This window comes from Streptomyces yangpuensis, from assembly GCF_024666385.1.
Classification (GTDB): Bacteria; Actinomycetota; Actinomycetes; order Streptomycetales; family Streptomycetaceae; genus Streptomyces; species Streptomyces yangpuensis.
In genome coordinates this window covers 5,934,486-6,848,239 of the sequence record NZ_CP102514.1, presented here as the reverse complement: position 1 = coordinate 6,848,239, position 913,754 = coordinate 5,934,486, and the positions used below count along the sequence as shown (strand labels likewise).

Genomic DNA, 913,754 nt, shown 5'->3' with positions numbered 1-913,754 from the left:
CTGCGGGCCCGGCTGGCGGACGAGGCGTGCCACCGGGACGGCGCACTGCACCGTCACCTCGCGGCGCTGGGCCACTACGTGGCGGGCTCCATCGCCTGGCAGGCCGGTGCGCCCCGGTACGCCAGTCCGCGCAACCGGTACGAACTGCCCGTGGCCGAGGCCCGGTTCGCCCTCCGGTACGCCGAACACCCCAGTACCGCCGGGGCCGAGGCCCCGGTGCCACCGGCCCTGGCGCGCTGGTGGCGGCAGCTCCCCGGCTGAGCGGTACGCCGAGGTCCCCGGCCGGTGCGGCCGGGGACCTCGGGCGTGTGGCGCCGGTCGGCCCGTCGGGCCTGGTCAGCGGCGGCCGAGCAGCCGGCGCCACCAGCTGACACCACGGCGCCTGCGGCCGCCGCCGGACCCCGCAGGCGCGGGGGGCGCCGTCGGCTGCGGCGGGATCACCGGATGGACGGGGTGCCCGGCCGGGTGCTCCACCGGGAGCTGCGGTGCCTGGGCCGGCGGCGCCGTGGAGCGCGGGGCGAACCGTACCGGCAGCGACAGCAGGTGACGGGACATGAGGGTGCCCCGCCACTGGAGTTCGCTCACGTCGACCGCCAGCTGGAGGTCGGGCAGCCGGTCCAGCAGGACCTCGATGCCGGTGTCCGCGATGGCCCGCCCGATGTCCTGGCCCGGGCATTCGTGCGGGCCGCTGCTGAAGGCCAGGTGGGAGCGGTTGCCGTGGAGGGAGGCGGCCGGATCGGGCCGGATCTGGGGGTCGGCGTTGCCCGCGGCCAGACCGAGCAGGATCATGTCCCCGGCCTTGATCTGCCGGCCGCCGAGCACGGTGTCCCCGGTGGCCCAGCGACCGATGATCGTGTTGATCGGCGGGTCGTCCCAGAGGACCTGCTCCAGTGCGTCGGGCAGGGTCATGTGGCCTCCGGAGAGGCTCGCCCGGAAGCGCGGGTCGGTCAGGACGGTGCGCAGCGTGTTGGCGATCAGGTTGGCGGTGGTCTCGTAGGCCGCGATGAGCACGACGCGCAGGTGCATGAGCACTTCGGTGTCGGTCAGTTCCGCGGGGTGCTCGATCAGCCAGGAGGCGAGGTCGCGGGCGGGCTTGGCCTTGCGCTCGACGACCAGGTTCTCCAGCGTGGTGGTGACGTAGCGGTCGCTCTGGAGGGCCGTCTCAGTCCCCTGGAGCATGTCGCGGGCCGCGTTGACCAGCAGCGGGCCGTGCTCGTCGGGCGCGCCGATGAGCTGGGTCATGACCAGCATGGGGAGCTGGTCGGAGAAGGCGGGCACCAGGTCCGCGTACCCCTCGGCGGCGATCTGGTCGACGAGGTGGTTGGCGAAGCGGGTGACGTAGCGGCGGATGCCGCGCTTGTCGAAGCGTTCCAGGGACTCCACGACGGCCGAGCGCAGTCGCTCGTGGACGGGGCCGTCGGTGAAGTTGCAGACCGGTACCCAGGAAACCATGGGGCCGAGCGGGGTGTCGGCCGGCACCCGGCCCTCTCTCATGTCGCGCCAGCCCCGCGGATCGCGGGCGAACCGCGAGGTCGTGCGCGCGACGTCCAGGTTCTCCCGGTGGCCGAGGACCAGCCACGCCGGGAGGTCCCCGCTGACCAGCACCGGGGCCACCGGGCCGTGCTCGGCCCGCAGCTTCTCGTACAGGGCGAACGGGTCCGCCTGGGCCTCCGCTCCGTGCAGGCGGTACAGGCCTCCCGTGGTCGCCGCCATGTGGGCGGGGCACTCGGGCGGCGGGGTGGGGGTGGTGCTCACATTGCCTCCTGGGTGGCTGCCTGGGAGTGCAGGTAGCGCATGAGGGTCAGCAGGACGTCGCGGGACGATTCCCGCCTTCTGGCGTCGCAGGCGAGGATGGGGACGGCGGGCGGCAGGTCGAGGGCCTCGCGCAGTTCCTCCAGCGGATGCTCGGGGGCTCCGGGGAAGGCGTTGACGGCCACCACGAAGGGGACGCCGCGCTCCTCCAGCCGGCCGATGACGTCGAAGCTGATCTCCAGCCGACGGGTGTCGAGGAGCACGACGGCGCCGAGCGCGCCCTCGAAGAGCCCGCGCCACAGGAACCAGAAGCGTTCCTGGCCGGGCGTTCCGAACAGGTACAGCACGAGTTCGTCGTTGATGCTGATGCGGCCGAAGTCCATGGCCACGGTGGTGGTGATCTTGCGGGCGACGCCCCAGGTGTCGTCGACGCCGACTCCTGCCCGGGTCATCGTCTCCTCGGTCGTCAGCGGCTTGATCTCGCTGACGGCGCCGACCAGCGTCGTCTTGCCCACGCCGAAGCCGCCGACGATGACGACCTTCACGGCCGCCGCGGCCGACTGCGGCAGGACGTCCGCCTCGCACGGCCCGGCGGGCGGGTCAGAGCTTCTGAAGTCCATCGATCACTGCCTCGATCAGAGCAAGGTCGGGTAGCTGCGCGGTGGGAATGGGCGGGCGGACGTGCACGAGCCGGGCGGCCATCAGGTCGCCGACCAGCACGGTGACCACGCTCACGGGCAGGCCGGCGTACGCGGCGATCTCGGCCACCGACAGCGGTGACTGGCACATCCGCAGGATGGAGGCCTGCTCGGGCTGCATCTCGGGCCGGGGAGGCCCCTTGGCCACCACCAGGGTCACGAGGTCCAGCTGGACGGAGGTGGAGGGTCCACTGCGTCCGCCGGTGATGACGTAGAGCCGTTCGGGACTGCCGTCCTCCCAGCTTGAGGGCGGCTCTTTCACGCGGGCTGCCCGTCGTGCCGGGGCGGGCTGCTCAGGTGGTCCCCCATTCGGGTCACCAGGTTGCGCATCTGCGCGCCCATCAGGCCCGCGTCGACGCCCTCGTCGGCCAGGACCGCGAGGTAGGAGCCGTCTCCGGCTGCCATGAGATAGAAGAACCCGCCGTCCATCTCGATCACGACCAGCCGCATTCTGCCCTCGGAGCTGGGCAGTTCGGCGGCCACCGCTCCGGCCAGGCTCTGCAGGCCCGCGCAGGCGGCCGCCAGGCGGTCGGCGGTGTCCGTCTCGGCGCCGTGCTGCGCCACGCAGAGCCCGTCCGCGGACAGCACGATCACGTGCCGCGTCTGCGGCACGCCGGCGGCCAGGTCCTTGAGCATCCAGTCCATGCTGCTTCGCTGAGTCATCACTGTTTACGCCCCTTTGGTCGCTGAACCCGACGCGTCCTGGGCGCCCGGCGCGTCCTTGCCGGGCTCACCCGACAGGCCGCTGTGGAACGCCTCCAGCCACATTCCTGGGCCGTTGTCGTCCGCCGGCTGCGGCCTCGCGGCCGGCCGGACCTCGGTGGTGGTGAGACGGTCCTTCCGGCGCCGCTGCGGCAGGCCGGTCGCAGTTCGTCCGGTGGTCGCCCCGTCGGCGACGGGCATCGGCCCGGGCGCCGGACCCGGCGCGGGCCGGGGCACGGACACCCCGGCCGACATCGCGTCGACGGGGTGTTCGCGCGGTGTGGCGGACACCGCCCTGGGCCCGGAGGAGGAGCCGATGCCGTGGGCGAGGCCGGTCGCCGCGGACGCGGTGGTGATCAGGTGCTGCGGCACGATGACCACCGCGCGGACACCGCCGTACGCGGAGGAGCGCAGGGACACCTGGAACCCGTACGCCTGGGCAAGCCGGCCGACGACCGCCAGGCCCAGCCGCGGTGTCTCGCCGAGGTCGTTGAGGTCGATGCCGGACTGGGCCTGCGCGAGCATCCTCTCGGCGCGTGCGCGGGCCTCCTCGCTCATGCTCAGGCCGCCGTCCTCGATCTCCACGGCGATGCCCGACTGCACCTCGACGGCGGTGAGGTGGACCCGGGTGTGCGGCGGGGAGTAGCGGGTGGCGTTGTCGAGCAGCTCCGCGAGGGTGTGGATCAGCGGTTCCACGACCGGGCCGACGACGGCGACCTCGGTGACCGAGTGGAGTTCCACCCGCTGGTAGTCGATGATCCGCGACATCGCGCCGCGCAGGACGCTGTAGAGGGTGACGGCCCTGCTCCACTGGCGGCCGGGGCGGGCACCGCCGAGGACCGAGATGGAGTCGGCGAGCCTGCCGATGAGGGCGGTGCCGTGGTCCAGGCGCAGGAGGTCGCCGAAGACGTCCGGGTTGCGGCCGTGCCGGTCCTCCATCTCACGCATCTCGTGCGCCTGCTGGTGGACGATCGCCTGCACGCGGCGGGCGACGTTGACGAAGGCGCGCTGCGCCGAGTCGCGCAGGCTCTCCTCGTTGTCGACGGCGTCGACGGCGTGGGCCAGGACGTCCTGCAGCGCGGTTCGGAAGCGGGGGGTGAGGGCGTCGTCGTTGCCCCAGCGGTTGCCCGGTCCGGCGCGGCCGCCCAGGGAGGTGAGCACCTCCTCGGCCGGCTCGCCGCGGCGCAGCCGGTCGATGGCCTCGGGGAGCACCACGGCGGACAGCCGGGCCGCCTCGGTCTCCTGGCGGGCCAGGGTGTGCTGGAGCGCGGCGATCCGGGCGGTGCGGTCGGCGAGCGCGCGGCCGCGCCGCAGGGCCTCGACGAACACGGCGGCGGCGCACAGGGCGCCCGCGGCGATCAGGACGGTGCCGACCGGCTCGGAGGAGGAAACAAGCGCCCCGACCATGCAGACGGCGGCCAGGGAGGCGATCGCGGGCAGCGCCCGGCCTGCTCCCGCCTCCGGGCGGGCCGTTTCGGGTGGAATGTCTCTTTGCTCCATCGGCGTCCTCGAATTATCGGAAAAGGGTGACCTTCTGACCGGTGGGCGGGAGCATAACTACGCCCAACTGCCCGCACGTGCGCTTTCGTTGGAGTTCATCGGACCGGAGGAACCGTTATGCGCCATCGATGGCGACGAATTCCGGCCCCGGCGGTGGACGGCGCTCGGCGGGCGGCGGCGTAAGGGGAGGTCGACGGCCCGCAGGGCCTCCGGCGGCACGGGCGTTCGCCCCCGCGCCGCCTCCGGCAGCGGCCTTATCGCCCGGCCGCGAAGTGGCACCCCGGAGGGAAATGCGCTAGGGGGTGTCCGGCGGATCAGGGTCGGACAGCCCGGGTCGTCCGGTGCCGTGGGATGCAAGGCGGAGGAGGGAGCCCACGCGGAGCGTCGGCGACCGACGACAACGCGGCAGGCCGCGGTGCCGGGCGGCCCGGGCCCGGCCCTGATCCGCCGGACACCCCTAAGGGGTGTCCGGCCCGATCGGCGGGACACCCCCTACGGGGGCGGCGGCGCGGGAGGTGCCACCGCGTCGTGCGGTCAGGCGCCCGGGCGCGCCGCGTCACCGCGAGGGGCGGCGAGGCCGGTGAGCAGGACGTCGAGGGCGAGGTCGGTCGCCTCGGCCAGCGGGGTGTCCTCCAGCAGGGAGCCGACGGCGAGGGCCGCGAGGCCGTGCACGGTGGAGAAGGCGACCTGGGCGAGGCGGTCCGGCTCGCCCGCCCGCACGACGCCCTCCTGTTGGGCCAGGGCGATGAGCCCGGCGGCGATCCGCAGGCTCTGGTGGCCGAGTTCGCGCAGTTCGGCGCTGGAGTCGTCGGCGTGCTTGACCGTGAACATCAGGCTGAGCAGCGGGGCGTTCGCCACGGCGAAGTCGATGTAGGCCCGCCCCATGCCGGCGAGCCGGACGGTGACGGGGCCGGGCTCCTCGACGGCGGCCCGCAGGCCCTCGTTGAGGCGGGTGAAGCCGCCCACGGCGAGCGCGTCGAGCAGCGCCTGCCGGTCGCGGAAATGGCGGCCCGGCGCCGCGTGACTGACGCCGAGGTCCCGCGCGAGGGCGCGGAGGGACAGGCTGTCCGCCCCCGCCGTCGCGAGGACGGCTTCCGCGCGCGCCAGCAGGGCCTCTCGGAGGTTGCCGTGGTGGTAGGGCGAATCGGCGTCGGCCAAGACGGCCTCCCCTCGCTCGATGTTGTCATTGACAACAATGTTTACTCTGCCTACATTTGCATTATCGTCCATCTCGGCCGGAACACCGGAACGGAGCGCCGACCATGTCTCTGACATACCGCGGAACCACAGCCCTGATCACCGGGGCGAGCGCCGGACTCGGCGTCGAGTTCGCCCGGCAGTGGGCGGAGCGCGGGGCCGACGTCGTCCTCGTCGCTCGCCGCGTCGAGCGGCTGGAGGAGGTGGCGGCCGACCTCCGGCGCCGCTACGGGGTGCAGGCCCACGTGGTCGCCGCCGACCTCGCCCGGCCGGGTGCCGCGGCCGCGCTGCACGCGGAGCTCGACGGACTCGGGCTCACCGTGCACACCCTGATCAACAACGCCGGCTTCGGCAGTCACGGCCCCTTCGCGGACCAGGACCCCACCCGGATCAGCGAGATGATCCAGCTCAACGTGACGGCGCTGACGGAGCTGACCAGGCAGTTCCTGCCGGACCTGACGGCCGGCGGCCTGGGCGCCCTCGTCACCGTCGCGAGCGCCGCCGCCTACCAGCCGACCCCGGCGATGGCGGTCTACGGGGCCACCAAGGCCTTCGTCCTGAACTTCACCGAGGCCGTCGCGTACGAGACGCGCGCCTCCTCGCTGAAAGTGCTCGCCGTCTCGCCCGGCCCGGTCCGTACGGAGTTCTTCGACGTCGTGGGCAGCCGGGACGCCGCCGTCGGCCGGATGGCCACCCCGGAGCAGGTCGTCACGGCGACCCGGCGGGCTCTGGAGCGCGACAGGACGCCCCCCAGCATCGTCGTCGGCCTCGGCAACCGGCTCTCGGCCACGGCGTCCACGCTGGCCCCCCGCCGTCTCGCCCTGACGGTCGCGGGGCGGGCCCTCAAGGCGTGACGTGCCGGCCGGGGCGCGCCGCTCACCGGTCGCCCCGAGGCGGCCGGGGCGTCCGGGGCGTCCGGGGCGTCCGACTCGTCCGGGCGGGCCGGCTGCCGCACACTGGGATCCGGGCCCCCGACGGCGGGGCGCCCGGATCCCGGCGGCCGCGGGGAGGCCCGGCATGGTCATCAGTCACCACCTCGCCGACGGCACGCTGCACGTGAGGATCCTGCACGAACTGCACGTCACCGACCGGGCCGCGGCCGCCCTGCAGATCGAATCCCTCGTCCATGCGCACCGCCCCGCACAGGTCACCGTCGAGCTGCCGAGCCGTTCCCCCTCCCCCATGACCTTCAGCGCGCTGGCCCGGGCCCGGCGGATGTGTCAGAGCCTCGGCATTCCCCTCACGGCGACCGGGCCCGGTGAAGAGGTCCCCCTGCCCCTCTTCGGCCAGGAGGCCGGCACGGCCCGCCCCCGGTCACTGGAACACGGCGCACGCCACGACCACTGACCGCCGACCACTGACCGCTTTCCGCCGTCATCCACCCCCTTGTACACGCCTGGTACGCGCCGTGTGCGCGCGCTCCGTTCCCGATCGCACACACGTGCGCGACCTGCGTTAGTCTCTGCGGGCGCGGAAACGGAACACAGATGCAGACGGGGGAGCCGTGTCCTATTCGGAGCGCTGGCAGGAGCTGTTCGGACCGGCCGACGACGGGCCCGTGATGAGGCTCGCCTCGACGGCCCCCGACCCCGGGACGGGCGGGGGCGGGGGCGGGACCGGCAACCTCCAGCACACCAAGGGCCCTTGGACCAGCGCCTCCGGTACCGCCGGCGACCTGCGCACCACCACGGAGACGAGCCGGGCCGCGCTGGGCCCCGGCCACGAGGGCGTCAAGGCGGGAGCCGCCGGCCTCAGCTCCGTCGCGGCGCTGGAGAGCGTCCTGACCTCCTGGGAGGAGCGTCTGCGGTCGGTGCGGGACGAGTGCGAGCAGCTCAAGGGCACCCTGCTGAAGGTCGCCAAGGAGATGGGCGAGACGGATGCCGCGGTCGACGCGTCCTTCAAGGGCGTCGACGGCGGATCCAAGGCGGACGAGAAGCGATGACCGGAACCCTCACCTGGAAGCAGCTGCGCGACCTCAAGACCTCCGAGTTCACGGAGGCGGGCGACAAGTGGCACGAGGTCTCGGACCGTGCGGACTCCGACCGGGTACGGGTCGACCGCGCGATGTCCGCGAAGCTCCGTGAGACCCAGCAGAGCGAGTCGGCGGAGGCGGCCCTCGGCAGACTCCAGCGCCTCAGCCGCAACTTCCAGTACCTGCACAGCGAGTGCGGGCTGGTCCGTACGGCGCTCAACGGGCTCGCGAGCGATCTCGTCGAGCCGCAGAACCAGTTGAAGCAGGCCCTCGCGGACGCCGCCGCCCTGAACTTCACCGTCCACGACGACGGGTCCGTCAGCTACCCCGCCGCCGAGGTCGAGGACCTGACCGGCGCGAAGAAGGAGGCGCCGGGCAGCAAGGTCCAGGGCAGCTCACGCCTCCCGCTGGAACCGCCGGGCCTCGGCCAGCCGGGCCAGTCGTCCCTGTACCCCGGCTACTCGGGCTTCAAGCCGCTGAACCCGAACGCGGCGAAGGCGCAGGACGTGGCCGACCGTGTCGCCCGGGCCGTGCGGTCCGCGGGCGAGATCGACGCCCGGTACGCGAAGACCCTCACCGGCCTGAAGGCGGAGAAGGGCCTGGACGTCACCGCGGCCACGCTGAAGGACGTCGCCCGGGACACCTCCGACGTCCGCTCCACCGCCGGCATGTACCTCGGCGAGAACGTCCCGGAGGACAAGAGCCCGGCCGAGCGCAAGAAGTGGTGGGACGGCCTGACCGACGAACAGCGCCAGGAGTACCTGGAGATCGCGCCGGACCTGGTCGGCAGCCTGGACGGCATCCCGGCGGTGGCCCGCGACGAGGCGAACCGCAACTACCTGCCGGTCCTCATCGACGACCTGGGGCGCCGGGGCGGCGACGACGCGGAGACGAAGCTCAACGCCCTCCGGATGATCCAGGAGAAGCTGGGTGAACCGAGCCGTCCGCCCATGTTCCTCCTGGGCATCGGCGACGAGGGCAACGGGCGGGCGATCGTCTCGTACGGCAACCCCGACACCTCCAGGAACGTCTCCGCGTACGTCCCCGGTCTCTCGACCAGGCTGAACGACGAGTTCGTCACGGACACGATGAAGCGGGCCCAGGACACGGCCAAGGGCGCCCAGCGCGTGGACCCGTCCAGCGCCTCGATCATCTGGCTGGGCTACGACGCCCCGCAGAACGTGGACGTGATGTCGCGGGGCGACGCGCAGCGGGGCGCCCCGGCGTACAACCAGTTCATGGCGGGCCTCTCGGCGACGAACCAGAACGCGGACCCGCATGTCACGGCGATCGGGCACTCCTACGGCTCGCTCACCGTGGGCACGGCGGCGAAGCAGTCCGGCGGGATCCCCGGCGTCGACGACGTGATCCTGCTCGGCAGCCCCGGCGTGGACGCACAGAAGGCGACCGACCTCGGCGTCGGCAAGGAGCACGTGTTCGTCGGCGCCGCCGACAACGACCCGGTCACGCACCTGCCCTCGAAGGACGAGGCGGCGCTCGGCTGGCTGACCGGTGGCCCGCTGGGGGTCGCGGTCGGACGTGACCTCTTCGACATCGACAACGACGACGTGTACTTCGGCAAGGACCCGGCGAGCAAGGCCTTCGGCGCACAGCGCTTCCTGGTCGACGACGGGCCGAGGATGGTCATGGACGGCGGGGGGTTCGACGCCCACTCCCAGTACTTCACCCCGGAGAAGGACCAGGTGTCGGCGGACAACATCGCCAACATCGTCGCCGGCCACCCTGAGAACATCGTGAGGGAGAAGCATCGATGAAGCGCATCACGCGGACCATTCGCCTGGCCGGTGCGATGGCCGTGGCCGGCGCACTGCTCGCCGGGTGCGGGCCGACCGGCGGCACCAAGGACGAACGAGGGACTGTGGCAGCCATGGACATGCAGGGAGCGGCGGAGCGCGCCGACGCGATGCTCTACGCGACGGTCGCGGCGATCAAGCCGGAGATCGAGTGGGTCCACGACACCACGACGACCGGCAGTTGCGACGTGACGCGCTACTGGACGGTGATGACGATCGTCTCCCCGCAGCGCCGCGGCAACTTCCTCGGTGTGGTCGAGGGGTTCTGGAAGGCGAGCGGCTACAAGATCAAGACGGTGAACCCGAGCAAGGACATGCCGGCGATCTACGCCACGTCTCCGGACGGCTTCGGCATCAGCGTGCTCTTCGGCCACCAGGGCCAGGCCTTCTTCGAGGTCACCAGCCCCTGCGTGAAGAACTCGAAGGTGGCCGCGCCGACGAAGGTGGGGAACGGCGCCACGTACGAGGGCGAAGCCGCCGTCCCCACCCCCAACGTCCGCTCCGAATTCTGGTCCGCCGAGACCCCGGTGCCGGGCACCACGCCCTCGCCCTGACCGCCGCCGGAACGGTATGGAACGGAACGAAACGGGACTGGTGTTCCGGAGTCTGGTCAGAAGGCGTACCTGATCCGCAGCCAGGGCGCGTGGGCGGCGACGAGTTCGCGCATCGTCGCGACAGCTCCGGCCTTCACGTCGTGCCGGTAGCGGACGTTCCAACTGCCGTTCTCCGAGCGCTTCGGCTGCTGGAGACCCGGCCGCCACAGGACGTCCTCGGCACGCGGGTGCCAGCCCAGATTGAGCTCGTGCAGGTCCTGGTTGTGCGTCAGCATGATCACCTCGGCTGCCGCCTGCCGCTTCACCCGGGCGGGCAGCACGTCGTCCATGTGCCGCAGCAGGAGGGACCAGTCGCCCTCCCAGCCCGGGCGCAGGACGACCGGTGAGAGGTTGAAGTGCACCTCGTAGCCCGCGTCCAGGAAGTCCGCGGCCGCGGCGATACGGCTCGCCACCGGGCTGGTGCGGATGTCGAGCAGCCTGGAGTCGCTCTGCGGCATCAGCGAGAACCGCACGCGGGTACGGCCGCGGGGCCGGAGCAGGAGCAGGTCGGGGTTGACGAACTTGGTGGCGAAGGACGCCTTGGCGGTGGGCCACTTCGCGAAGGCGTCCACCAGGTCGGCCACGTTGTCACTGATCAGGGCATCGACGGAGCAGTCGCTGTTCTCGCCGATGTCGTAGACCCAGGCGGCCGGATCGCACTGGTTGGGCTCGGGCTTGGGGCCGAGGCGCGCGATGTGCCGGGAGAGGTGGGCGACGGCGCGCTCGATGTTGGTGAAGACGGTGACCGGGTTGGCGTATCCCTTGCGGCGCGGGACGTAGCAGTAGGCGCAGGCCATGGCACAGCCGTTGGCGGGGCCCGGGGCGATCCAGTCCGCGGAGCGGCCGTTGGGCCGGGTGGTGAGCGTCTTCTTCTCCCCCAGCACCAGGGTCTCGGTCTTGATCCGGACCCAGCGGTCGACGTTCCCCTCGTTGCCGTGGAGGTCCGGGATCCGCCAGTGCGAGTCGACGGGGACGATCTCGGCGTCGGGGTACCGGGCGAGGACCTGCCGGCCGCGCGGGGAGGCCGCCGCTGCCGGCTCGGCGAAGACCGTCCGTACGGACAGCATCCGGCGCGCCTCCGGGGAGTCCCGGAACATCGGGCCGGCGCCCTCGTACGGCCGGGACGCCGGCCCCGTGTCCAGGTCCTCCGGACCGAACAGGGCGTCCGCTCCGTCGCCCGGTCGGCCCGCGGGCGGCTGGGCTCGCATGGTGGTCTCCTGCGGGATCTCGACTCCGGGCCCGTGGGCCGCGGTCCCCCGGCGGTGAGCCCGCGGGAGATGGACCTTCCACTGTAGGCGAGCGGCCGACGGCCCCGCCGGTCGCAGGGGACGTGTCCAGGAGGTGCGCGAGCTGTACGGCTGCCCGAGGCTGGGACGAGGCCGTGCCGCCGGACGGCAGCCGGCCCGACCCGAAGGGAGGAGGGCCATGGACGGCAAGCACGGCAAGGACCGCACGGACGGCAAGGGCGGCGATGACCTGAGCCGGGGGGACGAGGTCTCGTGGAAGAGCCACGGTCACACGGTGGAGGGCAGGGTGAAGAAGAAGATCACGGAGCGCACGCGGGCCGCGGGCCGCAGCGTCGACGCCTCGCCCGAGGAGCCGCAGTACGAGGTGGAGAGCGAGGCGTCCGGCAGGTCGGCCGTGCACAAGCCGGGCGCCCTGCGGAGGAAGCGCGGTTCCGGCTGACGCCCGGTCCCTCGGGGAGGCCCGGGCGGCGATGACCGCCCGCCCCGGCGGTGGTCGACGGTCACGGTGGGCGGGGCGCGGTGTCGCGGTCGGAGGCGGGCCAGACGTACGGCAGGTCGTCCGCGACCTCGGGGAAGTGCGGGCGGTAGAAGTCGGGGTCCTTGCGCACCAGGGCGGACTGGTGGCTGCGGTGGAAGTCGACGGCGCCGAGCCACGGCGGGAGGTCGCCGTCGGCCGCCAGCTGCGGCTGCGTCCTCGGCTCGCCACCACCGGGCAGCCATGCCCGGAAGTCCTGGACCAGGGTGGCGGCGCAGGTGTCGGCGCGTCCCTCGGCCGTCCAGTTCCGGCAGACGTCCAGTCCGTACCGTACGAGGGCCTCCTCGTAGCCCGCCCACATGCGTACGGCCGGATGCCTGCGCCAGCCGTAGCCCGGGACGATCAGCCCGCGCAGCACCTGGAGGGCCTCGACCCGCTGTTTGCCGAGCCGCCGGGCATCGAGCACCGCGGCCGAGTCCTGGAACGACGGGAAGGGAAGGAACGTCTGCACGGAGCCTCCTCGTCGTCTCATCGCCTTCGCGGGTCGGGTCTCACCTCTCGCGGACCACCCGGACGCTCCTGACCTCGGTGTCGACCGCGTCCGGTACCACCATGCCCGCGTCGGCCCCGGAGCGCAGGTACCGCAGGACGTCATCGGCGAGTCGCTCTCCCGGCAGCCCGCCGGGATGCCCAGGGTGGGCGGGGGCGGGGCAGGGGCGGGGGCGGGGGCCTCGGCCTAGCATGGGAGGCATCGCACGTGCGGGTTCGGCCCGGTGGACCCCGGCAGGAGAGGAAGCGGGTTGAATCGATTCGCCCGGCTCGCCACGCGTCTGCTGGCGGCCCCGCTGGGGCTCGTGTGGGTGAAGCCGGCTGGTGAGACCGCGGGGGCGGTGTCGGAGTGCTGGCCGATCGGGACGAGCCCCGATCCGGCCGTAGTGGCCTGCTGTCGGCGGGTCGCGGAGGAGGGACGGCCCCGGTTCCTGCAGCATGCCGCGGACGAGAGCGGGGCCTTCGCCTTCGCCGGGGTCCCCCTGGTGGGCGGCTCCGGCGAGTTGCTGGGGGTCCTCGCGGTCACGGACCACGATCTCCGGGCGTGGGGGGAGGACGACCTGCGGGACCTGTCGGACCTCGCCGCGGCGTGCAGTGCGCAGATGCGGATGCGGATGCGCTCCGCGACGGTCCGCCAGGCGCGCGAGGCCGCGGAGGACGCGGCGCAGGCGGCCGAGGACGCGGCCCAGGCTGCGGAGGACGCGGCCCAGGCTGCGGAGGGCGCGGCGCATGCGGCGGAGGGCGAGGCGGTCCGGGTGCACGCGCTGCTCAACCGCTCCGAACTGCTCCTGCGGGCGTCCGAGGACCTCGCCGACACCAGCGGCCTGGACGACGTCCGCCAGCGGGTCGGGGACCTGGTCAGCGGGGACCTCAAGCCGGCCTGCATCGACCTGGTTCTGGTGCGGCACGGGATGCTCCACCCCGTCGTGAGTCCGCTCGACGGCGAACCGCCCGGGAGCGGGGGCACCGAGCCCTTCGCCCTCGCTTCGGACTGGCCGGTCGCGCGAGCGGTGCGCGAGAACCGGATGATCGTGGTCGACGGGCCGTCGGAGGAGGGCGGCGCCGATGCCGTGGCCCGCCCCCCGGCCACGCCGGCGTTCGCCTCCCTTGGCCTCGTCACCGCCGCCTGTCTGCCCCTGCGCGGTACGCACGGCATCCTCGGGGCCCTGGTCCTGGGGTGGGACGCCGCGTACGGCATCGGCGTGGACGAACGTGCGGTACTGACCACGCTGGCCGGCTACACCGCCCAGGCCGTCGAGCGGGCCCTCCACCTCGACGAGCGCATCACCGTCGCCCGCCGGCTTCAGCTGGCCATGCTCACCGACCTCCCCGACGTACCCGGTCTGGAGCTGTCCGCCCTGTACCGGCCGGCCGCGCAGGACGACATGGTCGGCGGCGACTGGTACGACGCCTACCCCCTGCCGAAGGCACCGGGCACGGCCGCGGGCCCGCCCGGCACGGGCGCGCTCGCGCTCACCGTCGGGGACATCACCGGACACGACATCCGGGCGGCGGCCCTCATGGGCCAGGTACGCAGCATGCTGCGCCAGGCCGACCAGGACCATCCGGGCGATGGTCCGGAGCGTGCCCTCGGCGCGCTCGAACGGGCCTGCCGCCGGCTGGACCTGCCGGCCAGCGGCACCGCTGTGCACGCCCACCTCACTCCGCAGGCCGACGGCCACTGGCACCTGCGGTGGACCAACGCGGGCCATCCGGCCCCCCTCCTGGTCACCGCCGACGGCACGGTGGAGAGCCTCGACCGCCACGACGTACTACTGCACCACTCCCTGCCGCCGGGGCCCCGTACCACCGACAGCCGTTCCCTACCGCCGGGCAGCACCCTACTGCTGTACACGGACGGGTCGGTGGAGGAGCGGGGTGAGGACATCGGGGACAACGTCGACCGGCTCGCCCGCCGACTCGCCGCCGCTCCCCCGGATGTTCCGCTGGACGTGTTGCTCCGGGCTCTCCTGGACGCCGTCGGGCCGCAGGAGGCACTGGACGACGCGGTCCTGTTCGCGGTGCGTGTCGCCACCCGCTGACCCCCGGCGGGGCCGGGCCGCGGCCGCGGCGAGCGGAAGCAGTGCGGTCGCCGCGAGCAGGGCGACGAGGGCGGCGTAGAGATGGGCGGCGACGCGCAGGCCGTACAGCTGCGTGAGGACGCCCGCGCCCACCGCCGGCAGGCTCATCGCCACGTACGAGAGCACGTGGTAGGCGGCCAGGGTCGTGCTCCGGTCCGGCTGCGGGACGGGGGCCAGCACCATGCTGAGCGATCCCCGCGTGACGGCGCCGAAGGCGGCACCGGCCAGCAGGGCCGCGGCGAACACCGCGGGCAGGCTGACCAGGTGCAGGCCGGTCAGGGACAGTGCCACGGCCGCGGGGACGGCGGCGCAGCCGAGGAGGGTGGCGGTGAGGGGGCGCAGGGCGCGTGTGATCCAGACCGTCACGGCCGCCGACAGGCTCAGGGTGAAGAAGACCGTGCCGCCCGCCGCCTGCGGGGCTTCCGGAGCCACGAGGTGGACGAAAGCCGGGCCGAGGGAGGAATAGAAGCCGCCGAGCGCCCAGACCGCGACGACGCCTCCACCGCTGATGAGGAAGGCCCGGCGGGCGGGCGGGGAGACGGCGGCGCGCGGGCGCAGCGAGCGCCACGCTCCGGGGTGGGGGCGGGTCGTCTCGGGCGAGAGGGCGACGGCTGCGGCCTCCAGGAGGAAGACGACCATCAAGGTGAGGTACACGGTGACGGTCGGTCCGGGGACGTGGTGGACGAGCAGGGTGGCCGCCAGGACTCCGGCCGCCATGCCGGCCGCGGGCGCGATGCTGTTGGTGAGGGCGGAGCGGGCGGTGCGTCCCGGTGGGTCGAGGTCGACGAGGGCGGCGCCGGCCGCGCCGGTCGCGGCGCCGGTCGCGAGTCCTTGCAGTACGCGGGCCGCGATGAGGGCGTCCGCGCCGTCGGCGGTCGCGAGGGCCGCCATCGCGGCCGCTTCCAGGGCGAGCGCGCCGAGGAGGACGGGGCGCCGTCCGAGGTGGCCGGACAGGGCGCCGGTGGTGAGCAGCGCGGCCAGGAGGGCCAGGGCGTAGGCGCTGAAGACCACCGTCACGGTCAGGGCAGACAGCCCCCATCGGTCCTGGTAGACGGGGTAGAGGGGGGTGGGTGCGCTGGAGGCGGCCAACAGCGCGATCAGGACGCAGGTGTGGAGGGCGAACGGCAGGCGTCTCCCCGACGGTGACATCGACAGCTCCTCACTTAAAGCAAATACTTAGCTTTAAGTACGGTATCCCGCGTCGCGCGACTAAAGCAAACCATTCGCTTTTGGTGCGGGTGCAGGCCCTCGTGAAGCAAGAACTTTGCTTTAAGCTGCTGGCATGAGCCGCAAACCGATGGTCCGCCCAGGCGGCCGCAGCGCCCGCGTCCAGGAGGCGGTCCACACCGCGGTACGCGAACTCCAGGAGGAGGTGGGCCGGTCGGAGCTGACGGTGCCGCTGGTGGCGACCCGCGCGGGCGTCACCCCGTCGACCATCTACCGGCGCTGGGGCGACCTGCAGGAGCTCCTGTCGGACGTCGCCGTGGAGCACCTGCGGCCGGACACGCCACCGCCGAGCCGCGGCCACCTGTCGGCGGACCTGCGCGGCTGGGCCGAGCAGTTCATCGAGGAGATGTCCTCCCCGGTCGGCCGCACCTACATCCGCGACGCCCTGCTCGGCCATCCCGACGGCGACAACGCGGCGCGCTGCTCGGCGTACGCGGCGGAGCAGATCGAGGTCATGCTCGCCCGGGCGGCGGAGCGCGGCGAGGACGCTCCCGACGTCGAGACGGTCCTCGACCGGGTCGTGGCGCCCATGATGTACCGGATCCTCTTCCGCCCCGGCGACCTCACCGCGCCCTACGCGCACCGGCTCGTACGGGAGTTGCTGGAGGGCCCCGGAACCCGCTGACCGCCGGTCCCCGGCCGGGGCCGGGGGGACCGGGCCGGGGCCGGGGACCGGGCCGGGGCCGCTTCACACTCCGGCGGAGGCGGGGGCCGCGGCTCGGCCGGGAACGGGTTCGAGGCGGTATGTGTCCCCGTCGGCGACCACGCGGCCGGCGGTCGGCGGGGGGAAGTGCGTGCCGAGGAGGAGCGCGTCCGTACCGGCGAGCGAGGCGAGCAGCGCGCGGCGGGTCGCCTCGGCGCGCTCGGGGTCGATGTCGACGCAGCTGCCGATCTCGGGATGCGCCAGCTGTACGGGGTGGTGGACGCAGTCCCCGGTGATCAGGGCCGCGGCACCGCCGCTGGTCACCCGTACGGCGATGTGGCCGGGCGTATGCCCCGGAGCCGGTACCAGTTCCAGACCCGCGGCCACGGTCACACCCCCGGCCGGCACGTCCACCACGTCGAGCAGTCCCGCCTCCTCGACCGGGTGCACCGAGTCGCGGAACATGGCCGCGCGCGCCTCGTCCATGGCGTAGGCGGCCCAGAAGTCGTACTCCGCCTTCGACGTGAGGTAGCGGGCATGGGGGAAGGTCGGGACCCACATGCCGTCGACTTCACGCGTGTTCCAGCCGACGTGGTCGGTGTGCAGGTGGGTCAGCAGTACCAGGTCGACCGCTTCCGGCGGGAATCCCGCGCGGGCGAGACGTTCGAGGTAGTCGGTGCGCAGGTCGTGCCACGCCGGGTTGGCGCGCGTCTTGCCGTTGCCGATGCCGGTGTCGACGACGACGCGCAGCCCGTCCACGACCATCGCGAAGCTGTGACTGTCCAGCCGCAGGACGCCGTCCCGGTCCGCGAAGTCGGGCCGCAGCCAGTCCTGTTCGGAGACGACCTCGGCAGTGGCGGCCGGCAGCAGCCACGGGCCGGTCTGCGGCGGCAGGGGGATCTCGTCTATGCGCCGGACGACGACTGAACCGACCGCCCAGGAGGGGGCGTCGGCGGGCGGTGCTGTGGGCACGGGGAGGCCTTCCTTCGTCGGCGGAGGGCAAGCGGGCCCACCTAAACGCGATTGGTTTGCTTTTAGGTACGCTAGGTCCTGCCGTCAGCTAACGCAACCTGTCAGCTTTTAGCGGGCGAGGGTCGGCGCCCGACCGCCGCGCCCCCTCTGCCCCTCCCCCTTCCCTTCTCCCCCTCCCTCTCGGCCCGTTCAGGAAGGACGTCCATGTCCACCGACGAACTCACCCCCTCCGAGGCGGCCCGCTGGGCCGCACGCTCCGGTCTCCCCCTGGCGCCGGAGCGCCACACGGCGGTGGCAGCCACCGCCGATCACATCCACTCCGTCGTATCCGTCCTGCGGGAACTGGACTTCGGGGACACACCGCCGTCCGCCGCGTACCGCGCGGGAGGGGAGCAGCACGATGCAGCCGTATGAACTGACGCTGACCGACGCCTCCGAGGCGATACGGACCGGTCGCTTGTCGCCGGTCGGGCTGGTGGACTCGGTGTTGGAGCGCATCGAGCAGGTGCAGCCGCGCCTGGGTGCCTACGTCTCGGTGACTGCGGACCGTGCGCGGCACACGGCACGGCGCGCGGCGGAGGAGATCGCCGCCGCCGGGACCAGGGGCCCCCTCCACGGGATTCCGGCCGCCCTGAAGGATCTGATCGACGTGGCCGGGACGGCCACCTCGGCGAGCTCGCGGGTACGCGAGGGGCACCGGGCGCCGGGCGACAGCACGGTCGCCGCGCGGCTCTCCGCGGCCGGGGCGGTGTTCGTCGGCAAGACCCACACGCACGAGTTCGCCTACGGGCTGACCACCCCTCAGACCGCCAACGCCTGGGACCGCGGCCGGGTCGCCGGCGGCTCCAGTGGTGGTTCGGCCGTGGCCGTGGCCGCGCGGGCGGCCACGTTCGCGCTGGGCACCGACACCGGGGGGTCGATCCGGGTGCCCGCCGCGCTGAACGGCGTGGTCGGCCTGAAGCCCACGTACGGACTGGTCCCCCGGCACGGCGTGACCTCGCTGTCCTGGTCGCTCGACCACGTCGGGCCCATCACCCGGACCGTGGAGGACGCCGCTCTGGTCCTGGCGGCGCTGGTCGGCCATGACCCTCGCGACCCGGCCTCGGTGGCCGCTCCACCGGTCGACCACCGGCCGGGCCCCGGCACGGACCTGACGGGACTCCGGGTCGGCGTGCCGGGCAACTACTACTTCGACCACGTACACCCCGACGTCGAGGCCTCGGTGCGGCGGGCGATCGCCCGGCTGGCGGAGCTCGGCGCGCGGCTGGTCGACGTCGAGATCCCGATGACGCGTTACATCCGGCCGACCCACTGGGGGCTGATGGTGCCGGAGGCGTCGGCCTACCACGAGCGGACGCTGCGCGCCGTGCCCGAGCTGTACTCGGCGGACGTACGCGTCCTGCTGGAGGCGGGGGAGCTGATGACCGCCGGGGACCACCTGCGCGCGCAGCGCGCCCGCACGCTCCTGCGGCAGGCGTGGCTGGACATGATGGACACGGTCGACGTGATCGCCGCGCCCACCGTGCCCATCACCGCCGTGGCCGCCGGTCAGACCGCCGTGACCTGGCACGACGGCACGGTGGAAAGCGTCTCCGACGCCTACGTACGGCTGTCGGCCCCGGCCAACGTCACGGGGGTCCCGGCACTGACCGTTCCCGTCGGCCTGGACCCGCAGGGCCTGCCGATCGGCATGCAGCTCATGGGGAGGCCGTTCGGCGAGGCCGCGGTGCTGCGTGCGGGCCACGCGTACGAACGGACCGGCACCGCCCGCGGCCTGACACCCGCGGCGTAGGCCGGGCTCGTGTCAGGCGAGCTCGACGGTGACGACGCCGTACACGACGAAGGCGGCGGCCGAGAGCACGATCAGCCCGAGCCGGACGGCCGAGAGCCACAGGGCGAGGGCGCGCGAACGCCCGGTCCCGGCCCGCGAGCGGAGGACCGCCGTCCCGCCGAGTGACGCGACCAGCCCGAGCGCGGCCAGGAAGAAGGCCACGGCCCTGGGCGACGTGGGCCCGGCGGCGGGACCGTAGTCCTCCGTGATCCCGGGCAGCAGCAGCCCCACGGCACACAGCACGAGGGCCGTCAGAACCGTGGCGAGGAAGTCGAAGGCGAGGGCAACGGCCCAGCCGACGGGCAGCCGCCGGGAGGCGTGCGGCATCGGCGCCACCGGGCGGCTCCCGTCGGTGGGGCGGCTTCCGGCCCGGCTCACCGCGGTGTCCTGGAGCCGGGAGCACCGGGTGCCTTCGGAACCCGGTCGGGGGCAGCAGCGGCCTCGGCCGGGTCCGGCGCGCGCATGGTCACCCGCCGGCCGCCCTCACCCGTGTCCCCGTTGCCCCCTCCTCGTCGGCGCCGCAGGCACTGAGCGCGCCCGCTGCCAGGACGGTCGCCGGCACGGCTCGTACGGACACGGTCACCCTCATTGCGCTCCTGACGGACGGATCACGGCGATCCGGGTTCGGAGGAGCAACGTACCGCTCCGACCGAGCAGTTCATCCGGGAGAACGGACAAGGAGGGACACATTCCACGCCCCCGTGACGCACTTCACGCCCCGGCCCGGATTCACCTGCGCCACGCAGGGTGGCGTGCCACGGGACAGGCGTGCTGCGCCGCGTCTACGGTGGGGTCATGAGGCTGCTGCTGACCTCCGACACGCACGTGCCCGCGCGGGCCGAACGCCTGCCCGAGGAGCTGTTGGGGGCCGTCGGCGAGGCGGATGTGGTGATCCATGCCGGGGACTGGACCGACGAGGCCACCCTCGACCTGCTCCAGGCGCGGGCGCGGCGGCTGATCGCCGTGTACGGCAACAACGACGGGCCCGCGCTGCGCCGCCGGCTGCCCGAGATCGCCCACGCCGAACTGGGCGGGCTGCGGTTCGCGGTCGTCCACGAGACCGGACCGGCCGCAGGACGTGAGAAGCGCTGCGCCGCCCGCTTCCCCGACACGGACGTCCTGGTCTTCGGCCACAGCCACATCCCCTGGGACTCCACGGCCGCGACCGGGCTGCGGCTGCTCAACCCCGGCTCCCCCACCGACCGCAGGCGTCAGCCCCACCACACCTGGCTGACCCTCACCGTCGCGGACGGCGCCCTGAGCGATGTCGTCCTGCACCGGCTGACCGTGTGACCCCGGCGGGTCCCACCCCGCCTGTCACTCGGTGCCGTTCCGGATGCTGCCCCGGTCCGCGCTCCCAGGGCCCTGGCCGGGCCCGCCCGGCTTCGGGCGGGCGTGGTGCACGGAGTCCAGGAGGGCCAGGTCGGCCGGCGAGAGCCGCAGGGAGCCGGCGGCCACGTTGGCGGCGAGGTGCGCCGGGTCGCCCGTGCCCGGGATCGCCAGGACGTGCGGTCCCCGCTGCAGCGTCCAGGCCAGCCGGACCTGCGCCGCGCTCGCCCCGTGCGCCCGGGCGACCTCCAGCACCTCGGCGCTGTCGTCGCCGCCGGCCCCGGCCTGCCGTCCGGTGCCGGCGATCGAGTAGAACGGCACGAACGCGACGCCCTGCTCGCCGCACGTCCGCAGGAACTCGTCCTGCTCGGGCTGTACGCCGATCCCGTACATGTTCTGCACGCACACCACCGGTGCGATGGCCCTGGCCTCGGCCAGGTGGTGGGGGCGGACGTTCGACAGGCCCAGGTGGCGGACGAGGCCGGCCTCCCGGAGCTCCGCCAGCGCGCCGAAGCGTTCGGCGATCGAATCGGTGCCGACGATCCGCAGGTTCACCACGTCGAGGTGGTCGCGGCCCAGCTGACGGAGGTTCTCCTCCACCTGGCCGCGCAGTTGTTCGGGCCGGGCGTGGGGCAGCCATTCACCCGAGAGGTCGCGGCCGGGCCCGACCTTGGTGGCGATCACCAGGTCCTCGGGGTACGGAGCCAGGGCGCGGTTGATCAGCTCGTTGGCGGAGCGCAGCGGGGAGAAGTAGAACGCCGCGGTGTCGATGTGGTTCACGCCGAGGTCCACGGCGCGGCGCAGTACGTCGATCGCCCGGCCGCGGTCGCGCGGGACGGCATCGCCGATGAGGGCCTCGCCGCTCTGGGGCAGGCGCATCGCGCCGAAACCGATCCGGTTGACCGTGCGGTCGCCGAGCTTCCAGGTGCCCGCCGCTGTGTTCGTCTGTGAGGTCATGCACGGGATGATCGGTGCCGGGTAGGCTGCCGGCCCAGCGATTAAGGCATGTGTGAATCCTCGGGGTAGGCAGGCGGGCAGGCGGGGGTGGGCGGCCGATGCGGGCGGAACTGGCGTTCTCGGTGGGCGATCTGGCGCGGATGCGCTTCGTGGTCTCCCCCATGTGGGAGGTCGGGCCGAGCATGCGTCTGCTCCGGTCGGGCCGCGAACACCCCGTGCACCGCGCGTGGACGGCGCAGGTGCGGCCGCGGCTGACGGCCACCGGTCTCGACCGCGGGCTGCTCGCCGCACTGGTGCCGCCCTCGGGGTACGTTCCCGACTTCCTCAATCCGGCGCCCGCCGGGCCCACCCCCACGCTGGAGGAGGAGCTCGCCGCGATCCGGGCCACGCCCGCCGACCGGGTCCGCGGGGAGCTCGACCGGCTGGGTGCCGAGCAGGGGCGTCCCGGCCCGGCGCTCCGCGGCCTGTACGACGACGTACCCCGCCATCTGGAGCGGCTGGTGGAGGAGATCCGGGCCTACTGGGAGGTGGCTCTGGCCCCCTACTGGGTGCGGATCAGGGCGGTGCTCGACGCCGACGTCTTCCACCGGGCGCGGCAGGTCGCCGAGCACGGCGCGGGCCACCTCTTCAACGAGCTCCACGCCTCGGTGAGCTGGGACGACAGCGCCCTGCAGCTGTCCGACCGGAGCAGACCGCTGTCGCGGAGGGCGGCCGGCACCGGTCTGCTGCTGATTCCCTCGGTGTTCACCGGGCCGGTCCCGTTCACCCGCGTGGCACCACCTGATCCGCCGGGTCTGGCCTATCCCGCCCGCGGTATCGGTGCGCTGTGGGAGCCCCGGCCGGCCTCCTCGGGCGGCGCCCTGGCCGCCGTCCTCGGCCGCTCGCGGTCCCTGCTGCTGGCCGAGCTGCATTCCCCGGCCGCCACGACCGAACTCGCGCGCCGTACGGGGCTGTCGGCGGCCGGGGTGTCCCAGTGCCTCACGGCGCTGCGCGACGCGGGGCTGGTCAGCGCACACCGGGCCGGGCGCTTCGTGCTGTACGCCCGTACGTCCGTGGCCGAGGCGCTCCTCGACGCCGCCGACGCCGCGGCCACGGGTGAGGGGTGACGGGTGACGGGTGACGGGTGAGGGTGGTCAGGGCGATGGGTGACGGGCGCCGTTGGTGTCGCCCACGAATACCGGCCGGTCGAGGTGGCCGGCTTTCATGGAATCCACCGAACCGTGCTTGACCTAGGAAGGCGCGGCAACGTAACTTCGACGGCACCCGCTCATGATCTGCTGGAAGGAGGCGAAATCCGGATGTCGACCGTCTCCGCGCTGATTCGCCTCGCACACCAGATCGCCTGGGCTCCGGGTCGCGTAGCACACGGCTGCTGAGCAGCGCCTTCGTCGGCGTGCCCGTGTGCGGCCCCGGCACCTTCTCTCATCTATGTCACCGCCTACGGCACGTCGTCGCGTGCCGATGCGTCGCGCTGCGGTATTCCGTATGCCGGGCTGCGACCACCGGAAGAGAAAGCTCCTGAAAATGGCGACTTGGACAGTCCGATCGACCGTGCGCCGAAACGGGGACGTGCCGTGGTAGCGGCGCGGATCACGGTCAACGGGAAAGAAACACCGATTTCACCGGCGGCACCCCACACCACGGTGCTCGATTTCCTCCGCGAGCGGGGCCTGACCGGGACCAAGGAGGGCTGCGCCGAGGGAGAATGCGGTGCCTGTTCGGTCCTGGTGGCGCGTCCCGGGGTGAAGAAGCCCACCGACTGGGTGGCCGTCAACGCCTGCCTGGTGCCGGTCGCGGCGCTCGACGGCCAGGAGGTCGTCACCTCCGAGGGCCTCGCCACCGCCGACGCATCCGGTGCGCCGGCCGTGCTGCACCCCGTACAGCAGGAGATGGCCGTCCGCGGCGGCTCCCAATGCGGCTACTGCACACCGGGGTTCATCTGCAGCATGGCCTCCGAGTACTACCGTCCCGACCGGTGCGCGCACAGCGACCGGGCCCAACCGGTCGAACCGGCCGACGGAACGGGTCAGGACGGCGGCTCCGAGCACGGCCCGAGCGACTCCGAGCACGGTCCGAACGGCTTCGACCTGCACGCGCTGAGCGGGAACCTGTGCCGCTGCACCGGCTACCGTCCGATCCGCGACGCCGCGTTCGCCGTCGGCATGCCCGCCCAGGACGACCCCCTGGCGCGCCGTCGCGAGCAGGCCCCGCCCGAACCGGTCGCCACCGCATACGTCCGGGACGACGGCGCGTTCCTGCGGCCGGGCACCCTGGCCGACGCCGTCCGGCTGCTGCGGGAGCGGCCCGGTGCGACGGTCGTCGCCGGGAGCACCGACTGGGGCGTCGAGGTCAACATCCGTTCCCGTCGAGCGGATTGCGTGATCGCCGTCGACCGGCTGCCGGAACTGCGGGAGCTGCACGTCGGATCCGAGCGCATCGAGATCGGTGCGGCGCTGACCCTCACGGAGATCGAGCGGCGCCTCGACGGTGAAGTCCCCCTGCTGGCGGAGCTGTTCCCGCAGTTCGCCTCCCGGCTGATCCGCAACAGTGCCACCCTCGGCGGCAACCTGGGTACCGGCTCCCCCATCGGCGACAGTCCGCCCGTGCTGCTCGCGCTGGAGGCGTCGTTGGTGCTCACCGGCGCCGACGGCGAGCGCGAGGTCCCCCTCGGCGACTACTTCACCGGCTACCGGCAGAGCGTGCGGCGCCCCGGCGAGCTGATCCGCGCGGTGCGCATTCCCCGGCCGCTGGCGCCCGTGACGGCCTTCCACAAGATCGCCAAGCGGCGCTTCGACGACATCTCCAGCGTCGCGGTCGCCTTCGCCCTCGACATCGAGGACGGGACCGTCCGCACGGCGCGCATCGGCCTGGGCGGCGTCGCCGCGACCCCGGTCCGCGCCCTGGCCACCGAGGCCGCCCTGGAAGGCAGGCCCTGGACGGCGGAGAGCGTCGAGGCCGCCGCCCGGGTGCTCAGCACCGAGGGCACGCCGATGGACGATCACCGCGCGAGCGCCGGGTACCGCTCCGCGATGCTCAAGCAGAGCCTGCTGAAGCTGTACGCGCGAACCACCGAGGCGGTGTCGTCATGAGCCATCTGTCCCAGCGTCCCGAGAAGCCCGTGGTCGGTCTTCCGCTGCCGCACGAGAGCGCCGGCCTGCACGTCACCGGCGCCGCCCTCTACACCGACGACCTGGTCCACCGCACCAAGGACGTGCTGCACGCGTACCCGGTCCAGGTCATGAAGGCCCACGGCGCGATCACCGCGCTGCGCACCGGGCCCGCCCTCGCCGTGCCCGGTGTGGTCCGCGTACTGACCGGTGCCGATGTGCCCGGCGTCAACGACGCCGGGATGAAGCACGACGAACCGCTGTTCCCCGACACCGTCATGTTCCACGGGCATGCCGTCGCCTGGGTGCTCGGTGAGACCCTGGAGGCGGCCCGGCTCGGGGCGGCGGCCGTCGAGGTGGAGCTGGACGAGAAGCCCTCCGTGATCACGCTGCGGGAGGCGATGGCGGCCGGGAGCTTCCACGGCGCCCGGCCGGTGATGGTGACCGGCGACGTCGACGCCGGCTTCGAGGACTCCGCCCATGTGTTCACCGGCGAGTTCCACTTCTCCGACCAGGAGCACTTCTATCTCGAGACGCACGCGGCGCTGGCCCACGTCGACGAGAACGGGCAGATGTTCGTCCAGAGCAGCACCCAGCACCCTTCGGAGACGCAGGAGATCGTCGCGCACGTGCTCGGCCTGCACAGCCACGAGGTGACCGTGCAGTGCCTGCGGATGGGCGGCGGCTTCGGTGGCAAGGAGATGCAGCCGCACGGGTTCGCGGCCGTCGCCGCGCTCGGCGCCAGGCTGACCGGCCGGCCCGTCCGGGTCCGGCTCAACCGGACCCAGGACCTGACCATGTCCGGCAAGCGCCACGGCTTCCACGCGGCGTGGCGGATCGGTTTCGACGCCGAGGGCCGCATCCAGGCCCTGGAGGCCACGCTGACCGCGGACGGCGGCTGGAGCCTGGATCTGTCCGAGCCCGTCGTGGCGCGCGCCCTGTGCCACATCGACAACATGTACTGGATTCCCAACGCGCGGGTCACCGGCCGTATCGCCAGGACCAACAAGGTCTCCAACACCGCTTTCCGCGGCTTCGGCGGACCGCAGGGCATGCTGGTGATCGAGGACATCATGGGCCGGTGCGCACCGCTGCTCGGTCTGGATCCCATGGAGCTGCGCGAACGCAACTTCTACCGGCAGGGCCACTCGACCCCGTACGGTCAGCGGGTCCTGCACCCCGAACGGATCTCGGCCGTCTGGCGCGAGGTCCAGGGCGATGCCCGCGTCGCCGACCGCAGGGCGGAGATCGCGGCCTTCAACGCCGCGCATCCGCACACCAAGCGGGCACTCGCGGTCACCGGCATCAAGTTCGGGATCTCCTTCAACCTCACCGCGTTCAACCAGGCCGGCGCGCTGGTGCTGGTCTACAAGGACGGCTCGGTCCTGATCAACCACGGCGGCACCGAGATGGGGCAGGGCCTGCACACCAAGATGCTGCAGGTGGCGGCGACCACGCTGGGCATTCCGCTGCACAAGGTGCGGCTGGCGCCGACCCGCACGGACAAGGTGCCCAACACCTCCGCCACCGCCGCCAGCGCCGGGGCGGACCTCAACGGCGCGGCGGTGAAGAACGCCTGCGAGCAGATCCGCGAGCGGCTGCTCCAGGTCGCCGGCACCCGGCTGGGGGCGAACGCCTCGGACGTGCGCATCGTCGACGGCGTCGCGCGCGTCCTCGGCGGCGAGGAGGTGCTGGCCTGGGACGACCTGGTGCGCACCGCGTACTTCCAGCGGGTCCAGCTGTCGGCCGCCGGTTTCTACCGGACCGAGGGGCTGCACTGGGACGCGAAGATGTTCCAGGGCTCGCCGTTCAAGTACTTCTCCTACGGCGCCGCGGCGGCCGAGGTGGAAGTGGACGGGTTCACCGGGGCGTACCGGATCCGGCGGGTGGACATCGTGCACGATGTCGGCGACAGCCTCTCCCCCATGATCGACGTCGGTCAGGTCGAGGGCGGTTTCGTGCAGGGCGCGGGCTGGCTGACCCTGGAGGACCTGCGGTGGGACGCCGGCGACGGGCCGCACCGCGGCCGGCTGCTGACCCAGGCGGCGAGCACGTACAAGCTGCCGAGCTTCTCGGAGATGCCCGAGGAGTTCAATGTCCGGCTGCTGGAGAACGCCACGGAGGAGGGCGCGGTCTACGGGTCCAAGGCGGTGGGTGAGCCTCCGCTGATGCTGGCCTTCTCGGTACGGGAGGCGCTGAGGCAGGCCGCGGCGGCCTTCGGACCCGAGGGGGTCTGCGTGGAACTGGCCTCCCCGGCCACGCCCGAGGCGGTGTACTGGGCGGTCGAGTCGGCGCGCAGCGGCGGCGCGGTGTATGGCGAACAGCCCCGCGGCGAGCAGGCGGCCTGTGGGCAGGCGGACGGTGAGCCGGCGGACGACGGCGGCGGCGCGGACGGCGATCCGGGGGGCGGCGGCGGCGCGGACGGCGCCGGGGCGAGCGCGCTGAGCCATGCCTGAGATGAGCTGGGTGGCCGCGGTCGCGCGGTTGCGGGCACGCCGGGAACCCGGTGTGCTCGTGACCGTCGCGACCGTGCGCGGCCACGCGCCCCGCCGGGCCGGTGCCAAGCTCGTCGTGGGACGTACCGAGGCCTGGGGGTCGATCGGCGGCGGCAACATCGAGGCCGTCGCCATCGACCGGGCCCGCGAGCTGACCGGCGCGGCCGATCCGGAGCCGGAGCTCATGGAGTTCGCCCTCAACGACAAGGTCACCGGCCGCCACGGCGTGCAGTGCTGCGGCGGAGCCGTCACCGTACTGCTCGAACCGCTGCCGGTGGTCCAGGCCGTGGCGGTCTTCGGCGTCGGACACGTGGGGCTGGAGCTGGCACGCATCCTGGCGCGCCACGAACTGGACCTGCACCTGATCGACAGCCGCCCGGACATGCTCACGGAGGAGCGGCTCGGCGTGCTCGCGGACGCGGTGGCGCACGTCCGGGTGCATCACACCCCGCTGCTGCCGGAGGAGGTCCTCGCGGAACTGCCGTCCGGCGCCCACGTCCTGATCATGACGCATGACCATGCCGAGGACGCGGCGTTGTGCGACGCCGCGTTGCGTACCGCCGGTCTGGGCTCGATCGGTCTCATCGGTTCGTCGGCGAAGTGGGCGCGGTTCCGGCAGCGCCTGGCCACCGAGGGCGGCCATGACGCCGCCGCCATCGAACGGATCAGGACGCCGATCGGGGTCCCGGGGATCGCCGGGAAGGAGCCCGCCACGATCGCGGTGAGCGTGGCGGCCGACCTGCTCCGCAGATTCGAACAGGATGCCGCCGGACCGCACCGGGATGCCGGGCGGAGCGGGGCCGCCGACGGCGCGGACTGATCGGCTCGGGGCGGCCGTCGTACACGACACCGGGAGGGTGCCCGGATCTTCGTCGGTTCTGCCAGTACGGGCGGCCGCCCGGCCCCGTAGAGACTTCCAGGCAGTGGCCGCGGCCGCACCCGGGGACGGGGACGCCGCGGCCGGAGCATGCCGCAACGGGGAGGACATCACGATGAGCGCGCAGCAGCAGTACGACGAAATCGGTGAGGCCTACGAGGGGTTCAAGGCCCTGCCCCTCGAACAGTACGTGGTGGTACCCAGCTTCCTGGCCCTGGTCGGGGACGTGAGCGGCAGGTCGGTCCTCGACCTGGCGTCCGGAACCGGCTTCTACAGCAGGGAGTTCAGGCGGCGGGGTGCGGCGGAGGTGCTGGGCATCGACATTTCCGGTGAAATGATCTCCGTGGCACAGCAGTTGGAGAAGGACGACCCACTGGGTGTGCGCTACGAGGTCGGCGACGTGGCCGATCTGCGAACCATCGAGCAGCCCTTCGACGTGGCCCTGGCGGTCCAGCTGCTCAACTACGCGGAGGACATCGCCACCACGGAGCGGATGTGCCGGGCCCTGCACCGCAGTCTGAAGCCCGGCGGTGAGCTCTTCCTGCTCAACCAGTCGCCCGACTTCCGCTTCGACGGGCCCACCCCGGAGAGGTACGGCTTCCGCAGCGAACTCACCGGCGCGCAGGGCGAGACCGGACCGCAGGTCCGGACCACGGCGCTGCTCGACCCGCCCGTGTCGTTCACCGCCAACCTCCCGCGCCGCGAGGTGTACGAGAAGTGCCTGGGGGCCGCCGGGTTCCGTGAGCTGACCTGGGTGCCGCTGACGGTGTCGGAGGCCGGCGAGCGCGAGTTCGACGCCGACTTCTGGTCGGACTTCCACGCCAACCCGCCGCTCGAGATGCTGCGCTGCCGCGCCTGACGGCATCGCCCGCCGCGCCGGCGGCCCGTTGCCGGGCCGCCGGCGCGGACTCATGCCAGGAGGCATCGCGCGAACGCGCGGGCGGCGCTCAGGTCGTCCGCGTCGGGCCGCTGTTTGTTGATGCCGCCGATCAGCCGGAACGGCGCCCACGTGTCGAACGCGCGGCAGGTGAAGGTGGCTTCGACGGCGCGCCCCCTGCCCGCCAGGAGCCGCACGAGCGGCCGGGTGAACGGCGCGAAGGCGAGCTCCGGCAGGCCGCTCGTCGCGAACACGAAGGCCCGCCCCGGCGAGGGCGGCAGAGCCGCCACGAACCGGAGCAGGTCCGGGTGCATCCGCTGCGCGAAGACACCGGAACCGAAGCCCACCAGGTCGCACCCCGCCACCTCCTCGGCCGTCACCTCCTGCGGCGCGACGACGCGGGCGTCGAGTACCTCGGCCATCGCCCGTGCCACGCGGCGGGTGTTGCCGTGGGATACGGACGTGCACACGAGCAGGGTCTTCATCGGTGTCCCTCCGGTGTCTGTCGTCGCCTCTCCCAGCGTGGACCGAGCGGACCTCCCGGATGTGACAGCCCCCGTACCCGGCGACCGGGTTCCCGGTGCCGCCGGGTCCGCGGCCGGGCCCAGGCGGTGACGGGCGGGGTCGCCCGGAGGCCGGCACTCCCGTCCGCCTGCCGAACGCCGCCGACGGCCCGCACTCCACCACCGGTGGCCGCCGCGGCGGGGCGCAGGGCCAATGCGGTGGACCTTGCGCCTCCCCGCCCGACACGCCGGTCCCGGGGCCCGCACATCGGTACGGTTGACCACAGCCTGTAGTCGTCCACTACACACAGCTACCACGCAAGGAGGCTCCGCATGGGGGACCAGAACGAGGAGATCGCTGCCGACCGGGTTCTTTCCGTAGCGGAAGGAGTCGAGATCAAGCAGCGCATCGCCGCGCAGAGGTCACTCAAACGCTGGCGCTGGATGGGGAATTACGGCGACCCCTTCCAGGCGGCCGCCGTGGCGAATGAAGACCCACCGTGTCTGTCCGGGGAAGTGATGTTCACATTCAACGGCAACCTGGTCCCGGCCTGGATGTTCTACTGACGTCCAGGAGCCGCCCGGCGGGTCGTCACATGAGCCGCCGGGCGGGCTCCGGGGTGCCGGGGGCCGGGCCTTCGATCAGGCATCACCACGCTCGACGAGGACGAGGCCAGGGTGCGCGTCGGCTTCGCACACGGTCGGCGCCGACGGCCTGCACTCATCGGTCCGGCGCCTGGCGTTCGGTCCGCAGGAGCGCTTCTCCCGCCATCTGGGCAGCTGCCTCTCGGTGTTCAGCGCCGAGAACTTCCTGGAGGCGGGCCCACTCGCCGTCGACCCCCGCGACGGCGACGCCCTGCGACAACTCGTCGTGGAGAGGCTCGGATCGACGCGATGCAGTGCTCCGGGGCCCGGTAGCGTCCGTTCCATGACCGCTTTCGACGACCTCGTCCGCCTCTGCCCGCCGCCGCCCGCCGATCCGCCGCGGACGGTGGACTGGGCACGGGCCGAGGAAACCCTCGGCACGGCGCTGCCCGCCGACTACAAGCGGCTCGTCGAGGCGTACGGCGACGGCGTCTTCGACGAAACCGTCTGGCTGCTGGTCCCCGGCTCCGCCTACGCCTCGTGCGACCTGTACGCGGAGAAGGCGGAACGGGAGGAGATCCTGGCCGATCTGTGGGGCATGGGCGAGGAGAGGCCGGCGGCCCTGCTGGAGGAGGGCGCCCGGATCCTGCCGTGGGCGCACGAGGAGGGCACGGGCGCCTTCCTGTACTGGCTGGCACGGCCCGGGCAGCACCCGGACGAGTGGACCGTGCTCTACAACGAGGGGCGCGGGCCGTTGTGGGAGCACCATGACACGCAGTGCGTGGCCTTCCTGCTGGCGGTGCTCACGGGTGCGGCGGAGACGGCGTACTTCGGACATCTCCACGAGGTGCTGCGGCCGGTGGAGCACCGCTTCGAGACGGCGGACGAGACCCTCGGAGCAGCCCGGCGCGAGGCCGTGTGACGGGTCAGGCGTAGCGCTCGACGAGGGCTTCGACGTAGTCCTCCAGCCTGTGGGTCAGGACCTCGGGGGTGAGGTCGACGCGGCCCAGCTCGCGCCAGGGGACGGCGACCTTCTCGGCGTCCGGGGCGAAGGCCAGTGCGTCGAGCAGCCGCCAGTAGAGATGGTCACGGCCGTCGGACAGGGTTCCTCCCGCCGCGGTGTAGCGGTCGGCGAAGCGCAGGCCCGCGGGTACTCCGTGCAGCAGGGCGAGGGCCGTCGAGCAGTGGGCCACGTCCAGGTCGGCCGGGCCCCAGGAGGTCTCCACCCAGTCGACGACACCGCTGATGCGGAGATCACCGCCGGTGCCCGTGAAGAGGACGTTGCCGGGATGGAAGTCCCGGTGCAGGAAGCAGCCCCGATGGGCCGGGGGGTCCCGGCGGATCACGTCGATCGCCCGCCGCCAGAGCTCGGGCCGCGCGGTGGTGGCGGGCGGGGTCACCCGCTCGGGAGAGGTCCAGGGCTGGTAGGGGCGGGGCCGTTGCGGCGCCGTCACGGGCAGCCGATGGATGTTCACCAGCTGTCCGGCGAGCAGTTCGGCGCGGTCGGAGGCGTCCCGGTCGCCGGCGTCCCCGTCGCCCAGCCGCACGGTCCCCGGCAGCAGGGACATCAGCAGGGAGGGGTGGTCGCAGTGCTCCGCGGTCGCGTCCACCGCCGCGAGCGAGGCGGCGGGTACGTCCGTGTCGTCGAGCAGGCGCAGGACGGCGGCCTCGCGGGTCAGCAGACCCTCGGCGTGCCGGACGTAGAAGGGCTTGACGAAGGACCGCAGGACCAGTGAGCGCGGGCCGCCCGGGCCACTGAGGTCCAGGCGCCGCATCTGCGAGGTCCAGCCGCCGCGCAGCCGTACGACCCGGTCGATGCGTTCCGCCCCGCCCAGCCCCTGCTCCACCCAGGAGCGCGTGGCACTCCACTCCCGGCCGTCCGGTTCCCCACCCATGCCGTTCGTCCCCTCGCCCATGGGGGCAGACTATCCACCGCCGGGCGCCGGTCGCCGACGGCGCCACGGACGGTCGTGGATCCGTCAACAGGACGGCCGGGGAACGCCGTTCGTCAGCCGGCCGTGCAGCACGGGGCCGCCGAGGGTCACCAGGACGAACAGGAACCCGGCGGTGATCAGAGCCGGTTCGGAGAACCACAGTCCGGCGGCCCAGTCCACCAGCAGCGCCACGGCCACCAGCAGCACCTTCGCCGCGACCAGCCCGAGGAACAGTCCCCGGTCGAGCGGGGCCCTGCCGGTGCGGGCAAGGCGGGGGGCGATGAGGCGTCCGGCCACGCTGACGCAGAGCACGATCACGAGTACGCGCAGTGCGTGCTCCCACGCCGGCATGTCCGCGCCGAAGGCCCATACGGCACCCACGGCTGCGCCCGCTGCGGCATATGCGTACAGGACGGACATGGGCTCACCTTTCCCACACCAAAAGCAGACAAATAAACTAATAAGGACAAAACAACTTGCACTCCGAGTGTCATCTTTTCCGGAGCCGCCGTCAAGCCCCCGCCCGGCGTCAGCGACGCGTATGGACTCGGCCGGTCGCCGTCAGGGCCCCGTTACGGAGCGGCTCCGGGCGGCCGGAGCGGGGATAGCTTCCTTGCCGTGCCCCGGACCGCCTCCCCGCATCCGGGGCCTCAGCCGCCACTCGTGGTTCCCCAGGGAGGGCCCATGTGTCTGTTCCAGTACGCCGACGATCCCGAGCCCGAGGAACAGGGCCCGGCCGGACCCCTCTACGTGCCCGTCCGGCCGGGTACGGCGACGCAGGTGGTACTGCGGATCTTCCGCACCCCCCTGGGTGAGCGCACCGCCGTCGGATTCACCCGCCCCGACCTGCTGGCGGCCACCCTCGGGGCCGGGCACCCGTGGATCCGGCTGTCCGAGTCCGCGCTCCGCGCCCTGGCCTCGCCGCTCGGCGGGTGCCTGCTGACGATCGACCCGACCCTGACCGCTCCCGCCGTCACCCCGGCGCCGACGCAGGCCCGGACGCGGACCGGCGACGTCGCGGCCCGCGCACTCTGAGAGGGGCACTTGATGACCGTTTCCCTGCTCGCCGAGGCAACCGCCGGCGCGGAGGACCTGGCCCTGTGGCCCGCGTCCACGCGACGGCTCCCGCACGGCGGCCTGGCCGTCGGCGCGGTGTCGCTGGCGGAGGTGGCGGACCGGTTCGGGACACCGGCCTACGTCCTGGACGAAGGAGAGGTGCGCGGCCGCTGCCGGACGTACCGGGAGGCCTTCCCCGACGCCGACGTGCTGTACGCGGCCAAGGCCTTCCTGTCACGGGCCATGGTCCGCTGGGTACGGGAGGAGGGCCTCGGCCTGGACACCTGCTCGGCCGGAGAACTGGAGCTGGCGGTCACCGCCGGGTTCCCGCCCGAGCGCATCGTGCTGCACGGCAACGCCAAGTCGCCCCGCGACCTGGAGGCCGCGCTGCGGCTGGGTGTCGGGCGGATCGTCATCGACGGCCCCTCGGAGATCGCCCGGATCGCGGCCGCCGTCGGCCCCGACGGGCACCAGAAGGTCATGGTGCGGGTGGTACCGGGCGTGTCGGCCGGGGGGCACGACAAGATCCGTACCGGCACGGACGACCAGAAGTTCGGCTTGTCCCTCGACGACGGGGGCGCGCAGCACGCCGTGTCCCGGATCCTGGGCCAGCCGCAGCTCGGACTGACCGGCCTGCACTGCCACATCGGCTCCCAGATCACCGAGGTGAAGCCGTATGTGGTGGCCCTGCGCCGCATGGTCGCACTGATGGCCCGCATCCGCGACGCGCACGGAGTCGTCCTGCCCGAGCTCGACATGGGCGGCGGGCACGGAATCGCCTACCGGCCGGGCGAACCCGCGCTCGATCCGGCCTCGCTGGCCCGGAGGCTGCGCACGGAACTCGTCGCGGGATGCGCCGCCGCCCGGCTGCCCGTCCCGCGGCTCCTCGTCGAACCCGGGCGGGCGGTGGTCGGGCCCGCCGGCGTCGCCCTGTACCGCGTACTGGCCGTCAAGCAGACGGGGGCGCGGGTGTTCGTCGCCGTCGACGGCGGCATGAGCGACAATCCGAGGCCCGCGCTGTACGGGGTGCGCTACGCGCCCCGGCTGGTCGGCCGTGCCCCGACGGCCGGACCCCGTACGACCACGGTCGTCGGCCGGCACTGCGAGGCGGGCGACATCCTCGCGGCCGACGTGGAACTGCCGGGTGACGTCCGCCCCGGCGACCTGCTCGCCGTACCGGTGGCCGGCGCCTACCAGCTGTCGATGGCCTCCGGCTACAACCTCGTGGGCCGCCCCGCGGTCGTCGCGGTCCACGAGGGATCGGCCAGACTGCTGGTCCGGCGCGAGACCCTGGAGGACTTCCGCAGCCGGGACGTCGGCGACTGAATCCGGGGTGCGGGCCCTAGCGGGCGGCGAGCCGCTCCAGCAGGACGATGCTCCGGGCCAGCAACTCCCGCTCCTCGTCGCTCAGTTCGGCGGCGATGGCCTGGGCGAGCCAGCCGGCCCGGCGGCCGCGCTCGGCTTCGAGCGCGGTCCGGCCCGCGTCCGACAGCTCGACCAGCGACTTGCGGCCGTCCGTGGGGTGCGCCCGGCGCGTGACCAGGCCCTGTTCCAGGAGCAGGCCCACCGCCCGGGCCATGGACTGGGGGCGTACGCGCTGGTCGGCCGCGAGGTCGCTGGTGGTCATCGGGCCGTTGCGGTCGAGGGCGCCGAGCACGGCGGCCTGGCCCAGCGGGATGCGGTCCTCGTCCTTGACGCGCCGGATGAGCCTGCCCGTCGCGATGCGCAGTTCGGCGGCGATGGCGGCGGCTTCGGAGGAGGGCATAGGGCACTTTACCCCGCTGGTCAGCAAAGCTGTGCACCTGAACTGTACAGCAATACTGCGCAGCACAGCTGTACAGCAGAACTGCACAGCATTGCTGTATGGTTTTGCGTTGCCGGGGCCGGCGCCAGTGCTGTCGCAGCCGGGGTCCCGGCACACGACAACGGGAGGACCCCACCATGTCCGCACAGGCCGCCATGTCCGCACATGCCGCCGCTTCCGTCGACGCCCGCATCGAGACCGTCACCGCCCGCCGGATCATCGACAGCCGGGGCAACCCCACCGTCGAGGTCGACGTCGTCCTGACGGACGGCTCACTGGGGCGCGCGGCCGTTCCTTCCGGCGCCTCCACGGGCGCCCGGGAGGCCGTGGAGCTGCGCGACGGGGACCCCACGCGCTGGCACGGCAAGGGCGTCGACCGGGCGGTCGCCCACGTGAACGGAGAGATCGCCGCGTCGGTGCGCGGCCGGGACGCCGCGGACCAGGCGGGCCTCGACGCCGCGCTGATCGCGCTCGACGGAACCGCCACGAAGTCCCGGCTCGGCGCCAACGCGATCCTCGGCGTCTCGCTCGCCGCCGCCAAGGCCGCGGCGGCGGCCCACCGCCTGCCCCTCTACCGCCACCTCGGCGGCCCCGACGCCCACCTCCTGCCGCTGCCGATGATGAACATCGTCAACGGCGGTGCACACGCCGACAATCCGCTGGACTTCCAGGAGTTCATGATCGCCCCGGTGGGCGCGGACACCTTCGCCGAGGCCGTCCGCATGGGCAGCGAGGTCTTCCACACGCTGCGCCTCGACCTGCTGACCGCCGGACACTCCACGGGCGTCGGTGACGAGGGCGGCTTCGCACCCGCGCTGCGCACCGCCGAGGAGGCGCTCGACTTCGTGATGGCCGCGATCGAGCGCACCGGCTACCGCCCCGGCACGGACATCGGCCTGGTCATGGACCCGGCTTCGTCGGAGTTCTTCCGCGACGGGGTGTACGACTACGCCGGCGAGGGAGTGCGGCGCACTCCCGCCGAGCACGCCGATCACCTGGCCCGGCTGATCGACGCCTACCCGGTCGTCTCCATCGAGGATCCGATGGCGGAGAACGACTGGGAGGGCTGGCGCGAGCTGACCGCCCGCGTCGGCGACCGCTGCCAGCTCACCGGCGACGACGTGTTCTGCACGGACGAGGCACTGCTGCGCGAGGGCATCCGTACCGGCGTCGGCAACTCGGTGCTGGTCAAGGTCAACCAGATCGGGACCCTGACCGAGGCGCTGGCCACCGTGGCCACGGCCCACCGGGCGGGCTGGACGGCCGTCATGTCGCACCGCTCGGGCGAGACGGAGGACACCACCATCGCGGATCTGGCGGTGGCGACCGGCTGCGGGCAGATCAAGACCGGCTCGCTCTCGCGCTCCGACCGCACGGCGAAGTACAACCAGCTGATCCGTATCGAGGAGGAACTGGGGGACGCGGCCCGCTTCGCGGGCGGCTCCGCACTGCGCCGGGCCTGACCGGTGCCGGCACCGGCGCTGGCGCTGGCACCGGCGCTCAGGGCCGGTAGACGATCTCGATGCCCATCGCGGCGATGATCCCCCAGACGCCGAGGCCGAGCAGCCACATCGCTTCGAGGGCGGCGCCGGTGGCGGTGACCGCGAGGCCGGCCACCCCCAGGGCGCGTACGGTCCGGCGGATGCCGCGGTCGGGAAGCCAGTCGCTGGTCACCTGACGAGAATCCCGCCGGATCCCCTCGATGACGAGGGTCCGGCGGAATTCCTGTCGGCTTCCTGACACGGGTGCGCCGGCCGGCCGGTGCGTGAGCTGGCCGGGGCGGTCAGCTCTCGCCCGCGGCCTCCTCGGCCTTGTCGGCTATGTCCTCCAGGACGGCTTTCGGGTCACCGCCCGGCTCCACGGCGCGGCCGATGTTGCGCTTGATCGCGTCACTGACCGCCAGCCACGAGGGGTCGTTCACCGGATAGAGCCGGGCCGTCCGCAGGGCGTTCAGGAAGTCCTCGTCGGTCGGGCTGAGACCGCCGCCGGCCGGGGTCCGTGCGGCGGAGGCGGTGGCCGGCAGCAGGTGGTAGCGGCTCGCGAAGTCCGACAGGTTCTTGTCCTGGTAGACGAACTCCAGGAACCTGCCGATCTCCTCGCGCTTGCCGTTCTGCTTGAACGCCACCATCCAGTCGGCGACGCCCACGGTCGGCGGGCTCTCCTCGCGGCCCAGCGAGTCCGAGACCGGCATGGCCACGGTGCCGACGCCGATGCCCTTCGCCGCCGCCTCGTGGGCGAGCGACGGGTAGCCGTTGAGCATGCCGACCTCGCCCCGCAGGAAGGCGGCGAACGCGTCGGCCCGGTTCGTCCCGGACGGCGGAACGGGCCCGACGAGGCCGGGGGTGACCAGGTTGTCCCTGACCCACTGCCAGGTGCGGACGTTCTTCTCGGAGTCCAGGCTGTAGTTGCCGCTGCTGTCGGCGTAACCGCCGCCGTTGCTCAGCTCCCAGATCAGCGCCTCGGCGTGCGCCTCCTCCGGTCCGAGCGGCAGCGCGTACGGGTACTTCACGCCCTTGTCCTTGAGCGCCTTGGCGGCTGCCTTCAGGTCGGACCAGGTCCTGGGGGCCTCCTTGACGCCGGCCTTGGCGAACAGCGCCTCGTTGTAGAAGAGCAGGCGGCTGCTCGCCACGAACGGCAGGCCGTACAGGCGGCTGTCGAAGGTACCCGCCTCGGCGAGCGGCTGGAGGAAGTTCGCCTCGGCGCCGACGGTGAGGAGCTCTTCCGCGGAGTACAGCTCGCCCTGCGCGGCGAAGTCCGAGTAGGAGCCCATGAGCGCCACGTCGGGTGCCTCGCCCTTGCGGACCATGCGGGAGACCTCGCGGTCGATGTCGGCCCACGGCAGCAGCCGGACCTCGACCTTGATGCCGGGGTTGGCCTCGGTGAAGGCGCCCGTCACCTTGTCCCAGTACGCCTTGGAGCTGGTGGCCGGGGTGTCGCCGTATTCGGCGGCCACCAGCCGGAGCGTGCCGCCGTCATCCCCGCCGCCGTCCGCGGCGCCGCATCCGGAGAGTTGCGGCAGGAGGCCGAGTACGACCGCGGTGGCGGCCGGCCCGAAGATCTTTCGTCGCACGAGCGTATTCCCCTGGTGTCGCTTGGATGGCGCCGCGCACGGTGCACCCAGCCAGGGGTGCCCTGCGGCCCGGTGGCCGGAATCATCCCCCGGGATTGGAGGGATTGATTCCGCTCCGGGAGCAGGTGTGGCCGATGATCCAGTCGCAGGCCGGGCCCCTTGTGGCATCCGACGATGATCCGAACGGTCCCACGCGCGTAGAACGGACGGCCGCCCCACCGCCCGGTTCCCGGCGCCCGGCTCCCACCCCGGTACGGGCCCGTTCGGCGGGTGGCGAAACGGTCCGTCAGCCCACGTTCGAGTGAGCCGGGAGTACGCGGGCGGAGTCGGCCCGGGGCCGGGGCGAGCCGGGCCGAGGATGCCCGCATGCGACTTTCCCCGACCCTCCCCCGCCGCGTCCTCCTCCCCCTCGTGGCCGCCGTCGCCCTGCTGGCCACGGGCGGGACCACCGCCGTCACCGCCGCTGAGGCCTGCGGTTCGATCATCACCGCACCGCTGGCCCCGCCCGTCCCGGCGGACGACCCCTGTCCCAGCACCGATCCGGTCGTGTGCCGTATCCGCGTCCTGCCCATGGCCGAGAAGGTCGAGGCGCAGCGCACCCGGATCCGCTACCACGACCTGCTGGAAGCCATGCACCGCACCGAGGCCGACATGCGCGAAGCCGGCGCCTCCGACGAGGAGATCGCCCGGGAGCTCGTCGACATGCGCAATCAGGCCAAGGAGATCACGCGCGCGGGCATGACCCCCGAGGAGGTCCGGATCCTGGAGGAGCGCAACACGGCCAAGTACGGCAACCCCCTCGGGCCGACCGCCGACCAGCTGTACGTGAAGTACGGCTCCTGGCAGAAGGTCACCGACGCTTCCATGCGCACCAGCTACGCCGTGGACCGCGAGCTCGCCCTCGAATACCGCCCCTGCCCCGTCTAGGGGGTGTCCGGGCTCAAGCCCTGTCCCCGGGGCGGGGCCCCGGGCCGGCGGCCTGGGTGCGGAAATGGTGGCGGTTCTCGTGGAGGAAGGCGTCGAGGGTCCGGGGCGGGCGGCCGAGGATGCGGGCGACCGTGTCGGTGGGGATTTCGGGCCGGGCGACGGCGAGTTGCTGGATCTCCGTCACATGCTCGGCGAGCCACGCGGGCATATGGGCGCGGTGGACGAAGTGTTCGCGGAACTCCTCCGGGGTGAGACGCACGTAGCGGACCCGATGCCCCGTCACCAGGCTCAGGCGCCGGACGAGTTCGGGGTGGGAGACGGCTTCCGGACCCGTGAGGACGTAGGACCCGGTCGCGATGCCGGGCCGGGTGAGCGCGGCAGCGGCGACGTCGCCGATGTCCCTGCAGTCGACGTAGTTGCAGGGGGCGTCGCCCATCGCACCGAGGATCACGCCCCGGGCGATTCCCGGGGCCGACCGCAGCAGGTTCTGCATGAACGCGTAGGGGCGCAGGACGGTGTGGCTCACCCCGAGGGTGCGCAGGTGCTGCTCCACGGCATGGTGTCCGCGGGAGACGGCGACCGGGGAGTCGGGTTCGGCGGCGGGCGCGGAGATCTTGACGATGTGTTCGATCCCGGACCGGGCCGCGATGTCGATGGCGCGGGATTCGAGTTCGACCTGTGCGGGGCCGTTGGCCATGGCGAGGAAGAGCCTGCTCGCGCCCTCGAAGGCAGTGCGCAGCGAGCCGGCGTCCGCGGCGTCCGCGTACCGGACCTCCGGCCGCGGGCCGTGCGTGCCGGTGGTGCCGGGTATCGGGTCGTGCGGGGTACGGGTCAACGCGCGGACGGGTGCACCGAGCGCGAGGAGGCTGTGGAGCACGGCGTTGCCCGTCGCTCCGGTCGCTCCCATGACGGCGATCATTTGGTTTCCTCGTTTCTGGGTTCCTGGTTCCTGGTTCCTGGTGAGTTCCGGTCGGCGGCGCGCCGGCCCGGGGCCGGTCACCTGCGGGGCGTCGCGAGGGTGCTCCGCCAGCGCAGAGTGACGATCGTGGCGGCGAGAGCCGCGGAGACGGGCAGGTCGATCCGCAGGCGCTCCAGCCGGGGACCGCCGGGTACGGGGGTGTGGGCGGGCAGCCACTGGGCGGCGAACCATCCCAGCAGTGCGGCGGCGCCGGTGGCCGCGACGGCCAGGACGACGGTCACGGCGGCTCCCGGCAGCCCGGTGGACCTGGTCCAGCGCCGGGGATGCCCGCCGTTCCGCAGCCAGGCGCCGACCAGGAACGCCACCACGGCGGAGGTGCCGGCGATGGAGGTCACGGCGGCCACGGCCAGGTCCCGCTGCCCGGTGGCGATTCCGGCGGCACCGGCCGTCAGGGCGGGGGCGGCGTAGGCGGTCAGCACCTCGCGCCACAGGGCGAAGGGCCGGGGCGTCGGTCGGCTACGGCCGGTTCTGTCCTTCGTTGCGGTCATGACGACCCCTTTCTCATTCGGTGGGGCACGCGGGCCGGACTGAGCAGGACCTTCCGGCCGAGATAATTAGGCAGCTAACTATTGGGGGAAGGAAAAGGCCCGGCCCGAAAGGGCGGGGCCGGACGAGCCGGACAAAGCAGGCCGGAACAAAGCAGGCCGGACGGCGGCCCGGACGGCGGCTCGGGCAGCGGGCCCGGACGGCGGCCCGCGCGGCGGATCAGTCGTCGGCCAGGGCCTCGCTGCCGCGCACCACACGGGCGAGCAGGTCGAGGAACACCGTGCGCTCCGCCACGGAGAGCCCGCCCACCATCGCCTCCAGCCGCCCGAAATGCTCGGGCGCCATGTCACGCAGGCGCTGCGCCCCCCGCGCCGTCAGGATGGCGACGGTACCCCTGCCGTCCTCCGTGGACGGCCGCCTGGCGACGAGCCCTTCCCTTTCCAGACCGTCCAGCAGGCCGGTGACCGTGGCCCTGGAGACGTCGAGGTCGGCGGCGAGCCGGGAGGGGGACTTCTCGCCGCCGTGGTCCTCGAGATCGGCGAGCAGGCGGTAGCGGCCAGTCGACAGGCCGAACCTGGCGAAGTGCGCCTCGGCCGCCCGGCCGACCCTCGCGCCCGCCGAGATCAGCCGCACGGCGACCAGCACCGCCTGCGGATCGGCGTCCAGGCCGTAGTGCTCGACCTGCCGCCTGGCCTGATCCAGGGTGGGCGCCTCGCCGTCGATCCCGTTCTTCTTCATGAAACTAATATGGCAGCTAACTATCTCCGTGTCCAGGTCCCCGTCCCGGTGATCGTGTACGGCGGTCGGGTGGAACCGCCGTACACGGCGGCGCGCGTGCGGCGAGCCGCCACCGTCCCGCCGACGTGGTGGCCGGAAGCTGTGGCCCGTCACGAGGAGTGACCGAAGACAGGGCGAGCAGCGGCAGAGGGGTCTGCATGTCGACGTTCACGTGGGGTGCGCGCAGGGACCGGACACGACTCGCACGCAGAGGCCGCCGGCGCCGCGCGGACCGGATCGGCACCGCGGTGGCCCTGGCCCTGGCGCTCGCCGTGGCCCTGCCCGGGGCCGCGCTGGCCGCCCCGGGCGACCTGGACCCCTCGTTCGGCGGCGGCGACGGGGTGGTGACCACCGACCTCGGTGCCGCGGAGGCCGCCGCCGACACGGTCGTGCAGCCCGACGGCAAGGTCGTCGCCGTCGGCAGCGACGCGACGGACTTCTTCGGCAATTTCGCGGCGGTCCGCTACAACCCGGACGGCAGCCTCGACACCACCTTCGGCGACGGCGGGACGGTGTCCACCGACATCGCCGGCGGCTCCGACAGCGCCGAGGGCGTGGCCCTCCAGGCCGACGGCAAGATCGTCGTCGTCGGCGTCAGCGAGAACCTCGAAGGCGGCGTCGCCTGGTTCACGGTGGTCCGGTACAACCCCGACGGCAGCCTCGACACCACCTTCGACGGCGACGGCAAGGCGGTCACCGACCTCGGCGGCGGTGGCGCCGACCGGGGCTCCGACGTGGCGGTACAGGCCGACGGCAAGATCGTCGCCGCCGGCGGTGTCGGCGGGGTGTTCGCCCTGGCCCGGTACAACGCCGCCGACGGCAGCCTCGACACCACCTTCGACGGCGACGGCAAGGTGTTCACCGAGTTCGGAGGCCTCCAGGAGGGCAGCACGGCGTACGCCCTGGCCCTCCAGCCCGACGGCAGGATCGTCGCCGCCGGCGACACCACCGAGGGCCTCGTACGCGACTTCGCGCTGGCCCGCTACAACGCCGACGGCAGCCCCGACACGACCTTCAGCGGCGACGGCCGGACGACCACCGACTTCGGCTCCATGGACACCGCCCAGGACGTGGTGGTGCAGTCCGACGGCAGGATCGTCGCCGCAGGCGGCTCCAGCCCTGGTCGCTTCGCCCTGGCCCGCTACCACGCCGACGGCACCCCCGACACGAGCTTCAGCGGCGACGGCAGGGTGACCACCGACCTCGGCGGCCCCCAGGGCGGCGGCTCCGCCCACGACGTGGTCCAGCAGTCCGACGGCAGGCTCGTCGCCGCCGGCGGTGGGAACGGCGACTTCGCGCTGGCCCGGTACCACACCGACGGCAGCCCGGACACGGGCTTCGGCGGCGGCGACGGCGCCGTCAGCACCAACCTCGGGGGCGCCGACCTGGCCCGCTCGGTGGCGCTGCTCACCGACGGCAGGATCGTGGCCGTGGGCGGCGGCGGGGCCGGCGAGGACTTCGCGCTCGCCCGGTACGAGGGCGGCGGGACCACTCCCCCGCCCCCGGCCGGCGTCGACCTGGCCGTCACCCTGTCCGGCCCCGCCACGGTCAGCATCGGCGACCAGGCGACGTACACGGTCACGGTGCGCAACACCGGCACCACCACCCCCGCGACGGCCGTCACCCTGGCCGACACCCTGACCGGAGCCGGCGGCTCCCTCCTGTCGGCCACGCCCAGCCAGGGCGGCTGCACCACCACCGCGACCGGGGCGAACTGCACCCTGGGGACCCTCGCCGCGGGCGCCTCCGCCACCGTGACCGTGGTGGCCGAGCCCCGGAGCACCGGCACCCTCTCCGACACCGCCACGGCGGACGCGGCGGAGACCGACCCCGTCCCCGGCAACGACCGGGCCACCGTGAACACCGCCGTGAACAACGCCCGCGGCTGCACGATCATCGGCACCAGCGGCGCGGACACCCTGAACGGCGGCTTCTTCACCGACGTGATCTGCGGACTCGGCGGCAACGACACGATCCGGCCCGGCTACGGCAACGACACCGTCCACGGCGGTGCGGGCAACGACACCATCGACGGCGGACACGGCGACGACACCCTGAACGGCAACGCCGGGAACGACACCCTCCTGGGCAACTACGGAAACGACCGGCTCGGCACCGTCGACTCCGTGGCCGGCAACGACACCGCGAACGGCGGCCCCGGCACCGACACCTGCACCACCGACCCGGGCGATGCCCGTATCAGCTGCCCCTAGGGGATGTCCGGCGGATCAGGGTCGGACACCCGCTGGACCCGGACGGCGGCCCGCCGGTCGCGCGGCCCTCCTGCCCGCGGGGTGTCCGCGGGACACTGGGACTGATGCCCGGAGCGGTACCGGACGGCGCAACGCCTCTGGCTGCCGTTGCGGACATCGACCAGCATGAGGACAGCGGCACCGGCGGACGAGATGGGCACGCATGCGCGCCACCGAGAGAAACCAGGACTACCCCTTCGCTGTCACCAACACGGCCGCGGCCCTGCTGGACGGCGCCGGGACGGTCGTCGCCTGGACCCGGGCGGCCGAAACCCTCCTGGAACGCCGGTCCGCGGACGTGTGCGGCCGCCCCGCACGCGACCTGCTCGCGGACCCGGGCAGCTGGGAAGCGGTGCTGGCGCAGGGTGCCGGGCAGGGGGACCGGGCGGGCTGGGAGGGCCGTGCCTCACTGCGGCACGGCTCGGGCCGCGCGCTGGAGATCGGCTTCCGCGTCGTCCCGCTGACCGGCGCGCACGGGAACGCGGCCCGGTTCCTGGTGCTCGGGGCGGCCCTGGAACTGGTCGCCCGGTGGCGGCAGGACAACGCCTTCACGCACGAACTGTTCCTGCAGGGCCGGGTGGGCCTGGCCGTCTTCGACAGGGACCTGCGGCTGCTCCGGACGAACTCGCACCTGCTGCCGTACACCGGGGTGCCCGTCGAACTGTACGGGCGGCGGCTGGCCGACTTCCTGTGGGCCGAGGACGCGCGGATCATCGACGACCGGCTGCGGGACGTCGTCCACAGCGGGATCCCCCTGGTCGGCCTGAACACGACCGTGCACACCATCGACGACCCGAGAGCCGGCCGGATCGTGACCGTCCAGGCGTTCCGGCTCCAGGAACCCGACGGCCACCCGATGGGGGTGGCGGCCGTGTTCACCGACGTCACCGACCACGAACGGGCGCGCGAACGCCTGGACCTGCTGTACCGCGCGACCGGAGCGCTGGGCGGTTCGCTGTCCGTCCTGCGCACCGTGGAGGACCTGGTGAAGGTCCTGGCGCCCGCGTTCGGCGACTGCGCCGCGGTCGACCTCGCGGAGACCGTGCTGACCGGTGGTGAACCCCCCGCCGACGGGCAGCCCACCCTGCCCCTGATCCGGATGGCCGTCGCCGGAGCGGAATCGGAGGCGCTGCGCACCGGGACGGCCCGGTTCGCGGCGCCCCTCGCCACCCCAGGACCGGACGGGCCCGAAGGGCGGGAATGCAAGGGGGAGCTGATCACCGGCCTCGGGGACCGGCCCGCGGGCTCGGGGGGCTCCGCGGGCTCCGGGGACGACGCGGCCCCCGCATGGGCGACGGCCGTGCCGGGCGCGCACTCGGCGATGACGGCCCCGCTGTGCGCACGGGGCATCAGGTTCGGCCGGCTCACGCTCTGGCGCACGGGCGACGCCGCTGCGCCGGAGGAGGACGACCTCGCCCTGCTGGAGGAGATCGCCGCCCGTGCCGCCGTCGCCGTGGACAACGCCCGGCGCTACACCAAGGAACGCCGCACCGCCGTGGGCCTGCAGCGCAGCCTCCTGCCGCCCGCCACCTCGGAGAAGCCCGCGGTGGAGGCGGCCGGTCTCTACCTGCCCGCCGACGCGGACAGCGGAGTGGGCGGCGACTGGTTCGACGTGATCCCGCTGTCGTCGGCCCGTGTCGCCCTCGTCGTCGGGGACGTCGCCGGCCACGGACTGCACGCCACGGCCATGATGGGACGCCTGCGCAGCGCCGTACGGGCGATGGCGGACCTGGAACTGGAGCCCGAGGAACTGCTCGCGCACGTGGACGACATGGTCGTGCAGTTCGCCTCCGAGGCCGAGAGCGACGACCCCGACGACACAGACGCGGGCCTTCCGCTGCCCGGCGGCCCGGCCGGCGCCACCTGCCTGTACGCCGTGTACGACCCGGTCACCCGAACCTGCGCCATGGCCAGCGCCGGGCACCCGCCCCCGGCCGTCGTCAGCCCGGACGGAACCGTGTGGTACGTCGAGCTGAGCCCCGGTCCGCCCCTGGGGGTCGGCGGCTGGCCCTTCGAGCCGGTCGAGCGCGAGCTGCCGCCGGGGAGCGTCCTCGCCCTGTACACCGACGGCCTGATCGAACGCGGGGAGGGGGACATCGACCACGGCATGCGCGACCTCGCGGACCGGCTGCTGCGCTCGGACGTACTCGGCCGGCCGCTGCGCCAGGCCCGGCACGACATCGTGGAAGGGCTGCCGCCGGGCAGGCTGAGGGACGACGTCACCCTGCTGCTGGCCCGCACCCGGGTGGTGGAGGCCGCGTCCATCGCGACGTGGCTGCTCGACGCGGACCCGGCGGTCGTCGCCGACGCCCGCCATCTCGTCCTCGCCCAGCTGACCGCCTGGGACCTCGACGAGCTCTCCTTCAGCACGGAGCTCATCGTCAGCGAGCTGGTCACCAACGCCATCCGGTACGCGGGCGGACCCGTCCGGCTCCGCCTGATCCGGGCGGACACCCTGACGTGCGAGATCTCCGACTCCAGCAACACCCAGCCCCGGATGCGCCGTGCGCGCAACTCCGAGGAAGGCGGTCGGGGCCTGTACATCGTCGCCCAGCTCTCGCACCGCTGGGGCAGCCGATACACCATGGGAGGCAAGACCGTGTGGTCCGAACAGACCCTGCCGCACGCCTGACGGGGCCGGCCGACGCCCCGGAACCACGGGAGGTGGTGGCCATGAGCAGCACTCCTCGGGTCGATCCCTCGAACGCCGAGCAGGCTGCTGCCTGGGACGGGCAGGAGGGTGCGTACTGGGCGGAGCACGCCGACCGGTTCGACCGCGCGGTACGCGCCTATCTCCCGCATTTCCTGGCCGCGGCCGACGTGTCCGCCTCCGACCGGGTGCTGGACATCGGCTGCGGCACAGGCGAGACGACCCGTGCGGCGGCGCGGCGGGCGAGCGACGGCCTGGCGGTGGGCGTGGACCTGTCCGCGGCGATGCTGCGGGAGGCACGGCGGCGGGCGGTGGCCGAGGGCCTGCCCAACGCCGAGTTCGTGCAGGCGGACGCCCAGAACCACGCCTTTCCCGCGGCGTCGTTCGACGTGGCCGTGAGCCGGACGGGGACGATGTTCTTCGCCGACCCGGTGGCCGCGTTCCGCAACATCGGTGGTGCGCTGCGCCCCGGCGGCCGCCTCGTACAGCTGGTGTGGCAGGCGGCGGCGGAGAACGAGTGGTTCCTCGCGTTCACCGGGGCACTGGCCGCGGGACGTCCGACGACCGGGCCCCCGCCCGGCGTTCCCGGGCCGTTCTCGCTGGCCGAGCCGGACCGGGTGCGGAACGTACTGGGCGCCGCCGGCTTCACCGGCGTCGAGCTGGAGCCGCACGAAGAGGCGATGTGGTTCGGTGCGGACGCGGCCGACGCGGAGCGGTTCACACTGGGCCTGCTCGGCTGGCTGCTCGACGGTCTCGACGAGGAGGGCCGGCGTCGTGCCGTCGACGATCTGAGGGCCACCCTCACCGCCCACGAGACGGGTGACGGCGTGCGCTACGCCTCCGCGACCTGGATCGTCCGGGCGACCCGCCCCTGACCTCGCGGAGCATTAAGGCGGGATCAACTGAGCCTTAAAGGATCCGTGCGGCCAGCTCGTCCCGGCGGCGCCCCCGAGGACCGGCGCGGGCGCCGCGCTCGTCGGTCCGCCTCGGTGGCAGGGGCTGCGACCTGCGCCTTCGGGCGGCTTCCGGACGCCCCGGGCCGGCCCGGCGGGCCGTGCGGAGCAGCCGGATCCCCGGCGCCCGCCGGATTTGTAACACGGCGACAAGAACTGAATCCACTGGTGACGACGGGCGTATGCAGGAAGCGGGGAGGCATTGACCATCTGATCGAGGAGTGTTCATGTCCCGTAAGCGGACGATGAGTTCTACGAAGAAGCTCGTGCTCTCTGTCACCACAGGAGCCCTGGTGGCCGGCGGGGTGATCGTCACGATGGCGACGGGTAACGCCGCCGCCCCCGACGTGGTGTGTCAGGGGTCGACGGTGACGCTGTCGGGTGAGGCCGGGCCGCCGGCGGCGACCAGCGGCACCTTCCCCGTCGGCACCAAGCTCAAGGTCACCAACCTCGACAACAACCAGGCCACCACCGTCACCGTCAACGGCCCCTCCGGCAGCTGCGTGCTCCTCAACAACGCCGCCTTCGACAAGGTCCGCGAACCCGGCAAGAACCTCATCCGCCGCGCCCGCATCGAACGCGTCGGCGGCGGCGACGCCCCGGCCCAGGCGGCCACCCCGCCCGCCGCCCCGCCCGCCGCCGCGGGCGGGCAGCAGGCAGCGCCGGGCCAGGGCGGCCAGCAGGCCGCACCGGCCACCGGCGAGGTCGTGTGTCCGGGGTCGACCGTGACCCTGTCGGGTGAGGCCGGGCCGCCGGCGGCGACCAGCGGCACCTTCCCCGTCGGCACCAAGCTCAAGGTCACCAACCTCGACAACAACCAGGCCACCACCGTCACCGTCAACGGCCCCTCCGGCAGCTGCGTGCTCCTCAACAACGCCGCCTTCGACAAGGTCCGCGAACCCGGCAAGAACCTCATCCGCCGCGCCCGCATCGAACGCGTGAACTGACCTGCTGCGGCGGTCCGTTGCCGGGCCGACGGCGCCATGGCGGGGAAATGTGTGAGCCCTCCCCCGCCATGGCGCCGACCCGTGCGAAAGGCCCCCGCGGGCCCCTGGCGGGACGCTAGCCTGGGCGGGCCGGACGCTCGGAGCAGGGGGATGCCGATGGCGGGCCTCGGGACGGGAGCACAGGGCGGCAGACAGCGCCGGCTGTGCCTGATCGTGGACGTGGAGAAGTACAGCGGGCGCAGCCATCGGGCGCAGATGCGGGTGCAGGACGGCGTCGCCCGGGCGCTGGACTACGCCTGCGAGCGCGGCGGCGTACGCCGGCAGGGGTGCGCCCTCCAGGACCGCGGTGACGGTCAGCTGCTCCTGCTGCCCGCCGGGGTGGACGAGGCGAAGGCCGTACCCGGACTGGTGCGGGGGCTGCGGGACATGCTGCCCGTCCTCAACGCCCGCGCGGCGGACGACGAACAGATCCGGCTGCGCGCCGCACTCGCCCAGGGCTCGGTGGAGCGGGCACCGCTGGGCTTCGTCGCCTGGTCGGTGGAGCTGGCGTCACGGCTCCTGGACTCCGTGGAACTGCGTACCGCGCTCGCGGAGTCGGCGGACAGCGACATGGCGCTGATCGTGTCGGCCGACCTGTACTCGGACACCTTCGCGACCGGCGCGGGCGGTCTGACCGGATCCGCGTTCCGTCCGGTGCGGGTGGACATCCCGGAGAAGCGGTTCTCGTCCGACGCGTGGATCAGCGTGCTGCCCCGCGGGCGTACGGCACCCCTGGGAGTGACCGTACCCCCGCCGGGCGGCCTCCCGGCGCGGCGCGGCCGCGGGGTACTCGCGGGCGGCGCCGCCCTCGGCGTGTCCGGGTCGTACGTCCTGGTGCGGGCACAGCACCAGCCGGATCCCGGGGACCACTCCACGGACCCGCACGGCCACGACGGCCACGGCAGCCACGGCGGGCACGACCCGCATGAACTGCACGACCGGCACGAGGCACACGTCGACCGGATCGGTGAGGAGCTCGCGGACATGGACCACGACGGCCACGAGGGCGAACAGACCTGGGACGACGGGCACCTCACCGAGAACGAGGTGATCGAGGCGGCCGACGGGACCGGCTACACCTCGGTCTCGGACTATGTGCACGGCGAGAACGGCCACGAGCCCGACCCGCACCCCGCGGCGCACTGGGACGACGACCACAGCCACGACCGGTGGTGAGCACAGCAAATCGGAAGGCGGTCATCAGGGGGCGGCTGCCCTGAAGTAGAGCTCCTCGCACAGCTCCCGGGCCGTCCGGGCATGGCGTCGCAGGACCCGCGACGGCCCCGATTCCAGCTGACGCCACCGGGCCGCCGCCTCGGCCGCCGTACGGGCCGCACGGGTGGCGTCCGATGCCGTCGTACCGGCGGACGGTTCCGGCAGGCCGAGGCAGGCGGACGTCGTGGCGCCGGTGGCCAGGCGGAGCAGGGACGCGGTGTCCGGCTCGGACAGGCGCAGGCGTCCGGCGGCGAAGTCGGCGAGTGCCGGGGCCAGTTCGGTCTGTCTCAGCAGGGGATGGCGGCGCAGCGCCGCGGCGCCCGCCCGTAGGCCGTCGAGGGCGCGGCGGGCCGCCGGGGCCAGGGCGTCGTCGGCGAGCGCGGTGCGCGCGGCCTCGTCGATCAGGGCGAGGGCGGCAGCGGCCCGCAGTCGGTCGGCGGCCACGACGAAGCGCTGCCGGATCTCGTCCAGGAGCGCGTCGACGCCCGAGGCCGCCCGCAGCGCCGTCAGCAGTGCCCGCGCGCCGGGATCGGAGAGGGTGCGCACGGCGTCCACCGCGGCGCCGGTGCCGTAGCAGCCCAGGAGGTCCAGCACCCGGGCCCGGCCGGTCGCGTCGAGGGGGCCGTCCGGCCAGTCCAGGAACTCCTGCGGGGAGTACAGGGCCCTGCCCAGGTCGTCACGCGGCGCGGTCGCGAGCCGTCGCAGCAGGGCGGCGTCGGCCTCGGTGAACTCCTCGCCGAGCGCCGTCTGGGCGAGCAGTCCCGCCACGGGCACGACAGCGGACAACAGGCCGGTGAGCCGGGTGGTGTAGGTGGCGGCGACCCGGCGGGCCCGGGGCCAGGGGTCGCCGGTCCCGTCGCCGAGTTCGTCGATGCGGCTGAGGACGCCGACCACGTTGAGGGCGGTCATCCTGTCGTGGGCCTGGCGGCGCAGCGACTCCAGGGCCTCCGCGTCTCCGGCGCCGGGGTGCGGCATGACGTACAGCAGGGCGTCGGCGGCGCCGAGGGCGCGCAGCGCGACGCCGTCGAGTCCGCTGAGGGTGTCCATGCCGGGGGTGTCCACCAGCGTCCACGGGCGGCGCGGATCCTGGCCGCCTGCGGTCTCGACGACGATCTCCTCGATCTCCTCGCGCGTCGAACCGAGCAGGGCCGGGTCACGGGGGATGCCGCCGCCGGGACGGCCGGGCACGTGGTAGCGGCGGCCGTCGGTGCGGCGCACCTCCAGGCGGTTCTGCACGCCGCCGCGGAACCAGGCGACCAGCGTGGTGCATTCAGTGGCTCCGGTGGCGGCCAGCCGACGGCCGAGCAGGGCGTTGACGAGCGTCGACTTCCCCGCGTTCATCCGGCCGCCCACGGCGATGCGCAGGCCGGGCTCGGCGAGGCGCTGCCGTACGGCGGCCAGTGCGGCGGCCACGGGCCCCTCGGGCGGCAGGTGCGGGACGGCGGCGCGGCACAGGGCGTCGACCCGCCCGCACAGCTCACCCACCGGTTCCGCCGCGGAGGCGGAACCGGTAGGGCCGGTAGGGCTGGTGTGGCTGGTGGGGCCGACCGTCATGCGGGTTCCGGTTCCGGCTCGGGCTCGGCCTCGGGCTTCGGCTCCGGTACGGCCGCCGCGGCGGCCGCGGCCGCCGCCGGATGGCCGATGGCGGAGGCGAGATCACGGCCCCTGGCGATCAGCTCGCCCAGGACCGCCGAGCGGCGCCGGGCGGTCTCACGATCCTTGGCGAGCTGTTCCCGGCCGGCCGCGAGATTGCGCTGGAGTTCCTCCAGTTCGCCCTCCAGGAGCGCGCGCTGGGCGGAGACCTGGTCGGTGATGCGGGCGGCGATGCGTTCGCTGACGTCGTCGACGGTGCGGGTGATCTCCGGGGGGATCTCGGTGGTGAGTTCGGCGACCAGGCGGTGCGCGTACCGCATGGCGTCGCCGCGCACCCGGCCGAGGTCGGTACGGCGCTTGCGACGGTTGGACAGCAGCGCGATCATGCCGAATCCGGCGGCGAGCGGCAGCAGGACCCCGCCGGTGGCCAGCGCCGTCACGGTGGCGGCGAGACCGCCCGCGCCCCAGGCCGGCATGACCCGCTCGACGAGGGCGAGGGCGCCGCGGTTGTCGTGGCCGGTGCTCACCAGGGTGGGGAGCGCGTCCAGCCGTTCGGGGCGGGCGAGGGCGAGTTCGGCGACGGCGGGACCGGCGTCCAGCCGGCACTGGTGCTCCATGAGGGCGACGAGCCGGGCCACCCCCTCCCGGGTGGCGTTGTCCAGGTCCAGCCAGACGGCCTCGACACCGGCCTCCAGGTCCCGGGGCAGTTCGGTGGCGAGGTCGGGGCCGGAGGACGCGGCGATCTTCTCCTCGGCGAGCTGGCGCAGGTCGTTGACGTTGCGCTGGAAGCCCACGCGGAGCCTGCGTTCCAGCTCGCGCGAGGCCTGGCGGAGGTTGCCGCGCCAGGTGGCGTCGGAGCGCTGGAGGGCGCGCAGCGCGTCCCGGTGGCCGCGTACCTCGTCCTGCAGGGTGGGGTCCTGGGCGAGGGAGCGCAGCCGGCGTTCCTGTACGGCGGCGAGCGGGGCGAGTACGGACAGGGTGACGTGCAGGGCGTTGGCGAGGCGCAGCCCGGCGGCCTCCTCGGCGATCCGGCCGGACAGTGCCTCGGTCAGCGGACCGAAGCCGCTGGCCTCCAGGCGGCGCGCGGCGGTCTCCCGGTCGCCGGCGGCGGCCGCCGCGTCCGCGTCGTCCTTGGCGCGGCTGCTGACGGGGAACCAGGGGGCGGCGGCGTAGCGGGGGGCGTGCTCGGCGAGCAGGGCGCGGTTGCGCTCCAGTACGGCGGGCCACTCACGGTACTTGTCGGTCTGGGTCAGGACGAAGACCACCTCGGCGATGCGTTCGGTGGCCTGCTCCAGGAAGCGCAGTTCGGAGGCGGTCAGTTCGCTGGACCCGTTGACGACGAAGACGAGGGCGTCGGCCTGGGAGAGGGTCGCCATGGTGATCCGGGCGTGGCCGGCGACGAGCCCGCCGACGCCGGGGGTGTCCACGAGGGTCAGCCCGGAGGCGAGCAGGGGGGCGGGGACGCCCACCTCGACGTGGTGCACGTCGTCGCGGCGGGCGGTCTGCGTGACGGGGTCGACGGCGGCGTACTCGGCGATGTCGGCCGGGTCGACGGTGACCGGGGCGGAGTCGCCGGTCAGGTGGGCGACGGCGGTGGGCCGGTCGGCGTGCCGGACGACGAGGTGGACGCCGGTGGCGACGTCGACCTCGACGGGCAGCAGGCCGCGGTGCCCGACCAGGGCGTTGATCAGGGAGCTCTTGCCGCGCTTCTTCTCACCGACGACGACGAGGGCGGCGGCGCCGGAACGGATTCGGGCGGCCTCGGCGCGGACGGTGGCGGCCGCCTCCGGGGAGACGGGCGGGCCGTCCGGCCCCTCGGAGCGGGCGGCGCGGTCGAGGAGCACGGCGGCGTCGGCGACGAGGCGCAGTACGTCCGCGGCGCGGGGGTGGGTGTGGCGGATGCCGGTCATGCGGTGCCTCCTGGGTCGCTGCGGTACGGGTCGCCGGGGCCGGCCGGCCCATCGGCATCGGGGGTGAGCGCCCCCCAGGCCCCGGGCCCGGGCGCCCCGGCGCTGCCGGAAGCCGCCCCCTCGTCCTCGACGCCGTCCCGGTCCCGGCCCGAGCCCCCGACGTCACGGCCCGCACCGGGCACCGCTGCGGCGCCCCCACCCTCCGCGGCCGTACCCGGCCGGGCGAAACCGCCGGAGGCGGGAGCCGGACGGGAGTCGGCGGGCTTGGCGGCCTTGGCGGGCTTGGCGGGCTTGGCGGCCCCACCGTCCGCTGTCGTACCCGGCCTGGCGAAACCGCCGGAGGCGGAGGCCGCTGGGGGGTCGGCGGGCGTCTCGTCCCGGCCCTTCGCGGTCGTACCCGGGCGGGCGAAGCCGCCGGGGGCGGAAGCCGGACAGGGGTCGGCCGACGTCACGCCCGCACCCTCGGCGGGGTGTGCGGGCTCGGTCGGCGAGGTCGTACCCGGGGTGCCGAAGGCGCCGAAATAGCCGTCGAACGAGGCCTCTTCGGCGTCGACCTCGCGGGGGCGGCCGAGCAGGGTCCGGGCGGGCGGCTCCGGCTCGTACGCCGCGCCGCCCGTCAGGTGCGCGGGGCGCTGCGGGGTGCCGCCCCGTTTCGCGGACCGGGGGCGCCCGGCCGGTGGTGCGGCGTCGGAGCGGTCACCGTCGATCACGTGGCGCAGGGCTTCGCCCATCCACCCCAGGAAGCCCTTTTCCGCCTTCTCCCGGGAAGGGCGCGCCGGCTTCTGCACCCGCTCCCCCCTCCCCTTCCCCGCCGGCTTCGGGGGCGGCTCGGGGGCGCGGGCCGGGGCCGGCGGGGCCGGGCGCTGAGCCCGGCGGTACTCGGTGACGTCCGCGCAGCAGGCGTGCGTGAGTTCCGGCTCGAGGGCGTCGCGCGACTGCTGCCAGCCCGTGGTCAGGACGCAGTCCGCCATCGGTCCGGCGGCGAGCGCGGCGTCCCACAGGCCGGAGGCCTGCGCCGCCGGCAGCAGGTGGACGTCCGCGGCGTGGGCCGCCGGCCAGCGCCCCGCCGCCGCGGGGTCGGCCGGCCGGCCGCGGTCCGGCCAGGGGGCCGGTTCCGCGGTGCTCGGAAGTGTCACCGCGTCGGGTTCCCGGGCGGCCTCCCAGACCGGCCCGGCCCAGGCCCGGTAGGTGTCGCCCGCCCATTGCGGGAAGGACGCCTCCAGTTCGTCGAGGCCGGGCAGGTCGTGCGCGGCCGACGGATCCGGGTGGTGCCAGCCGACGAACCCGTACAGCGGCCTGCCGTGCTCGTCGTACGCCATCGCCGGCCCCAGCAGCGGCATCCGGCAGGCGGCGCCGACCAGGACCCCGCGCGCACCCCGGCACAGGACGAAGCGCGGCCCGGCGTCGAGCCGTGCGCCGCCGGCGACCACCGCGAGGACCGTGCGTCCGAGCGGTCCCCCCGACGTCTCCCCTTCGGGAAGCGCCCGCCACCAGCGGTCGATCCGGTACGTGCGGCCGTAGACGACGGCAGACCAGCCGCCGTGTCCTCGCGTCTGCTCCCCGGACATCGCCGTCAGCCGCCGATCTGGAGCTTGCCGGAGCGGTAGATGGGCATGTTCTGCAACTCCTCCACCAGTTGCTCGGCCCGGACGCGGGCCGCGTTGACCCGTGCCTGCGCCTCGCCGTGCTGTTCCCGGACCGCGGCGATCTCGGCGTCCCTCCGGCTGATCTCGTTCCTCTTGAGGAAGTTCTTGATCACGCCGCCGCTGCGCAGCCCGTCCAGCTCCTGCGCCTGTTCGTCGAGCTGCCGCTCGACGGCACGCACACGCTCCTCGCCGTGGCGGACGATGCCCTCGTCGAGGTAGTGCAACAGGGCGAAGATCATGGGGTGGTGCAGGTTCTGCGGGTCGACGAGGGCGGGGTCGACCGTGACGGACGCGGGGTCGCCGAAGCTGCCGAGCTGCACCGGGCAGAGCATCGCCGTGACGCCTTCGGAGTCGATGACCTTGACCAGCTTCGACAGGTTGCGCGCGGTCTTCTCCAGCGCCTCGGGGGTGGGCAGTCCGGAGATCTTCCCGATCAGGTCGGCCTTGGTGACCAGTACGACGATCGAAGGCGAGGGCTCGCCCCGCTGCCTGCGCCGGTCGCAGAGGTTGGAGATGGCCCGGGAGAAGCGGGCGATCCGCATGGGGTCGGCGGCGGGGTTGAGGTGGGCCGGGGTGTCGTCGGCGACCCAGCGGCCCACGTGCTGTCCGTCCAGGACGAGGAAGATGCTGTCGGAGCGGTCCAGGCGCTCGGTCAGGGCGGGGATGTCGGCCGGGGCGCCGTCTCCGCCGCGTTCGGTGGCCGCCCCGCCGCGGAAGTCCTGGCAGTCGAAGTCGACCAGCGAGGTCACGCCGTGCCGGAGGACGAACTCGTAGTCGATGGGCTTCTCGTTGTTCGGCGCGGGCAGACTGCCGTCCGCGCACAGGTTCTCCCAGGCCTCGGCGAGGTCGAGGTCGGTGTCCGGGTCGGTGGCGTACATGAAGTAGCCGCGCAGGCCCATCGACAGGGTGGCGTACATGCCGAGCAGGTACGTGGTCTTGCCGGAGCCGGTGGCGCCCAGCATCGTCATGGTGATCCGGTGGTCGCTCATGGGCGGAGTTCTCCCGTTTCGGTGGCGCGGGGCGGGCACGGGTGCGGAGGGCGGCTCGGAATCAGAACCACAGGACGTCCTGCAGGAGGCCTTCCAGTCGTTCGGCCGGTTCGAAGAGGGGTTCCAGCAGCTGGTACTCGGCCTGTGCGGCACGCTCGTGGCGGGCCCTGATCTCGGCCCAGGAGTCCTCCTCCTTCCACCAGCTGGAGATCCGGTCCCAGGGGGTGTCGTTGGCGGCGGCGCGCCGGGCGGACGCGAGGGACTCCTCGATGGAGGTGTGCAGGGCCAGGCCCCGGCCGACGATGCCGTGGTGCAGGCTCCACAGCACCGGCACGGCGACGTTGACCGGTTCGGGGCCGCAGGCCACCAGCGCCAGAGCGCCGCGCAGGTGCTGGGTGCGGGCCACTCCTTCGATGAGGCCGTCGAAGGGCTCCACGAGCCGTTCCAGCAGGCCCGACCGGTCCAGGTCGAGCAGGTCGCTCTTGGTGAACGCGATGACGAGCGGCGTGAGCTGGTCCCCCCGGGCCTCCAGGGCCCGCTGGACCAGGACGGTCATCCGCCGCATGTGGCGGTCGGACCCGCCGTCGGTCAGGAGCCGGTGGGCGTCGACGAACACGACGATGCCCTGGGCCGCGACGAGGTCCTGCTGGAGCTGGCCGGCCTGTTCGCTGTCGGCCTGGCGTTCCGTCAGGGCCCCGCCGCGGTAGTCGCGCCAGCGGAAGGGCAGGACGTCGCGGCCCTGGTACTGGAGGATGAAGTCGAAGACCTGGCGCCTGCTGCTCATGTTCGGGTAGCGGCCGCGCAGCACGGCCTCGGCGGCGGAGGTCAGTGCGCCGTGGACGAGCACGTCGTCGGTGCGCAGGCTGAAGCCCTGGATGCCGTCGCGCATCGCGGCGTACATGAGGGAGACGTAGGTGGTCTTGCCTGCCGCGCTGTGGCCCAGCATGACGATGTCCATCGGGCTCCTCGGCGTCGTGGATCGTGGTCGTGGTCGTGGGTCGTGGGGAGAACGGATGTCGGCGGATGTGCCGATGTCAGGAATGCGGGTGCGGGGTGAAGCCGAAGCCCAGGTCGCCGTCCGGGTTCAGATAGCGCCGGACGCGCCCGCCCGGGGCCGCGGCGCCGGACGCGTACGCCGGCCTCGCGGCCCGCGACGTCGAGGGCTGCGGTGTGGAGGGCTGCGGTGTCGGCGGCGGGACGGCCAGGGCGCCGAGGACGACCGCCGACTTGGGGTCGGCGGTCAGCAGCGGCAGCCTGCCGGTCCGCTCTGCGATCAGGTCGGACACCCGGGGGGTACGGCTGGCGCCGCCGGTCAGGACGATCTCGTGGACGTCCCCGTCGCCGAGCCCGGCGTCGGAGACGGTGGCCGCCAGCAGCTCGTAGCTGCGGGCGAGGAGGGGTTCCGCCGCGGCACGGTACTCGTGGGCGCGGATCAGGAAGGGCTGCGGGTAGCCGGGTACGGCGATGTCCACCGAGCCGGTCTGCGAGAGCGCTTCGCGCGCCACCGTCAGCTCCCGCCCGAGCGCGGCCCGCTGGGCCGCCGCGGGCGGCCCGGGGTCCTCCCAGAGGTCGTACCAGGGGGCGGGGTCGCGGTCAGCGGTCCGTTCGCCGAGCAGGTCGCGCAGGCACTCGTCGAGGTCCTCGCCGCCGAGGTAGGGGTCGCCGCCGATGGCGACGGTGTCGAAACCGTGGGCGGTACGGCGCAGCACCGCGGTGTCGAAGGTGCCGCCGCCGAGGTCGTAGACGGCGACGGCGCCCCCCTCGGGCACGGCGTGGACCTGGCCGTGGTGCAGGGCGGCCGCCACCGGTTCGGGCAGGAAGCCCGGGTCGGTGATGCCCGCCCGGTCGGCGGCGTCGGCGAGCCTGCCGAGTTCGGCGGTACCCCAGCGGGCGGGGTGGGTGAGGACGGTACGGACGGGCGCGCGGCCGTCGTGGGTGGCGCGGGCCTCGGCGTACACGCGGCGCAGGACCGCGGCGGCCAGTTCCGCGGCCGGCACGGACCGGCCGCCGAGCAGCACCGCCGACTGCCGGGCCAGGGCCCGCTTGGGGGCGCGTTCGGCCTGTTCGGGATGGTGCGCCGCGCGCTGCTGGGCGGCCCGGCCGGTGAGGAGGACGCCGCTGTCGTCGAGGCAGACCAGGGCCGGCAGGCAGCGGCTGTTCTCGATTTCCAGGGAGCGGGGAGCGACGCCCCCGCCGGCGGCCTCGTCCCCGAACGTGGCCGCCGTGGTGAAACAGGTGCCGAAGTCGACGGCGAGCGACCACTCACGCTCCCCTCGCCCCGCGTGGGCGGTGCCCCTGCCGTTGGCCACAACTCCCCCTGGGTGACGTCGTCCCGCTCCCTGGCCCGGCACACCCCGCACCGGGAGCCCCATCGTGGTCCGGCAGCGGCGTCGAGATCCGGTCAGGTGAGGTAATGCGGGTACCCGCCGGGAATCCTCCGGGTCGGGGCGGGCCGGAAGTCGCCGGGCCGGCAAAGTGACTGGTGAGTAGGCGAGTTGGGGCGGGCAGCGGTCCGTGGTGCGGATGGGGAATGTCTCGCTCCACCGGCTCGCAGCATTGCCTTCTCCGGTCTGTCCATCTGATCCCCGGACAACTTCTGTGTGCGCTAGGTTCCTCGCACTGGCACCGCCCCGTGCACGAGCGGGCGTGAAAGCCGAGGGGGGCTCCCATGCGCATGCACACACCATCCAGCTCCAGGAACCACACGACCGCGGCGAGTCGTTGGCCCCAGGGCACACTCATGGCCAATCTGGCGGCCGACGACCGGGAGACGCTGATCGGCCTGGGCAGGGTCGTCACCTACGGCGTCGGGGAGACCCTCATACGGGAAGGAGGCCCCGAGACCACGGCCCTGCTGATCACCGCGGGCTGTGTGAAGGTCTTCGGCGGCGCCGAGGACGGCGCCACCGTGCTGCTGGCCCTGCGGGTGCACGGCGAGATCGTCGGTGAGATCTCCGCGCTGGACGGCCAGCCGCGGTCGGCCACCGTGGTCGCCGTCCGGCCCACCGCCACCCGGGTCCTGACCTCCGCCGCCTTCCGCTCCTTCTTACGCGAGAGCCCGACCGCGGCGGAGGTCGTACAGCGGTCGGTGGCGGGCAAGCTGCGCGGTGCCACGCGTCACCGCATCAACTCCAGCAGCGGTACGGCGACGGTCCGTCTCGCCCGTACCCTGGACAACCTGGTCCGCAGCTACGCGCGCGCCGTCCCCGAGGGGCTGCGGATCGACGTACCGCTGAGCCACGCGGACCTCGCCGCCCTCGCCGGGATCTCCGACGCCAGCGTGCAGCGCGCCCTGCGCAGCCTGCGCGCCGCCGGCGCCGTGGCCACCAAGTACCGGGGCGTGATCGTCCGCGACCCCGGCATCCTGCGGGCCATCGCCGGGCAGAGCGGCTGGCCGGCCTCCGAGGAGAACCTGCTCCCGGGGATTCCCACCCCGCGCGGCCCGCGGCCGCCGCGGCCCAAGCAGCCGCCGTTGCGGCCGCGCCCGCCCCGTACCGAACCGGTCACCGGCCCCTACGGCCCACCCCTGGCCGCGCACGGCCCGGCGCCCGCTCCGGCGGCGCCGCCGGAGGAGGACGGCTCGCTGTCCGAGACGGGCTGAATCCCCGCCCGGGCCGGCACCGGCGCGTATCCGTCCGTACCGCGCATCCGTCCGTACCGCGTACCCGTCCGTACCGGTCCGGGCCGTGTCCGAAAAGGCGTCACCTGACCAATTCTCATGAGGATCCTCCGGCGACAGTGGTCACGACGGCCAACGCGCTTGGGGGGTTGGTGTGGTGACACAACGCAGATTCGGACGCGCTCCCTGGCGCTCCGGGGAGAAGCAGGAACCGGCGCGGCCGTCCGTCGTGCCGGGCCCGACCCACCGCAACCCACAGGCACTCGCCGCGGAGCTGCGGGAACTGGCCGCCCACCCGCGGGCCGGCTCCCACGGCGCCGCGCTGCGGGAACTGGCGGAGTCGGTGGCGCGCGGCTCCGGCCTGGAGGTCTGGGCGGGCGGCGGCCTGGTCGCGGCGTACGGCGGGCCCGACGCCCTGGCGCCGGGGCCGGACGAGGACGCCGCACGGGGCCGCAGGCTGGGCGCGCTGCCCACCGTCCTGGTGTTCGTACCGCTGCTGATCACCTGGTTCGGGCTGGGTGCCGCCGCCTGGGCGTACCAGCGGATGCGGGACTCGGGCAGTACGGCCCAGGGATCGTTTCTGACGCTGTGGCAGCAGGGCTTCGACGGACGGCTGTGGCCGGTGCTGCGCTTCGACATGATGGCGCTCTGGACGGTCCTGGCCCTGTCCGCGCTGGCCACGGCCACCCTGATGCGGCACCGCTGGGAGGAGCGGGACGAGAGCGAACGCCGACTGCTGTCCCAGCGGCTGTCCGGGGCGCTCGTGCAGACCCAGGCACTGGCGGCCGGCGCCGCCGCGGCCTCCCCCGGACGGTTCACGGCCGAGCTCCAGGGAGCGGCAGAGCGGCTGCGCGACCTGCTGGGCCAGGCCGCCACCGTCCAGCAGTGCGCCCGGGACCTGATCGTCCAGGCGGACGGCGCGGCCGGTCGCAGCGTCGCCGCCACGGCCGCGCTCGGCTCCGCGGCGGACGCGCTGCGCTCGGGCACGCAGCAGATGCGCGCGTCGGCGCGGACCGCCGCCGCGGCGGCGGAGCAGGTGGCGGCCGGGAGCCGGCTGCTGGCGGAGAGCGTCGACTCGGCCGTCACCACCCTGCGTACGTCGGTCACGGAATCCTTCGTGACCGCCGGGCGGGACGCGGCGCGGCTCATCGGCGCGGCCGGTGAGTCCGTCGCGTCCCGGTTCGACACGGTCGCGGCGGCGGCCGACGAACGGGGATCCGCGGCGGCCGGGCACGCGGCCGAGTCGATGGACCGGGTGGGCCGGGAGGTCCGCGACGCGCTGGCCGCGGCCCGGGGGTCCTTCGCCGAGTCGACGCAGCTCCTGGGCTCGGCCGTGAACGGCCTGGACCGTTCGCTGACCACGCTCCCCTCCTCGCTGGAGTCCTCCGCGTCCGAGGGGGCCGAGCGGATCGGCATGGCCTACGAGCTCGCGGTCGCCGCCCTCTCCGCCTCCCTGCGGCAGGAGGTCCGCGCCGTGTCGGCCGAACTGGGCGACCGCATCGAGGAGTTGCGGGAGGCAGTGGCGGGCCGGCAGACGGCGGAGCAGGACCTGCGGGCCGGGCGCACCCCCTACGAGGCCCAACTGGGCGCAGCGGTGGCGGAGTTCCACGACACGGTGCGCGCACTGACCAAGGCGCTGCGGGAGGCGGGCCCCGCGGTCACCGACGGCGCGCGGCACCGGGCCGCCCGGCCCGCCGGGGACGGACCGCGGGCCGGCGCGGACGACGCCCCCGTCCGGAACCTGCACACTCCCGCAGGCCCCGCACCGGACGCACCCGGCGCCGCAGACCGCCGCCAGGACCGCAGCGACCCGTCGGCCCCCGGCCGGGGCCCTGCCGGTCCTCCGGCCGCCGGCCGCGGCGGGCACGGCGACGCGCGTACCGGAGACGACCGGGAGGAGGTGCGGTGAGCCGGGACTCCGGACGCCCGGCCGGCACCTACCTCGCCGGGTGGCTGTTCGCGGACCTGCTGCTGGTGATCGTGCTCGTGGTGCTCGGCAGCGAGATGCCGGCGGCCGCACCGGATCCGCCCCCGACACCGACACCGACGGCCACGGCCCCGGCCCCGGTTACGGCCACACCCGATCCGTCGCGGAGCCCCTCCCCCACCCCCTCGGACACCTCCCGGCCCGGCGGCCTCGACCCGGTCACCGTCTCGGTCGGCATCCGCCTCGACCCCGACGCCCTGATCGCGGGCAGCCCCTCCGAGACCGCCGAGCTCGCCCGGCAGGTCAACGAGGAGATCAAGCGCTACGCGGGCCGCACCGCGGCCTTCGTGATGGTGTTCGGCACCGTCCGCTCCGGCGGCTCCGTCGACAACGGGCGCAGTGATGCGTACGCCACCGCGGTGGCACGACAACTTCCCCAGGCCGCCCCGCGGTTCTTCCCCCCGTACTCGGAGAAGATCATCCGCGGCTACCACGACAGCGGCGCGGGCATCGCCTCCGGCACCGCGCGGATCGAGCTCTTCTTCCTGCTGTCCTGACCGGACGCCCCCTCAGCGGCGGACAGTTGGGCGGCCCGACAGCCTCGACGGAGTGTGGATCGCTGTGACCTCCACGACGAACGACCTGAGCCTCGCCGACCTCCGGCTCTTCGCCCAGCAGACCCTGACGATGCTCAGCGAGCAGGACGTCCCCGACACACCCGAGGCGCACGCGTCACGGGACCGCGTCCAGGCCCTGGCCGGCGAACTCGCCTCCCGGCTCGACGCGCCGGTGACCATCGGCGTGGTCGGGGAGTACTCGGTGGGCAAGTCCCTCCTCCTCGGCACCCTGCTCGGCCGGCCCGACCTGCTGCCGGTCGAGGCCGCCCCCAGCACCGGCAACATCACGGTGCTGGAGCTGACGCGCGGCGCGCCGGGCCGTCGGACGACCGTCTCCTCGACCACCGACATCACCTTCCTCGACGAGGGCCGGCTCGCCGCCTGCGTGGGCGCCATCCTCGGCGAGCTCGTCGCCACCGTGGACGCCAGGCACCCGCAGCTCGGCGCGCGCGAGATGCTCGGCGGCTACAACCCGGTCACCGACCCGCGCGGCTGGGCGCCTTTCGAGGCCTGGTACCCGCGGCTGTGGCCGTCGGGCACCGGTCCGGTCGCCTTCGAGACGATCTCGGCGGCGCACCGCGACGCCGTCACCGAGCTGTGCCGGATCCGGGACGCCGCGCTCGGCCAGCAGGACCTGCTGGGCAAGCCCATCGGGGTGGCGACGGAGTCGATCCGCGCGGCCCTGGTGCTGGAGGCGGCCCGGCGCACCCCGCCGACGGCTCCCAAGCGCAACGTACAGCCCTTCGACATGGCGCAGCTGAAGCAGGAGAAGACCGCGCCGGACGCGCTGCGGCGGGCCTTCCCGCTGATCGAGCGGGTGACGCAAGCGGTCACCCTGTCCCCGGACCACTGGGACATCGGCGGGCTGACCGCCGAGGAGCACACCGTCCGGCTGCTGGACTTCCCCGGCATCGGGGCGGCGGGGTCCTACGGACGGGACACCTTCCTCAGCCGCCGCGAGCTCGTGAACGTCCACACGATCCTGCTGGTGCTCAGCGCCTCGCGGGCGGAGTCCAAGGGTGCCTCGGCGTTCTGGGACATGCTCACCGAGGACGGGCGGCAGCCGCAGGCGCTGGCCAACGCCGCGCTGGTCGCCGCCAACGCCTTCGACCTGGCCAAGCCCCCGGCCCTCAGCCAGTACCCGGAGGGGCCGCTGCCGCTGGAGAAGCTGCTGCCCCACGCCGCCGAGGTCAACGGGATCCACGTCTACGGCAACAAGTTCGTGGCGCAGCGCGAGGACGGCATCGTCGCGGTGTCCTCGATCAACGCCATCCGCGCGCACAAGCTGTCCTACACCCGGACCTCCGCCGAGACCCACGACCGGATCCGGGCGGCGCTGAACGACCTGGATCCGCCGGGCACCCGGCGGTGGGAGCCGATCGCGGCCCGGCTGGCGGCGGCCGACCCGGGCAACGCGTGGACGCCGCGGCTGCGCGCGTACGACGACGACGGCGGCATCACGCGCCTGCGCACCCTGATCGTGCAGCACGTACGACGCCACGGGGTCGCCCAGAAGCTGGAGCGGGCGCAGAGCTCCCACCACAAGCTCGCCCGCGAACTCGCCGTGCTGCGCGGCCACGTGCGGCGCGCGGGCGGCGGCCGCACCGAGGAGTACCGGGAACTGTCGCAGAAGCTGACGGAGTTCCGCAGGCTGCTCGACCGCATGCTGCCGGCCCTGCACGCGCTGCGCGCCGACGGCCTGCCGGGCGGACCGGACGGCGGGCCCGACACGCAGGAGGCGGGCGGCCGGCCGCCACGGCGCGGTGAGACCGCGGAGGCGGTGCGCGACGAGGTGTTCGACTGGCGGGAGTGGCAGGAACTGCTGGGGCGGGCCGAGCGGGACCGGCACCACCTGGTGCCCCGCAGCGAGCCGCCGTCCAGCCAGGGCATCCGGATCGGCCTGCGTCCGGGCCGCGCGGCGGCGGCCGCGCGCACGGCGGCGGGCTCCGGTAGCGGCGGCGACGGCGCCTCGGCGGACTCCACCGAGGCCTTCCTGGACAAGTTCCGTTCGCTGATCGAGCGCCGTACGGACGAGGGCCGCGACCAGCTCCGCGCCTGGTTCGAGAACTGGGTGGCGTACTGGCGCGAGGAGTTCGGGCCGCTGCGTGCCTGGATGGAGGACGAGGCCACCGACGCCGTGCTCACCGAGTTGTTCACGCGGCTGCGCGGCAGCGCGCAGAAGGCCGACCATCAGCTGAACCACCTGTGGACGGCGCTGGATCCGGTCACGGCGACGGAGCGGATCACCGAGCTGCTGTCCGCGCCCGGGCCCAGCGCCGAGGAGCAGGAGGCCCGGTTCCCGGCCCGGTCCCCGCACGCCCTGCCGTGGCACCACCGGATGCCGCTGCTCGACCCGCAGTCCGAGGAACGCGAGCGGCACCCGCGGTCGGTGGTGCAGCTGCGCCAGAACACGGCGGACGCCGCCGCCCGGCTGGTCACCGAGTACCTGGGACGCGCCCTCGCCCGGATCGAGAAGGACCTCGTCGCCCTGTACACGAAGGCGAACGAGTACCTGCCCACGGAGACGGAGGTGCGGCCACCGCGCCCGTCCTTCCCGTCCGCCTCCGCGGCCCACGACGGCGCTGCGGACTCCGAGCCCGATCAGCCCATCGACGTCCTCATCCGAGCCTGGAGCACCGACTGACATGAGCGCCGCACTGAACATCTCCTTCCGTGCCCCGCACACCGGCGCCGCCTCGGGCGTGGTCGCGCTGGGGCGCAGGCACTTCCGTCTGTACGCGGGCCCGGACGGCATTCCGCTGCCCGAGGTGGTCCTGGAACAGGACGAGGAGGGCGGCGGCCCCGCGGTCGTCACCGTCCACCTGCCCGCCCGGATCGAGGTACGGGCCGAGAGCGGGAGTCTGATCCCCGCCCAGCTGGCCTATGCGCTCCAGGCCTGCTGGGTGCCGCAGGAGTTCGCCCCGATCACCGTGGACGGGCCGCGGACCCTGTCGTCCGAGGCTCTGCTGCCGACGTCCCTGGTGCATCCCGAAACGGGGCCGGCGGTCACCCCGGACGGCGAACCCCTGCGGCTGGACGTCTACTGGAGCGTCGACTACGCCGGCTCGCAGGGTGCCGAGACGGCGCACGGGGCGGTCATGCTGGAGTTCGCCCCGCCCGGCGAACAGCCCGGGCCGGTCCCGCAGGCGCCGGAGGAGGACGACCACCTCCGACTGCGCGACCTTGCGGGCACCAGCCATCAGCACGAGTTCGTCGTCGTGGACTTCGGTACGACCGCGTCGACGGCGACCCTGCACGACGAGAAGAAGGTCAAGCAGCGGCTGGTGGACCGGGCGCAGGCGGCCTCCCTGTCCGCGATGCTGGCGGACCTGCTGGGGCCGCCCGCCGACGCGCCGCCCGCCTGGCGCGAGGAGGTGAAGGCGCTGCTCGCCGGTACCGTCACGCTGCCGCGCGAGGACGACACCGGGACGACGGGGGGCACGGTCCTGGCACGGGTGGCGGAGCCCGCGGCCGCCGACGCGCTGATGCTGCGCGTGGAGAGCATCCGCCAGCAGGCCGAACCGGAGCTGCGGCGGTGGCTCAACCGGCGGCTGCACGCCGGCTACGCGGCGGTGATCGGCACCCCTCCGCTGGAACGGCACGGGATCCAGCCGGTCGAGTACCCGGACGGCACCGGACGGCGCACCCACGCCCCGGCCAGCGCGATGCTGGAGGTGGAGTATCCGGGCGCGGTGGTGCCCGAGGACCCGAAGGCGCGGCGCTTCGAGCTGTGCGGAGACGACACCCGCGGTCTGACGGGCATCAAGCGGGCCGCTCTGCAGCTCAAGCCCGAGCCGGTGGCGGGCAGCGACCTGTCCGCCGACCACCTCGCGCAGCACATGTACCTGCTGCTGGTGGAGGGCGCCGAGGAGGCCACGTACAACGGGATGCTGGGCACGGTCAGCAGGGTGCCCACCGTCGTGGTGACGTATCCGACCACGATCCTGCCCGAGGTCAAGGAGCGGCTGAAGGTGCTGGTCAGCCGTGCTCTGGGCGGCCCGATGACCGTCATGGACTACGACGAGGGCCTGGCCGCCGGGCTGTACTTCCTGATGCGGGACCTGACCGACGACCTCAACGCGGGGCTGGAGGCCCTGCGGGCGCGGTGCCGCCGGGTCGGGGACGCTCCGCCGACCTGGCACCGCATCATGCTGGTGATCGACATCGGGGGCGGCACCACCGACATCGCGCTGCTGCGGCTGACGCTGGTCGACCAGACCCCCGAGCTGACCGAGGAACAGGAGTTCGTCGCTGGCCGCACCTACCGGCTGGAGCCCGAACTGCTCGGTTCGACGGGCCACGAACGGCTGGGCGGGGACCTGCTGACGCTCCAGGTGCTGTACTGGATCAAAGCCCGGCTGGTGGACGAGCTGCGCTCCCCCGGCCGGGAGGACGACGACCCGCGGGACGGGGTCGATCCGGCGGTGGGCGCCGGTCCGCGCGTGGAGCGGCGCGCGCTCGCCGAGGCCGTCGCCGAGCAGGCCGCGGACCAGCTGGACACCATCGTCTCCGACGGCATCCGGCAGATCCTGTCCGACTGCCTGCCCACGGACTGGGCCGGGGTCGGCGACCCGGCCGAACGGGAGGCCCGCTACACCCGCTTCAGGCTGCTGTGGCGGCTCGCCGAGCGCAAGAAGCGGGAACTGGGCGAGGCGGGTGCCGTGGACGCCGTCCTCAAGCACGAGGACGTCGACGCGGTCCTGCGGGCCGCGCCGCACACGCTGGGCACGGTGAGCGGTCCGATCACCCTCGACGCGGGCGAGTTCCGCAAGCTGATGCGGCCCGTGCTGCGGCGGGCGGCGAAACTGGGCGCGGATCTGGTGCGCGGCTCGTTCCGGCGGATCCACGAGGAGAACGCGCGGCGCGTGGAGCAGGGACTGGACCCGCTGCCCGAGCCGGTGCTCGACCAGGTGGTGCTGTCGGGACGCACCAGCGCTCTGGAACAGCTCCAGGAGCAGGTCGTCTCGGCGCTGCGCCAGGACGAGTCGGACGGCAGGACGGGGCTGGGCTGGCACGAGGCCACGGAACTGTCCGTCGAGCGGGAGTTCGCCAAACAGGCCACCTCCCTCGGCGCGGCGTGGGCGCACTCGATCCGCAACCGGTCCGGGCAGATCGACCGCACGCGCGATACGGGCGGACGCACCGGAGGTTCCATCCGGATGAGCGATCTGGACATCAGGCTGCAGGGCCTCTTCTCCAGTCTGCCCTGCCACTTCGGGCCGGTCGGTCAGATGGGGCGGGTCAATCCGCTGCTGTGGGCGGGCGATCCGTTCATCGAGCTGGACTCCTCGGGCCGGCTGGGCGTGCGGACCGGCTGGAACCCGCTGAGCCGCGTCGTCGAGCTCCACCGCGACATCGGATCCGGCGACTCCATCCAGTGGGGCGTGTTCGATCTCGCGCTGACGGCGAGGGCGGAGAACTTCACTCCGCTCGAATCGGTGTGGCGCCCGCCGGGCGGCAGCGGCCGCGGGGTCAACTACCAGATCGAGATGGACCACCGGCTGGTCGCGTCGATCCTGCTGTGCAACGGGCCGGCTCATCTGCTGGTGGCCGGGCTGGGGCTGGAACTCGACGGACTCGTGCCCGGCCTGTCCTTCGACCCCGACCTGCCGGGGTGCTCGGTGCCCGGCCGGATCTGTGTCGCGACGGGCGTGGACCACAACGGCGTACGGCAGTTGGCCGAGGTGTTCCCGGCGACGGAGCCGGCCGGCCCCACCGGCGGCGAAGGCCTGCAGGCGGCGGCCGCCGGCTATCTGCCGGAGTCCTTCCACGAGAGCGCCGACGCCGACGAACTCCCCCTGCCGGGCCGGGTCGCGGCGATCCCCGTCCCGCCGCTGGAGGCCAACCACACCTACACGTACGAGTTCTACCTGGAGCGGGACGAGGGTGACCCGGTGTTCCTGGGCCGGCTGAGCGCCGCGCAGCAGGGCCGGCACCACGCCACCCTCGACGCCCGGGGCCGGCTGCGGGTGCACCGCGGCGTGGTGCCGTACGTGCCCGCCGAGACGCTGCGTGAGGTGCAGCGGTATCCCGGGCGGGTGCTGGGGCGGCGGATGGATCCGCCGGTCAGCGACTTCAACCACCACTGGGACCCGAACAGCGGGAGGCACTGATGAGCGGCACGGACGACGGCGTACGGGCCGACGCGCTGACCGTGTGCCTGGGCGAGTTCGCGGAGGCGGCGGCCGAGGTGCTCGGCACCCCGTCGGAGTGCCGTGAGGTGGTGCTCGACGCGCTGAGCCGGTGCTGGGACGAGCTGCGCTGGGTGGGCCGCCACCTCCACCCGTACGCGAACGACCCCGCGGAGGTCTACGACCGCTTCGACTCGGCGAGGGCCTCGCTGGAGCGCGGGCTGTGGGCGGCGGGTGTTGCGGCGGCGCCGGAGTACCTCGGGAATCGGGACCTCGGGAATCGGGACCGCAGCGCACAGGACCGCAGCGCCCAGGACCACGGCGAGCAGGACCACGGCGGAGAGGACCGCACCGGGCAGGAGCACGCCGGGCCGGAGCCGGCCCCGTTCGAGGCGGACGCCTCGGAGGAGGGGCCCGCATCCGCAACGCAGTCGCCGCCCGACGACGGTCACGTCGCCCCGGGACAGGTGGCGCCCGACGGCGACGGCGCGGGCGGGACCGGCGCGGAGGGGAGTGAGGACCGAACCGGCGCGGCGGCCGACGGGTCGGGGCCGGACCACCCGGCGGGCTCCTCCGTGACGGGCCCGACCGGCGACCAGCCGTCATCCTCCGGTGCCGAGGCCGAGACCAGTGCCGGGGCCGAGACCAGTGCCGGGGCCGGGGCCGAGGCCGGGGCCGAGGCCGGGGCGGAGCCCGCCGCCGACCCGCTGGCCGGCTTCGCCGACGCCCTCGGCGCTCTCGAAAGGAAGCTCCTCGCCGAGCAGATCCGCTTCCTGCCCCCCACGACGCAGTCCGCCGCCGTCCGCCCCGCGGTCACCGCCGCCGAACGCATCGCGGCCACCTGGCAGCGCGTGCACATGGCACTGCTCCGGCTGCCCACCCACCCCTGCGACGAATGGCGCGCACAGGCCCGCGAAGTCGCCGCGGCCGCCGGTCTCGCCGTCCCCGCCGAGGAAGCGTCGGATCCCAACGTGATCGTTCCCGGGCTGCCGCAGGGCCTCTACGTCGCCCAGCGGGTACGACTCGCCCTTCCCGCTCCCCGGATGGCCGCCAAATCCGTCGCCAGGGAGATCCACGAGAGGCTCGGCATCTCACCCGAAGCCGTGATGGAGCTGCCGGCCGCGGATCCTCGGCTGGCGTGGGCCGTGCGGGCCGAGCAGGCGCTCCGCCTGGTGGACCTGGACCCCGAACTACAGGTGGCTGTGTTCCCCGACTCCAGGCCGGCCGGCCTGGAGTCGCAGACGGTACGGATGAGCTACCGGCAGCGCCTGAACAGCACACTGGAGGGCGCGGCCTCGGCCGTGGCGGGTGAGGGCGAGTGGTCGGCCGACAGCCGCCTCGGGGCGGCCCACTCGCTCGACATGGTTCTCGGCGGGCTGATGCACAAGCGGCCCGCCGCCCCGGACAGCTGGTGGGCGCGGTGGCGCGACGGCGTCTCGGAGATCCTCGATCCCCTGGCGGACAGCGCCGGATACGAACGCGTGCGCATTCCCCTGGCCAAGTGGCAGCCGTCGCACGTCGAGGCCTACGCCGGCAAGACCATCCCCGGTGTCGGCGCGATCGAGGAGCCGCTGGTGCAGTGGGTGGTGTGGACGCCGTTGCGGCCCAGGGACAAGGCCGCCCGGAACGAGCACCGGGGCCGGGTCGTCATCCGTCCTCCGAAGGGCTACCGATGACACACCACCCCGTGAACGCCGACGGGGCGGCGCGGTCCGGCACGACCCACCGGGCCCGGCGGGTCGGCGAGCTGCTCGCCGCGTCCGCGACGGGCCGTGCCAACGGGCTCTCGCCGCAGCTCGTGGCCGACCTCGCGGACGCCTGCGACGGCACCGGCGGGTCGCCCGTCACGGTGCGCGTGGCCGTGCTGCGCGCACACATCGGTCCGGGTTCCGCCCAGCGCCTGGCACCGCTGCTGACCGGGGTCCGCCCACCGGGACCGCCCGGCGCGGAGGACGTCGTACCGCTCACCTACGTGCACGAACCTGCCGACCTGCCGCAGCTGCGGCTCAGCGGGGCGCAGGTGCGCGCGCTGAACCGGCTGGCCGGGACGCTGGCCGGGACGCTGGCCGGGCCGGAGCACCTGGGCGTGGCGGCGCTGGCCCGGGACGGCACGGCCGCCTGGCTGCGCGTACGGGCGGCGCAGCGGCGGCGGGCGTTCTTCCGGCCCCGGTACGCGGGCCAGGAAGAGGTGGAGCGGGCCTGGCGGCGGATCCAGGACGTCACCGCGGCGGGCCTGGGAGCGGCTCCCGGGGCGGTCGGTGCGGTCGGTGCGGTCGGTGCGGTGCTGGACGTCCCGGTGCGCCACCCCTTCCTCTTCCACGGTGATCCGCTGCCCTGGCCGGCCACGGGCGGTGGCGCCGACGGCCGCGGGCGCATCGAGGTGACCGACCTGCCCGTACCGGCGGGCGGCGGGCCGGCGGCACACCTGATGGAGGTCCTGGACGCCGCGCACCTGGTACTGGCCGCCGCCCCGGCCACGGCGCTGGCGGGCCGGGAGCCACTGCCCGCCGCCTTCCGCCGCCTGCTGGAGCGGACCCGTCCGGGCGGGGACCGGGCCGAGGTGGTGCTCGTCGCGACGACCGCCGGGCGGCGCGGCCCCGGCGCGACGGCCGCGCTGGGCGCCCGGCTGCGCGGCCGGGCCCCGGTGACGGTCGGGCCCGCGGCGCGGGACCTGCCCGTGTACGCCGTCGCGGTGGTGGAGGCCGAACAGGCACTGCGGATCCTGCGCCGCCCGCAGGGCCGGCCCGCCGCGGCGCTGGAACAGGCCCGGGCGGACTGGGAGATGTCCGGGATGCCGGAGTTGTGCGACGGGGTGCTGACGCCCGCGCTGGACCGGGTGGCCCGGACCGGAGGGGAGCTGACGCTGCGGCGCTTCCGTGCGGCGCTCCACGGCGTGCGGCTCGACCACCGCCGTCCGGCCGGCGCGCGGCCGGCCCCGGCCGGGGAGGACGACGCCGAGCGCCTGTGGGACGAGCTGGAGGCCTTCGCGGCGGGGCCGCTGGCGGAGCGGGCGGTACGACGCTTCGCAGCGTCCGGCGTACGGACCTCCTCCGGTGCCCCGCCCAGCGCCACCGCCTCCGGCGCCGCCACCGATGCCGATGCCGATGCCGATGCCGATGTCCAGGATCCGTCCGACTCCCGGGGAGCTGCTTCGCCATGACCACCACGACCTGGCTGATCGTCCTCCTGGTGCTGTCCGTCGTCGCGAACGTCGCGCTCACGGCGCAGCTGACCGCCCGGCGGCGCAGGCCCCAGCCCCTGCCCCCGGCCACCGTGGTGACCGAATCGCCGCACACCCTGCGCGAACTGGAGAGCACGCGCCAGGAACTGGAGCAGGCCCGGCGGGCCGCGGACCACGCGGCGGGGCTGATACAGGGCCGCGATCTCGAACTGGGCCGGGTCCGCGGGCTGCTCGAGCAGACCCGGGCCCAGGCGGCCGACGCGGCCGCCGCCGCGGAGGAGACCCTCGCGCTGGGCAAGGAACGGGAGGAGCTCCTGGCGCGGCTGCGCGAGCTGGAGGAGGAGCTGCGGCGGCGTTCACGCGAACGCGACGACGCCCAGACCCAGGCCCTGGCCCGGATCCACGAGCTGGAGCGGCGCCTGGCGGACGCCGACGCCCGCGTCGACGGCCCGCTCGGACCCGAGCCGGTCTCCCCGGCGATCCCCCGGCAGTTGCCGGTCGGCCGCGACACGACCACCGACAGCAGCGTGGACGGCGCCGACCTCGGGCCGGTGGTGGTACGGGCCGCGTCGGCGCGCGGCGACCGCGCGCGGCACGACGGTGAGCACCGGCGTGACGCGGTGCTCCTGCGCTTCGCCGAGGAGATCCCCTCGCCGACGCTGCTCAGCGTGGTGGCGGCGGGCGCCCCGCGCGGCCGGTGGTCGCAGTCGGGGGCCGACCGGGCCTGCCGGAGCCTGGCCACGCAGGTCGGCCGGTACGGCGAGGGCCTGGGGCGCGAGCTGTACGGACCCGAGGGCGACGACGGCGCCCTGGGCGCCCTGCTGCGTACGGCGCTGCAGGGCGTCGCGCACTCGATGCGGCTGGTGACCCGGGGCGAGGGCCCGGACGGCGAGGCCGACGACGCCGCGATCGAGGTGTCGCTGACCGCGCTGCTGACCCGGCTGGGCGACGGCCGGGAACGTGAGCACCTCGCCTTCGGCGTCGGCGACGGCGCGCTGCTGCGACTGCGGGACGGGGAGTGGAGCGTGGTCTTCACACCCGGGGAATCGGCGCTCGACCGCGCCCTGCGGCTGCCCGCGCACGCGGCGCGGGTCGGCTGGGCACGGCTGGCCACGCTGCCCGGCGACGTCCTCGCGGTGTGCAGTCCGCCGATGGCGGAGCTGCTGCTGCGCGAGGACGCCGGCCCGTGGTTCGCCGCCCGGTGGGCGGGCCGGCAGCCGTACCTGACCTCGTTCCTGTCCGAGGTGAACGTCCCGGTCCGGTCCACGGGCGGCGACCGTTCCGTGGTCTGCCTGTGGGACTTCGGTGACGCCCGGGACGCCAGGTCGGCGGTGCACTGACACCCGTCGGGGGCCTTGGCGGTCCGCTCCCCCGCCCGCCGGTTCCGGCGGGCGGACCCGGGCTGTCGGCGGGTGCCGATAGGCTTCGTGGATGGCCCTTCCGGACACTTCCCCCGATACCTCCGACGCTCTGCAGGTCCTGCACCGTGTGTTCGGATACAGCTCCTTCCGCGGTGAGCAGCAGGAGATCATCGAGCAGGTGATCAGCGGCGGCGACGCCCTCGTGCTGATGCCGACCGGCGGCGGCAAGTCGCTCTGCTACCAGATCCCGGCGCTGGTCAGGGAGGGCACCGGTGTCGTGATCTCGCCGCTGATCGCCCTGATGCAGGACCAGGTGAACGCGCTCAACGCGCTCGGGGTGCGGGCCGGATTCCTCAACTCGACGCAGGACCCGTACGAGCGGCAGGCCGTCGAGCAGGCCTTCCTCGCCGACGAGTTGGACCTGCTGTACCTGGCCCCCGAGCGGCTGCGCACCGAGAGCGCCCAGCGGCTGCTCGACCGGGGCAAGGTGTCGGTCTTCGCGATCGACGAGGCGCACTGCGTCGCCCAGTGGGGTCACGACTTCCGGCCCGACTACCTGGCGCTGTCCATGCTGCACGAGCGCTGGCCGAAGGTGCCGCGGATCGCGCTGACGGCGACGGCCACCGAGGCCACCCATGCCGAGATCGTGGCGCGGCTCGGGCTGGAGGACGCCCGGCACTTCGTCGCCAGCTTCGACCGGCCGAACATCCAGTACCGCATCGTCCCGAAGAACAATCCGCTCAAGCAGCTGCTGGAGCTGATCCGGACCGAGCACGCCGGGGACGCCGGCGTCGTCTACTGCCTCTCCCGGGCCTCGGTGGAGAAGACCGCGGCCTCCCTGGTGGAGCAGGGCATCGACGCCGTGGCCTACCACGCCGGGATGGACGCCCGGGCCCGCGCGGCGAACCAGGCGCGCTTCCTGCGGGAGGAGGGGGTCGTGGTGGTGGCCACCATCGCGTTCGGCATGGGCATCGACAAGCCGGACGTGCGTTTCGTGGCGCACCTGGACCTGCCGAAGTCGGTCGAGGGCTATTACCAGGAGACCGGCCGCGCCGGCCGCGACGGCGAGCCCGCCACGGCCTGGCTGGCGTACGGCCTGCAGGACGTGGTCCAGCAGCGCAAGCTGATCGAGGGTTCCGAGGGCGACGAGGCGCACCGCCGCTCCTTGAGCATGCACCTGGACGCCATGCTGGCGCTGTGCGAGACGGTCGAGTGCCGGCGGGTGCGACTGCTGGCGTACTTCGGGCAGACGGGCACCCCCTGCGGCAACTGCGACACGTGCCTGACCCCGGGCGAGTCCTGGGACGGGACGGTCGCCGCGCAGAAGCTGCTGTCCACCGTGTGGCGGCTGGCGAAGGAGCGGCGGCAGAAGTTCGGCGCGGGCCAGATCATCGACATCCTCCAGGGCAAGAAGACGGCCAAGGTCATCCAGTTCGACCATGACGCGCTCTCGGTGTTCGGCGTCGGGGCCGATCTGGGCACGGCGGAGTGGCGGGGCGTCGTGCGCCAGCTGCTGGCGCAGCGGCTGCTGGCGGTGGAGGGCGACTACGGGACGCTGGTGCTGACGGACGACAGCGGCGAGGTGCTGGGGGGCCGCCGCAAGGTCCCGATGCGGAAGGAGAAGGCGCCGGCGGCCGCTTCCCGCAAGGAGTCCGGGGCGCGCTCGGGGAAGGGTGCCCGCGTGCCGGTCGACCTGCCGGCCGCGGCCGAGCCGGTCTTCCTGGCGCTGCGTGCCTGGCGGGCCGAGACGGCGAAGGAGCAGGGCGTGCCGGCGTACGTCGTGTTCCACGACGCGACGCTGCGGGAGATCGCGACGCGCGTGCCCGCCACGGTGGAGGAGCTGGGCGGTATCGGCGGCGTCGGCGAGGCGAAGCTCGCCAAGTACGCGGAGGGCGTGCTGGCCACCCTGGCGCAGTGCGGTGCCGCCGTGCCCGCCCCCGCCGCCGCGCCCCCGGCCGAGACCGTCGCGCCGGCCGCCCCCGCCCCGGCGGCCGCCCGCCCGGCCCGGTCCGCGCCGCCCGAGCTCGACGAGCCGCCCTTCGACCTGGACGAGATGGACCCGCCGCCCTGGGACGAAGACTGGCAGTGACCCGCAGGGTCCGCCCGAGGGGCCGGGTCGTCGGTCGACGACCCGGCCCCTCGCCGTATGCGCACCGGGTGTGGTGGCCGGTGGCGACGGGAGCAGGGCATGTGGGCATGTATGTTCGGCAGGTATGCAGGAGCGGCGGTCATCGGCGATGTCGCGCGGGTGCCAGCAGGGGGCGTCATGAGGTACGACCTGTCCGACCGTCTGGTGATCGGGATCGCCTCCAGCGCCCTGTTCGACCTGGCCGACTGCGACGCGGTGTTCCGGGAGCAGGGTGAGGACGCCTACCGGGCCCACCAGGAGGCCCATGTGGACGATGTCCTGGCCAAGGGTGTGGCCTTCCCCTTCGTCCGTCGCCTGCTGTCGCTGAACGACCTCGCGGAGCCGTCGGATCCGCTGGTCGAGGTGATCGTGCTGTCGCGCAACGACCCGGACAGCGGTCTGCGCGTCATGCGTTCGGTCGCCGCCCACGGTCTGCCCATCAGCCGGGCCGTCTTCCGGCAGGGCCGGTCGGCACACCGCTTCATGCGCGCCCTGAACATGTCCTTGTTCCTCTCGGCCGACGGGGCCGACGTCCGTGAAGCGGTGGCGGACGGGCTGCCCGCGGGGCACGTGCTGCAGACGGCACGCGTCGACGACGAGGACGACCAGGAACTCCGCATCGCCTTCGACTTCGACGGCGTGCTGGCGAGCGACTCCTCCGAGCGGGTCTTCCAGGACGCCGGCATCGACGGCTTCCGCGCGCACGAGGTCCTCAACGCGACCACCCCGCACGACCCGGGCCCCTTGAGCGAGTTCCTCGCGGGGATCAACCGCATCCAGTGCCGGGAGGAGGACAGGCGCCGCGAGGACCCCGCGTACCGGCTGCGGCTGCGGGTCTCCCTGGTCACCGCCCGGGACGCCCCCGCGCACGAACGTGCCGTGCGCAGCCTCAAGCGGTGGGGCCTGCGGGTCAACGACGCGTTCTTCCTCGGCGGGATCGACAAGTCCGCCGTGATGAGCGTCCTCGATCCGCACATCTTCTTCGACGACCAGGTCTCGCACCTGAACGGAACGGCGCTGGCCACTCCCAGCGTCCACGTGCCGTTCGGGGTGGTCAACACGCCCCCGCCGGACGACGCGCCCTCACCCTCCGCGCCCGCCTCCGGGTGAGGGCGGGGGAGCCGGCACGGGCCGGGATCACCCCTCGCGCAGCGTCGAGGCGCGCGTCCGCAGGGTCCACTCGTGCCGGCGGACCGTGTCGGCCGGGGTGCGGCCGGCGAGGATGTCGCACAGGAGGTCCACGCAGGCCCGGCCGTATGCGGCGGGGCGCAGGTCGACGGCGGTGATGGGCGGGCTGCTGCTGCGGGTGGCGGTGCCGTCGACGCAGGAGGCGACGAGGAAGTCCGCGCCGACGGTGCGCCCCAGGACGGCGGCCGCGCGCAGGACGCCCGGCGCCGCGCCGTCGGGGGCGCAGATGACGGCGTCGGTCGCGGGTTCGGCCGCAAGCAGTGCCAGGGCGGCCCGCTCGGCCTCGTCGGCCGTGGCGGCGAAGGGGACCGGGTGGATCGCCACCGGGGTGCCGTGCTCCGCACCCCAGCTCCCGGCGGTCGCGTGCAGGGCCGCGGCCCAGGCCGAGGTGTCGGCGGGGGCCAGCAGGGCTGGCCGGCGGGCGCCGCGGGCCCGTACGTGGTCGAGGAGCGCGGTCAGCGAGGCGGAGTTGTCGCAGACGACGGCGCCGGTCGGGGCGGGTGCGGGACCGAGGTAGCGCTCGCCGGTCACGACGGGGACGCCGGCGTCGAGCAGGGCGGGCACCGCGGGGTCGCCGACCTCCGGATCGATGACGAGGAGGCCGTCGACCCGTGAGGCGAACCGGCCGGGGCCGCCGGCCGCGGCGGCGAGCAGGACCACGTCGAGGCCCTCTTCCTGGGCTCGGGCGACGGCGCCGAAGGCCAGGTTCATGTAGTAGTCGAGCCTGGTCGCGGTCTGGGGCAGGTACAGCCCGACGGCGCCGGTACTGGCGCGGCGCAGTCGGCGTGCCGCGCTGTTGGGCCGGTAGCCCAGGCGTTCGGCGACCTCGTGGACCCGGTCGCGGGTGGCTTCCGCGACCCGCCCGGAGCCCTGCAGGGCATCGGAGACGGTGCTCTTGGAGACTCCGGCGGCGCGGGCGACGTCGAGGAGGGTCACGGTACGGGCGTTCACGCTTCCGGATTCTAAGGGGTGGCCGGGTGGCCCACCGTCCGGGCCGGAACGTTCCGGCAAGGGATACGGAGAGCCTTGCCGGAACGTTCCGGCATGCTCTACGTTCGGTCGTGCCGGAACGTTCCGGCACGACCGAACGCGACCCCGTTGCGTGCCCTTCCACGCCCGTCTGGATCTCCCATGCGTCTGATCACCGCGTACGACCCGCCCGCCTCACCGTCCCGCACCCGGCCCGCCGAACGGTCCGCCCTGCGCGTCGCCGCCGTCCAGCAGCGCTGGCACCGCGACCCCGCCGAGCACCGCGCCGCCCTCCTGGAGGGCATCGCCCTGGCCGCGGCCGAGGGCGCGCGCGTGGTGTGCCTGCAGGAACTGACCCTGTCGCCGTACTTCGCCGTGGTACCCAAGGCCGACCACCTGCAGCCCGCCGAGCCGGAGGACCTGCTGACCGGCCCGACCTTCGCCTTCGCCGCCGAGGCCGCCCGCGCCCACGGCCTGTACGTGCACGCCTCCCTGTACGAGGCGGCGCCCGCCCCGGACGGCACCGACGACGGGCTGGGCTACAACACGGCCGTACTGGTCGCCCCGGACGGCACGCTCGCCCTGCGCACCCGCAAGACGCACATCCCGGTGACCGAGGGCTACCACGAGGACCGCTGGTTCCGCCCGGGCCCGGCGGGCGACGACGCCTTCCCCGTGGTGACGGTGGACGAGGCCCGTTTCGGGCTGCCGACCTGCTGGGACCAGTGGTTCCCGGAGCTGGCCCGCGCCTACTCCCTGGCCGGCGCCGACATCCTCGTCTACCCCACGGCGATCGGCTCCGAGCCGGGGCATCCGGGGTTCGACACCCAGCCGATCTGGCAGCGGGTGATCACCGGCAACGCCGCCGCCAACGCCACGTTCATGGTCGTCCCCAACCGCATCGGCTCCGAGAACGGCCTGACCTTCTACGGCAGCTCCTTCATCGCCGATCCGTACGGGCGCGTCCTGGCGCAGGCCCCCCGGGACGAGGCCGCCGTCCTGGTGGCCGACCTCGACCTCGACGCCCGCCGCGACTGGCTGGAGCTCTTTCCCTTCCTGGCCACCCGCCGTCCCGACGCCTACACGCCGCTGACCGCCACCACCTGAGGCCCGGCCAGGACCCCCGCACGGCCCCGTCGCCCGGCCGTACCTCCGGTCGGGCCTTTTCACCCCACCGACTCTGACTGAAAGTTCAGTCAGATCGGATGGGTCTCCACCACGATGCATCCACGACCCGAAGGCAGAACGCCCGTGACCTCGTACGCACTCCTCACCTCCTACGACTCGCCGCTCGGCTCGCCGGGCCGCACCCAGCCCGGCGAACGCGAACCGCTGCGGGTCGGGCTCGTCCAGATGCGCTGGTACGCCGACCCCGCGGAGCACGACGACCGGCTGCGCGAGGGAGTCGCCCTGGCCGCCGCGCAGGGCGCGCAGGTGGTGTGCCTGCCCGAGCTGACGCGCAGCCCGTACTTCTGCAACACCGACGACCCGATGGCCGACGGCGCCGCGCGCTGGCTGGAGGACGTGGAGGGCGGCCCCACCGTCGCCCTCGCCGCCGAACTGGCCACCGGCCTGGGCATCACGGTGCACGCGTCGCTGTACGAGCGCGCCGGTGACGGCGGGCTCGGCTACAACACCGCCGTGTGCGTGGACGCCGGCGGCCGGCTCATCGCCCGGACGCGCAAGAACCACATCCCGGCCTTCCCCGGCTACCGCGAGGACCTGTGCTTCCGTCCCGGCGACAGCGGATTCCCCGTCGTCGCCCACGCCGGCGCCCGCTTCGGCTTCCCCACCTGCTGGGACGAGTGGTTCCCGGAACTGGCGCGCGCCTACTCCCTCGCCGGCGCGGAGATCCTGGTGCACCCCACCGCCATCGGGTCCGAGGTGGACCTGCCGGACTTTGACACCCGGCCCATGTGGGAACACGCCATCAGCGCCAACGGCCTCGCCAACGCCCTCTTCATGATCGTGCCCAACCGCGTCGGCACGGAGGGCCGTTCCACCTTCTACGGCTCCTCGTTCATCTCCGACCCCTACGGCCGCGTGATGCTCCGCGCCCCCCGCGACACCCCCGCCGTCCTCGTCGCCGACCTCGATCTCGACCAGCGCCGCGACTGGCTCGACTTCGGCCTCATGCGCACCCGCCGCCCGGAAATCTACGGCGCCCTCACCGAACGCCCCGGCCCCCGCGGTTAGCCGACCGGCCGACCGGGGGGCTGGTGGGCCGGTCGGCCTGGTCGGCTCGTCGGCGGGTCGGCCTGGTCGGCGGGTCGGCCTGGTCGGCTGGTGGGCTGGTGGGCCGACCGGCGTCAGGCGACGCGGGCCGTCGGGCGGGCGAGCGGGGTCAGGGCGGCGTACTCCAGCGGTGCTGACGGGTCGATCGACACGTCCAGGGGCGCCGGTTCGGCACCGGACCGCACCAGGAGGTCGCCGACCGCGGCGATCATCGCGCCGTTGTCGGTGCACAGCGTCAGCGGCGGGACGCGCAGCTCGATCCCGGCGGAGGCGCACCGCTTCTCCGCCAGGGCGCGGACGCGGGAGTTCGCGGCCACTCCCCCGACCACGATCAGCGTCCGCACGTCGTGGGCGCGGCAGGCCGCGAGGGCCTTGCGGGTGAGCACGTCGGCCACGGCCTCCTGGAGGGCGGCCGCCCCGTCGGCGACGGGGACGTCCTCGCCGCGCTGGAGGTGCCGTTCGACCCAGCGGGCGGCGGCCGTCTTGAGGCCCGAGAAGGAGAACGCGTACGGGTCGTCGCCGGGGCGGGTCAGCGGGCGCGGGAACGCCACGGCCTTCGGATCGCCGTCCCGGGCGGCCCGGTCGATGGCGGGGCCACCCGGGTACGGCAGGCCCAGGATCCGGGCGACCTTGTCGAAGCACTCCCCCGCCGCGTCGTCGAGGGTGTCGCCGAGGTGAACGATCGGCTCGCGCACGAGGTCCCGTACGAGCAGCAGCGAGGTGTGCCCGCCGGAGACGATCAGCACCACGCACGGCCGGGGAAGCGGGCCGTGTTCGAGGGTGTCGGCGGCGACGTGACCGGCCAGGTGGTGGACGCCGTACAGCGGCGCCCCGGCCGCGTAGGCCAGGGACTTCGCCCCGGCCAGCCCCACCTGGAGGGCCCCGGAGAGTCCGGGACCGGTGGTGACCGCGACCGCGTCGATCTGCCCGATCCGCAGCCCGGCCCGGTCGAGGGCCTGCTGGACCACCGGGTTGAAGGCGTGCAGGTGGGCTCGGGCGGCGATCTCCGGCACCACGCCGCCGAAGCGGGCGTGTTCGTCCATGCTCGACGCCACCACGTGGGCGAGGAGTCTGCCGTCCCGCACGATGCCCGCCCCGGTCTCGTCGCACGACGACTCGATCCCCAGCACCACCGGTCCGCTCACGGCACCCACTCCTTCTGCACTTCTGCACTTCTTCACTTCTGCACTGTTCCAGCAGCTGCAATATATGTGCAATAAGCGTGACGTCCGTGGGCCGTGGGCCTCCTCGGGACACGTCAGGTCATGAGCGAGCGGCCTGTGGGCGCCAGGCGCAGGGTCACCGGGGCCGCTGTCTCTTCCCGTTCGATGCCGGGCAGGACCTCGTCCCGTGCGACGGGGTGGGCGCGCAGCGCGGTCAGGTGCCGCTGGTGGGCGTTCTCGTCGGGGTGGGAGGTAAGGACCACCGCGACGTTCTCCCCGCTGCGGACCGGGAGCCGGGGGAAGGTGTTGGGCGCCGTCTCCGTGGCGAACGCGGCGAGCGGCGCGGCTCCCGTATCGCGCAGCAACGGCAGGAGACCGTCCCTGACCAGGGCGATCCCCTCGTCCCGGCCCGGCGGGAAGGACCAGAGTGTCGCGGACACGAACCGTTCGGGAGCCGGTGTGCCGGGACGCGGCCTCGCAGGCGGCGCGGCGCGGAAGGAGCCGTCGTGCGTCAGGGGGCGCAGCAGGAGTACGTCGTCGGAGTCGCTCATGGTGGCGTTGGCCTGAGGGCCGTGCCGTTTCCAGACAGGACCGCCGTAGAAGGCGGTCAGCGCGTCGCGTCGCGCCGCCATGTCGGGGAATCCGCGCAGCCAGACGAAGCGGTCCGGGTCGTCGAGGTCGCGGAACTGGCCGAGGACGGCCATGCCGGTCTCCTCCTGGGTCTCGACCAGTTCCCGGTCGAAGAGTTCGATGAGGTCGTCGCGCCGGCCGGGGCGCAGTGTGTACTGGCGGAGCTCGATCACGGCGAGTTCGCGGGCGGGGTCGGTGGGTACGGGTGGCACGGCAGGCTCCTCTTCCGGTCCGTTGTACGGGTGCTGACCGACGGTAGGTGTCGGCCGTGCCAGGGGCTGTCAGGGTTTCCGGGGAGAATGGGCGCATGTCCGCCGGCCGTCTGCTGTCCGTCCTGCTGTTGCTGCAATCGCGGGGCCGCATGTCCGCGCGGGCGATGGCCGAGGAACTCGGTGTGTCGGTGCGTACGGCCTACCGCGACGTGGAGCGGTTGCAGGCAGCCGGCGTTCCGGTCTGCGCGGAGCCGGGCCGTGGTGGCGGCTACCGGTTGCTCGACGGCTATCGGACCCGTCTGACCGGCATGAGCGAGGGCGAGGCGCGGGCGCTGCTCTTCGCGGGGCTGCCGGGGGCCGCCGCCGACCTGGGGCTGGCGGCGGAGGTGGCGGCGGCGCGGCTGAAGTTGCTGGCCGCGCTGCCGGCCGGGCCGCGGGAGGAGGCGGCGCGGACCGCCGCGGTGTTCCACGTGGACGCTCCGGGCTGGTACCGGGAACCCGAACGGGCCCCGCATCTGCCGCTGTTCGTCGATGCGACGCTCACGCAGCGGGTCGTGGAGGTGCGTTACCGCCGATGGGGCGCGCCGCGTGAGGTGTCCCGCCGCCTTCGCCCCTACGGTCTGGTTCTCAAATCCGGTGTCTGGTACGTCGTGGCCGCCACGGAGAGCGGGACGGCGACCTACCGGGTCGGGCAAGTCCTCGAAGCGGTGCTGAGCGACGAACGCTTCGACCGCCCGCGGGACTTCGAGCTGGGCGCCTACTGGACCTCCTACCTCGCGGACTTCCGGGCACGCCGCTACACGGGCACGGCCACCATCCGCCTGTCCCCGCAGGGGCGCCGTCGACTGCCCGACAACGTGGCACCGGAGGTGGTGCGGTCGGTCGACGCCACCGCGACGGCCGCCGGCGCGGACGGGTGGGTGGAGGCCGTCGTCCCGACCGAGAGCACCGCGCACGCCTGCGGTGAACTGCTGCGGCTCGGCGCGGACGTGGAGGTGCTCGCGCCGGCGGAACTGCGCCGGGCCATGGCCGACACGGTGGGCGCCCTCGCCCGGTCCTACGGCGTCGTCGGTGAGGGGGCGGGCCTCGGTCGAGGGACGGTCGTCGGTCAAGGGGCAGGAGCACATTCATCCGGACGGGAACTTCGCTGACGGGCGGGCACCGGGTGCGGTTACCGTGGAACGTGGGTGGGGGTCGCACCAGTCGGAGACATCTGCCCTTGCCGGGGGACGGCCCCGAACCGTGCCCCCCTCACGTGGCCCCGGCACCTGGCCGGGGCTGCGGAAGGACTTGTCGCCCCTGGACCTGCCGTGGCGAAGGGTCATGTCCTCGTCTGTCATGCGTCCATCTCTCCGGGGCCCGGACCGACAGACCCTGTCACCCTTTCGTGAAAGCTTCGCCATCCGGCCGGAGATGGCACCACGGCCCTCCGCCGCGTTTCAATTGCGGCGAACGGGCCGGTGAGCGGCCGGGGAGGAAGTGGGTAGGACGATGGGGACGACAGTGGGAACGGCAGTGACGGGTATGAAGCGGCGCGGTCGGGTATGGGCCGGAGCGCTGATCGCGGCGGTGGTGGTGCTGGGCATCGGCTCGTACTGGTTCCAGCCGTGGAAGCTGTGGCGCGACGAGACCGTCAGCGAGGCGCTGCCGGGGGCGGCCGCTCCGAAGCAGCCCTCCGGAGCCGCATCCGGAGCGGCCTCCGGCGCCCCGGCCGCAGGCCCGCAGACCCTCGCCCAGGGCACGCTGATCAGCCATGAGCACACCACGACGGGCAAGGCGAAGCTGATCCGCCTCGCCGACGGATCGCACACCCTCCGTCTGGAGAACCTCGACACCAGCAACGGCCCGGACCTGCGCGTCTGGCTGACCGATGCCCCGGTGAAGGAGGGTGTCGCCGGTTGGCGCGTCTTCGACGACGGCAAGTACGTGAGCCTGGGCAAGCTCAAGGGCAACAAGGGCGACCAGAACTACGAGATTCCGGCCGGCGTGAACCTGGCGGACTACAGCAGCGTCACCATCTGGTGCGACCGCTTCGACGTCTCCTTCGGGGCGGCAACCCTGACGTAGGGAAGCGGCACGGCTGTCACGAAACGGTCATCATCCGGTCTCATTCCGACACTAATGGTCGGTAAGCATTCCGCTGGAGAACGTCAGTCCAGCAAGGGACCCTCCGATGCTCCGTTCCCGACGAGCCGCAGCCAGGGCGCCGCGCGCGTGACCCACCGCAAACCGAAGCCGAAACCGCGGGTCGTGACGCGCCGCAACGCGATGGTCTGTGCCAGCAGCGGACTCATCGCCACCGCCTTCGGCGTCGTCGCCGACCACGGCGGGCGCCCCGGTGCCGGCCCGATGGAGGCAGAGGACGAGGGCGGGGCGGGGCCGCCGCCACCCGTCGAGGCGGCTGCCGTACCCGCTCAGCCGTGGATGCCGGAGGCCACCCTCCGGCCGCTGTCGGTGAACTTCACTCCGGGCGGGCTCCGGGAGGTGCGGGGTCTGGTCCTGCACGTGCAGGAGGGCGAGAACTCGCTCCACGACCGCTTCAGCGACCCGGCGGTGAGGTCCTCCGCGCACTTCTGGGTCTCGCAGTCCGGCGAGATCGAGCAGTACGTCTCCGCGCACGACCGGGCCTGGGCCCAGGGCACCGGCAACCCGTCGTGGCTCTCGGTGGAGACCTCGGGCTTCGCGAGCCGGCCGCTGACCGCGCAACAGGTGGACGCCGTGGCACGGATCTACGCCTGGGGCATGGCCCAGCACGGCTGGCCCCTGGCCCCCGCCCCCACCCCGCTGGGCCGGGGCCTCGGCATCCACAGCATGGGCGGCCGAGCCTGGGGCGGCCACGCCTGCCCCGGCCCCCTCCGCTCCGCCCAGACAGGAGAAATCCTCACCGCGGCCCGCGGAAGGCACTTCCGCTGAACTTGTTCTTTAAATTCTGGCGCTCCTGAAGTGGTGCGGGCAGAGTTGGGGGGCATGACAGACAGCTCCGGCCCTGTTCCTGAGGATATGGGCGACCGCCAGGCGATAGAGCACATCCTCGGTCGCCCCTTGAGCCAGGCATGGCCGGCGGGTGCACTGGCACCGGGCAGCCGGGTCACGGTCGTTCGCGACCAGGACTGGGACGGCCCTTGGCAGGTCGAGTTTCTCGGAACGATCGATGCCATGGGTGCACCCGAACCCAACACACATGCCCAGGCGCTCAGGGGCGAGCTGCTGTATTGGGTGACCTTCGACGAGTCGCAGTACGACTGCGACGGGGCTGGTCCCTATCGCAAGGCCCAGATCTGGGGTCGGTACCTACGAGCCGAGCAGGAGCCCGAAGTGTAGGGATACCGCGCCTCATCTTGCGTTCGAATTGTCCGTCGAACTGGGCCGCTCACCTGGGCATTCGCCGGACGTGGGGGCGGCCTCCGTCTGATCATGTGCTCCGACCAAGGCGCACGTGGCCATGACGAACCTGCGGCGATGAGCCGCTCCAAGCTATGGACTGTCCCGTAATCCCCGGTGGATCAGCGCGCGGCGTCAGATGCGGTGCATCGCAAGACAGAGGGCGGAGGGCGGAGGGCGTCCTCATGCTGGGCGTATTCGCGCGTTCCGGCAACGCGGCGAGGTGCCATAGCTGTCGTCGTGCGCCCGCCGGGGATTACGGGACAGTCCTCAGCCGCGGACGGACGAGGTCACTGGATCAGGCCGACGTGCGGGTGTTCCGGGGACTCCGGGCAGACGTAGAGCTGCAGGTGGTTGCCACCTGAAATCTGCACCCCGGGCGAGTTCTCCATACCGGAGCCGGCGACTGCGGCGATATCCCGGTCCTCGTAGGGGACCCAGCTGCGCTGGCGGGAATGCCATTCCTTCGAGGCGATGGTGAGCAAAGGGGCCATGCCGGCACCGCAGACGGCGCAGTTCCGGGCGACGGGATCAGTCAGTCCCCACGGGGGCCAGCCCCCGGCCTTCCAGCCGGGAGCAAGGGACAGTTCGTGCTTGTAGAACGCGGCTCCGGACTCCTGCCCGTCGTTCCAGTCCTCCAGCTGCTGCCGCAACTCAGTTTCCAGCTGCAGGGAATGGGGGAATTCGGTGACTTCTTCCGGAGCTATTACGCACGGCTCCGGCACGTACTCGTCGTACTCCACGGCGGACGTCACGGGCGGCACAGCGAGGACGTCGGTGACCTCGGCGGCCGATCGCCAGAACAGCTTGGTCGGCGGCTTGTAATCCGGCTCGTGCTCGAACGGGCACCACAGGAGCTGGAGCAGATCGGCATGCGCCGGCGGTCGCAGCACGGGCACGTCGCGCACGTACAACTGGGCCACGGGCAGCATGGCGTTCGGCCCCTCCCGCCACTCGTCGAGCTCACTGTCGTGCCACTCGTGCAGCTCGTCGCAGTACGGCCACGGCTCGCCGACGGGCCACAGCAGCGGCCCGCCGACCGAGCTGTCCAGCGGTGTCGGAGACCCGGGACGGGGGTGTAACCGGATCGCCGGGCGTGCCAACGGGGCCAGTTGAGGAAAGGCCGCGGTGACGTCGATCGGGCGCGGCGGAGTGGTACGTCTCATTCTGGCTCCCGTTGGTGCGGTGCGGATGGTGTCAGTCTCCACCCCAGGGGCCCGACGGCGGCCTTCTTCGGCCAGCGGTGTGATGGTCAGCGGCATGCCACCGCCGGCGTAGTGGCCTGCTTCGGACTGCCGGACGCCCATTCTGTGCTTATTGATCACGGCCGTGCCGCTCTCGGCGGAGCGAAAGGCCCACAGCCCTCTGGTTCACACCCACCCTGCGTACGCTCACGGCCGTTCCGGGTACGGCGTCCTCCGACCTGGGGGCACTCGCCGTCTTCGTGACCCAGAACGGGACCGGCGCGGCGGCGCTGATCGTCGCCCTGCTCGGAAGCCGCATCGAGAGCGTGCGCGTCGCGCGGCCCAGCAGCAGGCCTTCGAACCGGCCGGGGTCCCCTCCGCACGGATCGCCGCCGGCTCGCCGAGGAGATCCTTCGAAGAGAGCGTATGCGCACCGCCAGTGACACCACACCCGGCGGGCGCGCGGGCGGGCTGGCCGGTGGGTGGGTCAGTCGGCGCGGCGTCTGCCTCGTTGGCGGCGCGGGTACGGCAGGAGGCGCGGCGGGCGTTTGGCGGCCACGTCCTCGACCCAGCCGAAGGTCAGCACCAGCAGTGCGAGCAGCGGAATCGCCACCAGCAGCGTGAACCACTGGCTGGCCAGCAGCCACTGGAAGTTCGCGTAGACGAACGGGACGCTCCAGAGCGGATCGATCAGCGGGATGGCGACGACCAGGGCGACCTGGTGCCACAGGTAGAAGCTGACGGCGCGCGCGTTGAGCAGACTGATCAGGCCGTTCCAGCGTTCCAGCGGTCTGGGCCACCGGTCCCAGGACGGGCTGACGTGGAGCAGCATGGCGACGAAGCCGAAGGACCAGAGGGCCTGGGCGACGGGCCAGGACTCGATGTCGGTCGGCACGGTCGGGTCGACCGGCCGGGTGTGCATGTACCAGAGGCCGGCCACCATGATCAGCGGCGCGACGGACGGCAGCACGTACTGCGGGATCTTCTTGAGCAGCCCCTCCCGGTGGGCCATGCCGAGGATCCAGCACGCGCCGAAGGTGGCGAAGTCGTTGGCGTTCTCCCAGACCCGGCCGTAGATGAATTCCTGGTCGACGAAGAACACGTTCATGACGATCACCATCGCCAGGGGCGCGAACAGCGTCACCACCGGGAAGCGTCGCAGGGCCCGCAGCAGCAGCGGCGAGAACAGGACGTACCAGAGGTAGGCCCGGAGGTACCAGAGCGGGACGATGATCTGCGCCGCCCAGGTGGTTTCCACGAGTCCGAAGTCGGACAGTTCGTCCGCGTACGGCGGGGTGCTCAGCGGCAGGACCCAGAAGGCAAGCTTGGACCACCACCAGGTGGGGTGCCCGTCGGACTGGGGGCCCCAGCCGGCGACGATCTGGAGGGCGATCATGGCGGCGCCGAACAGCCACATCGGCGGCAGGAGCCGGCGCAGTCGGCCGCGGATCACGCCGAAGGCGGGCCGGCTGAGCGAACGCGCCATCAGCGAGCCGGCCAGGGCGAACATCACGCCCATCGACGGGAAGACGAGGGGAAGCCAGAACCAGCCGAAGTTGTGGTAGAGCACCACGCGGCCCAGCGCCAGCGCGCGCAGCAGGTCGAAGTAGCGGTCCCGGCCGCCCTTGCTCCGGGCCTCCGCGGCCTCAGGATCCCGCTCCGGCTCCGGCTCCGGCTCCCACCCCGGATCCGGGACCGGATCCGGGACCGGATCCGGGACCGGCTGCGGCTCGTGCTCCGGCCGGGCCCGCAGTGCGGCGGGGACCCTCAACTGCATGGTGTCCCGGGGATCCCGAAAGTCCCGGACGTCCCGGGCGTCACGGGCATCCCGGGCGTCACGGGCGTCACGGGCGTCACGGGCGTCTCGGGTACCGAAAGCGTTCCAGGTGCCCCGGTCGCGCCCGAGGTCGATGGGTGCGGTCACGGTGAGGCCTCCACCGGAACAGCGACCTCGCCGGTGCGCCGGAGCTTCTGCCAGCGCAGCCGGCCACCGGTCATCGCCGTGATCGCGGACTGCAACAGGACGATGTACATGAGCTGGCGGTAGACCAGTTGCTGGATCGGCAGGCTGATCAGGTGCCAGGGCTTCTCGCGGTCGAGCCGGAAGGCGTACCACGACAGCACGGCCTGGAGCAGGATGAAGCCGCCCCAGCTGGTGAGGGTGATCGGGGCGTCCCCGAACAGCACGCCGTACAGCAGGAACATGTCGACCAGCGGCGCGAGCAGCGGGGCGACCACGCCGAAGAGCACGATGAGCGGCAGCCCGAGCCGGCCGAAGCGCCCCGCCGGGCCGCGGGAGGTCACGGCGCGGCGGTGCTTCCACATCGCCTGCATGCTGCCGTAGCTCCAGCGGTACCGCTGGGACCAGAGCTGCTGAAGGCTGGCGGGGGCCTCGGTCCAGGCGCGGGCGTACTCGGCGTAGACGATCCGCCAGCCGTCGCAGAGCACCGCGATGGTGATGTCGGTGTCCTCGGCGAGGGTGTCGTCGCTCATGCCGCCGACCCGCCGCAGGGCCTCCTTGCGGAAGGCGCCGACCGCGCCGGGGATGGTCGGGATGACGCCGAGCATGTCGTACATCCGGCGGTCCAGGTTGTGGCCGAGGACGTACTCGATGTGCTGCCAGGCGCCGATCAGGCTGTCGCGGTTGCCTACCTTGGCGTTGCCGGCGACCGCGCCGATCGTCGGGTCCCCGAAGGGCTGGACCAGCTCGCGCACGGTGGACGGCTCGAAGACGGTGTCGCCGTCCATCATCACGATGATGTCGTGCGAGGCGGCCGCGATTCCGGTGTTGAGCGCGCTGGACTTGCCGCCGTTGACCTGGCGGATCAACCGCACGAACGGCAGGTTCATCTCCTCGACGATGTCCGCGGTGCCGTCCGTGGAGCCGTCGTCGATGACGATCACCTCGATCGGATGGTCGCTCACGGCCAGGGAGTGCAGGGTGTTGGCTATGCACTCGCGTTCGTTGTAGGCGGGGACCAGTACGGTGACCCGTTCGGTGACGGGCGCTCCCCAGACGTCCCGCCGTTTGGAGCGACGGGCGTGGATCGGTGCGAGGACGAGCATCAGGGCGAAGCGGCCGAAGTTGAGGAAGCCGACCAGGGCCAGCAGCCCGACGAGCACCGGCAGGGTGTGCACGGCGGCCTGGGTGGCCCAGATGAATCCCTTGCCCGCCCACAGCTGGAATCCGTCCACCGGGACGGTCGCGCTGGAGGCGCCGAGGGCGTCGGAGATCGTGGTGAAGCGGTAGCCCTCGGCCTGCAGCTTGTCGATGATCTGGACGAGCGCGGCAAGGGTCTGGCTACGGTCGCCACCGGCGTCGTGCAGCAGGATCAGCGCGCCCGCGCCGGGCTTGGCCGGCATCGCCGCCTTGACGATCGCGTCCACGCCGGGGCGCTTCCAGTCGTCGGTGTCGCGGTCGATGAACGCGGTGAGGTAGCCGCGCGCGCCGACGTACTTGATCACCGGGTAGTTCCAGTCGTCCATCGCCGTGGCGTCGGAGGAGTACGGCGGACGGAACAGCGCGGAGTGAACGCCCGCGACGCCGGCCAGCGCGAGCTGGGTCTGTGCCAGCTCCCAGCTGATCCGGGCGTGGGACTGGTACACCAGGTCGGGGTGGGTGAAGGTGTGTACGCCGAGCTCGTGGCCGCCCGCGACGATCTGGCGGATGAGGTCCGGGTTGCGGGTGGTCATCGCACCGGTCACGAAGAAGTCGGCCTTGACGTTGCGGGCGGCGAGCACCTCGAGGATCTTCGGCGTCCACTCCGGCGAGGGACCGTCGTCGAAACTCAGCACCGCGGTCCGGTCGGGGATGTGGTAGCTGACGGGGTTCTCGTTCTTCGCTCCGCGCGCGTCGATGACCGGGCCGCCCTTGAGCAGGTGGTTCGGCACGGTCGTCTTGTCGACCGAGATCGCGATCCGGGAGTCGTGGAACGCCTCGTTCGTGGCGAGGCCGCGCAGGACGAGGAGGGCGAGCAGGCAGGCCAGCAGGGAGAGCGGCATGAAGAAGCGCAGCGGTGGCGCGGCCAGTCGGCGCGGCCTCAGCAGGGACTGCCGGCGGCGCTGGTGGCGGGACAATGACGCTCCTGGAGATGGTGGTGCGGATGCTGGCGCTGGCGCTGGTGCTGGTGGTGCTGGTGCTGGTGTCGGGGCTGCGCGGCCGGGCGACGGCGGTGCGGGCGGTCAGGGCTGTTTGACCGGCTGGCCCGAGGGCTTCGGCCCGCGCGGCACGGTGGCGCCGGGCTTCGGGGTCGCCCCCGTCTTCGACGTGGTGGCCGCGTTCTTCGAGGTGGTGAGGGCGTTCTTCGAGGTGGCGGCCGGGTTCTTCGGCTGCGGTGTCGCGGACCGCGCGACCGTCCGGGGTGCGGACGAGGCGGTCGACGCGGACGACGGGCCGGGCGACAGCGACGGTGCGGGGGTGTGCGGCGGGACGGGCGTCCGGGCGGGCTGCGCGGGTATCCCCATCGCCGGGGCGTCCGCCTGCACACCGATCAGGCTGCTGGCCATCGCGACCGCCAGGATCGCGCCGACGACGGAAACCGGCCAGCCCAAGCCGCGCAGCAGACGGCCGCGCAGACCCGACTGGTCGACGAACACGGGTGCGGGGGCAGGCACCTCGACGTCCGACTCGGACCTGTCGAAGCCGGTCGGGTACACCGATCCACGCTGGCTGGAATTGGCTGTAGGGCGCACCTTGCGAGGCCTTTCATTGCAGGGTACGTAGACCGGGACCGCTGGATCGCAGGGCGAACGCTAGTGCACCGAGCCGAAGCGACTTGACCTTGATGCACTTATTTGACCCGATCTATCCATGGGTCGTAATCGGATCGAAACGCCAATTGGTCGTACCGACCGGTAGACCGACCCCTACGGTCGCCGAGTGCAGACGGGAGCGTGTTTCAGCCAAAACGTTTCGCCGGAACCGTGGAGTCCGGGTGGCGCGAGGGGCCGCCACGGCGGTCGCTCCGACCCCCGCGCGGAGCCTTAGGATGACGCCCTCATCGGATCAGCTGCTGATCCCCACGCAAGAGGGCGTGTCCGAATACCGCCTCTACGCCCCCAAGGAGCCCGTGTGAGCCGCCAGCCCCGCCGCCCCTCTCGTCGCCGCGCGTGGACCGCGCTCACACTGCCCGCCCTCCTGTGCGTCCTCGCGGCGTGTTCCGGCGGCCCCGCCGCCGATGACGCCGCGCCGCGCGGCAGTGCCTCGCCGACGCCGTCCGGACCGCCGGGAACCCTGTTCGACGATTTCCAGTACAACGGCGCGGACGACCCCGCGCTCGCCGCCCAGGGCTGGGAGATCCGTACGGGCGGGGGCGGTCCGGGGATCAAGGACAGCTGGTCCGCCGCCGGCGCCGCCTTCCCCGCCGACGCGACCGCCCAGGGCGGCAGGGTCCTGCAGCTGCGGTCCTCCACCGACGGCACCAAGCAGGGCACCCAGCAGGTCGAGTTCCAGGGCACCGGCAAGAACCTCTTCACGGGCACGTACGCCGCCCGGGTCCACTTCAGCGACAAGCCCACGAGCGGCCGCAACGGCGACCACGTCGTGCAGACCTTCTTCCCGATCTCGCCCTCCGACGCCTCGGACAAGTACAGCGAACTCGACTTCGAGTACCTGCCGAACGGCGGCTGGGGCTCGACCGGGCCGCGGCTCGACAATGTCAGCTGGTACAAGGCCGATCCGCCGGACCGGGTCAACAACACCCTCAAGCAGCGTCTCGGGGGCTGGCACACCCTGATGATCACGGCCATGGACGGCAAGGTCACGTACTCCCTGGACGGCAAGGAGATATTCACCAGCTCCGGCAAGTACGTCCCGCGCGAGAAGATGGACATCCACTTCAGCAACTGGTTCATCGACCTCCCCTTCGCCGGCGGCGCGCGCACCTGGGAGATGAAGGTCAACTGGGTCTACCACAAGGCCGACGAGGCCGTGTCCCCGGCCGACGTCCAGAGGACGGTGGACGGCTTCTACAACGCCGGCACCCACCGCATCAACACCATCCCCAAGGCCTGACCCGGGCCTGCACCACGGGCACGAACGCGCGTCGAACGGGATCGACCGGGCATCGACCGGGCATCGAAGGGGAACCACGCGGGGTCGAGCGGGCGCCGCTGCGGAAAGCTGCTCCACAATTGACAGTTGGAGCCTGCCGGCGGTGATGCCGGGTGATGATGACCGGACATGGCCGGAGCCCGTGCAAGGACGCGTCCGTGTCCGCGGCCCGGGCGGCAGGGCGGACGGTGGCTGCGGGCTGCCGTGTTCACCCTGCTCAGTTCGGTACTGGCCGTCGCGGGCCATCAACTGGCGGCTGAGGGACCGGTTCCCTGGCAACGGGTGCCGGGCGGAGCGGCGGCCGCCTTCGCCCTGTCGTGGCTCGTCACGCGAACGTCCCGGCCGCGGTCCCGGCCCCGGTGGCACATGGTCGCGGGGACCGGCGCGGCCCAACTCGTGCTGCACCGGGCCCTGTCCGTACGGCATCCCGCGTTCGACGCGCAGGCCGAGGCCCACGGCCCGGGGCGGCAGATCGTACGGGCCGCCGCACACCACGGTACGTGGACGATGACGGCGGCCCATGGCGTGGCCACCTGCGCGATGGCGCTGCTCATGCACCGGGCGGATCAGGTGCTCAGCCGGCTGCCGGCGACGGTGGGCCGGTGGATCCAGCGGGCCGTCGCGGCCGCCGCCGCGGGCTTCGGCGCCCTCCACCGGCCGTGGGCGGGGCCGTTGCCTCGGACCGCGCCCGCGCCGTGCGGGGGGCCGGCCGCCCGGCAGGCGGTCGCGACGACGCTCTGTCACTCGGTGGTGCGGCGGGGGCCTCCGGCCGCGTACGCAGGAGACGGTCCCCCGATCCCCTCGTACCGAGAGGTTGCTCTTCCTCATGACCGGAACACACAGCCTTCCCCTCCCCCTTCCCCGCCCCCGCCCGCGTCCGCGGCCGCGCGGTCTGGGACTGGCCGCCCTCGGCGCCCTGGTGGTCCTCGGCGTCAGCGCCGGTCCGGCCGCCGCGCACGCCGGGGTCACCGCCTCCGACCCGCGCGCCCTCGCCGAGAACGTCACGCTCTCCTTCACATCTGAGGCGGAGTCGGACTCCGCGGGAATCGCGGAGCTGCGGGTCGTGCTTCCGAAGGGCATCGCCCCGGACGCCGTGACGCTGCAGGACGCCCCCGAGGGGTGGAAGCTGACGGCCACCCCGGACGGGTACAGCATCGGTGGCACGGCCCTGGCCACCGGTACCGATGCCGAGTACAGCATCATCGTGCGCCAGCTGCCCGACGAGAAGTCCCTGGTGTTCAAGACCCTTGAGACGTACGGCGACGGCAAGGTCTCCCGCTGGATCGAGGTTCCCACGGGCGGCGAGAAGGTCGACAACCCGGCGCCCGTGCTCGAACTGAAGGCGGCGGCCCCCGGGGCCAAGCCGATCGCCCCGCCCCCCTCGGCGACGCCGACGCCTTCGGCGACACCTGCGACGACGCCGAGCACGATCCCGTCCGAACAGCCGTCGGCGGCGGACCCGACCGCTCTCGCCGCAGCTCCGAACGCGGAGACCACGGACGCGGAGAAGGCGGGCAGCGTCACGGGAACAGCCCTCGGTGTGGTCGCGGCCGTCCTGGTGGTGGCGGCCCTCGGCGCCTTCTGGTGGCTGCGCCGCAGTCAGAGCCGGGGCCAGGTCTGACCGCCTGACCGCCTGTCCTCAGCAGCGGGGCGGGGCGGGGCGGGTGCAATGTACAGGGAGAACGCCCGAACCGGGTCTCCCGTTTCCCGGCTTTAGCCGAAGTTGCGCACCCGCCCCGGTGCCCCGTCCGGCAGCACTATCGTCCACATCCCGTCGTCGGTCCCCGCCCTGCCGGCGCCGAGTCCCTGGTGGCGATGGCCGCCCGCTCACGACCGCCACCCCGGAGACCGCCCGTCATGCACACAGGATCACCGGCATCACCCGGATCACCGCCGTCCAGGAGGCCGCTGACCGTCCTGGTACTGGTCGCCGCCGTACTGGCCCTGCTGTTGGGCGGGGCCGCCCCCGCCCTCGCGCACACCGCGCTCAGCGGCTCCGATCCCGCCGACGGCAGCGTCCTGCAGACACCGCCCCGCCAGGTCACGCTCACCTTCACCGAGTCCATCAGCTTCCCCGACGAGGCACTGAGGGTACTGTCACCGGCGAACGAACGCGTCAACCCCCGCCCGGCGCAGCACGCCGACGGCAAGGCGAACACGGCCCGCGTGGAGCTGTCCGGCGAACTGCCCGAGGGCACCTACACGGTGGCCTGGCGGGTCATCTCCGCAGACGGCCACCCGATCTCCGGCGCGTTCACCTTCTCCATCGGCAAGCCCTCCGAGACCGCCGCCACGGTGACCACCGACTCGCCGGACGACACGGCGGTCGGCCGCCTCTACGGCTTCTTCCGCTACCTCGCCTACAGCGGCCTCGCCCTCCTCGTGGGAGCGGCCGCGTTCATCCTCCTGTGCTGGCCGGCGGCGGTCGCGCTGCGCCCGGTACGGCGGCTGCTCGTCGCCGGGTGGGCGGCTCTGGCGGTGGCCACCGTGGCCCTGCTCCTGCTCCGCGGCCCGTACGAGGCGGCGGGCTCGCTGGCATCGGCGTTCGACCCGGCCCGGCTGGCCCGGACCGCCACCGGGAAGCCCGGAACCGCGTTCCTCGTCCGGCTCGCCCTGTTGCTCGCGGCCGCCGCCGTGATGCGCCGGCACCCGGCCGTGCGGCCCTTCCGCGAGGGCGACGGATCCCGACCCCCGGACTTCGGCGTCCGGTTCAGGCTGGCCGCGACGGCGCTCGCCCTGGGCCTGGCCCTCACCTGGGCCACTGCCGAACACGCCTCCGCCGGGCTGCAGGTGCCGCTGGCCATGCCGGTGGCCGCGCTCCATCTGGTGGCCATGGGCGTCTGGTTGGGCGGCCTGATCACCCTGGTGATCGCCCTGCGGGACCGGGGGCCGGGCGGCCTCGCGCTCCCGGCGTCCGCGGTGGGCCGCTTCGCGACGCTGGCATTCCGCGCGGTCGCCGTGCTGGTCGGCACCGGGCTCTACCAGTCCTGGCGGCAGGTCGGTTCGTGGGAGGCGCTGACCGGTACCTCGTACGGCAGGACCCTCGTCGCGAAGGGCGCCGCCGTGGTCCTCGTGCTGTACGTGGCGTCGTACTCCCGCCGGGCGGCAGCCCGCCTCCTCGAGGAGCCCGTACCCGCCGACGAGGCGCAGCGGACGCCCGAGCCCGAAGCGGTGCGCGTGGCGCAGTCGGTCGGCGCGTCCGGCTCCCGGGAGGCGACGGGCGGGAGCGGCGGCCCCGATACCGCCGCGGAAGGCCGGACGGACGGTGCCGGCGGCCATGGCGACGGCGACCGTGGTGGTGATGGTGATGGCGGCGACGGTGGTGGTGATGGCGGCGGCGACAGTGCCGGGCCTTCGCCCGCAGCGGAGTCCGAGCGGTACCGGCGCGGCCTGCGCCGCACCGTCGCGGCCGAAGCCGTACTCGGTGTGGTGGTCCTGGCGATCACGACCCTGCTCACGGGTACCCAGCCCAGCCGCGCCGCGGTCTCCGAGTCCGCCTCGGTCGCCGTCGGGCAGGAGCCGCAGGCCAAGGTGGTCACCGTACCGTTCGACATGGGGGCGGCCAATCGCCGCGGCCAGGTCCAGATCACGCTGGCTCCCGGCCGCGTCGGTGAGAACACGGTGGAGGCCGTGGTGTTCAGCGAGGACGGCGGCCTCGCGACCGTCCCCGAGCTTCGCCTCACGCTCACCCAGCGGGAGTCGGGCATCGGCCCCCTCGACGCCAAGCTGAAGAACCAGAAGGGGTATTGGGCCGCCTACGACCTGCGGCTGCCGATGGCTGGCGAGTGGAATCTCGACATCGTGGTGCGCACGACCGAGATCGACCAGGTCACCGTGCACGGGACCGTCAGCATCACGTAGCCGCCGCGGCTGCCCCGGCCGTTCGGGCGCCCCGGCCCGCGGGAAACCGTTGGCGGCACCGGCCGGGCGGGTGACAAGGTGCGGTGCATGACGCCGCAGTACCAGATCCGCGCCGACTACGATGCCCGCACCATCGTGGTCTACCAGGCGTATGCGGACGCGATCGCCGATGCCGCGCTGTGCGCGGGACGTTTCGTCCCGCCGTTCTCGTTCCGGCGGATGACGTGGATCAAGCCCTCTTTCCTGTGGCTGATGCACCGCAGCAACTGGGCGCACAAGCCGGGGCAGGAGCGTGTCCTCGCCGTGCGGATGACGCGAGAGGGCTGGGAAGAGGCTCTTGCCCGGTCCGTACGGACGACCGCGGACCCGAGGGCGGTGGCCCAGGCGGCCGTGCACCTCCAGTGGGATCCCGAGCGCTCGGTGCGCGGCGCGGCCCTGAACCACTACAGCATCCAGGTCGGCATCGGCCGGCACCTGATCCGCACGTTCGCCGAGGACTGGGTCGTCGGCATCACGGACCTCACCCCGCAGGTCCGCAAGGCCGCGGCGCTCGTCCGCGGCGGACGCACCGCCCAGGCCCAGCGCCTCCTGCCCACGGAGCGCGTCTACCCGACCCCCGGCAGCCTGGGAGCGCACCTCGCCCCGACGCGGTGAGAGAGCGGGCCGGGTGGGGCAGGCGGGGCGGGCGGGCGGGCGGGCGGGCGGGCGGGTGAGTTCGTGCGCCGTCCGGTTCCGCGTGCACGCGCGACTCAGCCCAGGGCGCGGTCGAGGTTGAAGGCGGCGCTGATCAGCGAGAGGTGGGTGAACGCCTGCGGGAAGTTGCCGAGTTGCTCCCCGCTGCGGCCGATCTCCTCCGCGTAGAGGCCTACGTGATTGGCGTAGGTGAGCATCTTCTCGAAGGCCAGCCGGGCTTCCTCCAGGCGTCCGGCGCGGGTGAGTGCCTCGACGTACCAGAAGGAGCAGATCGAGAACGTGCCTTCGGAGCCGCGCAGACCGTCCGGGCTCGCCCCTGGGTCGTAGCGGTAGACCAGCGAGTCGGAGACCAGTTCGGTGGTCAGCGCGTCGAGGGTCGAGAGCCACTTGGGGTCGGTGGGCGCGATGAACTTGGCCATCGGCATCATCAGTACAGAGGCGTCGAGCACGTCGTCGCCCAGTCCCTGGACGAACGCTCCGCGCTCGGCCGACCAGCCTTCCCGCATGATCTTCCGGTAGATCGCGTCCCGGCTCTGCTGCCAGCGCGGCAGATCGGCGGGCAGGCCGCGCCGGTTGGCCATCCGGATGGCCCGTTCGATCGCCACCCAGCACATCAGGCGTGAGTAGACGAAGTCCTTCCGGCCTCCCCTGGTCTCCCAGACGCCCTCGTCGGGCTGGTCCCAGTTGTCGCAGAGCCAGTCCACCACGACGCCGACCTCGTCCCAGTGGTCGCTGCTGATGGGCCGCCCCCACTTGTCGTACAGGTAGACGGAGTCGATCAGCGCTCCGTAGATGTCCAGTTGGAGCTGGCCGGTGGCGGCGTTGCCGACCCGCACCGGAGCGGATCCGAGGTACCCCTCCAGGTGGGACAGCTCGACCTCGGGCAGGTCACTGCGCCCGTCGATGCCGTACATGATCTGCAGCGGGCCGGCGGGGCCGGCGCCCGGGGCGATGCACCGTTCGGACAGGAAGCCCATGAACGCCTCGGCCTCCGAGGTGAAGCCGAGCCGGAGCATGGCGTAGACGCAGAAGGCCGCGTCGCGGACCCACACGTACCGGTAGTCCCAGTTGCGTTCACCGCCGACCCGCTCGGGAAGGCTCGTCGTCGGTGCGGCGACGATCGCACCGGTCGGCACGTAGGTGAGCAGCTTCAGCGTCAGGGCGGAACGGTTCACCATCTCCCGCCACCGGCCGCGGTACCGGGAACGGCTCAGCCAGCGCGACCAGAACCGGACAGTCGCCTCGAACTGCTCCTGCGCCTCGGCACGCGGACAGGCCTGCGGGCGCACGCCGTCACTGATCTGGTCGAGGGCGAACACCACGGACTCGCCTTCGAGGAGTTTGAAGTGCGACCACACGTCCGTGCCGTCGGATTCGAGCGGCGCGGTGGAGGTCAGCGCCAGGGAGATCGACCGGCACGTGAAAACGGCCTCGTGGGCCTGCGCGTGCACGGTGTGCGCTTCGGTGCCGTAGCCGAAACGGGGAGCGACCCTCGCTCGGAACGGAAGGGTGCCGCGTACGCAGACCACCCGCCGGATCAGCCGGTGCCGGGCCGCTGCGCGCGACTCGTCCACGACCGGCATGAAGTCCTGGATCTCGGCGACCCCGTCGGCCGCGTAGAACCGGGTGATCAGCACGTTGGTGTCGGGGAAGTAGAACTGCCGCGTCCGCGCCGGCACCTCGGCGGCCAGCTCCCACGATCCGCCCCGGTCGGCGTCGAGGATCGACGCGAACACGCTCGGGGCGTCGAAGCGCGGACAGCAGTACCAGTCGATCGTGCCGTTCGTGCCCACGAGCGCGGCGGTCCGGAGATCGCCGATCAGGCCGTGCTCGGAGATCGGCAGATAGCGGGAGCCGTTCACGTCGCCGCTGAGTCCGTTCCCGGATCCGTTCGCGAATCCGTTCGCGAGGTCCATACCGGCCTCCCTACCGCCCCTACCGTCTGGCCGCGAGTAGACGCGGGTAGCTGCGCGGGATCGAGAAAAAGTCGCTTTTCATGGTAAAACGCCCCCGGTGGTGCCCGCGCAGCGGACACCACCGGGGGCGGCTCCCGGGCTCTGGACCTGGGGCGGGGAGGCGGCCCGAGCAGGGCGCGCCGGCATGCCTGGCCGGGTTACCGGGCGCCGAGCCGCGTCAGGCGGGCCAGGGGTTCGGACGCGGTCGGCGGGCCGGCCGTCCGGCAGCGCCTCATGACCGAGCCACGCAGCGCCCCGCTGCTCGCCGCCGGGCGGAACGATCTACGGTGTGTCGGTGCAGCACTTCCCACCACCTCAGATACCCGCGAACGAACTCCGGCCGGGCCGTCACTGGTACGCCACAGCAGCCACGATCGCGGTCGTCCTGATCGCGATCGGCGCGGCCATCGGTGTCCACCAGTTGAACAACGTGCTCGGCTCGGTGGACACCGGCCGTCAGTTCGCCAACGGCGACACCCTCACCCTTCGGCTGGAACCGGGGAGCGAGAAGACCGTCTGGGTCAAGTACCCGGGCGAGTCACCCGGCCCGGCCTGCGACATCACCGGACCTGGCGCTCCGAGGCTCGACGATCCGGGCGCCGACGTGTTCCTGACCCGTGACGAGACCTGGACGCCGCTCCACACCATCGACGCGCCGCAGGCAGGCGACTACCGGATCACTTGCTCCTCCCAGGCACTCTCCCGGTACGCCGTCGGGGATTCCGGGGGCCTCGTCACGTTGGCGGGCCGGCTGATACTGGCCGTCCTCCTGGCGGTGCTCGGACTCGGCATCGGTGCCGTCATCGTCCTCGTCACCGCCCTCCGCCGCAGAGGACATCGCAAGCGGCTGCTCGCCGAACGCCGCTGAGCGGCCTTCGGAGCGGCGCGTCGCGAGTCGCGAGGGTGGCCTCGTGACCGTGAACGCTTTTCTGGCCTCCGCGCTCGATCGGGTACGGTCCATGCTCCCGGCCCGCGCCGACTTCATGGCGATGGGTCGCAGCCCCTGCCAGGACCTCGGTACGGCCGGGACGGGCCGGACGGTCAGCGCCCCGGCCCGGCGGACGTCGTCCCGGACCCGGACGAGGCCGCCCACTACCGGCGCACCCTGCCCGGATGGGCTCCCGGCCCGTACGACAGGTGCGGGCCGGGACGATACCCGGCCGGCCCATGTCGGCGGGGCCGAACGCCCCGCGGGGCGGCCTGCGCGTCCCGCGAGTTGCAGGGATCTGCAATTGTTGAGGTCACAGGTGTGAGGAGGGGCGAACGGAAGCCCCTACGGAGGAGCGGTTCCGGGTGGACGAGATGGACAGACACGGCAAGGCCACGCAAGCGAGCACGCCGCTGTACCAGCTGAAGTCGGAGTTCTTCAAGACGCTGGGGCACCCGGTCCGCATCCGCGTCCTGGAACTCCTGTCCGTACGCGAACACGCGGTCGCCGAGATGCTGCCGGAGGTCGGGGTGGAGGCCGCGAGCCTCTCCCAGCAGTTGGCCGTCCTGCGCCGGGCCAACCTGGTGGTCACCCGCCGGGAGGGCTCCAACGTGTACTACTCGCTCATCGACTCGCAGATCGCCGAACTGCTGAGCGTCGCCCGCAGCATCCTTTCCGGCGTCCTGGAGGGCCAGGCCGAACTCCTGGCAGACCTCCGCGCGAGCCGCCCCACCCCGTAGACGGTGTGCGCATCCTGGAAATATGGGTGCGGGCACGGATGGACAACCGCTGTCCGGCGGCCGGAGGATGGGCGGGGAAGTGGGTTCCGCTGCAGGTCACGCCAGCTGGGGGAGGACTGGGGAGGCGTGCCGGCCGGATCACTTCTGCGCGTGCTGGCCCAGGTGGAACAGCAGCCAGACGAAGCCCGCGAACACGTGCGTGCCGAAGATGTAGAAGAAGGCGCGCAGCGCGACGCCCTTCTGCTTCCACCTCTCCTGGTTCAACTCGTCCGACTGGTCGGACGGGGAGCGATTCGACTCAGGCTTTGCAAATTGCATAATCCTGCAAGTGTACCGGATGGCGGATGCCTGGCGCACGGAGGTTGGTGGCCGACGCGGCGCGATGGGGCAACAGCAAGACCGACCTCAGGGAAATGATCAGGGGGCTTTCATGACTGACCGTATGAAGCGTCCGGGCGGCGGCGCGTGGGGGGCGGCCGTGGGGGTGGCAGGTGTCTTCGCCCTGCTGACCGCACTGCCCCTGGCCGCGAGCGGCCGGCTGCCCGAGCGGGTGGCCACGCACTGGGGCGGGGCGGCGCCCGACGGTTCGATGCCGGTGTGGGCGGCTTCCGTGTTCCCGGCCCTCATATGGGCCGTACCGGCGCTCTGCACGATCCTGATGGCGCGGCGCACGCACGCCCCGGCCCCCTCATGGGCCGGGGCGGCACTGGCGTTCACGGGCATCTTCATGGCGGGTACCCAGGCGTCGATCGTCCGCGCGAACCTGGACCGCGCCGACTGGCGGGAGGCGGGCGCCGCGGGCCTGGGCATCGCCCTGACCTTCGTGGCCGCCCTGACCGCCGGCGCGCTCGGCTGGATCACCGGGCGCCGCGGGGAACTCCGTTACCCCGCCGCCGCAGCGGGCGCATCCCTGGAGATACCGGCGGGACAGCACGACGTGTGGCTCTCCCGAACCACCAACCCCTGGCTGCACCTCGTCGCGGCCGTCACCGGCGTCGCGGCGCTGGCCGCCGCCCTCGCCGCCGCCGGCGGCCTGCTCACGGGCACGCAGTGGGCGGTCGTCGCCCCCTTCGCGCTCGCCTCGGTCCTGACCCTGGCCTTCTCCTCCGTACAGGCACGGGTGACGGAGAAGGGCCTGGAGGTGGCCTTCGGCCCTCTCGGCCGGCCGACGCGCAGCTGGGCGCCGCAGGACATCGAGTCCTCCCGCGCCGAGTCGCGGACTCCGGCCCAGGTCGGCGGCTGGGGGTACCGGCTGAGCGGTCTGGGCACCACCGTGATGCTCCGGTCCGGCGAGTGCCTGGTCATCCGCCCCCGCAAGGGAGCCGAGTTCGCCGTGAGCGTCGACGACGCCGAACGAGGCGCGGCACTCCTCAACACCCTCTCCGCCGGACGGCCCGGTCAGGCCGTCTCTTCGGATCCTGCCTGACCCGCGCCGCCCGGCACCGTACCTCGCCGCGTCGTCGAGGCACCCGAGTCGTCCAGTACACGGGAGCCTCTCCGCCTTACGATGCCTCCCCTCGCCCTCCGGGCCGATCCGGAACAGACGACTTGGCAGCTGCTCCGACTCGCCTGCAGCACCGTCTGCTGGGGACGACTCCGAACCGCATTCCGAAGTGATCAGCTAGTACGGAAGGTAGTAGCTGAGTACGTCGGCCGTGAGGCGGGGGAAGAGCGTCCGGAACAGGTCCTCGTCCGCGGCGTAGACGTCGGGGCGGATCCGGGTCAGGCCCTCGAATCCGTGCGGGCCGAACAACAGAGGGGCCAGGTGATCGGGGGCCACCCCTGCACCTCCCGCGACCCCCGGCGACTGCATCGCGCCGCCGGTGACGACCTCACCGAGCCCGTCGGCCAGAACCGGAATCCGATGGTGGGCGCCGAAGGTGGAGATGACGATGTCCCGGCCGGTCCGGTCGATCCCGGCAGCGGTCAGACGCTGCCAGAACAGCGGACGCAGCCGGTCGAGCAGCACCGCGACGTCCGGGATGCGGATGTAGTACTGCTCTGCGCTCCGCCTGGGTTCGTGGTCGATGAATTCCTGCCAGGCGTTGCCGGTCACGGTACCGGCCCGATGGACGACCTGTAGCCCCTCCCCCGCTGCCAGGGCGCCGACTGCGCTCAGCAGCTCCCGCGCCGCCGACTCGTCGCGTGCCGCGGCCTCGGCCAGGAGCATCTCCTCCCCGGGAGGTGTGGTGCGCGCGGTCGCGATGACCGTGCCGGCCTGCTCGAGAACCACGAGGTTGCTCGACTCGTGGTCCAGGAGCCAGCGCCAGCACGCCGCCGAGTGCGGCATGGTCACGTCGATCCCGCCCTGCGCCGAGGCCTGCAGGGCGGCCATGGCCGGGATGTCGGAGGGCCGGGCGGCCCGCAGCGTGGCGTTTCCGTCACCGGGCTGCGGCAGGGGCGGCGGCAGGGCGTTCACGTTCAGCGCCTGCGGTATGTCGACGGCGTACTCGTAGCCGAACAGCCGGTAGAAGTAGGGGATTCCGATCATCGCCTGAACCACGTGGCCACGGGCCGCGGAACGCTCGTGGGCCCAGTGCATCAAGGCCCTGACGAGCCCGCGTCCCTCGTACTCCGCCTCGGTGGCGACCAGTTCCACCTGGCCGGCGGGCAGGCGGACTCCTCCGATGCACACCTCCTCGTCGAGGAGCGTCGCGGTGGACACCACCCGGTCGCCGTCGGCGACCACGGCGCAGGCGGACAGGCCCGCGTCGGGGTCGGTGACGACCAGCCGGTGGTCGACGGCGTCGTCCGGCTCCCCGCGCGCAGACAGGAGTGCGCCGATCTGGTCGAGATCTGCGGGCCTCGCCTGACGCAGGACAAGGCCGTCGGCCAAGGGGACAACCGCCGCATCGTTTTTGATCATGGTCACGGCCAGACAGTGTCAGCACTCCCCCGTCCCGCCCAACCGGTTTTTCGTGGCTCGCCGTTCACGCCGGCGGCGGAGCAGGTTCCTGGGTGAGGATCCGGGCCGCGGCGAACTCCTCGTGCCAGGCCTCGTCGGCCACCTCCAGGTAGCCGTACGCGTCCTCGCCGACCGGGACCCGCAGCGGAGTGGGGCCCTCGGCCTCGACGACACCCAGGACCCGCGCGGCGAAGTCCTCGGGGCGACCGGTCTCCGGGTTGTCCGCCAGGCCCCGCGCGCCGTCGAGCATCTCGCGGTTGGTCACGTCGTAGGCCGGGATCCGCCGCTGCGCCTGCATCATGGACACGCCGTAGCGCGTGGCGAACATGCCGGGCTCGACCACCGTCACGCGGATGCCGTGCGGGGCACCCTCGACAGCCAGGGCCTGGCTCATGCCCTCCAGGGCGTGCTTGCCGGCGACGTACGCGGCCAGACCCGGGAACGCCATGCGGCCGACCACGGAGGAGACGTTGACGATGTGGCCGTGGCCCTGGGCCCGCATCAGCGGCAGGACGAGCCGGGCGAGCCGCCACGGGCCCACCACCAGGGTCTCCAACTGGTCGCGCAGCTCGGCGTCCGAGACCTCCTCCACCGCGCCGAACAGCCCGACACCGGCGTTGTTGACGAGGATGTCGATGCCGCCCAGGCGGTCGGCCGCGCGCCGCACGGCTTCTTCGCAGGAGGCGGCGTCCCGCAGTTCGAGCGGGATCGGCACGACGCGGCCCGGCCATGCGGCGGCGAGGTCCTCCAGGTCGGCGGTCTTGCGTGCGGTGACCGCCACCTCGTGCCCGGCCCGCGCCGCGGCCGTGGCCAGCGCGTACCCGAGCCCGGAGGAGCATCCGGTGACCAGCCAGCGTCGTCGTCCCATCGTTCCCCCGTGACAGTTGAGCCGCTTTCGGACCGTGGTGGTGACGGTCATGGTGGGGGCGCGAGACCCCGCGGTCATCACCTCCCGCGGGGGCGTGCGGAGGCGCGCGGGCGCACGTACGGGCGCGCGAGCTGGTTTCAACGCCGCCACCGCCGACACGCGCCCGGCCCACCTGCCCGACCGCACCCGTACCCGTACCGTCGCTCGACGACGACGCGGTCGGCTCGGTCCTCAACCGGCTGCGCCGCGCCCAGGGGCAGCTCGCCGGCGTCATCGCGATGATCGAGGCCGGCCGAGGGCCGATCGGACCTTCGCCGTGACCCACAGGGCCCTGCCCGTGCGCGCGGTCCCGGTGCTCCGATGGAAGCAGGGTCAGGGCCCCGCTGTGCGTCGTGCCCCCGGGGGCGGCGTACAGGATCCATGACCGAACACGGCGAAGGAGCCGGTCATGCCCGCATCTCGCTACACCGTCAGTGACGTCATGACACACACGGCCATCGCCATCGGCCGGGAGGCGTCGTACAAGGAGATCGTCGAGCTTCTGCACGAGTGGAAGGTCAGCGCCGTCCCGGTCCTGGAAGGCGAAGGCCGCGTGGTGGGCGTCGTCTCGGAGGCCGACCTCCTGCCCAAGGAGGAGTTCCGGCGCGAGGAGCCGCGCCTCCCGGAGCAGCTGGACGAGGCCTCCAAGGCCGGCGGCGTACTGGCCGAGGACCTGATGTCGGCTCCCGCCATCACCATCCACCCGGACGCCACCACGGCCGAGGCCGCCCGCATCATGGCCCACCAGCACGTGAAGCGCCTGCCGGTCGTGAACCGGCTGGGCATGCTGGAGGGCGTCGTCAGCCGCAGCGACCTGCTGAAGGTCTTCCTCCGGCCCGACGAGGAGCTGGCGGAGGAGATCCGGCAGGCCGTACTGACCGACCTCGCGCCGGGCACGGCGTCCCTCGACTTCTCGGTGCAGGACGGCGTCGTCACGCTCCGGGACCCTGTGCCCGAGCGGGCTCCGGTCCCCCTCCTGGCTCGTGCCATCAGGGCCGTCGAGGGGGTCGTCGACGTACGGCCCGAAACGGGGGGTTGAGCCGGCCGGGTCCGCCACGTGCGCGGGCCGGTCCCGTGCAGCCAGGGCCGTTCGGGCCCGGGTGGGGACCACAGGGCCCATGCGCGGGGCGTACCGGCACGCCGAGACTGGGGGCGGACTCGCATCGGAGGTCGTCGATGAGCACCCCGTCACCCACCCGCATTGCCATGGCACTGCCCGCGGACTGCCGCACCCGCCTGATGGAGATGGCCCAGGAGGTCAACTTCGACGAAGGGACGCGCCTGTTCCGCGAGGGCGGCCACGCCGACAGGTTCTGGATCGTCCGGTCCGGCACCGTCACCCTGGACGTCCACGTGCCCGGTCGGCGCGCGGCGGTCGTCGAAAGCCTCGGTCCCGGCGAACTCGTCGGCTGTTCCTGGCTGTTCAGGCCGTACGCCTGGCGTCTGGGCGCGGAGGCGATGACTCCTGTGCGCGCGTACGAGTTCGATGCCGGGAGCGTCCGGATGCTGATGGATTCCGATCCCGTCTTCGGTTCCGCCGTCGGCCACTGGGTCGGGCAGGTCCTCGCGCACCGGCTGCAGGCCACCCGGACCCGCCTGCTCGACCTGTACGCGCCGTACGGCAGCGGAAGCTTCCTGTGACACCACCCGCACCACACCGCATGCATGTCACACCGCATGCACGTCTCACCGCACGTACTCACTGAGCACGTACGTCACCGGTCACGTACATCACCGGTCACGTCACTCACCAGTCGTGGGCCACACGACGGCCGGTGACCCGGGCGGGGGTGAGCCGCATCCACTGATCGCGGACCCCGCCGGCCCAGGGGCTGGAACGGGCGGTCGCGTTCAGATGCCGGAGTACGTCCGGGTCGGCGACCCCTTCCAGCGCGCCGACGGCCAGGACGCTCCAGCCGCTCGCGGTCACGTCGTCGATGTGGTCGATCTCGAATGCGGCTTCCGCCCCCGCGGACCTCCCGACGACGGACACCGCGGAGGTGCGGAAGGCTATGTCGGTTCCCGCCATCAAATAATTGACGGGCAGGACCACCGGTCCTTCGGAGGTGAAGACCGCGATGCGGCCCACCCCATGGGTGCCCAGCAGGTCCCGGCACTCGGACTCGCCCAGCGGCACCAGGGTGGTGCCGCGACGGGCCGTGGAACGGCCGGGGGCCCGTCCGGCGCTCGCTCCGGTCAGGTCGTCCACGCTGACGCCGAGGACATCGGCGAGCCGCACCAGGGTGCCGATGGAGGGCGAGGCCGCGTGCTCCTCCAGGTAGGCGATGTAGTTGCCGTCGGCACCGCACCTGCGGCCCAGCTCGGCGCGGCTCAGGCCGAGTGCCTCACGGCGGGCTGCCAGGCGGCGGCCCAGGTCGGTGCGCCGGGACGTCCCCGTGGTGGTCTCGGGCTGGATGGGCGGGGTCCTGTTCATCGTGATCACTGCTCCTGAGCGGGCACGGACATCCTTCTGCGCTGCGAGGGCGGCAGTCCCAGCCTGTCTCCGCGGCCGTCCGCCGCGCTTGGGCCGTCCGGGCCCCTCACGAGGACCGGTCGGACCCTTCCCGGTGTCCCGTCCGGTGCGATGGTGGATATCGGCATCCGTCCGCCCGCGCACGCACGCACGCACGCACGCTGAGGATCCGGCCATGACCTCCACCCCGTCGCGTACCGCCGGTCCGCCGGTCGTCACCCTGACGATGAATCCCACGATCGATCTCTGCTGGGAGGTAGACCGTCTGGAAGCCATCGGCAAGAACCGTGCGCGGGTCAGGTCGGTGGCTGTCGGGGGCGGAGGGATCAACGTCGCCCGCCACGTCGTACGGTTCGCGGGACGGGCCACCGCCGTCCACACCGCGGGAGGCGAGGTCGGCCTGCGCCTCAACCGGCTGCTGGACGAAGAGGGCATCGACCACCTCGCCGTCGACATCGCCGACGACACCCGCGAAGCGCTCGTGCTCTTCGAGACGGGATCGCGCCGCAGTTTCCACATCGTGCCGCCCGGCCCGCGCCTGCACCCGCACGAGGGCGAGCGGTGCCTGGACCTGCTGGAGCGGTTGCTGGCCGGCCACCGCTCGTACGTCGTCGCCAGCGGCAGCCTGCCCGCCGGTCTGCCGGACGACTACTACGCGGCCGTCGCCCGCCGGGTCAGGGAGGCCGGATCCCGGCTGGTCCTCGACACCTCCGGGGCGGCGCTCCCGGCCGCGCTCGCCGCGGGCGTGTTCCTGTTCAGGTGCAACCGGACCGAGGCCGAGAGCCTGACCGGCCGCCCCGTCAGCGGCTTCGACGACGCCCGGGCCCTCAACGAGCGCCTGCTCACCACGGGGGCCGCCGAGATCGCCGTCACCACCCTCGGAGCACTGGGCGCGCTGTGCTCGACCGTGCACGGCCACACCGAGCTCCACGCGCCGCCGCTGCCGGGTGAGCCCCTGAGCGATGCCGGGGCCGGGGACAGCATGGTCGCCGCCCTCACCACGCGGCTGGCGGCCGGCGAGGACCCCGTCAGCGCCTGCGCGCTGGGCGTGGCCACGGCCGCCGCGGCGATGCTCACCCCCAGCACCGAGCCCTTCGACGTGGAGGTGGCCCGGTCCCTCCGCTCACAGGTGCGGACCGCCACCCGCGGCTGAGCGGCGGAACCACCGCCCGATCGACCGGGCGGCGGCGGGGCGAGCCCGGCTGACCGGCGGTGTCAGTGGGGCGGCCCCGCGACGGGCCAGAGGACTTCCGAGCTCAGGTCGAAGGCGGCCCGGCACATGTCGAAGTGTTTGGAGTACAGACTCGGGTTCTCCGTCTGGTTCACGTAGAAGACCGGGCGTTCCCTGCCCGTGACGGCTGTCATGAGGGCGAAGAGGAGGTCGCCGGAGTGGGTCGTGCTGTCCGGATCGACGAACCAGAAGGTGTCGAACAGCAGGCCCAGTTTCTTGATCGTGAGTTGCCTGCGCAGGCGCTGGTGGACTTCTTCGTCGACCCGGCCGGCGATGAATCGGTCGAGGTACAGACTCGACTCCGGGTTGGTGAGTACGTCGTCCAGGCCCGCGAACTCCGACATGGCGGTGCCGAAGATGATTTTGTTGAAGGTGTACAGGATCTTCTCGTCCCACAGGTCGGCGACGAGGATGCGGACGGTCTTCGACGGATCCTGGACGAGGGAGTCCAGCAGCGCGCCGAACATCTCGGTGTTGTTGTGCAGATTGAGCAGGAAGTTGAGGTTGTTGCCGACCAGAAACAGCTCGCGCTGGTACTGAGTGAAGATCTGCGGCATCTGGAAGTTCCGGGAACCGGTGATGTTCTCGTTGTAGGTGACGGTTCCCGTGAACCGGTCGGGCAGTAGCCGCCTGCTGTCCACGGTGTCGGCGATCGCCCGCTCCAGCTGGGGGTACGTCCTCTGGAACTGCTCCCGGAACGCGAGCATGCCGGTGTCGTCGAGCCCTACCATCCGGGCGAGTTTCTCGGTCAGCCTCCGCACGTCCTGAACGTCGCGCAGCGACACGGCCTGGAAGTCGGCCAGCGGGGGACACAGCTCCCGCAGTTCCCTCGGGGAGAGGTCGAACAGCAGCGGGAAGACCCGGCCGGCCCGCAGGGAAGGGTTCAGGCATCCGCTCTCGTAGATGACCCAGGGACTGCGCGCGGTGCGCTGGGAGAGGAAAATGAATCCGAAATCGGCCTCGTTGAGTGCCCGGTAGATGCTCGGCACGGTGTGTTCTCCGGGATCGATCTCCCGGGAGAAGAAGTAGTCCACGCGGCCGCTGAGCAGTGAGCCGAGCCATTGCTTGAAGAGTTGGGCCAGTGGTTCGATCCGCGGGTCCCGCGTGGACCAGCTGAGGAATGCCTTCGCCTTCGTCACTACCGTTCCCCTTCGGTGTGTTCCGGGCTCTACAGCGTCATCAGGAACTGCCGGATCTCCAGAATGTTGATCTCCTTCAGGTCCTGCGGCCGCACGATGACGGTGAGTTCACGCGTGATCAGCCGGTCCCGGGAGGCCGCGACGAAGGAGAGCAGGATCATCTTCAGCAGGTTCTCGTGGCTCAGGGTGTCGATCCGGCCGAGGGCGCTGCCGATGACCGGGATGGTGAGCGGCTCGCGGTGTCCGTGCGCGTAGACGGATTCCCACAGGCGGCACAGGCTCACCCAGACCCTTTCGGGGTTGGACTCCGCGACCAGGTCGTTGGTCAGCCGGCTGTAGGCCAGGCCGAAGAGCTTGCGGTCGTCCCTCGACATGATGGCGACGGTGCCGATGGGATAGCGGTCCAGTTTGCCGTGGGGTTTGTCCTCGCGCGACTCGACCGATGCGGGCGCGTATCGTGCCAGGGCTTCGGTCAGCGCATGGTCGAGATCGTCCTGGACCCCCGAGTACCAGCGCTCCAGCAGCTGCCCCTGGACGCTGGAACGGCTGATCACGAGGTCGTCCGTGACCGACGTGTCGAAGGTGTCGGTGAATCCGATGACGAGGTGCCCCGGCTGGTCGAACAGATCGCCGGCGATCACGCGCACCCGTGTCCTCGGGTGGTCGAACGTACGCTCCGCGGACGCCGGCGGGAATGCCTGCACGGCGCCCCAGACGACACTGGCGGCGGCGGTCGCCACGATGACGGCCACCGGTGCGGAGAAGGTCAGGGAGAACACGGCGGCGACCAACTGCAGCAGGCCCGCGAGCAGCCCGAAGGCTGCCAGCGCATGTGAGCAGAACACCTGCAGGCTGCGCCTCCCCCACACCAGACGCGCTGCCAAACGGGTACTGCCGGTCATCCCACCCCCGGGTGGATCTTGCCTCTCGCGAACACGCGCATTTTCGCCATCCCTCCCCCTGCCCGCTGGCATTTTGCCCTACCGATACCTGTCCCAATCCGGCGGACGGCATGCCGTTTCCGCCGCGTCACCGGGCTCGGTGCGCACCGCGAAGCGTGATCACCCGGTAATGCGGTCTTCCTACGGCGTGGGGCATGGAATGTCCTCCCCGGCCGCGCCTCCGGGGCGGCGGGGGAGGACCTGGACCACCGGGCAGCGCTCAAGCCGCAAGGCGCTCAGCTCAGCCTCGGCGTGCCGCATCCCAGGAGTGCCAGAGGGCCGCGTAGGCGCCTGCGGCGGACAGGAGTTCTTCGTGGCTGCCCAGTTCGACGATCCGGCCCGCGTCCATGACCGCGATGCGGTCCGCGTCGCGGACCGAGTCCAGGCGGTGCACGATCGAGATGACCGTGCGCCCCTCGATCAGCGCGGCCAGCGAGCGCTCGACCCGGCGCGAGGCGGTGGAGTCCAGCAGCGCGGTGGCCTCGTCGAGGACCAGCGCGTGCGGGTCCGACAGCAGCAGCCGGGCCAGGGCCAGTTGCTGGGCGTGCGAGGGGGACACCAGGGCCGCGCCGTGGCCGATCTCGCTGTCCAGGCCGTGGGGCAGGGAGCGTACCCAGTCGGCGAGCAGGACGGTGTCCAGGGCCTCCCACAGCCTCGGGTCCGCCGCGCCGCCCCGGTCCTCGCCCTTCTCCTCGTGGGCGGCGCCGACGGCCAGCAGCAGGTTGTCCCGGACCGTGCCGGTGAACACGTGCTGTTCCTGGGTGACCAGTACGATCTCCCGCCGCAGCCGGTCCACCGGCAGGCCGGCCACGTCGGCGCCGCCGATGCGCACGGTCCCCCGGGTGGCGTGGTGCACGCCCGCGAGGAGTTTGCCGAGGGTGGACTTGCCCGCACCGGAGGCGCCGACGACCACCAGCCGCTCGCCCTCCGCGATGTCGAGGTCGACGCCGGTGAGCACCTCGCGGCTCGGACCCGGCCCGTAGCCGAAGTGGACCCCTTCGAGGCGGATGGCGTGCCCGTCGGAGGGCGGCGGCGTGACCGGCTCCTCGCGGGGCAGGCGTTCGACGCCGAGGATGCGGCGCAGCGCGGCGTTGCCGATCTGGAGTTCGTCGGTCCAGGTCAGCAGGTCGTTCAGGGGCTCGCCGAGGGCCTGTACGTAGAGCACGACCGCGGTCAGCTCGGCCAGTCCCACCTCGCCGCGCTGGTAGGCGAGTCCGCCGATGAGGAGGGTGAGCGCCATCGGGACCATCGTGGCCAGGTCCAGGCTGGGGAACCAGATGGTCTGGAGCCAGGTGGTGCGCCGGCGGGTGCGCACCACCCGGTCCACGGCCGCTCCGTGGCGGCGGAGCTGGCGCGGGCCCAGCCCCAGGGCCTCGACGGTGGCGGCGCCGCGCGTGGTCTCGTGGGTGACGGCCAGGACGTCGGCCTCCTCGGCGAGCAGGCGCTCGTACGCGCGGGTGGCGCGGGGCCGGTACCACCAGGTGGAGAGGACGGCGAACGGTACGCCGGCCAGCAGCCCGAGGGCGAGCAGCGGCGAGGTGAGCAGGATGGCCGCGAAGGTGAAGATGAGGGTGACGGCGGCCAGCGCGATGCGCGGGACGGCCTGCCGGATGCTCTCGTTCAGCCGGTCGGCGTCGGTCGTGGCGCGGCTGAGCAGGTCGCCCGTCCCGACGGCCTCGACCTCGGAGAGGGGCAGCCGCAGCACCCTGCTGACGAAGTTCTCGCGGGTGCGGGCGAGGACGCGTTCGCCGAGCAGGGTGGCCTGGGTCCGGGCGGCGCGGGCGAGGAGGGCGTGGCCGACGAGGATGGCGACGAAGGCGAGGGCGAGCACGTCCACGTGGCCGGTGGTGGTGCCGTCCTTGACCGATTCGACGAGGTGGCCGAGCAGTCGGGGGCCGACCAGACCGGCCGCGAGTGCCGCGGCGAACAGGCCGAAGGTCAGGGCCAGCCGGGGGGCCTCGCCGCGCAGGAAGACAGCGGTCCAGGCGCGGACCTCGGCCCGCCCGGCGAGCGGCAGCCGGCCGGCCCCGGGGGCTTCGGCGGGTGCCGGGTCCGGGGCGGCCGCGTCGGCGCCGGGGGCCGGGGCGGTGGCCCGGGTGGGGGTGGTGGTCATGAGGGGACTCCTGCGGAGCGGTCGGTGGCGCCGGGGGCGGGCTCCGCGTCGAGGCGGACCACGTGGTCGGCGGCGGCCCGCCACAGCGGGCTGTCCGTGAGGACCACCGTGGTCCGGCCGGCGCGCAGGGCGGCGACCCGTTCCACGATGCGGGCTTCGGTGTGGGCGTCGACCGAGGCGGTGGGGTCCTCCAGGATCAGCAGGTCGGGGGCGGCGAGCAGGGCGCGGGCGAGGACCAGCCGCTGGCGCTGTCCCCCGGACAGGGCGCGGCCCCCCTCGTCCAGCCAGGCGTCGAGGCCGCCGGGCAGGGCCTCGACGACGTCGGTGGCGTCGGCGGCGGACAGGGCCCGGTCCAGGGCTCCGGGCGGTCGGGCGGAGGCGCCGGTCAGCTCCTCGCGGACGGTGCCGCTGAAGAGGATGTCGGCGGGTCCGGAGCGCAGCAGCCGCGCGGACAGCTCGTCCGGGTCGGCCCGGTCCAGGGGGACGCCGCCGATGCGGACGGCGCAGGGGCCGGGGTGGGCTCCGGGGCGGCTGAGCCGGTCGGCGAGGTCGCCGACACGGTCGGCGGGTGCGGTGATCACGGTGAGGCGGCCGGCGGCGGCCTGTACGCCGGTGTCGGCGTCGGCCAGGGCGAGGGCGCCGGCCGGCAGCGGGGCGGGATCCTCGGGGCGGACGGTCTCGGGGGTCAGCCGCAGCAGGGTGCAGACGCGGCCGGCGGCGACCTTGGCGAGGCTCAGGGTCTCCGCGGCCTCGGTGGCCGTGCTGACGGGCAGGGTGAGGAAGGCGGAGGCCCCGTAGAAGGCGACGAGTTCACCGGCGGTGATGGTGCCGTTCAGGGCGAGCCGGGCGCCGAGCCAGACGATGCCGACGGTGACCAGCCCGGGCAGGAAGACCCCGGCGGCCTGGAGCCAGGCCTCCATCCGGCCGGCGGATTCGCCGGCCCGGCGGACCTGCTGGCTGGTGCGGCGGAAACGCTCGGCGAAGCGGGCCTCGCCGCCGATGCCGCGCAGGATGCGCAGGCCCGCCACGATGTCGCCGGCCTGGGAGGTGGCGATGCCCATCTGCTCGCGCTGGGCCTCGTCGCGTTCCTGGAGGGGGCGCAGCAGGGGGCCGATGCCGAGGACGGCGGCGGGGACGCCGATGAGCACGGCGAGCCCGAGCACGGGCGAGGTGAGGGTGAGGGCGACGGCGACCAGGACGGCGGCGACGACGGCGCCGATGGTGCGGCCGACGACCTCGAAGGCGTTGCCGATGCTGTCCACGTCGGCGGAGGCGGAGGCGGCCACGTCGCCCGAGCGGGCCTTGCCGCGCAGGGTGGCGCCGAGCCGCACGACCTGGCGTACGAGGACACGGTGGGTGACGGACAGGGCGTGGGCCTCGGCGCCGACGGCGGCCTGGATGAGGCCGGCGCCGGCGACGGCCTGGAGCAGGCCGAGGCCCAGGGCGGCCAGCGACCACAGGTAGAGGCCGGCCTGGCCGGTGGCCGCCCCGGCCTCGTCGATGGCCCGTCCGAGGACCAGCGGGATCAGTGCCAGGGGGACCATCCACAGCACGCCGAGCAGGGCGGCGAGCAGCAGCGGCCGGGGGCGGATCCGGGCCAGCCACCACAGGTAGGCCCAGGGGCCCGAGGCCTCCGCCTCGGGGACGGAGGCGGGGGCGACGGAGGCGTCGAAGAGTCGGTTGCTCACAGGTACCGGTCCCGGGTACGCGCGCGGTCGACCTTTCCGGTGCGGGTGTGCACCAGTTCGGGCACGGCGACGATCCGGTCGGGGACGAGGGGGCCGGGGACGGCGGCCCGGAGCCGTTCGCGCAGGGCCGTGTCGGTGGCCTCGGCCGCTCCGGGCGCGAGGGTCACGAAGGCGAGCAGGACGGTGTGTTCGCCCTTGTCGTGCGCCGCGGCGGCGACGGCCGTCACCTCCGGGAGCCGGCCCACGGCCCCTTCGACGTCGAGCAGGTCCACGCGGTGCCCGCGGATCTTGACCTGGTGGTCTATGCGGCCGTGGAAGACGAGCGAGCCCGCGGCGTCCTCGGTGACGAGGTCGCCGGTGTGGTACCAGCGCTCGGTGCCGCCGCCGTGGTCGGCCTCGACGAAGCGGGCGGCGGTGCGCTCGGGGGCGTCGAGGTAGCCGTTGCTCAACTGGGGCCCTGCCACGAGGAGTTCCCCGGGGCCGTCCGGCGCGTCGGGCCGGGGCAGCACGGTCTGCCGTACGGAGGGCAGCGGGCGGCCGATGGGCACCCCGTCCGGGAAGGCCGCGGCCGCACCCGGGCCGGCGAGGACGGCGCTGTGGGTGACCAGTGCGGTTTCGGTGGACCCGTAGGTGTTGAGCAGGACGACGTGGTCGGCGCCGAGCCGCCGCCAGCGCTCCAGCATGTCGGGCCGGACGGCCTCACCGCCGATCACGACGGTCTCGACGGAGCCGGGCAGTGGGCGGCCGGTGTCGAGCAGATGGCCGGTGTAGAGGTGCCAGTAGTCGACGGGCAGGTTGACGAGGGTGACCTCGTGATCGGTCAGGACCCGGTCGAGGTCGGCCTCGCTGTCCTCGTCGAGGACGACGAGCCCGCCGGCCAGCAGGGTCGGCAGGATCTCCTCCAGGCTGGTGTCGCCGTCCGCCCGGTGGAAGTTGAGGGCGACGGTGCCGGGCCCGACGCCGTACTGCCGGCCCAGGTGCGGCAGAACGGCATGCAGGGCGCCGTGCGGGACCACGGCCGCCTTGGGGGCGCCGGTGGAGCCGGAGGTGAACAGGACGTAGGCCGGGTCCTCAGGCCGGACCGGCTCGCCCGTCTCGGGCAGGGGGGCTTTGGAGCGGCCCCAGTTGGGCCGCAGGACGCGGTCGACGGCGGGCAGCCGGCCGGTCTCGGCGGTGGCGACGAGCTCCCGGCAGCCGAGGGCGCGCAGGGCCGCCTGGGTGTGGTCGAGCGGTTCGTCGGCGAGGGGGACGTAGCCTCGGCCGGCGGCCAGGACGCCGAGGATCGCCGCGATGTCGCGGACGCTGTGGTGCGTCTGGACGGCCACCACCGGGCGTCCGGCCGCCGGGCCGCGGGTGGCCACGAGGTCGGCGACGGCCCCTGCCCAGCGGGCCAGCTGGCCGTATCCGACGGTCACACCGTTGTCGACCACGGCGGGCCGGTCCGGTTCCGAGCGGGCGATGGCGAAGAAGGGGTCCAGCATGCTGGGCAGGGTCATGGCAGGTCTCTTCCGGTCCGTCCGTGCGGCGGTCAGCGGGTGGGGGCCCCGGCGCCCGGCACGCCGGGGCCGGCCAGGGCGTCCAGGAGGGTGACGAGGGCATGCCGGTGGCGGGCGGCGAGCGTGCGTACGGTCGCCTCCTGGTGCAGGGCGGTGGAGTACCACCACTCGACGCGCAGGGTCCCGTCCTCCGTGGTGGCGATGACCTCGACGGCGTGCGGGCGGGTCCAGTGCGGGGCGGTGATGTCGCCGACCGGTTCCGGGGCCACGTCCGGCAGGAGGGTGCCCAGGGGCAGGCTGTCGGCGTCGTCGCCCTCGAAGTCGTAGGAGACGTCGCTGGGCGGGGCGGCGCGCAGGACGGCCGCGATCCGCGGCCGTCCGTGCCGGGTGAGCGCGCCGTGGCCCACGCCGCCGCCGGGCAGGGCGGCGAGATGGCCCACGGTCGTGGCCAGGCGTTCGGCCGGGGTGGCGGCGGCCAGGTCCAGGCGGACGGGGACGGTGGTGGTGAACCAGCCGGTGGTGCGGGCCAGATGGGTGTCCCCGACGGTCTCCTCGCGGCCGTGGCGCAGTACGTCCACGCGGACCGCGGACTCGCCGAGCCGTTCGGCCAGGGCCTCGCCCAGGGCGTGCAGGACGAGGTCGCCGGCATGGGCGCGGTGGGCGCGGGCCGCCGTGTGAAGGCGGGCGGTGAGCTCGGCGGGGAACTCCTCGCGGTGGGTGGCCGCGGTGGCGGCGGTGTTCACGGCCCGCGGGTCGGCCACGGGGTGGTCCGGAGGCAGGGTGGCGGGGGTGCGGACCACCTCGGTCCACCACTCCGCCTGCTCCTCCGCCTCGGGGGTGCGGGCGTGGGCCGCGAGGGCCTGCGCCCACTCCGGGTAGGAGGTTCCCTCGGCGGGCCACACGTCGTGGCGGCCCTCCTCCAGCGCGGTGTACACCTCCTCCAGGTCGGCGAGCAGGACGGACCAAGACACCATGTCGATCGCGATCTGGTGGACGACGATCAGCAGCCGGCCGGGCCGGGCGGGGCCGGCGTCGAAGCGGACGAAGCGGGCCACGCGGCCCCGCTGCGGGTCCAGGGAGCGCTGTTCGACGGCGCAGCGCAGGGCGACGGCGGCCGAGAGGTCGGCGTCGGCCAGCTCGGAGACGTCGACGGTGTCGAGCGCCGCTCCGAGGGCGGCGCCGGGCGGGCCGTCGGTGTCCAGGGCGGCGGTCTGCTGCCGGGGGCGGCGGGCCGGGCGGTCCTCGACGGCCAGCCGGAGCGAGGCGTGGCCGGCGACGAGCCGGCGGACGGCCTCGGCGAACAGGCCGGGGTCGATGCCCGGTCTGGTGGTGAAGAGCAGGGCCTGGTTCCACTGGCCGCGCTCACCGGCCTGCTCCTCCCACGCCTGCTCCTGGGAGGGGGTGAGGACGACGGGCCCGTGGGCGGTGCCGGGCGGGGCGGCCTCGGCCCCGCCGCGCAGGGCGGCCCGCCCGGCGACGAGCGCGGCGAGAGCGGCGGTGGTCAGCCCGGGGGCGAACATCTCGCGCAGCTGCACCCGTACGCCGAAGGACGCCTCGATGCGGCGGGCGGTGCGGATCAGGTCGAGGGAGTCCACGCCGAAGTCGACCAGCGGGCCGGTGAGGTCGGCGTCGGGGTCGAGCACCGCCTCGGCGAGCCAGCTCGCGAGCCGGGCGTGGATCTCCTCCTGGGGCGGGGCGCCGGGGGCGCCGGCCCCGAGGGCGTCGGGGGCGTCGGTCTCGGAGGCGTCGGCCTCGGGAGCGCTCTCCTGCCGTACCGGGGCGGTCACGCGCCGGCCTCCCCGGGGAACCCGGCGGGGCGGCGTATCAGGAACGGGCCGAGGGCGAGGGCGTCCAGGGGCAGCCGGTGGAAGGTGGCGAGGGCGTCGCGCGGGCTGCACACGACGGGCTCGTCACGGCCGTTGAAGGAGGTGTTCATGATGACGGGGGTCCCGGTGTGCCCGCCGACCGCGCCGATGAGGCGGTGGTAGAGCGGATCGACCGCGGCAGAGACGGTCTGCGGCCGGGTGGTGCGGTCGCTGTGGACGACGGCGGGCATGGCCGCGGCGCCGGCCTCGGTGACGGGCGTGGTGACGATCATGTAGGGCAGCGGGGTGGCGGTGCCGATCAGGGCCTCGGCGGCCTCCTCCTGCATGCTCGGCGCGAACGGCCGCCACGCCTCGCGGTCCTTGATGCGTACGTTGACCCGGTCGCGGGTGGACTCCGGGTCGGGTACGGCGACCAGGCTGCGGTGTCCCAGCGCGCGCGGGCCGCCCTCGGCGCGGCCCTGGAACCAGCCCGAGACCCCGCCCGCGGCCAGTACGCCGGCGGTGGCGGCGGCGATGTCGGCGGGCTCGGTGTAGGGGGTGCCGGAGGCGTCCAGGATGCGGCGGATCTCGTCGGGGGACCACTGCGGGCCCCAGGCGACCGAGCCGTCCATGGGCCGGATGCGGTCGCCTTCCCGGGCGGCGACCCAGACCGCGGCGCCGAGCGAGACGCCCTGGTCGCCGGCGAGGGGCTGCACGAAGAGGTCCTGGACCTCGGGCATCCGCATGATCTTGCCGTTGAGGGTGGCGTTGAAGCCGACGCCGCCGGCGATCAGCAGCGTGGTCTCGCCGGTCTCCCGGAGCAGGCCGCGAACCAGGCCCATGACGGCGCGCTCCAGCGCGGCCTGCGCGGTGGCGGCGAGGTCGCGGTACTCGAAGGGGTCCCGGTCGGTGACCTTGCCGTAGCGGCCGGTGCGGGGGTCGAAGCGGCGCACCCCGCGGTTGGGCGCCTCGGGGAGGGTCTTCTCCAGGTGCTCCATCCAGTACCGGATGGTGGCCGTCTCCTCGTCCGTGGTGCCCGTGGAGCGCAGGTCGGGCGGGACGACGCCGATGGTGAAGTCCTCGTCGGTGAAGCCGAAGGCGCCGCCGAAGCTCAGGTCGCCGGGGGTGCCGTAGGAGGCCAGGCCCATCATCTTGCCCGCCGCGTCCGCGCCGAGGCCGGCGTACTCGCAGACGGCGGCGTAGAAGTAGCCCAGCGACCAGCCGGGGGTGTGCGCGCGCAGTGTCTTGATCTCGCCGTCGATTCCGACGGCGAGGGTGGTGCTCTCGTTCTCGCCCTGGCCGTCGAGGACGAGGATCGCGCCCCGGTCGCGCCCGGAGAGGTGGTAGGCGCTGGCGGCGTGCGCGATGTGGTGGTTGACGAAGGTCAGCCGGGGATCGCGGGTCCGCGGGAACAGTGCCTTGGGCAGCAGGTGTTCGAGGGCGGCCGCGTCGCTGTCGAACCAGTCGAGGCCGCGGTCCGCGAAGAGGGTGGGCAGGTCCCAGCCGTGGGCGACCACGTCGATGTCGTCCAGGGTGAGACCGCCCTCCGCCAGGCAGTAGGCGGCGGCGTGGAGGGGCGCTTCACCGTAGGCGTGCTTGTTGCGGGTGAAGCGTTCCTCCTCGGCGAGGGCGATGACCTCACCGTCCACGACGAGGCAGGCCGCACCGTCGTGGCTGGCGCCGGGCCAGCCGTTGACTCCGAGCACACGCATGTTCAGTCCCCAAAGGTCGGTCGGCATCCGCCGGATCCGCCTCGGGCCCGTGGGGCGCTCGGCGTCCGGTCACGCCAACGGATCTTGTCGGTCCGCCGGGTTGTACACGACCTGTGAGTTTGTGCGGAGATCCGCGGCGAATATCGCGGATGCCGCCTTCAGCACCGCGTTGGCGTGCCGCAGCTGCTCGACCTCGTTGCGCAGCCGCCGCAGTTCGGCCCGCTCGTCGGCGGTCAGCGCGTCCTGGGCGGGCCGGCGCGCGGCGGCGACGGGCGGGGCGACGGCGCGGGCCGCGGCGCCCGGCTCGGTCCGCCGGACAGGGGCGGCGGAGGCGCCCGTTCCGGGGCGGCGGCCGGCGGCCGGCGGCTGGGTGGGGACCCGGCCGTTTCCGGTCGGCTGGCCCCGGGCGGGGACATCGTGTCCCTCCAGGGCCGTGCTGAGGCGGTACCAGCGGCGGGTCCACGCTTCCGGATCGCCCTCGCAGGCGGCCACGTAGGCGAGCGTCACCTTCAAGGAGGGCTTGTGCAGTCCGCGGGCCGCCTCCGCGAGGGTGGCCACGGAGTAGTGGGCTCGTTTCGCCATGGTCCGGTAGGAGGGGTTCCCGGCCTGCTTGCGTAGAGCGCGCAATGCGTGGGCGAACTCCTCCAGCGGTCCGGCTGTGGGGTCTAACAACCGCTCTGGCCTGGGCATGCCTCTCCCCTGAATGATCGACGGTGTTGTCGAGTGAAGCGTCGGCTCTCCCGTGCCGTACAACCCGGTCAACGGCGTACGGCACCGACGCGAGAACCGGTCCGACGCTCGGTACGCGACCGGAAACCGTCGCACCGGATCTCTCGGACATTGGTACATGCCACTGACATATCCATCAATCGGCAATCGACGCTTCCGGCCACGCGGAGGGCGGTTCGGCCGAATGAGACTCCTCGGATCAACACCGTTGCAACGCCCGTCCGGAAGCGTTCCCCCGACGTTCCTCTTCCCGCCCCGGGACGTCGCCCCGTGCAAGTGCGCGACTGTTCGTTGCCCGCACAACCATCCGCCTTCGGCGGTCCTTTGTACAGGGGCACTCGGGCCGATTGCCCCGTACAACCGGCTCTCGTGTACAACGCCGGGGCTCTGCAAGATCGGTTGCTGTCAGGCGATACGGCCGAAACCGACGGGAATGGGTGGCGGGTTGGTGGACACAGCACGCAGCCAGACGGAATCAGCAGCGCTCGAAGGCGTCTACGAGTACCGGAACAGCCCCCTCGTGGAACCGGACTGGAAGCGCTTCCCCGGATGGCGGGAAGTCACCGAGACGGAATGGGCGGATCCGCAGTGGCAGCGCGCCCACTGCGTCAAGGACGCGAAAGGACTGCGCGCGGTCGTCGGCGATCTGCTCGACGAGGCGTTCTACGAGGACTGGGAACAGGACAGGCAGCACCGCGCCACCATGTCGGTGCTCCTGCCGCCCCAGATGCTCAACACCATCGCCCCGGAGGCCGCCGCGGCCCGCCCGGGCGAGCTGACCAAGGCTTTCTACGACGACCCCGTACGCCGCTACATGCTGCCGGTGTTCTCCGACCGGCACCCGGAGTGGCCCTCGCACCCGATGGCCAGCCGGGACTCACTGCACGAACAGGACATGTGGGTGGTGGAGGGGCTGACCCACCGCTACCCCACCAAGGTGCTGGCCGAACTGCTGTCGACCTGCCCGCAGTACTGCGGGCACTGCACCCGCATGGACCTGGTGGGCAACTCCACGCCCCAGGTCACCAAGAACAAGCTCCAGCTCAAGCCTGTCGACCGGGCCGACCGGATCCTGGAGCACCTGCGCGTCTCCCCCGGCATCCGGGACGTGGTGGTTTCGGGCGGCGACCTGGCCAACCTGCCCTGGCCGCGGCTGGAGCGCTTCGTGGACGGGCTGCTGGACATCGAGTCGATCCGCGACATCCGGCTCGCCAGCAAGGGGCTGATCGGACTGCCCCAGCACTGGAACTCCGCGCCGGTGCTCCAGGGAGTCGAGCGCATCGCCCGCAAGGCCCGCTCCCGCGGGGTGCGCGTCGCGCTGCACACGCACGCCAACGCCGCGCAGCAGGTGACGCCCGGGGTGGCACGGGCCTCCTGGGCCCTCCTGGGTGCCGGTCTGCACGACGTACGCAACCAGGGCGTGCTGATGCGCGGGATCAACGACAACGCCCACGACCTGCTCGACCTCTGTTTCGCGCTCATCGATCACGCCGGCATCACTCCGTACTACTTCTACATGTGCGACATGATCCCGAACGCCGAGCACTGGCGCGTACCGCTGCACCGCGCCCAGCTGATTCAGCATCAGATATTGGGCTACCTCCCGGGATTCTCCACCCCGCGCATCGTCTGCGACGTACCGATGGCCGGCAAACGGTGGGTGGACCAGGCCGACTCCTACGACCGCGAGCTCGGGGTGTCGCACTGGAGCAAGAGCTTCCTCACACCGCTGGAGGCGGCGGACCCGGACGCCCACAGCGGCTCCTACCAGTACTACGACCCCATCGACACGCTCCCGCTCTCCGGGCAGCGCTGGTGGCGCGAAGCCCGTCAGGGGTAGAGAAGGGACAGTTGCACAGCATGAGCAGTCTCCGTCCACGGCGTGAAGACCCTCCGGTGCTGGAGGAGTGGTACCGCCGGCACCTCGGCCCGGACATCCACGACATCAGCTCCAGCGGCGTCCACCCGTACACCTTCGCCGAGATACGCGACCTGTGCCGCATCCCGGTGGCCGATCTCGACGAGATCGTCATGGACGACAGCGTCTCCCAGGGCGGGGCCGGCATCCGCCGGGCCGTCGCCGACCGCTACGCCGGCGGCGACGCCGACCGGGTCCTGATCACGCACGGGTCCAGCGAGGCCATCGCGCTGACGCTGAGCGCCCTGCTGCACCCGGGCGACCGGGTCGTCGTCCAGGAGGGTATCTACCACTCGCTGGGCCACTACCCGCGGGCGGCCGGCTGCGACGTCGTCGAACTGCCGGCCCGGGCCGTGCGCGACGGCGAGATCGACCCCGAGGTGCTGGACGAGCTGATCACCCCCGGCACCGCCGCGGTGATCGTCAACTTCCCGCACAACCCCAGCGGCGTCACGCTGTCCCAGCCGGGCCTCAAGGCACTGACCGGGCGCACCGCGGCCACCGGCGCCGTGCTCGTGTGGGACGCCGCCACCGCCGAGATCGCGCACCGCTGGGAGGTGCTGCCGGACCCCGGCGCCGAGGGCGGCGACACGGTGTCCTACGGCACCTTCTCCAAGACCTTCGGCCTGCCCGGCCTGCGGGTGGGCTGGGCCGTCGCGCCGAAGGAGCTGATCACCGCCACCTTCCCGCTGCGCGACCGGACCACCCTCTTCCTCTCCCCCCTGGTCGAGCTGGTCGCCGAGCGGGCGATGCGGCACGCCGACGAGCTCATCGGCCGCCGGGCGGCCGAGGCCCGGCGCAACCTCGCGCACCTGACCGAGTGGATGGCCGAGCACGAGGAGCTGGTCCGCTGGACCCCGCCGGAGGGCGGCGTGTGCGCCCTGCCCGTCTTCCGCGAGCTGGAGGAGGCGGCGGCCGGACCGGAGGCGGTGGAACGGTTCTGTCTGGAACTGCTCGCCCGCCACCGCACCCTGCTGGTGCCCGGCACCGCCTTCGGCGCGCCGCACGGCGCCCGGCTCGGCTTCGGCGGCCCGGAGGAGGGCTTCCGGGCCGGTCTCGAAGGGCTGTCGGAGTTCCTGCTGGCGCGGAAGGCCGGACGGTGACCGCCGTGACCGGGCGGGATGTGACCGGGCCTGGTGCGACCGGGCCCGACGTCAGCGAGCCCGCCGTGAACGAACCCGACCTGGCCGAACCCGACCTGACCGAACCCGACGTGCTCGACCTGTGGGAGCACTCGGTCCGCGAGCACGCCGACGGGCCCGCGCTCGTGACGCCGCACCGGGTGCTGACCTACCGGGACGCGGACCGGCTCACCGACGCCTGGGCCGCCTTCCTCGCGGAGCGCGGCGCGGGTCCGGGAGAGCTGGTGGGCCTCGCCTTCGGCGACCCCGCCCGTACGGTGCTCGGCATGCTGGCGGCGCTCAAGGCCGGCGCCGGGTTCACCGTCCTGGACGACCGGCTGCCGCCCGCCGCCCGTACGGCGCTGGTGGCCCGCACCGGCGCCGTGGTGTGGCTGGGCGACGGGGCGCACGCGCCCGAGGGGGCCTGCGTGCCGCACGGCCCCGCCGAGGACGCGGACGCCACTGAACCGGCCCGTCCGGTGCGCCGGGCCGGCGGGTCCGATACGGCGTACGTACTGTTCACCTCCGGATCCACCGGCCGGCCCAAGGGCACGGTCGTCGAGCGGGACGCGCTGCGCCGCTTCGCGGCCGCGGTCGCGAACCGGCTGGAGCTGACCGCGCAGGACCGCTGGCTCCAGGTGGCGTCGCTGGGCTTCGACGTGCTGATCGAGGAGGTCTTCCCCGCGTTCGCCGCGGGCGCGGCCGTGGTGTGCCGCGAGGACACCCGGGCGCTGGACGCCGAGGAACTGCACATCGCCCTGGCCCGGACCCGGACCACCGTGGTCGAACTGTCCACCCAGTACTGGCTGGAGTACGCCCGCTGGCTGGACGGGAGCGGCACGGCCACGCCGGAGACCCTGCGCACCGTGGTGGTGGGCGGCGAGCGGATGGACCCGGGTCCCTACCGGCGCTGGCAGGCCCGGCAGCCCGCGGCCCTCGCCCACGTCTACGGGCTGACCGAATGCACCGTCAGCTCCACCTTCTACACCGGGCTGCTGCCCTCCGACGCCGAGGAGGTGCCGCTCGGCACCGCCCTGCAGGACGTGGAGATCAGCATCCGGCAGGACGGCCGCCCGGTCCCGGACGGTGGGACCGGGGAGATCCACATCGGCGGCCCGCTGCTGGCCCGCGGCTTCCTCGACGACGAGGAGGCCACCGCCCGCCGCTTCGTGCCCGACCCGTACGCGAGCACCCCGGGCGGCCGTGTGTACCGCACGGGTGACCTGGGCCGGATCGACGCGGACGGGCAGCTGGTCTTCCTCGGCCGGGTCGACGACCAGGTCAAGATCCGCGGCCACCGGCTGGAGCCCGCCCGGGTGGAGCGCGCCCTGTGCGAGGTGACCGGGGTCGGCCAGGCCGTGGTCTTCCCCGACCCCGAGACCGGCACCGTGCTGTGGGCGTTCACCGTGCCGGCCGACCCCGCGGCGGCGCCGCTGCCCGGCGAGGCCGTCCGGCTCACGGGCGCCGACCGGGACGCCCTGGTGGCCCCGCTGGAGGCGCAGCTGCCCGACTGGGCGGTGCCGCGGGTGCTGTACCGGGTGTCCGTCCTGCCGAAGAACCCGCACGGCAAGGTCGACAAGCGGCGGCTGGCCACCTGGGCGGCCGCGGTCTCCGCCGCCTCCGGGGCGCCGGCCTCGGCAGCGGGACCGGTCGCGGAAGCGGCACCGGTCGCGGAAGCGGCACCGGTCGCGGAAGCGGCACCGGTCGCGGAAGCCGCAGGCACCGAGCAGGAGCCGCTGGGCACCGTGCTGGCCCTCTTCCGTGAGGTCCTGGACGCCCCCGCCCTCGGCCCCGACGACAACTTCTTCGACCATGGCGGCCAGTCCCTGCTGGCCCTGCGCCTGCTCGCGCGGCTGCGCGAGTCCCGGCCCGACGCGGCCGGACTGCGCGCGAGCGCGCTCTTCACGGCCCCGACGCCGCGGCTGTTCGCCGACGTGCTCGCCGGCCGCGCGGTCGCCCGCCCCTGACCAACGCGTTCCCGGGGCGGGGCCGCATCCGGCCCCGCCCCGCACATCCGCACCACCCGAGGGCCCGCGGCCCGGCTCCGGCCGGCCGCGAGCAGCACCCATTCCCCGACCACTCAGCGAGAGTTGGCATGTCGAACCTCACCGACCAGTCCACGCCCGGCTACACCCTGACCGCCGACGAGGCCTCCGCCACAGCGGAGCTCGGCCTCGAACTGGCGGCCTCCTACCCCTCCTTCGGCGACCCCGAGCTGCTGCACGACCTGCCGCGGCTCGCGGCCCGGCTGCCCGAAGGCGTGCAGGGCTTCCTGCGCGAGTTCAAACTCGGCGACCGCCACGGCCACACCGTGATCCGCGGGCACGATTTCGACCAGCGGCGCATCGGGCCCACCCCCGACCACTGGCGCGGCCGCGGCCGTCCCGGCCCGGAGTTCCCCGAAGAGCTGCTGCTGATGCTGTACTCGGCGCTGCTCGGCGAGCCCTTCGGCTGGGCCACGCAGCAGGACGGGCACCTCGTGCACGACATCTTCCCGATCCGCCAGCACGAGAACGACCAGCTCGGCATGGGCAGCAAGGAACTGCTGACCTGGCACACCGAGGACGCCTTCCACCCCTACCGCAGCGACTATCTGATCCTCGGCGCGCTGCGCAATCCCGACCACGTGCCCACGACGGTCGGTGAGCTGGATCTGTCCTCCCTGTCGGCCGAGGACATCGACATCCTCTTCGAGCCGCGCTTCTACATCGCGCCCGACGAGTCGCACCTGCCGAAGAACAACACGATCGCCTCCGAGGAGGAGGCGGCCCGGTTCGCCACCATCCAGCGGATGATCGACGAGCGGCCGCTGGGCGCGCTGCTCTACGGCTCGCGCCTGGACCCGTACATGCGCCTGGACCCGTACTTCACCTCCGTACCGGAGGACGACACCGAGGCGCGCCGGGCGTACGACGCACTGTTCAAGGTGGTCGACGCCGGGATGCGGGAGGTGGTCGCGGACCAGGGCGACGTGCTCTTCATCGACAACCACCGGGCCGTGCACGGCCGGCTGCCGTTCCAGGCCCGCTACGACGGCACCGACCGCTGGCTGAAGCGGGTCTGCGTGACGACGGACCTGCGCCGCTCCCGCGAGATGCGGGCCACGGCCGCCACCCGGCTCCTGGGCTGACACGCCGGTGGCCCTCACCCTCACCGACCTGTCCCGTGACCCGTGGCTGCTGCCGGAGGTCGACGCCCTGATCGGGGCCAACATGCCCGCGTTCATGAGCTGGGAGTCCCCCGGCAACTGGCGCTGGCACGGCATGTACGACCGGTACGCCGAGCACCAGCTGTGCCTGGTGGACGGCGCCGGGCGCCTGGTCGCCGCCGCCAACGGGCTGCCGGTGCACTGGGACGGCACGACCTCGTCGCTGCCGTCCGGCAGCGACGAGGTCCTGGTGCGGGGCGTCGACCGGCCCCCGCCGGACCGCCCGGACGCCGTGTGCATGCTGTCGGTGTCCGTGGACCCCGTGCACCGGGCGGCCGGCCACGCCGAACGGCTGCTCACCGAGGTCCGGCGGCGGGCCGCCCGGCACGCCCCGCGCGGGGTGATCATCCCGGTCCGGCCCACCCGCAAGCCGCTCTACCCGCTGATCCCGATCGACGAGTACGCGGCCTGGCGGCGGCCCGACGGGCGCTGCTTCGACCCCTGGCTGCGCACCCACCTGGAGCTGGGGGCCCGCCAACTCGGTATCGCCCGCGCCTCCCTGGTGATCCGTCAGCCGGTTGCCCGATGGGCGGAGTTCCTGGGGCACCCGCTGCCCGGCCCGGGCGAGCACCTCCTGCCCGGGGCCCTCGTCCCGCTGCGGGTCACCGCGGACGACCACGGCACCTATACGGAACCCAACGTCTGGGTGCACCACCCCGCCGGCCCCGCCGCACCGTGACCGGCTCCGGGCCGCGCGCCCGGCCGCTCCACCCCACCCCCGATCTTCGACCTACCCTGGAGAGAACCATGCCTCCCGTACGCCTCGCCATCGTCGGGTGCGGCGCCGCCGCCCGCGGCTGCCACCTTCCCGCCCTGCCCGCGCTCAAGGGCGACGTACAGCTGACCGCACTCATCGACCGCGACCCGCGCCAGGCCGAGGACGCCCTCGCCCTCTACCGGGAGCTCGGCGGCACCGACGCCGACCGGGTGGTGCTCGCCACCGACCCGGCCGAGGCCGCCGACGCCTTCGACGCTGCGGTGGTCGTGGCGCCGCACACCCTGCACGCGCCGATCGTCCAGGCGCTGCTGACGGCCGGCAAGCACGTCCTGCTGGAGAAGCCGATGACCACTTCGGTGGAGGACGCGAAGGCGCTGGCCGCCACCGCCGCCGCCGAGGGCGCCCCGGTGCTCGCGATGGCCCATCCGCGCCGGCTCTTCCCTGCCTACGCCTGGGTCAAGCGGCTCATCGACGGCGGCGAGCTCGGCGACGTGGTGCGGGTCGACTGGTCGGAGGGCCACCCCTACGCCCACGAGCCGGTCTCCTGGTCGATGTTCGACCGGCGCCTGGCGGGCGGCGGCGTGCTCACCGACACCGCCTCGCACGTCTTCGACACCCTGCTGTGGTGGCTCGGCCCCGAGGTGGAGGTGGTCCGCTACGAGGACAACTCCCTCGGCGGCGTGGAGACCGACTCCTCCGCCCACCTGCGCTTCGGCACCGCCGACGTGCACTGCGAGTTCAGCCGCCTGCGCGACCTCGGCATCAGCTGCAAGGTCACCGGCACCCGGGCGACCGTGACCATCGGCACCGACTTCCCGGCCGGCGAGTGCACGCTGATCACTGCGGACGGGGTGGAACTGCACCGCGGCGACGTGGACGCCGTCGCCCCCGCGCAGGGCGAGTGGGAACTGCTCTTCACCGAGCAGCTGGGCAACTTCGCGGCCGCCGTGCGCGGCTCCGCGGCCGTCCACTCCTCCCCGCAGGACGGCGTCCGCGTCGTCGAGCTGATCCAGGAGTGCTACGGCGGCCCCGGCCACCAGCGGGCCGCGCAGCCGTGGACGGTACGGGACGGTGAAGCGCCGGCAGGCCCCGTTCTGGCCGGGCGCACCGTGGCCGTGACCGGCGCGAGCGGGTTCATCGGCGGCCGGATCGTCGAGCGGCTGGTCCTCGGCACCGAGGCCAGGGTCCGGCCGGTGGTGCGCGGCTTCGGCCGGGCGGCGCGGCTGTCGGTCCTGCCGCAGGACCGGCTGGAGTTCCGCCAGGGCGATCTGCTGGACCCCGAGACGCTGCGCGCGGCCTTCGAGGGCTGCGACACCGTGGTGCACTGCGCGTTCGGCAGCGCCGGTGACGAGGCCGGCCGCTGGGCCGCCTCCGTCGAGGGCACCGCGCACGTCCTGGCCGCGGCGCGCGCCGCGAGCGTACGCCGTGTGGTGCACCTGAGCACCGTCGACGTCTACGACCCGGCCGTGACCGGCGCCCTCACCGAGGACTCCCCCGCGCGGCCGGCCGACCCCGCCGACCGCGAGTACGAGCAGCAGAAGCTGGCCGCCGAGCGGCTGGTCCTGGAGGCGCACGGCGAGGGCCTGGAGACGGTCGTGCTCCAGCCGGGCGTGGTGTACGGCCCGTGGGGCGGCCAGTGGACCACCGCCCAGCTCCGCCGTCCGGCGGGTGACTTCGGGCAGCTCCCGGCGGGCGGCGAGGGCGGCGTATGCAATGCCGTGTACGTGGACGACCTGGCCGACGCGGTGCTCCTGGCCGCGGACACCGAGGCCGCTGCGGGCGAGCGGTTCCTCGTGGGCCACCCCGAGGAGCTGGGCTGGGGCACCTTCTTCGACGGGATCCGCGCGCTGCGCGGCCCGCTGGACACCGCGGGCGAGCCCGCAGGGGAGCCGGTCGCCGACTGGGAGCTGGAGCTGTACCGGGCGACGGCCCGCGCCGGCTACGACAAGGCCCGCCGGATCCTGGGTCACACGGCGCGCGTGCCGTTCGCCGAGGGTGCGGCACTGACCGGGCAGTGGGCCCGCTGGGCCGGGGAAGCGCCGGAGGCGGGCGCATGACGGGCATCACCGACGTCCTGGTGGTGGCGCCGCACCCCGACGACGACGTCATCGGCTGCGGTGGCTCCATCGCCAAGCACGTGCGCGACGGGGCCCGGGTGACGGTGGTCATCGTCATCGGCCGCGAGCGCAGCGCCCTCGACGACGCGGTGAGCGACGCCGAGTTCGCCGCGGAGACGGAGAACGCCGCGAAGGCGCTGGGTGTGCACCGCTGCGTGCGCTTCGAGGAGCCGTCGCGGGACTTCGCCCTCTCCCGGCGGGTGCACCTGGACCTGGTCCGGGTCATGCGCGAGGTGCGGCCCCAGGTGGTGTACCTGCCGCACGACAACGACGACGACGTCGAGCACCGGATGGTGCACCAGCTGACCACCGAGGCGCTGTGGATGGCGCAGTCGGAGTTCTTCCAGGAGACGGGCGGCCGGGCGATGCCCGCTCCGCAGCTGGTGCTCGGCTACGAGGTGTGGGCGCCGATGGCGCGCTTCCAGTACGCCGAGGACATCGACGGGCAGATCGAGACCAAGGTCGAGGCGATGCGGGCGTACGCTTCCCAGCTGCGGCACGCCGCGTGGGACGAGGGCATCCGCGGTCTGGCCCGCTACCGGGGCGCGGTCTCGGCCGGTTCCGGGCACGCGGAGGTGTTCCAGGTGCTGAGCCTGGGCGCGCCGCCCGCCGGACTCCGGGCCGGTGGCGGCCATGACTGACCGGCTGCTGGTCTGCGGGCTCGGCTCGGGCATGGACCGGTCCCTGACCGAGCTGCGCTCGCCCCGGCGGGAACTCGTGGTGGTCACCGACCAGCCGACCGACCGGGCGCGGGCCGCCGCCGACGTGCTGATCGTGTGCGATCCGAACGACGCCGTGGCGGTCCTGACGGAGCTGTCGGCGGCCGGGATCGACCGGATCGACGGGGTGTTCTCGCTGGGCGCGGACAACCCGCCGGTGATCAGCACCCTCGCACGGCGCTTCGGCTGCCCGGGGCTGCCGCTGGAGACGGCCCTGGACTGCACGCTCAAGGACCGGCGGCTGCGCATTTTGCGCGCCGCCGGGCTGGACCTGCCCCGGTTCGCCACCGCGGAGAGCGTCGGCGAGGCGGTGCGGGCGGTCGCGGACATCGGCCTGCCGGCGGTCCTCAAGCCCAGCGACCAGACCGGGTCGCTGGGCGTGCTGAAGGTGGAGACGGCCGGGCAGGTGCGCGGGCTGGCGGAGGAGGCGCTGCGGCTCAGCCCCGGCGGGCGGATCGTGGTGGAGGAGTTCCTGGAGGGGACCGAGCACACCCTCGCGGCCTTCATGGTCGACGGAGAGCTGCACCGCTTCGGCTTCGCCGACCGGGAGTACGGGCGCAAGGAGGAGTTCGCCCCGCACTTCTTCGAGGGCGGGGACACCCTTCCCAGCCGGCTGACGGCGGAGCAGATCGACGAGGTGACCGACGTGGTGCGGCGGGGCGCGCAGGCGCTGCGCCTGGACCCGGCAGTGATCAACACCGACATCCTGCGCACGCACGACGGCCGGGTGATCCTGCTGGAGATCACCTGCCGGCTGACGGGCGCCCGGATCGCCACCGAGGTGATGCGGCTGGCGACGGGTGTGGACCCGCTGCCCAATGTGGTGCGGCTGGCGCTGGGCCGGCCCCTGGAGCCGGCGGAGCTGGTCCCGCGGCACAGCCGGGCGGCGGTCCAGCGGTTCCTGCCGGCGGACGGCGGCGTGATCGAGTGGGTCGGCGACCCGCGGGACGTCGCTCGCCGGGTGGGGGTGCACGACGTGTTCTGGGGCCTGGACCTGCAGCCGGGCGCCGTGGTGCCGTCGTACCGCGGCGGCGCCGACGTACTGGCCGGGGTGATCGCCCACGCACCCGAAACCGCGGAGGCGGAGGCCATCGCGGAACGCGCCCTGAACGCCCTGCCCCTGCGGTTCAAGGCCGGGTCCCCGTGACCGAGCCCGTACGACGGGCCCACCGTAGGCACACGAGTTCGACGAGGGAGAACTGAGATGGCCACCGACCTGGTGGACGAGGCGTCGGTCGACAAGGGCATCGCCCGGACCAGTGTGATCATCGCCCTGCGCGACGATCTGCGGATCGCGGACTGCATTGCGTCGATCGACGAGGACGTCGAGATCGTCCTCGCGCTCAACGGGCCGAGCGACGCCGTTCTGAAACTGATCGCGGAGCATCCCCGCCCGCTGACCGTCACCGAGATCGAGGACGTCGGCAACCTGGGCGCCGCCTACAACGCCGGCGCCGCCGTCACCGACCGGCAGTACCTGCTGCTGATGGACTCCGACTGCACCTTCGCCCCCGGCGTGGTCCGCGCGATGGTCCGCGCGGTGCTCACCGACCCGGTCGTCAAGGGGCAGGTGGTGTACGGGGAGTCCGACGGGACGCTGAGCAAGCTGACCGCCCGTGTACGGGAGTTCGACGAGGGCGACTACGTCAGCGCGCTGTCCCCGCCGCTGATCTACAACCGGGACATCGTCGACCACATCGGCGGCTACCACTTCGACGAGCTGATCCACTGGTGCGAGGACCGGGAGTTCGACTTCCGGCTCCAGCTGGCGGGCATCCCCGTGGTGTACCTGCCGGAGGCACGGATCTTCCACGACGCGCAGCACGGCTTCGGCAACATGCGCAGCTACTTCCGCTACGGCGTGGGTGAGGGCATCGCCCAGGAGACCGGTGTGTTCACCACGCCGGCGGTGCCGGTGGTGTGGCGGCTGTTCGAGGCGTCGCGGACGCTGGTGCACTGCGCCCGGGACAAGGGGGTGGGCGCGGCGGCCTACTACGCGCTGCTGAAGGCCGCCTTCCACGTCGGCACCGCCCACCACCTGCTCAACGACCCCTACCGGGTGCGGGACCGCTACCCCGCCTCGGCGAAACGGGCGCGGATGGTGTGGTCGATCCCGCAGCACAGCACCAAGCTGAGCGGCGCCCAGCTGCGGCGCCTGCGGCGCTCGCACTGGGAGGCGGGCCGGCGGATCGAGAAGGTGGCCGACCTGTCGGTCTTCCATCCGGACGCCGCCGGCCCTGCCGGTCCGTCAGCTGCCGGGCAGGCACGGCAGCAGCAGCCGTGACGGGTGGTCGCCGCCGTGATGGACGGTGTGGTGGGCGAGGACCCGCGGGTGAACGTCGAAGCGTGGCGCGTTGCTCGCCGCGATCTCCAGACGGATCCGGTGGCCCGCGCGGAACACGTGACCGACCGAGCCCAGCGCGACGGTGACCTCGGCCGGCTCCCCGGGGGCGGATGCCGTGTCCGCCCCCGGGGCCAGGCGGCGCACGCTGTCGCACAGCAACTCGGCCCGGCCGTCGGGGTGCACATCGACGAGCTTGCCGGTCACGTCGGCGCCCGCCGCGTCCGGGGTCACGTACACGGTCAGGACGGTGTCGCCGACGACGGTCAGCGGTGCGGTCAGCGGCTCGCCCGTGAAGCACAGCACGTCGGGGCGCTCCTCCACGCCGCGCTGGTCCAGCGGACCGCAGTCGCCGCCGGTGAACTGGCCGGGCAGGGCGGTGGCGCCGCCGGTGGTGGGCACGGGGTCGGCCGGGTCGTGGCGGATCCGGTCGGCGCCGGGGGCCGCCGGGGCGGGGCCGGGGGTCAGGGCACGGCCGTCGAGGTGCAGGACGAGGTCCCCGGTTCCGGGGACGGGCCAGTCGGGGAAGACGCGCCATTCGTCGGCGCCCGTGACGAACAGCCGTACCGGGTCGGTTTCCGGGGCATCGGTACGCCGTCGCAGATGCCGGTCGAAATGGTCCAGATGGAGTCCGGTGACATCGATGCTGCGTTCATCGGCTGCCAGCCCGTAACGCCTCTGCGGAAATATCCCGCCGGTGACGCAATGGGACCACGGCCCGACCACCAGCTGCGACGGCGTTCCACAGTCGCGAATTCCCCGGTAATTCTCCAGGGCGCCGGCGAGGAAAATGTCGTACCAGCCGGTGAGGTGAAGCACCGGGACGTCGATCGCCGCATAGGACTCGCGCGGGGCGGCGCGCCGCCAGTACGGGTCCCCGGCCGGGTGCTCGCGCCACTGCCGGTAGTACGGGGCCGGCCGGTCCAGCAGCTCCGCGGCAGCCTCCGGGTCCCGGTAGAGCTCGTCGATCCGGTCGACGGCACGGGCCACCTCGGCCAGCTCGGGCCCGGCCAGCCCGGCCCCCTCCAGCAGCAGGTCGTAGAGCACCCAGTACAGGACGAAGCCCAGCTGGAAGGCGCCGCCCTGCCGGGTCCACCCCTCGTCGAAGCCCGATCCGGCCACGTGCGGGGCGATCGCGCCGAGGCCGGGCGGGCGTTCGGCCGCGGCGAGCAGTGCGGCCATCGCCTCGTACGAGCGGCCGAACAGCCCGGCCGAGCCGTCGCACCATGGCTGCTCCACCGCCCAGGCGACGGTGTCCGCGCCGTCCGCCGCCTCGTGCCAGTACGGCTCGAAGGTGCCGCCGGAGCCGAACCGTCCGCGCACGTCCTGCACCAGCAGCGCGTACCCGGCGCGGACCAGCCGCAGTCCGTCGACGGAGGCCCCGCCCGGGCTGCCCGACTTCCCGTAGGGGGTACGGCGCACGAGGACGGGAAAGGGGCCGCCGGTATCCGGGCGATACAGGTCGGCATTCAATAAGGCGCCATCACGCATGGGTATTTTCAGATCGTGTTCCACAACAATTCGCACCCGCCCATATTCCATCAGGACGAGGGAAATGACAATGCAGAGCAGGGCCGGAGATATCAATTTCCTGGAACCGTTCTTCGAAACCGCGCGTACGGATCCGGCGCGCCCGGCCGTCGTCGACAACGGGCTCGTCATCGGCTACGGCACTCTCGCCGCCTGGGTGCTGGAGGTGGCGGGCGAGGTCGCACCGCGCACGGACGCGCCCCAGCCGCCCGTCGGGGTGGTCGTGCACCACTCGGCCCGTGACGTCGCGGCCCTCCTGGGCGTCCTCGCGGCGGGGCGGGCCTACGTACCGCTGGAAGCCGGCCATCCCGCGGCCGTGCTGGAGGCCGTACTGGACCGGCTGGAGGTCCGGGAGGCCGTGGCCACCGCGGACACCGGCTGGCAGCCGGCCGTGGAGCGGGTGGTCCGCCCCCGCTGGGCGGCTTCCCCTCCGGTGCGGGTGCCGGTGCCCCCGGCGCTCCCCGGCAGCGGGGTACGGCCCGAGGATCCGGCGTACGTGCTCTTCACCTCCGGCTCCACCGGCCGGCCCAAGGGGGTCGTGGTGCCGCACCGGGCGCTGGCGGCCGTGGTGCCGCCGCTGCGCGAGCTGTACGGGATCGGTCCGCGCTCCACCGTGCTGCACTTCCACGGTGCCGGCGGGGACACCAGCCTGGAGGAGATCCTGCCGACCCTGACCGGCGGTGCCACGCTCGTCGTAGACGACGCGGCGCGCGAGGCGTTCGCCCAGGTGGCCGAGGACCAGGAGGTCTCCGTCGCGGTGCTGCCGACCGGTTTCTGGCACAGCCTCACCGGTGACCTGCTGCACCAGGGCGCCGGACTGCCGTCCTCCCTGCGGACCGTGGTCATCGGCGGGGAGGCGGTACGCGCCGACATGCTGGACCGCTGGCGGAAGCTGGGCGCCGAGGGGGTACGGCTGCTCAACACCTACGGATCCACCGAGACGGCCCTGGTCACCCACGCGGTGCAGCTGGCCGGGCCGGACGCGCCCGAACTGCCTCCCACCGGAGGTGATCTGCCCATCGGGCTTCCCCTGCCCCATGTCGGCCAGCGCATCGACGACACGGGCGAGCTGTACGTGTCCGGGCCCGGGCTGGCCCTCGGCTACCACGCCGCCCCGGAGGCCACGGCGGCCCGGTTCGGCGAGCAGGGCGGGACCCGCTGGTACCGCACCGGGGACCTGGTCTCCGAAGGGCCCGGCGGGGCCCTGGTGTTCCATGCCCGCTCCGACCACCAGGTCAAGATCCGCGGGCACCGGGTGGACCTGGTCCATGTGGAGTCCCTGGTCGGCAGCTGCGACGGGGTGCGCGAGGTGGCGGCCGCCCGGGTGGAGGGGGCCGAACACAGCACCCTGGCCGCCTTCTTCGTGCCGCTGCCGGGCCACGACCCGCGCGAGGTCGCGGCGCACGTGCGTACCCGGCTGGCCGGTACGGCGGCCCCGCACCTGGTGCCGAGCCTGCTGGTGCCGCTCACGGAGCTGGCCCGCACCCACACCGGCAAGGTGGACCGCGAGGCCACCCGGGACCGGTACCTGGCGACGGCGGAGGCGGCCCGATGACCGCCGCGACCCGCGACGGGGCGCCCTCCGGGGCCGGCCCGGACTCCCTCACCTCCCTCGCCGCGCTCGCCGCGCATGCCTCCCGGCGGCTGGGCCTCGCCCTCGATCCGGCCACGGCCCGCGCCGACGACACCGGCTGGGACTTCCGGGTCGTCCACATCCGGGCCGCCGACGGCGCCTGGTGGATCCTGCGCCGGCCCCGCCGGCCCGAAGCCGCGGAGCAACTGGCCTTCGAGGGAGCCGTACTGGCCTCCGTACGGGACCGGACGCCCGTACCGGTGCCCGACTGGCGGCTGCACGACCCGGACCTGGTCGCCTACCCCCGGCTGCCCGGCGAGGCGGCGGGCACGGAGGATCCCGGCACCCTGGTGTACGGCTGGTCCATCGACCCGCTGGCCCACCCCGGCCAGTACCTGGAGCCGCTGGCCCGGGCCCTGGTCGCGGTGCACACGACCCCGCCGGACGACTTCCCCGCCCTGGCGGCCCGGGGGCGGGCGGACGCCGGGACCGTACGCACCCGGATCGCGGACCGGCTCGACCGGGCCCGGGCCGAACTCCCGCTGCCGGAGGCCGGGGTGCGCCGCTGGCGGGCCTGGCTGGACGAGGACCGGCTGTGGCCCGGCCGGCTGACCCTCGTCCACGGCGACGTCCACCCCGGGCACACCCTGGTGGAGCGCCCGCGCTCCGGCCCCCCGGTGCTGTCGGGGCTGCTGGACTGGGCCAATGCCGATGTGGGCGATCCCGCGGTCGACTTCGTCGACATGCTGTACGCGGGCGGCCCCGCCGTCCTGGACCGCCTCCTGGACGCCTACCGGGCGGCGGGCGGCGAGGTGCGCGAGGGCATGCGCGCCCACATCCTGGCCCGCGCCTCCTTCCTGTGGGTCCACGTGGCCCTGCGCGGCCTGGACACGGGCCGCCGCGCCTGGGTGGAGACGGCACTGCGCAGGATGGCGCCATGAGCGGCCCCCGCGACACGGCGCGCACAACGGGCCGGACACCGTCCGGCACGCCGTACACCGTCCACGGCACGGGCCCCCACCCGGTGGTCCTGATAGCAGGTGCGGGCGGCACAGGCCGCGTCTGGGAACACCACCAGGTCCCGGCCCTGACGGCGGCGGGCCACCGGGTGATCACTTTCGACCACGGGCCGGAGGCAGCGGAGCCGGGCACGGCCGGACGGGAGACGGTCGGAAGGGCGGCCTACGGCGCGGACGCCGCAGGCCCTGGGGCGCTGGCCGCCCGGACCGTCGAGTTGCTGGCCGCCCTCGACCTGCCTCCCTGCCCGCTGGTCGGGCACTCGCTGGGCGCCCTCGCCGTGCAGGAGCTGCTGCTGACCGACGCGCACCGGGTGAGCGGGGCGCTGCTGGCGGCGACCCGCGGCCGGTCCGACGTGCTGGCCGAGGCCCTGGCCCGCGCGGAGACCGCGGCAGCGTACGCGGGCACCCGGCCGCCACCGGCGTACGAGGCGTTCGTCCGCCTCGTCATGAACCTCTCCCCCCGCACCCTGGCCGACGAGGGCGCGGCCGCAGAATGGCTCGACTTGTTCGAACTCGCCGCGCTGACCGGCGAGTCGGCGACGGCGGACCGCCCGCTTCCGCCGCTCGGCCACCGGCCGGCCGACTACGGCCGGATCCCCGTCCCGGTCCTGGTGGTCGGCTTCGCCGACGACGTCCTGGCACCCGCCCCGCTGGGCCGCGAGGTCGCCGCCGCGATCCCCGGCGCCCGCTACGCGGAGCTGGCCGACGCCGGCCACCTCGGTTTCCTGGAACGGCCCGACGCCTTCAACGCCCTCCTGCTGGACTTCCTCACCACCCTGGCCCCGACCGACCCCGGAGTGTCCCATGCCCCTTGAGCCCCACATCCTTGTCACCTCAGAGGTCGAGGTCGTCCACGTCGGCCAGGAGCCGCCGGACTCCTGGGCCGCGGCCGTGTACCTGTGCGGCCCGACCCCCGTCGACCCCGCCGAACCGTCGTGGCGTCCGGGCGCCGTCGACGCACTGCGGTCCGCGTGGTCCGGTGCCGGACGGCTGGTGGTGTTCCTGCCCGAACCGGTCCCCGGCGGCGACTATCCCGCGTACGGGGACCAGATCGCATGGGAGGGGGACGCCATGCGCCGGTCCGACGTGATCCTCTTCTGGATCCCCCGCGACATGGCCACGCTGCCCGGCCTGGTGTCCAACATCAAGTGGGGCTCCTGGTGCGACTCGGGCCGCGCCGTGCTCGGTGCGCCGCCGGAGGCCGAACGCATGGCCTACCTGCTCCACTTCGCGGACGCCCTGGGGGTGCCGGTGGAGCGTACGCCGACGGGCGCGGCCGAGGCTGCCCTGCGAGCGGTCGGGCCGGGCCACACGCGCAGCGGTGGCGAGCGGGCGGTACCGCTGACGGTGTGGCGGACCGGGCCGTTCCGGACCTGGTACGCCGCACGCCGCGAGGCCGGGGACCGGCTGCTGGACGCGCGCGTGGAGTGGTACGCACCGACGGCCGGGCCGGACGGGGGCGCCGGCTGGCTGCTGACCGTCACCGTCGCGCCCGCCGACGGCTCCGGCCCCGCCGTGCGCCGCCTGCTGGCTGCTCAGGGGCAGGGCATGCTCATGTAGAGCGCCTGTTCGCCCTCGGATTCGGTGCCCAGGTACAGGGCGGTGTCCAGGCCGCAGAGGGAGAAACCCATCCGCCGGTAGGCATGGATGGCCGGGGCGTTGACGTTGGTCACTTCCAGCCAGACGTGCCCGGCGCCCCGCTCCCGGGCGAAGTCCAGCACGTGTCCCATCAACGCGCGGCCGACACCCCGGCCCCGGTGGTCGGCGGCGACCTCGATGTCCTCGATGGTCAGCCGCCGGTTCCACGGGGAGTAGGAGACGGCGGCGAAGCCGACGAGCGCCCGGGCGGGCCCGACCGCCACGAAGGTGCGGCTGTCGTCGCCCTCGTCGTCCGTCTCCGCGTCGTCCCCCTCGTCGCCGCCGTCGTCGTCGGGAAACACCTTGACCAGTGGCGGGTCCACCGGGACCTCGCGGAGGGCGAACCCGTCGCCGGTCACGGCCACTTCGAAAACCGTGCTGGTGCTGAAGGACCCGTCGATGGCCTCGATGGCCTCGGTGTCCTCGGGGCGTGCGATGCGGTACTCGTACGTCGTGTCATTGATCGTGGTCATGGCACGACACTATGGCCGGGCTGCCCCGGTAAGGGCGCCTTTCAGCCGCCCCCGCCGGGCTGCTCAGCCCTGGCGGCTGTCGGCGCACGCACCGGGTCCCGCCCGCCTCCTGTACGGCTGCCTTCCTCATGGCGGCGTCCCCGGCACCGGTCGCGCCGCCGGAGCCCGGGCCCCGGCGGCGCGACCGGCCGGCTCACGCTCGTGGGCCGCACGGGTAGCTTTCGGCCCCGTTGGGCCGATGCGGCTCGGCGCGGCGAACGCATCGTCGTGCGTACCGGCCGAGTATGAGGCGACCACCCACACCTCGCCGCATCACGCCACAGTCCGGAGTGAAGTCATATGATCCGCTTCTCCATCGTCCTGCCGGCCGCCGTCGTCATGACAGGGGCGCTCGCGGCCCCCGCGAACGCCACGGCGGCCGACCCGAGACCGATCACCTCCCCCTACGTCCAGGCCGCGGCGGACGTCTCCGGCTCCGGGGCGTTGCTGCGGGCGAAAAACGTCGACTGGGTGCGACACGTCAACACCGGCCGGTACTGCGTGAACGTCAGCGAGCAGGTGAACCTCGCGTTCAGCGTGGTCCACGTGGAGCTGCCCAATTCCAACCGTCGCAGCTTCAGCACCACGCCCAACGCCGTCTGCGGCCCCGACGCGGTCACCGTCTACACGTACGACCTCACCGGCAGCTACGTGGACAACCCCTTCACGGTCACCGTCTTCTGACCTCGCTCCGGACGGACCCGGCCGGCTCCCCGTCCCGCGGCCCGCCGCCTCAGGTGAGGGCGGCGATCACCTCCCGTGCCGCCCGTTCGCCCTCGGTGGCGCCGCCCTCCATGAAGCCCTGGAAGTCGTAGCTGCAGTGCTCGCCGGAGAGGTGGATGTTGCCCTGGGCGGTGCCCTCGTACTTCGCGTACCGGTGCAGGTAGCCGGTCGGCCAGTACGAGTACGCGCCCAGCGAGCAGGGGTTGCGGTGCCAGGCGGAGAGCTGGGCGCGCCCCGTCCACGCGGCCTCGGTACCGGGGAAGAACGCGTCGACCCCGGTCAGCATGCGCTCGGCGAGCCGCCGCACATAGGGGTCGGATTCGGTGGCGAACGGTGTGGCGGGGGTCAGGGCTCGTGCCAGGGTCCCGGCGCCGTACTGGAGCAGGATGCCGCCGGTGCCGGGCTGGAGCTTGGTGGTGTCCCAGGTCTGCTGGACCTCGGAGTCGGTGAAGCAGTCGCCCGCCGACACCCCGGGCCACGGGCCGGTGCCGCGCCACGGTCGGCCGGTGAACTGCATGTTGAGCTTGGTGCAGGCGCCCATCCGGGCATCGCGCAGCAGGTTCTTCATGAGGGGGTCGAAACCGGCCGCCGAGGTGTCGATGCCCTGGAGGACCGGCAGCGGCAGGCACAGCACGGTGTGGTCGGCCACGACCGTGCGGGTGGCGCCGGAGTCTTCGAAGGTGAGGGTCTGGGTGCCGTCGGCGCCGGCCCGCACGGCGACCAGTCGGCGGCCCATGACGATCGAACCGGAGGGCAGGGCCGCGGCGATGGCGTTCGGCAGCCGGTCGTTGCCGCCGACGATGTGGTATCGCTCGTTGGACAGGCCCCAGACGTTGAAGTTCCCGGGGTTGGGCTGGTAGCCCATCAGCAGGACCAGGGCGAGGGCGGACTGGTCGGTGGTGTCGGCCCCGTACTCGACGTTGTAGGCCACGTCGATGAAGCGGCCGAGCGGCGAGGCGTGCCCGCCGGGGACCCGGCTCTCGATCCACTCGTGGAGGGTCATGTTGTCCAGAGCCGTGCCGGTGGGGGTGGTGGAGTTCCAGGACACCTCGCCGGAGTCCTGGAGGTCACGGCGCAGCTGCTGGTAGACGGCCTTGAAGTCCTCGTCGGCCTGGGTGCGGCTGTAGTAGGTGCCGTTGAACCACAGGACCTCCTCGGCCCCGTTGGGACCGCCGCCGAGGAAGTCCTCGGTCCGCAGGCCGAAGCGGCGGCAGAGCTCCAGCATCTTCTTGTGGCTGGTGTCGATCAGTTCGCCGCCTATCTCGGAGGTCTGCCCGTACGCCCAGTGGTCGCGCTGCGTCCATATCCGGCCGCCGACACGGTCGGGGTCGGCTTCGTGGACGGTGCACGGGATGCCCGCGTCCTGCAGGGTGAGGGCGGCGGTGAGGCCTGCGATGCCCGCACCGACCACCGCGACGCGGGCCGGCCGGGGCCTCTTGCCGTCGGGGGCGGGCGCGGGGGCGGCGGCGCGGGCCGGGGCGGCGGCGACCCCCGCCACGGCGGTGCCGAGGCCGAGGGCGGCCGCCCGCCGCATCAGCTCCCGGCGGCCGAGGCCGCGCACGTCGGCGACGGGCAGGCGCAGGCGGTGGGCGGCGGCGTGTTCGGCGGTGAGCCGGCGGAGTGCGTGCATGAGGGGCGTACGGGCCATGGCGGGGCTCCTTCGCGGGGCGGGCGGCTGCGGGCCGGGCGTACGTGGACGAGGTGTGCGGGGATCGGGTCTACGGGGATCAGGCGTTGGCGGGGGACGGGGACAGGCCGGTGGTGCCGTCGGAACCGGGGCCGGTGCCGTCGTCGGCACGCTCGGCGGCGTCCTCCAGGACGATGCGGCCGATGACCTCGTAGCGCTCGGGGGCCTTGGCTCTGAGCCACAGGCCGAGGCCCAGTCCGCCGAAGAAGACGGTGCCGACGATCCAGGGGATCAGCTTGAAGAAGACGGAGCCGGCGGCGGCTCCGGCCGCGGTCTCCATGTTGACGACGAGCAGGACCACGACGGCGGTCATCCCGATCCCGCCGAGCAGGGGCGCGGTGAGCGTCCTGAACCAGTGCCGGTCCTCGGGGTGGTTGCGGCGGAAGTAGCCGATGACGGCGAAGGAGCACAGGGTCTGGACGATCAGGATCGCCATGGTGCCCAGGATCGCCAGCAGCGTGTACAGGTGCAGGTACGGGTCCTGGCCGGTGAGCCAGAAGCCCGCGACCAGGGCGACGGCGATGACGGTCTGGACGACGGAGGCGATGTGCGGGGAGCCGTGGCGCGCGTGGGTCCGGCCGAGCGCCGGGTGCAGGAAACGCTCGCGGCCGATGGCGTACAGGTAGCGGGCGGCGCACTGGTGGAAGGCCATCCCGCAGGCGAACGAGCCGGTGAGCAGCAGCCACTGGAAGGCGTCCACGGCCCAGGCGCCGATGAAGTGCCGGGTGGGGGCGAGGAAGAGGTCGAGGGGGTTGGCGGAGGCGGACAGTCCCACGGACCCGGTCAGACCGTTGCCGGCGATGGTCATCCAGGAGACGTAGATGTAGAAGAGGCCGACGCCGACGACGGAGATGAGCGTGGCCTTGGGAATGACCCGCTTGGGGTCGCGGGACTCCTCTCCGTACATGGCGGTGGACTCGAAGCCGACCCAGGACCAGAAGGCGAAGAAGAGGCCGAGGCCGGCGGAGGTACCGGTGAAGGCGTTGCGGGGGTCGACCGGCTCGACGGGGATCCCGTCGGGGCCGCCGCCGGCGATCAGTACGGCGGTGGCGACCGCGAACAGGACCGTGATCTCGGCGACCAGCATCACGCCGAGGGCCTTGGCGGTCAGGTTGATGTCGAAGTGCGCGAGGCCGGCGGTGACGGCGAGCATCCCGGCGGCGTACAGCACCCAGGGGAGGTCGACCCCGAGCTGGTCGTGCACCGTGGTGCGGGCGAAGTAGGAGAAGACTCCGACGATCGAGGCCTCGAAGACGACGTACGCGAGGACGGCGAGCATGCCGGAGGCCATACCGGCGATCCGGCCGAGTCCATGGGAGATGTACCCGTAGAAGGCGCCCGCGGCGGTGATGCGCTTGGCCATGGCCACGTAGCCGACCGCGAAGACGGTGAGAACGACGGTGGCGAAGAGGTACCCGGCGGGGGCGCCGGTTCCGTTGCCGAAGCCGACCGCGATGGGGAGGTTGCCGGTCATGGCGGTGATGGGGGCGGCGGTGGCGACGGCCATGAAGACGACGCCGACCAGGCCGACGGAGTTGGCCTTGAGTCGCTGGACCTCGCCTGCGGGGCGGGCCGCCCGGGTGGATCGGGGGGTGCCGGTGGAACCGTTGGACATGTCGTCCTCTTCCGCTCGTGCTGCGTTTCCCGACGTGAGGCGGGCCACTCTGGCGGTGCGTGGCGCAGCCCACAATCGGCATGCGGTCCGGTAATGAGGCTGTGGGGCCGACGAGTTGTCGGGGCATCAGGAGCCGTTCGTACGCCGTCGGCGAGCTGGTGGACGGCCGGCGCGGCGGGCGGCCCGGCGGGCGTGGGCCGATCTGGACCTTGTCAGGGTCTGTTCAAGTGAGGGGCCGGTGGGCGAGGATCACGGCCGCCCCACCCATTGCCTTCCCCACCGCGCCTTCCCACCCCCGGAGGATGTCCATGACCCGCCGCACACCCCGCGGCATGCTCGCCGCGGCCACCGCCACCGCGGCGCTCTTCTCGCTCGCCGGCCCGGCCTCCGCGCAGTCCTCGGCCCCGACGGCCGGCTCCACGACGCCGCAGGGCCGGATCTTCATGGTCAACCCCGTCCAGGCCACGGGCGACCAGGCACTCACCGACGGCAAGGACGCCGATTCCGCCGTCCCCACCACCGCGTACGCGCTGGCCGCGCTGCGCAACCTGGACGGTGGCGGCGGGCTCCACGGCCGCTGGGCCTCCGTGCGCTCGGACACCGGCCCCTCGGCCAGGACCGGCGAGGCCGCCGGGTACACCCGGCACGACGACCGGTTCGAGCAGGTCATGGCCTACTTCTGGGTCAACGAGGCGCAGGAGTACCTCCAGTGGCTGGGCTTCGGCACGGAGCTGCCGGGCGCCAACGACCGGGTGCAGCCCGTACGCATCAACCAGTGGGGTGCGGACAACTCCTTCTTCACCGACAAGAAGGACGAGATCCGCTTCGGCAAGGGCGGGGTCGACGACGCCGAGGACGCCGAGGTGATCATCCACGAGTACGGCCACGCGGTGCACGAGGCCCAGGTACCCGGGTTCGGTGCCTCGCCCGAGGCCGGTGCGATCGGCGAGGCCTTCGGTGACTATCTGGCCGTCGCGGTCGGGGAGCACGCCGGCACCCGGTACGGATGGACCCGCCGGACCGAGGTGGCCTGCGTCGCCGACTGGGACTCGACGGGCTACAGCGCGGCCCCGCACTGCCTGCGCCGGATCGACGGCTCCAAGGTCTACGCGGACCGCGTCGGAGAGGTCCACGCGGACGGCGAGATCTGGTCCCGGGCCCTGTTCGACATCCGTGGCGCGCTCGGTGCCCGTACCGCGGACCGGATCATCGTGAACGCGCAGTTCGGGTTCGCCCCCGGCACCGGCTTCGCGGACGCGGCCCGGACGACGATCGCGACCGCCGGGCGGATGTACGGCGCTGCGACCGCGCAGCAGGTCCGCGCCGCCTTCGCGGCCCGCGAGATACCCGGCGTCTGAGGGGCCCGGTCCGGCGTCGTCCGCCCGGGCGGCGCCGGACCGCTGCCTTCCATGGGCCGCGACGGGGGGCGCCGGAGGGTACCTGCGTGGGCGGGCGGTGCGCGTCCGGCGGACCGGATCAGGCGGCGGGCGCCCGACGTCTGCTACGGCACCTCGCTGCGTTGTCGGAACGCCCGAATACGTCCAGGGTCAATGCGCTCCTCCGCCTTGCGGTGCACCGCATCTGACGCCGTGCGCCGACCCACCGGGGAGTACGGGACAGCCCTTAGGCTGTGCGCAGGTCGGACCCGGCACGGGGTCCCGGAGGGCAGGAAGCCAGGATGTCCGTCGAACGTCACATAGCGGGGCTGCTCCAGCAGATCGCCCGTCAGCAGGACATCGTCGAGATCGCTCCCCAGGGCTCCACGGCGAAGGCAGCCGCCCTGGCGCAGGTGGCGGAGCAGTACGGCTACACGTTCGGCACGGCGTACAGGACCGGGTTCAGGAACTCGCTCGTCCAGGTCCGGATGTACCGGGACCCGCGGCCCGACGCGCGCGTCCGCGAGGCGGCCACGATCACCGCCCATCCGCAGGCGGGCAACGGCGGGACGGTGCCCGGGCTGGCGCAGGGCTCGCTGAAGCCACTTCCCGAAGCGGCCGGGGCCGTGGCCGTGCTGAAGGACCTCATCACCTTCGACGTCATGGCCCTGTACATCGCCGACCGGAGCCAGAAGGTGATGGGCTACCTCGCCTGCGCGGTCCTGACCGTCATCCTGCTCATCGACAAAACGCCGATCGAAGCGGTCGCCTCCGGCGGGGCGGTCGCGCTGCTCCTCACCGTGGCGTTCGAGGTGGGCGCGATCCGCCGCAGGAAGATCGCCCAGCGGCTGACGGCCGCCGGGTTCTTCTCGGTGCGCGACGAACAGGGCAGCCGACGGTTCCTGCGCCCCGGGCAGCAGCTGCCGGGCCACTCCAACCCGTTCGCCGCCTGAAGCCCCGGCCCGCGTGCTGCTCTGCCGCAGGACGTCCGGCCGATGTTCATCACCGGCACGACCCGTCGCCCGAGGCCGTGCAGACCACGGCCGGCGCTTCGGCGTGCGCCGGCACATGCGGGGTAGGCGTCGGCATGAATCAGACAGAAGAATGGAAACCAGGAGAAATCGTGCCGAGCAGTGGCATCTACGCCTGTGACTGCGGCAAGAAGCACCAGTGGAGCAAGCGCACCGACGTCCGCGGGCACCGCTTCCCTCCCCTGCCCTACGACTGCGCAGGCCAGGCATGGACCCTGCGCACGCAGGCCCACCCCGACACGGACTGACCGCGGCCGTGCGGCTGCGAACCAGCGACCCCCAGGTGCCGGGATGGCGCCGTGTGCCCCACGGACGCGGGTTCCGCTACCTCGACAACACCGGCCAGGCCCTGTCGGCTGCGGACCGTGAACGGGTCTGTGCCCTGGTGATACCCCCGGCCTGGCAGGACGTATGGGTGTGCCCGTGGCCGAACGGTCACATCCAGGCGGTGGGGACGGACGCCGCCGGGCGCCGTCAGTACTTCTACCACCCGTACTTCCGTGAGCAACAGGACGTAGCCAAACACGAGCACGTCCAGCGCGTCGCCCGCTCGCTGCCCCGCCTGCGAGAACACGTGACCCAGGACCTCGCCGGGCGCGGGCTGACCCGCCTGCGCGTTCTGGCCTGCCTGACCCGCCTCCTCGACCTCGGCTTCCTCCGCATCGGCGGTGAACGCTACGCCCGCGACAACGGAAGTTTCGGGCTCACCACCCTGCTGCGGGAACACGCCAGCTGCCACAGTGGCGAGATCCGGCTGCATTTCCCCGCCAAGTCCGGCAAGGAGGTCGAGCGCTCGCTCGTCGACGAGCAGGCCCACACCGTGATCCGGGCGCTGCTGGGGCGCAGGGACGACGGAGAAAGGCTCTTCTCCTACTGGGAACACGGCGCATGGCATGAGGTCCACGCCGAGGATCTCAACTCCTACCTGAAAGATCGGTCGGGCCGGGACGTGACGGCCAAGGACTTCAGGACCTGGTACGCCACCGTGCTGGCAGCGGTCGCCCTGGCCGTGTCCGAGACCACCCCCGACGCATCCCGTGCGCGCCGCGGGAAGGTGGTGGCACGCGCCGTGCGCGAGGTCAGCGACTACCTGGGGAACACACCCGCCGTGTGCCGGGCTTCCTACATCCATCCCCGCATCATCGAGCTCTACGAGGAAGGCGAGACCATCGCTGCCGCCCTCGGCAAGCTGGGTGAGAACGGCACCTTCGGTGAACCGGCAACCCACGGCCGTGTTGAACGCGCCGTCCTGCAGCTTCTGCGCTCCGGTACCACGTGACCGCACAGGGCGCCCATGGGGCCGGTGCGGCCCCCGGTGAAGGTTTCACAACCAGCCGTTGCGGCGGAAGGCACGGTAGAGGGCGCCTGCCGCGAGCGCCATGAGGAGGACGGCCAGCGGGTAGCCGTAGGTCCAGCCGAGTTCCGGCATGTGTTCGAAGTTCATGCCGTACACGCCGGCGACCATCGTGGGGACCGCGAAGATCGCCGCCCATGCGGAGATGCGCCGCATGTCGTCGTTCTGCCAGGTGCCCACGCGGGCCTGTTGCGCGCCGAGGACCGAGTCCAGCAGTTCGTCCAGGGTCCGCACCTCGATGTCCGCACGGTGCAAATGATCGGCGACGTCACGGATGTAAGGGGCGATCTCCGCATGGTGGTCCTTCTCACCCGGGTCGCCGGACAGGAGGCCTTGAACCACCGGTACGAGTGGCTGCACGGCATCACGGAATTCCCGGACCTCGCGCTTGAGGGAGTAGATGTTCTCGGTGTGGTCGACGCGGGTGGTTGAAAACACCTCGTCCTCCAGCCGGTTGAGCGTGGCCCGCACCCTTCGGGCTGCGTCGCTGTACGCGTCGACGGCGACGTCCAGCACGGCGTGCAGCACGGCCCTGGGGCCATGGCGCAGCATGTCCGGAGCGGTGTCCAGACGGCGGGCAGCCTCGGCGCAGGGATCGATCGGTCCGTGGCTCACGGTGAGTACGCTGCGAGGCCCCACGAAGATCATGATGTCGCCGGTCTCCACCGCCGATTCCTCTTCCACATACCGAAGGGTCTTCAGCGCAACGGCCAGGATGTCGCCGAAGCGCTCGCGCTTCGGGCGCTGTCGCCCGTGGAGCGCGTCCTCGACAGCCAGGGGGTGAAGGCCCAGTTCCTCGGCCAGCTCCACCAGTTCGTCTTCCGAGGGGCCTGCCAGCCGGACCCAGGCGAACTCGCCTTCGTCCAGGCCCCTCAGCCGCTTGAGGACGCGCCGGCATGCGTCGTCCGGCAGCTCGCACTCCACCTGCTTCGACCGGCCCGAGTCCTGGTCGTACATGACACATTCCATCACCCGCGCATGCCTCACCGGCCCCATTCCATGCGCCCGCAGCCGGAACGCCGAGCGCACCAGGTGACCGACCGAGCCCGAACGGGGCGGGCTGCGCGGTGGGGTGCGGGCGGCCGGCGGGAAACGGGGAGAACGGGCCCCCGTGACCTCCGCGGTGAACCCGTTCCCGCCCGCCCTCACTCCTTGCCCTCAGGCCCTTTCAGACGGCCGGCGGGAACCTGTCCCAGGCCCGGTGCTCGGCCAGGGCTGCGGCAACGGCCTCCACGACGGCCGTAGCGTCCTCCTCCAGGGCGATGCCCGGCTCGCCGGGGGTGATGCCGGCGGCCTCGAGGAGCCGGTCGGCGCCGTTCCAGCCGCCGATGGCCTTGCCGTGCCGGTACGCCTCGGTGACGAGCAGGAGCACGCGCGGGTCGGCGGCTTGCGGGGGCCGGGCGGTGCCGGCCTTGGCGTCGCGGGCACCGTACGCGTCCGCGCCGGCCTGAGGTACGCCGGCGAGCAGGACGGCGTCGAATTCGGTGGAGCGGGCGGTGGCGTAGGTCCGCCGGACGGTGATCGGATCGCCGTCGGGGTCGAGTGTGCCGCCGGTCGGGGCGATGACGAGGGGCACCATGCCTGTGTCGAGGATGGCTTGCCGGGCGCTCCGTACCCCGTCCAGGTCGGCCTCGGCGTCGGTGATGATGCCGATGACACGGCCGTCGGTGGGCCAGGTACCGCCCATCTGGGAAAGGGCCGGGCTGGGGTCGGGTCCGGCGAGCGGCTCGGTGGCCGCGGGAGCCGGCAGACCGAGGCCGGTGGCGACCTGTTCACACAGCTGCGGGTCGATGTTCGCGAGGACCTGGAGGGTGCGTTCCTTGACGGCCTGTTCGTAGCACTTGTTCAGTTCGAAGGTGTATGCGGCGATGATGTGCTCGCGTTCGGGCGGGGTCATGCTGAGCCAGAACAGCCGCGGCTGGGTGAAGTGGTCCGCGAACGAGGCGGGCGCCTCACGGACCTTGCTCGCCGCCGGGAGCTTCACCGGGGTTTCGATGAAGGCTCCCGTGTCGGCTCCGGCGAAGAAGGGGCAGCCGCCGTCGAGGCTGTTGGGGTGATAGGGGGCGACGCCGGTGTGGACGGCGCTCTGGTGCATGCCGTCGCGGAGCATGTCGTTGACGGGGGCGTGCGGCCGATTGATCGGGATCTGCCCGAAGTTGGGGCCGCCGAGCCGGCTGATCTGGGTGTCGAGGTACGAGAAGAGGCGGCCGGCGAGCAGCGGGTCGTCGGTGACGTCGATGCCGGGAACCAGGTGTCCCGGGTGGAAGGCGACTTGCTCCGTCTCGGCGAAGTAGTTCCTGGTGTTCGCGTTCAGGGTCATCAACCCGATGGGCTGGACCGGCGCGAGCTCCTCCGGGACGATCTTCGTCGGATCGAGGAGGTCGATGCCTTCGAACGTCTGCTCCGGGGTGTCGGGGAAAACCTGGATGCCGAGCTCCCACTGCGGGTACGCGCCGGATTCGATGGCGTCGAAGAGGTCCCGGCGGTGGTAGTCGGGGTCCATCCCGTTGATCAGCTGCGCTTCCTCCCAGACCAAGGAGTGCACGCCGAGCTTCGGCTTCCAGTGGAACTTCACCAGCACGCTCTCGTCGGCCGCGTTGACCAGGCGGAACGTATGGACGCCGAAGCCCTCCATCATCCGGAAGGACCGCGGGATACCGCGGTCGGACATGTTCCACAGGGTGTGGTGCGTTGCTTCGGTGTGGAGCGAGACGAAGTCCCAGAAGGTGTCGTGGGCGCTCTGCGCCTGCGGGATCTCCCGGTCGGGATGCGGCTTGCCGGCGTGGATGATGTCGGGGAACTTGACTGCGTCCTGAATGAAGAAGACCGGGATGTTGTTGCCGACCAGGTCGAAGGTGCCTTCCTCGGTGTAGAACTTCGTCGCGAACCCGCGGGTGTCGCGCACCGTGTCGGCCGATCCGCGTGAGCCGAGGACGGTGGAGAACCTCACGAACACGGGTGTCTCCACGTCCTTCGCCAGGAAGGCGGCACGCGTGACTTCGCCTGCGGTTCCGTAGCCCCGGAAGACCCCGTGCGCGGCGGCGCCGCGCGCGTGCACCACTCGTTCCGGGATCCGCTCGTGGTCGAAATGCGTGATCTTCTCGCGCAGATGGTGGTCCTGGAGAAGGACCGGCCCCCGGGGTCCGGCCTTCAGAGAGTGATCGGTGTCGTAGAGCCGGGCCCCTTGGGCGGTGGTGAGGTAGGCGCCGCTCTGCGCCATGCGTGCCTGTTCCGCCCCGGTGGCCTGCCCGGTGGGGCTCACGGTCTCCGGCCCTTCCTGGTCCGCTTTGGGCGGGAGGGGCTCCGAGGGCTGTGCCGGCTCGGCCACGGCCGGGGACACCGGCCCCGGCTTGCCCGGCACGCCGTCCCCGTCCGGCTCCGAGGCGGCAGGGCTGTGCTTCGTCGTCATCCTGTGTCTCCAAGGGGTGAGCTGCTGAACGCTTGAGCCATGACCGGAATGCACCCGCTCCCAAACTGCGGCCAGGTGCTTCTCACCCGCCTCAGCTGCCTTCCGGGCATCTGCGCCGACAGCGGAGCGGTGGTGCGTGCCCACCGCCCTCCTGTCGACCCGCGCGCCGGAAGGAGCCGGCGCCGCATCACTTGTCCCGTCCGCGCCGTGGTCACTCTTCGCGGAGCACGCGGACGCTCGTGACCTCCGTGTCGACCGCGTCCGGCACAACCATCCCGGCCTGCACGCCGGTCCGCAGGTAGCGCAGAACATCTCCGGTGAGGCGCTCGCCAGGCAGGGCCGCCGGAATGCCCGGGGGGTACGGCGTCAGCATTTCGGCCGCGACCCGACCGTCCGCCTCCTGCCAGGGCACCTGCTCCGTCCGGCCGAAGAAGGCGTCACGGGGCAGCACCGCCTGCTCCAGCCTGAGCCGCGACGGCGGCGGGACCTCCACGGGCTGTCCGGTCCGGAGCTCGGCAGCGTGCGCGGCCAGGTCGGTCAGGGCCGCCAGAAGCGCCTCCACCGTGTCGCTGTCGTCGGCGTGGGTGAGCTGTGCGCTGATACGGCGGTGGTCGGCGACGTGGAGGTTGATGCGGTGCCTGTCCCGCAGCCAGTCGGCCGCGCGGTAGCCGGTGACCTCCCACGCGCTGATGTCGATGATGATCTGGAGGGGGTCCATGTCCGCCGCCCGGCCAGGCCCGCAGAAGTCGTCACGGCCGTGCACGTGCATCCCGTCGATACGGGAGATCCGCTCGCGGGTCTTCTGAGCGAGGGCGAGAGCGTGGTCGTAGAGGGCCTCGCCCTGTTCGACCATCTGCCGGCGCCAGCCGTCCAGCGCCGCATAGACGAGCGACGAGGGGCTGGTGGTCCCCAGGAGGTCCTCACGGCTCTTGAGCACCTCCGGCCGGATCAGGTCGCCCTGGAGGTGGAAGACGGAGCTCTGTTCGAGACCGGAGCCCATCTTGTGGACGGAGGTGACGCACACGTCGGCGCCGGCGTCCATGGCCCACGTGGGAAGGCAGGGGTGGAAGGGCAGATGGGCGCCCCATGCCTCGTCGACGATCAGGGGCCGGCCCCTACGGTGGCAGATTTCGGCAATGGCGGCCAGGTCCGAGCAGGTGCCGTAGGGGGTCGGTGTGGTCACCAGTGCGCCGCGGGCGTCGGGGTGCTCGGCGAAGGCCGCCTCGAATGCCCCGGCGGTCGGCGGGTGGGCGAGGTGGAGCTCGGCCTCCCACTGCGGATCCACCCAGACGGGCCGTATGCCCGAGAGGATCAGGCCTGACACCACGGATTTGTGCGCGTCCCGGCCGACCAACAGCTTCTCGTGCGGCCCGGCGACCGACAGCATGGCCGACTTCACCGACAGTGAGCTGCCGCAAGTCGAGAAGAACGCGTGGTCCGCCCCGACGGCGTCCGCCATCAGCGCTTGGGCTTCCTCCAGGACGCCGTTGGACGACGTGCGGTCGTCCAGGCCGCTGGTGGCGAGCACATCGGACCGGAACACCGCTTCGCCGAGCACGGCCCGCACCCTGGGGTCGGCGCCCCGGCCCTGTTTGTGTCCCGGGGGCGTGAACGGGGTCTGACGGCTTTCGTGGTAGGCGGCCAACGCATCGAGTACCGGGGCCTTCGACTGGTCCATGTCTCGCGCCTGCCCCGAGGCCGTCGGCGAAAACGGACATCCAACGGCGGTGGCGTCCTCGGGTATCGCCAGTATCCGTTAGGCGAAGCGCAGTACCGGGAACCTGCTCCACTCCCATGACCGACGGCCGCCCGGTCCCATCTTTCGATGCGGGTGCGTGAAGCCGCAACGGCAGGGAAGGCGGAGTCCGGGCGGAATGCAGCACAACCGCCGAACACGACGTACGGAACAGGGAGGAGCGGTGGAGAGTTCGCCACTGCGCCGCCTCCCGTCGACCGGAGGAGTTGTTTTTCGCGTGACTGAGCATGTGTGGAGCTACCAGCCGACCGCGGGCCGCCTGGCCGGTACCGATCTGACCGGCTACAAGGTCGAGGCGACCGACGGCAGCATCGGCAAGGTCGACAAGCACTCCGACGAGGTCGGTGACGCCTACCTCGTGGTGGACACCGGCGTATGGATCTTCGGCAAGGAGGTCCTGCTCCCGGCCGGCACGGTCGTCAGGATCGACACGGACGACCAGAAGGTCTTCGTCGACCGCACCAAGGAACAGATCAAGAACGCCCCCGAGTTCCACCGGGACAAGCACCTCGGCGACACCGGATACCGGGAGGAGCTGGGCACGTACTACGGCACCGGCGCTCCCTTCGGCGGCCGCCCCGCCTGATCCCGATCCCCCACCACGCAGCCGGTCCCGGCACCCCTGTGGGTGCCGGGACCGGCTGCGTGGTGGGGTCCTGCCTACCGCATGGCGTCGGGGTGTCCGGTCGGAATGCGGCCGTTGGCCGGCGGGTCGGCGTCCACGGGGAACAGGGGCAGGGCGCCGGTCATCTCCAGGAGGCGCCGGAGCTGGCGGTTGGGGGCTGCCAGGCGGATCACGGTGCCGGTCTCCTGGGCTGCCCGTCGCTCGGCGAGAAGTGCGTTGAGTGCCGAGGAGTCGCAGAAGGTGAGGCGGCTGCAGTCGACCACCACGGGCTTGGCCGACGAGGCGTGGGCGAGAGCTTCGGCGAGGGCGAGCCGGAGGGAGGGTGCCGTCTCGATGTCGATCTCTCCGACGGGCCGGACCGCGACCATGTGGTCCAGGTCGTCCACGGCGATGCCGTTCCCGCCGGCCTCCCGGGGAGGGTGTTCGGGCATGGTGGATCACTCCTTGGGCCGACGGGCCTGGTCCCGACGCCGGCCGAGGGTTCGGGTGCGGATCACATGCTGCGCTGGTCGTGCGTGTCCTGGCGGAGCTGGTCGGCGTGCCGGGTCAGTACGTCGATGCGTTCGGCGAGCTCGGCATCCTCCGGCCGCAGATGAGGCCGGGTGTCGGCCAGCGGGCGCACGAGGCGGGAAGCGTCGTTGTCGGCGAGAGCCGAGTTCAGGTCGCCGACGGCGGAATCGGCGCTGGCGGGGAGACCGGTGAGGGCGGTGACCTGGCCTGCGAGCCGACGCAGGTCGGCCGCGTTGTCACGGGCCCAGCCCTTCACGGTGCGGTCGGCGGCGCGGGTGTCGCGGGTGGCCTGGACCCGCTGCTCGCCGGTGCTTCCGGCAGCGCCGGGGCGTAGGCGCAGGTAGCGGCGTTCGGCGGCCTGGCGACTGGCCACCCCGAGGGGGCCGGCGAGGTCGGCCCAGCTCGCGCCCTGCCCCCGGGCGGTTTCGATCAGCCCGCTCTCCCAGCCGGCGAGCTGCTCACGGACCTCGCGGAGCATCAGCAGCGCGGCCAGAGCCGGGTCCGGCCCCGAGTCCGGTGCGTGCGCCGCTTCGCCCGTCGATGCGCCCGCGGGAGGCTGTTGCGCATCCCTTACGGCCTGGGCAATGGCCTCCAGCGCCGTGGCGGCGGCAAGGAAGGGGATCTGTGCGCGGGGTTGTGCGGCCTCGTTCATGACACTCTCCGTCATATGTCATCCAATCGATGACTCCCTGCTTGTCATCACTTCGATGACATGTTACAACGGAAGCACGTTGAAGCGCATTGGCAGTTTCTGCCTGAACCAACTGGAGGTGTTTCGCGATGTTGATGCGCACCGACCCGTTCCGCGAGATGGACCGCATCGTCCAGCAGCTGTCCGGCACGTCCGGGACCTGGTCGAAGCCGTCCGTGATGCCGATGGACGCCTACCGCCAGGGCGACACGTACGTGATCGCCTTCGACCTCCCCGGAGTCAGCACCGAGGCGATCGACATCGACGTCGAACGGAACATGCTCACGGTGAAGGCCGAACGCCGGCCCGCGGGGAAGTCCGACGGCGTGCAGATGGAACTCTCCGAGCGGCCCCTGGGCGTCTTCTCCCGCCAGGTCATGCTGGCCGACACCCTCGACACCGAGCACATCGAGGCCGACTACGACGCGGGTGTCCTGACCCTGCGGATCCCGATCGCCGAGCGCGCCAAGCCGCGGAAGATCGCCATCGGCGGCGAGTCCGGCCGCAAGCAGATCTCCGGCTGACCAGGCCTGCACCGGCGGCGGAGGACGGGGGACCCGATCCCCCTCCGGCACCCCCGTCCTCCGCACCCCTTCCCCCCTTTCACCCCCTCCCCTGGAGGTGACGTGAGATGTCGATGCGCCGGGAAGCGTTCCTGGAACACGTCCAGGAACGCGGCGAGTACCGGACCCGGGAAGAAGCGGAACGCGCTGCCCGCGTCGTCCTGGCCCTGCTGGGCGCACACCTCGTCGGCACCGTGCGGGCCGAGCTCGCCGCCCGGCTCCCCGAGACCTACGCCCTGATCCTTCTCAACCCCCTGCAGGCCGCGGAGCCGCTCTCCCCCGAACGCTTCGTCCGCGCGACCGCTGCCTGGATCGAAGGCGCCACCGAGAAAACGGCCCTGTGGGACATCGGCGCCGTCCTCTCCACCGTGGCCGCAGCCGCCGGAGACACCCTCATGCACGACGTCCTGCTCCAGCTCCCGCCCGGCTACGACCTCCTCTTCGGCCACCCCCAGCCCACCTGACCGCCGGCACCGGCCGGAACGAACCTTCGAAGAGAAAGGCAACCGCAGCACCATGTACGCCCAGCCTCAACCGAACCCGTCCTTCGCGGCCATGACGTTCGATCAGATGCTGGAACGAGTGCGCTACGAAGGCGCCTACCCCACCCGCGAACGCGCCGAAGAAGCCGTCCGCACGGTCCTCGCCGCCCTCGGCCGCCAGCTCGTCGGAGACGAACGCGTCGACCTCGCCCAGGCCCTGCCCGTCGAAGCCGCCCTCACCCTGACCGCCCAGGTCCCCGACACCGAACAACTCACCGGATGGGGCTTCGTCAAAGAGATGGCCGCCCGCGCCGGCACGACCCCGGCCGTCGCCCGCTGGGACACCGGCGCGGTACTCGCCGTCGTTTCCCGCCTCGCCGGCCCCGACCTGCTCGGCCGCATCCTTCGCGGGCTCCCGGGCGGCTACGCGCTCCTCTTCGGCCAGGCCGAACTGCGCCAGCCCCAGCCGGCTGCCTGAACCCGGCCGGTCGGCCCCACCCGGCACGCCCCGGCCAACCGGCCGGGGCGTGCTCCGGGCCGGGTGCCGCCCTGGCCGGGCTCCCCGGTATCTGAGCCGCCGACCGTGGAAGCGGACCCAGGAGGGTGGCTGTCCGCCAGCACACGGGCCTCCGTCCATCAGCCGGTGGGCAGGCTTTCGGTCGTCGGGCGGCGGCGGACGCCGTCCGCGGTGAGCTGGACGAGTTCGCGGCGGACGGCGTCGTGGTGGGTGGGGTGGAAACCGGGGACGGAACCGATGCGGGCGCCGGAGGTGGGGTCCCAGATCTCCAGGCCGGGTCCGCCTGCCGAGTACAGCAGGCCGTCGGCGGCGAAGAAGCGGCCTTCCGGGCCTCCGAACGTCGCCGTCTCGTCGGGCAATGAGCCGTGGACTCCGAGGTCGACCATGCGGGTGACGTCGAAGACGCGGGCGCCGGGGACCACTGCCTCGTCGTCGTCTCCGAGCCCGCCGAGGACGATCCGCGCCTCGTCCAGCCAGACCATGGGCCGGTTCCAGTGGTACTCGCAAGGAGGCAGCCGCAGGAATTCGACGGCGGGCTGCTCGCCGTTCCACGCCGCCTCTCCGTCGGCGAACCACCGGGCGAGGTTCCAGGTGACGGGCTGGCCCAGCGGGTGCCACACCCAGGTGTCCGAAGCCAGGCGGGTGCCGCCCGGGCTGAGGTGGAGCGCGCCGTGGAAACTGTGCGCCCAGGCGGCCTCCTTCTCGGACTTCGGCATCGGCAGGACGGGCTCGCCGGTCGCCGGGTCCGTGCCCGCGATCCGGTTCCACCGGGTGCGGTGCAGGACGACGTCGCGGCCGGCGTGCTCGGTGAACAGGAGGGAGTAGGGGACGGTCTCGCTGTGGTACCCGTCGTTCTCCAGGACCGTGGTGACCGCTCCGGTGGTCAGGTCGATCACCTCGCCGGTGCGGCCGAAGTCGACGACGACGGCGGCGAACCGGCCGTTGCGGGAGGCGTGCAGCCGCAGGGCCTTGTCGTGCCCGCTCCATGGCTTCGCATCGGCCGGCACGGTGACACCGGTGGTGGCCAGATGCGTGCAGCAGCCCGCCTCGGCGTCCCACAGCAGAATCCGCCCGTCGGCCGCGAGCAGCAGCAGTCCCCGCTCCGTGGGAGCGAGGTCCAGGACCGTACCCGTTCCCGCGGGGAACGGGACCAGAGGTCCGGCCCCCGGGACGGGGCGGGAGGCGTCGATGATCTCAGGTCGCCCGACGGCGTCGACCACGCTCCCGTACGAGGTGTCCGAACAGTCCTCACAGATGCGGCCGGCGGCGACCGGCCGACCGTGCTCGGCTTCTTCGCGACAAAGGGCGCATATCCGCTGGTGCTCGTTGCCGTGCCCGGTGTAATGGAGGGAGAAGTCGACCTCGTCGGTCGCGGTCCGGATGTGCTCGCAGACCGGGAGGCCGTAGGCGGGGGCGTCGTGGCCGCAGGCGAGTGCCATGGTGGTGTCTCCTCGAAGTGGTGTTGCGGGCCGATGGCCGCCTGGTCGGCCGCCGGTCACCGGTCACCGGTCGCCCCATTCCATCCGACGGAATATTCGATTCCGGCTCGGTGCGGCGTGCGGGGCCTGATCGGACACCCTCCCGTGTCCGTTCGGGCAGAGCCGGGCGCAGAGGGGAACCGCACGCTCGGACGAGGCAGTTCCCGTCGCGGCAGGCAGACGCCAAGCGGATGCCAAGCCGATGCCAGGTGGAACGGGGCAGGGTGGGAGAGACCGCGGCGGCGGCCGTGGTGGTTCGCCGCGCAGGCCGGCCGCGCGGCCGCAACAACCCCTCCCGCGGGCCCGGTACCGGCCGTCGGCCCGGACACCAGATCGGCGGTGCACCCCCGTGCTCCTCACCCTCCCCGTCCAGGCTCCGGCCGCCTCATCCGTTCCCGCCGACGGCGTAGGAGCGGCAGTGCCCCCGCGCAGCCGCAGGTCCGCGCCCGACGTCTCGCGGCACGGTAGCCCCCGGGGCGGGCCGGTGGGCGTGTTGGTGACCGCCGAGGACGCCTTGACGGCAGAGGGCGCGCGGGCGCGGCTGCGCGACTATGCCGGGCTGCGGCCCCTGCCTGCTGCGGAGCGGCACCGGGCCGATGTTCACCTCGTCTTCGCGGACCGGTTCACCGGCGCCACCCTGGATCTCCTGCGTTCGCTGGCCGCCGACGCGCACGAACCGGGAGCCGGGGCAGTGCTGGTGACCGGCGAGGTCCCCGACCGGTATGTCCTGCCCGCCGTGCAACACGGGCTGCGCAGCGTGGTGGCACGCACCGCAGCGGGATTCGACGCGGTGGCCGAGGCCGTCCGGGAGACGGCCCGGGGCAACGCCGTACTGCCGTCCGGGCTCCAAGGAACACTCATCGACCAGGTGCTCGGCCTGCGTAGCAGCGTGCTGGAACCCGCCGGGCTCACCTTCTCGGGGCTGGGGACCAGGGAGGTGGAGGTGCTGCGGCTGCTCGCGGAGGGCCTGGACACCGCGGACATCGGGCGCCGGCTGAACTACTCCGAGCGTACGATCAAGCAGGTGATCAGCGGGGTGACGGGTCGGCTGGGCCTGCGCAACCGCACCCAGGCGGTGGCCTACGCCTTCCGGCACGGCGCCCTGTGACCCGGCGGAGCCGCGCCGGGGCGCGGCCGGCACGCCCCCAACAGTGCGGGATCCACCCGCCCGCACATTCGGCAGCACGCCGCGCCCGCGGACCGGCCCGCCCCTAGCATGGGGACTGTGCGATCCACTCTCCCGAAGAACGAGGGCGACCGGGTACAGAGCCTCCTACAGCTCATCGAGGACGGCATTCACCTCGTCGTCGCGGCGCTCCTGGTACTGCTCGCGGGGCTCCTGACCGTCGGGGTCGTGCAGGACGTCGTCAAGGCGATCCAGGGGCCGTACCGTGAGGAGACGATCGTTCTCTCCGCCCTGGACAGCAGCCTGGTGCTCTTCATCGTGGCCGAGCTGCTCCACACCGTCCGCCTCACCATCAGGAACCAGACCCTCGACGCGGAGCCGTTCCTCGTCGTCGGCCTGATCGCCGGCGTCCGCAAGGTGCTCATCGTGACGGCCGAGGCGGAGAAGTCCTTCCGGTGGGAAGTCGAAGGGATCGAACTGCTCATCCTCACGGGGCTGATCCTCGTCATGGCGACAGCGGTGTACGTGTGGCGGCGCTCGACCCGGCCGGGAGACTACTTCTCACCCCAGGAGGCACGCCACTGAGCGTCGCGGAAGCCGTCAACCATCCCGGCGCCTCGGCGAGCCGCTCCGCCTCAGGAGCGAAGACCGCCGACCCCGGCAGCGTCGTAGGCGGCACCGATGTGAGCGCGTCGCACGATTTCGGGTTCGGGACTGGCGAAACCGGAATCGCAAATCGTATAATTTCGGACATGGAGTCGGTGGAGGCCCGCACCAGCTGGACGTTCGTCACGAACCACGCCCGGATCCTCGCCATGATCCTGCGCGATCCGGAGATCCGGCTTCGTGATCTGGCCGGCAGCTGCGGGCTCACGGAACGGGCGGCCGGGGCCATCGTCCGGGACCTGGAGACCGCCGGATACCTCACCCGGGTACGCCGCGGCCGCCGCAACCACTACCAGGTCACGCCCGGGACCCTCTTCCGCCATCCGGCCGAGGGCCGCCACGAGATCGCGAACCTCCTGCACCTGCTGGTCGGCCTCGACCCCCGGGCCGGAGCGACCGGCCACCCTTCCACGGACGGTGAATACCGTGAGCGCGAACAACACGGCTGACCCGCAAACGCGCGCGGGACCCGCGCCCGCCGTGCCACCGCCCCCTGCCAGGCCTTCTTCCCGAGGTATCGGGGTGTGAAGGAGCAGGGCATGACCTCCTTCCCCGACCGAGTGCCGGTCACTGCGGCGCAGCACATCAGCGGCACCCTGCCCCCTTCCGTCGCCGGTGTGGTTCTCGTGCCGGGGACGCACCGGGTGCTGGCCCGTGTGCGCGGCGAGATCGACGTGCACGACGGCAACGGTCTGCGCGCCGACCTCATCGCAGCCATGAACTCCAGCCGCGACGGCCTCGACGTCGACCTGTCCGCCGTCACCTTCTGCGACACCACCGGCCTGCACATCCTGCTGGACCTGGACCAGCTGGCCCTGGAGACCGGGAAAACGCTGGTGCTGACCGCCCTCAGCCGGCCGGTGGCCCGCCTCCTGCGCCTGAGCGGGGTCCAGCACATGCTGACCGTCCCCACCTGGCCCCCGCCCCCCGGAAAAAATGAGGTCGTGTCCACATCCGGGGAGGCGACTGCGCCGCGTGATCGGATCGGGCTGGGCCAGGTGCTGGCGGCGGCCGAGAGCGGCGCGCCCGTGCACTCTCTCGACGTGGTGGCCCGCAATCTGCGCGACCGGTTCGACGCCAGGTACGTGTCGTTCCTGTTCGTCGACATCGTCGGCCGGCGCCTGCTACGGGTCCACGACACAGCCGCCGAGCCCGGGCAGCAGCCGGCCGAACAGGTCCCTCTCGCGGGCAGCAGCGTCTACGACGACGTGCTGCGCAGCCAGGTCCTCGTGGTGGCCACGGACGGCCAGGACGGGTACCGGGTGCTCGCCCCGGTCACCAACCGCGGCGACACCATCGGCGTCCTGGAACTGTTCCTCGCCCAGGCCCCACCAGAAGTACGTCTCCAGGTCCAGGAGGCCGCACACGCGCTCGCGTACATCATCGTGACCGACCGCCGCTTCACCGACCTCTACCACTGGGGCAACCGCACCGGACCGGTCAGCCTCTCCGCGGAGATCCAGCGCCAGCTCCTGCCCTCCGCCTCCTGCTGCGAAGCCCCCGAGTTCACCCTGGCCGGCGCCCTGGTCCCCGCCTCCGACATCGCGGGCGACACCTACGACTACAGCCTCGACAGCCACACCCTGCACCTGTCCATCACCGACGCCATGGGCCACGACGTGGCCGCCTCGCTCATGGCCACGCTCCTCGTCAACGCCTCCCGCGGCGCCCGCCGCGCCGGATGCGCCCTCGCAGAACAGGCCCGCCGGACCCACCAGGCCCTCGTCGACCACGGCCTCCACAGCATCGCCACCGGACAACTCCTGCGCGTCGCCCTGGACGGCACCCGCGCCCAGCTCGTCAACGCCGGCCACCCCTGGCCCTACCTCCTGCGCGACGGCACCGTCACCGAACTGCCCCTGGCCGTCAACCTGCCTTTCGGCCTCCCCTCGCAGGGCACCTACCAGGTCCAAGACCTCGACCTGCGCCCCGGCGACCGCCTCCTGCTGCACACGGACGGCATGCAGGAACGCGACGCCGTGAGCGTGAACCTGCCGGCCCTTTTGCGCAAGACCGCGGCCGAGCATCCACGCGAGGTCGTACGCACTCTGGTCGGCGCGGTCACCGACGCCTACGGGGGCCGGCCGCCCAAGGACGACGCCACCGTCCTGTGCCTGGACTGGCGCGGGCCGACGACCGCAGAGGGTGAACAGGCCGGGCCGGCGAGGTGAGCCCGCGCCGGTGTGGGTTCAGGTCACCCGCTGGTCACCGTGGTCGTCCCTTGCCATCTGGCGTCGTTCCTGCTCCCGCTTGGAGTAGGCGGCTGCCCGGATGGCCTCGTCGCTCTCCAAGCCGGAGCCCAGCGCACCGCCCACTGTCGCAGTCGAAGCGACGAACCATGACAACGTCCAGTACTCCGCTGCGTCCAGCGGTTCCCGTGTCATCGCAGCGAACACCTGGTCATTGAGGATGAACAGCGCCCACACGACGTTGATGAGCAGCAGACCCACATAGCAGACGAGCACCCCGATGCCTACCGTCAGGACCGTCGACGCGTTGTAGAGCCGCGCCCGCTGGCTCGCCTCCGGCGAACCCTCAGGTGGGCGATGCCACAGCTCCGCGTCCACGATCAGCCAGCCGATCATGAGCGCGACGGAGCCGACCATGGCGATCACGAGGCGCGGTGCACTCAGGGCCTCGGCCAGACTCCAGACGGTGGAGTTCACGGTGGCGACCGCTCCCGTGGCGAGCGCGGCCGCCAGAGCTTTCGACAGGCCCGGGACCAAGCGCCAAGGCCGGTTGGCACGGACCATACCGGCGAGCACCCGCAGGTAGCCGCGTGGCCCGCTGACGACGTACCGCAGATCGGCAGTCCCCTCCTCACCGGCCTGGCCCGGAGGAAGGGCCGTGAGACGAACGGCAGGCGGTCCCGGATGCCGTTGACTTCGCGGTCGCCCCTCAGCACCGGTGTCCCGCAGCCCCGCCAAGCCCAGCACGGCTTCCTCCACGGCCCGCCGGGCCCTCGTCTGCAGGCGCAAACCTCCCAGAGAAGGAAGTGAAAGCAGCGCCAACCCGTGTTCGTGACTCAGGTCCACAGCGAGCCTGCGCCCGTGTGAGTGCAGCGGAAGGTCAGTGAGGGCCACGACGATGTCCCAGTCCTCCGCACTTCCGCGGTCCTTGATCCGGCGCATCAAGGTGTGCGGATCCTCGGTCCCCGCGGTGAAGGGCTCACTGATCACCTTGACGTCGAACCGCCGCCCCTGGCCGGACCTTTCGGCGAGCCGAGCGGAAAGGGCCCGGGCCATGCGCTCCGCGATCTCCGTCGGCGCGTCCGGATCCGCCAGAAGGGCTACGACCGTGACGTCCTGAGGCGACATATGCATGACCCGACCCTTCTCGTCGGCTACCTCCACGATCGCAGGTGCCCCCAGGCTGCCTTCGGGCCGCCTGTCGGGGCCGTCAGGGGCGGTCACCGTCAGGCCACCGGCCGACCCGTCGCCGGCCGAGACCCTTCAGAGCCTGCGGAGCGGACCAGATTGCCCGTCACCTCCCGGTGCTCGTGCACGAAGCGAATAGCCATGGCCCCCTCACCGGCGGCCGAGGCCACTCGCTTGACCGAACCGCTCCTGACATCGCCGACTGCGAAAACCCCCGGAAGGGTCGTCTCCAGCAGCAGCGGACCGCGGCCCAGCGAGTCCCACCGGGACGCGTCGGCCGCCGCCCGGGCGTCGGCGCCGGTGAGGACGAAACCCTTCTCGTCCAGGGCCAGTACGCCTTTGAGCCAATCCGTGCGTGGCCGGGCCCCGATGAACACGAACAGCGCTGCGGCCCGCAGCTCGCGGCGCTCACCGCTTGCGTTGTCCTCCACGACCAACGACTCCAGCCCCTCCTCCCCGGAGACGCCCCGGACTTCGGTGTGGAGCAGGACCTCGATCTTCGGATGCCGTTCCACCTGATCCACCAAGTAACGCGACATGTCGGCGTTGAGGTCGCCGCCCCGGACGAGGAGATGGACCCTGGACGCGTGGTCCGCGAGGAACAGCGATGCCTGCCCGGCGGAGTTGCCGCCACCCACCACGCCGACCGGATCCGCCCGGCAGAGACTGGCCTCGTGGACGGTCGCCGCGTAGTAGACGCTGACGCCCTCCAGGCGGTCGATGTCCGGGACCTCGAGCCTGCGGTACCACACACCCGAGGCGAGCACCACGGCGCCCGCCCGCACCCGGGACCCGTCTGTGAAGGTGACGACGTACTCGTCATCCTGCGGGGTGAGCCCCGTGACCTGGGCCGGCACCATGAGGCGGGCGCCGAACTTGTGGGCTTGGAGCACCGCGCGTTCGATGAGCTCGCCCCCGGAAATGCCCGACGGGAAGCCGAGGTAGTTCTCGATGCGGGACGAGGTGGCGGCCTGGCCTCCGGTGGCCACCGCGTCGACGGTGACCGTGGTGAGGCCGTCGGAGGCGCCGTACACCGAGGCGGCGAGTCCCGCGGGGCCCGCCCCCACCACCATCACGTCGCACCGCGCAGCCTCCGGCGAGGGGGCGGGCAGACCGATGAGCCGGGCGAGTTCGGCGTTGCTCGGATTGCGCAGCACCCGCTCCCCCTTCCAGAGGACCACCGGGGTCTCCTCGGGGCGGATCGAGAACCGGCGCAGCAGCGCATCGGCCTCCTTGTCCTTCTCCAGATCCACCCATCGGTGGGGGAGCCGGTTACGGGCGGCGAACTCACGCAGCCGCAACGTGTCCGGTGAATAGCACGACCCCAGGATCCGGAAGCCTGCGCCGAGGCCGATGAGCAGATACCTGCGGCCCAGATAGGCACGGAGGATCAGGTCGCCGAGGACGGGCTCGCGATCGACCAGCGCGCGCTGCCGCTCCACCGTCACAGCCAGGACCTCGCCGGTCTGGCGCATCACTGCGGTGTCGAACGCGGCCTGGCCCTCCAGCAGCCCGAGTTCACCGAGGAACCTGCCGGGCCCGTGCACGGCCACCGTGCGCTCCTCGGGCCCACCGTGGTCGTGGAGGATCTCGACGCTCCCGCTGAGGATCGCGAGGAATTCCCGGAACGGCTCACCCTCGCGGTACAGCACCTCGCCCTCGGCGACCCTGCGGCGTTCACCGTGCGCGGTCAGGTCCTGAAGCTGCTCCGGTGTCAGACGCGGAAACGCCCCGTACCGGTCAGGTGTCTCGCGGACCGCACCATGGTTGTGCTCGGTCGTGCTCATCAGACCAGGGCCTCGTGAACGAAGCACCAGCGCCAGTCCTCCCCCGGCTGGAAGGACCGCACGATGGGGTGACCGGCGCTCCCCGCGTGCCGCCTGGCGTGCTTGAGGGGCGAGGAGTCGCAGCAGCCGACGTGTCCGCAGGTGAGACACAGGCGCAGGTGCACCCACGGGGAGTGCTCCTTGAGGCACTCCTCGCAGGCCTCGGGGGTACGCGGCGTGACCGGTCGCACCATCGCCAAGTGCGGGTCGGGGATCGTAGCCATGAGGGTTCTCCTTCCGGTCGATGTCGGCATTGCGGTCGTGGGGCTCTCAAGGTGACGTGACCGCACCGTCGTCCTCACCCTCCTGCAGTGGTCTGTCGGGCCGCCATCGCCTGCTCGACCCATGCGCGCAGAACGTGTGCGGGTGCCGCGCCGGCCTGCCGGGCGATCGTCTCGCCCTTGTTCAGGACGAGGAGGGTCGGAACGGCCTGCACTTCGAACCGACGGCTGAGCTGTGGGTTCCTGTCGACATCGACCTTGACGAGCTTGATCCGTCCGGCGAGGTCGCGGGCGACCTGTTCGAGGGCGGGGCTGACCATGCGGCAGGGGCCGCACCAGGTGGCCCAGAGGTCGACGACCACAGGCACGGATGCCCGCTCCACGACCTCGGCGAAGTCGTCATCGCCGGCGTCCACGAGCCAGGGCAGCGGCTGCTTGCAGTGGCCGCACCTGGGCCGTCCCTCGGCGGCCACGGGAATCCGGTTGCCACGCCCGCAGTTCGGGCAGGTCACCGTCGTCGTCCGGGTGGTGTTCACGCCGCCCTCGCTTCCCAAGCCTCCTCCTGCTGGTCGTAAGTGACCACCAGCTCTCCGTGCTCGGCGTCGACACGCACCGTCGCGCCGTCCTGGACATCGCCGCGCAGCAGAGCGCGACCGACCAGCGTCTCGACCTCGTGGGAGATGTAGCGCCGCAGCGGCCGGGCCCCGTACACCGGGTCGTAGCCCTGGTGCGCGATCAGCTCCCGTGCCGTGTCCGTGAGTTCCACGGAAATGCGACGCTCGGCGAGCCGTTGCCGCAGCTCGCCGAACTGCAGCTCCACGATCCGCTCGATCTGCCGCTCACCGAGCGGCTTGAACAGCACGATGTCGTCGACGCGGTTGAGGAACTCCGGGCGGAAGTGTCCGCGCAGCTCGCCCATCACCAGCGCACGGGCGTCGGGCTTGATCTCACCCTCGGCGGTGGCGCCGTCGAGGAGGTGCTCGGAGCCGATGTTGGACGTCATGATGATCACGGTGTTGCGGAAGTCGACGGTGCGGCCCTGAGCATCGGTGATGCGGCCGTCATCGAGGATCTGCAGCAGAGTGTTGAAGACATCGGTGTGCGCCTTCTCGATCTCGTCGAACAGCACGACCGAGTACGGCTTGCGGCGTACGGCCTCGGTGAGCTGCCCGCCCTCCTCGTAGCCGACGTATCCGGGCGGTGCGCCCATGAGCCGGCTGACGGTGTGCCGCTCCTGGTACTCACTCATGTCGAGCCGGACCATGTTCTCCTCGGAGTCGAACAGCGCCCGGGCGAGGGTCTTGGCCAACTCGGTCTTACCGACGCCGGTGGGGCCGAGGAAGATGAACGAGCCGATGGGGCGGCGAGGGTCGCGGATGCCGGAGCGGGCGCGGATGATGGCGTCGGCGACGAGCTTGACGGCCTCGTCCTGGCCGATGACGCGCTCGCGCAGGATCTCGTCGAGGCGCAGCAGCTTCTCGCGTTCGCCTTCCTGGAGGCGGGCGACGGGGACGCCGGTCCAGGCGGCGACGATCTCGGCGATCTCCTCCTCGGTGACGACCTCGCGCAGCAGCCGGTTCTGCCCTTGTTTGGCGGCCAGTTGCTCCTCCTCCGCGGCAAGTCGGCGCTCCAGGTCCCGGAGGCGGCCGTAGCGGAGTTCGGCGGCACGGTTGAGGTCGTAGGCGCGTTCGGCCTCCTCCGCCTCGTGGCGGACCTGTTCCAGTTCCTGGCGCAGTTCCTGCACGCGGCGGATCGCCTGCCGCTCGGCCTCCCACTGGGCGTGCTTGGCGTCGGCCTCGGCGCGCAGGTCGGCCAGTTCCCTGCGCAGCTCCCCCAGGCGGGCCTCACTGGCGGGATCGGTCTCCTTCGAGAGGGCGGCGTCCTCGATCTCCAGGCGGGTGACGCGGCGGGTGATCTCGTCGAGTTCGGCGGGCATGGAGTCGATCTCGGTACGCAGCCGGGCGCACGCCTCGTCCACGAGGTCGATGGCCTTGTCGGGCAGGAACCGGTCGGTGATGTAGCGGTGGCTGAGGGTGGCCGCGGAGACCAGCGCGGTGTCCTGGATCTTCACTCCGTGGAAGACCTCCAGCCGCTCGCGCAGTCCTCGCAGGATGGAGATGGTGTCCTCCACGCTCGGCTCGTCGACCACCACCTGCTGGAAGCGGCGTTCGAGGGCGGCGTCCTTCTCGATGTGCTTGCGGTACTCGTCGAGGGTGGTGGCGCCTATCATGTGGAGTTCTCCGCGCGCGAGCATCGGCTTGAGCATGTTGCCCGCGTCCATGGCTCCTTCGGCGGCGCCCGCGCCCACGACGGTGTGCAGTTCGTCGACGAAGAGCAGGATGCCTCCCTGGGCGGCCTTGACCTCGCTGAGCACGGCCTTGAGGCGTTCCTCGAACTCGCCGCGGTACTTGGCCCCGGCGACCAGGGAGCCCATGTCCAGGGCGAACACGATCTTGTCGCGGAGTCCTTCGGGCACGTCGCCGCGGACGATGCGCTGGGCGAGGCCCTCGACTATGGCGGTCTTGCCGACGCCCGGGTCGCCGATGAGGACGGGGTTGTTCTTGGACTTGCGGCTGAGGATCTGGGTGACGCGGCGGATCTCGGCGTCCCGGCCGATGACCGGGTCGAGGCTGCCGGCCCTGGCCTCCACGACCAGGTCTCGGCCGTACTTCTCCAGGGCTTCGTAGGCGACTTCGGGGTTGGCGGAGGTGACGCGCTGGTTGCCGCGGACCTGGGTGAGCGCGCTCAGGAACGAGTCCCTGGTGATGCCGGCCTCCTTGAGCAGACGCCCGGCCTTGGTCGAGGAGCCCTCTTCCGCCAGGGCGAGCAGGAGGTGCTCCACGGACACGTACTCGTCCTTGAGGCGTTTGGCCTCCCGTTCGGCGGCGTCGAGCAGGCGGGCGAGGCGCTGGGTGACGAAGACCTGGCCGGGTGAGGCTCCGGGGCCGGTGACCTTCGGACGACGGGAGAGTTCCTCACGCACGGCCTCGCGCAGTGCGCTCGGCTCCTTGCCGGCCTGCTGCAGCAACCGCGGGATCAGACCGTCCTCCTGATCGAGGAGTGCGAGCAGCAGGTGTTCCCCGTCGACCTCGGTCTGCCCCATGCCGACGGCTGCGGTCTGGGCTTCCTGGAGGGCTACCTGGGACTTCTGGGTGAGACGATTCATGTCCATGGGGGTGTATCACTCCTCGGGCCGCGGCCGCGCAGGGCGGCTTCGAGCAGGCTGATGCGATCGAGCAGGTCGAGCACCAGGCCGATCGAGGCGTAGTTGAGGCAGAGTCCGGAGCGCAGCCGCTGAATGCGGGCGAGCACCGCCGGGGCCGTGGGGTCGAACACCAGGTGCCCCGCCGCGTCGCGGTCGGCATCGACCAGTCCGAGGGCGACGAACCGGCGGATCAGGTCGGGGTGGAGGCCCGAGAGACGGGCCACGGCGTCCAGGGAGAGTCTGTGGACGGGCACGAGCGCGTACCGGACGGCCGTCGAGGCGGTGATGCCAACGCCCGTTCGTACCGGACGGTCGCCCACGCCGGCCCGGCCGGTGCCTGCCGCTCCCGACGGTCGTTCGTTCATCGCGTCCTCCTGGGATCGAACGAGGAGGTGGCGGCCAGCTCCTCGAACAGTTCGCGCTCCCGGTCGCCCAGGGTGGGCGGCACCATGACACGGAGTTCGGCGTACAGGTCGCCTTCGGCGCCGCGCGGGTTGGGCATGCCCTCGCCGCGCAGCCGCAGTCGCCGGCCGCTGGACGAGCCCGCCGGCACTGCGACCTTGGCCGTGCCACCGCCAGGGGTGGGCACCGGTACGGTCGCGCCCAGGGCCGCCTCCCAGGGAGTGACCGGTACCTGGACGTGGACATCGCGGCCGTCCAGCCGGAACTGTGGGTGGGGCCGGATACGCACCCGCAGGTACAGGTCACCTCCGGGGGCGTCACCACTTCCCAGGCCACCCTCCCCCGCCAGCCGGATGCGCTGCCCGTCGGTGACGCCCGGCGGCACGTTGACCTCGTACCGCCGCGGCTGACCGGCGGGACCGGCGAGCGTGACGGTGCGAGGGCCGCCCGTGAACGCCTCCTCCACGGTGAGCGGCAGCTCGGCCTCCTGGTCGGCTCCCGGTACACCGCCGCGTGCGGCGCCTGCTCCGAACATCGAGCCGAGCAGGTCCTCGATGTCGACACCGTCCGCCCCGAAGCCGTCGCCGAAGCCGGTGGCGTACCGGACGCGGGGGCCTTCTCCGCCTGCGGTCCGCCGGGCACGGAAGCCGCCCGCGCCGGCCGCGGCCCGTTCGTCGAAGTCCTCGGGGATCTTTCGGAAGTCCTCGCCGAAGCGGTCGTAGCGGGCCCGGGTCTTCGGATCCGACAGGACGCTGTACGCCTCGTTGAGGTCCTTGAAGCGTTCCTCCGCCCCCGGGTCCTTGTTGACGTCGGGGTGGTTCTTGCGGGCGAGTTTGCGATATGCCTGCTGGATCTCGTCCTGGCTCGCGGTCCGCGACACGCCCAGCACGTCGTAGAAGTCCCGTGCCATGACCGGTCACTCCCGTTTCGCGACCGTCACGGCGGCCGGCCTGAGCTGCCGCTCGCCGGCCCCGTAGCCCGGGCGCAGCACCTCGACGACTGTCCCCGGTTCCGCGTCGGGGTCCTCGACGACGGCGACGACCTCGTGCCGGGCCGGGTCGAAGGCGATGCCGGTCTCCGCGTGCCGCGGGTAGCCGAGCAGTTCCAGGACGTTCACCGCCTGATCGCGTACGGCCCGTACGCCCTCCACGATCGCGCCGGAGTCCGCTCCGGCGTGGGCCAGGGCGAGTTCGAGGTTGTCCAGGACGGGCAGGAAGGCGGCGGCCGTACGGGAACGCTCAGCGGTCCGCTCCCGTTCCAGCTCCCTGGCATGACGCTTGCGGAGGTTGTCGAGGTCGGCGAGTGCGCGCCGCCAGCGGTCCTCCAGCTCCCGGATCGCCGTGGTGTGCGCGTCCTCGGACGGCGGGGGGCCGCCGGCCGCGTCGGGGCCGGGTTCCTCGTCCGTGACAGACCCCGGCCCTGCCGGCGGGCCCGAGGGCGGAAGGTCCCCGCGGGGAGGGCGTTCGGTGCCCTCCGGAGCCGGGCCGGTCCGGTCCTGCACGGCCGGGTCGGGTTCCCTGGAGTGGATCGGCATGACGGGTCCTCAGTCCTTTGCGAACTCGGCGTCGATGACGTCGTCGTCACCGCCACCGCCGGTCGCACCGCCCTGGGTGGTGTCCTGGCCCGGACCGCCCGTGGCGGCACCTCCCGTGGCGGCACCGCCCTGATGCGCCACCAGCCCGGCCAGGACCTGCTGGAGTTCGGAGGTCAGGGGCCGCACCCGCTCCGCGCCCGCCTCCTCCTTGACCGCCGCCCGGGCATCCGACACGAGCATCTCGGCGCGTGCCTTCTCGTGCGCGGGTGCGGCGTCGCCCAGCTCGGCGAGGCGCTTCTCGACCTGGTACGCAACGGCGTCGAGCTCGTTGCGGGCATCGACGGCCTCGCGCAGCGCCTGGTCCTGGCCACGGTTGCTCTCCGCCTCCTGGACCATGCGTTCGACCTCGCTGCGGTCCAGGTTGGAGCTCTCGCTGATGGTGATGCCCTGTTCCTTGCCGGTGTCCCGGTCCCGGGCCTTGACCTCGAGAATGCCGTTGGCGTCGACGTCGAAGGTGACCTCGATCTGCGGCTCGCCCCGCGGCGCCTGCCGGATGTCGGTGAGCTGGAACCGGCCGAGCACCCGGTTGTCCGCGGCCCGCTCGCGCTCGCCCTGGAGGACCACCACATCGACCGCCGGCTGGTTGTCCTCGGCAGTGGAGAAGGTCTCGGAGCGGCGCACCGGGATGGTGGTGTTCCGCTCGATGATCTTCGTCATCACGCCGCCGCGCGTCTCCACACCGAGCGACAGGGGCGTGACATCGAGCAGCAGGACGTCCTTGACCTCGCCCTTGAGCACCCCGGCCTGGATCGCGGCGCCCAGGGCCACGACCTCATCGGGGTTGACGCTCATGTTGGGTTCCTTGCCGCCGGTCAGCCGGCGCACGAGGGCCTGGACGGCGGGGATGCGGGTGGAACCGCCGACGAGAATGACCTCGTCGATGTCGCTCTCGCCGACCTTGGCGTCGGCCATGGCCTGCTGGACCGGTCCCAGGCACCGCTCCACCAGGTCGGCGGTGATCTGCTCGAACGTGGACCGCATGATCGAGTCGGTGAGGTGCTTGGGGCCTGAGGCATCGGCCGTGACGAACGGCAGGCTGACCTGCGTCTGGGTCACCGAACTCAGCTCGGTCTTGGCCTTCTCCGCCGCCTCGAAGAGGCGTTGCAACGCCTGCGGGTCCTTGCGCAGGTCGATGCCGTTCTCCTTCTGGAAGTCGTCCGCCAGGTAGTCCACCAGACGCCGGTCGAAGTCGTCGCCGCCCAGGTGGCTGTCACCGGCGGTGGAGCGCACCTCCACCACGCCGTCGCCGACGTCGAGGATGCTCACGTCGAAGGTGCCACCGCCCAGGTCGAAGACGAGGACGGTCTCGTGCTGCTTCTTGTCCATGCCGTACGCGAGGGCCGCCGCGGTCGGCTCGTTGATGATCCGCAGCACTTCGAGTCCCGCGATCCGTCCGGCGTCCTTGGTGGCGGTGCGCTGGGCGTCGTTGAAGTAGGCGGGCACCGTGATGACCGCCTCCGTGACCCGCTCCCCCAGCTGCTTGGAGGCGTCGTCGGCGAGTTTGCGCAGCACCTGGGCGCTGATCTCTTCAGGTGCGTACAGCTTGTCGCGCACCTTGAAGCGGGCCGCGCCGCCGTCGCCCTCGACGACGTCGTAGGCCACTGCCCTGGCCTCGTCGGAGATCTCGTCGAAATGCCGGCCGACGAACCGCTTGGCCGAGTAGATGGTCCCCTTGGGATTGAGGATCGCCTGGCGCCGGGCCAGCTGGCCCACCAGTCGCTCACCGGTGTCGGTGAAGCCCACTACGGACGGTGTCGTGCGGTTGCCCTCACTGTTGGGCACCACGGACGGCTCGCCGCCCTCCCACACAGCGATCACTGAGTTCGTGGTACCCAGGTCGATACCCACTGCCTTGGCCATGAGAAGTCTCCTCCCGGTGCGGCGGTCCTGCTCCGGCTCTCCGCCTCACGTTCGTTCAGGTACGAGTGGGATGTCCGCCGGTGGTACGCGGCCCGCCGAGCAGCCGCACGGCCTCGTCGGCGACCGTCACGATCCCGCGGCCCTCCCTGGGAAACCCCTGGTCAGAGAGATGGTCAACAGCGCCTTCGGCTACTTCGTACGTCCTGTACGAGGCATCCGGCCTGTGAGATCGTCCGGTCATCGCCCGGTCCTTCCTGCCGGCGCCCGCAGAGGCTGCCAGACCCTGCCCAGAATGGCTGGCATGGTGCCTTCGCGCCTGCTCCTGACGAGTCAGAAGTGCGCGGGTCCGGTAGCCCCACGAGCACGAGAGGGAAGAACCGACATCTCGGATGAGCCGGCCACGCGTGGGTAGATGCAGAGACGATCGCCTCCCCGGACTTCTGGGGAGAACGGAGTTGTCCCATGGCCGACAGCCGGTCACACAACGTGTCTGTCCGCTGCTCCGACGCGGAGGGCGGCCTTCCGCCGGAGAGCGCCGGGCGGCGCCCCCCGGATGCGCGGGAACAGCTGCGCCCGTCCCCTGCGGGCCCGGCCGCCCATGCCCTCCGCGACATGATGGAGCTCTCCCGCGCCCTGTTCGAAGCCCCGAGCGAAGGCGAGATCCTGCGCCTGGCCATGCACCACATAGCCGCCGCCGGGCCGTACCGTGCCGAAGCCGGATACCTTCAGGTCGACGGCGACCTGGTCCCCAGCCCGAGGAACGCGCACGCCCATGCCGCATCCGTGGACCGGAGGGTCCGGGAACTGGAGGGGCAGGACGGGCCTGTGACCGTCCCCCACTGGGCCTGGGGCTGGGCCTTGGGACTACGCGGGGTGGAGAGACTTCACGGGTACCTGGTGGTGACCTCCCGAACCCAGCCCACGGGGGCCCAGCGGTCCCTGCTCGCCACGCTCGTCTGGCACACCGCTGCTGCTCTGTCAGTCGCCTTCGCGCAGCGCCGCCAACGCGAGGACGCGCTGGAGCTCTACAGGGTCAGGGAGGAACGTGCCACTCTCCAGCAGCAGCTGATCTCCGTGGTGGCCGAGTTGGGGAACCAGCGGGCCGTTCACTCGCTCATGGCCGACATCGCCGCTTCGGGCGGCGGTGAGGAGGCCGTCACCCGCGCACTGCATCAGCTCACCGGACTTCCGGCGCTGGTCGAAGACCGCTTCGGACGGCTCAAGGCCTGGTCGGGTCCCGGTCGGCCCGACCCCTACCCGGAACCGGACCCCGCCCGCCAGGACGACGTGCTGCACGCGGTCGCCCGGGAGGTCGGGCCCGTACGGATAAGGGACCGGCTGATCGCTCTGGTCCGTCCACACGGTGAGATCCTGGGCGTGCTGGCGGTGGTGGACGCCCTGGGTGAGGCCGACGAACGCACCGTGTTCGTGCTGGAACACGCCGCCGCGTCGCTCGCCCTGGAGCTGGCGCACCTGCGCAATCTGGCCGAGGTGGAGCTGAGGCTGCACCGTGAGCTGGTCGACGACCTCCTGGCAGGGACGGACGCCGCGAGTGCCTACGCCCGGTCCGAGGCCGTCGGACACGACCTGCACCGCAGCCACTATGTCGTCGTCGTGGAGTGGTCGAACCGGGCCGCAGACGATTCGTTCGCCCGTACCGTGGGCCGGGCGGCCTCTGCCGTCGGCATGCGCTCGCTGCTGACCCGACGCTCCGGCCACGTAGTCCTGGTCGCTGACGACAGGCCGCACGCTCACGCACTGCACGAGGCGCTCGCCCGGGAGACCGGAACGCGATCCGGGACGATCGGAGTGAGCGCCCCCTCCGACTCCGTGCCCGACATTCCCCACCGTTACCGGGAGGCGCAGCGCGCCCTCGAAGTGCGCCTCAATTCCCGCGAGCGGTACGGCACGACCTTCTTCGACGAGCTCGGCCTGTACCGCATTCTGGGATCTGGCGCCGATCACCAGGAACTGGAGATGTTCGTCCACGAGTGGCTCGGGCAACTCATCGACTACGACTCCCGGCATCACGCAACCATGGTGGAGACCCTCTCCCGGTACTTCGACTGCGGCGGCAACTACGACGAGGCCGCCGCGTCCCTCGCGATCCACCGCAGCACGCTGCGCTACAGGCTGCAGCGCATCCGTGAGATCAGCGGCAACGACCTCACGAACGTCGAAGACCGGCTCAATCTCCAGGTGGCGACCCGAGTGTGGAAGATCGTGCTGGGAGGATCCGGCTGAAGCGCACCAGAGTTGTCGGACGCCATGGCTGAGGCGCTCTCGACCGACGCGTCCGAAACCGGGTGTCAGCGTTCGACATGGGCCGTGCTCCAGCGCCGCAGCCCGATGGCGGAGAGTTCGACGAGTTCGCGGCGGGCCAGGTCGTGGTGGGTGGGCCGGAAACCGGCGAGCCTGCCGAGGCGGGAGCCGCTGGTCGGGTCCCAGATCTCCAGGCCGGCCTGCGAGGAGGAGAACAGCAGGCCGTCCGAGGCGAAGAAGCGGCCGTCCGGTCCGCCGAACGTCGCGATCTCCCTGAGTGTGCTCTCGCCGGACTCACGGCCGAGGAGGAAGACCCGGGCACCCGGGACCAGTTCCTGCTCGTCGTCGCCCAGACCACCGAGGACGAGGTGCTCCTCGTCCAGCCAGGCGACCGGACGGTTCCAGTGGTCGTCGCAGCCCGGCAGCTCCCACCGGTCGGTGCCCTCGGTCCAGGCGTCTTCACCTTGCGTGAGCCACCGCTCCAGGCTCCACGCGAAGGGTCGGCCGACGGGTTGCCACCACCAGGCGTCCGACGCGATCCTGGTACCTGCGGGGCTGAGGTGCAGCGCCCCGTGGAAGTAGCCCGCCCAGGCCGTGTGGGCTTCGGTCATCGGTATCCGGGACACTTGGGCGCCCGTCGCCGCGTCCACTGCCTCGATGACACTCCATACCTTCCGGTGCAGAACCACGGTGCGTCCGGCGTGCTCGACGAACGCCAGGGAGAACGGCACAGTGTGGCTGTAGTACCCGTCGTTCTCCAGGGAGAGGGTGACGGCTCCGGTGGACAGGTCGATGACCTCTCCCGTGCGGCCGTGGTCGACGACGACGGCGGCGAAGGCACCGTCGCGGGAGGCGTGCAGCCGCAGGCCCTGTTCATGACCGCCCCAGGGCTTGGCGTCGGCCGGCACGGTGACAGTGCTGCGGGCGGCCTCGGCGCACGTTTGCGCGTCCGTGTCCCAGCGCAGGATCCGCCCGTCGTCGCACAGGAGCAGGAAGCCGTGCTCCGTCGGCGCGATGTCCAGCACCGGGCCGGCCTCGGCGGGCAGCTGCGTGGTCTGCACCATGCCGGGAACCGGCCGGGACGCGTCGATGGCCTGCGGGCGGCCGAGGACGCCGAGGGAACTGCCCTCGGTCGCGTCGAAGCACACCTCGCAAACCGCTGCGGATACCGCCGTAGCGGCCTCGTGGCGGCAGATTCCACAGATGCGCTGCCGCTCCACGCCCCGACCGGTGTAGTGGACGTAGTGGTCGAGCGGGACCGCGGTGGCGGTCCGGATGTGCTCGCACAGGGGCAGACCGTAGGCAGGCGCGTCGTGACCGCAGATGAGGGCCATCGTGGAACTCTCCTTGAGACGGGGATGCGGAGCGGCGCGGAAGTGCCGGGCCTGCGGCTCCGGCGATGACGCCGGGAACGGTCCACAAGGGGTGTGCGGCACAGCCGAATCCGTGTTGTCACCATGCTGGCGCTCGGGCATTGGCATCGGCTGGGCATCCGCTTGGCACCAGCCCCGGCCGCCCCTGCCCGGGGATTGCCAAGCGCCTGGTCCGGTCAGACCGCGTGCGCCTGCGCCAGGGACCTGATGCCTTCCGCGGCAGCCGCTCCGCAGTGCTCCGACCCCCACATCGCGGCCACTTCGCCGCCTTCCCGGAAGGCCGAGCGCGCGGCGGGCACGTCACCGAGCAGAGCATGCAGCTCGCCCAGCGCGAGGGCCAGGGGGCGGGTACAGAAGGCGGTGGTGGCGGCCGAACCGAGCTGGTTCCGCACGGCATGCAGCAGGGGGACGAGCGCGGCCGCCGCCTCGGTGTCGCCGAGCAGACACGCCAGTCGGGCGCGGGCTCCGAGGCGTACCCCGTAGAAGTGGTCCTTCACGGGATCCGGAACGAAGCGGACCGCGCGCGCCTCCTCGAACCTGCCCTGGAGCGCGAAGACCAGCGCCAGGGCCTCTCCGCCGCGCGTGCCCCAGGCGGCGGCCACCGTACGGGCCAGCGGTTCGATCTCCGCGACCCGGCCCTGGCTCAGCCGGATGGTGATCAAGCCCCGGGCGTGGAGGTCGGCGGCGCGCGGGGCGTTGTGCCGGACCAGCCGCTCCCGGACCTGCCCGTACAGGTCCTCCGCCTGTGCGAAGTGCCCCCGGGCGTGGGCGAGCATGGCCAGCGTGGAGAGGCTGGCCGCCTCGGCCTCCGGCATGCGGTACCGGCGTGCGACGGCCAGACCCAGGCGGGCATGGCGCTCGACGGCCTCCGCATCGTTGCCGATGGCGGAGATCATCGCGTCCACCTGCTCGCACACCCATCGGTAGGCGGGCAGGTCGTGCCTCTTGGTCAGTGCCCGCAACTCGGCGACCACGGGGATGCACCGGGCGGCCTGCGTTTCGTGGGGCAGGAGCTTCGTCATCGTGGTGAGGGCGGCCGCGAGCAGGTTCGGGTCCCCTGCCCTGCGGGCGAGACCGAGCTGCCGCTCGGCCGCTTCCCGAGCCCTTCCGCCGGTGTCCTCGGGCAGTTCGTCCACCCGCGCCTGCAGCAGCCGGGCGAGCTCGGCGGGCGCCAGGCCCGGCCTGACGATCAGCCTGTCCAGGGTGTCGACCACGTGCAGGTCCATCCCCTGGTGGCTCCGGGTCAGCCAGGGGGTGGGTTCGGTCCACGCCGTGAACGCGGCGACGGCGAGGTCCTCACGACCGGCCCGTTCGGCGACCTCGAGGGCACGGTGACGCGTGGTGATGGCCGCGTCCCCGGACCCGGCCCGGACGTGGGCACGCAGCAGGGCGCCGAGCAGGCCGACGGCGCGCTCGGCCCGTTCGTCGGCGCGGGCCGGTATCAGCTCGGCGGCGTCAAGGGCCTGGTGAAGCAGGTCGACGCTCACGTCGTGGGCGTAGCGGTGCTCGGCGAGTTCGGCCGCCCGCAGCGCGAATCCCACCGCCTGCCGGGCCTTCGCCGGGTCGCCCGCCCGGGTGAAGTGCACGGCGAGCGCGGGCAGGTCGTCCGGTCTCAGACGGGCGAGCGTGTCGGCCAGTCGTCCGTGCAACAGGCCGCGCCGCAGTCCGGTGAGGTCGCCGTAGACGGTGTCGCGCAGCAGCGGATGGGTGAACGAGACGTGGCCGGGGGTCCGTTCGGTCAGCAGTCCGTCCGCGATGCAGAGCTCCAGTGCGCCCACGACCGCGGCCGGTGACAGGCCGGAGGCTTCGCGCAGCACCGCGACGTGGGTTTCGCTGCCTGCGACGGCGGCCAGCCGTACGACATCGGCGGCTTCCCGGGGCAGTCGGGCGAGCCGCTGGCGTACGACGTCGCGGATACCGTCAGGCACGCGGGCGACTGCCTGCTCGGCGTCGCCGACGGTCAGCAGCCGGGCGCTCTCACCGACGAAGAAGGGGTTCCCGCCCGTGCGTTCCGCCAGGACGGCTACCACCTCGGCGTCCACCTCCCGGCCGCAGAGCGAGTGCACGAGCGTACGGATTTCGGTGACGGCGAGTCCGGTCAGTGCGACGCGGAAGGGATCACGCCGGGCGAGTGCGGCCATCGTCGGTGCGAGACGGCTGTCGGCATGCCCCGGCCTGTAGGCGGCCACGACCAGCAGCGGGACACCCTCGACGCCGGCCGCCCGGCCCAGCAGGGCCAGCGTCTCCTCGTCGGCCTCGTGGACGTCGTCGATGATCACGGCGAGCGGGCAGCGCGCCGCTGCCGAAGCCAGCCATCGTGCGACTGCGGTGTGCAGCCGGAACCGGCCGGCCGTGGCGTCGCCGTGCGGCGGAACCGTGGCGCCCAGCGGGTCGATCAGCGTGGACAGCGGCCCCACGTGCTCCGGCGGCAGAAGGCGCGCCAGTTCACCCAGCGCCTCCGCCCAGGCCCATGCCGCCGGGACGCCCGCGTCGTCCGGACACCGGCCCGCCACCACCGTCCAGCCCCGCGCCCGCAGCGAATCGGCGAAACGGGCCAGGAGTGCGGTCTTCCCCGCACCGCCTTCACCCGCGACCAGCGCGACCGCTCCGCCCCCGAGGCCCGCCCCTGCCGCCCGTTCCAGCACCTCCAGTTCGCGCCGCCGCCCGACGAAGGGCGCCGGGGAAGCGGGCGCCGCTCCGCTGCCGACAGCCGCGGGTACGCCTGACTCACCGGCCACGCCGGATACGGGCACGGTTCTCGAGGATGACGGTTCGACCAGCGCGACGGACGCGCGCGGGGTGACCCGGGGCGGTACCGCGGCCGACAGGACATCCAGGTCGCCGCGGAGGATCGCCGCCTCCAGGTCGACCAGCCGGGCCCCCAGGTCCAGCCCGAGTTCCTCGGCGCACACGGCGGCCGCGCGCCGCAGCGCCGCGAGCGCGTCGCCCTGACGCCCGGTCGCCCACAGACTCAGGGCCAGCAGCCGCCATCCCTCTTCGCGCAGCGGATGGCGGCGTACGTGCGCCTCCGCGGCCGGCACCACCTCGTGCGGCCGCCCCGCCCCGAGGCTGCTCGCCATCGCCAGCTCATGCGCCATGAGCCGCAGTTCGTCGAGCCGCGCGATCTCCGCCCCCGCCCATGAGCCGGGCCCCCACTCTCCGTAGGCCTCTCCGCGCCACAGGCCGAGCGCCTCGTCCAGCAGCGGACCGGCCTCGGCGCAGGACACCGCCCTGGCGTGGCGCACCGCCGATTCGAAGCGCCGTGCGTCCACGGCGTCGTCGTCAAGCCGCAGCGCGTACCCCTCCGGACTGCTGACGAGGATCCGGGACGGGGTACGGGCGGGCCGGTCCGGCTCCAGGATGCCGCGAAGGTTGGAGACATAGGAGTGCAGAGAAGTGGTGGGTTTGGCAGGCGTCCGCTGCGTCCAGAGCACGTCGACGAGCCGGTCGACGGGGACGTTTCGCCCCCGCGCCGCAAGGAGGACTCCCAGGACGGTCCGCGCATGCCGGCGCCCGACCGTCACCGGCCGCCCGCCGACCCGGACATCGAGCGGCCCGAGAACTCCCACCTGCATCATGATCGGCCAAATGTACCAACGGCGGACGCGGCCGGCCCGCCCGGCGTCACCGCGAGGCACGGGAGGCCCTGGCACGGACGAAAGCGGTCCAAGGCCGGCCGGGACTCGGCCGCTGACGGTCCGGTAGATTCAGCGATACGGCTGATCTTCAAGGGAGCGGCAACATGCCGCGTGTTCGACACGGGGGCAGTGGGTGCGGAGCGGACACGCGCAGGACCGTCGACGGAAGGCCCTGCTGGAGTGCTGGCGCGCGATCGAACTGTTCAGTCCGCCAACCATCCCGGCACTGCCTCGCCGGCGCCCCGCCGCGCGCTCGGGGGCTGGGGACGAGTACGTGGTCGACCTGACTCCGGAGCCGGGCCGGGTACCACCGCTCCTGCCGTGGGCTGCGGACCATCCGGAGACGGGGGCGCGGCGGGCACCGAACGGCCGCATGTGGCGGCACGAGGTCTACTGCGGGGTCTTCGACCTGGAACTGCTCCGCCAGGCGATGATCTCCGTACTGCCCGCGGGGACCGATCCCGACCCCGGCGTGCCGCAGACCGAGCTGGTGCTGTCGGGCCAGAGCGCGATGTTCGCGCTGGTCCTGGACGACGAGGGCCGACCGCTCGAAGACACGTCCGTGATCTCTGCGTGCGCCTGGGCGACCGGCCGCCTGTTCGATCCCGGGCCGTCCGCACCGGGGTGGCTGGACGGGTTCGAGGAACTCGACGAAGCATTCGGCGGGGCGATCGACGCACTCACGGCCACCACGATCCCTTACGGTCCCACCGCACCGGCCGCCGAAGCAGCGTACGCGCGGTGGCCCGGCTCCGAGGGTACGGCGGGAGCGCCGGGCACGGCCGGCGGCTGGCAGCGGCTGCTCGCCGAGATCCTGGGCGGCGCTGCCGTCGGCGCGGTCGGGGCCCTGTTCGGCGAGGTCGCCGGCGCCGCCCTGCAGGGTGCGGCGGAACCCCTGGTGCGCCGCACCGCGGACTGGGTCGCCGCCCGCCGCCCCGCCGAGGAGCAGGTGCAGTCCGGGCGGCCGGACGGCACCCGGGGCATCCCCGAGGGGTCGTCGGCCGACGGTCCTGACATGTCGACCGAGGCGGACTGCGGGGCCGGCGCCGGTGCCCGTGCACTCGGGTTCGCCGATCTGGTCGCCCTGACCGCGCAGATCGCCGACCTGTGCGGGGTACGGGACCACCTGCGACCGCAGGTGATCCGGGTGCGCAGCAGGCTGGTGCACCGGCCGCGGGACCCGCAGGCGAAGGTCGCCGCCGTCGCGCCGTTCTTGAACAGTCTGCTTCCCCCTGATCTGGCCCGGGTGTCCGCGGCCATCGAGAAGGGGTTCGGCCCGGCGCTGGAGGCCTACCTGACCGAGCTCGACGACGTCGCCGTGGGGGCGCGGACGGATGTGCGCCGGGAGCGCGGGATCGTCCTGGAAGGGGTGGCTCCGGACCTTGTTCCGGCCGGGCGCTGGCCGGCACCGGCACGGTTCCCGCTCGCCCTGAGCCAGCAGTTCGCGGTCGACCGCATGCTCGCCGACCGTGCGGGAACCGAGGGCGGGATGTTCTCGGTGAACGGCCCGCCGGGCACGGGCAAGACCACGATGCTGCGCGACCTGGTCGCCGCCCTGGTCGTCGAGCGAGCCGCGGTGCTGGCCACGTTCGACCGGCCCGAGAAGGCGTTCACCGGTCCGGCCTGGCAGGGCAGGGACCGCCAGGGCACCTACCCCCGCACCGTGTCACGGCTCGACCCGCGGCTGACCGGGTTCGAGATCGTGGTCACCTCCTCCAACAACGGCGCCGTGGAGAACATCACCGCCGAACTGCCCGGCATCGGCGCGCTCGGCGAGCACTGGCACGGCGGCCCCGACCACTTCTCCGACCTCGCCTCCGCGCTCCTCGGCGGGCCGGCCTGGGGTCTGGTCGCGGCGGTGCTCGGCAACAAAACCAACCGCAAGGAGTTCGGAAACCGGTTCTGGTGGGGCCGGCTGCCCGAGAAGGAGACCCGGGCTCGCACCGCTGCGGGACTGCCGCCGCTGCGCGGCATGCAGGAGATCCTGCGCGACTGGCTTCCGCCGAAGCCCCCGCCCGGCGGCCGGGGTCCCGTCACCCCGGCGGACCCGGCTGCCGCCGCGGCGGCGGGGCCCGCCCAGCCCGCGCCGTCGTGGACCGCCGCCGTCGCTGCGTTCCGTACCGCCCAGGCCGAGGTGGAGCGGCTGCGCGCCGGACGCGCCCGGCTGGCCGGGGCCCTGGCGGCCGTCGAGTCCCCGTCGGCCGGGCAGCGGATCGCGGACCTGGAAGCCGCCGTCTCCCGGGCCGACCAGCAGGTCACCGCCGCCACGGCGGTACTGGACCGGGCCGCCGCCGCCTCGGCCACCGCCCGGACGGCCACGGCGGTGGCCCAGGCCGGATACGACACGGCCTCCGAGCATGTACCGCGGGCCCGCCAGGAGCTGGCCACCGCCCGCGCGGACCTGTCGGCTGCCCGTGAACTGGCCGCGCACCACCGCGAGTACGTGGCCGCGCTGTCCGACCGTCACGACGCGCCCCCGGCCGTCGAGCGGGGCCTGCGCGGCGGGCTGCGCCGCCTGCTGCGGAGCGCGGCCGACCGGCAGGCCGCCGAACGGCAGCAGGAGCACACCCGGGCCGAGATCGCGTACCTGCTCGTCCAGCAGCGCACCGCGCTCGAGGACTCCCTGGAGCAGGTCGCCGCGGCCGTGCGCGCCGAGTCCCTGGCCGCCGACCGGCACACCCGGTCCGGCACCGTCGTCGACGAGGCCGCCGTCGGCCTCGCCGCGGCCCTCGACCACGAACGGGCCGCGAGCGCGCGGGAAGCCGTGGCAGCCGCCGCCCTCCGACACGCCCGGCACATCGCAGACGCGGCCCGCCGCGACCTGCGGGCCGCCGTGGCCGAACTCGACGGCTGCCACCGCGAACTGCGGGAGGCGGCCCGGACGCTGCCGTCCCTGCCGCTCGGCTGGTCGCACCTCGCCGAAGCCGACCAGGAACTCGGCTCCCCCTGGTCCGACGACGTGTGGTCCACCGCGCGCAGCGACCTGTTCCTGCGCGCCCTCGACCTGCACCGCGCCTTCGCCGCCGGGGCGGCGAAGCAGGTCCGCGGCAACCTCCAGGTCCTCATGGAGCTGATGGCCGGCACCAACGGGCCCGTCCCCGACGAGGAGGTCGAGCACGCGTGGCGGACACTCTTCCTCCTGGTGCCCGTCGTCTCGACCACCTTCTCCTCCATCGGCAGCATGTTCGCCCGCCTCGGCCGGGAGTCGATCGGCTGGGTCCTCGTCGACGAGGCCGGGCAGGCCACCCCGCAGGCCGCCGCCGGTGCGCTGTGGCGCGCCCGCCGCGCCGTTCTGGTCGGCGATCCGCTCCAGCTCGAACCCGTCGTCACCATGCCCACGGCCCTGCAGCGCCGGCTGATGAACGCCTACGGAGTCGACGAGCACTGGCTGCCCTCGGCCACCTCGGCCCAGGCCGTCGCCGACCGGACCAACCGCTACGGCACCTACCTGCCGGCCCCGGACACCGACGACGAGCTCGTCTGGGTGGGCTCTCCGCTGCGCGTGCACCGCCGCTGCGAAGAGCCGATGTTCACGGTCAGCAACGAGGTCGCCTACGGCGGCCTCATGGTCTACGGCACCGAACCCAAGGCGTTCCCCGATACGGAACGGTACGGCCTGCTGCCCAGCCGCTGGCTCAACACCGACGACCCGAACCGCCCGTCCGAGGCCCCGTGGGGCGAACGCGACCGCCGGGCCTTTGAGTTCGTCCTCGACCACTTGCACCGGCACGGCGTCACCGTCGAGCGCGTGCGCGTCATCGCCCCCTTCCGGGCCCTCGTCGCCGAATGCCAGAAGATCTGCCGCGGTCGTGACGGCTGGACGTCCGAACTGATCGAGGAGCGCTGCGCCACCGTCCACCGGGCCCAGGGCAAGGAAGCCGACGTCGTCGTCCTCGTGCTCGGCGGCGGCCGGCCCGGCGCCCGCGAGTGGGCGGCCGGCACCCCGCACCTGCTCAACGTCGCCGCGAGCCGCGCCAAACGCCGCCTCTACGTCATCGGCGAGCGCAGCCTGTGGGCCCCGCTCCCGCACTTCGACGTCCTCGCCCGCGAGCTGACGGAGTTCCACCACCTCCGCGACCACGCCACCTGGCCGCCGGACGGCGAGTAACCGCCGACGAAACGGCAGAGCAGAGGCTGCACGGGCGCACGATACGACGCCGCAGGCCCCGGCTTCGACGGACGTACCGCGCACGACGCCTTCCCCGTCGCGGATCGTGTCGTCACCGCCGGTGCCGTGGATCGTCGCCCCCGACACCTCGGCGTTGGTCCCGACCGCACATCCACAAAGACGGACGGCTACTTCGCAGCCTCTGCCCGAAGGGCGCCGGCGCCGATGGCGCCCCGGAGGAGGTGGGCGATCTCCTCGGGCTTGAGGTCGATGCCGTCGAGCCCCTCCACGGTCAGCGGGATCTCCTCCAGCGCGTACTCGCCGCGGCCCTCGGTGCTGAACTCGGGACCGGTGCGGTCGTCGAAGGACCAGGTGGCGATGCGGGCGAGGTAGAAGAGCTGACGCTCCTCGTCGGACTCCATCGTGTGGAGAAGCTGGACGATGTCGGCCTTCCCCGCGATCTCCTCGTGGATCTCCCGGTGAAGGGCGGCCTCCCGGGACTCGTCGCCGGGTTCGACACCACCGCCGGGCAGGACCCAGTACACCGGGATGCCGGGCCTGGTGCGACGGATGACCAGCATCGTGTCGTCAGCGGTGACGAGGACGGCGCGGACTCGTTCGATCATTTCGGTCTGTCTCCTTGCTTGTTGACGGTCTCAGTGCAGCAGCCTGCCACCGTCCACGTGGACGGGTCAGCCGGTGATGACAGGAGCAACGCCGGGACGGCGACGCCGGCCCATGGGCCCGCCCGAGAACGCGTCCAAGCCACCCGCGATTGCCGGGCCGCCGACCGCAGCGTGGACGCCTGGGCCCGCGACAACGCCGCCGACCTGCGCCGGCTCGCCGGGCAGATCGCCGCCCTGGCCGGCCTGCCCCCCGGCGCCGAGGGCGCCATCATCCGGACCATATCCGGACCAGCCCACACCCAAGAGCCTTGCGCAGGGCCGTTTTACCAGGTCAGCGTTGACGCAAGGCCGGAACCTGACGCTCTGGCAGTGGCCGCGGGTGCCTCACGGTCCGGGGGTCGTGGTGGTCTGTTCGTCGGTGAGGCGGGCCCTCCAGTCACTGACGTATGCGTCGGGCATGGAGGCCAGGCGGGCGATCTCCGCGTCCCCGCGTCCGTCGGACCAGGCCAGGATCCGCGTCACGGTGCGGTTACGTGCGGCGCGGAAGTCCTTGAGCATGTTTTCGAGGCGTTCGACCTCCTCGCCCTCGTGGACGAGTTGCCGGTCGACGGCGGTGCGTTCCGCGCCGCGCAGCCGCCGGAGATGGGCGGTCAGGCCCGTCAGGGCCAGCCCGTGTTCGTGCGCGGCGTTCTGAAACGTTTCGGCCAGGGACACCAGCACGCAGTCGGAGACGTCGGCGAGGGTGGCTCCGAGGGGCTTGGCCGCCTCCCAGGTGTCCCGCCCGGCCTCCGTCGTCTCCAGCCAGACGCGGGCGTCTGTCGGAGTACGGTCGCCGCAGGCCCGTGCCCGGTGGGCGTACAGGGCGGCGCGGTGGCCGTAGAAGGTGAAGCCGTCCGCTATCTGCCGGTCGGCGTCGCGGCAGATCCGGCCCGGTACGCCGCCATAGCCGTTCGGCGGGCTGTAGTCGGCGTAGTTGTCGAGTTCCGCGTCCGTGGCCAGGTCCCAGGAGGGGTCGCACAGCTCCGGGTTGGCGGCCAGGAAGGCGCCGACCTCGATGCGCCAGGCCGGGACCGGTGTGGTGCGCGGTCTGGGCCAGAGGAGTTCCCCGGAGGGATCGAAGGCGGGGGTCGCAGCCCGTTCGATGTCGTCCCATGCGGTGGCTGCCTCGGCCGACCACTCGAGCTCGCCTTCGGGCCCGATCCGGTGGATCGAGTCCACGAGCCGCTGCACGGCGGGCAGGACGCGCACCGCGAGCGCGTGCAGTTCCTCGGCGTCGAAGAAGCGCCAGGTGCAGCCGCGCTGTTCGTCGTGGCTCAGGTGGCCGAGCAACTGCACCATGATGCCGGGGTCGGGGACGTTCCCGTCGCCGAGTGCCCTGCGGGGGATGCCGGGGAGCCGGCTGCCGTGGGACTCCTGCGGGGCCCGCCAGTCGGTGTCGCCGAACCACACGGCGCCGTCGCGGGCGTCCACCGCCAGCCACTGCTGGTAGCCGACTCCCGGGCCGTAACGCTGGTCCTGCTGCTCGGCGTTCTCGTCGTGCCATACGTACTCGGCCGGGGGCGGGTCCAGCTCTGCGGCCATGAAGCCGTCCTCGGGGCGGTAACCGGTGAGGACGCGCGCCGTTCCCGGCGCGTTGTCGGCTGCGGTCATGAGGGGTTTCCTCTCGGTGGAACGTCAACCGCGGCAAACGTAGTGTGCCCGTCACACAATAGTTTAACTTTCAGCCACAGTGTCCGGTAGTCGGACACGGCGGGAAGTCCGGCGTGCCGGTGAGGTCTACGCGCGTGCGACGGCCGTCAAGTTGGCCGCTTTTCACGTTCCCCGACGATCCGTTCACCCGCGCGGCCCTGGGACGCCGTGCGCCTTACGCGAGCGCGGCCAGCGCCTGGGCGGCGAGCATCTCTTCCAGGTCCAGGACGGCGCGCGGGGCGTGCCGGGTGTCGATGCGGACGGCGTAGATGAAGCGCGTCAACTGCGGCTCGGCCAGGGGGCGGGCCACCACCTGGGTGTGTGTGCGGGGCAGGGCGAGTCGCGGCATGACGGCCACGCACAGGCCCGCGGCCACGAACCCGAGCACCGTGTTGAAGTCGTCTCCCTCGTATTGCAGACGGGCCTGGAAGCCGGGGGTGTTGGCCATCTGCGAGAGCAGTTCCAGGCGCAGCGCGGCCTCCGGAGCGGCGATCCACGTCTCGGAGGCGAGGCTGGCCAGGTCGATGACCTCCCGGTCGGCCAGGCGGTGGCGCGCCGGGACGACGGCCACCACCGGATCCCGTGCGACCAGCGTCCGGCGCAGCATCCGCGGCGGCGGGACGGGGATGAAGTCGTAGTCGTAGCTGAGCGCGAGGTCCATGTCCCCCCGCTTGAGCCGGTTGTAGCCGGCCTCGGGCTCCAGCTGGCTGAGGCTGACCTGCACGTGGGGGTAGGCCGCGTGGAGCCGGGCCAGCGCCTGCGGAACGATGCCGGTGGCGGCCGAGGCGAAGGCGCCGAGCCGGATCCGTCCGGCCGTACCGGCGCGCATGGCGCCGAGTTCGACCGACGCCGCCGCCAGCGCGCTGCGGACGCCCTGCTCCGCGCCGAGGAGGACTTCGCCGGCCGGTGTGACGCGAACGGGTCGCCGCTCCAGCACCCTGAGGCCGGCGCGGCGTTCGAGTTCGGCGATCTGCTGGGAGACGGCGGGCGCGCTGTAGCCGAGTTCGCGTGCGGCGGCGCTGAAGGAGCCGTGCCGCACGACGGCTTCGAGGGTGGCGAGCAGGCGGGGGTCGAGTCCGTGCACGGAGTTAAGGCTCACTTATCTGTCGCGAAGATGTGTTTTCTTGTGATTGGAGATGAACGCCAGCAGGATTCTTGCTCGCGGCAAGAAAAACGCAAGCCTGCGCTCCGCAACCGCGAACACCCCTCCCCCGCCGTCACGGTGGCCTCCGCCCGTACCACCTCGCCACCCGCCGCCGCCTGTCGTGGCGGTGGCGGCCGGTTCGGCTGCGGCTGCGGCTGCGGCTGCGGCTCTCGACGGTCACCCCTCATGCCCCGAAAGGAAGTGGTATGCCCCAGCCACCGCTCATCGGAATCACCACCTACCTCGCCCACGCGCAGTGGGGTGAGTGGGGCCTGCCCGCCGCAGTGCTGCCTGCGGCCTACGCGGACTGCGTCCGGGCGGCCGGCGGCCGCGCCGTGCTGCTGCCGCCGGACACGCCGGGGGCCGCGGCCGACGTGGTCGAGCGTCTGGACGCGATCCTCCTGGCGGGAGGCGAGGATCTGGATCCCGCCCTGTACGGGGCCGTGCGCCATCCGCGTACCGGGCCGCCGGTGCGCGAACGCGACGCATGGGAGCGGGCCGTACTGGCCGCCGGCCTCGCCCGCGACATACCCGTGCTCGGGGTGTGCCGGGGGATGCAGCTGATGAACGTACACGAGGGCGGCACCCTGATCCAGCACCTGCCCGACCGGGTGGGTCACGACGGCCACAACCCCTACCGGGGTCACTTCTGCTCCCACTCCGTGACCACCGCGCCCGGGACCCGGATCGGCGCCCTGCTGCCGGGGACGCACCACGTCGCCACGCACCATCATCAGGCGGTGGACCGCCTCGGCGCGGGACTGGTCGTCGCCGCCCGTGCGGCGGACGGCACCGTCGAGGCCGTCGAGAGCGCCCGGCACCGCTTCGCCGTGGGTGTCCAGTGGCACCCGGAGATGGGCGCCGACGCGCCGGTCGTGCGGGCCCTGGTGGCTGCCGCGGGCTCCGCAGGAGGTACCGCTCCGGCGCGGACGACCGCACGGAACGCGCGTACGGTGCGAAGCGTGCCGGGCCGGACTTTCCCGGCACAGGTGCCTTGACACCCCGGGGCGAACCCCCCAGGATCACAGCGTGAACCTGTCAGACAGCCAGACAGGTGGCCCCCTTCCCCGGCGCGTCAGTGCCATGGAAGCGGTCTTCGGCCACCTGCGCAGCGCCATCGAGCGCGGTGAGTACGCCGTGGGCGACAAGCTCCCCTCCGAAGCCGAGTTGTGCCGCACCCTGGAGGTCAGCCGGCCCGTACTGCGGGAGGCACTCCGGGCCCTGCAGGCCATGGGGTTGACCGTGTCCAAGAGCGGCAAGGGCACGTTCGTCCTGGCGAACACGGTCGAGGAGCCCACCTTCGGCGACTACGCCGCCAGCGACCTGCTGGAAGTGCGCCGCCACGTCGAGATCCCGGTCGCCGGGTACGCCGCCCTGCGCCGCACCCCCGAGGACCTGGACCACCTGCGCCATCTGCTGGACAGGATGGAGCAGGAGACCGACACCACCGCGTGGGTGGCGATGGACACCGTGTTCCACCTGGCCGTGGCCGAGGCCTCCCGCAACCCCGTCTTCCGACGCGTCATCGAGGAGATCCGCGACGCACTGGCGCGTCAGTCGACCTTCCTCAACGAACTGGGCGGCCGGCGCGAGCAGTCCAACTGCGAGCACCGGGCCATCCTGGAGGCGCTGGTCGACGGCAGCGAGCACGACGCGGTGGAGGCCATGTCCCACCACCTGCTCCGGGTCGAGACGACCCTTACCGACATCGTGCGTTCCCCGCGCACGACCGCCCCTACAGAAGGCAGACCCGAGGCGTGAGCGAGCAGTTCCTCAAAGACGAGAAGCGCCCCACGACCCGTCACGTCGACGCCGGTGACACCGGCTACAGCAAGTCCTTGAAACCCCGCCACGTCAACATGATCGCCATCGGCGGCGCGATCGGTACCGGGCTCTTCCTTGGCGCGGGCGGACGCCTCGCCAACGCCGGGCCCTCCCTGTTCATCGCCTACGCCGTCTGCGGGATCTTCGCGTTCCTCGTGGTGCGCGCGCTCGGCGAGCTGGTCCTGTACCGGCCGTCATCCGGCGCCTTCGTCTCCTACGCCCGTGAGTTCATGGGGGAGAAGGGCGCGTACACCGCGGGCTGGATGTACTTCCTCAACTGGGCGACCACCGGCATAGCCGACATCACCGCCGTCGCCACGTACACCCACTACTGGCACCTGTTCTCCGATGTCCCCCAGTGGGTGATCGCCCTCATAGCCCTGGCCGTGGTCCTCACCGTGAACCTCATCTCGGTGCGAATCTTCGGCGAACTGGAGTTCTGGTTCGCCATCGTCAAGGTCGGCGCCCTGGTCGTCTTCATGGGGATCGCGATCTTCCTCCTGGCGACCCGGCACCCCGTCGACGGCGCCGTCCCCGGTCCTGCCCTGATCACCGACAACGGCGGGATCTTCCCCAACGGTCTGCTCCCCATGCTGCTGATCATCCAGGGCGTCGTCTTCGCCTACGCCTCCGTCGAACTGGTCGGCGTCACGGCCGGCGAGACCGAGAAGCCCGAGGAGATCATGCCGAAGGCGATCAACTCGATCATGTGGCGCGTGGGCCTCTTCTACGTCGGCTCGGTCGTCCTGCTGTCGATGCTGATGCCCTGGAGCAGCTACAGCGCGGGCCAGAGCCCGTTCGTGACCGTGCTCTCCCACATCGGCGTCCCGGCGGCAGCCGACGTGATGAACCTGGTCGTCCTCACCGCGGCCATGTCCTCGCTCAACTCCGGCCTCTACTCCACCGGCCGCATCCTGCGCTCGATGGCCGTCAACGGCTCCGCCCCCCAGTTCACCGCACGGCTCAGCCGCACCCAGGTCCCCTACGGCGGCATCCTCCTCACCAGCGGCATGTGCGTCCTGGGCGTCGGGCTCAACTTCGTGGTGCCTGCGGACGCGTTCGAGATCGTTCTCAACCTCGCCGCGATCGGCATCCTCGCCACCTGGGGCATGATCATGGTCTGCCACCTCCTCTTCTGGCGGAAGACCCGCAACGGCGAACTCACCCGCCCCTCCTACCGCCTGCCCGGCTCCCCCTGGACCGAACTCGTGACGCTGGCCTTCCTCGCCTCCGTCCTGGTCCTCATGTACGCCGACGGAGGCGCGGGGCGCACCACCGTGCTGTGCGTACCGCTGATCGCCGCGGCACTGGTCGCCGGCTGGTACGCGGTCCGCGGCCGCGTGGCGCGCGCCGCCGCCCGGAGCGACGGCTGAGCCGGACACCCGCCCGTCCGCCCGCGCCTGCGCCCGGGGGTGGCGGTCGCCACCCCCGGTCAGCAGCGACCCACCACAGAACGAGGCAGTGATGCGCAGCAGTTTCCCCGCGGACGCGCCCGCGATCCGCGAGCCCCGGCACGCACCCGTCGCCCACGTCATGCGGGGCGGGATGATCGAGGGGGTCCACTACGGTTCCGTCGCCGTCCTCGACGGCGAGGGCGAGGTCCGGACGAGCATCGGGGACATCGAGGCCGCCTGCTATCCGCGCTCGGCGCTCAAGCCGGTCCAGGCCGTCGCCATGGTGCGGGCCGGCCTGCCGCTCGACGGAGCTCTGCTCGCCCTCGCGATGGGCAGTCACTCCGGCGAGGAACACCACCTGGCGGCTGTCCGGCTGGTCCTGGAGCGGGCCGGTCTCACCGAGGCCGACCTGCGCAACGTCCCCGACCTGCCCTACGGCCCGGCCGTCCGGGACGCCTGGCTGCGCGAGGGCCGTGGGCCGTCCCGGCTCGCCCAGAACTGTTCCGGCAAGCACGCGGCGATGCTGTACCTGTGCAAGCTGTCCGGGTGGCCCCTGGAAAGCTACCTCGACGCGGACCACCCGCTCCAGCGGGCGATCGCCGAGGTCGTCGAGGAGCTCACCGGCCGGCGCATCGCGAACGTCACCGTCGACGGCTGCGGATCCCCGCTGTTCGCGGTGTCCCTGCACGGCCTGGCCCGCGCCGCCGCCCGCATCGCCACGGCCGCCCCGGACACCGCCGAGCACCGCGTGGCGCACGCACTGCGCCGCCACCCGGAGATGGCCTCCGGTACCGGGCGGGACACCGCCGCGCTGATGCGCGCGGTGCCCGGGCTGCTGGCCAAGGACGGCTTCGAGGGCGTCCAGGTCGCCGCGCTGCCCGACGGCCGGGCCGTCGCCGTGAAGATCGCCGACGGGGCCGATCGCGCGCGTACGGCCGTGACGGCCGCCGCTCTCGCACGTGCGGGAGTCGAGCCCCGGCTGCTCGCCGGGTTCACGGGCGAGCCGGTGACCGGTGGCGGCCGGACCGTCGGCGGCATCCGGCCGGTAGCGGCCCTGGACCCGCCCGGCGTCCCCGTCACCGCAACCGCCTGACACCCGCCTGCCTCCCCTTCACCACCTTTGATCCGCCCACCTCAGGAAGAGGATCCGCACACCCGTGACCGCCTTGACCGCCTTGACCGCCTCCAGCCGCACTGAACACGACCTGCTCGGAGACCGCGACGTCCCCGCCGACGCCTACTGGGGCGTCCACACCCTGCGCGCCACCGAGAACTTCCCCATCACCGGCACGCCGATCTCCACCTACCCGCACCTGATCGATGCCCTCGCCGCCGTCAAAGAGGCCGCGGCCCTCGCCAACGGGGAACTCGGCCTGCTGGAGCCCGCGAAGGCCGCCGTCATCGTCGCGGCCTGCCAGGAGATCCGCGGCGGCGAGCTCCACGACCAGTTCGTCGTCGACGTCATCCAGGGCGGCGCCGGCACCTCGACCAACATGAACGCCAACGAGGTCATCGCCAACCGGGCGCTGGAGTTGCTGGGCCACTCCAGGGGCGAGTACGGACACCTGCACCCCAACGAGGACGTCAACCTCGGCCAGTCCACCAACGACGTCTACCCGACCGCCGTGCGGATCGCGACCGTCTTCGCCGTGCGCGGTCTCCTCGACGCCATGGCCGTCCTGCAGAACGCCTTCGCCCGCAAGGCCGCCGAGTTCCACGATGTCCTGAAGATGGGCCGCACCCAGCTCCAGGACGCCGTGCCGATGACGCTCGGACAGGAGTTCTCCGCCTTCGCCGTCATGCTGGACGAGGACCGCAGCCGGCTCGCGGAAGCCCTCGGACTCATCCACGAGATCAACCTCGGCGCCACCGCCATCGGCACCGGTCTCAACGCCCCGGCCGGGTATGCCGAGGCCGCCCGCCGCCACCTCGCCGGCATCACGGGCCTGCCCCTGGTCACCGCTCCCGACCTGGTGGAAGCCACTCAGGACTGCGGCGCCTTCGTCCAGATGTCCGGCGTCCTCAAGCGCATCGCCGTCAAGCTGTCGAAGACCTGCAACGACCTGCGCCTGCTGTCCTCCGGGCCCCGCGCCGGACTCGGCGAGATCAACCTGCCCCCGGTCCAGGCCGGTTCCAGCATCATGCCGGGAAAGGTCAACCCGGTGATCCCCGAGGTCGTCAACCAGGTCGCCTTCGAGGTCATCGGCAACGACATCACCATCACCATGGCCGCCGAAGCCGGACAGCTCCAGCTCAACGCCTTCGAGCCGGTCATCCTGCACTCGCTGTCCAAGTCCGTCACCCACCTGCGCGCGGCCTGCCTCACCCTCGCGGAACGCTGCGTGAGCGGCATCACCGCCAACACCGAGATGCTGCGCGCCACCGTCGAGAACTCCATCGGCCTGGTGACCGCCCTGAACCCGCACATCGGATACACCGCCGCCACCGACATCGCCAAGGAGGCCCTCGCCACCGGCCGGGGTGTGGCCGAGCTGGTCCTGGAACGGGGGCTGCTGCCGGCCGAGCGGCTCACCTCCCTGCTGCGCCCCGAGGTGCTCGCGGGAACCGGCCCGGCCCGTCCCTGACCGGGACCGGACCGAGACCGGACCGGGTCAGCGGATCGTGTGCCGAAGCCGATCCGGGTCCGGCACCCGCCCCACAGCCGAGCCCCAGGTCAGCGACCTGGTGCTCGGCTGTTCTCCAGGCTCCCGCTGGTGGTCAGGCGTGCTTGTCCGCGGGGTGGCGAGGGGGCTGGACCGACCAGGTCGGGGGTTCGTCGTTGCCCGACTCTTCGTCGCTTTCCGCGTCGGCGAAGGTTGCGTGGATCTTGCCCGGGGCGTGGTGGACCGGGGCGTAGACGGCGTAGAGCTGCATGGGCTCGTCCCCGGTGTTGGTGACGTTGTGCCACGTGCCGGCGGGTACGAAGACCGCCCAGCCGTCCTCGACCTCCTGATCGAAGTCGAGGCGGTCCTTCGCGCTGCCCATCTGAACGCGGCCGCGGCCCGCGTCGAGCCGGAGGAACTGGTCGGTCTCCGGGTGCGCCTCCAAGCCGATGTCCTCGCCCACCGGGATCGACATGAGGGTCAGCTGGAGGTACTTCCCGGACCAGGCGACCGAGCGGTAGTCGGTGTTCTCCAGCGTCGCCTGCTCGAGGTCGAAACTCTGAGGTTCGGGCCCGATGTCCTTGATGGTCATGCTTCTCTCCTGGTCGACGGAGGTGGTACGCGTTCTGGCACAGTTTTGCGCCGGGTCAACCCTTCCAGACCGACCGGGGTGTTCGGGCCCGACGCCAGCGCCACCCGAGCCGGGCTGTCACGGGTGCCGGGCACGCGCGGCAGCTCGGCGCCGAAGTGGAGCGGGAGAGCCGGGGCCGCCACCGCGTACGTGGATGAGTCCGTCGCGGACGTGGTGGAAACGATGGAGGTCATCCGCGCGCAGTTCGCTCAGCAGGGCGTGGCGCTGTAGGGCTTCGACCGCCTGCTGGCCACCTGTCGTCAGCGTCGGCACGAGGCCGGCGCGGAATCGGCCGCGGCCGTGGCAGCCTCGGACCCGGCGGTGGGCGCCGCCTCGTACTACCGGCAGATGCTGCCGCCGGGCGGCACTTTCTGTACGGCAACCACTCGCACCCGGATCAGCGGGGCAGGATGCGCAGTACTGCCTCGCGTTCGCCGCTGAGCCGCAGGCCTTGCTGTACCGCGGCGCTCAGATCGAGGTCGCCGAGCAGGGTCGCGGCGAGCAGGTGCGACGGTCCGGTCAGTGACGCGGTGGGGTGGTCGACCCGGCCGACGTGTGTGTGCACCGAGCCGTCCTTGACCTCGATGACCAGGTCCTCATTGCCGTCGGCGCGCAGTTGCAGGGCGATTGCCGGCTGGTCGGGGCGGTGGTCGGTCAGCGCACGGGCGGGCATGTCCAGCCAGTGGGTGCGGAAGGTGTCGCTGCCGCCCTGCCCACGCAACAGCGGCACGCCCCACCGGCTCAGCTCCCGCAGCACCGGCTCCAGCTCGCGGCCACGCTCGGTGAGGGAGAACAGGGTGGTGGCCACCGGCGGTGGGGCGGCCTCGCGGAGGACCAGGCCGGCTTCCTCGAGTTCGCGGAGCCGGTCGACCAGCAGGTTGCTGGCGATCCCGGGCAGTCCGTTGCGCAGGTCGGTGTGCCGGCACGGGCCCAGGGCGAACAGTTCCCGGACGATCAGCAGGGTCCATCGGTCGCCGATGGTGTCCAGTGCTTTCGCGATACCGCAGTACTGCCCGTAGGTGCGCATGCCACCACCCTACATCGCGGCGTTGAGATTCAAAACTGTCTTGTTGACTTTCTCAACAAGGTCGGTCTAGCGTCGCTGCCCATGACCCCCACCCTTTCCGTGCGTCGGCTGGCCTGGGCCGGCGTCGAGATTCGTCTCGGCGACACCCGCCTGTTGATCGACCCGCTCGAGAACGTCGCTCCGCTGGCGCCGGTGATGGGGCCGCCGCACCGGCCGGTCGACCCGGTCGAGACCCCACCCGGCACCCACGCCCTCATCACCCACTTGCACCCCGACCACTACGACCACGACCTGATCGCCCGGATCGCGGCCATCGGCACGATCGGCTGCCACACCCCGAGCGCGGCGGCGCTGCACGAGGTGGGCATCACCCCCGTCGCCCAGGACCTGGGCCGGTCACGCCGCATCGGAAAGCTGACCGTCACCCCGGTGACCTCGCTGGACTGGCGCGGCAACGACTGTGACCAGGTCGCCTGGGTCGTCGAAGGCGCCGGCCGGCGGGTCATCCACTGCGGCGACACCCAGTGGCACGGCAGCTGGTGGCAGATCGCCCGCGACCACGGCCCGTTCGACGTCGCGTTCGTCCCGGTCAACGGCGTCATCGCCCACTTCGAGGGCTACGCGGCCAACGTCCCGGCGACCATGACCCCCGAGCAGGGCGTCGAGGCCGCCGTCGCACTCGGCGCCGGCACCGTCTGCGCCATGCACTACGGCCTGTTCCACAACCCGCCGTTCTACACCGAACAACCCGACATCGAGCAGCGCTTCCAGCACGCCGCCGACGAGCGCGGCATCACCGCGGCCATCGTCGCCGACGGCCAGCCCGTCCTCTGACCATCAGAAACAAGGAGCACCACATGAAGATCGTCCTGTTCGGTGCCAGCGGAAACATCGGCCGGCCCACCACCGAGGAACTACTGCGTCGCGGCCACACCGTCACCGCGGTCACCCGAGCCGGGCACGTCGACGGACTGGGGCACAAGGCCCTGACCGTGACCACCGGTGACGTCACCGACGCCGCCGCGGTCGCCGGCCTCGCCGCCTCCCACGACGCCGTACTGTCGGCCGTCGGCCCCCGGATAGGCCAGGAGGACGACCGCGCCACGATCGTCGGTGCCGCCCGTGCGCTGATCGACGGACTCCGCCGAGCCGGCGTCACCCGCCTGGTCACCATCGGCGGCGCCGGTAGCCTGCGCACGCCGACCGGCGCCCGCGTCATGGACGACCCGGACTTCCCCCCGCTGTGGAAGGCCAACGCCGAGGCGCAGGCCGAGGCGCTCGACCTCTACCGGGGCGTGCACGACCTCGACTGGACGTACGTGTCACCCGCCGCGGTCATCGCAGCGGGCGAGCGGACCGGGGCCTACCGCAGCGCCGGGGACACCCTGCTCACCGACGACGACGGCAACAGCCGCATCTCGTACGCCGACTACGCGATCGCCCTGGCCGACACGATCGAGGGCGGCACCGCGATCCGCCGCCGCATCACCGTGGCGTACTGAGCCATGAGCAAGGACGCCGCCGGCCGGCAAACCCGATTCATCGTCCTGCTCGCAGCGCTCGTGGCCCTGGGACCACTGTCCATCGACGGCTACCTGCCCGGACTGCCGGACCTCGCCGACGACCTGCGCGCCAGCGCAGCGGCCACCCAGCTCACCATCACCGCCTGCCTGGCCGGGCTGGCCATCGGGCAGCTGATCGCCGGGCCGCTGAGCGACACCTACGGCCGGCGGCGTCCGTTGCTGGCGGGCCTCGCCCTCTACACGATCGCCAGCGCGCTCTGCGCGGTGGCACCCGACGCCCGGACGCTCATCGGCCTACGCCTGGTCCAGGGCATCGGCGGGGCGTTCGGCATCGTCATCGCCAACGCCATGGTCCGCGACCGCACCTCCGGAACCCGCACCGCACGTCTCTTCTCCGCACTGACCTTGGTCACCGGCCTGGCGCCGGTGTTCGCGCCGGTCCTCGGCGGCCAGCTACTGCGCGTCACGGCCTGGCCGGGGATCTTCGTCGGCCTGGCCGTACTCGGCGCCGTGATGCTGGCGGCCTCCGCCGCAGGACTGCCGGAGACCCGGTCCTCCGCGTCACGCCAGCCGCTGCTGGCCGTCGTCGGGCAGCTGCTCGGCGACCGGGTCTTCACCGGGTACGTCCTGGCCAACGGCCTGGTCTTCGCGGCGATGTTCGCCTACATCTCCGGCTCGCCGTTCGTCCTGCAGGACATCCACGGCCTGTCACCGCAGCAGTACAGCGCCGTGTTCGCCGTCAACGCCGCCGGACTCGTTGCGGCCGCCCAGATCAACGGCCGGCTGGTGGCCCGGGTCGGCGCCCGCGTGCTGCTGCTCGCCGGTCTGCTGGGCGCGACGGCCGGTGGCACCACGGTCCTGGCCGCGGTGCTGACACGGGCACCCCTGCCCGTGCTCCTGATCGGCCTGTTCGTCCTGGTCTCCAGCGTGGGCCTGGTCATGCCGAACGCCGCGGCCCAGGCCATGGCCGACCACGGCGGACACGCCGGGTCGGCAGCCGCTCTGCTCGGCTTCAGCCAGTTCGTGTTCGGCGGGGCACTTGCTCCGCTGGCCGGCGCGGGTGGCGCCACCGACGCCTTGCCGATGGGAATCATCGTCGCCGTGCTGCCGGCGCTCGCTCTGCTCACACTCGGCGTCCTCACCCGGTCGATGCGCGGAGAGCGCACTCGCAGGCCGGCTCGCCAAGGACCTGCCGGGCACCGGCGACCGCGCCGACCCCGGCCGGCGGGGCGTGGAACCGTCCCTCCGGCGTAACCGGCGCGCAGCGGCTCCGCCCGCCGGGGCGCCTCGTTCCGTAGGCCTGTTCACACCGTAATGATGACGTGCCGTCACCACCTTCGCGGAAAGGACGCACATGGCCAGCTTGGGCACGGGTCGAGGAGTAATGCGCCGCAAACCGATCGAACAGATCGAGGAACCGGAAGGGGCCCTCAGCGAGCAGCTCACGCGTTCCCTCGGCCTGTGGCAGCTCACCGCGATCGGGGTCGGCGGCATCATCGGCGCCGGGATCTTCACCCTGGCCGGGACGGTCGCCAACGGCGTCGCCGGACCCGCCGTGCTGGTTTCCTTCCTCATCGCCGGTGTGGCCAGCGCCGCGGCCGCGTTCTCCTACGCGGAGTTCGCCGGGCTCATCCCGAAGGCGGGTTCCGCCTACACCTACGGCTACGCCGTCCTGGGCGAACTGGTGGGCTGGTTCATCGGGTGGGACCTGCTGCTGGAATACACGGCCATCGTGGCGGTCGTCGGCATCGGCATCTCGGGCTACTTCAACTTCCTCCTGGTCGAGACGGGCGCGGCACTGCCCACCTGGATGCTCGGGGCGCCGGGTACTGGTGACGGCCATCGTTTCGACCTGATCGCCGCCGTGCTGTGCCTGTTCACCGCCTACCTGCTGAACCTGGGCATCAAGAGCGCCGCACGGTTCGAGACGGTTGTCGTCGTCTTGAAGGTGCTGGTCGTGCTCCTGGTCATCGTCGTCGGCTTCTTCCACATCGACACCTCCAACTACGTTCCCTTCTTCCCCTATGGCGTGGGGGGTGCCTTCACGGGCGCGGCAACGGTCTTCTTCGCGGTCTTCGGCTACGACGCCATGAGCACGGCGGCCGAGGAGTCCAAGGACGCCCAGCGTCACATGCCGCGGGCGATCATGTACTCCCTGGCCATCGCCATGGTCCTGTACGTGCTCGCCTGCCTGGTCCTGACGGGTATGCAGAAGTACACGGAAATCGACCCGGAGAGTGGTTTCTCCAGCGCGTTCAAGGCCGTCGGGCTGGACGCGGTCGCGGACATCATCGCGGTCGGGGCGATCATCGGCATCCTCACCGTGATGTTCACGTTCATGCTGGGCGTGACGCGCGTGTGGTTCTCCATGAGCCGCGACGGGCTGCTGCCCCGCTGGTTCGCCAAGACGCACCCGACCCGGCACGTGCCGACCCGTGTCACGTGGATCGCCGGTGTGGCGTCCGCGGCGATCGCCGGGCTCGTGCCGATCGGGGAGGCTGCGGAGCTGACCAACATCGGCATCCTCCTCGCCTTCGCCGTCGTGTGCACGGCAGTGATCGTGCTGCGCTACCGGCGTCCCGACCTGCCGCGCACCTTCCGCACCCCGCTCATGCCGTTCACCCCGGCCCTCGGGGTGGTGGCCTCCATCTGGCTCATCACCTATCTGCGGGCGGAGACGTGGATCCGCTTCGCGGTGTGGTTCCTCATCGGACTGGTCATCTACTTCGCCTACTCCTACCGCCACTCCAAGCTGGCCGGGGCAACCCCGGGCGACGAGCCGGCGAACCGGGCTGCGAACGGTAACTGACGGGCCGGCAGGTCTGCGGGCAGGCGGCTCCTGGGCGCCCGCAAAGATCCGCGCCCTCGTCGAGCCGGCCGTCACCACCCTCGGCTCACAGCACTGCTGTCCGCCTGCGCAGGCCCCAGCGGAGACGTCGGGCCTCACGTCGGCCGGCCCGCGCCTCTCGGCGCAGGCCGGCCGCTTTTTGGCGGGCGGCCAGCATGTAGAGGCGGTCGATGAGGTGATCGCGGTACCGTCCGGGGTCCGATTCCGCGAGTTGCCGGTCGACCTCCACGGCGCGCTCGAACGCTCCGATGGCCTCCATCCGTCGGTCCGCCCGCCAATGCGCCAGACCGATCAACACGTAGGTGTTGCTCAGCAGGTACCGGTGCCCTTTGCCATAGGGGATCATGCGCCGGTGCAGATCGGCGATCTCCTCCAGCAAGGGGACTTCAGCCGCGCCGTCCCGCCGCAGGGCAGCTTCGAGGCGAGGCAGGAGATGTGCGCCGTATCCACGCGCGTCGTGACGGGCCATGTGACGGAACACCGCCAGTTCCACGGCGTCCACGACCTCCTCCCACTCCTGACGGTCGTACTCGACGTGAGGGAGATGGCGGCTGGAGGCAGACGGCGCGTAGGCGAGCTGGTCCACCTCGTCCTGTACCGTACGGGCGGCCGCGTGACGGCCCGCCGCCTCGAGCGCGGCGGCGTGGACACGCAGCGACTGGACGAGGTCATCCGTCAGCGGGAACGGATTCGCTTCTGCCCGCCGCCGGTTGATGTCCACCGCCCGGGCACTCGCCCCCAGCGCCCACCTACGCCAATCGACCCCGGACAGCATTTCCGGGCTCATCCTCAGCAAGAAACGCGCCAGGTTGGTCAGAGCGGTCGACAAAGGGCCCTCGCGTACCGGAAGCCCCTTGCGGGTTTTGCGGTCGAGGAGGAGGACCGCTGCGTGCGTCGCAGCGAGGGCGGCCGGCTCCCTCAACGCTGCCATCAGGGTGACGCCGACGTTGAGGAACTGGAGGCCCAGGGTGTCCTCGTAGGCCCCGGGATGCTCACGGTTGAGTTCGGTGACCAGTTCCAGCGCTTCGGTCTGCGCGCGCAGTGCCTCCATGTCCCGGCCGCACTGGCGCAGGACGGCCGCGTGGTCGGCAAGGGCGCCGGACAACCAATAACGCTGATCGTCCGGGTGGTGGATCCGCGTCCGCCGACGCCTGAGCTCGACCGCGCGTCGGCCCGCCTCCTCCGCCTCCGGCAGCCGGTCGAGCTGGTTGAGGGACGCGCACAGGTTTCTCAGCGCCCGCGCGAGGTCCGGCGTGAACACCTCCGGATGCCGCGCCGCGAGGGTCTCGTACAGGGCGACGGCCTTCTCGGTGGCGGCGAGCGCCTCCAGCAGCCGTCCGGACCCCGTCAGCGCGAACGCGAGCGACTCGTACGCCGCGGCGTGCCGGTCCGGGTCGTCGGAGGTGGCCATCCATTGGGGGAACAGTCGTTCCACGAGGACGGTACGGGGCGGGTCGAACTCGGCGCTCTCGTGCTTGGGCAGCTTGGCCTCGATGTCCTCCAGCAGCTCGGTTTCGATGTCGTCGAGGGCCAGCAGGGTGCTGAGCGCCGGACCCCCGGCGGCCACGGCGAGCCAGGGTGCCTGCCGCAACAGCGGGTACAAATGGCCGCGGCGCAGGTGCGGCCAGCGCGCGGCCGAGGCGGCCAGGAAGGTCAGGGCCCGCGGTGCCCACGGCGCCGGCCGCTCGTGCAGGCCGTGTGGCAGCAGCATGCCGAGGACCGCCGGGGCCCACGGCGCGGACGGGTAGGCGGTCTCCGCGGTGTGCCCGGGGAGGGTGAGGGCGAGGAAGTCCTCGGCGAGCCGGTCGGGCAGCAGCGGCTCGAAGACGGTGCCCCGGTGGGCATCGGCAGGCGGGTAGCAGATGGTGTGGTCCGCGACGGTCCGCTCGGCGGGGTGCGTCACGGCCGGAGCGTTCGCGGCCACGCGGCTGACGACGTCGAGAGCGGTCTGCGAGGGGAGCGGTCCGGTGAGGGTGGCGGCGAACACCGTCCGGTTCATCACCTCGGGCGCAGTGGCCCAGACTCGCCCGACCGCGGCCGAGCGGCGGCCCGCGTCCTGGGTGTGGAGCCGGGTCCAGTGCGCCCTCTCCCGGTTGAGGAGGTACGTGACCAGGAACGCGGCCTCCGTGGGCGGGACTTCGTCTCTCACCAGCGCGTCGACCGCCACCAGGGCGGCCATGTGGATGCTGAGCGTCAGTCCGAAGTCGTCGTCCTCCAGGGGCATCGGCGGCGGGACCCGCGCGGCGAATGCCGGACCATGCTCCGGTTCGTGGACGGCGGCGAAGGCGTCCCGGGCGGCGCGGAACATCTCCGCCCGGAGTTCGCTGCCGTACCCGCCCGGCAGCGGACCGAGGAGCTGGGTGGAGGTGGCGGCCTGTACGTCGCTGAGCGTGGCCTGCACGGCCGGCCACATGTCGGAGGAACGGGCGAGCATCAGCACACGAGTCGGCAGAGCCGGCCGGTGAAGCAACCGGTTGCTCAACAGCCAGGTCAGGTGCGGCAGGGGCCAGTGGTCGGCGTAGTCGACGACGAGGAGGAGCCCGGTGGCGCCGTCGGTCCGCAGGTCGACGCTCTCGTCGGCGGTCGGCGGAGCCAGCACGTTGCCGATTCCGTGGACCGCCCTGACCACCTTCCAGCCGTCGGCGAGGGCCTCCCGCGCGAAGGCGGCCGCGAGACGGCTCTTGCCCTGCCCTCCGGGACCCTGCAGCCACCGGACAGCCAGTCTGCGCGCCGAGTCGCGCCAGGCACGCAGATCGGCGAGCTCCTCGGCCCGCCCCGTGAACGGCACGATCTCGTGCCGGGCGCTGAGCATACGGCTGGGCAGCTCGCGCAGCCACTCCGGATCCGCTTCCGGGACAGCGCGCCAGTTCTCCAGGACGTAGACAGGCAGTCCGTCCACGTAGACATGGATGTCACCGTCGACCACCGCGTACGCGAAGCCGCCCTCGGCGCTGACGTGCTGGCGTGCGGAAGGGTCCCGACCGCTCACGCCGGGGCGTCCCCGGAGGCCGGCTGGTGGTGGTGGACGTGGACGCTGCTGCCGGGGCCTTGTGCCCCGAACGCGGCGCCGCCCGCGCGAGCGATGACGTGCTGGGACCACGTGTCCCCGTCCCGAGGCGCGGTGGCGTCCTCGACCAGGGCCCGCAGCTCCTCGGCGGCTTCGGGGTGGTCCCGCAGGAGTGCGGCAAGCCGGCGCGCCCAGGGGCGTACCAAGTCATCGCGGACACCGTCGGTGTCATCCCCCTCGCCCAGGACGAGTTCGGCGTCACCGTCCAACTGGGCGCGCACCACCGCACTCCGGTCTTCGTCACGGCGCCGGAACAGGTCCACAACGCGGTCCCGGGTGCCTTCCCACACACTGGTGGCCATCGCGGCCACGACAGTAGTGGCTCCCGTCATGGCCAGGACCGCCATCGGGTCGGACATCAAAGCCTCCGTCACTCAGTGCACATGCTCGTATCCTTAGTGAATCGCATTCGTCCTGTGCTGACGGGTGAAACAGGCCACCTGCCCCGTAGTCGTTGTGCCGGACAGTTCCCGGGGAGGGCGGCGCCTTCGTGGCCGAGGGCGATCGCGGCGCGGCTCCGGACCCGTACCGGGGTGTCGAGCTCAGCGCCGTACGCGCACTCGTGCGCCGCCAAGCCGGTGCCGACCGCCCCCGGCCCGCGGAGCCCGACGCCGCCCTGCGAGGCTGACGAACTCCGCCTTCCGCTGCGGGCGACCTCATCCGTGGGGCCCGAGGCGTCTACTTCACTGCCACGATGCGCTCCACAGCGGCCGTCACCAGTTGTTCCCGTTCTTCCTCTGTGAAGACGTCCGGCAGCGTGAGCTGTTCGACGATCAGCCAGTTGAGCGTCAGCATGAGCAGCTTGACGGCGGTGGCGTCCCCGGGGAGGCCGGAAGCCTCGTGGTAGTCGACGTTGGCGTCGATGTCGGCTCGGACCCGGTCGGTGAGGACCTTGCGCAGTTCGGGGCGGCGGGTGGCTTCAAGACGAAGTTCCAGCAGTGCGAGGTAACCAGTGCGGAAGGAAGCGATGCGGCCGACGAGTTCGCGCATCAAGGCAGCGTAGGTCTCCCGGTCGCGGTCGGCCTCCCGCTGGCGGGAGATCGTGGCCTCGTCGGGCTGGAGCCGCTCGTAGACCCGTGCGCCGGCCTGAGTGAACAGGTCGTCGCGGCTGGCGAAGTAGTTGGACGCCGTGCCGGCGGGAACGGCGGCCTCGGCATCCACGGCCCGGAAGGTCATGCCTCGTGCGCCTTCGCGGGCCAGCACCTCGATCGCCGCGTCGACGAGGGCCGCGCGCCGCTGGTCGTTCCTTCTCACCATTGACACCACTCCGCATGTAGTACTACGTTTAAATCACTTCAGTCATAGTACTACGCATGGGGGGATCATCTTGCGCAAGCTCGTGTACTACATCGGCGTATCGCTCGACGGCCGCATCGCCGGCCCCGACGGTGAGTTCGACTTCTTCCCGCAGGGGGACGAAGTGCAGGCAGCCGCCTACTCGACCTGGGTGAACGCGCTGTATCCGGAGACCATCCCGACCGCCTACCGTGCGGCCGCCGGAGTCGCCGAGGCGCCCAACAGGCGTTTCGACACCGTCATCATGGGACTCGGCACCTACCGCCCGGCCTTCGACAACGGGATCACCAGCCCGTACGCGCACCTGCGCCAGTACGTCGTCTCCAGCACGCTCAAGCCGGATACCGACCCAGCCGTCACTGTCGTGCCGAGCGCCCCGCTCTCCTTCGTCCGTGAGCTGAAGGGTGAGACGGGCGCGGGCCTGGACATCTGGCTCTGCGGGGGCGGCCGGCTCGCGGGCACCCTGTTGCCCGAGATCGACGAGCTGCTGATCAAGACCTATCCGGTCATTGCCGGTGCGGGCATTTCGGTATTCGACGGCGCCTTCGACCCGACCGTCTTCAACGTCGCCGAGCGCACCGCCTTCCCCAACGGGGTCACTCTCACCCACCTCACCCGCAGCTGAAGGCTGTAGGAGTGCGGCGGCGCAGCGGCGGCCTCCACTGCCCTTCGCAGGCAAGAGGGCTTGTCTGACCGACCGCCAAATCTGACTACCACTCAGCAAGGTCGGCGAAAGGTCAGCATTCGTCCGACCAAACTCGGTGACAGCCTGCAACACCTGAGACTCGACCGTCGGCGCCGGAGGTTCTCGCACCGGGTCTCGCGGCCTCCCCCGCCAAGTCAGAAGCGGAGGGTCGGGAGCGATCACCGCTCCCGACCCTCGCCCCGCACAGAGCAGCAGGTCAACGAACCCTTCCCCTGGCTTTCAGGTGCGTGGGCGGGAGTTCGGGGGCGGGAATCGGAGGGCCGTCGTAGCCCTTCACCTCGCCGTAGCGTGACCCGTTCATCCAGTCCTCGCGGGCCTGGGCGATCTCCTCGTGGGAGCGGCCGATCCAGTTCCAGAACATCACGATCTCCTCCTCGAACGGTTCGCCGCCCAGGAGCATCAGGCCCGCGTCCGAGGCCGCGCGCAGGGGGAGTTCCGTGCGGCCGCAGCCCAGGTAGAGCATCGAGCCCGGGAGGACCGGGACGCCGTCGACGTGGGCCTCGCCGGACATGGACAGGACGGCGTACTCGAAGTCCGGGTCGAGCGGGAGCCGGGTCTCGGTGCCCGCCGCCAGGGCCAGGTCCGCACCCACGATCGGGGTGTACGCCGTGCCGGGCGAGGTCGCCGTGTCCAGGGTGCCCAGGATGACCGTCGCCGTCAGGCCCGGGGCCGTCACGGTCGGCAGGTCGGCGTGGTGCTGGAAGTGCGGTTCCACGTTCCGGTGGGCGTCCGGCAGGGCCACCCACAGCTGGGCGCCGTGCAGGAAGCGCGCGTGCGGGCGCGGGCTCTCCTCGGAGTGGCTGATGCCCCGGCCGGAGGTCATCAGGCCCAGCTCGCGCGGCCGGATCGTCTCCAGGCTGCCGACGCTGTCGCGGTGCAGCACCTCGCCCTCGTGGAGCCAGCTCACCGTCTGGAGTCCGGAGTGGGGATGCGGCGCGACCTGCATGCCGGGCTCGTCGGCGATGTCGTCCGGACCGTAGTGGTCCACGAAGCACCAGGCGCCCACCATGCGGCGGCCCAGGTTCGGCAGGAGGCGGCGTACCTCGGTGGACTCCCCCAGCTTGACCGTGCGCGGGCTGAGGAGCTCGCGCACCGGTTCGGCCACGACGAATCCGCGGCCGCCGCAGGCGGAGAGAGCGGGCTGGCGATCGAGATTGCTCATGCGCACAACCTAGCCGCGAGGGGGCGGTCGTGTTGAGTGGAATGTTCCGGCGGTCACGCGTGTTGGAGCAGCGAACGGACCACCTGAACGGCGGAAGGGACGCGATGAACGCGCCGACGGAGTACTACGAGCACGGGACGGCGGCCGAGCGCTGGGCGCGTGCCCAGCTCTTCTTCGAGGCTCGGGAGTACGCGACGGCCGCCCGGATCCTGGAGCCGCTGGCCGGTGAGGTCCCCGAGCAGCTGGCTCCGCGGCTGCTGCTGGCCCGCGCCTACTACCACTCCGCGCAGCTCTCCCGCGCCGAGCGCGAGCTACGCTCCGTGCTGGAGCGCTGGCCGGTGGAGGACTACGCCCGGCTGATGCTCGGCCGCACCCTGGAGCGCCTGGGACGGTCCGACGAGGCCCGCCCCCATCTGCGGATGGCGGCCGCGATGGCGGGCGAGTTCCCCGAGTAGCCGCGCGTGTGCGGGCCGGGCGGCCGCCTCGGTTAGCCTGGGGGCACGATGAACCGTCTGACCACGCCTTTCGGCTCCTACGAGCTCACCCGCTTCCCCGAGGACCCGCGCGACCGGCTCCGCGCCTGGGACGCCGCCGACGAGTACCTGCTGCGCCACCTCGACTCCGGTACGGGGGAACGCGGCCCGGTGGATCTGGCCGGCGCCGGGCAGATCACCATCCTCGGTGACCGCTGGGGTGCGCTGACGACGGCACTGGCCGCCTACCACCCGACCCAGATCACCGATTCGTACCTCTCCCGGGCCGGCACCGCGGCCAATCTGGACCGGGCCGGGATCGGTACGGCCAAGTCGACGGTGCGGCTCCTGACCACGCAGGACCCGCCGCCCGAGCGGATCGACGTACTCCTCGTACGGGTGCCCAAGAGCCTGGCGCTGCTGGAGGACCAGCTGTACCGGCTGGCCCCGCACGTGCACGCGGGCACCGTCATCGTCGGCACGGGCATGGTCAAGGAGATCCACACCTCCACGCTGAACCTCTTCGAGAAGATCCTCGGCCCGACCAGGACCTCGCTCGCCGAGAAGAAGGCCCGGCTGATCTTCTGCACGCCCGGCGCCGCCACCGCGGCGCGGAGCGAGGGCGAGGACCCGTGGCCGGTGACGTACAAGCTGGACCAGGAGGCGGGCTCGGGCGCCGGGCTGACCGCCGTCAACCACGCCGGGATCTTCTGCGCGGACCGGCTCGACGTCGGTACGCGCTTCTTCCTGCAGAGCATCCCGACCAACACGAACGGCGCCCGGGTCGTGGACCTGGGGTGCGGCAACGGCATCGTCGGCACCGCCGTCGCCGTCGCGGACCCGCGCGCGGAGGTCGTGTTCACCGACGAGTCGTACCAGGCGGTCGCCTCGGCGAAGGCCACGTTCCGCGCCAACGTGCACCGCGAGCGCGAGCGGGCCGACTTCCTCGTGGGCGACGGCGTCGCGATGCTGGACCCGGGCTCGGTCGACCTGATCCTGTGCAACCCGCCCTTCCACTCCCACCAGGCCACGACGGACGCCACGGCGCTGCGCATGTTCGCCCAGTCCCGCAAGGCGCTGCGGCCCCACGGCGAGCTGTGGGTGGTCGCCAACCGGCACATGGGCTACCACACCCACCTGCGCCGGCTCTTCGGCAACAGCGAAGTCGTCGCCAGCGAGCCGAAGTTCGTGGTCCTGCGGGCGGTCAAGCAGGATCGTCCGCGCGGCACACGCCCTATGTGACCTGCCGGTACGTCCTACACTCTGGCGCGTGAGCAGCCAGGTGGGGGACGGAAGCGGTCAGGTGGGCGACGCGAGCGGTGGCGGGCGCTACCGCCGGGAGGACGTGGCGCGGGCGGCCGGCGTCAAGGTGCGCAACCTGCGCTACTACCAGGAGCGCGGGCTGCTGCCGCCGCCGCGCCGGGAGGGCCGGATCGCCTGGTACTCCGACGACCACCTGACCCGGCTGCGGCTGATCAGCGACCTGCTGGGCCGCGGCTACACGGTCAACGGCATCGCGGAGCTGCTGAACGCGTGGGAGGAAGGCGGCGGACTGTCCCAACTTCTGGGCCTGGAGCGGGAGATGACCCGCGACTGGGTGCAGGAGGAGCCGGTGACACTGACCCGGGCCGAGCTGCGCGAGCTGTTCGGCCCGACAGCCACGGCGGCGGACACCCGGCGGGCCGCGGAGCTCGGCTACGTCACGGTCGACGGGGAGCTGGTCACCTACCCGAGCCGGCGGCTGCTGGAGGCGACGCTGGCGCTGGTGCGGCAGGGGGTGCCGCTGACGGAGATCCTGGACGCCGGGGAGTTCGTCCAGGCGCAGGCGTCCGCGCTCGCCGACCGGTTCGTCGGACTGTTCCGGCGGCATGTGATCGGTGCGGAGGGACTGGAGTTGCTTTCGGCCACCCAGATCCAGCACGTCACGGCGGCGGTGACGGCCCTGCGGCCGGTGGCGGGCGAGGTCGTGGCCACGGAGTTCGCCCGGGCGATGGCCCGGCGGGTGGACGCGGAGGTCGCCGAACTGCTGCGTACGGAGCAGTAGGAGACGGCTCAAAGGGTGCACTCGCACAACCTTGCCAACCACCATTGGCACTCTTACATTCAACTCGTCGGTAACAACGGTGCACAGCCGAAAACAAGGGACGATCCCATGACCGGTTCCCCCCACTTATCCGACGATCGCAGCGATTCCGGCCGCGTCCGCTGGCGCCGGTTCGCCGTCCTGACCGTCCCCGCCGTCGCGGTGACCGCGGGCCTCGGCATCGCCCTCGCCCAGGGCGCGCTGGCCGCCTCGTTCGCCGTGTCGGGACAGCAGTTCAAGGTGTCGGCGAGCAGCTTGGAGGGCGAGGGCTTCGCCCAGTACGGCGGCGTCGACGTCAACGCCCGCGAGGAGCTCATCCCGGTGGCCGTCACCGCCATCCGGGAGGCGAAACTCAGCAACCTCTGCCAGTCCGTGGTCACCACGCTCCCGGTGATCGGGGACATCTCGCTCAACCTCACCGCGGGCAAGAAGACCCCCGTGGAGGCGAGCAACCTCTTCGTCGACGCGACCCAGCTCGCCGGCGACGCCGTGTTCAGCAACATCGAGATCGGGCGCGACGCCTCCACCCTCGACAAGGGGCCGGCCGACGCGCAGGGCATGCAGGACCTCTTCGCCCAGCAGGCCGACACGGTCCGCATCACCGGCCTCCAGCAGACGGCGTGGGCGACGAACGCCGGCACCTTCAAGCTCTCCGGCCTCAGCATGTACGTCAGCAAGGGCAAGAAGGAATGCTTCTGAGCCGCCGTCAGCGGTGGCGTCGGTGGCGGCGCAGCAGGCCCTTCTGGGGCGGGCTGTTCGCGATCCTGGCCGGGGCGTGGATCTGCGTCCTCCCACTGGCGCCGTTGAAGATCATGCTCCAGCAGGGGGTGGCGGGGATCCCGTCCGTCCTGATGGGCATCGTGATGGTCGTCCTCGGTCTCACCGCCTGGTTCTCGCCGCCCCAGCGCGGCCTCGCCGGTGTCCTCACCACCGTGATCGCCACGGCCGCGCTGGTCCTGTCGAACCTGGGCGGGTTCCTGATCGGCACCCTCCTCGGCATCCTCGGCGGCGGCCTGATGTTCGCCTGGCAGCCGTACGCCGCCCGGCGCGCCGGGGGTGCGGACGCAGCCGGCGCCTCGGGCGGGGCCGATACCCCGGACGGGGCCGATACCCCGGACGGGGCCGATTCCCCGGACGGAGACGGGACGGAACCCGCCCTTTCTCCTGCCCCCTCCCCCGCTCTCACCCCGGTCCCCGCTCCGGCCCCGCCCCGGAGCGCGACCACTCCCCCCACCCCGCACTCCGATCCCCAAGGAGCACAGCCATGAGCCGCACGCGCACCGCGCTCGCCCTCGGGACGGCCGCCGCCGGAGCCATAGCGCTCGCCTCGGTCACCGCCTCCGCCGCTCCCGTGCCCGTGGCCGGGTCGACCACGGTCACCCCGGCCGGCCACGACTTCAAGGCCGTCCTGAGCGGGAAGGCCACCCTCAAGGCCGGTTCGGTCACGGTGACCTGCACGGTCTCCGCCTCCACCGGAACGGTGCCGGCCGCTCCCGGCAACAGCAACCCGGCCGGACCGGTGTCCTCGCCGATCTCGCCGCCGACGTACAGCTCCTGCACCTCCAGCATGCCGGGGGTGACCCCGACCGTCACCACCAGTGGTGCGTGGGCGGTGTCCATGCAGGACGGCACGCCGATCACGGCCACCATGACCGTGCCGGCCGGCGGGCTGGTGCTCAAGACGACCGGGCTCGCCTCCTGTACGGTCACGGCGGCGCCCACGGCCCCGGCGAGTGTCGCCGGTACCTGGGCGAACGGCAGTCCGTCGAGCCTGACCTTCACCAACGCCTCCGTACCGGTCAAGGTCACCGGTGGGTTCGGCTGCCCGACGAGCGCGACCGCGTCCGTCTTCAACGCCGTCTACAAGGTCTCCGACGTCACCGACCCGGCGCAGGACATCACCGTCGGCCCCTGACCGCGCCCCTCCCGTACGAGAACAGGCCCGTAGCACAGGCCCGTACAAGAACAGGCCCGTCCGGCCCCGGAGCGCTCCGGGGCCGGGCGGGAAATTGCGTTGCCCGACGTCATCGGCCGCGAGAGGGTCGACGGCATGTCGCAGAGCACCGAAACCTCCAAGCAGTCCGACCGGCAGCAGTCCGACCGGCAGCAGTCCGAACCGCGCCCGGTCCGCCGGGACGTCTCCGACCTCTTCTCCGGCGGCCGCCTCGTCGCGATCCCGCGCAAGGCCGCCCGACGCGAGCAGCTGCTCGTCCACCTGGCGCAGACCCTCTTCCCTGCGGACCACACGTACACGGAGCCCGAGGTGAACGAGGCCCTGCGCACCGTGCACGAGGACTGCTCGGCGCTGCGGCGCTACCTGATCACCTCGGGCCTGCTCACACGGACCCGCGACGGCCGCAGCTACCGGCGGTCGACGACCACCGTGTAATCGACACCTTCGACGAGAGCTGACCGCCCGGGCGTTCCCGCCGCGGAGGTGTCAGCCTGTACGGCTCGGGCGGGTGCGGCGTACCAGTACCCACCCCGCCGCCGTGAGCACGAGTGCGGCGCCCGCGAAGGAGGCCACGGCCGTTCCGGTGGAGGCGAGCGCGCCGCCGGCGGAGGTGGTGCCCTTACCGCCGACCGTGGCGCCGGATGCCCCGCCGGCCGAACCGCCGACCGTGGCGCCGGATGCCCCGCCGGCCGAACCGCCGACCGGCCCCCCGGTCGAACCGCTCGCCGCACCGGCCCCGCCGCCGGTGGCCGCGGCTCCGTCCGGACCTGCCGAGGCGGCCGGGCCACCGGCGCCGCCGGAGCCGCCGGCCCCGTTCGAGGTGCCCGCCGTACCGCCGCCACCCGTCGTGGCGTCCGCGGCGGTGACGGTGAGCACGGCCGGGTCGGTGCGGCCGGTACCGGCGTCGTTGGTGAACTCCGCCCGGTAGCGGCGGCCGTTGTCGGCGGTCGCGGCCTTGAAGGCGTACGTGGCCGAGGTCGCTCCCGGCACGGCCTGCCAGGTCCGGCCGGTGTCCGTGCTGACCTGCCAGACGACGGTGGGCGCCGGGGTCCCCTCGGCCTGCGCGGTCAGCAAGACCTCGGCTCCCGCGGCGACGGTCCGGTCCCCGGGGCTCCGGGTGATCCGGGGGGACATGGAGCGCTCCAGCCGGGTGATCCGGCCGGCGGCCGGGTCCGACACGAAGACGGCGGCGCCACCGGGCTGGACGGCGACGGCGGCACTGCCCAACTGGGCATGGTTGCCGGGAAGTACGACGGGCTTCGCGGCCTCCTCGAGGTCGCGCGTGCGGTGGACGGTGAGCGCGCCGTTGTCGTCGCTGCCCGGCTGGGAGGTGTCCCCGGAGTCCTGCCACACCACGAAGGCCTCGTGCGTGGCGGCGTCGAACCCGGCCGCGCGGGGCATGTCCGCCCCGCCGCCCTCGATGACACCCATCCGCCGGCCGGCCGCGTCGTGGACGACGACGGAGGTGTCCAGTCCGACCCACACGGCACCGGTCTCCGGATCGACCTCGGTGAAGCCCCCGAAGCCGTCGCCCGCCGGGAGTTCGACGGTCGCCACCACCTGGAAGGCGGCGAGGTCCACGCGGTACATCCGGCGGTTGCCGAGGTCGGTGAACCACACCGTGCCGCGCGCCCGGTCGTACGCGAACCGGTTGCCGCCCTCCAGGGTGACGGAACGCCTGACGGCCGCGGTGGCGAGGTCGATCTCCGACAGGACGGAGCCCTGCGCCACCAGCACCGTCGAGGGGCCGGGGCCCGCAGCCGCGTCGGTGACGGGCCCGCCCGGCACCCAGGCCCCGGCCGCCGCGGCGTCCCCGTCCTTGGCGGTGCCGATACCGCGCAGCGGATAGACGAAGACGGCCCCGTCCCCGGGCAGGGGTGCGACGAGCTGCCGCACGGCCCGGCGGCCGACCGTGCCCGTGGGGCCCGGGGCCTGGCTGATGGTGCTGCGTACCGTGCCGTCGGCGGGTTCGAGGACGTGCAGGCCGCTCTCGTCGGACCCGGTGGTTTCGGGCAGGTCGTCCGAACCGACGTACAGCTTCTCGGAGTCGGGGTGCAGGAGGAGGTCACGGACCCGGCCAGCCGTCGCGAACTGCGCGGTCGCCCGGTACACGACGGCGCCCTGCGGCACGTCGCCCCCCTCACCCCCGGCGGCCTGGACGGGGCCGCCGGCGGCGGCCGAGGCCAGCACCAGCGCGAGCACCGCGGAGGCGGCTCCGGCGCGGCCGGGGGTGAGGGGGTGTCGGTGTGTCATGGCTTCCTCGTCGACGGGCGGACCGGCTGCGGAACGAAGACCGGCTGCGGAACGAACGGGACTCGCGGGGGCGTCAGTTGAAGGTCACCGGGACGTGGACGTCGTACGCGCGGTTCGAGGAGTTGAAGTGGTCGGCGCGGGTGACGACGGCACACTCGACCGTCTCGCCGCAGATCTGGCCGCCGCCCAGGTCGGCCTTGACGTGGATGGTGACGCTGAAGGTGCCGCCCGGACCGAACTTCGAGGTGTTGGCGAGGGTGCCGCCGAAGATGTTGTTGATCCAGTGCGAGGCGCCGGTGGTGCCGGCCTGGTCCGAACCACCGAGGCAGGGGGTGGGCTTGCTCGCGCCCTGCGCCCCGTTCACCGCGCAGAGGCCTACGTATATGCCCCTGCCGGTGTTGAAACCGCTGCCGCTGACGGTGACGTTCTGTCCGGCCGCGGCGGCCGAGGAGGGCGCCGTGAGGCTGAGGTTGTAGGTGGTCGAGCCGTCGGTGACCGTACGCGTCGAGGTGGCGGCCGCGGCAGAGCCGGCCGTGCCGACGGCGAGCGCGACGGCGGCGGAGGCGGCGACGGCCGCGCGGGCGGCGGTTCGGGGCAGGGAGGCAGCACGCATCACGGGAACACCTTTCGGGTGCGTTGAATCAGCGGAATTGAGGTAAGGCTAACCTAATTTCGATCAAGGCTGTACGGCTGATTCACGCCACGTGACCACCCGTCGGAACAGGTCACGGACCAACGCGGGCGGCTCTCTCCTGATGCGGGCGAGCGCGCGGATGGGAACACTGGGGGACATGGCGAACAAGGCAGCCCTGGAGGGCGGCCCGGACGATCTGCAGGAACGGATCGTCGAGGCCGCCCCTCCCGGCGAAGACCTCAAGATTGCGCACCGCGGCGGATACGAGCACTTCCGGAGCACTTCGCGGACCCAGGAGGGCCCCGAAGGACCGCTCCCGGTCTACGAGTGGTGGGAACGCACCGAGATCGCCGAATGAGGCCGGACGCCGCCGGCCGGGACGGCCCGCGGGCTACCCCTGGTCGCGGTAGGCCTCCAGCAGGCGCAGCCAGATCTCGCTGACGGTCGGGAAGGCCGGTACGGCGTGCCACAGGCGCGCGACCGGGACCTCCCCGGCGACGGCGATGGTGGCCGCGTGCACCAGCTCGGCGGCGCCGGGACCGACGAAGGTGGCTCCCAGCAGGACCTCCCGGTCGAGGTCGACGATCATCCGGGCCCGGCCTCGGTAGCCGTCGGCGTACAGCCCGGCACCGGAGACCCGGCCCAGGTCGTGGTCGACGGCGCGCACCCGGTGGCCCGCCCGTTCGGCCTCGGCCAGGGTCAGGCCCACCGCGGCCGCCTCCGGGTCGGTGAAGACGGCCTGCGGCAGGGCGCGGGTGTCGGCGGTGGCCGTGTGAGCACCCCAGGGCGCGGTGTCCAGCGGGGTGCCCGCCGCACGGGCGGCGATGGCGGCGCCCGCGATACGGGCCTGGTACTTCCCCTGATGGGTGAGAAGAGCCCGGTGGTTGACGTCCCCGACCGCGTACAGCCAGTCGAAGCCCGGCACCCGGCAGGTCTCGTCGACCCCGATCCAGCCGCCGGGGGTCAGTCCGACCGCGTCCAGCCCGATGTCCTCGGTCCGCGGCGCCCGGCCCGTCGCCATCAGCAGTTCGTCGCCCTCCACGACCTCCCCGCCCTCCAGCACCACGCGGACCGGCCCGGCCGGGTTCTCCCGTACGACCGACTCGACGGCCACACCCGTACGGACGTCCGCCCCGGCCTCGCGCAGGGCGTCGGCGACGAACTCCCCCGCGAAGGGCTCCATCCGCGGCAGCAGCCGGGAGCCGCGCACCAGGACGGTCACCTGCGATCCGAGTCCCTGCCAGGCCGTGGCCATCTCGGACGCCACGACGGAACCGCCCACGATGACCAGCCGGCCGGGCGCCTGCCGCGCGGAGGTCGCCTCCCGGCTCGTCCACGGGCGGGCTCCCGCGATCCCCGGGACGTCGGGGACCACGGCCCGGGTCCCGGTCGCGACGACCACCGCGTGCCGGGCCGACAGCGTGCGCTGCTCGCCGTCGGAGCCGGTGACCGCCACCGTGCGGTCCCCGACGAGGCGGCCGTGGCCGCGGTGGATGTCGGCACCGATGGAGTCGAGCCAGTCGATCTGGCCCTGGTCCTTCCAGTCGCCCGTCCAGTAGTCGCGGTGGGCGTACACCGCCGCTGTGTCCAGGGGGCCGTCCACGGCGCCCGCCAGACCCGGCACCCGGCGGGCGTCGGCCCGGGCCAGCACCGGGCGCAGCAGTGCCTTGCTGGGGACGCAGGCCCAGTACGAGCACTCACCGCCGACCAGTTCGTTCTCCACGAGGGCCGTGCTCAGCCCGGCGGCGCGGGTCCGGTCGACGATGTTCTCGCCGGCCGGTCCCCCGCCGAGCACCACGACGTCGTACTCCACGGCTTCAGTCATGCGGCCCAGTCTCACCGGTGATCGGCGGCCGCGTCACGCACTCAGGTCTCCGGCGTGCCGGTGCCCTGGCCGCCGGCGTCCTGCGCGCCCTGCTGCGAGGCGGCGATCTTGGCGCGTACCTCGTCCATGTCGAGGGCACGGGCCTGCCCGATGAGGTCGGTCAGGGCCGCCTCGGGCAGGGCGCCGGGCTGGGCGAAGATGGCCACCTGGTCCCGGACGATCATCAGCGTCGGGATCGAGGTGATCTGGAAGGCGCCGGCCAGCTCCTGCTGGGCCTCGGTGTCCACCTTGGCGAAGACCAGGTCGGGGTGGGCCTCCGAGGCCCGCTCGTAGACCGGCGCGAACTGCAGGCACGGCCGGCACCAGCCCGCCCAGAAGTCGATCAGCACGAACGGGTTCTCGCTGACCGTCCGGTCGAAGTTTTCCTTGGTGAGCTCGACTGTAGCCACGGTGTCCGGACCTCCTGATGTCTGGCGTCTGCTGATGGAACGAACGACCTGCCCCCGGCATTCCGCGGCTTCGTCCGGCGCGTGCGTCCGGGGCGTGCGGCGGGCGCCGGACGGACCGGCGGGCCCGGCCCTCAGAACGGGTGGCCCGCCGGGGTGCTGCGGGCCGTGGTCCAGCGCAGTTCCGTGAAAGCGTCCAGGTTGGCCTCCCCGCCGAAACGGGCGCCGGTGCCGGAGGCGCCGACACCGCCGAACGGGGCGACCGCCTCGTCGCCCACCGTCTGGTCGTTGACGTGGGCGATCCCGGTCGGGATGCGCTCGGCCAGGTCGAGGCCGCGCCCCATGTCGCGGGTCACGATCCCGAGGGACAGGCCGTACGGTCCCGCCGAGGCGAGTTCCACCGCCTCGTCCTCCGTCGCGAAGGACCGTACCGGCGCGACCGGGCCGAAGACCTCCTCGGCGTAGGCGGGGGTGTCGTCGGCGACGCCCGCCAGCACGGTCGGCCGGTAGAAGAGGTCCCGGTGCGTGCCGCCCGCGACGAGCTTGGCGCCCGTCGCGGTGCTGGCCTCCACCAGGCCGTGCACGCGGTCCACCTGGGCGCGGTCGATCAGCGGGCCCAGGTGGACCTGCTCGCGGTACGGGTCCCCCACGGCCAGTTCCTCCGCGCGGGCGGCGAGCCGCTCGACGTACTCGTCGTAGAGCGAGGCGTGCACCAGGTGGCGGCCGGCCGTCATGCAGATCTGGCCCTGGTGGAAGAAGGAGCCCCAGGAGGCCTGGGCGACGGCGGCCCCGACGTCGGCGTCGCGGAGCACCACGAGAGCCGAGTTGCCGCCCAACTCCAGGTGTGCGCGCTTCAGGTGGCGACCGGCCAGTTCTCCGACGGTACGCCCGGCGGCGGTGGATCCGGTGAAGGACACCACCCGCACCAGCGGGTCGGCGACGACCGCGGCGCCCGTCGCGGGGCCGCCGGGCAGGACGTGCAGCAGCCCGTCCGGCAGTCCGGCGGCGGCGAGGACCGCGGCGATCGCGAGGCCGCCGCAGACCGCGGTACGCCGGTCCGGCTTGAGCAGCACCGCGTTGCCGAGCGCCAGCGCCGGCGCGACCGAGCGGATCGCCAGGATGAGCGGGGCGTTGAAGGGGGCCACGACACCGACGACACCGGCCGGTACCCGGCGGGTGAACGACAGCCGCGGGGCCTCGCTCGGCAACACCTGGCCGCTCGGGCGCGAGGCCAGCGCGGCGGCCTCGTAGCACTCCTGCGCGGCGACGTGCAGCTCGAAGTCGGCCTTGCCGGGTATCGACCCGGACTCGCGCACCAGCCATTGCCGCAGCTCGTCGGCGTGGGCGGTGAAGAGGTCCCCGGCGCGGCGCAGCACGGCCGCCCGCTCCGGGTGGGTGCTGCGCGCCCAGTCGCGCTGCGCCGCCCGGGCGCGCAGGGCGGCCTCCGCGACGTCGGCGGGCGCGGCCAGGTCGAGGGTGGCGAGGGTGCGGCCGGTCGCCGGTTCGACGACCGGGGCCGCGCCGCCGGTGAGTGTGGGTCCGTCCTGCCAGAGCGTCGGGTCGAGGAGCGGCATGGCGCGGGGCCTCCGGGTGGGGATGGGCGGGATGCCGGCGGGGGCGGCAGCACGCGCCATCGTGCCAGACCGGAGGCGCCACTTCTGTTCAGTTATTGGGCAGTTGACGACGAACGCTGACCGGAAACGATCGACGCCCTGGTGGGGGCCGGCTCAGCGCTCCAGGACGAGCGCGATGCCCTGCCCGACGCCGATGCACAGTGCCGCCATGCCCGTACCGGAGCCCGCCGCGGCCAGCTGGTGCGCGACCGAGCCGGCCAGCCGGGCGCCCGACGCCCCGAGCGGGTGGCCGATCGCGATGGCGCCGCCACGCGGGTTGACCACGGCCGGGTCCAGCTCGGGCCAGGCCGCCAGACAGCCCAACGCCTGCGCCGCGAAAGCCTCGTTGAGTTCGAGGACGGAGAGGTCGCCGAAGCCGCGTCCGGCCTTGTCGAGGGCGCGCTGCACCGCCTCCACCGGGCCGAGGCCGAAGAGCTGGGGCTCGATGCCGGTGACGGCGGAGACACTGATCCGGGCGAGCGGCTCCCGGCCGGTGGCGGCCAGGCCCGCCTCGTCGGTCAGCAGCAGGGCGGCCGCGCCGTCGTTGAGCGGGGAGGCGTTGCCCGCCGTGACCGTGCCCCGGCCGTCCGTCCGGAAGGCGGGCTTGAGCCTGGCCAGCGCCTCGGGCGTGGAGCCCTCGCGGATGCACTCGTCCCGGGCGAGGTCCACGCCCTCGTAGGGCACGACCTCCCCGTCGTACAGACCGGCGGCCCAGGCGGCAGCGGCCTTGCCGTGGCTCTCCAGCGCGAAGGCGTCCTGCGCCTCGCGGGTGACGGCGTACTTGTCGGCGATCAGTTCGGCGCCCTCACCGAGGGAGGCGGTCCACTCGGCGGGCATCCGCGGGTTCGTCATCCGCCAGCCCAGCGTCGTGGACCACATCTGCTGGTGCCCGGCGGGGAAGGCCCGCTCGGGCTTCTGGACCACCCAGGGGGCGCGGCTCATCGACTCGACGCCGCCGGCGATGGCCACCGAGGCGTCGCCGAGCGCAATGGCCCGGGCGGCCTGGATCACGGCCTCCAGGCCGGATCCGCAGAGCCGGTTGACGGTGACCCCGGGGACGGTGACGGGCAGACCCGCGAGCAGTACCGCCATGCGGGCCACGTCGCGGTTGTCCTCGCCCGCGCCGTTGGCGTCGCCGAAGACGACGTCGTCGATACGGGCCGGATCGAGGTCGGGCGTACGGTCCACCAGCGCGCGCACCACGTGCGCGGCCAGGTCGTCCGGCCGGACCCCGGCGAGGGCGCCGCCGAACTTGCCGATCGGGGTGCGGACGGCGTCGACGACGTAGACGTCGCGGACGGTGCGGATGCTCATGGGGTCTCTCCTGGGCGGATCCGTACGGGCGCCGGCGCATCGGTGCCGGTGTCGGCACCGGGGCACGCCACCGGGCACGCCCGGTGGGGCGCGCCCGCAGTCTCCGTCCGCAGGTCACCGCCTGTCAACGGCCCCCTGGGGATGCGGGCCGCCCGAGGACCCCGCACGACCGGCCCGGCCGGGCGGCAGCAGGCCCGGGGGCGGATCGGACCAGGGCGGGCCGGGGTGTGCGACGCGAGGGCGGATCGGACCAGGGCGGATCGGACCAGGGCGGGCCGGGGTGTGCGACGCGAGGGCGGATCGGACCAGGGCGGGCCGGGGTGCGCGGCGCGGGGGCGGATCGGACCAGGGCGGATCAGGGTGTGGGGCGCGGGGGGGACCTGGGTGGCGTCAGGTCGACTCGCGGTGGACGGCCTCGGCGGTCATGAGGTCGTGCCGCTCGGTGACCTCCGACGGCTCGCGCACCGCACGGTCCACCAGCGATGCCAGGTGGTCGCCCGTCGGCATCTCGATCCGCACCGTGCTCAGCCGGGGCCGCAGCAGCCGTCCGAGAAGCAGGTCGTCGGCACCGATCACGGCGACCTCCTCGGGAACGCGCAACCCCTCGTCCTGCAAGGCCCGCATCAGCAGCATCGCGTACTCGTCGTTGTACCCGAACGCCGCGTCCAGCCGCAGTCCACGCCATCGGGCGGCGAGTTCCGCCGCCGACTCCTCCGAGTAGGCCAGCGGGAGGGCCTCGACCTCCGCGCCCTCCACCCGCCGGGCACCCGCCAGCCGGGGTGCGGAGAACAGTTCCATGCCCTCCTCCCTGGGAACCACCACGCCGATCCTGCGGCGGCCCCGCCCGACCAGGTGCGCGGCGGCCCGGGCGCCGACCTCCTGCTGGTCCATGACCAGGGCGTGCGCCCCGGGAACGCCGACCGGCCCCATGGTGATCACGGCGCGGGCACCGGCCCGTTTCAGGGTGGCGACGTTGTGGGAGGAGAGCGTGGTCCCACCGAGGGATATGACCGCCACGGGACGCAGTTCCGCCCATGCCCGCACGGCCTCGTCCCCGCCGAGTCCGAGGCTGCCGTACTGCACGACGGTGTAGTCGAGTCGGCGCAGCGCCCACTGGAGTTCGTTGAGGAAGGTGCTGTACAGGGGCCCGATCGGCACGTGCGGGGTGGGCAGCAGCACGATCCTGGTGTGTCCGGCGCGCAGACTGCGGGCGGCGGCATGCGGGACGTACCCCAGTTCTTCGGCGGCCTCGCGGACCCTGCGGCGGGTGGGCTCGCTGATCCGGACGGCCTCGGCGTTGTTCAGCACGTACGAGACCGTCGCGCGGGACACGCCCGCGCGCCGGGCCACGTCCGCGCTGGTCGGGACGGGGAGCGGCAGCGGCTTCGGCGACTTCGATGACTCAGACATTGCCGTGGCATCTTTCCAGAACGCGTGCACCCCAGGTCCGGCGGATGGCCGGAAAGGGGCGAACGGCCGCGGCGGCCGCCCGGCACCTGGCGGCCCCCGAGCAGGGCCTCGGCCCGGACCCGAGCGTCCTCATCACCCCTGAGCGTGCGCGGACGGTCAAGGGCCGCGGTTTCGAGATGCGTTCGGTCGCGGGCGCCGGCCCCACCGTCCACCGCGACGGCCTGATCGACAGGACACCCCCTTGGGGGGGTGGGGATACCGGGGCTCGGGCTGTCGGTGCCCCGTGCGACCATCGAGCTCACCCTCTGAGCAAGGAGCTCCCCCAGCATGTCCATACCGCCCGGTCCCCCGTCGTCCCCCGAGCCGTACCCGCAGCCGGGACCGTACGGACAGCCGGGGCAGCCCGCGCCGTACGGCGGCCCGCAGGGCTGGTACGTGCCGCCGGCGCCGCAGAAGAACAACGCGCTGGCCATCGTCGCGTTCGTCATGTCGCTCGCGTGCGCCCTGCCGCTGGTCCCCCTGGTCCTCGGCATCGTGGCCCTCTCCCAGATCCGCAAGCGCGGCGAGAAGGGCAAGGGCCTCGCCGTGGCGGCGATCGTCATCCACTGCGTGACGATCGCCTTCTACGGGATCCTCCTGGTCCTCGGCCTCTCCGGCGCGCTGGACGACGGCCCGTCGCCGAAGCGCGACGCCGGTGGCCAGGTCACCGACTCGGGTTCCCGCAAGGTGAGCGACATCCGCAAGGGCGACTGCTTCAACACGGGCGGGGACCTGGCGGAGTACCAGGACGAGGACGGCGGCCAGGCCTCCTTCTCGGTGCGCGTGCTGCCCTGCGACCAGCCGCACGAGGGCGAGGCGTACGCGGTCTTCAACCTGGACGACGGGGCGTACCCGGGCACGGAGAAGGTCACCGCGCTCGCCGAGGAGAAGTGCTCCGGCACGCTGCTGACGGACTACGTGGGCAAGAACCCCAAGCTTTCGGAAAAGCTCGAAGTCTTCTACTACTTCCCGCAGGCCACCACCTGGGCCCTCGGCGACCGCGAGGTCACCTGCTTCCTGGGCGACACCAGCGGCGCCAGCACCGGCTCGGCCCGCGCCACGGGCTCCTGACCCCGGCCGCCGCCGCAGCTCAGCGCGGGGCCGCCACCGAACCCGGTGGCGGCCCCGCGCTGTGCGCGGAACTCGGCCGGCCCGCAGACCCGTTGGGTGGGGCGTGGCACGTTCGGGCCGGTGTCAGTGGTGGTTGCGACACTGGCTCGATGAGCGACGAGAGAGTGGACGAGGGCCGGGTGGACGCGCGGGACCTGCTGCTGCGGACCGACTGGAACGCGGTGGAGCACTGCTGCCCCGACGTGGCGCCGGCCACGCCCGTGCTGCTGCTGGAACTGCTGGACGACGACCCCGGTGTCCAGGGCTGGGCCTTCCGGGCGCTGGTCGAGGCGCACACGCGCCAGCAGGTGTTCTACACGGCCACGGCTCCCGCCGCCCGGTTCGTGGCCGCCGTTCTGGGGGATCCGCGGACGCTCGCGCCGGTCACCGACCGTGTCGCGCAGGAGGAGGTCGAGTTCGGTCCGCAGCCACCGTTCCTCCTGAGGGCCGGTCTGCTGGCCTGGCTGGGGGATTCGGTCGTCGAGGCGATCGCCCAGCGCGAGTGGCCCTACGGCGAAGCTGAGGACCTCGAGGCGTTCCTCGGCCTCGCCCCGGAGTTCCACGCGGCCGCCCTGCCCTTCCTCGATGCCGGCCCGGCCGAGGTCCGCGCGGCGGCTCTGGGCCTCGTCCTGGCCGTGCTCCGGCTGCCCGCCCTCGCCGACCGGATACCGGGCCACCGGGACCGCGTCCGCGCCGCCGCCCTCCGCGAGGGTCCCCACCGTCTGCGCGCCCTCGACACTCTGGCGTCCTGGGGCGAGGAGGTTTCGCATCTGCTCTGACGGATGACGCGGCTCCCCCCTCCCCGTTACCGTCTGCCTACCGGTCGGTAATGGGGGGAGTGGTTCACGATGTCGGAGTCCTCGGATGCTGCCACGGCAGCGGTCCCGGCTCGGTCCGCGGCGGGGTCGGCGACCGAGTCCGCGGCGAAGTCGGCGGCGGAGTCGGCGGCGGCCGGCGGACTGGTCGCGATGGCCGCCGCGCTCGCCGAAGGAAGCGTTTCGGCGCGGCAGTTGACCGAGCAGGCGTTGCGCCGGATCGCGGCGGCGCAGCCCGGGCTGAACGCCTTCCGGACCGTGCGCGCCGAAGCCGCGCTCGCCGAGGCGGACGCGGCCGACCGCAGGCTCGCCGCGGGCGAGCGGCTGCCCCTGCTGGGCGTGCCGCTCGCGGTGAAGGACGACATGGACGTGGCCGGGGAGCCGACGGCGTTCGGCTGCGCCGGATCCTTCGCCCCGAAGACCGCCGACAGCGAGGCGGTACGCCGGCTGCGGGCGGCCGGCGCGGTGATCGTCGGCAAGACCCAGACGCCGGAGCTGGGCCAGTGGCCCTTCACCGAGGGCGGAGCCTTCGGTGAGACCCGCAACCCGTGGAACCGGTCCTACACACCGGGTGGTTCCTCCGGCGGCTCGGCGGCCGCCGTGGCGGCGGGCCTGGTCCCGGCCGCGCTCGGTTCGGACGGCGCCGGGTCGGTGCGGATCCCCGCCGCCTGGACCCATCTGGTCGGGGTGAAACCGCAGCGCGGACGCATCTCCACCTGGCCGGAGCCTGAGGCCTTCAACGGGCTCACGGTCAACGGAGTGCTCGCCCGGACCGTGGCCGACGCGGCGCTCCTGCTGGACGCGGCGAGCGGTCCGCACCCCGAGGACCTGCACCGCCCGGCGCGCATCTGCGCGGTCGAGGCGGCCCGGCGCACCCCGCGCCGGCTGCGGATCGCGCTGTCCTTCGGGATGGCGTTCACCGCGACACCCAAGTCGCTCGACCCCGAGGTGCGTTCCGCGGTGGAGCGGCTGGCGGCCCGGCTGGAGTCGCTGGGGCACGAGGTGATCCCGGAGGACCCCCGCTACGGCCCGATCGGCCTGACCTTCGTGCCCCGCGCGACCAGCGGCGTACGGGACTGGGCGGCGCGGATGCCGGATCCGGCGCTGCTGGACCCCCGGACGCACGAGGCCGTACGGACGGGCCGGCTGCTGGGAGGCCTGCCGCTGCGGATGTCCCGCCGGGCGGAGGCTCTGCTGCGCCGGCGGGTCGGCGAGATCTTCGGCCGCTACGACGTGGTCCTGACCCCGACGACGGCCACTCCGCCGCTGCGCGTCGGGGCGCTGGCGGGGCTGGGGGCGATGGCCACGGACCGGGCGATGATCGCCGCCTGCCCGTACGCCTGGACGTGGAACGTCCTGGGCTGGCCCGGAGTGAACGTCCCGGCCGGGCTGACGGACGACGGGCTGCCGATGGGGGCCCAGTTGCTCGGGCCCGCGGACTCGGAGCCGTTGCTGCTGGGGCTGGCGGCCCAGATGGAGGCGGTCGAGGGCTGGGCGGCCCGGCGCCCGGGCAGAGGCGGGAATGCCCGGGCTGTGCGGCCGGCGGGCAGGCCGGAATGCCGAGGGTTGGCCCCCGTGACACGCTGAACGGGGGATCTCGCCGGTCCCGGCCCCGCCCGGCCGGCCCTGCCACCCAAGGAGACCGAAATGGCCACAGACGCCGGCAGGCCCCAGGCAGCCCGCACGCACCCGGACCCGTGGCACGCGGCCACGTCGGGCAGAACCGTCATGGCGGCAGTCCTGATGATCTTCGGTGGCGCGATGGCGTTCTTCGAAGGGGTAGCCGCCCTCGCCAGCGACGACCTGTTCGTCATGACGCGCCACTACGTCTTCGAGTTCAGCCTGACCGGCTGGGGCTGGGTCCACCTGATCCTGGGCATCGTCCTGGTCGCCGCCGGCTGCGCCGTCCTCTTCAGCGGCGCCCTGTGGGCGCGTTATCTGGGCATCACCGTCGCCGGACTGGGTGCCTTCGCCAACTTCCTGTGGCTGCCGTACTACCCTTTGTGGGCGCTGGTGCTCATCGCCGTCAACATCGTGGTCATCTGGGCCCTGTGCACGGGCGCGCACCACGAGGCGGACATGACCTGACCCGCGGAGCACCCTTCAACAGGCACTGAAGCGGTGCGTGGCGGAAACCCGGTAATCTCCCGCCAATGACGGCACTTTCGCAGCACAGCAGCGACTGCACCGGGCAACCGGGCCGCGACGGCGACACCGCGACCACGCAGGCCGATCCACGCACGATCGGCCCGGTGCGGACCGAGTACGCGCCCGATCCCGACGGCGACCCGGACCCCGGCGAGATCGTGTGGACCTGGGTCCCCTTCGAGGAGAACGACGGCCGCGGCAAGGACCGTCCGGTGCTGGTCGTCGCCCGCGAGCCGGGGGGCCGGACGCTGCTCGCGGTACAGCTGTCCAGCAAGCGGCACGATCACGACCGCGAATGGGTGCCGATCGGGACGGGCCCGTGGGACAGCGCGGGCCGGGAGTCGTGGGTGGGCGTCGACCGCGTACTGCGGGTCCACGAGTCGGGGATGCGGCGCGAGGCCTGCGCGCTGGACCGGGGACGCTTCGCTCTGGTGGTCGACCGCCTCCGCGAACGCTACGGCTGGCACTGACCGCCCCCGCCCGAGCCGCCCGGCGGGGCAGGGTCAGGGGGTGGGGGTGGTGAAGGTGCGTTCGAAGGCCTGGCGGGGGTGGGGGTCGGGGTCCAGGATCGCGAAGACCACTCGCTCGAAGGTGCCCGCGAAGCGGGTCGCCAGCAGGGCCCGGAAGACCTCGGCCACCACCGCCGGGTCGTTGCGGAACACCCCGCACCCCCAGGCCCCCAGCACCAGCTGCCGGTACTCGTGCAGCGCCGCCACCTCCAGGACCAGCTCCGCGCGCCGGGCCAGCGCCCCCGGGATCTCCGCGGCCCGCTCCGGTTCCAGCCGCAGGATCGTGCCCGCGTTCGGCGCGGGCGAGGTCAGGAAACCGGCCCGGAACGGCGACTCCATCAGCTCGCCCCGGTCGTCACGGAAAACCGGCACCCCGGGCGAGTGAATCACCCGGTCGGTGTAGAAGGTGCTGACTTCCGAACGGTGCACCTCGTAGTATTCCCGAGCCTCCAGCAGCGTCTCGTACAGGGCGGAGGCGCGGCACAGGGCCTCCTCCTGCGCCTTGGCACCGCGGACGTAGCCGCCCCCGGGATTCCGGGCCGAGGCGAAGTTCAGGACCGCCACCGACGTCCCCGCCGGACCCACTCCCTCCTCCGCAGAAGGGTCCGCCGCGAGCCTACGGGCAGCGACCGTGCTGCTCTCCCCCGTGACCTCGACGACCGTCGTACGCCCCCCACCCACGGGTCGCTCGCCTGGAATGACCTGGTTTGGCCCATATATTCTAGTTCCTGCCTTGGCGTCCGCCAGGGCGGCGGCAAGGGACACCTGCCGTCCCGATCGCGTCCGGTACCCCCCGGCCGCCAGGATCTCCGCGTTCTCCCGCGCGATCTCGCGCAATCTGCTGCTCACGCCGCCATCCTGCGCACCTCCTTTCCCGGCGGCAAAGGATTTTGTGCCCGAGGGAAGGGTAGGCACGGGTGATGTCCCGGCCGACGACAGGAGAAGAGGACCCGGTCATGCCCCTCGACCCACCCGTTCCCCCACCCATTCCCCCGCCTGCGCCGGACGCTCCCGCGCCGGACGCTCCCGCCTCCGCCGCTCCCGCCGGTGACGCCCCGCCCTCCCCCGCGATCAGCGAGACACAGGCGGAGCATCTGATCCACGGGATCTGTTTCAAGACCGGCCCGCCCCGCCTTCTCGGTGCCGAACTCGAATGGCTGGTCGTGGACGCCGAGCGGCCCGGACTGGCCGTGACCCCCGAGCGGCTCCGGGCGGCGCACGCCGCGGCCCGCGCGCTGCCCCTGCACTCCCGGGTGACCGTCGAACCGGGGGGACAGCTCGAACTCAGTTCGGCTCCGGCCACCTCCCTCACCGGCTGCGTGGACGGGCTCCAGGACGACCTGACCGCCGTCCGCGCCGCCCTGCGCGAGCAGGGACTGGTCCTGCGCGGCCTCGGCCGTGATCCCCGCCTCCCCTACCGCCGGCTGCTCAACAGCCCGCGCTACGACGCGATGGAGGCCTACTTCGACCGCACCGGCCCGGCCGGCCGCGCCATGATGTGCGCCTCCGCCTCCGTGCAGGTCTGCGTGGACGCCGGGTACGAGGAGCCGGGCGTGCTCGGCCACGGCCGGCGCTGGCGCCTCGCCCACCTGCTCGGTGCGGTCCTGGTCGCCGCCTTCGCCAACTCCCCCGCGGACGAGGGGGCGTACGCCGGCTGGCGGTGCTCCCGCCAGGGGATCTGGGACGACCTGGACGCCCGGCGCACCCTCGCCCCGCCGCTGGACGCGGGGCCGCGGGACGGCTGGGTCCGCCAGGCACTGGACACCGAGGTGATGTGCGTACGGTCGTACGAGGGCGAGGCGTGGAACGTCCCGCGCGGTACGACCTTCCGCGACTGGCTGCGCGCGGGGGACGACGGGCAGGCCCTGCGGGCGCCCACCGCCGAGGACCTGGACTACCACCTCACGACGCTGTTCCCGCCCGTGCGGCCGCGCGGCCACATGGAGTTGCGCATGATCGACGCGCAGCCCGGCGACGACGGCTGGCTGGTCCCGGTGGCCGTCGTGCACGCGCTGTTCGACGACCCGGAGGCCGCCGAGACCGCTTACCGGGTCACCAAGGCCCTGGCCGACGCCTACGGCGCTCAGCCCGCGCCGCGCAATCCGCTCTGGCGGTCCGCCGCCCGTCACGGTCTGACCGATCCCGAACTACGGGCGGCCGCCAAGACCTGCTTCCGGGCGGCTGCGGAGGCCCTGCCCCGGCTCGGTGCGACCACGCACGTCCGGGACACGGTCGGCGCGTTCACCGAGCGCTTCGTCCTGCGCGGCCGATGTCCGGGTGACGAACCGCCGCAGCTGCGGCCCGAGGGGAAGGAGGCCCTGCGATGACCACCGAATCCCACCCCGGGCTGCGGGAACGGGCGGCGGCGGCACTGACCGCCGCGCGGGCCCGGACGGCAGCGCTCACCGACGCGGTGACCGACGCCGACCTCACCGCCCAGCATTCCCCCCTGATGTCCCCGCTGGTCTGGGACCTGGCACACATCGGCAACCAGGAGGAGCTCTGGCTGCTCCGCCGGGTCGCCGGACGCGAGTCGATGCACCCCGAGATCGACCCCCTCTACGACGCCTTCGAGCACCCGCGTGCCGAGCGTCCGAAGCTGCCGCTGCTGGGGCCGGAGGAAGCCCGCCGGTACGCCGCCGAGGTCCGCGGCCGGGTCTTCGACCTCCTCGAGAAGACCCCGCTGGAGGGCAGTGCGCTCCTGGACGACGGCTTCGCCTTCGGGATGATCGCCCAGCACGAGCAGCAGCACGACGAGACCATGCTGATCACCCATCAGCTGCGGCGCGGCGCTCCCGTGCTGACCGCGCCGGAGCCGGACGCTCCCTACGATCCGCCGGGCGCCCCCGAAGTCCTCATACCTGCGGGCCCGTTCACCATGGGCACCTCCACCGAGCCGTGGTCGCTGGACAACGAACGGCCGGCGCACCAGCGGGACACCACGGCGTTCTGGATGGACACGCTGCCGGTGACGAACGCCGCGTACCGTGCCTTCATCGCCGACGGCGGCTACCACGAACCGCGCTGGTGGGCGGCGGCCGGCTGGGACCAGATCCGCCGGCACTCGATCGAGGCGCCGCTGTTCTGGCACCGGGAGGGCGGCGAGTGGCTGCGCCGCCGCTTCGGAGTGACCGAGCCGGTCCCCGATGAAGAACCGGTTCTGCACGTCAGTTGGTACGAGGCGGACGCCTACGCCCGCTGGGCGGGGCGGCGGCTGCCCACGGAAACCGAATGGGAGAAGGCCGCCCGCTTCGATCCCGCGACCGGCCGCTCGGCCCGCTACCCGTGGGGCGACGCGGACCCGACGCCCGCCCACGCCAACCTGGGGCAGCGGCACCTGCGCCCGTCCCGCGCGGGCAGCTACCCGGCCGGGGCGTCCCCGCTCGGGGTGCGCCAGCTGATCGGCGACGTGTGGGAGTGGACGGCGTCCGACTTCCTGCCGTACCCGGGCTTCCGGGCCTTCCCCTACCGGGAGTACTCGGAGGTGTTCTTCGGACCGGAGCACAAGGTGCTGCGGGGCGGTTCCTTCGCGGTGGACCCGGTGGCCTGCCGGGGCACTTTCCGCAACTGGGACCTTCCGGTGCGGCGGCAGATCTTCTCCGGCTTCCGCACGGCGAGGGATGTCTGATGTGCCGTCATCTCGCTTATGTGGGACCGGAGGTGACGCTTGGGAGGCTGCTGAGCGAGCCCGAGCACTCGCTGGTGCGCCAGTCCTGGGAGCCGCGCCGCCAGCAGCACGGCACGGTCAACGCCGACGGCTTCGGCATCGGCTGGTACGCCGAGGGCGACCCGGTCCCCGCCCGCTACCGTCGCGCCGGGCCGATCTGGGGCGACCTGACCTTCACGGATCTCGCCCGCGTGGTGCGCAGCGGGGCCGTGCTGGCCGCCGTACGGGACGCCACGCTCGCCGGGGCCGACGGCGAGGCCGCGGCCGCACCCTTCACGGACGGGCCGTGGCTGTTCAGCCACAACGGCGCGGTGCGCAACTGGCCGGAGTCGGCGGCACCCCTCGCGGCGGCGCTGCCGCCCAAGGACCTGCTGCAACTGGCGGCCCGTACCGATTCGGCGCTGGTCTGGGCGCTGGTACGGCGCAGGCTGCGGGCCGGGGACGACCTGGGCACGGCGCTCGCCGAGCCCGTGCGGGAGCTGTCCTCGGCCGCGCCCGGCTCCCGGCTGAACCTGCTGCTCACGGACGGCGCGGCGATCGCCGCGACCGCCTGGGGCGATTCCCTCTGGTACCTGACCGATCCCGGGGGCGGGCGCACCGTGGTGGCGTCCGAGCCGTACGACGACGACACCCGGTGGTGCGAAGTGCCCGACCGGACCCTGCTGACCGCCACCCGTACACGGGTCCGTCTGACCCCGCTCAAGGAGAACCGCACGTGACCAGCTTTCAGTTGACCCGGACCCTCGACGAGGACGCGGCGGAGACCGCCCTGCGTGCCGACGTGCTGCACGGGCTGACGCACACGCCCAAGGTGCTGCCGCCCAAGTGGTTCTACGACGCTCGGGGCAGTGAACTCTTCGAGGAGATCACCCGGCTGCCCGAGTACTACCCGACGCGGGCGGAGCGGGAGATCCTGCTGGAGCGGGCGCGGGAGATCGCCGCGGTGAGCGGCGCCCGCACCCTGGTGGAGCTGGGTTCCGGTTCCTCGGAGAAGACCCGCCATCTGATCGAGGCGATGCCGGCGCTGGATACGTACGTGCCGGTGGACGTGAGCGAGAGCGCCCTGCGGGGAGCGGCCACCGCGCTGCTCGCCGACCATCCGGGGCTGCGGGTGCACGCCCTGCTGGCCGACTTCACGCGGGCGCTGGAGCTGCCGGACTCCCCCGGTCCCCGGCTGGTGGTGTTCCTGGGCGGCACGATCGGGAACCTGCTGCCGCCGGAGCGGGCGGTGTTCCTGGCGGCCGTACGGTCGATGCTGTCGCCCGGGGACGCGCTGCTGATGGGCACGGACCTGGTGAAGGACGAGGCCGTGCTGGTGGCGGCGTACGACGACGCCCGGGGCGTGACGGCCGAGTTCAACAAGAACGTACTGGCCGTCATCAACCGGGAGCTGGACGCCGACTTCCACACCGCCGACTTCGAGCACGTGGCGGTGTGGAACAGGGAGCAGGAGTGGATCGAGATGCGGCTGCGGGCCCGGTCCGAGCTGACGGTGAAGGTCCGGGCCCTGGACCTGGTGGTGCCGTTCGCGGAGGGTGAGGAGATCCTGACGGAGGTGTCCGCGAAGTTCCGTCAGGAGGGCGTACGGAAGGAGCTGGCCGCGGCCGGGCTGGAGCTGACCCGGTGGTGGACGGACACGGCGGGCCGTTTCGCGCTGTCCCTGTCGGTCGCCGAGGGCCCGGTGGGCTGATCGGACGGGCCGGCCGCGTCGTCCGCTCCGACGCGCGGTCGGTCACGGCCCGCTGCGCGGCGGCCGCGAGGTCCCGCCGGTTCGTGTACCGGCCCGGCGGGATCCGCGGCAGCAGCGTGACCTCGGCCCGTATCCCGCGGGCCCGGGCGATCCGCCACAGCGAGGCGGTCAGCGGGTCGTCCCCGACGAAGGCCGGTGCCCCGGCCGTTTCCCCGTCGGCCCGCAGGTACGCCAGGTGCAGGGGCTGTACGGGGACCCGCGCGTCCAGCGCGGACTGGAAGGCGGCCCTGCGGAAGGTGCCCCGGGCGCGCCCGCACCAGGTGGAGCCCTCGGGGAAGACGGTGACCCGGTGGCCGGCGAGCAGGGCGCGGGTCATCGCGGTGACGGTGGCGGGCAGGGCGCGGATCCGGTCGCGCTCGATGAACAGGGTTCCGGCCCGTGCGGCGAGGCGGCCGAGGACGGGCCAGGCGCGGATGTCGCTCTTGGCGAGCATCCGGCTGGGCAGGACGGCGGCGACGAGCGGGATGTCGAGCCAGGAGATGTGGTTGGCGACGAGCAGGCGGCCGCCGGACGGGCCCGGGCTGCCGTGCACGGTGATCCGCAGGCCGAAGGCGCGTACCAGCGCGGCCGACCAGGCCCGTACCACCGCGTGCCGGGGGCCGGCCGGCAGCAGCCGGACCGGTGGGGCACCGAGGATCCCGAGCAGGATCAGGGCGACGGCGCCGGTGAGCCGCAGGACCGCGTGGGGGACGCTCGCGGTGCGCCCCTCGTGGCCGGAGCAGGCCACGGGGGTACAGGGCGAGGTGGGCAGCCAGACGCTCATGCGCCCGGGATGAGCGCGCGGAAGTGCTTCAGGTAGCGCGGGTTGGTCCGGCGCAGGGAGAGCAGCACGTACAGGTCGGCGCAGCCGAACTCGGCGTCGAGGGCGGGCTCTCCGCAGACCCAGGCGCCCAGGCGCAGGTAGCCGCGCAGCAGCGGGGGCAGTTCCATGCCGGCGGGGAAGTCGATGCCTTCGGGGTTCCAGGGGATGTGCGGGGTGACCCGGTACTCCTCGGGTGCCAGGCTGCGGGTCAGGGCGCGCTCGCGGGTGGCCGCGGCGAGGGCGCCGCCGTCGGCGAGGGGTATCGAGCAGCAGCCGGCGAGCCAGTTGTGGCCGGTGCGCTCCATGTAGTGGGCGAGGCCTGCCCAGATGAGGGCGATGACGGCGCCGTTGCGGTGGTCGGGGTGGACGCAGGAGCGGCCGACCTCGACGAGGTCGGGGCGGATGGGGGCGAGCGCGGAGAGGTCGAACTCGCCCTCGGAGTACAGGCGGCCCGCGACGGCGGCGCGCTCCGGGGGCAGCAGCCGGTAGGTGCCGACGACCTGTCCGGTCTCCTCGTCGATGACGAGGAGGTGGTCGCAGTGGGCGTCGAAGGCGTCGGCGTCGAGGCCGGGCTCGGGGCCGTCGAGGCGGGCGCCGAGTTCGCCGGCGAAGACCTGGTGGCGCAGGCGCTGGGCGGCCCGTACCTCGTTCTCGTCACGGGCGAGGCGCACGGTGTAGTGGGGCCCGGGGGCGGCGGCCTTGGCGGGGGTGGGCGCGGGGGCGAGGAGGGGGGAGGCGGTGGCGGGGGCGGGGGCCGTGGAGGGGGACGGGGACAGGGGTGCGATGGTCATGGCGGCTCCTGATCCGGACACGGATGGCCAGGCCGGCAGGTGCCGGCCCGGCTCCTCTACTTCTTCCGTGACCGGCTGGATTCGACATGACCGCTCTGCGGCCCGCGGGTGTGCGGACGGCGAACTCGCCGGTGCCCCCGTCCCCTTTCGGGGCCGGCGGGGGTGTCAGCGGTCGGAGCTGAGCACCCGGCCGATCTCCTCGGAGGCCGCCCGCGCGGCCTGCTTGGGGTCCTGTCCGGTGAGCACGGCCGTCATGTAGGGCTTGATCGGGTTCTTCGCCTCGACCTCGGCCCAGCGGGCGGAGGCGGGGGTGGCCCGGCCCTGGGCGGCGCCGGGGGCCATGGCGGCGGCGCCCTCGTTGCCCTCGACGAGGTGGGCGAGGGTGCTCTTGTTGGGTACGTAGCTCATGGTGCGGGCGAGTTCGGTCTGCCACTTCTCGCTGACCAGGGCCGTGATCACGGACACCGCGCCCTTCCGGTGCCCGGTCCGCTCCGGGATGATCAGGTCGGAGCCGCCGGTGAAGACGGAGCCGGCCTTGTCGGAGGTCTTGCCGGGGATGGGGAAGAAGCCGAGTCTGCCCTTGAGCGCGGGGTTGGCCGCCTCGATCTCGGCGGCCTGGCCGGGCGGGGCGATGATCTGGGCGACCTGGCCGCGGGCGAAGACCTGTGACTGCGGGGGTGTCTCCTCGTCGGCGGCCTTGGGACCGTCGCCGAGGGCCTGGAGCTGCTTGTAGAACTCCATCCCGGCCAGGGCCTTGTCGTCGTCGAGGGTGCCGACCCACTTGCCGCCCGTCTCGACGGCGAGTTCCCCGCCTTCGTCCCAGACGAAGCCGGCGAGGACGTACCAGTTCTGGCCCGCGAGGTAGATGCCCTGCTGGTCGCCCTTGTCGAGCTTCTGGGTGGCCTGGATCCATTCCTGGCGGTTCCTGGGCGGGGTCTTGATCCCGGCGTTCGCGAAGAGGTCCTTGTTGTAGACGACCACGCGGTTGGCGGCGTACCAGGGAACGCCGTACTGGGCGCCGTTGACGCTGCCCGGCTCGGCGAGACCCTTGAGCCAGTCCCGGCTGCCCCACTCGCGCAGTCCTTCGAGGGTGAGTTCGGAGAGGCCTCCGGTCTCGATGTACTGCGCGACCTGGGTGTTGCCGACCTCGATGACGTCGGCGGGTTCCTTGCTCGTGCCGTCCAGGACGGCGTTGACCTTGTCGCCGATGCCCGTCCACTCCTGGATCCTGACGTCCAGATCGAGGTCGGGATGCTCCTGCTCGAACGACGTGGTGAACCTGTCGATGAAGTCCTCGGAGGCGCTGCCCTTCATCAGCCACAGCGTCACCTTCTGCCGCCCCGCGGCCTGATCGGCCAACTGGCTGCAGCCCGTCAGGGCGGTCGCGGCCGCGAGCGCCGTGCACACGGCGAGGAAGCGCATCTTCAAGAGGTCACCTTCAGGGGCTCGGTCTCAGATGGCTCGAAATTGGCATAGACCAATAGGCCGGTCAAGGGTCTTTCGCTCGGGATTGTTGGCGCAAAGTTCGCGGAGCAGGACTTACTGGGGCACCGTAGAACCAGGCAAAAGCGACCCACTGTCGGGAGACTCCATGTCCAACCACACGTACCGGGTGACCGAGATCGTCGGCACCTCCCAAGAGGGCATCGATCAGGCCATCCGTAACGGGATCGCCCGGGCGGGCCAGACCGTACGGAACCTGGACTGGTTCGAGGTGGTCCAGATCCGCGGCCACCTCGAGAACGGGGAGATCGCCCACTACCAGGTGGGACTGAAGGTCGGCTTCCGGCTGGAGGGCGAGGACTGACACCGGGGCGGAAACCGGGCCCCCGTCCCGGAACCGTCAGGAGCCACATCCGCCCGGAAACCGCATCCGCGCGGGGACCGGATCCGCGCGGCGCGGGGGCCGGATCCGCACGGGACCGGTGCCGGGTGCGCTCGGGCCCGGGTCGCGAAGCGCTCAGGTCCGGCCCTCGACCTCCTGGCCGGACATGAGTTCGGGCGCGTCCGCCGCCCAGTCGGCGACGACGACCCGGAAACCGGCCGCCCGCGCGGCCTGGCAGACCAGCTCGTCGTCGTCCACGAGCATGCGCACCTCCCGGCCCCTGGCGATCCGGCCCAGCACCTCCAGCTTGGTCGTCCGGGCCGGCCTCCGGTCCTGGTTGCCGCGCATCCACAACCGCCCCTCGGGCAGGCCGTGCCGGGTGAGCCACTCCACCGTGTCCGCCCGGCACCGCTCGGGCCGCCCGGTCAGATACACCACCTCGCAGTCGGCCGAGCTCTCCACCGCCAGGGCGATCCCACGGGCGAGCGGCGGATCGGCCGGCGCCGCGCCGAAGAATCCCGCCCAGTCCCTGGGGCGGCGCTCCAGGAAGTGCTGGCGGTGGGCCGTGTCGGACAAGGTGTTGTCGATGTCGAAGACGGCCAGCGGCGGCCGCGAGGTGTGCTTCTCACTCATCCGGCCAGCCTAGGGCCGCGCACCGACACCGGCCCGGACGCGGTCGCGGAGGCGGAGGCGGTCGAGCCCGAGGACAGAGGCGCCGGCCGCTGCGAGCCGCCGCGCGATGGCGGCGCCCAGGCCCCGGGCCCCGCCGGTGACCAGAGCCTGCTTGCCCGACAGGTCGACCTGTACCGCGCTGTTCATGCTGTGCCTTGCCTTTCCTGGGTTCCACCGCCCGACGCCGCCCGCCCTCGGGTAGAGGGGCCGGGCGCCGTCGCGTCTCGTGCGACCTACTGTGGGCAGGGACCGGGCACCCGGCGCGCGGGATTAGGCCACCAGGCGGCGCGAGGGCCGCATCCGGCGTGCCTGCGCATTCCGCGAAGCCCGTCCGTGCTCCTACTGCAGCACCCGGGCGGCCACGGACAGGTCGGCCACGAGTCCCCCGAAGGCCGCTTCCCGGTCGTCGGCCCGCAGAACGGCGGAGGGATGGACTGTGGCCAGCAACCGGCCAGGAGCAGCTCTGCGCTGCTCAGCGAAGGGGTCCGGCATGGGCAACAGGACACCACGCCGCTCGCCCACCCGGAACGAGGACCCGAGCAACGCCTTGCCCGCCGTGCCTCCCAACACCACCAGCACCTCGGGTGCGACGCGTTTCAGTTCCTCCACCAGCCAGGGCCTGCAGGCGGTCATCTCCCGCAGGCTCGGAGACTTGTGGATCCGCCGCTTGCCGCGCGGGGCCGGTGTGAACTTGAAGTGTTTGACCACATTGGTGAAGTACGCCTTCTCGTCCCCCAGCCCGGCCTCCTCAAGCGCCCGGCGCAGCAGCTGCCCCGCCGGGCCGACAAAGGGCTCCCCCTTCACGTCCTCCTGGTCGCCCGGCTGCTCCCCCACCAGCATCAGCCGGGCCCCGGCCGGGCCCGTGCCGAAGACCGTCTGCGTCGCATCGAGGAAGAGCGGGCACCCGTGGCAGCCGGCCGCCGCCCGGCGCAGAGCCGGCAGGCCGCCACGCGAGGGCAGGTAGGGCGTGGCGTCGTACCCCTGACCGCTGTCAGCGGCCGAATCAGCCTCCGCGCACGCGTCCGCGTCCATGACAGCCACCTTGAAGCCGTGGATGCCGTTCGTAGGTTCTTCGGTGGGTTCCCTGAGCGACCCACCGCACGGCAGTCGGCTTCTGCCCGAGCGGCCGGGCCCGAAACACCCCACGGGCGCCCGGTGTCGCCGTGCCGGGCGCCGGGCCGGGACGCCGGCGACGCCCGGCCGGGGAGGCCGAGGCCCTGGAGATGAGCCCGAAGGAGCGGGAACTGCACGAGGGCGCCTTCACGGGCCACATCCACGGGACGGAGGAACAGGTGGCCGGATCACGGGCCTGCGGCCGTGAGGAGGGCCCACGGCGGGCCGTAAAGTGGGACGAATGCACCAGTCCACCGAGCCCCGGACCGACCACGGCCACGGCCACGGCCACGACCCCTACGTACGGGTGCGCGGCGCCCGCGAGCACAATCTGCGCGGTGTGGACGTGGACATCCCGCGCGACGCGCTCACCGTGTTCACCGGAGTGTCCGGTTCCGGGAAGAGCTCCCTCGCCTTCGGCACGCTGTACGCCGAGGCCCAGCGCCGCTACTTCGAGTCGGTGGCCCCGTACGCCCGCCGTCTGATCCACCAGGTCGGCGCACCGAAGGTGGATTCCGTCACCGGTCTGCCGCCGGCGGTCTCGCTGGAGCAGCGGCGCTCCTCCCCCGGCTCGCGCTCCTCGGTCGGCACGGTGACCCTGCTGTCCAACTCCCTGCGCATGCTGTTCTCCCGGGCCGGCACGTATCCGCCGGGCGCACCGCGGCTGGATTCGGACGCCTTCTCACCCAACACCGCCGCGGGCGCCTGCCCTTCCTGTCACGGACTCGGCCGCATCCACCGCACCAGCGAGGAACTCCTTGTCCCCGACCCGGGTCTGTCGGTCCGCGAGGGCGCGATCGCCGCCTGGCCGGGCGCCTGGCAGGGCAAGAACCTGCGGGACATCCTGGAGACGCTCGGCCACGACGTGGACCGGCCGTGGCGGGAGCTGCCCGCGAAGGACCGCGAGTGGATCCTGTTCACCGAGGAACAGCCGGTCGTCACCGTGCACCCGGTACGGGACGCGGACCGGATCCAACGGCCGTACCAGGGCACGTACATGAGCGCCCACCGCTACGTGATGCGGACGTTCTCCGACAGCAAGAGCGCGACCCTGCGGGCGCGCGCCGAGAAGTTCCTCGCCGATGCGCCGTGCCCGGTGTGCGAGGGGCGCCGGCTGCGCCCCGAGGCCCTCGCCGTCACCTTCGCCGGGCGGACCGTCGCGGAGCTCGCGGCGCTGGCGCTGACGGACCTGGACGCCGTACTCGCCGCCACTCCCCCGGACGGTGAGGCGGCACGGGTCCTCGCCGACGACCTGCGTGCGCGGATCGCGCCCGTCACGGAGCTGGGGCTCGGCTACCTGAGCCTGGACCGGACCGCGCCGACCCTGTCCACGGGCGAGCTGCAGCGGCTGCGGCTGGCGACGCAGCTGCGCTCGGGGCTGTTCGGAGTGGTGTACGTGCTGGACGAGCCGTCGGCGGGGCTGCATCCGGCCGACACCGAGGCGCTGCTCGGCGTGCTGGACCGGCTGAAGGAGGCCGGGAACACCGTCTTCGTCGTCGAGCACCATCTGGACGTGGTGCGGCACGCGGACTGGCTGGTGGACGTGGGGCCGCTGGCCGGCGAGCGCGGCGGGCGGGTGCTGCACAGCGGGCCGCCCGCGGCCCTGGCCGATGTCGCGGACTCGGCGACGGCCCGGCACCTGTTCGCGCCGCGGGAGCCGGCGGGCCCCGCCCGGACGGTACGCACACCGGCCGGGGAGGTGCATCTGAGCGGGGTGGACCGGCACAACCTGCGGGATCTCGACGCACGGTTCCCGCTCGGGGTGTTCACCGCGGTCACCGGAGTGTCCGGGTCGGGAAAGTCCACGCTGGTGGGTCAGGTGCTCGCCCGGCAGGTGGACGAGGGGATCGCCGGCCCGGGATTCCCCGTACGGCGGCTCGTGGAGGTGGACCAGAAGCCGATCGGCCGGACGCCCCGGTCCAACCTGGCGACGTATACGGGGCTGTTCGACGTGGTGCGAAGGCTCTTCACACAGGCTCCGGAGGCGCGGGCGCGCGGCTGGAAGGCGGGCCGGTTCTCCTTCAACGTGGCGGGCGGCCGGTGCGAGACGTGCCAGGGCGAGGGCTTCGTCTCGGTGGAGCTGCTGTTCCTGCCCAGTACGTACGCGCCGTGCCCGGACTGCGGCGGAGCGCGGTACAACGCCGAGACGCTGGAGGTCCGGTACCGGGGCCTGGACATCGCGGAGGTGCTGGCGCTGACGGTGGAGTCCGCGGCCCGGTTCTTCGCGGACGTCCCGGCGGCGGCCCGCAGCCTGCGGGCTCTGGAGGAGATCGGGCTGGGCTACCTGCGGCTGGGGCAGCCGGCCACCGAGCTGTCGGGCGGGGAGGCGCAGCGGATCAAGCTGGCGACGGAGCTGCAGCGGGTGCGCCGGGACCACACGCTGTACCTGCTGGACGAGCCGACGACGGGTCTGCACCCGGCCGATGTGCGGGTGCTGCTGCGGCAGTTGCACGGGCTGGTGGACGCCGGGCACTCGGTGGTGGTCGTCGAGCACGACATGGACGTGGTGGCGGGCGCGGACTGGGTGATCGACCTGGGTCCGGGCGGGGGTGCGGAGGGCGGCCGGATCGTGGCCGCGGGCACGCCGGAGGAGGTGGCCGGGTCGCCGGTCAGCCGTACGGCGCCGTATCTGGCCCGGGCTCTCGCGAGCGGCCCCGCGGCGGCCGGATAGGGTGCGTGCGTGTTCTGGAGACGACTGGGGACCCCGGAAGCGGACGGGGGCGCGGCGGCTGACGCTGCGCCGGGCGCCGTGCCGGTGGCGGACGCGGGAGCCCGTCCGCCGGCGCCCTGGGACCCGGCGGCGCCGGTTGCCCGGCTGCCGATCAGGAACGACGGCCTGCGCCGACTGGAGCTTTTCGTCGAACCGCACTGCTGGAGCGAATGGCTGGAGCCTGGCGCGGAGGTCACGGTGGTGACCGTGGGCCGGACGGACACGGACCGGCCCTGGACGGGGACGAGCGTGCCCGATGAGCCGTTCGAGCTGCAGTACCTCGCGGACATGCTCGTGGTCTGGCCGTACGGCGATCTGGTCCTGCTCCTGGATGCCGCCGGGAACGAGCTGTACCGGTACCCGTGAGGCTCAGGCGTCGCCGGACAGGAGCTGCTGGGGCAGTTCGCGGAAGCTCCACTGCCCGCCGCGGCGTGTGAACTGCCAGACCAGGTCGTAGCGGTCCGGCCAGGCCGCGGGGAGGCCGAGGACCCGGTCGGCGCCGAGGGCGCGCACGAGGCGGGGGATCCCGGTGTGCTCCCAGCAGACGAGTACGGGCATGGGCCCGGCGAGCAGGGCGTGTGCGAGGGCCGGTTCGGCGCCGACGGCGAACTCGGCGCGGACCGGCGTGCGCAGGGCGGTGGCCAGGGCTTTCACGGTCTGGCGGCACCGGGCGGGGGCGGGGGCCCTGCCGCCGGCGGCGAACACGGCGGCGGGGCGGGGCAGGGAGGACCGTTTCGCCGGCGGGAAGAGCCGCGGGAGTTCCTCGGCCCGGCGCCAGCCACGCCCGGCGAGCGAGCCGGGGTCGTCCTCGCCGTCCTCGTCCCAGCCGGTGTCCCCGGCGTACGGCTTCTCCGCGTGCCGGATCACCATGATCAGGGCGTCCTCGGCGGCGGGCTGCTGCCCGGGCGCCGGCGGTCGGGGCTCTTCCCCGCCGGAGCAGCCCGCCGCGGCCAGGGGCGCGAGGGCGGCGGCCAGTACGGCTCGGCGGCGTGGTCCGGTCCCGGTGGGGAGTGCTGGCATGGGGCCACTGTCTCCCATGGCCCGGGCGCCGCCGGGGCGCGGCACGGCGGCGGCGGGGCCGGTCAGCCGATCGGCGCAGGAGCCCCCGGGACGGCGGGGCCCCTGCGCCGGGCTGTGCCGCCGGCTGTGCCACGGGCTGTGCCGCAAAGGCTGTGCGGCAGGCGGGTCAGCGGGGGCCCTTGCGGACCGCCCGCAGCCATTCCTTGTTCATCGCGGCGATCGACGGCAGCGGGATGCCCTTCGGGCAGGCCGTGGCGCATTCGCCGGTCAGGGTGCAGCCGCCGAAGCCCTCCTCGTCCATGCGGGCCACCATGTCGAGCACGCGGGTCTCACGCTCGGGCGAGCCCTGCGGGAGGACATTGAGGTGGTTGACCTTGGCGGAGGTGAAGAGCATCGCCGAGCCGTTGGGGCAGGCGGCCACGCAGGCGCCGCAGCCGATGCACTCGGCGTGCTCGAAGGCGAAGTCGGCGTCGGCCTTGGGTACGGCGGTGGCGTGCGCCTCGGGGGCCGAACCGGTGGGTGCGGTGATGTAGCCGCCGGCCTGGATGATCCGGTCGAAGGCGCCCCGGTCGACGACCAGGTCCTTGACGACGGGGAAGGCCGCGGCCCGCCAGGGCTCGACGTCGATGGTGTCGCCGTCGTCGAAGGTCCGCATGTGGAGCTGGCAGGTGGTGGTGCGCTCGGGGCCGTGGGCGTCGCCGTTGATGACGAGGCTGCAGGCGCCGCAGATGCCCTCGCGGCAGTCGTGGTCGAAGGCGACCGGGTCCTCGCCGCGCAGGATGAGGTCCTCGTTGAGGGTGTCGAGCATCTCCAGGAAGGACATGTCCTCGGAGATCCCGTCGACCTCGTACGAGGCCATGTGGCCGGGGGCGTCGGCGCCGCGCTGGCGCCAGACGCGCAGGGTGAGCTTCATGCGTAGCTCCGCTGGGTGGGGTGGACGTACTCGAAGACGAGGTCTTCCTTGTGCAGGACGGGGGCGGTGCCGGTGGCGGTGAACTCCCAGGCCGCGGCGTAGGCGAAGGCCTCGTCCTGGCGGGCGGCCTCGCCGTCCGGGGTCTGGGACTCCTCGCGGAAGTGACCGCCGCAGGACTCGGCGCGGTGGAGCGCGTCGAGACACATCAGTTCGGCGAGTTCGAGGTAGTCGACGATGCGGTTGGCCTTCTCCAGCGACTGGTTGAACTCGTCGCCGGTGCCGGGGACCTTGATGCGGCGCCAGAACTCGTCGCGGATCTGCGGGATGCGGTCCAGCGCCTTGCGCAGGCCCTGCTCGCTGCGGGCCATCCCGCAGTACTCCCACATGAGTTCGCCGATCTCGCGGTGGAAGGAGTCGGGGGTGCGGTCGCCGTCGACGGCGAGCAGCCTCTCCAGCCGCTCGCGGGTCTCGCGTACCACGGCCTCCGCCTCGGGGTGGGTGTCGTCGACGGTGTCGCGGTGCGGGTGGCGGGCCAGGTAGTCGTTGATGGTGGAGGGGAGCACGAAGTAGCCGTCGGCGAGGCCCTGCATGAGGGCGGAGGCGCCGAGGCGGTTGGCACCGTGGTCGGAGAAGTTGGCCTCGCCGATCGCGAACAGGCCGGGCACGGTGGTCTGGAGGTCGTAGTCGACCCACAGCCCGCCCATCGTGTAGTGCACGGCGGGGTAGATCCGCATGGGGACCTCGTACGGGTTCTCCGCGGTGATCCGCTCGTACATCTCGAAGAGGTTGCCGTACTTCTCGGCGACCTTGTCACGGCCCATGCGGCGGATGGCGTCGGCGAAGTCGAGGTAGACGCCCTGCCCGCCGGGGCCGACGCCGCGGCCCTCGTCGCAGACGTTCTTGGCGGCGCGGGAGGCGATGTCGCGGGGCACGAGGTTGCCGAAGGAGGGGTAGATCCGCTCCAGGTAGTAGTCGCGCTCCGCCTCGGGGATGTCGGCGGCGGGGCGGGTGTCGCCCTTGGCCCTGGGGACCCAGATGCGGCCGTCGTTGCGCAGGGACTCGCTCATCAGGGTGAGCTTGGACTGGTGCTCGCCGGTGCGCGGGATGCAGGTGGGGTGGATCTGGGTGAAGCAGGGGTTGGCGAAGTAGGCGCCGCGCCGGTGCGCCCGCCAGACGGCGGTCGCGTTGGAGTTCATGGCGTTGGTGGAGAGGTAGAAGACGTTGCCGTAGCCGCCGCTCGCCAGGACGACGGCGTCGGCGTAGTGGGTGGAGAGCTCGCCGGTGATCAGGTCGCGGGCGACGATGCCGCGGGCGACGCCGTCGACCACGATCAGGTCGAGCATCTCGGTGCGGGCGTGCATCTCGACGTTGCCCGCGGCGATCTGCCGGGAGAGGGCCTGGTAGGCGCCGAGGAGGAGCTGCTGTCCGGTCTGGCCGCGGGCGTAGAAGGTGCGGGAGACCTGGACGCCGCCGAAGGAACGGGTGTCGAGGAGGCCGCCGTACTCGCGGGCGAAGGGGACGCCCTGGGCCACGCACTGGTCGATGATCTCGACGGAGATCTGGGCGAGGCGGTGCACGTTGGACTCGCGGGCGCGGAAGTCGCCGCCCTTGACGGTGTCGTAGAAGAGGCGGTGCACCGAGTCGCCGTCGTTGCGGTAGTTCTTGGCGGCGTTGATGCCGCCCTGCGCGGCGATGGAGTGGGCCCGGCGCGGGGAGTCGGAGAAGCAGAACTGGACGACGTGGTAGCCCTGCTCGGCGAGGGTCGCGCCGGCCGATCCGCCCGCCAGGCCGGTACCGACGACGATGACGGTGTGCTTGCGGCGGTTGGCCGGATTGACGAGCTTCGCCTCGAAGCGGCGCCGGTCCCAGCGGTCCGCGACGGGGCCCTCCGGGGCCTTGGTGTCGGCGATGGGCTCGCCGGTGGTGTGGTGCGCGTAGCTGCTCACGGTCAGTTCACCATTCCGGTCATGACGGCGACGGGGACGGACACGAAGCCCGCGAAGAGGACGAGGGCCAGGCCGTTCGCGAAGGCCTTCAGCGTCCGCTCGCGACGGGCGCTGCCCACGCCGAGGGTCTGGGCGGCGCTCCAGAAGCCGTGCCGGACGTGCAGGCCGAGTGCGGCCATCGCCACGAGGTAGACGGTGTTCCCGTACCAGGTGGAGAAGGTGGCGAGGACGTTCTCGTACGGGTGGCCGGCCCAGGCACGCTCGTTGACGGTGAGCGTGGTGAGGTCGAGCAGGTGCCAGACGATGAACAGGCCGAGGATGATGCCGCCCCAGCGCATGGTGCGGGTGGCGTAGCTCGCACGGCGGCGCTTGTGGACGTACTTGACCGGGCGGGCCCTGATGTCGAGCCGGCTGAGCTGGTAGGCGGAGACGGCGTGGGCGACGACGGCGGCGAGGAGGACCGCGCGGACGAGCCAGAGGGCCCACTCGTAGTGGAGGAAGGGCGAGCCGAGGGTGCGCAGCCAGTGGGCGTAGCCGTTGAACTCGTCCGCCCCGAAGAAGATCTTGAGGTTGCCGAGCATGTGCACGACGAGGTATCCGAGCATGATCAGCCCGGAGACCGCCATGACGGTCTTCTTTCCGATGGTGGAGCCCCAGAACGAGGGGCTGCGGGAGCCGTGGGGGCCGTGCGAGGGGGCACTCGTCCGGGTGCGCGTTGCCAGAGCCATGGCATCGACGGTAGGGACGGAGGACCCGAAAGGTCCAAGACATGATGCCGGTCATCTTGATAGACATGGCCTATGCAGTTCCAGCAGCTCCTCTACTTCGTCGCCGTCGCCGAGACCCGGCACTTCACCCGGGCCGCGGAGCGGGTGCACGTGGCCCAGCCATCGCTCTCCCAGCAGATCAAAGCGCTGGAGCGGGAACTCGGCGCCGAGCTCTTCAGCCGCGCCCGCGGCAACATCACGCTGACGGACGCGGGTGAGGCGCTGCTGCCGCTGGCCCGGCGGATCCTGGCGGACGCGGACACGGCACGGCTGGAGGTGCAGGAACTGGCGCAGCTGCGGCGCGGGCGGATCCGGCTGGGGGCGACCCCGAGCGTGTGCACCGGCCTGCTGCCGGGCGTGCTGCGCGCCTTCCACACGGCGCACCCGGGAATCGAGCTGCTGATCGAGGAGAGCGGTTCGCTCGACCTGGTACGGGAACTGGCGCGCGGGGCGCTGGACCTGGCGCTGATCGCCCTGCCGCTGCCGCCCTCGGCGCCGGCGCTCACGACGGTGGAGCTGCTGACCGAGGACCTGGTGGTGGTGTCCTCGACCAGGCTTCCGGCGCCCGGCGGGGGCCGGGAGCTGACCATCGCGGGGCTGCGCGACGAGCCGATGGTGATGTTCCGGCACGGCTACGACCTGCGGGAGCTGACCGTGGCCGCCTGTCGGGCGGAGGGCTTCGAGCCGGCCTTCACCGTGGAGGGCGGCGAGATGGACGCGGTGCTCGGCTTCGCTCGGGCGGGGCTGGGCGTCGCGGTGGTCCCGGCGATGGTGGTGGCCGGTGCGGGCCCGGGGCTGCGGACGACCCCGCTGGCCGGCTCGCCGCTGCGCAGGACGATCGCGCTGGCCCACCGCACCGATGTGGCTCCCCCGCGCGCGGCGCGCGAGCTGCAGCGGATGCTGACGGCATGACCGGGCCCCGGGGCGCCACACCCCGGGGCCCGCAGGCGGGGGCGGGTGGAACGTCGGGCCGGGTGCGCCACGGACCGGGCCCGCAGGCGCAGGTGCGCTGGAGCCTCAGGCGGGGGTGGGCAGGGTCCGGTCGAGGCCGTCGGCGAGCATGCCGAAGGCCAGGTCGGCGTCGGCCACGGCGGCCGGGTGGGCCTCGTCGGCGCTCTGTCCCGCATCGAGCCGCAGCCAGTTCCCCCGCCCCAGCTCGTGGCGGACCGCCACCAGGTGAACGGCCGCCAGCCGGGCGGCGAGCGGCGCCACCGATTCCGCCTCCAGACCTGCGGCGAGCAGCTCGACCTCGCGGTCGGTGTAGTGGGAGAGGCGCGACTCCAGGCTGGCGGTGGTGTAGAGCAGCCGCTGGAAGGCGAGAACCTCCGGGTGATCGCAGAGCCCGGTGATCGGATCCCGCTCGGCGAGAGCCGTCAGGAAATGCGCGTGCACGGCCCCTACCGGCGTCCGGCCGGCGGGCCGCTCGCGGACGACGCGCGCCACCTCGTCCTGATGGTCGGCGAACCGGTCGAGGAGCAGGTCCTCCTTGGTCGGGAAGTACCGGAAGAGGGTGGGCTTGGACACCTCGGCAGCCGCGGCGACATCCGCCACCGACACGGCGTCGAAGCCCCGTTCCAGGAAAAGTTCCAGCGCCGTGGCCGCCAGCTGGCGGCGCGTACGGAGCTTCTTGCTCTCGCGCAGACCCGTCGTGTTCTCCATGCACACAGCGTAGCACGAATGAGAGACCGAGTAATTTTTTTAACCGGGTTGCTTTTTCTGTCATGAGCCGCTTTCCTGGAGAGACCGATGAGGAGAGGACTTCCGATGCACGACACCGATGTACTGATCGCCGGCTCCGGCCCCACCGGCCTGACGCTCGCCTGTGACCTCGCCCTGCGCGGCTTCGCCGTCCGCGTCATCGAGCGGCGCACCGCACCGCACCGCGAGTCCCGCGGCAAGGGGCTCCGGGCCGGCAGCCTCGCGATCCTCCAGGAGCTCGGCACCGCCGAACCGCTGATCGCCGTCGGCACCGCGGGAATCGTCCTGCGCAAGTACTTCGACGGCGAGCACATCAACGACACCCCCACCCCGGCGGACGCCGGCCTGCTGATCGGGCAGTGGCAGATCGAGGAAGCGCTGCGCGACCGGCTCGCCGGACTGGGCGTGCACGTCGAGTACGGGGCGGAGCTCGTCGGCGTCACCCAGGACGGATCCGGGGTGCGCGCCGAGCTGGCGGACGGCAGCGTGATCGCGGCCCGCTATCTCGCCGGCTGCGACGGCGGCCGCAGCACCACCCGCAAGCTGCTGGGCATCCCCTTCGAGGGGAAAGGCGAGACGGAGCCGGCGATGGTCATCGGTGACGTCAGGGCGCCGGGGCTCGGCCGGGACGTCTGGCACCAGTGGTTCACCTCGGAGGGCTGCGGAATGCTCCTCTGCCCGATGCCGGGGACGGACACCTTCCAGCTCCAGGCCTCACCCGAGCAGGACGAGCACGGCGACCCGCTGCCGCCCTCCCTGGAGAGCTTCCAGCGGATCTTCGACCGGTGCGCCGGCATGCCGGACATCCGGCTGGAGGACCCCACCTGGCTCTCCTCCTGGCGGGTCAATGTCCGCATGGCCACCCGGATCCGGGAGGGCCGGGTCCTGCTCGCGGGGGACGCCGCGCATGTGCACCCGATAGCCGGCGGGCTGGGCATGAACACCGGCATAGCGGACGCGGCGGCGCTCGGCCGGGCACTGTCCGCCGCCCTCGCCGGGCCGGAGGCGGACGCGGCCCTGACCGCCTACGAGGCGGAGCGGCTGTCGGTGGCCGCGGGGGTCCTGGCCGACACCGCCGAGCGGTACGAGCGGGTCGTGGAGGCGGTCCGGACCCCCGGCCGCGGGACGGAGGCCGGACTGGACTGACCCGGCACCGCGCGCCGGAGGCGGGCGCCACCGGGCCGTGGCGGCCCGGGCCGCCACGGGCCCGGGCGGCCGTCAGGAAGGGGTGGGCACCGCGTCCGAGAGGGACAGGGCGTGGATGCGGTCCGGGGCCCCGGGGCGGGCGTAGTACCAGCCCTGGGCGGTGTCGCAGCCGAGCGCGCGCAGCTGGGCGGCCTGTGCCCCGGTCTCCACTCCCTCGACGGTGACGGCGAGTTCGAGGCTGTGGGCCAGCGCGACGATCCCCTCCACGATCTTCACGTCGACCGGGTCCGCGGGCTGCTGCTGCATCCCCCGGGTGAAGGAGCGGTCGAGCTTGAGGACGCTGACCGGCAGGCGCCGCAGATTGGCCAGGTTGGAGTAGCCGGTGCCGAAATCGTCGAGAGCGATGTCCACGCCGAGTTCGGCCAGGCGGCGCAGCGGCTCCAGCAGTTCGTCGTCCGCGCCTATCAGGGCCGATTCGGTGACCTCCAGGCACAGCGCGCCCGGGGCGAGGCCGGACTTCTCCAGCACCGCCACGGTGTCGGCGACCAGGCCCGGGTGATGCAGCTGGGTCGGCGAGAGGTTGACGTTGATCCGCAGGGCCGCGCCTCCGTGCTCGCGCTGCCAGGCGCGGGCCTGGCGGACGGCCTCCTCGAGGACCCACCGGCCGAGGGGCACGATCAGCCCGGTCCGTTCGGCGAGCGGGATGAAGCGGTCGGGGCCGAGCACCCCGTACTGCGGGTGGGACCAGCGCACCAGTGCCTCGGCACCGTGCACGGTGCCGTCGCGCATGTGGACCAGCGGCTGGTACTCGATGAAGAACTCGCCGCGCTCCAGCGCCGCCGGCAGGGCGTTGGTCAGGCCGTGCCGGGTGATCGCGCGGGCGTCGGCCTCGGCGTCGGCGAACTCGAAGCGGTTGCCGCCCGCCGCCTTGGCCCGGTACATCGTGATGTCGGCGCTGCGCAGGACCTCGGCCGGGGTGCGCTCCTTGGCCCGGCCCTCGACGATGCCGATGCTGCCCCGGACCGACAGCTCCCGGCCCTCCAGCCGGATAGGCGTCGACAGGGCGGTCAGGATGCGGACCGCGAGGTCGGTGACCTGCTGCTCGGTGTCGGGGCCGGTGGTCAGTGCGACGAACTCGTCGCCGCCGAGCCGGGCGACGACCTCGCCGGGGCCGGTCGCGCAGCTCTGCAGCCGGTCGGCGACCTCCACCAGGAGCCGGTCCCCCGCCGAGTGCCCGAGGCTGTCGTTGACCGCCTTGAAGCCGTCGAGGTCCAGGTAGCACAGGCCGTAGCGGTCGCCCCCGGACCCGCTCAGGGCCTTCTCCAGGCGCTCGAAGAACAGCGTCCGGTTGGGCAGTCCGGTGAGGGCGTCGTGGGTGGCCTCGTAGCGCAGGCGCAGGTTCAGCAGCCGGCGTTCGGTGGTGTCCTCCATCAGCGCCAGCTGGTACTGCGGCTTGCCCTCGGCGTCGCGCAGCAGCGACACCGTGAGGTTGGTCCAGAGCACGGTCCCGTCATGGCGGTAGTACGGCTTCTCCACGCGGTAGCTCTCGCGCTCGCCGCGCACCAGCTCGCCGTACATCCGCCACACGTGCGGGGTGTCGTCGGGGTGGCCCCACTCGCTGACGTTGCGGCTGCGGACGTGCCCCTCCAGGCCGCCGAACATCTGCAGCAGCGTGTCGTTGACCTCCAGGACGTTCCCGTCGAGGTCGGCGATGCCGATGCCGACGGCCGCGCCCTCGAAGACCGCCCGGAAGCGTTCCTCGCTGGCGTGCAGGGCCTGCTGGGCGTCGGTGCGGGCGGTCAGCGCGGAGCGCGCGATGGCCTCCTGCTCGCTGAGGGTTCGCTCGCGCAGGGCCCGGGCGTACCCGGCGGCGATCGCGTGCTGGAGCCGGGCGCAGCGCGCGTGGTATTCGGCGGTGGCCTCCACGCCGGAGCCCTCGAGTCCGTCCGGTCCGCAGTAGAGGACCAGGTAGGACTCGATCACGCCGAGGGTGCCGGCGAGGGCCTCGGGGTCGGTGCAGTGCACGGCGACCAGCTCCGCCCCCACCCGCTGGGCGACGGCGGCGTCGAAGGGCCGGGCGTGCAGCGCCTCGGTGAGCGTCCGGGTGAGCGGCACCAGGTGCCGTTCGAACTCCGGCCGGGTCAGCGAGGTCGCGGTGACCGGGAAGATCGCCCGGCCCCAGATCGTCGCGAAGCGGGCGATCCGGTCCTCGATGCCGCCGTCGGGCCCCGCCGCGGGTTGCGCGTGCGGTGCGGGCGCGGCTGCGGGCGCCGCGACGGTGTTCGGCGCGCCCGCCGTCTGTGCCGGAAGTCTCACGCCTTGCGTCCCACACCTGCGTAGCCCGAGAACGCGTAGGGATCCTCCGGCGCCTCGCCGTCCTCGCCGTCCTCCCCGCCCTCGGCGCGGTCCGGGCGCCAGTCGGGCATGGAGACCAGCCCGGGCTCCACCATCTCGAACCCTTCGAAGAAGCCGCTGATCTGGTCCCCGGTCCGCATGACCAGGGGGTTGCGGATGTCCCGGTAGACGCCGACGGCGCCGCCCGCCACCTCCTGCGTGAGCGGGATGCCGTCGTACGAGGCGTGCGTGAGGATCAGCAGGCTGCCGGGGGCCAGCGCGTCGCGCAGTTCGGCCACGGCGTCGTACGGGCGGTCCGTGTCCTCGAGGAAGTGCAGGACGGCGACGAGCAGCAGGGCGACCGGGCGGTCGAGGTCGAGGAGCTGTGCGACCTCGGGGGCGGCCAGGATCTCCTTGGGCTTGCGGAGGTCCGCGGCGACGACGCCGGTGTGCTCGTCGTCCACGAGGACGGCATGGCTGTGCGCCACGGCCACCGGGTCGTGGTCGACGTAGACGACGCGGGCGGCGGGGCTGGCGGCTCGGGCGATCTCGTGGACGTTGCCGAAGGTGGGGATGCCGGAGCCGATGTCGAGGAACTGCGTGACGCCCTCGGCGACGGCGTGCCGGACGGCGCGGCGCATGAACGCCCGGTTGGCCTGCATGATCTTGGGCAGGCCCGGCATGAATTCCATGGCGCGTCGGGCCGCCTGGCGGTCGACCTCGAAATTGTGGGACCCGCCGAGGTAGTAATCGTAGATGCGGGACACGCTCGGCACCGATATGTCGATGCCTGGCGGGGCCCAGGCGGGGCGCTCCATCGGGATCTCCAAGCGTTGTTCCGGCGGCGGTCCGCGCGGGGTCGGACTCCTGTCCGAGCCGAATGTACTGATCATTGACCAACAGGGCGAGCAAAAGCGGAAATTGGCGATCCGTTCTTCGTCACACACCAAAGGCGCCCGGCGGCCCGACGGAGCAAAAGACCGGTACCGACAAATCCCTTTTGAGAATTGACCGGTGGGTGATCGGACTGCACCGCAACCGCTCCGCGGCTGGCTCAAACCCATCCGGTGGGCACTCCACCCGTTCAGGCGAACCAGGGCCGAGCCTCGCGTGCGCGGGGGCGCACGGCTCCATGCTCCCCGGGTGAACAGAGCCTGTGCCAGGCGCCTGCTGGCGGTCCCGGTCCTGCTGTGGGCGGCGCTGTCCGTCACGCCGGCCGTGGCTGATAGCAGCGCCTACGCGACGACCGACTCCGGTGACGGCGTGAACGTCGCCGCCGTGGTCGCGGCGGCCTCCGGCGACGGCCGCGGACGCGGCCGGGGTGGTGGACATCACGGTGACGACCACCGCTCCGACCACGGAAGACACCGTGGTGACGGCCGCGGCGGGGGGCACCACGGCCGCCCCCACTGCCCACCGCCGCCACCCCCGCCGTGTCCGCCGAAGCCGCCCCCGAAGCCCACCCCGCCGCCCGAGCCGAAACCCACTCCGCCGCCTCCTCCGAAGCCCACGCCGAGCCCGGTGCCGACCCCACCGCCTCCGCCCCCGAAGCCCGTGCCCGCACCGCCCGGGGCCGCGCCCCGACCCGTACCGAAGCCCGTCCTGCCCGCACCGGTCCCGCCGAAGCCGAAGCCCGCCCCGCCCCGGGCCGCGCAGCCACCCGCACCGCCTTCGCCGCCGCCCCCCACGGTGGCCGCGCCCCCGCCGAAACCGGTGGCCCGCCCGGCGTACACCGCGGCGACCCGTAAACCGGCCGAGCACCACATCTCGCCGGTCACCTTCACCCTGCTGACCGCGGCTCCCGCGGTGCTCGCGATCGTCGCGCTGCGCCCGCGGTAAACCGCCCGAAGTCAAACGATCTGGAGTCATCTTGTCGGAATGGCTCGTCCTGTCCCTCGCGATGGCCGCGGCCTGTGCCGTGGTGCTGTCCATCGCCTTCTTCAATCACCGCAGGATCGGCGAGGACGACGATCCGAACGAGACCCCGGACGTCATCGAGTACATGACGATGATGATCGGGGTGATCTACGCGATCGTGCTGGGCCTGGCGATCGCGGGCGTCTGGGAGGGGCGCGGAGCCGCCCAGGAATACGTACGCCAGGAAGCACAGGCCCTGCACGAGATCAGCGTCCGCTCGCAGGTCTACCCGGCCGAGGTCCGCACGAGGATCCGGGCCGACGTCGACGCGTACGTGACCTTCGTGGTGGACACGGAGTGGCAGGCCATGGCGGACGACGGCGAACTCACGGACCGCGGCGGGGAGCTGCTGGAACGCATCCGCCGGGACGTCACCGACTACGAGCCGCGGACCGACCACGAGGGCCAGGCCTACCAGCCGCTCGTCGACCAGGTGGCGATGGCCGACGACGCCCGCAGCGCACGCGGCGCGAGCGCCGGGGCCACCATGCCGGGTGTGGTCTGGTTCGGGCTGATCGCCGGAGCGCTGATCACGGTGGGGCTGATCTTCACCCTGCAGATCCGGCGCTCGTTCCGGGAGTTGCTGCTGGCCGGGCTGTTCAGCGCGCTGATCGCCTTCCTGCTGTTCCTGATCTGGAACTTCGACGCGCCGTTCGGTCGGGGCATCTCGGCCACCGCCGAACCGTTCCTGACGCAGTTCTCCCACCTGGATCTCGGCGGCTGACGCCGCCCGGCAAACCGGGGACGGGCCTCCCGTCCCCGGTTCGGCCTACAGCCATGCCCCATTCGCCCGTTCCTGATCGCGGGGCCCGGCGCCCGCGCCTAGCGTGGCGGACATCGAGGCGCACGACCCCCCACGTGCGGAAACCGTTCCGCGGCTGCTCCTCGGGGATCCGGAGAATCAACATGGGTGCGATACGTCCCTGCGTCACCGCCCTGCTGAGTGCCGGCGCCACGTCCGCCGTACTCGCGCTCGCAGCCCTCGGCGCGCCCGCCGCGTCCGCGGCCGAGGCACGGGCCGACGCCCGGGCCGTGCCCCGGGCCGAGAAGCCCGCGGACGGACAGGCCCGGCGGGTCACTTCGTTCGGTTTCACCCTCACCCCCTCGACCGTCGCTCCCGGCGGCCAGGTGGTGCTCGCGGTCAGCGGCTGCAACGCCGCCTACTCCACGGCCTCCTCCGGTGTGTTCGACACCGTGAGCATCGCGCGCGGCCAGAGCGTACGCGCCACCGTCGACCGGGACGCCCGGCCCGGTGCCGTGTACTCCGTCTCCTTCACGTGCAACGGGGAGACCGGCTCGGCGGATCTGACGATCGCCGGCGGCACCACCAGGCCCACGACGAGTTCCACGAGGACGGCCCCCGCCACGGGCCAGGTGACGAACCCCGCCGTGGCCCCCGTCACCACCACCTCCGCCCGCGGTGTCCGCGGTGGCCTCGGCGGCAGCGTGGCCGGGATGGACCCGGTGGAACTCGGCGCCGGCGCCGGCCTCTTCCTCGCCGCCGCGGGCGGCACGGTGTACGCCCTGCGCCGCAGGGGCTCCGGCCGCGGTCATTGAATCCCCGCGAGGTCCGCGAGGCCCCCGCGAAGCCCGCGAAGCCCCGCGAATCCGCCGCGAGTCCCCCGTGTCCCCTCCACCGCCGGTCGCCCCGGGTCCTCGGGGAGGACGCGGGGCGACCGGCGGAGCGGGCGGTGACCGACCGGGAGGGCCTTCCGGTCAGCTCCGGCCGCGGAGCGGACGGCGACGGCGCAGCACGTGGGCACCCGCGCCCAGGGCGGAGGCGCCGACGAGGCCCGCGCCGATGGCCGTCTCGGCGGTGGACGGGCCGAAGGACCCTCCGATGCCGCCCTGCGAGGGGTTGCCCTCGAGGATCCGGAACCGGGCCGTGGCGACCAGGTTGCTGTCGTTGCACTTGACCGCCAGCGTGTGGGTGCCCGGCGAGGCGTGGTTGAAGACCCGCACGGTCGCGAACCCGATCGATCCGGCGGACAGGTTCGCCGGCGGAAAGTTTCCGTGCGAGGTGACGGTACCGCCGTGACCGCAGCCCGCCGCGCTGACCTGCATCGTGGACCCCTGGTGCACGGCGTACGGGTTCACCGAGATGTTGCTGGGGCCGTTCCCACCCCCATTCCCACCCCGGCCCCCGGGGTCCTGGTTCGCGGAGGCGAGCGGGGCACTGAGGCCGAGCGCGGCACATGCTGCCGCCGTCACGGTAAGAGCGCGCAAGACACGCATGGTGGAACCTCCAGCGGGAAGCGCCCCGGAGCGTCGGCCCCGGATGATCGACGAGAACGCGTCCCACGTCGAACCCTCCGGTCGTCCCGCAATCCGCGCATGTCCGGCTTTGGGCCGCCCGGTTGAGCGACACGCCGAAGCGCGGACGCCCGGGCCGACGGATCCGCAGGTCACGACCCGTCAGGCATTTATGTGACGATTACCTGGATGGGCGCATCCCTTCCGGCCCCTTCGGCCCCCTCCGCGGCCGCGGCCACCCGTTCGCCCCTCCCCTCTCGCCGACCTGCCGCCCCGGCCTTAGCGTGCGTGAAGCAGGGCGTACAGGGGTGGGAAGGGAACGCGGGTCGGGACCCCCGCGTCGGGAAGGGAGAACGATGGGCGAGGACGAGACAGGGCACTCGCGCAAACGCTCGCCGTGGGGCGTACTCGCCCTGGTCATGCTCAGCGGCCTCGCCATGGTGCGGAACGGCGTGAACATCGACGACGGACCGCCCCAGCCCACCGCGGCCTCGGCCGTCGCGGTGACGGCCGACCAGTTGCCGGCGAATCCGCCGAAGCCACCCGCGGACATGGAGCTGCTGGACCACTCGTCGGTGCAGCGCATCCGGATTCCCACGATCAACGTGGACGCGCCGGTGATGACGGTCGGGCTGGACGCGGAGGGCTGGATCGACGCGCCACCGCCGCAGGAGCGCAACCTGGCGGGCTGGTACCTCAACGGCATCTCGCCGGGGCAGCGGGGCTCGGCGGTGGTCGTGGGCCACGTGGACAACGCGCAGGGCCCGGCGGTCTTCTACGGCCTGGGCTCGGTCAAGCCGGGCAACCGGATCGAGGTGGAGCGGTACGACGGGCGCACGGCGGTGTTCGAGGTGTACGGCGTGGAGGTGTTCTCCAAGGAGGCCTTCCCCGGGGCACGTGTGTACGGGGACACCGGGCACGCGGAACTCCGGGTGATCACCTGCGGCGGCGGATACTCCAAGGCGCGCGGGTACGACGGCAACGTGGTCGTCTTCGCCCGGATGGTGGAGGCCCGCTGAACCGGGGGGCCGGGGGGCCGGGGGACGTCCCGGCCCCGCACCGTTGTCAGTGCGACGCCACGGCGGACAGGGTCGGCAGCGTCATCCGGTAGCCCCGGGCCAGCAGTTGGGGCAGGTACGAGTCGATGGCCCGGACGCTCTGCGACCGGTTGCCGCCGGCGTCGTGCGACAGCACGATCGCGCGGGGCCCGGCACCCCGCAGGACCCGGGAGACGATGGTGGTGACGCCGGGCTCCTCCCAGTCCAGGCTGTCCACGGTCCAGGCGAGCGGCTCCATGCCCAGCTCGGCCCCGATCTCGAAGGCGGCCCGGTTCCACTCGCCGTAGGGCGCCCGGAACCACTGGGGCGCCTCGCCCACGGCCTGCTGGACGACCTCGCTGGTGCGGCCGATCTCGGCGGCGAGGGCCGGCCTGCTCAGCCTGGGGATGTGCGGGTGGGTCCAGGTGTGGTTGCCGATGACGTGCCCCTCGTCGGCCATACGGCGCAGCAGGCCCTTGTTCTCCGCGGCCATCTCCCCGCAGACGAAGAACATGGCGCGCACGCCGTAGCGGCCGAGGGTGTCGAGGATGGCCGGGGTGTAGCGGGGGTCCGGTCCGTCGTCGAAGGTGAGGACCATGGAGCTGTCGGTGTGTGCGCCGGCCGGGAGTTCCAGGATGGGCCGGCTGCGCACGGCCGGTCTGACCGCGGCCGGCCGGGCGGGGGCGTCCGCCGTCATGGGGCGCAGCCGGTAGGCCTTCTCGGGCAGGGCCCCGGGGAGCGCGCCGGGCGCGCCCGCCGCGGGGTTCGGGCCGGGCCCGGAGGCGGGCCCCGGTACGCCCGGTGTCGCGGGCGCTGCGCCCTCGATGCCGTTGCGCGCGGTGATCAGTCCGGCGGCTGCGACTCCGAGGAGGACGGCGGTGCGCAGGAGCACGCGCCGCCCTACTGTCGGCTCGTCTTTTTTCATTATTACTACGTATCAACGACGTCCCCGCAGATGTCGAGAGGCGCGGACGCGCCCCGCCCCGCTCACCCGTGCGGACCAGCCGGGCGGTCGGCCCCCGCGGCGGCGGCCCGTCAGCCGCGCCGTACCAGGGGGAACGGGAGGGTCTCGCGGATCGTCAGGCCCGTGAGGAACATGACGAGGCGGTCCACGCCGATGCCGAGGCCGCCGGTCGGCGGCATCGCGTATTCGAGGGCGTCGAGGAAGTCGTTGTCGAGTTCCATGGCCTCGGGATCGCCGCCGGCCGCGAGCAGGGACTGGGCGGTGAGCCTGCGCCGCTGTTCGACGGGGTCGGTCAGCTCCGAGTAGGCGGTGCCCAGTTCGGTGCCGAAGGCGACGAGGTCCCAGCGCTCGGCGAGCCGCGGGTCCCGGCGGTGCTGGCGGGTGAGCGGGGAGACGTCGGTGGGGAAGTCCTTGTAGAAGGTGGGGAGTTTCGTCCGTTCCTCCACCAGCCGTTCGTACATCTCCAGGACCACGTCGCCGCGGGTGTCCTCGGGTCCGTGGGGGACCTTGGCCCGGTCGCACAGCCTGCGCAGGACGCTCTCCTCGGTGTCGGCGTCGACCTCCTCGCCGAGGGCCTCGCTGATGGCCCCGTACATGGTCTTGACCGGCCAGGTTCCGGAGATGTCGTGGACGACGAGCTTCCCGTCGGCGCCGGCCTTGTGTGCGATCGGTGAGCCGTAGGCGGCGGTGGCGGCCCCCTGGATCAGTTCCCGGGTGAGGTCGAGCATGACGTCGTAGTCGGCGAAGGCCTGATAGGCCTCCAGCATCGTGAACTCGGGGTTGTGCTTGTAGGAGACGCCCTCGTTGCGGAAGGTGCGGCCCATCTCGAAGACCTTCTCCATCCCGCCGACGCAGAGCCGTTTGAGGTACAGCTCGGGCGCGATCCGCAGATACAGGTCGAGGTCGTAGGCGTTGATGTGGGTGCGGAAGGGGCGGGCGTTGGCGCCGCCGTGGATCTGCTGGAGCATCGGGGTCTCGACCTCCAGGTAGCCGCGGTCGAGCAGCCCCTGGCGCAGCGCCTGGACGGCGCTGGAGCGGGCCCGTACGACGTCGCGGGCCTCGGGGCTGGCGACCAGGTCGAGGTAACGGCGGCGGACCCGGGCCTCCGGGTCGGCGAGACCCTTGCGCTTGTCGGGGAGGGGCCGCAGGCACTTGCCGGTGAGCTGCCAGGAGCGGACGACGAGGGAGAGCTCGCCGGTCCGGCTGGCGCCGGGCTCGCCGGTCACGAGGACGTGGTCGCCGAAGTCGACCTGGGAGGTGAAGGAGTCGAGCACCTCGGGGCCCGCCTCGTCGCGGGTGAGCATCAGCTGTATGTCACCGGACCAGTCGCGCAGGACGGCGAAGACCACGCCGCCGAGGTCGCGTACGACCATCACGCGCCCGGCGAGGGTGGCGGTCGCGGTGGTCCGGGCGCCGGGCGGGTGGCCCGGGTGGGCCGCCTTGAGCTGGGCGACGGTGTGGGTGCGCAGGCGGATCCCCACCGGGTAGGGGTCGGTGCCCGCGGCCCTGATGCGGTCGAGTTTGGCATGCCGTACGCGTACCTGTTCGGGCAGCCGCTCCACGGGCACGCCGGGGAGCTCCTCCCCCACCGTCTCCAGGCCCAGGGATTCGATGGGGGGCAGCCCCTCGGTGGTGGCGGGGGCGGTGACGCCCTTGGGGTGGGCGTTGCCCCACAGGGTGCGCAGGCTGGGTACGGAGACGAAGCCCTCGGCGATGCCGGAGGCGAGGCTGACCCGGGCGAGCGAGCCGGCGTCCTGGTAGCAGAGGAACCGCGGGTACCACTCGGGGCCGTACTTGACGTTCGAGCGGTACAGCGCCTCCAGCTGCCACCAGCGGGAGAAGAAGAGCAGCAGTCTGCGCCACACCTTCAGGACGGGGCCGGCGCCGATGCGGCCGCCCTCCTCGAAGGCGGACCGGAAGACGGCGAAGTTGAGGGAGATGCGGCGCACGCCGAGGCCGGGGGCGGCGGCGCACAGTTCGGCGACCATGAACTCCATGACCCCGTTGGGTGCGGTGCGGTCGCGGCGCATCAGGTCGAGGGAGATGCCGTCGCCGCCCCAGGGGACGAAGGAGAGCAGGGCGATCAGCTCGCCCTCGGCGTCGAAGGCCTCGACCAGCAGGCAGTCCCCGTCGGCGGGGTCGCCGAGCCGGTCCAGGGCCATGGAGAAGCCCCGTTCGGTCTCGGTGTCCCGCCAGCGGTCCGCGCGGTCGATGATGGTCCGCATCTCCTCCTCGGAGAGGGCCGAGTGGCGGCGGATGACGGTGGTCGCGCCGGCTCGCTTGACGCGGTTGACGGCCTGGCGGGTGACGCGCATGTCCCGGCCGTCGAGGTCGAAGTGGGCGACGTGCAGGATGGCCTCGTCGCCCAGTTGGAGGGCGCTCAGCCCGGACCGTGCGAAGGCGGTGGCGCCGTCCTCGGACGCGCCCATCACGGCGGGCTGCCAGCCGTGGCGGCGGGCCACGGCCAGCCAGGCGTCGATGGCGGCGGACCAGGCGGCGGGGTCGCCCACCGGGTCGCCGCTGGCGAGGCAGACACCGGCTTCGACGCGGTAGGTGACGCCGGCCCGGCCGTTGGGGGCGAAGACGACGGCCTTGTCGCGCCGGGTGGCGAAGTAGCCGAGCGAGTCGGCCCGTCCGTACGCGCCGAGGAGGGCTCTGATGCGGGGTTCCTCGTCGCCGTGCAGGGCCGCGGTCAGCCGCTGGGAGCGGAAGAGGGTGGCGGCCGCGTTGAGCAGGGCGACGGCGCCGAAGAGGCCGAGGAGGAAGTACAGCGGCCGGGGCGGGCGGCCGTCGAACTGCCGGGCCGAGAAGAGGCCGCCGAAGACCTGCTTGGCGGCCCAGTCCAGCCACTGGCCGCGGGGCAGGGAACCGGGGAAGAGGGCGACGAGGGCCCAGCCGAGGAGGACCGCGGCGAACATGCCGAGGCCGAGCACGATCAGGGCGTGCCACAGCGCCCCGGGCCGGGACGCGGCGTAGAACTCCTTGCGGGCGGCGATCAGTACGGCCATGGCGGCGACGGCCAGGACCATGGACGAGATGCCGATCCAGTAGTCGCCGACCGCGATGTCCAGCAGGTCGTCGACGATCAGCAGGGCCAGATAGGTGATGACCATCCACCAGGCGACCTTCTTGCGGGTCCCGAGGGCCGCCGCGAAGAGGAAGAGGAAGACGGCGTAGGCGAGGTTCGCGCTGACCGGTACGACGATCAGGTCGAGGAAGCGCACGATGTGCCGCAGGAGGCGCCGCAGTGTCGGGGAGAGCGACAGCAGCGCGCACAGCAGGCCGATCGTCCCGAAGAACGCGCCGAACCCGTCGGGCACCCGGTTCAGGAAGCGGCTGCGGGTGCGTTGCGTCTCCTGCGCGGTGGCACTCATGGTTCGCACTGTAGGGAGGGGTGCGCCGGTGCGCGCGCCGAGCGGGTGGGGGCTCCGCGCACGGCACGGCCTATCCTCGCAGGGTGACGGAGCACACGGACTCGGGGTTCGAACGCGGTACCGACGGCCCGAAGGTGATCGTGGCCGGGGTGGACGGTTCGGAGTCCTCACTGCGGGCGGCGGCCTACGCGGCCGGCCTGGCCCGGCGGCAGAACGCCCTGCTGGCGCTGGTGTACGTCCAGCCGGTGGTACCGGCCGGGGCGGCGCTCGGCGCGCCCGTGGCGGACACCACCGGGGAGATCGCGGAGGGGCTGGTGGCCGAGATCCGCGCGTCGGCGGAGCGGCTCAAGGGCATCTACGAGGTGCGCTGGGAGTTCCACACCTTCCGCGGCGACCCCTACGCCGGTCTGGTGAGCGCGGCGCAGGAGCTGATGGCGGACGCGGTGGTGGTCGGCGCCTCGGAGCAGGCGGGGCACCGCATCGTCGGCTCGGTGGCGATCCGTCTGGTCAAGGCGGGCCGCTGGCCGGTGACCGTGGTCCCCTGACCTCCCCCGAACCGAGCCCCTACGGGGCAACCACCAGGCCGTCCTTGGCGGCGCCGCGGCTGAGGACGGCCTCGGTGATCGCATCCCGGGCGGCCTCGTAGTCCTGGCGGCCCGGGTCCTTCGCGAGGGCGTCGGGGAGGTGGACGACCCGGCCGGCGGACAGGTCCATCATCTGCGGCACGAACTCGGCCTTGGTGACCTGCCAGCGCTGCCCCGCCCCGGCCGGCGGGGCGAAGGTGAAGCGGCCGATCGAGCCGTAGTTGCCGCGCATGTCCCGGGCGCCGCTGTGGTTGAACATCTCGCCCGCAACCTGGTCGCCCATGCCGTAGACGATCCAGGTCCCGTTGACCTTCTCGTAGGGCTGGGGAATGTGTGCGTGCGTGCCCAGGATCAGATCGATGTCGGGCCGGTCGCCGGTCCGGGAGGCGGTCAGCGCCCTGCCCAGCGAGAGCTGGGTCTCGTCCGGTTCGGTCTGCCACTCCGTGCCCCAGTGGACGCTGACGAGCACCACGTCCGCGCCCGCCTTCCGGGCGGCCCGGGCGTCCGCGACGATCCTGTCCTGTTTCATCAGGTTGACCGCCCATGGTTGGCCGTCGGGCAGCGGGTAGCCGTTGGTGTCGTAGGTGTACGCGAGGTGTGCCACCTTGGCCGAGCCCGCCGTGTACGTGGTGACCGCGGCCGCCTCGGCCGCGGTACGGGCCGACCCGGCGTGCCGCAGGCCGACCTTGTCGAAGCGGTCCAGTGTGCGGCGCAGCCCGGCGGCCCCGTCGTCGAGGGTGTGGTTCGAGGCGGTGGAGCAGCCGTCGTAGCCGGCGTCCTTCAGGCCGTCGGCGACCTCCGGCGGGGATTTGAAGGCGGGGTAGCCGGAGAAGGGCCCGCCCTCCTCGCCGTAGATCGTCTCCATGTGGCAGAGGGCCAGATCGGCTCCCGAGACCATGGCCTTGACGCCGGAGAACATCGGCCGGAAGTCGTGGCCCTCGCCCTCCGCGTCGTCCGCCGCGTGCCGGATGACCGAGGTGTGCGGCAGTACGTCGCCGCTCGCGACCAGGGTGAAGCCCTTGGCGGCGGGCACACCGGCGGCGCTGGAGGGAGCCGGTGGGCCGGATTCCCCGAGGCGGGCCGGGGCGGTGTCCCCGGCGGCCGAGCATCCCGCCGCCGCGGACAGCAGGAGGGCGGAGAGCAGGGCTACCGCTCTGGGCCGGGTGCGCGTGGTCATCAATCGGCTCCCATTTATACGACTATCTGACATGTCATCATCTGCAATCCACATAACAACACGCAGTAAGTCAAGGACCGGGACCGCGTCCGGCCGACGAGCCCACCCCGACGGCGGACACCGCACGCCGCCTGCCGTTCGCCGCGCCGTTCGACCGTTCACCGCCCGGCACGGCCGCCCGTCGGACCACCCGGTTGCTTGGGCGCAACGCCGGGGCAGGACGGTTCCGGGTCGGCTCCGCGCAGGTCAGGGTGGACGGGGCGCCGCCCCCATGCCCCCACCCGCACCCCGGAAGGAGCCACACGTGCCGCTCTCCCCCACCCTCCCGCGTACGGATTCCGAGGCGCTGGCCGAACTCCAGCGCGACCACGGGCGGGCCCTGTTCGGATTCCTGGTCGGCCTCACCGCCGGAGACGCCCAGCGCGCGGAGGACCTCGTTCAGGAGACCCTGGTACGGGTCTGGCAGCACCCGGAGGCCCTGGCCAGCGGGCACGAATCCATGCGGCCCTGGCTGTTCACCGTGGCCCGGCGGCTCGCGATCGACGCCCGGCGGGCCCGGCTGTCACGGCCGCTGGAGGTGGACCCCGAGGGGCTGGAGCAGGCAGCCGCGCCCGAGGACGCGGTGGCCGGGTCGGTCACGGCCATCGACGTACGGCGGGCCGTGGGGTCCCTGGGGCAGGAGCACCGTGAGGTGCTGCTCCAGGTCTACTTCCGCGACCGGTCGGTGGCGGAGGCCGCCGCCGAGCTCGGCATTCCGGCCGGAACGGTCAAGTCCCGTACGTACTACGCCCTGCGCGCCCTGAGGAAGGGCCTCCAGGGCTACGGCTACGGACTCGGCGCCTGACACCCGCGCCCACCCGGGAACGGATCCCGGAACGGCGTGAAGGGATGCGGACCGGACAAAAAGCGCATCGAATTCGACATAAGACCGTCCAAGTTGAGTAAACATCCCCCGCGCCGTCAGCCGCTCGGTGAAGGCTCGGGGCTGACGACGGGACGCTCGACGCGCGGGAGAAGGTGGGACGGTGCAGCCCGAGGGTACGAACGGCACCAGTGACGGTGGGCTCGCGGTGCCCATGGCCTGGCTCTACGCCGAGTACATCGCCGACGAACTGCTGCGCACGGGCCGGCTGATCCCGGTCAGCACGCTGGAGTTCAGGGCCGGACGGGACACGCTCGCCCTGACCATCTACCTCTCCGACGCGGCCGGCGAGCTCTCCGGGATCCGCGTGGTCTCCCAGCTCGACGAGTGGCTGTCGCTGACGGCGTACGGCCACCCCTGGCGCGACTGGGTGCACACCCGCTTCCTCGACCTGGGCGAGGCGGCCCGGGAGAGCGGCAGCGGCGAGGACCCCGACCTGGAACTGGCCCGGGCGGCATGGCGCTGGCTGGACGGCACCGAACTGTTCGCGACCAATCTCGACCCGGGGCACCACGGCCACACCGACACCCCGCCGGGACTGGACGAGAACGCGCGGGTGTGGACCCCGGCCTGGCAGCTCGGGCTGCCCCTGGGCCACCTGGCGATGCACCTGTTCTGACGGGCGGCGCAGCCGGTCCGGCTAGCCGGACCGGTCGGCCGGATCCATCACCAGGCCCGTGAAATCGGCCTCGTTGCGCTCCGCCCGGCGGACGTACCACCGGGCGATCAGCCACATCACCGGATACACCAGCAGACCCAGCACCAGCCAGACGAGCGGCCCCGACCTGGCCCTGGGCACCGCGAACACCAGCGGAAGGGCCCCGACCAGGCAGGCCAGCGCGGCCAGCGCCCCGAGGCCCGCGCGCAGCTGGCTGCGCATCAGGGCCCGTACGTAGGTGGCCCCGAGGCTGGTCTGCTCGGAGATCTCCGAACGGGCCGGGGTGTGGGCGGGCGCCCGGCGGCGGGCACCCCGGGGCACCCCGGTGACGACCTCGCGCCGGGGCGACGGCTGCTGTTCCTCGGGCATGGTGCCGGAGTCTACGCAGCGCCCCGCTATTTGAGGAGGCGCGAAAGCCGCCGGTCGGCGAGCGGTTTCCCGCCGGTCTGGCAGGTGGGGCAGTACTCCAGCGAGGAGTCGGCGAAGGACACCGACCGGATCGTGTCCCCGCACACCGGGCACGGCTCGCCGGCCCGGCCGTGCACGCGCAGACCGCTCTTCTTCTCGGCCTTGAGCTTCCCCGCGGCGACGCCGTGCGCCCGGCCGACCGCTTCGCGCAGGGTGTCCTGGACCGCGGCGTACAGCTGAGTGATCTGCTCCTCGCCGAAGGAGGAGGCGAGCTTGAACGGCGACACACGGGCGGCGTGCAGGATCTCGTCGCTGTAGGCGTTGCCGATCCCCGCGATCACGCTCTGGTCCCGCAGGACGCCCTTGATCTGACGCCGCTCCCCCGCGAGCAGTGCGGCGAAGGCGTCCCGGCCGAAGCCGTCGGCGAGCGGATCGGGGCCGAGCCGGGCGATACCGGGGACCTCCTGCGGGTCGCGGACCACGTACACGGCGAGCCGCTTCTGGGTCCCGGCCTCGGTGAGGTCGAAGCCGCCGCCGCCGTCGAGGGCGACGCGCAGGGCCAGCGGCCCCTTTCCGGGCCGCGGCGGCTGCGCGGGCAGGGTGTCCTGCCAGCGCAGCCAGCCGGCCCGGGCCAGGTGGGTGACGAGGTGGAGTTCGCCGATCCGCAGGTCGAGAAACTTCCCGTGGCGGGCGACGGCCCCGGCCGGCCGGCCTTCGAGGGCGGTCAGCGGCGGGTCGTACGTCTTGAGCACGCTCACCGCGAGCGGGAGGACGCGCTCGACCACCCGCCCGGTGAGGTGCTCGTCGAGGTACTCGCGCAGGGCCTCGACCTCGGGCAGCTCCGGCATGGTCCCAGCCTGCCGCCGTCTCAGGCGAAGCGCGAGCTGGGTACGGGGCCGGGCGAGGCGACGCGGTCCCGGGGGGCCGCGAGCCAGCCGGGGGCGACGCCGGCCACGAAGGCGCGGAACGCCTCGTCCGGATCGGGCGGGGCCGCTCCGTCGCCGCCGTCCGGGGCGGGGTCCGCCGCGGCGATGTCCCGGGCGATCTCCTCCTCGGACCGGTCGTCGTCCTGCCAGGGCGGGGCGACGAACTGGCACAGCAGCGTGCTGAAGTCGGCGCTCACCGCGGGCGGGTCGGTCCAGCAGGTGGCGTGCTCGGACAGGATCTGGCCGTCGGCGCGGGCGTGCAGCGTGCGGACGAGGTCCGGGTCGCACCGGTTCAGGTCGTAGGCGACGACGAGGGTGTCGGTGCGGCCGGGCTCGTACGGTACGGCGGGCAGCCCGAGCACCGCGGCGGCGGCGAGGCCGAGGATCCGGTCGGACCGGCCCGGCAGCAGCGAGACGCTCGCGGGGCGGCGCCCGGCGGCCTCCAGGGCGATCCCGAGTCGGGCCAGGCCGTGGCGGCACTGCCCGAAGGTGTCCCCGAGGTAGGCGTACCGGCCGGTCATCCCGGCGTCCCAGCCGTACGGGGACAGGGTGCCGAGGAGCCCGCCGGTGAGGCCGTGGTGCCAGCCGCGCAGGTCGGCCGGGCCGAGCGGGTCGGGGTGTCCGGCTCCGCGCTGGGCGTGGCGGGCCCGGCCGCTGCGCCGGACCTGGTGCGCCTGGCGGTCCCGGGCGGGCGCCCACTGCGGGTCCTCGGGCGCGGGAAGAGTGGGCAGCAGCGCCTCGGCGGTGTCCAGGTCCCCGGCGAAGAGGGTGTTGTGCACGAGGAGGTAGGTCTCGGGCCAGGCGGGCAGCCGGTCGCCGCGGCCTGCCAGCAGCGCGGCGGCCTCGGCGTGCCGGCGCTCGTCCTCCAGGGCGGCGACCAGCTCGGTGAGGAGCGGGCGCGAGTCGGGGAGCAGCCCGAGCGCCTCACGCAGCGGTGCGACGGCGAGGAAGGGGATGCCGCGTTCGACGCAGGCGTACCCGAAGTCGTAGAGGGCCTGCGGTTCGTGGGGCCGCGCGGCAGCCGTGCGGGCGGCGTCGGCCAGATCGGTGAACCCGGCCTTGTCGGCCAGGGCCGCGGTGGCCCGGGCCAGCTCGGCGATCGGTGCCGTCTCGGCATGTGGTCGCAGGGACCGGACCGCTCCGGGCAGATCGTCCTGCTGCAGCAAACGGCGTACTTCGTCCATGGTGTCGGTCATCGCCACCGATCCTCGGGGACCGCTGCCGCTCGCCGCAACGGACTTTCCGCGGGCCCGGTGGCCGGGCGCGGCCCTCAGGCCCGGCGGCCCGGCGCGGCCCTCAGGCCCGGGCGGCCCGGCGCCCTCAGGCCCGGCGGCCGGGCGCGGCCCTCAGCCCATGACGAACTCGCACCACACGCATTTGCCGCTGCCGCGCGGTTCCACGCCCCAGACGTCCGCCAGCCGGTCCACGAGCATGAGGCCGCGGCCCGACACCCCCGAATCGCCCGCCTCGCGCCGGCGCGGGAGCGCGCTGGAGCGGTCGGCGACCTCCACGCGCAGCCGGCGTTCGTGGCCCGCCAGGATGCGCAGGGTCACGATGGCGGGTCCGTCCGTGTGCATGAGCGCGTTCACGATCAGCTCGTCCGCGACCAGCTCGATCTCGTCGGCCCGTTCCCGCGCGCCCCAGGCGCGCACCGCCGCGCCGATCATGTGGCGGGCGGCCACCAGGGCCTCCGGGTCGCCCGGTGCCACGTGCTGCTGGAGCCGGCCGCCGCCGGGCGGGGCGGGGGCGGGGCGGCGGCGCAGCAGCAGGAGGGCCATGTCGTCGTTGCCGCCGCGCTCGGTGGCGATCTCGCACAGCCGGTCGGCGAGGAGCTGCAGGTCGGCGGGGCCGCCGCGGATGTGGGAGGCCAGCAGGTGTATTCCGTCGTCGAGGTCGGCCCCGGGGTGTTCGACCAGGCCGTCCGTGCACAGCAGGAGCGTTTCTCCCGGATCCAGTTCCACAGTGGTCACCGGGTACTCGAGCCGGCCGAACTCCGCCGAGAGGCCGAGCGGCATGCCGCCGCCCACCGGGAGCCGGTGGCAGTCCCCGTCGCGGGTGCGCAGCAGGGGATCGATGTGGCCGGCGCGGACCACCTGGAGCACTCCGGTGGAGAGGTCGGCCTCCACATAGGTGCAGGTCGCGAAGCGCTCGGTGTCCAGCTCGTGCAGGAAGACGGAGGCGCGGGCCATGACCGTGCCGGGCGAGTGCCCTTCGGCGGCGTACGCGCGCAGGACGATGCGCAGCTGGCCCATGACCGCGGCCGCGTGGGTGTCGTGGCCCTGGACGTCGCCGATGACCGCGCCGACCCGGCCGCCCGGCAGCGGAATGACGTCGTACCAGTCGCCGCCGATGTCCTGGCCCATGCGGGCGGAGCGGTACCGTACGGCGATCTCCCCGCCGGGGACGGCGGGGATCCGCCGGGGCAGCATGGCCTGCTGGAGGCCTTCGGCCAGGTCGTGCTCCTGCTCCAGCAGCATGGCCCGCTGGAGGCTCTGGGCGATGCTGCTGCCGAGGGCGACGAGCAGGTTGCGCTCCTCCTGGGTGAAGCCGTCCTTGTCCTGGTAGAGCAGTCCGATGGCGCCGATCGGGCGGGCCTGGGCGATGAGCGGCAGGTAGGCGGCGGCCGAGATCCGCATGTACGAGATCTTCGCCCAGAGCGCCGGGTAGCCCTGGGCGAACTCCTCCGCCGAGTCGAGGAAGCGCGGCTGGAGGGAGCGGACCACCTCGCTCATCGGGTACTGCTCGTCGATGCGGGTGTAGCGGGTCCCGGGGACGAAGCTGCCGTCGGGGCCTTCAGCCACCAGGTGGATCCGGCCGGCTTCGACCAGGCCCATCACCATGCCCATGGAGCCCAGCCGCTCCAGGCCGTGGGCGTCGCCGAGCGCGTCGATGACGTCCTGGACGGTGCGGGCGTGCGCGAGCGCGGCGGTGGTGGACTCGACCACCGAGGTCTGCCGGCGCCGTTCCTCGTCGAGTCCGAGGCGTTCCGCCGAGTGGCTGAGTTCCTCCGTGGCGTCCCGGACGATGCCGATGATCCGGTGGGGGCGCCCGTCCCCGCCGCGCATGACGCGGCCCTGGGTGTGGGTCCAGCGCAGCCGCCCGTCCCGGCAGCGGATGCGGAAGTAGGCGCCGTAGCTGTCCACCTCGCTCTTGAGGGCGGAGGAGACCATGGCGTCGAGCCGGGCCGACTCGGCGGGCGGCACGCGCGGGGAGAGGGACTCGGGCCGGCCGCCGTATTCCGCGGGGGTCAGGTCGAAGACGTCGAGGGCGGCTTCGTCCATGTGCATGAGACCGGTGACCAGGTCCCAGTCGAAACTTCCCATGCGGTTGAGCGAGAGCGACCGGTCCGGGTGTGCGGGCCAGTCGTCCGGCAGCGATACGGTGGTCGGCACCGGTCCACCATGACACACGGGCCGGTCAGGCGCTCTCCAGCGGGTGGTCCTGGTCGGCGGCCGGCTGGAGGTCCGGGTCGGTGTAGGGATCGGTGTACGGGTCGGTGGAGGGATCCGTGTACGGGTCGGCGTACGGATCCGTGTAGGAGTCTGCGTAGGGATCGGCGTACGGGTCCTGGGGATCGCCGGGCTGAGTCGTCGATCCGTCGGGGTACGGCGGGAGCGCCGGGTCGGCGGGGTCCTGCGTCAGCGGGTCGGACGGGAGGTCCGACGGCGGCCGTTTCTGGGGCTGCTGGGGCTGCCGGGGCCGGGTGGAGGGGTTCAGCGGCGCTGCGGGGCTCTGCGGCTGGTTCGCGCCCGGTGACTGCGGAGCCGCCTGGTCCGACGGGTACGGGGTGCAGTCCGTCTGCCCGGCCCCGGGGGTGCTCGGGCAGGGCGCTGCGGAGGCGGCGCCGGAGGGGTCGGCCGGGCCGCTCGGGATGCCGTCGGCCGGGTCGTAGGGGGGCAGGGCCTGCGGGGTCCGGTCCTGGGCGCCGTCGTCGCCGCGCTTGCGCTCGATCCAGGTGTTGTCCGCGACGTTGACGATCACCAGGTTGTTGATCACGTGGGTGGTGGGTTCGATGACGACGACCTGGTTGGGCTGGTAGCCGTTCCACGGGTCGCCCTTGTGCACCGGGCTCCCCTTGGCCGCGCGCGGGGAGCCGAGCGGGTTGCCGCAGCCGCACCTGACCCGTGGCATGCCGTGGTCGTCGACGAGGACGGCGGTGCCCGCCTGGAGGACGGACTGGTAGCCGTCGGCGCGGCCGCCGCGGAAGCCGTGGTTGGTGACGCGGGTGTCGGCGCGCAGCACCACGGGGGTGAGCCCGCGCAGGAAATCGGGGATCCTGGCCACTTCGATCCCGGACGCCTCGGCGAAGGCGCGGGCCTTGCCGCTGTCGTCCGTCAGGTGCTGCACCTGCTGTTCCACGTCGCAGCTGCCGAGCCGCTGGGTGCCGCCGTAGAGGCCGGGGGTGGCCGCGTTGACCGTACGGATGCCCTGTCCGGTGGGGTTGGGCAGCGGGGGCTGGACGGGTGCCGACTCGCCGGTGGCCGAGGAGGCGGTGAAGGGGTCGGGGCCGGCGCTGGCCACCGGCTGGAGGTAGACCTCCTGGCTCTCGGGTCCGGCCGCGCTGGTCGGCTCCTCCTGCCCGCCGCAGGCCACGGCGAACAGGCCGAGCAGGGCGAAGAGGGCGGCGCCGGCCGGTGCCTGACGACGCGACGCCTGACGAGGTGTCGGAAGTGACGGTCCGTTCACGAATTTCTCCCTTTTCGCCCCGATTGCTCCCTCTTGTCTGCCGCATCCGCGCGGAAGCCGCAACCGGAGTGCACGTCGAACGCGCCCGAGAGGCCGCACGGGCCCGGCCATCGAACCGAACGCGTTCAAAACATCGGGCGGCCGGACCGGGCCGCCGGACCGGGCCGCCGGACCGGCTCGCCGTACCGCCCACCGCCCGCCGCGCACCGGCCGGTGTCGGTGTCGCCCGGACGGCCGGATACTGGAGGTGATGGACTGGTTCACGGCGCCCGACTACTGGCTGGCCCGGCTGGTCTTCCAGCGGGCCCTTGCCGGCGTCTACCTCGTCGCCTTCATCGGGGCCGCCCTGCAGTTCCGGGCCCTGATCGGGGCGCACGGCATGCTGCCCGTGCCGCGCTATGTACGGTACGTGCCCTTCCGGCGCGCCCCGAGCCTGTTCCAACTGCGTTACTCGGACCGGCTCTTCGCGGGCTGCGCCTGGACCGGGGCCGCCCTGGCCGCGGCCCTGGCCGCCGGAGCCGGGGACGAGGTGCCGCTGGCCGCGGCCATGGCGATGTGGGCGGCCCTGTGGCTGCTGTACCTCTCCATCGTGAACGTGGGCCAGACCTGGTACTCCTTCGGCTGGGAGTCACTGCTGCTGGAGGCCGGCTTCCTCGCGGTGTTCCTCGGCAACGCCCGGACCGGGCCGCCCGTGCTCGTGCTGTGGCTGCTGCGCTGGCTGCTCTTCCGCGTCGAATTCGGGGCCGGGCTGATCAAGATGCGCGGGGACCCCTGCTGGCGGGGGCTCACCTGTCTCTACTTCCACCACGAGACGCAGCCGATGGCGGGACCGCTGAGCTGGTTCTTCCACCACCTGCCGAAGCCGCTCCACCGGGTGGAGTGCGCCGCCAACCACGTGACGCAGCTGGTCGTCCCGGTGCTCCTGTTCACCCCGCAGCCGGTGGCCTCGTACGCGGCCGGGGCCGTCGTCGCGACCCAGCTGTGGCTCGTGCTGTCGGGCAACTTCGCCTGGCTGAACTGGCTGACGATCACCCTCGCCGTGTCGGCGGTGGACTTCACCGGCCTCGCCGGTCCGCCCCCGGCCGCCGCCTCGCAGGAGGGCCCCCTGTGGTTCGTGGTGCTGGTCTGCGCGGTGACCGCCCTGGTCCTGTTCCTCAGCCGCCATCCGGTGCTCAACATGATCTCGCGCCGCCAGGTGATGAACCGCTCCTTCGACGCGCTGCACCTGGTCAACACCTACGGGGCCTTCGGCTCGGTCGGCCGGGTCCGCATGGAGGTGGCGGTGGAGGGTACCGCGGACCGCGTGCCGCGCGAGGACGGCGACTGGAAGGAGTACGGCTTCAGGGGCAAACCGGGCGATCCGCACAGGCTGCCGCGCCAGTTCGCCCCGTACCACCTGCGGCTGGACTGGCTGATGTGGTTCGCGGCGATCTCCCCCGGCTATGCGCGCGACTGGTTCGGGCCGTTCGTGGAGCGGCTGCTGGCGGGCGACCGGGACACGCTGCGGCTGCTGCGCCACAACCCCTTCCCGGACGCCCCGCCCGTCCACGTCCGCGCCCTGCTCTACCGGTACCGCTTCACCACCTGGCGGGAGCTGCGCGAGACCGGGGACTGGTGGCACCGCACGCTGGTGCGGGAGTACCTGCCGCCGACCCGGCTCGCGGACGCCCGGCTGTCAGAGCCCGAGTAGCGCGGCCTCCCGCTCGGCGTCGAGTCCGGGGGCGGGCCGGTCCGGCCGCTGCGGAGCCCGGCCGCCGAGGGAGCACAGCCAGGCCCAGGTGTCGGCGACGGTCTCCGCCACGGGGCGGCACCGCAGGCCGGTCTCCAGGGCCCTGGTCACGTCCCCGCCGAACATGTGGTCGTACGACTCGTCCCCGGGGAGCCAGACCGGCAGCTCGGTCCAGGGCTCGACGCCGGCCGCCAGGATGGCCGCCGGGTCGGTCCAGCGCAGGTCGGCGGCCCCGCCGGTGACCGCGGCGCAGGCATCGAGGAGCGTGCCCATGGTGGCGTGCCCGACCGGGGCGACCAGGTTGTACGGGCCGCCGAGGCCGGCCCCGGCGGCGTCCAGGGTCCAGCGCGCGAGGTCGCGTACGTCGATGTACTGGATCGGGAGGTCCCGCGGGCCGGGGGCGAGCACCGGACCGCCGCGCGCGATGCGGTTGAGCCACCACGGCAGCCGGCCGACGTTCTCGTAGGGGCCGAGGATCAGCCCGGCGCGGACCAGCAGGGCCCGGTCGGCGAAGGCGTCCAGCGCGGCGAGTTCGCCGCCCCTCTTGTCCTCGGCGTAGGCGGTCGAGGCGGCGTCCGCGGAGCCGTCGACGAGGAGGCCGTCCTCCGTCTGCCCGGCGGGGGCGGGGTAGGCGTACACCGAGCGGCTGGAGATGTACACGTACCTCCCGGCCCGGCCGCCCAGCAGGCGGGCGCTGTCGCGCACGGCCGTGGGGGCGCCGCCCCAGGTGTCGACGACGAGGTCCCACCGGCCCTCGGAGAGGGCGGCCAGGCCTCCGGGAGCGGTGCGGTCCCCGTGCAGGGCGCGGGTGCCCGGTGCAGGTGCGTGGCGGCCGCGGTGGAAGACGGTCACCTCCCAGCCCCGGGCGAGGGCGTCCTCGGTGATCGCGCGTCCGACGAATTCGGTTCCACCCAGCATCAGCAGCTTCATGCGATCATCCTGGATCGGCCGGCCGGACCGCGGAAGCGGTGATCGCTCTGGGCGATGACGCTCAGGGCGTAGCACGGCGATGCGGGGCGATGCACCGCCGGGCAGAGCAGCGCCCCCGGTGCGGGTGGGCACGTGGGGGCGCTTGTCACCGCGTCGCGGGCCGGCACGCCGGTCCGCCGACCGGCCGACTAGTCGATGCCGGGCAGGATGTGCGCCTCCGCCAGGTCGTCCTCGTACCCGGCCAGCCGGATCGGGGCTGAGCGCGCCCAGACCTCCAGGCTTCCGAGTTCGTCGGACCGCGTCTTGGCACGCGATCCCGTCCGCTCCAGCAACTTCGGTTCGGGCTTCGTCTTTTCAGTCACCGCGCACTCCTCTGTGTCGCGTAACCCGGCAGGCAGACCGCGGGCCGGGCAAGGGATCAAGGGTTCCGGACGCGGTGGCGCCTTAGTGGAGCGCGGCCCGGATGGGGGCCGTCTTGATGCCCCAGGGTACACATATGAGCGGACCTCCGCTCGATAGGAAGGCAAAATCCGCTGCGCCCTCTCAGTTTCGCCGCGAGTTCAGCAAGTCGTCGGCCGACGGGTACGCCGGAAGTGGTGTGCTCGGACCCGGGATACGGGCGGCGCGAGGGAGGGGGTCGGCGATGTCGGGGTCCGGAGTGCCGGAGGCCGAACTGCCGTGCTTCACCAGTGTGGTTGAGCTGATGGAGCTGTTGCGCGGCAGCCCCGACGACCGCGCCCTGCGGACCGCGGCGCTGCTCCGGCGCTCCCATCCCGCGGACAAGGAACTGCAGCTCGCGGGCCTGCTCCAGGACGTCGGCCGGATGCTCCGTCCGGGTGACGGAGCGCGACACGCCGTACTCGCAGCGCAGGCACTGCGCTCCCTGCTGGGCGACCGGGTGGCCCGGCTCGTACGAGCGGCCGGCGCGACGGGTACGGCCGGTACGGCCGGCGGGACCGGCGGGCCGGACGACGCCGAGGCGGTGGCGACCCTGCGCCGGGCCCGCGAGGCGGCGGGCGCCTCCGGCCCGGACGCCGGCATGCTGGAGGACTGGCGTCCGCTGCTGGAGCTGGTCGCGGCCGGGTCCTGCCGGGCCGCGAACGCGATCGACCCCCTCGGTCCGCCGAGGGGGTCGATCACGCGTACGGGGTAGGCCCGGGGGCCTCAGGGGCTACCAGTTCGCCGGGGCGTAGTCCTTCAGGAAGACACCGAACAGGTCCTCGCCGGCCTCGCCGCGCACGATCGGGTCGTAGACCCGGGCCGCGCCGTCGACCAGGTCGAGCGGGGCGTGGAAGCCCTCCTCGGCGAGGCGCAGCTTGTCGAAGTGCGGACGCTCGTCGGTGATCCAGCCGGTGTCGACGGACGTCATCAGGATGCGGTCGGTCTGGAACATCTCCTGGCCGCTGGTCCGCGTCACCATGTTCATCGCGGCCTTGGCGGCGTTGGTGTTCGGGTGCCCGGCGCCCTTGTAGCCACGGCTGAAGACGCCCTCCATCGCCGAGACGTTGACGACGTACGCCCGCCCGCTGGACGCCTGCCGGGCGGCCGCCGCCATGGCCGGCCGGAGCGCGCTGATCAGGATGAACGGCGACGTGTAGTTGCACAGCTGGGTTTCGAGCAGCTCGACCGGGGAGATCTGGTCGATGGTCTGCACCCAGGTGTTGCTCTCGACCACGTCGGGCAGCAGGCCGCCCGCGTCGATGGCGGTGCCGGCGAGGTGCCGCTCCAGGCTGGCGTTGCCCGCGACCAGGGCGAGGTCCGCGACCTTCTGCGCCTCCAGGCCGCTCACTCCGACGGGCAGTGCGGCCAGGCCGTCGACCGCGCCGGAGTTGAAGGCGCCGATGACGTGGTGGGCGGGGAGCTCACCGGCGGGCAGCGGGGCGGACTCCCCCTCGACCAGCGCCGCGTAGGCGGTGGGCAGGCGGCGCACGGTCTGCGTCGCGTTGTTGATCAGGATGTCGAGCGGGCCGGCCTCGGCGACCTGGTCGGCGAGGGCCACGGCCTGGGCCGGGTCGCGCAGGTCGATGCCGACGACCTCCAGGCGGTGCATCCAGTCCGCCGAGTCCTCCATCGCCTTGAAGCGGCGGATGGCGTCCTTGGGGAAGCGGGTGGTGATCGTGGTGTGGGCGCCGTCGCGCAGCAGCCGCAGCGCGATGTACATGCCGATCTTGGCGCGGCCGCCGGTGAGCAGCGCGCGCTTGCCGGCGAGGTCGGCGCGGGCCTCGCGCCTGGCCCGGTTCTCGACGGCGCAGCCCGGGCAGAGCTGGTGGTAGAAGTAGTCGACCTCGACGTACCGCGTCTTGCAGACGTAGCAGGAGCGCGGGCGCTGGAGTATCCCGGCGATCCGGCCGGCCTCCGTGACCGAGGAGGGCAGGATGCCCTCGGTCTCGTCGTCGATGCGTTCGGCGGAGCCGGTCGCGGTCGCCTCGGTGACGGCCTTGTCGTTGGCGGTCTTGGCGGCGCGGCGCTCCTGACGGCGGCGCTGCTTGACCGTGCGGTAGACGCCCGCGGTGGCGCGGCGCACGGCGATGGCGTCCGGGTGGTCCACGTCGATCCCGTCGAGCTCGGCGAGCACGTCGAGGCAGAGCGCCAGCCGTTCGGGGTCGATGCCCGGTCCGTAGGCCTGCACCTGGTCGTGGCTGTCTTCGGTCACCGTCATGGCCGCTGCCGTTCCTTGATCACTCGTCCGCATCCGCCTGCTGCGGAGGTCCTCAAAAGGGAAACTGTACGGATCCCACGCGCCCCGAGCCAAACCCGTCCGCAGGAGCCTCACGCACCGCGAACAGGCCGTCACCGTACGGGTCCGGTCGGTGATCGAAAGGGACGCCGCCGGGGTGGCGCCGCGCTGGCGGAAGGAACACGCCGCGTACTCCCGTACTACGTCGGGAGTATGACTCGTGACCGCCTGTGGGCGGAGGAATAGCGCAGGTGGGTCCGGCATTGTGGACCTTATGAGTGCACTGGCGCTGTCGGTCCTGCTCTGCCTCGTGTCCGCCGTGGCGTACGCGGGTGGCGCGATCGTCCAGGAGAGGGTCGCGGTGAACACGCCGGACCGGCGGTACGCGCCGCTGCGCCGGGCCGCCTGGTGGGTGGCGGTCGGGCTGAACGGCCTCGGGGCGCTGCTGCACGTGGTGGCGCTCGCGTACGGGCCGCTGAGCCTGGTGCAGCCGCTGGGCGCGCTGACCATCGTCTTCGCGCTGCCGATGGCGGCAGTCTTCGTAGGGCGCCGGGCGGGCGCGGCGGCCTGGCGCGGGGCGGTGCTGACCGCGGTCGGACTCGCCGGGCTGCTGGCGCTGACCGGCGGGAACGGGCGGACGGCGCAAACCCTGGGGGGCGACGAGCGGAGCCTGCTGCTCGTGGTGACCGGGGCGGCGGTGGCGGCGCTGTTCCTGGCGGCGCACCGGATGCACCGGGTGGTGCTGCACAGCGTGCTGCTGGCCGCGGCGGCCGGTACGGCCTTCGGCATGGCCTCGGTGTTCACCAAGTCGGTGGCCGAGGCCGTCGGGTCGGGGGCGCCGGCCGCCATGTGGCCGGACCTGGCGGCGATCGCGGTGCTGGCGTCGGGCGGGCTGCTGCTGTCCCAGGCGGCCTACCGGGGCGCCGGGCTGACCGCGCCGCTGGCCACGGTGACCGTGGTCAATCCGGTGGTCGCGGCGACGGTCGGCATCACGCTGTTCGGCGAGGGCTTCCGTCACGGGGCGGCCGGCACGGCGGCGGCGCTGGCCAGCGCCGTGCTGGCGGCGGCCGGCCTGGTCCTGCTCACGGCCGTGCCGCCGCACGTGCGCGGGTCAGATCAGGTCCCCGGGCCGGAGCGCGTCCCTGGTACGGATCTCGTCCTCGGCCCGGATCTCGTTCCCGGGCCGGATCCCGTCCCCGGGCCGGATCCCGTCCCCGGATCAGATGCGGACCCCGTGGCCCCGCAGGTACTTCAGCGGGTCGATGTCGGAGCCGTAGCCGGGGCCCGTGCGGATCTCGAAGTGCAGGTGCGGGCCGGTGCTGTTGCCGGTCGAGCCGGAGCGGCCGATCCGCTGGCCGCCGGAGACCTGCTGGCCGGACTTCACGCCGAGGGCCGAGAGGTGGGCGTACTGGGAGTACCGGCCGTCGGTGTGCCGGATGATGACCTGGTAGCCGTAGGCGCCGGCCCAGCCGGCGGATACGACCTGCCCTGGTCCGACGGACTTGACGGTCGTGCCGGTGGCCACGGGGAAGTCGACGCCCGTGTGGTAGCCGCTGGACCAGGAGGATCCCGAGACGCGGTAGGCGGTGCCGAGGGCGGCGTCGACGGGAGCGGAGAAGCCGCCCGCGGCGGGCTTCTGCTGCGCTGAGGCGGGCTGGGTGTCGGGCTTCGCCGCAGGCTTCTCGGCGGGCTTCTCGGCCGGTTTCGGAGCCGGCTTCGACGCCTCCTTCGGCGCCTGCTTCTCCACGGGCTTCGGCGCGGGCTGCTCCGCCGGCTTCTGCGCGGCTGGCTCCCCGGGCTTGACCGGTTCGGCCGTCCGCGGCGGCTTCTCCGGGTTCTGCGCGGGCGGGGCCGGCGGGGCGGTGGTGACCCGCATCGTGAGCCGCTGACCCGGGAAGATCAGGTTCGGGTTGTCGCCCACGACGGCCCGGTTGGTCTCGTAGAGCGCCTGCCAGCCGCCCTCGACCCGCTGCTCGGTGGCGATCGCGGAGAGCGAGTCGCCCGGCGCGACGACATACGGGCTGGGCAGGACCGAGGTTCCGGTCGGGCGGGGCGCGGTGCCCTGCGCCGAGGCCGTCCGCACCTCCGGCGCCCGCTGCTGCGTGCGCGCCTCGGGCTGCGCGGGGACCTGCGCGGCGAGGGCCGGCGACGGGCCGCCCCGGGTGAGCCCGGCCCCCTTCCCGCAGTGGGGCCAGGCCCCGGGCCCCTGCCCGTTGAGCACCTTCTCGGCGACCGCGATCTGCTGCTCCTTGGTGGCCAGGTCGGCGCGCGGGGCGTAGGTGGTACCGCCGAAGGCCCGCCAGGTGCTCTGGCTGAACTGGAGTCCGCCGTAATAGCCGTTGCCGGTGTTGATGCGCCAGTTGTTGGTCGACTCACAGGCGGCGACCTTGTTCCACGTGTCCACGGAGGCGGCTTCGGCCACTCCGGCGCCCATGAAGGGGAGCGCGATCCCGGCCCCTCCCGCGGTGACGGCCAGCGAGGCCCGGTTGATGCTGCTCGGCTGATACCGGCGGTGCCGGCCCCGTACGCCCATGGGAGCCCCCCATTCGAGTCATCAGGAATCGCACAACGTAACGTCGGGATCATTGCACGGCAAGGGAGCAACGGGGCGCTCTTCAGCGGAACTTGACAATCCCCCGACGGGCCGCGGCGCCGCGGGACCGACGGCGGGGTAGCGTCGGCACAGCCCGCACACCGAAGCACGCAGGAGCGCACAGATGAGCACCAGCACGGCCCAGATCGGCGTCACCGGCCTCGCAGTCATGGGCAGCAACCTGGCCCGCAACTTCGCCCGCAACGGATTCACCGTGGCCGTCCACAACCGCACCGCCGCCAGGACGACGGCGCTGGTGGAGGAGTTCGGTCACGAGGGCGCGTTCGTGGCCGCCGAGTCGGCCAAGGAGTTCGTCGACGCGCTGGAGCGCCCCCGACGCATCGTCATCATGGTGAAGGCCGGGGAGCCGACCGATGCCGTGATCCGCGAGTTCGCCCCGCTGCTGGAGGAGGGCGACGTCATCATCGACGGTGGGAACGCCCACTTCGAGGACACCCGTCGTCGCGAGCGCGAACTGCGCGAGCAGGGGATCCACTTCGTGGGCGTGGGCATCTCCGGCGGCGAGGAGGGGGCGCTGCTCGGCCCGAGCATCATGCCGGGCGGCTCGAAGGAGTCGTACGAGTCCCTCGGCCCGCTGCTGGAGAAGATCGCGGCGAAGGCCGCCGACGGTACGCCGTGCACCTCCCACGTGGGTCCCGACGGCGCCGGACACTTCGTCAAGATGGTCCACAACGGCATCGAGTACGCCGACATGCAGCTCATCGCCGAGGCCTACCACCTGCTGCGCGACGTCGCCGGCTACTCTCCCGCGAAGATCGCGGACACCTTCCGGGACTGGAACCGGGGGCGCCTGGACTCCTACCTGATCGAGATCACGGCGGAGGTGCTGGCCCACACGGACGCCGCGACCGGGCGCCCGTTCGTCGACGTCGTGACGGACGCGGCCGAGCAGAAGGGCACCGGTCGCTGGACCGTGCAGATCGCCCTGGACCTCGGGGTGCCGGTGTCGGGGATCGCCGAGGCGGTGTTCGCCCGCGCCGTCTCGGGCCACGCGGACCTGCGTACGGCCGCTCGCGGACTCGCGGGTCCGGCGCCGGCCGCGCTGGCGCCGGAGGCGGCGGACGCGTTCGCCGCGCAGGTGGAGGAGGCGCTGTACGCGTCGAAGATCGTCTCGTACACGCAGGGGTTCCACCAGATCCGGGCCGGCAGCGAGGAGTACGGCTGGAGCGTGGACCTGGGCGCGGTGGCCTCCCTGTGGCGCGGCGGCTGCATCATCCGGGCGGCGTTCCTCGACCGGATCCGCGCGGCCTACGACGCGCGGCCCGACCTGCCGAGCCTGCTGGCGGACGAGCGTTTCGCCGAGGAGATCGGGGCGGCGCAGGAGGGCTGGCGATCGGTGATCGCGGCCGCGGTGGGCGCGGGTATTCCGGTGCCAGCCTTCGCGGCGTCACTGGCCTACTACGACGCGCTGCGCGCGGAGCGGCTCCCGGCGGCCCTCACCCAGGGCCAGCGGGACTTCTTCGGGGCGCACACCTACCGGCGGACCGACCGTGAGGGCTCCTTCCACACCCTCTGGAGCGGCGACCGCTCCGAGATCCGCACGGACTGACCCCTGCGACTCCTACGACTCCTGCGCCCTGCTCCAGGGCCCGGGCTGGGGAACCGGCGCGGGTCCCGGGGGCGGGGGCACCGGGTCCGGCTCCGGGACGGGGCCGGGTACGGGCGGCACGGGGCGCGGGATCGGCTCGGGGTCCGGGAAGGGGTTGGGCGCCGGCGTCGGATCGGGCTCGGGGGGCGGCGGCTGTGTGTCTTCGAGTTTTCGCACCATGAGTTTTCGCACCATATACGGCACTTTCCCGCGAACGCGGCTCGTACGCCCCCGGGGTGCCCTGCCGGTCGGCCGACTGAGGGAGCGGAGCCCGGCGCCGGAGCACGCGAACCCGGCCTGACCGGCCCGACCGGCAGGCCCACCCCCTACGGCTCGGCCGTCAGGGCGAGGGCGGCGGCCAGGCCCGGAGCGGGGCTGGCCAGCACCGGGATCCCGGTCGTGGTCAGCCCGGCCGCGCCCGCCATGGAGGCCTGGGCCAGGACGATGACGTCGGCGCCGGTCACGGCGTCGGCGGCCTCGGCGACCCGGGCGAGGCAGCGGGCGGTGTCGCCCGCCTCGAAGCTCTCCCAGGCTCCGGCGACGAGGTGGGTGGTGACCGACACCGGGAGCCCGTGCCCGTCGGCCTCCTGGGCGATCAGCTCCGTGGTCGGGGCGAGCGTCGATCCGAGCGCGGCCAGGACGGCGATGCGCGGGCCGGTGCGCACGGCAGCGGCTGCCATCGGCCGGTCCACGCGCAGCACCGGGGCGCCGAGGGCCGGAGCCAGAGCCTCGGCGGTCGCCCCGATCGTGGAGCAGGTGACCAGTACGGGGCCCGGCCCGGCTCCGGCGAGCAGCTCCAGCAGAGCCGGGGCGACGGACCGCGGCCCGTTCGCACGGGCCCGGTCCAGCAGCTCCGGCGCCACCAGGTGCCGCAGGGCGGCCCCGGGGTGGTGCCGGTCGCGCAGCGCGTCGAAGACGGGGACGTGCGCGGGCGAGGTGTGCAGCAGGGTCAGGCCGCGGGCCGCGGAGCAGGCCGTCACCACAGGTCGGAGTCGGCCGCCAGCTGCGCCTTGGCCGCCGCGGTCACCTCGGCGGGCGGGACGGGCGCCTCGTCGGGGTGTTTGGCGGCCCAGCTCGCCGCGTACGGGCAGAGCGGGACCACGGGCACGCCTTCGGCCTCGGCGAGTCCGTAGAAGGTCCTGACCAGCCCTCCGGCGATGCCCCGGCCCTCGTGGCCCGGCTCGACGATCGTGTGCACCGCCACCAGGGCGTGGGGCGGCCCGGCGAGCACGAAGTAGGCGATGTGGCCGACCGCCGTCCCGTCCTCGACGGCGAGCAGCCGTCCGGCCTTGCGCTCGTCCCGGTACTCGATCGACATGTTCGTGCTGTCGGGCATGGGCCCCGGCTCCTTCTCGGACTCAGCTGGCGGCCACGGCGTGGGGGCTGCGCTCCTGGTCCGTGCCCGGTACGGGGGCGGAGGGATCCGCGCCCAGTTCGATGATCCGGTTGTCGGCGTCGACGTGCACGACACGCGGCTTCAGCGCCCGCGCCTCGGCGTCCTCGACCTGTGCGTAGCTGATGAGAATGACGAGGTCCCCGGGGTGCACCAGGTGCGCGGCGGCCCCGTTGATCCCGATCACGCCGGAGCCGCGCTCGCCCTCGATGACGTAGGTCTCCAGCCGCGCCCCGTTGGTGATGTCCACGATGTGGACGAGCTCCCCGGGGAGCAGGTCGGCGGCGTCCAGCAGATCGGCGTCGACGGTCACGGACCCGACATAGTGCAGGTCGGCCTGGGTGACGGTGGCCCGGTGAATCTTGGACTTGAACATGGTGCGCATCATGTTGGTCTCCTGTAAGACGGCTCCCTGCCTGCTTTCTGCAGGTCAAGGGCGCTACGCACTCTACACGGACGCCCTTTGAGACGACGATGAAAAAGGAACATCGCCCTCTCTGCCGAGCACCCTCGCAGCCTGCGCTTCCGTGTCGACCAGGCTCCTCTGAAGCCGCCGACCAGACGTCACGCCACCTCGACGAAGCCGTCATCGACTTCGCCCCCGGGCTCCACGCCGGAGTGGGAGGCACTGAGCGATCTGGGCATCAGCGAGTACGCCGCTTTCGGCAACGACATCAACGACCTGGGCATGCTGTTCAACGCCCGACACGCGGTACGCGTCGGCACGCACGCCGGCCTCGACGCCGTGGCGGGCGTCACCGTCACCTCGGAGCGGGCGCCGTCGCCGACGAAATCTCCCGCCTGGCGGCGCCCATGCCCGCGTTGATGCTGAGGCCGACCACGATGGTCCGCTACCGCGACTGCGTCCGAAACGACCTCACCCCGGCCTTCGGCACCCTCGGGCTCGACCAGCTCGCCCACTGGCACATCTCGCCTTCGTCGCCAGCCAGCTCACCGCCGGACGAGGCAGAACCACCTTCTACCGCTGCCTGGCCACCCTCTCCAGCGCCCTCGGCGACGCCGTCCGCCAACACGCCTTCCGCTGCACGGCATCAGGGACCGGACCGCGATCGGCTCATCGCCGCTGCCACTCCTCTGCCAGGAGTCGGTAGGAGCGGACCCGGTCGGCGTGGTCGTGGGTGATGGTCGTGATGATCAGTTCGTCGGCGCCGGTGGCCTCCTGCAATTGCTCAAGCTGGTCCGCAACCTGCCCGGGTGAGCCGACGAACTGGGTGTCGACGCGGTCGGCGACCAGGGCCCGGTCCGCTTCGGTCCAGGCGTGGGCGCGGGCCTCGTCCGGGGTCGGGAAGGGTATGGCGCCCTCGGCCGTACGGATGCTGCGGACCCACGGGCCGTAACCGGTGGCCAGTTCGCGGGCGGTCGCGTCGTCCTCGGCGACGACGACGTCGGCAGAGACGCTGACGTAGGGCTTGTCGAGGTGGTCGGAGGGCTGGAACGCGACGCGGTAGCCGTCGGCCGCCTCCAGTACGGTGGCCGGGCTGACGTGGTAGTTGGCGGCGAAGCGCAGGCCGTTGCGGCCGGCGACGTCGGCACTCTGTCCGCCGCTGCTGCCGAGGATCCATACCTCCACGTCCGCGCCCTCGCCGGGGACGGCGTGCGCCTCGGTCCCGTCCGCGGAGCGGTAGTCGCCGCGCAGGAGCGCGAGGATGTCGTCGACCTGCTCGCCGTAGTCTTGGGGGCGGGCGCCGGGCTGGTGGAGCAGTTGTTGCTGGAGCTGGAAGCGGGGGGAATCGAGCAGGTGCTCGAAGGAGAACCGGGGTGGGATCTTCAGGCCGTTGGGCGCGCGCCCGTCGACGACGGGGGTGGCGGTCGGCCGGGGGTCCGCCGTCTGCCCGGCGGGTCGTCCGCCGGAGCGGCCGAGACCCAGATCGAGTCGCCCGGGATGCAGGGCGTCGATCAGGCCGAACTCCTCGACGGTGGAAAGGGCGGTGCGGTGCCCGAGCTGTACGGCACCGGAGCCGATTCTGATGGTGGAGGTCGCGGAGGCGGTCAGGGCCAGCACGACGGCGGGAGAGGATCCGGCCACGCCCGGGTTGAGGTGGTGCTCGGCGAACCAGTAGCGGGTGTAGCCGAACCGCTCGGTCTGCTGGGCCAGGTCGATGGTGTTGCGCAGCGCCTGGGCGGCGCTGGAGTCGGACGGGATCGGGACGAGGTCGAGGACTCCGAGGGGATGCCGGACATGGTCGGGGGGCTCCTCAGCGGTCGGTGGGCGCGGGCGCTGGTACGGATATGAGTTCGGGTTCGGGTGCCGCCGTGACCGGGGCCCAGGGGAACGGCGGGTCGGGGATGTCGCGTCGCAGCACCGGTGCGATCGCGGACTGGAAGAGTTCGAGTGAGGCCCGGTGCTGGGCGTGGGTGAGACCGCCGGCGTCAGCCTGCAGGTGGAGCACGCTGTGTCCGAACCGCTCGTGGTAGCGGTGCACCTTGTCGATGATCTGCTGCGGGCTGCCGATCAGCGCCGAGCTGCGTTCGACGAAGTCCTCCAGGGTGGTGAACACCGGCTCCAGGCCCTGGCTCTTCTGGAACGCGAGCTGCCCCTCGAACACCGGCCGGTACGCGGCGACGGCTTCCTGTGAGGTGCGGGCAGCGTAGTAGCCGGCCGTGCCCGCGCCGACGACGGCCCGGGCCGGGTCGCGGCCGTAGTGCTCCCAGCGCTCCCGGTAGTGGCGGATGAGTTCGGCGTACGGCTCGATCGGGTGGGTGACGTTGGCCGAGAAGAGCGGATCTCCGCAACGTGCGGCGAGGTCGACCGACTCCCGGCTGGTCGCGCTGCCGTGCCAGACCCGGACGGGCTGCTGAAGGGGTCTCGGCCACACCTCGGCGTCGGTCAACTCGGGCCGGAAGCGCGGGGAGGCGCTCACCTTCTCCTGCCGCCAGATGCGGCGGAACAGCTCGTAGCTCTCGGCGTTGCGCTCCCACTGGTCCTCGGGCGTGACGTGGAACAGCTCGCGCTGGGCGGTGCCGTTGCCCTTGCCCTTGCCGATGATCAGGTCGAGGCGGCCGGCGGACAGGTGGTCCAGGGTCGCGTAGTCCTCGTAGGCGCGCACCGGGTCGAGCAGGCTGAGCGTGGTGACGGCGGTGAAGAGGCGGATCCGGGAGGTGAGCGCGGCGATGTGACTGAGCACGACCGGCGGCGAGGAGGAGATGAACGGCCGCTCGTGGCGTTCGCCGACGCCGAAGCCGTCGAATCCGAGCTCCTCGGCCAGCAGCGCGTTGTCGACCACCTCGCGGAAGCGCTCGTGGGTGGACTTCTGTACGCCGGTCACCGGGTCCGGGGCGTGCACGATGAGGGTGATGGCCAGGAACTTCACGACGCCACCCGCCGGATCTCCGGCCGTTCCGCGCGGGCGTCGGGGTGGGCGAGGCCGAGGTGGTCGCGGAGCGTGGTGCCCGTGTAGTCGTGGCGGAACACTCCGCGTTCCTGGAGCAGCGGGACGACGGTGTCGGCGAACTCGTCGAGGCCGCCGGGGGTGAGGTGCGGAACCAGGATGAAGCCGTCGGCGGCGTCCGTCTGGACGAAGTGGTCGATGGTGTCGGCGACGGTGGCCGGGGAGCCGATGAACGACTGGCGGCCGGTGGTCTCGATGACCAGTTCACGGATCGACAGGTTCTCCGCGGCCGCGCGCTCGCGCCACTGCCTGGCCAAGGCGAGAGGGTCGCGGAACATCCGGACGCTGGCGCGTCCGCGCGCGATGGTGTTCTCGCCGGGGTCCGGGTCGATATCGGGGAGCGGGCCGTCCGGGTCGTACGCGGAGAGGTCCCGGTTCCAGATGTGTTCGAGGTAGGTGATCGCGGTCTGACCGCTGACCTGTTGGCGGCGTACCTCGCGGGCCAGCTCCTGCGCCTCGGCGTCGGTGTCGCCGAGTACGAAGGTGGCCGCGGGCAGGATCAGGAGCTGGTCGTGGCTTCGGCCGTGGCAGGCCAGGCGTCCCTTGACGTCGGTGTAGAAGGCCTGGCCGGCTTCCAGCGTGCTGTGCCGGCTGAAGATGGCGTCGGCCTCGGCGGCGGCGAACTCGCGGCCCTCGTCGGAGTCGCCCGCCTGGAAGATCACCGGGCGGCCCTGCGGGCTGCGCGGGACGTTGAACCGGCCGGCGATGTCGAAGTGCTGCCCCTGGTGGACGAAGGCTCCGGCTTGCGCGTCGTTGAGGAAGAGGCCGGATTCCCGGTCGGCGACGATCTCGTCGCCGTGCCAGGAGTCGAACAGCTCGGTGGCGGTGGAGAGGAACTCCCTGGCCCGGGAGTAGCGCTGGCCCTCCGGGAGGAAGCCGCCCCGCCGGAAGTTCTCGCCGGTGAAGGCGTCCCAGGAGGTGACGACGTTCCAGGCGGCGCGTCCGCCCGACAGATGGTCCAGGCTGGCGAACTGGCGGGCGACCTCGTAGGGCTCGTTGAAGGTGGAGTTGATGGTGCCGGTCAGGCCGAGATGCTCGGTGACGGCGGCGAGCGCGGACAGGACGGTGAAGGTGTCGGGCCGCCCCACCACGTCCAGGTCGTATATCCGGCCGCCCTGTTCGCGCAGTCGCAGTCCCTCGGCGAGGAACAGGAAGTCGAACTTGGCGCGTTCGGCGGTGCGCGCGAAGTGCGCGAACGAGCTGAACTCGATGTGGCTGCCGGCCCGGGGGTCGCCCCACACAGTGGTGTTGTTGACGCCGGGGAAGTGGGCCGCGAGATGGATCTGCTTCAGGGGCTTGCCGGTGGGCGGCTTCGTCATGGTGGTACGGCTCCTGCGGCTCAGACGGCGGCGGCGTAGCGGTTCGCGGGGCGGGCGAGTCCGAGCAGCCCCCGGAGGGTGTCCGCCTCGTAGGCGTGCCGGAAGGCGCCTCGGCGTTGGAGTTCGGGCACCAGGCCCCGTGTGATCTGTGCCAGGTCGTGCCCGATCACTCCGGGGCGCAACCGGAAGCCGCTCAGGCCCGCCTGGCGCAGCTCAAGGAGCCGATCTGCCAGTTGCCCGGGCGTGCCCGTGAACACCTCGGCGTCGCTGGTGCAGGTGTAGCCCGCCAGGTCGTCCAGGCGTGCCTTGTGGTTCTCCGCCGCCGTGGGATCGTCGTCCAGGAACACGACCAGGTCGCCGAAGATGTGCAGTCGTTCCTCCGCCCGTCCTGCGGCGGCCTGGGCGGCACGGATCGTGGTGACGATGGCGCGGGCCTGGTCGGTGTCAGGTGGAGTGACGTACCCGATGTCGGCGGAACGGCCGACGAGTTGGTACGGCACGCTGTCGTGCGCGAGTGCGCTGACGAGGGGCTGGCCCTGCGGGGGCCGAGGGGTGATCGAGGGGCCCTTGACGCTGAAGTGCTTGCCCTCGAAGTCGATGTAGTGCAGCTTGTCGCGGTCGATGAAGCGCCCGGTGGCGACGTCACGGATCTCCGCGTCGTCCTCCCAGCTGTCCCACAGGCGGCGCACCACCTCGATGTGGTCGGCGGCCTCCTCGAAGACTTCGGCGATCAGGTCCCGGCCGGCCGGGGTGTCCCGGTCCTCGATGCGGAGGGGCGGGAAGGTGCGGCGGCCGAAGTGCGCGGCCTCGATCGGTCGTGCCGTCACCTGGACGCGCAGGCCCGCGCGGCCGCCGCTGACGTAGTCCAGGGTGGCGATCGCCTTGGAGATGTGGAACGGCTCGGTGTGGGTCGCGACCACGGTCGGCACAAGGCCGATGTGCCGGGTCAGCGGTGCGACCCGGGCGGCGACGAGCACGGCGTCCAGTCAAAGACGCCGTTGCGCCAGGCCGCGGCCTGGGAGGCGGCGGCCTGGCGCAACGGCGTCTTCCCCCTCGCCGACGGCAGCGGCGCGCTGGCCCGCCGCAATCCGGCCGAGGAGCGGTTCCACCGCCCCCTGACCCTGCTGGCGGGCACACCCGAACTGGAGCGCTACCGCTCCTCCCGGCTCATCTCGTTCCGCTCCTTCGACGTCACCGTCGAGCTCGACGAGCACGCCGCGTCGGACCAGGGCGTATTCGTCTCGCACGGCGACCAGGGCGGCGGCTACAGCCTGTACGTGGAGGACGGGCGGGTCCGGTTCGCCTACAACGAGTACGGCGACCTGCACGAGACCGACGCCGGCCCGCTGCCCGCGGGCCGGCGGACGGTCACGCTCTCGGCCGCTGCGGTGGAGGGCCTGCGCTGGGAGTTCCGCATCTTGATCGACGGTGTGGAGACCGGCCGGTCGGACAGCGTCCACCAGCTCATAGGCATGGCGCCCCTGCAAGGCATCAGCGTGGGCGTGGACCGCAAGTCCCCGGTCTCCTGGCCGGTCTACGAACGCCACCGCAGCTTCCGCTACACCGGCCGCCTGCGCTCGGTGACCTACACCCCGGGACCGCAGGCGCCCTGCGACCCGGCGGTCGTGGCCCGCGCGCTGAAGGAGGCCGCCGCCGCCTTCGAGTGACGGAAGACGCGCACGGGGCCGGCCACGGGCGCGTCCGCCCGGCGGACCCCGACCGCCGGGCGGACACCCCCTCCTCGTCCCGGCCCCGTGTTGCCCGTGCGCTGCGGAACCATGACAGCGTGACCAAGCTGTGGCGGGCGGCTGCGGAAAGATCTCCAGATGCGCGGCTGGCGCCCGGTGGCAGCGAGGATCTGAGCGAACGTCGTGTCGCGCGAAGCTCGCGCGTTCAGCGGCGCCTCCGCTCGTGCACGGGGATGTCCTCCCCCGTCGAGCTGGTTGCGGACGGTTGCGTACACCGACCGTCCCGCACGGGGGTGGGGGGTGCGGGGGTGGGGAGGCGTCCGGCAGCTCAGTCGTGCCGGGCGAGCTTGAGTGCGGAGACGAGGAGGATCACGGCCAGCGCCGGAATGAGCACCACGTCCGGGAAGACACCGAGGAGCAGCCCGCCGAGGACGGCGCCGGTGATGGAGCCCGCGGCCATGGTGGCGGTGAAGCGAAGGGTGGCTCCGAGGACGGCGAAGCTGCCGTCGCGGCTGTAGCGCGCGAACGCGACGAGCATCGTGGGCAGGGAGACCAGCAGGGACAGGCTCCCGGCGGTCTTGATGTCCTCGCCGAACAGCAAGACGATCGTCGGGATCAGCAGCTCGCCGCCGGCCACGCCCATGATCGCGGCGACGACGCCGATGCCGAACCCGGCAGCGACACCGGCGGGGATCCGGGCCGCGGGCGGCAGGTCGAGGGCGCCCAGGGTGGTCGTGTGGGTGAGGACCAGGGCGGCGGCCATGAGGACCATCAGCGCGGCCAGCACCCTGTAGAGGGTGGTGGAGCGCATCCGCACGGCCCAGGACGCACCCGCCCAGGCCCCGAGCAGGCTGCCGGCCAGCAGGTTGACCGCGGCAGGCCATCGGGCGGCGACCTCGGCGGCCGGGACCGCCGCGAGGCGGGCGGGCAGCGCGACCAGGACCACGACCAGGCTCATCGCCTTGTTCAGGATCACCGCCGAGAGCGCGGCGAACCCGAACAGGCCGATCAGCAGCGGCAGGCGGAACTCCGCACCGCCCAGCCCGATCATCCCGCCCAGCACACCGATGACCGCTCCCGCGCCGAACACCACCGGCACGGAGCGGGTACGGAGCGGATGGAAGGCCTGGTCAGTGCTCATGGCGGGCATCCTCTCCGGAATGCGGGCCGTCCGGCTACGTCCCACCCTCACCTTCGGGGCAAGGCACCGGACACCCGACGCTGATTCGTCGAGACCTCCGACCTGCGCTACAGCAGCCTCCGCCGCCCGTCGCCGACCTCCGGCCGCGCCTCCGCGGTCACCCCGCGGCGGCCGCCGGCCCCGGTCCGCGGCCACCTCCAGTTCCTCCTCCCCTCAGGACGGAAAGCGCAGCGCACGCGGACAACGGCAACCGGGCACCCGTCGTCCCGGAGGGGGGCCGCGACGGGGCGCGCCCGGACACGGGAGCCCGGCCCGGTGGTGCTGGACATCGCCGGGCGGCGACGGGGACACACCGTCACCGTCCGGGCTGTCACGGCCGCGCGGGTAGATCGCTGGGCCGCATCCGGTGTCAGGCCGTGTCCGGGGGGTCGTGTGCCGTGATGGCACCGAGTGGGTCCTCGCGGGCCGGGCTGCGCCCGCTTGCGCGGCGTTCCTGCCCTTCGGGGAGGGGCAGGACCGCCAGCGCGGTGTCCGCAATGTTCCGGAGCGTCTCCGGGTCCAGGCCTGCCTTGCCCACCGCCTCGATACCGCGGACCACCGTCAGCAGCAGTGCAGCCAACTGCTGCGGATCCACGGCGCTGTCGATGTCGCCGTGGCGCTGGGCGGCGCTGATCTCCGCCCGCAGCAGGGCCTGCAGTTTCGTCATGGTCTCGGCCGACTGTCCGGCGACCGTCGGATCGTGCTGGGCCAGTTCCGCCGCGCCCTTGGCCAGCAGGCACCCGCGGCGTTCGGTGTCGGAGGCGGTGTTCTCCGCCATGAGGTGCACGTACCCCGACAGCCGGGCCATGGCCTCTGCGTCCGGGCCGCCTGCCAGCTGCCCTTCGGCCACCTCGACGACGGCGGTGCACCAGTCGCCGTACACGCGATGGAACAGCTTGCCCTTGTCGCCGAACGCGCCGTACAGGCTGCCTTTGCCCAGGCCGGTCGCCCGGGCGATGTCGTCCATCCGGGTTCCTGCGTAGCCGGTCGTCCAGAACTGTTCCCGGGCCCGGTCCAGGACCTGGTGTTCGTCGAATGCGCGTGGTCTCGCCATGGCCTCACCGTACCCATTCTTGACTCGATCGTCCATTACTGCCTACGTTATGGACGATCCATTCCATAACTGAAGGGGTTCACCATGCCAGGCGTGCTGCAGGAGAAGGTGGCTGTGATCACCGGAGGGACCAGCGGGATCGGGCTTGCCATCGCTCACCGTTTCGTCCGGGAGGGCGCACGGGTCTTCGTGACCGGCCGGGACGTCGACCGCCTCGAAGCAGCGGTCGAGGAGCTGGGCCCTTCGGCCACCGGCGTACGATCCGACGTCTCGGTCCTGGCCGACCTGGACGCGCTCTACGCGCGAGTCCGCGAGGAGACCGCACGCATCGACGTGCTGGTGGCCAACGCGGCGATCGTCGCGGACGCCTCGCTCGGCGCCCACACCGAGGCAAACGTCGACCTGACGCTCGCCGTGAACGTCAAGGGCCCGCTGTTCACCGTTCAGAAGGCGCTTCCGCTGCTGGCGGAGAACGCCTCCATCCTGGTCGTCGGCTCGAGCAACAGCGCCCGGCCCAATGAGCAGCTCGAGGTGTACAGCGCCTCGAAGGCGGCTCTCAGCAACCTCGTCCACAACTGGGCCCGGCAGTCACGGGAGCGCCGATTCCGAGTCAACGTGCTCAGCCCGGGACCCACGCGGACCTCCGGCCTGCTGGGCGCCGCGGGCCCGGACGTCGAGCAGTTCGCCGAAGCCGTCGTGCCCCTGGGGCGGCTGGCGGACCCTGCGGAAATCGCCGAAGCCGCCCTCTTCCTGGCTTCGGACGCCTCCTCGTTCATCACCGGCGCCGAACTCTTCGCCGACGGCGGCTACACCCGGGCCTGAGCGACGGACGGTGGTGCGCACCGCTCCCGTTCGCGCACGGCCCGCCCCCCAGGGCCATGTGACAGACCGGCCCCCGCTCGGTCCGAACCGGCTCGGGCGCGCCGTACCTGCCTGTACCTACGACGCACTGCCGCGCCTTGAGCACCGCGTTCGGCCCGCGAACTCCGTCGCAAGCGACGCCGCCAGGGCCCAGCGCCGCGCCGGACCCGCTGCTCGGTACAGCGCCCATACCGGGCGGCGTTCGGCTCCGACCGCCGCCGGGAGTCACGTAGCGGGGCCCCCGCCCCTCGCGACCCCCGCCGGCGGTCTCTCCTGACCGAGCGCCGTCACATGCTCTTCATGTCCTGTGCATGGTCCGCGCGTGGTTCCTCGATCCATGATCAGCGCACGCCCGCACCCGCCATCGAGGAGCAGTCGCCCATGTCCAGCCGCCGTACCTTCCTGACCGGTTCGACCGCCGTGCTCGGCCTGCCCGCCATCACCGCCGCGGTTGCCGGGTCGGGCCAGGCAGCGGCCTCGGTGGCGGCCCCGAAGGCGGGCGACACCGAGGCCGGCAGGCCGCCGAGCTTCGTCGTCGTCCTTGCCGACGACCTCGGGTACGGCGAACTCGGCTCTTACGGACAGAAGTTGATCAGCACGCCCCGTCTGGACCGGCTCGCCGCCGAGGGAATGCGCTTCACCGACGCCTACTCCACCGCCGCCGTGTGCGCACCCTCTCGCTGCTCCCTGCTGACCGGACTGCACACCGGCCACTCCACGGTGCGCGCCAACCCCTCCGCCGGCGGGCAGGGATCGCTCACCGCGACGGACACCACGTTCGCCCAGGTACTGCGCGCCCGCGGCTACCGGACGGCTGTGATCGGCAAGTGGGGCTTCGGACCGGAGACGGCGGGCCAGGAAAGCCATCCGGCCGCGCGCGGGTTCGAGGAGTTCTACGGCTACATCACCCACGGCCACGCGCACGAGTACTACCCCGAGTACCTGTGGCACAACAATGCCAAGGAGTCCATCCCGGCCAACGCCGGCGGTGCGAAGGCCGTCTACGCCCCGGACCTGCTGGAGCAGCGCGCCCTGGAGTTCATCGATACCCACGCCGATGAGCCGTTCCTGCTGCTGCTCACGCCGAACGTGCCGCACGCACCCAGCGACGTACCGGACACCAGCGCGTACGCCGACCGCGGCTGGAGCGCCGCGAACACGGGCCACGCGGCCAGGTCAGCCACCTCAACTCGCTGGTCGGCAAAGTGGTCGACCGGCTCCGCGCCCACGGGCTGGAGCAGGACACGGTCGTCCTCGTCACCAGCGACAACGGCCCCCACGAGGAGGGCGGGGTCAACCCGGACCTGTTCGACGCGAACGGCCCGCTGCGCGGATACAAGCGCAACCTCTACGAGGGCGGCGTACGGGTGCCCCTCATCGCCTGGGGGCCCGGCCGCGTAAGCCAGGGCACCAGCGACCGTCCGACCCCGTTGACCGATGTGCTCCCCACCCTGGCCGAGCTCGGCGGCGCCCCGTCTCCCAGCGATGTGGACGGGCTGTCGGCCGCTCCCCTGCTCGCCGGCAGCGCCGACTCGGCCCGTCATGGACACCTGTACTGGTTCCGCGACGAATGGGGCGTCACCAGCCGGGCCAACGCACAGGACAACAAGCGCGCCACATGGCTGGCCGAGGCGGTGCGCCAGGACGACTGGAAGGCCGTCCGCTTCGCTCCCGAACGTGACCACAACCTCCCCGACGACAAGTGGCAGGTCGAGCTGTACGATCTGGCCGCCGATCCCGGCGAGAGCCGCAACGTCATCGACAGGCACGCGGCCAAGGGCCGCGAACTCGTGGCGCTGATGCGCTCCTCCTGGAAGGACGCCTATCCGCGCAAGCCGTTCGGCACGCGGCTGACCCTGCCCCGGCTGGCCGTCCCCGGTGAGGCGTTCACCGTGACCGCCACGCTGGACAACGGCTCCGCACGGCCCTGGGCCGATGCCGTTCTCGCCCTGCGCGCGCCCACCGGCTGGACCGCGACCCCCGTCTCCCCGGCCACGGCGGACCAGCTCGCCGCCGGGGGCCGTCTCACCGCCTCCTGGCGGGTGACCCCGCCCGCGAACACCGCTCCGGCAACCACGTGGGCGCTCGTCGCGGAAGGCACCGCCGACGCCCCGTCCGGGCGGGTCCGCTACCCGGCGACGGGCACCGTTGCGACCCCGCCCGCCGCTCCCGTCCGCGACTCGTACCTCTCCGACCTCACCTGGATCAGCGCCACCAACGGCTGGGGGCCGGTGGAGCGCGACACCTCCAACGGCAGGAGCGCCGCCGGCGACGGCCCCCTGATCTCCTTCGGCGGTACGACGTACCCCAAGGGCCTGGGCGTCCACGCACCCAGCGACATCGCCTACCACCTCGGCGCCGCCGGCCTCCGGTTCACCTCCCTCGTCGGCATCGACGACTTCTCCGCCAAGCAGAGCAGCGTGGGAGCCACCCGCGCCAAGGTCTACGGCGACGACCGCCTGCTGCTGACCACCCCCACACTCACTGCGGCCACCGGCCCGGTCCGTGTCGATCTGGATGTCCGCGGAGTACGTGTCCTGCGCCTCGTGGTCGAGGACGCCGACAACCGCACTTCCTTCGACCACACTTCCTGGGCCCTGGCCCACGTCACGGTGGGGTGAACCCGCCTGCACACAGAGCGGGAGAGGCCGTTTCCGGAGCGTCGCTCCTGGGCTGCCCTTCCGACCTTCGCCGTACCCGGGAAGGCACTGTCCCGAACACAGTAGCGCCGGCTCCGCGGAGCCGGCGCTGCTGTGTTCGGAAGGAGATGTTCCGAGACTCACGGGTCCAGGCGGGCACCGGCTCGTACCGTGGTCACATCGTTGTCCAACATCTGGGCGACACGGTGGCGGATCTCGCCACTCTTCACATAAAAGCGCAGTTCAGAGCGGTACACAGGGCGCGATTGGTGGCGCAATACTGCGGCAACACCATCGGGCTCACCCGGCCGGTACGTTCCCTTCCATGCCAGCCGAACCCGCCCCCGCCGCCCGACCGGTCGCCGCCGCGCGACGCCGACGGCTGCGTGCGGACCAGGCCCGGCAACTCGCCGACCTGCTGCGCCACCAGATCCTTGCGGGCAGCTTCCCCGGCGGCGTCCTGCCACTGGAGAACACCATCGCCGCCGACTACCGCACCAGCCGCAACACGGTCCGGCAGGCACTGGACCTGCTGCGCGGTGAACAGCTCATCGAACGCCAGCCCGGGGTGGGCACCGTGGTGGTCTGCGAGAAGTACCCGCACGGCCTGGACCGGCTCCAGGGCCTGGCCGAAACGCTGCACGAGCACGGCCGGGTGACGAACGAGGTCCGTACCGTCGGTCCCATCACCGCCTCGGGCCCTGTTGCCCACAGGCTCGGCCTGCCCGAGCACAGCGATGTCCTCTGTATCGAGCGGCTGCGCCGACTCAACGGACTGCCGCTGTCCCTGGACCTCTCCTACCTGCCCATGGACGTGGGCAGCAAACTGCTCGACTGCGACCTCGAGAACACGGACGTGTTCCGGCTCCTGGAGTCACTGACCGGAGGCCCTCTGGGCCATGCCGAGATCACGCTGGAGGCCGTCAACGCCGACGCCCATTCCGCCGCGGTGCTCCAGGCTCCGCGCGGAGCCGCCGTACTGATGCTGGAGCGGCTGACCCGGCTGCCCGACGGGCGACCGGTGGACCTGGAATTCATCCGGTTCCGCGGCGACCGCATCACCATGAGCGGTGTCCTGCACCGCTCCCGCTGAGTCCTCGGACCGCTGGATCCACGAGTTGCCGGGGTCCTGGGTTCTCGAGGTCCGCTCCCCTTCCCCTCATCGTGTTCCTTGCCCTGTCGGGCCCTTGGAGACCGCCATGCCCCTTGTTCCGCACCGCTCCGACGTACCCGTGACCATCGACGAATCCAAGTGCATCCAGGGGTGCACGCTCTGCGTCGACATGTGTCCACTCGACTCGCTCGCGATCCGCGAGGACGACGGCAAGGCGTACATGCACGTGGACGAGTGCTGGTACTGCGGCCCGTGCGCGGCCCGCTGCCCCACCGGCGCGGTCACCGTCAACATGCCCTACCTGCTCCGGTGAAAGGCCCGACTCGCATGAACAGCAGAATACTTCCGCTCCTCACGCTCGCCCTGTTGCTGCCGCTGGCCACCGCCTGCGGCACGTCGTCCGAGGCAAACGGCACGGCGGGCCCCGAGACGGTCACGGTGACCATCGGCTACCAGTCGAAAACCATCAACACCGTCACCGCCGGCACGCTGCTGCGCTCCCTCGGCTACTTCGAGGAGGAGCTCACAGCCCGCGGGAAGAGGGACGGCACCACCTACAAGGTCGAGTGGCAGGACTACGCGACCGGCGCTCCGATCACCGCACAGATGACAGCCGGGAAGATCGACATCGGTTCCATGGGCGATTTTCCGCTGCTGATCAACGCAGCCCGCGGCAAGGAGCTCAAGCAGCCGACCCGGCTGGTCGCCGTCACCGGCTACAACCTGCGCGGCGGCCTGAACACGGTGGTCACCGCCCCCGGGTCGCCGCTGAGGTCGCTGGCCGACCTGCGCGGCAAGAAGATCTCCACCAGTGTGGGTTCGGCCGCCGACGGCACCCTGGTCCGCGCCCTCCAACGAGCGGGAATCGACGCCGAGAAGGACATCAGGAAGCTCAACCAGCAGCCCAGCGTCGGGGCTTCGGCCCTGACCGCAGGCAGCGTCGACGCACTCTCCCAGTTCGTCGCCTGGCCCGGCCAGCTGGCCTTCGAGGGGCGCGCCACGGCTCTGTACGACGGAGCGGAACTGAACTTGCCGACTTTCCACGGAGTCACGGTCAGGCAGAAGTTCGCCGAGGAACGGGCCGGGGTCCTCAGCGATTTCCTCAAGGCGCAGCGGCGGGCCACGGACCACCTCCGCGAGCAGCCGGTTGCAGCCGCCGAGTCGGTCGCCAAGGAGACCGGCCTGCCGGCGGAAGTGGTCTACCTCTACAACGGGGCCAACGGCATCGCCACCTTCGACCCGGAGCTCCGACCGGAGCTGATCGCCGCGCTCAAGCAGGACGTACCGGTGCTCAAGGCGGCCGCGCTGGTGGGCGACGTCGACGTGGACGCCTTCGTCGACCCGGCACCGCTGAAGCGCGCCGTGCAGGCCCCGCCCTACCCGCCGGCGAGTGCGGTCAAGCCCGAACTGTGGCTGAAGGGCCAGACCACCACGCGTACGTTCGAGAATCCCAAGGAGCTGCTGAAGGCCGCCAAAGGTGCGCAGGTACGGGCGGCGTACGTGCCGGACGCGTTGACCGGCACCCTGTGGTTCGCCGACAAGGCGGTGTGGGTGGCGGACGGGGCCGAGCTGCGCGCCTTCGTCACACCGGCCAGTGCCCAGCGGTACGTCGACGGCCATGCAGGGGCACGGGTCATCCGTTACGAGGATGCCGTAGGGCTCGCGTCATGACGCCGGGGCGCCGGCTGCTGCGCGTCGCCTCGCTGGGCGCGGCGCTCGGGCTGTGGCAGCTGCTGACTGTGTGGGACGTCAATCTGTGGCTGCGGTTCGAGCAGTTCCCGACGGTGGGCGAGGTGGGTTCTGCGCTGGCCGACAGGCTCGGGACGGCCGCGTACTGGGAGGACCTGGGCCACAGCCTGCGCCGGATCATCGTGGGCTTCCTGCTGGCTGCGGTGCTGGGTGTGGCGGTGGGCACGGCGATCGCCCGGTCACGGTGGGCCTCAGACCTGCTGGGTCCGGTGGTGGAGGTGGTGCGGCCGGTGCCGGCCATCGCGCTGGTTCCGGTGGCGATCCTGCTCCTGCCGACGAACGAGCAGGGCATCGTGTTCATCACCTTCGCCGCCGCCTTCTTCCCGGTGGTGGTGTCTGCGCGGCACGCGGTCCGGGCGCTGAGCCCGGTGTGGGAGGAGGCCGTGCTGACCTTGGGGGGCGGCCGGCTGCGGGTGTTGTTCTCGGTGGTGCTGCCCGGCGCGCTGCCGGGCATCTTCGGCGGCCTGTCGGTGGGCATCGGTGTCTCGTGGATCTGTGTGATCTCCGCGGAGATGATCTCCGGCGAGTACGGGGTCGGCTACCGGACCTGGCAGGACTACACCATCGTGGATTTCCCGGGGGTCTTCGTCGGCATGGTCACCATCGGAGCCCTGGGGTGGCTCACCTCGACCGCGGTGGAGCTGGTGGGCCGTCGGGCCACCGCATGGCTGCCCCGCCCGGCCGGGCGGGCGGCCTCCAGGGCAACGCGTACGGCTGCGGTGCGCAGCGGCGGTCCTCCCTCCGCTCCCAGCGGCAGGGAGCTCGCCGTCACACACCCTGCGGCGCCCGCCGCCGATCCCCTTAAGGAGCCGGTTCCATGAGCACCGTGACCCTGCCGACCGCGCCCCCGGCCACCGGGGCCGTACTCACCCTCCAGGACGTAAGGCTCGGCCATGCCGACGGCGTGGCTCTGCCGGGCACCGTCACGCTGCGCGTCGCACCGGGCGAACTCCTGACCGTGGTCGGGCCCTCCGGCTGCGGGAAGTCCACCCTGCTGCGCACCCTCGCCGGTCTGCTGCCCCCCCTGGACGGGCAGGTAGCCCAGGACGACGAATCGATCGGCGGCCCCGCGGCCGACCGGGCACTGGTCTTCCAGGAGGACGCCTTGCTGCCCTGGCGCACGGTCCGCGCCAACGTGGAGCTGCCGCTGGCGATCCGCCGGATCCCCCGCGCCGAACGGCGGCGGTCCTCGGGCGACTGGCTGGACCGCGTGGGGCTGGCCGAGCACGCCCACAAACTGCCGCGGCAGCTGTCCGGCGGGCAGCGCCAGCGCGTCCAGCTCGCCCGTGCCCTGGCCGGCCGACCGCGGGCGGTCCTGATGGACGAGCCCTTCGGCGCGCTCGACGCGCACACCCGCGCCGGGATGCAGGACCTGCTGGTGGACATCCTGCGGGGGACGGGCGCGACCGTCGTCTTCGTCACCCACGACGTGGACGAGGCCCTGCACCTCGGAGACCGGGTCTTCCTCCCGGGCACCGGCGAGGTGCTGGACGTACCGCACCCGCGCGATCGCGACGCGCGCCACGACCCGGGCACCACCGAGCTGCGCCGCCGCATCCTCGAATCCCTCTAGAACCCATCCGAAAGGCATCCCCCGTGGACACCCTGGTGGACGCTCCCCTGACCATCCCCGCCCTCGCCGACGCGACCGAGCTGTCCTGCGACGTCCTCGTCATCGGCGGCGGAACCGCCGGCACCATGGCCGCGCTGACCGCAGCCGAGCGCGGTGCCCGGGTACTCCTGCTGGAGAAGGCACACGTACGGCACTCGGGCGCGCTGGCCATGGGCATGGACGGGGTCAACAACGCGGTCATCCCGGGCCGGGCCGAGCCCGACGACTACGTCGCCGAGATCACCCGCGCCAACGACGGCATCGTCGACCAGTCCACCGTCCGCCAGACCGCCACCCGCGGCTTCGCCATGGTCCAGCGCCTGGAGTCGTACGGGGTGAAGTTCGAGAAGGACGAGCACGGCGAGTACGCCGTCCGCCAGGTCCACCGGTCCGGCTCGTACGTGCTGCCCATGCCGGAGGGCAAGGACGTCAAGAAGGTCCTCTACCGGCAGCTGCGGCGCCGCGAGATGCGCGAGCGGATCCGCATCGAGAACCGGGTGATGCCGGTGCGGGTGCTCACCCACCCGGACGACGGCCGGGCGATCGGCGCGGCCGGGTTCAACACCCGCACCGGGGAGTTCGTCACCGTGCGGGCAGGCGCGGTGATCCTGGCCACCGGGCCCTGCGGCCGGCTCGGACTGCCCGCCTCCGGCTACCTGTACGGGACGTACGAGAACCCGACGAACGCCGGTGACGGCTACTCGATGGCCTACCACGCGGGGGCCGCGCTCACCGGGATCGAATGCTTCCAGGTCAACCCGCTGATCAAGGACTACAACGGGCCGGCCTGCGCCTACGTCGCCAACCCGTTCGGCGGCTACCAGGTGAACCGGCACGGCGAGCGGTTCGTGGAGTCGGACTACTGGTCCGGGCAGATGATGGCCGAGTTCGCCGCCGAACTGGCCTCGGACCGGGGCCCGGTGTACCTCAAGCTCAGCCACCTGCCCGAGGAGACGGTCGCCGCCGTCGAGTCGATCCTGCATACGACGGAACGGCCCACCCGCGGCACGTTCCACGAAGGCCGCGGCCACGACTACCGCACCCACGACATCGAGATGCACATCTCGGAGATCGGGCTGTGCGGAGGCCACTCCGCCTCGGGGGTGCGGGTGGACGCACACGCCCGCACCACCGTGCCCCGGCTCTACGCGGCCGGCGACCTGGCCTGCGTACCGCACAACTACATGATCGGCGCCTTCGTGTACGGGGACCTCGCCGGCGAGGACGCCGCACGGTACCGCACGTACGAGGGGGAACTGCCGCAGGAGCAGCTGGCCGCCGCGCACGAGCTCGTCTACCGGCCACTGCGCCATTCCGACGGGCCGCCGCAGCCCCAGGTGGAGTACAAGCTGCGGCGGTTCGTCAACGACTACGTGGCGCCGCCGAAAACGGGCGCGAAGCTGTCCCTGGCTGTGGAGGCGTTCACCCGGATGTCCGGCGAGATCGCCGGGATGGGGGCGCGCACCGCGCACGAGCTGATGCGGTGCGCCGAGGTGTCCTTCATCCGGGACTGCGCGGAGATGGCAGCCCGGGCCTCGCTGGCCCGCACCGAGTCCCGATGGGGCCTGTACCACGAGCGGCTGGACCACCCGGAGCGCGACGACGCCGACTGGCTGCACCACCTCGACCTGCGCAAATCACCCACCGGAGCCATGGAGTTCACCGCGCGGCCCGTCGAACCGTACGCGGTCCCGGTGCCCGGGTTCGTACCGGCACCGGGGCCGGAGCACCCGCTGGGCGAGGTCGCGCTGGTGCCGGTGGCCACTGCCGGTCCCCGGTACGCCGCGCCGGCCGCACGCCCTGCCGCAGCCGCGCCCGCACCGGCGGCGCTCGCGCCGCCTGGCACTCCGGACCTCTCAGCACCCGACCCCGCCCTGCTCCGCCTCCTCTCCCTCACCGAGGAGTCTCCCGACCTGGACGCGCTCCGCCCCTACCTGGCGGACGCCGATCCCGCGGTGCGGGCGGCGGCCGTGGCAGCCCTCGGCGAGACGACACCGGCCGGCACCGGGCCCGCGCTCGCCGCGTGCCTGCTGGACGCCGCACCCCGCGTACGCTCGGCCGCCGCGGCCGCCCTGCGCGAGCTGGTGGAAGTCCTGCCCGCCGAAGCAGAACTGGAGAACGGGCTTCGAGCGGCGCTGGGCGTCGGCGACGCGACCGTCCGGGCCGCCGCGCTCGACGTGCTGCGGACGCTTCGGCTGGGCGACGCCGGTGTGTACGTCGCCGCGCTCCGCGACACCGCGGTCGAAGTCCGGACCAGCGCCGTCCGGGGCCTGGTCTCCGTGGACGCGGTGCCGGAACTGGCCGCGGCGGCCGCCGACCCGGCCCGCGAGGTCCGGGTCGCAGCGGCCCGCGGCCTCGCGGCAGTGCACGCCCCGGCCCCGGAGCCACTCGACCCGCTGATCACCGACCCCGACCCACTGGTCCGGGCCGCCGCCCTGGGCGCACTGGCCACCACCGGATGCCCGCCCGAGTATGCCGCTCGGGCCGTGGCGGCACTCGCCGACCCCGCGTGGCAGGTCCGGGCAGGAGCCGCCACCGCCCTCCGCGCGGCCCCGTCCGCCGAGGCGGTCCCCGCCCTCGCCGGGACCGTGGACGACCCGAACGCGGATGTCCGCAAGGCCGCCGTCCTCTCCCTCCTCTCCCACCGCTCCGTACCCGAAGCCCGCACCGCCCTGGCCGCGGCCGCTGCCGACCCGGACGCCGACATCCGCGCCTACGCGTCGCGCACGGCCTCCTGACCACCACGGGGAGGAGCCGGGCCGCCGCGCCGTGCGGACCACCGCCCCACCGGTGTCCATCCAACCGGAGCTCCGTATTTCACAGGCCGTACATGGACCGGCCTCTCCCCCGCCCCTAGCCTCGGAGGCATGGCAGCAGGAAGCCTTCCCGCTGTTCGCCGCCACCTCGTCCGGGCAGGCCGGCGAGCACGCAGTGTCCGTTCATCCGGGCGCGACGGTAATTACGCGTGCACCGGCCCGCCGCGAGGTCACTCTTCAACCCGTTCACGGCAGTCGATCTGCCGTACCCGTACGAGCCGCGGAACCAGGAGAAGACAACCCATGAGCGACAGCACCAGACCGCGGGTGAGCCGCCGCGGCTTCCTCGCCGGTACGGCGGCCGCCGGTCCCGCCGCCGCCGCGACCCGCCCCAACATCCTGCTCACCGTCACCGACGACCAGCCCAAGCACCCTGAACTTCCTCGACAAGGCGGCGAACGACACCCGGCCCTGGTTCGCGTAGGCACACGAGGTGCCGTTCTACCTCTCCTGTCCGACCGGCGGCCTGGGCGCGGGAACTGTGGACAACCGCATCACCGCCAACATCGACATCGCGCCCACTGTCCTCGACGCGGCCGGATCGCCCCAGCCCACTCGGTGGACGGCAAGTCCCCGCTGTCCTCGTACAGCCGTGACCACCTTCTCGTCGAGTGGTGGGAGCAGGGCACGTACGCCGGCGGCCCGCCCACCTGGTCGTCGTACGTCGCCAAGAACAAGCAGTACACGGAGTACTACGACCTCGCGGATGACCCGTACCAGCTGACGTACAAGCTGTACCAGGCCACCCCGCAGGACGAGCAGAACCTGGGCATCCCCGCCCTGGCGGCTCGACTCTCCGAGGACCGCACCGCGTAGCACCACCCGGCCGGGTGCCCCGCGGCATCGCCCGCGAGGCACCCGTTCCCCCCCCACCCACACCGACGGAGCCGCCATGCGTTCCTGCTGCACCCCCGGACACGGTGACGCCACGACCGTCACGCTCTCCCTGGCACCACGGCCGGCTGCCTCCGCCGTCCAGCGGGCGGCCGCCCGAGGGTTGATCGACCTGCCCGGGGGGCGCTTCCTCATGGGCACGGACGACCCGGATGCCTTCCCCGCCGACGGCGAAGGACCGGTGCGCAAGGTCGCCGTCGACCCGTTCCGCATCGCCCCCACGACGGTGACCAACGCCCAGTTCGCCACCTTCGTCAAAGCCACCGGCCACGTCACCGAAGCCGAACGCTTCGGCTTCTCCTTCGTCTTCGGCGGCTTCCTCCCCGAGGACGTCGCCGCCGTGTCCCGGCCCGTGGCCGCAGTCCCCTGGTGGCGGGCAGTCCCCGGCGCGAGCTGGCGCCACCCCGAGGGGGCTGGCTCATCCGTCACGGGACGCCAGAACCACCCGGTCGTCCACATCTCGTGGAACGACGCCCAGGCGTACTGCGCCTGGTCCGGCACACGACTGCCCACCGAGGCCGAATGGGAATACGCGGCCCGCGGCGGGCTGGAGCAGCGGCGCTACCCGTGGGGCGACGAACTCGCGCCGGGCGGCCGGCACATGTGCAACATCTGGCGGGGCGACTTCCCCACCCTGAACACCGCGGAGGACGGCTACGAGTCCACGGCGTCGGCGAAGTCCTTCCGCCCCAACGGCTTCGGCCTCTACAACGTCGTCGGCAACGTATGGGAATGGTGCGCCGACTGGTTCGCACCGGACATCAGCCGCGTGATGCGCGGCGGCTCCTACCTCTGCCACGACTCGTACTGCAACCGCTACCGCGTCGCTGCCCGCAGCTCGAACACTCCGGACAGCTCCACCGGCAACATAGGCTTCCGCGTGGCCGCGGACAGCACCGAGCGCGGTCCCTAGGCAGACACGGGGCATCACCCGCCACACGGTCGCGCAGGTCCCGTACCGGACGGTTCCGGTGCGGGATCGGCCGTGACGGCGCAGCGGCTTCCCTGCCGTGCCGTACCGCTATGGGCTCCACCTCGCGCTGTCCTGTCCACGCCGTCTGCGGATCGCCATCACACACGGTCTGCTCGGCCTGGCGGACGCCGCCCCGATGACGCCGCTGCCCGTCGTACCTGACCCACCCGACGGCGGGTACCACAACCTTTCAACACACCGACTGGCCAGGGTCCAACTCTGTCGCTGCCCTCGTCGTCCCGTGCGTACTGCACGTGACAGAGGTCGTCACGACGCACCGACGAGCCCCCTGCGCCGGCAACATGCGCGACTGCCGGCAGCTGTGCGCCGGCTGCCCGGTGCGCCCGGATCTTCCGGCGCTCACCGAGCGGGCGGGCGATCCCGACGCCGGCTGCCCGGTGCGCCCGGATCTTCCGGCGCTCACCGAGCGGACGGCTGCCGGCGGGTCAGACGGCGGTGGGGTGCAGGGTGGTCTCCCCCGTCACCTCGATGCCGGTCCGCTCGCCGGGGGTGGCGGAGGTCGGGCCCGGGACGCGGACGCCGATCGCCCGGTCGATGCCGTCGACCGCGACGGTGACCATGGCGTCGTGCCCGTAGAAGCGTACGTCGGTCACCGTGCCACTGGCTTCGGCCGCATCGGGGTCGGTGAGCCGGAGCTGCTCAGGCCTGAGCAGCACCACACCCTCGCGGACCGGGTCGGGCGCCACCGCCAGCGGGATGCGCCCCAGGGCGGTGGCCGCCGCGCCGTGGTCGGCGGTACCGGGGAGCAGGACCGCGTCTCCGACGAACGCGGCGACCCAGGGGTCGGCGGGCCTGCGGTACACCTCGTGCGGTGTGCCGCACTGGGCGACACGGCCGCCGCGGACGACAGCGACGAGGTCGGCGGTCGAGAGGGCTTCCTGCTGGTCGTGGGTGACCAGCAGGGCGGTGGCGCCGGTGGCCCGCAGTGCCGCGCACACATCGGCTCGCACGCCGGTGCGCAGGGCGCTGTCGAGTGCGTTGAACGGCTCGTCGAGCAGGACGAGGGCCGGTTCCGGGGCCAGGGCCCGGGCCAGCGCGATGCGCTGCTGCTGGCCGCCGGAGAGCTCGTGCGGCATGCGGTCGCCGTAGCCGGCGAGGCCGACGAGTTCGAGCATCTCCTCGGTGCGCCGGCGGCGGGTGGGGCGGTCGAGGCCGGTGAGCCCGAAGGCGACGTTGCGGGCCACGCTCAGGTGCGGGAAGAGCGCGCCTTCCTGGGGGACGATGCCGATGCGGCGGCGCTCGGGCGGGAGGTGCAGGCCGGGACCGCTGAGCGTGCGCCCTCCGATGGTGACGGTGCCGGTGTCGGCGCGCAGGAATCCGGCGACGATCCTCAGCAGGGTGGTCTTGCCGCAGCCGGACGGTCCGAGGACGGCCGCCAGGGAGCCCGCGGGCACGGTGAGATCGAGGCCGTCGAGGACCGGCGCACCGGGGCCGTACGCCTTGACCAGGCCGGTGATCTGCAGGTCGGTCATGTGCGGTGCCTTCCGAGGAGGTAGGACGGGATGGCGGCCAGCAGGATCAGGGCGGCGGCGTAGGGCGCGGCGGCGGCGAAGGATCCGGTGCCGGTCTCGGTCCAGAGGCGGGTGGCCAGGGTGTCCATGCCGGTGGGGCGCAGCAGGAGGGTCGCGGGGAGTTCCTTCATGCAGACCACGAAGGTGAGGGCGGCTCCGGCGGCCACACCCGGGGCTGCCAGCGGCACGGTGACCTCGCGCAGCACTCTCAGCGGGCTCCGCCCGAGTGAGCGGGCGAGGTCCTCCAGGACCGGCGGGGACTGGAGCACGGCGGCGCGGGTGCCGGCGACGGCGACGGGCAGGAACAGCACCGCGTACGCGCAGACGAGCAGGGGGAGTTCCTGGTAGATCGGTTCGGCGTACCGGACGGCGAAGAAGACCAGGGACAGGGCGACGGTGATGCCGGGGAGGGCGTGGCCCGCGTAGGCCGACTGCTCCAGCAGGGTGGCGGTGCGGCCGCGGTGGCGGGCGGCGATCACTCCGACCGGCAGGGCGAGGAGGGTGGTGAGTGCGGCGCCCGCGGCGGCGACGGCGAGGGTGGTGCCGGCGGTGTCGAGGAGTGAGCCGGGATCCCAGGTAGCGGAGTTCCCCACGGCGAGCCAGTAGCCGAGGGTGGCCAGCGGGGTCAGGACGGAGATCGCGGTCACCGCGCCGCACCAGGCGAGGGCGGGGGTGCGCCACGGGCCGAGCGCCGCGGGGACGGCGGGGCGTGCGGTGCCGGTGCCCGTGCGGGCATGGCCCGCGCGGCCGCGGGTCCGTGCCTCGGCCGCGACCAGGGCGATCGTCATCACGACGAGGACGATGCTGAGGGCGGCGGCCGGGGTGCGGTCGAAGCTGGCCCGGTAGGAGGTGTAGATGCCGCGGGTGAAGGTGTCGTAGCGCATCAGCGAGACGGCTCCGAAGTCGGAGAGCACGTACAGCGCGACGAGCACGGCTCCGCCGGCGGCCGCGGGGCGCAACTGCGGCAGGGTGACGCGGAGGAAGGTGGTGAGCGGCCCGTGGCCGAGCGAGCGGGAGACCTCCTCCTGTGCCGGGTCGGTGCCGCGCAGGGCGGCGGTGACCGGGAGGTACACGTACGGGAAGCTCACCAGCGTCAGGGCGACGGCGGCTCCGGCGAACCCTTCGAGGCCGGGGAAGGCGGAGAGCCAGGCGAACGCGGCGACGTAGCTGGGCACGGCCAGCGGCAGCGTGACCAGCACCGACCAGGCCCGGGCGCCGGGCAGATCGGTCCGTACGGTGAGCCAGGCCAGCGAGACGCCCAGGAGCAGGCAGGCCAGGACGACCACGGCAGCCAGTGCGAGGCTGCGTCCGAGGAGCTGGGCCGTGCGTTCGTCGGCGACGACGTCCCAGGCGAAGGCGGGTCCGCGTTCGAGGGAGCGGACGGCGAGGTAGCCGAGGGGCAGGAGCGCGAACACGGCCGCGACGGCCGCGGGGAGCAGAAGGACGGCAGGCGGGCGGGCTCCGGCGCGCGACCGTCCGGCCGACGTGGTGACGTCGGCCGGACGGGTGGCCGGATCCGTCCGCGGGACGGGATCCGTGGGGGTCATGCCGGCTCAGACCATCCCGGCTTCCTGCAGCATCTTCAGGGTCTCCTGAAGTGATTCGAGCTTGCCGAGGTCGATCTTCGGTGCGTCGAGGGAGGCCAGCGGCGGCAGGCCGTCGACCGAACTGGTGACGCCGGCGGCCAGAGGGTATTCCTTGGTGTCGTCGGCGAAGTACTTCTGCGCCTTTTCGGAGAGCAGGAAATCGACGGCCTTCTGGGCCGCGGGGTTCTGGGCGCCCTTCTTGACGATGCCGACTCCGGCGGCGTTGACGAGTCCGCCCGGGTCGCCGCCCGACAGGAAGTGGATCTTCGACTTGACCTTGGACTCGCCCTTCTCGGCGACCTGTTCGTACCAGTAGTAGTGATTGACGAGGCCGAGCGAGACCTCGCCCTTTCCTACGCCTTCGAGCACCTTCAGGTTGTTGTCGTAGACCTTCGGATCATTCGCCTTGAGGCCCTTCAGCCAGGCGCGGGTGGCGTCGTCGCCTTCCAGGACGCGCATTCCGGTGACGAATGCCTGGAAGGAGGCGTTGGTCGGGACGTAACCGATCTTGCCCTTCCATTCCGGCTTGACCAGGTCGTGCACGCTGTCGGGCGCCTTGGAGACCTTCTCCGGGTTGTACGCGATGACGCGGACGCGCCCGGAGGTGCCCACCCAGTCGCCCGCGGCCCCACGGAAGGCCGGGTCGACCTTGTCGAGCGAGGGCTGGGGCAGTTTCTCCAGCAGGCCCTTGGTGGACAGGGCGCCGAGGGCTCCGGCGTCCTGGGAGAAGAACAGATGCGCCTTGGTCTTGTCGCCCTCTTCCTGGATCTGGGCGGCCAGCTCGGCGCTTTCGCCGTACCGGACGGCGACCGAGGTGCCGACGGCCTTCTCCAGGTCGTCCAGGAGCGGCTTGACCAGCTTCTCGTTGCGTCCCGAGTAGATGACGAGCCCCGCATCGTCCTCGTCGACACCACAGGCGGCGACCGTGGGAAGGAGGAGGGCCGCCGCGAAGAGCACGGTCAGGCGTTGGGCCAAGGGGCGTCGCATCGGGAGCCTTCCTGCGGGTGCAGCAGAGAAACGGAACGCACCATAAGTAAGGTAAAGCTAACCTAAAGGTCAAGGTGACGCACACAACAATTCGGCTCCGCCGGGGCATCGGCGGAGCCGACCCTACCTCGCACTTTCTTATGGATCTTCATTGGGCCTCCCGTGACTTTCCTGTGACTATCCGGCGAGGTAAGGCTTTCCTAAGATGCGCCCGTGAGCGTTATTCCCGATCTGCTTCCAGGCACCCGGACCGTCCCGTTCGCCCATGCCCTCGCGGCCCACGGCGATCGCATCGCGGTCATCACCGCCGACGGACCCGTGACCTACGGCGAGCTCGCCGCACGGGTGGACGCCACGGCCCGTCGCCTCGGCCGGGAACGCCGTCTGGTGCTCCTGTGCGGGGTCAACACCCCCGACGCACTCGTGGTCCACCTGGCGGCGCTGTCGGCGGGGCATCCCGTTCTGCTCGTGCCCGGCGACCACCCCGAGGCCGTACGGTCGCTGATCGACGCGTACGACCCCGACGTGGTGGCACACCAGGACGGCGGAGCGTGGGTGCTCGACGAGCGCCGCCAGGGCTCCGCGCACACCCTGCACCCCGACCTCGCGCTGCTGCTCAGCACCTCAGGCTCCACCGGGTCGCCCAAGCTCGTACGGCTGTCGCACGAGAACCTGCAGTCCAACGCCGAGTCGATCGCCCAGTACCTCGGCATCCGGCACACGGACCGGGCCGCCACCACCCTGCCCATGCACTACTGCTACGGCCTTTCCGTCATCCACAGCCACCTGCTGCGCGGCGCGGGACTGATCCTGACCGACCTGTCGGTCGCCGACGGCTGCTTCTGGGACCTGTTCCGTACCGCCCGCGGCACGGCTTTCGCGGGCGTCCCGTACACCTTCGACCTGCTGGACCGGGTCGGCTTCGCCTCGATGGAACTGCCGCACCTGCGGTACGTGACCCAGGCGGGCGGCCGGCTCGCCCCCGACCGGGTCGAGCGGTACGCCGCGCTGGGCCGCACCGCCGGCTGGGAGCTGTTCGTGATGTACGGGCAGACCGAGGCGACCGCGCGCATGGCCTATCTGCCCCCGGAGCTCGCCGAGACCCGCCCCGAGGCGACCGGCATCCCCATACCCGGCGGCTCCTTCAGGCTCCGGCCGCTGCCGGCCGAACCCGGCCAACCCGACCAACCAGACCAACCCGACGAGACCACCGGCGAGTTGATCTACAGCGGCCCCAACGTCATGCTCGGCTACGCCCATACGCCGGACGACCTCCGGCTGGGCCGGACCGTGCACGAGCTCCACACCGGCGACACCGCGCGCCGCACGCCGGACGGGCTGTACGAAATCACCGGCAGGCTGGGCCGGTTCACCAAGATCCTCGGCCTGCGCATCGACCCCCAGCAGATCGAGGCGAGGCTCGCACGGGAGGGCGTCACCGCCCTGTGTACCGGTGACGACGAGAAACTGTCCATTGCCGCCGTGGGCACCGACGACTCCCAGGCCGGTCGGCTGCGCAGGCTCGTCGCCGACGAATGCGGCCTGCCTGCGCGCGCGGTCCACGTCCACCTCGTGGCGGATCTTCCCCGCCTGCCCACGGGCAAGCCCGACTACCGGGCCGTACGCACGCTGAGCCGGCCCGTGGCCGCATCCCGGGCCGACCGGCCCCTCCCCCCGGGCAACAGCCGGGAGGACCTGTGCCGGCTGTACGCCGAGGTACTGGACACGGCCGACGTGACGGAGGACAGCTCCTTCGTCGGCCTGGGCGGCGACTCGCTCTCGTACGTCGAGATGTCGCTCCACCTCGAGAAGCGGCTCGGCCACCTGCCGGCCAACTGGCACACGACACCGATCAGGGATCTCCGGGCATCCGGGCAGCCCCCGCGCCCCTCCGGCTCACGCAGGCTGGAGACCAGCGTCGCGCTCCGCGCCCTGGCGATCTTCTGCATCGTGGGCTCGCACATCCACGTGTTCGGCATCAAGGGCGGGGCGCACATCCTGCTCGCCGTCGCCGGGTACAACTTCGCCCGCTTCCACCTCACCGACGCCGACCGGCGCGTACGCGTACGCCGCATGGGGAACAGCATCGCCCGCGTGGCGGTGCCGAGCATGATGTGGATCGGCTTCATCCTCCTTCTCAACGACGACTACACGCTCGCCAATCTCTTCCTGCTGGACAGCGCGATCGGGCCGGAAGACCTCAGGACCGGCATGCACTTCTGGTTCGTCGAAGCGCTCGTCCACATCCTGATCGCGGCGGTCGCGTTCCTCGGCCTCCCCCTCACGGACCGGATCGAGCGCCGCTTCCCCTACGCCCTGCCCATGGGCCTCGCCGCCCTCGGGCTCCTCACCCGCTACGACCTCGTCGGTCTTCCGAGCCGCACCGAAATGCCCGATGCCGTCACCGTGTTCTGGCTATTCGCGCTCGGCTGGGCCGCGGCGAAGGCGGGCACCGTGCGCGAGCGCCTGCTGGTCACGGCGGTGACCCTGGCCACGGTGCCGGGGTTCTTCCCCGGCGACCCCGGCAGAGAAGTGATCATCATGGCGGGCATCTCCCTGCTGGTGTGGGTGCCCACGCTGCCCAGCCGGGAGCGCCTCAACCGGCTGGCGGGCCTGCTGGCCACCAGCTCGCTCTACATCTACCTGACCCACTGGCAGATCTTCCCGCTCATCGACGGATTCTCCCGGCACCTGGCCTTCCTCGCCGCGCTCGTCTTCGGCATCGCGTACGCGGCCGGTGCGAACCGCCTGATGAGGGCGCTGCCCGCGCTTCCCGCGCTCCCGTCACCGGCTTCCTCGGTGTCCCGGTGGCCGTCGACGGGCTTGCGGAGGCTCCGGCGTTCGGGCAGCACGACCTTCTCGTGACCGTTGCCGCCGCCGCGAGGCGGCAGGCTCACGGCCGAGACGAGGGACCTCGCCGGTGTGGCCGAGGCCGAGGGCGGGGCTCGCCCGGTTCGGCAGACCGCGCCGACTGTCACCGCCGGTCCGTGGCGTCGTTGCGGCCGTCGGCCGCCGGCCGCCGACCGTCGGCCGCCGACCGTCGGCCGCCGTGGGTGCGTGCACAGGGTCTGCGAGCCCGGAGGCGTCGCGCAGTCGGTCGGTCATATCCGCCGGGAGGCTCCTCGTCGCAGATCCGTCGCCGACGGGTCAGGCGGGGGTGCGCAGCCCCGTCAGGAGCCGGTCGAGTGCCTGTTCCGCGCCCTGCGGGTCGCCGCCCCGCGCGATCCACAGCGCGGCCTCGTTCATCGCCCCGGAGAGCAGCCGGGCCAGGGGCTCCACCGGCTGGTCGGCGATGATCCCGGCCGCGGCGAGCGCCGACAGGGCCTCGGCGAGGTGCCGGGCGGAGGACTCCTCGTCCAGGGTCCGCCACTCGTCCCATCCGAGCACGGTCGGCGCGTCGACCAGCAGGATCTGCCGGACGGCCGGGTCGGTCCCCGCGGCGAGGAAGGCCCGGCAGCCGGCCCGGAGCTGTTCCCAGAGGTCCTCGTGCCGCTCGGCGGCGGTCGCGACCCGTTCGCCCAGCTCCTGCTGGACCTGGGCGACGACGGCCCGGAAGAGCCCGGCCTTGCTGTCGAAATGGTGGTAGGCGGCGCCCTTGGTGACCCCGGCGGCCCGGGCCACCTCGGCCAGCACCACGTGGTGGTAGCCGTCGGCGGCGAACCGCCGCTGTCCTTCGGCGAGCAGCGCCCGGCGCGTGGCCGCTCGCTGCTCCGCCCGGTTGACCGCCATCGCGCTACCGCCCTTCCCATTTCGCGTACCCGGGGTATGCTAACTCCATAGTTCACATACCTTGGGTATGCGAAATGGATCCGGAGGTCCCGCCATGACGAACGAACCGACCACCGCACCCGCCACCGTCGGGCTCGGCGGCTTCTATCCGGTGCTCGCCACACGCGATGTCTCCGCCTCCCGTGACTTCTACACCCGCCACCTCGGGTTCGAGGTGACCTTCGAGGCCGACTGGTACATCAGCCTGCGCCGCCCCGACGCACCGCAGTACGAGCTGGCCCTTCTCGACCACACCCACCCGAGCGTCCCCGAGGGCCACCGGTCGGCGATCGAGGGCGGCCTGCTGCTGAACTTCGAGGTGGACGACGTGGACCGCGAGTACCGGCGGCTCGTGGCGGAGGCCGGCCTGCCCGCCGTACTGCCGCTGCGCACCGAGGAGTTCGGACAGCGCCACTTCGTCGTCGCCGCGCCCGACGGCGTGCTGATCGACGTCATCACCGTCGTCCCGCCCAGCGAGGAGTACGCCGCCCAGTACAGCGAACCGCCGGTGCCGCGACCGGACCGCGCGTGACGCCGTCGCCCAGGGGCTGAGCACGGCCGGCCGGCCGGGCCGCGGCGCACCCATGCCGCTCCCCTGCCGCTCCCCTGCCGCTCCCCGGTCGACCCCGCCCGGCGGGACCGGCACGCCGGCCGCGCCGAACAAGCCTTTAGGGTTGACCCATGAGCTTGACAGCAGGTCACGAGGGGGGAGCCCGGCCCGGTCCGACGGCATCGGCGGCGGGCTGGCAGGCGCCGAGTGCGGTCGAGCGCGGGCTGTACGAGGCGAAGGTGCGCGGCGACTGGCCCGCGTACTACGACCTCGTCGCACGGGCCGACCTGTACATGATGCAGTCGCGGGCGTACGCCGACGCGAACGCGGACAACACCCGCTTCCACCCGTACTGGAACCCGCAGACCCGGACCATGTGCCTGGCCGTCTACACCGGCGGCATGCTGCCGCCGCCCGTCGCCGATCCGGTCTACAACTGCTACGACCTGGGCTGGTTCGCGAAGGTCTGGACCCAGAACGACCCGCCCTTCCTCGTCGTCAATCCGGGCAGCCCCTGCGAGGGCGTCCTGCCGGCCGGGCCGGAGGGCCGCGCCCTGTGGCAGCGTCACTCCGCCCCGGTGGAACGCCCGGGGCTGGCCCAGGACGTCGTCCACACCCTGGAGGTGGGCGGCCCCCTCACCGGTCCCGTCGCCTGCGGGCTCGCGGCCGGCGCGCACATCAACGTACGCAACGGGCGCTACTGGAACTCGATGGCCTACCACGGCTGCGGCTACCGCGCAGAGAAGCGCACGCTGGAACGCTGGTGGGGCGTCACCACCCGCGCGGAGTGGCAGGACACGCAGGAACAGCTGCTGCGTGCCGGAATGGTCAGCGAGGTCTGGGAGTTCGTCCTGCAACTTCGCCGCTCCATGGCCCTGGACTTCGCGGGCCCCGTCGACGTCGACCACTGGCGCCAGGCCGCGGGGAACGTGGTGCGCCGGCGCGTCGAGGCCGCCGCCGAACCCCGCCTGACCGCGGACGGCGTCGCCCCCGGCCGCACCGTGGGCGCCGCGGAGCTGGAAGGCCAAGTGAGCGGCGTTCAGCGGCTGATCGGCCGCATCGCCCGCTACGAGGCGCGGTTCCGCGCCGACGGCCTGCTGCCCGAGGCGGGCTTCGTACGGAGCGTCGAGGCCTGGGACTACGGCCGGGCCTCCGCCATGGCCCGCTGGGGACTCGCCGCCCGCCTGTGCTCCCTGCAGGAGGCGGAGACGGCCGTGGTGCGGGCCGGCCGTCTCGTCCAGCTCAACTACCGCTCGTGGGAGGACTTCTCGGCCGCCTACGTCCTGGGCCGCTGCCTCCACTTCGACGAGGAGGAGTTCGGCGAGTGGTACGAGACGGTCCTCGCGACCCACCGCGCCCTGACCACGGACCCGGCCGGCCCGTGGCGCACTCTGCCCTGGACCTGAGGATCCCGCCTCAGCGCTCTTCCCCGGCGCCTCGGATCTGCCCGCCGCGTCGGTGGCACGGCAGGGGCCCCGGCAGGCTCCGGTCGGCCCGGGCGGCCGGCACCGGCACCGGCACCGGCACCGGCACCGAGGTCACCTCACGGGACGCGCCAGAGGTTGGCGAAGGCGGCGTTCTCGATGGAGCGCCGTTGCTGTACGGCCGCGAGTTCCGTCACCGCGTCGTTGACGACGGCCAGGACGGTCGTCACCGCCTCGTCAGGGAGGCCTGGCTCGCTCCGGTCTTCGGCGCCGGTTCCGGCTTCGGCTCCGGCGTCGCCGATTCCGACGGCGGAGCCGAGGGCGGCGAGGACGGGCTCGCCCTCCTCCCACCGCCCGTGGGCCCGGCGCCGGACGGGCGTATCGGCCGGCTCCAGCCGGTCGTTGCCGAAGGGCAGCAGGCCACGGCGCCCCCGCGTCAGCTGGCCGGCCTCCTCCAGGGCGGCCTGGTACGTCGCCGCGAGGTCCCGGCCGCGGCGCCACAGCCAGTCCTCGACCCGCTCGTACGGCACCTGCCGGGCGAGCGTCGCCGCCGCCTCGACCAGGAGGGGGTCGTGCGGCTCGGTCTCGGCGCCCGGCACGATGCGGTCGCCGTCCAGGGCCGCGGCCTCCGCTCCGAGGAGGTCGATCAGCTCGGCGCCCGCGAGTGCCAGCGACAGGTCACCCTGTCCGACGGGGCGGTCCGGCTCCTGGTCCACGGCGATGATGAACAGGTCCTTGGCCGTACTCATGAATCCTCCCCATCAAGGTCGGCGGAAGCGGCTCCGCCATCGTCCTCTCGTAGGGCACCAACGCCCGGCACGGCGTCCGCGTTCCCCGCCCCGCCCGGTCCACGCCGATCGTATGGCCCGTGGTCGGGGCGACGCGGGCCGGTCAAGGGGTGTGACGGGAACCACTTGCCTCCTCCCTTCGTAACTCGGTAGAAGTGTCTGATTTCTCGACGTGAGGTTGGTGGGGGATGGATCCGGTATCGGTGGGGCTGCTGGTGGCGCTGGCCGGTGGGGCCGCCGGCGAGGTCGGCCGGCAGGCCTGGGTGGGGCTGAGCGCGCTGGTGAGGCGCCCGCCGGGCCGCGAGGGCGGGCAGGACCCGGCCATCGGTTCCGGGGAGGCGGAACTGACGCGTCTCGCCGCGGAGCCGGGCGATGAGGGCCGGGCGCAGGCGCTGAGTACGGCGTTGGCGGTGCGGGCGGCGGTGGACGAGGAATTCCGTGCCGGTCTCGCTGCTTGGCAGGAGCAGGCCGCCGTGGTGCGGGCCGGGGACGGGGCGGTGACGAGTCACGTCAGTGGCGGTATCCAGCACGGGCCGGTCCTCCAGGGCAGGGATTTCACCCACGTCACCTTCACCGCCGCGCCCGCACCCGCGCCCGCGCCTCCGTCCGCCTCCGGTGGCGTCGGGGACGGCGCGCCGGACTCGACGCGTTGACCGGCCTGGACACCGCCCGCGAGGGCGGTGCGACCAGCAATACGATCACGGGCGGGATCTTCTTCCACGCGGTCGTTCAGGGCCGGGACATCAGCGTGCAGTTACCGCCGGCGATCACTCCGGCGCTGTCCGGGCTGCCTGCCCCGGCCTCCGCCTTCACCGGCCGCGACCAGCAGGTCGAGCGGCTGCTGGCGGATCTGGCCCCCGCCACCGGGGGCGCGGGCACGGGTGGGCGGCGCACGGTGCTGGTGAGCGCGGTGTCGGGGCTGGCCGGCATCGGCAAAACCGAACTCGCCGTCCAGACCGCCACCCGGGCTCTCGGGGAGCCGGGCTGGTTCCCCGGCGGGGTGCTCTTCGTCGACCTGTTCGGCTACGACCCCGGCCGCAGCCTGTCCCCGGAACGGGCCCTGGAAGGACTGCTGCGTGCCCTGGCCGTTCCCGGCGAGCACATCCCGGATGGCCTGGAGGACCGGCAACGCCTGTACCGCAGTGTGCTGGCCGCCTACGCCCGCGAAGGCCGGCGCATCCTCGTCATCGTCGACAACGCCTCCACCGCCGGACAGGCCGGCCCGCTGCTGCCCACCGACGGGGCCACCGCGGCCCTGGTCACCTCCCGTCACACCCTCGACGGCCTCGATGCCCGCCTCCACGACCTCGACACCCTCGACACCGCCGCCTCCCTCGCCGTGCTCGACCGGGCACTGCGCCATGCCCGCGGCGATGACGACACCCGCTTCACCGACGAAGCCGAAGCGGCCACCGTGATCGCCGGGCTGTGCGCGGGCCTGCCGCTCGCGCTGCGCATCGCCTCCGCCGTCCTGGCCGCCTCGCCCGGCCGTCCCGCCTCAGACCTGGCCGCCGCGCTGCAGGCCGAACACGGCCGGCTGGACAAACTCGCCCGCCCCGATCGCGCCGTACGGGCCGCCTTCGACCTGTCCTACGAGCACCTCACCCCCGGTCAGGCCCGGCTGTTCCGGCTGCTGCCCCTCAACCCCGGCCCCGACCTGGCCACCGAGTCCGCCGCCCACCTCGCCGACACCGGTCCCGACCGGGCCGCGGAACTCCTGCAGCAACTCGCCGACGCCCACCTGATCGAACCCGGCTCGTCCTGGGGGCGCTGGCGCATGCACGACCTGGTCCGCCTCTACGCCGACGAACGCGGCCGTACCCACGCCGTCCCCGACCGACGCGACGGCGCCCGCGCCCGCCTGTTCACCCACTACCAGGACTCCGCCCGAGCCGCCGACGCCCACTTGGACACCCTGCCCGGCCCCCGCCCGCGCGGCTTCCCCGATCGCGCCGCTGCCCTGCACTGGCTGGATGCCGAGCACCCCAACCTGACGGCCACGGCCATCGCCGCTCCAGCCCTCGGCCACCCCTCCACCACCGTCTCCCTGGCCTTTTCCCTCGCCCGGTTCCTCGGCCTCCGCCGCTCCTTCGTCGACGCGATCACCCTTGCCACCTCGGCCCTGGCCATCTGCCGGGGACTCGGCGACCGGCACGGCGAAGGCCAGGCGCTGAACAACCTCGGCAACGCCCTGGGGGAGGTTCGGCGGTTCGAGGAGGCGATCGAGATCCACACCCGGGCCACCGCGGTTTACCACCAACTCGGCGACCGGCACCGCGAAAGCCGGGCGCTGAACAACCTCGGCAACGCCCTGGGGGAGGCACGGCGGTTCGAAGAGGCCATCCGCGCCCACACCGACGCCGCGACCGTCTTCCGGGAACTCGGCGACCGGCACGGCGAAGGCCAGGCGCTGAACAACCTCGGCGTCACCCTGCAGCAGGTTCGGCGGTTCGAGGAGGCCGTCCACGCCCACACCCACGCCGGCGCCATTTACCGGGACCTGGGCGACCGCCACCTCGAAGGAACGGCGTTGCTCAACCTCGGTGGCGCCCTGGTGCAGGTGCAGCGGTTCGAAGAAGCCGTCGACACCCAGACTCGGGCCGCCGGCGTCTGCCGGGAATTCGGTGACCGTCACCTCGAAGGAACGGCGCTGAACAACCTCGGCAGCGCCCTGCAGCGGGTGCGGCGGTTCGAAGAGGCCATCGACGCCCACACCCAGGCCATCACCATCTACCGGGAACTCGACAGCCGCCACGGCGAAGGGCAGGCACTGGGCAACCTCGGCGCCGCCTTGATGCTGGTGGGGCGGTTCGAGGAAGCCGTCACCGCCCACACCCGGGCCGCCACCGTCTTCCGGGAACTGGGCGACCGCCACAGCGAGGGGAAGGAGCGAAGCAAACTCGGCATCGCCTTGAGGCAGGTGCGGCGCTTCGGGGAAGCCATCAGCGCCCACGCCGGGGCCGCCACCCTCTTCCGGGAACTGGGCGACCGCCACGCCGAGGAAACGGCGCTGGAGGCCTGGGCCGTCACGCACAACGAGCGTTGGCTGAGGCAGGGCTGACGCTCCGGGGCAGGAACGGACCACGGAGGGTGGCGGACTTCATCTGAGGACAAATGGCTCCCATCCCGGATGAAATCGGCACCCCACGGGCGCCGTTACAGTAGCGACGGCGTCAGTCGGTTCGACCGCAAGGGGGCGGGAACCGCGCGAAGGAGGCTTTGCATGCTCGAATGGAAGCAGATCCGCTCCGGCATCCGTCCCGTGCCCGCTCCGGCCGCGACGTCGAGGATCTGGGCCGTCGCGGCCCTCATCGCCTTCGCCCTGGTCGCCGTGTCCAACTTTCTCGACGGACAGGGGGACCCCACCCTCGATCTGGTCGCGATCTCCGTCACCGTGGCGGTGGTCAGTACGGGAGCGCGCCTCACCGCGGCGCCGGGTACCGCCCTGCTGTGCTGGCTCGTGCTCAATGTCTTCGCCACCGCCCCCATCGGTGCGCTCACCTGGGAGGCGCCGTACGACCTGGGCCGGATCGTCTGCCTCCTCGCGGCCGCGGGCACGGGCACCGTTCTCGCCCGGCTCGCCCACGCCCGGTCCGCGTACCACCGCCTGGCGCCCTGAGACGCGTCGGACCGGGCCCGTGGGGCGCCCGGCCGGGGCGCCGGCGGCCTGCGCGTCTGCCGCCTCTACTCGGGAACAGGGACGGGCCGGACCAGTTCGCGGAAGAAGCGGCGGACGTCGTCCACGAGTGCTTCCGGCTCCTCCATCGCGAGGAAATGGCCCCCGCGGCCGAGTTCGGTCCAGCGCACGACGTTGTGGTCGCGTTCGGCCCAGCGGCGGACGGTCACGTCGTGGGCGGAGAGCAGGACCGCGGTCGGGACGGTCCCCCGCTCCGGCTCGCCCCACTCGGCGGCGGAGACCTCCTCGTAGTAGATCTGCGCGGCCGAGGCGGCGGTACCGATCAGCCAGTACAGCGAAACCGCGGTCAGGATGCGGTCCCGGTCGATGCTGTCCTCGGGCAGCCCGTCCGCCGGGGCGGTGAGCTCCTTGAACTTCTCCACGATCCAGGCGAGCTGGCCGACCGGGGAGTCCGTGAGGGCGTAGGCGATCGTCTGGGGGCGCTTGGAATTGCACTGCAGATAGCCGTCGTTGACGTTCTGCATGGCCTGCCAGCGTTCCTGGTCGGCCTCGCTGAGGCCGTCCGTCTCGCCCTCCGTCCCGACCGGGAAGGTGAGCAGGGCGTTGACGTGGACGCCGATGACCTGCTCCGGAGCCTGCGTGCCCATCCGGGGTGCGACCCAGGAGCCGGTGTCGTAGCCGTGAACGCCGTATCGCGCGTAGCCGAGACGGGACATCAGTGCGGTGAGCACCGACGCCATGCGGGCCGCGCCCATTCCGGGCCCGGCGAGCGGGGTGGAGAAGCCGAATCCCGGCAGTGAGGGAACGACCAGGTGGAAGGCGTCCGCCGGATCTCCGCCGTACGCCCGGGGATCGGTCAACGGACCGATGACGTCGAGGAAGTCGGCCACCGAGCCCGGCCAGCCGTGCAACAGCATCAGCGGCGTGGCACCGGGCTCGGGGGACCGTACGTGCAGGAAGTGGATGTTCTGCCCGTCGATGTCGGCCAGGTACTGGGGGTGGGTGTTCAGCGCCGCCTCGTGCGCTCGCCAGTCGTAGGCGTTGCGCCAGTGATCGGCCAGCTCCTTCAGATAGGCCACCGGTACGCCGCGGCTCCAGCCGACACCGGGCAGTTCCGCCGGCCAGCGGGTGGCGGCGAGCCGGGAGCGGAGGTCGTCCAGCCGGCTCCCGGGGACATCGACACGGAACGAGGGGACGCCGGGAATGTCGGGGATCTGGGGAATCGTGTTCGTCATGACCGTGACGCTACGGATCGCTTAGGCCGGTTCCCTTCCTAAGCGTGCGGCACTCTGGTGCCATGCTGGACACCGCCGGACGGCTGCTGAAACTGCTGTCCCTGCTGCAGACCCCGCGCGAGTGGTCCGGGGCCGAGCTCGCCGAACGCCTCGGCGTCAGCCGCCGTACGCTGCGCCGCGACGTGCAGCGGCTGCGCGACCTCGGCTACCCGGTCCACGCGACCCAGGGCGCCGCCGGCTACCGGCTCGGCCCCGGTGGCAAGCTGCCACCGCTGCTGCTCGACGACGAGGAGGCCGTGGCCGTCGCCATCAGCCTGCGCACCGGAGCCGACGGGTCGGTCCTCGGGATCGAGGAGTCCGCTCTGCGGGCCCTGACCAAGCTGGAGCAGGTCCTTCCGTCACGGTTGCGGCACCGGGTCACCACCCTGCACACCGCCACCGTCCGGGCCGGCGCGGCTCCGGCCCCCAAGGTGTCCGCGGACACGCTCCTGGTCATCGCCGAGGCGTGCCGCCGGCACGAGCGGCTGCGCTTCGACTACACCAGCCCCCGGCTCGGCCCCAGTGTCCGCACGGTCGAGCCGCACAGCCTGGTCAGCTTCGACCGCCACTGGTACCTGGTCGCCTGGGACACCGACCGCGACGGCTGGCGCACCTTCCGCGTCGACCGGCTCGTCCCGCGCACTCCGGCCGGTCCGCGGTTCACGCCCCGCGCGCTTCCGGGCGACGACGCGGCCGCCTACCTGGCCCGCCGTCTGTCGGCGCAGACCTGGCCGTTCCAGGCGACCGTCACGCTGCACGAATCCGCCGCCTCGGTCGCGGACCGCCTCTGGCCCGGCATGGGGGTGGTGGAGCCGGTGGACGACGACCGGTGTGTGCTGCACCTGGGAGCCGACAGCTGCCGCGACCTGGCCTGGATGATCACCTCGGTCGACACCGACTTCACCCTCACCGACGCCCCGCCCGGCCTCGCCGAGGCCCTGCGCGCCCAGGCCACCCGCTGCCTCGACGCCGTGGCCCGGACCCGGACCCCGCCATGGGTCTGACCTGCGCGGACGGCTGCCGGGGACGCGGCGGACGGGGGTCGGTGCGTGCCGCTCCCCGCTGCCGACGGGCCGGAGAGGTTAGAAGATGGATTATGAGCGTCTTCCTGGGACATCTGCGGCGTGTGCTGCCCGGCTCGGCCAAGCGCTCCTCCGCAGGCTCCGGAGGTCCCCGCTCGGAAGACCATCAGGAGCACCGGGAGCCCGCCCGGTCCCGGGCGGGCAGGGCCCGGCGGCCGCAGCGGCTGTCCTCGCTGCTGAGCGCGCGCAGCGTGGCCGGCGAGGTGTTCCTCCTCCAGCTCGTCGTCGTGGTGCTGCTCGTGGCGGCCGCGGTGGTGGCGCTCGTGGTGCAGGCCCGCAGTGACGCCATGCTGGACGCCCGGCACCGTACGCTCGCCGCCGCCGGCACGTTCGCCGAGTCCCCCGGGATCGTCGCCGCCCTGCGCAGCCCCAACCCGAGCGCGCTGCTGCAGCCGAGTGCCCAGGCGGCCCGGAAGATCGCCGGGGTGGACGGCATCAACGTCTACACGCTCGACGGTCTCACGATCACCCACAGCGACCCGCGCCAGATCGGCAAGCACGTCGTCGGCCCGTTCTCGAAAGCCGCGGCCGGCACGTCCTTCACCGAGACCTTCGAGGGGTCCCTCGGGCAGTCGGTGGTCTCGGCGGTTCCGGTGAAGGACTCCGAGGACCGGGTCATCGCCGTCGTGGCCTCCCCGGTCACGGTCCAGAACGTGCAGAGCATGGTGAACCGGCAGCTGCCGGTCGTCATCGGCACGGCGGCCCTGGTGCTGGCCCTGTCGGCGGGCGGCACGGCCCTGGTGAGCCGGCGGCTGCTGCGCCGGACCCACGGTCTGGGGCCGGCGGAGATGACGAGGATGTACGAGCACCACGACGCCGTGCTGCACGCGGTCCGGGAGGGCGTACTGATCATCGGTGGTGGCGGGCGCCTGCTGCTGGCCAACGACGAGGCGCGGCGGCTGCTGGACCTGCCGGCGGACGCGGAGGGGCGCCCCGTCACGGAGCTGGGCCTGGAGGAGGAGATCGCCGCGTCGATCGCCTCGGGCCGTTCCGCGACCGACGAGCTGCATGTGGCGGCCGATCGGCTGCTGGCGGTCAACATCCGGCCCACGGCCCCCTTCGGGCAGGCGGGGACCGTGGTCACCCTGCGCGACACGACCGAGCTGCGGGCGCTCTCCGGGCGGGCCGAGGTGGCCCACGAGCGGCTGAAGCTGCTCTACGACGCGGGGGTGCGCATCGGTACGACGCTGGACGTGAGCCGCACCGCCGGGGAACTGGCGGAGGTGGCGGTCCCGAGGTTCGCCGACATCGCCTCGGTGGACCTGCTGGACCCGGTGCTGCACGGCGACGAGCCTCCCGAGCCGGGCACCGAGATGCGCCGCACCGCCGTCGTCGCCGCTCAGGAGCCGCATCCCCTGTACCAGGTCGGCGAGCTGATCAGGTTCGTCCCGACCAGCCCCATGGCGATCGGGGTGGCCGGCGAGCACTCGGTGCGGGTGGCGGACCTGCGGGTCACCCGGGAGTGGATGGCCCAGGACCCGGTCCGGTCCCGGCGCATGCTGGAGCAGGGCGTCCATTCGGTGATCGCCGTCCCGCTGCGGGCCCGCGGTGTGCTGCTGGGGATGGCGGGCTTCTGGCGGGTGGACCCCTCGCCGGCCTTCGAGGAGGAGGACGTGTCCTTCGCCGAGGAGCTGACCGCACGGGCGGCGCTGTCCATCGACAACGCCCGCCGCTTCACGCGTGAGCACACCATGGCCGTCACGCTGCAGCGCAGCCTGCTGCCCCGCGGCGTACCGGACCAGTCCGCGGTCGAGGTCGCCCACCGTTACCTGCCGGCGCAGGCGGGGGTGGGCGGGGACTGGTTCGACGTGCTCCCGCTGCCCGGCGCGCGGGTCGCGCTGGTGGTCGGCGACGTCGTCGGGCACGGGCTGCATGCCGCCGCCACCATGGGCCGGCTGCGCACCGCGATGCACAACTTCTCCACGCTCGACCTGCCCGCCGACGAGCTCCTGAGCCATCTGGACGAGCTGGTCGCCCATATCGACACCGACGAGGGCGCCGGTGAGCAGGAGTGGCAGGGCCTCACCGGCGCCACCTGCCTGTGCGCCGTGTACGACTCCGTCTCGGGGCAGGTGACCGCCGCGACCGCGGGCCACCCGGGCCTGGCCGTCGTCCACCCCGACGGCACGGTGTCGTTCCCGGAGCTGCCGGTCTCGCCGCCGCTGGGCCTGGGCGCCGGCATGCCCATGGAGACCGCGTCGCTGACCGTTCCCGAGGGCGCCCAGCTGGTGCTGTTCACCGACGGGCTGCTGGAGAGCCGCGACCGCGACGTCGACGCGGGTCTGGCGGTGCTGGGCGCCGCCCTGGCGGGGCCGGCCGGGTCGCCGGAGGAGACCTGCGCCGCGGTGATCGACGCGATGCTGCCCAGCGGGCAGAGCGACGACATCGCGCTGCTGGTGGCCCGCACGCGCCGGCTGGATCCCGAGCGGATCGCCGAGTGGGACGTGGCGTCCGATCCGGCGGCGGTGTCCCCGGTGCGCAACGCCTGTGCCCGCCGGCTGGCGGAATGGGGTCTGGAGGACATCGCCTTCACCACGGAGCTCATCCTGAGCGAGCTGATCACCAACGCCGTCCGCTACGGGACGCAGCCCATCCGGGTGAGGCTGCTGTACGACCGCAGTCTGGTCTGCGAGGTGTCCGACGGGTCCAGCACCTCCCCGCACCTGCGCCGGGCCGAGGCCACCGACGAGGGAGGACGCGGTCTGTTCCTCGTCGCCCAGTTCGCCGAGCGGTGGGGCACCCGCTACACCGCCCGCGGCAAGATCATCTGGAGTGAGCAGGCCCTCCACGCCGAGCCCTCGGCGGCCGGGGAGGACCTGGGGGCGGCGCTCCTCGCCGCCTGGGACGACGAGGCGTTCTGAGTCGCGCCGGTAGCTCGGCCGGAGGACAGGTGGTGGGCGCGCACCGCTGGGACTGCGTTGTCGCGGCTGCCGCACGTACGCTGGCATCGGATCAGTACGTGCCGCCCGTTATGGAGCCTTTGTGCCCGCACCTCGTCTCCGGACAGCCGCCGTCGCCGCCTGCCTCGCCCTCGCCGCGGGGCTCCTCGGCGCCTGCGGAGACAGGCCCCCCGCCGCACCCAGGCCGCCCGCGGTGGCCACGTCGGCCGCGGACGCGGGCGGTATGGCGGCGCTGACCGAGGCCGCCAGGAAGGAGGGGGCGCTCAATACCATCGCGCTCCCGAGGGACTGGGCGGGCTACGGCGCGCTGATCGACGGCTTCGAGAAGAAGTACGGGATCGAGGTCACGGTGGAGAACCCGGACGGCACCAGCCAGGACGAGGTCAACGCCCTCAAGGAGCACCGGCGCGACGGCAGCGCCCCCGACGTGATCGACGTGGGCGGCACCTTCGCACCGTCCGCGGCCCGGCAGAACCTGCTCGCCCCGTACGAGGTCGTCCCGTACGACGACATCCCCGAGGACCAGAAGGACCCGCGGGCCCGCTGGTACAACAACTACGGCGGCTACGTCTCGATCGGCTGCGACGCACGCCGCGTCACGACCTGCCCGTCGACCTTCGCCGATCTGCGCAGGCCCGAGTACAAGGGCCAGGTCTCCCTCAACGGCAACCCGACGAAGTCGGGCTCCGCCTTCGCCGGGGTGTACGCGGCGGCCCTGGCGAACGGGGGCTCCTTCGACGACATCCGGCCCGGCATCGACTTCTTCGCCGGCCTCAGCGAGAGCGGCAACTTCATCGCCGTCGAATCGACACCGGCCACGATCGAGAAGGGGCAGACCCCGATCAGCATCGACTGGGACTTCCTCAACCTCGGGTACGCCGAGGAGTTCCGCACGAAGGGCGCGGATGTGGACTGGCGGACCGCGATCCCCTTCGACGGGAGTTTCGCCCAGTACTACGCGCAGGGGATCAACAAGAACGCCCCGCACCCGGCCGCGGCGCGGCTGTGGCAGGAGTACCTCTTCAGCCCGGAGGGCCAGAACCTCCGGCTCGCGGCCTACGCGCGCCCCGTCCTCATGGAGGCGATGGAGGAGAACGGCACCCTCGACAAGAGGGCGGCGGAGAAACTGCCGACGGTCGAGGGCACGCCCACGTTCCCGACGGAGGCGCAGCAGGAGAAGGCGGCGAGGACCGTCGACCGTACCTGGGAGAAGGCCGTCTCGCCCTGAGGAGCGGGCCGGATCGTACGGATCGTACGGAGCGTCCGGTCAGGACCGGTGGTGGCCCGGCCGGATGCCCGCCGTGGCCGCCCGGGCTGCGGCGGCCGCGGCGCGGACCTACGCTGAACCGGTGACCGGCTGCGCCGGAGGGCAGGGTGCCACCTGCCGCCGTCCGGCGGCGGCCCGAGGGAGGTGACGCCCGATGTCCGCACCCCGGGCAGCAGCCGCGGCCCGCCGCGCGGCTGCGGGAACCGTCTGTCTGATCGTGTTCGCGAGCGCCGGCACCGGCGCCGCCCTGGCCGACGACAACGGCATGGCCGACAAGAGCGCGCAGGCCGTCGCCGATGCCTCCCGCAAGGCGATGTCCGAGGTCACGTCCATGCGCATGGTGGCCAAGGTGACCGAGAAGGCGGGCACCACCGGCCTGGACATCCGGTTCGACGAGGCGGGCAACTGCGTCGGCACCGTCACGCCTCCCGGCGGCTCCGGCAAGGCCGACGTCATCAAACGCGGCACCGACGTGTGGATGAAGCTCGACGACGAACTGCTCCGCGCCCAGGTGCCGGGCCCCGCGGCCGAGGACGCGATCGCGCTCATCAACGGCCGCTACCTGCACGGCACCACGGACAACATCATGCTGCGCGACTTCGCCCAGTTCTGCGATCTCGACTACTTCAAGCGGGAGTTCTCCTCGAAGCCGGCGAACGAGCAGCTGCAGAAGGGGGCCCGCACCACCGTCGACGGCCGTCCGGCCATCACGGTGACCGGCAAGCGCGGCGGCGACACGGGCACCTACCTGGTGTCGACGCAGGACGAGCCGTACCTCCTGCGCATCCAGGGAGCCAAGGCGTCCGGGGAGCGCGTGGAGGCCACCTTCTCCGCCTTCGACGAGCCCGTCCGCCCCCAGCCCCCCGCGCCCGCCGACTCCGTCGACCTGTCCCAGCTCCGCTGACGCGCCCCGCGAAGGGAACCTCATGATCACCACTGATTTCGCCGCGGGCGCGCCCTGCTGGATCGACCTCGGCGTTCCCGACGTGCCCGCCGCGGCGGCGTTCTACGGCGCCGTGCTCGGCTGGGAGTACGAGTCCATGGGCGAGGGGGAGGACATGGAGGGCGGGATGTTCCGGAAGGACGGGAAGATCGTCGCCGGGCTCGGCAAGCTCACCGAGGAGGGCGCCCGCCCGGCCTGGATGATCTACTACAGCGTCCCCGACGCGGACGCCGTCACCGAGGCCGTCGAGCGCGCCGGGGGCACGGTGCGGGTGGCGCCGCGGGACCTCGACGAGTGGGGACGGATGGCCCAGTACAGCGACCCGCTGGGCGGCCAGTTCGCCGTCTGGCAGCCCGGCACGAGCAAGGGCGTGGAGCTGGTGGACCAGCCTGGTTCGCTGTCGTGGACGGAGCTGTACACGACCGACGCGGCGGCGGCCAAGGACTTCTACGGCGGGGTCTTCGGGTGGTGGTACAGCGACATGGAGCTGCCGGGCGGCGGGGGCACGTACGCCCTGGTGACGCCCGCCGGGCAGCCCGCGGAGCGCATGCACGGCGGCGTGATGGAGCTGCCCGCCGAGCACCTGGCCCTGGCGGGCGGGCGGCCGTACTGGCATCCCGTCTTCGCCGTCACCGACTGCGACGAGGCGGTCGCCGCGGTCACCGGGAACGGCGGCAGCCTGCAGATGGGGCCGGAGGACGCCGAGGGCGTCGGACGGCTGGCCGTCTGCCTCGACCCGGCGGGCGCGGACTTCGTGGTGCTGGCCCCGTCGTCGGACTGACCCGGCGGACCGGCGGACCGGCCGACCGGCGGGCCGGCCGGGGATGCCGGGGATGCCGGTCAGACCCGGTGGCGGTAGGCCCGCATCGCCAGGGGTGCGAAGACGAGGGCGATGCCCGCCGCCCAGATCAGGGACCACATGACCGGCTCGCCGGCGGGGGTGCCGAGCAGCAGCCCGCGGAAGGCGTCCGACAGCTGGGTGACCGGGTTGACGTTCACCCAGGCCTGGAGCCAGCCGGGCATCGTGTCGACCATCACGAACGCGCTGCTCGTGAAAGTGATCGGGAAGATCAGCGTGAAGGCGAAGACCTGCACCTTCTCCGCGTCCCCGGCCAGCATCCCGATCAGTACGGCCGTCCAGGACATGGCCGCGGCGAAGATCAGGAGCAGCAGCAGCCCGCCGAGGAAGCCGGCGACACCGCCGGTGATGTCGAAGCCCAGCACCGTGCCCAGGGCGAGCATCAGGAGCATCGCCCAGAGCTGTTTGGCCAGGTCGGCCGTGATGCGCCCGAGGAGCGGCGCCGAGCGGGCGATGGGCAGGCTGCGGAGGCGGTCGAAGACTCCCTTGGTGAGGTCGGTGTTCAACGCCATGGCCGTGTACATGCTCATGAAGAGCGTGTTCTGGACGATGATCCCGGCGAGTGCGTACTGGAGGTACGCCTCCGGGGATCCGGCCATCTGGCCGCCGAAGACGAAGGTGAACAGGAAGACGAACATGATCGGCGAGATGCTGTAGTCGACGAGCTCCAGCGGATTGTGCTTGACGGAGACCAGGCTGCGCCAGGCGAGCGTCGTGGTCTGCCGCAGGGCCGCCAGGGGCTGTACGCGGCCGCTGCCGCCGAGGGCGCCGGTCACGGGTGTGGAGGCGGTGGTCATGACAGGCTCCCCGCGGTCGCGTACTGCTCGTCGTCGCCTTCGTCGTCGTCCGCCGTGGTCTGCGGCTGCGCCCGGTGGCCGGTCAGGACCATGAACACCTCGTCGAGGGAGGAGCGCCGCAGGGTCAGCTCGGCCACCGCGATGCCGGCCTGGTCCAGCCGGCGGACCACGCTCGGCATGAGCTCCGGGTCCTTGACGGGCACGGTGATCTCGTCCCCCTCGATCTTGGCCAGGGGGCCCGCGGCCTCGGTGAGCAGGGCGTGCGCCGTGGCGAGATCCGTGGCCCGGGCCGGCCGCAGCTGCAGCACCTGGCCGCCGACCTGTGCCTTCAGCCCGTCGGGGGTGCCGTCGGCGATGACCCTGCCCTGGTCGATCACGACGATGTTGTCGGCCAGCCGGTCCGCCTCGTCCAGATACTGCGTGGTCAGCAGCACCGTGACGCCCTCGGCGACGAGAACGCGCAGCATGTCCCACACCTCACCGCGGCTGTGCGGGTCGAGTCCGGTGGTCGGCTCGTCCAGGAAGAGGATCTGCGGCCGCCCCACCAGGCTCGCCGCGAGGTCGAGGCGCCGTCGCATGCCGCCCGAGTACGTCTTGGCGGCCCGCCCCGCCGCCTCCTCCAGCCGGAAGCGGTCGAGCAGCTCGACGGCCCGGGCCCGGGCCGCGCCGCGCGGCATACCGAGCAGCCGCCCGATCATCAGCAGGTTCTCGGTGCCGGTCAGGTTCTCGTCGACGGCGGCGTACTGGCCGGTGAGCCCGATCATCGAACGCACCCGGCCGGCCTGCCGGACGACGTCGTACCCGGCGACCTCCGCGCGGCCCTCGTCCGGCCGGAGGAGGGTGGCGAAGATGCGGACGGCGGTGGTCTTGCCCGCGCCGTTGGGCCCGAGCAGGCCGAGGACGCTGCCGACGGGCACCCGGAGGTCCACTCCGGCCAGTGCGCGGGTCTGCTTGAACCGCTTCGCCAGGCCGTCGGCCCGGATCGCGTACTGCATGGAGATCACCCCGGACGGAAGGTACGTACCGACACTTCCCTCAACTGTGACGCACACCACTGACACTGTCCGTCCGGGCGGCCCGCCCGGACGGCGCCGGACGGCGTCCTCCGAGGCGCCCGAGGCGGCCGACCCGCACGAGCGGCCGCGAACTCACCGACCTGGCAGCGGGCCTGGCCGTCCGGGCGGCGGTCACCGTCGGACCGGTCGGCCTGGTCCGGCAGGGCGTTCGGGAGCCGGCCCCGGCCCGTTGGCCCGGCCCGTTGACCCTGCCCGGGGGCAGGTCGGGGTTCCTCGGCCCCTGGGTCCGGTTCAGCCGGTTGCCTCGCTGACGGTGAACAGGGCCCCGCTCCGGTCGCGCAGGGTGACCCGGCGGTCCGTCGGGGAGGACCGTACGGGGGTCACCGCCCCGCCCCCGTGCCGGGCCGCCCGGTCGACCGTGCCGTCGAGGTCGGCCACGGCGAAATGGACGTGCCAGCGGGGCCGGACCTGCGGGTCGGGGGCGTTCTCCACGGCTCCGGCGTCGATCCGCGCGACGGTCCGGCCGCCCCTGCGCACCACCACGTGGTCGTGCTCGTAGGCCACGTCGCAGCAGCCGGGCCGCTCGCAGGCCCAGTCGAGGACCTCGCCGTAGAACACCGCGGCGGCGAACGCGTCGCGGGTGCGGAGCTCGACCCAGGCCGCGCCGTCGTCCTGCCCGGCGTGCCACTCCTGGACCACCTCGCCCTCCCAGAAGCCGAAGACCGCCCCGGACGGGTCGGCGGCCAGGGCGGCCCTCCCGGTGGCGAAGGCGAGCGGCCCCACCGCCATCGTCGCGCCGCGTTCACGGACGCGGGCGGCGGTCACCTCGGCGTCGTCGACCGCGAAGTACGGCGTCCAGGCGGTCGGCACGGTGAGGTGCGGGGCGAGCGCGCCGACCGAGGCGACGGGCCGGCCGTCCAGCAGGGCGATGCGGAAGTTCTCGCCGAGCCGGGTGGCTCGGAACGTCCAGCCCAGCACCCCGGCGTAGAACTCCTCCGCCTCCGCGAGGCCGGGCGCCGTGAGGTTGACCCAGCAGGGCACACCGAACACGTCACGGCTGTTCGTGGTCATCGCACCGCTCCTCCGATCGCCGCACCGGCATCCGGACCCGCCGCAAGGCGGATGCCCACCCGGCCCACTCCTCACACAAACGGATGAAACGGGCCATCCCCGTCTTCCGGCGCGCACACGCACACTGGACCCGGTGGCCCGCGTCGCGGCTGCGGCCGCGAACCGAGGAGAGGTGTCCTGCCTTGAACGTTCCCGACCCCGCCCCCGATCCCGACCCCGCCCCCGTTCCCGCCCCCGTTCCGATCGTCATCGACTGCGATCCGGGGCACGACGATGCCCTCGCGATCCTCCTGGCCGCCGGCGACCCGGGGGTCGATCTGCTGGCCGTCACGACGGTGGCGGGCAACCAGACCCTGGAGAAGACCACCCTGAACGCCCTGCGGGTGTGCACGGTCGCCGGCATCACCGGGGTACCGGTCGCCGCCGGCTGCGCGGGACCGCTCGTGGAGCCGTTGCGGGTCGCCGAGGACGTGCACGGGGTGTCGGGGCTGGACGGCCCCCGCTTCCCCGAGCCCTCCCTGGCGGCCGAGCCCGAGCACGCGGTGGAGCTGCTGCGGCGGGTCCTGTCCGGGCACCCGGAGCCGGTGACCCTGGTGCCGACGGCGCCCCTGACGAACATCGCGCTGCTGCTGACCCGGTACCCCGAGCTGACGGGCCGGATCAGGGAGATCGTGCTGATGGGCGGCTCCACGGACCGGGGGAACCGGACCCCGGCCGCCGAGTTCAACATCCACACCGATCCGGAGGCCGCGGACATCGTCTTCCGCAGCGGCGTACCGGTGACCATGTGCGGGCTGAACGTCACCCACCAGGCCCTCGCGACGCCCGAGGTCGTCGCCCGCTTCGAAGCCCTGGACACCGGTCTCGGGCGGATCTGCGCCGAGCTGCTGGGCTTCTTCGCGGGCACCTACCGGCAGCTGTGGGGGTTCCCCGCTCCCCCGGTCCACGATCCGGTCGCGGTCGCCCGGGTCATCGACCCCGGGCTGGTCACCTGTGTGGACGCGTACGTGGCCGTGGAACTCCACGGCCGGCACACCCGCGGGGCGACCGTGGTGGACCTGCACGGCACCCTGGGGCGGCCGGCGAACGCCCGCGTCGCCGTCGGGCTGCGGGCCGGACCGTTCTGGGACCGGCTGGTGGCGGCCGTCGCGACCCTGGGCGGCGGGGGCACGGCTCAGGCCGGGCCGCCGGGCACCCACGCCGGGAACGCGGAAAGGGGCACGGACGGGGACGGTACCCCGGGCGGGGCCGGGGACGGTGCCCCGGGCGGCGGGGACGGGGGAAGCCGGTGAGCGGCCACCCGCTCCTCGGCGGCGAGCAGCGCGCCGTGGGCGTGGCGCTGCCCCATCAGGACGCACAGCGTGTACGCGGCGTCCTCCAGCACGGCGCGCAGCGCCGGGTCGTCGGGCGCGGCCAGCGTACGGCGGCGTACGGCCCGCAGGTGCTCCAGGTGGCGGCGCAGCACCTCCGGGGCGGGCAGGACCGTTCCCGCTGCGGGCTGCGACGGGAACTGCGGAATGCGGGCGTGCCCGATCGCGGTGCGCAGCGCCCGTTCGCAGTCCGGGTCCGCCTCGGCGGGGCAGGCGCGCGTGGCGACGACCGTGCGCGCCATGTACCGGAGCGTGACGCCCGCCGCCCGGGCCGCGTCGCCGAGGACGCGCCGGGCGCTCTCCGCGGTGCAGGGCACCAGGGCCATCACCATGCCGGTCGCGGTGGCGAGGGCGGCTCCGCCCGCGGCACCGTCCGGGTCCGTGTCCCCGTCGGTCGCGGTGACGTCGCCTTCGGTGCGGCTGCCGGCCGCCGGGCTCTGAATCATCCGTCCGCTCCTCGGGTCCGGTCCAGGTGAATGCCGCTGTATAGCACCTGCGGACGGGCGGCCGGCGCGCACACGCGGGCGCCGGGGAGCGGATCCCCCGATGGGGGGACTCCGGCCGCGCGGCGCGTTGACCTCGTACGGGCTCCGCGGGGCCGCGGCGCGCGAACGCTCCGCAGCGGCGGGCGGGCCGGTGCGGAGCGTGCGGCTCGGCGGGCGGACGTCAGGTGTTCAGACGGCTGTTGGGTCCGTCCTGTCCGTCGGCGCCGGCGTCGTTGAACCAGTAGTCCCCGGCCGCGAGGTAGCGGAAGGCGTGCGTGGCCTTCGCGGGCAGCGCGACCGTGACGGCCCGCATGCCGTCGGGCCGGGGTTCGAGTACGTGGGTGCCCGGCTGCCAGCCGTTGAAGGTGCCCACCACACTGACAGGGCCGGGCGGGTCTCCGCCCGGCAGCACGAAGGTGACGGCGGTGGTGTTCTTGCGACGCTGTCTTTCCAGCATGAAGTGCTCCTTCTGCGTCGTGGGCGGCCCACTTGCCCCGGAAGTCTCCTGACGGTCCCCCGCGGCTTCCGTCCACGACCCGCCGCAGCACGGCCACGGTCACCCGTCGGGGCTACAAGCTCAGGGCGTCCTCGGCGTTGTCCATCCAGGGGGTCACGGAGTTCTTGGTGGAGGAGACGTGCAGTCCGGGGGTCGACGCCTTGAGCGGCGTCTGCGCCAGGTCGGACTCGGTGTTCATGGTCATCGCGATCGAGTCGACGGTCTTGCCGGTGCCGTCGACGGCGCCGCCCATGAGCCCGGCGTAGGCCGACTTGCCCGGTTCGAGCCTGATCGCGTCCTCGATGCCGGGGGCGGTGCCCCGCTCGGTGGCCTGGCCGTCGAGAGCGCCGAAGGTCACGACGGGGTGCCCGAGCACCCGGCACGCCTTCGTCCCCTTGTTGGTGATCTTCAGGAGGTAGCTGCTGGTCGTGGGCTCCGCCAGGCTCGCGGTGAAGGTCACGTCGAAGGTACTGCACGGGAAGACGTCGAAGTCGGGGTCGGTCGGCGCGCCCGCGCCGGGAGCGGGCTTCGTCGGCTTGGCCGGCTTCGCCGTCGGTGTCGCGGACTTCGCCGGGGCGGCGGAGCCGGACGGGGAGGGACCCGCGGTCGCGCCCGCGCTCGCGGACGGCGTGCCGGTTCCGCCCGCCGCGTCGTCCCCGGTGGGCCCGCAGGCGGTCAGGGCGAGTGCGGACAGGGCGGCGAGGGCGAGGGCGGTTCTGCTGACGGTGCTCATGGTGTTCCCCCAAGTGAGGCGCGACACGCGCGGGGCCGGGCGACCGGGCCGGTGCCGGTGGCCTGGGACCAGGATCCCGCCGAAGCTTCACAGCTTGGTGACGGTCCGTTGCCGAGTCCACCACGGTTCCCGGCGCGCCGCGCCCGCCTCACCTACCCTGCCATTCCAGACAGAGCATCAGAAAGGGAACGTACAATGCCTTCTCGCCTCAACCCGTACATCAGCTTCGACGGGGACGCCCGGCAGGCCATGGAGTTCTACCAGGAGGTCTTCGGCGGCACCCTGTCGCTGAACACGTACGGCGACTTCGGCGGGGAGGAGGCCGGCGACGCCACGGACCGGATCATGCACGGCATGCTGGAGACCACGAGCGGCTTCACGCTCATGGGGGCCGACAACCCTCCGGGGACGCAGCACAATCCCGGCACCAACATCTCGGTGAGCGTCAGCGGGGAGGATGCCGCCGAGCTGCGCGGCTACTGGGACCGGCTCTCCGGCAGCGGGACGGTCTCGGTACCGCTGGAGAAGCAGATGTGGGGCGATGTCTTCGGTATGTGCACGGACCGCTTCGGCATCACCTGGCTCGTCAACATCAACACCTCGGAGGGCTGACCGGGACGCCGGCGACCGTGGAGGGCCACGGCGCCACCGTCCACGGTGGCGCCGTGGCCGTCCCCGTTTCGACACCGCGGCACCCGCGCCGGCGGCCGGAGTCCCGCATGATCGATTCTCCGCACCCCTTCGATCACAGGAGTCCAGCCCCATGTCCGACATCACCGTGCGCGCCGTTCGGTCCGGGGACTTCGCGCAGTGGCGCGCCCTTTACCGCGGCTACGCCGACTTCTACCGGGTGGAACAGACCGAGGAGGCGGCGGCCACGGTGTGGTCGTGGGTCACCGATCCCGCCCACGAGGTGAGCGCCCTGGTGGCCGAGGACACCGCGGGCCGGCTGCTCGGCCTGGCTCACTACCGCCCCTTCGCCCGGCCGCTCTCCGCGACGGTCGGCTGCTTCCTCGACGACCTGTTCGTGGCACCGGAGCACCGCGGCTCGGGCGCGGCCGACCTGCTGCTCGGCGCGCTGCGCGGGCTCGCGGCGGAACGGGGCTGGAGCGTGGTCCGCTGGATCACGGCGGACGACAACCACCGCGCGAGGGCGAAGTACGACCAGGTGGCCACCCGCACGATGTGGGTCACCTACGACATGGCTCCCGGCCGCGGGTGAGAATGGCGGCGACAAGTGCGGTCGGGACAGGCCGCGTCGGCGGAAGGGAACGGATGCCCACGTCCATCGGTCTGCTCGTGATCCACACGACACGGCTGGAGGCGTGCCGCGACTTCTACGCCGGTCTCGGCCTCGACCTCGTACCGGAGCAGCACGGCGACGGACCCGACCACTACGCCGCGACCTTCGCCGACGGCGGGGTCCTGGAGCTGTACCCGGCGACGCGCCGCCCGGAGACCGGCTACCTGCGCCTCGGCCTGACGGCGCCGCCGCACGGCGCGGGAGGACGGCCGCCCGGCCGGCACACCCTGACCGACCCGGACGGCCGCACGGGCGTCCTGACCGTCCCGGAGCCGTGCGGCGATTCGCTGCCCGCGGGATGACGCGCCTCGCGGTCAGCGGCGGCGACGGCACGTCAGCGCGGTCACCCACGTATGGTTCGGCGCGCCGGCCGCGCCGGCCGGCTGAGAGCGGATCAGGCGGTGGCGAGGGAGATCTCGGTCGACTTGATCAGCGCCACGACGGGCGAGCCGGCGGCCAGGCCCAGCGCCTCGACGGCGTCGGCGGTGACGGCCGCGGTCAGACCGCCGCCGTTCACGTCCACGCGGACCGCGGCCATGGCCGGGCCGGCGGCCACGTCGACGACCGTCCCGGCGAGCTGGTTGCGGATGGAGATGTTCTCGACCGTACCGGTGGCGAGGGCCACCTCGGTGGCCTTGACCAGCGCCGTGACCGCGGAACCGGCGGCGATGCCGAGGTCCTTGACGGCGTCGGCGGTGATGGCCGCGGTGATGTCCTGGCCCCCGTCCAGACGGACCTTGACCGCCGCCATGGCCTCGCCGACGGTGACGGCACCGACGGTGCCCGCGAGCTGGTTGCGGATGCTGAGACTCATGAAGCTTCGACCTCTTGTGTGAACGGTGAACACGGTGCTCGGTCCGGACGGACCCGGGCGTGATCGACAGTAGGGTCGTTCGTCCGGGTTCGCTCCGGACCCCTCTCATCCGCCAACCGGAACCACCCTCCTGGCTGGCCCCTGCCGCGTCGCGCGTCGCGGGCCCCACCGCGGCCGGCCCGGTGCTTCACTGGGGACCATGCCCTTCGCCCGCTACGGGGTCCTGTCCGGGACCCTGCACCAGCACTTCCGGGACACCCCCGACACGGAAGGCGCGTGGTTCCACGTCAACCTCCGGGTCGACGCGCCGGACGGACGCCACAAGTGCGCGGTCGACATGGACAGTCACGACTCGGCGACGGGGGTGCAGTGGAAGGTGTTCACGGTGGACGCCGCCGCACTCGGTCCGGTGGCCGCACTGGCGCCGGGGTTCCACCAGCTCGCCCGCACGGCCGGGTCCGGCGCCCTCGACTACATCCGGCATCCGGCGCTGCGGGGCGGCCCGGCCTGGCCCTCGTGGCTGCCCGACCGGCTGCGGGGGCTGCTCGGCCGGCTGCTGAGGACCTCCCGGCCGTGGACGTCGGGAACCAATCTCGACGCCGCACTCGCCTTCGAGCCGATGCTCGTCGTCGGACGGCCGGTCCTGGTCTTCGGCGAACCCTTCAACGCGGGCCTCGGCGTGCACAACATCCACCAGAACCAGGGCGACCCCTTCGGCAGCCAGTGGTGGCCCGAGAACGGCATCTGGCAGGACGGGGCCACCCTGACCCGCCGCCCCGACGGCAAGTACGACGTGTTCCTGAACAAGTTCTCCACCCAGAAGGACCACACGGACGCCGACGGGCACCCGGTGTAGGCCGCCTCCCTGTCCTGCACCGCAGTGCCGCTGCCGTGTCCTGGCGTCGGCCCCGGCCCCGGCCCCGGCCCCCAAGCTCCCGCCCCGTCACCCGGAGGACGTTCCATGGCCTCGGCACCGCAGAAGATCACCACGTTCCTGATGTTCGAGGGCAGGGCGGAGGAGGCGCTGACCTTCTACACCTCCCTGTTCGAGGACTCCGAGGTCATCGACATCACCCGCTACGGCGCCGACGGCCCCGGCAAGGAGGGGACCGTGCTCCGCGCCACGTTCGCGCTCGCCGGACAGCGGTTCATGTGCATCGACAGCTACGTCACGCACGAGTTCGGCTTCACCCCGTCGGTCTCGCTCTTCGTGGAGTGCGCCTCCTGCGAGGAGCTCGACCGCCTCTACGCGGCCCTCGCCGAGCAGGGCAAGGAGCTGATGCCCGTGGGCTCGTACGGCTTCAGCGCCCGCTTCGGCTGGGTGAACGACCGCTTCGGCGTGTCCTGGCAGCTGAACCTCCAGGACCTGCCGGCCTGAACCTCCTCAGACCGCGGCAGGGATGAGAGCGACCGCCGGCGCCGCCGCCGCGAGGACACCGGCGGCGAGCCGCGTGACGCGCCCCGGCCCGGAGGCGAACCGTTCCGCCATGACGATCCCGGTGAGCAGCGCCATCCAGGCGAGCATGGCGGCGCCCCCGCCGGCCACGGCCATCACCGCCATCAGCGCCCAGCACGACCGCAGGCAGGCGCCGCCGTGGCGCAGCCCGAAGCGGACGGCGCCCGTCGCGGCGCGCGGGCCGCTCAGCGGCAGCGGGGAGGAGCGGTGGCAGTCGCGCAGGGCGCGCCGCTTGTGGACCGTCAGCTGCCAGGCGGCGGCGAGCGCGAGCGCGCCGGCCGCCACGGCGTGGCCGGGCGGCCGGGACCACAGCGGGGCCGCCGCGAGGAGCAGTGCGCCGTAGCCGGTCCACACCGTGAGGTAGACCGCGGCGAAGCCGGCCATCGCGCGCCGGCGGTGCCGGCGCAGGCTGTTGTCGCCCACGTGGGCGAGGGCCGGGAGCGCTGCGGGCAGCATCATCGCCACGCACATCAGCGTCCACATCGCGAGGCTCCCGAAGCCGGCGGTGCCGGGGCCGGGTGCGCCGGGGGGCGGGTGCGCCGGGGGCATGTGGTGGTGGGCCACCTCGCCGGCGGGGGCGGTCGCCGGAGCCGCCGGGTGGAGGCCGTGCACCGCCCCGGTCACGGTCAGCGCGATCACGGCGCTCCAGGCGGCGACGGCCGCCAGCTCGTACCCGAGGGTGACGCGCGGCCGCGGCCACCGCGACGCGGGCGCCGTCCGCGTCCGCCCCGCGTCCTCCAGGGCCATCAGGAGTAGCTGAGGCTGACGCGCCCGATCTCGACCGGCGGGTCCTCGTCCGCCACTCCCTCCCTGCTCTCCGCGGCCGCCGGTCCGAGGGGGAGGAACGTCACACGCAGCCGGGCTTCGTCCCAGGCGTTTTCGGCCTGGAGCCGGCGCACGAGCGGGGTGATCTCGACGCTGACCCGCAGGCCGTGGGGGTGCTCGTCGCCCCGGGGGTCCTGGGCCCGCTCGATGCCGAAGAAGGACAGGTTGCCGACCCGGTGTCCCTCCGCCCGCTCCCGGGAGGCTCCCTCGGGGAGGTTGACGTAGATGCCGTAGACCGTGTCGGGGTTCGTCTCGCCCTCGATGTCCTCGACGCTCAGGAAGACGTGCCGGTCGGTCTCGGGTTCGTCGACGCCGAGCGCCTCGCCCAGCGGCAGGGTGGTCCGCCGGTCGATCGGTACGGCGACGCTCGCGGCACGGCCGACGAGGCGCAGGGGCTCCTCGGAGGAGCCCGCCATCTCCCGTCGGCCGGGCGGGGTCGGCCCCGGGGCACTCGGACCGCTCGTCGACTCGGGCACGGGGGGCCTCCTCACGGACGGCGGCAGCGGAACCGGAGGGGAGATCGGCACGGGCTCCTCGTACGTGTAGCCCAGCCGGTCGGAGGTGTCCAGGATGTCCGAGGCCGCGAGGCTCTGCCGGCGCCCGTCCGCGTCGAAGAAGCTGTACTCCTGACTGATCCAGCGCGGGTCGTCCGGGTTGTCGTGCCCGGCCCGGCTCGCCCATACGGACCACAGGCGGTCGATGTTGGCGTGGTGGAGCCAGAAGACCGGATCGAGCGCGGCCGTGGTCGTCCTGCCCATCCAGCGGCCGATGTAGCTGTGCACGACGTTGTGGGGCGTGTCCTCCAGAGCGCCCTTGCGGTTCCAGAAGGTGCTGCCGTTCGGCGTGATGCCCCCGCCGAACTCGGTCTCGCCGACGAACAGGGTGCGCCCCATCGCGTAGGCCGGGGAGGTGATCTCGACGGGCAGGGGTTCGCCCTCGTTGACGAGGTTCGCCCGGTCGGCGAACAGCGGGTTGGAGCCGCCCTCCTCGTCGCGGAAGGCCGGGGGGATCCGGGCCTGTTCCCGGTCGGCGTCGTAGTCCCAGAACGGCAGGGCCCAGTCGGCCGGGCCGCCGAGCTGCACGACCGTCGCGCGGACGATCCGCTCGAAGTACCAGAGGTACATGCGGTGCCAGGCGAGGAAGTACCAGGAGCCGTGCTTGCAGCCGTTCCACAGCGGCATGGCGGGCGTCGTGCTCGTCCCGTGGAGGGCCGCCTGGTAGGTCCAGCCGGTGGGATCGTCGGGTTCGCGCTTCTTCATCTCGGCGACGGCCGCCGCGTAGTGGGCGAGTGTCAGGTCGCCGGGCGGGAGGGTCCATACGTTCCTGCGTACGTGCGCCACCTGCTGAGGGCTGCCCATCATGTCCGCCTTCCGTCGGAAAACCGGGAGGAAACGTATCGAAAGCACATGCCGTGATCGAACCGGCGCGCGGGCGGCAGACCCATTGGGGGCACCCCTCGAACCCCGGCGGCCCGCGCCGGAACGGCCCGGCTCCCCCGCGCCCCACCGGTCCGGCGCCACCGGTTCGGGACCGGCGGGAACCCCGGACCCGGCGCATCCGACTACTGGCACGTGGGAGGCGCAGCCGAGCCGTCCCGCGAGACCGAGGACGATCGAGGGGCGTGGGATGGGCGGACTGGACGTGCGCATGCGGGGGGTCGTCTGCCGGCACGGCCGGGTGGAGGCCGTCGCCGGCGTGGACCTGGAGATCGCCGCCGGCCAGCGCGTGGCGCTGACCGGGACCAACGGCTCGGGGAAGTCCACCCTGCTGCGCGCCGTCCTCGGCCTGCACCCCCGGACGGCGGGCTCGATCCTGGTCGGTGGCCGGGAGGGCCGCTCGCCCGCCGAGTGGGCGTGGCGGCGCCGGGCCTGTGCGTGGATCCCGCAGAAGCCGGCCGCCGGGCGCTTCCCGCTGCTCGGCACCGAACTGCTGGCCGGCAGCAACGCTCCGGCGGAGGCGGCCGAGGCGGCGGACCGGCTCGGGGTGGGCGCGCTGACCGGCCGGCCCCTGCACACCCTCTCCGGCGGCCAGCTGCAGCGCATGTACCTGGCCCGGGCGATCGGATGCGTGGCCGCGGGCGCCGAACTGCTCCTGGCGGACGAGCCGACCGCCGCCCTCGACTTCGACGGACAGGCGGAGGCGGCCGACGTGCTCACCGCACTGCCGGTGACCCTGATCGTGGTGACGCACGACCGGGCCCTGGCGGACCGATGCGACCGCGTACTGGAGATGGCCGCGGGCCGGCTGCGGGAGGTCCGGTGACGACCCTGGCCACCGCGGACCTCGGTGAACTCCTCCAGCTGTTACCGGTGCAACGGGCCGGAGCGGCCCTGCTGCTGGCCGCCGTCGGACTGCCCGTCATCGGTGTCGTCATCGTCGGGCTCGACATCATGCCGGTCCGGTTCGCGATGATGCACGTGGCCCTGCTGGGCATCGCGGTGGGCCTGCTCACGGGGCTCGACCCGATGCTGTGCGCGCTGGTCGCCTGCGCGCTGGCCGGTGCGGGCGTGGCCCCGCTCGCCCGCACGCCCGACGGCCTCTCGGGGGCGATGGGGCTGCTGATGAGTCTGGCCATCGCGGCGGCCCTGCTGGTGCTGGCCGTGTCGGGGGTCAACGCCTCCGGCGCCTTCGCCCTGCTGTGGGGGTCGATCCTGTCCGTCGGCACGCCCGACCTCGTCGTCCTCGGCGTCCTGGCCGTCGCCGTGCCCGGCCTGTTCTGGTGGCGGCGGCGCGAGATCGGCCTGCTCCTGTACGACCGCGAGCTCGCCCTGTGCTCCGGCGTCCCGGTGCGGGTGCTGACGGCCGCGCTCCTGGTCCTGGTCGCCGTCGCGGTCGCCGGGGCCATCAAACTCACCGGCGCGCTGCTCGTCGACGCGCTGACCCTGCTGCCCGCGCTCGCCGCGCGCCGCCTGGGCAGCTCACTGAAGTCGATCACCCTGTGGGCGGTCGGCATCGGCGTCACGGTGAACCTGACGGGGTTCCTCCTGGCCCTGTGGCTGGACTGGCCGCCCGGCCCGGTCCTCGTCCTGACCGCGGGGGCGGTGGTCCTCGCGGTGCATTCCCTACCCGAACGGAGAATCAGCTCATGGCGCGCACCCGCGTCCGTATCCCTGCCGTCCTCGCACTGAGCGCGGCCCTCTTCCTGACCGCCGGCTGCGGGAACGACCCCTCGTCCGCATCCGGCGGGGACAAGGGGCAGCCGCGCACCGGCAAGCCGTCCGTGGTGGTCACGACCACCTGGGAGGGCGCCCTCGCGAAGGCCGCCGGCGCGGAGGACATCAAGGTCATCGTGCCGCAGTCCGTCCACCACGCGCCCGACTACGACCCCAGGCCCTCGGACCTCGCCGCCGTGGCCAAGGCCGACTTCGTGCTGTACGCGCCCTTCGAGCCGTACGCCGCGAAGATCAAGGAGGCCGCGGGGTCCGGGGCGCAGCTCGTCGAGGTGGAGCTCGACAACGATCCCGACAAGCTGTCCGCCGAAGTCGGCCGGCTGGCGGGGCTGTTCGGCACGGCGGACGCCGCGGCGCAGTGGAAGACCGGCTTCGACGCCGAGTACACGAAGCTGAACAAGGAGCTCCAGGCCGGCTGGCCGGGAGGCCGCAGTCCGTCCGTCGTGACCCAGGTCTTCACCGCGTGGTCGGCGAAGCTCGCGGGCGCCACCACGGTGGGCACGTACGGGCCGGAGGCGGTGACTCCGGCGCAGCTCGCCGAACTCGCCGCGAAGAAGCCGTCGCTGGTGCTGGACAACGCCCACATGTCCACCGGAGCGGTCCTGCCGGACTCGGGCGCCAAGCAGGTGAAGATCGTCAACTACCCCGGGGACGACCTCGATCTGCTGCCGGTCTACCGCAACGCGGCGGCGGAGCTGAAGAAGGCCATGGGCTCTTCCTGAACCCGGAGCCCCGGCGGCGGCCGTCACCTGGCAGGGTGGGCGGCCGCCTGCTGCTCCTCCAGGCGTGGGTGGTCACCGGCGACGGCGACGGCGACGGCGACGGCGACGTGGAGATGCAGATCCGGCTGGCGGCGGTCGACGCCTGACGCGCCCCGGGAGGTGTTCCGTCACAACCCGGGTACGAGGAGGGCGGCGTCGAACTCGCCCCGGGTGAGGTCCTCCTCGCGGATCAGCCAGACGAGGGCTCCGCGCCGGCGGCCGGCCGGTGCGGGGTCGTCGGGGTGGCCCGGCATTGCCTCGGCGGGCTCGTGGTGGAACTGCGCCAGCGGCATCCATTCCAGGGCTCGGGCGATGTCCCGCGCGGTCGCCGCGGCCGGGTCCGTCACCGCTGGGCTTCCGGCCGGTCCGGCCGCCGCCCGGTACTCGGCCACGCCGGAGACCGCGGCGTAGCCGCCCACGCGGTGCTCGAAGCGGTGCCCGTACTCGGCGAGTTCGTCGAGGAAGGACTGTCCGTACACCGGGTGGTCGTAGAGGTCCTGCGGTGTGTGGAGGCCGAAGGTCTCGCGCACCCGGGGGTGGTCGGGGAACGGCGCCGTGCACCCGGGCCGGGCGATCAGGCGCACGGCGGGGAACACCGCCGCGCCGGGCGGTGCCGGGCGGACAGCGCCCGGCACTCCGGCGGGGATGTGCAGGACCCGGCCCTCGGCCGGCGGGGCGGACGCGAAGAACGCGAGCACGCCGTCGGCGGGCAGCGGAAGGTCCGTTGAACCGGCCGGGAGGGCCGCGCCGCCCGGGTCGGACAACGGCCCGTCCTATAGGAGAGCACTGCTCTCGGTCAGCCGCCTGCGGAGGGCCGCGCGGTCGGGCTTGCCGGCGGCGGTCAGGGGCAGTTCCGCGACGACGAGCAGCCGCTCGGGATGCTTGCGCCGCTCCAGGCCGCGCCCCGTCAGGTGTTCGCCGAGGGAAGCGAGAGTGGGGGCCTGTGGTCCCCGGGCCACGACGCAGGCCGCGAGCCGCTCCCCCATCAGCGGGTCGGGGACGCCGACGCAGGCCACGTCCCGCACCTGGGGGTGCGCGGTGAGCTCGCGCTCCACCTCGGCCGGACTGATGTTGGCGCCGCCCCGGATGACGATGTCCTTGAGCCGGCCGACGACGTGCAGGACGCTCTCGGCGTCGAGGTAGCCGAGGTCACCGGTGCGGACCCAGCCGTCGGGCGTACGGTAGCGGGCGTCCAGCTCGGGCGCGCCGACGTAGCACAGGGGGGTCATCGGGCCGCGGGAGATGATCTCCCCGACGGCGCCGTCGGGGAGCTGCTCGTGCGTCTCGGGGTCGGCGATGCGGATCTCCGCGACCCGGGGGTCGGGGTGTCCGGCGACGACACCGGAACCGTCGGTGGGTGGCACCGAACTGCCCAGTCCCGTATGGCAGTTGACGCCGTCTGCGGAGCCGTAGAGGTTGACGACGGGGCAGCCGAAGGCCTGCGCCGCGGCGGCCGCCGTGGTCTCGTCGAGGGGCGCCCCGCCGAGGACGAGGGCGGTGGGCGGCGGCAGTTCCGCGCCGCTGCCGTCGAGGCGTTCGAGCATCATGCGGACCATGGTGGGCACACCGAGGACGTGCGTCGGCCGGTGCTCGCGCACCGCTGCCAGCGCGCCGTCCGCGGTGAAGTGGTCGAGCAGGACCAGGGTGCCGCCGTGCCGGGCGAGGGTGACCGCGGTGCCGTTGGAGCCGAAGGCGGAGGCCAGCGGGACGAGGAAGAGACAGCGCGGCGGGGTCCCGTCGGGGATGAGCGAGGCCAGGAAGTTGCCTCGTCCGCCGGCCAGCGCGTTGTGCGAGTAGGCGATCATCTTGGGCTCGGCCTCGGAGCCGGAGGAGACGAGGATGCGGGCGGCGCTGTCGGGGTCGGGCCGGGCGGGGACGAACCCGCCGGGGTCACCGCGCAGCAGCTGCGCCAGCGGAATCGTTCCGTCGGGGAGGGTGCCCGGCCGCCCCGCGGCGATGACGTGGCGCAGGCGCGGGAGGGACCCGGAGAGTGTGTGCAGGTCGGCCGCGTGCCGGAACGCCCGGTGTTCGGTCGCGGCGATGACGGCGACGGCCTCGGCGCGGCGCAGCAGGCACTCGGCCTCCAGGACGCCCCGGCCGACGGGGAAGGGGAGGGAGACCGCACCGAGGGCGGCCAGCGCCAGATCGGCGATGACGGAGGCCCGGCCGTCGGGCAGTTGGACGCCGACGACGTCGCCCGGGCCGATCCCGAGGTCCCGCAGGCCGGTGGCCAGAGCGCGCACCTTGCGGTCGAGGGCGGTGTAGCAGAGCTTGCCCTTGGCGTCGATGACGGCGGTACGGTGCAGGTCGGCGATCTGGCGGGCGCGGAAGAGGCTGTAGAGGTCGAGGTCGGGGCAGGTGCCGTCGACCACCCAGGCGCGGCGGAGTTCGGCGGGCAGCAGGTCGCGCAGTTCGAGCCTGTCGGCGGTCATGCGAAGCTCCAGGGGTCGGGGACTGCGGGGGCGCCGTGCGCGTCGCGGCTGATCGAACCGGCGAAGCGCGGGTCGTGGTGCAGGTCGGACAGGTCGGTGGTGACGGCGGTGGCCGTCAGGCCGTGCTCGCGCAGCCGGGCCAGGGCCTCCGCCGTGGGCAGGCCGCGCAGGTCGTGGCCGGCGGCGGTGCGGGCGTCGTCGTCGGCGGGTGCGATCCAGCCGTCGGCGGTGGCCAGCGGGTGGCGGAATCCGGCGGGCCGGCGGGGGTTCTCGCCGCGGGCCGCCCGGCGCAGGGCGGGGCCGGTCAGCGTGTCGGCCGCGCCGAGCAGCGAGGAGTCGACCCGCACGCCGCGGCCCGTGCGTTCGCGCAGCAGCAGCCCGGCGAGGACGGCCTCGGCGCCCAGAAGTCCGCCCATGACGTCGAGGAGGGTCATCAGCGAGGGCGCGGGGCTCTCGCCCTCGGGGCGGGCGGCCTCGCCGACCCCGGTACGGGCCTGGACCATGAAGTCGGTGCCCATCGGGGCGTCGTGGAGGCGGCCGGCCCAGCCGCTGGTGTACGCGTGGACGAGCGTGGGATTGACGCGGGCGAGGTCGTCGGCGTCGAGGCCGAGGGCGGCGGCCTTGCCCGGCGCCCAGTTGTGCAGGAAGACGTCGGCGTGCGCCGCCATGTCCCGCAGCCGCCCGCGGTCAGCCTCCGCCTTGATGTCGATCTCGACGGCCCGCTTGCCGCGGTTGAGGGCGAGCCAGCGGGCGGAGATCCCGGAACAGGCGGGGGGCATGCCGCGCAAGGGGTCGCCGCCCGGCGGTTCGATGCGGATCACGTCGGCGCCGAGCAGCCCGAGCAGGTGCGCGGCGAGCGGCGCCTGGATGCGGCGGCCGGCCTCCAGCACGGTCAGCCCGGCCAGAGGTCCGGCGGCCGGTACTGCGGAGACCGCCCGCCCGCCGGACCCGTGGCGGGGCCCCGGCAGCGGAGTCGGCGCCGGCGCCGGCCCGTCGGCGGCGGCATCGGCGCCGTGGACCGACGGGGTCAGGGACCAGGGGGCGGCGCCGTCGTGTTCCGCGGCCCGGTCGGCGAGGAGGCGCAGCGCGCACACTTCGGCACCGGAGAGGTCCGCGGCCCGGCGGATCCGGTCCCAGCCGTGGGATCGCGCGGTGGCGTGGAGGGCGGCCGGCAGGGGCGCGCAGGCGGTGGCGTAGCGGAACTGGAAGGGCCGCCAGCCGGTCCGCAGTGCGTCCGCGGGTGCCTCCAGCGCCTTCCAGAAGGCGGCCCAGGCTCCCGGGTCGAGGGTTTCCAGTTCGAAGAGGATCCCGTCGGCGGAGGTGAACGGCGGTCCGCCGGCGGCGATTTCCGCCGCCTCGCCCTCGTCGGCGCCGGCGGCCGCGAGGTACTGGGACACGGCGAGGAGCCCGGCCCGGTCGGCGCTGGTGGTGACGGGGGCGGCGGCCGCGCCGCGGGCCTGGCCCACGAGGTTCGCCAGGAGCCCCTGCACCGTGAGGACGGCGGTGGCGGTGGCGGCGTAGTCGACGGCCAGGCCGCGGGGGCTGCCGTCCCGCCGTCCGTGCACGGACATGATGCCGGTGGCGGCCTGCACGGTGGCCTCGTCGGCGAGCCCGCTCGCGGGATCGGCCCAGGTGGCGGTCGCGTGCGCCGGTGCGAAGCCGCCGCCGGTGAGCGTGGTGCCGCAGGCGGGCGCGTCCCAGTGGCCGCGGCGGTCCGTCCGTGCGCCGAGCAGGCGCAGGTGATCGGTGACGACGCCCGTGATACGGGGCGGCCCCGAGACGTCGAAGCGCAGTGTGTCGAGCGGCCGGACCGTCTGCGTGGTGGCTGGTGACGCCATGCCTCTCCTCTCCTGGCGCGGCGGTGGCCGCAGCCCGGGTCTTGCGGAATGCGGGAACCCGGGAGCGTCCGCGCCCGACCAGTTCCACGAACAGACAGTCGGTCGGCCGTTCGTGCGAGTTCCCGCGAGTTCGCGGAGGCTCCCGAAACTTTCCGGAAGTCCGCGCGAGTCCCGGAAGTTCCCGGGAAAGAGGAGGCGAGCAGTGAAAGATCCCCGCACGAACAGGGCCGATGCCGAAGCCGGTGCCGTGGGCCGCGCCTTGGCCGACGCCGTGGGCGGTGCCGGTGCCGGTGCCTTGGCCGACGCCGGAACCGGGGCCGCCGGGGGCGGGGGCGCGGGGGGCGCGGGCGCGGGGGGCGCGGGGCGGGAGCCGGAGGCGGTGGCGCTGCGGGAGCGGGTCGGCCGGTTCGTCCGGGAGCGGGTGTTTCCCCGGGAGTCCGTGCTGGACGGAGGCGGGCCCGCGGCCGCCGAGGTGCTGGCCGCGCTGCGTGCCGAGGCGCGGGCCGAGGGACTCTGGGCCCTGCCGCTCCCCGCCGAACTGGGCGGCGGCGGGCTCTCCTTCGAAGCCTACGCCGAGCTGGCCGAGGCCGAGGGGGCCAGTGACCACGGTCCGGCCGCGCTGGGGTCGGCCCCGCTGCTCGACGTGACGATGCTGGCGCGGTACGGGCGGTCCGGCGTCCGCGAGGCGTACCTGAAGCGGCTGGTCGCCGGGGAGATCCGTACCTGTTACGCCATGACCGAGCCCGGGGTGCCCGGCACCGACCCGTTCCGGACCGCGACCCGCGCCGAACGGCACCCCGACGGCGGCTGGCTGGTCACCGGCCGCAAATGGTTCACCTCGGGTGCGGCGGGTGCCGATCTGGTGACCGTGATGGCCCGCACCTCCGGCGCGGACGGGGACCGCGAGGGGCTGTCCCTGCTGCTCGTGCCCACCTGCGCGGCCGGCTTCCGCGTGGTGCGTGAACTCCCCGTGCTGGGCGCCACGGGCCAGTACGAGATCGCCCTCGACGGGGTACGGATCCCCGCCGACCACCTCCTCGGCGAGCCCGGCGGGGCCCTGGCCATCGCCGGGGAACGGCTCGCGCTCGGCCGTACGCTGCGCTGCCTGCGGTGGCTCGGCCAGGCGCAGCGGGCCTTCGACCTGATGTGCGGGCGGGCCGCGACCCACGGCGGCTCGCGCGGCCCGCTCGCCGAGCAACAGCTGGTGCAGGCACACGTCTTCGACGCCCTGCTCGCGCTGCGCACCACCCGCCCCCTGGTCCGGGAGGCGGTGGCGCTCGTCGCCGCCGGACGGGACGCGCGTACGGAGGTCGGGCTCGCCAAGGTCGCCGCGGCGCGCATGCTCCAGCAGGTCGCGGACTGCGCGATCCAGGTCCACGGCGCCGCCGGCCTCGGCCCGGACACCCCGCTCCCGGCCCTCTTCCGCACCGGCCGCGCCGCCCGCATCCTCGACGGCCCGGACGAGCTCCACATCACCGCGGTGGCCCGCCGCGTGCTGCGCGCCTACGGCCCGGCCGGGCAGGGCGTCAGTTCTTGACGGGCTCCGTGCAGAGCTGCTGCGCGAGCGCGACATCGGCCACACAGAAGGGACGCTCCCCTTCCGTTTTCCGGTCGGACACGGAGCTGTGATCCTGCCGCCCCGTCAGCTCCGCACCCCCGGATTCCGGCCGGCCGGACCCGCAGGCACCCCCTATATACGGGTGATGTCGACGAGGCCGTGGAGGGCGGTGAGGGCGAGGGCCAGGAAGAAGTCGCCCCAGACGAGTTCGTGGCGGACGGCCAGGCCCTTCGCCGCGTCGTAGCAGCCGTCCAGCAGCATGCCGGGCGGGCGGGGGCCGCCCTCGGCGGTGAGGTGGTCGCGGGTGAGGTGGTCGAGGACCTCCGCGGCGCGGAGCGCGTACTGCTCCGCGCGGGGGCCGGGCGTGCGGGCCAGTTTCAGCAGGGCCACCGCCGTGATCGCGGCGGCCGAGGTGTCGGAAGGGCCGTCCGGGCAGGCGGTGTCGGCGGGCGGGACCGGAGGGCCGGTCAGCACCCCGCCGCGCGTGGTCAGCAGGGTGGCCGCCTCGGAGAGGCGGGCGAACTCCCCCGCGCTGAGCTCCGGTCGGAGCATCGCGTCGGCGACCGCCAGGAGCAGCCAGGCCCGCCCGCGGCTCCAGCCGGGCGGCGGGTCCTCGCAGGGCCGCCAGCCGCCGGTGGCTGCATCGTGGATCAGGGCGGGCCGGAACCACGCGTCGCCGGTCCCGTCGAGACAGAGGTCCAGGTGCCGGTGGAGATGGGCGGCCGCCGCGGCCGCCCCGCCGGGCCCGGCGGCCGCCAGGAGCGGCACCGTGCCGGGTACGGCGTCCACCCGGGCCAGCAGGCGGGGGCCGCCCAGGGCGTCGCCCCAGGGCAGGATCCCGAGCTCCGGGTCCCAGGCCGACAGGCAGGCCCGGGCCGCCCGGGCCCGGAGGGCCGCGGCTGCGGCGTCGTCACCGGCCGCGGCGCTCCCGTACCAGAGGATGAGCCCGCGCGTGGCGGTGTCGGCCGCGGTCCACGGTGCGAGCCGGGCCGTGCACGCGGAGGCGGCCCGCCGGTCGTGCTCGGCTCCGGTGTACCGGGCCCGGAACCAGAGCAGTCCGGCCCAGAATCCGCCGGTCCACGAGCCGCGGCCGGTCGTGGTCCACCGCCCGTCGGCGGGGTCGGCGTACAGCGGGAAGCGCGGGCCCACCTCGGCCGCGGTCACCGCCACCCGCGCCATCACCGCGGCCAGCGCCCGCCCCGTCGGCCCGCTCACGCCGCCCTCGCCACACACCCCGCTCACGCCGCCCGCTCCGTGCCTCGCCGCCGGTCGCATACCGCCCAGAGGAACGCGACGGCGGCGGCCGCCGCGAACTCCGCCGCCACCAGCAGCCACCCCGGCCCGTACCGTCCGCTCTGCGCGAGCAGGCCGAACAGCACCGGCCCCAGGGCGAATCCGGCGAAGAACCCGGCCGCGACCAGCGCGGAGTCCTGGCCGGCCCGGCCGGGGGCGGCCCGCTGGAGGACCAGCACCATCGAGACGGCGTTGCCGGACACGGCGAACACCCCGACGGCGACCGCGCCGACCCACACCAGCGGTCCCGCCACGAGGGCGGCGCCCAGCAGGGCGGCCGCGCCCAGCGCACCGCACGCGAGCCAGCCGGGGAGCCATTCGGCACGCCCCGGACGGGCCGCCTTGGACCAGCCCACCCGGCCGGCGATCCCGGCCACCCCCAGTACGGCGACCAGCGCGCCCGCGGCCGTAGGCCCCATGCCGAGGCGCTGCGCGCCGAAGAGGGCGAGGTAGGTGTTGACGGAGGCGATTCCCGCGCCGAGGAACAGCGAGAAGGCGGCCAGCCAGGCCACCATCCCGCGCGGGACGAGTTCCGTACGGGGGCCGGCCGGCGGAGCCGGAGGGTCCGCCGGGAGCACCCGCAGCGCCCACAGGCCGGTGAGCAGGGCCGCCGCGGCGGCCGTCCACACCGCGCCCCGCCAGCCGATCCCGCCCGCGAGGGCCGCCAGTGGCGCTCCGGCCGCGAAGGCTCCGAGCTGGACGCCGGACTGCTTCAGGCCCGTGACGGCGCCCCGCCGCGCGGGCGGAACGGCCCGCAGCACGGCCTTGTTGGTGGCCGGGTTGGCGAGCGCCTGCGGTACGCCGCCCAGTGCGACGGCGGCCAGCAGCAGGCCGGCGCCGGGGGCGGCGCCGATCAGGGCGAGCGCCGCGGCGGAGAGCAGCAGCAGGGCGGCCAGCGAGCGCCGGGGCCCGATCCGGTCGACGATCCGGCCCCCGGCCGGGGACAGCGCGGCGGCCGTCCCGAATCCGATCGTGGTGGTCAGCCCCAACAGGGCGGGTGAGAGGCCCAGTTCGGTCACGAGCCGCGGACCGAGCGCCCCGAGCAGGAACAGTTGCAGCATCGAGAACGCCATGGCGCCGGTGAGGAGCACCGTCAGCCCCCGGCCCGCACCGCCGTCCTTCTTCTCCGTCGGCGATGCCGTCGCCGTTCCCTCCGACGCCACGAAGTCTCCCTTCCCGGGACGTTGAACCGCTCGATGGACCGGGTAAGCAGTCGGGTGGAACGGCGGGCAGGTTCCCGCGTTCCGCTGTGCCCTGCACCACATGAGGTATGCGGCCCTGCTGTGACATGGTGGGTCCGCGGAATCTTGTCCGGAAGTGCGTACCCCGGTGTGCGGCTCGGGAGGCCGGTGCGAGGATGAGCCCCGCCATGGAGCCGGTCCGCTGTTTACGCGCCCTACGGGCTGCGATGTTCGCAGCCCTCTGTGTGCTGCTCGCGGCGACCGGACACATGCTCATGTCGGGTGCGGCGGTGCCCTGGTGGGCGCTGTCCTTCGGGTTCGCGGCGACCGCGGGGACGGCCTGGTCCCTCGCCGGCCGTGAGCGCGGGGTCCTCGCCGTCACGGTGACCGCCGTCGCCGTCCAGACGGTGCTCCACTCGGGGTTCTCCCTGGCGCAGTCCCTGGTGCCGCCTGCCGGGCCGGCCGTGACGGCGCTGTCGGCGTCGCCGGCCGGAACGGCGGGAGCGGAAGCCGCCGGCCACACGCATCACGCCCTGCACGCGACGGCGGCGGCCGTGTCCGCCCCGGCCGCCGTGCACATGGCCGGCGGCGGGCACCTGGCGGGCGCCGGGCACGAGGCCTCGGCCATGCCTGTGCTGTTGATGTCACCGGCCGGGATGGTGGTCGCCCACCTGCTGGCGGCCGTGCTGTGCGGACTGTGGCTCGCCCACGGCGAGCGCGGCCTCTTCCGGGTGGTGCGCGCCGTGGCCGCCCGACTGCGGGCGCCGCTGCGCCTGCTGCTCCACGCCGTCGCGCCGGCGCACCGACCGCGCCCGCGAGTGCGCCGGCGGCGCCGGACACGCGCGCCGCGCCAGCTGTTCCTCGTCCACGCCATCACCACCCGGGGTCCGCCGAGGCCGGCCGCTGTCCTCTGACAGCTGGTCACCCGAGCCGCATCCGCGTACGCGACTGCTCCTGCGCACACCTCGCGCACCTCGCGACCTCGCGCACCTCGCGCACCTCGCGCACCTCGCGCACCTCGCATGCCTCACGTGCACCTGATGCGTCCCCGACGTACCGCGTGCACCGCATGTGTCCCGTGGATGCCGTGCCTCGGGCCCTCGGCCGTGCCCTCGGGCAGGCCGTGCCCTCACCGGCCCCGCCCTTCGCGCGGCGCCGGACTCCCCTTGCACATAAGGACCTTCGGCGATGACTCCTGCCCTGACGACCCCCCAGTCCTGTACCACCGGCGAGCGTCCCGCCCGGCACACCGAGGCCTCCGACGCGGCGGTGACCCGGCTGGCGCTCGCCGCCCGCGACGGCGACCGCGCGAAGACGGACCGCTTCGTGCGCGCCCTCCACCGCGACGTCTGGCGCTACGTCGCCTACCTGAGCGCCGACACCCAGGCCGCCGACGACCTCACCCAGGACGTGTTCCTGCGGGCGCTCGCGAGCCTCCACCGGTTCGAGGGCCGCTCCTCCGCACGTACCTGGCTGCTGTCCATAGCGCGGCGCACCGTCGTGGACAGCCTGCGCCACGCCGCCGCCCGGCCCAGACTGTCGGACCGCTGCGACTGGCAGACGGCCGCCGAGCAGGCCCAGCCGTACGACGTACCGGGCTTCGAGGACGGCATCGCGCTGGCGGAGCTGCTGGCCGCGATCCCGGCCGAACGGCGGGAGGCCTTCGTCCTCACGCAGTTGCTCGGCCTCCCCTACGCGGAGGCGGCCGAGGCCGTCGGATGCCCGATCGGCACGGTCCGCTCCCGCGTGGCCCGGGCCCGGACCTCCCTCGTCGCGCTGCTGACCGACACCCCCACGGCCGCGCCGGCGCCACAGGCCCCGGCCGCGCGGGGCGAGCGCGCCCCGCGGCGCACGCGCGAGGCGGTACTCACGGCTTCGCCCGCCTGATCCGGTACGGTCCGCGCCCGCCTGAGCCGGGACGGTCCGGTGGCGCGGGCCGTCGCGGGCCCGCAGTGCGCGCCCCGTGAACCGTTTGGCGGAGATTTGGGGAAACGATGGCGGCCCTCGCCAGGATGGACACGTCCGCATCACCCACTGATGTGAAGGAGATTCCCATGAAGAAGATCCAGGTCCGCAAGGCCGGTCCGGTCCGCCTCACCTCCTCGGCGTGCCAGGTCTACACCAACCCCAACTGATCCTGGCTCAGTTGAGCCCCGGCATCTGATCAGCCGGGGCCCGGCGCCGTCGTGCCCCGGACCGCCCGAGGCGACTCGGGCCGTCCGCCGGCACGACGGTGCCTCCCGGGCGGCGCCCGCCCGCAGCCGGTCCGGACCGCAAGCCGAGGGAGGCCCCATGCCGGAGCACGGCATCCGCAGTGAGGCAGACACACCCCTGCCGTTCCATCCGCTGGTCTACCTGGAGGACGGCGAAGAGGTCACCATCGGGCGGCCCGACACGGACTCCTACGGGGTCTTCCCGGTCGACGGCGCCCACCTCGTGCGCCGCCTCGAGGCCGGCGCCACCCCGTCGCAGGCCGCCGACTGGTACTCCGCCGAGTACGGCGAACAGGTCGACATCGACGACATCATCGGTGCCCTGCGCGAACTCGGCTTCGTCCGCGAGGAGGGCGAGGAGCCCGCGCAGACGAGCCCGGTGCGCTGGCAGCGGCTCGGCCGCGCCCTGTTCTCCCCGCCCGCCTGGATCTGCTACGGGCTGATCACCGCCTGGGCGCTGTGGCGCGTGATCCGCTCCCCGGACCTCGTACCGGCCGCGGAAGACCTGCTGTTCAGCGAGTACTACGCCGTCATCAGCCTGGTCATGCTGGTCGCCGCGGTACCCCTGATCGCCATCCACGAGGCCTTCCACGCCTTGGCCGCCCGGCGTCTGGGCATCGGCTCCAGGACCAGGCTGTCGAACCGCTTCTACTTCCTCGTGGTCGAAACGGCACTGGACGGGCTCGTCGCCGTGGAACGCCGCAAGCGCTACCTGCCGATCGTCGCCGGGATGGTCGTCGACGTCGTCCTCGTCTCCCTCCTCATCACCGTCGCCGACGCCGCCCGCGGCCCCGGCGGTGCCGAAACCACCGCCAGCCGCGTCTGCCTCGCGGTGGCCTTCGCCGCCGTGCTGCGGGTCCTGTGGCAGTTCTTCCTCTACCTCCGCACCGACGTATACGTGCTGATCACCACCATGCTCGGCTGCGTGGACCTGCACACCACGTCCGTACGCCTGCTGCGCAACCGCTTCCTGCGGCTGCGCGGGCGCACCGAGGGGCTGGCGGACGAATCCCTGTGGCACCCCGTCGACCGCCGGGCCGCCCGCTGGTACTCCTGGCTGATCGTGGCCGGCTACACCTTCAGCCTCAGCACCTTCCTGCTGGCCCTCGCCCCCGTCTTCGTGGAGATGGTCACCGGAGCCGTCAGCCGCTTCGGCGGTGAGGGCTCCAGCTGGGTCGAGCTGCTGGACTCCTCGGCCTTCCTCATCATGGCTTTCTGGCAGACCGCCCTCACGATCTGGATCGCCGCCCGCGAGCGCCTGCGCCGCCGCACCTCCCGCACCCACCACGTCATCGGCTGAAGGGCGCCCCTGTCGGCCCGGCCCCCACCGCGACGAGCCACGCCCGTCCGGGCGTTCGCTCCGCGTCGGTGACCGCCCGCTTCGCCAGGACTCCGGCCGCGATCCTCGACCGGTCCGCCTGCCACGCCGCCTTCCGGGCGGCCGGCGCGCGTCGTTGCAGGCCACCCGTGTGCGGCCGACCGTACGGGCCGGCGCGCTGCGCCGACCCGGCGTGGGATCGATACGGAACGAGTACCGCACATGCCCACAGGCAGGCTACCGGCCGCCACCGACAACGCCGCTTCGCCCAGCAGGCGAACCGGCTCCCCCTGTCCCGCAACGCGGGAGCTCCGTATCCTCCCCGGCCCGAAGGCCGCGGTATCCACGAAGGAGTCCTGATGACCGGCCACTACTGGATCGCGGCGCCCCTGCGCCGCGAACGCGACCGTCTGCGGGCCGGACTCGGCCTGCCCGCCCCCCTGGCCGTGGTCGACGCGCACCGCCGGCTGCGCGGACCCTACTCCGCGGCGGGCGCCCTGCTGCGCCAGGTCGCCCCCGAGGCGCTGCGCCGCATGCCCGAACTGGCCGCCCGCCACTACATCGAGCTCCAGGAGAGCACCCCGGAACTGGCGCCCCTGGTACCGCAGAGGATCCGCGCCCTGGAGAAGGTGGCCGATGCCCCCGGCGAGGCCAGCCGCTACCCGGCCCGGCTGCACTCGCTGCGCGTCTCGCACGGGATCGTGGACTTCCTGCTCGCGGCCCTCCCCGGATCCGGGGACGGCCCGCGCACCCTCGTCGTGGAGAACGTGCAGCACGCCGACGTCACCGACCACGAGTTCCTCGCCGCCGCCCTGCGCCGGATCCCCGCCGAGCTGCTGACCCTCGTCGTCGCCACCGACACCGCGGAGCTCGAAGATCCGCCGGGCATGGTCTCCGTGTCCCTGCCCGCGGAACTCGCCGTGCGCACCACCCGCGTCCACCACCCCGGGCCCCCCGCGGGCGCCGAGCCCGACGGGCCGGCCCCCGACGGCGCCGGGTCCGGCAGCCTGGCCGAGGCCGCCGCCCTGTACGTGGCCGGCGACTGCATCAGCGACGAGCCCCCACTGCGCGCCGCGTACGAGGCCCTCACCGGCCCCGAGCGCGCCGCCCTGCACGACCGCCGGGCCGAGGAGGTCGCCGCCCGCGCCGAGGAGGAGCCCTCGCTCCGGCTGGGCACCCTTCCCTACCACCTGCTGCGCGGCAGCGACGGCGACGGCGCCGGACTCGACGCCCTGCGCTGGGCCCAGCTCCGCTGCAAGTACCTGGGCTTCTATCACGCGGCGGCCGAGATGGGCGAGGAGGGCCGCCACCGTACGGGCCCCGACGTCCGGCCCGACCTGTGGTGGCCTTTCACCCGCGAGACGGGCGTGTGCCTGGCTGCCGCCGGACGGCCGGAGGAGTCCGCCGCCGTCCAGGAGGAGGCACGCTCGCAGACCACCATGCCCAAGCACCACATGAGCCTCGCCTACGAGACGGGCATGCTGTACGCCCGCCACTTCCCGCCGGAGCTGCGCGACGAGCGCAGGGCCCGCGCGTACGTCAACCAGGCCATCGCGATCGCGGACCTGCTGCCGGACCTGAAGGAACGCGCCTTCTTCTCCGTGTTCAACCGCAACGGCCTCGCCCTGGTCGAGGTCCGCGCCGGCCGCCCCGACGAGGCCCTGCGGCTGCTGGACGAGGGCATCGAGCGGCTCGACCGAGAGCTCGGCATCGGCGAGCGGACCTGGCACCGCGTCGGCCTGCGCTACAACCGCGCCCAGGTCAACGGCATGAGCGGCCGGCTGGAGGACGCCCTGGAGGACTACGCCTCCATCATGGACCTGGACCACGACTTCGCCGACCACTACTTCAACCGCGGAAGCATGCTCCGCCGGCTCGGCCGCATCGAGGAGGCCATCGCCGACTACGAGCGGGCCATCACTCTGGAATCGCCCTTCCCCGAGGTGCACTACAACCGCGGCGAGGCCCGGCGCGAACTCGGCGACCTCGACGGCGCGCTGGCCGACTTCGACCGGGCCCTCGAACTGGAGCCGGGCAACCTGGAGGCCCTCCTCGCCCGTGCGGGCCTGCTGGCCGACCAGGGCGAGGCCAAGGCGGCCCTGGCCGATGTCGAGGCCGGGCTGCTGGTCGATGCCGAGCACCCCCATCTGCTGTGCCTCCGGGGCCGGTTGTGGGGCGAGGAGGGCCGTACGGCCGAGGCCCGCGGCTCCCTCGACGCGGCCCTGCGTCACGATCCGGAGCTGGCCGAGGCCTGGGCGATCAAAGGCGAACTCGCCTATGTGGAAGGAGACCTGACCGCCGCACTGGCCGATTTCAACCGGGCGGTGGAGCTGGAGGCCCGGCCCGAGTTCCGGTTCAACCGGGGGGTGGTCCACGAGGCGGCGGGCAGCCTGGTCCAGGCGGTGGCCGACTTCGACGCGGTCCTCGCCGTCACCGACGACGAAGAGGCCCGCAGCCGCCGGGAGACCTGCCTGCGCGCGGCCGAGCGGGCGCACCCGTAGGGGCCGGGATGGACCTCCGTCGGCAGGAGAAGCAGCAGGAGCGCCAGCGGGAGATGCAGCGGGAGCGCGGGACCGGCGGGGCCGTCTCCGGGTCCGTGTTCACCGAGGCCATGTCGCGGCTGGTCTCGGGGGTGGCGGTGGTCTCCGCCCGGCGGGGCGACGGCCGGCCCTCGGGGCTGCTCGTCTCCTCCGTCTGCTCGTACAGCGCGGCCCCGCCGTCGGTGCTCGTCGCGCTGGCGCGCACCTCCCGGACCTGCCGGGAGATCACGGCGGGGCCGGACGCGTACTTCGGTGTCCACCTGCTGGCCCGCAGCCACGCGGCGCTGGCGAGGACCTTCGCGGGCAGTTCCCGGGACAAGTTCGCCGACGTGCTCTGGGACTGGGACGGGACGGTGCCGCGGCTGGCGGGCGTCCCGGTGTACGCGAAGTGCCGTGCGGGGGCGGTGCTCCCGCACGGCGACCACGTCATCGTGGTGGGCGAGGTGGTCGGCTGCACGGTGGCGGAGGACGACCCCCTCGTGTACTTCCGGCGGCGGCTCGACTGGAGCCTCGGGGGCTGAGCGGGGTGGGCGGGTCAGCAGGGTGCGTACGCCGGTACGCGGAGCGCGCGTACCGGCGTACTGCTGTCTGCGCGAGCTGGTGTACGGCTGGGTGCGGTGACGGTCGTGCGAACCCGCAGCCGTAGGTACCCGTGGCCCTGGGGATGCGCGGCCGTGCGGCCCTCAGCCGCCGAGCGCCGCGGGGTGGAGTGCGCCCGCCGGGCGGCAGCCGTCGTGCCGGGTGTCGTCGGGCCGGGCCCCGCTGAGCAGGGCCTGCTGGGCCGCGCGCAGGCCCGGTCCGGGTTCGATCCCGGTGTCCTCCACCACGGCGCGCCGGGCCCGGGTGTAGGCGTGCAGGGCCTCGGCGCGGCGGCCCGCGGCGGCCAGGGCGAGCATCAGCTGCTCGTGGAAGTCCTCGCGCAGCGGGTGGCGCGCGCACAGTTCCTCCAGCTCACCGACGACCTCGCGGGCCCGGCCGCTGCAGATGTCGGCGCCGATCCGGTCGTGGACGAGGGCGAGCCGCTCCTCTTCGAGCCGGACGGTGTAGTGCGCGGGCAGGCAGGCCGGTCCGAGGTCCCCGAAGGGGGTGCCCCGCCAGAGGGTCAGGGCCCGATGAAACGATTCTGCCGCGGTGGTGCAGTGGCCCGCGGCCCGCAGTTCGCGGCCGCGCGCGGCCAGCGTGCGGAACCGGTCGAGGTCCAGCTCACCCGGCTGTACGCGCAGCAGGTAGCCGTTGCCGGAGGTGAGCAGCAACGGATGCCTGCGGGGGTCGCCACCCCCGCGGCTGTGCTCAGGGGCGAGCACACGCCGCAGCCCGGACACGTACATCTGCACGGTCGCCACTGCCGAGCGCGGCGGCCGGTCGTCCCACAACTCGCCGATCAGGGAGCAGATCGGGAAACGGCGGTTGGCGTGCAGCAGCAGCAGCGTCAGCAGGGCGCGCCGCTTCAGGGAGCTGGGCGTGCACGGCACCCCGCCCCGGCGGACCTCCAGGGGCCCCAGGATCCGGTACGTCGGCCCGTCGGCCGGCCCGCCCCCGCCGGTCGGGTCCGGGGCGGGCCCGGGACAACCGGGTAAGTCGGGGTCCGCCGGAAGGCCGTGGACGGGATCTGACGAGGATCTTTCGGTTCTGGCCAGCACTGGTCTGCCACCCCCGCGCTACCGGCGCCCTCGGGCGCACTGTCCTGTCGGCACGCGGTGGGGCTCACCGGCGCTCACGACAATGGATACGGGATCACGCGAGAGGGTGTCAGGGGCACGAACCAGCCAAAGTCCAATGAAAATAGATGAATTTTTAACCGGCAGCCGCCCTCAGTCGTATGCCCACCGCATCTCGGCCAATCATCGGGGCGCCCGGCCCGGCTCGGACCTTCTCCTTGGCAGGGGCCCGCCGCAGGGTTAGCGTGCCTCGATCTCCTCCCGACACGCACGTACTTCCCGATCGTCGACCGCCGACCACGGCCCTGCCGACCGGTCCGTTCGACCTGCCGTGAGAGGGCACCCAGCCATGTCCGCACGTCGTACCGCCGCGGCGACCGCCGCCCTGGCCGCCGCCGCACTCGTCTCCCCGCTGCTCCTCGCCGGCCCCGCCGCCGCGGGCGCCGAAGACCCGGGCCGGGCCGCCGCCCGCGGCGCGGCCCTGGCGGCGCAACTCGTCCGGGAGTCCACGGCGAAGGACGCCCTCCGGCACCTGCGGGCGTTCCAGTCGGCCGCCGACTACAACGGCGGTGACAGGGTCGCGAGTTCGAAGGGCCACGAGGCCTCGGCCGCGTACGTGGAGGGGGTGCTGCGCAACGCCGGCTACCGGACCTCCCGCCAGGAGTTCGACTTCGTCTACACCGAGGACCTCGCCGAGTCCCTCACCGTCGACTCGCCCACCCCGCGTGAGGTCACCGTCCAGCTGATGGCGTTCACCGCCCGCAGCCCCGAGGGCGGGGTCACCGGGGAGCTGGCCGTGGTCCCCGTCGACGCCGACAACACCCACGGCTGCGAGCCGGGCGACTTCGCGGCGGGCGCGTTCACCGGCAGGATCGCCCTGGTCAAGCGCGGCGGCTGCTCCTTCGCCGTCAAGCAGGGCAACGCCCACGCGGCGGGCGCGCTCGGCGCGATCGTCTACAACAACACCTCCGGCAAGATCAACGGGACCATCGGGGACTCCTCCCTCGCCCGCATCCCCACCGGCGGGATCAGCCAGGAGGACGGCGCGGCGCTGACCGCGGAGGCCGCCGCCGGGCCGGTGACGGTCACCCTCGACATCCACGAACTGCGCGAGAACCGCCGGAGCTTCAACGTGGTCGCGGAGACCCGCGGCGGGGACGCCGCCAACACGGTCCTCCTGGGCTCCTACCTCGACTCGCAGCACGGCACCCCCGGCATCAACGGCAACGGCTCCGGCTCGGCCGGGCTCCTCCAGGTCGCGCTGAAACTCGCCAGGTCCCAGGACAAGGTGGGCAACAAGGTGCGGTTCGCCTGGTGGTCGGGGCACGAGTTCGGCATCGCGGGCTCGCATGCCTACCTCTCCGCCCTGACGCCGGAGCAGCGCGCGCAGGTCCGGCTCTACCTGAACTTCGAGACGATCGCCTCGCCGAACGGCGCGTTCTTCGTCAGCGACGGGGACGACTCCGACCGCGTCGGCGCGGGCCCCGGCCCGGAGGGCTCCGCCCAGCTCGAGAAGGGCATCACCGACTTCCTCGACGCGAAGGGCGTCCCGCACGAGGGCACCGACTTCATCGGCCTGTCTGACTACGCGCCCTTCCTCGCCGCAGGCATCCCCTCGGGAGGCACCTTCACCGGCTCCGACGGTCTCAAGACCGAGGCCCAGGCGGCCAGGTTCGGCGGCCGGGCGGGCACCGCGTACGACGTGAACCACCACAAGCCCGGCGACGACCTCGCCAACATCGACATGCGTTCCTTCGACGTCAACATCGACGTCATCGCCGATGCGGCCGGCCGCTACGCGCACGACCTCGGGGCCCTGGGCGGCAACTGACCGCCCGATCGCGGGTGGCACCGCTCCCGCGGTGCCAGCCGCGGCGTCCCCGTGGGCCCTGCCGTGCCGCACGGCAGGGCTCAGGAGCGGTGCCGCGCAGGGCCTCGGGGGCGTTGTCCTGCCGCCGCCGGCGAGCGGATGACGGCTTCGCCCAGGCGCTGTGCGCCGAAGAGGACCCCTTCGGGGGAGCGGGCTTCCGTGACACCTTCGCCGTAGAGGAGGACGCGGTCCCCTGGCTGTAGCCGGGCGCGGTTCGGCTCGGGCGGGGCGTCGGTGTGGAAGCCGAGGCCGAGCGGCAGTCGCGGGGTGCCCCGGAGGTACGCCGCCGGCACGGCGGTTTCACCCTGCCCGGTTTCCGGACCTGCCGGCCGTACGGGCCGGCGCGGACCGCACCTACCGGCTGCCCCGGGTCCTCGCGGCCAAGGAACTCGCCGAACCGGCGCGCCGGCCGGAACGGGTCGATCCGGACGAGGCCTGGCGTGACCGCAGCAGGCGGTTCCGGACCGGCGGCGAGCAGGTCACCGTGCTGGTACGGGTGGACCCGGCGCGGCGGGAGGATCCGGCGGGCAGCGCGCCGGCCGTCCTCGCCGAGGAGACCGACGCGGACGGCCGGCTGCGGCTGGAAGTCGCCTTGCAGGACGCGCGGCACGCCGAGTGGGCGCTGTGGCAGCGGGCCCCGAGCGCGGAGGTCCACCCGCCCCGCGGTGGTTGCGCGCATCCCCGCACGAGCGCGCGGTGGCGGCCACCGCGCGCTACGCGGCGCCGTCCCCCGAGCAGCCGTCTCCCGCGTCGAGCGGGACACAGGACACAGCACGCAGGGCACGGCACGGCACGCAGGACACGGCACGCAGAGGGCGCACAGGGCACGGCGCACAGGGCGGGACACCCGGCACGAGCCGCGTCGGCCCGCATCAGGGGGTGCGCGCGCAAGATATCAGCCTTTCCAGGACTCGCCGGAGTGTTTATCCGATGGTGATGTCCTCCGGTGGGCGCGTCACCCCGGGCACTACCGTCCCGTCACACCCCCGGGAATGCGGGTGTTGCACCGCACCACGCTTGCGGAAACTCCCTGCCCCGCCACCTCCCGGCCCCACGGAGCAAGGAGGCACATTGCTGTCATTGCGGCGGAGAAGCAGCCGAGGCTGGTCGATGGCCACCCGGTACTCGATCGCGAGCGGCGTCGTCATCACCGCGCTCGCGCTCACCCTGATCGCCCTGCTGGTCCCCGTGGACAAGTTCGGCGGCCGAGCCTCGGCCGCCGTCGCGGCTCCGGCAGCGGGCGACGACGACGGCCTGGGAACGGTGAGCACGGCGTACGGTCCACTGACGGCCGCGGACCGGGACTTCGTGCGCAAGGTCCGTCTCGCCGGGCTGTGGGAGCTGCCCGCCGGGCGGCAGGCCCAGCAGCGCGGGACGCGCCCCGCGATCCGCACGGCCGGCGATCACCTCGTGGACGGCCACACCGAACTGGACCGTCAGGTCATCCAGGTCGGCCAGGCCCTCGGCATCGACCTGCCCAACCAGCCCTCCGCTCAACAGCAGGACTGGCTGGGCCAGATGAACCGCGCCAAGGGAGACGAATACGAACGACTGTTCACCCAGCTGCTGCGTCGAGCGCACGGCAAGGTGTTCGGCCTGCTGGCCGGGATCCGGGCACAGACGCGCAACTCCATGGTGCGAGCCCTCGCCACGTCCGCCAACGCCACGGTGCTGGACCACATCACGGTCCTCGAGGACACCGGGCTGGTCGACTTCGACGGGCTCTCCGACAATGTCCCACCGACGAAGTGAAGTGATCGCATGAGTCAAAAGGGCCACAAGCGCCCCCGGTTGTCGACCAAGCTCGTGGGAGTGGTCTCCGCGCTCGTGCTGGGCGGCGGCGGTGTCGCCGTCATCGCCGGCAACGCCTCCGCGGGCCAGGACGACAACCGCAAGGGGCAGTTGATGACCACGATCGACTGCCCCGACGTGGGAGACAAGCTCACCGCGGTACCCGAGCAGGCCAAGGCCGAGGTCGACGCGAACCTGGCCAAGCTGGACGACCAGGTGGCGGACGCCTACCGGCGGCTCGCCGCCGGCGAGGCCCAGGGCAATGCCCTGCTCGGCGAGCTCAAGGCCAAGCGTGAGCAGACCATCAAGGGCGTGTCCGACGCGATCGACCGGGTGGCCGAGCCCCCGAAGGAGATCGCCTCACTGGCCTCCTGCGAGATGAAGAAGGCTCCGGCCGAGGAGGACGGCGCGGCCGGCGCCGCGGCGCTGCAGGCCGGGGCCGACGCCAAGTCCGCCGCGGCCGGCAGCAAGAGCGGTCCGTCGAAGAACGACTTCGTGAACATCACCAAGGTCCGTCCCAACGTCCGCAAGCCCAAGGCCCAGGGCGGCGCCTCCAACGGTACCTTCAGCGTCCAGTGCGGCCGTAACGAGAACAAGCACTTCAACCCGGACAACGTCATCGTCGCGCCCGGCGTCTCCAACGGCGCCCACCACATGCACGACTACGTGGGCAACGTGTCCACCGACGCCTTCTCCACCAACGACAGCCTCGCCAGGGCCGGCACCACGTGCAACAACGGCGACCAGTCCACCTATTACTGGCCGGTGCTGCGACTGCGCGACGGCAAGGCCGAGCGGGACGCGAAGGCCCCCGGCGGCGGCCAGGACGGCAACGTCGGCACGATCCTGCAGCCCAAGCAGGTGACCATCGACTTCAAGGGGAACCCCACCGGCAAGGTCACGGCCATGCCCCGCTTCCTGCGCATCATCACCGGTGACGCCAAGGCCTTCTCCAACGGCAACGCCAATGCCAACGCCTCCTGGAGCTGCACCGGCTTCGAGGACCGCCAGCTGAAGGACAAGTACCCGATCTGCCCCAAGGGCAGTGACGTGGTGCGCACCTTCACCTTCCAGAGCTGCTGGGACGGCCGGAACGCCGACAGCGCCAACCACCGGACCCACGTGGCCTTCGCGGACAACAACGGCCGCTGCAAGAACGGCTTCAAGCCCATTCCGCAGCTGGTCCAGCGCATCGTCTACGGGGTGTCGCCCGGCGCCCGCTTCGCGGTGGACAGCTTCCCCGAGCAGCTCCACAAGCCGGTGACCGACCACGGCGACTTCATCAACGTGATGTCGAACGGCCTGATGAACAAGGCCGTGAACTGCATCAACGAGGGGCGTCGCTGCCGCTGACGCTCACTGCCGGGGCTCTGCCCCCTTACAGCCCCCGGGGCGGGCGCTCCCCCCATCCTCACCCCGCGCCCGCCCCGGGACAGGTGTTGGTCCGAAGCCCGCTTCGGACCAACACCCTTTTGTGTGCCAGTCCCCCGGCCCCGTCACGGAGGGCGGGACCGCGGGCACGTACGCGCTCCGGCGGTGACGGGCGGACGGTGTGCGTGGGCCGCACCGGCGCCCGGCCGGCGGCAGCGGACGGTGTGCGTGGGCGCGGCGACGCCGGGGTCCGGTGACGGCGGACGCCGCGCACGACCGCACCCACACCGGTCCGGTGGCGGCGGACGCCGTGCGCGACCGCAGGCGCCCCGGCCCGTGGACGCCCGGCGGTGTACGTGGGCACACGAAAGCCCGGCCCGGCCCCGTGACGACGGGGCCGGGCCGGGCTGTTGTGGTTCGGAGGGGTGTGGTCAGGGGTGTGGTCAGGGGTGTGGGTTCAGGGGAGTTCGGGTCGAGGGGTGTGGGTTGGGTTCAGGGGTGTGAGGTCAAGGGGTGTGAGGTCGGGGGTGTGACTCAGAGGCCGTTGACGCGGGCCATGCGGCCGACGACGACGGGGGTGAAGTCCGCCTGGATCACGCGGGCCGTCCTGCGGGTCACGCGGGAGTGCTGGCGCCGCACCTGGGCCATCAGGCGGCGGCTGCGCAGGGCCATCTCCAGCTCGAACCGGGTCCGCGGGTCACGCAGTCCGGTTCCGAAGAGCTTCTCCAGCTGCCGCATGCGGTACCGCACGGTCTGCGGGTGCACGCTGAGGGCCTTCGCGGCCTCGGGGGCACCGCCACCCTCCAGCCAGGCGAGGAGTGTCACCTCCAGGCGCTCGCTCTGCCGCGGGGTCAGGTCCGCGAGGGGCCGCAGCCACCGGGCGGCCAGAGCGTGGGCCAGAGGTTCGTCCTGGAGCAGGAGCAGGGTCGAGAGGTGGTCGTCGACGAAGACGGCCCTCGCCTCCATACCCGGCCGACTGGGGGTCAGCGCCGCCAGGCGCAGGGCCCAGCGCAGGGAAGAGGCGGTGTCCCGGAGCGGGACGGCGTGGCCCACGGCCGCGAACCGGCCGCGCAACAGGTGCTCCAGCGGTATGCGGACATCGGGGTCCGCGCTCGGGACCAGCAGGCACGGCCGGCCGGCGAACACCCCGACGAGGGCGTCCTCCAGAACGCCCGCCAGCTGCTGCGCCTCGCCGGGCGTGGCCGGCACAATGGCCCGTACGGCCAGCGGGAGGGTCCATCCGGCCGCCTCGGCCAGCTCGGTGAGGGAGCTGTCGGACGCGACACGGTCGTCGGTGAGGGTCCTGAACAGTTCCTGGCGGGCCCGCTCGCCCGGGCGGCTGCCTGCACCGTTCTCCTCCTCGGTCACGTCCGGGGTGTTCGCCCGGATGCGCATGCGCGCCGGTTCACGGATCCCGTCGCGGGACCCTGGGCGGGCGGCTTCGCGGATATAGTCGCGCCGGCCCTCGTGCGTGATATCGCACTCGTCCGTGCTGGTCGCCTCCTTACTGCCGGCCGTCCCCCGGCCCGCGGTGTCGGTGTCGTGCTCGGTTCCGACGATTTCGGCCTGGGTCTCTGCCTGGTCCTGGTCCTCGTCCGGTGCTTGTTCCCGGGGGCGCTCCTGGTAGCCGAGGGTGGTGAGAAGAGCCTCTTCCACGCACTGCCGGAGCAACTCTCCATCAATGGCATCGTTGTCATCGACAAGAGCGGAAAATTCCGGAATTCCATGCAGAAGCTCCTCCACTATCTCGGCGGCCAGTGCGGGGAGTTCCCTGCGCAGGACGCGCGTCCACTCGCCTCGGGGGCGGGACCAGATGCGGTTCAGAAGTTCGCACATCGTTTTCCTCGTTCGTGCTGGGGTGAGGCTTGCCCGGGGAAGAGCGGCAAGCCCGCCGAGGTTGCCTCCCGTGCCAACAGCTGTGTCCGACATGGGAGTTGCGGCCCTCGTACTCCCTCCTGGAGAGGTCCGACCACCCACGGTCCCGGGACTTTGCTTTCTTTTTGCCGTCCGGGACGCGTAGGTGACGGGCGGGTGCGGTGGCCTGTCGCAACCTCCGCTGGAGGGGAATCTTCCGGTGTTGTTCGATGCGCCGGAGACGCGCTGCGAGAAATTATCACGTTTCGATAAATCCTGTGGAGCAGATGTGACGCTCCACGATGCTGCTGCACTCCGGCCCCAAGTTCCCTCGGCCGGCGCGGAGTTTCACAGCGCGGCCGGGCACAGACGACAACGACCCCCTGGGTGCCGAGCGCGAGGTGGAGCGCTCGGAGCCCAGGCGCACAGGAGACCTGGATGCCCTTGCCCCAGCCGCACATGCCTCGCCCGCACAGGGCGCGCCGTAAGAGCCGACACGCGGCATCGGCTCCGGCCGCAGGACGGAGGGCCGTCCGGCGGCCCTCCCTGCTGCCGACGCCCGGACGGATGAGTCCGGGCACGCTCAGCGCCATCGGCGCGGCCATCCTCTCCATCACCGTGGCCGCCCGCGCGGGCGCCTTCTCGCAACTCTGGGACTTCCTCGACTTCGGGGCGGGCGTCCTCTCGCTCGTCTCGCTCACCTCAACCGTCCTGTGGGGGCTGATCTCCACCGACCGGCTGTTGCTGAAATCGGGTCACCGGCTGCTGGCCCAGGGCGTGCACCGCGGCCTGGCCGTGTCGGGGCTCGGCTTCCTGGCCCTGCACATATGGGTCAAGGTCGCCGAGCAGCGGACGACCGCGTCCGCGGCGGCGGTGCCGTTCACGGATGCCGGCCGGCCCCTGCTGATCGGGCTCGGCAGTCTCGCCGGGTACCTCTTCGTCGCGGTCGCGGTCTCCGGCGCGGTCCGCAGCGTGTTCGCCAAGAACGGCCGGTCCCTGTGGTGGCGGGCCCTGCACTTCGCCGCCTATCCGGCGTGGGGCGCCTCACTGGTCCACGGCCTCAAGGCGGGACGCGCCGCCGACCTCTACGTCACCGTGTCGTACGCCCTGTGCCTGATCGGTGTCGCCGGCATGCTCGCGTTCCGGCTCAAGGCCAGGATGGACGAGTCGGCGTCCGGTTCCCCCGGACCGACGAACGTTCCGGAGCCGCCCATCGTGGCCGGCGTACCCCGGCAGCGGCGGGAGTCGCGCGCCCGGGCCGCCGGCAGCCGGGCCGCCGGCGGCCGGGCCTCGAGCCGGGAGAAATTCACCGGACCGGCCGCGCCACCCATGGACGACCAACCCGCTCTCAAGGCCGTGTACGCGGCCGACCCGGCCGGCTCCTACATGGACGCCGGCCTGGGCATGGGCACCGCCGCGGGCATGGACGGCGACCAGTACGCCACCCGTGAGTGGCGGCTGTGAGCGGCTTCCCGCGCCCCAGCCTCGGCTGCGTGGGCGCTCCCAGACTCCTGGCCGGACTCGACCAGGCTCCCCGGCTCGACCGCGTCGCCCATCTGACCACGCACGGCCAACTGCCGCGCTACCGGCCGGACGAACTCGTCGACCTCGCCGAGAACATCGACCTGCGCGGGCGCGGCGGGGCCGGGTTCCCCTTCGCCAGGAAGCTGCGCGCCGTCATGCGCGCGAGCGAGGGGCGCGACACGGGGACCGCGGTCGTGGTGAACGCCAGTGAGGGCGAACCCAGTTGCCTCAAGGACAAGGCGCTGCTGCTGCACGTCCCGCACCTGGTGCTCGACGGAGCCCTGCTGGCGGCCGCCGCGGTCGGCGCGGACGACGTCGTCATCGGCGTCACCCGGCCCGACGTGGAGCAGTCGCTGCGCGCGGCAGTCGCCGAACGCGGACCCGCGGGCCGCCAGGTACGCGTGCAGGCTCTGCCCGAACGGTTCGTCACCGGGGAGAGCACCTCCATGGTCAACGGCCTGAACGGCGGGCCGACGCTGCCCTCGGGGCAGAAGATCCGGACCAGCGAGCGGGGTCTGGGCGGCATGCCCACCCTGTTCTCCAACACCGAGACCTACGCCCAGCTCGCCGTGGCGGCACGCCTCGGCGCGCTGGACTACCGTTCCGTCGGCCTGCCGTCCGAGCCCGGCACCGTGATGCTGACCATCGCCGGCTCCACGGTCGTCGAGGCACCCCTGGGTACCTCACTGGCGTACGTACTGGAGCTGTGCGGCCTCGATCCCGGCCAGGGCGTACTGGTGGGCGGCTACCACGGCAAATGGCTGGATCCGGGGTCGGCGCGCATCGCCGACCTGTCCCGGGGATCCCTCGCGGCCTTCGACGCGGTGCTGGGTGCGGGAGCGGTCCTGCCCCTGCCGCACGACACCTGCCCGGCCGGCGAGGTGGCGAAGGTGACCCGGTGGATGGCGGACGAGACGGCCGGCCAGTGCGGCCCCTGTTTCCGGGGCCTGCCCGCGCTGGCCGACGTGGTGGAGGACGCGGTCAGGGGCGGCGGCAGAAGCGCGCTGGAAACCATCGAAGCCCGGATGAAGGTGGTACGGCGCCGCGGCGCGTGCAGCCATCCGGACGGCACCGCGGCCTTTGTGGCGTCGGCGCTCGCGGCATTCCCGGACGAGTTCCGCGACCACGCCCTCGGCAGCGGCTGCGGCCGGCGGGTGGTGGGGGCGCTGCCCCTGCCGAAGGACGAAACCCCCGAGGAACGCCTGCTGGTGGACTGGACGCTGTGCCGGGGCCACGGGCTGTGCGTGGACATCCTCCCGGACGTCGTACGGCTCGACGCGGACGGATACCCGTCCCAGGCGTCCATGCCCGTGCCCGCGCAACTGCGGCAGAAGGCGCAGCGCGCGGTGCGCCGCTGCCCCGCCCTCGCGCTGCGCATCCAGGACTGAACCAGCTCCCCCGGGTTCAATGTTGGCGCGATCTGACAAATTCTGAAGGAGATCGGCATTCTCCGCCACCGGCCCCGTAGAAATTACCCAAGGCACGAGAACGCGAATCCTGACCTGAAGGAGAGATCGTGAAGAAAATGCGTCGTGGAGTATTCGCCGGGTCGGCCGTCGCGGTATTGATGCTGACCGCCGCATGCGGCAGCGGCGACAATTCCGCGGGAAAGAGTGATTCGGTCCAGCCGGTGGGCGACAGCAAACAGGCGGGGTCCGGCTACGACGGCTACGGAGGCGGATCGGGCGCCGTCCCGGCGGCCGACACCGTGAAGTCCGGCCCGGCCGGAGAGCTCAAGGTGAGGGCCACCACGGAGCTCGGGAACACGGTCACCGACAGCGCGGGATTCACGCTCTACCGGTTCGACAAGGACACGCCGAAGCCCCCGAAGTCCAACTGTGAGGGCGACTGCGCCAAGGTCTGGCCGGCGGTCTCCGCGGACGACGCGTCGGCCGGGGCGGGCATCGAAAAGAGCCTGCTCGGGTCGGTCGAACGGGCCGACGGCACCAAGCAGTTGACCCTGGACGGCTGGCCGGTGTACCGCTACGCGAAGGACACCAAGGCGGGCGACACCCTCGGCGAGGGCGTCGGCGGGACCTGGCACGTGCTGGCGCCCGACGGCAAGCCGGCGAAGGCCGGCAACAACGCGGGCTCCGGGGCCGGCGCCGACCCGAGCGCGGGTGGCGGCGCGGACGCCGGTGCGGGTGCGGGTGCCGGTGCGGGCGAGGCCGGCGGGCAGGGGAAGGCGCAGGCCGACCCGATCGGCGTCAACCGGGACACGAAGCTCGGCGCCATCCTCACGGATGCGGAAGGCCGCACGCTCTACCGGTTCGACAAGGACAGCGCCTGGCCGATGAAGACCAATTGCCTCGATGCCTGCCTGAACACGTGGAAGCCCGCCAAGGCCGTCGACAAGGAATTGGTGAAGGGAATTCCCGCCGAATTGGTGGGCACGTTCAAGCGGCCCGACGGAACCGAACAGCTCACGATCGACTGCTGGCCGCTGTACACCTTCACCGGCGACAAGGAACCGGGTGACATCAACGGACAGGGCAACAAGGGCGTCTGGTTCGCGGTCTCCGACAAGGGCAAGAAGGTGACGGCCACCGGCTGAGGCCGGGGAGCCCACCCCCAAGGGCTTCACCCGCTGCGCACAGCACGACACAGCACCACAGAGCACCACACCCCCTCAACGCGTGGTGCCCGGGCCCCTCCCCTCCCGGGCACCACGACCCCTTTTTTTCCCCGATCAGCCCGTGAGGTCCCGATGCCGTCCACCGCCCGCCCCGCCCTCCGGATCCGCCCGTCGCTCGCGGCCGTCGCCGCGGCGTGCGTCACCGTGCTGCTGTGCGGAGGATGCGCCGGGCACGCGGCCACGCCGGCAGCCTCCGCGGACGAGGCCGCCGAGCCCACGACCTCGATCGAGGAGATCGCGACGGCCATCGGCTGCTCGGCCGAAGTGAGCATGGAGGCCGAAGAGTTGCGGCAGGGCGGCTGCCAGACCGAGCAGGGCGCCTACCGCATGGTCACCTTCGCCGCCCAGAAGGGGCTGAGCGCCTGGCTGGACGAGGCCCGCGCCTACGGCGGGGTCTATCTGGTCGGTGACCGCTGGGTCGTCACCACCCAGTCCGCGGACGCCCTGAACGCGCTCCGCGGACGGCTCGGCGGTTCCGTGGAGACCGGCACCGCGCACAACGGGCCCTCGTCCGGTCACACGGACCCCTCCGCGCCCGCCGCACCCTCCGGCGGGGCGGCACCCTCCGCGCCCGCCGACTCCTCCGAGCACTCCGGCCATTCGGCTCCCCCTGCGGGAAGCTGAGCCAGGCGGGCCGGCGCGGCGGCGGCGTGTCGGCCAGTGTCCTGATATCGGCTCATTCGTGAGGAGCACACGGCACTGCCCTCCGGGATGATTCGGCCGGGGCCGCGCGTGCAACAAGGTGGACGCGTACGCGACTTCACCGAAAGGGTCGGCTCCTTGCGCCTGAAACGCCTCGCACCGCTGCTCGCCACCGCCGGACTCATCGCCACCACCGTGCCCCTGCTGACCTCGACGCAGGCCGCCGCGGCTCCCACGGCCGACCATCTGCGCCAGAAGCCCGCCTGGCATCGGTGCGACCCCGAGCAGCCGGCCTCGTACGAGTGCGCCACGCTGAAGGTCCCGCTCGACTACCGGCGTCCCGACGGCCGCACCATCGACATCGCGATATCCAGAATGAAGAGCGAGAACCCCGCCGAACGGCAGGGCGTCCTGCTGCTGAACCCCGGTGGCCCCGGCGGTTCGGGGCTCGACCTGCCACTGCTGATGAACGGGCTGATGCCCAAGAACGTCCGGGACGGCTACGACCTGATCGGCTTTGACCCGCGCGGGGTCGGTGCCAGCAGCCCCATCACCTGCGGGCTGAACGACGCCGAGCAGCGCTTCGAGCGCGCCTACCGCCCGGAGACCTTCTCCTCCGACGTCACGTGGGCCCGTACGGTCGCCGACAAGTGCCGTGAGAAGGCGGGTGACGTGCTGCCGCACATCACCACCCGCAACACGGCCCGCGACATGGACACCATCCGCGCCGTCCTCGGCGAGCGGAAGATGTCCTACCTGGGCTACTCCTACGGGACCTATCTCGGCGCGGTGTACTCGCAGATGTACCCGGAGCGCACCGACCGCTTCGTGCTCGACAGCGGTGTGGACCCGCAGCGGATCTGGCGCGGGATGATCCAGGTGTGGGCCACCGGGGCCGAGCCCGCGTTCGCGCGGTGGACGCAGTGGGCGGCGCAGCGCTCGGCCGAGTACGGGCTCGGCGAGACCCCCGGCGCGGTCTCCGACACCTTCTGGGGGCTGGTGGAGCGCGCCGACCGGGAGCCCATCGACTTCGAGGGCATGAAGGTCGACGGAGACATGATCCGGGCCGCGCGCGCGGTGTTCTTCCACCCGGCGCAGGCCACACCGCTGGTCTCGGCCCTGAAGGCCGCCGCCGAGGGCCGTCCGCAGCCGGCCGGCGCGGACCCGAAGGAGCTGAAGCTGCAGCTGACGGGCCGGACCGCCGAGCAGCTCCCCACGGACAACAGCACGGCCGTCTTCTGGGCCGTGGCCTGCGGGGACACCGGCAGCTGGCCCCGCTACACCGAGCAGTACGAGCGGGACGCGGCCAAGGACAAGGTGAAGTACCCGCTGTACGGGGACTTCGCGTCCAACATCAAACCGTGCGCCTTCTGGGACCGGCCGGTGGAGGCGGCCACGCCGATGCACAAGAGGGCGAACGTGCTGACGGTGCAGAACGAGTGGGACTCGCAGACCCCGCTCACCAGCGGCGAGGGCCTGCACCGCGCGCTCAAGGGCTCGCGGATGGTGCTGGCGGCCGGCGCTGAGGGCCACGGCGTGTACCTCTTCGACACCGCCTCGTGCGCCAATGCCCCGGTCAACGAGTACCTGGCCACGGGCAGGCTGCCCGCCCGGGACGTGACCTGCCAGAACCCTCCGGCCGGTGCCGAGGAGCGCGGGGCCGCGCCGGCGAAGCCGGTGCCCTTCCCCGGGGCGCCCGGGCGGTTCTGACCCGGCCGGTCGGTTCAGTTCGTGAGGGACGCCTCCGCGGCCGCCTTGATCCGGCGGCCGAAGTCGGGGGCGTCCTTGCGTGCGGCCTTCAGCGCGAGGCCGACGAGGAGCTTGCCGAAGCCGTGCCCTTCGAGGGTGTTGAAGATCCGGATCCGGGTGCGCCCACCGGGGAGGGATTCGAGGTCGTAGCCGCCCTCCGCGGTGACGAGGTTGCGGCTCTGCTCGGTCCAGCGGATCAGGTACGGCGGGTCGAAGCCGGTGACGCGGAACTCACGGGCGGTCTTCATCCCGGCGTCCTTGACCGTGCTGCGGAAGACCGTGCCGAGCGCGGTGGGGCCGTCGGGGGTCCTGGTGATCCGCTGGACGCGCGGGCTGAAGTCGGGGTCGTTGCGTCCGTCGGCGAGGTAGGCGAAGACCCGCTCGACGGGCCGGTCGATCTCGACGCTCGCCTCGAACTGTCCGCTCATGACCGCTCCTCGGTGCGACTACCCGTGCCATGCTCCCAGACCGGCCCCCGACGCGCGCGGCGGCGGTCAGCCGAGCAGGGCGTAGACGGTGGAGGCGGTGGCGGCCGGCTCGTCGGCGCCCTCGGGGGTCAGGGTGATGTCGGCGAAGGCCATACGCTTGCCGAGCTTGGTGACCCGTACGTGGACGAGCACGTCGGCGCCGATCACCGGCCGCTGGAAGCTGGTCGACTGCTGGACGGTGGTCATCGGGCCGTACCCGCCGCGCGCGGCGGAGATCGCGATGACGGTGGCGGTGTCCGCGGCGGCCATCATGGCCTGTCCGGAGAGGCCGCCGCCGTCCCGCGCGAGGCCTTCGGACCACGGCAGGCGCAGGACGGCGTGCCGCTCGCCGGTCTCCTGGACGGTGAGTCCGAGGGCGAGCACCCAGGGCGCGAAGTTGTCGGCGAGGATCTTGTCTGCGTCTGCGGGAGAGAACGTCACCGGGAGATTGTGGCGGCCCGCCCGGACCGCCACAATCCCCTTTCGGTCAGAGCTTCGCGGCGAGCTCCGTTCCCTGGCGGATGGCCCGCTTGGCGTCGAGCTCGGCCGCCACGTCGGCGCCGCCGATCAGGTGGGCCTCGACGCCGGCCGCGCGCAGCGCCTCGTACAGGTCCCGGCGCGGCTCCTGGCCGGTGCACAGGACGACCGTGTCCGCGGCTACGAGGCGCTGCTCGCCGTCGACGGTGATGTGCAGGCCCTCGTCGTCGATGCGGTCGTACGCGGCTCCGGCGACGGAGACGACACCGCGGTGCTTGAGCTCGGCACGGTGGATCCAGCCGGTGGTGGTGCCGAGACCGGCGCCGACCTTGGTGGCCTTGCGCTGGAGCAGGTGGACCTGGCGCGGCGGCGCGGGGCGCTCGGGTGCGGTGAGCCCGCCGGGACCGGCGTACTCGGTGTCGACGCCCCAGTGGCGGAAGTAGACGTCCGGGTCCTGGGAGGCGCCCTCGCCGCTGTCGGTGAGGTACTCGGCGACGTCGAAGCCGATGCCGCCGGCGCCGACGACGGCGACGCGCTCGCCGACGGGGGCGCCGTCGCGCAGCACGTCGAGGTAGCTGACGACGCTGGCGTGGTCCACGCCCTCGATGTCGGGGGTGCGGGGGGTGACGCCCGTGGCGACGACGACCTCGTCGTAGCCCTGGAGGGTCTCGACGTCGGCGCGGGTGTCCAGGCGGACGTCGATGCCGTGGGCGGCGAGCTGGGTGCCGAAGTAGCGGATGGTCTCCTCGAACTCCTCCTTGCCCGGGATGCGGCGGGCGATGTCGAGCTGGCCGCCGATGTGACCGGAGGCCTCGAAGAGGGTGACGGTGTGGCCGCGTTCGGCGGCGGAGACCGCGCAGGCGAGGCCGGCCGGGCCGGCGCCGACGACGGCGACACGCTTTTTCAGCTTCGTGGGCGAGAGCACGAGCTCGGTCTCGTGGCAGGCGCGCGGGTTGACCAGGCAGCTGGTGATCTTGCCGCTGAAGGTGTGGTCGAGGCAGGCCTGGTTGCAGCCGATGCAGGTGTTGATCGTCTCGGGGCGGCCGGCCGCGGCCTTGGCGACGAAGTCGGCGTCGGCCAGGAAGGGGCGGGCGAGGGAGACGAGGTCGGCGCGGCCGTCGGCGAGCAGCTCCTCGGCGATCTCCGGGGTGTTGATGCGGTTGCTGGTGACGAGCGGGACGGAGACCGCGCCCATCAGCCGCTTCGTGACCCAGGTGTAGGCGCCGCGCGGGACGGAGGTGGCGATGGTGGGGATGCGGGCCTCGTGCCAGCCGATGCCGGTGTTGATGATGGTGGCGCCGGCCGCCTCGATCTCCTTGGCGAGGTGGACCACCTCGTCGAGGGTGGAGCCGCCGGGGATCAGGTCGAGCATGGAGAGGCGGTAGACGAGGATGAAGTCCTCGCCGACGGCCTCGCGGGTGCGCCGGACGATCTCCAGCGGGAAGCGGACGCGGTTCTCGTAGGCGCCGCCCCAGCGGTCGGTGCGCCTGTTGGTCGCGGCGGCGATGAACTCGTTGATCAGGTAGCCCTCGGAGCCCATGATCTCGACGCCGTCGTAGCCGGCGAGCCGGGCGAGCCGGGCGGCCCGGACGAAGTCCTCCACCGTCTGCTCGACCTCGTCGCCGGAGAGCTCGTTCGGAACGAAGGGGCTGATGGGCGCCTGGATGGCGCTGGGCGCGACCAGGTCCTTGTGGTAGGCGTAGCGGCCGAAGTGGAGGATCTGCATCGCGATCTTCCCGCCCTCGGCGTGCACGGCGTCGGTGATCACCCGGTGCTCGGCGGCCTCCTCCTCGGTGGTGAGGCGGGATCCTCCCTCGAAGGGGCGGCCGGCGTCGTTGGGGGCGATGCCGCCGGTGACGATCAGGCCGGCGCCGCCGCGGGCGCGTTCGGCGTAGAAGGCGGCGAGGCGCTCGAAGCCGCCCTGGTGCTCTTCCAGGCCGGTGTGCATCGACCCCATGATCACGCGGTTCGGCAGGGTGGTGAAGCCGAGGTCCAGGGGGCTCAGCAGGTGCGGGTACCGGCTCTGGGAACTCTGCGGACTCATCGGGTGTGCCTCCTCGCACGGGGGTGATGAACCTGTTCTAGCGAGGCGGGGCATGTTTTGCAACTAGGTGCATAACCGGGTCGGGGGCCATCGGCCCGCGTTCCCCTGTTCCTGGGGCCCGGCCCGCGCGCCCCTGTGGCGCAGTTCACGCCGCCGGCGCCGCACGGCCCCCGGCCCGGCGGGCGGCCGGGCCGGGGGCCGTGCGGGCGGTCGTCAGGCGCGGCGGAGGCGGACCGTGAGGATCTGGAAGGGGCGCAGGGTCAGGGCGACCGTGCCGTCCGCCGCCGGGCCGGCGACGGCCGTGCCCGCGAGGGCCCGCTCCAGCAGGTCGCTCTCCACGGCCTCCGCGACCGGGAAGTCCGCCGTGAGGACGGCGCGGGCGCGGCCGCCGCGGGACTCGTAGAGGCGGACGACCACGTCACCGCTGCGGTCCTCGGCGAGCTTGACCGCCTCGACCACCACCGCGTCCTCGTCGACCGCCAGCAGCGGGGCGACCGGGCCGGCGCCGGTGAGGGTGCGCTCGGGCAGGTTCAGCGCGTGGCCCTCGCGGACCGCGTCCCCGATGCCCGCGCCGGGCGCCAGCGAGTAGCGCAGGGTGTGGCTGCCCTGGTCGGTCTCCGGGTCCGGGTAGCGCGGGGCCCGCAGCAGGGAGAGCCGTACGGTGGTGGTCTGGCCGCCGTCGGCCCGTACGTCACGGGTCACGTCGTGCCCGTACGTGGAGTCGTTGAGCAGGGCGACCCCCCAGCCGGGCTCCTCCGCGTGGATCCAGCGGTGGGCGCAGATCTCGAACTTGGCCGCCTCCCAGGAGGTGTTGGTGTGGGTGGCCCGGAAGACGTGCCCGAACTGCGTCTCGGACGCGGTCCGTTCGGCTTTCACGTCCAGCGGGAAGGCCGCCTTGAGGAACTTCTCCGTCTCGTGCCAGTCGACGTCCGTGACGATGTCGACCGTCTTGGCCCCGGCTCGCAGGGTGATCCACTGGACCGCCCTGGACCTCCCGAAGGAGCGGGTCACCCGGACCGTCGCCGACCGGGGTCCGCTCTCGGCGACCTCCAGGGCGTCCAGGCCGACGAGGTCGGTGACGTTGTTGCGGTAGAACTCGTCCACGTCCCAGGCGTCCCACATGTTGGGGAAGTCGGGGTGGATCTGGAGCAGGTTCGCGGCGGCCCCCGGGGCGACGCACTCCCGGCGCGCCTCCAGGTCGTAGACGGAGACGATCAGGCCGCGGCCGTCCACCTCCACCAGCAGCCGGCCGTTGGCCAGGACATGCCCGCCGCCGTGCCGCTCCTCCACCGTGACGGGCTCCCGCGGCTGCGCCGGGCGGGCCGCACCGCCCGCCGGGACGCCGCGGCGGGCGTACGGGGCGCAGTTGAAGACCAGTTCCTCGGCGCCCTCCCCCGCCAGCGCCCGCTGCGCGGCGAGGGTGATGCCCCGGAGCTCCTCGGCCACCCTCGCGTACGTCTCGCGGGCCTCGCGGTGCACCCAGGCGATGGAGGACCCGGGCAGGATGTCGTGGAACTGGTGGAGCAGCACCGTCTTCCAGATCCGCTCCAGGTCCTCGTACGGGTACGCGTACCCCGCCACCCGCACGGCGGCGGTCGCCGCCCACAGCTCGGCCTCGCGCAGCAGCGATTCGCTGCGCCGGTTGCCCTGCTTGGTCCTGGCCTGGGAGGTGTAGGTGCCGCGGTGCAGCTCCAGGTAGAGCTCGCCGGCCCAGACGGGCGCGTCCTCGTACTCGGCGCGGGCCTTCTCGAAGAAGGCGTCGGGCCGCTCGATCTCGATGCGCGGGGAGCCTTCGAGGTCGCGCTGGCGCCGGGCACGGGCGAGGTGCTCACGGGTGGGGCCGCCGCCGCCGTCGCCCCAGCCGAAGGGCGTCAGGGAGCGTGAACCACGGCCCTTCTCGCGGTAGTTGCGGGCGGCGTGGGCCATCTGGGCGCCGCCGAGGTCGGAGTTGTAGGTGTCGACGGGCGGGAAGTGGGTGAAGACGCGGGTGCCGTCGATGCCCTCCCACCAGAAGGTGTGGTGCGGGAAGGCGTTCACCTGCGACCAGCAGATCTTCTGGGTCAGGAACCACCGGGAGCCGGTCAGCTTGACGATCTGCGGCAGGGCGGCGGTGTAGCCGAAGGAGTCGGGCAGCCAGACGTTGTGGGTGTCGATGCCGAACTCGTCGAGGAAGAACTTCTTGCCGTAGAGGAACTGTCGGACCATCGCCTCCCCGCCGACCATGTTGGTGTCGGACTCCACCCACATGCCGCCGACCGGCACGAACTGTCCGTCCGCGACCTTCTTCTTGACCCGTTCGAAGAGCTCGGGCCGGTGGGTCCTGATCCAGTCGAGCTGCTGCGCCTGCGACATGGCGAAGACGAACTCGGGGTGGTCGTCCATGAGATTGACCATGTTGGACGTGGTACGGGCGACCTTGCGCACCGTCTCGCGCAACGGCCACAGCCACGCGGAGTCGATGTGGGCGTGGCCGACCGCGCTGATGCGGTGCGCGGAGGCGTTGGCGGGGGCGGCGAGGACCCCGGCGAGGCGGGCACGGGCGGCGGCCGCCGTGCCGGGCACGTCGGTGAGGTCGACGGCGTCCAGGGCGGCGCCGAGGGCGCGCAGGATCCCGTACCGGCGGGCGTCCTCGGTGCCGAGCTGTGTCATCAGCTCGTAGAGCACGTCGAGATCCTGGACCAGCTCCCAGACCTCGGTCTCGAAGACGGTGAGGTCCATCCGGGCGAGGCGGTAGAGGGGCTGGTCGCCGCAGGTGCGCGCGTCGCCCTCGTAGGTGGGGCGGTGGTCGACGAGGACGGGGTTGGAGGCGGCCTCGACGTACCATTCGATCCGCTCGCCGCCCTCGGCGCGGTCGGCCACGCGCACCCAGTCGTTGTACGGGTTGAGGGCCTTGATCTCGCCGCCGTCGGCCCGGTGGACCAGGCCCTCGCACTGGAAGCCGGGCATCATCCGGTCGAAGCCCAGGTCGAGGACGGCTTCCACGGTCCGCCCGGCCCACCCGGCGGGGACGGTTCCGGTGACCCTGAACCAGGTGGTGCCCCAGGCCGGGCCCCACGGGTCGCCGGGCGCGCAGGGCTCGTAGGGCGCCGCCAGGCCCTCGGCGACGGGGACGGGCTCGCCGGGGGCGTCCCAGCGCTCGACGGTCAGCGGGAGCGGGCTGGAGTGGACGGCGGGCTTGATGCGCTCGTGGAGCACCCGGCGGAGGCGGTGTTCGGTGATGCTGCGGTCGTCATGCATGACAGCTGCTCCCGGAGGTGGTGGTCGGTCGGTGCGGGGCCTGCGGGTCGGTACGGGGGCTGCGGGTCGGTACGGGGGCCTGCGGGTCGGTTCGTCGGACGGTCCGGCTCAGAACTTGACGGCGCCCTCGCCCACGCCCCTGAAGAAGAAGCGCTGGAGGGCGAAGAAGAGGAGCATCATCGGCAGGAGCGCGGCCGTCGCGCCGGCGGCGATGAGCCGCTGGTCGTTGACGGTGGTGGCGCCGGCGAGGGTCTTCAGGCCGAGCTGGAGGGTGTAGTGGTCGCTGTCGGTGAGGACCAGCAGCGGCCACAGGAAGTCGTCCCAGGCGCCCATGAAGCTGGTGATGCAGACGACGGCCAGGGCGCCCCTGGCGGAGGGGACGAAGACCCGGGTGAAGCGGGTCCACTCGCCCGCGCCGTCGAGGACGGCGGCCTCCTCGACCTCCTTGGGCACGGCGAGGAAGGCCGCCCTCATGATCATGATGTTGAGGACGGAGACCGCTCCGGGCAGCCACACGCCGACGAGGGTGTCGACCAGGCCCATCCCGCGGACCGTGAGGAACATCGAGATCATCACGGACTCGAAGGGGAACATCAGGGTCGCGACGAGGACGGTGAAGACCACCTCGCGGCCCTTCCAGGCGGCGCGGGAGAGGGCGTACCCGCCCATCGCGGCGAACACCATGTTCGAGGTGACCGCGAGGACGGCGACGACGAGGGTGTTGCCGACGTACTGCGGGAGCGGGAAGGACTCGGCGACCCGGACGTAGTTGTCGAGGGTGGGCTGCGTGGGCAGCACGCCGTCGTACACGTTCTCGGTGCGGCCGCGGATCGACGTCAGGAACTGCCAGACGATCGGGCCCAGCATGACCACGAGCATGAGCAGCAGCGTGCCGTACCGGGCGGCCAGGCCGAGCCGGCGGCGCGCACGGCCGCTGCGGTCTGCCCGGTCGGTTTCGCCGGCGGGTGTGGTGCTCATCCCTCGTCCCCCTTCGTCAGGCGGCGGCCCAGCAGGCTGAACCCCAGCGTGAGGAGGAACAGCAGGATCGAGATGGCGCAGGCGTAGCCGGTCTCACCGGCGAAGCCGAGGCCGACCTGGCGGATGAGGAAGGGCAGGGTGCGGGCGCCGCCGCCGGGCCCGCCGCTCTCCCCGCCGAGGATGTAGATCTCGGTGAAGACACGCAGGGCCGAGATGGCGGAGAGCGTTCCGACCAGCAGCATCATCGGCTTCACCTGGGGGACGGTGATGCTGAGGAAGCGGCGGACGGGCCCTGCGCCGTCGATGGCGGCGGCCTCGTGGAGGGAGGCGGGGACGTTCCCGAGGGCCGCGAGGTAGAAGACCATGTAGTAGCCGAGGCCCTTCCACACGGTCACGATCATCGCGGAGACCAGCAGCATCGTGCTGTCCGTCAGGAACGGGACCGGCTCGGAGACCAGGTGGAGCCGGCGGAAGACGGTGTTGACCAGGCCGTCGCTGCGCAGGACCCACTGCCAGATCAGCCCGACGACCACGGCGGAGGCGATCACCGGGGTGTAGAAGGCGGAACGGAAGAAGCCGATGCCCGGGATCTTCGCCCGGACGAGGACGGCGAGGGCCAGCGGCAGGAACACCAGGCAGGGGACGACGACGAGGAGGTAGAGCACGCTGTTGCCGGTCGCGGCCCAGAAGTCGGGGTCGGCGACGGCGCGCCGGTAGTTGTCGAGGCCGACGAAGCCGCCGCCGCGCAGGATCCGGGCGTCGGTGAAGGAGAGGATGACGGTGTTGACGAACGGCCAGAGGCTGAACAGCACCACCATCACCAGGCCGGGGGCGAGGAAGAGGTACGGGGTCCACCAGGCTCGGTGGGGCAGCCCGGTGTCGCCCTCCATGGCGCGCAGCGCCGCCCTGCGACGGCGCCGGTCCGGCGGCACGGGCGGGTGAGCCGAGGGGTCTCCGGGCCGGTGCGGCGGCGGGTCTCCGGGCCGGTGCGGCGGCGGGTGTCCGGTGGCGGCGGGCCGGCCTGCGCCGACGGCGGTCATCCGCGGGCCGCGTCGGCGAGCAGCCTGTTCGCCGCTTCCTCGGCCTTCTTCACCGCCGTCCGGGCGTCCTGCTCGCCCTTGATGGCCTTCTGCACCTCGCGTACGACGGCGTCCCCGACCTGGCTGGTCCACTGCACCGGGGTGTTGGCGTCGAGGGCGGCGGTCTTCAGCTGGTCGGCGCCCACCGCACGGGCGAGGGTCTCGGCGTCGCCACCGTCACCCCGGTCGGAGAAGAACGGGTCGGCGAGGCCCCGGGCGTTGGAGGGGTAGATGGTGGCCTTCCGCGAGAACTCCACCTGGTTGGGGCCGTTGGTGACCCATTTCGCGAACGCGGCGGCCGCGTCCAGGTGCTTGGTGTCCTTCCTGATGCCGAGCGACTGGGCGTAGACACCGATGTGCCCGAGCCGGCCGGTGACGGCTCCCGCCACCCGGGTCTTGGCGTAGACCTGCGGGGCGTTCTGCTTGATGTCCTTGACGAATCCCGGGGAGCCGGGGCCGAAGACGAGTTTGCCGCCGCCGTAGAGCTGGTTGATGTCGTCGGACTTGAGCAGGGACTCCTTGGGCATGGCGCCCTTGTCGTACAGGTCCTTCATGCGTTCCACCCACTCGACGGCCTTGTCCGTGTCGAAGGTGAACCGGTCCTTTTGGGCGTTGAGGACGGGAACGCCCATCTTCTGCCAGTCACCGGGCAGCCGCCCCTTGGGGTCGGCCATGAAGGCCGTGTACTGGCCGCCGGACCGGGCGGCGATCTGCTCGGCGTAGTCGAAGAACTGCTCCACGCTGGTGGGCGGAGCGGCCGGGTCCAGGCCGGACTTCTCGAAGAGCTCCCTGTTGTAGGTGAGGATCTCCGGGGTCACGTACCAGGGGTAGGCGTAGACGCTGTCGCCCTTGCCGGGCAGCTTGAACTGCTCCCAGGCGCCCGGTACGTACTCCCCGGCCGAGTCCCCGTCGAGCTTGGCCACGTCGGCGAGCATGCCCCGGTCGCCGAGAAGCTGGAAGGAGTCGGTGGAGAGGTTGACCACGTCCGGGAGGGCGCCGGCCTGGGCGTCGGCGACCAGTTTCTCGTTGTAGCCCTCCCCCGGCACGTCCTCCCAGTTGACCTTCACCTCGGGGTGTTCCTTCTCGAAGGCGTCGATGACGGCCTGTACATAGCCGGTGAAGGCGGGCTTCAGCTGCAGGGTCCGGAAGGTGATCTCGCCGGCCACCCTGCCCGTTCTCTCCGCCTCCTCGGTGTCCCCGGCACCCGCGCCGCCGAGACCGCACGCGGCGGTCGACAGGAGGGCGCCGGACACCAGCACGACAAGGGCCTTACGGGTCGGGTTCGAACGGGTCATCGTCGCCGCCTCCACAGAAGTCCGGCCTCGTCGCCGGAGGCGGTGCCCACCGTTACCGGAAAGCAAGTCAGCGTCAATGAGGCCGATTCGAAGCTGGCCGATGACGCACGGGTGCCGCATCGCACGCCACCGCCCGGGAAATGCCGACGAGTCCCCGCCCCGTGCCTCTGAACTCGACTGATGCGCTTTAGTGCAAAGCCCTCCCCTGCCGCCCCCGACACCACACCCGAATGTCAGGCACCCCCATGTTGACTCCTTGTCGCCCCTTTCCTCGGGGCCGTACTAATGCGCTTTACCTCCACCCCGCGAAACTCCCTTCCCACCCGGGGTGGTGCGGGGGGCGCAGCGCATGTTGATGTAGCAGCAGGGGGTGCCGTCGACGAGGGCGGCGAAGACGACCGGGGTCCAGGCCTCGCCGAACGGGGTGCCCGCCGCGCCGGCTGCGGCGAAGACCGTCGCGCTGAGCGGGGTGAGGTCCGTCTCCAGGGGCGGTGAGAAGTCCCGCATGGCGTCGGCGAACTCGTAGCGCAGGTGCGGGGTGCCGTCGGGGGCGCTGACCGTGATGACGACCCCCTCGCGGCGGTAGGTGCCGAGCAGCGGGGTCATGTCGACGGCCGGCGGGTACGCGGGCGGCGCGAAGGGCGGCGGCATACGGACCTCGGCGAGGTCCGCGAGGAGTTCGCGGAACAGGTCGGCGTACAGGTGGCGGGCGCCGCCGCCGTTGGTGAGGAGGACGACGATGGCGTCGGCGCCGGGAACGACCCGCAGGTAGCCGTACTGGCCGAGGGCGGCGCCGTCGTGGCCGTACCCGGGGACGCCGTTCCAGTCGTAGAGGGACCAGCCCAGCCCCCAGCCGTCGGCGCTCACCGTCCACCGGTCGGGGACGTCGACCTCCCAGCGCTGCATCGCCGCGACGGAGCGGGCGCCCAGGACCTGGGTGCCGTCCGCGGTGGCACCGCCGTCCAGGTGCATCTTGGCCAGGCGCAGCACGTCGGCGGCGCTGGCCAGGACCCGCCCGTGCGGTCCTGCCGAACGGGGCATCATGTCCCAGGCCGGCGCCGGTTCGGGGTCGGGCCCGTCGCCCGGGAGGTGGCCCATCGCCGTGCGGAAGGCCAGGGCCTCCTCGGGCAGGGTCATGGTGCGGTTCAGGCCCAGGGGGGCGACGATCCGCTCCTTCAGCACCTGGTCCCAGGTGCGTCCGGTGACGACCTCGACGATGCGGCCGAGGAGGGTGTAGCCGACGCTGCTGTACGACACGGCCGTGCCGGGCGGACAGTCGAGCGCCACGTTCCGGGCCGCCCGCACGTAGGCGGCCAGGCAGTCGTCGCCGCGCCCGCTGTCGTGGGTGAACTCACCGGTGAGGCCGCTGGTGTGGCTGAGGAGCCGGCGTACGGTGATCTCCCTGTCCGCGCCGCGGGCGCCGGCCGGGGAGAACTCGGGGAGCAGCGCGGCGACGGGCGTGTCCAGGTCCAGCCCGCCGCTGTCGACGAGCTGCATGACCAGCGTGGCCGTGTAGATCTTGGCTATCGAACCGAGCTGGAACACGGAGTCCGTGGTGACCTCCACCCCTGTTCCGCGGTGCAGCAGGCCGCTGGCGAGCTCGTGGATCCGCCCGTCGGTGAAGACCGCGAGGACGGCGCCGGGAACGTGGTGGGCGGCGCGCAACGCGTCGAGGCGGCTCTGCCAATGGGCAGGGGAGAACGTCACGTCGGATCCTTCGACTCGGTGGTCTCGTACGGATCACGGCACGTGAGCGCAGGCGGTCGTCGGTCCGCATACCCGTGATCGCCGCCACCGTAGGCCGGTGCCGCGGACGTCCATAAGGACCTTCGCGCGTCAGTGAGGGAACCGTCGGCGCCACCGGGGAACGGCGGCGCGCCGGGAGGGCGCGTTTCGCGCCGCGCAGCGGCGTCCGGGCGCCAAGCCGCGCACCGTACGGGGAGGTTCACCCGACCGGCTGGTAACGTCACCCTGTCTATGCAGCCCACCCACGCCCACGGAACCGTCTCCGTGCACCTCGCGCGGTTCATCCTCGACGCCCTGCGCCGGTCGGGCGGTGACATGGCCAGGTTCGCCCGGTTCCACGACCTCGGCCCCGAGGTGCTGGGCAACGACCTGGCCCGGGTCTCGACCCCGTCGGCGCTGGCCGTGTGGGCGGAGCTGACGCTCACCGAGCCGGGCACGGCGGCCGGCGCGCTGCTCACCGCCGAGGCGCCGATCGGCACGTTCGGCCTGTGGGACTACCTGATCACCAGCGGCCCCAGTCTCCGGGAGTCCCTGAAGCAGGTGGTGGAGTACAGCGCCGTCATCGGCGACCCGGCCAACGAGAAGCTCCTCGTCGAGGAGGACGCACGCGGTCTGACCGTCCGTCACGCCACGGGGAGTTGGGGGCCGGACGTGGTGGAGGCGATCGACTGGTTCGCGCTGGCGATGTTCCTGACCCGGGCGCGCGCCGCCACCGGGCGGCCCCTGGTCCCGCTGCGCATCACCGTGACGCACGGGGCGCCCGGCGGGTACCGGCGGCTGGCGGACTTCTTCGGCACCACCCGTGTCGACTTCGAGGCGCCGTACAACTCGATCACCTTCCACGACGACGACGTACGGGCTCCGTTGCCCAAGGCGCAGCCGGGGCTGGACCTCCTGCTGGCGCACCAGGCCCGGCTGACGCTGGCGGCCGCCCAGCCGGTGATGCTCTGGCAGGACAGCTTCCGGATGGTCCTCGCCGACGCCTTCCGGGAGGACACCGTGTACCTGGAGCACGTGGCGGGACGGCTGGCGATGAGCCCGCGCACCCTGCAACGACGCCTGCGGGAACTCGGCACGACCTGGCGCGAGGAGGTCGAGTCCGTGCGCCAGGAGCGGACCATGGAACTGCTGCGCACCACCGATCTGCCGCTCCAGGTGATCGCGGCCCGGGTCGGCTACAGCGACATGCGCGCGCTGCGGCGCGCGGTGCGGCGCTGGGACGGGCGGGCGCCCCGCGACATCCGTACCGCGGCCGGCCTCGCGGCGCCCGCGGCCCCGGGCGGCTGACACTCCGGGCGGCCGACGCCACCCGCGGCCGACGCCCGACGCCCGACGCCCCGGCGGCCGAATCGGCTACTTCATGGGGTACTTGGTCTTCTCCGCGAGCTTGCCGTCCTTGAAGCAGAAGCGCAGCACCGTCTCCGTGCCCAGATCGGTGTCGTCGGTGGAGATGTACCAGGCGCAGGTGCTGCCTTCGGGCTCGACCGGCCCGCCCTCCTTGAGGGCGCTCTTGACGAAGCTCTCACCCGACGGGAGCTTCGCACGGACGTCGCTCTCCGCGTCACCGGTCTTCACGCCCTCGTAGACCGAGGGGTCGAGCAGGCTCTTGTCCGCCATGTCGGCGATCTTCCCCACGCCGAGGACGACCGCGATGACGACGCCTATGCCCAGCACCAGTGCCACGCCGCAGCCGATCAGACAACCCTTGCGCTGAGCCACGCCCGTTCCTCCAACTCGGTTCGTGTCCGGCGGTGATCGCCTGGACGCTCACACCCTCGCAAGGCCCGGGGGTCGCGGGCTGTCCTCGAAAGTCGTCACCCGCCGCAACGATCGTCGTTCGGGGTCGACCCGGCGTGCGGTGTATACAGGGAGAAGACCGACCTTCCGGGCAGAGCGAGAGGAACCCACCATGAGCGAGCCCGCCATCGAGCCCCTGATCGTCGTCGGCGTGGACGGTTCCCGCCATTCCGTGGAGGCGGTGCGCTGGGCCGTGCAGCAGGCCCGGCTGATGGGCGGACGGGTGCACGCCGTGATGGCGTGGGACTGGAACCGCAACCCCTTCGCCCTCGGTATGGCGGAGGCCCGGTTCGCCGAGCAGGAGGCGGTGACGGCCGAGGAGGCGGCCCGCCGGAAGCTGGCGGACACCGTCACCGCGGCCGTCGGCGCCTCCCCCGGCGTGCCGGTCTTCCGCCGCGTCGAACAGGGGTCGCCGGCCCAGGTCCTGGTGGACGCCTCGAAGGAGGCGGATCTGACGGTGGTCGGGACCCGGGGGTACGGCGGCTTCAAGGGTGCGTTGCTGGGGTCGGTCAGCCAGCAGGTCGTGCAGTACTCCGCAGGCACGGTGGTGCTCGTTCGCGAGAACGAGAACGAGGACGAGGACGAGGGGGCGGGCGACAGCGGGAACGGCGCCTGACGCCCGGCGACCGGCCGCCTCAGGCCGTCGGCTCCATCAGGTCCCTCGGGTCGGTGTTGGCCCCGCACAGGACGACGGCGACGCGCTTCCCCAGCGGTTCCGCGGCTTCGCGCACGGCCGCCAGGGCGGTGGCCGCGCCCGCCTCGACCACGATCCGGTGCTCCTCCCAGACGGCTCGCCGGGCCGCCGTGATCGCCTCGTCGGGGACGAGGACCGACGTCACGTTCTTCTCCTGCGCGGCCGCCAGCGCGTCGGCCGAGACCCGGGTGGCCCCCAGGGAGTCGGCGGCCACGGAGTCCACGCTCACGTCGACGGGCCGGCCCGCCTCCAGGGCCGCGTTCAGGGCCCGGCAGTTCTCCGGTTCGACCGCGACGACCCGTACGCCGTGTTCGCGCGCTGCGGTGGCCACTCCCGCGAACAGGCCGCCGCCGCCGACTGCGACGACCACGGTGTCCAGCCCGGGCAGGGCGTCGCGGATCTCGTCGAGCAGGGTCCCGGCGCCGGCCGCGATGAGCGGATGGTCGTACGCGTGGCTGCTCAGCGCCCCGCTCCCGGCGGCGAACTCGCGGCAGGCGGTGAGCGCTTCGGCGTACCGGTCGCCGACGAGCCGGACGTCGGCCCCGTAGCCGCGCAGCCGTTCCACCTTCACGCGCGGGGCGTTGGCGGGCACGAAGACCGTCGCGGGCACGGACAGTGCGCGGGCCGCCCAGGCGCAGGCGAGCCCGGCGTTGCCGCCGGAGGCGATGGTGACGCCCGCGGCCGGAAGGGCGCCGGCCTCGTGGTGGGCGGCGAGGAAGTTGCGGGCGCCGCGCGCCTTGAAGGTGCCGGTGTGCTGGAGGTATTCCAGCGCGTACCAGACGCCGTCCCCGGCGGGCGCCACCGTGACGGGCCGTACACCCCCGGCGATCCGCGCGGCGGCGGCCCGCACGGCGGCGTAGTCGAGCCGCTGCGGCGCCGGATGCGGACGCTGCGGGCGCTGCTCGTGCCGCAGGTGCTGCGGGTGCTGCGGGTGCTGCGGACGTTCCATGGTCGGTCTCCCCATCAGGTGGCGGGCCGGGCGGCCTCGATCAGCTGGCGCAGGGCGCCGTGGTACACCTCGTGGTCCGTCAGGACCGGCAGCACCTCGGGCATTCCGCCGGACAGTACGGGGAACTCCTCGGGATCGAGCGCGGCCAGGGCGGCGCGCGAGGCGGCCGTGGCGCCGGCCGGGTCCCGGTGGTCCACGAAGGCCGCGCTGCCCAGGGTGAGCAGGTACATACGGCGGTACGCGGTGATCGCCTCGGCGACGGTCATCCCCGCGGCCACGCTGTCGGCGAGGGCCGGCTCGACCAGCCGGGCCAGCAGCTGCCGGCCGAGCCAGGGCCGGCCGCCGCGCAGCACGAGCAGTCCGGGGTGGGCGGTGAGCAGCCGGTACAGCGCACGGAACCGCTGTTCGGTGGCCTCGGCCCAGTCGGTGCCGGCGGGGATCTCGGGGAGCTGCGCGGCCAGGTGCTCGGTGCACAGGTCGAGGAGTCCGGCGAGGTCCACGCAGCGGCGCTGGACGGTGGCGTGGGAGACGTCGAGCCGGTCGGCGAGGGTGCGGAAGCTGAGGCCCTGCGGCCCCTCCTCGTCGAGGATCCGCAGGGCGGCGACGGCGATGGCCTCCGGGGTGGCGCGGTCCAGTGCGTCTGATCTCCTCGGCATGAGATACAACGTATCATACGACGTATCTCCTCTTTCGTGTGACGGTCGTTGCAGCCATATTGCTGGTCATCGGCCGACAATCAGCGACTTGCGTTGACACTGAGTAGTCACCTCGCTGCACTGGGCGCACGACTGTCCCCACGCCAAGGAGACCCCGTGCCGCCTCGCCTGCGCGCATCGCTCCCCTGTCTGACCGCGGCCGCCCTGTTCGCCCTCGCGCTCTCCCCCGCCCCGGTGGCGGCCGAGCCCCGGGCGACCTCGGACACCCCGCTCGCGCTCACCCCTCCGATGGGCTGGAACAACTGGGCGCACTACATGTGCGACATCGACGAGGCCAAGGTCGTCGCCAACGCCGACGCGCTCGTCTCGACGGGGCTCGCCGCCAAGGGCTACGACACGGTGACCGTCGACGACTGCTGGATGACCAGGAGCCGGGACGCGCGGGGCAATCTGGTGGTCGACACCGCGAAGTTCCCGCACGGCATGGCCTGGCTCGGCGAGTACCTGCACGCCAAGGGCCTGAAGTTCGGCATCTACCAGGACGCCGGCTACCTCACCTGCGAGAAGTACCCCGGCAGCGGCGCCCCCCAGGGCGGCGGGGCCGACCACTACGCCCGGGACGCGCGGCAGTTCGCCTCCTGGAAGGTGGACTACGTCAAGATGGACGGCTGCAACCTGTGGGTGCCGGAGGGCCGCACCAAGGAGCAGGCCTACCGGGACGCCTACAACGCCGTCGCCAAGGCCCTGCGCGAGAGCGGCCGGGACATGGTCCTGTCGGCCTCCGCGCCCGCCTACTTCCAGCAGGGCGAGTGGGGCGGCTCCGACTGGCACAAGGTGCTCGGCTGGGTCGGCGAGACCGGCCAGCTGTGGCGCGAGGGCAAGGACATCAAGGTCTACAACCCGGCCGCGCCCGCCACCTCGCGGTGGAGTTCGGTGCTGGGCAACTACGGCTACAACCGCTGGCTCGGCCGGTACGCGGGCCCCGGCAACTGGAACGACCCCGACTTCCTGCTCGCGGGCGCCCCCGGCCTCACGGCCGCCGAGAGCCGCAGCCAGGTGGCCCTCTGGGCCATGATGGCGGCCCCCTTCATCCTGTCGTCCGACGTCTCGAAGCTGAACCAGGCGGGTCTCGCCGCCCTCGGCAACACCCGGATGATCGCGCTGGACCAAGACCCGATGGGCCGTCAGGGCGCCGTGGTCTCCTCCAACGCCACCTTCGAGATCCTGGTCCGCCCCCTCGCGAACGGCGACCGGGCGGTGGCCGTCCTGAACCGCTCGGCCGGCACCCGCGACATCAGGGTCCCGCTCGACGAAATCGGTCTGAACGCGTGCACGGCCGACGCCCAGGACCTGTGGAGCGGCGCCCGCAGCGAGGTCTCCGACGCGCTGACCGGCAAGCTGGCCGGCCACGACACCGCCGTGTGGCGGCTGAGCCCGCGCGGCTGCGCCGAGGCCGTGCCGACCGGGCAGATCGTCGGTGACGGCGCCCGGTGCGCCGACGGCGCGAACACCAGCGGGGTCGGCGCCGTCGTGATGGCCGGCTGCACCGGAGCCCCCGACCAGCGGTGGTTCCTCGGCGACGATTCCCGCCTGCGGCTCGCCGGCGAATGCCTGTCGGCGGGCGAGGACGGCCTCGTCGAACTGGCCGACTGCGCGCCGCGGCCGAGCGAGCAGCCCGGCCAGAGCTGGTCCCACCGCCGTGACGGGGCCCTCGTCGAGGAGGTCAGCGGCCTGTGCCTGACCGCGCCCGCCGCGGCAGCCACCCCCGATGCCCCGGCCGAGCGGCTCCGGCTGAGCCCGTGCGGCGACCACCGGGTCGACCAGGCCTGGTCCCTGCCGGTCTGAGGCCGGACCGAACGGATGAGGAACCCGACCCCGATGCCACGCCGCGGGCGCCGCCTGCCCGCCACCCGCCCGGCCGCCCTCGCCGCGCTTCCCGCGGCGCTGCTGGCCGTGATCTGCGCGGGACCCGCGCCCGGGGCCACCGCCCCGGGCGCGGGGTCGCCCGCACCCGCCGCCGTACGGCCCCTGGAACGGACGTCCGCGGACCCCGGCGCGCCCCGCGCCGCGACCTTCGACACCGCACCCGCGCGGGCCGCCCTGCAACGGCTGCTCCCGCGGCACGCCGGGCAGTTCACCCTGGTGCCCGACCCGGCCGCCGGGGCCGACACCTTCACGGTGTCCGGGACCGCCGGCGCGATCACCGTGCGCGGCAGCACCGGTGCCACCCTGCTCACGGGCGTCGGCTGGTACCTGCAGCACGTCGCCGGGGCCGACATCGGCTGGCCCGGCGACAGCATCGGCATGCTGCCCGCCCGGCTGCCGGCCGTACCGGCACCGGTCACCCGCCGCGCGCAGGTCCCGCACCGGTACGCGCTCAACGACACCGACGACGGGTACTCGGGCCCGTACCGCACCTTCGAGGAGCACCAACGGCAGATCGACCTGCTCGCCCTGCACGGCATCAACGAGGTGTTCGTGCAGGTCGGGGCGGAGTACCCGTACCACCGGGCGCTCCAGCGGTTCGGGTACTCCGCCGAGGAGCTGCGGGCCTGGATCCCCGGCCCCGGTCACCAGAGCTGGTGGCTGCTGCAGAACCTCAGCGGCTTCGGCGGCCCGGTCTCCGAACGGCTGATGCGCGAACGCGCCGAGCTCGGCGGGCGGATCGCCGACCAGCTGCGCGGGCTCGGCATGACGCCGGTGCTGCCCGGCTACTTCGGCACCGTGCCGCCCGGCTTCGCCGCCCGCAACCCGGGGGCGGCCACGGTCGCGCAGGGCGACTGGGCGGGCTTCGACCGCCCCGACTGGCTGGATCCCGCCTCCCCCGTCTTCGCGAAACTGGCCGCCGCCTACTACGCGGAGCAGCGCGCGGTGTTCGGGGACAGCACGATGTACCGGATGAGCCCGCTGCACGAGGGCGGGCAGACCGGCTCCGTCGACGTCCGCGCCGCGGCGGGCGCCGTCCAGGACGCCCTGCACGCCGCCCACCCCGGCGCGCTGTGGGCCGTACTGGGCTGGCAGGACGATCCGACCGCGGAACTGCTGGCCGGGGTGGACACCTCGAAGCTGCTGATCCTGGACGGACTGTCCGACCGGTACAACCGGCTGGACCGCGAGACCCGCTGGGGCGGCACCCCGTACGCGATGGGCACCATCTACAACTTCGGCGGGCACACCACGATCGGTGCGAACACCTCGGTGTGGCTCGAACGCTTCGGCCCCTGGCGCGCGAAGAGCAACAGCGCGCTCGCGGGCATCGCCTACCTGCCGGAGGCCACCGGGACCAACCCGGCGGCGTTCGACCTCTTCACCGACCTCGCCTGGGATCCCGGGCCGATCGACCAGCGCACCTGGTTCGCCGGTTTCGCGGCCCGCCGCTACGGCCGGCCCGACGCCGAGGCGGCCGCGGCCTGGGAGGAGCTCCGCAAGGGGCCGTACAGCACCTCCTCGGGGCTGTGGTCGGAGTCCCAGGACAGCCTGTTCAGTGCCCGGCCCAGCCTGACCGCGACGGGAGCCGCGTACTGGAGCCCCAAGTCGATGCGCTATCCGGCCGGTTCGGTGCGCCGGGCCCTGGACCACCTCCTGAAGGTGCAACCGGCGCTGCGCGGCTCCAGCGCCTACCGCTTCGACCTGGTGGACACCGCCCGGCAGGCCCTCGCCAACCATTCGCGGGTCCTGCTGCCGAAGATCAGGGCGGCGTACGAGGCGAAGGACCTGACCCGGTTCCGCGCGCTGACTGCCGAATGGCAGGACGGGATGCGGCTGTTGGACCAGGTGACCGGAGCCGACCCGAACCTCCTCCTCGGCACCTGGCTGTCCCGGGCCCGGTCCTGGGGCGCCGACCGGGCCGAGCAGGACCGGTACGAGTACGACGCCCGCTCGCTGCTGAGCGTGTGGGGCCGGCACAGCACCAGCGAGGGGGGCTTCCTGCACGACTACGCGAACCGCGAATGGAGCGGTCTGATCTCGGAGTTGTACGCCCGGCGGTGGAGCGCCCACTTCGCCGCGCTGGACGAGGCGCTGGTCAGCGGGGCCGCCCCGCGGGAGATCGACTGGCACGCCTTCGAGGAGGAGTGGGCCCGGCGGACCACCCGGCACCCGGACCGGCCGGGCGGGGACCCGTACCGGCTGGCCACGGCGGTCGCGGCGGCCCTCCCGGCGGCACCGGCCCGCTGACCGGGGCACGGCCTACACCACCGGTGGCGGCGGGATCGCCCCTCGCGGGGACGATCACCCTCCCGGTGGAAAGTCGGCGCTCGTGCGGGGGAGATCACCGGCCGCGGATGGCCGCACGGGAACGGCACTGGGTTGACTGGCCCGGAAGAGACCAGGGGCGGCCACCGGAGCGATCCGGTGGCCGCCCCTTGGCGATGCCATGCGGCGCGACGCGACCAGGAGTGCACCGAGCATGTCCCAGACCGAACACGACCAGCCCCCCTACCAGCGGGAACAGGAACGGCAGGAGCGATCCCCGGGGGCCGGCTCCGCCGCCGCGTCCCTGGAACTGCTGACCCTGCTCGCCGCGGGAGTGGCCGACCTGGCCCTCGACCAGCTGCGGCAGACCGCCGACCGCGCGCAGGACGCACTGCGCCGGGCCGACCTGCGCGAACTGCTCACCGACGGGGTGGTGGAGCTGCGCAAGCGCGGCGAACTCGCCACCCGCCGGGCGGGCATGGGCGAGGAGAACTACCTGGAGACCATGGCCCGGCGCGCCGCGGCACAGCACACGGCCGAGGGACGGCCCTGTGCATGACCACACCGGCTTCAAGGAGCGCATCGACGAGGTGCTCATCCGGCTGGCCGACGAGGAGGAGCGGGCCCTGCTCGGCCTGCACGCGGAACTCAGCCCGCTCTCCGAGCAGTTACGCCGGTCCCTGGCGTGCGGCAAGCGGATCCGGGCCGCGTTCCTGTACTGGGGCTGGCGGGCGGCGGGCCAGCCGGACTGCGAGGGGGTGATCCGGGCCGCGGCCGCGATGGAACTCGTCCACGCGGCAGCCTGCACCCACGACGACATCATCGACGACAGCCGGATGCGGCACGGGCAGCTCACCGCGCACGCCGCCTTCGCCGCGAACGGGCAGCGCTCCACCGCCCTCGCCATGATCCTCGGCGACCTGCTGATGGGCTACGCCGGGCACGTCTTCACCTCCTGCGGGCTGCCCGGGGCCTACCTGGCCCGGACCGTCCCCCTGTGGTCCACCCTGCTCCGCGAGACGATGGCGGGCGAGTTCCTGGAGGTGCTGCGCACCGAGGCGAGAGCCGACCGGACACCGCTGGTGGCGGAGTCCCTGGAGGTCGCCCGCTTCAAGACGGCCAAGTACACAGTGGAGCGGCCGCTGCACCTGGGCGCCACCCTCGGCGGCGGCTCCCGCGCCCTGCTGGAGGCCTTCTCCGGCTACGGCCTCCCGCTCGGCGAGGCCTTCCAGCTGCGCGACGACCTGCTGGGGACCTTCGGCGACCCCGCACGGACCGGCAAGTCGAACCTGGACGACCTGCGGGACGCCAAGCCCACGGCGCTGCTCGCGCTGACCGTGGCGGCCGCCGGGCCGGACGAGCGCCGGCTGCTGACGAAGCTGGTGGGGAACCCGGAGCTGGGCGAGGAGGAGGCCTCCTCGGTCCGCGAGCTGATGGAGCGGTGCGGGGCCAGACAGCAGGTCGAGGACATGATCCGCGAACGCATCGGCCGGGCCGGGGCCGCCCTGGACCTCGCCGCGATGCCCGCGGAGGCCCGGTCCGCGCTGAGCGGGCTGGCCGCGACGGCCGCCGACCGCTCCCTGTAGCCGCCCCTGCCCCGCCTGCCCCCGCGGCCGCCCCGGCCCGGCCGGCCCCGGCCGCCCCGCACCCCACGACACGACAAGGACGCCCGCCGTGAACGCCAACGCCACCAAGACCGCACCAGCGCGCACCCGTTACGACCACGCCGCCCTCGACGCCCTGAGCACGCAGGGTGATCCGCTCGCCGACGAGACCGTCGCCGAGATGTTCCGCCGCGGGGAGGTCGGCGACCTCAACACGCTCATGCGGTTCTTCACCACCACCGGTGACAAGCTCCCCGAGCAGCTCCCGGCCTCCGCACGCGCCTACTTCGAGGCCACATCCATGCCCCCGAGCTGGGTGGACTGGGACGTGATGGAACGGGCCAGGCTGTTCTTCATGGACAACGCGGCCCACATCAACACCGGCCTGTCCTTCGCGGCCATGCCCGCGACCTACGCCGTCCCACGGCTCTCCCGGCTGCTCGCCTCGACGCACTCCATGGCGTACCCCTCCCGGCGGATGGCGAACACCGGGCAGTTCGTCACCTATCTGATGCAGACCAACTCCTTCGCGGAGGGCAGCAAGTTCATCCCGGCCGCGCAGAAGGTGCGGCTGCTGCACGCGGCGGTCCGCCACCACCTGCGCCACGGCGGCCACTGGGACGTCGAGCAGGACGGAGTGCCGATCTGCCAGGAGGACATGATCGGAGGTCAGATCTGCTTCTCCCTGCTGGTCCTCGACGCCATGCACCGGCTCGGCATCCACATGAGCGAGGACGGCGCCGAGGCCTACTTCTACGCCTGGCGCGTCGTGGGCGCCATGCTCGGCTGCGACATGTCGGCCGTGCCGGAGAACCTCACCGAGGCCCGCGACTACTGCGACCTCTACCTCCTGCGCAACCTCGGCCCCTCCCCCGAGGGCGTCCGCCTCAACGCCCAGCTGATGCGCATGTACGAGGACGTGGTCCCGGGCACCTTCTTCGACCCGATGGTCCCCGCCACCGTCCGGTTCCTCGTCGGCGACACCATCGGCGACTGGCTGGAGATCCCGCGCACCGCCTGGGACACGGCGGCCAAGGCGGTGCCGGTGTTCCTGGGGCTGCTGGAGACGATCGAGGACAGCAGCCCGTACGCGGAGTGGGCGCTCGACAAGGCGGGCTCGCTGCTCTCCGGCTTCGAGCTGGCCTCCCTCACCCGGGGCCGGGTGATGCACCACGCCATCCCCGCGGAGCTGAAGAGCGACTACGGGGTGAAGCCGCCGCGCACCGGGCGCTGGGTGCCGCCGGCGCCCGTGCACTGACCGGCGCCGCTCCCCCGTGGCGACGACGCACCGCCCGGGGGCGCGGGGCACACTGGCGGTGTGAGGGCAGACCCGAGCGGTTCCGGGAGGCCGCGGCGAGCGGTGGGCGCCGTCTGCGGAGTCGTCGCCGCCTTCGCCGGGCTGGCGGTGGCGGAGCTGGTCACGGCCGCGGTCCGGCCCGAGTCCTCCCCGGTCACCGCCGTCGGTGCGGCGGCCGTCGACCTGACGCCGGTGGCCGTCCGGGAGTGGGCCATCGGCCTGTTCGGCACCGCCGACAAGGCGGTACTGACGCTCGGCATCCTCGTCGTGCTGGCCGCGGTCGCCGCCGGGGCGGGGCTGCTCGCCGTACGCCGCCCGGCCGCGGGGACCGCGGTCGCGGGCGGGTTCGGGCTGCTGGGGGCGGTGGCCGCGCTCAGCCGGCCGGAGGCGTCCTGGCAGGACGCGCTGCCGTCGCTCGCCGGGGGCCTGACCGCGGCCGCGGTGCTGGGGCTGCTGGTCACGGTGGCCGGGCGGCCCCGGCCCGCCGGGTCACCGTCCGGAGGTGCCTGGGCGCTGGACCGGCGCGGATTCGGCCGGCTGGTCGTCGGCGTCCTGGCGGTGTCGTCCGCCGCCGGTCTGGCCGGACGGCGTCTGGGTGCCCACGGCTCGGCCGGAGCGACCGCCTCCCGGGCCGGCCTCGTCCTTCCCCGGCCCGCCGTCCCCGCGCCGCCGGTACCGTCCGGCGCGGACCTGCGGGTGCCCGGGCTCTCCCCCTTCGTCACCCCCGTCCGGGACTTCTACCGGGTGGACACCGCCCTGGTCGTACCCCGGGTGGACGCCGGGACCTGGCGGCTGCGCATCCACGGCGAGGGGGTGGCCCGGCCCCTCACCCTCGGCCTGCGGGAGCTGCTCGCCCGGCCGCTGGTCGAGCACGACATCACCCTGACCTGCGTGTCGAACGAGGTCGGGGGCCCGTACGCGGGCAACGCCCGCTGGCTCGGGGTGCCCCTCGCGGACCTGCTCCGCGAGGCCGGGGTGCGGCCGCCGTCCCGGGGCGGCCCGGCCGACCAGCTCGTGGCCCGGTCCGTCGACGGCATGACGCTGGGCACCCCCGTCGAGACGGTCATGGACGGCCGGGCGGCACTGCTGGCCGTCGGCATGAACGGTGAACCGCTCCCGTTCGCGCACGGCTTCCCCGTCCGGATGGTCGTACCGGGGCTGTACGGCTACGTCTCCGCCTGCAAGTGGCTCGCCGAGCTGCGGCTGACGACCTTCGCCGCATACGACGCCTACTGGGTGCGCAGGTCCTGGGCGCGGCAGGCCCCCGTCAAGACCCAGTCGAGGATCGACACACCGCGCCCGTACGCGGCCCTGCGGCCGGGCCGGGTGGCCGTGGCGGGGGTGGCGTGGGCGCAGCACCGGGGGATCCGGCGGGTGGAGGTACGGGTGGACGGCGGCCCGTGGCAGGAGGCGCGGCTCGGTGACGCGGACGGTGTGGACACGTGGCGGCAGTGGGTGTGGCACTGGGAGGCGACCGCCGGACCGCACACGCTGGAGGTCCGCGCCACGGACGGGCCGGGCACCGTCCAGACGGGGGTCCGCCGCGGCACCGTGCCGGACGGGGCGACGGGGTGGCACACGGTGCGGGTGCAGGTCCGGGCGCTGGGCTGAGCCCCGGCGCCGGGGCGGCGGCGGGTGGTGCAGTGGCGGCGTGCGCGCGGGGCCGCCGTCGGCGTCACCCGTGGAACGCCTCCCGCGTGCGAGGGGTGGGGCAGCTGGTTAGCCTGCCGGGACGAGGCCTGCCCTCGCGAGGCGGGGGACTTCGCCTTTCGACCCGCATGGAGGCACGCCGTGCGCCACTCCAGGACCTCCGCCCTGACCTGTCTGGGCGCCCTGCTGCTGGGCTCCACGCTCGCGGGCGGCCATCCGTCCGCGGACGCCCGGAGCGCCGCGCGGCAGTGCCCGGCGGGCCAGATCTCGAAGGGCGGTACGTGCCTGCCGGGTGACACGGAGGAGTTCACCGCGCGGCAGGTCACGGACGCGCTGGCGAAGTACAAGCTGACCGCGGCGATGGCCGGGGTGTGGGTCGACGGCGAACGCGTCACGGCCGCCGCAGCCGGGGAGACGGTGACCGGCTTCCCCGCGACGACGGACATGCGGTTCCGCATCGGCTCGGTGGCGATCCCCTACCTGACGACCGAGCTGCTCAGGCTGGTCGACCAGGGCAGGGTCACGCTCGACGACAAGCTCTCGCGCTGGCGCCCGGACCTGCCGCACGCGGACGCGATCACGCTGAAGATGCTGGCATCCGCCTCCTCCGGATACGCGGACTACGTCACGGACAAGGCCTTCATCGCCGCCCTCTACAAGGACCCCTTCCGGCACTGGACCGGGGAGGAGCTGGTGCGGATCGCGGTCTCCCGGCCCATGGCCCGGCCGCCCGGTTCGGGATTCGCCTACTCGCACGCCAACTGGGTGCTCCTGGGCGACATCATCTCCCGGGTGGAGCAGCGGCCCCTGGGCGAGGTGATGCGCGAGAACGTCCTCGAACCGATGGGCCTGACCCACACCGCCATCTCGTCCAGGGCCGAGATCCCCGCGCCGGTACTGCACGGCTTCGACAACGAGCGCGGCGTGTTCGAGGACTCCACCTACTGGAATCCGTCGTGGACGGTCGCGGAGGGGGCGGTGATGACCGCGACGCTGGAGGACATGGCGAAGTCCTTCACGGCGATCGGCGAGGGAAAGCTGCTGACGCCCGAGTCGCACCGGCTCCAGGTCACGCCGGTCGTCAAGATCAAGGACAACGCCTGGTTCGCCCTGGGGCTGCCGGTGGAGAACACCTGGATCGTCCAGAACCCGTCGTTCGCGGGGTACGCGGGCACGGTCGCCTATCTGCCGTCCCGGAAGCTCGCCATCGCGACGGTGGCGACCCAGGGCCTCGGCAGCACCATCCAGAACGCCAGCTCGAACGTGCTCCAGGCGATCGCCGCCCACCTGGCGCCGGAGCGCCCGCTCACCCTGGGCTGAGCCGCCCCGCGCCCGCCGGGACCGGATCGGCGGCGGGCGCGGGACGGGGGCGAAAGGGATCAGGGGCGGTGCAGGCGGACCGGCAGGGTCTCGACGCTGTTGCCGATGAAGCTGCGCTGGTGCGGGAGTCCGGCCTCGGGGGTGGCGAGGTCGAGGTCGGGGAAGCGGGTGAACAGCCGCTCCAGGGCGGTGGAGGCCTCCAGGCGGGCGAGCGGGGCGCCCACGCAGTAGTGGGCCCCGTGCCCGAAGGAGAGGCTGCGGGAGGCCGTGGGCCGGGTGATGTGGAAGCGGTCGGCGTCAGGGCCGTGGAAGCCCTCGTCCCGGCCGGCCGCGGTGTAACCGGCGAGGACCGGGGTGCCCCGCGCGATGACGGTGCCGCCGACGGTCAGGTCGCGGGTGGGGTACCGGAAGGGGAACCAGCTGACGGGGCCGTCCCAGCGCAGCGTCTCGTCCACGACGTCCGACCAGGTCGCCTTCCCGTCCAGGACGAGGGCCAGCTGGTCCCGGTGCGTGCACAGGGCACGGACGGCGTTGCTGATGAGGTTGAGGGTGGTCTCGTGGCCCGCGACGAGCATCAGGCGCATGGTGCCGACGAGTTCAGCCTCGCTGAGGCGGTCGCCGTCGTCCTCGCGGGCGGCGATCAGGGCACTGGTGAGGTCCTCGCCGGGGACCGCCCGCCGGGTCGCGGCGATCGTGCCCATCAGCTCGACGAGCTCGCGTACGGCTGCCATCGCCTCGGCCGGGGTGGTGTCGGTGGCGATGATCACCTTGTGGGACAGGTGGTGCAGGCGGCCCCGGTGCTCGGGGTCGACGCCGAGCAGCTCGCAGATGACGCTCATCGGGAGCGGGAGTGCGAAGTGCTCGCGCAGGTCGGCGACCCCGTCGGGGGATCCGGCCGCGGCCCGGTCCAGGCCGTCGAGGAGTTCGGCGGTGAGTTCCTCGACGCGCGGGCGCAGGCGTTCCACCTGGCGGGCCGTGAAGGCCTTGCCGACCAGGGCCCGCAGCCGGCGGTGGTCGTCCCCGTCGGCGGTGTGCATGCCCTGGGCGTTGGCGAAGGCCCGCAGCGGCCAGTCACGGGGGATGCTGCCGTCGTGCAGGCCGGGGAAGTGCCGGGCGTCCTTGGCCACTTCGGGATGGGCGAGGAACTCCTTCAGCGCGTCGTGGCCGAGGACGACCGCTCCGGGCACCCCGCCGGGGAGCACGACCTGTGCGACCGCGCCGTGCGCGGCGCGCAGCCGGGCGTTGAGGGCGTGGGGGCAGCCGCCGGCGGGGTCGATCACGTACGGGGTGCCCGGGCCGGCGGGGGTGTGCGGGACGGGTGTGGTGTGCGACGACAAGCCGGATCTCCTGATCTGATGGACGCAACTCGGTCAACAGTGCGATGCGGGAGCCGGGTTGACAAGCCCGTACCCCTGACGCCCCGGGACGGGGGTGATGACGGCGCGGCGTCAGCGCACCGGTTCCCGGACCGGAGCCTTGTGCCCGGCCTGCGCGATGAACGCCCGGGCGGCGCGGTCACCGTGTCCGGCGGGCTGCGGGCGGGCGAACCGTCGTAGGGTCGGCGTATGACTCTCGAAGGCAGGGTGGCCCTCGTCGCGGGGGCGACGCGCGGGGCGGGGCGGGGCATCGCGGTGGAGTTGGGCGCGCAGGGCGCGACCGTGTACGTGTCGGGGCGCAGCACGCGGGGCCGGCGGTCGGAGTACGACCGGCCCGAGACGATCGAGGAGACCGCCGAGCTGGTCACGGCGGCGGGTGGCCGGGGGATCGCGGTGGCCGCCGACCATCTGGTGCCGGCGGAGGTCGAGGCGCTGGTCGGGCGGATCGACTCGGAAGAGGGCCGGCTGGACGTCCTGGTGAACGACATCTGGGGCGGTGAGCTGCTCTTCGAGTGGGACAGCACGGTCTGGGAACACGACCTGGACAAGGGGCTGCGGCTGCTGCGGCTGGCGGTGGACACGCACGCCATCACGAGCCATTGCGCGCTACCGCTGCTGCTGCGCGAGCCGGGCGGTCTGGTGGTGGAGATGACGGACGGCACCGCCGACTACAACGCGACCCGCTACCGGGTCTCCTTCTTCTACGACATCGCCAAGTCGGCGGTGCTGCGGATGGCGTTCGCGCTGGGGCACGAGCTGGGCCCGCGCGGCGCCACGGCCGTGGCGCTGACCCCGGGCTGGCTGCGGTCGGAGATGATGCTCGACGCCTTCGGTGTGACGGAGGAGAACTGGCGGGACGCGCTGACCGCGGTCCCGCACTTCGCGATCTCCGAGACCCCGGCGTACGTGGGCCGCGCGGTCGCGGCCCTCGCCGCGGACCCGGAGGTGTCCCGCTGGAACGGCCGGTCCCTCTCCAGCGGGCAGCTGGCCCGGGTCTACGACTTCACCGACCTGGACGGCAGCCGCCCGGACGCCTGGCGCTACCTGGTCGAAGTCCAGGACCCCGGCCACCCGGCCGACCCCACCGGCTACCGCTAGGGGGTGTCCTCCGGGCGGGCGGCGAGGCGGTGGGTGAGGCCGTCCAGGACGCATTGGAGGCCGAAGGTCCAGATCGTTCCGGGGTGGTAGCCGGCGACGGCGGTGCCGACGCGGCCGGCGAGCGGGTAGCGGTCGGGGTCCAGGGCGCGTTCCAGCAGCGGGGCGCTGACGGCCCACCAGTCCTCCTGGCTCTGGCGGCTGTTGTGGTCGGCGTCGTCGGCGGCGGCCAGCGCGTTGGCGTGCACGAAGCCGAGCAGGTGCGTGAGGGCGGCGTCCATCTCGGTGTCGGTGAGGCCGATGCCGTCGAAGGCCGCCAGTTCGTACTCGTACTTCCCGATCACTCCGGGGCCCAGCGGCGGGCGGGTGACGGCCAGGTCCGCGATCCAGGGGTGGCGCAGCATCAGGTCCCGGTTGTCCTCGGCGATCCGGGTGACGTGGACCTGCCAGGGCTCGCCCTGGTCCACGGGCCGGCGTTCCATGTGCAGGTACGCGTCGTCGAGCATCAGGTCGAGCAGTTCGGCCTTGCCGGGGACGTACGTGTAGACGGTCATCGGGGTAACGCCGAGGCGCTGCGCCAGCGCCCGCATGGTCAGAGCGGCCAGCCCCTCCTCGTCGGCGAGGACGGTCGCGGCCCGCACCACGGCGTCCACGCTGAGGCCCTGCCGGGGGCCGCGCCGCCCGGCCTGCACCGGCCGGCCGGGCTCGCGCCACAGCAGCTCCAGCGTGCGGACGGGGTCTCCCGCCCCGCTCCGGTCCTTCACCATGTCGCGGCCTCCGAGCATTCACCGTTAATTGGCTACACCGTATAGAGTACAACGTATAGAGTAAAGCGCAGAGAGTAAGCCGAGACGCCGCACCTCGAGGAGTTCCGTGCACATCGCCGCCGACAACCACCAGGTCATCCAGGTACGAGGAGCCCGCGAGAACAACCTCGCCGACATCTCGCTGGACATCCCCAAGCGTCGTCTGACGGTCTTCACCGGCGTCTCCGGATCCGGGAAGTCCTCCCTCGTCTTCGGCACCATCGCAGCCGAGTCGCAGCGGATGATCAACGAGACCTACACCGCCTTCGTCCAGTCCTTCATGCCGACCCTCGGCCGGCCGGACGTGGACGGACTGCACAACCTCAGCGCCGCCATCGTGGTCGACCAGGAGCGGATGGGGGCGGGTTCCCGCTCCACCGTGGGTACCGCCACCGACGCCTACACCATGCTGCGCATCATCTACTCCCGTGTCGGTACGCCCCACATCGGCACGTCCAGCGCGTTCAGCTTCAACAACCCCGACGGGATGTGCCCCCGCTGCGAGGGCGTCGGCGAGGTATCCGACATCGACGTGGACCAGCTCGTCGACCGCGAACTCTCGCTCAACGAGGGCGCGATCACCGTCCCGGGCTTCGCCGTGGACTCCTGGTACTGGCAGAACATGGCGAACTCCGGTTTCTACTCCCCCGACACCAAGCTCAAGGACTTCACCGACCAGGAATGGGCCGACTTCCTCCACAAGGGCTCGGTGAAGGTGAAGTCGGGCTCGAACGGCTTCACCTACGAGGGCCTGATCACCAAGATCACCCGCCTCTACCTGGCCAAGGACCGCGAGTCCATGCAGCCGCACATCCGGGCCTTCGTGGACCGTGCGGTCATCTTCACCGCCTGTCCGGACTGCGGCGGTGCCCGCCTCTCCGCGGCCGCGCTGTCCTCGCGCATCCACGGCGTGAACATCGCCGAGTGCTCGTCGATGCAGATCAGCGAACTGGCCGGGTTCGTACGCCGGATCGAGGATCCCTCGGTGGCGCCGATGCTGGCCAACCTCCGGGGCCTGCTCGACTCCCTCGTCGAGATCGGCCTGGGCTACCTCAGCCTGGACCGCCCCTCCGGCACGCTGTCCGGCGGCGAGGCCCAGCGCGTGAAGATGGTGCGGCACCTGGGCTCCTCCCTCACCGACGTCACGTACGTCTTCGACGAGCCGACCACCGGCCTGCACCCGCACGACATCCAGCGGATGAACGACCTCCTGCTGCGGCTGCGCGACAAGGGCAACACCGTGCTGGTCGTGGAGCACAAGCCCGAGGTCATCGCGATAGCCGACCACGTCGTCGACCTCGGCCCGGGCGCGGGCACTGCGGGCGGACAGCTCTGCTACAGCGGGGACGTGGCCGGGCTGCGCACCTCCGGCACCCTCACCGGACGCCATCTCGGACACCGGGCGCGCCTGAAGGAGTCGGTGCGCGGCCCGCGCGGCCACCTGTCGGTCAAGGGCGCCGACCTGCACAACCTCAAGGACGTCAGCGTGGAGGTGCCGCTCGGCGTGCTGACGGTGGTGACCGGTGTCGCCGGCTCCGGCAAGAGCTCGCTGATCCACGGCTACCTGGCCGGGCGCGAAGGGGTGGTGGTGGCCGACCAGTCGCCGATCCGCGGCTCGCGCCGGTCCAATCCGGCCACCTACACCGGGCTGCTGGGGCCGATCCGGACCGCCTTCGCCAAGGCCAACGGCGTCAAGGCCGCGCTGTTCAGCGCGAATTCGGAAGGAGCCTGCCCGAAGTGCAACGGCCTCGGGCTCGTCTACACGGACCTGGCGATGATGGCCGGGGTGGCCACGGTGTGCGAGGAGTGCGAGGGCAAGCGCTTCACCCCGGAGGTGCTGACGTACCGGCTGCGCGGCAAGAACATCAGCGAGGTGCTGAACATGCCGGTGGCGGAGGCGCACGAGTTCTTCGCCACCGGCCAGGCCCGGACCGTCCTCGGGCGACTGGCGGACGTGGGCCTGTCGTACGTACGGCTCGGCCAGCCGCTCAACACCCTGTCGGGCGGTGAGCGGCAGCGGCTGAAGCTCGCGATCAGCATGGCGGAGAAGTCCTCCACCTACATCCTGGACGAGCCGACGACCGGACTGCACATGGCCGATGTCGACAAGCTGCTGGCCCTGCTGGACCGGCTCGTCGACGACGGCAACTCGGTGATCGTCATCGAGCACCACCAGGCGGTGATGGCACACGCCGACTGGCTGATCGACATCGGTCCCGGCGGCGGGCACTCCGGCGGCCAGGTCGTCTTCGAGGGCACCCCGGCGGCCCTGGTGGCCGACGGGGACACCCTGACCGCCCGCCACCTGCGGGAGTACGTGGGCAGCAACGCATAGGGCGGTGCGGGGCGGCGCCCGCCGCGCTCTCTGCGGGGCGGGCCCGTTCCGGCCGGGGCCGCCCCTCCCGCCCCCGGGGGGCTACGGCAGGCGCAGTTCGCGGTCCTCGCCGAGCGGGGCGAAGAACCGTTCCACGTCGGCCCCGGTGACCTCGGCGAGTGTCGGCGGGCACCAGCGGGGGGCGCGGTCCTTGTCGACGACCTGGGCCCGGATGCCCTCCACCAGGTCGGGCGAGGTGAGCGCGTTGCAGGAGACCCTGAACTCCTGGGCCAGCGCCTGTTCCAGCGTTTCGAGGGCCGCGGCCCGGCGCACGGCGGCGAGGGTGGTCTTCAGCGCGGTCGGGGACTTGGCCAGGATCGTCTCGGCAGCCTCCTTCGCCTCCGGCTCGCCCTGGCCGAGCAGCCGTTCCACGATCTCCTCGACCGTGTCGGCCGCGTAGCAGTGGTCGATCCAGGAGCGCCGGCCCGCGAGTACCCCGGGGGCGGGCGTGACGGCGTACCGCGGCAGCACCTCCTGGGCGGGGGCCCCGGCGAGCGCGGCGGTCAGCTCCGGGAGGCGTTCGGCGGGTACGAAGTGGTCGGCGAGCCCGCACAGCAGCGCGTCCGCGGCGCCCACGGCGGTGCCCGTGAGGGCGAGATGGGTGCCGAGCCGGCCGGGGGCGCGGCCGAGGAGCCAGGTCCCGCCGACGTCCGGGACGAAGCCGATGCCGGTCTCCGGCATGGCGACGCGGGAGCGTTCGGTGACGACGCGGACGCTGCCGTGGGAGGAGACGCCGACGCCGCCGCCCATGACGATGCCGTCCATGAGGGCGACGTAGGGCTTGGGGTAGCGGGCGATGCGCGCGTTGAGCCGGTACTCGTCGCGCCAGAAGCCGGCCGAGGCGGTGTTCCCGGCCTTGGCGTCGTCGTGGATGGCCCGGATGTCGCCGCCCGCGCACAGCCCGCGCTCGCCGGATCCGCGGATGAGGACCTGCTGCACGGCGGGGTCGTCCGCCCACGCGTCGAGGGCCTCGGCGATCCGGAGCACCATGGGGTGGGTGAGGGCGTTGAGGGCCCGTGGCCGGTTGAGGGTGACCACGCCGGTCCGGCCCTCGACGCGGAACAGGACGGTGTCGTCGGCGGAAGGGTCGGGGGCGGCGGTCTCGGATACGGTCTTCACGGCGATCAGTATGTCCGCGACGCCGGGCGCCGGCCCGGGTGCCCCGGACACCCCCTGGTCGCGGGGCCGGGACCGGTGGGCGCGCCAGGCGGCCAGGGCGTCCGGGCGGGCCCCGCCGGGGTGCCGGGCGTACCAGTCACGCAGGAAGCGGTTGAACTCGAACTGGGCTCCGACCTCCTGGGGTTCGGCCGCCCGGGCCCGGGTCGCATGCCAGTGCTCCACCGCCTCGGCGAGGGTGTGTCCCGCGTGTCCGGCGATGTACTCGCGCATGAAGGCGTCGAAGCGGAAGCCGGGGCCGATCTCGCGGACGAAGTACTCCCGCAGCACCTGGCTGCAGCGCTGCCCCTGCGGGATCACCGTCGTGCCGTCGACGGGTGCGGCGAGCCCGCGTCCCGCCGCACGGCGGGGCGCGGCGGCCGCCGGGGGCACCGGCACGGGCAGGCCGTCGAGCGCGGCGGCGAGGCGGGCGGTGACGGCGGCCTTCCCGCCCCGGACCGGTACGCCCATCTGCCGTGCCAGTACGGTCAGTTCGGCCAGGGTCCAGTACCAGCGCAGCAGTTCGGCCCCGGTCAGCGCCGTCGACAGGAGGGGGCGGACCTCCCCCGCATTCGTACTCATGTTCGCATTCTAGGGGGTTCGCAGCTCCTGCCGGGCCCTGCCGGGTCCGTCCGGGTCCTCGACGTCGTGCGCGACATGCGGGTGCGCAGCCGCGGTGCGTCCGGCCCCGTCTGACAGGCTTTCCTCTCCGACCGAGCGCCCGGAGCGGCCCCACCGCACCCGGCTCCGAAGGAGAGCGCATGCCCGCCGACCCGAACGGCCTCGTCCTCGGCGAGGACACGGCCCTGGTCCTCATCGACCTGCAGTCCGGCATCCTGGCCCTGCCCACCACCCGGCCCTCCCCCGAAGTCCTGGGGCGGGGCATCGCGCTCGCCGAGGCGTTCCGCGCGCGGCGGCTGCCCGTGGTGCTGGTCAAGGTGGCCTGGTCGCCGGACGGCGGTGACCTCCCCACCGCGAACGTGGACCGCCCGGGCCGGGCCGCCGCCCCGCCCGCCGCGTTCTCCGAGATCCCCGCCGAGCTGGCCGCCCTCGGGGACGTGGTCGTCACCAAGCGCCACTGGGGCGCCTTCACCGGGACCGAGCTGGACCTGCAGCTGCGGCGGCGCGGCATCCACCGCATCGTGCTGGCCGGCATCTCCACCAGCGCCGGGGTCGAGTCCACCGCCCGTACGGCGTGGGAGCTCAGCTACGACCTGGTCTTCCCCGAGGACGCGACCGCCGACACCGACCCCGATTCCCACGCCCACACCTTCGGCAAGATCTTCCCGCGCATCGGCAAGGTGAGCACCACCGACGAGGTCATCGCCGCCCTGCGCCCCTGACCGCCCGCCCGGACCCGCCCGCACGCGACCGGACGCACGGGCCACCCGGTCCCGTGGACGGGAGCGCGCGGGGGCGTCAGGCCGTAACCGCGGGGGCTCCCGCCGGTTATCAGCGCGGGCGACGAGGGAGTACGCATGGCACAGCAGCACACGACGTCCCTGCGGCTGCGCCTGCGGTACCGGTTCGACACCCTGGTGGCGGGCGGAACCGCCCCGCTCATCGGATGGCTGGCACTCGGCTGCCTCGCCGTCGTGGTCCCGGCGAGCGCGGTGCTCGTCTGGGCCGACCGGGCCGCCCCGGCGACCCTGCCGGGGCGGCTCACGGCCGTATGGGTCACCGTCGGGCAGACCCTGAAGCTCGGGGGTGCGGTCGGCTCGCCGCTGTACGTGCTGGCCTCGGTGACGCTCGCCCTGGTCGCCCTGCTGTTCGTGTCGACGCTGGTCGGTCTGATCACCACCGGTATCAACCAGCGCCTCATGTCGCTGCGGCGCGGGCACTCCACAGTGCTGGAGGCGGGGCACACGGTCGTCCTGGGCTGGTCCGACCAGATCTTCCCGGTGGTGGCCGAGCTCGTCGCGGCCAACGCCAACCAGCGCCGGTCCGCCATCGCCGTCCTCGCCCCCAAGGACAAGGTGGACATGGAGGACGAGATCGCCACCGGCCTCGACGACACGGGAACCCGGACGGGCGCGGGCGCCACCCGGATCATCTGCCGCAGCGGCCCCACCACCGACCCGACCGTACTGGCCCGGGTGAGCCCGCAGACGGCGAAGGCCGTCCTCGTGCTGCCGCCCGACGGGGACCGCGGCGACGCCCAGGTCGTGAAGACCCTGCTCGCCCTCGACGCCGCGCTCCCCCGTCCGCGCGACGCGGTGGTGGTCGCCGCGGTCCGCGACACCCGCAACCACTTCACGGCCCGGCTGGCGGCCGGTCCCGGCGGGCACGTGCTGTGCGCCGACGAGATCATCGCCCGGCTCCTCGTCCAGACCGCCCGGCAGCCCGGGCTCTCCCTCGTCTACCAGGACCTGCTGGACTTCGCCGGGGACGAGTTCTACACCGTGGCCGCCGCGGGACTCGCCGGAGGCACCTTCGGGGAGGCCCTGCTGGCGTTCACCACGTCCTCGGTGGTCGGTCTCCTGCACCCCGACGGCCGTGTCGCGCTCAATCCGGACCCCGGTACAAAGATCGGCGCGGGCGACCGGATCGTCCTGGTCTCCGAGGACGACGACACGGCCGTGCCGGAGCCGGCGGGCCCCTGGGTCGACGAGGACGCGATCGTCACCGCCCGCCCCCGGCACCGTTTCGCCGAACGCCTGCTCCTCCTCGGCTGGAACCGGCGCGCCCCGCTCGTCGTGGAGCAGCTCGACGAATTCGTCAGCGCCGGCACCACGCTGGACGTCGTGGCCCTCGGCGACGAGGCGACGCTGCGGGCCGCCGCCGAGATCGCGGCGGCCCGCAGCCGTCTCGACGTGGCCTTCCACAGCGGGGACATCACCGACCCGGACGTCCTGGCCAAGCTGGACGTGCCCGCGTACGACAGCGTGATCGTGATCGGCGAGCCGGACCGCGAGAGCGCCGCCCCGGCCGCGCCGCCCGAGGCGGTCCCGCCCGCCTTCGCCCCGGAGTCCGGGCGCGGCACGGACGACGACCGGACGCTGGTGACGCTGCTGCACCTGCGGGCCATCGGGGAGGCCGCGGGCCGCGAGATCCCGCTGACCACCGAGATGTCGGACGACGCCAACCGCCTGCTCGCTCCCGCGCGGGCCGGCGCCGACTTCATCGTCAGCGGCCGCCTGATCAGCCTGCTGATGACACAGATCTCGGAGAGCGGGTATCTCGCCGCCGTCTTCGAGGAGTTGTTCAGGGCGGAGGGCAGCGAGTTCTATCTGAGGCCCGTGGCGGACTATGTACGGACCGACCGGGAGGTCGCGTTCGCCACGCTGGTGGAGTCGGCGCGCCGCCGCCGGGAGTGCGCGGTCGGCTACCGCCTGCGGGCGGAGGCCACCACCGCCCCCTCCTACGGGGTGCGGCTCAATCCCGACAAGCGGCAGCGGGTCCGCTTCGGCGAGCACGACTGGGTGATCGTGCTCGCCGAGAGCTGAGACACCGGCCCGGGGCCCGGGCCGGCGCTCACCCCGAGGTGTGGACCTCCAGCGCGGTGCGCACCGCGGACTCCAGCGCTCCCTCGATCCACGCCGGCTTGACGGAGGTGTGGCAGCCGGCGAAGTGCAGGTTCCCCTCGGCGCCGCGCACGTGCGGGAAGAGCTCGGTGTGCTGGCCCGGCAGCAGTACGGAGGCCTCGCCGTAGGCGTACGGGTCACGCATCCAGGACTGGGTGCGGCCGACGCCGGTGTAGAACACCTCGATCCGCTGCCCGAACACCTCCTGGACGCCCGCGAGGGCACGGGGGTAGCGCTCGTCGTCGTCGAGGGAGTCCCACTTCAGGGCGTCGTCCGACCAGCTGTAGGAGGCGAGCACGACCCCGCCCGGGCTGCCCTCGACGGGGTAGGACGGCTGGAACATGAAGCGGTTGGGGTTGTCGGTGGCGGAGCCGCCGCCGATGACTCCGGCGGCCTCGGGCTGGTCCCGGCCGAGGCTTCGGCAGGCCGCGTAGTGCGCCCGCTGCGCGCCGGAGATTCCGCTGCGCGGTACGGAGGAGTGCGCGCCCAGCAGCGCGCCGTCCTCCGGTGTCCGCCCGAGCTGGTACGCGCGGTACAGGCCGGGCCGTACGGCTTCCAGTTCGCGCTTCCAGTCGGCCTCGTCGAACTCCCACCAGCGGCGGCTGAACTCCAGCAGCACCTTGGTGGCCGCGTCGTAGTGCAGTTCGGTGATCGCGCGCCGCTTGCCGTAGGAGAGCGCGGGGGTGACCGGGATGTGACGCAGTCCGGAGAACGGGACGGTGATGATCGCGGCGTCGGCGGTGAAGGTCTCCCGCTGCACGGGGCGGCCGCCGCGGCCCTCGGAGACGGTGTCGACGGTGACCCGGCCCTCCCCGTGGGTGATCCGGGTGGCGCGGCGGTCGAGCCGCACGATGTCCTCGACCCGGGCGTAGAGCGCGTCGGCCAGGGTGGCGGTGCCGCCGGGCAGTTCGAAGAAGGCGGTGTCGGGGCTGATGAGCGAGGCCCCGATGAAGCTGTGCACGAAGGCGAGATGGAGCCGGGAGGTGAGGTTCTCGACGGTTCCGATCAGGTCGATGGTGCGCTCGTCGAGCTTCGCTTCCTCGGTGAGGTAGCGGTACATCGACATGTGGCCGTAGCGCTGGATGATGCGGGCCCAGCCCTCCACGAGCGCCTTGTCCTTCTTGCCCTCGATCTCCTTGCGCACGGGGGCGAAGGCGTTCCGGACGATCTGCGCGGCGGGGACCGCCTCGTACGCCGCCGGCACCCCGAAGGAGCGGTTCAGGGTCTGCGGGGCGCGCGCGTAGTCGGCGCGGCGGACGCGGACGCCGTTGACGAAGATCCAGGTGCGGTAGGCGGGACGGCCGGAGCCGTCGACGTCGACCAGGTGGAAGCGCCTGCGCTTCAGGCCGAGGCTGTCGATCAGGCCGGTGACCAGGGGATGGCTGTCGGGGATCCGCATGGCGCCGGCCTCGGCGTACTGCTTGGGGTCGGCGAAGGCGGCGGGGGACTTCTCGTGCCCGCCGGTGCGGAAGGTCTTGATCCGGCCGCCGACGCGGTTGCCGTTGGCCTCGATGACGGTGACCTCGTGCCCGGCCCCGCGCAGCAGGTGGGCGGCGGTCAGGCCGGCCGGCCCGGCGCCGACGACCAGTACCTTCCGGCGGGGCATGCGGGAGCGCGGCAGGCCGTTCCTGAGGAGGATGTCCGCGTAACCGGGCACCAGGGGCTCGTCGTCGTCACCCCGTACGAGGACGGCCCGCGCGACGGTGAGGCAGGTCTCCCAGTCGGGGCGCGCGGATCCGGACGGCACCTGCGGGGTGCCGGCGGACGCGGTGGCGACCGTGAGGGCGCCGGCTCCCGCGGCCACGGCCGCTCCGGCGCCTGCGATGACCGTGCGACGGGAGGGCCGGCGGGCGGGGTCCGCCGCGGGCCCGGAGTCGGGGCCGGCGCCGGGGTCGCTGCCCGGGTCGCGGCCGGGGCCGGCGCCGGGGTCGGGCATCGGGGAAGAGTCGATGATCATGGAGCCACTCTCCCGGGCCCTCGGGTGCCTCGGACGCCGAAAGCCGCCCCGCCCGTAAATGATCACCCGGACGTGCGGTCCGGCGTGCACGGCGCTGACGTACGGGCATTCGTACGCCGGCGTGCGCTCAGCGCACCAGCCGCACCCGCTGGCTGGTGAGTTCGTACCGGGCGCCCACCACGGCCAGCGTCCCCGCGGCGACCCGGGCGGCCATCTCGGGCTCCGCGGCCAGCCTGCCCCGTACCAGCCGTACGTTCGCGGTGATCGCGGCATCGGTCCGCGCGGCTCCCCGCAGCCGGCGGTCGATGGCGGGGCGGATCTGGTCGACCAGGTACTGCATGTGCCCCGGGAGGCGCGGCCCGCCCTCCGCCGCCCGCACGGCCGCGCCGACGGCCCCGCACGACTGGTGCCCCAGGATCACCACGAGCGGGATGCGCAGCTCCAGGACCCCGTAGGCGATGCTCCCGAGGACCGCCTCGTCCAGGACCTCGCCCGCCGAGCGCACGGTCAGCAGATCACCGAGACCCTGGTCGAAGACCAGCTCCGGCGGAACCCGGGAGTCGACGCAGCCGAGGACGACGGCGAACGGATGCTGGCCGGCGACCAGCGTGCGCCGCACGGTCCGCGTCTGGTCGGGGTGCCGCTCGTGGTAGGTCCGCCAGCGCCCGTTCCCCGTCACCAGTTCGCGGAGCGCCGCTTCGGGGGTGGTGGGCCGCGATCCGGCCCCTCCCCCCGGCGGTGTGGCCATGGGCACGTGGGAGGAGCCGGCGACCAGCCCGGCCCCGACGGCGGCCACGCCCGTCAGCACCGCCCGGGCCAGCCGACGCCGCCCCGGGAGCTCTCGACCTTCAGCTTCGACACTCACATCGGGACAAACTATGCATTGTTCCTCGCCTGATTCGGCAGGACACCCGTGTCGCTGCCGGTGTCGCCGTCGCGGTCGCTGTCGCGGTCGCCGTCGCGGTCGCTGTCGCGGTCGCCGTCGCGGTCGCTGTCGTGCAGGAAGCCTCCCGACTGGTGCTTCCACAGCTTCGCGTAGGCGCCCTCGGCCGTGAGGAGCTCCTGGTGCGAGCCCTGTTCCACGATCCGGCCGCGGTCGAGGACGACCAGCCGGTCCATGCCGGCCACCGTGCTCAGCCGGTGCGCCACCACCAGGGCCGTCCGGCCCTCCATGAGCCGCCACAGCGCCTCCTGGACGAGGATCTCGCTCTCGGAGTCCAGCGCACTGGTCGCCTCGTCGAGCAGCAGGATCGGCGCGTCGCGCAGGACGGCCCGGGCGAGGGCGACCCGTTGGCGCTGCCCGCCGGACAGTTTGACGCCGCGTTCACCCACCATGGTGTCGAATCCGTCCGGGAGCGCGTCGGCGAACTCGGTGACGTGCGCGGCCTCCGCCGCACGCCGGATCTCGGCCTCGGTGGCGCCCGGCCGGGCGAACGCGATGTTGTCCCGCAGCGTACGGTGGAACATCGCCGGGTCCTGCGGGACGTAGGCGAGCCGGCTGCGCAGGTCCGCCTGGCTCAGACGGCTGATGTCCTGACCTCCGATCAGGATGCGGCCGCCGTCGACGTCCGTCATCCGCAGCAGCAGCCGGGTGAGGGTGGTCTTGCCACCGCCGGAGCGGCCCACGAGACCGATCTTCGACCCGCTGGGCACATCCAGTTCCAGCCCCTCGAAGAGCGGCCGCCCTCCACCGTGGGTGAAGTTCACCTGCTCGAACCGGACGCCCGAGCCCTCGGTCCGCAGCGGTTCCGGCGTCTCCGGGTCGAGCACCGTGGGCGGCTGCAGCAGCAGTTCGGTGAACTGCGCGGCCTCGGTCATCGAGCTCTCCAGACGGCGGTAGATCTGGTTGAACTCGAACATGATGCGGGTCGCGTTGGCGTAGTAGGTGAAAGCGACGATGATCGTCTCCACCCCGTGCTCCCCCGCGCCGAGGGCGACGGCGAGCACCAGGCCCAGCACGTTGGTCAGTACGGACAGGGGCGCGACCAGCGTGTCGATGCGCAGGTTGCCGTAGTCCCACGAACGCAGCATCAGCCGCCGCGACTGCGCGACGCGCGACCGGTGTTCGGCCGCCTCACGGTCCTCGGCGGCGAACGCCCGGACCGTGTCCATGTTCATCAGGCTGTCGGCGACGTGCCCCGAGACCCGGGCGATCGCCTCCTCGCGCCGGGCGACCAGGATCTGGCGGCGGCGGATGAGGGGCGCGGCGCACACCGCCGTCAGGGTGATCAGCGTCAGGAGGCCGGCCACGAGCATCGGGTCGTACTGCCACAGCACCACCGATGCGAAGAGCAGCGGTACGAAGCTGCCCATGACCGAGAAGGCCAGCGTGTCGACGAACTCCTCGAAGCGGGAGGCGAAGCTGAGGACCCGCTTGGTCAGCGACCCGGCGAAGTTGTCGTGGAAGAACGCCGCGTCCTTCGCGAACAGTTCGTCCATGCCGATGATGTAGAGGTGCTCGATGCCGTGGGCGTCGAGGCGGTTCAGGCAGTGCAGCCCCACCCGCCAGAGCGTCTCGCCGAACAGCAGCACCCCGGCGAAGCCGAGGACGTAGGGCAGCATGGCGTCGAAGCCGGCGGAACCGCCCCCGGCGACCCGGCCGACGAGCTTCGCGACGATCAGTGGCGCGATGTAGAAGATGCCGATGTTGCCCAGCGCCGGGAGCAGCATGGCCGGACCGGTGAACCGGCGCAGGCGCGCCAGTTCCCGTCCGTAGTAGCGAAGTGCGAGGAGAACCGAACCCCTGCTCGGCATGTTCTCGTGCGATTTTGGCGAACCCATCCCAAACCCTGTGTTGTCGGACCAGCAGGACAGGAGTCGGAGTGTCCCGTACGGGCGCCGGGGCGGTCCACGCGTTTTCTTCCTGTCGGAACGTGCAGTCGCTGACGTGTGCCAGGCGCTCGTCCCCCGTGATGTACACGGTGGCCTGTCAACCGAACCAACTGAGCTGTCTTCGCAGGTCAGACCGGGTATCTGCTAGCTTCCCGATGTGCTTGATGAGCAGCGGTCCGGAAGGGACCTGAGGAACTTTGTCCTGTCTGAGTTAGGCCAGTTCCTGAAGACGGGAGATCCTGGGAGCCGTACAGGGTGCTGGATGGTCTCGGGAGGCCGGTCGAGCCCGCTGCGCTCTACCTCAAGGAGCTGATGGCGAGGGACAGTTCGCCGTTGACGCCACGTTCGTCTTGGAAGCCGAACGGGAAGGCTGGCTCGGCGAGATCGAAGGGCTGCAGAGCAGCCTGACCCACGCCGAGGAGAAGCTTGCCCAACTCGACGCCCAGATCTCCCGGAAGCAGGAGTCTGTCGACCTGGGAATTCCTACCTTCCGAGAGATCGCTGCTCGTACCAGTGCGGTGGCCACCCCGCCGGGGCCTGCGTGACTGAATGGCTTTACTCCGGCGTCTCAGCGGACACCGCCGCAGCGCGCGGCGCTTGGACGGGCTTCAGCCACGGATGATCTACGCCTCCCCGGGGCCCGGCCACCGGCCAGTTCTACGGGCGGCGGGCCAGTAGGTGGGTGTCGAGGAAGCCCCGTTCGGACGCTGGGTCGTGGAGCAACCGAGCTACCGTTACGAGTCCGGCCCCGGTCAGCAACTCGGCAAACTGGTCCGCCGGCCAGCTATAGGCAGGCGCCACCTTATGGTCGAAGCGGACAGGCTCCGGCCCCTCGGTTCCGAAGAAGGACGCCAGGAGCAGGCCCCCTGGTGCCAGGACAGGCGCCTGCTCAGCGAGCAGCGCGGGCAATTCTTCAGGTGGGGTATGGATCATCGAGTAGTGGGCCAGCACTCCGCCGAGCGCGCCGTCCTCGACCGGCAGGGCCTCCATTCGTGCTTCGTCGAACCGCAGCCCCGGATGGGCCCGCCGGGCATGGGCGACCATAGCCGGAGAGAGGTCAAGCCCGAAGGAGTCCAACCCCAAGTCGTGCAGCATGGCCGTCAAGTGGCCGGGTCCGCACCCGACATCGGCTGCCCGTAGGTTCCCCGTGCCACGCACGAGCTCGGCGAAGGTGCCGATCATGTTCCGCGCGAACGGCTGCGTCTCCAACCGATTGGCGAACATCGACGCATACAGTTCGACGACCCCGTCGTAGGCCGCCCCGGTCTCGTCCTGGTGTTTCAACACGGGAAGGAAGCTAACACCCGCGCCGTTCAGAGCAGTTCATCGGCCTCATACCTGGCCCTTCCCCGCAGGACTGATCGTCCTGTCACCTGACCATGGGACACCCCGGTAGTTCGGAGAAGTTCACCCAGCCCCACATGCCGCTCGGTGACATCACGTTCGTCCACCAGCGGCTCGGACACTCCGCGCCGCTCACCGGTTCGAGCAGGTCACCGCGACCGGGGCCCGCACCGCCCATACCGCGGGCCGGGGGCGCATCGGGGCCGACAGGCCTGTACGGCAAGGGGGGAAGGGGGCGGCACCACAAATCAGTGGAGCCGCCTCGCTGTGCGCCGTTACCGTGCTGCCGAACAAGTCGTCCAGGCAAAGGCGTTCCGTTGTACACCCTGTGAGACCCCCCGACTGCTGACTCGTCGCGCGTCGCGCATCCGCGCCGCGCTCCTTTCTGCTGCGGTCTTCTCACTGGAACCGGTGTACTTCTGTGCTCAATACCTGGGTGGTCGCTCCCACCTGCCTGCCCCTCGTTCTCCGCCGATGCCACACGTGCACGTCCGAGCGCTTCCGGGCGAACGGCAAATTCCGCGTCAACGCCAACCACAAGCTCCTCGACGCCTGGCTCCTCGCCCTCTGCACCGCTTGCGGGGACACGGCAAAACTCACAGTCCTGGAGCGGGTGCACGTGCGCTCCGTACGACCCGGGCTGCTGGACCGACTGCATGACAACGACCCGGGCCTGGCAGCCGAACTGCTCCAGGACCCGGTCGTGCGGCGCCGCAACCACATCGCCCTCGACTGGCACGGCGCCTGGCGCCTCGACACCGGCGGTTCGGATCACCTGGACCGCGAGGTGATCGACGTCTCGGTCCGCTTCGCAGCACGCATCCCTGTCCGGCCGGTGCGACTGATCTCGGAGGGGTGCGGTCTTTCGCGGGCCGCGGTCGAGAGACTGATCACGGACGGGAAGCTCGTCTCGGCGGTCCGGCTGAGCGGCAAGCTTTCCGGGGACTTCACCTTCACGCTCAAGCGCTGACCCTCCCCCGGGGCCGTGGGCCTGTCCGGCGGGATCCGCCGGGCAGGCCCTTGCGGACCTGCGTGCACCTGTTCCAGGAGCAGCTCGGGGTCGATCCCGGCGCTCGCCGCAGCGGGTGAGATCCTGAACGGATGAACGAGACATCCGCTGCTCTGGCGACGGCCCGGTGGCCGCTGACCGCGGCTGGGGAGACCGACTGGCTGCGGGAGCTCGCCGACGATGACGGGCTGACCGGCTTCATGCCGCCGGCACTGCCCGACGCCGCCTGGGTGCTCCACACCATGTACGAACACGAACTCGGGCCCACCGATATGTCCTATGCCGCGTATCAACGAGCTGTACTGAATGGCGGCGGGCCCGAGGTCATCCCGGGCCTCGACCCCGCGGACGTGTTCGGGGGAACGCCGGGCGAGCCCCCGGGCCCCCGTTGGCGCCGGCTGCGCTGGGCGGAACTCTCGAAGCGGACCGGTGATCCCGTGGCGCCCGAGGGGCGGCTGCCCTGCTACCGCTCCTTCCCCTCGCTCCGGGAACCGAGCGGCTGGCCGGTCGGTATCGCGGGGCCGTCCGAGGGCAGTCTGGACCGTACCGACTGGAACCGCCTGGTCGACATCCTCACCGAGCACAGCCCGCAGGGGCCGGAGACCCGCTGCATGGCCTACTACAACCCGCTGTTGCAGAGGGCCGAGGACTTCGGCAACCTGCATGTCCGGGCCGGCACGCTCGCGGATGCCAAGGCACTGTACGACCACCCGGACGAGGACGGTTGGACCCCGTCCAACCTCTGGGCCCAGGACCGCTCCTGGGCCCTCTGCACGGACTACGACCTCTGGGCCACCAAGGTCGTGGGTCCCGCCCCGCTCATCGAGGCCCTCCTGAACGACAGGGAGATCGAGGCCCTCCGACTCCCCTGGGCCCACTGATCCCGACCGCCTGGTCCGGGAACGACCAGGTGTGACCAGGAGCCGTATGAGTGCCGGTGGCCGCCTCAGCGCCCCCGGGGGTCCCGCGGCTCCGGGGGTTCCAGGGCTTCGCGGGTGCCGAGCCGGCGGAACACCTCGTACGCCTCCTGTTCGCACTCGCGGGCCGTGCCGGTCCCGCCCTGGGCCCGTGCGGCGCGGGCCAGGTCCCGCAGGGTGCGGGCGCGCCACAGCGGCAGTTGCAGCTTGTCCCACAGCCCGAGGGACTGCCGCAGGGTCTCGGTCGCCGTCTCCCAGTCGGAAGCCGCGAGATGCCACTCACCGAGGGTGCGCAGGACGAGGGCCTCGCCGAACATGTCCTGGCGTTTGCGGGTGATCTCCAGGCACCGGTCGAGCCGCTGCCGGGGCTCGGTCATCCGGCCCTGCCGGAACTCGGCCTTGGCCAGCGACAGGCTCGCGTACATGACGCCGTAGACGTCGTCCGTCTCCTCGAAGATGGCGAGGGACTCCCGCAGCAGGGCCTCCGCACCGGCCATGTCACCCCGCGCCCGGTGGCACAGGCCCAGTGAGCGCAGCGCGAGCGCCTCGCCGTGCCGGTCCTGGGCGGTGACGTACAGGCGGTGGGCGTCGGAGAGCGCCTCCCACGCCTCGTCGTCGCGGCCCTGCTCCCGGTGGACGTAGCCGATGCCGTACAGCACATGGGCCATGGACGAGATGTCCTCCGGCTCCCGGTACCGTTCGAGCGCCGAGGTCAGCAGGGGCAGCGCCTCGTCGAATCGGGCCTGTTCGCGGCGGGCGGCGCCCATGCCGGCCCGCGCGCCCGCGCTGCCGGTGCGTACGGACCGCTCCTCGAACAGGCGCAGCGCCCGTGCGAAGAACTCGTAGGCCTCGTCGAAGCGGTCCTGCTCCAGGCGGAGTTGGCCCAGGCCGTTCAGCAGCCAGGCCTCGCCCTCGACGTCCCCGCCCCGGCGTACCGCCGCCAGGGCCGCCTCGTGGGAACGGGACCAGGCGTCGAACTGGTTGTAGAGGGCCGCGGAGGCGGCCATGAGGGTGGCGGCGAGTTCGCGGGCGGAGTCGAACATTCCGTGGTCCGCGCAGTGGATGACGGCGGCCAGCAGGCACGGCTGCTCGGCGGCGAACCACGCGGCCGGCTCGTCCGTCAGGTGGGCCGATACGTCCGTCGGCGGGACCGGCTCGCCCGATGCCCGTGCCGACCCGCCCGAGGCCACTGCCGGCCCGCCCGAGGCCCGTGCCGGCCCGCCCGAGGCCCGTGCCGGCCCGTCCGTGGCGGGGACGGGGAGGAGCCGTGACGCGCCGCCCGGGCCGTGGGCCGCCGCGATACGGGCCATGGTCAGCCAGCGGTCGACCAGTCTGCGCACCGCCGTCTCCCGGTCCTCCCGCAGCTCGTCGGCCAGGCAGCGCTCCCGGGCGTACTCGCGCGCCAGGTCGTGGATCCGGTAACGCGTTCTGCCCGTCTCGTCGGTGCCCACGACCTCCACGAAGTGGCAGTCCACGAGTTGTTCGACCGCGTCCTCCGCGTCGTCCTCGCTCACCTCCAGGAGCGGCCCGGCGACCCACGCGGCGAAGTCGGGCAGATCCATCAGAGCCAGACGCCGCAGGGCGCGCTGCTCCTGCTCGGCCAGGTCCGCATAGCCCATGCCGAGGCTCGCGCGCACCTCCAGGTCGCCCGCCTGCAGCTCGTCCAGCCGACGGCGCTCGTCCCCCAGGCGCGACACGAGCCGCGCCGGTGTCCAGTGGGGCCGGGCGGCGAGACGGGCACCGGCGATCCGGACGGCGAGCGGCAGCCGGCCGCACAGCGCGACGATCTCGGCGGCGCGGTCCGGATCCAGCGCGGGCCGGGTCGGACCGGCCACGCGGGCCAGCAGGTCGAGCGCCTCCGTTTCGGACGGCACCCCCAGATCGAGGTGGGCTGCGCCCTCCAGCGCGACGAGCCGGCGGCGGGCGGTGATCAGCACGGCCGAGCCGCCGCCCGGCGGCAGCAGCGGGCGCAGCAGGGCCTCGCTGACAGCGTTGTCGAGGACGAGCAGGACCCGGCGGCGCGCGATGTGCGTGCGGTACAGCCCGAGGAGGTCCTCGTCGCGCGCCGGGGTCTCCGGGTCGACTCCGAGGGCACGCAGCAGTCTGGCCAGGGCGTCCACGGTCCGTACCGGCTCGGAGTCCGAGGCGCGCAGGTCCACGAACAGCTGTCCGTCGGGGAAGAGCGCGGCGGTGCGATGGCCCACGTGGACGGCCAGGGCGGTCTTGCCGGTGCCCGACCGGCCGGAGATCACCCCGATGGGCGGCGCGGTGCGCAGCGGGTCGCGCACGTTCTCCAGCAGGGCGGTCGCCCAGGCCGTCTGTTCGGTGCGGCCTATGAAGTCCGATGCGTCGGGCGGGAGTTGGGTGGGCACCGGCTGACCGGTGCCGTGGTGGGGCCGTTCGGCACGGCGGGCTGCCGGAGTGCCCTCGCCGGGGCCCGGGGCAGCCGCGGCCGGTGCCGGCCCGGGTCTCTTCCCGGCGGGCGCGGCCCTTCGGGCGGCCGGCGCTCCCAGCACCGTGGTGTCCGCCCGGAGCAGGGCCTGGTGCAGCGCGCGCAGTTCCGGGCCGGGGTCCGCGCCCAGTTCCGTACGGAGCAGCCGGCGGCCCTCCTCGTAGCAGCGCAACGCGTCGGGCATCCGGCCGGTGCGGAACAGGGCGGTCATCAGCTGGCCGCGCGGGCGCTCCCTGAGGGGGTGGGCGGCGACATGGGCGACGAGTTCGGAGACGAGATCCGTACGGCGGTCCAGATCCAGTTCGGCGGAGAAACGGAACTCCTGCGCCTCCAGGCGGAGTTCCGTCAGGCGTAGGGCCTCCACCCGGGCGAAGGACTGACCGAGCCCTTCCAGGGCGTCCCGGCCGCGCCACAGCCGCGACGCCGCCTGCAGGGTCTCGACGGCCTCCTCGGCCCGCCCCTCGACGGCCGCCCTCCGGCCGGCCGCGAACGCCTTCTCGAAACGACGGACATCCACGGCGGCGGGCGGGAACTCGGCGACGTACCCCGGGGTGCGGGTACGGATGGCCTCCGCGCCCTCCGTACCGGCCAGGGCCCGGCGCAGTCCGGAGACGTGCGACGCGACGAGCGCCCGCGCGGTGGCGGGCGGCTCCTCCTCCCAGACCAGATCGACCAGCCGCCCGGCGGACAGCACCTCACCGAGATGGACGACGAGGGCCGCGAGGATCGCGGTCGGCTTGGCGCCCTTCAGCGCGATCCGGTGTCCCCCGCTCAACACCTCGACCGGACCCAGAAGGCAAACGTCCACCGCGTCCCCCGATTTCACGTTCCGCATCCGGGGACAACGCGTCGGCCCCCATTGAGGTGTACGTCCGGCACCGGGCCTCCGGTTTCACGGATGCCCGATGTGGCGCAGGGGTGACCGAAACCCGTCCGGTCCGGCGATGCGGGTGGCCCGTTCCCGGCGGTGCAGGCGGTGCAGGCGTCCTGCAGCGGATCTGCATCGATCCTGCACCGCCCGCCTCGACGCTGTGAGCGTGACGGACATCATCCTGCTCTCGGACCCCCGGGTCGCCGCCACGCGTGTCACCGAGAACGGTGAACCCCTGGTCGACGCCCGGGGGGTCGCCGCACTACGGGTCGACAGGCGGCAGACCGACCACGACGGCTCGTACGCACATCTGCGGGCGGACGTGCTGCGCCGGCTCCTGCTCGCACAGGAGGCACTGCCCGCGGGTATCCGCCTGCTGATGGTGGAGGGCTTCCGGCCGCCGGCGCTGCAGCGCCGCTACTTCGACGAGTACGCGGCGACGCTGCGCACGGCGCATCCGGGCGCCGGACCGGACCGGATCCGCGAGCTGGCCAGCGCGTACATCTCGCCCCCGGAGGTCGCCCCGCACGTCAGCGGCGGTGCGGTGGATCTGACGCTGTGCACCGCCGACGGTGCCGAACTGCCGCTCGGTACGGAGGTCAACGCCACCCCCGAGGAGAGCGAGGGGGGCTGCCGCACCGCCGCGCTCAACGTCGGTGCCGAAGCCCGGGCCCACCGGGCGGCGATGGGCCGGGCGATGACCGCCGCCGGGTTCGTCAACTACCCGACCGAGTGGTGGCATTGGTCGTACGGGGACCGGTACTGGGCGCTCCTGACCGACGCGCCGGCGGCCAAGTACGGTCCCGCCTCCCTGAGCCCGACGACAGCCTGAGACAGCCGGACCCCGGGGGAACACCGTGGAGAACACCTGCATCACGACGCCGAGCACGAGCACGGGCACGAGCACGGGCACGAGCGCAAGCACGAGCACGGGCACGGGCACGACGGCATTCACCGACCACATGACCGCCGCCGAGTTCGACGAGGCGTTCACCGCCGTGATGCCGAGGCTGCGGCGCCGGCTGCTGGCCCTGACCGGCAATCCGCACGACGCCGACGACCTGCTGCAGGAGACGTACCTGAGACTCTCCCGCCGGGCACGCGCCCACAGCCTGACGCGTCAGCAGCAGCCCTACGCCTACACCTGCGCGGCGGCGCTGAACCTGCTGCGCGACCTGTGGCGGCACCCCTCGCGCCAGGAGCGGTGCACCGACCGGCTGCCGGAACACGGCTGGGACGGCGGCTTCGCCGGGAGGGAGGCCGAGGCGGTGGCGGCCGCGCTGCTGCGTGGGCTGTCCCCCAAGGAGGCGGCGGCCGTGATCCTGGTCGACATCGAGGGCCTGACCCACGACATGGCGGGGGAACGGCTCGGCGCGCACCGCGGCACCGTGCAGCGCAACCGTATGCGCGGCCTCGCCAAGATCCGCGCCGCGCTCGCCGCATAGGAGCGGCCGGCCAGGTCGGCCACCGCGACCGGCCCCACCGGCCACCGGCCACCGGCCACCGAAGACCCGTACAGCACCTGCGCACATCGCACCGACCACCCGAGGGGGAACCATGCACCGCGCCAACCGCACACTCGCGACGGCGGGAGGGCTGCTGCTCGCCACCGCATTGACCTGTACCGGTACGGCGATGGCCGCACCGTCGGCGGTCTCCTCGGCCGCCGTGACCGCCGCGGACTGCCGTCCCCTGGCGAACGCGCCGGCCCAGGCGCAGGCGATCGTCAATGCCGCGTGCTCACAGATCGGGGTGCCGTACTCATGGGGCGGCGGTTCCGTCCACGGGCCGACGTACGGTCAGGACTATCCCGGTGGCGGCCCCGGCGCCCACGACAGCCAGGTGAAGGGCTTCGACTGCTCGCACCTGGTGCAGTACGCGGCCTGGCAGGGAGCGGGCATCGCCCTGCCCGAGGGGACGTGGAACCAGGCCCGGTGGAGCGGCGCCACCGCCCGGTTCACCCCCGCCCAGGGGATCGCCCCGCTGCAGCCGGGCGATCTGCTGCTGTGGGGGTCGGACCCGGCCAACCTCGGCAGCGTCCACCACATCGCCATCTATCTCGGCAACGGCAGGATGGTCGAGGCCCGGGAGTCCGGGACGCTCGTGATGGTCAGCGACGTACGGCTGAACTCCCAGTACGCGGGCGCCCTGCGCATCTCCGGCAGCGAGCAGCCGCCCGCGAACACCAAGCGCTTCATGACCTGGGGCACCCAGGTGAGCCTGCGCCCCGACCCCGGCACCCAGCGGCCTCCCGTGGGCCGACTGCCCGGCCCCACGGCCGTGGACGTGCTCTGCCAGGTGCACGGGGAGCGCGTCACCGCCGAGGGCTACACCAACGACGCCTGGTCGTACCTGCCCAAGTACAAGGCGTGGATCTCCAACATCTACATCGACGACGCGGCGGCCTGGCTCCCCGGGGTTCCCAACTGCTGACTCACCGCTCCCCCCACGCCGCTCACATCCCTGACCTCACCCACACCGCTCACACCGCTCACAGAGGAGACTCCACCATGCGCACACTCAAGCGCACCAAGTCCGTCGGCCTGCTCGTCGCCACGGTCACCGCGGCCGGGCTGGTCCCGCTCGCCGCCGGCCAGGCCGCCGCCGCCCCGCCCGCCAAGGCCGCCGGCTACGCCGGTTCCTGCCCGACCGCCGGCACGGTGACGCAGGGGTGGCACTCCGGCCACGACGGCGTCGACATCGCCAACAACCGCGGTACGCCGATCCACTCCACCGGGCCCGGCACCGTCATCGTCTCCGGCACCGCCAGCGGCTACGGACAGTGGATCCGCATCAAGCACGACGACGGCACCGTCACCGAGTACGGCCACATGTACGAGCGTCTCGTCTCCGTGAACCAGCGGGTGAGCAGCGGTCAGCTGATCGCGCGCATGGGCTCCGAGGGCCAGTCCACCGGTCCGCACCTGCACTTCGAGGCGCACTCCTCCACGGCCAGCACCCGGGGCATGGACCCCGTCGCCTATCTGGCCGAGCGCGGTGTGAGCCTGCCGTGCACCCCGGGCAGCGGAACGCCCGGCACCAACTTCACCACCTGGGGCACGTCGGTCCGGGTGCGCGCCGACGCCCGGCTCAGCGCGGCGGTCGTGCGCACGCTGACCGGCCCGACGCCGGTGTACGTGCAGTGCCAGAAGCGCGGCGACTCCGTCACCGCCGAGGGGTACACCAACGACGCCTGGTCCTACATCCCGGCGCTCGGCGGTTACGTCTCCAACATCTACATCGACCACCCCGCCGCCTGGCTGCCGGGCGTCGGTACATGCTGACCGTCGCTCCACGTCGCCCACCGGTGGCGTGCTCGGGGTGGAGTGCCAGGCCAAGGGCGGGTCGTGCGACGTACGGCGACCACTGGCACACCTGGTGGGTCAGGACCCCGGCGGTGGGCACGGCCCGGTCCGCGTACATGAGCGAGATCCTCCTCGCCGGAGGCGGCGACGACGAGCCGGACTCGGGGCTGCCGACCTCCTGAACGACGGCCCGCACCACCGGATGCCCCCCGGGACCACGCCGGTCCCGGGGGCATCCGGCGCCGCACCGCCGGCTCCACCGCCGCCTCACCCCCTCCTTCTCCACCGATCCCGAGGACGACCATGATGACCTTGAGCAGCGCCCGGAGCGGGGTGCGGGCGGGTGTGCTGACCGCCGCCCTCGCCGCGCTCCTGTGCACCCCCGCGAACGCCCGATCCGTCGCCTCCGCCGAATCCCCCGCGGCCCGCCCGGCGGCGGTTCAGGCCGATGTGCCCGCCGGGGTGACGGCGGGCGTCGCCGTCTTCGACCGCCGTACCGGCACCTTCACCGAACAGCTGAACACCTCCGCGCAGTTCAGGTCCGCGTCGGTGGTGAAGCTGCTGATCGCCCTGGACGTGCTCTGGAACCGCAGCCCCGATGCCCTGTCGGCCACCGACCGGGCCCGGATCGACACCATGCTGCGGGGCAGCGACGACGCGGCCGCGAGCACCTTCTGGTCGAACAACGGCTCGGGGGCGATCGTCGACCGGATGGTCACCCGGCTCGGCCTGACGGACACCGCCCGGCCGCCGTCCACCCACCCCGGCTACTGGGGCTACACCGCTCTCTCGGCCCGTGACACCGTTAAGATCTACCGGCATCTGCTGGAGTCCGCCCCGGCGGCGACACGCGACTTCCTCCTCGGCGGCCTGCGGCAGTCCACCCGGTGCGCCACCGACGGATACGACCAGCACTTCGGCATCGCCGGCTCCTTCAACCGCCCCTGGGCCGTCAAACAGGGCTGGTCGGGCTTCAGTTCGGGCGGCTGCACGGCTCCGAACACCGCGGCCGCGAAGGACACCGGAGCCGCCGAGGCCGCCGGGGAACCGGCGGCAGCGGATGCCCGCACGCCGGCGGGCGCCGATGCCGTGGACCTCTCCCGTCCGGCACTGCACACGACGGGTCTGGTGGGCGAGGGTGACCGGTCCATCGTGGCGGTCTTCACCCTGCACCCCGGCGGAACGTCCTACGGCAAGGCGTACACGGACATCGGGCGGCTGACCCGTTCGCTGAACGTCCCCGGCGCCGTCCGCCCCGCCGGTACGTGGGTCGGCACCTGGGGCAGTGGGGTCCGGGTCCGCACCCAGGCGACAACGACCTCCGGTGCGATCACCACGCTGCCCGCCGGGGTCGAGGTCCTGGTCGGCTGCCAGAAGCGCGGGCAGCAGGTCAGCCAGCCGCCCTACGTCAACGACTGGTGGGCCCACCTGCCGCAGTACGGCGGCTACATGACCAACATCTATCTCAGCGTGCCGGAGAACCAGGTGCCGGGCGTGCCGGTCTGCTGAGCGCCCGAGCACCTGGCCGCCTGACCGGCGGGGGTCGAGGCCCGGCGGGGCATCACCGCTCCGCCAGGCTCGCGGGGGTCGGGCCGTCCGGGCGGACCGTGATGCCGTAGGCGGCACCGGCCGGGACGCTGTGGAAGTGCGGGACGTGGGCGGGCAGCAGGAGTTCGAGGAGGGCGGTCGACTCCCGGAGGGCGAACTGCAGGCCCAGGCAGGCACGGGGGCCCAGGCCGAAGGGGGCGTAGCTGCCCGGTCGGGTGGGCCGCCGTCCCGGGGTCAGGAAGCGGTCCGGGTCGAAGCGGGCGGGGTCCTCCCAGGTCCCCGGGTCCCGGTGGGTGAGGTAGGGGCAGACCAGGACGTCGGTGCCGGCCTCGATCGCGTAGCCGGTGAGGACGTCGTCGGCGGCGGCGTGGCGGGGCAGGATCCAGGCGGACGGGTAGAAGCGCAGGGTTTCGTGGACGAGGGCCTGCACCGCCGCGCGCCGTTCGGGGGAGCCGTCCGGGCCGGCGGCGAGAGCCCGTTCCCTCGCGTGCGGGTGACGGTCGAGCAGGAGGTGGAGCCAGGTCAGCGTGACCGCGGTGGTCTCGTGCCCGGCGACCAGCAGGGTCACGAGCTCGTCGCGGATCAGCCGGTCGGTGTACTCGGGGGAGGCTTCGGCCGCCTCCAGCAGGACGTGCAGCAGACCGGGGCCGTCGGGTCCCGCCCCGGCGGAGCGGGCGGCGGCGATGGCGTGGCGCGACAGGGCGTCGATCCGGGCCAGTTCACCGGCGACGGCCCCCCGCGCGGCGACGCCGTCGGCGGGCAGGCTGGGCAGCGCGGCCACCACGGCCGGCACGGCGGCCAGTTCCTCCTCCGTGCCCGGGTCCAGGGGATGTCCGGTCAGGGACCGCCAGATGGCGTCCAGGGCGAAGCGGCGCATCTCCTCGCCGACGTCGAGGACCTGTCCGTCGCGGGCGCACGCGGCCCAGCGCGCCGCGGTGGTCCGGGCGGCCTCGGTGATCCGCCGTTCCCAGCGGCGCATGCCGCGCCCCGTGAACTGGGCCTGGAGCAGACGCCGTTGGCGTTGCCAGGCATCGCCGGTCGCGGCCAGGACCCCGTCGCCGATCAGCAGCCGGGCGCGGTGCGAGCGCTTGACGTACAGGTCGGGCCGCAGTGCGAGGACGTGCTGGACGGCTTCGGGGGCGGTGACCAGGACGGTGGGGTGCGGGCCGATCCGGAGGGCGGCGACGCCGCCGAGCCGTGCGTGCGCCTGGGCGAACAGGTCGATGAGCTCGCCCTCCCCGGCCTGCCAGTCCCGTACGAGTGCGGGCTCCAGCTCGGGGACGGGCCGGGCCGTGCGGGACGGGATCGGGAGGGGGCCGGGGCGTCGGGCGTGGGTGGCCACGGGTCTGCTCCTGTTCGGCGGCTGTGCGTCGTCACGGACCGGTTTCGGCATCACGCACTGTAGGGGAGCCGATGCACGGGGCGACAGCCCGCCTCCGGCCGCGTGCGCGGAGCCGGAGGCGTGCCGGCGATCAGGGGCGGGGGGTGTCCGCGCGCTGCCAGACGGACAGGCCGTGGGCGGCGAGGGTCTCCGGGAGGCCGGCCAGGGAAGGCAACTGCTCGATGTGGTGGACCCCCGGCGGCACGGAGCCGGTGAGCAGTTCCCGGGTGACGTAGGAGGCGACCAGCGCGGTGACCCGGCTCTGCTCCCGTCCGGTGACGGCGCAGGCGGCGTGGAGGTCGCCGCGTCGGGCGTCGGCCCGGACGGCGAAGCCGTCGCCGCCGAGGTGGACGCGGCTGAAGGCGGCCGTCAGGGTGCGCCGCACGGCGGGCCTGCGGGCGGCCGCCCGCAGCCCGAACAGGGCAGCGGTCAGCGGCTTGGAGTCCAGGCACAGCCGGGTGGTCACCCGCTTCACGCCGAGCGTGCCGGGCAGCGTGTGCTGGTCGGGGAAGGGGAACGGGTGCGCGGTGCGCAGGCCGTGGCCGGGCAGGGTGGTCCGCAGCGGAGCCCCGGGCGGCTTTTCGGCCAGGCCCTCGACCGTCCAGCGCACGGCGTCGGCGCCGTGCCGCTCACCGGCGCCCAGCAGCACGGTGAGGTCGATGTGCTCGGCGCCGCCCACGGCCTCGTGGGCCCGGCGGGCGAGGAGGTTGGTCAGGCCCGGGGCGACGCCCACGCTGAGGACGGCCGTGGCCCCGGAGCCGGCCGCCAGGCCGTGCAGGTCCGCCACCCCGTCGAGCAGCCGCCTGGTGGCACCGATGTCGACGAGGTGCACGCCGCGTTCCAGACAGACGCGTGCGACGCGGGTGTCCGGCGGCTCCACGCACAGGACGACGGCCGCGATGTCGCCCAGTTCCGCGAGCGTGCGCCGGAAGGCGTCCGGATCGGCAACGTCGGCGCGCACCCCGCCGAGCCTGCGTGCCCGGGCCTCGTCGCGTCCGGCGACGACGACCCGTCCGGGGAACCAGCCGTCGAGGGCGGAGACCACCGTCGCGCCGACGGCGCCGTATCCGCCGACGACCAGGATCCTGTTCGGTTTCGATTGCATGTGTGCCGTACCCCCATCGGAACGATTGGTTGCGGGAAGAACACGCGGTACGGGCCAGGACCGGGCCGGGGCGCTCGTGCGCGCCCCGGCCCGGTCGGCCGCGGAGGGGTCAGCTCTTGCCGAGGAGCTTGTTCATCTGGGCGATCTCCGCCGTCTGGGAGGTGATGATCGCCTCGGCCATGGTCTTGGCGGCGGGGAAGGCGCCCTGTGCCTGTTCCGTCTTCGCCATCGCCACCGCGCCTTCGTGGTGCTCGATCATCAGCTCCATGAAGGCGGTGTCGAACGCCGCGCCCGAGGCGTTCTTCAGCTTGTCCATCTGCTCCGCGGTCATCATCCCGGCCATGCCGTGCGCGGAGTGGTCCATGGCGCCCTCGGCGGGCACCTGCTCGCCCCACGAGGTCAGCCACCCGGACATGGTCCTGATCTCCGGGTCCTGTGCCTTCCTGATGTCCTCGGCGAGCTTCTTCACCTCCGCCGACCGGGCGCGGGAGGGGGCCAGATCGGCCATCTCCACGGCCTGGCGGTGGTGGGGGATCATCCCCTTGGCGAAGGCGGCGTCCGCCGCGTTGTGCTGCCCCTGGCCGGCCGGGGCCGAGGCCGGGGCGGACGGGGACGCCGAGGCGGACGGGGCGGCGTGGCCGTCGTGCTCGCTCGTGGTGTCGCCGCCACCGCAGGCGGCGAGCACGAGGGCGGCCGCGCTTGCCGAGACGAGGACGGCGGTGCGACGGAAGAGGGAACGCGTGCTGGTCATGATGGTGCTGCTCCTTGATCCGCGGCCCGTTTCCGGGCGTGCGGGAAGAACGGATGGAGAGGGAGGCCCGGAGCACGGCCGGCCGCCCGGCGGGCGCCGGGTGGGACGGGCCGCGCGGGCGGCTCTAGATCCGCAGCAGCTGCAGTTCGGCCAGATCGGGGGGAGCGCGGGCGCCGACCGCGGCGACCGGTTCGGCGGCGTCCGCCCGGGACACCGCGGGGAGGCCGCCGAGCGCCTCCGCGAGTGCGGGGGGCGCGTACGACGAGGCGATTCCGGTGGCGGCGCAGGTGGCGTCCGCGTGTTCGGAGTGGCCCGAGCCGCCGGCGGGGTGCGAGCAGTCCTCGCCCGCCTGCCCGGCGGCGGGAGCGCCGTGGTGCCCGGCCGTCGCATGGTGGGCGCCCGCGGGCATGGCGGCACGGGCCGGGGCCGGACCGAGGGCGTGCATGCCGAGAATCCCGGCCAGCACCGCCAGGACCAACACCAGCAGCGCCGCACCGCGCGCCGAGGGGCGCCGGTGCGTCGGGCGGCAGGTGTGGTCGATCACGGGATCATCGTACGGCCCTCCGCGCGCGGACGAGTCCTGGGCGCACGCGGACGAGTCCCTGCCTCTTTCGAGCCATTCCGTGACGCGGCCCGCCGTCGCCGCCGAAGCGGTGGCTAGGATCACGGCATGATCACGGCTCGGTCGTCCACCGGCGTGCCGCGGATCCGGGGGAGCCGGAGTCCGCTGGTGCTCCTGTGGCTGGCCCTGCTCCTGATCGGTCTCCTCGACGTGCACGGGATCGGCACGGAGCGCGGCGGCGCGCACCACACCGCGGCCGTCTCCTCCCCCGCGGCCGTCTCCTCCCCCGCGGCCGTCTCCTCCGCCACGGCCGTCGCCGCCTCGTCGCAGGCGCCCGTGTTCGGGGCGGACAGCTCCGACCATCCGTCCGAGCAGTGCGTACCCGGCCGCTCCGACCGCGGTACCGCTCCCGCGAGTCACCCGCAGGCGGTCGCGGGGCCGGCCACACCCGCCCTGCGTACGGACGGGCCCCCGACGCCGGGCACGGCCCCGCAGAACTGCGGCACACCCACCCGGCCCGTAGCCGGGGTACTGCGGATCTAGGGGGTCGCCGGGCGCCCCTGCGGCCCGGTGGGCCACGTGGCGCACGCGGTTCACCCGTCCCGGGCGTTCGGGGGCCGCGCCGATCGGCCGCCCCTGACATCGGCGGAACACTCCGCATGTCCCGCGGCCCCGTCCGACCGCCCGCACCGGGCCCTGCCCACGGTCCGAAAGCACCTCCCCGGAGGAGCCGTGTCGTTCCACCCCTGCGCCGTCCCCCGCCGAACGGGTGTCAGCGTTCGGCCGCTGCGCGCGCTGTTCGCGCTCCTCGTGCTGTCCGCCTTCACCGCGGCGCTCGTCGGCTGCCTGGCCCACGAGGCCCGGCCGCACTCGCGGCCGGTCCTCGCGCAGTCCGCCCCGGCCCACCATCACGAGCCCGCCGCCCACGGCTCACCGGGCGTCCCCCACCCGGACGACCCGTGCGTCCTCCACCTGGCGCCCCGGGGGGCCCAGGAGGCCGCGGCGCCGCGCCCGGCCGGGTCGCCGGTGCTCCTCGTGGCGTTCCTCGCGCTGCTCGTCGCCGTGTCTTGCGGCCGGGTGGGGCGCCATGCCTCCGCCCGGCCCGGGACAGCGGCCGCGGGACGCAGAACCAGGACGCGGATCTGCTGCTGGCGGATCTAGGAGCCGTTCGTGCGGCCTCGCCCCCGAGGCCGCCGTCCACCGCCGTCGTACGGGCGAACGCCCCGCGCGACGGCGGCGGACGAGACGCGCACGCACCCAGCCGTCCACGAACGAGAGCCGAGGAAAATGTCCTCTCCGTCCACGCGGACCAACCCGTCCGCCCGCGGCGCCGCCCTGTCCGGGCTCGTCGGCAACACCCCGCTCCTGCGCGTGTCCGAGCCCTTCGCTCCCGGAGGCCACGGCTTCTGGGCCAAGCTGGAGGGCTTCAACCCCGGTGGCATCAAGGACCGGCCGGGCCTGCACATGGTCGAACGGGCCCGTGCCCGGGGCGACCTGCTGCCGGGCGCCCGGATCATCGAGTCCACCAGCGGCACCCTCGGCCTGGGGCTCGCCCTGGCCGGGATGGTCCACGGGCATCCGGTGACGCTGGTCACCGACCCGGGTCTGGAGCCGTCCATGACGAGGCTGCTGACCGCCTACGGCGCCCAGGTCAACGTCGTGGCCGAGCCCCACCCCGCCGGGGGATGGCAGGAGGCCCGCCGCGAGCGGGTACGGCAGCTGATGGCCCGGGATCCCGGATCCTGGTGCCCCGACCAGTACAACAACCCCGACAACACCGGCGCCTACACGCCGCTCGCCCTCGAACTCGCCACCGAGCTGGGCCACATCGACGTGCTGGTGTGCAGTGTGGGCACCGGAGGGCACTCCGCCGGCGTCTCCCGCGTACTGCGGCAGCTCTACCCCCAACTGGAGCTGGTCGGCGTGGACACGATCGGCTCGACGATCTTCGGCCAGCCCGCCCGGCCCCGTCTGATGCGCGGGCTGGGATCGAGCATCTACCCCCGCAACGTCGCCTACGGGGACTTCGGCGAGGTGCACTGGGTGGCGCCGTCCGAGGCGGTGTGGGCCTGCCGGCAGCTCGCCGCCTCGCACTACGCCACGGGCGGCTGGAGCGTCGGCGCCGTCGCCCTGGTCGCCGGCTGGCTGGCCCGCACACGGCCCGCGGACGTCCGTATCGCCGCGGTCTTCCCCGACGGCCCCCAGCGGTACCTGGGCACCGTCTACGACGACGACTACTGCGCGGCCCACGGGCTGCTCGACGGCCCGCCGGCCGCCGAACCGGAGGTCGTCGGCCGGGCCGACGAGAAGGAGGTGACCCGCTGGACCCGGTGCGCCGCCGTCGTCGACCCGCTGACCCTCACGGAGGGCGCCGCCGGATCGCCCCGAGGGGCGGAGGGGTCAAGCCGGTGAGGGACACGCTCGCTCAGTTCCGTTCCTACGACCGCGGCGTCCGGCTGCTGATGGTGAACCAGTTCACCATCAACCTCGGCTTCTACATGCTGATGCCGTACCTCGCCGCGCACCTGTCCGGCTCGCTGGGGCTGGCCGGCTGGCTCGTCGGACTGGTCCTCGGCGTACGCAACTTCAGCCAGCAGGGCATGTTCCTGATCGGCGGCACCCTGGCCGACCGGCTCGGCTGCAAGCCCATGATCATCGCGGGACTGGCGCTGCGCGTCGCCGGCTTCGCGGCCCTCGGGCTCGTCGACTCCGTGCCCGCCCTGCTGGCGGCGTCCGCCGCGACCGGGCTGGCGGGGGCGCTGTTCAACCCGGCGACCCGGGCGTACCTGGCCGCGGACGCGGGCGATCGCCGGGTGGAGGCGTTCGCGCTGTTCAACGTCTTCTACCAGGCCGGCATCCTGCTCGGGCCGCTGGTGGGGATGGTCCTCACCGGGTCCGGGTTCCGGGTCACCTGCCTGACGGCTGCCGGGATCTTCGCGCTGCTGGGCCTGGTGCAGATCCGCGGTCTGCCTTCGCTCCGGCCGGACGGGGCGCGCCGGGGGCCGGGCGGGGAGCGGGAGACGGTGTTCGCCCAGTGGCGGGGGATCCTCGCGAACAGGCCGTTCCTGCTCTTCGCCGCCGCGATGACCGGCTCGTACGTGCTGACCTTCCAGGTGTACCTGGCGCTGCCGCTGGAGGTCCGGCGCCTCGGCGGCGACGGGGCCTTCGGGGCCGCGGCGACGGCCGGGCTGTTCGCCGTGTCGGGGCTGAGCACCGTCCTGTTCCAGACGCGGGTGACCGCGTGGTGCAGGGCGCGCACGGATCCGGGTCGGGCACTGACCTGGGGTCTGCTGGTGATGGGCGGCGCGTTCCTGCCGCTGCTCCTGGCGGCGGCCGTGCCGGTGCCGGACGGGGGTGCGGGCCGGTGGTTCCTCGCGGCCGGGCCGCCGGCGCTGGCGGCGCTGCTGCTCGCCGCCGGCACCATGATCGCCTACCCGTTCGAGATGGACACCGTCGTCCGGCTCTCCGGGGACCGTCTCGTCGCGACCCACTACGGGCTCTACAACACGGTCTGCGGGATCGGTATCACGGTCGGCAACCTGCTCACGGGCGCGGCCCTCGACGCGGCCCGGGCGGCGGGTGCGCCCGTCCTGCCGTGGCTGTCCCTGGCGGCCCTGGGCCTGCTGTGCGCCGTCGCGCTGCGGTGGCTGCACGGCAGTGGCCGCCTCGCGCCTCCCGTACGTACCGAGCGGGCGGAGCCGGCCTCCGCCTGACCGGCCCTCTCCCCCGGTACGGGCGGCCCCGGGTCACACCGGGTGCCGTCCGGCCGGGGGGAGGCCGGCCAGCAGCTCCCGGGCCAGGCGCAGATGGCGGTGGCCCGGCTCCAGCAGGGTGCGGGCGTCGCCGAGGGTCCGGGTCAGCAGGGAGCGGGCCTCCTCGGTGCGGGCCGAGGAAGCCAGCGCCCGGGCCCATTCCAGCCGGGCGTAGATCGTGTGCGGGTGGTCGGGGCCCATGACGCGGGTGCGGTCGGCCACCAGCGACTCCCAGGCCGTCACGGCCTCGGCGGTCCGGCCCGCCCGGGCCGCGACGGCGGCGCGGCTGCTGCGGACGGCGAGGGTGTGCGGGTCGTCGGGGCCGAGGCAGCGTTCCGCGTCGGCCTGCAGTTCGGCCAACCGCTCCTCGGTGCCGGCAGGTTCACCGGCCCGGTACCAGATCAGGCTGCGCCGGGTGGCCAGTACCTGGGGGTCGTCCGGGCCCTGCACCCGCAGCCGGTCGGCGAGCAGCCGGGCCAGCTGCCTGGCGGCTTCGGCCGGGGCACCCGACTCGCCGGTGAAGTAGGCCAGTTCGTGTCGGGCGGCCAGCGTGTCGGGGTGGCCGGCACCGAGGACGGTCGCCGCGTCGGCGGCCAGGGCGGCGAACCGGCCGGCCGCGGCGTGCGGGTTGCCTGCCTCGCCGGTGAAGAAGGCCAGTTGGTGGCGGGCGGCGAGGGTGTCGGGGTGGCCGGGGCCCAGCCGGTCCTGGCGCCGCCGGGTGATCCCGGCGAGGTCGGCTGCGGCCCGGCGCGGCCGCCCGGCGTCGCCGATCGTGATGGCCAGCAGGAAGTCCGCGCCGGGGACGCCGCCGAGCCGGGCCCGGGCCAGCGCCTCGGCGGCCCGCCTCGGCCGTCCTTCCTGGTGGGCCAGCAGACCCATGTCGTAGGCCTCGGCCGGTGTGACCCGGCCGACGAGCCCCTGCCACAGGTGCTCCGGTACGGGGGCCAGGCCCGGCGCGTCGAGGAGGTAGTCGAAGGCGTTGTAACCCTGGGTGCGGTTGCCGATGAGCAGGCCGCTGGTGGCGTGGACCGTCGCGCAGGCCCAGGTCATCGCCTCGTCGAAGGGTTCCGGCCGGAGGTCGCCGCCGCCCCGCTCCACCAGGTACGGCCGGTGCAGTTCGCGCAGCCGGTCCCGGCCGACCGGGCTGCGCAGTCCCGCGCGCCGGCAGTCCACGGCGGCCGCGACCACGGCCGCGCCACGCGGATGGGCGCCGGGTGTCCAGGCGTTGTGCCAGGAGGCGAGCAACTCCGGTCCGGCCGCGAGGACTTCCGCGACACCGAAGCGCTCACCCGCCCGTAACGCCGCGACGATCCGCGGGTCCTGCATGTGGGCGGCGGCCCGTCGCCGCTCCCCGGCCGACCAGTGCCGGGCCAGCCGTACCACCTCCGCCTGCCGGAGCACGTCCCGCTGGGTGCGCCAGGCGTCCCGGTCGGAGCCCGTCAGACGGCTCTCCTCGCGGGCTTCGAAACGCCGGTACTCCTGGGTGCGCATGGTCGCCAGGACCACCCGGCGCCCGGGCGTCGGACCCGACAGGGCGGCCAGCATCGCGGTCGTGAGCCCTCCCGCGCCGAGGAACTCCTCGAGGTCGTCCAGCCACAGCACGGCCCGCCGCCGGGTGCCGGCCACGCGCAGCGCCTGCGGGAGCGCGGCCCTGCCCAGCGGGCGGACGAAGGCGTGACGGGGGAAGAGCGCACGGGCCGTCTCGTACGCCAGCCGGGACTTGCCGGCGGTGGACTCCCCCACCAGCAGGACGAACCCGGCCCGGCCGAGGGCCTCGCGCAGCCGGGGCTCCACGTCGCGGCGGATGTACGCGGGAGGCGCGCCGGGGGTCCGGCCGCCGTCCGCGGGGTGTCCGTCCCCGGGGTGTCCGTCCGCGGGGTGCCCGTCCGCGGGGTGCCCGTCCGCGGAATGGGCGCCGGCCGACTCGGGGCGGTCGACCTGCCGCAGTGCGGGGATCCGGCCCGCCGCCGTGCGCAGCAGGGCGGCTGCTCCGGCCGGGACGGTGTCCCCGTCTCCTGCCGCACCGCGCCGCGGCCGCAGCCGCTCGGCGACCAGCCCGGAGAACGTGGTGACGGCGGCTCCGATTCCCGTGGCCCACGCCCCGCTGGTCCACAGCGAGGCCAGGGCCAGGGCGGCGGCGCCCAGGCCGACGGCCCCGACGTAGGCCGGCCAGCCGCGCCCGCGGCTGTTCTCCCGTACGAGCAACACCGGCATGGCGCCCCCCACACACGTCCGTGACCGGCCCCCATTTTCACCCGTGCGGGTGAATTCGGAAGCCGGCGCGGCATGGTGGTGCTCCCGTCTGACCGGATGTCAGCGGTGAGGCGGCACGGCGGTCCGGTCGGCCGTCGTCAGCCTTCCTTGACCAGCACGGTGATGTTCCGGTTGTTGATGAAGACCCGTTCGACCTCGTCGTCGACCTCGAACTCGCCCTCCACGTCGGTGGGTGTGATGACCTGCGCGACGGTGTCGTTCGGCGGGACCTCCTTCAGGTCCAGGCGGAGTTCCTCGGGGACCTTGACGATCGGTGGGGACGCCGGCACCAGCTTGAGTTCGAAGCCGGGGGTCCGGCACTGGCAGGTGCCCTTCACCGTGACCGTGCGCCTGCCCTTGCCGTACCGGTGGGCCGTGGCGGTGAAGTCCTGAGCACCGGCTGTGCAGGCGAATCCGTTCTCGTATCCAGACATGTCTGCTCCCATCGTCCGTTCGCTGCTTGGCTGATCACGCGTGGATGCCGCTCACACACGGCTGCCGGTCACACGCGGATCCAGTCTCGGCGCGGTCGGTGCGGGCCGCAATCAGGGGTGGTTCGGGCGGGTGGCGTGGCCGCCGGTCAGGCCGGGTGGCCGGGTGTCAGGTCCAGTACGTCGCTCAGAAGCAGCAGCGGCGGCCGCTCGGGGCCGCCGGGGCGGCTGCCGTCGACGGGCGCGAGCAGGAATCCGACGTGGTCCCCGCCGTCGGCCTGTCCTTCGATACGGCCGAGGAACCAGGCGGCGGCGTCGTCCAGGACCGGTGCGGGAGCGTGGGGCGACCGGCTCCAGGCGAGGTGTTCGAACTTGTCGGTGTCGTCACCGGTCCGGCTGCCGAAGAGCTCGGCCGTGCGCTTCTGGTCGTCCCGAAGGGCGTGCACCGCGAGGTGGGTGGCCGTCCGGGCGACCGTGTACGTGTGATTGGCCCGGGAGAGCCACACCATGAAGCGGGGCGGGTCGATGGAGCACTGGGAGGCGAAGCCCACCAGGCAGCCGGCCCGCCGGCCCCCGTCCCCGTCCCCGTCCCCGTCCGCCGCCGTCACCACGTACATCGGGTAGTCGAGTACGTCGGTGAACGCGTCCAGTCCGGCCACGTGCCCCTCACCTTCCGGCCCTCGGCCCTCGGTCTCCGGCCCCTCCAGCCCCTCCAGCCCCGCCTCCGCCCATCCTCCCACTGCCCGACCGGGTGGTCGCTTCGCGGCGTTTGCCGCCCGGGATCGCGGTCAGAAGCCCCTTGTACGACGCATCTCCACCCCGATCTCCAGGGAGTGATCAGCCGTGTCCGACAAGAAGAAGAGCCGGGCCAAGGCCGAACAGATCAAGGGCAAGATCAAGGAGACCGCCGGTCGCACGGTGGGCAACGAACGCCTGACCGCCGAGGGTCGCGCCGAGAAGACCAAGGGCAACGCCCGGCAGGCCAAGGAGAAGATCAAGGACACCTTCAAGGGCTGACCCGCCGACCGGTTCGCGCCGGAACGCGCAGCGGCCGCCGACCGTTCCCGGTCGGCGGCCGAAGGCGTGTCCCGGCGGGCCCGCCGAAGGCGTGTCCCGGCGGGCTCGCGACGCCTCACGGCAGCCTCAGCGGGGTGCGCAGGGCGCTGTCGCCGCGGGTCCAGGCGCTGCGGATGTGCGTCGCCAGCCGGTCCTCCAGCAGGACGGTCGCCGCGCAGCCGAAGGCGACGTCCGCCTCCAGGTCCGGCTCGTCGGCCAGCAGGCCTCCGATCACCTCGTGGCGTACGACCTGTTCGTGGACGGCGTCGGCCTCCACGTGCTCGGTGTAGAAGCGTTCCGCGGCCGGGCCCGCCCCGCACCGCCGCATGGCCCGGGCCATGCGGCGGGAGCCGGGTGAGGAGGTGACCTCGACGCACGCGAAGTGCCCGACGAGCGCGCCGCGCAGCGCCCGGTGCAGGCCGAACAGGGACATCAGGTTCACGGTGGCCAGCAGGGGCGCGGGCGCCCGGTCCAGATACCGGCCGTAGGCGGGGTCCAGCCGGAGGTCGGCCATGAGGGCGGCGAAGAGCCGCGCGTGGACGCGGTCGGCGCGGCCGGCGCCGAACTCGTCGTACTCGATGGCGACCATCGCGGCCTTGGCGCGGCCGGTCAGCCGGGGGATGACCCAGACGTGCGGATCGGCCTCCTTGAGGTGGTAGAGGGAGCGCAGGGCCGCGTACTCGCGCAGCTGCCAGAGCTCGCCCTCCGTTTCCAGGTAGTGGCTGAGGCTGTCCGAGAGGTCGACGGGCTCGACGAGGAGCGGGGCGAAGGCGTCCTCGACCGAGCGGGGGCCGTCGGCCAGTTCGCTGCGCAGGGCGTGCAGGAACCGGTCCTCCATCGCCCGGCGCAGCCGCAGCAGGTCGGGGTCCCATTCCCGTTCGTCGTGGACGCCGTCGAAGCCCGCGTAGTGCAGTTCGTAGAGCAGGTAGAGGGCGAGCTGCAGGTCCTCGCCCCAGGGGTCGGCCCGCAGCACGGCTCCGGGGGTGCAGGCCGGGGCGGCGTCCGAGCGCAGGGCCCGGGTCACGGCCCGGGACAGCTCGCCGCGCGCCTCGACCAGGCCGGGTCCGGCCGCCGCAGCCGTCTCCACCCCCGCCGTACCCGTAGCAGTGGCAGTGGCAGTGGCAGTAGCAGTAGCCGTGGGGATGTTGCGGTCGTGACCTGTCATCGCGGGTTCCCGTCCTCGGTCGACGGCACGGCTCGTTGTCTGGGGCGGTGGCTGGTGTCGCACCACGGGTACGTGCGGCTGCGACGGCAGGTGCACACCGCGACGACGAAGCGGTCGGACCGCACGACGGTCCCGTCGTCGAGGACGACCTCGACCGGGCCCTCGACGAGTACGGGGCCCCGGGGGTCCACGGACACCCGCCGGGCGGGGGTCGCGGCGCTGTCAGACGGACACGGCACGGATGATCACCAGCTCTTCCCACTCCTCGTACGGGGACGCCAGCGCCCGCCGCTCCAGCCAGGCGCGCCGCCCGCGCAGGACGGGGCCCCACGGCACGGCGGTCCGCGCCGTGATCCCGGCGGTCAGGCCCGCCGCGGACAGCCGGTCCACGGTCTCCTGGGCTCCGCACATCCCCGAATGCACCATGAGCAGGGAACCGCCGGCCCGCAGCAGCGCCGGGGCCCCGGCGCAGATCCGGTCGATGACGGCGCGGCCGTCGGGGCCGGCGTCCCAGGCCCGCTCGGGCCCGTGCGCCGGCGGGCGGTCCCCGGGGGCGGGGACGTACGGCGGGTTGGCGAAGACCAGGTCGAAGCGGCGGCCGGCGGTGCGCATCGCGAAATCGCCGTGCAGGAGGCGCAGGGGCAGGCGTCGGCGCAGGGCGTTCAGCCGGGCCGTGAGCACGGCGGCCCAGGAGACGTCGACCGCCGTGACGCGGGCGCCGCGGTCCGCGGCGTGCAGGGCGAGGGCACCGGTGCCCGTGCCGATCTCCAGCACGTCCCGGCCGGGTCCCAGGTCCTCGTGGTCGAGGGCCTCGGCGAGGAACCGGGTGTCCGCCTGTGGCCGGTACACACCGGGGAGGGCGATCAGGCCCGGAGCCGGTGGGCCCGGGAGCAGTGCCGTAGGGGACACCATGTACCTCCGGATTCGCGTGGGGTCCGCGGGGCCGATGCGCGGCAGGTGACGGCAGTGGGCGCCTGCCCGCCGCGCGGCACCCCATCCGGGGTCGAGGTGACTTTCGGAGGAAACGACAGGAATCGGGTGCCGCCGTCGGGCTGTCCGTGGCGGCCGTGCGCCGGGCCCGGCGACGTCAGCCGAGGGCCAGCACGACCGGTCCGCCCGTGGGGTCGACGCGGGCGGTCCAGTCCGGTGGGAGCCTGAGGGAGCGGGACGGGGACGCCGGGAGCGGGAACCGGCGCCGCCACAGTGTCCGGCCGTCCTGGGCCGCCGTCACCACCGGGGTGGTCACCGCTTCCGCGGAGCGCAGCAGCAGCGGCCGCCGGGCGATGCCGGTGATCCGGTTGGGCGTCACCCACAGGAGCGGGGCCCGGACGTGCAGCGGAGGGCCGGGCTCGGGCCAGGGGGCGCCCGCGAGGTGGGCGAGTACGGAGGCCGCCGCGGCGGCTCCCTCCTCGGCGGCGGTGGCCGCGCTCTCGATTCCGTGGAGGGCGTTGCCCACGGCGAAGACGCCGGGGGCCGCCGTGCGGAAGGCGGCGTCCACGCAGGGGCCCCGGGTGCCGGGGTCCAGGGGGACGCGGCCGCGGCGGGCCAGTTCGTGGTCGGGGATCCAGTCGCCGGTGAAGACCACCGTGTCGCAGGCGAGGAGGCCCGTACGGCCGTCCCGGTGGCGGACGGTCACGCCCGTGAGCCGGCTCCGGCCGCGCAGTTCGCCGACCGTGGTCGCCGTGAGCAGCGGGATCCCCGGCACGGCGGCGGCGCGCGGCTGCTCGGTGACCATCGCCGCCACGTCCGTGCCCGCCTGCCGGAGTGTGGCCGCGGCGCGGCGGGCGACGGGCTCGGCGCCGACCACCACGGCCCGCCGGCCGACGGGCAGGCCGTGCTCGTGGACCGAGCGGAACAGCTCCCCGGTGGTCAGCACCCCGGACGGGCGTGAGCCGGGAACGAGCCGGGCACTGCGCGGGCGTTCGCGGGCGCCGGTGGCGAGTACGACGGCCCGGGCCGTGATCCGTTCCAGGCCCGCCGGGCTCGTGGTCTCCAGGCGGAGCGGGCCGGCCCAGCCGGTGGCGGTGACACCGGTGCGGACGGCGGCCCCGGCGGCGGCCGCCGCCCGCGCCCACCGTCGTGTGTACGCGGGGCCCCGCAGCCAGGGCAGCGGGGCCCGGCCGAAGCCTCCGTGGTGGAGGTGGCGCGGCATCCCGCCCGGTTCCGGTTCGCGTTCGAGCACCTCGACGCGGCCGGCGCCGGCCCGGGCGAGCCGGGCTGCCAGGGCCAGTCCGGCGGGGCCGGCGCCGACGACGAGGACGTCGACGCGCCTGTCGGTGCGGTTCACGGGCGGGCCTCCTCGAACAGGGCGCGGACGGCGGCCCCGCAGTGGAAGCCCTGGCAGCGGCCGCCGCGGGCGCGGGTACGCCGCCGCAGGCCGTCCGGCGAGGCGGGCGGTACGGTCGCGGCGAGCGCATCGCGGATCTCGCCGCGGGTGACGCGCTCGCAGTGGCAGACGATCCGGCCGTACTCCGGGTCCGCCGCGATCATCGCCGCGTCGCGGTACGGGCGGGGGAAGGCCTCGCCGAGGTTCGGCATCCGCACCGGTTCCGGGTCGCGGGCGCCGGTCAGGGGCAGACCGCCTTCGCCGAGCAGCCCGACCACGTGTGCGGCGATCGCCATCGAGGCGGTCAGGCCGGTGGAACGGATCCCGCCCACGGTCACGTAGCGCTGGGCGGGATGCGCCCGCACGGCGTAGTCCTCCTGCCCGGTGGCGGCCCGCAGCCCCGCGTAGACGGCGGTGACCTCCTCGTCGAGGAGCGCGGGGAGGATCCGTCGGCCCTTCTCCCGCAGCAGGGCGAGCCCGTCGGCGGTCGAGCCGGTGGCCGTCTTGTCGTCCAGGTCCTCGGCGGTCGGCCCGAGCATGACGTTCCCGTACACGGTCGGCGTGACCAGCACTCCCTTGCCGCGGGCGTCGGGCACCGGCAGCAGGATGTGGCGGACGAGACCGCGGGCGAGTTCGTCGAAGACGATCAGCTGGCCGCGCCGGGGGGTGACGGTGAGGTCCGTGTGGCCGAGGAACCGGTCGATCTCGTCGGCGTGCAGGCCGGCCGCGTTGACCAGGTGCCGGGTGCGCAGCGGGCCCCGGCCGGTGGCGAGGGTGTGCGGTTCGCCCGGGGTGACCGAGCGTACGGGGCAGTTGAGGTGGAGGTCGACGCCGGCCCGCACGGCCTGGGTCGCGTAGGCGAGGGTGGTCGTCCAGGGGCAGATGAGGGACTCGTCCGGTACGTGGAGCGCGCCCAGCACTCCGGGCCCCAGTTCCGGTTCGCGGGCCCGTACCTCGTGGGCCGGGAGGATCCGGGCGGAGCGGTAGCCGTTGTGCACGGCCTTGTCGGCGAGCACCGGCAGGGCCGCGAGCTGTTCCTCGTTCCAGGCGACGAGCAGGGCTCCGACCGGTTCCACCGGGATGCCGGTGTCGGCCGCGTAGGCGGCGAGCAGCCGTTGCCCGTCGCGGACGAGCCGGGATTCCAGGGAGCCGGGCGAGGCGTCGAAACCGGTGTGCAGGATGGCGGTGTTGGCCTTCGAGGTGCCGTTGCCGACGTCGTCGGAGGCGTCGATCAGGGCGGTCCGCAGGGGGAGGCGGGACAGTTCCCGGGCGATGGCCGAGCCCACCACACCGGCGCCGACGACCGTCACGTCGTACGGGTCGCCGCCGGGCAGCGGGCCGCGCCGGGTCAGGGTCATGCCGGTGTGTCGAGCAGGGCGGACACCGCCGTCCGGAACCGTGCGCGGCGCTCGGCGGCGTGGCCGGCCCGGGCCTTCGGCTCGTAGACGGCGGACGGCTTCCACTCGGGGACGGCCTCGTGCACGGTGAGGGAGGGGTCGAGGCCGAGCCGGGCGACGGCTGCGACGCCGAGGGCGGTGGCGTCCGGGAGGGCGGACACCTCGACGGGGATCTGGAGCAGGTCGGCCTGGGCCTGCATGAGCAGGGCGGAGCGGGTGAGGCCGCCGTCGACGCGCAGGGCGGCCAGAGGTGTGCCGAGGTCGGTGGCGACGGCGTCGGCGAGTTCGGCGACCTGGGCGGCTATGCCGTCGCACAGGGCCCGTACGAGGTGTCCGGCGGTGGTGTCGAGGCCGAGGCCGGTGACCGAGCCGCGCAGGTCGCCGCGCCACCAGGGGGCGGCGAGGCCGGCGAGCGCGGGGACGAAGGTGACGCCGCCGGCGTCGGGGGCGGTCCCGCCCACGGTGTCGAGGTCGTGGGCGCCGGAGATCACGCCGAGGTCGGTGAGCCAGCGGACGGCGGACGCGGCGGTGTAGACCTGCCCGTCGAGGCAGTAGCTGGTCCGGCCGGCGAGCCGCCAGGCGACGCAGCCGACGAGTCCGGAGGTGCTGCGGAGGGGGCGCGGTCCGCTCTGCGCGAGGAGGAACGCGCCGGTGCCGTAGGTGCACTTGGCGGTTCCGGGTTCGGTGACGCGCTGGGCGAGCAGTGCGGCCTGCTGGTCGACGAGCAGCCCGGTCAGCGGCAGCGGGGGTCCGAAGGCGGTGGTGGTGCCGACGCGGGTGTCCGCGTCGACGATGTCGGGCAGGGCCTCGCCGGTGAGGCCGAAGGCGTCCAGTGCCGCCGGTGACCAGTCGACGGTGTCGAGGTCGAGCAGCTGGGTGCGGCCGGCGGTCGCCGCGTCGGTGACGAAGGCGCCGGTGAGGCGGTGCACCAGCCATGCGTCGCTGGTCGTCACCACGCCGCGGCGGGTGAGGTGACGGCGTATCCAGGCCATCTTCGGCGCGGCGAAATACGGGTCGAGGGGCAGTCCCGTCCGGTCCAGCAACGACGCCGCGCGCGGGGCCAGTTCGGTGCAGATCAACTCGGCGCGGCGGTCCTGCCAGACGATCGCGTCGGTCAGCGGCTCACCGCTCGCCGGATCCCAGGCGAGGACGGTCTCGCCCTGGTTGGCCAGGCCCACCGCGGCGACCGGTTCGCCGGCCGCCGCGAGGGCGGCGCGTCCCGCGTCGACGACCGAATCCAGCAGCTCGCGGGGGTCCACCTCCACGCGGCCGCCCGGCAGGTACCGGGGCCGTACGGGGGCGGAGGCGGAGCCGATGACCCCTCGTGCGGGGCAGACGACGAGGGCCTTGGTTCCCGAGGTGCCCTGGTCCACAGCGAGCACCGGGCCCGTCATCACCACTCCGTCCCTGGTGTCGGCATGCGCGATCGTCTGCCGGAAGACTTCACCAGCGGACGCCGACCCGTCAAGATCCATCCGCGCGGGCCACGGGCGTCTGACGCGAATTCACATCTTGTATGTGGCTTGATACTTGCATTCGAAAAAGTTTCACGCCTCGAACGCTCATAGTCACTCTATAGTGATCGCCGATCACCCGGCGCGAAGGCCATGCGATGCGAGGACCGATGACGACGACGACCGCTAGACGCGCCCGTCCCGGCTACCCGTCGACCGGGGCGAGGTGATGGCGGGCAGCGACTTCCGGCCCGTCTACCACCCCGCTGGCCACGACAACGACCTCCGGGTGGCCGTGCAGGACCTGCGCACCGGCCGCTGGGTGGCGATGGCGCAGTTACTGGACCGGACGGACGGCTGGGGGCTGTGGACCCAGCGCACCCAGGTGCTCGCCGCGGTCGCCGCCGGATCCGACGTGGTCCAGGCATGGCGGTCCGAGGAACCGCGCAGCGTCGCCGCGTCCGTCATGCACACACGAGTCGCCGTGGAACGCGCCGTCCGCGCCCACCGGGCGCGCCACCCCCGCACACGCGAGCTGTGGCAGGAGGCGTGGGCCGCCTGCCGCGACGCCTCGGAGGCCAGCCCCGCCGACCCCGTCCCCTGGGTCTGCCTGCTCGCACTGGCCCTGCTCGACGAGCACCGCTCGATGGACGAGCACCGGCAGCAACCGCCCGCCCTGATGCTGCCCCGTGGTCCCTGGGGCATCCTCGCCCAGGCCGACAAGCGCGACCCGCACAACCGCGAGGCGTACCACCGGATGCTGCAGTTCGTGTGCGCCGGTACGCCCGGGCCGCTGACCGAGGCCGCCAACTTCGTGCACTGGGCGTCCGGTTCGGCCCCGGCCGCGTCCGCCGTGCATCTCCTGCCGCTCTATCTGAGCATCGAGCGGTACCGCCGCGAACGCGGCCAGGAGAAGGCGCTCGACCTCCACTGGGTCGCCGAGGACGCCGTCCGCGACGCCGGGCACGCCCTCGACACCTGGTTCCGCCACAGCGACCTGCGCCGTGCCTCCCCGCTCGACCTGAACCACCTCGCCCACGCGCTGTGGGGGGCCCACCGGTTCGACGAGGCGGCACAGGTCTTCGACACGATCGACCGGTACTGGACCACGCTGCCCTGGGCCCACCGGACCCGGGACCCCGCCGACCAGGAACTGGCCATGGAGGTCTTCCTGCGGGCCAGGACCCGCAGCCTGGCGGCCCGGGGCTGACTCCGCGGCCCCCTGCCCGCGGTGCCCCCGTACTCCCCCGCTCCACCCCCGTCTCCACCGCTTCACCCCCGTCTCCACCGCTTCACCCCCGTCTCCACCGCCCCACCTGTCTCCACCGCCCCACCCCCGTCCCCGATCCTCACCACCCCCGGAGGTACTCCCCCATGTCCCGCACCGCGCCGACCGTCCGCCAGGACAGCAAGGCCCCGCCCCGGCGGGACGAGGAGGAACGGCTCAGAGAGCTCGGCTACCAGCCGGTCCTCGCCCGCCGGATGGGCGGCTTCGGCAACTTCGCCATCAGCTTCTCGGTCATCTCCGTCCTGTCCGGCTGCATGACGCTCTACGGCTTCGGGCTGGGCACGGGCGGTCCGGCCGTGATGCTGTGGGGCTGGGCCGGCGTCGGCCTGTTCGTGCTCTGCGTGGGACTCGCCCTGGCCGAGGTCACGAGCGCGTACCCCACCTCGGGAGCGCTCTACTACATGGCCGACCGGCTCGGCGGGCGCCGCTGGGGCTGGTACACCGGCTGGCTGAACCTGCTCGGTCTGCTCGGCGCCATCGCCGGCATCGACTACGGCGCCGCCCTGTTCACCGGTGCCTTCCTCAACCTCCAGTACGGCATCGAGCCCACCCCCGGCCTGACGTTCGTGATCTTCCTGTGCATCCTGCTGCTGCACGCCGCGCTCAACCTCTTCGGCGTCCGCCTCGTCAGCGTGCTCAACTCCGTCAGCGTCTGGTGGCACCTGGGCGGCGTCGCCGTGATCGTGGGTGCCCTGGCCTTCATACCCGACCAGCACCAGTCGCCCTCGTTCGTCTTCACCGAGTTCGTCAACGACACCGGCTGGGCCAACCCGTTCTACGTGGCCGCGGTCGGCCTGCTGCTCGCCCAGTACACCTTCTCCGGGTACGACGCCTCCGCGCACCTGTCGGAGGAGACCTCCAACGCCTCGGTCTCCGCCGCCCGGGGCATCGTCCGGGCCATCTGGGTCTCCTGGATCGCCGGCTTCGCGCTGCTCGCGGGCCTCACCTTCGCCATCCAGGACTACGCGGCCGTGCAGGGCACCGCCACCGGGGTCCCGCCGGCCCAGATCTTCCTCGACGCGCTGGGCTCCGGCGGCGCCACCGCCCTGCTCCTCGTCGTGATCGTCGCGCAGCTCTTCTGCGGCAACGCCGAGGTCGCCGCCGCGAGCCGGATGGTCTTCGCCTTCAGCCGCGACAACGCGCTGCCCGGCTCCGCGCTGTGGCGCAAGGTGAGCAGCCGTACGCAGACCCCGGTCCCGGCCGTGTGGCTCTCCGTCGCCGTCGCGGCCGTGCTGGCGCTCCCGTCGCTCTACTCCGCCACCGCCTACGGGGCCGTGACCGCCATCAACGTCATCGGCATCACGCCGGCCTACGCGATCCCGATCTACCTGCGGCTGCGCGCCGGGAACCGCTTCCAGCCCGGGCCGTGGAACCTGGGCCGGTGGAGCAAGCCGATCGGCTGGACCGCCGTGGTGTGGGTGGCCGTCGTCACCGTGCTGTTCTGCCTGCCGCAGAAGTCACCGGTGACCATCGACTCCATGAACTACGCGGTGATCGCGCTGGCCGTGGTCCTCGTCCTGGCCAGCGCCTGGTGGTACGCCGCCCGGCGCTCGTACGGAACGCCGTCGGCCTACGGCAACGCCCGGGAGCAGGCCGAGATCGCCGAGGGCATCGTCTGAGTCGACCGGCCGGCAGGCCGACCGTCCGCCTGTCTGTCTGTCTTTCCGTCGGCCCGACGGCCCGACGGTCCGCGCGCGCGCCCCGCCGCACCGGGGCGCGCGCGGTGCGTTCAGACCAGTTCGGGCTGCGGCTCGCGCCGCTGCTGCGGCAGCGTCACCGACTCGGCCCGGCGGTCCCAGCGCTGGGTGAGCCGGACGTAGCCGTAGATCACCGAGACCATCGACAGGACGACGAGCGGGCCGTACACCCACGGGAGCGCCGCCATCTCCATCGGCAGGAAGCGGTACGACAGCAGCAGCGCGAGGAAGACCGCGGTGCCGTAGGCGACGAACCGGACGCCCTTGCGGTCCCCTCCGTGGTCGAGGGTGCGCAGCGCGGCATCGATGGTGAGGGTGAACACCACACCGGCGACGATGTCCGCACCGTAGTGGTAACCGAATCCGAGGGTCGCGCCGAGCGTCGCGATCAGCCAGAACGTTCCCGCCCAGCGGAGGGCCCGGGGGGCCCTGCGGGAATGGATGAAGATCGCGGTGGCCCAGGCCGTGTGCAGGCTGGGCATGCAATTGCGCGGGGTGAACTCGTCGAAGAGCATCGGCTGCGGGGTGGTGACCGGCGGCGGCGTGTTCGGCCAGAGCTCGGCCAGCGCCCACTGCCCGCCGTCGGCGCCGTACGCGAAGATCGGCCCGACCACCGGGAAGACCATGTAGATGCCCGGGCCGAGCAGCCCGATGGCCAGGAAGGTGCGCACCAGGTGGTGGCGCGGGAAGCGGCGCTCGGCCGCCACGTGGCGCAGCTGGTAGAGCGCGACGATGACCGCCATCACGGCGAGCTGGATGTAGACGAATTCGAGGACGCGGAAGCCGACGACCCCGGTGGCCTCGACGATCCGGCCCGCCACCCACGACGGGTTGCCCAGCGCCTGGTCGGCGGTGGCCACGTACTGGTCGAGCACCGTCGGGCGGGTCTTCGACGTGATCAGCAGCCAGGTGTAGCCGGTCTTGCGGCCGGTCACCAGCAGCAGGGCCAGTCCGACGCCCTGGAGCAGCAGGGTCCGCTCACGGCCGGTGCGGCGGGTGAGTGCGATGACCGCGCAGCCCAGGGTGACCAGGAGCGCGCCGTTGCCGTACATCATCTCGGCGCCGACCGCCCAGCGCACGAGCCAGAAGACGAGGTCGATGCCGACCGCGGCGCCGAGCGCGATGAACCGCTGCCGCCAGGTGAGCACCACCAGCATCAGGGCCATGCTGGCGTAGAGCACCGTGCCCGACTTGGGTGCGAACACCACTTCCCGCGCCTGGTCGGTGATCGGCCCCGGTACGCCGTAGCCGCGCGCGGCGATCTCCAGGGCGACGAGGAATCCGAGGGTCACGGCGCTCGCCGCGACCCACAGAATGACGCGTGGCCGGCGCCGTCCGGCGGACTCGGCTCCGCCGCCCTTTCGCGAAAACACTCGCTTTACCGCAGATATCTATTTTTCAGCCGATGTTCATATTTCAACCTGATCATTGTTCGCTCGAACATGTTAGCGGAGCTGGTGAGCCGGTTCGGGAAAGTAAGGAAGGCCACATCCGGGAAACCGAGGGGACTGAGGGCGTGCCGGGCGGAATACGGAATTCCCCCGGCATCGGCACAGGGCGTCCCAGCGGTGGAGGGCGGCGAGTGCGGTGAGTGCGGCGGCGGCGGTCTCGGCGGGCTCGAAGGGCCGGCAGGCCGAGGCGGTGCCCACCTCGGCCAAGGCCACCGGGTCGTGGTCGAGTTCCGCCGGTCAACGGCGGATCACCACCCGGGGTGGGACAAGGAGCCGCCGCACCCTTGCCTTAGGGTGGCCTCATGGTGGGGCACTCGAGTACACGGCAGCGGCTCGTCGTCGCCTTCGTCTCCTTCGTCCTGGCGACCGCCGCGACGGTCGTGGCGGCGGCGTCGTCGACAGGTCCTGCGTCGGACGCCGGCGCCCGGGCCGCCGGGGGGTTCCAGCGGCCGCCCGAGCCGCCCAAGAAGCACGATCTGCGACTCGGCGTCTCCTACGGCGACACCCTCACCTGGAAGTCGGACGACGGCCTGGCCGCCGCCCTCAACGACGCGGTCGGGCTGGGCACCACCTGGATCCGGGTGGACCTGTCCTGGAACAACATCCAGCCGGACAGCCCGCGCACCTACCAGTGGCAGCGCTTCGACCGGATCGTGAAGGCGGCCCGCGAACGCAACCTCGACGTCCTCGCCACGGTCGCCTACACCCCCGCATGGGCGCGGGCCGAGTCCTGCACGGGGCACCGTCCCACGTGTCCGCCGGCCGACCCCAAGAAGTTCGCCGCGTTCGCGAAGCTCGCCGCCCTGCGCTACGCGCCCCAGGGCGTGCACACGTGGGAGATCTGGAACGAGCCCAACCTCCCCCAGTTCTGGTACCCCAAGCCCGACGCGAAGGCGTACACCACCCTCCTCGGCTCCACCGCCGCCTCGCTGCGCGAAGCCGACCCGACGGCGTACGTGCTCATGGGCGGCCTGGCCGCCGTCGGCACCTGGGAATCCATCAAGTACGTCTCCCACCTGGACTTCCTGGAACAGGTCTGCCGGCTCGGCGGCAACAAGGTGGTGGACGCGCTCAGCTACCACCCCTACGCCTGGCCCCAGCTCCCGCACGACGGCAAGGTGTTCACGGAGATCAGCAGCGCCGGGGAGAACCTGGTCGGCGTCGCCGAGCGGCACGGGACGCCCGGCATGCCGGTGTGGCTGACGGAGACGGGCGCGCCGACCAACGGTCCGGGCAACCCCGCCGCCGACGAGAAGTCCCGGGCGGAGAACATCACGCACGTCAGCGAGGAGTTCCAGGCGCGGATCGCCACCGACACCGTGCCGACCGCCGCGAAGGACAAGTACGTGGCCGCGGCCTTCTGGTTCGCCCATCAGGACACGGCCACCGGTAACGACAAGAGCCATTCCAAGTACTACGGGCTGCGCCGCTACGACGGTTCCGCGAAGCCCGCGTTCGCCGCGCTCCGGGCCGCCATCGAGGAGTACGCGAAGAAGCAGCCCCGATAGCGGCGTGCCGTACGGGAGGCCGGCCGGCGGTCACAGCGAGCGGAACAGGTCCACGTACCGGGCCAGGAGGCCGTCCCAGGCGAACCGCTCACGCGCGGTGCGCAGCCCCGCCTCGCCCAGCCGGTCCGCCAGCGCACCGTCCTGGAGGAGCCGCCGGCAGGCGCCCGCCAGAGCTCCGGGGTCGCCGGGCGGCACCAGCAGACCGGTCCGCCCGTCCTCGACGACGTATGGGATGCCGCCTACCCGCGAGCCCACCACCGGCGTGCCGCAGGCCATCGCCTCGACGAGCACCATGCCGAACGACTCGGCCTCGGTGACGGAGGGCAGGACCAGCACCGCCGCCTCGCGGACCGCCCGGACGAGGGCGGAGCCGGTCAGTTCGCCGGACGCGGTGACCCGGTCCGCGAGGCCGAGGGACGCGGCCAGGGCGAGCTGGTCGGCGACCGCGTCGCCGCCGCCGACCAGGCGCAGCCGGGCACCGGGTACTTCGGCCAGGGAGCGGACGAGGACGTCGACCCCCTTCCAGGCCGAGGACCGGTCGATGCGGCCGACGTAGAGGAGCGTCGGCGGGCGGGTGGAGGGCGGCGGGCCCGGCGTGAAACGGCCGGTGTCGACGCCGGGGCTGATCTCCAGGGCTCCGGGCCGCCCGGCGGCCAGGGAGACGGGGGACACGGCGACCAGGGCCCGGGCCCGGCCGAACACCCGGGGCAGGACCCGGCGTTCGTAGAGGCCGATGAGGCGGTCCGCGGCGCCGGTGCCGGGGCCGCCCTTGAGCATCGAACCGGCGTGGTAGGTGAGCACGGCCGGGCGGCGGCCCGCCACGGCCACGGCGAGGTCGCCGAGCCCCGGAACGGGGGCGTGGGCGTGGACCACGTCGGCGCCCGTACGGCGCAGCCAGTACCGCAGCTGCAGCGGCCACAGGGGGCTCAGGGGGGTGTTGGAGAGCCGGAGCCAGGAGCCGAGCCGGACGACCCGCACGCCGTCCTCCAGGGAGGTACGGGTGCGCAGTCCGGGCCGGCTGGTGAGGACGACGGCGTCGAGGCCGGGCGCTTCGTGCACGGCTCGGGCGACCCGGGCCGCGTACTGCTCGACGCCCCCGAGGTGCGGCGGGTAGTAGGGGGTGACCACGGCCACCGTGCGGGGGTTCACAGGGCCGCCCGCAGCAGGCCGGGGAAGCCTTCTGCCTCGGCGATGTAACCCGGCAGGCGGCGTCGCAGCTGCTCGCGGTAGCCGGAGTCGTCCTGGAGCAGGGGTGCGACCAGTGCCCAGAGCCGGGGGTGGGTGACGTCCTCGATGGCCAGCACGTGGGCGCCGAGGCCGAGGTCGGCCATGATGCCGCGGGTCTTGTGCTCGTACTCGATGGCCACGCAGGGCACTCCGCTGGTCAGGGAGAAGATCACCGAATGGAAGCGGGTGCCGATCAGCAGGGCGCACTCGCGGTAGACGCCCTTGAGATCGCGGTAGTCCACCCGGTCCTCGATCAGCAGGGGCGCCGCGGTGCAGTGGGCGGCGATCCGGCGTTCCACTATGCGGTCGTCGTCGCTCAGGTAGTCGGTGCTGACCTGCGGGATCAGCACGACACGGGCGCCGGTGGCCTGGACGGCGTCGATCGTCGCGGCCAGGGCCCGTTCGTAGGCGTCCTGGGCGGCCGGGGCCAGCCAGCGCCTGGCCGTGACCCCGACCAGCCGCTGCTGCGGTGCGATGCCGAGCCGGGCCCGCCAGTCGCAGGACGGCGGCGGGTCGAACGCGAAGCCCGAGTCGACGCCCCGGGTGACGGCCTCCTCGGGCAGGCCGCAGCCGCGCAGCTGGGCCACGCTGACGTCCTCGCGGGCCAGGACGAGCGGGGACCGGCCGAGGGCGCGGGCGACCAGGCGCCGCTGGAGGGAGGAGGGGAACGGGCCGTAGGACTGCGGGGCGAAGACGACGGGCACGCCGGCGCGCTGGGCGAGCAGCACCGGCAACAGGACGAAGAAGACGTTCTGGTGGCCGTCGAGCCCGGGGCGGGCCAGGACGTATCCGCCTCCGGTGGACACCACCAGGTCGGCGCCGGCCAGGGCGTCCGCCTCGCGCCGGGCCTCGGCGGGCAGGACCCCGCGCAGGAGCGCGGCCGCGGACCGGGGCAGCAGGAGGAGGCCCGCGCAGGCAGCGCCGACGTACACCTTCCGCAGGATCCGGCGGGAACGCGAAGCGGTGCCGTCGGCGACGTGGCGGCGGATCGAGCCGAGGTTCGGGGCGTCCTCGAATGCGGGGTGGACGGCGGGGTCCTCCATGCCGGCGACGCGGACGTCGGCGCCGGGGAACGCCTCGCGGACCTGTTGCAGGCAGACGGAGAGCAGCGCGGCATCGCCCGCGTTCTCCCGTACGTAGGCGTTGATCACCACGATCTTCACGGGCGGTACCTCTCGGCAGGTGTGGCGGCGGACGGCGCGGCGGGGTACGGCGGATCCGGGGCCGTCGGCCCGGGCAGGCGCACGGCGCGCAGTTGGAGGGTGTCGACGGGGAACCAGCCCGGTCCGGGGTCGAGGTCCGGCTCCGGCGGGCGGGGCGCGGAGGGCCGGCCGCGCAGCAGGGCGACGGTGGCGAACAGTCCGGCCGCCAGGTTGCCGATGCCCCAGGCGCAGCCGACCCAGACCAGCCCGTGTGGCGCCCACCACGCGGCCAGGCCGATGGTGGTGCACGCGAGGACGGTGTTGGCGGCGATGAGCCGCTTCATCCGCCGGGCCAGCTTCAGCCCGAAACACGCCCAGGTGTTGAGGGCGACGGGGAGGGCGGCGAGGGCCAGCACCCTGAGCAGTCCGCTCGCGGCCTCGGTGTAGCCGCCGCCGAACACCAGCAGGAGCAGCCCGCTGCCGGCCGCGACGACGGCGACGGCGGGGACCTGCACCGCGGCGATGATCTTCGCGGAGCGGCGCAGGAGTTCACCGAACCGGGACGGTTCGGAGGAGACCTCGGCGAAGACGGCCTCGCCCACGGCGGTGGAGACGGAGTTCAGGAGGGCGGCGATCTGGAAGGCGACGAAATAGTATCCCGCTTCGGCGGCGCCCAGCTTCTGGAGCACGATCAGCGGAGTGACCAGGACGGGCGCCAGGTTGATCAGGCTGGAGACGTAACTGGCGACGGAGAAGCGCAGTTGCTCGCGCAGCCGGGTGCCCCGGGAGCGGAAGTCGAAGCGGAAGCCGAGGCGGCGCCGGAGCAGCAGCAGGGCCGCGGCGCCGGCGACCGCGTAGCCGATGCCCGCCGAGCCGAGGATTCCGGCCGCGCCGAACCCGGCCAGGGCGACGGGCGCGGCGAGTTTGGCGAGGCCTTGGAGGATCCCGTCGGACAGCACGTTGTACTGCGCCATGCGGGCGCTGATGAAGACCGACTTGGCCAGGAGGTTCAGCGAGGCACAGGCGCAGGACAGGACGAAGAGTGCGGCGAGGTACGCGTGGTCTCGGACGAACAGCAGCTTGTGCCCGTACCAGGGCAGCCCCAGCAGGTAGATCCCGGCGGCGGCGCAGGAGACCATCAGCACCAGGGCGGTGGACTGGGTGATCTGGCCGTTGCGGGCCCTGCCCTCGGCGGGGAAGCGGATCAGGGTGCTGTTGAGGCCGAGCATGCTGAGGTAGGAGAGCAGCGAGGTCGCGGAGATCAGCGAGGTGGCCAGCCCGACCTGCTCGGGCGGGTAGAAGCGGGCCACGACCACCCAGAAGAGGAAGCTCAGCCCGGCGGTCGTGACCGTGGACGCCAGCAGGAAGAACGAGCTCCGGAACATCTGGTCCGCGGGCCGGGCGTGCCTACCCACGGCCGGCGTCCCCGTAGTGCCGGAGCAGCTCGGTCACGTGCCGGTCCCAGCCGAAGGACGCCTCGGCGAACGCGCGGGCGGCGGCTCCCGTCGCCGCCCGCCGGGCGGGGTCCGCGACCAGGCCGTCGAGCGCGGAGCGCAGCGCGGGGACGCTACGGGGCACGAGCAGGGCGACGTCGCGGTCCAGGCCGTACGGGGCGTATCCGGGGTCGTCGGTCGTGACGACGGGCAGCCCCGAGGCCATGGCCTCCTGGACGGTGAGCGGGAAGCCCTCGGCGGTGGAGGGCAGGGCGAACACGTCGCAGGCCCGGTAGGCGTCGGCGAGGTCCTCGGCGGACAGGGAGCCGAGGTGGTGGACGCCGGAGCGTCCGGCGAGGGCCGCGGCGTCCCCGTCACCGGCGAAGACGAGGTCGTATGCGGCGTCGCCGGCGTGGGCGTCGAGGAGGAGGTCGTACCCCTTCTTGGGGACGAGCCGGCCCGCGAAGAGCACGAGGGTGCGTCCGGCCGGCAGGCCGAGCCGCGCCCGGGCCGCGGCGCGCTCCGCGGGGTCGGCGGGCGGCCGGAACAGGCCGGTGTCCACGCCGTTGGCGAGGTGGTGGCGGGCCTCGGCGCGGGCGCCGAGCCGTTGGACGAACGCGGCGACGTCGGCGTTGACGGTGAGCACCCGGCGGGCGCGGCGGAGCTGGGGCCGGCCCGCGACGGCGTAGACGGCCCGCTGGACGGCGCGGACGAGGGCCGAGGGGTGCGCCACCATGCCGACGTGCTGGGTCACCACGGTGGGGGTGCGGGTGGCGGCCGCGGCGAGTCCGGCCGCCCAGGAGGAGGCGTAGAGGCAGTCGTGGACGTGGACGACGTCGGCGCGGCGGGCCCAGCGCAGGGCTGCGGGCAGCAGGGCCGGGGAGAACAACGGGAAGGGGACGCCCGACCGGCGCTCCACCACGTTGGACGCGGCGACGCGGACGACGCGGACGCCGTCCTCGTGGTGGATCCCGGCGTGGTCGCCGCTGGTGAGAACGGTGACCTCGGCGCCGTGCCGGGCGAGGTGGAGCGCTTCGTTGCGGACGACGTTCTCGATCCCGCCCAGGTGCGGCGGGTAGTAGTGGCTGACGAGCAGGACCCGGGGCCGGCGCCGGACGTGGTTCATCGGTAGACCACCGCCCCTTCGTTGCTGTAGATCAGGTTGCGTGTGGTGTCGAGGAGGTTGCGCGGGTACCGGTACGTCACGAGGTCGCCCCGGAAGAACACGGTGACCTCGTCCTTGCGGGTCGGCGTGGACCCGAGCAGGACGTAGGACTGGGACCGCAGCAGCGTGGGGTGGACGCTGTCCTGCGTGCGGACGGTGAAGAGGGTCTGCAGCCGGCTGAAGGAGTACCGGTCGGTCTGTACGACGAGGTCGTCGCCCGCAGCCCGCTGGTTGAGCCACATGGCGGCCCGGCGGTCCTCGGCGTGCGGGTAGTAGATGTCGTAGGCAGGACCGGAATTGCTGAGGGCGAGCTGCGCGGGGTAGCCGCCGAGTGCCTTGGGGACGGCTCCGGTCAGGTCGAGCAGCAGCCCGGCGACGAGGACGCACAGCACGGGGAGGGCGCGGCGGCCGGCCCGGCGCACCGCCCACAGGGCGCCGGCGGCGATGAACGGGGCGAAGAACAACAGGCCCTGCTGGAAGGCGCGGAGCACGCTGTAGTCGACCGACAGCTGCGGCACCAGGGTGAACAGGCCCATCATCGCGAGGGCGCCCACCGTGAGGGTGATCTGGTCGCGGACGGGAGTGAACGGGCTGCCGCGTCCGCGCAGGGCGATCACGAACCCGACCAGGACCAGGACCTGGAGCAGCAGGGCGGCGGCCTGCCGGAGCACCCCGTTGAGGGCGGGCACGCTCAGGCCGGCGGTGTCCAGCGCCCGGCCGACGGGGGTGAGCGGCAGGTTCTCCTTCTCGGCCACGGGCGTGGGGTACTTCGCGAGGGCGTCCAGCGGCAGGTACTTGCCCTCTGCCCGGTCGGCCCCGGTGTAGCCGATGGTGTCCTCGCGGTATTCGGCGAGCCGCGCCTCGGGGGTGACCCCGGCCCCGCCGAAGAGGCTGTAGCGGGTGTCGGAGGAGCCTCCGCGGGCGTCGCCGGACCCGAACAGGTCGCTCGCGACGACGCGCAGTGTGCTTTCGAGCTGGCCGCCGGTGTGGGTGAGGGGGCCGGCCCAGAGCAGGGCGAGAACGGCCGGTACGGCCACGGTCCACCAGGTCAGGAACGTCCGCGTCCGGCCCTTGCCGACGGCGCGGTGCGCACGGGCGCGGCCCGGCCGGGAGGCCAGCCGCCAGACCTTGTCCACGGCGAACGCGGTCGCCAGGGTGCCGACGATCACGTAGATCGTCGAGTAGTGGGACAGGACCACTCCGGCGAGGAGCACGGTGAACACCGCGCGCCGCAGGGGCAGCGGGCGCCGGGAATCGGTCAGGACGAGCATCGCGCAGGCCAGGAGCAGGAAGGCGATGGCCTGCCGGCCCAGGAACGGCATGTCGGTGAAGAAGGTCGGGAACGCCATGAAGAACACGGCGGAGAGCAGCGCCACGAGCGGGGACGCCACATTGCGCACCGCGCGGTGGACCAGCACCGGGGTCAGGGCGAAGAGCAGCGGCAGGACGGCCTTGAAGACGTAGATGTCCTCGATGCCTGTGAGCCGGAAGATGCTCACCGGGAGCAGGGTGATGCTCAGGCAGGCGTTGTACGGGTCGGTGTAGGCGGAGATGTCCCAGAAACCGCCGCCGAGGGTGAGGCGGAAGTAGAGGTACTCGCGCTGGATGTCGTGCCCGGTGATGTACCAGCCGCGCAGGGAGGTGAGCAGCAGCAGGGTGGCGGAGGCGGCGTAGATGCCGGCCTCCAGGACGATCGGGGAGCAGCGTCCGTGGCGAAGCAGCAGGAGGACGATCAGCGCCGTGACGACGACCAGGGCGGCCGTGCTGACGGCGCCGCCCAGGCCGTTGTTGAGCCTGATCGGGCCGGCCACGGAGAGCAGCAGCGCGACTCCGGCCACCCAGGCCACCGGGCGGGCGCCGCTCAGGGGTGCGCCGCGCAGGAGGGGCCGTGGTGACTGGGGGGCGAGGATTCCGAGGACGAGCAGCACGAGGGTGGTCGCCGAGGCAAGCACCAGTCGGGTCAGGGGCCGTTCGACGCCGAGCGGCGGAAGCACGGTGTTGACGCCCAGCGCCACGAGGACGTCGAGGAGCACGGCGAGGCCGGCCGCCAGCAGGAGGGAGCCGCTGCGGGTGGAGACCACTTTGTCGGTGAAGCCGCGCAGCAGCAGGACGGGCGCGGCGAAGAGCAGCCACAGGCCGACCGGCGCGAGGAGGAGGGCGGGGACGCCGGGCAGCGTCTCGACGGCGCAGGCGGGACCGAGGCTCAGCAGGACGCCGAGCCGTCCACGCAGCCAGGTGGGCGCCTTCATATCCCTGCCTTCCGGTACACGAGCTCCACCTGCCGGGTGACTTCCTCCCAGGTGTGGCGGCGGGCCCGCTCGGCGCTGCGGCCGGCCAGCCGGCCGCGCAGGGCGGGGTCGGACGCGAGGCGGTCCATGGCCGCGGCGAGCGAGGCCGGGTCCGGTGCGGCCAGCAGGCCGACGCCGCGCAGCAGTTCCGTGTTGCCGGGGACATCGGTGGCCAGGACGGGCAGGGCGGCGGCCATGGCCTCCAGCGCGGCGAGGGGCATGCCCTCGCGGTCGGAGGGCAGGACGAAGGCGTCGGCGTCCGCGTAGGCGGCGAGGAGGTCCTCGTCGTACAGGGGCCCGGTGAACTCGACGCGCTCGCCGAGGCCGAGTGCGGCGGCCCGGGCCCGCAGGTCGGCGTCGAGTTCGCCGCCGCCGACGACGCGGAGCCTGAGCGGGGATTCGGCCAGGCTGATCGCGTCGAGCAGGCGCGCGATGTTCTTCTGGGCGCTGAGGCGGCCGACGTAGAGCAGCCGCAGGGGCCGGGGGGTGGCGGTCGCGGTGGCCGCGCCGACGGGGGCGGTGGCAGGCGCGGGCGCGGGACGGAAGAACTCCGGACCGACTCCGTTGGGCACCACGTGCACGCGCGCGGGCGGCACCCGGTAGGCCTCCTCGACGAAGCGGGCCTGCTGCTCGGTCAGCACGATGACCGCGGCGGCGGCGCGGGCGACGCGTCCGAAGACGTGCTTTTTGTAGGCGGGCAGGAGTCCGCCGAGGCGCCCGCTGGCGTCCACGTCGAGGTGGAAGTGGAGGACGAACGGCTGCCGGCGCAGCCGGGCGGCGAGTGCGACGGTCTCCGGCAGGAGGGCGTGCGCGCAGTGCGCGTGCAGTACGGCGCCGCGCGGCGCGGCCAGGAGCGAGCCGAGGAGCCCGGGCGCGATGGCGGTGTGGGCGAACTCGGTGGCGCGGTGCCTGCGCACGGTGACGCCGTCCTCCCGGGCCCGCCGCGGCGCGCCGCCGGAGCCGAGCGTGGTGGTGACGACGCGGACGTCGTGGCGTGGGGCGAGGCAGCGCGACAGGTGCAGCACGACGCGTTCGAGGCCGCCGAGGTGCGGGGGGTAGTACGGAGTGATCTGGAGAACGGTGCGCATCAGAGTTCCGGGGGCCGGCCGAAGCGGAAGTGAAGGGTCTGAGGGTGCCCGGTGAGCGAGACCCGGACCAGGGCGACGTCGGTCCCCTTGGCGCGGATCCGCGCCGTGACCGGGACCGCGGCGCCCTGGTGGGGTTCGACGGGGTAGGTCTCGGTAGCCAGCACGTTGCCGTTCGCGGCCTCCACGGTGAGCGTCGCGACCAGCGACCGGGAGCCGGAGCCGTGGTCGTTCACCGCGAAGGGAACGAGGACGCTCGCTCCGTCGAAGCGCGGATTCTCGGTGAAGTAGAGCTCGATGTAGGCGGCTTGCCGGCGGGTGAACGAGTCCAGCAGGACCGTCCGCACGGGCGGCAGCGACCAGGCCGCGGCGCACAGGCCGGCCGCCACCACGAACGCCAGGGCCGCTCGGATCAGACGCTTCCTCATGCCGGGGTGTGCCGCCGTTCGTAGCGCGCGGGGCGCTCCGCGGCGGGCCGGCGGAAACGGTGCTCGAAGAGCTGGCGCAGGTTGGCCATCCCGTCGGGCAGCGCGTTGAGCTTCACCTCGCCCTGGCGGTTGCGGTACTCGATGGGCACTTCGAGGTACCGGTAGCCGGCCTGGGTCGCGGCGTTCTTGATCTCCTGGGAGAAGGCCATGCCCGTCGACTTCACGTCCACGCCGTCCCAGACGTAGCGCCGGAAGACCCACATGCCGGACTGCGAGTCGCGCAGGCCGTTGCGGAACAGGGCCCGGCTCAGGGCGCTCAGCGCGTAGTTGGCGACGGTGTGGGACCGCTTCATCGCCGAGCGGTTCTCGCGGCGGAGCCGGTTGGTCGTCATGAACTCGACGTCGGCCTCCGCCAAGGTGCCCAGCAGTTCGGGCAGGGAGTCGAAGGGATAGGTGCAGTCGGCGTCGCCGGTCGCTATGACATCGCCCTTGGCCGCGCGGAACCCGGCGTGGTAGGCGTTGCCGTACCCCCGCTCCGGCTGGGAGACGACGGTGGCGCCGAGCGCGGCGGCCACCGCGGCGGTGTCGTCGGTGGAAGCGTTGTCGACGATGATGACCTCGGTCTCCCAGCCCAGAGCGCGGAGCGCGCTCGTGGGCACCGAGTTGACGACGGTGGGTAGGTTGGGCGCTTCGTTGAGCGCCGGAATCACGACGGAAAGCGTATTCAATTCATCCCCCGGTACCGGACCAGAACGGCGGCCGTGCGAGCGCCGCGGCAACTGAGGGCCTTCACATCGTGGAGTCTCGGCCGCACACGTCGAGCCGGGCGGTCTGCTGGGTGCTTCTGCTGTGGACGTCAACCCGGCATCCGGGCCAGCGGTGACCCTATCCGACGCGTGAGACGCCGATCCACCAGGGTGGCCACCGACAATGATCAAATTGCGGCGAATTCGGCCGGAAAAGGGATCAACCGACCAGCCACGAACCGACAGGCTTGATCTCCTTGTCGAGCTTGCCGCCCTTCAGCGCGAGAACCTGATCCGCGGTCAGCGGCTTGTCCCACACGAGTACGTGTCCGATGACGCCGGCCCAGGGTCCGCTCCAGATCCCGTGGTGGCGGGAGCGGCCCAGCTGCAGCGGCCCCTGGCCCGACCAGGCGGCCGCCACCGGGGCGCGGCCGGCCTCCTTGCCGTCGACGTACAGCGTCAGCGTCTTGCCCTGCGCGTCGTACACCCCGGTCAGCAGGGCCCAGGTGCGGACCGTGTTGAGACCGTCCGAGGTGGCGGCCACGGCGGTGGAGGCCGCGCCCTTCTCGTCGGTCTGCATCCGAAACACCCAGGACTTCTTGCCGTTGCTGTCCTCGCGGCCCAACTCGAACGAGAACGAGGTGCCGTCGCCCTGGCTGATGGCGAACCGCGAACCCCCGTCGGCCTCGTTGTAGACCCAGGCGGAGACGGTGAAGCTCTTGGACGCGTCGACGACCGGCTCGGCGGCCTGCGCGTACGAGTTGCCGTTGCTGCGCAGGCGCAGCACGTTGCCGTTGTCCACCTTGCCGAGTACCGCGTCGGGGCTGAGCGCGATGTTGACCTGGCCGGAGCGGTCGCGCAGCAGGTTCGGCTCGCCGGGGACGGTGGGCGCGTCGGGGTCCTGGCCGGGCGCGGCGGTCGCCGACTGCGAAGCGCCGCCGGGGCCCGGAGCCTTCCCCTTCGCGTCGCCCCTGTCCAGGATGAAGAGCCCGGCGCCGATGCCGAGGGTGCACGCCGCGACCGTGATGCCGGCCATCCACATCCGCTTGCGTCTGCGCTGCTGCGACTCCGAACGGTCCGCCATCGCCTGCCAGTCGGGCTGGGGAGGGGGCGTGAATCCGGCCGACTGCGGCTCCGGCTGGGGCTCCAGGGGCGGCTGCTGCGTGGGGTATGCCTGAGGGTGGTGCGGCGGCTCTGCGGCAGGGCCCGGCTGGGACAGCGGCTGCTGGTACGGATTGGGCTGCCAGGCCTGCGGGAAACCGTAACCGCCGGGCGTCCCTTGGGGGTAGCCATAGCCCGCCTGCCCCCCAGCGGGGTCCGGCGGGGGCGTGCTCGGGCGATCCGTACCGTCAGTCATGGGACGGATCGTAAAACATGACAGGCGGACCGCCACCAGGCGGTACGGCACGAACTCCGACGGGCCGCCTCGGTGGGCGCCCCCGGCCTCCGACCCGCGCCGCAGGATCGCCGGACACGGCCTCCCGGCCGCTCCCCGGTGCCGTCGGCAGCCGACGCCACGGCCCCTGAAACGATCAAAGGATCGCTTCGGATTACTCTGAAGCGATCCTTCGATCTACGACTTCGAAAAGTCGGGACGACAGGATTTGAACCTGCGACCCCTTGACCCCCAGTCAAGTGCGCTACCAAGCTGCGCCACGTCCCGATGTACCTTCGACCTGCGGGTTTCCCCGTGCTCGGCGGCACATGCAGAACATTACCCCACGCCGAGGGGTGTGCATGCACGGGTAATCGGCGAGGGGGAGGATGGGGTGGTGAACACACGGGACCGGGACGGGGAAGGGCGGGCGAGGAACGCCCGGCCGAGGGATGGGCTGGGGCGGCCGCTGCCCTATGGTGCGCCCGGCGTGGAGCGGCAGCCCGAGGGGGTGGTGCGCTCGCCCGCCGAGACGGTGCGGGAGGCGCAGCGGCTGCTGGACGCGGGCATGCCCTTCCACGCGCACGAGGTGTTCGAGGACGCCTGGAAGTCGGGCCCCGAGGCCTCGGCCCCGTTGTGGCGCGGGCTGGCGCAGCTCGCCGTCGGGCTGACGCACGCCGCCCGCGGGAACGCGGTGGGCGGGGCGCGGCTGCTGCGGCGCGGGGCCGACGCGATCGAGGGGCTGGACGGAGCCCCGTACGGGATCGACGTGCCGGGCCTGGTCCGGTGGGCCGGGGAGCTGGCGGGCCGGGTGGAGGGGCCCGGCCCGGCCGTCGACGCCGTGCGGGAGGCGCCGCGGCTAGCCGGCGGGCTGGAGTAGGTCCCAGCGATTGCCGTACAGGTCCTCGAAGACGGCGACGGATCCGTACGGTTCGTGGCGCGGGTCCTCCAGGAAGCGGACGCCCTCGGCGGTCATCCGGGCGTGGTCGCGGGCGAAGTCGTCGGTGTGGAGGAAGAAGCCGACGCGGCCGCCGGTCTGGTCGCCGACGCGGGAGCGCTGGGCGTCGTCCTTGGCACGGGCGAGCAGGAGGGCGGATTCGGTGGCGCCGGGCGGGCGGACGACCACCCAGCGGGAGCCGTCCGGGCGGGGGGTGTCCTCGGCCAGGTCGAAGCCGAGGGCGCGCCTGTAGAAGTCGATGGCCTCGTCGTAGTCGTGGACCACGAGGGCGGTCAGGGCGATGTGGGATGACATGCCCTCATTGTGCTCCGAGGAGTACGACCTCCAGGGTGCGGGGCCCGTGCACGCCTTCCACCCGGTCCAGTTCGATGTCGCTGGTGGCGGAGGGGCCGGAGATCCAGGTCAGGGTCCGGGCGGGGTCGAGCCGGTCCAGTGCCTGCGGTACGGAGTCCACCACCTGGTCCGGTACGCGGATCACGCAGACGTGGTGGTCCGGGATCAGGGTGATGCGGCGCCGGCCCTGGTCGCGGGCGCCGTCGAGGACGATCGTGCCGGTCTCGGCGACGGCCAGGGCGCAGCCGGTGACCACGCTGTCGACCCGGTCCAGTTCCTGCGCGGTGGCGGCCCGCCGGTCGTGGACGCGGGTCCGGCCGGCCGCGGACAGCCAGTACGGGGGCAGGCCGGGCGGGACGAGGACGGTACGGGAGCCGCGTTCGGCCAGCAGCCGCGTCAGGAGCGGCGGCAGGCCGTCCTCGTCGGTGCGGTGGACCTTCGCCCGGTATTCGGTGAGGTTCGCGGCGAGCAGGTCGACGCGCTCGTGCGGGGTGCGGGTGCCGTGCACGCGCAGGTAGTCCCGCGGGATGCCGGCGCCGGGATCCGGGCCGGGGCAGGGACCCGGGCCGGGCCGTGTGTCCGGGGCCGGCGGCGGTACGGCCCGGCGGATCCGGGCCAGGATGCGGTCCCTGCTGGTCACTGCGGGGTTCCCCGTTCTCGGGTCCACCAGTCGCGGAACGACTCGGCGGGTACGTCGGGCAGGTCGCGGGTGTCGGTCCAGGCGCGGCCGGGGCCGGGCAGCCGGCGCGGCGCCAGCCTGCGGGCGCGGGCCAGCAGGCGCTCCCCCGCGCGCAGGGCCGCGGGGCGGTCCAGGAGCAGCCGGGCGGCACGCATGGCGGCGCGTTCGGCGGTGTGCCCGTGCGTGGGGCGGATCCGCACGCGGATGCCGTCCCGGGTCACCGGGCCGCCCTGGGCGACCCGTTCCCGCAGGTGGACGAGGATCTCGGGGATGTCGATGGCGACCGGGCAGACCTCGTAGCAGGCCCCGCACAGGGTGGAGGCGTAGGGCAGCGAGGCGTCGATCTCGCTGCCGGTGCCGCGCAGTTGGGGGCTGAGGACGGCGCCGATGGGGCCCGGGTAGACCGATCCGTAGGCATGGCCGCCGGCGCGCTCGTAGACCGGGCAGACGTTGAGGCAGGCGGAGCAGCGGATGCAGCGCAGGGCCTGGCGGCCGGTCTCGTCGGCGAGGGTGTCGGTGCGGCCGTTGTCGAGGAGGACGAGGTGGAAGGCGGCGGGTCCGTCGCCGTCCGCCCCGCGCGCCGGGCCCAGTCCGGTCCACATCGTCGTGTACGGGTTCATCCGCTCGGCCGTGGAGGAGCGCGGCAGGGTCTGGAGGAAGATCTCCAGGTCGCGGAAGGTGGGGACGACCTTCTCGATGCCCACGACCGAGATCAGGGTCTCGGGAAGGGTCAGGCACATCCGGCCGTTGCCCTCGGACTCGAGGACGACCATCGTGCCCGTCTCGGCGACCATGAAGTTGGCGCCGGAGACGGCGACCTTGGCGCGCAGGAACTTCTCGCGCAGGTGCAGGCGTGCCGCCTCGGCGAGTTCGCGCGGGTCGTCGCCGAGCCCGTCGGGGGCGGGGCGGCCCCAGCGGCCCATCTCGGTGCGGAAGATGTCGCGGATCTCGGCCCGGTTGCGGTGGATGGCGGGAACCAGGATGTGGGAGGGGCGGTCGTGGCCGAGCTGGACGATGAGTTCGGCGAGGTCGGTCTCGTAGGCGGTGATCCCGGCGGCCTTCAGGGCCTCGTTGAGCCCGATCTCCTGGGTGGCCATCGACTTGACCTTGACGACCTCGCGCTCGCCGGTGGCGCGGACGAGTTCCGTGACGATCCGGTTGGCCTCGTCCGCGTCGACGGCCCAGTGGACGGTGCCGCCGGCGGCCGTGACGGCCGCCTCCAGCTGGAGGAGGTAGTGGTCGAGATGGCGCAGGGTGTGGTCCTTGACGGCCGCGCCGGCCGCGCGCAGACGGTCCCAGTCCGCCAGTTCGGCGACGGCCCGCGCCCGCTTGTCGCGGATGGTGTGCGTGGCGTGCCGGAGGTTGGCACGCAGCACGCCGTCCCGTACGGCCTCGCGCGCGGCGGCGGGGAAGGAGGGCATCCCGAGGTGGGCGGTGGTCATGCCGGTGCTTCCTCCTCGGTCGCGGCAAGGATCTCGGCAAGGTGCAGCGTGCGCGGCGACGCCCCGCCGCGGGTACCCGGTGCGGCCCCTTGGGCGCGCGGTGCTGCCCCGGCCCCGGTGCCCGGCGGTGCCCCGGCTCGGGTGCCCGGTCGTGCCTCGCCGCGGGCGCCCGGTGACGCGGCCGCATGGGGGCCCGGTGCGGACGCTCGGCGTAGGAGGCCGTCCAGGTGGGCCAGGCAGGAGTTGTCGGCGCCGCACAGGACCTCGGCGCCGGTGGCGGCCGCGGAGGCGATCTTGTCGGTGCCCATGGCGGCGGAGACGTCCGGGTTCTTGACGGCGAAGGTGCCACCGAAGCCGCAGCACTCCTCCGCGCCCGGCAGCTCGACCAGTTCCAGGCCCTTCACCGCGGCCAGCAGCCGCCGCGGGCGGTCCCCCAGCTCCAGGCCGCGCAGGCCGTGGCAGGACGGGTGGTAGGTGACGGTGTGCGGGAAGTACGCGCCCACGTCGGTCACCCCGAGCACGTCGACCAGGAACTCCGTGAGCTCGTACACGCGCGGCGCGAGCTCCGCCGCCGCGTCCGTCAGCTCCGTGCCGCGCCCCTCCCGCTCCGCCTTCCGGCCGATGCGCGGGTAGTGCTCGCGCAGCATCGCGGCGCAGGAGCCGGACGGGGTGACCACGTACTCGTAGCCGGCGAAGGCCGCCGCGGTGCGCCGCAGCAGCGGCTCGGTCTCGCGCCGGTAGCCCGTGTTGTACTGGGGCTGCCCGCAGCAGCTCTGGTCCGCCGGGAAGTCCACGGCGACGCCGAGCCGCTCCAGGAGACGTACGACGGCGATGCCGGTCCGCGGGTACAACGCGTCGTTGACGCAGGTGACGAACAGGGCGACACGCATGGTGGGCACAATAGCCCGGTGAAGAAGTTCTCAGTGATCGGCATAGGCGCGGGCGACCCGGACCACCTGACCCTCCAGGCGGTCAGGGCGATCGGCGCGGCGGACGCATTCCTCATCCTGGAGAAGGGCGAGGAGAAGGCGGACCTGACCGGGCTGCGGCGCGCGATGCTCGACGCGCACGCCCGCCCCGGCCACCGGCTGGTGGAGGGCCGCGACCCGGACCGGGACCGGACGCCCGCCGACTACACCCCGACGGTGGACGGCTGGCGCAGCGCGCGGGCCGAGCTCTTCGAGCGGTTCATCGCGGAGGACCTGGCGGACGGCGAGACCGGGGCGTTCCTGGTGTGGGGCGACCCGTCGCTCTACGACTCCACCCTCGCGATCCTCGACGAGGTGCTGGAGCGCGGCCGGGTGGCCTTCGAGCACGAGGTCGTGCCCGGCATCAGCAGCATCTCCGCGCTGCTGGCACGGCACCGGACCAATCTGAACCGGGTCGGACGGCCGGTTCAGATCACCACCGGGCGGCGGCTGGCCGAGGGCTGGCCGGCCGACGTGGACGACGTGGTGGTGATGCTGGACGCGCGGCACGCCTTCACCGCCCACCTGGACCAGGACCTGTACATCTACTGGGGGGCCTACGTGGGCACCCCGGACGAGATCCTGGTGCAGGGCAAGCTGGCGGAGGTCGCGGGCCGGATCGAGGAGCTGCGGACCGAAGCCCGCGCCCGCAAAGGCTGGATCATGGACACCTACCTGCTCCGGCGCCCGTAGCACGCAGGACTCGGTACGCAGTACGCAGTGCGCAGGGCTCAGCAGCAGGACGTGTCCGCGAGGTCCCGTGGGTCTCGCGGACGCGCCGCCCCCGGCTTCCGCCGGGGGCGGCGGTGCTGTCACGCCAGGTACGTCGGCACGGCGGCCGCGAGGCGTGCGTACTCCTCGGGCCGGTTGTAGATCTGCCCGCAGATCCGGAGGCCGCCGCCGCCCGGCCAGGGCCAGATCAGCACCCTGATGCGCAGCCGCGCCGCGATCTCCTCGCGCAGCTCGCGGGCCTCGTCCGGGGTCTCGGCGACGCCGGGCGGCAGCCGCAGGGAGCGCATGGCGAGGCCTTCGGTGTACGGGAGGGGTGTCAGCCCCGGGATCTCGGCGAGCAGCGCCGCGCCGTGGGCGGCGAGGGCGCTGTTGTGGGCCCGGACCTTGGCCGCGTCGAGGGCCTCGATCAGGTCGAGCCCTTCGGGGGCGGCGAGCCAGCCGGTGTAGTCCGCGGTGGCGCGGTTCTCGACGGAGCGCGGGAAGCCGTGGCCGTCCTCCCAGGACGGTACGAGGGCCCGGACGCGGTGGCGGTGCTGCGGGGCGACGGCGAGCAGGGCGGTGCCGGACGGGGCGTAGCCCCACTTGTGGAGGTTGCCGAACCAGAAGTCGGCGCCGCCGGCGAGCGGGTCGGCGAGCATGCCGGGGGCGTGGGCGCCGTCGACGACGGTGGTGATGCCGCGCTCGCGCAGTTCGGCGAGGAGCCGGGGCGAGGCGATGAGCCGCGCGGTGGGCGAGCTGACGTGGTCGAGTACGGCGACCCGGGTACGGGGGGTCAGCGCGGCCAGGACGGTCTCGCGGACGGCGTCCTCGTCGGGCAGGCCGGGATCCAGTGCGACCGTGGTGACCGGGGCGCGGCGGGCGGCGGCCGCGGTGACGGTGCCGTAGCCGTGGTCGGTCACGAGGATCTCGTCGCCGTCGGAGAGCGGGACGGCGTCGAGGGCGAGGTTGGCGCCTTCGGTGGCGTTGGAGATGAAGGCGAGGCCGTCGGGGTCGGCGCCGAGGTGCGCGGCGATCCGGGTGCGGGCCTGTTCGAGGCGGTCCGGCAGGGCGACGAAGAAGGCGTCGGGGTCGGCGTGGACCTCGGCCCGGAGCGCGGCCTGGGCCTCCTGGACGGGCACGGGGACCGCGCCGAAGGAGCCGTGGTTGAGGTGGGAGACGCGCGGGTCGAGGCGGAAGAGGGCGGGCCCGCCGGGGAATTCGCCGGGCCGTTCCCCTGCGGGGGGCTCGGCGGGGCGGTCGGCGGGGCGGGTCGTCTCGGTCACAGGACCTCCGGGGTGCGGCGCGGCTGTCGCCCGGATCATCTCCCGCCGCCCTCCGGGGCCGGAAGACCACCGGCTGCTGCCGGGCCGGAACCGGACGGTCTGCGCCCCGGCGGCCGTCCGTCTCGTCGCGGCGCGCGGGGCCTTCGCGCGCGGGGCCTTCGCGCGCGGGGCCTTCGCGCGCCGCGCCCTGCACGCCGCGGGCCGGCCCGGCGTGACGGCACCCGGCCGTGCGGACCGGCTTCGGCCGGGCCGCCCTGCCGCCGCCCGGCCCGGGGACGCCGCGGAGGGCAAGGGCTACGGCTCGCGGCCGCTGGTGGCCGCGTAGTACTGGAGGTCCTGGACCTCCACCGTGTGGTCGACACGGAACGGCAGATCGACCTTCGCCGATGCCTTCCCGTCCCGGACGACATGGGCCGCGCTGGTGCCCGGCTTGAGCGGCAGCAGCTTGGCATGGATCCCGGCCGGGGCGTCGTGGCCGCCCTGGGCCGTACCGACGGTCGTGCGGACGGACGCGGCTTCCGTCAGGAAGCTGAGCACCTCCACCGTGTCGCGGGCGGGAGCGCTCCCCTTGCGCAGCGACATCACCAGCGACTGGTCGCCCGTGGGGTCGGCGTCCGCGAACTGCGTGCGCGCCGAGAGGTACAGGGTGTCCCGGACGATCTTCGGCCAGCCGCCGGTCTTGAACCGGGTCAGGTAGTACGAGGTCAGGTCGAGGTAGGCGTGGCCGTTGTGCAGCGACGGTGCGAACTGGCTGCCCTCAGAGTAGTCGTTCCAGGTGGTGAGCTGGACCCAGTCGGCGCCGTCCTCGATGGCGCGCGTCCATGTGGCGCGCAGCGTCGCGGTGTTGCCGGCCTCGTCGTAGATGCCCTGGTTGGGGCGTGCGTCCTGCACGGACACGGGCTGCATCCAGATCTTGCCCATGCCGTGGGCCCGCTGGACGTCGCGCGTGGAGCTCTCCTGGCCGACGTAGCTGCGGCTGCCCCATTCGGAGAACCCGTGGCTGATCGGGGCGAAGTCGCCGCTGTGGGCGCCGAAATCGAGGAAGAGCGGGACGAAGGCGGTGCGGATGCCGTGATCGGTCTTGAGGATGCTGATGACCTCCGTCCACCAGGCCACGTTCTTCGCCTCCGCCTTGAAGGGGGAGACGACGAGCCGGCCGTCGGGGAGCCGGTGCGCGGCGGAGGCGTCGGCGAGCGTGGCGATGGCCCCGGCGAGCACGCGCGGGTCGTCGGTCTTCAGCGAGGTCATGTCCGGCATCAGCATGATCTTGAAGGACGGGTCCACGGAACGGGCCGCCGCCATGAGGAGGTTGGAGCGGTCCCAGTTCTTGCCGGAGAGGGAGAGCAGGTCGAGGGTGAAGCCGTCGATGCCGGCCGCCCGCGCCGTACGCACCTCCTGCTGGAGGTTGGCGTACTCCCAGTCGCCGCTCTTGGGCGTCACCGGCAGCGGCCGGTCGCGCAGCAGGCCGCCGTACCTGCCGTGTTTGCCGCTCTCGCCGTCGGGATTGAGGTAGTTGCGCGTGTAGTAGTCGTTGTCCGCGGCCGCGTTGTCGAGGGAGAGCGGGTACGGGGTGAAGTAGTGGGCGAACACCAGCTTCCTGCCCGCTTCGCCGGAGCGCAGGGCGGCCGGCTGGGGCATGTCGAAGGGCAGGGCGCCGGCCGGGCGCCCGGCACCGGAGTCCACCGCTCCCTCGGGATTGCCCTTGGCCGCCGCGCCCTTGGTGGGCGCCGGGCTCTGCTCCGGCTGCGGCGCGGCCGTGCCGGTGTCCGGGGCGGGGGCGGGCCCGGCCGCCTGCGGGGCGGCGGCGCCGTGTGCCGTGGCGTTCTGGGCGGGGGCCCCGCTGAGCGGGTCCCAGGCGATGCCGGTGGCCGCGCAGACGCCGACGAGGAGGAACGCGGAGAGCGCCATGGCCAGGAGCGGCCGGGCTCCCCGTACGGCGGGCCGGCGCCGGTGCGACACGGGCCGGGCCGTCCGGTCCCCGCCGCGCGTTCTTCGTCGTGCTCGCCGGTCCGTACGCCGGTCCGCTGTCATGCTGGCCCCTCCCGCGATGGCGCCCCGGTGGGGGCTGGACAGCAGTAGAGCCCATTACCGGCTCCCGGACAACCGTTCCCAGGGGCGGGGCGCCGGCACGTACGTCACACGCACGACGGGAACTACGCAGACCGAGCGGTCAGTCGGAGCCGGGCCCGGCGCAGCCTCCGCGCCACCATCCCGCGGGGGCTGCGCCGCCCCGCGGAGCCCCGTATTCCACGCGTCGTCAGATCGTGCGGGCGTGGAACGGCCCTGACCTGGGCGCGAGCGGACCCGCCGATCGGAATGCGACATTCCCCTAGCGATACGGCACAAGTGGCGCATAATCGACGTCACACGGCCGAAAGATCCCTGCGGGCGCGGCCGTACGGGGTCACGCATGCGATGGGGGGCATCGTGCCGATGGGGGAATCAGGGTCGACCGGAAGGCTCCCGGCGACGTCCGCCGAGATGTCCCGGCTGCTCACCGCCGTCCGCCGGGGGCGGGTGCTCACCGTCGCGGGCGGGTTCCGCGAGCCGCGGAGCCTGCTGGTGCGGGAGATCGCGCGGCGGCTCGCGTCCAATTTCTACGACGGGGTGGCCGTCGTGGACCTCGACCCGCTCGAGGGCGGCTACGGCGTCCGCGAACTGACGGCCGAGCTGGGCTCCGTACCCGGCGTGTCCGCACCACCCTGCGGGACGACGACGTACGCCGCGTCGTGGCTGGCCGAGCGGGACATGCTGCTCGTCCTGGACGGCACCGAGCAGCTCGGCCAGGACGCCCTGGCCTGGCTGCGCAGACTGCTGGCCGTGGCCCCGGGGCTGCGGATCCTGGCCGCCGGACGCTCCCCGCTCGCTTTCGAGCAGGAGCGCATCCACCGCCTCTGACCTCCCGGCCCGGCCCCGCATACGGGTCCGCCCCGGCCGGGCGCGGGGCCGGCCGGGGCGGAACGCGTCGACGAGTGTCAGCCGAGCAGGCCGAGCGCCTCGTTCAGGGTCGCGGACGGGCGCATGATCGCCGCGGCCTTGGCCGGGTCGGGCTGGTAGTAGCCGCCGATATCGGCCGGGGAGCCCTGCACCGCGATGAGCTCGGCGACGATGGCCTCCTCGCGCTCGGCCAGGGTCTTGGCGAGCGGCTCGAAGGCCGCGGCCAGCTTCGGGTCGTCGATCTGGCGCGACAGCTCCTGCGCCCAGTACAGGGCGAGGTAGAAGTGGCTGCCGCGGTTGTCGATGCCGCCCAGCTTGCGGCTCGGCGACTTGTCCTCGTTGAGGAAGGTGCCGGTCGCGCGGTCCAGGGTGTCGGCCAGCACCTGGGCGCGGGCGTTGCCGGTGGTGGCGGCGAGGTGCTCGAAGCTGGCCGCCAGCGCGAAGAACTCGCCCAGGCTGTCCCAGCGCAGGTAGTTCTCCTTGACCAGCTGCTGCACGTGCTTCGGGGCGGAGCCGCCGGCGCCCGTCTCGAAGAGACCGCCGCCGTTCATGAGCGGGACGACCGACAGCATCTTGGCGCTGGTGCCCAGCTCCAGGATCGGGAAGAGGTCGGTCAGGTAGTCGCGCAGCACGTTGCCGGTCACCGAGATGGTGTCCTCGCCGCGGCGGATGCGCTCCAGGGAGAACTTCGTGGCCTCGACCGGGGAGAGGATCTCGATGGTGAGACCCTCGGTGTCGTGGTCGGCCAGGTACGTCTTGACCTTGGCGATCAGCTGCGCGTCGTGGGCGCGGGTCTCGTCCAGCCAGAAGACGGCCGGGGCGCCGGTGGCGCGGGCACGGGTGACGGCGAGCTTGACCCAGTCCTGGATGGGCAGGTCCTTGGTCTGGCAGGCGCGGAAGATGTCGCCGGCGGCGACCTCCTGCTCCAGGACCGTGTTGCCCGCGGCGTCGACGACGCGGACGGTGCCCGCGGCGGCGATCTCGAAGGTCTTGTCGTGGCTGCCGTACTCCTCGGCCTTCTGCGCCATGAGGCCGACGTTCGGCACGGAGCCCATGGTGGCGGGGTCGAAGGCGCCGTGGGCGCGGCAGTCGTCGACGACGGCCTGGTAGACACCGGCGTAGCTGCTGTCCGGGAGGACGGCGAGGGTGTCGGCCTCGTTGCCGTCGGGGCCCCACATGTGACCCGAGGTGCGGATCATGGCCGGCATGGAGGCGTCGACGATCACGTCGGACGGCACGTGCAGGTTGGTGATGCCCTTGTCGGAGTCGACCATGGCGAGGGCCGGGCCCTCGGCGATCTCGGCGTCGATGGAGGCCTTGATCGCGTCGCCGTCGGGCAGGGAGCCCAGGCCGTTCAGGATCGCGCCGAGGCCGTCGTTGGGCGACAGGCCGGCGGCGGCGAGGGTCTCGCCGTAGCGGGCGAAGGTCTTCGGCAGGAAGGCGCGGACCACGTGGCCGAAGACGATCGGGTCGGAGACCTTCATCATCGTGGCCTTGAGGTGCACGGAGAACAGGACGTCCTCGGCCTTGGCACGCTCGATCTGGTCGTTGAGGAAGGTGCGCAGCGCGTCGACGTGCATGACGGACGCGTCGACGACCTCGCCGGCGAGGACCGGTACGGACTCGCGCAGCACGGTGACGGCGCCGTCGGCGGCGACGTGCTCGATGCGCAGGGTGCCGGCCTCGGCGATGACGGCGGACTTCTCGGTGGAGCGGAAGTCGTTCTCGCCCATGGTGGCGACGTTCGTCTTCGACTCGGGGGTCCAGGCGCCCATGCGGTGCGGGTGGGTCTTGGCGTAGTTCTTGACCGAGCCGGGGGCGCGGCGGTCGGAGTTGCCCTCGCGCAGGACCGGGTTGACGGCGCTGCCCTTGACCTTGTCGTAGCGGGCGCGGATGTCGCGCTCCTCGTCGGTCTTCGGGTCGTCCGGGTAGTCCGGGAGGGCGTAGCCCTGGGCCTGGAGTTCGGCGACCGCGGCCTTCAGCTGCGGGATCGAGGCCGAGATGTTCGGAAGCTTGATGATGTTGGCTTCCGGGGTCTTCGCCAGCTCGCCGAGCTCGGCGAGGGCGTCGGCGATCCGCTGGCTCTCCTCGAGGTACTCGGGGAACACGGCGATGATCCGACCGGCCAGGGAGATGTCACGGGTCTCGACATTCACACCGGCCGTCGACGCGTACGCCTGGATCACAGGCAGGAAGGAATACGTCGCGAGGGCCGGGGCCTCGTCAGTGTGCGTGTAGATGATGGTCGAGTCAGTCACCGGATGCTCCGCTCCACAGTCTGCGTCTCTCGTCTGCAACATTGCTCGACATCAAGATATCTCGTGATCGGGCCGGTCAGCACAGCCCCCGGCCGCCAGTCCGCGAGACGCGTGTCACGCGGGCCCCGGCGGACCCCGGAAAAGGCGAGAGCGCCGCCCGCGGCTGTTCCCGGCCGGGGGCGGCGCTCAGGTGTACGGGCCCCGATCAGGCCCGTACGTCGCATCAGGCGGCGAGGGCCTTCGGGTCCGGGCCGTACTGGTTCGGCTGCGGCTGACCGGCGGTGGCGGTCAGGACGAGCAGCCAGATGCCGCCGATCAGGGGGACGAAGGCGATGAAGTACCAGGCGCCGGACTTGCCGAGGTCGTGCAGACGACGGACGGTGAGGGCCAGGGTCGGCACGAGGGTGGCGAGGGCGTACAGGCCGACGATGAGGGAGCCGGCGCCGATGACGGCGTCCAGGATCGCGAGGACGATCACGACGGCCATCTGGAAGAGGAAGAACATCCAGTACTCCTGGCGGCGCGCGCGGCCGGAGAAGGTGGCGTACTTCTTCAGGACGTCGGTGTAGTGGTTCATGAGGGTCCCCCCAGAGGACGGTTGGTTCGGCCCGTCCTGCTGGAGCAAGCCGGGGCAGAACTTATGCCCCCCTTACGTCGCGGTCAAGCCAGTTGTCGTGACGGCAAATCGGCCACACGGCAGGATTTCCGGCGCCGAACATGCGACTGCCGGGCACTGGCGTGGCGTCGTGTCCGGGGAAGTCCGAAACGTCCCCGCCGGGGGCCTACTTGACACCCCGATGGCCACCCCGATCGTTACCCACATCGTTACCGCTCTGCGACACCGCGGCCCGGGACGCCGGAAGGAGGGCTCCGGCCTCCGCCGGACCGGGCCCCGGCGGGCGTCAGCCGATGTGGAAGGAGTCGCCGTAGACCTTCCAGTCGAGCGGCGTGTTCAGGTTCAGGTTGCCCTTCCCGAGGAAGACGCGCTGGGCGGTGTCGACCCGGCTGGTGTCGCTGTGCGCCTCCTCCTGCTTCATCGCCCAGACCCGGGCGTCGAGGAAGGCGTTCAGGTACGCGGTCTCGTTGCCGCCCTGGGACGGAGGCTTGGCCTTGGCCAGCGCACGCTTGCGGATGTTGCGGAAGCTGGTGGGGTCGCCGCCGTCCCCGTGCATGACGATGGCGTCGTAGTAGATGAACTGACCGAGCACGCCCAGCCCGTCCGACTTGCCCTGCTTCACGGACGGGTTGAAGTAGACCCGGTCGCGCTCGTGGTCCTGGGCCCTGCGGAACTCCGCGTCCTGGGCGGCCTTCGCCCAGTCCCCGGTGAAGTGCGGGTCGAGTCCGGCGTGCGAGTCGCTGCCGTCGACCTCACGCAAGGCGGGCAGGTACCCGGCGAGGACGTTGCCCGGCTTGACCTGCGTGTAGTACTCGACGAGGTCGAGCATGTCGCCGGTGCCGGAACAGAAGCCGATGATGCCGGCGGTGTAGCCGCGTCCGTCGCCTATGTCCTCGATGTACTTGTACTGCGCCTTCCAGTCCAGCGAGGAATTCTCCGCGCTGGAGACGATCTTCATGGCGATCTCCTTCTTCGCCGGATCGTCGAGCCCGGTGGCCGCCGCCACCGCCGGCGCCGCGGCCGGCGCCGCGGGGGCGGCATCCGGGGCGGCGGTGGCGTGGGCGGCGACGGGGACGGCGAGGAGTGCGCTGCCGAGCAGGGCTCCGGCCGCCGGCAGCGTGCGAGGAGAGGTGAACACAAGGCCTCCATGGGGGTGTTGAGGCGTCCCGGTTTCGTTAGGAAACTTTACTACCAGAGCTGAGGGCACCTCAATACCCATACGCGCGCCGGGAATTCCTTCGTCCGGTCAGCCCCGGGCGGCGAGCCGCGCCGTCAACTGCCGTTTGGCAGCGGGCCATTCGGGGCGTGTGATGCTGTAGACCGCGGTGTCGCGGATCCAGCCGTCGCGCATGACCATGTGGTGGCGCAGGACCCCCTCGTGCGTGGCGCCCAGCCCGGCTATCGCCGCCCGCGACCTCGCGTTGCGCACGTCGGTGAGAAACTCGACCCGGTTCATGGACATGGCCTCGAAGGCGTGGGTGAGCATGAGCAGTTTGGCCTCGGTGTTCAGGCCGGTGCCCTGCCGGGACGCGCCGAGGAAGGTGAAGCCGATCTCCAGCCGCCGGAAGGGGGTGCTGATCGCCATCAGCCGGGTCGACCCGGCGATCCGGCCCGTCGCGGCGTCCACCGTCGCGTACGGGATCTGCGTACCGGCGGCCCGTGCCGCCAGCGCGTCGTCGATGAAACCGCGCACCTCGTCGGGGTGCGGGACGATCGTCACCGGGAGTTCCCACAGCTTCCCGTCCTGGACCGCTTCGCACAGCCCGTCGTGGTGCCGGTGCGTGAGCGGCTCCAGCCGGACGCGCTCTCCGACGAGCGCGTCCTGCGGCCCGCCGGCCGACCGGTCCCCCGGGTCCCCCGTCGTCGATCCCATGTCCGCCCCGTCCGCCACGTTCTGATCGTTCGTCACGGGCGGACCCTATCCAGTGCCGGTCCGCTCCTCGATCAGCCCGCGTGCCGCGGGGTCGCCGACGATGATCCTCGAGACGGCCGGACGGCCGCCCGTCCGCGTGACGGTGACGGGCCCCCGGACCTGCCGCGGGACGCCCTCCCCGACGGAGGAGTATTCGATCACCATGGCGTTCTCTCCACAGAGGAGGGACGCCCACGTCCGCGGTCCTCCGGCGACGGAGGCGCTGTTGTAGGGGCCCACCGGAAGGCGGCTGCTCCCCCCTCCCGCGCCGGGCCTCTTCGCGACGAGCCGGATCGGAACCGCTCCCGCGTCGCCTTCCCCTTCAGGGGTGGCGACGATTCCGCAGGAGTCGCCCTGCACGTAGGCGATCAGGCGACCGTGCCCGTAGCGGAGTTCGGCCAGGACGGACGACGGGCCCTCGACGTCGGCCGGGAGGCCGCCGTCGACGTGGATCCCTGCCAGCCGGGCCAGCGGGATCAGCCCGGCCCCGCCGGAAACGGCCTCCCCCGCCGGGGCGGCGCCGCTCTCGCCTCCCGCGCATCCCACGAGGGACAGGGCGGCGACGGCGGCCAGGAGGGCCGTGGTCCGTAAGCCTGGGGCCATGTCAGAGCCAGCCGTTGCGGCGGAAGCCGCGGTGGATGATGAAGCAGGCGAGCACCATGACGCCGAGGACGAGCGGGTAGCCGTACGTCCAGTGCAGTTCCGGCATGTGGTCGAAGTTCATGCCGTAAACGCCGCAGACCATGGTGGGGACGGCCACGATCGCCGCCCAGGCCGTGATCTTGCGCATGTCCTCGTTCTGGGCGACCGTCACCTGCGCGAGGTGGGCCTGGAGGATGGAGTCCAGGAGGTTGTCGTAGGCGCCGATCTGGTCGGTGGCCCGGGTCACGTGATCGGCCACGTCCCGGAAGTACGCGCGGATCTCCGGCGGGATGGCCGGTATGGGCTGCGTGGCCAGCTGCTCGAGCGGGCGGCCCAGCGGCGCCACCGCCCTGCGCAGTTCCAGGAGTTCGCGCTTGAGCTGGTAGATCCGGCCTGCGTCGCCGCGCCCGCCGTTCTCGCTGAACACCGCGGTCTCGACCGCGTCGATGTCGTTCTGCACGGCGTCCGTGACGGCCATGTAGTCGTCGACCACGTGGTCGGCGATGGCGTGCAGGACCGCCGCCGGCCCCTTGAGCAGCTGGTCCGGGGCGCTCTCCAGCTCCTCGCGCACCGGGCCGAGGGTGCCGCGGCCGCCATGCCGGATGGTGATGACGAAGTCCTGGCCGGTGAAGGCCATCAGTTCGCCGGTCTCCACGACCTCGCTGGTCGCGGTCAGCTCCTCGTGCTCCACGTAGCGCACGGTCTTGAAGACGGAGAACAGCGTGTCGCCGTAGCGTTCCACCTTGGGCCGCTGGTGCGCGTGCACGGCGTCCTCGACGGCGAGGGGGTGCAGGCCGAACAGCTCCGCGAGCCCGGCCAGCTCCGACTGCTCGGGCTCGTGCAGGCCGATCCAGACGAAGCCGTCGCCCGTCTTGCGGACCCGGTACAGCGCCTCCTCGACCTCCGAGCAGTCCTCCTGCCGTACCCCGTCCCGGTAGACGAGGCAGTTGACCACCGCGCTGCCGAGCGGGGAGCGTGCGGGGTGGCTGAGGTCGACGGCCCGCCGGTAGCCGCGGCGCACGGCCCGGCGCAGGTTGCTGAACATGGACAACGGCGTACTCCCCTTCGGCGGATCAGCGGCCAGTCTGCCATCGTCTCCGGGCGGCCCCCGGCCGGGCTCACCCCCGGGCGGTGAGCCCGGCCGGGGGCCGCCGCCAGGCGGGCGGGCTCAGACCCGGTCGATGAACACGCTGGTCGACTTCACGCGGGCCGTGGCCCGCGCGCCCACCTCCAGGCCGAGTTCCTCGACCGCCTCCCGCGTCAGCAGCGACACGATGCGGTGCGGACCGGCCTGGATCTCCACCTGCGCGTCGACCGTGCCGAGCTTCACCCCGGTGACGATGCCCGGGAAGGCGTTGCGCGCCGAGGTGTACGCGGGCTCCTCGCCCTCGGCGCCCTCCTGTGCGGCCTCGACGCAGAACGCGGCCAGGTCCGGCCCGTCCACCATCCTGCGGGTGCCCTCGCGCCGGGTGGGGAAACGTTCGGCGTCCGCCCAGCGCCGGGCCGTGTCGACGCTCACGCCGAGCAGCCGGGCCGCCTGGCCGATCGTGTAGGACTCCATGGCCGGCAAGCCTATGCCCGTGCCGTGGCCCGGCGGTCACGCCGCAGGGCTGCGCAGTGCCTCCGCGGCCGCCGCCGCGACCACGTCCGCGACCGTCGAGAGGGCGGGCGAGTCCAGCTTCCACTGCTGCCAGTACAGCGGTACGTCCAGCGGCCGCCGGGGCACCAGCAGTACCAGCTCGCCCGTGCGCACGAGCGGGCCCGCCTGCTGCTCGGGCACCAGCCCCCACCCCAGACCGGCGACGACCGCGTCGCGGAAGCCCTCCGACGTCGGCACGTGGTGGCGCACCGGGCCCGCCCCGGCCGACGCGTCGCCGGTCAGCGAGCGGACGAAGGCGTCCTGGAGGTCGTCCTTGCGGTCGAAGACGATCGTCGGCGCCTCCCGCAGGTCCCGCTCCGGCGTACCCGTCAGGTACCGGGCGGCGAAGGCGGGGCTGGCCGTCGGCAGGTACCGCGCCCGTCCCAGCATCCGTACGCTGCACCCGGCGACCGGGTCCGGGGAGGAGGTCACCGCGGCCATCACCTGGCCCTCGCGCAGCAGGGCCGTCGTGTGCGACTCGTCCTCGCGGTGGAGCTCGATGCAGACCGGCGGATCCTGCGGGAGCCTCGTCAGGGCCGGCAGGAACCAGGTCGCGAGGGAGTCCGCGTTGACCGCGATCGGCAGCCGTACCGGGCCGCTGTCGTCGGCCATGCCGAGCTCGGCGCGCGCGTCCCGCTCCAGCCGGGCCAGCTGCCGGGCGAAGCGGACCACGACCTCCCCGGACTCCGTGGCCCGCACCGGTTTCGTCCGCATCAGCAGGACCCGCCCGGTGCGCTGTTCGAGGGCCTTGACCCGCTGGCTGACCGCGGAGGGCGTCACGTGCAGGGCGGCGGCCGCCGCGTCGAAGGTGCCCTCGTCCACCACGGCGAGCAGCGTGCGCACCTGGTCCAGGGGAAGCTCGTCCATCACAAGCGCTAATGGTACGTAAAAATCTTTAGCTGTACTGAAAGCTGCAGGCTGCCTACGGTCGGAGCCATGACACACGGCATCATCACCGCGGCCCTGGCGGGCTTCGGCACCGGACTCTCCCTCATCGTCGCCATCGGCGCGCAGAACGCCTTCGTTCTCCGTCAGGGCGTGCGCCGGCACGCGGTCCTCGCCGTGGTCGCCATCTGCGCCGTCTCCGACGCGCTCCTCATCGCCCTCGGCGTCGCCGGGGTCGGCGCCTTCGTGACCGCGTGGCCCGCCGCACTGACCGTCGTGGGCCTGGCCGGGGGCGCGTTCCTCGTCTGCTACGGGATCCTGGCCGCGCGCCGGGTGCTGCGGCCCACTCCCGGCGCCGCCCTCACCACGGAGGGAGCGTCCTCGGGGTCCGCCCGCCGGGCCGTGCTGACCTGCCTGGCGATGACCTGGCTGAACCCGCACGTCTACCTGGACACGGTGCTGCTCGTGGGCTCCCTCGCCGCCGACCGCGGCGACCTGCGCTGGGCCTTCGGCATCGGGGCGGGCCTGGCCAGCCTGACCTGGTTCACGAGTCTGGGCTACGGGGCCCGGCTGCTGAGCGGCCTCCTCGCCCGGCCCTCGGCCTGGCGCGTCATGGACGGCCTCGTCGCGGCGACCATGGTCACGATGGGCGGCCTCCTCCTGGCCCGCGCGTAGGGGGCCGGCGGATCAGGGCCGGGGCCGGGGCCGGAGGGGTGTCAGGCAGGGCGGGGGAAGCGCATGTCGGCGGTGGGGACCGGCCGGCGAAAGGGGCATAGTGCTTGCCGACGACCCGAGTCCCAGGAGCGCGCCGTGCCCGACCGTCCCTCCCCCGACGCAGCCCGGCCGGCGCCGCTCGTGGCCGCCACCGGGATCGTCCTCGACACCAGCGGGCAGGTCCTCGTACTGACCGGCTCGGACGGGGCGGACCCGCAGCTGCCGGGCGGCGCGGTCGAGGAGACCGAGACGCCGGAGCAGGCGCTGGCGCGCGAGCTGCGGGGGGAACTGGCGCTGGGCGCGCCGGTCGGCCGGCTGCTGGCGGTGGACTCGCGGCCGCCCGGACCGCTCGGCCGCTCGCTGATCGTGCACGTCCACCTCGTCGGGCCGCTCCCGCCGCAGGAGGCCGCGGCGGTCTCCCGCACCGGCCGCGCGACCGCCGCGGCGCACTGGCTGGGGCCGGAGGAGGCCTGCGCGGTCCTGCCGGCCCGGGTCGCGCCCCGGCTGCGGGCCGCGCTGGCCGCGCTGCACACCGGCTCCTTCGCCCATCTGGCCGACGGCGTGCCCCAGCCGGGCTCCCCGGCCGGCCTGGATCCGGCGCGGCGCGCGGCCCTGGAGCACGCGGGCGGACTCGACGCCGCCAGCCACCGGGCCAGCCGGCCGAAGGCCCTGACCGCGGCGAGCGTGCTGTTCACCGCCACCGACGGCCGGATCCTGCTGGTGCAGCCCGCGTACGGCCGCACGGACCGCTGGAACCTGCCGGGCGGCGGCATCGACAGCGATCTCGGCGAGATCCCGCGCGCCGCCGCCCGGCGGGAGGTCCGTGAGGAGCTCGGCCTCGACCTGGCCCCGGGCCGTCTGCTCGCCGTGAACTGGTCGCACAAGCCGGGCCGTCCGGCCCGGATCCGTTTCCTCTACGACGGCGGCGTCCTCGACGGCCCCGCACTGGCCCGCATCCGGCTGAACCCGACCGAGCTCCTGCAGTGGCGGACCGTCCCGCGCGAGGAGCTCCGCACCCTGGTCAAGGGTGCCCTGCGGCGCCAGATCACCGCCTGCCTCGCGGCCCGGGCCCGCGGCACCGGCCCGCTGGAACTCCACGAGGGCCGCCCCTGACCCGCTCTGCGGAGCCCCCGTGCCCGGGTTACCGTCGGCGGCATGGACGGTGATCGCCGCCGCGGGTGGCGCCAGTGCTTGCTCGCCGGGGCGGTGTTCGCCGTGTGCATGGCCGGCACCACCCTGCCGACCCCGCTCTACCCCCTGTACCAGGAGAAGTTCGGGTTCTCCGAACTCGTGGTGACCGTCGTGTACGCCGTGTACGCCTTCGGGGTCATCGGCGTGCTCCTGCTGGCGGGCAACGCCTCGGACGCCGTCGGCCGGCGGCCGGTGCTGCTGGCGGGCCTGGGATTCTCCGCGGCCAGCGCCGTCTGCTTCCTGGGCGCCACCGCGCTGGGCTGGCTGTACGCGGGACGGCTGCTGTCGGGGCTGTCCGCCGGGCTGTTCACCGGGGCGGCGACGGTCTACGTCATGGAACTGGCGCCGGCCGGCGGGGCCTCGCGGGCCACGTTCGTGGCGACGGCCGCCAACATGGGCGGGCTGGGCTGCGGCCCGCTGCTGGCCGGGGTGCTCGCGCAGTACGCCCCCTGGCCGCTGTACCTGCCGTTCGTGGTGCACCTGTTCCTGGTGGCCGTGTCGGCCGCCGTCCTGCTGGGGCTGGACGAGACGGTGCGCGAGCGGCGGCCGCTGGGCACGGTGCGGCCGCAGCGGCCGGGTGTACCCCCGCCGGTGCGGCCGGTGTTCGGGCCCGCGGCGATCGCCGCGTTCGTCGGCTTCGCGCTGTTCGGGGTGTTCACCTCGGTCAGCCCGGCCTTCCTCGCGCAGTCCCTCGATGTGCACGACCACGCCGTCAGCGGGCTGGTGGTCGCGCTGGCGTTCTTCGCCTCGACCGCCGGGCAGCTGGCGGTCGGCCGGGTCGGGGTGCGGCGGTCGCTGCCGCTGGGCTGCGCGGGGCTGCTCGCCGGGCTGGCGCTGCTCGCGGGCGCCCTGGTGTGGGACCTGCTGGCGCTGGTGGTGGCGAGCGCACTGGTCGGCGGGGTCGGGCAGGGGCTGGCGTTCCGCGGGGCCCTGTCGGCGGTGGCCGCGGCCTCGCCGCCGGACCGGCGCGCGGCTGTGATCTCGACGCTGTTCGTCGTGGCCTACGCGGGCATCTCCGTACCGGTGATCGGCGTGGGGCTGCTCGTGGACCCGATCGGCCTGGAGGGCGCCGGGCTGGCGTTCATCACGTGCATGGCCGCCCTGGTCGGTGCCGCCGCCGTGTACCTGCTGCGGCGGCCGGTGCCCGCCGACGCGTGACCGCGGGTACGGGCGGTGACGGGGGCGGGGGCGGATGCGGGGGCCGGGGCGGGGGCGGGAACACCGCCGCCCCGCGGCGCGGAGCGGCGGGGCGGCGGCGTCGGCAGGGGTCCGGGCGGGATCAGACCGCCGGGGCCGGGTAGGTCGGGTACTCCACGCCGGAGACGTGCTGGACCACGCGGATGACCTGGCACGAGTAGCCGAACTCGTTGTCGTACCAGAGGTAGAGGATCGCGTTGTCGCCGTCGACCTTGGTCGCGCCGGCGTCGACGATGGATGCGTGGCGCGAGCCGACGAAGTCCATGGAGACGGCGTCGGGCGCGGTGGTGAAGTCGATCTGGCGCTTCAGCGGCGAGTTCAGCGAGACGTCACGCAGGTGGTCGAGGACCTCCTCGCGGGTGGTCTCGCGGCCCAGACGCAGGCTGAGGATGGCGATCGAGACGTCCGGGACGGGGACGCGGATCGAGCTGCCGGTGATGGGCGCCTTGAGGTCGGGCAGCGCCTTGGCGACGGCGGAGGCGGCGCCGGTCTCGGTGATGACCATGTTCAGCGGCGCGGAGCGGCCGCGGCGGTCGGCCTTGTGGTAGTTGTCCAGCAGGTTCTGGTCGTTCGTGAACGAGTGGACGGTCTCGACGTGGCCGCGCAGCACACCGTACTCGTCGTCCATGGCCTTCAGCGGCGGGACGATCGCGTTGGTGGTGCAGGACGCGCAGGACAGGATCCGCTCGTCCGGCTTGACGGTGTCGTGGTTGACGCCGTGGACGATGTTCGGGACGTCGCCCTTGCCCGGGGCGGTCAGGACGACCTTGTCGATGCCGGGGCGCAGGTGCTTGGACAGGCCCTCGCGGTCGCGCCACTTGCCCGTGTTGTCGATGAGGATGGCGTCCTTGATGCCGTACGCCGTGTAGTCGACCTCGGAGGGGTCGTTGGCGTAGATCACCTTGATCGCGTTGCCGTTGGCGACGATGGTGCTGTTGGCCTCGTCCACGGTGATCGTGCCCTGGAACTGGCCGTGGATCGAGTCGCGGCGCAGCAGCGAGGCGCGCTTGACCAGATCCTGGTCGCCGCCGCCGCGGACGACGATGGCCCGCAGGCGCAGGCCCTTGCCGGAACCGGCCTTCTCGATGAGCAGACGGGCGACCAGGCGGCCGATGCGGCCGAAGCCGTACAGGACGACGTCGCGGCCCTCGCTGCGCTCCAGCTTGTTCTCGCCCGTGGCGCCGGAGACGGCCTGGGCGGTGAACTCGTCCACCGACAGGCCGCGGTCGTCGGCCTTGTAGGTGGCGGCGAGCATGCCGAGGTCGATCTGGGAGGGACCGAGGTCCAGCGCGGTGAGCGCCTGCAGGAACGGCATGGTCTCGGTGACCGACAGCTCCTCGCCGTCGATCTGCCGGGCGAAGCGGTGGGTCTTGAGGATGCTGACCACCGATTTGTTCACCAGGGAGCGGCTGTGGAGCAGGATGTTGACGTCCCGCTCCCGGTGCAGCTTCCCGATGATCGGGATCATCGCCTCCGCGATCTCCTCGCGGTGGTTCCAGTTGGTGAACGAGTCCTCGTTGACAGTCACAGGCTTTATCTTTCGAGCTAGGCGGCGCTCATATGCTAACCCCACGACTCATTGGCCGCTTAAGGGGTACCCGTCACACCGCGCGCCGCCCGGGTTTGCCCCGGTCAGCGCCGGTATGCGGCTCCGTTCAGAACCTCCTGCGCAACCTCAGCCCCATCGGGCGGCCGTCGGGGTCGACCAGGACGCGGTGCAGCAGCCGGGCCGGCAGCCGCTGCCCGGTGGGGATGTCCGGGGGGAGGTAGCGGCGCAGCCGGCCGGGCGGGCGCGGGCCGCGGCGGCCGCCCTCGTACCAGGCGTCGAGCGCCGCGGCGGCCTCCTCGAAGGCCCGGAAGGCCGCCGCGGGGTCGCAGAGCGCGGACGCGGCCTCCCGCGCGGACCGCGAACCGGCGTCGGCGTCGGCGTCCGGGGCGGCGTCCGGGGCGGGGTCGGCGTCCGGGTCCGCATCCGGGTCCGCGTACGGGTCCGGGTCCGCATCGGCATCCGCATCGGCATCGGCGAGGTCCAGGTGCTCGTGCATGAGCTCCAGGCGCAGGTCGCGGGCGAACACGCGGGCGCCGTCGCCCAGGCCGCCCGGGTCGAGCGGGTCCCGCAAGTCCCTGCTCTCGTCGTGGACGGCGCAGCCGAGTTCGGAGTCGTGGGTCCACGAGCGGAGGTTGATGTTGTCGGAGCCGACGGAGGCCCACACGTCGTCGATCACGCACACCTTGGCGTGGACGTAGACGGGGGTTCCGGCATGGTTCTCCAGGCCGTACACCGCGACCCGGTCCCCGCCGGCGCGGCGCAGCTCGGCCAGCGCGTTGATCCGCCCGATCAGGTTCATCGGCAGGGTGAGCCCGCCGTCCTGGTCGGGGAAGGTGGGGACGACGCCGATCATCCGCAGCCCCGGCTGCCGGCGCAGCGCCTCGGCGAATCCGGCCACGACCCGGGGCGACCACAGGTACTGGTCCTCCAGGTAGATCAGCGCCCGGGCCCGCCGCAGCGCCTTGAGGTAGCCGCGGGCGATGCTGCGCTCGCCGTCCGGGGCGAAGGGGTAGCCGAGCAGCAGCCGGTTCGGGTAGGTCCGCAGCAGCTGGACGGTGTGGGTGCCGCAGGGTTCCGGGTCGGGGGTCTGCGGCGGCAGCGGGTCCGCGCTGATGTCCTCCCGGTGCAGGTGCTCCCGCAGCCGGGTGAGGGGGCTGCGGCTGAGCGGCGCCGGGTCCTCCCAGCGTTCGCGGAAGACGGCCTCGACGTCGCCGACGACCGGTCCGCGCAGGGCGAGCTGGACGTCGTGCCACGGCGGATGCGGCCCGTAGGCGGCGGCCATGGGCAGCGACTGGCGGTCGCCGCGGTGCCGGGCGTCGTCGTTGCGGTTGTGGCAGAGGTCGATGCCGCCGACGTACGCGACGTCCCGCTCGGGGCGGTCGCGGTGGCGCAGCACCACCAGCTTCTGGTGGTGGGAGCCGCCGGGCCGGACCCGCATGTCGAGCAGGCACTCGCCGCCGGCCCGGGCGAGCTCCTGGCCGAAGCGGAGGTTCTCCTCCAGGCTGAAGCGGAGGCCGTCCAGGTGGGAGCGCCACAGCAGGCCCTTGACCATGACGCCGCGTCCGGCCGCCCGGCACAGGACCGTGCCGATCTCGGTGCCGGGCCCGTCGAGCCGCTCGTCGGGGTCGCCGCGCCAGTCGGTGAACAGGAGCAGGTCGCCCTCGCGCATCGCCTCGACGCCCGCGAGGAGCTCGGCGAAGTACGAGGCGCCGTGGACCAGCGGCCGTGCCTCGTTGCCCCAGGACCAGGCGGCGCCGTCCGGGCGCCGGTCGTCCAGGCGGGTCGCCGGGTTGCCGCGTTCGCCGCGCACCAGGAGCCATCGCACGCGAGTCATCGGACCGGCCCTCCCGCGTCGTCGAGCCGTTCGACGAGGATCATCGCCACGTCGTCCGCCAGCCGGCCCTCGGTGTGGCGGACCAGGGCCCGGCACAGCCGGTCGAGGAACTCCCGGGGCCCGCGGTCCGGCATGGTCGCCGCCGCCGCTTCCACGGCGCGCTTGGCCTCCCGGTCCTCCATGTCCTCCATGGCCTCCGGCAGGTCGAAGAAGGTGTTGCCGCGGTCGCGGGCCTCGTTGACGCCGTCGGTGTGCAGCAGCAGGCGGTCGCCCGGCAGGAAGGGGTAGCGCTCGCGCCTGCCGGGCGGGCCCGCGATGAACTCCCCGAGGCCGAGCGGCGGCAGCGGGGAGCCGGGCATCAGGGCCTGGACCTTCCCGTCGCGCAGCAGCAGCGGCGGCGGGTGGCCGCGGTTGACCACCTCGACCACGTGACCGTCCGGCACCTGGGCCACCACCGCGGTGACGAAGCCCTCCACGAGCGCCTCCTCGTCGACCGCGCCGGGCACCGCGGCGTCCCGGCGCATGGCCGCCTCGCAGTGCCGGACGACGTCCACCAGGTCGTCCTCGTAGTAGACGGCCTCCCGGAAGGCCCCCAGCACCGCCGCGGCCGTGCGGACGGCGGGCAGCCCCTTGCCGCGGACGTCCCCCACGATCATCCGGATCCCGTACCGGGTCTCCATGGCCTCGTAGAGGTCCCCGCCGATCTGGGCGCCCTTCTCGGCCGCCAGGTACAGGCTGGCCGCGCGGAGCGGGCCCAGCCGTTCGGGCACGGGCCGCAGCAGGACCTTCTGCGCCGCCGAGGCGATCCGGCGGACCTGGTTCAGCTCGCTCGCGCTGCGCGCACGGGCCATGCGGCTGGTCGTCACGCTGGCCACCGACACCAGGAAGAGGGCGAGGAAGTTGCTGTAGACCTGCTGGTTGCCCCACGCCTGGTTGTACGTGGCGGTGGCCACGCTCACCGCCACGGCCAGGCCCGCCGCCGCGATGGTGCCCTTGGGGCCCATGGTCACCGCGGCCAGCGCCGGCGTGGCCACCAGGAGGGGCCCGGTGTACAGGACGTGTGCGGGCGTGAACTCGATGGCAAGCACCAGGAGCGCGATCGCGAAGGGCACACACTCCGCGAGGACGAAAAGGACCTGGTGGTGGCCGCCGCCTCCCGGTCGGGAAGAGGGGCGGCTGGGCGCCCGCATGCTTACAGCCTGCGCCGTCAGGGCTCGTCACCGCCACTCGCCGCCGTTCGGGGGCCTCGGAGGCCGCTCTCCGGTGGCCGCTGCCCGCCGGCCAAGGTCGGCCGGTCGCACCTCCGTACGGCCGACCTTGCGGCGTTCCCGGCGTAGGGCCGCGGGGCCGCGGGCATGTGCTTGCGTGCGCACACCGGGGCCGGGTCCCGGACCGGGGAGCGCCGCAGCCGTACGAGCCGTGGAGGAGCGACAGGTGAGCACCAGGTGAGCGGCGGCCCCGCGGACGACCCGGCCGCCCGGCCCGTCCCCGGCACCACGGCGGAGACGGATACGGATACGGATACGGATACGGGGACGGAGGCGGCCGGGAGCGGGCCCGCGGTGTCGCGTGCCGAGTTCGACTCCGTCTTCGCCTCGGTCAGCACGTGGGGGCGTTGGTCCCCGGCCGACCGCGGCGCCTGGAACCGGGTCACCACGGACCATGTGCGGCGGGCCGCCGCCCTGGTGCGGTCCGGTACGACGGTCCAGCTCGGCCTGCCGTGGAACACCCGTGCCGGTCCGGACAACAGCAGACCGGCCCTGCACCACATGACCGACCTCGGTGACGTGGAGGCGCCCGAGCCCACCACGCACAAGGACTTCATCGCCGCCGACTACCACGGCAAGGCCGTGAGCCACCTCGACGCGCTGTCCCACGTGGCCTACCGGGGCCGGCTCTACGACGGCCGCCCGGCCCGGGAGTACGTCGACGCCGGGGGCGCCCGCTTCGGTTCGGTGGAGGCCCTCGGCCCCCTGGTCACCAAGGGCGTGCTCCTCGACCTGCCGGCCGTCCTCGGGACCGACTGGCTGGAGCCCGGCCACGCGGTCCGCGCAACGGACGTCGCCGCCGCGGAACGGGCCCTCGGGGTGACGATCGACGAGGGCTGCGCGGTGCTGCTGCGCTCCGGCCGGTTCCGGCGGCGGCGGGAGCTCGGGCCCTGGGACGCCGACGCGGCCGGGGCCGGCCTCCACGTGGACGCCGTACCGCTGCTCGCCGGGCGCGCGATCGCGCTGCTCGGCGGGGACGGGGACAGCGACGTACGCCCCTCGCCGGTCGAGGGCGTGCACTCGCCCGTCCACGCGCTGGCCGTCGCCGCCATGGGGGTGCCGCTGCTGGACAACCTGGACCTGGAGGCGCTGTCCGCCGCGTGCGCCGCGGCACGGCGGTACGAATTCATGGTCGTCGTGTCGCCGCTCAGGGTGCCCGGCGGCACGGGCTCCCCGGTCAATCCGGTCGCGATCCTGTGATGCGGTCCTGTGCTGCGGTCCTGTGATGCGGTCCTGTGACGCACGGGCAACACTGCAAGAACGACCCCTTTCGGTCATATTGATTTAAAAGCGGAGGAATATACTCGGAAGGCGCTCACAGGCAGCACGGCAAGGGGAAGTGGTGCAGATGGGGGTCACGGGAGGCCAGATCAGCCCCGTACGCTCCCGTGAGCGTTTCCTGCTGGGCGAATCGGTGGAGGGCAGCGTCCGCGGTCCCATCCTGAACTCGTGGATGCGCAGCAGGATGCTGGGGCTCTCACCGGAGCAGACGGACCTCCCCTACACGGACGACTTTGACCCCGACAGCCGGCTCGTCCGGGCGGCCGCCCCGGTCCTCGACCAGCTCCAGACGCGGTTCTCGGGCAGCCAGATGAACATCTCGCTCGCCGACGGGAACGGCACCGTGCTCCAGCGCCGCTTCGGGGAACCGGCCCTGGCCGGCCGGCTGCCGCCCATCCAGAGCGTCCCCGGATTCGTCTTCGCCGAGCGCTACGCGGGCACCAACGGCATCGGGCTCGCGCTCGCCGAGCGGCGGCTGTGCCAGGTCTACGGCGCCGAGCACTTCGCCGAGCGGTCACAGGCCAACGCATGCTCCGCCATCCCCATCCGCGACCAGTTCAGCGGCCACATCGTCGGCGTCCTCTGCTTCGGGTATCCGCGCGGCTACGAGGACCCGTCCCTGCCCGTCCTGGTCCGCCGGGCGGCGGAGTCCATCGAGCGGCGGATCATGGAGCAGAGTTCGGCGCGCGAGCGCGCCCTGCTGCGGACCTACCTCGACGCCCGGCACCGCGCCCGCGGCGGGGAGACCGGCGACGACGGGCAGCTGATCGGACTGGACGAGCTCACCGACGGCGGGCTGGACCGGCAGGACCAGATGATCCTCAAGGCCAGGGCCACCGAACTCATCTGCTCCCCGCAGCGGGCCGCGGTGGAGGTGTCCCTCTCCCACGGGCGGGGGGTCACCCTCCTGAGCAGCCCGGTCACGAGCCTTTCGGGGGTGGAGGGCGTCGTCGTCGAGGCGGTGCTCACCGGGGAGTCCCCGCCGGCGCACCACCTCGCCGCCTCGAAGCACACCGCCTCCGCCCTCGGCGCGCTCTCGCTCGCCGCCACGGAACACGCCGAATCGCTGCCCTGGCACCTCGCCGACAGCGCCGCGCACCGTGCGGCCGACGCCCCCGGCGCGGTCCGGGGCCTGGTGCTGGTGGGCGAGCCCGAGGTGGGCAAGTACGCCGTCGCCGCGCGCCGCCGCCTGGAGCTGCTGGCCGAGGCCAGCACCCGGATCGGCACCACCCTGGACGTCAGCCGCACCGCCTGGGAACTCGCCGAGACCGCCGTGCCGCGCCTGGCCGACTACGTCACGGTCGACCTGCCCGGAGCCGTGCTGCGCGGTGAGGAGTCCGCCGACCCGCAGGCCGACCTGCGCCGCACGGTGGTCCACGGCATCCGCGACGACTGCCCCTTCTACCCGGTCGGCCACCAGGTGCGGCTGGACCCGGGCACCCCGCACATGCGCTGCCTGGAGGGCGAGCCCGCCGTACTGGAGACCGACCTCCAGGCCACCACTCCGGCCTGGATGGTCCCGGGCCTCGACCACGCCCGGGGGATCCTCGCGCACGACGTGCACTCCATGATCTGCGTCCCGCTGCTGGCCCGCGGCGTGCTGCTCGGCATCGCCACCTTCTACCGCTCACAGGACCCCGCCCCCTTCGGGGACGACGACACCCGGCTGGCCCAGGAACTCGCGGCCCGCGCCGCCCTCTGCATCGACAACGCCCGCCGCTACACCCGCGAGCACACCCTCGCCCTGGCCCTGCAGCGCAGCCTGCTGCCGCGCGGTCTGCCCGAGCAGGGCGCCGTGGAGGTCGCCCACCACTACCTGCCCGCGGAGTCCGGGGTGGGCGGCGACTGGTTCGACGTCATCCCCCTGTCCGGCACCCGCGTCGCCCTGCTGGTGGGAGACGTCGTCGGACACGGGCTGCACGCCGCCGCGACCATGGGCCGGCTGCGCATCGCCGCCCGCAACTTCGCCGAGCTGGAGCTGGCCCCGGACGAGCTGCTCACCCATCTGGACAACCTCCTGGTACGTCTGGACCGGGAGGAGGAGGACGCGAGCGCCACCGGCAGCAACGGCATCGTCGGCGCCACCTGCCTGTACGCCGTCTACGACCCCACCTCGCAGGTGTGCACGATGGCCCGCGCCGGCCACCCTCCGCCCGCACTGGTCGATCCCGACGGCCGCGTGACCTTCCCCGACCTGCCCCCCGGACCGCCCCTGGGCCTGGGCGGCCTGCCCTTCGAGACCGCCGAGATCCGGCTCCCGGAGCACAGCACGCTGGTCCTCTACACCGACGGTCTCGTCGCCGACCGCCACCGCGACATCGACGTGGCGCTCGACCAGCTGCGCGACGCACTCGCCCACCCGGACCGGAGGCCGGAGGACACCTGCCGGGCCGTCATCGAGGCCGTGGCGCCCGAACACCCCGGCGACGACATCGCGCTGCTCGTCGCCCGCACCCGTACCGTGCCCGCGGACCGGATCGCCACCTGGGACCTGCCCCCGGACCCCTCCCTCGTCGCCGACATCCGCAGCGCCGCGACGCGCCGGCTCGCCGAGTGGGGGCTGGAGGAACTCTCCTTCGCCGCCGAGCTGATGCTCAGCGAGCTGGTCACGAACGCGGTCCGCTACGGCAGCGAGCCCATCCAGGTGCGCCTGATCCACGACCGGTCGTCCCTGATCTGCGAGGTCTCCGACGGCAGCAGCACCGCTCCGCACCTGCGGCGGGCCGCCTCGACGGACGAGGGCGGACGCGGCCTGTTCCTGGTCGCGCAGCTCTCGCAGGCCTGGGGCGCCCGGTACACCCCCCACGGCAAGGTCATCTGGGCCGAGTGCGCCCTGGACGCGGCATGACGGCAATGTCGGACATATACCGATAGCTCCAAGTAGCATCCTGACTGTTCCGCATCGCAGCAAGACCTCCCCCAGGCGGCCCCGGAGACGTCCGTGCATGACACTCCCGTCACCTCGACGAGCCCGCCCCCGCCCTCCGGCGGGGAGCCCCTCGTCCGGGTACGAGGTCTCGGCAAGCGGTTCGGCGGCACCGTCGCCCTGGACTCGGTCCATCTCGACATCCACGGCGGCAGCGTCCTCGCCCTCCTCGGGCCCAACGGGGCCGGCAAATCCACGCTGATCAAAGTGCTCGCCGGGGTCCACCACCCCGACGCGGGCGAGGTGACGGTGGCCGGGCATCCGGTCCCCTCCGAGGCCGCCTCCCGCCACATGTCCTTCATCCACCAGGACCTCGGTCTCGTCGAGTGGATGACGGTCGCCGAGAACATCGCCCTGGGCACCGGCTACCCCCTGCGCCGCGGCCTGATCTCGTGGCGGCGGACCCGCGAGCGCTGCGACGGGGCCCTGCGGATCGTCGCCGGGCACCTCGACGCCGACGCCCGGATCGCCGACCTCGCCCCCGCCGAGCGGTCCCTCGTCGCCATCGCCCGCGCCCTGGCGAAACAGGCCCGGCTCTTCGTCCTCGACGAGCCGACCGCCACCCTTCCCGCCGCCGACTGCGCCCGGCTCTTCGACGTGCTGCACACCCTGCGCGACCGCGGGCACGGCATCCTCTACGTCAGCCACCGGCTCGACGAGGTCTACGAGGTCGCCGACACCTTCGCCGTCCTGCGCGACGGCCGCCTCGTCAGCCACGGCCCCCTCGCCCCCTACTCCCCCGCCCGCCTGGTGCGCGACATCGTGGGGCACGAACCGGCCCGCCGCAGACCCCCGACGCCCGCGGACGGCTCCCCGGACAGCGCCACGGCCGCGACCGGGTCCCCCACCGCGGCCCCGTCCGCGGAGGGCCGCCCGTCCGTCCTGCGCCTCGACGGCGTGTCGACCGCCCGCACCGGGCCCGTCGCCCTCGACCTGCGCGAGGGCGAGATCCTCGGCATGGTGGGCCTGACCGGCGCCGGCCACATGCACCTGGGCCGGGCCCTCGCCGGCGCGCTGCCGCTCCTCGGCGGCCGGGCGCTGCTCGACGGCCGCCCGTACCGGCCGCACACGGTCGCCGAGGCCCTCCGCTCCGGCGTCGGTTTCGTGGCCGGCAACCGTCAGGAGGAGGGCTGCGCCGCCGATCTGACCGTCCGGGAGAACTTCCTGGCCAACCCGCGCGCGGCCGGCGTGCCCTGGTGGCGCTGGACCGGTCCGCGGCGCGAACGCGCCGAGGCCCGCGCCCTGATCGAACGGTTCTCGGTGCACCCCCGCGACAGCGAGCTGCCCATCGCTACCCTGTCCGGCGGCAACCAGCAGAAGGTGGTCGTCGGCCGGTGGCTGCGCGGGAACCTGCGCCTGCTGATCCTGGAGGAGCCGACCGCCAGCGTGGACGTCGGGGCCAAGGCGGCGATCCACCGCATCCTCGACGCCGCGGCCGGGGCGGGCCTCGCGGTCCTCCTCATCTCCACCGACTTCGAGGAGGTCGCCGACCTCTGCCACCGTGCGCTCGTCTTCGGCCGCGGGAGCGTGACGGCCGAGCTGGCGGGCGCGCACCTGAACGTCACCGAGCTCACGCGCACCGCCTCGGCGCTCCCCGCGATCACCGGAAACGGTATGGGCCGGTGATCCGCCGCCGCGCCCACTTCGTCGGCACCTACGGCCTGCTGACCCTGACGGTCCTGCTCTTCCTGGTCTTCTCCCTCGTCCTGCCGGACACCTTCCCGACGATGGACAACATCTCCTCGATCCTGTCCAACCAGTCGATCCCCGCCATCCTCGCCCTCGGCGTCACGGTCCCCATCGCGGCCGGCCGGTTCGACCTGTCCATCGGCTACGGCCTGGGGCTGGCCCACGTCATGGTGCTGCACCTGATCGTCGACGAGCACTGGCCCTGGCAGCTCGCCTGTCTCACGGTCGTCGTCGGAGGGGGGCTGGCCGGCATCGCCAACGGGATCATCGTCGAGTTCGCGCGGATCGACTCCCTCATCGCCACGCTCGGCACCGGCAGCATGATGTACGCCGCCACCGGCTGGATCACCGACGGGGGCCGCATCGTGCCGGGCCCCGAGGGGCTCCCGCCCGCCTTCACCGCCCTGTACGACTCCACCTTCCTCGGGCTGCCGCTCCCCGCCTTCTACGTGCTGGCCCTCGGCGCCGCCCTCTGGGTGCTGCTGGAACGGCTGCCGCTCGGCCGGTACCTGTACGTCATCGGCTCCAACCCCCGGGCCGCCTCGGTCCTCGGCATCCCCACGCACCGCATCTCCGTCGTCGCCTTCGCCGCGTCGGGCCTGATCGTCGGTTGCGCCGGGGTCCTGCTCGCGGCGCAGCAGCAGATCGGCAACCCGAGCGTCGGCCTGGAGTACCTGCTGCCCGCCTTCGTCGGCGCGCTGCTCGGTTCCACCGCGATCAAACCGGGCCGGGCCAACGCCCTGGGCACGCTCGTCGCCGTGGCCGTCCTCGCCGTGGGACTCGCCGGGATCGGCCAGCTCGGCGCACAGTTCTGGGCGACCCCGCTGTTCAACGGCGCCACCCTGCTGATCGCGGTCGGCCTGGCCGGCTACTCCGCCCGCCGACGGCTGCGCACAGGCGCCCTCACGGCCCCAGGGGCCGAGCGGGCCCGGCACGGCCGGCAGGACGCACCCTGAAAAACCACCTCGCCGCGCACAGACCGTCAGGAGCACCGTGTACCCCCACCGCATGACCCTTCTCGCGGCCGCAGCCCTGCTCACGGCGGCCGTCGCCGGATGCGGCGGCGGGGCGGGCACCACCGGGCAGTCGGCGGCCGGCTGCCCGGCCGTCCTGCAGGCGGCGCGGGAGGCGGTGACGAAGGCCGAGAGCACCGACAGCGCGTGGACCGGGCCCACGACCGGCCCGGCCGCGGTGCCCGGCAAGAGCATCGTCTACGTCGCGCAGACCATGACCAATCCGGGCGTCGCGGGAGTCGCCCAGGGACTGCAGCGGGCCGCGAAGGCCATCGGCTGGGAGGTCCGGGTGATCGACGGGGAGGGCAGCCCCGCCGGGATCCAGGCGGCACTGAGCCAGGCCGTCACCCTCAGGCCCTCGGGCATCGTCATCGGCGGGTTCGATCCCCGCCTGACGTCGCAGCAGGTGGCGCGGGCCCGGGCCGCCGGCATCCCGCTCATCGGCTGGCACGCGGTCGACGCCCCCGGCCCGAGCACGAACCCGCCGCTCTTCACCAACATCACCACGAAGGTGCAGGACGTGGCGAGGATCAGCGCGGACTGGGTCATCGCCCGGTCCGACGGCGGGGCCGGCGTCGTCCTCTTCACCGACGACTCGATCCCCTTCGCCCGGACGAAGGCCGACCTGATCGAGCGGCGGCTCGCCGACTGCCCCGGCGTTCAGCTCCTGGCGTACGCGAACATCCCGATCCCGGACGCGAGCCGGCGCACCCCGCAGGAGGTCTCCTCCCTCCTGTCCCGCTTCGGGAAGAAGTGGACCCACTCGGTCGCCATCAACGACCTCTACTTCGCCGATGCCGCCCCGGCCCTGCGCGCCGCCGGGAAGCCCGGCGGCGGGCCGCCCGCCAACGTCGGTGCCGGCGACGGCGATCCGTCCGCCTTCCAGCGCATCAACAGCAGGCAGTACCAGGCCGCCACCGTCCCCGAGCCTCTGGCGCAGCAGGGCTGGCAGATCGCCGACGAGTTCAACCGGGCCTTCGCCGGCCGTCCCGCCAGCGGCTACGTCGCCCCCGTGCACATCGTCACCGCCGACAACAGCGGCGGGGCCACCTCGTGGGACCCCCGGGGCTACCAGGAGGCGTACGAGAGGATCTGGCGACGCGGTTGACGCTCTCCCCCGCGGGCCGGCCGGCTCAGGCCACCGGGCGGGCCTCGGCGCGCACCGGGCTCTGCCGCGGCGCCTGCTCCCGGTCCCGGCGGAAGACGATGTCGGCCATCCGGCGCTCCGGCCCGCGGCGGCGCAGGACCTGGTAGGCGACGAAGGCGGCCGGGCCGAAGAAGACCTGGGCGGGGATGATGCCGGGGGCGTCCCCGGTGGCGGCCGCGATCAGGTGCAGGGCGGCCACGGGCGCCGCCGCCCCGAAGAGCACCACCAGCGCGATCCCGGTCCGCAGCCCGGGCTTCCCGTACGCCTTGTAGGCGGTGGTGGTGAAGAGGGCGTAGGCCAGCAGGTCGCCCATGCCGACGACGGCGCCGAGGTCCTCGCCGATGCGCAGGCCCGCGGCCGGTGCGTACGGATAGCCCTGGACCGCGTCGGCGAGTTCCTGGGTCAGCGGGACGACCCAGGCGAAGAAGGCGTCGTAGGCGGCGAGCGCGAGCAGGAACCACGCCACGTTCTTCAGCCGCATGCCGCCCTGGACGTTGAGGTTGGTGGCGGAGACCACGACCAGGCCGACGACGCAGCTGTTCGCCACCCAGTACGGCGGCGCGGTCTCACCGAAGGCCAGGTGCGTGACGAGGACACTCGCGATCAGCGCGGTGATCAGCGCCCAGCGCAGCCGGCCGTTCGCGATGAGGGGCTGGTAGCCGACGGACAGTCCACCGGCGAAGACCAGGGCGAGCACGACCGGAAGGACGGCGCCCGGCAGCGCGAGGTAGACGTACGGCAGCGCGAGCACGAAGCCCATCATCATGAAGATGTCACGGCCGTTGAAGACGCCGACGGGCGGCCGGGCGGTGCGGACGGCCCGGAAGTACGCGATGGTGCCGACGACGACCGCCAGCGCGAGGGCCGCGGTGACCGCGAGCTGGAAGAAGACGCTCATGCCTGGCTCCGGGTGAAGGTGTGCTCCAACAGGTCGCAGCGGAGGGGGAAGCGGCGCGCGGCCTCCTCTTCGTCGAGCGGCAGGACGGTGACGCACGCGTCGATGCCCCGGTCCAGGAGCCGCCCGGTCACCTCGGCCGTGGTCGCGGTCCGCGAGGCGACCTCCACGTGGAGGCGGCCGTCGGGGCCGGTCTCCGCCTTGTGGCGCAGCGGCCATGGCATGCCCGGGGTGCCGTCGAGGGCCTCCACGATGTCGCGGGGGGTGACGACCGAACCGGCGGTGCGCAGCAGGGTGCCCGCTTTGCCGAGGATCTGCGAGACGGCGGGCACGGCGGCCAGTTCGCAGTCCGGTTCGCCGTCCAGGGTGCGAACCACGTCGCCGGTGTTGTACCGCAGGACCGGCATGCACTCCCGGTAGGGGTAGTACGGCGTGACGGTCAGTTCGCCGAGCTGTCCGGGGGCGACGGGCTCGCCCGTGTCCAGGTCGAGGACCTCGGTGTAGCCCATGTTGGGGTCGATGTGGAGGTGGTGCTTGCTGCAGGTGCGGCCACCGACCGGCAGCAGTTCGGTCATGCCGAAGTTGTCGCCGACGGTCTCGGCGCCGAAGGTCTCGCGCAGGGCCCGCACCAGGGCCGGGGACACGATCTCGCCGCCGGCGTAGATCGACCGGAGGCCGAAGTCGTCCGGTCCGTAGCCGCGCCGGCGGGCCGCGGTGAGCATCCGGGCCAGGTAGCTGGGGTTGCCGGTGAGCAGGGTGGGGCGGGTGCCGTTGCTGCCGAGGAGGTGCTCGACGGACTCCTCGGGCGGGATCTGGCCGACCACGTGGCAGGAGGCGCCCACGAGCCGGCAGACCTCGACGTCCTCCTGTACGGCGGCCGTCGCCCGGGAGCTGAGGTTGATCTGCATCCGGTCGCCGGGGCGGATGTCGCCGCGCAGCACCACGGACAGGGCGATCAGGGCGGGCCAGAGTTCCATCTCGTAGCGGGAGAGCCACATCTGCACGGGGCGGCCGGTGGTGCCGGTCGTCTGGGTCGCGAGGTAGGGGGCGCTGCACAGGAAGTCGGCGGGGCGCTCGATCAGGTCGGCCTTGCGGGTCACCGGGATCCGGGTGAGCGTCTCGGTGGTCAGCCCGTCGAGGTCGATGCCGGCGAGCCGCTCCCGGTAGAAGGGCGAGAGCCGGGCGAGTCTGCGCACGGTCCGCTGGAGCGCGCGGTTCTGCAGGTCGCGCCGCTCGTCCGGGTCGGCGAACGGTCCGTCGGCCAGTTCGTCGACGTCGTCGCCGAGCGAGCCGAACTCCTCCAGCGTGGCGAGGGCGTCGGCGACCAGCCGCTCCACGGCCCGTACGTTCAGTTTCCGGCCGAACACCATGGCCATCGCCACCCGGACCTGCCGGACACCGGTCTCCAGCACGCGTGCCTCCTCTCGGGGGAAAGAAAAGGGGGTGGGGGCGACGCGCCGCCCCCACCCCCCGAATCTGCGTCAGCTGGCAGAGCAAGAACCGAAGAAGACGGCCGTCATGGCGCCCATGACGTACTTGAACTGCTTGGCGCTGGTCTTGATCGCGCTCATCGGATCCTCCTTGTGTCGCTCCTGGTGGACGCGTGTTCCGTGCCCGGCGAGGGGCCGGTCCGCGCATCCCTGGGTGACAACACCCTGGCGCGATCGCGGTGCCCCGGGCAATGATCGGGTCCGTTCAACGGACCGGCGGAAGCGGAGGGCGTCACCACCGTTCTCGCAGATGAGCCGGGACGAACGGGGAGTTACGGACACCATCCGACCGATGGGGTGCGTTACGGAAGGGGGACCGCTCATGGCCAGATCCGGCACTGAGGGGCGGGGTGTACTGGAGGGTGCGTTCGCCCTCATGGAAGTGCTCGCGCACGGCGACGAGGTGGGCCTGACCAGGCTCGCTGCGGACGCCGAGCTGCCGAAGGCGACGGCGCACCGGCTGCTCGGGCAACTGGTCGCGCTGGGCGCCGTACAGAGCTCCGCGGGCCGCTACCGGCTGGGCCCGAGGACGTTCCGGCTGGGGCAGGCGTGGCATCCGGCGCGGGCGCTGCGGGCCGCGTCGGCCCGGCCCATGCGGGAACTCGCCTCCGCGGGCAACAGGTTGGGCGTGAGCCTGTCGGTGCCCGAGGCGGGGCACGCCGTCGTGGTCGGGAGTTCGCGCAGCGAAGTGGACGACGTCTTCTCGCTGCATCCCGGTGTGGTCCTGCCGCCCGGGAACGCGGCGGAGCTGATTCTCACGGCGTCCACTCCGGAGGCGGGACCGCCGCGGGGCTGGTCGCGGGCCGCGTGGTCGCGGGAGGCGGCGCGGGCCAGGGAGCAGGGCATGGCCTTCCAGTACGGGCAGTGCGTGAGTGCGCTGTCGTGCGTGGCGGCGCCGGTGTATTCGGAGGCGGGGCACGTGGTCGCGGCCGTGGCGGCCACCGCGCTGGACGGCAGGCAGATCGCGGTGCTGGGTGAGGCGGTGGTCCGTACGGCGTCGATGGTGAGCGCCAACCTGAGCAGGCTGCCGGCTCCCGCCGCCCGGCCCCGCCGCGAGTGGGAGCACGCCCGGACCGCGGCCGACCGGCCCCCGCACGCCGTGATGGCCCGGGGGCATTAGCACGCCGGCCGGTGGGGGAGGCGGAGGCCGTCCCCCACCGGCACACCGGTTCAGCGCAGGTCGAGGCGCATCAGGACCCGGGGGTGACCGGCCAGGACCGAGGTGGTGTCGGCGGCGTGCACGAAGCCGGCGCGTTCGAAGTTCTCGCGCAGGCCCGCGTACGCCATCGTCTGGTCGACCCGCGCGTCGCCGTTGTCGAGGGGATACGCCTCGATCGCGGGTGCGCCGTGGTCGCGGGCGAAGTCGACCGCACCGGCGATGAGGGCGTGCGAGACACCCTTCTTCCGGTGGCCCGGGCGTACCCGGATGCACCACAGCGACCAGACCGGCAGCTCGTCGACGTGCGGGATCGTGCGGCTGCGGGCGAAGGAGGTGTCCGCGCGCGGAGCGACGGCGGCCCAGCCTACGGGCTCGCCGTCCTCGTAGGCGACGACTCCCGGAGGGGTGCCGCCGCGGCACAGCCCGGCGACGTACTCGCCCCGGGCCGGACCACGCAGCTCATGGTTGAGTTTCGAAGGGATGCGGTAGCTGAGGCACCAGCAGACGTTCGCGTCGGGGGACTTCGGACCGAGCAGGGTAGGGACGTCCTCGAAGACCGACGCGGGGCGGACTTCCATGGTCATGGGACCACAGTGCCACGGGTGACGGCGGCCCCCGCCCGGCGGGAACGCCGGCCGACGACTTGTTCGACGTCGGTAGTATCCCTCGAACTTCCGCGCGAAGCGCGCTTTTCGAGAGGTTCCGACATGCCCGTGTCCCTTCCCTTCAGCGTGCTGTCCGATGCATTCGCCGCCGCTCCCCACCGCTTCTTCGCCCCGCTCAGGGAGCGGGCTCCGGTACACCACGAGCCGGCGATCGACAGCTACTTCGTCTCCCGGTACCAGGACGTGAAACGGATCCTGACCGACCACGAGGCGTTCACCACCGAGGTGTTCCAGGAGCGCGCCGAGCCGGTGATGCGCGGCCGGGTCCTCGCCCAGATGAGCGGAGCCGAACACACCGCCAAACGGAAGATCGTCGTACGCGGGTTCACCGGAGCGGCCCTCCAGCAGCAGATGCGCGCCATCCGCGCCAACGCCGCCGACCTCATGGCCCCGTTCCTCCGCCGGGGCCGGATGGACCTGGTCAACGACTTCGGCAGGCCGTTCGCCGTCCATGCGGCCCTGGACGTGCTCGGCCTCGACAGATCGGACTGGCGGCGGGTGGCCGACTGGTACGGCGGGGTCGCCGAGTTCGTCACCAGCCTGGCCCTCACCCCCGAGCGCCGCCGGCACTGCCTGAACTGCGCCGAGCAGTTGGAGGCCTACCTCGTCCCCGTCATCCGGGAACGGCGCAGCCGCCCCGGCGAGGACCTGATATCGACGCTGTGCACCGCCGAGTTCGAAGGCGTCGGCATGAGCGACCGCGATGTCACCGCGCTGATCCTCAACGTGCTCATCGCCGCCGCCGAGCCCGCGGACAAGACGATCGCGCTGCTGTTCAAGCATCTCATCGACCACCCCGAGCAGCTGGCGCAGGTCCGCCGGGACCCGGACCTGCTGGGCGCCGCGATCGCCGAGACCCTGCGCTTCACCCCGCCCGTCCAGCTCGTCCCCCGCCGGGCGGAGGAGAGCACCGTGATCGCGGGCACCACCCTCCCCGCCGGCGCCACCGTCTTCTGCATGATCGGTGCGGCCAACCGCGATCCGGCCGCGTTCGGCGCCCCGGACACCTTCGACATCCACCGCACCGACCTGGGCACGGCCCGTTCCTTCACCGCGGCCGCCCAGCACATGGCGTTCGGGACCGGGCTCCACCAGTGCGTCGGCGCGGCCTTCGCACGAGCCGAGATCGAGACCGTCGCCGCGATGCTCCTGCCCCTGCTGGACAAGGTCCGCTACAGCCCCGGCTTCCGCTACCGGGAGACCGGCCTGTACACGCGGGGCCCGGTCTCCCTGTCGCTGGACTTCACTCCCGTCCCCTGAAAGGGAACCTGCCGCGGCCGGCGCCCCTCTTGCACGACGGCAGCGGCCGGAACCGGCCACGCCCCGTACTCCCCCCGGCCCCGCAGGCCGGTTACGGACCACCCCCCACCCCCATAGGCGAAGACGACCATGACATCGACCGACATCACCAGAGCCCTCAACGACCTGCTGTTCACCCCCGGTCTCGACCTCACGGAAGCCGTGGACCGGCATTTCGCCCCCGACTACCGGCAGCGCACCGACGGCGTGTGGAGCGACCGGGCCTCCTTCGTCCAGCACATGACGCGTCTGCGCACCCTGGTCCGCAGCGGAACCATCGAGGTCCACGACGAACTGCGCGACGGGCCGCGCTACGCCGACCGCCACACCGTCACCCTCACCCAGCACAACGGACGCACCTCCCGCACCGAGGTCTACCTCTTCGCCCGGATGGCCCCCGACGGCCGTTTCCAGTCCGTCGAGGAGACCACCCTCCTGGTCACCGGCCACCCCGACGACAGGAACCTCGGCAGCCTCAAGTGACGTGCACAGGGGCCTGGTCAGGGCTTTGACGGAGAACACCGACCACTCATGAGAGCGCTCTCCACGCCGCCGACGACGCGGAGAGCGCCGGTGCCGGAGCAAGGAGGACGAAAACAACATGGTGTCCGTGGGAGAAAGACTCAGCAGGGCCCGAGTGCGGGCCTTCATCGGCCGTGACGAGGAACTCGAGCTCTTCGCAAGGGCGTTGGACGGAGACGTCCGGGCGCCCTTCGCGTTCTACGTGTGCGGGCCGGGCGGCATCGGGAAGTCCACGCTGCTGCGGCGGCTGGCCGACCACGCCCGTACGGCGGGCCGGCTGCTCGTCGAACTCGACGGCCGGTTCGTCAGCCGGGATCCGGCAGATTTCGAGCACGCCGCAGGGCCGTTCCTCGACGTGCCGGGCACGGTCCTGTTCGTGGACTCCTTCGACCACTGCCAGTGGCTGGAGAGCTGGCTGTGGCACCACTTCCTGCCCCGTGCCGCGGACGACACCCTCGTCGTGCTGGCCGGACGGCGCGCTCCGCAGCCACAGTGGACCGCCGACCCGGCCTGGTCCCGCCTCCTGCACGTGACCGAACTGGAGCCGTTCTCCGCGGAACAGGCCCTGAGCCTGCTGGTCGCGGCGGAGATCCGGCCCGAACTGCGCGACCGGGTGCTCCGCTTCGCCGGCGGCAACCCGCTGGCGCTGTCCCTCGCCGCCGCGGCGGGATCGGCGGGCTGCGCCCGGGAGGAGATCTGGGCCCCGTCGGCCGATGTCCTGCGCACCCTGCTGGCGGGGCTGATCGGCGAGGTCCCCACGGCCTCCCACCGCCGCGCCCTGGAGGTCGCGGCGCAGGCCCATTCGACGTCCGAGGAACTGCTGGCCGGCGTACTGCCCGGAGAGGACGCCCATCTGCTGTTCTCCTGGCTGCGGGACCTGCCGTTCATGGAGTCCACGCACCGGGGACTGCACCCGCACGACGCCGCCCGGGAAACCCTGGCCGCCGACCTGCGCTGGCGTGCCCCCAACGCGTTCGAGGCGATCCGCCGACGGCTGGCGGACGAATACCTGCGCCTCCTGCGCGAGGCACCCGAGGAACGGGTGTGGACCGTGACCGACGAGCTCTTCTACCTCTTCCGGGAGGGCGAGACCCTGTCCCGGCTGCGCACCTGGTCCCGCGAGGACGAGATGCACGACCGTCCTCTGCACCCGGAGGACCTGGACGTCGTGCTGCGGATGGCCGAGGAGACCGAGGGGCCGGCCTCGGCGGAGCTGGTCCGCTACTGGGCTCGGCGCCAGCCCCAGGCCTTCAGCGTCTACCGTCTCGTGGGCACGGGCCGGATCGCCGCCTTCACGGCCCGCCTCGTCCTGCCGTCCCCGCCCGACCCCGAGGACCTCGCCACCGACCCCGTGGTCGCCGCGGCGTGGCGGTACACCGATGCCACCGCCCCGGTGCGCCCCGGCGAGCACATCGGGATCAGCCGCTTCTCGGTCTACCCCGAGCGCTACCAGGTGCCCTCGCGGGTCATCGACCTGAGCAGCTCCCGGGCCCAGGCGGAGGCGGCCCGGGCCCGCGGCCGCGCCTTCGGCTTCGCCGTCTTCCAGGACGCCGAGACGTGGGCCGAGCGCGTCAGGGGCACCCTGTGCGACACCGGGGCGCGGCCCCGGGTGGGCGAGCACACGTACGGGCTGTTCGGCGTCGACTGGCGCGAGGTCCCGGTGGAGAGATGGCTCTTCCACTTCATATCGGCCCCCGACGCACCGGTCCCGGCCGCGCCGTCGGCCGTCTCGCGCACCGCCTTCGACCAGGCCGTGCGCGAGGCGCTGGCGCACTGGCGCGACCCGAGCGCCTTCGCCGCCTGCGTCCTGATGCGTACCCGGCTGGCGGCCGATCTCGGCGAGCCGGTCGAGGAGTTGCGGGCCCTGCTGCGCCGGGCCGTGGACGACCTCGCCGGTGACCCGCGCGGGGTGCGTGCCCGCGAGGCCCTGACGGCGGGGTACTTCTCCGGCGTGCCGACCCAGGAGGGCGCGGCCCGCCGCCTGGGCCTCCCGTACGGCACCTACCGCCGCCACCTGCGCCAGGGCCTGGACCTGCTCTGCGAGGCCCTGTGGCAGCAGGAACTGCAGGGCCCGCGCTAAGGGCTGTCCCGTAATCCCCGGCGGGCGCACGACGACAGCTACGGCACCTCGCTGCGTTGTCGGAACGCCCGAATACGCCCAGTATGAGGACGCCCCTCCGCCTTGCGATGCACCGCATCTGACGCCGCGCGCTGATCCACCGGGGATTACGGGACAGCCCTTAGGCCGGCTCTCCTTCGGACACAGCCCCTGGTCAGGCCCCGATGGACAGGTGCGGACAGCAGTGGACACACCCCGTCCCGGGCGGGCCTGGAGAGTGGACACCGGTCGGCGTGAGTCTGTGCGCCATGAACACAGGACGCGGCCGGCAAGCCCGGGCGGCCGCCCCGGCCCGCAGGCCGGAAGCGCGGCCGGTCTCCGGCCCGGGAGGTACGGGCGGAGTCCGGCCGGGCGGCGCAGCCGGCAACAGCCTGCCGGACGTCCGGCCGCTGGGCTCCGCCCGGGCCGCCGTCGGCCGGCGGCCCCTCCGGACCGGCCCCCTGCGCCCGGCCCCGCATCCGCCCGGCCGCGACCCGGCGCCGGATCCTCACCGCTGATTCGCCTCGAAGCCAACCACCGCCCCGCACATCCATCGAAAGAGATGTCGTCATGACCACTGCCAACCCGCCCTACCTGACCGGCCATTTCACTCCTGTCGTGGAGGAGGTCACGGCCACCGGCCTGACCGTCGAGGGCACTCTCCCGCCGGAGCTGTCCGGCCGCCTGCTGCGCAACGGCCACAACCCGAAGCCCGGCATCACCCCCACCCACTGGTTCAAGGGCAGCGGCATGGTGCACGGCATCCGCCTGCGCGACGGCCGCGCCGAGTGGTACCGCAACCGCTGGGTCCACACCCCCGCCCTCGACGGCGCCCCCTACATGACCGACAAGGGCCCCGACCTCACCGCCAGCGCCGCCGGCACCCACGTCATCGAACACGCCGGCCGGCTTCTCGCCCTGTGCGAAGCCAACCTCCCCTTCGAACTCGACGGCGAACTCCGCACCGTCGGCGCCTACGACTTCGACGGCAAACTCCGTACCGCCATGACCGCCCACCCCAAGGAGGACCCGGTCACCGGCGAACTCCACTTCTTCGCCTCGTCCCCCTTCCCCCCGTATCTGACCTACCACGTCGCCGACGCCACCGGCGCCCTCGTCCACACCGCCGAGGTCCCCACGGCCACCGCCGCCCTCAAGCACGACTTCGCCCTCACCCGCCGCCACATCGTCTTCATCGAGGGCAACGTCACCTTCGACCCCACCGAACACTCCGGCATCCCCTACGGCTGGAGCGACCACCAGCCCTCCCGCATCGGCGTCATGCCCCGCGGCACCGACGGACACCACCACATCCGCTGGTACTCCATCGAGCCCGGCAACATGCTCCACGTCTCCAACGCCTACGAGGACGGCCAGGGCCGCATCGTCCTCGAAGGCCCCACCGTCGACCGCGAGGGCTTCCGGCTCTCCTGGAACTGGTGGACCGGCGCCCCCGGCCGCGGCACCGAACCGGTCGCCCGCTCCTACACCCGCCGCTGGACCATCGACCAGACCGCCGGCACCGTCGACGAGCACATCATCGACGACCTGCCGGTCGAGTTCCCCACCCTCAACGAGGAGTACCTCGGCGCCGAGAACCGCTACCAGTACGCCATCGCCTTCCCCGACGAGAACGGCCTCGGCGGCTACGGCCTCGTGAAGTACGACCGCACCACCGGTGCCCGCCGCATGCACCAGGTCGGCGACGCCCGCCTGCCCGGCGAGGCCGTGTTCGTCCCCGCCGCCGGCGCCACCAACGAGGACGACGGCTACCTCCTCACCGTCGTCTCCGACCTCAAGCAGGACGCCTCGCAGCTTCTCGTCCTCGACGCCACCGGCCTCGGCAGGATCGCCACCGTGCATCTCCCGCACCGCGTCGCGGCGGGCCTCCACGGCTCCTGGATCCCCGACTCCCCCGCCACGGCCTGACACCCGGCCCGCACACGCGTCAGGGGCCGTTCCAGATTTCTCTGAAACGGCCCCTGACCTGCGACTCTCTCGAGTCGGGACGACAGGATTTGAACCTGCGACCCCTTGACCCCCAGATCGATGGGTCGGAGGAAATTTCGCAACATATGCCTCAATCTGGGGGCGCACAGCGTGCACATACGTACCGGCCGTGCGCCCACCAACGTGGGCGCTGGTCCCCAACTGGTCCCCAAGGAGCGCCACTCGGCCCTCGGGCCCGCCCCCCGTCACGGACGGCGCCCGGGTGCTTGTCGTTGCCGGTCTTCTGCACGGCGAGGCTCTGGGTTTCGCCAGCCCGGTGCTGCTGGTCCATGGGTGGTGGCAGGATGCTCGGTCATGGCAACGAGAGATGGCAGCGATGAGGCGTACGTCGTTGGGTTGTGCGAGCGGATCCTCGGGGAGAACGCCCTGACACAGCACAGGTTCGACTGGCTGCTCGGGGATCCCGGATCAGGCGGCCAACGAGTCCAACCGCCGGTCGACGCCTACTGGCCGGGCCATCAGCTGGTGGTCGAGTACCGCGAACTGCAGCACGACCAGCCGATGCCCCACTTTGACAAGCCGAACCGCCTCACCGTCAGCGGCGTCCACCGCGGCGAGCAGCGCGCCCTGTACGACGCCCGGCGCGATGAGCAGATCCCCGCGCACGGGCTGCGCCTGGTCCTCATCCGCCCCGCCGACCTGGATGCGGACGGCCGCGGACGACTGCGCCGCAACGAAGCGGCCGACCTGGCGGCACTGAAGAAGATCCTCGCCCGCGCCAGTGACGAGGACCGGGTTACCGACGCCTTCCGCACCTGGCTGCTGGCCGAAGGCTGGACACCCGTCGATCCCACGGACCGGTGGACCGACCTGGAAGCCCTACGCGGCTGGGAACGGCTGATCTGCGAGGCCAAGGGCCGCACCAGCGAGAAAGGCATCGACGCCGACATCGCCTATGGCCAACTGCTGCGCCGCATGACGAGCCAGGACCCGCACACGCGCTACGCCCTCGTCGTGCCGTCCTCCTCCCTCAAGGCCGCCGCACGCGTCCCGGCCCACGTCCGACAGCTCCTGCGCATCGGCGTCTACGAGGTGACGGATGACAACAGGGTGTGCCGGCTGACCGACTGATCGGTGCCGGGTACCGCGTCGGTTTCGGCTTCACCACCAAGGTGTCCTCCGAAGCCCACGCGCCGTGCGTTGCCACCTCGTTGTACGAACCGGACACCAGGCGTTGCGGCGCGGAGTTGCCGTCCAGGCCAGTAAAGTCGAGATCCGCCCGTGTGCTGGAGATCGCACCCCACCTGCCCTGCCTGGATGCGAGAATGCGGCTCTTGGCCGGAGAGTGCATTGGCTCAAAGTGGGGCACAAGCACCGACAAAGCGGGGGTCGCCATGGCGTTGGCCATGTGTCCACTGTGCAGCGACGATGAGGACATCGTGGTGGTCCGCACGTTCGACGGCGGACGTCGGCTCGTGAAGCACGGGTGCGGTTATGAATGGGAGCACAGGGAGCCCACCGTCCCGCATAGGGAGCCGCTCCGCTCCTTCCAAGACCTCAAGGCCCGTTTCCCGAACGCCGAGGATGTCGATCGCGAGCAGTTGGAGCGCGTGACCCGGCTGAAGGAGCAGTACCTCGCCGTCAAACCGGACCTCGACCCTGACGTGGCGGCCTACTGGGCGAAGTACCAGCAGATCTTCTCCCCCGACGGGCTGTGGACCTGCGACCCCAGAGCCCTGAAGGACTTCGCCAACTCCGAGGTCGGAGCCCGCCCCGGCAATCAGGCCACTTTCAACTCCGCGTGGAACGACATGGGCGACGCCGCGGCTGGGGAGGCGACCCGCCAGACGATCGAATACCTCCTGCACGGACCTTCCGACGTGCCGCTCGAAGACCGGCTTGAGCACCTGCTGTCCGGCACCAAGCCGTTCGCCATGACCGGCTTCAAGGAAGCCCTCCTCACGAGGGTCCTCTGCGTGACGTACCCCGACCGCTTCCTGACGATCCTGAAATACACGACCGAGGCCGGCGGCAAACGCGAGATCGCGAGGATGGTCTACGGCCTGGAGCTGCCGTCCCCCGAGTCGGTGAACTGGACCCGCGGCCGGCTCATCCTGTGGAGCAACGACCTCCTTCTCGACCTCGCCGGCGAGGGCTTCGCCAACCGACAGCACGCCGCCGCGTTCCTGTGGTGGGCCAAAGATCAGCCCGGAGGGCGACGGGCAGCTTGACCAGGGTTCCGTCGACCTTGGCCACGCACGGCCCCCTGGCCACCTTCCACGCCTTCGAAGCTGGGACGGCCTCCGCGGGGCCATAGGTCTGCACGTCGTCGGCGTAGGTGAACGGCGAGAACGCCACGTCACCACGCACAACGCCGGGCATACCCTGCGTGGTCCTCAACTGGTCCCCACCGACCTGGCCGCGCTCCACCGTCAGACGGTCGGTGAGCCGTAGCCGCCTCGACCAATCCTCGAGCTGCCACCCCTCGTTGCGGCGGTCTGCAGAGACCATCCAGTTTCCAGGCTTGGGGGACTCTTCTGATGGGTGCGTCCAGCCTCATCGCGCTCCATCGCAGAAGAGGAACGGACGTCCTGTGAGCAGTGCTCGCGCTGGCGGGCGGGTGCAGCCTGCTCGTTCTGGTGACCCTAAGCGGGTCGGCCCTTACCGGATCATCGGCCGCCTTGGCTCGGGCGGCATGGGTACGGTTCACGCGGGCCTCGATCCGATTGGACTGCGGGTCGCCGTCAAGGTCGTCAACGCCGCGCAGGCCGAGGACCCCGAGTTCCGCGCCCGCTTTCGCCGTGAGGTCCAGCTCTCCGCCCGCGTCCAAGGACCGTGCCTCGTACCCCTGCTCTCGGCCGACCCTGACGCCGAGACCCCGTGGCTGGCCACGACCTACATCCCAGGCCCGACCCTCAACCAGCACCTGACCGCCCACGGTCCGCTCACCGGCGGTACCCTCTACGCCTTCGCCACTGGCACCGCCCAGGCCCTCGCGGCCATCCACGCCGCCGGTGTCGTCCACCGGGACGTCAAACCGCAGAACGTCATCCTCAACCCCGTGGGGCCCCGCGTACTGGACTTCGGCATCGCTCACGCCGCTGACGGCACGTCCGTCACCCGAACCGGCGTGATGACCGGCACCCCTGGATGGATCAGCCCCGAGCACTACCGCACCGGCACCGCTGGCCCCGAAGGCGACGTGTTCGCCTGGGGAGCTCTCGTCGCATACGCCGCCACCGGCCGCCTGCCGTTCGGCACAGGATCCCCCGACGTGGTCGCCTACCGCATCATGTCCGCCGAACCAGACCTCGACGGCCTCCCCGAGGGACTGCGCGGAACCGTGGAGAAAGCACTCACGAAAAACCCCGGCGAGCGGATCAACTCCCACTCGGCAGCGGAGGAGTGTGCCCACCTCCTCTCCACTCAGGCAACCCAGGTACTTATCGTCGACTCAGGGCTGGAACCGACCACGGTCCGCGACTTCGTGGCCACCGAGTGGCACGTGCCCGGCGCGGAGGACCCCGCCTGGCAGGCCCCTGCCGCGTCGGCCCGCAAGCGCACGCTCATCGTCCTCGCCGCCGCGGCGGCCGCCGGCGCTGCCGTCGCGGGCGGCATCGTCGCCTTCGACTCCAAGGGCCAGGTTGACCCGGACGCCAATTCAAAAGCTACGGTCAGCTCTGCGGCTCCCTCCAGCGGACCTGCCGCAGCCACGGCTTCCTCCACCCCGAGAGTAATCGGGACCGCGCCTCCGGTCGATCCACGAACCATCAAGGTCCCCATGGATCCACTGGCAGGAGTGCCCCACCCCGCCTACACCCGAGCCGGTGACGAGTCCCAGCCGCACCCCGACGCATGGCGGACCAGCACGCGCGCCAGCTCTCCCCAGGAACAGGCCGCTGAGCAGGCGATCCGCGACCACATGACATCCATGCTGGCCACCAAGGACATGGACTTCATGAAGCCGACGATCACGTTCAACCAACGCGCTCAGACGGTGATCGTGACCGGCGGACCAGTCCCCCAACTTCCCGAGAACTACCAGGACGTATTCCGCCGGGTCGGGCACATGGCCGCCTGCACGGCCCTCGCCCACCGACTCAAGGACAGCCCCACCACCTGGCCCTACGGCCGCTTCTCCATCCACTGGAAGACATCCGACGCTGACACCGAGGCAGCCGCCCTCGGCTACGGAGAGGCCACCAACGGCTGCTTCACCGAGATCGCCGGCCAATGGCACGGCGACGAATCCGGCATGGCGACCGCGGAACTCCCCAGCAGCGACAAGGTAGAGATCCGCGTCGCCGACGCCACGGTCAAAGCCATCACCGCCGCCTGGAACGCCAACACCCCAGAGACAAACGAAGCCCCCCTCAGCACAGGCGACGGCATCAACCTGGGCTTCGACCCCGTCGAAAACGCCGCGTACGTATGGACCGACGACCCCAACAACCGTTTCGCCAACCGCGCTGCTCAATCCAACCTCAAAGGCGCCGTGGAAGAGGCCGTCTGCCGCAAACTCAGGGCAGAGTTCAACAGCAACAAGAGCTGGAACTACACCCGCTGGACCGTCGCCGTCTACGACGCGTACACGAACGGACGCCGGTTCATCGGCTCAGGTACCTGCACGCCGTGAGCCTGTCGATGCAGCATCCCCGCGCTGCCCATTGCCAACTGCACGGGGTTCGCAGGGTGTTGCCGACGGGCTATCGTGCAAGTCCAAGGTGCGCGTTGGAGATGCAACGTGAGAGGCGGCCTGATGAGTGGGCGTGCTATTGCTTGCTGGGGTGCAGCTGCGACCGCAGTGCTGGCAGGAATTACAGCTGCTGTGATCAATGAGCTGCATGGGGGCTGGCCATGGTGGGTGGCTGCCGGGTTGGCTGTGCTCAGTTCGGCCGCGGTCTCTGGCTGGTTGGCATGGCATTCATCGGGGCCATCGACGGTGTTGGGGCCGGGGGCGGTCAAGGCAGGTCGTGACATCAAGGGGTCGGTGTCGACGACCGTCTCGGGCGTGCCGTCCGGAGGAGAGCATGGCAGCCCGTCAGGAGCCGGTGCGGTAGAAGCGGGCCGTGACATCGAAGGCGATGTCACGTCTCGGACGCGGTTCGCGCCCGGTGAGTTGTCGGGGCCCGCCGAGTGAACCGGGCGTGGGCCATGGGGCCGGGGGCGGTCAAGGCAGGTCGTGACATCAAGGGGTCGGTGTCGACGACCGTCTCGGGCGTGCCGTCCGGAGGAGAGCATGGCAGCCCGTCAGAAGCCGGGTCCGTGCAGGTCGGTCGTGACATCAAGGGGCCGGTCACCATCACGATCGTCAACGGATCGTTCGACCGGCTGGCGGACTCGGTCTTCGACGTGTCTCCATTGGCGGAGGCGCTCGACCTTGCTCACTTCACGGGACGCAACTGGTTGATCACGCAGATCGATCAGGCAATCGCTACGCAGGACCGCGGATACATCGTGGTTCAGGCCGAGGCCGGCGTCGGGAAGAGCAGCCTGGCCGCTCGTCTGGTATGGACCCGGCCGTGCGCGTATCACTTCACCCGGATAGAGGGCGCTCGGTCCCCCGTACAGGCGCGGCGCAGCATCGCGGCCCAACTGATCGGGTGGTGGGGTCTGGCCGCAGAGCTGTGCCCAGGCGACATGTTCCCGCAAGGCGCCGACCGTCCCGACTGGCTGGGCAAGGTGCTGCGCATGGCAGCGGCGAAGCGCGACGAGCAGCAGCCCGATGTCCCTTTGGTGATTGTGGTCGACGGCCTGGACGAGGCTGACCCTCCAGCCCCTGGTCAGGACACAGGTGTTCCCCTGGGACTGCCCCGGCCTGAGCACCTTCCGAAGGGGGTGTACATCGTGGCCACAAGCCGGTTCGGAGTGCCCCTCTCCGCGCTGCGCGGCCGGGTCGCGTGGCACGAGATCCTTGTTGATGGCCCGGATAACCTCGCTGACATGCGCAGCTACATCTCCGACGCGGCTAGGGGGCCTCGGGCTCAAGAGCAGCTTGTCGACGTCCTGGCCGAGAACAAGGTTCCGACGGACTTGTTTGTCGACGCGCTCGTTCAGCGGTGTGCCGGAGTATGGATCTATCTGCGGTATGTGCTCGACGACATCATCAGCCGTAGACGGAAACCAGGCGACCTGGACAATCTGCCCGACGACGTCGCAGCCTACTACCTGGAGCAGATCCAGGATTGGCAGGAAGGCGCGTGCGACTGGGCCGGCGTCGGACAGGCGGTCCTGGCCACGCTAGCCGCAATTCAGCGACCGGTCACGCGAGCCGAGCTGGCGGAACTTGCCGGGGTGAACGATAGGGAAGGGCTGCGCCCCTGGTTGGACAACCTGCTACGGCCGTTCCTTAGCGTGACTCGCGACACCGCGCAGGGTCGACTGTACGCGATTCGCCATCAGAGCTTCCGAGACCTTCTTGAGGCTCCGCCTCATCTCGACGAGCGCGACGCTGGAATGCGTGAAGCCCTGCACGAGGCGCTTATCGCGTCTCACGTACGCATTACGAGTGGCCTGGTCCCAGCCGGGTCCGTTGGGAACCGTGACTGGGCTTCGGCAGGCCCGTACTGCCGGACCTCGCTGGCCTGGCATGCCGCTTCTGCCGGCGTACTGGACGAGTTGATCACTGACCCAGGCTTCCTGCTCATTACCGACCCGTCAGCCCTGCTTCGCCAAAGGCCCACCGTGGCATCCCCACAGGCACTGGCGGGCATCGCCGCCTACGAACTCGCGTTCAGGAACTGGGCTCAGGAGTCGAGTGACGACCGGCGTCTGTGGTGGCTGCACGTATGGGCACACAAGGTCCGCTGCCACACGCTGGCAACCGCCGCGGCGATCGGCCAGGACTGGTCATGGCGCCTACACGCCGCGATCTGGGTCGGCACCAGCCACCGGACCCTGGACGGACATACGTACGGGTTGATCGCGGTGTGCGTGGTGCCCGACGCTACTGGGCGCAATCTCCTGGCGGTTGCAGGGGATGAGACAGTGTGCCTGTGGGACCCCACCACTGGAGCGCCTGTCGGGGAACCCATCGCATGTCACCACTCGGTTTCTGCGTTGTGCGCGGTTCCCGATGGTGCTGGGCGCACCCTGCTGGCCAGCGCCGGCCCGGATCAGACCGTACGCCTATGGGATCCAGCAACCGGAGCGCAAGTTGGAGAGCCCCTGAGCGGTCACACCGACTCGGTGTTCGCCTTGTGCGCGGTTCCCGATGGTGCTGGGCGCACCCTGCTGGCCAGCGCCGGCCCGGATCAGACCGTACGCCTATGGGATCCAGCAACCGGAGACCTCCTTAGTGCGTTCGTGACGGGCCACACCTGGGGGGTGAGCCAGTTGTGCGCGGTTCCCGATGGTGCTGGGCGCACGCTGCTGGCCAGCGCCGGCCGGGATCAGACCGTACGCCTATGGGATCCAGCAACCGGAGCGCTCGTGGGTACGCCTCCGACCTCTCGCGACATGGTGTTCGCGTTGTGCTCGGTACGCGACGGAAGTGGGCGCGCGCTCCTGGTCACTGGCGGCAGAGACACCTCCGTGCAATTGTGGGACCCTGCGACCGGGGATCCGATCGGAGAGCCCTTCACGGGTCACACCAACTCAGTGCAAGGACTCTGTGCGGTTCTTGACGGCAACGGACGTACCCTCCTGGCCAGCGTCGGCGACCGCACTGTGCGGTTGTGGGATGTCAACGCCGCAGCCCCAACAGGCGAACCCCACGGTCACAGCGACTCCGTGTACGCGGCGTGTGCTGTGACCGATCGCGCTGGACGCACCCTGTTGGCCACCGCGAGCGGAGACGGGACGGTCCGATTGTGGGACCCAACCATGGGCTGTCTGGTCGGAGAGCCCCTCGCGGGCCATACCGACGCGGTATCCGCCGTGTGCGAAGTGCCCGACGGCAGCGGGGGGACTCTCCTTGCCAGCGGCAGCCGAGACGGAACCGTGCGTTTGTGGGATCCGGCCACAGGTAACGAGGTGGGAGAACCCCTCCCGGCTAGTTCCGGCGCAGTGTTCGCGCTGTGCGCGGTGCCCGATGGTACTGGCCGCACGCTGCTGGTCAGCGGGGGCCGGGATCACGCAGTGCGCCTGTGGGATCCAGCCACCGGGCACCTCGTGGCTGAGCTTGCTACTGGCCACACATGGGGGGTGAGCGCGATGTGCTCGGTACCCGACTCCAGTGGACGCACCCTCCTGGCTACCGCCAGTGATGACAAGACAGTGCGTCTGTGGGATGTGGCAACTAGCCGCCTGGTCGGTATGCCGCTCACAGGCCACGCCAGAGCGGTAAATGCAATTTGTGCGATTCGCGATGATGCTGGACGCACACTGCTGGCAACGGCCAGCGAAGGTGAAGTGTGGCTGTGGGATCCGAGCACGGGGAACCGGGTTTGTGAGCTCTTGACAGGCTACAGCCTGGCGGTGCGTGCGTTGTGCGCAGTGCCCGACGGCACTGGACGCACGCTGCTGGCCAGCGCCATCTCCCTGGCCGTGTGTTTGTGGGATCCGAGCTCCGGAGACCCGGTTGGTGAGCTCCTCATCGGCCACACCGACTGGGTGCATGCCCTCTGTGCGGTGCCTGACAGTTCCGGACGCACCCTACTAACCAGCAGCGGCGCCGACCACGCCGTACTGCTGTGGACACCAACAGCAGCCGACACCAGGATGTGACGCACCAGTCCGAAAACCCCTACCAGCAAGAACTGGGTCGCCATCTCACCCCGTGTCGCCACCGCCCTCCAACCACACCCTCACCCGGGCCCAGAAGCGAAACGACTGACGGGCCCGGCTGGAACGGCTGCGACCGCCACGCGACTACATCCAGCGCCTCCACGAAGCCCTCAACCAGCTTCGCTCCCCCACCCCGACCGGCTTCTACCCCACCACGGAGCAACCCCGAAGCGGGCGTGCGACCACACTGCGACCACCAGCATTCCGGGCACGAAGGAGGCCGTCCTCCCATGGATGAGGGAACGGCCTCCGACCTGCGTAAACGTTGGTCGGGACGACAGGATTTGAACCTGCGCCCCCGTGATCCCCCAGTGCCATCGCGCACACCGTGTGGCCCCCATCCGCCCAGCTCTGTTCGGTCATCAGGGACTCGGCGAAGCGAGGCTGCATGGACCAATCGCGTTGCGGCAGCCCACGGATACGGTTTCCGGGTACGGGACCGGCGGGGCGGCCCTCGACAAGGCACCCCCGCGTCGGCCTACCGGCCGACGGTGCTCCAGTCGGCGGGGGCGGGCGGCACCGAGCGGCCTGCGGCGTGCTCGCGGAGGCGGCGGGTCAGTTCCGGCAGGTCGTACGCCGGGAAGCTCACCTGGAGCAGCTGTAGGCGGAACTGCGATGGCAGCTCCTCCTGGAACATCGCCACGTCCATCGGTTTGACCGTCACGTCCCACGCGTCCGGAGCCGCCCAGTGCGTCATCCGCACGTAGAACGCGTCCCGCGGGCCGGCGTTCGCCACGGCCGAGAGGAAGGCGAGGCCACTGTCGACCAGAAAGTCGATGAGCATCCAGCCGCGCCTGGACTCCACCCACTCCGCCATGTGCGGCAGCTTCTCCGGCCAGTCCGCGTTGCTCTCGCCCACGTCCTGGCAGCAGGTGAAGGTGTCGAACCCGCACTCCCACATCGCCTGGATCGTGGATGCGAGCTGCTCGTCGATCTCTGCGTGCCGATCGCCCACCCGGACGCGAACGGTGGGGTGGGTGCCTTCGTAAGACGTCATCGGGCGAGCATAAGAGCGGGGTACGACAAGTCTGCCGTAGCCCCCAGAGGCTGTACGCGATCGGCCTCCCACCGACATGGGCAGCCAGCCCCAAATCCCTTCGGTGATCACCTTTTGGAATGGCTATGTCGGGGCCCTCCAACCTGGCATACGATCCGAATCGAAACACCTGTGACGTGGGGCTGGTTACAGGTCGTATTCGCCGAGGGGACACATCAGATGTCGTTGGAATCTGTTGACGAGGCCAGTACCGAGGAGCTTCGCCAGATTGAGCGGGAGAAGCGCCGACAGCGACGGCTCGCCCGGGAGAGAGGCGAGGTACCTGCTCTTCGAGCTCGTCGCAGAGTAGTCAATCCCAGCGATCTCGGCGTGACAGGTGCTACACCGGATGCCCCGCCTGCACCGTTGGTGCTGCCCGCGCGCCTCGTCACGATCCTGGATCGTGTCGGCGGAGAGGCCGGGGTTGCGGACATGTTCCACGACGTACTCATGCAAGCCGGCGGCCTGCGCGATCCGATGGAGTACGTCGCCAACGCCGTACGGGAAAGAATCTCCGCCGCCTTCCCGGCCCTCGGTGCCCTCGCCCATCTTGCCGATCTCACGACGGCGGGGATGCCTGTGTTCAGCGACGACGAATCGCTGCGGGCGGAAGCCATTCTCACCGGCCGCCTTCCCGCTCCCCCGGTGGATCCCTCCAAGCCGGACTCATGGCAGCTGCTCCTGGAGGCTCACGAGGCGGGTACCCGTGCCGTCCTCTCCAAAGGGGCGTGGCGCCGCGTCGTGCATACGCTGCCACTGGCCGTTGTAGACGACCTCATCGACTCCGGGAAGCTCGACGCACGGGCCGACCTGGCCAGCTGGCCGGACCGCGACGACCGCTCCCGCTATGTAACGGCCCGCGTGTCGCCGGGCGCACTCGACGCCTCCGACATCAACGCCCTCGCATGGACGAGTGAGCAGCGACGGCGCGCCGTGGTGGAGGGGGCCGAGGTCCTTCCCATCGATGGGCGGCACGACGAGTGGAGTCTGCGTGCGGCACTGCTCACCGGTGACGTCAATGCGCTCGACAAGGTCGGGCCGCTCGGCGACACGCAATTCCCACCAGATCTGTCCCGGCTGGTCCGCTCGCTTCAGGCCGTACGCCGCGGAGCTGCCGTGGGACCAGAGCTGGGACATGAACCGGGACTGTTCTTCCTACTGGAGGACTGTCTCCCGCATGATCGCCTGGTGTCCGGCTCGTCCAAGTTCCACTACTGGGCCGGCACGCGGCGCCTGTACCGGCTACTCGACGAGGCTCATTGGGCCATGGCAGCTGAACCCGACATTGCACCGGACGTCCTGCGCAGCGTGGTGGAGCAGGCGATCGCTCTACGCAACGAGAAAGAGGGAGCAGGAGCCGGCAAAGCGGACCGGGAAGCACGCGCGGTGTTGGCGTATGTCTACTTCCTGACTGCTCGTCCGGGAGACCGGGACAGACTGGACCGGGCTGTCGGGCTCCTGGAAGAGGTACTCATACGCGGTACTCGGCGTCGCGGAGGCGTGGACCCTCAGGCTCGCCGACGCATGATCCTGCTCAGCGATCTGCTGCAGGCTCTGCGTCAGAAGTCGAGACCTCACGACGTCCTCAACCCGTATCTGGCCCTCTCCGTCGAGCACGGTTCGTCCGAGTGGCGCCACGGCTGGCGAAATCTGCGCGGTCAAGTCCCCGCCGAGCAGTTGGAGTACATCAACAACGCCAAGGACCGAGTCCAGCGACGCGAGATGGCCGGGCGAATGGGCAGGGAGGCTGAGATTCTGTACGAGCTTCCCCTGGACGAACAATTCCTGTGGATCCCGCGCGTCCACTCACCCGTACTCCAACCGCGGATGCGCCCCATGGAACGCCGCACGGACCCAAGCACATCCGAAGAACGGAACTGGACCGCATCCGAAGCAGCTCGGGACATCATCAGCCGCAGCAAAACATGAGGAAAGACCACTGATGGGCAGCAGAAACAACAAGCAACCCCTCAACCCCATCCCCGAATTCCAGGGAGTGCGCTCCCGTCCCAGGCCCGGTGTCGCCCGGGACCAGCCGAAGGCGCACGGGCAACAGCCCCAGTCGCCGGGCCGACGAGCCGCATCCGACGCCAGGACGGACACGGCCACGCAACAGACCTTCAGGAACCGGGACCGTGACGTTGCGGAGGAACACGACGGACTCACTCCCGTGGTGGGCGACACACTCGCCGACCCCGGCGCGCTCTTCGAGAAGCTGACCGTGAAGTTGGCCTCTCAGGTGGACAAGGCAGCCTCCAAGGCCGGACTGAAAGCATCACAGGAGCTGTCCCGCAAGCTCACCGAAGAGCTCGACGACGCCATCCGCGTGGCCATGTCCACCGCCGACAAGGTGGGCACACTGGTGCGTCAAGCTGTCCAGGCAGCGGTGGACGACACACTGCGGACCGCTGTGCTCGACGCCACTCGCGTCCGCGACCAACAGCTCGCGCAACTCGCGCTCATCGATCGCACCGTATGGGGCACCGACGACATCGCAGCTGTGCGCCTGCGCGTCGACGCCGAGATGAAGCGGGCGGGACTCACTCGCCTGACGACGCCAACCAACCTGACGCCGTTCGACGTCGTGGACTCGGAGGAGCACAACCACGCCGCCAGCTACGAGGTTCTGTCACCGGCGTACGTCGAGACGGTGACTGGCCGCGTCGTCCAGCGCGGCGCAGTACGGCGGCTGCCGGCAGACGGCACTGGCGAGTCGAAGGGCAGAGGATGACGTTCGGGATCGACTTCGGCACCAGCAACTCGGTCGTCGCACGCTGGACGGGGCACGGCACTGAGGTGATCCGGGTGGACAGCGGGGGCCTGCCCGCCGAGTGGAACCGCCCTGGGTTCGACGAGCTGTTCCCCTCAGTGGTCTCCATTCGCGACGTGCCGCGAACACTGTGCTTCGGATGGGCCGCGAAGTGCAGTACGGCAACACCACAGGACGCGGTCAAGCGCATGCTCGCTTCCAGGCCGAGGGCCTCCTCCGAAGAAGACGAGAGCGCACGCCTCTCCGTGCCGGAAGAACACAACGTCTGGCTGGGCGACGAGCCCTATCGGAGTACGACGGTAGCGGCTTCCCTGTTCGACCAGATGCGGGCCGGGGTCCGCCGTAATCTTCGGGAGATGGACGAGGCCGTCGTCACTGTCCCCGCCAATGCGACCGGCGCGGCCCGCTACCGAACCCGGGCCGCAGCCCGCCTGGCCGGCATCAAGGTGAAGGCTCTCATCAACGAGCCCACCGCGGCGGCCATCAGCTACGCCCACGACTACCCCGGCGAAGGATGCTTCCTCGTCTTCGACTGGGGCGGCGGCACCATCGACATCACGGTTCTCGAGCACTACGACGGCATTTTCGACGAGATCGCCTCACGAGGGATCACGGCCCTCGGCGGACTCGAATTCGACGAGGCGCTGGTGAAGCTCGTGCTGCCCAAGCTCGGTACGAGGCCTGAGCACCTCACGCGCGCCGAAGCCCTTCGCTGGCGCCGTCATGTAGAGCTCACCAAGATCGCACTGTCCCAGCCAGGCACCACGGAGGTCCTCTTCGAGCCGCCCGGCGGCGGCCGCGCCGTGGTCATCCACCGCGAGGAGTTCGAGCAGGCCGTCGAACCTCTTGTACGGCGAGCTCTGGTGCCGCTGGAGGAGTGCCTCAACGACGTGGGGCTCTCCCCCGGCGCGCTCGACGCCGTGCTGATGATCGGTGGAACTTCGCAGATCCCGATGGTCCGGCGCGAGGTCGAGGCGGCACTGGTCCGGGATGTCGTCGACGCGCGTCTATGCAACCCCATGACGGCAGTCGCCCGCGGAGCCGCGATCACAGCAGCCGAGATCGACGGCCTGGTCCCGGGGACCACCATCTCGGTGGCCGCCAGCCATGATCTGGGGCTCGCCTTCCAGGCTGGCGGCCGTCGCGGATTCGCCACGTTGATCCCGCGCTACTCCACCCTGCCCGCACGCGGCAGCCGCAGTGCAATGCCCGCCGTTCGCGGTGCATCAAGAGTCGTCCTTGAAATCGTCGAGGGCGACAGCGCCCGTGCCGCCGATGACGAGCGCACGTTCCCGCTCGCACGGCTCGAACTGCCCGTACCCCAGCCCGCGGCCGATCCCTCAACCAATCTCTTCGACGTCGACTACCGGTACGACCGCGATGGAATCCTCAAGGTCCGAGCCGTTCTTCGGCACGGGGGCCGCGAGATCCTCAACGAGGAACTCGACTGCTTCGGACCCGACGGAACGCCCATCGAGCAGGGCCTCGACCGTGAGTTGGAACGGCTGCTCCGACGGATCACAGAGCCGGCTCCCGACAGCAACGCGAGGAAGGCCGGTGGGTCCCAGGCGGACGCCGAACCACAGGTGGAAGAACCCAGGCCGGCTACTGCGGCTCTCGTCGTCGACGGCAGAGGAGTCATGACGGCAGGGCGCACCCCGGCATCACGGCGACCGCCAAGCTATAGGCTGCTCACCTCCGCACTCGCAGCGATCGGACAGCGCTTCCCTGACCGGCGCATTGTCACGGTCATCGGCACGGATGTGTCCGAGGCGGTCGAGCACCACGAACGGGACCTACTGGATCAGGCCATCGCCCAAGGGAACGTAATCGCCGTTTCCTCGACGTCCTCGCATGCGGTACTCAACGTCGCGGGGCAACTCAACGCACCGGTGGTATCGATGGAGAACCTAACGCGGTTCCGCACCCCCTATCCCTGGCTCGCAGAGAAGGGGCGCTTCATCCAGATCGCCTGGGTGGACAGGCTCTGGCTGTTCCCCTGACCGTCTGGCGGGGCTGGCGGGGCACCGCCGGGTGGCTACCACCACCGAGCAGCGAGCGCGCTCCAGGCCGTTGCAGAAGCGGAGCGGCCGTCAAGGTGGCCCGGCGCCGCGCGATGCGCTGCTGGTTCTGCACGCTGTGCAGAACCCTGGTCGGGTCGGCGATGTAGACAGCGAATTGCGCCCGCTGGAGCTTGTCCGAGTCGAAGGTGGAGATGAACTGAAGTCCCTCCTGCTCGGCCACCTCGGCAGCAAGCCGCAGCAGCAGATGCGGCCGCTTAGGGCCTGACAGGTGGCGGCGGGCGTCATCGCCGCCACCTCGGGAGAGCGCCGCATGGCACGGAGCTCAGACCATCAGCGCACGGGCCATGGTGACGAGCACCGCGAGCAAGGTGAGAGTGCCTCCGAACGCAACGCCCGCACGGGTGAGGGCAGCGGCTGTCGTCGCCCCGTCCGAGCGAGCGAGGAGGGCCGCCACCGCGCCTGCCAGCACAGCGAGAACCATGGATACGGTTACCGCCACGATGGTCAAGGTGGCTAGGAACGCAGGGGACATCGGGAACTCCTTCGTCAGTGCGGATCTGCCTGCACAACAGACTCTGGCGATATCCGTGTTCATCGTGGTTCGGCTGAACGAGAATGAACGGCAGCGAACGGCGCCCTCGCGCCGACAGAGCCCGGTGGAGGACCACACGTGGAGAGCGGCGTGACAGCCGATGCGAAGCTGGCAGCGTTGCGGGAGCAGCTCAGAGATCTGCGCGGGCGAGCCGGGCTGACGATGTCCGACCTTCACGTACGCTCGCGGCTCGGGCGCACAACGGTCAGTCAGGCCCTGAACGACGGCGCGTCCTGCCCGTCATGGGTGACGGTTGCCGCGCTTGCAAAGGCGATGAAGGCTGCTCCCAGCGTGATCGATGCGCTGCACGAGCTGTGGAAGGAAGCCCAGCCGTCGGCACCCCGTTCACAGCAGCATGTGGTGCGGCCGCGGACCGCCATCGGTGACCAGCTCATTGCAGACATCGACCCGCAGGCCCTCGAAGTGCACCCGGCGGTGCTGGCTGCCCCCGATCCTGGTGGCTATCCCTTCCTTCCCACCTACCTGAGCAGAGCTCACGATGCCGAGCTGCGCTCATATCTCAAGTCGGCGCTGCAGGGCGGGGTATCGGTGCTGGTGATGCTGACAGGAGACTCGGCCACCGGGAAAACCCGCGCCCTGTACGAGGCCCTGGGCGAGGTCGCGCCACATCGGAGGCTCTTACGGCCCTCCACGTCGGGTGACCTACTCTCCATCCTGCTGGAAGGCCGCTTCGAACCCGACACGGTGCTGTGGCTCAATGAGTCGCAGCGCTTCTTCTACGGTCACGATGCCGAGCAGACAGCCGCGGAGCTACGTCGGCTTCTGGTCACGACCTCACGTCTCGTGGCCGTGGGTACCTTGTGGACCGACCCGTACTGGGAGGAACTCACACGCCCCGGTCGTGCGGGAGATCCCCACGGGCAGGTCCGGGGACTGCTCGACTGTTCCGCAACCCGCCGCATCATGGTGCCCGATCACCTTTCTGATGCCGAACTCCGACAATGGCGCACCACGGCACATGCCGAGGAGGAGCACGGTGACCGGCGCCTCATCGATGCCCTCAGGGCAGGAGCCGCCGACGGCAGCGTCGTACAGCACCTCAGCGGAGGTCCCGCGCTTCTCGCTGCGTATCGAAGCGGACCGGGAAGCCACTTCAACCACGTGGAGCACGCCATACTCGGAGCAGCCCTCGACGCCAGGCGCCTCGGACACCGGAGCCCGCTTCCGGGGGAACTGCTCGCAGACGCTGCGGACGGCGCACTGCACCCGCGTCGGCGCCCGAGCGGTGAGACCTGGGCCGAGGATGTCTTGAAGGCCTTGAGCACAGGTGAACGAGGCGACGGCCGGCGTACCGACATCCGCCACACTCTGACCGCGATGCACACACCACTCTCGCGCTCCGGCGACCAAGCCGTCTACGAACCGGCCGACTATCTCGTCCAGCATGTCGGTCACCAGCGCGCCGACCGGCCAGGGGCCCCCTCGCTATGGCGCGCCCTGGTGCAGCACACCACGGACGCGGACGACCTCGTCGAGCTCGGGACATCGGCGGCGAACCACGGCTACTTGCGACAGGCAGCCCTCCTCTGGCGCAAGGCGGTCCTGGCCGGCCACCCCACCAGCGGCTACGTCCTGGCCGAACTTCTGGACGAAGCCAACGATCCCCATCAACACGGCAGTCTGTGGGTCGCTGGCCACGCCGTCCTGCACGACCCGGATGGTGTACGCAACCTGTTGGACGTCCTCCACCAGACGCAGCGGTCCGCGGCGATCGACGTACTGATGCAAAGGCATCCTGAGACCCATGTCGACTGCGATGACGCGGAGTCGATCGCCTACCTCCTCGAGAGCCTTTCCGCGGCCGATCTCCACGCGGCGGCAGCCGAGCTCGCCGCACGGGCAGCGGGCGGTGCAGACGCAACTGACCCCGGATCCATCGTCGATCTGTTGGAGGCGCTGCGCGACCTGGGATACGACCGCGCATACCGAGTGCTGGCGGTTCGCGCTTCCCGCGAAGCCGATGCGACGGAGGCTGCATTCTCACCGGCGCTGTTGGCCGAGCTGACCGCTCACAGTCCCGCTGACGCCACTGTGCTGGCTGCGCGCGCCATAGCGGAAATCGACATCCGTGACGCCAATGACGTGACGAATCTGCTTGACGCATTCAAAGATCTGGACCTGCGGGACTCAGTGACCGGCCTGCTGCGCCGCGCCCCCGAGACGCATGTCGACCTCAGTGACCCCGAGGCAGTCGTCCGGCTCATCGAAACCCTGGAGGAACTCGAACAGACTCAGGCTGTTCGCACTCTCGTCGACCGGGACCTCGCGGGCCACGCAGACCTCACCGACCCGGACAGCGTGCCCGCGCTGCTCAGCCTTCTGATGGAGTACGAACAGTCGACGGACGTCATGGCAGTGGCCGCCCGCGCGGCAAGCGAGACCGACATCTCCCACCCGGGGTCCATCGCGGAGCTGCTCGAGTTCCTGCATCAACTCGGCATGGAAGCCGAATTGGCCACTCTGCTCGACCGCGATGTCTCTCGTCACACCGATGTTCACGATCACGAAGGCGTCGGGCGGCTGCTGGTCGTCCTCAAGGAGATGGACCAGGGCCAGGCGGTAGGCCTGCTTGCGCAACGTGCCGCAGCCGATGCCGATGCCACCGACCCGGACGGCGTCGCATGGCTGGTGGAGTACCTGCAAGAGGTCGGTCAGGACGAAGCCGCCGGGATGCTGCTCAGTCGTGTCCCGGTTCAGGACAACGACGAGACGCCCCTCGGCCCAGCCGACAGCGCGTGGGGCTGCGATCTCGACGGCAGCCCTGCCGGGCGCTGGACGTGGGACGACCTGAGTCTGAATGAGGGCCCCACCCAGTAGCGGGACCAGACCCGATGACCACTACCCGGCCCACTCGGCCTGCGGGTGCGCCACCTAGTCGGAACCGTCCTCAGTCCGTGTACCGCCAGCAGACGAAGAATCTGCTGGGCGTCTGCGGAGCCGAGGTGTCAAAGCGCTGCCCTTGGCGCCCGGCCAAGGGAACGCCGCTGGTCACGGCAGGTGTCACGGTCGCGATGGTCGCATGTGGTCGCACGAGACTGGAGGTGTCGGCCCTCCCTGCGCCTCTTGGAGGCGATTCCCATGCGTACCACCGCCGACCGCGGCCGCATCTACCGCAGATGCGGCTGCCGGGACACACTGCGTCACCAGCTCGGAACGCACTGCCCGCACCTGCTCACTGATGGTCACCACGGGACGTGGACCTTCGCCGTCGACGTCCCCGCCCCGCGCCACCACCGGACGACCGTCCGCAGGGGCGGCTTCGTCAGCCATGATGCGGCCGAGGTCGCGCTGCGGAAGTTCCTGGAGGGTGAGGCCGGCGGCTTCAACGCCGACCCGAACCAGACCGTCGACGACTACCTGACCGCCTGGCTCGCCGCCAAGGCGCTCGTGCTCAAGCCAACCACCATGGCGCGATACCGGGACTACGTCCACAACGATCTTGCCCCAACATTCGGGACCCTGAAGCTGGACGAGCTCGGGCACCGGCACATCGCAGCGTTCGTCACTGGCGAGCTCGCCGCCGGACGCGGCAAGATCACCCTCTACCGGTGTCTTGCCACCCTCTCCAGCGCGCTCGGCGACGCCGTCCGCCAGCACCGTCTCGCCCACAACCCTGCCAGTCCCCCAGCTCTGCACCGGCCGCCTTCGCCGGAGCGGCGGATCTGGACCGCCGACGAGGCCGTCCGCTTCCTCCAGCACTGCCACCACACCGACCCGGACATGGCCGACCTGTTCGAGTTCCTCATCGGCACCGGCATGCGCAAAGGCGAAGCGCTCGGTCTGCACTGGGACGACGTCCATCTAAGAGAGCGCGTCCTCTACGTGCGGTGCACGCTCTCGGCGATCGACAACAACCACCTCGTCATCACCAGCCCGAAGACCCGTACCAGCAAGAGCTGGGTCGCCATCTCACCCCGCGTCGCCACCGCACTCCAACACCGGGCCCGGTCAAGGGCTCGCCCCCACAGCGACCCAAGCGATCCATTCACCGGACTCGTCTTCTGCGGACCCGACGGCCGACCCCTACGGCCCCACACCGTCCTCGACCGGCTCCGGCAGCTGTCCCAAGAAGCCGGTGTACCGCGGGTGACCGTTCACGACCTGCGACACCTCGCCGCCACCATCACCATCACCGCCGGCGTCCCACTCACCGTCGTATCCAAGACCCTGCGGCACTCCACCCTGTCGACCACCGCCAACATCTACAGCCACCTCACCCAACAAGCCGCCCGCGAAGCCGTCGACACCATCGACCACACCCTCGCCCGAGCCCAGAAACGAAACGACCGACGGGCCTGGCTGGAACGGCTGCGACCACCACGCGACCACATCCAGCACCTCCGCGAAGCCCTCAACCGGCTCCGCTCCCCCGTCCCGTCCGCGTTCAATACCATGGCGAACCAGCCCCAAAGCGGGCGTGCGACCACACTGCGACCACCAGCATTGCGGGCACGGAAAAGGCCGCCCTCTCACGGATGAGAGAACGGCCTCCGACCTGCTGAAAGCATGGTCGGGACGACAGGATTTGAACCTGCGACCCCTTGACCCCCAGTCAAGTGCGCTACCAAGCTGCGCCACGTCCCGATACCCGCTGACCTGGGGTTTCCCCTGGCCGAACGCGCATGAGAACGATACCGCATTTCCACGGGTGGTCGCGCGCGCCTTTCCGCGACCGGTTCGCGATCAGGTCAGCCGGCGCCGCCGGTCAGCTCCGGATGGGCCGCGACCAGGCGTTTCGGGGCCGCCTGGCGCCAGGAGTCCGTGAGGATCGAGCGCAGCTCGGCCTCGTCCCGCACGGCGGCCAGGCGGACCCGGATCCACGCGTAGTTGTCGTCGTGGCCGGCCCGCAGGAAGAACTTCTCCGGTTCGGCCGCGATCAGCTCGGCCCGGTCCTCCTTGGGGCATTTCACCCCGATCGAAGTGTCGTCGTCGGCGATCGCGGCGAAGATCTTCCCGCCCACCCTGAAGGTCGGCATGCCCCAGGCCGGTTTCTCGGTGCTGTCCGGGAGGGACAGTGCGATCAGGCGGACGTCCCGCACGGTGGTGGCCATCCCCGGGACTCCTCTCCGGACGTCGGCGCGTGTGGATCCCCGTCCGACGACCGTAGCCCCCGCCACCGACAACCGCTCTCACGCGCGCCGGTCCTCCCGCTCGTGGAGCAGGGCCACCACCTCCGCGGCCAGCTCCTTCGCCGTGGCGAGCCCCTCCGTCCCCCACCGCCGCGGCGCCACGTCCACCGCGCACACCGTGCCGAGGACGATGCCGCGCCGGTCGGTCAGCGGCGCCCCGAGGTAGGACCGGACCCCGCTCCCGTCCACCACCGCGTTGCCGGCGAACCGGGCGAAGTCCCGTACGTCCTCCAGTACCAGCGCGCGCCTGCGGACCACTACGTGCGGGCAGTAGCCGTGGTCGCGGGGCAGGACCCGGGCGGGGTAGCCGCTCTCGGGGGCGTCGGGCGCGTGGTGCAGGCCCGCGAAGAACTGGCGTTCCTCGCCGACGAAGTTCACCCCCGCGTGCGGGGCGCCGAGGACGTCCGCCACGCGCCGCGCGAAGGCGTCCAGTTCGCCGTCCACCCGCTCCCCCAGCCCCAGTTCGCGCAGCCGGACAGCGCGTGCGGGCGCCTCCCGGTCCACGGGCGTGAGCAGCAGGTGTCCGGTCGATTCGTAGTACAGCATCATGTTTCCCCCGACTCCGGTGACGATGGCGTTGTGGTCGATGGCGACGGCCATGGCGACGGCGACGGCGACGGCGATGTAGGGGCTGTGGACGCGCACAGCAGGTGACGGACCAGGGCGGCCAGCGTCACCGTCCCCGATCCGGCCAGGCGCGCGTCGCACCGTACGACGGACACCTCGGGCCCCAGGCCGACCGCGTCCCGGACCTCGTCCGCCGTGTAGCGGTGGCAGCCGTCGAACTCGTTGAGGGCGACGATGAAGCCGATCCCGCGCCGCTCGAAGAAGTCCACGGCGGGGAAGCAGTCCGCGAGGCGGCGGGTGTCCGCGAGCACCACGGCCCCGAGCGCGCCCGCGCACAGCTCCTCCCACAGGAACCAGAAGCGGTGCTGGCCGGGCGTGCCGAAGAGGTAGAGCACGTGACGGTCGTCCAGGGTGATCCGTCCGCAGTCGAGCGCGACGGTGGTCGTGGTCTTGGCCTCGACCCCGTGCAGCGGGTCGGCGCCCGCGCCGAGGTCGCTGAGCAGTTCCTCCGTGCACAGCGGTTCGATCTCGCTGACCGCCCCCACGAAGGTGGTCTTGCCCGCTCCGAAACCCCCCGCCACCAGGACCTTCAGCGTCGCGGGGGCGTCACAGCCGTCTGCGTAGGCCATCGAGCACCGCCAGGAGGAGGGACCGGTCGTCGGCGGCGAACGACCCGCCGCCCGGGTAATGGGGCGCCTGCGCCATGACGGCCCCGTATTCCATGAGATCGGACAGCAGCACCTTGACCACCGCGGCCGGGAGCCGCAACTGGCCCGCCAGCTCGGCGACGGTGAGCGCCGCGGCACCGGCGCACAACCGCAGCGCGAGGGTGTGCTCGGCCCCCAGCGCAACGCGCGGGCGTACGCCGGTCGCGGTCATCCGCGACAGCAGGTCGAGCGCGATGCCCGGCCTGGTCCGACCGCCGCTGGCGGTGTACGGGCGCAGCACGCGCCCCGCCGAGTCGTCGACCCACGGTGTGTCCCGCCCCTTCCCGTACGCCCCCCTGCCGTGGGCCCTCATCGCTCCACGTTCGCGGCGGGCCGCCGGGGTGCGGCCGCGAGGTACGGGCGGACGCTCTTGACCAGCATCGCCATTTCGTAGCCGAGGACGCCGGCGTCGGCGTCCCGGTCGGCGAGGACGGCCAGGCAGGTGCCGGATCCGGCCGCGGAGACGAAGAGGAGCGCGGTGTCGAGCTCGACCACGACCTGCCGTACGTCGGCCCCGTCGCCGAAACGGGCCCCGGCGCTGCGGCCGAGCGAGTGGAGGCCGCAGGCGAGGGCCGCCATGTGGTCGGCGCTGTCGGGATCGAGGCCGTGTACGCAGGTCACGAGCCCGTCCGCGGTGAGCAGGACGGCGCTGCGGGTGTACGGGACGCGTTGGACCAGGCCGCTGAGCAGCCAGTCGAGGTCCGAGAGCCGGCCGCCGGTCTTCGTCGCCATTTCGCCGCCCATGGTGGTGCGCTCCTTGCCGAGGTTGCTGGGGGTCATGCCTGGTTCTCCGACTGCGCGAGGCCGAAGCCGCGCCGGAAGGCGGCCATGAGGCCGGGGTCGTGCACGGGCTGCTCGGCGTCCGCGGGACGCCGCGGTGCGGGTGCGTCGCGCAGCTGGGGCGCGAGGTGCTCCTGCGCCCGGCGCCGGGGCAACGTCGGCCGTTCCCCCGCCTGCCCCGCCTGCCCCACCTGCCCCGCCTGCCCCGCCTGCCCCACCGGCCCCCCGCCGGGAGCGGACCAGGCCTGCGCCACCGGCCCCGGCACGGGCCGGGCGTCCGCCGCGGGGCCGGGTCGGGCCGAGGGCACGCTGCCGGGTACCGGCGCGGCGCCCGCCGTGGAGGCGGGCCACGGCGGGGGCGCGCATCCGGCTGCCGACGCCGCGGGCGGCCCCTCCCCGGGCTCCGCCCGGGCCGCGTCCTCGATCGCACCCGCCTGCCCCACCGGGGCCGTGGGTTCGGGGCGGGGGGCGGGGATCGTGGGGGTGTCCGCCCGGCGGGGCAGCGGCATGCGTGCCGGTTCCAGCGGCGGCGTCACCCGCGAGCCCCCGGCCGCGTCACCCGCGTCCGCCGCCCCCAGCAGTTCCTGCGGAAGCACCAGCACCGCGAGGACGCCGCCGTAGATGTTCGACTTGAGTTCGACTGCGATCCCGTGCCGGCGGGCCAGCGCCGAGACGACGTACAGGCCGATCCGCCCGTCCGCGAGCAGAGTCCGGACGCTCACCTGGTCGGGGTCGGCGAGCAGGGCGTTCATCCGGTGCTGCTCCTCGGCCGGCATGCCCAGTCCCCGGTCCTCCACCTCGACCGCGATCCCGGCGGTGACCCGCTCGGCCCGCAGCACCACATCGGTGTCGGGGGCGGAGAACACGGTGGCGTTCTCCACGAGTTCGGCCAGCAGGTGCACCACGTCGGCGACGGCGTGGCCGCGTACGCTGCCGCCCGCCGGCGGCACGACCTTGACCCTGGTGTACTGCTCGACCTCCGCGACCGAGGAGCGGAGCACCTCGCTCAGGTCGATCGGCCGGGTCCACTGGCGGCGGGAGGCCGCACCGCCCAGCACCGCGAGGTTCTCGGCGTGGCGGCGGATCCGGGTGGCCAGGTGGTCGACGTGGAAGAGGTCCCGGAGCAGGTCCGGGTCCTCGACCGTGTCCTCCAGGTCGTCCAGCAGCGAGATCTCGCGGTGGACCAGGGACTGGAGCCGGCGCGCGAGGTTGACGAAGACCTCGACCTTGCGCTCGCTGTCGGTCGGGGCGGCCGGCGCGGCCAGCCGTACGAGGGTGGTGTGGGCCTGCTCGCGGGCGCCGCGCAGTTCCTGGGAGAGCAGCCAGAACTCGTCCACGCCCGCCGGGTCGCTCCCGGTGAGCGGTGTGTTCGGCCCGCCGCGGACCGGTCGCTGCGGGGTCTCGCCCCGCTCCAGCCGGTCGGCGGCCGTCCGCAGTTCCTGGCGGCCCCGGACGCTGGAGCGGCGCAGCGCCTCGCACCGGTCCCGGACGGCCTTGGCCGCGCGTTGCGCGCCGAGCAGGGCCGCGGCGAGGGAGCCGGCCGCGAGCAGGGCGCAGCCGGTGAGCACCGGCCAGAGCCGGGCGTCGCGGTCGCCGGCGCCGCCGCCGAGCTGGAGGGTGAAGATCACCGCGGCCGCGCCGCTGAGCGCGGCGGCCAGCGTGGGCAGGAGGGCCGCCCGTACCAACTGGGGGCGTAACTGCCGGCCGGGACCGGTGACGGTGTGTCTCGACGGGGCGTGGCGTGCGGCGCGGGGTCCGGACATCGGCGTCCTCGGTACGTGGGGCCCGGCCCCCGTCGTTCCCGGGGCCCGGTGTTGATCACCGAATACCCACGCTAGACCCCGCAATCCCGCGCCGGACCGCGAGTCGGTGAACTTCACGGGGGTGCTTCCCGCTCCCGATGGAGCGCTCGCACAGCAGCCCGAATGCGCCGGTCAGGCCGCTGCGGCCGCCCGGCGGCACCCCCGGCGCCGGGGGCCGTGGGTGCGTACCGCCCGGGGCGTTCGCTACGACCCTACGGACTCCGGCTTCTCCTGCTCGCTCACGGCCGTCGACACCACGCGGGCCGTTGTCGCCGCCGCTCCGCCGGCCTGGTGCGAGGGCACGGCCGCAGGCCCGTCCACGGCTCCGCCCGCCGCCGCCCCGGCCGCGAACGGCCGCCACCACGGCTGGGCCGGCGCACCCTCGGCCCCGGGCTCGAACGGCTGGCCCGGAATCGGCAGCGCGACGGCCGCTCCGGCGCCCTCGGCGGCGGCCAGGGTGCCCTCGCCCGGCTCGTCCCACGGGTGCAGGGCCAGGTTGAAGGTGCCCCAGTGGATCGGCAGCATCGTGCCGTGCGCGGTGCCGCCCTGGAGGTCGAGGTGGGCGCGCATGCCCTCCTCGGGGGTCATGTGGATGTCGGGCCAGTACTCCGAGTAGGCCCCGATCTGGATCATCGTGGCGTCGAAGGGCCCGTGCGCGGCGCCGATCTCCGCGAAGCCGGGGAAGTAGCCGGTGTCACCGCTGTGGTAGATCCGGTGCTCGTCGCCCGCGACCACCCAGGAGGCCCACAGGGTGTGCTGCTGGTTGCGCAAGCCGCGGCCGCAGAAGTGCCGGGCGGGCGTCGCCGTCAGCGACAGGCCGCCGATCCGGGTGGTCTCGTTCCAGTCGAGCTCGCGCAGCCGGTCGGCCGCCACGCCCCAGCGCTCCAGGTGCGCGCCGACACCGAGCGGGACGGCGAAGAGCGTGTCCGTGCCGGCCAGCGCCTTGATCGTCGGCAGGTCGAGGTGGTCGTAGTGGTCGTGCGAGATGACCACGACGTCGACCTCGCCGAGCGCGGCCAGCGGGACCGGCACCGGGTGCAGCCGCTTGGGGCCGGCGAACGGGAAGGGGGAGCAGCGCTCGCCCCACACCGGGTCGAACAGCACCCGGTGCCCGTCGATCTCCGCGAGCACGCTGGAGTGCCCCATCCAGGTCAGGCGCAGACCGCTCGTGGGCGGCTTCGCCAGGTCGGCGAGGGTGGTCGGGTGCACCGGGATCGCCGCCGCGGGGCTTCGCCTGACGCGCTGCTCACGGTGGAAGTAGATCTTCGCGAACTCGGTCATCGACCCCGAGGGCCTGTTCCGGGCTCCGACCGGGTTCTGGAAGACGCCGTCGGCGAAGTTCGGCGAGCGGCGGATCCGCTCCAGCCTGGCGCCGGACGGGTCCGCGCCGAAGGCTTCGGGCCGCAGGGCGCGCAGCCGCGGGCGGAGGGGACGGGAGCCGGTCAAAGCGCCTCCAGGGAGGGTGGGGTCGTCGGTGCGGTCGTATCGCTACGACCATCCCAACGCACACCGGCCCCGAAGGATTCCGCCCGCCCCTCCTGCCCGCCCCTCCTGCAGGCCCTGCCCGCCCGTCGTCCGGCGGCTACAGCGGCAGGAGGTCCGGCCGCTTCGCCTCGATGTGGTCGCCGGAGGATTCGCCGCGCAGGCGGCGGCCGATCCAGGGCACCAGGTACTCGCGGGCCCACTGGATGTTGTCGCGGGTCACGTCCACCGAGCCGCGCGGGCGCAGCTGCGGCCAGGGCTGGTCGGGGTCGGCGGGCACGTCCAGGCCGAGGACCTGCGCGGCCCGCAGTGCGACGCGGGTGTGGCCCTCGGGCGAGAGGTGCAGCCGGTCCGCGTCCCAGGCGCGCCGGTCCTGTACGGACTTCAGCGACCAGAGGTCGAGCACGGGGCAGTCGTACCGGTCGGCGATGGCGCGCACGTGCGCGCTATACGTCGCAACCTTCCCCCGGATGTGCTTGAGGACGGGCACGCCCCGGGTGTCGAACCCGGTGGTGATCATGACGTGGCCGACGGCTCCGGTGAGGTCGGCGACGGCCGCCTCGAAGCGTTCCGCCACGTCGTCCGGGTCGCTGCCGGGCCGGATGATGTCGTTGCCGCCGGCGCAGAAGGTGACCAGGTCCGGGGCGAGGGCCTTGGCCCTCGGCACCTGGTCGGCCACGATCTGGTCGAGGAGCTTCCCGCGTACCGCGAGATTCGCATAACGGAAGTCGTGCTCTTCGCGCCGATCTGCCAGGAGCACGGCGAGCCGGTCCGCCCAGCCGAGAAAAGAATCTCCGGGCCCCGGGTCCCCCACGCCCTCTGTGAAGCTGTCCCCGATCGCCGCGTACGAGCCGATGGTCTTGAGTTTCGTCGTCGTCGCTGCCACGAGAACCCATCCTTCACTCCCGTAACCAACCTACGCCAACGTAATGAGGGGTTGACGGGCCGTGATCTGTACCACGCGCGATGTAAGGAATAAGTACACGTGGGGCCGGGGCCCCCCTCGGGTCCCGGCCCCACGCGTGTCGGTGCTCCGTCGGCGGGTGCCGTCAGAGGGAGGCGCCCTTCGAGCGGAGGTAGGCGATCGGGTCCATGTCCGAGCCGTAGGACGGGCTCGTACGGATCTCGAAGTGCAGGTGCGGGCCGGTCGAATTGCCGGTGGAGCCGGAGAGACCGATGCTCTGGCCGGCGGTGACGCTCTGGCCGGAGGAGACGGAGAGCTGGGACAGGTGGGCGTACTGGGAGTACTTGCCGTCCGCGTGCCGGATGACGACCTCGTTGCCGTACGAGCCGCTCCAGCCCGCGGAGACCACGGTGCCGGCGCCGACGGCCTTGACGCTGGTGCCCATGGGGGCGATGAAGTCGACGCCCGTGTGGTAGCCGGAGGACCACATGGCACCGGCGACCTTGTACTGGGTGGAGACGCCACCGCCGACCGGGGCGACGAATCCGGCGGCGGCCGGCTGGGCGGCGGGGGCCTCGGCCCGGGCCTCGGGGGCGGCGGCCCGCTGCGCCCGCGGGGCGGCGGCCTGCCCGGCCGGCTCGGACTCGGCCTCGGCCTCGGGGGCTGCCTTGGGGGCCGCCTTGGGGGCCGCCTTCGGAGCGGCCTTCGGGGCGGCCTCGGGGGCGGTCCGCGGGGCGGGGACGGTGTCGAGCGGGGCGGCCTCGCCACGGCCGCCGAGGGTCAGCTTCAGGCCGGGGTGGATCAGCGACGGGTCGCTGCCGACCGCCTCGCGGTTCCGCTCGTACAGCCGCTGCCAGCCGCCGTCCAGGCTGTGCTCCGCAGCGATCACCGAGAGGCAGTCGCCCGGGACGACCGTGTAGACGGCCGGGGCGGACTGCACGGCGGCCGCAGGGGCGGCCTGGAGCGCGGCGGGGACCTGCTGGGCCACGGCGGGGGCGACGGCCGGTGCGGCGGCGGGCGCCGTCTGCGGGCCGGCCGCGTGGGCGCCGGCGGCGACCGTCAGCGGCAGGGCGAGGGCCGCGCCACCGGTGCCTGCGACCGCGAATCCGCGGGAAAAGAAAAGGGACTTGGGACGGCGGTGCTTACCCTTTGCAGGCATGGCGCATTCCTCTCCGGCGCCTGCGAGGTGAGCTGTCGGGTTCGGACTGGAGATGTCCGGCCGTACATGTACGGGACATGAACGGCTTCACCCCGAGCCGTTCCGGAGAAAAGATCTCCGGCACAGCGGCTTACCTGGTTCCCCCGCTCCTGCCGCGCGAAATGGTTCGGTTGCGGTTTCCGGGTGGCGGCAGGATTCGGCGATCCACCCGGATCGATCGCGAAGGTAATCCCTTGTCGGCACGCCGAACAAGCCGTGAATTCCCTGACGGATTCACAGGCATGAGGGCGTGCCGGAATTCCGGTCACCCTCCGTCCATTCCGCCGCGCCAACAGCCGCCTGCGCCGGGCCATTCGGCTTCGACGATCAGGCACTCACGGTCACCGTATGATCTGGCTCACGGGGACGTGCCCGATCTCGCCTCCGGGTATGGCAAGTTGGCGCCAAGTAGCTCAATTCGGACAGACGCCCCATGAGAAGGCGGAGGAGTTACCGTGACCCAGCAGATACAGGAGCCGGAGCTGACCGGAGTGCGCAATTTCCGCGATGTGGGCGGATTGCCGACTTCCGATGGCCGAAGGGTCGCGACGGGACGACTATTCCGAAGCGGACATCTCGCACATGCCACCGAAACCGATGCAGAATTCCTCGCCTCGCTCGGCCTCCACACCATCTTCGACTTCCGCAACGGCGCCGACCACGCCCTGGAGGGGCCGGACGTCGAACTGCCCGGCGTACGGAACGTCAGCATCCCTCTGTCGGACCCGGCCGACGGCCGGGAGTTCTGGCGGCTGGTCCGCGACGGCGACCTCGACCAGCTCCGCTCGATCCTGGGCGAGGGCAAGGCGGCGGCCCGGATGGCGAACTCCTACCGCGGGATCATCCGCACCCGCACCGCCGAGCACAGCCGGGTCGTCCACGCCCTCGCCGAGGACAGCGTGCCCGCCCTCCTGCACTGCGCGGCCGGCAAGGACCGGGCCGGCCTCTCCGTCGCCGTCACCCTGCTCGCGCTGGGCGTCGAGCGGGAGGCGATCGTGGCGGACTACCTGGAGTCCAACGCCCCGCACCGCCGGTACCGGGTGCGTCGCAGCTCCGCCTCGGCCGAGGCCCGCTCGCCCGAGGTGATGGAACTGCTCGCGCCGCTCTTCGACGCCCGCGCCGAATACCTGATCGCCGCCTTCGACACGATCGACGAGGTCTGGGGCGGGGTGGAGCGCTACCTGTCGGGGGGCCTCGGGCTGGAGCCCGAGACCCTCGACCGACTCCGCGACCGGCTGTTGGCCTGATCCGGGAGGACCACCCGGGGACGCGGGCCGTCAGCGCGCGGCGACGGCCTGCTTCACCAGCGTCCTGCCGAAGTCCCACATCAGTGCGGACCCCCCGTGGGCGTCGTCCATGACCTCGCGGAAGGCGCCGACGAACCGGTCGACGTCCTCCTCGTCCAGCACCAGCGGCGGGATCAGCTTGATCACCTCCAGATGGTCCCCGGACACCTGGGTGAGGATCCGGTGCCTCTGGAGCAGCGGCACCACGACCATCTGCGCGAAGAGACCCTTGCGGGCCGCCTGGAGCATCGTCCACCGGCTGCGCAGCCCCAGCGAGGAGGGCCGCCCGAACTCGATGCCGATCATCAGGCCGCGCCCGCGGACCTCGTGCAGCAGCTCGTACTCGTCCACCATGGCCGCGAGCCGCCCGCGCAGCAGGTCGCCCGTGGCCCGCGCGCGGGCCACGAGGTGCTCGTCCTCCATGACGGACAGCACCGCCAGCCCGGCCGCCATCGCCTGCGCGTTGGACCCGAAGCTCGCGGAGTGCACGAGCACCCGGTCCATCGACGAGTAGACCTTCTTGAAGATCCAGTCCTTGCCGAGGGTCGCGCCGACCGGCACGTAACCGCCGGACAGCGCCTTGGCCACGCACACCAGGTCGGGCTCGACACCCGGCTCGTGCTGGTACGCGTAGAAGTCGCCGGTACGTCCCAGGCCGGTCTGCACCTCGTCCGCGATCAGCAGCGCCTTGTGCCGGTGCAGCAGCTCCTGCGCGGCGAGCAGGAACCCGGGCGGGGCGGCGAGGACCCCTTTGCCCTGGATCGGCTCCACGACGAAAGCGGCGACGTCGCCGCGCTTCAGCTCCCGCTCCAGGGCGGCCAGATCGCCCAGCGCGACCCGGGTGTCGGGCAGCAGCGGCGCGAAACCGTCGCGGAAGCCTCCCTCGCCGTTCACCGAGAGGGAGCCGGCGGTCAGCCCGTGGAAGGCGTGGTCGCAGTAGAGGACCCTGGGCCGCCCGGTGGCGTACCGGGCGAACTTCAGGGCCGTCTCCACCGCCTCGGTGCCGCTGTTGCCGAAGAAGACCCGGTCCAGGTGCGGGCTGTACGACAGGAGCTTCTCGGCCAGCAGCCCGGGCAGCGGCTGGCAGTCGAAGCGGGTGAGGTCGGCGAGCTGGGCGTCCAGCACGTCGTGCAGGGCCCGGCGGACGACGGGGTGGTGGCGGCCCAGGCCCATCACCCCGAACCCGGCGAGCATGTCGAGGTGGTCGTTGCCCTCGGCGTCCCAGAAGTGGGCTCCCTCGGCCCGCTCGTAGACCTTGTCGAAGCCGATGGTGCGGAGCATCCGGGGCAGTTGGTGGTTCAGGTGGCGGGCGTGCAGCTCGTACCGCTCCGCCCCGCGCGCGGTGAGCAGGGCGCGGAGGTCGAAACCGCCGTCCCGTCCCTCTTCCGCCGGACTCATGCCGACCTGTCCCGGTTGCCGCCGACCGTCTCCCGGGCGGCCCGCAGGGATTCCTTCAGGGAGCCCATGGTGGCGAGGACGGCGGTGGGCTCGTAGCCGCAGTGCGCCATGCAGTTCGCGCAGCGCGGGTCCTTTCCGCGGCCGTACTTGTCCCAGTCGGTGTCCTCCACGAGTTCCCGGTACGTCGGCACATAGCCGTCGCTCATCAGATAGCAGGGGCGCTGCCAGCCGAAGAGGGAGTAATTCGGAATGGCCCAGGCCGTGCAGGGGAAGTCGGCCTTTCCTTCCAGGAAGTCGAGGAAGAGCGGGGAGTGGTTGAGCCGCCAGCGCCGCCGGTTGCCGCCCGCGAAAGCCTTCCGGAAGAGATCGCGGGTCTGGTCGACGCCGAGGAAATGCTCCTGGTCCGGTGCCTTTTCGTAGGCGTACGCGGGCGAGATCATCATTTCGTCCACCTGCAGGTCGTCATTGAGGAAGTTCAGCACCTCGATGATCGTCTGCGGGGTGTCGGTGTTGAAGAAGGTGGAGTTCGTCGTCACCCGGAATCCCCGGCGCTTCGCCTCCTTGATGGCCTCGACCGCCTCGTCGAAGACGCCCTCCTTGGCCACCGACTCGTCATGGCGCTCGCGCAGGCCGTCGATGTGCACCGCGAAGGCGAAGTACGGGGAGGGCGTGAACTTCTCGATCTTCTTGCGCAGCAGCAGCGCGTTGGTGCACAGGAACACGTACTTCCGCCGGGCCACCAATTGCCGCACGATCTCGTGGATCTGCGGGTGCATCAAGGGCTCGCCGCCCGCGATGGACACCATCGGCGCACCGGACTCCAGCACCGCCCCGACCGCCTGGGCGACCGGCATGCGCTGCTTGAGCACGCCCGCCGGGTGCTGGATCTTCCCGCAGCCCTCACAGGCCAGGTTGCACGCGTAGAGCGGCTCCAGCTCCACGATCAGCGGGAACTTGTCCCGCTTGCGGAGCTTCTGTTCGAGCAGATAGGTCCCGACCCTGATGGTCTGGCGCAGCGGCATGGCCATCTGGCTCACCTCCTGGGGAGCAGCGAAGAACGGTGCCATTCGTAAAACGCGGGCAGTACGGCACGCAGGACACGGAAGGCCGATATTCCCCCGCGCACCGTGCCGATTCGGACGAGCTCGTGCTCCGGAGCGTCCACGATCACCCGGACGGCCGCAACGGGGCGTTCCCCGTCGCGGACCGCGGCCCGGAGGGTCGCCGCGGACTCCATGTCGACCGCGACCGCGCCCGTGGCGCGCAGCCGCGCGCGCTCCCGGCCGCGGACGACGTGGTCGGACCCGGTCAGCGGGCCGATGTGCACGGTCCGGCCGGGGACGGCCCGGGCCAGCGCCTCGGCGAGCAGCGCGACCCCGGTGCAGGGGACGGTCCCCCGCGGGTCGCGGGTCTCCTCGGCGACGACGAGGTCGCCGGGGCTCATGCCGGGGACGAGCCCGGCGCAGAACCCGGTGGCGAGGAGGGCGGCCCGGTCCGTGCCGGGCCCGTGAAGGGCCCCGAGGACGGCCCGTTCGGCCGCGCACGGTCCCATCCCGGTACGCAGGAGGGTGTACGCCCCGCCGTGCGCCCCACCGTGCGCGTCGGTGCCGCGCGGGGAGCCGCGCCCCGCGCTGCGCAGCGCCATCTGCTCGATGCGCAGGGCGCAGGCGACCAGCAGCGGGCCGCCCCGCGCGGTGCGGTCCCCCGCGGCGGGGGACATCACAGGCCCCGGCCGGGTGAGCCCGCCGGGGCGGACGGTTCCCCGTACAGGTAGCGGCCCAGCGCGGTCAGCGGGAACACCTGCCGGTACAGGTGGTAGTTGATGGAGAAGTCCCAGGGGAAGCCGGTGCCGGTGAAGTACGGCTCGTCCCAGGAGCCGTCCTCGTGCTGGGTCCGGACCAGGTGGGCGATGCCGCGTGCGACGGCCTCGCCGTCGCGTTCCCCGGCCGCCAGCAGGGCCATCAGCGCCCACGCGGTCTGCGAGGCGGTGGAGGCGCCCTTCCCGGCCCACGACCGGTCCTGGTAGGAGCGCTGGTCCTCCCCCCAGCCGCCGTCCTCGTTCTGCACGGATTCCAGCCAGCGCACGGCCCGCCTGACCGCGGGGTGGCCCGGGGCGATGCCGGCCGCGGTGAGGGCGGGCACCACCGACCCGGTGCCGTAGACGTAGTTGGTGCCCCAGCGCCCGAACCAGCTGCCGTCCGGCTCCTGTGCGTCGAGGAGCCAGGTGATGCCGCGCCGGGTCCGGGCGTCGCCCGCCCGGCCCTCGAAGGCGAGCATCTCCACCACGTGGGCGGTGACGTCGGCCGACGGCGGGTCGATGACCTCGCCGAAGTCGCAGAAGGGCAGCCGGTTCGGGAAGGGGCTGGTGTTGTCGGCGTCGAAGGCGCCCCACGCGCCGTCCTTCGACTGCATGCCGAGGGTCCAGGAGACGCCGCGGGCGATGGCCGCGTCGAGCCGGACCGGGTCCGGGTGTCTGATCCGGCGCAGGGCGAGGACGACCTCGGCGGTGTCGTCGATGTCGGGGTAGGTGTCGTTGTGGAACTCGAACGCCCAGCCGCCCGGGGCGAGGCCGGGCCGGCGCACCGCCCAGTCGCCGGTGCGGGTGATCTCCTCGCCGAGCATCCAGTCCGCGGCCTTGACCAGTGCCGGATGGTCGGGGCGCACACCGGCGTCGGCCAGGGCGATCGCGGCGAGGCAGGTGTCCCACACCGGGGACTGGCAGGCCTCGATCATCCGGGCGCCGTCCTCGCGCCGCACCGCGAAGCGGTCCAGGGACTCCAGTCCGGCGCGCATCACCGGGTGCCCGAGGTCGTAGCCGAGCAGGTGCAGCGCGATGACGGAGTACACGGCGGGCGGCTGGATCCCGCCCCAGCAGCCGTCGTTCTCCTGGCGTTCGACGATCCAGCGGGCGGCGGTGTCCATGGCCGCCTTGCGCAGGCGGCGTGGAGCGAACCGCCGGTAGACGTGCAGGGCCCTGTCCATCCGCTGGAAGGCGCCGTCCCAGGTGGTCAGCGGTGCCAGGGGGATGGCGGGGTACGGGGTCCGCGCGTCGGTGTGGAGTTCGTCGAGGGCGAAGGGTGCCGGGCGGACCGGGCGCAGCGCGGAGACCACGGTGAGCGGGACGATGGTCTGGCGGGCCCAGCAGCCGAAGTCGTAGATGTTCAGGGGCACCCAGGGCGGCAGGAAGACCAGCTCGGGCGGGAGTTCGGGCAGGTGGTCCCAGCTCCACCAGCCGAAGAGGGCGAGCCAGATCCGGGTGAAGACGCGGGCGGCGGCGATCCCGCCGTGGGCCCGGATCCAGGCCGAGGCGCGGCTCATGTGCGGGGCGTCCGGCCGGTCCCCGGCGAGGCGCAGCGCGACGTACGCCTCGATGGTGGCGGACAGTTCGGGCGGTCCGCCGTGGAAGGTGGCCCAGGTGCCGTCCTCGCGCTGCTCGCCGCGGATGAACAGGGCGGCGGCGTACGTGGTGGCCTCGTCCCGGATGCCGAGGAACTGCCGCAGCAGGAGGTCCTCGGCGTCCATGGTGACGTTGGTCTCCAGGTCGCCCTTCCACCAGCCCGCGGGGTCCTGGCGCTCAAGGAGGTGCCGGGTCGCGCGCGCGGCGGCCTCGTACACCTCCCTCGGGCTGCCGTCCGGCGGCGGGGGCAGGTCCGCCGCGGTCCGTCCGGTGCCGGGTTCGCCCGGCTGCCGGTAGGTGGCCGGCGGGCCGGGCCGCCGGACCGGTCCGGGCGGCGCGGCGACCCGCTCGGTGAGCGCCACCGGCACGCAGGGCCCGGCGCCGGCCGAGGTCCCGGGTCCGACGGCGGGGTCGGACGGGCCCGCGAGCCCGTATTCGGTCCGCGGGGCGGCCGCCCCGGCGGGGCCGGGCGGCGGGGCGCCCGGGGTGGATTCGCTGCCGGCGCCGGCGCTCTCCGCGCTGCCGTCGGTCGTCGCTGTCATGGCTTCCCCTTAGAACAGTGTCCTGTGCTGTGCTGGGGTCCGCCGTCGGCCGGTGCGCGCCACGCTCAGGTGGCGGCGCCGGCCGGCGACTCGCGATTCATATCCGCTGCCGGGTGGCGGTCACCTCTTGCGTACGACGACGAAGTCGGCGAGGTCCACGAGCTGTTCGCGCACCCGCTGCGGCATGTCGACGTCGTCCAGGGCCCGGATCGCGACGGCGTGCTGGCGGCGCGCCTCGTCCGCGGTCCACTGCCGGCCGCCGGCCTCCTCGATGAGGGCGGCGCGGGCCGCGAACTCCTCTTCGGAGAAGTTCTCGAAGTCGCTGCTCTTGGCGTCGGCGGCGAGCAGTTCGGCGAGCCGCTCGGAGGCCGGGCCGCCGGCGGCGAGGGCGGCGACCACCGGGAGGGACTTCTTGCGCTGGCGCAGGTCGCTCCAGGTCTGCTTGCCGGTGGACTCCGGGTCGCCCCAGATGCCGAGGAGGTCGTCGACGGCCTGGAAGGCGAGGCCGAGGTGGTAGCCGTACTCCTCCAGCTTGTCGGCCGTACGGTCGTCCGCGCCACCGAGCACGGCGCCGATGGAGACGGCGCAGGCGAGGAGGGCGCCGGTCTTGTTGCCCTCCATCTCCAGGCACTCCTCGACGCTGACGCGCTCGCGGTGCTCGTAGGAGATGTCCTGCGCCTGGCCGTCGATGAGCTTGCGGCTGGCGGTGGTCAGGCGGCGCGTGGCGCGGCCCGCCTCGACGGTGCCCAGTTCCAGCAGGACCTCATTGGCGAGGGCGAAGAGGGCGTCGCCGACCAGGATGGCGAGGGCCGGTCCGTGGACCTTCCAGACGGTGTCGCGGTGGCGGCGCTGCTCGTCGCCGTCCATCAGGTCGTCGTGGAGCAGCGAGAAGTTGTGCACGAGTTCCACGGCGACGGCGCCGGGGATACCGACCTCCGGTGCGGCGCCCGCGGCCTCGGCGGAGAGCAGGGCGAGGGCGGGGCGCACGGCCTTGCCGCCGTCACCGTCGGCGGCGTTGCCCTGGGCGTCGATCCAGCCGAAGTGGTAGGCGGCGACGGTGTCCATGGGCGCGGCGAGCCGGTCGACGGCCGCGCGGAGCGCGGGGGTCGACATCGTCCGGCCGCGTTCCAGGAGGGCGACGGTGTCCGCCTTCTCCACTCCCCTTCCGGCTGCGCCCACAGTGGCATCCGTGTTCTCGACAGCCGGGTTCCCCGGGTTCACTGGCTCTCCTCTTGTTCCTGTACGTGCTGTGCTCGTGGTGCTGGTGGTGCCGGTAGTCCCGGTGGTGGTCGTCATGCCGCCTCCTGCAGAGGGTGTTCGCGGTGGCGGCCGAGTGCGGCGAGTGCGGCCTGCGCCGCGCTCAGTCCGCTCCGGACGGCGCCCTCCATGGTCGCGGGCCAACCCGTGGCAGTCCACGCACCGGCCAGGTAGAGCCCCGGCGTGTCGGTCCGCGCCCCGGGGCGCAGCCGGCCGACGCCGGGGGTGGGTGCGAAGGTCGCCGTCCGCTCCCTGGTGACGAAGAAGTCCCGTACCTTGGCGCCGCGTGCGGCGGGCAGCAGCCGCTCCAGCTCGGGCAGGTACTTGGCGCGCAGCGCCGAGACGGGCTCGTCGATGTCGTCCTGGGCGGCGGACTGGGACAGCGCCAGGTACTGGCCGCCGTCGGGGAGTCCGGAGGAGTCGGTGCGGTCGAAGACCCACTGCACAGGGGATCCGAGTGCGGCGAAGAAGGGCTGCTTGAGCACCTTGCGGTCGTAGACGACGTGGACGTTCAGGATCGGTGCGGTGCCGATGTCGAGGAGCTTGTCGGGGTCGGCGAGGGCGCCGGCGGGCAGCAGCCCGTGCGCCTCGCGCTGCGGGACGGCGAGGACGACGGTGCCCGCTTCGAGCGACTCCTGCTCGGTGTCCACCCGCCAGGCCCCCTCGGGGGTGCGGGTGACGGCGGTGACGCGGGTGCGCAGTTCGGTCCGTACCCCGGCCGCGTCGAGCTGGCCCCGGGCGAGGGTGTCGTGCAGGTCGCCGAGCGGTACGTGGGCCCAGCCGATGTCGGCCGCGCTCTTGTCGGAGAGCAGGCCGGTCTTGAAGACCATGGCGGCCAGACCCAGCGAGGAGTGCGCGGCGGTGGCGTTGAGGGTGGCGATGCCGACGAGGTCCCACAGGGCCTCGATGGTGCGGGCGGACTGTCCGTAGCGGCCGAGCCAGGTGGCGAAGTCCAGGCCGTCCAGCGCCGGGTCCGCCGGGTCGAGGCGGCGCAGGGCGAGGGCGGCGCGGGCGACGCCCGCGCGCTCGGCGAGGGACATGTGCGGGTAGCGGGCCAGGGCTCCGGCGAGGTGCAGGGGTACGGGCAGGCCGCCGCGGCGCAGCCGTCCCAGGCGCGGCCCGCGGGGGTGGGCGACGTCGAGGACGGGTACGTCGAGCCGGTCCTGGAGCGGGGCGAGGGCGGCGCCGTCGACGCGGTCGAGGAACCACCGGTAGGCGGTGCAGCAGCGCAGGTAGACGTGCTGGCCGTTGTCGACGTGGAGGTCGCCGCGCTTGAAGGAGAAGGCGAGCCCGCCGAGCCGGGGACGGCCTTCGAGCAGGGTGACGCGTAGTCCGGCGTCGGCGAGTTCGAGGGCGGTCGTGACCCCTGCGAGTCCGCCGCCGACGACGACGGCGTGCTGGTCGGTGCCGGTCATGCGCCCTCCCCCGTGGTGCGCTCGCCCTCCGGGCCGGCCTGCGGGTTCCGCGCGGCCCGGCCGCCGCGGTCCGCGGGGAGAGACGCGCCCGCCGTCGGCGTGGTTGCCCGGCCCGGCGCATGCCCGGGGCGGCGCGCCGGTCCCGTACGCCGGGCCCCGCCGGCGCACGCCGGGTGAACGCCGGGCGCGGCGGCGCGTGGCGGGGCCGCCTTCGTCGGGGGCGTCACATCCGCCTCCGGACGGCCTGGCGGGTGACGGTGCGGGCGTCGAGGCCGGACAGGCCGCGGACGGCGACGTACGCCTTCTCGTGCGGCGGCAGGGAGACACGGCCGCGCAGGACCGCCTCCGGCTCCCGCTCGATGCGGTCGAGGAGGCGCCGGTAGATGCCGGCCATGGCGGCCACGCAGGCGCCGCTGCGCCGGTCGAGCATCGGCAGCAGCCGGTAGCCCTCGGCGAACAGGGCGCGGGCGCGCCGGACTTCGTGGTGGACCAGTCCGGCGAAGTCGGCTCCGGCGGACAGCCGGCCGGCCTGGAACCCTTCCGAGCAGCCGAACTTGGCGAGGTCCTCGGCGGGCAGGTAGGTGCGGCCGTTGCCCGCGTCCTCGCGAACGTCGCGGAGGATGTTGGTGAGTTGCAGGGCGAGGCCGAGGGTGTCGGCGTACTCGGCGGCGCGCGCGGCCTCGGGCGCGCCCCGGCCCGGTGCGTTCACCGTGCCGAAGACGCCGAGCGAGAGCCGTCCGATGGCACCTGCCACGCAGCGGCAGTAGACCTTGAGGTCGTCCCAGGTCTCGTACGTCTCGCCGCGGACGTCCATCAGTACGCCGTCGATGAGTTCGTCGAGGCCGCCGAGCGGGATCGGGAAGCGGCGGGCGGCGTGCGCCAGCGCGACGGCGACCGGGTCGGTGTCGTCCTCGTCGACCTCGCCGGCCCGGATCCGTGCGAGGACGGCCCGGGTCTCCTCCAGGCGCGCGAGCTTGGCCCCGGCGGGCAGCGTGCCGTCGCCGATGTCGTCGACTCGGCGGGAGAAGGCGTAGAGCGCGGACATCGCGTGGCGCTTGTCGGTGGGCAGCAGCCGGATGCCGTACGCGAAGTTGCGCGCCTGCGCGCCGGTGACGGCCTCGCAGTAGCTGTAGGCCGCCGAGACCGGTGCGGACATCGCAGTCTGTACGGACGCGTGTGTGGGGCCCTCCACGGTCGGGCTCACCTCTTTCTCGGCGCTGTGCGCAGGACGGCGGCAACCTCGCGGAGCAGGCCGCTCTTGGTGGGTTCGGGCGGGCCGGGGAGTACGTCGAAGCCCGTGGCAGTGACGGCTCGCAGGGCGGCGCGCCCCCCTCCCACGAAGCCCGCGAGCAGCAGCCGGAGCCTGCCGTGCACGCTGCCCACGAGCGGGAGGCCTTCGTCCAGCAGGGCGCGTGCGCGCTCGGACTCGAAGGCGACCAGGGCGCGCACGGAGGCGCCGGCGGTCGGGGCCGCCAGGTCGGCCTCGGACACGTGGAAGCGCCGCATGTCCTCGGCGGGCAGGTAGATCCGGTCGCGGCCCAGGTCCTCGGCGACGTCCTGGACGTGCTCGACGATCTGCAGGGCGGTGCAGACGGCGTCGGAGAGCCGGATCCGCTCGGGCGTGCTGGTGCCGGTGAGGGACAGCACGAGCCGGCCGACCGGGTTGGCGGACAGCTCGCAGTACGCGACGAGGTCCCCGTAGGTCTCGTAGCGCCTGACCCGCTGGTCCTGCCGGTTGGCCTCGATGAGCCCGAGGAAGGGCTCGGGGGTCAGGGCGTGGGCGCGCGCCACGGGCCGCAGGGCGAGCAGCAGGGGGTGGCGCGGTGGGCCGCCCGCGGAGCCGAACACGCGCAGCAGGTCGGCCTCGAGGGCGTCGAGCATGGCGAGCCGGTCGTCCGCCGCGGCCGGGTCGAGACCGAGGAGCACGGCGTCGCGCCCGCCGGGGGCGAGGTCGCCGTCGCCGATGTCGTCGACGAGGCGGGCGTAGCCGTAGACGGCCGTCAGCCCGTCGCGCCAGGCGCGGGGCAGGAAGGCGGGGGCGACGGGGAAGTTCTCCGCCGTCGCCTTGTCGAGGGTGGCGCTCACATGGACCGTGTCGGACAGGGGTCGGGTGCCGTGCCCCGGGTTCACCGCCCGCCGCCCGGGGCGGGGACGGCCGCCGTCCCTGGGGGCCGGAGAATTCCCGTAGCCATTGCCGTCACATCTCCCGTTCTACACTGCCGACCCAATACATCCCATTTCGGACACGCCGCCGGGGTTTTCCCGGGGCTGTCCCAGGGCCGTTCACCTGCGGGGAATCGTCCCCTCTTGCCGCGATTCAGGACCGCTTCAGCTTACGCTGTACAACGTCACGGGGGCCGCTCGGGTATTCGCCGCGCCACCGAATGTCGCCGCCCAATACGAGAACGCGCACGCGGCGTATTGCGGGTGCACGCTCAAAGCCCCCGCCGCGCTGAGCGGCAGGGGCCTTCAGGGGAAGCGGACGGACGCGGCGGCGGCGCCGCGCGACCCGGAGGTCAGCCGTTGGTGGCCTTCTCGTAGGCCGAGACGACTTCCTCGGTGGGCCCGTCCATCAGGAGTTCGCCCTTCTCCAGCCACAGCACCCGGTCGCACGTGTCGCGGATGGACTTGTTGTTGTGGCTGACGAGGAAGACCGTGCCGGCCTTCTCCCGGAGTTCCTTGATTCGGTTCTCCGAACGCACCTGGAAGGCGCGGTCACCGGTGGCCAGGGCCTCGTCGATCATCAGGACGTCGTGGTCCTTGGCCGCCGCGATGGAGAAGCGCAGTCGGGCCGCCATGCCGGAGGAGTAGGTGCGCATCGGCAGGGAGACGAAATCGCCCTTCTCATTGATGCCCGAGAAGTCGACGATGCTCTGGTAACGCTCCTTGATCTGCTCGCGGCTCATCCCCATCGCGAGACCGCCGAGGACGATGTTGCGCTCACCGGTGAGGTCGTTCATCAGCGCGGCGTTCACGCCCAGCAGCGAGGGCTGGCCGTCGGTGTAGACCTTGCCCTCCTCGCAGGGCAGCAGGCCGGCGATGGCGCGCAGCAGGGTGGACTTGCCGGAGCCGTTGGAGCCGATGAGGCCGATGGCCTCGCCGCGGTACGCGGTGAAGGAGACCCCGCGCACGGCGTGGACCCGGCGGACGCCCGGGGCGTCGCCCTTCCTCCGGCGCACGATCTTGCTGAGCGCGGCGGTGGCCGCACCCTTGCCGCTGCTGCCGGTGTTGACGCGGTAGACGATGTGGACGCCGTCCGCGATCACGGTGGGAACGCGCCCCTGGGTGTTGTCAGCCACGGCCGTAACGCTCCTCAGACTTCCAGAAGTACACGAAGCCGCCGAGGCCGATCAGCACGGCCCAGCCCACGGCGAAGGCCCACACGTGCGGGGGCAGGTTGGCGGCGGTGTAGTCGTCGATCAGCGCGAACCGGATCAGGTCCATGTAGATCGCGACCGGGTTCCACAGCAGGACGTCGCTGATCCACTGCGGCTGGTCCTTGAGGTAGACCGCGATCGGGAACATGACGCCGGAGGCGTACATCCAGGTGCGCATCACGAACGGCATCAGCTGCGCGAGGTCGGGGGTCTTGGAACCCATCCGCGCGAAGATCATGGCGAGGCCGGTGTTGAAGACGAACTGCAGCGCCAGCGTCGGGATCACCAGCAGCCAGGAGAGCCGCGGGTAGTTGCCGAACATGACGGCGATCACGAAGACGACGACCATCGAGTACAGCAGCTGCTGGAGCTGCTGGAGCGAGAAGGACACCGGCAGGGAGGCGCGCGGGAAGTGCAGCGCGCGCACCAGCCCGAGGTTCCCCGAGATCGCGCGGACGCCCGCCATCACGGAGCTCTGCGTGAAGGTGAAGACGAAGATGCCCATCACCAGGAACGGGACGTAGACGTCCTTGGGCATCTCCTTGCCCGCCTGGAGGATCAGGCCGAAGATCAGCCAGTAGACCAGCGCGTTCAGCAGCGGGGTCGCCACCTGCCAGACCTGGCCGAGCTTCGCCTGGCTGTACTGCGCGACCAGCTTGGCCCGGGAGAAGGCCATGATGAAGTGGCGCCGGCCCCAGAGCTGCCGCACGTACTCGCCCAGGCCGGGCCGGGCGCCGCTGACCGAGAGGCCGTACTTCCTGGCCAGCTCCGCGGCGCTGAGCCCCGCGTCTGCGGACGGCGGCCTGCTCGTGGCGAGGGCGCCGTCGTGGGTTGTGTCACTCACAAGTTGAAACTTTCGTCTTCAAGATGCGGCCAGGTGGGCATCAGGCTGGTGGCTCGAAGCCCGTGATCGCGTCATGTTCCCAGACGCGGGCTGGTCAGATGACAGGAGGTCGGCCCAGGCGGGTCAACCGCCAGACCGTGCGCCATCTCATCGGGCGGCGCGGTCCGCAAGGAGTGGTCCACCCCTCGCGGAACCCGCCGAACCAGGCCTTCAGCGCGGGTCCCGAGGGCTTCCGTAGAAGCGTCAGCAGGAGCCAGACGCCCAGGTAGACCGGTACCAGCGGTGCGGGCAGGTTGCGGCGGGCGAGCCACACCCGGTTACGGGCCACCATACGGTGGTAGACCGCGTGCCGGGAGGGGGCGGTCGTCGGGTGCAGCAGCACCATGTCCGCTCGGTAGTCGATCAGCCACCCCGCGTCGAGCGCGCGCCAGGCCAGATCGGTCTCCTCGTGAGCGTAGAAGAACTCCCCCGGAAGGGCGCCGACCTGCTCGAACACCGTTGTGCGGACGGCGTTGGCACCACCCAGGAAGGTGGTCACGCGCGAGGACCGCATCGGGTCCGAGGCCCGCAGCCGCGGTACGTGGCGGCGCTGGGTCCGGCCGGTGTCGGGATCGGCGATCCGGAAGCTGATGATCCCGAGCTCGGGGTCCTCGGCGAAGGCCCGCCGGCACAGCTCGGCGGTGTCGGTGCGCTCCAGCAGTCCGTCGTCGTCGAGGAAGAGCAGTACGTCCACGTCGCGGCCGCCGGGGCCGAATGCCTCGATGCCGACGTTGCGGCCGCCCGGGATGCCCAGGTTCTCGGGCAGGTCGACGGAGCGGACCCCCGGCGGCAGGTCGGCCACCTCGGCGACCCGTACGCCCTGTCCGACGACGACGACCTCGATCGGGTCGCCGTCCTGGCGGGCCACCGAGTCCAGGAGGGCCTTGAGCTCGTCGGGCCGGTTGCCCATGGTGATGATCACGGCGCCCAGCCGCATCGGGGCGGTCACTTGAGCCTGCTGGAGGCGAGGATGGACACCAGGTGCAGCACGGTCTGGAGCATCGCGATGGCCGCGAGCACGGCGACTCCTACGCGGGACCAGTACAGGTCGCCGCGCATCTGGTCCAGGACGGCCAGGAACAGGATGAGCAGCGAGGCCTCGATGCCGAGGATCAGGCGGTGGAACTTCAGCGCGGCGGCGGCCCGCCGGGCGAGGGCCATGCCCTTGGCGCGCGGCTCGGCGGCCGCGTCCTTGACCACGGGCTTGCCGGCCTGGTGGCGGGCGACGCCGACCAGGTCGGTCTCGGCCTTGATCAGGATGGCGCCGAGCGCGGCGAGCGTGCCGAGGAAGGCCCACAGCCAGTCGGCCCCGCCGGTGCCCCACAGGTCGGCGGCGCGCAGGCCGAAGCCGACCAGGACCGCCGCGTCGCACAGGTAGGCGCCGACCCGGTCCAGGTAGACCCCGGAGAGCGAATACTGCTTCTTCCAGCGGGCGACCTCGCCGTCGACGCAGTCGAGCAGCAGGTACATCTGGACCGCGACCACGCCGAGGACGGCGCCGAGGATGCCCGGCACCAGGAGTGCGGGCAGGGCGAGGACGCCGGCGAGGGTCATCAGGTAGGTCAGCTGGTTGGGCGTGACCTTGGTGGTGACCAGGAGGCGGGTGATGCGCAGGGAGATCTCGCGCATGTAGAGGCGCCCGCCCCAGTGCTCGCCGCTGACCCGGTCCTTCACGCCCGCGGGGTGAACGACGGGCCGGAGTTCAGCTACGGATGGTCTTGGCATAGTCGGCGTAAGCGTCCCTGATCTCGGCGGCGGACAGGTTGAGGTGCTCCAGGATCGTGAAGCGTCCCGGGCGGGTCTGGGGGGCGTACTCGACGGCCGCGACGAACTCGTCGACGCTGAAGCCGATCTCCTCGGGCCCGACCGGCAGGTCGTGCCGGCGCAGCACCTCGACGAAGTGGCCGGCGGCGTCCGCCGCCCCGCGCAGGTGCATCGCGAAGGCCGCGCCGATGCCGACCTGCTCGCCGTGGAGCGCGGAGCGCCCCGGGTAGAGCAGGTCGAAGGCGTGGCTGATCTCGTGGCACGCGCCGGAGGACGGGCGGGAGTCCCCGCTGATCGACATGGCGATGCCGGAGAGCACGAGCGCCTCGGAGAGCACGGTGAGGAACTCGTCGTCGCCGCAGCCGCCGGGGTGGCGCAGCACGGACTCGCCGGCGGTACGGGCCATGGCGGCGGCCAGGCCGTCGACGGGCTCGCCGGTGGTCTCGTGCGAGAGCTCCCAGTCGGCGATCGCCGAGATGTTGGAGATCGCGTCGCCGATGCCGGCGCGGATGAACCGGACCGGGGCGTCCTTGATGACGTCGAGGTCGATCACCATGGCGATCGGGGTGGGGACGCCGTAGGAGCCGCGGCCGTTGTCGTTGTCCAGGATGGACACGGGCGAGCAGATGCCGTCGTGCGAGAGGTTGGTGGCGACGGCCACCATGGGCAGCCCGACCCGCGCCGCGGCGTACTTGGCCACGTCGATGATCTTGCCGCCGCCCAGGCCCACGACGGCGTCGTAGCGGCGGCCCTTTATGTCGTCGGCGAGCTTGACCGCGGAGTCGATGGTGCCGTCGACGACGGCGTACCAGTCGGCGTGCGGGAGCACGGGCTCCAGCCTGGCGCGCAGCGCCACGCCGGAGCCCCCGCTGATCGCGATGGCGAGCTTGCCGGAGGCGGAGATCCGCTGGTCGGCCAGGACGCCGGCCAGGTCGTCCATCGCCCCGCGGCTGATGTCGACGACGACGGGCGAGGGGATGAGCCTCGTCAGTACTGGCATGCGATCGTCCGGCCCTTGGCGAGGTCGTCGTGGTTGTCGATCTCGACCCACCTGACGTCGCCGATGGGGGCCACGTCGACCACGAAGCCGTCGTTGACGAGCTGCTGGTAGCCGTCCTCGTAGTAGAGGTCGGGGTCGCGCTCGAAGGTGGTCTTCAGCGCCTCGGCGAGGGCCTCGGCGGCCTCGGCCTCGATCAGCGTGACGCCGATGTACTCGCCGGTGGCGTCGGCGGGGTCCATGAGCTTGGTGATCTTCCGGACGCCCCGGTCGCCGTCGACGACGACCTTCATCTCCTCGTCGGCCAGGCTCTTGACCGTGTCGAGGGCGAGGATGATCTTCTGGCCGTTGCCGCGGGCGGCGAGGAGGGTCTCCTCGACGGAGACCGGGTGGACGGTGTCGCCGTTGGCGAGGATCACACCGCGCCCCAGGACCTCACGGGCGCACCACAGGGAGTAGGCGTTGTTCCACTCCTCGGCCTTGTCGTTGTCGATCAGCGTGATCTTCAGCCCGTACTTGGCCTCCAGTGCGGCCTGGCGCGCGTAGACGGCCTCCTTGCGGTAGCCGACGACGATGGCGACCTCGGTGAGACCGACCGCGGCGAAGTTGCCGAGGGTCAGGTCGAGGACCGTCAGGCTCTCCTCGTCACCCTCGGGGCCGACGGGCACGAGGGCCTTGGGCAGGGTGTCGGTGTAGGGGCGCAGGCGGCGTCCCGCACCGGCAGCGAGGACAAGGCCGATCATGCTGGTTCTCCTTCGTCATGTACGGCGGGTGCCCCGGAGGAGACCCAGAAGCGGATGCTCTCCACGAGCACCACGAGTGCCACGAACACGGCCAGGGCCGTGAGCGCGACGGGGAAGTCCGATGCGCGGTCCACGAGGACGGCGGCGAGGACCGTGGTCAGCAGGACCCGGCCCTCGTGGCCGCCGATGGTCCGCACCAGCCAGTGCGGGGGCGCGCCGGTGCCACCGCGAATGCGGTACACCGTGTCGTAGTGATGGTAGGCGACCGCCGCGATCAGGCCGAATGCCGCCGGGAGGGCCCCGGGGACGTCCGCCTTGGCGGCGAGCGCGAGGACCGTCACGTATTCGCCCGCGCGGAACAGCGGCGGGATCAGCCAGTCGAGTGCGCCCCCCAGGGGGGCGGCGACGGCGAGCCCGGCCGTCATGGTGCAGATCACGGCGACGGCGATCAGACGCGGGTCGCCGAAGGGGAGGTACAGGGCGGCACCGACCATCAGCACGGTGCCGAGGGCGGCGACGTAGACGGACCCGAAGGAGCCGGCGCGGCCGCGCAGCAGCCGGGCCTGCAGCTCGGCGAGCGGACCGGAGTCGGCGAGGTCGGCGAGCGCCTGGGCGGCGCGGTCGGTGCGCCGGGCCTTGCGGGTCAGGGACCGCAGGACGCGGCCCGCCGTGGTGTAGAGGGCACCGAAGGCACAGCCGGCGATCAGTGCGTAGAAGACGATCCGGGGGGTGGTGAAGGCGGTCAGGACCGCGATCATCGCCCAGCGCTCGCCGATCGGCAGGATGATCATCCGGCGGACCCAGACCGTCCAGCCGACGCTGTCGAGCCGGTCGGAGAGGGCGGCCGTCGGGCTGGTGTTGGCGGTGGCGTCGTGGTTGGCCTCGTTGAAGGAGAAGTCCACGACGTGCCGGCAGGTCATCAGGATCATCGCGCCGAGGGCCAGGCCCCAGACGTCGTCCCCGTTCCGGGCCGCGCCGAGCGCGAGGCCGGCGTAGAAGGAGTACTCCTTGGCCCGGTCGAAGGTCGCGTCGAGCCAGGCGCCCATCGTCGAGTACTGCAGGGAGTAGCGGGCGAGCTGCCCGTCGGTGCAGTCCAGGACGAAGGAGACGATCAGCAGGACACCGGCCGCGACGTAGCCCCAGCGCTCGCCCGTGGCCGCGCAGCCCGCCGCGATCAGCGCGGTGATCAGCGAGGCGGTGGTGACCTGGTTCGGGGTGAGGCCGCGGCGCGCGCACCAGCGGGCGATGTAACGCGAGTACGGGCTGATGCAGAAGGTGGTGAAGAACCCGTCGCGGGACTTCACGGCGGAGCGCAGCCGGACGGCCTCCTCGTCCACGGCGGCGACGGCGGCGGAGGCCGCCGCGCGCTCGTCCGCGTCGGCGGGCACCACGGCGACCAGGCTGCCGAGCTCGGGCCGCTGGACGGTGGTGCCGGCGGCCTCGACCGCGGCGGCGAGCCGGTCGGCGTAGGGGCCGGACCCGTCGGCGCCCTCGGTGACGACGGCCTTGTCGAGGGCCTCGCGGGCACCCGCCTGTACGGAGAGGGCGCCGGTGACGGCGCAGGCGTCGAAGCGGGGGTCGGTCAGCGCGAGCCGCAGCGCGTGCACGTGCCCGACGAAGGCGGTGTCGACGACGGCCACCCGCTGGTCGGCGGGTACGCCGGCCAGTGCGGCGGCGGCGTCCTGGGGACCGGCGGCCGGGCGGACCTCGAAGCCGAGGGAGCGGAGCTCGTCCGCGAGCGGCGATCCGGGGACCGGCAGGCCGGTGAGGATGACGGTCGGCAGACGAACTCACTCCTTGTAACGGATTCCGAACGGGCGCGCCCGTGGGGCGGCGGCACGTCGGCAGAGGCTATCGGATGAAGGGAAGCAGGGTTTCATCACCCGTTTACGCCCCGATAAGCCGATATCCGGGCTTCGGGCCGGGTCGCGATCATCATCGGTGATCACGACGCGGTACCACAAACGGCGTCGGTGTTACGGTGGACACGCCCCTGAAGGTGTCGAGTGGAACGAGGTGGGTCGATGACCGTCGCAGTGGTCGCGGCCGAGCGCTGCGAACTCCGGTGCATCCCCCATTTCCCCCGGGCGACCGGCCGGGCCTGATCCACCGTTCTCCCGGACTTTCACCGGGGGACCTCCAGATCGGCCGGAGCCCCTTTTCAAGGGTTCACGTTGACCGACAACACCCACACCGCTTTCGAGGCTTTTCTCACTCTTCACCATGGGCTGCCGCGGCAGGCTCCGGGCTCGGACGCGAGCACCCGCCGGCTGCTGTCCCTGTGCGGACCGCTGCCCGAGCGGCCCCGCGTCCTCGACCTGGGCTGCGGCCCCGGCCGCAGCGCGCTGCTGCTCGCCGCCGAGGCGGGCGGCACCGGACCGGGCGGCGCCGAGGTGACCGCCGTCGACCTGCACGCCCCCTTCCTCGACGAACTGCGCACCGCCGCCGCGGCCCGCGGGCTCGCCGACCGGGTCCGCACCGTGGAGGCGGACATGAACGCGCTCCCCGCGCAGGAGGCCGGGGACGGCTCCTTCGACCTCGTCTGGGCGGAGGGCTCCGCCTACATCGTGGGCTTCGACACCGCGCTGGCGCGGTGGAAGCGGCTGCTCGCCCCCGGCGGCACGCTCGTGCTGACCGAATGCGAGTGGACGACCGCGGAACCGTCCGCCGGAGCGCGCGCCTTCTGGGACCCGCAGTACCCGCTGCGCTCCACGGCCGGCAACGTCGCGGCCGCCCGGGCCGCCGGCTACCGGGTGCTCGGCGTGCACCGGCTGCCCGACTCCGACTGGGACGAGTACTACGGCCCGCTCGCCGAGCGTGTCCGCGACCGGACCGGCGAGGACTCCCCCGCGATGGCGTGGGCGGTGGCCGCCACCCGCGAGGAACTGGACGTACGGGCCCGCCACGGGCACGAGTACGGCTACACCGGCTATGTCCTGCGTCCGGTGGAGGCCGGCGACGGCGACGCCTGACCGGCCCGCCCGGGCGGGGTCCGGCGCGCGGGCGTGGTGAGTGACGTGATCCGCCCCCTAACACGTGGTGGGGGGCGGACATGCGCGGATGTCCGAAGTGGGGACAAGCCTCTTTTGTACGGCAGACTGAAGGCCGAAGTCCGAAGCGAAGGATGGGTATGCCGACCACACCAGCCACCGCCGCGAACAGCGCGTCCAACGGCACCGGTACTCAAGAACCGATCATGCTCGAACTGGTCGACGAGTCCGGCAACACCATCGGCACGGCGGAGAAGCTCTCCGCCCATCAGGCTCCCGGGCAGCTGCACCGGGCGTTCTCCGTGTTCCTGTTCGACGAGCAGGGTCGTCTGCTGCTCCAGCAGCGGGCCCTCGGGAAGTACCACTCGCCGGGCGTCTGGTCGAACACCTGCTGCGGTCACCCGTATCCCGGGGAGTCGCCGTTCGCGGCCGCGGCCCGGCGGACCCACGAGGAGCTGGGGCTGTCGCCGTCGCTGCTCGCGCAGGCGGGAACGGTGCGCTACAACCACCCGGACCCCGCGTCGGGCCTCGTGGAGCAGGAGTTCAATCACCTGTTCGTGGGACTCGCGCAGGCCGCCGTGCGGCCGGATCCGGAGGAGGTCGAGGCCACCGCCTTCGTGACCGCCGAGGAGCTGGCGAAGCGGCACGCGGAAGTGCCGTTCTCGGCCTGGTTCATGACCGTGCTGGACGCGGCGCGGCCCGCGATCCGCGAGCTGACCGGCGACGCGGCGGGCTGGTAGTCCCCTGCGCCGTCCTCGACCTCGTCTGCTCCCCCGTCGTCCTCGACTCAGCGTGCGGCCGGCGGGGTGGCGAGGGGGAGGGCCGCCCAGATGACCTTGCCGCCGGTGGAGGTGTGCTCGACGTCGCAGACCCCGCCGGACTGCAGGGTGATCTCGCGGACGAGCAGCAGGCCCCGGCCGCCGGTCTGGCCGAAGTCTGCCTCCAGCGCCTTGGGGCGGTAGGGGTGGTTGTCCTCGACGGCCACCCGTACCCACTCGCGGCCGATGGCGACCTCGACCGCGACCTCGGGCGAGAGCAGGGCGGCATGCCGGACCGAGTTCGTCACCAGTTCGGAGACGATCAGGAGCAGGGAGTACACGAGGTCCTGATGGGCCGGCACCCCCTGGCGCCCGAGCAGGTCCCGGACGGCCCGGCGGGCCTGCGGAACGGATTCTTCTACTGCGGGAGCGGTGAACCTCCACACGCCCTCGTAGGCGAGGGGGCCGGCCGGGGCCGGCGGCCCCCCTTCCCCGGCCCGTGGGCCCCTCCCGCTGGCGTCCATCTTCCGGCCCCCGTCTTCACGCTCGATCGTCTCCACGCGACAAGAGTGGTGAAGGGGTGGGTCCGGCCCGGACTGCTGACCAGAAGTCAGCGTCATTCGGACACTTTCTGACCACTGGCGTATGACGGAGTCAGTTGTTGGTCTGTTCCTGATCTTCTGCCGGACGCTTCTCGGCCGCCTCACACATCGCCCGCGCGCCGGCGTCGTCCGCCGCCGCCTCGTCCTCCCTGACCAACCCCAGGATGGCGGCGCGCAGCCGGACTGTTGCCGGGCCGGTCGGAAAGGAACAGGAGCCCGGCGGCGCGCCGAAGGCCCCGCGAAGCGCCCCCTCGTAGGATGCTCCGATCACATGATGCACCGCCCGGGATAGCATCCGGCGCATGGACGCAGCCCTGGACGCAACCCTTCTGCACACGGTCGCCGACGGGGTCGCCACCGTCGTCGTCTCGCACCCCGCCAAGCGCAACGCCATGACCGCCTCGATGTGGCGGGCGCTTCCCGGGCTGCTGGACGGGCTCGCGGGCGACCCGGCCGTACGGGTGCTCGTCCTCACCGGGGCCGGACCGACCTTCTGCGCGGGCGCCGACATCTCCTCCCTCACCGGGGACGACGACCCGCGGGCCCTCGCCGTGGCGGCGGAGGAGGCCCTGGCGGCCTTCCCGAAGCCGACGCTGGCCGCGATCCGCGGGTTCTGCGTGGGCGGCGGCAGCCAGCTGGCGGCCGCCTGCGACCTGCGCTTCGCCGAGGAGGGGGCGTCCTTCGGGGTGACTCCGGCGAAGCTGGGCATCGTCTACCCGGCGTCCTCGACCCGCAGGCTCACCTCCCTGGTCGGCCCGGCCTGGGCCAAGTACCTGCTCTTCTCCGCGGAGCTGGTCGGGGCGGAACAGGCGCTGCGCGCCGGGTTCCTGAACGAGCTGCTGCCGGCCGGCGGGCTGGACAAGCGGGTCGCCGAGTTCACCCGTGTCCTGGCCGCCCGCTCGCAGCTGACGCAGGCGGCGGCGAAGGAGTTCGCCGACGGCCGCACGGACCGGGACCGGCACTGGGAGGAGCAGGCGGCCGGGAGCGACGACACCGCCGAGGGGGTCGCCGCGTTCCTGGAGCGGCGGGCGCCCCGCTTCACCTGGACGCCGTGACAGCCGGCCGGCCCGGTCAGCCGGTCAGCCGGTCAGCCCGTCAGCCGGGCGCGTTGTTCCCGCGCAGCATCGCGACGATGCCGGCCGGGGCCTTCTCGGGCGAGCCCGCGTCGTAGGGCGGCTGGGGGTCGTACTCGGTCATCAGCTGTACGGCCTGGGCGAACTCGTCACCGGCGATCCGGCCGAGGAGGGTGAGCCCCATGTCGATCCCGGAGGACACCCCGGCCGCGGTGACGTACTTGCCGTCGAACACCACACGCTCGCCGGTCGGCTCGGCCCCCAGCTTCGGCAGCCGGTCCAGGTACAGCCAGTGGCTGGTCGCCCGCCGCCCGCGCAGCAGTCCGGCGGAGGCCAGCAGCAGGGATCCGGTGCACACCGAGGTGGTCCAGGTGGTGGTGGCGTCGACCGTACGCAGCCAGTCCATGACCACGGGGTTGGCCATCTCCACATCGGGGTGCGGCCCGCCGGGCACGATGACGATGTCGGGCCGGGTCACCTCGTCGAGCCCCTGGTCCGCGACGAGTGCGAGCGAGCCGTTGTCGGTCCGTACGGGCCCCGGCCGCTCCGAGACGAACACGACCTCGGCGCCGGACAGCCGGCCGAGGGTGTCGAAGGGGCCGATGGCGTCGAGGGCGGTGAAGTGGTCGTAGAGAAGGACGGCGATCTGCATGGCTCCTCCGGGAGCGTCGGTCGGAACACGGCTCCGCCCCGGCGGGGCGGCTCTTCCTGCTGGTGGGCGGGTTCCGCCCTCAGTCGCGGGACGTGCCGAAACGGCGGCGGTACTCGGCGGGCGGCTGGCCGAGGGTGCGCACGAAGGCCCGGCGCAACGCCTCCGGGTTGCCGTACCCGCAGGCCCGGGCGATCTGGGCGATCCCTTCCCCGCTCTCCTCGAGCAGCCGCCGGGCATGGTCCACCCGCACCCGTTCGACGTACCGGCCGGGCGTGACGCCGGTCTCCGCCCGGAAGGCCCGTGCGAAGTGCCGCGGCGACAGCCTGGCGCGGGCGGCGAGGTGCTCGACGCCCAGGTCCTCCCCCGGGTGCTCGGTGATCCACTGCTGCACGTCCCGCAGCGGGTCCCGCCGGGCCGTCTGGGCCGCGAGCTGCGCGCTGAACTGCGCCTGGTTGCCGGGCCTGCGCAGGAAGACCACCAGGTGCCGGGCGATCGTCAGGGCGACGTCCTGCCCGTGGTCCTCCTCCACCAGCGCCAGCGCGAGGTCGATGCCCGCCGTCACCCCGGCCGAGGTGGCCACCGGCCCGTCCCGCACGTAGATGGGGTCCGGCTCGACGGCGACGGCCGGATAGTCCTGCGCCATCCGCTCGCAGGCGTTCCAGTGCGTCGTCGCGCGCCGCCCGTCCAGCAGTCCGGCCTCGGCCAGCAGCAGTCCCCCCGTGCACACGGAGACCAGCCGCTCCGCTCCACCCCCGTGGGTGCGGAGCCAGTCGGTCAGCCCGGGCTCGAAGTCCGCCGTGAACCGTCCCCCGGGCACGAGCACCGTCGTCCCGGGGCCCGGCCGGGCGCACTCCAGCTCCCCGTCGGGCACCAGCGTCAGCCCGCTGCCGGTGCGAACGGGCTCCCCGCCCGGCGACACCGTCCGGATCGCGTACCCCGCCCGCCCGGAAAAGTGGGCGAGCGCGGCGAACACCTCCACCGGGCCTGTCACGTCGAGGCTCTGGACCCCGTCGTAGAGGAGGACGAGGACGTTGCGCGGCGATGACCCCATGGCCTCATGGTGTGCCGCCTCCGCCGGTGGCCGCAATGACGTGCTTCCCACCTATCCGGCCACGCCCGGGGTCCGGCGCGCACGCCGATAGAATCGGCCCATCATGACTGCCACCCTCGTCGCCAAGAAGCTCACCGCCGCGCACGGCGAGCGCACGCTGTTCGCCGATCTCGACCTCGTCGTCGCACCCGGCGACGTCATCGGCCTCGTCGGCGTGAACGGCGCCGGGAAGTCGACCCTGCTGCGGCTGCTCGCCGGACTGGACACTCCCGAGACCGGGGAGCTGCGGCTCTCCCCGCCCACCGCCGCCGTCGGCCACCTCCCGCAGGAGCCGGAGCGCCGGCCGGAGGAGTCGGTCCGGGAGTTCCTGGCCCGGCGTACGGGCGTGGCCGCCGCCCAGGCGGAGCTCGACGAGGCGACGCAGGGCCTGGTGGACGGCACGCCGGGTGCCGACGACGCGTACGCGACCGCGCTCGACCGGTGGCTGGACCTCGGCGGCGCGGACCTCGACGAGCGCGCCGAGGAGGTCGCCGACGACCTCGGCCTCTCGGTCGGCCTCGACCTGCCGATGACGGCGCTCTCCGGCGGCCAGGCGGCCCGTGCGGGCCTGGCCTCGCTCCTCCTCTCGCGCTACGACGTCTTCCTGCTCGACGAGCCGACCAACGACCTGGACCTGGACGGTCTGGAGCGGCTGGAGCGGTTCGTCAAGGGGCTGCGCGCCGGCACCGTCGTGATCAGCCACGACCGCGAGTTCCTGACCCGGACCGTCACCAAGGTCCTCGAACTCGACCTGGCGCAGCAGCAGATCAACCTCTACGGCGGCGGCTACGACTCCTACCTGGAGGAGCGGGCCCGGTCCCGCAGCCACGCGCGCGAGGAGTACGAGGAGTACGCGGACAAGAAGGCCGCACTGGAGGGCCGGGCCCAGATGCAGCGCAACTGGATGGACAAGGGCGTGCGCAACGCCCGCCGCAAGTCCACCGACAACGACAAGATCGGCAAGGCGCTGCGCGGCGAGTCCAGCGAGAAGCAGGCCGCGAAGGCCCGCCAGACGCAGCGCGCGATCGAGCGGCTGGAGGTCGTCGAGGAGCCGCGCAAGGAGTGGGAGCTGCGGATGGAGATCGCGGCGGCCCCGCGCTCGGGCTCCGTGGTGGCCACCCTGCGCGAGGCGGCCGTCAAGCGGGGGGACTTCGCCTTCGGCCCGGCGAGCCTGCAGATCGACTGGGCGGACCGGGTGGCGATCACCGGGGCGAACGGCGCCGGCAAGTCCACCCTCCTCGCCGTGCTCCTGGGCCGGCTGGCCCCGGACTCCGGCTCCGCCACCCTCGGCTCCGGCGTGCTGGTCGGTGAGGTCGACCAGGCCCGCGGACTGTTCCTCGGCGACGAACCGCTGCTGGAGGCGTTCTGCGCGGCCGTCCCCGACACCGAGCCCGCCGAAGTGCGCACTCTGCTGGCCAAGTTCGGCCTCAGGGCGGCCCACGTGCTGCGCCCGGCCGCGACCCTCTCCCCCGGTGAGCGCACCCGCGCCGCGCTCGCGCTGCTCCAGGGCCGCGGGGTGAACCTGCTGGTGCTGGACGAGCCGACCAACCACCTCGACCTGCCGGCGATCGAGCAGCTGGAGTCCGCGCTGGAGGCGTACGAGGGCACCCTCCTGCTGGTCACGCACGACCGCCGGATGCTCGACGCGGTACAGGTCACCCGCCGCCTGGAAGTCTCCGGCGGCAAGGTCACCGAGCTTTGAGCTTGATCTTTAACGTCCGAGGTCGAACGATGCCTCGTACTTGATCACTCGGTTCGGTAACCGCCGTACGCGGAAGCGGCCTTCGTCTGGATCATGTGTTCCGACCAAGGAACACACATGTCCAGCGCGAAGGCCGTGGGGATGAGTCTGCTGCATCGTGATGGCCGGCGGGAGCCGTTGGCGGAACTGTCACGCTTCCGGGGCGAGTTCTACTCCTGTCTCACCGCTCGTTCGGACGCGCTGTTCGAGTTGGCCGACGCGGTTCTGTGCGGCGACGGGCCGGTGCGATCACTGGCCGAGCTGTCACTGGTAGGTGAACACCGGCGCGGTCACGGAGGGCTTTATGCCGCGCTCGCCCAGGGCCGGCTCGACGCGGACCGGATGCGGCAGGTCCTGGCCTCGGTGCCGCTTCCGCGGGCCGCCGACGGGCGGCTGGTACTGGCCGTGGACGTGACCTGCTGGCTGCGGCCCGACGCCCACACCTCACCCCAGCGGATCCTGTGCCACACCTACGGACGGGGCAAAGACCAGCACATTCCCGTCCCCGGCTGGCCGTACTCGATCATCTGCGCGCTGGAGCCCGGCCGCAGCTCGTGGACCGCCCCGCTGGACGCGTTGCGTCTGGCACCCGGGGACGACACGGCCACCATCACCGCCCGACAGTTGCGCGAGCTGATCGAGCGGCTGATCACCGCAGGCCAGTGGCAGGTCGGTGACCCGGAAGTCCTCGTCGTCGCGGACGCCGGATACGACGCGCCCCGCCTGGCCCACCTCCTGCGGGACCTGCCGGTCCAGGTCCTGGCACGGATGCGCTCGGACCGTGTCCTGCGCAGAGCCGCCCCACCACGACAGCCCCACATCATGGGGCGCCCTCCCCGGCACGGCAGCGAGTTCGTCTTCGGGCAGCCCGACACCTGGGGCACCCCGGACGCCGAGTCCGTCACCGACACGCGCCTATACGGCACCGCCAACGCCCGATGCTGGGACCGGCTCCACCCCAAGCTGACCCACCGATCTTCCTGGGCCGGAGCAGACGGCACCCTCCCGATCGTCGAGGGGACGGTGATCCGTCTGGACATCGACCACCTGCCCAGCGGAGCAACCCCCAAGCCGGTCTGGCTGTGGTGGTCCGGCACCGACGCGGAGGCAGCTGACGTCGACCGCCTCTGGCAGGCATACCTGCGGCGTTTCGACATCGAGCACACCTTCCGCCTGTTCAAGCAGACCCTCGGCTGGACCTCTCCGAAGATCCGCACCCCCGAGGCGGGGGACCGGTGGACCTGGCTGGTCCTCGCCGCCTACACCCAGCTCCGTCTCGCCCGGCCACTGGCAGCCGACCTGCGTCGGCCCTGGGAGAAGCCCGCACCCGTCGAACGCCTCACGCCCGCCCGCGTCCGCCGAGACTTCCGGCACATCCGCCCGAAGACCACCTGCCCGGCCGGTGCACCGAAACCCTCCCGCCCCGGCCCCGGCAGGCCACCAGGCCGCAAGAACACTCGGCCCACCCCACGACACGACGTGCACACAGTCCGCAAACCCGACACCACGAAACCGAAAACGAAAAAGCCAACGACTCCTCGCCCACGCCGCACAGGTTAAAGATCAAGTTGAGGCCCTGTCGCCGAAGTCCCGTCCGGCCCGCGGTGCCCGCCGCCGCACCTCGCCGCGGTGCCGGGGCGCCCGAGTACGTCCCGTACTCGTCGCGCCCGTCCGCCCGGTGATGCTGCCCCTCGGCCCTCCGGGCCTGGGGAGACCCCACGGCACCGGACACCGCGGGCCTGACCGGCGCTACCGGCTAGGGGTCCCGCCGGGCGCAGCGTTCGCGTGCCTCGCGCACCCGCCCGGCGGCCTCCTGGTCGTCGGGCGGCAGCCAGTCGGCGAGCAGTTCACCGGCCGCGATCAGCTCCGCCCGGTAGCGGGCCGGGTCCCCGCGGTCGCGTACCGGCAGGCCGACGAGGACGGTGTACGCCTCGGGCAGGCGGCCGGTGGCCAGCTTCCGGCTGATGCTGAAGGCCGCCCCGCTGCCGATGCCGCCCAGTGCGCCCATGGACCGGCCCAGAAGGCGGCGGACCTGCTCGCCGGGCTCGTCCAGCGTCACGTGGACGTCGAACACCGCGGCGAGGTCGAGGAGTTCCCCCGCCAACTCCTCGTCGCCGGGGGCGAAGTCGCCCCACAGTTCCTCGGTGCCGCGCAGCCGGTGCTCCGCGTCCGCGCGGGGAATGCCGAGCGCGTCGCACACCGCCAGGGCGGTGTCCCGGAAGCCGGCACCGACCGCGAGTGCGGCGTACACCTCGGCGGGCGGCAGACCCGATGCCAGGGCCTGGCGGGCGCGGTCCGCGGGCCCGGTCATGCGTCCGGTCCGGCGGGGGCCCGGCGCTTGCGGGCCATCTTCCGGGCGACGAAGGCACGCGGGAGGTGGCGGACGGCCAGGGCGTAGGCCTGGTAGCGACGGCCGGTGATGCTGACCGGACGGCGCAGGGCGAGGTCTTTCAGCGCCTGCTCGACGACGGCCTCCGGTTCCAGCCAGACCGCGTCACGCAGCGCGCTGACGTCCATTCCGGCGCGTTCCTGGAACTCGGTGCGGGTGAATCCGGGGAGGACGGCCAGCACCCGGACGTTGTACGGCTCCATGTCCACCCGGAGGGACTCGCTGAACGCGGTGACCCAGGCCTTGGCGGCCCCGTAGGTGCCCGTGGGCAGCAGTCCGGCCACCGAGGAGACGTTGACGACGCCCCCGCGGCGGCGCTCGCGCAGACCGGGCAGGGCGGCATGGGTGAGCCGCAGCGGGACCTTGACGAGGAGGTCGAGCATCCGCTCCTCGTCCTCGACCGGGCTGTACGGGAAGGGTGCGGGGAGCCCGAAGCCCGCGTTGTTGACCAGGATGTCCACGGGCCGGGTGCGGTCGGCGAGCCGCCCGGCGACCTGGTCGAGGTCCGCCGGGTCCAGCAGGTCTGCGGGCAGCACCTCGCAGGCGGTGCCGTACTCGCGGGCCAGCGCGTCGGCGACGTCGCCCAGCCGGTCCTTGTCGCGGGCGACGAGGACCAGGTCGCAGCCCTTGGCGGCGAATCCCCGGGCGAAGGCGGCGCCCAGTCCGGCGCTGGCTCCGGTGATCAGTACGGTGGTCACGGCGCGTTCACTTCCTCGGTGGTGGCCGGCGAGGTGTAGGCCTCGGCGACGTCGACGAGGAACCGCGCCTCGTCCGCCAGGTCCCCGCCTTCGTTCGAACTCTGGATGGCTGCGGGCAGTTCCAGCGCGGCCGCCTCGCCCGGCCGCCCGGGCAGCCCGGCGAGCTTGGCCCGCCGTGCGTCCTTCAGTACGCGGGCCAGCGCGGCCGCGGTGCGCCGCTGCTCGGGGATCCCGTGGTCGGCGGCCCGGCCGCGGGCCTGCTCCAGGGCGCCCGGCCCGACGTACTCCCCCAGGATCAGGATGGCGTCGCGTGTCTCGATGACCTTGCGGTAGACCAGCAGGTTGCGCGGGACCGGCGGCCACAGCAACTCGGCCACCCGGCCCGAGCGCGGCTTGTTGAGGGCGACGTGCGGGACGGCGTCGACGAGGTCGCGCCACAGCGGCCACAGCCGCCAGGCGGTGGCGATGTCGGCGAGGGTGCGCCGGAGGATGAACAGGGTGGGCACGAGGATCGCGGCGGCGCGCAGCATGCCGTGCAGGTTCATCAGCAGCGGGAGCGCGGGCATCGCCCAGGTGTTGGCGAACAGTGCCTTGACCAGGTAGGCGAGCCAGAACAGTCCGGCGAGCGCGGTGCCGAGGCCGAAGAGGAGCAGGCCGGCGGCCAGCCCCCGGCTCTCGGTGCGCCGGCTGTAGCGCCAGCACAGGCAGACGCAGACGGTGTTGGCGATCACGTGGGCGGAGATCAGCACGAGCCAGTACGCGAGGGAGGGCACCGGGTCGCCCACCGGGGGCATGGTGTGGGTGCCGTGGGCGGGGGCGGCGGCGTCCAGGGCCACGAGGGCGGTCAGCCAGGCCACGGTGGCGGCGCAGGAGCCGAGCCGGAGGCGGCGGCCGCGGGTGGTGGCGGCGACGAAGTAGAGCACGGCGCCCGCCGACAGCACCCCGATGAGGTTGCGGACGAGGCCGATGGAGTGGGCGTAGGCCGCGCCGCGGCTCATGGCGTAGGAGACGACGTCGGGCAGGTTCAGGGTCATCGCGGCGGCGGCGGTCGCGACGGCCAGCCACAGGCCGCGCTGCTGGGGCGAGCGCAGGGCGCCCGGGGCGCGCAGCAGGACGGCGGCCCACAGGAGGACCACGCTCGGGACGGCCAGCCAGTTGCCGAAGTCGGTCAGGTCAGCCGCCATCGGTGCCCCGCTCGTACCCCATGGCGGACTCCAGGCGGGCGAGGGTGCCCCGGTGCCGGGCGGGGGTGCGCGGGCCGGCGTTCGCGGTACGGATGCGGATCATGCTGGCGAGCATCTCCGCCTCCTGTTCCTGGCGGGTGGTGTAGTTGGTGCGGCCCAGTACGACCGGGGCGCCGTCGTCGGTCTCCTCGCCCTCCAGCGAGTTGTGTCCGAAGAGGATGTGGCCGAGCTCGTGGAGGACGATGTGCTCCCGGTGCAGCGGGGTGGTCTGCGCCTCGTAGAAGACGTAGTCGACGCTGGCCGTGCCCACCCACAGTCCGCAGACCCCGGATTCCGCCGCCTCCTTGGGGAGGGGGTGGAGCCGGATGGGGCGGCCGCGCTGCTCGGCCATCCGCCCGCACAGGGCGTCGAGCGAGAACGGATGGGTCAGATCCAGATGGCCGAGAATGTTCTCGCACCTTTTACGAATGCTGAGTTGCCGGTGGGGCATGTGATCCCTCTTCGGAGCCTTTCCGGGGCAGCGTCGGTAGGCGTGTGTGGGCATGGGCATGACGTCCTGTGCCTTCAAGGCGGCCTCGGGGAATGCAGTCCTGAGGGAGGAAACGCGGAAGCCCGTCCGCCGGATGACGAACGGGCGTTCCACCATGCCTACAGATCTTGTACGGGAGTTGGCAAGGAAAGTCCCCAGGTGGGGAACCTATTCGGCCATCACGTACGAAGATCCTCACGCGCCGGGTGGCCGGGGGCCGCCCCTGGGCGTACGGAACTCCTCCCGCACGCCCCCGACGCTTCGGGTCACCGCTTGCGGCGCTCCTCGGGGCCGGTCAGGCCGGCCCGCCGCAGGGCGTCGGCCATGGCGCTGTTCGCGGGCGCGGGGGCTCCGGCGCCCTGCCGGCGGCCCTGGCCGCCGCCCTGGCCCTGGCCGCGCTCGCTCCGGCCGCGCTCGGCCTGGTTCCGGCTGCCGCCCTGGCCGCCGGCTCCGCCGCGCTGCTGCGGCGGACGGCCGCCGCCGCGCCGCTCCTCGCGCTGGCGCGGGGCACCGCGCTCGGCTCCGGCCTCGTCCTCCAGCCGCAGGGTGAGCGAGATCCGCTTGCGCGGGATGTCCACGTCCATGACCTTGACCCGGACGATGTCACCCGGCTTGACCACGTCCCGGGGGTCCTTGACGAAGTTCTTCGACAGCGCCGAGACGTGCGCCAGACCGTCCTGGTGGACACCGATGTCGATGAAGGCGCCGAAGGCGGCCACATTGGTGACCACCCCCTCCAGGATCATCCCGGGGGCCAGGTCGCCGATCTTCTCGACGCCCTCCTTGAAGGTCGCCGTCCTGAAGGCGGGTCGCGGGTCGCGGCCCGGCTTCTCCAGCTCGCGCAGGATGTCGGTGACCGTGGGCAGGCCGAAGGCCTCGGTGACGAACTGCTCGGGCCGCAGCGAGCGCAGCACCCCGGTGTTGCCGATCAGCGCGGCCACCTCGCCGCCCGCTGTCTTCCCCATCGCCCGCACCACCGGGTACGCCTCCGGGTGCACGGCCGAGGCGTCCAGCGGGTCGTCGCCGCCGCGGATGCGCAGGAAGCCCGCGCACTGCTCGTACGCCTTGGGGCCGAGGCGGGCCACGTCCTTGAGGCCCTTGCGGTTGCGGAAGGGGCCGTGGGCGTCGCGGTGGGCGACGATGTTCTCGGCGAGGGTCCCGCTGATGCCGGACACGCGCGACAGCAGCGGCGCGGAGGCGGTGTTGACGTCGACGCCGACGCCGTTCACACAGTCCTCGACCACCGCGTCGAGGGAGCGGGACAGCTTCACCTCGGACAGGTCGTGCTGGTACTGGCCGACGCCGATCGACTTCGGGTCGATCTTGACCAGTTCGGCCAGCGGGTCCTGCAGGCGGCGGGCGATGGAGACGGCGCCGCGCAGCGACACGTCCATGCCGGGCAGTTCCTGCGAGGCGAAGGCGGAGGCCGAGTACACGGAGGCGCCCGCCTCCGAGACCATCACCTTGGTGAGCCCGAGTTCCGGGTGGCGGGTGATCAGGTCCCCGGCCAGCTTGTCGGTCTCGCGGGAGGCGGTGCCGTTGCCGATGGCGACCAGCTCGACCGCGTGCTCCTTCGCGAGGCGGGCCAGCTTGGCGAGGGACTCGTCCCACCGGTTGGCGGGCACGTGCGGGTGGATGACGTCGGTGGCCACGACCTTGCCGGTGGCGTCCACGACGGCCACCTTCACACCGGTACGGAAACCCGGGTCGAGGCCGAGGGTGGCGCGGGTGCCGGCGGGCGCCGCGAGCAGCAGGTCGCGCAGGTTCGACGCGAAGACGCGTACGGCCTCGTCCTCGGCAGCCTGGCGCAGCCGCATCCGCAGGTCGATGCCGAGGTGCACCTGGACCTTGGTGCGCCAGCACCAGCGGACGGTGTCCGCGAGCCACTTGTCCCCGGGACGGCCGCGATCCGCGACGCCGAACCGGCGCGCGATCATGCCCTCGTAGGTGGAGGGACCGGGGGTGCCGGCGTCCTCGGGGGCCTCGGGCTCCAGGCTGAGGTCGAGGACGTCCTCCTTCTCGCCGCGGAGCATGGCGAGCACGCGGTGCGAGGGCAGCGCGGTGAACGGCTCGGCGAAGTCGAAGTAGTCGGCGAACTTGGCGCCGGCCTCCTCCTTGCCCTCGCGGACCTTCGCGGCGAGCCGGCCGCGGCCCCACATGCGCTCGCGGAGCTCGCCGATCAGGTCGGCGTCCTCGGCGAACCGCTCGGTGAGGATGGCACGGGCGCCCTCCAGGGCGGCCGCCGGATCGGCGACGCCCTTGCCGGCGTCGACGAACGCCGCCGCCGCCGCGGCCGGGTCCACCGACGGGTCGGCCAGCAGGCCGTCCGCGAGCGGTTCCAGGCCGGCCTCGCGCGCGATCTGCGCCTTGGTGCGGCGCTTGGGCTTGAAGGGGAGGTAGATGTCCTCCAGGCGCGCCTTGGTGTCGGCCGCGTTGATCCGGGTCTCCAGCTCGGCGTCGAGCTTGCCCTGCTCCCGTACGGAGTCGAGGATCGCAGCGCGCCGGTCCTCCAGCTCGCGCAGATACCTCAGCCGCTCCTCGAGGGTGCGCAGCTGGGCATCGTCGAGCATCTCGGTCGCTTCCTTGCGGTAGCGCGCGATGAACGGCACGGTGGAGCCGCCGTCGAGCAGCTCGACGGCGGCCTTGACCTGCCGCTCCCGTACGCCGAGCTCCTCGGCGATCCTGCCTTCGATGGACATCGTCACGATCGGGTCCCGCCTGCCTTCGTTTGCACTGGAAGGCTGCCAATTGTGGCAGGTGGTCGCGACGGACGGCGGGAGCCCTGCCCGTCAGGCCCTGCCCATGAGGTCCCCGGGCAGGCACCGGCGGTCACGGCCTCGGATCACGGAACCTGCGTGAAGCGCCGGACCCGGGCCGGGGGCCGGGGCCGGTGGTTCGATCCGGCCGTTCCCTCGGGCGGGGCCGGGGCGGCGGCGGGGGTGGCGGGGGTGGGGTGTCCGGTGGTCGCGGCGCAGGCCGGGGCGGGTACGGCAGGGCGAGGGGCGCCCGTGCGGCCGGACGGGGAGCGTTTCCCGTGCGGACGCGTGACGGCCGAATGGCGATCGTGTGACGGCAGCGGCCATGGACATGACCTGAGGGGCCAGGGGTGAATACGGTCGAGCGACGACCTTGAACCGAGCTGTCTCCCCTACCACTTGGAGCCATTCGTGCACCGCAAAGTCATCGTCCCGAGCGTGCTCGCCGCTTCCCTTCTGCTGGTGATCCCGGCGTCGGCGGCGAGTTCCGGTCCGGGCGCCCCGGGTATCGGCGATCCCTACTACCCGGCCAGCGGCAACGGCGGATACGACGTGTCGCACTACGACCTGCGCCTGAAGTACCAGCCGACGACGGACCTGCTGGAGGGCACCGCGACCCTGATCGCCACCGCCAAGCAGGACCTGTCCCGTTTCAACCTCGACTTCGGCCTGAAGGTCAGCGAGATCCGGGTCAACGGCGCGAAGGCTAAGTTCGCCACGTCCGGCGCGCACGAGGTGGAAGTCACCCCGGCGAAGCCGCTGGCACGCAACACCCCGCTGACCGTCGTCGTCCGTTACGCCGGCAAGCCGTCCGAGCTGAAGGTCGACGGCTGGACGGCCTGGCAGCGCACCCCGGACGGCGGCGTGGCGGCGCAGGAGCCCGACTCGGCCGTCTGGTGGTTCCCCAGCAACGACCACCCGCTGGACAAGGCCACCTTCGACGTCTCGGTCAACGTGCCCGACGGCACCCAGGCCATCAGCAACGGCGTGCTCCAGTCGCAGACTTCGCGGCTCGGCTGGACCCGGTACAACTGGCGCTCCAACAAGCCGCAGGCCACCTATCTGGCCACCCTCGCCGTCGGCAAGTTCGACATCACCACCGACAGGACGGCGAGCGGGCTGCCGATCGTCAACGCGTACAGCAAGGACCTCGGCGACACCGCGGGCGCGGCGCGGGCGAGCGTGGAGCGCACCGGCGAGGTCACCGAGTGGCTGGAGGGGGTCTTCGGGCCGTACCCCTTCAACGCGCTGGGCGGCTACGTGCCGAACGTGAACGCCGGCTTCGCCCTGGAGACCCAGACCCGGCCGTTCTACGGTCCGCGCCAGTTCCAGAACGGTGCGAACGTCTCGGTGGTCGTGCACGAGCTGGCGCACCAGTGGTACGGCGACAGCGTGTCCGTGGAGGGCTGGAAGGACATCTGGATCAACGAGGGCTTCGCCCGCTACAGCCAGTGGCTGTGGTCGGAGAAGGAGGGTGAGGGCACGGCGCAGGAGCTCGCCGACTGGGCCTACTCCCTGCGCCCCGCGGAGGACGCCTTCTGGCAGGTCAAGCCGGGTGACCCCGGTCCGGAGAACCAGTTCCACGGGGCCGTGTACGACCGCGGCGCCATCGCCCTGCAGGCGCTGCGCAACGAGATCGGCGACGAGGCGTTCTTCCGGATCCTCAAGGGCTGGCCGACCGAGCGGGCCTACGGCAACGCCAAGGTCGGGGACTTCGTCCGGTACGCCGAGAAGGCCTCCGGCAAGCCCCTGGCCCAGCTGTTCGAGACCTGGCTCTACACCCCGGGCAAGCCCGACGCGTCGGCGCTCAACCCGGCGGCCGCCAAGACCGCGGCCCGGTCGGCGCAGCAGTCCGCCCCGGCCAAGCCGGCCGCCGAGCCGAAGTCCTGGAAGAAGATCGCGGAGACCAACACCGTCCACGACACCGGGCACGGCACGGGGCACGGCACCGGGAACGGCGCCGGGCACGGCTCCGGTCCCGGTCACCGGCACTGAGCCCGCGCCCGGCCCGCGGCCCCCGCGTCCGGCGGGGGCCGCGGGTCCGGCGTACGTACGGTCAGCCGCGCCCCGCGTGCCAGGCGGCGCGGGCCCGGTAGGCGATCGGCAGGTACCGGAGCCGTTCGGGCAGCAGCGGTACGAGGAGCCGTACGGCCGTGCTGAAGCGGCGCAGCCGGCGCTCCTGCGCCGGGCTCCACTCCAGCCCGATCGCGGCACGCGCCTCGGGCGGCATGTATCCGGCGGTGACGAAGGCCCGCAGCCGCAGGAACGCCGCCCGCAGTACCGGCCAGGTCAGCCGCAGCAGCAGCCGTACGGGGAGCGGCCCGCCCTCGGGCCGGGGCAGCGGCACGTCGGTGGCGACCAGCTCGCGGGCGACCGCGGTCGGCTCGATCTCCTCGGCCAGCATCCGGCCCCAGTACGTCCAGTATTCCTCGATGGTCTGCGGCATGTCCCGGTCGCGCAGGCCGAGGATCCGGCCGACCTGGAGCCACTCGCGGTAGAGCTGCCGCTCCTGGGCCGGGGTGAAGCGGCGCAGCAGGTAGCGCCCGGCGTACAGGTAGACCGGGAAGCCGGTGGCGTGGACCCACGCGTAGCAGGCGGGGTCGAGGGAGTGGTAGCGCCGGCCGCGGGTGTCGGTGCCCTGGATGTCTTTGTGCAGGCGGCGGACCCGGCGGCCCTCCTCGGCAGCGTCCTCCCCGCCGTACACCCACAGCTGGACCGAGCGCAGGGAGCGTTCGCCGCGGCCCCAGGGGTCGGTGCGGAAGACGGAGTACTCGTCGACGCCGGCGGCGATGGCCGGGTGCGCGACCTGCATCGTGAAGGCGGCGGGCAGCATCAGCAGCGCGCGGACGTCACCGGCGATGGTCCACAGCACCCCGCCGGGCGGCGGCGGCTGCGGATCGGTCCGGGCGGCGGGGGTCCCCGGTGTCCCCACCCCGGCCCGTCGGTCGTTCCCGGTCATGCGCGCCCCCAAGCAGTCGATCTTTCCCGCTTCCCAGTATGACCTGCGCCGAAGCCCTTCCGGCGGGCCGGTCCGCACGCCATCCTGCGGCGATGGACCTGTCTCCCTCGGCGTGGTGGGAAGCTCTCCTGCCGTCCCTGCTCGCGGTCGCCTCGGTGACCGCCGCCTTCGTCTTCGCGGTCGCCGCGGGCATCGTCGTCGTGTTGCGCCTGGTGCTGAGGCGCCGCCGCCGAACGGTCCGGGAGGAGGCTGCGGGAGGTCTCGCCGGCTTCACCTGGACCCCTCCCGAGGAGTGACGGCGGGCCCGCCGCGTGATCGTCGCGGTCCGGACAGAAAGTCGCTGCACGGGTGTTACCCAGAGGTAACCGCGGCTGCTTGGATGGCGGAGCCGATCTTCCCGCGCAGGAACGATGGAGACCCCCATGCTGCTCAGCTCCCACCGCCGTCACCGCGCCGCCGCGGCGGCCGTCGCGGCGATCGCCGCCGGCGCCCTGGCCGTGACCACCGCGCCGGCCGCCGCCGCCGCGGAGAACACCGCCACCCCGCGGCTCAGCGTGCTGTCGTACAACGTGTTCCTGATGAGCAAGAACCTCTACCCGAACTGGGGACAGGACCACCGGGCCGCGGAGATCCCCAGGACCTCCTTCTACCAGAGCCACGACCTGGTCGTGCTCCAGGAGGCCTTCGACAACTCCTCCTCGGACGCGCTGAAGGCCAACTCCGCGGCGCAGTACCCGTACCAGACCCCGGTCGTCGGCCGCAGCAGGACGGGCTGGGACGCCACGGGCGGCGCCTACTCCTCCACGACCCCGGAGGACGGCGGCGTCACGATCCTCAGCAAGTGGCCGATCCTCCGCAAGGAGCAGTACGTCTTCAAGGACGCCTGCGGCGCCGACTGGTGGTCCAACAAGGGCTTCGCCTACGTCGTGCTGAACGTGAACGGCGCGAAGGTGCACGTGGTCGGCACGCACGCGCAGTCCACCGACCCGGGCTGCGGCGCGGGCGAGGCGGCGGAGATGCGCGCCCGCCAGTTCCGTGCCATCGACGCCTTCCTCGACGGCAAGAACATCCCGGCGAACGAGCAGGTTCTCGTGGCGGGCGACCTCAACGTCGACTCGCGCACCCCCGAGTACGCGAGCCTCCTCGCCAACGCCGACCTCGCCGGCACCGACTCCCGCACGGGCCACCCGTACTCCTTCGACACCGCGCTGAACTCCATAGCGAAGTACCGCTACCCGACGGACCCGCGCGAGGACCTGGACTACGTCCTGCACCGCAAGGGCCACGCCCGCCCGGCGGGCTGGGAGAACAACGTGGTCAAGGAGGAGTCGGCGCCCTGGACGGTCTCCAGCTGGGGCACCTCCTACACCTACACCAACCTCTCCGACCACTACCCGGTCATCGGCCGCTGACGTCCCCGACCGTTGGGCGACCAGGCGAGATCAGCGAGGCCGACGATGCCCCCTTTCCGGCCCTTCGGGGTCGGGAGGGGGCGTTTTCCGTGCGTCCGGGCTCAGCCCTTCTCTCCCAAGGCGGCCCGCAGCCAGTCAAGAGGGCCCTGCCCCAGCAGCTCCTCCGCCAGCCTCTGACCGGTCTCGGTCGTGAGCCGGGCCCGGCTGTTGTCGATCCACCGTTGCGCGCCGGCACTCCCGTGCGGGTCTCCTGGGTGTCGTGCCACACCGCGAGGAAGGCGGCCCGCGCCGGATCGGCGCCTCCAGCTTCGCGGTGATCGATGCGATGAGCGACGTACGCCAGGAGTGTTCGGCGACGCTCTCGGGCTGCTTGACGCCCGCCATCCACCAGCCCGCACTTGACGCCTCTGCGAGGCGGATTGCGTACGGATGCCTTCGAGTTCTCGGCGCGCGCGTAGAGGGCTCGGTGCTGTCCAACCGTTCAACGATGTCCGCGCCACCATCCTGGAATAGGCTCGGCGCCCCGTACGGCAGAGAGGCGAGGACATGAACACGGACACAGCCTTCGAGGTGTACGCCGCAATGCGTCAGCACGGCATTGCGGGGACCGTCGTCCCCGTGACGCCGGACGATCCGGCGAGCACGTGGATCGTTCTCGATGCGGACGGCCGGGACGTGACGACTGCCGTCCTCGCCGGGGTTGCCGCCGCGCGTGCGCAGCGGGCCGGGCGCGGGTTCATTGTCACGCGCTGATCTGAGGCCGCCCCACCCACGCCCGGGCGTGCGACGCCCCGACCCTTGTCTCCACAAAGACCCTGGTCGGGACGTCGCCGCAGTCACCGGACCCTGTGCATGCGTCACGTTGAGAGGCGTGCCACCACTGTCCGCCGACCGGTCGGCGGCCTCGGGTCACACCGCGTCGTACGGCTCCTCGTACAGGCCGTCGATGAGCGCGCCGTACTTGTCGCGGACGATGCGGCGGCGGAGCTTGAGGGAGGGCGTGAGCTCTCCGGTCTCGGGGCCCCATTCCTCGGTGAGCAGCCGGTAGCGCTTGATCTGCTCGGTCCGGTTGAGGCGGGCGTTGGCCGCGTCGACCGCGCGGGCGATTTCCTCCCGGACCGCGGGGTGTTCGGCGAGCGCGCCCGGTGAGGCGGCCTCGATGCCGCGGGCGGCCGCCCAGACCGGGGCCAGCTCGGCGTCCAGGACGAGCAGGGCGACGAGGTAGGAGCGGCCGTCGCCGTGCACCAGCGCCTGGCCGATCAGGGGGTGTTCCTTGACCGTGTTCTCCACCAGCGCCGGCGAGACGTTCTTCCCGTTGGACGTGATGATCAGTTCTTTCTTGCGGTCGGTGATCCAGAGGTAGCCGTCCTCGTCGATCCGGCCGACGTCCCCGGTGGGGAACCAGCCCTCCGGGTCGGAGGCGCTCTCCACCGACCCGTCCGGGCGCAGGTAGCCGCCGAAGACGGTCGCACCGCGGGTGAGGACCTCCCCGTCCTCGGCGATCCGCAGCTCCAGCCCTTCGATCGGACGGCCCACCGAACCCAGCCGGAAGCCGTCGGCGCTGTTGAGCGTGCACACCCCGGCCGTCTCGGTGAGCCCCCAGGCGTCCATGATCGTGATGCCCCAGCCGGCCCAGAAGCGGACGACGTCGATGGGCATCGGCGCGGTGGCGCTGGCCGTCCAGGCGAGCCGGTCCATGCCCGCCAGGCGCAGCAGCGGATCCAGGGTCCGCGCCTTGGCGGAGGCGTACGAGGCTTCGAGTCCGGCGGGCACCTCCTCGCCCCGCTCGTGGTGGCCGGCCCGGGCGCGGGCGAGGTCGTTGGCCTCCTCGATGGCGTGGCGCTGCTCCTCGGGGAGCTGCGCGAGGACCGCGCGGACGGAGGCGGCGAGCTTCTCCCAGACCCGGGGCACGCCGAAGAACTGCACCGGACGCAGCTCGCGGACGGCCGCGGACACGGCGGTGGGGTCGGCGCAGAGCATGACGTGCGCGGCCCTCAGCAGCGGCAGGTAGATGCCGAGGACCCGCTCGGCGATGTGCGCGAAGGGCAGGTAGCAGATGTGCTGGGCGTGCTCGGGCAGGTCCACCCGCCCGTCGAGGCGGACCGCCTGCAGGATCAGGTTGCGGTGGGTCAGGCGCACGCCCTTGGGGTCGCCGGTGGTGCCCGAGGTGTAGACGACGGTGAGCGGGTCCTCGGGGTGGCTCTCCTGCCAGGCCTTCTCGAAGGCGTCGGCGCGGTGGATCCGGGCACCGCTCGCGTACAGGGACGCGTACGTGCCGTGCCGGCCGGCCTCGGCGGCCTCAGCGACGACCAGGCGCTCCAGGGGGACGTCGGCCGCGGCCAGCAGGGGTTCCCACCGGACGAGTTCACGGGCGCCCTCGACGACGGCGACCCGGGCCCGGCTGTGCCGGGCGATGTGCGCGATCTGCTCGGGCGCGGAGGTCCCGTACACGGTGACGGGCACGGCGCCCAGGTGGAAGAGGGCGAGGTCGCTGAGCCAGTGCTCCGGGCGGTTGCCCATCATCAGCAGGACGTGCTCGCCGCGCTCGACACCGAGGGCCGCGTAGCCGGCGGCGAGGACGGCGACCCTGTGACGGACCTCGCTCCAGGTGAGCGTCGTCCACCCGGCCGCGTCGGGCCCGTCGCGCCAGGAGAGGGCGGGGAGATCCCCGTACTCGGCGGCGTTGCGGGCCAGCAGGGCGGAGAAGGTGATCTCTTCGGGTCGTCCGGGCAGTCGCAGGTTCGTGGTCATGGGCAGCTCCTGGCCGTTTCACATCGTTGGTGCGACAGCAATACTGTTGAACCCAAGCTGTGGAGCAGAGAGCGAGGCGCAGACGATGGCCGACCGGGCACCCGAGCCGATGCTCACCGTCGACGAGCTGGCGGCCCGGGCGGGCGTCACCGTGCGCACGGTACGGTTCTACAGCACCCGCGGGCTTTTGCCCCCTCCCGTGATCGGTCCGCGTCGGGTGGGGCACTACGGGCCCGAGCATCTGTCGCGGCTGGCCCTGATCGAGGAGCTCCAGCACCAGGGCATGACCCTGTCCGCCATCGAGCGCTATCTGGACGCCCTGCCGGACGACCTGAGTGCGCACGATCTCGCCATCCACCGGGCCATGGTGGCCAGTTGGGCACCGGACGCGGCCCAGGAAATCTCCCGGGAGGAACTGGAGAGACGGGCGGGGCGGAGCCTGTCGGACACCGACGTGCGGCGGCTGACGGCGATGAACGTGCTCGCTCCGTCGGGGGACGGGTTCCGGGTGGATTTGGGACTGCTGCGGCTGGGGGTGGCGCTGCTCGACGTACCGATCGCGCACGAGACGATCCTGGCGGCGCGCAAGGTGCTGCTGGAGCACACCCGGTCGGCGGCGCACGAGCTGACGGCGCTGTTCCGGGACGAGGTGTGGGGACCGTTCACCGAGGGCGAGAGCGACCCGGAGCGGGTGGAGTCGATGAAGGCGCTGTCGGCGCACATGCAGCCGATGGTGGTGCAGGCGCTGGTGACGGCCTTCCAGCGGTCGCTGCGGGAGGAGTTGCGGGCGGCCTTCGTCCCGGAGTCCGGGTGACGGCTCCGGGTCCGGGTCCGGCTCCGGGTCGGGCTCCGGGTCCGGGTAACGGGTCGGGGTCGGGCTCCGGGGCCGGCCCGGCCGCGTCCGGTGCAGCCGTGCGTGACAGGCATCCGTGACAGGCATCCGTGACAGCCGTTCGGGTCTGCCGGACTGCGGCGGCGGGTGCGCGGCGTGAGCGTGGGGGTGGGCCGGCCGGGCCGCACGACGGCCCGGCCACCGACCGGAAGGACCGTGACCGCCGTGGCGCGCAACCGCCGTCTGATCCTGAGCCCGCCCGCCGACGTCTGGCGCCTCCTGGCCGACGGTCGCCGCTACGGGGAGTGGGTGACGGGAACCCGGCAGGTCCTGGCCGCGGACCCGCACTGGCCCGATGTGGGCGCCCGGCTGCGGGTCCGCGTCGGCGCCGGCCCGCTGACCCTCGACGACACCTGCGTGGTCCGCGTCTGCGAACCGCAGCGGCGTCTGGAGCTGGAGGCGCGCGCCGAACCCTTCGGCGCGGCCCGCATCGCCATGAACCTGGCCCCCTGGGGCGGGAACACCCTCTTCACCCTCGACTGGCATCCCCTGCGGGGGCCCGGTACCCGTATGCACGGGCTTCCGGTGGACTATCTCGTCGCCGTGCGCAACGGCATGATGCTGACGAAACTGGCCAGGATCGCCGTCCGGGAACACCCCGTGGCCGCTCCCCGGTGACCGGGCCCGGGCGCCGGTCGGCACCCGCGCCGCCCGGGTAGTTTATGGATCATGGCAGTCATTCACCGCACCACCATGTCGCCCGGCAAGCTCGAACTGCTCGCCGCCTGGTTGCCGTCGAGGCCCTGGTACCGGGGCGGGGACGCGCCCCTGCTCGCCAAGGCCGGCGGGTTCCGGCTCGACGATCCCGCGGGCGAGGTGGGCATCGAGTTCATGGTGGTCACCGACACCTCGGGGGACTCCCCCGTCACCTACCAGGTCCCGATGACCTACCGCGGGGTACCCCTGGCGTCCGCCGCGGACGGCCTGATCGGCACCTCCGAGCACGGTGTGCTGGGCCGTCGCTGGATCTACGACGGGACGCACGACGTGGTCCTGGTCGAGCAGTTGCTCGCCCTGCTGGCGGGCCTCACGACCGCCCAGGACCAGAACGCCAGCAACACCCCCGACCCGACGGTGGAGGTCCGCGGCGAGGGTTCCGGGGTGCCGCAGGGCCTTACCGGCCCCGGGACCGTGACGGACACCGACGACGCGAGCCTCGTCACCGTGGGCCCGATGACGCAGGAGGGCCCGGTGTCGACCCTGACCCTGTGCCGGGTGCTCCGTCCGGGGCCCGCTCCCGAGGGTGACGGCGCGACGGGACGGGTGCTGGCCGACTGGTCCGCCCCGGACGGCACCCGGCAGCACGGGCTGTTCGCCCGTCTGGCCGTGTCCGGGCGCTGACGGCGGGACGCCTCAGGCCCGCGCGACGCCCCGGGCCCACAGGACACCCCCGGGCCGCGCGACGCCGCCGGACCCGACGCGCGGGTCCGGCGGCGTCCGTACCGGATCAGTCCGCGTAGGTCTCGCCGCGCGCGGCCTTCTCCACGAGGGAGGCCGGCGGGGTGAACCGCTCGCCGTACTTCTCCGCGAGCTCGCGGGCGCGGGCCACGAAGCCGGTGAGCCCGCCCTCGTAGCCGTTGATGTACTGGATCACGCCGCCGGTCCAGGCCGGGAAGCCGATGCCCATGATGGAGCCGATGTTGGCGTCGGCGACCGAGGTGAGGACGCCCTCGTCGAGGCAGCGGACGGTGTCCAGGGCCTCGGAGAAGAGCATCCGTTCCTTCATGTCCTCGAAGGGCACCTCGTGGCCCGGCTTGGCGAAGTGCTCGCGCAGGCCCGGCCAGATGCCGGCCCGCTTGCCCGACTCGTCGTACTCGTAGAAGCCGGCGCCACCGCTGCGGCCGGGGCGGCCGAACTCGTCGACCATCCGGTCGATGACGGTGTCGGCGGGGTGCTCGGTCCACGTCCGGCCCTCCGCCTCGAAGGCCTTGCGGCTCTCGTTGCGGATCTTGCGCGGCAGGGTCAGGGTGAGCTCGTCCATCAGGGAGAGGACCTTGGCCGGGTAGCCGGCCTGGGCGGCGGCCTGCTCGATCGAGGCGGGCTCGACGCCCTCGCCGACCATCGCCACGCCCTCGTTGATGAACTGGCCGATGACACGTGAGGTGAAGAAGCCCCGCGAGTCGTTGACGACGATCGGGGTCTTGTTGATCTGGCGGACCAGGTCGAAGGCGCGGGCGATGGCCTCGTCGCCGGTCTGCGCCCCCTTGATGATCTCGACGAGCGGCATCTTGTCGACGGGCGAGAAGAAGTGCAGTCCGATGAAGTCGGCGGGCCGCTTCACGCCCTCGGCGAGCCCGGTGATGGGCAGGGTCGAGGTGTTGGAGCACAGCAGCGCGTCGGGGGCGATGACGTCCTGGATCTCCTGGAACACCTTGTGCTTGAGGGCGGTGTCCTCGAAGACGGCCTCGATGACGGCGTCGCAGCCCGCGAGGTCGGCCGCGTCGGCGGTCGGGGTGATCCGGGCCAGCAGCTCCGCGCGCCCCGCCTCGGTGGTCCGGCCGCGGGACAGCGCCTTGTCGAGCAGCTTCTCGGAGTACGCCTTGCCCTTCGCGGCGGCCTCGGCGGTGACGTCCTTGAGGACCACCTCGATGCCCGCGCGGGCGCAGGAGTAGGCGATGCCGGCGCCCATCATGCCGGCGCCGAGGACGGCGACCCTGCGGACCTTCCGCGGCTCGACGCCCTGCGGGCGGCTGCGGCCGGCGTTGACGGCCTGGAGGTCGAAGAAGAACGCCTGGATCATGTTCTTGGCGGTCTGCCCGGTGACCAGCTCGGTGAAGTAGCGGGCCTCGATGGTCAGCGCGGTCTCGAAGTCCACCTGGGAGCCCTCGACGGCGCAGGCCAGGATGTTGCGCGGCGCCGGGTACGGGGCGCCGTTCAGCTGCTTCTTCAGGTTGGCCGGGAAGGCCGGGAGGTTCGCGGCGAACCGCGGGTTGGACGGCGTACCGCCGGGGATCTTGTAGCCGGGCACGTCCCAGGGCTGCTGCGACTCGGGGTGGGCGTCGATGAAGGCGCGGGCCTTGGCCAGCATCTCCTCGGGCGTGGCGGCCAGTTCGTGCACCAGGCCGTTGTCCAGGGCGCGCTGCGGGGTGTACTGGGTGCCCTGGAGCAGCACCTTGAGCAGCGCGTCGGCGATGCCCATCAGGCGTACGGTGCGGGTGACGCCGCCGCCCGCCGGGAGGAGGCCGAGGGTGACCTCGGGCAGGCCGATCCTGGAGCCGGGCGCGTCGAGGGCGACGCGGTGGTGCGAGGCGAGGGCGATCTCGTAACCGCCGCCCAGGGCCGCCCCGTTGATGGCGGCGACGACCGGCTTGCCGAGGGTCTCGATGCGGCGCAGGGAGCGCTTGATCTCGGTGCCGGTGTCGAAGGCGAGCTGCGCGTGCTCGGGGCGCAGCCGGATCATGTCCTTGAGGTCGCCGCCCGCGAAGAAGGTCTTCTTGGCAGAGGTGTAGATGATGCCGCGGATGGAGTCCTTCTCGGCCTCGGCGCGGTCGGCGACGGCCGCGATGGAGTCCTTGAAGGCCTGGTTCATGGTGTTGGCGGACTGGCCCGGGTCGTCGAGGACCAGGGTGACGACGCCGGTCTCGTCCTGTTCCCAGCGGATCGTGGTGGACTCGCTCATGTTCGCTACTTCCGTGTCGGAGGGGTCGGGGGACAGGGACGGTTCAGAGGCGTTCGACGATGGTGGCGACGCCCATGCCGCCGCCGACGCAGAGGGTGACGAGCCCGTAGCGCTTGTCCTGGCGCTCCAGCTCGTCGACGATCGTGCCGAGGATCATCGCGCCGGTGGCGCCGAGCGGGTGGCCCAGCGCGATGGCGCCGCCGTTGACGTTGACTTTGTCGAGGGACAGGCCCATGTCCTTGACGAAGCGCAGGACGACGCCGGCGAAGGCCTCGTTGATCTCGACCAGGTCGATGTCGTCGATGGTGAGGCCGGCCTTGGCGAGGGCCTTGCGGGTGGCCGGGGCGGGGCCGGTGAGCATGATGGTGGGCTCGGAGCCGGAGACGGCCGCCGAGACGATCCGGGCGCGGGGCGTCAGTCCGCCCCGCTCCCCCGCCTCGCGGGAGCCGATCGCGACGAGCGAGGCGCCGTCGACGATGCCGGAGGAGTTGCCCGCGTGGTGGACGTGGTCGATCTTCTCGATCCAGTGGTACTTCTGCAGCGCGACGGCGTCGAACCCGCCGAGCTCGCCGATGTCCGCGAAGGACGGCTTCAGCTTGGCGAGGGTGTCGGCGGTGGTCCCCGGGCGGACGAACTCGTCGTGGTCCAGGACGACCAGGCCGTTGCGGTCGGTGACCGGGACGACGGACTTCGCGAAGCGGCCGTCCTTGATCGCGGCGGCGGCGCGCTCCTGGGAGAGGGCCGCGTACTCGTCGACGTCGCGCCGGGAGAAGCCCTCGATGGTGGCGATCAGGTCGGCGCCGATGCCCTGCGGGACGAAGCCGGTGTCCCAGTTGGTCATCGGGTCGGCGAACCAGGCGCCGCCGTCCGAGGCCATCGGGACGCGGGACATGGACTCCACGCCGCCGGCCAGGACCAGGTCCTCCCAGCCCGAACGGACCTTCGCGGCGGCCAGGTTGACGGCTTCCAGACCGGAGGCGCAGAACCGGTTCTCCTGTACGCCGGCCACCGTGTCCGGGAGCCCGGCCGCGATGGCCGCGATCCGGGCGATGTCGGAGCCCTGGTCGCCGACCGGGCCGACGACGCCGAGCACGATGTCGTCGATGGTGGCGGGGTCGAGGCCGGGGTTGCGCTCGCGCAGGGCGTCGATGAGTCCGACGACGAGGTCGATCGGCTTGGTGCCGTGCAGGGAGCCATTGGCCTTGCCGCGGCCGCGCGGGGTGCGGATCGCGTCGTATACGTAAGCTTCGGTGCTCACTGGTCAAGCCTTTCGGTGTGCGGGAAGGTCCTGGAAAGGTCCTGGAAATCCTGGAAAGGTCCTGGGAAGGTCCTCGGCGGGGCTGCGGGCGGGACGGGGTCAGCCGAGGAGGGACCGGCCGATGATCTCCTTCATGATCTCGGTGGTGCCGCCGTAGATCGTCTGGATCCGGCCGTCGGTGAAGGCCCGCGCCACCCGGTACTCGGTCATATAGCCGTAGCCGCCGTGGAGTTGCAGGCATCGGTCCGCCACGCGCTTCTGCAGTTCGGTGGCCCACCACTTGGCCATCGAGGCGTGCACGTGGTCCAGCTCGCCGTTGGAGTGGTCGGTGATGCACCGGTCGAGGAAGGTCCGGGTGACGGCGACCTCGGTGGCCATCTCCGCGATCTCGAACCGGATGTGCTGGAGCTTGGACAGCGGACGCCCGAAGGCCTCGCGCTCCTTCACGTACTGCGTGGTGATCTCCAGCAGGTGCTCGGCAGCGGCGATCCCGGCCATGGCGATGCCCATCCGCTCCTGCGCGAGATTGGTCATCAGGTGGACGAAGGCGCCGTTCAGTTCGCCGAGCAGGTTCTCCTTCGGGACGCGCACGTCGTGGAAGAACAGCTCGGCGGTGTCCTGCGCCTTCTGGCCGATCTTGTCGAGGTTGCGGCCGCGCTCGAAGCCCTCCGCGCCGCGCTCGACGACCAGCAGCGACAGGCCGTGCGCCCCGCCCTCGGGAGTCGTCTTCGCCACCACGATCACCAGGTCGGCGAGGATGCCGTTGGAGATGAAGGTCTTGGAGCCGTTCAGCACCCAGTGGTCGCCGCGGTCCTCGGCCGTGGTCCGGATCCCCTGGAGGTCGGAGCCCGCGCCCGGCTCGGTCATCGCTATGGCGGTGACGGTCTCGCCGGAGCAGAAGCCGGGCAGCCAGCGGCGCTTCTGCTCCTCGGTGGCGAGCGAGGTCAGGTAGGGCCCGATGATGTCGTTGTGCAGGCCGATGGCGAGTCCGGGCGCACCCGCCCTGGTGAACTCCTCGGCGATCACGGCGGCGTAGCGGAAGTCGGTGTTACCGCCACCCCCGTACTCCTCCGGGACGGCGAGCCCGAGCAGGCCCTGGCGGCCGGCGGCCCGCCACGCCTCGCGGCTGACGATGCCGTCCTTCTCCCACTGCTCGTAGTGCGGCAGCACCTCCTTGGTGAGGAAGGTGCGGACGGTCTCACGGAACGCCTCGTGGTCGGCGTCGAAGATCAGGCGCTTCATCGGACGACTCGCTTCATCGGACGGCTCGCTTCATCGGGCGGCCGGCTCCATCGGGCGGCTCGCTGCATCGGAAGGCTCCTCAAAGCCAGTTCTTGACGGTTTCGATCAGACGGGCCGGCTCGGGGCCGACGGGGGTGACGTTGAGCATGGTGACGCCCGCCTCCCGGAAGGCCTCGACACGCTCGCGCACGTAGCCCTCGGGTCCGCACAGGGTCATCAGCTCGCAGAACTCCTCCGGTACGGCGGCCGCCGCGTCGCGCGTCCGGCCGGCGAGGTAGAGCTCCTGGATCCGGCGGGCCGCGTCCCCGTAGCCGTAGGCGACGGCGAGGTCGTTGTAGAAGTTCTTGCCGACCGCTCCCATGCCGCCCACGTACAGGGCGATCTGCGGGCGGGCGCGTTCCCGTACGGCGGCCGCGTCCTCGCCGATCGCGAGCAGGCCGCCCGCGACGGTGTGGAGCGGACCGAGCTCGGGCGGACGCTCGGCGGCCCCCTCGGCGAGCGGGCCGCCCCACACGGACGCGGCCTTCTCCGGGATGAAGAGCGTGGGCAGCCAGCCGTCCGCGATCTCGGCGGTCAGCCGCACGTTCGCCGGGCCGAGGGAGGCGATGTAGACGGGGATGCTGTCGCGCACCGGCCGGGTCAGGATCTTCAGCGGCTTGCCGTGCCGGCCGCCCTTCTCCGGGGGCAGCGGCATGTCGGTGATGCCGTGATGGTCGATCGTCTCCCGGCGCCAGATGCGCCGGCACAGCTCGACCGTCTCCCGGGTGCGGCCGAGCGGCTTGTCGTACGGCTTCCCGTGCCAGCCCTCGACGACCTGCGGTCCGGAGGCGCCGAGGCCGAGCAGCGCCCGGCCGCCGGAGACGGCGTCCAGTCCGGCGGCCGTCTGCGCGATGAGGCCGGGAGTGCGCGAGTAGACGTTCATGATCGCCGAGCCGATCCTCAGCCGCTCGGTGCGGGCGGCGAGGTAGCCCATGATCGTCGGCGAGTCGAAGCCCCAGGCCTCGGCCACCCAGACGGCGTCGAGGCCGGCGGACTCCAGCGCGGCCGCCTCGTCGGCGGCCCGTCGCGGGTCGCCCGCGTAGTCCAGCATCATCGACAGTTCCATCAGGCCTCTTTCGGGAGCAGGGCCGGTACGTCCCAGTCGGCGGCCACCGACTCGACATGCGCACCCGGCAGGGCCGGTCCGCCGGTGACGGCGGCCGGGGTCGCGGAGAACCGCGGCGCGGGGGCGGGCTGCACGGTCCCGCCGACATCGGTGAAGGTCCCCCGGGCGGCGAGGTGGGGGTGGCCGGGGGCCTCGCGCAGCGAGAGCACGGGCGCCACGCAGGCGTCGCTCCCCTCGAAGACCGCCGTCCACTCCTCGCGCGTACGGGTCCGGAAGCGGGCGGCGACGGCCTCGCGCAGCTCACCCCAGCGGGCGATGTCCTTGCGGGCCGGAGCCCGGCCGGCGATGCCGAGGAGCTCCGTGAAGGTGTCGTAGAACTGCTGCTCCAGCGCGCCGACCGCCATGTAGCCGCCGTCGGAGGTCTCGTAGGTGCCGTAGAACGGGCAGCCGCCGTCGAGGAGGTTGGCGCCGCGCCGGTCCTGCCAGCCGCCCGCCGCCATCATCCCGTGGATCATGGCCGTGAGGTGGGCGGTGCCGTCGACGATGGCCGCGTCGACGACCTGGCCGGTGCCGGTGGCCCGGGCGTGCTGGAGGGCAGCGAGGACGCCGATCACCAGGTAGAGCGAGCCGCCCGCGTAGTCCCCGACCAGGTTGGCCGGGACCGCCGGGGGCTCGCCGGGGTTGCCGATCATGCCGAGGGCGCCGGTGACGGCGATGTAGGCGATGTCGTGGCCCGCGGTGTGCGCGAGCGGGCCCTCCTGGCCCCAGCCGGTCATCCGTCCGTAGACGAGGCGGGGGTTGCGGGCGTGGCAGTCGGCCGGGCCGACGCCGAGCCGTTCGGCGACGCCGGGACGGAAGCCCTCGATGAGGACGTCGGCCCGCTCGACGAGGTCCAGGACGCGGGCGGGCCCGTCGGCGGACTTGAGGTCGAGGAGGACGGAGCGCTTGCCGCGGTTGGTGATGTCGTGGGCGGGATCGACCGCGAGCCCGCCGCCGCCGGGCCGGTCCACCCGTACGACGTCCGCCCCCAGGTCGGCGAGGAGCATGGCGGCGAACGGCCCCGGGCCGATGCCGGCCAGCTCGACGACGCGCACGCCGGCGAGCGGGCCGTTGCCGCTCGCCGCCCCGGTCCCGTTCCCTGTCACTGCCATCGAGCCCCCAGCGTCTGCGGTGTGCTTGGTATGCCTGGTGTGCCTGGTGTGCGGCTGTGTGACACAACTGATGTAACACCGGTGATGCTAGGAACGTGTTCCACCGAGCACAAGCCCCCGGGCCGGGCTCCGCCCGGATCGGCCGACATGGGCGCATCCGGGCCCCGGGGAGGCGACGAAACCGAGGGGCCCACCCCCCTGATAGATCGTTCCGGGAGTCTGTACTCTGAACACGCTTTCGAGCTGATCAAGCGTTCAATCAGAATCTGGGGGACCGGTGCGTCGTCGCCGTCTTGTCATTTCCGTTGCCGCCCTCGCGGCGGGCGTTGGCCTCATCCCGGGCGTGGCCCAGGCCGACCCGGCCAAGCCGGACGCGCGCGGCACCATTAAGCCGGACCTGGACCTGGGCAAGGACGCCAAGGCCAAGGGCCACGCCTTCACCAGCCCCGCGGAGCGTACGGTCCGCACGGCCCTGCCGTCGGCCAAGACCGGGGCGGCCGCCGCCCCGCAGGTGCAGTCCGTCAACGCCAACGCGGACCTCGCCGTCGGCGTGGCCGCCTACGGCACCACGGCCCACGGCACCGAGGTGGACACCACCATCATGAGCGTGGACACCCCCCTGAAGGTCGTTATCGACTGGGGCGACGGGAAGCAGGACGCCTTCGACGCCTACGGCTCCGACGAGCGGACCACGGCGCACACCTACGCCGAGGTCGGCTCCTACACGGTCAAGGTCACCGTGACGGACGCCGCGAACAACCTCTCGGCCGTCAACGAGGTCAACTTCGTCACCGAGGGCTCGGACTTCACCCCGTACGCCCCGACCCGTCTGCTGGACACCCGCAACGGGACCGGCGCGCCGCAGGGCATGGTCCAGCCGTACAGCTCGACCCGCGTGAAGATCGGCGGCAACGGCTCGATCCCCGTCGGCGTCACCGCCGTGGTGCTCAACGTCACGGTCACCAACACCTCCTCCGACGGCCACATCACCGCCTTCCCCGAGGGCACCCAGCGTCCGACCACGTCGAACGTCAACTACAAGGCCCGTCAGACCGTCCCGAACCTGGTCATCGTGCCGGTCGGCAAGAACGGCTACGTCGAGATCGCCAACCGCGGCGGCGCGCCCGTCGACCTGATCGCCGACGTCACCGGCTACTTCTCCACGACCGCCTCCAGCGGTTACACGCCGATCACCCCGTCCCGCTTCGTCGACACCCGCGAGGGCCTCGGTACGACGAGGGCCCAGCTCGGCGGCCGCAAGACCTTCTCCACCCAGATCAGCGGCCTGCGCGGGGTGCCCCAGGGCATCAGCGCCGTGGCGCTGAACGTGACGGTCACCAACCCGAGGGAGGCCGGCCACCTGTCGGTCTTCCCGGGCGGCGGCGCCACCCCGACCGCGTCGAACCTGAACTTCACCGCCGGCCAGACGATCGCCAACTCGGTCATCGTCCCCGTCGGCCAGGACGGCAAGATCAGCGTCTTCAACGGCGCCTGGGCGGGCGTCGACGTCATCGTCGACGTCGTCGGCTACTACAGCACCGACAGCAAGAGCGCCTTCCGGCCGATCACGCCGGAGCGCCTGGTCGACACCCGTGACCCCAACGACCCGGTCTACGGGAAGCTGTGGGGCCAGAGCTACATCTACATGCCGCTGTCCTACGACGACCCGAGCATCACGGGCTTCGTGCTGAACTCCACGGTCACCAACACCGACGGCGAGGGGTACCTCACGGTCACCCCGGACCCGAACTCGCTGGACGACTACATCAACGACGCGGCGGACTGGCCGACGCCTCCGAACTCCTCCAACCTGAACTGGACGAAGGGCGCCACCGTCCCGAACCTGGTCCAGGCGAGCACCGGCAGCAACGGCATCATCGACGTCTGGAACCGCGGCTGGGACGACATCGACCTCATCGTCGACATCTTCGGCCTCTACCAGCAGGGCTGATCCACCGGCAGCTGAACCATCCACCGGCAGGTGATCCACGGCGCCCCGGGCGCGGCCGCACGGCCGTTCCCGGGGCGCCGTCGTCCGGGCGGGCCGCTCCCGCCACGGGAACGGTTCTCGCCTCGGGAACGCTTCTCGCCACACCCTCCCGGCACCTGACCGGCAGGACACCCCCTATCCTCGGCCACCCGACACCCACTTGAGGAGCTCACATGAAGGCAGAGGTCCCGCAGGACCGGCCGGCACGGGCCTACGACGTCGTGCTCTTCGGCGCGACCGGGTTCGTGGGGGCGCTGACCGCCGAGTACCTCGCCGCGCACGCGCCCGCCGGCTGCCGGTGGGCGCTCGCCGGCCGGGACCTCGCGAAGCTGGAGCGGCTGCGCGAGCGGCTGGTCGCGGTGGATCCCGCGTGCGCGGCGCTGCCGCTGCTGCGCGTGGACGCCCAGGACGCCGCCGCCGTACGTGAACTGGCCATGTCCACCCGGGTGCTGGCCACGACCGTGGGGCCGTACGTCTGGTACGGGGCCGAGCTGGTGGCCGCCTGCACCGAGGCGGGCACGGACTACGTGGACCTCACCGGCGAGCCGGAGTTCGTGGACCGGATGTACGTGGAGCACGACGCGCGGGCCCGCGAGAGCGGGGCCCGGCTCGTCCACGCGTGCGGCTTCGACTCGATCCCCGCCGACCTCGGCGCGTACTTCACGGTCCGGCAGCTGCCGGAGGGGGTCCCGCTGACGGTCGACGGGTTCATGCGGTCCAACGCGTTCTTCTCCGGCGGGACCCTGGCCTCCGCCCTGACCGCCCTGGGCCGCGGCCCCCAGACCCTGGCGGCCGCACACGCCCGCCGGCTGCACGAGCCCCGGCTGGTGGGGCGCAGGGCGCGCGGGCCGCTGGGCGCGCCGCGGTTCAGTCGCGAGACCGGTACCTGGGCGCTGCCGCTGCCCTCGCTGGACCCGCGGATCGTGGCCCGGTCCGCGGCCGCGCTGGAGCGCTACGGCCCGGACTTCCGCTACCGGCACTACGCCTCCGTCCGGCACCTGCCCGTCGCCCTGGGCGGTGCGGCGGCGGTGGGCGCGACGGCGGCGCTGGCCCAGGTGCCGCCCGCCCGGCGGTGGCTCATGGACCGCTGGGAGCCCGGCCGCGGGCCGGACGCGGAGCGGCGGGCGCGCAGCTGGTTCACCGTACGCTTCGTGGGCCGGGGCGGCGGCCGGCGCGTGTTCACCGAGGTGTCCGGCGGCGATCCGGGGTACGGGGAGACCGCGAAGATGCTGGCGGAGTCGGCGCTCTGCCTGGCCCACGACGCCCTGCCGGAGACCGCCGGGCAGGTGACGACCGCCGTGGCGATGGGCGACGCCCTGATCCACCGGCTGCAGAAGGCGGGGATCACCTTCCGGGTGGCCGACGCCCGCTGACGGCGGGCCGGCTCAGGAGGCCTCCCGCAGCGCCCTGCGGCACAGCGAGTCGGCGCGGCGGGTGGTCTCCGGGATCCGGAAGCGCGGGCTCAGCGCCAGGACGTGCGCGCAGGCGTTGTCGAGCGACACCTTGTGCCCGACCGAGACGAACACCGGTTTGGTCGCGTCCTGCGTCCGCAGGGCCCGCCCGACCTCGGTCCCGTCGGCGGCGAGCAGCGCGGAGGCGTCGCCCCGCCGGCTGCCCGGCTCGTCGTGGGTGAAGGTGAACGGGTTCTTCGCGACGCCGATGGAGGGGAGCCCCGTGACCACCCCGAGGTGGCAGGCGAGGCCGAAGCCGCGGGGGTGGGCGAGGCCGTAGCCGTCGCAGACGACGAGACCGGGCCCGGCGGTCAGGGCGTCGAGGGCGGCCAGGACGGTCGGCAGCTCGCGGAAGGCGAGCAGCCCCGGCACGTAGGGGAAGCTGACGTGCCCGACGGCGGTGGCCTCCTCGACGACCTCGAGGGTGGCGGCGTCGAGCACCACGGCCGCGGCGGCAACCAGGTCGCGCGTGTCGTCGTAGGCGACGTCCACTCCGGTCACGAGCCCGCGGCCGGGCGGCGGCCCGGATTCGTCAAGTACGACGTGGTGGCGCAGTTCATCCTGTATCGCCCGGGCCTCGGCCTCGTCTGCGGGGGTTTTCACACTCGTCATGGTGGACCGAGAGTAGCCTGACGATCATGTTTGTCATGGAGCTCTCCTACACCGCGCCCCTCGAAGCAGTCGAGGAGCAGATGGACGCCCACATCGCCTGGCTGGACGGCTACTACGCCTCCGGGGTCTTCCTCGCGTCGGGGCGCAAGGTCCCGCGCGAGGGGGGCGTGATCCTGGCCGGAGGGGTGTCCCGGGCCGAGGTCGAGAGGATCGCGGCCGAGGACCCCTTCACGGTCGCAGGTGTCTGCGCCTACCGCATCACCGAGTTCATCGCCACGAAGACCTCGGCGGACCTCGCGACGGTACGGGAGAACCCGCTCGGCTAAAGGCTGTCCCGTAATCCCCGGCGGGCGCACGACGACAGCTACGGCACCTCGCTGCGTTGTCGGAACGCCCGAATACGCCCAGTATGAGGACGCCCCTCCGCCTTGCGATGCACCGCATCTGACGCCGCGCGCTGATCCACCGGGGATTACGGGACAGCCCTGAGGGCTGTCCCGTAATCCCCGACAGAGGGCCGGCGGACGGCGGGACCGCCGGGTGCGGCCTGCCGCCGGACGGTGGGCGGCAGGCCCCGGGTCAGTGGCGTTCCAGCCGGGCGACCCGGCCCTTCTCCCCCGCCGCCCAGCATCCCGTGTCGGGCGCGCAGTCGACCGTGTCGAAGGAACCCGCGTCCAGCGGCCCCCAGTTGCGGCCCCCGTCCGTGGTCACGTCCGTGCCCGTGGGTCCGACCGCGAGGGCCGTCCCGCGGCTGTACGGGTACCAGGCCGCTCCGGACCGGTAGGCGGGCGGCGGGGTCGTCGCCCCGCTCCAGGTGCGCCCCCCGTCCGAGGACACCGCGGCGGCCTGCGGGGAGGCCTGGCCGGCCCGGTAGTCGCCGCCCACGGCGAGGCCCCGCGCACGGTCCCGGAAGGCGAGGGCGAAGACGCCTCGCGCGGGATCACCCGCCGGCACGGTGGATTCGGCCACCCGCCAGGTCCGGCCGCGGTCCGCGGAGTGCAGGACCCGGGCGCTCGCCCCGCCCCCGGTGGCCAGCCAGACGTCGCGCGGGCCGGCGCTGACCAGGCACTGGCCGCTGGCGGCGAAGCCCGCCTCGCCCGGCAGCGCCTCGGGCATGCCCTCGCCGGGCAACACGCGCCAGTGGCGGCCGCCGTCGTCCGTGGCGAGGATGCGGAACTTCCCGTCCACCGGATCGCTCATGGCCAGCCCGTGCCGGGCGTCGAAGAAGGTCAGGCAGTCGTAGAAGGCGCGCGGGTCGGGGTTGCGGAAGGCCTCGGTCCAGGTGGCGCCGCCGTCCTCGGTGCGCAGCACCCGGGAGGCCTCGCCCTCGCCGATGGACAGGGCCACCGCTCGCCGGGCGTCGAAGGCCTCGATGTCGCGCAGTTCAAGTTGGTCCGCGACGGCGCCGGGCGGCGAGACGTCCTGCCAGCTGCGGCCGCCGTCGAGCGTGCGCAGCACCGTCCCCTTGGAGCCGGCGACCCAGGCCGTGGTCCGGCTGACCGCGGCGAGTCCGCGGAAGCGGGCCGTCGTTCCGGTCTCCTTGAGGGCCCAGCCGGCCGCCCGTAAGTCCGTTGCCCGGTCCTGCTCTTCGGCGTGTGCGGGGCCGGCGAGCACCCCGACCGCCAGGATTGCCGCGCACATGCCAATTCCAACATCCAGAGGTCTCATGGCGCCGGAAGCTAACGCACCCCCGGAACCGCCGTCCAGAGGGCGTCCCGGCGTGCGTTCCGCCGGTCGGGTGAGCGACAACCGGCCCTTCTCCGGGGCTCCCCGCCCCCGCTCGGCACACCGGCCCGCCTTCGGACGCATCCGCCCACCCGGTCACTCTGTGCGATCACACAGAAAGGTTCCGGCCAATCGGTGACACAGCTCACTCGAACCCCCATGCACGGATTTGCCGATTCCGGCGTCTATCGGGTTGCCGGGCTCCACCCCCACCGTCCGGCAGCAGATCCGCCTCAAGGGAGTGAGCCTTGATCACTGTCATCGAGCAGGCCGCGCAGGCCCGTCTGGTCGCAACCGCGCCGAAGGTCGAGACCGTTCCCGTCACCCTCTGTTACGACCGGGCTGATCCCTTCGCCGTGCGCATGGCCTTCCCCGCCCCGGCCACGCTGGAGGGCGTAGAGGTCTCCTGGACCTTCTCCCGCGAGCTGCTGGAGTCCGGGCTGGACCGCCCGTCCGGCTACGGCGACGTACGCGTGCGACCGTACGACGGGGACCGGACCACGATCGAGTTCCACGCGGTGGAGGGGGTCGCGATCGTGCTGATGCTGACGGCCGACCTGCACCGCTTCCTGGAGCGGGCCGCGGCCGTGGTTCCGCCCGGCCTGGAGCACCTCTACCTCGACATGGACCACAGCCTGGCCGAGCTGATGCGCGACACCTGCTGACCTGCACGGCGATCCCGACGGTGATCCCCGCTGCGATCACCACGGCCGTAAATCGTTTGCGGGCGGCCGCTCGCCGCCCGTAGCTTCGTCGACGCCCCATTGCCGTCGAACGGAGCAGGACGTTGCTCTTCTGAGGTCCGAGACACCGACCACCGCGACCGTCACCACGGTGACCCTGTCACCACCGTGACCTGTCACCCCTGTGACCCCGTCACCACCGCGCGCCCCGTGATCCCGTCACCCCGGCCGCCGTGACGAGCGCGATCATCATCCGAGCGTCGGCTGTCTCCCCGCGTTGCACGCACCACTCACGCAACCTGGAGGCCTCCATGAGTCACGCCCCTGCATTCATCACCTGCTCCGCCCTGTCCTTCGACTGGCCCGACGGAACCCCCGTGTTCGACGGGTTCAACCTGGCCGTCGGCCCCGGCCGCACCGGCCTGATCGGAGTCAACGGGAGTGGCAAGTCCACCCTGTTGAAGCTGATCGCCGGTCGGCTGACCCCGTCCGACGGCCAGTCGTCCGTCGCCGGCTCGGTCGGCTACCTCCCCCAGACGGTCACCCTCGACACCGCGCTGCGCGTGGACGAGGCGCTCGGCATCCGCACCGCGCGCGCCGCCCTCCACGCCATCGAGGCGGGCGAGGCCACCGAGGCGAACTTCACCGCCGTCGGCGACGACTGGGACGTGGAGGAGCGGGCCCTGGCCGCCCTCGACCAGCTCGGTCTCGGCCGGATCGGCCTGGACCGTACCGTCGGCGAACTCTCCGGCGGGGAGTCCGTCCTGCTGCGGCTGGCGTCACTGCTGCTGGCCCGGCCCGACGTCCTGTTGCTGGACGAGCCCACCAACAACCTGGACCTGCGGGCCCGGGGCCGCCTGTACGCGGCCGTCGAGTCCTGGTCCGGGGTGATGCTCCTGGTCAGCCACGACCGGGAGCTGCTGGAACGGGTCGACCAGATCGCCGATCTGCGCGACGGCGAAGTCCGCTGGTACGGAGGCAACTTCACCGACTACGAGACCCTGCTCGCGGCCGAACAGGACGCGGCGGAACGGATGGTCCGGGTCGCGGAGGCGGACGTACAGCGGCAGAAGCGCGAACTGGCCGACGCGCAGGTCAAACTGGCCCGGCGCAAGCGGTACGGCCAGAAGATGTACGAGAACAAGCGCGAGCCGAAGATCGTGATGGGCGCGCGCAGACGTGCCGCCCAGGAATCGGCCGGCAAGCACCGCATCATGCACACCGAGAAGCTGGCCCAGGCGAAGGAGCGGCTGGACCAGGCGGTGGAGGCGGTCCGCGACGACGCCGAGATCCGCATCCAACTGCCCGCCACCGTGGTACCGCCCGGGCGGCGCGTCCTGACCCTCGGCGATCTGCACCTGCCGCACGGCGCCCGCGTACCGGGCGAGTGGGAACTGCGGGGCCCGGAACGGATCGCCCTGGTGGGCCGCAACGGCTCGGGCAAGACCACGCTGCTGCGCACGATCGCGGGGCAGCTCGCGCCGGAGTCCGGGACCGCCGAGACCCATGTGGCCACACGGTTCCTGCCGCAGCGGCTGGACGTACTGGACGAGGACCGCTCGGTCGTGGAGAACGTGGCGCGCTTCGCCCCGCAGGCCGGCAACAACCTGATCCGGGCCCGGCTGGCGCACTTCCTCTTCCGGGGCGGCCGGGCGGACCGGGCGGCCGGCACCCTGTCGGGCGGCGAGCGGTTCCGGGCGGCGCTGGCGGCGCTGCTGCTGGCGGAGCCCGCCCCGCAGCTCCTGATGCTGGACGAACCGACGAACAACCTCGACCTGGCGAGCGTCCGGCAGTTGACCGACGCGCTGGAGTCGTACCAGGGCGCGCTCGTGGTGGCCAGCCACGACGTGCCGTTCCTGGAATCGATCGGCGTCACGCGCTGGCTGCTGCTGGACGGCGAGCTGCGGCCGACCACGGCCGAGGAGGTCCGGGAGGCGCTGTGGCACGGATGACCGGCTGACGGGCACGGCGCTCGCGGTTCCCTCCCCGCACGAGGGTGCGTCACACGAGGCACGGACATCACTCTGTGTAATACTGCGCTACCGAAAGTAGCGGGACTCGGTGCAGCGGGAGAGGGGAACCGTGCCACCCAGAAGCACACCGACCGCCAGGCAGCGGCGCCTCGGCGCCGAGCTGCGCAGGCTCCGCGAGGAGTCGGGCATGTCGGTCCAGCACGCCGCGGCCCTGCTCGGCGTCGACCGCACCCGGATCCCCAACATCGAATCCGGCCGGATCGGCATCAGCGCCGAGCGGGTCCGCACCCTGGCGCACCACTACGACTGCCGGGACCCCGCCCTCGTGGGCCTGCTGGCGATGATGGCGCGGGAGCGGCACAAGGAGTGGTGGGAGCGGCACCGGGGGTCCGTGCCGCCGGAGCTGCTCGACATCTGCGAGCTGGAGCACCACTCGGTCGGCCTGCACACCGCGGTGGCCACGCACATACCCGGACTGCTCCAGACCGAGGCGCACGCACGGGCCGTCTTCGCCGCCGCCGACCCGCCGCTGCCGGAGCCCGACCTCCAGGCCAGGCTCGCGCTGCGGATGGGCCGCCAGCAGGTGTTCGCGCGGGAGCGGCCGCCACTGTACGAGGCGGTGGTGCACGAGGCGGCGCTGCGGATGCGGTTCGGCGGTCCGGGGGTGGTCCGGCAGCAGCTGGAGCACGTGCTCACACTGTCCGAGCGGGAGCGTACGTCCGTCCTGGTGATCCCGTTCAGCGCCGGCGGCTTCCCCGGGTCCGGCCAGTCCTTCACGTACGCGGCCGCGGCACTCAGACGACTGGACACCGTGCAGCTGGACAGTTCGCACGGCTCGCTGCTGGTCGACGCGGCCCCGAAGCTGGCGCGCTACCGGGGGCTGCTGGCGCGGCTGCGCGGCCTGGCACTGCCGGCGGCCGCGTCCCGCGATTTCATCCGCACCGTCGCGCGGGACCTGTGACCGGGTCCGGCGAGGAGACCGAGGAGACCGGAGAACGACATGATCAGCCCCAGAGCCGCCGCGGCCGCCGCCATGAGCCGCGCGAACCGTACGGCCACGACGGCCCGTACAGCCGCCACGACCCGTACGGCCACCACGGCCCGCCCGGCCCGTACGGACATCGCCTGGTCGGAGCCGTTCTGCAGCGAGGGCGCCAACTGCTTCCGCCTCGGCCGCGGCGCCGACGGGCGGGCGCACATCGGGACGACGGGGTCCGCCGCCTACGTGTCCGACTCCGTCGACGCCCTCCGCGCGCTGATCTCGGCCGTCAAGGCGGGGGCCGCGGACCACCTACTGGCGTGATTTTGCCCTTTCGTTTCCCCCTCAGGACCCTCCCAAACTGCACAGATAACCGGACGTAACCGGGCATAGGTGCGCGGGGGGCTTGGCTGGCCTTGATGTCGCGCTTAACCTACGACTCCGTAGGCTACGGAACCGTAGGTAATTCGCTTTGCACCCAGGAGTACCCGTGACGATCACCTCTCCCCACCTCGGCAGCTCGGAGGCGTGGACCGACGCCAAGCTGCTGTACGCGCTGGAAGAGGTGGTCGAGAAGGAGCTCAACCGCCATCTGAAGGTCACCAAGGACTGGATGCCCCACGAGTACGTTCCGTGGAGCGACGGCCGGAACTTCCCGGGCTTCTTCGAGGACGGCGAGGCCTGGGACCCGCAGCAGTCCAAGGTCACCGACATCGGCAAGATCGCGCTGGTCGTGAACCTGCTGACCGAGGACAACCTCCCCAGCTACCACCACGAGATCGCGACGCTCTTCGGCCGCAACGGCGCCTGGGGCACCTGGGTGCACCGCTGGACGGCCGAGGAGGGCCGCCACGGCATCGTGATGCGCGACTACCTGCTGGCCTCGCGCGCCGTGGACCCGGACAAGCTGGAAGCCTTCCGCATGCAGCACATGTCGGAGGGGTTCGAGTCCGACAACCGCCACTCCATGCTGCACTCGGTGGCGTACGTGGCCTTCCAGGAGCTCGCCACCCGCATCTCGCACCGCAACACCGGCCACCAGTCCGGTGACCCGGTCTGCGACCGCATGCTGGCCCGCATCGCGGCCGACGAGAACCTGCACATGATCTTCTACCGCAACCTGCTCGGTGCGGCGTTCGAGATCGCCCCGGATCTGACCATGCAGGCCGTCCGGGACGTGGTGGTCAACTTCCGGATGCCCGGACACGGCATGCCCGGCTTCGAGCGGATGGCCGCGCAGATGGCCATCGGCGGCGTCTACAACCTGCGCATCCACCACGACGACGTGCTGGCCCCGGTGCTCCGCTTCCTCAAGGTCATGGACATCGCCGACCTCGGCCCGGAGGGGCAGAAGGCCCAGGACGAGCTCGGCCTGTTCATGAACGGCCTGGACGCCGAGGCCAAGAAGTTCGACGAGAAGCTGGCCGCCCGCGCGGCCCGCATGGCGGCCCGCAAGGGCTGACCGGGGCGGCCCGCAGGGGCTGACCTGACCGGTTTCCGCCCGCTCGGGCGGGTGACGCCGATTGCCCTGGCAGAGCGGTGCTCTGCCAGGGTTTCGCGTCATGACGTCACTGCAGGTGGACATCGACCAGCTGACCCGTTTGACCCGTGCCCTGGACTCCTCGCTGAGCTCCCTGCGGGAGGCCCGGCGGGCACTGGACCACGTACGGCCCGACCAGCTGGGCACGTCGGATCTCGATGCGGCGTGCGACGGCTTCCAGGAACGGTGGGCCTACGGCACGCGGGAGCTGACCAAACGGGTCAAAGCCGTACGGGAGGGCGTGGACCGCAGCGCCGCGGAGTACGCGGAGCTGGAGCAGGCCGTCCGCGCGGCCTTCCTCCGGGCGGCGGCCACCCGTGGCTGAGCACGCGGCCCTGGGCTTCGACCCGGCCCCGGGAAACCCCGGCGCGGTCCTCGCCCTGACCAAGAAGCTCGGCGCGTCGGCGAAGTCCCTCGACGAGGCCTCCCGCGTGGTGACGGACCTCGTCTCCCACAGCTCGTCCTGGCAGGGCGAGGCGGCGACCGCCTTCCGCGCCTCCCTCTCGCGGGACCTCCCCCGCTACCTGGCCTCGGCCCACACCTCCCTGACGGAGGCCGCCCGCCGCCTCACGGGGTGGCACGACACCCTGGTCGCGCACCGCGAGCTGGCCGCCCGCTACGAGGCCCGGGCGGCTGCGGCGAAAACGGAGGAGGCCCTCGCCGACGCCCGCCGCCTGGCCCGCGAACTGGCCGCCGACCACGCCGCGGCCGCCCGCCGGGTGGCCGCCACGCTGAACGCCGCCACGGACAAGCTGGCCCCGAAGGAACCGGGCCTCCTGGCCTCGATCTGGCAGAAGATCACCGAAGACCCGGCGGACGCCCTCTCGAACGCATCGGCGGTCCTCGGCTTCGTAGGTGCCTTGGTGGCGCTCGCCTGCCCGCCTGCCGGGCTCGCCATCATGCTCGTCGGAAGCGGCCTGTCTTTAGCGGCTCTGGCCATGCACACCTCGGACCCGAAGTTCCGCAAGTCCCTGGCGGACGGCTTCACCAAGGGCCAGTTCGACGCGGACTTCTGGAAGAGCAGCGTCACCCTCCTGGGAGACACCGCGGGCTCCGTCCCCGGCGTGGCCGCGATCGCCTCCGGCGCCAAGGCCGGCACGGCGGCCGCCCGCGCGGCCATGGCCGCCGCCCCGGAAACCAGTGCGTTGACAGCACTCGCCCCGGGCACCACGGCCTTCCGCCAGGCAGCGTGGTCCTCTGCCAACGACCTGCGGCAGGTGGAAAGCCCTCTCACGGGGTGGGCCATGCGGTCGTCGACACAGGAGACCCGCGACCGGGTGGGCGTGGTCGTGGCAGGTACCGGAGCGGTGACCGCCGGGTGTGACTACGGCTCTGACAACGAGGGGCTGGAACACGGGTCCACAGCAGTGGACGGCACTCGGGGGGTCCTCGACGACGCCCCAACGGCGATCAAGAGGTCCGGTCACGTCTGGTCGGTGTTGAGGCCATGACCCGGCAGACCTCCCCTTCGCCGGTCTGGTTCCGTCTGCCTCCCGGCTTCCACGACATCAGCCCCGGCGACAGGGCGGCACTGAACGCAGTCGCCGATGCCCTGGGCAGCGCCGACGTCCAACCGGAGCTGACCCAGCTCATGGACGGCCTTGAGAAACTCGTAGGTCACGACGTCGTACACACCTCGATCGGTCTGCACCCCGAGGAGCCGGTCGGCGTCGCAACGTCGCTGTTCTCACTCACCGTTCGGCCGGCGGAGCAGCCCAACCCTCGACTGACCGTGGCCCGTGCGGCTCTGGCCATCGCACGCTCGCCGCACTGGACCAGTCCCATCAGCCGGTTCGTCGACCTGTCGTCCGGGCTGCCCTGCTGCCTGGTTGCGGGCACCATTTCCGTGCCCGACGTGGAGCATCGGCTGTTTCAGGCCAGAGTCGCGACCGTGCATCCGGATGGACGCCACCTTCTGGTTCTGGATCTGACCAGCGCTTCCATCCAACACGCCGACGCCTACACGGACATCCTGGAGGCGGTCGCGCACACTGCCTGCTTCTCCGACCCCGAGGCAAGCCCACCGGAGGCAGCCGCAACCTCACGCATTCTGGAGGTACTGCTATGAGCCTCGCACTGACCAAGGCGGCCTGGGACCACCCACCCACAGCAGTCGGCTACAGGCGGTTGGTCATCCGCCGTGCAGGGTGGGTGCTCAGCCTGGGCGGCCCCCCGCTGATCGCGTTTGCCTGCATCGACCACGTTCCCCATGCGGGGTTGGCGTGCGCCCTGATCACCCTGCTCGCCGCGCCGCTTCTCCCCTGGGTGATCATCGCCTACTTCAGGCGCCATCGGGTCAAGGCCATCCTGCGGGCCTACCCCTGGTGCGAGTGGCCGTGCCGGCACCCTGTTCGCCCACCCGGGAGCCCGGCGACCATCGCCATCCCGTTTCGGGAGGACTTCACGGCCACGCTGCGGATCCTGCCGTTCCCGATCGCGCTCGCGCAGTTGGAGAACGACCACCCGGACCGGATCTGGTTCGCGGGCGACCCCAGATTCGGTGGGGTCGTGTCGCCCGTCGGGGGGCATTACCCCGTGCGGGTCGTGCCCCACACGCCGCGGCGCGAGGAGTGTGGTGGCGAGGGGTTCGACCTCGCGCGGCGGGTGGGGTTGGTGCGTGCCAGCGGGAAGGCCACTCGGACCTGAGTCAGCTGCGGCGGCGGAGCGCGAGGCGCTCCGCCTCCGAGAGGCCGCCCCAGACCCCGAAGCGCTCGTCATTGGCCAGGGCGTACTCCAGGCACGCCGCCCGCCCCTCGCACGCCCCGCACAGCCGCTTCGCATCGCGCAATGAGGAGCCCGGCTCCGGGAAGAAGAAGCCCGGCCCGGTCTGGGCGCACAGGGCGAGTTCGTACCAGGCGGCGGTGTCGGTGGCTGCGGTAGAGGTGTTCATAGACATGCCGGAGATACTGGTCAGCCCGGATGGACGTCCGCTATACGCCTGATCAACATGACGTACGCAGCCCCTCGCAGAGCATCGCACCCCCCACTGACAGCGGCCCCGGCCCCGGCCCCGGCCGCGCTGTCGCCTCACTCCGTGGGTTTGGCGCGGCTGGGTTGGACGCGTTTCGGTTCGCCCGGCATTTTCGGGTAGTCCGGGGGGTACGGCATGTCGCCCAGGCCGTGGTCGTGTTCGTCGCGGGACGCGAGTTCCAGTACGGCGTCGAGGGTGAAGGCGTGGTCCTCCATGTCCGCGTGGACATCGCCCAGTTCCGCGAAGCGGGCCGGCATCGTCAGGATGTCGAAGTCCTGCGGCTCGGCGTCGTCCACCTCGTCCCAGCGCAGCGGGGCCGAGACCGGGGCGTGCGGGCGGGGGCGGACCGAGTAGGCGGAGGCGATCGTGCGGTCCCGCGCCGTCTGGTTGTAGTCGACGAAGATCCGCTCGCCGCGTTCCTCCTTCCACCAGGCCGTCGTGACCTTGCCCGGCATGCGGCGCTCCAGTTCCCGGCCGAGGGTGATGGCGCAGCGGCGGACTTCGGTGAAGGTCCAGCGCGGCTCGATCGGGACGAAGACGTGCAGTCCCCGGCCGCCGGAGGTCTTGGGCCAGCCGCGCAGGCCCAGCTCTTCGAGGAGGGCGCGCAGTTGATGGGCGGCGGCCACCGCGTGGTGGTAGTCGGTGCCCGGCTGCGGGTCCAGGTCGATGCGCAGTTCGTCGGGCCGGTCGGTGTCGGCACGGCGTACCGGCCAGGGGTGGAAGGTGAGGCAGCCCAGGTTGGCCGCCCACAGGACGGCGGCCGGCTCGGTCGGGCAGATCTCGTCGGCCGTCCGGCCGCTCGGGAAGGCGATGTGGGCGGTGGGGATCCAGTCGGGCAGGTTCTTGGGGGCCCGTTTCTGGAAGAAGGACTCGCCCTCCACCCCGTCGGGATAGCGCTCCAGGGTGGTCGGCCGGTCGCGGAGGGCGCGGAGGACGCCGTCCGCGACGGCCAGGTAGTACTCGGCGACGTGCCGCTTGGTGAGGCCACGCTCCGGGAAGTACACCTTGTCCGGGTTGGACAGCCGTACCGTCCGCCCGGCCGCCTCCAGCTCGATCGCATTGCCCGCAGCACCCATGTGCGCCACCGTAGGCGCGCCGGACCGTCGCCGCATACCGGGCAGGTCCGGACGTACCACCGCAGAATCGATGGCATGGATCTGCCAGTGATGCCGCCGGTCAAACCGATGCTCGCCAAGTCAGTGGCGAAGATCCCTCCCGGCATGCAGTACGAGGCCAAGTGGGACGGCTTCCGGGCGGTCGTGCACCGCGACGGCGACGAGGTCGAAATCGGCAGCCGCACGGGTAAGTCCTTGACCAGGTACTTTCCGGAGCTGGTGGAGGCCCTGCGGGCGAATCTGCCCGGCCGTTGCGTCGTGGACGGCGAGATCGTGATCGTCCATGACGGGCGTCTGGACTTCGACCGGCTGACCGAGCGGATCCATCCCGCGCAGTCCCGTGTCAGGCTTCTGGCCGAGACCACCCCCGCCGGCTTCGTCGCCTTCGATCTGCTCGCACTCGGCGACGAGTCGCTCCTCGACACCCCCCTCGCCGACCGCCGTGCCGCCCTGGTCACGTCCCTGTCCACTGCTCGGCCTCCCGTCCACCTCGCGCCCGCGACCACCGATCCCGCGCTCGCGCAGGAGTGGTTCGAGCGTTTCGAGGGCGCCGGGCTCGACGGAGTGATCGCAAAACCGCTCGATCTCCCCTACCGGCCCGATGCCCGCCTCATGTACAAGATCAAGCACGAACGTACCGCCGATGTCGTCGTCGCCGGTTTCCGTTTCCACAAGAGCGGTCCGATTGTCGGATCGCTCCTGCTGGGCCTCCACGACGAGCAGGGCACGCTCCAGCACGTGGGCGTCTGCGCCGCCTTCCCCATGAAGCGCCGGGCCGAGCTGGTGGAGGAGCTCGAACCGCTGCGGATGGCCGATCCGACCGGGCACCCGTGGGCCGCCTGGGCCGAGGAGTCCGCCCACGAGAGCGCCCGGCTCCCCGGCGCGCAGAGCCGCTGGACCGGCAAGAAGGACCTCTCCTGGGTGCCGCTGCGCCCCGAACGCGTCGTCGAGGTCGGCTACGACCACATGGAGGGCGACCGCTTCCGGCACACCGCCCAGTTCCGGCGCTGGCGGCCCGACCGGACACCCGCGAGCTGCACCTACGCCCAGCTGGAGGAGGTCGTGGGCTACGACCTCGCCGAAGTCCTCGGGCAGGCCGACTGAGGCCGGCCGAGACCAGACCGGCTGAGACCAGTCCGGCTGAGACCGACCCCCACCCCCCGGCGCTCCCGCGGCGGCCGTGGACCCGGCCGCCGCGTCATCCCGCCGTCAGCTTCTCCCACTCCTCCCGGTCGGGCCCCACCTCGTTCGGCGCGTAGTCCGGCCGCGCCGCCAGCCAGCGCGCCACCCGCGCCCGGATCTCCGGGTCCGCGTACGCCCGCTCCGGCGGCTCGGCCAGGTGCCGGACCCGGGCCCGGGCCCGCATGACCTCGGGGTCCTCCAGCGCGCAGTCGAACAGCGCGGCCACCTCGCGCGCCGTCCCCGTACGCCCCGCCCGGGTCGCGAAGCGCTCGCCGATGGCCGCGTCGGCGACCACCTGGAAGTCGAACCACGGCTTCAGCGTACGCACCGCCCACTCGTGGTGGTCCACGGCGTACCGCTCCGACCCCGGGTCCCGGTGCGCCGTACGGGCCACCCTGCGTGCCGCCCACAGGGCGAGCGAGGTGCCCTGCCCGAGGGTCGGGTTGGTGTGCGTGATGGAGTCGCCGACCGGCACCAGCCCGGTCACGACCGGCCCCCGCTCGTCCACGAGCGCGCTCCAGCGGTTGTCCAGGCTCGCCGTGGCCAGTACGCCCGACAGCGGCTCGGCGCCGAGCGCCAGCCAGGCCGCGCCGGGCGGGAAGGAACGGGCCGCCCGCTCGAAGACCGCGGGGTCGCGCAGCGCCGAACGCGTCGTGTCGGCGGTGTGCACGAACAGCGTCACGGCGAAGACCCGGTTGTCGGCGGGGAAGACGGCGCACCCGGCGAAGGCGCCGCCGGTCACCGCCCAGGGCCGCCGCGGCCCCTCGTCCGTGCCCGCGGGCAGCCGGTACCAGCGGCAGAAGTAGGCGAGCCCTGTGCGGTGCCGTTCGACGACGGGCGGCCGGCAGCCCGCGGCGCCGAGCCTGCGCTCGATGCCTCCGCGGCGGCCGCCCGCGTCGACGACGAGATCCCCCTCGTACCGGTCCGCCCCGGTGGTCACTCCCGTCACCCGGACCCCGCCGGCCGGCTCGCCCCCGGACGGTTGACCCCCGGCCGGTTCGCCACCAGCCGGTTCGCCCCCGGCCTGCCCCTCCCCGGCCGGCGCGGTGGTGAGTCCCGTGACCTGCTCCCCGTGGCGGACGACCACCCCGGGCTCCGCGCGCAGCGCCGTGGCCAGCGCGCTCTCCAGCAGGATGCGCCGCGCCTGGAGCATGACGAGGTCGTCGTCCCCCGGCAGCTCGGGCGGCCGTACGTCGAACCAGTCCAGCTCGTGCCGCTCACGGGCGCCGAGCCGGAGCATCTCCGCGTACACGTCGGGCAGATCGTCCCGCAGGACGTTGCGGGCGGCTCCCAGCAGCGCGTGCGGCTGGGCCGCCTGCGGTACGGTCGGCCGCCGCCAGCCGAAGAAGTCCCGGTCGAGGGCGGTGCCGGGGGCGCGCGTGTCGCGCTCGAAGAGCTCTGCCGTATGTCCTCGCCGCGCCGCGAGCAGGGCGGTGGCGAGCCCGCCGATCCCTCCGCCGATCACCAGCACATGTGCCATGGAACGTCCCCCCGAACCTTTGGACCCGTTGGATCTTGGACCTTGGACCGTACGACGATCACACCGCCCAGAGCCTGCACGTACGGAGGCGGGCCGAAACCCGCACACCTGTCCGGCACGCCGCCACCGGGCCACGGCCCATCCGCCCGGCCCGCCCGTTCCGCGAACCGGCCCGCCCGTGCCCCCGGCCGGTCAGCCGCGGACCGTACGGTCGGCCGCCCCCGTCGCCGAGCCCGCCACCGCGGCCACCGCCGAGCCCGCCACCGCGCCCGCTCGGCCGGTCCCCGCTCGATGGGCCTCCACCGCCCGCCGCGTCTCGGCCTCGATCAGGTCCGCGTTGAGCGCGGCGGCCGCCTGCGCGCCCTGAGCGGCCGCCCCCGCGACCTTCTCCAGCGGCGCGGTCACATTGCCCGCCACCCAGACCCCCCGGAGCGCGGTGGCCCCGGTCGCCGGGTCGGATTCGACGCACGTGCCGATCACATGGCCGTCCCGCGTCATGTCCGCGGTCGGCAGACCCAGGCTGGCCAGGACGCCCGAACGGGCCGTGAACCGCGGGGCCACCACCAGCGCCCGGAACTCCACCACGCCCCCGTCGGCCAGACTCGCCCCGGTCAGCCGGTCGTCCTCGACGACCAGGCCGGTCACCTCGCCCTCGACGATCCGGATCCCGAGGGCCGCCAGCAGCTCCCGGTCCTCCTCCCCGAGCGGCCAGGTGTGCGCGAGCAGCGTGGTCCGCTCGCTCCAGTGCCGCCACAGCTGCGCCTGGTGCACGGCGATCGGACCGTCGGCGAGCACCGCGAGGGGCTGGTCCCTGACCTCCCAGCCGTGGCAGTACGGGCAGTGCAGCACATCCCGTCCCCAGCGCGCCCCGAGCCCCGGCACCGGGGGCAGCTCGTCCACCAGGCCGGTGGCGACCAGCAGCCGGCCCGCCCGCACGGTCGACCCGTCCCCGCAGCGGACCCGGAAGCTCCCGTCGGGCAGCCGGTCCGCGGCGACGGCCGTGCCCGGCCGGATCCGCCCGCCGTAGGCCTCCACCTCCGCGCGCCCCCTGGCGAGCAGCTCGGCCGGGCTCCGGCCGTCCAGGCCGAGGTAGCCGTGCATGTGCGCGGCCGGGGCGTTGCGCGGGCTGCCGGAGTCGATCACGAGCACCGAACGGCGGGCCCGGACCAGCGTGAGCGCTCCGGCCAGCCCGGCCGAACCGCCACCGACGACGACCACGTCGAACGATTCTTCCCTTGAGTTGTCCATGTCTGCGAGGGTCTGCCCGATGCCATCGTTTGACAAATGTTCTTGCCGAAGCGGCAAATGGAGTCATGGCCCCCGAGAAGCAGGACGACGAGGAACTCACCGAGGTGCTCACCGCCGTGGGCCCGCGGCTGCGAGCCCTGCGCCGGCAGCGCGGCACCACCCTGGCCCAGCTCAGCGAGACCACCGGCATCTCGCTCTCCACGCTCTCCCGGCTGGAGTCCGGGCAGCGCAGGCCGACGCTGGAGCTGCTGCTGCCGCTGGCCAAGGCGCACCGGGTGGCGCTGGACGAGCTGGTCGGTGCCCCGGAGACCGGGGACCCGCGGATCCGCCCGCGCCCCTTCGTCCGGCACGGCCACACCTACGTGCCGCTGACCCGCAACTTCGGCGGGGTGCACGCCTTCAAGCAGATCCTGCCGCCCGTCGAGGGGCCGCCGGCCGTACCCGAGCTGAAGGTCCACGAGGGCTACGAGTGGCTGTATGTGCTGTCCGGACGGGTCCGCCTGCTGCTCGGGGAGCACGACCTGGTGCTCGGCCCCGGCGAGGCCGCCGAGTTCGACACGCGGACGCCGCACGCCTTCTGCAACGCCGGTCCGCAGCCCGCGGAGTTCCTCAGCCTCTTCGGTCCCCAGGGCGAACGGATCCACGTCCGCGCCCGGCCCACCACCTCTTCGGAAGGACGTCCATGACCACCACCGGCGAAGGCCCCGAACGCCCCGAACGGCCCGAACACCCCGAACGGCCCGAGCGCACCGTGCCCCGGCCGAACGCCGTCGTCGGCGTCGGCCTCGTCGTCATCGGCGGGGACGGCCGGGTGCTGCTCGGCCAGGCGCACGACGGCCGTTGGGAACTGCCCGGCGGGAAGGTCGACCCCGGAGAAGGCTTCGAGCAGGCCGCCTCCCGGGAGTTGGCCGAGGAGACGGACCTGCGGGTGGCTCCCGAGGGTATCCGCGTCCTGTCCGTCCAGATCGAAGCGAAGTCCGGGCTGACCCGGCTGACGGCGGCCGCCGTCACCACCACGGCGGAGGGCGTGCCCACCGTCACCGAACCCCACAAGATCGCCCGCTGGGAGTGGTTCGCGCCCGCCGAGATCCCGTCGGCGTTGTACGCCCCCTCGGCGGCGGTGCTCCGCACCTGGCGCCCGGACCTCACGCAGCTGCCGCACGTCCCCTCGTACGACTACCCGACGACGGGCCCGACTTCGGGCGCCTGAGGACCCGCCGGCCTCGAACCATGTGGCGGCCGCACACCGGCTGTGCCTACAGTCGGGTCTCCCGGCCCGCCGCATCGGCGGCCCGCCACGTGACGAGAGAGCGATCCCCATGACCGGCCTGCGACCGACGACGACCCTGTGGCGCCCCACCGGCCCGGAGGAGCTCGCCCTGGTCCGCGAGCTGGGGTGGCGTGCCTGGCCGCCCCGGCTGCCGGAGCAGCCGATCTTCTACCCGGTCCTCAACGAGGACTACGCGGTACGGATCGCCCGGGACTGGAACGTCAAGCACAGTGGCGCAGGCTTCGTCACCCGCTTCGAGGTGGAGTCGGGGTTCCTGAGCCGCTACCCGGTGCAGCAGGCGGGCGGGCGGACGATCCTGGAGCTGTGGGTCCCCGCGGAGGAACTGGCCGAGTTCAACTCCCACATCGTCGGCCGCATCCAGGTGACCCACGAGTTCCGCTGACGTCCTCGGCCGCGCCCGGCGCAGTCCTGGCCGCCGGGGCCCCTGCCGCCCGGGCGGCAGGGGCCCGGGCGACGTGACTCAGCTGACGGCGACGACCGTGGCCGCCATCATCGTCACCATAGCGGCCTGCATGTCGCGGATGGCCGCGCGGACGCCTTCGGCCGCCCACTGGCCGTCGGCTATCTCCGCCATCCTCGGCTTCACCGCGCCGGGGCTGTGCTGCGGGAAGGCCAGGCGGTGCAGCTTCGCCGCGTGGAGCAGGGCGATGAGTCCCGCCGTGCGCTCATCGGGCTGGACGCCTCCGAGGACGACCGCGGCCAGCCGCTCGCGCAGGGCGCGCTCGACCGTGCCGTCGACCTCGGGGTAGCGCCGCTGGGGGAACACTCCCAGCACCTTGTGCACCTGCTGTGCCACCAGCTTGCGCTCGCCGAGGCGTTCCAGCACGGGGCCGGCCACCTTCATGTAGTCCTTCGTCAGCCAGTCCCTCATCCGGCGCCGTCGGCCCCGCAGCCAGGGCTCCATGAGCCGGAGCCGGCCGTCCAGCAGCGGATCCCCGGTGGGCTCGGTGCTCCGGAGCTCCATGTGCTTCCCCGAGACGGACACCCGCTCCGCCAGCACCAGTTCGATCAGGATCGCCCCCGACAGAGCCGGCGCCACGGACTGACGCTGCCGTTGCGTCCCGGACTCGTCGTCCAGGGACAGCAGCATGATCTCCTCGGCCAGCGTGATGGTCAGTCCCGCATTGGTGGCCATGTTGGTCGCCCCCCGTGTTCGTATGCTTTCGAACAGAAGGACGTCCGGCGGCCACCGGTAGTTCCGCCCCGGCGGCCTCAGCTCCCGAGCCCGGCCTGATCGGCAGGACACCCCCTAATGCCGCACGACCACCCTCGGGGCGAAGTTCCCGTCGCCCAGGTCCTCGGCCAGCAGCCGCTTCGCGATCGCGTCCGCCGCGACCCGCAGTTCGGCGCTGCGCGGCCGGCCCCGGTCCTTCTCCAGCTGGTCGCCGAGCCACTGGGCCCACGCGGCGGAGATGACGTCGGCCTCCCGCTGCCCGGCCGGTGTGAGGCTGAAGAAGGAGCCCTCCCGGCTGAGGAAGCCTTCCTCCACCATCCGGTCGAACACCGGGAGCAGTACCTCCGGCGGCAGCGAACGCCGGCCTGCGACCAGGCCGATGCTGGAGTAGCCGATCGTCCTCGTCATCAGCTCCACCTGCATCACCGTCCACGCACCCGCGATGTCCAGCCGGGTGTCGGAGGATTCGACGATCGCGCGTGCCGTGTCCGCCCCCATGTTCCGTACGAGTTTGCCGACCGCCAGCTCCAGCAGTTTGGCGGAGTCCCCCGAGGCCGTGGCCGGCGAGCCGAAGCCGTCGCCCATGTCCGTGGATCCGGCGCGGGCGGTGTCGCGCAGCTTGACCTGCTTGAGGAAGAGCGCCACGACGAAGCCGAACACCGCCACCGGGACGGTCCAGAGGAACACCGTCTGCAGGGCTTCCGCGTACGCCTCGACGACCGGGGTCGCGGCGGCCGGATCGAGCCGGTGCACGCCCTGCGGGGTCGAGGCGGCCTCGGCCAGGGCCGCCGGGTCCTCCCCGGTGGCGCGGGCCGCCTCCGCGACCGCCGCCTCCAGCGACGGCCCCAGGTGGTTCGCGTAGATCGTGCCGAAGACGGCGGTGCCGAAGGCGCTGCCGAGCGTACGGAAGAAGGTGACCCCGGAGGTGGCCGTGCCGAGGTCGGCGTAGTCGACGGTGTTCTGCACGGCGATCGTCAGCACCTGCATGGACAGGCCGATGCCCGCGCCGAGCACGAACATGTACAGCGATTCCAGCAGGGTGCCGGTCCCCGGCTGCATCTGCGCCAGCAGGTACAGGCCGACGCCCATGACCGCGTTGCCGACGATGGGGAAGATCCGGTACTGCCCGGTCCTGCTGACGACGTTGCCGCTGAAGACGGAGGCGAGCAGCAGGCCGAAGACCATGGGCAGGGTCCGGATGCCCGAGATCGTGGCCGAGTCGCCGTCGACGTACTGGAGGTAGGTCGGCAGGAACGTCAAGGCACCGAGCATGGCGAAGCCGACGACGAAGCTCAGCACGGAGCACACGGCGAAGACCGGGTTCCGGAAGAGCCGCATCGGGATCATCGGTTCCGCGGCGCGCGTCTCGGCCAGGCAGAACAGGACGAGCGCGACCGCACCGCCCGCGAACAGGCCGATGATCACGGGCGAGGTCCACGCGTACTCGTTGCCGCCCCAGCTCGTGGCCAGGATCAGGGCGCTGGAGCCGATCGCCACCAGGGTGATGCCGAGGTAGTCGATGACCGGCTTGCCCGAGGCGCGTACCGAGGGGATCGTCTTCGCCGCGGCGACGACCACCAGGATGGCGATCGGGACGTTGACGTAGAAGCACCACCGCCAGCTCAGCTGGTCGGTGAAGAAACCGCCGAGCAGCGGTCCGATCACGGTGGCGACGCCGAAGACGGCGCCGATCATGCCCTGGTACTTGCCGCGTTCGCGCAGCGGCACGACGTCGGCGATCAGTGCCATAGCGGTGACCATCAGGCCGCCGGCGCCGACGCCCTGGACGCCGCGCCACACGATCAGCAGCGTCATGTTGCCGGCCAGGCCGCAGAAGAAGGATCCGCTGATGAAGACGACGGCAGAGACCTGGAAGATCAGTTTTCGGCCGAAGAGGTCACCGAACTTGCCGACCAGGACCGTCGCCACGGTCTCGGCGAGCAGGTAGGAGGTCACCACCCAGGACATGTGGTCCCCGCCGCCCAGGTCCCCCACGATCGTGGGGAGGGCGGTGCCGACGATCGTCTGGTCCAGGGCCGCCAGGAGCACGCCCAGCATGATCGTGCCGAAGACGACGTTGCGCCGCCGCCGGTCGAGCACGGGGGGCGCGGCGGCCGCGGCGGGGGCAGTGGTCACATCTCGCACTCTCACAGCCCGGTCGCGGCCCCGCATGCGGCGCTGGGCCGTCGGGGGGACCCGCGGGGCGGCTCAGCGCAGGTACGCCAGGCCCGGATGGGCCGCGGTGTAGCCGTCCATCAGCCGCCGGGCCACGGTCACGGAGTCGACCAGCGGGTGGAGCGCGAAGGCCTTCACGGCGTCGGCCCGGGAACCGCTCGCGGCCGCCGCCAGGACCTCGCGCTCCACCGCCTTGACTGCCGTCACCAGGCCGACCGCGTGCAGCGGAAGCTGCTCGACTCCCATCGGGTGGGCGCCGTTCGCGTCCACCAGGCAGGGCACCTCGATGACCGCCCCCGCGTCCAGGACGGAGAGCGTCGAGCCGTTGCGGACGTTGAGGATCAGCGTGGCCCGCTCGTCCCGGGCGATGGCCCGCATCAGCGCGAGGGCGACCTTCTCGTAGCCCCCGGACTCCAGATCGCTCTCGTCGCGCTCGCCCGCCCCGGCCGCCTCGCGGTTCTCGGCCATGTACGTGGCCTCGCGCTCGGCCCGGGTCCGGTCCCAGGCGGCCAGAGCCGCGCCGGCCGGCAGCCCGGCCCGGCCGGCCTCGGTGTAGAAGCCGCGCTGCTGGTCACGCAGGAAGGCCCCGCGGGTCTGTCCGGCCTGTCCGGCCGCCTGGTACGCCCGTACGGTGTCACGGTTGAAGTAGTAGTAGTGCAGGTATTCGTTGGGGATCGCGCCGAGCGAGCGCAGCCACTCGGCGCCGAAGAGGCGGCCCTCCTCGAAGGACTCCAGTGCCTCGGCATCGGCCAGCAGCCGCGGCAGTTCGTCGCGGCCGCCGATGCGCAGCCCGCGTACCCAGCCCAGGTGGTTGAGGCCCACGTAGTCGATCCACGCCTCCTGCGGCCGGGCCCCCAGCAGCCGGGCGATGCGCCGGCCGAGGCCCACGGGCGAGTCGCAGATGCCGATCACCCGGTCGCCGAGTTCCTCGGCCATCGCCTCGGTGACCAGGCCGGCCGGGTTGGTGAAGTTGATGACCCAGGCCCCGGGGGCCGTACGGGCGATCCTGCGGGCGATCTCCCGGGCGACGGGAACGGTCCGCAGTCCGTACGCGACCCCGCCCGCGCCGACGGTCTCCTGGCCCAGTACCCCCTCGGCCAGGGCGACGCGCTCGTCCGCGGCGCGCCCTTCGAGGCCGCCGACGCGGATGGCGGAGAAGACGAAGTCGGCCCCGCGCAGGGCCTCGTCGAGGTCCCGGGTGGCCGTGACGGCCGGGGCGTCGGACACTCCGGCGGCCGCGGCCAGGTCCGCGAGGACGCGGGTCATGGCGGCGAGCCGCGCGGTGTCCGCGTCGTGGAGCGTCACATGGGAGACCCGCCCCTCGGCATGGTCGCCGAGCAGGGCTCCGTAGACGAGCGGTACCCGGAAGCCGCCTCCGCCGAGGATCGTCAGCCGCACGCCCCTACCGCCCTTCGCCCGCGCAGATACCGGTACGGATGACGGACACGGATACCGACGGCGCCGGTGCCACGATCGGTGGCACGGGACGTCCGGCAGTCGTCCGTCCCGACCAGTCTGCCCCGGCCGGTCCGCTCCGGTCGGTCACTCCCCCAGCGACGGCACGGCGCGCAGCCGGGCACCCTGCTGCTGGGGAATGGCCGAGAGGCCCCGGGGCGGCCCCGTCGGCACGCCCTGCGGCCCGGACAGGATCAGGGTGATCCGGGTGAGTCCCATCTCGTCGAGCATGCGGCTGGTCTCGGCCACCATCCGGCAGCGCACCAGGCCCCACCGCGGGTCGGGGTGGCGCACGGTGCGCACCGCTCCGTCCTGTTCGGCGGCGTCGGGCCCGCGCTTGCTCAGCCAGTGGGGAACGCCGTAGCGGTAGGCGGCCTCCATGAACGGGTCACGGGCCACCTCCTGGCGGATGCTGCACAGCCCCTCGTCCTCCGGGGCCTCGGCCAGCGCGGCCGCGAACCGGGCGAGCAGGGGCACGCACCAGCCCGGTTCGTGGTCCTCCAGTACGGCCGCCGCGTCCGGGTGGAACAGCACGAAGCGCAGGAAGTTGTCGTCCGGCAGGGCCGTCGGGTGCGGCCGTACGGTCTGGAAGAGCTGGTCGAAGGCCGAATTGGTAAGAGCGACGTCCCACCGGTGGTCCACGAGGAAGCTCGGGTAGGGCACGGCCTCCATGAGGGCCGCGTAGTCGCACAGGTAGTCGCGCTGCGCCGGGTCCTCGGGGAGCCGGTTCTCGTCGGAGGCCCGCCACGTGGGCGGCGGATCGCGGTCGACCATGACGCGGAAGAGCCAGAAGCACTGCCGCTCGCTCATCTCCAGGGCTTCGGCCAGGGCGAGGAGTTTGCGGTCCGTCCATTCCTTGACGAGCCCGCGTTCCCAGTTGCCGTACGCGCGCACGCTGATGCGCAGCCGGGCGGCGAGGTCCTCCTGACTCAGCCCCAGCTCTTCGCGGCGCTGGCGCAAAATCTCCTTGCGTCGCTCCGAGCGGACGGCGCCACGCGCGGACTCCTCGCCCGCCAGGCGTTCCTCACCGGCTCGGGCGAGGCCATCGGACGGGCCCACCGCTGCAAGATGTGGCACTGAGAGCTCCCCCTCCTCCGGTCTGGATCTTCATTTCCGTGTGGCGATCCTGCTACCGACTTCATTCGAGTGTCAACTATTGTGGCAATTCCAGCCTCTTGACAGCTCATTCCCGCCACAGCTGTGGCACGTTCTAGCCCTTCCGGGCGAGAGCGGCTAGATTCCAGAAGCCGACCATGTGCCGTACCGACTTCGCGCGATCTAGGAGAACCACTGGTGACAGACGGCTTCCCGGCTCCCGTCGCGGTGGCCGACGCACCCCTGGCAGCGACCATCACCCGCGTCGCCGAACTCGCGGGCAAGATGGGCCGCGAGCTGAACCAGGTCTTCGACCTGCGACGCCTCTCGGAGGCCTCGGGCGTGCCCACGGATGTGGTCAAGACCCTGCTCGACGGCAGGCCGGCCGGCGAACCCGACCTCCAGGCCCGCTTCCTGCAGCGGCTCGACCTGCTCCGGCGCACCCGCGTCAAGCCGAACGGACGCCGCTACACGCAGCAGGAGATCGCGGACGGCGCCGGCATGTCGAGGCAGCAGGCGGGGGCCCTCATCAACGGCGACCGCCGCCCCACCATGGAGCATTGCGACGCGATCCAGCGCTTCTTCGGGGTGCACGCGGGGTTCCTCACGGCCCACGACGCCGACGCCCTGACCGACGCGCTCCAGCGGACCGAGCAGCAACTGCTCCAGGACTATGCGGGGCGCGCGCGGGAAACCGTACCGGCCGCGGCCGCATCGGCGGGCGATCCGCTGGCAAGACTCCTGCAGAACCACGGTGTACGGGGCATCGCCTGGCGCGCCGCCCAACTGCCCAGCGACAAGCACCGGGACAAGGTGACCGAATGGCTGGACATGCTCCTCGAAAGCGTCAAACCGAATGAATCCTGACCCAGTCGAAAGTCTGGGTCTGATCCTTGAGTCCTGATCCGGATCCGCGCCGACGGGGAGAACGGTGAGCATAGGCAGAGAGCAGCGGCGGTTGTGCGGGGAGCTGGTGGCCGGCATCCGGCTGACCGCCCCCGTGGAGCCCGTGGACCTCTACGCTGCCCTCTGTGAGGGCATGAGCAGACACCGCGGCCGCCGGGTCGACTTCCGGATGGCTTCGTTCCCGCCCCGGACGGCCAGCGGTCTGTGGCTCGACATGGCGGACCGCGATCTCGTGGTCATCGAGGAACGCACCGCACCCGACCACCAACTGGTCATCCTGGGCCACGAGCTGTGGCACATGAAGGCCGGCCACTGCAGCCACCACGTCGACGGCGCCGCCGTCGCCGCGCGGCTGCTGTCCGACGAGGCCGACATCGGTGAGACGGTCCGCCGCGTCGCCGCGCGCACGCGCGCCGACGTCCAGGAGGAGACCGAGGCCGAGACCTTCGGCTTACTGCTGAGCAGCCGCTGCCGGATCTGGCTGGCCGGTTCGGCGAGCCATCGGCCTCCGGTCCAGCGCGACGACCTGGCCGGCCGGATCGAGGCCTCGCTGGGCTACCGGGGACTGAGGAACGACCGTTGACCGGTGAGGACTACTACATACCGGCAGCAGCGATGGCGATCTCCCTCGCCTTCAAGCTGCCGGCCCTGCGGCACAACTGGCGCGACCCGCTCCTGCGGTCGGTCGTCGCCCTGCTGACCCTGGCGGGGGCGGTGTTCGCCTTCGCCGCCCCGCCGACCATCGCGGCGGTCAACCGCTGGACCGGGATCGCCAACTTCTCGGCCCCGCTGGTGTACTGCCTGATCACCGCCTTCAGCGCCTCCTGCCTGGTTCTGATGGTCAACTGGCGGGGCGGGCCGCCGGAGCAGACCCGGCGCGTGTCGCGGCGCTGGATCCTCGGCTACAGCATCGTGATCGTGGCTCTGATCGTGCTGTTCGCCCTCGGTGAGACCCCCGAGGAACGCCTGCGGGACTTCGACACCTTCTACGCCAACACGCCCTACGTCGGCCAGATGATCGCCCTCTACCTGCTGGCGCACCATGTGGCGGCGGTGGTGATGGTGGTCCTGTGCTGGCGCTGGTCGCTGCAGGTGCGCGGCTGGCTGAGGGTCGGCCTGATGATCATCGTGGCCGGCTACATCTTCAACCTCGGGTACGACGCCACGAAGATGTCCGCCGTCGTCGCCCGCTGGCTCGGCCACGACCTCGACGGACTGAGCACCTACGTGGCTCCCCCGCTCGCCTCGCTGGGCGCACTGATCAGCGCGATGGGCTTCGTGGTCCCGCTCGTCTGCCAGCGGCTGTCGGACCACTGGCAGACCTGGGCGACGTACCGCCGGCTCGGCGCCCTGTGGCAGGAGGTACAGATCTCCGCCCCCGTCGGCACGCCCTCCGTACAGATGGCGTGGTGGACGGCGGCGGAACTGCGCGTGATCCAGCGGGAGTCCGACATCCACGACGGCTTCCTGCACCTCGGCCCCTACTTCGACAAGGGCCTGCGCGACGACGCCTACGACCGCGCCGTCGCCGACGGGGCCGACGAGGAGACCGCCCGCGCGGTCGCCGACGCCGCCATGGTCGCGGCCGCCGTACGAGCCCGCTCCGCGGACCCCGAAGGCAGGATCAACGGCGAGGACGAGGAGACCCTGCCGGCCGCCTCCGACGGCCCGCGCGACCTCCTGCGCATCTCCGACGCCCTGCGCCGCTCACCGGTGGTCCAGGCGGTCCGCCGACAGGTGGCCGTCTAGGTTCACCGCCGGCAGCGGTGTCGCCGGTCAGCGCGGGGCGGCCGCCGCTGTTTTCGGGAAGAGTTCCTGGAACGGGCCGGCCGAGTCGATGCCGTCCCGGCCGTACGGCGCGTCGAAGCTCCACACCATGAACAGCAGGAAGACGATCAGCGCGCTGAAGAGCCCCGCGAGGAGCAGCTCCCGGCCCGAGCGCCGGATCTGCAGCGTGAAGATCAGCCCGACGGTGACCACCCCGCCGACCAGCAGCCCGAACCACACCACACCCGGCAGCGTCGACTCGGAGCTCTGGGTCCGCGCGTGGCGGGCCTCGTCGGCGGCCGCGATGTGGTCCAGGAGCGGCTGGTAGGCCTGCGCCTGGAGCTCGGTGGCCGGGCTCTGGTGGGTGACGGACGTACGGAGCCTGCCGAGCAGTGCGCCGCCCTCGGCCGACGCGCTCTCGCCGGAGGTCAGCAGCGGCCAGTCCACCGCGACGGTGTGGGAGACGTACGCGTCCACCTCGCCGCGGATCCGGTCGCGGACCGCGGCCGGGTAGACGTCGGAGCGCTGGGTGACCTCGTACAGGGCCTGGGCCTCCCGGCGCACGCTGTCCTCGGCGGCGCCGCGCGCCTCCCATACGCCCGCGATGGCCAGGCCCAGCACGATCGCGTAGACCACGCCCACCATCATCGTCATGTACTCGATGACATCGGGGGTTTCGCTGGTGTCCTCGTCGGCGGCGGCCCGGCGGTGCCGGATCGCCGTGATGGCGAGGACGAGGGCGCAGACGAGCACCATGGCAATGGCCAGGACCAGCCATTCGGACACGTGGATTCTCCCGGTGTGGATCGGTGGGCGGACGGACGGGTGGCGGACGGGGGTGCCGCGGACGGAGCTTCGGCGGTCAGCCGCGGCTCTTGGAGCGTGGCCGCAGCGCGGCTGCGGCGAGTACGGCCGGGGTGGTGACGACGACCATCAGCATCACGGTGGACATTCCGCCCGGGCCGCGCCGCTCCACGGCGACCGCGCGGTACGGACGCACGCGAAAGGCGCTCACGGGCGCGGCGGCGGCCCCGGCCCGCGGCGCGGCCGGTGCTTCGGCCGGGGCCGGCCCGGCGGCAGCCCCGGGACCCGGCGCGGGCGGCGGCTCCGCGGGCGCGGCCACCGCCTCGGCCTCGGCCTCCGCGGAAGGCTTCGCCGGGCCGGCGGCGGCCGACGGCTCCGACGGCCCGGGCAGCACCACCGCGGGCCGTCCGGGCCGGGGGGCCCAGCCGGGGTGGCGCACCGTCAGCCCGGCGTCGGCGCCGGGCACGGCCACCCGCACCGAGGGCCGGCCGGACGGCGGTACGCCGGGCCGCTTCGGCTGGCCGGCGGGCACGCACAGGTCGACGCGCGCGCCGCGGCCGGGGCCGTCGCCGGCGACCGCCACATGGCCGTGCAGCGGACACAGCGCCGCCACCAGACCCGCCCCGGCGAAGTACTGCCAAGCGGTCACCGCGCGTCCTCCCGATTCCGCAGCTGACATGAGGGCTACGTGTGAAGAAACGATCAAGGCCCGGCTTCGACACGCGGCGGACCGGTGGAGATCCACCGCCGCGCCCGAGGCGCACGAGCCCTCCGGCGATGCGGCATGATGTCGCCATGCTGACCGAGGGGGAGAACGCCCGACTGATCGCCGGGCGTTATCGACTGGACGCCAAGCTCGGGCGCGGCGGCATGGGTGTCGTGTGGCGCGCCACGGACCAGTTGCTCGGCCGCAGCGTCGCCGTCAAGGAAATGGCGCTCGACCCGGCGCTGTCCCCGGAGGAGGCCCGGCTCCACCGGGAACGCACCCTGCGCGAGGCCCGCGCCGCCGCGCAGGTCAAGCACCCCCACATCATCGTGGTGCACGACGTCGTCGCGGACGGCGAACGGCCGTGCATCGTCATGGAACTGGTCGAGGGCGGCTCCCTCGCCGACCGGCTCGCCCGGACCGGGCCGGTGGACATCGCCGAGGCCGCGGCCATCGGCATCGCGCTGCTCGGCGCCCTGCGGACCGCGCACGCGGCCGGGGTGCTGCACCGCGACATCAAACCGGCCAACGTCCTGCTGGAGGCACCGGGCGGCCGGGCCGTCCTCACGGACTTCGGGATCGCGCAGGTGTCGGGGGCGACGACCCTGACCGCGACCGGGGCGTTCGTCGGGTCTCCCGAGTACACCGCGCCCGAACGGATGTCGGCGCAGTCGCCGGCCGGGCCCGAGTCCGACCTGTGGTCGCTGGGCGCCCTGCTCTGCGCGGCCGTCAGCGGGGTGTCCCCCTTCCGGCGGGACTCGCTGGGCGGAGTGCTGCACGCGGTGGTCTACGACGAGATCCGGCCGCCCGCCGCGTGCGGGCCGCTGCTGCCGGTGGTGCGAGGTCTGCTGGAACGCGACCCCGCCGCGCGGCTCGGCGCCGACGGGGCGGAGGAGATGCTGCGGGCCCTGGCACCGTCGGCGGCCGGCCACGCGCCGACGTGGCGCAACGTCCCCGAGGCGCCCGACGCCCGGACGACACCGTCCCCTACGACACCATCCCGGACGACACCGTTCCGGAGGCCGCCGCAGACCCGGACGGAACCGACCGGGGCGCCCCCGGCCCGGACGGCACCGTCGGGACCGGAACCGTCGGGAACGGCACCGGCCGAAACGGCACCGGCCGGAACGGCACCGTCGGGAACGGAACCCGCCCCGACTGAACCGGCCCCGACGGCGCGGCCCGTGGCGCAGACGGCACCCGTGACCGCGCAGGCGGCCGGCGCCGGCGCCCCCGCACGGCGGCGGCCGGGTGCCGCGCTGATCGCCGGCCTGCTCGTGGCCGCGATCGTGGGCGCGGGTGCGTCGGCCGCGGCACTGCTGATGAACCAGGACGACCCGGCCCACCGCGCCGACCGGCCCGCGGCCACGCGCGGCGCCACGGGCGGCAGCGCGGGCGGCACCCCGGCCGCACCGTCGGCCGCTCCACCGGGCGCGCAGGTCTCCGCGCCCGCCCCGGTGCCGTCGGCGCCGGGCGGGCGGACCGGTCCGTCGTCCGACGGCAAGGCCGCCCCCGCCGGCTTTCGCGTCGTCCAGGATCCGGCGGGCTTCTCCCTCGCCGTCCCCCACGGCTTCATCCGCAGGGCCGACGGCCCGCGGATCTTCTACATGTCGCCGGACGAGACCTTCCGCATCGGCATCAAGGTGTCCGCCTCCGAGTCGGGAGGGCCGCTCGCCGTGCACCAGCGCTCCCACGCCAAGGGGCCGGCGAACAACCCCGGTTACCGTGACGCCGAGGTCTCGTCAAGCACGCACAACGGCCGCGACGCCGCTCTGTGGCTGTTCACCTGGAACGGCTTCTCCGCGGCCGAAGGCCCCCGGCACACCCGTGACCTGTGCTGGGAGGAGGACGGCCGGCTCTACGACGTGTGGGTCTCCGCCCCGGTCGGCCGCACCGCCGAGTCCCGCGAACACTTCGACACCGCGGTCCGTACCTTCACCCGCGCCGCGGGCTGAGCGGCTGAGCGGCTGAGCCCGGGCCGCCGCCGTGCGTCCGAATACTCCGGAAGGGGCGCGACCCCGCGGTCGCGCCCCTTCCGGTCGGTGCAACGGCGGTCCGCCGCCCCCGTGTGTCAGCCCGCCTCGGTGCCGCCGAAGCGCTCGCGGTAGGACTCCAGGTCCTCCTCGGTGACCCGGGCGAAGAGCACCGGCGGCACGGTGAACGCGGTCCCGGCCGGGACCGCGTCCAGGGCCTTGGCCTGCTCCGGGGTCACCCACAGGGCGGTGTCGTCGGCGAGCGCGAACGCGGAGCGCATGGCGCGCGCCGAGGCCGGGATGAAGGGCTCGGAGACCACCGAGTAGAGGTGGATGAGGTTCATCGCGGTGCGCAGGGTGAGCGCAGCGGCCTCCAGGTCGGTCTTGACCTCCAGCCAGGGGGCCTTCTCGTCCAGGTAGGCGTTGCCCGCGGACCACAGGGCGCGCAGCGCGGCCGCCGCCTTGCGGTACTGCAGGGTGTCCATGTGGCCCTCGTACTCGGCCAGCAGCTCGGCGATCTGCTCGCCGAGCTTCGCCTCGGCCTCGCCCGCGGGGCTGCCGGCCGGGACCTCGTCGCCGAACTTCTTTCGGGAGAAGGTCAGTACGCGGTTGACGAAGTTGCCGAGGGTGCCGCCGAGGTCCTTGTTGACCGTGGCCGCGAAGTGCTCCCACGTGAAGGACGAGTCGTCGGACTCGGGGGCGTTGGCGATGAGGAAGTAGCGCCAGAAGTCGGCCGGGAGGATCTCCAGCGCCTGGTCGGTGAAGACGCCGCGCTTCTGCGAGGTGGAGAACTTGCCGCCGTAGTACGTCAGCCAGTTGAAGGCCTTGACGTAGTCGACCTTCTTCCACGGCTCGCGGGTGCCCAGCTCGGTGGCGGGAAACATGACCGTGTGGAACGGGACGTTGTCCTTGGCCATGAACTGGGTGTAGCGGACGTCCTCGGCCTCATACCACCAGGCCTTGTAGTCGCGGTTCGCCGGGTCGGCGTCCGCCCACTCCTTGGTCGAGGCGATGTACTCGATCGGGGCGTCGAACCAGACGTAGAAGACCTTGCCCTCGGCCGCCAGGTCGGGCCAGGTGTCGGCCGGGACGGGGACGCCCCAGTCCAGGTCACGGGTGATGGCGCGGTCGTGCAGGCCCTCGGTCAGCCACTTGCGGGCGATCGAGGAGGCCAGCTGCGGCCACTCCTCCTCGTGCTCGGCGACCCAGGCCTCCACCTCGTGCTGCAGCTTGGACTGCAGGAGGAAGAGGTGCTTGGTCTCGCGGACCTCCAGATCGGTGGATCCGGAGATGGCCGAGCGCGGCTCGATCAGGTCCGTGGGGTCCAGGACCCGGGTGCAGTTCTCGCACTGGTCGCCGCGGGCCTTGTCGTAGCCGCAGTGCGGGCAGGTGCCCTCGACGTAGCGGTCCGGGAGGAAGCGGCCGTCGGCGGGCGAGTAGACCTGCCGGATCGCCCGCTCCTCGATGAAGCCGTTCTCCTGGAGGCGGCGCGCGAAGTGCTGGGTGATCTCGACGTTCTGCGGCGAGGAGCTGCGGCCGAAGTAGTCGAAGGACAGCTCGAAGCCGTCGTAGACCGCCTTCTGGGCGTCGTGGGCCTGCGCGCAGAACTCGGCGACCGAGATACCGGCCTCCTTGGCGGCGAGCTCGGCGGGCGTGCCGTGCTCGTCGGTGGCGCAGATGTACAGGACGTCGTGGCCGCGCTGGCGGAGGTACCGGGAGTACACATCCGCCGGAAGCATCGACCCGACCATGTTGCCCAGGTGCTTGATCCCGTTGATGTACGGAAGCGCGCTGGTGATCAGGTGTCGAGCCATCCTCGGATGCTCCATTTCCTATGTGCGGTGCAACGTGACGTCACGGATTGTGAGTGCGGTCATCGTATCGAACCGCCGAAAGGCCACGCGCCGCATTTGTTCTCGGGTGGACGTAAAGCAAAAGCGAGGACAGTGACCTCTGCGTCACGGCCCTCGCGATCGGGCCCATGGTACAGCGGGGCGGTCGGGCGCCCGACCGGAGGCCCGGCCGGTGAGACGACCGGATACCCGGGCGGAGACCCGGGCGACGATACGACCGGCGACACGGCGGCACCGGCAGGCGGCATATGCATACGTGCTGGCTGGCGCCTCGCCCGATCGGGAACGATCACGGTTCGATCATCCGCGACGCATTGCTTCCCAGGTTTCTTCTCTGCGCCCCCCGAGTGCGCCCACGCTGCTTTCCTGTTCTGCACACCAGGGGATGAGGTGGAGCCGTGAGCGATGTCGGACCGGAGGAGTCCGGTGGGGCCGTGGGACTGCCGAGCCGGCGTAGGCGGCCGACGCCGATGAGCCAGTGGGACCCGACGGCACGGCTGTCGTACTGGGCCTTCCATGCCAACCGGCGCCCCGCGTACATGCGCTTCGCGTATCTGCAGCTGGGTTCGGACGCGGCGGCCGAGGCGGCGGTCGACGCCACCTTCGACTCGATCATGGGCGACTGGCTGCGGATGCTCCACATGGACCGCCTGGACGCCTACGCGTGGACCGTCCTCAAGCACTGCCTGGTCGACCGGCAGCACCGGCTCCACCCGTGGCAGCAGGAGCCCGAGCCGACGGACATCAGCGCCTTCGAGGCGGCCCTCAAGGAGGCGCACGCCGACCGGTACGAGGTGCTGACCGACACCATCCGCTTCTACTCCGCCGTCTCCCGGCTCGCCGAGCGCCAGCGCGACGCCGTGCTCCTGCGGTACGGACTGCAGTGCACCCCGGGTGAGGCGGCCTCCGTGATGGGCGTGGACGAGGCCACGGTCCGCTCCCAGCTCGGCCAGGCCCACCGGCGACTCGCCCGGCTGCTCGACGCCTCCGCCGATCCGCTCGACACCTCCGCCGATCCGGCGGAACCGGCCGAACCAGCCGGGTCATGAGGCGCCGCGACCGGCTGGAGCGGCCGGACGGCGACCCGGCTCCCCGCTCCCTGGCCGAGTTCCTCGCCCGGGCCGGCGTCCGCGACCGCTACCGCCACTACGACCTCGGCGCGGCCGAGGCCCGGCTGCTGCGCGCCACACCGCACCCGGCCGTCCCGCACCGGGCCCGGCGCCGCGCGGCCCACGGCTGGAGCGACCCGGTCCGGGACCGGCCGCTCGACTCCGAACGGGCCCGGCGCGACCTCAAGGCGATCTGCCTGGCCTCCGTGTGCGCGCCGGACGCCGCCATGCACCTCGACGCCTTCACCTGCCTGCGGACCGACCTGAGCGGCGCCGTCGTCTTCGGCTGCCTGCTGCACCTCGCCGGGATGCGCGAAGGCGCCCGGTTCTGGTGGCAGTTCGCCGCCGCGTCCGGCAGCGCACGGGCCGCCGCGGCCGCCTACTGCCTCTTCCTCGACCACTCCCGGCGCGGTGAGCACCACGACGCCCGGCACTGGGCGCGCGAGCTGGGCCACCGCGGCTTCCGGCCGAGCGGCCGGCGCGACCTGCGCGAGATCCGGCTGTGCACCCAGGCCGCCGTCCTGCGCTACGTCGAGCAGTGCGACGATCCCGACCTGGGGCCCGTGCCGCTGCCGAGGGCCGGACTCTCGGGGGCGCTGGGCGCGTTCCTGCCGCCGCCGCCCGTCACGGTCGTGGCGCCGGTGGCGGCGGTCCGGCCGGCCGCCGGGCCGCTGCGCCACCCCGCGCTGACGGCCGCGGCCCGCGGCACCGTCGTACAGGGCGGTACGGGCGAGGCGCTGGCGGAGGCGCGCCGCGCCCTGGCTGTCGTACGCGTCCTGGAGCGGCACCCGCTGGGGGTCCGGGCCGCCCAGCTCGCGCGGGAGTCGGGCCTCGCGGAGGCGGAGCTGCCGCCGCTCCTGGCGATGCTGTGCGAGGAGGAGTACGCGTACCGGCCGGGGGCGGGGGTGTACGGGCGCGGCCCCGCCCTGGACCGGCTCGCCGCCCCCGGCGGGCAGGGCCTGGCCGGGCAGCTCCAGCGCACCCTCGCCCTGGCCCGGGACAGCGCGGGCGCCGCGGTGTACCTCAGCCGGTACGCCGGGGGCGAGGTGCACATCACGCAGATGGCGGCCGGGCCGGCGACCCCGCCGGTCCGGGAGTGGGTCGACTTCCGGGACGCCGCGCACGCCAGCGCGGTCGGCAAGTGCCTGCTGACCCAGCTCGACCACGACCGCCGGGCCGACCATGTGGCCCGGCACCGGCCCGCCCGGCTCACCCCGCAGACCATCACCGACAGCCGGGCCCTGTTCACGGCGCTGGACGCGGTGGCCCCCGGCTCCCCCGTCTTCGACCTGCTCGAATACGCCCCCGGGGTCGTCTGTTCGGCCGTTCCCATCGCCACGGGCGGCGCCGCGGGGAGCCTCGCGCTGTCGCTTCCGGCGACCCATGCGCACCGGCTGCGCTCGGCCACGGGGACGCTGCGCCGCAAGGCCGTTCCGGTCCTCCTCGCGCTGCTCCTGACCGGTGCGATCCCCCCGGACCCGCCGGAGCCCGCGGCCGCCCCGGCCCCCGCCGCCGAGCCCGGCTCGGCTCCCGCCGGGCCGCCCGAGCCGCGGCCGATGCGGGCCCCGGTCACCCCGGAGACCCTGCGCCACCTCCGGCGGCTGTTCCGCACCCCGCTCGCCGAGGCCGCGGCGGCGCCCCGGGGCCCGCACCTGGTCAGCGACACCACGTCCGGGGCGGCCTACCTCTTCGACGCCGCCCCGGACGGCGCCGCCCCCCACCTGTCCCTCCCCCACACCTTCACCTCGGTCACCCCGGGCAGCCTGACCCGCCCCTCGGGCCTGGTGGTCCTGGGTACGTGAGAACGTAAGAAGTGGAGCCGGGCCGACACGAAGAAGAGCCCCACACGATGTGTGGGGCTCTTGCTGGTGTCCGAGGGGGGACTTGAACCCCCACGCCCGATAAAGGGCACTAGCACCTCAAGCTAGCGCGTCTGCCATTCCGCCACCCGGACCGGTGGTCGGCCCCGGTTTCCCGCGGCGACATGGACAACAATAGCAAAGGATCGGCGGGTCTCCGACCACTTATCCGGGCGGCGGCGGTCCGCCACGCCGGGCTGACCTGCGGGCATGCCCGAACGGCGGTTGACGGGACGGCGCGTCTCGCCGCGGGCCGGGCTGCGGATGTGGGGATACGGGTGGACAGCGGTGGGCCAGGGGCGGTCGGATGGCCGGGCACACGTCCGGGGGGAGCCGCACATGGAAACCGAGCACCGCGTCAGCACGCTGGAGCTGTTCTTCGACCTCGTCTTCGTCTTCACCATCACGCAGTTGACGGTGCTGCTCGCGGACGACCTGACCCCGCGGGGCGCCGGGCAGGTCCTGCTCATCTTCACCGTGCTGTTCTGGATGTACGGGGGCTACGCGCACCTGACCAACCAGGTGCCGCCCGACCGCACGGTCCGGCGCGTGCTCCTGATGCTCGCCATGGGCGCGTTCATGGTGTGCGCGCTGGCCGTGCCCACCGCCTTCGGTGCGGGTGGTGTCGCCTTCGGCCTGGGCTATCTGCTGGTCGTCCTGGTGCACGGGGCGCTGTTCACGCAGGCGCACGGCCGCGGCGTGCTGTGGTTCGCGCTGCCCAACGTGCTGTGCGCGCTGGCGGTGACGGCCGCCGGGTTCTTCGACGGGCTGCCGGCCTGGGGGCTGTGGCTGCTGGCGCTGCTGCTCCAGTTCGTGACGCCGATGGTCGTGCAGCGGGTCGCGGCGAGCGGGGCCGCGGCGGAGCCGGAGGTGCCCGAGCAGACGGTCGGCGACCAGCTCGGCGGGATGAACGCCGCGCACCTGGTGGAGCGGCACGGTCTGCTGCTGATCATCGTCTTCGGCGAGTCGGTGATCGCGATCGGCATCGGGGTGGGGTCGCTGCCGCTGTCCGCCGGTATCGCGGGCGGTACGTTCCTGGCGCTCACGATCGCGTCGGCGATGTGGTGGATGTACTTCGTGCGCGACGAGGGCCGGGCGGAGGAGGTCTTCGCTCAGCTGCCGCCGGACCGGCGTTTCAAGCTGGCGATGGCGGCGTACTACTACGCCTTCCTGCCGGTGCTGCTGGGCATCGCCGTCTTCGCGGCCGGTGTGAAGAAGACGATCGGGCACCTCGGCGAGCACCTGCACACCGGTCCGGCGGTCGCGCTGGCCGGCGGGGTGGCCCTGTACCTGGCCGGGAACCTGGTCTTCCGTGCGGCGCTGGGCATCGGCCCGGCCCGCTACCGCGCCACGGCCCTGGTCCTCGCACTCGCCACGGTGCCCGTGGGGACCCGGTGGACGGGAGCGGGCCAGCTGGTGGCCCTGGCGGTCGTCATGGTCGGCGCGGTGATCGCCGAGGGCGCCCGCTCCCCCGCCGCGCGGGCGCCGCGGGGAGCGGTCGCGGAAGGCGTCACGGGCAGCTGATGACCTGGCCCGCGTAGGAGAGGTTGCCGCCGAAGCCGAAGAGCAGGACCGGGGCGCCGGAGGGGATCTCGCCGCGCTGGACCAGCTTCGACAGGGCCATCGGGATGCTCGCCGCCGAGGTGTTGCCGGAGTCCACGACGTCGCGGGCGACGACGGCGTTGACCGCGCCGATCCTGGCGGCGAGCGGCTCGATGATGCGCAGGTTCGCCTGGTGGAGGACGACCGCGGCCAGGTCCTCGGGCGCGATGCCCGCCTTCTCGCACACCTTGCGGGCGAGCGGCGGGAGCTGGCTGGTGGTCCAGCGGTAGACGGACTGGCCCTCCTGGGCGAAGACCGGCGGCGAGCCCTCGATCCGGACCGCGTTGCCCATCTCCGGGACCGAACCCCACAGCACCGGGCCGATGCCGGGCTCGTCGCAGGCCTCGACGACGGCCGCGCCCGCGCCGTCACCGGTGAGGACGCAGGTGGTGCGGTCGGCCCAGTCGGTGATCTCGGTCATCTTGTCGGCGCCGATGACCAGCGCGCGGGTGGCGGAGCCGGCCCGGATGGCGTGATCGGCGGTGGCCAGGGCGTGGGTGAAGCCCGAGCAGACGACGTTGATGTCCATGACGGCGGGGCTGCCGCCCATGCCCAGCTTGGCGGCGACGCGCGCGGCCATGTTGGGCGAACGGTCGATCGCGGTGGAGGTGGCGACCAGGACGAGGTCGATGTCGTCCGGGGTCAGGCCGGCGCCGGCCAGCGCCTTTCCGGCCGCGTGGAAGGCCAGCTCGTCGACGGGCTCGTCCGGGCCGGCCATGTGGCGGGTGCGGATGCCGACGCGGGAGCGGATCCACTCGTCGGTGGTGTCGACCATGGCCGCGAGGTCCTCGTTGGTGAGCACTTTCGCGGGCTGGTAGTGCCCTAGCGCCACCACGCGTGAACCGGTCATGGGCGGGGTCCCCCCTCGTAGGCAAGTCAGGATCACCCAGCTTCGCCTGCTACCGATGGGTACATATGCGTGTGACCCAACAGGATTCCGGCCCCGGATTTTGGAGCTTCCCGAGGAGCCCCCTGCCCGGGACCAGGTCGGATGCGGAACCGGGAGAATGAGTACGTCGGGCATCGGCGAGAAACAGAAGGAGTGGGCTGATCACCATGGGACGGGTCACCGAACGCCGTCGCGTCGTCCGGATCCGCAACGGCGGGCAGGGTGTCCGCCCGGACACCCTGGTGGCCGAGGAGCCGCTGGAGATACGCCTGAACGGCAGGCCGCTGGCCATCACCATGCGGACGCCGGGCGACGACTTCGCCCTTGCGGTGGGCTTCCTGGTGAGCGAGGGGGTGCTCGCCGGCGCGTCGGACCTCCAGGCGGTCACGTACTGCGAGGGGGCGACGGCGGACGGCTCCAACACCTACAACGTGGTCAACGTCCAGCTGGCCCCCGGGGTCCCGGTACCGGACATCACGCTGGAGCGGAACGTCTACACCACCTCGTCCTGCGGCCTGTGCGGGAAGGCCAGCCTCGACGCGGTCCGGACGGCGAGCCGCTTCCCGGGGATCGCCACCGATCCGGTACGGGTGCCCGCGGAGGTCCTGACCGGGCTCCCGGACCGGCTGCGGGCGGCCCAGAAGGTTTTCGACCGTACGGGCGGGCTGCACGCGGCGGGGCTGTTCACGGCCGAGGGCGAACTGCTCGACCTGCGGGAGGACGTGGGCCGGCACAACGCGGTGGACAAGATCGTCGGCCGGGCGCTCCAGGCGGGACGGCTCCCGCTGACGGGCACGGTGCTGCTGGTGTCGGGCCGGGCCTCCTTCGAGCTCGCGCAGAAGGCTGTGATGGCGGGCATCCCGGTGCTGGCGGCGGTCTCCGCGCCCTCCTCGCTCGCGGTGGACCTGGCGGTGGAGTCGGGCATGACCCTGGTCGGTTTCCTGCGGGGCCCGGACATGAACATCTACGCGGGCGAGGAGCGGATCACCCTGTAGGGGCGCGCCGGTACCGCTCCCTGTCGCCGGATCCGAGGAACTCGGCCCACACGTCGCTGCCGTCTCCCCTCGTGCCTCCTTTGCCGGTGCCGTTGACGGTGAACCAGTCGGCGCAGCCCGGTACCGGGGGCGTCCCGTCGGCGATGAACTTGATCAGGATCCCCGGGCTCTCGTCGGAATGCCGGTCCATGATCCAGCTGCCCTCCGCGGTGAGCACGGCCGGCTGCCCCGTCGGATTGCACATCCAGCCCGCAGCGTCCGTGAGGCGGGCCCGGCCGTCGGCCGTCACCACGAGCCGGGCCCCGCGGTCGCCGTGCCAGGTGCCGATGACGTCCTCAGCCGTCAGTGGCACGGAGGGTCTGCTGCCTTCGACCGAGAACGCCAGGTACACGGCGCCCAGGACCAGCAGACCGAACAGAACGAGCACCGCGCGGGCGAGGTTCTGCACGTCAGCGCCCCCGGCGGGAGCGGCGGCCGGCGTCGGCGGGCGGCTTCGGGGCCGGCGGGTCGATGCGGTGAAGGTCCAGGGTGGCCGGGAGCGGGGTGGCGCCCGGCCCGCCGGATTCGGCCCAGGCGATGATCTCGTCGGTGGCGGTGTCGTCGAGGGCCCAGCCGAACCAGACCGCACGGGCGCCGCGGCGGCGGGCCTCGGTGGTGGGCTGGACCACGATGACGTTGGCCTGGGCGCAGGGGCCGAGGCAGTCGCTCGTACGGACGGCCAGGCGGCCCCCGGAGGCGGCTGCGGCCTCGCGCAGCCGGGCGAGCTGGCCGGCGTGGTCGGAGCCGGGGTTCTTGCGGGGGTCGCCGCAGCAGCAGCCGCGACAGACCACCAGGGTGCAGGGGCGTTGGGCGTGGGCACCGAGCGGGCGTATCCAGGTCACCACAGCACGTTACCGGGCCCGGGGATCTTGCCGATCAGGCCGCACGGGAGACCTCCGCCACACGGTCGGCGGGGAGTTCGGGCCGCGGGTCCTGGGCCCGGCGCCGGGCGAGGACCGCGCAGACCATCAGCTGCATCTGGTGGAAGAGCATCAGCGGGAGCACGGCGAGGCCCGCCTGGGCCCCGAACAGGACGCTGGCCATGGGGAGTCCGGCGGCCAGACTCTTCTTGGACCCGGCGAACTGGATGGCGATGCGGTCCTCGCGGCCGAAGCCGAAACGTGCCGCGCCGTACCAGGTGACGAGGAGCATGACGGTGAGGAGTACGGCTTCCAGAAGCACCAGCGCGCCGAGGCGCAGGGGGCTCACCTGCTGCCAGATACCGCCGGCCATGCCCGCGCTGAAGGCCGTGTAGACGACGAGGAGGATCGAGCCGCGGTCGACGTACCCGAGGGTCTTCTTGTGGCGGGTGAGGAAGCCGCCGACCCAGCGGCGCAGGGCCTGGCCCAGGAGGAAGGGCAGCAGGAGCTGGAGGGTGATCCTGAGGACGGCGTCGGCGGAGAAGCCGCCCGTGCGGCCGCCGAGCAGGACCGCCGCGAGCAGGGGGGTGAGCACGATGCCCGCCAGGCTGGAGAAGGAACCGGCGCAGATGGCGGCGGGGACGTTGCCGCGGGCGATCGAGGTGAAGGCGATCGAGGACTGGACGGTCGAGGGGACCAGGCAGAGGAAGAGCAGGCCGCTCTGGAGCGGGGGCGGCAGGAGGCCGGGGGCGAGGGCGCGCAGGGCCAGGCCGAAGACCGGGAAGAGCAGGAAGGTGCAGGTGAGCACGGTGAGGTGGAGCCGCCAGTGGCGCAGCCCGTCGAGCGCCTCGCGGGTGGAGAGCCGGGCGCCGTAGAGGAAGAAGAGCAGGGCCACGGCGGCGGTGGAGGCGAAGCCGGCGACGGTGGCGGCCGCGCCGCGGGCGGGGAGCAGGGCGGCGAGGCCGACGGTGCCGAGCAGGGCGAGGACGTACGGGTCCACGGGGAGCCGGGCGGGGAGGTGCGGGCGGCGCATGCGCAGGGTGCTCACTTGCTGTCGGGGCGGTGGGACCGGATGCTGTCGTCCCCTTCTCGGTGTCCCTTCATGGTCGGCCCCCGCCGGTGATCGGGAAACCCGTACACCGTTCTCACTGTCATCACGGATCGAGATGAGCCGTCCTACGATGGGGGTATGTACGACCCGGTTCAGTTGCGGACGTTCCTCACGGTGGCCCAGACGTTGAGCTTCACGCAGGCCGCGGGCCGTCTGGGCGTGCGGCAGTCCACCGTGAGCCAGCACGTGCGGCGCCTGGAGGAGGCGACGGGGCGGCCGCTGTTCCTGCGGGACACGCACAGCGTGGAGCTGACGGAGGACGGCGAGGCGATGCTCGGCTTCGCGCGGACGATCCTGGAGGCGCACGAGCGGGCGGCGGCCTTCTTCACGGGGACCCGGCTGCGGGGGCGACTGCGGTTCGGCGCCTCGGAGGACTTCGTGCTGTCGCGGCTTCCGGAGATCCTGGAGCGGTTCCGGCACGAGCACCCCGAGGTGGACCTGGAGTTGTCGGTGGAGCTGTCGGGCACGCTGCACGAGCGGCTGGACGCGGGCCGTCTGGACCTGGTGCTGGCGAAGCGGCGGGGGCCGGGGGACGAGCGGGGCCGGCTGGTCTGGCGGGACAGGATGGTGTGGATCGGCGCGGAGGGACTGCGGGTGGATCCCGAGCGCCCGGTTCCGCTGATCGTCTTCCCGCCGCCCGGGATCACCCGGGCGCGGGCCCTGGAGGTGCTCGAACGGGACGGCCGGGCGTGGCGGATCGCGTGCACGAGCGGCAGTCTGAGCGGTCTGGTCGCGGCGGCCCGGGCCGGGCTGGGCGTGATGGCGCACACGCGGGGGCTGATCCCGCCCGGGCTGGTGCGGGTCGGGGGGCTGCCCGAGCTGGGGCCGGTGGAGTTCGCGCTGTTGCGCGGGCCGCGTGCGTCGCCCGCGGCCGAGGCACTGGCGGCGGCGGTCCTCTCCGGCGCGGACCGCCTCACCCGCTCCGGGTGACGGCCGCGCACCGCCGGACCGGCCGGCGCACCGGCCGGACGGCGCACGGGGGTGGCCGCGGGGCGCACGGCGGCCGGTCCGCGCCCTGCGCGCCGCACGTCAGCGGCGTGAACGGCGTGATCACTGGGGAGGTCTTGTGGAGGTGTCCGAACGCCCATCAACCCCCCTTGACACTGAGGTACGTTCACCGCGGCGCGCGGAGAGGAGCGGGGCCTTGCGCGAGATCACCGTCCCACCGGTCGTCACGGGCGCGCCCGTCGGCGGGCTGGCCGACGTCGTCTTCCAGCACGCCCGCGAGGATCCGGACCGGGTGGTCCTCGGCCGGAAGACCGACGGGGTGTGGCGGGACGTGACGTCGGGCGAGCTGGCGGCCGAGGTGCTGGCGCTCGCCAAGGGACTGCTGGCCCAGGGGGTGCGCTTCGGCGACCGGGTGGCCGTCATGTCCCGCACCCGCTACGAGTTCACCCTCTTCGACTTCGCCTTGTGGGCGATCGGCGCGCAGCCCGTCCCGGTCTACCCGACATCGTCCACCGAGCAGGTGCACTGGATCCTCCACGACACCGCCTGCACGGCCTGCGTCGTGGAGAACGAGGACCAGGCCATGACGGTGGGCTCGGTCATCGACCGGCTCCCCCACCTGGGACGGCTGTGGCAGCTGGACGCCGGGGCGGTGGACGACCTCGTCGCGGCCGGGCTTTCGGTCGCCGAGGACGTCGTGCACCGCCACCGCGGCGCGGTGACGCCCGACGCCACGGCCACCGTCATCTACACCTCGGGGACCACCGGCCCGCCCAAGGGGTGCGTGCTCACCCACGCCAATTTCATGTACGAGACGGACACCCTGGTGGCCCGCTGGGAGTCCGTGTTCCAGGGCCGGCAGGGCGACCGGCCGTCGACCCTGCTGTTCCTTCCGCTGGCGCACGTCTTCGGGCGGATGGTGGAGGTGGCCGCGGTCCGGGCGCGGGTCAAGCTCGGGCACCAGCCGGTGCTGTCGGCGGCCGAGCTGATGCCGGACCTCGCGGCGTTCCGGCCGACCTTCGTGCTCGGTGTCCCGTACGTCTTCGAGAAGGTCTTCGCGGCCGCCCGGCGCAAGGCGGAGGCCGAGGGGCGCACGGGACCTTTCGACCGGGCCGTGGAGACGGCCGTACGGTATGCGGAGGCGCGCGAGCGGAAGGCCTTCGGCACCGGTCCGGGCCCCTCGGCGACGCTGCGGATGGAGCACCAGCTCTTCGAGAAGCTCGTCTACGGCAAGGTCCGCGAGGCGATGGGCGGGCGGGTGCGCTACGCCATGTCGGGCGGGTCGGCGATGTCCCGCCGCCTCGGGCTGTTCTTCGACGGCGCCGGGATCACGGTGTTCGAGGGGTACGGGCTGACCGAGTCCTGCGCGGCGGCCACCGCGAACCCCCCGGAGGCGACGAAGTACGGCACGGTGGGCCGGCCGATCCCGGGCAGCACGGTGCACATCGCGGACGACGGGGAGGTCTGGCTGCACGGCGGTCACATCTTCTCCGGATACCTGGGCGACCCGCGCGCCACGGAGGCGGTGCTGCGCGGCGGCTGGCTGGCCACCGGTGACCTGGGGCGGCTGGACGAGGACGGCTATCTGGTCATCACCGGACGCAAGAAGGACATCCTGGTGACATCCAACGGCAAGAGCGTCGCACCGGCGGCGCTGGAGGAGCGGGTCCGTTCGCATCCGCTGGTGGCGCAGTGCGTGCTGGTGGGCAACGACCGGCCGTACATCGCGGCGCTGCTCACCCTGGACACGGAGGGGATAGCGCACTGGCTGTCGATGCGCGGCAGACCGCAGATGCCGGCCGCGGCCCTCGTGAGTGATCCGGAGCTGACGGCGGAGGTCCGGCGGGCGGTGGTGGCCGCCAACACCCTGGTCTCGCAGGCGGAGTCGATCCGCACCTTCCGGGTGCTGGCCGAGCAGTTCACCGAGGAGCGGGGGCTGCTGACCCCTTCGCTGAAGCTCAAGCGCCGGGCGATCGAGAAGGCGTACGCGAAGGAGGTCGCCGAGCTCTACCGGACGTGATCCGGGGATCCGAGCCGGCGACCCAACATGTCTGACGGTTCGTCAGTTCCCTGCGTCATCGATATTGACGATGCGTCAGGTCACACCCAGAATGCGGGGATTCCGACCGGAGGGGGATCCCCGACATGTTGCGTCCGATCCGCACCCTGGCCGCCGCGGCAGCGGCCGTCGCGCTCGTCTCCGCCTGCAACTCCGCCTCCACCAACGGCACCTCTCCGGGCGGCTCGGGTTCCGCGGCCGCCACCACGCGCGGGGTGACCGCCGACTCCATCAAGGTCGGCGGCATCGTCTCGATGACCACCGCCGGCGGCTACAGCAAGAAGGACACCGACCTCGGCGCCAAGGCCCGCTACCTGAGAGCCAACGCCGAGGGCGGCGTCCACGGCCGCAGGATCGAATACCTCGGTGCGGAGGACGACGGCCAGGACCCCGCGAAGAACATGGCCGCCGCCCGCAAACTCGTCCAGCAGGACAAGGTCTTCGCGGTCTCCCCCATGAGTTCGGTGACCTTCTCCGGCGCCGACTTCCTGGAGCAGGAGAAGGTCCCCACCTTCGGCTGGGGCACCCTGCCCGCCTTCTGCGGGCCCCGGCACATCTACGGCTTCAACGGCTGCCTGGTCCCCACCCCCGGCGGCACCCTGAACCAGACCTGGCCCGAGGGCATCGGCCGGATCCTCGGCGGCGCCGACGGCAAGTCGGTCGCGGTCATCGCCAACGACAGCGACGCCGGAAAGTTCGGCATCCGGACCTTCCAGCAGGGCTTCACCAGCGCCGGCTTCACGGTCTCCTACGCCAAGGCCTCCGTACCGGCCACCGCCGTCCCCAGCGACTGGTCCGCGTACGTGAAGGAGATCCTCTCCAGCAACGGCGGCAAGGCCCCGGACGCCGTGGTCTCCGTCATGCAGACCCCCAACAACATCGGGCTCTTCACCGCGCTCAAGCGCAGCGGCTACAAGGGGCTGCTCTCCGACCCCACCGACTACGACCCGGGGCTGCTCGCCCAGGACGCGACCCGGCAGGCACTCGACGGCGTGCACGTGCTGCTGCAGTTCCAGCCGTTCGAGTCGGACACTCCGGACATGGCGCGGTTCAAGGCCGACATCAAGGCGGCCGCGGGCGGCAAAGAAGTTCCGCTGAACATGCACATGCTCACCGGGTACATGTCGGCCGACCTGTTCCTGGCCATCGCGCAGAAGGCCGGCAAGGAGCTGACCGTCGAGTCCTTCCAGGCCGCCGCGCAGGGCTTCTCCGACACCGGCACGCTGGTCGGCGACCGCGCGCTGCCCAAGGGGCAGAAGGACAGCTTCGGCTGCGGGGCGCTCGTCCAGCTGAAGAACGGCGCGTACGAGGTCTCCGTCCCGTTCAAGTGCTACGAGCCCATCCCCTTCAAGTAGGACCGCGGCATGGGGGATCTGCTCGTCTTCGTCCTGAGCGGTCTGGTCTCCGGCGCCCTGTACGCACTGCTGGCCACCGGGCTGGTGCTCTCGTACTCGGCGTCCGGGCTGTTCAACTTCGCGCACGGGGCCACCGCCTACCTGTGCGCGCTCACCTTCTACGAACTGCACTCCGGGCTGGGCTGGCCGGCGGTCCCGGCGGCGCTGCTCGTGGTGTTCGTCCTCGCCCCCGGGCTCGGCTGGGGACTGGACCGGCTGATGTTCCGGCGGCTGGCGCACGTCGGTGAGACGGCGCAGATCGTGGCGACCATAGGCCTGCTGGTGGCCCTGCCCGCCGCCGGGCTGTGGGCGGTCGAACTGCTGGCGGACGCGGGCGCCCCGGTGGAACCGGCCGAGAACCGGTTCGGGCTGCCGGGCGTGGGGCCGAGCCCGGCGACGTCCTGGCAGCTCATGGAAGGGGTCGGCATCGACTCCGACCAGCTGATCACCTGGGTGGTCACCGCGCTGGTGGCGGTGGCCCTGTGGGTGCTGATGCGGCACACCCGGACCGGGCTGCAGCTGCGGGCGGCCGTCGACAACCGCTCGCTGACCGAGCTGCGCGGGATCAGCGCCGACCGGTTGTCGTCGGTGGCGTGGATGATCGCGTCGGCACTGGCCGGGCTGGCGGGGGTGCTGGCGACCCCGTTGCTGGGGCTGTCGGCGCACGACTTCACGCTGTTCCTGTTCGTGTCGGCCACGGCCGCGGTCATCGGCCGGTTCGCCTCCGTGCCGCTCGCCTTCGCGGGCGGGCTGGGGCTGGGGGTCCTGCAGAACCTGGTGGCGGGGTACGCGTCCTTCGCCGAGTCCATCACCGGCTTCCGTACGGCCGTACCCTTCCTGATCCTGTTCGGCGGGCTGCTCGTCCTCACCCGCAGGGCCCGGACCGCAGGCCTCGCGGCCGTGGACGCCCCGCCGGTGGACCATCTGGCCGGGGCCTCCTGGGGGCGGCGTTGGGGGGTGTGGGCGGCGGGCGCGGGGCTGCTGTGCGTCGCGTTCTACACCGTGACGACACCGTTCTGGAGCGGACTGCTGGCCCAAGGGCTCGCCGTGGCCCTGGTGTTCATGTCGTTCACCGTGGTGACCGGGCTCGGCGCGATGGTCTCCCTCGCCCAGGGCACCTTCGTGACGGGGGCCGCGCTCGTGGCCGGGCTGCTCCTGAGCCGCGGCTGGCCGTTCGTGGCCGCGCTGGCGGTGGGCACCTGCGCGGCGGCCGTCCTGGGGGCGCTGGTCGCACTGCCGGCGCTGCGACTGGGCGGCAGGTCGCTGGCGCTGGCCACGCTGGCCCTGGCGTTCCTCGCCGACCAGGTGCTGTTCCAGCTGCGGTGGCTGCGCAACGGCGACACCGGCTGGCCGGTCCCGCGGCCGGTCCTCGGGCCGGTGGACCTGTCCGACGACCGGGCGCTCGGGGTGGCCCTGGTGGTGCTCGTCGCGCTGGTCGCCGCCGGGCTGAGCGCGCTGCGCGGATCCCCCTCGGGTCGCGCGATGCTCGCCGTACGGTCGGCCCCGGCCGCGGCGGCGGCCTCGGGCGTGTCGGTGCTGCGTACGAAGCTGCTGCTCTTCACCCTGTCCGCCGGGCTGGCCGGATTCGGGGGCGTGCTGTACGCCTCGTACAACACCCGGATCACGGCGACGGACTTCACGGCGATGACGGGCCTGGTGTGGCTGGCGGTCGTGGTGGCGGCGGGCGTGCGGCGGCCGCAGTACGCGGTGGTGGCGGGGCTGGTGTACGCGGTGGCCCCGCGGCTGCTGTCCGACTACGTGACGGAGTCCGCGCACCTGCCGGTGATCCTCTTCGGCCTGGCCGGGCTGGCCCTCGCCAACGACCCCGACGGGTACTGCGCGGCCGTACCGGTGCGGCGGGCACGACGGCGCGCCGCCGGTTCCGGGCCCCCTTCCCAGGGCTCCGCATCCCGGGGCGCCGATTCCCACCGCTCCACCCCGGACCCGGCGGGGGCTCCGCTCCCGAACCCCCGCGCCGCACACGCCTCGCACGCCTCGCACGCCTCGCACGCCGACCGGGCCGACGCCGCCCTGGAGCTGCGCGGCGTCTGCGCCGGGTACGACGGCGGGCTCGTGCTGCACGGGGTCGATCTCGTCGTGCGGCGCGGGGAGATCCTGGCCCTGCTCGGGCCGAACGGAGCCGGGAAGAGCACCGCGTGCCGGGTCGCCGCCGGATCGCTGCCCGTTGCCGGCGGGGAGGTACGCATACGCGGGCGGGACGCCACCGGCGACGGGCCCGTCCGCCGGGCGCGGGCCGGGGTGCTGCTCGCCCCCGAGGGCCGGGGGATCTTCCCGTCGCTCACGATCGAGGAGAACCTGGCCCTGTACCTGCCGGAGGCCGCTGCCCGGGCCGCCGTCTACGACCGCTTCCCACGGCTCGCGGAACGCCGCGGGGTGAACGCCGGCGCCCTGTCCGGCGGTGAGCAGCAGATGCTCGCGCTGGCCCCACTCCTGCAGCGGCCGCCCGAGGTGCTGATCGCCGACGAGCCCTCGCTCGGGCTGGCCCCGCGCGTCGCGGAGGAGGTGTACGCGCTGCTCACCGAGCTTCGCGACGCCGGCACCGCGCTGCTCCTGGTCGAGGAGAAGGCCGCCGGGATCCTGGGCGTCGCCGACACCGTGGCCTACCTCTCCCAGGGCCGGGTCGCCTGGTGCGGCCCCCGGGACGAGGTCGAGGCCGACCGGCTCACCGAGGCCTATCTGGGGACGGGGACATGAGCGGCTACGTGCTCCACGCGGGCGGTGTCGGCGTACGGTTCGGCGGCGTCAGGGCGCTGAGCGGGGTGGACCTCGGGGTCGCGGCGGGCGAGGTGTGCGGGCTGATCGGACCCAACGGGGCCGGGAAGACCACCCTGTTCGACGTGCTGTCGGGGATCCGCCGGCCCGACCGGGGGCGGATCCTGCTGGACGGGGCGGACATCACGCGCCGCTCCCCCGTGTGGCGGGCCCGGCACGGGATGCGCCGGACGTTCCAGCGCCAGCAGCTGTTCGGGCAGCTCAGCGTGGCCGACAACGTGCTGGTGGCGCAGGAGTGGCGGGGCGGCGGGGGCGGTCCGGCCGCCGACCTCCTCGCCCTCCCGGCCCGGCGGGCCCGGGAGCGGGCCCGCCGGGTGCGCGGCGAGCGGGTGCTGGCCGACTGCGGGATCGGCGCGCTGGGGACCTCGTACGCCGGCGGACTGCCGGTCGGGCAGGCCCGGATGGTCGAGCTGGCGCGGGCGGTGGCCGACCCGCCGCGGGTGCTGCTGCTGGACGAACCGGCCTCCGGGATGTCGGCGCCCGAGCGTGAGCGGCTCGCGGGGGTGGTGCGTCGGCTGGCGGCCGAGGAGGGCTGCGCGGTGCTGCTGGTCGAGCACAACGTGGCCTTCGTGATGGACCTCTGCACACGGGTCGTCGTACTGGACCTCGGGACGGTGCTGGCCGAGGGCACTCCGGCCGAGGTACGGGCGGACCCGCTGGTCCGGGAGGCGTACCTGGGTACGGCGTGAGCCGGCCGCCCCCGGACCGTGCCGGGCAGCCCACCGCGGACGGCCCCGCCGGCCGGGGTGGCGGGAATAGGTCGTACGGGGGGCCGGTTGTCGCCCCTCGTACGATGCTGTACCACCGCGCACAACGCGCCGACGTGAGGGAACACCCGACGTGAACCAGGTCCCGGCCATCAAGCTCAACAACGGCACGCTCATGCCCCAGCTCGGCTTCGGCGTCTGGCAGGTGCCGGACGCGGAGGCGGAGCACGCCGTGGGGACCGCCCTGGAGGCCGGATACCGCAGCATCGACACGGCCGCGATCTACGGCAACGAGAAGGGCACCGGCAAGGCCGTCGCGGCCTCCGGGCTGCCGCGCGAGGAACTGTTCGTCACCACCAAGCTGTGGAACGGCCGGAAGCAGACGTGGGGCCGCGACGCGGTGCTGCGCGCCTTCGACGACTCCCTCTCCAAGCTGGGTCTCGACCACGTCGACCTGTACCTGATCCACTGGCCGCGTCCGATGCGCGACGACTTCGTGGGCATCTGGAAGACCTTCGAGGAGATCGCCGCGAGCGGCCGCGCCAAGGCCGTCGGCGTGTCGAACTTCCGCCCGCAGGACCTGGACCGGATCGCCGCCGAGAGCGCCCTGGTGCCGGCCGTGAACCAGGTCGAGCTCCACCCGCTGCACCCGCAGGCCGCGCTGCGCGCCGAGCACGCCGCCCGCGGGATCGTCACCGAGGCCTGGTCGCCGCTCGGCCAGGGCAAGGAACTCCTCACGCTGCCGGCCGTCGCCGAGATCGCCGCCGCGCACGGCCGCAGCGCCGCGCAGGTGGTGCTGCGCTGGCACCTGCAGCACGGGACCGTCGTGATCCCGAAGTCCGTGACCCCCGCCCGTATCCGGGAGAACCTGGACGTCTTCGGCTTCGAGCTGGACGCCGCTCAGATGGCCGCGCTGGACGCTCTGGGCGCGGGTGCGGCGGGCCGCCGGATCGGCCCGGACCCGGCCGAATTCGACGTGTGAGGGCGGCCGGGTGAACCTTTCCCAAGGGCTCTACCGGATCCGTAACGTGGACAGCGGGCTGGTGCTCCAGCTGGAGGGCGCCTCCCGGGTGCGCGTCGGCCCGGACGGTCCGCCGGCTCCGGCGGCCGCCCGCCGCTGGCTGATCTCGCCGGTGCACAGCGGCGGCGGGATCTTCCACGTGGTGAGCGAGGACAACGAGCGTCGCCTCGACGTGGCGAACGCGTCGACGGACAGCGGCGCCCGGGTGCAGGTGTGGCGGGCCAACGCCTTCGGCGCACAGGAGTGGATCGTCGAGGAGCACCTCGACGATCCCGGAGTGGTGTCCCTGATCGCGTGCATCAGCGGCCTGCTCCTGGAGGCCGACGAGGAGGGCCGGGTCCGGCAGGCCGAGGACACCGACTCCCCGGCCCAGTGGTGGCGCCTGGAGCCCGCGTAGCGTCCGGGCCCCGGACCCCGGCCCGGCCCCGGCTCGGACCCGGCTCCCGCGCGTCACACCCGTACGAAGCTCCGCAGGCGGTAGGTGGGCTCCGCGCGCGGGGTGTCCTGGTCGGGCAGCAGCTCCAGCCGGGCCGCCAGCTCGCGGGCGGTGATGCCGCGCGGGACGATGCGCGAGGCGTACCGTCCCGCCAGCAGCGCCTCTGCGGAGCCGCGGGGGGTGCGGCCCTGGCCGTGTCCGGTGAAGCGGGCCTCGCCGCCGGGGCGCAGGCCCGCCCGGGCCGCGTGCGCCTCCACCTCCCCGGAGGCGTCCGAGGGGGTCGGGGTCAGGTGCGCGGCGAACACGGCGTCGATGTCGCTGCCGACGTCGTGCGCGGAGTCCTTGTCCACGGAGGCGACGAGGACCCCGCCGGGCCGCAGCACCCTGGCCGCCTCGGCGAGCACCGCGGGCACCAGTCCGGGCTCCCGCAGCAGATGCAGCAGCCACACCGCGCTCACCGCGTCCAGGGAGCCCGAGCGCACGGGCAGCCGGGCGGCGTCGGCCAGGGCCACGGGGACGCCGCGGCGCAGTGCCGCGCCGGCCATGCCGGGGGAGGCGTCGGCGCCCAGGACGCGCAGTCCGGGGCGGTTGAGGCGGGCGGTGACGATGCCCGTGCCGCAGCCGAGGTCGAGGAGGGTGCCCACCTCGGCCGGGAGGAGGCTGAGGACCGCAGCGGCGGCGGCCTCGGCGCGCGGGGTGCCGCCGCGGGTGGCGTCGTAGAACGCGGCCTCCGCGTCGTAGTCGAGCAGCGGGCCCGCGGTCGCTATCGGGGTGGTCATCAGCTCGCACCGTGGGCGGGGGCGAGGGACTCGACGCGCTCGGCGAGGGCGAAGTCGGTCTCCGTGACCACACCTCCGGCGTCGTGGCTGTTGACGGAGAGCCGCACCGTGTTGTAGCCGAGCGTCAGATCGGAGTGGTGGTTCAACTCCTCCTGGACGGAGGCGATGTGGGCGACCAGGGCGCTCGCCGCGAAATGCGTGCCCAGTCGGTAGGTACGGATGATCCGGTCGTCCTCGAAGGCCCAGCCGGGGAGTTCCCGCAACCGGTCCTCGATCTCCTTCTGCGACAGCGGTTCACTCGGCATGCACCGGCTCCCTTTCCCGTGACGTGTAGTCAAGGTTCCCACAGTGCACGCCGGATCGAACCTTTCGCGCCATAGTGCGCTCGGGTACTTCTGCACCTTCCGCCTCCGGCGCCCGCCCCCTAGGCTCCTGCGCCGACGTGACTGTTACCAGCGGTAACGAGGGGGCATTCGCCATGGCCGGCTCCGGGAGTTCCAGGCGTACGTTCATCGCAGGCACGGGCGCGGCGGCCCTGTCGGCCCAGGCCCTGACGGCCGCGGCCGCCGCGACCGGCTCGGCGCCGGCCGCGCCGCCCGCGCCGCCCCCGCCGAACGGCCGGCGCGTCGCCGTCCTCGGCGGCGGGGTGGCGGGCCTGACCGCGGCCCACGAACTCGCCGAGCGCGGCTACGCCGTCACCGTCCACGAGCGCCGCGCGCTCGGCGGCAAGGCCCGCAGCATGGACGTACCGGGCAGCGCCCGCGGCGGCCGCAGAGCACTCCCGGCCGAGCACGGCTTCCGCTTCATCCCCGGCATCTACCACAACCTGCCCGACACGATGCGGCGCATCCCCTTCGCGGGGAACACCAACGGCGTGTGGGACAACCTGGTGGCCCCGCCCGAGATGATGTTCGCCCGCGCCGGGGGCCGCGAGGACCTGCGCGGCCCCATCCCCTGGCCCGGCCACTCCCCCGCCGCCCTGACCCCCGACGAGGTACGGCGGGCCCTGTCCGGCCTCCTGCAGACCCTCTTCCGGCTGCCGCCGCACGAGACGGCGTACTTCGTCAACCGCGTCCTCGTCTTCCTGACCAGCTGCGACGAGCGTCGGACCGAGGTCTGGGAGCACACGCCGTGGTGGGAGTTCACCCGGGCGGCGCAGATGTCGAACGAGTACCAGCGCATCCTGGCCGTCGGCGTCACCCGCAACATCGTGGCGACCAAGGCGGAGGAGGCCTCCACCCGCACGGTCGGCACTCTCGGCGAGGCCTTCGTCTTCAACCTGCTCGGCCGCGGGGCCGACGGCCCGCCGGACCGGATCCTCAACCTGCCGACCAACGAGGCGTGGATCGACCCCTGGGAGGCCCATCTGCGTTCCCTGGGCGTGGAGTTCAGGATCGGATGGACGGTACGGGAGGTGCAGTACGGCGGCGGCCGGGTCAGCGGGGTGGCGGTCGAGGGCCCGGACGGCGCCCGGCACACCGTGACCGCCGACCACTACATCAGCGCCCTGCCCGTCGAGCACGCCCGCCGCACCTGGAGCGCGGGGCTGCGGGCCGCCGATCCGATGCTGGGGCGCTGCGACAGGCTCCGGACGGACTGGATGACCGGCATCCAGTTCTATCTCACCGAACGGGCCCCGCTGGTTCACGGCCACCTCAACTGCATCGACTCGCCCTGGTCGCTGACCGCGATCCAGCAGGCCGAGCACTGGCCGGCGCGGGACTTCCCCGCCGACTACGGCGACGGGGCGGCGGTCGACTGCCTGTCGGTGGACATCTCCGAGTGGGACAGGCCCGGGATCCTGTACGGGAAGACGGCCAAGCAGTGCACCCGCGACGAGGTGGCGCGCGAGGTGTGGGCGCAGCTGAAGGCCTCCCTCAACGACACCGGGAGGACCCTGCTGTCGGACTCGAAGCTGCACTCGTGGTTCCTGGACCCCGGCGTGGACGGGCTCGGCACCCCGCACCCCACCAACCAGGACGAGCTGCTGATCCACCCGGTCGGCACCCTCGGCAACCGGCCGAGCGCCGGCACGCGCGTCCCGAACTTCTTCCTCAGCGGGGACTACGTCGCCGTCGACATCGACCTGGCGACGATGGAGGGGGCCAATGCCTCGGCCCGCGCGGCCGTCAACAGCCTGCTGGACCGTGACGGTTCGGCGGCTCCGCGGTGCACCGTCCGGCCGCTGTACCGGGCGCCGGAGATGGAGTCCGCCAAGCGGCACGACCTGTGGCGGTACCGCCTCGGCCTGTGCAACGTCTTCGATGTCGGCTGACCGCGGCGGGCGGTCCGGGCCCGGCGGGCTCGGCTACCGTCGGGGCCATGACCACCTCCACGCCCACGGTCGGCGCCCTGCTCCGCACATGGCGGGAGCGGCGCGGCATCAGCCAGCTGGAGCTGGCGGGCCGCGCCGACTCCTCCTCCCGGCACATCAGCTTCATCGAGACCGGGCGGTCCCGGCCGAGCGAGGAGATGGTGCTGCGGCTCGCAGACCGCCTCGACGTCCCCGTCCGGGAGCGCAACTCCCTCCTGCTCGCGGCTGGTTACGCCCCGCGCTACGCGCAGACCGCGCTGGACGACCCCTCGATGGAGACCTTGCGCGAGGGCATCGAGCGGCTGCTGACCGGCTACGAGCCCTATCCGGCGCTGGTGGTGGACGCCACGTACGACGTCGTCGCCGCCAACCGGGGCATCGTGATGCTGCTCGACGGCCTGCCGGAGCACCTGCTGACGCCGCCGCTGAACGCGATGCGGATCACCCTGCACCCCGAGGGCCTCGCCCCGAGGATCCGCAACCTCGCCCAGTGGCGGGGGCACCTGCTCGCCCAGATGGAACGCCAGATCGCGCTGGCCCGGTCCGAGCCGCTCCGCGCGCTGTACGAGGAGGTCTCCTCCTACCCGGTGGCCGAACGCACCGGGGACGGCGAGCGGCGCGAGCCGGTCCCGTACATCGCGCTCCCGCTGGTCATCGAGCACGACGGCCACCTGCTGTCCTTCGTCTCGTCCATCGCGACCTTCAACACGCCGATGGACGTGACCGTCGCCGAGCTGGCCATCGAGACCATGCTCCCGGCCGACCCGGCGACGGTGAAGTACCTGCGCTCACTCGGCGACTGAGCGCAGGGCGAGCTGCTGGAGCACGGCGAAGCCGGCGACGGTGAGGGCCTGCACCGGGATCCACACGGTCCCGGCGACGGTCGGCGAGAACCAGACGACGAGGGCCACCAGGCTGAGCGCGGCCCAGGCGTAGTTGGTCTCGACGACGGCCTTCACGGCGAGCGCCGGGGGCCGGCGGCGCGAGGCCAGCGCGCCGACGGCGGCGCCGTAGAGCACGAGCAGGACGCCGAGGGCCAGGAGCAGCTCCTGCCCGACCCCGAGCAGCCGCCCCAGCGGGGCGGAGAAGGCGACGTAGGCGAGGCCGTTGCCGGTGGTGACGACGGAGTCGAGGGCGAGGAAGCGGCGCAGCGCGAGCTGCGGGACGGCGGTACGGGCGAAACCGGCGAGCAGGGTCGCGGACATGGGGAATCAGCCTCCGTCGAGGTCGAACGGCCAGGTGGGAGCCGGGCCCCGGAACCGAGTGCGCGGCCCCGGAACCCGGTGCCCCCACTGTGCCGCGCCCCCTCACGCAGGGTCGATTACCTGCGAGGTCATGCCAACGGTTTTTGAGGCGGGTGGCAGGAAACATTGGGGTTCGCGTGGTTCGGCCGGGGGTGGGGGGCTAGGCTTCACGCAGCCCGATCCACTCGAACGCCTTGTCGACATATGGAGATTCCGCCGGTGCGAGCCGCCGCCCGACCCGACCTCCCCGCGATCTGGCGGCGTGTCGCGGCCCTCGCGGAGCGGTGCGGCCGGGACCCGGCCGAGGTGCTGGGGGTGGGGCGGCTGAGCCACCTGTCCGGGGTCGAACCCCACCGCATCCCGCGGGTGGTGGCGGGGACGTCCGCCGAAGTGCCGCTGGAACGGCGCGTGCACCGGCGGTTCCGGCTGCTGCGCGCGACCCGTCGCGACAAACACGGCCGGGAATGGCCGCTCGCGGCCATCGCCCACGACTTCGGCGCCCCCGGGGCCTCCCTGGGCCCGCTCAACGCGGGCACCGGGCTGCCGCGGATGGGGCACGCGGCCGGTGTTCAGCGGTTCTTCGGGGTCTACGCGGGCTTCCTGCTGGCCGACAGCAAGAGCGCGGTGGAGCGGGCGCTCGCCCTGTCCGTCACCACCGTCTCGGACGGCCGCGACGACCTGGAGCACCTCTCGTACCTGACCGGCATCAGCCCCCAGGCCGTCCGGCAGACCCTCGACGGCCGGCCGCCCCGGCTCCCCCTGAAGGAGCAGGTGCACCAGCGGTTCGAGCACCTGCGGCGCACCCGGCCGCGCCAGGACGGCCAGGCCCACTCACTGACGGCCATAGCCAGGTCCTTCGACGCGTCCGGGCAGTCGTTGACCCGCCTCGCCCAGGGCGAGGGCATGCCGAACCTGGCCGCGGCCGCCGGGATCCAGCGCTTCTACGGTGTCGACGGCGGTTTCCTGCTCGCCGACGACACCGAGGCATTGGCCACGGCTCTCGCGCTGATCGAGGGCGAACTGGAGTGCGTGGAACGGGAGCGGGAGAACCCGATGCTGGCCGTGCTGCGTGCGCACGACGTACGGAGCATCGTCACGCGGGCCGGCCGGCTCTCGCCCCAGGGCTGGAAGTCGCTGGCCGACCACTTGGACGACCTCCTCGCGCGCGAGGGGCAGCTCGGAGTTCCGGGCACGAAGGGCGGGACGCCGGACGAGGGCGCCGCCGCCGAGGGAGAAACACCATGAGGACCACACGGGCCATGCGCCGGCTGGGCTTCGAACTGCTGGAGGGCGCACGCCTGACGCCGCCGGCCGATGCCGCGGAGATCATCGGGGCGCTGTGCGCCGCCTACGCCGAACGACGCGGCCAAGAGCGGAGGGTGGACTTCCACTTCGCCTCCTTCCCGCCCGGCACCGCGAGCGGGCTGTGGCTGGAACTGGACGACGTCGATCTGATCGTCGTCGAGGAGCACACCCGGCCCGAACACCAGCTCGTCATCGCGTGCCACGAGCTGTGGCACCTGGACGAGGGGACCTGCGACAGCGTCGGTCCGGGCCTGCCGGCGGCAGCCCGGCCGGCGGGACAGGCCCGCCCCGGCCGCCTCGCCGACCTGCTCGCCTCCGACGCCGGGCTGGAGGCGGTCGTACGGCAGGCCGCCGCACGCGCCGACCAGCAGGACCCGGCGGAGATCCGCGCCGAAACCTTCGGCCTGTACCTCGGCACCCTCCTGCGCACCTACCTGCCGTCGCCCCGGGAGCGGTTCCCCGCGGCGATCGAGCGCATCAGGTCCTCACTCGGCTGGGGAAGCCCCGTGCCACGCCGTGACCAGCACCAGCCAGTCGCCGCATCCCTCACGCCGATGCCCTCAGCACGGCCCTGACAGAGAGCCCGCCACGATGAACCAGTCCTCCCCGCGCCGCCACGTCGTCGTCATAGGCGGCAGCCTGGCCGGCCTCCTCGCGGCCGCTGTCCTCGCCGAGCACGCCACGGTCACCGTCATCGACGCCGACCCGCTGCCCGAGGGGCCGGCCCCGCGCCGCGGACTCCCCCAGGCCCGGCACACCCATCTGCTGTGGTCGGGTGGTGCCCGGGCCATCGAGAAGATCCTGCCCGGCATCACCGACGACTGGACCAAGGCCGGCGCCATCCGCCGCAGCCTGCCCACCGACCTGGTCACCAAGACCGCCCAGGGCTGGATCCCGCGCTGCGGCGAGAAGCAGTTCAACATCTCCTGCAGCCGCGACCTCCTCGACTCCGTGGTCCGCGCCCGCGTCACCTGCCTGCCCGGGGTGACCACCCTGCAGCGGAGCCGGGTCCGCGGTCTGGAAGGCACGGCGGCCCGGGTCACCGGCGTCCGTGTCGACACCCCCGAGGAGCAGGAGCGGCTGGTGACGGCGGACCTCGTGGTCGACGCCAGCGGCCGCGGCTCACGGGCCCGGACCTGGCTCCAGGCGCTCGGCGTGAGCGGCATCCGGCAGGCCGAGGTCGACTCCGGTCTCGTCTACGCGACCCGGATCTTCGAGGCACCCCCCGGCGCGCACGAGATGGGCTTCCCCATCGTCAACGTGCAGTCCGACCCCCGGGTGCCCGTGCCCGGGCAGACCGCCACGATCGTGCCCATCGAGAACGGCCGGTGGCAGGCCACCCTGTCCGGCACCCGCGGCGGCCAGCCCACCGGCGACCCCGACGCGTTCATCCCGTTCGCCAAGTCCGTCCGCGACCCGATCGTCGGCGAGCTCCTGGAGCACCGCAAGCCGCTCACGGACGTCGCCGTCACCCAGGGCACCGCCAACCGCCGGGTCTACTTCGAGAAGGCCGAGCTGCCCGACGGCTTCTTCGCCGTCGGCGACTCCGTGGCCACCTTCAACCCGCTGTACGGGCAGGGCATGACCGTCGCCGCCCAGGGCCTGCTCGCCGTACGCACCCTGCTGCGGGACAAGGGCCTGGCCCATCCCGGGATCGGCCGTGAGGCGCAGCGCGTCATCGCGCCCCAGGTCGCCACCGCCTGGGAGCTCGCCACCTCGCAGGACATCCTCTATCCGGGCGCCACCGGCATGAAGCCGCGCGCCGGCACCAATGTGCTCAACGGCTACGTCAACCGCCTGATGACGGGAGCCACCACGGACGAGGCGCTCACCGCCGCCCTGTTCAACGTCCTCACCATGAGCGTCGAGCCCACCCACTGGCTGCGCCCGTCGGTGGTCTGGCACGTGATGCGCGCCTCCGACCGGGGCGCACTGAAGGCGCCGCCGCTCACCGCCGCCGAGCGGGCCGTCGCCGGGCTCGACCCGGCGCCCGGCACGCGCACCGGCAGCGGCTCCGGCTCCGGCTCCGGGGGCAGCGGCAGCGGCAGCGGCAGCAGCAGCAGCAGCAGCGGATCCGGCGCCCGGGGCAGCACTGGCAGCGCCGCCCCCACCGGCCCGGCGGCCGATCCGGTCGGCCCGGCCGACCCCGTCGGACAGGCCCGATGAGCGGCGGGACCGCGCTGCTCCTCCTGCCCGGCTCGCTGATGGTCCTGGCGCTGCTGATCAAGCTTCCCGAGCTGGGCCGGGGATCCATACCCGGAGCGGGACCCGGCCCCGGTGGTCGCCTTGCGCCTGAGAGGGGTGGACCGAGAAACGGGCGGCGCCCCGGACCGGGGTCCGGGGCGCCGGGTGTCACGGGCGGGGCGGCTCAGAGGTCCGCGAGGTCCAGCCCGGCCTGCGCGGCCGCGGCCCGCACCGTCTGCTCCAGCAGGACGGCGATGGTCATCGGGCCGACACCGCCCGGCACGGGCGTGATCAGCGAGGCGCGGGCCGCCGCCGACTCGAAGTGGACGTCGCCGACGTTGCCCTCGTTGTAGCCGGCGTCCAGGACCACCGCGCCCGGCTTGATGTCCTCGCCCCGGATGAACTCGGCCTTGCCGACGGCGGCGACCAGTACGTCCGCCTGGCGCACGATCGAGGAGAGGTCCCGCGTGCGGGAGTGGCAGTAGGTGACGGTGGCGTTCTGCTCCAGCAGCAGCATGCCGGCCGGCTTGCCGAGGATGGCGCTGCGGCCGACGACCACGGCGTGCTTGCCGGTCAGGTCCACGTCGTACTCGGCGAGCAGCCGCATGATGCCGCCCGGGGTGCAGGAGACGAAGCCCGGCAGGCCGAAGCCCATGGCCGCGAAGGAGTGCATGGTGACGCCGTCGACGTCCTTGCCGGGGGCGATGGCCTCGAAGGCGGCGCGCTCGTCGATGTGGTGCGGGACGGGGTGTTGGAGCAGGATGCCGCTGATCTCCGGGTCCTCGGAGAGGGCCGTGATCGCCGCGACCAGCTCCTGCGTGGTGGTCGAGGCCGGCAGCTCCACGTGGCGGGAGGTGATCCCGGCCTTCGCGCAGCGGTTCTGCTTCATGCGGACGTAGGTGACGGAGGCGGGGTCCTCGCCGACCAGCACGGTCGCGAGGCAGGGCGCGGTGCCGGTGCGCTCGGTGATCTTCGCCGCGAGGGCGGCGGTCCGCTCCGAGATGCGGCGGGCGAGGGCGGTGCCGTCCATCAGCCGGGCGGTGCCGGCGGCGGGGGCGGTCTGGGCAGTCGTCACGGGATCTCCTGAACGTCGCTGCGGATCGCGGTCGCGGTTCGCGGTTCGCCCAGGCGCGCGGCAGTCGACGCCACCGGAGGTCCTCGGGTGCGCCGGGCCGCTCCCCGGTGGTGATCCACCCGAACGCCAGTCACGGCCCACCGACCACTGTAGTCGACCAATTCGGTGGTCGCCCGGCGCCCGACCTGCGACGATCGATGCATGACGCGTACTTTCGACCATCTTGTCGCCGAGGCCGAGTCCGTCTCCGTGGACGGCTGGGACTTCTCCTGGCTCGACGGGCGGGCCACCGAACAGCGTCCCTCCTGGGGCTACCAGCGCCTGATGGCCGACCGCCTGGCCCGGGTCCGGTCCGCCCTGGACGTCCAGACCGGCGGCGGCGAGGTCCTCGCCGGGTCCGGGCCCCTGCCGCCCCTGATGGCGGCCACGGAGTCCTGGCCGCCCAACATCGAGCGGGCGACCCGGCTGCTGCACCCGCTGGGCGCGGTGGTGGTCGCGGACTCCGACGAGCCGCCGCTGCCCTTCGGGGACGAGGCCTTCGAGCTGGTGACCAGCCGGCACCCGGTGACCATCTGGTGGGACGAGATCGCCCGGGTGCTGACACCCGGCGGCACGTACCTCTCGCAGCAGGTCGGCCCGGCGAGCGTCTTCGAACTCGTCGAATATTTTCTCGGGCCCCAGCCCGAGGAGGTCCGGCGCGCCCGGCATCCCGACGACGCCGCCGCCGACGCCGCGAAGGCGGGTCTGGAGGTCCTCGACCTGCGCTCGGAACGGCTGCGCACCGAGTTCCACGACATCGGAGCCGTGATCTACTTCCTGCGGAAGGTGATCTGGATGGTGCCCGGCTTCACGGTCGGGCAGTACCGGGACCGCTTGCGCGAGCTGCACGAACGGATCGAGCGCGACGGCCCCTTCGTCGCGCATACCGCCCGTTTTCTCATCGAAGCCCGCAAATCCGACTGACGCGGGGGGCCGACGGATCCACGCCCGATCCGGTTGCCCGGTCGTAGCGTGGCGCAGGTCACTCAATTCAGCGCGTAACGAATCGACTCGGGCAGGCGATGAACCGACAGGTGTCCTCGCGCGGCCCGGAATACAGACCCCCCTCGGGTCTGTTTCCCGAGTTCGCGCGATGATGTCCCGCCCACCCCTTTGTCTGTTCGCAACGAGAGGCTCCTTGTGTCGCTCAGCCCGTCCCGTACGTTCCCTCCGGAGATCGCCGAATCCGAGGCCCTCGTCGCGCTCGTCGAGCGCGGCCGCGAGCAGGGTCACATCAACGGTGACGACGTGCGCCAGGCCTTCGAGGCCGGCCGCATCCCGGTGGACCAGTGGAAGCGGGTCCTGCGCAGCCTGAACCAGGTCCTCGACGAGGAGGGTGTCGCCCTTCACGTCAGCGCGGCCCCCGCCACCAAGGCTGCCGCGAAGAAGCCCCGCAAGGCTGCCGCCGCCCCCGCCCGTACCGTGGCCAAGAAGGCCGCCGCCGCGCCGCGCCCCATCGGTGCGCGCAAGACCGCGGCCACCGCCGCGGCCACCACCGTCACGTCCACGGCTTCGGCGATATCCGCTCCGTCGGCCGCCGCGGCTGCGGAGGCGGCGGCGCCGGCCGAGGCCGCCGCCGAGCCGAAGAAGCGCACGGTCAAGAAGACCGCCGCCAAGAAGACCGCCGTGAAGAAGACCGCGGCGGCGAAGAAGACCAGCGCCAAGGACGCCGACGAGGGCGAGAACCCGGTCGTCGAGGGTGAGGACTGGGCCGCGGAGGACCTCGTCGACGAGGCCGAGGAGGAGGCCCCCAAGGCCGGTGCCCAGGGCTTCGTGCTGTCCGACGAGGACGAGGACGACGCCCCGGCGCAGACGGTCATGGTGGCCGGTGCCACCGCCGACCCGGTCAAGGACTACCTGAAGCTGATCGGCAAGGTGCCGCTCCTCAACGCCGAGCAGGAGGTCGAGCTCGCCAAGCGCATCGAGGCCGGTCTCTTCTCCGAGTACAAGCTCGAAGAGGAGGAGGACCACAAGCCCGCCTTCAAGCGCGAGCTGGAGATCCTCGTCGAGGACGGCCGCCGGGCGAAGAACCACCTGCTGGAGGCCAACCTCCGTCTCGTGGTCTCCCTCGCCAAGCGCTACACCGGCCGCGGCATGCTCTTCCTGGACCTGATCCAGGAGGGCAACGTCGGCCTGATCCGCGCCGTGGAGAAGTTCGACTACACCAAGGGCTTCAAGTTCTCCACGTATGCGACCTGGTGGATCCGGCAGGCGATCACGCGTGCCATGGCCGACCAGTCGCGCACCATCCGCATCCCCGTCCACATGGTCGAGATCATCAACAAGCTCGCCCGCGTGCAGCGCCAGATGCTCCAGGACCTCGGCCGGGAGCCCACTCCGGAGGAGCTGGGCAAGGAACTCGACATGACCCCCGAGAAGGTCATCGAGGTCCAGAAGTACGGCCGCGAGCCGATCTCCCTGCACACCCCGCTGGGTGAGGAGGGCGACAGCGAGTTCGGTGACCTCATCGAGGACTCCGAGGCGGTCGTGCCGGCGGACGCGGTCTCGTTCACCTTCCTCCAGGAGCAGCTCCAGTCGATCCTGGGCACGCTCTCGGAGCGCGAGGCGGGCGTGGTCTCGATGCGCTACGGCCTCAACGACGGCCAGCCGAAGACCCTCGACGAGATCGGCCGCGTGTACGGGGTCACCCGTGAGCGCATCCGCCAGATCGAGTCGAAGACCATGTCGAAGCTCCGCCACCCGTCGCGCTCGCAGGTCCTGCGCGACTACCTCGACTGATCCGGCTCCCGTACGAAGCCCCCGCACCGCCGCCCGGCGATGCGGGGGCTTCGTCGTGACGGCCGTCAGGTGAGGCGGAAGACCGGGCCTTTCGGGGTGAAGGGGAGGGAGGCGCCCTGGGGGATCAGGTAGGCGTGTTCGCGGCGGATGCGCAGGGTGTCGCACCAGCCGTCGGTGATCACCAGGAGCGGCGCCGTCGGCGGGAAGTCCTCGGCCCGCTGGAGCAGGTCGATGCCCGGCTGGAGCTCGGTGCCGCCGCGGCCGCGGACCCGGACCCGGCCGGCGATCTCGGCCGGCGGCACGTAGCCCGCGTCGTACGGCGCCGCGTCGCAGAACACGACCCGCGCCGCCGGTACGTCGCGGGCCTCGGCGTACGAAGCGATCGCGCCCAGCGCCTTGCCGAGCAGGGCGGCGTTCATCGACCCCGAGGTGTCCAGGACCACGCCGAAGGTGCAGCGGGCGGTCTCCTCGGGCGGGAAGTACCGGCCCGCGCGCGGGATGTCCGGGGTCGAGGCCTGGCGGCGCGCCGGGCGGGCGTAGGAACGTACGGCCTCCGGCCTCGGCACGTACTCGTCGAACCAGCGGGCGAGCCGGGCGTCCCAGGGCACCGGCGGGTGGGCGAGGGCCCGGATCTCCTGGACGAGCCCGGCCGGCAGCAGGCCGCGCCCGCCGCGGACGTGCAGGTCGAAGCCCTGGACGAGGCCGCGCCGGTAGAACTCGTCGAGGTCCGTGTACGGGCGCCCCGCACGGTGCGCGAGCGGCTCGCCCAGGATGTCCCCGACGCCCTTGCCGCGCAGGGTGGCCAGGCGCCGCATCCGGCGCAGGTCGGTGGTGATCCGGTCGTAGACCTCCTCGACGGAGAGCCCGCGCAGCGCCGGGTCGTGCAGCAGCCCCTCCGGCATGCTGCCGATCCGCATCTCCACCAGCCAGTCGTTGACCACGTAGTCGGCGGCGACGTTGTGCAGGTACGGATCGCGGGCACCGCGGCGCTCGCCGTGGCGCAGGGCCGCGTGCAGCATCTCGTGGGCCAGGATGAACCGCCACTCCTCGTCCTCGAAGCTGCGCAGCGGGTTGATGTAGATCTCCCCGGCGGCGGCGCTGACGGCGGCGACGGCGATGTCCTGGGCGCGGGCCAGCTCGGCGTCGGCGACGACGGTCAGGCCGGCGGCGAGCCCGCCGAGGAGCGGGTAGGAGGACACGAACCAGTTCAGGGCCCGGTCCCAGGGACGCTGCTCCACCAACTCGCCGGTGGTCCGGTCGCGGCGGCCGCCGGCCACGTCCATGGCCGTGGAGACACTGCGGGTCAGGGCGGCGGCGAAGGCGGTCTGCCAGTCGGGGACGGCGGATCCGCTCCAGCTGCGCCAGGTGGTCAGGATCTGGTCGGGGCCGCGCCCGGCGGTGCCGCAGTGCTCGTACGCGGCGGGGATGCCGTCGCGGCGCCACCGGGCGGCGAGCTCGTCCTCGTCGCCGCCGGGGTACGCGGCGGGCAGGTGGTCGGGGGCGCGGCCGACCGGGAAGGTCAGCAGGAAGCGGTTGACGACCGTGCAGCGGGCGGCGAGGTCGAACGCATCCGGCTGGGCCCGGTCCTCGTCCTGGGCGGCGGGGACGTGGCCGAAGCCGAGGTGGAGCAGGGCGTGGGCGAGCGCCCAGGCCCACTCACGGGGCTCGGCCCGCCGGGTGGGGTGGACGTGGACGACGCCGTTGGAGGTGACGGCGGCCAGTCCGCCGGCCGGGGCCTCCTTGCATCCGGGCTCGCGGCAGACCTTGCCGTCGAGGGCGCCGAGTGCCGCGTTCTGCTTGACCAGGGCCAGGCCCTCGGCGAAGGCCTGGGCGGCCGGATCGGGCTTTGCGGCGGCCTTCGCCCGGGCCTTTCCGCTCCGGGTCACCGGCGGGCCTCGACCAGCCGGGGCATGTCGCGGGCCGCCTCGATCAGGAACCAGCCGGGCAGCACGGGCAGGCCGTCGGCGTCGTCGGCGATGACGGTCTGGGCGACCTCGACGGAGATCTCGGCGAGCTGGACCAGGAGCGACTTGAAGCGGTGGGTGTGCTGGCGCAGGGCGGGCGAGACGTGTTCCTTCTGCGCCGGGAGCTCCTTGAGCAGACGGCCCCGGAAGGCTTCCGCGAGGTAGAAGAGCAGGTCGCGGTCCTGGAGCCGGGCGGGCCAGGAGGCGTCGCCCTTCAGGATGGCCTCGATACCGAAGGTGTGGCGGACGATCTTGGCGTAGCCGCAGAAGGAGACGGCGTGCGCGGGGGTGAGGGTGCCGTGCGCGACGACCTTGAGGGTCTGCTCGTCCAGCTCCGCCCCGAAGGAGTGCAGGGCGTCGGAGAGCATGTGCCAGGAGCGCGGGGTGGAGAAGGGCTCCTCGGTCTTCGGCGGCTGCGACCAGAGGTGATCGGGGCGGTCGGTGAGGTAGTCGGTGACCCACGGGTGGATGCCGTGCTCGCCGGCCCACACCAGCCAGTCCTGCGCGGACGCCTGGAGGTGGACGTGGGTGAGGCGGTTGACCAGGGCGGAGGCGATGGGCCGGGCCAGCGCGTTGTCCGTGGCCCGGTTGCCGGCGCCGATGACGATGGAGCCGGCGGGCAGCTCGTAGGAGCCGATCCGGCGGTCGAGGATCAGCGAGTAGAAGGCCTTCTGCACATCCGGGCTCGCCGCGTTGAGCTCGTCGAGGAAGAGGCAGTACGGCTCGTCGCGGGCGATGGCCTCCGGCGGGCAGAAGACGGAGCGGCCGTCACGGATCTGCGGAACGCCGATCAGGTCCTCGGGGGCGAGCTGGGTGCCGAGGAGACTGACGCACTCCAGGCCCAGGGAGTCGGCGAACTTCCTTACGAGCGAGGACTTCCCGATACCGGGCGCCCCCCAGAGGAAAACGGGCCGCACGGTGGCGAGGCCGAGCAGCAGTTCGGGGATCTGGGCGGGGGTGACGGTTACGGCAGCCTGCACGGGCGGGAACGTCCTTCGGGTGGGGCCGGTGTGGGGCGGTGTGGTGCGGCCAGTGTGGACGCACCGCGCACCGCCCGGCATCCGGTTTTCCCGCCAGGCCGGGCCCGGCACCCGTCCCGCCCGTCTGCCGTACCGCCCCGCGGGTCAGCCGGCCGAGCGCTGCCTGCGGGCCGCCATGACGGCGTAGACGGCGACGCCCCCGAAGAGGAAGAGCACGCCCTGGTAGACGGCGGCGTATCCGGAGCCGGCCACCAGCCACATGGAGAAGCCGAAGGCCAGGACGGCGAGGGCGCCGTCGCGGACCAGGCGTCCCCGCTGGACGCGCTCGCCCTGGCCGGAGAGCAGGAAGTAGATCTGCGCGGCGGTGGAGAGCAGGTAGGGGACGGTCGCGGTGAAGGTGGTGACGAGGACCAGGATCTCGAAGACGCCCTCGGAGCCGGCCGTGTAGTTGTAGACGGTCAGGGCGGAGGCCAGGGAGGTCGTGACGACGACGCCGACCACCGGGACACCGCGCTGCTTCTTCTCGAAGGCCCGCGGGAAGAGCCCGTCCTTGGCGGCGGCGTACGGGGTCTGCGCGCTGAGCAGGGTCCAGCCGTTGAGGGCGCCGGCCATCGAGATCACGGCGGCGCAGGCGACGAGCGTGCCGCCCCAGGTGCCGCCGAACATGGCGTTGACGGCGTCGGTGAAGGGGGCTTCGGAGGCGACGAGCTTCTCATGGGCGACGAGACCGAAGACGGAGAGGGTGCCCAGCAGGTAGACGACGGCAGCACCGGCGGTGCCGAGGATCGTGGCGCGGCCGACGTTGCGGGCGGGGTCGCGGACCTCCCCGGCGCTGACGGCGGCCGATTCCACGCCGAGGTAGCTGAAGAGGAGGATGGCCGCGGAGGCGGAGAGCGCGCCGGCGGGGCTCTGGCCGGTGGCCTGGAAGGGGCCGAGGTTGGCCGGGTCGAAGAAGAACAGCCCGCCCACGGCGACCAGCAGCAGCGGGGCGAACTTCAGCACGGTGGCGACGAGTTGGACGGCGCCGACGTAGCGGGTGCCGGCCAGGTTGGCGAGCGCCGGGAGCCACTGCATGGCCAGGGCCGCCAGGCACATGGACCACTTGTGCTCACCGATGGCGGGGAAGAGGACGCAGAGGTAGCCGACCGACGCGACGGCGAGGGCCGCGTTCGACACCCAGGAGGTGATCCAGTAGCTCCAGGCGGCGAGGAAGCCGGCGAAGTCGCCGAAGGCGGCGCGGGCGTAGACGTACGGACCGCCGGTCTGCGGGTGCCGGTGGGCGAGGCGGCCGAAGACGAGCGCGAGGGCGATGGCTCCGAGGGTGAGGACCGCGAAGGCGACGAGGCTGATGGTGCCGAAGGGGGCGACGGAGGCGGGGAGGAGGAAGATTCCGCCGCCGATGATGTTGCCCATGACCAGGCAGGTCGCGATGGGCAGTCCGAAGCGTCGGGCATGGGGGTCGCGGCCCTGCTCGGGGGGTGCGGTGGTCTCTGCGGGCAGGGCTGCGGTGCTGGTCATCGGTGGTGCGCCTCGGGTCGTCTCACATGGTGGGCGGGTCGACACATGGTCGGCCACCGTGCGGGACGCACCAAATCAGCGGGTTTCGTCCCGCGCGGGCAAGCCATCGGAAGGAAGGATTCCGCCGATCGGGCCTTCCGGCGGTGAATCCTCCGGCGCCTCACGCGGGACCCGCGCCCCCGGCCCTGCGGGGGGCCGCGGGCGGTCACCCGCCCGGAGCCGCCAAGCCGTCCCCGGGCGGTTCGCCCGCCCCCGCGGCCCCGGCGCCGGCGCCGCAGCCGCCGGCCTCCGGACGGAGGAGCCCACGAGCGGCCCCGGTCTCCCCGGCGGGCGCAGTACGCGGCCGTTCCGAGGCCTCGCCGAACGCCGCGACCGGCGCCGCGGGCTCCGGCACGGACCCGGGCCAGGGCTCGGGCTCGGGCACAGGCGCGGGCGCGGCCACGGGCTCCGGCACGGACCCGGGCCCGGGCGCGGGCTCCGGCGCGGAACCGGGCTCGGGCAGGGGGTCGGGCTCGGACAGCGGGATCTGGGGACCGTCCGTTTCGGCCAGCCAGCGTCGTAGGACGCCGTGCACCGCTTCCGCGCCGGTCAGGTCCTCGCCCGGGTCCGACAGGTCCGTGGGCCAGAGGAGGAAGGGGCGGGCCTGCTCGCCGCCCAGGCCGCCGTGCGAGCCGATCTGCTCCTCGAAGGCGTGCACCGCGCCCGTGTCCGGGTCGTACGCCGAGTTGACCATGATGTCGGCCACGTGCGGGAAGGAGTCGGTCCGGCGGACGGCCGCGGCCGCGCCCGGGCCGAAGGCCGCGAGCAGCTCCTCCGCCGCACCCGGCACGTCCAGCCGGGCCTCGGCCCCGCCCGGGCCCAGCACCACCCCGTCCACCAGCAGGAAGCCCACACCCGGATGGTTCGCCAGGGTCGCCAGCAGCGCGGGGTGCGCACGCTCGATCCGGGCCCGGGAGGCCCGGCCGGGCATGTCCGGGAAGGAGATCAGCGCGAGGTTGCCGGAGGCCAGCACCACCGGGTCGGAACCCGGCCCCGGCAGCGCCTCCTCGTCCTCCTCCACCGGCCGGTGGAGGGCCGCGAGCACCGCCGCGCGGGCCTCGGCCCCGCTGCGGGTACCGCCCGCCCTGCGGGACACGGGCAGTCCGCAGCCCGCCCGCACCAGGTCCTTCAGGGTCAGCCCGTACCGGGCCAGGAAGGTCTCCCCCGGGCTCTGCCCGTGGTCGGAGAGCAGCACGATCCGGTACGGGCGGGGCGCGTGCTCGGCGACCCGGGCGATCAGCGCGAGGCTGCGGTCGAGGCGTTCCAGCACCTGGTCGGTGTCCCGGCCACGCGGCCCCGAGTGGTGCGCGACCTCGTCGTAGGCGACGAGGTCGGCGTAGACGACGGTGCGTCCCGCGAGCATGTCGCCGATCACGGCCGCCACGACCACGTCCCGTTCGACGACGGTCGCGAAGGCCCGGATCAGCGGATAGAGCCCGCCGCGCGAGACCCGGGGCCGGTCCCCGCGGATCCGTGCCCGCAGCGACTGGACGATCTCGCGGACCGTGTCGGCGACGAAGGACAGGGCCGTGCGGACGGCGTTGGCCGGGTCGGAGAAGTACGCGAAGTAGCCGGCGCGGGACCGATTGGCCCGGCCGCGCCGCGCCGAGACCGACAGCACGAGCGCCAGCTGGTCCGCGCCGCCGCTGAAGAGGTTGCCCCGGCTGGCGCCGTCGAGCGTGAGCAGCCCGCCGTCGCCGGTGCGCGCGACGGCCCGCCGCTGGAGTTCCGCGGCGCTGGTCGGCCGGTTGCAGACCATCACCTCGCCGGTGTCCTTCTCGTACCAGCGGAAGGCGGGCACGTCGAAGGCGGAGCCGTGCAGGATGCCGAGCTGGCTGGCGCCGGTCTGGCTCGACCAGTCCGTACGCCAGGAGGTGACGCGGTGGCCGCGCTCCAGCCAGCCGGCGACGGTGGGCATCAGCGCGCTGTTGCAGGCATCGCGCAGCACCTCGTAGCCGACCCCGTCGAGCTGGACGACCACCAGCCCGGGCGTGGCCGGCCCGGTCCGGGGCGCCGCCCCCCGGCCCTGCCCTCGCCGTCGGCGGCGGTCGGCCAGCCGGTAGAGCCTGCGCCGGTACGCCTCGTCGTCGCGCACCGTGAGGGCGGTGGAGGTCGCGGAGGCCACGGCGGACATCACTGCGGCCACCACGACCGCGGTCTCGGGGGCGGCCTCGCCCCGCCCGTCGGGGATCAGCCGGAGCGCGAGCAGCAGCAGCGAGCCGTTCAGGAAGAAGACGAGCAGCCCGAGCACGAGGGCGGGCACGAGCAGCAGGGCCCGGACGAGCACGGGCCAGACCACGGCGCTCAGCACGGCGAAGGCTCCGGCGCCCCAGGCCGCGGTCAGGCCGATCCGGGTGATGCTGTCGCCGTCGTCGGACTGCAGCCGGAAGTCCGGGAGGATCCCGGCCAGGGCGAGCATCGTGAGGGTGGACACCGCCCAGACGAGGATCACCCGCACCAGGGCGTTGCCCGTGCTCCGCCACCGTCGTCGCCGCACCGTGCCACCCCCTGGGTCGTCTCCCGCCTCCAGGCTCGCACAGCGCGGGCGGCCCGGCCGGGCGACGGCCTACGGGGCGGGGAGGCGTGGGCCGAGGGGTGCGGGGCGGTGCCGGGGGGGCGCGCCGCGGGGGCGTGGCGGCGCCGTCAGGTGCCGTCGTAGCCGGCGGTCGGCATGGACAGCCGGCGATGGACCTCGGCCTTCATCGCGGAGGTGTACCGGGGCTCTTCGCCCCCGGCGGTCTCCAGGCGTACACCGCGCCGCTCGCACTCGGCGGTGAACTCCTCGACGCAGTGCAGCGCCCGGGCCAGGACCCGGTGGTTGGCGGCGACGAACAGGTCGACCCGCCCGGTGGATATCTCGGACCAGAACCCGCAGTGGTCCGCGCGCATCCCGTAGACCAGCAGCTGCTTGGTCACGACATAGCCGCGGTCGGCGGCCCAGCGCGCGCACACGGCCTGCTGGCCGCGGGTGTCCACGGCGAAGGGGTCGGCGTCCAGGTCTTCGAGCGGGGCCAGGCTGGCGATCGCGGCCACGCGCAACTCTTCCATGCCGCCGGACCCTACTCCGATCCGCCGCCCGAGAGGAGGGGCTGCCCGGTTCTGGTTCCCGCGCGGTGGCGGGAGCCGTCGGCCCGGCATGATGGGGAGGACACCCCGAGGCTGGCGGGACGGCGAGGGAGGGAGTGCCTGGTGCCGGTGGACATCACCTGGTGGGGCCATGCGACGTGCACCGTCGAGGATTCCGGGGTGCGGCTGCTGACGGACCCGCTGTTCGCGCGGCGGCTCGCGCACCTGCGGCGCCGCCGCGGGGCGCTCCCGCCGCCCGAGGCGGCGGTGGCCGACGTGGTGCTGGTGTCCCACCTGCACGCGGACCACCTCCACCTGCCGTCGCTGGGGCGGCTCGCGCCCGGGACCCGGCTCGTGGTGCCGCGCGGGGCGCGGCGGGCGGTGCCGGGTCTGGCCCGGCTGGCCGGGCTGCGCGGGCTGGTGGTGACGGAGACCGCGCCGGGCGAGGAGGTCCGCGTGGCGGGCGGGGTACGGGTCCGGGCGGTCAGCGCCCGGCACGACGGGCGGCGGCTGCCGTTCGGACCGCACCTGGCGCCGGCGCTCGGCTACGTGGTCCTGGGCGCCGCGCGGACGTACTTCGCGGGGGACACCGGGCTGTTCGACACGATGGCCGAGGAGGTGGGGCCGGTGGACGTGGCACTGCTGCCGGTGGGCGGCTGGGGGCCGTACCTGGGACCCGGGCACCTGGACGCCGCGCGGGCGGCGCGGGCGCTGGCGCGGCTGGCGCCGGCGGCTGCGGTGCCGGTGCACTACGGGACGTACTGGCCGGTGGGGCTGGACGCGGTGCGGCCGCACGAGTTCCACGCGCCGGGCGAGGAGTTCGAGCGGCAGGCGCGGCAGTCCGCGCCGAAGGTGACCGTGCGGGTACCGGGGCACGGTGAGCGGGTGCGGCTGCCGTGACGCTGCGCGACCTCACCGCGGTGGCCGTGGCGGCGGCAGCGGCGGGGGCCGGCCAGGTGCCGCCGGAGACCACCCAGCGGGCGGTGGGCTACCCGGCGTTGTTCGTGCTGGTGGCCGTGGGTGCGCTGGTCCCGGTGATTCCCACGGGGGCGCTGGTGAGTTCGGCGGCGGTGGTGGCCTTCCATCACCAGTGGCCGCCGTACGGGGTGTTGCTCGTGGTCGCGGTGTCGGCGATGGCGGCCTTCACCGGGGACCTGGCGCTGTACTGGCTCGGCCGGCGCGGGGTGCGCTCGCGCAACGGCTCGCGCCGGCTGGAGGGGCTGCGCGCCCGGGCCACGCCCGAGCGGCTGGAGCAGGCGCAGACCCAGCTGGACGAGCACGGGGTCATGGTGCTCGTGCTCTCCCGGCTGGTCCCGGCGGGACGGATCCCGGTGATGCTGGCCTGCCTGCTGGCGGAGCTGCCGCTGCGCCGGTTCGCCCGCGGCGACGGTCCTGCGTGCCTGGCGTGGGCGGCCACGTACGGGCTGATCGGCATCCTGGGCGGCTCGCTCTTCTCGGAGCCGTGGAAGGGCGTGGCCGTGGCGGTCGCCCTGACCCTGCTGATCAGCGCGGCCCCGGCGGTCTTCCGCCGCCTGCGACGGTCCTGACGGTCCTAGGAGGTGCGCGCGGGGCCGTGGGGCGGGCGGGCGGCCGGGGGCGGGAAGGCGAGGCCGGTCGGTGTGTTGAGGCCGGTGGAGGGGAGCGTGACCTGTTCGCCGCCGGTCTCCCGGACCCGCACCACACGGTTGTTGAAGCCGTCGGCCACGTACAGGCGGCCGGCGCCGTCGAGCGCGAGGCCCAGCGGCGAACTCAGGCCGGTGGTGGGCACGGTGGTCTGCGGGCCCCCGCCGGCGGGCACCTTCACGACGCGGTTGTTGCCGCTGTCCGCGACGTAGAGGTCACCGGCGGCGTTCAGGGCCAGCCCGGTCGGCTGGGAGAGCCCGGCGGTCGCCACGGTGGTCTGGCCGCTGCCGTCCGCGGCCACCTTCACCACACGGTCGTTGACGAAGTCGGAGACGTACAGGCCCCCGTCGGGCGCGACCGCCAGCCCCCAGGGGTGCAGCAGGCCGGTGGTGGGGACGACGGCGGGGCCGCTCCCGTCCGCGGCCACCCGCACGATCCGGTCGTTGAAGCTGTCGGCGATGAAGAGGTTCCCCGCCGGGTCGACAGCCAGTCCCAGCGGTCGCGAGAGGTCCCCCGCGGGAACGACCGACTGTTCCCCGCCGTCCGGGGGCAGGACGACCACCCTGTTGTTGCCGGTGTCGGAGACGTAGAGCCGGCCCGCCGCGTCCCAGGCGAGGCCGGTCGGCCGCACCAGGCCGTCGAGGGGCACGGTGCTCTGGTCTCCGCCGTTCGCGGGAAGGGTGACCACGCGGTTGTTGCCGTAGTCGGAGACGTACAGGGGCGGACCGGCGGGCGAGCCGGCGGCGCCGGGCTGCGCGGCACCCGCCGCCGCCACCGGGAGCGCGCACAGGACCAGCAGTCCCACGGCGGCGGCCAGCCGACGGGACCACCGGCGGGCGGCGGCGCGGCCCGCGGGAGCCGGGGGATCGATCGTTCGCGTTTCGGCCGTCTTGCGTTCCACGACTCACCCACCTGATCTGGACGGTCGGCCCGGTGCCTACCCCCGCCGACCCTAGGAACCGCCGCCCGCGGGTGCGGGAGCCACGCCACCGGGGGCGTGTTCCGGCCACTCCAATGCCCGCCGCCGCGCGGGCTGGACCTCAAGTGCGGTCGAGTTCGTAGGGTCTTGAGCGGAACGGACCCGCACGACCGATGGGGAGTGGATCACCATGGAGTATTCGCACGACGACGCCGGACTCCTCCAGCAGCCCATCGGCTACTGGAGCTGGGCCGCCTACGACGCGGTCGTCACCCGCACCCGGGGCGCGCTCGCCGGAATCGGCACCACCCAGCCCCAGTGGTGGATCCTGGCCCAGGTGGCCCGGGCGGAGGAGCCGAGGAGCCGCGAGGAGGTGACGCGGACCCTGCGGGGCTACCTCGCCCTGGGCGAGGAGGCGCTGGCGGAGGAGATCGACACGACCGTCGTACGGGGCTGGATCACGCAGGACGACGCGGAGCGCCTCGGCCTCACCCCGGAGGGCCGGGAGTTCTTCGGCCGCGCGGAGGCGCTCCAGAAGGAACTGTGGGACGAGCGGCACGAGGGCATCTCGGACGAGGAGTACCTGACCACCCTCAAGGTGCTGCAGCGCTTCGTCCACAACACGGGCGGCCGGGCCTGGCACCACTAGGGGGTGTCCGGCCCTGATCCGCCGGACACCCCCTCATGGGTGTCCGCGCCGGGACCGGTGTCGCGGCCCGCGTCGGGATCCGCGGCCGCGGCCGTAGCCGTGCCCGGGGCGGGGTCGGGGGTGGGCAGGGTGCGCGAGGCTCCGACCGGCAGGTCCCAGAGGTCTTCGCGGGGCAGCGCCGCCCGCGACCAGGCGGCCAGGGTGCGGTGCAGGGGCTCCATGACCGGTTCGGCGGAGAGCACGAAGGCGGCCCAGTGCATGGGGGCCATCCGCCGGGCTCCGAGGTCGAGGCAGGCCTGGACGGCTTCCTCCGGGTCGGCGTGGACGTCGCCCAGCCACCAGCGCGGGGCGTAGGCGCCGACGGGCAGGAGCGCGAGGTCGATCCCGGGGTGGCGGCGGCCGATCTCACCGAACCACCGGCCGTAGCCCGTGTCCCCCGCGAAGTACACCTTCCTCGGGACCGGGCTCAGGATGTCGGTGAGGATCCAGCCGCCCCACAGGGACCGGCAGGTGTCGGTCAGGGACCGCTTCGACCAGTGGTGGGCGGGGACGAACTCGAAGCGTACGCCGCCCAGTTCGGCCGCCTCCCACCAGTCGAGGTCGGTGACCGTGGTGAAGCCTCGGCGGCGGAACCAGCCCGCGAGGCCCGCCGGGACGAAGAGGGCGGTGTCCCGGGGCAGCCGCCTGAGCGTGGGGGCGTCGAGGTGGTCGTAGTGGTTGTGGCTGATCACGACCGCGTCCACCGGCGGCAGGTCCTCCCAGCGCACCCCCACGGGCGTCAGCCGGGCCGGGGTGCCGAGGATCCGGCGGGACCAGACCGGGTCGGTGAGCACGGTCAGCCCGCCGGTCCGCAGGACCCAGCTGGCGTGCCCGGCCCAGGTGACGGACACCTCGCCGGCGGCGGTCACGGGCAGCGGCCCCGGCGCGTACGGCAGGTCGGGGATGCCCCGCAGCCCTTCGGGGCCGGGCCGGAAGGCGCCCTCGCGGGCGAGCCGGGCAAAGGCCCGGACGCCGGGGAGCGGGGTGGTCAGCCGGTCGGCGAACGAGCGGGGCCAGCGGCGGTGCGCGCCGAGCGGCCGCGGGGCGGACGGGTGCGGCGCCGCCCGGGTGACGGCCGGGCGGACGGCCCCCGCGGCGGGGGCGGCCGGGGCGGGGGCAGGGGCGGGGGCTGAGTCCGTCCGGTCCCTCATCGAGGAGTCTCCGTTCACCTGGGTCGCGGGGGGGCGGGACGGGCCGGTGCGGTCCGTCCGGGAGGAGCGGAAGCAGCGGAAGGAGCGGAAGGAGCCGGCCCGGGAGAAAGGAGCAGGCCGCGAGGTCAGGCCAGCCCGGCCAGGACCGATCCGAGGAGGTCCAGGGCGCTCCGCACGTGCGGCAGTTCGAGGGGATCACGGGCGGTGAGCGCGGCCAGCCGTTCCTCGGGGGTGGCGCCGAGCAGCGGCCCGGTGGACAACCGGACCCGCAGCGCGCCCAGCTCGTCGGCGAACCGCTGTCCGCCCGGGGTGGGCGCGCCGAGCCGGACGCCGAGCCAGTCCTCCAGTTCCATGGCGTCGCCGACCCCGTTTCGGGCGAGCCCGGACCGCAGCGGGCCGAGGTCGGCGTAGAGGTGCCGCCCGGCCTGCGGGGGCCGGGCCAGGGCGCCGGCCGCGCGGATCTCGCGGTGTGCGGCGGCTGCCACCAGGCCGTGCAGGCGGGCGGCCGCGCGGGCGCGCGCGGCGACGGCGTCGGGTTCGTCGAGGGCGTGCGCCGCCGCCCCGGCGACGGGCCCGGCGACCATGGCGCCGGTGGCGGTGAGGACGTCGAGCGTGTGGGCGCGCAGCCGGGCCCCGTCCGGGGTGTCGGGGAACCGGACCACGGCGGCGGGCCAGCCGGCGGGCAGCAGCGCGCCGGAGAGGTCGACGAGGACCGCCGCCCGTTCGGGCAGCATCTCGGCGGGGCTCAGGACAAGGTCGTCGTGGGGCCGGTGGACGGTGTCGCGCCAGCTCTCGTCGCTGACGACGAACAGCCCGGTGCTGTGGGCGGCCTCGCACGCCTCGCGCAGCAGCTCCGGCGGGGGCACGGTCGCGGTCGGGTCGTCGGCCACCGACAGCAGCAGCACCCGCGGGTCGCCGCCCTCGGCGCGTACCCGCCGTACGGTCTCCAGCAGGGCGTAGGGGTCCGGTACGCCGCCGCACTCGGCCGGGGTGGGCACGTGGTAGGCGCGCCGCCCGAGCAGCCTGACCTGCGGGGTCCACCAGGCGGGGCAGGGCCGGGGCAGCATCACGTCGCCCCCGTGGGCCCCGAGGAGGGCCAGGAGCAGCGCCGGGGCGCCGGGGCCGGCCGCCACGTGCTCGGGGGAGGTGGCCAGCCCGCGCCGGCCCCAGTATCGGCAGGCGGCTTCGCGCAGGGAGGCACCGCCGCCGGGGGGTTGGGGGGAGGAGCGTCCGGCGGCCGCGCCGAGGACGGAGATCAGCTCGGAGAGCACGGGGAGGCCCGGCTGCGGCGCGGGCGGGCCGTAGCGGACGGGGCCGCGGCCCTCCGCCGTCGTGCGCTGCATCCCCGCCACCGCTGCCCGCCTTCCGCGTCCGTCGCGCCGCACTCCGCCGACCCTGACCTTTATACGATTGTTTGGACGCACATGCCCGTTATCGGGCGCCGGCTGCCGGCTGCCGGTCATCCGGTCTCCCCGTCCCAGCCCTTGCGCCCGACCATCGCGAGCAGCCGGGTCTGCGCGTCCGCGCCCGCCGGAACCTCGACCGGCCCGGCGTACATGCCGCTCGCAGCCAGTGCGTCGGCGTAGGGCATGACCTCCTTGATCGAGAACTCGACGAGGGTGTCGGGCAGCCGGTCGTCGGCCCCGATGCCGCGGCAGAGGTCCCAGGTGTGCACGACGCAGTCGGCGGTCAGCTCCGAGCAGTACGCGGAGCCGCGCGCGGGCCCGTAGGAGAGCTGTACGGTCCGCTCCAGCGCGCCGGACGCGGCGAAGGCGGCGTGCGCGGCGACCGAGGCCCTGTCCCACGCCGCGACCGGGTCGTCGCCGAGCACGTCCCCGGAGAAGGCGTCGCCGAGCTCCTCGACGGTGCGGCCCTCGGTGACCAGGGGCGGGATCCAGAGCTGCTCTGCGGTGACGTGGTTGACCAGGTCCCGCACGGTCCACTCCGTGCACGGGGTGGGCGCGCCCCACTGGTCGTCCCTGATGTCGCGCACCCGCTCACCGAAGAGCCGCAGCGCCTCGGCATGCCGTTCGAGCAGCGCGTCGGACATGACTCCCACCGTCCTCCACCAGGGGTGACTTCCGGGCGACCTCCCCTCGGAGCCACTCTCCTCGCACCCGGCCGACCGTGCCACCGACCCGGCCGGCCTGCCTGGCGGACACGGGATGTGTCCACATTCCAAAACGCATATCTCAAATGCCGAACTGATCCTTTACGGTGGTGGCAACGCTTCAACGACAAGGGGCAGGTACCGCCATGGTCGCCACGAACGACACGAACGCCGCCAGGGAGACCGCCGTCTACACGCACGGTCACCACGAGTCGGTGCTGCGCTCGCACCGCTGGCGCACGGCCGAGAACTCCGCCGGGTACCTGATCGGCGAACTGCGCCCCGGGATGGCGGTGCTGGACGTCGGCTGCGGCCCGGGCACCATCACGGCGGACCTGGCGGAGCTGGTCGCACCGGGCGGCCGGGTCACCGCCGTCGACGCGGCCGAGGGCGTCCTGGCGCAGGCCCGGGCCCACGTGGCGGAACGCGGCCTGGGCGACGCCGTGTCCTTCGCCGTCGCGGACGTGCACGCGCTGGACTTCCCGGACGACTCCTTCGACGTGGTCCACGCCCACCAGGTACTGCAGCACGTCGGAGATCCGGTACGGGCGCTGCGCGAGATGCGGCGGGTGTGCCGGCCGGGCGGGGTCGTCGCCGCGCGCGACGCGGACTACGCGGCGATGACGTGGTATCCGGCGACGCCGGGCCTGGACGGGTGGCTGGACCTGTACCGGCGGGTGGCCCGAGCCAACGGCGGCGAGCCGGACGCGGGCCGCCACCTGCGGGCCTGGGCCCGGCAGGCCGGCTTCACCGACGTGACCTCCTCGGCCACGGCCTGGTGCTTCGCCACCCCGGAGGAGACGGCGTGGTGGTCCGCCCTGTGGGCCGACCGGACCAAGGCCTCCGCCTACGCCGACGTCGCCGTCCGCGGCGGCCACGCCACGCCCGAAGACCTGACGGCCGCCGCCGAGGCCTGGCACACCTGGAACGCCTCCCCGGACGCCTGGTTCACGGTCCTGAACGCCGAGATCCTCTGCCGCGCCTGACCCGCGAGCACCTCCCCGCCGGCGCCTGCCCAGGGATCAGGAGGTGGCCGGCCGCATGCGGAAGTCGTAGGAGGGCGGCAGGGGGCAGTCGGTGAGGGCGGCCCACAGGTCGGACAGGGTTTCCTCGCCCTCCCGCAGGTCGGGGAGTTCGAAGCCGTCCTCGAAGACCCGGCGGGCCGCCCGCACATGGCCCTCCGCCGCGAGCAGCCGGGCCGCCAGCAACCGGAAGCGGCCCTGCTCGCGCAGGGCCGGCCGGAGCCGGTCCCAGACGGCGCGGGCCTGCGGCAGCCGGCCCGCCGCCAGGAGCGCGGCCATCGCCTCCCGGCCCAGCGCCGACTCCGCCGCCGTCCACGGACCGCCTCCACGGCTCTCCGCGGCCAGGTCCTCGAAGGCCGCCGCGAAGCCGTCGGCTGCCCGCGCCGCGTCGCCCGCCAGCGCGTCCGCCACCGCCAGACAGCGCAGCAGCGGCCACTGCGAGGGGGCGAGCGCCAGCCCGCGCTCCCAGCTCCGCACCGCCTGGGCGGTGTCCCCCGCGTGCCACTGGGCCACTCCCAGGTGGTACTCCGTCAGCGGGTCCGCGGGGGCCGTCTCCAGCATGTCCCGCCAGTGCGCGGCGACCAGGCTCGGGCCCGGCGGCACCGCCCGGCGCGGGGCGGGCAGGACACCGGTGCGCCACAGTTCCAGCCACGGCTCCTGCTCCTCGCCCAGCGTGGATTCCTCGAAGGGCGTACCCGGCAGCCGGTGCCCCGCGCACAGCACCTCCAGCGCTCCCCAGCCCGAACCGGCCGCCAGCCGCTCCCCCGGTTCGGTGTCGGCGCAGCCGCGCCACGCCTCGTATGCCGCGTCCACCCGTTCCCGGGGCAGTACGGCGTCCAGCGCGTCCTGCGCAGCGCCGCGGGCCGCCGCCCAGTCCGCGCCGTGCACCGCCGACGGCTCGGCCGCCAGCGGCCCGTACGCCTCCAGCCAGCTGAACTCCGCCCCGCCCTCCAGCCGGACGTGCTCCAGCTGGGTCCGGGCCAGCCCGGCCTGGATCTCGGCGTAGCCGCCCGTACCCGGCTCGGTCAGCCATTCCTGCCAGCGCCGCCCGCCGCCGCCCGCGCCCCACACGAACAGCTTGCGCCCCCGCAGCCGTGCCGTGGAGGTCTGCACGAGGCCCTCCCCGGCGGCGTCCAGGGAGGCGATCCAGGGCCGCTCCCCGTCCCGGACCTCGTAGAAGAAGTCGGCCGGGTACTCGCTGCGCAGCGGGTACGTACGGTCCGCGGCCTCCCACTCCGGGACAGGGATGCGGCGCAGCGAGCGCTCGTAGCCGAAGTGCCAGGCCTCGTCGGCGGGGGCCAGAACACGGCTGCCCGCGTCCTCGGGGACGGCGATGTTGGACCACCAGTACACGGGCGCGGGCCGCTCGTGCGGGTTGCGCACGCGGACGCCGACGTACAGGAACGCCGAGTCCTCCGGCAGCCACAGGTCCACCTGGAACGGCAGGTCCCGCAGCCGCTCCCACTCCCACAGCCGGACCATCGCGCCGCCGTCCGGGGCCGTGACCAGCGCGGCGTGCAGCGGGGCGCAGGAGAGGGTGGTGTGGCCGGTCGCGCCGGTGTTCCACTCGATGCCGCCGGAGAACCAGGCGCCGTTCAACGCGAAGTTGGCCGGCTGGAACACCGGGTTGCGGTAGAGCAGTTCGCGCCCCGTCGGCAGGTGGACCAGCGAGTGGATCCGCCCGCCCAGCCCCGGCAGCACGGTGACCCGCAGGTGCTCGTTCTCCATGACGACGGCCTCGAACTCCCGCTCCGTGCGCTCCCGTCCGTACCCGTCACGGATACGGACGGGCAGCAGCGAGCGCAGCGGCTCGTACCCGATCTGCCGGGCCATGTCGCGCGGCAGACCGTCGCGGGAACGCTCGTCCAGGACGTGCACGCTGTCGGGGGCGCGCAGGGCGGGCAGCGGGTTGTCGGAGCCCAACGGGGCTGCGGGGAGGGTCAGTAGAGCGCGTCGGACGGTGGTGGCCATGAGGAAAGGGAACACGCCACGGCGGCCGGTGCACAGGGGTTCCGCGGATCACCACCGGTCAGGATGACGCAAAGGCACCCGCCACCAGGTCCGCGAGCAGCGCGCCCGCACGGCCGTCCGGGTCGAGGTCCGGGTCGTAGATGGTGACGTTCAGCCCGACGCACCGCGGTGACCCCACCAGGACGCGCAGCAGTTCGGCGACCTCCTGCGGCAGCAGGCCCCCGGGGTCGGGGCTGTCCACGGCCGGCATCACCTCGGGGTCGAGCACGTCGGCGTCCAGGTGGACCCAGAACCCGTCGGTGACGGGCGGGTGCAGGCCGTCCAGCGCCGACCGGGCGACGGCGGCGGCGCCCCGGCGGCGGATCTCGCCGACGGTGGCCGCGAAGATCCCGGCTTCTGCCAGCTCCGGGAGGTCCGCGTCCCCGTCGCGCATCCCGAACAGCCGGACGTCCTCGTCCCGCAGGTACGGGGCGAGCCCCTCCAGGTCGCTGAGCGAGGGCTGCCCGCGGCCGGTGGCCAGAGCCAGTTCCTCGCCGCCCGCGGCTCCGACGGGACCGTTGACGGCGGTGTTGCCGGGGTGGCGGAAGTCGGCGGAGCCGTCGACGGCGGCCAGGCCGTAGCGGCCGGTCCGGCGCATGGCGAGGGAGGCGCCGAGCTGGATGGAGCAGTCCCCGCCGAGGACGACGGGGAACTCCCCCGCCCGCAGGTGGCGTTCGATCCTGTCGGCGAGGGTGACGGTGTAGGCGGCGAGCGCGTCGGCGTTGAAGACGCCGTCGCCCTCCACCCAGTCGCCGCGATCGTAGCGGGGCGGGACCACGACGCCTCCCTCGCGCGCCCCGAGCCTGCTCAGCAGGCCCTGCTCGCGCAGGGCGCCCGCCAGCTTGTAGACACCGGGGACGGCCCCGGGCGCGGGCGGCCGCAGACCGAGGTTGGACGGGGCATCGAGCAGTACCAGGGTGCGCATCCCCTCATCCTGCGCGATCCGGCGCCGCGACGGTGGCGATTACCCGGCAGGAACCCACAGCCCCGCCTGCCCGGTCCGGCCCCGGCGGACGCGCCGCCGGGGCCGGACCGGGCCCGTACCGGGCCCGTACGGTCAGCGGGTCCGTCCCGCGCAGCCGCGGACCGTGGGCGGGATCACTGCCAGACGTAGAGGTCGTAGAGCCCGCCGGCGTTGCGCACGCACTTGGCGCGGCCCGCGTAGGAGTCCCGCAGGGAGACGCACTCCCTCTTCGAGTACTCGCCGAGGAACACCCACCCGGCGGCATCCGCGGGTGACCGGTGGGCGGGCGCGACGGCGGCCTGGGTCGGGGCCGGGGCGGCGGAGGCCCCCGCAGCGCCCGTCACGAGGACGGCCGCACCGGCGGCGAGTGTGGCGAGGACCCGTATCACTGTGATGCGCATGCTCTCTCCCTTGTCCGTTGTCCGTTGTCCGTTGTCCGTGCCGTGTCCGCGGGAACGTTGCCTCGTCCCCGGTAACCGAGCGGGAAGTACCGCTCGCCGGACAGGATCCGCCCGGCGCGACACGGAAATCGACTCGATTCGGGCTGCCCCGAAACGAGCACGGCGGGGAGCATTCGGCACAGGCGGGTGAGGAGGCCGGTGTGCTGCGTCTGCACTTCACCGTGGAGGACCTGGCGCGGGTACGGGTCGAGGTACTGGGTCCGCTCGCGGAGACGTCCCTCGGGCTGTGGAACCTCCAGCGGCGCGACGCGAAGGCGCTGTTCGGCGGCTGGCGGGCCCGGACCGGCCCGCTCGTCACGGGCGACGGGCCGCACACAGCGCGGTTCCTCGGTTCTCCCGCCGGGGGGCTGGTGGACCTGTTCACCCTGGTCGGCGCCGCGGGCTGTCTGGGCGAGGGGCTGGAGCGGCTGGCGGGCGCCCCGGCGGACCGCCTGTGCGAGGAGTTCGCCGTGTGCGCGGGAACCGGCAGGGTGCGGTCCCCGTGGCTGGCCGGGCTGGCGGTGGCCGACCGGCGGTCCGTGGGGCGCCTCGCCCGCGCGCTGCGGGACTGCCACGAGGTGGCGGTCGCCCCGTACTGGGGGAACATCCGCCGGCACCTGGACGGGGAGGTGGCCCGTCAGGGGCGCCTCATGGTGGGCGGCGGGGTGGCGGCCCTGCTGGACGGCATGCGCCCGATGGCCGTGTGGAAGCCTCCCGTGCTGGAGGTCCCGGACTACCGGCCGGTCGTCCACCCCGGCGCCGACTACCACCTGGCGGGCCGCCCGCTGGTGCTTGCGCCGTCGGTGTTCTGCGGGCCGGTCCCCCAGCTGTTCGCCGGCCCCCGGGCCGATTCCGTGGTCATGGTGTATCGCGCCCTGCGCGATCCGGTCGACGCCGCCGCCCTGTGGGCAACACCCGCGGACGCACGGCGGGCCGGCGCACCGGTGCCGCCGGCCCTGGCCGCGCTCCTGGGGCGTACCAGGGCGGTCGTGCTGTGCGTGATGGCCGACCATCCCGCGTGCACGACGACGCAGCTCTCCCAGCGGGCGGGGATCTCACCGGCGAGCGCCAGCGAGCACGCCGCCACGCTGCGCGGTGCCGGACTGACCAGTCTGACCAGGGAGGGGAGGAACGCCCTTCACTCACTGACCCGTCTCGGCGCGATCCTTCTCGACGGCACCGGCACCGGCACCGGCACCGGCACCGGGGGCAACGGCCGCTTCCCCGGCGGCGACGGTCACGGCGGTGGCCATGTCAGCGGGCGCGCGGCATCTCGGCGGTGACGGCCCAGCGTTCGTGGTCGCGCCAGGCTCCGTCGACGTGGAGGAAGTCGGGCGAGAGGCCCTCCAGCCGGAAGCCGGCGCCGCGGACCAGCGCGATCGAGGCGGTGTTGCCGGGCTGGACGTTGGCCTCCAGGCGGTGCAGGCCGAGGCCCTCCCCGGTGGGGGCGAAGGCGTGGTCGAGGACCATGCCGAGGGCCTCGCGCAGGAGGCCCCGGCCCGCGGCGTGCGCGAAGGCCCCGTATCCGAGGGCCCCGCACCGGAAGGCGCCCCGCACGATGTTGTTGACGTTGACGAAACCGGCCAGGGCTCCGGTCCCGAGCTCGCACACGAGGAACCCTGCGCGGGCGTCGCCCTCGGTCAGCCGGGCCGCGTAGGGCTCGTACTCCTCGATGGTGCCGGGCGGGAACAGCCAGGGGCGGTGGAGGTCCCGGCTCTCGCGCACGCGCGCGGTGAACTCGGGCCCGTCGGCGATGCGGTAGGGGCGCAGGCCGACGCGCTCGCCCTCCCGGACGTAGCTGGAAAAGGTCATCGCCCCAGGCTATGCGTGTGACACGATCACGTCGTGATCACGGACGAGACGAGTGCGACGCTGCGCCGCCGGGCGGCGCTGAACAACGCCGGGTGGTGCGACGCCGTCTGCCGCGCGCACGGCCTGTCGCCGCGGTACGAGGGCGGGGACCTCTGGCTGAGCCCGGTACGGACACCGCCCCTGTACCCCGATGCCGTGACCCTGGACCCGGGCGTCGGGGCGGCGAGCGTGCTCCCGCCCATCGACACCGGCTCCCGCGGCTGCTCGGTGAAGGACAGCTTCGCCGCCCTGGACCTGTCCGGGGACGGTTTCGAGGTGCTCTTCGAGGCCCAGTGGATCCACCGTCCGGCCGGGGCGCCGGTCCCGACGGCGGACCCGTCCGCACCCCGGTGGTCGGAGGTCCGCGACGCCGCCGAGCTGGCGGCCTGGGAGGCCGCGTGGGACGGCGAGGAGGCCACCGGGCTGTTCCGGCCCTCCCTGCTCGGCGGTGACACCGTCTTCCTCGCCGGCCGCGTCGGCGACCGGATCGTCGCCGGGGCCGTCGCGCATTCCTGCGCCGGCGCGGTCGGCGTCTCCAACCTGTTCGCCCGCGACGGGATCGGCACCGACACGGCCTGGGCGGGAGCTCTGACCGCGATCGCCGCCCGCCGTCCGGGCCTGCCCGTGGTCGGCTACGAGCACGGCGAGGACCTGGACAGCGCCCTGCGCAGCGGATTCACCGCGATCGGCCCGCTGCGCGTCTGGCTGCACACCGCCTGAGGCGCGGCGCCCTGAGGCACCCCCTTCACCGCTGATCGTCCGTCAAGCTCCGTTGTCAGTGGCTCCCCATAGTGTGAACACATCACTCGGGGAGCTTCGGAAAAGGAGCACAGTCATGTCCGCACACAGGATTCAGCACAAGGTGAACCACGTCGCGCTGGTGGTGGACTGTTCGGGTTCCATGCGTCCGCACCAGAGCCAACTCATTCGCGTCGTGGACGAGTTCGTGGCGGGTTTGAAGGCCGAATCGGACAGCCTCGGCCACGAGACGCGGATCAGTCTCTATTCCTTCGACCACCGGGTGGAGAATCTGGTCTGGGACATGGACGTGAAGCACCTGCCGTCCATGCGGGGCCTCTACAGCGTGAAGAACGGCGCCACCGCTCTCATCGAGGCCTCCCTGAAATCCCTGGACGACCTCGGTCACATCTGGGAGGAATACGGCGAGCACAGTTTTCTCCAGATCGTGGTGACGGACGGCGAGGAGAACGCCTCCGGCGGGGACCGGCGGCACGACGGCGACATGAGCATCCTCGGCCCCTGGCTCGACCGGATCACGGCCAGGATGGGCGGGCTGCCGGACCACTGGACCTCCGCGATCCTCGTACCGAACTCCCTGGCGAAGCGGACCGCCCAGAACTACGGCTTCCCCGCGGGGAACATCGCCATCTGGGACGCCGACTCCCAGGAAGGCGTCAAGGAGGCGATCGGCACCGTGCGCGCCGCCGCCACCAGTTTCCTGCGCGGCCGCGAGAAGGGCGTGCGCGGCACGAAGAACCTGTTCGCGGTCGGCCAGGACCTTTCCGTCGACGACGTACGGGCGAACCTCGAACCGATCGCCGCCGACAAATTCCGGCTGCTGCAGGTCGATACGGACATGAACATCCGTTCCTTCGTCGACGCCCATCCCGAGGTGACCTACGAACGCGGCTCCTGCTACTACCAGTTGGGAACCCGGGTCCAGGTCCAGGCCGACAAGGAGGTCATCGTGGTCGAGAAGGAGACCGGCCGCGCCTACACGGGCGACGCGGCACGCAGCCTGCTCTTCGGTACCGGAATCCAGGGAACCGTCTCGGTGAAGGCGGGCCACAATCCCGCACTGGAGGTCTACGTGCAGAGCCGTTCGGCGAGCAGGAAGCTGAAGGCACGGACGCGCCTGCTCGTCCTGGTCTGAGATTCACGAAGAGGTTTCCAGGGGGAGCCTCGGGACATCGGTGCGTGCGCATCCGAAGACCTGCGCGTACAGCGACAGTTCGGCCTCCAGGGCCCGCACCATCGTGTCGGCGCGGCGGAAGCCGTGCCCCTCGCCCTCGAAGGCCAGGTAGGCGTGCGGTACCGGCCGGCCCCGCATCGCGGCCAGCAGCCGTTCCGCCTGGGCCGGCGGGCAGACCGGGTCCTCCAGCCCCTGGAGCAGGACGAAGGGCGCCTTGATCCGGTCGGCCCGGGCCACCGGGGAGCGTTCGCGGCACAGGACGGCGAGGGTCTGCGGCGGCCCCGCCAGGCCGTCGATGTAGCGGGACTCCAGATCGTGGGTCTCCTCGGCGAAGCCCCGCAGGTCCAGCACCGGATAGATGATCGCCGCGCACGCGTACAGGTCGGTCGCGGCCAGCGACGCCGCCGCCGTCCAGCCGCCCGCGCTGCCGCCGCGGATGGCGAGCCGGGCGGGGTCGGCGGTCCCTTCGGCGGCCAGCGCCCGGGCCACCGCCGCGCAGTCCTCCACATCCACCACACCCCACTGTTCGCGCAGCCGCTCCCGGTAGGCGCGGCCGTAGCCGGTGGAGCCGCCGTAGTTCACCTCGACCACGCCGATCCCGCGCGAGGTGAAGTAGGCGATGTGCAGGTCGAGTACGGGCGGCACGTGGTCGGTGGGCCCGCCGTGCGCCCACACCACGTACGGGGGCAGTTCGTCGGCGGGGGCCCGGCATGCCGGATGGTGCGGCGGGTAGACATGGGCGTGGATCTGCCGGTCGTCCGGGCCGAGGAAGGTACGGCTCTGCGGCTCCGGGTAGTAGGCCGGGTCCACCGGGTCCGGGCCCTGCGCGCCCACGACCCTGGCATGTCCGCCGGCGGTGTCCAGCTCGACCACCTCGTAGGCGCTGCGCGGGCTGGCGGCGACCCCGTAGACCCGGCTGCCGTGCACGGCGAGCGTCGGCTGCCAGGCCGTCCACGGGCCGGCCGCGTCCACCAGGTCGCCGCTCTCCGGGTCCAGGACGCCGAGCACCGAGGAGCCCTGGCCGTGCAGCACGGCGACGAGCCCGTCGGGCAGCGGGGCGATCCAGCGCAGTCCGGGCTTCCACAGCGCTCCCCCGAACTCCTCCTCCCGCAGGCACAGGTTGACGGCCCACCCCGTGTCCGGGTCCACCCGGTACGGGTTCCACCAGCCGCCGCGGTCGCTGACCGCGAGGAGGGTTCCGTCGGCCGTCCACTCCACCTGGGCGACCGACTCGTCGGGGCCGCCGAAGACCGTCCGCGCCCCGGACAGCTCTCCTGCCGCGGTGACCTCGGCCAGCTGCAGCTCGGTACCGTCCCAGGGCATCAGCGGGTGGTCCCACACCAGCCAGGCCGCACGGCGGCCGTCCGGGGAGAGCCGCGGTCCGGTGGTGAAGCGGTGCCGGCCGTCCGTCAGCTCCCGTACAGCCGCACGGTCCCCGGCGGCCGACCCGTCCAGCGGTACGGCGGCCAGGACCCGGCGCACGTCGGTCGGCGCGGGCCCGGTGAACTCCTCCAGCACGCACCACACTTCGTCCCCGCGCAGCACCGGGTCGGCCCACCGCAGCCCGCCGCCGGTGCCGGACACCGGGGTGAGGGGCCGCGGGTCCGGGGCGCCGGGCGCGTCCGGCTCGTACGCGTACAGCCGCTGGTCGGCGAAGTGGACGAAGACCAGCAGGGGTCCGCCCGCCGCCCGCTCGGCCCCCGCCCAGGGCAGGCCGCCGTACTCGGTGACCCGGCTGCGCACGTTCCACGGCGCGGGCAGCTCGCTGACCTCGCTCCTGGTACCGGACCCGGCGGGGCGGCGGCGCACGAGCGTACGACGGCCCGCCTCCCGCGGCCGGGGCTCGGTCCACCACACCTCGGGGCCCACCGTGCCGATGTACTCGGGCCGGCCGTCGCGGGAGGCCGCGAGCCCGGCGTCGATGGGCGAGGGCCAGCTCCCGTACGGCAGGGTCTGCGCGGCGGACATCACCGGGCCCCGCTCACAGGGTCCGCAGCGCGCGGTCGAGGACGCGGACGCCGAAGTGGAGGGCTTCGACGGGGACCCGCTCGTCCACGCCGTGGAAGAGAGACCAGTAGTCGAAGCCGGGCGGCAGTTTCAGCGGGGAGAAGCCGTAGCCGGTGATGCCGAGCCGGGAGAACTGCTTGGCGTCGGTGCCGCCCGCCATGCAGAAGGGCACCACGCGCCCGTCCGGGTCGAACCGCTCGACACACTCACGCAGGACGGCGAACGTCCGCCCGTCCACGGGTGCTTCGAGGGCGACCTCCCGGTGGTGGAACTCCCAGGTGACGTCGGGGCCGGTGAGCTCGTCGAGGGTGGCGATGAACTCGGCCTCGCCGCCGGGCAGCATGCGGCCGTCGACATAGGCGGTGGCCTCGCCGGGGATCACGTTCAGCTTGTAGCCGGCGCTGAGCATCGTCGGGTTGGCGCTGTTGCGGACGGTGGCCTCGACGAGGGCGGCGGCCGGGCCGAGCTTGCCGAGGACCGCGTCGAGGTCGAAGCCGCGGCGGCGCGGGTCGACGGACAGGCCCTGGAAGGCCGCGAGTTCGGTGATGCAGGCGGCGACGGTGGCGGTGAGCCGGACCGGCCACTCGTACGCGCCGATCCGGGCGACCGCGGCGGCCAGCCGGCTGACGGCGTTGGCCCGGTTCGGCTTGGAGCCGTGACCGGCGGTGCCGCGGGCGGTCAACTTGAGCCAGGCGGTGCCGCGTTCACCGGCGGCGATGGGGTAGAGGGACCGGCCGGGTCCGGTGTGGACGGTGAAGGCGCCGGATTCGCTCAGGCCTTCCGTGCACCCCTCGAAGAGTCCGGGATGCTCGTCGGCGAGGAAACCGGAGCCGTCGACGGCGCTGTCCTCCTCGTCGGCGGTGTAGGCGATCACCACGTCCCGGCGCGGGCGGACCCCGGCGCGCGCCCAGGCCCGTACGACGGCCAGCACCATCGCGTCCATGTTCTTCATGTCGACGGCGCCGCGCCCCCAGACGACACCGTCGCGGACCTCGCCGGAGAAGGGGTCCACACTCCAGTCCGCGGCCTCGGCGGGGACCACGTCGAGGTGGCCGTGGACGAGGAGGGCGGGGGCGGAGGGGTCGGTGCCCTCGAACCGGGCGACCACATTGGTGCGGCCCGGGGTGCGCTCCAGCAGGAGCGGTTCCAGGCCGGCGGCGGCGAGGCGTTCGGCGACGTACTCGGCGGCGGGGCGCTCCCGGCAGTCACCGCCGCCCCGGTTGGTGGTGTCGATCCTGATGAGGTCCGAGGTGAACGTGACGGCCTCGTCGAGGGCCACCGCGTCCACCACCTCCATGGCCTCGGCCGGAGCCCCGGTGTCGGTTGCGCGCATGTCAGCCATACTGCTCCTCCACGGCCGCCGAGACGACCGTCGTGACCGCCTTGAAGCTGCGGATCCCCTCGTACATCGTGGCGCTGGTGTAGGCGACCCTGCGCTCGCCGCTGCGCCGGACCCCCGGGACCACCGTGGCGGACATGGCCAGGTGTTCGGCGTCGAATTCCAGCTCCACCGTGTACGGGCCGCCGGGCGCGGGCTCGTAGCGGACGGCGAGCGCGGTGGCCTCCTTGGCCGCGGCGCGGATGTCGGCGGCGGTGCGGGCCGGGGTCCGGCAGACGGCGGCATAGCGCGAGACGTGGTCCTTGACGGCGACGGTCACCGCCTGTGGGGCGTAGCCGGCGGCGTCCACGCAGGTCAGGTCGTCGCCGGTGACCAGGATGACCGGGACGCCGTACTCGGCGACGACGTGGGCGTTGAGCAGTCCCTCGCTCGCGCGGGTCCCGTTGAGCCAGACCCCGGTGATGGAGTTGGCCAGGTAGGTGTGGGCGAGCACGCCTTCGGAACCGGCGCCCGTGTGGTAACCAACGAAGGCGACTCCGTCGACGTCGCCGCGCTGCACGCCCTCGACCATGGAGAGCGCCTTGTGGCGGCCGGTGAGCATCTCGGCCCGGGCGTCGAGCCGCTCCAGCAGCAGGTTGCGCATCGTCCAGTGGGCCTCGTTGATGACGACCCGGTCGGCGCCGCCGTCGTAGAAGCCGAGTACGGCCGCGTTGACGTCGGAGGTGAACAGGGAGCGGCAGCGCTCCCACTGGGGCGTGCCGGGCAGCACGTCTGCGGGCCAGGTGACGCCGGTGGCGCCTTCCATGTCGGCGGAGATGAGGATCTTCATCGGGCCCCCGGGCGGTCGGTTGCGCGGTCGCGCGCGACGCGGGCGGCACGCACTGCGCCCAGCCTAAGGGCTGTCCCCTCGTCCGGGGCGGATCAGCGCGCGGGCGCGCGGCCCGGCCGACCGGGCCGGCCGACCGGAACGCAGGGGCGGAAAGTCCACCCGATCCGGTGAGCGGCCCGGACCCCGCCCGAGCCCCGCCCGGGCCCCGCGCCCGGACACCGCCCGGGCCCCCTCGGGCCCGGGCAACGGCCTTGCTCAGGCCTTGCCTTCGACCTCCGCGGCGAGGTTGGCCAGCAGGGTGTCGTAGATCCGGGCGAGGCCCTTGGGCGCGAAGGTGCGCTCGAAGAAGCCGCCGATGCCGCCGGCGCCGTTCCAGACGGTGGTGACCACAGCCTTGGAGCGGCCCTCGCCGGCCGGGGTGACGACCCAGGTGGTGACCATGGAGGAGTTGCGGTCCTTCTCCACGAGCTGCCCGTCGGTGGGCTCGGTGACCTCGAGCAGGCAGTCGCGCACGCGCTTGCTGGTGGCCTGGAGCTTCCAGTGCACCAGGGTGCCCTCGCCGTCGCCGCCCTCGCGCACCTCGTACTCGCTGAAGTGCTCGGGCAGCAGCTTGCCCCGGCTTCCGCTGTAGTCGGCCAGCGTGTCGAAGACCGTCTCCGCGTCGGCCCCGATGATGCGCTCCGTGGTGGCCTCGACCTGCGCCATGCCTGTTCCTCCAGCAGTTGTGTCCGTGTGTCCGCTCGTCACGGCGAAGCCAACCACCTCCGGGGCGGTGGCCCAAATCCGGGCCGGCCGCCCGCCGCCGCGCGGCCCGGACCCGCACGATCATGGGAACGTTTGTTCTATTCTCTCGGCAGAGCCAGCAAGGGAGGCGCACCATGCGCTGGGAGAACCTGACCGAGGGCCCCGCCGGGCCGGCCGCGCTCTTCGGGGCCGGAGCCGTCGTGACCCGCACCATCGACACCCCCGAGTTCCGGGGGATCACCTTCCACGAAGTGCGGGCCCGGTCGATCGTCAACCGGGTGCCCGGCGCCTCGCGCATGCCGTTCGAATGGACCGTCAACCCCTACCGGGGCTGCAGTCACGCATGCGTGTACTGCTTCGCGCGCAAGACGCACAGCTATCTCGACCTCGACACCGGCCTCGGCTTCGACTCCCAGATCGTCGTCAAGACCAATGCCCCCGAACTGCTGCGCCGCGAGCTCGCCGCGCCCCGCTGGACCGGCGCGCACATCGCGATGGGCACCAACGTGGACTGCTACCAGCGCGCCGAGGGCCGCTACCGGCTGATGCCCGGGATCATCGAGGCCCTGCGCGACCGCGCCAACCCCTTCTCTATCCTCACCAAGGGCACGCTGATCCTGCGCGACCTGCCGCTCCTGCGCGAGGCGGCCGAGGTCACCGAGGTCGGCATCTCCGTCTCCGTCGGCTTCACCGACACCGCCCTGTGGCGGACCGTGGAGCCCGGTACGCCCTCCCCCGCCGCCCGGCTGAACGCTGTACGGACACTGACCGACGCCGGGATCGAGTGCGGTGTGCTGATGGCCCCGGTGATCCCCTTCCTCGGCGACTCCCCCGACCGGCTGCGGGCCACCGTGCGGGCGGTCGCCGAGTCCGGCGCCACCTCCGTGACACCCCTGGTACTCCATCTGCGGCCCGGGGCGCGCGAGTGGTTCACCGCCTGGCTGGGCGAGCACCACCCGCACCTCGTCGAGCGGTACGAGCGGATGTACGCGGGCGGCTCGTACGCGCCCACCTGGTACCAGCGGATGATCACCCGCCAAGTCCACGAACTCGCGGCCGAATTCGGCATCGGCCCGGCCCGGCGGGGCGCGGCGCGCAAGGCCGCCGGCCCCGAACACCCGGACGGGCCCGCCTCCGCCGGAGCGACCCAGCTCACCCTCCTCTGACGTCCATCGCTGTCTGAACGGTCATCACATCGGGCCAATGGCCCTTCCAATCCCGTCTTCCAGGCGTGGTTTCCGGGACGATTCCGCCCAGAACACTCGGCTGGGAGGCCCCATGCTCCACCCCTTGAAGAAGCGCGCCGCCGTCCTGCTGGCGACCTCCACCGTCGCCGCCGCCCTCGCGAGTCCGGTGACGGCCGCCCCGGCCGCGCCCGCCCCGGCGGAGCGGGCCGCGCAGGCCGCACTGCGCTGGACCGGCTGCGCGACCCCCCGCTACCCGACGCTCCAGTGCGCGTCCCTCGAGGTGCCTCTCGACCACGACCGGCCCGCCGGCCGGACGATCACCCTCGCGCTGACCCGGGTCCCGCACACCGCCAAGACCTCCCAGGGCCCCCTGCTGGTCAACCCCGGCGGGCCGGGCGGCAGCGGGCGCGCACTCGCCGGGTTCGTCGCCTCCGCCCTGCCCAAGGACGTGGCGGCGCAGTACGACGTGATCGGCTTTGACCCCCGGGGCGTCGGCAGGAGCGAGCCCGCCCTGGACTGCGGCGCCGGACACTTCAGCCCCGTCCGCCCCGACTCCGTACCGCAGGACGCGGCCACCGAGCGGGCCAACCTCGACCGCGTCCGGGCCTTCGCCGAGTCCTGCGGCGCCCGGCACGCGGACGTGCTGCCGCACATCGGCACGGTCTCGGCCGCCCGGGACATCGAGGTGCTGCGCACCGCCCTCGGCGCGCAGCGCATCAGCTACTTCGGCTACTCCTACGGGACCTACCTGGGCGCGGTGTACGCCAAGCTCCACCCGGGCCGGGTGCACCGGCTCGTCCTGGACTCCGTCGTCGACCCGAACGGGGTCTGGTACGAGGACAACCTCTCCCAGGACCTCGCCTTCGACGCCCGCCACAAGGCCTTCCTGGCGTGGGTCGCCCGGCACGACGCCACCTACCGGCTCGGCACCGACCCGGCGGCGGTCGAGGCGCGCTGGTACGCCATGCGCCAGTCGCTGCGCGGGGCCCCGGCCGGCGGCAAGGTGGGCCCGTCGGAGCTGGAGGACACCTATATGCCGGGCGGTTACTACAACGGCTACTGGCCCAACCTCGCCGACGCCTTCGCGGCGTACGCGGTGAAGAAGGACAGCAAGCCGCTGGTGGCGGCGTACGAGCGGTTCGGTGCGGTGGAACCCTCCGCGGGCAACAGCTACAGCGTCTACACCGCGGTCCAGTGCCGGGACTCGGCCTGGCCCCGGGACTGGAACGAGTGGCGCGCGGACATGTGGCGCACGCACACCAAGGCGCCGTTCATGACCTGGAACAACGCCTGGTACAACGCCCCGTGCGCGTTCTGGCCGACCGAGCCGCTGCAGGCCCCCGACGTGACCAACGCGGATCTGCCGCCGGCCCTGCTCCTGCAGGCGACGGACGACGCGGCGACCCCTTTCGACGGGGCGGTCAGCATGCGGGAGAAGCTGTCGGGCTCGGCCCTGGTGGTCGAGGAGGGCGGCGGCAACCACGGCATCGCCCTCAGCGGGAACAAGTGCCTGGACGAGAAGGTCGCCGCCTATCTGCGGACCGGGCAGGCGGCGGACGCCACCTGTCCCGCGCAGCCGGCCCCGCAGCCCACGACGGCGACCCGGGCCGTGCCCTCCTCGGCGGGCGGCGCCGCCCTGCACGGCCTGCTCGGCTTCCGCGGCTGACCGAACGCTCCTGCCGGGTCGGGCCCGCCGACGGGATCCGGCGGGCCCGCCCACGCGGGCCCGTGGGGCGCCGCGGGCCCGTGGGGCGCCGCGGGCCCGTGGGGCGCCGCGGGCCCGTCAGGTGTCGAGGGCGCGCAGGGCGGTCGTCGCCGCCACCGCGAGGCGGGGGTGGGACTGGGCGCGGGTGAGGACCTCGCGGGCGCGGGGATCGGCGAGGGCGCCCAGGCCCTCGACGCAGGCCAGCGCGACCCGCCAGTAGGGGTCGTTCGGTGACAGCAGCCGCGCCAGGGTGGCGATCAGGGCCGGTACGGACTCCGGGGCGCGCAGCGCGGTGAGCAGCCGGACGGGCTGGAGGGCGTAGGCGGTGCGCAGGCCATTGGTGGCGAGGGCCGCGGCCGCGCGGGCGGTGCGCGGGTCGTCGAGGACGGCCAGGGCCTCGGCGGCGGCCGCGCAGCGGGGCGGGTCCCGGTGGTTGAGGAGCAGGACGAGGGATTCGAAGGCGCGCCGGTCCCGGGCGAGCCCGAGCCGGTAGGCGGCCAGCTCGCGGGCCCACAGGGGCAGCCCGGCCGAGGTCAGGGAGGCGGCGAGGGCGTCGGGGGCGGCCGCGCGCAGCACCTCGTACTCGGGCGAGCCGCCCGCCTCCGCCCGCAGGCGCTCCAGCACGTCGTTCACGCGGCCCACCCTAGGCGGGCGGGGCGGGTGGCACGCCGGGTTCGCGCAGATGATCAAGGTCGGCTGATCGATGATCGATGATCGGTACATTTCGGCGGTACAGGTCACATCTCCGCGCTCTGGCGCGTCAGTTACCGGCGAGTTACTGTCGTTGCAACACGTACGAGGGCGGCCTGGTGACGCAGCCGCCTCGTGTCGGTCGGTTCGTTTCGCATGCACGGTATGACCCCGGGACAGGGTCGTGCCGCTTCCGCCCCCGGGGCTCCTTCCCGCCGGGCTCCCGTCCGGGCCGTTCCTGCCCCGGACTCCTCACCGCACGGCACTCCGTACGGCATCCGCGCGCGCTGTGCGCCGCGCGCTCCCTCAGTCGTCACCCTCTTCCACTGGAGTCCCTCGATGGACCGTCAGTCCAGTCAGCCCACCCTCCAGACCATCGCCGTCGTCGGCCTCGGCACGATGGGCACCGGCATCGCCGAGGTCCTCGCCCGCGCCGGCCGCGAAGTCATCGGCATCGACATCAGCGAGACCGCAGCCCGCCGGGCCTCGGCCTCCCTCGCCGCGGCGACCGCGCGTTCCGTCGCCCGGGAGCGCCTCACCGAGCAGGAGCGGGCGGACGTCCTGGCCCGTTTCCGCACCTTCACCGACCTGGCCGCCGCGGCCGAGGCCGATCTCGTGATCGAGGTCGTGCCGGAGTCGTACGAGGTCAAGCAGCAGGTGTTCCGCGAGCTCGACGCGGTCGTCCGGGCCGACACGATCCTCGCCACGGGCACGAACGCCCTGTCGGTGACCCGGCTCGCCGCCGAGTCCCAGCGCCCGGAGCGCGTGCTGGGCCTGCACTTCTTCAACCCGGTCCCGGCGATGAAGCTGGTCGAGATCGTCTCCTGCGTCCTGACCGCCCCGACGGCCGTGGAAGCGGTCACGGAGCTGGCCCGCGAGCTCGGCAAGGAGCCCGTCGCGGTCGGCGACCGGCCCGGATTCGTCGCGGACGGCCTGCTCTTCGGCTACCTCAACCAGGCCGCGGCCATGTACGAGGCGAAGTACGCCTCCCGCGAGGACATCGACGCGGCGATGCGGCTCGGCTGCGGCCTGCCCATGGGCCCGCTCGCGCTGCTCGACCTGATCGGCGTGGACACGGCCCGCACGGTCCTGGAGGCCATGTACGCCTCCTCCGGCGACCGCCTGCACGCCCCGGCCCCGATCCTGGGGCAGCTGGCCGAGGCCGGGCTGGCCGGCCAGAAGTCCGGGCGCGGTTTCTACACGTACGAGGCGCCCGGCAGCTCGGTGATCGTGCGTGACCTGCAGACCCCGCTGGACGGGTCGCTGCTGGGCGCGGGCCGCCCGGTGAGCTCGGTCGGCGTGGCCGGCTCCGGCACCATGGCGAGCGGGATCGCGCAGGTCTTCGCCCAGTCCGGGTTCGACGTGGTCCTGGCCGCGCGCAGCCAGGAGAAGGCGGAGGCCGCCAAGGCCGCCATCGGCAAGTCCCTGGGCCGTGCGGTGTCCAAGGGCAGGCTGACGCAGGAGGCCGCGGACGAGACCCTGGGCCGGATCACCCCGGCCGGGTCGCTGGACGCCTTCGCCGAGGTGGACCTGGCGGTGGAGGCGGTCGCCGAGGACCTGGAGGTCAAGCAGGAACTGTTCGCGGCGCTGGACAAGGTCTGCAAGCCGGGTGCGGTGCTGGCCACCACCACCTCCTCGCTGCCGGTCATCGCGGTGGCCCGGGTGACCTCGCGTCCGCAGGACGTGATCGGCATGCACTTCTTCAACCCGGCCCCGGCGATGAAGCTGGTCGAGGTGGTCCGGACCGTCCTGACCGCCGACGACGTGCACGCCACGGTCCGCGAGATCTGCGTGAAGGTGCGCAAGCACCCGGTGGACTGCGGGGACCGGGCCGGCTTCATCGTGAACGCGCTGCTGTTCCCGTACCTCAACAACGCGATCAAGATGGTCGAGGAGCACTACGCGAGCCTCGACCAGATCGACGCGGCGATGAAGCTGGGCGGCGGCTACCCGATGGGACCGTTCGAGCTGCTCGACGTGGTCGGCCTCGACGTCTCGCTGGCCATCGAGAAGGTCCTCCACAAGGAGTTCCGCGACCCGGGCCTGGCCCCGTCCCCGCTGCTGGAGCACCTGGTGGCGGCGGGCTGCCTGGGCCGGAAGACCGGCCGCGGATTCCGTGAGTACGCCCGGCGGTAACCGAGCGGGCCACGAGCCGGATGCGTGGGGAGGGCTGCTCGGGTCCGCCGGACCCTCACGGCGGACTGACCCTCCCGAGCCCAGTGCGGGCTCTCCCCCGCATCCACCCCTCTCCCACCCCCCTCAGGCGCGCTCCCCTGCGCGAATGAAGTACTTTCGCTCTATGTCCCAGCCCGCCAAGACCTCGCCCCGCGCCTCCTCGGCCACCGACGCCCCGGAGAGTCCGGCCGGCACCAAGGCGGCCGCACAGCGGCTCAAAATGCGCCGCGAGCTGGCCACCGCGGCCATGGAGCTGTTCGCGACCAAGGGGTACGAGGCGACGACGGTCGACGAGATCGCCGCGACGGCCGGGGTCGCGCGGCGGACCTTCTTCCGGCACTTCCGGTCGAAGGAAGAGGCGATCTTCCCCGACCACGACGACACCCTGATCCGTGCCGAGGCGGTCCTGGACGTGGCCCCGGCGCACGAGCACCCGCTCGACACGGTGTGCCGCGGGATCAAGGAAGTCATGAAGATGTACGCCGCCTCGCCGGCGGTGTCGGTGGAGCGCTACCGGCTGACCCGCGAGGTGCCGGCGCTGCGGGAGCGGGAGATCGCCTCGGTGGCCCGGTACGAGCGGCTGTTCACCCGCTATCTGCTGGCGCACTTCGACGAGACCGACCACCACGACGGCAACGACGACCCGCTGCTGGCCGAGGTGGCCGCCTCGGCGGTGGTCACGGCCCACAACCACGTGCTGCGGCGCTGGCTGCGGGCCGGCGGCCAGGGTGACGTGGAGGCGCAGCTGGACCACGCCTTCTCCATCGTCCGCAAGACCTTCGGCACCGGGATCGGCGCGGGCCGCACCCTGAGCCCGGCGGCGCCCTCGGCGCCGGCGGCGGTGCGGGCCGAGGGCGAGGTGCTGGTGGCGGTGGCGCGGACCGACGCGCCCCTGGACGAGGTCATGCGGACCATCGAAGAGGCACTGCGCGCGAGGTAGCCGAACCGGAAGCGATGCTCGTCACAGCGGCCGCCCCCGAGAGGGGGGCGGCCGCTTTCGTATGTCCGGCTTGCCCCTACTCGGCGGTAACTCTGATCGATCATCGCTCATCTGCGCAGGTCAATAGGCAAATGAGAGAAAGTTTTGGCACGCGGTGCCTTGCCGGGTGACACGGGGTGCCATACGTTGAAGTCGTCCGGATGTCCCCGCGACCCACGCCCACACGGCACGGAACGCGCCCCGGACGCCTGCGTCACCAGGCACCCGCACGCCCCACCACGGGCGGCGCCCAGCACCACAGCACAGCCGGACCGACGGCACACCGCACCCGCTCCACGCACCCGTTCACCTCAGCGCACCCTCATCAGCGCTAGCCGGAGGCTCACCGTGAAGGACATCCTGGACGCGATTCAGTCGCAGTCCGCCACCGCCGCAGACTTCGCGAACCTGCCGCTGCCCGACTCCTACCGCGCGATCACCGTGCACAAGGACGAGGCGGAGATGTTCGCCGGACTCACCACGCGCGAGAAGGACCCGCGCAAGTCCCTGCACCTCGACCACGTCCCGCTCCCCGAGCTGGGCCCGGGCGAGGCCCTGGTGGCCGTCATGGCCTCCTCGGTCAACTACAACTCGGTGTGGACCTCGATCTTCGAGCCCGTCTCCACCTTCAGCTTCCTGGAGCGCTACGGGCGCCTGTCGGAGCTCACCAAGCGCCACGACCTCCCGTACCACGTCATCGGCTCCGACCTCGCGGGCGTCGTCCTGCGTACCGGCCCCGGCGTCAACGCCTGGAACCCGGGCGACGAGGTCGTCGCACACTGCCTCTCCGTCGAGCTGGAGTCCTCCGACGGCCACAACGACACGATGCTCGACCCCGAGCAGCGCATCTGGGGCTTCGAGACCAACTTCGGCGGCCTCGCCGAGATCGCGCTCGTCAAGTCCAACCAGCTGATGCCGAAGCCCGACCACCTCAGCTGGGAGGAGGCCGCCTCCCCCGGCCTGGTCAACTCCACCGCCTACCGCCAGCTGGTCTCCAACAACGGCGCCGGTATGAAGCAGGGCGACAACGTCCTGATCTGGGGCGCCAGCGGCGGCCTCGGCTCGTACGCCACCCAGTTCGCCCTCGCCGGCGGCGCCAACCCGATCTGCGTCGTCTCCTCCCCGGAGAAGGCCGACATCTGCCGGTCCATGGGCGCCACCGCGGTCATCGACCGCAACGCCGAGGGCTACAAGTTCTGGAAGGACGAGAACACCCAGGACCCGCGCGAGTGGAAGCGCTTCGGCGCGAAGATCCGCGAGCTGACCGGCGGCGAGGACATCGACATCGTCTTCGAGCACCCGGGCCGCGAGACCTTCGGCGCCTCGGTCTACGTCACCCGCAAGGGCGGCACCATCACCACCTGCGCCTCGACCTCGGGCTACATGCACCAGTACGACAACCGCTACCTGTGGATGTCGCTGAAGCGGATCGTCGGCTCGCACTTCGCCAACTACCGCGAGGCGTGGGAGGCCAACCGCCTGATCGCCAAGGGCAAGATCCACCCCACCCTGTCGAAGGTCTACTCCCTGGAGGAGACCGGCCAGGCCGCCTACGACGTCCACCGCAACCTCCACCAGGGCAAGGTCGGCGTCCTCGCGCTCGCCCCCGAGGAGGGCCTGGGCATCCGCAACCACGAGATGCGCGCCCAGCACATCGACGCCATCAACCGCTTCCGCAACGTCTGAGTCCGTTCAAAGGCCTAAGGGACAGCCTGAGATGACAGAGCGCCAGAAGGACCGTCCGTGGCTCATGCGGACGTACGCCGGCCACTCCACGGCCGAGGCGTCCAACGAGCTGTACCGCCGCAACCTCGCCAAGGGCCAGACCGGCCTGTCGGTCGCGTTCGACTTGCCGACGCAGACCGGCTACGACCCCGACCACATCCTCGCCCGCGGCGAGGTGGGCCGGGTCGGGGTCCCGGTCTCCCATCTGGGCGACATGCGGCGGCTGTTCCAGGACATACCCCTGGAGCAGATGAACACCTCGATGACGATCAACGCCACCGCCATGTGGCTGCTGGCGCTCTACCAGGTGGCCGCCGAGGAGCAGGGCGCGGACATCTCCCAGCTCCAGGGCACCACCCAGAACGACATCGTCAAGGAGTACCTCTCGCGCGGGACGCACGTCTTCCCGCCGGGGCCGTCCCTGCGGCTGACGACCGACATGATCGCGTACACGGTCAACCACATCCCGAAGTGGAACCCGATCAACATCTGCAGCTACCACCTGCAGGAGGCCGGGGCCACCCCGGTCCAGGAGATCTCGTACGCGATGTCCACCGCGATCGCCGTCCTCGACTCGGTGCGCGACTCGGGGCAGGTTCCCGAGGAGCGCTTCGGCGAGGTGGTCGCCCGCATCTCCTTCTTCGTGAACGCGGGCGTCCGCTTCATCGAGGAGATGTGCAAGATGCGCGCCTTCGGCCGCATCTGGGACAAGGTCACCAAGGAGCGCTACGGCATCGAGAACGCGAAGCAGCGCCGCTTCCGTTACGGCGTCCAGGTCAACTCCCTGGGACTCACCGAGGCGCAGCCCGAGAACAACGTCCAGCGCATCGTGCTGGAGATGCTCGCGGTCACCCTCTCCAAGGACGCCCGCGCCCGCGCGGTGCAGCTGCCCGCCTGGAACGAGGCGCTGGGCCTGCCCCGGCCCTGGGACCAGCAGTGGTCACTGCGCATCCAGCAGGTCCTCGCCCACGAGAGCGACCTGCTGGAGTACGACGACATCTTCGCCGGATCCCACGTCATCGAGGCCAAAGTCGACTCCCTGGTCGCCGACTGCCTGGCCGAGATCGACCGGATCCAGGAGATGGGCGGCGCCATGGCCGCCGTCGAGTCCGGTTACCTCAAGGGCGAGCTGGTCTCCTCGCACGCCGAACGGCGGGCGCGGATCGAGGCCGGCGAGGACAAGATCGTCGGTGTCAACTGCTTCGAGCAGACCGAGGAGAATCCGCTCACGGCCGACCTGGACGGCGCGATCATGACGGTCGACCCGGCAACGGAGGCCTTCACCGTCGAGCGGATCGGCCGCTGGCGCGCCGAGCGCCAGGAGTCCTCGGACCGCCAGGGGAACGGCGACCCGTTCGTCTTCCCCACCACCCAGCAGGCGCTGGAGCGCCTGAAGGAGGCCGCGGCGGGCACCGAAAACCTGATGGAGGCCACCCTGGAGTGCGCCCGGGCCGGTGTCACCACCGGCGAGTGGGCGGGCGCCCTGCGTGAGGTGTTCGGCGAGTTCCGCGCGCCGACCGGCGTCTCCTCGGCCCCCGTCGCCGTCACCGCCGAACCGGGCACTCCGATGCACGAGGTCCGCGAGAAGGTCGCCCGCACCGCCGACGAGCTCGGATCGGGCCGGCTGCGCCTGCTGGTGGGCAAGCCCGGCCTGGACGGGCACTCCAACGGCGCCGAGCAGATCGCCGTCCGCGCCCGCGACGCCGGCTTCGAGGTGGTCTACCAGGGCATCAGGCTGACGCCCGAGGAGATCTCCTCCGCCGCGCTGGCCGAGGACGTGCACTGCGTGGGACTGTCCATCCTGTCCGGATCGCACAGCGCCCTCGTCCCGGACGTCCTGGAGCGGCTGCGCACGGCGGGGGCGGGTGACATCCCCGTCATCGTCGGAGGCATCATTCCGAACGCCGACGCCGTCGCGCTCAGGGCCGCGGGTGTCGCCGCGGTCTTCACGCCGAAGGACTTCGGCATCACGGAGATCATCGGCCGTATCGTCGACGAGATCCGCAAGGCCAACAAGCTCGCTCCCCTCGACACAGACAACGCACTCGTTGCAAGCACGGAGGTCCCCGCATGACCACGCCAGTCCACCCGGTGAACCGCCTTCGCCCGCGTCGCTCCTGCCTCGCGGTGCCCGGCTCGAACCCGCGGTTCCTGGAGAAGGCCCAGGGCCTGCCGGCCGACCAGGTCTTCCTGGACCTGGAGGACGCCTGCGCCCCGCTCGCCAAGGAAGGCGCCCGCCACACCATCGTGGACGCGCTGAACAACGGCGACTGGACCGGTAAGACCCGCGTCGTGCGCGTCAACGACTGGACCACCCACTGGACCTACCGCGACGTCATCACGGTCGTCGAGGGCGCCGGCCAGAACCTCGACTGCATCATGCTGCCGAAGGTCCAGGACGCCCAGCAGGTCGTGGCCCTCGACCTCCTCCTGACCCAGATCGAGAAGACCATGGGCTTCGAGGTCGGCAAGATCGGCATCGAGGCGCAGATCGAGAACGCCAAGGGCCTGGTGAACGTCGACGAGATCGCCGCAGCCTCCCCCCGGCTGGAGACCATCATCTTCGGCCCCGCCGACTTCATGGCCTCGATCAACATGAAGTCGCTGGTCGTGGGCATGCAGCCGCCCGGCTACCCGGCGGACGCCTACCACTACATCCTGATGCGGATCCTGATGGCGGCCCGCACCCACAACCTCCAGGCGATCGACGGCCCCTTCCTGCAGATCCGCGACGTGGACGCCTACCGCGAGGTGGCCGGCCGGGCCGCCGCGCTGGGCTTCGACGGCAAGTGGGTGCTGCACCCCGGCCAGGTCGACGCGGCCAACGAGGTCTTCTCCCCCTCCCAGGAGGACTACGACCACGCCGAGCTGATCCTCGACGCCTACGACTGGTGCACCTCCGAGGCCGGCGGCAAGAAGGGCTCCGCGATGCTCGGCGACGAGATGATCGACGAGGCCAGCCGCAAGATGGCCCTGGTCATCGCGGGCAAGGGCCGGGCGGCCGGCATGGAGCGCACCACCAAGTTCGAACACCCCTCGACCGAGAAGAAGGCGGAGGCCTGAGCGCCATGCAGTTCGGACGCACGTACGAGGAGTTCGAGGTCGGGGCGGTCTACAAGCACTGGCCCGGGAAGACGGTCACGGAGTACGACGACCACCTCTTCTGTCTCCTGACCATGAACCACCACCCGCTCCACATGGACGCGAACTACGCCGAGAACACAACCGACTTCGGCAAGAACGTGGTGGTGGGCAACTACATCTACTCGCTGCTGCTCGGCATGTCCGTGCCGGACGTCTCCGGGAAGGCCATCGCCAACCTGGAGATCGAGTCCCTGCGGCACGTGGCGCCGACCTTCCACGGCGACACGATCTACGGCGAGACCACGGTCCTCGACAAGACCCCGTCGAAGTCCAAGAACGACCGCGGCATCGTCTACGTCGAGACCAAGGGCTACAAGCAGGACGGCACCCTCGTCTGCGTCTTCCGGCGCAAGGTGATGGTCCCGACCGAGACGTACATCAAGGAGCGCGGCGGCGAGCAGCCCGGCCGCCCCCAGCTGAAGACCCAGGAGAAGTAGCCATGGCCCGACTCGCCCAGACCGCCGGGCTGACCGACGTCCAGCGGGAGATCCTCAAGACCGTCCGCGAGTTCGTCGACAAGGAGATCATCCCGGTCGCCACCGAGCTGGAGCACCGCGACGAGTACCCGCAAGCGATCGTCGACGGTCTCAAGGAGCTCGGCCTCTTCGGGCTGATGATCCCGGAGGAGTACGGCGGCCTGGGTGAGTCGCTCCTCACCTACGCCCTGTGCGTCGAGGAGATCGCACGGGGCTGGATGTCCGTCTCGGGCATCATCAACACGCACTTCATCGTGGCGTACATGCTCAAGCAGCACGGCACGCAGGAGCAGAAGGACCACTTCCTCCCGCGCATGGCGCTGGGCGAGGTGCGCGGCGCGTTCTCGATGTCCGAGCCGGCGCTCGGCTCGGACGTGTCGGCCATCACGTCCAAGGCGGTGAAGGACGGCGACGAGTACGTCCTGAACGGCCAGAAGATGTGGCTGACGAACGGCGGCAGCTCCACCCTGGTGGCCGTTCTCGTCCGGAGTGACGAAGGACACCCCGAGGGCACCGCGCCCCACAAGTCGATGACGACCTTCCTCGTCGAGAAGGAGCCCGGCTTCGGTGAGGTCCGCCCCGGCCTGACCATCCCCGGCAAGATCGACAAGATGGGCTACAAGGGCGTCGACACGACCGAGCTCATCATGGACGGACTGCGCATTCCGGCCAATCGCGTCCTCGGCGGCCAGACCGGCCGAGGGTTTTACCAAATGATGGACGGCGTCGAGGTCGGCCGCGTCAACGTGGCGGCGCGTGGCTGCGGTGTCGCTCAGCGTGCCTTCGAGCTGGGCGTCTCGTATGCCCAGCAACGTCACACTTTCGGCAAGGCGATCGCCGAACACCAGGCCATCCAGTTCAAGCTGGCCGAGATGGCTACCAAGGTCGAAGCCGCTCATGCGATGATGGTGAACGCAGCACGCAAAAAGGACTCCGGGGAACGAAACGACCTCGAAGCAGGGATGGCGAAGTACCTCGCCTCCGAGTACTGCAAGGAGGTGGTCGAGGACGCCTTCCGCATCCACGGTGGATACGGATTCTCGAAGGAGTACGAGATCGAGCGCCTCTACCGCGAGGCTCCGATGCTGCTCATCGGTGAAGGTACCGCCGAGATCCAGAAAATGATCATCGGGCGACGCCTGCTCGAGGAGTACCGACTCCAGGGCTGAAAGTCCCTTTTGCGGCGGATCCTCCCTGGGTCCGTCGCGACAAGGTCACTACCAGTCACTGGCCGACGGCCATCGACTCGGCTTCTGGCTTGCCCAGTTGTTGCGCGCAACCGATAGCATTCCAGTAAAGCCGCCGTCCCGTCCCCCTGTTTGCGGCGCGGCAATCACCCGCTACGAAGGTCATCCATGCCCCACAGCCAAACCTCTGCACCCCGCGACAGCCGACTCGGCGTACGTCTCGCCCGCGGAGCATCGCCGTGGCTTCTGCCGACCGTCGCCACCGCGGCGCTCAGCCTCACCCGGGCCCGCAAGTCCGGACGCTGGGCCGCCGCGGCCGTGCCCGCAACCGCGCTCGCCGCGGGCATGCTGTGGTTCTTCCGCGACCCCGAGCGTGAGATCGCCCAGGGCCGTGTCATCTCGCCCGCCGACGGTGTGGTGCAGAGCATCATGCCGTGGAAGGACGGACGGACCCGGGTCGCGATCTTCATGAGCCCGCTCAACGTCCACGTCAACCGCGCGCCCCTCGCGGGCACGGTGACGTCCGTGGAGCACATCCCCGGCGGATTCGTCCCGGCCTTCAACAAGGAGAGCGAGAACAACGAGCGCGTTGTCTGGCACTTCGACACCGAGCTCGGCGACATCGAGATGGTGCAGATCGCCGGCGCCGTCGCCCGGCGCATCGTCCCGTACCTGCCGGCCGGCACCAAGGTGGAGCAGGGCGAACGCATCGGTCTGATCCGCTTCGGTTCCCGCGTCGACATCTACCTCCCGGAGGGCGTCGAAGTCGCGGTCGAGGTCGGTCAGGCCACCACCGCGGGGGTGACACGAATTGACCGTGACTGACCCTGAGACTCCGGCCACCGGCTGGGTGCCCGAGTCCACCGAGGAGGAGTCCGCCGAGGACGACATGCCGCTCTCGCTGCGGCTGTCGATAGCGGACACCCTCACCCTCGGCAACGCCACGTGCGGATTCATGGCGGTGTACTTCACCACCACCGGAATCCTCATCCCGCACCTCACCGGGAGCGGCGAGACGGGCATGGCCCGCAACAGCGCGGCCACGGCCGTGATACTGATGCTGCTCGCCGCGGTATTCGACCTCTTCGACGGCATCGTGGCCCGCAAGCTGCGCAGCTCGCCGATGGGTGCCGAGCTGGACAACCTGTCCGACCTGATCAGCTTCGGCCTGGCGCCGGCCTACTTCGTCCTGGTCTACGGCATGGTCGCCGTCGACGCGGACCAGAAGATGTCGGCACTGGCCGCGATCGTGGTGCTGCTCGCCGTGGTGCTCCGGCTCGCGAGATTCAGCTGCGTGACGATGAAGGACGGCATGTTCCAGGGCATGCCGAGCCCCTTCGGCGCGCTGACGGTCGTCTCGATCGTCCTGCTGGAGCTGCCGTTCATCCCGACGCTGCTGGCGATCATCGGGGTGGCCTGGCTGATGGTGAGCCGGGTCGAGTACCCCAAGCCGCGGGGTGTCCTCGCGGTGGCGATGCTCTGCTGGATCATCAGCGCGATGGGGCTCCTGGCGGCCTGGGCATTCGACGCCCCGGGCGGCCAGCTGCTGCTCCAGACCGGCTGCGCCCTGCAGATCGCGATGGCGGCGACGATCCCGCTGTTCGCGACGACGCGGAGGGCGAACACCTTCCGGCACAACCGGCGCGAGGCCCGAGCGACGTCGCTGCGCTAGCTCGGCAGGTTCGAGGAGGCCCCGGATGCCATCGGCATCCGGGGCCTCTGCGCGTCCGGGGCTGGGCGGTGGTGGGGCTGGGCGGTGGCGGGGCTGGGCCGGGGGCGGCGGCGGGGTGGGGAGTGTCCGGGGTAGGCATGATTTATGGCCCCCGAGCAGTACCGCACAGAACTCGGCGGCGAGGGCCACAAATCACGTTTGACACCCCGGACACTCCCCACCCCGCCACCGCCCCCTCCCGTCCGTCCCCGACCCGCGCCATGTCTCCAGAACGGCTGTCCCCGCCCGACCCGCGGGGCGGGCGGGGACAGGGGGCAGGGGGCAGCCTCCCAGGGCACTTACGGCGCCCCGTGGCCTCCGAGCCGCTGCCCGTGGGAAGGGGGACTGTGTCCGTCACCCGCCCCTAAGGCCAGGTGAAGGGCTGGCGGCCTGGCTGGCCGCCTGGCCGTACCGGCCCCTGGGGCCTACGGTGGCGGGCCGGCTGGCTGGTGTGCCGGCGGCGCGGGCGGGGACGGGGTCGGTGGTGGGGCGGGGGTCGTCCGGGGTGTAAAACGTGATTTGTGGCCCTCACCGCCGAGTACTTTCCGGATGGGTCCGGGGGCCATAAATCATGCCTACCCCGGACGGCCCCCGCCCCGCCGCCGGCCACGGCCCCGCCCCCACCACCGACCCGGCCCCGCCCCGCCCCGCCCCCACCCCCGCTAGCCTTGATGTCGGAAAACCGCCAGCCGCCGGCGATCACGCCCCGGATCCTGGAGCCATGCACACCGACACCGAGCGTTGCGTAAGGGCCGTGCAGTCGAAGGACGCCCGCTTCGACGGCTGGTTCTTCACCGCCGTCCTGACCACCCGGATCTACTGCCGTCCCAGCTGTCCCGCCGTCCCCCCGAAGGTCGAGAACATGACCTTCCTGCCCAGCGCCGCCGCCTGCCAGCAGGCCGGGTTCCGTGCGTGCAAGCGGTGCCGGCCCGACACCAGCCCCGGTTCTCCCGAGTGGAACGCCCGCGCCGACGCCGTCGCACGTGCGATGCGGCTGATCCGGGACGGCGTCGTCGACCGCGAGGGCGTCCCCGGCCTGGCCGCCCGCCTCGGCTACTCCACCCGCCAGGTGGAGCGCCAGCTGGGCGCGGAGCTCGGCGCCGGCCCCCTCGCCCTGGCCAGGGCGCAGCGCGCGCAGACGGCCCGGCTGCTCATCGAGACCTCCGAGCTGCCGATGGGCGACATCGCCTTCGCGGCCGGCTTCTCCTCCATCCGGACCTTCAACGACACCGTCCGCGAGGTGTTCGCCCTCTCCCCCAGCGAGCTGCGGGAGCGGTCCGTGAAGGCCGGCCGGAGGAAGGACGCCCCGCCCCGGATCCCGGGGACGATCAGCCTGCGGCTGCCGTTCCGCACGCCCCTGAACCCCGACAACCTCTTCGGCCACCTCGCCGCGACCGCGGTCCCCGGGGTCGAGGAGTGGCGCGACGGCGCCTACCGCCGCACCCTGCGCCTCCCCCACGGCACCGGGGTCGTCGCCCTCACCCCGCAGCCCGACCACATCGGCTGCCGCCTCGCCCTCACCGATCTGCGCGACCTGACCATCGCCATCAGCCGCTGCCGCTGGATGCTCGACCTCGACGCCGACCCCGAGGCCGTCGACGAGCAGCTGCGCTCGGACCCGCTGCTGGCGCCGCTGGTGGACAAGGCTCCCGGCCGCCGGGTTCCCCGTACGGTCGACGCGGCGGAGTTCGCCGTACGGGCCGTGCTGGGGCAGCAGGTGTCCACGGCGGCGGCGCGCACGCACGCCGCCCGGCTGGTCACGGCGTACGGCGAGCGCGTCGAGGACCCGATGGGCGGGCTGACCCACCTCTTCCCCTCCCCGCAGGCCCTGGCCGGGCTCGATCCGGAGTCGCTGGCCCTGCCGCGCAGCCGGCGGGCCACGCTCACCACCCTGGTCTCGGCGCTGGCCGACGGTTCGCTGCCGCTCGGCTTCGACAGCGACTGGGACGCGGCCCGTGCGCAGCTCTCGGCGCTGCCCGGTTTCGGTCCGTGGACGACGGAGGTGATCGCGATGCGGGCGCTGGGCGACCCGGACGCGTTCCTGCCGTCCGATCTGGGTGTCCGGCGCGCGGCGCAGGGGCTCGGCCTGCCGTCCACCCCCTCCGCGCTGACGGCGCGGGCCGCCGGCTGGCGGCCGTGGCGTGCGTACGCCGTCCAGTACCTGTGGGCCACGGACTCCCACCCCATCAACCACCTGCCCGTCTGAGGAGCAGCAGTCATGCGAACCGCCGTGAACAGCAGCAAGCAGCACACCGTCGTCGACAGCCCGTACGGTCCGCTCACCCTGGTGGCCGTGGACGGCGTCCTGAGCGGTCTGTACATGGCCGGGCAGCGGCATCGGCCGGCCGAGGAGTCCTTCGGGGAGCGGGTGGCGGCCACGGAGGAGCCGTTCCCCGAAGTGGCGCGTCAGCTGACCGCCTATTTCGCCGGGGAGTTGACCGCTTTCGACCTTCCGCTGCGGCTGGAGGGCACGGAGTTCCAGCGCAGTGTGTGGGAGCAGCTCGTGCGGATCCCGTACGGCGAGACGTGGTCGTACGGGGAGCTCGCGGCGAGGCTGGGCAAGCCCAACGCCTCGCGCGCGGTGGGGCTGGCGAACGGGAAGAACCCGGTCGGGATCATCGTGCCGTGCCACCGGGTGATCGGTGCTTCCGGCAGCATGACCGGCTACGGCGGCGGGGTCGAGCGCAAGGTGCGGCTGCTGGCGTTCGAGGCCGGTCAGGGCCTGACGTCGTAGAGGGCGTTGAAGGGGTCTTCGGTGGGGCAGCGGGTGACCTCGCCGAAGCCGGCTTCGGTGCACAGGGCGCGGACGGTCGTCTCGGGCAGGCCGCAGGTGCCGAGGGCGGCGCCGTCGTCGGCGAGGGACGTGGTCATGCAGTAGAAGACGCTGAATCCGTACATCAGGGAGGCGGCCGGGCCCACGTTGTCCTCGGGGCGGTCGCGGGAGTTGGCCTCCAGCATGAGGTAGTCGCCGTTGTCCTTGACGGCGGACCTGATGGCGGCCAGCAGGCCCCGCGGGTCCGCCGCGTCGTGGATGACGTCGAAGGTGGTGACGATGTCGTAGCGGTCGGGGAGGCCCTGGGCGACGTCGAGGGTGCGGAAGGTGACCCGGTCGGCGACTCCTGCCCGTTCGGCGTTGGCGCGGGCGCGTTCGACCTGTGCCGGGAAGACGTCGAAGCCGGTGAAGCGTGAGCGCGGGAAGGCCTTGGCGAGCACGATCAGGGCCCGGCCGGCGCCGCAGCCGACGTCGGCGACGTGGCTGCCGCGTTCGAGTTTGCCGATGACGTGCGGGAAGGTGGAGAGCCAGTCGTCGATCATGACGCTCTCGAACCAGCTGCCGGTGAAGCGGCTCATGCCGTCGAACACGGCGGGCGGGTAGGCGGCCTGTGGTACGCCGCCGCCCGTGCGGAAGGCCTCGACGAGTTGTTCGTAGGGCTGCCAGAGGCCGGGGAGCATCTGGTGGATGCCGCCGAGGAACATCGGTCCGGACTCGTCGGCGAGCGCGGGGGCGTGCTCGGGCGGCAGGGCGAAGGTGCCCGGTTCGGGTTCGGCGAGGTAGCCGGCGGCCGTGAGGCCGCGCAGCCATTCGCGGACGTAGCGTTCGTTCAGGTCCAGCCGGTCCGCGAGGTCGTGGCTGCGGGCCGGGCCGCCTTCGGCGAGGGCCTTGAACAGGCCGAGCCGGTCGCCGAGAGCGCACAGGGCCGTGGCCATGGCCCCGCTCAGGTCGCCGAGGGCCTTTTCCATGAAGGCTTCGACCTCGGCGCCGTCCGGTTCCTGGGGTGCGGCCATGCGGGGGTGCTCCTGAGGGGTGGTCGGCTGCGGCCACGGTGTGCGGCCCGGACCCCAGGCAAGCATCCGGGTGCCTTCCGGTGGGGCCGCCGCAGCGGTGACGGGGCCGAAGTCACTCCAAGGAGTCGGCGGCATACCGCTCCGAATGCGGACATACAGGAGCACCTGTATGAAAGAGATACCGCTACACGATCGGAGCCGGGCATGGACGACTATCCGCTTCTGAACCTCTTCTGGACGATGCTGTGGCTGTTCCTCTGGATCATGTGGTTCTTCCTGCTCTTCAAGATCATCACGGACATCTTCCGTGACCACACGCTGAGCGGCTGGGGCAAGGCGGGCTGGCTGATCTTCGTGCTGATCCTGCCGTTCCTCGGCGTGTTCGTGTACCTCATCGCCCGCGGGAAGAGCATGACCGAGCGGGAGATGAAGCAGATGCAGGAGAACGAGGCGGCCTTCAAGAGCTACGTCCAGCAGGCGGCGGCCCCCGGCGGCGGTTCGGCGGACGAGCTGCACAAGCTCTCCGCCCTCAAGGACAAGGGCGACATCACCCAGGCGGAGTTCGACCGCGCCAAGGCCAAGCTGCTGGCCTGACCCGGGGTCAGACCACGAGCAGGGGGACGAGCAGGGCGAAGGCGGCGCCGGCCTCGACGGCGTAGCCGTAGAGCGAGGGGTGCTGCACGGGGGCGGCGAGCAGCACCACGCTCTGCTGGGTGGCGGCCGCCGCCACCCAGTCGGCGTCGGCGCCGAGCGTGCCCTCGTACCAGCCTTCGCAGGCGCCGGGGCCGGTGACGGCGAGGAAGTCGTCCTCACGGCGGTAGAGGGCCCGCCACTGGGGCGCGGGGGTGGACCAGCCCTCGAAGTCGGCGAACTGGGACCAGCCCCCCTCGCGTATCGCGGTGTCGAAGAGCCACACCGGCGTCCCGTCGGGGGTGACCTCACCGCCGGCCTGCTCGTCCGTGGTGAAGTGGACCATGGGCAGGGCGTCCGGCCCGTCGGCCGTGCTGGGCCAGGCGTACATCGTGATCATCTTTTGATTCTGTCCTGGTCGAAGTGGGCCGGGTGTCACGGGGTGGCCGGCGGCCGGCCGTTCTCCAGTTCCGCGGTGCCCTCGCCCGACCGGAGGACCCGGCAGGCCTCTTCGGCGCGCCGCCCCAGCGATCCGGGGAGGTAGGCGGTGAGTTCGGCGGGGTCGACCAGCCGCCACGAGATCAGTTCCTCCTCCTGGAGCCTGATCGAGGCGAACTGGGCCTCGTCGAGCACGCCCCCGTCGTAGAGGTAGGCGACGAGCGGCGGGCGGTCGGGGCCGATCGTCCAGTCCACGGCGAGCAGGCGGCCGAGCGGGACGTCGATGCCGATCTCCTCGGCGCTCTCCCGGCGGGCCGCGGTGCGCGGCGACTCGCCCTGGTCCGACTCGATGGTGCCGCCCGGCAGGGCCCAGCCCTCGCGGTAGTTGGGCTCGACGAGCAGGACCCGGCCCTCGGCGTCCCGGTAGAGGGCGGCGGCGCCGGCAAGCACCCGGGGCAGGCTCGCGATGTACGTGGCGTAGTCATCCGTGGTGGTCACCCGGCCACCCTATCCAGGGGGCCGCGGGCCGGCCGCCCGCCCCGGTTCGGTGCCGTGGACCCCGCCCGGGGTGGCCGGACGTGGCTGTTCCAGTGATTCGGCGCTCATCCGGCCACACTATGCAGGCGTATATCCGTATTTAGGGGCATGGCGCGCCCGGTGTGGCCCAGGCCACTCATGGGCATAGGAGGATCCTCCGGATAAGCTCATGGCGGCGCGACTGCACTGTTCGATAGCAAGGGATAGCAAGGTGACGGACGGAGCAGTAACTGAGGCCGCGCGCGTGCTCATCGCCGCGGACAAATTCAAGGGCTCGCTCACGGCCGTTCAGGTCGCGGAGCGGGTGACGGCCGGCCTTCGCAGGGCCGTACCCGGCGTGGAGATCGAGACCCTCCCCGTCGCGGACGGCGGCGACGGTACGGTCGCGGCCGCCGTGGCGGCCGGTTTCGAACGCCGGGAGGTACGGGTCACCGGGCCCCTCGGTGACCAGGTCACGGCCGCCTTCGCGCTGCGCGGGGGTACCGCGGTGGTCGAGATGGCGGAGGCCTCCGGCCTCCAGCTGCTGCCGGCGGGCACCTTCGCCGCGCTGACGGCGACCACGTACGGCTCGGGCGAGGTCCTCAGGGCCGCGCTGGACGCGGGCGCCCGCTCGATCGTCTTCGGCGTCGGCGGCAGCGCCACCACGGACGGCGGCGCCGGGATGCTGGCGGCGCTCGGCGCGGTGTTCCTGGATGCGAACGGCGAACCGGTCGGTCCGGGCGGCGGCGCGCTGGCCGATCTGGCCTCGGCCGACCTGTCGGGCGTGGATCCGCGCTTCGCGGAGGTCGACTTCGTCCTGGCCAGCGACGTGGACAACCCGCTGACCGGCCCCAAGGGCTGCGCGGCCGTCTACGGCCCGCAGAAGGGCGCCTCGCCCGAGGACGTGGCGACGCTCGACGCGGCGCTGGCGCACTACGCGCAGGTGCTGGAGAAGGCGATCGGCCCCAAGGCCGCCGAGCTCGCCGCCTCCCCCGGCGCGGGCGGCGCGGGCGGCATCGGCTACGGCGCGCTGCTGCTGGGCGCGAGCTTCCGGCCCGGTATCGAGCTGATGCTGGAGGTGCTGGGCTTCGCGCCGGCGCTGGAGCGGGCCACGCTCGTGATCACCGGTGAGGGCTCGCTGGACGAGCAGACCCTGCACGGCAAGGCCCCCGCGGGCGTCGCGGCGGCCGCGCGCGCCGCGGGCAAGCCGGTCGTGGCGGTCTGCGGAAGGCTGCTGCTGGGCCAGGAGGCCCTGGAGGCGGCCGGCATCCGCAAGGCGTACCCGCTGACGGACCTGGAGCCCGACCCGGCCAAGTCCATCCCGAACGCGGGTCCCCTCCTGGAGCAGGTCGCGGCGAACATCGCCGCCGACGTCCTCTGATCCACCCCGGCCCACCGGCCCGGTCCCCCGCCCCGGGGCCGGGCCTCGGTCGTTCCCCCGGGCGGTGGCCGGGGCGCCGGGACCGTCCGGTCACGCCCAAAGCCCGGGACAGTGTTAGAAAGGGCTCATGACCGGACGTTCGGGGCGACAGCCGACCGGGAGGGGTTCGCGCATGTCCGCGCGCCTGTCCCGGGGGGCGCACAGCGTCGCCGGTCAGGTCTTCGCCCTCCAGGCGCTGATCGTGGTGCTGCTGATCACCGCCGCCGCGCTGGCCCTGGTCTTCCAGGCCCGCTACGACAGCCAGCGCGACGCGCGCAACCGCTCGCTGGCCGCCGCCGAGGCCTTCGCGCACGCCCCCGGCCTCCCGGAGGCCCTGCTGTCGCCGGATCCGACGGCCGCGCTCCAGCCGCTGGCCGAGGCCGCCCGCCGGGCCTCGGGCCTCGACTTCATCGCGGTGATGGACCTCCGAGGGGTCCGCTACACCGACTCGCGGCCCGAGCTGATCGGCAAGCGCGCCTCGGACATCTCCCGGGCCGTCGCCGGCGAATCGTTCACCCAGGTCTTCAGGGGACAGCCGAGCGACGCGGTCCGGGCGGTGGTGCCCGTACGGAACGCGGACGGCGACATCATCGGCCTGGTCGCCACCGGGATAGAGGTCGAGAACGTCACCCACGCGGTCGAGGGGCAGCTCCCGCTCCTCGTGGGGGCCACGGCGACCGGTCTGCTGCTCGGTACCGCCGGATCCGCCCTGGTGAGCCGACGGCTGCTGCGCCAGACCCGCGGCCTGGGCGCCGCCGAGATGACCCGGATGAACGAACACCACGAGGCCGTTCTGCACGCCGTGCGCGAGGGCGTGCTCATCATCGGCAACGACCAGCGGCTCATCCTGGCCAACGACGAGGCCCGCAGGCTGCTGGACCTGCCGGAGGACGCCGAGGAGCGCGCCGTCGGCGACCTCGGCCTCGATCCGCGCACCACCGAGCTGCTCGCCTCGGGCCGTGTCGTGACGGACCACGTGCACCTGGCGGGCGACCGGCTGCTCGCGGTCAACGTCCGGCCCACCATGGCGTACGCGGGGCGCCCGGCGGGCCGTGTGGTGACCCTGCGCGACTCGACCGAGCTGGCCTCGCTCTCCGGCCGGGCCGAGGTGGCCCGCAGCCGCCTGCAGCTGCTGTACGACGCGGGTGTGCGGATCGGCACCACGCTGGACGTGGCGCGGACCGCCGAGGAGCTGTCGGAGGTGGCCGTGCCGCGCTTCGCCGACTTCGTGACGGTGGAGCTGCTGGAGCCCGTGCTGCGCGGGGACGAGCCCTCCGGAACCGGTGTGTACACCGAGATGCGCCGGGCGGCCATCAGCGGCATCCGCACCGACTCGCCGCTGCAGCCGGTCGGCGACCTGATCCGGTTCGAGGTGCCGACGGCCCCGATGGCGGCCGCCCTGGACGCCGGGCACGCCGTGCTGGCGGCCGATCTCAACGCGGCCATGGGCTGGCGGGCGCAGGACTCCCAGGGCACCCGGACGGCCCTGGACTACGGGCTGCACTCGCTGATCTCCGTACCCCTGCAGGCCCGCGGGGTGGTCCTGGGGATGGCCAACTTCTGGCGCGCCGACACCCCGGAGCCCTTCGACGGGGAGGACCTGTCCTTCGCGGAGGAACTGGGCGCGCGGGCGGCCGTCTCCATCGACAACGCGCGCCGTTTCACCCGTGAGCACTCGATGGCGGTGACCCTCCAGCGCAGCCTGCTGCCGCGGGTGCTGCCCGACCAGAGCGCCGTGGAGGTCGCCTACCGCTATCTGCCGGCGACGGCGGGGGTGGGGGGCGACTGGTTCGACGTGATCCAGCTGCCGGGTGCCCGGGTCGCGCTGGTCGTGGGCGACGTCGTCGGTCACGGGGTGCACGCCGCGGCGACCATGGGCCGGCTGCGGACGGCGGTGCACAACTTCTCCACCCTGGACCTGCCGCCCGACGAGCTGCTCGGGCACCTGGACGAGCTGATCAACCGGATCGACCAGGACGAGGCCGGGGGCTGGCTGGTGGACGGGGACGCGAACGCGCGCGCGGGCGGGGACGGGGACGGGGACGGGAGCGGGGCGGCCGGGGAGGATCCGGAACCCGGCGCCGCGGCCGGGCGCGCCTCCGCCGTCACCGGCGCCACCTGCCTGTACGCGGTCTACGATCCGGTCTCCGGGCGGTGCCGGATGGCGAGCGCCGGCCATCCCGGGCCCGCGCTGATCCGCCCCGACGGCCGGGTGGAGTTCCCCGAGCTGCCGGCCGGGATCCCGCTCGGCGTGGGCGGGATGCCGTTCGAGGCGGTCGACTTCGAGGTGCCCGAGGGCAGCCGGCTCGTGCTGTTCACGGACGGCCTGGTGGAGGGCCGCGACCGGGACTTCGACACCGGCCTCCGCCTCCTCGCCGACACGCTGTCGCAGCCCGGACGCAGCCCCGACGAGGCGGCCTCGGACGTGCTCGACACGTTGCTGTTCCCGGTGCCGAGCGACGACATCGCCCTGCTGATCGCGGACACGCGGCGGCTGGAGGCGGACCGGATCGCCGAATGGGAGGTTCCCGGGGAGCCCTCGGCCGTCTCGCGGGTGCGCAACGCCGGTTCGGCGCAGCTCGTCGAGTGGGGCCTGGAGGATCTCGCCTTCCCCGTGGAGCTGATCCTCAGCGAGCTGGTCACCAACGCGATCCGGTACGGGAGCGCGCCCGTCCGGGTGCGGCTGCTGCGGGACCGGAGCCTGATCTGCGAGGTCTCCGACGGCAGCAGCACCTCCCCGCACCTGCGGTACGCGGCCACCACCGACGAGGGCGGGCGCGGGCTGTTCCTCGTCGCGCAGTACGCCGAACGGTGGGGCACCCGGTACACCGACCGCGGGAAGGTCATCTGGGCCCAGCTGCCGCTGACCGGGGGTGCGGAGCCGCAGCCGCCGGCGCCGCTGGACCTGGACGCGCTGGAGGACATGGCCTGGTGAGCCGGGCGGGCCGCGTGGCCCCGCCGGGGCCGCCCCGGGCGGTCGGCGGCGGGCCGGTCAGGCCGGCCGGGAGCGGGCCAGCAGCATCGCCACGTCGTCCTGCTGGGCGCACGGGAGCAGCCGCCGCAGGATCTGGTCGCACAGCCCGTCCAGGGGCTGCTGCACGCCGTGCAGGGCCGCTCCCAGCTGCTCCATGCCCTGGTCGAGGTCGCGGTCCCGGGCCTCGATGAGTCCGTCGGTGTAGAGGACGAGCAGGCTGCCGGGCGGGAGGTGCACCTCCTCGGTGCGGAAGTCCCGGCCGCCCGCGCCCAGCGGGGTCCCGGGCGGGCCGTGGAGGAAGGTGACGCTCCCGTCGGTGGCGACGACGGCGGGCGGCGGGTGGCCGGCCCGCGCGATCACGCAGGTCCCGGACGCCGCGTGGTGGACGGCGTACACGCAGGTCGCCATCTCGTCCTCGCCCAGGTCGGCGACGACGGCGTCGAGAGAGCGCAGGAGCTGGGCGGGGGGTACGCCGTGGCGTGCGAGGGTGCGTACGGCCGTGCGCAGCTGGCCCATGACGGCGGCCGCGTGGATCCCGTGGCCCATGACGTCCCCGATGACGAGCCCGGTCCGGCCGCCAGGCAGCGGGATGGCGTCGAACCAGTCCCCGCCGACGTCGTGGTCGCTGGCGGGCAGGTAGCGGCCGGTGAGTTCGAGGCCGGGGACCTCGGGCAGGGCGCTGTTGGTGAGGCTGCGCTGGAGGGTCAGGGCGGCCTGGCGCTGGCGGGTGTACATGCGGGCGTTGTCGATGTTGAGGGCCGCGCGGGCGACGAGTTCGTCGACGAGGACGCATTCCTGCTCGTCGAAGGGCGGGCGCTCGCGCGTCCGGGTGACGGTGACGGCGCCCAGGACGGTGCCGCGGGCGACGAGCGGGACCAGGCGGGCGGATCCCAGGGTGGCCAGGTAGGCGCGCAGCGCGGCGGCGCGGGGGGAGGTGATCAGGGCGGGGATGTCGGAGACGTAGAGGTTCAGGGGCAGGCCCTCGGTGATGACCCGCTCGTAGACGGTGCCCGCGGGGATCTGGAAGGTCTGGCCGGCGGCGAGTTTCGCGGTGGGGGCGTCCGGGTCGGGGAAGCGGGCCGCCAGGCGGCGCAGGACCCCGCGGGTGGAGGCGGCGGGGGCCGCGCCCTCGTCGGGGCCGAGGACGGATTCCAGCAGTTGTACGTCGGCGGAGTCGGAGAGCTGCGGTACGAGCTGTTCCACGATCTCCTGGGCGGTCTGGTGCAGGTCGAGGGTCGTGCCGATGCGGGCGCCCGCCTCCGCGAGCAGGGCCAGGCGGTGCTGGGCCAGCTCGGCCTCGGCCTGGGCCTGCTGGCTGTCGGTGATGTCGATGAGGGAGGCGATCACGCCGAGGGCCCGGCCGGAGCCGTCCAGGAGGGGGGCGTAGGAGCAGGACCAGGTCCGGTCGTGGTCGGGGTCGGCGGGGGTCCGGCCGGTGCGGCGGACATCGACGACGGCGGTGCCCCGGTCGAGGACCTGCCGCATGGTCGTCTCCAGGGCGACGGCGTTGACGCCGGGGACCACTTCGGTGAGCCGTTTGCCGAGGTGTTCGGCGGCGGAGACGCCGTTCATGCGGGCCAGCGCGTCGTTGACGCGGAGGAACCGCAGGTCGGGGCCGAGGGTGGCGAGGCCGATGGGCGACTGGGTGAAGAGGCTCTGCAGGGCGGCGAGGGAGTCGCGCATGTGGAGGACCTCGGAGGTCTCCACGGCGATGAGCAGGGCTCCCATCCGCCCGGTGGCGTCGACGGCGGGGACGATCCACATCTCCATCACGACGCGGTGCCCGTCGCGGTGGCGGACGGGGAGGGTGCCGACGACGCTCTCGCCGGCCTGGACGCGGCGGGTCAGCTGGTCGGCGAGCTCGTGGTTGGCTTCGGGGACCAGGACGGAGGCGCCGGGGCGGCCGATGATGTCCTCGGGGCGGTGCCCGAGGAGGTCCTGGGCGGCCAGTGACCACTCCACGATGCGGCCGTCGGCGTCCTCCCGCCACAGGGCGATCGGCAGCAGCTCGCGGAGTACGCCCGCGTAGCCGACAGCCGCCGCCGGCGGGTCCGGCACCGCGCTCGTCGACTGGTAAGTGTCCACACGACCTCACCCCGTGGGGCCCGATTCCTACCGGTTCACCCTATCCGAGGCGTCGGCGCAGGGCCCTGCGTCCGCCCGGAGGGGTGGGTAAGGACCAGTACCTCGGCGGGGGCGGCGGGAAACACCGGAGACCGGCCTCGGGAAACCGGGCGTCGGGAAATCGCGCGTGGGCCGTGCGGACCCCGACCCCTCGCGTGGGCCGTGCGGACCCGGCTCCTCAGGCGTGGGCCATGAGCTCCCGGACCCCGCCGCTGATCACGGCGGTCACCGGGATCCCCGCCCGGTCGATCAGGCCCGCGGCGACGGCCGCCCGGCGGCCGCTGCCGCACACCACCCAGATCTCCCGGTCCCGGGGCAGCTCGCCGATCCTGCGGGGCAGTTCGGCCAGGGGTACGGCGAGCGAGCCGGGGATGCCGCCCTCGGGGCGGTCCGGCCGCACGTCGAGCAGCAGCCGGCCGGCCAGGTGCCCGGCCGAGGCGGCTGCGTCCGCGGTGCGGAAGGTGCGCAGTGGGCGGCCTGCGGCCGCCCAGGCGTCGGGCCCTCCCGCCAGGTATCCGGCGACGTCGTCGTAGCCGATCCGCAGGAGCTGGGCCATCGCCTCGTGGGCGGCGTCCCCGGCGGGTTCCGGCAGGACGAGGACCAGGCGCGTGCCGAAGGGGACGACCTCACCGACGAGGCTCGCGAAGCGGTCGTCGAGCTCGTCGCAGATCGAGTCGGGCAGATGGCCGGCGGCGAAGGCGGCCCGGTCGCGCCCGTCGACGATCTGCGCGCCGCCGCCGGCGAGCCCCTCCACCATGGCCGGGGTGAGCGGGCGGAGGGTGGGCGGGCCGCCGAGGACGTGTGGCCCGTGCCCGTTGATGGGTCCCATGTGGTGGTAGTAGGCGGGGTACGGGGGCAGGCCCGACATCCGTCCTCTGACGAACTCCTCCTCGTCCTGGGCGGTCAGTACGGGGTTGGTGCGCCGTTCGGCGCCGACCGTGCTGGTCCGCTCCCCCGACACCGGGCCGGCCGCGCAGGAGCTGCCCGCGCCATGGGTCGGCAGGACGCGGGTGCCGTCGGGGAGCAGGGCGAGCCGGCGCAGGGTCCGGTACTGGGCCCGGGCGAGTTCCTCCGTACGGCCGCTGCCGGACAGGTCGGTCCGGCCGGCGTTGCCGACGAGGAGGCTGCCGCCGGTGAAGACGGCCGACGGGGCCCGGTCGGTGTCGTCGAAGACCAGGTAGGAGGTGTGTTCGGCGGTGTGGCCCGGGGTTTCCACGGCTCGTACGGTGACGTCGCCGACGAGGATCTCGTCGTCCTCGGCCAGGGGCAGGTGGTCGAAGCCGTAGGGTGCGCGGGCCGGTCCCGCGACCGTGGCGCCGGTCGCCGCTCTGACCTCCAGCGCGCCGGAGACGTAGTCGTTGTGCACGTGCGTCTCCAGGACGTAGCGGATCCCGACGCCCTTGGCGGTACAGGACTCCACCAGGTCCCAGATGTCCCGCTGCGGGTCGACGAGGGCGGCTTCGTCGCCGCTGACGAGCAGGTAGCTGGTGTCCCCGAGCGACGGGGTGGCGATGACCTCGATCGTCGCCTCGGAAGCGTTCATACGACCACCACTTCGACGGAGGCCACGGGGTTGCAGCCGTAGCCGCGGGCGTTCCACGGGGCCTGCGGCGGCTGTGTGTCGCCGCGGGCGTCGGTCGCGCGGGAGAGCAGCCGGTACGGTCCGGGCTGCTGCGGGGTCCACCGGTAGGACCAGCTCCGCCAGGCGTAGGGCCCGGCCGGTGGTTCGAGGGCGGCTTCGTGCCAGCCGCGGAGGTGGTCCGGGTCGCTGCCGTCGTCCTCGTGCGCGGCCCGCACCTCGACCCTGCGGACGGGTACCCCGTCGCCCGACCAGGCGTGGCCGCGGACCAGGGTCTCGTGGCCGCGGCGCACGTCGTCGTCCGGTGCGGGCTCGGTGATGAGCGACTTGACCCGCAGGGCCGTCACGGGGCCTTCGGGGGTGCCGCGCGGGTCGACGTAGAGGTACTCCTCGGCCTGGAAGACCCCGGTGAAGGGGCCGGTCACGGCCCGCGCCCCGACCAGCCACTTCACATCTGCGACGGCGTACCGGCCGGGGACCAGCAGACGGACCGGCGCTCCGTGCTCGGGGGTGAGCGGCTCGCCGTTCATGCGGGTGGCGAGGAGGGTGTCCGGGTGGCGGGCGACGGTGAGCGGGAGGCTGCGTTCGAACGGGGTCCGGCGGCCGCGGACCGTGCCGGAGTCGGCTCCGGTGAAGACGATCTCGACGGCCGCCGGGTCGATCCCGGCGCGGTCGGCGAGGAGGCGGAAGGGCACGCCCGCGAAGTGTGCGCAGCCCACCGCCCGCTGGCCCCAGGGCACGCCGGGCGGGGCCGGCCGCATCAGGCTGCGGCCGTTGCCCGCGCATTCGACGACGACGTCGAGCTCGCGGTGTTCCAGGGTGAGGAGCTCTGCGTGGCCGATGGAGAAGGCGGTGGCCACGGCGCCGCCGATCCGCAGCCGCCACCGGCCGGGTTCGGCCGGCGGAATGCCGAAGTGGTCGCGTACGAAGAGGGCCGCCGCGGGGGTGACCGGCTCGGCCAGCGCGGCCGACGGGGTCTGGGCGTTGTACGGGTCGGCGGTGACCGTCTCGGGTGCCCAGACGGTGGCGCCGGGCCCGCGGGCGACCCGGGAATCCGGCGCTGCTGTCATGGCCACACCTCCCGTCGGCCTGGTCCGGAGCGCGACGCGAATTTCTTCCAGCCTACGTCCGCGAACCCCTTGACTCAGGACAAATAGGGAGGAGACTCGTCAATACACCGGATCACCGGAAAGAGCCGCACCTCCCTCAGGAGACGTCCTGGGGTTCGAGTGACTACTCTCCAGGCTCTGGCCAGGCCCCCGGCAGCACCTGTCGACCACGGGAGCCATCGGCGACGGCGGATGGCTCATGGCATCGACGGACTGCCGGGGACTGTCGTGTACTCCCGCTGTTTCAAGGAAACCGACCCGAAGTGAGCGAGCGGTGACTCCCGGGCCGCGCCCCGACGGGCGCCGGCCCGGGAGCGCGTCCGGGTTCAGGCGAGTTCGCGCGGGCGGGGCGCCTCGGCGGTGTCGAGGACCGCCGCGATCCCCCGGGCCAGGCAGGGGATCCGGTGGGCCGGGATGCCGGCGATGTTGATCCGCCCCGAGGTCGTCCCGTAGATGGCGTACTGCCTGCGCAGCCGCAGCATCTGGTTCGGGGTCAGCGGCAGCATCGAGAACATGCCCTTCTGCCGGGCCAGCGAGCGGGCCTGCTCCGCGCAGCCGAGATTGCCGAGGTGGGCGGTCAGGTCCGCCCGGTTGGCCATGATCCGGCCGCGCATCACGTCCAGCTCGGCCCGCCAGGAGGCGCGCAGCCCCGCGTCCTGGAGGATCGTGGTCACGACGGCGGCGCCGTGCTCGGGCGGCATGGAGTACAGGGTGCGGGCGGCGTTCTGCAGGGCCGTCTCGGCGTGCCGCACGGCCTTGGCCGAGGCGCCGAGCACGATGGCGCAGCCGACGCGGTCGCTGTAGAGGCCGAAGTTCTTCGAACAGCTCACGGCGATCAGCATCTCGGGCACCCGGGAGGCCAGCATCCGCGTGGCCAGCAGGTCGGCCTCCAGGCCGTCGCCGAGTCCGTGGTAGGCGAGGTCGACGAAGGGCACCCAGCCGCCGCGCAGGGCCGACTCGGCCAGCGCTTCCCAGTCGTCCAGCAGGGGGTCGACGCCCGAGGGGTTGTGGCAGCACCCCTGGAGCAGGACGACGTCGTCGCGTCCCGCGTCCGCGAGCTCCCGCAGCACGCCGGCCGTGTCGAAGCCGCCCTCGGCGTCGCGCCACCCGTAGGTGCGGACCTTGAGGCCGGCGGCCTCCAGGATCGGCCGGTGGTTGACGTAGGCCGGGTCGCTGATCCACACCGTCGCGCCCGGGCGGGTACGGAAGACGAGGTCGGCGAGGAGGCGCAGGGCGCCGGAGCCCGCGACGGTCTGGACGGCCGCGGCCCGCTCGGCGGGCCCGTCGGGGCCCAGGACCAGGTCGAGCAGGGAGGTGTTGAAGGCGGTGTTGCCGGACAGCCCGCGGTACTCCTTGGACTCGGAGCGCTGTGCGAGCCGGATCTCGGCCTCGCGGACGGCGGTCATGACGGGGGTGGACCCGCTCTGGTCCCGGTAGACGCCGAGGACGAGGTTCAGTCGTTCGGGCCGCTCGTCGCCGCCGAACTCGTACGTCAGGTCCCACAGCGGGTCGGTGGGCGGCGTGGGAAGGAGCTCAAGCATCTGCGGGGACCTCGGGTCGGGGGCGGCGGTTGGCGAGGACGACGCCGGCGGTGATCAGGGGGACGCCGACGAGGACGGCGACGGTGGGTGTCTCGCCGAGCAGGGGGATCGCGAGCAGGACCACGGCGACGGGGCTGAGGCTGCCGACGACGGAGCTGCGTTCGGCGCCGAGGCGGCGGATGGCGAAGGCGTAGAGCAGGCCCGCGCACAGCCCCACTCCGAGACCCTGCACGACCAGGAAGAGCGCGATGTCGGTGCGCGCGGCGTGCGCGATCCCGGTGGGGAGGACGCCGGTCAGGACGAGCACTCCGATGATCACGAAGGAGGGCAGGCACAGCAGCCCGATCGATCCGACGGGGTCGAGGTCCACCTCGCGCAGCCCCACGGTGTAGAGGGCCCACAGGCCGCTGGCGACCAGGAGGATGCCGGAGCCGGCGAGGACGTCGGTGTCCACGGGGACGAGGTAGCGCCAGACGAGGGCGAGGACACCGGCCGCGATCAGGGCGAGGCCGACGGCCTGTGTGCCCCTGGGGACGCCGTGGCCGCGCCGGATCATGATCAGGGAGACGAAGAGCGGGACCATGCCGGGGACGATGGAGCCGACGAACGCCGCGGAGGTCAGCGCTCCGCCGTGCATCGCGGCCAGGAAGAAGGGCACCCCCGCACCGCAGACGATCTTGAGGGCGGGGCCCGGCCGCACCGCGGCGATGGCGTGGCGGCGCCGCCACAGGGCGGGCAGCAGCAGGACGAGGGGGAGGCCGAACCGGAGCAGCGCGGCATCGGCGGGCAGCAGGGAGGAACTGCTGAGGGCGCGGGCGCTGAGCGCGAACGCCGCCCAGATCGACACCGTCACCAGCAGTGCCAGCATCCCCTGGGCCTGGGGGGAGAGCCCGCGCCGGCCGGGGTGTCCGGCGCGCGGGCCCGCCGCATCGGGAGGCAGGGTCGCCCGGGTGGTGTGCGTCGCGACCAAGGGATCCACTCCAGCCTCTGGAACACGGGCCGGTCCGGTCCGTTCGAGGGCAACGTTAGGGCTTGGGCCGGGGCAGCCGATTGCCAGTTCTGCCTCTCGGACATACGTTTGGGGCAGGATCTGCCAAGGAGTGGCCATGGACGCAGTTGATCTGCAGATAATCCGGGAATTGCAGACAGACGGGCGTCTTTCCAACCAGGAGCTGGCCGATCGCGTCCGACTGTCCCCCTCGCCCTGCCTGCGCCGGGTCCGGCGGCTGGAGGAGGCGGGCCTGATCCGCGGTTACACGGCCATGGTCGACCAGGTCGCGTTCGGACTGCCGGTGACCGTCTTCGTCCGGATCCGGCTGGAGCGGCACACGGCGGAGGCGGTGCGGCTCTTCGAGGAGCACGTCGCGGTCATCGAGCACATCCAGGACTGCTACCTGATGGCGGGGAGCAGCGACTACCTGCTCCGGGTCGTCATCGAGGACCTGGAGGCGTACGAGGCCCTGGTGCGCCACCGCATCCACGCCATCCCCGGGATCGCCTCGATCGAGTCGAGCTTCGCGTACGGCAGCGTCAAGCAGACCAGGACGTACCCCCGCCCGGCGCCGGGCACCCCGCGCCGGCCGGTGTGAGCGCCTAACGGGTGGCTTCGACGGCCGCCTCGAAGGCGGCGTGGGCGGCTTCGTCGAAGAGGACGAAGCGCACCTCCTGGACGTCGGTGCGGGCGGACAGGACCGTACGTACGGCGATCCGCGCCCCGTCGTCCATGGGCCAGCCGTAGATGCCGGTGGAGATGGCCGGGAAGGCGACCGTACGGGCGCCCAGCTCGTCGGCGACGCGCAGCGACTCGCGGTAGCAGGAGGCGAGCAGCTCCGAGCGGTCCTCCTCCCGCGACCAGACGGGACCGACGGTGTGGATGACGTGCTCGGCGGCCAGCCGGCCGGCGGTGGTGGCCACGGCCCGGCCCGTCGGCAGGCCCTTGCCGTAGTGGCCGCGCCGCAGGTCCTCGCAGGCCGCGAGGATCTCCGGGCCGCCCTTGCGGTGGATGGCGCCGTCGACCCCGCCGCCGCCGAGCAGCGAGGAGTTCGCGGCGTTGACGATGGCGTCGGCCTGCTGGGCGGTGATGTCGCCGCGGACCAGGGTGATGCGGACCATGGGGGTCCTTTCGCGGGTGGGGCCGGGCGGTCTCAGGCGGCCTTGCGCAGGTGGCGCCAGACCGCCTTGGCGGCGTTGTGGCCGGACATGCCGTGGACGCCCGGGCCCGGCGGGGTCGCCGAGGAGCAGAGGAAGACCGCCGGGTGGGCCGTCGAGTACGGGGAGAGGCTGAGCCGGGGGCGCAGCAGGAGCTGGAGGCCGGAGGCGGCTCCGCAGGCGATGTCCCCGCCGATGTAGTTGGGGTTGCGGGCGGCCAGCTGGGGCGGGCCGGCCGTGGCGCGGGCGAGGACCAGATCGCGGAAGCCCGGGGCGAAGCGCTCCAGTTGGCGTTCGACGGCGTCGGTGAGGTCGCCGTCCCAGCCGGCGGGGACGTGCCCGTACGCCCAGAAGACGTGCTTGCCCTCGGGGGCCCTGCCGGGGTCGGCCAGGCTGGGTTGTGCCGTGATGAGGAACGGCGCGCGGGGCGCCCGGCCGCCGGAGGCGAGCTGCAGGGCGGCGTCGATGTCGCGCATGCGCGGGCCGACCTGGACGGTGCCGGCGCGGCGCGGCTCCTCGGCCGTCCACGGGACCGGGCCGTCCAGCGCGTAGTCGATCTTGAAGACGCTGGCGCCGTACCGGTAGCCGTCGTAGACGCGGCCGAGGCGGGCGATCCTGGCCAGCGCGGTAGGCGAGGTGTCGAAGACGTAGGCGCGGGCGGGCGGGAGGTCGTCGAGCCGCTTGACCTCGAAGTCGGTGTGGATCGAACCGCCGAGGTCGCGCAGGTAGGAGGCGAGGGCGTCGGAGATCGACTGGGAGCCGCCGCGGGCCATGGGCCAGCCGCCCGCATGGGCGGCGAGGGCGAAGACCAGGCCGACGGCGCCGGTGCCGATCCCGCCGAGCGGGGCGATGACGTGGGCGACGAGCCCCGCGAACAGGGCCCGCGCCCGTTCGTCCTGGAACCGGCGCAGCAGCCAGGTCGAGGGCGGCAGCCCGGCGAGCCCGAACCGGGCGAGGGTCACCGGGTCGCGGGGCAGCGCGGTGTTCGGCAGGGACATGAAGTCCCGGGCCAGGCTGTCCCATCGGCCGAGGAACGGCCCCACCAGGCGCCGGTAGGTGCCCGCGTCGCGCGGCCCCAGCGACGCCGCCGTCTGCGCGACGGAACGCGAGAGGACGGCGGCCGTGCCGTCGTCGAAGGGGTGCGCCATGGGCAGCGGGGCGTGCAGCCACTCCAGCCCGTACCGCTTCAGCGGCATCGTGGCGAAGACCGGCGAGCCGGCGCCGAGCGGGTGCACCGCCGAGCAGGGGTCGTGCCGGAAGCCGGGGAGGGTGAGTTCCTCGGTCCGGGCTCCGCCGCCGATCGTGTCGGCGGCTTCGAAGACGGCAACGGAGAAGCCGCGCCGGGCCAGTTCGACGGCGGCCGTCAGCCCGTTCGGCCCCGCTCCGACCACGACCACATCGAAAATCGACGGCACGTGCGACTCCTTCGTTTCCGGTGGTGGCGCCTGCGCCCCCAGGATATGGCGACGCGTGCGCGGTACCGGACTCCTTATCGGCCCCGGAGCAGTTCCCGGATGCGTACGGCGGTGGGCTCGTCCCGGCCGACGGCGAACGGCAGGGCGTTGTCGCGGTCCACCCGGAAGGGGACACCGTCGACGGTGCTCTGTGCGCCGCCCGCCTCGGCGACCAGCAGCAGTCCGGCGGCGTGGTCCCACGCCGAGGGCCAGGTGAAGGCGAGGGCGTCCATCTCCCCGCGGGCCACCTTCAGGTACTCCAGGCCGGCCGAGCCGCAGGGGCGGGCCGCGACGCCGGGTACGTCGAGCCGGGCCAGGGTGCGCTTGTTCTCGTCGGAGGTGTAGAGCGGGTGGGCGGTGGCGACCCGCAGGTCCGCGCCGGGTTCGGGCGAACCGCTGTGGATCCGCTCGCCGTTGACGTAGGCGCCCCGGCCGCGGACGGCGGTGGCGAGCTCCTCCAGTGCCGGGGCGAAGGTCCAGGAGGCGAGGATCTCGCCGCGCACGGCCAGCGCGACCAGGGTGCAGAAGGCCGGGTCCCCGTTGACGAACTGGCGGGTGCCGTCGACGGGGTCGACGATCCACACGGGAGCGTCCGCGCGCAGCGCCTCGTACACGGTGGGGTCGGCGTGGACGGCTTCCTCGCCGACCACGGCCGAGCCGGGCAGCAGGTGCGTCAGGGAGGCCGTGAGGTGCTCCTCGGCCTTGCGGTCGGCGACGGTCACCAGGTCGTGGGGGCCGCTCTTCTGGTCGACCTCGTGCTCGGCGAGCTGCCTGAATCGCGGCATGATCTCGATCGCCGCCGCCTTGCGGACGGCTTCTTCCACATCGGGCAGGCCATGGGCCAGGAACTCATCGATCATGCCTCCAGCAAAGCACGCCCGGCCGGCAAACCCCACCGCCACTACCGGACACCCGGTCGGACACCGGGTGGCCTCCGGGTGAACGGCCCCGGGGCGGGCGCGGCGGCCGGTCCGGTCGCCTCCCCCGGTCGCCTCCCGGGCCCCCTCCCCGGGCCCCCTCCCCGGCGGCTGCCGCGGGAGGGGTCAGCCGGCGACCGGGAACATCGCCGCGCGCCGGCCCTCGGGCGACGTCAGCCACTCCAGCTTCTCCGCGGTCCCGGTGCCCGGCAGCGGTGTGTGCAGCACGATCGCCAGGTCCGGGCGGGCCGGTACCCGTAGCTGCGTCGACTCCAGGAAGAGCGTGCCGGCGGCGGGGTGCTCGATCTCCTTCTTCGTCTGTCCGCCCGGCCGCACGTCGCCGCGTTCCCACAGTTCGGCGAATTCGGGGCTGAGCGCGCGGGCCTCCTCGATGACCGCCCGGAAGCCGTCGTCGTGGGGCCTCTCCGAGCAGGCGGCCCGGAACTGGGCGACGACCTGGCCGGCGATCTCCTCCCAGCGCGTGGCGCGGGCCCGGTAGAGGGGGTCGGTGAAGAAGGCGATCAGGCAGTTCTGCACGGTGTCCGGGCGCAGGCCGAAGACCAGCGACGCCGCGTCGTTGTAGAGGACGGTGTTCCAGTAGACGTCCATGATGTGCGCGGGGAAGGGCATCCACGCCTCGATCAGGCGCCGCAGACCGTCGCACATGTCCTGGTCGCCCGGCGCGACCTCCAGGGCGGGCGGGTTCAGCCCGGCGAGCGCGTACAGGTGCCGGCGCTCGGCGCTGGTCAGCTTCAGCACCCGGCCCACGGAATCCAGGACCTGCCCGGACACCGTGATGTCGCGGCCCTGTTCCAGCCACTGGTACCAGGAGACGCCCACCCCGGCGAGTACGGCGACCTCCTCGCGGCGCAGGCCCGGGGTGCGGCGGCGGGCCCCGCCGTCCGGCAGGCCGGCCTCCGTCGGGGTGATCCTGGCCCGTCTGCTCATCAGGAACTCGCGCAGTTCGGACCGTCGGCGCTCGTCGGTCGCTGTCGCCACAAACTCCCCCTGTTCGGCTGCCTGGTGGTGCCACCAACAGGATAAGTTCCCACTCCGCACGGGCATTCCCGGGCCGCGAGGGTGGTGGACATGGCGATCGACACACAGACCACGACCACCGGGCCGCACCCGGCGGCCCCCGAGGACGGCCGGCTGTCCGGGCGGGCCCGGCTGGTCCTCTTCGTACTCTGCGCCGCCCAGTTCATGGTGGCGCTCGACTTCTCCGTGCTGAACGTGGCCCTGCCGGCGCTCGGTGCGGACCTGGGCATGAGCCGGTCCGCGCTCCAGTGGGCCGTCACCGCCTTCGCCCTGCCGTCCGGCGGTTTCCTGCTCCTCTTCGGCCGCATCGCCGACCTGTACGGCCGCAAGCGGCTGTTCCTCACCGGCCTCGCCGTCTTCGGTGCGGCCTCCGTGCTCGCGACCCTCGCCTGGGATCCGGTGTCGTTCCTGACCGGGCGGGCCCTGCAGGGCCTGGGGGCGGCGGTCATCGTGCCGACCGGCATGTCCCTGCTGACCACGACCTTCCCGGAGGGTCCGCAGCGCGACAGGGCGCTCGGCATCTCCGGCACCCTGATGTCGCTCGGGTTCACCGTGGGCATGGTGCTCGGCGGTGTCATGACGGACACCCTGGGCTGGCGGTCCACGATGGGCCTGCTCGCGGTCACGGCGGTGGTCGTCCTGGTCCTCGCCCCGGGGCTGCTTCCGGAGTCGCGTACGACCGAGCGGCCGCGCCTGGACGTGCCGGGGGCCGTCACCGTCACCGGCGGTCTGCTCGCGGTGATCTACTCTCTGTCCACGGCGGCTCAGCGCGGCTTCGGCGACGTCGACGTGTGGGGCACGCTGGTGGCCGGGCTGGTCCTGCTGGCCGTGTTCGTGGCGGTCGAGTCGAGGGCGGCGGCTCCGCTGGTCTCGCTGCCGATGCTGAAGCGCCGCACGGTCGCCTGGGGCAACTTCGGTGGTCTGGTGACGTTCTCGATGATGTCGACGGTCATCTTCGTCCTGACCCTGTACCTCCAGGAGACGCTGGGGCTGTCGTCCTTCCGTACGGGTCTGGTGTTCGGCATCCAGGGCCTCGCCTCGGTCGCCGCCGGTGCGTACGCCTCGAAGGTGATCGGCCGCTTCGGCGCCCGCCGCACCCTGGTCTGGTCCCTGGTGGGCCAGGGCGTCCTGGGGGCGGCACTGGTCGGCGTGGGCACGGGGTCGGGTGCCCTGCTGGCCACCGCGGCCGTCTCGCTGGCGAGCATGTGCCACCTGGGCGCGATCATCTCCTACGGGGTGGTCGTGACGAGCGGCGTGCCCGACGAGCAGCAGGGCCTGGCGACCGGCCTGGTCACCACGACACAGCAGATCGGCCTCACCGTCGGCATCCCGCTGCTCGGTGTGCTGGCGACCACGCAGGCCACGCTGTTCGGCGGGGTGCGGACGGTGCTGGCGCTGGACGCGGTGATCGTGCTGGCGGCGGCGCTGCTGGTGGCCGTCGGCCTGGGCCGCGGCCGGCGGGCCTGACCTTCCCCGCCCGCCCCGGGCCCCGCAGCAGCCCCGGTCCCGGCCACCGCCGGGCCCCGGGGCGCCGGGGCGCCGGCCGGGCGGGTCAGGCGTTCAGGGCGGGGATGACCTGGGTGCCGTAGGCGTCGATCGTGGACTCCTTCGCGTCGTGCATGTCGTAGACGGCGAACTGGTCGACGCCGAGGTCGCGCAGGGCGCGGAGCTTGTCGATGTGCGCCTCGGCCGGCCCCAGCAGGCAGAAGCGGTCGACGATCTCGTCGGGGACGAAGTCGGTGGACGGGTTCCCGGCCCGCCCGTGGTGGCTGTAGTCGTAGCCCTGACGGGCCTTGATGTACTCGGTGAGCTCCTCCGGGACCATGCTGGAGTGCTCGCCGTAGCGGGAGACCAGGTCGGCGACGTGGTTGCCGACCATGCCGCCGAACCAGCGGCACTGGTCCCGGGCGTGGGCCAGGGCCCCGGCCGAGGCGTCGGCCGTGACGTAGGCGGGGGCCGCCACGCAGATGGTGATGGCGGACGGGTCCCGGCCGGCCTCGGTGGCCGCCTCGCGGACCGCGTGGATCATCCATTCGGTGAGGTAGGGGTCGGCGAGCTGGAGGATGAAGCCGTCGGCCTTCCGTCCCGCCAGGGCGAGGGCCTTCGGGCCGTACGCGGCCATCCAGACGGGCAGTTTCCCGTCCTTGATCCAGGGGATGCGGATCGGATTGCCGTCGACGGACGCCTCGCGGCCCTCGGCGAGGTCGCGGATGACGTCCATGGCCTCGCCGAGCCGGGCCAGGGTGTTGGGCGCCCGGCCCGCGACGCGCATCGCGGAGTCGCCGCGCCCGATCCCGCAGACGGTGCGGTTGCCGTACATGTCGTTGAGGGTGGCGAAGGTGGAGGCGGTCACCTCCCAGGTGCGGGTGCCCGGGTTGGTGACCATCGGGCCGACGTGCAGCTTCTGCGTGTTGGCCAGGATCTGGCTGTAGATGACGAACGGCTCCTGCCACAGCACGGCGGAGTCGAAGGTCCAGCCGTAGCGGAAGCCGTTGCGCTCGGCGCGCTTCATGAGGCTGATGACCTGGGAGGCGGGCGGGTCGGTCTGCAGGACGAGGCCGAAGTCCATCGGGCGGCTCCTTGACGCTCTTTACAGGTACTGGCAGGTGGAGCGGTGGACGAACGCCCCGTGGCCGGCCCGGCCGGTGTACTCACGCCGGTCGACGACGAGTTCGCCGCGCGAGAGCACGGTGTCGACGCGTCCGGTGATCCGCTTGCCCTCGTACGCCGAGTAGTCCACGTTCATGTGGTGGGTCTCGGCGGAGATGACCTGCTCGGCGTGCGGATCGTAGAGGACGATGTCGGCGTCGGAACCGGGGGCGATGGTGCCCTTCCTCGGGTAGAGGCCGAACATCCGGGCGGGTGTGGCGCAGGCGATCTCGATCCACCGGCGGCGGCTGATGTGGCCGTCCACCACGGCCTGGTGCAGGAGGTCCATGCGGTTCTCCACGCCCGGCAGCCCGTTGGGGATCTTCGAGAAGTCCCCACGGCCGAGTTCCTTCTGGCCCCGGAAGCAGAAGGGGCAGTGGTCGGTGGAGACCACCTGGAGGTCGTTGGTCCGCAGCCCCCGCCACAGTGCGGCCTGGTGCTCGCGGGGCCGCAGCGGGGTGGAGCAGACGTACTTGGCGCCCTGGAAGTCCGGCTCCTGCAGGTTGTCGGTGGACAGGAAGAGGTACTGCGGGCAGGTCTCGCCGAAGACGGGGAGCCCCTTGTCACGGGCGGCCGCGAGCTCCGCGACCGCCTCCTCCGCCGAGACGTGGACGACGTACAGCGGGGAGCCGGCGACCCGGGCGAGCTGGATGGCGCGGTGGGTGGCCTCCGCCTCCAGGAGGACCTTGCGGACCTCGCCGTGGTGGCGGGGGTCGGTCTCCCCGCGCGCCAGGGCCTGTTCGACGAGGACGTCGATCGCGATGCCGTTCTCGGCGTGCATCATGATCAGCCCGCCGTTGGAGGCGCCGCGCTGCATCGCGCGCAGGATCCGCCCGTCGTCGCTGTAGAAGACACCCGGGTAGGCCATGAACAGCTTGAAGGAGGTGACGCCCTCCTCCACGAGGAGGTCCATCTCCTTCAGGGTGCCCTCGTTGACGTCCGAGAGGATCATGTGGAAGGCGTAGTCGACGGCGCAGTTGCCGTCGGCCTTGGCGTACCAGGTGTCGAGTCCTTCGCGCAGGGAGTGGCCCACGCTCTGCACGGCGAAGTCGACGATGGTGGTGGTGCCGCCCCAGGCGGCGGCTCTGGTTCCCGTCTCGAAGGTGTCCGAGGCGGAGGTCCCGCCGAAGGGGAGCTCCATGTGGGTGTGCGCGTCGACACCGCCCGGGATGACGTACTTCCCGGACGCGTCGATCGTACGGCCGGCGGTCCAGGCGCCGGCGGCCGCGGAGCCGTGTGCGGCCAGCGCGGCCACGCGGCCGTCCTCGATCAGGACGTCCGCGTGCAGTTCGTCGGCGGCGGTGACGACGAGACCGCCGCTGATCAGAGTGCGGTTGCTCATGGGAGGTTCCCCCTACTCCACGCTGCGCAGGGCCTGTTCGAGGATTCCGGCGCCCTCTTCCGCCTCGGCGACGGTGAGGGAGAGCGGCGGCGCGATGCGCAGCACGCTGGTGTTGTGGCCGCCGCCCTTGCCGAGCAGCAGGCCGCCTTCGCGGGCGGCCTCCAGGACGGCGGAGGCGGCGTCCGGGTCGGCCTGGTCGGTGCCGGGCCTGGTCAGTTCGATGCCGGCCATCAGGCCGCGGCCGCGGACCTCCCGGACGGCGGGGACGGCGGCGGCGATTGCGCGCAGCCGTTCCAGGAGCAGGCCGCCGACGCGGCGGGCGTTGCCCTGGAGGTCGTGTTCCAGGAGATAGCCGAGGTTGGCGACGCCGGCGGCCATGGTGACGGGTGAACCGCCGAAGGTCGAGATGGAGTTGGCGTCGAGGCAGTTCATCACCTCGGCGCGGGCGACGACGCCGCCGATGGACATGCCGTTGCCGATGCCCTTGGCGAAGGTGAGGATGTCCGGCGGGCCGCTCTGGGCATGGGCCTGCCAGCCCCAGAAGTGGTCGCCGGTACGGCCCCAGCCGGTCTGCACCTCGTCGCTGATCCACAGGATGCCGTGGCGGTCGAGGACCTCGCGGAAGGCGCCGTACAGGCCGTCGGGCGGGGAGGTGAAGCCGCCGACGCCCTGGATCGGCTCGGCGATCAGGGCGGCCACTCCCCCGCGGGCCTGGCCCAGTACGTCTTCGAGGTCCGCGACGGCCGCGGCGGTGAAGGCGGTGTCGTCGAGGTGGGCGAAGGGGCCCCGGGTGCGGACGGCGCCGTGGACGTAGTACGTCTGCAGCGGGGACAGGCTGGTCGGGGACCAGCCGCGGTTGCCGGTGATGGAGACGGTGGAGAAGGACCGGCCGTGGTAGCTGTTGCGCATCGCCAGGATCTGGTTGGAGCGGCGGTACGTCGTCGCGAGCAGCAGGGCGGTGTCGTTGGCCTCGGTGCCGGAGGTGGTGAAGAAGACGCGGGCGTCGGGGATGCCGGACAGGGCGGCCACCCGCTCGGCCAGCTCGATCATCGGCCGGTTGAGGTACAGGGTGGAGGAGTGGATGATCCGTCCGGCCTGCTCGGAGACGGCCTTGGTGACCTCGGGCAGGGCGTGGGCGGTCATGGTGGTGAGGATGCCGCCGAAGAAGTCGAGGTAGCGGTTGCCGTCGGCGTCCCAGACGTGGCGTCCCTCGCCGTGGGTGAGCTCGATGGGGTTCTGGTAGTAGAGCGCGAGCCAGTCGGGCAGGACGGTGCGGTGGCGGTTGTGGAGCGGGGTGGGGTTGGTCACGGCTGTACGAGCCCTCCGTAGGCGTCGGGGCGGCGGTCGCGGTAGAAGGCCCACTGGTCGCGGACCTCCTTGATCAGGTCGAAGTCGAGGTCGCGGACGAGGAGTTCCTCCTCCTTGTCGCTGGCGACGTCCCCGACGAACCGGCCGCGCGGGTCGACGAAGTAGCTGGTGCCGTAGAAGTCGTTGTCGCCGTACTCCTCCTGGCCGATGCGGTTGATCGCGGCGACGAAGTACTCGTTGGCGACGGCCGCGGCGGGCTGTTCGAGCTGCCAGAGGTAGGCGGAGAGGCCGCGGTGGGTGGCGGAGGGGTTGTAGACGAGCTGGGCGCCGGCCAGCCCGAGTTGGCGCCAGCCCTCGGGGAAGTGGCGGTCGTAGCAGATGTAGACGCCGATCCGGCCGACGGCGGTGTCGAAGACGGGCCAGCCGAGGTTGCCCGGGCGGAAGTAGTACTTCTCCCAGAAGCCCTTGACCTGCGGGATGTGGTGCTTGCGGTACTTGCCGAGGTAGGTGCCGTCGGCGTCGATGACGGCGGCGGTGTTGTAGTAGAAGCCCGCGCTCTCCAGCTCGAAGACCGGGACGACGATGACCATGCCGGTCTCGCGGGCGAGGTCCTGCATACGGCGGACGGTCGGACCGTCGGGGACGGCCTCGGCCCAGCGGTAGTGCTCGGGCTCCTGGACCTGGCAGAAGTAGGGGGCGTTGAACACCTCCTGGAAGCCGATGACCTTCGCACCCTCGGCGGCGGCCCGGCGGGCGTGGTCCTCGTGCTTGGCGATCATCGATTCGGTGTCTCCGGTCCAGGTGGCCTGGACCAGCGCGGCGCGGACGACTTGGGCCATGAGCTGCTCCTTGCGACGGGAACGCCGGTTCTACGCACGTAGACGGAGTGCGTAGGGAGTAGAACGTAGGCCTCGTCACAGCGCGGGGCAAGACCGCCTTGCACAGTTGGAGTAGTCGGTCACGTTACGTCGCGGCGCGGTCGTTTGCGGTCAGCAGACGGGACTTTGCCGACATGAACCCGAGAGCGTCCGCGCCCTGTTCCGCGTGCCCGCCGCCCGGGTGGGGTGGGCCGTGCGGGGCCGGCGGGCCGTCGCGGAACCGGGCTAGGGAGTGGCGATACCGGCCACTCGGAGGGCGTGGACGAGGTCGCGGTGGCGGGCACCCGGGAGTAAGCCTGCGACGCGGAGCAGCAGCGGGGCGAGCCATTGGGGGTCGTGCCGGGCCAGGGCGGCGGCCTCCTCGGCGGTCCGGACCCGTACGAAGGCTCCGAGCAGGGCCTCGGCCTCGCGGGTACGGCCGGCCGTACCGAGGGCGAGGGCCGCGTCCGCGACCTCGGCGGCCGGGCGGGCCACGCCCTGCCGCAACAGGGCGTCGCGGTCGGCCTCCCGGCCGGCGTCACCCAGAGCGGCGGCGGCCGCGGCGAGCCGGTCGGGCGGCAGGGAGGCCGCCTCCCACAGCAGCGTCGTCCAATCGGCCGCCAGGCCGGCGCGGGTCAGCTCGGCGGCCAGGTGGGGCAGCTGCCCGGCGGGCCAGGCCGCGGCCTGGCAGAGCAGGGCGTGTGCCTCCCCGCTGCGGCCCTGCGCGCGCAGCGTGATCAGCTCGGCGGCAACGGCCTGCGGCGAGCGGGTCGGCAGGGCGGGCGCAGGTACGGGCGTAGGTACGGGTACGGGTACGGGCTCGGGTTCGGCCGCCCGCTCGGGCCGCGGCCGGCCGAACCGGGCGCCACGCGGGGCGCGATGGACCTCCGGACCGCCAGGCCCGCCGGGAGCCTCGGCGTCCGGGTGGCCCGGCGGCGGCGTGAAGGCCAGGGCCTCGGGAGCCGCCGACCCGGCGTACCGGGCGCCCCCGGCCCGACGCGCCCCGCGCAACCACCGCCCCTCGGCCCGCCCGACAGGCGGCAGCACCCCCGCCTCCCGGCCCGAGGCGCCGCCGTCCTCCACGGGCGGCGCTTTTGAAGCGTGTGCGTGTGCCCCGTCCTCCCCCGGCGCACCCGGACCACCGCCGTCGACCGGGCTCCCGCCCCAGGGCCCGCCCTGAGCCACAGCCCCAGTCCCAGCCCCGGTCCCGGTCCCGGCCCAGGCTCCCGGCGGGGCCACGCTCTGCACTGCCGCCTGGGCCTCCGCCTGCGCGGGTTCGTCGGGCGGGAACTGAGCCTCCGCGCGCGACTCTCCCCAGGCCGGGGCCGGGCTCTGCGCTGCGGGCGCGCCCGGCCGGGCCGGAACCTCCGCATGTCGGCCCGCCCGGGCCTGCGCCTCCGCGCGCGGTTCCGCCCCCGCCGGGGCCGCAGAACGCGCCCCCGCTTCGGCCGCCGTCCACGCGGGCGCGCCGACCCGGGACCGGGCCCCGGGGCGCGACTGCGCCCAGGCCGCAGCCGAGGCCGCGTTCTGCGCTCCCGCCTCGGGCGTCGGCCGCACGGGCGCGGCCGGGGCGGGGGTGTGGAGGGCGGCCAGGCGGGCCGCCAGGTCTTCGTGGCGGGCCGCGGCGCGGGCCATGTCGTCCCGGGTCCAGGACAGCTCCCGGGTCAGGGCTTCGGTCTCGGCCCGGTCGGCGGTCCCGCCGAGCCGGGCGGTCAGGCTGCGCAGGGCCTCCTCCGACTCCGCCCGCTGGGCGGCCGCCGCCGCCAGCAGGGTCCGCAGTTCGTCCGCGCCCCCCGGGAGCCGGTCCCACGCGGCCACGGCCGCCGCCCGCAGCCTCGCCGCGTAGCCGGTCTCCCGCGCCGCGAGTTCCGCGCCGCCCGACTCCGCCAGGTCGCTCAGCAGCGATTCGACCACGTCCCACGGAGGTATCGCCGCCCCGTTCAGACAGGCCCGCACGCCCTCCGGATCCCGGCGCAGGAACTCCCCGTACCAGCCTGCCCCGGCATCCAGCCTTTGCGTCAATCCCCGCAAGTATCCGGAGAGTTGACCGATCGCCAGTGAAGTCGCGGTCTCCATGACCGCATTGGACCCCACCTGTGTTACGGGCGGACTACGGGAATCTCAAAGCTTGACGGCGATCGCGGTGTGCGGCCGCTTCCCGCGCCGCACCAGAGCGGCGGGCACGTCCACCATCCAGAACTGCCAGGTGTACTTGCGCGACATCAGTCTGCGCACCCGGCGCAGGCCCTCCTCGTCGAGCAGCCGGGCCCGTCCCTCGACCGCGCGCGCCCCGTCCTCGACGCGCCCCCGAACGTCGCACGGGGTGACGGTGACCCGCCCGTCGTTGCGGATGCGCTTGACCTTCCAGGAGTCGCTGCGCGTCCACACGTACAGCTCGCTCCCGTCGGCGACCGCCCATACCGGGGTCGCCACGGGCGTGCCGTCCTTGCGGAAGGTGGTGAGGCTGACGTACCGCGCGCTGCCGAGCTCCTGGAGACCCATACCGGGACCCTAGCGCGTGTCTGCGAAGTCCCGGTCGACGGCTCCCTGGCGGGCCCGCCCGTCCGCTTCGCGGAGGGGCGCGGGCCGGTCGCCGGGCAGGGTGCACGCCGCCAGCAGCAGGCCTCCGGCGAGGAGGGCGCCGGCGGCTGCGAATCCGAGTCGTTCGGCTGCGTTCGTGGCTGACACGCCTTCACGCCTGCCCCGCGCGCGGCAAGTCCCACCGCCGATTGGGCCGTTCGGCCTCGACTCCCGCCCGAAGGGGACGACCCCGACGGCAGGGCCTCAGGCCGGCAGGGCCGCGCAGCGCCTGAGCAGGTCGTCCAGCGAGAGCCCGAGCGCCTCGGCGAGGGCGGCGACCGTGAAGAAGGCGGGCGTGGGCGCCCGGCCGGTCTCGATCTTGCGCAGGGTCTCGGCGGAGAGCCCGGCCCCGGCCGCGACCTCGACCATGCTGCGGGCGCCGCGGGCCTCGCGCAGCAGGGCGCCCAGGCGCTCGCCGCGTTCGCGCTCTTCGGGGGTGAGAGGGGTACGGACCATGCGCCCATCCTACCCGGGCGGCCAATAGTTATCCCGGTAAAGTTATCCCGGTAAAGAAATCCCGTTACTGTTATACCGGTATAGTTATTGGCATGGTGGAACTGAAGACAGCACCCGAGATCGAGAAGATGCGCGCCGCGGGCCGGATCGTCGCCCGCACCCTGGCCGCCGTAAGGCGGGCCGCGCACGTCGGCACGGCCCTGTCGGAGCTGGACGGGGTGGCCCGCGAGGTGCTCCGCGGCGCCGGCGCGACCTCGCCCTTCCTCGGCTACCGGCCGCGGTTCGCGCCGGTGCCCTTCCCCGCGGTGGTGTGCGCCTCCGTCAATGACGCGATCGTGCACGGCATCCCCGACGACTACCGGCTCCGCGACGGCGACCTCGTCAGCATCGACTGCGGGGCGAAGCTCGGCGGCTGGGTCGGGGACGCCGCGGTCAGCTTCACCGTCGGCCGCGCCCGTCCCGAGGACGTGCGGCTGATCGAGACCTCCGAGGCGGCCCTCGCGGCCGGCATCGCCGCCGCCCTGCCGGGCAACCGGATCGGGGACATCGCCCACGCCGTCGGCACGGTCTGCCGCGCCGCCGGGTACGGCGTGCCCGACGGCTTCGGCGGCCACGGGATCGGCCGCAGCATGCACGAGGACCCCGGCGTGCCGAACGAGGGCCCGCCGGGGCGCGGCATGAGGCTGCGCCCCGGCATGGTCCTCGCCATCGAGCCGATGCTGATCGCGGGCGGTACGGACGACTACCGCTGCGACGGCGACGGCTGGACCCTGCGCACCGTCGACGGCACCCGCGCCGCCCACTCGGAGCACACGGTCGCGATCACCGCCCGCGGCCCGCGGATCCTCACCGCGCCCTGATCCGGCGTGCCGGCGGGACAGCCCCTACGGCCTGCCGTGCGGGTGGACGACCATGGCCGAGCCGCCGCCGCGCCGGGAGGTCTCGGCCGCCGCAAGCCACCGGCCGTCGGGCAGCCGCTGGACCCCGGTGGCGGCGCCGATCTCCGGGTTCTGCCGGAAGCCCTGGCCCAGGGCCTCCAGCTCGGCTCGCAGCGGGCTGTTCCACAGGCCCGGTTCCAGCTCGGTGGTGGTCTGGTTGCGCTGGCTGGCCCGCGGCGCGGCGATCGCGTCGACCAGCGGCAGGCCCCGGTCCAGGTGTCCGGTCAGGGTCTGCAGGACGGTGGTGATGATGGTGGCTCCGCCGGGCGAGCCGACCGCGAGCACCGGCCGGCCGTCGTCCAGCACGATCGTCGGGGACATGGACGAGCGCGGGCGCTTGCCGGGGCCCGGCAGGTTCGGGTCCGGGACGCCGGGCGCCGCCGGGGCGAAGGAGAAGTCGGTGAGCTCGTTGTTGAGGAGGAAGCCCCGGCCGGGGACGGTGATGGCGCTGCCGCCGGTGGACTCGATGGTCAGGGTGTAGGAGACGACGTTGCCCCAGCGGTCGGCGACCGTCAGGTGCGTGGTGTTCTCCCCCTCGTACGTGGTCGGCGCGGCCTGTCCGGTGGTGGCGCAGGGCACCGGGTGGCGCGGGTCGCCGGGGGCCAGCGGGCTGGTCAGGGCCCGGGCCGGGTCGATGAGGCAGGCGCGGGAGTCGGCGAACCGCTGGGAGAGCAGTTCACGCGTCGGCACGTCCACGGCGGCCGGGTCGCCGACCCAGCGGCCGCGGTCGGCGAAGGAGATCCGGGAGGCCTCGATGAAGTGGTGCAGGTACTGCGTCCCGGACAGCTTCGACAGGTCGGTCCGTTCCAGGATGTTCAGGGCCTCGCCGACCGTGGTGCCGCCGGAGGAGGAGGGCGCCATGCTGTAGACGTCCAGGCCGCGGTAGCCCACCCGGGTGGGTTCCTGCCGCTTGGTGCCGTACGCGCGCAGGTCGCCGGCGGTCAGGTCGCCGGGCCGGACCCGGCGGGTGGCGGCGGGGTCCACCGGGGGCGTGCGGACCGTGCGGACGATGTCCTCGGCGATGGGGCCGCGGTAGAGGGCGCCGGTTCCCTTGCGGGCGAGTTCGGCGTAGGTGTCGGCGAGGTCGGGGTTCTTGAAGGTGGAGCCGACGACCGGCAGGGAACCGCCGGGCAGGAACAGCTTCGAGGTGTCGGGGAAGTCCCTGAACCGGGCCTCGTTGAGCTGGGTCTGGGCCCGGAAGGTGGCGTCGACGGTGAAACCGTCACGGGCCAGTTTCTCGGCGGGCCGCAGGAGTTGGCGCAGCGGGCGGCTGCCCCAGGCGTCGAGGGCGCTCTTCCAGGTGGCGGGGGTGCCGGGGACGCCGACGCCGAGGCCGCTGGTCTGGCCCTCCGCGAAGGGGATCGGCTGCCCGTTCTCCTGGAACAGGGTCTCGGTGGCCGTGGCCGGGGCGGTCTCCCGGCCGTCGATGGTGTGCACCCGGCGGGTGCGGGCGTCGTAGTAGACGAAGTAGCCGCCGCCTCCGATGCCCGCCGAGTAGGGCTCGGTGACGCCGAGGGCCGCGGCGGTGGCGACGGCCGCGTCGACGGCGTTGCCGCCGGAGCGCAGTACGGCGATCCCGGCGGCCGAGGCGTCCGCGTCGACGCTGGCGACGGCTCCGCCGTAGCCGGCGGCGACCGGTACCTTCGCCGGCGGGGCGGGGGCCGCCGCGACGGGCGGGGCGGCGCCGGTCGCCACGAGTGCGGCGGCGACGGTCAGCAGCGGTAACGTGCGGGCGACGGCGGGACGGTGCATCCGGACCTCCAGTGGCAGCGTGGGCCGAGCCTAGCGCCGGGCCCGGCGCCCCGTCAGGGCGTCTGCCGGGGCGCGCCGCCGGCGGGTGGCTGGGAGACGGGAGGGCGGACGGGGTACCCGCAGGGCGGAAGGGGTACCGGGCCGGTGACCTCTGCGCCGGCACCGCTAGCATCCCGCGCATGAACGACGACGTGCGCAACATCGTGCTCGGGGTGATAGCCACCGCCGTCAGCGGCGGGTTCGGCTGGTTCTCCCGGACCTATCTCTGGCGGCGCGCGCTCCGCCGCAAGCAGGCGTTCTTCGGGCTTCCGACGGGCTCCGACTGCCTGTTCGTGGTCAACCGGCAGATGGGCGCAAAGGATTCCTCGCTGCACCGCAACGACGCCTTCGCCCTGCTGGAGATCTCCGCCCTGATCAAGGACTGCGGGGCGAACGTCCAGATCGTCACGCACGACACCGCCCGTCAGGGCTTCGGCGACCGGGCCGAGTTCTGCGTCGGCGGACCGACGTCCAACGCCCGCACCACGGCGCATCTCGCCTCCATGCTGCCGGGCATCACCGTCAACATCGACTCCGAGCAGCACGAGGACCGGGGCGCGATCCGGGTGGGCGGCGAGACCTACCGGTGGCGCAAGGGGCTGGAGGAGCACGTGGTACTGGCCCGGCTGGCGGGCGGGGAGGGCGGCCGCCCGGTGTTCCTGCTGTCCGGGCAGACCGCGGTCAGCAACCAGGCCGCCGCCCGGTACCTGAACCGGCATCACGCGCAGCTGGCGCGCAAGTACGGGGTGGAGTCCTTCTGCCTGGTGCTGAAGGTCGTCAACTCCGACGCCTACGGGCCGGACGTGACCGAGCTGGTCGCGGACGTCACCCGGCCGGCCCGGACACCCGCAGCGGCAGCCGCGTGATCCCGTTGATGAAGTTGGACACCAGCCGCTTCGGCGGGCCGGCGAGTTCCGGTACGGGCATGGCCGTGCACCACTCCTCGTAGAGGATGCGCAGCTGGAGGCGGGCGAAGTGCGCGCCCAGGCAGACGTGCGGGCCGTCCCCGAAGGACACGTGCGGGTTGGGTGTGCGGCCGAGGTCCAGGCGGCCGGGGTCGGTGAAGACGCGCTCGTCGTGGTTGGCGGAGGCGTGGAGGACGACGACCTTGTCGCCGGCCCGGACCGGCTGCCCGGCCAGTTCGTGGTCGGTGGCGGCGGTGCGCCGGAAGCTGAGGACCGGTGGGTGGACGCGCAGGAGTTCGTCGACCGCGCGTGCCATGGGGACGTCGCCCGCCGCGAGCCGGCGGTATTCGTCGGGGGCTCCGGCGAGGGCGAGCAGGCCGCCGGGGGCGGCGCTGCGGACGGTGTCGTTGCCCGCGACGGTGAGCAGGAAGAAGAACATCTCGAGTTCGGCGGGGTCCAGTCCGGCGGTGGCGAGGGCGGTCATCACGTCGTCGCCGGGGTGGTCGCGTTTGTGGGCGGCGAGTTCGCGGGCGTAGGAGAACATCTCGCCGAGCAGGGCCGGGGAGCGCGGGTTGAGGGGTGTGCCGTCGGGGCCGAGGAGCGGTGCGGGGGCGTCGTCGGGGTCCTGGTAGCCGATGACGCGTACGGTCCATTCGAGGAGCAGGGCCCGGTCGGCGGGCGGGACGCCGAGCAGGTCGGTGAGGTTGAGCAGCGCGTACTCGTCGGTGACGGTGCGGACGAGGTCGACGGCGCCGCCTTCGGCGGTGTCCCGGGCGGTGGCGAGCAGCGTACGGGCGCGTTCGCGCACCCGTCCGGCGAAGGCGTCGACGCGGGCGGGGGTGAAGGCGCGGGCGACGAGCCGGCGCAGCCTGCCGTGCTCGGGGGGATCCTGGTTGAGCATGGTGCGGCGCAGGAAGGGAAGGTCGGCCGGGTCGGGGTCGCGGATCTGGGTGGCGCCCAGCCAGGAGGAGTACGTGCGGTGGTCGCGCAGGACGTGGACGACGTCGGCGTGCCGGGTGACGGCCCAGAAGCCGGGGCCGGCGGGCCAGCCGGCGATCTCGGGCTCCGGCTGCCAGGCGACGGGGTGCCGGTCGCGCAGCAGCCCGTAGCGCTCGTGGGGGACGCCTGCGGCGTAGACGCGCGGGTCGAAGACGTCGGGGATGTCCGCGGCGTGGTCCATGGGGCCACCGTGACGCGTGGGCGGCCCTGCCCGCAAGGGCACGGACGTGGGCGGCCCTGCCCGCATGGGCACGCCGTGGGCGGGTGTGCGCCGGGTCAGCGCCGCGGGTTGCAGTCGGTGGCGGGGAGGGTGGTGTCGGTGCCCTGGATGGCGACGGGGGTGACGGTGTCGCGTACGGCGGAGACGCCGAAGGTGCACACCAGTTGTTTGCGGGCCAGGTCGGACAAGCCGGCGACGGGGAACGGCACACTGACCGTGATCCCCTTGTCCGGCTGGTACTTGCTCACCGCCACCCGCTCCGAGTCGGCGCCGGACGCGGACACCTTCGGCAGGGCGGTGGTGAGGCCTGCCGCCGAGGCCGGACCGGTGGGGCCGTCCAGCAGGATCCGCAGGAGCGGTACGGGCGCGAGCATGTAGTCGGTGCCGATGGAGAAGGGGACCGGGACGACCCGGTCGCCGTCCTTGGAGACGAAGTAGAGCGTGGCGGCGTTCTTGCTTCCGGGCACCTTGACGGTGGCGGCGTGGCCGCTCTCGATCACCCCGGTGCGTTTGATCCCGCATCCGGCGAGCAGCAGGGCGCAGCCCGTCAGGGCGGCGGCGGCCGCCGTGGCGCGGGATCTCGTCGTGCGCCCTGTCATGCGCGGGCCTCCAGCGGCATGTCGAGGGTGAAGAGGGCGCCGCCCGCGGGCCGGTTGGCCGCCCGCAGGGTGCCGCCGTGCAGGCGGACGTTCTCCAGGGTGATGGCGAGTCCGAGGCCGCTGCCGGCGGAGCGGGTGCGGGCCGCGTCGGCCTTGAAGAAGCGGTCGAAAATGTGCGGCAGCACCTCGGGGGCGATGCCGGGCCCGCTGTCGGCGACGTCGATGAGGAGCCGCTCGCCCGCCGCGCCGGGTGCGGTCCGTACGGTGACGCGTACGGGGGCGCCGCCGTGCCGCAGGGCGTTGCCGACGAGGTTGGCGAGGACCACGTCGAAGCGGCGCGGGTCGAGCCGGGCGCGGACCCCGTCGGGCAGTGCGGTGACGACGCGGTCGTCGTCCCAGTGGCGTCGTTCGAGGGTCTTGCGGACGGCTTCGGCGATGTCCACGTCGTCGAGGTTGAGTTCGGCGGCCCGGGCGTCGAAGCGGGAGATCTCCATCAGGTCCTCGACGAGGACGGCGAGTTTGCCGGTCTCGGCGCTGACCAGGTGCAGGGCCTTGGCGGTGTCGGCGTCGAGGCGGGCGGCGTCCTCGTCGAGGACCTCGGTCACGGCGAGCATCCCGGCGAGCGGGGTGCGCAGTTCGTGGGAGACGTCGGAGGCGAAGCGGCGGGCGCGGGTCTCGGCCTCCTGGAGTTCGCGCACGGACTGTTCCAGGGCGCGGGCGGTCTCGTTGAAGGTGCGGGCGAGTCCGGCGAGTTCGTCGGCGCCCCGGACCTCGATGCGGGTGTCGAGGCGGCCGCGGCCGAGTTTCTGGGCGGCGCGGCGCATGTCGCGGACCGGGCGCAGCACGCTGCGGGCGGCCAGCAGTGCGGGGACGACGGCGATGGCCAGGCCCGGGACGGCGCCCTGCTGGGCGGCCTCGACCATGGCTTCGACGGTCTGCTTCTCGGTGGAGAGGGGGACGCTGGCGTAGAAGACGACCCCGGTGGCTTCGGTGTATCCGTTGTGTTCGAAGACGGCGGGGACGCCGATGGTGAGCCAGGGGTTGCCGCGCTGGTCCTCGACGCGCTGGAAGGCGGCGTACTGGTTGTTGCGGACCCGGTCGCGCAGGCTGTCGGTGATCACGGTGGAGGTGGGCGTGCCGGGGTTGGTGGAGACGCGTGTGCCGCCGTACTCGCCGAAGATGATCCAGGGGTGGGGTTTGCCGCGTTTGCCGAGCTCGATGACGATGCGCTGGAGTTCCGGCTGTTCCAGGGGGAGGCGGATCTCCTGCTGCTCGACCTGGTCGCGCAGGGTGCTGACGGCGGTGTCCTGGGTCTGTTTGAGGATGGCGTTGCGGGCCTGCTGGTAGGTCAGGGCCGCGGTGGTTCCCGCACTGATGGCGGCGACCAGGAGGAAGGCCGCTATCAGCCGGGTGCGCAGCCCGAGGGGTGCTATGCGTCGCACCGCGGCCTACAGGGGGCCGAAGCGGTAGCCGAAGCCGCGCACGGTCTGTATGTAGCGGGGGCTGCGGGCGGGGTCCTCGATCTTGTGGCGGAGCCGGCGGACGCAGGCGTCCACGAGCCGGGCGTCGGCGTGGTAGCTGTGGTCCCAGACGTACTCCAGCAGCTGCTGGCGGGAGAAGACCTGCTCGGGCGAGGCCGACAGGTGCAGCAGGAGTTTGATCTCGCTGGGTGCGAGGGCGACGCGTTCGCCGTTCTTGGCAACGGTCAGCCCGGCGCGGTCGATGGCGAGTTCGCCGTGGGTCTCGATGCCGGGGCGGGTTCCGACCGGGTCGCTGAGCCGGCGCAGCACGGCCTTGATGCGGGCCTCGATGACCTCGGTGCGGGCGGGTTTGACGATGTAGTCGTCGGCTCCCGCCTCCAGGCCGATGACGATGTCGAAGTCGTCGCCGCGTGCGGTGAGCATGATGATCGGCACTTCGCTGGTCTGGCGGATGCGGTGGCAGACCTGTACGCCGTTGATGCCGGGCAGCATCAGGTCGAGCAGGACGAGTTCGGGGTGGAAGGTCGCCATCAGCGCGAGTCCCTCCTCCCCGGTCTCGGCGGCCCGCACCTCGTGGCCGCGGCGGCGCAGGCCGAGGCCCACGCCTTCGCGGATGGAAGGGTCGTCCTCGATCAGCAGTACGCGTGGCATCCGCTCAGTATCCCAGGGTGATCTTCGGCTTCGCCTCCCGCTACCGGCCGGTCTTGCGCCGCAGGGAGTCCAGCAGGTCGGTGATCTCGGCCAGGCGCAGCGGCCGGGCGAGGAGTACGACGACCAGGGCGAGGGCCGCGGTTCCCGCTCCGACGGCGGCGAAGTCGCCGAAGCGTTCGGCGGCGCGGGCCGCCGCGTACGCCGCCGCGGCCGCGGGTGCGCAGGCCGTCAGCAGCCGCAGGTGGGTGCGTACGGCGGTGGTACGGCGTTCGGTGCGGCTGCCCGGACGCGGGCCGAGCCTGCGGGAGAGGGCGTACCCGGTGGCGGCGGCGCCCGCGAGGAAGGCGACGGAGGAGGCGGCGGCCATGCCGGTGACCGCCCAGCGCGGGGAGAGCAGGAGGTAGGCGGCGGCCGACAGCGCGGCGTTCAGGGTGACGATGACGAGGTTGAGGAAGAAGGGGGTGCGGGTGTCGGAGAGGGCGTAGAAGCCGCGCGAGAGGACGTACTGCGCGGAGAAGGCGACCAGTCCGGGGGCGAAGGCCGCTAGCATGCCGGCCATGATCTCGATGTCGGCGGCGCCGGTGCGGCCGTAGCCGAAGACGCTGCCCATCACCCAGGGGGCGAGGGCGGCCATGAGGGCGGCGGCGGGGACGACGAGGGCGGCGCTGGAACGCAGCGCGTAGGAGACGTCGCGGCGTACGGCGCCGAGGTCGCCGTCGGTGGCGGCGGAACTCATCCGCGGCATCAGGGCCGTGACGAGGGAGACGGTGATGATGCCCTGCGGGACGATCCACAGCTGGTAGGCGTTGCTGTAGGCGGTGTAGCCGGCGCCGCCCGCGAGACCGGCGTCGACGGCGCGCTGGCCGGTGGCGGTGGAGAGCCGGGTGACGACCCAGTAGGCGACCTGGTTGGTGAGGACGAGCAGGGCGGTCCAGCCCGCGTTGCGCAGGGGGCGGCCGAGGCCGCTGCCGCGCCAGTCGAAGCGGGGGCGCCAGCGGAAGCGGGCCGCGCGCAGCGAGGGGATCAGGGCGAGGGCCTGGACGACGATGCCCGCGGTGGTGCCGAGGCCCAGGAGCCGGGTCTCGGCGGCGGTGAGGCCGGTGGCGCCGTCGTGCGAGAGGTACAGGAACAGCCCGAAGACGGCGATGATGACGACGTTGTTGAGGACCGGGGTCCACATCATCGCGCCGAACCGGCCGCGGGAGTTCAGGACCTGCCCGAGGAGGGTGAAGAGCCCGTAGAAGAGGATCTGGGGCAGGCAGTACCGGGCCAGGGCCACGGTGGTGTCGGCCTGGGCGCCGCGGTAGCCGGTGTACGCCGAGACGATCAGCGGGGCGGCGATCACGGCGGTGGCGGTGAGTGCGACGAGGGCCGCGGTGCAGGCGGTGAGCAGCCGGTCGGTGTAGGCGGCGCCGCCGTCGGCGTGTTCCTTGGCGGCCCGGACCAGCTCGGGTACGAAGACGGCGTTGAGCGCGCCGCCGATGAGCAGGATGTAGATGATGTTCGGGACGGTGTTGGCGACGGCGTAGCCGTCACCGAGCAGTCCGGTGCCCAGGGCCGCGACGACGACGGCGGAGCGGATGAAGCCGGTGGCGCGGGAGACGATCGAGCCGGCCGCCATGAGCGCGCCGCTGCGCAGCACCGAGGTCTTGCGCGGTGCTGCGCCGTCGGTGCCGGGGCCGGGGCCTGCCTGTCTGGTGTCGGTGGCCGTCACCGGCGGGCCAGGTAGGCCTGGAACGCCTTGTAGAGCGCCGCGTTGGCGACTCCGTCCATCGGGATCTCCCATTCACCGAGCGTTTCGACGACCTGTCCGCCGGTGCCGAGCTTCCAGCGCAGCAGCCCGAATGAACGTTCGTCGGGGTCAAGGGTGGAGGGTACCCCGCGCATGTCGTACTCGTCGGCGCCGAGGGTGTGTGCGTCGCGCATCATGCGCCACTGCAGGGCGTTGCTGGGCCGTACCTCACGCCGGTGGTCGGCGGAGGCGCCGGTCTGGTACCAGACCCTGCTGCCGGTGCTGATCATGGTGTGGGCGGCGAGGATCTCGCCGTGGTGGACGGCGAGGTAGAGCCGCATCCGGCCGGGCTGTTCCTCGTTCAGGACGCGGTACTGCTGCTCGTAGTACGCGAGGGAGCGGCCGAGCCGGAAGCCGTCGCGCTCCTCGGTGATCCGCAGCAGCCGGTAGAACTCGGGCAGGTCGGCGGAGGTGCCGAGGACGGTCTCGACGCCGGCCTTGCCGGCCTTGCGCACGTTGCGTCGCCATTCCTGGTTGAGGCCGGACCACAGGTCGTCGAGGCTGCGTCCGGCGAGCGGGACGCGGAAGACGTGGCGGGGCTGGGCGTCGCCGTCGTCCTCGCCTCCGCAGCGCTTCCAGCCGCGGGTGCGCAGCCGGTCGGCGAGGGCGGCGCCGACGGGGTCGACCTCGGTGGCGAGGACGTCGGATATCTGGCGGCCCGTTCCGGTGCCGGCTTTGGCGGTGGCCGCGTCCCAGCGGCGGTAGGCGGGGGTGGGGCCGATGCGGACGGCGAAGGCGCCGGCGGCGCGCAGGTGGCGCATGAGCGGGTCCAGCCAGCGGTCGATGCGCGGGTCGGACCAGTCGGCGACGGGGCCTTCGGGCAGATAGGCAAAGTATTTGCGGGTGCCGGGGAATTGCCGGTAGAGAACGAGTCCGGCGCCTTCGATCTCGCCGCCCGGACAGTGCCATCCGACCATTTCCGAGCGCCAGAGGTCCTTCACCCGGCCCCATGACGGGTGCTGGAGAAAGCTCGCCGTGGGGCTCCTGGAGAGGAAGGACTGGTATTCGGGGACGGACAGGGTGCGCACCCGGAGCTCGTGGTCCTGGTCCTGCCGGGCGGGGGTAACGAGCAGTGCGCACACGGCTGACGGCCTTCCTGATCGTCCTGAGGGGTCGTTCACAGGACTCTCACAGCCACCCGTGACCGAAGTGCGCGGCGAATGTGACCGGATGATGACCGTTTCGCTGCGGTCCACGTCACAAGAGAAAGAGAGATCTTTTCCGTGGTTTGTGCAACCTAAAGTCGTCCCGTTCTCATCCTCTTTTGCGAACGTCCGTCACCGCCACGACTCGAAGGGGCCCTTCGTTGAGCCGCACACGCCGCACCGCCATTGCGGGCACCGCATTCCTGGCCGCCGCGCTGACCGCCTGCTCGGGCGGGAGTGACGGTGGCAGCGACGACAAGGGCAAGGCCGAGTCGAAGCCGAAGGCTCCGATGGCTGTCTCGGTGAATCTCACGGGTGATCAGGTCAAGGCGGGCCAGCCGGTGACGGTGACCGTCGCCGAGGGCAAGCTGGCCCAGGTGAAGGTGACCGACGCCAAGGGTGCGGAGCTGCCCGGCAAGATAGCCGACGACGGGAAGACCTGGACCTCGGAGCGCAACGCCCCGCCCGGTGCCGACTACAAGGTCGAGGCGCAGAACACCGACAGCCAGAGCGCCACCACGCAGTTCAGGACCGGTCCCGCCGACAAGGTGAACAAGGTCGCGATCAACATCTCCAAGGGCAGCACGGTGGGCGTGGCGATGCCCGTGTCCCTCGTCTTCGACAACCCGGTGACGAACAAGGCCGAGGTGGAGAAGCAGCTCAAGGTCACCACCTCGGACAACACCGAGGGCTCCTGGGGCTGGATGAAGGACCACGACGGCAAGGACCGCGTCGACTGGCGGCCGAAGGACTACTGGAAGTCCGGCACGGACGTGAAGGTCGACATGAAGCTGAACGGGGTGGACTCGGGCAAGGGCGGCGGGCTGTTCGCCCGCGACTACAACACCGAGTTCAAGATAGGCAAGGACCGCCGGGTCCAGGTCAGCCTCGACACCAAGAAGATGACGGTGACCGAGAACGGCCAGGCGCAGAAGGCGATCCCGATCTCGGCCGGCACGCCCGGCGGCAAGAAGGCCTCCTGGTCCGGGAAGATGGTGATCATGACCAAGGAGGGCACCATCCGGATGGACTCCCAGACCGTGGGTCTCGACAACGCCTACGACAAGATGGTCGATTACTCGATGCGGCTGACCTGGTCGGGCATGTACGCGCACGCCGCCCCGTGGAACTCCGGCAACTTCGGCCGCACCAACAGCAGTTCCGGCTGCGTGGGGATGAGCGACGCCGACGCCAAGGAGTTCTTCGGACAGTCCCAGGTCGGCGACCTCTTCGAGGTGGTCGGCGAGGGCTCGAAGGGGCAGCCGCCGATCGGCAACGGCTACGGCGAGTGGAACCTCTCCTGGGACGAGTGGAAGGCCAAGAGCGCCCTGTCGGCCGCCCCGCAGAACGGCTGACCTGCAGGCCCTCCTTCCTGACTCTCGTTCAATTGTTACCACCACGTAACTTACCGACGGGTTACCTTCGGTAAGCCGCTCCCGTTACCGTCGGGTCACTTTTAGGACCCCCGGTGCACGCGAGGAGCGACCGATGGAACGCACCCCCACCGCCGCAGCCGTGGCGGCACTCCTGGCGGCGACCGCCCTGGGCCTGGCCCCCCACCAGGCCCAGGCGGCTCCCGCGCACGCCACGGCGAACGCTGCCACCGCCGCCCCCACGACGCGGACCGCCGTGCAGACCGCCGCCGCGGACCTGCGCTTTCACGACATCCCCGGCTCGGGCGGCATCACCCTCAAGGGCAACGTCTTCACCCCCGACGGCGCCGCGACCGGCCGGAAGTATCCGCTGATCGTGCTTCCCACCAGCTGGGGCATGCCGCAGATCGAATACATCGCCCAGGCCAAGAAGCTCGCCGACTCCGGCTACGTCGTGGTCAGTTACACCTCCCGCGGCTTCTGGCTCTCCGGCGGGCAGATCGAGGTGGCCGGGCCGCCGGACGTCGCGGACGTCTCGGCCGTCATCGACTGGGCCCTCGCCAACACCCCCGCCGACGCGGACCGCATCGGCCTCGGCGGGGTCTCGTACGGCGCCGGCATCACCCTGCTGGCCTCCGCGCACGACCCGCGCGTCAAGGCCGTGGTCGCCATGAGCGGCTGGGCCGACCTCATCGAGTCCATCTACTCGGGCCGCACCCAGCACCGCCAGGCCGCCGGGCTGCTCGGCGCCGCCGGCTACCTCACCGGCCGCCCCGGACCCGAACTCCAGTCGGTCCTCGGCGACTTCCTCGGCTCCCGGCTGGACCGCGAAGCGCAGATGATCGAGTGGGGCAGGAAGCGGTCGGCCGCCGAACAGGTGGACCGGATCAACGCCAACGGCGCCGCGATCATGCTCGGCAACGCCTGGGGCGACACGGTCTTCCCGCCCAACCAGTACGCGAAGTTCTACGAGCGGCTCACCGGCCCCAAGCGGCTGGAGTTCCGCCCGGGCGACCACGCCACCGCCGAGGGCACCGGCCTGCTCGGCCTGCCCAACGACACCTGGACCAACGCCCACCGCTGGTTCGACCGCCACCTCAAGGGCGAACGCAACGGCATCGACACCGAGGCCCCGGTACAGATCAAGTCCCGCGGCGACGGTGGCTACGAGGGCTACCCCGACTGGGCGTCGGTGGGCTCCGGCGGCACCGAGAAGCTCCCGCTCACCGACAGCGAGCACCTCTTCGCGAACGTCGACTCCGGGGCCAACGGCGGCGTCGTGATCCTCTCCAGCGTCCTCGACCAGTTCTTCAAGGCGCCCCCGGTCGCCTCGATCCCGCTGCTCCCCCGCTCCTTCGCCGCCGTCTGGCAGTCGGGGCGCCACGACGAGGCCCGCCACATCCGCGGCACCGTCAGACTGCACACCACCGTCACGCCCACCAAGGGCGACGGCACCTTCGTCGCGTACCTCTACGACGTCGGCCCGCTCGGCATCGGCAAGCTGGTCAGCAACGCCCCGTACACCTTCCACGGCAGGACCCCGGGCCAGGCCTTCGGCGTGGACCTGGAGCTCTTCTCCACCGCCTACGACGTGCCGGCGGGCCACCGCCTCGCCCTCGTCGTCGACACCGTCGACCCGCTCTACATCGAACACAACCCCACCGGCGCGCAGCTGACCTTCTCCTCGCCCGCGGGCGACCCCAGTTACGTCTCGGTGCCGCTGCGCGAGCGGTGATCCACGGCGGCGGCCGGGCCGGGGCGGCCCTCCGGGCTCCTCAATGCTTGAGGATCTTGGAGAGGAAGTCCTTGGCCCGGTCGCTCTCCGGGGCGGTGAAGAACTCCTCCGGACTCCGGTCCTCGACGATCCGGCCGTCCGCCATGAACACCACGCGGTTGGCCGCGGAGCGCGCGAAGCCCATCTCGTGGGTGACCACGACCATGGTCATGCCCTCCTGGGCGAGCTGCCGCATGACCTCCAGCACCTCGTTGATCATCTCCGGGTCCAGTGCGGAGGTGGGCTCGTCGAAGAGCAGGGCCTTGGGGTCCATGGCGAGGGCGCGGGCGATGGCCACGCGCTGCTGCTGGCCGCCGGAGAGCTGGGCGGGGAACTTGTCGGCCTGGTCGGCGAGGCCGACCCGCTCCAGGAGCTCCCGGGAGCGCAGGTCCGCCTCGCGCTTCCCCCGCCCGCGGACCTTGACCTGCGCGAGGGAGACGTTGGCCAGAACGGTCTTGTGCGCGAAGAGGTTGAAGGACTGGAAGACCATCCCCACCTCGGCGCGCAGCCGGGCCAGATCCTTCCCCTCGGCGGGCAGCGGCTCCCCGTCGATCAGGATCGTGCCGGACTCGACGGTCTCCAGCCGGTTGATCGCCCGGCACAGGGTGGACTTCCCGGAGCCGGAGGGGCCGATGACCACCACCACCTCCCCGCGGCCGACGGTGAGGCTGATGTCCCGCAGCACGTGCAGCGGTCCGAAGTGCTTGTTGACGTCCCGCAGCTCGATCAACGGATCGACGGCCATGCGCTGCCCTGCCCACTCGGTGTCGGATACCGGTCAGCGCAAACTATCCAGCGGCGGAAGGGCACTTCGCCGCGACACGCCGCCGACCGCCGCCGGCCGCTCCCGGCGCCCGGTGCTGTCAGCCCTCGGAGGCCTCCGCGTACGCCTGGCTGAGCTCGGGAGAACCGGTCATCGCCCAGGACACCCCCGACTCGATCACGTTCAGCTCCCGGCCCGAGGCCAGGCGGATCGCCGGCTGGCCGTTGGGCCACACCTGCCAGGCGGTGCCCGGAACGGTCCGGACGATCACGGTGCCGAGGTAGAAGCCCGCGTCGTTGCCGAGCCAGGGCACCACCTCGGGATCCCGCCGCCAGCGGGGCATGAGCTGGTCGAGAGCCTCCAACGAGGCGGGGCTCCCGTCGAGTTCCAGCCCGGCCGCCCGTGCGTGGACCCGCAGCATCTCGCACTCCGCGAACAACTCGGCGACGCCCTCGGGATCGTCCACGAGGGCGGCCGCGAGCCCCGCACCCTGTTCCGTTTCACGCCGGTTCAGCCAGTTGTCCAGGAAAGGGATGTTCATACCGCCCAGCGTCGCACCAGGATCCGCCGGTGGCCACAGGGCGCGCCTGGGCCGTTTCGGCGGGCCGTGCCCCTGCCTACCGGTCGAGATCGAGGTCGACGACGACCGGTGCGTGGTCGGAGGCGCCCTTGCCCTTGCGCTCCTCGCGGTCCACGTAGGCGTCGGTGACGGCCTTGGTGAAGGGCTCGTTGCCGTAGACCAGGTCGATGCGCATGCCCTTGTTCTTGGGGAAGGCGAGCATCCGGTAGTCCCAGAAGGTGTACGGGCGGTCGTACTTCAGCGCGCGCGGGAAGACGTCCGAGAGGCCTGCGGCGCGCAGCGCCTCCAGGGCGGCCCGCTCGGCCGGGGTGACGTGCGTGAGTCCCGCGAAGACGGCCGGGTCGTACACGTCCTCATCGGTCGGCGCCACATTGAAGTCGCCGAGCACGGCGAAGGGGCGCGGGCCGGCCGCGTCCTCGGCGACGGCCGTGGCCAGGGAGCGGAACCAGTCCAGCTTGTAGCCGTAGTGGTCGTGCTCGACCTCCCGGCCGTTGGGCACGTACACCGACCAGACCCGGACCCCGCCGCAGGTGGCGGAGATCGCCCGGGGCTCCTGGACGCCCTCGTAGTCGGGGCCGCCGGGCAGGCCGGTGACCACGTCCTCCAGGCCGACCTTGGAGAGGAGGGCCACGCCGTTCCAGCGGCCGGTGGCGTTGACCGCGGCCTCGTAGCCCAGCTCGCGCAGCTGCTCGTGCGGGAACTGCTCCGCCGAGCACTTGGTCTCCTGGATGCACACGACATCCGTGCCGGAGCTCTCCAGCCAGGCCAGCAGGCGCGGCAGCCGGGCGGTGATGGAGTTGACGTTGTAGGTGGCGATACGCATACCCGCCAACCTACCGTCCGGCACCGACAGCGGCCGTTACAGCTCGGCGCTGTCCCCGGCGGTGAGCCGCCCGTGCTCGGTGCCGCCCAGCTTGTCCAGGGCGAAGTCGTAGATCGGCCGGGCGATGTCGGCGAGGTAGGCGTCGTGGATGTCGAGGGCCCGGCGCGGCCCCACCTCGCGCAGGTAGTCGATCACCTCGGAGACCTTGTTTCAGGGTGCGTGCACCGGCACCATCAGGGTCTCCACCGGGACCCCGGGCACGGTCAGCGCGTCGCCGGGGTGGAAGAGGGATCCGTCGACGAGGTAGCCGACGTTGGTGACCCGCGGGATGTCCGGGTGGATCACGGCGTGCAGCTCGCCGTGCACCTGCACCTCGAACCCGGCCGCGGTGAAGGTGTCGCCGTGGCCGACGGTGTGCACCCGGCCCGGGTAGGCGGGGGCGAGCCGCTCGGCGACACTGCGCAGGGTCCACAGCCGGGCCGCCGGGTTCGCGTCGAGGGCGGCCCGCAGCCGCCCCTCCTCGAAGTGGTCGGGGTGTTCGTGCGTGACCAGCAGGGCGTCCGCGCCCAGGCCCGCGTCCGGTTCGCTGAAGGCGCCCGGGTCGATGACGAGCGTGCGCCCGTCCTTCTCCAGCTGGACGCAGGAGTGCAGCCGCTTGGTGAGCTTCATGATCCCAGGCTAGCGGCGAGGCCGCCGGGGCACGGGGTGCCCGCCGGGTTACGGGGTGGTCGTGGAGACCACGTAGACCTTGGGGTGCTCGGGGTCCGTCAGGTCCACCGTGATGTCCCGGCTGGGGCGCGGGTCGTCCTGCTCCAGGCTGGTCCCGTACCAGGTGGCGTGGGGGCTCCAGCTCCAGCCCGCGACCTCGGAGTCGTGGGGGGAGATGGTGACGGCCCCGGCGGCCAGCTCGGCGCGGCTGGTGCCGACGGAGGCGAGGAAGCCGTCCAGGTCGGCCGGGGTCACCGCGAACTGCGTGAAGAGCCGGCTGGTGCGCCAGTTGTTGGTCTCCAGGAAGCCGACCTTCCAGGCCTTCGCCGGGATCGGCACCTCGTAGATGCTGCGCTGCACCCTGGAGGGCCAGCCGGGGCGCACCGTGGACGCGCCGACCTTGGCGGCCTTGTCGCGTCCGCTCTCCCGGCTCTGCTGGGTGGAGATCGCGAGGTAGCCCGCGGGCACACCGATCAGCAGGACGATGATGATCGCGGTGATCCAGCGGCGCTTGACGACGTGCCTGCGGTCCTCGGGGGTGGGCTGCGGGCTGCCGCCCTCGTCGGGGGCGGAGGCCTGGTGGGGCAGGGTGGGCGGGTTCACGACTGGGGGTCGTCCTTGGAGTCCGTGGGGGCGGCGGTCTCGCGCCTGCGGCCCAGCTGGCCCAGCTGCGCGTAGCGCTCGTGGCGCTCGACCCGTCGGCGGGTGGCGCGGCGGAAGCGCCGGGCGACGAGCCGGGCGAGGTCGGCGGCGCCGACCATGCCGGCCTCGGGGCCGAGCTGGGCCTTGGCGATACGGGCCTCGGGGCGGTAGCCGCGGCCGGTGAGGTGGCGGCGGAAGGCGTCCCGGGCGGGGCCGATCAGCAGGTCGTCGGCGGCGCTGACGCCACCGCCGATGACGAAGCAGGACGGGTCGAGGGCGGCGGCGAGGTTGGCGATGCCGACGCCGAGCCACTGGCCGATGTCCTGGAGCAGCTCGACGCACATGGCGTCGCCCTCGCGGGCCAGCTCGGTGATCAGCGGCCCGGTGATCTCGGAGACGTTCCCGCCGACCTTGGCGATGATGTTGTACGCGACCGGGGAGTCGGCGGCGGCCAGCTCCCGGGCCTCGCGGACCAGGGCGTTGCCGGAGCTGTACTGCTCCCAGCAGCCGCGGTTGCCGCAGGGGCAGCGGTGGCCGCCGGGGACGACCTGCATGTGGCCGAACTCGCCGGCGACGCCGTACCGGCCGCGCTTGACCTGGCCGCCTTCGAGGATGGCGCCGCCGATGCCGGTGCCGAGCGTGATCATGACGAGGTGGTCCTCGCCGCGTCCGGCGCCGAAGCGCCATTCCGCCCAGGCGGCGGTGTTGGCGTCGTTGTCGACCATGACGGGGACCGCGAGCCGGGACTGAAGGGCGTCGCGCAGGGGCTCGTCGCGCCAGGCCAGGTGGGGTGCGAAGAGGACCCGGGAGCGGTCGGCGTCGACCCACCCGGCCGCGCCGATGCCCACCGCGTGCACGTCGTGCCGGTCGGAGAGGTCCAGCACCAGCTCGACGATGGTGTCCTCGACGACCTTGGGGCTCTTGGACTTGTCCGGGGTCTCGGTGCGGATCTTCTCGAGGATGACGCCGTCGGCGTCGACGACCCCGGCCATCACCTTGGTGCCGCCGATGTCGATGCCGACGGTCGGGACGCGTGGGGCGGTCAGGTGCGACCGCCGCTCGCGGGTCCCGATGGTGCGCAGGACGGTGCCTCGCGCCGACCCCCGGTGGGTGAGCGTGAAGTCCCGGTACGTGCTCATCGAGTCGTGTCGTCCCTCTTGGGTGCGGTGGTACGGGAGGCCTGGTCGGCCGGGCCCGCCGGTGCGGTGCGGGCGGCTCCGCGGGCCGCGGCGTCCGTGACGCCCGGTCCCGATTCTGCCACCCGCTCCAGTTCGTGGCTCAGTTCGTCGAGCTCGGAGCCGCCCGCCATCTGGCGGGTGAGCTCGTCCAGGGTGATCGAGTCACGGGTGTGACTGCCCGCCATGGCGCCGCGCTTGAGCAGCACGAAGCGGTCTCCGACCAGGTACGCGTGGTGCGGATTGTGGGTGATCAGGACCACACCGAGACCGGCGTCGCGGGCCGCGGCGACGTACTTGAGGACCACGCCGGACTGCTTGACGCCGAGGGCCGCGGTCGGCTCGTCGAGGACGAGGACCTTCGCCCCGAAGTAGACGGCGCGGGCGATGGCCACGCACTGCCGCTCCCCGCCGGACAGGGTGCCGATGGGCTGGTCCACGTCGCGCAGGTCGATGCCCATGCGCAGCAGTTCGTCGCGGGTGGTGCGGCGCATGAAGTCGACGTCGAGGCGGCGCAGGGGGCCGCGGCCCTTCGTCGGCTCGGAGCCGAGGAAGAAGTTGCGCCAGACGGGCATGAGCGGGACCACGGCGAGGTCCTGGTAGACGGTCGCGATGCCGCGGTCGAGGGCCGCGCGCGGGTTGGCGAGCACGGTCTCCTCGCCCTCGATCTCGAAGGTGCCGGCGTCGTGCCCGTGCAGCCCCGCGATGATCTTGATGAGGGTGGACTTGCCGGCGCCGTTGTCGCCGAGGACACAGGTGATCTCGCCCGCGGACACCTCCAGGGAGACGTCCTGGAGGGCGCGGATGTTGCCGTAGTACTTGGCCACCCCGGTCAGCTTCACCAGGGCGGTCGTCGCGTCCGGGGTCGTGGTGGTGGTGCTGCCGGTGGTCACTTGCTCGCCTCCGCCCGCTTGCGGACCCATGCGTTGAGCAGCGTGGCCAGCAGGAGCATCGCGCCGAGGAAGAACTTGAACCAGTCCGGGTTCCACTGGGCGTACACGATGCCGTTGCTGGTCATGCCGAAGATGAAGGCGCCGACCGCGGAGCCGATGGCGGAGCCGTAGCCGCCGGTCATCAGACAGCCGCCGATGACCGCGGCGATGATGTAGAGGAACTCGTTGCCCACGCCCTCGCCCGACTGGACCACGTCGAAGGAGAAGAGGATGTGCTGGCCGGAGATCCAGGCGCACAGGGCGACACCCATGTACAGGCCGATACGGGTCTTCACGACGGGCACGCCGACCGCGCGGGCCGCGTCCGCCCCGCCGCCCACGGCGAAGATCCAGTTGCCGGCGCGGGTGCGCAGCAGGATCCACGTGGCCACGGCGACCAGGGCCAGCCACCACAGGACGGTGACCTGCAGGGTGACCGAGCCGATCTCCCACTTCGAGGCGAAGACGGCGCGGGCGGAGGGGAAGCCCTCCATATCGGCGATGGACTTGGTGGAGACCGTGCCGCTGATCAGCTTGGTGAAGCCGAGGTTCAGGCCGGTCAGCATCAGGAAGGTGCCGAGCGTGATGATGAAGCTGGGCAGCTCGGTGCGGGTCAGCATGAAGCCGTTGAAGAAGCCGATGGCGAGGGTGACCAGCAGGGACACTCCGACGCCGACCCAGACGTTGGCGGTCATCTGGTAGCTGAACATCGAGCTCACCAGGGCCGAGGTCGTGACCATGACACCCGCGGAGAGGTCGAACTCGCCGCCGATCATCAGCATCGCCACGGGGGCCGCCATGATCCCGATGGTGGAGGCCGAGTACAGGATCGTGCTGAGGCTGGAGGCCTGGAGGAAGGTGGGGGCGGCGACGGAGAAGAAGACGAAGACGGCGACGGCCCCGACCACCGCGCCCAGCTCGGGCCGCCCCAGCAGCCGGCGGACGAGGGAGGCCGGCGCGAGCCGTTCGTCGACGGCGGTGGCGGCGCTCATCGGCTGCCCCGCCGGATGTACTCCTCCAGCTCGGCGGCCTCGGCGGCGGTGACGATCTGCGGTCCGGTGAGCACCGGGCGGCCGCCGCCGAGCACGTCCGCGTTGTAGCGGTAGAGCCAGAGCAGGTCGACGGCCTCGTACCCCTGCAGGTAGGGCTGCTGGTCCACGGCGAAGCCGAGGGCGCCGGACTTCAGGTCGCGGGCCACCGAGTCGTTGAGGTCGAAGGTGTCGACCTCGGCCTTGCTCCCGGCGGCCTCCTTGGCCTTGACCGCGGTGGGGGCGAACGGCGCGCCGAGGGTGACGATCGCGTCGACCGACGGGTCCGCCTGCAGCTTGGCCTGGATCGCCGCCTGGACGGAGGGCATGTTGGTGCCCTCGACGTACAGGTTCTCCATTGTTCCGGAGAAGGTCTTCTTCGCGCCGGCGCAGCGCTGCTCGTGGCCCACGTTGCCCTGCTCGTGCAGGACGCAGACGGCCTTCTTGCGGCCGCGCTTCCCCAGCTCCGTGCCGACCGCCTCGCCTGCGATCGTCTCGTCCTGGCCGATGTGGGTGAGCGCCCCGTACTCGGCGGACTGGGCGGACCCGGAGTTGACCGTGATCACCGGGATACCGGCCTTGACGGCCTTGGCGACGACATCCTTCAGGGCTTCCGGCTTGGCCAGGCTGACAATGATCCCGTCGACCTTCTGGTCGATCGCGTTCTGCACGAACTGCGCCTGCTGCTGCGCCTGGTCGTCGTGGGCGTAGACGAAGTTGATGTTGTCCTTGGCCGCGGCCTCCTTGGCGCCCTTCTGGACGATGTCCCAGAAGGTGTCGCCATCGCCCGCGTGGGTCACCATCGCGAAGGTCCAGCGCGGGGTGGAGACGGCGGGGCGGCCCGCCTCGGCGGCCTTCGCCCGCTCCTCGGCGCGCTTGCCGCCCGTACTGCTGCAACCCGCGAGCGAGGCCCCCAGTACCGTCGCGAGCACGGCGCCCACGACGCGTACCCCTGTCCGAACCCTAGCCACGTCGCCGCGCCCTTCCCTCGTCCGTCTCGTCCGTCGTCCCGGCTCTCATGCCGTCCGTCGTTCCGTCCGTCGTTCCGGCTGTCATGCCGTCCGTCATCTTTCGGTCATTCCGGTTTCAGCCGCCCAGTATCCGCCACAGTGGACCATGAAGGGCCATCGGGGCATGCACCCGCAGACCGACACGACGTGATCGCGGATCGGTACGCGAAACCCTCAAGATCGATGCGAGCGGATTGACAGGTTCCCCCGGCGGGGCCAGGTTGAGTTCATGCGCATCGGGCTCATCGGAACCGGCCGGATCGGCTCGTTCCACGCGGCGGCTCTCGCCCGCCACCCGGAGGCCGGCTCGCTCCTGCTCGCGGACTCCGATCCCGCGCGGGCGGCGCGCCTCGCCGACCGGCTCGGGGCCACGGCCGCGCCCTCCGTGGAACAGGTCTTCACCTGGGGTGTGGACGCGGTGGTCGTGGCGTCCTCCACCGACGGGCACGCGGAGCTGGTCGTACGGGCGATCCGCGGCGGCCTGCCGGTGTTCTGCGAGAAGCCGGTCGCCCCCGACCTGAACCGCACCCTGTCCGTGCTGCGCGAGGTGTCGGCCCTGGGCGGGCTGCTCCAGGTCGGCTACATGCGCCGCTTCGACGCGGGCTACCTCACGGCCCGGGAGCTGGTCCGCTCCGGCGCCCTGGGCCGGCTGCACACCGTACGGACGATGACGGCCGATCCGGCGCCGCCGGCCGCCGACTACCTGGCGACCTCGGGCGGTCTCTACCGGGACTGCATGGTCCACGACTTCGACATGGTGCGGTGGGTGACCGGGCACGAGGTGGTGGAGGTGTACGCGGCCGGGTCGGACGCCGGGCCGCCGCAGTTCCGGCAGACGGGGGATGTCGACACGGCGGCCGCGGTCCTCACCCTGGACGACGGGACCCTGGTCACGTCCACCGGGACCCGGTGCAACGGCGCCGGCTACGACGTGCGGATGGAGCTGGCCGGGGAGCGGGACCAGGTCTCCGCGGGACTGGACGACAGGACGCCGATCGCCTCGACCGAACCGAACGGGCCGCCGCCCGCGAGCAAGCCGTGGACCGGCTTCCTGGAACGCTTCGGCCCGGCGTACGAGGCCGAGCTGAACGCCTTCGTGCACCTGGTGCGCGGCGCGGGCGAGAACCCCTGCGACGGGCGGGAGGCCCTGGCCGCGCTGCGGGTCGCGGAGGCATGCGAGCTGTCGCGGCGGGAGCGGCGCCGGGTCAGGCTGGAGGAGCTCCCGGACCTGCCGGAACGCTGACCGGCTCGCTGACCGGATCGGCGACCGCATCGGTAACCGGATCGGCGGTCGGATCGGTAACCGGATCGGTGAACAGGGCATCCGGCCACCCTACGGTGGTGATCCCCGGCTGACTGCGGCGCTTTCCGGACACGCTCGGGGGACCGTGGGACCGTCCTCAGCCACGGGTCGCGGTGACCGCCCGCCGTCCCCAGGCGGTGCCGGCCAGGACCAGCACCACGCCGGCGTAACCGAGCGGCCCGAGGTGCTCGCCGCCGACGGCGATGCCCGCGACGGCCGCCCACAGGGGCTCGGTGCCGAGCAGCAGGCTGACCCGGGAGGGCGAGGTACGGCGTACGGCCCACATCTGCACGAAGAAGGCGAAGAGGGTGCAGAAGACGGAGAGGAACGCCAGACCGGCCCACTCGGCGGGCCCGAAGTCGGCCGCGGCGGCCCAGGGGGTCGCGCCGGTCCCGGGTACGGCGGCCAGCAGGGCGAAGACGAGCACGGCCCCGCCGAGCTGCACGGTGGTCAGCGACAGCGGGTCGGCACCGCGGACGCCCTCGGACCGGGCCATCAGCAGCACGTGCAGGGTCCGGGCGAGGGCGGCGCCGAGGATGAGCAGGTCACCGAGGCCGGGCCGGGTGAAGCCGGCGCCCTGGGTGAGCAGCACGACGCCGAGGACGGACAGCGCGGCGGCGCCGAGGAACCCTGCGGACGGCGCCCTCCGCTTCACCGCGGCATCGGCGAGCGGGGTGAAGATCATGGTCAGGCTGATGATCAGCCCGGCGTTGGTGGCGGAGGTGTGGACGACCCCGTAGGTCTCCAGCAGGAAGATCCCGCCGAGTACGAGTCCCAACAGCCCGGCGCCGCGCAGCTGGGCCGGGGTCAGCGCCCGCAGCCGCGCCCACCCGGCGACGACCAGCACGGGCAGCACGAGCGCGAACCGCAGCACGAGCACGGCGATCACGGTGTGCGCGGTGGTGATGCCCTTGGCGGCGAGGTAGCTGCCGCCCCACACGACGGCGACGGCCAGGACGGGCAGATCGGCGAGCCAGGCCCGGCGGGGTGCGGCGTGCAGGATGGGCGAGGCGACGGCCACGGAGGTCTCCAACGTCACTCGGGAGGTGGAGACATCGGCGGCTCGCACGGTTGCGGGGCACACCGTACCGGAGCCGATCATGCGGGGCGACCCGTTTCCGGGCCTCGCACCTCTGCCCCGTAGAGTCGGGCGCATGGCTGATCTTTACGCCGTGGATCTGGCGTTCGACCTGCTCGACACCACGCCCGACGCCGTACTCGCGGAGGTGCGCCGCCACCTGACGGGGGACGGCCTGCTCTCGCCCCGCGGCCCGGCGTGGCACATAGGCGGGATGCTCGTGGGCGAGTTCGGCCCGGCGGAACGCGACGGCTGGGCCCTGACGGCCCGCCAGGAGATCCACGAGGACCAGCTCCCGGCCCTGGAAGACCTGCTGCTCCTGCTCACCCCGCACATCCGCCCGCCCGGCCCGGTCGGCCGCATCCGCCACCACGCCCACGAGTCCCCGGACCTCCTGGTCCTCCGCGAGGGCCGCGTGGTTCAACTGGCCCTGGACCGGCGGTAGGGGGTGTCCCGCGGCGCGACCGGGTCCGGGGACGAGGAGCAGCTGATCGCGCAGGGCTTCCGGCGCGTGTACGCAGAACCGGACTGCTACGACGGGCCGCGCGCGGGCCCGGCCGACGTGCACGGCAGCCCGCACTGCTTCCAGGGCTACGACTGCGACCACGCCGACGCGGCCGACGAGTACCTCGTACGGCCGGCGAGCGAGGCCGCCGTCGCTCCGGAGCGCGCACAGTGGGCGATCTTCGCCGCTGGAACCGGCGCCACGAAGGGGGGTCGGCCGGCCCGGAAAGCCACCCGGGGCACGGTGGCATCGACGCCTGCTACGACGAGCTGACCGGGCTGCTCGCCGCGCGCCGCCGGCCGCCGGCCGCCCGACGATGCGCGGCGCCTGGTCGGCGAGCCGGGCTTCGACGCGGACGACCGCTACCGCGCCGACGGGCCCGACCAGTGGTTCCGGTGGCACCCGGCAGGTGAGGCCGGTCAGGAGCCGACGGTCGCGAACGTGGCCCGCCCCGTCGGCCGATAGGTCTGGATAGCCATCCCCGACGGTGTCGTCCGGGAGGCCGTCAGCTCGTACGCCGTCGGCAGCCCGCCGGTGGGGAACAGCCTCCTGCCCGCCCCCAGTGCCACGGGGAACACCAGCAGGTTGATCTCGTCGACGAGATCCCGGGCGAGCAGCCACTGCGCGAGCTGCCCGCTCCCGTGCACCTGCAGCTCCCCCTCCAGCGCGTCCTTGACCCGGACGATCTCGCTCTGCAGGTTCTCCCCGTCGAGCACGGTGGCCGGCCCCCAGGCCGGGTCCTTGAGGGTGGTCGAGGCCACGTACTTGGGCAGCCGGTTGAGCCCGCCCGCCACGGGGTCGCCCGGCTCGTCGTGCTCGGGCCAGTAGCCGGCGAAGATCTCGTACGTCCGCCGCCCGAGCAGGAACGCCCCGGCCCGGCCGAACACCTCGGTGATGAACTCCCCCATCCCCTCGTCGACGTACGGCGCGGCCCACCCGCCGTACTCGAACCCGTCACTGCGGTCCTCGTCGGGCCCGCCGGGCGCCTGCATCACGCCGTCCAACGTGACGAAGGTGGTCAGTGTCAGCTCGGCCATGCCTCTGCGCTCCTCGCTCGATGCTCCTACGCAAGAGCAGACTCCCGGGCCGCCCCGGACTCATCGGTGCGCCACGCGAACGACGGCCCGAACGGCGCAGCGCCTCGGTCCCCGTCGGGAACGCGGGGTCGGAATCCTGCCAGCGGTGGGGCGTGGGGGGCTATTTGATTGAACCCGCAACCAAGCGGGCGATGCGGGAGGAAGAGCACATGGACAGGAACGCGGTGGCGCTGGTGACCGGGGGAAGTCGGGGGATCGGGGCGGCCGTTGCCGTGCGGCTCGCCGAGGACGGGGCGGACGTGGCGATCACGTACGTCAGCGATGCCGAGGCCGCGGACCGGGTGGTCAAGGCGGTGGAGGCACTCGGGCGGCGGGCCGTCGCGCTGCGGGCGGACGCGGGTGACACGGCGGAGGTAGCGAGCGCCGTCGGGGAGACCGTACGGCGGTTCGGGCGGCTCGACGTGCTCGTCAACAACGCCGGGGTGGGGGCGGTCGGACCGATGGAGGAAGTCGGGGCGGCCGACGTCGACCGGGTGCTCGGCGTCAACGTGCGGGGCGCGTTCCTCGCGGCCCAGGCGGCCGCGGGGCGCATGCGGGAGGGCGGGCGGATCATCACCATCGGCAGCTGCATGGCGCAGCGGGTGCCCGGGCCGGGCGGGGTGCTGTACGCGATGAGCAAGGCCGCGACGATCGGGCTGACGAAGGCCTTGGCGCGGGAGCTCGGCGGGCGCGGGATCACCGCGAACCTCGTGCATCCGGGGCCGGTCGACACCGACATGAACCCGGCCGACGGACCGTACGCGGGCCCGCAGGCGGCCATGACGGCGCTGGGCCGGTTCGGGAGGACGGAGGAGGTCGCGGACGTGGTGGCTTTCCTCGCCGGTCCGGGCGCGGGCTACGTCACGGGGGCGGAGTTCGCGGTGGACGGCGGCCACGCCGCGTAGCCCTCGCCGGGCGGGCGAACGGCCCGAACCGGGTGCGCCCCCGGCCGGACCGGTCCGGGCCGGTTAGGCCGGGCGAGGTCGCTCCCGACCTCCTGAGGCCGAGGCCCAGAGACCGGTGCCGACCCCGGGGCCCGGGGCGGGGGTCGGGCAGCGGCCCGGGCGGGGTCGGACACCTGCCGGGCCGACCCCGGACCGGCCCGGACCCGGGCACGGCCCGGCGGACCCGGGGCGGGGGCCGGGCAGGGGCCCGTTGGGGCCCGGGCGGGTTCGGACACCTACCGGGCCGACCCCGGACCGGCCCGGACCCGGGCCAGGCCGGGCCACCGGCCGGGCGTGCCCGGGTTGGGACCCGGGCAGGGCCCGGGTTGGGACCCGGGCAGGGCCCGGGTTGGGACCCGGGCAGGGCCCGGGTTGGGACCCGGGCAGGGCCCGGGTTGGGACCCGGGTCGGGGGCCGGGTTGGGACCCGGGTCGGGGGCCGGGTTGGGACCCGGGTCGGGGGCCGGGCAGGGGCCCGTTGGGGCCCGGACAGGGGCCCGTTAGGGGTCGGGCAGCGGCCCGGGCGGGGTCAGACACCTGCCGGGGCCGACCCCATACCGGCCCGGACCCGGGCACGGCCCGGCGGCCCCGGGGCCGGGGCCCGGGCACGGCCGTGCCACCGGCCGGGCGGGCCCGGGTTGGGGGTCCGGCCGACGGTCTCCTGGTCTCGGCGAGGCGGACGGCGCACCCCCGGGGCCCCGCCCGGGCCGAGCCGGCCCGGCCCTCCCCCGCTTACCGGGGCCGGTTCAGGTCGGTGTGCAGCAGGTGGTGGTCCGAGTGGGGGCTGGGGCGGACCTGGTGTGTGCGTGGGGTGATGCCGCGCAGGAAGACGTAGTCGAACTTGCTGTTCCAGTCGGTGGTCTCCGTACAGGCATCGGCGGAAGCGGCCGGGGGGCGGCAGCCCGGGTCCGGGTCCGTGGCCAGGGACCACATCGGGGTGAGTTCGGAGGCGTGCGGCGCGGCGTTGAAGTCGCCGAGGACGATCGCTCGGTCGTGGCGGGCGACCTCGGCCGCGAGCACCCTCACCTGGCCCGCCCGTACTTCCGCCTGCCGGCGCTCGGCGAGGTGGGTGTTGAAGACACGGACCGACCGGCCGCCCACCAGGGTGGTGACAGCCAGGAATCCGCGGTCCTCGGAGCCGCCGTCGGGGTATTCGACGCTCACCCGGTCCGTCATCGGCGCTGCCGAGAGGATCGCCTGGCCGTAGCCGCCCGGCCGCCACGGCAGCCCGCCGCAGCGGTTCCAGTTCCGCAGGACCGGCCCGTACTCCACCCGGTAGACCAGCCCGAAGGACTCCTCCAGGTGGTCGCGGATCTGCTCGACGTCCCGTACGCACGCCTCCTGCAGGCCGATGACCTGCGGCGCGTACGCGGCGATCTCCGTCGCGCGGCCGTAGTTCAGCTCGCTCCCGCCGCACGGATTGCAGATGTTCCACGTGGCGACCCGGTCCGGGACGGCCTCCGCGGTGCGGGGAGCGCCACCGCTCGGTGTGCCCGGCCCCAGGAGCAGCAGCATGCAGGCCGCGGCCGTCACGCCCGCCGCCCACCGCACGCCCCTTCGCAGCACCGTCGCCTCCCCCGGAAGTGGACGCACATCATCACACGACGCCACGACGCCCCGACGCACAATCGGAGTGCCTCCCGCCCGGTCCGTCCGGCATCATCACGCCATGCTCGGCAATCGGATCATCCATCGCACCGCGGACGGCGTCCGCATACCCGGCACCTGGCGGCACGCCTTCATATGCAACGGCGGCTCCTACTTCCTCACGGACCTCTTCATCTACGCCGACGGCCTCATCGACTGCTGGGAGCTGGTCACTCTCGAGGAGTTCGAGCAGAAGCTCCGCCGCGGATGGGTGGCCACCAGCCTTCCGGAGGGCGGGAAGGCCTCCGCGCACCACCTGGCCTCGTGGACGTTCGGTGACCCGTACACCTGGCTGACGCCGGACCTGCTGCTCGCCGAAGTCCGCGACACCGTCGACGAGCTGAACGGCCGACCCGACTCGACCGCCCGCTGCCTCGCCGCCGTGGACGTCTTCATGGCGGACCGTACGGAGGACCACCGGGCCGCCGCCCGGGCCGCCTACCTGGCCGTCCCCGAGACCGTACGGCACTACGCGCTCGGCGACATGGACCGCAAGGACCGCCCCCTCCGGGTGCTGGTGGCGGGGCCCGGCGGCCGGACCCCGGACGAGCGTGCGGAGGTGGTCACGCAGGAGCAGTACGACCACGCCGTCGCCTACTTCGAGGAACGCGAGCAGTGGCGCGCGAAGGCCGCGTCGCGGGTGCCCGCGGACGGGCCGGCCACCTCCTTCGCCCCCGCGGTCAAGATCTACCATTCGTATCCGCAGCGCGCGCTCGAGGACCCGGGCAAGCAGGCCCTGCGCAACGACTACCCCGCCCCGATCACCGTCGGCGACCTCGCCTGTCCGTCGGTGGCGCACGCCTACTGGGCCCGGTCCGTCGCCGAGCCGGAGGCCCGGACGGCGGTCCTGGCGGCGGAGTCGGGCGCGAAGGCCCGTACGGTCGCGGCCGCGGCGCCCCGGCGCGAGGGCTGGGAGGGGGCCCGGACGGCGGTCATGGCCGGTCTGCTGCGCGCCAAGTACGAGCAGCACCCCGACCTCGCGGCGATTCTGCTCGCCACGGGTGACGCGACCCTGCTCTACGACGACGCCGACTCGGACTTCTGGGGCGACAACGGGGGCCGGGGCCGCAACTGGACGGGCCGCCTGCTGGAACTCGTCCGTTCCGAACTGCGGGCCGGTCCGGCCGGGCAGGCCCTCGTCGACTGAGGCGGGACCGCGGGACGGATCCGTCGGTCATGGTGAACGGGAAAAGGGGAACGGTGGACTTCACCGACGGGCAGGGCCGGCATGTGGTGCTCGACGAGATCACCGACGGGAACTGGCGGGCCGTCGCCGACGTGGCGCCCGCCGACGACCAGCGCCGGTTCGTCGCGGCACTCGGCGCCCGGTACCTGCTGCTCTCGATGCGCGGCGGGGTGTGGAACTCCCTCGCGATCCGGGCCGGTGACACGGTCGTCGGCCACGTCATGTGGGCGTACGACGAGGAGGGCGGCGCCCACTGGATCGGCGGCATGATCGTCGACGCCGCAGAGCAGGGCCGGGGCGTCGGCCGGGCCGCGATGCGCGCCCTGACGGTGCGCCTCGCCGCGCTGCCGGCCTGCCGGGAGATCCGGCTCTCGTACCACCCGGACAACGCGCCCGCCGCGCGGCTCTACGCCGAACTCGGCTTCGCGCCCACCGGCGATTTCGAGGACGAGGAGGTCGTGGCCGCGCTGGCCGTCTGACCGCCCTCGGCTGCGGGCCGTCCGGCCGCCGCCGGCCGTGGACCACCGCCGCCGCGAATCACAGCCGCGCCGGGGCGCACCGGCGTGCGGTGCGCCCGGCGAGACGTGCGGCCCCGGTGGGGCGTGTGCGCCCCGGCGGGACGTGCGGGCCCCGGGGGTGTCGGCCCCCGGGGCGGTCAGGGGTACGGGGTCAGCCGCCCAGCTCCTGGTGGCGGGCGGTCAGCGCCGCCGCGCCGGCCTCCGTCAGTGAGCCGAAGAGCCGCAGGCGGGAGAAGCCGCCGTCCGGGAAGATGTCGATCCGTACGTGGGTGCCCACCGCCGGGGTGTCCAGGACGAAGCGGTGGTTGGTGTCGGGCTGCAGGCGGGTGCGCGGCAGGAACTCCGTCCACTCGCCCTCCTCGCCCGTCTTCACCGACAGCGAGGCCCAGCCGGCCGAGTTGCCCTTGAGGTACGCGGTGTCGATCTCGACGGCGCGGATCTCGGACTCGGTGACGAGCTGGTAGCGGATCCAGTCGTTTCCGTTGTCGCGGCGGCGGGCGGTCTCCCAGCCGTCGTCCATCTTGCGGGAGCGGCCCGGGTTGATGGTGTTGGTCGGCGGGGAGTAGAAGCGGTTGGAGGCGTCCTGGACGGAGCCGCCGTTCTCCAGCGCCACCACGTCGAAGGAGCCGAGCGCGGCGAGCCACTTGGGGTCGGGCAGGACCTCGCCGTGGACGCGCAGGCGGGCGATGCCGCCGTCGGGGTGCTGGTTGACGCGCAGGTGCGTGAAGCGCTGCTCGGCGTCGACCTCGAAGCCGTTGGCGGCGTGGCCGCCGACCGCCGTGCGGGGCACGATGGTCGTCCACTTCACGTCGTCGCCCTGGAGCTCCTCCGGGGTCGGGGCGAGGGCGCCCTCCCAGTTGGTGGCCTCGATGGAGACGGCCTGCGGCATGTTGCCGCGGAAGTGGGCGGTGTCGACGACGATGCCGCGGATGACGCCGGGCGCGCCCAGGCGTACGAGGGCCCAGTCGTGGTCCTCGGGGGTCGGCCAGGGCTGGGTGGCGGAGACTCCGCGGCGGCGGCGGGTCTCCCAGCCGTCCATGACCTTGCCCTTGTGGCCGAAGTCCTCGGGGTCGAAGTGCGCGGCCTCGGAGATGAGGAGGTTCTCGCGCTGGGCGAAGAACTCGTCGTTGGCGGCGATGACACCGGCGCCCAGCTCACGGGCGGCGAGGTTCGCGTACCGGGTGAAGGGGAAGTCCGCGGTGCGGTAGTCCGCGTACGGGTCGCCGCCTCCGTACGGGTTCGCGTTGCCGGTGAAGGAAGGAATCGCCACTGTCAGTTCTGCCTTTCGAGGAGGAGGCCCGTGGGCTCGGTCGGGGTGCCGTGGTCGGCGATCTGCGTGCCGCGCAGCCAGGTGGACTTCACGACGCCGTGCAGGGTCCTGCCCGCGTACGCCGTGACCTGGTTGCGGTGGTGGAGTTCGGCCGGGTCCACAGTGAACGTTTCTTCGGGGGCGAGCACGGCGAAGTCGGCGTCACGGCCGGCCTCGATCGCTCCCTTCTGCGCCAGCCCGGCGAGGGCGGCCGGGGCCGCGGACATCCAGCGGACGACGTCCTCCAGGGTCCGGCCGCGGCGGCGCGCCTCGGTCCAGACGGCGGGCAGGCCCAGCTGGAGGGAGGAGATGCCGCCCCACGCGGTGGAGAAGTCGCTGGTCTTCAGGTCCGCGGTGGAGGGCGAGTGGTCGGAGACGATGCAGTCGATGGTGCCGTCGGCGAGCGCGTCCCACAGGAGGTCCTGGTTGGCGGCCTCGCGGATGGGCGGGCAGCACTTGAACTCGCTGGCGCCGTCCGGCACTTCCTCGGCCGTCAGGGTGAGGTAGTGCGGGCAGGACTCGACGGTGATGCGGACGCCCTCGGCCTTGGCGGCGGCGATCAGCGGCAGCGCGTCGGAGGAGGACAGGTGCAGGACGTGGACGCGCGCGTTCAGCCGCTTGGCCTGGGCGATGAGGTTGCCGATGGCGGTGTTCTCGGCGTCGCGCGGCCGGGAGGCGAGGAAGTCGGCGTACTTGGGGCCCGGGACGACGGGGGCGGCGTCGAGGTGGTGCGGGTCCTCGGCGTGCACGATCAGCAGGCCGCCGAAGCCGGTGATCTCGGCGAGGGAGGTGGCCAGCTGCTCCTGATCGAGCTCGGGGAACTCCTCCACGCCCGACGGCGACAGGAAGCACTTGAAGCCGTAGACGCCGGCATCGTGCAGCGGGGCCAGGTCCTTGACGTTGTCCGGGAGGGCGCCGCCCCAGAAGCCGACGTCCACGTGCGCCTTGGCGCGGGCGACCTCCTGCTTGACGCGCAGGTTGTCGACCGTGGTGGTCGGCGGGAGGGAGTTGAGCGGCATGTCGAGGATCGTGGTGATGCCGCCGGCGGCGGCCGCGCGGGTGGCCGTCCAGAAGCCCTCCCACTCGGTGCGGCCCGGGTCGTTCACGTGGACGTGGGTGTCGACCAGGCCGGGGAGCAGGACGTCGTCGCCGAAGTCCTGCAGCCGGGCTCCGGCCGGTACCTCGGCGTCGTGTGCCAGCACGGCCGTGATCTTCCCGCCGGCGACGGCGACCGAGGCGGCGCGCGTCCCCTCGGGGGTGATGACGCGCGTCGAGCGCAGTACCAGTTCCACAGCCACGTCGGCCACCGGAACCTCCCCATCTACTTCCACAGAGCGAAATTCAACGTTCTGTTGACGGAGTCTTCCCGGCGATCCGGGAGCAGTCAAGAGCGCCCGGACGGACCACTGACCCACCGGGACCGCAATTGGATGTTTCCACAAGATGGAATTAAGATTTCGCCATACAGAATGTAGCTACCGCCACCGGGAGTCGGACGGATAACTTCCCGAGCATGTCCGCCACCAGGACAAACCACCTCTGACCGGCGGCGACGGCCCCGACCCCAGGACTGGGGCCGACGCCGGCCGCCGGGTAGGCTGCTCCCTTGCCTGCCAGCACCGAAAGGACCGCGCCGTGCCGACGTCCAGCGCCAGCACCACCGACGCTTCCTCGAAGACCCCTGCCGCCAGTGGTGGCGTCCAGTCCCTCGAGCGCGCCTTCGATCTGCTCGAACGCATGGCGGACGCCGGGGGCGAGGTCGGCCTCAGCGAACTGTCCGCCGCCAGCGGCCTGCCCCTGCCCACGATCCACCGCCTGATGCGCACGCTGGTGGCCTGCGGGTACGTACGCCAGCAGCCCAACCGACGGTACTCCCTCGGCCCCCGCCTGATCCGCCTCGGCGAGTCCGCGTCGCGCCTCCTGGGCACCTGGGCCCGCCCCTACCTGGCCCGTCTGGTCGAGGAGACCGGCGAGACCGCGAACATGGCCCTCCTCGACGGGGACGAGATCGTCTACGTCGCCCAGGTGCCGTCCAAGCACTCCATGCGCATGTTCACCGAGGTCGGCCGCCGGGTGCTGCCGCACTCCACCGGTGTGGGCAAGGCCCTCCTCGCCCACACCCCCGCCGACGAGGTCCGCGCCCTCCTCGCGCGCACCGGGATGCCCGCCGCGACGGAGAGGACCATCACCACGCCCGAGGGCTTCCTGGAGGCGCTGGAGCAGGTCCGCCGGGCCGGCTACGCGGTCGACGACAACGAGCAGGAGATAGGGGTCCGCTGCCTGGCCGTGTCGGTGCCGAACTCGCCGACCGCCGCCGCGATCTCCATCTCCGGCCCGGCCGGCCGGGTCACCGAGGCCGTGACCGAGTCCTTCGTCCCGATCCTCCAGAACGTCGCCGCAGAGCTGTCGGTGGCCCTGTCCAACCAGACCCCGGCGTAGCCGGAGATTCCCGGCACCCCGCCGGACACCGCCCCACCGTACGCCGAGCCCCGCCGTACGCCGAGCCCCGCCGGACCCGTCCGGCGGGGCTCGCGCCGTGTACGGCCGGCCGCCGCTCTCCGCTGGCGGGGTGCTGCCGGGCCGGGCAGCGTGGTCAGTCCCGTCCGCCTCCCGTCCCGCCCCCGGAGGGCCGCCCATGGCTTCCGACCCCCTCACGGAGCCGGCCGTGCGTCCGCGGCTCGCCGTCCGCGTCCGCCGCCACGGCGATCTGTGGCTGCTCGGGCCGGTCGCCGTCGCGTACGCCGTCGCGCAGCTGCTCCTGGCGGTACCGGGAACCGGCCTCGGCTGGGACGAGACCGTCTACGTCAGCCAGGTCTCCCGCGACGCCCCCGCCGCGTTCTTCAGCGCCCCGCGCGCCCGCGGCATCAGCTACCTCGTCGCGCCGGTCGCCGCCTTCACACCGTCCGTCACGGTCCTGCGGATCCATCTGGCCCTGCTGTCCTCCGGAGCCCTGCTGCTGTCGCTCTGGCTGTGGCGGCGGCTGCTGCCCACCCCCGTACTCGCCCTCGCCGGAGCCCTGTTCGCCGGCCTGTGGACGGCGCTCTCGTACGGGCCGCAGGCCATGCCCAACCTCTGGGTCGCCTTCGGGTCGCTGATGGCCGTCGGCTGCTTCCTGCGGGCCGCCCGCGCCCCCGGCGACCGGCGGGCGCTCGCCGGGCTCTGCGCCGCGACCGCCCTGGCGGCGCTCATGCGCCCCGCCGACGCGCTCTGGCTCGCCCTGCCCCTGGTCTGCGCCTCGGCCGTCGTCCCGCAGTGGCGGCGGCCCGCCCTCCCGGCGGCCGTCGCGGTCGGCGCCGTGCTCGGCGGGGCGTCCTGGGCCGTCGAGGCCGAGCTGCGCCACGGCGGCATCCTCGCCCGCCTGCACCGCGCCGCCGAGATCCAGGGCGGTCTCGGCTGGCATCCGGCCTTCGGGGACCACCTGCGTGCCCTCGGCGGCCGTACCCTGTGCCGTCCCTGCGACGTGCCGTGGAGCCATCCGGTGACGGGCCTGTGGTGGCTCGCCCTTCCGGTGCTCGTCGCGGGCGGCCTGGCCGTCGCCCACCGCGGCGGCCCCGGCCCGTGGCGCACACTCCTCGTGCCCACCGCCGCCGCACTGTCGGTCGCGGCGCCGTACCTGCTGTTCGTCGGCTACGCGGCCCCCCGCTTCCTGCTGCCCGCCTACGCGCTGCTCTCCCTCCCGGTGGCGTACTGCCTGGCCCGGGTGTTCGCCGCGGCCCGCGGGCGCCCGCTCGTCCTGACCGGGCTCTGTCTGGCGCTGGCCGCGCACTTCGCACTCCAACTGGCGATCACCGCCGGCGTGGGTGCCCGCAGCCGGGCCACCGCGGCCGCCTTCACGGCCGTGGTCGCCGAACTGCGCGCGCAGGGACTGCGGCCACCGTGCCTGGTCAGCGGCGCGGAAGCCGTCCGGACGGGCTTTCGCACGGGATGCGCCTCGCGCCAGCTCCTCGGCGGCCACGACGGCAGCATCAGCGCCGCCGGACTCGTTCGCCTCGCCCGCACCACGCCGACGGCGGTCCTCGTCGCCGGCGGCGCCCCTCCCCCGCCGTGGGCCGCACGGTGGCGCCCGCACGACCTGCCCGCGCTCCCGGGCCTGCCCGGCTACCGCGCCTACCTGGCACCCTCCGCCCGGGCGGTGCCCGCGCCGGCGCGCTGAGCACCCCCGGCGGCGTCCTGGGCTCCGGGGACCGTATCCGCCGGGGCGTCCGCGCCGGCGCCGGTGAGCCGGCCGTCGGCCATCGTCGCCGTACGGTCCATCCGCTCCAGGTGGGCGTGGTCGTGGGTGACCAGCACGGTGGCGGTGGAGCGCTCGCGGGTCAGGGTGACCAGCAGGTCCAGCACGGCCGCGCCGCGCTCGTGGTCGAGGGCGCTCGTCGGCTCGTCGACCAGCAGCACGGCGGGCTCGTTCATCAGCGCGCGGGCGATGTTGATCCGCTGGCGCTGGCCGCCGGAGAGCTGGTGGGGACGCTTGTCGGCCTTGTCGGCGAGGCCCACCGCGTCCAGCAGCTCCAGCGCGCGGCCGCGTACGGCCTTCGTGGGCCGTCCCGCCACGTGCGCCATGACCTGGAGCTGCTCGGCGGCGGTCAGCGAGGCCAGCAGGTTCGGCTGCTGGAAGACGATGCCGATCTTCTCCCGCCGCAGGGCCGACTTCTCGGCGGGGCCGAGCCGCGTGGTGTCCTCGCCCGCGACGACGACCCGGCCGCTGTCCGGGGTGACGAGGGTGGCGGCGACCGCGAGGAGGGAGGACTTGCCGGAGCCGGAGGGCCCGATCACCGCCGTGAGGGTGCCGGCGGGGACCTCCAGGCCGACCGCGTCCAGGGCGGTGAGCCGGCTCTCCCCGTCGGGGTAGGTGAGCGTGACGTCGTGGACGAGGAGGGTCATCGGGCGCTCCCGAGGGCGGTCAGCGGGTCGACGGCGGTGATCCGCCGGATGGACAGGGCCGCGCCCAGCGCACCGAGCGCGATCATGATCGCGGCGGGGACGAGCACCGTGGCGGCGTCGAGGACGAAGGGCACGTCACCGCCGCTGATCAGCGCGCCGAAGCCGGCGGCGAGGGCGGTGCCCAGCCCGGTGCCGAGGGCGAGCATCACCACAGCCTGGCCGAGGGCGTCCCGCAGGAGGTAGGGGGTGGAGGCGCCGAGGGCCTTCAGGACGGCGATGTCGCCGCTGCGCTGGATGGTCCACACCGTGAAGAAGGCGCCTATGACCAGGGCCGAGATGGCGAAGAGGAAGCCGCGCATCAGCTGGAGCGAGCCGTTCTCGGCCTGGTAGGAGCCGATGGCGCCGAGGGCCTCGTCGACGGTCTGCGCTGTGGTGCCCGCCGCCCGGTCGGCGGCGGCGAGGTCGATGCCGCTGCCGGATACGGCGACGACGGTGGCGAGGGTGTCGACGGAGGTGCCGGGGTTGCCGATGCGCTGCCAGTCGTTGAGGTCCATCCACACGACCGGGGTGTGGCTGTGAGCGGCCGTGCCGGAGACGGCGGCCACGGTCAGTTCGAGCGGGCCGATCTTGATCTTGGCGCCGGCGGTGACGCCGCCGAGCTCCTTGGCCGCCTTCTCGGCGAGGACCACCCGGCCCTGTGCGAGGCCCGTGTCGCGCGGCGCGAGCCCGCCCGCGGGGTCCACGCCGAAGACCGAGACGGCGGCGGTGCGCTCACCCGAGACGGCGTTGGTGGTGCGGATGCCGAGGGGCTGCGCCGTCCGCACCCCGGGCTGCTCGCGCCAGGCCAGCCAGGCGGACTCGGGCACCTGGGAGCTGGTGAACGACACCTTCTGGTCCCCGGTGGGCGCGGCGAAGGCCAGGTGCGAGGCGGGCAGGCCGGTGACGGCCGAGATGTTCTCCCGGGCCAGGCCGGCGGTGAGCCCGGACAGCAGGCCGACCAGCAGCGTGATCAGCAGCACGACCGAGCCCATCAGGGCGAAGCGGCCCTTGGCGAACCGTAGATCTCTCCATGCGACGAACATGTCCCCCACCCTGGTCTTCCGCGTGGACACAAGGCATCGCGCCACAGTAGGGATCCTGGTATCGAAGGGCGCACCGGGACATCAAACTTTCGGTTGACCGGGGCCCGGCGGGACCGCTTTACGCTGGTTCGGACATGACTGCTGCCGCTGCCCCCGTCCCGCCCGGCGCCTGCCCGCCCCCGCCCGAGCCCGTGACCGCGCCGGTACCCCCGGCTGCGCCCGTACCCCCGACTGCGGTCGCGCCCGCGCCGCCCGTACCCCCGACCGTGCCCGCGACCGCGTCCGCCGCCCGGCCGCTGACGCCGGTGTCGAAGGTGCTGACGCTGTGCCTGCACGCCCTGCTCCTGGGGCTGCTCGTCCTGGCCGCCGGCCGGGCCGTCGCCGACTCCGCGCCCCGGGCCGGCTGGGTGATCGCCGCCTGCGCGCTGCTCGCCGCCGTCTACGCGGCGGGCGTACGGGCGCCGGCCGTGCACCGCTCGCCGCGGGCGGGTGCGGTGTGGCTGGCCGGGCTCGGGGCGGCCTGGGCGGGTCTGCTGGCGCTCTCCCCCGACGGGCTGTGGATCGCCTTCCCGCTGTACTTCCTGGAGCTGCACCTGCTGCGGCTGCGCTGGGGGGTCGCGGCCGTCGCCGTGACCGCCTGCGCCGCCATCGGCGGCTTCCTCGCGCACAGCAGCGCGGTGACCCCCGGAGCCTTCCTCGGGCCGCTGCTGGGCGGTGCCGTGGCCGTGGCGACCGTACTGGGCTACCAGGCGCTGTACCGCGAGAGCGAACGGCGCCGGGAGCTGATCGAGGAGCTGATCACGACGCGGGCCGAGCTGGCCGCGGCCGAACGCGGTGCCGGGATCCTGGCCGAGCGCGAGCGCCTGGCCCGGGAGATCCACGACACCCTCGCGCAGGGCCTGTCCTCCATCCAGCTGCTGCTGCGGGCCGCCGAGCGGGCGCTGCCGGACGGGGCGCCGGCCCTGCCGCACATCGCGCAGGCGCGGGAGGCCGCGCAGGACAACCTCGCCGAGGCGCGCCGCTTCGTACGCGCCCTCACGCCGCCGGACCTGGAGCACGGCTCGCTGGCGGCGGCGCTGGAACGGCTGTGCGCGGGGGTGCGGGGGCCGCGGGTGCGGTTCTCGCTGAGCGGCCGGCCGCGGGTGCTGCCCACCCCGTACGAGGTGGCGCTGCTGCGGATCGCCCAGTCGGCGCTGGCCAACGTGGTGCGGCACGCCCGGGCCGGGCGCGCGGAGATCACGCTGACCTTCATGGACGCCTCGGTCACGCTGGACATCGTCGACGACGGCGACGGCTTCTGCCCGTCCTCGGCCGCGGCCGGCCCGGGCACGGCTGCCGGCTCCGCCGACGGGGGCTTCGGGCTGCCCGCGATGCGCTCGCGCGCCGAGAGCCTCGGCGGGCTGTTCACGGTGGAGTCCGACCCGGGCCAGGGCACCGCCGTGGCCGTCACCCTGCCGCTGCCCCTGGAACCGCTGGACGCCATGGACCCCGTGGAGGCGCCGTGACCATCCGTCTCCTGCTCGCCGACGACCACCCCGTGGTCCGGGCGGGCCTGCGCGCGGTGCTGGACACCGAGGCGGACTTCGCGGTGGTGGCCGAGGCGGCGACGGCCGAGCGGGCGGTGGAGCTGGCCGCCCGCGAACCGGTGGACGTCGTCCTGATGGACCTGCAGTTCGGGCCGGGCATGCACGGCTCGGAGGCGACGGCCCTGATCACGGCGCACCCGGGCGCGCCCCGGGTGCTGGTGCTGACCACGTACGACACGGACGCGGACATCCTGGCGGCGGTGGAGGCGGGCGCCTCGGGCTACCTGCTGAAGGACGCCCCGCCGGAGGAGCTGGCGGCGGCCGTACGCACGGCCGCCGCGGGCCAGTCGGCACTGGCCCCGGCGGTGGCGCTGCGCCTGATGGACCGGATGCGGACGCCGGCGGAGGCGCTGACGAAGCGGGAGCTGGAGGTGCTCCAGCTGGTGGCGGACGGCCTGTCGAACCAGCAGATCTCCAAGCAGCTCTTCCTCAGCCAGGCCACGGTCAAGTCCCACCTGGTCCACGTGTACGCGAAGCTGGGCGTCGAATCCCGCACGGCAGCAGTAGCGGCGGCCGCCACCCGCCGCCTGATCCGCACCCCGTAGCCGGCGGGTCCTCCGGGGTGCGGGGCCCGGCCGGAGGCGGCGCGCGGGCTCGGCGGAGGGCTCCTTCACCGGCCGGGAGGGCGTGGACGGCCCGCACGAGGGCAGGCGCCTCCCGGACGGCCAAGGACCGACGGACGCAACCGGCGGTGATGCTCATGACCCCGTTGATCCCCCAAGACCCCGACACGCTCAAGCGGCACCTCGCCCGTGAGGTGCGCGCGCTGCGGGAGACGGCCCGGCACGGCGCCGGTGTCCGGCTCGAGGAAGGCTCCGCGCCGCCCGGAGCGGCACCGGCCGACGAGGCAGGGGAACGCTGTGCGTGCGGTACGCGCGCAACGGGGCACGGCTGCCGCGGCGAGGGCGACGGGCCCGACCCGTGGGCCTGTGTCCGCGCCACCCTGCCCGCCATTCCGCTGTCGGCCGCGCTGTTCGCCCCCTTGCGCGACGAGGACGGGGTCACCGTCGACTTCACGGTCGAGGCGGGCAACCACGTGCGGGCGGCTGAGTGGCTGGAGTCCCCCGACCGCCAGGTCGGCAGAAGGCTCCTGGAGGTCCAGCCCGGTGCGGCCGTCGGCGGGCTCGTCGGCGCGCTGGGCTCCGTGCTGGACACCGGGCGCGCCCTGAAGGGGTACGCCCTGGACTACACGGAGCAGCGCGGCGACGGTCTGCACCGCACGAAGCTCCTGTACGACGCCTCGTCCTGCGGCGGCAAGGTCCTGGCGACGTGGCGGGCGGCGCACGACCGCAGGGAGCTCCTCTCCCTCGACGCCCAGTACATCGCGTCCATGGGGTGGGGCACCTGGGACCTGCTGTCCGGGGAGGTCGTCTGGTCGGAGGGGCTGTCGTCGATCTTCCGCACCGACCCGGCCCGTCCCCCGGCTCTCGCGGAACTGTGCGACATGGTGCTGCTGGAGGACGTGGCGCGCTTCGCGAAGTTCCTGCTGGCGCTGGTGGACGGGGAGGAACCGTCGGGGACCGAGATCCGTTTCGGCGTGCTCGGGGAGATCCGCACCCTGCACCTCGTGGGGCATCCCGTCATCGCGACCGACGGACTCCCCTGGTCGGTGCACGTCATCGCCCGTGATCTGACGTCGCAGGTCCGCAGCCGCCAGCGGCTCGCCGCGACGCGCAGACAGTCCGATCGGCTGCGGGAGGAGGCGGCCGCGGAGCGGCGGGTCGCCTCCTCCCTGCGGGAGGCGCTGTTGCCGACGGTCTCCGCCGAGCTGGCCGAGGCGGGCCTGTCCGTGGCGGCCGCCTACGTGCCCGCGGAAACGGAGGCCGCCGTGGGCGGGGACTGGTACAAGTGCCGGCTGCTGCCGGACGGCCGGATCCTGCTCGCCATCGGCGACGCCTGCGGCCACGGGCTGGGCGCCGTGGCCCGGATGGCGCAGCAGCGGCATGCCCTCGCGGGTCTCGCGCACGCCCCGGGGACCCATGCGGGCCAGCTGACCACCTGGCTGAACGAGCTGTTGTGCGCCGACCCCGCCGCCGAGACGGCGACGGGGATCATCGGACACATCGATGCGGAGCGGAGGTTCCGCTGGGCGTGCGCGGGCCATCCGGCGCCCCTGCTGTTGCGGGACGGCGCCGCCTCGGTGCTGGACACGGAGCACCGCGGTCCGCTCTTCGGGCTGCTGCCCGGGCACGCGTACGAGACCGCGACCGCGGAACTCCGCCGGGGTGATCTGCTGCTGCTCTACACGGACGGCATGGTGGAACGCCGCGGTGAGGACATCGCCGACGGCGTCGACACCTTGCGGAAGGCGCTGGCCCGGTGCGACGGGCTCGGGCCCCAGGACGCCCTCGACCGCATCCTGGAGGCCTGCGCGTCCGACGAGCACGACGACGACACCTGCCTGGTCGCCCTGGGCGTCGGCTGACCGCGGACGGGCGGGGGCCGGGGGCGGACGGCGGGAGGTGGGTCCTCGGCCTACGCCACCCAGTGCGGGCGGTTCACCGACGGCGGGAGGGGGGCGCCGTCGTGGAGGGCGGCTGCCAGGCGGCGGACCGCCTCGTCCAGGCGGTCGGCGGGGAGGGTGTACGGGATGCGGAGGCGGTGTTCGAAGGTGCCCGGGTCGACCCCGAAGCGGGCGCCGCGGCCGATGTGCACACCGGCGGCCGCGGCCCGCTCGGTCAGGGCCGAGCTGACCGGCTCGCCGAGGTCCACCCAGAGCGAGAGGCCGCCCGGCGGTACCTGCCAGGACCATTGCGGGGTGTGCCGCTGGAGCGAGTCCACCAGGGCCGTGCGCCGGCTCCGCAGTTCGGCGAGCCGTGCGGGCAGGGACCGGTCCATGCCCGCCAGCAGCGGGAGGGCGACGAGCTGGTCGAGGACGGAGCCGGTCATGTCGGCGCAGACCCGTACGGCCGTCAGCTCGGTGATCATCTTCGCGGTGGCCCGGACCCAGCCGACGCGCAGGCCGCCCCAGTGGGTCTTGCTGAGCGAGCCGATGGTCACCACGTGGTCCGCGCCGCCGCGCGGGCCCAGGGAGGCCAGCGGGGCGGGGGCCGGTACGTCCAGGGCGATGTCGGCGATCGTCTCGTCGACCACCAGCCAGGTACCGGTGCGGCGGGTCGCCGCGAGCAGCCGCAGCCGCTCCTCCTCGGGCATGAGGGCGCCCGTGGGGTTGTGGAAGTCGGGGATCGCATAGGCCAGCCGGGGCACGGTCTGGCGCAGCGTGGACTCGGCGATCTCCATGTCCCAGCCGGCGTCGGAGACGGCGATCGAGCCGGTGCGCAGGCGGGCGTGGCGCAGGGCGTCGAGGGCGTTGGCGTAGGTGGGGTTCTCGGTGACGACCCGGTCGCCGCCCCGGCAGAGCAGGCTGACGACGAGGCCGAAGGCCTGCTGGGCGCCGGAGGTGACGAGGATCTGCTCGGGTCGGGTGGGCAGGCCGCGCCGGGTGAAGCGCCCGGCGACGGCCTCTCGCAGTTCGGGCAGGCCGAAGGGGTGGTAGCCGGGGGTGCGGGCGGCCTCGGGCAGCCGGGTGGCGGCCCGGGCGACGGCGTCGGCGAGGAGGCCCTCGGGGGCGCCCATGGCGGCGATGGCCAGGTCGATGCCGGGCTCGCCGTCGGCGCCGTGGCCGGCGGCGCCGACCAGGGCGTGGGCTCCGACGGGCCGGTGGCCGTCGGGAAGCTCGGTCCAGGTGCCGGAGCCGCGTCGGCTGCGGACGTAGCCGCTCTCGCGCAGCAGGTCGTAGGCGCCGGTGACGGTGGCCCGGCTGGCGCCGACGGCTTCGGCGAGCTCGCGTTCGGCGGGCAGCCGGACGTGGAGGGCGATGCGGCCGTCGAGGATCAGGGTGCGCAGGGCGTCGGCGAGCGACCGGTAGCCGGGGCGGGCCCGTACCTCGGCGGGGAGCAGGGCCGCGAGCTGGCGGCTGCCGATGGTTCTGTCCGCTGCCTGGACCACTCGCCCGATCGCCATGCCAACCTCCCTCGATTGGCTCTGACGGCCAGGCCAATCCGGGTCCAGACTCGCGGTATTGGCCTCTGATTGGCAAGGAGACGCCGCAATGCTGACCGACCGTGACGAACGTGCCCTGCTGGCCGCCGCCGAGAACCGGGTCTCCCGCCCACTGCGGATCGGGGCCGCGCTCGCCTCCGTACGGCTCGCCTTCCTACGGCGCGTCTGCGCACCGCGGCCGCGGGATCAGGACCGCGCGCGGGAGCGAGAATCGGTGGCATGTCATCCCACACGCACTCCGATTCGCCCGTGATCGCGGGACTGCTCCTGGCCGCGGGCGGCGGCCGCCGGCTCGGCGGCCGCCCCAAGGCCCTGCTGCCCTACCGCGGCCGGCCACTGGTGGAGAACGCCGTACGGGTCCTGCGGGAGGCGGGCTGCGGTCCGGTGCACGTGGTCCTCGGCGCCTCGGCGGCCGAGGTCCGCGAGCGCGCCGATCTGAGCGGCTGCGTGGTCGTGGACAACCCGGACTGGGCGGAGGGGATGGGTTCCTCGCTGCGGGTGGGCCTGGCCTCCCTGGCCGGTACGGACGCCCGCGCCGCCCTGGTGTCGCTGGTCGACCAGCCGGGCATCGGCCCGGCGGCCGTGGCCCGGGTCCGGGAGGCCTACCGGTCCCCCGCGAGCCTGGCGGCGGCGGCGTACGGCGGGGAGCGCGGGCACCCGGTGCTGTTCGGGGCGGAGCGCTGGGCGGACATCGCGGCGACGGCCACCGGCGACAAGGGCGCCCGGGTCCACCTGGCGCGCCACGCCGGAGAGCTCATGCTGGTGGAGTGCTCCGACGTCGCAGAGGCCTTCGACATCGACACGCCGCCCGACCTGGCACGACTCCTCTGAGCACCGCGTGACGACAGTGGCACTGAGGGCCACCGGAAAGTGGAATCTGTCGACTCAGAGAATCTCGACATCAACAAACCATTGAACTTCCACCATGAGGAAATTACTATCCACTGGTCAGAAGCGCCCTGAACCCACAGACGGCGCCCGCGACCGTATTTCGGAGCTCTCCACACCCGACGGCACTGCGTGCCGTCCCGCGCGAGCATTCCCCGCGGCCGCCAGGCACCGCCGCTGAAGGAGTGACAGATATGTCCGCACCAGCGCCGTCCCCGCTGGCCATCGTCGACGCCGAGCCCCTGCCCCGGCAGGACGAAGTCCTCACCGAAGCGGCCCTCGCCTTCGTGGCCGAGCTCCACCGGCGGTTCGCCCCCCGCCGCGCCGAGCTCCTCGCCCGCCGCGGCGAGCGCCGCGCCGAGATCGCCCGCACCTCCACCCTCGACTTCCTCCCGGACACCGCACAGGTCCGCGAGGGCGACTGGAAGGTGGCGCCGGCCCCGGCCGCGCTGAACGACCGCCGTGTGGAGATCACCGGTCCGACGGACCGCAAGATGACCATCAACGCCCTGAACTCGGGCGCCAAGGTCTGGCTCGCCGACTTCGAGGACGCCTCGGCCCCCACCTGGGAGAACGTCGTCCTCGGCCAGCTCAACCTGATCGACGCCTACGAGCGCCGCATCGACTTCACCGACGCCCGCACGGGCAAGGCCTACGCACTGAGGCCCGCCGCCGAGCTCGCGACCGTCGTCATGCGGCCGCGCGGCTGGCACCTGGAGGAGCGCCACCTGCGGTTCGAGGGCGGCCCCGCCTCGGGCTCGCTCGTGGACTTCGGCCTGTACTTCTTCCACAACGCCAAGCGTCTGATCGACCTCGGCAAGGGCCCGTACTTCTACCTGCCGAAGACGGAGTCGCACCTGGAGGCGCGCCTCTGGAACGACATCTTCGTCTTCTCCCAGGACTACGTCGGCATTCCGCAGGGCACCGTCCGCGCGACCGTCCTGATCGAGACGATCACCGCCGCGTACGAGATGGACGAGATCCTCTACGAGCTGCGCGACCACGCGGCCGGCCTGAACGCGGGCCGCTGGGACTACCTCTTCTCCATCGTGAAGAACTTCCGCGACGGCGGCGAGAAGTTCGTCCTGCCGGACCGCAACGCGGTGACGATGACCGCCCCCTTCATGCGGGCCTACACCGAACTGCTCGTCCGCACCTGCCACAAGCGCGGCGCGCACGCCATCGGCGGCATGGCGGCCTTCATCCCGTCCCGCAAGGACGCCGAGGTCAACAAGATCGCCTTCGCGAAGGTGAAGGCCGACAAGGACCGCGAGGCGGGCGACGGCTTCGACGGCTCCTGGGTCGCCCACCCCGACCTGGTCCCGATCGCCATGGCCTCCTTCGACGCCGTCCTCGGCGACAAGCCCAACCAGAAGGACCGGCTGCGCGAGGACGTCTCGGTCGCCCCCGGCGAGCTCATCGCGATCGACTCGCTGGACGCGAAGCCGACGTACGAGGGCCTGCGCAACGCGGTCCAGGTCGGCATCCGCTACATCGAGGCCTGGCTGCGCGGCCTCGGCGCCGTCGGCATCTTCGGCCTGATGGAGGACGCGGCCACCGCCGAGATCTCCCGCTCGCAGATCTGGCAGTGGATCAACGCCGGGGTCGTCTTCGAGAACGGCAAGACCGCCACGGCCGAGCTGACCCGCGAGCTGGCGGCCGAGGAGCTGGCCGCCCTGCGCACCGAGGTCGGCGAGGAGGCCTTCGCGGCCGGCAAGTGGCAGCAGGCCCACGACCTCTTCCTCAAGGTCTCCCTGGACGCGGACTACGCGGACTTCCTCACGCTCCCCGCGTACGACCAGCTCGTCGGCTGACGTTCCCGGGTCCGGCCGACACGCACAGCGGCCCGAACCTCCGGCTCCGCCCCCGCCGCCCCAGGCAGCGGGGGCGGAGCCGTGTGATCACCCGACGGTGCGTCAGTCGGCCTGCGCAGGAGGGAAGTCGGGCGGAAACGGAGCGGGCGACCCGAACGACCGATCGGTCGTTACTGGTTCGTAACATGACTGTACCTAGCGGTAACAAGCGGGGCCGTGTCACCTTTCCGATGCCACCGGCCGGCGGTAACCCCCACTTCCCAGCCACGTCTCGGGCAACGCGTTCGTTGCCCGGCTTCGGCGTGGCCGAGCGCAGGAGTTCCGCAGTGATCGGATTCCGCAACGTCAGCAAGGACCGGGACCCCAGTCGGGTGCGACGACTGGCCTGTGCCGCTGTGACCGTGCCGCTCGCCGCCGGCGCGCTGCTGGCCGGCGGTGCCGGCACCGCCGGGGCCGCCCCCGGGACCGGTCCCACGGCCGTGGTGTCCATGGGCGACAGCTACATATCCGGCGAGGCGGGGCGCTGGAAGGGCAACAGCCTGACCAACACCGGCAGCCGCAACGGCACCGACCGGGGCTGGATCAGCGGCAGCACCTACGACCCGGGCAAGGTGTACGGGGCCACGGCCGGCGGCTGCCACCGCTCCGACTCGGCCGAGGTGCACAGCGCCGGGGCGGTCGCCGACGTCGCCGTGAACCTCGCCTGTTCCGGTGCGACGTCCGACAACGTCTTCCGCGCCGCCAACGGCGGGGTCTCCTACCGGGGCGAGGCCCCGCAGGCCGACCAGCTCGCCGCGGTGGCCGCGAGCCACGACGTCAAGGTGATCGCGCTGTCCATCGGCGGCAACGACCTGGGCTTCGCGGACATCATCAAGAGCTGCGCGTACGACTTCATTCTCTGGAACTCCTACTGCTACGACGACCAGCAGTACGCCGTCGACCAGAAGATCGACGCGGTCATGGGCAAGGTCGGCAAGTCCGTGGACGAGGTACGGGCCGTCATGCGCACGGCCGGGTACGCCGACTCCTCCTACCGGATCGTGCTGCAGTCCTACCCGTCGCCGATCCCGCGCGGCGCGGAGAACCGGTACACGCAGAGCGACTGGAGCCGGCTCAACACCGGTGGCTGCCCCTTCTGGAACCGGGACTCCGACTGGGCGCGCGACTCGCTCGTGCCGCAGATCGCGAACCGCATCAAGGGCGTCGCCGCGGCCAAGGGCGTGCAGTTCCTGGACCTGCGGGACATGCTCCAGGGACGCGAGGTGTGCGCGAAGACGAGCAAGCAGGTGAGCTCCACGGTTCCGGCGTCGGGCCGGACGAGCGAGTGGGCGCGCTGGATCGACAACAACGAGTCGCAGGGCCTCATCCAGGAGTCCATGCACCCCAATCACTACGGCCAGCTGGCCGCCGGCCGCTGCCTGGCCCTGGCGGTGGCGCAGCCCGCGAACTCCGCCTCCGGCTGCAGGAACACGGTGGGCGGCGACCACACCGGGATGTTCCTGACCCCGGCGCCGTAAGGGCGAAAACCGGATGATCGACAGCGGTGCGGGCTGGCATGCTCTCGCGCATGGCAGTTCGCACCGCACGTCCCAGTCTCTACATCTCCGTCGACATCGAGGCCGACGGGCCCATTCCAGGACCGTATTCGATGATCAGCTTCGGGGCCGCCGTCGCGGGCCGGCAGGAGGGGGATTCGTATACGGCCGCCGATCCGCAGCAGCGGACCTTCTACCGGGAGCTGCGGCCGATCAGCGACGCGTGGGTGCCCGAGGCGCTGGCCGTCAGCGGGCTCGACCGCGACCGGCTGGTCCGGGAGGGCACCGATCCGGCGGCCGCGATGGCCGCGTTCCGCGCCTGGGTGCGCAAGGTGTCCGAGGGCGCCCAGCCGGTGATGTGCGGCTACCCGGCGTCCTTCGACTGGACGTTCCTGTACTGGTACCTGATGCGGTTCGGCGGGGACAGCCCCTTCGGCCACTCCGGATGCCTCGACATGAAGACCCTCTACGCGACGAAAGCGCGGGTGCCGCTGCGGGCCGCGGTCAAGGGGCGGATGCCCCGTGAACTGCTGTCCCGGCGGCGCCACACGCACCACGCACTCGACGACGCGATCGAGCAGGCCGAGCTGATGAGCAACCTGATGCTCTGGCGGCCCTGACCCCCCGACGCGCCGTCACCGGCTGTACGGGCGCACGGCGGTTCGCCCGTACCGGAACGCGGCGGTGCGCTCGCCACACCCGCAGTGGGTGGCGAGCGCACCGCCGTCGTTCTTCGTTCACCGTCCTTCGTTCTTCGTTCTTCGTTCTTCGTTCTTCGTTGTTCCCGGGCCGGTCAGTGGACCGGGACCGGTTCGGGTGCGGCCCCCGAGGCCGCGCCCCTCCTGGCGCCGAGGTGGTTGAAGGCCAGGTTCAGCACGATGGCCACCACGCAGCCGGTGCTGATGCCGGAGTCGAGGACGACCAGCAGCTCCTTGGGGAAGGCGTGGTAGAAGTCCGGCGCCGCGATCGGGATCAGGCCGATGCCCACGGAGGCGGCGACAATCAGGGCGTTCTCACCCTTCTCCATCGCCGCGCCGGCCAGGGTCTGGATGCCGCTGGCGGCCACCGAGCCGAACAGGACGATGCCGGCGCCGCCGAGCACGGGCAGCGGGACCACTCCGATGACGGAGGCCGCCATCGGGCAGAGGCCCAGCAGGATGAGGATGCCGCCGCCAGCGGCGACGACGAAGCGGCTGCGCACCTTGGTCATGGCGACCAGGCCGATGTTCTGGGCGAAGGCGCTGCACATGAACCCGTTGAAGAGCGGGCTGACCGCGCTGCCGAGGGTGTCGGCGCGCAGGCCTCCCGCGATGGCCTTCTCGTCCGCAGGCCGTCCGACGATCTTGCCCAGCGCCAGGATGTCGGCGGTGGACTCGGTCATGCAGACGAGCATGACGATGCACATCGAGACGATCGCGGCGATCTGGAACTGCGGGGCGCCGAAGTGGAAGGGGGTGGGGAAGCCGATCACCGAGGCGTTCTTGACGGCGTCGAAGCTGGTCATCCCCAGCGGAAGGGCGATCAGGGTGCCCGCGACCAGGCCGAGCAGGATGGAGATCTGCTGGAGGAAGCCGCGCAGGAACTTGCGCAGGAGCAGGACGATCACCAGGGTGACGGCGGCCATGCCGATGTTCTGCATCGAGCCGTAGTCGGTGGCGGTGCGGTTGCCGCCCTGCGACCAGTTGAAGGCGACGGGCAGGAGCGAGACGCCGATGAGCGTGATGACCGTGCCGGTGACGACGGGTGGGAAGAAGCGGACGAGCTTGCCGAAGTAGGGGGCGGCGACGAAGCCGATGGCTCCGGCGACGATGATCGCGCCGAAGATGACGGGGAGGGCGTCCGCGCCCTCCCCCTTCCCTATGGCGATCATCGGGGTCACGCCGGCGAAGGAGACGCCGTTGACGAAGGGGAGCTTGGCGCCGATCTTCCAGAAACCGAGGGTCTGCAGGAGGGTGGCGAGGCCCGCGGTGAAGAGCGAGGCGCCCATCAGGAAGGCGGTCTCGGTGGCGGAGAGGCCGACCGCCGGGCCGACGATCATGGGCGGGGCCACGACACCCGCGTACATGGCGGCCACGTGCTGGAGGCCGCTGGTGAACATCTTCAGAGGAGGCAGGGTCTCGTCGACCGGATGCTTCTCCTCCGGAACTGCGACTGCGTCTTTGCGAAACCTGGGCGGGTTGGCCACGGCTTCCTCCGGTCGGGTAACACGTCGGCAGGGACGTGGGTGTCATGGAGGTGGTGCGAAAGCGGTGCGAGTCGAGCGCTGTGTGAAGTTGTGGGTGGAGCGACTACTGGTCCCAAGGGGTGCAGAAACGATTCGCCCAATCGCCGCTTCCGCGATGCGCCGTGGCGCAGGTGGCACGAGTCACCGCCCCCGGGGGCGCCTTCGGATCTCCTCGGGCGCCACCCGGGAACGGCTGCCCACGGACCCCGCTCGGGTCCGCGGCCGCCGGCCGGGGGCCGTCCCCCCCGGCCGGACTCCGGGGGATCAGGCCTGCGCGATCCGCGCGAGGCGCTGGGCCTCTTCCCGCGTGGACACCGCGATGGCGTCCTCGTCGGCGAAGAGCAGCCGGTTGTTCTCGACGATCTGCTTGCCGTTGACGAACGAGGCCGTCACCGGGGCGGCCGCACCGAAGACCAGGGCGGTCACCGGGTCGGCGATCGAGGAGTGCAGGAAGGTGCTGAGGTTCCACAGGACCAGGTCGGCGCACTTGCCGACCTCCAGCGAACCGATGTTGTCGGCACGGCCGAGGACCTGCGCGCCGCCGTACGTACCGAGGCGCAGGGCCTGGCGGGCATTGAGCGCGGCCTCGCGGTGCACCGGGTTCAGACGGTTGATCAGCAGCGCGTTGCGCAGCTCGGTGTGGAGCTCACCGGACTCGTTGGAGGCGGTGCCGTCCACGCCGAGGCCGACCGGTACGCCGGCGGCGAGCATGTCCGGGACGCGGGCGATGCCGGCGGCCAGCCGGGCGTTGGAGGACGGGCAGTGCGCCACACCGGTCTTGGTACGGGCGAACGCGGCGATGTCGGAGTCGTTCATGTGGACGCTGTGCGCCATCCACACGTCCTCGCCGAGCCAGCCGGTCGACTCGAAGTAGTCGGTCGGGCCCATGCCGAAGAGCTCGTGGCAGAACTTCTCCTCCTCGACCGTCTCGCTGCCGTGCGTGTGCATGCGCACGCCGAGGCGGCGGGCCAGCTCGGCGCCCTGCTTCAGCAGCTCGGTGGAGACCGAGAAGGGGGAGCAGGGGGCGACGGCGACCTGGGTCATAGAGTCGAAGGAGGCGTCGTGGAACTTCTTGACGGTGGCCTCGGTGTCGGCCAGCGCGCCTTCGAGGGTCTCGACGGCGTGGTCCGGGGGCAGGCCGCCGTCCTTCTCGCTGCGGTCCATGGAGCCGCGGGCGAGGGTGAAGCGGACGCCCATCTCGGACGCGGCGCGGATGATCGAGCCGGACAGGTCGCCGGAGCCCTTGGGGAAGACGTAGTGGTGGTCCATCGCGGTGGTCACACCGCCCTTGGCCATCGCGGCGAGGGAGCCCTGCGCGGCCGTGTACGTCATCTGCTCGTCGATGCGCGCCCACGTCGGGTACAGCGCGACGAGCCAGTTGAAGAGGTTGTGGTCGGTGGCCAGGCCACGCGTGATCCACTGGTAGAAGTGGTGGTGCGTGTTGACCAGACCGGGGGTCACGAGGTGCCCGGTGCCGTCGATCCGGCGGACCACGTTCTCGAGGTTCTCGGGGGCTTTGCCCGCACCGATGGACTCGATCCTGTTGCCGGCGACGACGATGTGGCCCGAGGCGTACTCGGTGTCATGGGCGTCGACGGTCGCGATCGCACAGTTCTCGATGACGATGCGCTGGACGGCGCTGTCAGGGGCTGCCGGTGCTGCCATGGGACTTCCTCGTGCTTTCAGTGGCGGTGCGGGCACGGCAATACCCAGGGGATTTGAGTGCCGGAGCCGGGGGCTTGGCAGCTGACAGTACTGCCGCCCCGTGGGGTGCGTCCGGGTGCCGATTCAGGAAGTTGGGCCGTGTCGCGCGGTCCCGGGGCCACTGCGGTGCCCCGGGCCGCGCGGGCCGCGCTCTAGAGGTTGGTCATGTCCACCGGGATGCGCGCGTCGGCGCCGTCCCGCAGGATGGTGGCCTCGATCAGACCGTACGGACGGTCCGCGGCGAAGTACACCTCGTTGTCGTTCTTGAGGCCGAAGGGCTCCAGGTCGACGAGGAAGTGGTGCTTGTTCGGGAGCGAGAAGCGGACCTCGTCGATCTCCGAACGGTGGTTGATGATGCGCGAACCCATCTGGTACAGGGTCTGCTGCAGCGAGAGGGAGTAGGTCTCCGCGAAGGCCTGCAGCATGTGCTTGCGGGTCTCGGCGTAGGACTTCTCCCAGTTGGGCATCCGCTGCTCGTCGTCGGACCAGTTGAAGCGCCAGCGGCTCGACACCTGGGTGGCCAGGATGCGGTCGTACGCCTCCTGGAGGGTCGTGTACTTGTCCTTCACGTAACCCCAGAACTCGGAGTTCGTGGAGTTCATGACGACCAGGTCCTTGAGGCCGGAGATGACCTCCCAGTTCTGGCCGTCGTAGGTGATCTGGGTGACGCGGGTCTCCTGGCCCTGGCGGACGAAGGAGTGCTTCACCTCGTCGGCGCCGATGAACTTGGAGTTGGCGTCGGACGTGGCGATCCGGTCCCAGCCGTACTCCTCGATCCGGATGCGCGCACGCTGGATCGGCTCCTGGCTGTTCACGAACCAGCGCGCCAGGTGGATGCCGAACTGCTCGGCGGACTCGATGCCGTACTCCTTGGCGAACGCGTACACCGTGTTCTTGGTGGTGTCCGTCGGCAGGACGTTGGCGTTCGAGCCCGAGTAGTGGACGTCGTCCATGTCGCCGGAGAGGGCGACCGAGACGTTCAGGTCCTTGATGTGGTGGGTGTCGCCGTCCCGCGTGATCTTGACGACGCGGTTCTCTGCCTTGCCGTACTGGTTCTGGCCCAGAATCGTGGCCATGCTAGCTCCCTCGGTAAACGGAGTAGCCGAACGGGTTGAGCAGCAGCGGTACGTGGTAATGCTCGCCCGGGTTCACCGCGAACGTGATGGTGACCTCGGGGAAGAACGTAGCGCTGTCCCTTACGCGGGGGGCGTCCTGCTGCGCCTCGGCTTGCTTCTTCGAAAAGTACGTCTCGGTCTCGAAGTCGAGACGTACGTGGGTGGTGCCCTCCGGCAGGGCCGGCAGGTCCTTGCAGCGCCCGTCCGCATCGGTGGCGGATCCGCCCAGGGCCGCCCACTCGCCGCCCCGTCCCGTACGGGCCGACAGCGCGATGGCGACACCCTCGGCGGGCCTGCCGATGCTGGTGTCCAGGATGTGCGTGGACACCGACGCGGTGGTCTCGGTGCTCATGGCGGGTCTCACTCTCCTTCTACGAGGCGGGTCAGGCGGATCCGGTTGATCTTGACGAGCTCGCCGCGGGCGATCTCCCGTTCCTGCTCCGGCGAGTTGTCGATCCGGACCTTGACCGCGTCCCGCATGAACTCACCGGTCGCACCGGTGGCGCAGATGAGGAAGACGTGGCCGAACTTCTCCTGGTAGGCCAGGTTCAGTTCGAGGAGTTCGTTCCTGAGCTCCTCGGAGGCACCGGCCATACCGCGCTGCTCGCGGGCGGAGGTCGGGTCTCCCGGCTTCGGCCGGCCGATCGGCGCGTGGCCTCCCATCGCCTCGGCCAGGTCCTGCGCGGTGAGCTCCGCCATGGCGGCCTCGTTCGCGGCGAACAGGGAGTCGGCGGTGGTGAAGGGGCGCTGGGCGAGCATCCTGCTCCCCCACGCCGAGCTGGCGCACACCTCGTGCAGCTCGGCCGCGGCCGCACTGTCGTCCAAGGTGTTGATCCGGGTGAGACCCGGGTTCGGACTCGAAGTCACGGTAGGCCTCCGTGGCCTGTTGTTGCTTAGACGGGCTGCGCATAGCTAACGCTCTCCACAACACCGCGTCAACACTTTGTTGAAACTTCCCGTACACAAAAGCCGCCGCCCGGGTGAATCGGGCGGCGGCTCGTCACTGTGAGTCAGAAACTGCTCACGCTTGGCTGTTCTTACCGGGGTTTTCCCTGTTCAAGTAGTTGTAGACCGTGAAGCGGCTCACGCCCAGCGCACCCGCGACCGTCTCCACACCGTGCCGCACGGAGAAGGCGCCCCGTGCCTCCAGTATCCGCACCACGTCCTGCTTGGACTTCCGGTCGAGCTGGGCCAGCGGCACGCCGTGTCGGCGCTCCAGCGCGGCCAGGATGTGGTCCAGCGACTCCGAGAGCTGGGGCAGGCGCACCGCGAGCAGGTCCTGGCCCTCCCAGGTGAGCACGACGTCGTCGGGCGTGGCCTGGGCCGGGTCCATCAGCTCGCCGCCCATGGCGTCCACGAGCGGCTTGACCGCCGTGACGAACGGGTGGTCGCGGGGCTCGGTCATGGCGTCTCCTCGCCGATCACGTTGACCTGGAGGGTGACGCGCGTGGCCCCGGCCTCCAGGGAGTCGCGCAGCAGGGCGCCCACGGCGGACAGCACCCGGTCGGCCTCGCCTTCCGCGGTGTTGCCGAACGGACCGACGTCCACCGCCTCCAGCTGGGCCTTCTGGATGACCTCGCGGGCCGCCACGGCATGGTCGGGGGCCTCTTCGAGGTCGAAGGGCTCGGTCGTGAACTCCACTCTCAATCGCACGCCGTCAAGCTACCGCGCGGTCTCGTTTTTTCGGCAGTCCGCACTTGACATCCGCGCGGAGGCCCATGCAATCTTCCATCAGACAGAAAATAACTTCCGCAATACGGAAGGAGCGCACACCCCTCATGGGATACACGGACCAGCGCTTCGATGTGAACCTGTCGATCCTCTTCACGGAACTCCCGCTCCTGGAGCGCCCCGCGGCCGCCGCCGCGGCGGGCTTCACGGCGGTCGAGCTGTGGTGGCCCTGGATCGAGACCCCCACCCCCGCTCAGGAGGAGCTCGACGCCCTCAAGAAGGCTCTTGAGGACGCGGGCACCCAGCTGGTGGGCCTGAACTTCTACGCCGGCCGGCTGCCGGGCCCGGACCGCGGCGCGGTCTCGGTACCCGGTGAGGAGTCGGACCGCTTCAACGCCAACATCAACGTGGCCGCGGACTTCGCCGCCTCGGTCGGCTGCAAGGCGCTCAACGCCCTGTACGGCAACCGCGTCGAAGGCGTGGACCCGGCCGTCCAGGACGAGCTGGCCCTGAAGAACCTGGTCGTCGCGGCGCAGGCCGCGGACCGTGTGGGTGCGATCCTCCTGATCGAGACCCTCAACAAGCCCGAGTCGCCGCTCTACCCCCTGGTGAGCGCCCCGGCCGGCATCGAGGTGGTGGACAAGGTGAACGAGGCCACCGGCCTCGGCAACGCCAAGTTCCTGCTCGACCTGTACCACCTGGCGATGAACGATGAGGACCTCTCCGAGGTCATCGAAAAGTACGCCGCCAAGACCGGACACGTCCAGATCGCGGACAAGCCGGGACGAGGTGCTCCGGGCACCGGCGAGCTGCCCCTCGAGGAGCTGCTCGACCAGCTGAAGAAGGCCGGATACGAGGGCTACGTGGGCCTCGAGTACAAGGCCGCCGACGCTGCCGCCTCCTTCGCATGGCTGCCGGCCGAGGCCCGCGCCGCCAGGTAGGAGGACGAAGTCCGGGCGATCCGCCAGGCACCTCACGCACTTTTCGTACGAAGCATTAAGAGAAGGACCCTCATCATGAGCAACCTCCCCAAGATCGCCTGGATCGGCCTCGGAATCATGGGCTCCCCCATGGCCGAGAACCTGCTGAAGGCCGGCTACTCGGTCACCGGCTTCACCCTGGAGCAGGACAAGCTGGACCGCCTGGCGGCCGCCGGCGGCACCGCGGCCGGCTCGATCGCCGAGGCCGTCAAGGACGCCGACGTCATCATCACGATGGTGCCCGCCTCCCCGCAGGTCGAGGCCATCAACTACGGCCCCGAGGGCATCCTCGAGAACGCCAGGTCCGGTGCGCTGATCATCGACATGTCGTCGATCACCCCGCAGACCTCGGTCGACCTGGCGAAGAACGCCGCCGAGAAGGGCATCCGCGTCATCGACGCCCCGGTGTCCGGCGGCGAGGCCGGCGCCATCGAGGCCGTCCTGTCGATCATGGTGGGTGGCGAGCAGGCCGACTTCGACGCGGCCCTGCCGATCCTGGAGGCCCTCGGCAAGGTCATCGTGCTGTGCGGCCCGCACGGCTCCGGCCAGACGGTGAAGGCCGCCAACCAGCTCATCGTCGCGGTGAACATCCAGGCGTGCGCCGAGGCCGTCGTCTTCCTCGAGAAGTCCGGCGTGAACCTCACCGCCGCCCTGGACGTCCTCAACGGCGGTCTGGCCGGCTCCACGGTCCTGACCCGCAAGAAGGACAACTTCCTGAACCGCGACTTCAAGCCCGGCTTCCGGATCGACCTGCACCACAAGGACATGGGCATCGTCACCGACGCCGCCCGCAACGTCGGTGCGGCCCTCCCGGTCGGCGCGGTCGTCGCCCAGCTGGTCGCCTCGCTGCGCGCCCAGGGCGACGGCGGCCTGGACCACTCGGCCCTGCTGCGCGCCGTCGAGCGCCTCTCCGGCGCCCAGGTCTGAGGTCCCCCGCCGGGCCCGACCAGGGCCCGGACCGTCCCCTCACACAGGGGGCACTGAGTCTCCGGACGGTGCCGGTGCTGACACCTGTCCTGTCGCGCCCAAGCGCCGGTACCGTCCGGGTCACCTCACCCCACAACTTCGTTCAACAAACTGTTGACGTTTAGTTCTCGCCGAATTTAGGCTGTTCCGCATGACGGAAGACGCTTTCCGTCAGCAGTTACCCGTACGGAAGGTCACCATGTCGAAGCGCACGCTGACGACCGAGTCCGGCGCCCCGGTCGCCGACAACCAGAACTCCGCCACCGCCGGCGTCGGTGGCCCGCTCCTGATCCAGGACCAGCAGCTCCTGGAGAAGCTCGCCCGCTTCAACCGCGAGCGCATCCCGGAGCGCGTGGTGCACGCCCGCGGCTCGGCCGCCTACGGGTACTTCGAGGTGACCGACGACGTCACCGCGTACACCAGCGCCGCCTTCCTGAACACGGTCGGCAAGAAGACCGAGACCTTCCTGCGGTTCTCCACCGTCGCCGACTCCCTCGGCGGCGCGGACGCGGTGCGCGACCCCCGCGGCTTCGCCCTGAAGTTCTACACCGAAGAGGGCAACTACGACCTCGTCGGCAACAACACCCCGGTGTTCTTCATCAAGGACCCGATCAAGTTCCCCGACTTCATCCACTCCCAGAAGCGCGACCCCTTCACGGGCAAGCAGGAGCCGGACAACGTCTGGGACTTCTGGGCGCACGCCCCCGAGGCCACGCACCAGATCACCTGGCTGATGGGTGACCGCGGCATCCCGGCGTCGTACCGTCACATGAACGGCTACGGCTCCCACACCTACCAGTGGACGAACGAGCAGGGCGAGGCCTTCTTCGTCAAGTACCACTTCAAGACGAACCAGGGCATCCGCTGCCTCTCCTCCGAGCAGGCCGCCGAGCTCGTCGGCCAGGACGCGAACTCGCACCAGACCGACCTGCTCCAGGCGATCGAGCGCGGTGTGAACCCGAGCTGGACCCTCTACGTCCAGATCATGCCGGCCGCCGAGGCCGCGGACTACCGCTTCAACCCGTTCGACCTCACCAAGGTGTGGCCGCACGCCGACTACCCGCTGCAGCGCGTGGGCCGCCTGGTCCTCGACCGCAACCCGGACAACGTCTTCGCCGAGGTCGAGCAGTCCGCGTTCTCCCCGAACAACTTCGTCCCGGGCATCACCGCCTCGCCGGACAAGATGCTCCAGGGCCGGCTCTTCGCCTACGCGGACGCCCAGCGCTACCGCCTCGGTGTGAACCACACCCAGCTGCCGGTCAACGCGCCCAAGGCGACGCAGGCCGACAACTACGGCCGCGACGGCGTCATGGCGCTGCGCAACGGCTCGCGCCACGACAAGAACTACGAGCCCAACTCGTACCAGGGTCCGGCCGAGACCGGTCTGGCGCTGGGCGCCCCGAAGGCCGTCTCCGGCTACACGGGCACCCACGAGGCCCCGGCCCACACCAAGGACGACGACTTCTTCCAGGCCGGTGAGCTCTACCGGCTGATGTCGGAGGCCGAGAAGGAGCGTCTGGTGGCGAACATCGCCGGCGGCCTCTCCCAGGTCACCCTCGAGGACGTCATCGAGAAGAACCTGGCTCACTTCCACGCCGCGGACGCCGACTACGGCCGTCGCGTCGAGGAGGCCGTGCGCGCCCTGCGCGACGCCTGAGCCGATATGGATGTACCGGGGGCCTGACGGGAGGTCAGGCCCCGGGTGCTGAGCCCGACCCGTGGACCCGGATGAGGGGTGGTACGCGGCGAGGGCAGGACGAGGACCGTGGCAGGCGTGCGAGCCAGTGCGGTGGTAATGGGTTCCGAGGCCCGTCTCTTGACCTGAGGGAGACGACGCCGGAGTTCTCGTCGCCCGCCCGCCACGGTCCCAGCCACTCCTCTTCTTACAGGGGCTACGCACAGAGCCCCTGCGAGACGAGGGGGCCTCCTCCCCACACACTCCGCCCGGCGGTGCGAACGTCCTGTCGCGCCAGCCTCGCACCGTCGGGCGGTAACAGCCAGAGCGCCGAGTCACGGACGGTCCCGTGACTCGGCGCTTTGCCGTCGGATGACCCCAGGACCCGGCTGCCTGCAGCAGGGTCGAACAGGCCCATGCGGCAGCGGCGGGCAGTCGGTCACTACGCGTTTCTCCGGTCTCTGCGTCCGACGATCCGCAGCTGGTCCTGGGCGGGCTCGACGTTGGTCACGGCAGTGGTGAATTCGCGGCCGGAGACACCTCGGATGTAGGCCAGCTCCATCCAGCGTTCGATGGCGGCGTGGGAGACGTTCTCGTTGATCACGGCCATCAGCACGCCTTCGGTACCCGAAGCGATGTCGCGGACACGTTGGTGGAGGAGGCGGTGGGGGACGTATTCGTACGCCTCACTCATCGGACGCTCCTTTGAAGGTGGCGAGGAAACGCTCCCAGCCGGCCTGCGCCCGTGTGAGTAGTTCCGAGCTCGGCTCAATCGCAGCCACAGCCGTCGATGAGGAGGTGTCGTCGATACGGGCGGAACAGAGCGTTGCCGCCAGACGGGCGGGAACCTGACACATGGCCATATCTCCTTCAGACAAGCCAAACTCCTTCACTCATGTACATGAGTAATACCGAGGAGAGTGCCGTGACTCCTGTACATAAGTCAACCCACTGTGAAGGTGCAATCACAGCGGGTTGCGATCGGGGGAGGTGGGCCGTCAGTCGGTCGCCGGGACTCGAAACTCGAAGACGAACTGGTCGGCTGCCATGAGGGTGTCGCAGACCTCGACGACCCGGCCTGCCTCCGTGACCGCGTTCCGGAGCAGGTGCACCACCGTGGCTCCAGGACTCAGTGCCAGCTCGGACGCCTCCGCCTTCGAGGCGGGTCGCGCCTGCAGGGTCTCGACGAACTCGGCGAAGGTGTACCCATGCTCTTCGAGGCGGGCGTAGATGCCGCCGCCTCCGGTGTTCTCCGCGAAGAGTTCCGGGATGTCGCGCACCACGTCCCACGGCAGGTAGGACGTCGCGGTTTCCACGGGAGTGCCGTTGCGGAAGTACAAGCGGCGACGCGCAAGCACTTGTGCGCCGGCATCCACACCGAGCCGCTGAGCGATGGCCTCCGGGACCTCGACAGGGCCGATGTAGACGACGCTCACCTTGGCAGTGGCGCCGGACTGCTCCGACTCGGCGAGGTAAGCGGCTTTGCCGCCCTGCCGCAGGGAGCGACGGAAGCGATCCGACGACCGGTGGCGTACCGGTGGCCGGTCCTTCACGTAGGAGCCCTTCCCGAGCCGGGTTTCCACGAGACCGCTGGCGCGGATCTCCAGCATCGCCTTGCGCACGGTCCCGCCCGAGACTCCATAGCGCTCGACCATTTCGGCCTCGCTGGGCACCTGCTCTCCCGGCTTCAAGACGCCGGCGCGAACCTGCTGGACGATGTCCTCGGCGATCTGCACGTACCGGGGCACGGCGTTGCGTCCTCCTACAGCTACTCCCATGGTCCTTCGCTTCCTCCTATGCTCATGTACATGAGTAACAGCGTCCCTTCGAATACGTCAACGCCACTTCATTCCGTGTCGGTTGCCGGGGTGGTGGTGCGCGATGACGGCCGACTGCTGGCGATCCGCAGGGCCGACAACGGGACGTGGGAGCTGCCGGGCGGCGTGCTGGAGCTGGCAGAAACCCCGGAAGACGGGGTACGGCGGGAGGTGCTGGAGGAGACCGGCATCCATGTCGAGGTGGACCGACTCACCGGCGTGTACAAGAACATCAAGGCCGGAGTGGTGGCCCTGGTCTTCCGCTGCAAGCCCTCAGGTGGCTTCGAACGCGTCTCGGGCGAAACCACCGCGGTCCAGTGGCTCACAGCGGACGAGGTGGCCGAGCGCATGTCCGAGGTCTACGCCATCCGACTCCTGGACGCACTCGACGGCAACAGCCCCCACGTACGGAGCCACGACGGACGCCACCTCCTCACGGTCCAGCGCTGAACTGCAGCGCACAGGTCTGTGTGTCCTGAGTTCGTCGTGGCCGTACCCGGGCCGCACGGGAACGCGGCGCGGCCCCCGTTCCTCCTCCGGGAGGAACGGGGGCCGCCGGGTACTGCCGCGGGGCGGTCAGACCTGCAGGGCCTTGATCGCGGTCGGGGCGTGACCGGGCTCGGTCGCGAGCTCCTCGAACTCGGTGACGTCGCTCATGTCGACGGTCTTGCTCATCGAGATGTTGGTGACGCGCTCCAGGATGGCCTCGACGACGACCGGGACCTGGAACTCCTGGGCCAGCTTCTTGGCCTGCTCGAAGGCGGCGCCCAGCTCGTTCGGGTCGGTGACGCGGATGGCCTTGACGCCCAGGCCCTCGGCGACCTTGACGTGGTCGACGCCGTAGACGCCGATCTCCGGGGTGTTGATGTTCTCGAATTCGAGGTTGACCTCGAAGTTGATGCCGAGGCCGCCCTGCGCCTGACGGATCAGGCCGAGGTAGGCGTTGTTGACGAGGACGTGGACGTAGGGGACCTTGTGCTGGGCGGCGACCGCCAGCTCCTCGATCATGAACTGGAAGTCGTAGTCGCCCGAGAGCGCGACGATCGGGGTCTCCGGGTCCGCGGTGGCGGCACCGATGGCGGCCGGGATGGTCCAGCCGAGCGGGCCGGCCTGGCCGCAGTTGATCCAGTGGCGCGGCTTGTAGACGTGCAGCATCTGCGCGCCGGCGATCTGGGAGAGGCCGATGGTGGTGACGTAGCGGGTCTCGGGACCGAACGCCTTGTTCATCTCCTCGTAGACGCGCTGCGGCTTCATGGGGATGTTGTCGAAGTGCGTGCGGCGCTGCAGGGTGGCCTTGCGCTCCTGCGCGGAGGCGGCCCAGGCGGAGAAGTCCGGCAGCTTGCCCTCGGCCTTGAGCTCCTTGGCGACCTCGATGAAGAGCTCCAGCGCGGCCTTGGCGTCCGAGGCGATGCCGAAGTCCGGGGCGAAGATCTTGCCGATCTGGGTGGGCTCGATGTCGACGTGGACGAACTTACGGTCTCCCAGGTACGCGTCCAGGTTGTAGCCGGTGTGACGGTTGGCCCAGCGGTTGCCGATGCCGAGGACGACGTCGGACTCCAGGAAGGTCGCGTTGCCGTAGCGGTGCGAGGTCTGGACGCCGACCATGCCGGCCGCCAGCTCGTGGTCGTCCGGGATGACGCCCCAGCCCATGAGGGTGGAGATGACCGGGATGTTGGTCAGCTCGGCGAACTCGACCAGCAGGTCGGAGGCGTCGGCGTTGATGATGCCGCCACCGGCGACGATCAGCGGGCGCTCGGACTCCAGCAGGAAGCTCAGGGCCTTCTCGGCCTGGGCGCGGCTGGCCTGCGGCTTGTAGACCGGCAGCGGCTGGTAGGTCGCCGGGTCGAACTCGATCTCGGTCAGCTGGACGTCGATGGGCAGGTCGATGAGGACCGGGCCGGGACGGCCGGAGCGCATGAGGTGGAAGGCCTGCTGGAAGACGCCGGGGACCTGCGCGGCCTCCAAAACCGTCGTGGCCGCCTTGGTGACCGGCTTGGCGATCGCGGCGATGTCGACGGCCTGGAAGTCCTCCTTGTGGAGCTTGGAGACCGGAGCCTGACCGGTGATGCAGAGGATCGGAATGGAGTCCGCGATGGCGGAGTACAGGCCGGTGATCATGTCGGTGCCGGCCGGGCCCGAGGTACCGATGCAGACGCCGATGTTGCCCGCCTTGGCACGGGTGTACCCCTCCGCCATGTGCGAGGCGCCCTCGACGTGGCGGGCGAGCGTGTGGTTGATGCCGCCCACGTTCTTGAGCTCGCGGTAGAAGGGGTTGATCGCAGCACCGGGAACACCGAACGCTTGTTCGACACCCTCGAGCTTGAGGATCTCAACTGCAGCAGCGGCGGCTGTCATACGAGGCATCAGGTTCTCCTGCGGGTCTGGCGGTCAGGCACTTTCCGTCATACGGAAGTTTTGTTCTGCTATACGGAACAAGCTAAGCGGCGACCTCTTCGACGTCAAGGCGGTACGGGACCCCGGAAACCACCAAAAGCCGCATCTCGCCCGACGACTTGTACAAATCACCGATTCGCAGGCGGGAACGGGGCGGAAATGGCGCGCTCGCTCCCCCCGGTGGTCGCCGGTGGTGGAGCATGGACCCACGCACAGCGACGGAGGGGGTCAGAGGTCATGGCGGAAGCGGTACCGGTGCGCTGCCCGGCATGCCTGCGCGAGAACGGCTACATCGCGCCGGTCTTCCCCTGCGCCTGCGGAAGTCCGGTCAATCCCCCGCTGGACCTGGCGGCGCCGCCGGTGCTGCTGACCCACCGCACCTGGTCGGACAGCTGGGTGGCGGTACGGTGCCCGGCCTGCGGGCGGGAGAGCGAGTGGCCGCACCCCGAGCTGGGGTGCGGATCGTGCGGCACGGTGGTGCGCCTTCCGGTGCACCCGCTGGAGCGGCCGGCGGGCTCCGCCGACGCGGCCGGGGCGGCGCGCTCGGCCGACGCCGGGCGCTCGGCGGACGGTGGCGGGGGCGGACCGGCGGACGTACGCGGTGGCGCAGCGGCGGCGGGGCCCGATGCGGAGCCGTCGCACATACCGGCGACGTCGGCCGCGCCCACGCCCGCGCCCTCGCCCGCGGCCTTGCCGCGCCCGGCGTTCCGGCCGGTGACCATCCGTACGGCCCGGGACGCGGTGGCCACCGCCGCGCTGTATCTGCGCTGGCTCGGCTTCCAGGACGTACGGCAGCCCGACGGGCGGCCGATCCCCTCGGCGGCGGTGGACCTGCGGGCGCCGGGGCTGGTGGCCCAGGTGGACCCGACCACGGCGCCGGCCGGGCTGCGGGCGGTGGAGTGCGTCTGGCTGAACGGGCTCACGGCCTCGGCGACCAGCGTCTACTTCTCGCTCGCCGGTTACACGGAGGACGCCCGCAGCCGGGCGGACGCGCTCGGGATACCGCTGTTCGTCATGGATCTCACCGGCATGCCACAGCCGGTCAACGACCCCGCGGACGCGCTGGTCGGATCGGGGGCCTGGCCGCAGACCCCTTAGGCTCGTGGCGATATCCGCTGCCTGTCGAGGAGAGTCCCGTGAGCCTGTACGACATTCCGCTGACCACCCTGTCCGACGAGCCCACCAGCCTGGCGGCGCACAAGGGCAAGGCGATCCTGCTGGTGAACACCGCCTCGCAGTGCGGGCTCACCCCGCAGTACTCGGGACTGGCCCGGCTGCAGTTCGCGTACGAGGCGAAGGGCTTCACGGTCATCGGCGTGCCCTGCAACCAGTTCGGCGGGCAGGAGCCCGGCAACGCCGACGACATCCAGACCTTCTGCGCGGCCGGCTTCGGCGTCACCTTCCCGATGCTGGAGAAGTCCGAGGTCAACGGCGAGCACCGGCACCCCCTCTACCAGGAGCTGGTGAAGACCCCCGACGCGGACGGCGAGGCCGGGGACATCCAGTGGAACTTCGAGAAGTTCCTGATCTCCCCCGCCGGTGAGGTGGTGGCGCGCTTCCGTCCGCGTACCGAGCCGGAGGCCCCCGAGGTCATCGCCGCGATCGAGGCGCACCTGCCCGCGTAAGGCGGCGCGCAAGGCGGCGCGCAAGGCGGCGCGCAAGGCCGTGCGCACGGCCGCGCGCGAGGGCAGGCGTACGGGCGCCCGCGCGGGAGCAGGTGCGCAGGGGCCTGGCGGGGACCGGGCGGGCGCCGCACCGCCCCGCCGGCCCCGCGGCGCCGGGCTCAGCGCAGGTCGGCCTCGCGGTACTCCGCCGCCGAACCGGCCGCCGTGAGCTCCCGCAGCTCCACCCGCCGGATCTTGCCCGACACGGTCTTCGGTAGCTCGCCGAACTCGATGCACCGGATCCGCTTGTACGGGGACAGCACGGCGCGGGAGTGTTCGAACAGCACCCGGGCGGTCTCCGGCCCGGGCTCCCATCCGCTCGCGAGAGTCACGTACGCCTTCGGGACCGCCAGCCGCAGCTCGTCCGGGGCCGGGACGACGGCGGCCTCGGCGACCGCCTCGTGCTCCAGCAGGGCGCTCTCCAGCTCGAACGGGCTGATCTTGTAGTCGGAGGCCTTGAAGACGTCGTCGGAGCGCCCGACGTAGGTGAGGTACCCGTCGGCGTCGCGCGCGGCGATGTCACCCGTCCGGTAGAGCCCGTCCGCCATGGCCTCGGCGGTGCGCCCCGGGTCGTCGCGGTAGCCCGTCATCACCCCGGCGGGCCGTACACGCAGGTCCACGCACAGCTCGCCCTCGTCGGGGGATTCCTTGCCGGTGACCGGGTCCAGCAGGACGATCTCGTAGCCGGGCGCCGGGCGGCCCATGGAGCCGGGTTTGACGGGGACGCCGGGGAAGTTGCCGACCTGGAGGGTGGTCTCGGTCTGGCCGAAGCCGTCGCGGATCGTGATTCCCCAGGCCTCGCGGACCTTCTCGATCACCTCCGGGTTGAGCGGCTCGCCGGCGGCGACGGCCTCGCGCGGCGGCCGGGCGAGCCGGGTGAGGTCGGACTGGATCAGCATCCGCCATACGGTGGGCGGGGCGCAGAAGGTGGTCACCCCGTGCCGGTCCATCTCGTCCATCAGGCGTTCGGCGTCGAAGCGGGTGTAGTTGTGGACGAAGACGGTCGCGCCGGCGTTCCAGGGGGCGAAGAGGTTGGACCAGGCGTGCTTGGCCCAGCCGGGCGAGGCGATGTTGAGGTGCACGTCGCCGGGGCGCAGGCCCAGCCAGTACATGGTGGAGAGGTGACCGATGGGGTACGAGGCGTGGGTGTGCTCGACGAGCTTGGGGCGGTCGGTGGTGCCGGAGGTGAAGTAGAGCATCAGGGGGTCGGTGGCGAGGGTCTCCCCGTCCGGGATGAAGCCGCCCTGGGCGACCGGGGTGTCCGCGGCGGCGTCGGCGGCGGCGACCGTGGCGGCGGCGAGCGCGGCGTCGGCGAGCGGCAGCCAGCCCGCGGGGACCTGTCCCGGGTCTCCGGCGGCGATCCGGGTGTAACTGCCGGGCACCTCGCCGAACTTGGCCGTGTCCTCGGCGCGCGCGACGACGTGTCGGACGTGGCCGCGCTCGACCCGGTCGCGCAGATCGGCCGGGCCGAGCAGGGGCGTGGCGGGGATGACGACGGCGCGCAGCTTCATCGCGCCGAGCATCACCTCCCACAGCTCGCGCTGGTTGCCGAGCATGACGAGGATCCGGTCGCCGGGTGCCACGCCCCGGGCGCGCAGCCAGTTGGCGGTCGCGTCGGACCGTACGGCGAGCTGCGCGAAGGAGACGGCCTCGCTGGTGCCGTCCTCCTCGACGATACGCAGGGCGTCGGCGTCGTTGCCGGCGGCGATGTGGTCGAACCAGTCGAGGGCCCAGTTGAAGCGGTGGGGGCGGGGCCAGGTGAATCCGGTATGGGCGGCTTCGTAGTCGCCGCGTCGCTCCAGCAGGAAGTCCCGCGCGGCGAGGAACTGGGCGGTGGCGCTGTTCCGGTCACTTTCGGTCGTCATGGCAGGTATCGTGCCGCGTCCGGTGTGCGGACCACCAGGGCGGCGTCAGCCGTGAGTTGACCGCATGCGGTGCTTCGGCGGCGGTCCGACGGCGGGCGGGCGGCGGTGCGACGACGGCTCAGCCGCGGATCGGCGCGAACCGTACGGACGGGGCAGGGCGGCCGGGTCCGTCCGGCAGCGCGCCCATGTCGGCGATCAGCTGCTCCCCCTCGGCGACGATCTCCTCCTCGGCCGCCTTCGGCACCCGGTCGAACAGTTCGACGGTGAGCGTCCCGCCCTCCAGCTTCCACAGACCGGCGAGGAAACCGTCGACGAGCAGGGTGCAGTGGGCCTGGTTGCCGGTCCAGCTGCGCCCCCTGACCTCGGGGGCGACCACGCGGGTCCGGTCGGCGTGGGAGAGCAGGAGGTTGTCGAACTCCGGGAGGAAGCGGGGCGGCGCCGGAGTGCCGGCGTCGGGCCGGGGCGCGTCCTGCAGGTCGAACAGCTCCACGCCGTTCTCGTCGCGGAACACCGCAAGTCCCGGCCGCAGCCGCTCGAAGGCCTCACGCAGCCGGGTCAGCCCGGCCCAGGTCTGCATGTCCTTGACGGAGGCGGGCCCGAAGGCGGCGAGGTAGCGCAGCACGACATCGTCCACGGGCTGCGCGGCCCCGGCGGGCTCACCGAGCCAGTTCTCGACGGTGGTCAGCCGTACCTGCCCGCTGCGTCCCCACACCCCGCGGGGCGTGACCTGGACCAGCGGCAGCCGGCAGCGCGCCGCGACGGACAGGGACTGCGGGTCGGCGTCGGGCCATTCCCGGAGCAGATCCTCACGGATCTCGGCCATGGTGCGCGGCGCGCTGTCGACGAGGGCACGGGCCCGGTCGGCCAGCCGGTCCAGGTCCACCCCGACGAGGCCCTGGCGGAAGTAGGCCACCTCGCGGTCGCGGGCGGGCTGGACGAGCGGGCGCAGGGTGAGGGCGTCGTGGGCGGTATGCGTGTGGATCGTCGACCGCATGGTGACCATCCGGACCACCTCACGGGACTCCATCAGCGCGGCCAGTTCGCCGGGCTCGAAGCCGGCCAGCCGGGCGTGCAGCTGGAAGTACGGCGGCTTGACGTTCTGCGCCTGCAGCCCGAGGAGGTGCGCGACGGCGTCCCGCGCGGACATCTCGGCGCGGCTCAACAACAACTGCCGGGCGAGCGTGGCACGGTTCAGCGCGCGGGTGCCGAGTACGGGATGTGTCGTCCTGGAGGCCATGCCAGCACGCTATCCCCCTGCGGACACCTGCACTCAGCAACTCCGCATCGCATCACGGCCGGAACCCCGGCCCGGTCACCGGCCGGAACCCCCAGCGTCCTCGCCGCCGCCCGGTGCGGTCGAGGCGGCAGAGGCTCTCGCCGCGCCGTCCGCGTCCGCTGATCTGGTCGACGCGGTCGATGGCGAAGGAAATGGGTTGTCCCAGTCCTCGGTCTCAGGGATCTGGCGGGCGTTCGGCCTGGAGCCACACCGGTCGGAGTCATTGAATTTTTTCGACCGATCCCTACTTCGTCGATCCACGAGGTCGTCGGCCTCTACCTGGACCCGCCCGAGCGGGCTCTGGTCTCCTGCGTGGACGAGCCAACGGGAGAGCATGACAAACCTGCAGGCTGGTGCCCGCAGCAAAGCCTCCGGACGGGACAGTTCAATTCGTGCGGTCGGGCCTGGCCGTCGCGAGATGCTCCGCCACCGTCCGCAGCCAGGATTCAACCGAGAACGGGGCCGGGGGCTCGACCTCCATGCCGAGCTCAGCGATGCCAACGGCGTAGTCGTGCTCCTCCAGTCCCAGAGCCAGCAGTTCGTGGATCTCGCCGACCAGCCGGGCAGTCAGCTGGGGATCAACAGTTGCCGTATAGTCGCGGACCGCCGCATCGTGGTCGCCAAACTCGTCGGGCATGTCTTGCGAGAACCAACCGCCGAGGAACTGTCCCAGCTCCCCGAAGCGGGCGTGCCACTCCCAGCGGGTCTGGGGCGCGGCCGGCGGAGGCACGTCGCCGCACTCGATGCTGCGCTTGATGTGGTCAGCCATCTCGGACAACCAGCTCTGAGTCAGGGACTCGGACAGCCCGATGTCGGGTACCGCATAGAACTCGCCGAGGCGCAGCCGCAAGCGGCCGGGCGGATTCCGCGCGTACTCCCGGAGTTGTTGCTCGGCGACGGAGAGCGCCCAGGGCCGGGTGTGCCAGGTGTGCCTAAGGTACGCCCGAAGAGCCGGAGGTGCCGTGCCTGCTTCCGAACTGTCGGGTTCCTGTCCGACGAAGGCTGAGACGACGACGTCGAGTTCGCCGTACCGGCGGTCGAACTCAAGCGGCTTCATGGGCACTGCGACACCTCAGAGGTAGATCGGGTAAGTGGCGTGCACGACGAAGCCGTGCGGACTCGACGCTTCGCGCCTCAACGTCACACGCGCGGCCCGCACATCGACGGGCCCGCGACCGGCGAGCATCATCGCCTGCAGCAGCACGCGCCCGACGGGCTCCTCACGGGACGGCCAAGCGGCCTCGATGGTGAGCCTCGGTCGCGCGCCCTGGGCCAGCCAGCGATGTACGGCCTGCTCGTTGCGCGTGACGACCTGCTGGGTACACCACTGTGCGGTCGCGCGGTCGGGATAAGTGGCAGAACGGGTACGCACGGGAGATCCTCAGTCGATGGTGAAGCCCCAGAAGATGCCGACTTCCGTGGCGGAGACAGCAATTACACCACAATCCATTACGTGGCCGGTGAAGCCCTCATAGGAGCCCTCGCGACGGAACATATCGGCATGCGGATTTTCTCGCGCCGTCGCCGCATTGGTAAAAAACAACGCATCTTCTCCGAATCTATCCAGGATCGTTCTCGCGTACGAGGTCAGCTCGGCCTCTCGCGCATCAAAATCCGGAATATCCTCCGTTTGGAACCACTCGCCCTGGAGAGTGACCAGAATTTGTTCGGCGCCCCTCCTGGACACAGGGAAGGCCGCGCTGAAGTCTCCTGGCGTGACAGCACTGAACGGGCTGCCCGGGCCGGCGCCGTAATCACCCCCGCCCGGCGCGGCGGAAACCGTTGACCAGCCACGCGGATCGTCCGTCCGCAACTGCATGACGTCCAAGGCGTCCAGGCGCCAGTCATCACGCCGCCTTGCCCCCACGGCCGCGAACATGTCCTCCCCGAAAAGGGTCTCCACTGAACGGCTCCACGAGGTGGCATCAATCTGAATCACGGGCCTTACCCCAGTTCTCCAATTGCGCACTACGGGTGCTGGGTCTTGTCGCTGGGCATAGAAGTGAGAACGACGAACGGCGGGTGGTTCCCCGGGTTGGGCCTCAGGACGACCCACACATTGGTCACGTCACGCGCGGCGGTATCACCCCGGTCCCACGACCTTCCCACGACGTCGTTCGTCGTCAGAAGGAGTGAGCGCGACGAGTTGGGTCCGGGGTTTCCCGCGAGCCAATTGTCGATCTTCCTTTGATTGTTCGGTTCATCCAGGGCTGCCTGAGTATACCGTTGCGCGTCTGCAAGGCTCCCGAACGCCGAAACGGCCTCGGGACGGATTCCGGAAGGTCGGACGATCTGCTGGTCCCTCAGCCTCTGTTCCAATTGCTCATCCGTCTTACCCACGTGCTTGTCCACCACATGGGAACCGAGAATTCCCTCCTGGTTCGCGAGGTCGATCGGGTATTTGTGATTGCTTTCGTCGTCCCCGGCCACCGTGTAGAGCGGACCGTTCTTGAAATCGGTCAGAGCGCGGGCGCCGAAGGACTCCGCCCGCGCCGACTCGGCCCGGAAGGTGGGAGCACTGAGATATGCCTCATCCAGGGCTTCGTGCAGTTTGTTGAGCTCCGCGACCTGTCGGCGCACGCGGTTGTTGTACGCCTCGACCGCCGCGTTCATCGCCTCCTCGTCCACCTCGAGGGCGAAGCCGACCGCGAAACTCCTCCCCATCTTGAGGAGTCCCTTTCCGAAGCTCTTGACGTCCTTCATGTCCAAACCGTCGCTCCTGTCGATGTGCGGCAGGGCCTTCAGCACGGCTTCGTAGTAGAGCCGGCGAAGGTCGTCCCGCACATCCTTCGCGGCGGCCGCCCAGGCACGCAGAGCGTCACTCATGACGTCACAGGTCCTGACCATCACGTCCATGACAGGGTGGCTGCTGGCCTGACCGGGCTGCGCGGAGTCATGCTTCCACACGTGACCCTCGCGACTCTGGCCCCACGCGCTCGTACCCCAGACAGCACTGCAGAATTGCCGCATCGCGGCGTTCCACTCACCGTTGGAACGATCGGTGTAGTTGTGCACAGCACTGCTGAGGTTTCCGTCCGTGGTGGTGACGGACGTGCTCGCGTACACCCAGGCAACGGACATGCTGTCCAAACCCTGGTAATCGGGCAACGGCATGATTTCGGCCGCCTTGCCCATGCGGTAGGCGTCCTCAAGGAGGGGCCTGATGATCGCCAGAACTCCGGCTTCCACCGCTTCCAATGCCATCTGGAAGATGTCCTGGCTCTGGTCGACGTCCGCCCACTTGAGGTCCGTCACGGACCCGTAGTTCGGCGGCGTGTCGATCACGGTCGGCGGGGGCTGGGTCTCGGCCGGGGCACCCGAGGGGTCTGTGGCGGCGTCCGCGGTCGCATAGTTGTTCGCGGTCACGGCGAAGCCGACGGCAGCGCCTCCGACGCTCGCCACCGACTTGGCCCACACTTCGACGAAACGGTTGCCGACCTTCTTGTACGCGGTGGCGAACTCCCATGCGGCGGTTCCGTAGCCCCCGCAGTCCGGATATCGGCCCAGCTCGTTCAGGAGCTGATTGGCCCCCTTGTGCAGTCCGTCCTGGAGATAGGCGACGTAGCCCGCGAGCGCATGCAGCGCCCTGGGGGTGACGTCGATGTCTCCATTCTTCAAGGGGGGCGGAGGAGGAGGCATGCTCATCAGGCCGCTCCCCATCCCCGCAGCACCGCGGCATGTGCCGCCGCGTAGTTGCTCTCACCAGTCGCCACAATGCTGTGAAGCCAGGCCTGTGTCGCCTGAAGGTCGCGTGCGGACCGATCCCACTCGTCCAGCTTGTCGATGAACGCCTCGCGGGCCTCGCCCTCCCATGTGAGAACGACCTCCGCGACTCGGTCGTGCATAATCTGGACGTTCTCGTTGAGCTCCTTGAGGATTTCTTCCAGTTGGCCGGAGAGGAGCCGCAAAGTAGCGAAGTCGACGGCTATGTTGCCGTTGCTGTCAGTCATGCGTCCCCCTCGTCACAGATCCCGCAAGCGGCTGGTGCGCGGTGCGGGTGACGGGCTCCCGGTGTTGGAGGTCGAAAGCTCGGCCGCCTCCCTGTCCACGTCCACGGACATCTGGATGCGCCTGAAGGCGGCCAAAGTGTCGAGCTCCTGCTCGGTGAACCCGTCTCGGCTCATGCGAACGGCCGCTTCGATCAGTTTCATGAGTTCACGGATGCGTACCGCTTCCTTGGCTGCATCACGATGCCGCCGCCGATAGGCGTTGGCCGCCGGCCCCTGCCAGCGGGCTTCGATCGTGTCGACGACCGTGTCCATACGCTTGACCTGCCGGTCCAGGTAGCCCCTCATTTCGTCGAGGTCGTCGGCCAGCCTGGTCAAGTGCTGGCTGTTGACCTGCAAGTTGGGATCTGCCACCACGTATCCGCCCCCGTACCCCGATGACCGCTCACGTGCTCAGTTACTCAACAAACCGTTCAATGTTTGCACTCTAGCAAGCAAGAGCACGCGGGCAGCTTCGTGGAACCACCGGATGAGCACGGGAGTTCGGTGTGGGCGCGGGGGCCCGGCGATGGGCCGCTCCCGCTGCGCTGCGCGTTCACGCCAGCGCCCGAAATGCCCCCGAACAGCAGTGATCCACCTTCAGAGTCACCCTTGGCCGCAGGCCGGAGCGCCTCTCCAGTCAGTTTCCGCAGCTAAGCAACGTTCGACCTTCCCCCGCACCCCGGCCCGGTGCGGTCGCCGACGGCAGTGCCGAACTCCTTCCTCGTCCAGCGGACCTGCCTTGCAGGAACGCAGCACCACACCAGTCATCCCGAAAAGGACGGGCAAGGCCACCGACCGGAAAGGGAAGCTCACTCACGCGGCCGTTCAACAGCGAAGTCTTCTCTTCTCCCGGCACTTGCTCCTCCCCGACGACCAGCACCAGATCAGTGATCCGTCTGTCGAGCGCGGTGACCACGACCCGGTACAAACCCGGCGGCAGCGGCGGCACCTCGGCAACATAAGGACCGCCCTCTCCACGGTTCACGCGCAGGAACGGGACCGCGACGGTACGCGATGCGCGCGCTGGTGCCGCACCTCGAGCGGCCCGGCGGCTCCCCTTCATGATCCTGCGCGACCGACTGTAGTGACTCGGTCACGCAGTGATCCGCGGTTGCATAGGGTGGGGGCGTGACTGATGCTCCCTACCCGCGGTCGGCCGACGGTGCGCGGGGCGCTCTCGTTCCCGTCGTGGTGCCGGTGGCCGGTGCCGATGCCGAGCTCGTTGCCGTCGGAGAGCGGTACTGGGCCCTGGCCGGGTTTCATCCTGAGCTCGGGACCGCGGTGTGGTGCGAGAAGACGGCGCAGATCGACACATGCGGTTGGGGCCGGCAGGTACATGCCGTCGCGGCTGCCGGGGTGCGGGCCCTGGTGGAAGGGGTGGCCTGTGCGACGTGCGGCGAGCCGCTGAGCCTTACGTCGCGCAGTGCCTTCCAGCAGTTGCTCGACGGCCAGGAGCAGGCTTGTGTCGAGTGCAGCGAGTTCTTGCAGGCCGCCGTGAAGCTGGTGCTGAGTCCGGCGCGCAGGGAGAAGAGGGAGCGGCAGCGCGCGGCGGAGTCGGCGCAGCGGGTCGTCTCCGAGGCCCGGTCCCGTTGGTATCAGCAGCAGTCGGAAGCGGTGGCCGCCGCGTATCCGGCCGAACTTCCCTCCGGGGAGAGGGAGCTGCCTGTGTGCGGGGTCCGGGAGATGCTGGGGGCTCTCGCCCTCCTGCGCTACGCACCCGCGTCGGACCGGATCAGGAGCGTGGGTTCGTGGCCGGTACCGCTGCACCCGGACCCCGACGACATCGCCGACGTGCTCGCGGCGTTGGTGCGGGCCTCCCTGATCGCCGTCCATCCGTCCACCCCCGCGCACGCGATGGTCTGGGCGCCGGCTTCCTTCGAGGTCGCCGTGCACGAGGCCGGCGGTGACCTGGACGGCCTGCCGCCACCCCGGCTGACGCACGGGTTCTGTCCCACGCTGGCGCACTACTTCGCGCCCGTCGGCCTTGACGGGCATCTCGCCACCGCCCTGACGCCGGCGGGCATGACCGCGGACGGGCAGAGCGAGGTCGTGGCGGTCGCCCATGAGCTGCTGACCGCCGAGGGGCTGCGCTACTTCGCCCACCGGCTCGAACAGGTACGGCTGCCCCCGGTACCGGACCACCATGTGACCCGCCTCAGGGCTGCGATGGGCAAGGCGGCCGAGTACCGCCCCCTGGGGGAGATCTACAACCTGGTGTGGCGGGCGACGCGCGCCGCCGCGGAGGCCGCGCAGAAGAACCCGCAGGCAACACGGGTCAACCTGAGCACCCACGCTCTCAACCAGTTCGAGGGGCACGTGCAGCGTGCGGTCGACGAGCCGGACTGGGAGATCAGGCCCTTCCAGGAGGTGCTGGGGTTCGGTCTCGCCGCGATGACCCGGACTCTGTTCTCCGACGTACTGGACATGCCTCCGCTCGAAACCGGCTTGGCGGAGGTGGCGGAACGCCTGCCGGGAGCCGGCCGTAGGACACCGGCCCAGGGCGTGCACCCGGCGCCCGCGCAGGCCGGGGCCGGCGAAGGCCCGCTCGCGCAGCTGCTCGTACGGCTGTCGACGACGGGGAGCTGGCACCCCGAGGAGGTCCTGGACGCCCTGGAGCGCATCAAGCAGGCGCAGAGCGACGGGGATTGGTTCGACGGGAGAATCGTGGCCAGGGAGGCGGGCAGACTCCTGGCGCTCCACCGGCGGCTGGCACCGGCCGTCGGCTCCCGCAACGCCGTGCTGGCGGTGCTGGGTGCGACGGACATGCTGCTCCATCCCATCAGCGTGGGAGCGGAACAGACCGCCTCGGGCCGGTGGATCGCAGCCGAACTCTGCGCCGTGCTCGTACCGGACATCAGCCCGTTCGAACCGCTGTAGGGCGAGGATCCCGCGCGGGTCGACCACCGTCCTCGGTGATCACGCCGTACCGGTACCGGTACCGGTACCCGGACGGGTGCGGGAGCGGGCCAGGCCGCCGAGGAGGACGGCGGCCAGGCCGAGGAGAATCGCGACGTAGGCGCCCCCGAGGCCGTTCCCGGTGCCGAGGCCGCCTTCGGCGGTGGCCGCGACCGCGGCGCCGATGGCCACCGCGAGCGACCCCGCCAGGAGCGCGGTGACCGATCCGTTCCGCCGGGTCCAGGTGAGGACGCGTCCCCGGCCGCTGGTACGGGCCAGCGCGAGGCCGCCGCCCACCGAGCCGAGGAGGCCGATGAGCGCCGACACAATGGCTCCGATCCGGCCGATGCTCACGGTGTACACGTCTGCGGCGACCGTGTGGAGGGTGGCGTCGGTGGCGGCGACGGAGAGCACGGATGGGAGGGACATGGGTGGTCCTGCCTTTCGGAAGGTGGTCCGGACGGGGCGTTGCCGTGCGGGTGGCGCCGGCGGGACACCCCCTAGGAACGGGCGGCCGGGCGCAGCAGCGGGCGCGGGGACAGCGATCTGACCAGGGCCAGGGTGCTGAGGGCGAACATCACCACGCCCAGGGGGACGTGCAGCGAGGCCACGTGCGCGATACCGAGTGCGACCTGGGCCGAGGCGAGGACGAGGAAGCCGGTGGAGTGCAGGACGGGGCGCGGGGATCCGCCGCCCGGTCGCCAGGCGAGGACCGTGGCGAGGACGTACAGCATGGCGGCCCCGTACATCACCTTCGATCCGTAGTCGTGCAGCGTGTAGGCGCGGGACGAGCTCAGCAGCAGGCCTGCGGTGGAGGCCTGGAAGAAGAGCGCGAGGGTCTGCAGGATCATCGCGGTCCTGAGGAAGGTGCCGCCGCGCGGCGCCGCGGTCGTCTGTCCGGTCATGGTGTGGTGGGCCTTTCCGGTCGTGTGCGGTGCTGCGGGGTGGCAGGTTCGCGGTGTCGTGGATCGTGGTGTCGTGGTGTCGCGAGGTGGGGTCTTGGCGCGTTCGGCCTCCAGACACCGCGTCGGCCGCCCCCGTGACAGGCTGTGGCGCAGATCACCCGACCGTGGCACGTAGGGGGGAGCAGGGGCGGTACGCCGCTACGGGAGCAGGGCGAGGGTGACGTGCGGGGAGAGCGCCCGCAGGAAGTCGGGGGCGTCGAACATCTCGCCCGCGGCGGCGACACCGACGGTGCGGGTGCGTCCCGTGAGGACGCGTTCGAGGGCTTCGACGACGAGCGGGGCGGTGACGGCGTAGATGTCCTGGCCGTGGGCCACCGCCCTGCGTTCGACACCGCCGCGCCGGACGACCGCGTCGACGACGAACGTCTGGTCGGACCGGCCGCTCTCGTCGGCGGCGGCCGGCGCGGGCGTTGCGGGGGCCGCGATGTCCTGGACGGCGTTGGCCGTCATATAGGTCGTGACCTCCGGGACGGAGAGGTGGGTGGGCACGGTCACCACGTCGGCCATGGTGAACTCCCCGATCACGGTCCGGGGGCCCGTCGGCTGCGGGAAGGGCCATTCGAGGGTGGGCGGGGCGTCGGTGCGGTACTCCCACTGGCCTGCGGTGTAGCGCAGGCGCCGCCCACCGCGCCGCTCCCGGGAGACCGCACCCGACAGTCGTGTCCCCGCGGTGGGGTGCCAGCTGCTCAGACCGTAGGCGATGTGCACCTCGTCGGCCTCGTCCCAGTCGCCCATGGCGGTGGTGGCCAGCAGGTCGCCGAGGCCGCCGAAGAAGGCCATCGCGGGGACGACGACCGCGTCGGCGGCGCGGGCCCGGTCGGCGAAGTGGGCGAAGGTGTCGATGTTGGCCTCCAGTTCGGCCGCCACGTCCAGGTACGGGATCCCGGCCCGCAGGGCGGCTTCGATCACGGGGGCGGTCGTCGAGGCGAACGGGCCGGCGCAGTTGACGACGGCGGCCGTACCGGCCAGCGCGCGGTCGAGCGTGTCCGGGTCGTCCACCGTCGCCGGCCGGGCGTCCAGCCCGGTCCCGTCCGCCAGCGCCTTCAGCTTGACGCTGTCGCGGCCGGACAGTACGGGGACGAACCCCCGCTCCACCAGCTCCCGCACCACGAACCGACCGGTGTGCCCGTACGCACCGAACACCGCTACCTGCTGACCCGATCCCATGAACCCGCTCCTCCGCATGCCGAGTTGTGCTTCGGCGGGCCTTCGGTCTCCGTGGTCCGCCGCGCTCCGTCAGGAAGATCCTGGCGTGAGGCGACCCGGCACACGAGTGTCCGGAACGACATGACCCGTACACTTCCGGACGTGACCACTGTTGCGCTGGCCATCACCGACGGCATGCTGCATTTCGAACTGTCCCTGGCGATCGAGGTCTTCGGCTCCGATCTGACCCATATCGTCGACCCCTGGTACGACTTCGCGCTGTGCGGTCCGAGCGCCGTCCGGGTCGACCGTTTCCACCTCGTCCCCGACCACGGGCTCGACCGGCTCCGGCAGGCCGACACCGTGATCGTCCCCGGCTGGGCCGACGTCGACCGGGACCCGCCGGCCGAACTGGTCGACGCCGTACGGGCGGCCCACGAAGCGGGGGCCCGCGTGGCCTCGCTGTGCACGGGCGCCTTCGTGCTCGCCGCCGCCGGCCTCCTGGACGGCCGGCGCGCGACCACGCACTGGGCCCACACCGAGGAGCTGACCAGGCGTCATCCTCGGGTCGCGGTGGATCCCGACGTTCTCTACGTCGACAACGGCAGCGTGCTCACCTCAGCGGGCAAGGCCGCCGCCATGGACCTCTGTCTGCACCTGGTGCGCCTCGACCACGGCTCGGCCGTCGCCAACACCATCGCCCGGCGCCTGGTCGTCCCTCCGCACCGCGACGGGGGCCAGGCCCAGTTCGTGACCACTCCCGTGCCCACCCCCGGCAATCATCCGCTGGCCCGCCTGTTCCCCTGGGTGCTGCAGCGACTGGACCAGGCGCTCACGGTGGAGGACCTGGCCCGTCAGGCCGGGATGAGCTCGCGCCACCTGGGGCGTCACTTCAGGTCGGTGACCGGTACCACTCCGCTGCAGTGGCTGCTCACCCAGCGCATCCGGCATGCGCAGGAGCTGCTGGAGACCACCGACGACACCGTCGACACCATCGCGACGGCCACCGGTATGGGTACCGCCACCACCCTGCGCCGTCACTTCGCCCGGACGGTCGGCGTCCCGCCGGACACCTACCGCCGCACCTTCCGTACCCGCGCCGGCACCCGTACCGGTACCGGGATCGGTACCGGGATCGGTACCGGGATCCGCCCCGCCCCCGCCCTGCCCAATGCCGCGGCGGCCATCGACCTGGCCGTCGGGGCCCTCGTCGGCAGGAGCTGACGAGGGCCCCGGCTCGGGTCCCGGCTACCGCCTCGGGTCCGGCGTGCACCGTCCTCACAGACCGGCGAACGTCAGGGCCGCCGCGATGACGGAGCGGGCGACGGCCGCCGCGAACTCCGTGTCGTGGTCCTGGTCGACGAGGGTGTCACCCGGGGTGTGGTACTGCCGTGTGCCGGTCCCCGGGTCTCCGTCGGGCGTGGAGAACAGGTCCTCGGAGACGGCTACGGCCGCCCACCCACGCTCGTGGAAGCTCGCGTGGTCGCTGCGTCCCGCCGCCGGGTCGTCGAGGCCCGTCAGCTGCTGGACCTTCGCCTCGGAGTCGATGACCGGCACCGTACGGGCGACACGCTCGCCCAGCGCGTCGGACGCGCTCACGACCGGGCCCGACACGAGGGAGCCGGCGTGGATCTCGACGATGGGGGTGCTCCCCGGCTGCCGGCCCGCGATCATGTCCATCTGGAAGACGCCGGCGATGCGGTCGCCCGCCGCCGCCGCGGCGCGTGCGTAGTACTTGCTGCCGACCAGCCCCTGTTCCTCGGCGTTGAACAGCACGAAGCGCACGTTCCGGGTGGGCTCCCGGTTGCTGTCGAGGATCCTCCTGAGGCATTCGGCCGCGGCCATGACGGCGGCTGTGCCGCTGCCGTCGTCGTCGGCGCCCGGCGCGGGGTCCACTGCCGGATCGTAGGGACGCGGATCGCCGTCCTCGTCGACGAAGAAGCCGTTCGCGGCGGTGGAGTCCATGTGCGCGCTGATGAGCACGGTGGAGTCCGCGCCCGGGACCGCGTACTCGGCCTCCACGTTCAGCAGCCGGTGGCCGCGCCACAGGAACGGGTGCAGGCGGACGGTCAGCCCGAGCTCCTCGAACCGGCGCGCCAGCGCCTCGACGACCAGCGCGTTGTCCGCGGCCGCCGCGTCCCGGCTGCGGACCTTCACCGATCCTTCGCCCGCCAGCGGTTCGATGCCGGAGATACGCGCCACGTGCCCGCTCAGCACCTCGGCCGTCACGGCCCCACGGACCGCGGCGATCGTCTGCGGGGAGGGCACGGTGTCGTCGAAGGCCTCCACGAGCCCTGCGGGCGGGACCTCGGCAGGGCGGGCGAGGAGCGCCGGGTCCGGCAGCAGGCGTTCGGTGTGTCCCGGTTTCGCGCCGGGCAGGTGGACCTCCTCGACCGGGGCGCCGGCCGGCGCGGCGAGGTAGACACCGCCGGGCGCGGGCCCCAGCGGAACGGCCGGCGGGGCCTCGGCTGCCGCCAGTTCGCCTGCGACGAAGGCGAAGACGGTCGTGGCGCGCAGTGCCGCTTCGGCGTCCGTCCGGGTCGCGGCCGGCGCGTCCGCGAGCCCCTCGACGGGCGGGAGCGGACGGTTGTCGCGGACGAGGAAGGCCACCGTGTCCTCGACACTCCCCTGCAAGTCCACCGCGTAGCCGGCTTGTTGGAGTGCTTGCACCCCGCTGGTGCTGGCCATGGCGAGGACGAGCCGTGCGGAGGCGACGTGCACCGGAACGACCTCGGCGCCGTTCACGACGGCCCCCAGGTCGGCCAGGTCCCGGCCCTCCGGCAGCCCGATCCGGGCCCACAGGACGGGACGGTTCTCGATGGCCGCGAGGGCGAACACCGGGTGGGGCGCCGTACGCATCCCCGCTTCCCGGGCGAAGGCGCGCTCCTGGGGGTCCTCACCCACGAAGACGCACGCGCCGGGCTCGACCCCCCGCGCCTGTGCGCTCGCGACCGCCCGGTCGAAGAGCGTCCGGCTGTCCTTCGGCCCCCAGTGCACGAGGTCGTCGTCCGGGAAGCGGCCGGGGAACGCCTGGTGCAGGGCCGCCGCCACGGTGGCCTCGCCCAGCGGGCCGGGGTTGGAGAGGATGCCCTTGGGAGCGTCACCGAGGGAGTCGAGGGCCGCCATGACACGCGGCAGGGGGTGGAGCGTCAGCGAGTTCCCCTCCAGGCGGGGATCCGCCAGATTTCCCCCTATGTCGAAGTGGAACACAGGCATCTGAAGTCCTCCGTGACCCGGAAGCCCGGGGGGCCGGCGGCCACGGGCCCGGCCGGTGGCCGGGCACGCTGCTCCGAGGACAGGCTCCCGACCACTCCATCGTGGTCCTGCGGCCGGGACCGGCGCAATACCCTGCGAATGCCGTTGAACATCGCACAGTTGAAGCGAGCACGGGTCCGGGTGCACCGTGCATCCCGGCGGGGCCGTCCGCTTGCCACCGGTGTCACCTGATGTGACGTTTGAAGTGAGCACGCGAAGAGAACGCGCGCGCGTAAGGGTGGGGCAGCAGCAGTCGGGGGGCGATCACGGAGGGTCGTGTGATCAGTCATGTCACAGCTGGAAAGATTCCGCTATCACTTCACCGACGACCCGCAGGCGGACGCGCCTCCCGGGCCCGAGTCGGTACGGGGTGTGGGCGCCCCGGAGGGCGTCGACGAACGGAGTTTCAACTCGGCCGAGTCCGCCGCACGCTTCTACCTGGCGGAGAAGCTCGCCGTGGAGGAGACACCGGCGCTGCGTGAGGCCGTTCGCGAGGACCGGCCCGAGCGGGTGCCCGATCTCGTCCTGAGCACGGAACGCCGCCAGGCCGGTACCGGCACCACCCTCGTCCGCTTCGAGCAGACCCGGCAGGAGATCCCCGTCTTCGGCGCCGAGGTGCTGGTCGAGCTCGACGAGAACCAGCGGCTCGTGTCGATGGACGGGAAACTCGGCGAGGTCGTGGGCGTCGACTCCGTGCCGGAACTGTCGGGTACGGAAGCGCTGGAGCGCGTCAGGACGGCGACCGGCGCCACGGTCGACGCCGCGGCACTGCCACCGCCCACCTTGACGTACGTCAACCGCGACGACCAGTGGCACCTGGCCTGGCACCTGCGCGAGGTACCGGCCCAACTGCCGGAGAACCGCCGCGAGGCAGGCCAGCGCGGCCATGGCCTCGGGACGTCGCCGCGCGAGGCGTTCCCGCTCACCGGATACCTGGTCGACGCGCACTCCGGCGAGATCCTCAAGTCCTACGGGATGTCCCCCACGATCACCGTACCGATCAGGCTGGAGGGCGAGGACGAGGTCAGCGCCCGGCAGCGGTTCCACGGCAGCCGGCAGAACGGCTCCTTCCTCCTGCACGACAAGTGGCGGCAGATCGTCACCTACGACATGGATTTCGCGGACATCGACACCGCCAAGCCGCCGACCGTGGCGATCGGCTCGCCGCAGGCGGACTTCGGCGCCGGCCACCGGGCCGGGGTCTCGGCGCACGTCAATGCCGAGCGGGTGGAGAGGTACTACCGCGACCAGCTCTTCCGCAACGGTATCGACGATGCCGACATGGACCTGGTCTCCCTGGTCAACTGCACCTACCACCTGGACGGGCCGGGACCCGAGTGGTTCAACGCGGTCTGGTTCGACCGGCGGATGTGGTACGGCCAGGTGTCCGAGGGAGGCCGGCTGGTCAGCCTGGCCAAGTATCTCGTCGTCATCGCGCACGAGATGACCCACGGGGTGATCGAGACCTCCAGCGACCTGATCTACCAGGACCAGTCCGGTGCCCTGAACGAGTCGCTGTCGGACACGATGGGCGTCCTCATCGCCAACTGGTACGAGGCGCCGGACCGCGGCGACGTCGGCACCTGGAGCTGGGAGATCGGAGCCGGGCTGGGCGGCAACGGGAAACCGCTGCGCGACATGAGGGATCCCACCCGGACGGGCGATCCCGACCACATGGACGACTTCCTGTTCACATCGAGCGACAGCGGCGGTGTACACACCAACAGCAACATCCACAACAAGGCCATGTTCAACCTGCTCACCTCGGTGGACGACGAGGGCCGGCCGGTCCTCCGGGTCGAGGAGTGGGCGCTGCTGATCTATCTCGCCCTGGTGCGGCTGCTGAGGGAGTCGGACTTCTCGGACATGCGGCGCGCCCTGCGGGACGTCACCGGCACGTACCTCTTCGGGAACCCCGAGTTGCGGAGCGCCGCGCAGGCGGCGATCGACCAGGCCTACGACAAGGTGGGCATCACCGCCTGACCGGCCCGACCGGCCCGACCGGCTCAGCCGGGCCGACCGGTCCGTACGGTGTCACAGTGCGCGCAAGGCGGGCAGCAGGGCCGAGCGGGCCCAGGCGAGGAAGGGTTCCTGCTGGTCGCCGCCGATCTGGACCAGGGCGACCTCGGTGAAACCGGCCTCCGCGTAGCGGCGTACCGCTTCGGTGACGGCGTCCACGTCGTCGCCACACGGAATGGTGTCGGCGACGTCTTCGGGGCGTACGTACCGGGTCGCCTCGGCGAAGCCGGCCGGGGCCGGGAGTTCGGCGTTGACCGCCCAGCCGCCCAGCGCCCAGCGGAACTGGTCGTGGGCCCTGCGTACGGCGGCCTCCCTGTCGGGATCGTAGCTGACGGGCAGCTGTCCGACGCAGGGCTTGCCGGAGCCGCCGTGCTCGCCGAACGCCGTCACCAGGTCGCGCTCCGGCGCGACGGCGACGAGCAGGTCGCCGAGCCGCCCCGCGAGCGCGCAGGAGGCCGGGCCGGAGGCCGCGATCCCGATCGGCGGCGGCGCGTCGGGGAGGTCCCACAGTCTGGCGTCCTCGACGTCGAAGTGGGTGCCGTGGTGGTTGACGAGGTCACCGTCCAGGAGGGAGCGCACGATCCCCACCGCCTCTTCGAGCCGCTCCAGACGCACGTGGGCGGCCGGCCAGCCCGGCCCGACGACGTGCTCGTTCAGGTTCTCGCCCGAGCCGAGCCCGAGCCGGAACCGGCCCTGAGACAGGATCTGCATCGTGGCGGCCTTCTGCGCGACCACCGCGGGGTGGTAGCGGAAGCCCGGGCAGGTCACGTACGTCATGAGCGGGATCCGGGTGGTGGCCTGCGCGGCGGCACCCAGGACGCTCCATACGTAGGGGGCGTGGCCCTGGGAGTCCAGCCAGGGGAAGTAGTGGTCGGAGGCCACCGAGAAGTCGAAGCCCGCCCGCTCGGCCCCCACCACGTGGTCCACCAGGTCCCGGGGGCCGGCCTGCTCGGTCATCATCGTGTATCCGATGCGTACCATGCCGGGCGTCTTGCCACTGCCGCCGCGCCGAAACCTCCGGGCCCGGGGTGCTCGGGACGCTGTGGGCGCTCGGGTGGCGGCCGGGCATGAGTACGGTGTTCGGGGGGAGCCGCACCGTAGGAAGGCGGTGGCTGCCATGGCACACGTGACGGTGGAAGGGGGCGAGGTCGTCGTTCGGCTGGGGCTGCGCGAGGGCCTGGCCGCGCGGCGGCGACAGGTACGGGTACCGGTGTCGGCCCTGCGCGAGGTCCATGTCGAGCGGAGCTGGTGGCGCGTCCTGCGCGGCCGGGCCGGCTCCGGAACGTGGTCGCCGGGACGGTGCAGCGGGGTCCGCGACCGGCCGGACGGCAAGGACTTCATCGCGGTGAAGGCGCAGAGCACGGTGCTCTGCCTGGAACTGGCCGAGGGCGCGCCCTTCCGGCGGGTGGCCGTCTCGGTCCCGGATCCGGAGCGGGCGGAGCGTACGGTGCACGAGGCGATGCCCCAGGCGCCCGAGCCCGGGCCCGAGCCGGGGGCGGGGGCCGGCCCCCGGGAGGCATCGCGCAGGCCACCGCTCCAGCACGAGGGGGGCACGGCGGACGACCACGGCCGGCAGCCGGGGGTCCCGTCGCGGACGGGCAGCGGCGCGGGGCGGCCACCGCTGGACGCCGAGCGGGTGGAGCGGGCCAACGCGGACCGCGTACGCCACGACCACGTCGTCCACCCACAGGACCACCCGGGACACCCCGGGGCCGGCTAGGGGGTGTCCGGCGGATCAGGGCCGGGCCCGGGTCGCCAGGCGGCTCAAGGGCTCCGCCGGAGCGAGGCGGAGTCACCGATGCCCGCCAGCAGCTGGAACGCCCATTCCGGGTCGGCCTGGCCGATGGCCAAGCCGACCCAGCGGTCCGAGTTCGGCAACCACCACACCTGCATGCTGCCGGCCACGCCGCGGAGGAAGCCGAGGGGTTCGCGGATGGGGGTGCTGGGGTCGGGGTCGTCCACCCCGGTGCAGGGCCACAGGTCGACCTTTTCCGGAACACCCCAGCGGGCCGTGAGGACGCCGGCCAGCGCGGCGAGGTCGGCTTCCAGCTCCAGCTCTGCCGCCTCGACGATCTCGATGCTCCGGTCCTCCCAGAAGTCCTGGCTCTCACGGAGCACCGCCAGGTGAAAGCCGGGCCCGCTCCACCGGTCGCTCGCTCCCGGCCGGCCCTCCTCGCCGGGGAAGGGGCGGAGGCTCAGACGGTCGATGATCGACAACTGCTCGGCCACGTGGCCTGTGGATCGGTGCTGGAGCGGCGGCATGGCCGAAGCGTAGCTCCGCCGCTCCGGCCGGCTCCTCCCCGATCGCGGCTGTCGCCACTGACCGGGTCGGCCGCCGACAGGCGTCGAGCGAGCAGGTGGGACGTATGACGGACCTGACGGGTGTCCCCGCTGCGGCGACCTGTACCGGCTCTGCAGCGGGGACGTTCGCAGGTCAGGGCCGACGGCCCGTGGCGGAGGCGAAGCCGAGCCAGGTGTGGCGGTTGCCCCACCAGCACCAGCCGACCTTGGGTGCGTTGCGCCGCTCGCGGCCGTCGCGTCCCGAACCGTTGCTGATCCAGATCGCGGGGGTGCGTGTGTCCAGTGCGCCGTTCGCCTTGCGGAGCCGGGAACCTATGGTCATGAAGCAGTGATTGCGCTCGAGAGCCGCGGGCTGCTGGAGCACCCAGTGGATGCCTTCCGTCAGCAGCAGAGGGCTGCGGTGCTCCTCGGTGAGGGCGGGCAGAGCCTCTTCGGGGCTCCAGTTGGCCATGCGGTCGCCGCGGTCGACACCGGTGACGAGATAGAGAGGGGCCTCCGGCAGGTCGATGCCGTGGGGGGCGAAGTCGTCGACGTCGGGCATGTCGACGACGACGAAGCCGGACTTGCCGTCGCGCTGGAGCAGCGGCGCGAGGGCAGAGGCGGCGACGCGGCCGGGATGGACGGCGAGCAGGGTGTCGTTCCCGGCGTCGGCGCTGCCTGCGGGGGCGCTGCCTGCGGCAGCGCTGTCCGCGGCGAAGGCACGCAGGTCGTCGGCGGTCATCCCGGCGAGTTCGTGCACGCCGAGCTCGATCAGGCGCTCGGCCTGAGAGGTGAGCGGGGGCAGGGGGGTCACGGCGGCGGACGCGGTGTCGGGCAAGGGACTCCTCGGTCTCCAGTGGGACTTGACGATCTTTCAACGGGGTGCGGCAGCGGAATGTTCCCGGCGCGGGGACCGGCGCCGAGGCCGTCGTCCTGCCCGGCGGGCAGCAGCCCGCCGCCCCCGCCCGTTCCCCCGAAGAAAGCGCCCTCGCCCCATGAGTACCCGCTCCGTCCCCTCCGCCCCGTCCGTCCCCTCCGCCCCGTCGGTCCCCTCCGTGCTGTTCGTCGGCGTGCACAACGCCGGCCGCGACCGGGTTCGGGCGGCGGCGGAGGGGTAGCCGCAGGGCGGGGACCGACGCGCACGGAAGGGGTGTGAGCGGTCATGGCTGACGACAAGGGCGAGAAGAGCCGTACGCCGGGCAGCGGGCGCGAGGAGCGGATCCGGGGGCGGTCCCCGGACCCGGACCGGATGAGGACGGGCGGTCGGCCGCGCTCCCCGGACGAGATCGCGCACGAGCGGGGCCGCGAGGACGCGACGATGCGGGACGTGATGCGGGACCTGGACGAGCAGGACCTGGACGACATGCGAGACGACCGCTGACCGGCCCAGCCCCACTGCCCACCCGCCCGACACCCCCGCCGCCCGCGGCGGGGGTGTCGGGCGGCGGGGGGTCAGCAGATTCTGGGGAGTTGTTCGCCGATCGGGAGGTCCACCACCCGGGTGCCGCCGAGGGCGGTGCGGGCCACTACCAGGCCCGGGTGGGCGTCCACGGCCTCGCCGACGACCGTCGCGCCGCGGCCCAGCGGATGGGCGCGCATGGCCGCCAGTACGGCCTCGGCGTGCTCGCGCGGTACGAAAGCCACCAGCTTGCCCTCGTTCGCCACGTACAACGGGTCGAGGCCGAGGATGGCGCACGCGTTGGCGACGGCGGCGGGGACCGGGACGGCCCGCTCGTGGATCACGACGCCGGTGCCCGAGGCGGCGGCGATCTCGTTCAGTGAGGCGGCCAGCCCGCCCCGGGTGGGGTCGCGCAGGACGTGCAGGTCGGGGGTGACGGCGAGCATACTCCGGACGAGACCGCCGAGGGCGGCGCAGTCGCTCTCGACGTCCACCCCGAACTCCAGGCCCTCCCGGACGCTCATGATCGCCACTCCGTGGAGGCCGATCTCCCCGCTGACGATCACGACGTCACCCGGCACGACGCGCTCCGGCCGCAGGTCCACGCCGTCGGGGATGATCCCGATGCCCGCGGTGTTGATGTAGACACCGTCACCGTGGCCCGCCTCGACGACCTTGGTGTCACCGGTGGCGATCTCCACGCCCGCCGCCCGCGCCGCGGCGCCCATGGCCTCGGCGACACGCGCCACCACGGACATCTCCACCCCCTCCTCCAGGACGAAGCCGCAGGACAGGTACGCCGCCTGCGCCCCGCTCATGGCCAGGTCGTTCACGGTGCCGTTGACCGCGAGGTCCCCGATCGAGCCTCCGGGGAAGAAGAGCGGGCGCACCACGTAGGAGTCGGTCGAGAAGGCCAGCCGCACGCCGCCGAGGGTGACGGCCGCGGAGTCCCCCAGCCGGGCCAGCACGTCACCGCCGAAGGCGGGGGCGAACAGGTGCTGGACCAGCTCCGCGGAGAGCGCGCCACCGCCGCCGTGGCCCATCACCACGCGCGGGCGGTCGCGCAGCGGAGCCGGGCAGGTCCAGCCCGTGATGTCGAGGGCGGGGGTGGTCGCGGTGTCAGACAACGGGGCTCGCCTCCAGCGGGATGGTCGCGGCGGCGGGAGCGGTCCCCAGCTCCAGCCGCCGGTAGAGGTAGTACGCGGCGCAGGCCCCCTCACTGGAGACCATGGTGGCGCCGAGCGGGCTGCGCGGGGTGCACAGAGTGCCGAAGGCCTCGCACTCATGGGGTTTCAGCAGCCCCTGGAGCACCTCGCCGCTGCGGCACTCGGCGGGCTCACGGGTGTTGATGCCGCTGACCGAGAAACGGTGCTCGGCGTCGAAGTCGCGGTAGCGGGCGGACAGCCGCCACCCGCTGTCCGGGATCACGCCGATGCCCCGCCAGGCCCGGTCGGTGACCTCGAAGACGTCCTCCAGCATCGCCAGGGCCGCCGGGTTGCCCTCGGGGCGGACGGCGCGCGCGTAGGCGTTGTCGACGGTGTGCTCGCCGCGCTCCAGCTGCCGCACGGCCCGGCGTACGCCCTCCAGGATGTCCAGCGGCTCGAATCCCGTGACCACGATGGGCACCCGGTGGCGCGCGGCCAGTTCGGGGTACTCGCTCACGCCCATCACACTGCACACGTGCCCGGCGGCCAGGAAGCCCTGGACGCGGCAGCTCGGCGACCGCATGATCGCCTCGATCGCCGGGGGCACCCGGACGTGGGAGACGAGCAGGCTGAAGTTGTGGATGCCGAGCTTCTTCGCCTGGTGGACGGTCATGGCGTTGGGCGGGGCGGTGGTCTCGAAACCGATGCCGAAGAACACCACCTGGCGCTGCGGGTTCTCCCGGGCGATCCGCAGGGCGTCGAGCGGGGAGTAGACGACGCGTACGTCGCCGCCCTCGCTGCGCACCTGGAAGAGGTCGCGGCCGGTGCCGGGCACCCGGAGCATGTCCCCGAACGAGCAGAAGATCACGTCGGGTCGGGAGGCGATCTCCAGGGCCTTGTCGATGACCTCCAGCGGGGTGACGCACACCGGGCATCCGGGACCGTGGATCAGCTCGACCTGTTCGGGCAGGAGTTGGTCGATCCCGTGCCGGATGATGGTGTGGGTCTGGCCGCCGCACACCTCCATCAGGGCCCAGGGGCGGGTCACGGTGGCATGGATGTCGTCGAGCAGCCGGCGGGCGAGGGCGGGGTCCTGGAACTCCTCGATGTACTTCACAGCCGGCCTCCTTCTGCCCGGGCGTGCCGGGATGCGGCGGCCTCCGCCGCGGACGGCCCGTCGGCGGACGGCCCGTCGGGGGACAGCCCGTCGGCGGACGGCCCGTCGGCGAAGGGCCAGGGGGAGTCGGTGCCGGCCTGCGCGGCCGCCTGCTCCCACGGGTCGCCGAACTCCTCCTGCAGCATGCCGAGTTCCTCGAAGAGCGCGAGGGTCTGCCGGGCCGACTCCTCGTCGAGGCGCTGCAGGGCGAACCCCACATGCACGATGGCGTACTCGCCGACCTGGAGGTCCGGCAGGTACTCCAGGCACACCTCCTTGTGCACCCCGCCGAAGTCGACGGTAGCCATGCGGGTGCCGTCCTTCTCCCCGATGTCAAGCACTCTGCCGGGTACCGCCAGGCACATGGGCTTCTCCTTGCTGTGGGTGGTCGTGCGGTGCGGCGGCGGCCGCCACCATGAGCTGGCCGAGGGACAACCCGCCGTCGTTCGGGGGGACCCGGCCGTGGCGCAGGACGGTGAACCCGGACGCCCGCAGCGTGCGGGCGCACGCGGAGGACAACAGGGTGTTGGCGAAGACGCCGCCGGTCAGCGCGACGGTGTCCAGGCCGTGCCGCTCGCGCGCGAGTCCGCACAGCTCGACGACGAGGGCGGCGACACCGGCGTGGAAGCCGGCGGCGATCGGCCCGGCACCGGTGCCCGCCCGTACGTCGGCCACGACGGCCGCGAGCAGCGGCGCCGGGTCGGCGACGACCGGGCCGGTGCCGGGGTCGGGCGGGACGCGCAGCCCGAAGGCGTAGCCGGGGCCGGCGGCGCCCGCGGCGAGGGCCGCGGCCTCCAGTTCGATCGCGGCCTGTGCCTCGTAGCCGGCGTGGTGGCAGACGCCCGCCAGGGAGGAGACGGCGTCGAACAGCCGCCCCATGCTGGAGGTCGGCACGCAGTTCAGGCCGCGCTCCAACTGGCGTTCCAATACGCGCAGTTCGTCGGCCGGGCAGGCGGCGACACAGGGCAGGTCCGGGGTCCGGGCCAGGCCGGCCGCCCGCAGGTGGGCCAGGGCCATCCGGTACGGGCGGTGCACGGCCGCGTCGCCGCCGGGCAGCGGCACGTAGCCGAGGTGGGCGAACCGGGTGTACCCGGCGTAGTCGGCGAGGAGGACCTCGCCGCCCCACACGGCGCCGTCGTCGCCGTAGCCGGTGCCGTCGAAGGCGACGCCGATCACCGGGTGTTCGCCGTCCAGGCCGTGTTCCGCCAGGGCCGAGGCGATGTGCGCGTGGTGGTGCTGCACGCGGACGAGCGGCCGGGTTCCGGCGGTGCGCAGCGCCCACCGGGCGGAGCGGTAGCCCGGGTGGCGGTCCGCCGCGAGGAGTGCGGGGCTGACGCCCGTGATGGACTCCAGCTGCCGCTCGGCGCGTTCGAGGGCGTACTGGGTGGCGAGGTCGTCCATGTCGCCGATGTGGGCGGACAGCCAGGCCTTGCGCCCCTCGCCGAGGCAGAAGGTGTTCTTGAGGTCGCCGCCTGCGGCGAGGGTCGCGGGGACGGGCCGGGGCAGCGTCATCGGCAGCGGGGCGTAGCCGCGGGCGCGGCGTACGGTCAGCGTCTCGCCGTCGCAGACCCGCACCACGGAGTCGTCGCACGGCACGTGGATGGGGCGGTCGTGGGTGAGCCAGGCGTCGGCCAGGCCGGCGAGCCGCTCCAGGGCCTCGCCGTCGTCGGTGACGATGGGCTCTCCGGCGAGGTTCCCGCTGGTCATGACGAGCAGGCGGGGACCCGGCGGGTCACCGGGCAGGCCGAGCAGCAGGTGATGGACGGGGGTGTACGGGAGCATCACGCCGAGGTCGGGACAGCGCGGGGCGACGCCCTCGGCGAGTACGCCGAGCGCACCACCCCCGGGGTCCGCGGCGCCTCGGCGGCGCAGCAGGACGATGGGGCGTACTGCGCCCTGGAGCAGGGTGCGCTCCTCGGGGCCGATGTGTGCGTACTGTTCGGCGTCCGCGAGGTCCCGGGCCATCAGGGCGAAGGGCTTGTCCCCGCGGGCCTTGCGGCGGCGCAGCTCGGCGACGGCGCCGGGGTGGGTGGCGTCGCAGGCGAGGTGGTAGCCGCCCAGGCCCTTGACGGCCAGGATCGCCCCGGCCGCCAGGAGCCGGCGGGCCCCGGCGACCGGGTCCTCGTCCGGGGTGCCGTCCGGGGTCTCGCCGGGGGGCCGTCCGGTGAGCAGGGTCAGCCGGGGGCCGCAGGCCGGGCAGGCGACCGGCTGGGCGTGGAAGCGGCGGTCGGCGGGGTCGCCGTACTCGCGGGCGCAGTCCGGGCACATGGGGAAGCGGCTCATGGTGGTGTGGGCACGGTCGTAGGGCAGCCCGGTGACGATGGTGAACCGCGGCCCGCAGTGGGTGCAGGTGATGAAGGGGTGCCGGTGGCGCCGGTCGGCGGGGTCCGCGAGTTCGGCGAGGCAGTCGGCGCAGGTGGCGACGTCCGGGGAGACGAGCGTGCGGGCGGGGCCGCCGGTCCGGGAGGCGACGATGGTGAATCCGGTGCCGCCCGCGACGGGGACCTCGTGGTGGTCGACCGCGTCCACGACGGCCAGGGGCGGGGCGTCCGCCGCGAGGTGTTCGCAGAACAGGGTCACGGCGGCCGGTGCGCCCTCGACCTCGGCGACGACGCCCTCGGGGGTGTTGGTGACATGCCCGGCGAGGCCGAGCCCGGTCGCGCGCGTGTAGACGTAGGGGCGGAAGCCGACGCCCTGGACCACGCCGCGGACGGTGACGCGGCGGCGCTGCACCGCCTCCATCAGCGGGTCTGTGCGGCGGGCTCGGTGTGCGGGGGCCGCTGATCGTGGTCGGGGCCACCGGTACGGCTGTGCGGGTGAACAGGCCCGTGGTCGTGGTGGTGATGGTGGTGGCCGGACCCATGGTCGTGATCGTGATCGTGGCCGTGCAGGTGTCCGTGTCCGTGGTCGTGGCCCTGTGCCTGCTGCCGGCGGGCCATCACCGGGGTGTGCGTCCCGGCGCCCGATCCGGCCGCCAGCGCCCGGTCCAGCAGGATGCCCAGGCCTCCGCCCGCGCGGGCCGATGTCATGATGATCTCCACGCCGGGATTCACCCGCTCGACATTGGCGCGGAAGGCGGCCTCGTCGAACTCGACGGCCCGCGCGATGTCGGTCTTGGTGACGACCACCAGCTGCGCGAGTCCGAACGCGGTCGGGTACTTCAGCGGCTTGTCCTCGCCCTCGGTGACCGAGGCGAGCACCACGCGCAGCGTCTCCCCCAGGTCGTAGCTCGCCGGGCAGACCAGGTTCCCCACGTTCTCCACGAAGAGGATCCGGGTGTCCTCGGGCAGCCAGCCGTCCAGGTGCCGGCCGAGCATCCCGGCCTCCAGGTGGCACAGCCCGTCCGTGAGCACCTGCTTGACGGGTACGCCCGACCGGGCGAGCCGCAGCGCGTCGTTCTCGGTCGCCAGGTCCGCGGTCAGCGCGGCGACCGCCACCCCCCGTTCCCGGGCGAGGAGCAGTTCGCGCTCGAGGAGTGCCGTCTTGCCGCTGCCGGGGCTGGAGAGCAGGTTGACCACCGTCGTACCGCGGGCGGTGAGTCCGGTGCGCAGGGCCCGGGCGGCGCCGTCGTTCTTGGCGAGTACCGCCTGCCGCAGATCGACCACTCGGCACATGGTTCAGGCCTCCTCGGGAATCGGTTCGCGGGTATGGGCACCGGCCGGGCCGTCGTCCCAGCGGACGCTGAGGATCTCCAGCTCGCGGCCCGACAGCAGTTCGACGTCGGTGGCCCTGTCGCATGCGGGGCAGCACAGCTCGGGGGGCATCCCCACGGCCCAGGTGCGGGGGCAGGTCGCGCAGCGGGCGTGGGCCGCCACGGTTTCGGTGACGAGTTCGGCCCCTTCGAGGACCGTTCCGGCGCAGGCCAGTTCGAAGCAGAAGGCCAGGGCGTCGGGCACCACTCCCGCCAGCTCGCCCACCTGGAGCCGTACGGACGTGACGGCGTGCGCGCCGCCCGCCCTGGCGGCCTCTTCCACCTGGCCCACGACGGCCATGGCGATCGACATCTCGTGCATCGGTCTCCGTCCTGCCGGGGCTCATTACACCGGCGGGGCGGGGGTGCGGCGGGCGGGCACGCCGGTGCGCCGCACCCCCCGTACGCCGTTCGGCGGGGGGTGCGGCGGCAGCGGGGTCACATGCGGCGCATGTGCAGATAGCGCCTGATGTCGGGGAGTACCTGCACCAGGACGGCGGCCAGGGCGGCGACGGCGGCCCCGCTGATGACGGCCTTCTTCATGGGGTTCTCCTCAGTTCGCGGCGGGGTGCGCCGGCTTCGTCGGGGGCCGGAGGGTCGAGCAGGTCCAGGGCCATGCGCACGGCCCGCGGTACGGCTGCGGCCACGGGTGCGCTCAGTCCGATGCCCTCCTCGACGCGGGCCGGTTCACAGCCGAGGACCAGCGTGCGGCGCGGAGGGGTGGCGCCGGTCCCGGCGCACAGGGTGCCCAGCAGGGCCAGGACGGTGTCGGGTGACATGTGGTGGCCGTCGAGTACGGGGCCTTCGCCGGGTCCCGCGGCCGGTGTGCCGGGTGACGCGGCACCGGCTCCGGAACCGGCACCGGCTCCCCTGCCCGCCTCGGCCTCGGCCTCGGCCTCGATGAGGTAGAGGGTGCCCGGTTCTCCGCCGCGGGCGGTGGCGTCGACCAGGACGAGCGTGTCGTAGCCGTCGAGGAGCTGGTAGGCGAGGTGGACCCCGCGCACGCCGAAGTCCACCACCTCGACCCCGTCGGGCAGCGGGTGCGCGGCCAGGGCCCGTACGGTCTCCACGCCGAAGCCGTCGTCGCCGAGGAAGACGTTGCCGATGCCCGCGATCAGGATCCTGGGGTTCACGCGTCCTCCAGCGGGGTGACCTCGTCGGGCTGGAAGTAGAGGAAGCGGCCCTGTTCCCGGCGGATGTCGGCGCCGGGGTCGTCCTCCACCGTGACGGCGAGGTGCACTCCCCCGTCGACGTCGTGCAGGACTGCTTCGACGTGTGCGGCGCGGCCGTGGAGGAAGAGGTCCTGGGCGTCGGTGCGACGCGGTCCGGGGCGGAGCAGGACCCGGCTGCCGGGGCCGACCGGGGTGCCGTCGACGCTGATCCGGTCGCGGGCCGGGTCGGCGGTGCCGGCCCGGGCGGGGTCCCACCAGGGTGTGTCGGGCCTGAACACGGCTTCCTCGTCGGGGATCTCGGTGATCTGTTCCGGCCCGTCCGGGCCGGTGACCTCGCGCAGCGAGCGCACCGCGCCGTGCAGCCGTTCCAGGACCTCGGGGGGCAGGGAGTCGGCGAGGTCGATGACGGCGGCCGCCCGGGCGTCGGTGCCGCGCGCCTCGCGTTTCTCCTGCTCGGTCAGGGCCGCCGTGCGCAGGGCGAGGATCTCGTCGATCTCGGTGGCGTCGTACATGGCGCCCGCGCTCTCGGGGGCGATGGCCGGGTGGTCCTCCAGGATGATCGGGGAGGACAGGACCACGTCGGCGCGGCCCGCCCCGCCGGCGAGCACCGGCCAGGTGTGGCGATTGTCGCAGGCGGCGACGGCCTCCCGGGCCCATTCGGGCGGGTCGGTCATCGACAGGAAGGAGCCGGAGTCGAGGCCCAGCAGGAGGTGGGCGGCGACCAGTGAGCGGGGCAGGGCCGCCTCGCGGTCGGCGTCGGCCGCGGCCGCCGGGGTCCACGGGCTGGTGTTCTCCACGACGGCCGTGAGCCGGAACACCCGGTAGGCGCCGTCGAGTTCCACGGCGCGCAGCCGCAGGACGCCCTCGATCGCCTCGGTGCGCCGCACCAGGCGGCCCGCCGTCCGCCCGTCGGTGTCGAGGACGGCCTCGGTGTCGTCGCGGGCGGGGCGGGTGAACGGGACGGTGATGCCGTCGCCGGTCAACTCGGATACGGGGAAGGAGAGTTCGACGTGTTCCTCGGTTCCTTCGTCCCAGGGGACGAGGACCCGGTCGGCCAGGTGCAGTTCATCGGTGTCGGCGAAGCCCCCGTCGTCCAGGGCCCGCTGGACCGTACGCCGCTGCGCGTGCAGGAAGCGCAGTTCCAGGGCGAGTGTCGCGTCGCCCCTGGGTTCCATCAGGACCTCGGTCCGCTGGAAGGCGTGTTCGCCGTGGGCGGGCCCCCATGCGGGGGGTACGAGGACCCCGAACTGCCAGCGCAGCCGGTTCTTCGCGGCGGAGGCCCGGTAGGGGTAGAGGACGTACCCCTCCAGGAGGACGGCGTCGGCCACCTGCCGGGCGGCGGCGAAGCGGGGGTCCGCGGTGGTGGCCGTGGTCACGGGGAGGTCCTCTCGGTGAGGCGCGGACGCAGGGCTCCCGGCCGGACGGCTCCCGGCCGGGGCGGGGGCGGCCGGTCCGGGCCGGCCGCGTCCAGCAGGGCGCGTACGGTCGCCTCCCAGGAGGCGAGCGCGTGGCGGGAGCGGTAGGCGAGCAGTTCGGCCATCAGGTCCGCGGGCAGCCTGAGCCAGCCGCAGCCGGGGAAGTGCTGCTCGACCATCTCGCGCCAGACGGCCACGGGCATCCGGCAGGTGGCTTCGCGGTCCCAGGGCACCGGCTCGACCCGGAAGCCGCCGTCACCGGCGAACGCGGTGCCGGAGAACAGCATCAGCAGCGGCACCTCGCCGTCCCGCAGGGCTTCGAAGTACCGGGTCGCGGCGATGTCCATGTCGTAGGTGCAGGGCACGACCAGGTCCGTCTCGGTCTCCCCGGTGAAGCCGGGCACCATCACCGACACCTGGGCGAACTGCACCGGCTGGAGCGTGGTGCCCCACCGGGAGCGTTCGCCGAACAGGTCCGCGAGGCCCTCGGCCTCGGCGGGGCCGTAGCCGCGCCTGGCCGGTTCGATGCGGATCTGGCAGCGCAGGGCCATGGCGTGCACGCGGGTGTCCTGGTCGGCGGTGACGCGCAGCCGGAAGACGAGGGTGGGGCCCGCGGCGTACGGGTCGGCCCGCACGCCGGTGACGGAGAAGCCGAAGCCGGTCATGAGCGCTCCCCCGCGGGCGTGACGGGCCTGGCCCGCCGTTCGACGTCGTCGAAGAAGGCGCGGAGCGCGGCCCGCGCCTCGGCTCCTCCGTCGAAGCCCTGCCACAGCGTCCGCATGCGGCCCACCAGTTCGTAGCAGGCGTCCACCGGCACCAGGTAGCAGCCGGAGCGGCCCTCCCAGCGGTGCACGAGCAGCGCCTCCGTGTCGGGTTCGAGCATCGCGGCGAGCGGCGCGCCGTCGAGGACCTGCTGCCAGGTCTGCGGGTCGAGTTCGCTCTCGGTCGCCCCGGCCGGGCTGGGATAGAGCGCGACCAGCCGGTCGAGTGCGGCGTTGCGGAAGAAGAAGGCGACGCCGACGGGGATCTGGAGCCGTTCCCACAGCCCCTCGTCGAGGTGGTGGCCCGGGTCGGTCAGGTACCGGTCGGGGACCGCCCGGTAGCGGCCGGTCCGGGTGCCGGGCCGGTCGAACAGCAGGGAGCAGGCGGTGCAGGCGCAGACCAGCGTCCGCTTCTCGGTCTCGACGAGGTGGCGGTGCCCCTCCGGCGGCACCGCCACCCCGCACAGCTCGCAGGTCTCGGGCCGGGGCGGGCGCGGGCCGGTGAACCGGCGCAGCCCGCGCGGGCCCCCCGCACGGACGGCGGGCCCGCTCACGGCACCCGCGCCGGGCTGTGCGGCCGGGTGCCGATCTGCAGGAGTGCGGGCTGCGGGGCGGGGGCGGGCTCCATCTCCACGCGCGTCACCTCGGGGGCGAAGCAGGTGAGGGTGTCCTCCAGGGTGCGCCGGGCGGCCTCCTCACCGCCGGGGCCGCAGCCGCAGCCGGTGGGGGCGGCCGCGGGGCGCAGCCGCAGGATGCCGGTGCTCTCGTCGAAGCCGAGCAGTTCGACCGGGTCGGGGGCGCCGGCCAGGGCGCGGGTGATCCGGGTGTGCACGTCCTCGGGGTGCAGGCCGTGCAGGGAGAGCAGGCTCGCCACGAGTTCGTCGTCCGCGGCCGCCGCGAGCGGGGCGTCGCCGAGCTTCGCGGCGATCCGGGCGAGCCCGGCTCCGTAGAACTCCATGAGGACCCGCACCAGTTCCTCGGCGGCCTCGCACGCCTCGCGGTCGCCGGTGGCGGCCAGCCGGTCGAGGACCTCCTCGACGCGGCGGCCCGCCTCCCGGGCGTCGACGGCCGCGCTCATCCGCCCAGTCCGCTCAGGCCGGTGGGGACGTGCATCGTCTTCACCGTCTTGCCGCCGCCGACGTACATGTGGACGCCGCAGGGCAGACAGGGGTCGAAGCTGCGCACGGCGCGCATGATGTCGATGCCCTTGAAGTTCTCCGGGGTGTTCTCCTCGAAGATCGGGGTGTTCTGCACGGCGTCCTCGTACGGTCCGGGCGTGCCGAAGGTGTCGCGGGTGCTGGCGTTCCACGGAGTCGGCGGGTAGGGGTGGTAGTTGGCGATCTTGCCGTCGCGGATGACCATGTGGTGCGAGAGGACGCCCCGGACGGCTTCGGTGAAGCCGACGCCGATGGACTCGTCCGGCACCTCGAACTTCTCCCAGGTCTGGGTGCGCCCCGCGCGTACCTCGGCGAGGCCCATCTCGGCGCAGTGCAGGGCGATGGCGGCCGCGTACGCCTGGAAGTAGGTGCGGGCGCGGTTGCGTTCCAGCGCGTTGCTCCACTTCGGGATCTTCCACTCGAAGCGGGTCTCGGGCTTGGTCATCGTGCGGGGCAGGTTGATGACGACGCTGTGCCCGGTGGCCTTGACGTAGCCGACGTCGACGAGGCCGGACAGGGCCGTGGACCACAGGCGGGCGATGGGGCCGCCGCCGGTGTCGAGGGCGAGGTGGTCCTTGCCGTCGAACCAGCGCGGGGACATCACCCAGCTGTACTTGTCGTCGAAGTTCCGCTTCTGCGGGGCCGGGATGGTGTGCTGGTTCCACGGGTGGCGGGGGTCGACCGGGTTGCCGAGCGGGTCGTGCGTGACGAACTGCTCCTTGCCCTCCCAGTCGTCGTAGTACGAGCTGCCGAGCAGGATGCGGATGCCGAGGTTGATCTCGGTGAGGTCGTTGGTGACGAGTTTGCCGTCCACGACGACGCCCGGGGTGACGAACATCTTCCGTCCCCAGTCGGTCATGTTGGCGTAGGTGAAGTCGCAGTGCTCGGGGTCGTTGAGGGCGCCCCAGCAGCCGAGCAGCACCCGGCGGCGGCCGACCTCCTCGTAGCCGGGCAGGGCCTCGTAGAAGAAGTCGAAGAGGTCGTCGTGGAGCGGGACGACGCGCTTCATGAACTCGACGTACCGCATGAGGCGGCTCATGTAGTCCGTGAAGAGCTGGACGGAGGCGACGGTTCCGACGCCGCCCGGGTAGAGGGTGGAGGGGTGCACGTGGCGCCCCTCCATCAGGCAGAACATCTCGCGCGTGTAGCGGCTGACCTGGAGGGCCTCGCGGTAGAACTCGCCCTCGATGGGGTTGAGGGAGCGCATGATGTCGGCGATGGTGCGGTAGCCGTGGTCGCCGGCGTGCGGGGCCTCGGTGCGCTCGGCCAGTTCCAGGACGCCGGGGTTGGTCTCGCGGACCATCTTCTCGCAGTAGTCGACCCCGACCAGGTTCTCCTGGAAGATGTTGTGGTCGAACATGTACTCCGCGGACTCGCCCAGGTTGATGATCCACTCGCCGAGGTGCGGCGGCTTCACCCCGTAGGCCATGTTCTGCGCGTAGACGGAGCACGTGGCGTGGTTGTCACCGCAGATCCCGCAGATGCGGCTGGTGATGAAGTGCGCGTCGCGGGGGTCCTTGCCGCGCATGAAGACGCTGTAGCCGCGGAAGACCGACGAGGTGCTGTAGCACTCCGCGACGCGCTTCTGCTTGAAGTCGATCTTCGTGTGGATGCCGAGACTGCCGACGATCCGGGTGATCGGATCCCAGGCCATCTCCACCAGGCCGCTGCCGTCGCCGGCCGCCTTCGTGTTCGGTGCCATCGTGTCTGCCGTGACCCTTCTTCGGTGCGTTCTGGGCGTTGTCTGCGGGGGTGGGCGGAGGGGGCGGAGCCGAGGGGTGTCACCAGGGCGGGCGGTAGCCCGTGGTCAGGCTGCGGCCGGTACGCCGCCACTTCGGCTCCTCGTCCACGGTGTGGGCGGTGACGGCCCGGAGCTTGCGGATCACCGCGCCGTACGCCCCGCTCGCGGTGACGGAGAGCTTCGCGCCGGGGGGCTCGTCCATGAAGGGCATGAACTTGTCGGGGAAGCCGGGCATGGTGCAGGCGATGCAGATGCCGCCGACGTTGGGGCAGCCGCCGATGCCGTTCATCCAGCCGCGCTTGGGGACGTTGCACTTCACGACGGGACCCCAGCAGCCCAGCTTGACCAGGCACTTCGGGGAGTCGTAGGTGTGGGCGAACTGGCCCTGCTCGTAGTAGCCGGCGCGGTCGCAGCCCTCGTGGACGGTCGCGCCGAACAGCCAGGTGGGGCGCAGCTTGTCGTCGAGGGGGATCATCGGGGCCGATCCCGCCGCCTGGTAGAGCAGGTAGGTCAGGGTCTCCGAGAAGTTGTCCGGCTGGATCGGGCAGCCGGGCACGCACACGATGGGGATGCCGGCCTGCGACTTCCAGTCCCAGCCCAGGTAGTCGGGCACGCCCATGGCGCCGGTCGGGTTGCCCTCCATCGCGTGGATGCCGCCGTACGTGGCGCAGGTGCCGATGGCGACGACGGCGAGCGCCTTGGGGGCCAGCCGGTCGATCCACTCGCTGGTGGTGATGGGCTGGCCGGTGGCCGGGTCGTCGCCGAACCCGCACCAGTAGCCCTCGGGCTTGATCGACTCGTTGGGGATCGAGCCCTCGACGACCAGGACGAACGGATCGATCTCGCCGCGCTCGCCCTTGAAGAACCACTCGATGAAGGTGTCCGCGCCGCCGACCGGGCCGCATTCGAAGTCGATCAGGGGCCAGTGCACGGCGATCTTGGGGAGACCCGGCAGGGTGCCGGTGACGATCTCCTCGATGCTCGGCTGCATCGCGGCCGTCAGGGACACGGAGTCGCCGTCGCAGCTCAGACCCGCGTTGATCCAGAGGATGTGGATCACGGGGTCTTCGACCGGGTCCTTCGTCACTGCGGCCATGCGCTGCCTCCTCGGGGAGGGGATCAGGGTGTGAGGGGGGACGTGAGGCGGTCTGCCTCGGCCCCACGTTTCTTGCTAACAGCTGCCGGGGCCGGGCGCCGCGTCTGATGCGGCCAGTCCAGTGACGCCGGAGCCGGAACCGGAGCCGGAGCCGGAACCGAAGCCGGAATCGGAGCCGGAATCGGAATCGGAGCCGACGCCGGATCCTGTGCCGCGGCGGTCCGCGGTAGCGCGGCGGTCCGCGGTAGCGCGGCGGTCCGCGGTAGCGCGGCGGTCCGCGGTAGCGCGGGCCAGGTGGGCCGGGGTCGCGGCGGGGCACTCCTTGCGCACGAAGGCGCGGCGCAGGTCGTGGTAGGGCGCGTCGGGGTCGAAGAAGGTCCGGCGCATCCGTGCCAGCTCGGCGGCCCGGTAGGCGGCGAGCGGGCGGCGAGCCTCGTGCATTTCGCGTTCGGCCTTCTTCGCGGCGATCCGGGAGGCGGTGGCGGGCAGGGCGGCCAGGCGGTCCGCGAGGCATTCCGTCTCGCGGGAGAAGTCCGCGGGTGCGCAGTCGACCGTACGGTCGACCAGCCCGACCCGGTGCGCGGCGGCGGCCCCCAGGGGCAGCGCCTCGGAGGTGAGGCGCACCGCCAGGCTGGCTCCGACGCGGCGGGGCAGCGTGTAGGTCCAGTACTCCGAGCCGAACAGCCCCATCAGGCGGTAGTGCGGGTTCAGAACGACACCGGAACGGCACCAGACCTCGTCGGCGGCGAGGGCGAGCATGACCCCGCCGGCGGCGGCGTTGCCGCCGAGGGCGCTGACCACGAGACGGTCGGTGGTGGACAGCACCGCTTCGACCAGGTCGTCCATCGCGTTGATGTTGGCCCAGGACTCCTCGGCGGGGTCGTCGGCGGCCTCGATGACGCCCAGGTGGATGCCGTTGGAGAAGAAGTCACGCCCGCCGCCGAGAACCAGGACGGTGGTGGGGCGGGTACAGGCGGTCCGGTACGCGTCCAGCAGGCGGCGGCAGTGCGCGGTGCTCATGGCGCCGCCGGGGAAGGAGAACGACAGGAAGCCCGTCCGCCCCTCCTCGTGGTAGCCGATGTCGGACCAGGCGGGCCGGTACGGGCCGCCGTCCGGCGGTGCGGGGAGTTCGGGCAGCGGGGGCAGCCGGTCGCCGAGGGCGAGCGTCGCGGGGAGCCTCGGCGCACCGGCCGGCCGGCCCGCTGCGCGGGGGGCGCGCAGCTCGGGGATCCAGACGGCCCCGTCGGCCGTGGCCCGGCAGACCGCGCCGGCCCGGGTGGCGAGCAGTTCGCCGGGGTGGCCGCGCAGGTCGTCCTCGCGGTGGCCGCCGTGCAGGTACCAGTCGGAGCCGAGCAGGTGGTCGCGTACGCCGGGCTGCGAGTCGGCGGCGCGCAGCACGCGCAGGACGCGTTCGGTGCCGTCGGCCGCCCAGTCGATGCGGCGGCCGTCCTGGCGCATGAACGGGCGGGCCCGGCCGCCGGCCTGAGGCTGCGGGACGTACGTACCGGAGGCGAAGCGCTCCACGGCGAGCAGGACGGCCTCCAGTGCCGCGTCGGCGATCTCGCCGCGGTAGAGGTCGCTCTTGCCGACGGGGGGCACGGGGCAGTCGGCCGCGGCCCAGACGTCCCCGGCGTCCATCTCGGCGTTGGCCTGCAGCACGGTGACGCCCCAGCGGGTCTCGCCGTCCTGGACCGCGTGGTCGAGGGAGGAGGGGCCGCGGTCACCGACCGGCCCCGGGTGGACGACGAGACAGGTGTACGCGGCCCAGACCTCCTCGGGGATGGCGGTGCGCAGCATCGGCGCGAGGACGAGGTCGGGGTCGTGGCGCCGTACGGTGTCGGCCAGGGGGACGTCGGGCAGGGCCAGTTCGACCGCCACCCGGTGGCCGTGGTCGCGCAGCTCGGCGTGGACCCGCTGGGTGAGGCTGTTGAACGCGCTCGCGACGAGCAGAACGAACACATGGTCTCCCGGCGGCGGCGGCCCGGGGCCCCGCCGCCGGGGCGGCGCCGGGCCTGATCGGCGGCTGGTGACCGGAGCATGACCGGCCGCCTGCGATGCTCGTCCCCGCGGGGCGGGGGGTGGCCGAAGCGGAGCGGCGATGTCACCCGAAAGCGCACCGGGGGGAGCCGCTCGGCTTACACCGCTGCCCCTGCGGGGTGGCTCGGCGGGTTTGCTCTGCGGGGGTCCGGCCGGAGTGTACGGCTGGGGCGGGTACGGGCGTGGTGCGGGTCGGTCGGGGGGCCGGGCAGGGGTGTCTCCTCGGCTCGGCGCGTGCGGCCCTGGCCCGGCCAGGCGGCTCTGGTCGCGCCTCGTCCTGCGGGGACACCCCTCCCCGTCCCCCCTCCACCAGTACGAGCCGGTGGAGGGGGCGGGGTGCTGTCCGGGCGGCGTGCCGCAGGGCGGGGTACGGGCGTGGTGCGGGTCGGTCGGGGGGCCGGGCAGGGGTGTCTCCTCGGCTCGGCGCGTGCTCCCTTGGCCCGGCCAGACGGGCTTGGTCGCGCCTCGTCCTGCGGGGACACCCCTGCCCGTCCCCCCGCCGGCGGTACGGGCCGGTGGGGCGGGGACACGGCGGAGTGTCCCCGCAGGACGAGGCGGGACCTGGGCCGACTCGGCACGACAAGGCCGCACGCGCCGAGCCGAGGAGACACTCCGGCGGGGCACCGCCCCACCCTGTGCACCACCGCCCAGCCGGAACACTGGCCACCCCGGCGGGAGCCGAAGGGTGCACTCCTGGCCGGCACATCCAGCCCCGCCGGCGATTGAGGCGCGGGGTCCGGGGCGGAGCCCCGGTACACCCCCGGCGGAGCCGAGCCCCGGCGCCGAAGCCCCACCGCCGGGCCCGGCGAAAGGCTAGGTCCGGTCTTCCATGCCGATCGCCTTCTGGAGGGCCTTGTGCGCCTGGCCCCATTCGCCCTCCTGCTGTTCCAGCAGGGCCGCCGCGATGGCGTCGAGTTTGACCTGGATGGCGTGTTCCGCCCGGCGTTCGGAGTTCTTCAGCAGGGCGAGCAGGAGCAGGGCCACCGCGCTCATCGCGTCGCCGACGAGGTGTTGCCAGCTCGTGTCCAGATGGGCCAGGTGGACCACGAGGAAGGCCGCCACCAGCAGGACGCAGAAGGCGGAGAAGAGAGGGGAGCTGGTGAAGTTCGACGCCAGTTCCGCGAGCTTTTCGAACCGCCCGAGCTCGTTCTCGCCGCCCTTCTTCGCGGGGTGCTCAAAGGTCATGCTTCACGCCTGCCCGCTTCCGGCACCCCGAACCACCCGGTTCGTCCGCTTGTGCCCGAACAGCCCATCCCGGCGCCGAGAAGATATCGCGCCAGGTTGGCAGGATGCCCCCGGGCCGCGCGATCATTTTCACTCGGCGAGTTTCAAACACGGTCACCCCCGGTCCGGCCCCGCCACCTCCCCGACGGGGCGTCCCACTCCCCTCCTTTCGGCCCACCGAAATTGGCCGAAACGATTCGAGCGGGCCGGAATTCCGGACAACATCCGGCCATTCAATGCGAGTTGACCTCACAGCAACGGTCAACCTAAGGTTTGGACCAGTTCTGATCCAGCTCCGGCTGTTTTTCGTGCCGTACTCCGTCGCAGGAGCCACCGCCCTGAAGGCCGGTGCGAGCATCCGATCCGGCACTGAATGAGGCTGAGAATGCTTGACGAATCATTGCCGCCCGCCACCCCGGACCAGTTCCACCACGAGACGGTGGTCGACGCCGTCCGCGCGCACGCGGAGCGCTTACCGGACCACCCGCTGTTCACCTTCCTCCCCGACGGCGACGAGGCCGAGCCCCCGCTCACGTTCGCGGCGCTCGACGCCCGGGCGCGGGCCGTCGCCGCGAGCCTGCACGCCGCGCGCGCGGAGCCCGGCGCCCGGGCGCTGCTGCTGTTCGAGCCCGGCCAGGAGTTCGTCGTGGCGTTCTTCGGCTGCCTGTACGCGGGGGTCGTCGCCGTGCCCACGTACCTCCCCCACCCCTCGCAGCGCGCGCGGGGGTTGCTGCGACTGGCCGGTATCGCCGAGGACGCGCAGCCCGCGGCCGTCCTGACGACGGCCGGGATCCAGGCGGCCGTCGAGACGACGGCGCGCTCCGTCCCGGAGGTCCGGGAAACGGTCTGGCTGGCGGTCGACACGATCGCCGAGGGGGCCGGGACGGACTGGTCCGCGCCGTCGCCGGAGCCGAAGTCCGTGGCCTTCCTCCAGTACACCTCCGGTTCGACCGGCCGGCCGAAGGGGGTGATGGTCACGCACGGCAACCTCACCCACAACAGCGACTTCATCCGTACGTCCCTCGGAATGGACGGGTCCACCGTCGTCGTGGGGTGGCTCCCGCCCTATCACGACATGGGGCTGATCTCGATGATCATCGTTCCGGCAATGATGGGAATCCATTCCGTTTCCATGCCGACCGTGGCGTTCCTGCAGAGCCCGGTGCGCTGGCTGCGTGCGATATCGACGTACCGGGGAACGCTTTCCGCGGCCCCGAATTTCGCCTTCGACCTGTGCACGCGAAAAGTGACCGACGAGGACCGTGCGAGCCTGGATCTTTCTTTCTGGCGCGTCGCGACGAATGGCGCCGAGCCCATTCGCGCCGATTCGATGCAGCGGTTCTCCGAGGCATTCGCCGCCACCGGATTCCGTCCGGAAACCATCGTTCCGGTATACGGGCTCGCCGAGAGCACGCTGCTGGTGAGCGGCACACCGGTCGACCGGCCCTGGGTGTCGCGGTCCTTCGACGAGGACGCACTCGAACACGGGACCGCGGTGAGCGTGCCCGCCGACAGCCCGGAAGCCCGCGTCCTGGTCAGCTGCGGCACCAGCCCGGCGCTGGACGTGGCGATCGTCGACCCGCGGGCGCGCACACGGTGCCGTCCGGGTCAGGTCGGTGAGATCTGGGTGGCGGGTGACAGCGTCGCGGCCGGCTACTGGCAGCGGCCCGACCTGACCCGCGAGGCGTTCGAGGCGACGCTCGCCGACGGCGCCGACCAGGGCCCGTACCTGCGCACCGGGGACCTGGGCTTCCGCACCGAGGACGGGCTCTTCGTCTGCGGCCGCATCAAGGACGTCATCATCGTGGGCGGCCGCAACCACCACCCCCACGACATCGAGCGCACCGCCGAGAGCGCGCACCCCGCGATCCGCCCCGGCTGCGTCGCCGCCTTCGGCGTGACGGCGGACGGCACGGAGGAGGTGGTGGTCGCCGCCGAACTGCGCCGCGGGGCCGACGACGGCACCGGCCCGGAGGCCCGGCAGGGCGTCGTGAACGCCGTGCTGCGTGCCGTGACCCAGGAGCACCGGCTGACCGTGCGCGAGGTCGTCCTGCTGCCCGCCGGGACCCTGCCCAAGACCTCCAGCGGCAAGCTCCAGCGCCGCGAGACCCGGAAGGAGTACCTGGCCGGCCGGTCACCGTGGAACGCGCAGCGGCAGCACTGATCCGCACGACACAGGGGGAGCACATGAAGGACACCGAGCTGGAGACCTGGCTGCGCCGGCGCATCGCCGAGCTGGCCCGGATGGATTCGGGGGACGCGTTGTCGGTCCACGAGCCGCTGGCCGCCTACGGCCTGTCCTCGATCGACGCGGTGGCGCTGGCCGGTGAACTGGGGGACCTGCTCGGCCGGAAGGTCTCGCCGACGATCGCGTACGAATTCCCCACGCTGGGGGAGATCCTGGCCCACCTGCGGGGCGGGACGCCCGCCCGCGGCGGCCTCACCGCAGCGCGTCGGCCCGCCGCCGGTCCGGTCCGCGCCGGTCCGGTCCGCGCCGAGCCGGTCGCGATCATCGGCATGGGCTGCAGGTTCCCCGGGGCGGACGGTCCCGAGGCGTTCTGGGAGCTGCTGGAGCAGGGCGTGGACGCCGTCGGCCGGGTGCCCGCCGGGAGGTTCGCCCGCTGGGGCCGCGGTGACGGCGGCACCGACCGTGCCGGGGTCGGGGGCTTCGTCGGCGGCGTCGGCGGGCTGGACGTCGACTTCTTCGGCATCGGTGAGCACGAGGCCGCCAGGATGGACCCGCAGCAGCGGCTCATGCTGGAGGTGGCCTGGGAGGCGGTCGAGGACGCGGGGATCGATCCGTACGGCCTGGCCGGCTCGTCGACCGGCGTCTTCGTCGGCATCTCCAGCTCGGACTACCGCGACGTGCTCGCGGACTCGCCGTCGGCGGACGCCTATTCGCTGCTCGGCGGGGCCTCCAGCGTGGCCGCCAACCGGCTCTCCTACGTCCTCGACCTGCGCGGCCCGAGCCTTGCCGTCGACACGGCCTGCTCCTCGTCCCTCGTCGCCGTCCACCTCGCGTGCGAGGCGATCCGCCGCGGCGAGTGCGGTCTCGCCGTCGTCGGCGGCGTGAACGTGATCCTGACGCCGGCGATCACCGAGGCCTTCGACCACTCCGGTGTCATGGCGCCCGACGGCCGCTGCAAGGCCTTCTCGGCGCAGGCCGACGGCTATGTGCGCAGCGAGGGGGCCGGCGCGGTCGTCCTCAAGCCGCTGGGCGAGGCGCTGCGCGACGGGGACCGCGTCTCGGCGGTGATCCGCGGGTCAGCGGTGACCTCGGACGGGCGGACCAACGGCCTGCTGGCACCCAGCCGCCGGGCGCAGGAGGACGTGGTGCGCCTGGCGCTCGCGGGCGCGGGCGCCGAGCCGTCGGAGGTCTCCTACGTCGAGGCCCACGGGACGGGCACGGCGATCGGCGACCAGATCGAGGCCGCGGCGCTGGGCACCGTACTGAACCGGGGGCGCGCCGCGGACCGGCCGGTGGCGATCGGCTCGGTGAAGACGAACCTGGGGCACCTGGAAGCGGCGGCGGGCATCGCAGGTCTGATCAAGCTGGCCCTCTGCTTCGAGCACCGGGCCCTCCCGCCGTCCCTGCACTGTGCCGAGCCGAACCCGGACATCGACTTCGACGGGCTCGGGCTGCGCGTGCAGTCCTCGCTGCGCCGCTTCGACTCCGCCGGGGATCTCGGGCTCGCCGGTGTGAGCTCCTTCGGCTTCGGCGGCACGAACGCGCACGCCGTGCTCGCCCCCGCCCCCGCCGCCGAGGCGGAGCAGCCGGCGGCCGACGGGCGTCCCGTACGGCTCCTGGCCCTGTCGGCCGGGACGGAGGCGGCCCTGCACGCGCAAGGCGCCGCGCACGCGGCGTGGGCGGCCGGGGTCGACGCGCGGGAGCTGGGCCGGGACGCCGCCGCGGCGACGTCGCTGCGCGGACGCGGCGGGCCGCGGGGACGCGGGTTCCGCGCCGCGTTCGCCTTCGCGGACAAGGACGAGCTCCTCACCCGGCTGCGGGAGCCGTTCACGGCGGTGCGGAGCGTGCCGGACGAGGCGGGCGTCGTCTTCGTGTTCCCGGGGCAGGGCGCGCAGTGGCTCGGGATGGGCCGGGCCCTGCTGGAGTCGGAGCCCGCCTTCGACCTGGCCGTCTCGCGCTGCGAGCAGGCCTTCGCCCCGTACGTCGACCGGTCGTTGCGCGAGGTCCTGACGCAGGAGACGGCCGCCCCGCTGCTGGAGCGCATCGACGTGGTCCAGCCGGCGCTCTTCGCGATGCAGGTCGCGCTGGCGGCCCTCTTCCGGTCCTGGGGCGTCCGGCCCGCCGGGGTCGTCGGCCACAGCATGGGTGAGGTGGCGGCCGCCCACGTCGCGGGGGCGCTGCGCCTGGAGGACGCGGCGCGGATCGTCTGCCGGCGCAGTGCCCTGATGATGCGTCACCGGGGGCGGGGTGCCATGGCGCTGGTCTCGCTGCCCGTCTCGGACGTACGCAAGGCGCTGGAGCCCTACGGGGACCGGCTCTCGCTCGCCGCGCACAACGGGCCCGGCACGGCGGTGGTGTCCGGGGAGGCTGCGGCCGTGGAGCAGTTCGTGACCGCCATGGACGCCGCGGACGTCTTCTGCCGCCGGGTGAAGGTGGACGTGGCCTCGCACTGCGCGCTGCTGGAGGACCTGCGGGAGGATCTCACCGCTGAGCTGTCCGGGCTGTCGCCGCGCGCCTCGGCCGCCGCCTTCTACTCCTCCCTGGCCGGGGAGCGGCTCGCCACGGACGCGCTGGACGCGGACTACTGGTGGCGCAACCTGCGCGAGCCGGTGCTGTTCGCCGACGCGGTCCGCGCCGCCGGGGAGGCCGGTCACCGGGTGTTCCTGGAGATGAGCCCGCACCCGCTGCTGTCGGTATCGGTGGCCGAATGCCTGGAGGAGGACGGCGGGGCCGCGGCCGCCGTCCCGGCGATGCGCCGCAGCGACGTCCGGGCCCCGTACGAGGCGGTCGGCGCGCTGTTCGAGGCCGGGTGCGAGATCGACTGGGCCGCCTTCTTCGGCGGCCGGCCCCGGGCGGGCACGCGGCTGCCCGCGTACCCCTGGCAGCGCCAGGAGCACTGGGTTGTCGCACCCGGGAGCCCGCGCTCGGAGGGGGCGACGGTCACCGGGTCGCTGCCGGTCGTCCGCGACCACCGGGTGCAGGACCGGCCGATCGCACCGGCCGCGTGGATGCTCGACGCGGTGCTGAAGGAGCTCGGCCCGGACGGGGCCGGCCGGTACGGGCTGCGCGACGTCCTGGTGACGAACCCCTTGGCGGTCGCCGAGGGCGAGGCCCGGCACGTACGGGTCTCGCGGCGGCTGCGCGCGGGCGACGGCCCCTACCTGTCCGTGGAGAGCCGGGCGGCCGGTGAGCCGGACTCCGCATGGGAGGAGCACCTCACCGCCTCCCGGTCCGAGACGCCGCCGGCTCCGGCTCCGGCCCCGGCCGACCTGTCCGCGATCCGGCTGCGGTGCCCGCGGCCCGTCGAACCGGACGTCCTGTACGAGCACCTGGCGGCGTCCGGGCTCTCCTACGGGGACACCATGCGGATGGTGACCGGCATGTGGCGGGGGGAGAAGGAGCTGCTGGCCCGGCTCGCGCCGCCGTCCGCGCGGACCCTGGGCCGGCCGCTGCCCGCGGACGCCGCGGACGGGGCGATGCAGTCGATCGCCGGGCTGTCCCTCGACGTCGGCGCCGACGGGACGTTCGTCGGGTTCGGCTACGGGCGGGTCGAGGTGTTCGCGCCCTGGTCGGGTCCGGCCTTCGCCCACGTACGGCTGCACGGCGAACTCCCGGCGGGCGCCGACACCTTCGACTGCGACGTGGAAGTGATCGACCCCGGCGGGCAGGTCCTCGTACGGTTCACGGGCGTGTCGCTCAAGCGGATGCGCAGCCGGCACTGCCTGCGCTTCCTCGCCGTGGCCGCGCGGCCGCAGCCGCGGCCCGCCGGGACGGACGCGGCCCTCATCACCACCCCGGTCGTCCTCCTCACCGGGGATCCCGGCCGGTGCGCGGCGCTGGTGGAGGAGCTGGGCCGGGCCGGCACCGGGTGCTCCGTCGCCCCGCTGCCGGGGGACGAGGACGCGGCGGCGGCGTTCCTGGAGTCGCTGCCGGAGCGGGCCCGGCTGCTCGTCGTGGATCCGGGGCGCGAGGCATTCCTGTCGTTCCTGCGGGCGGCCTCGCGCGGCGGCTCCGCCGTACGCCGCGAACTCGCCCTGGTGACCGGGGACGTTGCGCTGCCCCCGCTGCTGCGCGCCCTGGAACAGGAGGCCGTGGGCTGGTCCGGGCGGGCGATCCGGGTCGAGCCCGAAGAGCTCGCGACGCGGGAACTCGCCCGGGACATCGCCGCGGAGCTCATGACGGCGCCCGCCGCGTTCTGTGTCCGCTACCGGCACGGGGAGCGCAGCGTCCCGTCCCTGACCCCGGTCGAGCCGGGCTCCGGAGGGGCGGAGCTCCGGCCCGGCGGCGTCTACTGGATCACGGGCGGGCAGGGCGGGCTCGGTTCCACGCTCGCGGTGACGCTGGCCCGGGAGGCGGGAGCGCGGGTGGTGCTGACCGGGCGCCGTCCCGAGGTGGACCCGCGGCTGGAGGAGGCGGTCGACGCGGCCGGCGGGCGGCTGCTGTACCTGCAGGCCGATGTGACCGACGCGGCCGCGGTACGGCGTGCGCTGGACGAGACACTGCGGCGCTTCGGCGCCCTGCACGGGGTGATCCACTCCGCGGGCGTCCTGGACGACGCGCTCATCGGGTCGACGTCGGCCGAGCGCATGCACACGGTCACCGGGCCGAAGGAGCGGGGGGCCCGCGTCCTCATCGACGCGGTGGCGCCGGAGGACCTGGACTTCATCGTGCTGTTCTCGTCCATGGCCAGCCTCTTCGTGACGGCGGGCCAGGGCGCGTACGCGGCGGGCAACGCCACGCTGGACGCGCTGACCGGTACGGTGCGCAGCGGGCGCACGCCGGTGCGGACGGTCAACTGGGGTCCCTGGGCGGAGCTGGGCATGGTCGCCGACCCCCGGTACCAGCGGCAGCTGCTGGAGTCGGGGCTGCACCCGATGGCGCCGGAGGCGGGCGCGGCCGCGTTCCTGCGGGCCCTGGGCGGCTCCCACCCACAGCTGGCGGTCCTGGACGTGGACGACGAGGTCGCGGACGCTCTGGTGGGCCGGTTCAACCGGGCGCACGGCGGGGCGGCGGCGCCGCGTGCGGGTGTGGCACGGCCGGAGGGCGCGGCCGGCTCGCCGGCGGACTTCGTCCGGGCGGAGCTGGCCCGGGCCCTGCGCCGCTCCCCCGCCGAGATCGACACCTCGGCGCGCTTCGACCGGCTGGGGGTCGATTCGCTGCTGGCGGTGTCCCTCACCCGCCGGATCGGCGCCCACTTCGGGCTGGAGCTGCCCGCGACGTTCCTGTTCAACCACCGGACGGTGGACGCGGTGGGGCTCCACCTGGCGGGGCTGCTGGGGTCCACGGAGTCCGAGGGGGCCGGCGCGCCGTCCGAGGTGCCCGAGCAGGGCGGGCAGGCCGCTCAGGAGGTCACGCTGGACGAGGCGGAACGGCACAGCACCGTCCGCGGCTACACGATCGTCGCGGGGCCGTCCGGGCCCGCTATGCGCCTTCAGGACGTGCCCGTCCGCAGGCCGGCGGCGGGCGAGGTGGTCATCGACGTGCGGGCCGTGGGCGTCAACTTCATCGACGTGCTGGCGACCACCGGGTTCCACCCGTTCCTGTCGACGCCCCCGTTCGTCCCCGGGCACGAGGTGGCCGGTGTCGTCCACGCGGTCGGCGACGGCGTGGAGCACGTCCGGCCCGGGGACGAGGTCATCGCGCTGACCCCGGACGGGGGGTACGCGGCCCGGGTGACGACGTCCTCGTACACGGTGGCGCCGCTGCCGGCGGGCGTGAGCGCCGTCGACGCGGTCTCCGTGCTGATCAGCGGGCTCACCGCGATCGCGTGTCTGGAGCGGGAGGCGCGCGTGCACCCGGGCGACCGGGTCCTCGTCCAGGCGGCGGCCGGCGCGACCGGGACTGCCTGCGTGCAGCTGGCGCTGCACCACGGCGCGACGGTGTTCGGCACGGCGAGCACGGAGGCCAAGCTGGACCATCTGCGGGCTCTGGGCGTCCAGTACCCGATCAACTACACGGAGGCGGACTTCGCCGACGCCGTACGGGAACTCTCGCCCTGCCAGGGACTGGACCTCGTCGTCGACTCGCTGTCCGGCGACGCGGTGGGCCGCGGCCTGGAGCTGCTGCGGGCCGGGGGCCGCTTCGTCGAGATCGGGGCGGCGGGGGTGCTCGACCTGGCCGTGGACGGCCGTGACCTGTTCATGAGCAGCCGCTCCTTCTGCACCGTCAACGTCGGTGCGCTGGCACGTGATCCGGCCCGGCTGCGGCCGCTGATGGACCGCCTCGTCGAGCTGGTCGACGCGGGCGTGCTCCGTCCCTCGGTGGGCGGCGTGTTCGCCTTCGAGGACGCCCCGCAGGCGATCGCACGGCTCCGCAGCCGGGCCAACATCGGCAAGTTCGTCGTCACCTTTCCTTAGGATGGCCGTGGAAGAAACTCGCAGTCGATCAGAGTGGCAGCGGACGTTCCGCACGTTCGCCGAAGAGGTGATGGCCCCGCACGTCCGTCGTTGCGACGAGGAGCGGGCCTTCCCCACGGCGATCCACGAGCGGGCCGCCGCCGAGGGCATCCTCAACGCGGCCTTCCCGGAGGAGCTGGGCGGCTCCGGGCTTTCCTGCACGGAGTTCGGCCAGGTCATCGGGGAACTGTCCGCGGTCTGCCCGGGGATGACGTGGACGCTGGTGTTCAACCGGGGCGCGCTGCACCCGGTGGTCGCCGCCGGTACCCCGGAGCAGAAGGAGCTGTTCGTCACCCGGCTCCTGAAGGACAACGGGTACGCGGCCCTCGGCCTCACCGAGCCCGAGAACGGCTCCAACCTGCTGGCTGCCACCACCCGCGCGGTGCGGACGGACTCGGGATGGCTCCTCAACGGCGGCAAGTGCATGTCCGGGAACGGGACCGTCGCCGACGTCTTCGTCGTCCTGGCCAACACGGTGGTGGACAACCGCAAACGCGGCCTGTCCTTCTTCGCCGTACCGCGGGACTCCCCGGGCGTGACGGTGGGCGAGGACATCGAGAAGGCGGCGTTCCGCTGCCTGCCCACGCCCTCGGTCACCTTCCGCGACGTGGCCCTGGAGCCGATCAGCCTGATCGGGCGGGCCGGCGACGGGGAGATACTGCTGAACGAGCTCCTCGCGACCATCCGCATCGGCGGCGCCGCCTGCGGCACGGGCATCGTGGCCGCCATGCTGAAGGACGCGCTCGCCTGGGTCGGTGAGCGCCGGGTCTACCCCGACGACCGCCTGGACACCCTCAGCCACGTCCGGTTGACGCTGGGACGGCTGTACGTCGAGCTGTGCGCCGCCCGTGAACTGCTGGAGAGGGCGACCGCCCTGGCCGACCGGGGTCTGCCCTTCGGGAAGGAGAGCTCCATGGCGAAGTACTACGCCACCGAACTGGCCGTCCGCGCCTCGAACGAGATCCTCCAGCTGTACGGATGGCGCGGCATCGCCGCCGACCACGGCGTCGAGAAGCGCTGGCGGGACGCACGCGCCCTGACCATCTTCGAGGGGTCGAGCGAGATCCAGCTGCTGAACGTGTTCCGCGAGATGCGCAGGGCGGCCACGGGCGAGGGAGGGCTGTGATCCCCTCCGTCGAGGTGACCACCCGGGCCGTGCGCGCCGAGGACGGTGCCACGGCCGAAGTCCGGCTGCACCGCAGGCCAGGTGATCCGTCCGCACCGGTCCTGGTGTGCCTGCCCGCCATGGGCACCCGGGCCGCGGCCTACAGCGCGCTGGCGGACGCCCTCGCCGGGGCCGGGTTCCAGGTGGCCGTGGGCGAGCTGCGCGGACAGGGGACCAGCTCCGTGCGCGTGCGGCGGGGGGTGCGCTACGGCTACCACGAGATGGTGGCGTACGACTACCCGGCGCTGTTCCGCGCCGTGGAGGCCGCCTTCCCCGGGGCGCCGCGCTACCTTCTGGGGCACAGCCTCGGGGGGCAGCTCGGCGTCCTCTACCTCAGCCAGGAACCGCACATGGCCGCGGGCGCGGTCCTGGTGGGTGCGCCCTCCTGCCACTACCGCGGGTGGCCCTTCCCGCAGAGCGTCGGGATGCTCGCCGCGTTCCAGCTCGCGGCCGCGTTCTCCGCGGTGTACGGATACTTCCCCGGCCGCCGCATCGGGATCCTGGGCAACGACTCGGCGCAGGTCCTGCGGGACATGGCCACCCAGGTCCGGACGGGCCGCTACCAGGTGCCGTCCTCCGCGGTGGACTTCGAGGCCGCGCTGGCGAAGCTGGACCTGCCGGTCCTGGCCGTCGCCGTCAAGGGCGACGCCATGGCCCCGCCCGGCGGGGTGCGCGGGCTCGCCGGGAAACTCACCGGCGCCCGGGTGACGCACTGGGAGCTGGCGCTCGGCGACGGCGTCCGGGGCAGCCGGCACTACGCCTGGATCCGGGACAGCGCCGCACTCGTCGAGCGGGTACGGGCCTTCGTGGACGGGGCCTGACCCGCTCGGCCCGGCCTGCCCCTGCCTGACCCGCTCGGCCCCGGCCTGCCCCTGCCCGGCTCGTCAGCCCAGCCGGGCCGGGGAGGCGGCCGCGGAGGTCAGCAGCCGGGGGGTGCCGGTGCCGTCGGCGGGCACGGTCCACAGGTCCGTGCGGTCGGCGGCGCCGTCGGAGGGCAGGGCGTAGGCCAGCGTGCGGTCGTCGAGCCAGGCGGCCTGGTCGTCCACGCTGCGCTTCTCCGCGAGCGGGTGGTCCCGCAGCGTCCCCAGGTCCATGACGTGCTCGCGCCACAGCGAGGCACCGGTCCGCACCCGCTTCTTGTACGCGATGCGTGTCTCGTCCGGGGACAGGGACGGGCATTCGACGTTCTTGGCGAGGGTGGTGACGGCGCGCCGCGAGACCGAGCCCTTGACCAGGTGGGTCTCGCCGGCCGTGGCGAGGGTGGCGTAGAAGGTGTCGTCGTCCTTGGTGAAGGTGACGCCCCAGAAGTTCACGTCCTGGGCGCGGTAGTCCCGCCCGTCCATGGTGATCGCGAACTCCTCCAGGTTGGCGTCGAGCTTCCAGGTCCTGGTGTCCAGGATCGCGGTGCGCGTGGAGAAGAACGCGGCGCCGTAGGACTCCCCGGAGACGAACACCGTCCAGGCGGCCAACCGGCCGCTGGGCGAGACGCGGGCCCGGCTGGGCGTGCCGGCCAGGGGAAAGCTGCGCACCTGGCGCAGCTCGGCGTCGACGATGACCGCCTTGTTGTCCTGGGCGAGCGCGCCCGGGCTGGAGCGCAGGCAGACGCCGGTCCCGGCGGCGGCGTGGAAGCGCTGGCAGGTGAGGTCGGAGACCGTGCGGGTGCCGTCGGGCGCGCCGGCCGGCACGGAGGCGAGGGCCCCGCGCTGCGGGCCCTGCCCGCTGCCCAGGAAGGCCAGCGTGTCCTGTCCGGCCGTCAGTGTGACGGCGCCCGCGGTCGTCGCGGGGCCGCCCGTACGCGGCTGGTCGGCGCGGGAGGCGGCGCGCACCACCAGGGTGGCGCCGACGCCCCCGAGCAGGAGCAACGCCACCGCGAGGACGAGCAGGCGGCGTGAGCGTGTCATCGGGTTCCTCACGGGCGTCGGGCCGAATCGGGTGCGGGAGGTGCGGAGGGTGCGGGAGGTGCGGGAGGTGCGGATGGCGTGGGAGGTGCGGGCGGCGTGGGAGGTGCGGGCGGCGTGGGAGGTGCGAGGGGTGCGGGCGGCGTGGGCCGCAGCACGAAGCCGGCGACGGCCGCGCAGCACAGCAGGCCGGCCGCGGCCGCGGCCAGCGCCGGGCCGGCGCCCCACAGGGTCCACGCCCCGCCGAAGGCCAGCGAGCAGCCGAAGCGGGCCAGCGCCTGGCCGGTGCCGACCAGGGCCAGGCCGGTGGCGCGCAGCGACTCGGGAACGGTGGCGGCCACGGCGGCGGGCAGCACCCCGTCGGTGGCGGCGTAGAACATGCCGTGCAGGGCGAGGACGAGGTAGGGCAGCACCGGCCAGTCGGGGGCCCAGAGCAGCAGCCCGTAGGCGGCGAGCAGGAGGGCGTGCCCGGTCAGGAAGACGGTGCGGCGCCCGATCCGGTCGGCGAGGGCGCCGGCCGGGACCGCCAGCAGCAGGAACACGGCGGCGGTGCCCAGCGGCAGCAGCGGGAACCACTGGTCGTCCATGCCGGTCCGGCGCTGGAGCAGCAGGTAGACGAAGGCGTCGCTGACGGTGGTGAGGCCGAGCAGCACCGCGCAGAGGGCGAGGGCGCGCAGCCGGGGCAGGCGCAGCAGGCCCGCCGCGTCGCGCAGCCGTACGGGGCCCGGGCGGGCGGCGGTGGGAGTGGCGGCCTTCCGGGGCGGGGTGCCGGCGGAGCCGGAGCCGGCACCGGAGGGGACGAACAGCATGAGCACGACGACGCCGAGTGCGGCGACGCAGGCGCTGACCCCGAAGACGGCGTCGTAGCCGTCGACGGCCACGCCGAGGATGAGGAAGGCGGCGAGCGGGCCGAGCAGCGCGCCCGTGGTGTCCATGGCCCGGTGCACGCCGAAGGCCCGGCCCTGTGACCCGTCCGGTGTGGACAGGGAGATCAGCGCGTCGCGCGGGGCGGTGCGCAGTCCCTTGCCGGTGCGTTCCAGGGCGAGGATCACGCTGATCGGGCCCAGGCTGTGGGCGACCAGCAGCAGGGGCTTGCACAGGGCGGACAGGCCGTAGCCGATGCCGGCGACCAGCTTGTGGTTGCGGACCCGGTCGGCGAGGTGGCCGCCGGTGAGCTGCACCAGGGCGCTGACGCCGTTGTAGAGGCCGTCGAGCGCGCCGAAGCCGAGCGGGCTCAGGCCCAGCCCGGCGATCAGGTAGAGCGGCAGGACGGCGGTGACCATCTCGGAGGAGACGTCGGTGATCAGACTGACCGTGCCCAGGGCGAGGACGGTCGGGGCGACGGCCGGTGACCTGCCGGATCCCCGGCCCGGCGCGGCCTTCGCGCCCGCGGGTGCGGAGCGGTCCGCGAGGTACATGCTCTGGAGCTCCCCCGTGCAGACGATCTGACGTCACGCGAACGTGCGAGTCGCACCCGAACCCTAATCCTTGTACGGGCCAACTGTGGTGCGTACGACGGGATTCGGCCGTCCGCACCGGTTCACCCCTGTCGGCTGCTCTCGTCCCGCAGCCAGGTGGAGAAGTCCTGTTCCCGGATGGCCCTGCGGGCGCCCCGGCGGGCGGCGAGCGCGGCCGCCGCGAACACCGCCACCTCGGGGACCAACGTCGGCCGGGCGCGCAGCAGGGCGCGCAGGTCGGCCGTACCGGTACGCGCGGACGGCGCGGCGGGTGCGTCCTGCCCGCCGGCCCGCCCATCGGCCCGCCCGGCGGAGGGCCCGTCCGCCGGCCGCGCCGGGCCGGCCGGCTCCCCGGTGGCCTGGAAGCGCTCGAACTCGGCGGACGAGGTCGCCGCGCGGACCTTGCGGCGGATCAGGTCGGCCCAGGTGCGCGGCGGGCGTACGACGACCCGGGCCGCTTCGACCACGCGCCGCTCCCCCGGCCCGAAGGCGAGGGACGCGGCCAGGTCGTCGGCCATCAGCGGCGGCAGCGCCGCGATCCGCCGGTGTCCCTCCTCGGTGACGGCGATGACGCCCCGGCCGAACAGGCCCTCGCGGACGGCCGGCAGCAGCTGCCACACCCGGTAGTAGGCGCGGACCGGCCAGGCGCAGCCGGCCAGCGGGATGTCCCGGCCGGGCGCGGCGGCGAGCAGGCCGGGGTCCCGGTCGAGCGCGCCCGCGAGGGCCCGTACGTCGGCGGATCCGACGACGACGTCGGCGTCCACGTACAGCCGGGGAAAGCCGCGGGCGTGCTCGTCCCCGACCCGAAGTGCCGTGTGTTTCGAGGGAATCGGGATCTCCACGACGCGTACGCGGTCTCCGCGCGCGCCCGCCACCCGGGCGGTGTCGTCCGTACAGCCGTTGCAGACCACGACGATGTCGGGCCCGGACGACGAGGTGTCGGCCAGGAGCGCGTCGAGGAGCCGGCCGATGACCCGGCCCTCGTTGTGGGCCGGTATCACGATGCTGGTCACCCGGGCAGTATGCATGCTCGAACACCCGCTCCCGGCGATTCCGCCAACTCTGCCCGGGGGTACGCCCGGTGGACTAGATTGAGCGGCGCCGACCGGATTCGGCGTGCTTCGGCACCGCCGGCGACGATCCGGAACCGGCAAGGGTGGTACGGCTTCGGCTGCTTGTGGGGAACAAGCCGTCGGGCCGGGGGGCGGCATACGCGATTCACGCAGAACATCGGTTGTGGGGGGCCATCACCGTTGAGCAGGGCACGCAGGAGACGCGCAGGCGTCCGGCGTGCCCCTCGGCGACGGCTTTCCCCTCCACCGCACGCGTCCCGGCCATGGGTTGTCGACACGCCAGCCGGCGTGCGCGGAAGGAAGGGGAACGCTGTGAAGGACACCTCGAAGGACGGCGCGCAGAGCGCCGAGCGGACCGTCGGGCAGAGTGCCGGGATCTCCGGCCGGGGGTCCGCGGCACCCTTAGGCGTCGCGGTGGTCGGTGCCGGCTACTGGGGCCCCAACCTGGTCCGCAATTTCCAGTCCACCTCGCAGTTCAGACTGCGGTGGCTGTGCGACCTGGACATCGAGCGGGCCCGGAAGTCGCTCGGCAGGTACTCCACGGTGCAGGCGACCGCGGACTACGCGGCGGTCCTGGCCGACCCGTCGGTCCAGGCGGTCGCCGTGGCCACTCCGGCCGGGACGCACCTGGACGTCGCGCTCGCCGCCCTGCGGGCCGGCAAGCACGTCCTCGTGGAGAAGCCGCTCGCCGCCACGTACGAGGACGGGAAGCGGCTGGTGGCGGAGGCCGAGAAGCGCGGCCTGACCCTGATGTGCGACCACACCTACTGCTACACCCCGGCGGTGCGCCGGATCCGGGAGATGGTCCGCTCCGGTGAACTCGGCGAGATCCACTTCGTCGACTCGGTACGGATCAACCTGGGGCTCGTCCAGAAGGACGTCGACGTCCTGTGGGACCTGGCCCCCCACGACCTGTCGGTCCTCGACTTCATCCTCCCCGACCACGTGCAGCCGGTGGCCGTCGCCGCGACCGGCGCCGATCCGATCGGGGCCGGCCAGTCCTGCGTGGCCTATCTGACCCTCCAGCTGAGCACCGGTGCCATCGCGCACGTGCACGTCAACTGGCTGTCCCCGACGAAGGTGCGCACCACCATGGTCGGCGGGTCCAAGCGCACCCTGGTCTGGGACGACCTCAACCCGACCCAGCGCGTCTCGGTGTTCGACCGGGGCGTGGAGCTGAGCACCCCGCAGGAGATCGGCGCCGACGAGCGTCGCGACATGCTCGTCTCCTACCGGAGCGGCGACATGGTGGCGCCCGCGATCGGCGAGAAGGAAGCACTGCGCAGCATGGTCGAGGAGTTCGGCGACGCCATCCGGACGGGGCGTCGGCCGCTGACCGACGGCCGGGCGGGCCTGAAGGTGCTGGACATCCTCGAAGCGGCCTCCCGGAGCCTGGAGTTCCGCGGCGCGGTCGTCGGACTGCGCACCGGTCTCTGACCGCTCACGGTCCTCATCCGGACCCTTGGCATTCCGTCACACGCAGGACCACGACCGATTCGGTGGGAGCAGGGCGTTGAGCAGCAGCGTACGAGGCAAGAGGATTCTGGTCACCGGCGGAGCGGGCACCATCGGCTCGCACGTGGTGGACCAGCTGGTGGACAACGGGGCACGCGAGATCGTGGTGCTCGACAACTTCGTGCGGGGGCGGACCGCCAACCTGGCCCGCGCCCTGCCGAGCGGTGTCGTCGAGGTCGTCGAGGGCGACATCCGCGACGTGGCGGCCGTGCGCAAGGTGACGGAGGGCGCCGACCTGGTCTTCCACCTGGCCGCCATCCGCATCACCCAGTGCGCGGAGGAACCGCGGCTGGCGAACGAGGTGATGGTGGACGGCACGTTCAACGTGCTGGAGGCGGCGGCCGCGGCCGGGGTGGGCAAGGTGATCGCCTCGTCCTCGGCCTCGGTCTACGGGCTGGCCGAGCAGTTCCCGACCACCGAGCGCCACCACCCGTACAACAACGACACCTTCTACGGTGCGGCGAAGGCCTTCAACGAGGGGATGCTGCGCAGCTTCCACTCGATGTACGGGCTGGACTACGTCGCGCTGCGCTACTTCAACGTGTACGGGCCGCGGATGGACATCCACGGGCTCTACACCGAGGTGCTGATCCGCTGGATGGAGCGCATAGCCTCGGGCGAACCGCCGCTGATCCTCGGCGACGGCCTGCAGACCATGGACTTCGTCGATGTGCGCGACATCGCGCGCGCCAATCTGCTGGCCGCCGAATCGGACCTGACCGACGAGGTGTTCAACGTCGCGAGCGAGACCGAGACCAGCCTGCTGGAGCTGGCGAACGGCCTGCTGGAGGCGATGGGCGCGGACGGCCTGGTGCCGGAGCACGGCCCGGCCCGCGCCGTGAACGGCGTGACCCGGCGCCTCGCGGACACCGCGCGGGCCCGCGAGCGCCTCGGCTTCACGGCCGGGATCGACCTGCGCACCGGCCTGCGGGACCTGGTCGACTGGTGGCGGGCCGAGCGCGCCGCCGACGCGGCGGCGGAGGCGGGCCGATGAGCACCCCGGACGCGGCCCCGGACACGGCATTCGCCGCCGCCCCGGCCCGGATCCCCGTGATGGTGCCCTGGCTGGGCGAGGAGGAGGCGAGGGCCGCGGCGGACGCGGTGCTCTCCGGCTGGGTCGCCCAGGGCCCCCGGGTCGCCGAGTTCGAGCGGGCCTTCGCGGAGCGGGTGGGCGCCGAGCACGGCATCGCCGTGAGCTCGTGCACCACCGCCCTGCACCTGGCCCTCGTCGCGCTGGACCTCGGGCCGGGCGACGAGGTGATCGTCCCCTCCCTGTCGTTCATCGCCACCGCCAACGCGGTGCGCTACGTGGGCGCGCGGCCGGTGTTCGCCGACGTCGAGGAGGCCACCGGCAACCTGACCCCGGCCACCGTGGACGCCGTCCGCTCCCCCCGCACGAAGGCGGTGCTCGCCGTCCACCAGGGCGGGGTGCCCGCGGACGTGCACGCGCTGCGCGCGGCGTGCGCCGAGTGGGACGTCGCGCTCGTGGAGGACGCGGCCTGCGGCATCGGCGCGACGGTCGGGGGCAAGTCCGTCGGCCACGGGGCGCTGCTCGCCGCCTGGTCCTTCCACCCCCGCAAGGTGATCACCACCGGTGAGGGCGGCATGGTGACCACGGACGACGCGCGGTGGGCGCAGCGGCTGCGCCGGCTGCGCGAGCACGGCATGAACGTGTCGGCCGCGCAGCGTCACGCGAGCAGCAAGCCGATCGTCGAGAGCTACCTGGAGGTCGGCTACAACTACCGGATGACCGACATCCAGGCCGCGGTCGGCCTGGTGCAGCTCGGCCGACTGGACGAGATCGTGGCGCGGCGGCGCGCGCTCGCCGCCCGGTACGCGGAGCTGCTGCGCGAGGTCCCGGGGGTGCGGCCGGTGCGCGATCCCGCTCACGGGCAGGGCAACTTCCAGTCGTACTGGGTGCTGCTGGCCGAGGACTTCCCCGTGGGCCGGGACGAGCTGCTGGGAGTGCTCTCGGAGGCCGGGATCTCGGCCCGGCGCGGGATCATGGCCTCGCACCTGGAGCCGGCGTACGAGGGCCACGGCGCGGCCCCGCTGCCGGTGACCGAGCGGATCAGCCGCGACTCCCTGATCCTCCCGCTGTTCCACACCATGACCGCGGCCCAGCAGGACCGGGTGGTGGCGGTGCTGCGCGAGCAGGCGGGCGGATGAGCGCTCCGGCGACCGAGGACCTGCTGATCGTCGGCGCGGGCGGATTCGCGCGGGAGACCGCGCAGGCGGTACGGGACGTGGCGGCGGCCGACGTGGCGGGCGGCCGTCCGCCCCGGTGGCGGCTCGCCGGGCACCTCGACGACGATCCGGCCCTGCACGGCCGGGAGGTCGACGGGGTGCCGGTGCGGGGCGGCTGCGAGCTGGTCCATGAGCGGCCGGCCGCCCGGGTGGTGGTCTGCGTGGGCAGTCCGCGCGACTACGCCGTGCGGGCGCGTCTGGTGCGGCGGCTGGGGCTGCCGCCGGAGCGGTACGCGACGGTGGTGCACCCCACGGCGGCCATGTCGGGTTCCTCGTCCGTGGGCCCGGGCTCGGTGCTGCTGGCGCACAGCGTGCTGACGGCCGGCGTCCGGGTCGGGGCCCACGTGGCGGTGATGCCGCAGGTGGTGCTCACCCACGAGGACGAGGTCGCGGACTTCGCCACCCTCGCCTCGGGCGTCCGCCTGGGCGGCGGGGTACGGGTGGGGCTCGGGGCGTACGTGGGGGCGGGGGCGCTGGTCCGGGAGTACACCGCGATCGGCGCCTGGTCGCTGACCGGTATGGGCAGCACCGTCCTCGTGGACGTCCCGGCCGGGGAGGTGTGGGCCGGCGGTCCGGCCCGCCGCCTGCGGCCGGCGGGGGCCGCCGCCCTCGCCGAACTGGCCCGTGAGACGGGCGGCCGGGGCGGGGCCGGGTACGTGCCCGCACTGGGCGCGCCGGTGCCCGCCGGTGCGCCGGCGCACGGCACGGAAGACGGCACCGGCCCGGACGGCCGGCGGCCGGAGACACGGATGGGGAGTCCAGTCGCATGAACCAGATACCGCTCGTGGACCTGAAGGCGGCGCACGCCGAGGTCGCCGAGGAGTTGAGGGCCGGATTCGACCGTGTGCTGGCCGGTACGGCCTTCATCGGCGGCGCCGAGGTCGAGGCCTTCGAGCGCGAGTACGCCGAGTTCGCCGGGGTCCGGCACTGCGTGGGCGTCGCCAACGGCACCGACGCCCTGGAACTGGCCCTGCGGGCGAGCGGGGTCGGTGTCGGCGACGAGGTGGTGCTGCCCGCGAACACCTTCATCGCCACCGCGGGCGCCGTCGCCCGGATCGGTGCCAGGCCGGTGCTCGTCGACTGTCTTCCCGACACCCTGCTGATGGACCCGCAGGCCGCGCTGGACGCGGTCGGGAGGGCCACCCGCGCGGTGGTGCCCGTCCACCTGTACGGGCAGTGCGCGGCCGCCGCGGAGCTGGCGGAGCGGCTTCCGGCGCAGGTGAAGGTCGTCGAGGACGCGGCACAGAGCCAGGGCGCGACCCGTGCGGGCCGCTCCCCGGGCAGCGGGACCATCGCGGCCACGAGTTTCTACCCGGGCAAGAACCTGGGCGCCTACGGGGACGCCGGCGCGGTGGTGACCGACGACCAGGAGCGCGCCGACCTGGTGCGGGCCATCGCCAACCACGGCGGTGTCGCCAAGTACCGGCACGACGTGGCCGGGTTCAACAGCCGGCTGGACGGTCTGCAGGCGGTGGTCCTGCGGGCGAAGCTGGCCCGGCTGGCGGAGGGGAACGCGGCCCGTCGTGCCGCCGCCGCGCGCTACGACGAGCTGCTGGGCGATCTGGCCGCCGCCGGCCGCGTCACGCTGCCGGTGACCGGTGAGGGCAACGTCCACGTCTGGCACCTGTACGTGGTGCGGATCTCCGGCGCGGACCGCGACACCGTCGTCGGCAAGCTCAACGCGGAGGGGATCGGCGCGGGCGTGCACTACCCGGCCCCGGTCCACCTCACCGGGGCCTTCGGCCACCTCGGTCACGGTCGCGGGGACTTCCCGCACGCGGAGCAGGCAGCGGACCGCATGCTCTCCCTCCCCCTCTTCCCGCAGATCACCGCCGCCCAGCAGCAGCGGGTGGTGGAAGCGTTCTCCGACGCCCTGCGCTGATCGGCGCCGGCGTGAAACCGATGAGGTCCACATGAAAAGACGGACAAGGTCGCTGCGCTACGGTCTGTTCACCGTGGCGGCGACCCTGATGGCCACGGTCCTTCCCCCGGCCGCGGTCGCCGGCGCGGCCGATCCCTGCGGCCCGACGACGAACGCGGTCGTCTGCGAGAACTCCAAGCCGGGCACTCCCATGGAGGAGTGGTTCGCGCCCAGCGCGTACGGCGACATCAAGGGCTTCCCGACCCAGACGAGCGTCCAGGCCGGCGACACCCTGCAGTTCAAGGTCCAGTCGCCGACGCCGTACAAGGTCTCGGTGTACCGCCTCGGCCACTACGGGGGTGCCGGGGCCCGCCTGATGTCGACCGCGGCCCAGGCCGCCCAGACCCACCCGGCGAACTTCGCGCCGGGCGGGAACCCGGCCGCCTGCACCACGAAGGCGTCCACCGGCCTGGTCGACTGCGGCAACTGGCCCACCACCGCGACGTGGACCGTGCCGGCCGATGCCGTGTCGGGCCTCTACGTCGCCAACTTCGACCAGGCGGACGGCAACGGCGTGATGCCCTACCCGTTCGTGGTCCGCAAGGACTCCAGCACCTCCGACATCGTCGTGCAGACCAGTGACCAGACCTGGCAGGCCTACAACAACTACGGCGGCCAGGACCTCTACGACGGCGGCGGGCCCGCGCCCGACGGGCGGGCGTACGAGGTCAGTTACAACCGGCCCATGGACATCGGCGGGGACAACGGGATCTACGGTTCCGAGTTCCAGATGGTCGCGTGGCTGGAGCGCAACGGCTACGACGTGAGCTACATGTCGGGGATCGACATGTCGGTGCGCGGTGCGACGCTGCTGCAGAACCACAAGGTGTTCATGTCCTCGGGGCACGACGAGTACTGGACCCAGGACCAGTTCACCAACGCCCTGAACGCGCGCCGTGCCGGGCAGCACCAGACGTATTTCGCCGGCAACGAGATCTTCTGGAAGACCCGGCTCGCCCCGAGCATCGACGGGACGAACACCGCCAACAGGACGCTGGTCTCGTACAAGGAGACCAAGCTGTCCTTCCCGCAGCCGAACGGCATCCCCGACCCGAGCGGGATCTGGACGGGCACCTTCATGGACCCGGCCAGCGCCACGAACGGGCGCCCCTTCCAGCCGCAGAACCAGCTGACCGGCTCGATGTTCAGCGTCAACGGCTACCGCAGCGACGCGATCACCGTGCCGGGCACCTTCGCCAGGCAGCGGCTGTGGCGCAACACCTCCGTGGCGAACCTGACCCCCTCGCAGACCGCCACGTTCCCGCAGGGCACGCTCGGGTACGAGTGGGACAGCGACGTGGAGAACGCCAGCCGGCCGGCCGGGCAGATCCAGATGTCGTCGACCACCGTCGACATCGAGGACGGCAAACTGCTGAAGGACTACGGCAACACGTACGGGAACGGGACCGCGACGCACAGTCTGGTGGCCTTCCGCGACCAGACCTCCAACGCGCTGGTGTTCGGCGCGGGCACGGTGCAGTGGTCCTGGGGCCTGACCAACATGCCCACCTCCAACCCGGACGACACCGTGGTGACCGCCGACAAGCGGATGCAGCAGGCCACGGTGAATGTGTTCGCCGACATGGGCGTCCAGCCCAAGTCCCTGCAGAGCGACCTGATCGCCTCGACCGCCTCCACGGACACCGTGGGCCCCGGCATCACCGTGACCAGCCCGGCGGCGGGCGCCACCGTGCCGGCCCTGCGGCCGGTGACCGTCACCGGTACGGCGACCGACACCGGCGGCGGCGTGGTGGCCCGGGTCGAGGTGTCCACCGACGGCGGAACCACCTGGAAGGCGACCACGGGCCTGGCCGGCTGGAGCTACACCTGGACCCCGACCACCCCCGGCCCCGTGCAGATCAAGGTGCGCGCGGTCGACGACAGCGTCAACATCGGCGCGACCACCGCGGTCCCGCTGACGGTGGGGCCCCAGCAGTGCCCGTGCACCGTGTGGCCCGCGGCTGCCGTCCCGACCAAGGTCAACGCCGGTGACGGCAGCGCCGTCGAACTCGGCGTGAAGATCCGCTCCTCGGTGGCCGGCTCCATCACCGGCGTCCGGTTCTACAAGTCCCCCGCCAACACCGGCACCCACACCGGCAGCCTGTGGAGCAGCACCGGCCAGCGCCTGGCCACCGGCACCTTCACCAACGAGACCGCGTCCGGCTGGCAGCAGCTGAACTTCTCCAGCCCGGTGCCGATCAAGCCCAACACCACCTACATCGCCTCCTACTTCGCGCCGAACGGCGGCTACTCCTTCGACAACACCTTCGCCGCCGGCGACGCGGGCCTGGCCCCGCTCACGGCCCTCAGGAGCGGCACCGACGGCGGCAACGGCGTCTACCGCTACAGCGGCACGGGCGGCTTCCCGAACAAGGCGTCGTCCGGCAGCAACTACTGGGTGGACGCGGTCCTGGACACCTCCGGCGCCAGCACGACCCCGCCCACCGTCACCGGGACCTCGCCGCAGTCCGCCGCAACCGGTACCCAGATCACGGCGGCGGTGACGGCCACCTTCAGCACGGCCGTCGACGCGGAGACACTCACCTTCACCGTGAAGGACGCGGGGGGTGCCACCGTCCCGGGCTCCAAGGTCCTCGGAGCGTCGAACAGCGCCACCTTCACCCCGTCCTCCGAACTGGCCCTGAACACCACGTACACGGCGTCCGTGCAGGCGTCCGACCTGTGGGGCAACGCCATGACCGCGCCGGTCACGTGGAACTTCACCACCAGCGCGAGCCCGCCGGCGGTGAACTGCCCCTGCACCCTGTGGAGCGGCACCGCCACCCCGAGCACCGCCAACGTGGGCTCCGACACCAACTCGGTGGAGCTGGGCACCCGCTTCCAGTCCGCGGTGAACGGCTACATCACCGGTGTCACCTTCTACAAGGGGCCCGGCAACACCGGCACCCACACGGGCAGCCTGTGGTCCGCCACCGGCACACTGCTGGCCACCGGCACCTTCGGCAGCGAGACCCTGACCGGCTGGCAGCAGCTGCAGTTCGCGACGCCGGTGCCCATCACGGCCGGCACCACCTATGTGGCCTCCTACCATGCGCCGAACGGCAACTACTCGGTGGACGGAGGGTACTTCGCGGGAGCCCACCGCTCCTACCCGCTGATGGCCCCGGCCGACGCGCCCGGCAGCGGCAACGGCCTCTACAAGTACGGCAGTGCCACCGCGTTCCCGTCGAACACCTTCGGTTCCGTGAACTACTGGGTCGGCCCGGTCTTCGCCACGACCCCGCCGAACACGCTCGGGGCGACGGGCGGTTCCACGGAGGTGTCCGGCCGGTGAGCACGGTCAGCGTGGTGATCCCCTGCTACAAGTACGGCCATTTCCTGGCCGACTGCGTCAAGAGCGTCCTGGACGAGCAGGAGGGCGTGGACGTCCGGGTCCTGATCATCGACGACGCCTCGCCCGACGACTCCGCGGACGTGGCGCGGGCGCTGGCGGCTGCCGACCCGCGGATCGAGGTCCGGGTCCACGAGCGCAACCAGGGGCACATCGCGACCTACAACGAGGGGCTGCTGGAGTGGGCCGACGGGGACTACGTCGCCCTGCTCTCGGCCGACGACCGGCTGGTGCCGGGCGCCCTGGTGCGCGCGGCGGCCCTGCTGGACGCGCACCCGGAGGCGGGTTTCGCGTACGGCAGGCCGCTGCGCTTCCAGCACGGCGGTCCGCTCCCGGCGGCCCGCACCCGGTCCACCGGGTCGGTGGTCTACCCCGGGCGGTGGTGGCTGGACCGGCGTTTCCGGGAGGGGACCGGCTGCATCACCTCGCCCGAGGTGGTCGTCCGTACCAGCCTCCAGCGCAAGGTCGGCGGCTACGATCCGGAGCTGCCGCACGCAGGTGACATCGAGATGTGGATGCGGCTCGCGGCGCACGCCGACGTGGGCTACGTCCAGGGGGCCGACCAGGCCTTCTACCGCGTCCACGGCGACAACATGTCCACCACGGACTTCGGCGGGCAGCTCGACGACCTGCGCCAGCGCCTCGTCGCCTTCGACTCGGTGCTGGTCAAGTGCGGCGACCTGCTCCCGGAGTCCGACCGGCTGGCACGGGCGGCGCGCACCCGGCTCGCCCGGTACGCGCTGCGGCGCGCCTACCGGGCGTACGACCGGGGGCGGACCGCTGTGGTGCCGGTCGGCGAACTCGTGGAGTTCGCGGCCGAGTGCCTGCCCGACGGCTACACCTCGCTGGCCGAGTACCGGGCACTGCGGCGGCGCCGGCGGATCGGTCCGCGGGTGATGCCCTTCCTTCAGCCGCTCGTGCTGTCGGCCGTCGCCGACCGGGGGCGCGAGTGGCTGTGGTGGCGGTCCTGGAAGCGCCGAGGAATCTGATGTCCCGTCTCCACCGGTTCTTCCGGCGGGTCCTGCGGACCGGCGTCGGCGCTCTCGCGCCGGCGCCGGTTCCGGCGTGTGAGGATCCGGTCGGTCCACAGGGCCGCGGCCACCGCGGTGACCACGGTCAGCAGGGCCGTTCCGGCGAGGCCCCGTACCCGGTCACCGGTCCGCGCGACGGCGTGCGGCTGGACCAGCAGGTCCACGCTCATCCGCGCTGCCTCCGGAATGCCCTGCTGCGTCTGGAGGTCCGCGAGGTGCCGGGCGTAGACCTCGATGATCTTCCGTACGGACGCGTCGGCCACGTCGGGGTCGGTGTGCTCGACCTGGATCTGGAGCGAGGGGATCAGGTGCCGGGGGGTGACGCTGGTGCCGCTGTTGCGCGGTGTCATCCGGTACGTGCCCGCGACTCCCGCCGCCTTGAGCTCGGCCGCCCCCGCCGGCGAGTCCAGTTGCTGCACCACCGAGTACGAGACGGCGGCGAGCGGGGGCTGCAGGTTGGCGAGCTGGTTGGGCTGCCGGCTGGTCACCGGCGGTTTGAGAACCACGATCGCGGAGCTGAGGTGCACCGGTTCGGGCCGCAGCACCGCCGCCGCTCCGGCGGCCGCCAGCAGCACCGCCACGACCAGGACGTACCAGCGCCGACGCAGCGCACGGACCAACTCACCAGGCGACACGGGGATCCTTTCCTTCAGGTCCGATCCTTGCAGGCCCCGGGTAGGTCCGCCATCAAATCCGTTACCCGGCAGGGGTGTTCGTGAGCATTCGGGAAATGGCCGCGGTGCTGCGCCGACGCTGGTACGTGATCGTGCCGGCGATCCTGCTCAGCCTGCTGGCGGCGCTGCACCTGTACCGGTCGGTGCCGGTGGCGTACCAGTCGCAGAGCTCGGTGGCCCTGCTGGACTCCTCGGCGGCCGCCAAGCTGCCGCCCGCCTTCGGCAATCCCATCTCCAACGCGGGCGGCGCCCTCGTGGTGACCGCGGACGTGCTGATCAGGACGCTGTCGGGGGCGGACGCCGCCCGCGAACTGCACAGCCTGGGCGTGACCGACCCGTACACCGTCGGGTTCGCCGCGAACACCTCGGGCCCGCTGCTGACGCTCACGGTCACGGGCACCGACCGGGCGAAGGTGCTGGAGGAGACGAACACCCTGACGGCCTTCGCCGGGGAGCAGCTCAACGCGCTCCAGGCGGCCGCCAAGGTACAGCCCGCGTACATGGTGCAGACCGCGCCGGTGGTGCTGCCGCAGACCCCCGTCCCGCAGCTCAAGAGCCGCTACCAGCAGGTGCTGGGGGTTCTCATCCTGGGCGTCGGCGGCGGGTTCGTCCTCTCCTTCGTCGCGGACGCCCTGACGGCCGCCCGGCGGCGCAGGCGCGCGCGTTCCGCCGCGGAGTCCGGCGGGCCGGGCCGGGCGGGCCGCCGCAGGTCCCGGGGCCGCCATGTGGACGCCACGGCGCTGCTCACCGGCTATCTGGCGCTGGCCTTCTTCATCCCGTCGAACCTGACGCTGCCGGGGCTGGGCGGGGTGGGGACACCGGCCAACGTGTTCGCCCTGCTGGCCCTGTTCTGGTATCTGGCGACCTGGCTGACGGGCCGGATCCGGCCGGCGCCCGGGACCCGGCTGCCCCGGGTGGCGATGTGGCTGCTGGCGGTTTCGGTGCTGGCCTCCTACGTGGCGAACGCGGGCCGCGGGAGCGTGCGCAAGGAGCTGCTGGGGGCCGACCGCGGCCTGATCGCCCTGCTGGTGTGGGTGTCGCTGGTGGTGCTGGTCTCCGCCGGGATCCAGGACCGGGCGCGCCTGGACGTACTGCTGCGCCGGGCCGTGGTGATGGGGACGATCGTGGCGGCGGTCGGCTTCTACGACTTCTTCACCGCGACCAACATCGCCGACAGCATCAGCATTCCGGGGCTGTCCTCCAGCGTCCCCCAGATCACGACCCTGGACCGCGGGGCGTTCACCCGGCCCCGTTCGACGACGGCGCAGCCGCTGGAGTTCGGCGGGATGCTGGCGCTGCTGCTGCCCTTCGCCGTGCAGCAGGCCTTCGATCCGGCACGCAGGCACCTGCGCGCCTGGCGCCGCTGGGCGCCGGTGGCGCTGATGGGCGGGGCGCTGCCGCTGACGGTGTCGCGCACCTCGATCATCGGGGCGCTGATCGTGATCCTGGTGATGGTGCCGCGCTGGAAGCCGCAGCGGCGGTGGACCGCGATCGGTGTGCTGGTGGGTGCGGTCGCCTGCTTCAAGGTGATCATCCCGGGGCTGATCGGCACCATCACCGCCCTGTTCGCCTCGTTCCTGACGAACTCCGACAGCAGTACCCAGGCCCGCACGGTCAAGTACAGCGCGATCGTCCCCTACCTGGACGAGCGCCCCCTGGCCGGGCGGGGTCTGGGCACGTTCCTTCCCGAGCTCTACTTCTTCACCGACAACCAGTACATGCTGACCCTCGCCGAGACGGGGTTCCTGGGGCTGGTCGCGCTCCTGTTCCTCTTCCTCACCGGGATCCACCAGGGCGGGGCGATCCGCCGGCTGGCGGGCGGCGAGTCCGACCGGGAGCTGGGGCAGGCGTTCTTCGCCTCGGCCCTCGTCGCCCTGGTCGTCAGCGCCACGTTCGACGCACTCAGCTTCCCGATGTTCGCCGGGATGTTCTTCCTGACGATCGCCGCCGGAGGCAGTTACCTCGGCTTCATCCGGCGCGCGGCGCCGAAGCCCCGATCCGTGGAGTTCCCATGTCTTCCCGCCGGTCAGCAACCCCCGAGTCCGTCCCCGCGCCCCTCGCCGGCTCCGGCTCCGGTCCGGTAGCGGTCCTCGTCGTCACCTGGAACAGCGCGGAGGTGCTGCCGGAGTTCCTGGCCTCGCTGCCGGAGGGGATGGCCGGGCTCGACTGGCGTCTCGTCGTCGCCGACAACGATTCCGCGGACGACACGGTGGAGGTGGTCCGTTCCCTGGCCCCGGAGGCGACGGTCGTCCGGACCGGCCGCAACGCCGGGTACGCGGCCGGGGTGAACGCGGCGCTGGCGGCGGCCGCCGGGTGGGAGGGCGGCTTCCGGGCCGCCCTGGTGTGCAATCCGGACGTCCGGATGCGGCGGGGCTGCGCCGCACTGCTGGTGGACGCGCTCGGCGCCCCGCAGCCCGGCGGCGGCCGGGTCGGGATCAGCGTCCCGCTGCTGTACGAGGAGGACGGCCGGACGCTCCTGCACTCGCTGCGCCGCGAGTCCAGCGTCACCCGGGCCCTGGGCGAGGCGGTGATCGGCAACCGCCGGGCGGGGCGCTTCCCGCGCTGGAGCGAGCTGGTCACCGACCCGGCCGCGTACGAGCGGGACACGGTGGCGGACTGGGCGACGGGGGCGCTGATGGCCCTGTCCGGGGAGTGCCTGGCCGCGTGCGGGCCCTGGGACGAGTCGTTCTTCCTGTACTCGGAGGAGACCGAGTACTGTCTGCGGGCCCGCGACCTCGGCTTCGTGACCCGGCTGGAGCCCTCGGCCTCGGCCACGCATCTCGGCGGTGACTCCCAGGTGTCGCCGCGGCTGTGGACCCTGCTGACGCTCAACCGGGTCCGGCTGTACCGGCGCCGTCACGGTCTGGCGGCGACCACCGCCTTCCGGGCGGCCGTCCTGCTGCGGGAGTCCTCCCGCGCCGCCCTCGGCCGCCCGGCGAGCCTGGCGGCCGCCCGCGCCCTGGCGGGTCCGTCGGCGCCGCACGGTGCCCCGTAGACGGCGGGAACGGACAGGGAGGACCCGCGCGGGGTGTCACAGATGCGGATCGGCCGGTGTCTCGTGGCCGCACCCCTGGAACCGGAGGAGGGACCATGACCGAGGACGGCGCCGGTGAGGCGACCGAGAGCTTCGTCGCACACCGCAATCTGCTGTTCACCGTCGCCTACGAGATGCTCGGATCGGCGGCCGACGCGGAGGACGTCCTGCAGGAGACCTGGCTGCGCTGGGTCGGGGTCGACCAGGAGCAGGTGCGCGACCGGCGGGCGTACCTGATCCGGATCACGACGCGGCAGTCGCTGAACCGGCTTCGGTCGATGAGCCGCCGCAAGGAGGCGTACGTCGGCTCCTGGCTACCGGAGCCGCTGCTCACGGCGCCGGACGTGGCCGAGGACGCGGTGCTCGCGGAGAGCGTGTCGATGGCGCTGATGCTCGTCCTGGAGACGCTGTCGCCGACCGAGCGTGCCGTTTTCGTGCTGCGCGAGGTCTTCGACGTCGGCTACGAGGAGATCGCGGCGACGGTCGGCAAGAGCCCGGCGGCCGTACGGCAGATCGCCCACCGGGCCCGTCGGCACGTCGACGCGCGGCGCCCCCGGCAGGCGGTGTCGGCGGCGCAGACGCGGGCGGTGCTGGAGTCCTTCCGGGGTGCGCTGGAGTCCGGCGACCCGCAGGACCTGCTCGCCGTACTCGCCCCCGACGTCGTCTTCGTGGCGGACGGCGGCGGTATCAGGCAGGCGGCGCTGCGGCCGGTCGCGGGTGCCGGGAAGGTGGCCCGGTTCATGGCGGGCGGGATCGGCAGGAAGAACCGGGGAAATGTCTCCGTCTGCCTCTCGCCGGCCGTGGTCAACGGCAGCCCGGCCCTCGTCGTCCGGCTGGGCGGGGAGTTCGACGGGGTCATGGCGGTCCGGGTCGAGGACTCCCGCATCAGCGGCCTCTACTACGTCCGCAACCCGGAGAAGCTGTCCCGTCTCGCGTCGCAGACCCCGCTGGCCGTGCGCTGACCCGGCCCCCCGCCCCTCACGGCTGTCCCTCCCACGCGGTGTAGAAGCTGCCGGGGTTGACCAGGTAGCGGACGGTGGGGCGGGGCAGGTGGCGTACCCGGTGACGGCGGGCGTAGCGGCGGATGAGTTCCCAGTCCTCGCGGGGCAGTACCTCGGGGGTGCGGCGCAGCCGGCTGAAGTGCAGGGCCCGGCTGCGGCGGGCCACGAAGGCGTTGGTGTCGAGGAAGGCCTCGTGGGCGGCGCGGCGGCGGTCGAAGGGCACCGACAGGATGTCGCGTTCGGTGCCGTCGGGCAGCACCCTGCGCAGTGCGGTGTAGACGGCGTCGGGTCCGCCGGCGGCGTCGAGTGCCGCGAGGGCCTGCTCCAGGTGGTCGGGCTCCCAGAGGTTGTCGTCGTCGAGGAAGGCCACGTACCGGGAGCGGGTGAGCCGGATGCCGACATTGCGCACGACGCCGGCGGTCGCCGTGTTCCGGGCGAGGGAGACCGCGAACAGGCGGGGGTCCGGGGGGAGTTCGGGCAGGCCGGCGCCGTCGTCGACGACGATGACCACCTGGTCGGCGACGGTCTGCGCGAGGGCGGAGCGGACTGCGGCGCGCAGCGCGTCGGGGCGCCGGTGGGTGGCGATCACGGTGGCGACCCGGGCGTACGGCGGCCGGCCCAGCAGGGCGGCGAGGCGGGTGGTCTCGGCGTCCTCGAAGCGTCTCAGCCGTACGGCCGAGGGCAGGAGCAGGAGCTTGTTGCGGGCCTCGAAGAGCACCAGCCAGCCGAAGGCCCGCTTGAGCAGTTCCCAGGGGGCCCGGGCGATACGGCGCATGTCGCTGTCTCCGTGGTGGGGCGGTTGTCAGGGGGCGGGTTCCACCGGGCGGCCGTCGGACATGCGGTTGTTCTTCCACACGTTTCCGGCGCCGCCCGTGTTCCAGGCGGTGACCGGGCCGTAGGCGCCGCTTGCCGGGTGGTACTGGGTGGAGAAGACGTTGCCGGTGACCTGGATGCCGGTGGCGCCCGGGCCGCCGCCGTAGAGCGCGTAGGCGCCGCCGGCCAGCCAGTTGTCCTCGACGACGACGGAGGAGACGACCCCGGTGTCGGCGAAGAGGCCGACGGCGGCGGTGGCGCCCTTGTCCACGGGGGTGGAGTTGAGCAGGGTGTTGTGCCGGACGGTCAGCCGGCCCTTGTTGCCGCCGCCGCTGATGACGGCGTCGATGTGCTGCCATTCGCCGCCCTGGTTGCGGAAGGCGACCAGGTCGTGGACGTAGTTGTCGTGCAGGTTTCCCTGGCCCATGGACAGGGCGTTGCCGAAGACCGAGATGTCGCACCAGCCGACCTCGATGGAGCTGCCGCCCATGTTGGAGACGGCGTAGTTGACCCCTCCGTTGTCGGGGCCCTTGCCGGGGACGGCGGTGATGGTGGTGTGCAGGACCTTCAGGCCGCTGTAGCCGGGGCGCAGGTTGATCCCCCACCAGTTGGTGGAGGTGATCCTGCTGTCGATGATCGTGACGTCGTCGGCGTAGATGTCGAGGGAGCCGCGGATGTCCCAGCCCTTGATGACCGTGCCGTCCTTCTTGACCGACATGTTGCCGGTGTCGTGCCGTTCGAGGGCGATCCGCGGGCCGGTGCTGTCCGCGTCGGGGTATCCGCAGGCGCCGGGCGAGGTGCAGGCGGTGGCGGAGGCGGTGGGCGAGGGTTCGCCGGTGCCGGGCGGGGCCGATGGGGAGGGGGTGGCCGACGGGCTCGGCGCGGCGGTGGTGGGGGCGGGTGCCGCCGTCCCGGGGAGGGTGGCCGAAGGGGTCGCGGAGGGCGCGGCCTTCGGGTCGCCGGCCCCGGTGCGGTCGGCGTCGTACAGAACGAGGACGACGACCAGCACCGCTGCGGCGAGCAGCCACGCCCCCAGGCGCCTTCGGTTCCGTAACATGGCCGGTCGCCTATCCTCGGAGCGTTTTTCGGGCGGGCAGGAGGCACACGGCGTACGCCAGGGTGCCGGCGGCCGCGGTGGCCAGGAGCGCGGGAACGGAGTCGCCGAGGTATCGCTCCGGTACGAGGAGCACCGCGGTCATCACGGCGCCGCCGAGCAGCGGCCAGGCGCAGGCCCGGGCGACGCGGCCCAGGGGGATGCCGCCGCGGTGCAGGGCGAGGAGGAAGACCGGGACGACGACCGCGCCGGCGATCACGACGTGTCCCTGGGCCACGCCGACGATGCCGCCGCCGCGGGCGCCGATCACGAGGGCCGGGATCAGCAGGACGAGCCACAGGCCCTGGACGGCGATGAGGGAGCGGCGCCGGCCGATGGCGACCAGGCAGTCGTAGGCGAGTTCGCAGCCGATGCGGACCAGGCCGAGTGCCATCAGCCAGGGCAGGGCGCCGGCCGCGGGGAGCCAGCGTTCGCCGTAGACGAGTCCGATGACGGGTGCGGCGAGGGCGGCCAGCAGGACGCAGAGCGGGACGGTGGCCGCCGTCACCACGCCGAGGGCGCGGGCGAAGCCGGCGGCGAGTGCCTGCGGCGAGTCGGCCAGCCGGGAGAAGCCGGCGAAGGAGACCCGGCGGGCCGCTTCGGAGATGATGCGGACGGGCCAGCCGGAGATGTTGAAGGCGAGGACGTAGAAGCCGAGGGCGAGGGGGTCCAGGGTGGAGCCGACGACCATGGTGTCCACGTTGACCACGCCGAGGGCGAGCATGCTCGCTCCGGCGAGCGGGAGGCCGAACTTCAGCAGGGCGCGGGCCTGTTCGCGGTCCCAGCCGAACTTCAGGGTGCCGGGGGCGGCGAGGCAGCAGCCGATGAGGGCGGCGACGTTACCGACGACGGATCCCCAGGCGAAGCTCATCGCACCCCAGCCCTGCACGGCCAGCAGCAGCGTGACGGCGGTGCTGAGGACGAAGTTGAGCGCGTCGACGGCCATCCGCCGGCCCTGGGCGAACTCCCGGGTGAGGAAGCCGGCGGGCACCTGGGACAGTCCGTCGAGGACCACGCACAGGCACATGACGCGCAGGACCCCGGAGGCCTCGGGCGAGCCGAGCACGTCGGCGACGGCCGGGGCGGTCGCGAACAGGACGGCGTACAGCAGGCAGCTGGAGACAGCGCTGAGGGTGAGGACGGTGGGGGCGAAGCGGCGCGGGTCGCCCTCCCAGCGGACGATGGCGAGGGAGACACCGAGTTCGTTCGCGGAGAGCAGGACGAGCAGGACGGTCTGGGCGATGCCGTACACGCCCCAGGCCTCGGGCCCGAGGAAGTAGCGGGCGAGGATGATGCCGGTCGCGAAGTTGCCGAGGCGCATGACGACCGTGTTGATCAGGCTCCACTTGGCCGCGGAGCCGACCTTGCGCCCGAGGGAGGGCGCCGCCGGGGTGGTCTGCGTGCTCGTACCGGTGTCGGTCACGGTGATCCCGCACCGCTCGGGCCGACGGTGCGCAGGGCCATGGTCTCGTCGGCCGTGCCGGGCGTCGCGGCGGCGGGGACGGCTGCGGGGGTGTCCGTGGCGGGCGTCCCGGTGGGGGTCCGGCGGTTCTGCCCGCGCGGGGTGCGCCTGCGGGCCTCCACGAAGAAGACGGCGACCAGGCTGAGGACGAAGCCGAGCGCGCCCACCATGACGATGTACTGGATCCGGGTCTTGGTCTGGGCCTCCGGCTTCTGCGGGGGCACGATGGTCGCCATCCGGATCATGGCTTCGGGGGCCACGGACTGCTGGGTCTGGAACTCCTTGAGCCGTTTGTCGGCGTAGCCGGCGAGGAGTTCGTCGGACTTGAGGACGGCGGCCGGGTCGGTGCCGGTGACGGTCAGCCACATGAAGGGGCCCTGGGCGTTGTCGGCGATCTTCACTTCGTGCTTGCCGGTGACGCCGAGGGCTTTGAGGTCGGCCTTGGCCCCGTCCGAGTTGAGGTTGCGGGCGAGGCCGTCGGCCATGCCGGTCAGCGAGGCCTGCGTGCTGAGGAAGGGGTTTCCGTCGAAGGCCTCGGTGGCCTTCGACGAGTTGAGCAGTGTCACGGTGCTCTGCGACTGGTATTCCACCGGGATCAGCAGGTGCACGGCGGTGGTGAGTGCAGCCGTCAGCAGCAGTCCGGGCAGCAGCACGTACCAGCGCCTGCGCATGACCCGCCATATCTCGGCGAGATCCATGGTCTTCCCCCTTGTCGCGGGTGGTTCGGTTACTGCGGTCCGTGTCCGGCGGCCGGCGCGAGGTCGGTGGGTCTGGGCCGGGTGCGGGCGGTCCCGCCGTCGAGGAGGACGGCGGCGATGCGCTCGCCGGCGCGGCCGTCCCACAGGGCGGGGCAGCGGGGCGCGGGCGGAGCGTCGAGGACCTGGTCGACGGTGTCGACGATCCGGTCCGGGTCCGTGCCGGCCAGGACGTTGGTGCCCTCCTCGATGGTGATGGGGCGCTCGGTGTTCTCCCGCAGGGTCACGCAGGGCACGCCCAGCGCGGTGGTCTCCTCCTGGACGCCGCCGGAGTCGGTGAGCACCAGGCGGGCGGCATCCTGCAGGGCGATGAAGTCGAGGTACCCGGCGGCCGGTACGAGCCGGATGCCGTCGGGGACGCCGAGTGCGGCGAGCCGGTCGGCGGCCCGCGGGTGCACGGGCAGCAGCAGCGGGCAGCGGCCGGCGATCTCGCCGAGGGCCTTGAGCAGGCCGCGCAGTGCCCCGGGGTCGTCCACGTTGGCCGGCCGGTGCAGGGTGACCAGGCCGTATCCGCCGCGGGTGAGTCCGTGGCGGTCCAGGACGTCGGACTGCCGGGCCCGGTCCAGGTTGGCGAGGAGGGTGTCGATCATGACGTTGCCGACGACGTGGATCTGGTCCTCGCGGTAGCCCTCCGCGCGCAGGTTCGCCGCGGCGTCGGGCGAGGGGGCCAGCAGGTAGTCGCTGACCCGGTCGGTGGCGACCCGGTTGACCTCCTCGGGCATGCTCCAGTCGCGGCTGCGCAGCCCGGCCTCGACGTGGGCCAGCAGGGGGCCGGCCTTCGCGGTCACCAGGGCGCAGGCGAGGGTGGAGTTGATGTCCCCGACCACGACCACGGCGTCCGGGGCGAGTTCGTCGAGCAGCGGCTCGAAGGCGGCCATCACCCGCCCGGTCTGCTGGGCGTGGCTGCCGGAGCCGGCGCCGAGGTAGCGGTCGGGTGTCCGGATGCCGAGGTCGAGGAAGAAGACGTCGTTCATGGACTCGTCGTAGTGCTGTCCGGTGTGGACGAGGATCACGTCGGCGCCGCGGCGCTCCAGTGCGTCCATCACCGGTTTGATCTTCATGTAGTTGGGGCGTGCCCCGGCGACGCAGACGATCCTGGTCATGGGTTCAGAGCACCTCCACCTTCGGTCCGGTCATGCGGTTGCGGGTGTCGAGCACGAAGGAGGCGTGCTCGGTGATCATCTGGTAGTCGAAGGAGTCGTGGTCGGTGAGCAGGACCACGACGTCGGCGGCGGCCAGTTCCTTGCGGGTGGCTTCGACCCGGGCGAGGCGCGCGTCGACCTTCACGCTCTCGACGACGTGGGGGTCGACGGCGCGGACCTTGGCCCCCATGTCGAGGAGCAGCTGGGCGATGCGCACGGCGGGCGACTCGCGCGCGTCGCCGGTGTTCTTCTTGTACGCGAGACCGAGCAGCAGGACCCGTGAGCCGTTGACGGAGCGGCGCCTGGCGTTGAGGGCGTCGATCACCCGGCGTGTCACGTACTCGGGCATGTGGTTGTTGATGTCGTTGGCCAGTTCGACGAAGCGGAAGTTCTGGCCGAGTTCGCGCTGCACGCGCCAGTTGAGGTAGGAGGGGTCGATGGGCAGGCAGTGCCCTCCGACGCCCGGGCCCGGGGTGAACTTCATGAAGCCGAAGGGCTTGCTGGAGGCGGCTTCGATGGACTGCCAGACGTCGATGTCGAGGTGACGGGCGAACATGGCGATCTCGTTGACGAGGGCGATGTTCACGTGCCGGAAGGTGTTCTCCAGCAGTTTCGCCAGCTCGGCCTCCTTGGGCGAGCGCACGGGCACGGTGGTGTCGACGAGCTGTCCGTAGAAGGCCTCGACGGCCTTCAGGGAGGCGGCGTCGACCCCGGAGACGACCTTGGGTGTCTGCTGGAAGCCCCAGACGGTGTTGCCCGGGTCGATGCGCTCGGGGCTGTATCCGAGGTGGAAGTCGGCGCCGGCGGTGAGCCCGGAGCCGTCCTCCAGGATCGGGGCGAACAGTTCCTCGGTGGTGCCCGGGTAGGTGGTGGACTCCAGGATCACGGTGGCGCCCGGGCGCAGGAAGCGGGCCAGGGTGTGGGCCGATTCCTCGATGTAGCGCAGGTCGGGTGCCCCGTCCTGCAAGGGGGTGGGGACGGTGACGACGGCGACGTCGAAACCGCCGCAGTCCCGGGCGAGTTCGCTGGCCCGGTAGGTGCCGCGCTCCAGGGCGCGGGCGAGGCGTTCGCAGGAGACGTCCTCCACATACGACTCTCCGGCGGCGAGGCTCTTGACCCGCCGCGCGTCGACGTCGTACCCGATCACCTGGTGGCCGACTTCGGCGGCCCTGATGGCCAGTGGAAGGCCGACGTATCCCTGTCCCACGACGACGACGCGCATCAGCGGTGACTCCTGTTCGCGGAACCGGCGGACGGTGTGCGGTGGATGAGCTCGCGGACCGTCATGGCGAGGAAGGCGGCATTGGTGGTGAGGTAGCGCTTGCCGAGGCGGCGCGGTTCCTGGAGGGTCCGGTAGAACCATTCGAGGCCCATCCGCTGCCAGACGAGCGGGGCCCGCTTGGTGATGCCGGCGAGGATGTCGAAGGAGCCTCCGACGCCGTGCACGACGTGGGCGCCGGTGCGTTTGCCGTAGCCGGCGGTGAAGATCTCCTTCTTGGGTGAGGTCATGCCGAGGAACAGCAGGCGGGCTCCGCTGTCGGCGACGGCGTCGGCGATCCCCTCCTGCTCGGAGTCGCCGAAGTAGCCGTTGCGGCTGCCCGCGACCCGCAGCTCCGGGAAGCGTTCGCCGATCTGCGCGATCATCATCTCCAGTACCTGCTGCTGGGCGCCGAGCAGGTAGACGGGGATGTCCGCGACCTCGGCCGCGGCGAGCAGGCGCATGAACAGGTCGATGCCCGCGACGCGTTCGGGCAGCCGGACGCCCAGCACGCGGCCGGCCCAGACCACGGCCTGGCCGTCGGCCAGGACGAGGTCGCAGCCGGCGACGGCCTCGGCGAGTGCCGGGTCGCGCCGCATGTTGACCAGTTTGGCGGCGTTGACCATGCCGATCTCGATCTGCTCCCCGCGCCGTACGGCGTCGAGGCAGCGCTGCACGGTCTCGTCCATGGTCAGGGGGTCGAGTGCGACCCCGAAGAGGGTGTGACGGGTCATCTCTGCGGCCCCCCGAACCAGGCGAACAGCATCCAGCCGAACTCGTACGGGCGGCACTCCCGGTCCACCGCGCGGGGGCGGAAGAGCAGGTCCAGGGGGGCGAGCCGGGCGTTCGGGACGACGCGGGTGGTGAGCCCGCGGGCGGCCCGGACGGCCTTCTTCGGGTCGCCGCGGCAGACCTTGCGCCAGGTGACGCCGAGGTCCTCGCGGATCATCGGTTCGCGCGGGGTCCCGGTGGGCCCGGCGAGTTCGGGCACGTCGGTCATCCAGCGCAGCCCTCGGCGGATCGCCGCGCCGAAGTCCGTGCCGCCCGCCTCGGCGAGGTCGAACAGGGCGGTCGGGGCCATCGCGTGCTGGTGCACGCTGTAGACGGGGAAGCCCTCGATCACGCCGCCCGCGCGGGCGTCGTAGTGCCACCACCACTGCCCGCCGTCGCCCTGGAGGCCGACGATACGGGCGGCGCAGGCGTCGGCGGCCGCGAGGGCCTCCGGGTCGTCGCCGCTCGCGTGCAGCCGGGCGAGCGCCTGCAGCGGATAGGTCTGGTCGGCGAAGCAGGCCACGTGTGCGCGGTAGCCGGGCACCAGGCCGGGGCCGGTGGCGTGCGGGAACAGCGGACCGCTGCCGGTCCTGGCCGCCAGCAGGCGGTCGCGGGCGGCCGCGAGGCGGTCCTCCACGTCCACCGCGGTGCGGGCGGCCGCGAGGGCGGAGAGCACCCAGGCCGCCTCGACCGTGTACTGCGGCCGCCCGGTCGAGTCCAGGGCGGCGACCCGGTCCAGGGCGTCGGACAGTTTCGGATGGCCGGTCTCGGCGGCGGCCCAGGCGATGAGCGCCGCGTCGCCGAGGTTGACCACCCCGGGCAGCCGTTCCACGAGGACCCCGGTGAACTCCTCGGCGCAGCGTCCGCCGAACAGGGCGCGCTGGCGGTCCTCGGGCAGGAACCGGGCGCCGAGCGCGGTGATGGCCGCGTACCGGGTGCTGGTGCCCCGCAGTTCCAGGCGGCGGGTGCCCTCGGGCGAGACCGCCGCGGCCCGGGTGAAGGCGAAGGTCTCCGTCTCGGGCAGGTACATCGCCGGCAGACCCGCCTCGGCCAGCCCGAGCAGCCGCCGCGCCAGTGCGTGCAGCTCCGGGTCGGCTCCGGCCAGTGCCGCTAATCGTGTGGTGGTCATCGGGTCCCCACCCCGACTCCCCGGGTGCCGCTCGCACCCCGCATGTCCGAGCTCTTCGGCTCCAACACACCTACCCCCTCTGTTCGCTCCTCGGACGGACCTGGCGGTCGTCATTCCGCGGAGGGGGACTGCGCGTGACGGCGCCCGTGCCCGCGGCGCCAGGTGCGCTGCGGGCACGAGCCGTCCGAAGGCTGCCGTCTGGATCCCCCCAGCGATGCCTCGGACCGGGACACGCGCGCACGGCAGGGTCGGCGGGCGCGGTGGACCCGCGCTCCGCCGGGCGCTGCCCGCGGTGCCTCGTCGTACACAACCCCCCACCGAGCAAGGCCTGTTGCCTGCTCGGATCCCGTGTGCAGGGACACGTTATGCCCACGGATGTTCATTGATTGTGGTTTTGAGGAAATGCTTGTGGCCTAAATTGCCGACATTCCGTCAGTTGCGCTCGACGAGCGTGCCGTCCTTCTCGTCGTGCAGCGCACCGGTGCGCGGACACTCCCACGTGCCCGGCTCGCCCTCGACCTCGACCAGCCGTACGCCGGCCCGGCCCACCCAGCCGATCCGGCGGGCCGGCACCCCGGCCACGAGCGCGAAGTCCGGAACGTCCCTGGAGACCACCGCTCCGGCCGCGACGAGGGCCCAGCGCCCGACCCGCACCCCGGCCACGCACACCGAGCGGGCCCCCAGCGAGGCACCCTCGGCCACGACGACCCCGGCGGCCTCCCAGTCACCGTCGCGTTTGAGCCGGCCGTCGGGGTCGACGGCACGCGGGTAGAAGTCGTTGGTGAGGACGGCGGCCGGGCCGATGAACACACCGTCGCCGAGCTCGGCCGGCTCGTAGACGAGTGCGTAGTTCTGGAGCTTCACGTGGTCGCCGATCCGGACCCCCGGCCCGACGTACGCGCCCCGGCCCACGATGCACCCGCGCCCGAGGCGGGCCTCCTCGCGTATCTGCGCCAGATCCCAGATCGTCGTCCCCTCGCCGAGCTCGGCGCTCTCGTCGACCTGCGAGGAGGGTTGAATGCGAACACTCACGGCGCGGTCCCCTAACGGTTCGTGAGACGTACGGCGCACGGGCGTGCGAAGGCACGGATGTGCGGGTGCTCAGATGTGCCGATGGTCAGGCGTACGGAGGCACGCGCCGAGCATATGCCCCCGCGGGCCCGTTCCACCGGCGGATCAACCGACTGTTCACGCAACGCACTTGGGCGGACGGAGCGGCGGTCGGGCCGAGCGCCCCCGCCGCCGTTCGGACGGTGGGGGCGCACGCCTCGGCGCGTTGGGGCGCGCACGGTGGTGAAACCCGATCGGCTGTGGGGCGTTAGGGAAGGCGGGCCGCTTGTTCGCCCGTGGTGCACGCGAGAGTACGAGGAGCACGATGACAGACCCGAGGCAGTCCGGACGCGGTCGGATGAAACTGGCGGCCCGGTGCCGGGTGGCCACCGAGGCCCCCGCCTTCGGGGCGGTCGTCTTCTGCCTGATCCTGCTCAACGCCGCGCTGATGGGCGCCGAGACGTACAGCGGGCTGGCCGCCGAGTACCAGCGGCTGCTGCGGACCGCCGAACAGTGCTGCCTGGCCCTGTTCAGCCTGGAGATGCTGCTCCGCATCGGCGCCTTCGCGGACCGGCCGAAAGCATTCTTCCGCGACCCGTGGAACCTCTTCGACCTCGCGGTCGTCGCTTCCGCCTTCGTCCCCTTCGTCCGCGAGAACACCACCCTGCTGCGGCTGCTGCGGCTGGCCCGGGTGCTGCGCACGGCCCGGTTCCTCCCGCACCTGCGCATCCTGCTGATCGCGGTCGGCCGCAGCCTGCCCGGCACCGCCAGCTTCCTGTTCGTCGGCGGACTGGTGCTGTACGTGTACGCCATGGTCGGCTGGGTCTGCTTCGCCGAGTCCGACCCCGGGCACTACGGCTCCGTGGGCCGCGCCATGCTCACGCTCTTCCTGCTGACCACCCTGGACGGCCTCACCGACGCCGTCCGGGCGGGCCTGCAGATCTCCCGCCTCAGCATCCTCTACTACGCCTCCTACGCGCTGCTCGCCTCGTTCGTCCTGGTCAACGTCCTGATCGGGGTGGTCCTCAACTCCCTGGACGAGGCACGCGAGATCGAGGACGCGGCCAACCGGGAACGCAAGCGACCGGGGCCGCCGCCGGCCCCCGCCGGCCCCGGCACCGGCCCCGGCACCGGCCCCGGCACCGACGTCCGGGACCGCATCGCGACCGCCCGCCGCGCCCTGGACGAGATCGAGGCGAGCCTCCCCGCCCAGGACGGCCGCCCCCGCCGTCTGGAGGCCTCCCACAGCGGCTCCTGACCGGACCGGCGCCGCCGGTTCACTGCTCCCCGGTGCCCAGCAGATGGATGTCCCAGGTGCCGTCCGGGCGCTGGTGGACGCCCCAGCGACCGGGCCGGTCCTCGAAGACGGACCCGGACACCTCCCGGAGGCGCAGCTGCTCCAGACGGACCCGGCCCCGGAACGTGGCTCCGCCGAAGTCCACCGGTCCTTCGAACACGGCGCCGGTGGACACCAGTCCCATCTCCCACGTCGTGGAGGCGAAGGACACCGGTCCGGCGAAGGAGGCCCCGCTCAGCCCGGTCAGTCCGCAGAACACCGCGCGCGAGAAGTCCGCCGCCGCGGCCGCCCGCATCCCGTTCAGGTCGGCCGAGGCCTCCAGTACCGCCCGGGCGAAGGACACCTCGTCCAGGAAGGCACTGTCCGAGAAGCCGGCCAGGCCACGGAACTGCGCGCGGCGGAAATCGGCTGCCGCGCCGAACCGGCTGCGGTCGAAGTCGCCGACGCCGAGGAACACCGCGCCGTCGAAGGAGGCTTTGCCGGTGAAGGTCGAGCTCCCCAGCCTGGCCCGCCCCGCGAAGACGGCCCGGGTGAAGGAGGCACCGGCCAGGAACTCGATGCCGCCCTCGTTCCAGTCGTCCACGAAGGTGGCGCGGTCGAAGGCCGCCTCGCCCAGCGTGACGGGCCGCGCGCGCGACTCCCGGACGGCGTCCAGGAGCCGCTGGAGCAGTCCCCGCTGGAAGGTGGTGCCCCGGAAGTCCACCGGGGCACCGGGCCCGAGGCTCCCCAGGTACTGGTGCTCCTCATCGGGCTCGAGATGGGCGAGGCACACGTCGTGGCCGGGCAGCCGGATCCCCGTGCAGGGGGGGCGGAGGTCCGCCACCGCACGGCGGCCGCACGCCGGCCAGCCGACGCCCCTGTCCTGCGCCCGGCCGGCCTCCGTCAGGGCCGCCGCGAGTTCCTCGGGGTCGGTGCACAACCAGCCCTCCCCCTCGCCGCCGAGCGGTACGAGCCCGCGTGTCGCCGTGGGGCCGACCCGCTCACCGAGCACCTCGTACACGGAATGCGACAGGGCTGCGGAGAGCGACCCCGGGTGCGGCCGTCGCAGGTCCGCCATCCCGGGATGCCGGACGATCCGGACGGCCTCGGACGTGGGCAGCGCGGCGAGGTCGCCGGCCTCCCGGAGGGTTTCGGGGGGCGCCGCGACCACGGACACGTCCAGCGAGAGGGGACCGCCGTCCGCTCCCCGGCCCGCGAAGCGGGCCATCGCGGCGCGGAGCCGGGTCAGCAGCTCACCGGCCTTGCCAAGGGCTCCCGGCCCCTCCAGGAGCAGCAGGAGGGGCGCGCCCGGCGCGCCGCCGGCCAGCCGCCCGGTGAGGCCCGTGTCCGCGGCGACCCGCGTCAGCAGTTCCACCCCCTGCGCGTGCGGCGAGCTCCCGGCCGGGTACCCGCCGCCGGCCCCGGGCAGCACGGCCACGCACACCGCGAGGTCGTCCCCACCGCCCTCCGGCGGGGCCGTCGGGGTGTGCTCCGCCAGCACCACGCGGAAGCCCGGCTGTTCCAGCAGGGCACGGCCCGACAGGAACACCATGCGGTCCGGCCAGACGCCGTGCACGACGCCGATCAGCGCGCCGTCCCGGGAGACCGGGCCGCCCCGGTAGTGGGTCCAGGCCTCCGGTTCCGCGGAGAGCCGGACCAGTTCCCCGTTGCGCGCGCCCTCGTACGGGACCACCTCGCCCGTCAGCGCGACGGGGTCGCCCTGGTCGGTGCGGCCGTCGACCCGTACGCGGGAGAAGTGGTGGTCCGCGGTCGGCCAGGGCAGCGGCTCCGCGCAGACGGCCGGGTCCGCCAGGTCCTCGTCGGCCAGCAGCAGCGACACCCGGGGAAGTGCGTCGTCCCACCACACCGGACGGCAGGGAACCTCACGGTCACCGGCCCGCACCCAGGCGGTGGTGCTCCAGGCCGGCGGGGCGTCGCCGACGGTGAGGACCAGGCGCGGCGTCAGCAGGACGCCGACCTCCTGCGGCTCCGGCATGGGCTCGTGGCGGACCCGTACGACCCGGTCCGTGAGGCCCGGGTCCCGCGGCGGCTGCGTGGCGAACGGCAGGGTCGCCTCGGCCACCCGGCGGCGGCCCTCGTGACCGTCGGTGACGCGGGTCGCGGAGAAGTCCGGCCCGGTGCCCCGGCTGCGGGACATGTACTCCCACACCCGGCGGCGGACCAGTTCCCGGACGGCGGCCACATCCCCGCGCAGCTGGGAGCCGAGCAGTGCCTCCCGTACGCCGGGCAGGAACTGGAACTCCACCTCCTCGGGGTCCCGTTCGTGGTCCCAGGGCGCGAACAGCCCGCCGAGGGCGACCTCCGCGAGGTGGCCGTGCTCGGAGTCCCGCAGCAGGGAGCGCCGCACCAGGTTCATCACCGGCAGGGTCAGCGGTACGGCTGCCAGATGCGCGGCGAGCTGCTGGGCGGTCGGGGAGGCGCTCGCGCGGAACCGTTCCACCACGTCCAGCGCGCTGCGCACGGCGTCGCCCGCCGGGGCGGCCGCACGGGCGGGCGCCTCCCCCGGCTCCGCGTCCAGCCGCAGACAGGCCAGGCGCCGCCAGCGGCCGTCGCCGGAGACCACCCGCGCCAGCCGGGCCAGGCCGCCCGGGGTGACACCGACCACGGGGACGACGTCGGCCGCGCGGCGTCCGGCACGGGAGCGGCGGGCGGCCGCGGCCCGCTGCCAGGAGCGGGTGGCGGCCGCGGGCCGGTCGGCACGGACGGCGAAGGGCACGGGCCGGACGGCGCCGCGCGTCCAGAGCCGTTCGGGCAGGACGTTCAGCACGGCCACGGCGTTGTGCGTGCACCAGTGCCGGAGCACGCCCTGTACGCAGGCCTCACGCCAGCCGCCCGCCACGGTGTCGGTGAGGACGAGGATCAGCCTGCGGCCGGCGGGGTCGGCCAGTTCCAGCGGGTTGCGCGGGGCGCCGGACCGGCCGCGGGTGAGCATCGGGGTGGCGCCGGAGCCGGTGCCCGTCAGCCGCCAGGTCCGTACGTCGCGGAAGACCCCGCTGCGGGTCAGCACGCGGCGCAGCTCGTCCACGAGGTCCGCCCAGAGCAGCATCGAGTGGTGGGTGTCGACGACGAGCGCCAGGTCCAGCCAGCGGGTCTCGGCCGGCCGCAGGACGGGCGTCGGCACCATCCGCTCGATGCTGCGCTCGACGGTGAGCTGCTCGTCCAGCTCTTCGCCGGGGCCGCCGATGGAGCGCCGGCCGACGGGGCGCAGGGCGCGCATCAGGGCGAGCGGGTCGTCGAGGGAGGCGGCCCGGGGCAGCCGCAGGGCCGTGCCGCGGCGGCCGGCGCCGTCCTCGGCCGGTTTCCCGGCCGGGTCGGGTACGGAGGCGGGGAAGAGCGTGACGGCCGGCTGCCCGTCGGCCGGGCTTGCGGCGGCGGCCGGGTTTTCGGGAGCCGACGGGTCGGTGTCCGGTGGCCGCTCGCCCGCGAGGTCGCCGGGCGTCACGGCGGGCGCGCGGGGCCCGGCGCCGTCCACGCGGGCGGCCAGCCAGAGGATGTCGGCGATCTCCTCCGCGCCGACGCCGGGACGCGGGCCCGCCGCGTCGTCGGCGCCGTCGGCGAGGGCGGCGAGCAGCTCCTCGATCACGCCGTGGGCCCGGTGAGGTGCTGCATGACGGTCTTCAGGAAGCGGTCGCGGTCGCCGGGGGCGGACCAGGCTCCGGCGAGGCGGAGCTGGATGGCGTTGAGGAGCTGGTCGGTGGCGAGGTCGCCGTCCCCGGCGCGGTCGATGAAGTCCCGGACGAGTTCCTGGTACTCCCCGCCCGCCTCGACGTCGATGCCGAGCCTGCGGCGCACGATGAGGGCGAGTTTCTCCTCGCCGGGCGGTTCCAGGTGCAGGCGGACGCAGCGGCGCAGGAAGGCGGGCGGGAAGTCGCGTTCGCCGTTGCTGGTGAGGACGACGACGGGGAAGTACCGGCACTGCACGCGGCCCTGGGCGACGCGGACGGCGGCGTCCGGGTCGTCGTCGGTGCCGATGGCGACGGTGGGGTCCTCCTGGGCGAGGCGGGCCAGTTCGGGAATGACGAAGCCGCCGTCCTCGAAGACGGTGAGGAGGTCGCCGGGGAGGTCGATGTCGCTCTTGTCGATCTCGTCGACGAGCAGGACGCGGGGCCGGTCCTGCGGCAGCAGGGCGGTCCCGAGCGGCCCGAGGCGCAGGTAGCGGGAGATCGAGGGCGCGGGGGCGGGCTCGGGTCCGGCCGCGGCCAGGGCCGCGGCCGTGTCCGTGTCCGCGGTCGTGGCGTCCGGGGCCGTCGCCGCCCGGCCCACCGGGGTGGCCGGCCTGCGCAGTTGCTCCAGCCCGGCCTCCTGGAGCCGGCCGATGGCGTCGTACAGGTACAGGCCGTCGCGCAGGACCGTGCGGCTGGTGATGGGCCAGTGCAGTACGGGTCCCAGGCCGAGGTCCGAGGCGATGCTGTAGGCGAGGGTGGACTTGCCGACGCCGGGCTTCCCGGTGATCAGCAGCGGCCTGCGCAGGTGCAGGGCCGTGTTGACGACGTCCTTCTCCTGTTCGTCGGGGACGTAGCCCTCGCCGCGCCGCCGGGTGCGTTCCCAGGCCGGCCCCTCGCACGCGGGGGGTGCGTACCCGGGGTCGGGGGTGCCGGTGAAGTCCCGCCAGGGCGGCGGTGATCCGGCTTCCAGGCGGGCCCGCCGGTCCGCGCCCGGGCCGGTCCCGTGGTACAGCCACCAGTCCTTCACCACTGCCTCTGCCTCCATCGTCGTGTCGCCGTCTGTCAGTGGTCGGGGTCAGGCCAGGGACCGGAAGCCCGGTATGTCGTCGGGATCGTCCCACAGGAGCACCAACTGGTCTTCCCCTGAGGGCTGTTGGGTGGTGCGTGCGGCGCCCGCGGTGGCGCCGGCGGCCGCCCGGCGCACCTCCCGCACCCGCGCGGGCAGGGTGAGTACGTCCAGTGCGCCGGGGTCCGGGCGGCCGTCGGCCCCGGCCGGTGCGAGCAGGTCGAGGAGCGGCGGCTGCGGTGTTCCGCCGCCGCGCCGCCAGACGGCGACCGGGACGCCGCCTTCGAGTACGGCTTCCAGCAGGCCCGCGTGCGGGGCGGCGGTGGTGTGCGACAGGACGCAGGCGGGTGCCGGGCGCTCGGCCAGTTCCATTCCCAGCACGTCCGTGACCTCGGCCTCCTCCACGACCCGGACGGCCTCGGGGTGCCGGCCTCCCCTGGTGCACAGCCAGCGCCAGCTGCCGTGCCACTCGGCCCGGGTGTCGGCGCGTTCCTGCGGGCAGCGCACCACGACCTGGTGGAGCAGGCCGAGGGCGCGGTGCCGGCCGGCCGGACCGCGGGGCACCGGCCACTGGTCGAAGTCGGTGTCGAGCAGCTCGTACGGGACGTGGAACTCGACGCGGTCGATGCCGCCCCTGCTCCGGGATCCGGCCTCGCCGCCGTCCGCGGGGGCCGCGCCGCCGATGAGGGCGAGCTGCCGTACGAGTTCCTCCCGTACCGCGTCCAGGCGTACGGGCGGGCCCTGCGACTCCCAGATGTGCTCGGCGCGTTCGCCGTGCAGCCATATGCGGGCCCGGAAGCCGGGCCCGCCGTCGGGCGGCGGCTCCAGCCCGACGTGCACGACCGTGGTGCGCGCCGGGGGCGGCGGCGGGGGCAGCACGGGCAGGGCGAGCCGCTCGCGGGTGGTGTCGACCCAGTCCTTCAGCCGTCCCGCCCACGCCGTGTCGCCCGCCGCGGCGGCCCGGTCCGCGAGGAAGCGTACGAAGGGCACGGGCAGGGGCATGCCGCCGCGTCCGCCGTGGCGTTCGTCCAGGTCCTGGACGACGTCCAGGAGGCTGTCGCCGGGCAGGCCGCCGCCGACCGGGGTGGTGCAGCCGGTCGCCTTGAACGCCCAGGCGTAGGCCTCGTAGGCGCAGCGCGGCGGTTCGCGGCCCTCGAACAGCGCGCCGAGTCCGTCCCAGGCCTGCTGGTCGAGGCGGGCGGCCCGGGGCGGCGCGGGAGCGGTGGGGTCGTCGTCGAGGAAGGAGCAGGCGTCCCAGTCGCGGTCCACGAGGAACTGCGGGAGCTGCCAGCCCTCGCCGCGTTCGCGCAGTTCCCGGAAGGAGCGGTGGATGCTGCGGGCGGCGACGGGGAGCCCGCTGACGCTGTCCCGTACGGAGGCGCCGCCGAGTTCGGTGAGCAGGGCCTCGGTGAAGCGTCCGGCGCCGCGCTCGGCGTCGTTCTGCGCGGCCTCGCCCTCGCGGGAGGCGTAGAGCCGGAACTGCCGTCGTCCGGGCACCGAGTTGCCGCCGCCGTAGTCGGTGCTGCCGAAGTTGAACCGGGCGTCGCGGGGTGCGTCGACCCGGCAGGCGTCGACGAGTGCGGCCTGGAGCGGGAAGCTGCGGTGTTTGACGAGGTCGGTGCGCCACCAGCGGAGCGCCGAGTCGAGGTTGAGGTGGCGGATCTGGCTGGGGCGGGCGTCGGCGCAGGGCAGCAGCAGCTCCTGGCGCGGCCCGAGGTAGCCGTGGCCGGCCCAGAAGATCCACAGCAGGTCGCCGTCGCACTGCGGGAGTTCGTCGAGGAGGGCCGCCTTCACGTTCTCCTCGGTCGCCGGCCGGTACGCGGTCCGCAGTTCGGTCATGGCCGGGGAGTCGGGCCAGTCGAGGGCGTCGGGTTCGTCGAGCGGGGACAGCAGGAGCCTGAGGTTGCCGGGGGGTACCTGGGCGGGGCCGGTCAGCCAGTGGGCGAAGCGCAGCGCGTCGCGGGCCGGACCGCGCAGGTTCCAGCGGTGGCTGATGTCGTAGCGCTCGACGCCGGCGACCAGCGCGAAGGTGCGCTGCGGGCCGAGTGCCGGGGGCAGCAGGCCGGTGGGGATCACCCGATCTCCGCTTCGGCCACCGCCTGTTCGATCCGTTCGTAGAGGGAGTCCTGTTTCCAGTAGGCGCTGTGGCAGGCGGGGAAGGGCTGGCGGCTGCCGATCTCGTGGTCGGTGATGCGCGGGTCGCCGGGGAAGACGGGTCCGGCGAGGTAGGACAGCACGTCCTGGCGGTCGTAGACGTTGAGCCAGCGCGGGAAGCCGTACGGGAGTTTCCCGCCGGGTTCGAGGGCGGCCAGGGCGCCGAGTTCGTGGAGGAAGGCGGCCTGGGAGCCGACGGTGACGAGCAGTTCCGCGCCGGGGACGGCTTCGCCGCGGGCGGCGGCCAGGGCGAGGAGGTCCACGAGGGCGATCCCGCCGAGGCTGTGGCCGATGAGTACGGTCGGACCGGGTGCGGCGGTGATCCGGGCGTGCAGGAACGCGCGCAGGTCGTGGCCCCGGGCCTGGTAGCGCAGGATGTCGCCGAGGGCGGGGGTGGCTCCGACGGTGAGGGAGCCGCGCCAGGCGTTGAGCAGGGGCTGGGTGGTGACCCGCATGGCGAGCCGGCCGAGGACGGCGGCCGCGCGGGCGCCGGGGAGCCGGGCGTCACCGCCGAGGCGGGTGGTGAGCAGTTCGACGAGGCGGTCGCGTTCGGTGCCGGTGCAGTCGGCTTCGGCTCCGGCGGCGGCGAGCGCGCCGGCGGTCACGGCCCGGGCGAGGGCGGTGGCCAGCTCCCGGGCCTGCGGTTCGGTGGTGGCGCGCTCGGCGGCGCGGGCCGCCTCGGCGGAGCGGGCGGCGGTGTCCAGGGCGGCCGGGAAGTCCGCGGCGAGCCCGGTGCCGTGCAGCAGCGCGCCGAGTTCGTCCCCGGGGTGGGGCGGCGCGGGCGGTAAGCCGGCCAGCAGCGCGAGCACCCGTACCCCGGCGGGCTGTACGCCGGGCATCGCGAAGGCGTCGTCGTCCGTGTACGCGCTCCCGTCCCCGCCGTCGGGGCCGCCGCCCGGGCCGTGGCCTGCGCCGGGCCAGCCGGCCTCGGCGAGGACCCGTACCTCGCACAGCGGGTCGGCCAGCAGCAGGGTCCATTCGGCCGTCTCCGCGTCGACGGGGTCGGGCGCGGATCCCGCGGCGGGCGTCAGGCCGGGCACGGAGCGGCCGCCGGCGCCGAGGGTGGCGCCGAAGCGGTCGCCCCAGTAGCAGGAGTCGACGGCGGCGGCGGGGAATCTGGCCGTCAGCCGTTCGCGGACCAGGGCGAAGAGCCGGTCGTGCCGCTCGCGCCGTACTCCCGTGCCGTGGACAAAGAGAAATCGCATCGCCGCCCCGCCCCCCTCGTGCCGTCGCCCCTCCGCCCCGGCACGATAGCGCCGAGCGCTCGACAGGGGGTAGGGAACGCCCGGTTCGGCGTCAGCGGGCCCAGGCGGAGCCGAACGCACGGGCGGCGAAGCGTTCGCCGATCCGGCGGTGTCCGGCGGTGTCCGGGTGGAGGTCGTCGGGCAGCGGGAACTCGGCGAAGTCGGCCTCCCCGTACAGGGCGCGTCCGTCGAGGTGGTGCAGGTGGGGGTCGTCGGCGGCGCGCGCGGCGGTGATGCGGGCGAGTTCGTCGCGGACGATGCGCAGGGTCAGCCGCCCGTGGGCGGCCTCGGCCGGGTCCCCGAGGGCGCGGAAGCGCAGCCGCCCGTCGCGCAGGTCGGGGGCGGCCGGTCCGGGGGTGTCCTCGTGGATCGGGCAGTGGATCGGGGAGACGACCAGGACCGGTGTGGTGGGGTGTCCTTCGCGGAGGGTGTCGAGGAAGCCGTGGACGGCCGCGGTGAAGGCGCGCAGGCGCATCACGTCGTGGTTGACGAGGTTGATGCCGATCTTGAGGCTGATCAGGTCGGCCGGGGTGTCCCGCATGGCCCGTGCGGTGAACGGGTCGAGCAGGGCGTTGCCGCTGAAGCCCAGGTTGACCAGTTCCACGCCGGCCCGGGCTGCGGCCAGCGCGGGCCAGGTCCCGGTCGGGCCGTCGGCGTTCGAGCCGTGGCTGATCGAGCTGCCGTGGTGCAGCCAGACGCGGCGGCCGGGGTCCGGTGCCGGCGCCACCGGGGCGTCGGTGCGCAGGGCGATGAGTTCGTGGATCCCCCGGTAGGGCAGCCAGATCTCGACGTCCTTCTCCGCGTCGGGCAGTCCGCTGAACCGTACGGTGCCGGGCGGGCCGGGAGTGAACTCCGCGGCCCAGGTGGTGATGTCGACCGTGCGGAGGTTTCCGCCGTCGGCGACGGCCCGGCCGGCCGGGCTGCCGTCGAGCAGCAGCTCGTACACGGCGTCCGGGGGCTGCGGGGCTCCCCGGTAGACCGTCGTGGTGGTGAGGACGTCCAGTTCGACGGCGGTCGCCCTGGTGCGGAAGGCCAGCCGGACGCCGGCGGGCTGGGCGACGACCTCGGTGAGGTCGGCGGGGGCCTGGCGGCGGGCCCGGGCGGGCAGCCGGTACGGCAGGACGCCGCGGTCGGTGCGCGCCACCTCCAGTGCGCCGCGCAGCAGTTCCGGCCCGAGCGGGGTGGTGATCCAGTCGGGGACGCGGTGGGGGATGCCGTCGGGGCTGCGGTGGGGGGTGCCGTCGGGGGATGCGCTGCGTGCCACGTCGTCCATCCCGTCACCTTTTCAACCGGGCGCGGTTGCCGCATCCGCTTTTCGCGCCGGGGCGCGTCCGTGCGGGGGCGGCGGCCGGCCGGTGTCCGCAGGCCGTCGCATGGCATGCACACGCCGGTACGATCGGCTGTGAGGACGGACACGTCCCGACCTCGGAACCCGGGCCGGGCTCCCCCCATTTAACCGAGAGTCGGACGCGTACGCGGGGCGGAAGGGGCCATATGACCAGCAGGGTTCAGGGGCGGGAGCGGGAACGGGAACGGACCGCGGCACGGGGCCGCGTGGCCGTCGGCCTCGTGTGCGCCCTGGTCCTCGCGGGCGCCGGGTACGCCGCCTGGGAGCTGCGCGGCATCGTCACCACCCGCGCCGACGGCGATCCGGAGCGGGGCGTCTACCAGCAGGACCCCGAGCGTGCCGACCGTACGGCGTCGGCCGTCCTCGACGGGATCGTCCGTGAGGACCCCGAACCGGCCACGGACGGCAAGGACTTCGCCGGAGACGGTGCGGTGGACTGGCGCTCCGGCGGGTGGCAGCCCTCCGATCCGCTGGTGGCGAGGCCCGCCCCCGCCGAGCCGGCGATCGGCGCGCTCTTCTCCCCCGGCAACGACGGCGACCCCGACCACCACTGCTCGGGCGTCGTGGTCCACTCCCCCGCGGGTGACCTGATCGCCACCGCCGCCCACTGTGTGTACGGCGGCGGCTTCCGCACCAACCTCGCCTTCGCGCCCGGCTACCGGGACGGCATCGCACCGTACGGCGTCTGGGTGCCCACCCGGATCGACGTGGACCCCCGCTGGACCGCGCGGCAGGACCCCGACCACGACGTCGCGTTCCTCCGGCTGCGCCGGCCCGGGTACCCCGGCCAGCGGCTGGAGGACGTCACCGGCGCCAAGACGATCGCCTTCGGCACCGCACTGCCCGCGCCCGCTCGGCTCGTGGGCTATCCGAACGCCGTCGAGCAGCCCCTGGACTGCCGTACCACCGCCCACCCGGCCGGCCCGACGCAGCTTCGGCTGGACTGCGCGGACGTGCCCAACGGGACCAGTGGGGGCCCGGTGCTGACGGACGGTCACACGCTGATCGGGGTGATCGGTGGCCGCGACGGCGGCGGCGACGACAAGACCTCCTACAGCGTCCACTTCGACGACGGCATCCGCGCCCTCCACGAACGCGCCTCCCGGCCCTGACCCGGCTCGGCGGTGTCGCGGGTGACGGGGTGTGGGTGGTTGTCCGTAGCGTCGTCGTCCATGGTTTCGAGTCTGCTCGCGCGGGCGGGCGCGCGACAGGCATGCGGTGGGGCGGACGGAAGCGTCGCGGGGGCGGGCGGGAGCGCGGCCGGGGCCGGGTGGGCTCCGGTCACGACGGCGGTCCGGCCGCTGGGGGCGGGAGGTGCACGGCCTTCCGGCCCGCAATGGCGGCGCCCTCGATCCGGTGGGTCACCGAGGGCGGACCCCTGGGGTGTCTCGGGACTCACACGGGTGGGCGCGGATACCGCAGCCGCAGGCCAGTAGGCTGCGGGTCCGCCCTCTTTCCCTTCCCGCCCCGAGGTACAGCGCAGTGAGCTCCGCACCGCCCCCCATACCCGTGACGGTCGTCGGCCTCGGCGCCGACGGGTGGGCCGGGCTCACCGCCGCCGCGCGGTCGTCGCTGTCCCGCGCCGAGGTCCTGATCGGCGGGCCCCGCCAGCTGGACCTGCTGCCGGCCGCCGAGTGCCCCGGGCAGCGGGTGGCGTGGCCGAGCCCGCTGCGGCCGGCCGTGCCGAAGCTCATGGCCGAGCACGCCGGCCGCCGGACCGCGGTCCTGGCCAGCGGCGACCCGATGTTCTACGGGATCGGCCGCGCCCTCGCCGAGGAGCTCGGACCGCGGTCCCTGCAGGTCCACCCGCACCCCTCGTCCGTCTCCTACGCCTGCGCCCGCCTCGGCTGGCCGGTGGAGGACACCGAGGTGGTCACCGTGGTGGGCCGCCCGGTGGCCCGGCTCACGGCCGCGCTGCACGACGGGCGCCGGGTACTCGTGCTCAGTGCCGGCGCCTCCTCCCCCGGCGAGATCGCCGCTCTGCTGCGTGAACGCGGCTTCGGCCCGAGCCGGATGCGGGTGCTGGAGCAGCTCGGCTCCGAGCGCGAGGACGCGTACGAGGGCACGGCCGACGGCTGGGACCACGCCCCGGGCGACCCCCTGAACGTGGTGGCCGTCGACTGCCGCCGGGACCCGGCCCACGCCGGGCCGCGCCTCGGCGCCACCCCGGGCCTGCCCGACGCCGCCTACGAGCACGACGGCCAGCTCACCAAGCGCCACGTCCGCGCCGCGACCCTGTGCGCGCTCGCCCCGGCCCCCGGCGAGCTGCTGTGGGACATCGGCGGCGGCTCCGGCTCCATCGGCATCGAGTGGATGCGCACCCACCCCTCGTGCCGGGCGGTGGCCGTGGAGCGCGTCCCGGAACGGGCCGCGCGGATCAGCCGTAACGCGGGGGCGCTCGGCGTGCCCGGCCTGCGTGTGGTCGTCGGGGCGGCGCCGGAGGCGCTCGCCGGGCTCCCGGCCCCCGACGCGGTGTTCATCGGCGGCGGGCTGACCGCGCCGGGCCTGCTCGACGCGGTGTGGGCGGCGCTGGCCCCCGGCGGCCGGCTGGTGGTCAACACGGTCACGCTGGAGTCGGAGGCCGTCCTCGCCGAGCGCCACCGGCGCCACGGCGGTGACCTGGTGAAACTGGCCGTCGCGCACGCCGTGCCGGTGGGCGGCTTCACCGGCTGGCGGCAGGCCATGGCGGTCACCCAGTGGTCGGTGACGAAGCCGGCGACCGCGCCGCGGACGCCGGAGCCGACGGCAACGAAGGAGAAGGATCAGACATGACCGTGTACTTCATCGGTGCGGGCCCCGGCGCCGCCGATCTGATCACGGTGCGCGGTGCCCGGACCCTGGCCGCCGCCCCCGTCTGCCTGTACGCGGGCAGCCTGGTGCCGCGCGAGCTGCTCGCCGAGTGCCCGGCGGACGCCCGCCTCGTCGACACCTCGCAGCTGAACCTGGACGAGATCGTCGCCGAGTGCGTACGGGCCCACGAGGCGGGCCAGGACGTGGCGCGGCTGCACTCCGGCGACCCGTCGATCTTCAGCGCGGTCGCCGAGCAGATGCGGCGGCTGGACGCGGCCGGTATCCCCTACGAGGTCGTCCCGGGCGTGCCGGCCTTCGCCGCCGCGGCCGCCGCCCTGAAGCGGGAGCTGACGGTGCCCACCGTCGGGCAGACCGTGATCCTCACCCGGATCGCCCAGCAGGCGACCCCCATGCCGCCCGGCGAGGACCTGGCCACCCTGGGCCGCAGCGGTGCGCTGCTCGTCCTGCACCTGGCCACCCGCTACGTGGACCGCGTCGTCGACGAACTGCTGCCGCACTACGGGGCCGAGTGCCCGGTGGCGGTCGTGGCGATGGCCAGCCGTCCCGACGAGCTGATCCTGCGCGGCACCCTGGCGGACATCGCCGCCCAGGTGAAGGGCGCGGGACTGGTCCGCACCGCCGTCATCGTGGTGGGCCGCACACTTGGCGCGGAGCAGTTCCGCGACAGCCACCTGTACTCCCCCGAGCGCGAGCGGCATGTCTGCTGACGGGGCCGCGCACCACGTCCTGATCCTGGGCGGCACCACGGAGGCCCGCCGCCTCGCGGAGGCGCTGGCGCGGGAGTCCTCGTACCGGGTGACGACCTCGCTGGCGGGCCGGGTCGCCGCGCCCGTGCTGCCGCCGGGCGGAACCCGGATCGGGGGCTTCGGCGGGCCCGCCGGGCTGGCGGCCTGGATCGGCGCACACGGGGTCACCCGCGTGGTCGACGCCACCCACCCCTTCGCGGAACGCATGAGCTTCAACGCGGCGGAGGCGTCCCGGCTCTCGGGCGTACCGCTGCTCGCCCTGCGCCGCCCCGGCTGGCAGCCCGGCCCCGGTGACGCGTGGACCTTCGCGGACTCCCTGTCCGGGGCCGCGAACCTGCTGCCGGGTCTCGGCGGCCGGGTGTTCCTGACCACCGGCCGGATGGGCCTGCACACCTTCGCGGACCTCGACGGCTGCTGGTTCCTGGTGCGTTCGGTGGACCCGCCGGCGGGGCCGGTCCCGCCCCGCCTCGAAGTCCTGCTGGACCGGGGCCCGTTCACCCTCGACGGCGAGCGGGAGCTGCTGGCCCGGCACCGGATCGACGTCCTGGTGACGAAGGACAGCGGCGGCTCGGCCACCGCCCCCAAGCTGACGGCCGCCCGCGAGGCGGGCATCCCGGTCCTCGTCGTACGCCGCCCCCCGGTGCCGGAGGGCGTGGCGGAGGCGGATTCGGTGGCCGCAGTACTCGACCGGCTGCGGCAGCAGGCGTGAAAAGGCCGGGCCCGGGGTGAGGTAAGCACCCCGGGACCGGCTTCCGGTCAGGCTACCCGGTCACGGGTAGCGGCGCGGCGTCCAGGTGATCCGTGACCCGTCGGGCCGCTCGGTGACCTGCGTCTGCGAGGAGCCGATCAGCAGGATCGTGCGCATGTCGACCTCGGACGGCTCCAGTTCGCCGAGCGTGACGATCCGCACCGACTGCTCGGGGCCTCCCACGTCGCGGGCGACGACCACCGGGGTCTGCGGGGAGCGCAGTTCCAGGAGCAGTTCGCGGGCCTGGGCGACCTGCCAGGTCCGGCTGCGCGAACCGGGGTTGTAGAGGGCGAGCACCAGGTCGGCAGCGGCGGCCGCGCGCAGCCGCTCCGCGATGACCTCCCAGGGCTTGAGCCGGTCGGACAGCGAGATCGTGGCGTAGTCGTGGCCGAGCGGGGCGCCGGCCGCGGCGGCCGCCGCGTTGGCCGCGGTCACCCCGGGCAGGACCCGTACGGGCACGTCCTTGTACTCCGGCTGGCCGGCGACCTCCAGGACCGCGGTGGCCATGGCGAAGACACCCGGGTCGCCGCCGGAGACCACGGCCACCCGCTTGCCGCGGCGGGCGAGGTCGAGGGCGAACTCGGCGCGCTCCGACTCCACCTTGTTGTCGGAGCCGTGCCGGACCTGGCCCGGCTTGACGGGCACCCGGTCCAGGTACGTCGTGTAGCCGACGAGCACCTCGGCGTCCGCGAGGGCGCGCCGGGTCTGCGGGGTGAGCCACAGCGGACCGGCCGGGCCGGTGCCGACGACGGCGACCTCGCCGGGGCCGGACGGCACGCTGCCCGGGTTGCCGATCCGGCTGGGCACGACGGCGACGGCGAAGTACGGCACGCTGTCGGCGTCGGTGTCGGCGAGGACTCCGGTGCGTTCGCCCGGCATCGTGGCCCGCTCGACGTAGCGGGCCTCGGCGAGCCGGCCGCTGTTCTCCATCGCGCCGCGCACGGCGGGGAAGGTCCGGCCGAGCTTCATCACGACCGCCGAGTCGGTCGCGGCGAGGCGGGCGGTCAGTTCCTCCTCGGGCAGCGTGCCGGGGAGGATGGTCAGGACCTCCTCGCCCTCCACGAGGGGGGTGCCGAGGCGGGCGGCGGCTGCGCTGACCGAGGTGACGCCGGGGACGACCTCGGTCTCGTACCGGTCGGCGAGCCGCTTGTGCATGTGCATGTACGAGCTGTAGAAGAGCGGGTCGCCCTCCGCGAGCACGGCGACGGTCCGGCCGGCGTCCAGGTGGGCGGCCAGCCGGGCGGCGGCGGCCTCGTAGAACTCCTCCATCGCGCCCTGGTAGCCGCCGGGGTGGTCGGTGGTCTCGGTGGTGACCGGGTAGACCAGCGGCTCTTCGATGTGGGTGTCGCGCAGGTGCTTCGCGGCGATCGAGCGGGCGATGGACCGGCCGTGGCGGGCGCTGTGGTAGGCGACGACGTCCGCCTCGCCGATCACCTCGACGGCCCGCAGGGTCATCAGGTTCGGGTCGCCGGGGCCGAGTCCGACCCCGTACAGGCGGCCCTTGGGCTGCACGTCGCTCATTCGGCCACGCTCGCGATGGCGTTGAGGGCGGCCGCGGCGATGGCGCTGCCGCCGCGGCGGCCGCGCACGACGAGGTGGTCGAGGCCGGAGGGGTGGGCGGCGAGGGCGTCCTTGGACTCGGCGGCGCCGATGAAGCCGACGGGCACGCCGATGACGGCGGCCGGGCGCGGGGCGCCCTCCTCGATCATCTCCAGCAGCCGGAACAGCGCGGTCGGCGCGTTGCCGACCGCGACCACGGAGCCCTCCAACAGGCCGCGGTCGCGCCACACTTCGAGGGCGGCGGCGCTGCGCGTGGTGCCCATCCTCGCGGCGAGTTCCGGGACGGCCGGGTCGGAGAGGGTGCAGATCACGTCGTTGTCGGCGGGCAGCCGCTTGCGGGTGACGCCGCTGGCGACCATCTGGACGTCGCACAGGATGGGCGCGCCCGCCTCCAGCGCGGCGCGGGCACGCAGCACCACCTCGGGGGTGTACCCCAGGTCCTGGGGGAGGTCGGTCATCCCGCAGGCGTGAATCATGCGCACCGCGACCTGGGCGACCGAGGCGGGCAGCCCGGAGAGGTCCGCCTCGGCGCGGATCGTGGCAAAGGACTGGCGGTAGATCGCGGCGCCGTCCTTCTCGTACTCAAACACGGTGTACTCGCTCATTTCTTCACTGCGGCTTCGGACTCTGGGGTGATGAGGTGGTCTCGCGGGCGGCCGTGAGGGCGGCCGCCAGGTCCGGCCGGGGCGGCAGGGGCCGCCCGTGCACGGAGAGCCGGTATCCGTCGGCGGTGGCGAGCGCGTCGACCCACTGCGTTCCCCGCGGGTGGCCGCACCGGCGCTCGCAGCCGGACCAGTGCACGGGCAGCGGCCCCCGCGCCCGTTCCACGAGGGCGCGCGCGTCGGCGCGTACGTCGGCCAGGGATTTCGCACAACCGGGGCGGCCGGTACAGGCGGTGACGGACTGCCAGGGACTGTCGGCGGCGACGACCAGGCCCGCGTCCTCCAGCAGGGCGGGGCCGTCGACCGGCCCGCGGAGGGGGGCGTCGGGGAGCACGACGGTACGCCAGGGGGTGATCCGCAGCCCGTCGCCGTGCCCGGCCACCTGTACCAGGACCCGCCACTGGCCGGTGGTCATCCGGCCCAGCGGGGGCAGCACGCACAGGTCGCCGCGCGGGCCCGGGCCGCGTCCCCACGGCCGGGGCGGTGCGGCGTACGGCCAGTCCACCTCGGTCTCGCGGACGGCGCCGATGCCGGCGGCGGCCAGCCGGGCCGCGAACTCCCCGTCGTCCAGGGCGTGTCCGGCGGCGAGTTCGGCCACCCGCCAGGCGCGGGTGCCGGCCGCGTCCACGGCGTCGAGGAAGTACTCGGCGGCGAGCAGCGCGGCCCGCGGGGCGTCCTCGTCGGCGACGGCGACGGCTCCGGCGGCCGCCCCGAGACGGACCAGCGCCCGGTCGCCGCACCGCCCGAGCACGGTGATGTCCGGCTCCAGGGCGGCCACGTCGCCACGGCCGTCGTCGAGGGCGAAGAGGAAGCGGCCGGACAGGGCGGTGACGCGGAGGTTCGCGCACAGCAGCCGGTCCAGCTCGCGCACCCAGGGCAGTACGTCCTGCGAGGTCGGGGTGGCCACGATGTTGCGTACGCGTTCGTGGGCGGGCGCGGGCAGCAGCCCGGCGGCGTCGAGCACCGCGGCGAGGCCGGTGCCGCAGCCCTCGGCGAGGCCGCGCAGCTGCACGTTGCCGCGGGAGGTGAGTTCGAGGTGCCCGTCGCCGAACCGGTCGGCGGCGGCCGCGAGGTGCGCGGCCTGCGCGGCGGTCAGGGCGCCGCCGGGGATCCGGACGCGCGCGAGGTACCCGTCGTCCGCCGCGTGCAGCCTGAGCGCGCCGGGGCAGGCGTCACCGCGGTCCCGTATGACGGGTTCGTCCCGCGATACGGCGGAGGGGGGCTGGGGCATGGCGGCGAGCATACCCACGATTCCCCTGCCCGGAACTGTGTCCACCGCCACCCTCCGTCACCCACCGCACCCCCAGCGCCATCCCGCCCCCGCCCTTCCAGCCTCGCCTCGCCCTTCCAGCCTCGCCGCGCACTCTCAGCCCCGCCGGCGTTTGAGGCGCGCATTTTCAGCCTCGCCGGCGTTTGAGGCGCGGGGGTCCGGGGGCAGAGCCCCCGCAACGGCGCCGCACCGAACCCGCCCCAGTCGGCGGAGCCACCCGCAGAGCCCCCGCAACCGCGCCGCACCGCCGCACCGAACCCGCCCCCGCCGGCGGAGCCACCGGCGGAGCCACCCGCCACCCCCACTCCCGACCACCGCAAACGCCACCTAGGATGACCACCGGCGGCCCATACGGTCCGCCGTCGCCGAGGACGGCGACATGGGAGGAAGCCCGGTGCGAATCCGGCGCGGTCCCGCCACTGTGAACCCGGCAGAGCCACACGGCCGGGTGAGTCAGGAACTCCCGCTGTCCTCACTGCCCGGGGCGCGGAAACCCCGAGGAAGGCCTGCCGCCGCATGATCCTGCTGCTGTCGACGTCCGACACCGATCTGCTCAGCGCCCGCGCAGCGAACACGGCGGACGCCCCCGTCCCGTACCGGTTCGCGAACCCCTCCCGCCTTCCCCTCGACGACCTCCCCGGCCTGCTCGACGGGGCCGACCTGGTCGTCGTACGCCTCCTCGGCGGCCTCCGCGCCTGGCAGGACGGCCTGGACCTGCTGCTGGCGCCCGGCCAGACCCGCCCGGTCGTGGTCCTGACCGGCGAACAGGCCCCGGACGCCCAGCTGATGGAGGCCTCCACGGTGCCGATCGGCATCGCGGCCGAGGCGCACGCCTACCTCGCGCACGGCGGCCCGTCCAACCTCGGGCAGCTGGCCCGGTTCCTGTCCGACACCGTCCTGCTCACCGGCCACGGCTTCGAGCCGCCCGCCGCCGCCCCCACCTGGGGGCCCCTGGAGCGCACCGCGCAGCGCACGGACGGCCCCGAGGTCGCCGTGCTCTACTACCGCGCCCACCAGATGAGCGGCAACACCGGCTTCGTGCACACGCTCTGCGAGGCCATCGAGGCCCACGGCGCCCGGCCGGTCCCCCTCTACGTCTCCTCCCTGCGCACCCCGGAGCCGGGGCTCGTCGCGGCCCTGGGTTCCGCGGACGCGGTCGTCACCACCGTCCTCGCGGCCGGCGGCACCAGGCCCGCCACCGCCTCGGCGGGCGGGGACGACGAGTCCTGGGACGCGGGCGCGCTCGCCGCGCTCGGCGTGCCGATCCTCCAGGCCCTGTGCCTGACCGGCTCCCGCGCCTCCTGGGAGGAGAACGACGAGGGCCTCTCCCCGCTGGACGCCGCGACGCAGGTCGCCGTGCCCGAGTTCGACGGCCGTCTGATCACCGTCCCGTTCTCCTTCAAGGAGTTCGACGAGGACGGTCTGCCCGCCTACGTGGCCGACCCTGAGCGGGCCGCCCGGGTCGCGGGCATCGCCGTACGCCACGCGCGCCTGCGCCACATCGAGCGCCGGGACAAGAAGGTCGCGCTCGTCCTTTCCGCGTACCCGACGAAGCACTCCCGCATCGGCAACGCGGTCGGCCTGGACACCCCGGCGAGCGCGGTGGAACTGCTGCGCACCCTCATCGCCGAGGGCTACGACTTCGGCCCGGTGACCGAGATCCCCGGTCTGGTCTCGGGCGACGGCGACGAGCTGATCCGCGCCCTGATCGAGGCCGGCGGCCACGACCAGGACTGGCTCACCGAGGAGCAGCTGGCCCGCAACCCGGTCCGCATCCCGGCCGCGGACTACAGGCGCTGGTTCGCCGAGCTGCCGGCCGAGCTGCGCGAAAGCGTCGAGGAGCACTGGGGCGAGGCCCCGGGCAACATGTTCGTGGACCGTTCGGCGAACCCCGAGGGCGACATCGTCCTGGCCGCCCTGCGCCGCGGGAACCTCCTGATCCTCATCCAGCCGCCGCGCGGCTTCGGCGAGAACCCGATCGCGATCTACCACGACCCCGATCTGCCGCCCTCGCACCACTACCTGGCCGCGTACCGCTGGATCCAGGCGCGCGCGGAGGACGGCGGCTTCGGCGCCGACGCGATGATCCACCTGGGCAAGCACGGCAACCTGGAGTGGCTGCCCGGCAAGAACGCGGGCCTGTCCGCGGCCTGCGCGCCGGACGCCGCCCTCGGCGACCTCCCGCTGATCTACCCGTTCCTGGTCAACGACCCGGGCGAGGGCACCCAGGCCAAGCGCCGCGTCCACGCCACCCTGGTCGACCACCTGGTGCCGCCGATGGCGCGCGCGGAGTCGTACGGCGACATCGCACGCCTGGAGCAGCACCTGGACGAGTACGCCCAGATCTCCGCGATGGACCCGGCGAAGCTGCCGGCCATCCGCGCCCAGATCTGGACGCTGATCCAGGCGGCGAAGCTCGACCACGACCTGGGGCTGGAGGAGCGTCCGGACGACGACGGCTTCGACGACTTCCTGCTGCACGTCGACGGCTGGCTGTGCGAGGTCAAGGACGCCCAGATCCGGGACGGTCTGCACGTCCTGGGCGGCGCCCCGACGGGTGAGGCGCGGGTCAACCTGGTCCTCGCGATCCTGCGCGCCCGCCAGATCTGGGGTGGTACGACGGCCCTGCCCGGGCTGCGCGAGGCCCTGGGCCTCGACGAGTCCAAGGCCACCCGTACGTCCGCGGACGACATCGAGGAGCAGGCCCGCGCCCTGGTCCAGGCGATGGAGGACGCCGGCTGGGCGCCGGACGCCGTCGCCCCGGTCGCGGCGGACCGGCCTGCGGACGTCGCGGCGGTCCTGTCCTTCGCGGCCCGCGAGGTGGTCCCGCGGCTGGCCGGCACGACGGACGAGATCGCCCATGTGGTCGCGGCCCTGGACGGCCGGTTCGTCCCGGCGGGCCCCTCCGGCTCCCCGCTGCGCGGCCTGGTCAACGTCCTCCCGACGGGCCGCAACTTCTACTCGGTCGACCCCAAGGCCGTGCCGTCCCGCCTCGCGTGGGAGACGGGCCAGGCCCTGGCCGACTCCCTGCTGACGCGCTACCGCACCGACAACGGCGAGTGGCCGGCTTCGGTGGGCCTGTCCCTGTGGGGCACGAGCGCGATGCGCACGGCGGGCGACGACGTGGCCGAGGCCATGGCGCTGCTCGGCATCCGGCCGGTGTGGGACGAGGCCTCGCGGCGCGTGACCGGGCTGGAGCCGATCCCGCTCGTGGAGCTGGGCCGGCCGCGCATCGATGTGACGCTGCGCATCTCGGGCTTCTTCCGTGACGCGTTCCCGCACGTGATCGGCCTGCTGGACGACGCGGTGCGGCTCGCGGCCTCGCTGGAGGAGCCCGCCGACCAGAACTTCGTCCGGGCGCATGCCCAGGCGGACCTGGCCCTGCACGGTGACGAGCGCCGCGCGACGACCCGTATCTTCGGCTCGCGGCCGGGTACGTACGGGGCGGGCATCCTGCAGCTGATCGACTCCCGCGACTGGCGTACGGACGCCGACCTGGCGGAGGTCTACACGGTGTGGGGCGGCTACGCCTACGGCCGCGGCCTCGAAGGACGCCCCGCCCGGGACGAGATGGAGACGGCCTACAAGCGGATCACGGTCGCGGCGAAGAACACGGACACCCGCGAGCACGACATCGCGGACTCGGACGACTACTTCCAGTACCACGGCGGCATGGTGGCCACGGTCCGCGCCCTGCGCGGCACGGCCCCGGAGGCGTACATCGGTGACTCCACCCGCCCGGAGACGGTCAAGACCCGCACCCTGGTCGAGGAGACCTCGCGCGTCTTCCGCGCCCGTGTCGTGAACCCGAAGTGGATCGAGGCGATGCGCCGCCACGGCTACAAGGGCGCCTTCGAGCTCGCGGCGACGGTGGACTACCTCTTCGGCTACGACGCCACGACGGGCGTGGTCGCGGACTGGATGTACGACAAGCTCACCGAGACGTACGTCCTGGACCCGGTGAACCGCGCCTTCCTGGAGGAGGCCAACCCGTGGGCCCTGCACGGCATCGCGGAGCGCCTGCTGGAGGCGGAGTCCCGCGGTATGTGGGAGAAGCCGGACCCGCAGATCCTGGAGTCCCTGCGGCAGGTGTACCTGGACACCGAGGGCAACCTGGAGGGTGAGGCGGAGTAGCCCCGCGTCGGGCCGCCGACACGACGAAGGCCGTCCTCGCCACCCGTTCCGCGGGTGGGGAGGACGGCCTTCTCGCGGTCGGATCCGCGTACCCCGAGTACGCGCACCGCCCGAAGCCCGCTACGCCTTGACGGTCTGGTTCAGCGCCACGAGCGCCTGCGCCCACCGTACGTACTTCAGCTGCGCTCGCCGTCCTTCTCGCTGACGCCCTTCAGCGCGGCCACGGGAGCGGCGAGCACATCGGCCAGCGGCTTGTCGGCCCACGCCTTGTCGAGCACCTTGTCCAGATCGATCGCCATGAGTGTCCCTCCGGGAACATCGGCACCACATACGCGGGCAAACCTAACTCAATCGGACAATCAGCTCGCGGTGCGGCACGCCGCCGGTGTGTCAGGAGATGTCCTCGACGCGCTTGCCGTCGACGAGGTACCGGGGCAGGTGCGGCAGCCGCTCCGGATCCATCGGGAAGCCCTGGTCGTGGGCGAGGCAGGCCATGGCGAGCGGCCCGAGCGCCACCCGGGCGCGCGGCGCCCCGGAATCCCCCCAGTAGCCGCCGTGTTCGGCGAGGGCCTCGGCCAGCACCTCGGCGAAGGCCTCGTGCTCGCGGGTGAAGAAGCGGTGGAAGAGCGAGACCGGCTGGAAGTCGATCCGGTTCACGAAGTCGTCCGGCGCGTGCGTGAGCGCCTCGGGCAGGGACGTCTGCATGGCGGCGAGCAGCTTCTCCACGACCGCGTCGGCAGGACCGCCGGAGAGGTAGGTCCGCAGGGTGTCGATCCAGTGCAGGACGTAGGCGTCGACGCTGTCGTCCTGCCGCAGCGTCTCCAGCGGGACCCCGCACAGCCGGGCCACCTGGTCGTGCGCGCGGCAGGCGAGCGCGAGGTAGACGGCGTCGAGCCAGGCGCGGGCGTCCGCGGGCGGGGCCGCGGGCGTGGCGGGCAGCCGCAGGGTGTTCGCCTCGCCCAGAAACCACTGCTCCGGCCCCGAGCCGGTGAACAGCGCGGTGCCGAGCCGCACGGCCGTGGCCCACGCGTCCCAGGTGTCGAGCTCGGACACGACGGGATCGGCGACACACCGGACGTGGGCCAGCGCCAGGGCCGAGGCGAAGGCGTCACCGAGCCCCGCCGGATCCTCCGCGAGCCGCGCCACGGACTCGATGGTCGTACGGGTCAGCTCGGCGGGATCCGGGGCGGCCCGATCCACGACGATCCGGCCGGCACGGTCGAGGCGGACCAGGCCCTTCATCAGAGCGAGCAGTTCCTGCGGCGGCTCGAGCGACAGCGTGCGCGTGTCCTCGTCGAGGACGGTGAGGGAGGTCAGACCGCCCCGGTGCCACCAGTACACCCGCGGCGACAGGGGGCCGGGCCCGTCCTCGTACGCGCCCAGGGCATACATGGCCAGGTCGTTGAGGGCGTCCACCACCGAGCCGTCGGCTATCGGATGGAAGGCCAGCAGGTGCCGGGTCGGGGCGACCACGAGCGCGCCGGCGGACGGCAGCGACGTGCCGGTGACCTGCCGCGCGAGTTCACCGAGGTACAGCGCCTTGGAGGCGACGAAGTGCGAGTCGCCGAAGACGGACTGCAGCGTGGCATGCCCTTCGAGGGTGATCTCCTCGTGCTGGACGGGCACCCGCATCAGGTTGGCGTACGCTGCCTGCCCCAACTCCTGGATCCCGACCCGCTCCACGTCGCGGTCGGTGAGCGAACGCACGCTGGTGGGCCCGTCGAAGGCATAGGCGAACACCAGCTCGTCGGCCACGACCCGGGCATACCGCATACCACCGGCCACCTGAGGCGTCACCAGCCCGACGGGCAACAGCCGCGCATGCACCCCCCGCAACAGCTCCTCGACGCTCTCGCCACCGTGACCGCCACTGGATTCAGCTGAGTTGTCTCGATTCACCCCCGAACCCTACGAGACACCACCGACACATCACGGCGCCCAGGCCCCGGGAGCCTCCGTTCCCGTTCTGGGGAGGCGGCCTTCGGCGCTCTGCACGCGGCGGGGCGCAATCCCTCGAAGGGGGGCATCGACACCTCCGGGTGATTCGAACGGGCGTGGGCCCGCGCCGCCGTTGAGGTTCGGGCGGCGGTCGCAAGTGTGTGCGGGCTTTCGTTCCTCGCGGGCCGTGACGCCGCTCTGAGCAGCCACGTTCTTCCGGCGTCAGTTCGCAGCCGCAGCGCCTCGGGAGGAAACTTGCGATCCGTGCACGTTCATGTGGTGTTCGACCCGGCACCGGGCGGAGGTGGCCGCGCATGAGGCTCCTCAAGCGGCCCACGGCCCTCCAGCCCGCCGTCTCGGCGAGCGAGCGGCGGCTCTTCGGCGGGCCCCTGCGCTACGACGCCGGCTGGTCCCACCACGACTACGCCCGCCTCGAAGGGCGGCTGCTGTCCACCCTGCGCTCCATGCCCCGTATGGTCGCCGGGACCCTGCGCCTGGCCTGGGACACCGACCGGCCCGCGCTGCTCACCGTTGCCGCCTCCGAGGCCGGCCAGGGGGTCACCTCCGCCGTCGGGCTGCTCGTCCTCAGCGAGGTCCTCCGTACGCTGCTCGGCGCGGGCAGTCCCGCCGAGCGGCTGCACGCCGCCATGCCCGCCCTGGCCGCGGGTGCGCTGGTCGCCGTACTGGGCGCCGTACTGGCCTCCCGGTCCACCGCGGCCGCCGGACGGCTGGAGCCGAAGGTCGAACGGGCCGCGCACGAGAAGTACTTGAAGGCCGCCGTCGAGGTGGAGCTCGAAGCCATCGAGGACGGGGAGTTCCGGCGGCTGCTGGACAGCGCCCAGTGGGGGCCGCCCTCGGCCCGCCGTACCGTCGGCGCCTGCGTGGCCGCTCTCGGCGGGGTCATCTCCCTCGTCGCCACCGCCGGGGTGCTGACCGTGCTGCACCCGCTGCTCCTGCCCATGCTGCTGCTGATCGCCGCCCCGCGCGGCTGGGGCGCGATGCGCGTGGCCCAGCGCCGCTACCTGTCCGTCATCACCTGGGTCGAGCACGTGCGTGCCGCGCGGCTCATCGGCCAGCTGCTGATCTCCCGTACGTCGGCCCCCGAGGTACGGGTGCACGGCGTCGGCCGCTACCTCCTGGGCCACTACCGCAACATGGCCGAGGTGGCCGAGACCGAGGCCACCCGCCTGGCCGGGGACAAGGCCGCCACCGAGCTGCTGGCCGCCGCGCTCTCCGGCGCCGCGGCACTGGTCACGTACGGCGCGATGGCCGCGCTCATCGTCACCGGCCGGATGGACCTCGCCGTCGCCGGCACCGCCGTGATCGCGGTGCGCACCGGCTCGGCGAGCCTGGGCGCGCTGGTGGCCACCACCAACACCCTGCACGAGGAGTCCCTCTACGTACGGGACCTGGAGCGGTTCGTCGCCGAGGCCGGGCGGCGGGCCATCCCCGGCGGCGGGATGCCGCTGCCGGAGCGGCTGGGGACGGTGCGGCTGGAGGATGTCCGCTTCGGCTACCCGGACCGGGACGAGCCCGCGCTCGACGGCGTCTCCCTCACCATCGAGGCGGGCACCGTGGTCGCGCTGGTCGGCGAGAACGGCTCCGGCAAGAGCACCCTCGTCAAACTGCTCGCCGGCCTGCACCTGCCCGACTCCGGCTCTCTGACCTGGGACGGGGTCGAGGTGCGGGACGCCGACCGGGAGCAGGTCTTCGACCGGGTCGCGCTCCTCACCCAGGACTTCGAGCGCTGGCCGGTGACGGCCCGTACCAACATCGCCATCGGGCGGCCCGGGACGGAGGGGGCCGAGGAGGCGGTGGAGCAGGCGGCGGGCGTGGTCGCCGCGGCCCGGTACGCGGGTGCCGACCGCATCGTCGAGAAACTGCCGGGCGGCTACGAGACGCTGCTGGCACGGGTGTTCAGGGGAGCTTCGGAGCTGTCCGGGGGACAGTGGCAGAAGTTCGGGCTGGCCCGGACGCGCTTCCGGGACGCCCGCGTCATCGTCGTGGACGAGCCGACCTCGGCGCTGGACCCGGAGGCGGAGATCGCCGCCTTCGACAGCATCCGGGGGCTCGCGGGGCCGCAGCGCGCCGTGGTCCTCGTCACGCATCGGATGTCCGGCGTGCGGTTCGCCGACGTCATCTACGTGCTCCACGAGGGGCGGCTCGTCGAACAGGGCGGCCATGAGGAGCTGTTGGCGCTCGGCGGACGGTACGCGTCGATGTTCCGGATGCAGGCCGAGCAGTTCGGCCAGCAGCTCTCCCCCTCTCCCTCTCCGTCCCCGTCCCCGACCCCGTATCCGTCCCCGACCCCGGCCCCGTCGCCGTCCGGGCCGCGCTCCGGGGCGTCCCCTATCCCCCGGCAGGCCGGCGCGTCGCCCAATGACACCTCCGTCACCTGATGCGGTGAACTCCGCCTTGGCCCGGGGACAGCACGGGTAGGGCGCTGCTGATCTCTTGCGGGGGCCGGTCCACCGGCCCCCGCACCTTTGGACGAAGGGCCCACCTCACCGTGACGCAGCCGTTCCGACTGCCGGACTTCTACGTGCCGTATCCGGCGCGACTCAACCCCCACCTGGAGGTGGCGAGGGCGCACACCAAGCAGTGGGCGCGCGACTTCGCGATGCTGGAGGGTTCCGGCGTCTGGGAGGAGAGCGACCTCGACTCGCACGACTACGCGCTGCTCTGCTCCTACACCCACCCCGACTGCGACGCCGAGGCACTGTCGCTGGTCACCGACTGGTACGTGTGGGTGTTCTTCTTCGACGACCACTTCCTGGAGACCTTCAAGCGCTCGCAGGACCGCGCCGGCGCCAAGGCGTACCTCGACCGGCTGGCCGCCTTCATGCCGATGGACCTGGCCGACGGCTTCCCCGAGCCCACCAACCCCGTGGAGGCGGGCCTCGCCGATCTGTGGCGGCGAACCGTTCCGTCGATGTCCGCCGACTGGCGGGAACGGTTCTCCTTGTCCACGAAGAACCTCCTCGACGAGTCGATGTGGGAGCTGGCCAACATCGGCATCGGGCGGGTGGCCAACCCCCTCGAATACATCGAGATGCGCCGCAAGGTGGGCGGCGCCCCCTGGTCGGCCGGTCTGGTCGAGTACGTCGCCGCCGAGGTCCCGGCGCGCGTCGCGCACGCGCGCCCGCTCGGCGTGCTGCGGGACGCCTTCTCGGACGCGGTCCACATCAGGAACGACCTCTTCTCCTACGAGCGGGAGGTCACCGACGAGGGCGAGCTGTCCAACGCCGTGCTGGTCCTGGAGACATTCCTCGGCTGCAGCACCCAGGAGGCGGCGGAGGTAGCGGGCGACCTGCTGACCTCCCGCCTCCAGCAGTTCGAGCAGACCGCCCTGTCCGAACTCCCGCAGCTCTTCGTCGACTCGGCGCTGGAGCCGGCCGAGATCGCAGCCGTCCTCGCCTACACCAAGGGGCTTCAGGACTGGCAGTCCGGCGGTCACGAATGGCACATGGTCTCCAGCCGCTACATGAACAAGGAGGTCCGGGCGACCGCCCCGATCACCCTGCCCTTCATGCCGACCGGGCCGGGCACCAGCGCCCTCGACCTGCGGTCCGTCTTCAACCGGCGCTCGATGGAGCTGCGCCGCCGCTCCTTCACGCACGTCCCCTTCGAGCGCACCGGGCCCTCCGTGATCCCGGAGATCTACATGCCGCACCGGCTGTCCCTGAGCCCCCACCTCGCGCACGCCCGCGAGGAGTCGGTGGCGTGGGCGCGCCGGACGGGCCTGCTGGAGGCGCAGCCGGGAGATCCCGGTTCCGCGATCTGGACCGAGGAGAGGCTGCGCGGCTACGACTTCGCGCTCTGCTCGGCCGGACTCGACCCGGACGCCACACCCGACGAGCTCGCGCTCAACGCCTGCTGGCTGACCTGGGGCACCTACGCCGACGACTACTACCCGGTGGTCTTCGCGCGGGCCAAGGACCTGGCGGGGGCCAAGGCGGCCACGGCCCGGCTGATCGCCATGATGCCCGTCGGCCAGGCCGCGCCGCCGCAGCCGGCCACCGCGATGGAGCGCGGCCTCGCCGACCTGTGGGTGCGTACGAGCGCCGCCATGCCGGTGGAGCAGCGCACCGAGTTCCGGGCGACGGTGGTGGAGATGCTGGAGAGCTGGCTCTGGGAGGTGGACAACGCCGTCCACCACCGCATCCCGGACCCGGTGGACTACGCGGAGATGCGACGGCGCACCTTCGGCAGCCGGCTCACCATGTACCTGTGCCGGCTCGGCCACCGGGGGCGGGGCATTCCCGAGGAGATCTACGCCTCGGGGACCATCCGCTCCCTGGAGAACGCGGTCGCCGACGCGGCCTGCCTGATCAACGACGTCTACTCCTACCAGAAGGAGGTGGAGTTCGAGGGCGAGGTCCACAACCACATCCTGGTCACGCGGAACTTCTTCGACATCGGCTACCCGGAGGCGCTGCACATCTGCCACTCGCTGATGACCCGGCGCACCGAGGAGTTCGAGCACATCGTGGCGGACCAGCTGCCGCTGCTCTACGACGACTGGAAGCTCGGCGCCGAGGCGCGGACCGCCCTGGACACGTACGTGCAGGAACTGCGGGACTGGCACGCCGGCGTCCTCAACTGGCATGCGCGGTGCCGTCGTTACCGGCCCGAGGACGTGCGCCGGCCGGACGGCGGGCTGGCCGCCGCGGTCCTCGGCCCCGGTTTCGGCATGGCGGCCGCCCGGCTCTCCCTGCCCGCGTGAACCGGGCGGTGGGGACGGACCCCGGCCCGCCCCCACCCCCACCACCGCCCGGCGCCGGACACCCCCTAGAACTCGTCGCTCGTGTGCGGCAGTACGGGCGTGTGCAGGGCGGCGTCCAGGGCGTCCGCCGCCCCGGGCGTGTGCTCCTGGACCAGCCCGGCCGCGACGAGGTCGGCGACCCGGGTCCCGCCGAGGTAGCAGGCGGCCAGCTCGCGGACGTCGAGGGCGAGGTCGGCGGCGCCGTCGGCATGGTCGTACGTCGCCCCGTGCGGGCCCGCCTTGAGCCGGAAGCGCCCCGCGTTGTCGGGGAGCCGCGCGTCGTGGACCTCCAGCACCAGTTCCACCGGCGCGGCCCAGGACCGCGCGGTCAGCGCCGCGCGTACGTCGACCAGGCGCAGCCAGAGCGCCGGGAACTGGGCGGTGACCCGCACCTGGTCCCGGTCGGCGGCGAAGTGCAGCAGCGGGTCGTCGGCCGGGCGGCCCCAGGCGGAGACCTTGCCGGTGAGGTCGAGGGCTGCCACGTACTCCCAGAGGGCGGCGGCGACCGCCGGGGTGTCCGCCTCCAGCTCGGCGACGCGGACCAGGCCCTGGGTGCGGGTGGCTCCGCCGTCGTCCTCCGGCTTGGTGCGGTAGATGACGTACCCGGCGACGGGCTCGCCGGGATCGCCCAGGACGATGATCCGGGGCGGGCTGAGCTCCTCGTCCTCCTCGTCCTGTTCGGTGAGCCACTCCTCGCGCCAGCGCTCGGGGCTGCGGCTGGGGCGGCCGGGGCGGCCCGCGCGGGCCGCCTCGTGGAAGGGGCCGATGACGTCGACGGCGTCCTCGGGGTCGACGAGCCGCAGCGGGCGCCGGTCGGGGTCGATGCGCAGGGCCAGGGGCCGGGTGGAGTCGATCTCGACGGTGGCGCCGGTGGTGGCGCCGCCGTAGCCGAAGCGTCCGTAGATGGCGGCCTCGGAGGCCCAGAGGGCGGCGATGGGGCGGCCGGAGTCGGCGGCGCGGCGCATCATCCGTGCCATCAGCCCGGTGAGCACGCCGCGGCGCCGGTGCGTGGGCGCGACGCAGACGAAGGTGAGCCCGGGGCAGGGGAGGTCCGCCCCGGGCACCGAGAGCCGGAAGTCGTGCGCGGCCATGAAGCCGACCAGGGTGTCGCCGTCGTAGGCGCCGATCCGGTCGCAGCGCGCGAGCAGCGCGTGGTGCCGCTCGCGCGCGTCCTTCTCGGGCCGGTCATGGAAGACCAGGTAGGCGAGCTCCAGGGCGCGGTCGATGTCGGCCTCGGGTACCTCACGGATGTCCACCACGATCGCGAGACTAATCGGTCATCGGGGACCAGTCACACCATATTGGCTCGATCTGCGGGTTCGGCCGGTTTCCGCACCCTCCTCCGCCGGGCCGGGGACGCCTCCTAACGGCCGGCCGGACCGGTCCAGGAGGCCGGGACGTGGCCGAGGCGGATGCGCTGGGGGTGGTCACCGACGGGCACGGACACCCGCTTGGCACCGGTGGCGAAGTCGATGGCCGTCACCCGGTCGGTGCCGCTCTCGGAGATCACGCAGGCCGTCCCGTCGCCGGAGACCGTGGCCCAGTACGGCTTGGCGGCGGGCACGAGCGGCCCCTCGGTGAGGGTGGCGCGGTCCACGACGGTCGCGTAGTCGTCCATGGTGCCCGCGATGCAGAGCTTCGTCCCGTCGGGGCTCATCGACATGCCGTGGTGGCGGGAGTCGTTGACCCAGCCGGTGCGGTCGGTGCCGGTGGCCGGGTTGGCCGGGAGGTCCTTGAGGCGGGTGATCCGGTCGGTGGCCACGTCGTACTCCAGGAACCCGCCGAAGAAGGACACCTGGAAGTAGAGCTTCGACTCGTCGGGGCTGAAGGACACCGGGCGCACGGAGTCGGACAGGTCCCTGCGGCCGAACGCGTCCAGCCGCTCCCGCATGTCGATCACGCGTACCGTGCGGAAGGTCTGCGCGTCGACGACGGTGATCTTCCGGTCGCCCTTCGTCCAGTCCAGCCAGGGCGCGTCGAGGGCCGTGTTCACCTCGCCGATGGAGCTGTTCCACAGGTGGCGGCCGTCACGGGTGAAGGTGTTCTCGTGCGGCTTGTCACCGGTACGGAAGGAGCCGGTCTGGCGTCCGGTGGCGATGTCCAGGACGTGCACGGTGTTGGAGGTGGAGGCCGAGACGGCGATGCGGGTCCCGTCCGGGGAGACCGCCATGTGGTCGGAGCGGTAACCGGACACCGGGAAGCGCCAGTTGATCCGCCCGGAGGCCAGGTCGATGGAGACGACGTCGGCGAAGCTGGGGCGGGAGGCGACGACGGCGGAGCCGTCCGGGGTGGTGAACATGTCGTCGACGAACTGGTCGTGCCCCTCGCCCGCGCTCTCCCGGATGCCGAGGAAGAAGGCGAGCTTGACGGGGTTGAGGTAGATCTCGCGGAGCCGCTCCGCCTTGTCGGGGATCACGTCGATCCGGCCGATCTTGGCGAGGTCGCCGGTGGAGGCGAGGACGTCGGCCGTCCCCTCCCAGTTGTTCCCCACGAAGAGCACCTCGCGCAGGCCGCCGGCCGGCGCGGCAGAGGCGGCGGGCGCGGCCGGGGCCGGAGCCGGCGTGAAGGCGGTCAGCAGGGCGGCCGCAGCCAGCACGCCCAGGGTTCGCACGGTACGCAACATCCGCTCAACTCCGTTGTGAGGAAGGGCTGGAGAGGGTGATCCTCCGATTACCGGCGGGTAAGATAGGGGGAACGCCAGAAGGGCGCAACCCCCACGGGGCGCACCCTTTCCTCACCTTCCGCCATCACTCCTTCAAGCGACGGATCCGATCCTGTCGATCACCGTGGTCGCGACGTCCGGGTGGATCGGGATGTGCGCGCCGGTGAGGGCCGCGCCGGTGCCGCCGCGGCGGTTCGCGACGATCTCCGCGGCGATGGACAGCGCGGTCTCCTCCGGGGAGCGGGCGCCGAGGTCCAGGCCGATCGGGGAGCGCAGCCGCGCCAGTTCGAGCTCGGTGACGCCGACGTCGCGCAGCCGCTTGTTGCGGTCCTCGTGGGTGCGGCGGGAGCCCATGGCCCCGACGTAGGCGACGGGCAGGCGGAGGGCCAGCTCCAGGAGCGGGACGTCGAACTTGGCGTCGTGGGTGAGCACGCACAGGACGGTCCGGCCGTCCACCGAGCCCTCCGAGGACTGCGCCTCCAGGTAGCGGTGCGGCCAGTCCACGACGATCTCGTCGGCCTCGGGGAAGCGGTTCTTCGTCGCGAAGACGGGCCGCGCGTCGCAGACGGTGACCCGGTAGCCGAGGAACTTGCCGATCCGCACCAGCGCGGAGGCGAAGTCGATGGCCCCGAAGACGATCATCCGCGGCGGCGGGACGCTCGACTCGACCAGCACCTTCAGCGGTTCTCCGCAGAGCCTGCCGTCGGCGCCGATCTCCAGCACGCCGGTCCGGCCGGCGTCCAGCATGGCGCGGGCCTCCTCGGCGACGGTGCGGTCCAGCTCCGGGTGTCCGCCGAGGCCGCCCGCGTAGGGCCCCTCCGTACGGACCAGCATCGCGCGGCCCATCAGCTCGTCCGGTCCCTCGGCGATCCGGGCCAGCGCGGCGGCCTCGCCCCGGGAGGCGGCGGCCAGCGCGGCCTCGAACACCGCGCGTGCGGCGGAGCCGGCGGGGACCGGGGTGACGAGGATGTCGATGATCCCACCGCAGGTCAGGCCCACCGCGAAGGCGTCGTCGTCGCTGTAGCCGAAGCGCTCCGTGACGGTCCGGCCGTCCTCCAGCGCCTGCCGGCACAGCTCGTACACCGCACCCTCCACGCATCCGCCGGAGACCGATCCGATGGCCGTGCCCTCGCTGTCGACGGCGAGCGCGGCACCGGGCTGCCGGGGTGCGCTGCCGCCCACCGCCACGACCGTGGCGACGGCGAAGTCACGTCCCTGCTCGACCCACCGGTTCAGCTCTTCGGCGATGTCCAGCATGTGCGGCCTCCTCGGAGGATTCGGTTTCCAGTATGGGACAGGTGGAGGGTGCGGGTATTACTGCGGGTGACCGGCACCACTGCGACGCACGACCGGCATCACCGCGGTGCTCGGCCGGCCCCACCGGGGTGCCGGGCCGGGCCGGCACCACCGGGGTGCCGGACCGGTACTACGGGGGTCAGCCGACCCCGAGCCAGCCCTCGATCGGGTGGAGCGCGAAGAAGACCAGGAAGATTCCGGTCAGCGCCCACATGAAGCCGCCGATCTCACGGGCCTTGCCCTGAGCGATCTTGATGGCGACGTAGGAGATGACGCCCGCGGCGACACCGGCGGTGATCGAGTAGGTGAACGGCATGATCACGACGGTCAGGAAGACCGGGATCGCGGTGGAGGTGTCCGCCCAGTCCACGTGGCGGGCGTTCTGCATCATCATCGCGCCGATGACGACCAGGGCCGCGGAGGCGACCTCACCCGGGACGATCTGCGTGATCGGGGTGAAGAAGAGGCAGGCGGCGAAGAACAGGCCGGTGACGACGGAGGCGAGACCCGTGCGGGCACCCTCACCGACGCCGGTGGCGGACTCGACGAAGACGGTCTGGCCGGAGCCACCCGTGACGCCACCGATGGCGCCACCGGCACCGTCGATGAACAGGGCCTTGGACAGACCCGGCATGCGGCCCTTGTCGTCGGCGAGCTTGGCCTCGGTGCCGACGCCGATGATGGTGGCCATCGCGTCGAAGAAGCCGGCGAGCACGAGGGTGAAGACGATCATGCCGACGGTCATGTAGCCGACGTCGCCCCAGCCGCCGAAGGAGACGTCGCCGAAGAGCGAGAAGTCCGGCATCGAGACCGCGGAGCCGTCCAGCTCCGGCGGGCCGTTCTTCCAGGCCTTCGGGTCGATGTCCACGACGGCGTTGAGGATCGCGGCCAGGACGGTGCCGCCGACGATGCCGATCAGGATCGCGCCGGGCACCTTGCGGGCCTGGAGCATGAAGATGGCGATCAGGGTGATCGCGAAGAGCAGGACGGGCCAGCCGGACAGCTCACCGGTCGCGCCGAGCTGGACGGGGGGCATGAACTCCCCGCCGTTGCCGACGAAGCCGGCCTTGACGAAGCCGATCAGGGCGACGAAGAGGCCGATGCCCATGGTGATGGCGTGCTTGAGCGCGAGCGGGATCGCGTTCATGATCATCTCTCGGAGGCCGGTGACGACCAGGAGACAGATCACGACGCCGTAGACCACACACATGCCCATGGCCTGCGGCCAGGTCATCTGGGGGGCCACCTGCGAGGCGAGGACACCGGACACGGAGAGTCCGGCGGCCAGCGCCAGCGGAACCTTGCCGACGAAGCCCATGAGGAGCGTGGTCACGGCGGCGGCGAAAGCCGTGGCGGTGATGATCGCGGAACCGTCCATCGTGGTTCCGGCGACGTCCTTGCCCGAGAGGAGCAGGGGGTTGAGCAGGAGGATGTACGCCATGGCCATGAAGGTCGTGATACCGCCACGAACCTCGTTGCCGACGTTGGATCCTCTGTGGGTTATATGAAAGTAGCGGTCGAGCCAAGAGCGCCCGGCGGGATTGCGGGAGCCGTCTCCGGCATCCTCCGCGGTGGTCTTGGACTCCACTGACGACTGGGTCATGGTGCCTAACTCCCAAGGTTCAAAGGGGCACCCGCTTGGGGATTGGAGATTGCGGGATTTGGGATGCTGCGTTTGGCTGCACGACCCGGGGTGACGGCCCGAGGCGACGCGAATGTTCACTGCGTGTACTGCGGGTAGTGCGGGGTGACCGCTGGTACTACATGGGGGTTTTCGCAGGGGTACTGCCGGCTGAAGGGACCGCGAGCGGTGCGGTGCTTCGTATGTACTCCGGGCGGTGCGGCGGTGAAGTGTGACGTTCCCGAGTCACACCGCCCGGAGAGTCCGAGGGGGTCCGGGGGCCTCGCGGCCCCCGGACCGGGTCCGTCCTAGAGGGTCCCGGTGAGGGCTTCCGGACGGATCGGGGTCTTGTTGAGCTCCAGCCCGGTCGCCTGCCGGATCGCCGCGAGGACGGCCGGGGTGGACGACAGGGTCGGGGCCTCGCCCAGACCGCGGAGCCCGTACGGGGCGTTCGGGTCGGCGAGCTCCAGGACGTCGACCGGGATGGTCGGGGTGTCGAGGATGGTCGGGATCAGGTAGTCCGTGAAGGAGGGGTTGCGCACCTTCGCGGTCTTCGGGTCCACGATGATCTCCTCCATGACCGCCACGCCGAGACCCTGGGTGGTGCCACCCTGGATCTGGCCGACCACGGAGAGCATGTTGAGGGCCTTGCCCACGTCCTGGGCGGTCGCCAGCTCGACGACCTTGACCAGGCCGAGCTCGGTGTCCACCTCGACGACCGCGCGGTGCGCGGCGAAGGTGTACTGGACGTGGCCGTCGCCCTGGCCGGTCTTCAGGTCGAAGGCGACCGTCGGACGGTGCCGGAACTCGAGTTCGAGGTCGATCGCCTCGTTCTCCAGGATGTCGGCGATGTCCGCGAGGACCTCGCCGCCGTCGGTGACGACCTTGCCGCCCTCCAGGAGGAGCTCGGCGTGGGCCCAGGCCGGGTGGTAGGAGCCGTTCTTGCGGCGGCCCATCTCCAGCAGCGCCTCGCGCACGGCCTCACAGGTGTTCTTCACGGCGCCACCGGTCATGTACGTCTGCCGCGAGGCGGACGTGGAACCGGCGGAGCCGACCTGCGTGTCGGCCGGGTGGATGGTCACCTGCGTGACACCCAGCTCGGTACGGGCGATCTGCGCGTGGACGGTGACACCGCCCTGGCCGACCTCCGCCATGGCCGTGTGGACCATCGCGACGGGCTCGCCGTTGATGACCTCCAGGCGCACCCGGGCGGTGGAGTAGTCGTCGAAGCCCTCGGAGAAGCCGACGTTCTTGATGCCGACCGCGTAGCCGACGCCGCGGACGACGCCCTCGCCGTGGGTGGTGTTCGACAGACCGCCCGGCAGCGCGCGGACGTCCGCACCCTCGCCGGCCGTCTCCCACTGGCGCTCCGGCGGCAGCGGGCGGGCCTTGACCCGGCGCAGCAGCTCGGCGACCGGCGCCGGGGAGTCCACGACCTGGCCGGTGGGCATGATCGTGCCCATCTCCATGGCGTTCAGCTGGCGGAACTCGACCGGGTCCATGCCCAGCTTCGCCGCGAGCTTGTCCATCTGGGCCTCGTAGGCGAAGCAGGCCTGGACGGCGCCGAAGCCGCGCATCGCGCCGCAGGGCGGGTTGTTCGTGTAGAGCGCGATCGCCTCGATGTCGACGTCGTCGACGACGTACGGGCCGACGGAGAGGGAGGACGCGTTGCCGACGACGGCCGGGGAGGCCGAGGCGTAGGCACCGCCGTCGAGCACGATCCTGCACTTCATGTGCGTGATCTTGCCGTCCTTGGTGGCGCCGTGCTCGTACCAGAGCTTCGCCGGGTGGCGGTGCACGTGGCCGAAGAAGGACTCGAACCGGTTGTAGACGATCTTGACCGGCTTGTTGGTCGCGAGGGCCAGCAGGCAGGCGTGGATCTGCATCGAGATGTCCTCGCGGCCGCCGAAGGCACCGCCGACGCCGGAAAGCGTCATGCGGACCTTCTCCTCGGGCAGGCCGAGGACGGGGGCGATCTGCTTGAGGTCCGAGTGCAGCCACTGCGTGGCGACGTAGAGGTCGACACCGCCGTCCTCGGACGGCACGGCGAGACCGGACTCCGGGCCGAGGAAGGCCTGGTCCTGCATGCCGAAGGTGTACTCGCCCTCGACGATGACGTCGGCGCGCTTGCGGGCCTCCTCCACGTTGCCGCGGATGATCGGCTGGCGGTGCACGATGTTCGGGTGCGGGACGTGACCGGAGTGGTGGTCGTCGCGGCCCGGGTGGATCAGCGGCGCGTCGGCGGCGAGGGCGGAGGCCTCGTCCGTGACGAGCGGCAGCTCCTTGTAGTCGATCTTGATCTTGGCGGCCGCACGGCGGGCGGTCTCCGGGTGGTCGGCGGCCACGAGGGCGACCGGCTCACCGTGGTGGCGTACCCGGCCGTTGGCGAGAACCGGGGTGTCCTGGATCTCCAGGCCGTAGTTCTTCATCTCGGCCGGCAGGTCGTCGTACGTCAGGACCGAGTAGACGCCCGGCATGGCCAGCGCCTCGGAGATGTCGATGGAGACGATCTCGGCATGGGCGACGGTGGACCGCAGGGTCTGGCCCCACAGCATGTCCTCGTGCCACATGTCCGAGGAGTACGCGAATTCACCGGTGACCTTGAGGGTGCCGTCCGGGCGGAGCGTGGACTCGCCGATGCCGCCCTTGGTGTGCTTCTGGGTGACGTTCGTCGGCGTACCCACGGTGCGGGTGTTCTGAGCCATGATCAGACCGCCTCTGCCTGACGGGCGGCCGCGAGGCGGACCGCGTCGAGGATCTTCTCGTAGCCCGTGCAGCGGCAGAGGTTGCCGGACAGGGCCTCACGGATGTCCTGGTCGGACGGGTCGGCGTTCTGCTCCAGGAGAGCGTCGGCCTGGACCAGCAGACCCGGGGTGCAGAAACCGCACTGGACCGCGCCGGCGTCGATGAACGCCTGCTGGATACCGGAGAGCTCGACCCCCTCACCGGTCTGCGAGTCGGTGCCCTTGGCGGACCACTGCTTGGCCTCGTCCGTGGACACGCCCTTGCCGCCGCCGCACGCGCCGGTGCCGCAGCCGTGGCCGTGCTCCTCACGCTGCTTGGCGAAGTCGGCCAGACCCTCGACGGTCACCACGTCACGGCCCTCGACCTGACCGGCGGCCACCAGACAGGAACAGACCGGCACGCCGTCGAGACGGACCGTGCAGGAACCGCACTCGCCCTGCTCGCACGCGTTCTTGGAGCCGGGCAGACCCAGGCGCTCACGCAGCACGTAGAGAAGGGACTCGCCCTCCCAGACGTCGTCGGCTTCCTGCGGACGACCGTTGACGGTGAAATTGACGCGCATGATTACGCAGCCCCTTCAAGCGAGCGGCCGTTCGTGCCGCGGTACTGCTCCCAGGTCCAGACGAGCTGGCGGCGAGCGAGGATGCCAACCGCGTGACGGCGGTACTTCGCCGTGCCACGGACGTCGTCGATCGGGTTGCAGGCGGCGGAGGCGAGCTCACCGAACTGCTTGGCGATCGACGGGGTGATGACCTTGCCGTTGTCCCAGAAGCCGCCCTCTTCGAGCGCGGCGTTCAGGAACTCCTCGGCGGCCTTGGCCCGGACCGGGGTCGGGGCGGCCGAACCGATGCCCGTACGCACGGTGCGGGTGTCGGGGTGCAGCGCGAGGCCGAAGCCGCACACCGCGATGACCATCGCGTTGCGGGTGCCGACCTTCGAGTACTGCTGCGGGCCGGTGGCGTTCTTGATGTGGACCGACTTGATCAGCTCGTCGGCGGCCAGCGCGTTGCGCTTCACACCGGTGTAGAACTCGTCGATCGGGATCATGCGCGAGCCGCGTACGGACTCCACCTCGACCTCGCAGCCGGCGGCCAGCAGGGCGGGGTGGGAGTCACCGGCGGGCGAGGCGCAACCGAGGTTGCCGCCGACACCGCCGCGGTTGCGGATCTGCGGGGACGCCACCGTGTGCGAGGCGAGCGCGAGACCCGGCAGCGTGGCGCGCAGGTTCTCCATGATCTGGGTGTACGGGACGGAGGCGCCGAGCTTGGTGACCTCCTCGCCTACCTCCCACTCCCGCAGCAGCTCGATGCGGTTGAGGTCAAGGAGGTACTCCGGACGGCGGTGGTCGAAGTTGATCTCGACCATGATGTCGGTGCCACCCGCAATCGGCACAGCTGTGGGGTACTCGGCCTTAGCGGCGAGTGCCTCCTCCCAGCTGGCGGGGCGAAGGAAGTCCATGTGCGGCTCTCTTCTTCTTCATCGTGTCGTTCACTTCAAGCCAGGAGGCCAAAGGGCCCTCGACTGGTCGTTCACGTGCTGTTAACGCGGTGTGGACTCAGTACACAAGCCGCCCGTCCCTCGGGTGCAGTCACCGAAACCATGAAGGAGTTGGCTGACGGCCTCCCTCGTCTTGTAGATTCGTATGAAAGGCAGGATGCGACGACCTGCCCGATTTCCAACGGCAACATTCGAGACAGATCGGCGGCGACATCATGCGGCTGCGCGCACTGCTGGAGACCGAGGCGCTGGGGCTGCGGCTGCTCGGCGGCGAGGACGAACTCGACCGTACGGTCCGCGGGGTCATGACGACCGACCTGCGTGATCCCAGCCGGTACCTGTCCGGGGGCGAACTCGTCCTCACTGGCCTGGCATGGAGGCGAAATTCAGCCGACTCCGAGCCGTTCGTACGAATCCTCGCGAGCGCCGGCGTCGCGGGGCTCGCCGCGGGCGAGGCGGAGCTGGGTGACATCCCCGACGATCTCGTGTCGGCCTGTGTCCGCAACCGGCTGCCGCTGTTCGCGGTGAACGAGGACGTTGCATTCGCCACGATCACCGAATACGTCGTGCGGCAGGTCTCGGGCGAGCGCGCCGGGGACCTGGCGGCCGTCGTGGACCGCCACCGCCGCCTGATGACATCGGGTCCGGCCGGTGGCGGCCCCGACGTGGTGCTGGATCTGCTCACCACCGACCTCGACCTCCGGGCCTGGGTGCTGTCCCCCACCGGCCGGCAGATCGCCGGAGCGGGAGAGCCGCTGGCGCCGGGCATCTGCGCAGCACTGGCGAGCGAGCACCTCGCGGCGGTCCGGACGGGCCGCAGAGGACCGCACCGGATCTCCATCCAGGGTATTACCTACTCGCTCTTCCCGATCAGGGGACACGGTCGCGGTGCGGGCGGCCCGGCCGCCGCCCGCGACCTGCGCGAGACCGTGCTGTCCGACTGGCTGCTCGCCGTCGAGGCGGACGCCGGCGACTGGCCCGCCGAGCGCCTGGACCTGCTCCAGGGCGTCACCCAGCTGATCGCCGTGGAGCGCGACCGGCGCGACGCCGCCCGCACCGTGCGCCGCCGCCTCGCGCAGGAGGTCCTGGAACTGGTCCAGACGGGCGCCCCGCCCGCCGAGATCGCGGCCCGTCTGCGGGTGGCGGCCCCGGTGCTGCTGCCCGGACTGGGCGCCGCCCCGCACTGGCAGGTCGTGGTGGCCCGGGTGGACTGGGAGAACGGGGACATCCCCGGCGGTCCGGTGGCCCAGTCGCTGCTGGAGGAGATCCTCGTCGACCCGTCGGTCTCGGGACCGGAGCCGTCCGACCGGATCGCGGTGGCCCATACGGGTGACGAGGCCATCGCGCTGGTCCCGCTGCCCTCACTGTCCGGGGACGCCGGGGAGGACAAGGGCCCCGACTCGGCCCTGCACGCCGACGAACTGCTGGCGACCGTACGGGACCCGCTGGCGGCCGGCCTGGCCGACGACGGCCGGCTCACGCTCGGCGTCAGCGCCGCCGTGCACTCCGCCGAGGGGCTGCGCGGGGCGCTGGAGGAGGCCCGGCACGCCCGGCGCGTCGCGGCGGCCCGCCCGGGCCGGGTCTGCGCGGCGGGCCACCACGAGCTGGCCTCGCACGTGCTGCTGCTGCCGTTCGTCCCGGACGACGTGCGCCGCGCCTTCACCGCCCGGCTGCTGGACCCGCTGCGGGACTACGACCGGCGCCACCGGGCGGAGCTCATCCCGACCCTGGAGGCGTTCTTGGACTGCGACGGCTCCTGGACCCGCTGCGCGACCCGGCTGCACCTGCACGTCAACACGCTGCGCTACCGGGTCGGGCGAATCGAGCAGTTGACGGCGCGGGACCTGTCCCGGCTGGAGGACAAGCTCGATTTCTTCCTCGCACTGCGCATGAGCTGAGGAGATCCTTTGCACCCCCGGCCACGGCGTGGCCGGTGCGGCTGATGATCCGTCCGGACTTTGTGAAAGAGTTCACCCGACCCCTTGGCCGGAGCCTCCGATCCGTGCTCTCATTTCGCCCCAGGGCTCAACCAAGTGCTGCTTGATTGCTTCGGGGAGGGCAATGTGGCGGATACCGCCATGTCGGGAGCCGGTTCCACCGGGGGAGACGACCCCCTCCAGCGGGCGATATGGCGGCTGCGCTCGCGCGGCTGTTGGACCGACGCGGCAGCACTGCTGACGCCCCACGTCGGCCGGGCCGGCCAGGCCACCGCCGCGGTGCAGCGCACCGCGCTGCTGGTCGAGCGGTGTCTGTTCACCGGCCAGGGCTGGGCCGAGGCCGAGGACGCGCTGCGCGTCGCCGAGGCGGCCGCCCAGGACGACGACGACCGGGGCGCGGCGGCGTGCGAACGGGGCCAGCTGGCCTACGCCGCGACCGTACTGGGCGTACGCGACCGGGCCGACGAGGCCCGCTCGGCGCTGGGCCGGGCCGCGGCCCTGCTGTCCCCGGGCTCCCGGACCCGTCCGCTGCTGGACTTCCGCAGGGGCCTGGTGGCCGAGCACCTGGCGGACGCCCCGCAGTCTGCGCGGCCCGCGTACCACCGGGCGCACGCGGGCGCGGAGGCGCACGGGGACACCCTGCTGCTGTCGTTCACGTTCCGGCACCTGGCCGCGCTGGCCCTGCGGGACGGCGAGGTCGCGGAGGCCCGCAAGGGCTTCGCGGAGTCGCTGCGGATCCGGGAGGACCTGGGCTTCCTGATCGGCACCGCCCCGGCGCTGGCGGCCCTGGCCGAGGCCGAACCGGAGCCGGAGGCGACCCGGCTGCGCGCGGAGGCCCGCCGGCTGTTCCACCTCCTGGGCGGCATCCCCACCTGGCTCGCGGACCAGCTCCACCCGGCACCCGCGGTGTAGCCCGGCCGGCTCGGCGCCCGCCGGGGGGCACCGCCCGGCGGGGCCCGGGGCGAGGTCAGGAACCGGCGAAGTGTTCGCGCACCAGGGCCTCGACCACCGGGAGGTCCCGCGCGATCAGGGCCTCCAGCAGCGCCGAGTGCTCCGCCGCGTCGGCGACGAGATCGGCCCGCCGCACCCGCGCCGCGCCCGGCAGCGGCCACTGGGCGCGGCGGTGGAGTTCCTCCGCCACCTGGACCAGCTGGTCGTTGCCGGCCAGCCGTAGCACCGCCCGGTGGAAGGCCCGGTCGGCCTCCGCGTAGCCCGGCAGGTCGCCCGCGGCGGCCGCCTCGGCGGTGGCGGCGGCGGCCGGGCGCAGGGCCTGCCAGGACGCCTCGGGCACGGTACGGGCCAGTCGCAGCATGACGGGGACTTCGAGCAGGGCCCGGACCTCGGCCAGCTCGGCGAGCTCGCGCGGGGTGCGTGACAGGACGCGGAAGCCCCGGTTGGGGAGGCATTCCACCGCTCCCTCGGCGGCCAGCTGCTGCATCGCCTCGCGCACGGGGGTCGCGGAGACCCCGAAGCGCTCCCCCAGCGCCGGGCCGGAGTAGATCTCCCCGGGTACGAGCTCGCCGTCGACCAGGGCCGCGCGCAGGGCGTCGAGGATCTGCCCGCGCACCGAATGGCGCAGTACCTTCCGCTTTTGTTCCGGTACCCGGGCGTGGGCCGTTTCGTGCACTCGGTCCTCCTCCGGGTCGCGACCTGTCCCGAGAATAGGTGACGCGTCGCGCGAGGGGTGGGTGCGGACCGGCCGAAATCGGGTAAGGTAAGGCTAACCTGTTAACGATCGTGTGATCGGTGGTCCGTCATGGCCGTCTCGACCCTCCCGGCGCTCGCCCCCGCCCCGCCCGGCTCCGCGGTGGCCGATGCGTACGCCCGGCTGGCCGACGTGTACGGCGGACTGCGGGTCGTCGAGCGAGCCGCGCACGAACCCTCCCCTCGCGGTGCGGGGTGGGTCGGCGCGGACGAACTGGCGGCCGGCGGGGCCGCCCTGGACGCCTTCCTCGCCTGGGACGACGCCCAGGTCCTGAGGGATTACGGCACCCAGGCGCGGCCCGACGTGATCGCGAGCTTCGGGCTGCACCGGTACGCGTGGCCCGCCTGCCTGCTGATCACGCTCCCGTGGTTCCTCCACCGGCGGGTCCCCCGGCTCCCCGTCGCCGAGGTCGCCTTCCACCGGACCCTCGGCCGGATGACCGTCCACGTCGAGAGCTTCGCCTGCCTGCCGGACGATCCGGCGGCCGACCTCCCCGGGGCCCGTGTCGTGCCCGACGAGGAGGCGTTGCGCGCAGAGGTGCGGGCTGCGGTGGCCCAGCACCTCGAACCCGTGCTGGAAGGTTTCGCCCCGCGCATGCGGCGCGGCCGCCGCGCCCTGTGGGGCATGGTGACCGACGAGGTCGTCGAGAGCCTCTGGTACGTCGGCCACCTGCTCGGCGAGGAGCACCGGACGATGGCCGAACTGGAGGCCCTGCTGCCGGGCTCGACGGCCCCGTACACCGGCGGTGCCGGCTTCCGTACCCTCTCCGGCCCCGACGGCCGCGAACTGTCCACCCGCGACCGGGCCAGCTGCTGCTTCTTCTACACGATCCGCCCGGAGGACACCTGCGTGACCTGCCCCCGCACCTGCGACGCGGACCGCATCACGCGCCTGACGGCGGAAGCCGCCTGACCCCCGGCAGGAACGCCGGCCCGCGGACCGTTCCGGGCGGCCGGCTCCAAGCCACCCGTGGAGGTGGCGATATTCGAACGCAACTCTGGTCACACGGGCATCAGTTCGAGACACAACACCCTATCCGGCGGGGCCCGCACCCCGATGGCGTCCACTTGCCCCGAAACCCGCGTGCACGGCGCACCGGCTGCGCCACTATGGCGCCCGGAAAGCCGCACAGCCGCATACGCGAGGCAAGGGACATCCGCATGAGACTGACCGACATATCGCTGGACTGGCTGCTGCCCGGCAGCCTGCTGATCCTGGGCGTACTTGCGGCGGTTGCGGTACTGGCACGGGGCAAGCGCGAGAACGAGAAGGCCGCGGCCGACGACAGCTGGGAACGCAGCGAGGAGCGGCGGCGGCGCAAGGAGGCCGTCTACGGGACGGCCTCGTACGTCCTGCTCTTCTGCTGTGCGGCGGTGGCCGCCGCGCTCTCCTTCCACGGGCTGGTCGGCTTCGGCCGGCAGAACCTCAACCTCTCCGGAGGCTGGGAGTACCTGGTGCCCTTCGGCCTCGACGGCGCCGCCATGTTCTGCTCGGTGCTCGCCGTCCGCGAGGCCAGCCACGGCGACGCGGCCCTCGGGTCGCGCATGCTGGTCTGGCTGTTCGCGGGAGCGGCCGCCTGGTTCAACTGGGTGCACGCCCCGCGCGGTCTGGGCCATGACGGCGCTCCGCAGTTCTTCGCGGGGATGTCGCTCTCGGCCGCCGTCCTCTTCGACCGCGCCCTCAAGCAGACCCGCCGGGCGGCCCTGCGCGAACAGGGTCTCATCCCGAGGCCGCTGCCGCAGATCCGGATGGTCCGCTGGCTGCGGGCGCCCCGGGAGACCTTCGGCGCATGGTCCCTCATGCTGCTGGAGGGGGTCCGCACCCTCGACGAGGCCGTGGACGAGGTGCGCGAGGACAAGAAGCAGAGGGAGCAGGACCGGCACCGCAGGCGCGACCAGAACCGGCTCGACCGGGCTCGTATCAAGGCGCTGGGCCGGCAGAACCGGGCGTTCGGACGGTCTCGCGGCCGCCAGGTCGAACTCCCGGAGCTCACGCAGGGAGCTGGCTCCGCGCCGGTCGGCGCGGAGCCGGCCATACCGGAACAGGGACAGCTGCCGCTACGCCGCCGGCCCTCCCTGCAGGCCGTCAGCCACACCGAATTCACTGACGTGACCGGCACCCGGACGGTGGACCTCACCGCCGAGGACGACACCCAGACCATTCCCCGGCTGGACTCGCTGGAGCGCAAACTCAAGGACCTGGAGCAGCAGTTCGGCTGACAGGTCCGGACCAGGGGACACCCCGCAGGGCCCGCCCGTTCAGGCGGGCCCTGCGGCGTACGGGGCCGGGGCCGGGGCCGGGGCGGGGCCATCGCGGCGCCCGTCCAGCTCGAACCACACCACCTTGCCGCCGCCCAGGGCGAGCGCGTCCACGCCCCAGTTGTCGGCCAGCGCCTCCACCAGCACGAGTCCCCGGCCGTGCGTACCGTCGTCGGCGGTCGGTACGTACGGCCGGGGACGGCGTGGCGCATGGTCCCTGACCTCCACCCGTAACCGTGCGGCCGTGAGGCTGACGGACACCTCCGCGCCGCGGTCGGTGTGGACGAGGGCGTTCGTGACGAGCTCCGTGATCAGCAGTTCGGCCACGTCGGTGGCCTCGGTCCTGCACCGGTGGCGCATCAGCTCCCTGAGGGCCCGGCGTACCTCGCCCACCGCCTTCAGGTCCGCGCGACGCACGCTCCGGCTGACGCGCAGCGTCTCCGCCGCTCCCCCGTCCTCGACGCCGGACGGCTCGCGCGGTACCGGCGCGCCTCTCCTCCACAGCTTCCCCGTCTTCGCCCCCACCCGCACGGCGGTGTCCCTCCCGTGTCCGTCGCTCTCGAACAGGCCTACGGGATGCATGCCCCCGGGGTGGATCCGCACTCCTGCGGGCTTACGGACGGGGCACGTTGCGGAGGTTGGATCGAGCCATCCGGATCATCCGCCCCACCCCTCCGTCGAGCACGATCTTGCTGGCGGACCGTGCGAATCCGGTCACCATTTCGGCGCTGGTCTTCGGAGGAACCGACAGGGTGCCGGGGTCGGTCACCCCATTCACCAGAGCGGGTCCGCGATGCCGGAAAACCTCCCTCGAAGCCCCGCTGAGCTGCTTGGGCCTGTCCACACGGACCCCGTACGCGCCCGCCGCGCGGGCGGTCGCGGCGAAGTCCGGGTTCTCGTTCTCCGTCCCGCAGGAAGGAAGGCCGGAAACCGGCATCTCCCACTCGACCGTGCCGAGTGACGAGTTGTTGAAGAGGACCACTTTGACGGGGAGGTCGTACTGCACCAGGGTGAGGAAATCTCCCATCAGCAGGGAGAAACCACCGTCGCCGGACATCGACACCACTTGACGGCCGCGATCGGTGAGCTGTGCGCCGATGGCCTGCGGGAGGGCGTTGGCCATCGAGCCGTGGCTGAAGGAGCCGTTGATGCGCCGCTTGCCGTTCGGGGAAAGATAGCGCGCCGCCCACACATTGCACATGCCCGGGTTCGTCGAGGACCGAGGCCGCGAGGCGGGATGGATCGGCGTGCGCTTCTCCACCTTGTGCGTGTACGTCGTCACCACCGCACCTCCGGGGCCTCGCAGGCGGGCAGGCGGGCAGACGGGCAGACGTCACCCGAATGGAGTAATCCAGCGCGCCACCCGGATGGGTGAAGATCAAGCTGAGTAGAGGCATGCCTCAACCGAGACAATCCGTGAAAGGGAAACCACATGCGCATTCGACGAACTCTCGCCGCCGTCATCGCCACGGCAGCCCTCGCCGGACTCGGCCTCGCAGGTGCCGCCACCGCCACTGCTGCCCCCACCGCCACTGTCGCCGGAAGCCTCACCCCGGGTGAGTGCGAGCAGGGCGGCGGAACGGTCGACTGGGCGACCAACACCTGTAAGGGTGGCACGGGCGACGGGCAGATGGTCGACTGACACCACCTGGACGCCCCGCAGCCACGCGCCGCGGGGCGCTCCCGCGCGCGCACCGCACCCGCACGGTCGCCGCACGCCTTGCGCGTATCCCGGTCCCGACGGGGAGCCCTGACCCGGCCGGCCATGCTCGCGCCGGTTACGCCTCCCAGACCGCGGCGGCCGTACGGTCGTCGGCGTACCCCTTGAGGCGGAGCTGGGTGTCGGCGAGGAAGGCGGCGAGGCCGGGCGGCTCGGGCTCGGACCAGCGGGCGGCGAGCTCCGCCTGGAGGGCGGCCTCCTCCCGCATCGGCTCCGCGAGGCCGCCCGAGCACACGAGCAGGGTGTCCCCGGGTCTGGCCACGGAGGCCCGGAACCGGAAGGCGCTCCCGGGCTCGCCGGCCGTGTCGGCGGTGTCGGCCGGTCCGGCGGTGTCGGCCTCGGGCGGCGCCGCGGGCCGGGCGGGCCCGGGGGTCCCAGAGGTCCCGGCGGATTCCAGGTCCTGCCATTGGCCCGAACGGAGCCGGAAGAGTCCGCCCGCGCCGGCGCCGAAGGACACCCGGGTGCGGCATTCCGGGTCCACCGGCAGCAGCAGCCCGCGCAGGCCGGCCGTGTACTCCTCCTCCGCGAGCCCCAGCTCGGCGGCGCGGGCCCGCAGGCGTCCGTACCCGCGGTCGGTGAGCCGCTGGAGACCGGAGCGCAGGGCGTCGCGGCGCCCGGCCCTGATGTCGTCGGCCAGCCGGCCCTGGCTGCGGCCGACGGCCGCGGCGACCGTGCGGCACAGGTCGGCGGCGGCTTCGGCGGCGCCGGGGGCGGCCCGGTCGCCGCCGGCGAGGGCGACGAGCACCAGGGCGTGGTCGCCGGTGCCGAAGCGGGCGGTGAGCAGGAAGTCCCGGCGGGCCTCCCCGCGGTAGCGGGCGGAGTCGCCGCGCAGGGAGGCGGCGCGGAGGGTGCAGCCGCCGTAGCGGGCACCCTCCAGGACGGTGTCCGGAACCAGCGCGTCGAGGGCGGCCGGGTCGGCGGGCGGGAGCGGGCCCGGTTCGGCGGCGTAGGTGGGTGCGCGATCGCCGAGGTGACGCACCTCGGGCCGCGGTTGCGGTGCGGCGACGTCCGTGGCGGGGGCGGGCACCTCCTGGGTACGGTCCTCCGGGCGCGGCGCCTGGGCCCGCCGGGCGGGCGGCACGTCGACGCCCCCGAGGACGTAACCGGTGGCACCGCCGGTCCGCGGATCCCGCGGCTGCGCCCCGTGCCAGGGCTGCGCCCCACCCGGCGCCGGCCCGAACCGCTCCCCGGTCGGCTGACCGGAAGCCGGCAGCGGGGACCGGTACCCGGCTGCCGAGCCCCCATCCGCAGCCGACGGCCCACCCGGCCGGCCGGGGTCGGACCGCAATGCCGAAGCCGCCGACGCAGCCTGGTCGCCCGGCGCCGACGGTGGCGCGGCCGGCGGTGGCGGTGGGACGGAGGGTTGGCCGGGACCAGCACCCGCCGCCGACGGCGGGGCGTACCGCTCGCCAGGCGGGGCGGTCGATCCCGCGTCGGGCGGCGCGGACGGCGGAGCCGGTGGGACGCGCCACTCGCCGGGCGGGGCCGCCGCTCCCCCGTTGGGCGGCACAGTCGGCGGAGCCGGCTGGCCCGGCATGCCCGGAGCCACGGCCGGCGGTGGCGGTGGGACGCGCCACTCGCCGGGTGGTGCAGACCCTGCCCCGATGGATGGCGGTGCCGGCGGTGGGGCGGGCCGGTCGATGAGCGGGGCGGCCGCTCCCCGGGTGGGCGCCGCCGTCGGCGGAGCCAGCGGCGGCGCAGGTGCTTCCGGGGAAGGGCGTGGGGGTGGGACCGGGGTGGTCGGCGGGGGGCCGGCGGACTCGCGCCCGGCGAACGGCTCCGGGCGCGGGGACGGCAGCGGCCCGGCCGGGTCACCCGTCACGCCCGCCGCCGACCGGAAGCGGTTGTCGAGGGTGTCCCCCGGGTCGGGTGCCGGCCCCGCGTCCGGATCCTCGTAGAGCTTCTGCCACCAGTCGTCCGCGCCCTGCTGACTCATGCCCTCATTCTCGGCTGCCGGTGGGGGCGGAAAACGCCGAATGCACGAAAAGAGTCCAGGTAGCACGGATCATCGGACGCCGCACACCCGCGCGACAGGTTCCACTCTCGGCGAGGACGGCCGCCGCAGCCGCGCCGATCGCCGTGCGCGATATCGGGCCCATCGCTCTCCCCGGGTGAATTACGGCCAACTGCCGCATTGCGCGGCAAAGATGCCGCCCACATGACGTCCGGCCGCGGGATGTTGGTGCGGCGGTGGCGCAACCTTGGCAGAGGGGCGGGGGGTACGGCGATGATGTCGGCGGCGGGTTCGCGCCGTGGCCGCTTCCCGCCGGGCGGCGCTGTGTCGAAAGGTGGTGGACGGGTTGCTTGGTGCCATAGGCCTGGACGAGGGCCAGGAGTCCGCGTACCGCGCCCTGGTGGCGCTGGGCGCGGCCGAGGTCCCCGACCTGGCGCACCGGCTGACCCTGCCGGTGCCGCAGACCGAACGGACCCTGCGCCACCTGGAGCGGCACGGGCTGGCGGCGCAGTCCTCGGCCCGGCCCGGGCGCTGGGTGGCGGCGCCACCGGGTGTCGCGCTCGAGGCCCTGCTGACCCGGCAGCGGCACGAGCTGGAACAGGCGGAACTGGCGGCGGCGCTGCTGGCGGAGGAGTACCGGGCGGAGGCGGCCGAACCGGCGGTGCACGACCTCGTGGAGGTGGTGCAGGGCGCGAGCGCGGTGGCGCACCGCTTCCACCAGCTGCGGCTGGGCGCGGAGAAAGAAGTGTGCGCCCTGGTCAGCGGCCGCCCGCAGGTGGTGACGGGCACGGACAACGAGGCGGAGGACCGGGCCTCGGTGCGCGGCGTCGAGCGCCGGGTGGTGATCGAGCGGGAGGTGCTGACCCTGCCGGGCGGGATCCGGGAGGCCTCCTCGGCGCTGGCCCGGGGCGAACAGGTCCGGGTGACGTCGGAGGTCCCGACGAAGCTGGTGATCGCGGACCGGACCCTGGCCATGGTCCCGCTGACGGCGCACGGCGAAGAGCCGGCGGCGCTGGTCGTACACGCGTCCGGGCTGCTGGAGTCGCTGACGGGCCTGTTCGAGGCGGTGTGGCGGGAGTCGGTGCCGCTGCGGCTGGGCGCGGCCGGGTCGGCGGAGGAGTCGGGGGGCGTCCCGGACGCCACGGACCTGGAGATCCTGTCGCTGCTGCTGGCGGGCATGACGGACGCGAGCGTGGCCAAGCACCTGGAGCTGGGCCTGCGGACGGTGCAGCGGCGGGTCAAGGGCCTGATGGAGCTGTCGGGGGTGACGACCCGGCTTCAGCTGGGCTGGCACGCGTACGAACGCGGCTGGGTGGCCCGGTAGCCACCGGTCGGGCACGCTGAGCGGGTGGACGTGCCGCAGCTGCTCCTGGTGGGTCTGGTGCTGCTGCTCGGGCTGGTCGGGGTGCTGGTTCCCGGCGTGCCCGGGACCTGGCTGGTGTGGGCGGGGCTGCTGTGGTGGGCGCTGCACGAGCGGTCGACGCCGGCGTGGTCGCTGCTGGTCGCGGCGACGGCCCTGCTGCTGGTGGTCCAGGTGGTGAAGTGGCAGCTGCCGCCCCGGCGTACGCGCGGCCTCCCGGCCACCCCCCGGACGGCGGCCTTCGCGGGCGCGGGTGCGGTACTGGGCTTCGTACTGGTCCCGGTGGTGGGCGCGGTCCCGGGCTTCGTGGGCGGCATCTATCTCTGCGAGCGGCTGCGGCTGGGCGGGCACGGCGAGGCGTGGGCGGCGACGCGGGTGGTGATGCGGGCGGTGGGCACGAGCGTGCTGGTGGAACTGTTCGCGTGCCTGCTGGTGGTGGGGGCATGGGTGGGCGCGGTGGCGGCGGCCTGACCGCGGTGCCCGCTCGGATCGCGGCCGTGGAGCGTCCGGGCGGGCCGGCACCGACGGGGCCCGCCTGCCGGTCAAGATCATCAACGGTGCAGAATGACCCGTATGCCCATGACGAACGCTCCGAAGACGGCCACGGTCGACGATGCCCGTATGGTCGGCCGCACCCTGGCCGCCGCCTTCGACGACGACCCGATGATGCGCTGGTTCTTCCCCGACGACGCTTCTCGCGAGGCGGGGCTGAGCCGCTACTTCACCACGCTGTTCACCCGGCAGTACGTCCACCACGGCGTGTGCGAGCGCACCGACGCCGCGGCCTCCTTCTGGGTGTCGCCGGAGGGCCGGGAGAAGGCCGTGCCCGACGCGGAAACCGTCCGCGAGCTCCAGGACATCCTCGGCGACCGCGCCGGGCTGTTCCGCGAAGCCGTCGAGGAGGCCGCCAAGCACTCCCCCGCCGAGCCCCACTGGTACCTGGCCGTGATCGGTGCCGACCCCGCCGCCCGGGGCCAGGGGCACGGGGCGGCCCTGCTGCGCTCGGGTCTGGCCCAGGCCGACGCGGCGGGCCTGCCGGTCTACCTGGAGTCGTCCAAGCCCGACAACCTGCCCTTCTACGAGCACTTCGGCTTCACCGTGCTCGGGGAGGCCCGGCTTCCCGGGGGCGGCCCCGCCCTGTGGGCGATGCGCCGCGCTCCGCGCACCCCGGCCGGAGGCTGACACCACCCCAGGTGCCGGCCGCGGTCGGCACCGGACATGGCGGCCCGGTGGGCGGAAGCGGTCGCCGCGAGGGGGCTACGCTCGAAGTCCCCGAGACCGGCCGCCGCCACCGTCCACCGGAGCAGCCATGGACACGCCCGCACCGAACCCGCCCGCCGAGCCGGCGGACGCCGGCGAGCCCGCCTGCCTGCTGCACCTCGTCTGCGACGCGTGCGGATACCTCGACCCCGACCGCGGCGCCCGCGACTGCCCCCGGTGCGGCGCCCCGTCCCCGGATCGCACGTAGGGCGTCTGTCCCCGGCCGCCTACTCCCGCCGGGCCGGGCAGCCCTGAGGCGGCCTGGCCCAGCCCGGCGGGCGGCCGGGTCAGACCCGGCCGCCGCGCTTGGCGGAATAGTTGGCCCGGCCCTCCGCGGACTTCAGCCGCCAGTCGCGGCGGATCTCCGACCGCAGCCGGGCGTCCGTCTTCGCGACGATCCGCTGGTTCTCCCGCAACAGCTTGCGGTAGCTCTCCAGGCGCCGCTCCGGCAGGGTCCCCGATTCCAGCGCGGCGAGCACCGCGCAGCCCGGCTCCGCCTCGTGGGCGCAGTCCTGGAAGCGGCACTCGGCGGCGTAGTCCTCGATCTCGGAGAAGACCTGTCCGACCCCCGCCTCCGCGTCGAACAGCCCGACACCGCGCAGGCCCGGGGTGTCGATGAGGACCCCTCCGCCCGGCAGGACGAGGAGGTTGCGGGTGGTCGTGGTGTGCCGGCCCTTGCCGTCGACGTCACGGGTGGCCTGGACCTCCATGACGTCCGCCCCGAGCAGCGCGTTCGCCAGGGTGGACTTGCCCGCGCCGGAGACGCCCAGCAGGACGCTGGTGCCGTCGGCGACGATCGCACCCAGGACGTCGGCGCCCTCCCCGGTGTGGGAGGAGACGGTGAGGACCTGGACGCCCGGGGCGGTGGCCTCCACGTCCTGGACCAGGTGGCCGAGGGTGGCCGGGTCCGGGACGAGGTCCGCCTTGGTGAGGACGATCAGCGGCTGCGCACCCGACTCCCAGGAGTCCGCCGACGTACGCAGCAGTGCCTCACCGCTCGAACTGGACATCGCGAGCGCGAGGAACCGTTCGATCCGCCCGAGGTCGAGTTCGACCGCGAGCGACACACAGATGACGATGTGGTCGATGTTGGTGGCCAGCACCTGGCCCTCGGACCGCTTGGACGACGTCGACCGGACGAAGGCCGTACGGCGAGGGAGGATCGTGCGTGCGTACCGGGGATCAGCGCCTTCAGGGTCGACGGCGACCCAGTCCCCCGTGCACACGACCTTCATCGGGTCACGGGGAACGACGAACTCGGTGTCGGCCCGGATGACGCCGGCGGGGGTGGCGACGTCGCACTGACCGCGGTCGACCCGTACCACCCGGCCGGGTACCAGGCCCTGCGCGGCGTACGGAGCGAACTCAGCCTCCCAGTCGTCGTCCCAGCCGTGGACGGCGAGCGGGTGCTGGATCGCGGAAGAGGAAAACGGGTGGAGCGGAGCGTTGGACAAGGGGAACCCTTCGAAGGGTGGCCCCGGCGGCGCGCTCCGAGCGCGCGGATCGAGTGGGTGTCAGCCGGAGACCACAGGGGTGGGAACGATGAACTCCTGAATGCGGGCAGAGCCCGTCACCGTGACAGTCATCAATGTCCTCACCTCCTGCTTCTTCTCGACGAACCAACACCGTGCCCTCGGCAACGACACAGCCGCGCCTTGGGACGAGCAGAACCATAGCCCCACCCCAGGACACGGCACCACCGATTAAATTCCGGGCCCCGGGAGCGCGCCGAGCCCGCCCTCACCATCGCGAAAGGTGAGGGCGGGCTCGGCTCCTGCCCTGTCCGTCGGCTACGAGGGCCAGCGGTCGGGGAGGCTGCTGCCACCGTCGGCCGGGAGCACCCCGTGGTCCGGCGTGATCGTGTGCCAGGGCCCTTCCGGGTCTTCCCGTGTCAGGAAGAGGATGACGCGCCGGCCCTCGCGCAGCGGATCCCCGTCCGGGTAGGGATCTCCGCCCGAACACTTCTGGGGTGCGGAAATGACCTTGAGGTCGGTGTGACCGACGTCCTCCCCCTTCAGAACAGGCAGCCCCTTGTTGCTGACCGAGTAGGCGTGTGCCTCGGTACCGAAGATCGCCTCGTTTCCCACCCTCTTCGTGATGTCCGCGGTGATGACGTAGTCCGCGGCTTCGAGGGCTTCCTGCGGATCGGCGTAGACGGGCCACTCAGGGCACGCGTCGCCCGCGGCGTCGGAGGCCGAGGAGCAAGCCATCAGGCCGCCGAGGAGAATGGGGACCAGAAGGAGTCGTGCCTTCATGGTGGACGTCCTGTTCTCGTCACCCCCGGACTCATCCAGTGGCGAGCGTTCCCATGTTGTACGTGGAGCTGTACCCGATCCAACTGTAGTGCTTCGCCCCGAACGTTCCGGAGTGCACGCCTCGTGCCACGTTGCCCGTGGAGCTGCTGGCAACCGCGCCACCGCTGTCACCACCTGCGCTGGAGTAGGAGGCGGCGGACTGCCCGTAGACGACGCAGCTACAAGTGTTGCTGGTGTGGCTCGCGTTGGTGGAGGAAATCGTCCCGCAGCGCGCGTTCTCCGAGTTGCGGCCGAAGAGGCAGGCAACGGCACCGACGGAACCCAGCGATGATCCCGTCACCACCCGGGCCTTGTTCGAGGCGTTCTGGTACAGCCACGGCTGGCTGTTGCTGGGGATCGAGATGAAGCGCATGTCGGCGTGGGTGCCGTTCGTAAGGGCGTTGGTACCGGTCAGGGAGCCGTAGGTGGCGCTGCCCGAGGCGACCGTGCCGCTGTTGGTGCCCCACCAGCAGTGTCCGGCAGTCAGTGCTCCGCGGACACCGCTGCGGTTCACCACCCAGCCGATGCTGCACAGCCCGTTCGACTTGCTGATACCGACACCACCGCGGCGAGGCGAGTCGCAGGCGTTGCGGGAGGTGCATGCTTCGTCGCCCCCGTCGGCCTCGGTGACGACCGAGGGAACGCCGAGTCGGGCCAGGGCGTCGCGCACGGCGTCCTGCACGATTCCCCGGCGGAGGACCACCTTGAGCCCGTTGGTGGTCACGTCCTCCTCGACGGCGACGACCGGGATCTCGGTGCCGCCCGCTTCGGCGGCCCACTTCCACACCGCTTCCATGGCACCGGTGAGTTCGGCAGTGGAGTGCTCGACGACCCGGAATTCGACGTCGGAGGCCGAGCTACCCGACTTGAGGGCTGCTTCCGTGAGCGCCGCCTGCGCAGTACCCGCCGGCAGGGCGTCGGCGAACTGGACAACCAGGCGCCCGCCGCGACGGTTGTCGAGGAAATGTCCGGCAAACTGCGACTGCTGGGAAAAATCACGGACATGCGGCTCGACCGCGGACACGAGCGCGTCACGACGCTTCATCTCCGCCGCCTCGGCAGCGGTTCCGATGAACCCCCACTCGTTGAGGAGGGGCTCCGTCCGGGCACCCGCTGAAGACTTCAGGGATTCCCGGTCCCGGAGGATTGCGTTCAGCTTGCTCTCCGAGGACTCGAGACCGAGCTCCCGGCGCAACCGCAGGGACTCCGCGACGTCCGTTCCATCCACCTGAAGCAGCGGATTTTGCAGGGACGTGGACGCGGGGCTCGCCACTGCGGGAACAGTTGCGGGGATGGCCATTCCGGCTACTGTCAGAATGGCCAACAATATAGATCTGGCTCTCATTTAAACCCTCCGCGAAATGAGCACTCGGTACGAAAAGTTCCCCACGGGAGCTTCTTCGGGTCACTTCCCGGAAACCTGAGGCGCAGTCAACACCTGCGGAGACGGTAGGACTTGCGTGCCTGCATTTCAAGGGCCACAGAAATCGGACTATCTTGTTCCGCGAGGCGGGGCGGGCGCCGCGCGCAGCGTAGATGAGCAGCATCACGCCCGGTCGACCCATCTGGTCCTGTGGCCGGAATTCAACCCCGAACCGTCTCGATCCGCCCTGGTGCGACCGCACGATCCCACCGGAAAGAGAAACGGACACCACCACGGCACTCTCGCCCGCGTCGCAGCCGGTTTCGGAAATCCGCCGCACCGCCCGCACCTGCGTCACGGCCGTGACCGGCCGTCTCACCGAGTGCGAACGCGCCGGTGTCCGCCGGCCGGACCGCCCGCCTCCACAAGATCATCTGCTGCGAGCGGCAGGGTGCCCCGATGCCTGCCGACCGCGTCCACCGGGGCGGCGCGGTGCTCAGGTTCCCGAGGTGTTCTCCCTCCGGCTCTCCGTGCCGCTTTCCGCATCCTCAGCCGCGTGCTCCGCCTGGTGCTCCGTCGAGCCGCCGGGCCAGCACCTGGCCCGGCCAGTCCCCGGACAGGAAGGGTTCGGTGGGTGTGAAGCCGCTGCGCACGTAGAACGCGACCAGTTCACCCCCGCCGCCCGCCCAGCAGTCGACGCGCAGGAGGGCGATGCCGGCCCGCCGGGTCTCTTCGGCGGCGTGCGCCAGCAGGGCGGCGCCGATGCCCCGGCCCGCGTACCGCCGGTCGGAGACCAGCAGCCGCACGTACCGCTCGGGCTCCCCGGCCGGCGCGATCGGCAGCCCGGGGCTGGGCCCGGAGTCCAGCACCAGGGCTCCGACGGGCACCCCGGCCAGCTCCGCGACGTACGGGGTGTTCTCGGTGGTGTAGCGCTCGACCCGCTCGGTGCCGCCGGGCCGCTGCGAGTACGGGATCGTGCCCCACTGCTCGGTGTTGCCGCGGGCGTTCATCCAGGCCACGGCGGAGTCGAGCATCTCCAGCAGGGCCGGTGCGTCCGCCGGGCCGCCCGGTCGGATCCGTATCCCGTGGTGCGCGCTCTTCACGCCGGAAGCCTATCCGGGGAAGCGGACCGGCAGGCGTCGCTGCCCGGGGTGCCCTGCGGGCAGCACGGCCCAGGGCGCTGCGTGCGGCGCGTCCGGCGGAGGCCGACGGCGTCGGCGAGGCGCCGGCCCCCGCCCCGGCGACCCGGCGGCCGGCGGTCCGGCCGTCAGTGTTTGCGCAGGCGCGAAGAGTAGTCCTCCGGCGGCAGGAACTTCGACCAGCGCTCCGGGAACTCCGACGGCATGCCCTCGTCCTCGTCGTCCTCCGACTCGCCCTCCGCCATCGCCCGCCACGCGGCGGCCCGCGCGATCAGCTGCGCGGCCTCCGCCTCCCGGGCCCGCTCGTTCACCTCGCGCGCCGCCGCCGTCGCCACCGACGGCCAGACGCGGTCGATCGCGGCGTTGACGGCCGCCCCGACGAGCACCGCGAAGGCCGAGATGCCGATCCAGAGCAGGACGGCGACGGGCGCGGCCAGGGAGCCGTAGATGGTCGGCCCCTCCACCGTGTTGGTGAGGTAGATCCGCAGCAGGAACGAGCCGAGCACCCACATCGCCAGCGCCACCAGCGCACCCGGCACGTCCTCGATCCACGGCGAGCGCACCGGCACGGACACGTGGTAGAGGGTGGTCAGGAAGGCGATGGACAGCAGGGTCACGGTCGGCCAGTACAGGACGGCGATCACCTCGGTGCCCCACGGCACCAGCCGGACGACGGCGTCCGGCCCCACCACCATCAGCGGCAGCACGATCGCGCCGATCAGCAGGGCGATGACGTACAGCAGGAAGGCCAGCAGCCGGGTCTTGACGATGCCGCGGTGCCCGTCGAGCCCGTACATGACGGTGATGGTGTCGATGAAGACGTTGACGGCCCGGGATCCCGACCACAGCGCGAAGGCGAAACCGAGCGAGATCAGGTCGGGTCTGCCGCTACGGGTGACGTCGTCCAGGAGGGGTCTGGCGATGTCGTTGACGCCGCGGTCGGACAGGACCGTGCCGACCGCGCGCAGGATGTTCTCCTCGATGCTCTCGACGGTACGGGTGTCCGTCCACCCGTCGACGTAGCCGAGCAGGCCCAGCAGGCCCAGGAAGAGCGGGGGGAGGGAGAGCAGGGTGAAGAACGCCGCCTCGGCCGCGAGCCCGAGGATCCGGTACTCGATGCACGAGTTGACGGTGTCCTTCAGCAGCAGCCAGCCCATTTTCCGCTTCGAGACGTTGCGGTAGAGGGCGCGGGCCCGGTGGAGCCGTCCTGGGATCCGCTCGGGTGTTTCTTTTGCTGGCTGCACGTCCTTACGGTATCCGCATGGCAGCCACCACCCACACAGTCAGCAACCAGGCCCCGCCCCTGGTGGGGCACGACGTCTACGGCGGCGACCGGGCCCTGAGCGAGGGCGTCGAGCGTCACCTGGCGTCCGCGGATCCCGAACTCCGGGACGGGATAAGGCAGGAGCTCACGGACCTCGGGCACGCGGCCGGTTCCGCGCAGGCCCAGGAATGGGGCGCGCAGGCGAACGACAACCCTCCGAAACTGCGCACGCACGACCGGTACGGGAACCGGATCGACGAGGTGGAATTCCACCCTGCGTGGCACCGGCTGCTCGGGCACGCCGTGGGCGCGGGGCTCACCGACGCCTGGGGGCGGCCCGCCGGGCACCTGCGCCGCGCCGCCGGCTTCTTCCTGTGGTCGCAGGCCGAGGCGGGCCACGGCTGCCCGGTCTCGATGACGCACGCGGCCGTGCCGGCCCTGCGGGCCGATCCGGCGCTCGCCGCCGAATGGGAGCCGCGGCTCACCTCGCACGTGTACGAGCAGGGGCTGCGGCCGGCGGCGCAGAAGGCCGGCGTGCTCTTCGGCATGGGGATGACCGAGAAGCAGGGCGGCAGCGACGTACGGGCCAACACGACGACCGCCGTGCCGCTGGACGCGTCCGGCGAGTACCTGCTGACCGGGCACAAGTGGTTCTGTTCGGCGCCGATGTGCGACGGCTTCCTGGTGCTGGCGCAGGCGCCGGGCGGGCTGACCTGCTTCCTGGTGCCGCGAGTGCTGGAGGACGGCACGCGCAACGTCTTCGCCATCCAGCGGCTGAAGGACAAGCTGGGCAACAGGTCGAACGCGTCGAGCGAGGTCGAGTTCGACGGGACCTGGGCGCGGCGGGTCGGCGAGGAGGGCCGCGGGGTGCGGACCATCATCGAGATGGTCGCGGCGACCCGGCTGGACTGCGTCATCGGCTCGGCCGCGCTGATGCGGCAGGCGCTGACGCAGGCCGTGCACCACGCGGAGCACCGCTCTGCTTTCGGAGCGCTGCTCATCGACCAGCCGCTCATGCGCAACGTGCTCGCGGACCTGGCCCTGGAGTCGGAGGCCGCCACCACCCTGACGCTGCGTCTGGCCGCCGCCTACGACGCCGGGACCGAGCAGGAGAAGGCCTTCCTGCGCCTGGCCGTGCCCGCCGCCAAGTACTGGGTGACCAAGCGCTGTACGCCGATGGTGGCCGAGGCCCTGGAGTGTCTGGGGGGCAACGGCTACGTCGAGGAGTCCGGACTGCCCAGACTGCTGCGCGAATCCCCGCTCAACTCCATCTGGGAGGGTTCCGGGAACGTCCAGGCGCTGGACGTACTGCGCGCCCTGCAGCGCGAGCCGCAGGCGCTGAACGCCTTCCTCCAGGAGGTCGGGCTGGCCCGCGGAGCCGACCACCGGCTGGATTCGGCCATCAAGGACCTGCTGACGGATCTCGCCGATCTGGAGGGCATCGAGGCGCGGGCCCGCCGGGTCGTGGAGCGCATGGCCCTGGTGCTCCAGGGATCGCTGCTGGTCCGGTGGGCTCCGCCGGAGGTCGCGGACGCCTTCTGCGCCTCGCGGCTGGGCGGCGACTGGGGTACGGCCTTCGGCACGCTGCCGCACAGCCTGGATCTGCGCGCGGTCGTGGAACGGGCGCGGATCGCAGGCTAGGAGGGAGCCCCCGTCGGGCTCCCCTGCGGTCCCCAAACCGCTCCGAGCCGGGATCCGGGCCCGTCGACCGGGACAGAGGTGGCGCCGCGCCGACTCGGCACCACCTCTGATCCGAAGCCCCGAGGAGGAGCTGTCACGCCGCTCGGGCGACGTCCGGACATTTTCGGTCGGACGAACGGGACTTGGCGAGAGTTGCATACCGTTGCAACCCTTGGGTCGGCTGCCGTCCGTCGGGGGCGCCGGGGAAGCGGCCACCCAGGACGGCCCGGGCAGCTGAGGACCGCCGGGCGGCCGGCGTCGTACGTCCTGTTCGCACGGGGAGGTTCCGGTGGCCGACACCACAGGCATCACGGTCGATGTGGCACGCATCTCGGCCATGCACCCTCGGGAGGCCACGCGTCTGCTCAAGGGGGTGCGCGCGGCCGCGCTGGCGGGCGACCGCCCGCCGGCCGCACCCCGGCCCGAGATCGCGGAGTCCTGGCGCCGGATGCTGGCCGGCGGCGTGCACCCGGACCGGGACGCGCGCTCGCGGATGCTGTCGGCGGCCGAGACGGAGGAGCGGCGCCACGTCTCCCCGCTGCGGGAGGTGCTTCCCGTGCTGCGGGAGGGACTGCTGCCCGCCCTGGACGGGGCGCTGCACATCATGGTCGTCGCGGACGCGGACGGGCGGCTGCTGTGGCGGGAGGGGCACAGCTCGATCCTGCGCAAGGCCGACCGGCTCGGCTTCGCGGTCGGGGCGGACTGGAACGAGGCCGTGGTCGGCACGAACGGGGTGGGGACCGCCCTGGTGGCACGGCGGCCGGTGCAGGTGTTCTCGGCGGAGCACTTCGTCTCCAGCCACCACGAGTGGACCTGCGCGGGGGCGCCCGTGCGCGACCCGCGGGACGGGCGGCTGCTGGGCGTGGTCGACGTCAGCGGGCCCCTGGCCACCATGCACCCGGCGACGCTGGCCTGGGTGAGTTCGGTGGCGCGGCTCGCGGAGCGGGAGCTGCGGATCCGGCACCTGGAGTCGCTGGAGCGGCTGCGGGCGGTGGCGGCGCCGCTGCTGGCCCGGCTGCCGGGGCGGGCGGTGGCCGTGGACCCGCACGGGTGGACGGCCGCGGTGACGGGGCTGGCCCCGGCGGAGCGGGTCCCCCTGCCGAAGGACTTCGCGCCGGGCCGGGTGTGGGTGCCACAGCTCGGCGACTGCGTGGCGGAGCCACTGCCCGGCGGCTGGCTGCTGCGGATCGCGCAGGAGCGTACGGGCCCGGCGGCGACCCGGGTCGTACTGGACCTCAGCCGGGCGGGCGCGTGGTCGGCGACGGTGTACGGGTCGTCCGGGAGCTGGTCGCAGGAGCTGAGCCCGCGCCATGCGGAGCTGCTGTTCCTGCTGGCGGAGAGCCCGCGGGGACGGTCGGCGGCCGAGCTGGCCGCGGAGGTCTTCGGTGACCCGACCCGCACCGTGACGGTCCGGGCGGAGCTGTCGCGCGTCCGACGGCACCTGGCGGGCGTCCTGGCCCACCGGCCGTACCGCTTCGCCGAGGACGTGGAGGTGGAGCTGATCCGCCCCGAGGACCCGGCCGCGCTGCTGCCGCACTCCACGGCCCCGGCCGTGGTCCGGGCCCGCCTGGGCCGGACGGGGCCCGGCATGATTCCCTGAGCTGCATGAGCACCATCACACTCACCACCTGGTCGCTGGAGATGACCTCTCCGGCGGACCTCGTCCCGGCGGCCGCCACGGGCCCGGAGATATCGATCGTGCGGTCGGAGGTCCCCTCCCCCGAGTTCAGCCGCTTCCTCTACGCCTCCGTGGGCGGCGACATCCACTGGACGGACCGGCTGTCCCTGACCCGCGCGCAGTGGGTGGAGCAGCTCGACCGGCCGGGGGTGGAGACGTGGGTGGCGTACGACCGCGGCACGCCCGCGGGGTACGTGGAGCTCGACCCGCAGGACGACGGCGTGGTGGAGATCATGTACTTCGGCCTGCTCCCGGACTTCCGCGGCCGCCGCATCGGCGGGCACCTGCTGTCCGTGGGCGTCGAACGGGCCTGGGACCTGGCGTCGCGCTGGCCGGAGCGCGAGCCGACGCGGCGGGTGTGGGTGCACACCTGCAGCCAGGACGGGCCGACGGCGATGGCGAACTACCAGCGGCGGGGCTTCAAGGTCTTCAAGACGGAGACGGAGGAGAAGGCGGAAACCCGGACGCCGGGCCCCTGGCCCGGAGCGTAGCCGCTGCGCGGGCTCTGCGGACGGTCCGGCCTCGGCTCGGCTTTCGGCTGCGAGCCGCGCGGTACGGGATTCCGGGGGTGGCTCGGTGGCTGCCTCTGCCCTGGCCGGGCGGTGCGGGGGGTTTCCGGGTGCGGGCCGGTGGCCGCGCCTCAAACGCCGGCGGGGCTGGGTGGTGTCCTGGGGCGGAGCGGGAGAGGGGGTGGGGGTGCGGGGCCGCCGGGGGGTGTCTCCTCGGCTCGGCGCGTGCGGCCCTGTCCCGGCCGCCGGGCGGCGGTACCGCCTCGTCCTGCGGGGACACCCCCCACCGTCCCCACACCCCCACCGGGCAGCTCCCGCCCACCCCGGACGAGGCGGGTCGGGGCCCTCCCTCGGCGGGGTCGGGCCGTCTCGGGCGCAGCCGGGGCCGCCCCCACCCTCCTCCTTGGCGGGGTCGGGCCGTCTCCTCCGCAGCGGGGCCGTGGGGCGGGGACACTGCGGGGGCTCCCCGCAGGACGAGGCGCGACCAGAGCCGTACGTTCGAGCCATGGCCGCACGCGCCGAGCCGAGGAGAGCCCCCGGAGGGGCACCGCCCCACCCCACACCACCGCCCACCCCGAAACCACCGCCGCACCACCCAGCCCCGCCGGCGATTGAGGCGCGGCCACCGGCCCGCAGATGGAGAACACCGGCACCGCCCGGCCAGGGCAACGGCAAGGGTGACGCCCGTCACTGCGTCCCAGCATGCGGGACCAGTTCGTCCGTATCCTGGACAGTAGTGGACTCCTCCAATCGGCCCATGACACGCTTCCGCCATGAATGGAGCTGGAATTGCCTTGGTGAGTCGGCGGCACGTCGACCTCGGCCGCATGTCCAGCGCCATCTGTCCGGCGTGCTGACGGAACCAGCAACCGCCGCACATCGCCGCAATCCCGGCATCGTCGCCGTGGAAGTGTCGATCATCGCAGTCCCCTGAAGGCCGAATTCCGCCCTGTCCGCCGGTCACCCCGGCTCGGCGCGGACGATCAGCCGCACCCGCTCAGCGTCCAGGGGTCACGCCACCCCGCCCGCTTCACCCGCCCCTGCCCTGAGCCGCCCAAGAAGGACGTACCGCCATGGCCGCCACCCCCGAAACGCCCGCGCCCGCCGCCGCAGCCGCCGCGCGCCGCAAGACCGGCCGTCACCGCGGCGAGGGACAGTGGGCCGTCGGACACCACACGCCCCTCAACGGCAACGAGCAGTTCAAGAAGGACGACGACGGTCTCAATGTGCGGACACGCATTGAGACGATCTACGCCCACCGGGGCTTCGACTCCATCGACCCCAACGACCTGCGCGGCCGCATGCGCTGGTGGGGCCTCTACACCCAGCGCAAGCCCGGGATCGACGGCGGCAAGACCGCGATCCTGGAGCCGGAGGAGCTGGACGACAAGTACTTCATGCTGCGCGTGCGCATCGACGGCGGCCGGCTGACCACCGAGCAGCTGCGCGTCATCGGTGAGATCTCCGAGGAGTTCGCGCGCGGTACCGCCGACCTCACCGACCGGCAGAACGTGCAGTACCACTGGATCCGGATCGAGGACGTCCCGGAGATCTGGCGCCGGCTGGAGGCCGTCGGCCTGTCCACCACCGAGGCCTGCGGTGACACGCCCCGCGTCATCCTCGGTTCGCCCGTCGCCGGCATCGCCCAGGACGAGATCATCGACGGCACGCCCGCCATCGACGAGATCTACCGCCGCATCGTGGGCAACAAGGACTTCTCCAACCTGCCCCGCAAGTTCAAGTCCGCGATCTCCGGCTCGCCGCTCCTCGACGTGGCGCACGAGATCAACGACATCGCGTTCGTGGGCGTGAACCACCCCGAGCACGGTCCCGGCTTCGACGTCTGGGTCGGCGGCGGCCTGTCCACCAACCCCAAGCTCGGTGTGCGCCTGGGCACCTGGGTCTCGCTCGACGAGGTCCCGGACGTGTACGAGGGCGTCATCTCGATCTTCCGTGACTACGGCTACCGCCGGCTGCGCACCCGCGCCCGCCTGAAGTTCCTCGTCGCCGACTGGGGCGCGGCCAAGTTCCGCCAGGTCCTGGAGGACGAGTACCTGAAGCGGAAGCTGACCGACGGCCCCGCGCCCGAGCAGCCCTCCGGCCAGTGGCGCGACCACGTCGGCGTCCACCAGCAGCAGGACGGCAAGTTCTACGTCGGCTTCGCGCCCCGCGTGGGCCGCGTGGACGGCGCCACCCTGGTGAAGATCGCGGACATCGCCGAGCAGCACGGCTCCGGCCGCCTGCGCACCACCGCCGAGCAGAAGATGATCGTGCTCGACATCGAGGCCGACCGGGTCGACTCGGTCGTCGAGGCGCTGGAGGCGCTGGACCTGCGGGTCAAGCCGTCCCCGTTCCGTCGCGGCACGATGGCCTGCACCGGTATCGAGTTCTGCAAGCTGGCCATCGTCGAGACCAAGGCGCGCGGCGCCTCGCTCATCGACGAGCTGGAGCGCCGCCTGCCGGACTTCGCCGAGCCGATCACCATCAACATCAACGGCTGCCCGAACGCCTGCGCCCGTATCCAGGTGGCGGACATCGGTCTCAAGGGGCAGCTGGTCCTGGACGACGACGGCAACCAGGTGGAGGGCTACCAGGTCCACCTGGGCGGCGCCCTCGGCCTGGAGGCCGGCTTCGGCCGCAAGGTCCGCGGCCTCAAGGTCACCTCGGCCGGTCTGCCCGACTACGTCGAGCGGGTCGTCAAGAGCTACGAGGAGCAGCGCGAGGACGGCGAGCGCTTCGCGGCCTGGGTCGCCCGCGCCGACGAGAAGAGCCTCTCGTGAGCGAGCGAGCCGCCCCGTTCTACTGCCCGTACTGCGGCGACGAGGACCTGTTCCCCCACGAGACGGGTCACGGCGCGTGGGAGTGCAGGGCCTGCAACCGGGCCTTCCAGCTGAAGTACCTCGGGCTGCTGGCCCGGGGCGTGCAGTCGGGTCCAGCGGGAGGGGACGAGATATGACCACCACTCAAGACGCGAGTCTCAAGAATGCCGCTCTGAAGGCCGCGACGCTCAAGGAGCTGGCCGAACAGGCCGGCCGTGACCTGGAGGACGCCTCCGCGCCGGACATCCTGCGCTGGGCGGCCGACACCTTCGGTGCGAAGTTCGCCGTGACCTCCTCCATGGAGGACGCGGTCGTCGCGCACCTGGCCTCGCAGGTGTTCCCGGGCGTGGACGTGGTCTTCCTCGACACGGGCTACCACTTCGAGGAGACCATCGGCACCCGGGACGCGGTCGACGCGGTGATGGACGTCAACGTCATCACGCTGACCCCGCGTCAGAGCGTGGCCGAGCAGGACGCCGAGTACGGCCCGGGGCTGCACGACCGGGACCCCGACCTGTGCTGCGCGCTGCGCAAGGTCAAGCCGCTGGAAGAGGGCCTGACGGCGTACGACGCGTGGGCGACGGGACTGCGCCGCGACGAGTCCCCGACCCGGGCGAACACCCCGGTGGTCGGCTGGGACGAGAAGCGGCAGAAGGTCAAGATCTCGCCGATCGCCCGCTGGACGCAGGACGACGTGGACGCGTACGTCGCCGAGCACGGCGTACTCACCAACCCGCTGCTGATGGACGGCTACGCCTCCGTCGGCTGTGCCCCCTGCACCCGCCGTGTGGCGGAGGGCGAGGACGCGCGGTCCGGCCGCTGGGCCGGGCGGGGCAAGACCGAGTGCGGACTGCACGGCTGATGACGACCAGCGAAGAACTTACGGAGACAGAGCAGATGAGCGTGAGCGACCAGGGCGCCACCGTGTGGCTGACCGGGCTGCCGAGCGCGGGCAAGACCACCATCGCCTACGCGCTGGCCGAGCGCCTGCGCGCCGAGGGCCACCGCGTGGAGGTGCTCGACGGGGACGAGATCCGCGAGTTCCTCTCCGCCGGCCTGGGCTTCAGCCGCGAGGACCGGCACACCAACGTGCAGCGGATCGGCTTCGTCGCCGAACTCCTCGCGAGCAACGGCGTCAAGGCGCTGGTGCCGGTGATCGCGCCCTTCGCGGACAGCCGCGAGGCCGTGCGAGGGCGGCACGCCGCCGCGGCGACCGACTACCTCGAAGTGCACGTGGCCACCCCGGTGGAGGTGTGCTCCGAGCGTGATGTGAAGGGTCTGTACGCCAAGCAGGCGGCGGGCGAGATCTCCGGTCTGACCGGGGTCGACGACCCGTACGAGGCACCGGAGTCCCCGGACCTCCGTATCGAGTCGCACACGCAGACCGTGCAGGAGTCGGCCTCGGCCCTGCACGCGCTGCTCACCGAGAGGGGTCTGGCATGACGACGACCGTCGCACACGTCCACGAGGAGACCGACGCGCCCTACGCGCTGTCGCACCTCGACGCCCTCGAGTCCGAGGCCGTGCACATCTTCCGTGAGGTGGCGGGCGAGTTCGAGAAGCCGGTGATCCTGTTCTCCGGCGGCAAGGACTCCATCGTCATGCTGCACCTGGCGCTCAAGGCGTTCGCGCCGGCGCCGGTGCCGTTCTCGCTGCTGCACGTCGACACGGGCCACAACTTCCCCGAGGTGCTGGAGTACCGCGACCGCACGGTCGCGAAGCACGGGCTGCGCCTGCATGTGGCGTCCGTCCAGGACTACATCGACGCGGGCAAGCTGCGCGAGCGCCCGGACGGCACCCGCAACCCGCTGCAGACCGTCCCGCTGACCGAGGCGATCCAGAGCCTGAAGTTCGACGCCGTCTTCGGCGGTGGCCGCCGCGACGAGGAGAAGGCCCGCGCCAAGGAGCGGGTGTTCTCCCTGCGCGACGAGTTCTCCCAGTGGGACCCGCGCCGCCAGCGGCCCGAGCTGTGGCAGCTGTACAACGGCCGGCACGCCCCCGGCGAGCACGTGCGCGTCTTCCCGCTGTCGAACTGGACCGAGCTGGACGTGTGGCAGTACATCGCCCGCGAGGGCATCGAGCTGCCGGAGATCTACTTCGCCCACGAGCGCGAGGTCTTCAAGCGCAACGGCATGTGGCTGACGGCCGGCGAGTGGGGTGGCGCCAAGGAGGGCGAGACGCCCGAGACGCGGCTCGTCCGCTACCGCACCGTCGGTGACATGTCCTGCACCGGCGCCGTCGACTCCGACGCCGTCACGCTCGACGCCGTGATCGCCGAGATCGCCGTCTCCCGCCTCACCGAGCGGGGCGCGACCCGCGCCGACGACAAGATGTCCGAGGCCGCGATGGAAGACCGCAAGCGCGAAGGGTACTTCTAGACATGACCAGCACCACCGATCAGGTCGCCGGGCTCGACGACCTCGCAGCGACCACCCTGCTGCGCTTCGCGACCGCCGGTTCCGTCGACGACGGCAAGTCCACCCTGGTGGGCCGGCTGCTGCACGACTCCAAGTCGGTCCTGACCGACCAGATGGAGGCCGTCGAGGCCGTATCCGCCCAGCGCGGCCAGGAGGCCCCCGACCTGGCGCTGCTCACCGACGGCCTGCGGGCCGAGCGGGAGCAGGGCATCACCATCGACGTCGCGTACCGCTACTTCGCCACCGCGCGCCGCCGGTTCATCCTCGCGGACACCCCCGGGCACGTGCAGTACACCCGGAACATGGTGACCGGTGCCTCCACCGCCGACCTGGCCGTGGTCCTGGTCGACGCCCGCAACGGCGTGATCGAGCAGACCCGCCGGCACGCGGCCGTCGCGGCCCTGCTGCGGGTCCCGCACGTGGTCCTCGCCGTGAACAAGATGGACCTCGTCGGCTACCAGGAGTCGGTCTTCGCGGCCATCGCCGAGGAGTTCACGGCGTACGCCTCGGACCTGGGCGTCCCGGAGATCACCGCGATCCCGATCTCCGCCCTGGCCGGCGACAACGTCGTGGAGCCGTCGGCGAACATGGACTGGTACGGCGGCCCGACGGTGCTGGAGCACCTGGAGACCGTCCCGGTCAGCCACGACCTCACGGCCTGCCCGGCGCGTTTCCCGGTGCAGTACGTGATCCGCCCGCAGTCGGCGGAGCACCCCGACTACCGCGGCTACGCGGGCCAGATCGCCTCCGGCGTGCTGCGCGTCGGCGAGGCCGTCACGGTCCTGCCGTCGGGCCGTACCTCGGTCATCGAGGGCATCGACGCGCTGGGCGAGTCGGTGGACATCGCCTGGGCGCCGCAGTCGGTGACGGTGCGTCTGAAGGACGACATCGACATCTCGCGCGGCGACCTGATCGCGCCGTCCGCGACCGCCCCGGCCACCACGCAGGACGTCGTGGCGACGGTCTGCCATGTGGCGGACCAGCCCCTGTCCGTGGGCGCCCGGGTGCTGATCAAGCACACGACCCGCACGGTCAAGGCGATCGTCAAGGAGATCCCGTCGCGGCTGACCCTGGACGACCTGTCCCAGCGCCCGGAGCCCGGGCAGCTGGTGGCCAACGACATCGGTCTCGTGGTCGTCCGTACCGCCGAGCCGCTCGCGCTCGACGCGTACGCCGACTCCCGCCGCACCGGGTCCTTCCTGCTGATCGACCCGGCCGACGGGACCACCCTGGCGGCGGGCATGGCGGGCGAGTCCTTCGCTTCCAAGGCCGAGCCCGCCGGTGCCGCGGCCGAGGCGGACGACGACGGGTGGGACTTCTAGACCATGTTCGCCGATCTGTACGCGACCTTCGCGAAGGAGGGCGGCCGCGTGGGCAGCGGCGCCCTCGGCAGCGGTCAGGGAGGGGTGTCGCGATGTGCGCGATGACCGCCCGCCCCGAGCCGTTCCCGTCCCTCCACCGAAGAAGACCCGCGCCGTAGTACGACGGCGCGGTGAGAGGAAGTCCTCCCGTGCCTGACACCGTTACCCTCCGCACGTCCCTGCGCCGTGGCCTGGCCGCCGCCGCTGCCCTGCCGCTGCTGATCGGCGCGCTCGCGTCCTGCGGCTACGGTTCCCAGGCGCAGGACGCAGCCGGTGAGAAGGCGAACGCCTCGGCCGCGGGCGGCAGGAAGCTGTCGGCGTCCGAGGTGCGGATCGGGTACTTCCCGAACCTGACGCACGCCACCGCCCTGGTGGGTCTGCAGGAAGGCCTGATCCAGCAGGAACTCGGCGGCACCAGGATCAAGCCGCAGTCCTTCAACGCCGGCCCGTCCGAGATCGAGGCCCTCAACGGCGGGTCCCTCGACATCGGTTTCATCGGCCCCTCGCCGTCGATCAACGGTTATGTGAAGTCCAAGGGCTCCAACCTGCGGATCATCTCCGGCTCCGCCTCCGGCGGCGTCAAGCTCGTGGTGAACCCCGACAGGATCAAGACCCTCGACGACCTCAAGGGCAAGAAGATCGCCACCCCGCAGAAGGGCAACACCCAGGACGTCGCGTTCCTGAACTGGATCGCGGAGAAGGGCTGGACGGTCGACCCGGAGTCCGGCAAGGGTGACGTCTCCGTCGTCCGCACCGACAACAAGGTCACCCCCGACGCCTTCAAGCAGGGCTCCATCGACGGTGCCTGGGTCCCGGAGCCCACCGCCTCCAAGCTCGTCACCGACGGCGGTTCGGTCCTCCTCGACGAGACCACCCTGTGGCCCGACAAGAAGTTCGTGATCACGAACATCATCGTGTCGCAGAAGTTCCTCAAGGAACACCCGGACGTCGTCGAGGCCGTCCTCAAGGGCACGGTGAAGACCAACGAGTGGATCAACGCCAACCCCGACAAGGCCAAGGCCTCCGCCAACGCCAAGCTCGCCGCCGAAGGCGGCAAGCCCCTGGACGCGAAGGTCATCGACCCCGCCTGGCAGAGCATCCTGGTCACCGACGACCCGCTCGCCTCCACCCTCAAGGCCCAGGCCGACGACGCCGTCCAGGCCAAGCTCATCGAACAGCCCGAACTGGCCGGCATCTACGACCTGACACTCCTGAACAAGGTCCTCAAGGCCGCCGGCAAGCCCGAGGTCTCCGACGCCGGCCTCGGCACCAAGTAACCCCCGCATCCAGCAAACCCCAGGAGGTGACGACCATGGCCACCACACTCGCCAAGGCTGCCCAAGACACCCTCGACACCACCGCGCACGCCGCCCGGATCGAGCACGTCTCGAAGTCCTTCTCCGGCCCGGCCGGAACGCAGCTCGTCCTGGACGACATCAGCCTCGATGTCGCTCCCGGCGAGTTCGTCACCCTCCTGGGCGCCTCCGGCTGCGGAAAGTCCACCCTGCTCAACCTGGTCGCCGGCCTCGACCGACCCACCGCCGGATCCATCGACACCCCCGGCGGGCGCCCCGCGCTGATGTTC

776 protein-coding genes, 3 tRNA genes, 15 pseudogenes and 3 riboswitches (2 of these 797 cut by a window edge) are annotated in these 913,754 nt (G+C 72.8%); of the genes and pseudogenes, 379 read left to right on the top strand and 415 right to left on the bottom strand.

Translation table 11 applies throughout. The features are described from left to right. Window positions 1-261, top strand: the 3' portion of a protein-coding gene (locus NRK68_RS31025) for a terpene synthase family protein (protein ID WP_257857401.1). 846 nt of this gene lie to the left of the window's left edge; 261 of the gene's 1,107 nt are visible here — the last part of the coding sequence; its start codon lies off the left edge, out of view; the stop codon is at window positions 259-261. A 75-nt stretch (window positions 262-336) separates the two neighbouring features. Here NRK68_RS31025 and NRK68_RS31020 read toward each other — a convergent pair whose 3' ends face one another. The 6 genes from NRK68_RS31020 to NRK68_RS30995 all read right to left on the bottom strand — a co-directional run bounded on the left by NRK68_RS31020 (window position 337) and on the right by NRK68_RS30995 (window position 5,810). Further along, window positions 337-1,713, bottom strand: a complete 1,377-nt coding sequence (locus tag NRK68_RS31020; protein ID WP_257857965.1) for a cytochrome P450 — start codon at window positions 1,711-1,713, stop codon at window positions 337-339. A gap of 38 nt (window positions 1,714-1,751) precedes the next feature. Continuing rightward, entirely contained in the window at window positions 1,752-2,372 is a 621-nt protein-coding gene (locus NRK68_RS31015; protein ID WP_183064486.1) for a GTP-binding protein, read from the bottom strand. Then, entirely contained in the window at window positions 2,353-2,712 is a 360-nt protein-coding gene (locus tag NRK68_RS31010; RefSeq protein WP_183064485.1) for a DUF742 domain-containing protein, read from the bottom strand. Before NRK68_RS31010 ends, NRK68_RS31015 begins: the two co-directional genes overlap by 20 nt. After that, window positions 2,709-3,113 (bottom strand): roadblock/LC7 domain-containing protein, encoded by a 405-nt coding sequence (locus NRK68_RS31005; protein WP_183064484.1) that lies wholly within the window; start codon window positions 3,111-3,113, stop codon window positions 2,709-2,711. Before NRK68_RS31005 ends, NRK68_RS31010 begins: the two co-directional genes overlap by 4 nt. 6 nt (window positions 3,114-3,119) lie before the next feature. After that, the gene (locus NRK68_RS31000; RefSeq protein WP_257857400.1) at window positions 3,120-4,652 is read right to left on the bottom strand and encodes a sensor histidine kinase; all 1,533 of its coding nucleotides are present in this window, start codon (window positions 4,650-4,652) and stop codon (window positions 3,120-3,122) included. 534 nt (window positions 4,653-5,186) lie between these two features. Then, window positions 5,187-5,810: a TetR/AcrR family transcriptional regulator gene (locus tag NRK68_RS30995; protein ID WP_257857399.1), complete on the bottom strand. Its 624-nt coding sequence runs from the start codon at window positions 5,808-5,810 to the stop codon at window positions 5,187-5,189. 104 nt (window positions 5,811-5,914) lie between these two features. Between NRK68_RS30995 and NRK68_RS30990 the strand changes: the two genes are divergently transcribed. The 5 genes from NRK68_RS30990 to NRK68_RS30970 all read left to right on the top strand — a co-directional run bounded on the left by NRK68_RS30990 (window position 5,915) and on the right by NRK68_RS30970 (window position 10,189). Then, a complete protein-coding gene (locus tag NRK68_RS30990) occupies window positions 5,915-6,703 on the top strand; it encodes an SDR family NAD(P)-dependent oxidoreductase (protein WP_257857398.1) in 789 nt (262 codons plus the stop codon). Between the two features lie 163 nt (window positions 6,704-6,866). After that, entirely contained in the window at window positions 6,867-7,196 is a 330-nt protein-coding gene (locus tag NRK68_RS30985) for a hypothetical protein (protein ID WP_183064481.1), read from the top strand. A 157-nt stretch (window positions 7,197-7,353) separates the two neighbouring features. Further along, window positions 7,354-7,791 carry a hypothetical protein gene (locus NRK68_RS30980; protein ID WP_183064480.1) on the top strand — a complete coding sequence of 146 codons (438 nt, stop codon included), beginning with the start codon at window positions 7,354-7,356 and terminating at the stop codon, window positions 7,789-7,791. After that, window positions 7,788-9,596 carry an alpha/beta hydrolase gene (locus NRK68_RS30975; protein ID WP_257857397.1) on the top strand — a complete coding sequence of 603 codons (1,809 nt, stop codon included), beginning with the start codon at window positions 7,788-7,790 and terminating at the stop codon, window positions 9,594-9,596. Before NRK68_RS30980 ends, NRK68_RS30975 begins: the two co-directional genes overlap by 4 nt. Further along, complete coding sequence (locus NRK68_RS30970; protein ID WP_183064478.1) at window positions 9,593-10,189, top strand: hypothetical protein; 597 nt, start codon at window positions 9,593-9,595, stop codon at window positions 10,187-10,189. The genes NRK68_RS30975 and NRK68_RS30970 overlap by 4 nt, the downstream gene beginning before the upstream one ends. A 56-nt stretch (window positions 10,190-10,245) precedes the next feature. Here the strand turns inward: NRK68_RS30970 and NRK68_RS30965 are convergent, their stop codons facing one another. Next, on the bottom strand, window positions 10,246-11,436 hold the full coding sequence (locus NRK68_RS30965; protein WP_183064477.1) for a spore photoproduct lyase family protein: 1,191 nt from the start codon (window positions 11,434-11,436) through the stop codon (window positions 10,246-10,248). Between the two features lie 217 nt (window positions 11,437-11,653). Here NRK68_RS30965 and NRK68_RS30960 point away from each other — a divergent pair, with 217 nt between their 5' ends. Then, a complete protein-coding gene (locus tag NRK68_RS30960; protein ID WP_183064476.1) occupies window positions 11,654-11,914 on the top strand; it encodes a hypervirulence associated TUDOR domain-containing protein in 261 nt (86 codons plus the stop codon). 61 nt (window positions 11,915-11,975) lie between these two features. Here the strand turns inward: NRK68_RS30960 and NRK68_RS30955 are convergent, their stop codons facing one another. Next, window positions 11,976-12,461: an MSMEG_6728 family protein gene (locus NRK68_RS30955; RefSeq protein ID WP_183064475.1), complete on the bottom strand. Its 486-nt coding sequence runs from the start codon at window positions 12,459-12,461 to the stop codon at window positions 11,976-11,978. Between the two features lie 289 nt (window positions 12,462-12,750). Between NRK68_RS30955 and NRK68_RS30950 the strand changes: the two genes are divergently transcribed. Beyond that, window positions 12,751-14,541 carry a SpoIIE family protein phosphatase gene (locus NRK68_RS30950; RefSeq protein WP_257857396.1) on the top strand — a complete coding sequence of 597 codons (1,791 nt, stop codon included), beginning with the start codon at window positions 12,751-12,753 and terminating at the stop codon, window positions 14,539-14,541. Window positions 14,542-14,868: 327 nt separating this feature from the next. Here the strand turns inward: NRK68_RS30950 and NRK68_RS30945 are convergent. Next, window positions 14,869-15,729, bottom strand: a pseudogene (locus NRK68_RS30945) (MFS transporter); the annotation flags it as partial. A 133-nt stretch (window positions 15,730-15,862) separates the two neighbouring features. On the opposite strand from NRK68_RS30945, the gene NRK68_RS30940 reads away from it, so the two are divergent. Further along, a complete protein-coding gene (locus NRK68_RS30940) occupies window positions 15,863-16,432 on the top strand; it encodes a TetR/AcrR family transcriptional regulator (protein ID WP_183064473.1) in 570 nt (189 codons plus the stop codon). A gap of 63 nt (window positions 16,433-16,495) precedes the next feature. Here NRK68_RS30940 and NRK68_RS30935 read toward each other — a convergent pair whose 3' ends face one another. After that, on the bottom strand, window positions 16,496-17,422 hold the full coding sequence (locus tag NRK68_RS30935) for an MBL fold metallo-hydrolase (RefSeq protein WP_183064472.1): 927 nt from the start codon (window positions 17,420-17,422) through the stop codon (window positions 16,496-16,498). Between the two features lie 204 nt (window positions 17,423-17,626). On the opposite strand from NRK68_RS30935, the gene NRK68_RS30930 reads away from it, so the two are divergent. Together NRK68_RS30930 and NRK68_RS30925 are read left to right on the top strand one after the other, a co-directional pair. After that, entirely contained in the window at window positions 17,627-17,836 is a 210-nt protein-coding gene (locus NRK68_RS30930; RefSeq protein WP_183064471.1) for a hypothetical protein, read from the top strand. After that, window positions 17,823-19,214, top strand: coding sequence for an amidase (locus tag NRK68_RS30925; RefSeq protein ID WP_183064470.1), 1,392 nt, complete (start codon window positions 17,823-17,825; stop codon window positions 19,212-19,214). Before NRK68_RS30930 ends, NRK68_RS30925 begins: the two co-directional genes overlap by 14 nt. A 12-nt stretch (window positions 19,215-19,226) precedes the next feature. Here NRK68_RS30925 and NRK68_RS30920 read toward each other — a convergent pair whose 3' ends face one another. Continuing rightward, the gene (locus tag NRK68_RS30920) at window positions 19,227-19,631 is read right to left on the bottom strand and encodes a hypothetical protein (protein WP_183064469.1); all 405 of its coding nucleotides are present in this window, start codon (window positions 19,629-19,631) and stop codon (window positions 19,227-19,229) included. A 417-nt stretch (window positions 19,632-20,048) separates the two neighbouring features. On the opposite strand from NRK68_RS30920, the gene NRK68_RS30915 reads away from it, so the two are divergent. Continuing rightward, window positions 20,049-20,546 carry a metallophosphoesterase family protein gene (locus tag NRK68_RS30915; protein WP_183064468.1) on the top strand — a complete coding sequence of 166 codons (498 nt, stop codon included), beginning with the start codon at window positions 20,049-20,051 and terminating at the stop codon, window positions 20,544-20,546. Window positions 20,547-20,570: 24 nt separating this feature from the next. On the opposite strand, the gene NRK68_RS30910 is transcribed toward NRK68_RS30915, so the two are convergent. Further along, the gene (locus NRK68_RS30910) at window positions 20,571-21,539 is read right to left on the bottom strand and encodes an oxidoreductase (RefSeq protein ID WP_257857395.1); all 969 of its coding nucleotides are present in this window, start codon (window positions 21,537-21,539) and stop codon (window positions 20,571-20,573) included. Window positions 21,540-21,637: 98 nt separating this feature from the next. On the opposite strand from NRK68_RS30910, the gene NRK68_RS30905 reads away from it, so the two are divergent. The 5 genes from NRK68_RS30905 to NRK68_RS30885 all read left to right on the top strand — a co-directional run bounded on the left by NRK68_RS30905 (window position 21,638) and on the right by NRK68_RS30885 (window position 28,877). Further along, window positions 21,638-22,645 carry an ArsR/SmtB family transcription factor gene (locus tag NRK68_RS30905; protein ID WP_257857394.1) on the top strand — a complete coding sequence of 336 codons (1,008 nt, stop codon included), beginning with the start codon at window positions 21,638-21,640 and terminating at the stop codon, window positions 22,643-22,645. A gap of 468 nt (window positions 22,646-23,113) precedes the next feature. Further along, on the top strand, window positions 23,114-24,628 hold the full coding sequence (locus NRK68_RS30900; protein WP_183064894.1) for a xanthine dehydrogenase small subunit: 1,515 nt from the start codon (window positions 23,114-23,116) through the stop codon (window positions 24,626-24,628). After that, a complete protein-coding gene (gene xdhB / locus NRK68_RS30895; RefSeq protein ID WP_257857393.1) occupies window positions 24,625-27,102 on the top strand; it encodes a xanthine dehydrogenase molybdopterin binding subunit in 2,478 nt (825 codons plus the stop codon). Before NRK68_RS30900 ends, xdhB begins: the two co-directional genes overlap by 4 nt. Before the next feature lies 1 nt (window position 27,103). Continuing rightward, the gene (gene xdhC / locus NRK68_RS30890; protein ID WP_257857964.1) at window positions 27,104-27,961 is read left to right on the top strand and encodes a xanthine dehydrogenase accessory protein XdhC; all 858 of its coding nucleotides are present in this window, start codon (window positions 27,104-27,106) and stop codon (window positions 27,959-27,961) included. A gap of 172 nt (window positions 27,962-28,133) precedes the next feature. After that, window positions 28,134-28,877: a class I SAM-dependent methyltransferase gene (locus NRK68_RS30885; protein WP_257857392.1), complete on the top strand. Its 744-nt coding sequence runs from the start codon at window positions 28,134-28,136 to the stop codon at window positions 28,875-28,877. Window positions 28,878-28,927: 50 nt separating this feature from the next. On the opposite strand, the gene NRK68_RS30880 is transcribed toward NRK68_RS30885, so the two are convergent. After that, window positions 28,928-29,380, bottom strand: coding sequence for a flavodoxin family protein (locus NRK68_RS30880; RefSeq protein WP_257857391.1), 453 nt, complete (start codon window positions 29,378-29,380; stop codon window positions 28,928-28,930). A 351-nt stretch (window positions 29,381-29,731) separates the two neighbouring features. Here NRK68_RS30880 and NRK68_RS30875 point away from each other — a divergent pair, with 351 nt between their 5' ends. Next, on the top strand, window positions 29,732-29,965 hold the full coding sequence (locus NRK68_RS30875; protein WP_183064463.1) for a hypothetical protein: 234 nt from the start codon (window positions 29,732-29,734) through the stop codon (window positions 29,963-29,965). Between the two features lie 361 nt (window positions 29,966-30,326). After that, a complete protein-coding gene (locus tag NRK68_RS30870) occupies window positions 30,327-30,905 on the top strand; it encodes an SMI1/KNR4 family protein (protein ID WP_257857390.1) in 579 nt (192 codons plus the stop codon). A 4-nt stretch (window positions 30,906-30,909) separates the two neighbouring features. Here NRK68_RS30870 and NRK68_RS30865 read toward each other — a convergent pair whose 3' ends face one another. Both NRK68_RS30865 and NRK68_RS30860 read right to left on the bottom strand, forming a co-directional pair. After that, entirely contained in the window at window positions 30,910-31,899 is a 990-nt protein-coding gene (locus tag NRK68_RS30865) for a phosphotransferase family protein (RefSeq protein WP_183064462.1), read from the bottom strand. Window positions 31,900-31,962: 63 nt separating this feature from the next. After that, window positions 31,963-32,337: a hypothetical protein gene (locus NRK68_RS30860; protein ID WP_183064461.1), complete on the bottom strand. Its 375-nt coding sequence runs from the start codon at window positions 32,335-32,337 to the stop codon at window positions 31,963-31,965. Window positions 32,338-32,601: 264 nt separating this feature from the next. On the opposite strand from NRK68_RS30860, the gene NRK68_RS30855 reads away from it, so the two are divergent. Both NRK68_RS30855 and lysA read left to right on the top strand, forming a co-directional pair. Beyond that, entirely contained in the window at window positions 32,602-32,952 is a 351-nt protein-coding gene (locus tag NRK68_RS30855; protein ID WP_183064460.1) for an SAV_915 family protein, read from the top strand. A 12-nt stretch (window positions 32,953-32,964) separates the two neighbouring features. Continuing rightward, window positions 32,965-34,299: a diaminopimelate decarboxylase gene (gene lysA / locus NRK68_RS30850; RefSeq protein WP_257857389.1), complete on the top strand. Its 1,335-nt coding sequence runs from the start codon at window positions 32,965-32,967 to the stop codon at window positions 34,297-34,299. 16 nt (window positions 34,300-34,315) lie between these two features. Here lysA and NRK68_RS30845 read toward each other — a convergent pair whose 3' ends face one another. Further along, the gene (locus tag NRK68_RS30845; RefSeq protein WP_257857388.1) at window positions 34,316-34,738 is read right to left on the bottom strand and encodes a MarR family winged helix-turn-helix transcriptional regulator; all 423 of its coding nucleotides are present in this window, start codon (window positions 34,736-34,738) and stop codon (window positions 34,316-34,318) included. 194 nt (window positions 34,739-34,932) lie between these two features. Between NRK68_RS30845 and eno the strand changes: the two genes are divergently transcribed. Further along, on the top strand, window positions 34,933-36,240 hold the full coding sequence (gene eno, locus NRK68_RS30840) for a phosphopyruvate hydratase (protein WP_257857963.1): 1,308 nt from the start codon (window positions 34,933-34,935) through the stop codon (window positions 36,238-36,240). 37 nt (window positions 36,241-36,277) lie between these two features. Here the strand turns inward: eno and NRK68_RS30835 are convergent, their stop codons facing one another. Together NRK68_RS30835 and NRK68_RS30830 are read right to left on the bottom strand one after the other, a co-directional pair. Continuing rightward, a complete protein-coding gene (locus NRK68_RS30835) occupies window positions 36,278-36,451 on the bottom strand; it encodes a hypothetical protein (RefSeq protein ID WP_183064946.1) in 174 nt (57 codons plus the stop codon). Window positions 36,452-36,560: 109 nt separating this feature from the next. Continuing rightward, window positions 36,561-37,847 carry an extracellular solute-binding protein gene (locus NRK68_RS30830; RefSeq protein ID WP_257857387.1) on the bottom strand — a complete coding sequence of 429 codons (1,287 nt, stop codon included), beginning with the start codon at window positions 37,845-37,847 and terminating at the stop codon, window positions 36,561-36,563. A gap of 366 nt (window positions 37,848-38,213) precedes the next feature. Between NRK68_RS30830 and NRK68_RS30825 the strand changes: the two genes are divergently transcribed. After that, window positions 38,214-38,774 carry a hypothetical protein gene (locus NRK68_RS30825; RefSeq protein WP_183064456.1) on the top strand — a complete coding sequence of 187 codons (561 nt, stop codon included), beginning with the start codon at window positions 38,214-38,216 and terminating at the stop codon, window positions 38,772-38,774. Window positions 38,775-38,787: 13 nt separating this feature from the next. Here NRK68_RS30825 and NRK68_RS30820 read toward each other — a convergent pair whose 3' ends face one another. The 3 genes from NRK68_RS30820 to NRK68_RS30810 all read right to left on the bottom strand — a co-directional run bounded on the left by NRK68_RS30820 (window position 38,788) and on the right by NRK68_RS30810 (window position 40,977). Then, entirely contained in the window at window positions 38,788-39,693 is a 906-nt protein-coding gene (locus NRK68_RS30820; RefSeq protein ID WP_257857386.1) for an NmrA family NAD(P)-binding protein, read from the bottom strand. A gap of 77 nt (window positions 39,694-39,770) precedes the next feature. Continuing rightward, window positions 39,771-40,241 (bottom strand): hypothetical protein, encoded by a 471-nt coding sequence (locus tag NRK68_RS30815; RefSeq protein ID WP_257857385.1) that lies wholly within the window; start codon window positions 40,239-40,241, stop codon window positions 39,771-39,773. 217 nt (window positions 40,242-40,458) lie between these two features. After that, window positions 40,459-40,977, bottom strand: coding sequence for a MarR family winged helix-turn-helix transcriptional regulator (locus NRK68_RS30810; protein ID WP_257857384.1), 519 nt, complete (start codon window positions 40,975-40,977; stop codon window positions 40,459-40,461). Window positions 40,978-41,174: 197 nt separating this feature from the next. Here NRK68_RS30810 and NRK68_RS30805 point away from each other — a divergent pair, with 197 nt between their 5' ends. The 5 genes from NRK68_RS30805 (at window position 41,175) to NRK68_RS30785 (ending at window position 49,033) form a co-directional block, all read left to right on the top strand. Beyond that, entirely contained in the window at window positions 41,175-43,229 is a 2,055-nt protein-coding gene (locus tag NRK68_RS30805; protein ID WP_257857383.1) for a calcium-binding protein, read from the top strand. A gap of 202 nt (window positions 43,230-43,431) precedes the next feature. After that, window positions 43,432-45,900, top strand: a complete 2,469-nt coding sequence (locus NRK68_RS30800) for a SpoIIE family protein phosphatase (protein WP_257857382.1) — start codon at window positions 43,432-43,434, stop codon at window positions 45,898-45,900. A 41-nt stretch (window positions 45,901-45,941) separates the two neighbouring features. Continuing rightward, entirely contained in the window at window positions 45,942-46,793 is an 852-nt protein-coding gene (locus NRK68_RS30795) for a class I SAM-dependent methyltransferase (protein WP_183064450.1), read from the top strand. A 299-nt stretch (window positions 46,794-47,092) separates the two neighbouring features. After that, on the top strand, window positions 47,093-47,818 hold the full coding sequence (locus tag NRK68_RS30790) for an RlpA-like double-psi beta-barrel domain-containing protein (RefSeq protein ID WP_444465702.1): 726 nt from the start codon (window positions 47,093-47,095) through the stop codon (window positions 47,816-47,818). Between the two features lie 150 nt (window positions 47,819-47,968). Beyond that, window positions 47,969-49,033 (top strand): hypothetical protein, encoded by a 1,065-nt coding sequence (locus NRK68_RS30785; protein ID WP_257857381.1) that lies wholly within the window; start codon window positions 47,969-47,971, stop codon window positions 49,031-49,033. Between the two features lie 24 nt (window positions 49,034-49,057). Here NRK68_RS30785 and NRK68_RS30780 read toward each other — a convergent pair whose 3' ends face one another. The 6 genes from NRK68_RS30780 to NRK68_RS30755 all read right to left on the bottom strand — a co-directional run bounded on the left by NRK68_RS30780 (window position 49,058) and on the right by NRK68_RS30755 (window position 57,519). After that, a complete protein-coding gene (locus tag NRK68_RS30780; protein WP_257857380.1) occupies window positions 49,058-50,626 on the bottom strand; it encodes a GTPase in 1,569 nt (522 codons plus the stop codon). Next, on the bottom strand, window positions 50,623-52,575 hold the full coding sequence (locus NRK68_RS30775) for a dynamin family protein (protein ID WP_183064446.1): 1,953 nt from the start codon (window positions 52,573-52,575) through the stop codon (window positions 50,623-50,625). Before NRK68_RS30775 ends, NRK68_RS30780 begins: the two co-directional genes overlap by 4 nt. After that, window positions 52,572-54,143 (bottom strand): hypothetical protein, encoded by a 1,572-nt coding sequence (locus NRK68_RS30770; RefSeq protein WP_257857379.1) that lies wholly within the window; start codon window positions 54,141-54,143, stop codon window positions 52,572-52,574. Before NRK68_RS30770 ends, NRK68_RS30775 begins: the two co-directional genes overlap by 4 nt. Before the next feature lie 5 nt (window positions 54,144-54,148). Further along, window positions 54,149-55,210, bottom strand: a complete 1,062-nt coding sequence (locus tag NRK68_RS30765; protein ID WP_257857378.1) for a hypothetical protein — start codon at window positions 55,208-55,210, stop codon at window positions 54,149-54,151. Window positions 55,211-55,271: 61 nt separating this feature from the next. After that, window positions 55,272-56,168 (bottom strand): TRAFAC clade GTPase domain-containing protein, encoded by an 897-nt coding sequence (locus NRK68_RS30760; protein WP_183064443.1) that lies wholly within the window; start codon window positions 56,166-56,168, stop codon window positions 55,272-55,274. Between the two features lie 76 nt (window positions 56,169-56,244). Beyond that, window positions 56,245-57,519: an Hsp70 family protein gene (locus NRK68_RS30755; RefSeq protein WP_257857377.1), complete on the bottom strand. Its 1,275-nt coding sequence runs from the start codon at window positions 57,517-57,519 to the stop codon at window positions 56,245-56,247. Between the two features lie 431 nt (window positions 57,520-57,950). Here NRK68_RS30755 and NRK68_RS30750 point away from each other — a divergent pair, with 431 nt between their 5' ends. From NRK68_RS30750 to NRK68_RS30705, 10 genes are all read left to right on the top strand, one after another. Then, the gene (locus NRK68_RS30750; RefSeq protein ID WP_257857376.1) at window positions 57,951-58,811 is read left to right on the top strand and encodes a Crp/Fnr family transcriptional regulator; all 861 of its coding nucleotides are present in this window, start codon (window positions 57,951-57,953) and stop codon (window positions 58,809-58,811) included. A 175-nt stretch (window positions 58,812-58,986) separates the two neighbouring features. After that, window positions 58,987-60,738 (top strand): hypothetical protein, encoded by a 1,752-nt coding sequence (locus NRK68_RS30745; RefSeq protein WP_183064440.1) that lies wholly within the window; start codon window positions 58,987-58,989, stop codon window positions 60,736-60,738. Further along, on the top strand, window positions 60,735-61,313 hold the full coding sequence (locus NRK68_RS30740; protein ID WP_257857375.1) for a hypothetical protein: 579 nt from the start codon (window positions 60,735-60,737) through the stop codon (window positions 61,311-61,313). The genes NRK68_RS30745 and NRK68_RS30740 overlap by 4 nt, the downstream gene beginning before the upstream one ends. 64 nt (window positions 61,314-61,377) lie before the next feature. Further along, window positions 61,378-64,017 carry a GTPase family protein gene (locus tag NRK68_RS30735; RefSeq protein ID WP_257857374.1) on the top strand — a complete coding sequence of 880 codons (2,640 nt, stop codon included), beginning with the start codon at window positions 61,378-61,380 and terminating at the stop codon, window positions 64,015-64,017. Between the two features lies 1 nt (window position 64,018). After that, a complete protein-coding gene (locus tag NRK68_RS30730; RefSeq protein ID WP_257857373.1) occupies window positions 64,019-67,486 on the top strand; it encodes an acetate and sugar kinases/Hsc70/actin family protein in 3,468 nt (1,155 codons plus the stop codon). Beyond that, window positions 67,486-69,180, top strand: a complete 1,695-nt coding sequence (locus NRK68_RS30725) for a hypothetical protein (RefSeq protein WP_257857372.1) — start codon at window positions 67,486-67,488, stop codon at window positions 69,178-69,180. Before NRK68_RS30730 ends, NRK68_RS30725 begins: the two co-directional genes overlap by 1 nt. Beyond that, a complete protein-coding gene (locus NRK68_RS30720; RefSeq protein ID WP_257857371.1) occupies window positions 69,177-70,664 on the top strand; it encodes a serine/threonine-protein kinase in 1,488 nt (495 codons plus the stop codon). Before NRK68_RS30725 ends, NRK68_RS30720 begins: the two co-directional genes overlap by 4 nt. Next, window positions 70,661-72,025: a protein phosphatase 2C domain-containing protein gene (locus NRK68_RS30715; RefSeq protein ID WP_183064434.1), complete on the top strand. Its 1,365-nt coding sequence runs from the start codon at window positions 70,661-70,663 to the stop codon at window positions 72,023-72,025. The genes NRK68_RS30720 and NRK68_RS30715 overlap by 4 nt, the downstream gene beginning before the upstream one ends. Window positions 72,026-72,116: 91 nt before the next feature. After that, window positions 72,117-74,135: a DNA helicase RecQ gene (gene recQ / locus NRK68_RS30710; RefSeq protein ID WP_183064433.1), complete on the top strand. Its 2,019-nt coding sequence runs from the start codon at window positions 72,117-72,119 to the stop codon at window positions 74,133-74,135. 177 nt (window positions 74,136-74,312) lie between these two features. Then, window positions 74,313-75,284 carry a 5'-nucleotidase gene (locus tag NRK68_RS30705; protein WP_183064432.1) on the top strand — a complete coding sequence of 324 codons (972 nt, stop codon included), beginning with the start codon at window positions 74,313-74,315 and terminating at the stop codon, window positions 75,282-75,284. A 27-nt stretch (window positions 75,285-75,311) separates the two neighbouring features. Here the strand turns inward: NRK68_RS30705 and NRK68_RS30700 are convergent, their stop codons facing one another. Next, window positions 75,312-76,313, bottom strand: coding sequence for a LacI family DNA-binding transcriptional regulator (locus tag NRK68_RS30700; RefSeq protein WP_183064431.1), 1,002 nt, complete (start codon window positions 76,311-76,313; stop codon window positions 75,312-75,314). A gap of 180 nt (window positions 76,314-76,493) precedes the next feature. Here NRK68_RS30700 and NRK68_RS30695 point away from each other — a divergent pair, with 180 nt between their 5' ends. Both NRK68_RS30695 and NRK68_RS30690 read left to right on the top strand, forming a co-directional pair. Then, complete coding sequence (locus tag NRK68_RS30695; protein ID WP_257857370.1) at window positions 76,494-77,438, top strand: nitrilase-related carbon-nitrogen hydrolase; 945 nt, start codon at window positions 76,494-76,496, stop codon at window positions 77,436-77,438. Window positions 77,439-77,582: 144 nt separating this feature from the next. Continuing rightward, window positions 77,583-78,527 carry a nitrilase-related carbon-nitrogen hydrolase gene (locus NRK68_RS30690; RefSeq protein WP_257857369.1) on the top strand — a complete coding sequence of 315 codons (945 nt, stop codon included), beginning with the start codon at window positions 77,583-77,585 and terminating at the stop codon, window positions 78,525-78,527. Window positions 78,528-78,640: 113 nt separating this feature from the next. Here the strand turns inward: NRK68_RS30690 and tsaD are convergent, their stop codons facing one another. Further along, complete coding sequence (gene tsaD, locus NRK68_RS30685; RefSeq protein WP_257857368.1) at window positions 78,641-79,711, bottom strand: tRNA (adenosine(37)-N6)-threonylcarbamoyltransferase complex transferase subunit TsaD; 1,071 nt, start codon at window positions 79,709-79,711, stop codon at window positions 78,641-78,643. Window positions 79,712-79,824: 113 nt separating this feature from the next. Then, window positions 79,825-80,571, bottom strand: coding sequence for an NIPSNAP family protein (locus tag NRK68_RS30680; protein ID WP_257857367.1), 747 nt, complete (start codon window positions 80,569-80,571; stop codon window positions 79,825-79,827). Between the two features lie 95 nt (window positions 80,572-80,666). Between NRK68_RS30680 and NRK68_RS30675 the strand changes: the two genes are divergently transcribed. The 4 genes from NRK68_RS30675 (at window position 80,667) to NRK68_RS30660 (ending at window position 83,892) form a co-directional block, all read left to right on the top strand. Beyond that, window positions 80,667-81,722: a helix-turn-helix transcriptional regulator gene (locus tag NRK68_RS30675; protein WP_257857366.1), complete on the top strand. Its 1,056-nt coding sequence runs from the start codon at window positions 80,667-80,669 to the stop codon at window positions 81,720-81,722. Between the two features lie 373 nt (window positions 81,723-82,095). After that, complete coding sequence (locus NRK68_RS30670) at window positions 82,096-82,638, top strand: DM13 domain-containing protein (RefSeq protein WP_257857962.1); 543 nt, start codon at window positions 82,096-82,098, stop codon at window positions 82,636-82,638. Between the two features lie 183 nt (window positions 82,639-82,821). Further along, window positions 82,822-83,484 carry a peptidoglycan recognition protein family protein gene (locus tag NRK68_RS30665; RefSeq protein ID WP_257857365.1) on the top strand — a complete coding sequence of 221 codons (663 nt, stop codon included), beginning with the start codon at window positions 82,822-82,824 and terminating at the stop codon, window positions 83,482-83,484. A 54-nt stretch (window positions 83,485-83,538) separates the two neighbouring features. Further along, window positions 83,539-83,892 carry a ferrous iron transport protein A gene (locus NRK68_RS30660; protein WP_257857364.1) on the top strand — a complete coding sequence of 118 codons (354 nt, stop codon included), beginning with the start codon at window positions 83,539-83,541 and terminating at the stop codon, window positions 83,890-83,892. Window positions 83,893-84,242: 350 nt separating this feature from the next. Here NRK68_RS30660 and NRK68_RS30655 read toward each other — a convergent pair whose 3' ends face one another. From NRK68_RS30655 to NRK68_RS30635, 4 genes are all read right to left on the bottom strand, one after another. Continuing rightward, complete coding sequence (locus NRK68_RS30655) at window positions 84,243-85,118, bottom strand: YwqG family protein (protein ID WP_257857363.1); 876 nt, start codon at window positions 85,116-85,118, stop codon at window positions 84,243-84,245. Between the two features lie 505 nt (window positions 85,119-85,623). Then, window positions 85,624-87,060 (bottom strand): acyltransferase family protein, encoded by a 1,437-nt coding sequence (locus NRK68_RS30650; protein ID WP_308296332.1) that lies wholly within the window; start codon window positions 87,058-87,060, stop codon window positions 85,624-85,626. Continuing rightward, window positions 87,057-89,150 (bottom strand): bifunctional polysaccharide deacetylase/glycosyltransferase family 2 protein, encoded by a 2,094-nt coding sequence (locus NRK68_RS30640; protein WP_308296345.1) that lies wholly within the window; start codon window positions 89,148-89,150, stop codon window positions 87,057-87,059. The genes NRK68_RS30650 and NRK68_RS30640 overlap by 4 nt, the downstream gene beginning before the upstream one ends. Window positions 89,151-89,318: 168 nt before the next feature. Continuing rightward, window positions 89,319-89,792 (bottom strand): hypothetical protein, encoded by a 474-nt coding sequence (locus tag NRK68_RS30635; RefSeq protein WP_257857361.1) that lies wholly within the window; start codon window positions 89,790-89,792, stop codon window positions 89,319-89,321. A gap of 415 nt (window positions 89,793-90,207) precedes the next feature. On the opposite strand from NRK68_RS30635, the gene NRK68_RS30630 reads away from it, so the two are divergent. The 4 genes from NRK68_RS30630 to NRK68_RS30615 all read left to right on the top strand — a co-directional run bounded on the left by NRK68_RS30630 (window position 90,208) and on the right by NRK68_RS30615 (window position 95,703). After that, complete coding sequence (locus tag NRK68_RS30630) at window positions 90,208-91,149, top strand: glycoside hydrolase family 16 protein (RefSeq protein WP_257857360.1); 942 nt, start codon at window positions 90,208-90,210, stop codon at window positions 91,147-91,149. 865 nt (window positions 91,150-92,014) lie between these two features. Next, entirely contained in the window at window positions 92,015-92,809 is a 795-nt protein-coding gene (locus NRK68_RS30625; RefSeq protein WP_183064422.1) for a DUF1775 domain-containing protein, read from the top strand. A gap of 236 nt (window positions 92,810-93,045) precedes the next feature. After that, a complete protein-coding gene (locus tag NRK68_RS30620; protein WP_257857359.1) occupies window positions 93,046-95,049 on the top strand; it encodes a copper resistance CopC/CopD family protein in 2,004 nt (667 codons plus the stop codon). 87 nt (window positions 95,050-95,136) lie between these two features. Beyond that, window positions 95,137-95,703: a DUF4291 domain-containing protein gene (locus NRK68_RS30615; protein WP_183064420.1), complete on the top strand. Its 567-nt coding sequence runs from the start codon at window positions 95,137-95,139 to the stop codon at window positions 95,701-95,703. A 95-nt stretch (window positions 95,704-95,798) separates the two neighbouring features. Here NRK68_RS30615 and NRK68_RS30610 read toward each other — a convergent pair whose 3' ends face one another. Beyond that, window positions 95,799-97,658 carry a glycoside hydrolase family 15 protein gene (locus tag NRK68_RS30610; RefSeq protein ID WP_257857358.1) on the bottom strand — a complete coding sequence of 620 codons (1,860 nt, stop codon included), beginning with the start codon at window positions 97,656-97,658 and terminating at the stop codon, window positions 95,799-95,801. A 328-nt stretch (window positions 97,659-97,986) separates the two neighbouring features. Here NRK68_RS30610 and NRK68_RS30605 point away from each other — a divergent pair, with 328 nt between their 5' ends. After that, a complete protein-coding gene (locus tag NRK68_RS30605) occupies window positions 97,987-98,565 on the top strand; it encodes a hypothetical protein (RefSeq protein ID WP_257857357.1) in 579 nt (192 codons plus the stop codon). A 434-nt stretch (window positions 98,566-98,999) separates the two neighbouring features. Beyond that, entirely contained in the window at window positions 99,000-99,365 is a 366-nt protein-coding gene (locus tag NRK68_RS30595) for an ArsR/SmtB family transcription factor (RefSeq protein ID WP_183064884.1), read from the top strand. Window positions 99,366-99,503: 138 nt separating this feature from the next. Here the strand turns inward: NRK68_RS30595 and NRK68_RS30590 are convergent, their stop codons facing one another. Continuing rightward, complete coding sequence (locus NRK68_RS30590; RefSeq protein WP_183064417.1) at window positions 99,504-99,683, bottom strand: DUF6126 family protein; 180 nt, start codon at window positions 99,681-99,683, stop codon at window positions 99,504-99,506. Between the two features lie 112 nt (window positions 99,684-99,795). Here NRK68_RS30590 and NRK68_RS30585 point away from each other — a divergent pair, with 112 nt between their 5' ends. Further along, window positions 99,796-100,791 (top strand): DUF1648 domain-containing protein, encoded by a 996-nt coding sequence (locus NRK68_RS30585; RefSeq protein ID WP_257857356.1) that lies wholly within the window; start codon window positions 99,796-99,798, stop codon window positions 100,789-100,791. A gap of 195 nt (window positions 100,792-100,986) precedes the next feature. Here the strand turns inward: NRK68_RS30585 and NRK68_RS30580 are convergent, their stop codons facing one another. Together NRK68_RS30580 and NRK68_RS30575 are read right to left on the bottom strand one after the other, a co-directional pair. Then, entirely contained in the window at window positions 100,987-102,231 is a 1,245-nt protein-coding gene (locus NRK68_RS30580) for a GNAT family N-acetyltransferase (protein ID WP_257857961.1), read from the bottom strand. 64 nt (window positions 102,232-102,295) lie between these two features. Continuing rightward, window positions 102,296-103,138: an SDR family oxidoreductase gene (locus tag NRK68_RS30575; protein ID WP_257857355.1), complete on the bottom strand. Its 843-nt coding sequence runs from the start codon at window positions 103,136-103,138 to the stop codon at window positions 102,296-102,298. A 212-nt stretch (window positions 103,139-103,350) separates the two neighbouring features. On the opposite strand from NRK68_RS30575, the pseudogene NRK68_RS30570 reads away from it, so the two are divergent. From NRK68_RS30570 to NRK68_RS30560, 3 genes and pseudogenes are all read left to right on the top strand, one after another. Next, window positions 103,351-103,434, top strand: a pseudogene (locus tag NRK68_RS30570) (metal-sensing transcriptional repressor); the annotation flags it as partial. A 152-nt stretch (window positions 103,435-103,586) separates the two neighbouring features. Continuing rightward, entirely contained in the window at window positions 103,587-104,216 is a 630-nt protein-coding gene (locus NRK68_RS30565) for a CBS domain-containing protein (protein WP_257857354.1), read from the top strand. A gap of 137 nt (window positions 104,217-104,353) precedes the next feature. Beyond that, complete coding sequence (locus NRK68_RS30560; RefSeq protein WP_183064413.1) at window positions 104,354-104,818, top strand: Crp/Fnr family transcriptional regulator; 465 nt, start codon at window positions 104,354-104,356, stop codon at window positions 104,816-104,818. Between the two features lie 106 nt (window positions 104,819-104,924). Here the strand turns inward: NRK68_RS30560 and NRK68_RS30555 are convergent, their stop codons facing one another. Continuing rightward, entirely contained in the window at window positions 104,925-105,611 is a 687-nt protein-coding gene (locus NRK68_RS30555) for a helix-turn-helix domain-containing protein (RefSeq protein WP_183064412.1), read from the bottom strand. A 214-nt stretch (window positions 105,612-105,825) separates the two neighbouring features. Here NRK68_RS30555 and NRK68_RS30550 point away from each other — a divergent pair, with 214 nt between their 5' ends. After that, a complete protein-coding gene (locus tag NRK68_RS30550; protein WP_257857353.1) occupies window positions 105,826-106,803 on the top strand; it encodes a 1-phosphofructokinase family hexose kinase in 978 nt (325 codons plus the stop codon). Window positions 106,804-106,865: 62 nt separating this feature from the next. On the opposite strand, the gene NRK68_RS30545 is transcribed toward NRK68_RS30550, so the two are convergent. The 8 genes from NRK68_RS30545 to NRK68_RS30510 form a co-directional block, all read right to left on the bottom strand. Further along, on the bottom strand, window positions 106,866-108,020 hold the full coding sequence (locus NRK68_RS30545; RefSeq protein ID WP_257857352.1) for a toll/interleukin-1 receptor domain-containing protein: 1,155 nt from the start codon (window positions 108,018-108,020) through the stop codon (window positions 106,866-106,868). 29 nt (window positions 108,021-108,049) lie between these two features. Next, entirely contained in the window at window positions 108,050-108,922 is an 873-nt protein-coding gene (locus tag NRK68_RS30540) for a macro domain-containing protein (protein ID WP_183064409.1), read from the bottom strand. Window positions 108,923-109,202: 280 nt separating this feature from the next. Continuing rightward, window positions 109,203-111,074 (bottom strand): ABC transporter ATP-binding protein, encoded by a 1,872-nt coding sequence (locus tag NRK68_RS30535; protein WP_257857351.1) that lies wholly within the window; start codon window positions 111,072-111,074, stop codon window positions 109,203-109,205. Next, entirely contained in the window at window positions 111,071-112,762 is a 1,692-nt protein-coding gene (locus NRK68_RS30530; protein WP_257857350.1) for an ABC transporter transmembrane domain-containing protein, read from the bottom strand. Before NRK68_RS30530 ends, NRK68_RS30535 begins: the two co-directional genes overlap by 4 nt. Further along, the gene (locus tag NRK68_RS30525; protein ID WP_183064406.1) at window positions 112,759-114,258 is read right to left on the bottom strand and encodes an AMP-binding protein; all 1,500 of its coding nucleotides are present in this window, start codon (window positions 114,256-114,258) and stop codon (window positions 112,759-112,761) included. Before NRK68_RS30525 ends, NRK68_RS30530 begins: the two co-directional genes overlap by 4 nt. A gap of 32 nt (window positions 114,259-114,290) precedes the next feature. After that, a complete protein-coding gene (locus NRK68_RS30520; RefSeq protein WP_257857349.1) occupies window positions 114,291-116,045 on the bottom strand; it encodes a condensation domain-containing protein in 1,755 nt (584 codons plus the stop codon). Then, window positions 116,042-117,775, bottom strand: coding sequence for a carbamoyltransferase family protein (locus tag NRK68_RS30515; RefSeq protein WP_257857348.1), 1,734 nt, complete (start codon window positions 117,773-117,775; stop codon window positions 116,042-116,044). Before NRK68_RS30515 ends, NRK68_RS30520 begins: the two co-directional genes overlap by 4 nt. A 69-nt stretch (window positions 117,776-117,844) precedes the next feature. Then, window positions 117,845-118,447, bottom strand: coding sequence for a helix-turn-helix domain-containing protein (locus NRK68_RS30510; protein ID WP_257857347.1), 603 nt, complete (start codon window positions 118,445-118,447; stop codon window positions 117,845-117,847). Between the two features lie 505 nt (window positions 118,448-118,952). On the opposite strand from NRK68_RS30510, the gene NRK68_RS30505 reads away from it, so the two are divergent. From NRK68_RS30505 to NRK68_RS30465, 9 genes are all read left to right on the top strand, one after another. Then, window positions 118,953-120,344 (top strand): KamA family radical SAM protein, encoded by a 1,392-nt coding sequence (locus NRK68_RS30505; RefSeq protein WP_257857346.1) that lies wholly within the window; start codon window positions 118,953-118,955, stop codon window positions 120,342-120,344. A gap of 20 nt (window positions 120,345-120,364) precedes the next feature. Then, a complete protein-coding gene (gene vioD, locus NRK68_RS30500; protein ID WP_257857345.1) occupies window positions 120,365-121,525 on the top strand; it encodes a capreomycidine synthase in 1,161 nt (386 codons plus the stop codon). A gap of 65 nt (window positions 121,526-121,590) precedes the next feature. Then, window positions 121,591-123,510, top strand: a complete 1,920-nt coding sequence (locus NRK68_RS30495) for an amino acid adenylation domain-containing protein (protein WP_257857344.1) — start codon at window positions 121,591-121,593, stop codon at window positions 123,508-123,510. A 128-nt stretch (window positions 123,511-123,638) separates the two neighbouring features. Further along, a complete protein-coding gene (gene vioC / locus NRK68_RS30490) occupies window positions 123,639-124,673 on the top strand; it encodes an arginine beta-hydroxylase, Fe(II)/alpha-ketoglutarate-dependent (protein WP_183064401.1) in 1,035 nt (344 codons plus the stop codon). A gap of 7 nt (window positions 124,674-124,680) precedes the next feature. Next, entirely contained in the window at window positions 124,681-125,430 is a 750-nt protein-coding gene (locus tag NRK68_RS30485) for a hypothetical protein (protein WP_257857343.1), read from the top strand. A gap of 68 nt (window positions 125,431-125,498) precedes the next feature. Continuing rightward, window positions 125,499-127,526 carry an NAD-dependent epimerase/dehydratase family protein gene (locus NRK68_RS30480; RefSeq protein ID WP_257857342.1) on the top strand — a complete coding sequence of 676 codons (2,028 nt, stop codon included), beginning with the start codon at window positions 125,499-125,501 and terminating at the stop codon, window positions 127,524-127,526. Beyond that, window positions 127,523-128,227, top strand: a complete 705-nt coding sequence (locus NRK68_RS30475; protein WP_183064398.1) for a PIG-L deacetylase family protein — start codon at window positions 127,523-127,525, stop codon at window positions 128,225-128,227. Before NRK68_RS30480 ends, NRK68_RS30475 begins: the two co-directional genes overlap by 4 nt. Further along, window positions 128,220-129,452, top strand: coding sequence for an ATP-grasp domain-containing protein (locus NRK68_RS30470; protein WP_183064397.1), 1,233 nt, complete (start codon window positions 128,220-128,222; stop codon window positions 129,450-129,452). Before NRK68_RS30475 ends, NRK68_RS30470 begins: the two co-directional genes overlap by 8 nt. Before the next feature lie 57 nt (window positions 129,453-129,509). Next, complete coding sequence (locus NRK68_RS30465) at window positions 129,510-130,589, top strand: glycosyltransferase family 2 protein (RefSeq protein WP_183064396.1); 1,080 nt, start codon at window positions 129,510-129,512, stop codon at window positions 130,587-130,589. Here NRK68_RS30465 and NRK68_RS30460 read toward each other — a convergent pair. Beyond that, window positions 130,554-132,188 (bottom strand): CocE/NonD family hydrolase, encoded by a 1,635-nt coding sequence (locus tag NRK68_RS30460; RefSeq protein WP_257857341.1) that lies wholly within the window; start codon window positions 132,186-132,188, stop codon window positions 130,554-130,556. The two genes, NRK68_RS30465 and NRK68_RS30460, sit on opposite strands and share 36 nt — an antisense overlap. A gap of 13 nt (window positions 132,189-132,201) precedes the next feature. Between NRK68_RS30460 and NRK68_RS30455 the strand changes: the two genes are divergently transcribed. From NRK68_RS30455 to NRK68_RS30440, 4 genes are read left to right on the top strand one after another with little or no spacing between them, the layout of a single operon-like run. Then, window positions 132,202-133,731, top strand: a complete 1,530-nt coding sequence (locus NRK68_RS30455; RefSeq protein ID WP_257857340.1) for an AMP-binding protein — start codon at window positions 132,202-132,204, stop codon at window positions 133,729-133,731. Next, complete coding sequence (locus NRK68_RS30450) at window positions 133,728-134,690, top strand: macrolide 2'-phosphotransferase (RefSeq protein WP_257857339.1); 963 nt, start codon at window positions 133,728-133,730, stop codon at window positions 134,688-134,690. Before NRK68_RS30455 ends, NRK68_RS30450 begins: the two co-directional genes overlap by 4 nt. Next, a complete protein-coding gene (locus NRK68_RS30445; protein WP_183064389.1) occupies window positions 134,687-135,583 on the top strand; it encodes an alpha/beta fold hydrolase in 897 nt (298 codons plus the stop codon). The genes NRK68_RS30450 and NRK68_RS30445 overlap by 4 nt, the downstream gene beginning before the upstream one ends. Next, a complete protein-coding gene (locus tag NRK68_RS30440; RefSeq protein ID WP_220818493.1) occupies window positions 135,573-136,328 on the top strand; it encodes a nucleoside 2-deoxyribosyltransferase domain-containing protein in 756 nt (251 codons plus the stop codon). Before NRK68_RS30445 ends, NRK68_RS30440 begins: the two co-directional genes overlap by 11 nt. On the opposite strand, the gene NRK68_RS30435 is transcribed toward NRK68_RS30440, so the two are convergent. After that, window positions 136,304-136,879 (bottom strand): GNAT family N-acetyltransferase, encoded by a 576-nt coding sequence (locus tag NRK68_RS30435; protein ID WP_183064388.1) that lies wholly within the window; start codon window positions 136,877-136,879, stop codon window positions 136,304-136,306. The two genes, NRK68_RS30440 and NRK68_RS30435, sit on opposite strands and share 25 nt — an antisense overlap. A 339-nt stretch (window positions 136,880-137,218) precedes the next feature. Here NRK68_RS30435 and NRK68_RS30430 point away from each other — a divergent pair, with 339 nt between their 5' ends. Further along, window positions 137,219-137,602, top strand: coding sequence for a hypothetical protein (locus NRK68_RS30430; protein WP_183064386.1), 384 nt, complete (start codon window positions 137,219-137,221; stop codon window positions 137,600-137,602). Window positions 137,603-137,651: 49 nt separating this feature from the next. On the opposite strand, the gene NRK68_RS30425 is transcribed toward NRK68_RS30430, so the two are convergent. Next, the gene (locus NRK68_RS30425; RefSeq protein ID WP_183064384.1) at window positions 137,652-139,289 is read right to left on the bottom strand and encodes a flavin monoamine oxidase family protein; all 1,638 of its coding nucleotides are present in this window, start codon (window positions 139,287-139,289) and stop codon (window positions 137,652-137,654) included. A 79-nt stretch (window positions 139,290-139,368) separates the two neighbouring features. Then, window positions 139,369-140,943, bottom strand: a complete 1,575-nt coding sequence (locus tag NRK68_RS30420; protein WP_183064383.1) for an APC family permease — start codon at window positions 140,941-140,943, stop codon at window positions 139,369-139,371. Window positions 140,944-141,251: 308 nt separating this feature from the next. Between NRK68_RS30420 and NRK68_RS30415 the strand changes: the two genes are divergently transcribed. The 4 genes from NRK68_RS30415 to NRK68_RS30400 all read left to right on the top strand — a co-directional run bounded on the left by NRK68_RS30415 (window position 141,252) and on the right by NRK68_RS30400 (window position 144,629). After that, window positions 141,252-142,301: a M4 family metallopeptidase gene (locus tag NRK68_RS30415; RefSeq protein WP_257857337.1), complete on the top strand. Its 1,050-nt coding sequence runs from the start codon at window positions 141,252-141,254 to the stop codon at window positions 142,299-142,301. A gap of 320 nt (window positions 142,302-142,621) precedes the next feature. Next, window positions 142,622-143,272, top strand: a complete 651-nt coding sequence (locus tag NRK68_RS30410) for a hypothetical protein (RefSeq protein ID WP_183064379.1) — start codon at window positions 142,622-142,624, stop codon at window positions 143,270-143,272. Window positions 143,273-143,406: 134 nt separating this feature from the next. Next, complete coding sequence (locus NRK68_RS30405) at window positions 143,407-143,598, top strand: hypothetical protein (protein ID WP_308296331.1); 192 nt, start codon at window positions 143,407-143,409, stop codon at window positions 143,596-143,598. A gap of 8 nt (window positions 143,599-143,606) precedes the next feature. After that, complete coding sequence (locus tag NRK68_RS30400) at window positions 143,607-144,629, top strand: DNA topoisomerase IB (protein WP_257857335.1); 1,023 nt, start codon at window positions 143,607-143,609, stop codon at window positions 144,627-144,629. 45 nt (window positions 144,630-144,674) lie between these two features. Here NRK68_RS30400 and NRK68_RS30395 read toward each other — a convergent pair whose 3' ends face one another. The 3 genes from NRK68_RS30395 to NRK68_RS30385 form a co-directional block, all read right to left on the bottom strand. Next, entirely contained in the window at window positions 144,675-145,661 is a 987-nt protein-coding gene (locus tag NRK68_RS30395) for a magnesium and cobalt transport protein CorA (RefSeq protein ID WP_257857334.1), read from the bottom strand. 211 nt (window positions 145,662-145,872) lie between these two features. Further along, a complete protein-coding gene (locus NRK68_RS30390) occupies window positions 145,873-148,113 on the bottom strand; it encodes a catalase (RefSeq protein WP_183064372.1) in 2,241 nt (746 codons plus the stop codon). 211 nt (window positions 148,114-148,324) lie between these two features. Continuing rightward, on the bottom strand, window positions 148,325-149,791 hold the full coding sequence (locus tag NRK68_RS30385; RefSeq protein WP_257857333.1) for an aminotransferase class I/II-fold pyridoxal phosphate-dependent enzyme: 1,467 nt from the start codon (window positions 149,789-149,791) through the stop codon (window positions 148,325-148,327). Window positions 149,792-150,086: 295 nt separating this feature from the next. Between NRK68_RS30385 and NRK68_RS30380 the strand changes: the two genes are divergently transcribed. Then, the gene (locus NRK68_RS30380) at window positions 150,087-150,455 is read left to right on the top strand and encodes a PRC-barrel domain-containing protein (protein ID WP_257857332.1); all 369 of its coding nucleotides are present in this window, start codon (window positions 150,087-150,089) and stop codon (window positions 150,453-150,455) included. Between the two features lie 74 nt (window positions 150,456-150,529). On the opposite strand, the gene NRK68_RS30375 is transcribed toward NRK68_RS30380, so the two are convergent. Further along, on the bottom strand, window positions 150,530-150,925 hold the full coding sequence (locus tag NRK68_RS30375) for an STAS domain-containing protein (RefSeq protein ID WP_257857331.1): 396 nt from the start codon (window positions 150,923-150,925) through the stop codon (window positions 150,530-150,532). A gap of 62 nt (window positions 150,926-150,987) precedes the next feature. Further along, the gene (locus NRK68_RS30370; protein WP_183064365.1) at window positions 150,988-151,656 is read right to left on the bottom strand and encodes an HSP18 transcriptional regulator; all 669 of its coding nucleotides are present in this window, start codon (window positions 151,654-151,656) and stop codon (window positions 150,988-150,990) included. Between the two features lie 128 nt (window positions 151,657-151,784). On the opposite strand from NRK68_RS30370, the gene NRK68_RS30365 reads away from it, so the two are divergent. From NRK68_RS30365 to NRK68_RS30355, 3 genes are all read left to right on the top strand, one after another. Next, window positions 151,785-152,219, top strand: a complete 435-nt coding sequence (locus NRK68_RS30365; RefSeq protein WP_031153625.1) for an Hsp20/alpha crystallin family protein — start codon at window positions 151,785-151,787, stop codon at window positions 152,217-152,219. Window positions 152,220-152,326: 107 nt separating this feature from the next. After that, complete coding sequence (locus NRK68_RS30360; RefSeq protein ID WP_183064364.1) at window positions 152,327-152,722, top strand: DUF2267 domain-containing protein; 396 nt, start codon at window positions 152,327-152,329, stop codon at window positions 152,720-152,722. A 52-nt stretch (window positions 152,723-152,774) separates the two neighbouring features. Further along, complete coding sequence (locus NRK68_RS30355) at window positions 152,775-153,218, top strand: DUF2267 domain-containing protein (protein ID WP_183064362.1); 444 nt, start codon at window positions 152,775-152,777, stop codon at window positions 153,216-153,218. A gap of 158 nt (window positions 153,219-153,376) precedes the next feature. Here NRK68_RS30355 and NRK68_RS30350 read toward each other — a convergent pair whose 3' ends face one another. Beyond that, the gene (locus NRK68_RS30350) at window positions 153,377-154,696 is read right to left on the bottom strand and encodes a hypothetical protein (RefSeq protein WP_183064360.1); all 1,320 of its coding nucleotides are present in this window, start codon (window positions 154,694-154,696) and stop codon (window positions 153,377-153,379) included. Between the two features lie 523 nt (window positions 154,697-155,219). Between NRK68_RS30350 and NRK68_RS30345 the strand changes: the two genes are divergently transcribed. From NRK68_RS30345 to NRK68_RS30325, 5 genes and pseudogenes are all read left to right on the top strand, one after another. Next, on the top strand, window positions 155,220-155,843 hold the full coding sequence (locus tag NRK68_RS30345) for a response regulator transcription factor (protein ID WP_183064358.1): 624 nt from the start codon (window positions 155,220-155,222) through the stop codon (window positions 155,841-155,843). 108 nt (window positions 155,844-155,951) lie between these two features. After that, on the top strand, window positions 155,952-156,446 hold the full coding sequence (locus NRK68_RS30340; protein ID WP_183064357.1) for a phosphate-starvation-inducible PsiE family protein: 495 nt from the start codon (window positions 155,952-155,954) through the stop codon (window positions 156,444-156,446). Between the two features lie 167 nt (window positions 156,447-156,613). Further along, on the top strand, window positions 156,614-156,976 hold the full coding sequence (locus NRK68_RS30335; RefSeq protein WP_257857330.1) for a helix-turn-helix transcriptional regulator: 363 nt from the start codon (window positions 156,614-156,616) through the stop codon (window positions 156,974-156,976). Between the two features lie 90 nt (window positions 156,977-157,066). Next, window positions 157,067-157,420 (top strand): annotated as a pseudogene (locus NRK68_RS30330) (STAS domain-containing protein); the annotation flags it as partial. A gap of 90 nt (window positions 157,421-157,510) precedes the next feature. Then, complete coding sequence (locus tag NRK68_RS30325; protein WP_257857960.1) at window positions 157,511-158,698, top strand: PP2C family protein-serine/threonine phosphatase; 1,188 nt, start codon at window positions 157,511-157,513, stop codon at window positions 158,696-158,698. Between the two features lie 18 nt (window positions 158,699-158,716). On the opposite strand, the gene NRK68_RS30320 is transcribed toward NRK68_RS30325, so the two are convergent. The 9 genes from NRK68_RS30320 to dnaK all read right to left on the bottom strand — a co-directional run bounded on the left by NRK68_RS30320 (window position 158,717) and on the right by dnaK (window position 169,012). Then, window positions 158,717-159,850, bottom strand: coding sequence for a hypothetical protein (locus tag NRK68_RS30320; protein WP_183064879.1), 1,134 nt, complete (start codon window positions 159,848-159,850; stop codon window positions 158,717-158,719). 92 nt (window positions 159,851-159,942) lie between these two features. Continuing rightward, window positions 159,943-161,691 (bottom strand): FAD-dependent oxidoreductase, encoded by a 1,749-nt coding sequence (locus tag NRK68_RS30315; RefSeq protein WP_183064351.1) that lies wholly within the window; start codon window positions 161,689-161,691, stop codon window positions 159,943-159,945. Beyond that, window positions 161,691-161,954 carry a UBP-type zinc finger domain-containing protein gene (locus NRK68_RS30310; protein ID WP_183064349.1) on the bottom strand — a complete coding sequence of 88 codons (264 nt, stop codon included), beginning with the start codon at window positions 161,952-161,954 and terminating at the stop codon, window positions 161,691-161,693. Before NRK68_RS30310 ends, NRK68_RS30315 begins: the two co-directional genes overlap by 1 nt. Before the next feature lie 74 nt (window positions 161,955-162,028). After that, a complete protein-coding gene (trxA, locus tag NRK68_RS30305) occupies window positions 162,029-162,487 on the bottom strand; it encodes a thioredoxin (RefSeq protein WP_183064878.1) in 459 nt (152 codons plus the stop codon). Then, complete coding sequence (gene clpB, locus NRK68_RS30300; protein WP_183064348.1) at window positions 162,484-165,123, bottom strand: ATP-dependent chaperone ClpB; 2,640 nt, start codon at window positions 165,121-165,123, stop codon at window positions 162,484-162,486. The genes trxA and clpB overlap by 4 nt, the downstream gene beginning before the upstream one ends. Next, the gene (locus NRK68_RS30295) at window positions 165,114-165,521 is read right to left on the bottom strand and encodes a chaperone modulator CbpM (RefSeq protein WP_183064346.1); all 408 of its coding nucleotides are present in this window, start codon (window positions 165,519-165,521) and stop codon (window positions 165,114-165,116) included. The genes clpB and NRK68_RS30295 overlap by 10 nt, the downstream gene beginning before the upstream one ends. Beyond that, on the bottom strand, window positions 165,518-166,468 hold the full coding sequence (locus tag NRK68_RS30290; protein ID WP_183064344.1) for a DnaJ C-terminal domain-containing protein: 951 nt from the start codon (window positions 166,466-166,468) through the stop codon (window positions 165,518-165,520). Before NRK68_RS30290 ends, NRK68_RS30295 begins: the two co-directional genes overlap by 4 nt. 6 nt (window positions 166,469-166,474) lie before the next feature. Further along, on the bottom strand, window positions 166,475-167,092 hold the full coding sequence (locus tag NRK68_RS30285) for a nucleotide exchange factor GrpE (RefSeq protein WP_183064342.1): 618 nt from the start codon (window positions 167,090-167,092) through the stop codon (window positions 166,475-166,477). A 9-nt stretch (window positions 167,093-167,101) separates the two neighbouring features. Beyond that, on the bottom strand, window positions 167,102-169,012 hold the full coding sequence (dnaK, locus tag NRK68_RS30280) for a molecular chaperone DnaK (RefSeq protein WP_183064340.1): 1,911 nt from the start codon (window positions 169,010-169,012) through the stop codon (window positions 167,102-167,104). A 615-nt stretch (window positions 169,013-169,627) separates the two neighbouring features. Here dnaK and NRK68_RS30275 point away from each other — a divergent pair. Continuing rightward, the gene (locus NRK68_RS30275) at window positions 169,628-171,256 is read left to right on the top strand and encodes a PucR family transcriptional regulator (RefSeq protein WP_257857959.1); all 1,629 of its coding nucleotides are present in this window, start codon (window positions 169,628-169,630) and stop codon (window positions 171,254-171,256) included. Window positions 171,257-171,321: 65 nt separating this feature from the next. On the opposite strand, the gene NRK68_RS30270 is transcribed toward NRK68_RS30275, so the two are convergent. Both NRK68_RS30270 and NRK68_RS30265 read right to left on the bottom strand, forming a co-directional pair. Beyond that, window positions 171,322-172,608: a hypothetical protein gene (locus NRK68_RS30270; RefSeq protein WP_257857329.1), complete on the bottom strand. Its 1,287-nt coding sequence runs from the start codon at window positions 172,606-172,608 to the stop codon at window positions 171,322-171,324. Between the two features lie 215 nt (window positions 172,609-172,823). Continuing rightward, window positions 172,824-176,225, bottom strand: a complete 3,402-nt coding sequence (locus tag NRK68_RS30265) for an ATP-binding protein (RefSeq protein ID WP_183064335.1) — start codon at window positions 176,223-176,225, stop codon at window positions 172,824-172,826. Window positions 176,226-176,559: 334 nt separating this feature from the next. Between NRK68_RS30265 and NRK68_RS30260 the strand changes: the two genes are divergently transcribed. After that, window positions 176,560-180,393, top strand: coding sequence for a DEAD/DEAH box helicase (locus tag NRK68_RS30260; protein ID WP_257857328.1), 3,834 nt, complete (start codon window positions 176,560-176,562; stop codon window positions 180,391-180,393). Window positions 180,394-180,581: 188 nt separating this feature from the next. Here NRK68_RS30260 and NRK68_RS30255 read toward each other — a convergent pair whose 3' ends face one another. The 3 genes from NRK68_RS30255 to NRK68_RS30240 form a co-directional block, all read right to left on the bottom strand. Continuing rightward, on the bottom strand, window positions 180,582-181,019 hold the full coding sequence (locus NRK68_RS30255; RefSeq protein ID WP_183064331.1) for an NUDIX hydrolase: 438 nt from the start codon (window positions 181,017-181,019) through the stop codon (window positions 180,582-180,584). 384 nt (window positions 181,020-181,403) lie between these two features. After that, window positions 181,404-182,669, bottom strand: a complete 1,266-nt coding sequence (locus NRK68_RS30245; protein ID WP_183064329.1) for a hypothetical protein — start codon at window positions 182,667-182,669, stop codon at window positions 181,404-181,406. Window positions 182,670-182,883: 214 nt separating this feature from the next. Continuing rightward, complete coding sequence (locus NRK68_RS30240) at window positions 182,884-183,792, bottom strand: LysR family transcriptional regulator (protein WP_183064327.1); 909 nt, start codon at window positions 183,790-183,792, stop codon at window positions 182,884-182,886. A gap of 266 nt (window positions 183,793-184,058) precedes the next feature. Between NRK68_RS30240 and NRK68_RS30235 the strand changes: the two genes are divergently transcribed. The 5 genes from NRK68_RS30235 to aspA all read left to right on the top strand — a co-directional run bounded on the left by NRK68_RS30235 (window position 184,059) and on the right by aspA (window position 189,655). Next, complete coding sequence (locus tag NRK68_RS30235) at window positions 184,059-184,850, top strand: gamma-glutamyl-gamma-aminobutyrate hydrolase family protein (RefSeq protein ID WP_257857327.1); 792 nt, start codon at window positions 184,059-184,061, stop codon at window positions 184,848-184,850. A 31-nt stretch (window positions 184,851-184,881) separates the two neighbouring features. Continuing rightward, the gene (locus NRK68_RS30230) at window positions 184,882-185,613 is read left to right on the top strand and encodes a FadR/GntR family transcriptional regulator (RefSeq protein WP_183064324.1); all 732 of its coding nucleotides are present in this window, start codon (window positions 184,882-184,884) and stop codon (window positions 185,611-185,613) included. Next, window positions 185,610-187,049 (top strand): amino acid permease, encoded by a 1,440-nt coding sequence (locus NRK68_RS30225; RefSeq protein WP_183064322.1) that lies wholly within the window; start codon window positions 185,610-185,612, stop codon window positions 187,047-187,049. Before NRK68_RS30230 ends, NRK68_RS30225 begins: the two co-directional genes overlap by 4 nt. Window positions 187,050-187,140: 91 nt before the next feature. Beyond that, window positions 187,141-188,163 carry an asparaginase gene (locus NRK68_RS30220; protein ID WP_257857326.1) on the top strand — a complete coding sequence of 341 codons (1,023 nt, stop codon included), beginning with the start codon at window positions 187,141-187,143 and terminating at the stop codon, window positions 188,161-188,163. Between the two features lie 82 nt (window positions 188,164-188,245). Then, on the top strand, window positions 188,246-189,655 hold the full coding sequence (gene aspA, locus NRK68_RS30215; RefSeq protein WP_257857958.1) for an aspartate ammonia-lyase: 1,410 nt from the start codon (window positions 188,246-188,248) through the stop codon (window positions 189,653-189,655). Window positions 189,656-189,788: 133 nt separating this feature from the next. On the opposite strand, the gene NRK68_RS30210 is transcribed toward aspA, so the two are convergent. Beyond that, complete coding sequence (locus NRK68_RS30210) at window positions 189,789-190,265, bottom strand: cupin domain-containing protein (protein ID WP_257857325.1); 477 nt, start codon at window positions 190,263-190,265, stop codon at window positions 189,789-189,791. Between the two features lie 436 nt (window positions 190,266-190,701). Continuing rightward, window positions 190,702-191,331, bottom strand: coding sequence for a winged helix-turn-helix transcriptional regulator (locus tag NRK68_RS30205; protein ID WP_257857324.1), 630 nt, complete (start codon window positions 191,329-191,331; stop codon window positions 190,702-190,704). An 81-nt stretch (window positions 191,332-191,412) separates the two neighbouring features. Here NRK68_RS30205 and NRK68_RS30200 point away from each other — a divergent pair, with 81 nt between their 5' ends. From NRK68_RS30200 to NRK68_RS30185, 4 genes are all read left to right on the top strand, one after another. After that, entirely contained in the window at window positions 191,413-192,165 is a 753-nt protein-coding gene (locus NRK68_RS30200) for an MBL fold metallo-hydrolase (RefSeq protein WP_183064315.1), read from the top strand. A 23-nt stretch (window positions 192,166-192,188) separates the two neighbouring features. Beyond that, window positions 192,189-192,833 carry an NAD(P)-dependent oxidoreductase gene (locus NRK68_RS30195; RefSeq protein ID WP_257857323.1) on the top strand — a complete coding sequence of 215 codons (645 nt, stop codon included), beginning with the start codon at window positions 192,189-192,191 and terminating at the stop codon, window positions 192,831-192,833. Between the two features lie 3 nt (window positions 192,834-192,836). Beyond that, the gene (locus NRK68_RS30190) at window positions 192,837-194,108 is read left to right on the top strand and encodes a multidrug effflux MFS transporter (protein ID WP_257857322.1); all 1,272 of its coding nucleotides are present in this window, start codon (window positions 192,837-192,839) and stop codon (window positions 194,106-194,108) included. Window positions 194,109-194,208: 100 nt separating this feature from the next. Continuing rightward, complete coding sequence (locus NRK68_RS30185; protein WP_183064310.1) at window positions 194,209-195,663, top strand: amino acid permease; 1,455 nt, start codon at window positions 194,209-194,211, stop codon at window positions 195,661-195,663. Between the two features lie 85 nt (window positions 195,664-195,748). On the opposite strand, the gene NRK68_RS30180 is transcribed toward NRK68_RS30185, so the two are convergent. From NRK68_RS30180 to NRK68_RS30170, 3 genes are all read right to left on the bottom strand, one after another. Next, window positions 195,749-198,691, bottom strand: a complete 2,943-nt coding sequence (locus NRK68_RS30180) for a tetratricopeptide repeat protein (RefSeq protein ID WP_257857321.1) — start codon at window positions 198,689-198,691, stop codon at window positions 195,749-195,751. After that, on the bottom strand, window positions 198,688-199,128 hold the full coding sequence (locus tag NRK68_RS30175) for a hypothetical protein (RefSeq protein ID WP_257857320.1): 441 nt from the start codon (window positions 199,126-199,128) through the stop codon (window positions 198,688-198,690). Before NRK68_RS30175 ends, NRK68_RS30180 begins: the two co-directional genes overlap by 4 nt. A 319-nt stretch (window positions 199,129-199,447) precedes the next feature. Then, a complete protein-coding gene (locus NRK68_RS30170) occupies window positions 199,448-200,026 on the bottom strand; it encodes a TetR/AcrR family transcriptional regulator (protein WP_183064304.1) in 579 nt (192 codons plus the stop codon). Window positions 200,027-200,096: 70 nt separating this feature from the next. Between NRK68_RS30170 and NRK68_RS30165 the strand changes: the two genes are divergently transcribed. Continuing rightward, window positions 200,097-200,690, top strand: a complete 594-nt coding sequence (locus NRK68_RS30165; protein WP_257857319.1) for a dihydrofolate reductase family protein — start codon at window positions 200,097-200,099, stop codon at window positions 200,688-200,690. A 277-nt stretch (window positions 200,691-200,967) separates the two neighbouring features. On the opposite strand, the gene NRK68_RS30160 is transcribed toward NRK68_RS30165, so the two are convergent. After that, window positions 200,968-201,933, bottom strand: coding sequence for a pirin family protein (locus NRK68_RS30160; protein WP_257857318.1), 966 nt, complete (start codon window positions 201,931-201,933; stop codon window positions 200,968-200,970). Window positions 201,934-202,037: 104 nt separating this feature from the next. On the opposite strand from NRK68_RS30160, the gene NRK68_RS30155 reads away from it, so the two are divergent. From NRK68_RS30155 to NRK68_RS30125, 7 genes are all read left to right on the top strand, one after another. Continuing rightward, entirely contained in the window at window positions 202,038-202,388 is a 351-nt protein-coding gene (locus NRK68_RS30155) for a tetratricopeptide repeat protein (protein ID WP_257857317.1), read from the top strand. A gap of 48 nt (window positions 202,389-202,436) precedes the next feature. Then, window positions 202,437-203,648, top strand: a complete 1,212-nt coding sequence (locus NRK68_RS30150; protein WP_257857316.1) for a methyltransferase — start codon at window positions 202,437-202,439, stop codon at window positions 203,646-203,648. 28 nt (window positions 203,649-203,676) lie between these two features. Then, a complete protein-coding gene (locus NRK68_RS30145) occupies window positions 203,677-204,450 on the top strand; it encodes a MerR family transcriptional regulator (protein ID WP_257857315.1) in 774 nt (257 codons plus the stop codon). Between the two features lie 108 nt (window positions 204,451-204,558). Beyond that, window positions 204,559-205,188: a DUF6230 family protein gene (locus NRK68_RS30140; RefSeq protein WP_257857314.1), complete on the top strand. Its 630-nt coding sequence runs from the start codon at window positions 204,559-204,561 to the stop codon at window positions 205,186-205,188. Further along, window positions 205,179-205,757 (top strand): DUF6114 domain-containing protein, encoded by a 579-nt coding sequence (locus tag NRK68_RS30135; RefSeq protein ID WP_257857313.1) that lies wholly within the window; start codon window positions 205,179-205,181, stop codon window positions 205,755-205,757. The genes NRK68_RS30140 and NRK68_RS30135 overlap by 10 nt, the downstream gene beginning before the upstream one ends. After that, window positions 205,754-206,404: a hypothetical protein gene (locus NRK68_RS30130; RefSeq protein WP_257857312.1), complete on the top strand. Its 651-nt coding sequence runs from the start codon at window positions 205,754-205,756 to the stop codon at window positions 206,402-206,404. The genes NRK68_RS30135 and NRK68_RS30130 overlap by 4 nt, the downstream gene beginning before the upstream one ends. Before the next feature lie 135 nt (window positions 206,405-206,539). After that, on the top strand, window positions 206,540-206,878 hold the full coding sequence (locus NRK68_RS30125; RefSeq protein ID WP_257857311.1) for a DUF2087 domain-containing protein: 339 nt from the start codon (window positions 206,540-206,542) through the stop codon (window positions 206,876-206,878). Window positions 206,879-206,929: 51 nt separating this feature from the next. Here the strand turns inward: NRK68_RS30125 and NRK68_RS30120 are convergent, their stop codons facing one another. Then, on the bottom strand, window positions 206,930-208,696 hold the full coding sequence (locus tag NRK68_RS30120; protein WP_257857310.1) for a DUF8696 domain-containing protein: 1,767 nt from the start codon (window positions 208,694-208,696) through the stop codon (window positions 206,930-206,932). 73 nt (window positions 208,697-208,769) lie between these two features. After that, window positions 208,770-209,309 carry a hypothetical protein gene (locus NRK68_RS30115; RefSeq protein WP_257857309.1) on the bottom strand — a complete coding sequence of 180 codons (540 nt, stop codon included), beginning with the start codon at window positions 209,307-209,309 and terminating at the stop codon, window positions 208,770-208,772. Between the two features lie 178 nt (window positions 209,310-209,487). Between NRK68_RS30115 and NRK68_RS30110 the strand changes: the two genes are divergently transcribed. After that, on the top strand, window positions 209,488-209,688 hold the full coding sequence (locus tag NRK68_RS30110; protein WP_046776680.1) for a DUF5988 family protein: 201 nt from the start codon (window positions 209,488-209,490) through the stop codon (window positions 209,686-209,688). A 33-nt stretch (window positions 209,689-209,721) separates the two neighbouring features. On the opposite strand, the gene NRK68_RS30105 is transcribed toward NRK68_RS30110, so the two are convergent. From NRK68_RS30105 to NRK68_RS30085, 5 genes are all read right to left on the bottom strand, one after another. Then, on the bottom strand, window positions 209,722-211,155 hold the full coding sequence (locus NRK68_RS30105) for a dihydrolipoyl dehydrogenase family protein (RefSeq protein ID WP_257857308.1): 1,434 nt from the start codon (window positions 211,153-211,155) through the stop codon (window positions 209,722-209,724). 41 nt (window positions 211,156-211,196) lie between these two features. Continuing rightward, window positions 211,197-211,604: a thioredoxin family protein gene (locus tag NRK68_RS30100; protein ID WP_257857307.1), complete on the bottom strand. Its 408-nt coding sequence runs from the start codon at window positions 211,602-211,604 to the stop codon at window positions 211,197-211,199. A gap of 131 nt (window positions 211,605-211,735) precedes the next feature. After that, window positions 211,736-213,175 (bottom strand): aldehyde dehydrogenase family protein, encoded by a 1,440-nt coding sequence (locus tag NRK68_RS30095; RefSeq protein ID WP_257857306.1) that lies wholly within the window; start codon window positions 213,173-213,175, stop codon window positions 211,736-211,738. A gap of 153 nt (window positions 213,176-213,328) precedes the next feature. Further along, window positions 213,329-214,528 (bottom strand): thiolase family protein, encoded by a 1,200-nt coding sequence (locus NRK68_RS30090; protein ID WP_257857305.1) that lies wholly within the window; start codon window positions 214,526-214,528, stop codon window positions 213,329-213,331. A 390-nt stretch (window positions 214,529-214,918) separates the two neighbouring features. Further along, window positions 214,919-215,938 carry a LacI family DNA-binding transcriptional regulator gene (locus tag NRK68_RS30085; RefSeq protein WP_257857304.1) on the bottom strand — a complete coding sequence of 340 codons (1,020 nt, stop codon included), beginning with the start codon at window positions 215,936-215,938 and terminating at the stop codon, window positions 214,919-214,921. Window positions 215,939-216,265: 327 nt separating this feature from the next. Here NRK68_RS30085 and NRK68_RS30080 point away from each other — a divergent pair, with 327 nt between their 5' ends. The 5 genes from NRK68_RS30080 to NRK68_RS30060 all read left to right on the top strand — a co-directional run bounded on the left by NRK68_RS30080 (window position 216,266) and on the right by NRK68_RS30060 (window position 220,520). Next, window positions 216,266-217,048, top strand: a complete 783-nt coding sequence (locus NRK68_RS30080; RefSeq protein ID WP_257857303.1) for a DUF4190 domain-containing protein — start codon at window positions 216,266-216,268, stop codon at window positions 217,046-217,048. A gap of 149 nt (window positions 217,049-217,197) precedes the next feature. Further along, window positions 217,198-217,866, top strand: a complete 669-nt coding sequence (locus NRK68_RS30075) for a hypothetical protein (RefSeq protein ID WP_257857302.1) — start codon at window positions 217,198-217,200, stop codon at window positions 217,864-217,866. Between the two features lie 189 nt (window positions 217,867-218,055). Next, window positions 218,056-219,489, top strand: a complete 1,434-nt coding sequence (locus NRK68_RS30070) for an amidase (RefSeq protein WP_373024557.1) — start codon at window positions 218,056-218,058, stop codon at window positions 219,487-219,489. Window positions 219,490-219,549: 60 nt separating this feature from the next. After that, window positions 219,550-219,990: a DUF7144 family membrane protein gene (locus tag NRK68_RS30065; RefSeq protein ID WP_257857300.1), complete on the top strand. Its 441-nt coding sequence runs from the start codon at window positions 219,550-219,552 to the stop codon at window positions 219,988-219,990. Between the two features lie 65 nt (window positions 219,991-220,055). Further along, complete coding sequence (locus NRK68_RS30060; RefSeq protein WP_257857299.1) at window positions 220,056-220,520, top strand: type II toxin-antitoxin system PemK/MazF family toxin; 465 nt, start codon at window positions 220,056-220,058, stop codon at window positions 220,518-220,520. A gap of 33 nt (window positions 220,521-220,553) precedes the next feature. Here the strand turns inward: NRK68_RS30060 and NRK68_RS30055 are convergent, their stop codons facing one another. Continuing rightward, the gene (locus tag NRK68_RS30055; RefSeq protein ID WP_257857298.1) at window positions 220,554-221,408 is read right to left on the bottom strand and encodes a TIGR02452 family protein; all 855 of its coding nucleotides are present in this window, start codon (window positions 221,406-221,408) and stop codon (window positions 220,554-220,556) included. Window positions 221,409-221,515: 107 nt separating this feature from the next. On the opposite strand from NRK68_RS30055, the gene egtA reads away from it, so the two are divergent. The 4 genes from egtA to egtD are packed head-to-tail and all read left to right on the top strand — an operon-like array spanning window position 221,516 to window position 225,916. Beyond that, the gene (gene egtA / locus NRK68_RS30050) at window positions 221,516-222,886 is read left to right on the top strand and encodes an ergothioneine biosynthesis glutamate--cysteine ligase EgtA (protein WP_257857297.1); all 1,371 of its coding nucleotides are present in this window, start codon (window positions 221,516-221,518) and stop codon (window positions 222,884-222,886) included. Further along, a complete protein-coding gene (egtB, locus tag NRK68_RS30045) occupies window positions 222,883-224,187 on the top strand; it encodes an ergothioneine biosynthesis protein EgtB (protein ID WP_030965065.1) in 1,305 nt (434 codons plus the stop codon). Before egtA ends, egtB begins: the two co-directional genes overlap by 4 nt. Then, window positions 224,187-224,945: an ergothioneine biosynthesis protein EgtC gene (egtC, locus tag NRK68_RS30040; RefSeq protein ID WP_257857296.1), complete on the top strand. Its 759-nt coding sequence runs from the start codon at window positions 224,187-224,189 to the stop codon at window positions 224,943-224,945. Before egtB ends, egtC begins: the two co-directional genes overlap by 1 nt. Further along, window positions 224,942-225,916 (top strand): L-histidine N(alpha)-methyltransferase, encoded by a 975-nt coding sequence (egtD, locus tag NRK68_RS30035; protein ID WP_257857295.1) that lies wholly within the window; start codon window positions 224,942-224,944, stop codon window positions 225,914-225,916. The genes egtC and egtD overlap by 4 nt, the downstream gene beginning before the upstream one ends. Before the next feature lie 298 nt (window positions 225,917-226,214). Here egtD and NRK68_RS30030 read toward each other — a convergent pair. From NRK68_RS30030 to NRK68_RS30020, 3 genes and pseudogenes are all read right to left on the bottom strand, one after another. Continuing rightward, a pseudogene (locus NRK68_RS30030) lies at window positions 226,215-226,739 on the bottom strand (lysophospholipid acyltransferase family protein); the annotation flags it as partial. Further along, window positions 226,736-227,569, bottom strand: a complete 834-nt coding sequence (locus NRK68_RS30025) for a GNAT family N-acetyltransferase (RefSeq protein ID WP_257857294.1) — start codon at window positions 227,567-227,569, stop codon at window positions 226,736-226,738. The pseudogene NRK68_RS30030 and the gene NRK68_RS30025, both read right to left, overlap by 4 nt. A gap of 165 nt (window positions 227,570-227,734) precedes the next feature. Continuing rightward, window positions 227,735-228,997 (bottom strand): extracellular solute-binding protein, encoded by a 1,263-nt coding sequence (locus NRK68_RS30020; protein ID WP_373024056.1) that lies wholly within the window; start codon window positions 228,995-228,997, stop codon window positions 227,735-227,737. 163 nt (window positions 228,998-229,160) lie between these two features. On the opposite strand from NRK68_RS30020, the gene NRK68_RS30015 reads away from it, so the two are divergent. Then, window positions 229,161-229,376, top strand: a complete 216-nt coding sequence (locus NRK68_RS30015) for a dodecin (protein ID WP_046776659.1) — start codon at window positions 229,161-229,163, stop codon at window positions 229,374-229,376. Between the two features lie 153 nt (window positions 229,377-229,529). Here NRK68_RS30015 and NRK68_RS30010 read toward each other — a convergent pair whose 3' ends face one another. The 3 genes from NRK68_RS30010 to NRK68_RS30000 all read right to left on the bottom strand — a co-directional run bounded on the left by NRK68_RS30010 (window position 229,530) and on the right by NRK68_RS30000 (window position 231,098). After that, window positions 229,530-230,027, bottom strand: coding sequence for a phosphatase domain-containing protein (locus NRK68_RS30010; RefSeq protein ID WP_183064161.1), 498 nt, complete (start codon window positions 230,025-230,027; stop codon window positions 229,530-229,532). A 9-nt stretch (window positions 230,028-230,036) separates the two neighbouring features. Continuing rightward, on the bottom strand, window positions 230,037-230,213 hold the full coding sequence (locus tag NRK68_RS36830; RefSeq protein WP_308296330.1) for an SDR family NAD(P)-dependent oxidoreductase: 177 nt from the start codon (window positions 230,211-230,213) through the stop codon (window positions 230,037-230,039). Window positions 230,214-230,405: 192 nt separating this feature from the next. Continuing rightward, entirely contained in the window at window positions 230,406-231,098 is a 693-nt protein-coding gene (locus NRK68_RS30000) for a UdgX family uracil-DNA binding protein (RefSeq protein WP_257857293.1), read from the bottom strand. 322 nt (window positions 231,099-231,420) lie between these two features. Between NRK68_RS30000 and NRK68_RS29995 the strand changes: the two genes are divergently transcribed. Together NRK68_RS29995 and NRK68_RS29990 are read left to right on the top strand one after the other, a co-directional pair. Next, on the top strand, window positions 231,421-233,850 hold the full coding sequence (locus NRK68_RS29995; RefSeq protein ID WP_257857292.1) for an excinuclease ABC subunit UvrA: 2,430 nt from the start codon (window positions 231,421-231,423) through the stop codon (window positions 233,848-233,850). 9 nt (window positions 233,851-233,859) lie between these two features. After that, window positions 233,860-234,255 carry a hypothetical protein gene (locus NRK68_RS29990; RefSeq protein ID WP_257857291.1) on the top strand — a complete coding sequence of 132 codons (396 nt, stop codon included), beginning with the start codon at window positions 233,860-233,862 and terminating at the stop codon, window positions 234,253-234,255. A gap of 3 nt (window positions 234,256-234,258) precedes the next feature. On the opposite strand, the gene NRK68_RS29985 is transcribed toward NRK68_RS29990, so the two are convergent. From NRK68_RS29985 to NRK68_RS29970, 4 genes are all read right to left on the bottom strand, one after another. After that, on the bottom strand, window positions 234,259-234,909 hold the full coding sequence (locus NRK68_RS29985; protein ID WP_257857290.1) for a hypothetical protein: 651 nt from the start codon (window positions 234,907-234,909) through the stop codon (window positions 234,259-234,261). 166 nt (window positions 234,910-235,075) lie between these two features. Further along, window positions 235,076-235,822, bottom strand: coding sequence for a succinate dehydrogenase/fumarate reductase iron-sulfur subunit (locus NRK68_RS29980; RefSeq protein ID WP_030966252.1), 747 nt, complete (start codon window positions 235,820-235,822; stop codon window positions 235,076-235,078). After that, window positions 235,819-237,768, bottom strand: a complete 1,950-nt coding sequence (locus tag NRK68_RS29975) for a fumarate reductase/succinate dehydrogenase flavoprotein subunit (RefSeq protein ID WP_257857289.1) — start codon at window positions 237,766-237,768, stop codon at window positions 235,819-235,821. The genes NRK68_RS29980 and NRK68_RS29975 overlap by 4 nt, the downstream gene beginning before the upstream one ends. Window positions 237,769-237,770: 2 nt before the next feature. Beyond that, entirely contained in the window at window positions 237,771-238,496 is a 726-nt protein-coding gene (locus tag NRK68_RS29970) for a succinate dehydrogenase (RefSeq protein ID WP_257857288.1), read from the bottom strand. A gap of 72 nt (window positions 238,497-238,568) precedes the next feature. On the opposite strand from NRK68_RS29970, the gene NRK68_RS29965 reads away from it, so the two are divergent. After that, entirely contained in the window at window positions 238,569-239,447 is an 879-nt protein-coding gene (locus tag NRK68_RS29965) for a LysR family transcriptional regulator (protein ID WP_183064153.1), read from the top strand. Between the two features lie 105 nt (window positions 239,448-239,552). Here the strand turns inward: NRK68_RS29965 and NRK68_RS29960 are convergent, their stop codons facing one another. Beyond that, window positions 239,553-240,194: a TetR/AcrR family transcriptional regulator gene (locus tag NRK68_RS29960; RefSeq protein WP_257857287.1), complete on the bottom strand. Its 642-nt coding sequence runs from the start codon at window positions 240,192-240,194 to the stop codon at window positions 239,553-239,555. A 105-nt stretch (window positions 240,195-240,299) separates the two neighbouring features. Between NRK68_RS29960 and NRK68_RS29955 the strand changes: the two genes are divergently transcribed. Next, a complete protein-coding gene (locus NRK68_RS29955; protein WP_257857286.1) occupies window positions 240,300-241,379 on the top strand; it encodes an FAD-dependent monooxygenase in 1,080 nt (359 codons plus the stop codon). Window positions 241,380-241,451: 72 nt separating this feature from the next. Here NRK68_RS29955 and NRK68_RS29950 read toward each other — a convergent pair whose 3' ends face one another. Further along, entirely contained in the window at window positions 241,452-243,593 is a 2,142-nt protein-coding gene (locus NRK68_RS29950) for a putative bifunctional diguanylate cyclase/phosphodiesterase (protein WP_183064284.1), read from the bottom strand. Window positions 243,594-243,691: 98 nt separating this feature from the next. Beyond that, window positions 243,692-244,531: an SAM-dependent methyltransferase gene (locus NRK68_RS29945; RefSeq protein WP_183064150.1), complete on the bottom strand. Its 840-nt coding sequence runs from the start codon at window positions 244,529-244,531 to the stop codon at window positions 243,692-243,694. Window positions 244,532-245,402: 871 nt separating this feature from the next. Here NRK68_RS29945 and NRK68_RS29940 point away from each other — a divergent pair. The 3 genes from NRK68_RS29940 (at window position 245,403) to NRK68_RS29930 (ending at window position 247,187) form a co-directional block, all read left to right on the top strand. After that, window positions 245,403-245,552 carry a hypothetical protein gene (locus tag NRK68_RS29940; protein ID WP_183064291.1) on the top strand — a complete coding sequence of 50 codons (150 nt, stop codon included), beginning with the start codon at window positions 245,403-245,405 and terminating at the stop codon, window positions 245,550-245,552. Window positions 245,553-245,583: 31 nt separating this feature from the next. Further along, complete coding sequence (locus NRK68_RS29935; RefSeq protein ID WP_257857285.1) at window positions 245,584-246,354, top strand: bestrophin-like domain; 771 nt, start codon at window positions 245,584-245,586, stop codon at window positions 246,352-246,354. A gap of 182 nt (window positions 246,355-246,536) precedes the next feature. After that, entirely contained in the window at window positions 246,537-247,187 is a 651-nt protein-coding gene (locus tag NRK68_RS29930; protein WP_183064147.1) for a hypothetical protein, read from the top strand. A gap of 159 nt (window positions 247,188-247,346) precedes the next feature. Here the strand turns inward: NRK68_RS29930 and NRK68_RS29925 are convergent, their stop codons facing one another. Then, complete coding sequence (locus NRK68_RS29925; protein WP_308296329.1) at window positions 247,347-247,727, bottom strand: hypothetical protein; 381 nt, start codon at window positions 247,725-247,727, stop codon at window positions 247,347-247,349. 512 nt (window positions 247,728-248,239) lie between these two features. On the opposite strand from NRK68_RS29925, the gene NRK68_RS29920 reads away from it, so the two are divergent. After that, a complete protein-coding gene (locus NRK68_RS29920; RefSeq protein ID WP_183064146.1) occupies window positions 248,240-248,902 on the top strand; it encodes a class F sortase in 663 nt (220 codons plus the stop codon). A gap of 46 nt (window positions 248,903-248,948) precedes the next feature. On the opposite strand, the gene NRK68_RS29915 is transcribed toward NRK68_RS29920, so the two are convergent. Together NRK68_RS29915 and lysX are read right to left on the bottom strand one after the other, a co-directional pair. Next, window positions 248,949-249,845, bottom strand: a complete 897-nt coding sequence (locus tag NRK68_RS29915; RefSeq protein ID WP_183064144.1) for a polysaccharide deacetylase family protein — start codon at window positions 249,843-249,845, stop codon at window positions 248,949-248,951. 110 nt (window positions 249,846-249,955) lie between these two features. Continuing rightward, window positions 249,956-253,258: a bifunctional lysylphosphatidylglycerol synthetase/lysine--tRNA ligase LysX gene (gene lysX, locus NRK68_RS29910; protein ID WP_257857284.1), complete on the bottom strand. Its 3,303-nt coding sequence runs from the start codon at window positions 253,256-253,258 to the stop codon at window positions 249,956-249,958. Between the two features lie 83 nt (window positions 253,259-253,341). On the opposite strand from lysX, the gene NRK68_RS29905 reads away from it, so the two are divergent. Next, window positions 253,342-253,803 (top strand): universal stress protein, encoded by a 462-nt coding sequence (locus tag NRK68_RS29905; RefSeq protein ID WP_183064140.1) that lies wholly within the window; start codon window positions 253,342-253,344, stop codon window positions 253,801-253,803. A 19-nt stretch (window positions 253,804-253,822) separates the two neighbouring features. Here the strand turns inward: NRK68_RS29905 and NRK68_RS29900 are convergent, their stop codons facing one another. Then, window positions 253,823-255,019: a CapA family protein gene (locus NRK68_RS29900; protein ID WP_257857283.1), complete on the bottom strand. Its 1,197-nt coding sequence runs from the start codon at window positions 255,017-255,019 to the stop codon at window positions 253,823-253,825. Between the two features lie 271 nt (window positions 255,020-255,290). Here NRK68_RS29900 and NRK68_RS29895 point away from each other — a divergent pair, with 271 nt between their 5' ends. Both NRK68_RS29895 and NRK68_RS29890 read left to right on the top strand, forming a co-directional pair. Further along, window positions 255,291-255,863, top strand: coding sequence for a sigma-70 family RNA polymerase sigma factor (locus NRK68_RS29895; protein WP_183064137.1), 573 nt, complete (start codon window positions 255,291-255,293; stop codon window positions 255,861-255,863). A gap of 232 nt (window positions 255,864-256,095) precedes the next feature. Continuing rightward, on the top strand, window positions 256,096-256,560 hold the full coding sequence (locus NRK68_RS29890; RefSeq protein ID WP_046777300.1) for a hypothetical protein: 465 nt from the start codon (window positions 256,096-256,098) through the stop codon (window positions 256,558-256,560). Between the two features lie 21 nt (window positions 256,561-256,581). Here the strand turns inward: NRK68_RS29890 and NRK68_RS29885 are convergent, their stop codons facing one another. The 5 genes from NRK68_RS29885 to NRK68_RS36825 form a co-directional block, all read right to left on the bottom strand. Then, window positions 256,582-256,968 (bottom strand): hypothetical protein, encoded by a 387-nt coding sequence (locus tag NRK68_RS29885; RefSeq protein WP_183064135.1) that lies wholly within the window; start codon window positions 256,966-256,968, stop codon window positions 256,582-256,584. Window positions 256,969-256,994: 26 nt separating this feature from the next. Then, window positions 256,995-257,855, bottom strand: coding sequence for an Fpg/Nei family DNA glycosylase (locus NRK68_RS29880; protein ID WP_257857282.1), 861 nt, complete (start codon window positions 257,853-257,855; stop codon window positions 256,995-256,997). A gap of 20 nt (window positions 257,856-257,875) precedes the next feature. Beyond that, on the bottom strand, window positions 257,876-259,129 hold the full coding sequence (locus NRK68_RS29875) for a hypothetical protein (protein ID WP_257857281.1): 1,254 nt from the start codon (window positions 259,127-259,129) through the stop codon (window positions 257,876-257,878). Between the two features lie 150 nt (window positions 259,130-259,279). Continuing rightward, window positions 259,280-261,343, bottom strand: a complete 2,064-nt coding sequence (locus NRK68_RS29870) for a SpoIIE family protein phosphatase (RefSeq protein ID WP_257857280.1) — start codon at window positions 261,341-261,343, stop codon at window positions 259,280-259,282. A 7-nt stretch (window positions 261,344-261,350) separates the two neighbouring features. Further along, window positions 261,351-262,619 carry a DUF6777 domain-containing protein gene (locus NRK68_RS36825; protein WP_183064130.1) on the bottom strand — a complete coding sequence of 423 codons (1,269 nt, stop codon included), beginning with the start codon at window positions 262,617-262,619 and terminating at the stop codon, window positions 261,351-261,353. Between the two features lie 250 nt (window positions 262,620-262,869). Here NRK68_RS36825 and NRK68_RS29860 point away from each other — a divergent pair, with 250 nt between their 5' ends. Continuing rightward, window positions 262,870-264,309: a lipase maturation factor family protein gene (locus tag NRK68_RS29860; RefSeq protein ID WP_183064128.1), complete on the top strand. Its 1,440-nt coding sequence runs from the start codon at window positions 262,870-262,872 to the stop codon at window positions 264,307-264,309. On the opposite strand, the gene NRK68_RS29855 is transcribed toward NRK68_RS29860, so the two are convergent. Together NRK68_RS29855 and NRK68_RS29850 are read right to left on the bottom strand one after the other, a co-directional pair. Next, window positions 264,295-265,278, bottom strand: a complete 984-nt coding sequence (locus NRK68_RS29855) for an NAD-dependent epimerase/dehydratase family protein (protein WP_183064126.1) — start codon at window positions 265,276-265,278, stop codon at window positions 264,295-264,297. The genes NRK68_RS29860 and NRK68_RS29855 overlap by 15 nt on opposite strands. 188 nt (window positions 265,279-265,466) lie before the next feature. Continuing rightward, complete coding sequence (locus tag NRK68_RS29850; RefSeq protein WP_183064124.1) at window positions 265,467-265,640, bottom strand: hypothetical protein; 174 nt, start codon at window positions 265,638-265,640, stop codon at window positions 265,467-265,469. A gap of 281 nt (window positions 265,641-265,921) precedes the next feature. On the opposite strand from NRK68_RS29850, the gene NRK68_RS29845 reads away from it, so the two are divergent. Beyond that, complete coding sequence (locus NRK68_RS29845) at window positions 265,922-266,431, top strand: hypothetical protein (RefSeq protein WP_373024039.1); 510 nt, start codon at window positions 265,922-265,924, stop codon at window positions 266,429-266,431. Between the two features lie 18 nt (window positions 266,432-266,449). On the opposite strand, the gene NRK68_RS29840 is transcribed toward NRK68_RS29845, so the two are convergent. Further along, window positions 266,450-267,937 (bottom strand): SDR family NAD(P)-dependent oxidoreductase, encoded by a 1,488-nt coding sequence (locus tag NRK68_RS29840; RefSeq protein WP_257857279.1) that lies wholly within the window; start codon window positions 267,935-267,937, stop codon window positions 266,450-266,452. 292 nt (window positions 267,938-268,229) lie between these two features. On the opposite strand from NRK68_RS29840, the pseudogene NRK68_RS29835 reads away from it, so the two are divergent. Continuing rightward, window positions 268,230-268,964: pseudogene (locus tag NRK68_RS29835) on the top strand (DMT family transporter); the annotation flags it as partial. Window positions 268,965-269,174: 210 nt separating this feature from the next. On the opposite strand, the gene NRK68_RS29830 reads toward NRK68_RS29835, so the two are convergent. Further along, window positions 269,175-270,488, bottom strand: a complete 1,314-nt coding sequence (locus NRK68_RS29830) for a transglycosylase family protein (RefSeq protein WP_257857278.1) — start codon at window positions 270,486-270,488, stop codon at window positions 269,175-269,177. 184 nt (window positions 270,489-270,672) lie between these two features. Here NRK68_RS29830 and gnd point away from each other — a divergent pair, with 184 nt between their 5' ends. Beyond that, the gene (gene gnd, locus NRK68_RS29825) at window positions 270,673-272,118 is read left to right on the top strand and encodes an NADP-dependent phosphogluconate dehydrogenase (RefSeq protein WP_257857277.1); all 1,446 of its coding nucleotides are present in this window, start codon (window positions 270,673-270,675) and stop codon (window positions 272,116-272,118) included. A 365-nt stretch (window positions 272,119-272,483) separates the two neighbouring features. Here gnd and NRK68_RS29820 read toward each other — a convergent pair whose 3' ends face one another. The 7 genes and pseudogenes from NRK68_RS29820 to NRK68_RS29790 form a co-directional block, all read right to left on the bottom strand. Then, window positions 272,484-273,140, bottom strand: a complete 657-nt coding sequence (locus NRK68_RS29820; RefSeq protein ID WP_257857276.1) for an aspartate/glutamate racemase family protein — start codon at window positions 273,138-273,140, stop codon at window positions 272,484-272,486. Further along, the gene (locus NRK68_RS29815; RefSeq protein ID WP_183064115.1) at window positions 273,134-273,493 is read right to left on the bottom strand and encodes a GNAT family N-acetyltransferase; all 360 of its coding nucleotides are present in this window, start codon (window positions 273,491-273,493) and stop codon (window positions 273,134-273,136) included. Before NRK68_RS29815 ends, NRK68_RS29820 begins: the two co-directional genes overlap by 7 nt. Before the next feature lie 22 nt (window positions 273,494-273,515). After that, window positions 273,516-273,938 (bottom strand): aspartate 1-decarboxylase, encoded by a 423-nt coding sequence (gene panD / locus NRK68_RS29810; RefSeq protein ID WP_257857275.1) that lies wholly within the window; start codon window positions 273,936-273,938, stop codon window positions 273,516-273,518. A gap of 687 nt (window positions 273,939-274,625) precedes the next feature. Then, the gene (locus tag NRK68_RS29805; protein ID WP_257857956.1) at window positions 274,626-275,714 is read right to left on the bottom strand and encodes an LLM class flavin-dependent oxidoreductase; all 1,089 of its coding nucleotides are present in this window, start codon (window positions 275,712-275,714) and stop codon (window positions 274,626-274,628) included. A 52-nt stretch (window positions 275,715-275,766) separates the two neighbouring features. Further along, complete coding sequence (locus NRK68_RS29800; RefSeq protein WP_257857274.1) at window positions 275,767-276,882, bottom strand: LLM class flavin-dependent oxidoreductase; 1,116 nt, start codon at window positions 276,880-276,882, stop codon at window positions 275,767-275,769. Continuing rightward, entirely contained in the window at window positions 276,879-278,279 is a 1,401-nt protein-coding gene (locus NRK68_RS29795) for an NtaA/DmoA family FMN-dependent monooxygenase (RefSeq protein ID WP_257857273.1), read from the bottom strand. The genes NRK68_RS29800 and NRK68_RS29795 overlap by 4 nt, the downstream gene beginning before the upstream one ends. 20 nt (window positions 278,280-278,299) lie before the next feature. Then, window positions 278,300-279,265: pseudogene (locus NRK68_RS29790) on the bottom strand (LLM class flavin-dependent oxidoreductase); the annotation flags it as partial. Between NRK68_RS29790 and NRK68_RS29785 the strand changes: the two are divergent. After that, window positions 279,218-279,946: a hypothetical protein gene (locus NRK68_RS29785; protein ID WP_257857272.1), complete on the top strand. Its 729-nt coding sequence runs from the start codon at window positions 279,218-279,220 to the stop codon at window positions 279,944-279,946. The pseudogene NRK68_RS29790 and the gene NRK68_RS29785 sit on opposite strands and share 48 nt — an antisense overlap. A 349-nt stretch (window positions 279,947-280,295) precedes the next feature. Here NRK68_RS29785 and NRK68_RS29780 read toward each other — a convergent pair whose 3' ends face one another. Further along, window positions 280,296-281,108, bottom strand: coding sequence for a sulfite exporter TauE/SafE family protein (locus NRK68_RS29780; RefSeq protein ID WP_257857271.1), 813 nt, complete (start codon window positions 281,106-281,108; stop codon window positions 280,296-280,298). Between the two features lie 409 nt (window positions 281,109-281,517). After that, complete coding sequence (locus NRK68_RS29775) at window positions 281,518-282,201, bottom strand: TetR/AcrR family transcriptional regulator (protein ID WP_257857270.1); 684 nt, start codon at window positions 282,199-282,201, stop codon at window positions 281,518-281,520. A gap of 84 nt (window positions 282,202-282,285) precedes the next feature. Between NRK68_RS29775 and NRK68_RS29770 the strand changes: the two genes are divergently transcribed. The 11 genes and pseudogenes from NRK68_RS29770 (at window position 282,286) to NRK68_RS29720 (ending at window position 294,799) form a co-directional block, all read left to right on the top strand. Continuing rightward, entirely contained in the window at window positions 282,286-283,023 is a 738-nt protein-coding gene (locus NRK68_RS29770; RefSeq protein ID WP_257857269.1) for an SDR family NAD(P)-dependent oxidoreductase, read from the top strand. Between the two features lie 330 nt (window positions 283,024-283,353). Beyond that, window positions 283,354-284,148 (top strand): annotated as a pseudogene (locus NRK68_RS29765) (sulfatase-like hydrolase/transferase); the annotation flags it as partial. 119 nt (window positions 284,149-284,267) lie between these two features. Further along, window positions 284,268-285,683: an NPCBM/NEW2 domain-containing protein gene (locus NRK68_RS29760; protein WP_257857268.1), complete on the top strand. Its 1,416-nt coding sequence runs from the start codon at window positions 284,268-284,270 to the stop codon at window positions 285,681-285,683. A gap of 343 nt (window positions 285,684-286,026) precedes the next feature. Continuing rightward, complete coding sequence (locus NRK68_RS29755) at window positions 286,027-286,794, top strand: GntR family transcriptional regulator (protein ID WP_257857267.1); 768 nt, start codon at window positions 286,027-286,029, stop codon at window positions 286,792-286,794. Window positions 286,795-286,900: 106 nt separating this feature from the next. Beyond that, the gene (locus NRK68_RS29750; RefSeq protein WP_257857266.1) at window positions 286,901-287,128 is read left to right on the top strand and encodes a 4Fe-4S dicluster domain-containing protein; all 228 of its coding nucleotides are present in this window, start codon (window positions 286,901-286,903) and stop codon (window positions 287,126-287,128) included. 14 nt (window positions 287,129-287,142) lie between these two features. Next, entirely contained in the window at window positions 287,143-288,486 is a 1,344-nt protein-coding gene (locus tag NRK68_RS29745) for an ABC transporter substrate-binding protein (RefSeq protein WP_257857265.1), read from the top strand. Then, entirely contained in the window at window positions 288,483-289,385 is a 903-nt protein-coding gene (locus tag NRK68_RS29740) for an ABC transporter permease (RefSeq protein WP_257857264.1), read from the top strand. The genes NRK68_RS29745 and NRK68_RS29740 overlap by 4 nt, the downstream gene beginning before the upstream one ends. Next, complete coding sequence (locus NRK68_RS29735; RefSeq protein ID WP_257857263.1) at window positions 289,382-290,137, top strand: ABC transporter ATP-binding protein; 756 nt, start codon at window positions 289,382-289,384, stop codon at window positions 290,135-290,137. Before NRK68_RS29740 ends, NRK68_RS29735 begins: the two co-directional genes overlap by 4 nt. 23 nt (window positions 290,138-290,160) lie before the next feature. Then, window positions 290,161-292,914 (top strand): fumarate reductase/succinate dehydrogenase flavoprotein subunit, encoded by a 2,754-nt coding sequence (locus tag NRK68_RS29730; RefSeq protein ID WP_257857262.1) that lies wholly within the window; start codon window positions 290,161-290,163, stop codon window positions 292,912-292,914. 636 nt (window positions 292,915-293,550) lie between these two features. Beyond that, window positions 293,551-293,808, top strand: coding sequence for a hypothetical protein (locus tag NRK68_RS29725; protein ID WP_257857261.1), 258 nt, complete (start codon window positions 293,551-293,553; stop codon window positions 293,806-293,808). 76 nt (window positions 293,809-293,884) lie between these two features. Continuing rightward, window positions 293,885-294,799 carry a formylglycine-generating enzyme family protein gene (locus tag NRK68_RS29720; protein WP_257857260.1) on the top strand — a complete coding sequence of 305 codons (915 nt, stop codon included), beginning with the start codon at window positions 293,885-293,887 and terminating at the stop codon, window positions 294,797-294,799. Window positions 294,800-295,305: 506 nt separating this feature from the next. Here the strand turns inward: NRK68_RS29720 and NRK68_RS29710 are convergent. From NRK68_RS29710 to NRK68_RS29700, 3 genes are read right to left on the bottom strand one after another with little or no spacing between them, the layout of a single operon-like run. After that, complete coding sequence (locus tag NRK68_RS29710) at window positions 295,306-296,352, bottom strand: ABC transporter ATP-binding protein (protein ID WP_183064103.1); 1,047 nt, start codon at window positions 296,350-296,352, stop codon at window positions 295,306-295,308. After that, the gene (locus tag NRK68_RS29705) at window positions 296,349-297,938 is read right to left on the bottom strand and encodes an ABC transporter permease (RefSeq protein ID WP_183064101.1); all 1,590 of its coding nucleotides are present in this window, start codon (window positions 297,936-297,938) and stop codon (window positions 296,349-296,351) included. The genes NRK68_RS29710 and NRK68_RS29705 overlap by 4 nt, the downstream gene beginning before the upstream one ends. A 6-nt stretch (window positions 297,939-297,944) precedes the next feature. Next, the gene (locus tag NRK68_RS29700) at window positions 297,945-298,964 is read right to left on the bottom strand and encodes an iron ABC transporter substrate-binding protein (RefSeq protein WP_183064100.1); all 1,020 of its coding nucleotides are present in this window, start codon (window positions 298,962-298,964) and stop codon (window positions 297,945-297,947) included. Between the two features lie 213 nt (window positions 298,965-299,177). Here NRK68_RS29700 and NRK68_RS29695 point away from each other — a divergent pair, with 213 nt between their 5' ends. Then, window positions 299,178-301,829: an AMP-binding protein gene (locus tag NRK68_RS29695; protein ID WP_257857259.1), complete on the top strand. Its 2,652-nt coding sequence runs from the start codon at window positions 299,178-299,180 to the stop codon at window positions 301,827-301,829. 282 nt (window positions 301,830-302,111) lie between these two features. Here NRK68_RS29695 and NRK68_RS29690 read toward each other — a convergent pair whose 3' ends face one another. Beyond that, complete coding sequence (locus tag NRK68_RS29690) at window positions 302,112-302,693, bottom strand: TetR/AcrR family transcriptional regulator (RefSeq protein WP_183064097.1); 582 nt, start codon at window positions 302,691-302,693, stop codon at window positions 302,112-302,114. 94 nt (window positions 302,694-302,787) lie between these two features. Between NRK68_RS29690 and NRK68_RS29685 the strand changes: the two genes are divergently transcribed. Then, the gene (locus NRK68_RS29685; RefSeq protein ID WP_257857258.1) at window positions 302,788-303,264 is read left to right on the top strand and encodes a VOC family protein; all 477 of its coding nucleotides are present in this window, start codon (window positions 302,788-302,790) and stop codon (window positions 303,262-303,264) included. 149 nt (window positions 303,265-303,413) lie between these two features. Beyond that, window positions 303,414-304,688: a DUF1266 domain-containing protein gene (locus tag NRK68_RS29680; RefSeq protein ID WP_257857257.1), complete on the top strand. Its 1,275-nt coding sequence runs from the start codon at window positions 303,414-303,416 to the stop codon at window positions 304,686-304,688. A 137-nt stretch (window positions 304,689-304,825) separates the two neighbouring features. On the opposite strand, the gene NRK68_RS29675 is transcribed toward NRK68_RS29680, so the two are convergent. After that, entirely contained in the window at window positions 304,826-305,455 is a 630-nt protein-coding gene (locus tag NRK68_RS29675) for a GOLPH3/VPS74 family protein (RefSeq protein WP_257857256.1), read from the bottom strand. 227 nt (window positions 305,456-305,682) lie between these two features. Between NRK68_RS29675 and NRK68_RS29670 the strand changes: the two genes are divergently transcribed. The 3 genes from NRK68_RS29670 (at window position 305,683) to NRK68_RS29660 (ending at window position 309,113) form a co-directional block, all read left to right on the top strand. Then, complete coding sequence (locus NRK68_RS29670) at window positions 305,683-306,147, top strand: hypothetical protein (protein WP_257857255.1); 465 nt, start codon at window positions 305,683-305,685, stop codon at window positions 306,145-306,147. Next, on the top strand, window positions 306,144-308,555 hold the full coding sequence (locus tag NRK68_RS29665) for an ATP-binding protein (RefSeq protein ID WP_257857254.1): 2,412 nt from the start codon (window positions 306,144-306,146) through the stop codon (window positions 308,553-308,555). Before NRK68_RS29670 ends, NRK68_RS29665 begins: the two co-directional genes overlap by 4 nt. A 162-nt stretch (window positions 308,556-308,717) precedes the next feature. Further along, the gene (locus NRK68_RS29660) at window positions 308,718-309,113 is read left to right on the top strand and encodes a hypothetical protein (protein ID WP_183064087.1); all 396 of its coding nucleotides are present in this window, start codon (window positions 308,718-308,720) and stop codon (window positions 309,111-309,113) included. Between the two features lie 65 nt (window positions 309,114-309,178). Here the strand turns inward: NRK68_RS29660 and NRK68_RS29655 are convergent, their stop codons facing one another. After that, window positions 309,179-310,366, bottom strand: a complete 1,188-nt coding sequence (locus tag NRK68_RS29655) for an epoxide hydrolase family protein (RefSeq protein ID WP_257857253.1) — start codon at window positions 310,364-310,366, stop codon at window positions 309,179-309,181. A 62-nt stretch (window positions 310,367-310,428) separates the two neighbouring features. On the opposite strand from NRK68_RS29655, the gene NRK68_RS29650 reads away from it, so the two are divergent. The 5 genes from NRK68_RS29650 to NRK68_RS29630 all read left to right on the top strand — a co-directional run bounded on the left by NRK68_RS29650 (window position 310,429) and on the right by NRK68_RS29630 (window position 317,378). Further along, entirely contained in the window at window positions 310,429-311,409 is a 981-nt protein-coding gene (locus tag NRK68_RS29650; RefSeq protein ID WP_183064085.1) for a helix-turn-helix transcriptional regulator, read from the top strand. A gap of 92 nt (window positions 311,410-311,501) precedes the next feature. Then, the gene (locus NRK68_RS29645; RefSeq protein WP_257857252.1) at window positions 311,502-314,348 is read left to right on the top strand and encodes a SpoIIE family protein phosphatase; all 2,847 of its coding nucleotides are present in this window, start codon (window positions 311,502-311,504) and stop codon (window positions 314,346-314,348) included. A gap of 121 nt (window positions 314,349-314,469) precedes the next feature. Further along, window positions 314,470-315,615, top strand: coding sequence for an ABC transporter substrate-binding protein (locus NRK68_RS29640; protein ID WP_257857251.1), 1,146 nt, complete (start codon window positions 314,470-314,472; stop codon window positions 315,613-315,615). 193 nt (window positions 315,616-315,808) lie between these two features. After that, window positions 315,809-316,558: a hypothetical protein gene (locus NRK68_RS29635; RefSeq protein WP_183064082.1), complete on the top strand. Its 750-nt coding sequence runs from the start codon at window positions 315,809-315,811 to the stop codon at window positions 316,556-316,558. Window positions 316,559-316,580: 22 nt separating this feature from the next. Continuing rightward, window positions 316,581-317,378 carry a VOC family protein gene (locus NRK68_RS29630; RefSeq protein WP_257857250.1) on the top strand — a complete coding sequence of 266 codons (798 nt, stop codon included), beginning with the start codon at window positions 316,581-316,583 and terminating at the stop codon, window positions 317,376-317,378. 59 nt (window positions 317,379-317,437) lie between these two features. Here NRK68_RS29630 and NRK68_RS29625 read toward each other — a convergent pair whose 3' ends face one another. The 3 genes from NRK68_RS29625 to NRK68_RS29615 all read right to left on the bottom strand — a co-directional run bounded on the left by NRK68_RS29625 (window position 317,438) and on the right by NRK68_RS29615 (window position 320,340). Next, window positions 317,438-318,253, bottom strand: coding sequence for an ABC transporter permease (locus tag NRK68_RS29625; RefSeq protein WP_257857249.1), 816 nt, complete (start codon window positions 318,251-318,253; stop codon window positions 317,438-317,440). After that, on the bottom strand, window positions 318,250-319,248 hold the full coding sequence (locus NRK68_RS29620) for an ATP-binding cassette domain-containing protein (protein ID WP_257857955.1): 999 nt from the start codon (window positions 319,246-319,248) through the stop codon (window positions 318,250-318,252). Before NRK68_RS29620 ends, NRK68_RS29625 begins: the two co-directional genes overlap by 4 nt. A gap of 312 nt (window positions 319,249-319,560) precedes the next feature. Further along, window positions 319,561-320,340 (bottom strand): VOC family protein, encoded by a 780-nt coding sequence (locus NRK68_RS29615; RefSeq protein ID WP_183064079.1) that lies wholly within the window; start codon window positions 320,338-320,340, stop codon window positions 319,561-319,563. Between the two features lie 182 nt (window positions 320,341-320,522). On the opposite strand from NRK68_RS29615, the gene NRK68_RS29610 reads away from it, so the two are divergent. Beyond that, window positions 320,523-321,632: a nucleoside hydrolase gene (locus tag NRK68_RS29610; protein ID WP_257857248.1), complete on the top strand. Its 1,110-nt coding sequence runs from the start codon at window positions 320,523-320,525 to the stop codon at window positions 321,630-321,632. On the opposite strand, the gene NRK68_RS29605 is transcribed toward NRK68_RS29610, so the two are convergent. The 3 genes from NRK68_RS29605 to NRK68_RS29595 form a co-directional block, all read right to left on the bottom strand. Beyond that, on the bottom strand, window positions 321,515-322,156 hold the full coding sequence (locus NRK68_RS29605) for a DUF5133 domain-containing protein (RefSeq protein ID WP_257857247.1): 642 nt from the start codon (window positions 322,154-322,156) through the stop codon (window positions 321,515-321,517). The genes NRK68_RS29610 and NRK68_RS29605 overlap by 118 nt on opposite strands. A gap of 220 nt (window positions 322,157-322,376) precedes the next feature. Next, entirely contained in the window at window positions 322,377-322,652 is a 276-nt protein-coding gene (locus NRK68_RS29600) for an early set domain-containing protein (RefSeq protein ID WP_183064076.1), read from the bottom strand. A gap of 112 nt (window positions 322,653-322,764) precedes the next feature. Further along, on the bottom strand, window positions 322,765-323,424 hold the full coding sequence (locus NRK68_RS29595; protein WP_257857246.1) for a DUF4232 domain-containing protein: 660 nt from the start codon (window positions 323,422-323,424) through the stop codon (window positions 322,765-322,767). Between the two features lie 195 nt (window positions 323,425-323,619). Between NRK68_RS29595 and NRK68_RS29590 the strand changes: the two genes are divergently transcribed. The 3 genes from NRK68_RS29590 (at window position 323,620) to NRK68_RS29580 (ending at window position 325,029) form a co-directional block, all read left to right on the top strand. Beyond that, on the top strand, window positions 323,620-324,036 hold the full coding sequence (locus NRK68_RS29590) for a VOC family protein (RefSeq protein WP_183064073.1): 417 nt from the start codon (window positions 323,620-323,622) through the stop codon (window positions 324,034-324,036). A gap of 151 nt (window positions 324,037-324,187) precedes the next feature. Beyond that, window positions 324,188-324,646 carry a GNAT family N-acetyltransferase gene (locus NRK68_RS29585; protein WP_183064072.1) on the top strand — a complete coding sequence of 153 codons (459 nt, stop codon included), beginning with the start codon at window positions 324,188-324,190 and terminating at the stop codon, window positions 324,644-324,646. Window positions 324,647-324,699: 53 nt separating this feature from the next. Then, the gene (locus NRK68_RS29580; RefSeq protein ID WP_183064071.1) at window positions 324,700-325,029 is read left to right on the top strand and encodes a VOC family protein; all 330 of its coding nucleotides are present in this window, start codon (window positions 324,700-324,702) and stop codon (window positions 325,027-325,029) included. 92 nt (window positions 325,030-325,121) lie between these two features. Here NRK68_RS29580 and NRK68_RS29575 read toward each other — a convergent pair whose 3' ends face one another. Next, on the bottom strand, window positions 325,122-325,541 hold the full coding sequence (locus tag NRK68_RS29575; protein WP_257857245.1) for a TOBE domain-containing protein: 420 nt from the start codon (window positions 325,539-325,541) through the stop codon (window positions 325,122-325,124). Between the two features lie 199 nt (window positions 325,542-325,740). On the opposite strand from NRK68_RS29575, the gene NRK68_RS29570 reads away from it, so the two are divergent. Both NRK68_RS29570 and NRK68_RS29565 read left to right on the top strand, forming a co-directional pair. Beyond that, the gene (locus tag NRK68_RS29570; protein ID WP_183064069.1) at window positions 325,741-326,397 is read left to right on the top strand and encodes a DUF2278 family protein; all 657 of its coding nucleotides are present in this window, start codon (window positions 325,741-325,743) and stop codon (window positions 326,395-326,397) included. Window positions 326,398-326,502: 105 nt separating this feature from the next. Further along, window positions 326,503-326,919: a VOC family protein gene (locus NRK68_RS29565; RefSeq protein WP_257857244.1), complete on the top strand. Its 417-nt coding sequence runs from the start codon at window positions 326,503-326,505 to the stop codon at window positions 326,917-326,919. A gap of 6 nt (window positions 326,920-326,925) precedes the next feature. On the opposite strand, the gene NRK68_RS29560 is transcribed toward NRK68_RS29565, so the two are convergent. Both NRK68_RS29560 and NRK68_RS29555 read right to left on the bottom strand, forming a co-directional pair. After that, on the bottom strand, window positions 326,926-327,744 hold the full coding sequence (locus NRK68_RS29560) for a DUF2182 domain-containing protein (RefSeq protein ID WP_183064065.1): 819 nt from the start codon (window positions 327,742-327,744) through the stop codon (window positions 326,926-326,928). Beyond that, window positions 327,744-329,183, bottom strand: a complete 1,440-nt coding sequence (locus NRK68_RS29555) for a tyrosinase family protein (RefSeq protein ID WP_257857243.1) — start codon at window positions 329,181-329,183, stop codon at window positions 327,744-327,746. The genes NRK68_RS29560 and NRK68_RS29555 overlap by 1 nt, the downstream gene beginning before the upstream one ends. 265 nt (window positions 329,184-329,448) lie before the next feature. On the opposite strand from NRK68_RS29555, the gene NRK68_RS29550 reads away from it, so the two are divergent. From NRK68_RS29550 to NRK68_RS29540, 3 genes are read left to right on the top strand one after another with little or no spacing between them, the layout of a single operon-like run. Continuing rightward, complete coding sequence (locus tag NRK68_RS29550) at window positions 329,449-330,084, top strand: ABC transporter ATP-binding protein (RefSeq protein ID WP_183064062.1); 636 nt, start codon at window positions 329,449-329,451, stop codon at window positions 330,082-330,084. After that, complete coding sequence (locus tag NRK68_RS29545; protein WP_183064061.1) at window positions 330,081-330,950, top strand: metal ABC transporter permease; 870 nt, start codon at window positions 330,081-330,083, stop codon at window positions 330,948-330,950. Before NRK68_RS29550 ends, NRK68_RS29545 begins: the two co-directional genes overlap by 4 nt. Further along, a complete protein-coding gene (locus NRK68_RS29540; protein ID WP_257857242.1) occupies window positions 330,908-331,714 on the top strand; it encodes a metal ABC transporter substrate-binding protein in 807 nt (268 codons plus the stop codon). Before NRK68_RS29545 ends, NRK68_RS29540 begins: the two co-directional genes overlap by 43 nt. A 167-nt stretch (window positions 331,715-331,881) precedes the next feature. Here NRK68_RS29540 and NRK68_RS29535 read toward each other — a convergent pair whose 3' ends face one another. From NRK68_RS29535 to NRK68_RS29525, 3 genes are read right to left on the bottom strand one after another with little or no spacing between them, the layout of a single operon-like run. Then, window positions 331,882-332,517, bottom strand: a complete 636-nt coding sequence (locus tag NRK68_RS29535) for a hypothetical protein (RefSeq protein ID WP_257857241.1) — start codon at window positions 332,515-332,517, stop codon at window positions 331,882-331,884. Between the two features lie 9 nt (window positions 332,518-332,526). Next, complete coding sequence (locus tag NRK68_RS29530; protein ID WP_257857240.1) at window positions 332,527-334,185, bottom strand: AMP-binding protein; 1,659 nt, start codon at window positions 334,183-334,185, stop codon at window positions 332,527-332,529. Continuing rightward, window positions 334,182-336,023 carry a CoA transferase gene (locus tag NRK68_RS29525; RefSeq protein WP_257857239.1) on the bottom strand — a complete coding sequence of 614 codons (1,842 nt, stop codon included), beginning with the start codon at window positions 336,021-336,023 and terminating at the stop codon, window positions 334,182-334,184. The genes NRK68_RS29530 and NRK68_RS29525 overlap by 4 nt, the downstream gene beginning before the upstream one ends. A gap of 379 nt (window positions 336,024-336,402) precedes the next feature. Between NRK68_RS29525 and NRK68_RS29520 the strand changes: the two genes are divergently transcribed. Next, window positions 336,403-337,560, top strand: coding sequence for an acyl-CoA dehydrogenase family protein (locus NRK68_RS29520; RefSeq protein ID WP_257857954.1), 1,158 nt, complete (start codon window positions 336,403-336,405; stop codon window positions 337,558-337,560). Between the two features lie 153 nt (window positions 337,561-337,713). Here the strand turns inward: NRK68_RS29520 and NRK68_RS29515 are convergent, their stop codons facing one another. Together NRK68_RS29515 and NRK68_RS29510 are read right to left on the bottom strand one after the other, a co-directional pair. Continuing rightward, window positions 337,714-338,823 carry a sugar ABC transporter permease gene (locus tag NRK68_RS29515; protein ID WP_257857238.1) on the bottom strand — a complete coding sequence of 370 codons (1,110 nt, stop codon included), beginning with the start codon at window positions 338,821-338,823 and terminating at the stop codon, window positions 337,714-337,716. Then, entirely contained in the window at window positions 338,820-340,037 is a 1,218-nt protein-coding gene (locus tag NRK68_RS29510; protein WP_257857237.1) for an MFS transporter, read from the bottom strand. The genes NRK68_RS29515 and NRK68_RS29510 overlap by 4 nt, the downstream gene beginning before the upstream one ends. A 245-nt stretch (window positions 340,038-340,282) precedes the next feature. Here NRK68_RS29510 and NRK68_RS29505 point away from each other — a divergent pair, with 245 nt between their 5' ends. The 5 genes from NRK68_RS29505 to NRK68_RS29485 all read left to right on the top strand — a co-directional run bounded on the left by NRK68_RS29505 (window position 340,283) and on the right by NRK68_RS29485 (window position 346,647). Then, window positions 340,283-340,969 carry a hypothetical protein gene (locus NRK68_RS29505; RefSeq protein ID WP_257857236.1) on the top strand — a complete coding sequence of 229 codons (687 nt, stop codon included), beginning with the start codon at window positions 340,283-340,285 and terminating at the stop codon, window positions 340,967-340,969. A 274-nt stretch (window positions 340,970-341,243) separates the two neighbouring features. Continuing rightward, window positions 341,244-341,942, top strand: coding sequence for a sigma-70 family RNA polymerase sigma factor (locus NRK68_RS29500; RefSeq protein WP_257857235.1), 699 nt, complete (start codon window positions 341,244-341,246; stop codon window positions 341,940-341,942). 405 nt (window positions 341,943-342,347) lie between these two features. Continuing rightward, a complete protein-coding gene (locus NRK68_RS29495) occupies window positions 342,348-343,568 on the top strand; it encodes a hypothetical protein (RefSeq protein ID WP_257857234.1) in 1,221 nt (406 codons plus the stop codon). A 377-nt stretch (window positions 343,569-343,945) separates the two neighbouring features. After that, the gene (locus tag NRK68_RS29490; protein ID WP_257857233.1) at window positions 343,946-346,087 is read left to right on the top strand and encodes a tetratricopeptide repeat protein; all 2,142 of its coding nucleotides are present in this window, start codon (window positions 343,946-343,948) and stop codon (window positions 346,085-346,087) included. A gap of 8 nt (window positions 346,088-346,095) precedes the next feature. After that, the gene (locus tag NRK68_RS29485) at window positions 346,096-346,647 is read left to right on the top strand and encodes a flavin reductase family protein (RefSeq protein WP_183064051.1); all 552 of its coding nucleotides are present in this window, start codon (window positions 346,096-346,098) and stop codon (window positions 346,645-346,647) included. 162 nt (window positions 346,648-346,809) lie between these two features. On the opposite strand, the gene NRK68_RS29480 is transcribed toward NRK68_RS29485, so the two are convergent. Then, window positions 346,810-347,598 carry an AfsR/SARP family transcriptional regulator gene (locus NRK68_RS29480; RefSeq protein ID WP_183064050.1) on the bottom strand — a complete coding sequence of 263 codons (789 nt, stop codon included), beginning with the start codon at window positions 347,596-347,598 and terminating at the stop codon, window positions 346,810-346,812. A 535-nt stretch (window positions 347,599-348,133) separates the two neighbouring features. Between NRK68_RS29480 and NRK68_RS29475 the strand changes: the two genes are divergently transcribed. Then, on the top strand, window positions 348,134-349,615 hold the full coding sequence (locus tag NRK68_RS29475) for a M28 family peptidase (RefSeq protein WP_183064049.1): 1,482 nt from the start codon (window positions 348,134-348,136) through the stop codon (window positions 349,613-349,615). An 80-nt stretch (window positions 349,616-349,695) separates the two neighbouring features. Here NRK68_RS29475 and NRK68_RS29470 read toward each other — a convergent pair whose 3' ends face one another. Then, complete coding sequence (locus NRK68_RS29470) at window positions 349,696-349,947, bottom strand: SpoIIE family protein phosphatase (protein WP_257857232.1); 252 nt, start codon at window positions 349,945-349,947, stop codon at window positions 349,696-349,698. A 29-nt stretch (window positions 349,948-349,976) separates the two neighbouring features. Here NRK68_RS29470 and NRK68_RS29465 point away from each other — a divergent pair. From NRK68_RS29465 to NRK68_RS29455, 3 genes and pseudogenes are all read left to right on the top strand, one after another. Beyond that, window positions 349,977-350,374, top strand: a pseudogene (locus NRK68_RS29465) (WCX domain-containing protein); the annotation flags it as partial. 390 nt (window positions 350,375-350,764) lie between these two features. Further along, on the top strand, window positions 350,765-351,406 hold the full coding sequence (locus NRK68_RS29460) for a DUF4142 domain-containing protein (protein ID WP_183064047.1): 642 nt from the start codon (window positions 350,765-350,767) through the stop codon (window positions 351,404-351,406). 9 nt (window positions 351,407-351,415) lie between these two features. Then, the gene (locus NRK68_RS29455) at window positions 351,416-352,798 is read left to right on the top strand and encodes a DUF1996 domain-containing protein (protein ID WP_257857231.1); all 1,383 of its coding nucleotides are present in this window, start codon (window positions 351,416-351,418) and stop codon (window positions 352,796-352,798) included. A gap of 552 nt (window positions 352,799-353,350) precedes the next feature. Here the strand turns inward: NRK68_RS29455 and NRK68_RS29450 are convergent. Next, a complete protein-coding gene (locus tag NRK68_RS29450) occupies window positions 353,351-354,472 on the bottom strand; it encodes a helix-turn-helix domain-containing protein (protein WP_373023999.1) in 1,122 nt (373 codons plus the stop codon). 765 nt (window positions 354,473-355,237) lie between these two features. On the opposite strand from NRK68_RS29450, the gene NRK68_RS29445 reads away from it, so the two are divergent. The 5 genes from NRK68_RS29445 (at window position 355,238) to NRK68_RS29425 (ending at window position 361,181) form a co-directional block, all read left to right on the top strand. Continuing rightward, the gene (locus tag NRK68_RS29445; protein ID WP_257857230.1) at window positions 355,238-356,134 is read left to right on the top strand and encodes a hypothetical protein; all 897 of its coding nucleotides are present in this window, start codon (window positions 355,238-355,240) and stop codon (window positions 356,132-356,134) included. Between the two features lie 29 nt (window positions 356,135-356,163). Beyond that, window positions 356,164-357,582 (top strand): NADH-quinone oxidoreductase subunit NuoF family protein, encoded by a 1,419-nt coding sequence (locus tag NRK68_RS29440; protein ID WP_257857229.1) that lies wholly within the window; start codon window positions 356,164-356,166, stop codon window positions 357,580-357,582. A gap of 137 nt (window positions 357,583-357,719) precedes the next feature. Next, window positions 357,720-358,748 (top strand): SCO0930 family lipoprotein, encoded by a 1,029-nt coding sequence (locus tag NRK68_RS29435; protein WP_183064269.1) that lies wholly within the window; start codon window positions 357,720-357,722, stop codon window positions 358,746-358,748. A 153-nt stretch (window positions 358,749-358,901) separates the two neighbouring features. Continuing rightward, a complete protein-coding gene (locus tag NRK68_RS29430) occupies window positions 358,902-359,453 on the top strand; it encodes a hypothetical protein (protein ID WP_257857228.1) in 552 nt (183 codons plus the stop codon). Between the two features lie 156 nt (window positions 359,454-359,609). Further along, window positions 359,610-361,181 carry an alpha/beta fold hydrolase gene (locus tag NRK68_RS29425; protein WP_257857227.1) on the top strand — a complete coding sequence of 524 codons (1,572 nt, stop codon included), beginning with the start codon at window positions 359,610-359,612 and terminating at the stop codon, window positions 361,179-361,181. A 14-nt stretch (window positions 361,182-361,195) separates the two neighbouring features. Here the strand turns inward: NRK68_RS29425 and NRK68_RS29420 are convergent, their stop codons facing one another. From NRK68_RS29420 to NRK68_RS29385, 8 genes are all read right to left on the bottom strand, one after another. After that, complete coding sequence (locus NRK68_RS29420; protein ID WP_257857226.1) at window positions 361,196-361,648, bottom strand: SRPBCC family protein; 453 nt, start codon at window positions 361,646-361,648, stop codon at window positions 361,196-361,198. Window positions 361,649-361,714: 66 nt separating this feature from the next. Then, window positions 361,715-362,128, bottom strand: a complete 414-nt coding sequence (locus NRK68_RS29415; RefSeq protein ID WP_183064039.1) for a PaaI family thioesterase — start codon at window positions 362,126-362,128, stop codon at window positions 361,715-361,717. Between the two features lie 46 nt (window positions 362,129-362,174). Next, window positions 362,175-364,208 (bottom strand): oxidoreductase, encoded by a 2,034-nt coding sequence (locus tag NRK68_RS29410; protein WP_257857225.1) that lies wholly within the window; start codon window positions 364,206-364,208, stop codon window positions 362,175-362,177. Between the two features lie 213 nt (window positions 364,209-364,421). Next, entirely contained in the window at window positions 364,422-367,445 is a 3,024-nt protein-coding gene (locus NRK68_RS29405; RefSeq protein ID WP_257857224.1) for an alpha-mannosidase, read from the bottom strand. A 108-nt stretch (window positions 367,446-367,553) separates the two neighbouring features. Next, the gene (locus NRK68_RS29400) at window positions 367,554-368,423 is read right to left on the bottom strand and encodes a carbohydrate ABC transporter permease (protein ID WP_257857223.1); all 870 of its coding nucleotides are present in this window, start codon (window positions 368,421-368,423) and stop codon (window positions 367,554-367,556) included. Next, a complete protein-coding gene (locus tag NRK68_RS29395) occupies window positions 368,420-369,313 on the bottom strand; it encodes a carbohydrate ABC transporter permease (protein WP_257857953.1) in 894 nt (297 codons plus the stop codon). The genes NRK68_RS29400 and NRK68_RS29395 overlap by 4 nt, the downstream gene beginning before the upstream one ends. Before the next feature lie 146 nt (window positions 369,314-369,459). Next, window positions 369,460-370,797: an ABC transporter substrate-binding protein gene (locus tag NRK68_RS29390; protein WP_257857222.1), complete on the bottom strand. Its 1,338-nt coding sequence runs from the start codon at window positions 370,795-370,797 to the stop codon at window positions 369,460-369,462. Between the two features lie 282 nt (window positions 370,798-371,079). After that, complete coding sequence (locus NRK68_RS29385) at window positions 371,080-372,504, bottom strand: serine hydrolase domain-containing protein (RefSeq protein ID WP_183064034.1); 1,425 nt, start codon at window positions 372,502-372,504, stop codon at window positions 371,080-371,082. Window positions 372,505-372,774: 270 nt separating this feature from the next. Between NRK68_RS29385 and NRK68_RS29380 the strand changes: the two genes are divergently transcribed. Beyond that, window positions 372,775-373,830: an AraC family transcriptional regulator gene (locus NRK68_RS29380; protein WP_257857221.1), complete on the top strand. Its 1,056-nt coding sequence runs from the start codon at window positions 372,775-372,777 to the stop codon at window positions 373,828-373,830. A gap of 66 nt (window positions 373,831-373,896) precedes the next feature. On the opposite strand, the gene NRK68_RS29375 is transcribed toward NRK68_RS29380, so the two are convergent. Then, window positions 373,897-374,262, bottom strand: a complete 366-nt coding sequence (locus NRK68_RS29375; protein WP_183064032.1) for a hypothetical protein — start codon at window positions 374,260-374,262, stop codon at window positions 373,897-373,899. Window positions 374,263-374,452: 190 nt separating this feature from the next. Between NRK68_RS29375 and NRK68_RS29370 the strand changes: the two genes are divergently transcribed. Further along, on the top strand, window positions 374,453-374,956 hold the full coding sequence (locus NRK68_RS29370) for a universal stress protein (RefSeq protein WP_257857220.1): 504 nt from the start codon (window positions 374,453-374,455) through the stop codon (window positions 374,954-374,956). Between the two features lie 19 nt (window positions 374,957-374,975). Here the strand turns inward: NRK68_RS29370 and NRK68_RS29365 are convergent, their stop codons facing one another. Together NRK68_RS29365 and NRK68_RS29360 are read right to left on the bottom strand one after the other, a co-directional pair. Continuing rightward, complete coding sequence (locus NRK68_RS29365; RefSeq protein WP_183064030.1) at window positions 374,976-375,983, bottom strand: serine/threonine dehydratase; 1,008 nt, start codon at window positions 375,981-375,983, stop codon at window positions 374,976-374,978. A gap of 14 nt (window positions 375,984-375,997) precedes the next feature. Continuing rightward, a complete protein-coding gene (locus NRK68_RS29360; RefSeq protein ID WP_183064029.1) occupies window positions 375,998-376,639 on the bottom strand; it encodes a TetR/AcrR family transcriptional regulator in 642 nt (213 codons plus the stop codon). A 156-nt stretch (window positions 376,640-376,795) separates the two neighbouring features. Here NRK68_RS29360 and NRK68_RS29355 point away from each other — a divergent pair, with 156 nt between their 5' ends. The 7 genes from NRK68_RS29355 to NRK68_RS29325 all read left to right on the top strand — a co-directional run bounded on the left by NRK68_RS29355 (window position 376,796) and on the right by NRK68_RS29325 (window position 386,704). After that, entirely contained in the window at window positions 376,796-378,484 is a 1,689-nt protein-coding gene (locus NRK68_RS29355; protein WP_257857219.1) for a ricin-type beta-trefoil lectin domain protein, read from the top strand. 33 nt (window positions 378,485-378,517) lie between these two features. Next, on the top strand, window positions 378,518-380,815 hold the full coding sequence (locus NRK68_RS29350) for an alpha-N-acetylglucosaminidase (RefSeq protein ID WP_257857218.1): 2,298 nt from the start codon (window positions 378,518-378,520) through the stop codon (window positions 380,813-380,815). A 232-nt stretch (window positions 380,816-381,047) separates the two neighbouring features. Further along, entirely contained in the window at window positions 381,048-381,392 is a 345-nt protein-coding gene (locus tag NRK68_RS29345; RefSeq protein ID WP_220818426.1) for a hypothetical protein, read from the top strand. Next, on the top strand, window positions 381,385-382,419 hold the full coding sequence (locus tag NRK68_RS29340) for a polyprenyl synthetase family protein (RefSeq protein ID WP_183064027.1): 1,035 nt from the start codon (window positions 381,385-381,387) through the stop codon (window positions 382,417-382,419). Before NRK68_RS29345 ends, NRK68_RS29340 begins: the two co-directional genes overlap by 8 nt. An 88-nt stretch (window positions 382,420-382,507) precedes the next feature. Further along, a complete protein-coding gene (locus NRK68_RS29335) occupies window positions 382,508-383,695 on the top strand; it encodes an oxygenase MpaB family protein (protein WP_257857217.1) in 1,188 nt (395 codons plus the stop codon). A 60-nt stretch (window positions 383,696-383,755) separates the two neighbouring features. After that, window positions 383,756-385,345 carry a molybdopterin-dependent oxidoreductase gene (locus NRK68_RS29330; protein ID WP_257857216.1) on the top strand — a complete coding sequence of 530 codons (1,590 nt, stop codon included), beginning with the start codon at window positions 383,756-383,758 and terminating at the stop codon, window positions 385,343-385,345. A 180-nt stretch (window positions 385,346-385,525) separates the two neighbouring features. Next, window positions 385,526-386,704, top strand: coding sequence for a serine hydrolase domain-containing protein (locus NRK68_RS29325; protein WP_183064025.1), 1,179 nt, complete (start codon window positions 385,526-385,528; stop codon window positions 386,702-386,704). A gap of 59 nt (window positions 386,705-386,763) precedes the next feature. On the opposite strand, the gene NRK68_RS29320 is transcribed toward NRK68_RS29325, so the two are convergent. Then, window positions 386,764-388,041 (bottom strand): cytochrome P450 family protein, encoded by a 1,278-nt coding sequence (locus tag NRK68_RS29320; RefSeq protein WP_183064024.1) that lies wholly within the window; start codon window positions 388,039-388,041, stop codon window positions 386,764-386,766. Between the two features lie 228 nt (window positions 388,042-388,269). Here NRK68_RS29320 and NRK68_RS29315 point away from each other — a divergent pair, with 228 nt between their 5' ends. Next, complete coding sequence (locus NRK68_RS29315) at window positions 388,270-389,178, top strand: SDR family oxidoreductase (RefSeq protein WP_183064023.1); 909 nt, start codon at window positions 388,270-388,272, stop codon at window positions 389,176-389,178. Here the strand turns inward: NRK68_RS29315 and NRK68_RS29310 are convergent. Continuing rightward, window positions 389,175-389,942: a TetR/AcrR family transcriptional regulator gene (locus NRK68_RS29310; RefSeq protein ID WP_183064022.1), complete on the bottom strand. Its 768-nt coding sequence runs from the start codon at window positions 389,940-389,942 to the stop codon at window positions 389,175-389,177. The two genes, NRK68_RS29315 and NRK68_RS29310, sit on opposite strands and share 4 nt — an antisense overlap. Before the next feature lie 106 nt (window positions 389,943-390,048). Between NRK68_RS29310 and NRK68_RS29305 the strand changes: the two genes are divergently transcribed. Further along, window positions 390,049-392,316, top strand: a complete 2,268-nt coding sequence (locus NRK68_RS29305; RefSeq protein WP_257857215.1) for an ATP-binding cassette domain-containing protein — start codon at window positions 390,049-390,051, stop codon at window positions 392,314-392,316. Between the two features lie 81 nt (window positions 392,317-392,397). Here NRK68_RS29305 and NRK68_RS29300 read toward each other — a convergent pair whose 3' ends face one another. Together NRK68_RS29300 and NRK68_RS29295 are read right to left on the bottom strand one after the other, a co-directional pair. Further along, window positions 392,398-393,474, bottom strand: coding sequence for an enoyl-CoA hydratase/isomerase family protein (locus NRK68_RS29300; protein ID WP_257857952.1), 1,077 nt, complete (start codon window positions 393,472-393,474; stop codon window positions 392,398-392,400). A 216-nt stretch (window positions 393,475-393,690) separates the two neighbouring features. Then, a pseudogene (locus tag NRK68_RS29295) lies at window positions 393,691-393,981 on the bottom strand (DUF6434 domain-containing protein); the annotation flags it as partial. A gap of 290 nt (window positions 393,982-394,271) precedes the next feature. Between NRK68_RS29295 and NRK68_RS29290 the strand changes: the two are divergent. Further along, the gene (locus NRK68_RS29290) at window positions 394,272-394,853 is read left to right on the top strand and encodes an isochorismatase family protein (RefSeq protein ID WP_183064020.1); all 582 of its coding nucleotides are present in this window, start codon (window positions 394,272-394,274) and stop codon (window positions 394,851-394,853) included. Between the two features lie 135 nt (window positions 394,854-394,988). After that, window positions 394,989-396,956 (top strand): CASTOR/POLLUX-related putative ion channel, encoded by a 1,968-nt coding sequence (locus tag NRK68_RS29285; protein WP_257857214.1) that lies wholly within the window; start codon window positions 394,989-394,991, stop codon window positions 396,954-396,956. Window positions 396,957-396,984: 28 nt separating this feature from the next. Here the strand turns inward: NRK68_RS29285 and lgoX are convergent, their stop codons facing one another. The 3 genes from lgoX to NRK68_RS29270 form a co-directional block, all read right to left on the bottom strand. Next, entirely contained in the window at window positions 396,985-398,991 is a 2,007-nt protein-coding gene (lgoX, locus tag NRK68_RS29280; protein WP_257857213.1) for an L-glutamate oxidase LgoX, read from the bottom strand. A 127-nt stretch (window positions 398,992-399,118) separates the two neighbouring features. Continuing rightward, on the bottom strand, window positions 399,119-399,856 hold the full coding sequence (locus NRK68_RS29275) for a carbonic anhydrase (protein WP_257857212.1): 738 nt from the start codon (window positions 399,854-399,856) through the stop codon (window positions 399,119-399,121). Between the two features lie 11 nt (window positions 399,857-399,867). Next, a complete protein-coding gene (locus NRK68_RS29270) occupies window positions 399,868-401,772 on the bottom strand; it encodes an ABC transporter ATP-binding protein (RefSeq protein ID WP_373023980.1) in 1,905 nt (634 codons plus the stop codon). A gap of 401 nt (window positions 401,773-402,173) precedes the next feature. Here NRK68_RS29270 and NRK68_RS29265 point away from each other — a divergent pair, with 401 nt between their 5' ends. Beyond that, on the top strand, window positions 402,174-402,368 hold the full coding sequence (locus NRK68_RS29265) for a hypothetical protein (protein ID WP_257857210.1): 195 nt from the start codon (window positions 402,174-402,176) through the stop codon (window positions 402,366-402,368). Between the two features lie 112 nt (window positions 402,369-402,480). Here NRK68_RS29265 and NRK68_RS29260 read toward each other — a convergent pair whose 3' ends face one another. After that, the gene (locus NRK68_RS29260; RefSeq protein ID WP_257857209.1) at window positions 402,481-403,110 is read right to left on the bottom strand and encodes a class I SAM-dependent methyltransferase; all 630 of its coding nucleotides are present in this window, start codon (window positions 403,108-403,110) and stop codon (window positions 402,481-402,483) included. Window positions 403,111-403,588: 478 nt separating this feature from the next. Between NRK68_RS29260 and NRK68_RS29255 the strand changes: the two genes are divergently transcribed. Both NRK68_RS29255 and NRK68_RS29250 read left to right on the top strand, forming a co-directional pair. Then, entirely contained in the window at window positions 403,589-404,137 is a 549-nt protein-coding gene (locus NRK68_RS29255; RefSeq protein ID WP_183064016.1) for a DUF1062 domain-containing protein, read from the top strand. Between the two features lie 131 nt (window positions 404,138-404,268). After that, the gene (locus NRK68_RS29250) at window positions 404,269-405,057 is read left to right on the top strand and encodes a hypothetical protein (protein ID WP_257857208.1); all 789 of its coding nucleotides are present in this window, start codon (window positions 404,269-404,271) and stop codon (window positions 405,055-405,057) included. 65 nt (window positions 405,058-405,122) lie between these two features. Here NRK68_RS29250 and NRK68_RS29245 read toward each other — a convergent pair whose 3' ends face one another. After that, on the bottom strand, window positions 405,123-408,323 hold the full coding sequence (locus NRK68_RS29245) for an AfsR/SARP family transcriptional regulator (RefSeq protein ID WP_308296344.1): 3,201 nt from the start codon (window positions 408,321-408,323) through the stop codon (window positions 405,123-405,125). A gap of 259 nt (window positions 408,324-408,582) precedes the next feature. Between NRK68_RS29245 and NRK68_RS29235 the strand changes: the two genes are divergently transcribed. The 5 genes from NRK68_RS29235 (at window position 408,583) to NRK68_RS29215 (ending at window position 413,230) form a co-directional block, all read left to right on the top strand. After that, window positions 408,583-409,248 carry a M15 family metallopeptidase gene (locus NRK68_RS29235; RefSeq protein ID WP_183064013.1) on the top strand — a complete coding sequence of 222 codons (666 nt, stop codon included), beginning with the start codon at window positions 408,583-408,585 and terminating at the stop codon, window positions 409,246-409,248. A 130-nt stretch (window positions 409,249-409,378) separates the two neighbouring features. After that, a complete protein-coding gene (locus tag NRK68_RS29230; protein ID WP_183064256.1) occupies window positions 409,379-409,861 on the top strand; it encodes an RNA polymerase sigma factor in 483 nt (160 codons plus the stop codon). A 112-nt stretch (window positions 409,862-409,973) separates the two neighbouring features. Next, the gene (locus NRK68_RS29225) at window positions 409,974-410,849 is read left to right on the top strand and encodes a C40 family peptidase (protein WP_183064012.1); all 876 of its coding nucleotides are present in this window, start codon (window positions 409,974-409,976) and stop codon (window positions 410,847-410,849) included. Between the two features lie 77 nt (window positions 410,850-410,926). Further along, window positions 410,927-411,700: a M23 family metallopeptidase gene (locus NRK68_RS29220; protein ID WP_257857207.1), complete on the top strand. Its 774-nt coding sequence runs from the start codon at window positions 410,927-410,929 to the stop codon at window positions 411,698-411,700. Window positions 411,701-412,027: 327 nt separating this feature from the next. After that, complete coding sequence (locus NRK68_RS29215) at window positions 412,028-413,230, top strand: hypothetical protein (RefSeq protein ID WP_183064254.1); 1,203 nt, start codon at window positions 412,028-412,030, stop codon at window positions 413,228-413,230. A gap of 52 nt (window positions 413,231-413,282) precedes the next feature. On the opposite strand, the gene NRK68_RS29210 is transcribed toward NRK68_RS29215, so the two are convergent. From NRK68_RS29210 to NRK68_RS29195, 4 genes are all read right to left on the bottom strand, one after another. Then, window positions 413,283-414,611 carry a cytochrome P450 gene (locus NRK68_RS29210; RefSeq protein WP_257857206.1) on the bottom strand — a complete coding sequence of 443 codons (1,329 nt, stop codon included), beginning with the start codon at window positions 414,609-414,611 and terminating at the stop codon, window positions 413,283-413,285. Between the two features lie 130 nt (window positions 414,612-414,741). Then, window positions 414,742-415,755, bottom strand: coding sequence for a saccharopine dehydrogenase family protein (locus NRK68_RS29205; protein WP_257857205.1), 1,014 nt, complete (start codon window positions 415,753-415,755; stop codon window positions 414,742-414,744). Window positions 415,756-415,864: 109 nt separating this feature from the next. After that, on the bottom strand, window positions 415,865-416,506 hold the full coding sequence (locus tag NRK68_RS29200; protein WP_257857204.1) for a DUF305 domain-containing protein: 642 nt from the start codon (window positions 416,504-416,506) through the stop codon (window positions 415,865-415,867). A 124-nt stretch (window positions 416,507-416,630) separates the two neighbouring features. After that, window positions 416,631-417,050 (bottom strand): DUF6153 family protein, encoded by a 420-nt coding sequence (locus NRK68_RS29195; protein WP_308296328.1) that lies wholly within the window; start codon window positions 417,048-417,050, stop codon window positions 416,631-416,633. A gap of 126 nt (window positions 417,051-417,176) precedes the next feature. On the opposite strand from NRK68_RS29195, the gene NRK68_RS29190 reads away from it, so the two are divergent. The 4 genes from NRK68_RS29190 to NRK68_RS29175 all read left to right on the top strand — a co-directional run bounded on the left by NRK68_RS29190 (window position 417,177) and on the right by NRK68_RS29175 (window position 420,781). Next, on the top strand, window positions 417,177-417,611 hold the full coding sequence (locus tag NRK68_RS29190) for a hypothetical protein (RefSeq protein WP_257857203.1): 435 nt from the start codon (window positions 417,177-417,179) through the stop codon (window positions 417,609-417,611). A 189-nt stretch (window positions 417,612-417,800) separates the two neighbouring features. Continuing rightward, entirely contained in the window at window positions 417,801-418,229 is a 429-nt protein-coding gene (locus tag NRK68_RS29185) for a hypothetical protein (protein WP_183064006.1), read from the top strand. Window positions 418,230-418,355: 126 nt separating this feature from the next. Then, window positions 418,356-419,480, top strand: coding sequence for a PLP-dependent cysteine synthase family protein (locus tag NRK68_RS29180; protein WP_183064005.1), 1,125 nt, complete (start codon window positions 418,356-418,358; stop codon window positions 419,478-419,480). After that, window positions 419,477-420,781 (top strand): MFS transporter, encoded by a 1,305-nt coding sequence (locus NRK68_RS29175; protein WP_257857202.1) that lies wholly within the window; start codon window positions 419,477-419,479, stop codon window positions 420,779-420,781. Before NRK68_RS29180 ends, NRK68_RS29175 begins: the two co-directional genes overlap by 4 nt. Window positions 420,782-420,814: 33 nt before the next feature. Here NRK68_RS29175 and NRK68_RS29170 read toward each other — a convergent pair whose 3' ends face one another. From NRK68_RS29170 to NRK68_RS29160, 3 genes are all read right to left on the bottom strand, one after another. Further along, the gene (locus NRK68_RS29170) at window positions 420,815-423,034 is read right to left on the bottom strand and encodes a tetratricopeptide repeat protein (RefSeq protein WP_257857201.1); all 2,220 of its coding nucleotides are present in this window, start codon (window positions 423,032-423,034) and stop codon (window positions 420,815-420,817) included. A gap of 137 nt (window positions 423,035-423,171) precedes the next feature. Beyond that, a complete protein-coding gene (locus tag NRK68_RS29165) occupies window positions 423,172-423,507 on the bottom strand; it encodes a hypothetical protein (RefSeq protein ID WP_183064002.1) in 336 nt (111 codons plus the stop codon). 146 nt (window positions 423,508-423,653) lie between these two features. Then, window positions 423,654-424,163: a flavin reductase family protein gene (locus tag NRK68_RS29160; RefSeq protein ID WP_257857200.1), complete on the bottom strand. Its 510-nt coding sequence runs from the start codon at window positions 424,161-424,163 to the stop codon at window positions 423,654-423,656. Window positions 424,164-424,347: 184 nt separating this feature from the next. Between NRK68_RS29160 and NRK68_RS29155 the strand changes: the two genes are divergently transcribed. Further along, window positions 424,348-424,521, top strand: coding sequence for a CsbD family protein (locus NRK68_RS29155; RefSeq protein WP_183064001.1), 174 nt, complete (start codon window positions 424,348-424,350; stop codon window positions 424,519-424,521). A gap of 115 nt (window positions 424,522-424,636) precedes the next feature. On the opposite strand, the gene NRK68_RS29150 is transcribed toward NRK68_RS29155, so the two are convergent. The 6 genes from NRK68_RS29150 to NRK68_RS29125 all read right to left on the bottom strand — a co-directional run bounded on the left by NRK68_RS29150 (window position 424,637) and on the right by NRK68_RS29125 (window position 430,842). Then, on the bottom strand, window positions 424,637-425,725 hold the full coding sequence (locus NRK68_RS29150) for an iron-containing redox enzyme family protein (RefSeq protein ID WP_257857199.1): 1,089 nt from the start codon (window positions 425,723-425,725) through the stop codon (window positions 424,637-424,639). Next, the gene (locus NRK68_RS29145; RefSeq protein WP_257857198.1) at window positions 425,722-425,964 is read right to left on the bottom strand and encodes a CDGSH iron-sulfur domain-containing protein; all 243 of its coding nucleotides are present in this window, start codon (window positions 425,962-425,964) and stop codon (window positions 425,722-425,724) included. The genes NRK68_RS29150 and NRK68_RS29145 overlap by 4 nt, the downstream gene beginning before the upstream one ends. Next, window positions 425,948-426,637 carry a HemK2/MTQ2 family protein methyltransferase gene (locus NRK68_RS29140; protein WP_183063999.1) on the bottom strand — a complete coding sequence of 230 codons (690 nt, stop codon included), beginning with the start codon at window positions 426,635-426,637 and terminating at the stop codon, window positions 425,948-425,950. The genes NRK68_RS29145 and NRK68_RS29140 overlap by 17 nt, the downstream gene beginning before the upstream one ends. A gap of 175 nt (window positions 426,638-426,812) precedes the next feature. Beyond that, complete coding sequence (locus NRK68_RS29135; RefSeq protein WP_183063998.1) at window positions 426,813-428,012, bottom strand: NAD(P)/FAD-dependent oxidoreductase; 1,200 nt, start codon at window positions 428,010-428,012, stop codon at window positions 426,813-426,815. Then, complete coding sequence (locus tag NRK68_RS29130; protein ID WP_257857197.1) at window positions 428,009-429,409, bottom strand: FAD-dependent oxidoreductase; 1,401 nt, start codon at window positions 429,407-429,409, stop codon at window positions 428,009-428,011. Before NRK68_RS29130 ends, NRK68_RS29135 begins: the two co-directional genes overlap by 4 nt. Then, window positions 429,406-430,842, bottom strand: coding sequence for an FGGY family carbohydrate kinase (locus NRK68_RS29125; protein WP_183063996.1), 1,437 nt, complete (start codon window positions 430,840-430,842; stop codon window positions 429,406-429,408). Before NRK68_RS29125 ends, NRK68_RS29130 begins: the two co-directional genes overlap by 4 nt. A 289-nt stretch (window positions 430,843-431,131) precedes the next feature. Between NRK68_RS29125 and NRK68_RS29120 the strand changes: the two genes are divergently transcribed. Beyond that, entirely contained in the window at window positions 431,132-432,112 is a 981-nt protein-coding gene (locus NRK68_RS29120) for a hypothetical protein (RefSeq protein WP_046776534.1), read from the top strand. A gap of 164 nt (window positions 432,113-432,276) precedes the next feature. Continuing rightward, on the top strand, window positions 432,277-433,809 hold the full coding sequence (locus tag NRK68_RS29115; RefSeq protein ID WP_183063995.1) for an amino acid permease: 1,533 nt from the start codon (window positions 432,277-432,279) through the stop codon (window positions 433,807-433,809). A 110-nt stretch (window positions 433,810-433,919) separates the two neighbouring features. On the opposite strand, the gene NRK68_RS29110 is transcribed toward NRK68_RS29115, so the two are convergent. Continuing rightward, window positions 433,920-435,203: a phosphatase PAP2 family protein gene (locus NRK68_RS29110; protein ID WP_183064245.1), complete on the bottom strand. Its 1,284-nt coding sequence runs from the start codon at window positions 435,201-435,203 to the stop codon at window positions 433,920-433,922. Window positions 435,204-435,640: 437 nt separating this feature from the next. Here NRK68_RS29110 and NRK68_RS29105 point away from each other — a divergent pair, with 437 nt between their 5' ends. Further along, a complete protein-coding gene (locus NRK68_RS29105) occupies window positions 435,641-436,846 on the top strand; it encodes a cellulase family glycosylhydrolase (RefSeq protein WP_183063994.1) in 1,206 nt (401 codons plus the stop codon). 30 nt (window positions 436,847-436,876) lie between these two features. Here NRK68_RS29105 and NRK68_RS36820 read toward each other — a convergent pair whose 3' ends face one another. From NRK68_RS36820 to NRK68_RS29050, 10 genes are all read right to left on the bottom strand, one after another. Continuing rightward, complete coding sequence (locus NRK68_RS36820) at window positions 436,877-437,995, bottom strand: glycosyltransferase family 4 protein (RefSeq protein ID WP_308296327.1); 1,119 nt, start codon at window positions 437,993-437,995, stop codon at window positions 436,877-436,879. Continuing rightward, window positions 437,992-439,236, bottom strand: a complete 1,245-nt coding sequence (locus tag NRK68_RS29090; protein ID WP_257857196.1) for a polysaccharide pyruvyl transferase family protein — start codon at window positions 439,234-439,236, stop codon at window positions 437,992-437,994. Before NRK68_RS29090 ends, NRK68_RS36820 begins: the two co-directional genes overlap by 4 nt. Then, window positions 439,233-440,630 (bottom strand): lipopolysaccharide biosynthesis protein, encoded by a 1,398-nt coding sequence (locus tag NRK68_RS29085; protein WP_257857195.1) that lies wholly within the window; start codon window positions 440,628-440,630, stop codon window positions 439,233-439,235. The genes NRK68_RS29090 and NRK68_RS29085 overlap by 4 nt, the downstream gene beginning before the upstream one ends. Then, window positions 440,623-441,774: a glycosyltransferase family 4 protein gene (locus tag NRK68_RS29080; RefSeq protein WP_183063990.1), complete on the bottom strand. Its 1,152-nt coding sequence runs from the start codon at window positions 441,772-441,774 to the stop codon at window positions 440,623-440,625. Before NRK68_RS29080 ends, NRK68_RS29085 begins: the two co-directional genes overlap by 8 nt. Further along, window positions 441,771-444,062 carry a DUF2206 domain-containing protein gene (locus tag NRK68_RS29075; RefSeq protein ID WP_257857194.1) on the bottom strand — a complete coding sequence of 764 codons (2,292 nt, stop codon included), beginning with the start codon at window positions 444,060-444,062 and terminating at the stop codon, window positions 441,771-441,773. Before NRK68_RS29075 ends, NRK68_RS29080 begins: the two co-directional genes overlap by 4 nt. Further along, on the bottom strand, window positions 444,059-445,189 hold the full coding sequence (locus NRK68_RS29070; protein ID WP_257857193.1) for a glycosyltransferase family 4 protein: 1,131 nt from the start codon (window positions 445,187-445,189) through the stop codon (window positions 444,059-444,061). The genes NRK68_RS29075 and NRK68_RS29070 overlap by 4 nt, the downstream gene beginning before the upstream one ends. Next, window positions 445,189-445,614 (bottom strand): hypothetical protein, encoded by a 426-nt coding sequence (locus NRK68_RS29065; RefSeq protein ID WP_183063987.1) that lies wholly within the window; start codon window positions 445,612-445,614, stop codon window positions 445,189-445,191. Before NRK68_RS29065 ends, NRK68_RS29070 begins: the two co-directional genes overlap by 1 nt. Beyond that, entirely contained in the window at window positions 445,611-446,324 is a 714-nt protein-coding gene (locus NRK68_RS29060; protein ID WP_257857192.1) for a glycosyltransferase family 2 protein, read from the bottom strand. Before NRK68_RS29060 ends, NRK68_RS29065 begins: the two co-directional genes overlap by 4 nt. Before the next feature lie 256 nt (window positions 446,325-446,580). Beyond that, the gene (locus NRK68_RS29055; RefSeq protein ID WP_257857191.1) at window positions 446,581-447,717 is read right to left on the bottom strand and encodes a LamG-like jellyroll fold domain-containing protein; all 1,137 of its coding nucleotides are present in this window, start codon (window positions 447,715-447,717) and stop codon (window positions 446,581-446,583) included. A gap of 232 nt (window positions 447,718-447,949) precedes the next feature. After that, window positions 447,950-448,023 (bottom strand) — tRNA-Pro (locus tag NRK68_RS29050). 202 nt (window positions 448,024-448,225) lie between these two features. On the opposite strand from NRK68_RS29050, the gene NRK68_RS29045 reads away from it, so the two are divergent. After that, window positions 448,226-448,615: a DUF309 domain-containing protein gene (locus NRK68_RS29045; protein WP_257857190.1), complete on the top strand. Its 390-nt coding sequence runs from the start codon at window positions 448,226-448,228 to the stop codon at window positions 448,613-448,615. Here NRK68_RS29045 and NRK68_RS29040 read toward each other — a convergent pair. Genes NRK68_RS29040 through NRK68_RS29025 form a run of 4 tightly spaced genes read right to left on the bottom strand, consistent with a single transcriptional unit; the run spans window position 448,595 to window position 452,037 of the window. After that, window positions 448,595-448,987 (bottom strand): VOC family protein, encoded by a 393-nt coding sequence (locus NRK68_RS29040; protein ID WP_257857189.1) that lies wholly within the window; start codon window positions 448,985-448,987, stop codon window positions 448,595-448,597. The genes NRK68_RS29045 and NRK68_RS29040 overlap by 21 nt on opposite strands. Window positions 448,988-448,991: 4 nt before the next feature. Beyond that, a complete protein-coding gene (locus NRK68_RS29035) occupies window positions 448,992-449,666 on the bottom strand; it encodes a LutC/YkgG family protein (protein ID WP_257857188.1) in 675 nt (224 codons plus the stop codon). Next, entirely contained in the window at window positions 449,663-451,147 is a 1,485-nt protein-coding gene (locus NRK68_RS29030) for a lactate utilization protein B (protein ID WP_257857187.1), read from the bottom strand. Before NRK68_RS29030 ends, NRK68_RS29035 begins: the two co-directional genes overlap by 4 nt. Continuing rightward, window positions 451,144-452,037, bottom strand: coding sequence for a (Fe-S)-binding protein (locus NRK68_RS29025; protein ID WP_257857186.1), 894 nt, complete (start codon window positions 452,035-452,037; stop codon window positions 451,144-451,146). Before NRK68_RS29025 ends, NRK68_RS29030 begins: the two co-directional genes overlap by 4 nt. An 18-nt stretch (window positions 452,038-452,055) precedes the next feature. On the opposite strand from NRK68_RS29025, the gene cobF reads away from it, so the two are divergent. Continuing rightward, entirely contained in the window at window positions 452,056-452,808 is a 753-nt protein-coding gene (cobF, locus tag NRK68_RS29020; protein WP_183063980.1) for a precorrin-6A synthase (deacetylating), read from the top strand. 119 nt (window positions 452,809-452,927) lie between these two features. Here cobF and NRK68_RS29015 read toward each other — a convergent pair whose 3' ends face one another. Continuing rightward, the gene (locus NRK68_RS29015; RefSeq protein ID WP_257857185.1) at window positions 452,928-454,109 is read right to left on the bottom strand and encodes an aminotransferase class V-fold PLP-dependent enzyme; all 1,182 of its coding nucleotides are present in this window, start codon (window positions 454,107-454,109) and stop codon (window positions 452,928-452,930) included. A gap of 294 nt (window positions 454,110-454,403) precedes the next feature. Next, a complete protein-coding gene (locus NRK68_RS29010) occupies window positions 454,404-456,140 on the bottom strand; it encodes a glycoside hydrolase family 71 protein (protein WP_183063978.1) in 1,737 nt (578 codons plus the stop codon). 402 nt (window positions 456,141-456,542) lie between these two features. Between NRK68_RS29010 and NRK68_RS29005 the strand changes: the two genes are divergently transcribed. Continuing rightward, complete coding sequence (locus NRK68_RS29005) at window positions 456,543-457,007, top strand: hypothetical protein (protein ID WP_157879662.1); 465 nt, start codon at window positions 456,543-456,545, stop codon at window positions 457,005-457,007. A 77-nt stretch (window positions 457,008-457,084) separates the two neighbouring features. Here NRK68_RS29005 and NRK68_RS29000 read toward each other — a convergent pair whose 3' ends face one another. From NRK68_RS29000 to NRK68_RS28965, 8 genes are all read right to left on the bottom strand, one after another. After that, window positions 457,085-459,304, bottom strand: a complete 2,220-nt coding sequence (locus NRK68_RS29000) for an NADP-dependent isocitrate dehydrogenase (protein ID WP_183063977.1) — start codon at window positions 459,302-459,304, stop codon at window positions 457,085-457,087. 223 nt (window positions 459,305-459,527) lie between these two features. Further along, entirely contained in the window at window positions 459,528-459,881 is a 354-nt protein-coding gene (locus tag NRK68_RS28995) for a DUF805 domain-containing protein (RefSeq protein WP_183063976.1), read from the bottom strand. Between the two features lie 325 nt (window positions 459,882-460,206). Continuing rightward, window positions 460,207-461,115 (bottom strand): chitosanase, encoded by a 909-nt coding sequence (locus NRK68_RS28990; protein WP_373024549.1) that lies wholly within the window; start codon window positions 461,113-461,115, stop codon window positions 460,207-460,209. A 51-nt stretch (window positions 461,116-461,166) separates the two neighbouring features. Next, window positions 461,167-461,829, bottom strand: a complete 663-nt coding sequence (locus NRK68_RS28985; RefSeq protein WP_257857183.1) for a GNAT family N-acetyltransferase — start codon at window positions 461,827-461,829, stop codon at window positions 461,167-461,169. A gap of 9 nt (window positions 461,830-461,838) precedes the next feature. Then, a complete protein-coding gene (locus tag NRK68_RS28980; protein ID WP_183063975.1) occupies window positions 461,839-462,435 on the bottom strand; it encodes a hypothetical protein in 597 nt (198 codons plus the stop codon). A 1-nt stretch (window position 462,436) separates the two neighbouring features. Continuing rightward, complete coding sequence (gene corA, locus NRK68_RS28975) at window positions 462,437-463,519, bottom strand: magnesium/cobalt transporter CorA (RefSeq protein WP_183063974.1); 1,083 nt, start codon at window positions 463,517-463,519, stop codon at window positions 462,437-462,439. Between the two features lie 123 nt (window positions 463,520-463,642). Then, window positions 463,643-464,035: a TOBE domain-containing protein gene (locus tag NRK68_RS28970; RefSeq protein WP_183063973.1), complete on the bottom strand. Its 393-nt coding sequence runs from the start codon at window positions 464,033-464,035 to the stop codon at window positions 463,643-463,645. Window positions 464,036-464,071: 36 nt separating this feature from the next. Beyond that, window positions 464,072-464,980: a LysR family transcriptional regulator ArgP gene (locus tag NRK68_RS28965; RefSeq protein WP_257857182.1), complete on the bottom strand. Its 909-nt coding sequence runs from the start codon at window positions 464,978-464,980 to the stop codon at window positions 464,072-464,074. A 69-nt stretch (window positions 464,981-465,049) separates the two neighbouring features. On the opposite strand from NRK68_RS28965, the gene NRK68_RS28960 reads away from it, so the two are divergent. From NRK68_RS28960 to NRK68_RS28945, 3 genes are all read left to right on the top strand, one after another. Then, window positions 465,050-465,673 carry a LysE/ArgO family amino acid transporter gene (locus NRK68_RS28960; RefSeq protein ID WP_257857181.1) on the top strand — a complete coding sequence of 208 codons (624 nt, stop codon included), beginning with the start codon at window positions 465,050-465,052 and terminating at the stop codon, window positions 465,671-465,673. Between the two features lie 135 nt (window positions 465,674-465,808). Beyond that, window positions 465,809-466,825, top strand: coding sequence for an NUDIX hydrolase (locus NRK68_RS36815; protein ID WP_308296326.1), 1,017 nt, complete (start codon window positions 465,809-465,811; stop codon window positions 466,823-466,825). Between the two features lie 42 nt (window positions 466,826-466,867). Next, on the top strand, window positions 466,868-468,061 hold the full coding sequence (locus NRK68_RS28945; protein ID WP_257857180.1) for an MFS transporter: 1,194 nt from the start codon (window positions 466,868-466,870) through the stop codon (window positions 468,059-468,061). A gap of 121 nt (window positions 468,062-468,182) precedes the next feature. On the opposite strand, the gene NRK68_RS28940 is transcribed toward NRK68_RS28945, so the two are convergent. From NRK68_RS28940 to NRK68_RS28930, 3 genes are all read right to left on the bottom strand, one after another. Beyond that, complete coding sequence (locus NRK68_RS28940) at window positions 468,183-469,628, bottom strand: glyceraldehyde-3-phosphate dehydrogenase (RefSeq protein WP_046776499.1); 1,446 nt, start codon at window positions 469,626-469,628, stop codon at window positions 468,183-468,185. Between the two features lie 127 nt (window positions 469,629-469,755). Next, window positions 469,756-471,483 (bottom strand): phospholipase D family protein, encoded by a 1,728-nt coding sequence (locus tag NRK68_RS36810; protein WP_308296325.1) that lies wholly within the window; start codon window positions 471,481-471,483, stop codon window positions 469,756-469,758. Further along, window positions 471,480-472,673 carry a PP2C family protein-serine/threonine phosphatase gene (locus NRK68_RS28930; RefSeq protein ID WP_183063967.1) on the bottom strand — a complete coding sequence of 398 codons (1,194 nt, stop codon included), beginning with the start codon at window positions 472,671-472,673 and terminating at the stop codon, window positions 471,480-471,482. Before NRK68_RS28930 ends, NRK68_RS36810 begins: the two co-directional genes overlap by 4 nt. 372 nt (window positions 472,674-473,045) lie before the next feature. Between NRK68_RS28930 and NRK68_RS28925 the strand changes: the two genes are divergently transcribed. The 5 genes from NRK68_RS28925 to NRK68_RS28905 all read left to right on the top strand — a co-directional run bounded on the left by NRK68_RS28925 (window position 473,046) and on the right by NRK68_RS28905 (window position 480,768). Beyond that, window positions 473,046-473,951 (top strand): cyclase family protein, encoded by a 906-nt coding sequence (locus tag NRK68_RS28925; protein ID WP_257857947.1) that lies wholly within the window; start codon window positions 473,046-473,048, stop codon window positions 473,949-473,951. A 148-nt stretch (window positions 473,952-474,099) separates the two neighbouring features. After that, complete coding sequence (locus NRK68_RS28920; protein ID WP_257857179.1) at window positions 474,100-476,880, top strand: SpoIIE family protein phosphatase; 2,781 nt, start codon at window positions 474,100-474,102, stop codon at window positions 476,878-476,880. A 93-nt stretch (window positions 476,881-476,973) separates the two neighbouring features. Continuing rightward, the gene (locus tag NRK68_RS28915; RefSeq protein ID WP_257857178.1) at window positions 476,974-478,584 is read left to right on the top strand and encodes a sugar ABC transporter ATP-binding protein; all 1,611 of its coding nucleotides are present in this window, start codon (window positions 476,974-476,976) and stop codon (window positions 478,582-478,584) included. After that, the gene (locus tag NRK68_RS28910) at window positions 478,581-479,603 is read left to right on the top strand and encodes an ABC transporter permease (RefSeq protein WP_257857177.1); all 1,023 of its coding nucleotides are present in this window, start codon (window positions 478,581-478,583) and stop codon (window positions 479,601-479,603) included. Before NRK68_RS28915 ends, NRK68_RS28910 begins: the two co-directional genes overlap by 4 nt. A 52-nt stretch (window positions 479,604-479,655) precedes the next feature. Beyond that, a complete protein-coding gene (locus NRK68_RS28905; RefSeq protein WP_257857176.1) occupies window positions 479,656-480,768 on the top strand; it encodes a substrate-binding domain-containing protein in 1,113 nt (370 codons plus the stop codon). A gap of 25 nt (window positions 480,769-480,793) precedes the next feature. Here the strand turns inward: NRK68_RS28905 and NRK68_RS28900 are convergent, their stop codons facing one another. Together NRK68_RS28900 and NRK68_RS28895 are read right to left on the bottom strand one after the other, a co-directional pair. Then, window positions 480,794-481,705, bottom strand: a complete 912-nt coding sequence (locus NRK68_RS28900; protein ID WP_183063961.1) for a hypothetical protein — start codon at window positions 481,703-481,705, stop codon at window positions 480,794-480,796. Then, window positions 481,702-483,114, bottom strand: a complete 1,413-nt coding sequence (locus tag NRK68_RS28895; protein ID WP_183063960.1) for a phenylacetate--CoA ligase family protein — start codon at window positions 483,112-483,114, stop codon at window positions 481,702-481,704. The genes NRK68_RS28900 and NRK68_RS28895 overlap by 4 nt, the downstream gene beginning before the upstream one ends. 400 nt (window positions 483,115-483,514) lie before the next feature. On the opposite strand from NRK68_RS28895, the gene NRK68_RS28890 reads away from it, so the two are divergent. After that, window positions 483,515-484,312: an IclR family transcriptional regulator gene (locus NRK68_RS28890; protein ID WP_183063959.1), complete on the top strand. Its 798-nt coding sequence runs from the start codon at window positions 483,515-483,517 to the stop codon at window positions 484,310-484,312. Window positions 484,313-484,362: 50 nt separating this feature from the next. Here NRK68_RS28890 and NRK68_RS28885 read toward each other — a convergent pair whose 3' ends face one another. Beyond that, window positions 484,363-484,935: a GNAT family N-acetyltransferase gene (locus tag NRK68_RS28885; RefSeq protein WP_257857175.1), complete on the bottom strand. Its 573-nt coding sequence runs from the start codon at window positions 484,933-484,935 to the stop codon at window positions 484,363-484,365. A gap of 123 nt (window positions 484,936-485,058) precedes the next feature. Here NRK68_RS28885 and NRK68_RS28880 point away from each other — a divergent pair, with 123 nt between their 5' ends. The 8 genes from NRK68_RS28880 to NRK68_RS28845 all read left to right on the top strand — a co-directional run bounded on the left by NRK68_RS28880 (window position 485,059) and on the right by NRK68_RS28845 (window position 499,552). Further along, the gene (locus NRK68_RS28880; RefSeq protein WP_183063957.1) at window positions 485,059-486,276 is read left to right on the top strand and encodes a cytochrome P450, cyclodipeptide synthase-associated; all 1,218 of its coding nucleotides are present in this window, start codon (window positions 485,059-485,061) and stop codon (window positions 486,274-486,276) included. Window positions 486,277-486,405: 129 nt separating this feature from the next. After that, the gene (locus NRK68_RS28875) at window positions 486,406-486,798 is read left to right on the top strand and encodes a nuclear transport factor 2 family protein (protein ID WP_257857174.1); all 393 of its coding nucleotides are present in this window, start codon (window positions 486,406-486,408) and stop codon (window positions 486,796-486,798) included. Window positions 486,799-486,925: 127 nt separating this feature from the next. Next, a complete protein-coding gene (locus NRK68_RS28870) occupies window positions 486,926-488,917 on the top strand; it encodes an ATP-binding protein (protein WP_257857173.1) in 1,992 nt (663 codons plus the stop codon). A gap of 588 nt (window positions 488,918-489,505) precedes the next feature. Beyond that, a complete protein-coding gene (locus NRK68_RS28865) occupies window positions 489,506-490,864 on the top strand; it encodes a carotenoid oxygenase family protein (protein ID WP_257857172.1) in 1,359 nt (452 codons plus the stop codon). A 375-nt stretch (window positions 490,865-491,239) separates the two neighbouring features. Continuing rightward, window positions 491,240-492,016: a hypothetical protein gene (locus NRK68_RS28860; RefSeq protein ID WP_257857171.1), complete on the top strand. Its 777-nt coding sequence runs from the start codon at window positions 491,240-491,242 to the stop codon at window positions 492,014-492,016. A 308-nt stretch (window positions 492,017-492,324) separates the two neighbouring features. Next, complete coding sequence (locus tag NRK68_RS28855; protein ID WP_257857170.1) at window positions 492,325-493,116, top strand: hypothetical protein; 792 nt, start codon at window positions 492,325-492,327, stop codon at window positions 493,114-493,116. A gap of 362 nt (window positions 493,117-493,478) precedes the next feature. After that, window positions 493,479-495,521 (top strand): serine/threonine protein kinase, encoded by a 2,043-nt coding sequence (locus NRK68_RS28850; RefSeq protein WP_257857169.1) that lies wholly within the window; start codon window positions 493,479-493,481, stop codon window positions 495,519-495,521. 563 nt (window positions 495,522-496,084) lie between these two features. Beyond that, a complete protein-coding gene (locus NRK68_RS28845) occupies window positions 496,085-499,552 on the top strand; it encodes a hypothetical protein (RefSeq protein ID WP_257857168.1) in 3,468 nt (1,155 codons plus the stop codon). 538 nt (window positions 499,553-500,090) lie between these two features. On the opposite strand, the gene NRK68_RS28840 is transcribed toward NRK68_RS28845, so the two are convergent. Next, window positions 500,091-500,609: a hypothetical protein gene (locus NRK68_RS28840; protein WP_257857167.1), complete on the bottom strand. Its 519-nt coding sequence runs from the start codon at window positions 500,607-500,609 to the stop codon at window positions 500,091-500,093. Between the two features lie 405 nt (window positions 500,610-501,014). Between NRK68_RS28840 and NRK68_RS28835 the strand changes: the two genes are divergently transcribed. From NRK68_RS28835 to NRK68_RS28825, 3 genes are all read left to right on the top strand, one after another. Beyond that, the gene (locus NRK68_RS28835; RefSeq protein ID WP_257857166.1) at window positions 501,015-502,577 is read left to right on the top strand and encodes a hypothetical protein; all 1,563 of its coding nucleotides are present in this window, start codon (window positions 501,015-501,017) and stop codon (window positions 502,575-502,577) included. A 244-nt stretch (window positions 502,578-502,821) separates the two neighbouring features. Further along, complete coding sequence (locus tag NRK68_RS28830; RefSeq protein ID WP_257857165.1) at window positions 502,822-503,379, top strand: hypothetical protein; 558 nt, start codon at window positions 502,822-502,824, stop codon at window positions 503,377-503,379. Then, window positions 503,376-505,421, top strand: coding sequence for an Hsp70 family protein (locus NRK68_RS28825; RefSeq protein ID WP_257857164.1), 2,046 nt, complete (start codon window positions 503,376-503,378; stop codon window positions 505,419-505,421). Before NRK68_RS28830 ends, NRK68_RS28825 begins: the two co-directional genes overlap by 4 nt. 343 nt (window positions 505,422-505,764) lie before the next feature. Here the strand turns inward: NRK68_RS28825 and NRK68_RS28820 are convergent, their stop codons facing one another. After that, entirely contained in the window at window positions 505,765-505,974 is a 210-nt protein-coding gene (locus NRK68_RS28820; protein ID WP_257857163.1) for a hypothetical protein, read from the bottom strand. Between the two features lie 150 nt (window positions 505,975-506,124). Here NRK68_RS28820 and NRK68_RS28815 point away from each other — a divergent pair, with 150 nt between their 5' ends. Further along, window positions 506,125-508,872, top strand: coding sequence for a helix-turn-helix domain-containing protein (locus NRK68_RS28815; protein ID WP_257857162.1), 2,748 nt, complete (start codon window positions 506,125-506,127; stop codon window positions 508,870-508,872). A gap of 261 nt (window positions 508,873-509,133) precedes the next feature. Continuing rightward, window positions 509,134-510,534 carry a tyrosine-type recombinase/integrase gene (locus tag NRK68_RS28810; RefSeq protein ID WP_257857161.1) on the top strand — a complete coding sequence of 467 codons (1,401 nt, stop codon included), beginning with the start codon at window positions 509,134-509,136 and terminating at the stop codon, window positions 510,532-510,534. Window positions 510,535-510,562: 28 nt separating this feature from the next. On the opposite strand, the gene NRK68_RS28805 is transcribed toward NRK68_RS28810, so the two are convergent. From NRK68_RS28805 to NRK68_RS28760, 10 genes are all read right to left on the bottom strand, one after another. Then, window positions 510,563-510,639: transfer RNA gene (locus tag NRK68_RS28805), tRNA-Pro, on the bottom strand. A gap of 104 nt (window positions 510,640-510,743) precedes the next feature. Continuing rightward, window positions 510,744-511,106 carry an MmcQ/YjbR family DNA-binding protein gene (locus NRK68_RS28800; protein ID WP_257857160.1) on the bottom strand — a complete coding sequence of 121 codons (363 nt, stop codon included), beginning with the start codon at window positions 511,104-511,106 and terminating at the stop codon, window positions 510,744-510,746. Between the two features lie 78 nt (window positions 511,107-511,184). Continuing rightward, the gene (locus tag NRK68_RS28795) at window positions 511,185-511,730 is read right to left on the bottom strand and encodes a GAF domain-containing protein (RefSeq protein WP_257857946.1); all 546 of its coding nucleotides are present in this window, start codon (window positions 511,728-511,730) and stop codon (window positions 511,185-511,187) included. Continuing rightward, window positions 511,730-512,380, bottom strand: coding sequence for a GTP-binding protein (locus NRK68_RS28790; protein ID WP_257857159.1), 651 nt, complete (start codon window positions 512,378-512,380; stop codon window positions 511,730-511,732). Before NRK68_RS28790 ends, NRK68_RS28795 begins: the two co-directional genes overlap by 1 nt. Further along, window positions 512,358-512,771 (bottom strand): DUF742 domain-containing protein, encoded by a 414-nt coding sequence (locus NRK68_RS28785; RefSeq protein WP_183063951.1) that lies wholly within the window; start codon window positions 512,769-512,771, stop codon window positions 512,358-512,360. The genes NRK68_RS28790 and NRK68_RS28785 overlap by 23 nt, the downstream gene beginning before the upstream one ends. Then, window positions 512,768-513,202: a roadblock/LC7 domain-containing protein gene (locus NRK68_RS28780; protein WP_183064237.1), complete on the bottom strand. Its 435-nt coding sequence runs from the start codon at window positions 513,200-513,202 to the stop codon at window positions 512,768-512,770. The genes NRK68_RS28785 and NRK68_RS28780 overlap by 4 nt, the downstream gene beginning before the upstream one ends. Window positions 513,203-513,234: 32 nt before the next feature. Further along, window positions 513,235-515,001 carry a sensor histidine kinase gene (locus NRK68_RS36805; RefSeq protein ID WP_308296324.1) on the bottom strand — a complete coding sequence of 589 codons (1,767 nt, stop codon included), beginning with the start codon at window positions 514,999-515,001 and terminating at the stop codon, window positions 513,235-513,237. 243 nt (window positions 515,002-515,244) lie between these two features. Further along, entirely contained in the window at window positions 515,245-516,486 is a 1,242-nt protein-coding gene (locus NRK68_RS28770; protein ID WP_183063949.1) for an MBL fold metallo-hydrolase, read from the bottom strand. 136 nt (window positions 516,487-516,622) lie between these two features. Further along, window positions 516,623-517,408 carry an SGNH/GDSL hydrolase family protein gene (locus tag NRK68_RS28765; RefSeq protein ID WP_183063948.1) on the bottom strand — a complete coding sequence of 262 codons (786 nt, stop codon included), beginning with the start codon at window positions 517,406-517,408 and terminating at the stop codon, window positions 516,623-516,625. 163 nt (window positions 517,409-517,571) lie between these two features. Continuing rightward, window positions 517,572-518,585 carry a M23 family metallopeptidase gene (locus tag NRK68_RS28760; RefSeq protein ID WP_257857158.1) on the bottom strand — a complete coding sequence of 338 codons (1,014 nt, stop codon included), beginning with the start codon at window positions 518,583-518,585 and terminating at the stop codon, window positions 517,572-517,574. A gap of 2 nt (window positions 518,586-518,587) precedes the next feature. Beyond that, window positions 518,588-518,767, bottom strand: a riboswitch (cyclic di-AMP (ydaO/yuaA leader). 312 nt (window positions 518,768-519,079) lie between these two features. On the opposite strand from NRK68_RS28760, the gene NRK68_RS28755 reads away from it, so the two are divergent. Further along, window positions 519,080-519,871 carry a tyrosine-protein phosphatase gene (locus NRK68_RS28755; RefSeq protein WP_183063946.1) on the top strand — a complete coding sequence of 264 codons (792 nt, stop codon included), beginning with the start codon at window positions 519,080-519,082 and terminating at the stop codon, window positions 519,869-519,871. Window positions 519,872-519,901: 30 nt separating this feature from the next. Here NRK68_RS28755 and NRK68_RS28750 read toward each other — a convergent pair whose 3' ends face one another. The 15 genes from NRK68_RS28750 to NRK68_RS28680 all read right to left on the bottom strand — a co-directional run bounded on the left by NRK68_RS28750 (window position 519,902) and on the right by NRK68_RS28680 (window position 537,467). After that, on the bottom strand, window positions 519,902-521,308 hold the full coding sequence (locus NRK68_RS28750) for an aspartate aminotransferase family protein (RefSeq protein ID WP_183063945.1): 1,407 nt from the start codon (window positions 521,306-521,308) through the stop codon (window positions 519,902-519,904). Next, window positions 521,305-522,336 carry an adenosyl-hopene transferase HpnH gene (gene hpnH / locus NRK68_RS28745; protein ID WP_183063944.1) on the bottom strand — a complete coding sequence of 344 codons (1,032 nt, stop codon included), beginning with the start codon at window positions 522,334-522,336 and terminating at the stop codon, window positions 521,305-521,307. The genes NRK68_RS28750 and hpnH overlap by 4 nt, the downstream gene beginning before the upstream one ends. A gap of 5 nt (window positions 522,337-522,341) precedes the next feature. Then, the gene (locus tag NRK68_RS28740; RefSeq protein WP_257857157.1) at window positions 522,342-523,028 is read right to left on the bottom strand and encodes a phosphorylase family protein; all 687 of its coding nucleotides are present in this window, start codon (window positions 523,026-523,028) and stop codon (window positions 522,342-522,344) included. Beyond that, on the bottom strand, window positions 523,028-525,247 hold the full coding sequence (gene shc / locus NRK68_RS28735) for a squalene--hopene cyclase (protein WP_257857156.1): 2,220 nt from the start codon (window positions 525,245-525,247) through the stop codon (window positions 523,028-523,030). Before shc ends, NRK68_RS28740 begins: the two co-directional genes overlap by 1 nt. A gap of 120 nt (window positions 525,248-525,367) precedes the next feature. Next, window positions 525,368-526,543: a polyprenyl synthetase family protein gene (locus NRK68_RS28730; RefSeq protein ID WP_183063942.1), complete on the bottom strand. Its 1,176-nt coding sequence runs from the start codon at window positions 526,541-526,543 to the stop codon at window positions 525,368-525,370. Next, on the bottom strand, window positions 526,540-527,919 hold the full coding sequence (hpnE, locus tag NRK68_RS28725) for a hydroxysqualene dehydroxylase HpnE (RefSeq protein ID WP_183063941.1): 1,380 nt from the start codon (window positions 527,917-527,919) through the stop codon (window positions 526,540-526,542). Before hpnE ends, NRK68_RS28730 begins: the two co-directional genes overlap by 4 nt. Window positions 527,920-528,142: 223 nt before the next feature. Next, on the bottom strand, window positions 528,143-529,123 hold the full coding sequence (gene hpnD, locus NRK68_RS28720) for a presqualene diphosphate synthase HpnD (protein ID WP_373023917.1): 981 nt from the start codon (window positions 529,121-529,123) through the stop codon (window positions 528,143-528,145). Further along, window positions 529,120-530,004 carry a squalene synthase HpnC gene (gene hpnC / locus NRK68_RS28715; RefSeq protein ID WP_257857155.1) on the bottom strand — a complete coding sequence of 295 codons (885 nt, stop codon included), beginning with the start codon at window positions 530,002-530,004 and terminating at the stop codon, window positions 529,120-529,122. The genes hpnD and hpnC overlap by 4 nt, the downstream gene beginning before the upstream one ends. A 431-nt stretch (window positions 530,005-530,435) precedes the next feature. Beyond that, on the bottom strand, window positions 530,436-531,218 hold the full coding sequence (locus NRK68_RS28710) for an ABC transporter ATP-binding protein (protein WP_183063939.1): 783 nt from the start codon (window positions 531,216-531,218) through the stop codon (window positions 530,436-530,438). Beyond that, window positions 531,211-532,140 (bottom strand): ABC transporter permease, encoded by a 930-nt coding sequence (locus tag NRK68_RS28705; RefSeq protein ID WP_183063938.1) that lies wholly within the window; start codon window positions 532,138-532,140, stop codon window positions 531,211-531,213. Before NRK68_RS28705 ends, NRK68_RS28710 begins: the two co-directional genes overlap by 8 nt. A gap of 94 nt (window positions 532,141-532,234) precedes the next feature. Next, window positions 532,235-533,116: a glycosyltransferase family 2 protein gene (locus NRK68_RS28700; protein WP_373024546.1), complete on the bottom strand. Its 882-nt coding sequence runs from the start codon at window positions 533,114-533,116 to the stop codon at window positions 532,235-532,237. A gap of 8 nt (window positions 533,117-533,124) precedes the next feature. After that, window positions 533,125-533,904: a CDP-alcohol phosphatidyltransferase family protein gene (locus NRK68_RS28695; protein ID WP_257857153.1), complete on the bottom strand. Its 780-nt coding sequence runs from the start codon at window positions 533,902-533,904 to the stop codon at window positions 533,125-533,127. Beyond that, window positions 533,882-534,943 carry an iron-containing alcohol dehydrogenase family protein gene (locus tag NRK68_RS28690; protein ID WP_183063936.1) on the bottom strand — a complete coding sequence of 354 codons (1,062 nt, stop codon included), beginning with the start codon at window positions 534,941-534,943 and terminating at the stop codon, window positions 533,882-533,884. The genes NRK68_RS28695 and NRK68_RS28690 overlap by 23 nt, the downstream gene beginning before the upstream one ends. Next, window positions 534,931-535,683: a phosphocholine cytidylyltransferase family protein gene (locus tag NRK68_RS28685; protein ID WP_046776470.1), complete on the bottom strand. Its 753-nt coding sequence runs from the start codon at window positions 535,681-535,683 to the stop codon at window positions 534,931-534,933. The genes NRK68_RS28690 and NRK68_RS28685 overlap by 13 nt, the downstream gene beginning before the upstream one ends. Continuing rightward, window positions 535,680-537,467, bottom strand: a complete 1,788-nt coding sequence (locus tag NRK68_RS28680; RefSeq protein WP_257857945.1) for a DUF5941 domain-containing protein — start codon at window positions 537,465-537,467, stop codon at window positions 535,680-535,682. Before NRK68_RS28680 ends, NRK68_RS28685 begins: the two co-directional genes overlap by 4 nt. 390 nt (window positions 537,468-537,857) lie before the next feature. Here NRK68_RS28680 and NRK68_RS28675 point away from each other — a divergent pair. Together NRK68_RS28675 and idi are read left to right on the top strand one after the other, a co-directional pair. Next, a pseudogene (locus tag NRK68_RS28675) lies at window positions 537,858-538,634 on the top strand (SAM-dependent methyltransferase); the annotation flags it as partial. Between the two features lie 179 nt (window positions 538,635-538,813). Further along, window positions 538,814-539,413 carry an isopentenyl-diphosphate Delta-isomerase gene (gene idi, locus NRK68_RS28670; protein WP_183063934.1) on the top strand — a complete coding sequence of 200 codons (600 nt, stop codon included), beginning with the start codon at window positions 538,814-538,816 and terminating at the stop codon, window positions 539,411-539,413. Window positions 539,414-539,460: 47 nt separating this feature from the next. Here idi and NRK68_RS28665 read toward each other — a convergent pair whose 3' ends face one another. Both NRK68_RS28665 and NRK68_RS28660 read right to left on the bottom strand, forming a co-directional pair. Continuing rightward, window positions 539,461-539,955, bottom strand: coding sequence for an ATP-binding protein (locus NRK68_RS28665; RefSeq protein WP_220818462.1), 495 nt, complete (start codon window positions 539,953-539,955; stop codon window positions 539,461-539,463). A gap of 130 nt (window positions 539,956-540,085) precedes the next feature. After that, window positions 540,086-540,304 carry a hypothetical protein gene (locus NRK68_RS28660; RefSeq protein WP_257857152.1) on the bottom strand — a complete coding sequence of 73 codons (219 nt, stop codon included), beginning with the start codon at window positions 540,302-540,304 and terminating at the stop codon, window positions 540,086-540,088. Window positions 540,305-540,347: 43 nt separating this feature from the next. On the opposite strand from NRK68_RS28660, the gene NRK68_RS28655 reads away from it, so the two are divergent. After that, window positions 540,348-541,088: an enoyl-CoA hydratase/isomerase family protein gene (locus NRK68_RS28655; RefSeq protein ID WP_257857944.1), complete on the top strand. Its 741-nt coding sequence runs from the start codon at window positions 540,348-540,350 to the stop codon at window positions 541,086-541,088. A gap of 40 nt (window positions 541,089-541,128) precedes the next feature. Here NRK68_RS28655 and NRK68_RS28650 read toward each other — a convergent pair whose 3' ends face one another. Then, a complete protein-coding gene (locus NRK68_RS28650) occupies window positions 541,129-541,758 on the bottom strand; it encodes a DJ-1/PfpI family protein (protein WP_183063931.1) in 630 nt (209 codons plus the stop codon). Window positions 541,759-541,837: 79 nt separating this feature from the next. Beyond that, a complete protein-coding gene (locus NRK68_RS28645) occupies window positions 541,838-542,809 on the bottom strand; it encodes a GlxA family transcriptional regulator (RefSeq protein ID WP_183063930.1) in 972 nt (323 codons plus the stop codon). 103 nt (window positions 542,810-542,912) lie between these two features. Between NRK68_RS28645 and abc-f the strand changes: the two genes are divergently transcribed. Further along, window positions 542,913-544,550 (top strand): ribosomal protection-like ABC-F family protein, encoded by a 1,638-nt coding sequence (gene abc-f / locus NRK68_RS28640; RefSeq protein WP_183063929.1) that lies wholly within the window; start codon window positions 542,913-542,915, stop codon window positions 544,548-544,550. Between the two features lie 141 nt (window positions 544,551-544,691). Next, window positions 544,692-546,149: an NF041680 family putative transposase gene (locus tag NRK68_RS28635; RefSeq protein WP_257857822.1), complete on the top strand. Its 1,458-nt coding sequence runs from the start codon at window positions 544,692-544,694 to the stop codon at window positions 546,147-546,149. Between the two features lie 196 nt (window positions 546,150-546,345). Here NRK68_RS28635 and NRK68_RS28630 read toward each other — a convergent pair whose 3' ends face one another. The 5 genes from NRK68_RS28630 to NRK68_RS28610 form a co-directional block, all read right to left on the bottom strand. Further along, window positions 546,346-546,900, bottom strand: coding sequence for a hypothetical protein (locus tag NRK68_RS28630; RefSeq protein ID WP_257857151.1), 555 nt, complete (start codon window positions 546,898-546,900; stop codon window positions 546,346-546,348). Beyond that, window positions 546,897-547,676, bottom strand: a complete 780-nt coding sequence (locus NRK68_RS28625; protein WP_257857150.1) for an SDR family NAD(P)-dependent oxidoreductase — start codon at window positions 547,674-547,676, stop codon at window positions 546,897-546,899. The genes NRK68_RS28630 and NRK68_RS28625 overlap by 4 nt, the downstream gene beginning before the upstream one ends. After that, window positions 547,673-548,860, bottom strand: a complete 1,188-nt coding sequence (locus NRK68_RS28620; protein ID WP_257857149.1) for an MAB_1171c family putative transporter — start codon at window positions 548,858-548,860, stop codon at window positions 547,673-547,675. Before NRK68_RS28620 ends, NRK68_RS28625 begins: the two co-directional genes overlap by 4 nt. Beyond that, a complete protein-coding gene (locus NRK68_RS28615; RefSeq protein ID WP_183063925.1) occupies window positions 548,850-549,350 on the bottom strand; it encodes an ImmA/IrrE family metallo-endopeptidase in 501 nt (166 codons plus the stop codon). The genes NRK68_RS28620 and NRK68_RS28615 overlap by 11 nt, the downstream gene beginning before the upstream one ends. A gap of 305 nt (window positions 549,351-549,655) precedes the next feature. Beyond that, a complete protein-coding gene (locus tag NRK68_RS28610) occupies window positions 549,656-552,094 on the bottom strand; it encodes a Tex family protein (RefSeq protein WP_308296323.1) in 2,439 nt (812 codons plus the stop codon). Window positions 552,095-552,556: 462 nt separating this feature from the next. Between NRK68_RS28610 and NRK68_RS28605 the strand changes: the two genes are divergently transcribed. Further along, window positions 552,557-554,140 (top strand): M1 family metallopeptidase, encoded by a 1,584-nt coding sequence (locus tag NRK68_RS28605; protein WP_183063924.1) that lies wholly within the window; start codon window positions 552,557-552,559, stop codon window positions 554,138-554,140. 61 nt (window positions 554,141-554,201) lie between these two features. Here the strand turns inward: NRK68_RS28605 and NRK68_RS28600 are convergent, their stop codons facing one another. After that, a complete protein-coding gene (locus tag NRK68_RS28600; RefSeq protein ID WP_183063923.1) occupies window positions 554,202-555,104 on the bottom strand; it encodes an oxygenase MpaB family protein in 903 nt (300 codons plus the stop codon). A gap of 92 nt (window positions 555,105-555,196) precedes the next feature. On the opposite strand from NRK68_RS28600, the gene NRK68_RS28595 reads away from it, so the two are divergent. After that, window positions 555,197-555,400: a hypothetical protein gene (locus tag NRK68_RS28595; RefSeq protein ID WP_257857148.1), complete on the top strand. Its 204-nt coding sequence runs from the start codon at window positions 555,197-555,199 to the stop codon at window positions 555,398-555,400. Window positions 555,401-555,526: 126 nt separating this feature from the next. After that, window positions 555,527-556,516: a sphingomyelin phosphodiesterase gene (gene sph / locus NRK68_RS28590; RefSeq protein ID WP_257857147.1), complete on the top strand. Its 990-nt coding sequence runs from the start codon at window positions 555,527-555,529 to the stop codon at window positions 556,514-556,516. 101 nt (window positions 556,517-556,617) lie between these two features. Here sph and NRK68_RS28585 read toward each other — a convergent pair. Then, window positions 556,618-556,936 (bottom strand): annotated as a pseudogene (locus tag NRK68_RS28585) (HD domain-containing protein). Between the two features lie 126 nt (window positions 556,937-557,062). On the opposite strand from NRK68_RS28585, the gene NRK68_RS28580 reads away from it, so the two are divergent. After that, complete coding sequence (locus tag NRK68_RS28580; RefSeq protein WP_257857146.1) at window positions 557,063-557,269, top strand: hypothetical protein; 207 nt, start codon at window positions 557,063-557,065, stop codon at window positions 557,267-557,269. A 156-nt stretch (window positions 557,270-557,425) separates the two neighbouring features. Here NRK68_RS28580 and NRK68_RS28575 read toward each other — a convergent pair whose 3' ends face one another. Continuing rightward, on the bottom strand, window positions 557,426-559,267 hold the full coding sequence (locus NRK68_RS28575) for an AMP-dependent synthetase/ligase (protein ID WP_257857145.1): 1,842 nt from the start codon (window positions 559,265-559,267) through the stop codon (window positions 557,426-557,428). 85 nt (window positions 559,268-559,352) lie between these two features. On the opposite strand from NRK68_RS28575, the gene NRK68_RS28570 reads away from it, so the two are divergent. The 3 genes from NRK68_RS28570 to NRK68_RS28560 all read left to right on the top strand — a co-directional run bounded on the left by NRK68_RS28570 (window position 559,353) and on the right by NRK68_RS28560 (window position 561,500). Next, window positions 559,353-560,081: a MerR family transcriptional regulator gene (locus NRK68_RS28570; protein ID WP_257857144.1), complete on the top strand. Its 729-nt coding sequence runs from the start codon at window positions 559,353-559,355 to the stop codon at window positions 560,079-560,081. Between the two features lie 243 nt (window positions 560,082-560,324). Next, window positions 560,325-560,777: an SRPBCC family protein gene (locus NRK68_RS28565; protein WP_107081291.1), complete on the top strand. Its 453-nt coding sequence runs from the start codon at window positions 560,325-560,327 to the stop codon at window positions 560,775-560,777. 51 nt (window positions 560,778-560,828) lie between these two features. Continuing rightward, on the top strand, window positions 560,829-561,500 hold the full coding sequence (locus NRK68_RS28560) for a maltokinase N-terminal cap-like domain-containing protein (protein WP_183063917.1): 672 nt from the start codon (window positions 560,829-560,831) through the stop codon (window positions 561,498-561,500). A gap of 106 nt (window positions 561,501-561,606) precedes the next feature. On the opposite strand, the gene NRK68_RS28555 is transcribed toward NRK68_RS28560, so the two are convergent. The 5 genes from NRK68_RS28555 to NRK68_RS28535 all read right to left on the bottom strand — a co-directional run bounded on the left by NRK68_RS28555 (window position 561,607) and on the right by NRK68_RS28535 (window position 568,534). Beyond that, window positions 561,607-563,778 (bottom strand): 3-hydroxyacyl-CoA dehydrogenase NAD-binding domain-containing protein, encoded by a 2,172-nt coding sequence (locus NRK68_RS28555; protein ID WP_183063916.1) that lies wholly within the window; start codon window positions 563,776-563,778, stop codon window positions 561,607-561,609. Window positions 563,779-563,821: 43 nt separating this feature from the next. Beyond that, window positions 563,822-565,036, bottom strand: coding sequence for an acetyl-CoA C-acetyltransferase (locus tag NRK68_RS28550; RefSeq protein ID WP_183063915.1), 1,215 nt, complete (start codon window positions 565,034-565,036; stop codon window positions 563,822-563,824). 99 nt (window positions 565,037-565,135) lie between these two features. Next, window positions 565,136-566,278 carry an acyl-CoA dehydrogenase family protein gene (locus NRK68_RS28545; RefSeq protein ID WP_183063914.1) on the bottom strand — a complete coding sequence of 381 codons (1,143 nt, stop codon included), beginning with the start codon at window positions 566,276-566,278 and terminating at the stop codon, window positions 565,136-565,138. Between the two features lie 79 nt (window positions 566,279-566,357). After that, window positions 566,358-567,383 carry an LLM class F420-dependent oxidoreductase gene (locus NRK68_RS28540; RefSeq protein ID WP_183063913.1) on the bottom strand — a complete coding sequence of 342 codons (1,026 nt, stop codon included), beginning with the start codon at window positions 567,381-567,383 and terminating at the stop codon, window positions 566,358-566,360. Next, complete coding sequence (locus tag NRK68_RS28535) at window positions 567,383-568,534, bottom strand: CaiB/BaiF CoA transferase family protein (protein ID WP_257857143.1); 1,152 nt, start codon at window positions 568,532-568,534, stop codon at window positions 567,383-567,385. The genes NRK68_RS28540 and NRK68_RS28535 overlap by 1 nt, the downstream gene beginning before the upstream one ends. A gap of 343 nt (window positions 568,535-568,877) precedes the next feature. Between NRK68_RS28535 and NRK68_RS28530 the strand changes: the two genes are divergently transcribed. Further along, window positions 568,878-570,485 carry a PKD domain-containing protein gene (locus tag NRK68_RS28530; RefSeq protein WP_183063911.1) on the top strand — a complete coding sequence of 536 codons (1,608 nt, stop codon included), beginning with the start codon at window positions 568,878-568,880 and terminating at the stop codon, window positions 570,483-570,485. Window positions 570,486-570,697: 212 nt separating this feature from the next. Then, window positions 570,698-571,897: a saccharopine dehydrogenase family protein gene (locus NRK68_RS28525; RefSeq protein WP_257857142.1), complete on the top strand. Its 1,200-nt coding sequence runs from the start codon at window positions 570,698-570,700 to the stop codon at window positions 571,895-571,897. Between the two features lie 12 nt (window positions 571,898-571,909). On the opposite strand, the gene NRK68_RS28520 is transcribed toward NRK68_RS28525, so the two are convergent. Further along, window positions 571,910-572,587 carry an endonuclease V gene (locus tag NRK68_RS28520; protein WP_183063909.1) on the bottom strand — a complete coding sequence of 226 codons (678 nt, stop codon included), beginning with the start codon at window positions 572,585-572,587 and terminating at the stop codon, window positions 571,910-571,912. Window positions 572,588-572,613: 26 nt separating this feature from the next. Here NRK68_RS28520 and NRK68_RS28515 point away from each other — a divergent pair, with 26 nt between their 5' ends. Next, window positions 572,614-572,913 carry a YciI family protein gene (locus NRK68_RS28515; protein WP_183063908.1) on the top strand — a complete coding sequence of 100 codons (300 nt, stop codon included), beginning with the start codon at window positions 572,614-572,616 and terminating at the stop codon, window positions 572,911-572,913. 253 nt (window positions 572,914-573,166) lie between these two features. Here the strand turns inward: NRK68_RS28515 and NRK68_RS28510 are convergent, their stop codons facing one another. Continuing rightward, entirely contained in the window at window positions 573,167-574,228 is a 1,062-nt protein-coding gene (locus NRK68_RS28510) for a WD40/YVTN/BNR-like repeat-containing protein (RefSeq protein WP_308296322.1), read from the bottom strand. A gap of 332 nt (window positions 574,229-574,560) precedes the next feature. On the opposite strand from NRK68_RS28510, the gene ssgD reads away from it, so the two are divergent. The 9 genes from ssgD to NRK68_RS28465 all read left to right on the top strand — a co-directional run bounded on the left by ssgD (window position 574,561) and on the right by NRK68_RS28465 (window position 582,133). Then, window positions 574,561-574,977: a spore wall synthesis regulator SsgD gene (ssgD, locus tag NRK68_RS28505; RefSeq protein WP_183063906.1), complete on the top strand. Its 417-nt coding sequence runs from the start codon at window positions 574,561-574,563 to the stop codon at window positions 574,975-574,977. 329 nt (window positions 574,978-575,306) lie between these two features. Beyond that, the gene (locus NRK68_RS28500) at window positions 575,307-576,947 is read left to right on the top strand and encodes an ABC-F family ATP-binding cassette domain-containing protein (protein WP_183063905.1); all 1,641 of its coding nucleotides are present in this window, start codon (window positions 575,307-575,309) and stop codon (window positions 576,945-576,947) included. A 130-nt stretch (window positions 576,948-577,077) separates the two neighbouring features. Then, window positions 577,078-577,929, top strand: a complete 852-nt coding sequence (locus NRK68_RS28495; protein ID WP_183063904.1) for a helix-turn-helix domain-containing protein — start codon at window positions 577,078-577,080, stop codon at window positions 577,927-577,929. A 39-nt stretch (window positions 577,930-577,968) separates the two neighbouring features. After that, window positions 577,969-578,271 carry a hypothetical protein gene (locus tag NRK68_RS36800; protein ID WP_308296321.1) on the top strand — a complete coding sequence of 101 codons (303 nt, stop codon included), beginning with the start codon at window positions 577,969-577,971 and terminating at the stop codon, window positions 578,269-578,271. 166 nt (window positions 578,272-578,437) lie between these two features. Continuing rightward, window positions 578,438-579,409, top strand: a complete 972-nt coding sequence (locus tag NRK68_RS28485; protein ID WP_183063903.1) for an acyl-ACP desaturase — start codon at window positions 578,438-578,440, stop codon at window positions 579,407-579,409. Between the two features lie 100 nt (window positions 579,410-579,509). Continuing rightward, the gene (locus NRK68_RS28480) at window positions 579,510-579,812 is read left to right on the top strand and encodes a DUF6317 family protein (protein ID WP_183063902.1); all 303 of its coding nucleotides are present in this window, start codon (window positions 579,510-579,512) and stop codon (window positions 579,810-579,812) included. After that, window positions 579,805-580,938, top strand: coding sequence for a hypothetical protein (locus NRK68_RS28475; protein WP_183063901.1), 1,134 nt, complete (start codon window positions 579,805-579,807; stop codon window positions 580,936-580,938). The genes NRK68_RS28480 and NRK68_RS28475 overlap by 8 nt, the downstream gene beginning before the upstream one ends. After that, complete coding sequence (locus tag NRK68_RS28470; protein WP_257857140.1) at window positions 580,935-581,555, top strand: hypothetical protein; 621 nt, start codon at window positions 580,935-580,937, stop codon at window positions 581,553-581,555. Before NRK68_RS28475 ends, NRK68_RS28470 begins: the two co-directional genes overlap by 4 nt. Beyond that, entirely contained in the window at window positions 581,552-582,133 is a 582-nt protein-coding gene (locus NRK68_RS28465) for a hypothetical protein (RefSeq protein WP_183063899.1), read from the top strand. The genes NRK68_RS28470 and NRK68_RS28465 overlap by 4 nt, the downstream gene beginning before the upstream one ends. Window position 582,134: 1 nt before the next feature. On the opposite strand, the gene NRK68_RS28460 is transcribed toward NRK68_RS28465, so the two are convergent. Continuing rightward, window positions 582,135-582,383: a WhiB family transcriptional regulator gene (locus tag NRK68_RS28460; protein ID WP_257857139.1), complete on the bottom strand. Its 249-nt coding sequence runs from the start codon at window positions 582,381-582,383 to the stop codon at window positions 582,135-582,137. A 131-nt stretch (window positions 582,384-582,514) separates the two neighbouring features. Beyond that, window positions 582,515-583,534 carry a non-homologous end-joining DNA ligase gene (gene ligD, locus NRK68_RS28455; protein ID WP_183063898.1) on the bottom strand — a complete coding sequence of 340 codons (1,020 nt, stop codon included), beginning with the start codon at window positions 583,532-583,534 and terminating at the stop codon, window positions 582,515-582,517. A 75-nt stretch (window positions 583,535-583,609) separates the two neighbouring features. Here ligD and NRK68_RS28450 point away from each other — a divergent pair, with 75 nt between their 5' ends. Then, window positions 583,610-584,677 carry an ATP-dependent DNA ligase gene (locus NRK68_RS28450; RefSeq protein ID WP_257857138.1) on the top strand — a complete coding sequence of 356 codons (1,068 nt, stop codon included), beginning with the start codon at window positions 583,610-583,612 and terminating at the stop codon, window positions 584,675-584,677. Window positions 584,678-584,771: 94 nt separating this feature from the next. Here NRK68_RS28450 and NRK68_RS28445 read toward each other — a convergent pair whose 3' ends face one another. Beyond that, the gene (locus tag NRK68_RS28445) at window positions 584,772-586,235 is read right to left on the bottom strand and encodes an NAD(P)-binding protein (RefSeq protein WP_183063896.1); all 1,464 of its coding nucleotides are present in this window, start codon (window positions 586,233-586,235) and stop codon (window positions 584,772-584,774) included. 192 nt (window positions 586,236-586,427) lie between these two features. Then, window positions 586,428-587,483 carry an NAD(P)/FAD-dependent oxidoreductase gene (locus NRK68_RS28440; protein ID WP_257857137.1) on the bottom strand — a complete coding sequence of 352 codons (1,056 nt, stop codon included), beginning with the start codon at window positions 587,481-587,483 and terminating at the stop codon, window positions 586,428-586,430. A gap of 65 nt (window positions 587,484-587,548) precedes the next feature. Here NRK68_RS28440 and NRK68_RS28435 point away from each other — a divergent pair, with 65 nt between their 5' ends. The 3 genes from NRK68_RS28435 to NRK68_RS28425 all read left to right on the top strand — a co-directional run bounded on the left by NRK68_RS28435 (window position 587,549) and on the right by NRK68_RS28425 (window position 589,156). Continuing rightward, complete coding sequence (locus tag NRK68_RS28435; RefSeq protein ID WP_183063894.1) at window positions 587,549-588,169, top strand: helix-turn-helix domain-containing protein; 621 nt, start codon at window positions 587,549-587,551, stop codon at window positions 588,167-588,169. Next, complete coding sequence (locus tag NRK68_RS28430; protein ID WP_183063893.1) at window positions 588,166-588,693, top strand: NUDIX domain-containing protein; 528 nt, start codon at window positions 588,166-588,168, stop codon at window positions 588,691-588,693. Before NRK68_RS28435 ends, NRK68_RS28430 begins: the two co-directional genes overlap by 4 nt. A gap of 109 nt (window positions 588,694-588,802) precedes the next feature. After that, window positions 588,803-589,156 carry a hypothetical protein gene (locus NRK68_RS28425; protein WP_183063892.1) on the top strand — a complete coding sequence of 118 codons (354 nt, stop codon included), beginning with the start codon at window positions 588,803-588,805 and terminating at the stop codon, window positions 589,154-589,156. A gap of 78 nt (window positions 589,157-589,234) precedes the next feature. On the opposite strand, the gene NRK68_RS28420 is transcribed toward NRK68_RS28425, so the two are convergent. The 4 genes from NRK68_RS28420 to NRK68_RS28405 all read right to left on the bottom strand — a co-directional run bounded on the left by NRK68_RS28420 (window position 589,235) and on the right by NRK68_RS28405 (window position 594,637). Then, window positions 589,235-589,909, bottom strand: coding sequence for a GOLPH3/VPS74 family protein (locus NRK68_RS28420; protein ID WP_257857136.1), 675 nt, complete (start codon window positions 589,907-589,909; stop codon window positions 589,235-589,237). A 114-nt stretch (window positions 589,910-590,023) separates the two neighbouring features. Then, the gene (locus tag NRK68_RS28415; RefSeq protein ID WP_257857135.1) at window positions 590,024-592,120 is read right to left on the bottom strand and encodes an MDR family MFS transporter; all 2,097 of its coding nucleotides are present in this window, start codon (window positions 592,118-592,120) and stop codon (window positions 590,024-590,026) included. Window positions 592,121-592,156: 36 nt separating this feature from the next. Beyond that, window positions 592,157-593,521, bottom strand: a complete 1,365-nt coding sequence (locus NRK68_RS28410) for a 6-phospho-beta-glucosidase (protein WP_257857134.1) — start codon at window positions 593,519-593,521, stop codon at window positions 592,157-592,159. A gap of 144 nt (window positions 593,522-593,665) precedes the next feature. Next, entirely contained in the window at window positions 593,666-594,637 is a 972-nt protein-coding gene (locus NRK68_RS28405; protein WP_257857133.1) for a helix-turn-helix domain-containing protein, read from the bottom strand. Between the two features lie 234 nt (window positions 594,638-594,871). Here NRK68_RS28405 and NRK68_RS28400 point away from each other — a divergent pair, with 234 nt between their 5' ends. From NRK68_RS28400 to NRK68_RS28390, 3 genes are all read left to right on the top strand, one after another. After that, window positions 594,872-595,540, top strand: coding sequence for a helix-turn-helix domain-containing protein (locus tag NRK68_RS28400; RefSeq protein WP_046779930.1), 669 nt, complete (start codon window positions 594,872-594,874; stop codon window positions 595,538-595,540). Window positions 595,541-595,604: 64 nt separating this feature from the next. After that, a complete protein-coding gene (locus NRK68_RS28395; RefSeq protein ID WP_183063889.1) occupies window positions 595,605-596,162 on the top strand; it encodes a toxin-antitoxin system, toxin component in 558 nt (185 codons plus the stop codon). Beyond that, a complete protein-coding gene (locus tag NRK68_RS28390; protein ID WP_183063888.1) occupies window positions 596,159-597,328 on the top strand; it encodes an MAB_1171c family putative transporter in 1,170 nt (389 codons plus the stop codon). Before NRK68_RS28395 ends, NRK68_RS28390 begins: the two co-directional genes overlap by 4 nt. 27 nt (window positions 597,329-597,355) lie before the next feature. Here the strand turns inward: NRK68_RS28390 and NRK68_RS28385 are convergent, their stop codons facing one another. Together NRK68_RS28385 and NRK68_RS28380 are read right to left on the bottom strand one after the other, a co-directional pair. Next, window positions 597,356-598,132 carry a bestrophin-like domain gene (locus NRK68_RS28385; protein WP_183063887.1) on the bottom strand — a complete coding sequence of 259 codons (777 nt, stop codon included), beginning with the start codon at window positions 598,130-598,132 and terminating at the stop codon, window positions 597,356-597,358. 76 nt (window positions 598,133-598,208) lie between these two features. Further along, window positions 598,209-598,799: a hypothetical protein gene (locus NRK68_RS28380; protein ID WP_183063886.1), complete on the bottom strand. Its 591-nt coding sequence runs from the start codon at window positions 598,797-598,799 to the stop codon at window positions 598,209-598,211. Window positions 598,800-598,945: 146 nt separating this feature from the next. Here NRK68_RS28380 and NRK68_RS28375 point away from each other — a divergent pair, with 146 nt between their 5' ends. Beyond that, window positions 598,946-600,811 (top strand): protein kinase domain-containing protein, encoded by a 1,866-nt coding sequence (locus NRK68_RS28375; RefSeq protein ID WP_257857132.1) that lies wholly within the window; start codon window positions 598,946-598,948, stop codon window positions 600,809-600,811. 116 nt (window positions 600,812-600,927) lie between these two features. Here NRK68_RS28375 and metG read toward each other — a convergent pair whose 3' ends face one another. After that, window positions 600,928-602,643 carry a methionine--tRNA ligase gene (gene metG / locus NRK68_RS28370; protein ID WP_257857131.1) on the bottom strand — a complete coding sequence of 572 codons (1,716 nt, stop codon included), beginning with the start codon at window positions 602,641-602,643 and terminating at the stop codon, window positions 600,928-600,930. A 509-nt stretch (window positions 602,644-603,152) separates the two neighbouring features. On the opposite strand from metG, the gene NRK68_RS28365 reads away from it, so the two are divergent. Together NRK68_RS28365 and NRK68_RS28360 are read left to right on the top strand one after the other, a co-directional pair. Continuing rightward, window positions 603,153-603,731, top strand: coding sequence for a sigma factor-like helix-turn-helix DNA-binding protein (locus NRK68_RS28365; protein WP_257857130.1), 579 nt, complete (start codon window positions 603,153-603,155; stop codon window positions 603,729-603,731). Between the two features lie 797 nt (window positions 603,732-604,528). After that, window positions 604,529-605,248: pseudogene (locus NRK68_RS28360) on the top strand (IclR family transcriptional regulator domain-containing protein); the annotation flags it as partial. Between the two features lie 409 nt (window positions 605,249-605,657). Here the strand turns inward: NRK68_RS28360 and NRK68_RS28355 are convergent. Then, a tRNA-Leu gene (locus NRK68_RS28355) sits at window positions 605,658-605,745 on the bottom strand. Between the two features lie 244 nt (window positions 605,746-605,989). On the opposite strand from NRK68_RS28355, the gene NRK68_RS28350 reads away from it, so the two are divergent. Further along, entirely contained in the window at window positions 605,990-607,174 is a 1,185-nt protein-coding gene (locus tag NRK68_RS28350; protein WP_257857129.1) for a low temperature requirement protein A, read from the top strand. Here NRK68_RS28350 and NRK68_RS28345 read toward each other — a convergent pair. After that, window positions 607,161-608,102 (bottom strand): beta-ketoacyl-ACP synthase III, encoded by a 942-nt coding sequence (locus NRK68_RS28345; protein WP_183063882.1) that lies wholly within the window; start codon window positions 608,100-608,102, stop codon window positions 607,161-607,163. The two genes, NRK68_RS28350 and NRK68_RS28345, sit on opposite strands and share 14 nt — an antisense overlap. A gap of 206 nt (window positions 608,103-608,308) precedes the next feature. Between NRK68_RS28345 and fdhD the strand changes: the two genes are divergently transcribed. After that, window positions 608,309-609,136 (top strand): formate dehydrogenase accessory sulfurtransferase FdhD, encoded by an 828-nt coding sequence (gene fdhD, locus NRK68_RS28340; protein WP_257857128.1) that lies wholly within the window; start codon window positions 608,309-608,311, stop codon window positions 609,134-609,136. On the opposite strand, the gene NRK68_RS28335 is transcribed toward fdhD, so the two are convergent. The 3 genes from NRK68_RS28335 to NRK68_RS28325 are packed head-to-tail and all read right to left on the bottom strand — an operon-like array spanning window position 609,126 to window position 611,068. Further along, on the bottom strand, window positions 609,126-609,584 hold the full coding sequence (locus NRK68_RS28335) for a hypothetical protein (RefSeq protein WP_257857127.1): 459 nt from the start codon (window positions 609,582-609,584) through the stop codon (window positions 609,126-609,128). The genes fdhD and NRK68_RS28335 overlap by 11 nt on opposite strands. A gap of 1 nt (window position 609,585) precedes the next feature. Continuing rightward, window positions 609,586-610,017 carry a (2Fe-2S) ferredoxin domain-containing protein gene (locus tag NRK68_RS28330; protein ID WP_183063879.1) on the bottom strand — a complete coding sequence of 144 codons (432 nt, stop codon included), beginning with the start codon at window positions 610,015-610,017 and terminating at the stop codon, window positions 609,586-609,588. A gap of 34 nt (window positions 610,018-610,051) precedes the next feature. Beyond that, entirely contained in the window at window positions 610,052-611,068 is a 1,017-nt protein-coding gene (locus NRK68_RS28325; RefSeq protein WP_257857126.1) for a bile acid:sodium symporter family protein, read from the bottom strand. Window positions 611,069-611,224: 156 nt separating this feature from the next. Between NRK68_RS28325 and NRK68_RS28320 the strand changes: the two genes are divergently transcribed. The 7 genes from NRK68_RS28320 to NRK68_RS28290 all read left to right on the top strand — a co-directional run bounded on the left by NRK68_RS28320 (window position 611,225) and on the right by NRK68_RS28290 (window position 620,465). Continuing rightward, complete coding sequence (locus tag NRK68_RS28320) at window positions 611,225-612,076, top strand: LysR substrate-binding domain-containing protein (protein WP_183063877.1); 852 nt, start codon at window positions 611,225-611,227, stop codon at window positions 612,074-612,076. A 214-nt stretch (window positions 612,077-612,290) separates the two neighbouring features. Next, complete coding sequence (locus NRK68_RS28315) at window positions 612,291-614,114, top strand: AMP-dependent synthetase/ligase (RefSeq protein ID WP_183063876.1); 1,824 nt, start codon at window positions 612,291-612,293, stop codon at window positions 614,112-614,114. Between the two features lie 125 nt (window positions 614,115-614,239). Continuing rightward, window positions 614,240-615,508 (top strand): ABC transporter substrate-binding protein, encoded by a 1,269-nt coding sequence (locus NRK68_RS28310; RefSeq protein WP_183063875.1) that lies wholly within the window; start codon window positions 614,240-614,242, stop codon window positions 615,506-615,508. A 9-nt stretch (window positions 615,509-615,517) separates the two neighbouring features. Then, the gene (locus NRK68_RS28305; RefSeq protein ID WP_257857125.1) at window positions 615,518-618,262 is read left to right on the top strand and encodes an ABC transporter permease subunit; all 2,745 of its coding nucleotides are present in this window, start codon (window positions 615,518-615,520) and stop codon (window positions 618,260-618,262) included. After that, window positions 618,259-619,029, top strand: coding sequence for an ABC transporter ATP-binding protein (locus NRK68_RS28300; RefSeq protein ID WP_183063873.1), 771 nt, complete (start codon window positions 618,259-618,261; stop codon window positions 619,027-619,029). Before NRK68_RS28305 ends, NRK68_RS28300 begins: the two co-directional genes overlap by 4 nt. A gap of 151 nt (window positions 619,030-619,180) precedes the next feature. Further along, window positions 619,181-620,029, top strand: coding sequence for an aldo/keto reductase (locus tag NRK68_RS28295; RefSeq protein ID WP_257857124.1), 849 nt, complete (start codon window positions 619,181-619,183; stop codon window positions 620,027-620,029). A 10-nt stretch (window positions 620,030-620,039) separates the two neighbouring features. Next, the gene (locus NRK68_RS28290) at window positions 620,040-620,465 is read left to right on the top strand and encodes an RICIN domain-containing protein (RefSeq protein WP_046779912.1); all 426 of its coding nucleotides are present in this window, start codon (window positions 620,040-620,042) and stop codon (window positions 620,463-620,465) included. Window positions 620,466-620,518: 53 nt separating this feature from the next. On the opposite strand, the gene NRK68_RS28285 is transcribed toward NRK68_RS28290, so the two are convergent. Both NRK68_RS28285 and NRK68_RS28280 read right to left on the bottom strand, forming a co-directional pair. Beyond that, complete coding sequence (locus NRK68_RS28285) at window positions 620,519-621,283, bottom strand: class I SAM-dependent methyltransferase (protein ID WP_257857123.1); 765 nt, start codon at window positions 621,281-621,283, stop codon at window positions 620,519-620,521. Beyond that, a complete protein-coding gene (locus tag NRK68_RS28280; RefSeq protein ID WP_030649609.1) occupies window positions 621,283-621,588 on the bottom strand; it encodes a 4a-hydroxytetrahydrobiopterin dehydratase in 306 nt (101 codons plus the stop codon). Before NRK68_RS28280 ends, NRK68_RS28285 begins: the two co-directional genes overlap by 1 nt. 173 nt (window positions 621,589-621,761) lie before the next feature. Between NRK68_RS28280 and NRK68_RS28275 the strand changes: the two genes are divergently transcribed. Both NRK68_RS28275 and NRK68_RS28270 read left to right on the top strand, forming a co-directional pair. After that, complete coding sequence (locus NRK68_RS28275) at window positions 621,762-623,558, top strand: hydroxysqualene dehydroxylase (protein WP_257857942.1); 1,797 nt, start codon at window positions 621,762-621,764, stop codon at window positions 623,556-623,558. A gap of 47 nt (window positions 623,559-623,605) precedes the next feature. Further along, window positions 623,606-624,400: a helix-turn-helix domain-containing protein gene (locus tag NRK68_RS28270; RefSeq protein WP_183063870.1), complete on the top strand. Its 795-nt coding sequence runs from the start codon at window positions 623,606-623,608 to the stop codon at window positions 624,398-624,400. On the opposite strand, the gene NRK68_RS28265 is transcribed toward NRK68_RS28270, so the two are convergent. Then, window positions 624,386-624,802, bottom strand: a complete 417-nt coding sequence (locus tag NRK68_RS28265) for a hypothetical protein (RefSeq protein WP_046779909.1) — start codon at window positions 624,800-624,802, stop codon at window positions 624,386-624,388. The two genes, NRK68_RS28270 and NRK68_RS28265, sit on opposite strands and share 15 nt — an antisense overlap. Window positions 624,803-625,060: 258 nt before the next feature. Between NRK68_RS28265 and NRK68_RS28260 the strand changes: the two genes are divergently transcribed. Genes NRK68_RS28260 through NRK68_RS28250 form a run of 3 tightly spaced genes read left to right on the top strand, consistent with a single transcriptional unit; the run spans window position 625,061 to window position 628,312 of the window. Continuing rightward, window positions 625,061-626,086, top strand: a complete 1,026-nt coding sequence (locus tag NRK68_RS28260) for a hypothetical protein (protein WP_257857122.1) — start codon at window positions 625,061-625,063, stop codon at window positions 626,084-626,086. Continuing rightward, complete coding sequence (locus NRK68_RS28255) at window positions 626,083-626,721, top strand: toxin-antitoxin system, toxin component (protein ID WP_257857121.1); 639 nt, start codon at window positions 626,083-626,085, stop codon at window positions 626,719-626,721. The genes NRK68_RS28260 and NRK68_RS28255 overlap by 4 nt, the downstream gene beginning before the upstream one ends. A gap of 16 nt (window positions 626,722-626,737) precedes the next feature. Continuing rightward, complete coding sequence (locus NRK68_RS28250; RefSeq protein WP_257857120.1) at window positions 626,738-628,312, top strand: NAD(P)/FAD-dependent oxidoreductase; 1,575 nt, start codon at window positions 626,738-626,740, stop codon at window positions 628,310-628,312. 202 nt (window positions 628,313-628,514) lie between these two features. Here NRK68_RS28250 and NRK68_RS28245 read toward each other — a convergent pair whose 3' ends face one another. Next, on the bottom strand, window positions 628,515-629,360 hold the full coding sequence (locus NRK68_RS28245; RefSeq protein ID WP_257857941.1) for a bifunctional 5,10-methylenetetrahydrofolate dehydrogenase/5,10-methenyltetrahydrofolate cyclohydrolase: 846 nt from the start codon (window positions 629,358-629,360) through the stop codon (window positions 628,515-628,517). A gap of 85 nt (window positions 629,361-629,445) precedes the next feature. Beyond that, a riboswitch (ZMP/ZTP riboswitch) is annotated at window positions 629,446-629,549 on the bottom strand. A gap of 57 nt (window positions 629,550-629,606) precedes the next feature. Here NRK68_RS28245 and NRK68_RS28240 point away from each other — a divergent pair. Both NRK68_RS28240 and NRK68_RS28235 read left to right on the top strand, forming a co-directional pair. Continuing rightward, window positions 629,607-630,368 (top strand): methyltransferase domain-containing protein, encoded by a 762-nt coding sequence (locus NRK68_RS28240; RefSeq protein WP_257857119.1) that lies wholly within the window; start codon window positions 629,607-629,609, stop codon window positions 630,366-630,368. A 216-nt stretch (window positions 630,369-630,584) separates the two neighbouring features. Then, the gene (locus tag NRK68_RS28235) at window positions 630,585-632,183 is read left to right on the top strand and encodes an RNA polymerase sigma factor (RefSeq protein WP_183063865.1); all 1,599 of its coding nucleotides are present in this window, start codon (window positions 630,585-630,587) and stop codon (window positions 632,181-632,183) included. A 65-nt stretch (window positions 632,184-632,248) separates the two neighbouring features. Here the strand turns inward: NRK68_RS28235 and NRK68_RS28230 are convergent, their stop codons facing one another. The 5 genes from NRK68_RS28230 to NRK68_RS28210 form a co-directional block, all read right to left on the bottom strand. Next, entirely contained in the window at window positions 632,249-634,069 is a 1,821-nt protein-coding gene (locus tag NRK68_RS28230) for a vWA domain-containing protein (RefSeq protein ID WP_183063863.1), read from the bottom strand. Then, a complete protein-coding gene (locus NRK68_RS28225) occupies window positions 634,066-635,127 on the bottom strand; it encodes an ATP-binding protein (RefSeq protein WP_183063862.1) in 1,062 nt (353 codons plus the stop codon). The genes NRK68_RS28230 and NRK68_RS28225 overlap by 4 nt, the downstream gene beginning before the upstream one ends. 144 nt (window positions 635,128-635,271) lie before the next feature. Next, on the bottom strand, window positions 635,272-636,645 hold the full coding sequence (locus tag NRK68_RS28220; protein ID WP_183063861.1) for an amino acid permease: 1,374 nt from the start codon (window positions 636,643-636,645) through the stop codon (window positions 635,272-635,274). A gap of 205 nt (window positions 636,646-636,850) precedes the next feature. Beyond that, on the bottom strand, window positions 636,851-639,181 hold the full coding sequence (locus NRK68_RS28215; protein ID WP_257857118.1) for a phage holin family protein: 2,331 nt from the start codon (window positions 639,179-639,181) through the stop codon (window positions 636,851-636,853). Window positions 639,182-639,327: 146 nt separating this feature from the next. Next, complete coding sequence (locus NRK68_RS28210) at window positions 639,328-639,732, bottom strand: hypothetical protein (protein WP_183063860.1); 405 nt, start codon at window positions 639,730-639,732, stop codon at window positions 639,328-639,330. Window positions 639,733-639,873: 141 nt separating this feature from the next. Between NRK68_RS28210 and NRK68_RS28205 the strand changes: the two genes are divergently transcribed. Together NRK68_RS28205 and NRK68_RS28200 are read left to right on the top strand one after the other, a co-directional pair. Continuing rightward, on the top strand, window positions 639,874-640,650 hold the full coding sequence (locus tag NRK68_RS28205; RefSeq protein ID WP_183063859.1) for an MBL fold metallo-hydrolase: 777 nt from the start codon (window positions 639,874-639,876) through the stop codon (window positions 640,648-640,650). Then, the gene (locus tag NRK68_RS28200) at window positions 640,647-641,297 is read left to right on the top strand and encodes a DedA family protein (RefSeq protein WP_373023867.1); all 651 of its coding nucleotides are present in this window, start codon (window positions 640,647-640,649) and stop codon (window positions 641,295-641,297) included. Before NRK68_RS28205 ends, NRK68_RS28200 begins: the two co-directional genes overlap by 4 nt. 5 nt (window positions 641,298-641,302) lie before the next feature. Here NRK68_RS28200 and NRK68_RS28195 read toward each other — a convergent pair whose 3' ends face one another. Beyond that, entirely contained in the window at window positions 641,303-642,274 is a 972-nt protein-coding gene (locus NRK68_RS28195; RefSeq protein ID WP_257857117.1) for a virginiamycin B lyase family protein, read from the bottom strand. A 208-nt stretch (window positions 642,275-642,482) separates the two neighbouring features. Here NRK68_RS28195 and NRK68_RS28190 point away from each other — a divergent pair, with 208 nt between their 5' ends. Further along, a complete protein-coding gene (locus NRK68_RS28190) occupies window positions 642,483-642,941 on the top strand; it encodes a winged helix DNA-binding protein (protein WP_183063857.1) in 459 nt (152 codons plus the stop codon). Here NRK68_RS28190 and NRK68_RS28185 read toward each other — a convergent pair. The 3 genes from NRK68_RS28185 to NRK68_RS28175 all read right to left on the bottom strand — a co-directional run bounded on the left by NRK68_RS28185 (window position 642,938) and on the right by NRK68_RS28175 (window position 646,181). Then, on the bottom strand, window positions 642,938-644,131 hold the full coding sequence (locus NRK68_RS28185) for an MBL fold metallo-hydrolase (protein ID WP_183063856.1): 1,194 nt from the start codon (window positions 644,129-644,131) through the stop codon (window positions 642,938-642,940). The two genes, NRK68_RS28190 and NRK68_RS28185, sit on opposite strands and share 4 nt — an antisense overlap. A gap of 125 nt (window positions 644,132-644,256) precedes the next feature. Then, window positions 644,257-645,474 carry an aminotransferase class I/II-fold pyridoxal phosphate-dependent enzyme gene (locus tag NRK68_RS28180; protein WP_183063855.1) on the bottom strand — a complete coding sequence of 406 codons (1,218 nt, stop codon included), beginning with the start codon at window positions 645,472-645,474 and terminating at the stop codon, window positions 644,257-644,259. 116 nt (window positions 645,475-645,590) lie between these two features. Continuing rightward, complete coding sequence (locus NRK68_RS28175) at window positions 645,591-646,181, bottom strand: TIGR03086 family metal-binding protein (protein WP_257857116.1); 591 nt, start codon at window positions 646,179-646,181, stop codon at window positions 645,591-645,593. Window positions 646,182-646,387: 206 nt separating this feature from the next. Here NRK68_RS28175 and NRK68_RS28170 point away from each other — a divergent pair, with 206 nt between their 5' ends. After that, entirely contained in the window at window positions 646,388-647,227 is an 840-nt protein-coding gene (locus NRK68_RS28170) for a methyltransferase domain-containing protein (RefSeq protein WP_183063853.1), read from the top strand. 36 nt (window positions 647,228-647,263) lie between these two features. Here the strand turns inward: NRK68_RS28170 and NRK68_RS28165 are convergent, their stop codons facing one another. The 3 genes from NRK68_RS28165 to NRK68_RS28155 form a co-directional block, all read right to left on the bottom strand. After that, window positions 647,264-649,234: a DUF5107 domain-containing protein gene (locus NRK68_RS28165; protein WP_257857115.1), complete on the bottom strand. Its 1,971-nt coding sequence runs from the start codon at window positions 649,232-649,234 to the stop codon at window positions 647,264-647,266. A 58-nt stretch (window positions 649,235-649,292) separates the two neighbouring features. Beyond that, a complete protein-coding gene (locus tag NRK68_RS28160; RefSeq protein WP_183063851.1) occupies window positions 649,293-650,198 on the bottom strand; it encodes an arginase family protein in 906 nt (301 codons plus the stop codon). A 173-nt stretch (window positions 650,199-650,371) separates the two neighbouring features. Further along, window positions 650,372-650,638, bottom strand: a complete 267-nt coding sequence (locus tag NRK68_RS28155) for a hypothetical protein (protein WP_183063850.1) — start codon at window positions 650,636-650,638, stop codon at window positions 650,372-650,374. A gap of 200 nt (window positions 650,639-650,838) precedes the next feature. Between NRK68_RS28155 and NRK68_RS28150 the strand changes: the two genes are divergently transcribed. Continuing rightward, window positions 650,839-651,960 carry an ArsR/SmtB family transcription factor gene (locus NRK68_RS28150; protein WP_257857114.1) on the top strand — a complete coding sequence of 374 codons (1,122 nt, stop codon included), beginning with the start codon at window positions 650,839-650,841 and terminating at the stop codon, window positions 651,958-651,960. Here the strand turns inward: NRK68_RS28150 and NRK68_RS28145 are convergent. After that, a complete protein-coding gene (locus NRK68_RS28145) occupies window positions 651,932-652,489 on the bottom strand; it encodes a GNAT family N-acetyltransferase (protein ID WP_183063849.1) in 558 nt (185 codons plus the stop codon). The genes NRK68_RS28150 and NRK68_RS28145 overlap by 29 nt on opposite strands. A gap of 33 nt (window positions 652,490-652,522) precedes the next feature. On the opposite strand from NRK68_RS28145, the gene NRK68_RS28140 reads away from it, so the two are divergent. Together NRK68_RS28140 and NRK68_RS28135 are read left to right on the top strand one after the other, a co-directional pair. Continuing rightward, window positions 652,523-653,248 carry a hypothetical protein gene (locus NRK68_RS28140; RefSeq protein WP_257857113.1) on the top strand — a complete coding sequence of 242 codons (726 nt, stop codon included), beginning with the start codon at window positions 652,523-652,525 and terminating at the stop codon, window positions 653,246-653,248. Between the two features lie 115 nt (window positions 653,249-653,363). Continuing rightward, the gene (locus tag NRK68_RS28135; protein ID WP_183063848.1) at window positions 653,364-654,422 is read left to right on the top strand and encodes a vWA domain-containing protein; all 1,059 of its coding nucleotides are present in this window, start codon (window positions 653,364-653,366) and stop codon (window positions 654,420-654,422) included. 3 nt (window positions 654,423-654,425) lie between these two features. On the opposite strand, the gene NRK68_RS28130 is transcribed toward NRK68_RS28135, so the two are convergent. The 4 genes from NRK68_RS28130 to NRK68_RS28115 form a co-directional block, all read right to left on the bottom strand. Next, the gene (locus NRK68_RS28130; RefSeq protein ID WP_257857112.1) at window positions 654,426-656,429 is read right to left on the bottom strand and encodes a S9 family peptidase; all 2,004 of its coding nucleotides are present in this window, start codon (window positions 656,427-656,429) and stop codon (window positions 654,426-654,428) included. Between the two features lie 13 nt (window positions 656,430-656,442). Beyond that, window positions 656,443-657,810 (bottom strand): M20/M25/M40 family metallo-hydrolase, encoded by a 1,368-nt coding sequence (locus NRK68_RS28125; protein WP_373023859.1) that lies wholly within the window; start codon window positions 657,808-657,810, stop codon window positions 656,443-656,445. Continuing rightward, on the bottom strand, window positions 657,803-658,636 hold the full coding sequence (locus NRK68_RS28120; protein WP_183063845.1) for a M55 family metallopeptidase: 834 nt from the start codon (window positions 658,634-658,636) through the stop codon (window positions 657,803-657,805). Before NRK68_RS28120 ends, NRK68_RS28125 begins: the two co-directional genes overlap by 8 nt. A 255-nt stretch (window positions 658,637-658,891) precedes the next feature. Continuing rightward, entirely contained in the window at window positions 658,892-659,341 is a 450-nt protein-coding gene (locus NRK68_RS28115) for an SRPBCC family protein (RefSeq protein WP_183063844.1), read from the bottom strand. Between the two features lie 173 nt (window positions 659,342-659,514). Between NRK68_RS28115 and NRK68_RS28110 the strand changes: the two genes are divergently transcribed. Further along, window positions 659,515-660,546: an Rv2578c family radical SAM protein gene (locus NRK68_RS28110; protein WP_183063843.1), complete on the top strand. Its 1,032-nt coding sequence runs from the start codon at window positions 659,515-659,517 to the stop codon at window positions 660,544-660,546. 112 nt (window positions 660,547-660,658) lie between these two features. After that, window positions 660,659-662,233 carry an alpha/beta hydrolase gene (locus NRK68_RS28105; RefSeq protein ID WP_183063842.1) on the top strand — a complete coding sequence of 525 codons (1,575 nt, stop codon included), beginning with the start codon at window positions 660,659-660,661 and terminating at the stop codon, window positions 662,231-662,233. A 117-nt stretch (window positions 662,234-662,350) separates the two neighbouring features. Here NRK68_RS28105 and NRK68_RS28100 read toward each other — a convergent pair whose 3' ends face one another. Then, a complete protein-coding gene (locus NRK68_RS28100; RefSeq protein ID WP_257857110.1) occupies window positions 662,351-662,905 on the bottom strand; it encodes a HEAT repeat domain-containing protein in 555 nt (184 codons plus the stop codon). Between the two features lie 396 nt (window positions 662,906-663,301). Between NRK68_RS28100 and NRK68_RS28095 the strand changes: the two genes are divergently transcribed. The 11 genes from NRK68_RS28095 (at window position 663,302) to NRK68_RS28045 (ending at window position 677,093) form a co-directional block, all read left to right on the top strand. Beyond that, window positions 663,302-665,098: a 3-hydroxyacyl-CoA dehydrogenase family protein gene (locus tag NRK68_RS28095; protein WP_257857109.1), complete on the top strand. Its 1,797-nt coding sequence runs from the start codon at window positions 663,302-663,304 to the stop codon at window positions 665,096-665,098. 163 nt (window positions 665,099-665,261) lie between these two features. Then, window positions 665,262-666,077, top strand: a complete 816-nt coding sequence (locus NRK68_RS28090; RefSeq protein WP_183063839.1) for a TetR family transcriptional regulator — start codon at window positions 665,262-665,264, stop codon at window positions 666,075-666,077. A gap of 387 nt (window positions 666,078-666,464) precedes the next feature. Then, window positions 666,465-667,802 (top strand): crotonyl-CoA carboxylase/reductase, encoded by a 1,338-nt coding sequence (gene ccrA / locus NRK68_RS28085; protein ID WP_183063838.1) that lies wholly within the window; start codon window positions 666,465-666,467, stop codon window positions 667,800-667,802. Window positions 667,803-667,833: 31 nt separating this feature from the next. After that, window positions 667,834-669,915: an ethylmalonyl-CoA mutase gene (locus tag NRK68_RS28080; RefSeq protein ID WP_183063837.1), complete on the top strand. Its 2,082-nt coding sequence runs from the start codon at window positions 667,834-667,836 to the stop codon at window positions 669,913-669,915. After that, window positions 669,912-670,904, top strand: a complete 993-nt coding sequence (locus NRK68_RS28075; protein ID WP_046779885.1) for an HpcH/HpaI aldolase/citrate lyase family protein — start codon at window positions 669,912-669,914, stop codon at window positions 670,902-670,904. The genes NRK68_RS28080 and NRK68_RS28075 overlap by 4 nt, the downstream gene beginning before the upstream one ends. 5 nt (window positions 670,905-670,909) lie before the next feature. Next, window positions 670,910-671,422, top strand: a complete 513-nt coding sequence (locus tag NRK68_RS28070; protein ID WP_030027414.1) for a MaoC family dehydratase — start codon at window positions 670,910-670,912, stop codon at window positions 671,420-671,422. A 2-nt stretch (window positions 671,423-671,424) separates the two neighbouring features. Next, window positions 671,425-672,630, top strand: a complete 1,206-nt coding sequence (locus tag NRK68_RS28065; protein ID WP_060177728.1) for an acyl-CoA dehydrogenase family protein — start codon at window positions 671,425-671,427, stop codon at window positions 672,628-672,630. Window positions 672,631-672,816: 186 nt separating this feature from the next. Beyond that, window positions 672,817-673,473, top strand: a complete 657-nt coding sequence (locus NRK68_RS28060; RefSeq protein WP_030027411.1) for a phosphatidylserine decarboxylase — start codon at window positions 672,817-672,819, stop codon at window positions 673,471-673,473. A 64-nt stretch (window positions 673,474-673,537) separates the two neighbouring features. Beyond that, window positions 673,538-674,320, top strand: coding sequence for a CDP-diacylglycerol--serine O-phosphatidyltransferase (gene pssA, locus NRK68_RS28055; RefSeq protein ID WP_220818446.1), 783 nt, complete (start codon window positions 673,538-673,540; stop codon window positions 674,318-674,320). Window positions 674,321-675,080: 760 nt separating this feature from the next. Then, on the top strand, window positions 675,081-676,565 hold the full coding sequence (locus tag NRK68_RS28050; protein ID WP_257857108.1) for a DNA-3-methyladenine glycosylase 2 family protein: 1,485 nt from the start codon (window positions 675,081-675,083) through the stop codon (window positions 676,563-676,565). Between the two features lie 12 nt (window positions 676,566-676,577). Further along, on the top strand, window positions 676,578-677,093 hold the full coding sequence (locus NRK68_RS28045; RefSeq protein WP_257857107.1) for a methylated-DNA--[protein]-cysteine S-methyltransferase: 516 nt from the start codon (window positions 676,578-676,580) through the stop codon (window positions 677,091-677,093). Here the strand turns inward: NRK68_RS28045 and NRK68_RS28040 are convergent. Next, window positions 677,075-678,145 (bottom strand): class I SAM-dependent methyltransferase, encoded by a 1,071-nt coding sequence (locus tag NRK68_RS28040; RefSeq protein WP_257857106.1) that lies wholly within the window; start codon window positions 678,143-678,145, stop codon window positions 677,075-677,077. The genes NRK68_RS28045 and NRK68_RS28040 overlap by 19 nt on opposite strands. A gap of 204 nt (window positions 678,146-678,349) precedes the next feature. Here NRK68_RS28040 and NRK68_RS28035 point away from each other — a divergent pair, with 204 nt between their 5' ends. Next, complete coding sequence (locus NRK68_RS28035) at window positions 678,350-678,739, top strand: SHOCT domain-containing protein (protein WP_183063833.1); 390 nt, start codon at window positions 678,350-678,352, stop codon at window positions 678,737-678,739. A gap of 7 nt (window positions 678,740-678,746) precedes the next feature. On the opposite strand, the gene NRK68_RS28030 is transcribed toward NRK68_RS28035, so the two are convergent. Together NRK68_RS28030 and NRK68_RS28025 are read right to left on the bottom strand one after the other, a co-directional pair. Beyond that, a complete protein-coding gene (locus tag NRK68_RS28030; RefSeq protein ID WP_183063832.1) occupies window positions 678,747-679,175 on the bottom strand; it encodes a hypothetical protein in 429 nt (142 codons plus the stop codon). Window positions 679,176-679,210: 35 nt separating this feature from the next. Beyond that, a complete protein-coding gene (locus NRK68_RS28025) occupies window positions 679,211-679,711 on the bottom strand; it encodes an NUDIX domain-containing protein (protein WP_030965417.1) in 501 nt (166 codons plus the stop codon). A 250-nt stretch (window positions 679,712-679,961) separates the two neighbouring features. Here NRK68_RS28025 and NRK68_RS28020 point away from each other — a divergent pair, with 250 nt between their 5' ends. Together NRK68_RS28020 and NRK68_RS28015 are read left to right on the top strand one after the other, a co-directional pair. After that, window positions 679,962-681,110 carry a glycerate kinase gene (locus tag NRK68_RS28020; protein WP_183063831.1) on the top strand — a complete coding sequence of 383 codons (1,149 nt, stop codon included), beginning with the start codon at window positions 679,962-679,964 and terminating at the stop codon, window positions 681,108-681,110. A gap of 172 nt (window positions 681,111-681,282) precedes the next feature. Next, window positions 681,283-684,084: a SpoIIE family protein phosphatase gene (locus NRK68_RS28015; RefSeq protein ID WP_257857105.1), complete on the top strand. Its 2,802-nt coding sequence runs from the start codon at window positions 681,283-681,285 to the stop codon at window positions 684,082-684,084. Between the two features lie 57 nt (window positions 684,085-684,141). Here NRK68_RS28015 and NRK68_RS28010 read toward each other — a convergent pair whose 3' ends face one another. The 5 genes from NRK68_RS28010 to NRK68_RS27990 all read right to left on the bottom strand — a co-directional run bounded on the left by NRK68_RS28010 (window position 684,142) and on the right by NRK68_RS27990 (window position 691,446). Continuing rightward, window positions 684,142-686,208 carry a SpoIIE family protein phosphatase gene (locus tag NRK68_RS28010; protein ID WP_183063829.1) on the bottom strand — a complete coding sequence of 689 codons (2,067 nt, stop codon included), beginning with the start codon at window positions 686,206-686,208 and terminating at the stop codon, window positions 684,142-684,144. A gap of 217 nt (window positions 686,209-686,425) precedes the next feature. Then, entirely contained in the window at window positions 686,426-687,790 is a 1,365-nt protein-coding gene (locus tag NRK68_RS28005) for an MBL fold metallo-hydrolase (protein ID WP_183063828.1), read from the bottom strand. After that, on the bottom strand, window positions 687,787-688,896 hold the full coding sequence (locus NRK68_RS28000; protein ID WP_183063827.1) for a sulfite oxidase: 1,110 nt from the start codon (window positions 688,894-688,896) through the stop codon (window positions 687,787-687,789). Before NRK68_RS28000 ends, NRK68_RS28005 begins: the two co-directional genes overlap by 4 nt. A gap of 365 nt (window positions 688,897-689,261) precedes the next feature. Further along, the gene (locus tag NRK68_RS27995; protein WP_257857104.1) at window positions 689,262-690,476 is read right to left on the bottom strand and encodes an amino acid aminotransferase; all 1,215 of its coding nucleotides are present in this window, start codon (window positions 690,474-690,476) and stop codon (window positions 689,262-689,264) included. Further along, window positions 690,469-691,446 (bottom strand): DMT family transporter, encoded by a 978-nt coding sequence (locus NRK68_RS27990; RefSeq protein WP_257857103.1) that lies wholly within the window; start codon window positions 691,444-691,446, stop codon window positions 690,469-690,471. Before NRK68_RS27990 ends, NRK68_RS27995 begins: the two co-directional genes overlap by 8 nt. Before the next feature lie 136 nt (window positions 691,447-691,582). Between NRK68_RS27990 and NRK68_RS27985 the strand changes: the two genes are divergently transcribed. Then, a complete protein-coding gene (locus NRK68_RS27985; RefSeq protein ID WP_183063825.1) occupies window positions 691,583-692,065 on the top strand; it encodes an Lrp/AsnC family transcriptional regulator in 483 nt (160 codons plus the stop codon). A 4-nt stretch (window positions 692,066-692,069) separates the two neighbouring features. On the opposite strand, the gene NRK68_RS27980 is transcribed toward NRK68_RS27985, so the two are convergent. From NRK68_RS27980 to NRK68_RS27965, 4 genes are all read right to left on the bottom strand, one after another. Next, window positions 692,070-692,588, bottom strand: coding sequence for an O-acetyl-ADP-ribose deacetylase (locus NRK68_RS27980; RefSeq protein ID WP_183063824.1), 519 nt, complete (start codon window positions 692,586-692,588; stop codon window positions 692,070-692,072). Window positions 692,589-692,620: 32 nt separating this feature from the next. Then, entirely contained in the window at window positions 692,621-694,039 is a 1,419-nt protein-coding gene (locus tag NRK68_RS27975; protein WP_183063823.1) for a phytoene desaturase family protein, read from the bottom strand. A 74-nt stretch (window positions 694,040-694,113) separates the two neighbouring features. Further along, window positions 694,114-694,938, bottom strand: coding sequence for an inositol monophosphatase family protein (locus tag NRK68_RS27970; RefSeq protein ID WP_183063822.1), 825 nt, complete (start codon window positions 694,936-694,938; stop codon window positions 694,114-694,116). Window positions 694,939-695,121: 183 nt separating this feature from the next. Next, the gene (locus tag NRK68_RS27965; protein ID WP_257857940.1) at window positions 695,122-695,943 is read right to left on the bottom strand and encodes a helix-turn-helix transcriptional regulator; all 822 of its coding nucleotides are present in this window, start codon (window positions 695,941-695,943) and stop codon (window positions 695,122-695,124) included. A 141-nt stretch (window positions 695,944-696,084) separates the two neighbouring features. On the opposite strand from NRK68_RS27965, the gene NRK68_RS27960 reads away from it, so the two are divergent. Further along, window positions 696,085-697,500 carry an MFS transporter gene (locus tag NRK68_RS27960; protein ID WP_183063820.1) on the top strand — a complete coding sequence of 472 codons (1,416 nt, stop codon included), beginning with the start codon at window positions 696,085-696,087 and terminating at the stop codon, window positions 697,498-697,500. 85 nt (window positions 697,501-697,585) lie between these two features. On the opposite strand, the gene NRK68_RS27955 is transcribed toward NRK68_RS27960, so the two are convergent. From NRK68_RS27955 to NRK68_RS27920, 8 genes are all read right to left on the bottom strand, one after another. Further along, window positions 697,586-698,602: a TIGR03842 family LLM class F420-dependent oxidoreductase gene (locus NRK68_RS27955; protein WP_183063819.1), complete on the bottom strand. Its 1,017-nt coding sequence runs from the start codon at window positions 698,600-698,602 to the stop codon at window positions 697,586-697,588. A 21-nt stretch (window positions 698,603-698,623) separates the two neighbouring features. After that, window positions 698,624-700,024, bottom strand: coding sequence for a dihydropyrimidinase (gene hydA, locus NRK68_RS27950; protein WP_257857101.1), 1,401 nt, complete (start codon window positions 700,022-700,024; stop codon window positions 698,624-698,626). A 12-nt stretch (window positions 700,025-700,036) separates the two neighbouring features. Continuing rightward, entirely contained in the window at window positions 700,037-701,332 is a 1,296-nt protein-coding gene (locus NRK68_RS27945) for an aspartate aminotransferase family protein (RefSeq protein WP_183063817.1), read from the bottom strand. After that, window positions 701,329-702,171, bottom strand: a complete 843-nt coding sequence (locus tag NRK68_RS27940; RefSeq protein WP_183063816.1) for a nitrilase-related carbon-nitrogen hydrolase — start codon at window positions 702,169-702,171, stop codon at window positions 701,329-701,331. Before NRK68_RS27940 ends, NRK68_RS27945 begins: the two co-directional genes overlap by 4 nt. A gap of 264 nt (window positions 702,172-702,435) precedes the next feature. After that, window positions 702,436-704,211, bottom strand: a complete 1,776-nt coding sequence (locus NRK68_RS27935) for a hypothetical protein (protein ID WP_257857100.1) — start codon at window positions 704,209-704,211, stop codon at window positions 702,436-702,438. 99 nt (window positions 704,212-704,310) lie between these two features. Next, a complete protein-coding gene (locus NRK68_RS27930; RefSeq protein ID WP_183063814.1) occupies window positions 704,311-704,691 on the bottom strand; it encodes a PPOX class F420-dependent oxidoreductase in 381 nt (126 codons plus the stop codon). A 9-nt stretch (window positions 704,692-704,700) separates the two neighbouring features. Further along, window positions 704,701-704,877, bottom strand: coding sequence for a hypothetical protein (locus NRK68_RS27925; RefSeq protein WP_183063813.1), 177 nt, complete (start codon window positions 704,875-704,877; stop codon window positions 704,701-704,703). A gap of 96 nt (window positions 704,878-704,973) precedes the next feature. Beyond that, window positions 704,974-705,225, bottom strand: coding sequence for a helix-turn-helix domain-containing protein (locus NRK68_RS27920; RefSeq protein ID WP_183063812.1), 252 nt, complete (start codon window positions 705,223-705,225; stop codon window positions 704,974-704,976). Between the two features lie 92 nt (window positions 705,226-705,317). Here NRK68_RS27920 and map point away from each other — a divergent pair, with 92 nt between their 5' ends. Next, complete coding sequence (map, locus tag NRK68_RS27915) at window positions 705,318-706,085, top strand: type I methionyl aminopeptidase (protein ID WP_257857099.1); 768 nt, start codon at window positions 705,318-705,320, stop codon at window positions 706,083-706,085. A gap of 24 nt (window positions 706,086-706,109) precedes the next feature. Here the strand turns inward: map and ggt are convergent, their stop codons facing one another. Then, window positions 706,110-707,915, bottom strand: a complete 1,806-nt coding sequence (gene ggt, locus NRK68_RS27910) for a gamma-glutamyltransferase (RefSeq protein ID WP_183063810.1) — start codon at window positions 707,913-707,915, stop codon at window positions 706,110-706,112. A gap of 179 nt (window positions 707,916-708,094) precedes the next feature. On the opposite strand from ggt, the gene NRK68_RS27905 reads away from it, so the two are divergent. Continuing rightward, entirely contained in the window at window positions 708,095-708,820 is a 726-nt protein-coding gene (locus tag NRK68_RS27905; protein ID WP_183063809.1) for a hypothetical protein, read from the top strand. Here NRK68_RS27905 and NRK68_RS27900 read toward each other — a convergent pair. The 6 genes from NRK68_RS27900 to NRK68_RS27875 form a co-directional block, all read right to left on the bottom strand. Beyond that, window positions 708,780-710,039, bottom strand: a complete 1,260-nt coding sequence (locus NRK68_RS27900) for a cytochrome P450 (protein ID WP_183063808.1) — start codon at window positions 710,037-710,039, stop codon at window positions 708,780-708,782. The genes NRK68_RS27905 and NRK68_RS27900 overlap by 41 nt on opposite strands. 95 nt (window positions 710,040-710,134) lie before the next feature. Further along, window positions 710,135-710,677: a GerMN domain-containing protein gene (locus NRK68_RS27895; protein WP_183063807.1), complete on the bottom strand. Its 543-nt coding sequence runs from the start codon at window positions 710,675-710,677 to the stop codon at window positions 710,135-710,137. After that, window positions 710,674-712,119, bottom strand: coding sequence for an ATP-binding protein (locus NRK68_RS27890; protein ID WP_183063806.1), 1,446 nt, complete (start codon window positions 712,117-712,119; stop codon window positions 710,674-710,676). Before NRK68_RS27890 ends, NRK68_RS27895 begins: the two co-directional genes overlap by 4 nt. A gap of 6 nt (window positions 712,120-712,125) precedes the next feature. Then, entirely contained in the window at window positions 712,126-712,809 is a 684-nt protein-coding gene (locus NRK68_RS27885; RefSeq protein WP_183063805.1) for a response regulator, read from the bottom strand. Window positions 712,810-712,849: 40 nt separating this feature from the next. Next, window positions 712,850-714,523, bottom strand: coding sequence for a murein biosynthesis integral membrane protein MurJ (gene murJ, locus NRK68_RS27880; protein WP_373023837.1), 1,674 nt, complete (start codon window positions 714,521-714,523; stop codon window positions 712,850-712,852). Further along, a complete protein-coding gene (locus NRK68_RS27875; RefSeq protein ID WP_257857097.1) occupies window positions 714,520-715,683 on the bottom strand; it encodes a lipid II:glycine glycyltransferase FemX in 1,164 nt (387 codons plus the stop codon). Before NRK68_RS27875 ends, murJ begins: the two co-directional genes overlap by 4 nt. A 224-nt stretch (window positions 715,684-715,907) precedes the next feature. On the opposite strand from NRK68_RS27875, the gene NRK68_RS27870 reads away from it, so the two are divergent. Both NRK68_RS27870 and NRK68_RS27865 read left to right on the top strand, forming a co-directional pair. Beyond that, window positions 715,908-717,101: a L,D-transpeptidase gene (locus NRK68_RS27870; RefSeq protein ID WP_183063802.1), complete on the top strand. Its 1,194-nt coding sequence runs from the start codon at window positions 715,908-715,910 to the stop codon at window positions 717,099-717,101. Between the two features lie 133 nt (window positions 717,102-717,234). Then, window positions 717,235-718,854, top strand: coding sequence for a CocE/NonD family hydrolase (locus tag NRK68_RS27865; RefSeq protein ID WP_183063801.1), 1,620 nt, complete (start codon window positions 717,235-717,237; stop codon window positions 718,852-718,854). Window positions 718,855-718,894: 40 nt separating this feature from the next. On the opposite strand, the gene NRK68_RS27860 is transcribed toward NRK68_RS27865, so the two are convergent. The 9 genes and pseudogenes from NRK68_RS27860 to NRK68_RS27820 form a co-directional block, all read right to left on the bottom strand. Then, window positions 718,895-719,638 (bottom strand): amino acid ABC transporter ATP-binding protein, encoded by a 744-nt coding sequence (locus tag NRK68_RS27860; protein ID WP_257857096.1) that lies wholly within the window; start codon window positions 719,636-719,638, stop codon window positions 718,895-718,897. Between the two features lie 118 nt (window positions 719,639-719,756). After that, window positions 719,757-720,197, bottom strand: a complete 441-nt coding sequence (locus NRK68_RS27855; RefSeq protein ID WP_183063799.1) for a DUF6278 family protein — start codon at window positions 720,195-720,197, stop codon at window positions 719,757-719,759. Window positions 720,198-720,273: 76 nt separating this feature from the next. Continuing rightward, window positions 720,274-721,059 carry an exodeoxyribonuclease III gene (locus NRK68_RS27850; RefSeq protein WP_183063798.1) on the bottom strand — a complete coding sequence of 262 codons (786 nt, stop codon included), beginning with the start codon at window positions 721,057-721,059 and terminating at the stop codon, window positions 720,274-720,276. A gap of 36 nt (window positions 721,060-721,095) precedes the next feature. Next, window positions 721,096-721,728, bottom strand: a pseudogene (locus tag NRK68_RS27845) (MBL fold metallo-hydrolase). A gap of 48 nt (window positions 721,729-721,776) precedes the next feature. Further along, window positions 721,777-722,370 carry a hypothetical protein gene (locus NRK68_RS27840; RefSeq protein ID WP_183063796.1) on the bottom strand — a complete coding sequence of 198 codons (594 nt, stop codon included), beginning with the start codon at window positions 722,368-722,370 and terminating at the stop codon, window positions 721,777-721,779. Beyond that, on the bottom strand, window positions 722,367-723,548 hold the full coding sequence (locus NRK68_RS27835) for an ROK family glucokinase (protein WP_257857095.1): 1,182 nt from the start codon (window positions 723,546-723,548) through the stop codon (window positions 722,367-722,369). Before NRK68_RS27835 ends, NRK68_RS27840 begins: the two co-directional genes overlap by 4 nt. After that, window positions 723,545-724,507, bottom strand: a complete 963-nt coding sequence (locus tag NRK68_RS27830) for an ATP-binding cassette domain-containing protein (protein WP_373023830.1) — start codon at window positions 724,505-724,507, stop codon at window positions 723,545-723,547. Before NRK68_RS27830 ends, NRK68_RS27835 begins: the two co-directional genes overlap by 4 nt. After that, entirely contained in the window at window positions 724,474-725,508 is a 1,035-nt protein-coding gene (locus NRK68_RS27825; RefSeq protein WP_183063795.1) for an ABC transporter permease, read from the bottom strand. Before NRK68_RS27825 ends, NRK68_RS27830 begins: the two co-directional genes overlap by 34 nt. Beyond that, window positions 725,505-726,515, bottom strand: a complete 1,011-nt coding sequence (locus tag NRK68_RS27820) for a sugar ABC transporter substrate-binding protein (protein WP_444465701.1) — start codon at window positions 726,513-726,515, stop codon at window positions 725,505-725,507. Before NRK68_RS27820 ends, NRK68_RS27825 begins: the two co-directional genes overlap by 4 nt. 268 nt (window positions 726,516-726,783) lie before the next feature. Between NRK68_RS27820 and NRK68_RS27815 the strand changes: the two genes are divergently transcribed. Further along, the gene (locus NRK68_RS27815) at window positions 726,784-727,797 is read left to right on the top strand and encodes a Gfo/Idh/MocA family protein (protein ID WP_183063793.1); all 1,014 of its coding nucleotides are present in this window, start codon (window positions 726,784-726,786) and stop codon (window positions 727,795-727,797) included. A 157-nt stretch (window positions 727,798-727,954) separates the two neighbouring features. On the opposite strand, the gene NRK68_RS27810 is transcribed toward NRK68_RS27815, so the two are convergent. Continuing rightward, complete coding sequence (locus tag NRK68_RS27810; protein ID WP_257857939.1) at window positions 727,955-728,890, bottom strand: DMT family transporter; 936 nt, start codon at window positions 728,888-728,890, stop codon at window positions 727,955-727,957. Window positions 728,891-729,011: 121 nt separating this feature from the next. On the opposite strand from NRK68_RS27810, the gene NRK68_RS27805 reads away from it, so the two are divergent. Then, window positions 729,012-729,380 carry a hypothetical protein gene (locus NRK68_RS27805; protein ID WP_183063791.1) on the top strand — a complete coding sequence of 123 codons (369 nt, stop codon included), beginning with the start codon at window positions 729,012-729,014 and terminating at the stop codon, window positions 729,378-729,380. A gap of 3 nt (window positions 729,381-729,383) precedes the next feature. Further along, window positions 729,384-729,713, top strand: a complete 330-nt coding sequence (locus tag NRK68_RS27800; protein WP_257857093.1) for a hypothetical protein — start codon at window positions 729,384-729,386, stop codon at window positions 729,711-729,713. Window positions 729,714-729,859: 146 nt separating this feature from the next. Here the strand turns inward: NRK68_RS27800 and NRK68_RS27795 are convergent, their stop codons facing one another. Continuing rightward, window positions 729,860-730,477, bottom strand: a complete 618-nt coding sequence (locus NRK68_RS27795; protein WP_183063790.1) for a dihydrofolate reductase family protein — start codon at window positions 730,475-730,477, stop codon at window positions 729,860-729,862. A gap of 209 nt (window positions 730,478-730,686) precedes the next feature. Between NRK68_RS27795 and NRK68_RS27790 the strand changes: the two genes are divergently transcribed. After that, entirely contained in the window at window positions 730,687-731,421 is a 735-nt protein-coding gene (locus tag NRK68_RS27790) for an SDR family NAD(P)-dependent oxidoreductase (protein WP_183063789.1), read from the top strand. Window positions 731,422-732,191: 770 nt separating this feature from the next. On the opposite strand, the gene NRK68_RS27785 is transcribed toward NRK68_RS27790, so the two are convergent. Beyond that, window positions 732,192-732,974: an endonuclease/exonuclease/phosphatase family protein gene (locus NRK68_RS27785; RefSeq protein WP_257857938.1), complete on the bottom strand. Its 783-nt coding sequence runs from the start codon at window positions 732,972-732,974 to the stop codon at window positions 732,192-732,194. Between the two features lie 154 nt (window positions 732,975-733,128). Here NRK68_RS27785 and NRK68_RS27780 point away from each other — a divergent pair, with 154 nt between their 5' ends. Together NRK68_RS27780 and NRK68_RS27775 are read left to right on the top strand one after the other, a co-directional pair. Next, on the top strand, window positions 733,129-734,253 hold the full coding sequence (locus tag NRK68_RS27780; RefSeq protein ID WP_183063788.1) for an NADAR family protein: 1,125 nt from the start codon (window positions 733,129-733,131) through the stop codon (window positions 734,251-734,253). 29 nt (window positions 734,254-734,282) lie between these two features. Continuing rightward, complete coding sequence (locus tag NRK68_RS27775; protein ID WP_183063787.1) at window positions 734,283-734,771, top strand: GNAT family N-acetyltransferase; 489 nt, start codon at window positions 734,283-734,285, stop codon at window positions 734,769-734,771. 190 nt (window positions 734,772-734,961) lie between these two features. On the opposite strand, the gene alc is transcribed toward NRK68_RS27775, so the two are convergent. Continuing rightward, window positions 734,962-736,080: an allantoicase gene (gene alc / locus NRK68_RS27770; RefSeq protein WP_183063786.1), complete on the bottom strand. Its 1,119-nt coding sequence runs from the start codon at window positions 736,078-736,080 to the stop codon at window positions 734,962-734,964. 2 nt (window positions 736,081-736,082) lie between these two features. Then, a complete protein-coding gene (gene allB, locus NRK68_RS27765; protein WP_183064204.1) occupies window positions 736,083-737,417 on the bottom strand; it encodes an allantoinase AllB in 1,335 nt (444 codons plus the stop codon). 337 nt (window positions 737,418-737,754) lie between these two features. Here allB and NRK68_RS27760 point away from each other — a divergent pair, with 337 nt between their 5' ends. Next, window positions 737,755-738,558, top strand: a complete 804-nt coding sequence (locus tag NRK68_RS27760) for an IclR family transcriptional regulator (RefSeq protein ID WP_183063785.1) — start codon at window positions 737,755-737,757, stop codon at window positions 738,556-738,558. A gap of 196 nt (window positions 738,559-738,754) precedes the next feature. Then, window positions 738,755-740,272, top strand: a complete 1,518-nt coding sequence (locus NRK68_RS27755; protein ID WP_257857086.1) for a hypothetical protein — start codon at window positions 738,755-738,757, stop codon at window positions 740,270-740,272. On the opposite strand, the gene NRK68_RS27750 is transcribed toward NRK68_RS27755, so the two are convergent. Both NRK68_RS27750 and NRK68_RS27745 read right to left on the bottom strand, forming a co-directional pair. Next, window positions 740,227-740,997 (bottom strand): ABC transporter ATP-binding protein, encoded by a 771-nt coding sequence (locus tag NRK68_RS27750; protein ID WP_257857084.1) that lies wholly within the window; start codon window positions 740,995-740,997, stop codon window positions 740,227-740,229. The two genes, NRK68_RS27755 and NRK68_RS27750, sit on opposite strands and share 46 nt — an antisense overlap. After that, a complete protein-coding gene (locus NRK68_RS27745; protein ID WP_183063784.1) occupies window positions 740,994-742,079 on the bottom strand; it encodes an ABC transporter permease in 1,086 nt (361 codons plus the stop codon). The genes NRK68_RS27750 and NRK68_RS27745 overlap by 4 nt, the downstream gene beginning before the upstream one ends. 134 nt (window positions 742,080-742,213) lie before the next feature. Here NRK68_RS27745 and NRK68_RS27740 point away from each other — a divergent pair, with 134 nt between their 5' ends. The 3 genes from NRK68_RS27740 (at window position 742,214) to NRK68_RS27730 (ending at window position 746,090) form a co-directional block, all read left to right on the top strand. Then, a complete protein-coding gene (locus NRK68_RS27740; protein ID WP_257857082.1) occupies window positions 742,214-743,584 on the top strand; it encodes a sensor histidine kinase in 1,371 nt (456 codons plus the stop codon). After that, on the top strand, window positions 743,581-744,210 hold the full coding sequence (locus tag NRK68_RS27735) for a response regulator (RefSeq protein WP_183063783.1): 630 nt from the start codon (window positions 743,581-743,583) through the stop codon (window positions 744,208-744,210). The genes NRK68_RS27740 and NRK68_RS27735 overlap by 4 nt, the downstream gene beginning before the upstream one ends. Before the next feature lie 155 nt (window positions 744,211-744,365). Then, window positions 744,366-746,090 (top strand): PP2C family protein-serine/threonine phosphatase, encoded by a 1,725-nt coding sequence (locus NRK68_RS27730; RefSeq protein ID WP_257857081.1) that lies wholly within the window; start codon window positions 744,366-744,368, stop codon window positions 746,088-746,090. A 50-nt stretch (window positions 746,091-746,140) separates the two neighbouring features. Here NRK68_RS27730 and yczR read toward each other — a convergent pair whose 3' ends face one another. Beyond that, complete coding sequence (gene yczR, locus NRK68_RS27725) at window positions 746,141-747,628, bottom strand: MocR-like transcription factor YczR (RefSeq protein ID WP_257857079.1); 1,488 nt, start codon at window positions 747,626-747,628, stop codon at window positions 746,141-746,143. Between the two features lie 258 nt (window positions 747,629-747,886). Here yczR and NRK68_RS27720 point away from each other — a divergent pair, with 258 nt between their 5' ends. From NRK68_RS27720 to NRK68_RS27705, 4 genes are all read left to right on the top strand, one after another. Beyond that, window positions 747,887-748,498, top strand: coding sequence for a nucleotidyltransferase family protein (locus NRK68_RS27720; RefSeq protein WP_183063781.1), 612 nt, complete (start codon window positions 747,887-747,889; stop codon window positions 748,496-748,498). A 251-nt stretch (window positions 748,499-748,749) separates the two neighbouring features. Next, window positions 748,750-750,369, top strand: coding sequence for a malate synthase A (gene aceB / locus NRK68_RS27715; RefSeq protein ID WP_183063780.1), 1,620 nt, complete (start codon window positions 748,750-748,752; stop codon window positions 750,367-750,369). Window positions 750,370-750,695: 326 nt separating this feature from the next. Then, window positions 750,696-751,886, top strand: coding sequence for a GDSL-type esterase/lipase family protein (locus NRK68_RS27710; RefSeq protein WP_373023809.1), 1,191 nt, complete (start codon window positions 750,696-750,698; stop codon window positions 751,884-751,886). A 50-nt stretch (window positions 751,887-751,936) separates the two neighbouring features. Then, on the top strand, window positions 751,937-752,524 hold the full coding sequence (locus NRK68_RS27705; protein ID WP_183063778.1) for a 3'-5' exoribonuclease domain-containing protein: 588 nt from the start codon (window positions 751,937-751,939) through the stop codon (window positions 752,522-752,524). A 173-nt stretch (window positions 752,525-752,697) separates the two neighbouring features. On the opposite strand, the gene NRK68_RS27700 is transcribed toward NRK68_RS27705, so the two are convergent. The 7 genes from NRK68_RS27700 to NRK68_RS27670 all read right to left on the bottom strand — a co-directional run bounded on the left by NRK68_RS27700 (window position 752,698) and on the right by NRK68_RS27670 (window position 758,600). Further along, on the bottom strand, window positions 752,698-754,089 hold the full coding sequence (locus NRK68_RS27700; RefSeq protein WP_183063777.1) for a nucleobase:cation symporter-2 family protein: 1,392 nt from the start codon (window positions 754,087-754,089) through the stop codon (window positions 752,698-752,700). 303 nt (window positions 754,090-754,392) lie between these two features. Next, window positions 754,393-755,793: an 8-oxoguanine deaminase gene (locus NRK68_RS27695; RefSeq protein ID WP_183063776.1), complete on the bottom strand. Its 1,401-nt coding sequence runs from the start codon at window positions 755,791-755,793 to the stop codon at window positions 754,393-754,395. Window positions 755,794-755,984: 191 nt separating this feature from the next. Further along, complete coding sequence (gene pucL, locus NRK68_RS27690) at window positions 755,985-756,908, bottom strand: factor-independent urate hydroxylase (RefSeq protein WP_030822359.1); 924 nt, start codon at window positions 756,906-756,908, stop codon at window positions 755,985-755,987. A gap of 1 nt (window position 756,909) precedes the next feature. Beyond that, entirely contained in the window at window positions 756,910-757,299 is a 390-nt protein-coding gene (uraH, locus tag NRK68_RS27685) for a hydroxyisourate hydrolase (protein WP_183063775.1), read from the bottom strand. 8 nt (window positions 757,300-757,307) lie between these two features. Beyond that, window positions 757,308-757,814, bottom strand: a complete 507-nt coding sequence (gene uraD / locus NRK68_RS27680) for a 2-oxo-4-hydroxy-4-carboxy-5-ureidoimidazoline decarboxylase (RefSeq protein WP_046779818.1) — start codon at window positions 757,812-757,814, stop codon at window positions 757,308-757,310. A 154-nt stretch (window positions 757,815-757,968) separates the two neighbouring features. Continuing rightward, complete coding sequence (locus NRK68_RS27675) at window positions 757,969-758,352, bottom strand: helix-turn-helix domain-containing protein (protein WP_183063774.1); 384 nt, start codon at window positions 758,350-758,352, stop codon at window positions 757,969-757,971. Next, window positions 758,349-758,600 (bottom strand): thiamine-binding protein, encoded by a 252-nt coding sequence (locus NRK68_RS27670; protein ID WP_076044676.1) that lies wholly within the window; start codon window positions 758,598-758,600, stop codon window positions 758,349-758,351. The genes NRK68_RS27675 and NRK68_RS27670 overlap by 4 nt, the downstream gene beginning before the upstream one ends. Before the next feature lie 125 nt (window positions 758,601-758,725). Between NRK68_RS27670 and NRK68_RS27665 the strand changes: the two genes are divergently transcribed. The 3 genes from NRK68_RS27665 (at window position 758,726) to NRK68_RS27655 (ending at window position 762,221) form a co-directional block, all read left to right on the top strand. Then, complete coding sequence (locus NRK68_RS27665) at window positions 758,726-759,559, top strand: TIM barrel protein (RefSeq protein WP_183063773.1); 834 nt, start codon at window positions 758,726-758,728, stop codon at window positions 759,557-759,559. Window positions 759,560-759,634: 75 nt separating this feature from the next. Beyond that, complete coding sequence (locus NRK68_RS27660) at window positions 759,635-760,525, top strand: 2-hydroxy-3-oxopropionate reductase (protein ID WP_183063772.1); 891 nt, start codon at window positions 759,635-759,637, stop codon at window positions 760,523-760,525. 238 nt (window positions 760,526-760,763) lie between these two features. Beyond that, entirely contained in the window at window positions 760,764-762,221 is a 1,458-nt protein-coding gene (locus NRK68_RS27655) for a catalase (protein ID WP_183064199.1), read from the top strand. Between the two features lie 460 nt (window positions 762,222-762,681). Here the strand turns inward: NRK68_RS27655 and NRK68_RS27650 are convergent, their stop codons facing one another. Together NRK68_RS27650 and NRK68_RS27645 are read right to left on the bottom strand one after the other, a co-directional pair. Next, on the bottom strand, window positions 762,682-762,933 hold the full coding sequence (locus NRK68_RS27650; protein WP_257857075.1) for a hypothetical protein: 252 nt from the start codon (window positions 762,931-762,933) through the stop codon (window positions 762,682-762,684). A 304-nt stretch (window positions 762,934-763,237) separates the two neighbouring features. Next, on the bottom strand, window positions 763,238-764,017 hold the full coding sequence (locus NRK68_RS27645; protein WP_257857074.1) for a GntR family transcriptional regulator: 780 nt from the start codon (window positions 764,015-764,017) through the stop codon (window positions 763,238-763,240). A gap of 18 nt (window positions 764,018-764,035) precedes the next feature. On the opposite strand from NRK68_RS27645, the gene NRK68_RS27640 reads away from it, so the two are divergent. Then, entirely contained in the window at window positions 764,036-764,506 is a 471-nt protein-coding gene (locus tag NRK68_RS27640; RefSeq protein WP_257857073.1) for an NUDIX hydrolase, read from the top strand. A gap of 126 nt (window positions 764,507-764,632) precedes the next feature. Here the strand turns inward: NRK68_RS27640 and gcl are convergent, their stop codons facing one another. After that, window positions 764,633-766,420 carry a glyoxylate carboligase gene (gene gcl / locus NRK68_RS27635; protein WP_183063770.1) on the bottom strand — a complete coding sequence of 596 codons (1,788 nt, stop codon included), beginning with the start codon at window positions 766,418-766,420 and terminating at the stop codon, window positions 764,633-764,635. A gap of 267 nt (window positions 766,421-766,687) precedes the next feature. Between gcl and NRK68_RS27630 the strand changes: the two genes are divergently transcribed. Together NRK68_RS27630 and NRK68_RS27625 are read left to right on the top strand one after the other, a co-directional pair. Then, complete coding sequence (locus NRK68_RS27630) at window positions 766,688-767,548, top strand: hypothetical protein (RefSeq protein WP_257857072.1); 861 nt, start codon at window positions 766,688-766,690, stop codon at window positions 767,546-767,548. A 38-nt stretch (window positions 767,549-767,586) separates the two neighbouring features. Next, the gene (locus tag NRK68_RS27625) at window positions 767,587-768,075 is read left to right on the top strand and encodes a glutathione peroxidase (protein ID WP_183063769.1); all 489 of its coding nucleotides are present in this window, start codon (window positions 767,587-767,589) and stop codon (window positions 768,073-768,075) included. 158 nt (window positions 768,076-768,233) lie between these two features. On the opposite strand, the gene NRK68_RS27620 is transcribed toward NRK68_RS27625, so the two are convergent. Together NRK68_RS27620 and NRK68_RS27615 are read right to left on the bottom strand one after the other, a co-directional pair. Further along, window positions 768,234-769,979 carry an AMP-binding protein gene (locus NRK68_RS27620; protein WP_257857071.1) on the bottom strand — a complete coding sequence of 582 codons (1,746 nt, stop codon included), beginning with the start codon at window positions 769,977-769,979 and terminating at the stop codon, window positions 768,234-768,236. A 118-nt stretch (window positions 769,980-770,097) separates the two neighbouring features. Further along, window positions 770,098-771,216 carry a winged helix DNA-binding domain-containing protein gene (locus NRK68_RS27615; protein WP_183063767.1) on the bottom strand — a complete coding sequence of 373 codons (1,119 nt, stop codon included), beginning with the start codon at window positions 771,214-771,216 and terminating at the stop codon, window positions 770,098-770,100. A 164-nt stretch (window positions 771,217-771,380) separates the two neighbouring features. Between NRK68_RS27615 and NRK68_RS27610 the strand changes: the two are divergent. Next, window positions 771,381-771,582 (top strand): annotated as a pseudogene (locus tag NRK68_RS27610) (IS630 family transposase); the annotation flags it as partial. Window positions 771,583-771,640: 58 nt separating this feature from the next. Here the strand turns inward: NRK68_RS27610 and NRK68_RS27605 are convergent. The 6 genes from NRK68_RS27605 to NRK68_RS27580 are packed head-to-tail and all read right to left on the bottom strand — an operon-like array spanning window position 771,641 to window position 775,616. Then, complete coding sequence (locus tag NRK68_RS27605; protein WP_183063766.1) at window positions 771,641-772,318, bottom strand: contact-dependent growth inhibition system immunity protein; 678 nt, start codon at window positions 772,316-772,318, stop codon at window positions 771,641-771,643. Between the two features lie 9 nt (window positions 772,319-772,327). Then, a complete protein-coding gene (locus tag NRK68_RS27600; RefSeq protein WP_183063765.1) occupies window positions 772,328-772,627 on the bottom strand; it encodes an RNase A-like domain-containing protein in 300 nt (99 codons plus the stop codon). A gap of 9 nt (window positions 772,628-772,636) precedes the next feature. After that, window positions 772,637-773,194, bottom strand: coding sequence for a hypothetical protein (locus NRK68_RS27595; protein ID WP_183063764.1), 558 nt, complete (start codon window positions 773,192-773,194; stop codon window positions 772,637-772,639). A 29-nt stretch (window positions 773,195-773,223) separates the two neighbouring features. Then, complete coding sequence (locus NRK68_RS27590) at window positions 773,224-774,900, bottom strand: RNase A-like domain-containing protein (RefSeq protein WP_183063763.1); 1,677 nt, start codon at window positions 774,898-774,900, stop codon at window positions 773,224-773,226. Continuing rightward, window positions 774,900-775,205 carry a WXG100 family type VII secretion target gene (locus tag NRK68_RS27585; protein ID WP_183063762.1) on the bottom strand — a complete coding sequence of 102 codons (306 nt, stop codon included), beginning with the start codon at window positions 775,203-775,205 and terminating at the stop codon, window positions 774,900-774,902. The genes NRK68_RS27590 and NRK68_RS27585 overlap by 1 nt, the downstream gene beginning before the upstream one ends. Before the next feature lie 12 nt (window positions 775,206-775,217). Next, window positions 775,218-775,616, bottom strand: a complete 399-nt coding sequence (locus NRK68_RS27580) for a WXG100 family type VII secretion target (protein WP_308296309.1) — start codon at window positions 775,614-775,616, stop codon at window positions 775,218-775,220. A gap of 756 nt (window positions 775,617-776,372) precedes the next feature. Here NRK68_RS27580 and NRK68_RS27575 point away from each other — a divergent pair. Continuing rightward, window positions 776,373-778,121 (top strand): hypothetical protein, encoded by a 1,749-nt coding sequence (locus tag NRK68_RS27575; RefSeq protein WP_257857070.1) that lies wholly within the window; start codon window positions 776,373-776,375, stop codon window positions 778,119-778,121. 39 nt (window positions 778,122-778,160) lie between these two features. Here the strand turns inward: NRK68_RS27575 and NRK68_RS27570 are convergent, their stop codons facing one another. From NRK68_RS27570 to NRK68_RS27560, 3 genes are all read right to left on the bottom strand, one after another. Next, window positions 778,161-778,568, bottom strand: a complete 408-nt coding sequence (locus tag NRK68_RS27570) for a DUF6223 family protein (RefSeq protein ID WP_183063758.1) — start codon at window positions 778,566-778,568, stop codon at window positions 778,161-778,163. A gap of 71 nt (window positions 778,569-778,639) precedes the next feature. After that, entirely contained in the window at window positions 778,640-779,044 is a 405-nt protein-coding gene (locus tag NRK68_RS27565; protein ID WP_183063757.1) for a hypothetical protein, read from the bottom strand. A gap of 198 nt (window positions 779,045-779,242) precedes the next feature. Then, the gene (locus NRK68_RS27560) at window positions 779,243-780,271 is read right to left on the bottom strand and encodes a saccharopine dehydrogenase NADP-binding domain-containing protein (RefSeq protein WP_183063756.1); all 1,029 of its coding nucleotides are present in this window, start codon (window positions 780,269-780,271) and stop codon (window positions 779,243-779,245) included. A gap of 141 nt (window positions 780,272-780,412) precedes the next feature. Between NRK68_RS27560 and NRK68_RS27555 the strand changes: the two genes are divergently transcribed. Then, the gene (locus NRK68_RS27555; protein WP_257857068.1) at window positions 780,413-781,474 is read left to right on the top strand and encodes a helix-turn-helix domain-containing protein; all 1,062 of its coding nucleotides are present in this window, start codon (window positions 780,413-780,415) and stop codon (window positions 781,472-781,474) included. Between the two features lie 54 nt (window positions 781,475-781,528). Here NRK68_RS27555 and NRK68_RS27550 read toward each other — a convergent pair whose 3' ends face one another. Then, complete coding sequence (locus NRK68_RS27550) at window positions 781,529-783,466, bottom strand: M20/M25/M40 family metallo-hydrolase (protein WP_257857067.1); 1,938 nt, start codon at window positions 783,464-783,466, stop codon at window positions 781,529-781,531. A 327-nt stretch (window positions 783,467-783,793) separates the two neighbouring features. Here NRK68_RS27550 and NRK68_RS27545 point away from each other — a divergent pair, with 327 nt between their 5' ends. Further along, window positions 783,794-785,488, top strand: coding sequence for a M4 family metallopeptidase (locus tag NRK68_RS27545; RefSeq protein ID WP_257857065.1), 1,695 nt, complete (start codon window positions 783,794-783,796; stop codon window positions 785,486-785,488). A gap of 51 nt (window positions 785,489-785,539) precedes the next feature. Here the strand turns inward: NRK68_RS27545 and NRK68_RS27540 are convergent, their stop codons facing one another. After that, window positions 785,540-786,505, bottom strand: a complete 966-nt coding sequence (locus NRK68_RS27540; protein WP_183063752.1) for an LLM class F420-dependent oxidoreductase — start codon at window positions 786,503-786,505, stop codon at window positions 785,540-785,542. A gap of 136 nt (window positions 786,506-786,641) precedes the next feature. On the opposite strand from NRK68_RS27540, the gene NRK68_RS27535 reads away from it, so the two are divergent. Then, window positions 786,642-787,244 carry a hypothetical protein gene (locus tag NRK68_RS27535; protein WP_183063751.1) on the top strand — a complete coding sequence of 201 codons (603 nt, stop codon included), beginning with the start codon at window positions 786,642-786,644 and terminating at the stop codon, window positions 787,242-787,244. A 44-nt stretch (window positions 787,245-787,288) separates the two neighbouring features. On the opposite strand, the gene NRK68_RS27530 is transcribed toward NRK68_RS27535, so the two are convergent. Together NRK68_RS27530 and NRK68_RS27525 are read right to left on the bottom strand one after the other, a co-directional pair. Continuing rightward, the gene (locus NRK68_RS27530) at window positions 787,289-787,786 is read right to left on the bottom strand and encodes a hypothetical protein (RefSeq protein WP_183069212.1); all 498 of its coding nucleotides are present in this window, start codon (window positions 787,784-787,786) and stop codon (window positions 787,289-787,291) included. 172 nt (window positions 787,787-787,958) lie between these two features. Further along, a complete protein-coding gene (locus tag NRK68_RS27525) occupies window positions 787,959-788,642 on the bottom strand; it encodes a DUF5701 family protein (protein ID WP_183069213.1) in 684 nt (227 codons plus the stop codon). A gap of 157 nt (window positions 788,643-788,799) precedes the next feature. Here NRK68_RS27525 and NRK68_RS27520 point away from each other — a divergent pair, with 157 nt between their 5' ends. Both NRK68_RS27520 and NRK68_RS27515 read left to right on the top strand, forming a co-directional pair. Then, complete coding sequence (locus NRK68_RS27520) at window positions 788,800-788,922, top strand: hypothetical protein (protein WP_257857064.1); 123 nt, start codon at window positions 788,800-788,802, stop codon at window positions 788,920-788,922. 44 nt (window positions 788,923-788,966) lie between these two features. Beyond that, window positions 788,967-789,185, top strand: coding sequence for a hypothetical protein (locus tag NRK68_RS27515; RefSeq protein ID WP_183069214.1), 219 nt, complete (start codon window positions 788,967-788,969; stop codon window positions 789,183-789,185). A 71-nt stretch (window positions 789,186-789,256) separates the two neighbouring features. Here NRK68_RS27515 and hypE read toward each other — a convergent pair whose 3' ends face one another. The 16 genes from hypE to NRK68_RS27440 all read right to left on the bottom strand — a co-directional run bounded on the left by hypE (window position 789,257) and on the right by NRK68_RS27440 (window position 805,759). Then, the gene (gene hypE, locus NRK68_RS27510; protein WP_308296307.1) at window positions 789,257-790,330 is read right to left on the bottom strand and encodes a hydrogenase expression/formation protein HypE; all 1,074 of its coding nucleotides are present in this window, start codon (window positions 790,328-790,330) and stop codon (window positions 789,257-789,259) included. Beyond that, on the bottom strand, window positions 790,323-791,465 hold the full coding sequence (gene hypD, locus NRK68_RS27505) for a hydrogenase formation protein HypD (protein WP_257857063.1): 1,143 nt from the start codon (window positions 791,463-791,465) through the stop codon (window positions 790,323-790,325). Before hypD ends, hypE begins: the two co-directional genes overlap by 8 nt. Continuing rightward, on the bottom strand, window positions 791,462-791,869 hold the full coding sequence (locus NRK68_RS27500; RefSeq protein WP_373023787.1) for a HypC/HybG/HupF family hydrogenase formation chaperone: 408 nt from the start codon (window positions 791,867-791,869) through the stop codon (window positions 791,462-791,464). The genes hypD and NRK68_RS27500 overlap by 4 nt, the downstream gene beginning before the upstream one ends. Further along, entirely contained in the window at window positions 791,838-794,246 is a 2,409-nt protein-coding gene (gene hypF / locus NRK68_RS27495; protein WP_257857062.1) for a carbamoyltransferase HypF, read from the bottom strand. Before hypF ends, NRK68_RS27500 begins: the two co-directional genes overlap by 32 nt. After that, the gene (gene hypB / locus NRK68_RS27490) at window positions 794,246-795,118 is read right to left on the bottom strand and encodes a hydrogenase nickel incorporation protein HypB (RefSeq protein ID WP_257857061.1); all 873 of its coding nucleotides are present in this window, start codon (window positions 795,116-795,118) and stop codon (window positions 794,246-794,248) included. Before hypB ends, hypF begins: the two co-directional genes overlap by 1 nt. A 3-nt stretch (window positions 795,119-795,121) precedes the next feature. Then, window positions 795,122-795,517 (bottom strand): hydrogenase maturation nickel metallochaperone HypA, encoded by a 396-nt coding sequence (hypA, locus tag NRK68_RS27485; protein ID WP_183069218.1) that lies wholly within the window; start codon window positions 795,515-795,517, stop codon window positions 795,122-795,124. A 116-nt stretch (window positions 795,518-795,633) separates the two neighbouring features. Beyond that, a complete protein-coding gene (locus NRK68_RS36970) occupies window positions 795,634-795,738 on the bottom strand; it encodes a DUF6893 family small protein (RefSeq protein ID WP_373023784.1) in 105 nt (34 codons plus the stop codon). Next, entirely contained in the window at window positions 795,735-796,328 is a 594-nt protein-coding gene (locus NRK68_RS27480) for a hydrogenase maturation protease (protein ID WP_183069219.1), read from the bottom strand. Before NRK68_RS27480 ends, NRK68_RS36970 begins: the two co-directional genes overlap by 4 nt. After that, a complete protein-coding gene (locus tag NRK68_RS27475; RefSeq protein WP_183069220.1) occupies window positions 796,325-797,743 on the bottom strand; it encodes a hypothetical protein in 1,419 nt (472 codons plus the stop codon). The genes NRK68_RS27480 and NRK68_RS27475 overlap by 4 nt, the downstream gene beginning before the upstream one ends. Further along, entirely contained in the window at window positions 797,740-798,447 is a 708-nt protein-coding gene (locus tag NRK68_RS27470; protein WP_257857060.1) for a DUF6084 family protein, read from the bottom strand. Before NRK68_RS27470 ends, NRK68_RS27475 begins: the two co-directional genes overlap by 4 nt. Continuing rightward, window positions 798,444-799,097, bottom strand: a complete 654-nt coding sequence (locus tag NRK68_RS27465; protein ID WP_257857058.1) for a DUF5947 family protein — start codon at window positions 799,095-799,097, stop codon at window positions 798,444-798,446. The genes NRK68_RS27470 and NRK68_RS27465 overlap by 4 nt, the downstream gene beginning before the upstream one ends. Then, window positions 799,094-799,621, bottom strand: coding sequence for a NifU-related iron-sulfur-binding protein (locus NRK68_RS27460; protein ID WP_183069223.1), 528 nt, complete (start codon window positions 799,619-799,621; stop codon window positions 799,094-799,096). The genes NRK68_RS27465 and NRK68_RS27460 overlap by 4 nt, the downstream gene beginning before the upstream one ends. Then, window positions 799,618-801,402, bottom strand: a complete 1,785-nt coding sequence (locus NRK68_RS27455) for a nickel-dependent hydrogenase large subunit (protein ID WP_183069224.1) — start codon at window positions 801,400-801,402, stop codon at window positions 799,618-799,620. The genes NRK68_RS27460 and NRK68_RS27455 overlap by 4 nt, the downstream gene beginning before the upstream one ends. 79 nt (window positions 801,403-801,481) lie before the next feature. Continuing rightward, window positions 801,482-802,537, bottom strand: a complete 1,056-nt coding sequence (locus tag NRK68_RS27450; RefSeq protein ID WP_183069225.1) for an NADH-quinone oxidoreductase subunit B family protein — start codon at window positions 802,535-802,537, stop codon at window positions 801,482-801,484. A gap of 75 nt (window positions 802,538-802,612) precedes the next feature. Further along, window positions 802,613-804,496 carry an enoyl-CoA hydratase-related protein gene (locus NRK68_RS27445; RefSeq protein WP_257857055.1) on the bottom strand — a complete coding sequence of 628 codons (1,884 nt, stop codon included), beginning with the start codon at window positions 804,494-804,496 and terminating at the stop codon, window positions 802,613-802,615. A gap of 891 nt (window positions 804,497-805,387) precedes the next feature. After that, window positions 805,388-805,759: a low affinity iron permease family protein gene (locus NRK68_RS27440; protein ID WP_183069227.1), complete on the bottom strand. Its 372-nt coding sequence runs from the start codon at window positions 805,757-805,759 to the stop codon at window positions 805,388-805,390. 424 nt (window positions 805,760-806,183) lie between these two features. Here NRK68_RS27440 and NRK68_RS27435 point away from each other — a divergent pair, with 424 nt between their 5' ends. The 4 genes from NRK68_RS27435 to NRK68_RS27415 are packed head-to-tail and all read left to right on the top strand — an operon-like array spanning window position 806,184 to window position 816,367. Next, window positions 806,184-807,962 (top strand): fatty acyl-AMP ligase, encoded by a 1,779-nt coding sequence (locus tag NRK68_RS27435; protein ID WP_257857054.1) that lies wholly within the window; start codon window positions 806,184-806,186, stop codon window positions 807,960-807,962. Window positions 807,963-807,985: 23 nt separating this feature from the next. Beyond that, entirely contained in the window at window positions 807,986-814,342 is a 6,357-nt protein-coding gene (locus NRK68_RS27425; protein WP_308296306.1) for an SDR family NAD(P)-dependent oxidoreductase, read from the top strand. Window positions 814,343-814,349: 7 nt separating this feature from the next. Further along, window positions 814,350-815,507: an acyl-CoA dehydrogenase family protein gene (locus NRK68_RS27420; protein ID WP_257857052.1), complete on the top strand. Its 1,158-nt coding sequence runs from the start codon at window positions 814,350-814,352 to the stop codon at window positions 815,505-815,507. Further along, entirely contained in the window at window positions 815,504-816,367 is an 864-nt protein-coding gene (locus NRK68_RS27415) for an alpha/beta hydrolase family protein (protein WP_257857051.1), read from the top strand. The genes NRK68_RS27420 and NRK68_RS27415 overlap by 4 nt, the downstream gene beginning before the upstream one ends. Before the next feature lie 63 nt (window positions 816,368-816,430). Here NRK68_RS27415 and NRK68_RS27410 read toward each other — a convergent pair whose 3' ends face one another. The 3 genes from NRK68_RS27410 to NRK68_RS27400 all read right to left on the bottom strand — a co-directional run bounded on the left by NRK68_RS27410 (window position 816,431) and on the right by NRK68_RS27400 (window position 819,914). Then, window positions 816,431-817,447, bottom strand: a complete 1,017-nt coding sequence (locus NRK68_RS27410; RefSeq protein ID WP_257857050.1) for a TolB family protein — start codon at window positions 817,445-817,447, stop codon at window positions 816,431-816,433. An 8-nt stretch (window positions 817,448-817,455) separates the two neighbouring features. Further along, window positions 817,456-818,862 carry an MFS transporter gene (locus NRK68_RS27405; protein WP_257857049.1) on the bottom strand — a complete coding sequence of 469 codons (1,407 nt, stop codon included), beginning with the start codon at window positions 818,860-818,862 and terminating at the stop codon, window positions 817,456-817,458. Window positions 818,863-818,984: 122 nt separating this feature from the next. Continuing rightward, on the bottom strand, window positions 818,985-819,914 hold the full coding sequence (locus NRK68_RS27400) for a glycosyltransferase family 2 protein (RefSeq protein ID WP_257857048.1): 930 nt from the start codon (window positions 819,912-819,914) through the stop codon (window positions 818,985-818,987). Window positions 819,915-820,286: 372 nt separating this feature from the next. Here NRK68_RS27400 and NRK68_RS27395 point away from each other — a divergent pair, with 372 nt between their 5' ends. The 7 genes from NRK68_RS27395 (at window position 820,287) to NRK68_RS27365 (ending at window position 829,998) form a co-directional block, all read left to right on the top strand. After that, window positions 820,287-821,411: a Gfo/Idh/MocA family protein gene (locus NRK68_RS27395; RefSeq protein WP_257857047.1), complete on the top strand. Its 1,125-nt coding sequence runs from the start codon at window positions 820,287-820,289 to the stop codon at window positions 821,409-821,411. A gap of 76 nt (window positions 821,412-821,487) precedes the next feature. After that, on the top strand, window positions 821,488-822,483 hold the full coding sequence (locus NRK68_RS27390) for an SDR family NAD(P)-dependent oxidoreductase (RefSeq protein WP_257857046.1): 996 nt from the start codon (window positions 821,488-821,490) through the stop codon (window positions 822,481-822,483). Beyond that, on the top strand, window positions 822,480-823,658 hold the full coding sequence (locus NRK68_RS27385; protein WP_257857045.1) for a DegT/DnrJ/EryC1/StrS family aminotransferase: 1,179 nt from the start codon (window positions 822,480-822,482) through the stop codon (window positions 823,656-823,658). The genes NRK68_RS27390 and NRK68_RS27385 overlap by 4 nt, the downstream gene beginning before the upstream one ends. Then, window positions 823,655-824,506 (top strand): NeuD/PglB/VioB family sugar acetyltransferase, encoded by an 852-nt coding sequence (locus tag NRK68_RS27380; RefSeq protein ID WP_257857044.1) that lies wholly within the window; start codon window positions 823,655-823,657, stop codon window positions 824,504-824,506. Before NRK68_RS27385 ends, NRK68_RS27380 begins: the two co-directional genes overlap by 4 nt. Next, window positions 824,503-825,618 carry a DegT/DnrJ/EryC1/StrS family aminotransferase gene (locus NRK68_RS27375; protein WP_257857043.1) on the top strand — a complete coding sequence of 372 codons (1,116 nt, stop codon included), beginning with the start codon at window positions 824,503-824,505 and terminating at the stop codon, window positions 825,616-825,618. The genes NRK68_RS27380 and NRK68_RS27375 overlap by 4 nt, the downstream gene beginning before the upstream one ends. Window positions 825,619-825,649: 31 nt before the next feature. After that, window positions 825,650-828,952, top strand: a complete 3,303-nt coding sequence (locus NRK68_RS27370) for a DUF4082 domain-containing protein (protein ID WP_257857041.1) — start codon at window positions 825,650-825,652, stop codon at window positions 828,950-828,952. Continuing rightward, window positions 828,949-829,998: a glycosyltransferase gene (locus tag NRK68_RS27365; protein WP_183069239.1), complete on the top strand. Its 1,050-nt coding sequence runs from the start codon at window positions 828,949-828,951 to the stop codon at window positions 829,996-829,998. Before NRK68_RS27370 ends, NRK68_RS27365 begins: the two co-directional genes overlap by 4 nt. Here NRK68_RS27365 and NRK68_RS27360 read toward each other — a convergent pair. Further along, window positions 829,917-830,675, bottom strand: coding sequence for a hypothetical protein (locus NRK68_RS27360; RefSeq protein ID WP_183069240.1), 759 nt, complete (start codon window positions 830,673-830,675; stop codon window positions 829,917-829,919). The two genes, NRK68_RS27365 and NRK68_RS27360, sit on opposite strands and share 82 nt — an antisense overlap. Window positions 830,676-830,755: 80 nt before the next feature. Between NRK68_RS27360 and NRK68_RS27355 the strand changes: the two genes are divergently transcribed. The 3 genes from NRK68_RS27355 to NRK68_RS27345 all read left to right on the top strand — a co-directional run bounded on the left by NRK68_RS27355 (window position 830,756) and on the right by NRK68_RS27345 (window position 834,710). After that, window positions 830,756-832,798 (top strand): O-antigen ligase family protein, encoded by a 2,043-nt coding sequence (locus NRK68_RS27355; RefSeq protein ID WP_257857040.1) that lies wholly within the window; start codon window positions 830,756-830,758, stop codon window positions 832,796-832,798. Beyond that, window positions 832,726-833,709 carry a glycosyltransferase gene (locus tag NRK68_RS27350; RefSeq protein ID WP_183069242.1) on the top strand — a complete coding sequence of 328 codons (984 nt, stop codon included), beginning with the start codon at window positions 832,726-832,728 and terminating at the stop codon, window positions 833,707-833,709. The genes NRK68_RS27355 and NRK68_RS27350 overlap by 73 nt, the downstream gene beginning before the upstream one ends. A 95-nt stretch (window positions 833,710-833,804) precedes the next feature. Then, window positions 833,805-834,710 (top strand): RNA polymerase sigma-70 factor, encoded by a 906-nt coding sequence (locus NRK68_RS27345; RefSeq protein ID WP_257857039.1) that lies wholly within the window; start codon window positions 833,805-833,807, stop codon window positions 834,708-834,710. Window positions 834,711-834,726: 16 nt separating this feature from the next. On the opposite strand, the gene NRK68_RS27340 is transcribed toward NRK68_RS27345, so the two are convergent. The 9 genes from NRK68_RS27340 to NRK68_RS27300 form a co-directional block, all read right to left on the bottom strand. Beyond that, the gene (locus NRK68_RS27340) at window positions 834,727-835,524 is read right to left on the bottom strand and encodes a glycosyltransferase family 2 protein (protein WP_183069244.1); all 798 of its coding nucleotides are present in this window, start codon (window positions 835,522-835,524) and stop codon (window positions 834,727-834,729) included. Between the two features lie 27 nt (window positions 835,525-835,551). Next, entirely contained in the window at window positions 835,552-836,619 is a 1,068-nt protein-coding gene (locus NRK68_RS27335) for a hypothetical protein (RefSeq protein WP_257857038.1), read from the bottom strand. A gap of 10 nt (window positions 836,620-836,629) precedes the next feature. Further along, window positions 836,630-838,078, bottom strand: a complete 1,449-nt coding sequence (locus NRK68_RS27330; RefSeq protein WP_257857037.1) for an oligosaccharide flippase family protein — start codon at window positions 838,076-838,078, stop codon at window positions 836,630-836,632. Continuing rightward, window positions 838,075-838,815 (bottom strand): YveK family protein, encoded by a 741-nt coding sequence (locus tag NRK68_RS27325; RefSeq protein ID WP_257857036.1) that lies wholly within the window; start codon window positions 838,813-838,815, stop codon window positions 838,075-838,077. Before NRK68_RS27325 ends, NRK68_RS27330 begins: the two co-directional genes overlap by 4 nt. A 29-nt stretch (window positions 838,816-838,844) precedes the next feature. Further along, entirely contained in the window at window positions 838,845-839,975 is a 1,131-nt protein-coding gene (gene wecB / locus NRK68_RS27320) for a non-hydrolyzing UDP-N-acetylglucosamine 2-epimerase (protein WP_257857035.1), read from the bottom strand. A gap of 4 nt (window positions 839,976-839,979) precedes the next feature. Continuing rightward, the gene (locus NRK68_RS27315) at window positions 839,980-841,236 is read right to left on the bottom strand and encodes a nucleotide sugar dehydrogenase (RefSeq protein ID WP_183069248.1); all 1,257 of its coding nucleotides are present in this window, start codon (window positions 841,234-841,236) and stop codon (window positions 839,980-839,982) included. After that, window positions 841,236-842,006: a WecB/TagA/CpsF family glycosyltransferase gene (locus NRK68_RS27310; protein WP_183069249.1), complete on the bottom strand. Its 771-nt coding sequence runs from the start codon at window positions 842,004-842,006 to the stop codon at window positions 841,236-841,238. The genes NRK68_RS27315 and NRK68_RS27310 overlap by 1 nt, the downstream gene beginning before the upstream one ends. Further along, window positions 842,003-843,172 (bottom strand): hypothetical protein, encoded by a 1,170-nt coding sequence (locus tag NRK68_RS27305; protein ID WP_257857034.1) that lies wholly within the window; start codon window positions 843,170-843,172, stop codon window positions 842,003-842,005. Before NRK68_RS27305 ends, NRK68_RS27310 begins: the two co-directional genes overlap by 4 nt. Window positions 843,173-843,604: 432 nt before the next feature. Next, complete coding sequence (locus tag NRK68_RS27300) at window positions 843,605-844,204, bottom strand: acyltransferase (RefSeq protein ID WP_183069251.1); 600 nt, start codon at window positions 844,202-844,204, stop codon at window positions 843,605-843,607. Window positions 844,205-844,547: 343 nt separating this feature from the next. Here NRK68_RS27300 and NRK68_RS27295 point away from each other — a divergent pair, with 343 nt between their 5' ends. Beyond that, window positions 844,548-845,480 carry an ion transporter gene (locus NRK68_RS27295; protein ID WP_257857033.1) on the top strand — a complete coding sequence of 311 codons (933 nt, stop codon included), beginning with the start codon at window positions 844,548-844,550 and terminating at the stop codon, window positions 845,478-845,480. A gap of 19 nt (window positions 845,481-845,499) precedes the next feature. Here the strand turns inward: NRK68_RS27295 and NRK68_RS27290 are convergent, their stop codons facing one another. The 5 genes from NRK68_RS27290 to NRK68_RS27270 form a co-directional block, all read right to left on the bottom strand. Continuing rightward, the gene (locus NRK68_RS27290; protein ID WP_183069253.1) at window positions 845,500-849,102 is read right to left on the bottom strand and encodes a pentapeptide repeat-containing protein; all 3,603 of its coding nucleotides are present in this window, start codon (window positions 849,100-849,102) and stop codon (window positions 845,500-845,502) included. Further along, entirely contained in the window at window positions 849,099-850,229 is a 1,131-nt protein-coding gene (locus NRK68_RS27285; RefSeq protein ID WP_183069254.1) for an AAA family ATPase, read from the bottom strand. The genes NRK68_RS27290 and NRK68_RS27285 overlap by 4 nt, the downstream gene beginning before the upstream one ends. Window positions 850,230-850,259: 30 nt before the next feature. Next, the gene (locus NRK68_RS27280) at window positions 850,260-852,326 is read right to left on the bottom strand and encodes a VMAP-C domain-containing protein (RefSeq protein ID WP_257857032.1); all 2,067 of its coding nucleotides are present in this window, start codon (window positions 852,324-852,326) and stop codon (window positions 850,260-850,262) included. Beyond that, the gene (locus NRK68_RS27275; protein ID WP_183069256.1) at window positions 852,323-853,609 is read right to left on the bottom strand and encodes a hypothetical protein; all 1,287 of its coding nucleotides are present in this window, start codon (window positions 853,607-853,609) and stop codon (window positions 852,323-852,325) included. Before NRK68_RS27275 ends, NRK68_RS27280 begins: the two co-directional genes overlap by 4 nt. Before the next feature lie 91 nt (window positions 853,610-853,700). Beyond that, window positions 853,701-854,921, bottom strand: a complete 1,221-nt coding sequence (locus NRK68_RS27270) for a GDSL-type esterase/lipase family protein (RefSeq protein WP_257857031.1) — start codon at window positions 854,919-854,921, stop codon at window positions 853,701-853,703. A gap of 221 nt (window positions 854,922-855,142) precedes the next feature. On the opposite strand from NRK68_RS27270, the gene NRK68_RS27265 reads away from it, so the two are divergent. From NRK68_RS27265 to NRK68_RS27250, 4 genes are all read left to right on the top strand, one after another. Next, window positions 855,143-856,108, top strand: coding sequence for a trypsin-like serine peptidase (locus tag NRK68_RS27265; RefSeq protein WP_257857030.1), 966 nt, complete (start codon window positions 855,143-855,145; stop codon window positions 856,106-856,108). A gap of 370 nt (window positions 856,109-856,478) precedes the next feature. Beyond that, the gene (gene cbiE, locus NRK68_RS27260) at window positions 856,479-857,768 is read left to right on the top strand and encodes a precorrin-6y C5,15-methyltransferase (decarboxylating) subunit CbiE (protein WP_257857029.1); all 1,290 of its coding nucleotides are present in this window, start codon (window positions 856,479-856,481) and stop codon (window positions 857,766-857,768) included. Beyond that, complete coding sequence (cobM, locus tag NRK68_RS27255) at window positions 857,765-858,514, top strand: precorrin-4 C(11)-methyltransferase (RefSeq protein ID WP_183069260.1); 750 nt, start codon at window positions 857,765-857,767, stop codon at window positions 858,512-858,514. The genes cbiE and cobM overlap by 4 nt, the downstream gene beginning before the upstream one ends. After that, entirely contained in the window at window positions 858,504-859,262 is a 759-nt protein-coding gene (locus NRK68_RS27250) for a cobalt-precorrin-6A reductase (protein ID WP_183069261.1), read from the top strand. The genes cobM and NRK68_RS27250 overlap by 11 nt, the downstream gene beginning before the upstream one ends. 60 nt (window positions 859,263-859,322) lie before the next feature. On the opposite strand, the gene NRK68_RS27245 is transcribed toward NRK68_RS27250, so the two are convergent. The 3 genes from NRK68_RS27245 to NRK68_RS27235 are packed head-to-tail and all read right to left on the bottom strand — an operon-like array spanning window position 859,323 to window position 862,754. Beyond that, entirely contained in the window at window positions 859,323-860,822 is a 1,500-nt protein-coding gene (locus NRK68_RS27245; RefSeq protein ID WP_183069262.1) for a precorrin-2 C(20)-methyltransferase, read from the bottom strand. Then, window positions 860,819-861,466 carry a precorrin-8X methylmutase gene (locus NRK68_RS27240; protein ID WP_183069263.1) on the bottom strand — a complete coding sequence of 216 codons (648 nt, stop codon included), beginning with the start codon at window positions 861,464-861,466 and terminating at the stop codon, window positions 860,819-860,821. The genes NRK68_RS27245 and NRK68_RS27240 overlap by 4 nt, the downstream gene beginning before the upstream one ends. Window positions 861,467-861,470: 4 nt before the next feature. Continuing rightward, window positions 861,471-862,754 carry a ferredoxin-like domain-containing protein gene (locus tag NRK68_RS27235; protein WP_257857028.1) on the bottom strand — a complete coding sequence of 428 codons (1,284 nt, stop codon included), beginning with the start codon at window positions 862,752-862,754 and terminating at the stop codon, window positions 861,471-861,473. A gap of 387 nt (window positions 862,755-863,141) precedes the next feature. Then, window positions 863,142-863,269: riboswitch (cobalamin riboswitch) on the top strand. 40 nt (window positions 863,270-863,309) lie between these two features. Between NRK68_RS27235 and cobN the strand changes: the two genes are divergently transcribed. After that, on the top strand, window positions 863,310-866,927 hold the full coding sequence (gene cobN / locus NRK68_RS27230; protein ID WP_257857027.1) for a cobaltochelatase subunit CobN: 3,618 nt from the start codon (window positions 863,310-863,312) through the stop codon (window positions 866,925-866,927). 176 nt (window positions 866,928-867,103) lie between these two features. On the opposite strand, the gene NRK68_RS27225 is transcribed toward cobN, so the two are convergent. Continuing rightward, window positions 867,104-867,226 (bottom strand): hypothetical protein, encoded by a 123-nt coding sequence (locus NRK68_RS27225; RefSeq protein WP_257857993.1) that lies wholly within the window; start codon window positions 867,224-867,226, stop codon window positions 867,104-867,106. A 91-nt stretch (window positions 867,227-867,317) separates the two neighbouring features. After that, entirely contained in the window at window positions 867,318-868,700 is a 1,383-nt protein-coding gene (locus NRK68_RS27220; RefSeq protein WP_257857026.1) for an immunity 49 family protein, read from the bottom strand. 479 nt (window positions 868,701-869,179) lie between these two features. On the opposite strand from NRK68_RS27220, the gene NRK68_RS27215 reads away from it, so the two are divergent. Both NRK68_RS27215 and NRK68_RS27210 read left to right on the top strand, forming a co-directional pair. Beyond that, window positions 869,180-871,264: an ABC transporter ATP-binding protein gene (locus tag NRK68_RS27215; protein WP_257857025.1), complete on the top strand. Its 2,085-nt coding sequence runs from the start codon at window positions 869,180-869,182 to the stop codon at window positions 871,262-871,264. Between the two features lie 110 nt (window positions 871,265-871,374). Then, window positions 871,375-873,591 (top strand): terpene synthase family protein, encoded by a 2,217-nt coding sequence (locus NRK68_RS27210; RefSeq protein ID WP_257857024.1) that lies wholly within the window; start codon window positions 871,375-871,377, stop codon window positions 873,589-873,591. Between the two features lie 65 nt (window positions 873,592-873,656). Here NRK68_RS27210 and NRK68_RS27205 read toward each other — a convergent pair whose 3' ends face one another. From NRK68_RS27205 to NRK68_RS27175, 7 genes are all read right to left on the bottom strand, one after another. Continuing rightward, window positions 873,657-874,886, bottom strand: coding sequence for a GNAT family N-acetyltransferase (locus tag NRK68_RS27205; protein WP_183069301.1), 1,230 nt, complete (start codon window positions 874,884-874,886; stop codon window positions 873,657-873,659). Between the two features lie 107 nt (window positions 874,887-874,993). Then, window positions 874,994-876,253 carry a YncE family protein gene (locus tag NRK68_RS27200; protein ID WP_183069271.1) on the bottom strand — a complete coding sequence of 420 codons (1,260 nt, stop codon included), beginning with the start codon at window positions 876,251-876,253 and terminating at the stop codon, window positions 874,994-874,996. A 132-nt stretch (window positions 876,254-876,385) separates the two neighbouring features. Then, complete coding sequence (locus NRK68_RS27195) at window positions 876,386-877,549, bottom strand: XdhC family protein (RefSeq protein WP_183069272.1); 1,164 nt, start codon at window positions 877,547-877,549, stop codon at window positions 876,386-876,388. A gap of 178 nt (window positions 877,550-877,727) precedes the next feature. Continuing rightward, window positions 877,728-879,191 (bottom strand): NCS2 family permease, encoded by a 1,464-nt coding sequence (locus tag NRK68_RS27190; RefSeq protein ID WP_183069273.1) that lies wholly within the window; start codon window positions 879,189-879,191, stop codon window positions 877,728-877,730. Between the two features lie 326 nt (window positions 879,192-879,517). After that, entirely contained in the window at window positions 879,518-881,914 is a 2,397-nt protein-coding gene (pucD, locus tag NRK68_RS27185; RefSeq protein WP_183069274.1) for a xanthine dehydrogenase subunit D, read from the bottom strand. Window positions 881,915-881,916: 2 nt separating this feature from the next. After that, window positions 881,917-882,516: a (2Fe-2S)-binding protein gene (locus NRK68_RS27180; RefSeq protein WP_183069275.1), complete on the bottom strand. Its 600-nt coding sequence runs from the start codon at window positions 882,514-882,516 to the stop codon at window positions 881,917-881,919. A 2-nt stretch (window positions 882,517-882,518) separates the two neighbouring features. Further along, entirely contained in the window at window positions 882,519-883,412 is an 894-nt protein-coding gene (locus NRK68_RS27175) for an FAD binding domain-containing protein (RefSeq protein ID WP_183069276.1), read from the bottom strand. 254 nt (window positions 883,413-883,666) lie between these two features. Between NRK68_RS27175 and NRK68_RS27170 the strand changes: the two genes are divergently transcribed. Then, a complete protein-coding gene (locus tag NRK68_RS27170; RefSeq protein WP_257857023.1) occupies window positions 883,667-885,349 on the top strand; it encodes a PucR family transcriptional regulator in 1,683 nt (560 codons plus the stop codon). Window positions 885,350-885,514: 165 nt separating this feature from the next. Next, entirely contained in the window at window positions 885,515-886,300 is a 786-nt protein-coding gene (locus NRK68_RS27165) for a hypothetical protein (RefSeq protein WP_257857022.1), read from the top strand. A 55-nt stretch (window positions 886,301-886,355) separates the two neighbouring features. Here NRK68_RS27165 and NRK68_RS27160 read toward each other — a convergent pair whose 3' ends face one another. Beyond that, a complete protein-coding gene (locus NRK68_RS27160; RefSeq protein ID WP_257857021.1) occupies window positions 886,356-887,015 on the bottom strand; it encodes a GntR family transcriptional regulator in 660 nt (219 codons plus the stop codon). 129 nt (window positions 887,016-887,144) lie between these two features. On the opposite strand from NRK68_RS27160, the gene NRK68_RS27155 reads away from it, so the two are divergent. After that, the gene (locus NRK68_RS27155; RefSeq protein ID WP_183069278.1) at window positions 887,145-888,005 is read left to right on the top strand and encodes a (2Fe-2S)-binding protein; all 861 of its coding nucleotides are present in this window, start codon (window positions 887,145-887,147) and stop codon (window positions 888,003-888,005) included. Window positions 888,006-888,253: 248 nt separating this feature from the next. After that, entirely contained in the window at window positions 888,254-889,312 is a 1,059-nt protein-coding gene (locus NRK68_RS27150; RefSeq protein WP_183069279.1) for a DUF2637 domain-containing protein, read from the top strand. Between the two features lie 39 nt (window positions 889,313-889,351). Here the strand turns inward: NRK68_RS27150 and NRK68_RS27145 are convergent, their stop codons facing one another. Then, complete coding sequence (locus tag NRK68_RS27145) at window positions 889,352-889,768, bottom strand: ATP-binding protein (RefSeq protein WP_183069304.1); 417 nt, start codon at window positions 889,766-889,768, stop codon at window positions 889,352-889,354. Window positions 889,769-889,964: 196 nt separating this feature from the next. Next, window positions 889,965-890,636, bottom strand: a pseudogene (locus NRK68_RS27140) (thiamine pyrophosphate-dependent enzyme); the annotation flags it as partial. Window positions 890,637-890,783: 147 nt separating this feature from the next. Here NRK68_RS27140 and NRK68_RS27135 point away from each other — a divergent pair. Next, complete coding sequence (locus NRK68_RS27135; RefSeq protein WP_183069280.1) at window positions 890,784-890,993, top strand: hypothetical protein; 210 nt, start codon at window positions 890,784-890,786, stop codon at window positions 890,991-890,993. A 136-nt stretch (window positions 890,994-891,129) separates the two neighbouring features. On the opposite strand, the gene NRK68_RS37060 is transcribed toward NRK68_RS27135, so the two are convergent. Continuing rightward, on the bottom strand, window positions 891,130-893,007 hold the full coding sequence (locus tag NRK68_RS37060) for a protein phosphatase 2C domain-containing protein (RefSeq protein ID WP_257857019.1): 1,878 nt from the start codon (window positions 893,005-893,007) through the stop codon (window positions 891,130-891,132). A gap of 364 nt (window positions 893,008-893,371) precedes the next feature. On the opposite strand from NRK68_RS37060, the gene NRK68_RS27125 reads away from it, so the two are divergent. From NRK68_RS27125 to NRK68_RS27110, 4 genes are all read left to right on the top strand, one after another. Continuing rightward, window positions 893,372-894,349, top strand: coding sequence for a helix-turn-helix domain-containing protein (locus tag NRK68_RS27125; RefSeq protein WP_183069305.1), 978 nt, complete (start codon window positions 893,372-893,374; stop codon window positions 894,347-894,349). A gap of 24 nt (window positions 894,350-894,373) precedes the next feature. Beyond that, a complete protein-coding gene (locus tag NRK68_RS27120) occupies window positions 894,374-894,856 on the top strand; it encodes a DUF456 domain-containing protein (protein ID WP_183069282.1) in 483 nt (160 codons plus the stop codon). A gap of 93 nt (window positions 894,857-894,949) precedes the next feature. Beyond that, complete coding sequence (locus NRK68_RS27115; RefSeq protein WP_257857017.1) at window positions 894,950-895,567, top strand: GNAT family N-acetyltransferase; 618 nt, start codon at window positions 894,950-894,952, stop codon at window positions 895,565-895,567. 127 nt (window positions 895,568-895,694) lie between these two features. Beyond that, a complete protein-coding gene (locus NRK68_RS27110) occupies window positions 895,695-895,853 on the top strand; it encodes a hypothetical protein (RefSeq protein ID WP_257857016.1) in 159 nt (52 codons plus the stop codon). Between the two features lie 79 nt (window positions 895,854-895,932). Here NRK68_RS27110 and rsgA read toward each other — a convergent pair whose 3' ends face one another. From rsgA to NRK68_RS27085, 5 genes are all read right to left on the bottom strand, one after another. Then, window positions 895,933-897,099 carry a ribosome small subunit-dependent GTPase A gene (gene rsgA / locus NRK68_RS27105; RefSeq protein WP_257857015.1) on the bottom strand — a complete coding sequence of 389 codons (1,167 nt, stop codon included), beginning with the start codon at window positions 897,097-897,099 and terminating at the stop codon, window positions 895,933-895,935. 336 nt (window positions 897,100-897,435) lie between these two features. Beyond that, window positions 897,436-897,900, bottom strand: coding sequence for a hypothetical protein (locus tag NRK68_RS27100; RefSeq protein ID WP_183069286.1), 465 nt, complete (start codon window positions 897,898-897,900; stop codon window positions 897,436-897,438). A 31-nt stretch (window positions 897,901-897,931) separates the two neighbouring features. Then, window positions 897,932-899,239 carry a S1 family peptidase gene (locus NRK68_RS27095; RefSeq protein WP_257857014.1) on the bottom strand — a complete coding sequence of 436 codons (1,308 nt, stop codon included), beginning with the start codon at window positions 899,237-899,239 and terminating at the stop codon, window positions 897,932-897,934. Between the two features lie 611 nt (window positions 899,240-899,850). Beyond that, a complete protein-coding gene (locus tag NRK68_RS27090) occupies window positions 899,851-900,336 on the bottom strand; it encodes a GNAT family N-acetyltransferase (protein WP_183069306.1) in 486 nt (161 codons plus the stop codon). Window positions 900,337-900,569: 233 nt separating this feature from the next. Further along, window positions 900,570-901,685: a YihY/virulence factor BrkB family protein gene (locus NRK68_RS27085; protein ID WP_183069288.1), complete on the bottom strand. Its 1,116-nt coding sequence runs from the start codon at window positions 901,683-901,685 to the stop codon at window positions 900,570-900,572. Window positions 901,686-901,702: 17 nt separating this feature from the next. On the opposite strand from NRK68_RS27085, the gene NRK68_RS27080 reads away from it, so the two are divergent. The 12 genes from NRK68_RS27080 to NRK68_RS27025 form a co-directional block, all read left to right on the top strand. Next, on the top strand, window positions 901,703-903,346 hold the full coding sequence (locus NRK68_RS27080; RefSeq protein ID WP_183069289.1) for an acyl-CoA dehydrogenase family protein: 1,644 nt from the start codon (window positions 901,703-901,705) through the stop codon (window positions 903,344-903,346). Window positions 903,347-903,722: 376 nt separating this feature from the next. Next, the gene (locus NRK68_RS27075; protein WP_183069307.1) at window positions 903,723-904,985 is read left to right on the top strand and encodes a GAF domain-containing protein; all 1,263 of its coding nucleotides are present in this window, start codon (window positions 903,723-903,725) and stop codon (window positions 904,983-904,985) included. Window positions 904,986-904,990: 5 nt separating this feature from the next. Then, window positions 904,991-905,554: a GNAT family N-acetyltransferase gene (locus NRK68_RS27070; RefSeq protein WP_183069290.1), complete on the top strand. Its 564-nt coding sequence runs from the start codon at window positions 904,991-904,993 to the stop codon at window positions 905,552-905,554. A 775-nt stretch (window positions 905,555-906,329) separates the two neighbouring features. Then, the gene (locus NRK68_RS37055; protein ID WP_157840138.1) at window positions 906,330-906,506 is read left to right on the top strand and encodes a hypothetical protein; all 177 of its coding nucleotides are present in this window, start codon (window positions 906,330-906,332) and stop codon (window positions 906,504-906,506) included. A 139-nt stretch (window positions 906,507-906,645) separates the two neighbouring features. Beyond that, on the top strand, window positions 906,646-908,352 hold the full coding sequence (locus tag NRK68_RS27060) for a nitrite/sulfite reductase (protein WP_183069291.1): 1,707 nt from the start codon (window positions 906,646-906,648) through the stop codon (window positions 908,350-908,352). Next, a complete protein-coding gene (locus NRK68_RS27055) occupies window positions 908,349-908,528 on the top strand; it encodes a hypothetical protein (protein ID WP_030856055.1) in 180 nt (59 codons plus the stop codon). The genes NRK68_RS27060 and NRK68_RS27055 overlap by 4 nt, the downstream gene beginning before the upstream one ends. Continuing rightward, on the top strand, window positions 908,525-909,253 hold the full coding sequence (locus tag NRK68_RS27050; protein ID WP_183069292.1) for a phosphoadenylyl-sulfate reductase: 729 nt from the start codon (window positions 908,525-908,527) through the stop codon (window positions 909,251-909,253). Before NRK68_RS27055 ends, NRK68_RS27050 begins: the two co-directional genes overlap by 4 nt. A 35-nt stretch (window positions 909,254-909,288) precedes the next feature. Beyond that, window positions 909,289-909,834, top strand: coding sequence for an adenylyl-sulfate kinase (gene cysC / locus NRK68_RS27045; RefSeq protein ID WP_183069293.1), 546 nt, complete (start codon window positions 909,289-909,291; stop codon window positions 909,832-909,834). Then, on the top strand, window positions 909,831-910,769 hold the full coding sequence (cysD, locus tag NRK68_RS27040) for a sulfate adenylyltransferase subunit CysD (RefSeq protein WP_183069294.1): 939 nt from the start codon (window positions 909,831-909,833) through the stop codon (window positions 910,767-910,769). Before cysC ends, cysD begins: the two co-directional genes overlap by 4 nt. 2 nt (window positions 910,770-910,771) lie before the next feature. Further along, complete coding sequence (locus NRK68_RS27035) at window positions 910,772-912,130, top strand: sulfate adenylyltransferase subunit 1 (protein WP_257857012.1); 1,359 nt, start codon at window positions 910,772-910,774, stop codon at window positions 912,128-912,130. A 188-nt stretch (window positions 912,131-912,318) separates the two neighbouring features. Then, on the top strand, window positions 912,319-913,446 hold the full coding sequence (locus NRK68_RS27030; RefSeq protein ID WP_257857010.1) for an ABC transporter substrate-binding protein: 1,128 nt from the start codon (window positions 912,319-912,321) through the stop codon (window positions 913,444-913,446). 35 nt (window positions 913,447-913,481) lie between these two features. Further along, window positions 913,482-913,754 carry the 5' end (the start) of an ABC transporter ATP-binding protein gene (locus tag NRK68_RS27025; RefSeq protein WP_257854358.1) on the top strand. 522 nt of this gene lie beyond the right edge of the window, so 273 of the gene's 795 nt are visible here — the first part of the coding sequence; its start codon is at window positions 913,482-913,484; its stop codon lies off the right edge, out of view.

Coding starts and splice junctions, on each gene's coding strand:
- NRK68_RS31020 (WP_257857965.1), bottom strand. CDS start 1,713: ATGGCGGCGACCACGGGAGGCCTGTACCGCCTGCACGGAGCGGAGGCC.
- NRK68_RS31015 (WP_183064486.1), bottom strand. CDS start 2,372: ATGGACTTCAGAAGCTCTGACCCGCCCGCCGGGCCGTGCGAGGCGGAC.
- NRK68_RS31005 (WP_183064484.1), bottom strand. CDS start 3,113: ATGACTCAGCGAAGCAGCATGGACTGGATGCTCAAGGACCTGGCCGCC.
- NRK68_RS31000 (WP_257857400.1), bottom strand. CDS start 4,652: ATGGAGCAAAGAGACATTCCACCCGAAACGGCCCGCCCGGAGGCGGGA.
- NRK68_RS30990 (WP_257857398.1), top strand. CDS start 5,915: ATGTCTCTGACATACCGCGGAACCACAGCCCTGATCACCGGGGCGAGC.
- NRK68_RS30985 (WP_183064481.1), top strand. CDS start 6,867: ATGGTCATCAGTCACCACCTCGCCGACGGCACGCTGCACGTGAGGATC.
- NRK68_RS30975 (WP_257857397.1), top strand. CDS start 7,788: ATGACCGGAACCCTCACCTGGAAGCAGCTGCGCGACCTCAAGACCTCC.
- NRK68_RS30970 (WP_183064478.1), top strand. CDS start 9,593: ATGAAGCGCATCACGCGGACCATTCGCCTGGCCGGTGCGATGGCCGTG.
- NRK68_RS30965 (WP_183064477.1), bottom strand. CDS start 11,436: ATGCGAGCCCAGCCGCCCGCGGGCCGACCGGGCGACGGAGCGGACGCC.
- NRK68_RS30960 (WP_183064476.1), top strand. CDS start 11,654: ATGGACGGCAAGCACGGCAAGGACCGCACGGACGGCAAGGGCGGCGAT.
- NRK68_RS30940 (WP_183064473.1), top strand. CDS start 15,863: ATGAGCCGCAAACCGATGGTCCGCCCAGGCGGCCGCAGCGCCCGCGTC.
- NRK68_RS30930 (WP_183064471.1), top strand. CDS start 17,627: ATGTCCACCGACGAACTCACCCCCTCCGAGGCGGCCCGCTGGGCCGCA.
- NRK68_RS30925 (WP_183064470.1), top strand. CDS start 17,823: ATGCAGCCGTATGAACTGACGCTGACCGACGCCTCCGAGGCGATACGG.
- NRK68_RS30915 (WP_183064468.1), top strand. CDS start 20,049: ATGAGGCTGCTGCTGACCTCCGACACGCACGTGCCCGCGCGGGCCGAA.
- NRK68_RS30910 (WP_257857395.1), bottom strand. CDS start 21,539: ATGACCTCACAGACGAACACAGCGGCGGGCACCTGGAAGCTCGGCGAC.
- NRK68_RS30905 (WP_257857394.1), top strand. CDS start 21,638: ATGCGGGCGGAACTGGCGTTCTCGGTGGGCGATCTGGCGCGGATGCGC.
- xdhB (WP_257857393.1), top strand. CDS start 24,625: ATGAGCCATCTGTCCCAGCGTCCCGAGAAGCCCGTGGTCGGTCTTCCG.
- xdhC (WP_257857964.1), top strand. CDS start 27,104: ATGAGCTGGGTGGCCGCGGTCGCGCGGTTGCGGGCACGCCGGGAACCC.
- NRK68_RS30885 (WP_257857392.1), top strand. CDS start 28,134: ATGAGCGCGCAGCAGCAGTACGACGAAATCGGTGAGGCCTACGAGGGG.
- NRK68_RS30880 (WP_257857391.1), bottom strand. CDS start 29,380: ATGAAGACCCTGCTCGTGTGCACGTCCGTATCCCACGGCAACACCCGC.
- NRK68_RS30875 (WP_183064463.1), top strand. CDS start 29,732: ATGGGGGACCAGAACGAGGAGATCGCTGCCGACCGGGTTCTTTCCGTA.
- NRK68_RS30870 (WP_257857390.1), top strand. CDS start 30,327: ATGACCGCTTTCGACGACCTCGTCCGCCTCTGCCCGCCGCCGCCCGCC.
- NRK68_RS30865 (WP_183064462.1), bottom strand. CDS start 31,899: ATGGGCGAGGGGACGAACGGCATGGGTGGGGAACCGGACGGCCGGGAG.
- NRK68_RS30860 (WP_183064461.1), bottom strand. CDS start 32,337: ATGTCCGTCCTGTACGCATATGCCGCAGCGGGCGCAGCCGTGGGTGCC.
- NRK68_RS30855 (WP_183064460.1), top strand. CDS start 32,602: ATGTGTCTGTTCCAGTACGCCGACGATCCCGAGCCCGAGGAACAGGGC.
- lysA (WP_257857389.1), top strand. CDS start 32,965: ATGACCGTTTCCCTGCTCGCCGAGGCAACCGCCGGCGCGGAGGACCTG.
- NRK68_RS30845 (WP_257857388.1), bottom strand. CDS start 34,738: ATGCCCTCCTCCGAAGCCGCCGCCATCGCCGCCGAACTGCGCATCGCG.
- eno (WP_257857963.1), top strand. CDS start 34,933: ATGTCCGCACATGCCGCCGCTTCCGTCGACGCCCGCATCGAGACCGTC.
- NRK68_RS30825 (WP_183064456.1), top strand. CDS start 38,214: ATGCGACTTTCCCCGACCCTCCCCCGCCGCGTCCTCCTCCCCCTCGTG.
- NRK68_RS30820 (WP_257857386.1), bottom strand. CDS start 39,693: ATGATCGCCGTCATGGGAGCGACCGGAGCGACGGGCAACGCCGTGCTC.
- NRK68_RS30815 (WP_257857385.1), bottom strand. CDS start 40,241: ATGACCGCAACGAAGGACAGAACCGGCCGTAGCCGACCGACGCCCCGG.
- NRK68_RS30810 (WP_257857384.1), bottom strand. CDS start 40,977: ATGAAGAAGAACGGGATCGACGGCGAGGCGCCCACCCTGGATCAGGCC.
- NRK68_RS30805 (WP_257857383.1), top strand. CDS start 41,175: ATGTCGACGTTCACGTGGGGTGCGCGCAGGGACCGGACACGACTCGCA.
- NRK68_RS30800 (WP_257857382.1), top strand. CDS start 43,432: ATGCGCGCCACCGAGAGAAACCAGGACTACCCCTTCGCTGTCACCAAC.
- NRK68_RS30795 (WP_183064450.1), top strand. CDS start 45,942: ATGAGCAGCACTCCTCGGGTCGATCCCTCGAACGCCGAGCAGGCTGCT.
- NRK68_RS30785 (WP_257857381.1), top strand. CDS start 47,969: ATGCCGATGGCGGGCCTCGGGACGGGAGCACAGGGCGGCAGACAGCGC.
- NRK68_RS30780 (WP_257857380.1), bottom strand. CDS start 50,626: ATGACGGTCGGCCCCACCAGCCACACCAGCCCTACCGGCCCTACCGGT.
- NRK68_RS30775 (WP_183064446.1), bottom strand. CDS start 52,575: ATGACCGGCATCCGCCACACCCACCCCCGCGCCGCGGACGTACTGCGC.
- NRK68_RS30770 (WP_257857379.1), bottom strand. CDS start 54,143: ATGTCCGGGGAGCAGACGCGAGGACACGGCGGCTGGTCTGCCGTCGTC.
- NRK68_RS30765 (WP_257857378.1), bottom strand. CDS start 55,210: ATGAGCGACCACCGGATCACCATGACGATGCTGGGCGCCACCGGCTCC.
- NRK68_RS30760 (WP_183064443.1), bottom strand. CDS start 56,168: ATGGACATCGTCATGCTGGGCCACAGCGCGGCAGGCAAGACCACCTAC.
- NRK68_RS30750 (WP_257857376.1), top strand. CDS start 57,951: ATGGCCAATCTGGCGGCCGACGACCGGGAGACGCTGATCGGCCTGGGC.
- NRK68_RS30730 (WP_257857373.1), top strand. CDS start 64,019: ATGAGCGCCGCACTGAACATCTCCTTCCGTGCCCCGCACACCGGCGCC.
- NRK68_RS30725 (WP_257857372.1), top strand. CDS start 67,486: ATGAGCGGCACGGACGACGGCGTACGGGCCGACGCGCTGACCGTGTGC.
- NRK68_RS30720 (WP_257857371.1), top strand. CDS start 69,177: ATGACACACCACCCCGTGAACGCCGACGGGGCGGCGCGGTCCGGCACG.
- NRK68_RS30715 (WP_183064434.1), top strand. CDS start 70,661: ATGACCACCACGACCTGGCTGATCGTCCTCCTGGTGCTGTCCGTCGTC.
- recQ (WP_183064433.1), top strand. CDS start 72,117: ATGGCCCTTCCGGACACTTCCCCCGATACCTCCGACGCTCTGCAGGTC.
- NRK68_RS30705 (WP_183064432.1), top strand. CDS start 74,313: ATGAGGTACGACCTGTCCGACCGTCTGGTGATCGGGATCGCCTCCAGC.
- NRK68_RS30695 (WP_257857370.1), top strand. CDS start 76,494: ATGCGTCTGATCACCGCGTACGACCCGCCCGCCTCACCGTCCCGCACC.
- NRK68_RS30675 (WP_257857366.1), top strand. CDS start 80,667: ATGTCCGCCGGCCGTCTGCTGTCCGTCCTGCTGTTGCTGCAATCGCGG.
- NRK68_RS30670 (WP_257857962.1), top strand. CDS start 82,096: ATGAAGCGGCGCGGTCGGGTATGGGCCGGAGCGCTGATCGCGGCGGTG.
- NRK68_RS30660 (WP_257857364.1), top strand. CDS start 83,539: ATGACAGACAGCTCCGGCCCTGTTCCTGAGGATATGGGCGACCGCCAG.
- NRK68_RS30655 (WP_257857363.1), bottom strand. CDS start 85,118: ATGAGACGTACCACTCCGCCGCGCCCGATCGACGTCACCGCGGCCTTT.
- NRK68_RS30625 (WP_183064422.1), top strand. CDS start 92,015: ATGACCGGAACACACAGCCTTCCCCTCCCCCTTCCCCGCCCCCGCCCG.
- NRK68_RS30620 (WP_257857359.1), top strand. CDS start 93,046: ATGCACACAGGATCACCGGCATCACCCGGATCACCGCCGTCCAGGAGG.
- NRK68_RS30615 (WP_183064420.1), top strand. CDS start 95,137: ATGACGCCGCAGTACCAGATCCGCGCCGACTACGATGCCCGCACCATC.
- NRK68_RS30610 (WP_257857358.1), bottom strand. CDS start 97,658: ATGGACCTCGCGAACGGATTCGCGAACGGATCCGGGAACGGACTCAGC.
- NRK68_RS30595 (WP_183064884.1), top strand. CDS start 99,000: ATGGACAGACACGGCAAGGCCACGCAAGCGAGCACGCCGCTGTACCAG.
- NRK68_RS30590 (WP_183064417.1), bottom strand. CDS start 99,683: ATGCAATTTGCAAAGCCTGAGTCGAATCGCTCCCCGTCCGACCAGTCG.
- NRK68_RS30585 (WP_257857356.1), top strand. CDS start 99,796: ATGACTGACCGTATGAAGCGTCCGGGCGGCGGCGCGTGGGGGGCGGCC.
- NRK68_RS30580 (WP_257857961.1), bottom strand. CDS start 102,231: ATGATCAAAAACGATGCGGCGGTTGTCCCCTTGGCCGACGGCCTTGTC.
- NRK68_RS30575 (WP_257857355.1), bottom strand. CDS start 103,138: ATGGGACGACGACGCTGGCTGGTCACCGGATGCTCCTCCGGGCTCGGG.
- NRK68_RS30565 (WP_257857354.1), top strand. CDS start 103,587: ATGCCCGCATCTCGCTACACCGTCAGTGACGTCATGACACACACGGCC.
- NRK68_RS30560 (WP_183064413.1), top strand. CDS start 104,354: ATGAGCACCCCGTCACCCACCCGCATTGCCATGGCACTGCCCGCGGAC.
- NRK68_RS30555 (WP_183064412.1), bottom strand. CDS start 105,611: ATGAACAGGACCCCGCCCATCCAGCCCGAGACCACCACGGGGACGTCC.
- NRK68_RS30550 (WP_257857353.1), top strand. CDS start 105,826: ATGACCTCCACCCCGTCGCGTACCGCCGGTCCGCCGGTCGTCACCCTG.
- NRK68_RS30540 (WP_183064409.1), bottom strand. CDS start 108,922: ATGACCGGCAGTACCCGTTTGGCAGCGCGTCTGGTGTGGGGGAGGCGC.
- NRK68_RS30535 (WP_257857351.1), bottom strand. CDS start 111,074: ATGACCACCACCCCCACCCGGGCCACCGCCCCGGCCCCCGGCGCCGAC.
- NRK68_RS30525 (WP_183064406.1), bottom strand. CDS start 114,258: ATGACCCTGCCCAGCATGCTGGACCCCTTCTTCGCCATCGCCCGCTCG.
- NRK68_RS30515 (WP_257857348.1), bottom strand. CDS start 117,775: ATGCGTGTGCTCGGAGTCAACGGCTGGCCCGGCGCCAGCCACGACGGT.
- vioD (WP_257857345.1), top strand. CDS start 120,365: ATGAGCAGTCTCCGTCCACGGCGTGAAGACCCTCCGGTGCTGGAGGAG.
- vioC (WP_183064401.1), top strand. CDS start 123,639: ATGTCGAACCTCACCGACCAGTCCACGCCCGGCTACACCCTGACCGCC.
- NRK68_RS30480 (WP_257857342.1), top strand. CDS start 125,499: ATGCCTCCCGTACGCCTCGCCATCGTCGGGTGCGGCGCCGCCGCCCGC.
- NRK68_RS30475 (WP_183064398.1), top strand. CDS start 127,523: ATGACGGGCATCACCGACGTCCTGGTGGTGGCGCCGCACCCCGACGAC.
- NRK68_RS30470 (WP_183064397.1), top strand. CDS start 128,220: ATGACTGACCGGCTGCTGGTCTGCGGGCTCGGCTCGGGCATGGACCGG.
- NRK68_RS30465 (WP_183064396.1), top strand. CDS start 129,510: ATGGCCACCGACCTGGTGGACGAGGCGTCGGTCGACAAGGGCATCGCC.
- NRK68_RS30460 (WP_257857341.1), bottom strand. CDS start 132,188: ATGGAATATGGGCGGGTGCGAATTGTTGTGGAACACGATCTGAAAATA.
- NRK68_RS30455 (WP_257857340.1), top strand. CDS start 132,202: ATGACAATGCAGAGCAGGGCCGGAGATATCAATTTCCTGGAACCGTTC.
- NRK68_RS30450 (WP_257857339.1), top strand. CDS start 133,728: ATGACCGCCGCGACCCGCGACGGGGCGCCCTCCGGGGCCGGCCCGGAC.
- NRK68_RS30445 (WP_183064389.1), top strand. CDS start 134,687: ATGAGCGGCCCCCGCGACACGGCGCGCACAACGGGCCGGACACCGTCC.
- NRK68_RS30440 (WP_220818493.1), top strand. CDS start 135,573: ATGCCCCTTGAGCCCCACATCCTTGTCACCTCAGAGGTCGAGGTCGTC.
- NRK68_RS30435 (WP_183064388.1), bottom strand. CDS start 136,879: ATGACCACGATCAATGACACGACGTACGAGTACCGCATCGCACGCCCC.
- NRK68_RS30430 (WP_183064386.1), top strand. CDS start 137,219: ATGATCCGCTTCTCCATCGTCCTGCCGGCCGCCGTCGTCATGACAGGG.
- NRK68_RS30425 (WP_183064384.1), bottom strand. CDS start 139,289: ATGGCCCGTACGCCCCTCATGCACGCACTCCGCCGGCTCACCGCCGAA.
- NRK68_RS30420 (WP_183064383.1), bottom strand. CDS start 140,943: ATGTCCAACGGTTCCACCGGCACCCCCCGATCCACCCGGGCGGCCCGC.
- NRK68_RS30415 (WP_257857337.1), top strand. CDS start 141,252: ATGACCCGCCGCACACCCCGCGGCATGCTCGCCGCGGCCACCGCCACC.
- NRK68_RS30410 (WP_183064379.1), top strand. CDS start 142,622: ATGTCCGTCGAACGTCACATAGCGGGGCTGCTCCAGCAGATCGCCCGT.
- NRK68_RS30405 (WP_308296331.1), top strand. CDS start 143,407: ATGAATCAGACAGAAGAATGGAAACCAGGAGAAATCGTGCCGAGCAGT.
- NRK68_RS30395 (WP_257857334.1), bottom strand. CDS start 145,661: ATGTACGACCAGGACTCGGGCCGGTCGAAGCAGGTGGAGTGCGAGCTG.
- NRK68_RS30390 (WP_183064372.1), bottom strand. CDS start 148,113: ATGACGACGAAGCACAGCCCTGCCGCCTCGGAGCCGGACGGGGACGGC.
- NRK68_RS30385 (WP_257857333.1), bottom strand. CDS start 149,791: ATGGACCAGTCGAAGGCCCCGGTACTCGATGCGTTGGCCGCCTACCAC.
- NRK68_RS30375 (WP_257857331.1), bottom strand. CDS start 150,925: ATGCCCGAACACCCTCCCCGGGAGGCCGGCGGGAACGGCATCGCCGTG.
- NRK68_RS30370 (WP_183064365.1), bottom strand. CDS start 151,656: ATGAACGAGGCCGCACAACCCCGCGCACAGATCCCCTTCCTTGCCGCC.
- NRK68_RS30365 (WP_031153625.1), top strand. CDS start 151,785: ATGTTGATGCGCACCGACCCGTTCCGCGAGATGGACCGCATCGTCCAG.
- NRK68_RS30360 (WP_183064364.1), top strand. CDS start 152,327: ATGTCGATGCGCCGGGAAGCGTTCCTGGAACACGTCCAGGAACGCGGC.
- NRK68_RS30355 (WP_183064362.1), top strand. CDS start 152,775: ATGTACGCCCAGCCTCAACCGAACCCGTCCTTCGCGGCCATGACGTTC.
- NRK68_RS30350 (WP_183064360.1), bottom strand. CDS start 154,696: ATGGCACTCGCCTGCGGCCACGACGCCCCCGCCTACGGCCTCCCGGTC.
- NRK68_RS30340 (WP_183064357.1), top strand. CDS start 155,952: ATGGGGACTGTGCGATCCACTCTCCCGAAGAACGAGGGCGACCGGGTA.
- NRK68_RS30335 (WP_257857330.1), top strand. CDS start 156,614: ATGGAGTCGGTGGAGGCCCGCACCAGCTGGACGTTCGTCACGAACCAC.
- NRK68_RS30320 (WP_183064879.1), bottom strand. CDS start 159,850: ATGCATATGTCGCCTCAGGACGTCACGGTCGTAGCCCTTCTGGCGGAT.
- NRK68_RS30315 (WP_183064351.1), bottom strand. CDS start 161,691: ATGAGCACGACCGAGCACAACCATGGTGCGGTCCGCGAGACACCTGAC.
- NRK68_RS30310 (WP_183064349.1), bottom strand. CDS start 161,954: ATGGCTACGATCCCCGACCCGCACTTGGCGATGGTGCGACCGGTCACG.
- clpB (WP_183064348.1), bottom strand. CDS start 165,123: ATGGACATGAATCGTCTCACCCAGAAGTCCCAGGTAGCCCTCCAGGAA.
- NRK68_RS30295 (WP_183064346.1), bottom strand. CDS start 165,521: ATGAACGAACGACCGTCGGGAGCGGCAGGCACCGGCCGGGCCGGCGTG.
- NRK68_RS30290 (WP_183064344.1), bottom strand. CDS start 166,468: ATGGCACGGGACTTCTACGACGTGCTGGGCGTGTCGCGGACCGCGAGC.
- NRK68_RS30285 (WP_183064342.1), bottom strand. CDS start 167,092: ATGCCGATCCACTCCAGGGAACCCGACCCGGCCGTGCAGGACCGGACC.
- dnaK (WP_183064340.1), bottom strand. CDS start 169,012: ATGGCCAAGGCAGTGGGTATCGACCTGGGTACCACGAACTCAGTGATC.
- NRK68_RS30275 (WP_257857959.1), top strand. CDS start 169,628: ATGGAGCTCTCCCGCGCCCTGTTCGAAGCCCCGAGCGAAGGCGAGATC.
- NRK68_RS30270 (WP_257857329.1), bottom strand. CDS start 172,608: ATGGCCCTCATCTGCGGTCACGACGCGCCTGCCTACGGTCTGCCCCTG.
- NRK68_RS30265 (WP_183064335.1), bottom strand. CDS start 176,225: ATGATGCAGGTGGGAGTTCTCGGGCCGCTCGATGTCCGGGTCGGCGGG.
- NRK68_RS30255 (WP_183064331.1), bottom strand. CDS start 181,019: ATGATCGAACGAGTCCGCGCCGTCCTCGTCACCGCTGACGACACGATG.
- NRK68_RS30245 (WP_183064329.1), bottom strand. CDS start 182,669: ATGACCGCAGCCGACAACGCGCCGGGAACGGCGCGCGTCCTCACCGGT.
- NRK68_RS30235 (WP_257857327.1), top strand. CDS start 184,059: ATGCCCCAGCCACCGCTCATCGGAATCACCACCTACCTCGCCCACGCG.
- NRK68_RS30220 (WP_257857326.1), top strand. CDS start 187,141: ATGCGCAGCAGTTTCCCCGCGGACGCGCCCGCGATCCGCGAGCCCCGG.
- NRK68_RS30210 (WP_257857325.1), bottom strand. CDS start 190,265: ATGACCATCAAGGACATCGGGCCCGAACCTCAGAGTTTCGACCTCGAG.
- NRK68_RS30205 (WP_257857324.1), bottom strand. CDS start 191,331: ATGCGCACCTACGGGCAGTACTGCGGTATCGCGAAAGCACTGGACACC.
- NRK68_RS30200 (WP_183064315.1), top strand. CDS start 191,413: ATGACCCCCACCCTTTCCGTGCGTCGGCTGGCCTGGGCCGGCGTCGAG.
- NRK68_RS30195 (WP_257857323.1), top strand. CDS start 192,189: ATGAAGATCGTCCTGTTCGGTGCCAGCGGAAACATCGGCCGGCCCACC.
- NRK68_RS30190 (WP_257857322.1), top strand. CDS start 192,837: ATGAGCAAGGACGCCGCCGGCCGGCAAACCCGATTCATCGTCCTGCTC.
- NRK68_RS30185 (WP_183064310.1), top strand. CDS start 194,209: ATGGCCAGCTTGGGCACGGGTCGAGGAGTAATGCGCCGCAAACCGATC.
- NRK68_RS30175 (WP_257857320.1), bottom strand. CDS start 199,128: ATGTCCGACCCGATGGCGGTCCTGGCCATGACGGGAGCCACTACTGTC.
- NRK68_RS30170 (WP_183064304.1), bottom strand. CDS start 200,026: ATGGTGAGAAGGAACGACCAGCGGCGCGCGGCCCTCGTCGACGCGGCG.
- NRK68_RS30160 (WP_257857318.1), bottom strand. CDS start 201,933: ATGAGCAATCTCGATCGCCAGCCCGCTCTCTCCGCCTGCGGCGGCCGC.
- NRK68_RS30155 (WP_257857317.1), top strand. CDS start 202,038: ATGAACGCGCCGACGGAGTACTACGAGCACGGGACGGCGGCCGAGCGC.
- NRK68_RS30150 (WP_257857316.1), top strand. CDS start 202,437: ATGAACCGTCTGACCACGCCTTTCGGCTCCTACGAGCTCACCCGCTTC.
- NRK68_RS30140 (WP_257857314.1), top strand. CDS start 204,559: ATGACCGGTTCCCCCCACTTATCCGACGATCGCAGCGATTCCGGCCGC.
- NRK68_RS30135 (WP_257857313.1), top strand. CDS start 205,179: ATGCTTCTGAGCCGCCGTCAGCGGTGGCGTCGGTGGCGGCGCAGCAGG.
- NRK68_RS30130 (WP_257857312.1), top strand. CDS start 205,754: ATGAGCCGCACGCGCACCGCGCTCGCCCTCGGGACGGCCGCCGCCGGA.
- NRK68_RS30125 (WP_257857311.1), top strand. CDS start 206,540: ATGTCGCAGAGCACCGAAACCTCCAAGCAGTCCGACCGGCAGCAGTCC.
- NRK68_RS30120 (WP_257857310.1), bottom strand. CDS start 208,696: ATGACACACCGACACCCCCTCACCCCCGGCCGCGCCGGAGCCGCCTCC.
- NRK68_RS30115 (WP_257857309.1), bottom strand. CDS start 209,309: ATGCGTGCTGCCTCCCTGCCCCGAACCGCCGCCCGCGCGGCCGTCGCC.
- NRK68_RS30110 (WP_046776680.1), top strand. CDS start 209,488: ATGGCGAACAAGGCAGCCCTGGAGGGCGGCCCGGACGATCTGCAGGAA.
- NRK68_RS30105 (WP_257857308.1), bottom strand. CDS start 211,155: ATGACTGAAGCCGTGGAGTACGACGTCGTGGTGCTCGGCGGGGGACCG.
- NRK68_RS30095 (WP_257857306.1), bottom strand. CDS start 213,175: ATGCCGCTCCTCGACCCGACGCTCTGGCAGGACGGACCCACACTCACC.
- NRK68_RS30090 (WP_257857305.1), bottom strand. CDS start 214,528: ATGAGCATCCGCACCGTCCGCGACGTCTACGTCGTCGACGCCGTCCGC.
- NRK68_RS30085 (WP_257857304.1), bottom strand. CDS start 215,938: ATGTCTGAGTCATCGAAGTCGCCGAAGCCGCTGCCGCTCCCCGTCCCG.
- NRK68_RS30080 (WP_257857303.1), top strand. CDS start 216,266: ATGTCCATACCGCCCGGTCCCCCGTCGTCCCCCGAGCCGTACCCGCAG.
- NRK68_RS30075 (WP_257857302.1), top strand. CDS start 217,198: ATGAGCGACGAGAGAGTGGACGAGGGCCGGGTGGACGCGCGGGACCTG.
- NRK68_RS30070 (WP_373024557.1), top strand. CDS start 218,056: ATGGCCGCCGCGCTCGCCGAAGGAAGCGTTTCGGCGCGGCAGTTGACC.
- NRK68_RS30065 (WP_257857300.1), top strand. CDS start 219,550: ATGGCCACAGACGCCGGCAGGCCCCAGGCAGCCCGCACGCACCCGGAC.
- NRK68_RS30060 (WP_257857299.1), top strand. CDS start 220,056: ATGACGGCACTTTCGCAGCACAGCAGCGACTGCACCGGGCAACCGGGC.
- egtA (WP_257857297.1), top strand. CDS start 221,516: ATGCCCCTCGACCCACCCGTTCCCCCACCCATTCCCCCGCCTGCGCCG.
- egtB (WP_030965065.1), top strand. CDS start 222,883: ATGACCACCGAATCCCACCCCGGGCTGCGGGAACGGGCGGCGGCGGCA.
- egtC (WP_257857296.1), top strand. CDS start 224,187: ATGTGCCGTCATCTCGCTTATGTGGGACCGGAGGTGACGCTTGGGAGG.
- NRK68_RS30025 (WP_257857294.1), bottom strand. CDS start 227,569: ATGACCATCGCACCCCTGTCCCCGTCCCCCTCCACGGCCCCCGCCCCC.
- NRK68_RS30015 (WP_046776659.1), top strand. CDS start 229,161: ATGTCCAACCACACGTACCGGGTGACCGAGATCGTCGGCACCTCCCAA.
- NRK68_RS30010 (WP_183064161.1), bottom strand. CDS start 230,027: ATGAGTGAGAAGCACACCTCGCGGCCGCCGCTGGCCGTCTTCGACATC.
- NRK68_RS36830 (WP_308296330.1), bottom strand. CDS start 230,213: ATGAACAGCGCGGTACAGGTCGACCTGTCGGGCAAGCAGGCTCTGGTC.
- NRK68_RS30000 (WP_257857293.1), bottom strand. CDS start 231,098: ATGGACGCGGACGCGTGCGCGGAGGCTGATTCGGCCGCTGACAGCGGT.
- NRK68_RS29995 (WP_257857292.1), top strand. CDS start 231,421: ATGCACCAGTCCACCGAGCCCCGGACCGACCACGGCCACGGCCACGGC.
- NRK68_RS29985 (WP_257857290.1), bottom strand. CDS start 234,909: ATGCCAGCACTCCCCACCGGGACCGGACCACGCCGCCGAGCCGTACTG.
- NRK68_RS29980 (WP_030966252.1), bottom strand. CDS start 235,822: ATGAAGCTCACCCTGCGCGTCTGGCGCCAGCGCGGCGCCGACGCCCCC.
- NRK68_RS29970 (WP_257857288.1), bottom strand. CDS start 238,496: ATGGCTCTGGCAACGCGCACCCGGACGAGTGCCCCCTCGCACGGCCCC.
- NRK68_RS29965 (WP_183064153.1), top strand. CDS start 238,569: ATGCAGTTCCAGCAGCTCCTCTACTTCGTCGCCGTCGCCGAGACCCGG.
- NRK68_RS29960 (WP_257857287.1), bottom strand. CDS start 240,194: ATGGAGAACACGACGGGTCTGCGCGAGAGCAAGAAGCTCCGTACGCGC.
- NRK68_RS29955 (WP_257857286.1), top strand. CDS start 240,300: ATGCACGACACCGATGTACTGATCGCCGGCTCCGGCCCCACCGGCCTG.
- NRK68_RS29945 (WP_183064150.1), bottom strand. CDS start 244,531: ATGGAGCGCCCCGCCTGGGCCCCGCCAGGCATCGACATATCGGTGCCG.
- NRK68_RS29930 (WP_183064147.1), top strand. CDS start 246,537: ATGGGTGCGATACGTCCCTGCGTCACCGCCCTGCTGAGTGCCGGCGCC.
- NRK68_RS29920 (WP_183064146.1), top strand. CDS start 248,240: ATGGGCGAGGACGAGACAGGGCACTCGCGCAAACGCTCGCCGTGGGGC.
- NRK68_RS29915 (WP_183064144.1), bottom strand. CDS start 249,845: ATGAAAAAAGACGAGCCGACAGTAGGGCGGCGCGTGCTCCTGCGCACC.
- lysX (WP_257857284.1), bottom strand. CDS start 253,258: ATGAGTGCCACCGCGCAGGAGACGCAACGCACCCGCAGCCGCTTCCTG.
- NRK68_RS29900 (WP_257857283.1), bottom strand. CDS start 255,019: ATGACCACGCGCACCCGGCCCAGAGCGGTAGCCCTGCTCTCCGCCCTC.
- NRK68_RS29895 (WP_183064137.1), top strand. CDS start 255,291: ATGCCCCCACCCGCACCCCGGAAGGAGCCACACGTGCCGCTCTCCCCC.
- NRK68_RS29890 (WP_046777300.1), top strand. CDS start 256,096: ATGGCCTGGCTCTACGCCGAGTACATCGCCGACGAACTGCTGCGCACG.
- NRK68_RS29885 (WP_183064135.1), bottom strand. CDS start 256,968: ATGCCCGAGGAACAGCAGCCGTCGCCCCGGCGCGAGGTCGTCACCGGG.
- NRK68_RS29880 (WP_257857282.1), bottom strand. CDS start 257,855: ATGCCGGAGCTGCCCGAGGTCGAGGCCCTGCGCGAGTACCTCGACGAG.
- NRK68_RS29875 (WP_257857281.1), bottom strand. CDS start 259,129: ATGACCGACACCATGGACGAAGTACGCCGTTTGCTGCAGCAGGACGAT.
- NRK68_RS29860 (WP_183064128.1), top strand. CDS start 262,870: ATGGACTGGTTCACGGCGCCCGACTACTGGCTGGCCCGGCTGGTCTTC.
- NRK68_RS29855 (WP_183064126.1), bottom strand. CDS start 265,278: ATGAAGCTGCTGATGCTGGGTGGAACCGAATTCGTCGGACGCGCGATC.
- NRK68_RS29845 (WP_373024039.1), top strand. CDS start 265,922: ATGTCGGGGTCCGGAGTGCCGGAGGCCGAACTGCCGTGCTTCACCAGT.
- NRK68_RS29840 (WP_257857279.1), bottom strand. CDS start 267,937: ATGACGGTGACCGAAGACAGCCACGACCAGGTGCAGGCCTACGGACCG.
- NRK68_RS29830 (WP_257857278.1), bottom strand. CDS start 270,488: ATGGGCGTACGGGGCCGGCACCGCCGGTATCAGCCGAGCAGCATCAAC.
- gnd (WP_257857277.1), top strand. CDS start 270,673: ATGAGCACCAGCACGGCCCAGATCGGCGTCACCGGCCTCGCAGTCATG.
- NRK68_RS29815 (WP_183064115.1), bottom strand. CDS start 273,493: ATGCCCGACAGCACGAACATGTCGATCGAGTACCGGGACGAGCGCAAG.
- panD (WP_257857275.1), bottom strand. CDS start 273,938: ATGATGCGCACCATGTTCAAGTCCAAGATTCACCGGGCCACCGTCACC.
- NRK68_RS29795 (WP_257857273.1), bottom strand. CDS start 278,279: ATGACGAAGCCGCCCACCGGCAAGCCCCTGAAGCAGATCCATCTCGCG.
- NRK68_RS29780 (WP_257857271.1), bottom strand. CDS start 281,108: ATGAGCACTGACCAGGCCTTCCATCCGCTCCGTACCCGCTCCGTGCCG.
- NRK68_RS29775 (WP_257857270.1), bottom strand. CDS start 282,201: ATGGCGAGACCACGCGCATTCGACGAACACCAGGTCCTGGACCGGGCC.
- NRK68_RS29770 (WP_257857269.1), top strand. CDS start 282,286: ATGCCAGGCGTGCTGCAGGAGAAGGTGGCTGTGATCACCGGAGGGACC.
- NRK68_RS29755 (WP_257857267.1), top strand. CDS start 286,027: ATGCCAGCCGAACCCGCCCCCGCCGCCCGACCGGTCGCCGCCGCGCGA.
- NRK68_RS29750 (WP_257857266.1), top strand. CDS start 286,901: ATGCCCCTTGTTCCGCACCGCTCCGACGTACCCGTGACCATCGACGAA.
- NRK68_RS29745 (WP_257857265.1), top strand. CDS start 287,143: ATGAACAGCAGAATACTTCCGCTCCTCACGCTCGCCCTGTTGCTGCCG.
- NRK68_RS29740 (WP_257857264.1), top strand. CDS start 288,483: ATGACGCCGGGGCGCCGGCTGCTGCGCGTCGCCTCGCTGGGCGCGGCG.
- NRK68_RS29735 (WP_257857263.1), top strand. CDS start 289,382: ATGAGCACCGTGACCCTGCCGACCGCGCCCCCGGCCACCGGGGCCGTA.
- NRK68_RS29720 (WP_257857260.1), top strand. CDS start 293,885: ATGCGTTCCTGCTGCACCCCCGGACACGGTGACGCCACGACCGTCACG.
- NRK68_RS29710 (WP_183064103.1), bottom strand. CDS start 296,352: ATGACCGACCTGCAGATCACCGGCCTGGTCAAGGCGTACGGCCCCGGT.
- NRK68_RS29705 (WP_183064101.1), bottom strand. CDS start 297,938: ATGACCCCCACGGATCCCGTCCCGCGGACGGATCCGGCCACCCGTCCG.
- NRK68_RS29700 (WP_183064100.1), bottom strand. CDS start 298,964: ATGCGACGCCCCTTGGCCCAACGCCTGACCGTGCTCTTCGCGGCGGCC.
- NRK68_RS29690 (WP_183064097.1), bottom strand. CDS start 302,693: ATGGCGGTCAACCGGGCGGAGCAGCGAGCGGCCACGCGCCGGGCGCTG.
- NRK68_RS29685 (WP_257857258.1), top strand. CDS start 302,788: ATGACGAACGAACCGACCACCGCACCCGCCACCGTCGGGCTCGGCGGC.
- NRK68_RS29680 (WP_257857257.1), top strand. CDS start 303,414: ATGAGCTTGACAGCAGGTCACGAGGGGGGAGCCCGGCCCGGTCCGACG.
- NRK68_RS29675 (WP_257857256.1), bottom strand. CDS start 305,455: ATGAGTACGGCCAAGGACCTGTTCATCATCGCCGTGGACCAGGAGCCG.
- NRK68_RS29670 (WP_257857255.1), top strand. CDS start 305,683: ATGGATCCGGTATCGGTGGGGCTGCTGGTGGCGCTGGCCGGTGGGGCC.
- NRK68_RS29660 (WP_183064087.1), top strand. CDS start 308,718: ATGCTCGAATGGAAGCAGATCCGCTCCGGCATCCGTCCCGTGCCCGCT.
- NRK68_RS29655 (WP_257857253.1), bottom strand. CDS start 310,366: ATGACGAACACGATTCCCCAGATCCCCGACATTCCCGGCGTCCCCTCG.
- NRK68_RS29650 (WP_183064085.1), top strand. CDS start 310,429: ATGCTGGACACCGCCGGACGGCTGCTGAAACTGCTGTCCCTGCTGCAG.
- NRK68_RS29645 (WP_257857252.1), top strand. CDS start 311,502: ATGAGCGTCTTCCTGGGACATCTGCGGCGTGTGCTGCCCGGCTCGGCC.
- NRK68_RS29635 (WP_183064082.1), top strand. CDS start 315,809: ATGTCCGCACCCCGGGCAGCAGCCGCGGCCCGCCGCGCGGCTGCGGGA.
- NRK68_RS29630 (WP_257857250.1), top strand. CDS start 316,581: ATGATCACCACTGATTTCGCCGCGGGCGCGCCCTGCTGGATCGACCTC.
- NRK68_RS29625 (WP_257857249.1), bottom strand. CDS start 318,253: ATGACCACCGCCTCCACACCCGTGACCGGCGCCCTCGGCGGCAGCGGC.
- NRK68_RS29620 (WP_257857955.1), bottom strand. CDS start 319,248: ATGCAGTACGCGATCCGGGCCGACGGCCTGGCGAAGCGGTTCAAGCAG.
- NRK68_RS29615 (WP_183064079.1), bottom strand. CDS start 320,340: ATGACCACGAACAGCCGTGACGTGTTCGGTGTGCCCTGCTGGGTCAAC.
- NRK68_RS29605 (WP_257857247.1), bottom strand. CDS start 322,156: ATGATTCAGAGCCCGGCGGCCGGCAGCCGCACCGAAGGCGACGTCACC.
- NRK68_RS29600 (WP_183064076.1), bottom strand. CDS start 322,652: ATGCTGGAAAGACAGCGTCGCAAGAACACCACCGCCGTCACCTTCGTG.
- NRK68_RS29595 (WP_257857246.1), bottom strand. CDS start 323,424: ATGAGCACCGTCAGCAGAACCGCCCTCGCCCTCGCCGCCCTGTCCGCA.
- NRK68_RS29590 (WP_183064073.1), top strand. CDS start 323,620: ATGCCTTCTCGCCTCAACCCGTACATCAGCTTCGACGGGGACGCCCGG.
- NRK68_RS29585 (WP_183064072.1), top strand. CDS start 324,188: ATGTCCGACATCACCGTGCGCGCCGTTCGGTCCGGGGACTTCGCGCAG.
- NRK68_RS29580 (WP_183064071.1), top strand. CDS start 324,700: ATGCCCACGTCCATCGGTCTGCTCGTGATCCACACGACACGGCTGGAG.
- NRK68_RS29575 (WP_257857245.1), bottom strand. CDS start 325,541: ATGAGTCTCAGCATCCGCAACCAGCTCGCGGGCACCGTCGGTGCCGTC.
- NRK68_RS29570 (WP_183064069.1), top strand. CDS start 325,741: ATGCCCTTCGCCCGCTACGGGGTCCTGTCCGGGACCCTGCACCAGCAC.
- NRK68_RS29565 (WP_257857244.1), top strand. CDS start 326,503: ATGGCCTCGGCACCGCAGAAGATCACCACGTTCCTGATGTTCGAGGGC.
- NRK68_RS29560 (WP_183064065.1), bottom strand. CDS start 327,744: ATGGCCCTGGAGGACGCGGGGCGGACGCGGACGGCGCCCGCGTCGCGG.
- NRK68_RS29555 (WP_257857243.1), bottom strand. CDS start 329,183: ATGATGGGCAGCCCTCAGCAGGTGGCGCACGTACGCAGGAACGTATGG.
- NRK68_RS29550 (WP_183064062.1), top strand. CDS start 329,449: ATGGGCGGACTGGACGTGCGCATGCGGGGGGTCGTCTGCCGGCACGGC.
- NRK68_RS29540 (WP_257857242.1), top strand. CDS start 330,908: ATGGCGCGCACCCGCGTCCGTATCCCTGCCGTCCTCGCACTGAGCGCG.
- NRK68_RS29530 (WP_257857240.1), bottom strand. CDS start 334,185: ATGACCGCCGACAGGCTCGAACTGCGCGACCTGCTGCCCGCCGAACTC.
- NRK68_RS29525 (WP_257857239.1), bottom strand. CDS start 336,023: ATGGCGTCACCAGCCACCACGCAGACGGTCCGGCCGCTCGACACACTG.
- NRK68_RS29505 (WP_257857236.1), top strand. CDS start 340,283: ATGTTCGCAGCCCTCTGTGTGCTGCTCGCGGCGACCGGACACATGCTC.
- NRK68_RS29500 (WP_257857235.1), top strand. CDS start 341,244: ATGACTCCTGCCCTGACGACCCCCCAGTCCTGTACCACCGGCGAGCGT.
- NRK68_RS29495 (WP_257857234.1), top strand. CDS start 342,348: ATGCCGGAGCACGGCATCCGCAGTGAGGCAGACACACCCCTGCCGTTC.
- NRK68_RS29490 (WP_257857233.1), top strand. CDS start 343,946: ATGACCGGCCACTACTGGATCGCGGCGCCCCTGCGCCGCGAACGCGAC.
- NRK68_RS29485 (WP_183064051.1), top strand. CDS start 346,096: ATGGACCTCCGTCGGCAGGAGAAGCAGCAGGAGCGCCAGCGGGAGATG.
- NRK68_RS29475 (WP_183064049.1), top strand. CDS start 348,134: ATGTCCGCACGTCGTACCGCCGCGGCGACCGCCGCCCTGGCCGCCGCC.
- NRK68_RS29460 (WP_183064047.1), top strand. CDS start 350,765: ATGGCCACCCGGTACTCGATCGCGAGCGGCGTCGTCATCACCGCGCTC.
- NRK68_RS29455 (WP_257857231.1), top strand. CDS start 351,416: ATGAGTCAAAAGGGCCACAAGCGCCCCCGGTTGTCGACCAAGCTCGTG.
- NRK68_RS29445 (WP_257857230.1), top strand. CDS start 355,238: ATGAGTCCGGGCACGCTCAGCGCCATCGGCGCGGCCATCCTCTCCATC.
- NRK68_RS29435 (WP_183064269.1), top strand. CDS start 357,720: ATGCGTCGTGGAGTATTCGCCGGGTCGGCCGTCGCGGTATTGATGCTG.
- NRK68_RS29430 (WP_257857228.1), top strand. CDS start 358,902: ATGCCGTCCACCGCCCGCCCCGCCCTCCGGATCCGCCCGTCGCTCGCG.
- NRK68_RS29420 (WP_257857226.1), bottom strand. CDS start 361,648: ATGAGCGGACAGTTCGAGGCGAGCGTCGAGATCGACCGGCCCGTCGAG.
- NRK68_RS29410 (WP_257857225.1), bottom strand. CDS start 364,208: ATGAGTCCGCAGAGTTCCCAGAGCCGGTACCCGCACCTGCTGAGCCCC.
- NRK68_RS29405 (WP_257857224.1), bottom strand. CDS start 367,445: ATGCATGACGACCGCAGCATCACCGAACACCGCCTCCGCCGGGTGCTC.
- NRK68_RS29400 (WP_257857223.1), bottom strand. CDS start 368,423: ATGAGCACCACACCCGCCGGCGAAACCGACCGGGCAGACCGCAGCGGC.
- NRK68_RS29395 (WP_257857953.1), bottom strand. CDS start 369,313: ATGGAGGGCGACACCGGGCTGCCCCACCGAGCCTGGTGGACCCCGTAC.
- NRK68_RS29390 (WP_257857222.1), bottom strand. CDS start 370,797: ATGACCCGTTCGAACCCGACCCGTAAGGCCCTTGTCGTGCTGGTGTCC.
- NRK68_RS29380 (WP_257857221.1), top strand. CDS start 372,775: ATGCAGCCCACCCACGCCCACGGAACCGTCTCCGTGCACCTCGCGCGG.
- NRK68_RS29370 (WP_257857220.1), top strand. CDS start 374,453: ATGAGCGAGCCCGCCATCGAGCCCCTGATCGTCGTCGGCGTGGACGGT.
- NRK68_RS29365 (WP_183064030.1), bottom strand. CDS start 375,983: ATGGAACGTCCGCAGCACCCGCAGCACCCGCAGCACCTGCGGCACGAG.
- NRK68_RS29360 (WP_183064029.1), bottom strand. CDS start 376,639: ATGCCGAGGAGATCAGACGCACTGGACCGCGCCACCCCGGAGGCCATC.
- NRK68_RS29350 (WP_257857218.1), top strand. CDS start 378,518: ATGCCACGCCGCGGGCGCCGCCTGCCCGCCACCCGCCCGGCCGCCCTC.
- NRK68_RS29345 (WP_220818426.1), top strand. CDS start 381,048: ATGTCCCAGACCGAACACGACCAGCCCCCCTACCAGCGGGAACAGGAA.
- NRK68_RS29315 (WP_183064023.1), top strand. CDS start 388,270: ATGACTCTCGAAGGCAGGGTGGCCCTCGTCGCGGGGGCGACGCGCGGG.
- NRK68_RS29310 (WP_183064022.1), bottom strand. CDS start 389,942: ATGGTGAAGGACCGGAGCGGGGCGGGAGACCCCGTCCGCACGCTGGAG.
- NRK68_RS29290 (WP_183064020.1), top strand. CDS start 394,272: ATGCCCGCCGACCCGAACGGCCTCGTCCTCGGCGAGGACACGGCCCTG.
- NRK68_RS29285 (WP_257857214.1), top strand. CDS start 394,989: ATGGCACAGCAGCACACGACGTCCCTGCGGCTGCGCCTGCGGTACCGG.
- lgoX (WP_257857213.1), bottom strand. CDS start 398,991: ATGATCATCGACTCTTCCCCGATGCCCGACCCCGGCGCCGGCCCCGGC.
- NRK68_RS29270 (WP_373023980.1), bottom strand. CDS start 401,772: ATGGGTTCGCCAAAATCGCACGAGAACATGCCGAGCAGGGGTTCGGTT.
- NRK68_RS29250 (WP_257857208.1), top strand. CDS start 404,269: ATGAACGAGACATCCGCTGCTCTGGCGACGGCCCGGTGGCCGCTGACC.
- NRK68_RS29230 (WP_183064256.1), top strand. CDS start 409,379: ATGACCGCCGCCGAGTTCGACGAGGCGTTCACCGCCGTGATGCCGAGG.
- NRK68_RS29225 (WP_183064012.1), top strand. CDS start 409,974: ATGCACCGCGCCAACCGCACACTCGCGACGGCGGGAGGGCTGCTGCTC.
- NRK68_RS29220 (WP_257857207.1), top strand. CDS start 410,927: ATGCGCACACTCAAGCGCACCAAGTCCGTCGGCCTGCTCGTCGCCACG.
- NRK68_RS29215 (WP_183064254.1), top strand. CDS start 412,028: ATGACCTTGAGCAGCGCCCGGAGCGGGGTGCGGGCGGGTGTGCTGACC.
- NRK68_RS29205 (WP_257857205.1), bottom strand. CDS start 415,755: ATGCAATCGAAACCGAACAGGATCCTGGTCGTCGGCGGATACGGCGCC.
- NRK68_RS29200 (WP_257857204.1), bottom strand. CDS start 416,506: ATGACCAGCACGCGTTCCCTCTTCCGTCGCACCGCCGTCCTCGTCTCG.
- NRK68_RS29190 (WP_257857203.1), top strand. CDS start 417,177: ATGATCACGGCTCGGTCGTCCACCGGCGTGCCGCGGATCCGGGGGAGC.
- NRK68_RS29180 (WP_183064005.1), top strand. CDS start 418,356: ATGTCCTCTCCGTCCACGCGGACCAACCCGTCCGCCCGCGGCGCCGCC.
- NRK68_RS29170 (WP_257857201.1), bottom strand. CDS start 423,034: ATGCCGGTGTTGCTCGTACGGGAGAACAGCCGCGGGCGCGGCTGGCCG.
- NRK68_RS29165 (WP_183064002.1), bottom strand. CDS start 423,507: ATGTCTGGATACGAGAACGGATTCGCCTGCACAGCCGGTGCTCAGGAC.
- NRK68_RS29150 (WP_257857199.1), bottom strand. CDS start 425,725: ATGACAGGTCACGACCGCAACATCCCCACGGCTACTGCTACTGCCACT.
- NRK68_RS29140 (WP_183063999.1), bottom strand. CDS start 426,637: ATGGTGTCCCCTACGGCACTGCTCCCGGGCCCACCGGCTCCGGGCCTG.
- NRK68_RS29130 (WP_257857197.1), bottom strand. CDS start 429,409: ATGACCCTGACCCGGCGCGGCCCGCTGCCCGGCGGCGACCCGTACGAC.
- NRK68_RS29125 (WP_183063996.1), bottom strand. CDS start 430,842: ATGACGGGCCCGGTGCTCGCTGTGGACCAGGGCACCTCGGGAACCAAG.
- NRK68_RS29120 (WP_046776534.1), top strand. CDS start 431,132: ATGGCGGGCAGCGACTTCCGGCCCGTCTACCACCCCGCTGGCCACGAC.
- NRK68_RS29115 (WP_183063995.1), top strand. CDS start 432,277: ATGTCCCGCACCGCGCCGACCGTCCGCCAGGACAGCAAGGCCCCGCCC.
- NRK68_RS29105 (WP_183063994.1), top strand. CDS start 435,641: ATGGTGGGGCACTCGAGTACACGGCAGCGGCTCGTCGTCGCCTTCGTC.
- NRK68_RS29080 (WP_183063990.1), bottom strand. CDS start 441,774: ATGAACCACGTCCGGCGCCGGCCCCGGGTCCTGCTCGTCAGCCACTAC.
- NRK68_RS29075 (WP_257857194.1), bottom strand. CDS start 444,062: ATGAAGGCGCCCACCTGGCTGCGTGGACGGCTCGGCGTCCTGCTGAGC.
- NRK68_RS29070 (WP_257857193.1), bottom strand. CDS start 445,189: ATGCGCACCGTTCTCCAGATCACTCCGTACTACCCCCCGCACCTCGGC.
- NRK68_RS29065 (WP_183063987.1), bottom strand. CDS start 445,614: ATGAGGAAGCGTCTGATCCGAGCGGCCCTGGCGTTCGTGGTGGCGGCC.
- NRK68_RS29055 (WP_257857191.1), bottom strand. CDS start 447,717: ATGACTGACGGTACGGATCGCCCGAGCACGCCCCCGCCGGACCCCGCT.
- NRK68_RS29040 (WP_257857189.1), bottom strand. CDS start 448,987: ATGTCATCCCACATCGCCCTGACCGCCCTCGTGGTCCACGACTACGAC.
- NRK68_RS29030 (WP_257857187.1), bottom strand. CDS start 451,147: ATGACCACCGCCCACCTCGGGATGCCCTCCTTCCCCGCCGCCGCGCGC.
- NRK68_RS29025 (WP_257857186.1), bottom strand. CDS start 452,037: ATGCGTGTCGCCCTGTTCGTCACCTGCGTCAACGACGCGTTGTACCCG.
- NRK68_RS29010 (WP_183063978.1), bottom strand. CDS start 456,140: ATGACAGCGGACCGGCGTACGGACCGGCGAGCACGACGAAGAACGCGC.
- NRK68_RS29005 (WP_157879662.1), top strand. CDS start 456,543: ATGGGGGAATCAGGGTCGACCGGAAGGCTCCCGGCGACGTCCGCCGAG.
- NRK68_RS28995 (WP_183063976.1), bottom strand. CDS start 459,881: ATGAACCACTACACCGACGTCCTGAAGAAGTACGCCACCTTCTCCGGC.
- NRK68_RS28980 (WP_183063975.1), bottom strand. CDS start 462,435: ATGGCCCCAGGCTTACGGACCACGGCCCTCCTGGCCGCCGTCGCCGCC.
- corA (WP_183063974.1), bottom strand. CDS start 463,519: ATGTTCAGCAACCTGCGCCGGGCCGTGCGCCGCGGCTACCGGCGGGCC.
- NRK68_RS28970 (WP_183063973.1), bottom strand. CDS start 464,035: ATGGAGTCCTACACGATCGGCCAGGCGGCCCGGCTGCTCGGCGTGAGC.
- NRK68_RS28965 (WP_257857182.1), bottom strand. CDS start 464,980: ATGGACGAGCTTCCCCTGGACCAGGTGCGCACGCTGCTCGCCGTGGTG.
- NRK68_RS28960 (WP_257857181.1), top strand. CDS start 465,050: ATGACACACGGCATCATCACCGCGGCCCTGGCGGGCTTCGGCACCGGA.
- NRK68_RS28945 (WP_257857180.1), top strand. CDS start 466,868: ATGGACGGTGATCGCCGCCGCGGGTGGCGCCAGTGCTTGCTCGCCGGG.
- NRK68_RS36810 (WP_308296325.1), bottom strand. CDS start 471,483: ATGACTCGCGTGCGATGGCTCCTGGTGCGCGGCGAACGCGGCAACCCG.
- NRK68_RS28930 (WP_183063967.1), bottom strand. CDS start 472,673: ATGCGGGCGCCCAGCCGCCCCTCTTCCCGACCGGGAGGCGGCGGCCAC.
- NRK68_RS28920 (WP_257857179.1), top strand. CDS start 474,100: ATGGGGGTCACGGGAGGCCAGATCAGCCCCGTACGCTCCCGTGAGCGT.
- NRK68_RS28905 (WP_257857176.1), top strand. CDS start 479,656: ATGACCCTTCTCGCGGCCGCAGCCCTGCTCACGGCGGCCGTCGCCGGA.
- NRK68_RS28900 (WP_183063961.1), bottom strand. CDS start 481,705: ATGAGCGTCTTCTTCCAGCTCGCGGTCACCGCGGCCCTCGCGCTGGCG.
- NRK68_RS28890 (WP_183063959.1), top strand. CDS start 483,515: ATGGCCAGATCCGGCACTGAGGGGCGGGGTGTACTGGAGGGTGCGTTC.
- NRK68_RS28885 (WP_257857175.1), bottom strand. CDS start 484,935: ATGACCATGGAAGTCCGCCCCGCGTCGGTCTTCGAGGACGTCCCTACC.
- NRK68_RS28880 (WP_183063957.1), top strand. CDS start 485,059: ATGCCCGTGTCCCTTCCCTTCAGCGTGCTGTCCGATGCATTCGCCGCC.
- NRK68_RS28875 (WP_257857174.1), top strand. CDS start 486,406: ATGACATCGACCGACATCACCAGAGCCCTCAACGACCTGCTGTTCACC.
- NRK68_RS28865 (WP_257857172.1), top strand. CDS start 489,506: ATGACCACTGCCAACCCGCCCTACCTGACCGGCCATTTCACTCCTGTC.
- NRK68_RS28860 (WP_257857171.1), top strand. CDS start 491,240: ATGGCAACGAGAGATGGCAGCGATGAGGCGTACGTCGTTGGGTTGTGC.
- NRK68_RS28840 (WP_257857167.1), bottom strand. CDS start 500,609: ATGACGTCTTACGAAGGCACCCACCCCACCGTTCGCGTCCGGGTGGGC.
- NRK68_RS28825 (WP_257857164.1), top strand. CDS start 503,376: ATGACGTTCGGGATCGACTTCGGCACCAGCAACTCGGTCGTCGCACGC.
- NRK68_RS28820 (WP_257857163.1), bottom strand. CDS start 505,974: ATGTCCCCTGCGTTCCTAGCCACCTTGACCATCGTGGCGGTAACCGTA.
- NRK68_RS28810 (WP_257857161.1), top strand. CDS start 509,134: ATGCGTACCACCGCCGACCGCGGCCGCATCTACCGCAGATGCGGCTGC.
- NRK68_RS28800 (WP_257857160.1), bottom strand. CDS start 511,106: ATGGCCACCACCGTGCGGGACGTCCGCCTGATCGCACTGTCCCTCCCG.
- NRK68_RS28795 (WP_257857946.1), bottom strand. CDS start 511,730: ATGCTGTACTACGAATCGACCGGACACCTGCTGCTCACGCCCGTGGAC.
- NRK68_RS28790 (WP_257857159.1), bottom strand. CDS start 512,380: ATGGCCTACGCAGACGGCTGTGACGCCCCCGCGACGCTGAAGGTCCTG.
- NRK68_RS28785 (WP_183063951.1), bottom strand. CDS start 512,771: ATGAGGGCCCACGGCAGGGGGGCGTACGGGAAGGGGCGGGACACACCG.
- NRK68_RS28780 (WP_183064237.1), bottom strand. CDS start 513,202: ATGGGCGGCGAAATGGCGACGAAGACCGGCGGCCGGCTCTCGGACCTC.
- NRK68_RS36805 (WP_308296324.1), bottom strand. CDS start 515,001: ATGTCCGGACCCCGCGCCGCACGCCACGCCCCGTCGAGACACACCGTC.
- NRK68_RS28760 (WP_257857158.1), bottom strand. CDS start 518,585: ATGCCTGCAAAGGGTAAGCACCGCCGTCCCAAGTCCCTTTTCTTTTCC.
- NRK68_RS28750 (WP_183063945.1), bottom strand. CDS start 521,308: ATGAGTCCGGCGGAAGAGGGACGGGACGGCGGTTTCGACCTCCGCGCC.
- hpnH (WP_183063944.1), bottom strand. CDS start 522,336: ATGGCCATGCCGCTGCGCCAGACCATCAGGGTCGGGACCTATCTGCTC.
- NRK68_RS28740 (WP_257857157.1), bottom strand. CDS start 523,028: ATGTCCCCCGCCGCGGGGGACCGCACCGCGCGGGGCGGCCCGCTGCTG.
- shc (WP_257857156.1), bottom strand. CDS start 525,247: ATGACAGCGACGACCGACGGCAGCGCGGAGAGCGCCGGCGCCGGCAGC.
- NRK68_RS28730 (WP_183063942.1), bottom strand. CDS start 526,543: ATGACGACCACCACCGGGACTACCGGCACCACCAGCACCACGAGCACA.
- hpnE (WP_183063941.1), bottom strand. CDS start 527,919: ATGACCGGCACCGACCAGCACGCCGTCGTCGTCGGCGGCGGACTCGCA.
- NRK68_RS28700 (WP_373024546.1), bottom strand. CDS start 533,116: ATGCGGCTGGGCGCCGTGATCATCACCATGGGCAACCGGCCCGACGAG.
- NRK68_RS28695 (WP_257857153.1), bottom strand. CDS start 533,904: ATGCCAAGACCATCCGTAGCTGAACTCCGGCCCGTCGTTCACCCCGCG.
- NRK68_RS28690 (WP_183063936.1), bottom strand. CDS start 534,943: ATGCCAGTACTGACGAGGCTCATCCCCTCGCCCGTCGTCGTCGACATC.
- NRK68_RS28685 (WP_046776470.1), bottom strand. CDS start 535,683: ATGATCGGCCTTGTCCTCGCTGCCGGTGCGGGACGCCGCCTGCGCCCC.
- idi (WP_183063934.1), top strand. CDS start 538,814: ATGCCGACCACACCAGCCACCGCCGCGAACAGCGCGTCCAACGGCACC.
- NRK68_RS28665 (WP_220818462.1), bottom strand. CDS start 539,955: ATGGACGCCAGCGGGAGGGGCCCACGGGCCGGGGAAGGGGGGCCGCCG.
- NRK68_RS28650 (WP_183063931.1), bottom strand. CDS start 541,758: ATGCAGATCGCCGTCCTTCTCTACGACCACTTCACCGCCCTCGACGCC.
- NRK68_RS28645 (WP_183063930.1), bottom strand. CDS start 542,809: ATGGGGTCATCGCCGCGCAACGTCCTCGTCCTCCTCTACGACGGGGTC.
- abc-f (WP_183063929.1), top strand. CDS start 542,913: ATGACTGCCACCCTCGTCGCCAAGAAGCTCACCGCCGCGCACGGCGAG.
- NRK68_RS28635 (WP_257857822.1), top strand. CDS start 544,692: ATGAGTCTGCTGCATCGTGATGGCCGGCGGGAGCCGTTGGCGGAACTG.
- NRK68_RS28630 (WP_257857151.1), bottom strand. CDS start 546,900: ATGACCGGGCCCGCGGACCGCGCCCGCCAGGCCCTGGCATCGGGTCTG.
- NRK68_RS28620 (WP_257857149.1), bottom strand. CDS start 548,860: ATGGCGGCTGACCTGACCGACTTCGGCAACTGGCTGGCCGTCCCGAGC.
- NRK68_RS28615 (WP_183063925.1), bottom strand. CDS start 549,350: ATGCCCCACCGGCAACTCAGCATTCGTAAAAGGTGCGAGAACATTCTC.
- NRK68_RS28600 (WP_183063923.1), bottom strand. CDS start 555,104: ATGACCGGGAACGACCGACGGGCCGGGGTGGGGACACCGGGGACCCCC.
- NRK68_RS28595 (WP_257857148.1), top strand. CDS start 555,197: ATGGACCTGTCTCCCTCGGCGTGGTGGGAAGCTCTCCTGCCGTCCCTG.
- sph (WP_257857147.1), top strand. CDS start 555,527: ATGCTGCTCAGCTCCCACCGCCGTCACCGCGCCGCCGCGGCGGCCGTC.
- NRK68_RS28580 (WP_257857146.1), top strand. CDS start 557,063: ATGAACACGGACACAGCCTTCGAGGTGTACGCCGCAATGCGTCAGCAC.
- NRK68_RS28575 (WP_257857145.1), bottom strand. CDS start 559,267: ATGACCACGAACCTGCGACTGCCCGGACGACCCGAAGAGATCACCTTC.
- NRK68_RS28570 (WP_257857144.1), top strand. CDS start 559,353: ATGGCCGACCGGGCACCCGAGCCGATGCTCACCGTCGACGAGCTGGCG.
- NRK68_RS28560 (WP_183063917.1), top strand. CDS start 560,829: ATGGCAGTCATTCACCGCACCACCATGTCGCCCGGCAAGCTCGAACTG.
- NRK68_RS28555 (WP_183063916.1), bottom strand. CDS start 563,778: ATGAGCGAGTCCACCACGATCCGCTGGGAACAGGACGAGACCGGCGTC.
- NRK68_RS28545 (WP_183063914.1), bottom strand. CDS start 566,278: ATGAAGCGCCTGATCTTCGACGCCGACCACGAGGCGTTCCGTGAGACC.
- NRK68_RS28540 (WP_183063913.1), bottom strand. CDS start 567,383: ATGGAACTGTCGATGATGCTGGACTACGCGGGCGACCCGCGACGGGCC.
- NRK68_RS28535 (WP_257857143.1), bottom strand. CDS start 568,534: ATGGCAGTGACAGGGAACGGGACCGGGGCGGCGAGCGGCAACGGCCCG.
- NRK68_RS28525 (WP_257857142.1), top strand. CDS start 570,698: ATGAAGGCAGAGGTCCCGCAGGACCGGCCGGCACGGGCCTACGACGTC.
- NRK68_RS28520 (WP_183063909.1), bottom strand. CDS start 572,587: ATGACGAGTGTGAAAACCCCCGCAGACGAGGCCGAGGCCCGGGCGATA.
- NRK68_RS28515 (WP_183063908.1), top strand. CDS start 572,614: ATGTTTGTCATGGAGCTCTCCTACACCGCGCCCCTCGAAGCAGTCGAG.
- NRK68_RS28510 (WP_308296322.1), bottom strand. CDS start 574,228: ATGTGCGCGGCAATCCTGGCGGTCGGGGTGCTCGCCGGCCCCGCACAC.
- NRK68_RS28500 (WP_183063905.1), top strand. CDS start 575,307: ATGAGTCACGCCCCTGCATTCATCACCTGCTCCGCCCTGTCCTTCGAC.
- NRK68_RS36800 (WP_308296321.1), top strand. CDS start 577,969: ATGATCAGCCCCAGAGCCGCCGCGGCCGCCGCCATGAGCCGCGCGAAC.
- NRK68_RS28480 (WP_183063902.1), top strand. CDS start 579,510: ATGACGTCACTGCAGGTGGACATCGACCAGCTGACCCGTTTGACCCGT.
- NRK68_RS28470 (WP_257857140.1), top strand. CDS start 580,935: ATGACCCGGCAGACCTCCCCTTCGCCGGTCTGGTTCCGTCTGCCTCCC.
- NRK68_RS28465 (WP_183063899.1), top strand. CDS start 581,552: ATGAGCCTCGCACTGACCAAGGCGGCCTGGGACCACCCACCCACAGCA.
- NRK68_RS28460 (WP_257857139.1), bottom strand. CDS start 582,383: ATGTCTATGAACACCTCTACCGCAGCCACCGACACCGCCGCCTGGTAC.
- ligD (WP_183063898.1), bottom strand. CDS start 583,534: ATGGGTGCTGCGGGCAATGCGATCGAGCTGGAGGCGGCCGGGCGGACG.
- NRK68_RS28450 (WP_257857138.1), top strand. CDS start 583,610: ATGGATCTGCCAGTGATGCCGCCGGTCAAACCGATGCTCGCCAAGTCA.
- NRK68_RS28445 (WP_183063896.1), bottom strand. CDS start 586,235: ATGGCACATGTGCTGGTGATCGGCGGAGGGATCGGCGGGCTCGCCACC.
- NRK68_RS28440 (WP_257857137.1), bottom strand. CDS start 587,483: ATGGACAACTCAAGGGAAGAATCGTTCGACGTGGTCGTCGTCGGTGGC.
- NRK68_RS28435 (WP_183063894.1), top strand. CDS start 587,549: ATGGCCCCCGAGAAGCAGGACGACGAGGAACTCACCGAGGTGCTCACC.
- NRK68_RS28430 (WP_183063893.1), top strand. CDS start 588,166: ATGACCACCACCGGCGAAGGCCCCGAACGCCCCGAACGGCCCGAACAC.
- NRK68_RS28425 (WP_183063892.1), top strand. CDS start 588,803: ATGACCGGCCTGCGACCGACGACGACCCTGTGGCGCCCCACCGGCCCG.
- NRK68_RS28420 (WP_257857136.1), bottom strand. CDS start 589,909: ATGGCCACCAATGCGGGACTGACCATCACGCTGGCCGAGGAGATCATG.
- NRK68_RS28415 (WP_257857135.1), bottom strand. CDS start 592,120: ATGCGGGGCCGCGACCGGGCTGTGAGAGTGCGAGATGTGACCACTGCC.
- NRK68_RS28375 (WP_257857132.1), top strand. CDS start 598,946: ATGCTGACCGAGGGGGAGAACGCCCGACTGATCGCCGGGCGTTATCGA.
- metG (WP_257857131.1), bottom strand. CDS start 602,643: ATGGCTCGACACCTGATCACCAGCGCGCTTCCGTACATCAACGGGATC.
- NRK68_RS28365 (WP_257857130.1), top strand. CDS start 603,153: ATGAGCCAGTGGGACCCGACGGCACGGCTGTCGTACTGGGCCTTCCAT.
- NRK68_RS28350 (WP_257857129.1), top strand. CDS start 605,990: ATGGAAACCGAGCACCGCGTCAGCACGCTGGAGCTGTTCTTCGACCTC.
- NRK68_RS28345 (WP_183063882.1), bottom strand. CDS start 608,102: ATGACCGGTTCACGCGTGGTGGCGCTAGGGCACTACCAGCCCGCGAAA.
- fdhD (WP_257857128.1), top strand. CDS start 608,309: ATGGGACGGGTCACCGAACGCCGTCGCGTCGTCCGGATCCGCAACGGC.
- NRK68_RS28325 (WP_257857126.1), bottom strand. CDS start 611,068: ATGCGCCGCCCGCACCTCCCCGCCCGGCTCCCCGTGGACCCGTACGTC.
- NRK68_RS28320 (WP_183063877.1), top strand. CDS start 611,225: ATGTACGACCCGGTTCAGTTGCGGACGTTCCTCACGGTGGCCCAGACG.
- NRK68_RS28310 (WP_183063875.1), top strand. CDS start 614,240: ATGTTGCGTCCGATCCGCACCCTGGCCGCCGCGGCAGCGGCCGTCGCG.
- NRK68_RS28305 (WP_257857125.1), top strand. CDS start 615,518: ATGGGGGATCTGCTCGTCTTCGTCCTGAGCGGTCTGGTCTCCGGCGCC.
- NRK68_RS28300 (WP_183063873.1), top strand. CDS start 618,259: ATGAGCGGCTACGTGCTCCACGCGGGCGGTGTCGGCGTACGGTTCGGC.
- NRK68_RS28285 (WP_257857123.1), bottom strand. CDS start 621,283: ATGACCACCCCGATAGCGACCGCGGGCCCGCTGCTCGACTACGACGCG.
- NRK68_RS28280 (WP_030649609.1), bottom strand. CDS start 621,588: ATGCCGAGTGAACCGCTGTCGCAGAAGGAGATCGAGGACCGGTTGCGG.
- NRK68_RS28275 (WP_257857942.1), top strand. CDS start 621,762: ATGGCCGGCTCCGGGAGTTCCAGGCGTACGTTCATCGCAGGCACGGGC.
- NRK68_RS28270 (WP_183063870.1), top strand. CDS start 623,606: ATGACCACCTCCACGCCCACGGTCGGCGCCCTGCTCCGCACATGGCGG.
- NRK68_RS28265 (WP_046779909.1), bottom strand. CDS start 624,802: ATGTCCGCGACCCTGCTCGCCGGTTTCGCCCGTACCGCCGTCCCGCAG.
- NRK68_RS28255 (WP_257857121.1), top strand. CDS start 626,083: ATGAGGACCACACGGGCCATGCGCCGGCTGGGCTTCGAACTGCTGGAG.
- NRK68_RS28250 (WP_257857120.1), top strand. CDS start 626,738: ATGAACCAGTCCTCCCCGCGCCGCCACGTCGTCGTCATAGGCGGCAGC.
- NRK68_RS28245 (WP_257857941.1), bottom strand. CDS start 629,360: ATGGACGGCACCGCCCTCGCCCGCCGCATCTCGGAGCGGACCGCCGCC.
- NRK68_RS28240 (WP_257857119.1), top strand. CDS start 629,607: ATGACGCGTACTTTCGACCATCTTGTCGCCGAGGCCGAGTCCGTCTCC.
- NRK68_RS28220 (WP_183063861.1), bottom strand. CDS start 636,645: ATGACCAGCACCGCAGCCCTGCCCGCAGAGACCACCGCACCCCCCGAG.
- NRK68_RS28210 (WP_183063860.1), bottom strand. CDS start 639,732: ATGGAAGAGTTGCGCGTGGCCGCGATCGCCAGCCTGGCCCCGCTCGAA.
- NRK68_RS28190 (WP_183063857.1), top strand. CDS start 642,483: ATGGAGTATTCGCACGACGACGCCGGACTCCTCCAGCAGCCCATCGGC.
- NRK68_RS28185 (WP_183063856.1), bottom strand. CDS start 644,131: ATGAGGGACCGGACGGACTCAGCCCCCGCCCCTGCCCCCGCCCCGGCC.
- NRK68_RS28180 (WP_183063855.1), bottom strand. CDS start 645,474: ATGCAGCGCACGACGGCGGAGGGCCGCGGCCCCGTCCGCTACGGCCCG.
- NRK68_RS28175 (WP_257857116.1), bottom strand. CDS start 646,181: ATGTCCGACGCGCTGCTCGAACGGCATGCCGAGGCGCTGCGGCTCTTC.
- NRK68_RS28170 (WP_183063853.1), top strand. CDS start 646,388: ATGGTCGCCACGAACGACACGAACGCCGCCAGGGAGACCGCCGTCTAC.
- NRK68_RS28165 (WP_257857115.1), bottom strand. CDS start 649,234: ATGGCCACCACCGTCCGACGCGCTCTACTGACCCTCCCCGCAGCCCCG.
- NRK68_RS28160 (WP_183063851.1), bottom strand. CDS start 650,198: ATGCGCACCCTGGTACTGCTCGATGCCCCGTCCAACCTCGGTCTGCGG.
- NRK68_RS28155 (WP_183063850.1), bottom strand. CDS start 650,638: ATGCGCATCACAGTGATACGGGTCCTCGCCACACTCGCCGCCGGTGCG.
- NRK68_RS28145 (WP_183063849.1), bottom strand. CDS start 652,489: ATGACCTTTTCCAGCTACGTCCGGGAGGGCGAGCGCGTCGGCCTGCGC.
- NRK68_RS28135 (WP_183063848.1), top strand. CDS start 653,364: ATGTCCGCACACAGGATTCAGCACAAGGTGAACCACGTCGCGCTGGTG.
- NRK68_RS28130 (WP_257857112.1), bottom strand. CDS start 656,429: ATGTCCGCCGCGCAGACCCTGCCGTACGGGAGCTGGCCCTCGCCCATC.
- NRK68_RS28125 (WP_373023859.1), bottom strand. CDS start 657,810: ATGGCTGACATGCGCGCAACCGACACCGGGGCTCCGGCCGAGGCCATG.
- NRK68_RS28120 (WP_183063845.1), bottom strand. CDS start 658,636: ATGAAGATCCTCATCTCCGCCGACATGGAAGGCGCCACCGGCGTCACC.
- NRK68_RS28115 (WP_183063844.1), bottom strand. CDS start 659,341: ATGGCGCAGGTCGAGGCCACCACGGAGCGCATCATCGGGGCCGACGCG.
- NRK68_RS28110 (WP_183063843.1), top strand. CDS start 659,515: ATGCGCTGGGAGAACCTGACCGAGGGCCCCGCCGGGCCGGCCGCGCTC.
- NRK68_RS28105 (WP_183063842.1), top strand. CDS start 660,659: ATGCTCCACCCCTTGAAGAAGCGCGCCGCCGTCCTGCTGGCGACCTCC.
- NRK68_RS28095 (WP_257857109.1), top strand. CDS start 663,302: ATGGACCGTCAGTCCAGTCAGCCCACCCTCCAGACCATCGCCGTCGTC.
- NRK68_RS28090 (WP_183063839.1), top strand. CDS start 665,262: ATGTCCCAGCCCGCCAAGACCTCGCCCCGCGCCTCCTCGGCCACCGAC.
- NRK68_RS28080 (WP_183063837.1), top strand. CDS start 667,834: ATGACAGAGCGCCAGAAGGACCGTCCGTGGCTCATGCGGACGTACGCC.
- NRK68_RS28075 (WP_046779885.1), top strand. CDS start 669,912: ATGACCACGCCAGTCCACCCGGTGAACCGCCTTCGCCCGCGTCGCTCC.
- NRK68_RS28070 (WP_030027414.1), top strand. CDS start 670,910: ATGCAGTTCGGACGCACGTACGAGGAGTTCGAGGTCGGGGCGGTCTAC.
- NRK68_RS28065 (WP_060177728.1), top strand. CDS start 671,425: ATGGCCCGACTCGCCCAGACCGCCGGGCTGACCGACGTCCAGCGGGAG.
- NRK68_RS28060 (WP_030027411.1), top strand. CDS start 672,817: ATGCCCCACAGCCAAACCTCTGCACCCCGCGACAGCCGACTCGGCGTA.
- pssA (WP_220818446.1), top strand. CDS start 673,538: ATGCCGCTCTCGCTGCGGCTGTCGATAGCGGACACCCTCACCCTCGGC.
- NRK68_RS28050 (WP_257857108.1), top strand. CDS start 675,081: ATGCACACCGACACCGAGCGTTGCGTAAGGGCCGTGCAGTCGAAGGAC.
- NRK68_RS28045 (WP_257857107.1), top strand. CDS start 676,578: ATGCGAACCGCCGTGAACAGCAGCAAGCAGCACACCGTCGTCGACAGC.
- NRK68_RS28040 (WP_257857106.1), bottom strand. CDS start 678,145: ATGGCCGCACCCCAGGAACCGGACGGCGCCGAGGTCGAAGCCTTCATG.
- NRK68_RS28035 (WP_183063833.1), top strand. CDS start 678,350: ATGGACGACTATCCGCTTCTGAACCTCTTCTGGACGATGCTGTGGCTG.
- NRK68_RS28030 (WP_183063832.1), bottom strand. CDS start 679,175: ATGATCACGATGTACGCCTGGCCCAGCACGGCCGACGGGCCGGACGCC.
- NRK68_RS28015 (WP_257857105.1), top strand. CDS start 681,283: ATGTCCGCGCGCCTGTCCCGGGGGGCGCACAGCGTCGCCGGTCAGGTC.
- NRK68_RS28005 (WP_183063828.1), bottom strand. CDS start 687,790: ATGAACGCTTCCGAGGCGACGATCGAGGTCATCGCCACCCCGTCGCTC.
- NRK68_RS28000 (WP_183063827.1), bottom strand. CDS start 688,896: ATGACAGCAGCGCCGGATTCCCGGGTCGCCCGCGGGCCCGGCGCCACC.
- NRK68_RS27995 (WP_257857104.1), bottom strand. CDS start 690,476: ATGCTTGAGCTCCTTCCCACGCCGCCCACCGACCCGCTGTGGGACCTG.
- NRK68_RS27985 (WP_183063825.1), top strand. CDS start 691,583: ATGGACGCAGTTGATCTGCAGATAATCCGGGAATTGCAGACAGACGGG.
- NRK68_RS27980 (WP_183063824.1), bottom strand. CDS start 692,588: ATGGTCCGCATCACCCTGGTCCGCGGCGACATCACCGCCCAGCAGGCC.
- NRK68_RS27970 (WP_183063822.1), bottom strand. CDS start 694,938: ATGATCGATGAGTTCCTGGCCCATGGCCTGCCCGATGTGGAAGAAGCC.
- NRK68_RS27965 (WP_257857940.1), bottom strand. CDS start 695,943: ATGAGCAGACGGGCCAGGATCACCCCGACGGAGGCCGGCCTGCCGGAC.
- NRK68_RS27960 (WP_183063820.1), top strand. CDS start 696,085: ATGGCGATCGACACACAGACCACGACCACCGGGCCGCACCCGGCGGCC.
- NRK68_RS27955 (WP_183063819.1), bottom strand. CDS start 698,602: ATGGACTTCGGCCTCGTCCTGCAGACCGACCCGCCCGCCTCCCAGGTC.
- hydA (WP_257857101.1), bottom strand. CDS start 700,024: ATGAGCAACCGCACTCTGATCAGCGGCGGTCTCGTCGTCACCGCCGCC.
- NRK68_RS27940 (WP_183063816.1), bottom strand. CDS start 702,171: ATGGCCCAAGTCGTCCGCGCCGCGCTGGTCCAGGCCACCTGGACCGGA.
- NRK68_RS27930 (WP_183063814.1), bottom strand. CDS start 704,691: ATGGGTCTCCAGGAGCTCGGCAGCGCGCGGTACGTCAGCCTCACCACC.
- NRK68_RS27920 (WP_183063812.1), bottom strand. CDS start 705,225: ATGGTCCGTACCCCTCTCACCCCCGAAGAGCGCGAACGCGGCGAGCGC.
- map (WP_257857099.1), top strand. CDS start 705,318: ATGGTGGAACTGAAGACAGCACCCGAGATCGAGAAGATGCGCGCCGCG.
- ggt (WP_183063810.1), bottom strand. CDS start 707,915: ATGCACCGTCCCGCCGTCGCCCGCACGTTACCGCTGCTGACCGTCGCC.
- NRK68_RS27905 (WP_183063809.1), top strand. CDS start 708,095: ATGAACGACGACGTGCGCAACATCGTGCTCGGGGTGATAGCCACCGCC.
- NRK68_RS27900 (WP_183063808.1), bottom strand. CDS start 710,039: ATGGACCACGCCGCGGACATCCCCGACGTCTTCGACCCGCGCGTCTAC.
- NRK68_RS27895 (WP_183063807.1), bottom strand. CDS start 710,677: ATGACAGGGCGCACGACGAGATCCCGCGCCACGGCGGCCGCCGCCGCC.
- NRK68_RS27885 (WP_183063805.1), bottom strand. CDS start 712,809: ATGCCACGCGTACTGCTGATCGAGGACGACCCTTCCATCCGCGAAGGC.
- NRK68_RS27865 (WP_183063801.1), top strand. CDS start 717,235: ATGGAACGCACCCCCACCGCCGCAGCCGTGGCGGCACTCCTGGCGGCG.
- NRK68_RS27860 (WP_257857096.1), bottom strand. CDS start 719,638: ATGGCCGTCGATCCGTTGATCGAGCTGCGGGACGTCAACAAGCACTTC.
- NRK68_RS27855 (WP_183063799.1), bottom strand. CDS start 720,197: ATGAACATCCCTTTCCTGGACAACTGGCTGAACCGGCGTGAAACGGAA.
- NRK68_RS27850 (WP_183063798.1), bottom strand. CDS start 721,059: ATGCGTATCGCCACCTACAACGTCAACTCCATCACCGCCCGGCTGCCG.
- NRK68_RS27835 (WP_257857095.1), bottom strand. CDS start 723,548: ATGAGCACGTACCGGGACTTCACGCTCACCCACCGGGGGTCGGCGCGA.
- NRK68_RS27830 (WP_373023830.1), bottom strand. CDS start 724,507: ATGGGTCCGCAAGCGGGCGGAGGCGAGCAAGTGACCACCGGCAGCACC.
- NRK68_RS27825 (WP_183063795.1), bottom strand. CDS start 725,508: ATGAGCGCCGCCACCGCCGTCGACGAACGGCTCGCGCCGGCCTCCCTC.
- NRK68_RS27815 (WP_183063793.1), top strand. CDS start 726,784: ATGCGCATCGGGCTCATCGGAACCGGCCGGATCGGCTCGTTCCACGCG.
- NRK68_RS27805 (WP_183063791.1), top strand. CDS start 729,012: ATGGCTGATCTTTACGCCGTGGATCTGGCGTTCGACCTGCTCGACACC.
- NRK68_RS27795 (WP_183063790.1), bottom strand. CDS start 730,477: ATGGCCGAGCTGACACTGACCACCTTCGTCACGTTGGACGGCGTGATG.
- NRK68_RS27790 (WP_183063789.1), top strand. CDS start 730,687: ATGGACAGGAACGCGGTGGCGCTGGTGACCGGGGGAAGTCGGGGGATC.
- NRK68_RS27785 (WP_257857938.1), bottom strand. CDS start 732,974: ATGCTGCTGCTCCTGGGGCCGGGCACACCGAGCGGTGGCGCTCCCCGC.
- NRK68_RS27780 (WP_183063788.1), top strand. CDS start 733,129: ATGCTCGGCAATCGGATCATCCATCGCACCGCGGACGGCGTCCGCATA.
- NRK68_RS27775 (WP_183063787.1), top strand. CDS start 734,283: ATGGTGAACGGGAAAAGGGGAACGGTGGACTTCACCGACGGGCAGGGC.
- NRK68_RS27755 (WP_257857086.1), top strand. CDS start 738,755: ATGGCTTCCGACCCCCTCACGGAGCCGGCCGTGCGTCCGCGGCTCGCC.
- NRK68_RS27750 (WP_257857084.1), bottom strand. CDS start 740,997: ATGACCCTCCTCGTCCACGACGTCACGCTCACCTACCCCGACGGGGAG.
- NRK68_RS27745 (WP_183063784.1), bottom strand. CDS start 742,079: ATGTTCGTCGCATGGAGAGATCTACGGTTCGCCAAGGGCCGCTTCGCC.
- NRK68_RS27740 (WP_257857082.1), top strand. CDS start 742,214: ATGACTGCTGCCGCTGCCCCCGTCCCGCCCGGCGCCTGCCCGCCCCCG.
- NRK68_RS27730 (WP_257857081.1), top strand. CDS start 744,366: ATGACCCCGTTGATCCCCCAAGACCCCGACACGCTCAAGCGGCACCTC.
- yczR (WP_257857079.1), bottom strand. CDS start 747,628: ATGGCGATCGGGCGAGTGGTCCAGGCAGCGGACAGAACCATCGGCAGC.
- NRK68_RS27720 (WP_183063781.1), top strand. CDS start 747,887: ATGTCATCCCACACGCACTCCGATTCGCCCGTGATCGCGGGACTGCTC.
- aceB (WP_183063780.1), top strand. CDS start 748,750: ATGTCCGCACCAGCGCCGTCCCCGCTGGCCATCGTCGACGCCGAGCCC.
- NRK68_RS27705 (WP_183063778.1), top strand. CDS start 751,937: ATGGCAGTTCGCACCGCACGTCCCAGTCTCTACATCTCCGTCGACATC.
- NRK68_RS27695 (WP_183063776.1), bottom strand. CDS start 755,793: ATGGCAGCACCGGCAGCCCCTGACAGCGCCGTCCAGCGCATCGTCATC.
- pucL (WP_030822359.1), bottom strand. CDS start 756,908: ATGGCCACGATTCTGGGCCAGAACCAGTACGGCAAGGCAGAGAACCGC.
- uraH (WP_183063775.1), bottom strand. CDS start 757,299: ATGAGCACCGAGACCACCGCGTCGGTGTCCACGCACATCCTGGACACC.
- NRK68_RS27675 (WP_183063774.1), bottom strand. CDS start 758,352: ATGACCGAGCCCCGCGACCACCCGTTCGTCACGGCGGTCAAGCCGCTC.
- NRK68_RS27665 (WP_183063773.1), top strand. CDS start 758,726: ATGGGATACACGGACCAGCGCTTCGATGTGAACCTGTCGATCCTCTTC.
- NRK68_RS27660 (WP_183063772.1), top strand. CDS start 759,635: ATGAGCAACCTCCCCAAGATCGCCTGGATCGGCCTCGGAATCATGGGC.
- NRK68_RS27655 (WP_183064199.1), top strand. CDS start 760,764: ATGTCGAAGCGCACGCTGACGACCGAGTCCGGCGCCCCGGTCGCCGAC.
- NRK68_RS27650 (WP_257857075.1), bottom strand. CDS start 762,933: ATGAGTGAGGCGTACGAATACGTCCCCCACCGCCTCCTCCACCAACGT.
- NRK68_RS27645 (WP_257857074.1), bottom strand. CDS start 764,017: ATGGGAGTAGCTGTAGGAGGACGCAACGCCGTGCCCCGGTACGTGCAG.
- NRK68_RS27640 (WP_257857073.1), top strand. CDS start 764,036: ATGCTCATGTACATGAGTAACAGCGTCCCTTCGAATACGTCAACGCCA.
- gcl (WP_183063770.1), bottom strand. CDS start 766,420: ATGCCTCGTATGACAGCCGCCGCTGCTGCAGTTGAGATCCTCAAGCTC.
- NRK68_RS27630 (WP_257857072.1), top strand. CDS start 766,688: ATGGCGGAAGCGGTACCGGTGCGCTGCCCGGCATGCCTGCGCGAGAAC.
- NRK68_RS27620 (WP_257857071.1), bottom strand. CDS start 769,979: ATGACGACCGAAAGTGACCGGAACAGCGCCACCGCCCAGTTCCTCGCC.
- NRK68_RS27615 (WP_183063767.1), bottom strand. CDS start 771,216: ATGGCCTCCAGGACGACACATCCCGTACTCGGCACCCGCGCGCTGAAC.
- NRK68_RS27590 (WP_183063763.1), bottom strand. CDS start 774,900: ATGAGCATGCCTCCTCCTCCGCCCCCCTTGAAGAATGGAGACATCGAC.
- NRK68_RS27585 (WP_183063762.1), bottom strand. CDS start 775,205: ATGACTGACAGCAACGGCAACATAGCCGTCGACTTCGCTACTTTGCGG.
- NRK68_RS27570 (WP_183063758.1), bottom strand. CDS start 778,568: ATGTCCCTCCCATCCGTGCTCTCCGTCGCCGCCACCGACGCCACCCTC.
- NRK68_RS27565 (WP_183063757.1), bottom strand. CDS start 779,044: ATGACCGGACAGACGACCGCGGCGCCGCGCGGCGGCACCTTCCTCAGG.
- NRK68_RS27560 (WP_183063756.1), bottom strand. CDS start 780,271: ATGGGATCGGGTCAGCAGGTAGCGGTGTTCGGTGCGTACGGGCACACC.
- NRK68_RS27550 (WP_257857067.1), bottom strand. CDS start 783,466: ATGCCTGTGTTCCACTTCGACATAGGGGGAAATCTGGCGGATCCCCGC.
- NRK68_RS27545 (WP_257857065.1), top strand. CDS start 783,794: ATGTCACAGCTGGAAAGATTCCGCTATCACTTCACCGACGACCCGCAG.
- NRK68_RS27540 (WP_183063752.1), bottom strand. CDS start 786,505: ATGGTACGCATCGGATACACGATGATGACCGAGCAGGCCGGCCCCCGG.
- NRK68_RS27535 (WP_183063751.1), top strand. CDS start 786,642: ATGGCACACGTGACGGTGGAAGGGGGCGAGGTCGTCGTTCGGCTGGGG.
- NRK68_RS27530 (WP_183069212.1), bottom strand. CDS start 787,786: ATGCCGCCGCTCCAGCACCGATCCACAGGCCACGTGGCCGAGCAGTTG.
- NRK68_RS27520 (WP_257857064.1), top strand. CDS start 788,800: ATGAGTACCCGCTCCGTCCCCTCCGCCCCGTCCGTCCCCTCCGCCCCG.
- NRK68_RS27515 (WP_183069214.1), top strand. CDS start 788,967: ATGGCTGACGACAAGGGCGAGAAGAGCCGTACGCCGGGCAGCGGGCGC.
- NRK68_RS27500 (WP_373023787.1), bottom strand. CDS start 791,869: ATGTGCCTGGCGGTACCCGGCAGAGTGCTTGACATCGGGGAGAAGGAC.
- hypF (WP_257857062.1), bottom strand. CDS start 794,246: ATGGAGGCGGTGCAGCGCCGCCGCGTCACCGTCCGCGGCGTGGTCCAG.
- hypB (WP_257857061.1), bottom strand. CDS start 795,118: ATGTGCCGAGTGGTCGATCTGCGGCAGGCGGTACTCGCCAAGAACGAC.
- hypA (WP_183069218.1), bottom strand. CDS start 795,517: ATGCACGAGATGTCGATCGCCATGGCCGTCGTGGGCCAGGTGGAAGAG.
- NRK68_RS36970 (WP_373023784.1), bottom strand. CDS start 795,738: ATGAAGAAGGCCGTCATCAGCGGGGCCGCCGTCGCCGCCCTGGCCGCC.
- NRK68_RS27470 (WP_257857060.1), bottom strand. CDS start 798,447: ATGACCGGCTTCGGCTTCTCCGTCACCGGCGTGCGGGCCGACCCGTAC.
- NRK68_RS27460 (WP_183069223.1), bottom strand. CDS start 799,621: ATGAGCGCGGCCGTCGACGCCCGGGAGGCGGGCCGCCGCGTCGAGGAG.
- NRK68_RS27455 (WP_183069224.1), bottom strand. CDS start 801,402: ATGGCACCGAACACGAAGGCGGCCGGCGACGGCAGCGGCCTGGTGGAG.
- NRK68_RS27450 (WP_183069225.1), bottom strand. CDS start 802,537: ATGGCCGCAGTGACGAAGGACCCGGTCGAAGACCCCGTGATCCACATC.
- NRK68_RS27440 (WP_183069227.1), bottom strand. CDS start 805,759: ATGACCTTTGAGCACCCCGCGAAGAAGGGCGGCGAGAACGAGCTCGGG.
- NRK68_RS27435 (WP_257857054.1), top strand. CDS start 806,184: ATGCTTGACGAATCATTGCCGCCCGCCACCCCGGACCAGTTCCACCAC.
- NRK68_RS27425 (WP_308296306.1), top strand. CDS start 807,986: ATGAAGGACACCGAGCTGGAGACCTGGCTGCGCCGGCGCATCGCCGAG.
- NRK68_RS27410 (WP_257857050.1), bottom strand. CDS start 817,447: ATGACACGCTCACGCCGCCTGCTCGTCCTCGCGGTGGCGTTGCTCCTG.
- NRK68_RS27405 (WP_257857049.1), bottom strand. CDS start 818,862: ATGTACCTCGCGGACCGCTCCGCACCCGCGGGCGCGAAGGCCGCGCCG.
- NRK68_RS27385 (WP_257857045.1), top strand. CDS start 822,480: ATGAGCACCCCGGACGCGGCCCCGGACACGGCATTCGCCGCCGCCCCG.
- NRK68_RS27380 (WP_257857044.1), top strand. CDS start 823,655: ATGAGCGCTCCGGCGACCGAGGACCTGCTGATCGTCGGCGCGGGCGGA.
- NRK68_RS27375 (WP_257857043.1), top strand. CDS start 824,503: ATGAACCAGATACCGCTCGTGGACCTGAAGGCGGCGCACGCCGAGGTC.
- NRK68_RS27370 (WP_257857041.1), top strand. CDS start 825,650: ATGAAAAGACGGACAAGGTCGCTGCGCTACGGTCTGTTCACCGTGGCG.
- NRK68_RS27350 (WP_183069242.1), top strand. CDS start 832,726: ATGTCTTCCCGCCGGTCAGCAACCCCCGAGTCCGTCCCCGCGCCCCTC.
- NRK68_RS27345 (WP_257857039.1), top strand. CDS start 833,805: ATGACCGAGGACGGCGCCGGTGAGGCGACCGAGAGCTTCGTCGCACAC.
- NRK68_RS27340 (WP_183069244.1), bottom strand. CDS start 835,524: ATGCGCCGTATCGCCCGGGCCCCCTGGGAACTGCTCAAGCGGGCCTTC.
- NRK68_RS27335 (WP_257857038.1), bottom strand. CDS start 836,619: ATGTTACGGAACCGAAGGCGCCTGGGGGCGTGGCTGCTCGCCGCAGCG.
- NRK68_RS27325 (WP_257857036.1), bottom strand. CDS start 838,815: ATGGATCTCGCCGAGATATGGCGGGTCATGCGCAGGCGCTGGTACGTG.
- wecB (WP_257857035.1), bottom strand. CDS start 839,975: ATGACCAGGATCGTCTGCGTCGCCGGGGCACGCCCCAACTACATGAAG.
- NRK68_RS27315 (WP_183069248.1), bottom strand. CDS start 841,236: ATGCGCGTCGTCGTCGTGGGACAGGGATACGTCGGCCTTCCACTGGCC.
- NRK68_RS27310 (WP_183069249.1), bottom strand. CDS start 842,006: ATGACCCGTCACACCCTCTTCGGGGTCGCACTCGACCCCCTGACCATG.
- NRK68_RS27305 (WP_257857034.1), bottom strand. CDS start 843,172: ATGACCACCACACGATTAGCGGCACTGGCCGGAGCCGACCCGGAGCTG.
- NRK68_RS27295 (WP_257857033.1), top strand. CDS start 844,548: ATGACAGACCCGAGGCAGTCCGGACGCGGTCGGATGAAACTGGCGGCC.
- NRK68_RS27285 (WP_183069254.1), bottom strand. CDS start 850,229: ATGGAGGCAGAGGCAGTGGTGAAGGACTGGTGGCTGTACCACGGGACC.
- NRK68_RS27275 (WP_183069256.1), bottom strand. CDS start 853,609: ATGCGATTTCTCTTTGTCCACGGCACGGGAGTACGGCGCGAGCGGCAC.
- NRK68_RS27270 (WP_257857031.1), bottom strand. CDS start 854,921: ATGGACGACGTGGCACGCAGCGCATCCCCCGACGGCACCCCCCACCGC.
- NRK68_RS27265 (WP_257857030.1), top strand. CDS start 855,143: ATGACCAGCAGGGTTCAGGGGCGGGAGCGGGAACGGGAACGGACCGCG.
- cobM (WP_183069260.1), top strand. CDS start 857,765: ATGACCGTGTACTTCATCGGTGCGGGCCCCGGCGCCGCCGATCTGATC.
- NRK68_RS27250 (WP_183069261.1), top strand. CDS start 858,504: ATGTCTGCTGACGGGGCCGCGCACCACGTCCTGATCCTGGGCGGCACC.
- NRK68_RS27245 (WP_183069262.1), bottom strand. CDS start 860,822: ATGAGCGACGTGCAGCCCAAGGGCCGCCTGTACGGGGTCGGACTCGGC.
- NRK68_RS27240 (WP_183069263.1), bottom strand. CDS start 861,466: ATGAGCGAGTACACCGTGTTTGAGTACGAGAAGGACGGCGCCGCGATC.
- NRK68_RS27235 (WP_257857028.1), bottom strand. CDS start 862,754: ATGCCCCAGCCCCCCTCCGCCGTATCGCGGGACGAACCCGTCATACGG.
- cobN (WP_257857027.1), top strand. CDS start 863,310: ATGATCCTGCTGCTGTCGACGTCCGACACCGATCTGCTCAGCGCCCGC.
- NRK68_RS27225 (WP_257857993.1), bottom strand. CDS start 867,226: ATGGCGATCGATCTGGACAAGGTGCTCGACAAGGCGTGGGCCGACAAG.
- NRK68_RS27220 (WP_257857026.1), bottom strand. CDS start 868,700: ATGCGGTATGCCCGGGTCGTGGCCGACGAGCTGGTGTTCGCCTATGCC.
- NRK68_RS27215 (WP_257857025.1), top strand. CDS start 869,180: ATGAGGCTCCTCAAGCGGCCCACGGCCCTCCAGCCCGCCGTCTCGGCG.
- NRK68_RS27200 (WP_183069271.1), bottom strand. CDS start 876,253: ATGTTGCGTACCGTGCGAACCCTGGGCGTGCTGGCTGCGGCCGCCCTG.
- NRK68_RS27195 (WP_183069272.1), bottom strand. CDS start 877,549: ATGCTGGACATCGCCGAAGAGCTGAACCGGTGGGTCGAGCAGGGACGT.
- NRK68_RS27190 (WP_183069273.1), bottom strand. CDS start 879,191: ATGACCCAGTCGTCAGTGGAGTCCAAGACCACCGCGGAGGATGCCGGA.
- pucD (WP_183069274.1), bottom strand. CDS start 881,914: ATGGCTCAGAACACCCGCACCGTGGGTACGCCGACGAACGTCACCCAG.
- NRK68_RS27180 (WP_183069275.1), bottom strand. CDS start 882,516: ATGCGCGTCAATTTCACCGTCAACGGTCGTCCGCAGGAAGCCGACGAC.
- NRK68_RS27175 (WP_183069276.1), bottom strand. CDS start 883,412: ATGGACTTCCTTCGCCCCGCCAGCTGGGAGGAGGCACTCGCCGCTAAG.
- NRK68_RS27170 (WP_257857023.1), top strand. CDS start 883,667: ATGCGGCTGCGCGCACTGCTGGAGACCGAGGCGCTGGGGCTGCGGCTG.
- NRK68_RS27155 (WP_183069278.1), top strand. CDS start 887,145: ATGGCCGTCTCGACCCTCCCGGCGCTCGCCCCCGCCCCGCCCGGCTCC.
- NRK68_RS27150 (WP_183069279.1), top strand. CDS start 888,254: ATGAGACTGACCGACATATCGCTGGACTGGCTGCTGCCCGGCAGCCTG.
- NRK68_RS27135 (WP_183069280.1), top strand. CDS start 890,784: ATGCGCATTCGACGAACTCTCGCCGCCGTCATCGCCACGGCAGCCCTC.
- NRK68_RS37060 (WP_257857019.1), bottom strand. CDS start 893,007: ATGAGTCAGCAGGGCGCGGACGACTGGTGGCAGAAGCTCTACGAGGAT.
- NRK68_RS27115 (WP_257857017.1), top strand. CDS start 894,950: ATGACCCGTATGCCCATGACGAACGCTCCGAAGACGGCCACGGTCGAC.
- NRK68_RS27110 (WP_257857016.1), top strand. CDS start 895,695: ATGGACACGCCCGCACCGAACCCGCCCGCCGAGCCGGCGGACGCCGGC.
- NRK68_RS27100 (WP_183069286.1), bottom strand. CDS start 897,900: ATGAAGGCACGACTCCTTCTGGTCCCCATTCTCCTCGGCGGCCTGATG.
- NRK68_RS27095 (WP_257857014.1), bottom strand. CDS start 899,239: ATGGCCATCCCCGCAACTGTTCCCGCAGTGGCGAGCCCCGCGTCCACG.
- NRK68_RS27090 (WP_183069306.1), bottom strand. CDS start 900,336: ATGCTCGACTCCGCCGTGGCCTGGATGAACGCCCGCGGCAACACCGAG.
- NRK68_RS27080 (WP_183069289.1), top strand. CDS start 901,703: ATGGCAGCCACCACCCACACAGTCAGCAACCAGGCCCCGCCCCTGGTG.
- NRK68_RS27075 (WP_183069307.1), top strand. CDS start 903,723: ATGCACCCTCGGGAGGCCACGCGTCTGCTCAAGGGGGTGCGCGCGGCC.
- NRK68_RS27070 (WP_183069290.1), top strand. CDS start 904,991: ATGAGCACCATCACACTCACCACCTGGTCGCTGGAGATGACCTCTCCG.
- NRK68_RS37055 (WP_157840138.1), top strand. CDS start 906,330: ATGACACGCTTCCGCCATGAATGGAGCTGGAATTGCCTTGGTGAGTCG.
- NRK68_RS27060 (WP_183069291.1), top strand. CDS start 906,646: ATGGCCGCCACCCCCGAAACGCCCGCGCCCGCCGCCGCAGCCGCCGCG.
- NRK68_RS27050 (WP_183069292.1), top strand. CDS start 908,525: ATGACCACCACTCAAGACGCGAGTCTCAAGAATGCCGCTCTGAAGGCC.
- cysC (WP_183069293.1), top strand. CDS start 909,289: ATGAGCGTGAGCGACCAGGGCGCCACCGTGTGGCTGACCGGGCTGCCG.
- cysD (WP_183069294.1), top strand. CDS start 909,831: ATGACGACGACCGTCGCACACGTCCACGAGGAGACCGACGCGCCCTAC.
- NRK68_RS27035 (WP_257857012.1), top strand. CDS start 910,772: ATGACCAGCACCACCGATCAGGTCGCCGGGCTCGACGACCTCGCAGCG.